Origin of the sequence: Brevundimonas fontaquae (assembly GCF_017086445.1) — a bacterium.
GTDB lineage: Bacteria > Pseudomonadota > Alphaproteobacteria > Caulobacterales > Caulobacteraceae > Brevundimonas > Brevundimonas fontaquae.
Window position 1 is genome coordinate 2,191,028 of the sequence record NZ_CP070968.1, and the last position, 906,420, is coordinate 3,097,447.

Consider the following 906,420-nt stretch of genomic DNA (forward strand, 5'->3'; position numbering starts at 1 on the left):
CTGTGTGGGATCGAGGTGCCGCACGATCAAACGCTTATCGGGCACTCCGACGCGGACGCCGGTCTTCACGCCCTGACCGACGCCATCCTGGGCGCCATCGCGGCGGGCGACATTGGCGACCATTTCCCGCCGACGGATCCAAAATGGAAAGGCGCCTCCTCGGACCAGTTCCTGATCCATGCCGCCGAACTGGTCGCGGCGCGCGGCGGCCGCATTGTCAACGTCGACGTCACCCTGATCTGCGAACGCCCCAAGGTGAAGCCGCACCGCCAGGCCATGCGCGACCGGATCGCCGGGCTGCTAAATCTTCCGCTCGACGCCGTCAGCATCAAGGCGACCACGACCGAAGGGCTTGGCTTCACCGGACGCGGCGAAGGTCTGGCCGCCCAAGCCGTGGCGACCGTGGAAACGCCGGCGGCCTAGCGCGCCGCCATCTTCATCTGACGCACCAGCGATCCGAACAAGTTGACGTAGTCGTCCGTCCACGGACGCACCGTCGTCGGCGACAGCTTTCGCCAACGCGCATCGTCCCTGAACCCTTCCAGCGCCGCCGGGCTCTTGCCGATCAGCAGGGCCTCAGTCGAGGCCTCGGCCATGTCGCCCTGGCCCGACTGCTCGATATAGACCTGGTGCAGGTGCGGGACCTTCAGCGCCTGCGCCGCCGCCTCGGCCGGCAGGCTGATCTCCAGGTTCCGGTTCGACAGATGAAGCACCACGACGCCGTCGGGCGCCAGCAGCCGCAGATAGCCGCGGATCGCCTCCACCGTCAGCAAATGCGTCGGCACGGCGTCAGACGAGAAGGCGTCGATGACCAACAGGTCGTAGGATCCTGCCGGCTCACGATCCATCGTCAGGCGCGCATCCCCCAGAACCGTCCGCACCGGCCCATCGGCGCAGCCGTTGATGAAGCTGAACCATTGGAGGTCGCGCGACAGGCGATCCACCATCGGATCGATCTCGAAAAAGGTCAGTTGGTCCTGGGCGCGCTTGTAGGCGGCCATGGCGCCCGAGCCCTGCCCCACCACGCCGACGCGCGCGCCGTCCAGCCGTCTCGCCTGCATCTGCAGCATCGCCTGCCCCAGCGGCGTCGAGGTCGCATAGTAGAGCGTCGGCTGACAGCGGTTCGACGGCGCCTGGGCCTGGGCGCCATGTAGGGTCGTGCCGTGCATCAGCACATGGACCGGCCCGCCCATCAGTGGATCGTAGATCTTGGCCACCCGCATCACGCCAAAGAAGCTGCGTTCCGACAGGGCCCAGTCATAACCGCGCGCCAGATGATAGCCGGACCAGACGATGGCCGCCAAAACGATCGTGAACATCACCGCTCGATCGCGCACCAAAAAGGCGAACAGGGTCGCGATCCCCAGGATGGCTTGCGCGATCCGCACCAGTTCGGCGTCGGGGATGGCCGCGCGGATGTCCGGCGCATACCGGACCGCCTCCATCGACAGCGGCCCCAGCAGGGCGATGACCACGCCGGCGACGCAGCAGATGATCTCCCACGGCCTGATCTCGCGACGGCTCCACGGCCGCAGTAGTCCGACCGCCACCAGCACCAGCGGATATTCCCACACCATGTCGAAAACGGCCGGCGCGATCAGGCCATTGAACAGCCCGCCGACCACGCCGCCCAGCGACAGCAAGAGATAGAATTCGGTCAACCGATCCGGCGTCGGCCGCCGCGCCGCCAGCCTTTGGTGACACATAAGCGCTGTAAAGAAGAAGGCCGCCAGATTGACGGTGAACACCAGAAGCCATTCGCCTGTCCGGAACGCGACCAAGGCGGCGCAGGCCGCGCCCATCGCCGCCTGCAGCCCAAGGCTGATGACTGGCGGGATCGCCGGCCGGGTCTGAAACGCGATGACGAACGTCAGCAGGTAGAGCGCGAGCGGTATGACCCACAGAAAGGGCGCCGAAGCCACATCCGTCGTCAGATGCGCCGTCACCCCTAGCATCAGACTGGACGGTGCGGCGGCCAGCAGAACCAGCATCCCCTTTTCGCGCCAAGCAATCGGCGGGCTGGCCTCAAGTGGCGCGGGCTCCGCCGTTCCAATCTCGCGTCGCCGCCAGACCTGAACGCCCAGCCCCACGACCATCACCACGAACACCCCATAGCCGACGCTCCAGCCCAGGCGCTGACCCGACAGGCTGGCCAGCGGCTCGATCAAGACCGGATAGGCCAGCAGGGCCAGGAAGCTGCCCAGGTTCGAGGCGGCATAGAGAACGTAGGGATTCTGGCCGTCTGCATGTCCGGCCCGCACGCGCGCATACCAGGCCTGAAGCAGCGGCGCGGTCGCCGACAGAACCGCGAACGGCGCGCCGATCGACACCGCCAGCGTCGCCAGCAGCCACATCGCCGGTTGGGACGGATCGGGATCACCCAACAGGCCGCTGATCTGCAGGGGCAGGAAAAACGCCGCCACGATCAGCAGACCCAGGTGAACCCCGACCTGCGCCCGCATCGTCGCCAAACGTTGCAGCAGGTGCGCATAGCCGTATCCAGCGAGCAGCGCGGTCTGGAAGAACACCATCGACGCGTTCCACACCGAAGGCGATCCGCCCAGCGTCGGCAACAGCAGCTTGGCCGCCATCGGCTGAACGACGAAGACCAGGCAGGCCGATGTGAAGATGGCGACGGCGAACAGGATCGGCGCGATGCGATCCGATGTCGGGGCTGCGGGGCGTAACGGATCGACAGCCTCGGTCATGGCTCTGGTTAGAGCGGGGTTCGCGGCCTATGAAAAGACCATGTTTTCCCAAGATATCGCGCAGCTGGCGCAACAGATTGTCGCAACGGCCAGCGAACGCGGCCTGATGCTGGCGACGGCCGAAAGCTGCACGGGCGGTCTGGTGTCCGCTGCGATCACGGCCATCCCCGGTTCGTCAGCGGTCCTGGATCGCGGCTTCGTCACCTACAGCAACGAGGCCAAGGCCGAGATGCTCGGCGTGTCGCTGGAAAGCCTGTCCGCCCACGGCGCCGTGTCGCAAGCTGTTGCTCTGGCCATGGCTGAGGGCGCCGTGGCGCACTCGCGCGCCTCCGTCTCTGTGTCCGTAACAGGCGTGGCCGGACCGGGCGGCGGATCGGTCGATAAACCCGTGGGTCTGGTCCACTTCGCGGCGTCAGGCCCACAAGGCGTCGTTCACCGTGTCGAGCGGTTCGGCGACCTCGGCCGCGACGACATTCGCCAAGCCAGCGTTCGTGTGGCGCTGGAACTGCTGGCGGATCGGCTCGCGTGAGCGACCCTGTCGTCATCGACGCCAGGGGTCACCGCTGCCCTGTTCCCAGCCTGAAGCTGATGAAGGCGATGGAAACGGCCTCGCCCGGCACGCGGATCGTGCTGCTGGCCACCGATCCGATGGCCCGGATCGATGCGCCGTTTCTGATGTCTCAAAAAGGCGGCCGCGTGCTCGAGATCGAAGAGGCCGACGGCCTTCTTCGTTTTACGATCGAGACCGGCGCCCAGCCCGACGCTCCGACAGATTGACGACATCGGCCGGCGGCGTGTCGGCGATCGCGCGCGCCTTGGCCGCCAGTTCCATCTCGGTGGCGAAGGCGCCGCCGTAGAAGATGGCGTTGACGTTCCAGGACAGCCAGATCAGCAGCACCACCACGGCGCCGACCGATCCATAGGTGGCCCCCAGCGGCGCGATCTGCTCGACATAGATGGCGCACAGCCACGACGACACGACCGACATCAGTGTCGCCACCAGACCGCCCGCCGTCGCCGGCAGCCAGGCGACCGGCGCCCTGTGGCTCATGGCGTAGCGGTAAAGCAGCGTCAGCCCGATCACCAATCCGATGGCGGGCAGGAAGGCGTCCAGCGGCGCCATGCCGCTTCGCCCGGGCAGGCCGGCGGCCGACGACGACGCATGCGCCATGATGCGCACGGTGACGACCGCCCCCGACACGACCGTGAATAGCGCAAAAGCGAAGATGGCCACGAAGAAGGCCAGCAGATTGAACTTGAAGAAGCCGTGCGGCTCGGTCTCGTCATGGATCAGGTTCAATCCTGCCAACAAGGCCTTGAAACCTCGATGCGCGGCATAGGCGCCGACGAACAGTGCGAAGGCGCTCTGAGCGGAAACCGTCCGCGCCGACGCATTGCTCAAACGCGTGATCTCGCCCTGAAAAATGGTCTGCGCCGCCTTGGGCAACAGGTCCGACAAGGCGGTCGCCTGGGCGCTGACTTCGCTGATCGACAGGCCTAGCTTGTAGAAGCCGATCAGGATGGCGATCGCGGGAAACACGGCCAACAGGGCGAAGAAGGACACGCCGCCCGTATAGAGCATGACGTCGCGCCCCCAGCTGCGGGTGAACGCTCGCACGGCCAGGCCGCCCCAGAACCCTGGCGCTTTCAGGACCGACCGTGTCAGTTGCTCACTCAAATCGGTCCCCACAACCGTTGCACAAGCGGCGGAACCTAGCGGAATTCGTCTGTGGCGAAAGTCTCATCCGCGTGAGGACGATCATTCGCGGTTCGCCCGCATCGCTTTGGCCGGACGACATTGCATCCTTAACACCCTCGTCGCTATGGTCCGCGCGTTTCCGGCCGGCTGTTGGCGCGGCGACTTTTGGAGACGATCGGCTTGGCTTTCGACGCGCGCGTATTGATCCTGGCGGCTGACGATGGCCGGATCGGGCCGCTCGCTGCGGGTCTGGATGCGCTGGGCTGGACGACGGTGACCGCCCGCGACGTCGTCTCCGCCGAGATGACGCTTCAGGACTTTCCGCTCGAAGCCGCCGTCATCGACATCAACACGTTCGACGCCGACGTGGCGTCTCGCCTTCGCGCCGCCGCCGAGCCGCGCCGCCTGCCCATCGTGGTCATCGGCGCCCGCCCTGATTCGGTGAAGGGCGCGGATTTGACCATGTCCACGCCGCCGCATCCGGCCCAGGCCGCATTGCGTCTGGAGCAGCTGGGCCGGGCCGCCATCGCTGAGGAAGAATATCGGCTGCGCGTCACCACCTTCGCCACGCGCGGGGTCGGCTTGGACAAAAGGACCGACGACGATGGTCCCTTGCGTGTTCTGGCCGCCGGCGTCGCGGACCGGCGCTTTCTCGCCCTGTCGAACGCCCTGACCGCGGCCGGGGTCGAGGTGGTCGCGGCGCCGACGCCCTACACCGCCTTCGACTATCTGCACGAAAGCCCATTCGACGCCGCCGTTCTGTGGGGCGCCGAAGACCATGCGCCGGCCTTGTCGATCGCGGCGGGCATGAAGCGCAACACGCGCCTGTATCACATCCCGCTGATGCTCTATCTGCGCGGCAGGAACGAGATCAGCCTGGCTGAACTGTTCAATCGCGGCTTCGCCGATGTCGCGTCCGCCGACACGCCCGAGGGCGAAACGGCCGAGCGGATCCTGGCCCTGGCCGGCGCGCACCGCATACATCTGGGCATCCGCAAGACGCTGGACTCGGTGCGCAGCCTGGACGTGATGGATCCTGAAACAGGCCTGTTCACGCCCGAACTGTTCGCCAGCCACCTGGGCCGCGTCGCCGGGGCCTCTCGCGCGCGCAAGCGCCCGCTTTCCGTCTGCGTCCTTAGGGTGCGGGAAACCGAATCCGTCACTTGGGCGCGTCAGGGCGGTTGGTTGGATCGCGCCATGCCGCAGATCGGCGCCATGGTTTCGCGCCTGGTCCGCGTCGAGGACACCCCTGCCCGCCTGGCCAAGGAGGTCTTCGCCCTGGCCCTGCCCGCGACCCACGCTGAACCGGCGCGTCTGGCCGCTGAGCGAATCGCCGCCGTTATCGGCTGCACTGCCTTCGATGCCGGCCCGGACCGGTCGCCGTTCGTCGCCGAGTTCGACGTCGGCGCCGCCGAGATGCGTCCCGACGAAAGCGCCGCCGCCCTGCTTGAGCGCGCCTCGGCCGACCTGTTCGAAAAGACGCGCTGAGGGGCTTTACGCCCCCGCCACCCGCGCCAGATCGGCGGTGATCCGTTCGGCCACCTTCAATCGCTCTTCCGCCGTCGGCCAATCGCCTGAAACGACGATCTTCTGATCCGGCCGAATCTTCCAGAAGGCGTGGTTCTTCTGGATCAGCCCCACAAGTCCCGCCGGATTGGGGAAGCTGTTGTCGCGCAACGTCAACACTGCGCCGCGCGGCCCGATGTCGATCTTCTCGATGCAGGCCTTGCGGCAGTTCGACTTGATGCCGACGATCTTCAGCAACTGCTGCGCCTCATCCGGCAAGGGCCCGAAACGGTCGATCAGTTCGGCGGCCAAGGCTTCGCGGTCCTCGGCCTGTTCGGCATCGGAAAGACGGCGATAAAGGCTCAGACGCACGTTCAGGTCCGGCACGTAATCTTCTGGAATCAGGACAGAAGCGCCGACATTGATGGACGGCGACCAACCGCGATCCACCGCCTGTCCCTCGCCCTTCTCGCGCAACTCAGCAACGGCGTCTTCCAGCATCTGCTGGTACAGTTCGACGCCCACCTCGCGGATATGGCCCGACTGTTCGTCGCCCAGCAGATTGCCGCCGCCGCGCTGGTCCAGATCGTGGCTGGCCAGTTGGAAGCCGGCGCCCAGATTGTCCAGCGACTGCAGAACCTGCAACCGCCGCTCGGCCGACAGGGTCATCGGCTTGACCGCATCGGTGGTCAGATAGGCGAAGGCGCGCGCCTTGGACCGCCCGACCCGGCCCCGGATCTGATAAAGCTGCGCCAGGCCGAACATGTCGGCGCGGTGCACGATCAGCGTATTCGCCGTCGGAATGTCCAACCCGCTCTCGACGATCGTGGTGGAGACCAGGACGTCATATTCCCCGTCGTAGAAGGCGCTCATCACCGCTTCCAGCTGGGTCGCACTCATCTGGCCGTGACCGACGACAAACTTCACCTCGGGCACCTGTTCGCGCAGGAACTTCTCGATGGCGGGCAGGTCCTTCAGGCGCGGCGCGACGTAGTAGGCCTGACCCCCGCGATATTTCTCACGCAGCAGGGCCTCACGCACCAGCACCGGATCCCACGGCGTGACGTAGGTCCGCACGGCCAGGCGATCGACCGGCGGGGTGGCGATGATCGACATTTCGCGGATGCCCGACAGCGCCATCTGAAGCGTCCGCGGGATCGGCGTGGCGGTCAGGGTCAACAGATGCACATCGGCGCGCAGCGTCTTCAGCTTCTCCTTGTGCTTGACGCCGAAGTGCTGCTCCTCGTCGACGATGACCAGGCCCAGGTCGCGGAACCCGACCTGTTCGCTCAGCACCGCATGGGTGCCGACGACGATCTCGACCGAGCCGTCCTTCAGCCCGGCGCGCGTCTCCGCCGCCTCCTTGGACCCCACCATCCGCGACAACTGACGCACCTTGACCGGCCAGCCGGCGAAGCGTTCGGTGAAGGTCTTGTAGTGCTGGCGCGCCAGCAGGGTCGTCGGCGCAACGATCGCCACCTGCTGCCCCGTCATGGCCACGACGAAGGCGGCCCGCAGCGCCACCTCGGTCTTGCCGAAGCCGACATCGCCGCAGATCAGGCGATCCATCGGCGTGCCCTTGCCCAGATCTTCCAGCACATCGCCGATGGCGTTCAGCTGATCGTCGGTCTCCTCATAGGGGAAGCGCGCGCAGAACTCGGCGAACAGACCCGGCGGCGGCGTGACCGCATCGGTCTCGCGCAGCGCCCGTTTGGCGGCCAGAGCGATCAGCCCCTCGGCCATGGCGCGCAGACGTTCCTTGGCCTTGGCCTTTCTCGCCTGCCAGCCTGCGCCGCCCAGCTTGTCCAGTTGGACGCCTTCGGAGTCCGACCCGTATCGAGTCAGAAGGTCAATGTTTTCAACCGGCAGATAGAGTTTGCTCTCACCGGCGTAGAACAGCTCCAGGCAATCGTGCGGGGCTTGCTGGATCTCCAGCGTCTTCAGCCCCTCATACCGGCCGATACCGTGATCCAGGTGAACGACCAGATCCCCCGTCGTCAGGGCCGACGCCTCCGCCAGGAAGTTCGAGGCGCGGCGCTTCTTGCGCGGCCGCGCCAAACGGTCGCCCAAGATGTCGGTCTCGGAAATGACCGCGACCTCGTCGGTGACAAAGCCATGCTCAACCGGCAGGACGCCGCGCAGATAGAGATCTTTCGGGGCCGCCTGAACATCGGCCCAGTCGCGCACGGCGACGATGTGATCCAGCCCGTGGTCGGCCAGCATGGTCGCCAGACGCTCCGACGATCCTTCGGTCCAGGAGGCGAACAGCACCCGCTTGCCCTCGGCCTTCAGCGCCGCCGCATGGGCCGCCACCGCCTCGAACAGATTGACGCTGTCCTGCGCCCGCTCGGCGGCGAAGGTCCGGCCCAAACGTCCGCCGGCATCCTCGCCACCCGTGGAGAAGGGCGTGAAGCGCCGCACGGTGCGACCCGCCAGCGCCTGGTTCCAGTCGCCGGCGTCCAGATAGAGCCGCTTGGGCGGCAAGGCGCGATTGGCGCTGGCCTGACCTTTGGCCTTGGCCGCCTCGGCGCGCGCATCATAGGCGTCCGCGACCAGATCCCATCGCTCGGCGCGGGCCGTCTCGACCTGGTTGTCTAGGAAGATCGCCGCGTCGTCCGGCAGATAGTCGAACAGGCTGTCCAAGGTCTCATAAAACAGCGGCAGCCACTGTTCCATGCCCTGACGCCGCGCGCCCTCGCTGATCGTCGCATACAGCGGGTCGTCGCCCGGCGCGCCGAACAGGTTCAGATAACCCGTGCGAAAGCGCGAGATGGCGGCCGCATCCAGCAGCGCTTCCGACACCGGCGCGAGGGACACGGACGTCATCTGGCCGGTCGACCGCTGCGTTTCGGGATCGAAGGTGCGGATCGATTCCAGCTCGGATCCGAACATGTCCAGCCGGACCGGCTCCTCGAAGCCGGGCGGATAGACGTCGACGACCCCGCCGCGCACCGCGAACTCACCGCGCTCCGACACGGTCGAGGCCCGGACATAGCCGTTGGCGGCGAAATATCGCTCCAGCGCCTGGATATCGAGATCGCGTCCGACCTTGGTTTCGAACCCGGCCTGTGTCGTGACCGACTTGGGCGGCGTGCGCTGCATGGCCGCCGACACCGTAGTCACGACCAGAACAGGCGCATCGCCAGGCTTGCGCATCGCCAGCCGCGTCAGCGTCGCCATCCGCTGCGCGGCGATTCCCGCCGTGGGGCTCAGTCGGTCATAGGGCAGACAGTCCCACGCAGGATAATCCAGGACTTCAATATCTTTCGAGAAGAACTGAAACGCCTGAACGAAGCTCCCCGACCTCTGAAAGTCGCGTGCGACGAACAGGCCGACGCCGCCCCCGGCCTTGATCCGTTCGGCGACGATCAGCGCGTCCAGCCCCTCGGGCGCGCCGCCAAGATCGGCGTCGGTCCGGTGTTCGACCTTGGCGTCCATCAGCCGATTCCCTTGCCGACTTCGGCCGCGACGTGGGCGCGCATGAAGGCGCGCACCTTGGCCATCACAGGGGTCTCGAATTCCGGCGGCGTCGGGTCACGCTCGATGATCCAGCCGTAAAGCCACTGGTCTTCCTCGTCGATCAGCTGCTCGAATTGGTCCAGTTCCGCATCGGTCAGGGTCGGCGCGACCTGATCGGAAAATGGACCCAGAACCATATCAGCCTCGCGAAAGCCCCGCCGCCATGCGCGGAACTGAATGCGTCCCAGCCGCTGCCTGCGCTCAGGCGTCATCTGTTCAGGGCTCATTTCGCTTTCGGGACGCGCGTCGATTTCGGCCACAAGAATCCTTGCCCGGCAAAGTGAGAAGACGCTCAAGCAGCGAGCCACCGCGTGGCGAGCGTTAGCGTCTTCAAATGGAAGAAGCGCAGATAGCGTTCCTCAACGGACTTCGCCACCCGTCATGGTCACGCTATGTTCACGGCGATGCGTCCGCAGATTCTCTTTCCCCTGTTCGCCGAGGTCTCGACCCTTAAGGGCGTGGGCCCTCGCGTCCTGCCTCTGGTGCAAAAGGTGGCGGGCCCGCTCGTTCGCGATCTGCTGTTCCTCAGCCCGTCCGGCGTCATCGTGCGCCGCCCTGCTGAGGCCGCCACCGCGGTCGATGGCGAGGTGGGCGTGTTCACCGTGACCATCGATCGCCTCTTCACCCCCAGCCGTCCTGGCGCGCCGCTAAAGGTCCGGGCCAGCGATCCCACCGGCTTCGTGCATCTGGTCTGGTTCGGCGGTTCGCCCCAGCACATCGACCGGCTGTTGCCGCGCGGCGAGACGCGGTTGGTCGCGGGCAAGGTCGAAAGGTTCAATGGCGAGGTCCAAATCGTCCATCCGGACATCGTCACGCCAGACAGGGCCGCCGACATTCCGGCGTCCGAGCCCGTCTATCCAGCGACGCAGGGCCTCAGCTCGCGCCAGTTGCGTAAACTGGTTCAGGGCGCCCTGCCCACCGCGCCCGACCTGCCGGAGTGGCAGGATCCCGCCTGGCTCAAGAAGCAGAACTGGCTGGGTTGGCGCGCCGCTCTGGACGCCCTGCATGCCCCTACAGCCGAGATGGACTTGTCGCCCGACGCCCCCGCCCGCCAGCGCCTGGCCTATGACGAGTTCCTGGCCCATCAGTTGGCTCTGGCCCGCCGTCGCCGCGCCCGCGAGATCAGACCCGCCCCCGTCATCGCCCCCGGCGCAGCGTCCGAACATCTGCTCCAGGCCCTGCCCTTCCAGCTGACCAACGCCCAGGCCAAGGCCGTCGCCGAAATCCGTCGTGATCTGGCGTCGGGCCAGCAGATGGGCCGATTGCTGCAAGGCGATGTCGGCTCAGGCAAGACCGCCGTCGCCGCCGTCGCTCTGGCCGACGCCGCTTCGAGCGGCTTCCAGTCCGCGCTAATGGCCCCGACCGAAATCCTGGCGCGCCAGCATTACGAGAAGCTCGGCCCCATGCTGGGCGCGGCTGGCGTGTCTGCGGTCCTGCTCACCGGCCGCGACACCCCGGCGCAACGACGCGAGAAACTGGCTGCCCTGGCCTCGGGTCACGCCCAGGTCGCCATCGGCACCCATGCCCTGTTCCAGGACGCCGTTCGCTTCGACCGCCTGGCCCTGGCCGTCATCGACGAACAGCACCGTTTCGGCGTGAACGAGCGCCAGCGATTGCAAGCCAAGGGCGACCCGCGCCTGGGCGCCGTGCATCTGTTGACCATGTCGGCCACCCCCATCCCCCGCACGCTTGAGCTAACGCAATACGGCGAGCTGGAGGTCAGTCGCCTGATGGAGAAACCGCCCGGCCGCACCCCCGTCACAACCGCCGTCCTGCCCTTGGCCCGCATCGGTGAGGTCGCCGCCCGCCTGAAGACCGCCGTCGAAAGCGGCGCCCAGGCCTATTGGATCTGCCCTCTGGTTGAGGAATCCGAGGCCATCGACCTGGCGGCCGCCGTCGATCGCGCCAGCGATCTGAGACGCCTGCTGGGCTTCGAGGTCGGCCTGGCTCATGGCCAGATGCCGGGCGCCGAGCGCGAGGCCGTCATGGCCGACTTCGCCGACGGCCGCCTGCCGGTCCTCGTCGCCACCACGGTGGTCGAAGTCGGCGTGGACGTGCCCAACGCCTCGATCATGGTGATCGAACACGCCGACCGCTTCGGCCTGGCCCAGTTACACCAGTTGCGCGGCCGCGTCGGTCGCGGCGCAAAGGCCAGTGCCTGCATCCTGCTATACGGCGGTCAGGACGGCGCCTTGGGCGAGACGGCGAAAGAGCGGCTCGAAACCCTGCGTCGCACCGAAGACGGATTCGAGATCGCAGAGGAAGACTTCCGCCTGCGCGGCGGCGGCGATCCCCTGGGCCTGAAACAAAGCGGTTTTCCCGCCTACCGCTTCGCCGACCCGATCCGGCACCGCAGCCTGATGCTGGCCGCCGCCGACGATGCGCGGCTGATCATGAACCGCGATCCGGATCTGACCTCGGAACGCGGCCAGGCCGTGCAGGTGCTGGAAGAGCTGTTCGACTGGAAGAACCACAAGGCCGGCGCAAGCTAGCCGATCACTCGGCTCCAGCCATCGAACCCGACCTCGACGTTTTCGGGAACAAGGGCCGACAACGTATTGTAATCCATGTCGATGTGCAGATTCGTCAGCACCGCACGCTCCACGTCTGCGGCGGCGATCCACGCCAGAGCCTGGTCCAGATGAGCATGTGTCGGATGGGGCGCGTAACGCAGCGCATCGACGATCCAGAGCTTGCAGCCGGCCACCGCCGCCAGGGCCGCCTCGTCCAGATCGGATACGTCGCTGGAATAGGCGACATCGCCCAATCGATAGCCGACCGAGCGGATCGGCCCGTGCGCCTGGTCGAAGGTCTTGACCGGGATCGAGCCGCCCGCGCCCTCGACCGACCAGGCCGTGCCATGCGGCGGAATGATCCGACCGTCCAACAGCGGCGGATAACCGAACTTGCTCTCGAAGATGTAGTCGAACCGATGCGTTAGCGAGCTGTGGGTCGCCGCATCCATCCACGCCGGAATGCGCTTTCTCGCCCGCGCGGCGAAGGTGCGCAGGTCGTCGATCCCGTGGGTCTGGTCCGCATGATCGTGGGTGTAGAGGACCGCATCCACATGTTTCGTGCCGCTGGCCAGCATCTGTTCGCGGAGGTCCGGCGAGGTGTCGATCAGGACATTGGTCACACCCTCGGCGCCGGTCTTTCTCGCCAGCATCGAACAGCGCGTGCGCCGGTTCTTGGGCTCGGCCGGGTCGCAGGCGCCCCAGTCGCCGTCCCCGCGCGGCACCCCGCCCGACGATCCGCTGCCCAGAATGACGACTTCGAAACTCATGCGGGTCTGGGTATCCGGTCAAAAAGGCCGAAGAAGGCCTTGGTCGTGACGCGGTCCGCCTCCTCGGCGCTCCAGCCGCGGATCTCGGCCAGCTTGTCCAGCACATGGCCGATGTAGGCCGGCTCATTGCGCCGTCCACGATGCGGAATGGGCGCCAGATAGGGGCAGTCGGTCTCGACGATGATCCGGTCGCCCGGCATGTCGCGGATCACCGCCCGCACGTCCTCGGCCGCCTTGAAGGTGGCGATACCGGAAACCGAAAACCAGGCGCCCATTTCAGCAGCGATTTTCGCCAGTTCCGCGCCACTCGTATAGCAGTGCATCAACATCTTGAACGGCCCCACGGCATACTCCTCGCGCAGGATCGACGCCATCACATCGTCCGCCTCACGCGTATGGATCACCAGCGGCAGACCGGTTTCGCGCGCCGCCGCCACATGCTGCCGGAACACCGCCGCCTGCACCTCGCGCGGGCTGAAATCGTAGTGGAAATCCAGACCGCATTCGCCGATCCCGACCACCTTGGGCCGCTGGGCCAGTTCGATCAGGGTCGCCGCCGTCAGGTCCGCCGCATCCTTGGCCTCGTGCGGATGGACCCCGACCGTGCACCAGATGTCCTCATTGGCCATGGCGATGCCGTGCGTCGCCTCGAAGGTCGTCAGCTTGTCGGAGATCTCCACCATCAGCCCGACGCCCGCCTCTCTCGCCCGCGCGATCACGGCGTCGCGGTCCTCGTCGAACTGCGGCGCGTGCAGGTTCACATGGCTGTCGATCAGCATCAGCCCACCCGCTCCTGCTGGGCCTGAACCCGCTTCAGGTCCGCCAGCGCCCCGGCCAGCACATCGGCCTTGTCCAGGTTCAGTCCCGCCGCCCGTTCCGGCAGCGGCTGCAGCCGCTCCCATAGTTCAGCCCATCGATTGCCGGCGCCCGGTGCGCTCTGCAAGGCGCGCATCCGCACCGCCGCGATCAGCCGGTCCATCAGGGTTTCGAATCGCTCCTGCCCCTCGGCTCCGCGGAACCGGTCGGCTATGGCCAGAGCTTCGGCTCGGTCCACATCGCCCTCGACCCAGCGCCGCGCCAGCTGGTCCATCTCGAACGTCGCGCCGGACGCCAGGGCCAGGGCCGCGCCCGGCGATCCGCCCGCCATGACGGCCGCATGTTCGGCGTCCTCACGCTCTGCGCCCGTCCGGTTGCGCACCAGGGTCTCCAGCCGATCCGGCGCCCAGATCGGAAAGCTCAGCCGCCGGCACCGCGACCGGATCGTCGCCAGCAACCGCCCCGGCGCATGGGTGACCAGAAACAGCACGCCACGCTCGGGCGGCTCCTCAAGAACCTTCAGCAAGGCGTTGGCGGCGTTGAGATTCAGGTCGTCTGCCGCATCGATGATCGCCACCCGAAACTGGGCTTGCGACGGGCTCTTTGAAAAGAACTCCGGCAGTTCGCGCGACTGATCGACCGAGATCGACTTCTTCGTCTTGCCGCCCTCAACCAGCCGTTCCAACACCAGCAGGTCCGGATGCGACTGGGCCGAGATCAGCCGGCTGACCGGATCATCGCGCCGCGCGCCCAGCGGCCCGGACGCCGGATCGGCCGCCGCGCCCAGCAGCCGTCGCGCCGCCCGATAGGCGAAGGTCGCCTTGCCCGTCCCCTCGACCCCGCACAGCAGCCAGGCGTGGTGCAGCCGCCCCCGCTCCCAGGCGTCCAGAAACGCCGTCTCCGCCGCCGCATCGGGAACCAGGTCGAACCGGTCGCGGGGGTGATCGTCGCTCACAGCAGCCGATCCTGAACCGCCTGCCAGACCCGCGCCTCGACCTCGTCCAGCAATCCGACCGCGTCGATCAGCACGCAACGCTGCGGATTGGCCTCGACGATCCTCAGAAAGCCCTCGCGCAGCCGCTGATGGAACTCCAGACCCTTGGATTCGAACCGCGTCTCGAACAGGCCGCGCCCGAACGCCCGCTCCAGGCCGACCTCGACCGGCAGGTCGAACACCAGGGTCAGGTCCGGCTGGTCGACCCCGACCACGCCCGCGTCAATCTGTTCGATGAAGCTTTGCGCCACGCCGCCGCCAGCACCCTGATAGGCCCGGCTTGAATCGGCGAACCGATCGCACACCACCCAGTCGCCGGCCGCCAGCGCCGGGCGAATGGTCCGCTCCAGATGGTCCGAGCGCGAGGCGTACATCAGCAGCGTCTCGGTCATGGCCGACCATGGCTCGGCGTCCGTGGCCACCACCAGATTGCGGATCACCTCAGCGCCTTTGGAGCCGCCCGGTTCACGCGTGCGCACGACCTTGCGCTCGCCCAGCACCGCCTGCAGCCGCGCGACCAGCCGCCCGACCTGGGTCGATTTGCCGGCGCCCTCGCCGCCTTCGAAGCTTATGAATTGTCCACGGGTCACGCGCCTTCATGGCGCGCCGACGCCGCCCGGCGCAAGCCCGCCCGCGCGATCAGCTGCCGGATATCAACAGGGCGCCCGCATAACCCCTCGCCACGACCGACTGACGCGCCGCCTCGGCCGCATTGGCGCTGTCCCAGGGGCCCACCACCACATTAAACCGCCCCGCGCCCCGATCGGCCCGCACCCAGCCGCTCAGGCTGTCGGCGATTCGTCCGGCCTCGACCTGATCCGAGAAGCTGCCCGCCTGGACCCAGAAGGTCGTCACCTCAGCAACCGCAACCGGCGTGGGGGCGATAACGGGCGCGCTGACGGGCGGGCTGGCCGGGACCACGCCTCGCGGTGTCGGCGCCGAAGCCCGCAGCAGCGTGCCCCCGCCCTGCTGCGGCGCCCGGCCGAGGTAGCGCACCCGCACCCGCCCCACGCCCTGCGACAGCATCCCCAGCTCGCTCGCCGCCTCTCGCGACAGGTCGATGATCCGGCTGTCCACGAACGGCCCGCGGTCATTGATCCGCACCACCAGCTGCCGGCCGTTCTCCAGGTTCGTCACCTCGACCAGACCGGGCAGAGGCAGGGTTTTGTGCGCCGCCGTCAGGGCATGCATGTCGAACCGCTCGCCGGTCGAAGTCGGTCGCCCGTTGAAGGCGTCGCCGTACCAGGACGCCATCCCGACCTCCTCGTAATCCGGCTGTTCCTTGGGCGTGTACCAGCGCCCGCGCACCTGATAGGGGCGCATCGTCCCCGACACGATCGGCGCCGGATCCTTGACGACGGGCGGATGATCCTCGCCGCGCCCGGCGACCGTCCCACGCACGCCTGCTCCGCCGACGGTGGAACAGGCGGCCAGCAGCGAAAACAGCCCCAGGATCAGCGCGCCGCGCACTCCCTGTCCAAACGTCATCGACCCGCCTCGCAAAAAATACGAAAACAGGATGACCGAAGACATTTCCGCTTTGGTTAATGACCCGTTCGCCTGCTATGGCGTCCGCCTCCGCTGCGGCGGCAAGGAAGTGTGGCCGAGTGGTTTAAGGCACTGGTCTTGAAAACCAGCGACGGTGAGAGCCGTCCGTGGGTTCGAATCCCACCGCTTCCGCCAAGAAGCTCTGAATTAACTGAATAATCTGAGCGCCGAGTTGGCGCCACCCGCCTTTGCACCCCTCTAAAATGGTCGTGCGGACACCGACGCCAAGCCCTTTGCACGCCAAAAGCCGGATTCTGGCTGCGCGCCAGCAAGCGCACATTCAGGCTTCCAGCCGATAGCCCACGCCAGGCTCGGTGAGCAGTAGGATTGGGCTGGCAGGATCGGCCTCCAGCTTATGCCTCAGCTGTCCCACGACGACGCGAAGGTACTGGGTGTCGTTGACGTGCGCGGCGCCCCAGACGGCCGTGAGCAAATCGCCGTGGCTGATGACCTTGCCGTGGTGGCGGGCCAGATGGGCGAGAACCTCGAACTCCTTTGGGGTCAGTTTGACGATTTCTCCAGAGCGACGGACACGGCGGCGTTCGATGTCGATGGAGATGTCTCCAGCGGTCACGGGACCGATGGTCTCGGAAATCGAGGCGCGCATGCTCACCCTCAGACGGGCCAGGAGTTCACCGATGCCGAAGGGTTTTTCGACATAGTCGTTGGCGCCCAGATCGAGGGCCGCGATCTTCTCCGCCTCTCGGTCCCGCGCCGAGAGGACAATGATGGGTCCCGCGTAGAACTCTCGCGCGCGTTTCAGGACGTCCTTGCCGTCCATGTCAGGCAAGCCGAGATCCAGAACGACCGCATCGGGCGACCAGAGAGCGACGCCCCGCAAGCCATCCTGCCCGCTGTCCGCTCGTTTCGGCTGATACCCGGCCGCGTCCAGCGCAGGCGACAGGAAGCGGTGAATCTGAGGCTCGTCGTCGATGACGAGGATCACGGGGCGGACGGCGGACATGGGCGCTCTACAACAGGTCGCGATGGGTCGCGATCGCCTTCGAAAGGCTGATCAGAATGCGGGTGCCCTTGCCGTCGGCGATGGGGCTGGCGGCGGCGATGCGGCCGCCCATGGCTTCGACAAATCCCTTGGATATGGCCAAGCCCAGGCCCGCGCCCTTTGATCGGTCGGTGGACTCTTCCATTCGGCGGAACTTGTCGAACACCCGTTCCAGCTCGGCGGTGGGTATTCCCCTGCCCTCATCTTCGATTGAGATGACGACCGAGCCTCGATCCTCATAGGCGGCCAGTTCGATGGTCGAGCCGTCGGGGCTGTAGGCGATGGCGTTTTCCAGGATGTTGACGACGGCCTGCTCCAGCAGACCTTGGTCCAACAAAACCAGGCTCAGCTGGGAGGGAAAGTCGCGGGTCACGTGACGGGTGCCCAGTCGACGCGCCACCCGCTCTGCGGCGGCGTTGAGAATATCGCGCACGTCCACCCAGTCTGTGCGCACGTTCAGGCCGCCGCCTTCCAGCCGGGTCATATCCAAGAGGTCGCCGACATAGCGCGACAGGCGTTCGGCCTCTTCGCGGATGCTGAGCAGCAGGTCGTCGCGAACCTCGGGCTTCAGGGTCGCGCCATAGTCGATCAGGGTCGTCGCCGAGCCCAGGACGGTGGACAGGGGCGTGCGCAGGTCGTGGCTGACCGAGTTCATCAAGGCCGCACGGAAACGGTCGGCGCGGCGCAAGGTCTCGGTCTCCAGCGCCTGACCGGCCAGATCGGCGCGCTCCAGCGCCACGGCGCCCTGGTCCAACAGGGCCATCGCCAGACGTTCCTCGTCCGAGCCCGCCGCCACGACCGAGGCGTCGATGCCCGCCACGCCGGCCCGGCCGCGCACGCCCTGCAGAGGCTGAAACCGCCAGTGGGTCTGCGGCAGGGTGCCGGTGCCGTGGCCCGTCACCTCGCCGTGGGTCCAGGCCCAGCGGGCGGCGGCCATGGCATCAGGGGCCAGGGTCACGCCCTCGGGGCTCGCCGCCGTCAGCACAATGTCCTCGCCGTCGGGCAGCAGGACGACGGCGCCCGCGCCGGCGGCGGCCGAGGCCTGTTCGGCCAGGCTGCGGGCCGTGGTCGCGCGATCCTGGCCCGCCGACAGGGTCTGGCTGGCGGCCAGCAGGGCCGAGACGGCGGCGGCGCGCCGCTGCGCGGCTCTGGCCTGTTCGCGCACTCGCCCCGCCAGGGCGCCCGTGCCGAGGGCCACGCCCCAGAAGAGTAGCAGCGTCAGGAAGTCGGTCGGTGAACCGATCAGGAAGCTGTAGCGCGGCTGAAGGAACAGGAAGTTGTAGGTCAGAAAGGCCAGGGTCGCCGCCGCCAGCGCGGGTCTGAGGCCGTTCAGCACCCCGGCCGCCACCACCGCCGCCAGATAGATGACGCCCAGATCGACCCGCTCGAACCGGGTGTCCAGCAACAGGGCCGCCCCTGTCGCTGCCAGGACGAAGGCCGCGCCGGCCGGATAGCCGCGCCAGTCCAGCGCCGCCCTGACGCCCGGCCGGGTCGCCGGTTCGGGCGCGGCCAGGTCGCCTTCGGTCACGACGTGGACGGCGACGCCCTGAGCCTTGCGCAGCAGTTCGGTCGCCAGGGCCCGGCCGGTCCATTCGGCGAACCGCCCGCCGCGCGTCTTGCCGATGACGATCTGGGTGACGTTGTTGCGATGGGCGTGGTCCAGAACGGCGCGCACCACGTCGTCGCCACTGATGGTCACGGGCCGCCCGCCCAGTTGTTCGGCCAGTTTGAAAGCCTCGGACAATCGTCCCGCCGAGCGGGCGTCGGCGCGCGATCCGCTGGGTCTTTCGACGTGAGCGACCGACCAGGGGGCGTCCATCATCATGTCCGACATCCGCCGACCGGTCCGCACCAGGGAGGCGGTCATGGCGTCGCCGCCGACCAGCACCAGGATCCGCTCGTTCGCCGCCCACGGCCCCGACACGCCCCGTTCGCGCAGGTGGGTCAGCAACTGGTCGTCCACCGTCTGGGCCGCGCGCCGCAGGGCCAGTTCGCGCAGCGCCGTCAGGTTTTCGATTTTGAAGAAGTTCTCGGACGCCACCCGCGCCGTTTCGGGCACATAGACCTTGCCCTCGGCCAGACGCACCCGCAGGTCTTCGGGCGTGATGTCGATGACCTCGATGTCGTCGGCGCCGGTCAGGGCGCTGTCGGGCACGGCCTCGCGCTGGCGCACGCCGGTGATGCGCAAAATGACGTCGGACAGGCTTTCCAGATGCTGGATGTTCAGCGTGGTCCAGACGTCGATGCCCGCGTCGCGCAGCTCCTCCACATCCTGCCAGCGCTTGGGATGGCGCGAACCCGGCGCGTTGGAGTGGGCGTATTCGTCGACCAGCAACAGTTCGGGCCGTCGCGCCAGGGCGCCGTCCAGGTCGAACTCCATCAGGGCGCGGTCGCGGTGTTCGATCGGCGCGCGCGGCATGACGTCGAGCCCGCGCAGCAGGCTCATCGTTTCCTTGCGGCCGTGGGTCTCGACCACGCCGACGACGACGTCCAGCCCCTCGGCCTTTCGACGGCGTGCGGCGCGCAGCATCTCATAGGTCTTGCCCACGCCGGGCGACATGCCCAGAAACACCTTCAGCCGCCCGCGCTTGCGGCACGGAGCGGCTGAAGTCGCGGGCGTTGCTGGCGCCGTTTCGGGCAATCAGCCCTCCGCGCCGAAGCGGGCGTCCAGCGCGCGGTTGGTCAGCAGGACATTGACGTGCGGCTGGCCGATGAAGCCCAGGAAGGCCCCCTCGATGTGCGCCTCGATGATGCTCTGGACCTGTTGCACGGGAACACCTCTGGCGCGGGCGATCCGCGCGGCCTGAAGCCGAGCGTAGGCCGGGGACACGTCCGGGTCGAGGCCCGAACCCGAGGTCGTCACCGCATCGGCGGGGATGACGCCGGGGCCGTCCTCGGCGCGGATCGTCTGAGCGCTTTCGGCGACGCGAGCGATCAGGTCCGGGTTCAGCGGCCCCATGTTGGAGCCGGACGAGGCGGCGGCGTCATAGCCGTCGCCCGCCGCCGACGGGCGCGGATGCAGATAGGTCGCGCCGACGAAAGGCTGGCCGATCAGGGACGAGCCGACGACCCGCCCGCCGGCGTCGCGCACCAGACTGCCGTTGGCCTGGTCCGGGGAGGCGACCTGGGCGATGCCGGTGACGGCCAGCGGATAGGCCAGCCCCAGCAGCAGGGTGAACAGAGCCGTCATGACGAGGGCCGGGCGAAGTTGGTTGACCATGGTCGTCGCCTCAGAAGGTCGCCTTCAGCGTGGCTACGACGCGTGCGCCGTAGATGTCGCCGAAGTCGTGTTGATCGGTGTCGTGATAACGCAGGTCCAGCGCCAGATTGTCGGTCAGCTGATAGGCCGCGCCCAGGTTCCAGGTGGTGTAGTCCATGTCCGACGACACCCACTGACGGCCGACGGCGCCCGAGACGGTCCATTTGTCGGCCGGGCTGACCGCGCCGTTAACCTCGGCATAGGTCGCCTCGTCCTCGGCCGCGCCGAAGAAGTCGGGCGAATAATAGGCGGCGGCGCCCAGGGTGGCGGGGCCGACGGCGCGCGAGGCGGCGGCTTTCAGCTCGACATAGTCATAATCGGCGCCGTCGGGCTGACCGGCGTAGAGATAGCCGATCACCCCGAAGTCCAGCGCATAGCCGGCGACCTCTGGCCGATAGCCGGCATACAGATCGACCTCGGCGTCCGTGTCGTCGCCGAAATCGACGTTGGAGGCCCAGCCGCCGGCGTAGAAGCCGTTCTTGGTCAGATCGACGCCGGCCGAAAGGGCGGGGTTTTCCTGGGTCTGGCTTACACCGCGGAAAACGTAATCGGAGGTGACGGCGACGTTAGCCGACACGTCCTGGGCCTTGGCTTCGCTGCATAGGCCCAGACCGGCGAGACCGACGATACAGGCGGCGGCGAACCAGGCGTCGTTGCGGCCCGAGGCCTTGGAGAAGGATTTACGCATTGGGTTTCTCTATTCGAACAGGATGAATCGCCATGGGGTTGGAGCGCGTGCGCGGATCGGTCTGCTGCAGCGTCGACACGCCCCACATCACGGCGATGACCAGCACCGCCACGACGAGTTGCAGGATGCGAGAGACCTCCAGACGCATCACGCCAGACCCAGGCCGGAGATGAGCAGGTCGATCAGCTTGATGCCGACGAACGGGGCGATCAGGCCGCCCAGGCCGTAGATCAGCAGGTTGCGACCCAGAAGCGCGCCGGCGCCGATGGCCCGGTATTTAACGCCCTTCAGCGCCAGCGGGATCAGGGCGACGATGACCAGGGCGTTGAAGATCACCGCCGACAGGATGGCGCTCTCAGGGCTGTGCAGACGCATGACGTTCAGCGCGCCGAGCGACGGCAGGGCCACCACGAACATCGCCGGGATGATGGCGAAGTATTTGGCCACGTCGTTGGCGACCGAGAAGGTCGTCAGGGCGCCGCGCGTAATCAGCAGTTGCTTGCCGACCTCGACGATCTCGATGACCTTGGTCGGGTCGCTGTCCAGATCGACCATGTTGCCGGCCTCGCGCGCGGCCTGGGCGCCGGTCTGCATGGCGACGCCGACATCGGCCTGGGCCAGGGCCGGAGCGTCGTTGGCCCCGTCGCCGCACATGGCGACCAGACGGCCCTTGGCCTGTTCGGCCTTGATCAGGCGCATCTTGTCCTCGGGCGTGGCCTCGGCGAGGTAGTCGTCCACCCCGGCTTCCGAAGCGATGGCTGCGGCCGTCACAGGATTGTCGCCGGTGATCATCACGGTGCGCAGGCCCATGCGGCGCAGGTCGGCGAACCGCGCCTTCACGCCCGGCTTGACCACGTCCTTCAGGTGGATGACGCCGACCAGGGCGCCATTCTGGGTCACGGCCAGGGGCGTGCCGCCCGAACGGGCGATCCGGTCCACGGCCTGGCGGAACTCGGCCGGGGCCGAACCGTCCGTCAGGTTCAGATCCTTCAGCACCGCATCGACCGCGCCCTTGCGCCAGCTGTCCTTGCCGACGTCCAGGCCCGACTGGCGGGTGACGGCGGTGAAGGGAATGGCGACGGCGCCGGCCGGCTGATCGACCGAGACACCGGCGTTGCGGCCCAGCTCGACGATGGAGCGGCCCTCGGGCGTCTCGTCGGCGAGCGACGCCATGACGGCGGCGGCTAAAGCGGCCTCGGGGCGCACGCCCGGAACCGGCATGACCTCGGTCGCCATGCGGTTGCCGCAGGTGATGGTGCCGGTCTTGTCGAGCAGCAGGGTGTCGACGTCGCCTGCCGCCTCCACCGCACGGCCCGAGGTGGCCAGTACGTTCACCTTCAGCAACCGGTCCATGCCGGCGATGCCGACGGCGGACAGCAGACCCCCGATCGTGGTCGGGATCAGGGTGATGAACAGGGCGCCCAGCACCATCGGATCCAGATCGACGCCGGAATAGGCGCCCAGACCCACCAGGGTCACGACCGCGATCAGGAAGATCAGGGTCAGGCCGGCCAGCAGCACCGCCAAGGCCAGCTCGTTGGGCGTCTTCCTGCGGTCCGCGCCCTCGACCATGGCGATCATGCGGTCGAGGAAGGTCGAGCCGGGCTTGGCGGTGATGCGCACCTTGATCCAGTCCGATACGACGGTGGTGCCGCCGGTCACGGCGGACCGGTCGCCGCCGCTTTCGCGGATCACCGGGGCGCTCTCGCCGGTGATGGCGGCCTCGTTGACCGAGGCGACGCCCTCGACGATCTCGCCGTCCGAGGCGATCACGTCGCCGGCCTCGACCAGGATGATCGACCCGACTTCAAGCTCCGAAGCGTTGGTCGGGACCACGCTGCCGGTCTTCGCGTCGACGATCAGCTTGGCCTTGGTCGTGACGCGGGTCGCGCGCAGGCTGTCCGCCGCCGCCTTGCCCCGCCCTTCAGCGATGCTTTCGGCGACATTGGCGAACAGGACCGTGGCCCAAAGCCACAGCGCCAGTTGCACCGCAAAGCCCGCCGACTGACCGCTCGCGATGGCCGCGGCCGCCGAAAGCGTGGACAAAAGCGCCACGATCCAGGTGGTGAAGATGACCGGATTGTTGATCAGCTTGACGGGGTTCAGCTTGACGAAGGCGTCGCCAACCGCGCGTCCGATCATCTTTCCCGAGAGGCCGCCCGCGAGAGGCGACGCCCGGCCGCCCTCGCGGGGATCCAGAGTTACTTGTGTCATGTCAGGATGTCCGAAGGATCAGGCGCCGGCGACCGCCGCGAGCACCTGGAAGTGCTCGACGATCGGTCCCAGGGCGAGGGCGGGCAGGAACTGCAGGCCGCCGAGGATGAGGATCACGCCGATCAGCAGGCCGATGAACAGGCCGTTGTCGGTCGGCAGGGTGCCGGGGCTGGGCGCCAGCTTGGGCTTGACCACCAGACTGCCGGCGATGGCCAGGACGGCGACGGCCGGAATGAACCGCCCGAACAGCATGCCCAGCCCCAGGGTCGTGTTCCACCAGGGGGCGTTGGCGGTCAGACCCGCAAAGGCCGAGCCGTTGTTCGCCGCCGCCGAGGTGTAGGCGTAGAGGATCTCCGACAGGCCGTGCGGCCCCTTGTTCAGCAGGCCCGCCAGCGCCGTCGGGAAGACGGCCGACACGGCGGTGAAGCCAAGGATGGCCAGCGGCAGGATCAGCACCGCGATCATGGCGAACTGGATCTCGCGCGCCTCGATCTTCTTGCCCAGATATTCCGGAGTGCGCCCGACCATCAGGCCGGCGACGAAGACCGACAGCAGGGCCATGACGACCATGATGGCGATGCCCGAACCGACGCCGCCGGGCAGAATTTCACCCAACTGCATCAGGAACATCTGCAACCCGCCGCCCAAGGGCATGAAGCTGGCGTGCATCGAGTTGACCGAGCCGTTCGAGGCGCCGGTCGTGACCACGGACCAGACGGTCGAGGCGGGCGCGCCGAAGCGGACCTCCTTGCCCTCCATGTTGACCGAACTGTCGACATGGGCGGCGACCAGGGCCGGGGCCGGCTGGGTCTCGATCACATACATGGCCGCGCTGGCGGCGCTCAGCAGGATCAGGGCCGCCGCCGCCAGGGCGCGGATGTCGCGTCCCGCCATGGCGGTGCGGCCGAAGGCGAAGAAGGCCGCCCAGCCCATGACGTTGATCGCCACGGCGGTCAGCAGATTGGTGATGGCGTTCGGGTTCTCGAACGGATGGGCGCCGTTGACGTTGAAGACGCCGCCGCCGTTGATGCCCAGCTGTTTGATCGCCACTTGGCTGGCGGCCGGGAACAGCGGCAAGGTCTGGGATCCGCCCTCGACGCCGGTCGCCGTCACATGGGCCGCCAGGCTCTGAACGATGCCGAGACCCGACAAGGCCACGGCCAGGATCAGGGCGGCGGGCAGCAGGACATACAGGGTCGTGCGCGTCAGATCGGCCCAGAAGTTGCCGACCCCCTCGCCGCGATTGGCCACAAAAGCGCGCGCCAGGGCCGCCGCGATTGTCGCGCCCGTCGCCGCCGAAACGAAGTTTTGCACCGTCAGGCCGACCATCTGGGTGAAGGTCGACAGGGTCGCCTCCCCGCCATAGCTCTGCCAGTTGGTGTTGGTCACGAAGCTGACGGCGGTGTTGAAGGCCAGATGCGGCGACACGCCTGCGAACCCTTGCGCGTTCAGCGGCAGCACGCCCTGCAGACGCAGGATCGCATACAGCAGGACAAAGCCCGCCAGGTTGAAGGCCAAAAGGGCGCCGGCGTATCCCAGCCAGCCCTGGCTGCGTTTTGGATCGACGCCCGCCGCGCCGTAGAAGACCGCCTCGACCGGCTTCAGCACCGGATCGAGCCAGGTCCGCTCGCCGTTCCAGACGCGCGACATATAAACGCCGATGGGCCAGCCGAGCATTACGGCCAGCCCAAGGGTCAGGGCGATCTCGCCCCATCCTTGAATGTTCATGATTTAAGTCCCGGTTCCTCAGAACCGCTCGGGCCGCAGCAGCGCCGCGACCATGTAAACGGCGACGACCAGCGCCCCCGCCCCCCAGAGCATGGCGATCATCGTCATACCCGTTTCAAAGCTGTGGCCAGCAAGGCGAAGACGGCGAACCCCCCCGCACCCACCGCCAGAAAAATCACATCGGCCATGCCGATCGCCTCCGACTTGTTGGAGACGGCAAATGCTCACCGAGAGGCATAAGTGCGCCATTCCGGATCACGTGCGGCGCATAAGGAAAACATAAGGGGCGGGTTGTGCGGGCATCGAACAGGCGCCTGCGAGCCGCGTGAAGCACCTTATGGAAGTGCCGTCCGACATGCGGGCAGCGTTAAGTTCCGCCTGTCTTCGGACGCGCCAGGTGTCGTAAAAAGCTTCCGCCAGGAAATGACACGTCCTGGATAAGGCTTGCTATTGCCTCGTCTGCCGTTAGGAACCCGGCTCCCCTGCCTGGAGCCCTGCCATGACGGCGACGAAACCGATGACGATCGGGATCGATTTCGGCACGACCAATACGGTCGTGGCCCTGACCGATGCGGACGGCCTCGCCCATCTCGTGACCTTCGACGCGGTCGAGGCTCAAACGACGACCTTCCGCTCGGCGCTCAGCTTCCAGACCCATCCGGGCGTGGACGGCCAGCCGCCCGAGCGCGTTGTCGAGGCCGGGCCCTGGGCCATCGCCGCCTATGTCGAGGATCCGCTGGAGACCCGCTTCATCCAGTCGTTCAAGACTTTCGCCGCCAGCGCCGCCTTCACCGAAACCCGGATCGACAACAAGCGCTACGCCTTTGAGGATCTGCTGGCCGCCTTCCTGCTGCGCCTGCGCCACCACGCCGGCGACGCCCTGACGGATGCCCCGCCCGCCGTCATCGTCGGCCGTCCCGTCACCTTTGCGGGCGGCAATCCGGACGAGACCCTGGCCCTGTCGCGCTATCAGACGGCGTTCCAGCGGCTGGGCTTCACCGACATCCGCTATGCGCACGAGCCGGTCGGCGCCGCCTTCTATTTCGCGCGCCAACTGAAGGCGGACGCGACGGTCCTCGTCGCCGACTTCGGCGGCGGCACCAGCGACTTCTCCATCATCCGGTTCGAACATACGCCCAACGGCCTGCGGTCGACGCCGCTGGCCCGCTCGGGCGTCGGCGTGGCGGGCGACGCCTTCGACTACCGGATCATCGACCAGCTGGTCTCGCCCGAATTGGGCAAGGGCGGTCTGTACAGCTCCGTTGGCAAACAACTGCCGATTCCCCAGCGGTATTATTCCGCCTTCGCCCGCTGGGATCAGCTGGCCCTGCTGCGCGCCTCACGCGACATGCGCGACATCCGCGCCCTGGCCCGCACCGCGCTGGAGCCCGAGAAGATCGAGCGCCTGATTGAGGTGCTGGACGACAACCATGGCCATGACCTGTACCGCGCCGTCTCAACGCTGAAGATGGCCTTGTCGGCCGAGGAAACCGCCACCTTCCTGTTCCAGGCCGGCGGCGTCCATATCGAAAAGCCGGTCGCCCGCGCCGATTTCGAACGCTGGATCGCGCCGGAACTGGCCGCCATCGAGGGCGCGGTGGATCAGGCGATGGCCCGCAGCGGCCTGGCGCCCGACGCCATCGACCGCGTCTTCCTGACCGGAGGCACCTCCTTCGTGCCGGCCGTGCGGGCGCTTTTCCAGAACCGCTTCGGCGCAGAGCGGATCGAGACGGGCGGCGAGTTCGAATCCATCGCGGCCGGCCTGGCGCTGATCGGGCGCGAGGCGGATCTGGACCTGTGGAGCGAAAAGGCGGTCTAGGTCGGAAGCCCCCTTCCATCGTCATTCCGGGGCGTCCGCAGGACGAACCCGGAACCCAGGGGGACACCGCCGCCGCCTGACGCGGCACGAGCCGTGATGCGCACTCCTGGCTTCCGGGTTCTTCGGGACGCTCAGCCCCGGAATGACAGCGACTTCGATTAGACGCCGACCCTAGAATCCTTGCGCCCGCGCCACCCGTTCGGCGTGGAAGCCAGCATCGCCCAGCAGTTCGTTCAGGACCCGCACCCGCTTCATGAACAGGCCGACGTCGAATTCGTCGGTCATGCCGACGCCGCCATGCATCTGGACCGCCTCCTGCACCGCCAGCTCGGCGACCCGCCCGGCCTTGGCCTTGGCGATGGAGGCGGCCAGCGGCGCGTCCTCGCGCCCCTCGTCGAGGGCGATCTGGGCGCCGATCGTCGCCGCGCGCGCAAGCTCCAGCTCCGAGAACAGATGCGCAGCGCGGTGTTGCAGCGCCTGGAACTCGCCGATCAGCTTTCCGAACTGTTTGCGGGTCCGCAGGTAATCCATCGTCGTCTTGAACGCTTGATCGCCGGCGCCCGTCAGGCTGGAGGCCGCGCAGGCCCGCCCCAGGTTCAGCGCGCCGTCCACCAGCACCTCCCCATCCCCGACCGCGCCGATCACTGCATCGGCGTCGAGCGCCACATCGCTCAGCGTGATCCGCGCCGCATTGTGCGCGTCCACCATCACCGTGCGCTCGACCGCGACGCCCGCCGTCGCCGGATCGACCAGGAACAGCGTCGTGCCCTCGTCCGCCGTGGCGACCACGATCAGGGCGTCCGCCACATGGCCGTCCAGCACAAAGGCCTTGGCGCCGTTCAGCTTGAAGCCGTTGCCCGCCCGCTCGGCCCTCGTGGTGATCCGCGACGGCGCGTGTTTCGCGCCCTCGTCCACCGCCAGCGACAGGATCGCCTCGCCCGCCGCGATCCTGGGCAGCCAGGCCTGCTGCACCTGCGATCCGCCGTCGATCAGCACCTTGGCCGACAGGATCGACGAGCCGAGATACGGCGACGGCGTCAGGGTGCGTCCCAGGCTCTCGGCGATCACCCCGGCCTCGACCGCGCCCAGCCCCATGCCGCCCAGCGCCTCGGGGATGATGACGCCGGCGAAACCCATCTCGCCAAAGGCCCGCCACAGGTCGCGCGACACGCCGTCGGCGTCCCGCTCGTCCCGCAGCTTTCTCAGATGCGCGATCGGCGCCTGTTCGATCAGGAAGCCGTCGGCGGCGTCCTGCAACATCGTCTGTTCTTCGGTCAGGATCAGCGGCATCGTCTCACGCTCCCGGCAGTTGCAGCAGGTGTTTGGCGATGATGTTCAACTGAACCTCGCTGGTGCCGCCCTCGATGGAGTTGGCCTTGGTCCGCAGCCAGTCGCGCGCCGCCTTGCCGTCATGCGACCGCTCGCCCTCCCATTCCAGCGCATCGGCCCCGCCCGCCGCCATCAGCAGTTCATGACGCCGCTTGTTCAGCTCGGAGCCATAGTATTTCAGCATGGAGGCGATGGCCGGGTGCGCCTGTTTGGCCTTCACCTGATCGCCGACCCGTTCCATCGCCAGACGGAAGGCGGCGGCGTCGATCTCCAGGTCCGCGATACGCGCGCGGAGCATCGGCTCGTCCAGCCGCCCCGCCTCATCGGCGCCGATGGCGTCCAGCACCACCTGCCCCACAGGCCGCCCGCCGCCGACCTCGCCCATCGCGCCGATCATGGTCCGCTCGTGCGCCAGCAGATATTTGGCCACGTCCCAGCCCCGGTTCAGCGTCCCGACCAGGTTTTCCTTCTCCACCCGGACATCGTCGAAGAAGGTTTCGCAGAAGGGCGACTTGCCTGAAATCAGGGTGATCGGCCGCGTCGTCACGCCCGGCGTCTTCATGTCGAACAGCACGAAGCTGATGCCCAGATGTTTGGGCGCCTCAGGGTCCGTGCGCACCAGGCAGAAGATCCAGTCGGCCTTGTCGGCGTAGGAGGTCCAGATTTTCTGGCCGTTGACGATCCAGTGGTCGCCCTTGTCGTCTGCCTTCGTCTGGATCGAGGCCAGGTCCGACCCCGCGCCCGGCTCGGAATAGCCCTGGCACCAGCGGATCTCGCCGCGCACGATCTCCGGCAGGAAGCGTTTCTTCTGCTCTTCGGTCCCAAAGGCCAGCAGCGCCGGGCCCAGCATCCAGACGCCGAAACTGGCCAGGGCCGGTTGGGCCTTGATGCGGCGCAGTTCGGAGGCCAGCACCTTGGCCTCCTCGCGACTGAGGCCGCCTCCGCCGTATTCCGCCGGCCATTCCGGCGCCGTCCAGCCCCGCGCGCCCATCCGCTCCAGCCACAGCTTGTGCGCCGGGGTCTTGAAGGTGGGATTTCGCCCGCCCCAGATCATCTCGTCGTCGGCCATCGGCCCGCGACATTCGGCCGGGCAGTTCGCCTCCAGCCAGGCGCGCGTCTCGGCGCGGAATTGCTCCAGATCGGTCATTCCTCGTCTCCCATGGCGTGCGTCGCTGATCGGTCGAAACTGATGCGAGACATCGTTGGGAATGACCTTATCCAGGAAATCCCCGCCTTAGAAAGCGAAACCTGAATGCCGATCACTTAGCTGACGTAACGTCAGATCAGGCCGTGACCCTTGGGCAGTTCGGCATAGCGGTGAACCCGCGTCGCCATCACCAGACCGAAACCGATCATGACGGTCAGCATGACGGTGCCGCCATAGGACAAGAGCGGCATCGGCACGCCCACGACCGGCGCCAGCCCCATCACCATCGCCCCGTTGATCAGCACATAGAGCGCGAATGTCGCCGTCACGCCCGACGCCGCCAATCGCCCGAAGTGACTGTGCGACAGCGAGGCGATCCTCAATGAGATCAGGATGATGGCGGCATAGGAGGCCAGAAGCGTGAAGGTGCCCACGAAGCCGAACTCCTCGGCGAAAGCGGCGAAGATGAAGTCGGTCTGGCGTTCGGGCAGGAACTCCAGCTGGCTCTGGCTGCCCAGGCCGAACCCGCGCCCCAGCGGCCCGCCGGAACCCATGGCGATCTTGGACTGCACGATCTGATAGCCCTTGTCCGACATGTCGGCCTCGGGGTTCAGGAAGGTCAGCACCCGGTGACGCTGATAGTCATGCATGCCGAACATCACATAGGGCGGCACCAGCACGGCGGCGGCGATGATCAGCGGCAGGATGATCCGCCAGCTCAGTCCGGCGACGAACATGATCGCCGCGCCCGTCAAACCGATCAGCATGGCCGATCCCAGGTCCGGCTGGTGCGCGACCAGCAAGAACGGCAAGCCGATGATCCCGACCGGGAAGATCAGCTTCCAATGGAAACTCGCCTCCTTGGCCGATGCGCCGTGATACCAACGCGCCAAGGCCAGCACGACGCCGATCTTCATGATCTCGGACGGCTGAATGCGGGTGAAGCCCAGGTCCAGCCATCGCGTGGCGCCCAAGGCCGTATAGCCAAGCGGCGTCTCCACCAGCGCCAGCATGAACAGCGCCATCCCGTAAATGGGATAGGCCAGGGCGAACCAGTAGCGGATGCTGATCAGCGACAGCATCAGCATCAGCGCCAGACACATGCCGAACCGGATCAGGTGCTTCATCGCCCAGGGCGACCACGATCCGCCGGCCACCGAATACAGCATCAGGGCGCCGGTGCCGGACACAACGCACAGCAAGGCCGTCAGCCGCCAGTCGATCTGGCCGAGCTTGGTCGAGACGCGTTCGCGCTCGCCGGGACGTGACAGGGCCGAGGCGGTCAACGGCCGGGCTCGGACAGATAGGGACGCGGCCCGCTGGTCGCAGACGGCGCGGGGCGGCTCGGCTGCGGCGGGGCCACAACATCGGGCTCGGGCGCGGCGCCGACCACGCCGTCCTCTACGATGGCGTCACCAGTGGGTTCGGGCGGCAGCGGCCGTTCGATGCGCGCTCGCATGTCCGGATCCTTGAGCAGCACAGTGCGCATCACTTCACGCGCGCGCGGCGCGCCGGCGGTCGCTCCGCCCTTGCCCCCGTGTTCGACGATGATGGCGACCGCATATCGCGGCGCATCCACCGGAGCGAAGGCCACGAACAGGTTGTGGTCCTTCAGCGCCCAGATATTGCTCTTGCGCGAGCCGGAGCCGTAGTTCCGGACCTGGGCCGTGCCAGTCTTGCCGGCCATCTGTATGTCGCCCAGGCCCAACTGGCTCTGGCGATAGGCGGTGCCGGATCGGTCATTGGCCACGGCGATCATGCCTTGGCGCACATATTCGACGTGGGCCGGATCGAACGGCAGGTCCGGCGCCTCGGCCCCGCTGGGCTGTTCGACGCCGCCGATGGACTTGATCAGGCGCGGTTGAAGCTGCTTCTTCCCGTTCGCCAGCCGCGAGGTCATGACCGCCAGCTGCAGGGCGTTCACCGTGATCGCGCCCTGCCCGATGGCGACCGAGGTCGTCTCCCCCGGATGCCAGACCGGATCGCGCGGGAAGGTCCGCGCCTTCCATTCCGTGGACGGCAACAGGCCTTTGCGCTGGTTGCCGACGCCGATGTCGAACTCGTGCTCGAAGCCCAGCGCCAGCCCCGCCTTGCGGATATTGTCCACGCCCGCACGGTTGCACATGGCGTAGAAATAGACGTCGCACGAGTTCTTGATCGCATTGTGCATGTTCTGGGTGCCATGCCGCCCCCAGCATCGCTGCACCCGGTTGCCGGTGCGATACGCGCCGCTGCAGAAGACCGTCTGATTCGGATCGACACCCGCCTCCAGCAAGGCCAGGGCCGTCGTCGGCTTGAAGGTCGATCCCGGCGGGAAGGTGCCGTTCAGCGTCTTGTCCAGCAGCGGCTTGCGCTCATAATCGGCCAAAGCGCGATAGGTCTTGCTCGGCACGCCGCCGACGAACAGATTGGGATCGAACGACGGCGCAGACATCATGCACAGGATGTCGCCGTTGCGCACATCCATGACCACACAGGCGCCCGACTCGTCGCCGAACACCTCCAGCGCCCGGTTCTGAACGTCGGCGTCCAGCGTCAAGATAACTTCCTTGCCGGGCACAGCGGGCCGCGATCCCCCGATGTCTTCGGCGACCACCCGTCCGCGCGCATCCACCTCGACCCGGTTGCCGCCAGGCTCGCCGCGCAGCGACGCATCCAGCGCCTTTTCGACGCCCTGACGGCCGATGCGGAAGCTGGGATTGAACAGCAGGGCCGGCGGCTGCTCGCCCTTGTCGCGGATCGCCTTGACGTCCCGGTCCGACACCTTGGCCACATAGCCGATGACGTGGGCGAATGCTCCGCCGAAGGGGTAGTAGCGCGCCTCGTTCATATCGACCATCACGCCGGGCAGTTCGTTGGCGTACTGATTGACCTTGGCGAATTCTTCCCAGGTCAGGTCACTCTTGACCGGCACCGGGTTGAACTTGGACGCCGCATTCACGTCGCGGATGATGGCGCGCCGCCGCTCCAGCGTGTCGGGCAGCACACGCCCCAGAAGATCCAGCGTCTGGTCCAGATCCTTGGTTTCGTCGCGCACCACCAGCACCCGGAAACTGGGGCGATTGCCGGCGATGACGACGCCGTTGCGGTCCTTGATCAGGCCGCGCGGCGGCGGGACCATGCGGAAGTTGAACTGGTTCTGCGACGACAGGGTCGCATATTCCTGAGCCTGAACGACCTGCAGCTGACCCAGCCGTCCGATCAGCGCGGTGATCCCCAGAGCCGTCGCCCCGCCCAGCACGAAGGTGCGCCGCAGGAAGGACCCCTGACGCTCATTCACATCGGCAAAGAAGATGGAGGGCTCGCCGCTCATCGGAACCGAATATCTCCGTCGTCGAATCGCTCAAGCATCCAGTTGGCGATCGGAAACAGCAGCAGCGTCGGCACGACCTGTCCGACCATCGGCAGGATCGCCGGTGCGTTCGCCGCTCGCATCGTCACCACCAGATAGGCCAGAAAAAAGGCGCCCAGCGTGCAGGCGGCGTAGGCTCCAAAGCGGATCAGCCCCTCATGCCCCGCCAGCAGATTGCGCGACAGCAGCACCGTTCCATAGACGCCCATCAGGCACAGCGCCCACAGGCCAAGCGGCGTATTCCAGAACAGATCCAGGAACAGGCCGATCAAAAACAAGACCGCCGGCGCCAGCATCGACGGCCGGATCAAGGGCCAGGCGAAAGCCAGGATCATCGGAATGACCGGCTCGGGCAGATGCAGACCGAACAGTTGCAGCGGCGTTCCCAGAATGACCGTCGCGGCGAGGACGAGCAGGGCCGGATAGACGATCCACTGAAGAGGTCCGACAACGCGAACCGCGACGGGCCGTCTCACGCGGCGCCTCCCGGGGCGGGTGTCGGCGCAGGGCTTGGCGCAACCGGCGCAGGCGACGGGGCCGAAGCCGCAGGCCTCGGAGACGTCACGGCCGGACGGGCCGCAGTCGGCGCAGCGGCGGGCGCAGGCGTTGGCGCTGGCGTCGCCGCCGCAGCACGCGCCCGTTCGGCCTGGGCCTGCTGCGCCGTCGCACGACGGGCGGCAGCGTCACGGATCGCTCCGACCTCGGCGGCGCTCGGCTCCGGCGCCGTCGCCAGGCCTGCGAGCGGCGGCGCATTCAGCGCATTCGGGCTGACCAACTGTCCAAAGCTCTGGAACAGCAGGACGCGGACATAGTCGATCGCCCCGTGGTCGCTGAACAGTTTGACCCGCCAGGCGCCGTCCACGCCCTTGGCGGCCACGCCGACCGGCAGTCCGCGCGGCAGCCCGCCGCCGTCACCCGAACTCAGAATACGGTCACCCGCCTTGATCGAACCGGATCCGCGAATGAACTCCAGACGCGGGCTGTCGCCGCCGTCTCCGGTCAGCATGGCGCGCGCATCGGTGCGCTCGATCATCACCGGCGTGCGCGACGCCACATCCGTCAGCAGCACGACACGGCTGACGCCGCCCGTCACGCCCGTCACCCGACCGACCAGTCCATGTTCCGTCACGACCGGATTGCCGATCCGCACGCCCTTGGCCGAACCGACGTCGATCAACTTGGCATTGGAGAAGGGACCGCGTGTTTCCGAGATGGCCCGCCCCGTGGCCATGGGCACCGGCGGTTCGGTGCGCAGACCCAGCAGGGCCTCATAGCGGCCGTTGATGTTCTTTTGGGCGATCGCTTCGTCGCGCCAGCCGCGCAGTTCGGCGATCTCGGCCTTCAGACGGCGGTTCTCGCCGATCGCGAAGAAATAGCCGCCGACATAGTCGCGCGCGGCCCCGGCCCAACGCACCGGCGCGGCGAAAACCCCGCCGACCGGCCCGGCCGCCGCTTCGAAACCGCCGCGCGCCACGCCCATGGTCGAGCCGCCCTCGGACGTGGTCCGATCGCCAAGCAACAGGACGACCGCACCGATGACAGCCACGACGACGACGACCGCGGCGGTCCACGCCAGCGGCACCTTGATGTTTTCAAAAGGGCCGTCGCGAAACGCCACGGGCGACCTTCCACTAAAAGGGGTTGGAATCGGCAGGACGCCCCCTGCCGCTCAGCCTGCCTATCGCAAAATCAAGGCTGGAATGGAACCGTGATCACGCAGGCCTGAATAGGATTTGCAGCCAAGCTTTCACCCGGCCGCAACGGACGGATCAGAGCGCGGAGTCGAGGATGCCCTTCATCCAGCGCGGATGTTCCAGCACGCGACCGCAGCCGATGGCCACGCACGACAGCGGATCGTCGGCGACCGAGACCGGCAGGCCGGTGTGATCGCGGATTTCGACGTCCAGACCGCGCAGCAGGGCGCCGCCGCCCGTCAGCATGATGCCCTTGTCGGCGATGTCGGCGGCCAGTTCCGGCGGGGTGGCTTCCAGCGCGACCTTCACGGCTTCGATGATCTGGGTGACCGGCTCGGCCAGGGCTTCCGCGGCCTGACGCTCCGAAATACGCACCTCGCGCGGCACGCCCTGCATCAGGTCGCGGCCCTTGACCTCGATCGACAGGCCCTCGCCGTCGGCCGGGATGCGAGCGGTGCCGATGTCCTTCTTGATGCGTTCGGCGGTCGTTTCGCCGATCAGCAGGTTATGGTTGCGGCGCATGTAGCTGATGATGCTGTCGTCCATCTTGTCGCCGCCGACGCGGACCGAACGCGAATAGACGATGCCCGACAGCGACAGGACGGCGACTTCCGTCGTGCCGCCGCCGATATCGACGACCATCGAGCCGGTCGGCTCGTGGATCGGCAGGCCGGCGCCGATCGCAGCCGCCATCGGCTCGTCGATCAGGCCCACGCGACGCGCCGAGGCGTTCAGGCAGCTGTCGTTGATCGCGCGACGCTCGACCGCCGTGGCGCCCGAGGGCACGCAGACGATGATCTTGGGGTTCACGAAGCCCTTGCGGTTATGAACCTTGCGGATGAAGTGCTTGATCATCTCTTCGGCGACTTCGAAGTCGGCGATGACGCCGTCGCGCATGGGGCGGATCGCCTCCATGTGGCCCGGCGTGCGGCCCAGCATCTGCTTGGCCTCGATCCCCACGGCGTGGACGACCTTGCGCCCGCCGACGTTTCTCAGCGCCACCACCGACGGCTCGTTCAGGACGATGCCCTTGCCCTTCATGTAGATCAGGGTGTTGGCGGTGCCCAGGTCCATCGCGATGTCGTTGGAGATCGCGCCGAAAAGGGAGAAGCTCATGGGAATCGATACCGTTGTTAGCTGGCAGGGCGTCTAGATGTCTCAGTCGACCTGGCGACGCCCCAACTGCCCTGACATCCCCACGCCGGACAGTTCCTGATCGTCTTCGCCACGCCTACTAGCGGCGGGTTTGCCCGTATGAAACCGGGATTACAAGCCCCGATGACAGTCTCGTCATATCGAGAACGCCACAGCCGCCCAGCAGGCCTGTGGATGAGACTGCAAGCCCGCTTCCGTCAGATCGCACGATCGTCCGCGTACGGACGGTCATGTGATTAATCGCCGCGCGCGATCTCGCGCCGCTTCACCAGTTCGCGCACCACCAGCATCAGCGCCAGCCAGGCCAGCGCCACCCCAGCCAGTATGGCCGAGGTCCATATCCCGTCGCCGCTGACTGCCGTCATGAAGGATCCGCCGAAGAAGGCGACCAGAGCGGTCTTCGGCAATACGCCCAGCGCGCACCCTGCCAGAAAACCCGAGAACGACGCCCTCGCCGCCCCGAACGCCATGTTCACGACGATGAACGGCGCCGACGGCACGTTGCGGATCATGAAGCTGGCGTAGAAGGCATTCTTGCCGACGAACCGCGTCAGCCGTCCGACCGTCTTGCCGCCGTGTCGCGCCAGCAGCCGCGCCGTGGGTCCGCGTCCCAGCCAGTAGGTCACGCCCGCCGACACGACAGTCGCGATCCAGCTGTAGAGGAAGCCGAACCACGGCCCGAACGCCACGACGCAGGCGGCGATCAGGATGAACTGCGGCGCGCCGAAAAAGGCCGAGACCGTGAACACCACAATGGCGGCGACCACGCCCCACGGTCCCTGACGGAATCCTGCCAGCCAGTCTTCCAGACGCCCTTCGGCCTCCAGCCCCAGTTGACTCTTGCCCACAGCGAACAGCGCGATCATCGCGCCCAACAGCAGGGCCGTCGCCAGCACGGCGCGCCAGCGCCGCGCCTCCATGTTCGACAGAAAATCGATGATCCAGCGCATCAGAGCCGCCGCTTATCATCCCATCCCTGCATTAGCGAGCATCAGCGCATTGTCCCGAGGGGCGACGCCGCGTAAACAACCCCGCCTCCCCGGCATGAATCTTTCAAATCGACGGGATAATGATGTCCAGCCTGCAATCTTCCGCCCTCGCCCGCGTCAAGCCTTCGGCCACCATCGCCGTCACCGCGCAGGCCCGGAAGCTGAAAGCCGAAGGCCGCGACGTGATCGGCCTGGGCGCCGGCGAACCGGACTTTGATACGCCTGAAAACATCAAACAGGCCGCGATCGACGCGATCAACCGCGGCGAGACCAAATACACCGACGCCGACGGCATGCCCGAGCTGAAGGCGGCCATCGTCGCCAAGTTCAAGCGCGAGAACGATCTCGACTATACGGCCGCCAACATCCACGTCGCGCCGGGCGGCAAGCCCGTCATCTTCAACGCCCTGGTCGCGACGCTGAACCCCGGCGACGAAGTCATCGTGCCCGCCCCCTACTGGGTCAGCTATCCTGATATGGTGCTGCTGGCCGGCGGCGAGCCTGTCACCGTGATCGGCGAGGAGAAGGACGGCTTCAAGTTGCTGCCCGCTGTGCTGGAAGCCGCGATCACGCCCCGCACCAAGTGGCTGATCCTGAACAGCCCGTCCAACCCCACCGGCGCCGCCTACACCCGCGCCGAACTGGAGGCCCTGGCCGAGGTCCTGCGTCGCCATCCGCACGTGTGGGTGCTGACCGACGACATGTACGAACACCTCGTCTATGGCGACTTCGAATACACCACCATCGCCCAGGTGGCGCCGGACCTGATCGACCGCACCCTGACGGTCAACGGCGTGTCCAAGGCCTACGCCATGACCGGCTGGCGCATCGGCTACGCCGGCGGGCCCAAGCCTCTGATCGACCTGATGCGCAAGGTGGCCAGCCAGACCACGTCCAACCCGTCCAGCATCAGCCAGTGGGCGGCCGTCGAGGCGCTGAACGGCCCGCAGGACTTCATCCCCGAGCGCAAGGCCGCTTTCGAAAAGCGCCGCGATCTCGTCGTGTCGATGCTCAACCAGGCGGCTGGCATCACCTGCGCCACACCCGAGGGCGCCTTCTACGTCTATCCGTCCATCGCCGGACTGATCGGCAAGACGACGGAGACGGGCGTGGTCATCGACGGCGATTCCACCTTTGCCGCCGAACTGCTGAACGCCGAGGGCGTCGCCGTCGTCCAGGGCGAGGCCTTCGGCCTCAGCCCCTATTTCCGCATCAGCTACGCCACCTCGGACGCCGTGCTGGAAGAAGCCTGCACCCGCATCCAGCGCTTTACGGCCTCGCTGCGCTGATGGACACAGGGCGGAGGTTCAGGCCTCCGCCCGCCATCCGGCCCTACTTGCTGGGCTGCATATAGACGACCCGGCAGTCGCCATCGATAGTGGTGTAGCGGTTGTTCGACGCGTCGACGAACGAGATCCGGCCGCCGTCGTCGTACTCGACCTTGCCGGTCGAACGTCCCTTGAAGTTCTCCACCCCATAGGTCCAGCAGGTGATGTCCGCCGGCTTGTCACCCCAGGTGGCGTCATTGCGCGCCCGCTTGCTGTCGGTGCAGGCGGACAGTCCGCCGGTCAGGGCGCCGGTCAGGGCAAGGGCGGCGGCGGTATGGACGAGCGCTTTCATAGGCTCAGCCTTGCACGGACGCCGTCCAAGGAAAAGGCCGCCCCGGCGATGCCGGGACGGCCCAACTTTCGACGATGGCGCTCGGCCTAGGGCCGGCTGGCCATGCCCAGCTTCACCGGCTTGGCGTCGTCGGCCAGGGCGCCGCGCTTGACGCCCCACAGCAGGATGATCGGCGCGCCGACATAGATCGACGAATAGGTGCCGACGATGATGCCGAACATCAGGGCGATGGAGAAGCCGAACAGGGCCTCGCCGCCAAAGATAGCCAGGGCCGCGAGCACCATGACGGCGGTCACGCCGGTGATGATGGTCCGCGACAGGGTCTCGTTCAACGACAGGTCGATCACGTCGCGCAGCGGCATGGTCTTGTACTTGCGCAGGTTCTCGCGAAGACGGTCGAACACGACGACGGTGTCGTTCATCGAATAGCCGATGACGGTCAGGACGGCGGCGACCATGTTCAGGCTGAACTCCAGCTTGAACAGCACGATCAGCCCGAACGTCAGGATCACGTCGTGCAGCAGACCGACCACGGCGCCGAACCCGAACTGCGGCTCGAACCGGAACCAGATGTAGAGGAACATCAGGCCGATGGCGACGCCCAGAGCCAACAGGCCCGAGGTGAACAGTTCGCCCGACACCTTGGAGCCGACGACGCTGACGCCCGAATAGTTGACCTGACCGACCGCGCCGCTGATGGCCCCCTCGACCTGATTGACCACCTGGGTCTGATCGCGGCCTTCCGGCACCTGGAAGCGAAGAATGGCGGTCGAGCCGTCATCGACATTGGTGTCGCGGCGCGCAATGCCCTGGACCTGAACGTCGCCCAGGTTCAGGCCGTTCACGGCCTCGCGGACCCGATCCAGCTCGATCGTCTGGCCCGCCGGCTTGGACACTTCCATCGAGGCGCCGCCCCGGAAGTCGATGCCCATGTTCAGGCCGGGATAGAAGCAGGCGATGATCGAGGCGACGCACAGGATCACCGACAGGACGCCGGCGAACCGCGCATATTTGACGAAATGGAAGTTCGTCTTCTGCGGCAGCAGTTTGATGAGGGGCCATCCACGCATCGCCATCACTCCGCGATCGGCAGTTTTTTGGGCTTGGCCGTCTTGAGCCAGTAGCCGAGCAGGACCTGGGCGACCAGGACCGAAGAGAAGACCGAGGTGAACACACCGATGGTCAGCGTCCAGGCGAACCCGCGAACCGGGCCTTCGCCGAACACGAACATGATGCCCGCCGCGACCAGGGTGGTCAGGTTGGCGTCGACGATGGTGCCCATGGCCTTGTTGAAGCCAGCGTCCATCGAGGCGATGACGCTGCGGCCCGCTCGGGCCTCGTCGCGCATCCGCTCATAGATCAGCACATTGGCGTCCACCGCGACCGCGAAGGTCAGGATCAGACCGGCGATGCCGGGCAAGGTCAGCGTCGCCTGGGTCAACGACATGGCCGCCACGATCAGCACGCCGTTCAGCACCAGGCCGACCACCGACACCCCGCCGAACAGCAGGCCGTAGGCCAGGATCATGAACAGCACGATGATGGCGAAGCCGACGGCGGTCGACAGGGCGCCGGCGGCGACCGCGTCCGCACCCAGTTCAGCCGTGACGGTGCGGCGCTCTTCGACGTTCAGCGGCGCCGGCAGGGCGCCCCCGTTCAGCAGGTTCACCAGCGTCGCCGCTTCCTGGATCGTGAAGTTGCCTGTAATCTGACCCGAGCCCGAGGTGATCGCGCTCTGGATCGTCGGGGCCGAGATGACCTTGCCGTCCAGGATGATGGCAAAGGGCTTCTGAAGGTTGGCGGCGGTGGCTTCACCGAAGCGCCGAGCGCCGGCGCCGTCGAAGCGGAAGTCGATGGCCGGGCGGCCGCTCTGGTCCGAACCGACGCCGGCGCGGGTCAGGTTCTCGCCCGACACCAGCACGCGCTTCTTGACCAGATAGGGCGTGCCGTCCTCGCCTTGCAGCAGTTCGGAATCGGGCGGCACACGGCCGGCCATAGCGTCCTGAACCGAGTTCTCGACATCGACCATCTGGAAGGTCAGGTGCGCCGTCTGGCCGATGACTTCTTCCAGCTTGCTCGGATCGCTCTCGCCCGGCGCCTGGACCACGATCCGGTCGGCACCCTGGCGGGTGATGGAGGGTTCGCGCGTGCCCAGGCTGTCGATCCGGCGACGCACCACCTCGATCGACTGGTCCACGGCCGTCGCGCCCATGCCGTTCAGCGCGGCATCGGTATAGGCGAAGCGGATGCGGTTATCGCCCAGGCGCGTCGCGGTGCGTTCCGCCTGGCCGCCCGGTCCGACCTGACCGCCCAGTTGTTGCAGCGCCTTGAACGCGACATCGCTCTGGGCCGGATTGGCCAGGGTGACGACCACGCCGCCGGCTTCACGCTGGAAGCCGTTGGTGGCGACGCCCGCGCCGTTCAGCGTGACCCGAACGTCTTCGATCAGGTTGGTGACGCGCTTTTCGCGCATCGCCGGCACATCGACTTCCAGCAGCAGATACGAACCGCCCTGAAGGTCCAGCCCCAGGTTCAGCTTGTTGTTGGGCATGAAGCCCGGCAGCGCCTCGCGTTGCTGATCCGACAACAGGTTCGGGAACGCCAGCAGACAGCCGAGAACGGCCGCGACGACGACGAGAATGACTTTCCAGCGCGACAGCTGAATCATGAGGGCGGTCCAGGTATCGGCGGATACGCGAGCGTATCAGGCCTTGGAATCGTTGGCGGCGATGGCGGTGCGGTTGCCCACTTCGGCGATCATCGACTTGACGACGCGGACGTTGACGCTGGGTGCGATCTCGACGTTGACCTCGGCCTCTTCGACGCGGGTGACCTTGCCGATCATGCCGCTGCCCAGGACGACGGTGTCGCCACGCTTGACGGCGGCGATGGCGGTCGCGTGTTCCTTGGCGCGCTTCTGCTGCGGACGGATCAGCAGGAAGTAGAACAGGATGAAAATACCGATGATGGGCGCAAACCCGATCAACTGCGCCGTCAAGCCGCCTTCAGCGCCCATGGGTAGTCTCCGCAAACAGATAGGGGGCGGCCGTCATCGGCGCCCATCAAAAACGAGGCGCGGAACCTAGGGCTCCGCTTCGTGGAATGCAACGCGGCGAAAGCGCTACCTGGGCAACACTGTCAAAGGATCGACGGCGACCGGATCGTCGCCGCGCATCTGACGGGTCTCGAAGTGGATCGAGGGTCGTCCGTCGCCGGCCGTCAGACCCACGGTGCCGATCTGCTGGCCCGCGCGAACGTCATCGCCATCCTTGACCGTCGCCGAACCCAGATGGCCATAGACCGTGCGCCAGCCGTTGGCGTGCACGATCAGCACCGTCAGCCCCTGCCCCACCAGATCGCTGCCGACATAGGCCACGCGCCCGGCCGCAGAGGCGCTGACCGTCGCGCCGGCCGAGGCGCCGATGTTGATGCCGTTGTTCCGCTCGCCCATGCCGACCGGGCCGAAACGCCGCACGATGTCGCCGCGCACGGGCCACAGCAGGTTCGGCTGACCGGCAGTGGCGCCGGCGTTGGCCTGTTCGACAGGACGCGTCTGGACCGGCAGGGCCGCATTGCCCGAGGGCGGCGGCGGGGGCGGCGGCACGGCGCCGTTGTTGGGCACCAGCACGCCGACGGGCGAGGCGCCGGTCGCGTAAGGATCGCGGCCGGTATCCACCGCCGCTTCTGGCAGGATGATTCGCTGGCCCGTCGTGATCGCCCCGCGCGGCCCCAGGCCGTTCAGATCGATCAGCGTCTGGACCGGCGTCTGGAAGCGGCGTCCCACGCCCGAGATCGTGTCGCCCGGTTGGATCACATAGGCCGCGCCCGGACGCACCGGGGCCGACGACGACGGATAGGACGGCGTGTAGGCGGGCGGCTGCGACGCCGGAGGCTGATAGGTCGGTTGGCTCGGACCGACGTTGACCGTCGGCGGCAAGGCTCCGCCGTCCACCTGCCCGATCGGCGCGGTCGCGGGGGGCGGCGATTCGTAGGGGGCCGGCCGATAGGGCTGGTTCGAATTCTGGCTGGCGTTCGGATAGGTCGGCTGCGCCGGATAGGCGCCCTGCCCCGGACCATAGGACGGCGCCGGGTTCGCATGCGTCGAATAGCGCGGCTCCGAAGGATAGCTGATGCAGGCCGCCGTGCTCAACGCCGCCCCCGCGACCAGAACCGCTCTCATCCAGCCCGAAATCATCGCCACCGGCTGCTCCCATTCGTGGTTAAACTCGCCCGCCCGGTGTGCCCGCTCGCGCCCCATAAGCCAACCCCGCAAACCGCACGGAATTGGGGCGCGAAGATTAACGGCTCAAACAGCGAGCAACCGGGTCGCGAGCGATAGCCAGCAGAAAGGAGCCTACCCCTCCTTCGCCGTCCCCTCGACCAGGGGCACGAACCGTACCTCGGTCAGGCTTTCGCGGTGGAACGACCCGTCGCCCTGCCCGACATACCGATGCAGCATCTGCACCGACGTGCGTCCCACAGGCGCGACCAGCACCCCGTTCGGCTTCAGCTGTTTCAGCAGTTCGGTCGGCTCGGTGGGCGAGGCGGCGGTGACCATGATCCGGTCGAACGGCGCCTGTTCGGCCCAGCCTAGGCCGCCGTCGCCGTGTTTGGTGATGACGTTCTCGATCTTCAGCACCCGCAGTCGCGCTTCGGCCTCGACCAGCAGACTGCGATACCGCTCCACCGAATAGACATAGCGCGCCAGCCGGCTCAGCACCGCGCACTGGTATCCGCTGCCCGTGCCGATCTCCAACACCCGGTGACGCGCCTGCACCTCCAGCGCCTGGGTCATCAGGCCGACGATATAGGGCTGGCTGATCGTCTGGGCGCAGTCGATCGGCAGGGCCTGATCCTCCCACGCCTGGTCCAGGAACTTCTCGTGCACGAAGACCGCTCGGTCGATGCTCTCCATCGCCTTCAGCACGCGCGGATCCGTGACCCCCTGCTGCCGCAGCGACAGGATCAGCCGCCCGGCCCGGTCGTCGTGCAGATTCATGCGGCGGTCGCCACGCTCTTCGGCGGGGCCCCGCCCAGCACCTTCTTCAGGTCATGCACGCTGGTCATGTGCGTCAGGTCGATATGCAACGGCGTGACCGAGATCCGCCCCTCCTCGATGGCGCGCAGGTCCGTGCCCTCGGCAGGGTCCTGCTTTTCCCCGCGGAAGCCCATCCAGTAATAGTCCCGTCCGCGCAGGTCCGTGCGCCGCACCGCATGCATCTCGCCGACATTGCGGAAGCCCTGGGTCGTCACCTCGACCTGATCGACGGCTTCGGGCGGCCGGTTGGGGAAGTTCAGGTTCATCACCACCCCGTTCGCCCATTTCTGCTCCAGCAGGCGACTGATGATCGCAGGCGCAAAGGCTTCCGCCGTCTCCCAGTGCGCCACCGCCTCGTCGTGGAACCGCTCCAGGCTCTGGCTCAGGGCGATGGAGCGGATGCCGAACGCCATCCCCTGCAAGGCGCCCGCCACCGTGCCGGAATAGCTGACGTCCTCGCCGATATTGTGCCCGCGATTGACGCCGGACAGCACCAGATCAGGCTTCTCCGGCATCAGGTCGTTGACCGCCAGCACGACGCAGTCGGTCGGCGTGCCCGTCACCGCGAACCGCTTCTCGCCCAGGTTCAGCACCCGCAGCGGCTCGGTCAGGGTGATTCCCCGCCCCTTGCCCGACTGCTCGACGGCGGGCGCGCACACCCACACGTCGTCGCTCAGCGTGCGCGCGATCCGCTCGAGGCATTCCAGGCCTTCGGCCTCGATCCCGTCGTCGTTGGTCAGAAGAATACGCATCAGCCGCCCACGAACTGCACACCGCCCATATAGGGCTGCAACACCGTCGGCACGGCGATCCGCCCGTCGTCCTGCTGATAGTTTTCCATGATCGCCACCAGCGTCCGGCCGACCGCCAGGCCCGAGCCGTTCAGCGTATGGACGAACTCGGTCTTCTTCTCGCCGGCCCGCTTGAACCGCGCATCCATGCGCCGCGCCTGGAAGTCCCCGCAGTTCGAGCAGCTGCTGATCTCGCGATAGGTCCCCTGGCTGGGCAGCCAGACCTCCAGGTCGAAGGTCTTCTGAGCCGAAAAGCCCATGTCGCCCTTGCACAGCAGCATCCGCCGGAACGGCAGCTCCAGCGCCTTCAGCACCGCCTCCGCACAGGCCGTCATCCGCTCGTGCTCGGCGTCTGAGTCCTCCGGCCGCGCGATGGACACCATCTCGACCTTCGAGAACTGGTGCTGGCGGATCAGCCCGCGCGTATCACGCCCCGCCGACCCCGCCTCGGCCCTAAAGCACGGCGTCAACGCCGTCATCCGCATAGGCGTCGCCAGCTCGTCCTCGGACAGGATGGTCTTGCGCACGAGATTGGTCAGGGAGACTTCGGCGGTGGGAATGAGGAAGAAAGCGGGATCCAGCCCAGACTGGATAAGTCGCTCAAAGTCGCGATCAATCTCGTCTGCGCCAACTCGTAACGTGGCAAGCTGGGAATGTGCTTGCGCAATCAATGTCTCCATGAGCTCGCCAGCATCAAGCTCCATTGCGACCCCGGCGGATTTCAACGCAGTCGTAAACGTAGCGAGTTGAGGGGCCAGAATGCCAAATTGCTCAATCCAGCGCGCACCCTCTTCGATGCGAACGCGATTTTCTCGTTGGCGATTTTGCAGGTCTTCCGATCGGCGTTTCGTCCGGAACAAATCCTCCTCGAACTTCGGCAACTGCCCAGTCCCGAACATCGCCTCGTCCCGCACCAGATAGGGCGGGTTCACCTCCAGATACCCGTGCTGATCCGTCTGCAGATCCAGCATGAACTGGCCCACGGCCCGTTCCAGCCGCGCCAGCTGGCCCTTCAGCACGGCGAACCGCGCGCCCGACATCTTGGCCGCCGCCTCGAAGTCCAGCATCCCCAGGGCCTCGCCCAGGTCGGCATGGTCCTTGGCCGGACCGGTGCGACGCGGCTCGCCCCAGGTCGAGACCTCGACATTGCCCGCCTCGTCCTCGCCGTCCGGCACATCCTCGGCCGCCAAATTCTTCTGGGCAGCAAGAATTCCATCGAGCTCTGTTTGGAGTTCACGTTCCAACCGGGCCGCAGCGTCGATTTCAGACTGGCCTGCGGCCCCAGCCTCGGATTTCTTCTGCTCGACTAGCTGCAAGTAATAGGCGGCTTGGTCGTCGTCTTCCTCGCGCAACCAGCGTTGGTATTGCGCCATCAGTATCCCGATTTCCTTCGAAGCAGCATTCTTCTTCGCAAGGGCTTCCTGGCCCGTCGTTTTCGCACGACGTAATTCGATATCCAGCCGCAGAATGTCCGCCACCAGCCCATCGGCCTCGTCCACCCCGCGCGACGACCAGCCCGCCACGTAAACCTGGGGGTTCTCGCGAATGGCTCTGATGTCGTGCATGGTCTGAAACTTCGGCTGGGCGGGAGAAGCCGAACGCTCTACCCGCCCACGCGGAATCGGGCAACGCGAGAAGCTTAATGTCTCCTCCCCATGCAATGGGGAGGGGGACCGCGAAGCGGTGGAGGGGCTCTTGAAGTCCCACAGACGCCTGCGATGCGCGAAGAGCCCCTCCGTCTCTCCGCTGCGCTTCGCGCCACCTCCCCGTGACATGGGGAGGAGACGTCGCTCAGCCATCGCAATGCCGCTGGTCCACTCGCAGCGATTTCAACCGCTTGCCGATTTATGTCCCCCGTCTCCCATCCACGGGGTCAAACGACCCCATAATGCAGCGGTCTCGTCGCATGGAGGGCTCGCCTGGCCTGCGACCTTGCGGCGGCGAGAGCGGATGGAACGGGGGCGATGGTGAGATCCCATCGCGGCGCCGGGGCTGATCGGTCGGGGAATCGCCCCGGCGTCCGCAGTCGCGTCGCAGGGTCGAGGGGGATACTCGGCCGAACCGGGGATCGGGGATCGCTGCTCCGACCCGCCCGTCGCAGGCTTATGGGGTTAGGCGATAAGACCGCCACCGCTCGGCGCCCCGAGCTTGCAGGCCAACCCACCGCGCGGAGCGTCATACCCTTCGTCGAAACGGTAACTCAAACCACAGAACTCCGGGCGAAGGCCCGGCGCTCCGCCCAGCCCTCCAGACTTCGCTGCGATCGCGCGAAGGCGCGGTCGCACGTCCAACCATCCCAATTCACCCGCTTGAGAATCGCGCCTACAAACGGATCATGGCCACGCTTCGCCCCGACACGCTGGCGACCTCGCTCGCGCGAATCTTCGAAGGTCGCATGGTCGACCGGGCCAGCTGGTTTGCGCTGACCGGCGGCGAGCCGCTGTTCACCGAGGGCGATCCGGCCGACACCCTGTATCTGGTCCGCTCCGGCCGACTGGGCGTGTTTCGAATGGAAGCGGATCAGCCGCCGCACATGCTGGGCGTGGTCAAGGCGGGCGAGCCGGTGGGCGAGATGGCCATGCTGGCCGGCACGCCGCACACCGCCACCGTCGTCGCCTTGCGCGACAGCGAGATCCTGGCCCTGCCGCGCGAAGCCTTCTTCGAGGCCGCCCGCACCGAGCCGGACCTGATGGTCGAACTGTCGCGGCTGATGATCCACCGCGCCCGCGAACGCACCGCCGGCGCGTCCGAGCCCAGCGTCTTCGGCTTCGTCTCGGCCCGTCCCCGACCCATCCGCGCCTTTGTCGAACGCATCGCCGCCGCCATCCAGGCCATGGGCTTCACCTGTCAGGTCATCGACCAGTCGGCCCTGGCCTCGGCGTCCGAATGGTTCAGCCGGGTGGAGGGCGACCACGACTATGTCCTCTATGTCGCCGAGCAGGATCAGCCCGCCTGGGCCAGCCTGTGCGCGCGTCAGGTGGACCGGATGTTCATCGTCGGCAGCGGCCTTCTGGCGCCGCCGTCCGCCGTGCCGCGCCGCCAGGGCTTCGGCGACGGCCGCCGCCTGACCGACCTGATCCTGCTGCGCGATCCGCGCATGCATCACCCGGCCAACACCCGCGTCTGGCTGGATGCCTTACAGCCTGACCGCTGGTTCCATTGCGTCGAGGGCGTGGCCTCGGACGCCGAGCGGATCGCCCGCGTCGTCACCGGCACGGCGGTCGGACTGGTTCTGTCCGGCGGCGGAGCCCGGGCCTATTGCCACATCGGCGCGATCAGGGCCCTGGAAGAGGCCAAGGTGCCCATCGACTTCGCAGGCGGCGCCTCCATGGGCGCGGTCGTCGCCGCCGGCCCGGCCTTGGGCTGGTCCTACGAGCGGCTGGATTTCGAGATTCGGCGCGCCTTCGTCGAGTCCGATCCGCTGTCGGACCTCGCTGTGCCGATCATCGCCATGTCCCGCGCCCGCAAGGTCGCCCGTCTGCTGGAGCAGGCTTACGGCGACATCGACCTGGCGGACCTGGCCCTGCCCTTCTTCGCCGTCTCCTCGAACCTGACCTCGGGCCGGATCGAGGCGCATCGCACGGGCCTGATGCGGCGGGCCATGCGCGCCTCCATCGCCATTCCTGGCGTCCTGCCGCCGGTCGTCATGGACGGTCAGGTGCTGGTGGACGGCGCCGTGCTGAAGAACTTCCCCACCAGCGTGATGCGTCAACTGAACAGCGGCCCCATCATCGGCGTGGACATGTCCCAAACGCGCGGCGTCGATCCCCAGGCGCTGGAGAATCCGCCGTCCTGGTGGAAATGGGTCCTGTCCGGAGCCTGGAAGGCCGGCCCGCCTATCGTCTCGATCCTGATGCGCTCGGCCACCATTACCACCGACGTCGAGATGACGCAGTCGCGCGCCGACGCCGACGTCCTGATCCTGCCCCAGGTCGCCGGCAGCGATATTCGCGACTGGAAGACCTACGACGGCCCCGTCGCCATCGGCTACGAGGCGACAAGGGCGGCGCTCGCCGACCTTGCCTGCCCCGTCACCCAGATGCGCCACTGCCCCAGCGCGCCCCCGGCGCCCTCACCCGCCCCTTAAAGCGGCGCGCAGGCCCGCTTCAGCCAGTCCAGCGCCTCACCATCCATCAACGGGCCGACCTTGGCCAGCGTTTCGGCGTGATAGGCGTCGACATAGGCCCGCTCGCCCGGCGTCAGCATCTCGACCGCGATCAGCTTGCGGTCGATCGGCGCGAACGTCAGCTGCTCGAACCCGTGCATGGGCCGCTCGCCGCCCTCGGGGACCTCAGCGGGCGTCACCACCTGCAGGGTCTCGATGCGGATGCCCCAATGGCCTTCGCGGTAATAGCCGGGCTCGTTGGACAGGATCATCCCCTCCAGCAGCGGCTGGGACGTGCCCCATTTCGCGATCCGCTGCGGCCCCTCGTGGACCCCCAGATAGCTGCCGACGCCGTGGCCCGTGCCGTGATCGTAATCCAGCCCCGCCGCCCACATCGGCGCCCTTGTAATGGCGTCCAGCGCCATGCCGCTGGTCCCCGCCGGGAAACGGATCGTCGCCATGGCGATATGCGCCTTCAGCACCAGGGTGAACTTGTGGCGCTGATCTTCGCTCGGTTCGCCCACCGCCATGGTGCGGGTCACATCGGTCGTGCCGTCCAGATACTGACCGCCGCCGTCCACCAGCAGCAGCGAGCCCTTCTCGACCTTGCGAATGCTGGCGCCCACCGGCTTGTAATGCGGCAAGGCCCCGTTCGGCCCGGCCCCGGCGATGGTGTCGAAACTCAGGTCCTTCAGCGCCCCGGTCTCCTCGCGGAATCGCTCCAGCGCCTCGACCACTTCACGCTCGTCCGGCAGGGTCTCCTGCACCACAGTGTCGACCCAGTGCAGGAACCGGCTCAGCGCCGCCCCGTCGCGGATATGCGCCTGACGGCTGCCCTCGATCTCCACCGCATTCTTGGCCGCCCGGGGAATGGCGCAGGGGTCCATCGCCCGCACCACCGTCGCGCCCGCCGCGTCCAGCCGGTCGAAATACCAGGCCGAAGACAGCGACGGATCGATCATGACCTTTTGGCCCGACAGCCCGTCCAGCGCAGCCGGCAGCTGCTCGGTCGCCTCGATGCGAACATCGTCGCCCAGCCAGGCCGGCAACGCGTTCGTCACCTTGACCGGGTCCAGAAACAGCCGCGCCTTGCCGTCCGCCGCCAAGATGGCCTGGCCGATCGGAAGAGGCGACCGGATCACGTCCCCGCCGCGCACATTGAACAGCCAGGCGATCGACATCGGCGCCGTCAGCACCACCGCGTCTGCGCCGGCATCCGCCACGGCCTTGCCGATCCGCGCCCGCTTGGACGCATGGCTCTCGCCGGAATGGACGTCCTCATGCGGCACGACCGGCGCCGTCGGCTGGGCCGGACGATCGGCGCCCCAGGCCAGGTCCAGCGGATTGGCGTCCACGGCGCGCAACTCGGCCCCCGCCTTCTGCGCCGCCGCCTTAAGGGCGACCAGCGCATCTGGGCTGTGCAGACGCGGATCATAACCGATCACCGCCCCCTTCGCCGCCGTCTCCAGATAGGCCGCCACGTCATTGAGGTCGCGTCGCTCGAACAGGGCCGGATCGGTCTGGGCCTTCACCTGAACGGTGTAGCGGCCGTCGGTGAACATGCTGGCGCGATCCTGGAACACGACCGCCGCCCCGGCAGAGCCTGTGAAGCCGGTCGCCCAGGCCAGGCGCTCATTGGCGTCCGGCAGATACTCGTTCTGATGCTCGTCCTCGTGCGGGATCAGAAACCCGTCCAGCCCCTGCTTGGCCATTTCGGCGCGCAGCAGCGGCAGGTGCTTGGCCCCGAAGGACGGGTCGGTCGTCTCATCGAAAGTCTGGCGCATGATCGATCCTCAGCCCTTGCGCAGTTGCAGGGCGCTCCAGGCGTCGTGATGGATGGTCTGCTCGACCTTGAAGCCCAGCGGCAGATAGGCCTCCAGCACCCGCTCCTCCTGCGTGCGCAGCAGGCCCGACAGGATCGCGACCCCGCCGCTCTTCAGCGCTGCCCCGATCTCGGGCGCCAGATGCACCAGCGGCGCGGCCAGGATGTTGGCGAACACCAGATCATACGGCTGATGCTGGGCGATGCGCGGATCGCTGAGACCATCGGCGAAATAGAAGTCGCACTTGGCGTCGTTGATCTCGGCGTTCTCATTGGCGATCCGGGCCGAGGGCTCGTCGATGTCGGTGCCGACGGCGATGGGCGTGCCCGTCTTGGCCGCCGCGATCGCCAGCACCCCTGTGCCGCAACCCACGTCCAGCACCTTCTCGAAGCTTTCGGTCTCCAGCAGCTTGTCGAACGCCTCCAGGCAGCCGACGGTCGTGCCATGGTGGCCCGTGCCAAAGGCGGCGCCGGCGTCGATCTTCAGCGTGACGCGGCCCTCGGGCACCTTGCCCTGATCGTGCGCGCCATAGACGAAGAACCGACCGGCCTCGACGGGCGGCAGACCCGACAGCGACATGGCCAGCCAGTCGGCGTCCGCCAGCTTCTCGACCAGCACCGTCACCGGATAACCCGCCAGCACCGCCTTCAGACCCTCAACCTCGTCGTCGGTCGTGGGGAAGGCGTCGATGCGCCAGACGTCGTTATCCTCGTCCTCTTCCAGGATCGAATAGGTCGCGCCTTCCAGCCGCGGATCAGCGTCTACGGCCTCTGCGGCGGCCTCTGCGGCGGCGCGAGGGCCACGGGCGATTATCTGAAGTGCGGACTCGGACATTTTTCAAACACCGGTAATATGGCGAATCGTAGCGATCCGGCGCTGTGAGCCCGTCGCCACCGCGTTTTTATCAAACCGAGGGGTCGGGGAATACATGGCCAAGTCACCGTCTACGTCTAAACCAGCGTCGCCAAAGCCGGCGACCGCCGCTTCCAAGCCTAAAGCCGCGCCGAAGTCGAGCGCCGTGAAGACCGCCGCCGAGAAAACCGCTGCGCCCAAGGCCGCGGCAAAGCCGGCAGCGGCTGCGCCGAAGCCCGCTGCCGCCAAGGCTGTCGCGCCCAAGGCTGCGGCGCCCAAAACCGCCGCTCCCAAGGCCGCCGCTAAGCCCGTCCCCGCCAAGGCCGCAGCCAAGCCGAAAACCGCCCCTGCCGCCAAGGCTGCTCCGAAAGCCGCCCCTAAGGCTGCTGCACCCAAACCCTCAGCCAAGACCCCAGTGAAGGCTGCTGCTCCGAAAGCGGCCGCGCCCAAGGCGACGGCGACCAAGCCCGCAGCGGCAAAACCTGCTGCCCCCAAGGCCGCCGCTTCGAAACCCGCCGCCGCGCCGAAGGCCGCGCCTGTCGCCAAGCCTGCCGACCCCGTCGCCGCGCCCAAACCCGCCGCGGACGCCGCACCCGCCGCTGCGGCGTCCGCGCCTACGCCGGCTCCGGCTCCGGCTCCGGCTCCCAAGCCGGTCGAAGCCCCCAAGCCGGCGCCTGCCGCCAAGCCCGAGGAAAAGGGCTTCTTCGCCAAGCTGGGCGACATGATCTTCGGCAAGCGCTGATCTCACTTCCTCTCTGATCCAGCAGATCGCCGGACGGTAAGCCCGTCCGGCGATTTCCGTTGTGATCTTCTCAGTGAAAGTCGCGCGATCCCGGCAGGATACGGACATCGCGCGGATGTCGACCGGTCGGGCTGCGCGGCGCTTGTGGGTATTTCACTGCATCCGCCCGCGACAATTCGACCTGTAAATCATAGTCTTCGGATAGCCGGCGCAACTCGGCCGAGCGGTCCACGACTTTTCGCACCATGATGTGCAGCACGCCTTCGATGCTTTTTTCGACCGTGCCCTCTACCTCCATCAGTCGCGCGGCCATCACCTCGCGCCGGAAGGTCTCGAACAGTCGCGCCCAGATCAGCGCATTCACCACGCCCGTTTCATCCTCCATCGTCACGAAGATGGCGTTGCCCGTGCCCGGTCTTTGTCGAACCAGCACGACCCCTGCCGCACGCACCAGACGACCATGCTTTTGGGCCATGACTTCGGCGGCGCTGAGTACGCGCTCGGCGCGGAACATCGGACGCAAGATCTGCATTGGATGCCCCTTCAGCGACAAACGCGTCGTCTGATAGTCGGTGGCGATATGTTCCTTGAGCGGCATCATCGGCAGGTTCGCCGCCGCTTCTTCTCCCAGTTCTCTCGCCCGCGCCGCCTGAAACAACGGCAGCGGCTCATCGTCGGGCAATCGCCTGACCGCCCACAGCCCCTCGCGTCGATCCAGTCCCATCGACCGAAACGCGTCCGCATCCGCCAGCTTGCGCATCGCTGCGGATTCTACACCCGTCCGTCGCGCCATCTCCTCCACATCAATGAAGGGCGTGTCACGCGCCGTGACGATCCCGTTCGCCCAGGCCTGTTTGAACCCATCGATCTGTCGCATGCCCAAGCGCAGAGCCAAGCCCCGCTCGCCCGGCTCGAGCGTATTGTCCCAGACGCTGTGATTTACATCGATCGGCCGCACCTCGACCTTCTGCGGACTCTCCTGTGTATCCCTCACCAATTGCGCCGGCGCATAGAATCCCATCGGCTGGCTGTTCAGCAGCGCACAGGCGAACACCGCCGGATGGTGGCATTTGATCCAGGACGAGATGTAGACCAGCCGGGCGAATGAAATAGCGTGGCTCTCGGGAAAACCGTAGGAGCCGAACCCCTTGATCTGTTCGTAGCACCGCTCGGCGAAGGCCGGATCATAGCCTCGCGCGACCATGCCTTTGACCATGAGTTGCCCGAAATAGTTCAGGTTGCCGTCGCCCCTGAAGGTCCCCATGGCCTTGCGCATGCCATTGGCCTGTTTGTCGTTAAAGCCGGCCGCGACCATGGCGACCTTCATCGCCTGCTCTTGGAAAAGCGGCACGCCTAACGTCTCCTTCAGGACGTCTTTCAACTCGTCGGGATGGCCATGTCCTTCGCCAGGCGATGGATAGTCGACGGTTTCCAGCCCTTGTCGTCGTCGCAAATAGGGGTGGACCATATTGCCCTGGATGGGTCCCGGCCGAACGATCGCCACCTGAATGGCGAGGTCATAGAACCGCTCCGGCTTCAGCCTTGGCAGCATGTTGATCTGAGCCCGGCTCTCCACCTGAAAGACGCCGATCGACCGCCCCTCCTGCAACATCTTGTAGGTCGAATTGTCGGCGTCGGGGACCGTGTTCAGCTTCAACTCCTGCCTATTGTGTTCAAGCAGCAGATCGAACGCCTTGCGGATACAGGTCAGCATTCCCAGCGCCAGGACATCGACCTTCATCAAGCGCAGCGCGTCGATGTCGTCCTTGTCCCATTCGATAAAGGTCCGATCCGGCATGGCCGCATTGCCGATGGGAACCAGTTCATCCAGTCGATCCTGGGTCAGGACAAAGCCGCCGACGTGCTGAGACAGATGCCGAGGAAACTCCAGCAGCCGCCGGGTCATGGCGATAGCGCGCTTTAAGGTCGGATTGCCGATCTCAAGCCCGGCCTGCTCCACATGACGATCCGGGATATCCGATCCGAAACTGCCCCACTGGCTTCCCGCCAGCCGCGCCGTGACGTCTTCGGTCAACCCCATCACCTTTCCGACTTCGCGAATGGCGCTGCGCGGGCGATAGCGGATCACGGTTGCGGCTATACCGGCGCGGTGGCGGCCATATCGCGAATAGATGTGCTGGATGACCTCCTCACGCCGTTCATGTTCGAAATCGACATCGATGTCGGGCGGCTCGTTGCGGTCCGATGACAGGAAGCGTTCGAACAACACATTGTGCACACTGGGGTCGACTGAGGTTATCCCAAGAACGTAACAGACGGCCGAGTTCGCCGCCGAACCTCGTCCCTGACACAGGATGCCCTGGTCATCCGCAAATCTGACGATGTCGTGGATTGTCAGGAAATAATGGGCGAGCCTTTCCTTTGAGATGAAGGTTAGCTCCTTTTTCAGAAGGTCTCGCACCTTGACCGGCACGCCATCCGGATATTTCAGGGTTTCATAGGTCGCCACCAAGGAAACCAGACGATCCTGCGCCGTCATGCCGGGTGGTACAGGCTCTTCCGGATAGTTGTAGGTGAGTTGGCCAAGATCGAACCTCACCCGCGCCAGGAAGTCCTGTGTCTCGGCTACCGCCTCGGGCGCGTCGGCGAACAGGCGGCTCATTTCGGCGGGCGGTTTCAGGTGGCGTTCTGCGTTCTGATCCAGACGGCGACCTGCCGCCTCCAGGGTCACGCCTTCACGAATACAGCTCACGACATCCTGTAAGTCTCGCTGTTCCACGTCGTGATAGAGGACATCATTGACCGCCAGTAGGGGCGTGCCGGTCTCTGCGCCAATCGCCTTCAACCTCGCCAGCCTTCTACGGTCGTCGCCCATTCGGTGCATTGCGACGCCCAGCCAGACTGCACCTGGAGCGGCCTCGTTCACCTGACCAAGCAAGGAGTCCAATCCCTGCGTCCGACGCGGCGGCATGACGATCAGCAGCAAGCCTTCAGGCGCTCGCAACAGATCGCCTAGACCCAGCTCGCACTGCCCTTTCTTTGCCCGGCGGTTGCCAAGCGTCAGCAGGCGACACAGACGACCCCAGCCCTGCCGATCTTCGGGATAGGCCAGGATGTCCGGCGTCCCGTCGTTGAAGCGCAGTCGCGCGCCCAGGATCAGCTTGAAGGCCTCGGCCCGCGTCTTGATTGTTTCCGGGTCGAGATCGACCGGGAACTTGTCCTCCACGAGTATCGTCTCGCCGGGACCGCCGCCCTGACGCACCTTGTCCGGCGGCGACCAGCCGTCTTGGCGCAGGGTCTTCAACGCACTCCATGCCCGCACCACCCCGGCCAGGGTATTGCGGTCGGCCAACCCCATGCCTGTATGTCCACGCAGGATCGCGCTCAGCACCAGGTGCTTCGGATGCGACGCCCCTTCCAGGAAGGAGAAGTTGCTACGCGTCGCCAACTCGGCATAGGCGGTCATGCGAAAACGCCATGCAGGAACCAGCGTGGCGCCGGCTCCTCGCCGTAAAAACCCGAACGGAACAGCCAGAAGCGCCGCCCCTCCTGGTCCTCGACCCGATAATAATCGCGCGTGGCCTCCAGCGGCCCCCTCAATCTGCGCCACCATTCGGGCGCGATCCGTTCGGGACCTTCGACCCGAACCAGACGATGATCCACGCGACGCCAGATGAAGCGGTTCGGCGGATGGTCGGGCACCTCCGCCGTGGCGAGGATCGGTTGGGGCGGGTCGAACATCTGCAAGGGGCGCAGCGGCGGATCGACGGGATCAGGCTCGGGCCAATCGACCTGTTCGCCGGATGGCAGGGCCGCAGGTGTCAGTCGGACCGCGCGCTCGGGCCAGTGAGACTCCACAAGTTCGAACCGTCTGACAGCCTCGGGCCCCAGGCGCGCCGTCAAGCGATCCACGAGACGTCCCAGATCCTCGGCGCCCGGCGGGATGCGCTCGAAACCGCCCTGACGCGAAGCCAGTCGATCGGTGACAGGCGCCGACAGGCGCAACTGATCAAACCCGAACCCTGGATCCAGCGGCTTGGCCAGCGCCGCCAATCTTTCCCGAAACAGGCGCAGAACACCGGAAGCGTCCCGGCTCGGCCGCCCCGTTCGGACGGTGATATGGCGCACCTCCCCATCCACACGAAAGAAGCTGGCCCGAAAGGCGCGCCCGCCCTGACCGCGCAAATCCAACTGATCCATCACCTCGACGAGCAGATCGCCGATGACGGCTTCGACATCGATCATTTCCGTGATCGGTTCGACCAGGATCCGGCTCACAGCGATCATCATGACCGGCCGTTCGGGTCTTATCCGCGTATCCTCACGCCCCAGGACACGGTTCAGCCGGGTCGCCGCCACTGCGCCAAAGCGGGCGGCGATGGGGGCCGTGGGGCGATCGTCCAGATGCGCCAGGGTCTTCAGCCCAGCGCGCGACAGAGCCTGCGTCTCCTTGTCTGAAAGCTCCAAGGCCGCGACGGGAAGACGACGCAGGGCGTGACGCTGGCTCGAACCCTCGTAAATCCCACTGCTTCCAAACCGCGCCAAGGCACGCGCCGCTTCCGGCGTGCCGGCCATGGCCAGTCGCACCGCCAGACCGACGCGACGCGACCGCGCCTCGACGGCCTGCATCATTCCCATCTCGCCTCCAAACAAGTGGGCGCAACCGGTCACATCAAGCGCCAGGCCATCCAGACCGTCCGTCGCCGCCATCGGCGTGAACCGGCCGAAATCCAGCAGAACGCGCTTCAACAGCGTCGCATCCGCTTCCGGACAATGCACGACCACGCGAATATCCGGCGCCCTGGCCCGCGCGTCCGCCAGCGTCATTCCAGCAGACAGTCCCATCTCCAACGCCTGCCGATTTGCGGCTGCCATCCGCAGCGCGCCCTTCACCTTCTCGACCAGCACGGTCGCCGGCTCAGCCGAAGCGTCGGATCGTCCCTCCTCGCGCCGCAGCCGATCTGTCGACAACAGAGGAAACCAGACCGACAGGTAGCGCCGGTCGTTGCGCGTGTTGATGTCCGGCATTGCGCCCACCCTGTTCGAAAACTCCGCGCTCACGATCCCATTCCATGGTCCAGGCCTTCGGCGGCGCGCCCGACCGATGCCGCAACAACTCGACCCCATAGTTAGAACGGCCGGGAGCATCCGCCTCCAAGGCTTGGGACAAGGCTGCGCGAACGCGCCAGCGGGTCTCGGCTGCGCTGGGTTGGGGTTGAGCCGCCAGTCGGGTCAGGATTGCCGTCGCCCGCCCCTGCCCCGCCGCCATGGACAGACGTCGCGTCGCCGTCAGACTTAAGACCCGGCTTTCACCCCATGTCGTAAGCAGCACCGCACCCGCTGCGCCGCATGATAGAGCCTCCTCACCCGCCGCCAGCAGGTCCTTGGCTTCCTTGACGCTCACCAGGATCAATCGGCCGGGATCCAGACCCAGCTCGCGCAATCCGGGTCCGTAGATCTGACCGGTCTCCAGCCCGGCCATGGCCTGGATGCCCCACACCAATGGTCGATCCTTCGAGGCCCGCTGAACCAGACCCATGGCAAACCCCAAGGCGGCCGTCGCATCCGGCGTCGTCGCCGCATAGATTTCGTGCAAACCATGGCTCGAAAGCCCGCCGATGTGCCGGTCCGCTTGTGCGTGACCCAAGTCAAAGCGGTCGGCGTCGGTCGGATGACCGTCCGTTTCCATCGCCTTCAAGCGCTGACGCAATGCCTCGATACCGCGGTCGGACCGCACAACAGTTCTCCTTTTGTTCTCTTATATGCCGCTCGCCCCACCCTCGGAGTCAAGCGTATGCAACCTTGGCCATGGGAATTTATTCCGGCGCGCTCTGGCGGCCGAATATCGAGAATACTTGACTTTGACGCAGGGACTTCTATATCGCCCCCAGCCTCGGGACAGGTCTGCGATCCGCGCCGCCCGCTCGCCCAAAGAGGGGCGGTTCCGTCGCTGCTATGCACGCAGACGCTTTCTCTCCCAAGGATTCATGACCGAATTTTCCCAACTGGGCCTTTCGCCCACGACCCTTCAGGCCGTCGCCGACACCGGCTACACGACCGCCACGCCCATTCAGGAACAGGCGATCCCCGTCGCCCTCGCCGGCCGTGATGTGCTTGGCATCGCCCAGACCGGCACCGGCAAGACCGCCGCCTTCACCCTGCCCCTGGTCGATCGCCTGTCCACCGGCCGCGCCCGCGCCCGCATGCCGCGCGCCATCGTCCTGGCGCCGACCCGCGAACTGGCTGACCAGGTCGCCGAGAGCTTCGCCAAATACGCCAAGGGCACAAAGCTGAGTTGGGTGCTGCTGATCGGCGGCGTCTCCATGGGCGACCAGGTCGCGGCGCTGAACAAGGGCGTCGACGTCCTGATCGCAACGCCCGGCCGCCTGCTCGACCTGTTCGAACGCGGCAAGATGCTGCTGACCGGCGTCGAGATCATGGTCGTCGATGAAGCCGACCGCATGCTGGACATGGGCTTCATCCCCGACATCGAGCGCATCTTCAAACTGACGCCGCCGCGCCGCCAGACCTTGTTCTTCTCGGCGACCATGCCGCCGGAGATCACGCGCCTGACGACCGCCTTCCTCAAGGATCCAACCCGGATCGAGGCTTCGCGTCCGGCGATGACCGCCGACACCATCACCCAATATATCGTCCGTATCCCGACCTCGGACCCCAAGGCGAAGCGGACCGCCTTGCGCGCCCTTGTCGGCCGTGAGGACGTGCGTAACGGCATCGTCTTCTGCAATCGCAAGTCCGAAGTCGATATCGTCGCCAAGTCGCTGAAGACCCACGGCTTCGACGCCGCGCCGATCCACGGCGACCTGGATCAGTCGCACCGGATGAAGACCCTGGCGGACTTCCGCTCGGGCGCGCTTAAAATCCTGGTGGCGTCCGATGTCGCCGCGCGCGGTCTGGATATCCCGGACGTCAGCCACGTCTTCAACTACGATGTCTCGCACCACGCGGACGACTACGTCCACCGCATCGGCCGCACCGGCCGCGCCGGCAAGCTGGGTCAGGCCTTCATGATCGTGACCCCGGCGGACGACAAGTCGCTGGATAAGGTGCTGAAGCTGATCAAGAAGGATCCGGAAGAGCTGCTTCTGGACGGCATCGACTTCGCCGCGATCAAGGACGGCCCGCGCCGCGACGACAAACGCTCGGGCGAACGCGGTCGCAGCCGGTCGCGCACAGTCAACGCGGCCACCCCGTCCGCCGAGCCCGTCGACATCGCTCCCGTCACCGCCGCGCCTTCGTCTCTAGAGGCCGAGGCGCCCCGCAGCCGCAGCCGCCGCAAGGCCCGCCCCGAGACTCCGGTCGAAGTTGCGGCTCCCGTCACCGCCGCAATCGAGGTTGAGGCGACCGTCGAACCCGTCGAAACGGCTCGCGCTCCGCGCCCCGACCGTACAGACCGCGAGCCGCACCTGCTGCAATCCGATCGCCGCGGCGATCGCAAGGCCGACAAGATTGACGCTCAACGTCAGGGTGTGCGTGGGTTCGGCGACGATATCCCTGCCTTCCTGCGCCGGCCCGTCGTCATTCGCGCCTGAATTCGTACACAACGGCGTGGCGAAGGCTACGCCGTTTACCCTGCATTACGGAACATCCCCTAGTGTGCGCCCCGACACGGCTCCAGAACAGGGCCTCAGGGGAAGAAGAATGTCGAAAACGGTCGAGACGGCGCTGAGAGCCCCTCAAGCTTATGCTTTGGCGCGCAACGTCATCGGCGAGATGGAAAAGGCCGGTGTCTGGCCGACCCCGCTGAATTTCGAACTCTGGTTGCATTACATCAGCGACCCCGACGGCCCTCTGGCCCAGGAAATCCAGCGTCTGCTCGCGCAGTCGACTGCCATCACCGACAAGACGTCGGAGATGTTGGCCGCCGAGTTCCTGCCGCGCGGGCGCTTGCCGGATCAGATCCGCGATGTCGGCGCTGTGCTGGACCGCGAACTGGCCAGCGTCGCCAGCGCTATCGCCACGGCCCACAAGACCCAGCACGACTATGGCGAAACCCTCGCCGACGCCTCTCAATGCATGGAAACGGTCGATGACCCCTCCTCTTTGAAAGATTTGGTCGGCGGGCTATCGACTGCGACCAACCGCGTGCGTCGAGAGACGGCGATTCTCGAAAAGCGGCTGGAGAACTCCAACAGGGAGGTCATCCGCCTGCGCGAGAACCTGGAACAGGTGCGGCGCGACGCCATGACCGACGCCCTGACCAATCTGGCGAACCGCAAGGCCTTCGATGAACAACTGGAGGCCGCCTGCGCAGAGGACGACGGCTCTCCGCTCAGCCTGGCCATCCTCGACATCGATCACTTCAAGCGGTTCAACGACACTTGGGGACATCAGACCGGAGACCAGGTGCTGCGCTATGTGTCCACGGTCCTGTCCAACGTCTGCGGCAATACCCGTTTTGCTGCGCGATTCGGCGGCGAAGAGTTCGCCATCATCTTCCCCGATGAGGGTGCTGGCGTCGTCATGGCGGCGCTGGAGAGCATACGCCACGATATAGCCTCACGTGCTTTGCGTCGCCGCTCGACCAATGACGACCTCGGCTCGGTGACGGTTTCGGCCGGCTTCGCTCAGCGCCAAAAGGGCGAAACCGCCGCCAGTCTGCTCGAACGGGCCGACGCCGCCCTGTACGAATCCAAGCGCGCGGGTCGAAACTGCATCACGCAAGCCGCCCTCCTGGAAAAGGCGGCTTAGACCTGACAAGGCCGAGCTTTCTGCCATAGTCGCTCCATGCGCAGCTTCGCCTTCAATGTCGCCTACTGGATCCTGTCGATCAGCTACGGGCTGACCGCCGCCTTCGCCGCGCTCGCCCCTGGCCGCGGCCCGGCCAGCTGGGTCATCCGCCGCTATGTGAAGCGAATGGTCCAGGCCATGGCGGTCTTCGCCGGCATCAAGCTGGACGTTCGCGGCAAAGATCGACTGCCGGAGGGCGCCTTCATCATCGCCTCAAAACATCAAAGCTGGGGCGACGGCTTTGCGACCTATGATCAGTTCGACGACATCGCCTTCGTCACCGGCGATCACCTGGAAAAGTTTCCTCTGCTGGGCGGCGTCCTCAAGAAACTGGGCGCCATCGTGGTCAACTCCTGCGGCGGCCACGAAGCCCGCAAGGCCCTGGCCATGCGCGCCGCCGAGGCCCGCGCCGAGAACCGCAAGATCCTGATCTATCCCGAAGGGCACCTCGCGCCTGTCGGCGAGAAATACAAATACCGCTCGGGCGTCTGGCATATGTACCGCGACTTCAACGTGCCCGTCGTGCCGCTCGCCACCAACCTCGGCCTCTTCTGGCCCGAGGAGAAGTACGAAAAACATCCCGGCACGGCAACGCTGGAGTTCCTCGCCCCCATCCCCGTCGGCCTGCCCAAGGACGAGTTCCTCGCCCGTTTGGAAGGCGTGATCGAGGCGCGCACCGCAGAACTGGTTGCCCAGGCTACGGGCAAGCCCGTCACCCCGGCCATGCTGATCGACGCGCCGATAAAATAGCGTCTTCTAAGGCGCGACATCATCCACACGAAAAAGGCCGGAGCGATCTCGCTCCGGCCTTCGTCATTTCAGGTCGACCGCGTGATTAGGCGGCGCCGTCCGCCTTCTTCTTGGAGGCTTCCGAGTAGATCAGCAGGGGCTGGGCCTTGCCGTCGATGACCTCGGCGTTGACCACCACTTCCTCGACGCCTTCGAAGGTCGGCAGTTCGAACATGGTTTCCAGCAGGATGCCTTCCAGGATCGAACGCAAGCCGCGCGCGCCGGTCTTGCGAGTGATGGCCTTCTTGGCGACGGCGATCAGGGCGTCGTCGGTGAAGGTCAGTTCGACGTTCTCCATCTCGAACAGGCGCTTGTATTGCTTAACCAGCGCGTTCTTCGGCTCGGTCAGGATGGTGACCAGGGCCGCCTCGTCCAAGTCTTCCAGCGTCGCCAGAACCGGCAGACGGCCGATGAACTCGGGGATCAGGCCGAAACGCATCAGGTCGTCCGGCTCGACGCCCTTCAGAATATCGCCCGTGCGACGCTCGTCGATTTCCTTGACCTGGGCCCCGAAGCCGATCGAAGCGCCCGCGCCGCGCGCCGAGATCACCTTCTCCAGGCCCGCGAATGCGCCGCCGACAATGAACAGGATGTTGGCGGTGTCGACCTGCAGGAACTCCTGCTGCGGATGCTTGCGGCCGCCTTGCGGAGGCACGGAGGCGACGGTGCCTTCCATGATCTTCAGCAGGGCCTGCTGCACGCCTTCGCCCGACACGTCGCGGGTGATCGACGGATTGTCCGACTTGCGGCTGATCTTGTCGATTTCGTCAATGTAGACGATGCCGCGCTGGGCGCGCTCTACGTTGTAGTCCGACGCCTGCAACAGCTTCAGGATGATGTTCTCGACGTCCTCACCCACATAACCGGCTTCGGTCAGCGTCGTGGCGTCAGCCATGGTGAAGGGCACGTCGATGATGCGCGCCAGCGTTTGCGCCAGCAGCGTCTTGCCCGAGCCTGTCGGCCCGATCAGCATGATGTTGGACTTGGCCAGTTCGACGTCGTTGTTCTTCGTCGCGTGGTTCAGGCGCTTGTAGTGGTTGTGGACGGCGACCGAGAGGACCTTCTTGGCATGCGACTGCCCGATGACATAGTCGTTCAGGACATCGCGGATTTCCTTGGGCGTGGGTACGCCGTCGGTCGTCTTCTTGAAGCCGATCTTGTGCTCTTCGCGGATGATGTCCATGCACAGTTCGACGCACTCATCGCAGATGAACACGGTCGGGCCCGCGATCAGTTTGCGGACCTCGTGCTGGCTCTTTCCGCAGAACGAGCAGTACAGGGTGCTTTTGGCGTCGGTGCCGGCTGCTTTGGTCATAGACCCTTATCTCACTCCCGCGGCGCGGACCGAAATGGCCCGCAACGCGCTTCCCTCACGTTGATTCCAGCACTCTGGACGCAAAGGTCTTCAAAAAATGACAATCACCCATCACACGTTCCGCGACAACCCCGAAGGCGACACGGGATTGTTGCAGTGCGCGAATGGATCAGTGTCGACGGGGATCAAGGCGAATGTCTGACATGGGTATCGTGCAGGATTTACGCCAGTCCGCGGCGAATGGACGTGCCATCGTCGCCTTCGATTTCGACGGCACGCTGACGATTCGGGACAGCTTCACCGAATTTCTTCGTTGGCGGGCCGGTCCGGGCGCCTGGGCGTTGGGGCTGGTGAAGCTGGCCCCTGCCCTCGCCGCCTACGCCAAGGATCGTGACAGGGGCCGGATCAAGGCGGCGTCCGTCCGGGAGTTCTTACACGGCATGGATCGGCAGACGCTGGAAGCGGAAGCCGCGGCGTTTGCGCAAGAAGTCTGGCCGCGCTTCATGCGTCCCGATGCGCTCGAGGTCTGGAACGCTTGGGGCGAACGCGGCGCACACCGTGTCATCGTGACGGCTTCGCCCACGACTACCGTCGCGCCCTTCGCCCGCAAGCTGGGGGCAGACGCCCTGCTGGGCACCGAGTTCGTCTTCGACGTGGACGACCGAATCACCGGAGGCTTCGTCGGCCCTAACTGTCGGGGCGAGGAGAAGGTGCGGCGGCTGAAGTCGGCCTATGGCGACGACATGACGCTGACCGCCGCCTATGGCGACACCTCTGGCGACACGGATATGCTGGCGATGGCGCAGCAGCCGGGCTTCAGGGTCTTTCGCCAGAAGCCCTAGGGCTCAGTTCCCGTCGGCGTCCACGTCGAACACCATCGCCTTGCCGCGCGAAGCCGGATCCCAGCCGGCCTCGATCGCCGAGGCGATAGCGGTGCGGACGGCGTCGACATTGACGCGCTGCTTTTCCACATCCGGCCGGCCGTTGGGCCGAAGCGGCGGTGGAAACTGCACGATGGCCTCACGTTTGAAGTCGGCGTGGCGCAGCGAGACGGCCATGCCCTCCCAGACGTTGCCGCCCTTGGGTTGAGGTTGGCGGCGAAGCTCCCAGACGTAGCTTTCACCATCAACGTCGACCGTGCCGCTTTGATCTCGTGTGAACTGCATGGCGGTTCCGATAGCACAAAATGAAAAGGGCGCGCCGCAGCGGGCGCGCCCTTTTTGTCTTTCGACGGCGGCCTTAGTTGCCGGGCGTCTTCACGCCATCGGCGTCGGCCTGCTCGCGGCGATCATAAACATGATCCACGATACCCCAAGCCTTGGCTTCCTCGGCCGACATGAAGTGGTCGCGATCCAGGGTCTTTTCGACCTCCTCATAGGTCCGGCCGGTGTGATGGACGTAAATCTCGTTCAGACGACGTTTGGTATAGCGGATGTCGGCGGCGTGCAGTTCGATATCCGACGCCTGGCCGCGGAAACCGCCCGAGGGCTGGTGCACCATAACCCGCGCATTGGGCAGGGCGATCCGCTGGCCTGCGGCGCCGGCCGTCAGGATCAGCGAGCCGGCCGAAGCCGCCATGCCCATGACGACGGTCGAAACCGGGCTCTTGATGTATTGCATGGTGTCATAGATCGCGAGCGCCGAGGTCACCTGACCGCCGGGGCTGTTGATATACATGCTGATTTCCTTCTTCGGGTTCTCCGATTCAAGGAAGAGCAATTGGGCGCAGATCAGCGACGCCATCCCGTCTTCGAACGGTCCCGTCAGGAAGATGATCCGCTCGCGCAGCAGACGCGAGAAGATGTCGAAGGAGCGCTCGCCGCGGCTGGATTGCTCCACCACCATCGGCACCAGGTTCATGTTCATCAGTTCGATCGGATCGCGCATATAGCCTTCTCGGGAATGCTGGGGACGCGCGACTCAGGAACCGCACGTCTTGTTACTCTGCATATCGGTCATGAAGGCCGCCTTACAAGGCCGCGACCAGACATGAAAAAGGCGGAAGCCCTGCGACCTCCGCCCTTGGATCATTCAGAAACGAAAACGATCAGCCCTCGTCTTCGTCTTCCTTCAGCAGCTCTTCCTTGGTGATCGCTTTGTCGGTCACGTCGGCGACGCCCACGATCAGGTCGACGACCTTCTCTTCATAGATGGGGGCGCGCATCTGGGCGGCGGCGTTGGGGTTCTGGCGGTAGAAGTTCAGGACGGCCTGTTCTTGGCCCGGATAGTTGCGGGCTTCCTGCAGAATGGCGGCGTTCAGTTCCTGGTCGGTGACCTGGACGTTGTTAGCGCGACCGATTTCGGCCAGCACCAGGCCCAGACGCACGCGGCGCTCGGCGATCTTGCGGTATTCGGCCTTCAGGTCTTCGTCCGACTTGGCGGCGTCTTCTTCCGGCAGACGACCAGCGGTCTTGTCGGCCTCGACCTGCTGCCAGATGCCGTCGAACTCGGCGTCCACCATCTTCGGCGGCAGCGGGAAGTCGTGGGCCTCGTCCAGTTGGTCCAGCAGGGCGCGCTTCAGCTTGAAGCGGGCGGCGCCGGCGTACTGCTGGTCCAGGTTGGACTTCAGCAGTTCCTTCAGCTTGTCCAGCGACTCCAGACCGATGCGGGTGGCGAAATCGTCGTCGATCTTGGATTCGGCTTCAGCCTTGATGGCCTTCACCTTGATGTCGAAGGTGGCTTTCTTGCCTGCCAGATGGGCGGCTTGATAGTTCTCGGGGAAGGTGACCTCGATCGTCTTCTCTTCACCGACCTTGGCGCCCGTCAGTTGCTCTTCGAAGCCGGGGATGAAGCGGCCCGAGCCGATCACCAGGTCCGCGTCCTCGGCGGCGCCGCCTTCGAAGGGCTCGCCGTGCAGCTTGCCCAGGAAGTCGATCGTCAGTTGGTCACCCTCGGCGGCCTTGACGGTCTTGCCCTTCTTGTCTTCGTAGGTCTTGGCCTGACCGGCCAGTTCCGTCAGGGCCTCGTCCAGATCGGCGTCAGACGCTTCGTAGGTCGGACGTTCCAGCTTCAGGGTCTTGGGATCGACCGGCTCGAAGTCCGGCATGATTTCCAGCGACATTTCATAGGCCAGGTCTTCCTGACCGGCGATGACCTTGTCCATGTCCGAGGTCAGCTTCATCTCGGCCGGCGCGGCGGGACGAATCTTGGCTTCGTCGAGCGCCTTCTGGCTGGTTTCGTTCAGCTCGGCGTTGATGATCTCGCCCATGAACTCACGCCCGAAGGTCTTCTTGACGTGGGCGACCGGCACCTTGCCCGGACGGAAGCCCTTCAGCTTCACCTGCGGGGCGACTTCCTTGACGCGGGCGTCGAGCTTCTCGTTCAGCTCCGCGACGGGAATGGTGACCGCGATCACGCGGCTGAGGCCTTCGTTCGACTTTTCGACGACTTGCATGGTCGGGATTCTGACGCTCTGGGGCGCATGAGCCATCGAGACGGCCGGCGCGGAATGGATAAAGCAAGAAGGCCGCCCCGTGTGGAGCGGCGCCTCGAAGCCCGCCCTTATGTCGAGAAGGGCCCGAAAGGTCAACGCGGGCGTGGTCAGAGCCGGTGGTTTCGCGGCCTTTGCGTGGCTATGTTGACCAAATGAGCCAACCCGCCTCCCCCATCGGCGTCTTCGTCACGCCCGTCACCCCGCTTCAACAGAACTGCACGACCGTCTGGTGCACCGCGACCAATAAGGCCGCCGTGATCGATCCTGGCGGTTCGGTCGATGCAGTTCTGGGCGAGGTCACGCGGCGCGGCCTGACGCTGGATCAGATCTGGATCACCCACGGCCATCTGGATCACGCGGGCGGCGCGGCCGAAATGCAAGCGAAAACCGGCGTCCAGATCACTGGGCCCCAGAAGGCCGACCAGTTCTGGATCGACCGAATCGTGGAGAGCGGCCGGATGTACGGCCTGCCCGACGCTCGCCCCTTCACGCCGGATCGCTGGCTGGAGGATGGCGACACAGTATCGTTGGGAGAAACGACCTGGGACGTGCGCCATTGTCCAGGCCACACGCCCGGGCACGTCATCTTCTTCAATCGCGCGGCGCGATTCGCTCAGGTCGGCGACGTTCTGTTCAAGGGGTCAGTGGGTCGCACCGACTTCCCGATGAGCGATCCGCCCGCCCTGATCCGCTCAGTGATCGAAAAGCTCTGGCCGCTGGGCGACGACGTCACCTTTGTACCGGGCCACGGGCCGATCTCCACCTTTGGTGAAGAGCGACGGACCAATCCGTTCGTGTCTGACGCCGCAATGCGACAGGCCCCGATCCAGCGTGAGCCGTCGGGGCCTGCCTGAGCCCAATGATCGTGTGGCTTATCGGCGCAGGATCATGCCGATGATGACGCCGATGCCCAGCGCGTAGAGCGTCGCCTTCATCGGATTGTCTTGGATGTCTTCCTGCACACGGTGGACGCGTCCGGAAATCTTCTCACGCACCAGACCGGCGTCTTCTCTGACGGCCTGACGGACCGAAGTGGTCTTGCCGAAGCTGCGGCCCTCGCCCTCGGCGAGAATGGCGTCCGCCTGTCGGTCCAGACGTTGGGTCAGATCATCGTCTTCCAGGACGATGTCGTCGGGTGATGTCGCGCTGATTGGGGTGTTGGTCATGTCGATCTCCATGGTTCGCTGAACAAACCGGCGTTGCGACCCATGGTTCCTTTTTGAACGTGGGCGATCACGGTGCGTTGGTTGATCGCATAAGGAGCCGCCCATGACCTACATCGAACCCAACCCGAACACGCCGCAACCCGAGATCCAGCCTGAGCCGACGCAGCAGCCGGAAATACAGCCATCAGACACCCCCGATGAAGTTCCGCCGATGGAGCCGGATGGCGGCGGCGAAGGTGATTCGCGGCCTTATGGCGCTGGGTAAAGTCAAACTCACGAGGGCTTGAGGATCGCGACAGTAAAACGGAGTTCCCGACGGAACCGTCACGGAGTCACTGGGTTCACTTCAGCAAGCGCAACGGCAGCACTGAAAGGAACACGATGGACAGCCAACCCACCCGACCCTCCGGCGTTTCCAAGCGAGGTTTTGCCTCCATGGATCCCGAACGTCAGCGCGAAATCGCGCGCAAAGGGGGTGCCAGCGTCCCCAGCGAAAAACGCAGCTTCTCCCAGGACCGCAGCCTCGCCGCACAGGCCGGCCGCAAGGGTGGAGAAGCGTCGCACGGAACCAAGAAAGACGCGGACGCAGCCGAAGGGCAGTAGTCGGTTAGACTAGATACAAACAGGGCGGCCCATCGATCGATGCGCCGCCCTTTTTCTTGTCCGCGATCAGCCGCGTTTTCGGCTCAGGCGCGCAGGACCGCCAAGGCCACGCTCGGCGCCGGAGAGGTATCGATGCGCACGACCGTCCAGCCGGAGGCGGCCGCCATGGTCTGGATCGATTCAGGCGTGAACTTGCGCGAGCTTTCGGTGTGGATCGTCTCGCCGGTCATGAAGCGGAATGTCCGATCTCCGATGTGCGCGGTCGTCGGCGCAATCGCTTGCAGATGCATTTCCATGCGCGAGGCGTCCGGGTTCCACACGGCGCGGTGAACAAAGGCGTCCACATCGAAATCGGTATCCAACTCGTGATTGGCGCGGATCAGAACATTGCGATTGAAGGCCGCCGTAACGCCCTGGCTGTCGTCATAGGCGGCGACCAGGATCGCAGGATCTTTGACCAGATCGACGCCGAGAATGAACAACGCCCCCTCGCCCAGCATCCGACGCGCGGCCGCCAGGAATTGCTCCGCCTCATCCGGCTGCAGATTGCCGATGGTCGAGCCGGGGAAGAAGCCGATCCGTCGCCCCGACGGAAGATCGTCGGGCAGCGGGGCCAGATGTTCGAAGTCGCCCAGAACCGGCTGCACGCGCAGGTTTGGATAATCAGCACGGACGCGAATGGCGGCGTCCATCAGAGCACTCTCGCTGATGTCGAGCGGAACGTAGGCGCCGAGGTCGGTGGCGGCGTCTAACAAAATCCGCGTCTTCTCGCTGGCGCCGGATCCGAATTCGACCAGCACCGCGTCGGGGCCGAAGTCGGCCGTCAGCTCCGCCGCGCGGTCGCGCAACAGCGCCATCTCCTGCCGGGTCGGATAGTATTCCGGCAGCACGGTGATGTCTTCGAACAAACGCGACCCCTCCGCGTCGTAGAACCACTTTGGCGGCACGGCTTTTTGCGCGCGCGACAGCCCCTCGATCATATCCTTTCGAAAGGCGGCGGTTTGGGCGTCGTCCGCGGCGTCGTCTCGCGCCATGGTCCGCTCCTCAGCCAGTCTCAAACCCATGAAGGCCCACCTCTGTTGGGGATAGAAGAAATTGCGATAGGTGATGCGATCATGGCCCGGCGGCGTGGCGAACGACCCGCCCCGCAGCACCATCTGATTGGCCATGAACTTGCCGTTGTATTCGGCAGCGGTGCCCGGCGTCGGCTGAAAACCGGGATAGGGCGCATAGGCGCTGGACGTCCACTGCCACACTTCGCCAGCCAGGTTCGAGAACGCATCAGGCGAAGAGGCGGCGGCATGTTCCCATTCCGCCTCGGACGGCAGTCGCTTGCCGGCCCAACGGGCAAAGGCGTCGGCCTCATAAAAGCTGATGTGGCGAACCGGCGCAGCAGGATCGACAGGTTTACGCCCCGTCAGACCCATCACGGTCCAGGCGCCATTAGCCAAACGCCAATACAGCGGCGCGGTCCAGCCCTCAGCCTTGACCGTCCCCCAGCCGTCCGACAGCCACAGCTCGGAACGCGAATAGCCGCCATCCTGAATGAAGGCGATCCAGTCGCCGTTCGTCACCAGATCCGCAGCCAGAGCGAACGGCTCAAGCCAGACGCGGTGCGACGGCCCCTCATTGTCGAAGGCGAAGCCCGATTGGTCGTGGCCGATCGTCACCAGACCGCCTTCGAACGCCACCGTTCCAACGCGCGTGTTTTGAAGCGCCTCGGCTCTGGGCTCAATCTCATAGGCGGCGGGGTCGAGCGGAGAGCGCGACATCAGGTTCAGTATATCCATCAGGAAAAGCTCCTGATGCTGTTGATCGTGGTGCAGACCCAGCTCGAACAGATAGCGTTGATGGCCGCTGGTCTCGCCCTGCGCCAGCCAAGCGATCATCCGACGGTCGATCTCGCGCCGATACGCCAGAACCTCGTCGACGGACGGCCTGGTCATCAGCCCGCGCTGGTCCCGCCTGACCCGCTCGCCCAAAGCCTCATAGTAGGAGTTGAACAGCTGCTGGAAGCGCGGATCAACCGGCTGGTATCCGGGATCAGACGACAGGATCATCGCCTCGAAAAACCAGCTGGTGTGCGCCAGATGCCATTTCCCTGGGCTGCAATCCGCCATCGACTGGGCTGACAGATCTTCCGCAGACAAACCTTCAGCCAGAGCGATCATGCGCGCGCGCACGGCCTTGAACCGCGCCACGTCTGACGCAACCCGCGGGTCGGGCTCGGAGCGCGCATTCATGTCAGCTGTCCCGTCCGACACCAGCCCCAGCGCCTTGTCAGTGCCGAACAAACGCACCAACAAGGCCAAGGTTCCCAAGCACTTGGCGTTCGGGATCACGCATCAGCGCATCGGGCGGCCGCCATGTTTGGCGTATTCCAACCGCGCGATGGTGCGATTATGGACCTCGTCCGGGCCGTCGGCGATGCGCAAGGTGCGGACACCCGCGTAAAGCTCGGCCAAAGGCGTGTCGCCCGAAACACCGGCGCCGCCGAACGCCTGAATGGCGTCGTCGATGATCTGCAAAGCCATCTTCGGCGCGGCGACCTTGATCTGGGCGATCTCGGAGCGGGCGTTCTTGGCTCCCGCCTGATCCATCATCCAAGCGGCCTTCAGCACCAGCAGACGGCACATCTCGATGTTGGTGCGCGCCTCCGCGACGCGCTGTTCCCAAACCGAATGCTCGGCCAACTGCTTCTTGAACGCCGTCCGGTTCAGTAGCCGCGTCACCATCAGCTCCAGCGCCCGCTCGGCGGCACCGATGGTGCGCATGCAGTGGTGAATACGGCCCGGGCCAAGCCGCCCCTGCGCGATCTCGAAGCCCCTGCCCTCGCCTGCGATCAGGTTCTCGACCGGCACGCGGACGTTCTCCAGCACGACCTCGGCGTGGCCGATCGGCTTTTCGTCATAGCCGAACACCGACAGCATCCGCTCGACGCGGAAGCCAGGCGTGTCGGCCGGCACGATAATCTGCGACTGCTGGGCGTGGGATGCGGCGTCTGGATCTGTCTTGCCCATGACGATCGTTACGGCCAGATTCGGATGGCCCATGTTGGTCGACCACCACTTGCGGCCGTTAATGACATAGTGGTCGCCGTCCCGCTCGATCCGGGTCTGGATGTTGGTCGCGTCGGACGAGGCGACCTCAGGCTCGGTCATCAGGAAGGCCGAACGGATTTCGCCGGCCATCAGGGGCTTCAGCCAGCGCGCCTGCTGCTCGGCGTCTCCGTACATATGGAGCACCTCCATATTGCCGGTGTCGGGGGCGTTGCAGTTGAACACCTCGGCCGACCACAGATGCCGCCCCATCATCTCGGCCAGCGGCGCGTATTCGAGATTGGTCAGACCCGCCCCGTGTTCGCCGGGCAGGAACATGTTCCACAGCCCGGCCTCCTTCGCGGCCGACTTCATCGTCTCCATGACTGGCGGCTGACGGTTCGAACCCTCGCGGACCTGGGCGAAATATTCGGCTTCACGCGGGATGACCTGCTCGTCCAGGAAGCGACGGACGCGGGCGTGCCAATCCAGGGCGCGGTCGGAGTGTTTGAAGTCCATGTCGTTTCCTCTTTCCCGTTCGCGCTTCTATCGAGCGCTCGATACGAAAACGGCGCGGCCCCTGGTCGGGAGCCGCGCCGCCATAACTGGTCGTTCAGACCGGCATCAGCGCTTCAGCAGCGGAGCCAGCTTCTGGGCGATCATCATGTCGCCGGCGATCTTCAGCTTGCCTTGCATGAAGGCCATCATCGGGTCCAGCTTGCCTTCCGACAGGGCCATGAAGTCATCCCATTTCATCGAGACGGTGGCGTCGGCGGGCTTGTCCTCGTTCGTCACCGTGTTCGGCGTGGAGGCTCCGTCGATGTAGATCTTGCCCTCGTCGCCGAGGTCGAGCTTGACGGTCTTGCCGAGGCCGGAGTTGTCGCCGACGGCGCCGCGGATGTGTTCGGTGACTTGTGCGAGATCGGGCATTGGGGGCGTCTCCCTGTTGGACGTTGTGAACTACGGGTTAGCCCGCATCGGCGGGGGCGCCAAGATCACGTCGGGGAAAGCTCGGTCACTTCTCGTCAGCGGATCTGGAATACAGGCTGGCTGCGCCTAGCGCGACCATGAAGAAGGCGAACGCCGTCACGATAGCGGCGACGAAGGGAACAGCGGATTGCGGCATTGGAAATCTCCTCTGCCGCCGTTCTGAGCCCTATCGCGCCAGCGCGCCTTGATCAGGATCAAACCCTTATTTGTCGGGATCGCCGTCGCGGAACCGCCACTTCATCACAAGCACGCCGGACGCCATCACCAGGGCGCATGCGTTGGCGACCGTGACAGGCCAGGCCTTTGTCATGATCCCATAGACGACCCAAAGCACGAAACAGGTCACGGTCAGGGAATAGGTCTTCAAGCTGACCGACGACGCGTCACGCTCCTTCCAAATCTTGGCCGCCTGAGGCGCGAAGCTGGTGATCGAGCAAATCGCAGCCGCTGAGCCGACGACGTTGGCGATGAGGTCGCTCACGCCGCAGTCACCGACATGACGTTGAGGCTAAATCTGCACATGCCGCACTCTCAGCGGCCGCCCCAAGGGATGTCAGCGTCGGACACCAGGCGGCGGCCGTCTGGCCTGGGTCACCTGTTCGAAGGCGTAACCCAGAGAAAGGATGCGCGCATCGTCCCACTTCCCGCCAAGGAAGCTGATTCCCACGGGCATTCCGCGATCAAATCCCATCGGCACGGTCAGGTGCGGATAACCGGCGACGGCGGCCAGTCGGCTTGCCGATCCTTGCATGTCGTCGTCATCCTTCGGATCGTTGGTCCAGCCCCGTGAAGTGGTGGGCGCGATCAAAGCAATCACGCCATTGTCCCTCATCAGTCGGTCTATTCCCTCCGGCCCCGCCAGCCGAAGCGACGTCGCCCGCGCCTCCAGATAGTCTGCGTCCGTCAAATCCGCCATCGCCTGGGCGCGCTCGAAGGTGTCCTGGCCGAACAGCACTGTCTCGCGCAGTTCGGCAGCGTTGAAGGCGATAACGTCGGCCAGGGTTCGGGTGCGGACCTGCTGTGGGTCGGTCGAGGCCAGATAGGCGTTCAGATCGTGCTTGAGCTCATAGAGCAGCACCTTGAACTCGGCCGCGCCTATGACCCGGCCATCCGGTCCCTCGGGCAGATCGACCAACACGGCGCCGGCGTCGCGCAAGGCCTTCAGGTTCTGCTCGAACACCGCCTGCGTTTCGGGCGAATAGCCCTTCAGGAACCGCATCACCCCGATCCGCGCGCCGCGCAGCGCGTTGGCGTCCAGCCCGGCGGCGTAGTTGACCTTGCGCGCATCGGCCTCGACCGTCGCCGGATCGGCCGGATCGGACCCGGCGATGACGGTCAGCACCTTGGCCGCATCCCTGACGGTGGTCGCCATCGGCCCGGCCGTGTCCTGCGAATGGCTGATCGGCACGATGTGGGTGCGCGAGACCAGGCCCACGGTCGGTTTGAACCCGACCACGCCGTTGACCGACGCCGGGCAGGTGATCGACCCGTCCGTCTCCGTTCCGATGGCGACAGGCGTCAATCCCAGCGCCACCGCCGCCCCGCTGCCGGACGACGATCCACAGGGCGTGCGCGCGGGATCATAGGGGTTCAGCGTCTGGCCGCCGACCGCGCTCCAGCCACTGATCGAGTCCGACGACCGGATATTGGCCCATTCCGACAGATTGGTCTTGCCGACGATCACGGCTCCTGCGGCGCGCAGTCGCGCGACCAGCGGCGCGTCCCGTCCGGGCGCATTGTTCGCCAACGCCAACGATCCGGCGGTGGTCGGCATGTCCGCCGTCTCGATATTGTCCTTCAGCAGGATCGGCATGCCGGAAATCGCCGACACGCCCTGACGGGGCGATCTTGCGGTCCAGACCAGCACCGAATGGGCGCTGTCGTTCGCCCGCCCCGCCGCGACCACGGCGGATGCAGACGGATAGGCGCCCTGCCCGGTCGCGCAGCCCGCAAGGGCCAGCGCGACCGCAGCCGCCAGGATCAGTCGGCCTTGGGTTCGGCCCGTTTGCCGATCGTGCGGTCCAGGAAGTCGAGATAGGTGCGCCATTGTTGCAGTTGCCTCGGATCGCCGCGGACGCCGTGCCGCTGGCCGGGATAGAGCATCATCTCGAACGGCACGCTCTTGGCCTGCAAGGCGTCGATGACGCGCGTCGCATTGCCAAAGATGACGTTGTCGTCGGCCATGCCGTGCAGCAGCAGCAGCCGCCCCGTCATGTCATCCAGCCGCGGCAGGACGTCGGTGGCGGCATAGCCTTCCGGATTGGCCTGGGGCGTGGACATATACCGTTCGGTATAGTGGGTGTCGTACAGGCTCCATTCCGTCGGCGCCGCGCCCGCCAGGGCCGAGGCCAGGCCGGCGTCCTTGTCCGTCAGTGTCAGCAGGCTGAGGAAGCCGCCGAAGCTCCAGCCCATCACCGCGATATGGTCGGCATCGACGTAAGGCAGGGTCTTCAGCCATTGCGCGGCCTGAGCCTGATCCTCGACCGCCGGAATGCCCAGACGGCGATAGATGCTGGTCTCGAACGCCTGCGACCGATCACCCTCTCCGCGATTGTCGACGCGGAAAACGATGTAGCCCGCCTCGGTCAGCAGTTGGTTGGTCAGGGGCTGCCAGCTCTTTTGCACGCCCGCGCCGGTGCCGGGGCCGCCATAGACCTGCATCACCACCGGATACTTCTTGGACGGATCGAAGTCGGGCGGCGTGGTCATGCGCCACACCAGGGTCTGACCGTGGCTCTGCATCGTACCGAACTCGGGCGTGCGCAGGCGTGAGACGTAAGGGGCGAACGGATGGCTGGCGTCGAGCTTGTTCTCTTCGATCCAGCGCACGCGCGTGCCGTCGATGCGATACAGCGCCGACTGCGTCGGGGTCGCCGGATCGGAATAGTTGCCGACATAGGCGGTTGCCGGACCGTTCACAGACACCGTCCACCAGCCGCCGCCCGGCGTCACCGCGACAGGATCGACCGTGCGGTTCAGATTGGCGCGGAACATCTGCTGCTCGATCGGCAGCTCCTTGCCGTCGCGCATCGAGGCGGTGAAATAGACGTCGCCGGTCTGCTCGTTGACGCCGTCCAAATGTTTGACCGGATAGTCGCCGCGCGTGATGGCCCTCAGCCGTCGCCCGTTGCGGTCGTACAAATACAGGTGCCGCCAACCCGAATCCTCGTTGGACCAGATGAACCGGCCGTCCGACAGGACGCGGAAGTCGTCGTTCAGATCGACCCAGGCCTGCGCCTTCTGGCTGAGAATCACGCGTGATGCGCCGGTCGTCGGATCGACGCTCAGCAGATCCAAAGTCTTCTGGTCGCGAGACTGGCGCTGGACATACAGGGTCTTGCCGTCGCCCGACCAGTTCACCCGCGCCAGATAGATGTCGGTGTTGGATCCCAGGTCCACCTTGACCCGTCCCCCGCCCTGCAAGTCGCGGACGTACAGTTCGACCACCGCATTGGGTCGGCCCGCGCGAGGATAGCGTTGCTCCACCATCGTCGCGCCGCCGCCGGTGATCTCGAAACGCGGCACGATATCGACCGGGCTCTCGTCCACGCGCGTCATTGCGATGTAGCGCTCGTCGGGGCTCCACCAGTATCCGGTGTCGCGATCCATCTCCTCCTGGGCGATGAACTCGGCGGTGGCCCAGGTGATCAGGCCCGCGCCGTCGTCGGTGATCGGCGTCTCCTTGCCGCTCGCCAGATCATAGACGACCAGATTCTGATCGCGGACATAGGAGACATAGCTGCCCTTCGGCGACACCTTGGCGTCGATCTCGTCGGCGGGCGTCTCGGTCAGGCGGCGCACCTTGCCGTCCGCCCGGTTCGCCAGGAAGATGTCGCCTTCCAACGGCGCCAGGATGTAGCGGCCCTGCTGGTCCCACGAATATTCCACCACGCCGCGCGCGCTGATCCGCATCCGCTCGCGCCGGGCCTTTTCGGCTTCCGACAGTTCGCCGGCGTCGGGAACCAGCGCCCGTGCGTCGATCAGCTTGTACGGTTCGCCCTCGCCCGTCGGCGCCGCCCACAAATCCTGAACGTCCACATTGTCCTCGCGCGAGCGCAGGAAGGCGACCAACTGGCCGTCAGGCGACAGGCTGACCCCCTTGGCCACCGGCCCGTTCAGGCTGGGGCTGGAAAACACCCGCTCGGGCGTCAGGATGTTGGAGGGCGTCTCCTGCGCAAGCGCCGAACTGGCGGACAGGAGGATGGTCGAGGCGAGAAGAAGGGTGCGCATGGGTCGGGACGCTAGCGGTGCTTCTGCAAGCCGTCACGAGGAAATGTCGTCGCCGGGTGAAAGGCTTGTTCTTCCCTGCGAGGGGTTCTCAGATTAGAGAGACGGCACGATGACAGACGCCGCCCTCTCCCCCGCCCCCGTGAAAGCCAGCCCCTTCAATGGGCTTGAGGTTCTGTGGGTGCGCCACTGGACCGACAGCCTGTTCAGCTTCGGCGTCAAACGGCCCGAGGACTTCCGCTTCCGCTCGGGCGAATTCGTGATGATCGGCTTGCCTGGCGAAGATGGCGGAAAGCCTGTCCTGCGCGCCTATTCCATCGCCAGCCCTTGCTGGGCCGAAGAGCTGGAGTTTTTCTCGATCAAGGTCGCCGACGGCCCCCTGACCTCGCGCCTGCAGAAGATCCAGCCCGGCGACACGGTCCTGATGGGCAAGAAGCCGACCGGCACCCTGGTTCTGGACGCCCTGACCGGCGGCGAGCGCCTCTTCCTGATCGGCACGGGAACAGGTCTTGCGCCCTGGCTCAGCGTCGCACGCGACCCAGAAACCTATTCCCGCTTCGGCCATGTCTATGTGATCCACACGGTCCGCAGCGTCGCCGACCTTGCCTACCGCGACTTCTTCACCCGCGAGATCCACGACGATCCTCTGATCGGCGACGAGGCCAAGGCCCAGCTGACCTACTATCCGACGGTCACCCGCGAAGCGTTCGAGACGCCGGGCCGGATTACCGACCGCATCAAGTCCGGCGACTTCTTCCGGGACCTGGGCCTGCCCGAAGGGTTCGACCCCGCCCGCGACCGCGCCATGCTGTGCGGCTCCATGGCCATGATCAAGGAAGCCGGCGAACTGCTGGAGACCTACGGGCTGAAGGAAGGCTCCAACGCCGAACCGGCGGACTATGTGCTGGAGCGGGCCTTCGTTGGTTGACAGCCTTGGCTTGGGCGGCCTGACCCGCTAACCCGACGCCATGTCAAAGCCTGCCCTAGTCGCCGTCGACGCGCGCGTCGATCCGTCCGAATGCCAGTCCATGGCCGAGGTCCGCCAGGGCGTCGACGCCCTGGACCGCGCCCTGGTCGCCCTGCTGGCCGAGCGCCAGCGCTACATGGACGCCGCCGCCCGCATAAAGCCCGACCGCGACGCCGTCTTCGACCAGGCCCGGATCGACGACGTGGTCGCCAAGGTTCTGGTCTCGGCGGAAGCGCACAACCTGTCGCCGGACATCGCCGAACCCGTCTGGCGCCTGCTCATCGACCGCTGCATCGCCCACGAGTTCGCCACCTACGACCGCACGCGCAGCTGAACGTGACAAGCCCAACTAGGTCTTGAGACCTCTCAGCATGATTTCGTGGCGATAGGCCGCGACATCAGCCAAGGCCGCCTCCAGCGCATCGCGCACCCGCTCGACTGCCGGCGCGGCCAGCTTCTGATCCACCGCTTCCGCCTCGGCGCAGATCGCCGCCAGGCCTCTCGCGCCGATACCCGCCGCCGCGCCTCGGATCGTATGGACCCCGTCGCGCCAGCCCTCGACCTTGGGATCCAGCATGACGGACCACAGGCCGGCCTGATTGACGAACAGGCCCAACACTTCCTCGTTGATGGCGTCGTCCCCGCCCGTCATGCCGTTCAGCACGGCGAAATCGACCGCGCCTGTCAGATCGCGCAAAGTCATCAGGCCGCGGTCTCCTCTCCCTTGGCGAGGCGGGAGTTCCGCGAGGACCAGAGCAGATAGATCGCCACGCCGACCACATTCCAGACCACGAAGCCGATCTGCGTCACTGGCTTAAGGCTCAGGAAGAAAACCAGGCAGCCGATCACACTGACCGCTCCAACGACCGGCCATAGCGGCGCTTTGAACACCCGCTTGCGACCCGGCTCGCGGATGCGCAGTACGATCAGGCAAACCCCGACCGAGCAGAAGGCCGCCAGCGTCCCGGCGTTGGCCAGCGACGCCAACTCATCCAGCGGCAGCAGCCCCGCCAGGATCGCCACGACGATGGCGGTGAACACGGTCACCACTGCCGGCACGCCCCGGCTCGACACCTTGGCCAGGCGGCGCGGCAACAGCCCGTCGCGCGCCATGCCCAGGAAGATGCGGCTCTGGCCGAACAGGAAGGCCAGCAGCACCGTCGGAAGCGCGATCACCGCCGCGGCGGCGATCCACTGGGCCGCCGCCCCCTGCCCCATCTGGCGCAGGATCAGGGCCAGCGGCTCGGGGCTGCTGGCGAAGGTCGCGACCGGCCGCACGCCGATGGCTGCAGCCGCAACGACCAGATACAGCGCCGTGCAGATCAGCATGGAGCCGACGATGCCGATGGCCAGGTCACGCTCAGGCTTTTTGGTCTCTTCCGCCGCCGTCGAAATGGCGTCGAAACCATAGAAGGCGAAGAAGATGATCGCCGCCGCGGCCATCACTCCCGTCTGAACGAACGGGGCTCCGAAGCCGTTGGGCATGAAGGGCGTGAAATGCTCGGGCTTGAACGCCGGCAGGGCGATGGCGACGAACACCAGCAGCGCCGCGATCTTGATCAGAACCAGCACCGCGTTCAGCGTCGCGCTCTCCTTGGTACCCAAGAGCAGCAGGCCCGTCACAACCCCGATGATGGCCACGGCCGGCAGGTTGATGATGCCCCCCGCATGCGGCCCAGCGACCAACGCCGTCGGCAAATCGATCCCCAGCCCGCTAAGGAAACCGACCGCATAGCCGGACCAGCCCACCGCCACGGCGCTGACGACCAGCGAATATTCCAGGATCAGACTCCATCCCACGATCCAGGCGATCAACTCACCCAGCACGGCGTAGGAATAGGTGTAGGCGCTGCCCGCCGTCGGCATCATGGTCGACAGCTCGGCATAGGCCAGAGCCGCGCAGGCGCAGACCAGTCCCGCAAGTCCGAAGCTGATCAACACGGCCGGGCCCGCCAACCCCGCCCCGACCCCGATCAGTGTCAAAATGCCGGTGCCGACGATGGCCCCCACGCCCAGGGCCAGCAGGTGCGGCCAGCTCAACGTCGGCTTCAGCCGCGGTCCGTCGTGCGGCGCCATCATCGTGTCGATTGATCGACGCCGGTTCCAGAAGGCCATGATGTTCGCTCCCCCGCCGCTTGCCGCGACTGATTCCACGGGGACCATACTCCGTCGCAGAAAGTTTGCGAAAGCGCTTGCCAACCCCCGAACCTCTGGGTAGTAGGAGCGCCCTTCGGCAAGGCCTCGCCCCCGAAGACGCAAACGATCGGTCGGGTGATTAGCTCAGTTGGTAGAGCAGCTGACTCTTAATCAGCGGGTCGTAGGTTCGAACCCTACATCACCCACCATCGTCCCCCTTGTTTTTGCTAGAGAAAATCCCCCACCATTGGGAAGCGACTATGTGCGCTCAGCCTTAGTTGGGAAAAAAGTTGGAAAGCCCGCTCTCGCTTCGAGCTTCTTGATCGCAGACACAGCGAGCGAATGATCGCGCTTGAGATAGTGGCCATCGAGGATCGCACCGACGTCTCGCAGGCTAGCCTTCCACTGATCATACGCACTTAGGGCGGGCTCTACGGTCACCCCGCCCTTTGAGATGCGGATCACGCCGTCAGGCATTATCTCGACGCTGGTCGCGTCGAACCCCGCTTCATTGGCCCCTTTCAGGGCGCGCGCCACATCCGCCTTTGTGAATCTTGTTGAAGCCCTTGGCATTATCGCCCCCTACTCAACGATCGTGATCATGCGGCTGCGCGCGCCGAACAGGGTCGCGAGCTCTTCGAGCCGATCATCAGCAATCAGGGCCTGCTCCGCCCGCAGATAGACGAGCTGGACACAGAGATTGAGATTGATGGTTATGAGACCATCGAGCCAGCGATCCTGCCCGAGGGCTTCCTGGATGCTTTGCAGCTCGCTCGCGATGTCACTCGCTGATCCAACCAACGGAAACTGGTCGTCGGCGACAAGCGTCGTCTCTGCGATGCCGAAAGAGGTCACCACGCCGAGATAGATGGGATCGGTAGACTTGCGGTCGTTCTCGCTCGCGCGCTCGATGGCCACGTCGAAATAGAGATCGACCCACGCACGCGCGTTATTCTTTTTAACGCCACATCGCGCCAATGCGACCGCCGCCTCAAAGGCGATGGCGTCCTCAACCGTGAAATTCTGCCACCCCGAACCAGGAGACCGCCCACGCATCGGGACATGTTTACGGGCCTTGAGAAGATTGAAGGCCTCCTCGCTCAACCCCACCAACTTCACTAGCTGCGATCTGCGCATGCCTTGCTTCTCCGTTTAAGGACGAAAGGTATCATGCTGATATAACAATATCAATCGGATATTTTTTGAACGCGGCCGGCTCAGCTCGGCGCTTTTTACATTCCTTTTCAATACGTTATTGACATTCCAGCAAATCTATGGTATCATGGATTGTTAGCCAAACACATCGAGATCAGTCCATGCTCAGCGAAATGCGCGGCTCACGGCCGGCGCGGATCGTGAGCATTCACGTCAAAGGCTCCCCCGCCACACGCCCCCGATCGACCGAGCTTCGCCTCGACTTTATGGTCACAATCATGCGCGCCATTCGGCGCCGGGGGTGGCGCGCCCTCGACGCCATCGTCTTCCCCGCTGGCTACCTTCGAACGGCAGACTGGCTCGCTCCGGCTCCAACCACACTCAGACGCGCGATGATCGACGCATCTGTCGGCGACATCTGCGTCCAGGCCGTTCGTAAGCTCAGTGAAGGGTCGCCCGGGTGCGTCATCGTGACAGGGATCGACACCAACCGGTTCCGCCCGTGGGGGTTTCGAGGAGACCAGGCTCTAGCGGCATTCAATCAGGATGGCTGTCTCGCGGTCGTCCGAAAAATCTTCCCGACAGATGGCGATACCAATGAATATGGTCGTGCCCCGTATCTCTTGGACCATGAGGATGCTCTCACCGAAGATCGTTTTCTGCCGCTCCCCAACGGCGACATCGCGATGCTGTGCCTCTGCTACGACAGCTTCGTCTTCTCCGAACTTGCGCTAGGCCCAACGACCAAGCTGCGAGCCATGCGATACAAGACGGCCGTTCCAGATGGATGGGACGACCTGACGCCAACGGAATCGTGGCTCTGGCTTTCAGACCTTTACCACCGAATTCGCACTCATTGGCCCCGCGTGCTCCTCAACCCTATCCACGGGTTCGACGCCCCCGGTCGGGAAGTCCTTTGGCATCGTCACGGGCTCGCATGCGCCAGCAGCTTCCTCGGCGGCGGCTTAGCAATCGGGGCAGCGCATTATCAAAGAACGCTACCAACCGAGGGCTTCGCCATGCTGGCGGCTACACGGGCGCCGCCGGAGCAACTCGGGCTCGCGAACTTTCGAACGGCCTACACGCATGCCCCGACAGATAGCTTCAGCGTTCGGGGCAGCGGCCGTCGCCCGATGAACGCATTTATTCAGCTCCACGAGGGCTGACTTCGACAGCTCTTACCACCCTGCCCCCGCGCCCCAAGCGCGGGGGCATTTTTGCATGCCCAGAAAGGAACTTCATGGCCGGCAGACAAGCAAAGATCCTCACCAGCGGCGAGCTTCGGCGACTGCTCGCACACACTCGGCGCTCCCCGACCCCAGAGCGAGATCGCGTCATCGTGCTACTCTCGGTCCGCGCCGGGTTGAGAGCCTGCGAGATCGCGGGGTTGGACTGGTCCATGGTCACGGACGCTAGAGGTCAAGTGTCGAACATCATCGAGCTTAGAGACGCGATCGCTAAGAAGGGATCCGGCCGTCGCATTCCCATCCATCCAGAACTCAGTCAGGCCCTGGTCAAGCTGGCCCCAAAGGCACTACGCATAGGGCCGGTCGTGCGCTCGCTAAGAGGCGGAGGGATGCGCGCAAACAGTATCGTCAACTGGTTCAGCTGCGCATTTCACGCCATTGGCGCGGACGGCTGTTCGTCGCACTCTGGACGGCGCACGTTCGTAACCGCCGCAGCAAAAGCAGCGCACCGCGCCGGCGCAAGCCTCAGGGATGTCCAACTTTTAGCCGGGCATCAGTCGATCGAGACGACGCAACGCTACATCGATGGCGATAGTCGCGCGCAACATCGATTGGTGCACACGCTGTGACCCGCTCGCTTTCTGAGCTGATCGACCCAGTCACGATCGCCATCCATTCCATCGCGTTAGACCCCCAACTAGAAATTGCGGGTATCGATCTCGATGGTGGCCATTCGGTGCGAGTGACAATTGAAACCACTGCGTTGGCTGATTTTCCGCGTCAGCTTTCCCAATCGAACGGGCTTGTGCTCGTTCTCACGCTGATGGCGCTGGATCGAATCTAGCGTCTTCGCCGCAAAAGGCATTTCCTAAAATGACAGACGAAAAGACTGCGCGCATTCGCGAGCTGAACGATCAACTGCGCGCGTCCGGCCAAGGCGGGCTGATTCTTGTAACGCGAGGGCTGTTGGAATTCGGTTTTCCCTTCGCCGCTCAGGTTCGCGCTGCGATCGCGCGAGAAACCAACTTTCCCGCTGGTAACGACCCTTATAACGAGCACGATTTCGGCGCGATCGATATCGAGGGCAACCGTGTCCTCTGGAAAATCGATTATTACGATCTGGATCGTCGATATGCCTCTGACGATCCGTCAGATCCAAACATCACCCAGCGCGTCATGACCATTATGCTGGCTGATGAGTACTAAGCGCCCCTCAGACCCATCTAGATGTGTTCCTGATCCATCTAAACGGCTTTTAGATCGGTCAACTGGGCCCAATTCTCGTTTTTCCCCAAAAGCTGTTGTGGGGATTATGTGGTCCTATTCGGCGCTTTTTGGTTCACCGACACGCGTCGCGACCATTGGGATCTTGGAAAGCTCACCAAGACCTACAAGCAGCCGGCCCGCGTCAATGTTTAGGGCGTCAGCCAACTTCAGAAACTGAATAACGTTGAGACGGACCCGTTCGGATTCAAATTTTCCGATCCAGGAGTGATCGACGCCCAGCCGCTCGGCCAACTGGCGCTGGCTTAAACCGGCAGCAATTCTGGCCTCCACAAGCCGCCTGACGAGCTCTCGGTGAGGCTCGGAAAAAGCGACGTTCATCGGGGGAAGAACTCAACCATCCCCTTCTCGCTAGACCCCGCCCAGGTTGCTGCTAAAAGAGCAGCAACCTGGGCGACCTTTGATAGGATTTCACATGACCCGGCTTCCGCCGGCGGCCCTATTGGCTGCCATTCCCCTTTCGGCCTGCATCCCGCAATCGCCGGAGCAGGTCTGCGCATCGCCCCAAGTTCACCAGGATGTCATTTCTGTCCTGATCGCCAATCTCGGTGACTATCGTCTTCTTCTTGGAGATGGCGTTGACGCCGCTATCGCCCGGCGCTCTGACATCGCAGAGATCATCGCAGACGAGATCCAGTTCGCAGATATCGCCGTCGAAGGGCGAGATCCGCAGATCAAACGTGTCAGCTGTTCAACCACTGTCTCCCCTGCTTCAGGCGATGGTCAGAGCTATCGGTTGGAGTTCACGCGCCAGAAGGAAGCTGGAGGCCGCGAGTATCTCTATACCACATCGATTTCGGATGGATCTGGTAGCCGGCAAAAGCGCCTTAGACGAGCCGGGGAAGCGACGGATGCGGCGCAGCCCGCCGATGATCAAGGCAGGATATCCGATCCCTACTCCAGCGACCAAACGCTCTTCGAGCGCGGAGGTTTGAAGTTGGTCAGCAACAATGAGGAGAACGACGTCTTCTGCATTGGATGCGAAGGGTCGCGAAGCCGTCGCGCACTGCGGTTGGGGCTCGTTTATTTCACGCAGGCCTGGGGTGACTTTGTGTTGTTGACCCAAAATACCGGCAATGCCGCAGGCGGAGGGACGACCTATGCGGTCAACCTCAAGACGATGAAGATTAACGATCTCCAAACAAACTCAGGCGCCGGCCCCACGTTTGAGTTCGAGCGATCTGACGGGGGAGTGATAATCGAGGTTTCCCAAAGCGGTCGAAAGCGAAGGCTTGTCCTGGTCCCGGCTACGGCTAGCCCTCAAAGGCCCGAGACAGACCCCGCCCCATCTGAGAGATCCTCACCTCGCTCTGAAGACGCAATCCCTTCGCTAAATCACGACGTCTCAAGACCGAGCGCGTCGCAGCCCCCAACCTTCACGCCTGCATCCTGGATTTCCCAGCCAAAGCCTACCATGCCTCAACGCGCGATAGATGCAGGCGTAACTGGCGCGGCGCTACTGCAGTGCACAGTTACAACCAACGGTCGTCTGGCCGATTGCGGGGCGCTCTGGGAAAGCCCACCGCGATATGGATTAGGTCCCGCAGCCGTCGCAGGAGCGTTATCATCCGGGAGACTGCGACCTGCCATGTCGGGCAATGATCCCGTGCCTTCAACCATCCGTTTCCATGTGACGTTTGCGGCTCAATGACCATGATCATTACAACACTGGCTTCGGCCCTGATTGCGGCTTCCTTTGCCCCGACCGAAATGGCTTCCCAGGCAGTCGCTGGATCTAAGAGTCGTCCAAGCTCGATCTCTGAGCATCTTCTTTCAGAGTATCGTTCGGTCTGTAACGGCACCAATCCGCGAGGCGGACTTAATCGTATCAATGACCAAGATGAAGACCGCGACGTCCGAAAACGGTTCGGCTGGACACTAGTGCGAATGGCTGTGTCTTTGGAACGCGGGCCTGAGCACGTTATTCTGACAAAAGAGGATCGAGAGTGCTTTGTCACGCTGATCGAGCGTTTACATCAGGAGGATATGCTCGACGGTTTAGCGGAGCAACTTGACCAAGACCGGCTTGACAACGAGCAACACTAATCCCCCCCATGCCTGATATCATTCCATTCATTCAGGACTGTGATCCAACAGCTTCCCCTCCCTTTGATTGTTCGCGATCAACATGCGTTTGGGACGTACGACGAGGAAAACAGCCTGGAGATGACCTCAGGGTAGAATAGGGAAATCGCCTCAGGGCGAGCAAGGGTCAGGCGGTCGAGATTACGTCGGCTTACTCGATACATTTGCCCCGCGCCAAGATGCCTCACCAGTCTGTATGGGCCGAGGTAGGGTGAGCGGCGGATGGATTAGGTTTGGCGACCACGCAACACGCTTCTCAGGATGCGAAGCGCATCGCGAAAACTCCGACAGGTTGATGTGAGTGGCAACGGTGGTCACCCAATCGAATCTCAGCGTCGCTTTAGGGCGAACTGCCGGACCGACAGCGCGCAGTAACCCAAGCACAGTGTGATCTGGACAACGCCGGCTTGTCGCGCGATAATGTTGCTTTAAGCAACATTCCAGGTGATGAATGCCCCCTAAAAGCACGCTTCGGAAGCGACAGCGAAACCAAGCGGTTCGTATCGGCGCAGCCAGACGAGAGAAGATAGAGAAGGCTTGTACACGTCCCGACATTACGCCAGACGACGCCAAGCGGCTACTCGCCGACGCGGACCCTGCTGATTTTCAACAGTGGTTGGAACAGGTAGCCGAGCTTACTACCAGCCGCCTCGCCCTCCAGGAACGCCGCAAGAAGAGCCTTCAGCTCGCCCTCGCCTATCAAGCCCTCCTCCGCCTCGATAGCTTCACAACCGAAGAGCGCGTGACGGTCGTAGAAAGTTTGATGCGGCAACTCGAAGCGCTCGATCGAGCAGGGCCTCCGGATAGGCGGGGCGGTAAAGTCAAAAACGCCGACCCGACGACGGTGATCCTAAAAAGCCTTGCCCTTTATCGAGTCGACGATCCCAGCCATCGAGCGACGCTGAGCAAAGACAAAGCTTTGCTAATTTTCGCCAAGCGTCAGTCAATACCATCTGCTGAGTTCGAGTCGGCCATCCCTCGACTGCGGAAGGAAATGTCCGCCGCAAAAAGCACGAGGGCTAAGCACGAAACGTCAGCGCCCGCAGCATCGACCCTCAACAGCGCGGCTTCACACTCTGCGCCGTTCATCAACGGAGCCGCCGCGAAGGCAATATCCAATTCGGCGACTACCGCTGGAGGGCGCACCACGAGAGTTCGCGGACTCAAAAAGCTGAAGCATCCAGGGGTCTACCTCGCCATCATTGAGGTCGATCCCGACGGAGACGTAGGAATCCGGACACCGTCACGCGCTTTCGGCGAAACCAACCGAATGAAGATGATGAAAAAATCAGACGTAAAAGAGGTGATGAGTGATGCAACCACGGTTCTCACTGACTTCGTGAATAGGAGATCATAATGCGTCGACAATACGAGGCCTGGCTGACGGAATTCGACCCTGATCTGTTCATGACACTCGGCGCGAATAGACCCGTCTCAAAAGAAATGATGGATCGGACCGCACGTGAATTTTTTAATCGCGTGCATAGAAAGGGCCTCGGGCCACGCTGGTCAAAAAGGCCAGATTGCGACCGAGGACACGCCATCGGATTTCTCGAACATCCGCTGACGAATACCCACTTGCACTTAGCTGTCAGGGCCCCGGACCCGATCCAGGACATCATCGTCAACGGCGGCGAGATTTGGAAAGGAATTTTATCGGGCGGCCACTTCTACGCCGGTCGAGCCGAAAATCCGGAAGCCATCGCGCGCTACGTAACCAAGGATTTCTGGAAGCTTGGTCCGGATGCAGCAGTCTTTCTCTACGCGTAAAATCGCGAAAATAAGCAAACTGTAATTTGATGGTGAGCGAACTATGACGACCCGGGGCGAAGCGAGGCTCCCCCGGCGAGTAAGGACCTCTCCCCGACAGGGTGGCGCATCGCCAGAAATTTGTCTGATTGAGGATCAAGGGCTTCAAAAGCTTCTTGAGCGAGTTAAGACTTTCATCTCCACGGTGCACATTTCGAGAGCTTGTGCTCCAGCACCAACATCTAGAACTTAGCCAGTCGCACAAGAAGAAGTGTTACCCCGGAGGGGGCATACGTCTAACAATATGGCTGATTAGGCCCCCAGCAAAATGGGCTGAGCGATCGAACTGAGTCGTCGACCATCGGGAACTGGGTTGCCGCTCGTAACCACCAGGCCAACCAGACCAGATTTAGATCCATGGAATGGGACGCGTAGGTCCGAGGGAAGAACTGACGCGACTCAGTCGGATCGGCCATATCATAGGGCTGATTGCAAGGTACGACGGTCGAAACCGGTGTCGCTTTAGGTCGCGTGATGACAGGCCAGCACGATCGAAATCGGCAGAGAAATAGGCACTGCACGTCGCCATGAAGCGGCTTGACGTGTCTCTGTTTGTCTAGCCCCTGACAATCTTTGCACGACGCGACGCAGCAGGTTCGAAGAGGTCATAAACGTCGCGCCCTTAGCCGGAAACGGCCAAACCTGTTTCCAGAACCGGGGACGGTGGATTGAGCACATTGTGGGTATGTCTGAATCTTCGAGGCGGGCTTTATCTATATCCCCAGGAACGTTGAGATCGATGGCCAGGGAATTTTCAGCATCGATGAACACACGCTGATGTGAATGCAAGCGGCTGATAAAAATGCAGCCCGCACAGCCTTGAAGAAGGCATACTCGCTGCCTGCTCATCTGACTTGAATCCACACCTCATCAAGCGGACTCTTGTTCGAACATCGATCAAACCAAAACGGCATGCAATCGACTGGACCATCTAATGCACTTGATCGCGCAAAGCTTCATTGATGATGCGGCGTGAGACTTTCATTGACCGCGACGAAAAAGGCCAAGCATCAAATTGGAAGCTGAAAGCCTTCCAAATTGCCGGGCCCCTGCAACAATAGTCCCACTTTCGTTTTCAGACCGCGTGGTCATAGCGTGTACTCGACGTAATTTCGGACGTCTAACGCTAAGCTGCATCCAAGACATCCAATTCAAGCCCGCCCCTCAGGACCGAGACCCGTCAACTTACACACCACTACGTCTAAATCACCAAAGCACTTTTGAACTGTAAATATTATATAATCGGCTTTGTTATTGATCGATAGAGTTGATTAAAACGCGCCTCATGGGCGCTAATTTTACAATTGCTTCAAACGACCTTCAAAGGAAACCAACGCATGACAAAATCAACGCGAGAGAGTGCAAGCCGCGGTGCTGAAAAGTTAACGCCGGGACTAAAGTTCCGACCCCCTACCCCTCTTTTCGAGGCTCGGACCTATTGCGGCTCGGAGCACCACTTGAGAGGTTTTGAGATAAACAAACGTGGATCCGCAAATGACAAAGAAATAGATAAAACCCAGAGGAAGCAAATTTACAAATTGATAGACCAGCTTCATGATGAAGGGATATCGGCAAGCAGCATCGTCATCGCGTTGCTAGATTGCGCGGTTGATCTTACCGCTGCGTATCTTCCAAACGAAGGCAAGGCGTATACGCCGTTTGTGGAGGCTACCGCCCACCTTTTCAATCATTACGCTGCAGTCGGGGTGTCTGACATTGACACACCATGGGATTTGTACGGATGAAATCCTATGCCTGAAGGCAACAGAATGCTTTTGTGAACGTGGTATAGACGGGGCTTAAACTGGTAAGCCCCGTCTTTAGCATTTGACACCAATCCCACTCTATTCGGTCCATCAAAGGCGCCTACGACCCTATATTGCTATACGATACGAAAGTGCGACTCATATCGGACATCGGGCTGGTGTGACTTCGACCACACCTGGAATGTTCACAGCGCCTGCCCCGGCGCGTAAAACGGGCCGATGCGGTTGGATTTTTCCCCGCATCAGTGGGTTTGTCTGGATCTACACTTAGACAGGCCTGCGCCGGCTTTGCGCCAGGAACGACCGTTTTTATTCACCCAGAAAGGCGAGCTTCGAGTGCTCGACCAAGCAACGAAAATCGGATCTGTGCGTCCCGCGCGGCGGCGATGCTGGGTCATTTGTAGACTATCGCCAGACCGTAGATTCGGAGATCCGCGCCCCTTGCCATCTCAACAACTCGCGTTACGTTAAAGGCATCCGGGAGGGAATAACCGGGCAGGCCCGTTCCGAACCTTCAGTGGCTCAGGGGCGGGCCGAACTTGGTTTTGACCGCTGCGGCGAGTCTGTTTCGACAAAATTACAGGCCCTCCCCCCCTACCAACGCCGGCTGACATGACCATGCGTTAAGGCTAAGCTGGCGCGTCGCGGCTCATGCCCGAACTGCGTCAGGCGGCCTGGCTGGGCGAGGACATCATCGGCCAGGCCGCATTACCGCCCTTGAGGGCTGCGATGGATGGAGTGGCACTGGATCGGAACGCAATGCGGGTCCACCAGATGTTCGCTGCCAGCCTCGCCGATGGGCAGCAGTCGCTGGCGGGTTGTTCTTTCCCGGGACGACATATCCGGGCAGATCGCAAACACAGCTCCCGTCAGCAGTCATGAAAAGGAGCGTGGCGCTTTCGAATTCCTTGGCGGCTTGCTGGGCAAGCCCGCTTCGCCTGCGACGGCGCCCGGGAGAGGGTGAATGGTTGGCCGCAGGCGGCGGTTTCCGTGTCGGCCGAGGGACGCGGTCAGGTGGGGCGGTCGGCCGGCCTCGTCGTTCACTGGAAGCGGACTCGTCGGAAGTTGCGCAGAACCGTGTCGGACGCGGCCCGCTGGTGCTCGCGGCGGTCGAGACCTGCGCCTGCGTCCGCCTACCCGCCTGCCCTGCGAACAGGAACCAATAGAGCCGCCTGCCCTTTTTGCTGGGCGCGCTAGGCGCATCATCAGGAGTTTGCACCATGGCCGAGAAAACCCTCGACACCCTGTTCCACGACACGCTTAAGGACATTTATTATGCCGAAAGGAAGATCCTGAAGTCTCTGCCGAAGATGGCCCGGGCCGCGCAGTCCCCCAAGCTAAAGGCCGCCTTCGAAAAGCACAAGGATCAAACCGAAGGCCAGATCGAACGCCTGCAGCAGGTGTTCGAGATCATCGGCAAGGCTCCCCGCGGCAAGACCTGCGACGCAATCGAAGGCATCCTTGCCGAGGGGGACGAGATCATGGAGGAGTACAAGGACACAGCTGCGCTCGACGCAGGCCTGCTGGCCGCGGCCCAGGCCGTGGAACACTATGAAATCACGCGCTACGGCACGCTTAAGCGCTGGGCGCTGGTGCTGGGTCTTGAGGACGCCGCTGCCCTGCTAGACGAGACGCTCGAGGAGGAGTCCCAGACCGACGAAGACCTCACCACGATCGCTGATGCTGCAGTCAACGCCGAAGCGATGCAACGCAAAGGCGCGTAGAGCCTCGAACCCCAACGGCCCCGTCGCCCAGCGACGGGGCGTCAACCGGCCGCCGCAACTGACGCTTTAACAATGGCTGGCAGGGGCGGCGGATCCGATGCAGTGACTCAAGCCCCGGGCGCCGGTTCCAGTGGCGTCCGCTCTTCGTCGGGAGAGACCTTCGCGAGGCCTGGCCTGTTTATCGTAACCTGATGAGGATAGGGGAAGCTCAACCCATGCGCCTCCAGGGTCTCCTTGATCGCCTTGGTCAGGTCGAACCGCGCATCGACATAGTCATCGGAGCTTGCCCAGCAGCGCAGGGTCACATTGACGGCGTTGTCCCCCAAACTGGTGACCTTGGCCCAGGGCGGCGGATCGTTCAGGACGCTTTGATTTGCCTGGGCGCACTCGATCAGGAGCCGCAAGGCCGTGTTCAGATCGTCGTCGTCATCGACGCCGAAGACGAGTTCGATGCGTCGATGGCCGGACTGGCTCATGTTGACGATCATCTCGCCGAACACCTTGCCGTTGGGCAGGTAGAGGGTCAGTCCGTCGAAATCGACGACCGTCGTGTTGAAAAGGTCGAGATCGACCACCTTCCTGTCGCCCGTTGAGCTCGACCTTGTCGCCGACCCGATAGGGTCTCAACAGGACAATCATCTCCCCGGGGGCGACGTTGCCCAGTGTGCCCTGGAGCGCCAGCCCGATCGCTAGGGACGCCGCCCCCAGGACGGCGAGGACCGACGTGGCCTGGACGCCGATCTGCTGCAGGACCGCAATTAACCCGATCGCGATGACGAGATAACGGACCAGGGCGGACACGAAGTCAGCCAGGGTCTCGTCAGCGGTGTGGTGGTGGGGCAGTCGGTCGACAGCTCTGTGCACTAGACGGGCCAGACGCTTTGATGCCCATAGCGTCACCGCCAGGATGAGGAGAGCGACGAGGAGGCGAACGGAATAGACGCCGACGACGCCGGCCAGTTCACGCGCCATGGGCGCGTCACCGGAAAAGGCGCTTTGCACGGTCCCCACGAGCCCCGGGTCGCCGGCAGCGACTGTCGTCATGCAAGGCTCCCTAGGTTGCCCACCGGTCAAGCCTGACGAAGGTTCTCGACGGCGGATCAGGGCTGTGTCCCGGACGCGACGGAACTTGCGGCGAGCTCACAGGTTTTACCGAATGGAACACCCCGCGAAGGCGCCGGGTTTGAGAGGGCTCTATGCAAACGACAGACTACGATTTCATCAGCTGGAACGCGCTCGTTTATGAGTGGGCGCCCAAGGCGATCGGCGCCGTCCTGATCCTCTTCGTGGCCTGGTTCATCGGCAAGGCGGTCAAGTGGGCCCTGGCCAAGGTAATCAACCGCATTCCCGGCGCCGCGAAGGCTACGGCGAGCGACAATCCCAAACACTCCATCGGCGCCAGCCTCGGCGATGTGGCCTTCTGGCTGATCCTGCTCTTCGGCGTTGTCGCCGCCCTCGGCGTCCTCAATCTGGGCCAGGTCGTCACCCCTCTCAACTCGATGCTGAATCAAGTCGCCTCGTTCGTTCCGAGCGTTCTCGGCGCGGTGCTCATCTTCTTCATCGGCTTCGTGGTCGCAACCTTGGCCAAGCGCGTCGTTGAGGCGGCGCTGCAAGCCGCCAATGCCGACCGCTGGCTTGAGAAGTCTGGATTGACTAAGGCGACCGGATCGACGGGCGTAAGCTCGGCGATCGGCACCCTCGTTTTCGTCCTAATCCTCATCCCGATCACCATTGCCGCCCTCGAGCAGTTGGGCATCGAATCCCTGACCATCCCGGCGGTCGCCGTTCTCTCGACCGTCCTCGCAGCCATTCCTCACGTGCTCGCCGCCGCGATCGTTCTGGCCGTCGGCTGGTTCATCGGCCGCTGGGTCGCTCAGCTGATCGAGCGCGTCCTCCCTGCGACCGGGTTCGACCGCAGCATCTCGAGTCTGACCTCGCTGACAGCTTCGACTTCAACACCCGCGGCGCCGAATCCGGCCACGGCTCCCTATGCCGGTGACGTCACTCCTGCGACTGCGCGGGCTCTTGGCGGCGAGGGGTCGAATCCGATGACCCCATCCGGCATCGTCGGCAAGATCGCCATGGTCGCCATTGTCGCCTTCACGGCGGTGGAGGCGGCCAAGCTGCTGCAGTTCGGCACAATCGCCGTCACCCTCCAGGAAATCTTGGCGCTTGCCGGCCATGTCATCGTCGGCGGGATCATCATCACCGCCGGCGTGCTGATCGGGGGCGTTCTGGCAAACCTGATTAACAAGGGCACGGGCGGCGCGGACGGGTTCGCCTCCACCTTGGTGCGCTGGGCGACGATCGCTCTGGCTACCGCCATGGGCCTGCGGTTCATGGGGATCGCAGACGACATCGTGCTTGTGGCGTTTGGCCTGATCCTGGGGGCCGCCGCTGTCGCCGCGGCTCTTGCCTTCGGGCTTGGTGGACGGGAAGCTGCGGGCAAGGTGGCCCAGATGTGGGCGGACAAGGTCACCAAGACGCCACTCCAATAACATTCCGTGTTATCGCCTACAGCGGGGCGGGCGCCAGCCGGCGTCCCGCCCCCCTGCCCCACCCTCGGCGTCTTTTGGGAGGAAAGTCGTCCCTGGTGTCCAGCCTGACGTGTAGAGACCTTGAGCGCGCAGCGCTTGATCTTCTTCAACATCTCAGCCTGAGCAGCGCAGGCTCTCCTGGAGGCGACCGGGATTGTGTTCTCGTTTTTGCCCGGTCTTTGAATGGCAGCCAGCTGGATGCCTCGATCCGCTATTTCGGACAGGCAGGCTCACCGGCAACATCGCTTGCGACCGAAATTCTGACCGAAGTTCTAATTGAGCGGCTGGCCCTCGACGGAATCGAGGCTGCAACAGGCGCGCCGAGAGCCGAACTAACAGACAACCGCGCCGGGTCGCCGGGCAGGCCGCTTGCTAGCTCCGCGGGAGCGACGCGATCAGATTTGTGATCATATCAAGATGGTAAGGCTTGGCGATGAATTGGCCATCGTCGGGGATGTCGGCGGGGGCCGTCGCCGAGCCGACACAGGAACGAGTAGAGGCACGCGCCGTTGGCCTGCCATCCCTATGTACGAACTTCGCTATCGCTACGGCGCCTCCTCCGAACCGGCGATCGAGCACGCCGACCTGAACGACGACGGACAGGCGGCGGTACGCGCCGTGCGAGAGTTGTTGGGAATGCCGAGCCGTCACGCAGTTGAGGTCCGGCGCGAGGGGGTCCTTATATTCTGCCGGACTCGAACCCGCCTCGTCCAGGAGACGACGGATTCCGTCTCAAGTGCAAAGTCACGCAATCGGCGGGAACCGACGCAATAGTCCAGGGGCCAGTGAGTTGAGCTAAACCTTGCCGAGCCGCTTTATCGCGGCGACAACAGGCCGCTCTCCTTCGCAATAGTCGTCCCAGGCGGAGAGTTTCTTAACCAGGCCCGGGACCGTGCGAACGGGGTGCTAGCGACGGGGACGTCGCGGCGCCCCACAACGCAGGCGTCGTCCCCGTCGCCGTCGGATCTGGCGGCTGAGGTGGCCCGGTTGCGGCGGGAGAACGGTCAGCTTCGGATGGAGGGGGACATCCTAAAAAAAGCCGCGCTCATCTTCGGAGCGACCTCCCGATGAAGTTCGGGTTCGTCGATGGGCATCGTCAGGTCTGGCCGGTCCGCGTGATGTGCGCGGTCCTCGGCTTGTCGTCCAGCGGATACTACGCCTGGCGCGGTCGCCCTGAGAGCCCAAGATCTGTCGCCAATCGCGAGCTGACCGAGAACATTCGCCTGATCCATGCCGAAAGCAGCGGCTGTTACGGCTCACCGCGTGTCCACGCCACCCTGCGGCGGCATGGGCGTCGGGTCGGTCGATCCCGCGTGGAGCGGCTGATGCGCCGCGCCGGCCTGCGGGGACTGGCGGCCCTGCCGCGTCGCGCCCGGACGACGAACAGCCGTCACGGCTATCCCATCGCGCCCAACAGGCTGGCCCGGAACATCGAGGCGGCGGCTCCCAACCAGGTCTGGCTCGCCGACCTGACCTACATCCCGACCGGCGTAGGCTGGCTCTACCTCGCCGCCATCCTCGACATGCACACCCGCAAGATTGTCGGCTGGTCGATGCGCCAAACCCTGCACACCGAGATCGCCCTCGACGCACTCAACCTGGCTGTCGAACGCCAGCGGCCCGCGACTGGGCTGATCCATCATTCGGATCGCGGGATCCAATATGCAGCAGAAACTTACCGCTTGGCTCTCGCCCGATCCGGCATCACCCCGTCGATGAGTCGCAAGGGCGACTGCTGGGACAATGCCCCGATGGAGAGCTTCTTCCACACCCTCAAAGCAGAGCGTGTCCATCACCGCGTCTACGCAACCCGAGACTAGGCCCGGCGAGATCTGTTCGGATACATCGAGGGCTTCTACAATCCCCGTCGCCTGCACTCGTCACTGGGCTATATCAGCCCCGCCGAGGCCGAACGCAGAGCGGCTTAACCCCGTCCACTTTGCGGGGGAAGATCAAACATCTGAAGGCGCGCCTTGAGATGCGTCTGGCTGACTTCGCCACCTTGCGGATCATCAAGCACCAAGGCCGCGGCGACCAGCTTCCAAGGCACAGCCACCGTATTAAGGCTTTGAAGTTCAAAGCTCCGAAATCATGCTGAGCAAAGACTTCTGCGTCGGTTTGAGGCCCCTCGTCGCGCGAGGCTCACCCGGTCAAAACCGTGAGGCACAGAGCGAGGGTGAGGTGGGCTCTCATGGACTTTCACCCTGGCTGAGGAGCAGGCCGACCGCCATCCCAAAAACTGCTCGCCGTATGTCGACGAATGCCAGTCCCCTCTCAATCGGGCTCCTGCGCTTCTTCGTATTTGGTCTAGCCTGGTGGCGGATGGGAGGTGCAACCGCTGCTCCCTCCTACTCGAAAGACTCAATCATCGAGGTCACCGCATCTCGCTGATGCGCATTCAGTTTCGACCACGCCCTGATCAATCGGGCAGTTCCAGGAAGATCCTCACGCTCTTCCCCAACCAGCTCAGCGACATCACAACGCAACGCTTTCGCTGCGAGTACGAGCTTCGATGCGGCGACGCGGTTTTTACCAATCTCGTATTTCTGAACTTGCTGGAACGTCACCCCCATCGCTTCGCCCAAACGGCGCTGCGTCATTCCAACAGCTTCACGGCGATCGGTAATCGCTTTGCCAATGGCGACGTCCAGTCGCTTTTCATAGTCGCTCATGACCACGAATAGTCTCCAAATTCGGAGCCTCCGCAAGAGCCGATCTCCGTACGGCAATGGCGCTTTGCACCGGCGGCACGACCTGTGATCGAAAGCCGCGTCGCCGCTCTCAGTGCCTTTTTCTACATCCACACTGAGAGGGATCTCTCGCGCGGATTCCGCCCGCGATGGGGGATGATCAGCCGATCAGTCTTCGTCGTCTGGCGCTTCAAGCAAGGGCGCTTCCAGAGCTTCGATCTCCAGCATCGATCGACCTGCAATACCCTGCAGATCGCCGTAAAGCCCCGCCGTAGAGTCGAGCACCGTGTGCAGCTGCTGCTCGCGCTTAGCCCATCGTTTCATCGTCGCTTTGCGCTCGCTAGCAAGGTCATCCTGCATGTCTGAAAACTTCTCGACGACCGCTTCGATACGGTGCCGAAAACGCGGGCCGGTCAGATAGTCATACATCAACGCAGACTTGGTCTGTTGGCCTTCGCCTGCCGCCCGCACCCCGTTCATGAGCACAAGACTTTCACGCAAACTCATCGCGACGGGCATGGCGCACTTCGGTCCGGTGATCCAAACCCCCTCCATCTGCCCAAACGTCTCGATGTCCTTTGGCAGCGCATGAGAGACGATCAGCGCGAGGTCAGCTTTGGCCGCCCGCAGATCACCCTTCAACTTGCTCAGCCAGCCATCGCTCCACGTTCGCGTGCGCTTGGTTTCCCAAAGGATGGATCCGCAAACCTGGCCGGCTGGATTGACCACCCGCTGAAGAACATCGCCGCCGAACTCGCCCTTTCCGACCGGTTCGATCTGGTCGAACGGGAAGCGTGCGCGCAGCATGTCTTCCAGCATCAGTTCCTGCGCTTCCCCCTGAAGCTGCTGAGACCCCTGCTCTGCCTTCTTTTTTAGCTCTTCGATCTTCTGCTGCATCGACGCGATCTGCGTGTCGCGCTCTTTGACCTTCAACGAAAGCGCGTCTTCGGCTTCCTGTTTGGCTGTCGCTCGAACAGCCTCCAGGCCCTCATTGACCTGCTGCTGCACAGCGAGATCCACTTCTCGCAGCTTGTCATCGAGCTCGCGCTGCTTCTTCAGCATCTCAGCCTCTGCGGCCTGTGACAGCCTCAGCTTCTCTTCTCGGCTGGCCAGGGTTTCCTGGAGCTCAGCGAACTTGCGATCGCGCTCCTCCATATCGGCGGCGACGACGCGCTTTGCGCGCTCAGCCTCATCGACGGCAATCTGTTTTCGCGCCTCGTCCAACCTGGCGCTGAGCGTCGCATCGATCGCTTGCCGCTCAAGTTCGATGCGCTTTTTTTCAGCGGCGACCTCCGCATGAGCCTGCGCTACCAGCTGATCCTTAGCCGACAACTGCTCAACGAAGGCGAGACGGGTTTGCTCGACGAGCGGCCCGGCCAGAGACTCAGTCAGCTTGATGTCTGACTTGCAGGTCGGGCACGTAATAGTGGGTTCGTTCATCGTCGTATTCCTCCCATCGTCCTTCGACCGTTAACGTTTCGAATCGAGGGCTAGCGCGACGATACGTCAGAAGCGGTCGGAGCGGTTGTGCTGTTCGCGCTCTAATGGGCGGTCCCACATAGCATTTCACACGGTTCGCCGTCACTGTTTCCGTCCAGCGATGCCACCCCGCACTGCGTGAGATAGAAGTGCGCTTCCGCGCATGAGCTCATCTGGCGACAATAGCGCTTGCCGGAGCAGCTAAAGCTTCCGTTTGCCGGTTCGGTCACCACGCTCTGACGAGGGGCGACGAGTGAACGGACCCCGCGGGCGCCGTCGGTCGGGATGTTGCCGTCACCCTCGCGCTTTCCCTTTCGCCATTCCCATGGCTCGACCGTCTCAGCATCGCTGAGCGACCACAGCCCCTGCCGATCCTGGCGAGCCCTCGCTTCGACAGCGATCAGTGTCTGGTCACTCAGGTATCGTCTGTACGCCCACGCGGCGCCCTGCCCGACCATCGCGCGATTGACGTCTTCACCATCGGCGAACACGCGCGCCACGACACGGTCATAGCGATCAGTGTCGGTCTGCTGTAGCGAAACCGTTTTGCCGAACACGAGCGATGATAGCGTCTGCTTGGCGCGTGCGCCCCATGGCTGTCCACGTTCAGGGGCGTCGATCTCGGCGAGTCTGATCGTGTGCTGCTGATTGCTCTCATCAAGCACAGTCAGCGTATCGCCGTCGGTCACGTCGACAACGCGGGCGCGAAAGGCAACTGCGGGCTCTGAACGCGGACCGATGCCGATGAGATCGGTGGTCTTCTGCGCCGCGACGCCGATCTGGTCGCATGCGGAGACGGCGAGCGACGCCAACGCGATCATAAGCATCGGCAGTCGTGAAAAGTGTCTCAGGGTGTTTGTCGTGATCTGCACTGAGCAAGTTTCCGTCGAAACACCTACGAAGCCGTGACCGGCTTTGACTCATTGCTGACCTTCCGAAGGTCCGCTTCCGGCGGAATGGAAGTTTGTGTCTAGTGGGACCACACTTTTCGTGTCCCGACCAACACTGAGAAAGAGGGGGATGGGCGGGACGTGGCGATGGCCTTCGCCTCGCAGCTAGATGGTCGCCTTGCACCAGATCGTTTCGATCGAAACTGTACCTACGAGCATCCGATGAATTGGGCACTTGTCGGCGATCTCCAGCAACCGGATCCTCTGTTCCTCCGGTAGCCCAGTCGGCAGAGTGATTGTTCGGGTGAACTGATCCGACGGTGTCGCCCCCAAGTCCCGGGTCAACAAGACCTCGACGGACATGGCGCCCAAGGTCCAGCCTTTCCGGTTGGCGTACAGGCGCAGGGTCTGGGCCGTACAGGAGGCGAGCGCCGCCTGCACCAGCTCGTGAGGGGTCGGACCGAGATCCAGCCCGCCCAGGGCGACGGGTTCGTCGACCACGAAGCGGGCGGGGCCCGCGGTGATCGTCAGTTGTAGGCCGCCGAGACCGGCGTCGGTCGCGATCGAGGGCCGGGAAGCTGCGTCGGTCATGGGAATCCTTCGGCGAAGTTTGGAAAACAGGGACGCCGTCGCCTGCCTTGGCGACGGCGACTACATGAGCATGTTCGACGGCGTCGGATGATCAGGCGTCCGCCAGGACCGCGAGCGCGGCGTCGCGCTCCTCGATCAACTCCTGCACCGAAGCGGCCAGACCGGCGCGCGTGAAGGCGTCGAGCTCCAGACCCGTGACGGGCGCATAGACGCCGTCGCGGCAGGTCGTCGGCACACCGCAGACCAGCCCTTCGGGAATGTCGTACTGGCCGATCGAGGCGACGCCCATCGAAACCCAACGGCCGTTCGAGCCCTGCACCCAGTCGCGCATATGGTTGATGGCGGCGTTGGCGGCCGAGGCCGCCGAGGAGGCGCCGCGGGCTTCCAGCACGGCCGTGCCGCGACGGGCCACCTCAGGGATGAGGGTGTCGCGATACCAGGTCTCGTCGTTGATGAGCCCGGCCAGAGACTGGCCCTCCACGGTCGCATGGCTCCAGTCGGCGAACATGGTCGGGGAGTGATTGCCCCAGACCGCGAGCTTCTCCACGGCATCGACGGGGACGCCCGCGCGGCGCGCGAACTGGGCGGCGGCGCGGTTGTGGTCGAGGCGGATCATCGAGGTGATGGCGCCGGGCGGCAGATCCGGCGCGGACTGGATCGCCACCCAGGCATTGGTGTTCGCCGGATTGCCAACCACCAGAACCTTGACGGAGCGTTTGGCGACCGCGTTCAGGGCCGCGCCCTGGGTCTTGAAGATGGCGGCGTTGGCCGCCAGCAGGTCGCGGCGCTCCATGCCCTTGGCGCGGGGGCGCGACCCGACCAGAAAGGCGGCGTCGATGTCGTCGAAGGCGATAATGGGGTCGTCGGTGGTCTGGATGGAGGTTAGTAGCGGAAAGGCGCAATCGTCCAGCTCCATGACCACGCCCTGGAGCGCCGCCTGAGCCTGAGGCAGGTCGAGGAGGCGAAGATCGATCGGGGTGTCGGGCCCGAACACATCGCCCTGGGCCAGGCGGAACAGCAGGGCGTAGGCGATCTGGCCGGCGGCGCCGGAGACGGCGACCTTGACGGGGGCGTTGGGCATCGGAACCTCAGGATTGCGGGGTTTGAGAAAGGGCTTGGTCGATCGAGGCGGAGACGGCTTCGAGGGTCAGGGCGGTGTCCAGACGTCGGTGCTGGACGAAGAGCGTCGGCGTTCCATTCACCCCGGCGTCGCGGGCACGGGCGACACGGCGCTCCAGGGCCGCGATGGCCTCGGGATCGGTGATGCAGGATTGAAGCCGCGCCTCGCTGATGCCGAACCGCGCCGCGATCCTCAGGAGGGCGTCGCGCGGGCCGCCGCCGTTCGCCCATTCGGACTGGCCGTGCATCAGGGCGTCGATGACCTCGAAATAGCGATCTTCGCCTGCGCACCGCGCCAGCAGAACGCCGGCGGCGGAGAGGTTGGCGGGGCCGGTGATGAATTCGCGATAGATCAGCCGGACCCGCCCGGCGTCGATGTAGCGCCGCCGGAGTTCGGGCAGCACCTCGATGGCGAAGCGGGCGCAGGGGCCGCAGGTGGTCGAGGCGTATTCGATCAGGGTCACGGGCGCGTCAGCCTGGCCCAGCACCATGTCGTCGGCTTCGGCCGCGCGCGGCGCACAGGCGGTGATCAAGGCGCCGACGCCGCCCGCCATGAGGACGCGGCGTGACGGCGTGAAAAGGTCATGAGGCATTGGTGATTCCAGAAAGGACGGAGTGGAGGCGGATCAGCGTGCGCAAGGGATGTCGCGCTTGGCCGCCTCGGCGAGGCAGGGGGCGACGAACAGGTCTCCGCGCCAGGCGCCGCGCACCGTACGGGCGCCGACGATCAGCCACAGCACCAGCAGTGCGGCGACCAGGGCCATGCCGAACAGGTTGAAGGCCGGGATGGGGAGCAGGGTTCCCAGCTTCAGCGTCGCGACAGAGAAGACGCCGAGTGGGAAGGTGTAGCCCCACCAGCCCAGATTGAACGGCAGGCCCTGACGCAAGTAGCGCAGGGTGATCAGCACGGCCATCGCGGCCCACCACAGGCCGTAGGCCCACAGCAGCAGGCCGCCGATCAGGCCGATCCCGCGCGCGGCGTCGCCGTACTGGCCCAGACCGGCGGCGGTGAAGATGGCGGGCGCGGCCTGGCCGAGCACCAGCATGCCGAGCGCGCCCGTGCCGATCGGGCCCAGCGACAGCCAGCTGGAGGCCGCCATACCGGCGTGCGGCAGTTTGTGGATCGCCATGCGGAGCACGAGGATGACCAGGATGCTCATCGCCAGCGGCACGGACAGGGCCCACAGGCCATAGCTGACTACCAGCACCGACAGGGCGGCGTTCGGGTCCGCGAGGTGCGGCGCGATCAGGCCGCCGGTGACGGCCGCGACCTCGGCCGCCACGACCGGCAGCAGCCAGACGGCCGTCATCTGGTCGATGGCGTGCTCCTGGCGGGTGAACATCATGAAGGGGATGCCGATGCCGCAGGCGACGGCAAGGGCCACGTCGATCCACCACAGGGCTTCGGCGACCGGCACGACGCCTTCGCCCCAGCGCGCCAGGCCGAAGGCCATCAGGCCGTTGATGATGGTCGCCAGCCCCATCGGGATGCAGCCGAAGAACATCGACACGACCGAATGGCCGAAGATTCGTCGCGCGCCGTCGAAGAAGAAGATCCAGCGCGCCGCGTAGAGAACGGTGAACAGGGCGAACAGGCCGATGTTGAAAACCCACAGGGCTTCGGCGACGATTTTTACGCCGGGTATGGGGACCGGAAGCTGGTTCAGCGCCAGGGCGAGGATGCCGGTTCCCATGGTGGCGGCGAACCAGTTCGGCGTGAACTGCCGCACGATCTCCCTGGGCGATTGCAGACTCGCCAACGGGCGAAGGCCGAAGGCGACGTCGCGAACGTGAATGTCATGAGCCATGAGAGGTTATCCAGACGAGCGGTCAGCCCGCGGTGAAGCGATAGACGGCGCCGAGCACGACGGCGGTGACCAGAAGGCAGGCGGGCAGGGTCAGCATCTGCAACGCGGCTTCGCGGCCGCTGATCCAGCCCGTGTCGATGATCACGCGACCGGCGAGGCAATCGTTCAAGGAGCGGATGCGCTCGCCCGGCGCAGGCGTATCGGCCAGCAGGCTCATCCCGGTGAGAAGGCCGAAGAACATCAGGCCGAGAACGGTGATGAAGCCCAGGGCGAGCATCGCCTCGCCGTGACCGAACACCAGCCAGAACACGGCCACCATGGCGGCGTAGAGACCCGCGACCGCCTTGACCATTGCGGGGTGAACGCCGGTAAGGCCGACGCCAGGCTGGACCCGGTGCAAGGTCTCGCCGGATTGGGTCGCGGCGATGGGAGAAGGCGGAATGAAAGGCGTCTGCGGTTTTACATTCTCAGGACCGATGGCCTGGCGCCTGGCGACGGACCTGCGGCCTTGGCGCATGGCCGGAGCGGCGAGAAGGGTGGTCATGGCGGCTCTCCTTTCGGAGTGGAGGCCAGTCTTCGGCGCGCTCCTCGACATCCGGGATGCGCCTCTTGGATCATCAGCTCCAACGGATGTTTTAGATAGGTTTGTTCGCTTTGATCGAATGAACGCCCTAGGGGGTGATCAGCGCGGCTGCCCACGCAAAGGCGGCCTGCAGGCCAAGACGATGCTCGGGGGCGGTGTTGATGAACGTCGGGCTCGGGTGTGGCGCGAGACACAGCTCCACTTCAGGCCGCAGGCGGGTCAGCGTCGGAGCCGCCATCGCGGCGACGCGGCCGCACAATACCGCGGCCCTGAGGCGATGAAGCGGGGTGACCAGTCCCTCTAGCGTGGTCAGGCCGGAGGCGATCTCCTGTCTTGTCAGCGGTCGCGCGGACCCCGAGCGAAGCCAGGGGACCGTGTTCCAAAGGACGATGCGGCGGCGGTCGAGCCCCGCTGCTTCCATCGCGCGCTTCAGGTTGCGCGCGGTGCCCGTGGGATTGTCGATGGAGACGAGGCGATCCGCTTGCGGTCCCGGGGCCGGTGTCTCCAGAAGCACAAGGATTTCCGCCTCGTCTCCACCGTCGAGGGGGTCGAACTTCGGCGTACCTTGTTGAGCGCCCACGCCCCTATCCAGAGCTCTCAGGAATCCGTTCAGTCCCTCGAGATGCGTGTGAGGCGGCGCGCGGTCATTCACCAGTGAAGGCCAGACACCGCCTTGACGAGCCGACGCGCTCAATGGCGTGACGCCGTCAGGGACGCCAGGAACACCTCGCCCGCCTTTGAGCGATAGCGCTGCTTGTGCCGCAGGAGCCAGAACGGGCGGTCGGGCAAGGTCAGGGGCAGGGCGGCGAGGATGCCGGCGCGCAGGCGCGCGGCGACGACATTGCGCGACACGACCGTCGCTCCCGCACCGGCCTCGACGGCGGCGGCGACCGCCTCATTCCCGGGCAAGGTCATGGCCACGTCCAGAGCGTCGATGGCCAGCCCGCGCTGATTGAGGGCCGTCTCAAAAGCCGACCGGGTGCCGGAGCCGGGCTCGCGCAACACCCAGGTCATTTGCTTCAGGTCCGGCGGCCCGGCGCCGTCCTGGGCGGCGGGGTGGTCGGCCGCCACGACCAGCACCAGTTCGTCGTGATCCAGAACCGAACGGCTCAACGCCGGCTCGTTCAGTTCGCCCTCGACCAGACCCAGTTCAGCGCAGCCCTCCAGGACAGCGTCGGCCACCTCGCGCGTATTGCCGATCGAGACCTCGATGCGGATGCCGGGATGAGCCTGATGAAACCGGGTCAGTCGGGCGGGAAGCCACCAGCCGGCGATGGTCTGGCTGGCGTGGATCGACAGTCGTCCGCGTTTCAGGCCGCCCAGGTCGTCGAGCGCGTCCTGCGCCGCCTCGACACGGGCGAGGATCGCCTTGGCCTCGACGAGGAAGGTTGCGCCCGCCTCGTTCAGGACGATGTTGCGGCCAACGCGGTCGAACAGGGCGACGCCGTGGCGGCCCTCCAGCGTCGTCACCGCCGAGCTGACCGCCGACTGGGTCAGGTTCAGGGCCTCGGCGGCGCGGGTTACGTGCTGGCGCTCGGCGACGGCGACGAAGATGCGGAGCTGGTCCAGGGTCATGGGACAATCCTAACCCACGAAGCGGCGACTTCGACAGGGAACGTTCGGCGACGGCGAACGTTCCGAGCGGAACATCGCGTTGGTCGTCCGGGACGATCGCCTGCAGGATCGGATCATGACCCACGCCCCACCCTCCCGATGGATCAGAACCGGCGTCCTGGCGCTTGGCTCGGCGATTGCCGGTGCCGCAGTTATGGCCTTCGCACAGATGCCCGGCTCGGACTTCGATGCGGCGATGGCCGAGGCGATGGAGCGGATGCACCGCGACATGGCGGTAGAATCCACCGGCGACCCAGACGTGGACTTCGCCGCCATGATGATCCCGCATCATCAGGGCGCCATCGACATGGCGCGCGTCGAGCTTCTGTACGGGCAGGACGAGACCATGAAGCGTCTGGCCCAGGGGATCATCATTGAACAGACCCAGGAAATCGCCCTGATGCGCGACTACCTGACCCGCCATTCTGATGCGCCGACGCCGACCGGCGGCGCGACCTCGACCCATCACGGACACGGATCATGACCCTGACAGCCCGCGCCATCGCCGCCCTTGTTCTCAGCCTGTCCGCCGGACACGCCTTGGCCGATCAGGTTCCGGGCGCGGCGGCGGCGCCCGCCATCCCGATCAGCAGCCAGGATCGGTTCTATTCGGCCGACCAGTTCTCCAACACCGTCTCGGTGGTCGATCCCTCGACCAACGGCCTGCTGGGGGTGATTTCCCTCGGCGAACCGACTCCGGCCAACCTCAGCCCGCTCTACAAGGGCCAGTTGCTGGTCCACGGCATCGGCGCGGCGCCGGACGGCAAGACGATCGCCGTGGTCTCGATCGGGTCCAACTCGGTCAGCTTCATCGACACGGCCAGCAACACCGTCAAACATACCACCTATGTCGGGCGCTCTCCGCACGAGGCCTTCTTCACGCCGGACGGCCGCGAGGTCTGGGTCACGGTGCGGGGCGAGGCCTATGTTTCGGTGCTGGACGCCGCGACCTATCAGGAGACCGCCCGGGTCGAGACGCCCAACGGGCCGGGCATGACCATCTTCTCGCCGGACGGCCGCTACGCCTACATCTGCTCCAGCTTCAGTCCCGAGACGGTGGTAGTCGAGACCGCGACCCGTCAGATCGTCGGTCGGGTGGCCCAGGCCAGTCCGTTCTGCCCCGACATCGCCGCCACGCCCGATGGAAGCCAGGTCTGGATGACGCTGAAGGACGTGGGCAAGACCATGGTTTTCAACGCCCGTCCGCCGTTCGCTGTCCTACAGACGCTCGACACCGGCCCCTTGACCAACCACGTCAACATCGTGCGCAACGCGGCGGGCCAGTTCGCCTATGTGACCGTCGGGACCGAGAACCGGGTCAAGGTCTATCGCACCGACACCTTCACGCTCGTGACGGAGATCGAGGTGGGGTCGCTGCCGCACGGTCTGTGGCCCTCCGGCGACGGCTCGCGGATTTACGTCGGGCTGGAGAATGGCGACGGCGTGGCGGTCATCGACACCCTGGCCAACCGCGTGATCGCCACCGTGCCGATCGGTCAGGGACCGCAAGGGGTCACCTATGTGCCGCGTGCGGTCACTCAGGGTGACGGCAGGGCCAACCTCACGCCCCTGGGCGCAGCTCGCGCCTCGCATCAACTCGTTCTGACGGGCGAGGGCGACACCCGGTCCCAGGCGACCTTGTTCGAGCAGGGGCAGGTCCAGATGCTGCAGATCGCCGCCGCAGGCCTCCAACCCGGCAAGCCCTATGTCCTCGCCTTCGCCAATGCGGCGGACGGATCGGGGACGCTCGAGCCTCTGACGAAGTTCATGACCAATCCGGCTGGGTCTGCGGTCGTCAACGCCGTGGGCCCGATCCGTCAGGTGGTCGCCGCCGACGCCGGCGCACCCCGCCGTTGGCTGGTCATCGCCTCGGGCACGCCCGAGGCGATCGGCGCGGTCGTCCAGAGACAGTCGGAATAGGACCGGCCGCCATGCGGATCGACAAGTTCGTCCATAGCTGCCTGCGCCTGACGATCGGTGCAGATCGACTGCTCTTCGATCCGGGCAAGTTTTCGTTCGTCGACGGACGGGTCGATCCTGCTGTCTTTTCGGATGTCTCGACGATCGTCCTGACGCACGGCCATCCCGACCACATCGACCCTGACGCTCTGGCCAGGATCGTGCAGGCGAGTGGCGCGACACTCGTCGGCAACGGCGAGGTCGCCGACAAGCTCGGCGAGAAGGGGCTGTCGGTCACGGTGTTCGAGGAGGGCGAACGGACCTTCGGCGCGTTCCGGCTGCAGGCTCAGCCGGTCGCGCATGAGCCCATCCTGTCGGACGAGAGCCCGCAACTGACAGCCTTCCTCGTCAACGACGTTTTCCTCAACCCGGGCGACAGTTTCGACAGCCGTCTGGATCGGTTCGCGGGCGTGGAGGTGCTGGCCCTTCCGGTGATGGCGCCTTACCTGACCGAGCTCACTGTCCATGCGTTCGCCAAACGGATGAAGCCAAAATCGGTCGTCCCGGTCCATGACGGCTACGCTCGCGACTATTTCCTCAGGCAGCGTTACGACGTCTACGAGCCCTATCTGGACAAGGCCGGGATCAAACTGCACCGGCCGATGGCGCCCGGAGACGGGTTCGACGTCTCTGACCATGACTGACGCAGTCTGCACCTCCACCGGTTTCGCGCGATTGCGATCGCGATAAAATGGCGGCGGCTCGGCGTGGTAACTCAGGTGAATGTCGCCTTAGCGCGGTGACTGTCATGTCCGCTCATGGCGCAAATCCGCCCCTTCCCTGCCCCGTCACTCAGTGCATTTGTCTTCATCTGCACTGTGAGGTCACCACAGCATGCGACCGGTCGACCTTGGGGCCGGCGCTATCCTCCACATCCCAATAGGGCCGCCTTTCGCGATAGCGGCTGCGGCCCTAGGGTAACGGCGGTTAGGGTACTGGGAGAAGAACGTTGGGAAGAGACAGCTATCGCGGTGGATCCACGCTTCTGAAAATCTGGCCTACCGCTCGCAGCAAGCCGAAAGCCGACGGTCTTCTAACGCGCGAGGTCAGCTTCGAGAGGTACGGGACCGAGCCGGCGACTCCCCTCCTCCCTCCGAAGACAAGTTCTAAGAAGCGAAAACCTAAGACCGTCCAGCCCAACTCAGCACCCACGCCAGCCTCGCTGACCTCGCAACGCCCAAACGCGCGTCCAGTCGATCGCAGCGTCACGCGCGCTAACGAGACGACCAAGCGAGAGTATGGCGCAGAAGAGGTAATGAGCTATTTGATGGACAGGCACCCAGCCTGTCCCAAGATCGTGCGAAAACGTATCGTAAAGATAGCTACGCAGGGACGCTGGACAGGCCTCACCCTGGCCCAAGCGGTATTTCGTTCGGCAGACCACTACGTACTAACTGAAGTCTGCGGGGTTCATAAACTCATCGAATGCGGCATTGATCACGTCGCAGCCAATCGGTTGGCCGAGCCGCAGCGTCGAATTGTCCTGAGTCTTTGGGGCTTCTAGAGCGGCTTGCAGGCCTGCACGCGCGCCCTATTACCGGGGATGTGCGCTTCAAACCACCAACTGATCGTATTGCAAACGCGGCCCTCGTAACGTCAGTAGTCGTCAAATGCGCCGAGCGTTCGGGCGCATCGGTCCGCCGCTGTCGCAGCAGCATCCTCCCCTGAGCTCAAGCGGGGCCAGGCGTCGATCTCTCGGAAGTACTCCTCTCCCATCGTGACGCACTCCCTAAAGCTGCCAGCCTTTCTCAGGATCGTGGCCGCTGGAGCGTCGCGGCTAGGTGGCTCCAGGCTTTCCGATTGCGGCGCCACAACGGGTCGGACAGACGCTGGAGACGTTTCAGAGCTCGTCGTGGTCGCGCCGGCCAAGAAAGACACAACCGCGACGGTAAGCATTGCGGCCCCGATGAAAGTTCGTCGCAGCCACTTCCCCCACTCGCCGCGCTGAAGCACCTTCACACGACGGTTGAGGTCAGCTTCCCGTCGCTCCAAAATGCCTTCCCGTTGAGCTATCTCCCGCTCCCGAGATGTCAGATTTTCATCACGCCAGGATTTCTGAGCATCCGCCAAAGCGTCGTTCGCTCTTTTCAGCGTCCCCCCAATCTTCGGCAACATAAGCTCCCCCTATCAACGCGCGAAGCGCACTGACTAGTGCGCGTTTCTAGTCCCTCCAATAGCGCTGACGCTCGGGCACCGTCGAAGCTACTGGTTCGTTCGCGACAACTCGGTGCACTTTTCAAGATCTGCACTAAGGCCGACCGCTGCTCCATTTCTTCCCATCCCTAAACCCCCGGATTGGTCCATCCATCGTATTCCCAATTCGTGGTGCTGGAGCCGCAATCACCGGGACACGCAGGCCGTACCCGCTTAAGCTGCGGAATCAGTTAGGTGGTAGGACATGGCGCTGTCGATGTTTGAGCGGGCGAAGAGATCATTAGCCCAAGCGGTATTGGTGGCGACAGCGTTCGGCTGCGCCGCGACTACGCTGCCAACGCGGGCGAACGCTCAGGAGACACAGGTGTACCGAGGTGCCCCTCGTCTGCCCGACTTCCAAGGTGCGGACCGCAGGTTCGGGACTTACAGGACCCGCATCAGCAACGAGATGCGAACTGGCCCGAACTTCGCATGGCGGTACGCTGTCGTCGAAATCGGATGCGGCACGTCTTGCCGCTTCGTGTTCGTCGGAGACGTCTCGACAGGGCGGGTTTACGATTTTCCGTACGGCGGGGAAGAATTCTACATGCTCAACCTCCGCTACAATGTGAAAGAAAACTACGTGACCGCCCGTTGGATTTCCGACGGCGTGTGCATGGAAGATTTTCTCGAGTGGGACGGTGCGCGCTTTACGTCGGCAAATAAGCGCGTTGTCGGACCGCGTACGATTTGCGAAGCGCTCTAACAGTCGGGCTCTCAGGGTAGGTCGTGGGCTCGACCGCCGCAGTAGCCATGCACATTCGGTTGCGCACTCCCGGCGCGTTGACCGGCCCACATCTGTCTAAGGAGCGACCATCATGAAGCTGACTTTGCTGATAGCTTTCCTCCTCTGCGCCCCCACCCTAGCGTTGGCGCAGTCCAGTTGTGCTCCCATCATTGCAAGCGGAGCGTGCGATGAGCAGTCGGGCGTCACTATCGATGAGGGCGACCTAAGCCGGCTGTACTGCGACACGGTGGTGATCATGCGCAGCGAACGGGGGACCGTGCTGATCCAGTTCACAGACAAGCAAGGTGATGACGGACGAATTCTCGGCTTCGCCGGGACCATCGAGGGCAGGCAAGGTTTTGGTGCCGACGCTACGCAAATGATGGCGGTGGAGAGAGTTTACCTCGGCGGAGCCGATCCGGTCCCGGCCGAACGTGGCAGCTGCATCATGAACTGGACAGGTCTGCATAGAACTGGCGGACGTTTGACCAGCGTCGTATGCGGCGGGCGAGGCGAGGCCGAGGGCTCAGACATCATGGCCATGGCTGCGCTAGAAACCCGGTAACCTTCACACGCGCACGATCGAAACGCAGCCGGCGGCAGTCGATAGCCACTTCGAGTTCGCCTGGGCCTTGAGCAGAACGCCAAAGCCGAGGGCCCCTCTTCTCCTCCACCTCAGTGCACTTTTGGTATTCCACACTGAGCGATGCTAGGACCCTCGGATGACCCGGGACGACATTCAAGCTGCGTACGAGAAGCACGGCTACGATCAGGGCTGGTCATTCATGATGACGCCTGAGGCCTCGCTGCGCACGGCAACCGTCGCGATGGTCGGGCTCAACCCGGGCGGCTCCGCTGGCAACGTGGGGCACTGGGATCATGCACCGGGGAACGCCTACTTCATGCAGAAGTGGAGCTTGGACGAGACGTCAGACAGCGCGATCCAAAGGCAGGTGAAGGCCATTCATGATGTGCTCGACATCGGCGAGAACGAGATCTTCGCCGCGCAATTTATCCCCTTCCGTAGCCGTGACTTCGCCTCGCTCACCACAGTCGCTGAGGACAAGGCCTTCGCAATGCGGCTCTGGACGTGGGTCGTCGAGCAGTCGCCCGCGCGACTCTATCTCTGCATGGGCAAGGAGGTTGGCAGCGCGATCGGCCAACTGATCGGCGCGTCCTGGAAAGAGGACATTGCGACGGGCTGGGGACGCACCAAGTTTCGTCGACGGGTGTCGAGCGACGGTCGTGTCGTCGTCGAGATGCCTCACCCCAGCCGCTACCAGCTTTTCTCTCGCGGGCCCAAGCACGTCGCCGTCGCGACTGAGGCCCTCAAGCGCGCGGCTCGCCCTGTAGGATAGCCCCCGCCTGATGGGGCGACGGCGCGTTCGCTATCTGGCGTCGAAGGCACGCCCGCGGTCACCAAGCACGATCCAGCCCGCGTTGGTCGGCCAGAACCCCCTGCCCCGCCGCTCCGCCAATCCCACCACAGCCAACTGCTGGCTTTGGTCGGGCTTCGCGGTGCGCGTTTCGTCAACGAGGTCCAAGAGGGCCTCAATTCTGTAGGCGTCGGTCATGATCAGAACTTAGCGGGCTGAAGCCGCGAGTGAAGTCGACTTAAGTTCTCTTTTGAAGAATCTCGCGTCGGCTGTACGTTACCGCCCAACGCCGCCTACACGCCCCTCTACATGAACTTTAGCAGCGACAAGGCCGGCGCCTATATGCTGCCTCAGACGCTCGACCGGCGCCGGGACAACTATTCGGTCTGTTACCGTGTCATGGCGATGTCAGCGCTCTGCGCGCGCGACTATTCGGCCGAAAGCTTGGAGGTCGCTACCGGGTTCGTCAGCGGGAACGACGCCGTGCAGCCAGTGCTCACCCTGAAGAGCATCAACGGGACCATACTGGTGTTCTCGGTCGAGGGGGCGATGGTGAACCGGTACAGTGCATCGACAGACGAAATCACGGTCGATTTCAGCTCTGATCGCACGGTTCAGGTTGGTGCAATCTCGTTCGACATAGTCGACGCCTCAGCCAATGGCGTCGTCATACGTCGCAACTGATTGGCGCGTTCGTCAAAGGTGCTCAGTGCCTTTTTCGCAATCCACACTGAGCGACGGCTTTGCGCCAGAAGCGGACATGCACTGACCGCCAGAAACGCGACACTCAGCATTGCCTACTCGGCTCGACAACGTCCGCTTTCCGGTCGGAACCATTTGGACACTCCAACCGGTGGATGACATATTGGGGGGCAATCGTTCTGGATCTCTCAAGTCCAACTTGAACTGTGGAATTCATGCTTCGACAACCCGGTTCGGAGTTATTTTGCTACCTAGTCGAAGTAGATTTAGCCTCAGTGCTTGATGATATACTCATCAAATGAGGAAACGTTCCCTGCCGTAATGGCCCGAATAGACCCTCGTCTGACAGTCATGTGTCCGCAAGCTAGGGGCTTTTGACGTGTTCTCTCGCGCTTCCCAGCGAATTTTGAGGTAAGACCCACGCTTACGTTTTGGCTAGAGCTTTTCAGACACGCGAACCGCGACAAGCCTTCTCGATCTGCACAATGGAGAATTAGGTGAGAAACATGCGGTAGGGAGAAGTCCCTAGCCGATGTTGGTGGGACGCGTCGGGGAGCTTTCGGGAAGAAGCACACTATCGGCTTCTGCAGTACTTGCCGTGAGGCTAACAAGGGCTGCAGCCATTGCTCAGCCGGAGGGCTGGCGGATCAATTCTCCGCAGCTCACTTAATGCAAAAGTTTAGCTTTCGTTGGATTTAGAGTGATTTCTCTAGATCGTCTCGCGTTCGAGACGGCGCAAATCCGCCATCGACTTGCAAGGTTGCGTCCGCATTCTCGACTACTGCCAAGCGCGACACTTCCAGCCCATGCTCGTCCTTCAGCGCTGCAAGCCACGGAAAAATCTGCGCGCTGGTCGTCGAGTCCACTCTGAATCCTAGCCCGCCCGAGGGGTCCATTCCGGTCGTGACCACGAGCCCGGCAACTTCTGCGCTTTGGCGGATCACAGGCTCAATGTCGGCCGAAGACCCCTTTGAGCCTTCCCGACCCAGATCGCGGGACAGCCGCCTTACGCCAGCGTCAACCTTCAGCAAAGTGATGCGCGCCTCCTCACGCCGCTCCGCTGCAGCCTCGCGCCAGGACCACATTGGGCGCACGACAACCAACCAAATCAAAACTCCAGCGATCAGAAGGACCATGACAGCCAGCATCTGCCGCTCACGGTCCGTACGAGACCACCACCAGCGCGTGGCTGGATCAAACACGGCGCTCATATCGCAGTTCCTATCTGGACTTCGCTGACGACGCGGCCCGCATCATCGACCGTGCTTTGGTCGCTCATCACAAGGCCGACGCTCGCAACTGCCCGCTTCATCGTATCGAGGTCTTCGTACGCGGGATAGCTCACAGTGGCTCGCCCACCCCCTTCGGGATCGGCGGTAAAACTGTCGAGTTCAGCGCCGTCGACAGCTTCTACAGCCGCAAAGAGCGCCGCCGCAACGCCGGTTATTCCGCCTGGGGGCGATGACATGAGGCGACGCTCCAGAGCCGCCCTGGGGTCGGACGACGCCGCGAGATCAGCGTCCGTCCGCATCAGTGTCGCACGGGTCTGATCCTGCATTCGCTTCGCCATCAGGTCGTCACGCGCCGCCATGGCCAGGGTCAGGATCAACGGCGTCAACACCAGGACGCCTGCAAGCGCCGCAACCCGCCTCCAACCGCCACCCACCGAAGCGCTGCGGCGTTCAATCAGATTGACGATAGGCCGCAGCGACGCCTGGATCGTCAGCCGTTCGACGTCTTCATGAATGTTCGGAACGACAAGCCGGCGCTCCCCGGTAAGGAGTTCGACCATATCGGGCTGAACCGTCGCGGCAAGGCCCTGACCACGCAGCGCCACATTGGGCGGGAACGACACCGCCACGACCTCCTCGTCCGATAGCGGCGCGGGAACGGCGAGCATGTCCGGCAACAGCACGTCGGCGGTGACACCGAGCGCATCGCAATAGTCCAGCCAAACCCGGCGCAAGGCCGGGTCGAACATGACGGCCATCTGGGCCTCGCCCTGAACGGCTTCGCCTAGAGCGACCTCAAGGCTTTCTGGCGGCGACCCGAGTTGGTCCCGTAAAGCCCAAAGGACTGCTGCGCGTTTCTGGACGTCGCTACCAGCCGGCACAACCACCCACCGGACGAGGACATCGGCGCCCGGCGCAATGACGACCGTTCGCATGGCCAAGGGCTTCTCGACCGGATCAACCGTCATCAGGCCGCGCTGCAAGACCGCGCCGTCCGGCGCAACGACCAGGAACGGAGCCGGTTCGGACGCCAGGGCCGGGATCAGGATTAGGCGCGTATTGGAACTCATTCGTCGAGGGTCCAGCGTTGGATGACGGTTTTGGCCCCGCCCTCGGGGGGGGCGTATAGAAGGGCGGTGCGCACGGCGCGAGAGCCGCCGTAGTCGACATCGATCCGCAGATCGAAATAGCGTGTGAGAAGGCTCGTCTGTTCACGCGCGTGCGGAGAGGCCGCAGAGCCGAGAAGCGCAGGCTGGCTCCAGAAAGCGTCGACGCTTGGCCAGCCGTTCCGGGGCCGCGCCTCGATCGCGGCGCGCGCTGCCGTAAGGCCGATCTTGCCGTCCAACACCATCACCAGCAGGGGCGCCGCCTCCGGCTGCAGTGTGTTGACGTTGAGCACACTGGGCCGAGCAACCGGCAGAGCGCAGACGAAAGGTCGCAGACGGCGGTAGGTTTCGGCGTCGAACCCGCGGATCGCGCGAAGTTCGCTGACCTCGGCCAGCATCACGCCGCCGGTTCGATAAGGGACGGCCGAACCGGCGTATGCGCCGTCCTCTGCGCCCGCCGCTCGTGTCGCCGGATCGACGTCCAGCCAGTCCACCAGACCGTCCGCAGCGGCGAGCGCCGACCCTTCCGTCAAACCGAGGCTTCGTCCGAGGGCGATGAACTGCGCGATCCCGGCAGGGCTCGCCGTGAGATCCTCCCCCTGACCCTCAACCACGCTGTTAAGATTGAAACAGTTCTGACCGTCGCGCACGACAGCACTCAGATTTCCACCATCGATCGGAAAGCTCAGGAGGCGACCGTTCCATTCAGGCTCCAACGGCGTCCTGGTCGGCCCTGCCGCGATGAGTTGCTCAATCTGACGCAATGCGAGCAACTCGGCGCCGTCGGCATACAGCTGGGCTTGGGCTTGGCCCTCGGCGTTTGAGGCGCGCCTGACCGAAAAACGCACGTCATCTAGGACGGCGACAGCCACGACCGACATCACCGCCACCAGCAGCAGCACGGTGAGCAAGGCCATGCCTTCGCGACGTCCTGGCGCCTTGGTTACACCTCGTGAGCTCATCGACCGCCCACCAGAAACAGCTGCTCGACCTCGCCCAGACCCTTCAGCGTCATCACCAGACGCACCGCGTCCGGCATCGGCTTGTCTGCACTGGAGATAAAGGCCGGCGCCTCGACCCCGTCCCTGATGAAGCTGATCTTGAGAGCCGATACGCCGCGATACAGCACCTGAGCCGCTCCGGCGCGCGAGCCGTCTAGGCGCGGCGCAACCCTGCGCTCCAAGCGGTCGTCGACAAGGTTGTATTCGACCCGTTGAAGCGAGGCGCGCGGCTGTTCGCCAGGATTGGACCAGCCCGCTCTCACCAGGATCAGGACCGGGGCGCCCGGCCCCGTTGCACCGACGATGGGCTGTTGTTGCGGTCGCCCCGTCGTGCCCCGCGTGCGACGGGCGGCGGCCTGGCCGATATCCGATCTCAGAAGCGCCCGCATACGCTGCAGGTCGCCTGTACGGTCCGTTTCAGTTTTGATAGCGAAACGGTTGTCGATGGTCTGTGTCAGCACCGTCGCCCCTGCTGCGGCGATCAACGCGAAAATCAGCAGCGAGATCATGACTTCGACCAGACTGAAACCGGCCCGTTCTGAAGTCCGCCTCATGAGGCCCGCGCGCGCAAGGCCGTGCGGTCCGCTGCCTGGCCTTCATCACTTGCAACGCGTACCTCGACCCGCTGCAGATCTGCGACATCGGTCGGCGTCACGGTCCGTGTCCAAGTCCAGTCGCGGCCGGCCAGATGGGTGCGTCCGTTAGATACGCCATCGCTGAGCGAAGGCGCGATCAACGCCTCAATAACCAAGTTGTCCGCCACAACGCCGCCTAGAGTTCGGCTTTCGACCCTCGCCGCCGAGCGCGTGTTCTCCCCCGCCAGGTTTAACAGAGCCATGGCGGACAGCCCGAAGACCGCCAGTGCGACCAGCATCTCGACCAGGGTGAAACCACCACGCAGGGCATGTCGATCAGTCATCGATACTGACCTCGCCGGCGCCGTCCACGATCACGACGCGCTGTCGGCCCTCGCGTCTGAGCGTCAGTCGATAGGGCTCCGCCACGCCTGTCGGATCGAAGACGATCCTCAATGTATTCTGGCCCGGCTCAGCGATGGTGCCCGTTTCCCAAGATACCGATTTGAACGGACCCTCTTGGAGCCGCGTCCATTCCCGACCATCGAAGGATTGGAATCCATAGCCTGACGTCGTCGTCTCTACGGCGATCGGTCGGTTAGTGAGCACGGCCTCGTCGCGCGCGCTCATCAGCCGCGCGGCATAGCGCTCGGCTTCTGCGCTGACGGCGGGCCTTGGATCGGGCGCCACCATCACGACGGCGGCGCCGGCCATCGCGATGATGGCGACCGTCATCATCAGCTCGACCAGGGTGAAGCCACCGCGCGACCTGCGACCTGGTCTAGCTCTGCCAGTTGCCAAGGTCCGCATCCTCACCCTCGCCGCCCTCCTTGCCGTCCGCGCCCCAGGAGAAGACGTCAAATTGACCGCCATGCGTGCTGGGGCGGCGATACTGATAGTCGCGGCCCCAGGGATCCTTCGGCAGGCGGCGTACATAGCCGCCTTGTCGGTAGCGGTCGGGCTGCGACAAGCCTTGGGGCGCTGTCACGAGGGCCTGCAGGCCCTGGGCGTTATCCGGGAAGGTGAGGTTGTCGAGCCGATAGGTTTCGATCGCCTGTTCCAGCGTCGAGATATCGGCTTTGGCCTTTCCAACCATGGCCTTGCCTTGGGCCGGCAGGACATTGATGGCGACAACTGTCGCCAAAAGACCGATGATCACGATCACCACCATCAGCTCCACTAAGGTGAAACCGGCGCGTCGGCGGCGTTGCGCCTGTTTTTGGTCCTGGGTCATATCAAGCAACTCCTCACCCCATCGCCAGGGTATTGATCTGAAGAATGGGCAGCAGGATCGACAACACGATCAAACAGACGATCCCGCCCATGACGACGATGATCGCCGGCTCCAGCAGGCTCAGCATCACGGCCGTGAACGTCGCGAATTCGCGCTCGAGATAGTCGGCGGCGCGGTCCAGCATCGGCTCCAGACGCCCGCTGCTCTCGCCGGAGGCTGTCATGTAAACAAGAATGGGCGGAAAAACGTCGGCTCGGCGCATAGCGCTGGACAGGCCGCCGCCTTCGCGCACCGTATCCGCCATCGTCTCGGTCGCGCACCTCAGCGCCCGGTTGGACACGGTGCGGGCGGTAATGGTCAGACCCTCCAAAACCGGAAGCCCAGCGGCGATCATCGTCGACAGTGTCCGCGCCATCTTTGCGCCATGCAGATCGCGGGTCAGTCGCCCCACCAGGGGCAAGCGCAGTTGAAGGCTGTCGATCGTCAGTCGGAAGGACGGGTTCCGCCATAGCGCCGCAACACCGAGCGCCCCGATGGCGATCACGAGCGCGAACAACCAGCTCCAGTTCTGCATCAGTTCCGATACCCCGATAACCAGGCGCGTCAGCAGCGGCAGGGTCTGACCCATGCTTTCGAACTGATCGACGACCTTCGGAACGACGAAGGTCATCAGGGCCCCGATGACGCCCAGCGCGACGACGGCCAGTACGAGAGGATAGACCAGGGCCGTGATCACCTTGCCCCGAACCTGTTCATCCATTTCGAGCCTGTCGGCTAGGCGCTCAAGGATCGACTGAAGCGCGCCGGACGTTTCGCCCGCCGAAACCATCGCGCGATAGAGCGGCGGAAAGGCCCTGGGTTCTAGGGCCATCGCATCCGACAGACGCCGCCCGCTCATCACTCCGCCGTGCACGGTCTCCAGAATCATTCGCACCATGGGCCGATCCGCCTGAAGCGCGATCGTGCGCAAGGCTTCTTCGATGGGCGCGACCGAAACCAGGGTCGCCAGTTGCCGTGTCGTCAGCGCGAGGGCTTTGGAACCCAATCGCCCGGGCTTGCCGGAAGGCGCGCGTTCGACGCGGGACGATGCGCTGGTCGAAGGCGTGATGCTCAGGGGAACAAGTCGCTTTCGATCCAAGGTCTTTCGGACAGCGGCATCGTCCGTCGCCGCCACAGCGCCCGTGACGGTTCGGCCCGCCGTGTCGACAGCCACGTAGTCGAATAAGGCCATCAGGCCGCGACTCCTTGTGGCGACGCTGGAATCTCAAGGTGTGCGGCGTCCTGCGGGGTTTCCTGCCGGGCGACACGGACGGCTTCCTCGACAGAAGTGACGCCGGCGACGACAAGTTCACGGGCGCTCTGGCTCAAGGTGCGCCCTCCCCCGTCCGTCGCCGCGAACGCGACCGCGGCGATCTCCTCTTCTCCAGCCTCGGAGGCGATCAAACGCCGGACGCGATCGTCCACGCGGATCAGCTCGTAGAGACCTGTGCGTCCGACATAGCCCGTTTGGTTGCAACGCGCGCAGCCATGCGGTCGCCACACCATCTGGCCGACGGCGACTCCCGCTAGTTTGGCGGTTGCGACATCTGCTGGTTCCGGACGTCGACACTCGTCGCACAGTCGTCGCACCAGCCGTTGGGCGACGATCAGCCGAAGAGTCGAGGCCAATAGGAAGGGTTCCACGCCCATGTCGCGCAGGCGCGTGATGGCGCCCGCCGCGTCGTTCGTATGGACGGTTGTCAGGACAAGGTGTCCCGTCAACGCCGCCTGAACGGCGATGCTGGCCGTCTCGGCGTCCCGAATTTCACCCACCATGACCACGTCCGGATCTTGGCGCAGGATGGCGCGAAGTCCGGCGGCGAAAGTCATCCCCACCTTGGTGTTGACTTGGGTTTGGCCCACGCCGTCGATCGCATATTCGACCGGATCCTCCACGGTCAGAATGTTGCGGGTCGCATCATTGAGCAGGGAAAGACCCGCATAGAGGCTGGTCGTTTTGCCCGATCCCGTGGGTCCGGTCACCAATATGATGCCATTGGGCTCTGTCAGCGCCGCCCGAAAAGCCTCAAGCACTGGCGGATCCATGCCGAGTCGATTCAGATCCAGATCGGCCTGCGCCTTATCGAGAATGCGCAGCACGACACGTTCTCCGCCCCTTGAAGGCAGTGTCGAGACACGAACGTCCAAGGTCTTGCCCCCTAGGGCGAGCGGAATCCTTCCATCCTGCGGCACGCGTTTTTCGGCGATGTCCAAACGCGCCATGACCTTGATGCGCGATACCAGAAGCGGCGTGATCCGCGGGTTTAGACTGAGAGCCCCGCGCAGCACGCCGTCCACCCTCATCCGGATCGTCAGCTCGTTTTCAAACGGCTCCAGATGGATGTCGGAGGCTCCCGCCCGGACCGCTTCGGCAATCACGCCGTTGATCAGCCGGATCACGGGGGCGTCGTCGGCGGTGTCCAGAAGATCGGCGGCGGCCGGCATGTCGTCGATCAGACTATCCAGACCGCCGGGCATGCCGCCGCCCGGCAGACCCAGATCATCGCCGTCGCCGGTCACTAATGGGTCGCCCGCATAGATCTGCGACAGATAACGATCGAACGTCGCCTGATCCATGTGTTCAATCTTGAGCGGACGCCCGAGCACACGGCGAGCCTCTATGAGACACGCCGGGTCGGCCCCTTCCCTCAAGCCCACCGAGGCGACTTCGCCGGCCTCGAGCAGGACCACGCCGCTGCGCTTGGCGAAACCATAAGGCAGCGTCGGATTGATCCGCGTAATCATGGGCGACCGCCAGGGGGCGGAGCGCCATCCGCGACAGGTTGCAGGGGCGCCCCTGCAACCGATGCGACAGGGGCGGCGCCGACTGGAAGCTGTTCAGGCGGCGTTGCGCGCATATACTCACGCAACATTTCGTCCAGGCTGGGCTCAACACCTGGCGTGGCGTTCATTTGCTGCCGGCGCATATAACCCCAACGATCAGCGGCCAGCCTTTGGGCGTCCGCCTCCGACCTCACGATCGTCGGACGGATGAAGATCATCAGGTTGGTTCGGCCTCGCTGACGGCTGGAGGACCGGAACAGAGCTCCGATGCCGGGCAGGTCGCCTAGCCCCGGGACCTTGTCGATCGACAGCCTGTCATTCTGGTCGAGCAGGCCGCCGGCGACCGCAATCGCCCCGTCATCGACGACCATGGTGTTCTCCAACTCTCGCTTGTTGAGGACGAGATCGGACGAAGAATTCGTCAGGACGCCATTGATGCTCGACACCTCTTGACGCACGTGGAGTGTGATCGAGCCGCCTGCATTGATCTGAGGTCGAACGGTCAACTTAACGCCGATGTCCTGGCGCTGAGTCGTTCGGAAGGGATTGGAGTTGCCGTCGAGCAGCGTCTCCCCCGTCGTGATCGGCACCTCCTGTCCCACCAGGATTGTGGCCTCCTCATTGTCGAGGGTCATCAGCGACGGCGTCTGCAGCAGGTTGGAGCCTTCGTCAGTCTTCGCCGCATTGATGATAAAGCCGAACAGGCCGTCGCCGATGCGGCCGCCACCGCCGCCGACAAAACCGTTCGCACCCAGCAGACTGTTAAGCGCCAACCTCTGTAGCTGATCACGGACGGTCGCATCCTTAGGATCGTCCAATTGAACGGCGACCGCGCCGCCTGCGATCGGCGCCAGAGGGGTCGACCGATTGGGATAGTTTGTCAGCCCTGCGGGATTGCCGTCTTCCCCCGCTAATACCCATTGCACGCCAAGCTCGCGGACCGCCGCATCGCTCAGTTCCACAACGATCGCCTCAATCAACACTTGCTGGCGACGAGCGTCGAGCTGGCGGATCACTTCGGCGAGCATCCGTTGCGTATCTGCTGAGGCCGAAATCACCAGGGCATTTGCACCGGGGAAACGCGCGATCGTGGCTTTTTGACCAGGCAATACGGTGGTCGGCGCCGATGCTGTCGTGTCCACAGCCGCCGCCTGACCGACTCCGCCCGACCGGGCCTGGCTTGCAGGCGCGGCATTGGCGCTGGCTGCCGTGACTTGCTGACCCACGATCTGCTGCAGGACGGGCAGAAGCTGTTCTGCGTTGGCGTGTTCGAGGAAGACCACCTTGACGTCGTCCGCCGATTGGGCGCGCCGGTCCAGGTCTTCGATCAGCGGGCGAACGCGCGCGACGGCTGCAGGATCTCCGCGCAGGATAACGGAGTTGGAGCTCTCGACCGGCGTCACGGACACCATGCCTTGTCCGGGCTGTCCGCCCGGCGGTGCAAGAACCGTCTGAAGGACGGCCGCAATCTCACGCGCCGAGGAGTTCTGCAGCGTCAAGACATCGAATGTCCCACGATCCACGTCGATGCGGCCAATCAGGGCGCGAATACGCGTCAGATTGTCGGCAAAGTCCGCAACGACCACGCTGTTGCCGGCGGGGTTCGGCAAGACCTGTCCCTGGGCCCCCACCAATGGTCGAATGGTTTCCGCCGCCGAGGCAGCGTCGATGTTGCGAAGCTGGAATACCTCGGTCGAGAACCGCTCGGTTCCGACGGTCGACGGGCCTTGCGCCGCACCGGCCGCTGGACTGATGCGGTATGCGCCTGACCCTGTCGGCGTCACGACCAGACCGTTGGCGCGCAGTGTCGACAGGAAGACTTCGAACAGCTCGGCGCGACTTAGTGGCTTGTCACTGGTCACCGTGACGGTCCCTGTCACCGCGGGGTCGACGATAAAGGTCCGCCCGGTCATTCGGGCGACATCTTGAATGAACGCGCGGATGTCTGCGCCTTGAACGTTCATGGTCTGCCGGCTGGCGGATTGGGCGATGGCGGGCGAGGCTGCGATCGGCCCCTGTACGAGCAATATCGCCGACAAAACGCCGACAAGAAGGTTGGAACTGCGTCGGTTCACCGAGTTGTCCTTATGGTGGTCGTCTGCACTTGGCCGGCTCGCTCGAAACGGACTTCGGCATTTGCGCTATTGGCAAGCTGGCCCCGGAGGGCGGCGATCCGGTCGAGGCCGGTCAGTTCATTTCCGTTGACGGACAAAATCACGTCCCCCGACTGGAGACCCGCTGCGGCCAGATGGTCGCCGGAACCCGAAACCGTGAAGCCCTTGATGGCCATTCCCTGCATCCGGGGACGCAGCGAGGCCTGGGCCATCAGTCTAGACGGATCAACGACAGCCACGGGGGCAGAGGGCGCGGAAGCGGGCGCTATAGGACCGACCACCTGTTCGCCGGCTGGCGGCGGAGGCGGAGGCGGCGCGCCAACGGGCACTTCAGAGAAGATCAGGCGGCTGACAGACTGCCCCCGCGCCAGGGTCACATAGTTCTGACCGACTTCCTTGAGCACCAAACCGGGTTCGACTTCCTCGCCAACCCCTACGGAAATCTGCCGGCCATCAGCCAGGCCGATAATCGCGGATCCGTCCCCTGAGCCGCCACTGCGCACGCCGAACAGGCGAAGCTGGGTCGCGTCAGTGTTCGTCACATCAGCCAGGCTGCTTACATCGCCTGTGCGGAAAAAGGCATCGAAGCGTTGAAATATGCTGGTGTCGGCAGGCTTGATCGGCGGCTGCGGCAGCGGGGCCATGGATGGCGCCCGGGGATCGACCACGATCCACACCAAACGCCCGGCTTGAACTAAAAGCAAGGCGACCAAGACAGCCTCAGCCGCCAATCGTAGACGCGAGCCGCGGTTAAGAACGCGCGCAGACTGCGCAGTCGCGGATGTCCACTGGCGAAGTTTAGAGATCACGTTTGCGCGCCCGACACATGCCGTCGCGTCCAATGCGCGCGGCAAGTTCACGCTCCTAGACCAATCGGCGAGAGGCGGCTTCACTGGTATGCGACATCCGCGAGAACGTCGTGTGACACTTACGGTGCATGCGGATAGATTGTCGTAAAAACGCCAGGGGCCGACTGGATCGACCCCTGACGCTCTATGCCTTAGAAACGCGCCGTCAGGCTGACCGAAGCGCTGGATCCGAGATCGTAGTTGTTGATACGGATCTTGCGGCCCTGTTCCTGATACTCGTCGTAGTCGGTGCCGAGGAGATTGCGCAGCTCAATAGCAAATCCGAGATCTTGACCGATCACGCTGAAGTCCTTGCGGTACACCAGATCGAGAAACACGCCAGGATCCTGAATCAAGTCCGGCTCGCCAGGACGGCCACGCGCCGAGGTCCTTTTGGAGACGTAGTTCACGATGATCGTGGCTTGCGACCTCGCCGTATCGTCTTCCCAGCCGAACTGCAGGTTCGCGACATGGTCCGACTGGCCTTGAAGGCGGCTGCCGTCAATGACGTAGAAGGAAGCCGGCTGAGCGACGCCGAGGCTGGACTGGGTCGTGACGGTATCCCCGTCTTCGACCTTCACCTCAGAGTTGGAATAGGTGTAGTTGCCGGAAACAAGCCAGCGTTTGCTGGAAATGAAGGACAGGCCGTTGTCCGGGAACTCCCAGAACTTCTTCGCCTCCAGTTCGACCCCCTTAACGATCGCCTTCGGGGCGTTGATGAACGTCTGGGATATGCTGGCGCCCTGATCGACGACGCTGGATTCAACCGGCTTGTCCAAATCCTTGTAGAAGAGCCCGAACGTCACATACTGGTTGCGAGCGAAATACCATTCGTACCGCGCGTCCAGGTTCAGGAACTCGGTGTTCACCAAATACGGGTTCCCGATGAAGGTCCTGTCGCTCTCTACGTCGGTGTATTGCTGCGGCGCCAGTTCGCGGAACTGGGGCCGCCCGATGGTCTTAGACGCACCGAACCGCAACTGCATGTCTTCGGCGAAGTTCCAGGTCACAGTCGCCGCCGGCAACACATAGCTTTCGTTGATTTCAGTCGGAAGAAAGCCGGTCGCCCCACCGAAGAGGTCGAACGGATTGACGCTTTGCTTGCCGTCTTCGAACCGGACGCCGAGGTTTAGGTTGACCAGAGGTATGACCTCGGCCTCGACCTGACCGTAGACGGCGTTGACACGCAGTTTCGCATCATATGCCGAAGCGCCGTTCGAACCCGTGATTTCTTCCAGCTGAAGCGTCGACCCGATGTTGAAATCAGAAAACAGGTAATCGACGCGCGAAAGCTGTTGTTCCGGGGTCAAGCCGTTGGGGGCGATGAAGTGAAGCAGACGCTGCTGCGACGAACGGTCATTGTCGCTGCTCGCCACGCCTAGGGTGAACTTAGCTTCACGCGCATCCGAAAGCGGCAGAGTATAGCTGACGTCTGCGCCGCCCGAGATGATGGTGTCGTCCAGGTTGCTGAACGAAATACGGTTGGTCTGGATGTTGTGGATAATATCGCCAGTTGCGTTCTTGCCGTAGCCGAACTGGGTCTCATACGGCGCATCACGCGAGGTCTTCGCATAGGCCACACGCCAGGTGAAATCCCACGCGCCTAGCGTGTGATCGCCGGACAACTGTGTGGTGAACAGCTGACGGGCGAACCATTCGGTGTAGTCGGTACGGCGATAGGCGCCGCCGCCCAAGTCGTCAAATCCAGCGACCGAGCGGGCTTCCTTTGTCGTGTTTCGGACGTAGAAGTTGGTCCACTTAATCTCGTTGTCGTCGTCGGCGAGGCTGAGCGAGCCGAACAGATTGAGACCGATATTGTTCTCGTTGGAGCGGAACACGTAGTCGTCAGCCAGCACTAGCTGACCGCTGTCGATACGACCGGATTGTCGCACGCCCTGGCGACCCTTCCAGCTGTTGTCATAGCCCGCGACGAAAACGGCGCCCAGCGTCCCCCACGGGGTCTGCATGGCGTTGCCGCCCGTCAGGCTGAAGCCAAGGTTCGCAGGTGTCTGCTCTTTCTGGAGAAGTCGCAGTGGAGCGTTCTCGAGCGACTGACCAAGGGTCCGAAGCTGAGCAGCCGTGTAGTTTGGCCCGACCTGAATCCGATTCCCCGATTGGAACGCGAGGTCGATGCCGCCGGGCAGACTGCGGGTGCCGTCGTCGAAGCCGGTGAAGTCCGTGCGCGATCCGAAATAGATCAGGTTGTTTCGGCCGGTGAACTCCGTATCCGCGCCGACAGACGCCTTCATCGTGAAGAAGGCTTCGGTCGGCGCTGAAAGAGTCTGAAGATCTATGACGCCGCCGCCGAACTCACCAGGGAAGCTGGCCGAGTAGGTTTTTTGAACAGTAACGCCCTTCAGAATGTCGGACGGGAACAGGTCCAGCGGAATCACGCGTTGAAGCGGCTCAGGGCTGGGCAGAGGTGAGCCGTTGAGCAGGGCGGACGAGTAGCGCTCACCCAGACCGCGGACATACACGAACCGGCCTTCGACGACCGACAGGCCGGTCACGCGCGTCAAGGCTGCGGCGGCGGAAGAATCGCCGGTGCGTTGCAGGTCTTCGGCCGTCAGGAAGGCGGCCACTTCCGGGCTGGCGCGGTTCGGCTCAGGGATGAAACGGCCAAGAACCACAATCTCATCGACGGTGGACGGCGTCTGATCGATGTCGGTTTGCGACTGAGCCGCCGGGGTCTGCTCGACCGGAGCCGAAGGGTTTTCGGTTTGTGCGAGTGTCATGCCAGGCGCGACCATCGCGCTTGTGGCTAGCAGGACCCCTGTCAGGGTCAGAGTAAGTGTCTTCATGATCTGCGCCTTGAAGGGGGGTGTGACGAAAGCAGGCGAAATGGGACGGGGACCCGACTGGGTCCCCGTCCGCCTTTTCGTCATCAGCAGGTCGAACCGGCAGCCAAACCGCAGGTCCAGCCGAGGTACCAGGTGTCGGCAGCGTTTCTGACGGCGCCGATGTAGGTGACCGAGGTGAAGAACGGATACAGCGCAGGCGCATTGGCGGCCGTGACCGCTGTCTCATTGGCGCCGTTGATGAAGGTCAGACCGTTGTTCGTCATGGTCGCCCCCGCCGGGGCCGTCATGGTCGACGTGCCGGTTGCGGTGTTGTTGACGTTGGTGGCGTTAATGAACACCGCCTCCGTCGCAGCCGCGTTCACGTTGCTGTCGTTCTCATAAGGACGCGAGCACGCGAAATAGACCGAGCGGAAGATCGGCGCATTCGTCACCGTCTGCGCGTCGTCGATGTCGAGGCAAGCCGCCGCCGAGGTGGTCGGGTTGGTGAAGACCGAGTTGATGATCGACGGCGACGTGCCGGTGTTCAGTGTAATGATCGCGTCGGCCGCCACAGCGGCGTTACGTCCCACGATGGTGAAGTTCGAAACCTTCGGCTGGGCGAAGTAGGTCGTACCCGACGGCGCGGCCGACCATTCGAAACCACGGCTGCCGTTGGTCACGGCCGTTGGCTTCTGGGTGATGATGCCGAACTGCGCGCCACCGCGCCAGCCGGTGTCGGTATCCAGACCATCATCGTCCGCGCCGTTGATGACCAGATACCTGAGGTTGACGTTGCCGCCGAAGATTTCGATGCCGTCGTCCGACGAGTTGTAGGACTGGAAGTGATCGACAGTGGTGCCCGATCCGACGCCGGCCAGTGTTAGGGCCTGCAGCTCGTTATTCGGCGAGATCTCGAAGCCAGAATAGTTGACCTGAACATAGCGAAGGCGGCCCGAGTTGTCGGCCGGGCTGTTGCCGCCGTAGTTGGCGCTGGTGCCTTCGATCTGACCGACGCAGGCTGCGTTCGGCGCCGTGACGCCCACGGGGCAGACGGCAGTCGGCGCGCGACCGGCGATGACAAGGCCACCCCACTGCCCTTGCGACGTCGGGGTCGTGGCGCCTTCGACATTCTGCCGACTCGTAAAGATGATCGGGCTGGTCGCGGTGCCTTCAGCGAAGATTTGCGAGCCGCGATTGACCAACAGATAGTCGGTTCCGCCAGAAGCGAAGACTTTGACGCCGGCTTCGATGGTCAAGATGCCTTGCGTCGAACCTGGAGTCGGGGCGGCGGCGTCAGGTCCTCGGTCAGTGCCGACTTCCGTGCGACCCGAGATCGAATAGATGGTTCCCGCGCGCAGCGGTACGGTCAGCGAGCCGAGAATCTGTTGCGGTAGTTGGCAAACCCGCAGCGTGCCGTTGGCGATCAGGCCGACATTGGCAAATCCCGTGGGGCAATCGCTCGCCGGAGTACCGTTGCCAGGAGGCGGGTTGGTCGTTCCGCCGCCGCCGCCGCTCCCGCCGCCGAAATCGCCTTCGCCCGGCGAGGCGACCTCTGCGGAGCCGCATGCAGCAAGAGCCAGAACGCAGGTTCCAGCCAAAAGGATATTGGTCAAGCGAAGCATAGAGATCCCCTAGGATTGTCCGCGGGTCACTGCGCATCGGTTTGACGCAGTCCAGCACCCCTCCTTATCGACCTATGCTTTTATTGTAATAGACTCATGACACGATGTTGACAGATTCTATTTTCCGTCTTGGGCCTGATCATTTTAATTTGTAATCGTTGCCACCATTGGCACCGTAAACCACAATAAGGCTTGCCTCAATTTCCGAATATTCCGTCTACTGTGGAATCTTTTCATATTTGTCACAAGATTATTTTTAGCAGCATGTCGGTGCGACAATATTGATCAGGATCAATCGGTCGTTCCCTGTTGTAAGCTGAAAATCCACTTATCGAACGCGGCGATGATTGACCCGATAACGTTTTCTGCGACGCCAGTTCTCTTGAGATGCTGTGTGTGGTTTACATCCGACGAAAAAGATCGGTCTTTTATACCCCTTCCGCTCAAACAGGCTGCGGCGAATAATAATTTCGTTATTGTTCGAGAGTACGGTTGTTTAGACATCCCTACAGACCGGAATATAGTTCGCAAACGGGTGATAAGCGATCTCAAACGGAGCGTTATAGGCGCGATTATTGCTCCCAGTCTTTCGACCGTCGCGCGCTCGCACTCTGAACTTCAAGACTTAGCGAGCGCTATTGGCCTTGCTGGCGGGCGCCTAATTTTGACTGACGATAACCTGGATACTGATCGTTCCGGCGCTCAGGCGTTTGCGAACGTCTTGCTGGCGACTGCGATGTGGCGTGCGTCAATCAACGGCAGCGACGCCAGAAATCAACTTATCTCTTACTCTCCCGCCCCGGTTCAGCGCGTTGCGGCAGCACCATTTGGGTTTTGGTGGAGCGACGGCCGTTTAGAGCCTCACCCCCTTGAGGCGCCCATCCGCCTTGAGATGTACACCCTTTTCGCCTCCCTCCGGGACTTGGCCGAAGTCACGACGTCTTTGAACAGTCGAGGTCGACGACTACGCAGGAAGAAGCGCTTCACCCCTGCGGAGGTCAAACGGATAATTCAAGATCCAGTGTCTATGGGGTTGTACCGAGGGAACTGTAAACACCACCATAACGTGGATGCTCAAGCAGCTGCCAGCTCAGTTTCCGTCCATCCAATCGTCACAAAAGAACTCTGGTCGGAATGCAATAATCTCATCGATTCTATCAGCCGCGCTTAAGACCAAATAGTGTTACATCCATCCAGCTATTACACTGATTTGTTCGGAACAGGTCTTTAGTAGAGTACGTGCTGGTTCAGCTTTTAGGCGCTACAAAATTGCTGGGGAAGGCGCTCATTTTTCTGCGACCGCGATTGCTGAAAGATCCGCAGCGGCATCAGCCGGTAATCCGCCAGCCTTTCGCTCGGAATAGCGGTCAACGAGCATGTGGGCATGAGGTCGGGTCAGGACCGTGAACCGCACCAGTTCCTCCATGACATCGACGATGCGGTCGTAATAGGCCGACGGCTTCATCCGGCCTGCATCGTCGAACTCCGTGAAAGCCTTGGCGACGCTGGATTGATTGGGGATGGTGATCATCCGCATCCAGCGCCCGAGCAGGCGCAGGGTGTTGACGGCGTTGAAGCTCTGGGAGCCACCAGACACCTGCATGACGGCTAGGGTGCGGCCCTGGGTGGGGCGCATGCCGCCGATGTTGAGCGGCAGATGGTCGATCTGAAGTTTCATGATCCCGGATACCTGGCCGTGGCGTTCGGGGCTGCACCAGACCATGCCCTCGGACCACGAGGCGTGCTCACGCAGCTCGTGCACGGCGGGATGATCGTCGCCCGCCACCTGATCGGTCAGGGGCAGGTCGGACGGATCGAAGATGCGGGTCTCGCACCCCATGTGGCGAAGCAGGCGGGCCGCCTCCTCGACGCAGAGGCGTGAGAAGGACCGCTCACGCAGCGAGCCATAAAGCAGCAGGATGCGGGGCGGGGGATCACCGGCTTCGAGACCCAGCGCCGGCGTATTCGAAAGATAGGCCGCATCGAGCGCCGGCAGATGGCTGGCATCAGGCAGATCGCGAAGGCGGTTCATCTGCGCACACGGCGCCCGTCGGCGTCGATAACGACTTCGCCATCCTCCTTGGTGAAGGGTTTCAGTCCCTCCGGGGGCAGCAGGTCCAGCACCGTCTCGGACGGGCGGCAAAGTTTGACGCTTAGGGGCGAGACGACAATGGGGCGGTTCATCAGGATCGGATGCGCCGCGATGGCGTCCAGCAGCTGGTCGTCCGACAAGCTTGTGTCGCTCAGGCCGCGGTCGGCGTAGGGCGTGCCCTTTTGGCGTCCAATGCGATGTTGAACATCGCAAGATCCCGTATCGATCCAACGGACTTCAGGTGCTGACGGATCGCCCAGATGTGCTTTGGCTTGAGTGGGGCCTTCGCACCGGTCATTCGACCAGCGTTCCAGGGTTTGCGGGGTAAACGAAACAGATCGGGCTGGCTCATGGCCACCTCCCACGATCAACACCCCCCTCCTCAAAATACGCTCCAAACAACCTAGATGCGCCAGCAGCGGACATTGGCGCCTTCTCGAGACGCAGACGTCAGCTGCGTTGCTCCAGGGCAGGCTGCAATCTTCGCGGCCTCCAGACGGGCCCGCTACAACAGAGGCGCGCTGCGTTGTTGCACACTGGAGCGCTCAGAGTTCTGTCAGGCCGCCCGTCGGCGAGACAGCAAAGGCCTTCGCCCTCTTCAGCTCATAGGGTTTGGCCGCGATGGTGGACACGGCGCACAGCTCGCCCACGACCCGATCCTGCGTGATATTCAGCATCACATAACCCTTCGATGTCTGGTCGCAGAACCTCACCTCGGGATTGGCCGCCGACAGCGCGGCACCCAGCGGCAGGCCGCCCACATGGTCCCCCGGCGAAGGGCTGGAGATTGAGGATGTGCCGAACTCCACCGCCCGGCGCGCGCCGTCCTTGTCGTGGAGTTCGTTGACCCAGAAGGCGTGACTGTCGCCCGACAGGACGATGGGCGCGACGTCCGCCGCCGCAAACGTCTCGTACAGACGCTCGCGCCCGGCCGGATAGCCGTCCCAGCTGTCCAGATTGAACGGCAAGCCCAGCTTGAACAGCTGTATCGCCGCCGCGACCTGCGGCCGAGCGTCTTCCGGCAAGGAGGCGACCATCTGCTGGAGCTGCTCCGGCGGCATCATGCGCGAGATGTCCGGTCCCTTGACCTTGGCCATCACCACCTGATTGCCGATGATCTGCCACGGACGACCGGCCGCCTTGGAGCGGCTTAGCGTCTCGCCGATCCATTGACGCTGGCGCTCGCCTAGGAGATCGCGATCCGGCGCCTGACGCAGAGCTTCGAACGCCGCGACGTCCGGCCCGCCCGCCGCCGTCTTGGGCATGTCTGCGAAGGTCATCTGCTCGCCGCGCGCCAGCAGCCGCGTCTCGACCATCGCCAAGGTGGCCAAGTCGCCGAAATCGAAGCTGCGGTTGATCGCCGCGTTGAGCGCGCCCGACTTGGGCTCGCGGATCGGCATCCATTCGTAATAGGCGCGAAGCGCGGCCGCCTTGCGGGTCGCGAAGTCGCCCTCGGTCTCGGGCTGGTGGTTCTCCGCGCCCGTCATCCAGGCGTCGTTGGCCACCTCGTGGTCGTCCCATACGCAGATGAAGGCGGCGCGGGCGTGGGCGGCCTGAAGGTCGGGATCGGTCTTGTATTGGGCGTGCCGCGTCCGATAGTCGGCCAGGATGACGATCTCGTGCGCCGGCTGCGGAATCCGGTTCAGGGCCGCGCCCGTACTCATGCCATAGGCGGACGGCTCGGCCCCATATTCGTAGATGTAGTCGCCCAGGTGGATGACGGCGTCCAGCCGGTCCCGCTTAGACAGGGCGTCATAGGCGTTGAACAGGCCGCCGGGATAAAGCTGACACGACACGACGGCCAAGGCCAGATCGGCGGTCGCCCCCTCCGGCAGGGTCCGCACCCGGCCGACCGGCGAGATCACGCCATTGGCGACGAAGCGATAGAAATAGTCGCGTCCCGGCTCCAGGCCCTGGCCGTCCAGATCGTGTTTGACGGTGAAATCCCGCTCGGCCCGCGCGCGAAGACCGGTCGAGCGACGAACGATGTCGCCGAACCCGGCGTCATTTGCGACTTCCAGCACGACGGCGACCTCCCCGACCGACGGATCGGCCGGGGTGACGCGGGTCCAGAAGACGGCCGAGCGCGTGTCGGGATCGCCGCTGGCCACCCCGTGCAGGAAGGCGACCGATCCGGTGTTGGCGTCCTGCGCAACGGCGGGCGACGCCGCCCCCGCGCCGAGCAACCCAAGAAGACTGCGGCGATCCATGTTCATCGTCGAACCCTTACAGCTTGAGCTTGAATATGAGGCCGTACGACGCGGGCCGTCCGGCGATGAAGGTCGGCATGCCCAGGCCGTCGCCGGTGTTGCCGGCGTCCTTGATGTAGTCCTCGTCCACCACGTTCTCGCCGAAGGCCTCGACGCCCCAGGCGCCCGAGTCGGGCGTGTAGCGAACGCGCAGATTCAGCAGGCCGTAGGCGTCCTGATACTCGTCCTGGATCAGGTCGCGCACGATGTTGCGGCTCTGAAGCGCCGGGATGTCATTGTCGTCGCTGAAGAAGACCTTGGACTGCCAGGTGTAGGTCGGCTGGACCACGATCGCGCCGCCGGACACCGGCAGACGCCAGGTCGCGCCGATCGAGACGGCATTGTCCGGCGACAGGCGGAACTGGTTGCCGTCATAGATGCCGTTCTCGAACCGCGAGTGGTTGTAGGCATAGGTGGCGAACAGGTCGAAGTCCGGCGTGACGGCGAAGTTGGCCTGGGTTTCGAAACCATACGACTTGGCCTCGCCGGCGTTGGTGACGATGAACGTCGTGCCTTGCTGCACCGTCGTCTGGAAGTTTTCGTAGTTGTACAGGAAGACCGCGCCGTCGATCCGCAGGCGGCCGCCCAGCAACGACGACTTGGCCCCGATCTCATAGCTGTCGACCGTCTCCGCCTCGACCGGAGCGAACCGGGGCAAACCTAGCGGCTCCGACGGCGCCGAGGCGCTGATGACCTCCGGGCGACGACCGCGTGCATAGTTGGCGTAGACGTTGGTGTCGTCCGTCAAGGCGTAGCGCGCCGTCAGACGCCAGGTCACGCCGTCGTCCTTGGAGTCGAAATCGGCGAAGTCGCCGTTGTTGGCGGTCGGCTGCGAGATCAGGCCGAACAGGGGGAAGGCGCTGGCGGGAATGGCGAGATAGGCCGGGTTCGCCAGGGCGCCGAGGAAGGTCGGAACCTGCGCCGCCGGAATGGCGCCGGCCTGAAGCGCCAGCAGGGCTCCAAGGGCTGAGCGGCTCTGAACCGAACTGGCGAAGCCGGTGGTTTTGTCGTCGCGGGTGTAACGTAGGCCTGCCGACACCTCGAACCGGTCGGTGAAGGCGTAGGTCGCGTCGGCGAAGAGGTCGTAGGACGTCAGCTCCGAACGGTTGGTCGGGGTCTCGATGTGCGCCGACTTCAGATTGGCGGCGATGGGCGCGGCGAACGCTCCGGCGCCCAGCGGCGTCAAAAGACCGCCGAGCGCAGCCTGGGCGATGGCGGGATAGGCGGCCAGCGGCAACGTCCTGTCCCCGACCGTCGCAGGCGAACCGTCCAGCAGGCCCGACAGCTGCGCCAGGATCAGGCGTTCATCGAACTGGGTCGGAGTGCGCTGATAACCCTCTTCCTGGAACCAGCCGGCGCCGACGAAACCGGTCAGCCGACCCCCGTTGTCGAAGCCCAGACGCAGGTCCTGGCTCCACTGTTCGCCATGCGTGTCCTCGGCGGCGGTCAAAAGCGGGAGGGACACGCCATCGGCGTCGAAGGTCTCGTAGTTGGTAAACGCGCGATAGGCCGTGGTCGCGTTCAGCGTCCAGGCGGCGTTCAGGTCGATGCGCGCCAGACCCGTCACGCCCCAGACTTCGCGGTCCAGACCCAGCGCCTTGCCGCCGTCGAACGCCGCACCGCGTGTCAGGGCCGCACCCTCCCACGGTTCCTTGCCGCCCAGGACGGCGCCGGTGTTCGGATCGGCCGGCGCATAGGCGACGGACTTGAACGACGTCCCCGAGGCGTTGTCCTTCTGATAGTTGCCGATCACGTCGAACCGCATCGCGTCCGACGGCGTCCAGGCGCCGGACGGGCGGAAGGCGCGGGTCTCGATCGCGTTGAAATCGTCGCCGCCCAGCAGGTTCTCGACGGAACCATCGCGGGTCTTCAGGCGTGTCGCCAGGCGCAGCCCTGCGGTCTCGCCCACCGGCAGGTTCAGCGCGCCCTCGACCATGCGATAGCCTTCGTTGCCGGCCTCGATATTCGCATAGGCGTCGGTCGCGCCGGGACGCGCGCGGTTCTGCACCAGATTAACCGCGCCGATCAGGGCGCCGCGCCCGTACAGGGTCGATTGCGGCCCCTTGGCGACCTCCACCCGCTCGAGGTCGAACAGTTCGACATAGGAACCGCGCGACTTGGAGATCGATACCCCGTCCTGGAACACAGACACGCGGGCCTCGGAGGTCGCCGCGCCGGAATCGGAGGTGATGCCGCGCATCACGAAGCCTGGATTGTTTGGCGACTGGTTCTGCACCAGGAAGCCCGGCACGAAGGCAGACAGCTGTTCGAACTCCTGAATGCCCAAGTCTTCCAGGAACTGGCCGGAATAGGCCGTCAAGGCGAAGGGCACGTCGATGGTTTTCTGCTCACGCAGCTGCGCGGTGACGATGACGTCGTCCACGTTGTTGACCAGCGCCGGCTCCTGCGCCCAGGCGGCCGATCCTGCCGTCATGGCGCTCGTCAGGGTCGCTGCGGCCAGCAGTCGCGTCTTCAATGTGGTCGTGGACATCTGATCCCCCAGATTCGGCTAAGTTGGGGAGGTGCCTACGATGGCGCGATGTCGAGGCGACGACATTGCCGCATCGCTTTGACGACGAGGTCTGCACAGTCTCGCGACTGTTCATCCGACCTCGGATCTGATGGGGCTGGGCACGGATGGTCGCGCAGGAGTGCTCGCCGCTCCGGAAAGCTATCCGACTTGCCGACGCCTGACACCGCGATTTCATCTTGCCAGCCTTCTCTCGCGAAGCAGCTCCAAGCGCGCCGTAGCGAAGTTTGCCTGGAACGTCGGGTCCGCCTTCAGGGCAGCGAACAGCGCGGCGCCCACGATGCGACCGGCCTCGACATCGCTGGCGTAATGGACACCGCAGATCGTCCGGCTATCACTATAGGCCGCCTCGTCGGCCGGTAGAGCCCTTACCCTTAGCAGACGCTGTGAAGGTCTCTATTGAGTCGAGGCCGTGTAAAAACGTACTGAGCTGCTGCGGTGCGCGAGCGGCATTGAGGCCGGAGCGCCTCCTTCTCAGGCCCTGATCGCTTCCATGAGGGGCTTGGTTCCGAGCACCGCCATCGCCCGCTTCATGTTGTAGGCGAGGATGTGGAGGCTGATCTCAGTCTTCACGTTGGGCAGGCGCTTCGTCAGGAAGTGGGTGTGGCCCATCCATGCCTTGATCGTGCCGAAGGGGTGTTCAACCAGCCGTCGTCTGGTGCGCATGGCGCGCGGGGCGAGGTCCATCCGGGCCTGCAGCGCATCGATCACGGCTTCATGCTCCCAGCGGGTGATCCGACGCTCGACGCTGGGCGTGCACTGAGGCTTCAGGCGGCAGCCGGTGCAACTGGCTCGATCCCAGTAGCGGTGCAACGTCAGCCCCTTTTCGACGGTCGTCATGTGATGCGCGAGCAGTGCTCCGGCCGGGCAGCGATAGACGTCCTGATCGGGTAGGTAGACGAAGTCCTGCTTGCCGAAGCGGCCCGCCGCTTTGGCGCCTGACGTCAGCGGCTTCGGAACGTAGGGCGTCACGCCCATGGCTTCGCAGGCCAGGATCGCCTCGCCAGAGAAGTAGCCGCGGTCCGCCAGCACATCGAGCGCCTCGACGCCCATCGCGTCCTTGGCCTTGCCCGCTATCGACGCCAGCTGCTCGCGATCACTGCCGGTCATCACCACCTCGTGGGTGACGATCAGGTGATGCTCACCTTCGACGGCGGATTGGACGTTGTAGCCGACGATGCCGCTGCCTCGACCCGACGTCGCCATGGCCCGCGCGTCGGGATCGGTCAGGGAGACCTGGCCGTCGGGTGACGCCTCGACCTCGGCCTCCATGGCCTTGAGCATCGCCATCTGGTCGCGCAGCCGATCGATCTTCTCGACCAGTCTTCCAGACCGCGCCTCTGCCGCTTCGCCCTCGTGACGATCCGCCGTGTCCAAGTCCTGAAGATAACCGGCGATGTGCTCGGCAACTTGTTCGATCCGCCGCTTGACCTTGTAGGCGGTGAAGTTCTTGTCGCGGGTGTTCACCGCCTTGAACTTCAACCCGTCGATGGCGACCAGCGCCGCGCCGAACAGGCCCAGCTGGCGGCACAGCACCACGAACTGCGCGCACGCCGCCTGGATGGCGGCGCCGTTCTCGCGGCGGAAGTCGGCGATGGTCTTGTGATCCGGCGCCAGCCGCCCCGTCAGCCACATCAGCTCGACGTTGCGCTGCGCCTCGCGCTCCAGCCGCCGGCTCGACTGCACCTTGTTCAGATAACCGTAGACGTAGAGCTTCAGCAGCGTCGCGGGATGATAGGCCGGACGCCCCGTCGCCGCCGGCGTCATGCCCTCAAACCCCAAGCCCTTCAGATCCAGTTCGTCGACGAACACATCGACCACCCGGACCGGATTATCCTCGGCCACATAGTCGTCGAGACACTCGGGAAGCAGCGTCGGCTGCCGGCGATCTGCACCTTGAACGAAGCGGCTCATACCCACCTCCTGCTGACTTCAGAAGGCTAACCTAATTCGCTCGATCCGGACGCGTTTTCACACAGCCTCAGTCAGAAGCGGACGCCCCTCCCCTGGCCGTCAGTGCGTTTCTCTTAATGTGCACTAAGAGCGGCGCCATCAATTGAATCGCGCTTATACTTCTGACACCTAACGTATAATTTTCGCATTAGGATAGCTAAGATATACATCCCGCCCGGAACCTGCGGAGCAAACATTTCTACCTAGTAGATATGCGCCCCTATAAAATCTGACGGACTTGAAATACTGTATTGGTCGAGGCAATTTTATTCAAACTACGCAAATATCTCGCATAGTTCTGCTGAAATTCGTTGACTGAGACACCTCTCAGGGTGAACTTGCTCTCAGCGTGAGGGCCGCCCTCTCCCCTTTGGGGAAACCATCGGCGGCCAATCCGGGGAAGGCTAATCCTCGGAAAATGAAGACAGGCAAAAGCCGACCGCCGCGCTCCCAGCCACTTTCAACAAGCGATGAGTCACGCCCAAAATCTGGCCGTGCTCGTCTAGCAGGAGCAACTACGACAATGACGCACGAAACAGAAAAGTCTGCGGCACGAGCCCTCTACATATTGATGGAAGCGCGAGACTCCCTTGGCAGTCTCTTCGACGTTAGGTCTGACATCGCAAAAATAGAAGATGACGAAGGGTGGGCTCCAATCGTCTCTGTTGCTTACCGAGCAATCGATCATGCGATTACCCGCCTTGGTGGACCTCCAATCGAGGCAATCTACGAACTGAAGAACACCACCTGGCGGAAATCCCTCCGGCTTTCGACGAAATCGGCGCAGAAATCGCAGCCGCGATCTTTCGGCACTGATCTCTCGTCGTTTGCCGTTGAGTAACCCAGTCAACAGCCCCGGGCAGCCACGACAACCATATTAATAAGCCGAAAGACGCATCATGGTACGCACAACCAAGCCGCCGAAACTTCCACCTCGCGCCACTATCCACTCGACCCCAGACCAAGTCCGAGCCAGCCCTACGATCAACTTCAAAGCCAAGAAGGGGTCAACAAAGGGAGGCAATAGGGCAACGATTGAACGGCTACACGTTGAGCGCAAACCCAGAAAGCATCCGAACCGCATGCGGCATAACGCGAAGGATGACTTACTCGATCTCTCCAGCAGTTTGGTGAAGACTTTAAGGCACGCGGTAGCAGTTTCCGCTGACGCGCATGGGCAGGAAAAACATTGGACTGACGAATACGAGGCAATCCGCGCCATGTTGAACGATGAAATCGAGCGCACCTATGGGCCGCTGCCGGCTCAAGTCCGCGAGTTGACGAAATTAGTCGATGACTGGCGCGAGGAGCATGGCATCGTCTCGGAATGGACGGTATACGCGTTGCTGCATCTCTCCATCCGCTACGCGTGTGCTGCACCGACGGCGGTAGAGGCGCTTATTCCGTTCAATGTTGCTATCAGCAAACTGACGCGCCGCATTAAGCGCGCTAAAGAGCGCATAGATGATCATTGGAGCAATGCCGCCGGAGTCACAACACCGCTGCCATGGTGTTGAATTCGCCTACGATAGGCTGAGCGATATCCGCCGCAGGGGTATCTGCCTCAGCGGCGGGTTGGCTGCGTCACGCTCAGTGCATTTGTCTCAATGTGCACTCAGCGCCGGGCTGGCTCCGTAAGTGAGTTGCGGCACCGGATCGTTGTTCGGCCGGCCACCTACTTCGGAAGGAAACCTAACTCGAAAACCATCGGGCGTAGCTTGGCCGACAGTGCTGCGTATGCGCGTTTGAACGGCTCAAAGTCTGTCAACTCAGCATCGCCGTAGGCGTCGAGGGCACGGCGAATTTGATACCAACCCGCATCAGGACGACCGAGTTTAAGCTCTTCGCGGATCTTGCGAGGGAACTGGATGGCGTGAAAGCGCCGCCACAGTTTGAGTCCTTCATCAAGAACAGCCTGCGCCTCAGCCGAGAGGGCTGTATTCTGCAGCCGCCGGACCATGAAATCGGACTCAAAACGACCCGCAACCCCGACTTGTGCCTCGGTGAAGGGGATGAAGTGATTTGTCAGCGACCAGTCCTGATCGTTCCAGTGAAGGCCGTCGGCCCCGGCAGTCAAGTTGCCGCCGTTGAACAACATCCAAACGAGACAGTCGGATTTGAACTCATCGGACAGCGGCTGAGTGGGTTGTAGGAACTGGTCTCGGTCGTTGAGCCATGTCGGTTTGATGAGGCGGCGGACCGCAAACACAACAGCTGCCGAGGCCAGATTGTCAGGCGAAACAAATACTCCGCCACCATTTCTGCCAGTATAGATTGACGAAGTCAGGCACGTACCCGTAGTCGCATTCTGTAGGTCATTATTACTCGCGAATAGGTGTCCCAGAGCGCCTTCAAATGAGCGCTTCTTTCGCGGATTTTTTGATGGAGTAAGCGCGTTGGACAGCGGTAGCGCTAGTTCGCCACGTGCCTTCGGCGAAGGTATCCAAGCGTTCAAAAGCGAGGACGTCGGACGCACAACATACGTCTTTTCGCCGATGAGTGCGCCCCGACGGTCTAGGACGGTTGTTGCGATGTCGCTGATCGGTTCCTTGTTAGCCTGATCCCAGATCAGGAAGCCGATCGGGAACTCGCCCTTAAGGCCATCGAATGATCGGCTGTGTACGACGAAACCACTGAGATACTCGGCTTTCCACGCTGTCCGAAATGGCTCAAAATTTGGTGCGTTTACGTACTTAAGCGTGCTGAACATGGCGAGAGTCGCCTTCGGCAGCTCTTGTCGGATTCGGATCAGGAACTGGGCGAACAATTCCTTGCTCGCATAGCCGAGTTTCATCTCGCGCATCCAGCCGTTGATGCGCGTCTTCTCAACGCCGATCTTGTTCTCATCACCGCGTGCAATGCCCGACCCGCTCTCCGCATAAGGCGGATTGATTAGAACTAGGATTGGCTTCGCCCCCTTCTTGCCCTCTCGAGCGTCGGCGATTGCCTGCTGCAGTGCCTGCGGGACTTTCCCCGACAGGGCGTAGTCGATCTGGCCGAAATCGGTGACGTCGTCGTTGAGATAGTCGTACTGGAATATCTCAGCGCCAGCGAAAGCAGGGTTAGATTTCATGATCGTCACATCGGCTTGGTCGAGCGTCGACATGAACACGTTGCGGAGGTTGCTGTGCTTGGCTTCGAGGTTGCCGACGCCAGCGCACATGTCCCACACCAAATAGCGGTCCTGCCAGTTTGGTCCCAAGGTCGCCAGGATCTGGTCATAAGCCTTATCGACGATGTGAAGTGGGGTATAATAAGCCCCCTTGAACTTCTGCTCATCGACAGGAAGCAGGCTGTCGCGGCGTTCGAGAAGGTAGTGACGGTGCTTCTGTTCCGGCGGACGGTGATAGATTGCCCAGAAGTTATTGTAGCCCCGCTTGCTAGCCAGCTCGTAGGTCTGGCCATTCAGCAAGAAGGTTGGACCCGACGCCGTCATCAAAAGACGCGCCGGTAGGTTGTTCATCGCCTCCCGATCGCCGTCGTGCATGATGTCGGCGAAAAACAGGACGGCTAGGTCGCTTGGGTTTGCTACGCCGAGTTCATTGCCGATCAAATCGACCCAACGGTCGAACACCTGGCGAAGGTTGTCGGGCGTGATCGACGTTCGGATGATACGATGTTCGCGGATAGCGTCCTTAATCGCCCTGATGAACGCGTCTTCGTCGTGAGCGATCTCGTATTCGACAATGTGAGTTTGGACGTAGGGGGCGATCTGCGCTGCCAACTCTGCGCCAGCGCCCGAACCAGACTTCGGCCAGACGATCGTCCTGTCATCCAGAAGCGGAAGCGCTTTTTCGGTCGACATTATCGCGGCCTTCGCTCGGTCTATCACAACGAGGAAGGCCGGAACCGCTTCGCCACGTCTCCGGGCAGCGCGGATGTAGAAAAGAAGCTGCGCGAACATCTCGATCGAGGGCTTCGGCGCGTCCTTCGCCTCGAACCAAATCTCCTCGGTTTGAATGTCGACGAGGTTCTTAGAATAGCCTTTCAGGCCAAGCGCCTTGATGTAGGCGTCCTTGACGTCCTCTTCAGTTCGAGTGCGCTTCAGGTCGTCGAACAGGGTCATGGGGCCAGCCTTCCAGCGTCACGCCGTTTGCGTAGATCGATTTGGGTAAGGGGATTCGTCACCGAGCGCGCTTCGCCAATCTGGAGTAACGGAGAGTCTACCCGTTCCGGAAATCCAGGAAGCGGACCGTCCGAAGATCCCCTCTCATGACCCCCCCCCCTTTGCGGCTGCCCAGTGTACTTTTCCGGATGTACACCCAGACGACAAATCACTCAGTGCATCAGCCGGGATTTACACCAAGCCGACATCGCTTAGTGCAGGCGCCCAGATGAACTCACATCGCATCGAGCGCACTCCCTAGCATGCCAGAAAGCTCGGACAGGTCGCCTTCGCCGGTCATAATGGCTTTGATGCCTTTGAGCGCCCCGTCGAACGTGGCGGAGGCCCCCTTGGACACCAACTCATTGGCACTCGTTGTGAGCACGGCACTCAGAGCAATACGAAGCTCGCTCTGACTGAGCACTCCCTTCCTCTTGAGATGCTTCGCCAGCTGCTCCGCCCGAGAGGTCGGCAAGAGGCTATTCAACACCTCGGCGAAATGGCTGGGATCGATCTTGAGAATGTCGCCGCTCAGAGAGACGTCGGCAAAAACGCCGCGATCTTGCATCTTGCCGGTGATCGCTGCCTTCACGAGCGGAGACGTGATGCCGAAACTGACGTTGGCACCATCCTTCCAATATTTGGAGGTAGTCAGTGCCATCATCACGGCATGATCGGTGTCAGCCTCGGACACGTTTCGAAGCTGATATTCGAAGAGCAAAGACCGAGCCCGCGCCGGCGTCATGTTCAGAGCTCTAGCGAGCCGATACATCGATCCATCGGCGTCAACGACATCGTTTTGGAGGAGGAATGAGAAGATCGCCAGATCGATCTCTCTCTTCGGCATGACGCCAAATGCGCTGGCAGCGTAAGCTCCCATGAAGCGACGCCCGAAAGCAGCCGCTAGTTTATCATCCTTAAACGCTGCCCGAACCTCTTCGAGACTTCTCGCAACCATCATGCCCTCGCCAGCCGCCCAATCGGCGAAACCCTAGGCTAGCCCTCTCAGTGCGTTTTTCCAGATGTACACTGAAAGCTAATTTAGCTGCTTTGGGCCAGAAGCGGCCACTGTCGGCGTTGCAAGAACGCGACTTAGAAGCTCGACGTGGGTCTGGTTACTGGTTGCTTGCTGAGTTCTGCTCTAAGCCCGTCGCCGATGTTTGAACAGTTCAGCTTCGATGGATAGCGCGAACGTCAGCCAAAGCGGGATAGGAACCGATATCCGCAGTGTCGCCATCCCTTTCGATGTCGAGATAGAGTTTGTTTCTCTCTAGCTAACTGATTTGTTCGCGCCCGACGTCATCGACGCAGGTCAGAACGCGCTGGTCCACCCACCACCCACAGGCCGCCATAGACGAAGGCAAGGCCTGTCAAAATGGCTGCCAAACCTGAGACTTCTGAAAGGCTGGCGCCCATGGCGTTCAGGCGAACAAAGGCCTGAACGGCAGCGGTGGACGGTGAAAAATGCGCGAGCCAGACGAGACCTTCAGGCATCATGAAATGCGGCCACGCAGCGCCTGACAGGAAGAACAAGGGCGCGGAAGTGCCGACCAGAACCTGCAAGACCCGTTCATGGCGATCGAAAAGCGCGCCTAGAAGCAGACCCACAGCGGCGACCGCCGCTGAAAATATGGGCGCCAGCAGTAGGACGCCGATCAGGTTGCCTGCTCGGGGATAGTCCTGAAACCAGAACACGAAACCGAAATAGAAGAGGCTGGAGGCTGTCCCAATCGCCGTAAGCGCCAGCCACAGACCCAAGCGCGCGCTGCGTTTCAGCCTAGCCGCGCCGGTCTCTCGACGCACGGCTGTGATCACGCCGGCTCCCAGCAATAGCGTCTGCTGCAGGATGATCAAACTAACCGCCGGCACGGCGTAACCGCCGTAGCCCTCCGTCGGGTTGAAGAGGGAAACCTGCTTCAGGGTCGGCGCCAATCTGACGGCGCGGGCGATATCAGGCAGCCCTTTCAACTGCGCCTCGGCGACCTGCGCTGTTGCGGCGGCGACGGCTCTGCCGACAGCCGTGACACGAACCAGATAGCCGCCGTTCAGCCAGATGGCCACGCCCGTCGGCGCCCCCCTGAGCAGATCGGCCTCAAAACGCTGAGGCAGGACGACGACCCCGTCGACCACGCCGCGCCGCATCAGTTCAAAGCCCTCAGCAGGGGATGAAATCACGGCGGCGACCTCGATCTCGCGCGACGCATTCAGGTCTTCGACAAGAGTGCGCGTCAGCGCTGTCTGCGTCGGTGTCGCTATGGCGATGGGCAGTCCCGTCGCGGCCTGTCCGGCATAGGCGGCCGGATAGTAAAAGGCGTAAAGGACGACGGCCAGGATCAGCAGACTGCTGACCGGCCGCGCACGCGGCAGGTTCCGGAACGTCGCGGCGAAGGCGGCGATAACGCCCTGTTGCGGGAGCGGAAAGTTCAAATTCTCCGGCTTGGGGACAAGACGCGCTCGTACCCGGATGAAAAGCGCCGAAATGATCAGACCGAGCACGGTGACGCCGCTCAGAATCATCAAGTCTCGCCATGCCGATGCGGAAGTCGCACCCGCGACCAGCTGGCCCGTCTGCAGCCGTAGATAGTGCGTATAGGGAAGAATATCGCTCCAGATCCGAGCGAAGCGCGGCCCATGGTCCAGCGGCAGAGTGCCGTTGGAAAAGGCGATGGCCGCACCCGAATAGATGGCGGTGGCCGAGAACGCCATATCCACCTCGCCAAGCGCGGCGACCAGAAAAGCCGACAAGACAACGCTCACCGCCATCAAGGCGAGCATGCCAAGGATCAGCAAAGGAAGAGAGCCTGCTACACCCCAGCCCCGGACGCCGCTGAGCCAGGCGATCCAGGCCAACCCCCACAGGCTGAAGACCACGAAGTGCGGAATGAGTCGCCCGATCAGAGCTGTTGTCGTGAAGCCGCTCGTCTCGGCCTCGAAGTGCTTGAAAGAGCCACCCTGCATTTGCCGACCAACCGCCAACACCGCGGAACAAGCCGCCAGCAGATGAAGGACCCCCGGCGCCAGAAGTCCGCCGAGAAAAAGCTCGAAGCTGAGCTGCGGATTGCCGACGATCGACACCTGGACAGCGGGGAGTTGCAATGCGGTTTCGGGCAATCCTCTCTGGCGCGCGCGTTCTTGCAACTGCTGGCCGGCCGCTGATGCGATGGCCGCGCTCTGCCCCAAGGCCGACAAGGCGCCGACCGTCTGGAAGGCGCCATTGAACGACACGGTCACCTGTTCCGGCCGACGAAACGCCCCGTCAGAAAAATCTGCTGGAAAATGAGCGACGCTGTAAATCTCGCCCCGTCGCATCAAGGCCATGGCCTCTGTCATCGTCGCCGGAGCATGGGTCACGCGAACACCGGCGCTCGCCTCCATGTTGCGAATTGCGGCGCGGCTGAAGGCCGAATTGTCTTGATCGACCACGGCGACCGGGGCCTGACGGATCACTCCAGGGGCCAGCATCGCCGCGATGACCATCAGCAGGATCAGCGGCAGGCCAAAGGCGACGAACGCGTCCCACCGTCGGGTCACCAGGACGCGTGCCTCGTCCCGAACGGCCGATACGAAGACGGCCGCGAGGCGTCTCACCGTGCCGACCAATCGAACAGCACGCTCATGCCAGGCCTCAGGCCGCTGACAGGTCGAACAGGCTTGGCCTTGACCTGAAAGCTTCGCACGTCATAGCCGCTGGACTGCCGGGTTGAGCGCCAGGTGGCGAACTCGCCCTGAGGATTGATGCCGGTGATCCGGAAGGCCACGTCAGCGAGGCCGAGTGCGGGCACATCGCCACGCACGATCGCGCCGATTTTCAGATCGCGAAACTGATCCTCGCGCACACTGAAGGTAACCCAGGGGTCGCCGATGTCCACGATTGTGAAGACTGGCACGCCCGTGAGCACGAGCTCGCCGACATTGGCGAAACGCTCCGCAACCTCGCCGTCGTTTGGCGCAAGCAGTCGTGTCTCACCCTGGAGGCTTTGGACCTCGGCGACGGCGGCCTGCGCGCCTTGCACATTGGCGTCGGCAACGGATTTTTCCTGCGGTCGTGTCCCTGCCAACGCCTTCAGATACTGCTGACGGGCGGCTTCGGACTGCGAGGCTGTAGCAGCGCGAGCGGCCACGGCTTCGTCACGGCGTTGGGCGGAAATCACGCCTTCGGCGAACAGGTTCTCCGCCCGCCGCGCAGTCTGGTCCGCCAAACGAGCCGTCGCCTGGGCGGCGCGCCAGACGGACTCGACCGACTGCACATCCTCGCGGCGAGCGCCTTCGCGGCTCATCGACTGAATGGCCTCACTCGACTGAAGCAGGGCCCGGGCCTGAGCCTCCTTTGCTGCAACCTCGGGGCTGCTCATCAGAGCCAACTCTTGACCTGCCTTCACCTGATCGCCCTCTGACGCCAGGAAGCGCTCCACGCGGCTGGGCACCTTGGTCGCAACGGTAAAGGTCTCCGCCTCAACCATGCCCTGAACCTGATCCTTGGCAGGACGGGCCGCCAGGAAGAGGCCCACGACGATGAAACCGATCAGCAGTACGAGGCCGACGCCCACGATCACAGGCAGAATACGTCGCCGTGCAGACGTACGACTGGCCGCGATCGTCGGCGCACCGTTTGTCGGGGCATCGGCAAAGGGAGGCGTCTCGCTCATGGCGCGCTTATCCGGTCTTCGCGTTGCAGATAGTCGTTCAAGGTCAGATCGCTTCCCGACGCCGCCAGCAAGGCGGCCAGGCTGAGATCATATTCGTAAGCTGCTGCTGCGCGTTGCAAACGCGCGGCCCCCAGAAGATTGCGGGCGTCCACGACCGAGGCGGCTGTGGCCTCGCCTTCACGGAACCCAACCTCCTGAACTCTAAGATTCTCGCTGGCGGCCTCTAGGCTGCTGTCCATGCTCAGAAACTGACGACGCGCCAACTCCGCCTGATTATACGCTCGCGTGACCAGCAATCGGGCGTCGTCTCGGGCCTGTCGTTCCACCTCTGCAGCAGCCGAGGCCTGAGCGCGCGCTGCGCCCAGCATGCGTCGTCGATCCACCGTCGAAATCAGAGTGTAACGGGCGCCGATCCCAACCGCCCAATCCGGCTCGGTCGGCAGAGCGTCGTCTGGGTTCAGGTTGTAGGTTCCGAATGCATAGACGGACGGCTTCATTCGTGACGCCGCGAGATCGGCGCCCGCCTCGGCCAGATCGCGCCCGGCTTGAGCCTGCGCAAGGCGAGCGTTCGCCTGGCTTGCCTGGTCAAGAAACACGCCGGCTGGACCGATTGGGTCACGGTTTACGAACAGGGGCGTGGTCGGAACGACGGCGCCATTGGTGTCAACAATCCTGGCGAGGGACGCCACGGCGTTGTCGTGCTCCAGTTCGGCCCTGTTGACCTGCCGCTGAGCCGCATCGCGGGCGACTTCGACCTGAAGCGTCTGGGCGTGGCTGAGCACGCCTTGCGATTCCAACAGTCGAGCGTTGCGCAAATGCAGATCGAAGCCGTCACGGGTCTCGCGTGCGATCTTCAGCGCTTCGGCGGCCAGCACCTGGCCAAAGTACGCCCGCGCCAGATTGACGTCCTCCAGACTGACCGCTTCCTGCTGCTTCGCCTGCGCCAGCTCCACATTGGCCGCCGCCGCTCGCCGGAGAGCTGGAATCGCGCCGCCGGTGTAGATCGGTTGAAGCGCGGTCACCGTGGGGCGAAAGGTCGTGTCGTCGACCTGCAATCGGACGTCTTGCGGCAAGGCGGCGAAAATTTCGGGAAGCGCCGCTTCCAGCCGCTGGCCGATACTCTGCAACACGTCACCCGGCACACCCGGCAAATCCGAGATGAGCCCAGGAATGGCGGCGCCGAGCTCGGCCTGTGCGCGGTCCAGCGTGTCGCCCAGCGAGAGATCGAATGTCTTGCGATAACGGATCAACTGAGCATCGAGCGCTACGGTCGGCCGATTCAGCCCGGCAGCCACATCCGCCTGAGCCCTGGCGGCCTGCATCCCATAGCCCGCAGCGCGACCGAGACTGGAGTTGGAGCGAACACGTTGTTGAGCGGCCGCATAGGTCAGAGCGACTGTAGCGTCGCCCTGGGCCGCCTCTTGGGGCGCGGCCTGAACTTGGGAGACCGCCGCAAGGGCGTTCGGCGCTGATCCGGCCAAAATGCCCACAGCAACCCAGCCGATCCAAGCTCTACCCATAGCTTCACCCCGACGTCAGCAAGCATAACTAACTCAAGCGCAGCCGTTACGTCCAGCAACTGGCGTTGCGATATCAGCCAACGGTCTAACCCTATCCTCGTTATCGAGCGGTCGCTGTTGGAAGTTAGTTGCCTAGAAGCTGACATCCCTTAGGTCGCCTTGGCGTCAGAAGCCGTCTTTGGTCCCTACCCGCTCACCGCGTTTGGCCCGCTACGCCAAGGGGCCCGCTCGCTCAGTGGATTTTTCCCGATCTACCCTGAGCGACCGGAACGGCCCTTTTGCGCCAGGAGCGGAAACCGCCCAAGGTCCGAAAACGCGACATTCAGATAACTGAGCTGTCGTTCGTGAACGGCTGCAGGGTCAGGACCATCCGCACCAGTTCGGACAGGCTTCCCGCCTGCATTTTTGACATCAGGTTGGCGCGATAGACCTCGACGGTGCGCGGGCTGATGTCGAGGTCGTAGGCGATGACCTTGTTGGCGTGCCCCTCGACGAGCCCCTTCAGCACATCCCGCTCCCGGCCGGACAGGCTGTCGAAGCGGGCGGCGATCTCCCGGCGCTCGGCCTCCGCCGACGCCGCTTCGCCGGCCTTATCGACGACGCGCCGGATCGCCGCCAGCAGCAGGTCGTCGTCGAACGGCTTCTCGATGAAATCGGCTACCCCGGCGTGCATCGCCTCGATCGCCAGGGGCACGTCGGCATGACCGGTGATGATGATCACCGGCTCGCGTGATCCGCCGTCACGCAAGCGCCGCGCCAGTTCGATGCCGGTCATCTCGGGCATGCGAACGTCGGTGACGATGCAGCCGGGCGATCGATCGGACGCGGCGAGAAAGGCGACAGCGGACTCATGGGTGCGGACCGTCAGATCGGCGGTCTCCAGCAGGAAGGCGATCGAGTCCCGCACGGCGGCGTCGTCATCGATCACATGGACGACGGTTTCATTCGCCATCGACCGGCTCCTCTTCAAGGTGGGCGCGCTGCAGGGTGAAGTGGAAATCGGTCCCGCCCGCGTCGTTGGCTTCAAACCAGATTCGGCCGCCGTGGGCCTCGATGATCGTGCGCGAGATCGACAGGCCGACGCCCATGCCGGTGCGCTTGGTCGTCACGAACGGCTGGAACAGCTGGTCCGCCACCTCAGGTAAAATCCCCGCCCCGGTGTCGGAGACCGTGATGCGCACATGCTCGTCGTCGATCGTGGCGACCGTGATCCCGAGGTCCCTGACCGGCGCATCCTCCATCACATCGACGGCGTTGCGGATCAGGTTCAGTAGCACCTGCTGCACCTGAACCTTGTCGGCTGCCACCCGGTCGGCGGCGGGATCGACATCGAAGCGAACGCGGACGCCGTGCTCGCGCGCGCCGACCAGCGCCAGGGCGCTGGCCTCCTCCACCAGCTTGGGCAGGTCCTCGATGCGCCGCTCGGTCTCTCCCCGCGCAACGAAATCACGCAGACGGCGGATGATGACGCCGGCGCGCAGGGCCTGCTCAGCGGCGCGATCGACGGCGTCCGCCACCCGCTCGAGCGGGACCGTCTCGGCCGCCAGCAGACGCCGCGAGCCCTTCAGATAGTTGGCGATGGCCGTAAGCGGCTGGTTCAGTTCGTGCGCCAGGGCCGACGCCATTTCGCCAAGCGCGGTCAGGCGCGAGACGCGCACCAGGTCGGCCTGGAGCTCCTGCAGGCGCGCCTCCGCCTGCTGCCGCTCGGTCAGGTCGCGAACGAATCCGGTGAAGAAGCGTCCTTCGGCGGTGCGCATCTCGCCGACAGACAGCTCCATCGGAAAGGTCGAGCCGTCCCGGCGCTCGCCCACGACCACCCGGCCCAGGCCGATGATCCGCCGCTCACCGGTGCGATAGTACCGCTCCAGATAGCCGTCGTGCGCCTCGCGGTGGGGCGACGGCATCAGGACGCTGACGTTCCGGCCGACCGCCTCGTCCGCCGTCCAGCCGAACAGACGTTCCGCCGCGGGGCTGAAGGCCCGCATGACCCCCTTGTCGTCGATCAGGATCATGGCCTCCGGCACAGTGTTGAGGATCAGGCGCAGATGGGTCTCGCGGCCCGAAAGCTCGCGGTGCGCGCGCTGAAACCACTCTCCGCCCAGCGTTACGGCGGCGGCGACGATGAGGAACAGCAGGGTCTCCAGCCAGGACGGGTCCGTGGTCCGCGCCAGTGCCAGACCGCCGAACAGCCCCAGCAGCGTCGCGAAGACGCCTGGCCCGGCGCCCCCGAGCGCCGCGCCGACCACGACGGCCGGCACGAAGATCAGGAAGGACGCCTGCGCGTCCAACGGGTCCGGCAGTTGCAGCCGCACCAGGGCCGCCAGGCCGGCGACGAGCAGCGAAGCCCCCGCAGCGATCCACGGCGAGTGCGGTCGGATCAGGGCCGACGGCGAGGTGATCGGCGATCGGAAGACGCGCATCGATCCTTCCCTACCCTTTCCGGCCACCGCTCCGCGCCTCCGCAATTCCCCCTAGGGTCAAGACCCAAATACCGGGATGCAGGGAGTGGTTCTACACCGCCGTCATCGCCAGACGCCGGATGGACCGGCGGACATCCCAAGGATACAGGCCATGAGCGCCCCCCTCGTCGATCTCTCCATCCACCACCAGCCCAAGGGGCTGTCGGACCGCGTCGCATTCGGCTTCACCAAGCTGCTGCGCTGGTGCGCCGACACCTTCTTCGCCAAGCGCTACGGCCACCGCGCCGTCGTTCTGGAGACGGTCGCGGCCGTGCCCGGGATGGTCGGCGCCACCATCAACCACCTCAGCTGCCTGCGCCGCATGTGCGACGACAAGGGGTGGATCAAGACGTTGATGGACGAGGCCGAGAACGAGCGCATGCACCTGATGACCTTCATCGAGGTGGCCAAGCCGACCCTGTTCGAGCGGTTCGTCATCGTCTCGGTGCAGTGGGTCTTCTACCTGTTCTTCTTCGCCCTCTACCTGGTCTCCTCCAAGACGGCGCACCGCGTGGTCGGCTATTTCGAGGAAGAGGCGGTGATCAGCTACACCCACTACCTGGCCGAGATCGACGAGGGCCGCAGCCCCAACGTCCCCGCTCCGGCGATCGCCAAGGCCTATTGGGGCCTGCTCGAGGACGCCACCCTGCGTGATGTGGTGCTGGTCGTCCGGGCCGACGAAGCCCACCACCGCGACGTCAACCACGGCTACGCCAACGAGCTCGGCGGCCTGCCGGTCCCGGCGGTGGCGCCCTGCCCGCCCCACATCGCCCTCGAGCCCACCTGGAAGACTGCAGCCTGACCCACGTCGTTAGACCTTGTGAAGCCCCCGGCCATCCGCCCGGGGGCTTTGTTTTACCGCCCACGCCACGACTGCGTTGCGCCAGGAGCGGTCATGCGGACCATGCCGGAAAGACGACATTCCGTGCGTGGATCAGAGGTCCTCTTTAGGGGGCGATGGCTGCTTCGCAAACCAACCCGTTGCGGACGTTGAGCTCGAGCCAAGATCGCATAGGCTAGCCTCATGGGACTTCTGACCTTCAGCATCAACCTCACTCTAGATGGCTGCGTCGACCATCAGGAAGGCATCGCCGACGACGAGACGCACGCCTTTTTTACCCGCTTGATGGACGAGAACGGCGCGATGCTCTGGGGTCGTGTGACCTACGAGATGATGGAGAGATACTGGCCTACCGTCGCTAGTGGCGAGGTGGATGCACCTGCGGCGATCCGCGAGTGGGCGGTCAAGCTGGAAGACAAACCAAAGTATGTGGCGTCAACGACGCGTACGACGTTCCCGTGGACAAACAGCCACCATCTTGGCAGCGACTTACATGCGGCGGTGCAAGCGCTGAAGGACGCTACGCCGGCTGGCGTGCTCCTCGGCAGCGACAAGCTGGCGACGGAACTAGATCGGTTGAATCTGATCGACGAATACAAGCTCGTCGTTCATCCAAGGATCGCAGGGCACGGTCCGACCCTTTATCACGCCGGCTTGTCCGCAACACGCAGACTAGAACTGCTCTCGACCAAGCCTTTCAGTAACGGCGCGGTCGCTATGCATTACCGAGCTCATTGATTGAAAGTTGGGACGATGTCCGCTTCCCACCCGAGGCGGACATCGGCCCAGCCGATTAGGCTAGTGCGATCTGGGGTATTCGCATGTCAAAGTCGCCTGCTGGATCGTTCAACTGACCATGGGCAGTGATGTCCAGCGTGACGGCATGTTCCTCGAACTGTCGGATGGGGTGATCGAACACGCGCTCTTGGCAGAGGTTTTCTACGCTGACGCAAACGGTCAGATGACCTTGGCGACGTTTGATAACGGAAGCATCCCCCTTGAAGTCGTGGAGTGGCTCATCTCGTAAGCTAAGCGAAGGCTACCGCCAGTCGATGACCGCTAACCACCCGTAGCGGACATTTGAGGTGCCTGATCCAATCGGCCTTGGTCACAAAGTCAGGCTGACGTTCCTCGCCCCGACGTTTCGGCCTGCACCCCATCCGCCTCTGCATCCGGATCGCGGCCTTCGCTGCGGTCAAACCATCGCATCACCGGCGTGACCGTGATCCCGTGCAGCAGGATCGACATCAGGCAGATCAGCCCCACGATGGCCCACAGCCGGTCGTCGCTCTCGAACGGCGCGGCGTTCAGCCCATAGGCCAGATAGTAGAAGGAGCCCACGCCCCGGATCCCGAAGAAGGCCAGAATCAGCTTCTCGCGCATCGGCCGCCTCCAGCCGATGAAGCCGATCATCCCGGTCAGAGGCCGCACCACCAGCACAATCGCCAACGCCACCATCGCATCCAGCGGCCGCAGCGGCGCCAGCAGGCCCGACGCCAGCCCCCCGCCGAACAGCACCAGCACCACCATCATCGCCATACGCTCGATCTGCTCGATGAAGTCGTGCATCTCGACTTGGAAATCGTGGTCCCGGTCGGCGTGCCGGAACGCCAGCGCCGTGATGAACACCGCCAGAAAGCCGTAGCAGTGCAGCATCTCCGTCACCGAGTATGAGATGAAGGTCGCCGCCAGGGCGATGAACCCGTCGCGCGTCGCGGCCAGTCGCGTGCTGGCCGGAATGGTGAAGGTTAGCCAGCCGAACAGCCAGCCGATCGCCCAGCCGATGCCCAGCCCGGCGCCGATTTCCCACAGCACGCTGACGGTCAGCCACTCTACGAACCAGTCGTCCTTCTGGCCCGCCGCCACCAGGGCCAGGGCGATGGCCAGGTTCACGAACGGGAACGCCAACCCGTCGTTCAGCCCCGCCTCGGACGTCAGGCCGAACCGCACCTCGTCTTCACGCCCTTCGCCCGGCGCCGCCACCTGGATGTCCGACGCCAGCACAGGATCCGTCGGCGCCAGCGTGCCGGCCAGCAGGATCGCCCCCGCCAGGCCCAGCCCCAGGACCGTCCATCCCAGCAGCGCGATCGCCACGATCGACAGCATCATGGTGACGCCCAGCAACCGCCAGGTCACGCCCCATCGCCTCGGATTGAAGATCCGGTCGATCTTCAGCCCTGCCCCCATCAGGGCGATGATCACCACGAACTCGGTCAGCCGCTCGGTGATCTCGGGATAGGTCTGCGGCAGCGGATCGAACCCCACCTGCGGCAGGCTGAACAGCGCGGCCCCAAGCCCGACGCAGACGATCGGCAGCGAAAGCGGCGCGCGCCGGAACACCAGCGGCAGCCACGCCACCAGCGCGACCAGCGCCCCCACCACAAACAGCATGAGGATATAGGAATCGGGCATGGCTCTCCGGAGGATCGACAAGGCGTCGTTCCCTTAATGCGGCAACGCCCGTCCGGTTACCGGTCGTTTCTAGAGGCTATGGTTCCACGCCCCGTTGTTTCGATGAGGAACGTCCACTAATCACCCCGATTTGGCGTCAAGGGCGACTGCTTTCCGGCCTAACGGCCAACATCCGCGTTCGGCGCCAAAGCCCAGGACCGAAATCGACCCGTTGCGGAACTATCCGCTTGTCTCGATCCATCGGCCAGCTAACGTATTGCGATGGAAATCAGCCGCAGAATCGTCGTTGCTGGCGTGGGCTTGGCCGTCACTTCACCGCTTCGCGCGTCTGCTGCGGACATGGAAAGTTCATCGATGTACGGCTTGATCGGCAAAATGACAGCGCAGCCAGGTCATCGCGACGAGCTGGTCAGAGTCCTCATCGAGGGTGTAAGCGGACTGCCGGGCTGTTTGAGCTACATCGTTGCTTTGGACCCGCTAGAGCCGGAGGTGATTTGGATCACAGAGGCATGGCAGAGCAAGGAAGCGCACGGCGCGTCACTCACGCTTCCGGCGGTCCGCGATGCGATCTCGAGAGGGCGACCGATGATCGCGGGAATGTCGAGGGTGGCCGAGACGGCGCCCGCAGGAGGGTACGGCCTCTCGGCGCCTGCCCACTAACATCCGCTTCCCACCCAAAGCTGACCATCGCCGGGCTTGCTTCAGGGCCCGGCTTAGGGTCACAAGTCGATTTGCTCTGACATCTCCCAGGCGTCATCCACCTCGATACCGAGATATCTGACTATGCTCTCCAATCTCCTGTGGCCGATCAGGAGCTGGCATGCGCGAAGATTGCCTGTCATTCTTGTGAATGAGCGAGACCTTAGTGCGTCTAAGGCTGTGAGCGCCGTACCCTTAGGGCTCTAGGTCAATCAACGGCGCCATCGGTCTATCAGCCCAGCATACGGCCTGGCGCCGATGTGCTGGCCGCACCGGCTCCGGCTTGGGAACGGCCAGTCGTCTTCAGGCTGGCGCGGCACACTCAGGCGAGCAGCGATCGCATCACGCGCAGGCTCGGTGATCTCAACGGGCACAGGTCTCCCGGTCTTCTGTTGGATGACGACCGACCGCTGACGGAGAACACCGCCTCTCGCCGCATCGCTCACGCGAAGTCGGACCAGGTCGCAGGCGCGTAGTTTCGAATCCAACGCGCAGTTGAACACGGCGAGGTCGCGAAATCTCCTAGCCACACTCAACTGTTGTCGGATGGACCAGATGAGCTTGGGCTTAAGCGGCGCCTTGGGGCCGATTAGACGGCGCGTTCCCTGAGGGCTTCGGTTGTAGGAACAGGTCAGACTGTCGCATGCCCCCTCCTCTGAGGTCGCCTGCCTGTCGTGACGCCTGCTTCCAGATAATGAACTTCTGGGCGCCAGTCCCAGACATTCACTGCCGCATTGTTTGGCAATAGCCGCGCCTACTCCGACGGTCGATGCTATGCTGAACGCGGCAACCGTATGGTGAAACAGCTGCCGGCGCCCGGACCGTCGCTTTCCACGCGGATGTCGCCCTTATGCAGATCGACCAGTTGGCGGACCAGGGCGAGACCGATGCCAAGGCCTTCGCTGGATCGATCGTCGGGCCCCTTCAACTGCGTGTACAGCTCAAAGACCCGAGCTTGCATATCCTTGGAAATGCCGACGCCAGTGTCGGAGACGGCGACTTCGACGTAGTCGGGCCCGGCGTTCGCCCGGAGCTGGATCGTCCCGCCCGACGGGGTGTATTTGGCTGCGTTGGTCAGCAGATTGCTGACGATCTGCGATAGGCGGGTGAAGTCGGCTGTGACCCATACGGCTTCCGTCGGTAGGTCAAACGTGAAGGCATGCCCACCCGCGTCGATCTTGGGACGGCTTGTATCGATCGCGGAGTCCAGCACGGTCTTTAACTGCACCCGTTCGAGGCGCAGGGCGATCTTGCCCTGATCTATCCTCGAAACGTCAAGCAGATCCTCGACAAGCCGCGAGAGGTGAAACACTTGGGTCGCCATCCGCTCCCGGATGACGGCGGCTTGATCTGGCTCGCCGGCGCGATCGAGCAACTTCAGCCCTGCGTTCAGGGCCATGAGGGGATTGCGTAGCTCATGACCCAAGACCGCCAGGAACTCGTTCTTGCGTTGATCTGCGGCGCTCAAGGCCGTCGCATGCACGTCCAATTCGTCTCGTTGCAGGCGTAGCCCATCTGGTCGCGGGCCTGCACTAGCCTCCGCTTGATCGACGCACGGGCATAGTGACGGAAGTCGAAATGATAGCGCTGGAACAGCGCCTCCAGCAGCAGTTGGATTTCGAGGTCTTCGAGAGCGTCGGCCATGGATCAGCGCGGCATCCACACGCGGACCAGAGAGAGCAACTTATCGACATCCAGGGGCTTGGCCATGTAGTCGTTGGCCCCTGCTGCGAGACAGCGTTCCTGGTCGTCCGGCATGGCTTTGGCGGTCAGCATCAGGATCGGCAGGCCGCCCCAGCGTCCATCGCTCCGGATGCGCTGTGTCGCGGTGAGCCCGTCCATGACCGGCATCATCACATCCATCAGAACGAGGTCTATGGCGGGTGCAGAGGCGGCGGACGCATCGAGCGCGTCGAGCGCTTCCTGCCCGTTGCGCGCGATCTGCACGACGGCGCCGCGAGGTTCGAGCACGCTGGTGAGGGAATAGATGTTTCGGACATCATCCTCGACGACGAGGATGCGCCGGCCTTCCAGCACGGCGTCTCGATTTCGCGCCTTCTGGATCATGCGCTGCTGTTCGGGCGGCATGTCGGCGACCACCTGGTGGAGGAACAGCGAGACCTCATCCAGCAGGCGTTCCGGCGACTTGGCGCCCTTGATGATGATTGAGCTGGAGTAGCGGCGCAGTTGTTGCTCGTGGTCCGCCGTCAGATCCTGGCCGGTATAGACGATCACCGGCGGATAGGCCTGCTGACCGTCCAGACTGAGCTTCTCCAGCAGCGAGAAGCCGGAGGCGTCGGGCAGGGACAGGTCCACAACCATGCAGTCGAAGGTCTGCTGTTCGAGGGTTTGAAGGCATTCCGCCGCCGTGCCCACCCCGACCGTCTCGACCCCGCCGCTCGACAGAAGGGCTCTCATGGCCTCGCGCTGGACGGCGTCATCCTCCACGATCAGGACTCGTCGAACGGTCCGGGTGAGGTCCTCCTCCAGGGCCCGAAGGACATCCGCCAGCGCCTCACGTTTGACCGGCTTGGTGAGATACCCCATCGCGCCAAGCGCGCGCGCGGTCGTGGCATGGTCTCCAGCGGACACCACATGGATCGGTATATGGCGGGTCTGGTCGTCGCGCTTCAGCGTGTCCAGGACCGTCAGACCGGACTGGTCAGGAAGGCCGACGTCAAGGACGATGGCGCTCGGCCGGTACTGTTTGGCGAGCTTGATCGCGTCCTCGCCATTACTGGCCACAAGACACTGGAACGCCATTTCGCGCGACAGGTCCCGGACGATGGCGGCGAAACGATCGTCGTCTTCAACGACCAGCAACGTGCGCCGGTTCACGGCCAGCGCGTCCCGATCATCCTCAATCGCGCGGGGCAGGACAGCGGGCGACGATTTCGGGGCGGCCTGCGTGACTGAGGACGCCGCGGGTTGCGGAGCAAAGGGCGCGCGCGACGCAACCTGAGCGGCGTCGTAGGCGAGGGGCGCGCTGAGGGTGAAGGTGCTGCCTTTGCCGGGCTTGCTTTCCAGAGTGATCGCGCCTCCGAGCAACCGAGCCAGTTCCCTGGAGATCGAAAGTCCGAGCCCCGTCCCGCCGTACTTGCGGCTGATCGTGCCGTCGGCCTGCTGGAAGGCTTCGAAGATGCTGTTCTGCTGTTCGCGCGAAATACCGATTCCGGTGTCTTTCACCGAAAAATCCAAGCCCCGGTCGCCGGGCGCGATCCTCAGCTTTACGCTCCCCTTCTCTGTGAACTTGAAGGCGTTCGAAAGCAGGTTCTTAAGGATCTGTTCCAGACGTTGACGGTCCGTCTCAACCAGATCGGGCGTCCCCTTGGCGACGTCGATCGTGAAGTTCAGCCCCCGCTGGTCTGCAATCGGATCGAACAGCTGGCGCAAGTCGCCGGCCAGTCTCTGGACCGAAACAGCTTCGGGACGGATCTGGACGTGCCCGGCCTCGATCTTGGAGAGGTCGAGAATGTCGTTGATCAACGTCAACAGATCGTCGCCCGAGGACTGAATGGTCCGGGCGTAGCGAACCTGCTCTTCGGACAGGTTTCCGTCGCTGTTGTCGCCGAGAAGCTTCGACAGGATCAGCAGGGAGTTAAGAGGCGTCCGGAGTTCGTGGGACATGTTGGCGAGGAAGTCGGACTTGTACTGGCTGGCCGCTTCGAGCTCCCGGGCCTTGAGGGCCAGATCGGCGCCGGTCCGTTCCAGGTCGTCGCGCTGTCCCTCCAGAACCTGTGCTTGCTCTTCCAGCTGGCTGTTGGTCTGTTCAAGCTCCACCTGCTGCTGCTCCAGCCGCACCTGGGATTCCTTGAGCGCGCGCCCCTGCTCCTCCAACTCCTCGTTGGAAACCCGAAGCTCTTCGCTCTGCACCTGTAGTTCCTCGGACTGGCGCTGGGTCTCTTCGAGGGCGTTCTGAAGATCCAGACGATAGCGCGCCGACCTGAGGGCGACGCCTATCGCAGCCGCACTTTCGTCCAGCAGCCGAAGGACCTGCGGTCCCGGGGCATGGATAAAGCCCAACTCGATCACGGCGTTGATGACGCCATCGGCGTTCGCAGGGGCGATGACGAGATGACGCGGGTCATCCCGTCCCAGCGCGGATCCAATAGTCAGATAGCCTTGAGGGACATCCGTCAGCAGCACTGACGCCCCATCAGCGGCGACCTGGCCCAGAAGGCCCTCCTTAAGTCGGAACTCCATAGGCACGGGCGCGTCTGATGGAACGCCCAGGGTGGCGGCGCGGCGGAAAACGCCGCCTTCGCCCTTGAAGATCGCTGCGGCTTGAAAGTCGACATATCGAGCCAGGAAGCCCAAGATGCTGTCGGCCAGCGCCTCGATGGTCTTGTCGCCGCTCATTGCTTCGGCGAGCCCAACCTGTCCGGCCTGAAGCCACTCCCGCCGGGCGCGTTCCCGCGTGCTGTTGCGGATGAGCAGGAACACCCCGACGGTGAGGGCGGCGCCGAGCAGGGCGGACAGGATTCCGGTCAGCAGGGCGGTCCGGTAAGCGACCTCCATCTCAGACAGCCACTGTCGCCGCTGCTGCGCGACGTCGGCGCGCATGATGGCCAAGCGTTCCCGGATCGCATTCATCGCCGTCCTGCCGCGGTCGGTTTCGATCATCGCGACGGCCGCCGCGAGGCCGCCCGTACGCCGCGCTTCGATTCCCCGGGTCAACTGCTCCATCTTGACGCCGACATGGCGCTTGACCTCTTTGAGGTTGGCCTGCTGCGCTGGGTCGCGCGAGGTCACTTCGGTGAGGATCGCAAGGTCACGGTCCATTGCGGCCACGGCGTCTTCGTAGGGCTCAAGATAACGGTCTTGGCCCGTGAGAAGGTAACCGCGCTGTCCCGTTTCAGCGTCCTGCACGGTCGACAGGACCTGGTCTATGGCCACCAGTGTCGTATGGGTTCCAACCACCTTCTGACTATTGGCGCGCAGGCCCTGGACGTTGAGGTAGGCGACGACGCCGCTAATCAGGAAGAAGGCGAGAACGAGCACGACGCCCACTCCGACCCAAATTTCGACCTTCGATCGAATGCGTCCAACGCCATGCTGCGTCTGAGCCAAGCTCGCTCTCCAACCCGAAAAGTTCATTCCGCCCGTCCATAGCTGCAAGCCACACCTGGGCAAACAGTGCTGAGGACGCCACCGATGTTTTCATAATTTCCCTGACCGAAAGCGGACGTCACCAACCGCCGCTTTGAGTCAGACTGAGACATTCGCCGTCCGCGCCCTGCCCGCTCAGTGCATTTGTCCACATCTACCCTGAGACAGCAGTTCGGCCGCTCAGCAGGTCAGCAGCTCGGGCAGATTGACCGGGTCATAGCTCTCTCCAACCTTGGCGTAGACGACCGTCGCATCCACGTCGCCCGTGTAGCGAACCCGCATCGACTTGCCCTTCTGACCGGGGATCAAGACCCCCTCCATGCTCTTGGTCTCCCCCTCTTCGCGCGCCCCGCCGTCGCTATAGGAGGTCGGGATCTGATCGATCCGCACGATAGGTTTGTCCGGGGTTAGCTCGATCACGTGTGCCCAGGTGCAGGTGTAGCCCTGCCATGTGCCGCCAGCCTCTGCGACCAGGGCCGGTGACGGGGTAAGATCAGTCCGGATCTTCCATTCTGGCGGGGCTCCCCACGTCCCCGAAACGAGAAATCCAGGCCAGCTGCCGATGCGCGTGAAACTGTCTCCGGTACGCTGCAAATAGTGGATGGAGAGCGACCCCGAATTGACATGTCCCTCCCCGCCCTGCCCGTCAGAGATGAGAGCGTATCGGCCCCCCTCAAGCGCAATCAGCTTGCCGGACCGATAGGTCCGCGTGTCGGTCTGGTTACCTGTCCCTTCCTCACGCTCGATCGGGGGCGGCCCGCCCCACGCGGTTCTGAACGCCAGCGCGGTGAGCTGATCAGGAGTAAGCGGATCCGCTGTCGGTTTGACGACCGCGGCTACTGGTGCAGCTTTAGAGGCAATGGGGTTCGCGGGCGCTTCCGATTTAGGCGATAGGTCGCAGCCGACCAGCAGAAGGCAACCGAGCGCGATGAAGGGGATTGGTTTCACGCTAATCTCCAAATGCACTCGAAGGTCTGAGGCTCAAAGGCGAGAACCATGTCAGTCGCTGAGTTGACCGATCCGTTCTTCATACACTTTGTATAGGCAGCCAGTATCCGAGCACGTGTTGCGTATCGCGATCCACGCAGTCTGCTCACTTCCAGATCCCGGCTGAGCTTGGCGCCGGCGCGCATAGGCGGCTGCCATTTGACGATCGAGTTCGCCTAAACCAGGGTCTGCGCAGATCATCTGCTCGACCGATGTGCGAGCGCGGCGGCAATCGAAGCTGGCGGTTCCGACAGATGAGGGTTGCTGGACAACGAGTGATGGCGCGGTCGCCGGCGCAGAACTTCCGGAGCGGTTTTGGTTGAACTGACTCAGATCGGCATAGCCAATCAGACCTGGAATGCGCCCAAACTGATCCACTTGGTAGACAAGCCCGGTTCCATCCGCAGCCGGTTGCATTGAGTAGGTCACGTCGGCGACGAGGTCATCAGGACCGAACAGACTGCGGGCGCCTACGGGCACTTCAATGCGAAGACGGCCCGAACAGGTTGTTCGATCCAACGTCTTATCGTGCGCGTTCAAAAGCGGCATCTCTAGCTTGGCGACTGACTGCCGTTGGAGATCGTTCATCCGAACGGGATCGGCGGTCGACAGACGTCGGGCTGCATCGAATGCCATCGTTTTGAGCTGCTCAACAGTCTCAGGAGCAATACACCGAGCATTCGGCTGTAAAGCAACGGCAGAAATTTCCTCGTCCGTTCCGGCTGGGGGTGTCGGGGCTTTGTCGCCGCAAGCGCTCAGAAAAGACGCGGCAATCGAAGCCGCAAGCATCAATTTTTTCAAGTTTGCCCCCATTGCACTGTGCCGTTCTACCACCTCAGATTGGGCTTCAGGTAGCTTAAAAGAGGCCGGCGAAAGAGATGAAAATCCCCACCGCGCCCGCCAGCACTCGGCAGGCTTCGCCAGAGAAAGTCCGGCATCTTTTTCGCGCTCAGTGCGATTTTCCGAATGTACACTGAGGCCTGTTCTGCAGCTCACAGAACCAACGGTTGCCCGTCGACGAGACGCGTAATCGGCGGAAACCCCTCTCGGTCGAGATCCCACGCCACCCCGTGTATCGGCACCATCGTCTTTGGTTTCATCGCGTTGGCGAACGCTCGAAGATCTGACGGCGACGCATGCCCGCTGGTGTGCAGATGTTTTGCCCTGGCACGGCCCTCGCCGAACCAGTTCTGCAGTCGTTGGCCATCCTCGTTTTTGAGATAGCCGCTCCACATCGCGTAGCTCCACGCGTCGTCTGCGGTCGGCGTGACCCCAGCCGGCGAGTAGTCCTTGATCAGAGACGGCCGCACCATGATCACCCACCTCTCAGGTGAGTTTACGAGCGCCTTGGCCGAGATGCCGTTCGCCGCCATGCGCGTCACGAACGCCTCGTCGCCCTTGCGCTTGTACATCCGCGAAAACGCGCTGGTGATGACCACCTTAATCGACGACCAGTCTGGTTGAGGTATGCGACCGTGCTCCGCCAACACGTCGAGCACCTCTGCCGTATAGAGGTCGATCACAAGCGTGCGCTTGGTTTTCAGACACGCGCGATAGAGCGTGACGGTACGGTCGATGTTTTGCGCAGACCACGCCACAAACACCCGCCCCTTAGTCGCCCGAAACAGCTCGACATAGTCCGCCTCAAGGTCGGTCTCTGTCATGCAAGGTTTGTCGCTGCCGAGGTTGGTCCCCTCCATCAGCAGCACGTCTATATCGGCCGGCGGCGACGCCATCATGCGCTCGACGAGCTTCGACTTGCGCCCGTGTGTCCTGAAGTCGCCCGAGTAGAGAATACGCCGACCTTCCACTTCGATGAGCAGCATGTGCGCATCGAACGCCGAGTGGTCCGTCAGGTAAGGTGTGACCGTGAACGGTCCGATCTGGTTCGCCTTGCCCACGTCCCACGGCCGGAATTCCCGCTGCATCGGTTGACCGAAAATGATCGCGGTCAGCTGTATGAGTCGCTCGGTCGCCTTGCCGCTGTAGATCGGCCAGTGCGCCGGTATTTCCTCGAGAAGGCCGTAGTGGTCTTGGTGAGGGTGTGAGATCAGCACTCCGTCGAGAGGTCGGTCTCGATCGAGCGTAGTTGGCAGCAAACCTACCGCATCATTCGGCGCATCAAGAGGTCGGCCGACGTCGAGTAGGATCCTGCCGGCGTCGCTAGAAAGCTCGATGCAGTTCCCGCCGATCTGATCGGTCGCGCGATGGACGGTGAGATTCACCGTCAAACGACGACCCCAAGATTCATGGCCTCGCCCGGTCGGACTTCGACAAACTTGACGGCGCCGTTCAACGCGGGCCGATGTAGATCTTCCCAGTTCCCTTCGCCGCGATCACCGGGTCTTAGGATGACCAGAACGGCTTGCCTAGCAACGTTGAGGGGCACCGTCGTCGCCGCTCGACGAATCGTGTCCGACAGCGTGATTTCCGCGCCGACACTTCGCGTCATGCCAGCCAGCTCCAGGAGACTTATCGCTGTCTGTGAGTACGCGTTGGCAATGGCATCGCGGTTTGTCGGGTCGGTGAGATAGTTCTCGTATTTCTTGAGCTGATTGACGACCTCAGGCTCTGCTTTCGAGGAGCGAACTCGACCGTCGTCGATGCGCTTCACCTCGCCGAAGATAACCGTCAGCGTCCCCTCGACCTCCTCGACCGCGACGACATCCATGCGTGGCGCGGTTCTTCGCGAGCCCCAAGCGGGAAGACCCATCTCCAGATCGATCACGCCGTCGTTCGCAGGGTTGTCGAGCAGCTGATCGATGAGCGGTTTTTCACCGCCGACCTTGGCGTAGTGCCGGTTCACGACGTCAATCCAAGCCTTCACCGTCGCAAGCCCTTCGTAGGCGCGCGATGTCAGGCCTTTGCAACTGATCCCGCGGTCGTCGAGGCGGGCATAGACCTGGCCGACCACCCCGCGCTCATCGTCGTTGCAGATGTATTTGGCGTGGACCGAAAGCGTCGGCCGATGCGATCCGTCGAAGCTGACTTTAGCCACCGATTGGCCGTGTCGATAGAAGTTAAGGTAGCCGTGCCGGACCGCCAAGCGCAGCCCGTATTCCCCGCTACTCACTCCACTCGGTTTCCAAAGCGACAGCAGGTCACGCCACCAATGATCGCTTACGACCGCAGCAACTGCGAGGGCGTTCATTTGCTTCGAGGTGAGTCCCCGGCAGAAGAGTTTGTCAGTCGTCGTCATTCGGATCCCGGCGTCGGAAGGTCTGCATTAAATCGCGCGTCGCCAACCACGCGACAGCTTGTTTTGTCGATGACGAAGCGCTGCCGAACGGCGAGCAGCGTTGCGTCATCGGCCGCCAGAGTTTCAGCGATTGTGACGAGCCACATCCGGTCCCAAGGCGCGTAAACGACATGCCCTCGCGGCCAGTCGCTGCTCTCTCTTCCCTCCACTGAGAGGCGCTGATGCGGAGTAAGGTGTTGGTCGTTCTCGCCGAGACCTGACCAGCACCGCTCGAAGGTCAATGAGTGATGCAAATCGATAAACGTGTCGTCTTCGATTTCCGCATCCTGAAACCTACGTCGGTAGCTAGCAAGCTCAGGATTGCCATTCCTCGGCTCGACGACCCAGAACCGGCCGACGAAGTGCTTGGCTGACCTAAAATGCTCGTCGTCGTCACTGATCGCAACCTGACCGCTCGCTACCTGCTGCATCACATAGTGGTCGTCTGGATCGTGCCGCCTGGCGGCGTCCTCGACGAAGTCCGCCAGATGCTCGTTTTCGTTGTGATCCATCGCTACTCCCCCAGCTCATTCAACCGTATTGATTCACTTGAGCAAGCGAGAAGTTTCTAATGATCAACCAAGTGGTGTGACCTACGACCGATTGTGACGTACCTCGCGCGCGGTATCCCGACATGATGGAGCGCAGTCTGTTGTCGGCGATCGCAGGTCCCTGCGAGGGTTGGGCGGTCGCATTCTTCGGTGGTCGTGCCGAAGCTGAGCTCGCGTTGATCTCAGCTGAGCGACGACAACTTTGGTGCGCAATCTGGGCCCAAATGTCTGCGCGTGCTGAGCGCGTGGATTGTCCGACCGACGTCGATCTTTGGCGCGAACGGTTCAGAGCATCCTCGTTAAGATCGCTGATCGCGCTGTCGGGATTCAAGCAGGCGGCAGGTTTCGAGCGCGCTCTGAAGCGACTGGGCTGGAAGGCTCTGAAGTGCACGAGCTCATACCTCAAGCTCGCGGACGTGTTGGAGGCTGGTCGCGGACCAGCGAAGGTCCTTCGACATCTCGACGCGATCGACGAGCGCGTGATCGATTTGCTCGCCGCAATACCTGACCACGCCTGCTCGCCCAAGAAGGTGCAACGCCTCAAAAGCAATCGGCGCGTCACCGCGATCTTGCTGCGCAGACAGCAATGGCGCTTGGATCGCTTAGGTCAGTTAGACACCGCTGCAGCTGCTGTTTTCGAGCGTGACTTCGTCGCGTCGGTCATTTCTGAAGCCGACGGCGACACGTACGCTGGCCTGCCATTGCCGTCGCCGCCTTGGCCCGGCAACGAACACCTCACGCCGCTCGATACGGAGGCGAAAATGGAGGTCGCTGGACGCCTGTTCCGAAACTGTCTCGGGAGTCGCGTCAGCCAAGTCAGGATGGGGTTCTCCTACTATTACCAACTCGGCGAGGTTGGCGTGGTTGAGATGGAGCGTGTCTCCAATCTCGGTTGGGAGATCACCGAGGCCGCCGGTCGACGCAATGCAACGCTTGCGCCCGACGCGCTCGTGCTGTTGCAATCCGCGCTAACCAATCTACCGGCCCATATCTCTCCGGTCCTCTCTGACCAGATCGCGAATTAGGTTCATGAGCTCCAACACGCCCTTCTCGAAAGCCGCCATCGCTGAGCTTTACGCCAACCACTTTAAAGACGCGCCTGAGACCGCGATGGGCTGGACATTTATGTACTGCCGAGAGGACCGCTTGAGCACTGCCAAAGTCGGCATCATCGGTCTCAACCCGGGTGCGGATCGCGAAGATAGCGACACGCAAACGCAGCAAGCCGATTGGGACTGGCCTAAGGGCGGCATGGCCTACACCGACCAAAAGTGGGGGCCCGCGGACTCACACAATCCGCTTCAGCAGCAGATCGTTCGAATGCTCGAAACGCTTGAGGTCGACAGCAGGGACGTATTCGCCGCTCAGCTTGTTCCATTTAGGAGCCGGAGCTGGTCCAAGCTGCCAACCCCTGGCGTCGCCCTCGCAGCGGTGAGACCGTTGTGGCAAGAGGTCGCGAAGAAGTCGCCGACGATCAGGCTTTGGATCTCGCTCGGTAAGCAGGCAGGTCGAGAGCTCGCCGCGATCTTGGAAGCCGGCACGCCGCGACGTTTGAACGTCGGCTGGAATCGGCAGTTCGCCGAACTCTATCAAGCGCCCGATGGTCGCGTGGTGCTTGCCCTGCCTCACCTTAGCCGTTTCAAACTGATGACCACGGCGGACCGCTCGGAGGTCGAAGCTTGTTTGGCTGCAGGAAAGCGATTGAGCGGGTTGGCGTAGGTCCGAGCGCGACACGCGTCAGTGTCTTTGTGCTATCGTCCCTAAGCGACGAGAACGCGGCTTCCGCCCCCCTGCGTTTGTCGCGATCTAAACTCAGCTCTGTTGAGCCCTCTGCGCTGCGAACTTACCGCGCCACCCAGAACGCCGCAGTCTGCGCCACCGACACTTCGGGCATCTTCTTCTGACTTCCGATTTTAAAGCCCTTGCTCAGCATGAGCTCGCCGACGATCGAGCCTGCTGTGACTGTCGTCATGCTGATCTGACCGTACCTGCTGCCCATCCGCTCAACGATCATCGGCTCGACCCCAGCGAGTGCCGGCAACCCGTCGGCTGTGGCCTTCAGACAGGCTGCCTGTCCCTCAGGTGACTCGATGACGGCGCATCTCGAGCACGCGAAGATCAGACATGCTGATGCCGCCGGTCGGCGCATAGTTCAACCCAGACCTCTCGATAAACTGCGCGAGCTCGTCCGCCTCGAGTGTACCCTTGGCCCGCGCGTTCGACCACACATTGAAGCGCTCTTCAGGTGTCTTGGCCTCGAGCTTTTCGAGCGTCCATCCGCCAGCGAGTTGCGTCATCCTGGTCCCCCTCGATCCAGTCTCATCATATTGGTTTCCGCGATCAGTGCGGTTTTTTGAATGCACACTGAGACGCCAAATCGATCTTAGTCGAGCGCAGCGGTCGTCGAGCTTGGCGCACGATCCCAACGGCGGGTCGTCCCGCCGGACCGACCCTAGATGGGCAGATGACGCCCATCCTAGCGGGCTCCGAACGGGATCGCCGTCATCCCCGCCACCACCCTTGATCCGCCTCCGCCGACGGCTTCTCCGGTGGTCCCGGCGCTTGAAGGGTCCCGGTCCCCTTAGGCGTGCTCAAGCCGCTTGGGCGGGAGGGTCTAACGAGGTTGCTGCGACAACGGATCGGAAGGTCTCCAGCATCTCGCGATGCGAGTTTGCGAGAAAGGTTTCGATCGACCGTTTGGTGAGCAACCGCTCCAAAAAGCCTGCCGCGATGACCAGCAGCAGCGTGTCGTCGCCAAACGCTGTCTCCAACTCGTGAAAGTCTTCAGACACCGCAGCGAGCTCCCGCTCAAGCCGCTCGATCTGTTCCGGGCTGACGCCGCGTATCGCCTTCGCTTCGGGCTTCACGAGATCGGCGGGTTTGGTCGTGACCAGAAGCGCCCTCGCATATGTGGCGCTGTAGTTGTTTGCCGAGATCATCAGCTCCGCAACTTCGAGCTGACGCATAGCTTTCATCTTGCGCAGCTTCTGAAAGGCATTGATGCCGACGGGCTTGTCCTTGAGCAGCTCAGCGACGTCGTCATGAATCCCGTTGAGCATGTGACGTCTGGCTCGAATTGAGCCGACATCGACATTGAGCGCCCGCGCGAGTTTGGCTTCGGATACCCCTCGCTCAATGGCGCGAACAATCATGTAGTGCTCTTGAATCGGTTGAAGCCGATTGACGCGCTTGTTGTAGGTAAAGGCCTCATCGTCCTTAGCGACGATGCATCGCGCTTCCACTGCGCCCTGCTCCTTCAACACGGCCAATCGCACGTGGCCGTCGAGAAGAGTGAAGGCATCGCCTGACCGGGCTTGGGCGAGGATCAGCGGCTCGACCAAACCCACTTCTAAGATCGATGCGGCGATGCGCTTGTACTTTGCGCTTTCGGTGACCGCCGCCGACAGCATCTTGGAGGGCAGAATGCGGTCGAAAGAGATAGATCGAACGCGTTGCTGGAAGGCGATTTTGACGGAGGCCATCACGGATGCTCCAAACCGACGCGCGCCGCGAGCGCGGACGGAAGATTGGTGATCCCTTCAGCGCGCATAAGCGCAGCGAAATGATCATCGGCAAGCAGATGCTTCAGTGCGTTGACGACAAAAACGAGACGCGTGCGCGTCAGAGAGGCCCGTCTGACAAAGGTCTCGCGACGTTCCGTCTCGCGTTGTAGCGACCGAACAAGCGTGTCGGCCGTGATCGGTTTTTGATTGCGGACGCCACGATTGCGATTGTGGATCCCTTTGCCGCTTGTGCTGCGTTGCTCGATAATGTGGCGAATGGCCAAAACCTGATTGCCCGGAATGGCCTTTTCTTCGAAGGCCTGAGCCAGAGCACGCTGCACCTCCCCTTCCTTGGAATGCGCGATCTCCATAGCGACAGTGTGAGGGATCACGCCGCGCTCGACCGCTGAGATCAGTTTTTCTTCGCCGTTCTCCAAAAGATGGCAGATCGCCCCAACATATTCCGTACTGTAGTCAACCTTCGCAGCGATTTCGCTATGGCTGTACCCACGCTCTCGAAGCGATCCGATGGCTCGAACCAGCTCGAGCGGTGTGTGCTGTCGACGAGCGAGGTTTTCGACCAAGCTCATCACAAAACAGTCTTCCTCGGCGGCATCGATCAACACCGCCGGGATCTGCTCTTGCCCAAGCGCGATGAACGCCTCTAGCCGCCCTTGACCGCAGACCAGATCGTATCGCGATCGACCGGGCCGCTGACTGACGGTGATCGGCTTTTTCAGCCCGAGATGCTCGATGCTGGTCACCAGCTCTTGAAACACTCTCTTGTTTCGAGCGCGAGGGTTCAGCACCGTGATGTCATTGACCGGGATGAGACGAATTTCAGCGACGTCGGTCATGCTGCATGGACCTCCACCCGCTGCGTGAGATCGAAGAACGCGTCGAGTGTGTCGAAGCGAAACGAGTCCAGCAGCACGCCATTGTCGGGCGCCAACCTCATGCTTGGATCCGCGCCACACTCGAACCAGGGGAGCAGGTAGTAGTCGCGGATTTCAGCGTTCCCGACCTCCATCCGCACTGCGATGGTGATGTCGGGGCGCAGACCCTGATCTAGCCGAATTTTCCACCGCAATCCGCCCGCCGGCGTTTCTAGGCAGCGTACGATCACGACCGATGCAGTGAACTCGTCATTGATGGTCAGCAGTCCGTTGCACGGGTCTTCTGAAACAACCGCTCCGCCCCGCTCGATTCCACCAACGACCTGGGCGACGACATCCGGATGTATCGCCCGGAGAGCCTGATTGATTTCGATGTAGCGATAGTCGCGAGCTGGCGAATAGCCGATCAGTTGGTAAGCACGAACGAGGCTCCCGAACCGGTGGCGAAATGCCGAGCTTGACGGCATGTCATCGACTTCGTCGATCACGAGCCCCGATAGCCATCCCTTTTTCGCCAGCAGGTCAGACAACCGAGCCAGCAGCTCTTCGTCACTGTATCGCACGCACCTGGCCTGGATGATGCGCTGTGCAGCCTCGAAAAAGTCCGGTTCAACGATCCCTTCGAACGCACCGTCGCGACGCACCCAGTTGTCTGGATCGTTCACCACGCGCTTTGCCTTCAACTTGAAGGAAGAGCGATTGTACACATTGTTGCCGATGTACTTTTCGTTCGTAAGAACCTGGTGGACCGTGCCGCGGGTCCAGGGACGTCCCAAATCCGTAAGCCGGCCCTCCCCGTTCAGCACCGTAGCAATTTCGCTTTCTGAGCGACGCTGAACGACGAACATCCGATAGAGACGTCGAACGACTTCGACTTCCTCGGGCGGCCCGGGGGTGAGCACCACACGATCGGTTTGAATGCTCTTTTGCTCGCCTCGCTCAAGCAGACCTTTCGGCGACAAATGCTCATCAACCAGTTGCCGACGCAGACCATATCCAGCCGCGCCACCTTGCCGAAAACCCAGCGTGATGAGGCGACACTGACCAGCAAAGACCTTGGCCGAGAGCTCGCGACTATACTCCCCCGCCATCGCGCGCTTCATGCTCTTTATGATTGTCGCGCTTAGGCTCCCGTCGTTCTCAAACTGCTCAGCACAGTAATGCACCGACAGCCCAGCCTCACGGCAGATGAACTCGTAATAAGCGCTCTCGTCAGCATCCTGGAAACGACCCCAACGGCTCACATCATAAACGAGGATAGCCTCAAATCCCGGAGCGCCGTTGCGAACGTCGGCGATCAGCTCCTGTAAAGCCGCTCGCCCATCAAGCCTCAGTCCGCTCTTTCCCGCGTCTGTGTAGGTCCGAACGACATCAAACCCACGTCGAGCCGCGTAGGCCGCGATCGCCTCAGACTGGTTTTCGGTTGAGTACTTTTGGTGCTCCGTCGACATACGGACGTACTGAGCCGCCCGCACTGATTTCGCGGCCCCCATCTCGTGCTGAACGCCCATTGGGTCCATAATGCACGCCAGTTACACCCGTCCGAATGGCGGTGAGAATCGAGCCGTAGCGGCAGTCCGACCGGATGTCGTTTCAAAAGATGGTCTGAAAACTTCAGCCCAAAATCGGAAAACTTCTCCATCAGGAGGCGTCGATGCAGGCCTTCCCGCAGATGATTGCTGGAGCACTTCGCGAGGAATGGGGCGAGAGTCCCTCTGCGCGCAAGGCGGTCGGCCTCATCACCAATGCAAATGAACGTGCTGTGCGAAACTGGTTTGATGGCCGTAACGGGCCCAGCGGCGAAAATCTGGTGCGCCTGATCCAGCACTCAGACGCCGTTTTATCAGCGGTGCTACGAGCTTCGCGACGAGATCAGCTCCTACCTGCCGTGGCGCTGATGCGCCTTAAAGCTTCGCTTCAAATGGCAATCGATAGTCTCGACGAAGCTTTTCCTAGCCGGTGACCGAACCACGCGAGCTGGACGCGCGCAAAAGTTGCGAGCTATGAAGCCCTGGCACGGGGCACCGACATGAAGTTCATTATTGCGTTCGTCATCATTGCGGCCTCGGCGGTACCGATAGCTGTAGCTGCGCATTCCGGCGGACTGAACGCAGAGGGGTGCCACAACGATCGCAAGCGAGGCGGTTACCACTGCCATCGTGCGGGCGGAGGCTCTTCGTCGCCCTCTCGTCCACGGGGCTTGAGGTCGTCTCCCCCGTCTAGCGGCGCGTTTGCGAACTGCACTGCGGCCCGTGCGGCAGGTGCGGCTCCCGTGCGTAGGGGCGATCCCGGTTATGGACGGCACTTAGATCGAGATGGTGACGGCGTCGGCTGCGAATGAGCATGACCAAACTGAATGGTTTCAATGAGTTATCAAACCGGCAGCAACGCGAATTCCATTTGGAAAACCCGCTGTAACCCATTGAATTTGCTCGTATCAGCTTGATCCTGTTTGGAGGCTTTCTTCTTTCATTTCAATGTACTTACAGCGTCTCTTAATCAGCGGGTCGTAGGTTCGAACCCTACATCACCCACCATCGTCCATGTAAATTGGAAGTTACGCGGTTGGCGGCCCCGCACAACGGCCGTCCCCTTTAGGTCGTAGACGTTCGCCAGATCGACGACACATGCTCTCACATTGTGCGCCATGACAGCGCGATGCGAGCTCGCTAGACATGATGTTAACGGTGCTGAGCCCGCCCCCTCAACGGCTCTGCTTGTCGATCGCCGACCCCGATGGCTATTCAATGCAAGTGTAAGCTATATCCAACTGTACACTATGGCGGTCGACAAAACCTCTCCGCCCATTGGACCTACGATCGATCGCCAAATAGGAAGACGTCAATCGAGATAGTGCGGGAAAGTTCAGCCGGGAGTAAGCGCTTCCCCGGTCAATCGCTTTACAACGTCAGCAGGGCCGCGGTGCGGTCCTGGGCAAGAAGCTGGACGACCGACCTTCAGGCCAAAGGCATTCGCTTCAATGTGGTGGCTTCCGGCGGCACCGCCACGCCACTGATGCGCAACTTTCTGGGCGCCCAGCCAGGGGTAGAGGATACCCTGAATCAGGCCGTACCCTTGGGCCGGTTGGGCAAGACCGATGAGGTCGGGCGAGCCGTGCTCTTTCTCGCTTCCGTCGAGAGCAGTTTCATTGCAGGCCACGAGCTGTTTGTTGATGGCGGTGTGGCGGCGGTTTGATGCGGGAACGTGTGCCGACCGGACTTCAGCTTCAAGTCGACTTCACGCAATGCTGCTCATGTGCCGGTATCTCGGGGATGGACGCAGCTGATGATCACAGCGACGGAAGGTCCAGACTGAAATCCAGGCCTGACCGGTCATTGCGGTCACAGAACGCAAACCCGCCGTGGGCTTCGGCGATGGCCCGCACGACCATGAGCCCAAGCCCGCTGCCGTCGCGCCCCTCGCTCATGCGGAAATAGGGATCGAACAGGCGCGGTGCGATGTCGGCGGCTAGGCCGGGACCGGCGTCGCTGACGGAAACCCGGGCCACGCCCTGGATGACGTCGGTCCTGATAATCAAGGGACCGGCCTGCGCTTCGGCGTGCTTGATGGCGTTGTCGATGAGCGCGAGGATGGCCTGGCGAAGACGGGCCGCATCCCCGACCGTTTGGGCCGGCGAGAGCCGCCACTCCACCGTGAAGCCGGCCTCGGCGAGCAGCGGGGTCACCGCGGGCTTGAGCGCCGTGACGGCGGCGGCGAGATCGAGCGGTTCGGTGTGGAGCATCAGTTTCTGGGCGCTCGCCAGGCTGACGACGCGCAGGTCCTCGATCAGACGGCCCAGGCTCGCCGCCTGATCCCTCAAACTGGCCAGCAATGGCCCGTCGAGCTTCAAGAGGCCGTCGCTCGCGGCGCTGAGTTGGCCCATCAGGATGGTCACCGGAGTGCGAAGTTCATGGGCGATCGAGGCGTTCCATAAGGTGATGTCGTTCGAGACCGCCTCCACCCGAGCCGCCATGGCGTTGAAATCGGCCACCAGCGCCTCGGCCTCTGCGGCCGACCCCGGTTCGGCGCGGGCGCGCGCACCGAGATCGCCTTCCTGGATTTGACGGGCCGTCGTCGCCAGAGAGGTGAGCGGTTGAAGCAGACGCCGCGTGAACATCACCGAAACGACGGCGGACAGGGACAGACCGAGCAGGATGAGGGCGCACAGGATGATCGAGTCGATCGGGTACCAGGCTCCACCTGTCTGGTCCGCGAGCCACTCCGGCTTCTGTGCGGCGATCAGAGCATAGATGAAATAGGCCCCGACCGAGGTCAGAAGGCCGCCAGCGAGAGAGACGCCGGTCATATAGAGACTGACCTTGGTGGCGAGACTGTTGAACCTCATCACGAAGAGGGCTCCAGCAGATAGCCGACCCCGCGCACGACCTGCAGCATCCCGTCGCAGTCGACCGTTCGCAACTTGCGGCGCAGCTTGCTCATGTGACTATCGACTGTCTTCTCCAAGGCGTCCTGGCCCGGCAGGCAGGCGTCGACCAGGGTGCTGCGCGAGGCGACTCGCCCCGGCGGTCGAGCCAGATAGGAGAGCAGCCGGAACTCGGTCAGGGTGAGGTCCAGTCCTGTGCGGACGCCCTCGCGGGCGACGTAGACGCGGTGGGCGTCGAAATCGATCTCCAGCTTGCCCAGCCTGACCACGCCCGGCGGCGATCGCGTCGCGCTTCGGCGGAGAAGGGCCTGCACGCGCGCAACCACTTCCAGCGGATTGAATGGTTTGACGACATAGTCGTCGGCGCCGATCCGCAGGGCCTGAAGCTTGTCGATGTCCTGGTCGAGGGCTGTGATCATGATAACGGGCGTATCCGCGTGGTGACGGAGATCGCCGAGGACTTCCCAGCCTGTTTTTCGCGGCAGGCCGACATCCAGCAGGACCAGGTCAGGTCGCAGACTGGTGTGCAGATCCACCGCCGTCTGGCCATCCCGCGCTGTGATCGTGCGAAAGCCTTCTCGCACAAGGTAGAGCTCCAAAACCTCTGCGATCTTGGGTTCGTCTTCGGCGATAAGCACCAGAGCGTTCATCGTAGGCCTCCTGCGTTTCGCGTCGCATGTCGGGCGCATCAAGAAAAGCGTGGGGCCGCATCGTCCACCATTCGTGCATCAAACGTCCACCATCACGCAGGGCGTTGGTGCGACAGCCCGCAGGCGGCGCCGCCGCGATCGTGGAGCTTTTCGTGACGAAACCTACCGATATCCTGCTGACCGGTCTTTTATGCGCCGTGACCCTCGCCGGATGCGGCAAGCCTGAACAGGCGCCTTCGACAGCCCCTGTTCAGGTGTCGATAGCGACCGCCGTCAACGGACCGGTGGCGATGACCGATGAGCTGCCCGGCAGGGTGGTGGCGTTGCGTACAGCCGAAATCAGACCCCAGGTCGGGGGGATCATCCAGAAGCGTCTCTTTGCGGAGGGCGCGACCGTGCGGGCGGGGCAGCCCCTGTTCCAGATCAACACGGCGCCGTTCCAAGCCGACGCAAACGCGGCCGCCGCCGCCCTTCAGCGCGCGCTGGCCGTCCGTGATCGCGCGCGGCTTCAGGTCGATCGCCTCAAGCCGCTGATTGAGACCGACGCGGTCAGCCGCCAAACGGTCGACGACGCCGCATCGACCCTGGCCCAAGCGCAGGCGGACGTGGCGGCGGCGCAGGCTGCCCTGGCGCGTCGCCGCCTGGATCTGAGGTTTGCGACCATCACCGCGCCGATCGCAGGACGGATCGGCGCGGCGGCGATCAGCGAGGGCGCGCTCGTCAATGTGGGCGACACGACGGCCTTGGCTTCGATCCAACAGATCGGCCAAGTCTACATCGACGTGCGTCAGCCTGCGACCCGGCTGACGGGCCTGAGCGAAGAGGCGATGCGTTCGGCGCCCGTGACCGTCCTGGACGCTGACGGCCGGCCCACCGGGTTGATGGGCAGGCTGATGTTCTCGGAGCGTCGGGTCGATCCGGCCACGGGCGATGTGACCGTCCGGGTGCTCGTTGACAATCCGTCCGGCCAGCTCCTGCCCGGCATGTTCGTTCGCGTGGGTCTGCCGCGCGGGCCCGCGCAGCTGCTGCCCCGCGTCCCGCAACAGGCCGTCTTTCACGCCGGCCCTCAAGCTCAGGTCATGGTGTTCGCCGGCGACGGCCGGGTGCAGACCCGAAATGTCCGGCTCGGGGAGGTGATCGACAACAACTACGTCATCCTTTCTGGCGTCAGCCCGGGTGACCGTGTGGTCGTGGAAGGGCGCGACCGTGTCCGGCCCGATGTCAAGGTCCAGGCCACGGCCTGGCGCAAACCTGTTCGCTGATCGGCTCCCCTCATGCCTCGCTTCTTTATCGAACGTCCCGTCTTCGCCTGGGTGATCTCGATCTTCATCATCCTTCTCGGCGTCCTGGCGATTCCGCGCCTGCCGATCGAACGCTTTCCAAACGTGGCGCCGCCCAGCGTCAGCATCAGCGCCAGCTATCCCGGTGCGACGCCGCAAACGCTGGCGGACAGCGTGATCGCGCCCATCGAACGCGAACTTTCGAGCGTCCGGAACCTGCTGTATTTTGAGAGCTCCAGCGATACGTCCGGATCGGCGTCGATCACGGCGACCTTCAAGCCGGGCGTCAATCCGGAACTGGCCCAGATCGACGTTCAGAACCGGCTCAAGGGCGTCGAGCCGCGCTTGCCGCAGGCCGTCCGACAAACCGGCCTGAGCGTCGAATCCGCGTCGTCCGGCTTCCTGATGATCGTCAGCCTGAACTCGGACGGCAAGTTCGACGAGCAGGCCTTGGGCGACTATCTCAGCCGCAACCTGGTCGAGGAGCTCAAGCGTGTGCCCGGTCTCGGACGGGTTCAGAACTTCTCGTCGGAACAGGCGATGCGGGTCTGGATCGATCCGCAGAAGATGGCCGCGCATGGCGTCAGCGTCACGGATGTCACGACCGCCATCGCCAACCAGAACCTGCCGATATCGCCTGGGCGCATCGGCGACGCGCCCACGCTCGCCGGGCAAACCGTCACCGTCCCTCTGACCGCGACGGGCCAACTTGAAAGTCCCGAGGCGTTTCGGGCCATCACCCTGCGCGCGGACGCCTCCGGCTCACGTTTGACCCTGGGCGACGTCGCGCGCGTCGAACTCGGCCAACAGTCGTACGGCTTCGATAGCTATTACAACGGCAAGCCCGCAGCCTCCGCGGCGATCCTGCTCGCACCTGGCGCAAACTCCGTCGCCGTGTCCAAAGCCGTCATCGCGCGCCTGGAGCAGCTGAAGACGGCCATGCCGGAAGGCATGAGCTATTCGATCCCTTACGACAACGCGCCCTTCGTCAAGGTTTCGATCGAAAAGGTGGTCCACACCCTGCTCGAGGCCATGGTCCTGGTCTTCCTGGTGATGTTCCTGTTTCTGCAGAACATTCGCTACACGCTCATTCCGGCCATCGTCGCGCCCATCGCGCTGTTGGGAACGTTTGCAGTCATGGCGGCGGCGGGATTCTCGATCAATGTGCTGACGATGTTCGGCATGGTGCTCGCGATCGGCATCATCGTGGACGACGCCATCGTCGTGGTCGAGAACGTCGAGCGACTGATGGCGGTCGAAGGACTGTCGCCCAAGGCGGCCACGATCAAGGCGATGACGGAGATCACCAAGCCGGTCATCGGCATCACCCTGGTGCTGTCTGCGGTCTTCATCCCGATGGCGTTCGCGAGCGGGTCGGTGGGCGCGATCTATCGGCAGTTCACCCTCGCCATGTCGGTGTCGATCCTCTTCTCCGCCTTCCTCGCCCTGTCGCTGACGCCGGCGCTGTGCGCGACCCTGCTGAAACCCGTGACGGGCGGTCATGACGGTCAGGCAGGGATCTTCGGCAGGTTCAACCGAGGCTTCGCCCGAATGACCGACGCCTACGTCAGCGGGGTGGCGCGCCTTCTGAGGCGAGCCGGACGGGTCATGGTCGTGTTCGCGGCCATCCTGGCCGTGACCATCTTTGCTTTCGTCCGACTGCCGTCCGCCTTCCTGCCGGACGAGGATCAGGGACAGCTGATGACATCGATCACCCTGCCGGCCGACGCCACGGCCGAGCGGACGCGCGCCGTCGTGGCCCAGTTCGAACAGGCCGTTCTGGCGCGTCCGGCGATCGCGGGCGCCACCAGCATCATGGGCTTCAGCTTCTCCGGTTCGGGGTCCAACGCCGCGATGGTGTTCACCAACCTGGTCGACTGGAAGTCCCGCAAGGGCGCCACCTCGGCCGGCGAGATGGAGGCTGCGACGGCGGCGATGGCCGCGGTTCGAGACGGCGAAGTAATGACCCTGATGCCGCCGGCGATCGACTCCCTTGGAACGTCTTCAGGCTTTTCAATGCGGCTTCAGGCCGTGAGCGGACAGACGGGCGCCGAGTTGCAGGTGGCGACCGATCAGCTGCTCGCTCTGGCGGCCGCCAGCCCGAAACTGTCGGGCGTCTATTCGGAGGGCCTTCCGGCCGGTTCCGCCGTCAATCTGCGCATTGACCGCGAGAAGGCTGAAGTCATGGGCGTCTCGTTCGAGGCGATCAACAATACGATCAGCGCAGCCTTGGGATCGAGCTATGTCAACGACTTCCCGAACAACGGCCGGCTCCAGCAGGTGATCGTTCAGGCGGATGCCAGCGCCCGGATGCAGCTGGCTGACGTGCTGAAGCTCTATGTGCCCAATCGCTCGGGGGGCATGACCGCTCTGTCCGAAGTGGTCACCCCGGAGTGGACCGCCTCGCCGGCCCAACTCGTACGCTACAACGGCTTCCCCGCGGCGCGCATCGCCGGCAGCCCGGCGAAAGGCGTTTCGAGCGGCCAGGCGATGGTGGAAATGGAGCGGCTCGTGTCCCAACTGCCCGCCGGCTATGTCGCGGCCTGGACCGGGGCTTCGCTTGAAGAGCAGCAGAGCGGTGCTCAGGCGCCCATGCTTCTGGCCTTTTCCATGCTGGTCCTCTTCCTCGTCCTGGCGGCGCTTTACGAGAGTTGGTCTATCCCGCTCGCCGTCATGCTGGTCGTCCCACTCGGTATCATCGGCGCCGTGATCGCGGTCACGCTGCGCGACCTGCCGAACGACGTCTTCTTCAAGGTCGGCTTGATCACAATCATCGGCCTGTCGGCCAAGAACGCCATCCTGATCGTGGAGTTCGCCCGCAAGCTCCAGGTCGAAGAGGGCAAGACGCTTGTCGCAGCGACTATCGAGGCGTCGCGCCTGCGTCTGCGGCCGATCATCATGACCTCCCTGGCCTTCACCCTCGGCGTCCTGCCTTTGATGATCGCGAGCGGCGCCAGCGCCGCGACCCAGCACGCCATCGGTACGGGGGTCTTCGAAGGCATGATCACAGCCACGGTCCTGGCGGTCTTCTTCGTGCCGGTCTTCTTCGTCTTCATCCTGACGCTGATGGACCGGCTGGCCTCACGCGTGCCGCGCCTGCGATGGCCGTGGAAACAGCATAGGACGGGGGACGTGGCATGACGGGCTGGATGCGCAAAGGCGGAATCGCGCTCCTCTTAGGCCTGGCCGGGTGCCAAACCGTCCCGCGAACGGCGGCCCCGGACGTGGTGGCGCCGGTCTTTCCCGCACCTTCAGCTGAGGTGGACCAGCGATCGGCGGCCGAGCGGAACTGGCGATCGGTCTTCGTCGATCCGCGTCTGCAGGCCCTCATAGAGATCGCCCTTGCGGACAGCCGCGATCTGCAGCTTGCGCTCTTGGATGTCGATGCGGCGCGTGCGCAGCTTCGCATCCAGAATGCGGGCAGCGCGCCACAGGTCGACGCCCAAGTCGGGTACAGCCAGAGCGGAGGGCCGGGCGACCAGAGCACAGGCCAATCAACCGTGTCGTTCGCTCTGTCCGCGTTCGAACTGGACCTTTTCGGACGGCTTCGCGCGGAATCGGACAGCAGTTTTGCGGCCTATCTCGCTGCGCAATCGGGACGGGACGCCGCGCAGATCGCCGTGATGTCGACGGTCGCCGACGCCTATCTCGCACAGAGCGCCGCCGAAGAGGCTGTGGCGTTGACGACCCTGACGCTCGCCGATTGGCGAGCCTCGCTGGACCTGACTCATCGGCTGCAGGAGGCCGGCCAGGCGAGCGGTCTCGATGTCGCACAGGCCGAGGGTCAGGTCTTGGCCGCCGAAGCCGACCGGGAAGCCGCCAGGCGTGACCTCGCCATAGCAACGAACGCTCTGACGCTCGCGATCGGCCGTCCCATGCCGGACGATCTCCCGGCCCGCCTGGGCATTGAGGCGGAGCCCATCGTGACGCGGCTCGGCGCTGGAGTTCCGTCAGACCTTCTGAAACGTCGTCCAGACATTCGGCAGGCGGAACACCAACTTGCCGCGGCCAATGCCGACATTCGCGCGGCGCGCGCCGCCTTCTTCCCCCGTCTCTCCCTGACGGCGGCCCTTGGCTCGGCCAGCGCGGACCTCGGCGGCCTGTTTAACGGCGCCAATCGAACATGGTCTTTCGCGCCGGTCATCACCCAGCCCCTCTTCAACGCCGGACGGCTGAAGGGCGCGTTGGATCTTGCCGAGATTCGGGCGGACCAGGCCGTGGCGACTTATGAGCGCACGATCCAGACCGCCTTCAGGGAAGTCGCTGACGGATTGGCCGGGCGTGAAACCTATGACGCCCAGTTGGACCGCGAGACTGCGGCGGTCCGCGTCGCCGAGCGCCGCAGACTGCTTTCGCAGCAGCGTTATGCGGCGGGGCTCGACAGCCGCCTCGAACTCCTCGACGCGCAGCGCCAACTCTATGCCCAGCAACGCGCCCGGCTGGCGACCCAGAAGGCGCGCCTCTCAAACGCCGTCGCCCTGTACCGCGCGCTCGGTGGCGGTCTCGACGTCGGCGGTGCGACCGCCACGTCGCCGAGCGGAGGCGCTTAGGATGATCGTTTCCGATGCAGACAGGTGGTTGCGGCCACGTCACCGGGTTTCGAACCGGGTCTGGTTGACCCCCTTGCCCTATGAAAGGACCTGCCGATGACAGCCGCTGTAACGCTTCAACCCGCTTCGGCCGATGACCTTCCGCGCTTCAAAAGCGACTTGCAGGCGGCGTTCGCGCTCGCCGTCGTGGAGGCGTTCGGCGATCAACTCGACGTACCCATGCCATCTGACGCAACGCTGGAAACGGCGTTCAGCGCGCCGGGCGCTGTCGTGCTTCGTATTCTTCAGGACGGCGTCGATGTCGGCGGCGCGGTCGTGACGATCAACACTGAGACCCAGCACAACAGTCTGGATCTGTTCTTCATCAAGGTCGGCCAGCATTCCAGTGGTTTGGGACGCCAAGCCTGGTTCGCGATCGAGCAGCGCTTTCCAGCAACCGTCGCCTGGGAAACGCACACGCCCTATTTCGAGAAGCGGAACATCCATTTCTACGTCAACATATGTGGGTTCAAGATCGTGGAGTTCTTCAACCCGCGGCATCCGGATCCCCACGAAGACGGCGAGTTGGAAGATCTGCCCGGAGAAGGGGAAGCGTTTCAGTTCCAGAAGTTGATGCGTCCGCCCTCGAACGCCTAGGCAGACGAGGACATGAGCCCAGACGTGAAACGTCCGCTCATCGCGCCTATACGTCTTGAAGCAAAGGCGCGATGGGGAAATCCGTTGGGCGGCTGGCAACTGCGCACGCTCCATGCGCCAAGCGCGCTCCCGGTTGCTGGTCATGGCAGTGGCTGGATCGAGACTGAGAAGGCGCCTGCTGCGTAGGTTGGCCGCGGTGAGCTGACTGCTTCCTAATCAGCCGTCGTAGTTCGAGCCCTGCATCAACGACGATCGTCGCGCCCTGACGCTTCCAATAGCTCGACACCCTTGGATTTCGCGCGGCGTGGCTTAAATGCCGATGCCTGCCGCTGAACGGAATCCGACCTATGGCCGACTACGACTACGACCTCTTCGTCATCGGCGCCGGTTCGGGCGGGGTGCGGGCGGCGCGGCTGACGGCGCTGGATGGCAAGAAAGTTGGGGTCGCCGAGGAATATCGGGTCGGCGGCACCTGCGTGATCCGCGGCTGCGTGCCCAAGAAGTTCATGGTCATGGCCTCCGAGGTCAGCCACGCGCTCGAGATCGCCGAGGGTTACGGCTGGTCGTTCGACAACGCCAAGTTCGACTGGCCCACCTTCCTTGAAGCCAAGGATGTCGAGATCGCGCGCCTGTCCGGCATCTATGCCGCCAATCTGGGCAAGGCCGGGGTCGAACTGGTCCACGGGCGGGCGGTCCTGAAAGACGCCCACACGGTCGAAATCGTCGGCAAGGATCGCACCATCACCGCCAAAAAGATCCTGATCGCCACGGGCGGCCGCCCGTGGAAGCCGGAAGAGCTACCTGGCATTGAGCACGCCATCACGTCTGAAGAAGCCTTCCACCTTCCGGAACTACCCAAGCGCATCCTGATCGCAGGCGGCGGCTATATCGCGGTGGAGTTCGCCGGCATCTTCGCGGGCCTGGGCGTCGAGACGACCTTGATCTATCGCGGCCCCAACATCCTGCGCGGCTTCGACGACGACGTGCGCGCACACCTGGCCGGAGAGATCGAAAAGCGGGGCATAAAGGTCATTCTGGGCTGCCAGCACGAGAAGATCGAAAAGACTGAGACCTGTCTCATCAACCACCTCGAAAACGGCATGAAGTTGGAGACGGACGTCGTCATGTTCGCCACCGGCCGCATTCCCTACGTCAAGGATCTGGGGCTGGAGAGCGCCGGCGTCGAGCTGAACGAGGCGGGCGCCATCAAGGTCGACCCCTATTCCAAGACGACGGCCGACAACATCTGGGCCCTCGGCGACGTCACCGACCGGATGAACCTGACGCCTGTCGCCATCCGCGAAGCCGTCGCCTTCCATCAGACCGTCTATCGCGACAATCCCCAGCACTTCGACTACGAGGCCGTGGCCACCGCCGTCTTCAGCCAGCCGCCGGTCGGGGTCGTGGGGCTAAGCGAGGCGGAGGCGCGGCGGTCGTGCTCGAACGGCGTGGACGTCTACGTCACCCGGTTCCGCCCGATGAAATACGCCTTCACAGGCTCGGATGAGCGGGTGCTTATGAAGCTGGTGGTCGATGCCGACAGCCAGCGCGTGGTCGGCGTTCACATCGTCGGGCCCGACAGCCCCGAGATGATCCAGCTGGCCGCGATCGCCGTGAAGGCCGGCCTGACCAAGGCCCAGTGGGACGCCACTTGCGCCGTCCACCCCACCATGGCCGAAGAGCTGGTCACGCTGAAGGAGAAGCAGTCGGGCGCGACCTCCGCCGGCTGACGCGCGCTCTTAGGGCCGAGGCCGCTCGCGGAACCGCTCGAGCAGGTCCAGCCGGGCGCTGAACGGCACGGGCGTGACGGTCGGTCCCGGGTTGACGAAGTTCATCAGCCGGGTGTCCCTCAATGTCGCTGTGGGCCAGCGTGGCCGCCCGACGCCGTTGGGATCGCCCGAGCGCGCGAAGGCGGTCCAATAGCTCATCATGGCCTCCGACGCCTTTCGGTCCCGATCCTCGACGGTATACGGTAGAGTGTTCAACGTGCCGAACACATACGGCCGCTCGATCGCATGGGTCGCGCCGCCATGCGGCTCCGGATTCTGCGGCGACGAGATATCGAACCGATAGAGCCAGGCCGGATGGCCCGCCTTGGCATGCAGCCGCGCCAGCATCCGGGCCGGTTCCGAAAACACCAGATCCGTGATCGCCAGCTTGTCGAACGCCTCCAGCCCGCCATAGGCCTGAACGGCATCGGCGCGCTCGAGCCAGGTCATGTCGTCGTCGATCTGACCATAGCCGTTGCGATCCGTGGGCCGCATCCACCAGAACTCGGCGCTGTTGCTGCCGATGATGAAGGGCACCGGAGCCTGCCGCCCCGCCTTGAACGCCGCCTCGACCGTGGACGGCACGATCCGCCCGTCGATCAGCGTCAGGTCGCCGTTGGCGAAAACCGGGGGCGGCGTCAGGAACAGATCGGCCGGCGCCGCGCGCAAATCCGCCGCCGTTCGCAGTCCCGCGCCATAGGCCCACACCTCGCCGCGCTCGCGCGCTGAGGGCGCGCCATAGGCGCCCTTGCGGTCCAGCGGCGTCTGCAACTCCCGCCCCAGGCCGGACTGAACGATCGCCCGGTCGAACAGACCGCGCGCCGGCGGCGAGATCATCAGTCGCGTGACAATCGCCCCGCCTGCCGATTCGCCGAAGATGGTCACGTTCTTGGGGTCGCCGCCAAAGGCCGCGATATTGGCGCGCACCCATTTCAGCGCCGCCGTCACGTCCATCAGGCCGTAATTCCCCGCCGCCTCGCCCGCCGGCCGCTCGGCCGCCAGCGCCGGATGATCGAAGAAGCCCAGCCGCCCCAGTCGATAGTTCAGTGTCACCACGACCATGCCACGCTTGGCCAGGCTGGTTCCATCATACAGCGGCGCGGTTCCCGATCCGTTGACCAGGCCGCCACCATGAATCCAGACCATGACAGGCGCGGGCTGAGCCGCGCTGACCGGTCGCCAGACGTTCAGGTTCAGACAGTCTTCGCTCATCGGCAAGGGACCGACGCCGGGGTCGCCATTCGGCGGCGCCTGGATGCACAGCGGACCATAGGCCGAGGCGTCGCGCTGGCCTTGCCAGGTCGGCGCGGGGCCGGGCGGTCGCCAACGCCGCTCGGCCGTCGGCGGGGCGGCATAGGGAATGTTCTTGAACGCAGCCACTTCGGCATCCGCGCGTCCGGTCAGGACGCCCTGCGGAATGCGGACGGTGGGCTGGTCGGCTGCGGGCGCCATCATAAGCGAGAGGGTGGCGAAAACGCCGGCGATTGTCATGCGCGTTGATTAGCAAAATACGACGGCGCGCCAATCACCTTACGATCAAAGTTGGCGACAGCGAAGCCGGAGAACCGATTTCGATGTCGCGCGTTATCGCCAAGCTGTGCGGGGTAAGCGTTGAACGAAACGGTGAAATCTGGCGATCCGGCCGTTGATCGGGGTGCGGCTTTCGATGCCTCGCCCAATCCCTATGTGCTGCTTACGCCGGACCTGCGGATCGCCGAGGTCAATCAGGCCTATATGGATGTCACGGGCGCCAAGCGCAGCGAAGTGTTGGGCCAACCGCTCTTTGCCGCCTTCGACTCGGGCCCTGGCTCGGACGCCCCGGAGAACGTCCGCCAAGTCCGTTCGTCACTGGAAAAGGCGCGCGACACCCGACAACGCGATCATCTGGCGGTCGTACGCTTTTCGATGCCGAGAACGCAGCTCGACGGCAGCGAAACCTTCGAAGAGCGTCTCTGGAGCGCCACCCATACGCCCATACTGAACGCCGACGGCGAAGTGGTCATGCTGCTTCAGCACACCATGGATGTGACGGACCTGGCGCCCGTCATCCGCCCGGACGAGCCGACGACCGCTTTGGACGCCATCATCGGCGATTCAGTGCTTCGTCGGGCCCAGTCGGTTCAGGAGGACAATCGTCGCCTGGAGACCGAGCGCAATCGTCTCGTTGAGATGTTCATGCAGGCCCCCGGCTTCGTCGCGATCATGTCCGGACCGGATCATCGGTTCCAGATGCACAACGACGCCTACAGCCAGCTCATCGGACACCGGGATATCGCCGGCAAGCCGGTTAGGCAGGCCCTGCCGGAACTGGAAGGCCAAGGCTTCTACGATCTGCTCGACAGCGTCTTCGCCACAGGCGAACCCTATGAAGGGCGCGAGAGCGCGGCCCAGCTGCAGCGTAAGCCCGATGGGCTGCTCGAAACCGTCTATCTCAACTTCATCTATCAACCGATCCGCGACGACGCGGGCGCGGTGGTGGGCATCTTCGTGCAGGGCCACGACATCACCGAGAACGTCCTGGCGGCCCAGCGCCAGAAGCTGATGATCGACGAACTGAACCACCGCGTGAAGAACACCCTCGCCACGGTGCAATCCATCGCCATCCAGACCGCTCGCTCCAACACCGACCCGGCCAGCTTCGCCGAGACCTTCCAGTCGCGGATCATGGCCCTGTCGCACACCCACAATCTGCTGACGCAAACCCATTGGGAGGGCGCAGACCTGCGCGCCATTCTGGAGCACGAGACAGAGGCCTATGGACCGACGCGGATCAGCCTCAACGGCCCGCCGGTCTCTCTCGAACCTGCTGTCGTCCTGTCGCTCGGCATGATCTTCCACGAGCTTGCGACCAACGCCGCCAAATACGGCGCGCTGCATACGCCGGACGGCCGCATCCTCATCGACTGGGGATTGGCCGACCAGAGACACCGAAAGCTGAAATTGAGCTGGCGCGAAATCGGCGGCCCCACGGTTGTGGTTCCGGCCAGGAAGGGCTTTGGCAGCCGCTTGATTGAGCGAAACATTCGCCATGATCTGGCGGGCGAGATCGATCTGGTCTACGCCCCCGAAGGATTGATCGCGGAACTGACAGTTCCATTGGACAGGACCGCCGCACAATGACCCAGCCCCTCACCGGCCGCCGCGTGCTTGTGGTCGAAGACGAGTCGCTCGTCGCCATGCTCCTGGAAACGATCCTGGAGGACATGGAGTGCGTGCCGATCGGTCCCGCGTCCAATGTGGACGAAGGTCAGAAGCTGGCGCGCGATACGGAGAATCTCGACGCCGCCCTGCTGGACGTCAATGTCGCCGGTCGTCAGGTCTTCCCCGTCGCCGAGGCGCTGAAGGAACGCGGCGTGCCGTTCGTCTTTTCGACCGGCTACGGCGAAGGTGGTCTGCCTGACGAATGGCGCGGCCAGCCTACGATCCAGAAGCCGTTCACAGAAGTCGCCATCCGCGACGCCCTGATGAAGGCCATGGGTGTGACCCAAGCCTGAGGCCTAGCTCGGCATTCGCCGCGGCGCGAACCATCCGTCGTCGGTATTCTGAACGGATCCCGCGACCGCGAGCACCTTGAGCGTATGTGTAATCAGCCGCTTCGCACGCGGCCGACTGCCCTCGAACTCCTCCATCAACTCGGTCGGCGACATCGGAACGCCCTGTCGGCGCAGGATTGAGAGCAGGCTGGACGCCAGAACGCCGGGCTGTTCGGGAAACAGGGCCTTCTGCCTCGATGTCGGTAGAAGAGGCTGCGTCGGTCTTGCAGTCCCTTGGCGCACCTTGCCGGCTTGATAGTCCGGTCGCAGGAAGTGGATGTCGCCCTGCGCCTCCTGCTCCGCCCTGGCCTGGTTCAGCTGGATCAGGCGGTCGACGACCTGCCTGTCCGCCAGGTCGTCAGGCCAGCCATAGGCCTTGGCAACCAGCTGATCGAGGCGTTGATGCAGATGGTCGATGATGCCGACGCGCCCTTGGTCATAGATCGCACGTTCGGCGTCCGACACGTGATCGCCCAGGCCTATCCTGGCTCTGGCGTTGTAAAGGCCGGTCATCGTCAAGGCGTCGCTGTCGCGCAGGACGTCAGCCCTCACGGCATCGAGTTCTTCGGCCAAGACGCCGATCTCTGCCGCCAAGGCGGCGCCTGCGTCCGGAAATGGAAAGGTGTCGAAACAGGCGCCTTTCACATAGACGGCCTCGCGTTCGTATTCGCCGATGCGGCCGGCGTTGGCGGCGAACCATGCGCGATGCTGGCGCGAAGACAAGACGCCAAGCACGAACGGATCATCGCTGGCGATCACCACCAGCTTGTTATCCGGCAAGGTGGCGGCGTCCATGAATCTAAACCAGCGATGCTTGGCGGTTTCTATGGTGACGATAAAGCGGCTCAATCCCTCCAGGGCGTCGCGCAGATCACGACGCGGCTCTCCGAAGATCCACCAGTTGTCGCGATAGGCCGCCCGGTTGTTGCGATCCCGATCCGGCTTCACCGTCTCCAGAAGATGCTGGAACAGCAGCGGATGCCGACGACGCGCCTCGCCTTCGTCCCAGCCGAAGAAATCAATGACCTGCAGCCCGCGTGATCGATCCGCCAGATCTCGGCCATTACGATAGTCGCGAACCGGCGACGGCGCCTGCGGGTCTGAGCCGGACAGGAGGCGTTCGGCCTTCTCTGACGTGACCTGGAAACCCGAGCCCATCAGCTGCACGCCGCGATAGGCCAGCACCGCGTTGGCCTTGAGCTGTCGAACGCGCGTCAGTCGACTGTCCAGCATCAGGTCCGCGCCGATGTCGCCGTGACGCTCCTTGAACGTCGTGGCATCCGCATCCTTGACCCTCAGCCATCGTCCCTGTCCGTCCGGCTCGCCCCGCTCGGCGACCGACATGGCGATCCTGACGTCAGCGCATCCTACGCCTCTGGCCCACGGATGGTCCGCGATGGCGAAGACAATCCTGATCGGCGGTCGTTTGGCCAGATGGTGTTCGATCACCCGTCGCGAGAAGGTCTGGGTGATCGAATTGGTGGTGATGAACCCGAAGCGCCGCAACCGCGTATCTGGCTCGATCAGGATTTCCGCCGCCCGATCCCACCAGGCCATGACCAGGTCTGCCGAAAGAAATCGACCGCCCCTGATCGCTGCAAGGGCATCGACGTAGCCGTCGCCCAACTCTCGTCTCAGGCCTTTGCCGCCAATGAAGGGCGGATTGCCGACGATGAATTCAACTTCCGGCCAAGGTGTGGGGCGCGGGTCGATATAGCGAACCCGCTCTCGCTCGGCCTGATCACGTCCATGGACCATCTCGACGCGCGAGAACTCCAGCAGGGCGTCGGCCTGTCGGATGGTTCGAAAGTTCTTGAGGATGGGCTCCGACGGCATCGGCGCGCCGGATATGCGGAAGTGCCACTGAAGATGGCCGATCCACATGACCATCTCAGCGATCCAGGCGGCGTTGGCGTTCTTTTCTATGCCATAGAATTGCTCGGGGCTGACGACCCGCCCGTCGAAAGCCAGCACGCCCTGATGCTCGCCCATCTCTGCCAGTGTGCTGAAGATTTCCTCTTCCAGCTCCTTCATCATCCGCATGGCGACGTAGAGAAAATTGCCCGTGCCACAGGCGGGATCCAGCACGCGCGTCTTGCACAGCCGATCATGAAACGCGTGCAGGCGGCGACGCGCCTTGACGACGTCGCCCTGCATGAACTCCGCAACGGCTTCGCCCTCCACCGCCTCCCAATCCGCGCGCAATGGTTCCATGATCGTCGGCGCGATCAGGCGCTCGACATAGGCGCGAGGCGTATAATGCGCACCCAGTTCGGCCCGCTCAGCCGGGTCTAGCGCCTGCTCCAGCAGGGTTCCGAAGATGGCTGGCTCGACGTCGGTCCAGTCGCTCTTCGCCGCAGCGATCAAGGCTTCCAACTCGCCTTCCTCGATGGGCAGCGTCTCGACCGTGCTGTAGAGGCCGCCGTTGAACCGGCGGATGTGTTGGCGAGTGGCGACGCAATAGCCGCCCTGATCCATCGCCATGAACAACGACCGCGCGCTCTGGTGGAAGCGCTCCGCCTCCCCGCGATAGCTTTCGAGCAAGCTCAGAAAGCTGCGCCGCTCGATCAGGCCGACGCTGTCCGCGAACATGGCGAAGATGCATTGCATCACGAAACGCGCGGTCTTGCTCGCCTGCGCGGCGCGATCGACTGGCCCAAGCCCGACCTGTCGCCGACCGTTGATCGATTTTACCAACCAGGCCAGAGACTTTGCGATTTCCGTCGTGACCGCCGCCGACCGCGCGGCCGGATCGAGCGACATCGGATCGGTCCAGACCCGGCGCAGCCGCTCTCTAATCTCCGGCGAGCGCAGCTGGTCTAGCGTGATCCGATAGCCCGCCCGATCCGGGAACGGCGCATAGATCTTGCCTTGCCTCGCAAAGTCCGACCACAGCTCGATCGACCGTCCGACATCCACCGTGATCAGAAACGGCGGCCATTCGGCCAAGGCCTTGGCGTAGTTTTCAGCCTGCCGCTTGGCGACCCGCATGACGCGATCGAGCGCCTCTATCGACGGCGCATGCGCCTTTCCGGCGGACTTGCCCAATAAGGCCAGTTGCGCGGCGGGGTCCAGCGGACCTCCGTCGCGGCGTTTGCGCGACTGTTTGGCTTCCAGGACGAAACAGTCCCGTTTGGCGCAATCGATCCAGCCCGCCGTCGTCTGCCCATTGTCGTGATGAAAGCGGATCGGCCGCTCGAAGCAATAATCCAGATCGCCCGCGCGTTCGTCGTCGGGCGCGGGGACGCCGATCAGGCGGCAGAGCTGAATGATGAAGGTCTGATAGTGGGCGCGTTCGCTGATCGGCGCAGCGGACCAATGTTTGATGAAGGCTTCGACATCGTCTGATTGTTCTGCGTCCATGCAGACAATCTATGGTTCAATTCTTGATCGCAATCTATACGTGTTTTCTATCTCGGTACACGGCGTTGAGCAAAGGCTTGCCCAGCCAGTAACAAAGCTCGGCCGGTCGCGAGATATCCCAGATCGCAAGGTCGGCCGCCTTGCCGACTTCGAGCGTTCCAACCTCACCCAACAGGCCCAGCGCCCTCGCCGCCTCTCGCGTCGCGCCGGCTAGGGCCTCTTCCGGCGTCAGGCGGAACTGGACGCAGGCGAGGTTGAGCGCGGCGGTCATGGAGGCGACCGGCGATGTGCCGGGATTGCAGTCGGTCGCGACGGCCATTCGCACGCCGTGGCGGCGCAGTAGATCGACGTGCGGCGCCTGGGTCTCGCGCAGCATCAAATAGGCGCCGGGCAGCAGGACGGCGGCCACACCGGCTGCGGCCATGGCCGCGACGCCTTGCTCGTTCGCATGTTCGATGTGATCGGCTGACAGAGCCTGATAGCGCGCCGCCAGGTCCGCACCGCCGCCGTTCGAAAACTGGTCGGCGTGCAGCTTCACCGGAAGACCTAGAGCGCGCGCCTTGTCGAACAGGCGCGACACTTCGTCGGTCGAGAAGGCGATGGGCTCGCAATAGGCGTCGACCGCATCGACCAGACCTTCGGCATGGGCGGCCGGCAGGATGTGGTCGATGGCCAGATCGACATAGGCGGCGCGGTCGTTGCGATACTCGGGCGGCACGGCATGCAGACCGAGATAGCTGGTACGGACACGCACCCCGCCCTCGCGCCCGATCCTGCGCGCGACGCGCAGCATCTTGAGCTCCGTCTCAAGGTCGAGACCATAGCCGGACTTGATCTCGACGGTGGTGACTCCTGTGGCCTTCAGCCCCGCCAGACGCGTCATGGCCGAGGCGAACAGGTCATCCTCCGACGCGGCGCGCGTGGCCTTCACGGACGAGACGATGCCGCCGCCCGCACGCGCGATCTCCTCATAGGTCGCGCCACCCAGCCGCTGTTCGAACTCGGCCGAACGGTCGCCTCCGAACACCAGATGGGTGTGGCAGTCGATCAGACCAGGCGTGATCCATCGCCCGTCCAGCCGCTCGGTTTCAGCCGCTTCCACGGCCGGCAGGTCAGCGCGCGGTCCCACCCAGACGATGCGGCCATCGGCGACGACCACGGCGGCGTCCTGAATCGCGCCATAAGGGACCGGTCCCTCGACCATGGTGGCGACATGACAATCGATCAGCAGACGGTCGGCCTTCATCGGCGAGGCTCCTTTGCCAGACCGGGTGAATGGGCGGACGAGAAGCGCGCCACCAAATCGTAGCGATCGCCGGGGAAGGTCTGCCACACCCGCGTCACCCCCTGCCCGTCCCGCCATGTCCGGCGTTCGACGCACAGACAGGCAGCGCCGGGCTTGAGTTCCAGTAGGCGTGCAGAGCGGGCGTCGGCAGAGATCGCAGAAATGCGGTTCTCGGCCTCGGTCCAGGGCGCAGAGTCCAGCAGCCAGCTTCCTGGCGGAACCGTATGAAAATCGACGTCTATGGCTTGAGGCGCCGCGCCGAGCGCGATCAGCCGATGTTCCAAGGCCAGGGGCGCGCCGTCGGCGCTGTGCAGACAGGTCAGATCCAACAGAAGACCACCCGACGCCAGTTCGATTTCGTCCTCACCGTCCGGCTCGCGTTGGATCCGCTCCAGCAGGACGTAGCCGTAAGTCTGCCCGCGCTCGATCACCTCGGCCCGCAGATCGGGAATAGCCAGAACAGCGGCGTGGGCCTTGGGCTGGGCGACGAAGGTGCCGGCGCGACGCCGACGCGTCACCAGCCCCCGCCCCGCCAGTTCCGAGATAGCTTTGGACACCGTCATGCGCGAACAGTCGTAGCGTTCGGTCAGCTCATGCTCGAACGGAATGCGGTCGCCGGGCGATAGCTCGCCGGACAGGATAAGCCCCTCCAGATCGGCGTAGATGCGGCGATGCAGGCTCACCCCAGCACCGTCGACAAGGCATTGCGATAGCGCGCCTCGATGCCGTCCCGCGCGATATGGCGGCCGTCTTTCACGACCTCCCGCCCCGCTCGCCACACCGAACGGATCGAGCCCGTCGGCGCGCCGAAGATCCAGCTGTCGAGCACCGCATCGCCCGACCGTCCCGCAAAGGCGACGCTCCTCATGTCCAGCGACACGATGTCCGCCGACGCCCCGACGCTCAAACCCGACGCCGCGCCCGTCGCCTGGACGCCGCCCGCCAGCGCGCGATCAAACAAGGCGCGCCCCGTCGAGCGTTCAGGGTCCGCCATGACCGCGCGACCGCGCAGCGCCAGCCGCTGACTGTATTCCAGCATCCGCAGTTCGTCGGCCACGCCGATCTGCACATTGGAATCGGTCCCGATTCCGAACCGCCCGCCGGCGCGGGTGAACTTGGCCGCAGGGAAAACGCCGTCGCCCAGATTGGCCTCGGTGATCGGGCACAGGCCGACGACGCCGCCGCGCGCGACGACGCCCTGCCACTCGGTCTCGGTCACATGGGTGGAGTGGATCAGACACCAACGCGGATCGACCGGCGTGTTGGCAAGCAGCCATTCGACCGGCCGCACGCCAGACCAGGCCAGGCAGTCCGCAACCTCCTTGGTCTGTTCGGCGACATGGATATGGATCGGCCCGTTGCCCGCCAGCGCAGGCATGGCCGTCAGCTCATCCGGACTGACGGCGCGCAGGCTGTGCGGCGCCACCCCGACCACAGCGTCGGGCAGATCGGCGGTCAGGGTCCGGCATCGCGCGACCAGATCGGCGAAACCGTCCAGATCGTTGATGAAGCGCCGCTGACCATGCGCCGGCGGCTGACCGCCGAACCCGGCATGGGCGTAGAAGACCGGCAGCAGGGTCAGGGCGATGCCCGTAGCCTGCGCCGCCGCCACGATCCGCGCGGCGACCTCGGCCCGGTCCGAATAGGCCGCGCCCGACGGGTCGTTGTGCAGATAATGGAACTCGGCGACGCGGGTGAATCCGCCTTCCAGCATTTCCACGAAGGCCAGGGCGGTGATGGCCTCGATCTCTTCCGGCCCGCCCCGATCCAGGAAGCGGTACATCAGCTCGCGCCACGTCCAGAAGTCGTCGTCCGAAGGCCCGCGCGCCTCGGTCAGGCCCGCTATGGCGCGCTGAAAGGCGTGGCTGTGGACATTGGCGACGCCCGGCAAGGCGACACCGCCCCCCTCGTCCGCCGGGCTGCGCGCCACGCCGGTTTCCAGACTGACAATCCGCCCGCCCGCGATGCCGATGAGGACATCGCTCGCCCATCCGTCCGGCAGCAGGGCCGCCTCGAACCAGAGGGTGCGATCCACAGGCTGCGGCTGAAGGGTCACTGGACAGGTCCGTGTCGTTACGATCAATATGTCTAGACATACCACGACGGATCGATTTGGCGAGGGAGGCCGAACGGATGCAGGACTGGCTGACCATCCACGAAGGTTCGGCGCCGCTGGTGATCGGCCTGCCGCACACCGGAACCGACATTCCGGCCGCCATCGAAGCGCGGATGACTTCATCCTGGCTGGCCCGCAAGGACGCGGACTGGTGGGTGGATCGGCTGTACGCCTTCGCGATCGACATGGGTGCCACCATGGTGCGAACGGGCGTGTCCCGCAGCGTCATCGACGTAAATCGCGATCCGTCGGGCGTCTCGCTCTATCCCGGCATGACCACGACCGGCCTGTGTCCGACCGAGACCTTCGACGGGGAGCCGCTGTATCGCCCAGGCCAGGAACCGGACACGGCCGAGATCGCAGAGCGACGCACGATCTGGTTCGATCCCTATCACGCCGCCCTGCAAGCCCAGCTAGAGCGACTGCGCAGGTCCGGCCCGGTCGTCCTCTACGACGCCCATTCGATCCGGTCCGTCGTGCCGCGCCTGTTCGAGGGCGAACTGCCTCAGTTCAACATCGGCGACAACGACGGCGCAACCTGCGCCGGCGAGCTGACGCAGGCTGTCGAAAAAGCCTGTGCGATCAGCGGCGACAGCGTGGTCGTCAACGGCCGGTTCAAGGGCGGATGGACCACCCGCCATTACGGCCAACCCGACGCAGGTGTCCACGCCATTCAGATGGAGTTGGCGGACCGGGGCTACATCCTCGATCCCGTCGGACCGGTGTCGCGCGAAAATTGGCCCAGCCCCTATGAGCCGGACCGCGCCGAGCCGATGCGCGCCCATCTGCGCCGCGTCCTGACCGCCTGCATCGCCTTCGCCGAGAGCCAACGATGAACACGCCCAACGCCCGGATCGTCCGCAGCCCGCGCGGACCGGAAAAGACCGCCAAGACCTGGGCCGCCGAGGCGGCCATGCGGATGCTGATGAACAACCTCGATCCAGAGGTGGCCGAGCGGCCCCAGGACCTCGTCGTCTATGGCGGCATCGGCAAGGCGGCGCGGGATTGGGCGGCGTTCGACAGGATCGTGGAAACCCTTCAGACGCTTGAGGCCGACGAAACCCTGCTGGTGCAATCCGGTAAGCCGGTCGGCGTCTTCCGCACCCATGCCGACGCCCCGCGCGTGCTGATCGCCAACTCCAATCTGGTGCCGAAATGGGCGACCTGGGAGCATTTCAACGAGCTCGATCGCAAGGGCCTGGCCATGTATGGCCAGATGACCGCCGGCTCGTGGATCTACATCGGCACCCAAGGCATCGTCCAAGGCACCTACGAGACCTTCATGGAGGCCGGCCGCCAGCACTACGGCGGCGACTGGGCCGGCAAATGGATCCTGACCGCAGGTCTTGGCGGCATGGGCGGGGCCCAGCCTCTGGCCGCGACAATGGCCGGTGCTTCCTGCATCACGATCGAATGCCAACACAGCCGCATCGAGTTCCGTCTGCGGACGCGCTATGTCGACGTGATGGCCGAAACCCTGGACGAAGCCCTGGCGCTGCTGGAGCAATCGTTCCGGGACAAAAAACCCTTGTCGATCGGTCTGTTGGGCAATGCAGCCGACCTGTTGCCTGAAATGGTTCGACGCGGCATCCGGCCCGATCTCGTTACAGACCAGACCAGCGCGCACGATCTGATCAACGGCTATCTCCCCTCGGGCTGGACCGTCGCGGAGTGGGAAGACAAGCGCGTCAGCGATCCAAACAGCGTCGCCGCCGCTGCGCGCGCCTCCATCGTCGCTCATGTGAAGGCCATGCTGGACTTCCAGGCGACGGGCGTGCCGACCACCGACTACGGCAACAACATCCGTCAGGTCGCCTTCGACGCGGGCGTGACGAATGCTTTCGACTTCCCCGGCTTCGTGCCCGCCTACATCCGCCCACTGTTCTGTCGGGGGATCGGTCCGTTCCGCTGGGCGGCCCTGACCGGCGATCCGGAAGATATCAGAAAGACAGACGCGGCGATGAAGCGCCTGTTCCCTGACAACGCCGGCTTGCATCGCTGGCTCGACATGGCGGGTGATCGCATTGCTTTTCAAGGACTTCCAGCCCGCATCTGCTGGATCGGATTGGGTGATCGCCACCGCGCCGGCCTGATGTTCAACGACATGGTGGCGTCGGGCGAACTGTCCGGCCCCATCGTCATCGGCCGCGATCACCTGGACAGCGGTTCGGTCGCCAGCCCAAACCGCGAGACCGAGGCCATGATGGACGGCTCGGACGCCGTATCAGACTGGCCGCTGCTGAACGCCCTGCTGAACACGGCCTCGGGCGCCAGCTGGGTGTCGCTGCACCACGGCGGCGGGGTCGGTATGGGCTATTCGCAGCATTCGGGCGTCGTCATCGTCGCGGACGGGACGCCGGAGGCCGCCCAACGGCTCGAGCGGGTGCTGTGGAACGACCCCGCCACGGGCGTCATGCGTCACGCCGACGCCGGCTATGAGATCGCCCGTGCGGTCGCGCGCGAGCACGAACTGAACCTTCCGAGCCTGAAGGCCTGAACCATGACCGCGATCACTCTCGGCCAGTCGCCTCTCACGCTTGCGCAGCTTCGTGCGGTGCTGGAGGGCCCCGCTACCGTTTCCCTGACGCCCGTCGCCTGGGCCGATGTGGACAAGGGGGCAGCGACCATCGCCGCCATAGTTGCCGAGGGGCGCACCGTCTACGGCGTCAACACGGGCTTCGGCCTACTGGCCAACACCTCCATCGCGCCTGAAGATCTGGAGACGCTGCAGCGTAATCTGGTTCTCAGCCACGCCTGCGGGGTCGGGCCGCTGCTGCCGGATTCGGTGACGCGTCTTCTGATGGTGCTGAAGATCGCCAGTCTGTCGCGTGGCGCCTCCGGCGTTCGGCGTGAGACGCTGGAGGCCCTGATCGCCCTGGTCAACGCCGACATTCTGCCCTGCATCCCGTCCAAGGGATCGGTCGGCGCCTCGGGCGACCTGGCGCCGCTGGCCCATATGTCCTGCGTCCTGATCGGCGTGGGCGAGGCGCGGCTGAACGGCGAGATGCTGGAGGCCGAAGCGGCTCTAGCCAAGGTCGGCCTGACGCCGCTCACGCTCGGCCCTAAGGAAGGCCTGGCCCTGCTTAACGGCACCCAGTGCTCGACGGCGCTGGCCCTGGCCGGTCTGTTCGCGGCCGAGGCGGCGTTCGCCGCCGGGATCGCCGCCGGGGCCTTGTCGGTCGATGCGCTGAAGGGGTCCGACGCCCCCTTCGATCATCGCATCCACGCCCTGCGCGGTCAGCCCGGCCAGATCGCCGTCGCCGCCCGCCTGCGCGAGCTGATGGCCGGCTCCGCCATTCGCGACAGTCACCGCGACGACTGCACCAAGGTCCAGGACCCCTACTCCCTGCGCTGCCAGCCCCAGGTCATGGGCGCGGTCCTCGATGTGCTGACCAGCGCCGCCGCCACGCTGGCGCGCGAAGCGAACGCCGTCACCGACAATCCGCTGGTCTTCATCGAGGATGGCGACGTCATTTCGGGCGGCAACTTCCACGCCGAACCCGTTGCGTTCGCTGCCGATCAGATCGCCATGGCGCTCTGCGAGATCGGCAATATCTCCGAACGCCGCACCTCGATCCTGGTCGATCCCAAGATGAGCGAACTGCCGGCCTTCCTGGTCAAGGAAAGCGGCCTGAACTCCGGCTTCATGATCGCCCAGGTGACGGCGGCCGCCCTGATCGCCGAGAACCGCATGGTCGCTCATCCATGCAGCGTCGACACCGTGCCGACCAGCGCCAATCAGGAAGATCACGTCAGCATGGCCACCCACGGCGCGCGTCGCCTGCTGGACATGGCCGAGAATACGGCGACGGTGGTCGGCATTGAACTGCTGGCGGCGGCGCAGGGGCTGGAGTTCCATCGACCGCTCACCAGTTCGCCGGCGCTGGAACAGGTCTTCGCCATCGTCCGAGAAGCCGCCGCCCCCTATGCCAGCGACCACTATTTCGCCCCGGACATCGCCCGCGCGACCGACGCCGTGCGCGCGGGTCGTTACCGAACCTTCGCGGCCGACCTGCTGCCCTCGGCTTGATCCGCCTCAGCCGCCGAGAACACCCAGGTGTTCCAATAGGATGGCCGTGCCCAGACCGATCAGGGCCACGCCGCCGATGATCTCTGCGGTCTTGCCGAAGCGCGTGCCCACGGCCTTGCCTATCAACATGCCGATGGTGGTCAACACGAAGGTGGTGAAGCCGATCGAGGCGGCGATCACCCAGATATTCGCTCCGATGAAGGCGAGGCCGACGCCCACGGCCGCAGCGTCGATGCTGGTGCCGACCGCCGTCGCGATCAGCGCCCAAGGGCCGGATCGGCGCGGCGCCTCATCCTCGTCCGCGCCCCGCGGCTGAACGCCCTCCCAGATCATCTTGCCGCCGACGATCAGCAGCAGGGTGAAGGCGATCCAGTGATCCACCTTTTCGACCAGGCCGGCGGCGATGATGCCCAATCCCCAGCCGATCAGGGGCGTGATCGCCTCGATGACGCCGAAGACCAGGCCGGCTTTGACGGCGTCCTTGACGGCAGGTCGATGCGACGCCCCGCGTCCGACGGCGGCCGCAAAAGCGTCAGTGGACATGCTGAGCGAGAGAATGGCGATGGCGCCTGGGGTCATGGGACAGCACTCGACCGGACGCGTGACAGCGGTCCTGCACCGGCCGGTCGCGGCGTCAGGACACGCTGGTCTCGCTAGGCGGTGGTTCCGCTGATCGCGCCACGCGCCGAAGCGCGAGTATGTTGACGCGATCCCGACGACGAACGCCGGAAGCTACTCCCCAACAGGAGGCGGCTCTCTACACGCGGCGTCCCGCGCTTGGCAACCGTGCAGCTCGATCCAGGGCGACGAAGGCGCGCGCCTGGCGCCTACTTCGGATTCATGATCATCGGCGGATTTTCAGGCGACGGAGTGTTCGCGCTGGCAGGCTGACGCGCGACCGTCAGGGCATAGGCGCCCATCTGATTGGGCCCATAGGCGCGGGCGCGCACGACATACCAGCCGTCGTCCGGCGCGGTCCAATCCAGCTTCGCGTGCGCGTCGGACAGGCTGTCGTCATCGGTGGCCAGGCTGGTGAAATCGCCGTCCTCGTCTTCCTTGCCCAGATCGATGAAGGAATCGAAAGCGTTCGACACCATCGTCAGACGCAGCTTCTCGTCCCTCTTGGCCTGGAAGCGATAGGCGTCGAAAAACGCGCCTTCGTCGCTCATGGCGGCGCTGTTGGATAGGGTTCCGCGCACGGTCGAACCGACCAGCAGACTGCCGGGCTTGGGCTCCGGCCCGCGATCCAGCAGTTCCAGCGAATAGAGGCCCTTGCTTTCCGCATCCAGCGGCATGGCGCGGACCACATAGTTCCCGTCCGACGGCAGGGTGAAGTTCAGCCGCGAATCCGTGCCCTCGGCCAGGCCGTCGTCATCGCTGGCCAGGGCCTCGAACTCACCGTCGGCCTTGCCGATCTCCAAATAGGCGTCGAAATCGCCGGACCGCAGGATCGCCTGGACGCGCTGCCCCTCGGTTCCGGAAATGACGTAGGCGTCATAGTGTTTCCCGTCGTCCGCCTGGGGGTCGTCATCCGCGATCTCGCCCTCGACCTTTTGCCCGAGGCTCGCCGTGGTCGGCGGCGGCGGCGGCGCGGTTTCGGTCAGCTTCAGCGTATAGTCGCCCTCGGCCTCGTCGCTGAACCCCCGCGCCTCGATGATGTAGTCGCCATCGGCGTCCAGGGTGCGCGCGATGCGGGCGTCGGTGCCCGATCCGGCGCCGTCATCATCCTCCGCCAGGACAGTATCGTCCGATGCACGGCGGAGCGTCAGATAGGCGTCGAAGTCGCTCGACTTCATCTCGATGGCCACGCGCTGGCCGTTTGTCCCTGTGAAGCGATAGGTTTCCGCGCGCTGGCCGCCGTCGTTCGTGGCGCTGTCCGAGCCCAGTTCACCCTTGATCTCGTCACCGATCGCGATCGGCTTTGACGGCGGCGCGGGCGGCGCCTCGGCCAGGCCCAGTTCGTAGCGACCCAGCCCGTCTTCCAGCGACGTAGCCCGGATCACATATTCGCCTGCGGTCGGCGCCGTGAAGGTCAGCCGCGAATTCAGCCCACCGCCGGGCGCATCGTCGTTGGAACTGATCTCGACGAAATCGGGACCGTTCATCCGCCCCACCCGCACCAGGGGATCGAAGGCCTCGGAGTCCAGCGTCACCACAAACCGATCGCCGGCGTTGGCGCGGAAGGCGTAGGCGTCATAGCGGCCGCCGTCGTCTTGCTCAGGATCGCGGGCCGTCAGTTCGCCGCTCTGGCTCGCCCCAACGCGAATGCCGCTGGGTCGCGGCGCACGCGGGGGCGCCGGGCGTTCCTGCAACGACAGCTGATAGTCGCCGCCGTCCAGTCCGCTCAGCGTCCGGGCTCTCAGAACATAGGTCCCCGCCTTCTCCGGCGTGAAGCGCAGCCGCGCATTGGTGCCGTCCCCCAATCCGTCGTCATCGGACGCCAGCGGCTCGCCCGCTGCGCCGTCGGCATAGACTTCCAGATAGGCGTCGAAAGCGTCCGATCTCAGCGTGGCTTCTAGCCGCTGCCCCGCCCGCGCCTCGAAGCGATAGTCGTCATAGCGATATTCGTCCGCCGAAGCCTTGGCGTCGCCATCCGTCAGGGCGCCGTTCACATTGGCGCCGATGCGCAGAGACTGCGCGTCCTGGGCCACGGCCGGCGCGACCGCCCACAACAGGGCCAGGGTGCTGACAGCGGCGACGAGCGACGGACGGTTCATGAATTCCTCCAGCATAGGCTGCGGATCATAGACGCCGAACCGTGACGGCTGTAAATCGCCGCCATCCTGATTTCCCGCCAGACGGAGCTGCCATGTCGGCCCAATCCACGCCTGCGACCCTGATCGACGGCAAGGCCTATTCGGCCGCCCTGGTGGAACGCGTCGGCGCGGCCGTCGCCGGGCTGGAGGCCGCGCACGGCGTCAAACCCGGTCTGGCCGTCGTCATCGTCGGTGAGGATCCGGCCAGCCAGATTTACGTCCGCAACAAGGGCGAGACGACGCTGCGAGCCGGCATGCGCTCCGACACTCACCGCCTGGCCGAATCGACCGGCCAGGACGAGCTGCTGGCCCTGATCGCTCAGCTGAATGCGGATGCGGGCATCCACGGCATCCTGGTCCAACTGCCCCTGCCCGCCCACATCGACGCGACGGTGGTTCTGGACGCCATTTCGCCGGATAAAGACGTGGACGGCTTCCACGTCGTGAACGCGGGTCGTCTGGCCGTCGGCCTGCCGGGTCTGGTCCCCTGCACGCCCCTGGGCTGTCTGATGCTGCTGAAGGATCAGTTCGGCGATCTGTCGGGCCTGAACGCCGTCATCGTCGGCCGTTCCAACATCGTCGGCAAACCGATGGCGCAACTGCTGCTGGCCGAAAGCTGCACGGTCACCATCGCGCACTCGCGCACGCGGGATTTGCCCGACGTCTGCCGCCGCGCCGACATTCTGGTCGCCGCCGTCGGTCGGCCCGAGATGATCAAGGGCGACTGGATCAAGACGGGCGCTACCGTCATCGACGTCGGCATCAACCGCGTCCCCTCGGCCGATCCCGTCAAGGCCGCCGAGGGCAAGACCCGCGTCGTCGGCGACGTGGCCTTCAAGGAAGCGGTCGAGGTCGCCGGCCGCATCACGCCGGTGCCGGGCGGCGTCGGGCCCATGACCATCGCCTGTCTGCTGGCCAACACCTATTCGGCCGCCTGCCGCCTCAACAATATCCAACCGGAGCCATTGGACGCTTGATGCATTCATTGGGCCGGTGAATAGTCCCGCTCCACGGCGCTATCGCCGAACGGGAGATGTCATGGTCCGCCTCAATGCCCGCGCCGTCGCTCTGACCGGCGCTCTGATGATCGTCCCAGCCGTGGCGGGCTGCGGCTACAACACCATTCCAACCAAGCAGGAACGCGCGGAGGCCGCCTGGGCGGATGTGCAGAGCCAGTATCAGCGCCGCGCCGACCTGATTCCCAATCTGGTCGCGACGGTTCAAGGCGCCGCGATCCAGGAACGCACCACCCTGACCGACGTGATCAACGCCCGCGCCCGCGCCACCTCGGTCAACGTCTCGGCCGACGACCTCGATAATCCGCAGGCCTTCCAGCAGTATCAGGAAGCCCAGGGCCAACTGTCCGGCGCCCTGTCGCGCTTGCTGGTGACGGTCGAGGCCTATCCGCAACTTCAGGCCAACCAGAACTTCCTGACCCTGCAGTCCCAGCTGGAAGGCACCGAGAACCGCATCCAGATCGCGCGCCGCGACTACAACGAGGCCGTTCGCGACTACAACACGACGCTGCGCACCTTCCCGCAGGTGATCTGGGCCAAGACCCTGCATGGCGGGTCGCAGCCGATGCAGTTGTTCACCGCCACCGCCGCCGCCCAGTCGGCGCCCCAGGTCAACTTCAACCTGAACGCCCCGCCCGCCAACGCCTCGGCGCCCGGCGGCGGCGCACCGGCCGTAACGCCGGGCGCGACCCCGCCCGCCCAGTGACGAGCCTTCAAGCGGCGACGCGGCGGTCAACGGGCGTCGCCGCCCTCCTCTTCGGCCTGTTCATCGCGCTGTTGCTCGTCCTTCCGGCGGCGGCGCAGAGCAAGATCGACTTCCCGCCGCTGACCGGCCGCGTGGTCGATCAGGCCAATCTGCTCGATCCAGCGACGGAACAGGCGCTGACAGAGAAGCTGGCGGCGCTGGAAGCCAGTTCGACCGACCAGTTGGTCGTCGTGACGGTCAACAGCCTTCAGGATCAGGAGATCGAGGACTACGGCTATCAGCTGGGTCGCGCCTGGGGCATCGGTCAGAAGGAGAATGACAACGGCGCCCTGCTGATCGTCGCGCCGAACGAACGCAAGGTGCGTATTGAGGTCGGCTATGGGCTGGAGCCCATCCTGACCGACGCCTTCTCGTCTCAGGTCATCCGCAACGACATCCTGCCGTCCTTCCGCGACGGCGACTACCAGGCCGGCGTGATCAAGGGCATGGATGTCCTCATAGCTCAGTTGTCGCTCGATCCGGCAGAGGCGCAAGCGCGCGCCCAGACCGCCGCAGCCGAGCAAGCCGACACCGGTGGCGGATCCGTCATCCCGCTGGTCGTCATCGCCGGGCTTTTCCTGTTCATCTTCTTGATCGCCATGCGGTCCGGGCGCGGACGACGCAGCAATGTCAGCTCGGTCCTGCTGTGGGCGGCGTCCGAGGCGCTGCGGAACTCCGGCAGAGGCGGCGGCGGTTGGGGCGGCGGCGGCGGATTTGGCGGTGGTGGAGGGTTCGGCGGCGGCGGCGGCAGCTTCGGCGGCGGCGGGGCCTCGGGGGGATGGTGATGCAGATCACGGACAACGACCGCACCCGCATCGCCGATGCCATAGCGGCCGCCGAGCGTCAGACGTCGGGTGAAATCTTCTGCGTCGTCGCGCGTCGTGTCTCGACCTATGTGGACGTCAGCCTGGCTTGGGCCGCGGCGATGGCGCTTGTGGCCCCGATCGTCTTCGTTCCGTTCGTGCTGGATCTTCGCTGGCCCAGCGACGGCTGGGAGGCGGCGCACCAGGCCGCGCAGGACGCCACGACGGCGCAGGCCCTGGGCCTCTACGCCCTGTCGCAGGCCGTCGTTTTCGTCGGCGTCTTTCTGATGACCCGGATCCCGGCCATGCGCCGTCTCGTGACCCCGGCCGGCGTCAGGCGCGGCCGTGTCAGGGAGGCCGCCTTGCAGCAGTTCCTGGCGCACGGCGTCCATGTCACGCAGGAGCGTACGGGCGTCCTGATCTTTGCGGCCCTTGACGAACATCAGGTCGAACTGATCGCCGACGAAAGCATCTACGCCAAGGTCGATGAGGACGCCTGGGCCCAGGCCGTCGCGGCACTGACCCGCGAACTGCGCGCCGACCGCCCCGTCGATGGCTTTGCTGCCGCCATCGGTCTGTGCGGCGAGGTTCTGGCCCGCCACTTTCCGCCGCGCGCCGACAACCCCAATGAGTTGCCCGATCATCTGATCCTGCTCTGATCGTCGCATCGGGGTCGCATTCGCGCGCCAGAAGGCCTAGCCCACGGTCATCGTTCAAACAGCCGCCAGCTCATGCCTCGCCTTCTCACCTATAATGTTCACCGCTGCGTCGGCACGGATCGTCGCCTGGACGTCGACCGGATCGTCGCCGTCATCGCCGAGTTCGAGCCGGACATCGTCTGCCTGCAGGAACTGGATGTGGGCCGCGCACGCACGGGCGGGGTTGATCAGGCCGAGGCGATCGCCGACGGTCTGGCCATGACCTCTCGCTTTCACCCGGCGATGCGGGTCGAGGCCGAACAGTACGGCGACGCCATTCTGACCTCTCACCCCGAACGGCTCGTCCGCGCCGACGCCTTGCCGACCGTCACCGGCATTCCGGGATTGGAACCGCGCGGCGCGATCTGGTCGGAAATCGAGATCGACGGGACAGCCGTCAACGTCATGAACACCCACCTGGGTCTGGTCCCGCGCGAGCAGCGGCTTCAGGCCGCCGCGCTGGCTGGATCCGGCTGGGTCGGCGGATGCAGGGGCCCGACCCTGCTGGCCGGCGACTTCAACGCCACTTCGATCACCCGCCCCTATCAGACCCTGTGCCGCAGCCTGCAGGACTGCCAGCGTCAGTTGGGCCAGAAACCCAGTGTGAAGACCTTCCCTTCGGCCTTCCCCGCCATCCGCATCGACCACTGTTTCGTCAGCCCGCATATCCGCATCCGCGCGGTACGATCCGCCTTCTCGCCCCTGGCCCGCGTCGCCTCGGACCACCTGCCGCTGATCGTCGATTTCGAGGTCGTTCAACCCGGCGCGTGACCGCCCTCGGACGCTGGTCGCGTGCGTTGCGAACGGTTCAGACGCTTCCAAGGCCGCCAGGCATCGCTGGACGACGTCGGGTCGCCCAGCTGCCATTCGGCGAACATCCGCTGGATACGCGTCGGCGGCTCCGAGCCCAGCGGCTTCAGCCGATCGGCTTCGAAGTTGCAGATCGCCTGCCCCACCGAGCCGAAGACGCCCTCGACCGCCGCATAGTCTTCCGTCGCAACGCCCAGCCAGTGAGCGATCGTCCGGTGACGGTGCGCCGTGATGAAGGCTCGACCGGCCGCATCGACAGGCTCGGCGGCGATGTCGCATTCTGTATCCAGGCCCATCGACCGGTTGTTGAGATTTGTGGACCCGATCCTCAGCAGCCGATCATCGATGATCGTCACCTTGGCGTGGACGATGATCCGGTCGCCGTCGGCGGTCAGCGGGGCGAAGGCGAAGAAGCGGTTGTATTTGTCCGCCTGCTCCAGCCGGTGCAGCACCTCGGCCCGGGCCGTGTCCATAGTCATGCTGTCGAACCAACTCGGGCTCTTGGCGGTCGAGATGACGATGACCTGCGGTCCATCCACTTCGGCCAGTCGTTCGGCCAATGCGGCGGCGATGACCGGCGAGGTGAAATACTGGTTTTCGATATAGATCAGCCGCTTGGCGCGCCGGATTGATTCCAGGTGCAAGGCTTCGCTCTCGCGCACCTCCTGCCGCCCCGACCATTTCGGCTCTGTGCGGGCGATGCCGACGGGCACGTCGGTCATCTGCACCGGCACGCCGTCGGGCCAGGGATCGTCCTCGACCTCGTCCGGGATAGTGCGCTCCCACGTCGCCTTGAACCAGCGTTCGCGCGCCAGATAGCCCAGCGCACGCGCCGCAGGGCCGTCCATCACGCTCATCACCTCATGACGCGCCTTGCAGATCAGGCCGCTGGGCAGGGCGCGGCGCGGGTCGCCGTCCAGATGTTCGTCGGAATCCCAGCGATCGGTCGAGATATCGCCGCCGCCGCAGAAGGCCACCTTGTCGTCGATGACCACCACCTTCTGGTGATGACAGGCGCCGATAGGACCGGGGGAATCAAGCCGGAACTCCACCATCCGCTTACGGAACCAGCGTTGCGCCTTGTGCGGATAGAAGCCCTGCGAAGCCGCGATCAGCAGCGGCGATTTCCAGATGAGCAGCCGCACATCCAGGTCCGGCTTCCTCTTGACCAGCATCCGCAGCTGGCGACCGATCTCGGCCGACTTGTCGCCGGGCCGCGTCTCCGGGTCCAGATGGGTGCGCGGATCGAATTGCCATCCCAGCAGCACGATGGAGCGTTGCGCCTTGTGGATCGCAGACGACAGGGCGTCGAAATAGGCTTCGTTTTCCATCAGCACGGAAAAGCGGTGCGCGACGGCGGCCGTCCACAGGCCGGGCCCCGGCTCCAGCAGACTGCCTTCGTAAGTGTCGCTGCCGTTGGTCATGCGACCAATCTGTCTGATTCGCGTGACATGGTGTCGAAGCGCCTGCATCCTCCGTTTCACGCGCGTGTCGTTCGGTCAATCTTTCAGGGCGGGATTGTGACGTTCGCCGATTTGGCGCATAAGGAGCGTAGCCATACAGGCAGCGAGGGAGGGTAGAATGCAGGCGCTTGTCGAACTGATCGCTGGATTCATCGCCCTGCTGGCCGCCGCCGTCCTGACGCAGTTCGGCGTCGATACCCACAACCCCAACCACGGTGACCGCGAAGTGCGCCGGGTGGTGGAGTGTCGTGACACCGGCTCCAACGCCACGCTGCTTTCAGAATCCAAGCGCGACTGCTGACCGCGGCGTCAGATCTGACGCCGCAAGCCACAGTTCATCGACAGGTTGCGGACTTGAGTCGGTTTCGTCCGCACCAATCATGCTCTAGGGTCTGCATGGCGCTGTCGGACGCCCGCGCAGAGATCGAGTTGTTGAGCTTATGAAGTCTCCCAAACGGCCGCCGCTGAAGCTGACCGATGACCAAGTCGTTGCGCCCATAGAGCTCTCGACGACGGACGAAACGCCGCCCGACGAGGCGACGTCTGAATTCGAACCGATCCCCGAACCTGATTTCGAAATCGTGCAGCCGAAGTTTGAGGCGCCGATGTCGGAGCGCCGCCGCCGTCGCCTGCTGGAAGAGCAGCGGCTGGCCGAGGAACGCGCTCTGAGCGCAGAACGCAACACTGCCGAGGGCGATAAGAAACCGACGCCCGACGCACCGATTGAGATGGCCGTTACCGCAGGTCAGCCGCCTGCGCCGTTCGAGCTGTCCAAACCGCCGGCTGTGAAAACCGTTCAAGCCAAGGCCCAGGGCGAGCCGTCAGGGCGCCATGCCTATGTGATTGCGGGTATCGCCTCCGCGCTTTGGATCGGCGGCGTCGCGTCATGGGCGGCTTACGAGTTCGGCGCGGGCGGCGCCGAACTGGATCCGCTGCGGATCGCCATCTACGCCCTGATCGCCCTGGCCCCTGCGGGTCTGGCCATCATGCTGGCCCATGCCGTCCGACAGGGCGCCGGTCTGGCCGCAGAAACCCGTCGCGCCCGGCAACTGGCCGAGGCCCTGGTCGCCCCGACCGCCCTGGCCGCCCAACAGACCGGCGAGGTGCTTCAGTCGCTGCGTTCCGACATCGATCACGCCACCCTGGCGGCGGAACGCGCCCGCAACGATATGGCCCTGCTTCGAGAGGCGCTGGCCCAGGAGACAACGCGGCTGAACGAGGCGGCCGAGAACGCCGGCCGCACCGCGCGTCGGCTGACCGAAAACCTGGGCCGCGAGCGCGACCAGATGCAGACCTTGGGCATCCATCTGGATACGCAGGCGTCTGGCGTCATCGACGCGGTCGAGCGTCAGTCGCGCATGGTCGCTGACGCCTCGGACCTGGCTCAGGCGCAGCTTCGTGAAGCGGAGGCCGCTCTCGCCGCGCGCGCCGCCGACCTCGCGGCCGCCGCAGGCGAAGCCCAGGACGCCGCCCGCGTGGCCTCCGACGATCTAGCGCGCCAGACCATCCGACTTGAGAACGCCGGTTCGGGCGTCGCCGAGCAAATCCAGTCCGTCGAGGAAGGCCTCAGCCAGCAGCGCGCCGCCCTGGTCACAGCCGCCTACGCCCTGCGCACCGATCAGGAGGACTTCTCCGCCCAGGTCGAAAGCCAGCGCGCCCAGTTGATCGAACACCTCTCCTCGACGCGCACGGCCGCAGGCGATCTGGATCGCACCACCCAGACCTCGGTCGAGTCCATGCGCGATCTGGTCGAGGCCGCCACCGACCAGTTCCGTGCCCTGGTGGATATGTCGCAACGCGAGGCCGACGGCTTCGATTCCGCCACCAAGCTCGCCCTGGATCGCTTCGAAGCCTTGGCGGCCGAGGCGCGCGACGCCCTGATGGAAGAGACACGCCGCGCTCTGGAGCAGATGCGCGCCACGGCCGAGGATTCCCGCGCCGCCGCCGCAGACGCCGCCGAACAGGCGCGTCTGCGCACCGATCGCCTGGGCGAATCCTTGTTCGAAGCGGCCCAAAAGGCCGACACCGCCGCCGACGCCCGCATCGCCGACGCCCGCCGCATCGTCACCGAAACGTCCGGCCTGGTCGAAGAGACCGGCGAGCGGATGGTCAGCCGCCTGGAAACCCTGGTGGCACGTCTCAACAGCGCCTTGTCAGAAATCGACACCGCCGTCGCCGACATCGACGAGCGCGCCGCGCGCCTGCCTCAGGAAGCCCGCGCCCGCGCCGACGCCGTGCGCGCCACTGTCGAGGAAGGCCTGGCCTCCCTTTCCGCCGCCTCGCGCAAGGCGGCCGAGGACACTGAGGCGCTGGATGTCGGCTTCCAGGATCGCGTGCGCCGGAACTACGACATGCTGACCGAGGCCGTGCGTCTGATGGGCGTGGTGTCGGGCGATACGACGCCGGCGCGTCGTCGCGAGCCGGCCGCAGAGGTCGAGGCCCGTCCCGAACCGCGTCCCGAGCGCCGCACCGAGCGCACGACGGCTCCCGCCTCGCCGCCCGTCGAAGAGCGTCGGTTCGGCCTGCGCAGTCGCCTGCGGCTCGAGCCGGCGGAGCCGCCGCCGTCGGCGGACAAGGGGCTGGACTGGAGCGATCTGATCGATGGCGACGACGACAACGAGGCCCCGCTGGAGTTGGACACGCCCTCCCCCTCGCCTGCCGAGGCCGAGGCCCTCTCCGATCGGGTCGCCGCCGCCATCCGGCGCATGGGGGTCGATCCCAACGCCCTCCTGCCCCGCTCCCGCGTCGAAGAGGCCGCCCGTGCCTTCAGCAATGGCGACCCCGACGCCGCGCGTCAGATCGTCCGCCGCGTTGCCCCGGCCGCTGTCCGCAGCGTGTCTCGCCGTGTCCTCAGTGACGCCGAACTGCGCGCTGACGCCGAACGCTATGTCCGCAACTTCGCGGTCATGCTGAACGCTTCCGCCCGCGCCGGAGACAGCGCGGCGGTGCAGTCCAGCCTGGCGTCGGACAGCGGTCGCGCCTTCATGTTGCTGGATGCGGCGGTCGGCGACCTGGGCTAAGACTTTCGCGGACTTGACGGCGTCGGGAAGTTACAGCCTCTTGCACGTCACCGAACTGTCATGGATGGGGCTATGGCTGGCACGATGAACCAAATCGACAGTCGTGCCAGTGGTGATCGCCGCCCTGGCATCATCATCTGCGCCTATGACGGCGACGATGACGGTTGGGACCTGGTCGAGGATCTGTCGGGCGAAATCTGGAGCCCCAGCGGGGCCCGCGCTGTGCCCATCGCCGCCGCCGATCCCGACGAACTCGCCTCGACCCTGGCCGCCCGTCTCGGCAGCGGGGAATGCCGGGCTGTCCTCCTCGTCGGACGCACGCAAAAGGGCGCAGGCTTCCGGGTCCAGATGCGCGCTGAAAACCGCACTCTCGACTACAAGCACCGCCTGTCGAGCACCGGGCCGGGCGTGGCCCGCACCACGGCGCCCGTCGCCGACATGGTTCGCGCCCTGACCGCAGCCGGGCTGCAAGCTGACGCCTCGTCCGACATCGAAGAGGACGCCGGCTCCTACCTGCTCTACCGCGTGCTCTCGGACCTTCCGGATGGGCCGCTGACGCCATCGATCGGCCTGCTGCGCGCGCCCGCCCCCGCCAACGAAGCGGCGGTGCGCAAGGGCGTCAAGGCCGCCGCCTCGGCCATGGCCAGCCACCTGACGCCGCTGCCGCGCATAGGTTAACCCTTTTGGGTCGCAGACATCGGGCGCCCTTCGGTCTAGGGTTTCCAAATGACAGTGAGTCGCAACCTGATCGTCTTCGCCGCCTTGAACGGCGCCCTGGCCGTGGCGCTTGGCGCCTTCGCCGCCCATGGCGCCGGGCCGCAGATCAAGACCCTGCTGACCACCGGCGCCCAGTACCAGATCGTCCACGCCGTCTTCGCCTTCGCCTGCGCCCAATGGACAGGGGGCGGCGGGCCGGCGCGGCTTGCGGGCTGGCTCGGATCAATCGGCGGCCTGATCTTCTGCCTCGCCCTGGCGGCGATCGCCTTTCTCGGCGTGCCGGCGTTCGGCGCCGTGGCCCCGATCGGCGGCCTGCTGATGATCGCTGGCTGGCTATGCCTGGCCTTTGCGGCCTTGCGTTCTCGCCCCTGATTTCCTCGTAGAAAGACCAAGCATCCATGGCCTTCCCCACGCCCGCCGAGCCGCGTCGTGTGCTCCACCCCGAGATCGAGGCCCATGCCTCGGGTTGGATGCCGACCGAAGGCGTGCATGAAATCTATTACGAGGAATCTGGCAATCCGCACGGCTTGCCGGTACTGGTCCTTCACGGCGGACCGGGCGGCGCGGTGAACCCTGGCATGCGGCGCTTCTTCGATCCCGCCGTCTATCGCATCATCATGTTCGACCAGCGCGGCTGTGGTCAGTCCCGGCCGCATGCCTCGCTGGAAGACAACACGACCTGGACCCTGATCGACGATATCGAGCGTCTTCGCGCCCTGTGCGGCGTCGACAAATGGGTGGTGTTCGGCGGGTCCTGGGGTTCGACCCTGTCGATGGCCTACGCCATCACCCATCCTGAGCGGGTCATCGCGCTGCTGCTGCGCGGCATCTTCCTGCTGACGAAGAAGGAGTTGCACTGGTTCTATCAGGACGGCGCCTCGATGATCTTCCCGGACGCCTGGGAGCGCTTCATCGCCCCCATCCCCGAGGCCGAGCGCGGCGACCTGATGGCCGCCTATTACAAGCGGCTGATCGGCGATGACGTCGCCGAGCGCGAACGCTGCGCCGTCGTCTGGTCCAGCTGGGAGGGCGAAACCGTCAGCGTCGAGGGCCCCAACGCCCGCCCTGACAAGTTCGCCGAGCCCGACTTCGCCGTCGCCTTCGCTCGGATCGAGAACTGGTTCTTCACCAACGCCGGCTTCTTCGAGGAGGACGGCTGGCTGCTGAAGAATGTCGACCGGATGCGGCATATCCCGTGCTGGATCGCGCAGGGCCGGTTCGACGTGGTGACGCCGATCTCAGGCGCCTGGGCGCTGCACCGCGCCTGGCCCGAGGCCCATCTGGACATCGTCGGCGACGCCGGCCACGCCTCGTCGGAACCCGGCATCGTCGACAGTCTGGTCCGCGCCGCCGACTGGGCTGCAAGCCTTCAGGCATGAAAAAGCCGCCGCGCCGGACAGCGCGGCGGCTTTTGCATTCTGAAAAATCAGAACCGCTTTGCGGTTCGATTGTCGATGCTCCACGCGCCAGGACCGGCGGTGAAGATATACAGGAAAATGAAGCAGTACAGGATGGCCGCGTCGCCGCCGTTCACCGCCGGATATGGGCTGCTTGGGAAGTGGAACATCCAATAGGCCACAGCCATCTGGCCCGACGCGATGAAAGCGGCCGGACGCGTGAACAGGCCCAGGATCAGCAGCAGGCCCGTGATCAGCTCGATCACCCCGCCGATGCCGAACAGCGACAGCAGCTCCTGCTGACCGGGCTCGGCCCCCGCCGGAAAGCCGAAGACCTTGATGACGCCATGCGCCAGGAACAACAGGCCGGCGACGATCCTGAGCGCCGCCAGGGCGCGGGAAGACCAGCCATTCACTTGATTGAACATTCTCTTTCCTCGCCTTTTTGATGCGGTTGTTCACGGTCGGATCGGGCCCGACCGTGAAGCTTGATCCGAAAATCAGGCGGCGTCCACCAGCACGATCTCGGCGTCGGACAGCGCCTTGACCGTCACGACATCCTCCTGAGCGATGGCCGCGCCGTCGCGGGCGTTCAGCCGGACGCCGTTGACCTCGACCTCGCCCTTCGCCGGGACCAGATAGGCCCGCCGCGCGCCGCCCAGCGGATAGTCGGCGCTGTCGCCCGCCTTCAGCGTCGCCGCCACGATCCGCGCATCGGTGCGGATCGGCAGGGCGTCCGTGTCGCCTTCAAATCCCGAAGCCAGGACCACGAACTGCCCCGACCGCTCGCCCTTGGGGAAGGGCTTGGTGCCCCAACTCGGCGCGTCACCGCGCCGGGTCGGCTCGATCCAGATCTGAAAGATCCGCGTCAGGTCCGGCTCGGCGTTGTATTCGGCGTGACGAATGCCGGTTCCGGCGCTCATCACCTGGACATCGCCCGCGACGGTGCGACCCTTGTTGCCCAGACTGTCCTCATGGGTGATGGCCCCATCTCGGACATAGGTGATGATCTCCATGTCGGCGTGCGGATGCGGCGGGAAGCCCGTTCCGGCGGCGATCTCGTCGTCGTTCCAGACCCGCAGATTGCCCCAGCTCATCCGCTTGGGATCATAGTAGTTGGCGAAGGAAAAATGGTGTTTCGCGTTCAGCCAGCCGTGGTTGGCGCCGCCGAGGGATTCAAATGGTCTGCGCTCGATCATCGCACTCGTCCTTTCGCGTCGGAACCGTCCGACGCCTTTGCTTGACGCCAAGATAGAGATCGGCGACCGATCAGAAATAGAAACAACCGAAACTCATCGTTTCAGGACGCAAGGCCGCCCATGTCCCGCCTGCCCGATCTGGAAGCCCTGGCCATCTTCGCCAAGGTCGCCGACAGCCAATCCTTCTCCGGCGCAGCCGAGACGCTGGGCCTGTCCAAGGCGACGGTGTCCAAAGCGGTGACGCGCCTGGAACGGCAGCTGAAGACCACCCTGCTTCACCGCACCTCGCGCCGCTTCGCCCTTACCGATGCAGGCAGAACCCTGGCCGCCCGCGCCGCCCACATGCTGGCCGAGGCCGAGGGCGCGGTGTCGGAGGCGCTGGACATGTCCGTCACGCCGCGCGGTCTGGTGCGACTGGCGGCGCCCATGTCGTTCGGCATGGCCTATGTGGCCCCGGCCCTGCCCGAGTTCCTAGCCACCCATCCCGACGTGTCGGTCGATCTTCACCTGTCGGACGAGGTCATCGATCTGGTCGGCGGCGGCTTCGATTGCGCGCTGAGGATCGCCGCCCTGGCCGATTCCTCGCTGACGGCGCGCAAGCTCCGGCCTGTGGCTCGCGCCCTGGTGGCCTCGCCGTCCTATCTGGATCAGCGGGGTCGCCCCACTCATCCCGACGATCTGGCCCGTCACGCCTGCCTCGGTTACGCCTACATGCCCAGCCCCGACACCTGGCGGTTCAGAAATGAGGCGGGTGAAGAAGTGGTGGTGCATCCGCGCGGGCCGTTGCGCGCCAACAACTCAGACGCCCTGACGGCGTCGTTGTGCGCGGGTCTGGGGCTCTTTCCCCAGCCGGACTTCATCTACTGGAAGGACGTCGCCAACGGCCGTCTCGAGACGGTAATGACCGACTGGCGCCTGCCGCCCATCGCCCTGCACCTTGTCTCGCCCAGCGGCGGCCCGCGCCCGGCCAGGGTCACGGCCTTCATGGACTATCTGACGGCGAAGTTCAGCGGACCGCTGTGGCCGGGCGATACGGTTGGGCGCTAACTCAGCCGCACTTCACTTCGCGCACGATGTTGGTCGCTTCGTCATAGACGAAGTTAACCCGGTTCTCGCGATAGTCCATGGTCGCCGCGCAGGTGGTGCAGAGCACGCGGAACGTCTGGCCGGTGGGCGCGGTCGGGATGGTCGAACGGTTGCGGCCGACGTAGCTCTGATAATCCGAAACCTTGCACGCCTTGAAGGCGGTGTCCGATCCGGGCGCAGGCTCGGCGGTCTGGACCGGCGCGCAGGCCGACACGGCCAAAGCGCCAGCGGCCAATAGGGTGCTCACGATGATCTTCATGGTCGTCTCCTTGCGTCGGGCTCAGCCGCAGCGGACCTGTTCGATGATGCCGGTCTGTTCGTTGTAGAAGATGTTCAGACGATAGGCGGAGAAGTCCTGCGTCACCGGGCAGGTGGTGCAGGTCACGCGCCGATTGACGACATCCACCGGCACCGGAATTTCGGTCCGGGACTTGCCGACCAGATACTGCATCTCGCCGGCCTTGCAGAAGTCTTCCGTCTGTCCGGTCGGCATGCGACTGCCGACGGGCGGGTTCAACTGGGCCTGCTCGACCGCACGCGGCGCAGGCGCCTCGGAAACCGGCGTCGAACAGCCGGCCAGCAGAACCAGTCCGATCAGGCCGCCTTTTCCCAGCGCCCTTCGTCCATTTGACGCCAATAGGCCAGGTTCGCCCCCTGCCCCTTCAACGCCTTCCAACGTCCCCGCGCATTTTGCAGAGCCGGCTCGTCCCGACCGTCGAAAATAATGAAGCATCGTTCGAAACCCTCCGTCACGCCCAGTTCTGCGTCGTCGACTATGAACAGCGCCTGAGCGCCGTTCAGGTTCTCGCCTGTCTCGCTCAACAGCACAGGCTGGCGCTCGGCATGGGGCTGGTCGGCCCGGCCATGCGGCAGGAAACTGTCATCGCGAAACGTCCACAGCGTCTCGTCGACCTCATCCAGTCGGTGCGAATGCGACGATTTGATCATGGCCCGCCAGCCCCGCTCGATTGTCTTTTCGAGCAGGGTTGGCAGCACCTGATCCAGCGACGAACGCTCCAGGTGATAGAACCAGATTTCGGGCTTGTCGCTCACCCGGCTCTACCTCTCGACCGATCAGCCTTCGTAGGAATCCGCGACCATTCGGTCCAGCGTGCGCACAGCGAAGCCGACGCCGCCTTCCGGCACGGTGGGGCTGGGGCTCTTGTTGGCCCAGGCCGTAGGGGCGATGTCCAGGTGCGCCCACGGCACGCCGTTGGTGAAGCGTTGCAGGAACAGGGCGGCGGTGATCGAGCCACCGGCGCGGCCGTTGCCGGTGTTCTTCACATCGGCGATCTTGGAATCGATGTGCTGCTCGTAGATGGCCGGGATCGGCATGCGCCAGAAGTTCTCGCCGACCTTCTTGGCCGCCGCCAGGATCGGATCGGCGACATGATCGGAGTTCGAGAAGACGCCGGCGTAATCCAGACCCAGGGCCACGATCATGGCGCCCGTCAGGGTGGCCAGGTCGATCATGAACTTCGGCTTGAAACGCTCCTGCGTGTACCAGAGGGCGTCGGCCAGAACGAGGCGACCTTCGGCGTCGGTGTTGATGACCTCCACCGTCTGACCCGACATGGACACGACCACGTCGCCCGGACGCTGGGCGTTGCCGTCCGGCATGTTCTCGACCAGGCCCAGCACGCCGATGACATTGGCCTTGGCCTTGCGGCTGGCCAGGGCGATCATGGTTCCGGTCACGGCGGCCGCGCCGCCCATGTCCCACTTCATGTCTTCCATGCCGTCCGCCGGCTTGATCGAGATGCCGCCGGTGTCGAAGCAGACGCCCTTGCCGACGAAGGCCAGCGGCTGAGCGCCGGCTTCGCCGCCGTTCCACTTCATGATCGCAAGCTGGCTTTCGCGACGGCTGCCTTGGCCCACGCCCAGCAGGGTGCGCATGCCCAGCTTCTCCATCTCGGCCTCGCCGAGGATTTCGACTTCAAGGCCCAGGCTCTCCAGCGCCTTCACCCGCTTGGCGAACTCGGCCGGATACAGGACGTTGGCGGGCTCGGACACCAGATCGCGCGCGAAGATCACGCCGTCGGCCACCGCCGACAGAGGCTCCAGCGAGGCTTCCGCACCACGCAGGTCGGTCGTGACCACGCGGATGGCGGTGATCGACGGAATCTTGTCGGCCTTTTGCGTCGTGCGATATTTGTCGAAGCGATAGGCGGCCAGACGCGCGGCGAAACCGACGCGGGCGGCCTGCTCAGGCGACAGGTCCGAAGCGTCGATCGTCAGCACCTCGGCTCCCGACAGCTTGACCGCCGCATAGGCGTTGCCGCCGAAGGCCTCGACCGCCAGGTCGTCCAGCTTGTCCTTGGCGCCGGCGCCCACCAGCAGCACGACGTCCGCCTCGACGCCCGCCGGCGCGGCGATGCTCAGGCTCTGCCCTGCCTTGCCGGTGAAACGGCCCTTGCCCGCCGCCTTGGTCAGGGCGCCGTTGGCCTTGCCGTCCAGCGCGGTCCCGGCGGCGGTGAAGGTGCGATCTTCAAAAACCGGAACAGCCAAAATCTCGGCGGCGTCCACGGCGGCGACGAATTCGATCTTCATTCAATCAACTCCAGCCAGGCCCCACCCGGCGTCTGCAAACAGCAAAATGACAACGGCGCGTCTGCTTGTCGCGGACGCGCCCTGATGTGCTACTAGATGCGCCTCAATATCGCCGCCTGCAACCGGGCGAAGTCCATCCGCCCATGACCCTGATTCAAAGATACCTTTTTCGCCAGATCCTGTTCCCTGTGATCGCCGCGTGCGCAGCGCTGGCGGGAATCGGGATTCTGAGCCAAAGCCTCGACCAACTCCAGGTCATCGTGGAGCGCGGTCAGAGCGTGTGGATCATGGTCAAGCTGACCCTGCTCGCTCTGCCGCAACTGCTGTCAGTGATTCTGCCGATCGGCCTTTTCGTCGGCGCCCTGATCGCCCTGACCCGTCTGCAACGCGAACAGGAGCTGACGGCGGCCTTCGCCGGGGGCATGACCCGGTGGCAGGTCATATCCCCCGCCGCCCGCATCGCCGTGCTGGTCGCCCTGGTCACCTTGCTGGTCAACGTCTTCATTCTGCCCTGGGCGCAGCAGGAGGCGCGGCGACAGGCGTTCGACATCCGCACCGACCTCGCCGCTCTATTGGTCGAGGAAGGCCAGTTCGTTCAGGGGCCTGACGGCCTGACCGTCTATGTGCAGCAGATCGAGCAGAACGGTCTGTTGAAGAACCTGTTCGTCTATCTGGACGACAAGGAGAAGGTCACGACCTGGAACGCGTCTGAGGCGCGCTTCAGCCGCGACGTCGGCGGCATTCCCATTCTGATCATGATCGACGGTTCGGCCCAACGCTATTCGTCGGGCGGCGTGCTGGAGACGCTGTCGTTCGGGCGATACGATTTCTCTCTCGCGCCCTTCGTCGGGGTGACCGACACCATTCGCTACAAGCCGACCGACCTCTATCTGCGCCAGCTGCTGAACCCGACGGCCAAGGTGCTTGAGGTCGCCGGCTCGCGCGGCGAACTGCTGGCCGAGGCGCATTCGCGGCTGGCCTCGCCGCTCTACGCCATGGTCGCCATGGCCCTGGCGCTTTCGGCCATCTTGGGCGGCGCCTTCAGCCGCACCGGCTATACCTTGCGCATCGCCAAGGCGGCGGGCCTGTTCCTGGTCCTGCGCGTCGTTGGCTATGGCCTTGTCGCCGCCAGCGCCTGGAACGGCTGGATGAACGTGCTCCAGTACGTCGTGCCGATCGTGGCCATCGTCGTCGCCCTGCGGGTTCTGTTCCGCGCGCTGAAGCCGCGTCGCAGCCGGACCACCGCCGCCCTGCGCGATCTGAAGGCCAAGTTCGCATGACCGCCGTCGCCGCCCGTCGCTCGCCGCATATCCCCCGTCTCGGCGGCATCGAACGCTATGTGCTGGTCCAGCAGTTGAAGTCGCTGGGCGTGGCCCTGGCCGTGATTTCGGCCCTCGTCATGCTGATCGACTTTGTCGAGGTCTCGCGCGGCGTCGGCTCGGCTCAGGATTTGTCGGCCGTGCGCATTTTCGGCCTTGTGCTGCTGAAGTCGCCCTCGGTCATCGTGCAGTTGATGCCGTTCGTCTTCCTGTTCGGCACCCTGTCGGCCTTCATCAGCCTGAACCGACGCAGCGAACTGATCGCCATGCGCGCGGCGGGCGTCTCCGCCTGGCGGTTCGTCCTGCCGGCGGCCGGCATGGCCTTTGTCCTGGGCGTGTTGACCGTCACTGTGTTGGGTCCAATGGCGTCGGCCGGCGACGGTCTGTGGCAACGCGAGCGCGCGCGCATTTCCGGCACGGCGCCCGGCGGCGACCCCAAGGAGGCGATCTGGCTGCGCGAGGGCGACGATCAACGCCAGATGATCATTCGCGCCGGCCAGCAGGACCGCGCCAACGCCCGACTGTTGAACGTCAGCTTCTTCATCTACACGACCGCGCCCGGCGGCGGTCGCACCTTCTCCGAGCGGATCGACGCCAAGTCGGCCTCGTTAAACGCCGGCAGCTGGCGCCTGACCGACGCCGTCGGCGCCCAGATCGGCCAGCGCGCCGTCACCTATTCCAGCCTGACATTGGTCTCCAGCTTGGCGGATGACGAGGCCTTCGAGCGTTTCGCCCGGCCGCAGGCCACGCCCTTCTGGTCGCTTCCCAATCAGATCAGCCGAATCGAAAACGCGGGCTTCACCTCGACCGCCTATCGCTTGCGCTTCCAGCAACTTCTGGCTACGCCGCTGGTGTTCGCCGCCATGTCCATTCTGGCCGCCGCCTTCTCGCTGCGGCTGATGCGATTGGGTGACCTGGCGCGCATGAGCGTGTCCGCCGTGGTGCTGGGCTTCGCCTTCTTCTTCCTGAACCAGTTCTCGTCGGCGATGGGATCGGCCGAGGTCGTGGCGCCCTTCGTCGCCGCCTGGCTGCCGCCTGTTCTTACGGCGCTCGCAGCCTTGACCTTGCTGTTCTATACCGAAGACGGCTAATCGGGCGCTCGCTTCTCAGACTACGGATGGCCTATGCAGGGTGATCGGCGCTTCGACGCTTTCAAAGCAAGGCTTCTCGCCGGTGCGGCCCTAGTCGCCTGCGCGCCCTTGGCGACGCCCGCATGGGCGCAAACGACCCCTCCACCCGCGGCCGCGCCTTCCGACGGCCTGCCGCCCGAAGCGGTCTATGTGGATGCCGACAACGCGCGTCGCGAAGGCGACACCATCATCGTCAGCGGCACGCCCGAGAACCGCGCCTATGTCCGCACGCGCGGCCATGTGCTGCGCGGCGAGAACCTGTCTTATGATCTGAACGCCGGTTCGGCGACGGCCGAAGGCCGCGTCGAAGCCATCGCGCCCGATGGCACCGTGGTCTACGCCAGCCGTCTCGAGCTGGACGAAAACCTAAAGACGGGCGTCGCCGTCGATTTCGCCACGCGTCTGGCCAACGGCGCCAGCCTGATGGCCGCAACGGCTGTGCGCCGTAGCGAGAACGTCAGCGAACTGAACTACGCCCGCTTCACCCCCTGCCCGATCTGCGACGATGGCGGTCCCAGGACGCCGACCATCTCGATCCAGGCGGAAAAGGTGACGCAGGACGAGCAGTTGCGCGCGATCCTTTATCGCAACGCCGTCTTCTACATCGGGCCGGTGCCCATCTTCTACACGCCCTTCTTCGCCCACCCCGATCCCTCGGTGGAGCGGGCCTCTGGCTTCCTGGTGCCCATCGTCAACTATGACGAGGGTCGCGGCGTCTCCGTCGAGGTTCCCTATCTGCACGTCGTGTCGCCGTCCGAGGACTGGCTGATCAGCCCGCAGATCAACACCAGGGTCGCCCCGCTGCTGAACCTGCAATGGCGTCGACGGTTCGCCAACGGCATGATCGTGGCGCGCGGCGGCTACACCTACGAGCGCGAGTTCGGCGACTTCGACCGGGACGGCGACGGGAAGTTTGAAAGCAACGTCCGCTTCGGCGACCGCGAGCATCGTAGCTATCTGTTGTCGCACGGCGAATTCGATCCGGACGGCCCCTGGCGATTCGGCTTCACGGCCGAGCGCACCTCGGACAAGACGCTGTTCGACCGCTACGACGTCCGCTCTCCCTATCAGGACAACGGCCTCTACTACGGCGACCGCCGTCGTCTGATCAGCCAGACCTACGCGGAGCATCAGACCGATCGCTCTTACGTTTCAGTCGCCGCCTTCTCGATCCAGAGCCTGCGCCTGAACCCGGCCTTCGCCGCCACGGACTTCCGCGACGCCAACGGCTTCAAGGTATTCGAGGACGACGACACCCTGCCCTTCGTCGCACCGTTGATCGATGCACGCTGGGAACCGCGCGAACTGGTCTTTGGCGGCCGCCTGCGCCTGAAGGGCTCGGCCGTCTCTCTCTACCGCGACGCCTTCGTCGGCGCGCCGATCCTGAACCCGGAGATCGTTCCCGCCGTCACGACAGGTCTCGCCGGCGTCGACAGCCGCCGCATCACGGGTCAGGCGGAATGGCGCCGCGCGATCATCCTTCCCGTCGGCGTTCGCGTGGAACCGTTCGTCGACACGCGGGTCGATCTCTATTCCATGTCCGATCTGCCGCCGATGATGGGCATCGACAGCGACGAGACAGTCAGCCGGTCCCGGTTCAGCGCAGGCGTGGACATCGCTTATCCTCTGATCAAACGCATCGCCGACGCCGACATCATCCTGGAGCCGGTGGGTCAGTTGTCGGTGTCCAACAAGGTCAGCCTCGACCGCCGCATTCCCATCGAGGATTCGCAGGTTCTTGAGCTGGACGAGTCGTCGCTGTTCCGCATGGACCGCTTCTCCGGCTATGACCTGCTGGAGGGCGGCGCGCGCGTGACGGCGGGCGGTCGCGCCACCATCCGCTGGGCTGAAGGGCGCAAGGCCAGCCTATTCGTTGGCCGCAGCTATCGCTTTGATCAGCAGGACGACTTCCGCACCTCCATCCCGGACGATCCCGCACGGCTGTATGATCCGACCGGCCTTGCGTCCGAGACGTCCGACTGGGTCGTGCAGGGCGACTTCTCCCCCTCCGATCGTATCCGCAGTTGGTTCCACGCCACCGTCAACGGTTCGGGCGAAGTGCGCCGCGCCGAGGCGGCGCTAGACGGCCGCTGGGGGCGCCGCAACCTGGCGACCGTCAGCTACATTCTGGATCAGTCGAACCCGGTCGACGGACCGCTAAACCGGAACTACGAGTTCGTTCAACTGGCGGGCCAGCAATTCGTCTTCCAGAACTGGGGCTTCACCGTCGCGGGCATCGCTGATCTAAAAGAAAACCAGATCACCCGATCCGAAATCGGCGTGCTTTTCGATGACGACTGCCTGCGGTTCGAGCTGGGTTATCGTCGCGACAACACGCGTGCGCGGCCCGGCGGCGCGTCAGAAGGCGTCTATGTGCGCCTAAACCTCGCCACTTTCGGAGGTTCAGGTTATGGACAGGGCGAAATGCGTTGAGCATGACGCTTTAAGGGGCGCGACTGCCTGCCGGTTTGGCCGGCGGACCGCTGTGAGGAATCAGGACGAACAATGGGTTTGATGCGTTATTCGACGGGGGCTGCGCTCGCGGCAGTCCTCCTCGCCGGTTCGGCCTATGCCCAAACGGCGCCCGCTCCCGCGCAAGCCTCGACACCCGCGCAGAGCCCTGCGGCCGGCGCGCCGAACCCTGCGGCTGAAGAGGCGCCCACGACGGCGCGCCCCGCCCCTCAGTTCGAAATGGCCGACGGCATCGTCGCGACTGTCAACGACAAGATCATCACCGGCTATGACCTGCGTCAGCGCATGCTGATGCTGATCGCCTCGTCCCAGGTCCAGCCGACCGAGCAGAACCTGCCCGCCATCCAGCAGGCCGCCCTGAACGCCCTGATCGAGGATCGCCTCAAGGATCAGGAGATGGCCAAGTTCGAGAGCCTGAAGGTCACGGACGAGGAAGTCGACGGCGAGATCGCCGAAATGGCCCGCGCCGCCGGCACGACGCCGCAGGCCTATCTGCAGTTCCTGCAACAGGGCGGCATCCAGCCCGCCGCCTTCCGCGACAACCTGCGCACCCAGATCGGCTGGAGCCAGCTGATCCCGGGCCGTTTCAACAGCCGCGCCCGCGCCAGCACGCTTCAGGTCGATCAGGAAGTCCGTCGTCTGAACGAGGCGGCCTCCAAGCCCCAGTTCCTGCTCGGTGAAATCTATATCGACGCGGCGCGCGTCGGCGGCGCCCAGGCGGCCTTGAACGGCGCCCGCCAGCTCGTGCAGCAGATCATCCAGGGCGCGCCGTTCCAGGCCGTCGCCCAGCAATTCTCCGCCGCCCCCTCGGCCAGCGCCCGCGTGCCGGGCGATGCAGGCTGGGTCGTCAAGGATTCGCTCCAGCCGGCCGTGCAGTCGGTACTGGAACAGCTCCAGCCGGGGCAACTGTCGAACCCCATCGTCGTCGATGGCGGCGTCTATATCCTCTATCTGCGCGACAAGCGTGACGGCGCCTCGACCAGCCTGGTTTCGCTGAAGCAGGTCATGGTCGAACTGCCTGAAACCGCGTCGGAAGCTGATGTGGCCGCCGCAACCGCCAAGCTGGAAAGTCTGCGCAACGGCCTGACCTGCGACAACATCATCTCCCAGGCCCGCGCGACGCAGGGCGTCTTGGGCGCAGACCTCGGCGAATCGGATGTCGCCAACCTGGCGCCCCAGTTCCAGCAGTTCGCCCGCACCGGCGAAATCGGTTCGGTCTCGACGCCGATTCGCACCCCGCTGGGCCTGCACCTGGTCGCCGTCTGCGGTCGTCGCGTCGGCGGGCCGGAAGCGCCAAACCGCCAGCAGGTCGAAAACCGTCTGCGCGCCCAGAACCTGGCCGTGCTGGAGCGCCGCTATCTGCGCGACCTGCGCAGCGACGCCCTGATCGAGTTCAAATGACCCCAGCGGTCGCGCCTCTGGTTCTGACGCTGGGCGAACCCGCCGGCGTCGGGCCGGAGATCGTGGTCGCCGCCTGGAAGGCGTTGCGCGCCGGGCAGACGCCCTTCGCCGTCATCGGCGACGCGGCGCTGTTGCGCGCGCAAGATGTTCCCGTGGCCGAGGTCGGCGCTCCCGGCGACGCCCATGGCCTGTTCTGCTCCGCCCTTCCCGTCATCCATCGCCCCCTCCCCTCGCCGGTCCTGGTCGGGTCGCCCGATCCGGCCAATGCATCGGCCGTCGCCGACGGGATCGAGGAGGCGGTCAGCTTCGCCCTGTCCGGCGAGGCGTCCGGCGTCATCACCGCCCCCATCGCCAAGGCACCCATGTACGCCTCGGGCTTTCGCTTCCCCGGCCATACCGAGTTCATCGCCGAACTCACCGCCGATGCGCCCTACGCCGGAACGCGCGGACCGGTGATGATGCTGACGGCCCGGAACCTGCGCGCCTGCCTCGTCACCATTCACGTCGCCCTGGACCAGGTGCCGGAACTGGTCACGGCCGAGCGTGTCGCCCGCACCGCCCGCGTCGTCCACGAGAGCCTGAAACGCGACTTCGCCATCGCCCGCCCGCGCCTGGCCATGGCCGCCCTGAATCCCCACGCGGGCGAAGGCGGCGCCTTGGGCCTGCAGGAACGCGACATCCTGATCCCCGTCGCCGAACATCTCCGCGCTGAGGGCATCGACATCACCGACCCCAGACCGGCCGACACCCTGTTCCATGACGAGGCGCGCGCGACCTATGACGCGGCCATCTGCATGTATCACGACCAGGCCCTGATCCCGGTCAAGACGCTGGACTTCTGGGGCGGGGTCAACGTCTCCCTGGGCCTGCCGATCATCCGCACCTCGCCCGATCACGGCACCGGCTTCGACATCGCCGGCAAGGGCGTCGCACGTCCCGACAGCCTGATCGCCGCCATTCGCCTGGCATCGGAGATGGCGGCGGCCCGCGCCGCGCGCTAACAGGGCGTGTGACCGACCTTCCCTCTCTCCGCGAAACCCTCGACGCCCACGGCCTCTCGGCCAAGAAGAGCTTCGGCCAGCATTTCCTGCTGGACCTGAATGTCACCCGCAAGATCGTGCGCCTGGCCGGCCCGTTCGAGGGCCGCGCCGTGATCGAGGTCGGCCCCGGTCCTGGCGGCCTGACCCGCGCCCTGCTGGAATCCGACGCCGGCCCCGTGGTCCTGGTGGAAAAGGATCCGCGCTTCATTCCCTTGCTGACCGAACTGGACGACGGTTCCGGCCGTCTGAACATCGTCGAAGCCGATGCGCTGAAGGTGAAGGAGGCCGATCTGGTCTCAGGCCCGACCCATCTGGTGTCCAACCTGCCCTACAATGTCGGCACCCCCCTGCTGATCAAATGGCTGACCGGCCCGTGGCTGCCCCACAGCCTGACCCTGATGTTCCAGAAGGAAGTCGCCGAGCGCGTCGCGGCGGGGCCAGGCGAGGACGCCTACGGCCGTCTGGCCGTCATCGCCCAGGCCGTCTGCACCGCCCGCATCGTCATGCACCTGCCCGCCGCCGCCTTCACGCCGCCGCCCAAGGTGGCCTCGGCCGTCGTCCATCTGGTGCCGCTGGATGAGCGCCCGTCGCCTGAACGCCTGAAGAAGCTGGAACGCGTCACCGCCGCCGCCTTCGGCCAGCGCCGCAAGATGCTGCGGTCCAGTCTGAAACAGCTGGGCGGCGCCGCCCTGTGCGAGGCCGCCGGCATCGAACCCGACGCCCGCGCCGAAACCATCGATGTCGCGGGCTTCCTGCGACTGGCGGATGCCCTTCAATGACCGTCGAACCCTTCCGCGCCATTTCCGTCAGCCGTCTGGCGCATCAGCTCAAGAGCGAAGGCCGTTCGATCATCCACATGGAGTTCGGCCAACCCTCGACCGGCGCGCCCTCCGCCGCGATTGCGCGAGCGCATCAGGTGCTGGACGCCGACGCCATGGGCTATTGGGAAAGTCCCGATCTGCGCGGCCGAATCGCGCGCCTGTACGACGAGCGGTACGGCGTCGCCGTCGATCCCAACCGCATCTTGCTGACCTGCGGCGCCTCTCCCGCCCTGGTGCTGGCGCTCAGCACCCTGTTCAAGCCCGGCGACCGGATCGCCCTGGCCCGGCCCGGTTACGTCGCCTATCGCAACACGCTGCGCGCCCTTCATCTTGAGCCGGTGGAGATCGCCTGCGGTCCCGACACCCGCTTCCAGCTCACCGCCGCCCAACTCCAGACGCTGGATCCCGCCCCCGCCGGCGTCATCATCGCCAGCCCGGCCAATCCGACCGGCACCATCATCCCGGACGCCGAGCTGGCCGCCATCGCCGAGGTCTGCCGCGCGCGCAACATCGCCATCGTCTCGGACGAGATCTACCACGGCCTCAGCTACGTCGGCCCCACGCCCTCGATGCTGCAGTTTGCGCCCGACGCCGTGGTCATCAACAGCTTCTCAAAATACTGGAGCATGGCGGGCTGGCGCCTCGGTTGGCTGCTGGTTCCCGAGGACCGGATCGACGCCGCCCGCGCCTATATCGGCAACATGTTCCTGACGCCCCCCAGCCTCGGCCAGCATGCCGGTCTCGTCGCCATGGACGCGATCGATGAGCTGGAAGGCCATATCCAGACCTACGCCCGCAACCGCCAGCTCATGCTGGAGGCCCTGCCCGCGCTGGGTCTGCGCAAGATCGCGCCCCCCGATGGCGCCTTCTACATCTGGGCCGACATCGGCCATCTGACGAACGACAGCGTGGCCTTCTGCGAGCAGTTGCTGCGCGACACCGGCGTCGCCACCGCGCCCGGCGTCGATTTCGACCCCGTCGAAGGCCACCACTTCATCCGTTTCAGCTTCGCCGTCTCTACCCCCGAGATCGAAGACGCCTTGAGCCGCCTGCGGCCCTGGTTCGCAGCCCTGGCTTAAGCCGCCTTTGCCTGCGCCGCGGACGATGTCGCCCGGTGCAAGGCGTCGTAGAGCTTCTTTGGCTCCAGCGGCTTGGCCAGCCAATCCGTCATGCCGGCCGCATAGCAGGCCTGCACCTGTTCGGATTCCGTGCCTGCGCTGAACCCGATCACCGGCGCGACGGCGTTGGGCCCGTCCGATGCGCGCAAGCGCCGTGTCGTCTCGTTGCCGTCGATGCCGGGCATATTCACATCCATCAGCACCACGTCGAAGGCCTTCTCGGACAGCAGCGCCAGCGCCAGATGGCCGTCCGAGGCCGTGGTCAGATCGACGTTCAAGGGTTGAAGCACGAGCGCGATGGTTCGGCGATTGATCTCGTGATCGTCCACGGCCAGCACGCGAAGACGCCGAGCCAGAACGGGCGCCGCCGCCTCGTGTCCGTCCAAGGCCTGCGTCGGCTGACCCGCCGGCAGATCGACACACAGGGTGAAGGCCGCGCCCTGCCCCGGCGTGCTCTCGACCGTCAGATCGCCGCCCATCAACCGCGCCAGCTCCCGGCTGACGGTCAGTCCCAGGCCCGTCCCGCCATAGGTACGCGCTACCTCCGCGGACCCCTGCGCGAAGGGGGTGAACAGCCGGCTCATCGCCTCGGGCGCAATGCCCGCGCCTTGGTCGATCACGGTCAGGGTCAGACAGTGCTTGCCGTCCCCGCCCGGCGCCGACGCCTCGAGACGGATCGCGCCAGACGGTGTGAACTTGATCGCGTTGGACACCAGGTTGTTGATGATCTGGCGCAGACGATAGGGGTCCCCGCGCAGCCACACCGCCTCGCCGTCCACGCCCGACATCTCCAGCGTCAGCCCCTTGTCGGCCGCCGGCGCCGCCCAGAATCGCACCGTATCGCGCATCAAGTCGCCCAGTTCGAAGTCGCGGCTTTCCATCGCCATGGCGCCGGCCTCCATCTTGGAGTGGTCCAGAAGGTCGTTCAGCATGCCGGTCATCAATCGTCCGGCGTCGATGATCAGATCGGCCGTCTCGACGCGGTGTTCCTTCAACTTGCCGTCGCGAATGACATGGGCGCCGGCCAGGATGGCGCTGACGGGCGTGCGCAGTTCGTGGCTGACGATCGCCGCCATCGCCGCACGATCGGCCATGGCCGCCTGCGCCTGTTCCAGCCGTGTTTCCGCTTCCGCCCGAGATTTCACCTCGGCTTCACGTGATGCGTGCACCCGCCAATAGATGTTCAGCACCATGCCGACGAACAGGATGGCGGACAGGGTCATGACCACGACCCCGCGTGTATCGCCCTGCATCACCTTGATCACAGGCATGAAGGCCAGCGCCGCCAGATAGGGACTGCCGCCGATGAAGAAGATTCGACGCGAGGCGATGCCGGACGCGACGTTGGTCAACAGCCCGCCTGCCATCGTCAGGGCGGCGAGCGTGACCAGCGCCGGATGGTTGGTGGACCAGATGATCAGACCCATCGCGGCATAGGTGGTCGCCATCGCAGTGGTGGACGCCAGGGCGACAAACACGGCAAGCGGGCTCTGTGACGCCTCGGCGCGTCTGAACGGCGCCATGGCCCAGAGTTCGAATGCTTGCACCAGAACCGCGACCGCCAGCCACAGCGGGACCCATCGCAGCATTCCGGCTTCATTCATGGCCCAACCGACTAAGGCGGCGAGCAGAAGCCTGACCGGAACCTGCTTGACCCTCTCCTTGGCGCTGCTGGCCAAAAGTGGCGCGATCGAATGAAGAAAACCCATGACACCCCCGTTCACCACCTGACGTTAGGTCAAGAGGAAGAACAGGACGTAAACCTGAGCAGTGGGTAGCTACGGAATAGTCCCTATCGCTGTGTTTACCGTCCGAAATCTCCTTCCCGGCAAAACAGCATCAGTAGCGTAGCGTTGAGTACCCACAGCGCTGCAGGTCCCCATGGCCTGTGGCGCTGTTTCTATTCAGACGGCTTCGTTCAGCAGGGCGGCCTTGTAGTCGCCGACCCACAGGTTCCTGAACCGGCGCGAACGCTCGGCGTGATAGATGTGGGCCAGTTCGGCGTAGGAACGGTCGAAGTCCTCGTTCACCAGCACATAGTCGAAGGCGTCGCAGTGTTCGATCTCGCCCTTGGCGTTGGCGACGCGGCGTTCGATCACGTCGTCGGCGTCCTGTGAGCGGGTGACGAGACGGCGACGCAACTCTTCCAGGCTGGGCGGCAGGATGAAGACGCGCACGGCGTCCTCGGGGCATTTCTCAGCCACGTCGCGCGCGCCCTGCCAGTCGATGTCGAACAGCACGTCGCGCCCCTCGGCCAGCGCCTTGTCGACCGGCGCGCGCGGGCTGCCGTAGCGATTGCCGTGGACGTCCGCCCATTCCAGGAAGGCGTCCTCGTCGATCAGGCGCTGAAACTCGTCATGGCCGACGAAGTTGTAGTCGCGCCCATCCACCTCGCCCGGCCGAATGCCGCGCGTGGTCATGGAGACCGACAGCTCCAGACCGCCGTGATCGGCCATCAACCGCCGACACAGCGAGGTCTTTCCGGCGCCCGACGGGCTGGCGACGATCAGGAGGACGCCCCGACGGGGGCTGCGTTCATTCGACATTCTGGACCTGCTCACGCAACTGTTCGATGACGGCCTTGAGCTCCAGGCCGATTCCGGTGAGCGCGGTCGTAGCGGATTTCGAGCACAGCGTGTTGGCCTCACGCATGAATTCTTGCATCAGGAAGTCGAGTTTCCTGCCGGCGGGCGCCGAGGCCACAAGCTGGCGCGCCGAGGCGACGTGGGCGGTCAGCCGATCCAACTCCTCGCGCACATCCGCCTTGGTCGCAAGGGCGGCCGCTTCCAGGAAGATCCGGTCCTCAAGCCCCGGCGCATCGGGCGCCAGTTCGGAGATTCGACGGGTGAAGCGATCGCGAATAGCCTCAACCTGTGCGGCCGCCTCACCTTCCGCTTGGGCGACCAGCGCCTCGATCCGAGCGATGAATTCGTCCAGCACTGGCGTCAGTTGCGCGCCCTCGTTCTGCCGTGACGCCTTCAGCGCATTCAGCGCCTCTTCGACCGTGCGGGTCATGGCCGCCTCGACAGCCGCCCGCGCCTCGGGATCGTCCGCCTCTTCGGGCGCCTCGATCACCCCGCGCAGGGCCAGCAGGCCGTCAGCCGACGGCGGCGTTGCGCCATCCTCGGCCAGTTCATTGGCCAAGGTCAGATAGCGCGCAAGAACGGCGGCGTTGATCGTGACCGCCGCCTCACCGGCTTCGGCGCGCTTGGCTTGGACGCCGATGGTCACCTGGCCCCGCGCGAACCGCGCCTGACCGGCCGCCTTGGCCGCGCGCTCCAGCCCGTCGAAACCGTTTGGCCCACGGAATCGGACCTCCAGATTGCGCCCGTTGACCGAGCGCGCCTCGACCGACCAGGTCCAGCCTTCGCCGGCCCCGTCGGCCCGGCCGAAGCCGGTCATGCCAGAAAGCGTGCTCATCGGGGCCCCTGCGTCGCGCCGGCCGGAAGGGTGATCGTCGCCTGACCATTCTCGATCGACGCGGCGGCCGGCTCGGTCGTCATCGGCGCCGCACTGGTTCCCGGCGTTGCGGGCGGCGTGGCCTCCGGCGGCAAGCCCGCCTTCTGGCGCTCGATCTGACGCCACCGCGCGACGTTTTGCAGATGCTCGTCATAGGTCAGGGCGAAGGCGTGTCCGCCGGAGCCATCCGCCACAAAGAACAGGGCCGGATCAGCCGGCGGGTTCAACACGGCGTTGACCGCCTCCTTACCCGGATTGGCGATCGGCGTCGGCGGCAGCCCGTTGATCTGGTAAGTGTTCCACGGCGTCTGCGCCAGCAGCTCCGAGCGCCGGATGCCGCGCCCCAGCGGCCTTCCCTTGGTCACGCCGTAGACGATGGTCGGATCGCTCTCCAGACGCATCCCGGCGCGCAGGCGGTTCGAGAACACCGCCGCCACGCGGGGCCGCTCCGCCGCCAGCGCCGTCTCCTTCTCAACTATGGAGGCCAGGATCACCGCCTCCTCCGGCGTGCGCGCCACGGTCGCCGGCGACCTCTGGCTCCACAGCAGGCGCAGGTTCTCGGTCGCCGCGCGCTGCATCCGGTCGATCACCGACTGGCGCGTGTCGCCGCGCGAAACTTCATAGGTGTCGGGCCAAAGACTGCCTTCCTCGGGCGTCTCGGCGACCGTCCCGGTCAGCACCGCCTCCTTGTTCAGGATGTCCACCGCCTGCAACGACGACCAGCCCTCAGGCAGGGTCACGAAATGGCGCACCACCCGCCCCTCGACTAGCAGGTTCAGCACCCCGGCCAGGGACGTGCCGGACGGCACCTCATATTCGCCGGCTCTCAGCCGCCGATCCGCGCCGGTTAGGGTCGCCGCCGCACGGAACAGGTCCGTCGAACGGATCACACCCGCCGCCTTCATCCGCGCCGCAATGGCGGAGACGCCCGACCCGCTGGGCAGGGTGACGACGGTCGTCTGGCCCTGCCGCGCGGACGGCCCCGGCGCATAATAGACCGCCCAGACGGCGATCAGCGCCACCAGCAGGAACAGGCCGAAGGTCGCAGACGCGGTCAGCAGCGAGACCGTAAAACCCGACCGCCCGCTGGATTTCTCGACCCGCCCGCGCCCGAACATCTCAGTCGACCTTCTTGAAGATCACCGAGGCGTTTGTGCCTCCGAAGCCGAAGCTGTTGGACATGGCCACATCGATCTTCATCGGCTTGGCGGTGTTGGGGACCAGGTCGATGGGCGTCTCCATCTCGGGGTCGTCCAGATTGATCGTCGGCGGCGCGATCTGATCGCGGATGGCCAGCACGCAGAAAGCCGCCTCGATGGCGCCGGCCGCGCCCAGCAGGTGTCCGGTCATCGACTTGGTCGAGGAGACGGTCAGGTTCTGCGCATGATCGCCGACCAGCCCCTCGATCCCCTTCAGCTCGATCCAGTCGGCCATGGTCGAGGTGCCGTGGGCGTTGACGTAGTCCAGGTCCGACGGCTGCAGACCGGCCCGCTTCAGCGCCGCCTTCATGGCCCGCACCCCGCCTTCACCGTCCTCGGACGGGGCGGTGATGTGATAGGCGTCGCCGCTCATGCCGTAGCCCACGACCTCGGCATAGATCTTGGCCCCGCGCGCCTTGGCGTGTTCGTATTCTTCCAGCACCAGGATGCCGGCGCCTTCGCCCATGACGAAGCCCGCATGGCCCCGGTCATAGGGACGCGACGCCTTCTCCGGCGTATCGTTATAGGCGGTGCACAGCGCCTTGCAGGCCAGGAAGCCCGCGATGCCGATCGGCACGACCGAGCTTTCGGCCCCGCCCGCCACCATCACGTCCGCGTCGTCCAACGCGATCATCCGGGCCGCGTCGCCGATGGCGTGGGCCCCGGTGGCGCAGGCGGTCACCGCCGCATGGTTCGGCCCCTTAAGACCGTGACGGATCGAGATCTGGCCGCCGGCGAGGTTGATCAGGGCGCTGGGAATGAAGAAGGGGCTGACGCGACGCACGCCCTGTTCCTTCAGCACGATGGCCGTGTCGGCGATGGGGCCCAGGCCGCCGATGCCGGAGCCGACCATCACGCCGGTGCGCTCTTTGTCCTCGTCCGTTTCGGGCTTCCAGTTGGCGTCGGCCAGGGCCTCATCCGCCGCCGCGATGGCGTACAGGATGAAATCATCGACACGCTTCCTGTCCTTGGCGGACATGATCTTCTCGGGATCGAAGTCGCCCTCGCCGCCGCCGCCGCGTCCATCCACGCTCGGCACTTCGCCGGCGATGGTGCAGCCATAGCCCGTAGTGTCGAACGACGTGATCGGACCGATGCCCGAGCGTCCCTCGACGATGCCCTTCCAGCTCTTCTCGACGCCCCAACCCAGGGGGGTCAGCAGACCGATGCCCGTAACGACGACGCGGCGCATGGTGCGTGCTCCCTTATCTCCAGCCCGACCCTTCGGAATCATCGCGGATTCGCGTGGGTCAGAAACAGTAAAGGCCGCCGGGCGTCTCCGCTAGGAGCGCCGGGCGGCCCTGTGAACCGTCAGCCTGTTCGGCCGATATCGGCGACTGAGATCAGCCGGCCGACTTTTCGTCGATGAACTTGACCGCATCGCCGACCGTCTGGATGTGCTCGGCGGCGTCATCCGGGATCTCGATGTCGAATTCTTCTTCGAAGGCCATCACCAGCTCGACGTTGTCGAGCGAGTCGGCGCCCAGGTCGTCGATGAAGCTGGCCTTTTCGGTGACCTTGTCCGGATCGGCGTCCAGATGGTCGATGACGATCTTGCGAACGCGCTCGAGGGTGTCGGACATGAGTGTCTCTCTGCCTGTTTGAAATCGCCGTAGAGGCGGGGGTAGCTCAGAAATCGCCGTCTCACGGCAGCGATGGCGACGCAAGCCCGAAAGCCCGAACCGCCGACGCATTCAACCCTTTAGCACAGGCTTTCGGGCTGGAAATAGTCTGTTGCGCGACGTGATAACGGCCGCGGCCCTTAAATCATCGCCATGCCGCCGTTCACATGCAGGGTCTGACCCGTCACATAGGCGGCTTCGTCGGACGACAGATAGACGGCGGCGGCGGCGATCTCGTCGCCCGAACCCAGTCGGCCCGCCGGAATCCGGCCCAGAATGGTCTCGCGCTGCTGATCGTTCAGCACGTCGGTCATCGGCGAGGCGATGAAGCCCGGCGCGATGCAGTTAACCGTAATGCCGCGCGAGCCGACCTCCTGCGCCAGCGACTTCGAAAAGCCGATCATCCCGGCCTTGGACGCCGAATAGTTGGTCTGGCCCGGATTGCCGGTCACGCCGACGACGGAGGTGACGCCGATGATTCGCCCCGAACGGCGCTTCATCATCCCCTTCACCGCCGCGCGGGTCAGGCGGAAATAGCTTTCCAGGTTGACGGTCAGGACCGACTGGAAATCCTCATCCTTCATCCGCATCAGCAGGCCGTCTTTGGTGATGCCCGCATTGGCCACCAGGATGTCCAGGGCTGAGCCCGCCGCCGTTTCGGCTGCGTTGACCAGATTGTCGACCGATTCCGGGTCCGACAGGTTCGCCGTGGCGAAATGCGCCCGCTCCCCCAGCTCCTTGGCCAGATCGGCCAGCACGGCCTCGCGTGTGCCCGACAGCACCACCGTCGCGCCCTGGGCGTGCAGCGCCCGCGCCACCGCCCCGCCGATCCCGCCCGTCGCGCCGGTCACCAGCGCGGTCTTGCCTGCAAGATTGAACATCTGTTCCCTCCATTCCTTCCGTCATCCTCGGGCTTGCCCCGAGGATCAGGCGCTGTGCGGCGCCGATGTCGATAATGGCGCTCAGACGCCGAAGTGCGGACCGTCCGATCCTCGGGTCAAGCCCGAGGATGACGACCTGGGGCTTCACACCGATTTCGCGAACGCTTCCAACTCTTCGGGCGTATTCAGCGGCAAGGCCTCGGCGTCCGGCGCGATCCGCTTGGCCATGCCGGTCAGCACCTTGCCCGAGCCGATCTCGACAAAGCGCGTCACGCCGCCTTCGGTCGCCATCCATTCCATGCTCTCGCGCCAACGTACCCGGCCGGTGACCTGTTCGACCAGCAGGCGACGGATGACTTCCGGATCGCTCTCGGGCCGCGCCAGGACGTTGGCGACGACGGGCACGACCGGCGCGACGATCTTCGCCTCGGCCAGGGCGGCGGCCATCTCGTCGGCAGCGGGCTGCATCAGCGGACAGTGGAAGGGCGCCGAGACGTTCAGCGGGATCGCCCGCGCGCCCAGTTCCTTGGCCTTCTCGATCGCCCGATCCACGGCGGCCTTCTCGCCTGAGATGACGATGTTGCCGTTGTTGTTGTCATTGGCGACCACGCAGACGCCGACTTCCGAACCGGCCGCCGCCGCTGCTTCCGCCAGCGCCAGATCGGTCTTGGGCCCGATCAGCGAGGCCATCGCCCCCTGCCCCACCGGCACGGCGCGCTGCATGGCCTGACCGCGCAGCTTCAGCAGCCGCGCCGTGTCCGACAGCGAGATCGCGCCCGCGGCCGCCAGGGCCGAATATTCGCCCAGCGAGTGACCGGCCACATAGGCCGCGCTCGCCACGTCAAAGCCGAACTCGGCCTTCAAGGCCCGGATCGCCGCCACGGACACCGCCATCAATGCAGGCTGGGCGTTCTCGGTCAGGGTCAGTTGATCCTCGGGGCCTTCGCGCATCAGCACCGACAGCTTCTGGCCCAGCGCCTCATCCACCTCGGCGAAGACGTCGCGAGCGGATTGGAAAGCGTCCGCCAACGGCGCGCCCATGCCGACGGCCTGGCTGCCCTGTCCCGGAAACAGAAGTGCGAGGGTCATCGACCGCTCCCTGAATCGTTCATCAAGGCGCGGACCCGTAAGCCGAGACTTACCCGAGGGCAAGCGCCACACACCGTCTCCTCCTCACTTGTGGGGAGGCGACCGACCCCGGGTCTCGCCGAAGGCGAGCCCGAGGACAGGCGGCGCGGTGGAGGGGTTCTTGACGTCCCATAGAGGAGGCGGATGCGCTGAAGAGCCCCTCCGTCTCTCCGCTGCGCTTCGAGCCTCCTCCCCATGACATGGGGAGGAGACGTCGCTCAGCCATCGCAATGCCGCTGGCCCACTCGCAGCGATTTCAACCGCTTGCCGATTTATGTCCCCCGTCTCCCATCCACGGGGTCAAACGACCCCATAATGCAGCGGTCTCGTCGCATGGAGGGCTCGCCTGGCCTGCGACCTTGCGGCGGCGAGAGCGGATGGAACGGGGGCGATGGTGAGATCCCATCGCGGCGCCGGGGCTGATCGGTCGGGGAATCGCCCCGGCGTCCGCAGTCGCGTCGCAGGGTCGAGGGGGATACTCGGCCGAACCGGGGATCGGGGATCGCTGCTCCGACCCGCCCGTCGCAGGCTTATGGGGTTAGGCGATAAGACCGCCACCGCTCGGCGCCCCGAGCTTGCAGGCCAACCACCCGCGCGGAGCGTCATACCCTTCGTCGAAACGGTAACAACACAACAGAACTCCGGGCGAAGGCCCGGCGCTCCGCCCAGCCCTCCAGACCTCGCTGCGACCGCGCGAGGGCGAAGACGCCTGCGCGCCATATTTGCCCTTCGCGCGCAGGATCGCTACATCCGGCGCAACTCCCCATTCAGACGAACCCGAAGGGCGCACCGCACCTCATGGCGCAGCAATATATTTTCCAGATGCAGGGTCTGACCAAGACCTTCCCCGGCGGCCGCAAGATCTTCGAGAACATCTGGCTCAGCTTCTACAACGACGCCAAGATCGGCGTCGTCGGCGTCAACGGCTCGGGTAAGTCCACCCTGCTGAAAATCATGGCCGGCCTGGACAACGAGTTCAACGGCGAGGCCCGCGCCGCCGACGGCATCAAGCGCGGCTATCTGGAACAGGAGCCCCAACTCGATCCGGCCCTGAACGTGCGCCAGAACGTCGAGGCCTGGTGCGAAGAGAAGCAGTGGGTCAACCGCTTCAACGAAGTCGCCGCCGAACTGGGCGAAAACTACACCGACGAACTGATGGAGGAGATGACCTCCCTTCAGGAAAAGATCGACGCCGGCGACGTCTGGGATATCGACAGCCGCATCGACCAGGCCATGGGCGCCCTGCGCTGCCCGCCTGACGACTGGGAAGTCACCAACCTGTCCGGCGGTGAAAAGCGCCGCGTGGCCTTGGCCCGCCTGCTGCTGTCCAAGCCCGACATGCTGCTGCTCGACGAACCGACCAACCACCTGGACGCCGAATCCGTCGCCTGGCTGCAGCACCACCTGGAAAACTTCCCCGGCTGCGTCATCCTGGTGACCCACGACCGCTACTTCCTGGACCTCGTCACCAAGTGGACTCTGGAGCTGGATCGCGGCAAGGGCCACCCGCACGAGGGCAACTATTCCTCGTGGCTGGAAGCCAAGACCAAGCGCGTCGTGCAGGAGCAGTCGGAATCCGAAGCCCGCCAGCGCGCCCTCACCCGCGAACTGGAATGGGTTCGTTCGGGCGCCAAGGCCCGTCAGGCCAAGTCCAAGGCCCGTCTGGCCGCCTACGAGCGGATGGTCGAGGAACAGGAATCGATGCGCGGCGCCCAGACGCACGCCCACATCCAGATCCCGCCTGGCCCGCGCCTCGGCAACGTCGTTCTGGAAGTCGAGGGTCTGCAAAAGACCTATGGCGACAAGACGCTGTTCGACAACCTGACCTTCAAACTGCCGCCCAACGGCATCGTCGGCGTCATCGGCCCGAACGGCGCCGGCAAGTCGACCATGTTCAAGCTGATCACCGGCCAGGAACAGCCTGACGGCGGCACGATCAAGGTCGGTGAAACCGTCAAACTGGCCTATGTCGATCAGTCGCGTGACGACCTGAAGCCGGACGAGACCATCTGGCAAGCCATCTCGGGCGGCACCGACGTGATGATGGTCGGCAAGCGCGAGATCAACACCCGCGCCTATGTCGGCAGCTTCAACTTCAAGGGCGGCGACCAGCAGAAGAAGGTCGGCCAGCTTTCCGGCGGTGAGCGCAACCGCGTCCACCTGGCCAAGACCCTGGCCTCGGGCGGCAATCTGATCCTGCTCGATGAACCAACCAACGACCTGGACATCGAAACCCTTCAGAACCTCGAAGAGGCGCTGGAAGAGTTCGCCGGCTGCGCCGTGGTCATCTCCCACGACCGCTGGTTCCTTGACCGCCTGGCCACCCACATCCTCGCCTTCGAAGGCGACGGCCATGTGGAATGGTTCGAAGGAAACTTCGAAGCCTACGAACAGGACAAGATGCGTCGCCTGGGCGCCGACAGCATCATTCCAAAGCGCATCCAGCACCAGAAGTTCGGCCGCTGATCGCCTGATCTGACAAGAGGAGCCGCTGCATGACCCAACGCCCCGCCGTTCTCATCATGCAGCGGCATCTTGCGCCGCTCTCGGGATTTCTGGAGAGCGCCTACGACGTCTATCGCTTCTGGGAAGGTCCGCCCATCGAGGCCGCCCACGACATCCGCGTCATGGTCGTCGCCGGCGAGGCGCCGCTGGACAAGGCGCTGATCGAACGCCTGCCGAACCTCGACCTGATCGCCTGTTTTACCTCCGGCTATGACGGGATCGACATCGACTGGTGCCGCCAGCGCGGTCTGCCCGTCACCCACGCCCCTGGCGTCAATCACGAGGATGTCGCCGATCACGCCCTCGGCCTGATCCTGGCCGCGCGCCGTCAGATCGCCTCGGGCGACCGTCAGGTCCGCGACGGCGGCTGGACCTTCGAGACGCGCACCATCACGACGTCGCTCGCCGGCCAGAAGCTGGGCATCGTCGGCTTGGGCCACATCGGCAAGGCCGTCGCCGACCGCGCCGAGGCCTTCCGAATGGCGGTCAGTTGGTGGGGGCCGCGGCCGCACGACGCCGAATGGCCACGCGCCGACAGCCTGCTGGCGCTCGCCAAGGCCAGCGACATCCTCGTCGTCGCCTGCAAGGCGGACGAGACCAATCGCGGTCTGATCTCGCCGGACATCATCGAGGCGCTTGGTCCCGACGGACTGCTGGTCAACGTCTCGCGCGGTCAGGTCGTGGACGAGGACGCCCTGATCGCCGTCTTGAAGTCAGGGACATTGGGTCAGGCGGCCCTGGATGTCTTCGTCGAAGAGCCGACAGATCCAGCCCGCTGGGCTGACGTGCCCAATGTCATTCTGACGCCCCACACCGCAGGGGCCACGACCGCCGGGGTGCAGGGCATGCTAATGCTGCTGATCGAAAATCTGCAGGCGCATTTCGCAGGCGAGCCGCTGAAGACGCCCGTCGTCTGACTTCAGCGGGGACGCTGCGGCCGCTCGTCCGCCGTCACCACGCCGTCGCCGTTCTTGTCCATCGCCTTGAAGGCGGCGGCGAGGCCCACGTCGAACTCTTCGCGAGTAATGCGCCCGTCCGCATCGGCGTCGAAGCGCGCCAGCATACGACCGCCGCGTGCATTGGCCAGTTCGCTGGCGTCGACCACGCCGTCTTCATTGGCGTCCAGACGATTGAACATCTGGGTCATGCGGGCCTGCATCTGGGCCAGGTTTTCGCGCTCCGGCGGCCGCATCTGTCCGCCCATAGGCCTTCCCGGCATTTCAGGCCCAGACATTTGAGGAATCGGCGTTTCGGGGAAGTCGCTCTTGGCCAACGCCGGACCGGCGGCGGCGACAGCAAGAGCGGCGATGAACAAGCTACGCATAAGATCACTCCAAGACAGGTCTGCTGGCTTTAACGCGCGCACGAACCATTCCCGTCGACACGTTTCCAAGAAACCGATTTCACTTGCCAAATCATATAAGGATATCTTTATATGAGCATATGAGTTTGTCCGCCGATCAGACTGTTGAAGCCCTTCGCGCCGCCGGCGAACCCACCCGTCTGCGCGTCCTGTCCCTGCTGGCGGGCGAAGAGCTTTCGGTCATGGAAATGTCGCGCATCCTGGACCAGAGCCAACCTCGGGTGTCGCGCCATCTAAAGCTGATGACCGACGCCGGGCTTATCGAACGCTTTCCCGACGGCGCCCGCGTCTATTACCGCCTGTCGCATGACGCCCAGGCGCGCCGGCTGATCGATACGGTGCTGGACATCTTGTCCGAGGACGCCGGCGAGGCCGATCATCGCCGTCTGGATGAGGTCCGCAAGGACCGCGAGGAAGCCGCCGCCAGCTATTTCGAACAGGTCGCGCCCCAGTGGGACCGCCTGCGTTCGCTCTACGTCAGCGAAAGCGCCGTCGAGGCGGCGCTGGAAAAGGCGGTCGGTCCCGGCCCCTTCGAACGGGTCGTCGATCTGGGTACGGGCTCGGGTCGGATGCTGACCCTGTTCGGCAAGAAGGCGAAGATGTCAGTCGGGCTGGACCTCAGCCAGAACATGCTGAACATCGCCCGCACCAACGTCACCAAGGCGGGCGTGGAGCAGGTCGAACTGCGCCACGGCGACATCTTCGCCACCCGCCTGCCCGCCGCCAGCGCCGATCTGGTGATCGTGCATCAGGTGCTGCACTATCTGTCCGATCCGTCCGCCGCCGTCGCCGAGGCCGCCCGCCTGGTCAGTCCGAACGGCCGCCTGGTCATCATCGACTTCGCCCCGCACGACTTCGAACATATGCGCGAGGCGCATCAGCATCGTCGCCTGGGCTTCGCCGACAGCGAGATCAACGGCTGGCTGGTTGACGGCGGCCTGACGCCATCGGCCCCCATCGCCCTGCCCCACGATGCCGAGGGCCTGACCGTGACCATCTGGACGGCGGAACGCCGCGTCCAGGACAGAAAGACCGCCTGATGGCCTCCTCCGCCTCCCTCAATCTGGCCGATGCCCGCGCCCTCTTGCTATCGCCGCTTGGCCCTGTGGCCCGCGCCGGATCGAACCGCGACGCCGTCCGCGTCTCGTTCGAATTCTTTCCGCCCAAGACCGATGAGGCCGAGGCCAATCTTTGGAAGGCGATCCGGCGTCTGGAGCCGCTGAACCCCGCCTTCGTCTCCGTCACCTACGGCGCCGGCGGTTCGACCCGCGAGCGGACCCACCGCACAGTCCAGCGCATCATCACCGAGACTTCCCTACGCCCCGCCGCCCACCTGACCTGCGTCGAGGCCAGCCGTGACGAGGTCGACGAGGTCATCGAAGGCTACAAGGCGATCGGAGTCGATCACATCGTGGCTCTGCGCGGCGATCCGCCCGGTGGTGCCGGGATCGGCGGCGTCTATCAGCCGCGCGCCGACGGCTATGCCAACGCCACCGAACTGACCGCCGCCATCAACCGCATCGGCGGATTTGATGTCACGGTCGGCGCCTATCCCGAACGCCATCCCGAAAGCCCCTCCATCGGTCACGACATCGAAGTGCTGAAGGCCAAGGTCGACGCTGGAGCCACCCGCGCCGTCAGCCAGTTCTTCTTCGACATCGACGCCTTCCTGCGGTTCCGCGACCGGGTGCGGGCGGCGGGCGTCACCATTCCCCTGATCCCAGGCGTCATGCCCGTGTCCAACTTCGCTGGTCTTCAGCGGATGTGCGGCGCGTGCGGCGCCAGCATTCCCGACTGGCTGAAGGCGCATTTCGACGGCCTGGACGACGATCCCGAAACCCGCAAACTGCTGGCCGCCTCGGTCGCCGCCGAGACCTGCGCGCGCCTGCAGGAAGAGGGTTTCTCGGACTTCCACTTCTACACCCTGAACCGCGCCGACCTGGTCTATGCGATCTGTCGCGTTCTGGGCGTACGCGAGACGGCGGCGGCGCAATGAGCCGCGCAGAACGCATCGCCGCCCTGCATCAGGCGGCTAAGGAACGCATCCTGGTCCTCGATGGCAGTTGGGGTGTCATGATCCAGCGTCGCGGGCTGGACGAAGCCGACTTCCGCGCCGACCGCTTCGTCGCCGCCAACGGCTATGACGATAAACACCAGATGAAGGGGAACAACGACATCCTCTGCATCACGCGGCCCGATGTCATCGCCGACCTGCACGACCAGTATTTCGCCGCCGGCGCCGACATCAGCGAAACCAACACCTTCTCCGGCACCACCATCGCCCAGGAGGACTACGCCCTGGACGCCCAGGCGGTGTGGGACATCAATCTGGAAGGCGCCAAACTGGCCCGCGCCGCCGCCGACCATTGGACGGAAAAGGAGCCGCACAAGCCGCGGTTCGCCGCCGGCTCCATCGGCCCGCTGAACAAGATGCTGTCGATGTCGTCCGACGTGAACGACCCCGGCGCCCGCAGCGTGACCTTCGACCAGGTCTATGAGGCCTATCGTCATCAGGTGAAGGCGCTGAACGAGGGCGGGGTCGATCTCTATCTGATCGAAACCATCACCGACACGCTGAACTGCAAGGCTGCGATCAAGGCGATCAAGGACTTGGAAGACGAGGGCATGGACGCCCTGCCCATCTGGATCAGCGGCACCATCACCGATCGTTCTGGCCGCACCCTGTCGGGTCAGACCGCCGAGGCCTTCTGGAATAGCGTGCGCCATGCCAAACCCTTCGCCGTCGGCTTCAACTGCGCCTTGGGCGCCGACCTGATGCGACCCTTCATCGCCGAGCTGAGCCGCGTCGCCGACACCCTGGTCGCCGCCTATCCCAACGCCGGCCTTCCCAACGCCATGGGCCAATACGACGAAGAACCGCACGAGACCGCCCACTTCATCGAGGAATGGGCCGCCTCCGGCCTGGTCAACATCGTCGGCGGCTGTTGCGGCACGACGCCGGATCACATTCGTCACGTCGCCGAAGAGGTCGCGCCGCTGAAGCCGCGCGCCATCCCGGAACGGCCGGTGGCCCTGCGTCTGTCCGGCCTCGAACCTTTTGAATTGGTAGCGTAAGTGCGTCCTGTCTTCATCAACGTCGGCGAACGGACCAACGTCACCGGCTCGGCCAAATTCCGCAAGCTGGTGGTTGAGGGCGACTATTCGGCCGCGCTGGACGTCGCCCGCCAACAGGTCGAGGCCGGCGCCCAGATCATCGACGTCAACATGGATGAAGGGCTGCTGGACGGCGTCGTCGCCATGCGGACCTTTCTGAACCTGATCGCGGCCGAGCCCGACATCGCCCGCGTGCCGGTGATGATCGACAGCTCCAAGTGGGAAGTGATCGAGGCCGGCCTGAAGTGCGTCCAAGGCAAGCCCATCGTCAACTCGATCAGCATGAAGGAGGGCGAACAGGCCTTCCGCGACCATGCGATCAAATGTCTGCGCTACGGCGCCGCCGTCGTGGTCATGGCTTTTGACGAGGTCGGTCAGGCCGACACCGCCGCCCGCAAGATCGAGATCTGCACCCGCGCCTACAACATCCTGGTCAACGAGGTCGGCTTCCCGCCCGAGGACATCATCTTCGATCCCAACATCTTCGCCGTGGCGACAGGGATCGAGGAGCACGACAATTACGCCGTCGACTTTATCGAGGCGACGCGAGAGATCAAACGCACCCTGCCCTACGCCCGCATCTCGGGCGGCGTGTCGAACGTCTCGTTCAGCTTCCGCGGCAACGAGCCGGTGCGCCGGGCCATCCACAGCGTCTTCCTGTACCATGCCATCAACGCGGGCATGGACATGGGCATCGTCAATGCCGGCGACCTGCCGGTCTATGACGATATCGACGCCGAACTGCGCGAGGCGGTCGAGGATGTGATCCTGAACCGGCCGCAGCGAACCAATGTCTCCAATACCGAGCGCTTGGTCGACATGGCGCCCCGCTACAAGGGCGAAAAGGGCCAGGCCCGCGTCGTCGATCTGAAATGGCGCGAACAGCCGGTCGGCAAACGGATCGAACACGCCCTGGTCAACGGCATCACGGAGTTCATCGAGGCCGACACCGAAGAGGCGCGCTTGGCTTCAGAGCGCCCGCTGCACGTGATCGAAGGCCCGCTGATGGATGGGATGAACGTGGTCGGCGACCTGTTCGGCTCGGGCAAGATGTTCCTGCCGCAGGTGGTGAAGTCCGCCCGCGTGATGAAACAGGCCGTCGCCTGGCTGGAGCCCTTTATGGAGGCCGAGAAGGCCGGCAAGCCGCGCGAGCAGGCGGGCCGCATCCTGATGGCCACCGTCAAGGGCGACGTCCACGACATCGGCAAAAACATCGTCGGCGTCGTGCTGCAATGTAACAACTACGAGGTCATCGACCTCGGCGTCATGGTCCCGGCCGACCGCATCCTGGACGAGGCCAAGGCCCACAACGTCGACATCATCGGCCTGTCCGGCCTGATCACGCCGTCGCTGGATGAAATGGTCTTCGTCGGCGCCGAGATGGAGCGGCGCGGCTTCGACATCCCTCTGCTGATCGGGGGCGCCACTACCAGCCGCACCCATACGGCGGTCAAGATCGAGCCCGCCTATCGCCGGGGCTCGACCACCTATGTCGTCGACGCGTCGCGCGCCGTCAGCGTCGTTTCGGGGCTGCTGTCCAAGACCGAGCGCGCGAAGAACGAGGCCGCCACCCGCGACGAATACATCCGCATCCGCGAGCAATACGCCCGCGGCCAAGAAGTAAAGGCCCGAGCGACCCTGGCTCAGGCGCGCGAGAATCGCTTCCGCATCGACCCCGCCCAGGCCATGCCCGGCAAGCCGTCTTTCCTCGGCGTTAAGGCGTTCGACGCCTGGGATCTGCAGGATCTGGCCGACCACATCGACTGGACACCCTTCTTCGCCAGTTGGGAGTTGATCGGCCGCTATCCGCTGATCCTGGACGACGAGATCGTCGGCGAGGCCGCGCGTGACCTGTTCGCCGACGCGCAGGTCATGCTGAAGCGGATCATCGACGAGAAATGGTTCACGGCCAAAGGCGTCGTCGGCTTCTGGCCCGCCCGCGCCGACGGCGACGATGTCATCGTCTTCGCCGATGAAAACCGCGACGCGGAGATCGCCCGCTTCCACACCCTGCGCCAGCAGATCAAGAAGTCGAACGGCAAGCCGAACCTGGCCCTGTCCGACTTCATCGCCGATGAGGGTGACGACTATATCGGCGCCTTCGCCGTCACCGCTGGTCACGGCGAGTTGGAGATCGCCAAACGGTTCAAGGATGTCGGCGACGACTACTCCGCCATCCTCGCCACCGCCCTGGCGGACCGTCTGGCTGAGGCCTTCGCCGAACGGCTGCACAAGGAGGTCCGCACCACACTGTGGGGCTATGCCGCCGACGAAACGGCCGACATCGACGCGCTGATCGCCGAACAATACCAGGGCATCCGCCCTGCCCCGGGCTATCCGGCCCAGCCTGATCACACGGAAAAGGCCACCCTCTTCCGCCTGCTGCAGGCCGAAGACCACGCCGTCATGGCCCTGACCGAGAGCTACGCCATGACGCCGCCGGCCTCGGTGTCGGGCCTCTATTTCGGCCATCCCGGCAGCCACTATTTCGGCGTCGGCAAGATCGATCTGGACCAGGTCGAGGATTACGCCCGCCGCAAGGGTTGGGATGTCGGCACCGCCGAGCGCTGGCTGGCCCCCATCCTCAACTACGATCCCAACGCCCCCAAACGCGAAACGGCGGCTTGAGCAGGGCTCAAGCCGCCGTCTGTCATCGGAAAAACGCCGAACTAATCAGTTGATACCGACGCTCTCCAGCGTGGCGGGCGGCGTGGTGATGTTGTCGCGCAGGCGGCGCGCGGCGTGCTCACAGCGGCCCGGCAGACCGAAGAACAGGCCGAACGACTGGCTGCGCGCCTCGGCATCGGGGTTTGCCATTAACGGCGCCCACTGCGCCTTGACGGCGGCGACGGCCTGCTCAGCCTCGGCCTTCAAAGCCGCCGATTGGCGCGGCGCGGCCGCAGCCAAGGCGCTACGGAAATCCTGGGCTTCGAGACGACCCAGACGCACCAGTTCGACATCCTCCGGCGCGCGCGACGTCAGCGTCTCGCCCAGATCGGCATGGCCCGTCACCAGGGCATCGCACCACGCCACCAGCGGATAGTCCGCACTCGGCGCGCCGCGCGGCAACGGCCGTGCATAGGCGATGGCCTCGCGCGTCTTCAACGCATCGGCCGTCTCGCCCGAGCGATTACCCGTCACGATCGGTCCATCCTGGGCGGTAGCATCCTGGGACGCGACGAGCAGCAACGGCAACGCAACTAAGCCGCTGAGAAGGATCGCAACAAATCTAGCCATAACTACCTGCAAACTTGCCTGAATGTGTGGGTGTGTAGAAGGCAACGCATAGCTTGCAACGTGGCCTTTTATGGGGCGCGCAGAAAAAAGGGCGGCGAACCTGCGTTCGCCGCCCCATTTTTTTCGTCCCGTATTGAAGCTTAGAACGCCCAGTCGAAACCGATGCGCATGAAGCGAGGCTGTTGATAGGCGACGGGCTTGCCGTAGTTCGGGTCCACAGCACCGGAAGCCAGATCACCCTGTTCGTAAAGCTCGGTTTGACCCTTCTCGTTGAACACGTTGAAGATGTCGGCGCGCAGAACCAAATCGCCCGGCAGTGACACAGGAACCGTGTAGCGAAGCGACAGGTCCAGGTTTCCGGTCCACTCCGAGTTAAACCGCGATCCACGAGGAACGCCGATACCTTGGCAGAAGCGCGACGACACGCCATAGGCCGCAGCGTCAGCATCCGTCGGGTGAACACCCAAGCAGCCATATGGCTTGCCGGACTGGACGCGCAGGTTGGCGCCGACCAGCAGTCCGTCGAACACCTGATACGAACCGAACAGTTTGATCTGGTGAGCGCGGTGGTTCGGGAGCAGACCGTACTGATTGTCCGCCAGACCGATGTGGTCGAACAGGATGGTCGAGCCAGCGTCAGTTTGGCCGTTGTCCGAGAGCACGGTGCCCTCGTAGTTACCGATGTTCTTCGAGATCACGTAGGAACCTTGCAAACCCCACTTGCCGTCGAAGGCGCGCTCAAACTGGAAAGTAAGGCCGGTATATTCGCGAACAGCCTTCACATAGCCGGTGTCTTGAGCAGCGACAGTGATGACCCGCGCGGTGGTCTCACCGGGAAGCGGGTCACGGAGACGGAAGACAAGGTCACGACCTGGATTGGCGATCAGGTACTGATAGTCACCGAAGTAGATGTCTTCGCACCCGGCGATGCCTTCACGAGCGCAAAGCGCATTGATGTAAGAGTCAACCGCGATGTCCTCGGACGTGTTGTTCAGACGACGGTGCGTCAAGGTGACACCGGCCGACCAAAGATCGCCGAACTGACGCTCGTAACCCAGAATGAACTCATCTTCAGACGTGGGATCGAGGTTCAGTGCGGACTTCGAGATCGCCGGTTCAACGCTACCGTTGCCGTTTACCTCACATCCGACCACGCCAACGGTTCCGCGACCACCCGCGGGACAGGCCGAAGGACCGGTGCGATACCCCGGATTGCTGGCCAGCGTAATCTGGCTTCCCAGAGCAGCCGGCAGACCTGTGACCGGATCGATCTGGAACCCACCAGCCGGAGCATTGAAATACTCGTTGAAGAACAGGTCACCGGAACGGAAACCGAGGTTCAGCGCCGGCGGAACGAAATAGCGGCCATACGAACCAAAAATCCGATCAACCCGATTGCCGGTGGGATCGTAGCTGAACCCTGCGCGCAGCGCATAGTTGTCGTTCAGCTCAACGGACTTGTCACCAGCCAAGTTTTCGGCCGCGAACGAGTCATTTCTCAGACCAACCTGAACGTTCAACTGATCATTCACGTCCCAAGAGTCTTGGATATACCACGCGCGGTTCTCGCCCTTGATGGTGCCGCCGAAGGTGCCTACCGTTACTTGGACGTAATCTTGGCCAGCTGCGACGCCGCGGGCATCGTTAGCAGAGCCACGGCGATAGATGTAGTTGTAACCACCGTTGCGACGAGAAACCTTGAATTCCTCGAGCTGCTCGTTGTCGATGCCGAAGCGAACATGGTGGTCGCCGAAGAGATTGAAGTAAACATCGGCATCGGCGCGGTAGAATTCACGACGGGTGTCGATGATGCTTTGCGAGCCGGTCGCTTGGGTCGTGGAGAGCCGCTGCGTCGTTCCCGAGCGAACGTCCTGAACCAACGACAACGACGGATCGCCGGGCAGTGTGTTGTTAGAATCTTCGTTGACGCCGTATGCGGCCGAAACCGTCAGCCAATCCGTGAACGACCCAGTGTAGCGACCAACATAGTTCTCGCCACCTTGTTGGAAAGTCGTCTTATTCGGAGTAGTGCCAATAACGCCAGTACGATTATTGAACGTGTAGGTGTTACGCTCGATCTCTCGTGACGTGTCAAAGTAGGTGAATTCGACGCGATGTCCTTCGAAAAGGTTGGCGTCAATCTTGGCGCCGTAGAACGGATCATCGGACTTATCGATGCTATAGCTGTTGCCCGTAATGGACGCAAAACGGCTCTCGTTATCGCGCCCTTGGGCCAACCCGTAGAAGAACAGCCGATCGCGAATAATCGGACCGCCAAGCTCCAAGGTGTAGTCCGCCACCCTATTTTCGGTGAGACGGTTAGCGGATTGGAAGGTGTCCGGGGAGGTTTCTTCTAGTTCAGGCCCGGTATAGTTGCCGTGCAAAGCAAGCTTGAATTCATTGGTGCCAGACTTGGTGACCGCGTTGACCACGCCGCCCAGGGCGCGACCGAACTCGGCCGGATAACCGCCAGTCTTGACTTCGATCGTCTTGTAGAAGTCGAACGGAACGGTCACGGATCCGACATAGGTATCGAAGTTGGTGGTGTTCAGCCCGTTCACGTAGAAGGCGTTTTCACCAACCGATGCGCCGCCGATGGAGGGCTGCCCAGCGAATGCACTGTTTGATGCCGATCCGCCCGCGGTCGCGGTCGGCGCCAGCAGCGTGACGGCGGTCAGGCTGCGGCCGACCGGAACCTGCTTTGTGAGTTCCTCGATATCGACAGTGAGGCCTGTGGTCGTGCGCGTGAAGTCAACACCCTGACGAACACCGACAACGACGATGTCGCCCAGATTGCTTGCGTCAGCGCTCGCAGCGCCTTGAGCAGCCAAGGTGAAGGTGAAGGACGAAGAATCTCCCAGCGACACCACGACTTGTTCGGACAGGGTGTCATAGCCTGGCGCTTCAACCACAACATCATATCGACCCGTCGGGATGAGTGGGATACGGAACGTGCCGTTGGCGCCTGTCGTGACATTGCGGGTCGCGCCTTGAGCAGCGGATCGGACGGTGACGGCGGCGCCAGACAGAACCTTTCCGTCAGTGCCTTGAACCACGCCAGCGAGTGTGCCGTTGGTGTAATCCTGGGCAGACGCGACGCTGGGCGTCAACAGGGTGACGGCGGGCACGGCGACAACAGCCATCAGCGCTGCGCTGCCGATCATAGTCGAATGGAGTAGTAGCTGCTTGATATTCATCGTCATGAAAGAATTCCCCTTCCTTCGACGCGCCCACGTCTCCGCAGGCAGCGACACGAATCTCATGCAAAGGCATGATTGGCGTCACCTTAGGGCGTTCTGTCGCAGTCTGAATAGGTCAGAACGTCTGTGTCAGGCTCTTACTCTTTTGATGTCGCAATCGTGCCACACACCTGTCACCTACCAGACAATCTGTGAACGTTGTTTGCGGCATACGGCGCGGGCTCCGGCGTGCAGGAGGCGGCGATCAGTTGCACCGCGGCGAGACATAGGATCGCCGCCGCGACGAACGGAAGCCGATTTGATACAGCGTTGGCGATCGAACGGGCCATTGTGAGCGCTCCAGGCATGATTACCGAGACGTTAACGCAAGCTCTGCGCCAGACCCGGCCGTGACGATGATCCCGTTCGTGAGGGCGTTCGATTTCGCCTATGGGCGGCACGATCAGGTGTCGCCAATGATCCAGCGTGTGGTCGCCGACAATCCGGGGCCTTTCACCTTTACCGGGACGGGAACCTATATCGTCGGCCGACCGGACCGCGAGGCCGAGGTCGCGGTGATCGATCCGGGGCCGCCGGATCGGGCGCATCTGGCGGCGCTGATGGCGGCGGTCGAGGGGCGGCGAGTCAGCCATGTGCTGGTGACGCATACGCATCGAGATCATGCGCCGCTGGCCCGGCCGTTCGCCGAGGCGACCGCAGCACGGATTTGGGCGGCCCGGCCTCCGATGCGGGAAACGCATGCGTCGGGTGAGCTCGATGAAGATGATGATGCCGACTTCGCGCCCGATGTGGTGCTGACGGGCGGCGAGGTCATCGAAGGCGACGGCTGGACGATCGAGGCGATATTCACGCCCGGTCACGCGTCAAATCATATGGCTTTTGCTCTGCGCGAAGAGAACGCGCTGTTCTGTGGCGACCATGTCATGGGCTGGTCGACGACGGTCGTGGCGCCGCCGGATGGGAATATGCGTCAGTATATGGCCAGCCTGGACGCGGTGATCGCGCGCGACTTCGATGTGTTGTGGCCGACGCACGGAGCGCCGGTGACCGAGGTGCGCCCGTTTCTTGAGGCCTATCGCGCGCATCGGTTGGAGCGGGAGGCGCAAGTTCTTCAGCGGCTGGCGGCGGGGGATCGCACGATCGCGGAGATGGTCCAGGTTCTGTACGCCGCCGTCGATCAGCGGCTGTGGCCGGCCGCTTCGCTGTCGGTGCTGGCGCATCTGATTAAGCTGGTCGAGGACGGCGCGGCGATCAGCGATGGCGCGCCAGGCCTGTCGGCGCGTTTCCGGCTGGCCTAGCGTTCGGCGCCGAGGTTTCGGGTGATCTTGGCGGCGAGGCGGCAGGTGGCGCCGCCGTCGGGACGGCTGCCGCGCGCGGCGACGCGGATGTCGGTGCGGCCGGGGCGGATGCGAACGACCGCGTCGGTGGCGAAGCCGAACCAGGCGCCGGCGTGCACGGCTTCGACCTGGAAGGTTGTGGCGCGGGTGACGACGAAGCCGGCGTCGACCAGCGCCGAGGTCGCCTGCTGGGCCAGGACCTGGGTCGGGATGGCGTCCACGCCGTCACAGGTCTGCGGCGCGACGCTGCGCGGGCCGGCGGCGCGCGGCAGGCCCGGCGGCTCGTCAAGATTGGTGCTGACGTCATGCGGATGAAGCGTCGCATCCTGCCCCTGACGCAGCACGAAGCCGGCGACGGTCGCGCCCGAGAGAACCAGCGCCGCCAGTGCATAAAGACCCCTGCCCTTCAGGTCGCGCAGCGCCAGCACCGCCGCCACCAGAGCCGCCGCCAGACCGACCCAGGCCAGGATGCGCGCCACGGTCCAGGTCAGCAGGTCATAACCGATCGCCAGATCGAGACCGCCGAACCGCGTCGCCGTAACGGCCGCCACGACCAGCACAAAGGGCGCCGCCGCCAGCGCCGTCAGCCAGGGCAGAATGGCGGGTACGGGCTTTCTGGTCGGCATTCAGGCTCCGGTTCTAACTTAGGCAGCGGTCGGCAGACGATAGTCCTTCATCCGGTCGCGCAGAAGCTTCTTGTCGATCTTGCCGGTCGCGCCCAGCGGGATGTCGTCCACGGCGACCACATCGTCGGGCATCCACCACTTGGCGATCTTGCCGGTCAGGAAGTCCAGATGCTCCTGCTTGTCCAGCATCTCGTCGGGCTTGAGCTTCAGGATCAGCACGGGCCGTTCGTCCCATTTGGGGTGGGCCGCGCCGATGACGGCGGCGATCTCGACCTTGGGGTGACCCACGGCGATGTTCTCGATCTCTATGGAGCTGATCCACTCGCCGCCAGACTTGATCACGTCCTTGGCGCGGTCGGTGATCTGCATGAAGCCCAGGTCGTCGACCGTGGCCACATCGCCGGTGTCGAAGAAGCCTTCGTCGTCCAGGATCGAGCCGCCTTCCTTGAAGTAGGCGCGACTGATCGTCGGCCCCTTGACCATCAGACGACCGAAGGTGGCGCCGTCGTGAGGCAGTTCGGCGCCCGCCTCGTCCTTCAGCTTCAGCTCGACGCCCAGCGGCGGCACGCCCTGCTTCAGGCGGTACTTCATCTGCTCGTCGTAGGAGAGCTTCAGGATTTCGGGCGGCAGGTTGGCGATCGTGCCGATGGGCGAGGTCTCGGTCATGCCCCAGGCGTGGGTGACCTCGACACCGAAATCGTCCTGGAAGCCGCGGATCAGGCTTTCGGGACAGGCCGAACCGCCGATGAGGACGCGCTTCAGGGTCGAGAAGCCTAGCCCGTTCTGTTTCATGTGGGCGAACAGGCCCTGCCAGACCGTCGGCACGGCGGCCGAGAAGGTCACGCCTTCCTGTTCGATCAGCTCATAGATCGACTGACCGTCCATCTTGGCGCCCGGCATCACCAGCTTGGTGCCGGCGGCGGGGCCGGCGAAGGCGATGCCCCATGCGTTGGCGTGGAACATCGGCACGACCGGCAGAATCACCTCTTTGGGCGTGGCGCCCATCACCGTGGCCTGAAGACCCATGAAGGTGTGCAGGAAGTTGGAGCGGTGCGAATACAGCACCCCCTTCGGATTGCCCGTGGTGCCAGAGGTGTAGCAGAGGCCGCAGGCCGTCTGTTCGTCGAAGTCGCCCCAGACGACGTCGGTCGATTGACCGGCGATCGCGTCCTCATAGGCGACGGCCTTGGGCAGCTTCGTCTGCGGCATGTGGGCGGCGTCGGTCATGATGACGACGCGCTCGACCTTAGGGATATGCGGCAGGATCGCTTCCAGCAGCGGCACGAAGGTCAGGTCGACGAAGATGATCCGGTCTTCGGCGTGATTGATGATGTAGACGAGCTGTTCGGGGAACAGACGCGGGTTAAGGGTGTGGCACACCCCGCCGATGCCCATGATGCCATACCAGGCCTCGATATGATTGGCGGTGTTCCAAGCCAGGGTGGCGACGCGGTCGCCCGGCTGGACGCCCCAGTCCTTCAGCGCGTTGGACACGCGTTTGGCCCGGTCGTGGATCTGGGCGTAGGTCGTGCGAACGATGGGCCCTTCGACCGAGCGCGTCACCACTTCGCGCTCGCCATGCCAGTTTTTGGCGTGGTCGATGATCTTGTCGACCGTCAGCGGCCAGTCCTGCATCAAGCCCAGCATGTCGTATCCTTGTCCCTTGGATGCGTCTGCTTTGATGCGACGCTTGAGCCGACGCTAACATCGGTGATCGGCGATAAGCAACGTGACGTAGCGTCAGCCACGGCGCGGCGGATCGTCCCCCGTGGCGCTGGCCGGTTCAGCGGTCTAGAAGGCCGCCCATGACCATATTGATCGCGATCACGGGGGGCTCCGGCTCCGGCAAGAGCACCTTGGCGGAGGCGTTGGTGTCGGCTCTGCCGGAAGGTTCGGCCGTGCTGGTGCGCGAGGACAGCTACTACAAGGACGCGGCCTCCCTGCCCGGCTTCGACGCCGCGACGTTCGACTTCGACGATGTGACGGCGCGCGATCACGACCTGATGATCGCGGACCTGAAGGCGTTGAAGGCCGGGCGCGCGGTGACGGCGCCGGTCTATTCCTTCATCCACCACGGCCGCGAGCCGGGCGGCGAGCCGATTCCGGCGGCCGAGGTGGTGATCGTCGAGGGCACGCATGTTCTGTGCACCCCCGGCCTGACCGCCCTGTTCGACATCCGCGTCTTTGTGGACACGCCGGCCGACATCCGCTTCATCCGCCGCCTGCTGCGCGACCAGGCCGAGCGGGGCCGATCGGCGGATTCGGTCGTGGCGCAATATCTGGCGACGGTGCGTCCGGGTCACGAGCGCCTGACCGAACCGTCGCGCACCCACGCCGACTTCATCGTCGCCGATGCGACGGCCGCCGTCCGCCTGGAAGACCCCCAGGCCGTGGTGCGTCTGGCGGCCCCGGTCCTGGCCCATCCGTTGCTGCAGGCGCTGCTGGGCGACTAGCGAAGGCGTCTCCGACCCGGAATACGCCAGGTCGAAGCGCGACCGGCTCGACGGGCGGATGACCATTGAGCGCCCTGATGCGCGCCCGTTCGGCGGCCTCGGCCTGTTTCTCGACCAGGATGGCGTCCAGCCGGATGTATTCGAGTTCCAGCAGGGCGCGAAGACGATCATCCTCCGCGTCTTCCTCGGGCGTCTGTCTGTAGGGCGGCGGGAGACCGCGACCGGGTTTGGGACGACGAGGTTTAGGGCGGGCCATGCGGGTCTCCGGACATGGGGTATCGGCTTCGCGCGGTCGCAGCGAAGTCTGGAGGGCTGGGCGGAGCGCCGGGCCTTCGCCCGGAGTGTGAGTTTGTAAGTACCGTTTCGACGAAGGGTATGACGCTCCGCGCGGTGGGTTGGCCTGCAAGCTCGGGGCGCCGAGCGGTGGCGGTCTTATCGCCTAACCCCATAAGCCTGCGACGGGTCGGCGGTCCCTGCGAGGACCGTCCCGAGTGCGGCCGAGTATCCCCCTCGACCCTGCGACGGCGCTCCATGAGTCGCCGCCGACGCGGGCCGTTTCAGACCCGCCCCCGTTCCCTCCGCTCTCGCCGCCGCAAGGTCGCAGGCCAGGCGAGCCCCTCATGCGACGAGACGGATGTATTATGGGGCCGTTTGACCCCGTGGATGGGAGACGGGGGACATAAATCGGCAAGCGGTTGAAATCGCTTGGGAGGGGCCAGCGTCATTGCGATGGCTGAGCACCGTCTCCTCCCCATTCATGGGGAGGTGGCTCGGAGCGCAGCGGAGAGACGGAGGGGCTCTTCGCGCATCGCAGGCGTCTGTGGGACGTTAAGCGCCCCTCCACCGCTCAGCCTGTCCTCGGGCTCGCCTTCGGCGAGACCCGGCGGCGGTCCCCCTCCCCACACGTGGGGAGGAGACGATTCGGTCAGATCAGTCCCGCCAGCGGCGACGACGGGTCGGCATACATCCGCTTGGGCATCCGGCCGGCCAGATAGGCGTCGCGGCCGGCGATGACGGCGTGCTTCATGGCGCGGGCCATGCGGATGGGGTTCTTGGCGCCGGCGATGGCGGTGTTCATCAGCACCGCGTCGCAGCCCAGCTCCATCGCGCGGGTCGCGTCCGAGGCCGTGCCGACGCCCGCGTCGACCAGGACCGGCACCTTGGCCTGTTCGACGATGAGGCGGACGTTGACCTCGTTCTGGATGCCCAGGCCCGAGCCGATCGGGGCGGCGGCGGGCATGATGGCGGCGGCCCCGGCGTCTTCCAGCCGCTTGGCCATCACGACGTCGTCGGTGCAATAGACCATGACGTCGAAGCCGTCCTTGATCAGCAGATCCAGCGCCCGCAGCGTCTCGATCATGTCGGGATACAGGTGGGCGGTGTTGGACAGCACCTCCAGCTTGACCAGGCTCCAGCCGCCGGCTTCGCGCGCCAGACGCAAGGTGCGCACCGCGTCCTCGCCCGTGAAACAGCCGGCGGTGTTGGGCAGGAAGGTGAAACGATCCGGCTTCACATAATCGACCAGCATCGGCTGGGTCGGATCGGACAGGTTCACACGGCGCACGGCCACGGTCACGATCTCGGCCCCAGCCGCCTCGGCGGCGGCGGCGTTCTGGGCGTAGTCGGCGTATTTGCCGGTGCCCACGATGAGGCGCGAGTTGAAGGTGCGGCCGGCGACGGACCAGGTTTCGTTGGCTGTATCAGTCATGGATGCTGACCTAGGCCTCTCCGGCGCGCGGGGGAACCCGTCGTAGCCCGATTTGATCGGATCATCCGCCGCCGACGAACTGGACCAGTTCGATGCGGTCGCCTGCGGCCACGGGCGTGGCGGCGTGAAGGGACTTGGGCACGATCTCGAGATTGCGTTCGACGGCGACCTTGCGCGGGTCCAGCGACAGTTCCTCGACCAGGGCCAAGATGGTGGCGGCTCGAACCTGGCGCGGTTCGCCGTTGAGGTGGATCTGGTGCATCGGTCGGGTCTCTCGGCGTTATCAGCGCGGCCTTTCAGATAGCGACTGAAGGATCGGATCGCCAGATCGCGCTGCGCCGGCGCGGTGACCTTGGGTAAGGTTCAACGCCGCGAGCGTTTGACCCACGCCCTGCGTCCGCTAAAAGGCCCCTCTTGCGCCGCGCTGCGCCGGATCGATTCTGGAACCATGGCCGAAACGCCCGTCATTCATGTGCTGAACGGCCCCAATCTGAACCTGCTCGGGGTTAGGGAGCCGGACATCTATGGCCGCGACACCCTGGCGGATATCGAGCAGCGCTGCGTCAGGGCGGCCGGCGAGGCGCAGATCGTGTTTCGCCAGACCAACCATGAAGGCGTGCTGGTCGACTGGATCCAGGAAGCGCGGGAAACCGCCAATGCCCTGATCCTCAATCCGGCGGCCTATGGGCATACGTCGGTGGCGCTGCACGATGCGCTGAAGACGCTGTCGATCCCGGTGATCGAGCTGCACCTGTCCAATCCGGCGGCGCGCGAGGCGTTTCGCCATCACTCCTATGTGTCCTCCGCGGCGACCGGCGTCATCGCCGGCTTCGGCGCGGCGGGCTATGAACTGGCCGTCCAGGCGGCCCTCACCCAGGTTCGGGAACGCGGCTGAGCCCCGTCCCGTTTATCAAAGACCACGAAAGACAAGGCGCAACTCCAATGGCCGATGACAAGAAACACGCCGAAATCGACGCTGCCCTGGTTCGCCAGCTGGCCGAGATCCTGAACGAGACCGATCTGACGGAAGTCGAGGTCGAGCGCGGCGAACTGCGCATCCGCGTGGCGCGCGAAGTCACCGTCAACGCCGCTCCGGTTCAGTACGCCGCCGCCCCCGCTCCGGTCGCCGCTGCGCCCGCCGCCGCTGCTGCGCCGGCCGCCATGCCGTCGGATCCCGCCACGATCGTCGCCCGCGCCGGCGAAGAGGTGAAGTCGCCGATGGTCGGCACCGCCTATCTGCAGGCCTCGCCGGAGGCCCCGGCCTTCGTCCAGCCCGGCGACAAGGTCAAGAAGGGCCAGACCCTGCTGATCGTCGAAGCCATGAAGACGATGAACCCGATCCAGGCCCCGCGCGACGGCGTTGTGGCCGAAATCCTGGTCGGCGACGCCCAGCCGGTCGAGTTCGGCGAACCCCTCGTCCTGCTGGAAGCCTAAGCCGTGTTCACCAAGGTCCTGATCGCCAACCGCGGCGAGATCGCGCTGCGCATCCACCGGGCGTGCAAGGAGATGGGCATCTCCACCGTCGCCGTGCACTCCGAAGCCGACCGCGGCGCCATGTGGGTGCGGCTGGCTGATGAGAGCGTCTGCATCGGCCCCGCCTCGGCCGCCAAGTCGTATCTGAACATCCCCTCGATCATCGCGGCGGCGGAAATCACCGGCGCCCAGGCGATCCACCCTGGCTACGGCTTCCTGTCCGAGAACGCCCGCTTCGCCGAGATTGTCGAAGCCCATGGCATGACCTTCATCGGTCCCAAGCCCGAGCATATCCGGGTGATGGGCGACAAGATCAGCGCCAAACAGACGGTCAAGGACGCCGGCATCCCCGTCGTCCCCGGCTCGGATGGCGAAGTCGAGACCGTCGAGGCCGCGATTGAGGCGTCCAAGTCCATCGGCTTCCCCCTGATCGTCAAGGCGGCGGCGGGCGGTGGCGGACGCGGCATGAAGGTCGCCTTGACGCCTGACGATCTGGTCGAGGCTGTCCAGACCGCCCAGTCGGAGGCCAAGGCCGCCTTCGGCAACGGCGCCGTCTATATGGAGCGCTACCTCCAGAAGCCACGCCACATCGAGATCCAGGTTATCGCCGACAGCCACGGCAATGTCGTCCACCTGGGCGAACGCGACTGCTCGCTGCAACGCCGTCACCAGAAGGTGCTGGAAGAGGCCCCCTCGCCCGCCCTGTCGGCCGAAGGTCGCAAGCAGATCGGCGAGACGGTCAACAAGGCCATCGCCGCCATCGGCTATCTGGGCGTCGGCACCATCGAGTTCCTGTGGGAGGACGGCGAGTTCTTCTTCATCGAGATGAACACCCGCCTGCAGGTCGAGCATCCGGTTACGGAAATGATCACCGGCGTCGATCTGGTGCGCGAACAGGTGCGCATCGCCGCCGGCCTGCCGCTGTCGTTCACCCAAGACGACATCGAGTTCAAAGGCCACGCCATCGAGGTGCGGATCAACGCCGAGAACCCGGAGACCTTCACCCCGTCCCCAGGCAAGATCACCGACTTCCACGCACCGGGCGGCCTGGGCGTGCGCCTGGATAGCGCGATCTACGCCGGCTATTCGATCCCGCCCTATTACGACAGCCTGATCGGCAAGCTGATCGTCCACGGTCGCGACCGCGAAGAGGCCATCGCCCGCCTGAAGCGTTCGCTGAACGAGGTCGTCATCGGCGGCGTCGATACGACCATCCCCCTGTTCCAGAAGCTGCTGGCCGAGCCGGACATCCTGTCGGGCGACTACGACATCCACTGGCTGGAGAAATGGGCGGCCCGTCAGAAGGGCGACGCCTGACCGACCCCGATTTCAGCGCCAGCGGGCCTTTCGGCGGTTTCGGCCCCGAGGACCTGCTGGCCTGTTACGCCCGGGGCGTGTTTCCGATGGCCGAGGCGCGCGATGATCCGCGCGTCTTCATTATCGAGCCGGAACAGCGCGGCGTCATTCCGCTGGACGCCTTCCACATCCCCAGCCGCCTGCGCCGCACCGTACGGGGCGAACCGTTAGAGGTGCGGGTCGATACCGCCTTCGAAGCGGTGCTGGACGGCTGTGCGGCCGCGCAGGGCCCTGATCGCGAGGACACCTGGATCAACGGTCCGATCCGGCGGCTGTACGCCGCCCTGTTCGCCATGGGCTTCGTCCATTCCATAGAGTGCTGGCGTGATGAGCGGCTGGTCGGCGGGCTTTATGGCGTATCGCTGGGCGGGGCCTTCTTCGGCGAGAGCATGTTCAGCCGCGAGCGGGACGCCTCCAAGGTCGCTCTGGTGCATCTGGTCGCGCGCTTACGAAAGGGCGGGTGGACCCTGCTGGACGCGCAATTCCTGACCGACCATCTGAGCCAGTTCGGTGCGGTTGAAACGCCTCAAGCGACCTATCTGGAGCGGCTTAAGCCCGCGCTGTCGGTCAGGCCGGACCAAGGGGCGTTGTGCGCGCCCCTGACCGGCGCAGAAGCCGTCGCCTTAGCCAGCGGCTAAATCCGAGAAGATAGGTCTCTCAGTTCGTCATTCCGGGGCTGAGCGCAGCGAAGAACCCGGAACCCAGGGCCACAGGTGCGTTGCTGCCCCCATCCAATGCCTGATGCGCTTCTCCTGGGTTCCGGGTTCGTCCTTCGGACGCCCCGGAATGACGTCAGCAGGGTGAATATCGATTGAACCTCGTCTGTCCGGACACGATTTGCGGCCTGTCCCGACAGCTTAAGATTGGCGTCTTCGCCCGGCCTGACGGTCAATGGCGGCATGACCCAGACCCCGCCAAAAACCCCGCCCCGTCCGTCCCTTCTTCGCGAGGTGCGAGAGATCGCCCTGACGCTGATCTTCGCCATCATCCTGGCGCTCGCGATCCGCATCGTCCTGTTCCAACCCTTCACCATCCCCTCGTCGTCGATGGAGCCGGGGCTGGTGACCGGCGACTATATCGTCGTGTCCAAATATCCCTATGGCTGGAGCACGGCGTCCCTGCCGTTCAATCCGGCGATGTCGCCGGGACGGCTGTTCGGGCGCGAACCGAGACGCGGCGACGTGGTGGTGTTCCGCCTGCCGCGCGACCCCGGCAAGGCCTGGATCAAGCGCGTCGTCGGCCTGCCGGGCGATACGGTTCAGGTGCGGGGCGGCGTTGTGTTCGTCAATGGCGATCCGGTGCGCCAGACCCGGCTGGATGTCGTCGCCGATCACGATGCGCCGCAGCGACGGGTCCAGCAGGTGCGCGAGACCCTGGCCGACGGACGATCCTACGTCACCTACGACGGCGGGCCGGACCTGCCGGGCGACGACACGCCTGTGCGCCGCGTGCCGGCGGGCTGCTATCTGTTGATGGGCGATAACCGCGACAACTCGCTGGACAGCCGCTGGCCGCCCGAGATCGGCGTCGGCCTGCTGCCGGCCGAAAACATCATCGGCCGGGCCGAGGTGGTGCTGGCCTCATGGAAGCCGGGCACCGGCCTGTTCAAGCCCTGGACATGGCTGAACCTTCAGTGGGACCGGTTCCTGGTCCGGGTGCGGTAGACTTGGCTGTCGTCACTCCGGGGCGTCCGCAGGACGAACCCGGAGCCTAGGTAGGCATCGCGGCTTTTGATGCTTCCAGAGCCAGCCCGCAGCCCTGGATTCCGGCTTCCGCGCTGAGCGCGGCCCCGGAATGACGACGTGCGCAAGGCCGGCTCTATCTCGCGCGGTACTCGTCGAAGCTGACGACGCCGTCGTGATTGCGGTCCAGCCGGTCGAAGTCGGCGCGGGTGGGCGACGATTGGGCCAGGGAGGGCGCGGCGACGGCGCCCAGCGCCAGGCCTGCGACGGCGGCGGCCAGCAGGGGCCGCCAGCTCAGGCGGGGTTGAGGGCGTGCGGACGAGGCCGCATTCAACTCGGCGTCTATGAAGCGGCGAATGGCGTCGCTGGCCGTCCGGCCCTGGTCACGGCACCGGGCCATGAAGGCGGTCTTGGTCGCGTGGGGCAGTCGGATTTCGACCGTTTCCGTCTTCTTGGGCGGCTTGTTGCGGTCCATAGCGCGCCTCCTCGCGGCGTCGAAGCTCAGTTCTTACAGCCGACGACCCAGGCGTCGTAATAGGGGTTCTGGACCCCGCTGACGGCGGGTGACGAAGCGAACATCCAGCCGCGGAAGATCTGGCGTCCTGCCTGGCGGCCGCGCGGCTGAAGCGAGACGTCCATATAGGCGATGGCGTCCTCGGTCAGTTCGTCCGGCGTCGTCACCTCGCAGGCGCGGGCGGCGAAGATCAGATTCTGGTTGAAGCGCACGGGACGACCGCCGACCTCGACCTCGAACTTCATCGTCTCGGCAGTGACCTTATCGATGGCCTGGATGATCGCGAACTTGCGACGCTGACGGCGCGCGGGCGTGGCGGGTTGATCGACGGCCTTCTCCGCGACCGGCTTTTCGGCCTTGACCTCTTCCTCGGCCTTTTCCTCGACGGCGGCGTCCTCGGCGATCACTACGGCCGGCGGCGGGGTCACCGCGACGGGTGCCCGAGGCGCGGGCGCGCCCGCGGGCGGCGTCTCGGTCGGGACCGAGGGCTGGGTCGGGGTGGTGCGCAGAATGTCGCCGATCGGATCCTGGACCGGACGCGCATCGCGCGGCGCGTCCTGAAGCACGCTGGCGGTCACCGCGCCGGCGCTCAGCACAGCCGCGACGGACGCCGCGCCCAACAGGATGCGGCGGATTTTCACTCAGGCGTCCAGGCCTGATAGTCGCCGGTCGCGGCCGGGCGCTTGGCGTCGCCGGCCAGCGAGCCGGGCGGACGCCAGGCCAAAGGCGTGCCGGTCAGATTAGGCAGATGCTCCTTCTCCCAGGCGCGACGCGGCAGCGGCTGCTCGGTCGGCGGCTGGTCGAAGGTGTAGTGCAGCCAGCCGTGCCAGTCGGGCGTCACCTTGGACGCCTCGGCATAGCCGTCATAGATGACCCAGCGACGCTTGCGGCCGTCGTAGCTGACGTTGTCGCGGCTCTCGTAATAGCGATTGCCGTTCTCGTCCTGGCCGACGAAGCGACCGCGCTTGGCGATGGTGAACCGGGTGCCGATCGTGGCGCCCTCCCACCAGCCGAAAATCTTGCTCAACACGTCGTGGAATCCAACCGTAAGGGGTCGCCGAAAAGGGAGGCGGCGTCTGGGTCGGATCATAGAAACCCGCGCCCTCTTCGTCCAGCGTTCAAGCGTCTGGCGGTGAATCGATATCTTGTGGGCAAACCCGCCCAGCGACACCAGATGTATTGGCTAAGCCGCGTGCGCATCCTAGGCTCGGCCGAACCTTTCGGAGAGACGCCGCCATGCGCTTTCAATCCGGCTTCGCCGCTCGCGCCGACCGAGTCGCGATGGAGACCCGCGCCATCGAGCGCCCCGCCGGCGTGCAGCAGATCCTGGCCCCCGCCGGCTGGTCCGACGTCCGGATCGAGGCCTGGCTGGACTGGGTCGAGGCGGAAGGGTTCGCCACGCCCCTGTCCGGCGACTGGCTGAACGGCGGCGTCGACGCTTGGGCTGAGCGGCTGGCGGCGACGGGCGTGGCCGAGGGCGTGTTCGACCGGGCCGAGGCCGCCGCTTTCGTCGAGGCGCTGTCGGGCATCTTCAGGCTGGGCCTGGCGGCGCCGGCGGCGTCTGGCCCTGCGGCTGTCGGCGTCGTCGATCTGAACGACCCCGGCGCGGCGGCGCGATTGAAGGGGCACGTCGGACGGCGCGTGGCCGCGCGTCTGGGCGCCCAGGCGGCCGACGCCCTGGCCGAGGCGCTGGTCGGCGTGGCCGATGCGGTCGATCGCTGCGAAGGTCCGCGCGGCGACTGCGGAGACCCCTCGCGCAATCCAGCCCTGGGCCGGGCGGCGGCCCTGGCGCGGCGGTGCGGCGCAAGCGACGCCGATATCCTGAGGGCCGTCGACGGCGAACGGCCCGCGCTGGCCTTGGAGCCGATGGTCGAAGGCGCGCCTTTGGTCGCCCTGGCGGACCGAACCCAGATCGCGGCGGGCGCGCCCGAAGCCCTCTTGGCGGCCGAGGTGGCGCTCGATGGCGGCCTGATCGTCGCCTTCGATCCGCGCGATGCGGAGGCCGCGACGGCGCAGACCGCGCGGGCTTTGATCGATCTGAGCGCCGTCCTGGGGCTCGACGGAGACATAGCGACCGATCTGGCGGATCTGACGCGCCTGCTAATGGTGGCGCTGGACCTTCAGTCCGCCCGGCCCGGTCCCATCGCGCTGGGACTGGACGGCCTGCTGGACGCGCTGGCGGCCAGCGACGACCGCATGGATCAGGCGCAGACGCTCGCGGGCCTGGTCGCGGCGACGGCGGCGCGGACCTCGGCCGAACTGGCGACCCTGCGCGGTCCCTGCCCCGACTGGGAAGACGCGGAAAAGCCGCGTCGCCATTCAGCCATCGGCCTGTTCGTCGACGATGCGGAGGCGCGGCTGCGGCTGGGCCTGGGCAGCGTCGCGGCGATCGACGTGTTCCAGACGGCCGACGGCGAGATCGGTCGCCGGCTGCACCCCGCGCTTGCCGCGGCCATCTCTGCCGCCGGCGGCGATGTTGAGGCGGCGGAACGGTGGACGTTTGGTCGTCGCACCCTAGTCGAGGCGCCAGGCATCAACCATACAGCCTTGCGCGCCCTGGGCTTCACCGACATCGAACTGGCCGCCATCGAGACCGCCCTGAGCTGGGCCGAGGATTTCGACACGGTCTTCGCCGCGCCTGTCCTTGACCCTGGCTTCATCCGCGATGTCCTGGGCGTGGAGGACGGCGATGGTTTGCTGCTGACCCTGCTGGGCGTGTCAGAAGAAGCGGAGACGGCGGCGACGCGCTGGGTCTTCGGTCATGGCGATCTGCGCGACTGGCCCGAGGCGCCGGCGGCCGTCGCCGCCCTGCTGGCCGATCTCGCGGCGGCGGCGGCCGACCTGCGGCGCGCCGTCGAACCGTTCAGCGACATGCCGGACATCGCCGCCCGGCCGATGGACTGGCGCACGACCTCGACCCAGGCCGCACGGCTGCTGAGCCAGGGCGCGCTGGAGGGTCGTCGCGCCCTTCGCCTGTCCCGCGCCGCACCGCCCGTCGGTCCGCTGCTGTCCCTGCCGTCGCTAGACACCGCCCGCCCCGAGCCTACCCGCGAAGCCCCACGCCCGGCCCCGACCGAACGGGTCGTCGAACGCGTGGTCGAGCGCGAACGCGCGCGCCGCAAACTGCCCGACCGGCGCAAGGGCTATATCCAGAAGGCCGCCGTCGGCGGGCACAAGGTTTATATCCACACCGGCGAGTACGAAGACGGCGAACTGGGCGAGATATTCATCGACATGCACAAGGAAGGCGCCGCCTTCCGCAGCCTGATGAACAACTTCGCCATCGCCATCTCGATCGGCCTGCAATACGGCGTGCCGCTGGACGAGTTCGTCGACGCCTTCGTCTTCACCCGGTTTGAGCCCGCCGGCCGCGTCACCGGCAATGACTCCATCAAGTCGGCGACCTCCATCCTGGACTACATCTTCCGCGAACTGGGCGTCTCCTATCTGGACCGGCACGAACTGGCCAACGCCGAGACAGAAGCGCAGAACTCCGACGATCTGGGCGACGGAAAGCCTGACGCCAACGCGGCCGTGCCCGCCGCCCGTTTCATCTCAAAAGGGTTCGCGCGCGGTTCTGCCCCCGACAATCTGGTCGTCCTGCCGTTCGGCAAGAAGGGCGAGCCGGAAGCCCGCGCCGCCGCCAATAGCGAGGCCGTCGCCTGCCCCGCCTGCGGCGATTTCAGCCTGCAGCAACGCGGCGCGGCCTGGGTCTGCGACACCTGCGGGGCGGCCCCGGCGCTTCAGGGCGGCGATCAGGGCTAGGTTAAGGGTTATGGCCTAGGGTTTGCTGACAGACGATCGAACGTCGGAGCCCGGTCCATGAAACGCACACTTTCCCTCGGCCTGATCGCCGCCCTGCTGGCCGTCGCCGCGCCCGCCCTGGCCCAGAGCGCGGGTCAGATCGCCAGCGTGCGACGCGGCGCCTCCTGCGCCGGTTGCAATCTTTTTCAGGGCGACTTTTCAGGGCTGGAGGCGCGGGGCCTGAACCTGGCCGGCTCACGCCTGCGTCAGGCGGACCTGAGCCTCAGCGTGATGAACCGCACGCGCTTCTCCAACACCGACATGCGCGACGTCGAGGCCTATGGCGGCGTCTTCTCCGGATCGAACTTCTCGCGCGCCAACCTGACCAACGCCAGCTTCGTCGGCGCCTATCTGGAGGGCGCCAGCTTCGCCGGCGCGACCCTGTCGGGGACCAATCTGTCGGGCGCCCAGCTGGCGCGCGCCACCGGCCTGACCCAGGCCCAACTGAACAGGGCCTGCGGCGACAGCTCCACCGTCCTGCCGCGTGGTCTTCGCATTCCGGCCTGCTGAGCGGCGCCGACCTTGCCGCGATTTCATGAAGTTACCTCGATTTAAGTAGGTGCGGCGGGGCTTTCGAGGCATTCAGAGTGCGTGAAACAGATCGCTGAACATATCCGGGTCCGCCCCACATTGGCTCTGCTGACGCTGGGACTGGCGCTCGCCGCCTCCCCCGCCTTCGCCGGGGTCGAGATGTCGATGCAGGACCGCGACGTGGCCCGTTCGGTGTCGCTGGGCGGATCGTGCAATCGCTGCGAACTGTCCGGCCGCAATCTGTCGGGCGCCACCTTCACCGGCGCCAGCTTCATGAACGCCACCCTGGTCGGCGCCAATCTGCGCGGCGCCGAGATGATGGGCTCCAACTTCACCGGCAGCGATTTCAGTCGCGCCAACATGGGCGGGGTCGAGATCGTCGGCGCCAACTTCACCTCCGCCAACTTCACCGGGGCGCAAATCAACGGCGCCGAGGCGCAAGGATCGTCCTTCGTTCGCGCCAACCTGACCCGCGCCAATCTTTCGGGCAGCGAGATGCACGGCGTCAACTTCACCGGCGCCACCCTGGCCGGAACCAACTTCTCCAACTCGGAACTGTTTGGCGCCACACTGGCCAATGTTCGGGCGTCCGGCGCCAACTTCGCCAGCGCTGAGGTCACGGCCTCGAACCTTTCGGGCGGCGATTTCTCCAACGCGGACTTTTCGAACGCCAGCCTGGATGGGGCGCGGTTGACCGGCGGCAGCTTCTCGCGCGCCGACTTCTCCAACGCCTCGCTGCGTCGGACCGATATTCGCGGCGCCGACCTGTCGGGCGCGCGAGGCCTGACGCAGGACCAGATTAGCGAGGCCTGCGGCGACGGCTCGACCCGCCTGCCCGGCCGCCTTTCGCCCCAGGCCTGCCGCAGCAGTTCTATCCGCATCGTCCGCGCAGCCCCCACGCCCCCGGTCCCGCCTCGCGTGCGCAACTTGGTCAACGCCGAAAACTAGGCCGTCCGCCCCGAACTCGTCCCTTCGGGACCGCCCCGCATCTCAGGCCTGACCCGCACCCCAAAGACCAGAGGCCTTGGCCTGCGGCGCAACCCGATGAAACTCGGACCTCCTACGGGCGCCTCTGGCGATCTGCGGGTAGCCCAAAGCAAAACGGCCCCCGGATTGCTCCGGGGGCCGTTCTGTTACGCGACTTTGTCTTTCGGCCTATGCGCGCCTCGCGGAGGCGCGCGGCTTGAGGCCGTTTCGCTTAGGCGATGATCTTGGCCACGACGCCGGCGCCGACGGTGCGGCCGCCTTCACGGATGGCGAAGCGCAGGCCCTGGTCCATCGCGATCGGGGTGATCAGCTCGACGTTCAGCTCGGCGTTGTCGCCCGGCATGATCATCTCGACCCCTTCCTTCAGCTGAACGATGCCGGTCACGTCCGTGGTGCGGAAGTAGAACTGCGGGCGATAGTTCGTGAAGAACGGGGTGTGACGACCGCCCTCTTCCTTGGTCAGGATGTAGGCTTCAGCCAGGAACTTGGTGTGCGGGGTGATGGAGCCCGGCTTGCACAGCACCTGGCCGCGCTCGACGTCTTCACGCTTGGTGCCGCGCAGCAGCACGCCGACGTTGTCGCCCGCCTGGCCCTGGTCCAGCAGCTTGCGGAACATTTCCACGCCCGTGCAGGTCGTCTTCTGGACCGGACGGATGCCGACGATCTCGACTTCCTCACCAACCTTGATGATGCCCTTCTCGACGCGGCCCGTGACCACGGTGCCACGGCCCGAGATCGAGAACACGTCTTCGACCGGCATCAGGAACGGCAGGTCGACCGGACGCTCCGGCTGCGGGATGTAGGCGTCGACGGTTTCCATCAGGGCCAGAACGCGCTGTTCGCCGATTTCCGGGTTCACGCCGTCGGTCGCGGCCTTGGCCGAACCCTTGGTGATCGGAATGTCGTCGCCGGGGAACTGGTACGACGAAAGCAGCTCGCGCACTTCCATCTCGACCAGCTCGAGCAGCTCTTCGTCGTCGACCAGGTCGACCTTGTTCATGAAGACCACCAGGGCCGGCACGCCGACCTGACGGGCCAGCAGGATGTGCTCGCGGGTCTGCGGCATCGGGCCGTCAGCGGCCGACACCACCAGGATCGCGCCGTCCATCTGCGCGGCGCCGGTGATCATGTTCTTCACATAGTCGGCGTGGCCGGGGCAGTCGACGTGGGCGTAGTGACGGTTGGCCGTCTCATATTCCACGTGCGCGGTGTTGATCGTGATGCCGCGCGCCTTCTCTTCCGGCGCAGCGTCGATGTCGGCGTAGTTCATCGCCTTCGCGCCGCCGGCCTTCGCCAGCGTCATCGTGATCGCAGCCGTCAACGTCGTCTTGCCGTGGTCAACGTGACCAATCGTGCCGATGTTGCAGTGCGGCTTCGTCCGTTCGAACTTTTCCTTGGCCATTTTCTAGCTCCTAAGGTCCCCGAACCGGGGTTCCTGCAGTTTGGGGGTTAAGGACGCCCGGTCCTTACGGTCCGGGCGCATATAGGCGGGCTTTCCGAAAAGGGAAAGCTTAGGCGTACTTCTTGATCACTTCGTCGGCGACGTGTTGCGGCACCGGCTCGTAGTGGTCGTATTGCATGGTGAACTGAGCGCGGCCCTGCGACATGCCGCGCAGCGTGTTCACATAACCGAACATGTTGGCCAGCGGCACGAAGGCGTTCACGACGGTGGCGTTGCCGCGCATGTCCTGACCCTGGATCATGCCGCGACGGCCGTTCAGGTCGCCGATGACCGAGCCGAGGTATTCCTCGGGGGTCACGACTTCCACCGCCATGATCGGCTCGAGCAGCTTGGGCGAACCCTTCTCCTTCAGTTCGCGGAAGGCGGCGCGCGACGCGATTTCGAACGCCAACACGCTGGAGTCGACGTCGTGGAACTTGCCGTCCGTCAGCGTCGCCTTGAAGTCGATCAGCGGGAAGCCGGCCAGCAGACCGTTGTCCTTAGCCGAGTTCAGCCCCTTTTCGACGCCGGGGATGTATTCCTTCGGCACCGCGCCGCCGACGATCGAGTTCTCGAACACGAAGCCCGAGCCCGGCTCGCCGGGTTCGAAGGTGATCATGACGCGGGCGAACTGGCCCGTACCGCCGGTCTGCTTCTTGTGCGTGTAGTCGATGTCGACCTTGCGGCCCAGCGATTCACGGTAGGCGACCTGCGGCGCGCCGATGTTGGCCTCTACCTTGTAGGTGCGCTTCAGGATGTCGATCTTGATGTCCAGGTGCAGCTCGCCCATGCCCTTCAGGATCGTCTGGCCCGACTCGTGGTCGGTCGAGACGGTGAAGGAGGGATCTTCCGAGGCCAGCTTGGCCAGGGCGACGCCCAGCTTCTCCTGGTCGCCCTTGGTCTTGGGCTCGACCGAGATCTCGATGACCGGCGCCGGGAACTCCATTTTCTCCAGGATGACGGGCGACTTGATCGGGTCGCACAGGGTGTCGCCCGTGCGGGTTTCCTTCAGGCCGGCCAGGGCGACGATGTCGCCGGCGTAGGCTTCCTTGACGTCTTCACGGTTGTTGGAGTGCATCTGCAGCATCCGGCCGACGCGCTCTTTCTTGTCGCGGCTGGAGTTCAGCAGCGACTGACCGGTTTCCATCTTGCCCGAATACAGGCGGCAGAAGGTCAGCGAGCCGACGAAGGGGTCGTCCATGATCTTGAAGGCCAGGACCGACAGGGGCTCTTCGTCCGAAGCCTTACGCACGACGGGCTCTTCGGTCTTGAAGTCGATGCCCGGGGTCGGCGGGATGTCCAGCGGCGACGGCAGATAGTCGACGACGGCGTCCAGCAGCGTCTGCACGCCCTTGTTCTTGAAGGCCGAGCCGCACAGGATCGGATAGAAGGCGCCGGTCAGAACGGCCTTACGGATGCACTTCTTGATGGTGGCTTCGTCGGGCTCGTTGCCCTCGAGGTAGGCTTCCATCGCCTCGTCGTCCAGCTCGACGGCGTTGTCGATCAGGTACTGACGCGCAGCGATCGCCTTGTCCATCAGGTCGTCGGGGATCGGCACATCCTTGTAGGAAGCGCCCAGGCCGTCGTTGTCCCAGACCACGCCGGTCATGCGGACCAGATCGACCAGACCCGACAGCGAGGACTCAGCGCCGATCGGGAACTGGATCGGCACGGCCTTGGCGCCCAGACGGTCGCGGATCGACTCGACCGAGGCGTCGAAGTCGGCGCCGATCTTGTCCATCTTGTTGACGTAGACGATGCGCGGCACCTTGTACTTGTCGGCCTGGCGCCAGACGGTTTCCGTCTGCGGCTCGACGCCGGCGTTGCCGTCTAGCACGGTCACGGCGCCGTCGAGGACGCGCAGCGAACGCTCAACCTCAATGGTGAAGTCCACGTGGCCGGGGGTGTCGATGATGTTCAGACGCTTGCCTTGCCAGAAGGCGGTCGTCGCGGCGGACGTGATGGTGATGCCGCGCTCCTGCTCCTGGTCCATCCAGTCCATGGTCGCAGCGCCGTCGTGGACTTCGCCGATCTTGTGGGATTTACCGGTGTAATACAGGATCCGCTCGGTCGTCGTCGTCTTGCCCGCGTCGATGTGGGCCATGATGCCGAAGTTGCGGTAGTCCTCGAGCTTGTGAGTGCGGGCCATGAAAGCGTGCCTTGAAAATTTCAGGACGCTCAGGTGCGCCCTCGGAAGGATGTCGGTGTTCGGATAAGCGAGCGCGGGCGATTTAACTTAAACCGCCCGCGCCGGAAACCCTTAGATAGTCAGCGTAGATGACGCTTTGAAGGCGTTACCAGCGATAGTGGCTGAAGGCGCGGTTGGCTTCGGCCATCTTGTGGGTGTCTTCACGCTTCTTGACCGCGGTGCCGCGGTTGTTCGAGGCGTCCAGCAGTTCGGCGGCCAGCTTCTCCGTCATGGTGTTCTCGCCACGCTTGCGCGCAGCGTTCACCAGCCAGCGTATGGCCAGGGCGCGACGACGGTCCGGACGGACTTCGACGGGCACCTGATAGGTGGCGCCGCCGACGCGACGCGAGCGCACTTCGACCGACGGAGAGACGTTGTCCAGGGCGGCGTGGAAGGTCGCGACCGGCTCCTGGTCCTTCTTCTTCTCGGCCAGGATGTCGAAGGCGCCGTACACGATGTTTTCGGCGACGGCCTTCTTACCTTCGTACATGACGTAGTTCATGAACTTGGTGACGATCAGGTCCCCGAACTTGGGATCCGGCAGAACTTCACGTTTCTGGGCGCGGTGACGACGCGACATGGGGTATTCCTTGCAGTGCCCGACCAGCGCCGGGAAGATCTCGAAAAGGCCTCCGGGCGCGACGGCCCGGAGAAGAATGGCTTACTTCGGACGCTTGGCGCCGTAGTGCGAACGACGCTGCTTACGGTCCTTGACGCCTTGGGTATCCAGAACGCCGCGCAGGATGTGGTAGCGAACGCCGGGCAAGTCCTTCACGCGGCCGCCGCGGATCAGAACAACCGAGTGTTCTTGCAGGTTGTGGCCTTCGCCGGGGATGTAGCACACGGCTTCGTAGCCGTTCTTGGCCAGACGGACCTTGGCGACCTTACGCAGAGCCGAGTTCGGCTTCTTCGGGGTCGTGGTGTAAACGCGGGTGCAAACGCCGCGACGCTGGGGCGAACCCTCCAGAGCCGGCACCTTGTTGCGGGTGGGCTTGGGCTTGCGCGGCTTGCGGATCAGCTGGTTGATCGTAGGCATTCGAAACTCGTCTCGACTTCTGATGGAGGCGTGTGTCTTTCGACCGAAGCGCCTCTCGCCTTCTTGTGAACGGGGGGACCATCCCCTCGCCCGGGTGTCATCGAGACGAAGATGTGACAGGGACAAACAGAAAAACCGGAACGCGCGCTTTGGGCGTTCCGGCGGGCACAGCCCGTCCGTTCGATTGTCACGATCTCAGCGACCGGCGAACCGGCCACGCCTCGAAAGTGGGCGGCTTCTACGCGCGATGGGCGCGAAGGTCAAGGCGGCGCTAATCCGCCAGCCGGAAACGCGTCGTGAAGCGCACCTTGCCGCCAGGTCTGGATTGAGCGGTCGTCAGTTTGGCCTTTTGCGCAATGTTGAGGGCAGCCTGACCGAATCCCTGTCCGGGAGGAGTCTCTGAGATGACGATGCAGGCCGATAAGGTTCCGTTCTGAGCGACGGTGCATTCCACGGTGACCGAGCCGTCCTCCGGGTCAGGCGTGAAGCTGCGGCCGACCACGGGCGTTCCGTCGGCCGCCACGGTGACGGGCGGCGATGCACACGCGCTCAGTGCAAACAGTCCCGCTGTCATTACAAGCAGCGCCGCCTTGCTCATCCTCAATCCCCCGTCGGCCCGAAAGCGGCCATGCTTCTAGCACAGCTTGCATCGGATCAAGGGGGACGACGCATTGGCGTTTGCACAGCTGACGCGACCTGACCGGCGCCTCGATTGGCGAAAGGCGGGCCTGGCGACGGCGTCGGTGGCGATCAACACCGCGCTGATCGCCTTCCTGTCGTTCACGGCACTGGGCATAGAGAGCGACGGCGTCGCGCCCGAACAACCGCCGATCTACGTCGATATTACGCCCCGCCCCCTGCTGCCCGACGAACGGCCTAGACCGCCGGTCCAGGCGCCCGCGGTCGACGATATGGCGGCGTCAGCGCAGGACGCGCGCCCGACGGATCAGACGCCCTCCCCGCGCCAGGCAACGCCGCCGGACATTCGCCCTGCGCCGATCCGTCCCCGCATCGCCGCGCCGGCGCCGCAGGGCGCGCCAGCGCCGCCTGCCGCCTGGACGGTCAATCCGAACGACCGCGCCGGCGCCATGTCGCGCGTCTTGCGTCAGGGTCTGATCGGTTGCACCACGCCGCAACAGCTCAGCGCGGCCGAGCGCGCAAACTGCCTCCAAGACGCCGAGCGGCGCGGCCGCAACGGCGCCCCGATCACCGGCACGGGCAACCCCGAGCGCGATGCCGCCTTTGCTCGCGAGGGGGCGCGGCGTCTGGCCGAATGGGAGGCGCGGCGTCCTCTGTCAGGCGGGGTCGGCGTGGTGGGCCCGGCGGACTGCGTCGGCTCGAACTTCGGCACGGGCTGCGCCGGCGCACAGTTGAATCCGTCGCTGGCGCCCGACTCGACGCGCAACGTCCAGACTCGACGCGACGGCCATCGGACCGGCGGCGCACCGATCACGCCGGGCGCTTCGGCCCCGATGGAGCGGTGGAAAGACTGAAAGAAAAAGGGCGACGCCGTCGCCGGCGCCGCCCCTTCATGTCTTCGCTTTTGAAGCGGAACATCAGCTTTCGCTGCTCTCCAGCTCCAGTTGCAGATCGGCCGGCAGCGGCTCGATCGCCTCTTCCAGGGCCGAGGTCAGTTCTGCATCACGCTCGTTGGCGATCTTCTGCAGGCTGCGCAGGTAGGCGCCGGTGCCGGCCGGGATCAAGCGGCCGACGATGACGTTTTCCTTCAGGCCTTCCAGCATGTCCTTCTTGCCGTGGACCGAGGCGTCGGTGAGGACGCGGGTGGTCTCCTGGAAGGACGCCGCCGAGATGAAGCTGCGGGTTTGCAGCGACGCCTTGGTGATGCCCAGCAGGACGGGCTGGGTGGTGGCCAGACGGCCGCCACGCTTCTCGACCTTGGCGTTTTCCAGAACGGCTTCAGCTACTTCTACGGTGTCGCCGCGGATCAGGGTGGTTTCACCCGAATCCAGCACTTCCACCTTCTGCAGCATCTGACGCACGATGACTTCGATGTGCTTGTCGTTGATCGGCACGCCCTGCAGTCGATAGACCTCCTGCACTTCGTTCACCAGATACTCGGCCAGCGCCTCGACGCCCTGGATGCGCAGCAGATCGTGCGGATCCGGGTTGCCGTCGATGATGTAGTCGCCCTTCTGGATCAGATCGCCGTCGTGGACGGAGATGTGCTTGCCCTTCGGGATCAGGAACTCGACCGGTTCGCCCTGCACGCCGTCGGCGTTGGGCTCGGGCGTGATCTTGATGCGGCGCTTGTTCTTGTAGTCGCGGCCGAATTCGACGCGACCGTCCATCTCGGCGATGACCGCGCAGTCCTTCGGACGGCGAGCTTCGAACAGTTCGGCGACGCGCGGCAGACCGCCGGTGATGTCGCGGGTCTTGGCGCCTTCGGTCGGAACGCGAGCGATGATCTCGCCCGGCTTGACCTCGTCGCCGTTCGACACGGACAGAACCGCGCCCACGGGCAGCAGGTAACGGGCGTCCGAACCGGACGACAGCTTGGCGTAGGCGTCGCCCAGGGTGACGCCCATGGCCGGACGCAGGTCCGAACCGCGCGGGCTGGCGCGCCAGTCGCTGACGACGCGCTGGGCGATGCCCGTCGCTTCGTCGGTTTCTTCCTTGACCGACAGGCCTTCGACCAGGTCTTCGAAGCGCACGACGCCGCCGACTTCCGTCAGGATCGGGGTGGTGTAGGGGTCCCACTCCGCCAGGCGCTGGTTCTTCTTGACCTCGTCACCGTCCTTGACGCGGATGCGGGCGCCGTAAGGAGCCTTGTGCGTCTCGCGGTCCTTGCCGTCGACGACCACGGTCACGATGACGTTGCGGCTCATGGCCACCAGATCGCCGTGCGCCGCGACGACGGTCGGGCCGGTGACCTTGGCCGTACCGGCGTTGGTCGCCTCCATGAAGGAGGTTTCCGCCACCTGAGCCGTACCGCCGATGTGGAAGGTCCGCATCGTCAGCTGGGTGCCCGGCTCGCCGATCGACTGGGCGGCGATGACGCCGACCGCTTCGCCGATGTTGACGTTGGTGCCGCGCGCCAGATCACGGCCGTAGCAGTGGGCGCAGATGCCGGCTTCGGCCTCGCAGGTCAGGGCCGAACGGACCTTGACCGACTGGACGCCCGCAGCCTCGACGGCCTCGGCGACTTCTTCCACCAGATAGGTGTCGGCGGGGAACAGGACGGTATCGGTGCCCGGCTCCTTGATGTCCTCAGCCGCATAACGACCCAGGATGCGCTGACCCAGCGAGACCAGCACGTCGCCACCTTCCATCACCGCACGCAGGGTGATGCCGCGCGTCGAGCCGCAATCCTGCTCGGTGACGATGGAGTCCTGCGCCACGTCCACCAGACGACGGGTCAGGTAACCCGAGTTGGCGGTCTTCAGCGCGGTGTCGGCCAGACCCTTACGGGCGCCGTGGGTGGAGTTGAAGTATTCAAGGACGGTCAGGCCTTCCTTGAAGTTCGAGGTGATCGGCGTCTCGATGATCTCGCCGGACGGCTTGGCCATCAGGCCGCGCATGCCGCCCAGTTGCTTCATCTGGGCCTGCGAACCACGGGCGCCGGAGTTGGCCATCATGAAGACCGAGTTGATGTCGGGGTTTTCACCCTCGATCAGCACGCGCGGTTGCGCGATCTCGCCCATCATGGCGTCGGCGATCCGGTCCGTGGCCTTGGACCAGGCGTCGACCACCTTGTTGTACTTCTCGCCGCGCGTGATCAGGCCGTCGGCGTACTGTTGTTCGTACTCCTCGACCTGGGTGCGGGTCTCGGCGACCAGCTCGACCTTTTTGGCCGGGATCACGATGTCGTCCTTGCCGAACGAAATGCCGGCCTTGGCGGCTTCGCGGAAGCCCAGGCCCATCATCTGGTCAGCGAAGATGACCGTCGCCTTCTGACCGCAGTGGCGATAGACCACGTCGATCAGATTGCCGATTTCCTTCTTGGTCAGGTTCTTCTCGAGCAGGCGGTAGCCGACGTTCGGGTTACGCGGCAGCAGAGCCGCCAGCTTCATCCGGCCCGGCGTGGTGTCGATGACCTTGGTCACCTCATTGCCTTCGGCGTCCTGTTCCGTCCAACGCGCCTTGATGCGCGTGTGCAGGGTGACGACCTTGGCGTCCAGCGCCGCGTCGATCTCGCCGATGTTGGCGAACAGCTTGCCTTCACCCGGCTCGCCGTCCTTGACCAGCGACAGATAGTACAGGCCCAGGACGATGTCCTGCGACGGCACGATGATCGGCTTGCCGTTGGCGGGCGACAGGATGTTGTTGGTCGACATCATCAGAACGCGCGCTTCCAGCTGGGCCTCGAGGCTCAGCGGGACGTGAACGGCCATCTGGTCGCCGTCGAAGTCGGCGTTGAAGGCGGTGCAGACCAGCGGGTGCAGGCGGATGGCCTTGCCCTCGATCAGCTTGGGTTCGAACGCCTGGATGCCCAGACGGTGAAGCGTCGGCGCGCGGTTCAGCAGAACCGGGTGCTCGCGGATGACCTCGTCCAGGATGTCCCAGACGGCGGGCTGCTCGCGCTCGACCATGCGCTTGGATTGCTTGACGGTCCCCGACAGGCCCTTGGCGTCCAGGCGCGCATAGATGAACGGCTTGAACAGCTCCAGCGCCATCTTCTTGGGCAGGCCGCACTCGTGCAGCTTCAGTTCCGGACCCACGGTGATGACCGAACGACCCGAATAGTCGACGCGCTTGCCCAGCAGGTTCTGACGGAAGCGACCCTGCTTGCCCTTCAGCATATCGGCCAGCGACTTCAGCGGACGCTTGTTGGCGCCCGTGATCACGCGACCGCGACGGCCGTTGTCGAACAGGGCGTCGACGGACTCCTGCAGCATCCGCTTTTCGTTACGGATGATGATGTCCGGCGCGCGCAGTTCCATCAGGCGCTTCAGGCGGTTGTTGCGGTTGATGACGCGGCGATACAGGTCGTTCAGGTCGGAGGTCGCGAAACGACCGCCGTCCAGAGGCACCAGCGGACGCAGTTCCGGCGGGATGACCGGCACGATCGTCAGGATCATCCACTCGGGCTTGTTGCCCGATTCCAGGAAGGCCTCGATAAGCTTCAGGCGCTTGGACGCCTTCTTGGCCTTCATTTCCGAGGGATTGTCGGCCAGCTCGGCGCGGTGCTTTTCGGCTTCCGCGTTCAGGTCGATGCCCATCAGCAGGTTGCGGACGGCCTCGGCGCCGATCTCGGCGGTGAAGCCGTCATCGCCGAACTCTTCCTGGTAGCGATAGAACTCGTCTTCCGTCAGCAGTTGGTTCTGCTTCAGCGGGGTCAGGCCCGGCTCGGTGACGATGTAGTTCTCGAAGTACAGGACGCGCTCGACGTCCTTCAGCGCCATGTCCAGCATCAGCGAGATGCGGCTGGGCAGCGACTTCAGGAACCAGATGTGGGCGACCGGCGCAGCCAGGTCGATGTGACCCATGCGCTCGCGGCGAACGCGAGCCAGGGTGACTTCGACGCCGCACTTCTCGCAGATGATGCCCTTGTACTTCATGCGCTTGTACTTGCCGCACAGGCATTCGTAGTCCTTGGTCGGGCCAAAGATACGCGCGCAGAACAGGCCGTCACGCTCGGGCTTGAACGTACGGTAGTTGATGGTTTCCGGCTTCTTGATCTCGCCGAACGACCACGAACGGATCTTCTCGGGCGAGGCCAGGGCGATCTTGATCTGGTCGAAGGTCGGGGTGACCGGGACCGGGTTGAAGATGTTCAGGACTTCCTGGTTCATCTTGATTCCTTCTGCGGGGCTGACCCGCGAAAATTATTCAGAACGGAGAAAAGCGGAGGGATCGCCCTCCCCCGCCGTGGCGAGAGAGGGCTCGTGATCCGGATCAGCTGTTCCCCAGCTCCACGTTCAGACCCAGCGAACGCATTTCCTTGATGAGCACGTTGAAGCTCTCGGGAATGCCGGCCTCGAAGCTGTCGTCGCCACGGACGATGGCCTCGTAGACCTTGGTCCGGCCGGCCACGTCGTCGGACTTCACCGTCAGCATCTCCTGCAGGGTGTAGGCGGCGCCGTAAGCTTCCAGAGCCCAGACCTCCATTTCCCCGAAGCGCTGGCCGCCGAACTGCGCCTTGCCGCCCAACGGCTGCTGGGTGACCAGCGAGTACGGGCCGATGGAGCGGGCGTGGATCTTGTCGTCGACCAGGTGGTGCAGCTTCAGCATGTAGATGTAGCCGACCGTGACCGGACGCTTGAACTGCTCGCCGGTCTGACCGTCGTACAGGATCGACTGGGCCGACTTGTTCAGCCCCGCCTCTTCCAGCAGACGCTCGATGTCGCCGATGTGCGCACCGTCGAAGACCGGGGTCGCGAAGGGCACGCCCTTGGACAGGTTCTTCGCCAGTTCGATCAGCTCTTCCTCATCCTGCGGCAGCGGGGTTTCCGGGCCGTAGATATGGGTCAGACGATCGATCAGCGCCTGCTTCTGACCACCCGCTTGCCAGGCTTCCAGTAGACCGGAGATCTGCTTGCCCAGACCGGCGGCGGCCCAACCCAGGTGGGTTTCGAAGATCTGACCAATGTTCATGCGCGAAGGCACGCCCAGCGGGTTCAGAACGACGTCGACGTGCGTGCCGTCTTCCAGGTGCGGCATGTCCTCGATCGGCAGGATCTTGGAGATGACGCCCTTGTTGCCGTGACGGCCGGCCATCTTGTCGCCGGGCTGAAGCTTGCGCTTCACGGCCACGAAGACCTTGACCATCTTCATCACGCCGGGGGGCAGTTCGTCGCCGCGCTGTAGCTTCTCGACCTTGTCTTCGAAACGACGGTCCAGTTGCTTGCGAGCGTCCTCGAACTGGCGCTTCATCGCTTCCAGCTCGCCCATGGCCTTTTCGTCGTCCAGGGCGATCTGCCACCACAGACCACGGCTGACCTCGGCCAGCTTCTCTTCGGTCAGTTCGCCACGGCCGATGCCCTTGGGCCCCGACACGGCGTTCTTGCCGACGATCAGAGGCTTCAGGCGGCCATAGACGTTGCGCTCGAGGATCTTGAGCTCGTCGTCGCGGTCCTTGCCCAGACGTTCGATCTCGGCGCGTTCGATCGCCATGGCGCGCTCGTCCTTGTCGACGCCGTGACGGTTAAAGACGCGAACGTCCACGATCGTGCCGGCGACGCCGGGCGGCAGGCGCAGGGAGGTGTCGCGCACGTCCGAAGCCTTCTCGCCAAAGATGGCGCGCAGCAGCTTCTCTTCCGGCGTCATCGGGCTTTCGCCCTTCGGCGTGACCTTGCCGACCAGAATGTCGCCCGGCTGGACCTCGGCGCCGATGGCCACGATGCCCGCTTCGTCGAGGTTGCGCAGGGCTTCCTCGCCGACGTTGGGGATGTCGCGCGTGATTTCCTCAGGGCCAAGCTTCGTATCGCGGGCGGCGACTTCGAACTCTTCCAGGTGGATCGAGGTGAAGACGTCGTCGCGCACGATGCGCTCGGAGATCAGGATGGAGTCTTCGAAGTTGTAGCCGTTCCAGGGCATGAAGGCGACCAGGGCGTTGCGGCCCAGAGCCAGTTCGCCCAGGTCCGTCGATGGGCCGTCGGCGATGACGTCGCCGCCCTTCACCTGATCGCCAACGCGCACGATCGGGCGCTGGTTGATGCAGGTCGACTGGTTCGAACGCTGGAACTTCGACAGGCGGTAGATGTCGACGCCCGAGCGGGCGGCGTCCACGTCGCCGGTGGCGCGCACGACGATCCGGGTGCCGTCGATCTGTTCGACGACGCCGTCACGACGGGCGACCACGACGGCGCCGGAATCCACGGCCACGACCGCTTCCATGCCGGTGCCGACCAGCGGCGCGTCCGACTGCACCAGAGGCACGGCCTGACGTTGCATGTTGGCGCCCATCAGCGCGCGGTTGGCGTCGTCGTTTTCCAGGAACGGGATCAGGGCCGCAGCGACCGAAACGACTTGTTTCGGCGACACGTCCATCATGTCCACGGCGTCCTTGTTCAGGAGCTGGGATTCACCGTTGATCCGGCCGGGAACCAGGTCCTCGACGATCTGACCATTCTTCAGTTCGATGTTGGCCTGAGCGATCGTGTACTTCGACTCTTCCATGGCCGAGATGTAGACCACCTCGCCCTGGGCCTGGCCGTCCTTCACGCGGCGGTACGGGCTCTCGATGAAGCCGTACTTGTTGACGCGCGCGTGGGTGGCCAGCGAGTTGATCAGGCCGATGTTCGGGCCTTCCGGCGTTTCGATCGGGCAGATCCGGCCGTAGTGGGTCGGGTGCACGTCGCGGACTTCGAAGCCCGCGCGCTCACGCGTCAGACCGCCCGGGCCAAGCGCCGACAGACGACGCTTGTGGGTGATTTCCGACAGCGGGTTCGTCTGGTCCATGAACTGCGACAGCTGCGACGAACCGAAGAACTCGCGAACCGCGGCGGCGGCCGGTTTGGCGTTGATCAGGTCGTGCGGCATGACCGTGTCGATATCGACCGAGGACATGCGCTCCTTGATGGCGCGCTCCATCCGCAGCAGACCGACGCGGTACTGGTTTTCCAGCAGCTCGCCGACCGAACGGACCCGGCGGTTGCCCAGGTTGTCGATGTCGTCGATCTCGCCGCGGCCGTCCTTCAGGCCGACCAGGATCTGCAGCACCTTCAGCACGTCCTCCTTGCGCAGGACGCGGATCTCGTCGGAGACTTCCGGGCTTTCCAGACGCATGTTCATCTTGACCCGGCCGACGGCCGACAGGTCGTAGCGTTCGCTGTCGAAGAACAGCGAGTTGAACATGGCCTCGGCGGCTTCCGGGGTGGGCGGCTCGCCCGGACGCATCACGCGATAGACGTCGAACAGGGCGTCCTCGCGATTGTCGTTCTTGTCCACGCGCAGGGTGTTGCGCATGTAGGCGCCGACCGTGACGTGGTCGATGTCCAGCACTTCGATGGTGGTGAAGCCGTTTTGCTCCAGCACTTCGATGGTCGGGGCGTCCAGTTCGTCGCCGGCCTCGGCGAAGATTTCGCCGGTCTCGAAGTTGACGGCGTCATTGGCCAGATACTTGGTGACCAGGGCGTCGGCGGCCAGCGACAGCGAGGTCGTCGTCTCGCCCAGCTTCTTGGCGGCGCGGGCGCTGATCTTCTGACCGGCCTGGGCGACCACTTCGCCAGTGTCGGCGTCGATCAGGTCGAACTCCGGCTTAACCCCGCGCCAGCGCTCGGCCTTGTAAGGCGTGACCCAGCCCTCGCCGCGCTTCTCGTAAGGCACGGTCTCGTAGAAGGTTTTCAGGATTTCTTCGCCGTCCATGCCCAGACCCATCAGGAAGGTCGTGGCGGGCAGCTTGCGGCGACGGTCGATGCGGACATAGACCACGTCCTTGGCGTCGAACTCGAAGTCGAGCCACGAGCCGCGGTACGGGATCACGCGGGCGGCGAACAGCAGCTTGCCCGAAGAGTGCGTCTTGCCCTTGTCGTGATCGAAGAAGACGCCCGGCGAACGGTGCATCTGCGAGACGATCACGCGCTCGGTGCCGTTGACGATGAACGTGCCCTTGTCCGTCATGAGCGGGATGTCGCCCATGTAGACGTCCTGCTCCTTGATGTCCTTGACCGAACGGGCTCCCGTTTCCTCGTCGGTTTCGAACACGATCAGGCGCAGCTTGACCTTCAGCGGCGCCGCATAGGTCATGTCGCGCTGAATGCACTCCTCGACGTCGTACTTCGGCTCTTCGAACTCGTACGAGACGTATTCCAGGATGGCGCGTTCGTTGAAGTCCTTGATCGGGAACACCGACTTGAAGACCGCCTCGATGCCCTGCTCCTTGCGCTGGCCCGGACGGACCTCGCGCTGCAGGAACTGTTCGTAGGAAGCGCGTTGAACCTCGATCAGGTTCGGCATCGCGATCGCTTCGGGAATACGCCCGAAGGATTTGCGGATGCGCTTCTTGCCGGTGAACGAGGTGGCGGAAGCGATCTGACCGTTGATGGCGAGATCGTGGGCGACGTCAGTCATTCAGTGTTTCCCATGGCGCACGCCCCGGGGAAGGCGTGCGTGAAATGCAGCAGCCACGGCGCGCGTCTCCGCGTCCGCAGCCAGGGTTTCGGCATCCACCCTCGGCCCGCTGGCGGGCCAGGACGCCTGAAATGTACCGGCTCCCTGGGAAGGAGCCGCGCCTTCGCTCGGTCGGAGGGCGACGGACCGGGCCTCGGCGCTTGCGCGCAGACTCATATGGAGTATTGCGGAGCGCGCACATATACGCGCATTCGCGACGAAATAAAGGCCCAAGGGAACCTTTTCGACAGAGCCGACCAATCTCGTTGCGAGCGACGACGGCCTGATCTAGCGTCGCCTTATGACACGGATCGCCCTGCCCCTGCTTGCCGCTCTGGCCCTTTCCGCCTGCGCCACCCATCGCGAGCCGGTGACCTATGCCGAAACGGCTTCGGCCGCCGCGCGCGCCGCCGATCAGGTCAATGGCCAGGGAGCCCTGACGCCGCAGCAGGCCTGGGACGCCGGCAATACCGCCTACCTCGCCTGGAACGGCGCCCGGCGCGGCTGGACCACCACCGAAAGCGGTCTGCAATATCGCCGCGTCGGCAAGGCCCACCCCGAGGGCGCTCAGCCCAGGGCGACGGACACGGTCAAGGTCCACTATCGCGGCACCTTCATCGACGGACGCGAGTTCGACAGCTCCTACGCGCGCAATGAACCGGCCGAGTTCCCGCTGAACCGCGTCATCAAGGGCTGGACCGAGGGCGTGGCCCTGATGCGCGTCGGGGAAATCTATGAGTTCGTCATTCCCGCCTCGCTGGGCTACGGCTCGCGCTGGGTCGGCGGCGACGAACTGCCCCCCAACTCCACCCTGCGCTTCTCGGTCGAACTGCTGGACGTCAAGCCGGGCTGACGATCAGCGGCGCCCGGATTTTCCCAGCAGTCGATCGCGCGCGGCGTTGACGCGCGTCGCCAATCCCTCCGTGCCGCCCTGATCGGGATGGGCGCGGGCCATGGCGCGTTTCCAGGCCGCGCGGATTTCGGCCTCGGTCGCGGCTGGCCCGACCCCCAGCACGGCGCGGGCGTCAGCCTCGCTGATGGGTTCGGATCTCGCGATTGGTAGCTGGCGAGAAGACCAGGCCAGATAGAGTCCTGCCCCGGCCAGCGCCGTCGCCGTCAGCCACGATCCACGAAACGCCGCCAGGGCGCCGCCCGCCAGTAGCACCGCGCCCAGCAGGGTCGCGGTCACGCGCCAGTGGGCGCGTCCGCGTCGCTCGGTCTGCCGGCCCATCCGCACCAGCGCCCAAACGGCGATCGCCGCCAGGGCCAGCCAGATCAACCCCATCAGGCGATCAGGCCGCCACGTCCAAAGGGCTGAGAACCTGCTCCAGGCCCATGGCCATCATCAGATTGCGCATCTCCTGGCGCGCAGCGACGTGGGCCAGGGACACCGCGACCGGCCGGATGTCATTCGACAGGTCGGCCACCGTCAGGCCGAACGGGAACAGCTCGCGATAGATGACCCGGTCGCGCAGGCCGGGACCGACGCGGAAGCCGACGCGCTTGGCCAGCTTGGTCATCCGTTCTTCCAGTCGTTTGCGGTTGCGCGCCTCCGCGACGGCGAGGCGATTGGTGACCACCAGCCAATCGATCGTGGCGTGGCGACCCTGGGCGATGGCGCGCTGCTTGCGCGCCTCCCAGACGCTCTCGGAATAGATCGATGGTTTCAGCAGCTCCAAGGTAACCGGATCGACGTCGCCCAGCAGGTCGAAATCGACGAAGCTGTCGTTCATCGGCGTCACGATCTGATCGGCGCGGGCGTGGGCGGCGTTCGAAACGGCCGTGTCGCCGCCGGGCGTGTCGATCAGGATGCAATCGACGCCCCGCGCCGCCGCCTCATCGAAAGCGCGCTCGAAGGTGGCGATCTGTTCGGCCACGTCCGCCTTGGCCAGGGCCTTGCCGTCGCCCATGTCGGGAATGAACGGCTGAGGCAGATCGTGCCCGTTCGCCGCCAGCCAGGCCAGACGGTTGTGGAAGAAGCGCTGCATCGAGCGCTGGCGCAGGTCCAGATCGATGATCGCCACCGAGCGCCCGGCGTGCAGCAGGCCGGTCACGATGTGGATGGCCAGGGTGGACTTGCCCGCCCCGCCCTTTTCGTTGCCGAGGACGATCACATGCGGCTGCGTCATTCGAGGGAATCCTCTGTGCCGACCGCGCGACTCAGACTGCGCGGTCCTAGGTCCGGCGAGACTCGGCCTCAACGGGCCAAACGTCAACGGAACCTTAACGCAGACCTGTGGACGGCGAACCGGGGTCGGTCAGCTGTTGCGAGCGCACCAGGCGTCGGCGACAGCGGCGGAGCGGCATACCGCAGCAGCGGTTTCGGTCGAGACCGGTCCAACCTTCAGCCGCGTCAGCCGACGGCCGTTGACCTCGACCTCCTGATAGATCGGCGACAATCCCGACAGGTCTGACGTAGCCTTCATCCGATCCCAAGCCAGACGCGCGCCGGCCGCACTGGAATAAGCGCCCAGTTGGATTGTTCGCCCGGTTTCCCGAGTCGCCGGAAGGCTGGCGGGACGCAACACGGGCGCCTGAACCCGCGAGACCGCCTCATCCGCCACGGCTTTGACAACCGCGGGCGAGGCAGCCCGTACAACCGCGTCGCGCAGCCCGGTATCCTCACCGACGGGGCGCAGACCCGCCTGAACGTCACGAGCGTCCCACATGGCGTGGGGATCCATGACCGCCACCTTGACCGGCGTGAAGCGCACAGGCCGCAGTCCGGCCTTTTCAGCCACGGCATGCCGGGTTTCGCGGTCACCGGCCGAGAGCGGGATGTCGATCGCCGCGACATTCTGGGCCATCGCGCTGAATCGATGGGGATCGCTGTCCACCGCGCCACAGCCGGCGACGGCGAGGCTGCTGGCGAAGGCCAGGGCGATCAGAACTGGACGGGTCGCTTCTGCGGGCGTCATAAGCACGACCCTAGAGCGCAGACTTTGCGGTCTGGTGCATCAACAGGCTTAAGCGGAAAGGTTAATCGCTTCATCATGATAGACGCCGCCCCCCTCCCCGTCGTCCGCACTGTCGCCGACCTGCGGGCGATCGTCCGGGACTGGAAACGTCAAGGCCTGAGCGTCGGCATGGTTCCGACCATGGGCGCCCTGCATGAAGGCCACCTGACCCTGGTGCGGGAGGCCGCACGCCGCGCCGACCGCGTCGTCGCCTCCAACTTCGTCAATCCGACCCAGTTCGCGGCGCATGAGGATCTGGGCAAATATCCCCGCCAGCAAGAGGAAGACGCCCGTCTGCTGGCCGGCGCCGGCTGCCACCTGATGTTCGCGCCCTCAGCCGACGAGATGTATCCGGAAGGCTTTGCGACCAGCGTCGCCGTCGCCGGCCCAGCGCTGGGTCTCGAGGGCGATTTCCGGCCACAGATGTTCGGCGGGGTCGCCCTGGTCGTCACCAAGCTGTTCAACCAGGTCCAGCCCGATGTCGCGGTCTTCGGCGAGAAGGACTACCAACAGCTGATGGTCGTTCGTCGGTTCGTGCGTGACCTTGATCTGCCGGTCGAGATCGTAGGGGCGCCGACGGAGCGGGACGGCTGGGGTCTGGCCCTGTCCTCGCGCAACGCCTACCTGTCAGAGACCGAGCTTGAGACCGCGCGCCGGCTGAACGGAATTCTGGCGGAGGCTGGCGTCCACGCTTCAGGCGGCCGCCCCCTGCCCGGCGTCGAGCGTGAAGCCTATGCCGCCCTTCTGAAAGCCGGGTTTGAGCGGGTCGATTACGTCGCCATCCGCCACGCCGAGAACCTGACGCCGTTCCGCAACGACATCGTCGACGCCCCCGCGCGCATCCTGGCCGCCGCCTGGCTGGGCAAGACGCGACTGATCGACAATATGGCGGTCTGAAACGACAAGGGCCGCATCCATTCGCCGGATGCGGCCCTGTCAAATCAGCCGATTGCGCCGACGCAGCCCTCGGCGTCGCCTGGCGCCAGATCGGCATCGGTCAGGGCGATTGTCCAGCCGTGGTGGGTGTTCAGGCCCCAGCGCCGCGCGCCGCCGCCGTCGCCGGCGTCCCCACCCGCCGTAACCACCACGCGTCGGCCCTTGGGCAGAGCCGGCGGATCGATCTTGCCGACCGCCAGAGACGTCGGGGTCTCGCCGCCGTAGCCGTCGAACACGCTCAGCATCGACCATTCGCGACGCAGACCCATCCACCAGGCGTCCTCGGTATTGATCGCCAGCACCGCGATGCCGTGGCCCTCGGCGGCGAAAGCCAGGGCCTTTTGCGGATCGCGCACCATCTTGATGTCGGCGGCGGCCCCGAAACGCAGGCGCGCGCCGTCATAGGCGCGTGTCGGTTCGATGGGCGCCCAGACCTGGACCTGAAGCCGGCCTTGGCGCGCCAGGCCCCATCCGACGATCTCGCGCCACAGATGCTCGACCGCCTCGGCGTTCTCGGGCTTGGCCTGCTTCAGCATACGCGAGAGGACCGTCTGCTCTCGATCCGGACGCAGCTTGGTGTGCGGTCCCGTGGGCGCGTCCTTGGCCCGGCCGACGGTGGCGGCGATGGCGAGGCGTTGTTCGAACAGCGCCAGGATCTGGTCGTCGATGCCGTCGATCTCGGCGCGCAGGGCGGCCAGCGCCTGCTGTTCGGGTGTCAGGTCGGCCATCTCAGGCCAGACTTGCTGAAGGTTGGAATGGGGCATGGGATAGGGCTTTCGGCATTCTGAGATTCGATATGTGCAGGGGCGAACAGCCGCTCTGGTCCAGAGCGGTCGCCGGTGAGACGGTCAGGGACGGAGTGCGCCCGACGCCTCAGCCGGCGTATCGAAAGCCGTAAAAGCCGTAGCCGAAATAGAGGCCGGAAACCGCGCGCGAGCGGTCGAAAGAAACAGAAAGAGCGCGCAGGCGGGACATGGTCCGGTTCCGGTCTATGCGGATCGTATTGCGATCCGTGCGTGTCTTAAGGACGCAAAGACCGTGCGCCGTCAACCCTCGGGCAGGCTCAACAGGACAAAACGCGTCTGATTGTTACTGGAATCCTGCAAATCGTTGCGCAGGATCGACAGACCATAGACCTCTGCGGCGCCGATGGGAGCGATGGCCGCCCGCGTCGGATCGTCCGCTTCGGCGACATCGCGCGCCGCGCCTGCGGTATCGAAATGCTCGATGACCTCGACATTCAAACCGGCCAGCGTGTCCTTGCACTGCGCCAGGGCGATGGGGTGGCTCTCGACCGTGCGGATATCGGACAGACGCGCGCCGTCGATCGCCATCAGCGCATGACGGATCGGCCGCCAGACCTGGGCGACCGGCTCCACGCCAAGCGCACCGACCAACGTCGCCGCCGGCTCGACCACGCCGATGGTCGAGTTCTCGACCGGGATCAGGGCGCAACCGCAGTCGCCGGCGCGCAGCGCATCCAGGGCCTGGGCGAAGGTTTCGAACGCCACAGCCTCGTCCCAAGGACGCAGGGCCAGACAGGCCTCATGGCTGAACGATCCAGGCGCGCCCTGATAGGCGACCCGGCCGGGCTTTTCCTCAGTTGGAGCCGCTACTTGCATCGATCACTCCCTCGGTCTCGGATCGATCTGGCGCTGCCTCGGTGGCGTCACCATGACCGGATCGGCCCGCATTTGGGGCGCTGACTACGGCTAGGCCGCCGCCGACTGCGCCACCCGCCCGGCCTTCAGCCGCTCCGCGACCAAGAAGGCCAGCTCCAGCGCCTGGTCGGCGTTCAGGCGCGGGTCGCAGTGGGTGTGATAGCGGTTGGACAAGTCATCCTCGGTGACCGCCTGAGCGCCGCCGATGCACTCGGTGACGTTCTGGCCGGTCATTTCCAGGTGGACGCCGCCGGGGTGGACTCCTTCCGCCTCGGCCACGTCGATGAAGGTTCTCACCTCGCCCATAATCCGGTCGAACGGCCGGGTCTTGTAGCCATTGCCGGCCTTCAACGTGTTGCCGTGCATCGGGTCGATGGACCAGATCACCTTGCGGCCCGAGGCTTTCACTTCGCGCATCAGCTTGGGCAGGCGCTCGCCGACCTTATCGTGACCGAAGCGTCCAATCAGGGTCAGGCGTCCCGAGACATTGTCCGGATTCAGGGCGTCGATCAGCGGCAGCAGATCGTCGGCCGTCATGGTCGGTCCGCACTTCACGCCGATGGGATTCTTGATCCCCTTCATGAATTCGACGTGGGCGCCGTCCAGCTGACGCGTGCGCTCGCCGATCCACAGCATATGGGCCGAGGTGTCGAACCATTCGCCGGAACCGCCATCCAGACGCGTCAGGGCGCTTTCGACGTTGAGCAGCAGGGCCTCATGGCTGGTGAAGACCTCGACCCGGCTCAGATCCGGATGCGTTTCGGGCGTAACGCCGACCGCTTCCATGAACGCCAGGGCCTCGGTGATCTTATCGGCCAGCTCACGGTACTGGGCGCCGGCGGCGTTGTCTCCGGCGAAGCCCAGGGTCCAGCGATGGATGTTGTACAGGTCGGCATAGCCGCCGCCCGCGAAGGCTCGCAGCAGATTCAGCGTCGAGGCCGACTGGTTGTAGGCGCGGATCAGACGCTGCGGATCGGGCGCGCGCTCTTCCGGCGTGAACCCCATGCCGTTGATGATGTCGCCGCGATAGCTGGGCAGTTCGACGCCGTCGATCTCTTCCAGCGGCGACGAGCGGGGCTTGGCGAACTGGCCCGCGATCCGCCCCACCTTCACCACCGGCTTGCGTCCGGCGAAGGTCAGTACGACCGCCATCTGAAGGATCAGGCGGAAGGTGTCGCGGATATTGTCGGTCGAGAACTCCTTGAAGCTCTCAGCGCAGTCGCCGCCCTGCAGCAGGAAGGCATCGCCCCGCTCGACCTGCGCCAGCTTCGACGTCAGGCGCCGCGCTTCGCCGGCGAAGACCAGCGGCGGCAAGGCGCGCAACTCGTCTTCCACTCGCGCAAGGGCGGCGGGATCCGGATAGTCCGCCGGCATGTGCAGGGCGGTCTTGGTTCTCCAGCTTTCGGGTGTCCAGCGTGTCATCGAGCAAGAATAGGACTTCGCGCCTATTCAAACAACGAAAAGCCAGGAGGATTTTGCCGCGAAAGGTCAGTCTTCCGAAGAAGGCGACTTTTCCGCCGCAGCTTCAGCCTTGCGCTCAGCCTTCGCCGCCGCCTTCTCGGCCGCCTTCAGCGCTGCGGCGCGCTCGCGTTCCTGACGCTCAAAGCTGTAGTTGGGTTTGCGAGCCATCGGCGTCCTCGTCTCTTATCGTGATCTTGCGGTGAAGGTGGCGATGCATTGGGCCGGACGCAATCGCCAAATCCCGCACCACGCAAAAGCGGCTCACAGCAGTCTCTCCTTGCGCGTCAAAATCTTGGCGGCGGCGTCGAAGGCGATGAACAGGCGGGCTAGAAGGGTCATGGGGTCTGAACGCTTGGCCCTATTCGATGTTCAGTCCCGCGAACCTTCGTCGCACCCGAAAGGCAGGCGCCCATGTCGACCCAACCCATCCTCCTCGGCGGTGTCGAAGCCGGCGGCACCAAGTTCATCTGCGGCGTCGCCAGCGCCGACGGCGTGATCATCGACCAGATCCGTATCCCGGCGACGTCGCCCGACGAGACGCTCGATGCAGTCGCGGCCTTCTTTGTCGACGCTCAGTCGAGGCACGGCCGGCTCTCTGCGCTGGCGATCGTCAGTTTCGGCCCTCTGTCGTTGCAGCCCGACGCGCCGGATTTCGGCGCCATCACCAGCACGCCCAAGCCAGGATGGAGCGACGTCAACCTGTTGGCGCGTCTGCGTCGCCGCCTCGATGTTCCAATCACGCTGGACACCGACGTGAACGGCGCGGCCGTCGGTGAACGCCTGTTCGGCAGCGGGCAAGGACTGGAGAGCTTCTGTTACGTCACGGTCGGCACGGGCGTGGGGGTTGGGGTGATGATCGACGGCGCGCCGCATGGCGGGGCGAACCACCCCGAAGCCGGTCATATCCGGCTGCCCCGCACCAAGGGCGACGAGACGTTCTCCGGCGTCTGCCCCTTCCATGGCGACTGCCTGGAAGGCTTGGCGAGCGGGCCGGCGCTGCAAACGCGCTGGGGCGCGGCAGCGGAGACTTTTTCTCACGATCATCCGGCCTGGCCGATGGCGGCGGAATATATCGCCGGCCTGTGCACCAACCTGACCTACACGCTGCGGCCGGAGCGAATCATCATCGGCGGCGGCGTGATGCAGCCGCACATGTACGATCTAGTCAGACAGGCGCTGGTGAGACAGCTTGGCGGCTATGACGCGAGCCTGCGGGATCTGGATATGAAGACCTACATCGCGGAGCCGACCGCGGGGGTGTCCGCCGGCCTTATCGGCGCATTGGCCCTCGCCTACCGTTACGTCACGGGCGAGTGGCCCAAGGACTGGGCGACGCAAGGCCAGGATCAAATCGGATTGGAGATGGTGGACGCGACAGGGATTGAACCTGTGACCCCCTCGGTGTGAACGAGGTGCTCTCCCGCTGAGCTACGCGTCCTTGCCTTGCGGAGGCGGCGACATAGCCCGGTCGCCGGCCCCGCGCAAGCGCCTGTTTCAGATTCCGGCGGCGCGAACGCCTTCGGGCGTATCGGCTTCCGGGTCGCCCGGCAGCCAGGCGACGTGACCGTTATAGATGTCCTGGTTGAGGATGCCCTCTTCCTTGGCGACCAGCACCGGCACCAGCATCTGGCCGGTCACATTGGTCGCGGTGCGCATCATGTCGATGATCCGGTCGATGGCGACGATATAGCCGATGCCTTCCAGCGGCAGGCCGGCGGTCGACAGGGTCAGGGTGAGCATGACGATGCTGGTCCCGGGCACGCCGGCGGTCCCCAGCGACCCGAGCACCGCCGTCAGGCCGATCAGGACGTACTGAGTCAGCGTCAGATCGATCTTGAAATACTGGGCGATGAAGATCGAGGCGATGGCCGGATAGATAGCCCCGCACCCGTCCATCTTCACATTGGCCCCCAGGGGCACGGCGAAGGCGGCGTAGGCCTGGGGCACGCCCAGCCGCTCCACCGTCTGGCGCAGGGTGATCGGCAACGTCCCGAGCGAGGACGAGGTCGCAAATGCGGTCTGCTGGGCCGCGAAGGCGCCGCGGAAGAAGCTGGTCACCTTCAGCCCATGCACCTTCAGCAGGCCCGAATAGACGATCAGGATGTGGAACAGGCAGGCGGCGTAGAGGGCCAGAATGAACTTCACCAGGGGCAGCAGCGCCTCCCAGCCGTAGCCGCCGACGACCGATCCGATCAGGCCGAAGACGCCGATGGGCGTCAACTGGATCACCCAGCGCGTGATGCGGAAGATGACGGCCGCGCCCTCATCCACCAGACGCCGAACGCCCTGCGCCCGGTCGCCCAGCGCCACCAGCGCCATCCCAACCAGGGCCGAGAAGAAGATGATCTGCAGCACCTTGCCTTCGGCCAGCGCGGCGAACGGATTGGTCGGCACGACGCCGATCAAGACTTCCAGCGGGGTCGGGATCACTCGTTCCTTGACCTCGCCCAGCGGCAGGTTGGACAGGCCGACGCCCGGATTGATGATGTGACCGAAGGCGAAACCGACAAGCACCGCCAGCAGCGACGTGCCGGCGAACCAGAGGATGGTCCGCACCCCGAGCCGCACGGCCCCCGCCCCTTCCCCCAGCTTGGCGATGGAGCTGGCGATGGTGAACAGGACCAGCGGCGCCACCACCATCCGGATCAGGTTCAGATAGACGTCGCCGATCGGCTGAAGCCAGGTCTCGGCCCGCTCGCGCAGGATCAGCCCGGCGATGATGCCAAGGATGAAGCCGGCGGCGGTCCGCTGCCACAGCGGAATCTTGAAAAAGCGAGCGAGCATGACGGCACTTTCAACAGGGGTGCGCCAATCTGTCCATCGCCATGGCGATCCGCAACCGCAGCAGCGATCATTCAGGCGACAGATTTCCTGTCGGCTGGCTTCAGAATTTCAGCGCCCGCTTTACGTAGAAGTCGGAGAGGATGCCGTCGATCGCCTCTTCGACGTCCTCGAAAGCGTCGATCAGCACGTCCCCGCCCAGGTCTTCGACGGGCGTCGGCGTAAAGCCGAAGGTCGTCAGAATGCAGGGCATGCCGGCGTCTTTGGCGGCATCCGCGTCCGGCGCGGCGTCTCCCACCATGATGGCCCGTTCGGGATCGCCGCCTGCGATGGCGACGGCCTCCTTCAGATGGGCGCCCGAGGGCTTGCGCGCGCTGACCCGATCCGGGCCGACAATGTCGGCGAAATGTCGTGTCAGGTCCAGCTTGCCCAACAACAGCTCCGACAGGTCCGAACGCTTGTTGGTGGCCACAACCAGGATTGCGCCCCGCGCGGTCAGACGCTCCAGCGTCTCGACCACACCCTCGAAGGGCTGCGAGCCGTCGGCGATATGGGCGGCGTAATCGACCAGGAACCGCTCGAACAGTTCGTCCGACTTGGCCCGCTCGACCGGCGCGCCGGCGGCTTCGAAGCCGTGCACCAGCAGCGCCCGCGCGCCTGATCCGATCAGGGTCGAGGCGGACTCCATCGGCACGGGCGGCAGCCCCTCCTCGACCAGCATCCGGTTCAGCGTGCCGATCAGGTCCGGGGCGGAATCGACCAGCGTGCCATCCAGGTCGAAGGCGATGGTCCAGCCTTCCAGGTCGCGATCGCTCATCCACATCTCCCGCTGGCCCGCATGATGGGCTAGATCGCAGGACGACTAGACTGCGAGACGATTCATGACCAGCCAGACGCGCGCCCGCGCCGCCATCATTCTCGCCGCCGGCCAGGGCACGCGGATGAAGTCGCCGCTGCCCAAGGTGCTGCACCCCGTCGCCCACCGCGCCATGCTCGACCACGCCATCGATGCGGCGGAAGGCCTGGGGTGCGAACGCATCGTCGTCGTGGTCGGCAATCACTCGCCCGAGGTCCGGGCCCATGTCGTCAAACGGCTGGGCGAGGCCGCCATTGCGGTCCAGGACCCGCCGCTCGGCACCGGCCACGCCGTGCGTGCCGCCGAACAGGCCATGGCCGGCTTCGACGGCGAGGTGGTCATCACCTATGGCGACGTGCCTTTGCTAAAGGCCGCCGACATCGAGCCCGTTTTCAATGCCGACGGCGTCACCGTCATCGGGTTCGAGGCTGGCGATCCCGGCGCCTATGGCCGTCTGATCGTCGACGGCGACACCCTGACCGCCATCACCGAGGCCAAAGAGGCGTCGCCAGACGTTCTCGCCATCACCGCCTGCAACTCCGGCGTCATGGCCGCGCCGGCGGCCTTGCTCTTCTCGCTGCTGGCCGAGGTGAAGAACGAAAACGCCCAGGGCGAATACTATCTGACGGATGTCGTCGCTCTGGCGCGCCAGGGCGGCCACCCGACCCGCGCCGTCTTCGCCGCAGAGGACGCCGTGATGGGCGTCAACTCCCAGGCCGAGCTGGCTCAGGCCGAAGCCTTGTTCCAGAGCGTGCAGCGCGACACCTTCCTGGCGGCCGGCGTGACAATGGCGGCGCCCGACACCGTCCATTTCGCCTGGGACACTCAGCTCGGCGGCGGAACCGTGATCGAGCCGTTCGTGGTTTTCGGCCCCGGCGCGGTCATAGAGGGCGGCGCGCGCATTCGCAGCTTCAGCCATATCGAGGGCGCGCGTGTCGCGGCCGGCGCCGAAGTCGGTCCCTATGCGCGCTTGCGTCCCGGTGCGGACCTGGCGACGGGGGTCAAGGTCGGCAACTTCGTCGAGGTCAAGAACGTCAGGATGGCGGAAGGCGCCAAGGCCAATCATCTGGCCTATCTTGGCGACGGGTCGGTCGGTGCGGGCGCCAACGTCGGCGCAGGGACGATCTTCTGCAACTACGACGGCTTCAACAAAGCCCAGACCCAAGTCGGCGCTGGCGCCTTCATCGGATCGAACTCCAGCTTGGTGGCCCCGGTGGTCATTGGCGACGGCGCCCTGATCGCCTCCGGCTCTGTCATTACCGAGGACGTGCCCGCCGACGCCATGGCCTTCGGCCGCGCCCGCCAGACCGTCAAACCCGAAGCGGCCGCGGCCTTCCGTGTCGAAGCCGAGGCGAAAAAGGCTGCGAAATCCAAATGAGCGACCTCCAGAAGAAGAACGCCGGCGAGGCCGCCGCCGCCCACGTCGAGGCGGGCATGACCGTCGGCCTGGGCACTGGCTCGACGGCCGCCTGGTTCGTCAAGGCGTTGGCGGCGCGCAACCTTCCCGGCCTGCGTTGCGTCCCGACATCCGAAAAGACCGCAGACCTGGCGCGCGAACTTGGGCTGACGTTGTCGACGCTGGAGGACACGCCGCGCATCGACCTGACCGTGGACGGCGCCGACGAGATCGGGCCGGGCCTGGCGCTGATCAAGGGCGGCGGCGCGGCCCTGCTACGCGAGAAGCTGGTGTGGGAGGCCTCGGCCCGCTGCATCGTCATCGCCGACGCGGCCAAGGTCGTGCCTGTGCTGGGGACCTTCCCGCTGCCGATCGAGGTCGTCGCCTTCGGTCACAAGACGACAGCCAACCGCATCGCCGATGTGCTGATCGACCACGACATCAACCAGCCGGCGCGGGTGCGGCAGGCCGATCGCGGCCTGGTCCGCACAGACGGCGGCAATCTGATCTATGATGCGGGCTGCAAGGCGATCCACGATCCGGTCCGTCTGGCCGACGATCTGAAATTGATCACCGGCGTGGTTGAGCACGGGCTGTTCCTGGACCTCGCGGACCTCGCTATCATCGGCACGGACGACGGCGTTGAGCAGCGTCTTCCCTAGGACACGCCCCGGCGGCTCAGCACCGCCGGAACCGTGCGCGCCAGTATCGCCAGATAGATGCCGACGGTGCGGTTTCTGACGAACCAGACGTCCATCGCCACACGGCGCGGATAGGGCACGGCGTTGCGCCCGGAGACCTGCCACAAGCCCGTCAGGCCCGGGGGCACCGCGCAATAGTCGGCCAGTCGTCGGCCATATCGCGCAGCCTCGTCGATCACGATCGGTCGGGGGCCGACCAGCGCCATCTCGCCCCTCAACACATTGATCAGCTGCGGCAGTTCATCCAGGCTGGACCGTCGCAACAGCCGGCCCAGCGGCGTCACGCGCGGGTCGCGTGTCAGCTTTCGCATCGCCTGCCATTCCGGATCAGAGGCTGACGGCAAGGCTTGCTCCGCGCCCATCCTCATCGAGCGAAACTTGAGGCAGTCGAATAGTCGGCCGTCGCGCCCGATCCGTTGCTGGCGAAAGATCGCGGCCCCTCCGTCCTGCGCCGTGACGCAGAGGGCGATCAAAACGAAGAGCGGCCAGGTCAGAAGCAGCCCTGTCAGCGCGAATGCGATATCCATGGCGCGGGTCGGGTCGAGACGAACACGGCGTCGATGCGCACCGACACCGCATGTCGACGTTACATCGCACCCGGCCAATTCCGATATCGACATCCAGCGCCCCCAAGCGTCACCATGACCTGAGATTGCGCCATTGGCAATCTTGACGCGCCGTCAACGCAGCTTGTTTAGATCAGTCGCCGCCCCACCAACTGAGCGTGAACGACGTGCGACGGCCGTTCACCGAAACCGTCCCGGTGACAACAGGCGTCCGATCTCCGAGATTGCGCCGCGCCGTCGCCAAAGCGCCCTGATCAATCCGAGCCGACAACTCCACCGGGCCCATGCCGGGCGCGGAGCCGCGCATTTGAATCCGATCATTGGTGACGACATAGGCGTCCGGCAAGACCGTGGCCTCGCCTTGCTGGCCGGTCAGCGACAGGATCAGCGGCGGCGAAGCGCGGGCCCCACCTTCCCAGGCGGCGAAGGCCTCATCCTGTCCGATGAACAGCGATGCCACGGGCTGCATCTCCCATTCACCTGTCGGGCGATAGTCGCCCGAAATATCACCGCTCAGACGATGCCGGAACGCCGCGTCCTGCGTCGACGTCGGTGTCGCGGCGTCGCGCCGCTCGCATGCCGCCAGGCTCAGCAAGCCCGCGACCGCGACGACCACCCATGAGGACTTCATCGATCAAGCGCCTGATCCAAGGCGCGGAACCCGGCGATAGCGATCTCGGTCGCACTGGTGAAGAACGAAGGAGTGATCCGGTCGAAGGTGTCGCTCGGTCGATGATAATCGGGATGATAATCGACGCCCATGTACAGGAAGGTTACGCCGGCCTCATGGAAGGCGCCATGATCGGAGGCGTCGACCCAATTGTTCTCGCCCGTATCCTGCGGGGTGTCCTTGCCGAAGGCGAAGGACACGGCGCCGTTCGGCGCCACGGCCTCCAGCACGGGGCGCAGATTCGGATTCTGATAGGTCCCGGTGACCCACAGATGGCCGTCGGTCTCCGCCCGCGCCGTCATGTCGAAGTTCAGGTTCAGGCTCAGTGACGACAGCGGCACCGGCGGCGCCTTGACGAACTCTCGGGCGCCCAACAGCCCCCGCTCCTCGCCGTCCAGCGCGACGATCAGCACGCTGTGCTCCGGCGGTTGGGCCTTCAGTCGCGCCGCCAGCTCCAGCATCGTCGCCACGCCCGAGGCATTGTCGTCGGCCCCGTGGAAGATCTGGCCGTCATTGACGCCGACATGGTCATAATGGGCCGTCACGACGATATAGCGGTCGGCGACGCGGGTACCGGGGATCAGGCCGACGATGTTGACGCCGCTGAAGGTCTTCACGCCCTCGCGCGTGCGGCCCGGTGTCTCGAACCGCTGCAAACGCCCGAACGGCGGCGGCTGAACACCCATGGCCTCCAGCCGCGAAACGATGTAGGCGCGTGCGCGCTCGCCGCCTTCCGAGCCTGTATCGCGACCTTGCATATCGTCGGCCGACAGGATGCGAACATCGTCCAGCAGTTGGCTGGAAACCGGCGCGACGGCGCTCGGCGCACTCGGAGCTGTCGTGGGAACGGCGGCGCAACCGCTGACGATCAGTGCGGCGCCAGCGACGAAAAGGCAGAGGGTCGAACGAGTCATACAGGCTCCGAAGGGACGCGCGAACCTAGCGAAGAGCGGACGGCGCGTCAGCCTACGGTTCTGTCATCATCGGCTTTGCGCGATGCACGGGCGGCGCGTCAGATGATATGAGGGCGGCCATGGCCAACGCGATTCCTCTCGAAGTCCCCGTCGAAGACCTCACCGCCGAGTCGGCCGCCGAGGCCCTGGCCTGGCTCGCCGCCGAAATGGCCCGTCACGACGCGCTGTACAACGAGGCGACGCCTGAGATTTCCGACGCGGAATACGACGCCCTGCGTGCGCGCAACCTGGCGATCGAAACCGCCTTCCCCGATTTGATCCGGCCTAACTCTCCGTCGAACAAGGTCGGCGCCGCCGCCTCAACCCAGTTCGCCGAAGTCCGCCACGGCGTGCCCATGCTGTCGCTGGACAACGCCTTCGACGAGGGCGAGGTGCGCGATTTCGTGGCCCGGATCGCCCGTTTCCTGAAACTGCCGGCCGACGAACCCATCGCCTTCGTCGCCGAGCCCAAGATCGACGGCCTGTCCGCCAACCTTCTTTATGTCGACGGCAAGCTGACGATCGGCGCCACGCGCGGCGACGGCCGCGCGGGCGAGGACGTCACCGCCAATCTGAACACCATCGCCGATGTCCAACAGACCCTGGCCGACGACGGCTGGCCAGACCGGATCGAGATCCGGGGCGAGGTCTATGCCCCTAATGACGCCTTCGCCGCCTTCAACGCCGCCGCCGAGGCGGAAGGCCGCCGGACCTACGCCAACCCCCGCAACTTCGCCGCCGGCTCCCTGCGCCAAAAGGACGCCCGGATCACCGCCAAACGTCCGCTGAACTTCTTCGCCTACGCCTGGGGCGAACATTCCAGCGATTTCGCCGAGACCCAGTGGGAAGCCCTGCAAAAGCTTAAGGCCTGGGGCTTCCCCGTCAACGCCCGCTCGCGCCGGGTCGAGGGCGCCGAGGGCCTGATCGCCGTCTATCGCGAACTGGAACGCGACCGCGCGACCCTGGGCTATGACATCGACGGCGTGGTCTACAAGGTCGATCGCATCGACTGGCAACGCCGCCTGGGCTTCGTCGCCCGCAGCCCTCGCTGGGCCATCGCCCACAAGTTCCCGGCCCAGCAGGCGACCACCGTGCTGGAAGGCATCGACATCCAGGTCGGCCGCACCGGCTCCCTGACCCCCGTCGCCCGCCTGCACCCCGTCACCGTCGGAGGCGTGGTGGTGCGCAACGCCACCCTGCACAACGAAGACGAGATCGACCGTCTGGATGTCCGTATCGGCGACACGGTGCGCCTGCAACGCGCCGGCGACGTCATCCCCCAGATCCTGGGCGTGGTCCCCGAGCTACGTCCCGCCGACGCCGTCCCCTATGCCTTCCCTGAACACTGCCCCGTCTGCGGCTCGGAAGCCGTGCGTGAAGGCGACGAGGTCAAGCGTCGCTGCACCGGTGGCCTGATCTGCGACGCCCAGATCGTCGAACGGCTGAAGCATTTCGTCGGCCGCCGCGCCTTTGACATCGAAGGATTAGGCGAAAAGCAGTTGGTCGCCTTCCATGCACGCGGCTGGATCAAGGAGCCGGCCGACATCTTCCGACTGGCGCGCGACGAGGCGCGGCTGAAGGAACTGGAGCGCGACGACGGTTATGGCGAGACCAGCATCCGCAATCTGGTCGCCGGCATCGATGCCCGTCGCGTCATTTCGTTGGACCGGTTCCTGTTCGGCCTGGGAATCCGCGATATCGGCGAACAGACATCCATCGTCCTGGCCCGCGCCTTCGAGAGCTGGCCCGCACTGAAGGCCGCCTGCCTCCAGGCCGCTTCGGGCGTGCCGTCCGACGCCTGGACCGACCTGGCGGCCGCCCACGCCATATCGCCGCGCGTCCTGACCCTGATGGCCGAGGCCGCGCCCCCCGCCGTCGATCCCTGGCCCGAGGCCACGATGGACATGAGGATCAGCCAGGCCTTCCCCGGCATGGCCGCCCCTGCCCGCCGGTCTCTGGGGACGATGGTTCATGACTGGGCCGGCCTGGTCGAACTGGCCCGTGTCGCGCGCGAGGACGGTCCGTCTGAAATCCTGAACCAAATCGCCGGCGTCACCGGCGTCGGTCCCGTCGCCGCCGAGGCCTTGGCCCACTTCTTCCACGAGCCGCATAATCTGCAGGTCGTCGCCGCGCTCGAAGCCGAACTGACCGAGATCCTCGACGCCGAACGCCCCAAGTCCGACACTACGGTCGCCGGCAAGACCGTCGTCTTCACCGGCGCCCTAGAACGCTTCACGCGGGACGAGGCCAAGGCCCGCGCCGAAAGCCTGGGCGCAAAGGTGTCGGGTTCGGTGTCCAAGAAGACCGACTACCTCGTCGCCGGTCCGGGCGCCGGCTCCAAGCTGAAGGACGCCGAAAAGCACGGCGTCCAGGTGCTGACCGAGGACGACTGGCTGGCCCTGATCGGAGGATAGGCGCGCCGGCGAGGCCCAGCGCGCCCAGGCTGCCCGCACACACGGGTGGCAGCTAAGCCGTCGCCGCGCTTCAGATCGTCATCACGACGCGGCCCTCGATCTGGCCTTCGCGCATCCGCTGGAAGATGCTGTTCACATTCTCCAGCGGCTCGACCGAGACCGTGGCCTTGACCTTCTCGTCCGCAGCGAACTGAAGCGCCTCCTGAAGGTCTAGGCGGGTGCCGACGATCGAGCCGCGCACTGTGGTTCCGTTCAGCACCATATCGAAGATAGACAGGGGGAAGTCGCCGGGCGGCAGGCCGTTCAGCGCCACGGTCGCGCCGCGCGAGGTCATGTTGACCGCCTGTTCGAACGCTTTGGGCGAGACGGCTGTGACCAGCACGCCCTGGGCGCCGCCGTCGGTCTGGGCCTTGATGTCGGCGGCGGGATCGTTGGACGTCTTGGCGTTGACGGTGACGGTCGCGCCTAGCCGTCGCGCCAGATCCAGCTTGGCGTCGTCCACGTCGACGGCGGCGACGTTCAGCCCCATGGCCTTGGCGTACTGGACCGCCACATGGCCCAGGCCGCCGATGCCGGAAATCACGACCCAGTCGCCCGGCTTGGTGTCCGTCATCTTCAGCCCCTTATAGACCGTGACCCCGGCGCACAGGATCGGGGCGATGTCGGTGAAGCTGACATTGGCCGGCAGATGGCCGACGTAGTTGGGGTCTGCGATGGCGTATTCCGCGAACCCGCCATTGACCGAATATCCGGTGTTCTGCTGGTCATGACACAGGGTCTCCCAGCCGCCCAGGCAGTGTTTGCAATGACCGCAGGCCGAATACAGCCACGGCACACCGACCCGGTCGCCTTCCTTGACCAGTGTGACCCCCGCCCCGACCGCCGAGACATAGCCGACGCCCTCGTGGCCCGGAATGAAGGGCGGATTCGGCTTGACCGGCCAATCGCCCTCGGCCGCGTGCATATCGGTGTGGCAGACGCCCGACGCCTCGATCTTGACCTGGATCTGACCTGGACCCGGCTCGGGCACCGCAACCTCTTCGATGGTCAGCGGCTGACCGAACGCGCGCACGACGGCGGCCTTCATGGTTCTGGGCATGGAACATCCTCGTCATTTTAGGGGACAGGCGGGCCGGAAGCAGGACACCGGCCCGCCCTCTTGGGACGTATGCTCTCCGAACCGATGGATCAGAGAGCGATCACAGGATGACCGATCCGGGACCGGCCATCCTTGATGCAGATCAGAAGAAGCCCAACTTGTCTGGGCTGTAGCTGACCAACAGGTTCTTGGTCTGCTGATAGTGGTCCAGCATCATGCGGTGGTTCTCCCGCCCGATGCCCGACTTCTTGTAGCCGCCGAAGGCCGCATGGGCCGGATACTGGTGATAGCAGTTGGTCCAGACCCGTCCCGCCTGGATGGCGCGACCGGCGCGATAGGCGGTGTTCATGTCGCGCGACCACACCCCGGCGCCCAGGCCGTATTCGGTGTCGTTGGCGATTTCCATGGCCTCTTCAAAAGTCTTGAAGGTCGTGACCGCCAGGACCGGACCGAAGATCTCCTCCTGGAAGATCCGCATATCGTTGGTGCCTTTGAACACGGTGGGCTTGACGTAGTAGCCGCCGGCCAGATCGTCCTTGAGCGCGGCCTGATCGCCGCCGGTCAGGACCTCGGCCCCCTCCTCCCTGCCGAGCTTCAGATAGCCGAGGATCTTCTTCAGCTGCTGGTCCGAGGCCTGGGCGCCGACCATGGTCGCCGGGTCCAGAGGGTCGCCTTGAACGATGGCTTCCACCCGGGCGATCGCCTTCTCGATGAAGGCCTCATAGATGTCCTCATGGATCAGAGCGCGGCTGGGGCAGGTGCAGACCTCGCCCTGATTGAGCGCGAACATGGCGAAGCCTTCCAGCGCCTTGTCCAGATAGGCGTCGTCGTGATCCATCACGTCTTTGAAGAAGATGTTCGGCGACTTGCCGCCGAGCTCCAGCGTGACCGGAATCAGGTTCTGGGTCGCATACTGCATGATCTTCTGACCAACGGCGGTCGAGCCCGTGAAGGCGATCTTGGCGATGCGCGGATTGGTGGCCAATGGCTCGCCTACCTCGGCGCCCGTACCCGAAACGATGTTCAGCACGCCGGCCGGCAGCAAATCCTGGATCAGTTCGACCACCACGAGGATGGACGCCGGCGTCTGTTCCGCCGGCTTCAGCACGATGCAGTTGCCCGCCGCCAGGGCCGGAGCGATCTTCCAGGCCGCCATCAGGATCGGGAAGTTCCAGGGGATGATCTGCCCCACCACGCCCAGCGGCTCATGGAAATGATAGGCGACCGTGTCGTGGTCCAGTTCCGAAATCCCGCCTTCCTGCGCCCGGATGCAGCCGGCGAAGTAGCGGAAATGGTCGATCGCCAGGGGGATGTCGGCGGCCGAGGTCTCGCGCACCGGCTTGCCGTTGTCCCAGGTCTCCGCCTCTGCGACGGCTTGCAGATTGGCTTCGATCCGGTCGGCGATCTTGTTCAGGATGACGGCGCGTTCGGCGACGCTGGTTCGCCCCCAGTCGTCCTTGGCGGCGTGAGCGGCGTCCAAGGCCATTTCGACGTCGGCCGCGTCCGATCGTGCGACCTCGCACAGGACGCGGCCGTTCACCGGGGAGGTGTTCTCAAAATAGCGGCCGTTGACGGGCGCGACCCACTGTCCGCCGATGAAGTTGTCGTAGCGCGCCTTGAACTTGGGGGTCGCGGCGCGGCTGAACTCGGGCTTGGTCATGATGGCCTCCTGCGGTTTCCTCTGGCGTCGATTGTCGACGTCGTTGGAGCCAGAAGTGCCATCGGCCTGCGCCCGTCCGCCAGACGACAACGCCATGGTGCAGTGCAAACCTGTCGCATCGCTGCGACACTCGGTTCAGTGGGTTTCCCGGGACAGCCCCAGACGATGCAATTTGCGATGCAGAGTCGCCCGGCTGACACCAAGCGCTTTCGCTGCGGCGGACACATTGCCCCCGGTGCGCGCCAGGGCCCGACGCACCGCGCCTCGCTCGGCCTCCAGAAGCTCGGCCTCGACCGACCCCGTGTCGAGCACCTCGGACGCCGCCAGCTGCGCCGCGATCCGTTCATCGGTGATCGACAGGGCCAGACGTGCGGCGCGAGTGGCGCCGATCACCATATCGTCCCGGTCGACAGCCAGCAGCGCCGCCGTGTTCCGCTCGCCGGTATCGCCCGCCAGCACGATCCGGGCCTGGTGGAAGGCCTGGCGGAAAGTCTGCGCCTCAATGGCGCGCGCGGCGTCGGCGACCGCCGCCGCGATCAGTCCCAGCACGCCCTCCGTCGCATCCGCGCGGCAGGACGACACGTCCAGCAGTCCCGCCAGCCGCCCCAGGTGATCGTGAATCGGATGGCTCGTGCAGCTCAGGGCCGTGTTGCGCGTATGGAAATGCTGGTCACGGTGGATGGTCACGGGCCTGTGCTCCGCCAGAGCGGTCCCAATGCCGTTGGTGCCCTCCACCGCCTCCGACCATATGGCCCCCGGCCACAGCCCCCATCGACGAAAGGCGACGTCGTCCGCCGCCGCCCCCCGGCGCTCCAGCGGCACCCCGTCGGCATTGGTCAGCAGGATGCAGCAGCCGGTATCACCCACGGCCAGAAACAGCCGATCCAGAACCCCTTGCGCGGCCCGCGTCATCGGCTCCATCGCCTGGCGCGCCTCGCGTAACTGACCCTCGGTCAGGGTTTGCGGCATGCCTTGGTCCTCAGGATCCAAGCCATACAGCGACAGGGATCGGCGCCATGACGCCGCCAGGGCCGAGCGCGCGGGCTCGGCGCCGTTTTCAAGCGCCCGCTTGATCAGGCTTCCATGGTTGTGTCCCGGCCGGTCGGCCATGGTGTCTCCCAGGACATTCTCGCTCCGATCAGACGCCCGCACCGAGCCAAGGTCAAGGGATGCGTCGCAAAGCTTCAAAAGCTTCCCTAAGGTCTGGTTTTCATTGGTCTTCGTGGATGAGTTCGGCCTTGTTTTCGGCCGAAAGCCGGATCACCTTGTGCATCAAAGGGTCGCACAGGCGGCCTGAACAAGGGAACGACCATGAAGACCAAGATCATGCTGGCCGCCGCCGCGCTGGCGACGGCCCTCGCCTCTCCGGCCCTGGCGGGTGATCCAACCGGCCTGTGGCAGACGCCGACCAATGGCGGTCAGGTGCGGATCGCGCGCTGCGGCCAGGCGCTGTGCGGTACGCTGGTGACTTCGGACCACATTCGCGCCGACGCCAATGCGCGGGACGCCAACAATCGCAACGCCGCCCAGCGGAACCGCACCCTTCGCAATCTGCCCATGCTGACCGGCTTCACCGGCGGTCCGACGGAATGGCGTAATGGCTCGGTCTACAACCCGGCCGACGGCGGCACCTATCGCGGCACCATCACCATGACAAACGACAACAGCCTGCGTCTGCGCGGCTGCATCGTGGCTCCGCTTTGCAAGACCCAGACCTGGACCCGCATCCAGTAGGATCAGCGCGACACACACACACGAAAGGCCCGGTCGGAGCGATCCGACCGGGCCTTTTCTATTTGGCTCGTAGCTCAGCGATTCAGCGCCGCCCGCGCTGCCTCGGCGTAGCGATGCCCCGTCGCCGCGCCCTTGGGGAAGACGGCCTCAATCCGGGCGAGATCCTCAGGCGTCAGAACGACGTCCACGGTCGCCGCATTCTGCTCCAGGGTCGCGATGCGACGCGTTCCGGGGATCGGGACCAAATCCTCGCCTTGCGCCAGCACCCAGGCGAGCGCCAGTTGAGCGGCGGTTATGCCCTTGTCCGATGCAATGGCCTTCACCGCCTCCACCAGATCCAGATTCTTCTGGAAGTTCTCGCCCATAAAGCGCGGATTGGTGCGACGGAAGTCGTCGGCGTCCAGGTCATCGGTCGAGGTGATGTCGCCCGACAGGAAGCCGCGGCCCAGCGGGCTGTAGGGCACGAAGCCGATGCCCAGTTCGCGCACGACCGCGAACAGTTCGTCTTCGGGCTCGCGGCTCCACAGCGAATATTCCGTCTGCAGGGCCGTAATCGGATGGGTCGCGTGCGCCTTACGCAAGGTCTCAGGCGCGGCCTCGGACAGGCCGAGGAACCGGACCTTGCCCTCCTTCACCAGTTCCGCCATCGCCCCGACTGTCTCCTCGATCGGCGTGTCCGGATCGACGCGGTGCAGATAATAGAGATCGATGTGATCGACGCCGAGGCGTTGCAGGCTGCCCTCGATGGCGCGACGGACATTGGCCGGGCTGCCGTCGGTCATCAGGTTGGTGCGGTCGGCGTTATAGTTGATGCCGAACTTGGTGGCGATGAAGGCCTGGTCGCGCCGGTCCTTCAGCGCTTTGCCGACCAGCACCTCGTTTGCGTGAGGGCCATACATCTCGGCGGTGTCGAACAGGGTGATCCCCAGATCGAGCGCACGATGGATGACGGAGGTGGACTGAGCTTCGTCGGAGCCGCCGTAGAAGGCGCTCATACCCATGCAGCCCAGGCCAATAGCCGAAACCTCGGGGCCGTTCGCACCCAACTTGCGCGTCTTCATGGGGCCTTCTCCTGTCGATGTGGGGGATCGGCCACACGGCCGATGATCAGGAGATGGTCGCGGCGACGGCGGGCTGCAAGCCCGGCCGTGCTTTGCGATGGTACCGCCTCTCAGGCTTGAACTGAGGACCTCCGGTTCCACAAACCGGCGCTCTAACCAACTGAGCTAAGGCGGCCCGCGCATCGCGAGGCGCGTTCTCTACCGGGCCTGCGGCAGGCGATCAAGCGCCTTCCTCATATTTCGTCAGGAGATTTTGCCGGCGATGCCGCAAACAAAAACGCCCCGGAGATTGCTCTCCGAGGCGCCTTGTCTGTTGCCGTGACGATCACCCGAGGGTGAAGGGCACCCGGACGCGGAAGGTCGCGTCTTGAGCGGCGCCATCGACGGTCCGCGGGGACAGTTGTCCACGCTGAACCACCCGAATGGCGGCGCGGCCGAAGCCCATTCCTGCAGGCTCTTCGGAAACCACCCGGCAGTTCGCCGGAGATCCGTTGGAGCGCGCCGTGCACTCGACCGTAGCCGAACCGCTGATTTCACGTTCCAGCGCACGCGCCGGGAAGTCATCAGCCGTCGGGCGCGGTTGGCGCGACCACTGAACGTTCGTGATCGTCGACGGGCGCGGCGGAGCCGGGGGAGCGGGCGGAGGCGGAGGTCCAGGAATATTGACGGGCGGACCCGTATATTCGACCCGATCTTCCTTCTTCGTCGGCGTGATATTGACCGGCGGAGGGGGGACGATGTTCGGGACCGGAGCCGGCACGCGCACCTGAAGCTTCGGCGGCGGAGGCGTATCCGTCGGCGGAGGCGGCGGGGGCGGAGGCGGCGGAGGCGGCGGAACCGGCTCGACCAACTCGACCTCGACGGACTCGTCGACGTAGTTGAACTCCTTCAGCTTAAATTTCGACTGCTGCAGGAAGAAGATCAGCAAGGCAAACAGGATGCTGACGACCAGCAAGCACACGATCAGCACGGGGTAAGAAACCCCCATGAAGCCCTTGGACTTGGGTACGTCGTAACGACTGCGATGATATTCGACGTCTGTCATACTATCTCCGCACTCTAGCTCGTCGCCTGGTCTTCGCCGACCAGCGCAACACTATAGAAGCCGTTATCCTGGAGCGCATTCATAACCTGCATGAAGTCACCGTAACGGGTGTTCTGGTCGCCCCGAATGAAGATCCGCTCATCAGCCGGGTTCCGGGAACCGATCTGTTCTTTCAGATCGGCGCCTAGGGATCCGACGTCGGTCTTGAAGTCGCCCACATAGACGTCGCCGTCGTTCTGGATCGAAATATAGACCGGCTTGGGCGGGTTCGGGGCCGCCTTGGCGACGGCGATTGGCAACTCGACGGGCACCGACACGGAGGCTAGCGGAGCCGCCACCATGAAGATGATGAGCAAGACCAGCATGATATCAACGAAAGGCGTAACGTTGATATCGCTGTTGGCCTCGACCACGTTGCCAGCGCCGCCCGATTTAATCTTGGCGGCCATCCGTCTTACGCTCCCTTGTCGAGCTGACGCGAGATGCCGTTCAGCAGCTCAGCGGCGAAGCCGTCGGCGCGGGTGCCGTAACCGGCGATGCGGGTGTTGAAGTAGTTATAGAACACAACGGCCGGGATAGCGGCGAACAGGCCGATACCGGTGGCCAGCAGAGCCTCAGCGATACCCGGAGCAACGACGGCCAGGTTGGTCGTGTTGGATTCGGCGATACCAATGAAGGAGTTCATGATGCCGTAAACGGTGCCGAACAGACCGACGAACGGACCGATCGATCCGACCGAAGCCAGGAATTGCTGACCGCCCGACAGACGCTTGGCCAGACCGGATTGCACGGCGGCGACGGCGGCTTGTGCGCGACCCAGGGCCGAGTCCAGGTGATCGCCGGTGACCGACAGACCCGATTGACGCGACAGTTCGATTTCTTCGGTGGCGGCGGCGGCCATATCGGCCAGCGGGTTGCCGTCGAACTCTTCCTGAGTGGCGACGGCGCGCATGTCAGCGATGGTGCGGGCGCCGCGGAAGTTTTCGAGGAAGTTGTCGGTCTTGCGGTTCAGAGCGCCGAACTCGAACAGCTTGATAAGCAGCAGGGTCCACGACAGGATCGAGGCCAGCAGCAGGCCGGCCATGACGACCTTAACGACGACCGTGGCTTCCATGAACATGGAGATCGGGGTGATGCCGCCGCCGTGCGCGCCGCCAGCGGTTTCGGCGACGGTCGCCGGGTCGGCTTCGCCAGCGGCCGGAGCGGCGGCTGCGGGGGCCGCAGTCGAGGTCGCGGGGGTCGGCTCGGCCGGGGCCTGGGCCAGGACCGGCGAGCTCGCCATCAGCGCGGCGGCGCCGGCCATGGCGAGAAGGATGTTCGTCTTTTTGCTGTTCAGCATAATTCGCCAGTTCCTGCTTGGTCTGACTCGTGGAACCAAAGGTGCGGCCATAGTCAGCGACCGCCCCCCAACCTGAAATGTTTCCTTCAACGCGCCCGTCCTTTCGAGGATCAGAGCCCGCTGAAATCTTCGGTGGAGATCGAACCGGTCGCCCGCCTCGTCTCCGCTGGTCGAACCTTCGGGGACACGTCCCCGGCGATCCGCATTAACGTCTTCTTGCGAAGGCGCCTCAACCCTTTGACGAACCCTTACCGGAGCGTCAAGGGACAAGAAGGGCTTTTAACCCGTCGAGAGACATGGAGAAAAGTTCCACCAACCGGCGCATTAAAGTGCAGCTGCGCGACATTTTGATGATGATATGGCGTCAGATGAAGCAAGTTTGTTCAAAACGGCCGTCCTGAGCGCGATCATTTCCCGATACTGCAAATGTAGGGCTGATCGCTGCAAGCCAGCGAAACCTGTGGGCGGCGCAAAGGCGGCAGCGCATGATCATGCGCCCGAAACAATCGATTTCAAGGAGTAGGAAAAGATGGTGCCTGGAGGCGGGTTCGAACCACCGACACGCGGATTTTCAATCCGCTGCTCTACCAGCTGAGCTATCCAGGCGCCGACGCGGCGTCGCGAGAGGCGGGTCTATAGGGGAGGCTTTTCCGCCTGTCCAGCGCCCAATCAGTCCTTTTCGTCATCATCTTCCGCGCCCTCGTCCAGGGCGACAGGAATGGCGTAGCCGCCTGTGAACCAGCGCTGCAAATCGACGTCGGAACAGCGACGTGAGCAGAAGGGCTTATACTTGGGATCGGCGTCGGCCTTACGGCATATGGGACAGGAAGCCACGGCTCACCCCTCTTCTATTCGTCCCCGCCCTGGCGGGATCGCGGCATCGGCCTGGATCACCGCTCGCGGTCCCAGACGAGCCGCCAGCGGATAAGCGATCAGGGCTTCGTCCGGTGCGCAGCGCGCGATGATGCGTGGCGACAAGGTATCCGCCAGCAGGTGCCGTCGCAAAGCGCGGACGACAGATATAGCCCGCGTCTGAACCGAGGGGCGTCCGCCGGCGTCGAGCAGAACCTCCTCGATCGGCGTGCGGCGCCAGGGAAGCGACATCTGCAACAGGCCGAATCGACTGACGGGTCCGAAGACGGCCTGAGGTTCGTGGCCGAACGCGGCCCGCACGACCTTGGACTGCGCCTCAGCGTCCGTGCCATCCCCGACCATGTCGATGACGACCAGGCCGCCCCAGTTCCGCAGGCCGATCAGCCGCGCCGCCTGTTTCAAGCCCTCGCGATTCGCAGCCGCCCTTGCCTGTTTCGGATCACGACCGGGCGTAGAGGCGAAGTCGATGTCCACAGCGACCAAGGCGCGGGTGCGTTCGATGGCGAGATCGATTCCGTGCGAGGCGAAAACGCACGACCGAACCAGGGCATCTTCCTCCGCCTCGATCACGGCGTCGATCGCGGCGATGCCGGTGACTGATTCCTCGCCGGGCGCGAGATCGCGCAACTGTTCGGCGATGCTGGGTGCGGGCTGGATCAGGCGAGGCGCCCCCTCCCCCGCCCCCAGACGGCGAACCACCGCCCCTTTTCCCGCTCGAGGTTCGGCGGTGACGACGACTTCCAGCCGTTGGCCTTGCGTAAGTCGGTCGTTTTTTGGGAACGGCAAAAAGGCGGCGGCCGGCGCGGCGATATCGACAAAGGCACCGCGTATGCCCGGGTTCACCTCGATGACACGCCCCGCAGAGCGGGCGCCAAGTCGGGTCTCCTCTGGTTCACCCTCGCGATGGATCAGAAGATGAGCGTAGCGGCCGTCGCGCATGATCGCGCCACGCGTCTCGCCTGGCGTCTCGTCGAGGAAGACCTCGACTGCGCCGCTCATGAACGCCAGCCGACGCCGTGCAAAAGCTGGACGGCTTCATAGACGGGCAGGCCCATCACAGACGGATGGCTGCCGACGATTCGCTGAATGAAGGCGGCCGCAGGGCCCTGGATGCCATAGCCGCCGGCCTTGCCACGCCAGTCGCCCGTGGCGACGTAGGCGGCGATCTCGTGATCGGACAGGGGTTTGAAAGTCACGCGGGTTTCGTTGACGCGCGACGATATTATTCCGTCGCGCCAGACGGCGACGCCGGTGAAGACGCGGTGATTGCGGCCGGACAGCAGTTTCAGAAAACGTGTCGCCTCGGCCTCATCCGCCGCTTTCTCCAGAAAGCGACGCCCGACAGCGACCACCGTATCGGCGGCGATGACGACCGCGTCGGCACGGCGTTCTGCGACGACCCGGGCTTTCGAGGTGGCTAGCCGCTCTGCCAGACGCGGCGGCGTCTCGCCCTTCAGAGGCGTTTCGTCGATGTCGGCGGGATCGATGTGGTCGGGCGTGATCCCGACCTGCGCCAGCAATTCGATGCGGCGCGGGCTGGCCGAAGCCAGCACCAGTTCGGGGCGACCCGCAGCCACTTACTTGAAGCGATAGGTGATGCGACCCTTGGTCAGGTCGTAGGGAGTCATTTCGACCAGCACCTTGTCGCCGGCCAGGACGCGGATGCGGTTCTTGCGCATCTTGCCGGCCGTGTGGGCGATGATCTCGTGGTCGTTCTCGAGCGTCACGCGGAAGGTGGCGTTCGGCAGCAGTTCGCTGACGGTGCCGGGAAACTCGAGCAGTTCTTCCTTAGCCATGCGGCCTCTCACGCCCGTTGAATATGCGTTCGACCCCACGCCGGGCGGGCGCGAGGGGCGGAATGGACGGGCCTAATGCCCGAAAACACAGAGATAGTCGAGGTCAGCCGCGACGGTAGAGGGCGCAGAGCAATGTGAACAGGCGCCGTGACGTCTCGTGATCGACCACGATCTTGCCGTCCAGTCGCGTCTTCAACTGTTCGGCGCCCTCGTTGTGAAGGCCGCGGCGGCCCATATCGACCGATTCGATCTGGCTGGCCGAGGATCCGCGCAGAGCCTCATAGTAGCTGTCGCAGATCATCAGATAGTCTTTGATCACGCCCTTCAGCGGCGTCAGGCTGATGGCGTAGGTGCGCGTGAAGTTCTCGCCGTCGATGTCGAACACCAGACGATTGTCCTGAAGCGAAAGCTTCAGCCTGTAGGGTCCGCCCTCGGCGCCGACGGGCTCGAAGCTGTTCTTCTCGACCAGATCGAAGATGGCGACGCGACGCTCGTGCTCGATCTCGGCCGTCGCCGCCGGCAGGGTTGCGGCGTCCAGTTCGACCGAGGCCAGCTTGTGATCGGCGCTCATGCCGCAGTCCCTTCGTCCAGTTCGGGCGTGTCCAGGTGGGTCGGCGCGATCCGTGCAGGCCAGCGGTCGGAAATATCCGTGACGACGGCGTCCAGGCATTCGACGTCGATTCGCAAGTCGCCGCCGCCGGCGAACATCAGGATGACGCGTCCGCTCAGGTCCTCGGTCGGAATGAAGTCGAGCGCGAGCAGTTCGAGCGAGGCGTCGGGGCTGCGCGACAGGCGGCGGCTCTTGACCGCCAGAACGTCGCCGAACTGCATGGCGCACATCACGCGCGTCCCGCCGCACTCCCAGCAGAAGCGGCTAAAGGCGATGGTCAGGGTACGCGCCGACTTTTCCCAGACGATGTCGACGGGCCGCAGAATCGCGTCCTGAAGGGCGGCGGAGATGATCTGAAGATCGTCGGCGTCCTCGGCCAGCAGGCGCAGCGGTTCGACCGGCGCCTTGGCTTCAGGGATGACGCCGTCGATCTCAGTGCTCATCACCTGTTCCCTTTATGCGGCGGATGTCGGCTCCGCACGCGCCGAGCTTTTCTTCCAAACGCTCGAAACCGCGATCCAGATGATAGACGCGTCCCACCGTCGTTTCGCCCTCCGCGACAAGACCAGCGATGACCAGGCACATCGAGGCCCGAAGATCCGTGGCCATCACCTGGGCGCCGTGCAGAACTTCGACGCCGTTGACGTGCGCCTCTCCGGCATGGACTGAAATGTCGGCGCCCAGTCGCGCTAACTCCGGCACATGCATGAAGCGGTTCTCGAAGATCGTCTCGCGAACCGTGCTGACGCCCTCCGCCGTCGTCATCAGCGCCATGAACTGGGCCTGGAGATCGGTGGCGAAGCCGGGATAGATGGCCGTCTCGACGTCCACGGCCTTCAATCGCTGCTTCGGGTCGCGCTTGATCAGCACGCCGTCGGCGGTCGGCGAGACCTCGACGCCCGCCTCGACCATCTTGTCGGTCAGCGAACCGATCAGTTCGGCCCGCGCCTTGGTCAGACGCACCTCGCCGCCCGCCATGGCGGCGGCGACGGCGTAGGAGCCCATCTCGATTCGGTCGGGAATCACAGACCAAGTCGTTCCGTTCAGCGACGAGACGCCGGTGATGGTCAGGACGTCGGTGTCGATTCCCTCGATCCTGGCGCCCATGGCCGTCAGACAGTGGGCCAGATCGCCGATCTCGGGTTCGCGCGCCGCACGTCGCAGGACGGTCGTGCCTTCAGCCAGCACAGCGGCCAGAAGCGCATGTTCGGTGGCGCCGACCGAAACGAAGGGGAACTCGATCTCGGCGCCCTTCAGGCCCTTGGGCGCGCGGGCGGTGACATAGCCTTCGTCCAGCTCGATCTCGGCGCCCAGCGCCGTCAGCGCCTGCAGGTGCAGATCGACCGGACGCGCCCCGATGGTGCAGCCGCCTGGTAGCGAGACCTTGGCCTCGCCGGTACGCGCCAGCAGAGGCCCCAGCACATTGAACGAGGCCCGCATCTGCCGCACCAGATCATAGGGGGCGAAGGTCGAGGTCAGATCCTTGGCGTGGAACAGACTCTCCTGCCCGTCCGCCCCGTCACGCTCGGTCACTTCGATGCCGAACTGGCGCAGCAACTGACCCAGGAACCGGGTGTCGGCCAGACGCGGCATATTGGTCAGCAGCAAGGGCTGATCCGTCAGGATCGAGGCGGCCATCAGCTTGATGGCGGAGTTCTTGGCGCCGCTGACGGGAATGTCCCCGAAAAGCTGGGCGCCGCCCTGAATGGCGATGCTGTCCATGACGTCCTTAAGCGCGCCCGATGCCAACGCCTCGGGGGGATGGTTCTCTAGCAAGCCGGCGGGCGCTTGCCAAAGGGCTGCGTGATCGCGAGCCGATGACTTTCAGTTGCTGTCGCGTGGCGCGGCCGGCGTCCGCGCGGGCGCCTTGCGGCGTCGCAGGTTGGCGCGAAGGGCGGAGGCAAGCCGCATGGCCTTTTCCGCCTTTGCGCGCGCTTTCTCGAATTCAGGCCCCGATTCGACGATCGGCGTCGCCTGCGCGGCGGCGGAGGGCGTATCGGCGTCATGGGGCGTGCGAGTCATGGTGCGATGATGCCGTGATCACAGGCCATGTCCAAACTTTCTTTCAGATCGTCAAAAAGCCGCTTCCCTCCCCGGAAGGGTTTGGCTATACGGCCGCTTCCTCAGTCGGGGCCGCCGTAGCTCAGTGGTAGAGCGCATCCTTGGTAAGGCTGAGGTCGTGGGTTCGATTCCCCCCGGCGGCACCATCTGAGACTTGAAAAGGCCCGGCTTTCGCCGGGCCTTTTTGAATTCCAGATCGGACGGAAAAGCCTTCAGTCGTAGCCGTACAGGCCGCGACGATAGGGATCGCGGTCATCCGCATCGCCGTCCTTGCTCCAGCTGAACCCCATAGACATCGACTTGGTCGTGGGGTCTGCCCCATAGCCTCGACCGCGCCAGCTGCCGCCATAAGGCGAGTAGAAGCCCGGCCCGCGCAGACCATAGCCGCCGTAGCCGTAGCCCCACGGCTCGTTGCGGCCCTCGCGGTAGGCGAGGTCCAGGCGACCGCTCTCGCCGACGGGCAAGGAAACGGCCGCGCCATAGCTGCGATAGCCCCCGGTGCCGATCCCGGCCTCGACCATGCCATGCATCTTGCGCTCGGCCGGAGCGCTCGGCTCTGCGCTTTCGTCAAAGCTGGCGCCCGGCGTGCGTGCGCTGATCCAGTTCTGGATCTGCTGTTCGGTGGTCATGCCGTGCGGGGCGGCGTCCTGAGCCGTCGGCGCAGTCAACGACGCCTCAGGCGCCGCCGCCAGGGCCTGGGCCAGGGTGGGCGCGTTTGTCGGCGCCGTGGTCACCACGCCATCCGGATCACCGTCCGACGCCGCCAAAGCCACACCCGCCAAGAGACTTGCGATCAGCATAGGCCACCTCCGTTCGACATCATCCTAGCACAGCGATTGAGGCCAAGGTCAGGCGATGCCGTCGCCACGGTTCAGGGGGTCGGGCAGAGCCTCACCCTCGGCTACGAAACTGAGGGCGACCGAATTGATGCAATAGCGGTTTCCGGTCGGTGGCGGGCCGTCGGGGAAGACGTGACCCTGGTGGCTGCCGCAGCGGGCGCATTGGGTCTCGATCCGGATCATGCCGTAGCTGGTGTCTCGGATCGCGTTGACGTGCGCTTCATCGACCGGTTGGGTGAAGCTGGGCCAGCCGGTGCCGCTTTCGAACTTGGTTCCGCTCTTGAACAACGGCAGGCCGCATTCGCGGCAGCAGAAGACGCCCGCCCGCTTCTCGCCCAGCAGAGTGCCGCAGAAGGGCGCCTCCGTGCCATGAGACAGCAGGACGCGCTTTTCCTCTGGGTTCAGATCGGCTTCGAGCCGGACGCGTTCTTCGGCGTTCGGCGGGGTCAGGTCATAGCCCGACGGCGAACGGAGGGATTCGGAGGTTTGGGCGAGATCGGTCATGGACTGCAAATAAGAAGGGCGGGCCAAGGGTTCCACCCCCTGCCCGCCCCTCGTTCATTCGACCGACCGGTCCTTACTTATTGGAACAGCGTCCCGACCCAGGCGCGCACGGCCGCTTCGTCCGTCGCCGATCCGGTATAGGCAAGGCCTTGCGCCGGGGTGAAGGGCGCATCGTTGCCGCGTTGGCGCGTGGTCCAGGCCTTATGACCATAGGTCAGCTCGGCATAGTTCGACGGCAGGCGCAACACAGTCGGCTCGATGAAGATCGAATCCTCAGCCGTCACCGATCCGGCCAGGCGCACGTTCGGCAGGCGCGTCAGCAGATCCAGCGTATCCAGGCACCCGCTCGTGCAGCCGCTGTCGACCAGGACCACGACCGGCCCCGCCACGGGGTTTGCTGCGCCCGTGTCCGCCACCGAAGGACGGCCCGGCATGGTGAAGGTCGGCTGATTGGCGGCCAGGGCCGAATCGAAGGCGGCGACGATGGCCTGGGTCTGTTCGATCACCGGACCGGACTCGGCGACGAAGCGCGGGTCGGCCTGCATGCGGGCCAGGGTGTCAGCGAACCACTGACGGTTCGCGGGCGTGGCGCGGTAGGTGATCGAGCCGGCTTCAGGCTGCCGGCTGACGGTGAACTCCGGCGTCCAGATGCGGTTGGCCAGGCCATAGCCCTTGCCCGTCGCATTCAGCGAAGCGCCGTTTGCGCCGCGCAGATCGATGACCAGACCCCGCGCGCCGCGAATGGCGGGCAGTTGGGCTTCGACAGCGGCGTAGAAGGCGTCCCATCCGGCGTCGTCAGCCAGGGTGTGAACGTTGATCCACGGACGGCCGTCGACCGTCTCGACCGACAACGGATTGGCGCCCGGCGTATAGACGGTGGCGCGATAGGCGGCTTCCAGGCTGGCGGCGTCGGCCGGCTGGGGCTGCATCTGGAAGTCACGATCGCGACGCCCGACCTTGAAGGTGCACAACGAAGGCACGCCGCCGGTGAACGGGTTATTGCGGTTCCACAGCAGATAGGGGGCGGTGCGGACACGTCCGGCTTCCGTCGTCAGGTCGCCTTCCCAGCGGTCCAGCCGCTCTTCAGCCAACTGAGCGGCAGTCTTGTCGCCGCACTTGACCAGGGTCGCGCCGAGCGGCGGCACGTTGCGAACGCCGGGCTTCACATAGGAGACGACATATTCGCCGTTGCGCCACGCCGTGGTCACACCCGGCCAACTGGTCGCGAAAAAGGGGCCGAGGCCTTCGTAGGTCGGGCGAATCGCGATGTTCGAATCGCGGAAGCCGTTGGCGTAATAGCGCATCAGATAGGCGTGGCTGTCGCCGCTGTTCACGCGTCCCACCTTGCCTTGCGCATCGGTCAGGCCGGCATCGATCCAACTGCGAAACGCTTCGCTGGGCGCGCCGGGAATCACGGCGGCGGGGTGGTTGGCGGCCAGGGCGTCATGCGCGGCTTGGAGGTCTTGCTGCGCCAGAGCGCGAAAATCCTGTGCGACAGCGGCGCCAGCGGCGATGGTCAGCGACAGAACGGCGGCCGATGCGGCGGCGATCATTCGGTTCATGGGGTTTCCTGCGGCCTTTGATTTCAAGCTCGTGGGAAAGGTTAAACCCCATGCGTCCGGCGCTTGCCAACCCCGCCGCGCGGGATTTCGCCCGATTGTCACATGGGCTGCGGCGATGCGGCGCGCGTCAAAGCGGCGCCGGCGCCTCGACCGCTACGCCGAAGATCCGATCGAAGCTGCGCCTCAAGGCCTCGTCCGCCTCGTCCATCGTCGCCAGAACGCCGAGATCGACCAGGCTGGTGACGCCGTGTTCCTGGATGCCGCAGGGGACGATGCCGCCGAAATGATCCAGATCCGGCTCCACGTTCAGACTGATGCCATGGAAGCTGACCCATTTGCGCACCTTGACGCCGATGGCGGCGATCTTGTCCTCGCGCGACCAGCCCGCCCCCTTGCGCTCGACCCACACGCCCACGCGACCCGGCCGGATGTCGGCCGTCACGCCGAACGTCTCCAGGGCGCCGATCAGCCACAGCTCAAGCCCGCGCACGAAACACCGCACGTCCTTGCCGCGCCGATTCAGGTCCAGCATCACATAGGCTACGCGCTGTCCCGGCCCGTGATAGGTGAACTGTCCACCTCGCCCCGTGCGATGCACCGGAAACCGGCCGGCATCCAGAAGGTCGTCGTCCTTGGCCGAGACGCCGGCTGTGTAGAGCGGCGGATGTTCCAGCAACCAGACCATCTCATTCGCCTCGCCGGCCGCAATGGCGGCGACGCGCGCCTCCATGAGAGCCTCCGCGGCCGCATAGTCTACGTAGCCTTTCGACACGGCCCATTCGACCGGTCGGCCATCGTCGAGACGCAGTTTCTGAAGGGACGGGCTTAACGGCTCAGCAAGCATGACGCTTCAATGTGGTCGCCAGGGCGTTTCTGCAAGAGACGGCCCTCCAGTGAAGAGAGCTTTACGTGACCCAGATCAACGCCGTCGATGTCGAAATCTCAGTCGTGCTGGGTCGCTCGGTGCTGCCGATGTCGCAACTGCTGCGCATGGGTCGCGGCGCAGTGATTCCCCTGGACGCTGCAGAGGGCGACGAGGTCTGGATCCTGGCCAACAACTATCCGGTCGCGCGCGGCGAAATCGAGATCCGAGACGACCGCATCGCCATCACCGTCACCCGCCAGGCGGACGTGTACGACTTCATGGCCGGGTCGGCCTGAGGCTTTGATCCGCGACGTCTTTGCGTCGTTCATTTCGCCCTTTCCTTTTCCAACGGCTTCGTCTATTCGCCGCCGCTCCGATGCGAGCGGTCGTGGCGGAATTGGTAGACGCGCAGCGTTGAGGTCGCTGTGGGGCAACCCGTGGAAGTTCGAGTCTTCTCGACCGCACCATCTGGCTAAACAGGGCGATTCATCGGCTAAGTACGGCTGGACATTCTACCAAGGGAGGCGACCACGTGAGCACCACGGACACCGCCTTTGCTCCAGACGAGACGCTCGATAACGAAGACCACGCCGCCCTGGACGAGGACTATGTCCTCACCCCTCAATTCGTCGAGAAAGTCGTGGACGCCGCCGACGACGGCGACGGGATGCGGCTGCGCTCGCTGCTGGAAGACCTGCACCCGGCCGACGTCGCTGACCTGATGGGCTTTCTGACGGCGGAACACCGCGCGGTCGTCGTGCTGTGGTTGCCGCCCGAGCTTCTGGCCGAGACTCTGCCCGAGCTCGACGACAATATCCGCGAAGAGGTGCTGGAGCGGGTCCCGCACGGCACCCTGGCGGAGGCGCTGCAGGAACTGGATTCCGACGACGCCGCAGCCGTCGTCGAAGACCTAGAGGACGACCAGCGCGAACGCGTTCTGGCCGCCATGCCCGAGGTCGATCGCGCCGCCATCGAAAGCAGCCTGGGCTATGCGGAAGAGTCCGCCGGCCGCCTGATGCAGCGCGAGGTGATGGCCGCGCCCCAGTTCTGGAGCGTGGGCGACACCATCGACCACATCCGCAAACAGGGCGACGACCTGCCCGAGCTGTTCTTCGACATCTATGTGGTCGATCCGCTGAACCGTCCGGTCGGCGGCGTGCCGATCAGCGGCCTTCTGCGGGCCGCGCGCACCGTCGCCCTGACCGATCTGATGGAGCCGATCAACGAGATCGCGGTCGACCAGGATCAGGAAGAAGTCGCCTACATCTTCGAGAAATACCACCTGATCTCGGCGCCCGTCGTGGATGCGGCCGGTCGGCTGGTGGGTCAGATCACCGTCGATGACATCGTCAACATCATTCAGGAAGAAAACCGCGAGGACATCCTGCGTCTGGCCGGTGTCGCCGACGAGGACCGCGGTTCGTCCGTGCCCGAGATCGTGCGCGGTCGCGTGCCCTGGCTGGCGATCAATCTGGCGACGGCGGCGCTGGGCGCCAGCGTCATCGGTCTGTTCGAGGCCACCATCCAGCAGATCGTCGCCCTCGCCGTCCTGATGCCGATCGTCTCGGCCATCGGCGGCAACGCCGGCACCCAGGCCCTGACCGTCACCGTACGCGCCCTGGCGACACGCGAGCTGAACAGTTCGAATGCCCCGCGCACCTTCTGGCGCGAGATGATGGTCGGCCTGGCCAACGGCCTGATCCTGGCCCCCCTGATCGGCATCGCGGCCGGCTTCTGGTTCAGAGACGAAGACTGGAAGATCGGCCTGGTGATCGGCGCGGCCATGATCCTGAACCTGCTGGTCGCCGCATCGATCGGGGTCCTGACGCCGCTGACCCTGTCCAAGCTGAAGTTCGACCCGGCTGTATCATCGGCCGTGTTCGTCACGGCGACCACCGACTTCTTCGGCTTCCTGATCTTCCTTGGTCTGGCCACACTGGTGCTGCTCTAGACACGACGCGGACGATCCGGCGCGGCCCTTGCTGGGAGCGGTTCGAGCGCCGCGCGCCTGTTTCCAATTGGGTCAACTGTGTCTGACGTCCTCCCAAAACCGACCAAGGTGTCCCGCGAGGGCGTCCTGCTGATCAAGAGTTTCGAAGGCTTCCGGCCTCGAGCCATGCAGCGCAGCGACGGTCGCTGGGTCATCGGCTACGGCCATACCCAGTCGGCCCGTGAGGGCGCGAGAGTGTCAGAGGCCGAGGCCGAACTGCTGATGCAGTACGACCTGATCCCGGCCGTGAAGGCCGTGACCGATCATGTCCGCGTTCCCCTCAACCAGCACCAGTTCGACGCCCTGGCCAGCTTCGCCTTTTCCATCGGCGCAGACAGGTTCGCCGCCTCCGACGTGGTCGAACAGTTGAATGCGGGGTCCGTCCGTCAGGCGTCCGCGTCTTTGAGCGCCTGGGCCGATGAAGCCGCAGCCGAGACCCCGACCCGCCGTCGCTCGGCTGAACACGCGCTGTTCAACGCCGCGCCCGGCGCACCGGTCACCCTGGCGGACCTTTTGGCCGCGCCCCTGCCGTCTCCTTTCGAGACGGATGAACCGACCCTCCCCGCTGTCGACGGCGCCCTGGATGAGGCCGTCGCTCCCTTCCCGGCCCAGGACGACGTAGCGCTGGCTCAAGCGACCACTGCGCCTCAGCCCCACGCCGTCTATGCCGCGACGGCTGTCGGCCCGCTCCCGGACGTCTTGCCGTTGACCGGGCAATCGGAGACCGTGTCTGTCGCTGCGCCGATCATCGCCGCCAACGACATCCATGCCCCGGTTGAGGCCAAGCAGCCTGAGACGCCGTCGGGCTTCGCGGGTGCGCAGAAGACCAGCGTGGTGCTGACCGCGCCGGGACTGGCCGAAGCCGCGTCCGGCGACAGCGCCGCCGCACCGGCCATCGAGGGTGATGCGGCAGCCAGCGAAAACGTGCTGACCACGCGTGAGGTAGTGGCCCGCGCTCGGGCCAAGCGGCGTTCGGGCCTGGGGGAAACCTTGACCTTCGTCATCATGGGCGGCCTAGGCGCCCTGTGCCTCGGCGTCGCCATGGCCGCCTTTCGCCGCGCGTCGATATCGAACAGCAGCGACACCGCCACGGTCGCCTGGGTCCTGATCCTGGTCGCCGCCGCCTGCCTGGGGGTGTCGGGCTACAACTGCTATCGGCGCTGGGGACGGGCTGACCGCGTCTGACAGCGCTTGGCGAAAGGCCGTGCGCGATGCTACGCCCTAGCGCATGAGCATTCCCTTCGCGCCCCAATCCATGGAATTCGGCCTTGGCGAAAACGCCGACGCCATCCGCGACACCACCGCCCGCTGGGCCGCCGATCGCCTGGCCCCGCTGGCCGCCGAGATCGACGAAAAGAACGAATTCAAACGCGAGCTCTGGCCCGAGATGGGCGAACTGGGCCTGCACGGAATCACCGTCGAGGAAGAGTTCGGCGGCCTTGGCCTGGGCTATCTCGAACATGTCGTGGCGATGGAGGAAGTGTCGCGCGCCTCGGCCTCGATCGGCCTGAGCTACGGCGCCCACTCCAACCTGTGCGTCAATCAGATCCGGCGCTGGGGCACGGCCGAGCAGAAGCAGAAATATCTGCCCAAGCTGATCAGCGGCGAACATGTCGGCTCGCTGGCCATGTCCGAGGCCGGATCAGGTTCCGACGTCATGTCGATGCGCACCCGCGCTGAAAAGAAGGGCGATCGCTACATCCTGAATGGCACCAAGTTCTGGATCACCAACGCGCCCCACGCCGACACCCTTGTCGTCTACGCCAAGACCGATCCGGATGCGGGATCAAAGGGTTGTACCGCCTTCCTGATCGAAAAGGGCATGAAGGGTTTCAGCGTCTCCAAGAAGCTGGACAAGATGGGCATGCGCGGCTCGGACACCGCCGAACTGGTGTTCGAGGACTGCGAAGTGCCGGAAGACAACATCATGGGTCCGCTTGGCGGCGGCGCCGGCGTGCTGATGAGCGGCCTGGACTATGAGCGCGCCGTTCTGGCCGCCGGTCCTCTCGGCATCATGCAGGCCGCGCTGGATACGGTCCTGCCCTACGTCCGCGACCGCAAGCAGTTCGGCAAGCCGATCGGCTCGTTCCAGCTGATGCAGGGCAAGATCGCCGACATGTACGTCGCCCTGAACAGCGCCCGCGCCTATGTCTATTCTGTCGCCCGTGCCTGCGACGCCGGCCTGACCACCCGCTACGACGCGGCGGGCGCAATCCTGCTGGCGTCCGAGAATGCGGTGAAGGTGACGATGGAGGCTGTTCAGGCCCTGGGCGGCGCCGGCTACACAAAGGAATGGCCGGTCGAACGGCTGGTCCGCGACGCCAAACTCTATGACATCGGCGCCGGCACCAACGAGATCCGCCGCTTCCTGATCGGACGGGAACTGCTGGGCGGCTGACGGTTTTTTCCTCGCGAGGAGACAGACCATGCCCGCCAAATCCGCCGCTCAGCAAAAGGCCGCCGGCGCCGCCCTGTCGGCCAAGCGCGGGGACACGCCGAAGTCAAAGCTGAAGGGCGCGTCCAAGTCCATGGTCGAGTCCATGACGGAAAAGCAGCTGGAAGACCTTGCCGAAACCAAGCGCAAGGGCAAACCCGAGCACGTGCAGGACTGAGACACAGTCGATTTATCTGATCGCCTGTCCGTTCTGTAAGTGGCGATCCGCGCGCCGACCGCCTAGATGGGCGCAATCTCCAGCCGAGCGCCCCGCCTGATGCCCGCCCAACCGCCTCCGAACGACGACCTGCGGCGGTTCTCCGACGTTCTTGAAGACCTCGGCCACGCCCCAGAACCCAAGCTGACCATGGCCGAACTGGTCGCGTCGTTCGGCGAGCGCGGCTTCGGGGCCATGATCCTGATCCTGTCGCTGCTGGCGCTCCTGCCCTGGCCGCCCGGCGGCAAGGCGGTCTTCGCCGTACCGATCATCCTGATGTCCCTGGAACTGGCCTTCCAGAGACAGAGCGTGTGGCTGCCGCGCTGGATGTTGAAGGCCTCGGTGTCCCGCGCCGCCTACACGTCCTTGATCGCCACGCCGTTCGAAGCCCCGGCCTGGCTGCGCCGCTGGGTCCTGTCGGCAAAGGTGCGGATCGCCGGGCGCCGCTACATCTTTTCCGACGGCGTGAGGCGCGCCGTTCGCAGACGCCCGAATGGCCTGAGCGTCCTCAAGATGGTGCGCGCGATCGAACGACTGACCCGCCCGCGCCTGCCGCTGCTGACCGGCGATGTCGCCGACACCTTCACCGGCCTGGTCTGCGTGGTGCTGGCCCTGATCATGGCCTTGCCCATCCCGTTTGGAGACGCCCTGCCCGGCATCGCCCTGGTTTTGTTCGCTCTGGGGATGATGCAGCGTGACGGGGTCGCGATCCTGCTCGGCGTCGTCGCCACCGCCGCCAGCGCCCTCTATCTGTTCCTGATCTGGGCCACAGTGGTCGAGGTCGCCCAGCACGTCACCGGCTGGTTCGCCAAGCTGCTGCACTGACGGCGACAAAAAGGGCCGCCGGGTTTCCCCGACGACCCTTCATTGCCTGACCGCGAACGGTCCGGCCGCAACTCAGTCTGAAAGGCTCAGACCAGACCCTCTCCGAGGGCCAGGGTCGCGGTCGCCGCTCGCGATTGATGACAATGAGACACTGGATCACCTCCTTTCGACTGTTGAACAGGGAGGTGAAACATAAGACGGCTCAACGCCTTGCGCCAATGGGCTTCGCGCTTTCGTGAACGCAGGCCGATCTACTGCGTCGGCGACGCCCCGCCGGACAGGCCCTGCATGATCATGCGGTTGATGTCGATCAGGTCCTGGAAGCTTTCCTCGCCCCGCATGATCGCCGAGGAATGGCGATTGACGAACAGGCTCAGCGAAATGATTTGCGCCCGCATCGGAGCGCCCAAGGCATTGCCCGGATCACTGCACTCGCCGGCCAGCGTCGACCAGAGACGCCGGTTCCAGTCCAGCGCATCGATGCGGGTGGCGATGTCGGATTCATCGACGGTCGAGGCGTGAACCAGAGCGCGCGTGACCTGACCGAACAGACGGTACTCCAGGTCGCGCGGGCTCTCAGCCCTCGCTGTCGCTGCTGTGTAGGCCTGAAGCGACATTCAGCACTCTCTCTTCATACTCGACAATCTTACGCGCCGACATCAGGGCCTTGTAGTATTCGCGCGCCAGCACATGACGCGAGGCCGCGACACATTCCGCCAGAATTTCGGGATTCTGCGTGGCGCCCATGAATTCCGTGATCCGCAGGGCCAGTTCGTCGAAGAACTTCGACGCCGAACTCTCGTCCAGATACATCATCATGATCGGGAAATAGATGCGGCGTGCGGGCGTGGTGACGTCCTCGGCCTGCATGATGTCCTTCTCGCGCAGGACGCTTGCGCGGTTTTGAAGGATCAGCACGCCGCGACGATCGCCGTTCTGGACCACGGCGCCATTCAGAACGAACTTCTCGCCGGGTTTCAGCGACAGCTTCAAGGCCATTGAGGACCGTACTCCAGTCGTGGTCGAGCCGGTCGCGCACGACAGCTCCGAGTGAATCCAACCCTACCCCGGCATCAGTTAACCATCCCTTGTGAGAGCGATCCGCTGGAACGCGTATCGTCGCCGCTGCGTTGGCTTGTCGAAGAGGAGACGACCATGCCGGACAACGACTATCAGGACGATCAGGAACAGTCTGAGACGTTCGACGAAACCCATTTGGACGACGAGGGTGACGGCGAATTTCTGCTGGATGAAGCCGACCAGGTGCTGGACGTGACCCAAGCCGATGGCGATGCTGATGAAGAGGATTTCGACGAAGACGCCGAGATCGATCTCGATGACCAGTTGGCCCTCGACGGCATCGAACGCGAAGCCGACGCTCTGCTGGGCGTCGATGGCGAAAACCGCGATCAGATCGACGCCGAAGGCGGGCCTGCGTCAGCGCCGGATGAAGTCGAGCTCGTCTATTCGGGCCTGATGGAAAACGAACGCGGCGCACAGGCCAGCGCCGCCCATTGGGAAGCCAAACGGCTCTCCGATGACGACATCACCGACCTGGGATACGGCCCGGACGGCGATCAAGACGCTCCGGCGCAATAAGGAGAGAATGACATGACCGACGACAAAGCCCGTCACGACGCGTCGCCCGACGCTCCGCACGCCAAGCGCACGACTTCGCAGGACGGCGTGCCGGACCAACTCGATAAGATCGACACGTCCGACAGCCGCCAGGAGGCGCTGGTTGATGAAGGCCTTGAAGAGACCTTCCCCGCCAGCGATCCAGTCTCGGCGAAGCGCATCACCTGATCGCTGTTCACGACGCAGGCGATCCGCTAACCCACTTCGTGGAAACACGGAGTGGGTTTTTCTATGAGCCGTTTCGAAGGCACAGACCGTTACATCGCGACGAGCGACCTCAAGGTCGCGGTGAACGCCGCGGTCGCATTAGAGCGTCCGCTGCTGATGAAGGGCGAGCCCGGCACAGGCAAGACGGTCTTGGCCTATGAGATCGCCAAGGCCTTTGACGCGCCGCTGATCACCTGGCACGTCAAATCCACGACCAAGGCCCATAACGGCCTGTATGAATACGACGCCGTCAGCCGGCTGCGCGACAGCCAGTTGGGCGAGGAACGCGTCCATGACGTCCGTAACTATCTGAAGAAGGGCAAGTTGTGGGAGGCCTTTACCGCCCCTGCCCGCCCCGTCCTGCTGATCGACGAGATCGACAAGGCCGACATCGAGTTCCCGAACGACCTGCTGCAGGAACTGGATCGCATGGAGTTCTACGTCCAGGAAACGGACGAGACGATCCGCGCCGAAGTGCGCCCCATCGTCATCATCACCTCCAACAATGAAAAGGAGCTGCCCGACGCCTTCCTGCGGCGCTGCTTCTTCCACTTCATTCGCTTCCCCGACGCCGAGACCCTGTCGGCCATCGTCGACGTGCACTTCCCCGGCATCAAACCGCGCTTGGTTTCAGAAGCGTTGAAGACCTTCTACGAAATCCGCGACACGCCGGGCCTGAAGAAGAAGCCGTCGACCTCAGAGCTTCTGGATTGGCTGAAGCTGTTGCTGGTCGAGGATATCGACGCCGAGACCCTGCGTGAGAAGACGCCGACCAAGCTGATCCCGCCGCTCCACGGCGCGCTGCTGAAGAACGAGCAGGACGTGCATCTGTTCGAACGCCTGGCCTTCCTGAACCGCCGCGAAGGCTCTCGTCCCGGCGGCTGATCCCGTGATTACCGCGATTTCACTGGATCACGCGGCCGCAGCGCGCAGAATGGGGGCCAAGAGAGGTTCGACCATGCGTCATGTCCTGCTTTATCTAGCGCTCAGCGCCAGCCTGGCCGCCTGCGACGGCGACAACTCGGTCCGCATCACCACCACCTCCTCCAGCGATGATCAGGGCGCGGGCGTATTGAAGGTGATCGACGCCCTGCAATGCCCAGACAATCTTGGCGTCCTGACGCGAAAGGGCTTGGCGGCGGCGGGCGGCGCGAACTGCGTTTATGGCGGCCCCAAGGGCGCCGACGTCGTGCTGCATCTGGTCAAGCTGGACGGTCGCTCCGTCGATGACGTCCTGCGGGACTTCGAAGCGCGCGCCAGCGCCGATCTGCCCCATACGGTCGCGCGCTTGGCCCCGGGCGCTGGCGATGCGCCGCCGCCTCCGCCTCCGCCATCGATCGAGGCAGATACGACTTCCGTCCAGGCGCCTGGGGTTGACATCAAGACACGCGGCGAGGACGCCTCGGTCCGCCTGCCGGGCCTGAAGATCGAGACCCAGGGCGATAACGCCAGCGTCCGCATCGGCGGCATCAACATCCAGTCCAAGGACGGACAGAACGTCCGCACCGAAACCTCGACGGTCAGCGTGGACTCCAACGACAACTCCACGCGCGTTCGCTCCCGTGCGCCGGGCGCGGCGACGCGCATGACCTATATCCTGGCTGACGATCAGCCCGGCGATGCGGGCTGGCGCCAGGTGGGCTTCGAGGCGCGCGGCCCGAGCGGCGGCCCGATCGTGATCGCCGTGGTCAGGTCCAAGGATCGCCGAAATGACGGCATTTTCGACGACGCCAAGGAACTGGTCACGCTGAACGTCGGACGCTGACGCGGCGATTTCCTGCGCCGTCTGGTCCCTCCCGCTTGATCCCGGCGTATCTTTGCGTCACCTGACCAGCCGACAAGCGATCAGGACACGCGATTTGGCCGAGCGCCCCACCAAGAAGAACGCCCCCCGCGCCTGGCAGCGCATGCTGTCCGGTCGTCGCCTGGATCTGCTGGACCCGTCGCCGTTCGACATCGAGATCGAGGACATCGCCCATGGCTTGGCGCGCGTCGCCCGCTGGAACGGTCAGACCATCGGCGAGCACGCCTTTTCGGTCGCCCAGCACTCGTGCGTGGTCGAAGAGATCGCCGCCCACATCAAGCCCGGCCTGGACCCAAAATGGCGTCTGGCCGCCCTGCTGCATGACGCCTCGGAATACGTCATCGGCGACATGATCTCGCCGTTCAAGGCGGCGCTCGGAGCCGGTTACAAGGATTTTGAGGCCAAGCTGGAAGCCGCGATCCATCTGCGCTACGGCCTGCCGCCCAAGACGCCGCAAACGATCAAGACCCTGATCAAGAAGGCCGACAAGGCCTGCGCCTTCTTCGAGGCGACGCAGTTGGCGGGTTTCACCGAAAAGGAATCGCTGGGCTTCTTCGGCAGCCCGCCCGAGGGCTACAGCCTGACGATCGAACCTCAACCCGCGCCGGTCGCCCAGGCCCGCTATCTGGAACGCTACCGTGTCCTGGCTGGCGCTGTCGGCCTGATCCCCGCCGACGACGCCTGGCACACGGAATAACATGATGACCCAGGGGGCGGAGGATGGCGTTCGCATCGGTCTGTCGGCGGTCGTGATGACCTTGAAAGACCGGCAGGCCGTCGTCCTGACCACCCCGACCGAGGACGGCTCGCGCGCCCTGCCCTTCGGGCCGTTCGATCCGGTGCGCGACCGCACCTTCGAACGCGCCCTGCGGGATTTCGTGACCGCCCAGACCGGATTTCGGCTCGGCTTCGTCGAACAGCTCTACACCTTCGGCGACGCGGGCCGCGCCTCTCCCCGCGCGACGCCCGGTCCTGGCCGGCACAGAGAGGTCTCCGTCGGCTATCTCGCCCTGACGCCCGACGCCGCGGAAGGCCAGACCCACGACGCCCGCTGGGACGCCGTGTTCGAGTTCTTTCCCTGGGAAGATCGGCGCGGCGGTCATGATGCGCAGATCAAGGAAGGCCTGCACGCCTGGGCCGAGGGCGACGAGCACCGACTGGCCCGCGCCCGCGCCCTGTTCGCCCTGACGCCCGATCACCGCTGGAACGAAGAGCGGGTGCTGGAGCGCTATGAACTGCTCTACGAAGCGCGTCTGGTCGCCGAGGCATGGCGCGACGCCGACCTGTCGCCCACGCAGCCCATGCCGGGCCGCATCATGTCCTCGGATCACCGCCGCATCCTGGCGACCGCGCTCGGCCGTCTGCGCAGCAAGCTGAAATACCGCCCGGTCCTGTTCGATCTGACCCCTGGCGTCTTCACGCTGTCCCAACTCCAGGCGGGCGCCGAGGCCGTCTCGGGCCTCAGCCTGCACAAGCAGAATTTCCGGCGCGGTGTGGAGCGCACTGGGCTGGTCGAACCCACCGGACAGCTGTCTTCCACCACGGGCGGCCGACCCGCTGAACTGTTTCGATTCAAGGGCGTGGACGCCCAGACCGGCGCCGCGCCGGGCCTGTCCTTGCCCGCGCAAAGATAGCGTCGGATTTCTTTCACAGACGGGTTGCGAAGCGCTGCGGCTCCGACTAGAGAAGCCCCTCGCTCGACCAAGCGATATCGGCGCCGCGGAGAGGTGGCAGAGTGGTCGAATGTACCGCACTCGAAATGCGGCGTGCCTGGAAGGGTACCGTGGGTTCGAATCCCACCCTCTCCGCCATTTCCTGAGAAAACACCGTACAAACAACGGTGTACCTCAGGCCCTAGTAACCACCACTGGGATTTGGTACCGTTTCATGGTCCCCACAGTTCGCTGTGAGGGCGTCTTCCGCCTGGGTCGTACGCCCCGGTGAAAGAGCTTGGGGTTCGCCGCATCGCGCGGAAGCCGTCCCCGCACCTTCTTTGTCGAAGCGGCACCTATTACCTGCGCGTGCGGGTGCCGGTTCATCTGAAGGCGCGGATCGGTGTCAGCGAGATCCGACGGTCTTTAGCCGTCCAGCATCCTCGACCAGCACAGGCCCTCGCCCTTCGATATGGCGCGCGCGTGTTGGAGATGTTCGAGATGATCACCCGTCAACCTGTCACCAAGGCTGAAGCCCGGCGTTTGGTCGCGGGCTGCTTCTTAGACCTCCGAAAAGACGCTGAGCTGGGCTTTCTGCCGATCACGGAGCGACCGGACCTTGAGAGGGATGAGCAGCGTGACCTCTCCCGACAACGGATCAACGCTCTCCAGGAACAGGTGAACCTGAAGACCTTCGATGCGGAGATCAGGACGCGGGCGATCCTGCTTACCGGGCGTTCCGGCATCGCCTTCCTCGACCAGCCCGAGGGCGTGCAAGCAGACATCATGGAGGGTGTCGCCCGGGCCTGCATCGAGCAGACCCGATTACAAATGTTCCGGCTGGACGACCGGCTTGCGCCGTATGATGCCGTCGACCCGCTTTTTAAGCTCATGCCGACGAACGACGAGGTTCCGTGTTGCGCGGCTGCCTCCGGGAAGACCCTCGGAGAACTGCGGAGCCTGTATCTCAAGTACGGCGAACTTCATTGGGTGCCGAAGACCCTTGCAAGCCGGCAACGCCAGCTCGCACTGATTGTCGAATTCTTCGGACAGGATATGAGATCGTCCACACGTGCTGTCGCCGCAGTGCTTGGCCGCCGGCCGGTTCACGGCGAGGCATGATCTCAAATGTGTCCACTACCCACTTTTAGATTGCTCTCGGCCGCTCCCGTGTCACGCTCAACTCTGGGATCGAATGCCCTTGGCCCTCCCGCCAATCAGCCGGAGAGCCAGCATGTTTCCCGAAGCAATTTTCGACGCCACCTTGGACCTTCTGTCCGACGAAATACGAGGGCAGGAGATCCCCTCCCCAGCCCCGTTGAACACAGATAGTTGGCTCGCCCGGTCGGTTCTGCAAAAAGCGCTTCGTCGTGGGATGACAGACCTAGCTTTGAGCGCGGCCGCTCAACTTCATCTCCTGGATCGTCGCACGCTGTGGCGACGACTGATCGTCACCGCCCTTGAAGACCTCGGCCCGCAAGAGTTCGGAACCATTGCTGCCGTCGTCTGCGCCGCTCGGAACTCAGGCTGGCGCACTAGATCGGGGGGAGACTGGCCAATAATCGCGGCGCTAATTCGGCGTGCATGCGCAGGCACGCGCAGTCAAGTTGCGAATGACCTCTGGAATATTGCCCTGCACGATCCTGCCCTGTCGGATGCGAAAGCTGACATATGCGAGCTTTCACCTGACGCCGTTCGCGAGCTGTCGATGCAGGCTTCCGACCTTGGAGTCAGGGCGAGCGCCGCCCTTGTCGCAATTGGCCAAGCCGAATGGTGCGACAGCGGTAGTTACGATTACCGCGCCTTTTTTGAAGTGTACGCCGCTCGCGCTCCCGTAGAAACCGCAGTACTTTCAGAGGCGTTTAGAATAACGCGCGTCCCTCTGGCCGGACTTCTCCTGATCTTGGGTCATGAGACCGCGCAACCAGTTGCACGGATAAATGACGACGTCGCACCCGTCGCTTGGAACGGTCCAATCCCGACCTTCGCCATGGACCAATACACCCGCTCTGGCAAAACGGTGATTCGGCAGTTTGTGCAGCAGTCCGCGATTTGGAATAGGTTCTGCAAACACTGGCATATCCAGAAGCCGAACCATATCGCGGCAGCAGCGGAGCTATTATTCCGGATCGATGGCGCGGCGGTCACGTCACGGGCGCTAAGCCGTCAATCAGCTGATCTTCGCAACCGATCCGAGATTTTGGGATGCTTTATGCCGGTCGGAGCTGTCCATGACGCAGCGTCGGTCATACGCCTCCAGCTGCCGCTTATCGATAAAATGCGCTCAAGCTTCAAACTAACCTGAAACAGGCGCTTCCTACCTCTATGGATGCTCAAAACGCCCACAGATCGGTCTATCAGAGCAGGATCAATACCAAATAAACTCCTACCTTCGGGAATGGGTTAGGCACTGCAAACCGCATGCGGCTGACGGGGCATTCGCATGAATGCCTCCACAACAGGTTGTCACGGCGTCTGGACAAGCTCGTCCCGAGCGTGCACGTGTGTATTTCTGGTTGGGGGCGAGCGCCTTTGAGGGTCGTATGAGGCGAATGGCATTTCGCATCTGGACCACCTGATGCCGCTTTGGTCGATCGATCTGCGCTTGATGGCGCGGCGTCAGATTGCACAATGTTCTCAATGCGAAATATTCTGACGGTGCGGCATCCATGCTATTTCTCCATCTGTCTGACATCCACTTTCGGGCGTCAGAGGTCGCAACGGCGCAGGATCCAAACCGCAATCTTCGCAACGAGATCGTTCGTGACGCGAAAAAATTCTGCGAAGATTTGGGCAAGACCCCCGTTGGCATACTTATCTCGGGTGATATCGCTTTTGCTGGTCAGAGAAGTGAGTACGAGTTCGCGAAAGCTTGGCTGAAAGTCTTGGCAGAAGCTTGTGGAACAAACCTCAGCTCTGTGTTCGTTTGTCCCGGCAACCACGACGTCGATCGCAAGCTTGCCGGTCGCTACATGAATCAAGCTCTACACCAGCAGATCAAGAACGCAGACCCCATGGTGCTTCATCAGCTCATGGAGGGCTTACTCAGAGACGATCAGACGGGCCGCATTCTTTACGAGCCATTAGATGAATACAACTCTTTCGCAGGTCAGTTCTTTTGCGACATGAACGCCCCTGACCGGACTGTCGTTTCTCGGAATGATCTCCGCTTTTCTGACGGATCTCAGCTCAAGATTTGGGCAGTTAATACGGCTTGGGTTTCCAGCGAAGCCGACGACGAGAACCAGCTTTTCATCGATACCGCAGCTTTGCAGATTCCACGTGAAGCTGGGGTAGAGAACATCGTGATGTTCCACCATGCTAACCGATGGCTTCGCAACGGCCAGACATGGGATGACCACCTCCGAGCGGTCGCACGCATCCAGCTATGCGGTCATGAGCATCTGGCTCGGGTCGAGGAGTTTAAAAGCTGCGTTCGCCTTCGCGCGGGCGCGCTCCACCCAGAACGAACTGAACCCAATTGGCAACCTGGCTATAACTTGTTTGAGGTCGATGTTGAGGAAATAGACGGCCGCCGGGTGATGAATGTCGATGTTCATGTTAGGGTTTGGTCGCCTGCTACTGAAACTTTTCAAGCCCAGGCAAGCTCGGACGGAAACGTTTGGAAAAACTCTTTCGGGCTCGAAGCGTGGACACCACCTGTCACAGCCGGCCGCTCAGAAGAAACAGTCGAGGACGAAAGCGCTGAGAATGTTGATCAGGATGCCGCGACGATGAACGGGCGCGAGATCGGCATCGCGTTTTTCAGCTTGCCTTACAGCCGCAAGCTAGAGATCGCCGCACGTCTTAACTTGATGGACGAGTCAGATATCAACCAGCCGGATTACGAGCGTTTCCGACGTGTCTTCAAACGCGCGGCCGAGCGGAACCAAATGCCTGACCTTGAGGCGGCCATTGTCTTGGCCGGCGGAGCCGTAGCAAGGAACTGAAATGAATTTTGCGGATAAGTATGCTTTAGCAGGGCTGCAACCTGGCCCTGACATCATAGGTTTGCGCAAGAAATCTATCGAACGCGTACCGAAAGATTTGAAACACCCCCAAGTCCTCAACCTTTGCAGATATTATTTCGATCTGCCGAACGCAGATGTTCAGTGGCTGACTGACATTCTTGTCGAAGACGACGGAAGCTTCTCGTTGATCACCAATGCCCGCGAGATGAAGACGCTCGTGGCCTGCGTTCTGTCGGATCGGATAGAAGGTGGATACAACTTCACAACTCTCTCGGTTTTGGTTGCTTCCGCCATGGGTAAAAGGCAGCCGGTCGAAGCGGCATGGCTGTTGGAAATGGCAGCGCAAGCTGAAGTTAATCAGCAGGTCGCCACCCACCGGCCTCCTATCGCGCCGGACATTAAAAAATTGACCGCTAGCAAGCTTGCCGAGGAGATTGAAGCTCTGTCGGAGAACGAAGGCGATTACGTCGGCGTCATTGGAAAAGTCCGGGCTGAATCTATCAGCAATTCGACCGCTCTAATCACGCAATGCAACGCTGCTGTATCAGCCTTGGCTAAGCAAAATTCGCTTCTACAAGAACAAACTAACATATTGTGGTGGCTCTATGGTGCCAGCAGCAACTACCTTGATCGGCCGTTCGCCGATGTGCCTTTCCCTTCGAACTACCTTCTCTGTGGACTTGAACTCGCCGAGCTCTGCCTTAATCTTGGCCCAGTGGCTACTCCGGTCATGCTGGAGCGCATGGCTAAACTCTCCAAGAAGGGGCGAGGCACAGCCGCGCTATCGACGGCAGTCGAAGGGATCGACCAAGCTGCAATTGAGAAGATCCCACTTTCGCGTATCGGCGGCTTTGACGACCTCTTCGTCGTTCATTCTGCCCTAGAGAAGTATGCATCTGGCGGCCCCGGCATCTGGCAAGCCTTGGTCGCGAAAGAGACCGGTCTGGATGTTACAGCCGCCGTCGAGCCTCGCGACTTGGGCATCCAGGCATTTCGGGAATACCGTTTGGCGGTAGGCATCTCGTGACGGATGTCGATATCGATCCGTCGGACATCGACGCTTTCGATGATGACGTCTCTGTCCCGCCGACAGCTGAAGATGATTGGGAGCCATTGGCGTCAACGCGGCTTTTCGACGGAGTGGGTGCCGACGCCTTCCTGAGAAGAGCTCCAGCGACCATCGTGGCGATTGTCGGCGAGCGAGGCAGCGGCAAGACCACGCTAGTTAGTACTATATACGAGCGCTTCCTGAGAGAACCCTTTGGCGGGTACCTCTTTGCTCTCAGCCGAACCCTTACGGGGTTCGAGCAGCGCCTGTTCACATCACGTCTGGCGTCTGGCCGAGCAGTTCCCGCCACGCCAAGAACATCGGCCCAAGACCCACTCCACTTCTTTCATCTGGCTTTGGCCAGGGACAGTAACCCGAGCGTCCATTTCAACTTACTTCTGTCTGAGCGGGCTGGCGAACTATACCGTCTAGTGCGAGACAACCCGGCCAGAGCGTTGGATCTTCCCGAGATAACAAAGGCCGATCACATTGTGGTCGTGATCGATGGACGTAGGCTAATCGACCCCAAGTCGGCCGCTGAAGCTGCTGCCGAAACGCGCGGGCTGCTACGAGCTTTAGCAGATAGTGGGGCAGTACCAACCACCGCATGTGTTCAAGTTGTCGCTACAAAAATGGATCTCTTTGCTGGGCGTGGAAAGACTAAGTCTCGCGCTGCGTTGAAGGAGCTTCAGGATGCTTTAACGAAAGCGTTTGCAGCCCGCTTCGCAAGTTTCCAACACTTTGAAGTCACAGCACGAGACCCAAAGGCAAAAGTGTCAGTCGGCTCGGGCACTGAACGATTGCTGAACCTTTGGACTGCTGATCGCCCGCCGCCCGCTCGCCCGAAGCCTGATCTGCCCGTGCTGACGACCCAGTTTGATCGCCTCAGGCTTAAACCAGGAGCCTGATGTGGCTAACACAAGAACGGTAATTCTCGGACTTCCGGAGTCTGGAAAAACCACATTTCTCGCTGCACTTTGGCATCTGATGGAGTCTGAGGAAACGGACATTGGCTTGGTCGTTGATCGTGTCGAAGGTGATCAAAAATACCTGAATGATATCGCCGCCAAATGGCGCACATATCAGCCCGTCGGCCGTACGTCCCAGGTGGGTGATACGGATGTATCCATCCTTGTGCGTAACACTGCGACTAATGAAACGGGGGAACTAAGCTTCCCCGATCTAGCGGGCGAGGCGTTCGACCGCCAGATCGAAGACCGCCGCATCACGCCTAGCTACCTCACAAACTTTGATGGCGACGACGGCGTCCTATTGTTCATTAAGGTTGACCGCGTGGACGAAGAAATGTCCATCGCAGAAATGAATGAGCTGGTGGGCGCACCGGCCGAAGGCGGGGCTGACAAGGACGCGTCGGTCGACCCTGACGAAGTCGAATGGGGACCCAAGCTGATTTTGAACCAAGCCCGGATCGTTCAGATTCTTACCGACCTCCTTGATCGGCCATTCGCCGTACGGCCTCGGCGTTTGGCAGTTATTTTGTCTGCTTGGGATGTTCTTCTTAACCCGCCGGCTCCCGAAGACTGGCTTGCGAGCAATATGCCGCTGGTGCATCAGTTTTTGACATGCAACCGATCAATGTTTGAGACGCAGGTCTACGGAGTTTCTGCTCAGGGCTTAGATCTGGAAAAAGGTGACGTTTCTAAAATGCCCCACCTCACTGCGAGCAAGCGCATTACTATGGTTGGGAATGGCGCTAGAATCCATGACCTCACAGCACCTTTGACTTGGCTGATGACGGGCTGATCGTGGGTCTAAAAGCAGTTCATCAGGCGCTCTTCGGTTATGAGGATGGGCACCGGCTACTTGCGAGTTCGCTTCGCTTGTCGCCAACATTGACGTCCAGTCTCACAGTCGCGAGCGATTTGGCTCCGGATGTACGCTTCCACGGAACTGACGGGTATTGGACAGGCTTCCCGCTGCCCGAACTCAAAATGTACGCCTTAATGCGAACCTGGCCCGCGCCAGAGATGCCACGCCCCGGTTGCGTCTGGACCCATGTTTTATTCGTGGACATCGAGATTTTGGGAACGACGCGGGAACTCGGCGCTTTCACGCATCTCGTGCAACGTCCTCAAGCGGATTGGACGAAAGCTCGCTATAGCAATGCCTTGCCATTCAACGCTGAAGAACACGGGCTCGCTCGTATACCAACTGCTTATAAGAGGGCTGATGAAATTCTGAGTGTCATCTATCATCCGGGAAGGCCTCGCTCTATCGAAGCATCGCCGGGCGAGTTGGATGAACTGATATTTGCGTTGTGGTCGCAGCAATGGCCTAGGCTACGCCGGAACTTCCGATTCCAGACTGCGGTAGTTGGCCATGACAGTCCGACCCGGCAATCGATGTTCGATCTTAGATTGATTTCGACAACTGCGCTGCCTGAGGGGCCAAACATACTTGTTGATGCGATCGAGCCACGCTGGGTTGGCGCAGCTGCGGAAGACATCGTTACTGGACCGACTGGTCTATTCAGGGCGTTTCTGCGCCGATACGGAGATGACGTTAGGCGGCCTCGCTCATCCTTTGCTCCCCTCGCGACCGTTTTCACCTCCCGCGGCGAAAGACTAAATGGTCAAGGTGCCTACGGCGTTCTCGAACTTGTAGCTGAGTCGTTCCCAGAGCCGTCAGACGCCGTCACGCTCAAAACGGATCTGATTTCTGGCGATGATCCTGAACTTTCTGCGGACCTGATCAGCCTGCTCAGCTTCTTGGTGTCTTCCGATAATGGCGGGAGTTTTCCCCCAATTCCAAACCGGGCATTCCATAAGCTGAAGTCATATTGGCCGAAGCGGAAGGCCGAATTGCTTGATTTGGCGCAGGCGGCTCTTCACAGCAATCACGAGATTGCACCATCGGTTGTCGATGCCGTCGTTTCGGCGATACCCAAAGACACGGTGTGGGTGGCCACAACTGACTGCCCGCCGCTGCGAGAGGCAATCGTTCGTCGAAATCCGCAGGTGCTTGTCAGCGCGCCTGAGGATCGGCTGGACAATGACGCGATGTTCGAGCTGCTGGAGCATGTTCCGAGCGATGCAGATTATCTGACGGATCTGTTTATGTCGCTGGTGCGTCGAGACGATCAAAGGCTGGTGGACTGGGCTTTTCAACGCGACCCGAGTGGCGTGATTGACGTCATCTTCGGCTATGTTTCGGCAAACTACCCGATTCCTCAGATCTGGCACCGATTGCTTGCTAGTCGCCCAGCCGAAATTCTCAGGTTGGATCGCCTCTCTGCGATTGAAACCGAGTCCGGTTTGCTGAACGTTGCGAGTATGGTCGGATGGGAATCTGACGAGATGGTAGTTGCTGGTCCTAGTGTTTGGATTGCCCCATTGAAAACAGCCCGACAAGATCTTTCAGACGATGATCGGGTGTGGTTGCAAAGCGGTCTGTTGGTCTTAGCACTTAGATCCGGCTCGGATCCTAGTGCTCCTGACCTTCTTGAATTGGTATTCGATCCTGTTTTTCGTAGAGCCGACAAGAGCTACCTTCCCTATCGCGTACGTGAGCTGTTAGACCGGTGGTTGCCGCGTGCACCGTACTTCAACAGCGATCTGGCAAATAGACTGGTGCTTGGGATCGCCTACGCGATTCGATACGGTGGATTACCCCCTTCCGCCTACTATCAAGTCACCTCAGACAAGAACGCTGCAAAGGGCGTTCGCAAAGCGCTCGATGTCGATACGACCGGCCGGAAAATTCTTCGGTCGATCGGTTTGAAGTGATCGACCGAATTTGGAAACGGCTAGATAGTGCCGTTTTGACCTTTTCGCCGACAGAGAATGGCTGGCCCCACAACGCTAGGATATTGTCCGATTTTTCCATTCCTGCATCCGTCAAGGCAGTTGAACCAAGTGTGAAGACCGCCCTCGATGCAATAGCAGTGCGCAGCTCAGTGGCACCGCACATGATACCATTCCTTGACATCCAATTGGTTTAGTTTACTCGATAAATCAATACCTTAACCTACGTCTAGGCATGAGCATCTCCTCCCACCCTCTCCGCCATTCCGTCGGGAATAGCCTAAACTCAAAAGATCCAAGCCTCAGACGCTCGCTGATTCTGATCTTCTGGCATGCATAATTGCTCAGCGCGCTGGCGTGGTCGCCGTGCTCTAAGGCAATCCCCTGCACCCGCTGACGGGGCCGCCGCCGATCGACAGGTTTTCTTAAATGGCGCCGTCAGTTGTGACGACATTCAGCCGTGCGCACGCCGCCCCGATGTTGAGGTCGAAGAGCACAACCGACGAAGACTCTCGCTCAGAACAACGCCACGCCCTCTTCCCCACGGCACAAGAGCGAGAGCCATGGTGTCGGCGCTATTTCGGTATCCGAACCTGAAGCTCCGCCTTGGGAAAATCCAGGGCGAAGGCATCGAGGTTATTCAACAGGTCCGACCCGAGGATCAGCTCTGGCGTTTGCCCCCCCCTGGCGTCAGGGGCTTCGTCAGCAACGAAGATCAACGGCACGTTCTGGAAGTTGACCGGCCCCAAACGGATGCGGTTCACAGTTCCCTCTAGGACCGCCGTCCCATGGTCGGTCGCACCGCGGATCTCGCCTGCTGGCGCAAGGCGCGAATCGGTCTCCGTCCAGCCGAGGGCCTTCAAGGCCCCTCCAGACGCCACGGAAACGGATGCGCCGGTATCGATCAAAGCGTTGAAGGTTACGCCGTCGATGTCGACCGGCACCTCAAGCAGGCCGCTGTCGTTGAGGTGGCCGGCGACGGAGACAAAGCCCGTCTTCGGGATACCGGAGGGTTCGATCGAAAGACGCTTTGCAGCGTTGTCGAAGACGACACGATCCTGGGTGAAAACCTCCATGCCGACGATGCCGCGCGCGTCGGTGACCGTCGCGTTCGGCAAGGCGATCATGCCGACGGCCGTCCTATCAAACAGGGCTGTCTTGAAATGATCGACGCCATAAAGCGCAGCCTGCTGCTGGCCAGCGACCCCGCCGACACCCATCTCCCCAATCGCCGGCAACCCAAGCTCGTCGACCAGCGCCGGCGTCAGAAGGCTGGTCTGCGCGGCGGTATCGACGACCATACGGAAGGGTCCCTTCCCATTGATCTCAGCCTCGATCGTCGGTCGGCCACGGCTGTCGCGGGTCAAGGCCGACTCCTTGGAAGCGAGCATTGGCGCCTCGGCTGTCGCGGCTTGGTGCTGTGGCTGCTTAGCGGCGGGCTGGGGCGCGTTGATGGCCAGGCCGGCGATCAGGATCAGAGCGTGCATGTCAGTCTCCAGGACAGATCGCTCGATCTGTACTCGATCAAGCTGATCGGAAACTGGCGCCGTCTCATTTCGCCAGACCTGGTCTGGCTGTCGTCATGGCCGCGAGGACGCGTCGGGATCAAAGCGCAGCGCCACTTCGGCGCCCCCGCCCGGAGCCTCTCCGATCTCCACCGCGCCCTCGTGCCGATCGACCACAGCTTTCACGATCGCAAGCCCCAGCCCATAACCGCTACGTCCCGTCGAAAAGCGGGTGAACGGCTCGAACAGCGATTTCATTTGTTCGGCGGGAATACCGGGCCCCTGGTCGCGCACCCTGACCCAGCCATCCTTGTCCAGCCGCACCACGACGCGCTGTCCCTCAGCCGAAAACGACAGGGCGTTGTCGATCACATTGCCGACTGCGGTCTCGACCAGGCCCGGATCGGCCCAGAGGGTGTAGCGCGTCACTTCGCGTTCGAAGACGAGATCGAGACCGCGACGGGCCGCGACGACTTCGCGCTCGCCGACGGCCCTCCCCGTCAGCGTGACCAGATCGGATTCCTTCAGCGGTTCCGGCGCCTCGCCGATCGTCATCAGCTTGAGCAACTGGTTCGCCAAGTCGGTCAGACGACGAACGTCGGAGATCAGCTTCTCCTTCAGCCGTCCGTCGTCCATGATTTCGAGACGGGTGCGCAGCACTGTGAGAGGGGTGCGCATCTCGTGGGCGGCGGCCGACAGGAAGAAGCGCTGTCGACGCTGGGCCTCGTCGACGCGCACGATCATCTGGTTGAGCGCCGATACAAGGGGCGCGACCTCCAGGGGGAGGCCTTTCTCCGGGAAGAGGTCGCTCAGATTGTCGGGATCGAGATCGCGCGCCATGCCGGCGACCCTGCGAATGCGCAGAACGTTCGCCAGGAGGATGATTGCGAAAACGACGAACGCCGCCCCGACGGTGAAGAGGAAGATGCCCCCGTAACTCCAGATGAATTTGCTGTAGAGCCGAACCGATCCGCTGGCCGCCGTGGTCGTCGCATGTTCGATCCCAGCGTACTCGTAGTAGCTCGCCTGACCTCCACATTCCGAATAGGCGAGAAAGCTGCGTCCCGGTCCGCCAGGGTCGTCGTTCGTGCTGGTCAGGCACAGGCCTGAATAGGCCTTCGTCAAATCCTGCTTTTGCAGCCTGTCGAACGCCAGGCTGATGAAGAAGGGCGTCCCTTCACCCGAGCGAAACTCACGCCCACGGACCTTTATGAAATACCGAAACTGCGGATTGTGCGCCTTGATGTCGCGCAAGACAGGATCAGCGGCGAGGTCGCCGCCTGCGCCCGGGCGCTCGCGTTCGGCGAAGGCGAACCGGCTGAGGATCTGAGAGGCGTTAGATGCCGTGATCTGCACGGGATCGGCGACGCCGGAGGGTTCGACGGACAGCAGGGGGCGCAGCGTGAAGAAGTAGACGCCAAACCCCACGAACAGAATGGTGATGAGCGCCAGTTGCCCGAACATGGACCGGTGCAGACTTCGTAACGCCAGACCCAACCCGTCCTCCTCGCCCTTGAGCGCTCATGCCTCATGCTAGCCGATGCCCGCGAGGGTCAAAACAGCACGCTTACAGGGGGCGTCGGCCTCAGTCGGCCGCGAGACCCTCGAAGCGATTTCCGGCGGAGCTGGCGGCCTGCCGCTTGACCAACTGCGCGAGGTCCCTTCGAATCCGTTCAGCAGCCGGCCTGTCTGAGAATGTCGCCAACGCCTCTGCGAAGGCGTCAGAATCCAGCGGCGGGTCACCTGGATCGACGGAGTCGCGATCGGCGGGATACAGACTTTGCAGCAGCGCAGCCTGCATCAGTTCTGCGGAGATGGCATTCTCACCGGCGCGTCCATAGGCGCGTGCCGCCGCCAATCTCAGGCCAGCGGATGGCGTCGACACGAAACGCAACTGTCGGGTCAACCCCGCCAGGCGCTCTTCATTCAGCGCCACCGGAGCATTCCGTTCGAGCGCCAGGAAGAGCGCCAGATCATTGACGCCGATCGGCGGTCCCCACAGTCGGCCGGTAAGCGCGTCAAGCCGCGCCTGTCCCGCGCCCTGGCTCCAAAGACCGTCGGCAACTCTGTTATAGAGCCGCATCTGCCGCGCCTGCATGGCTCCCGACAGGCTCGAAAGCTCAGCTTCGACCTCTGCCGTAACGGCGGAATCGTCGGTCAAGGCCGCCAGAACAGGCGCGGCATAACCGGCGGCGGTCGGGTCCGCCAGACTGTCGATCAAGGCCTGACGATCGGCCGTGTCGCCCTCCTCGCGTCCGCGTGGCGACGTGGAGCGCCATAGGCCGCGAAGAGCGTCGGCTCTCGCCGCACCCTGCATCTGCGGCTCAACCAGTCGATCAAGCGGCCGAGCGGCCGCCGTGACCGTCCGCTTCGGCTCTTGACCAGCCAGGGCGGCGACAGCTGGCGCTTGCGGAAAACGTTGCCTATAGGCGGCCCAGACCGGCTCGAAGGCGCTCAGCAGATCGACTTCGCCGCGGCGCGGAGCTGCAGCTCGGGTGACGAGTTGACCGATCCATTCGGGATCATCCAGATCGACGCTCGACGCTTGCGCCACGCGCGCCGCGTCGGCGGGATTGTCTGTCAGACGGTAGGCTAAGCCCAGCAAGGTGGCGAGCACCTGATCCTCGGATCGGCTCGCGGCGTACGGGGCTGCGCTCGCGACAAAGGCGGGGAAATCGCCGGCCTTGGCCTGGATCAGAAGCAGGCCCGCAACATAGGCGCCGTTCTCCGGCTCGACGGAGACCAGTTTGGCGTAGGCGGCGGCGACCTTGGGATTGACCGGCGTCTTCGCAGCTTCGCCTCGCAAGAAGCGTCTTTGGAAGCGAGCCGTCTCGTCACGACTTAGCCGGGGCGCCGATAGGAAGGCGTCAAATACCGCCTGACGCTCGACCTCGAACTTCTGCGTCAGTAGTCCCGCGAGACTTAATGGCGGCGTTTCCATCGCCTCTTGCAGAGCGGTCAAGGCTTCGAACGCCCGGGCGCGATCACCAGCAAACCAAGCTGTCAGAACCTCTGGCAGACGCTCGCTGTCGGCGTAGCGCGCCGCGACGACCCGCGCGCCCGCTATCAAAACCTCCTGGTTGGCGGGCGGCGCATCCAACCGCAAAAGCAACTCGACAAAGCCGGCGCCGGTGTCAGCCGCCGACCGTTCAGCGCTGATGTCCCGGATCAAGACGGCTTGCAGCCGAGCCCTTTGCGCCGGGGTGATAGAGGCGTCGAGCAGATAGCCGGCGATGGCCTTCTGCAGCCCCGAGGCCGCACCCGTCTGCTCAAGACGCTCAACGAGCGCATCGTAGAGATCAATGAGCCGATCCGGCTCGAACCGTTGCGTCATCACCTGCAGGGGCGTCGGCCCGCCGTCCCGCCGGCCCGCCGCCCCCGCCACGGGAAGCGGATCATTACCGCGCGAAACCAGCAGTTGGATGAGGACGTCATCCGAAAGCAGGCGACGACCTGCGGCGGCCTCCAGCTTGGCGAACCTGGCGGGATCGATGCGATAGACGTCGTAAAGAGCCAGATCGTTGAACGATGTCTGCGCCAACGGCGCCAGAATGTCCTCGCGCACGATCTCTGGACGGTCGACATCGGCCGCCTTCAGCAGAAGCGAGACCAACATGGGCGGCTGGCCTTCGATCACGCCCTTTTCACGTTGGGCTCGCCAGGGCGTGTCCGCCGCGATCGCTTGGTCGGTGAGGGCGCGAATACGGACGCGGTCCCGGGCTTCGAAGGCCAGGGCCAGACCCAGATCGAAATCGCCGTTCGCCTCTGACTGGCGCCGCAAATCTGCGATGGGCCAGTCGGTTCCCCCCGCTGTAGACGCCTGAGTCGCCGGAGCCGGCAGATCGGCCAACGCGCTCCGTGTATCAGGATCGTTCGCAAAGGGGGCAAGGAGCGATGTCTGCAGTTCGCCCAGATCGGCCTCGCCTAGGAAGGTGCCCAACCGCTGGTTGATGCTGACGATCAGCGCGAGCCTGGGATAATCGGCCAGCTTGGCCGCCCCGCCCGATGCGGCCGATTGCGGCTGCAGCGCTGCAGAGGACGCGGTCCGGCGCCAGGCGGCCAAACGCTCTGGGGTCTCATCGGCAGGCCACGTCAACAGCGCGCCCTCGATCAGCGTCGGCGCGTACTGAGCGGCGTCGAGCGCCTTCAGTGCGTCGCTGGCGCTTTGCGTCGGCTGCCGCTGCACCAGGGTGTTTAGACCGCGCCAATAGAGGGCGCCGGCTTCCGATTTCTGGCCCGACTGTTCCAGCAGGACAGCGGTGCGGGCGATCAGATCGAGATTGTCCTGATCCTGCAAAAGCGCCACGCGGTAGCTGGCCAGCGCCTCGCGTGTCATTCCAGCCTCGGCATAGGCTTCGCCTCGCAAGTCGTCCACGTTCACCAGTCCGCCGATGTCGCCCATCAACGCAAAAGCCCGCTCGGCGCCGGCGATATCGCCTTCCTTCAGGAAGGTCTCCGCGAGGTCGGCGTAAACCTCCGGCGGATAGGGTTTGCGCATCGCCACAAGGCGGCGGCCGTAGACCGCCTTGCGCGCCGGGTCGCCTGCCGTCGTTTCACTGTCGGACGTCAGACTGATCAGTTGACGCAGGACCGCCGGCTTCTGATCGCCCGCGACCGCCAGCGAGGACTGGAGGGCGCGCAACTGAAGTTCAGGATCGCCGCGCCCTTGGCCGATATCACCGACCAGCGATGATAGCCGGACATCATCTCCGTCCTGCAACATACGCTCCAGCGCTGCACGCTTCGCCCACCCCAGGCGGGCTTGCGTTAGATCGGCCGGGACCGGGTCGCTGTCTGCGTCGCCGGCGGCTAGCACGTCCAGGAGGCCGTTCAAGGCGGCCATGAACGCGGCGGCGCCTGGGGCCGCCTCCGCTTTGAACTGAAGCAGACTGGCGGCATGCGCCGCCTGTCCTTCCGTCTTCATCGCAGAGGTGTATTCCAGCAGCGCGTCGACGTCTCCCGGGGCAAGCGCGAGAGCGCGTCTGTGTTCCGCCAGCGCCTCGGCGCGTCGGTATCCCGATGTATAAATCGACGCGGCGAACCGCGCGGCCTCGACATCGTCGAGTTGGCCGGCGGCGCGCATCCGCGTCATCAGTTCATCCACGCGACGATTGCGATCCGCCTCGCTCTCGGCGGGGTCCGGGAAACGCAGCAGATTGATGATCAGCCGGCGCAGGTAGGCGTCCGCGTTGGCGGGATCGACGTCGGCCAAGCGGGCCAGGCTTGCGTTGAGACCGGCGTAGTTCCTGAGTCGCGCCTGAACCGCCGCCAATTGCTCCAGGGTCCGAACTTCTCCTGACCGCGAACGCTCAGCATAGCGGCGAACCGCGCGCTCAGCCCCCGCGCCGTCCTGCTGCGCGATGCGGATTTCCACCAGCAGGCTCACCTCGCCCTGATCCGCAGCGCCCGAGGTGATCCGCCCTTCGAGTTCGGCGGCGATCGTCTCCAACTGACCCGTTTGCCGGGCGGCGCGAATGATCTGTCGTTGCAGAAAGACCTTGCGCGCGGGCAGCTGGGTGCGGGCCCACAGCACCCGCCAACGTCTCAACGCTTCCGCAGGCTGGCCGGCAGCGAAGGCCAGGTCCGCGATATGGGCCTGTTGATCGTCGTCCAGCGCGCCGCCTCGCGACTCCGCGCCCAGCAGGGTTTCGAGCGCCAGGTCCTGGCGACCCAGGCGCTCGTAATCTTCAGCCACGGCGACAAGGAGGGCCGTATCGTGCGGCGCGGCCGCCGCAAGAGCACGAAGGCCCGCCTCGGCCTCAGCCTCGCGGCCCTGATCTATGGCGGTCTCGACCTCGAAGCGACGGATCGCGGCGGTCACCGCCGGCGACGAGCCGGCGTCACCCAGGATACGGGTCGCCTGCTCCCCCATCCCCATGGCGATCATCTTTCGCGCCGTCTCGATCTGCACATCAGCGTCGGCGCGATTGGCGACAGCGAGGCCGCGATAGACCTCAACCGCCTCGTCCGCCTTGCCCTGTTCCAGATAAAGGGCGGCCAAACCATCCGCCCAACGGGGGTCGGCGGGCTGAGCCGCAATCAGGCGGCGATATTCGGCCTCGACTTCCGCTGTGCGACCCGCCGTCTTCAGCACACTGAGCAACCGCTCGCGCAGCGCGCCGTTCCCGCTCTGCCGAACCAGGGCGACTGCATCGTCGTAGCGTCGCAGCTCCAAAAGCACATCGAGGCGAGCCTGATCCACTTCCGCCCCACGCGGTTTCTGCGCCAGAAACACCTCGGCGCCCGCGAGCTGATTCGCTGTCCGATAGGCTTCCACTAAGAGGGCCAGGGCGTAGAGCCGATCTTCGGTGGTCACGGCGGCCTCGGCAGCACGCCAGGCCGAGGCGGCGGCCGCATCCGGCGTCCCTTGGCTGATGGCCCAATCCGCCAGGCGCACCCCATCGCTGTACCGCGCGCTGGCTTCCGTCCGTGGGCGATAGAGCGCCGCAGCATCGCCGGGTCGCCCAAGCAGCCCGAGAACCGCCGCCGCCCGGTTCGCCATGACCCCGTCACCCGAGCCCGCAAGCTGAGACAGGGCATCCGGCTTACGTCCGGTCACCCCGATGATCGCCAGGCGACGGTCGAGCAAGGCGCGCTCTTGCGCGTCCTCAGATTGCGCCCGCGCCCGTTCATACCAGACCGAAGCCGCCCCGGCCTGGTTCTGAATGTCCAGCAACCGACCTCGCAGGAGCAGCGCGTCCGTAGCCTGACAGTGATCGAGCGCATCGGAGACGGTGTCGGTCGCGGCATCGACATCGCCGTCACGCCATTCCAGCACCGCTTTCAAAACGCCGACCCGACAGGCGCGCTCCGGATCGGCGCCGACCGACAGCTCGTCCAATCGTCCATAGACGGCGCTCAATTCGTTCGCGAGCACGGCGCGGGCGTACAGGCGATCCGCCGCGGCGAAGTCGAGCCGCGCGCCGGACAGGGCGCTGTCGATCATCGCGCGTGAACCGACGCCGTTCGGGGTCGGCGGCGTCGAAATCTCGCCGCCCGGCGCCGTTTGCGCCATTGCCGACGCGACGCCCGCGCCGGCCAGACTCAGGCCGAGCGCGAGAAACAGGGAGCGTGATCGCAGGGTCATGATCTCGATCTCAAACGGCGATCCGCCGAGGCGGCCAGCGACGATAGACGATGTCGGCGACATAGAGGGCCAAAGCCAACCAACAGAGCCAGCCCCAAAGGTCCAGCGCCGAGGCGGGCGGACGTCCCGGCAAGAGGGCGACGGCGCTGACGCGAGACGGATCTTGGATCACCGTCCCGCCCGTCAGACGCGCCAGTTGATCCAGTGGCAGGCCGTCGGCCTCGGAGACCGGGCGCTCGGACTGACCGCCGGAAACGGCCGGCAGCGCCGCTCGGGCCACGCCGCGTCCGTCGCGAACCTCGGCGAGCACCGCAGAGTCCATCGGCGCAGGGCCTTCTGCTGTAAACAGACCCGGCGCCCGTTCGACCGTCGAAAGCGCGGGACCAGCTTCTCCCGCTGCGTTGCGCAAACGAATCTGGGGGGCTGTCGTGTCGGCGCTGCGGACACGCTGCGCCACGATCTTGACCCGGTCGCCGACGCGGCCGAGACGGACATCCCAGTCGGGACGCGGGTCGGCCGTGCGGGCGATCAGGCCTTGCATCCAGTCGCCGTAGCCGGACCAGTTGCGCCAACGGGCGGTTCCCTGCCCGACCGGCTCGGTCATCAGCGCCGTCACACGCCCGGCGCCCCATTGCCAGGACGCCAGAACCGGCTCGCCGGTCGTCGTGCGGATCAGGGTCTGCGCCAACGGCTTTACGCCCGCCTGGGTGTAGCCGTCCAACTGCCTGGGCGGTGCTGCCGCCAACTCACCCCAACCGAAAGATGGGGCGGATGCGGCCAGGGCGAAACCTCCGCGCTTGACGCCCGGCTGAGGCTTCTGCTGCGGCTGTTTGAAGTTGATCTCGACAAGGTTGAACTCGTCCCCAACGACATAGAACCGACCCCGCCCCAGCCGCGCCCACTGCGCCATCCGGGCTTCGCCCTCGACGCTGCCGCCGACCAGAACGGTCGACACAGTGACCTGGTCCTCGGCGATGTGTCGGATCAGTTGGGGATAGCGGTCGGCGTTCACCCCGGCGTCCGAGATCACCAGGATATGGCGGTAGCGAGCCTGGGTGTTCTGAAGTCCGTAATAGGCTTCCTGCAGGGCGCCGAACAGATGTTCGCTTCCGCCCTGGGCCTGGACGCGGCCTATGGCGCGCTCAACTTCGGGAATGTCCCGGGCGGGCTGCATCGGCGCGACCCATTGGCGACCGCCGTAGAACTCGACTACACCGACGCTGTCAGCCGGCGTGAGTTTGCGCACCGCCAGCCGGGCGACCTGTTTGCCCAGGTCGAGCGGCGTTCCCAACATCGAGCCTGACGTGTCGATCACGACGGCGACGGCGACGCTGGGATCCTCGGTCTGCTCGTCTTGGCGGATGGTCACGGGCAAGGCGGCAGCGAGCGGCGTGCCGGCGTAACCGCCCGCAGCGAAGGCGCTGTCCCCACCGGACACCATCAGGCCGAGACCGCGAGAGCGGACCGCCTCGATCAACCGTTGCTGCGAAGGAACCGGCAGCGCCGACGCGGGCACGTCGTCCAACATGACCGCGCGATAGGCCGACAGATCGATGCCGCCCAAGGCCGCCGGCGCCCGGCTGTCGATGCGAAGACCCGGACCCGCAAGTCTCTGAAGCGCCGCCGCGCCACCGGCCTGGCCTCCGTCGACATACAGGATGGGAAGCGGATCCTGCACGGCGGCCGCCGTCTCGAACTGGCTGGCGACAGCGCCGCCGCGCGTCAGCTCGATACGTAGCGGCATAAAGCCTGGTTGATCGAGAGGGACGGCCAGAGCCACGCTGGCAGGGCCGTCGAGGTCGATCGGTCCAGCCCCGCCGACCCGCTGATCGCCGCTGAAGACCGAGATCGACAAATCCTGCCCGACGCCGTCCAGCCGCACCCGCGCCGACACGCGCTCGCCGGCGCGGCCTGCAGGAATGGCGACGTCGGATATGAAGGCGTCGCGGCGTCCCACGGTGATTGGAACGCTGTCCACGACCACGCCGCGCGCCAGCAGGGCATCGACGGAACGCCCCCAGCCGCGATCGGCGCCTAGGCCGGAACCGATCATCGTGACCCGACCCTCTGAGCCGAGGGGAAAGGCGGCAAGCGCGAGATTGAGGGCGTGAGGCAGGCCGCCGGTCTGGCCGCTTTCCGGCAAGGTGACGTGCCGCACCGCCTTCAGGGCGAGAGGCGCGCCGCCCCGTTGGATGACAACAACGGGGCCGTTGCGTTCCGCCTGCGCCACCACCGATTGGGCGGCCGAGGCGGCAAGGGCGCGAGACGCAGGCGAAAGCGCAGCGCCCTGATCCACGATGATCACCGAGGTCGGACCGCCCCGGCGTACAATCAGGCTGGGTTGAGCCAGGGCCGCGACGAGCGCCACAAAGACGGTCGTACGAAGGGCAACGCGCACCCTGGAAGCCTTGCGCGCCCACCAGACGAATCCGGGGATCAGCAGCAGGAGCCAGCCCGCCTCAGGATGAAGAAAGGTCAGGTTCACGACGGGGTCCTCAGGCCATCGCGCCGCGCTGATGCAGCCGCCACTCGAGCAACAACAGCAGGCCGGCGATCACGACGAGCAGGATGAAAAGAAGATCGACAGCCGGGCCGCGCACCGGCGTCACGACGACATCGGAAGGCGCGGCGCGGGCGGCGTCCATCGTGATCTCGCGATCCGTCAAAGAGACGGCCAAGCGCAGGTCGCCGATCCGGGTCTCGCCCGCCTGGCTCAAATACAGGTCGCCGTTCAGGGCTCGTTCGGCGATCCGGCGATCGGAAGACAGGCCATAGAGATCTGACTGATCGGTCAGATCTGTTCCGGCCTGGGCATAGGGAACCCAGGGGCCGGCATCCACCAGCCAGGACAGGGTGCGCGACACGAAGACGGGGAAGCTGGACGCCGCCGGAAATCCGCCGCCGTCGTCGAACAGGGCCGACCAGACCGCCACGCTCCGCTGCTGGCCCGGCCGCGTTTCAGCCGAGACATCGCGCCGTGTCGTGCGGGCCAGCGCCTGGGTCTCGACATTGGACACCCCAAGGGCGTCCAGCGCGCCGGACAGGTCCGGCTCAGGCTCGCCGACGCCATAGGTGAAGACGAAAGCGGGCTGATCGCCAGATTGGGTGACGACCAAGGCTGGGCGGTTCTCGCCGAAGCGCTCGCCTGCGCGCCGCACCACGACCTGGGCGTCCTGCGGCGCTGTGACCGAAAAGGCGGGATTGAGCCTCACGGCGCGCACGACGGCGGCGGGGGCGCCCGGCGACAAGGCGACGTTTACAGAGCCCCTGTCCGGAAGGCGCAAGCTGGCCTTGTCGTCCGCTGGGAAGGCGTCTGAGCGCGCCAGCCGGACCGTGAACAGAGCGCCGTCCGCGACCACGTCCCGAACGATCAGCCGTCCGTCGGGACGAACTAGGGTATCGACCCCGACATCGCGCCCATCGCGGCTGAAACGCAGGGCGTCCGCCGGCAAGGGACGACCATCTGGGCCGATCGCCTCAACCAGGATATCCGCACGTCCGGCGTCGCCCGAGGCGGCGGGCGATGCGCCGAGTGCGACCACGCCGCGATTGTCCGGTGTCGGCGCGGCCAGATAGCCATAGACCAGACGCCGATCGGCAGATGGCGCGACTGTCCGCGCCCCCGACCAGGCGCCATAATAATGCACGACGGACGGCCGACCGGACGACATCGCGCCGTCCAGCTCCCTGCCGGCTACAGCATGGGCAAAGCCGGAGGGCGCGGGCCGGGCCTTCACGCCGTCTAGTCGTTGGCTGAGCAGGGCGAGGTTTTCGCCGGGTTGCAGCAGCGGCGTGGCGACCGCGCCGTCGAGATAGACGGCGCGGCGCGCGGGATCGGTGTTACGGGCATCGGCGATCAGGGCGCGACGCGCCTGCGCCAGGTCGTCACGTCCCATCAGCACGGCCGAGGCATCGAGGTAGAAGATGTGATCCGCTGCGTCTCGACCGGGCGTCATCTCGGGCCGTGCGCCGGCGATCCAGAGCAACAGGGCGATCGTCAGGATCAGCAGATAGGCCAGCCAGCGCTGGAACCGCTGCCGAAACACTCGCAAGGGCGTGACTCTGGCGGCCTGCGCCCACAGGCCGGCGGCGGCGATCCGTACTAGCTTCTGTCGCGCCTTCAGAATCTGCAACGCGAACAGCAGGGCGGCGAGGCCGATGGCGCCGGCGATGACCGCCCACATCGGGAGGGACAAGAAGCTCACAGCTTGATCCCGCCTTGGCCGAACAGGGCCGACAGTTGGTCGCGTACCGGCCGGTCAGCGTCGATCTGAACGAGACCCGCCCCCCGTGTCCGGGCGAAGTCCGACAGGGCGTTGCTGAAGTGGCGGTAGGCGGCCTTGTAGCGGGCCATCAGATCGGGCGTGACCGTAACCGAGGTCGGCTGGGCGTGTTCGCCGTCCTCAAGCAGGATGTCGCCGTTCAGGTCCGGGTGACGCTCAGGATCGGCGTCATGAGCTTTGACGATCTGCACCAGCAAAAGCCGATGCGGCAGTTGCTCCAGCCCGCGCACCACGGCCTCGACGCCCGCTTCATCGAAAAAGTCAGACACCACGATCACCAACCCCTGGCGCAAGCGAAGGCCGGCCAGGTGAGAGAGGGCCGCCGCCAGGCCTGTGCCTTGCAGCGCCGAATATCCCGCCAGGCTATGCGCCACGCGCGCGAGGTTGCCCTTTCCAGAGACCGCTCGAAACTCGATTTCCAGCTTGTCAGAGAAGGGGAAGAGGCCGACAGAATCGTGCTGGTCCAAGGCCACAGCCGCAAGGGCCAGGGTCGCCGCCTGGGCCGCATGAATGCGCGGAGGCTGTTCCACGAACAGGCTCCGCGACCGATCCACCAGGAAATAGACCGGCATGTCCTGGCTTTCTTCGAACACCCGCACGAACAGGCGTCCCAGGCGGCGATAGACGTTCCAGTCGATGGCGCGCAGGTCGTCGCCCGCCACATAGGGTTTGAAGTCGGCGAACTCCGCGCCCTGTCCACGCGCGTTGGTCCTTTGCTCGGCCAGCCGCCCACCCTTCTGGGCGCGAGATATCCGCAGCGAAAACGGACGAAGCGCCGCCAGAAAGGCTGGATCGAACAGCGCCTCGAAGGTCAGGGGATCGGCGAGGCCAGCGACTGCGGCTGGCGCGGCGACGGCCGCGCGACGGCGAAAGAGCATCAGCGGCCGCCCGCGTTGCGCGCATTGAAGTAGTCGCGCGTGACACGCAGGTCTTGGGCGCTGGCGGCCAGCGGCGCTGTCCGTCGCGCCTCGCCCCGAGCGCTCCCACGATCCTGGGCCGATGCGCCACGCGCCGGCAGGGGCTGGGGCACGCCATCACGTGTGGTGGTGCTGACGCGGCCGGGACTCATCATCCCGCTGAGTTGATCCTGCATCGGGGTGGCCAGCATCAGGCTGGACACGCCCCGACCCTTTTTGGGACCAGTCTCAGCTCCGCTCTGACTGCCATTCTCGCCCTGCCCGCCGCCCTGCTCTCGGCTGGACTGGCCCTGATCGCCACGCCGGCTGCGGCCGGGCTGTTGCCCCTCGCCGCTCTGCGATGACCCGGAACCCTCCTGAGGCGGCTGAGGCCGGCTGGCCGACGGCGCGTTCTGGCGGGCGCCGGCGGACTGTCCGCCCGACGTCCGGGAGTTCGACGCGTCAGCTTCGATCTGGGCGCCGGCCATGCCTTGCGCCTCTTGCGCCTCATCGCGGGGTTGCTCGCCGTCAGAACCCTGAGCCGCGCCGGTGCGGGACGCGCTGGTTCCCGCTCCGCCCTGACCGCCGCGGCCCGCGCCTTCGCCGCTGGCGGCGGACTGGGACGGCGCCGCCGGACGCGCGGCGGCGCTTTGCGCCGGCGCGGCGGGGCCCCCCGACGGCGACAGGCGGGCGATCAGGCGCTGAAACGCGGCGATCAATCCAGCCCCGGGCTTGTCCTCACCGCTCCGAACGGCAGCGCCCGCGTCACGACCTGTTTCTGCAAAGGGAGCCGCTCCAGCCATCAACGGTGGATCGACCGAGGGATCGTCGGACACGGCGACGGCCGATCTTGGCGTCAGGTCGCTTCTCGCCGGGTTCGACGCTCCGCCGGCGGCGCCCGTTGCGAACTGAGGCATGACGAAGGCGGCGCCGAGGCACAGGAGGCCCGCGACCGGCCAAAGCCAGAGGCGTGAGCGGCCAAGCCTCAGCGCGCCTGCTTCATCGGCCAGCGGACTGTCCTGCGCCCGAGCCACCCACGGCGCCGCCTCCAGCAGGGCAGCATCATGAAAGGCGGTCCGGCGATCCAGCCGTTCAAACTCGTCGGACGTCTGCAGACGGTCGTTCAACCTCAGACGCTGATCGAGAAGCGCCAAGGCCGCAGTGCGGGACCGCGCAGTCGACTGATGCGCTTGAGCATAGGCCAGGCCTATCGCCACCACAGGAGGAACGACGACGGCGATGGCCGTTGCGATCAAGCTTGGCGCGACAAACGGAGCACTCAATACGAGCGCCGCAGGGCCGAGAAGCGAAGCGGGCGCGGCCCAGGCCAGTGCCGTTCCGAAAACCTGACGTCGACCCATGGTCGACAGGACGTTGCGGCCGCGCGTCTCGAGACGATCGAGGCGACGACGCAACCCATCATCGACGCCCTGGATCATCCGTTCCATTTCGACCCGCGCAAACTCATCAGAACTGTCACATAGGACCGGCAGCTTGCACCAACCTTACAGCCTGTGCGCTAGCGAGGGCCATTTTTCCTTGCGTTCCAAGGGCGAGGCTCTCGGACGTCAGGCTGGCGCAAGCTTCGTATGTTTGATGGCGGCCACGCGACTTCGGCGTGTGAGGATCGACCTTGAAGACCTTCGGAAAACCCATCGCCGGCGTCGTGCTGGCCGTCCTTTTGTCCTGCGGCGCCTCGAGCGTGGCGCTGGCCCAGGCGCGCCCCGAACTGGGCCAGGTCCGCATCCCCTACGAGACCTTCACCCTCCCGAACGGCCTGACGACCCTGGTCTACACCGATCACACCGCGCCCACGGTTTTTGTCGGCGTCTGGTACCGGATCGGCTCCAAGGACGAGCCCGTCGGAAAGACCGGCTTCGCCCATCTGTTCGAACATTTGATGTTCCAGCCGACGGTCAATCGTCCCACCGAATATTTCACGCCGCTGGAAGCCGTTGGAGCCACGGGCCTGAACGGCAGCACCACAACCGATTACACAAACTATATCCAGACGGTGCCCACCAACGCGCTCGACCGAGCGTTGTGGATGGAGGCGGACCGCATGGGCCACCTCGCAGACGGGATCACTCAAGCCCTGCTCGACGAACAGAGGGCCGTGGTCAAGAACGAGAAGCGCCAAAGCGAACTCGGACCGGGTCGGGCGGCAGAGGTGCAGTTCCTCAAGAGCTACTACCCTGCCGGACACCCATACGCCCACACCACCATCGGCTCGATGGAGGATCTGGACGCCGCCACCCTTGGCGACGTCAAGGCCTGGTTCGACGCAAACTACGGCACCTCCAATGCCGTGCTGGTCCTTGCGGGCGACATCGACGCCGCGACCGCGCGCGAGAAGGTCGCCTTCTATTTCGGCGGCGTTCGCCAGGGCGAGCCGATCAGCCGACCGGATCGCTGGACTCCGTCGATGCCCGACATCCGGCGCGATATTGTCTATGAGAATATTCCGGCGGCCGTCATTTCGCGGACCTGGCCGCTCAGCAATGCGTCGCCGCGCGAAAACACGCTCTTGCAACTCGCAGCCCGTGCGATGGCGGCGGGGCGAGGCACGCCGCTCTACGACGCTCTGGTCGACAAGCTGAAAATCGCCGACGGTGTGTCCGCATCCGTCGGCGAAGGTCAACTGGCCAGCGCCTTCACCCTGTCCGTCGCCCTGAAGCCTGGCGTGACGCCGCAGGCTGCCGGCGACGCCATCGATCGCGAACTGGCGGCCTTCTTCGCCGCTGGACCCGACCCGGATCGTCTGGAGCAGGTCGTGACAGCCACCGACATCTCGCTCCTAAAAACGATGGAAAGCAGCGCGGCGATTGGCAGCTGGCTCGCCAAGGGCGCCGTGACGCACGACGACCCTGTCTATTTCCTCAAGCAGCGTGAGTGGATCGGCGAGGTCGATCCGCACGCATTGGCGCGGCTGACGCAGAGCGTACTCTCGCGCCCCTATTACGAGCTGATTCAGCTTCCGACGCCGGTTCCTGTCGCCGCGCCGTCCAACGTGGCCGACCCAACGCGCATGCCCGACCCGGGTCCGGCGGACACGAAGATCGCGTTCCCCGCCGTGGACGAGGCGACGCTCGCCAACGGGCTCAAGATCGTTGTGGCCACCCGCCCCAATCTACCCGTCGTAAGCGCCAGCCTGCAGTTCTCGACCGGCGCGCTTGCCGAAGACGCTTATGGACGTGGCACGGCCAGCCGCGCGCTGGCCATGTTGACCAGCGGCTCGCGCGGTTACACCGCCGAACAGCTTCAGCGTGAGGCGACCAAGGCTGGCGTCAACATCTCCGCCGGCGCTGACAGCCGGCAGAGCGCCGTGAGTTGGACCATGCTCGCCGCGCGGCTCGACGACGGCTTCAGATTTGTTTCCGACGTGGTGCGACATCCCACCTATCCTCAGACCGAGATCGACAAGGCGCTGGATCAGGTCGCGCCCCAGTTCGACGCCTACGAGCGCAATCCGCTGCAGTCGGCCGGCCCAATCTATTCGCGAGCGATCTGGGGCAAAGACCACCCTCTCGGTCGGATCGGCACGCGCGAAGACGCCAAGGCCGTTTCGCGCGACGATATACAGGCCTTCCACGATCGCGAGCTCGGCCCCAACAACGCCACACTCTATCTCGTCGGCGACATCACCCTCGAGCAGGCCAAGACGCTGGCGCAGTCTTATTTCGGCGACTGGCGACGCATCACCCCGACACCTCTGAACGAGCGAGGCGCGGCGACCGGCGTTCCTGGCCGCATCATCCTGGTGGATGCCCCCGGCGCGGCCCAGACGAGCCTGACAGTCGGCGAGCTGACCACGCCGTTCGTCGCCGATCAGGCCGCGGCGGCTTCCCTGGCGGACTCCATCCTGGGCGCCGCTTTCAACAGCCGGCTGAATATGAATCTTCGCGAGGAGAAGGGCTGGACTTACGGCTTTACTGGCGGCGTGGCCGACACGCCCACTGGCCCGCGGACCTTCACCGCCTCAGGCACGGTCGAGGCCGACCGGACGGCCGACGCGATGGCGGAGATTCGCAAGGAGATCGCCGCCTATGTCACCGACAGACCGGCGACCGCCGAAGAGCTGGAACGGGATCGCACCGCGCGAACGCTCGCCCTCCCCTCGGCCTTTTCGGGCAACAGCGCCTTCCTTGCGGCCATCACCAGCGCGGCGGCGTATGGCCAGCCCTATGATCGGGCAGCGTCTTCAGGCGCCCGTCTGGCGGCGGTCACACTCGACCAGGTCCATACCGTCGCCCGTCAGACCTACGATCCGGCGCGCCTGACCTGGGTGGTGGTGGGCGATCTCCCCAAGATCGAAGCGTCTGTTCGCGCCCTGAACTACGGCCCCGTCGAGGTCTGGGACATCTATGGCCACAAGGTCCGCTGACCGGCGGGCCTGAGGCTAAAAAAAAGCGCCGCGGACCAAGCAGGATCCCGCGGCGCCCTTAAGCACCCTCTTTGACGACCCAGATTGGGGACTAGTCCGTCGCGTAGGGGCGCTTCACCTGCGCCAGGACCTCTCCCAGGAGGTCGTCGGCCGAAAGGTTGTTGGCCTGGGCGTGGAAGTTCAGCACCAGCCGGTGACGCAGCACCGGCATGACGACAGCGGCGACGTCGTTGGTGGAGACGGAGAACCGATCATCCAAGAGGGCCTGGACCTTGGCGGCCAGCATCAGGCTCTGTACGCCGCGCGGCGACGCGCCCAGGGCCACGCTGCGGTTGATGCCGTCGGGCGCATAGTCGCTGCCGGGCTGCGTGCCCATGACCAGACGGATGGCGTAGGCCTTGGCGGCCTCGGTGACCGGAACCTGACGGACGACCGCGCGCATCTGCTGCAGCGTCTCCGCATTGGTGACCGCGTTTAGAACCACGTCATGGCCGCTTGTCGTGCGGTCGATGATGGCGTGATAGTCGGCTTCGGATGGATATCCGACCACCAGCTTGAACAGGAAGCGATCGAGCTGGGCTTCAGGCAGCGGATAGGTGCCTTCCTGATCCACCGGGTTCTGGGTCGCCATAACGCAGAAAGGCTCAGGCATCTTGATCGTGCGACGACCGACCGTGACCTGGCGTTCCTGCATAACTTCCAGCAGGGCGGATTGGGTCTTGGGCGTGGCGCGGTTGATCTCGTCAGCCAGAACCAGGTTGGAGACGATCGGTCCCTGCTGGAACGTCAGTTCATGACCGCCGCCTTCGGTTTCCGTCAGGACTGTGGTGCCGACGATGTCCGCGGGCATCATGTCGGGCGTGAACTGGATGCGCGAGAACGGAAGGTCGATGGCCCGGCTGATCGACGAGACCAGCATGGTCTTGCCCAGTCCCGGCACGCCTTCCAGCAGGACGTGGCCGCCCGCCATCAAGGCCGTCAGAACGCCATCGACGACATCGGCCTGACCCACGATCATCCGACCGACCTCGGCGCGAATCTTGATGAAGGTTTCCTTGAACGCGGCCGCGCTCTGGCGGGCCAGCTCTACGTCGTCAGTCGAAACCATTGAAAATCCGCACACTTAGATCCAGTCAAACAGAGTATGGCATAGAAGGCTTGCACCAGTCTGGCAGGCCTTTCGAAAGCCGAAGCGGCGTCAGCCTTCGGTCGCCAGACAATAGCCGAGGCCGCGCACCGCCTGGATGCGCACCTTGTCGGTTCGTCGCGCCAGATTGGTCCTCAGCCTTGAAATCTGCGACTCGAGCGAGTTGGCGTTGACGACCTTGTCGTAGCCATAGACCCGCGCCTCCAACGTCTCACGCTGGATCACCGCGCCGGGCCGGGCCATCAACGCTTCCAGCACCAGCGCCTCTGTTCGGCGCAGGGTCAACGGCGCCTCGTCGATGAAGAAAACCCCGCTTTCCAGATCGTGCATCAATGGTCCGAACTGACGAGTCTCACGACGCGCCTCAAGCGAACGACGCAGGGCGATGCGAATTCGCGCCAGAAGTTCACGCGGCTCGAACGGTTTGGCGATGTAGTCGTCGGCGCCGGACTCAAGGCCTTCGACACGATGATCCGGCGTGGCCATGGCCGTGAGAATGATATAGCGCTGACGGCGATTGCGATGAGCCGAATAGGCGATCAGGGAAACCCCGTCGCCATCCGGCAATCCTCGATCCAGCAGCACAAGGTCGAAGTCATTCGCGTCGATGGCAGTCCTTGCGATCGCGAGAGAGGGCGCGACATCGACGACGAAGCCCTGTCTTTCCAGGTAGACGACAAGCGTTTCCGCAACGTCGACGTCGTCCTCCACCAGCAACAGACGCACCTCCGACCTCCCTTCTGACGCTCCAATCCGTATTGGCCGGATATGAAGCATTTCGCCTTCTAACGAACAGGCAGGCCGTCGGCCCAGAGGCAGGGCGCGCTGGCGCGCGCCCTGCTTTTGTCAGAATGAATACTGGAGCTCCAGAGACAAGGTCCGACCTGCGGCATTGTAGCGTCCCGTATCGTAAGGCCGCCCCTGAACCACCACGAATGGCGGCGCCTGATCCAGTATGTTTCGACCCGCGAAACTGATGCGGATGTCGTTCGTGACCCGCCAGGCGGCCGTCAGGTCGAGGATGAGCATGTCATCGACCGGCACAAACTTCCGCTCGTCGGTTACGTTGCCGGCGGCCCGGAAGACCTCGTAGTCGTTCGTGTACTTCGGCGTGTAGTAGGCCCAAAGCGATGCGCTCATGTCGTGATAATACCAGCCGACCGAGCCCACCACCTTGTAGTCGTCAGGCCCCTGGAGGAAGCCCAGGTTCGAGACGGGTTCGCGATCGGCGAAGGCCTGGCGTTCCGACTTGATATTGTCCAACACATTGATCTTCGGCTCGAACGTGCCCCAACGCGTCGGCCAAAGGTAGCTCAGCTCATAGGCGATCGACTCATATTCCGAGCCGATAATGTTGAAGGTGTAGTTCCTCGCCTCGATGATCTTGCCGCTGGCGTCGCGCGGATAGAACTGAGAAAGCTGAAGAATCTCACGCCGGGTCAGGAAGGTCTGCAGGTCGTTGGGGTTGGCGTATTCGCTGTCGATCTTGGTCGAGTTATAGGCGACATCCAGGGTCAAGCCCTTCAGCATACCCTCGGGACGCCAGTTGAAGCCCAGGGTGTATTGCGTGGACACCTGCGGCTCCAGGTCGGGGTTCGGGGCCACGACCATCGGGACGACATAGGTTCTTGGCCGCACACAGTCCGTCGTGCAGGTGTAAAGCGGATCGTCAGAGATCGTCGTGGTGTAACGCTGAGTGCCAGTCGGGTTGAAGAGTTGCGTGTACGGCGGCGCCTTGAAACCCTCAGTCCACCGAGCGCGGAGCGCCAGGCCCTGGAACGGTTCCCAGCGCAGACCGATGGCCGGGGTGGTGTTGGCGAAGGTGTTGGACTCGTAGAGCAGTTCTCCGCCTTGGGAATAGGGCACATTGTTGACCGTGCCGACCGGTCCCGAGGTCTTATAGCTGTCGCGTCGGGCAGCTAGGCTCAACAACAGGGATCGCGCGCCCGGATAGTTGAAACCCTCGCCAAAGATCGGAACGGTCAGTTCGCCGAAGTAGGCGTGGCGGTCGCTCGTGACCGGATTGATGGTGCGGACACGGACTTCCTTACTGTCCGTATCGTCCACGGACATCTCGGCGCCCGCCGCGTAACGGATCTTCCCAGCGGGCAGCGTCCACAGGGCGCCCGTCAGCCGCGCTTCCCAGTTCTCGGTGCGCGTCGACCGCTGCTCGGTGACAGGAATATAGTAGAAGTCGGCGACACTGGACCCGCCGCCGTCGGCGGACGACTTCCAGGGATTGAAGGCGAGCGTGGGGTCGCTGCTCGTCAAGGCGAGGCATTGCCGGTCGAAGACCGCCTGGAGCATCTCCCGGTCCGTACCGTTGAGTTGGTTCTGCGCAAGCTGGAAGTTATAGCACCTCACGCCATTTGGGGCGGCCGCGTCTCTGACGAGTTCAACAGTAGAGCCTAACAGCGGGCTCTGACCTGACGTCTCTGATTTGGATGTGGTGTAGAAAAGCTCCGCCTTGGTGTCGGTGTTGATCTGGTAACGCAGGCCCAGATTCAGGTTCCACTGTGTCGCCGTATTGGAAATCCGCCCTGTCGGCAGCTCGCCGGCCTCAACCTCCGACTTGGGGTTGTAGGCCACCAGCGGCCCCGGCGTGAACCGATCGAAATAATAGGCCGGGAAGGGATTGTAAGCCTGGCCAGGGGCCAGCTGAACGCGCAATCCTTCTGAATACAGGATGTCCTGCTCGTTCTTGCTGCGCGAATACAGTGCGTTGCCGAAAGCAGTCAGCCTGCTCGTCAGTTTTTGCTCGAAGTTGATCGTGCCGCTGATCGTGTCAGACTCCGGACCGGCCAACTCCGGCACCACGTCCGGCAAGGCCTCAGCCCCGACTGTAATGAAGTCGTTCAAACCGGGACGACCAACCAGGCCCGGCCTGACGGTCAGGCCCTGCGCGACGTAACGCGCGTTGTAATCGGGCGGATCGAAAGAATAATAGCCGCGGTCGATGACGCCAGGTTGTAGCCCGCGACTGAACGACCGCAGATCAAACGACGTGTCGCCGCCATAGTAGCTGGCGTAGTTTTGCGTGACATAGCCGCTCTTGTAGTTGTTGACCGGCTTACGCTGGCTGTAGTCGATCGTCCCCGAGATGTTGCCGGAGCCCCAAGAATAGCCGGAAAACAGGCTTATGCGGCTGTTGTCGGCGTCATTGCTGGACTCTTCGTGCTGAACCGTCAGGGTCGAACCGACGAAATCCTTGCGCAGAATGAAGTTGATGACGCCGCCGATGGCGTCGGCGCCATAGATGGCGGACGCGCCGCCAATCGAGATTTCGACACGCTCGACCGCGCTGAGGGGGATGCCGTTGAGGTTAGCAAAACCGTCCTCGATCCCTGCGGCTCCGGCGACGCGCCGGCCGTTGACAAGGATCAGAGTGTTGCCGGCGCCCAGGCCGCCGAGATTGGCGGCCGACACGCCCAGCGAGCCGATCTGCGAGACACCGACCTTGCCGCGATTGGACAGCGGCCCCCGCGCGCGTTCATTGGTGACGGCGCCGATGGTGTTGACGTTCTGCGGCAGGGTCCGGATCAGTTGCTCGACGCTGGTCACGCCGCGCGCCTGGATTTCTTCCTTCGAAATGACAATGACCCGCGACGTCGGGTCACCCGTTGCAAGACGGCTGCCTGTCACCTCAACCGATTCCACGACCGAAGTCTCACCGGCTGGCTGAGCGGCGCGGGCGCGCTCTGCTTCTGTCGGCTGCGGCGCCGATTGGGCCCAGGCCCCGCCAGCAGATGCACAGAGCATCAGCGCCAGCATTGAAGTGCTCATCGGTCTCGTCGTCACGTCATTCCCCCTGCCAGCCACGCCGGCGAAAATTTCCACCTCCGTTGCGTGGTGAAGGGAATGACGCGGCGTTCAGTGACCGGCAGAAATTCCGCAGCACGTTGCAACACCGTCATGGATACGTCGCCAAGCTTGCACCAAACTGGCAGCCCTAACGTCGTGAGGTGGAATCGCACCCCGCACCAACCCGCACGCAACAATCTTGCCGATCGTGTCCTCTTAGACACAGATGACGCACGATCCTCTCCGCCTGCCTCAACCACGGGTTATCCATGCCTCAAACTACCATTGAGCGTGTCGCCAACCTCAGAAACTACCTGCTCACCTAGGCGGGTGATTTGTCATTCTGCCGACATTAGACAGTTCCTCGTGTCGGCGGGATTTGTCCGTTTGCGGCGCAGCATCGTCTTGCGTCGCAGCCACAGCCTAGACATAAGAGCGAGACCGCAAATGCGGGCCGGCTTAGCTCAGTTGGTAGAGCGCCAGTTTTGTAAACTGGATGTCGCGGGTTCGATTCCTGCAGCCGGCACCACGCTTTTCGACCATCGGGGACATGGCCGACACAACCAACAAGCTGGGCCACAAGATCGGTGCGCGAGGCGGTAGAACCCGCCAAGCGATCCTCGACGCGACCCAACGCCTGTTGAACGAGCGGCATTACGGTGAAATCCGCGTCGCCGATCTGGCCTCGGCCGCCGGTGTATCGCCTTCCAACTTCTACACCTATTTCAAGGCGGTCGAAGAACCTGTTCTGGCGTTGTGCGAGGTCGCCGCTGCGGATTTTCAGGGGCTGGCGGCGCATTTCCAGGCCGACTGGCCAGGCGACAAGGCCTTCGTCATCGCGCGCGCCTTCATTCTGGACGTGATGGCGATCTGGCGCAGCCACGGTCAGGTGCTGCGTGTCGAACACATGCTGGCGGACAATGGCGACGCAGCCTTCGTCGAAAGCCGGGTGCGCCGTTTGCGCCGACTACACCTGTCCATCGAACGCCGCGTGGCCCAGGCCCACGCCAGCGGCCTGCATCCAAAGGACTATAATCCGCGGCTGGCCTCCTATCAGATCGCCTCCATCGCCGAATCGACGGCGGCCAGTTTCGATCTGTTGCGGCGGGCCGATACGCCAGAGGCCATTCTGGATACGGCGGCCATCATCATTGTCAAACTGACGACGGGGCGTTAGACGCCCAGCGGCCCATACAGCCAGGTCAGCCAGATGCCGACGGCCAGGAAAACGCCGAACGGCAGCTTCTCCGATCCACTGACGCTGCGCCGGACCACCAGAATGCCGAAAACTAGGCTGAGCCCTACCGCGCAGGCCCACAGCAGCACGCTGGGCAGGCCCATCCAGCCGACCCAGGCCCCTGCCCCTGCGAACAGGAAGGGGTCGCCTCCCCCCAGTCCCTGGCGCTTGCGGACGAGCTGGTACAGCCAACCGACCAGCCAAAGTCCGCCAAAACCGACCGCCGAGCCAATCAGATGGGAAAAGCCGAGGCCCCAGTCCAGAATCAGCGCGACCGTGACGCCTGTAGAGATCAAGGGCAGGGTCAGACTGTCCGGCAGCCAGAAGTGTTCGCCGTCGATGATGGCGATCAGCAACAACTGCCAACCCAGAACGGCCGTGGCGGCGATTATGAATACTGAGGCGGCGCCTGTCGCGCCCCACACCCCGGCCCAGATGCCGACGCCGGCCGAAGCTAACTCGATCAGCGGATAACGCGGCGAAATCCGCGTGCGGCATCGCGCACACCGCCCGCGCAAGCCAAGCCAGCTGAAGACCGGCACAAGCTCCCAAGGGCGTAGTGTCTGATCGCAGCCCCGGCATCGCGAGCGGACGACGACGATGTCCTCGTCGCGCGGCAGGCGAACGCTGACGGCGGCGATGAAACTGCCGACGATCACGCCCAGCCCGCCCATGACGGCGGCGGCGAGTACAGGATTCATCAGGGCGTCTCGAAGGCGGCGAACCCTTCTGGCTTAGCCGCCTCCGAGCGCCACCGCCACATGATAGGTCGCGAAGGACGCCAGATAGGCCAGACCGAACATGTAGCCGATCATGATCCAGGTCCATTTCAGCGAGTTGGTCTCGCGCCGCACCACGCCCAGCGTCGCCACGCACTGGGGCGCGAAGATGTACCAGGCCAAGAAGGACAGGGCGGTCGCCAGCGACCAATGCGACGCCAGGGTCGAGGCCAGAAGCCCCGTCGCATTTTCGGCGTCTGCGATGGCGTAGGTCGTGCCCAGCGCCGCCACCGCGACCTCACGGGCCGCCATGCCGGGGATCAGGGCGATGACCATCTGCCAGTTGAAGCCGATGGGGGCGAAGATCGGCTCCAGCGCCCGGCCCAACATGCCGGCGAAGGAATAGTCGATGGCCGGCAGGGTCGCGTTTTCGGGCGGATAGGGGAAGGTCGCCAGCACCCAAAGGATGATCACGGCCGGCAGGATGATGCGGCCCGCGCGGGTCAGGAAGATCTTGGCCCGGAGCCACAGGTTGAAGCCGACGCTGCGCAGGTCCGGCGTCTTGTAGGCCGGTAGCTCCATCATGAAGGGCTCGACCGCGCCGCGCCAGAACACCTTGCGGATCAGCAGGGACACGATCAGGGCGCTGACGATGCCAGCGGCGTAGAGGCCGAACATCACAAGGCCCTGCAGGTTCGCGAAGCCCCAGACCGTCTCATTGGGAATGAAGGCGGCGATGATCAGCGTATAAACCGGGATGCGCGCCGAGCAGGTCATCAGCGGCGCGACCAGGATGGTGGTCAGGCGGTCACGCCGGGAATCGATCACCCGCGCCGCCATGACGCCGGGAATGGCGCAGGCGAAACTGGATAGCAGCGGGATGAAGGCCCGGCCGTGAAGCCCCGCCCCGCCCATGATCTTGTCCATCAGGAAGGCCGCGCGGGCCATATAGCCGAAATCTTCCAGCGCGATGATGAACAGGAACAGGATTAAAATCTGCGGCAGGAACACCAGCACGCTGCCCACACCGGAAATGACCCCGTCCACGACCAGGCTTTGCAGCAGGCCATCGGGAAGGACATTGGCGACCAAGCCGCCCAACCAGGCGATGCCGGCCTCGATGCCGTCCATCACTGGCGCGGCCCAGCTGAACACGGCTTGGAACATCACGAACAGCAGGGCGAACAGGATCAACAGTCCGCCGACTGGATGCAGCAGCACCGAATCGATCCTGCCGGTCAGGGTATCGGGCCGCTCAGGCGGGCGGACGCAGGCCTTCATGATCCGCTCGGCCTCGCGGGCGGCGGTTCGTAACTCGGCGGCGTCCGGACTGCGCCATTGGCTTTCGGTCACGGCGGCGACGGCGGCCTGGTCCTCAATCGCGGCGACCAGATCGTCGATCCCGCGCTTGCGCGTGGCCACGGTGGTGATGATCGGCACGCCCAGTTCGGCGCGCAGTCGCTCCAAATCGATGCGCAGGCCTTGGCGCTGGGCGATGTCATACATGTTCAACGCCAGAACCATCGGACGCCCGACGGCCTTCAGCTCCAGGATCAGGCGCAACACCAGGCGCAGATTGGTGGCGTCGGCGACGCAAACCACCACGTCCGGCGGCGTCTCACCCGCCAGACGCCCCAGAACGGCGTCGCGCGTGACTTCCTCGTCCGGGCTGCGGGCGCGCAGGGAATAGGTGCCCGGCAGGTCCAGCACCGACATCGTGCGGCCGGACGTGGCGCGGATCAGCCCCTCCTTCCGCTCCACCGTGACCCCGGCGTAGTTGGCCACCTTCTGGTGGGCGCCGGTCAGGGCGTTGAAGAGGGCCGTCTTGCCGCTGTTGGGATTGCCGACCAAGGCGACGCGGGCGGTCTTCAGAGCGACGTCCATCAGGCGACGTCCAGCTTGATTGTAAGGCTCTCGGCCTCATGCCGACGCAGAGCCACGCGCATGTCGTCCACCTTCATGGCGATGGGGTCGCGCCCGAACAGCCCTTCGTGCAGCAGTTCGATCTGTGCGCCCTCGACGAAGCCCAACTCCAGCAGGCGGCGCTCCAACTCCACGGTCTCGCCTTGGTGATGACAATGGGCGCCCACCTGGACGATGACGCCCCGATCGCCGCGTCGGGCCTGGCTCAGCTTTATGGTGTCGGTCAAAGTCTACGCTCGCACGGGCGAGGCCGCTCCCCAGCGGCTCCGCGTTTCTTTGACAGTGATTATCAGGTGCGAGGGGGCTCCGTCCAGCAGGACAGCTTGACCAATTGCCACGCCGATGCGTTGCGGTATCAAAAAGGCAAACAGGAAGCCGCCATGACACGCCACGCCCTCGTCGCCCCCCTTCTTCTGGCCCCGCTTTTGACCCTGGCCGCCTGTGGTCAGGGCGGGTCGTCCGCAACCACGCCTGCCGCGCCAGTTCACGTGCTGACGGATGCGGAAAAGGCGACCCTGTTGGCCTCCCTGCCCGCCCCCTACAATGCGGGCGATCTCGAGAACGGGCGTCGGGCGTTTGCGCGCTGTCGCGCCTGCCACACCATCGGCGAAGGCGGTCCAGACATGGCGGGGCCAAACCTGTACGGCGTGTTCGGCCGCAAGGCGGGAGATCGTCCGCGCTATAACTATTCCAACGCCATGCGCACGGCGAACTTCACCTGGGACGCCGAGAAGCTGGACCACTGGCTGGAAAACCCGCGCACCTTCCTGCCCGGCAACAAGATGACCTTCCCTGGTCTGCCCGACGCTACGGATCGCCGCGACGTCATCGCCTTCCTGAAGGTGGAGACGGGCTACAAGCCGGAGCCTGCGCCCGCCTCCTGATCCGTCAGGCCTCGGGCAGTTCCTTGGGGCCGCCTTCGCGCAGTTCCTGGGCTTCCCACTCCTCGATCTTGCGGGCGGTCCATTCCGGCGACTTGGTGAAGCGCGCCAGGACGCCATAGATCACCGGCACCACGAACAAGGTCAGGACGGTGGCGAAGATGGCGCCGGTGAAGATCACCACGCCGATCGTCTGACGGCTGCCGGCGCCTGCGCCTTGCCACAGCACCAGCGGCAGGGCGCCAAAGGCGGTTGCGATCGAGGTCATGATGATCGGACGCAGACGCAAGGACGACGACTCGATGATCGCCTCACGGATCGAGCGCCCCTGGTCGCGCAGCTGATTGGCGAACTCCACGATCAGAATGCCGTTCTTGGCCGCCACGCCGATCAGGATGATCAGGCCGATCTGGCTGTAGATGTTCAGGCTGGAGCCCGCCATCAGCAGGCCGAACAGACCGCCCGCCGCCGCCAGCGGCACCGTCAGCATGATGACCGCCGGAGTGATCCAGCTTTCGAACTGGGCCGCCAGAACCAGGAAGACCAGCAACAGCGCCAGACCGAAGGCCGCGAACACCGCCCCGCCCGCTTCCTGCTGATCGCGCGCCGCCCCGCCCCACTGAGTGACGACGGCCCCTTGCGGCTGCTTCGCCGCCTCGGCGTTCAGGAACTGAATCGCGTCGTCGATCGTGGTGCCGGGGTTAAGGTCTGCCTGGAGGGAGATCGCGCGCTGACGATCCAGGCGGCGACGGTCCGGCGTGTCGCCGCTGGTCTTGGTCGTGACCACGGACGACAGCGGCACCAGTTGGCCGCCCCCGGTCGCGACATACAGGGCTTCTAGGTCGGCGACCTCGCGACGATTGTCGCGCTCGGTCTGCAGGATGACATCATATTCTTGACCACCCTTGATGTAGGTCGTGGCGCGGCGAGAGCCAAACATGGTCTCCAGCGTGCGACCGATCGACTGGGATGAAACGCCCAGCGCGGCGGCTTTCTGCGGATCGACATCGACCAGCAGACGCGGTGAGTTCGGCTCATAGTTCAGGCGTGGACGCGAGAAGCCGGGATTGGCCTGGGCCGCAGCCAGCATAGGCTGGAGCCAGGCGTAGATCTGCTGATAGTCGCTGCCGGTCGCGATGAGCTCGATGGAGTTGGAGTTGCCGCCGCCGCGCTGGAAGGCGCCGGGCGTCGAAGCGTTGACCTGGGCGCCCGTCTGGCCGCGCAGCTTGCCGTTCAGTTCCTGAGCGATCTCGGCCGCCGAACGGTCGCGCTTGGACCAGTCGGCAAGCGTGAGGACCGCGTTGCCGGAGTTGAAACCGCTGCCGCCGAAGCCAGGCGCGGACACCAGATAGCTGTCGGCCTCGCCGCTGGTCTTGTATTCGGCCAGCAGAGGTTCCAGCCCCAGCATGATCTTGCGGGTGTAGTCGAAGCCCGCGCCTTCGGGCCCGGCAACGCGCACCGTGACCCGGCCGCGATCCTCATCCGGTACCAGTTCGTTGGGCAGGGTCAGGAAGATGCCGCCCGCCCCCGCTGCGACCAGCAGGATCAGGGCGCCGACGCCGATCACCGCGATGCGACGGCCCAACAGCATGTCCAGCGATCTGCCATAGGACGACTTCAGCCGATCCATGCCCCAGTCGACCTTGCGCGCCACCCAGCCGCCACCATGGGCGGGTCGCAGGATCTTGGAGGCCAGCATCGGCGACAGGCTGAGGGCCAGAAAGGCGGAGAAGGCCACGGCCGCCGCGATCGCTGCGGCCAGTTCGACGAACAGACGTCCGACATAGCCCGGCAGGAACAGCAGCGGCGCAAACACGGACAAGAGGACGATGGTGGTGGCCACGACCGCGAAGAAGACCTGGCGCGCGCCGCGTTCGGCGGCGACCAGAGGCGGCTCTCCCAGATCCAGCCGACGTTGGATGTTCTCAACCACCACGATGGCGTCATCGACCACCAGGCCGATGGCCAGCACCAGGGCCAGCAGGGTCAGAAGGTTCAGCGAAAAGCCCAGCGGGGCCAGGACGATGAAGGTCGCCAGCAGACAGATCGGCGCCACGATGGACGGAATCAGCGCGGCCCGCAGACTGCCAAGGAAGATGAAATTGACTAGAGCCACCAGCGCCATGGAGATGCCGATGGTAATCCAGACTTCGTCAATCGCGTGCGAGGTGAAGACCGAGTTGTCGGATCCGACCTCGATGGTCACGCCCGGCGGCAGGGTCGGCCGGATTTCCTCGATCATCTTGTGGACGCCGTCCGAGATGGCGAGGTCGTTCGACTGCGCCTGACGTGTCACGGCCAGGCCGATCTGATCCATGCCGTTGCCGCGGAACAGACGCCGGTCTTCTTCCGGCGCTTCCTCCACGCGTGCGATGTCGCCAAGGCGCGTCACATAAGTCGGCTGCCCCTGGATGATGGCTGAAGAGCCGCTGCCTGTCCCCGTGGCGACAGTCGCTGAGGCCGAGGCTGAGCCTCGCGTCCCGATGGGCAGTTGGCGGAAGTCTTCCGGCAGGGCGTAGGTACGCGCCACGCGGACGGTGTAATTCTTGTCCGTCGACTCCAGCGAGCCGGCGGGAAGCTCGACGTTCTGGCTCGTCAGGGCCGTCTCGACGTCGTTGACCGTCAGGCCCCGCGCCGCCATGGCGGCGGAATCCAGCCAGATGCGCATTGAGTAGCGCTGCTCGCCATAGATGTTGACCTGGGCCACGCCGGGCACCGTCGCCATCCGGTCGATCAGATAGCGGTCGGCGTAATCGGTCAGCTGAAGCCGGTTCATGCTGGTCGAGCGCAGGAAGACGATGATGATCGGCTGGCTGTCGGAATCGGCCTTGGCCACCTCGGGTGGATCTGCCTGATCGGGCAAACGCCCAACCACGCGGCTGACGCGGTCGCGCACGTCGTTGGCGGCGTCGTCGATATTGCGGTCCAGCGAGAACTCGATGTTTACGTTGGAGCGTCCGTCGCGGCTGGTCGAGTTGATGCGTTCGACACCCTGGATGCCGGCGATCTGCTGCTCCACCGGCTCGGTGATGCGGCTCTCGATCACCTCGGCCGATGCGCCGGCGTAGGTGGTGTTGACCGAGACGATCGGCGGATCGACGTCCGGCAGTTCACGCACGGGCAGAAAGAAGAAGGCCGCCGCGCCGATCACGCACAGCACGATGGCCGCGACGGCCGCGAAGACGGGCCGCCGGACCGAAACGTCGGACAGCATCATTTGGCGGCGCCCGACTTGCGACCCTGGCCGCCCACGCTGACCGGGGCGCCCGGCTGAATACGGTTCAGGCCCGATCCGACGATGCGGTCACCGACCTCGATGCCGGAAAGGATTTCGACGAAGCCGTTCTCGACGGCACCGGCTTCGACCTCCACCCGCTGCGCGGTGGAGCCGTTCTGGCCGGGCGCGATGCGATAGACGAAGGCGCCGGCGCCTTCGTATTGCACGGCCGACTCAGGCACGGCGGCGCTCTGACGCTGGCCCTGCTGCACCGCCACACGCATCAGCATGCCGGGACGGATGCGACCGCCGGGGTTGGGGAACTCCGCGCGCGCCGTCGCGGCGCGGGTCGTTTCGTTGACGCGCGTGTCGATCAGCGCGATCCGCCCCGTGAACGGCTCGTCGCCATAGGCGTCTGCCGTCGCGGTCAGCTGGGCGCCGGGACGCAGAAGGTTCAGATAGCGCTCAGGGAGGGGGAAATCGACGCGGATCGTCGAGGTGTCGTCCAGCGTCGTGATCACCGCGCCCGGGTTGATCAGCGTGCCGGGTGTCACCGTCGTCAGACCGACACGGCCGGAGAAGGGCGCCCGGATCACTCGGTCGCCCCGACGCGCCTGGGCCGCCTGCAACGACGCCCGCGCGGTTTCCAACCCGGTCTCGGCCTGTTCCAGCATGACCTGGGGCGCGACGCCCCGGTCGGCCAGGGCCTTGTAGCGATCGTATTCCCGCTGGGCCTGATTGACGTTGGCGCGAGCCTCGATAATGGCCGCGTCTTCTTCGCGCGCCTGAAGCTCCACCAGAGGCGCGCCGGCCGAGACGTACTGGCCGTCCGCGAACAGGACGCGGGTGATCAGTTCGGTGGTCGAAGAGGTGACGTTCACCGACCGCTCGCCGCGCGCCACGCCCAAAACGCGAATCTGATCCGAGAAGGGTCGCTGCGCCACGACGGCTTCGGACACCTGCTGCGCCCCCCGTCCGCGACCGCCCCCCGGCCCTGCCGCCTTCTTTTCATCTCCGGCGGAGACTTTGACGATAGCGGCGACGACCATCAGGGCAAGCAGGACGGCGGCGGCAACGAGGAAGAAGTGACGTTTGATCACGCGGGGGTCTCTCGGTCAGGGGGACGCCGCATGCATTACCGGGTAATGAAGTGCGCGCAATGTTACGTATCAGTAACGTGCCGGGTGACATTTTCCGTCGCGGAAATCTTCTCTAAAATCGTCTCCAGATCGCGAGAACCGGCCCCCGACTAATGGGAATCTCGCGCCCTGCGACGGTTTGCCTCCATCCGGCCTGCACGTTCCAAGCGCCGAAATCGCGCACGACCGAGGCTTCCAGCGACAACCAACGCGCGCCGCCGTCCGCCGCGCCGCCGAACGCCTGACCCAGCACCATCCAGTCATCGCCGATCCGGGCGCCCGCCGTCGCGTCGATGCGGGTCTCGTCCGGCAAGCCGTCGCGCAGTCGGCGCGCCGCCTGAACCTCGACGAAGGCGCCGTTCATTCCCCAGCGCTCGCCCATGTCGCCAAGGGAGCGGCCGACCGAAACTCGCGCCTCCCAATCATGATCGCCGACGCCCGGCTCGGCATAGCCGGCGTTGCGCCCCTCCCCGGCCTGTGTATAGCCGCTGTAAATGCTGACGGCGTTCCGGTCGTCGCGCCAGACCTGCCAAGTTGCGCCGATCTCGATGGGGCCGCGCCCGCTGTAATCGACGAAGGCGTCCTCGCCGTCCTGCCACTCCGACTTCAGCTGAAGCGTCAGCCGATCCGCCACGCCGTATTCGGCGAACACGCCCAATGTCGCGTCACGCCGCCTGCCAGGCAGATCACGTTCCTCGCCAGCAGCGTCGAAACCGGTGTCGGCGCTCAGCCGCTCGTATTTGACAATGGCCTGGCCCTTGCCCTTTGGCTGGGTCCAGGCGCCGGCGAGGGCTTGGGTCGGCGTCAGAGCCGCGAGGACCAGCACCCCCGCGACGAAGGGAATTAGGCGTCGTAGCCCGGCGACTTCCGATCCAGCTGTCGCAGAGCGCCCGGCCAGGCCAGCGAGGAGATGAAGCCGATGCCGCGCCCCTGCTCCTTGGTCTCGGCCTGCGCCTCGTCCGGCGCCAACAAGATGTGCTCGCGTCCGCCAGACAGCGCCGCAACCTGCTGCGCGCAGGCCCTCTCCAGGAAGAAGATGCCGATCCATGCCTGAGCCGCCGTTTCCCCGACCGCCAGCGTGCCGTGGTTTCGCAGCAGCATCAGCGGTTTGTCCCCCAGGTCGGCGACCAGACGTTCGCGCTCGTCGTGGTTCAGGGCCAACCCCTCATACCCATGATAAGCAACCTGATGCTGTAGTAAACACGCGTTCTGACTGACGGGGAGCAAACCTTCGGCCTGAGCGGCGACGCCCACGCCGTTCACTGTATGCAGATGGATGACGAACTTGGCGTCTTCGCGCGCGGCGTGGACGGCCGAGTGGATGGTGAAACCCGCCGGATTGATGAAATAGGGCGTGTCCTGGACGATGTTCCCCTCCAGATCGACCTTCACCAACGACGAGGCCGTGATCTCGTCGAAGTAGAAGCCGTAGGGATTGATCAGAAAATGATGCTCCGGCCCGGGCACGCGCGCCGAGATATGGGTGAAGATCATGTCGTCCCAACCGTTCAAGGCGACGAGCCGATAGAGGGCCGCCAGCTCGACACGGACCTGCCATTCGGCCTCGGACACGCGCGACTTGATCGAAGGACTGGTTCCGTCCGCCATGATTTCCTCCTGCCTCTGGATGGGCTTTTGCAAACCGTCACCCCGCGCGGTCGCGTCGTCAAGCCGACAAGGCCGCCGTTGACGTCACGTCACCCCCACGGCGGCCTTGCTTAACCCGGTCTTCATCACGCAAGCATATGGTTAAGCATCGTCGCCGGTTCGGGGAGCCGCCTTGTCTGTCGTTCAACTGGAGCCGCCCCGCGACGCCTGGGACGACCGGACTGTGTCTGAGCTTCTGGCGCTGGCCAGCAGCCGTTCGGCCGACGACCGTGAGCGCTTGCTGCTGAAGGTCACCTCGCTGTGTGAATCCAATCCGCCACCACCCAAGGTCGCGCCGCTGCTCAGCGACATCTTCCTTGCTCTGACAGCCCAGGCCGAGCGGGATATCCGTCTGGCCCTGTCCGAACGGATCGCGGGCGTCGACTGGGCCCCGCCTGCCCTGGTCAACGTGCTGGCGCTGGATGAGATCGAGATCGCCCGCCCGGTCATCACCTCCAGCCCGCTTCTTCAAAACGCCGACCTCATACGCCTGCTGATCGAGGCGACGCTGGAGCATCAGATCGCCGTCGCCCGGCGCCCGCAGCTGGCGCGGCCGGTCGTGGACACGATTGTCGATCGCGCCGAGCCCGTCACCATGACGGCGCTGGCGTCCAACCGCACGGCCGACATTGGCGAAGAGGCCATGCGCAAGCTGGTCGATCATTCGCGCCGCATCGCGGGCCTGAGGGCGCCGTTGACGCGTCACCCCAGGCTGAACGAACAACTGGCTCAGCAGCTTTATCAATGGGTCGGCCAGGCTCTGCGTCAGTCGATCGGCGAACGCTTCCGCATCGACGACGCCCAGTTGAATGCGGCGGTTCAGAACGCGGCGGCGAAGGCTGTCGGCAGCCCGGAGTGGCGCGCCATGTCCGCCCGGATGACCGAGGATCGCGCACGCATCGACGCGGAACGACGACTGGTGGAAAAACTTCAATCCGCCGGTCAACTGCGCCCCGGTCTGCTCGTCCGCGCGCTGCGGGAACAGCGTTTCGAACTGTTCGAACAAACCCTGGCGGCCCTGGGTGGCTTCAGCGAGGCTCAGGTGCATCACGCCATCCGCGCGCCGACCGCCGAGCCGCTTTACCTGGCCTGCATCGCCGTGGGCGTGGATAAGGCTGTCTTCGCCTCCCTCTTGGTCGAGGTGCGCAAACTTTCGGGCGGAATGCCTGCCGACGGCGGCTGGAAGGCGACGCCGATGAGCGCGCACGCCGCCTCTCGCGCCTTCCATCAGATGATGCACAAGCCCGCGACCGTTTGACTCTGCGCCCAAGCTCGGGCCACGTCGCCAAGTGACTCAGTCAAGCCCCTCTCCCCTGCCGTCGTCGCCCCGATTGGCCTTCGTCGCCAGCGACCGGCCCGAAGCCCAGGCGGCGCGCAAGGCCTTGATCGCCCGCTATGGCGCCGTGTCTGAAGACGAGGCCGATGTGATCGTCGCATTGGGCGGGGATGGACAGATGCTGGAAACCCTGCACGGCAACCTGCGGCAGCGCACGCCCGTGTACGGGATGAACCGGGGATCGGTCGGCTTTCTGATGAACGACTACGACGAAAACGGTCTGCTGGAGCGGATCGCGACGGCCGAAAGGACGGTCATCCACCCTCTGCAGATGGACGCCTGGACCGAAAGCGGCGAAGTCCACACCGGCCTAGCCATCAACGAGGTGTCGCTGCTGCGCCAGACGCGCCAGTCAGCCAAGCTGCGGATCACCGTCGATGAGCGCGTTCGACTGGAAGAACTGTCCTGCGACGGCTGCCTCGTGGCGACGCCTGCGGGATCGACCGCCTATAACCTGTCGGCGCACGGCCCGATCATCCCATTGGACGCCCGCATCCTGGCCCTGACGCCCATCAGCGCCTTCCGGCCCCGTCGCTGGCGCGGCGCCCTGTTGTCACACGGCGCCAAGGTGCGGTTCGAAGTTCTGGAGGCCGACAAACGCCCGGTCTCGGCCACCGCCGACAACTTCGAGGTCCGACGCGTCGCACGCGTCGAGGTGCGCGAGCGTCGTGACGTCACCCTGACCATGCTCTTCGATGCGGGCCGGTCGTTCGACGAGCGGGTGATGGCCGAACAGTTCGCGAACTGATCGGTCACGGCTTCTTAAGCCCGCTACCGTATCTTGGCGTGAACGTCCTATGGAGCCCGCCATGAGCAATCCGGCGCAGATCACCCCTCCGACCAACTCGCTGCGGCTCAAGGTCGGCGGCGGCTTCGGCATCAACGCCGACGCCATCGCCAAGGCTGAGGAGGCGCTGAAAGCCATGTCAGCCCAGTTCGGCCAGTGGCTGAACGACGAGATCGTCAAGCTCGACAAGGCTCAGACCGACATCCGTGAGCAGGGCTACACCCCCGTCACCGCAGAGGCTCTGTATTTCCGCGCTCATGATCTGAAGGGGTTGGGCACGACCTATGAATATCCGCTGGTGACGCGTATCGCCGGTTCGCTGTGCAAGATGCTGGACGACGCCGATCGCCGCATGACTGCGCCCATCGCCATCCTGGACGCCCATATCGACGCCATCCGCGCCGTCGTCCGCGACCAGATCAAGACTGACGAACATCCGACCGGCCGCGCCCTGGCCGAGACCCTGGAAGCGCGCGTCGCAGACCATCTCGCAGGCTGAAGTCCCTCCAGCCGTTTGCGAAAGGCCCGTCGTCTTGGCGGGCCTTTTTTTCTTAGGCTGCGTTGGCGGCGGTCAGGCTGAGCGACGGCGACTGATCCAGCCGCTCCATCAGATAAGCCAGATCGTCGCGCAGCACGGCCGGACGCTGGGTCAGGAACCGCTCCAGCATCTGATCGCGGAAATAAGCGCTCGACGTATCGATCCCCTCCGCCGCCAGCGCACGCCAGGTGTCGACGCCCGCGCGGAAGGCTTGGAACAGGCGCGGCGGCAAACCCGCGCGATCATAGATGGCCTTCAGCCCCAGCGGACCGGCGTCATGCACCATCAGCCAGGCGCGGTGATGCGGCGTGTTGGCCAGTTCGGCCAGCCCATATTCGAACATCGCCATCTGACCTCGCGCGAGTCCGCGCAGCAGCAGCGATGCGTTCAGGACGCGACGGGCGTTCAGCTGGGCCATGAAGGCCGCCAGATCGGCGCTGGCGCTGGCCTGATCGACCAGATCGACCGTCATCCGCTCACGAGAGTATTGGGCCAGACGGATCGCCGTTTCCGGCGCCACAGCGTGATGGCTGATCAAATGTTCGCGCACCGCCTCGCTGGCGAGTTGGATCAACCGTTCGGTCACATGCAGCGGCAGGACCTGGCGATAGGCTACGGCGGTCAGGACTTCAGCCGCTTCGGTGAAACGGTCCACGACGGTCGCCAGCGCGCCTTCGGACAGGTCGGCGTTGTCGTTCGCCGCCAAGGTGCGAACCGACTGCTCGCAGCCTTCGGCCGCCAGCACGGTCGCGACATCGCGCGACACCCGCGCCCGCCCCGCCACGGCGACCTGACGCACGACCGATCCGGCGCGCACGATCTCGATCAAATCCTCGTCGCTGAACGCCGGCGACGAGGCGATGATCGGCAGGGCGATGCTGTCCAGATCGCCGGCCAGTTTGCGCGCCACGTCATTGGGAATCAGATCGGACGCCTTCAGCGTCACGGCCATGGCGCGACGCACCAGTTCGGCGGCGTCATTGGCCAGAAGACGCAGGATTTTCTGCGCCGCCGCCCTGTCGTCCTCATTCAGTTCCGCGCGCTCCATGTTGCGGCACAGCTTGTGCGCCGCCTCGGCCCGCTCATCGTCGTCCGTCGCCTTGATCAGGCGTCGAATGTCCACTTCTGTCAGGCGGGCGCGGAAGGCGGTCATGGACGGCTCATGATGGAATCGGACGTTGATCCCAGAATGAGACTGCCATGCTTAACGGGCGGTTTACCATCGGTTGCAATGCAACGACTCAGGTCGATTCCTTGCCATTCGGCGAGAAAGCACCGCCGAACCCGCTGCTGGATGATCCGTCCTGGCCGAGCAGTAGCGCCAGCAGGCCTTGATCCTGCTTCAACCGATCCACACGGGCGGCCAGCATCTGGTCCCTGTCGCTCAGGTTCGGCACGGCGTATTTCGTCTCGCCGGCTCCTGCCGCAGGCGCGCCCTCGCCGGCCGTGCGCTGCAGATTGGCGTGGACCTCGGCGACGGTGGCGGCGCGTCCATTGCGATAAAAGATGCTGCGATTGGCCCGCGCGGCGTCCGGGAACAGCGCTACGGCGCTGCCGCCCGGATTACGATCCATCGCCTCCATCAAACCGGCGGCCCCAGCCGGCCCAAGGAAATGAGCCGCATACAGATCGCCCGCGCCCGGTTCCTTACCCGTGCGTCCGCGCAGATAGGCGGCGTTGGACGCCGTCAACTCAGCCGCCATGGTCGAGGCCGCATGGGGATCGAACCGCAGGTCCAGCACCACATTGCGCGCCGAACCCTCGACGCGCCAACGTCCGTCCGACCCGCGATGGATCAGATCGGCGTATTGGCCGTAGCCGTGCTGGGCCCCGTGCTGCTTGACCGTACCCAGCCAGGTCTGTTCGATGAATTGAAACAGGCCCGCGGCCGACGAGGTCGGGGCCTTGGCCGACGGGTTCATCGCGCTCTCGCGCCGCGCGGTCTTGACCAGGAAGTCATAGTCCACGCCTACGGCGTTCGACGCGCGCCGGATGGCCGCCTCTACTCCGCCTGTCGATGGAATCGCTCCGATACCCATGTGCGAAGGGTCGGCGAACGTAGTTAACCAACTCTTAATTCTTAACGGTCGCGTTAACGCCTCGACCTTCGTCGAACGGGAAAACTTCGCCGTAAAGCCGCCACAACCTGCGCGCTCAACTTCCAGTTACGGGCGCTGCGGGGGCGGTGAACGAGGGAGTGACGTTATGATGATCCGTGCTGCCGGTGGTCCCGGCTTGATCAGCCCGATCGACTTCGGGGAACGCAAGAAACCCATCCCGCGCTGGATGCTGGGCGCCATCGGCGTCTCAATCGTCCTGCACGTTGCGGCGGGGGTGGTGCTTTATAATCAACGGTTCGAGCTGAGCGGGCTGACGCCGCCCGAAAAGCCCGATGCCCCGATCGATATCGTCTTCCAAAGGCTGCCGGAGCCCAAGCCGCTTCCGCCCACGGTTACGGCCGCCCCGCCCACGCCAATCCATAAGCCGGCGCTGACCGTTCCTGTCGATGTGCCGACAATAGCACTCACCCCGCCAGAGAATCCGACGAATACGGCGCCGCCAGGACAAGTGATCGTCAGCACCGCGCCCACCGGCGTCGAAGGCGGCACGGCGACGGTCGAGACGCCGCCTCGCCCGCCCTCGGTGATCAACAATCCGACCTGGTCCAGCCGCCCGTCGGCGGCCCAGATGGCGCGGGCCTATCCAAGCCGCGCCGCAGAGAACGGCACGCCAGGTTCCGCCAGCCTCAGCTGCGTGGTGCGGGTCGATGGCGGTCTGACCGGCTGTCGCGTCGTGGGCGAAACGCCCAGCGGCCAAGGCTTCGGCCGCGCCGCGCAGAGCCTGACGCGCGACTTCCGCATGAACCCGCGCACCGTGGACGGCCGGCCTGTCGACGGCGCGACCGTCAACTTCACCGTCCGTTTCGCGATGGAGGGCTAGAAACGACCAGGGTCGAGGGCGCGGGCGTGCGGCGACGCCGTCCGCCCCTCTATCGCATCGGCGACCACGGCGCCGACCAAGGGCCCCAGCAACCAGCCGTTTCGACGCGGCGCCAAGGCCATAAACAGACCCTCTTCACCGGGCGCCGAGCCCGCGACCGGCAGGCCGTCCGCCGTCGCGCCCCGAATGCCAACGCGCCATTCGATCGCCAGCGGTTCAGGCGACCGCCCCAGCGCTGCCCACGCCGCCTGGGTCAGGCGTTCGGACGCCTCGGCATCCGGCGCCGTATCCCGCCGCCCCGGCTCCATCGTCGCTCCGATGACCGCGCCAGACGCCATTGGCGCGACATAGCCGCCCGGCCCGCGCACGACATGATCGACCAGATGTCCGGCTGCGACACCAATCTGTCCCCGGATCGGCTGGATCGCCTCGACCAAACGGCGCGCGGTCTCGGGCAGACCCGCTATGGCGTCACCGGCGCCGGTGGCCAGCACGACCGCCTCCGCATCCAGCCACTGATCGCCGATTTCGAGTCGCCAGCCGTCATCGGCGCGGGCGATCGTCGTCACCGTCCCCGCTACGACAGCCTCGCCCAGCGCCTGCCTTAGCGCGACCAAAGCCTGTGTTGGCTCGACCTGATAATCGTCATCTGTCGTGACGCTGGCGCCATCGCGCCGCGCGTCGAAGCCCAGCGCGCGCAACCGCGTCTCCATCGCCTGCACATCGCCGCCTCGCCACTCAGCTGGTCGATGCGCCAGAGCGATGCCGGCCGCCGTCGCGAACTGGAGCCACAGGTCACGGCCCGCCCGAAACAGTTGGGCGCGCTCCGGCGATACGTCATCGATAGCTGATTCCATCGCCGGGGCGATCATCCCCGCAGCGAACAGGGAGGCGTTCACCTCGCCCGGATCGACCACCAACACCGCCCGGCCGCGCCGATGCAGCTCGAACGCCGTGCAAAGCCCCAGCACGCCGGCGCCGACGATCACAATGGGAGAGGAAGACGTCACGAGCCGTCTGATCGACCCGTGACGCCCCTATTGCAAGATGGCTTCCGCCTATTCGGCCGCCATCGAGGCCGCGCCGGCGTCGTCAAGACGCGCGACCAGGGCCGCGTGCTGGTTCCACAGGGCGGTCGGCAATCGATCGCCGAACTGGCGATAGAAGTCGGGGATCAGCGCCGCCTCTTCGGCCCAGACGCCTGCATCAACGTCCAGCAGGGTCGCCAATTGCGTCGGCGTCAGGTCCAGGCCTGACAGGTCCAAGGCCGTGACCGAAGGCACGCGCCCAACCGCCGTATCGACCGCCTCGGCCTCGCCGTCGATCCGCTCGCTGATCCACTTCAACACGCGCGCATTGTCACCGAAACCGGGCCAGACGAAGCGGCCATCCTGATCCTTCCTGAACCAGTTGACGAAGAAGATGCGCGGCAGTTTCGAGGCGTCTCGCCCCTGGCCCATCTTCAGCCAGTGGTCGAAATAGTCGCCCATGTTGTAGCCGCAGAACGGCAGCATGGCGAAGGGATCGCGGCGCAGTTCGCCCACCTTGTTCTCGGCCGCTGCGGTGCCTTCGGACGCGACTGTCGAGCCCATGAAGACGCCGTGCTCCCAATCGAAGGCTTCGGTCACCAGCGGCACGGCGCTGGCCCGACGACCGCCGAACAGAATGGCGTCGATCGGCACGCCCTTGGGATCTTCCCACTCCGGCGCGATGGCGGGGCACTGGCTGGCGGGCGCCGCGAAACGGGCGTTGGGGTGGGCGGCGGGTTCGCCGGACGCGGGATCGTGCGGACGTCCCTTCCAGTCGGTCAGGCCTTCGGGCGTCTCCTTGGTCAGCCCCTCCCACCAGACGTCGCCATCGTTGGTCAGGGCGGTGTTGGTGAAGATGGTGTTGGAGGCCAGGGTCTCCAGTGCATTGTGGTTGGTGTTACGGCTGGTGCCCGGCGCGACGCCGAAGAAGCCGGCCTCGGGATTGACCGCATACAGTCGCCCGTCGTCGCCGAACCGCATCCAGGCGATGTCGTCGCCGATGGTCTCGGCCTTCCAGCCCGGCAGGCTGGGCTGCAGCATGGCCAGGTTCGTCTTGCCGCACGCGCTGGGGAAGGCGGCAGCGACGTATTTCGCTCGGCCCTTCGGATCCGTCAGCTTCAGGATCAGCATGTGCTCGGCCAGCCATCCCTCATCACGAGCCATGATCGAGGCGATGCGCAGGGCGTAGCATTTCTTGCCCAACAGGGCGTTGCCGCCATAGCCCGAGCCATAGGACCAAATCTCCCGCGTCTCGGGGAAATGCACGATCCATTTGTCGTCGTTGCAGGGCCAGGCCACGTCCGCCTGACCATCGGCCAGCGGCGCGCCCAGCGTATGGACGGCCGGCACGAAGACGCCCTTGTCGCCCAACTGATCCAGCGCCGGCTTACCCATCCGGGTCATCACCCCCATAGACAGGGCGACATAGCCGCTGTCGGTGATCTCGACGCCCAGGGCGCTGATCTCCGACCCCAGCGGGCCCATGCAGAACGGGACGACATACATCGTCCGCCCAGCCATGCAGCCGTCGAACAGACCATCCAGACGTTCGCGCATCTCGATCGGATCGGCCCAGTTGTTGGTCGGACCGGCGTCAGCCTGGTCGTCCGAGCAGATAAAGGTACGGCTCTCGACGCGCGCGACGTCGCGAGGATCGGAAGCGGCGTAGTAGCAGCCCGGCCGCTTGGTCTGATCCAGCGCCTTCAGCGTGCCCTTGGCCAGCAGATCGGCGGTGATGGCCTCTTTCTCGGCCTCGGAGCCGTCGCACCAATGGACCTTGGCGGGCTTGGTCAGGGCGGCAATCTGCTCGACCCAAGCGATCAACCCGGCATGGGCGGTGGGCGCCGGGCGCAATCCGGGCGTAGTGAGAATGGACAAGGGCGTCTCCTGAGCGAAAAGGTCCGACGATCTGACGCCGTCGTGGCCTTCAGCGCGTGACGATCACGCACTGTTACAAGCGAATTGCGCCGGGCCTGGGCGATCGTCAAGTTGCGCAAAAAATGCACAAGCAACCGGGCTTTCGCGGTGAGAAATCGCAGATGTGTTCGTCGCGTTTCGGCGATACTTAGGAGGAATGAACAGCCTGGATTCCATCACCGTCTTGCCGGATGGCGCACTGACATCGCCCGCTGCGAGGCGCAATGCCGAGGCGATTCTTAGCGTGCTCCGCGCCCATCTGTCCGCGCGTGGATCGGTGCTCGAGATCGCGTCCGGATCGGGCGAACATGCCGCCGCCTTCGCCGCCGCCCTGTCTGATCTGGACTGGACGCCCAGCGACCCCAGCGATCAGGCCCGCGAAAGCAACGCCGCCTGGAGCCGCCAGCTCGCCCTGTCGAACCTGAAGCCGCCGTTGGCCATCGACGCCGGCGATCCCACGACATGGCCGACCGGCACGTTTGACGCCCTGTATTGTGCGAACATGACGCACATAAGCCCCTGGTCGGCGACCGAGGGGCTGATGGATCTGGCCGGTCGGGTCTTGCGACGGCCTGGCGGCCTGCTGGCGCTTTACGGCCCCTACCGCGAGGCCGAGGTTCCGCTGGCGGAGTCCAACGCGGCCTTCGACGTCAGTCTGAAGGCGCGAAACGTGCAATGGAGTTTGCGTGATCGCGAAGCGGTCGAGGCCCTGGCCCGCTCGCATGGCCTTGCGGCCACGCTGCGGGTTCAGATGCCGGCGAACAACCTCATCCTGCTGTTCCGCGCCGTCTGATCAGACGATCGCGCCGACCAGCTTGGACAGTTCGGCCCGCTCGTTCAGCAGCGTCACCCCCCCGTCCTTGAACACCGCGCCCTCGGCCTGGGCCGACACGCCGAAGCTCTCGGCCGCCAGCGTGACGCCGTCGGCGAAGGCGATGACCGTCAGGCCGTTGGCGCGCGCCAGGTCGATCAACGACCGCACGGCCGCCAACGACGCCTCGTCCGTCGAACCGCCCGGGACGACTAAACCCTTAAGGCGACCTTCGACGATGTCCTTGGCCGTTGCGGTGGCCAGCACGGTCACGCCGCCGGCGATCAAACTGGCGTCGCCCGTCGAGATCGGGGCCAGGCCCACGCCCTCGGCCCGCAACGCGCCTTCCACGTCGCCCAACTCGCCAAACGCCATGTCACGCCGCATCACCAGCCCCATGCGCAGACGGGTGGGAACGGGACGGTTGTAACCGGTGCGACGGGGGCCTGCGGAAGATTTGTTTTGAGCGAACAAGACGTCTCCTTGAAATGTTTCAATACTGATCCAGATCCGACAAGCGATGCTGTCGAACCACCCACGCCGATGACCAGAAAAAAGAAAATCGACGGGTCCGACGCGTGTCGTCCCGCACTCTGGATCATTTGTGGAATGCCGTCAGATATAGTGATGATCCCGTCTGGATCAACCTGCTAGTTCGAATAGACTGGCCTTACTGATCCTGAAAACGGCGACCCGCTTGCTCGCGATCCCGCCCGGCTCTAGACAGCCGCATCGACTGGACGACGAAATCGCATGGCCTTCACCCGCACCTATGATGGCGACGAACCCGTTCGCGTGAACAAGTGGCTGGGCCAGACCGGCGTCTGTTCGCGGCGCGAGGCCGATACCCTGATCGCCAACGGTCTGGTCTCCATCGATGGCGAGACGATCAGCGACGCCGGCCGAAAGATTCAACCGGGCGAAACCCTGACCCTGAACGACACCGCCCAGGCGGCCTTGGCGACGGGCATGACCCTGGTGCTGCACAAGCCAGTCGGTTACGTCTCGGGCCAGCCAGATCCCGGCAAGATCCCGGCCGTGCGACTGCTGAAGACGCCCAATCGTATCGGCGAGGGCGAGACGCCTGCGCGAGACGCCTCCCTGCCCCCCATCGGCCGGCTGGACGAGGATTCGCGCGGCCTATTGCTTCTGTCGTCGGACGGCGTCGTCGCCAAGGCGGTGATCGGCCCTGCGTCGGAACTGGACAAGGAATATGTGGTCGTCGTCGAGGGCCAGATCACCGAAGGCAAGCTGAGCAAGCTGCGCCACGGCCTGTCGCTGAACGACAAGCCGCTAAAGCCCGCCCGCGTCACCCAGATCGAGCCGCAACGCCTTCGCTTCGTCCTGACCGAGGGCAAGTATCGCCAGATCCGCCGCATGTGCGAACTGGTCGGGCTGGAGGTCGTGGATCTCTATCGCATCCGCATCGGCCCGCTGGAACTGGGCGACCTGCCCGAGGGTCGCTGGCGCCACCTGACCGATCAGGAACGCGCGATGCTGATCTCGGCCTCTACGACGCCTGCAGCGTCCTAATCGAGCGCCCTAACCGAGCGCTCTGAACCACCGGTCCAGCAGTTGGACCTCCGCGCGGCGCGCCTCGGTACGCTCGGCGGCCTCCGCGTCCACGCCCCACTGCTCTTCCTGGAACAGCTCGTCGATCCGCGACAGGTCGAACGCCGCCCCGCCACCCAACGCGCCCTGTTCCACCGCCAAAGCCAATACGGCCGACCCCAGCAGCGGCACAGCCGTCGCCAGTCCGGTCAGGCGGAAGTCGTCCAGCGACAGGGCGTGCGCCTTGACCCGCGCGATGGCGTGAGGCGACTGCGGCCGATGCACGATGCCTTCAACCGGTTCCAGCGCAACACCCATCTCGCGCGCGGCCCAATCGCGCCAAGGCCCCCACTGCCGCGCCTGCCGTTCAACCAGCGGCGTCGGATGCTCAGCCAGGTAGCAGACCACATCCGATCCAGCATAGGCGGCGATCTCGTCCGCCACCGCATCGCGCGCCTGGCCAATCCGGTCGATCGCGGTCGAGGCCAATCGCGTCGCCGGCATGGTCGACGGATCTAAAAGCTTCCCCTGCGCCGCCCATTCGTCGGCGACCAACTGCGCCGCAGCCTGCGTCGGCAGGACCAACGCAGCCTTGTCCGGCGTCTTCGGCGTGCGCCCATCCAACAGCACGGCCCAGCCCCCGTCCGCATGCGGCCCCACCGTCGCTTCGGTCCAGAAACGGGAGATGCGGTCCTCTGTCTCGCGGAACCCTTTGCGAGCGGCGACCATGGGGTCGAGCGCCGGGATATGGCTCATCGGAGTCTCTTCACACCCAGGAAGGGATCGTCTTCGGCTTCGTCTTCGGAGAAGCCGAAGTGGGCGAAGCCGGCCTTCATCTCGGGGCTCAAGGGGGCGGTGACCTTGAGAACGCCGCCGCGCGGGTGGTCCAGTTCGATGCTGCGAGCGTGCAGTTGCAGCTTCAGGGGGCCCGACAGTTCGCGCGATTTCTCGTCGCCGTATTTCGGATCGCCCAGGATGGGATGGCCGATCCCCGCCATATGGGCGCGCAACTGGTGCGTCCGTCCGGTGAAGGGGCGCAGGGCCATCCATGAGGCCCGGTGCGAGGCGCGGCTGATGGTGCTGAAGGCCGTCTCGGCCGGTTCGGCGCGCGGGTCCTTGCGCTCGGCCGGACGCATCATCTCGAAGTCGTTGATGCCGGTCTTCTTCAGCGGCATGTCGATCTGGCCCGAATAGGGTTTCGGGTTGCCGATGACGATGGCCCAATAGGTCTTCTTGGCCTGCCGCCGCGCAAAAGCGCCCGCCAGTCGCTTGGCCGCCTCCGGCCCCTTGCCCAGCAACAGGACACCCGAGGTGTCGCGGTCCAGCCGATGGACCAAACGCGGACGCTCCAATCCTTCGCCCCAGGCCGACAGCAGACGGTCGACGTGGCGGCTGGTCTTGGTCCCGCCCTGCACCGCCAGGCCATGCGGCTTGTTCAAGGCGATGACCATGTCGTCTTCGTACAGAACCAGCGACTTGGCGAAGGCGATGTCGCGCTCGGACAGGGTGTGCGCGTCGCCCGCCTGGCGAGAGGTGTCGTCGGGGATCGGCGGCACGCGCACGGCGGCGCCGGCGGTCAGCCGACCTTCGGGTTTGATGCGGGCGCCGTCCACGCGGATCTGGCCGCTACGGGCCATCTTCTGCACCTGGATGTTAGACAGATGCGGCCAACGCCGACGGAACCAGCGGTCCAGCCGGATGCCGTCCTCGTCCTCGGCGACATAGATCGTCAGGACTTCGCGCTTTGGCGCGTCGGCTGCGGGCGGCTGATCAGTCAAGCGGGAACTCCAAAGGCGCGGCGGGCGACCATCAGGCCGACGAACAGGGCCGCGATGGCCAGAACCACCGAGCCGAGCACATAGGCGGCGGCCAGGCCGATCTGGCGGCGCTCGATCATCTGTACCGCTTCCAGCGAATAGGACGAAAAGGTCGTGAACCCGCCAAGCACGCCCACGGCGGCGAACAGGCGCACCATCTCCTGCTGCGCCCCGCCCCTGAACGCCAGCCAGCCGACGAGCAGACCCATCAGCAGACCGCCGGCGACATTGGCGGCGAAAGTGCCCACGGGCCAGCCGGCATTGGGCGCAAACCGCCCGGCGGCGAGGCCCAGGCCATAGCGGGCCATGGAGCCGATGGCCCCACCTGCCGCAACGAGAAGAAAACGTGTCATCGTGCGGCGATATATACGCCGCCCGCACCGAAAGCGATGGTCAGCGCGGGATGGAGCTCTGCACCGAACGTGCGTCATAGGCGTTCGAACGATCGGGCTTCTGGCCGCGCCCCAGAACGACCTCCAGCGTGGTCGAGGTCGGCTGTGGTCCGCTGAAGTTCAGACCGACGCCCACGCCGACACCCGAGGCGGAATAGCCGCCATATCGGCTACTGCCGCCGCCGATCGAGACGCTTGGGCTGACGCCGCCCGCGCCCCCCGGCCGACCATCGGTCCAGCTCTGCGTGACCTCGAACCAGTCATAGCCCTGTTCGGTGGTCAGGTCGGCGGCGCGCACCAAGGCCCAATCAGCGACACGTCCAGCCGCGCCGACGCCGTTGTAGGTGACACGATAGCGGTTGGATTCGATGCGCTGCTCGGAATACCCCTGCCCGTTCGGCCCCATCTGAGCGCCATAGGGCGCCAGGCTGGCGCAGGCGGTCAGGGCCAGGGCGGACAAGCCGGTCAGGGCGAGGGCAAAACACTTCATCAGAGGTATCCTTTCCGTGACATAGCGCCGAACCCGGCACGGCGTTCCGTCAGAGGCCGAGGAGCAAGGCGGCCAGCGCCAGAGCCGCCGGCACAGCCTGGATCAGCAGAATCTTGCGGCTGACGGTCGCCGCTCCATACAGGCCCGCGACGATGACGCAGCCCAGGAAGAAGATCTTGATCTGAAACCCGGCCTCGCCGAGCCAAAGGCCCCACGCCAGGCCAGCGACCAGAAACCCGTTGTAGAGGCCCTGATTGGCGGCCAGCACCTTGGTCTCTTCGGCCTTCTCGGCACTCATGCCAAAGGCCTGCCGGCCGCGCGGCTTGGTCCACAGCACCATTTCCAGGACGACAATGTAGGCGTGGATCAGGGCGACGACGCCGATCAGGATGGTGGCGATCATGGGGCCTCTCCAGTTTCCAATGCCAGTCGATCACGCTTGGAGTAGGCCCGCAACCTATAAGCCCAGCGCAGTCCTCAGCGTCGCGAAATCCTCGGGCGGCGGCGCCTCGACCGTCGTCGTCCCACCCTCAGGATGCGGAAAGCTCAGTTTGGCGGCATGGAGCATCAGACGGGGCGCCGGCCCGACCGGTGTGGTCAAAGCGCCCCCGTATCGCACGTCCCCGATCAACGGCCGGCCGATATGGGCCATATGCACCCTCAACTGATGCATCCGCCCGGTCAGCGGCTCCAGCTCGACAACGGCCCCTTCCGGTCCCGCGGCCAAGGTCCGATAGCGGCTCTGCGACCCTTGCGCGCCCGGCGCGTCAAAGGCCACGACCCGCATATAGCTCTCGCGCCCGATCTCCTCGCGACGCAGAGGGGCGTCGATGGTCGCCGCCTTGGGCTCAGGCGCGGCCGACAGCAGGGCCAGATACTGTTTCCTGAACCGTCGCATCTGCAACGCCTTGCCAAGAAAGCTCGCCGCCGGCTTGGTCTTGGCCGCCAGGATCACGCCGGAGGTGTCGCGATCCAGCCGATGCACCAGTTCCGGCCGCTTGCCGTTCGACCGCGCGAACGCCCACAACAGGTCGTCCAGCGTATGCGCCTTTATCCGCCCCCCCTGGCTGGACAGGCCGCTGGGCTTGGAAAAGGCGATGACGTGCGCATCCTCGTGAATGACCCACGAACGGACGGCGGCGATTTCATCTTCGGACAGGGCGACGGGCTGGCGGTCGGTCATCCGGGGCTTCTAGAGGTCAGTCGCCCGCCGCGTCCACAGCGCCGTCCACCGCCATCCGCGCCCGCATCTCGGCCCAGCGTTTCAGCCGCGCCTTGACCTTCTCCTCATGCCCCTCGCCCTTGGGCTTGTAGAAGGTGCGACGGTCCATCTCGTCGGGGAAGAAGTTCGCGCCGGAGAAGCCCTCGGGCGTGTCCGGGTCGTATTGATAGCCCTTACCGTACCCCAGCGACTTCATCAGCTTGGTCGGGGCGTTGCGGATATGGGCGGGGGGCATCAGCGAGCCCGTCTCATAGGCCGCCTTCTTTGCCGCCTTGAAAGCCTCATAGACCCCGACCGACTTGGGCGCGGTGGCTAGGTGCACCACCGCCTGGGCCAGGGCCAACTCGCCCTCGGGACTACCCAGGAAGTCGTAGGTGTCCTTGGCTGCATTGGCGACCAGGATCGACAGCGGATCGGCCTCGCCGATGTCCTCGACCGCCATCCGCACGATCCGCCGCGCCAGATACAGCGGATCCTCCCCCCCGTTCAGCATCCGCGCCAGCCAGTACAGGGCCGCGTCCGGGTCCGACCCTCGCACCGATTTATGCAGGGCGGATATGAGGTTGTAGTGTTCCTCTCGGCTCTTGTCGTAGGCGGGCGCTCGGCGTTGCAACACGCCCGCCAGTCCCTGCACGTCCAGCTTTTCGCCATCCGGCAGGTCGAACAGCACCTCCGACATGGTCAGCAGATACCGCCCGTCGCCATCGGCCAGGGCCACCATCGCCTGCCGCGCTTCCGGCGTCAGCGGCAGGGTCCGGTCCATATGCGCCTCGGCCCGGCTCAGCAGCTGATCCAATGCAGCGTCGTCCAGCCGCTTCAGCACATAGACCTGACTGCGCGACAGCAAGGCGCCGTTCAACTCGAAGCTGGGGTTCTCCGTCGTGGCCCCGACCAGGGTCACCACGCCTGCCTCCACAAACGGCAAGAAGCCGTCCTGTTGGGCGCGGTTGAAGCGGTGGATCTCATCGACGAACAGCAGGGTGCTCTGTCCCGCCGCACGCCGCATCCGCGCCGCCTCGAACGCCTTCTTCAGGTCGGCGACGCCCGAAAACACCGCGCTGATCGCCTGATATTCATAGCCGGCCGCCTGCGCCAGCAGGCGCGCGATCGTGGTTTTGCCCGTCCCCGGTGGTCCCCACATGATCATCGACCCCAACCGCCCGGCCTCAATCATGCGCCGGATCGGCCCGCCTGGCCCCAGCAGATGATCCTGCCCCACCACCTCGTCCAGCGTGCGCGGACGCAGGCGGTCTGCCAAGGGGGCGTCGGGGGGCAGAATGCCGGAGGCTTCAAACAGGTCGCTCATGGGTGCGACCTATGTAGGCGTTCGCCAAAGGCTTTTCACGCGTTAGTATGGCGAACCGCCACGGAGACCGCCCCATGACAGACGCCAATCCGAACCAAGGTCCGACTTCTGGCGTGACGCCGCATCTGACAATCCCGTCGCGCGGGGCCTCTGCGGCGATCGATTTCTACATCATCGCCTTCGGGGCCGAGGTCCTGGACCGTCGCCTCGCAGACGACGGCGAGCGGCTGATGCACGCCCACCTGAGGATCAACGGCGCCAGCGTCATGTTGAACGACGAGTTCCCGGAATACGGGGGCTCCCAAGATGTCCGCCCTGCCGGCGTGACACTGCATCTTCAGGTGGCCGATCCCGACGCCTGGTGGACGCGCGCCATGATCGTCGGCGGCGCGGAACCTGTGCTGGACATGGCCGATCAGTTCTGGGGCGACCGCTACGGCGTCCTGCGCGACCCCTTCGGCCACACCTGGTCGATCGGCGGGCCGACGAAGGCCTGACGACCTACCTTAGAACGCCGCGGATCTGACGGCCGCCACGGTTGACCACGACCTCCCAAGGGCCGCGACCGGAACTGGCGGCCTCCACATCGCGGGCCGAGCCGATGGCGCGGCCGTTGATGCTGACGATCAGGTCGTTCTGGCGGAAGCCCGCGCGCGCCGCATAGCCGCGGCCGGACACGCCGGTCACGATGACGCCCGTCGCGAACGGATCGCCGCCCAGCCGGTCTGCCAGAGCGGGACTCAGCGCGACAACCTCGGCCCCGGCGAAGGGGCCGGACTGGATCGTCACCCCCTTCGTCGGATCGGCGTCGCCCGGAAGAGTCTGAACCCGCGCGGTCAGGGTCTGCGCCCGTCCGTCGCGCAGGATGGACACCTGCACCTGATCGTTCGGATTGCGTGAGCCGATGCGATAGTTCAGCCCGTTCTGGTCATTGATCTCCTGACCGTCGACGGCGGTGATGACGTCGCCCTGACGAATGCCGGCGCGCGCGGCCGGACCGTTGGCGTAGACGTCGGTGACGACCAGCCCCTGCGGCCGGCTAAGGCCCAGGCTGCCGGCGATGTCGCCAGTCACAGTGTCGCCCTTCACGCCCAGCCACGGCCGAACCACAGCCGTCGCGCCGCCCAGCGCGCTGTCGACGACCCGCTTGACCATGGCCGCCGGCACGGCGAACCCGACGCCGGCCGAGGAGCCCGAGCGCGAGAAGATGGCGGTGTTGATGCCGATCAGGTCGCCGTCCATGTCTACCAGCGCCCCGCCCGAGTTGCCGGGGTTGATGGCCGCATCGGTCTGGATGAAGGACCCGCTGTCGGAAATGCCGGTCTCGGTTCGGTTCAGGGCCGAGATGATGCCGTTGGTCACCGTCTGGCCCACGCCGAACGGATTGCCGATGGCCAGAACCAGATCGCCGACCTGCTGCTCTTCCTGATCGTCGATAGCCAGGACCGGCAGGCGGTCGCTGACGTTCTCCAGCCTTAGCACGGCGATATCGCTGCGCTCGTCGGCCAGGATGACGGTGGCGGGAAACTCGCGCCGATCGTTCAGCACGACCTTGATCTGCTGGGCGCCGTCGATGACGTGGTTGTTGGTCACCACGATCCCGTCAGAGCGAACGATGACGCCGGAACCCACGGATTCCGCCACCCGCGCCTGGGGAATGCCGCCGCCGAAGAATTGGAAGAAGGGATCGGCCTGCACCCGCTGCACGCTACGTGCCGAGATATTGACCACGGCCGGCGCGGCGGATCGCACCACGGGCGCAAAACTGGACTTCATTCCCGCCGCATCGGCCGGGGCGGTGCGCGTCGGCTGGGCGAACTCGCCCTCCTGCGCCTTGGAGTTCGAGGGATTGCCGCACGCCGACAAGGCGAAGGCGACGGCGAGCACGATCGATCGGGTCTTCATGGGCATCCGAGAAAGTCAAGCTTCAAGCGACGCCATTCCGCACCCGGTTTCGGGCCGGATCAAGGCGTGTGCGCGGCATCAACGGAAAAGCGGGACAGCCCGTTCCGCCCGGCGGCGAACGCAAGATTGTCAACGGCCTCGACCTTGACGCCTCGCACCCTGCGTCGGACTGTCGCGGCTCCCCAGTCGCCTGAAGAGTCCTCGATGATCCGTTCTTGCCTGCGCGCCGCCCCTCTCGGCCTCGCTCTTCTGCTCGTCTCGACCGCCCCGGCCGCCCTGGCGCAGCAAGCCTCGACCACCCCGCCCGCCCTGCCCGCGCCCCTGCCTGCGATTCCTGAAGCGCGGGACGTCGCCTATCCCGGCGTCATCACCCTGGACGTCGACGCCACCAATCTGGCCCAGCACATCTTTGCTGTGAAGGAAACGATTCCGGTCGCCCAGGCGGGACCGATGACCCTGTTCTTCCCCGAATGGCTGCCGGGCAACCATGGCTCCGTCGGCCCCATCGCGCAGCTGGCCGGTATCGAGATCACGGCGAACGGCCAGCGGGTGCAGTGGGTTCGCGACACCCTGCATCCCTTCGCCTACCACGTCCTCGTCCCGGCCGGTGCGACCGCGTTGGACATCACCCTGCAGCACCTGTCGCCGACGACCGGCAATCAGGGCCGCATCACGATGACGCCCGAGATGCTGAACATCCAGTGGGAGAAGATGCTGCTCTATCCCGCCGGCCACTGGTCGCGGAACATCACGGTCCAGCCCACGGTCAAATTCCCCGCCGGCTGGCAGTTCGGCACGGCGCTTGAGCCCGAAAGCAAGGCCGGCGACATCCAGACGTTCAAACCCGTCGATCTGGAAGTGCTGATCGACAGCCCGGTCTTCGCCGGCGTCCACTATCGCCAGATCGACCTCGATCCCGGCGGCCGCTCGCCCGTTCGCGTCAACATCGTCGCGGACAAGGCTGACAGCCTGAACGCAACCGACGAGCAGATCCAGATCCTGCGCAATCTGGTCGCCCAGATGGACCGGCTGTATGGCGCGCGCCATTTCGACCACTACGACTTCCTGATCGCCATGACGGACAAGCTGGGCGGCATCGGGCTGGAGCATCACCGCAGTTCGGAAAACTCGGTCGATCCCGCCTTTTTCACCGGCTGGGACACCCATCTGTCCGACCGCGACCTGCTCAGCCACGAGATGAACCACTCCTGGGACGGCAAATGGCGCCGCCCCGCCGACCAGTATGTGCCCAACTTCAACAGCCCGCTGCAGAACAGCCTGCTGTGGGTCTACGAGGGCCAGACGCAGTATTATGGCCAGGTGATCGCCGCCCGCTCGGGCCTGCTCAGCAAGCAACAGGCGATGGACGCCCTGGCCATGACCGCCGCGACCTACGACACGCGCGTCGGCCGTGAATGGCGCGCCCTTCAAGACACGACCAACGACCCGATCATCAGCCAGCGCCAGCCCAAGGGCTGGCTGTCGTGGCAGCGCGACGAGGACTACTATTCGGAGGGCCAGCTGATCTGGCTCGACGTCGACACGACGATCCGCGAAAAGACCGGCGGCCGGAAGTCGCTCGACGACTTCGCCCGCGCCTTCTACGGCGTCCAGGACGGCAGCTATACGCCCGCTCCCTACACGTTCGAGGATGTTGTCGCGGCCCTGAACGGCGTCGTCGCCAATGACTGGGCCACCTTCCTGCGCACCCGCCTGGACGCCGACGGCCCCGAGGCCCGCGCCCCGCTGGACGGTCTGGCGCGCGGCGGCTGGCGGCTGGCCTATTCGGACAAGCCCACCGATTACATGAAGACCCTGTATGCCGAGCTGAAACGCAACGACTTCACCTATTCGCTGGGCTTCCAGACCGGCGAAGGCAACAAGATCCGCAGCGTCCAGTGGAACGGCCCGGCTTTCAAGTCGGGCCTGGCCGCCGGGATGGAGATCGTCGCCGTCAACGGGCAGGCCGCCAGCGCCGAACGCCTCACCGAGGCCGTCACCGCGGCCAAGGATCCGTCGACGCCCATCACCCTGATCGTCAAGGACGACGAGCAATACCGCACCGTCGTCTTCGACTACCACGACGGCCTGCGCTACCCCCGCCTGGAACGCATCCCCGGCACACCTGATCGCCTGGGCGACATCCTGACGCCGCGTCGGCGCTGAACCGCCGAACACATACGTCTCCTCCCCATTGCGTGGGGAGGTGGCGCGGCGCTTCTTCAGCGCCGTGACGGAGGGGCTCTTCGCCGCCTCACAGGCGCCTGTGGGACTTCAAGAGCCCCTCCACCGCTTCGCGGTCCCCCTCCCCACTTCATGGGGAGGGGACACAACGCCACGCTTGACGCATCGCCCCTCGCCCCCGACGGTGCGGCTTCCTCGCCGAACCGGATGACCGAATGCCGCGTACCCGCCTGACCGCCGCCTGCCTCGCCGTTTTGATGACGGCCGCCGCTTCACCAGTTCTGGCTCAGAGTTTCCAGTCCACCCCTGTCGTCACCGATGCGACCCAGGCGCCGCTGGCCCTGCCCCGCGCCCAGCCGGCCATCCCGGCGCCGCAAGACAAGCCCTATCCGGGCGTGAGTCACTACCGCGCCGACATCACCGACCTGGACCGCCGCATCATCCGCGTCAGCCAGACCATACCGGTCGCCGGTCCTGGCCCGCTGACCCTGCTCTATCCGAAGTTCCTGCCCGGAAACCACGCCGCCACCGGCCCGATCCAGCTGCTGTCCGGCCTGACCGTCACCGCCAATGGCCAGCGGATCGAGTGGCTGCGCGACACGCTGGACCCTTACGCCTTCCACCTCGACATCCCGGCGGGCGTGACCAGCATCGACGTGCAGTTCCAGCAGCTGACCCAGCCCGACAGTTCCAACTGGCGCGTGCTGATGACCCCGGCCATGGTCAATCTGCAGTGGGAAAAGGCCATCCTCTATCCGGCCGGCTATTTCAGCCGCCAGATCCAGGTCGCCCCATCGGTGGTCCTGCCAGCCGGCTGGAAATACGGCACCGCCCTGACCACCGCGTCCCAGGACGGCGACGTGGCGGCCTTCGCCCCCACCGACCTCTACACCCTGATCGACAGCCCCATCTTCGCGGGCGCCCACTACCGCCGCGTCGACATCGACCCCAGCGGCGAGCGCGTCCACCTGAATATCCTGGCCGACGAGGCCAAGGGTCTGGCCGCCACCGACGACCAGCTGAAACTGTTCGAGAACATGGTCCAGCAGGCCGACCGCCTGTTCGGCGCCCGCCATTTCGACCACTACGAATTCCTGTTCGCCCTGACCGATCAGATGGGCGGCATCGGGCTGGAGCATCATCGCTCGTCCGAGAACACCGGCGCGCCCGATTTCTTCACCAACTGGACCAAGAGCGCCGGCGATCGGGGTCTGCTGCCCCACGAATACACCCACTCCTGGAACGGCAAGTTCATGCGTCCGGCGGACGAGTTGACCGCCAACCACAACGTCCCGACCCAGAACACACTGCTATGGGTCTATGAGGGCCAGACCGAATACTGGGGCGATGTGCTGGCCGCCCGTTCGGGCCTGCATTCCAAGGACGTGGCCTTGGCGACCCTGGCCAGCGTCGCCGCCTTCTATGACAACCAGCCGGGTCGCCAGTGGCGCGCCTTACAGGACACCAACAACCACAATCTGCTGGGCTATCGCGTGCCGGGCCAGTTCACCTCATGGATGCGCGGCACAGGCGACTACTACCGCGAAAGCCTGCTGGTCTGGCTGGACGCCGACACCCTGATCCGCGAGGGCACCAATGGCCGCAGATCGCTGGATGATTTCGCCAAGGGCTTCTTCGGTCACGACGACGGCGAGTGGGCGCCGCAAGGCTACAGGTTCGAGGATGTGGTCGCAGCCCTGAACACCGTCTATCCCCACGACTGGGCCGCCTTCCTGCGCACCCGTCTGGACGCCGTCGGTCCCGACGCCCGCGCGCCGCTGGCCGGGATCGAGCGTGGCGGCTGGCGACTGACCTACACCGACGCACCCTCGGCGGCGGAGAAGTCCGTCCAGAGCGGCTGGGCCAACGAGTTCCAGTATTCGCTGGGCTTCACCCTGTCGGGCGACAAGCTGACCAACATCCGCTGGGGCGGGCCCGCCTTCGAGCAAGGCCTCGGCGCCGGCTGGAGCCTGGTCGCCGTCAACGGCAAGGCCGGCTCGGCCGAGGTGTTGCGCGACGCCGTCACGGCGGCGAAAGGGACCGACGCCCCGATCGAACTGTTGCTGAAATCCGGCGATCGCTTCCGCACGGTGGCCTTCGCCTACCACGACGGCCTGCGCTACCCGCGGCTGGAACGGATCGAAGGCGCGCCGGATCGCCTGTCCGACATCCTCGCGCCCCGCCGTCGCTGAAAGCGTCTCCTCCCCGCCTCGCGGGGAGGAGACACGTCCCTTACTTCAACAGCTTCAGCAGCGCCTCAGCCGCCGCGTGCGACGAGCCGGGGTTCTGCCCGGTCACCAGCTTGCCGTCGGTCAGAACATAGGAGCCCCAGTCCGGCCCCTTGGAGTAGTCGCCGCCGTTGGCGGTCAGCACGTTCTCGACCAGGAACGGCACCACGTCGGTCAGGCCCACGGCCTCCTCTTCGGAGTTGGTGAAGCCGGTCACCTTGCGGCCGTTGACCAGCGGCTTGCCATCCGGCCCGTTCACCGACTTCAGCACGCCGGGCGCATGGCAGACGAAGCCGGTCGGCTTGTCCGCCTTGGCGAAGGCCTCGATCAGGGCGATGGAGTCGGCATCGTTCGCCAGGTCCCACAGCGGTCCGTGGCCGCCGGGATAGAAGACGGCGTCGAAATCCTCGGCCTTCACCGACGACAGGACGACGGTCGAGGCCAGGGCGGCCTGGGCTTCGGGGTCGGCCTTGAACCGGCGCGTGTCGTCGGTCTGGGCGTCGGGGTCGTTGCTCTTGGGGTCCAGCGGCGGCTGACCGCCCTTGGGCGAGGCCAGCACGATCTCCGCGCCCGCGTCCTTCAGCGCGTAATAGGGCGCCGCCAGTTCTTCCAGCCAGAAGCCGGTCTTCTTGCCCGTGTCGCCGAGTTGGTCGTGCGACGTCAGCACCAACAGAATTTTCATAGGGGATGGCTCCGTCTTGGGGTGTCCACAAATGGGAAGCCGCACGGCGCCGCTCAAGACTGGCCTCGATGTCCAAAACACCCCACCCTGTCGGCCTCGATCAGCGGAGACGACGTCGCATGAAGCCTTGGTTTGGTCTGTTCGCCGCCCTGATGGGCCTGATGGTCTTCAGCCCGTCGGCTCAGGCGGCCGGCCCCTGCAACGTCGGACAGGCGGGCGCGACCCAGGCCGTCGCCATCGGCCGCAGCGGACGCACGATGCGGATCCACCTGCCTGCTGGTTTCGATCCTGCAAAGCCGGCGCCTCTGGTCTTCCTGCTGCACGGCAGCGGCGGCACGGGAGAGAAGATGCTGGCGTCTTCCGGCCTGGCTGAGGCGGCGGATTGGCACGGCTTCATCGTCGCTGCGCCCGACGCCGGCATTCCGATCGATCAAGGTTTCGTCTGGAACATCCCCGGCGTGCCGACCGTCACCGGCGCAGTCCCCGGTCCCGGCGATGCCGACGACGTCGCCTATCTGACGAGAGCCATCGATTATCTGGCCGACCAGGGCTGCGTCGATGACGGCCGCGTCTATGCGACGGGCCTGTCGGGCGGCGGGCGGATGGCGTCCTGGCTGGGTTGCGTCGCCGCCGACCGTTTCGCCGCCATCGCTCCGGTCGTCGGCTTGCGCGCCGGCAATCCCCGAAAAGACCGCCCGGAGGAGCCAGATCCCGCCACCTGCCGCCCCTCGCGCCCCATGCCGGTCATCGCCTTCGCCGGCGACGCCGACACCACCAATCCGATCCAGGGCGGCGGCGCAGGCTATTGGAGCTACACCATGCATGCCGCCGAACAGCGCTGGGCCCAGCTGAACGGCTGCACCCAGGTGCGCGACACCCGCTGGATCGCCGACAAGGTCTATGAAGAGGGCTACGCCGCCTGCCGCGACGGCGCGGACGTGGTGGGCCGCATCACCTCAGGCGGCGGCCACAGCTGGGTCGCCGACAACGACGCCCTGTGGGCCTTCTTCGCCGCCCGCACCCGCCCGCAGCGCCGAGCGCTCCACGCACCACAGTAACGTCCAGCCTCAAGTAGCGCGAAGCGCGATAGGCCCAGCTAAAACTTGCGGTAGGCCCCAAAGAAAAAGACCCGGCGGTTTCCCGCCGGGCCTTTCCGATCTTCAGCAAATGCCGAAAGTCAGATCTTACTTGATCTGGACCTTGGCGCCGGCTTCCGTCAGCTTCTTGGCGACTTCGTCGGCGGCTTGCTTGGAGACGTTCTCGACGACGTTCTGCGGAGCGCCTTCGACCAGGTCCTTGGCTTCCTTCAGACCCAGGTCCGAACGGACGCCGCGGACTTCCTTGATCACGTTGATCTTCTTGTCGCCGCCGTCGACCAGGACGACGGTGAATTCGGTTTGCTCTTCGGCAGCTTCAGCCGGAGCGCCGCCGCCGGCGGCCGGAGCAGCCATGGCGACCGGAGCAGCGGCGCTGACGCCCCACTTTTCTTCCAGCAGCTTGGAGAGTTCAGCAGCTTCGAGGACGGTCAGAGCGGACAGGTCTTCGACGATCTTGGCGAGGTCAGCCATTGTCAGTTTTCCTTCGGAGGATTGGTTTTAGAGAGTGATGCAGAGATGAAAGGCTGGGCCGCTTACGCGGCTTCCTTGGTGGCGTAGGCGTTGAACACGCGAGCCAGCTGACCGGCGGGTGCTTGCAGCACGCCGGCGATACGGGTCGCAGGCGCGTTGAGCAGGCCGATGAGTTGACCGCGAACCTCGTCGAGCGTCGGGAGCTTGGACAGTGCGTCCACGCCCTTTTGGTCGACGATGGTCGAGCCCATGAAGCCGCCGACGATCTTGAAGCGATCGTTGGCCTTAGCGAACTCGGTGGCGACCTTGGCGGCCGTACCGGGGTTCTCGGAATAGGCGATGCCCACGGGACCCTTGAACAGGTTGTGGTAGTCGCTGCCTTCCTCGGCTTCGAGCGCCTTCAGCGCCAGGCGGTTCTTGACCACCTTGAACGCGCCGCCTTCTTTACGAAGACGGCCACGCAGATCTTCCATTTCCGCAACGGTCAGACCCAGGTTGTGGGTCACGACCACGCTGCCGGCGTCGGCGAAAACGCCCTTGAGCGATTCGATAGACTCGGCTTTTTGAGCGCGATCCATTGCGGTCTCCAGTCTTGGTATTCGCCGCCGGGCTTATTCCCGACGACGGATTGGCCAAAGCGCGTCGCATCGCTGCGAAACGTCGGGCCGGTCGTATTGTCCGAAGGATGCGTCTGACGGCGTCCGTCCCGGAATGCGGGCTGACAGCGCAAGGTCGCGTCCCCATCTCCCCACGGCGTCAGAGGGCTCTCTGACAGTTATAGCCTGGGTGACCCCCACGCCCCGAAGTTCTCGGACAGGACCGTCAGAAGATGAACCTCCGACGGGAAGCGGCGCTCTTACAGGCGCCGCCGTTGGAAATCAACCCGGCTTAACGCCGGCTGGGCTTGGCGCCGGTCTCACCTTCTTCGCCGCAATCGAACCGGGCGCAATATTTGCTCTGCAGTTCGGTCATGAAGCTGGTCATCACTTCGATCTGCGACTCTTGCACGGCCACGCCCAATGGAATCGCCTTGGCCGCGACGGCGCGCCCGACAGGACTGCGATAGAAGTCGATCTGACCGCGCAGTTCTTCTTCGGTGTAAAGCTCCGCATAGGCCGGAACCATGTCGTCCAGAAGACGCACCACCATCCGGCTGAGCATCGGCGGCATATTGGTCCGGATCCAGGCCGCCTCCTCGCCGCCCTTCTGAGTGATTCCGTCCAACTGCTCGCTCATGGCCTGCTCGAACTCCTTCATGAAGTTCGGCCCGGCCGAGAGATTGATCAGTTCGCGCGCCAGGACGCTGCGGCGCGCCAAGCCTTCGTCTGGACGAACGACAACCTGGAGGCGATCCTCCCCTCCGTTCGGCGCCTCAGTGCTTTGCGCGAGCGCTGGCGTACTCGAGCCGAACGCCGAAACAAGCGCCACTCCCAGCGCCAGGTTATGAATGATGGTCATGATCGCCTCCCCTGCTCCCTTATCGGCAGGCATCACCCCGGCTGACCAGCCGAATTCGACCGACGGTTGCTAATCTTCCAGCGGCGTGGCGTCGAAGTCGCGGATCAGCGCGGCCAGGTCGGGCTCGTGAACCAGGTCCGCCGCCTCGCTCAGGCTCATCCAGCGGCGCTCGCGCTGATGCGCTTCGGGCCAGGCGCCCATCTGGATCAGCACTTCCAGTGGATAGACCGACACCACGCACTGGCGCACGCCGCCGTCTTTCAGACTCTTGGCGTATCGGAAGACGCCGATGGACTGGGTGTCGACGTCGCCCTTCACCCCCGCCTCCTCCATCGCCTCCTGGGCGGCGGCCTCGGGATCGCTCTTGCCGACCATCCGCCCGCCCTTGGGTATCACCCAGCGTCGCGTTTCGCGCGAGGTGATCATAAGGATGCGACGCTCGCCGTCTTCCAGCCGCCACGGCAGGGCCGCGACCTGACGGGTCTCGGAGCGTGAGGTGCGTTTCGACCGGGCCTGCGCCACGCCTCAGCCCTCACCAATCGCGTGAGCGGTCCTGACGATTCGTGCTGGCGCTCGCCCAATCTTCACGTCTGGTTCCAGGTCTGCGGGTCGCGGCCGCCCTCGAAACGGGATCGCGACGGCTGCGTCAAGTTGTCAGACCACGGACGGTCCCATTTATTTCTCTCCCGGCGCCTTGGCCTTTGGATCGCCCAACACGTCCTGACGATACAGCATGGTGATCAGCGTGTGCAGCACCAGCGCCAGCGGCGTGGCGAACAGCACGCCCAGCGGCCCGAACAGAGTGCCGATGCCCACGACGGCGAAGATGCCCAACACCACGGGCAAGTTCGCGACGTTCTTCTGCACCATCGGCGTGATGAAGTTACTCTCCAGCTGGGACACAACGACATACAGCGCCAGCGTCATCAGGGCCGTCTGCCACCCTTGCGTGGCGCCAACCAGCACGGCCGGCACGGTGGAGACGATGGGCCCGACGATCGGCACGAACTGCGCCAGACCCGTCAGCAGACCCAGCCCCAGCGCCGACGGCACGCCGATGATGGCCAGCCCTACGCCCGTTAGTGTCCCTACCAGCACCATCGAGAACAGCTGCGCCTTCAGCCAGCCCTTCAGCGCCTTGCCGCAGCTGTTCAGCACTTCGCGCATCCTCGGTCGCCGATCCATGGGCAGCATGGACAGCAGCCCCTCGCGCGACTTGGCGGGTTCGATCGCCAGGAAGACGCCGGCCACAACGACGAGCAATAGCGTCGTCACGCCAGATGCGAAGCCCAGGGCGAACTTCTGCGCCACTTGCAGCGCCTGACCGGCTCGGTCGCCCAAGCCCTGAATCTGGTCGAACAGCTGCGCGGCATAAGGTTGGGCCTGAATCCAGGACTGCACCTGGTTCCAGCCTTCCGGCACCACGGCGGACAAGGCGACGACCTGCTCGGTGATTTGCGTGCCGAACAGGGTCAGCACGCCCGCCAGCACAGCGACGACGATCAGGAGCGACAGGAAGACGGCCAGCGGGTCCGGCGCCTTCAGCCAGCGCACGATGGGATCGGCCAGGGCGCGCAGAATCACCGACACCACGATGGCCCCGAAGATCAGCAGCCACAGCGTCTGCAAGGTCACGATCAGCTGGACCGCGAAATAGGCCGACACCAGCACGATGGCGCCGAACGCGAGCCGCCCCTTCCACGGGTCGTGGCCGCCCACACCGGGCTTTTCGCCCATCAGTTTTCCCAGTCCGAACATATCGCCCCCTTCAAGGTCGCGACTGGAACGCGGGTCGAGCGTGGCCGTTCGCCGCAGGCGATAAAAAAGTCAGTGGGCGTCGGAGGATCGCTGATCGTAGGCCATTTGCGCGGCCGCGACTTCCGGCATCCGGGTCTCGGCCCAGTCGATCATGGACTGCATCGCCGCCATAAGGGTTCGGCCCAGCGGCGTGACCGCATAGGTCACCGACACCGGCACGGTGGCCACGACGGAGCGTGACACCAGCCCGTCGCGCTCCAGCGATTTCAGCGTCTGACTCAGCATCTTCTGCGACACCCCGTCGACCCGCTGCTTCAGGGCGTTGAACCGGATCGGCCCCTCTCCCAGCACGATCAGGATCAGGGTGCTCCATTTGTCGGCGATCCGGTCCAGCAGCTGCCGCGTCGGACAGTTCGCTGCGAACACGTCGCCGCGCAGCCAGGTTTCTTGAAGGTGACCAGGTGTCTGAGAAGTGCCGTCTTGCATGGGCGCATCCCATATCGCACCTGGTATCCATTGGATACCCAAAGGAGCCTTCCATGAAAGTCGCAGTTCTCGGCGCCAGCGGTCGCGCCGGCTCGGAAATCACCAAGGAACTGGCCGCGCGCGGTCACACGGTCACCGCCATCGCCCGCAAGCCGGAGGCGATTCCCAGCGCCACCGGCGTCACGCCTGTCGCCGGCGACGCCTCGGACGCTGCCGCGGTCGCCGATCTGATCAAGGGTTCGGACGCCGTCATCAGCGCCCTGCACTTCGATGTTCCCGCCGCGACGATCCTTGGCGCGCTGAAGACCGCCGGCGTCCCGCGCCTGCTCGTCACCGGCGGCGCCGCCAGCCTGGAGGTCGCGCCCGGCGTCCTCTTGTTCGACACGCCGCAGTTTCCGGCCGAATGGAAGCCCATCGCCAAGGGCGGCCTGACCTTCCTGGAAGACCTGCGTCAGGAAACGGACATCAACTGGACCTTCTTCTCCCCCGCCGCCCTGATCGAGGAAACGCCGCGCCTGGGCCGCTATCGCACCGGGACCGACCAACTGGTCGTGGACGCCAACGGCGACAGCAAGATCGGCTTCTCCGACTACGCCATCGCCATGGTCGACGAACTGGAGAACCCGAAGCACAGCCGCGCCCGCTTCACAGCGGCTTACTGATCCGGGCAAGAAAAAACGGCGGGGATCGCTCCCCGCCGTTCTTCAGCGTGGCTTGTCTTTCGACTTAGGCGCCCAGCGAGGCTGGGTCGACCTTGAAGCCCGGGCCCATCGTCGAGGACAGGCTGATGCGCTTCACATAGGTGCCCTTGGCGCCCGACGGCTTGGAACGCACCAGGGCGTCCACGATGGCCTTCACGTTGGCTTCCAGGGCGTCCTGGGTGAACGACACCTTGCCGATGCCGGCGTGGACGATGCCCGCCTTCTCGACGCGGAACTCCACGGCGCCGCCCTTGGCGTCCTTGACGGCCTGGGCCACGTTCGGGGTCACGGTGCCGACCTTGGGGTTCGGCATCAGGCCGCGCGGGCCCAGCACCTTACCCAGACGGCCGACCAGGGCCATCATGTCCGGCGACGCGATCACGCGGTCGAACTCCATGAAGCCGCCGGCGATCTTTTCGTACAGATCTTCGGCCCCGACGTGTTCGGCGCCGGCTGCGGTGGCTTCGGCGGCCTTGGCGTCCTTGGCGAAGACGGCGACGCGAACGTCACGGCCGGTGCCCGACGGCAGGTTGACGACGCCACGGACCTGTTGGTCGGCGTGACGCGGGTCGACGCCCAGGTTGACCGAGATTTCCAGCGACTCGTCGAACTTGGCCTTGGCGTTTTCCTTGGCAAGCTTGATGGCGTCGGAGAACGGCAGCAGGTCTTGGGTCACGCCGGTGCGGGCCTTGAAGGCCTTGGTTTGCTTGGCCATGGTTTAGCCCTCCACCACTTCGAGGCCCATCGCGCGGGCGGAGCCTTCGATGATCTTGGCCGCCGCGTCGATGTCGTTGGCGTTCAGATCCTTCATCTTCTTTTCGGCGATCTCGCGCAGTTGCGCCTGCGTGATCTTGCCGGCGACTTCACGGCCGACCAGCTTCGAACCCGACTTCAGGCCCGTGGCCTGCTTCAGGTACCAGGTCGCCGGCGGCGTCTTGGTGATGAAGGTGAACGACTTGTCCTGATAGACGGTGATCACGGTCGGAAGCGGGGTGCCCTTGGCTTCCTTCTCGGTGCGCGCGTTGAACTCCTTGCAGAAGCCCATGATGTTCACGCCGCGCTGACCCAGAGCCGGGCCGATCGGGGGCGAAGGCGTGGCCGAACCGGCCGGCACTTGCAGCTTGATATAGCCGAGAATCTTCTTGGCCATTGGTCTCTCCTATGAATGACCCGGCGAATGAACGGCGAGCCGGTGAGCCGTGGTGCGGCATGGCTGCCTCCCACGGATTTGACGCTCCACGAACCGAAGGCCCGCCGAGCGAAGGCTCGCGTTTAACAGAGGGGGGATGGAAAGGCAACGCACCGCCCAGCCCTCGCCGCGGAAACGAAAAAGCCGCGCCCTTTCGGACGCGGCTTAAATCTCGACAGGTGCGTCGGCCTCAGCCCGCGACCTTCTCCACCTGGGCGTATTCCAGTTCGACCGGCGTGGCGCGGCCGAAGATGGACACGGCGACGCGCAGGCGGGCGTGTTCTTCGTCCACGCTCTCGACCGAACCGTCGAAGCTGGCGAACGGGCCGTCGATGACCTTGACCTTCTCGCCGATGTCGAAGCGGATGGTGGGCTTAGGACGCTCGACGCCCTCTTCCACGGCGCCGATGATGTTCTGAACTTCACGCTCGGAGACCGGCAGAGGCTTGGTGCCGCCCGCGGCGCCCAGGAAGCCCGTGACCTTCGGCGTGTTCTTGACCAGGTGATAGGCTTGGTCGGTCATTTCCATCTTCACCAGCACATAGCCGGGGAAGAACTTGCGTTCCGAGTTCACCTTGCGGCCGCGACGGATCTCGACGACGTCCTCGGTCGGAACCAGGATTTCGGAGAAGGCGTCTTCCAGGCCCTGTTGCTTGGCCTGATCGCGCAGCTGCTCGGCGACCTTCTTCTCGAAGTTCGAGTAGGCGTTGACGATGTACCACTTGTGGCGCGGATTGGCGGGCTTTGCAGGCGCTGCATCGGTCATGGGCGCGTCTTTCTCAGGATCCGAGAGCGATGATGTAGCGGAAGGCGTAGCCCAAGCCGGTGTCCACGATCCAGAAGAAGATCGAGGCGATTATGACCATGATGAAGACCATCACCGAGGTGATCCAGGTCTCCTTGCGGCTGGGCCAAACGATCTTGCGGCCTTCGGCGCGCACCTGGCTCAGGAACTGGCCGGGGCTGGTGCGGGGCTTCTTGGGCTCGGGCGAATCGACCGTGATGGAGGCGGCGCCGGCCGCCTGAGGCTTGGCGCCCATCTGGGGCTTCGCGCTGCCTTGAGGCCGCTTGCCGGGAGTTTTGGCCTTGGCCATCAGTTGCTCTTCACACAATTGTTCCTGTCGCCCCAGATGGGAAGTCCCATCCGGAAGCGACAGGGGGGATTGGCAGGAGTTGGGGGACTCGAACCCACGACCCCCGGTTTTGGAGACCGGTGCTCTACCAGCTGAGCTAAACTCCTAGACAACCGCGCAAACCCGAAAGGTCCGTGCGTTCGCCAGAGGGGGGCGTATGCCCGACACCGCCCGCTATTTCAAGGGCGATGTGACACTTGCGATCAGTCTTCCAGATGCGCGGCGATGGCTTCGCGCTCGGCCTCGGCCTTCACCAGTTCCTTGAAGATCAGCTTGTCGATGCGGCGGTCGTCCATATCCACGACCTCAACCTCGAATCGGCCGACCTGCAGCACTTCGCCCTCGTCCGGGACGCGCGAGATCTGGTGCAGAATCAGGCCGGCGACGGTGTGGAAGCCTTCATGCTCGCCAAAGTCCTCGCCCAGCTTGTCAGCCAGTTCGTCCAGGTCCGTCTGACCGTCGACCAGCCAGCTGCCGTCGGCGCGCTGATGGATCCAGGCCTGCTCTTCGTCATGGCCTTCGTTGAAGTCGCCGGCGATCATTTCCAGGATGTCCGTCGCCGTCACCACGCCTTCGAAGGCCCCGTACTCGTCGACGATGAAGGCCATGTGGACCCGCGAGCCCTTCAGGATCTCCAGCGCCTTCAACACCGAGGTCGACTGAGGAATGAAGGCCGGTTCGGCGACCAGCGGCTCGATGTCGAACTTGCCGTTGGTCAGCAGGCTGTCCAGCAGATCCTTCTTGTGAACCACGCCCAGCGGATTATCGACATCGCTCTCGCGCGCCACCACGATCCGCGAATAGGGGCAGGTGCGAATCTCTTCGCGCAGCATCTCTTCGGGGTCGTCCAGGGCGATCCAGAACACGTCGTGGCGCGGCGTCATGGCCACCCGCACCGGACGGTCGCCCAGGCGCAGGATTTCCTCGATCATCACCTGCTCTTCCGGCTCGATCAGGCCGGCCGAGGTGCCTTCGGCCAGGATGGTCGCCACCTCTTCCTGGGTCACGTCGGAGCCGTCGCGATCCTTGACGCCCATGATCTTCAGGATGCCCGAGGTGGAGGCGGTCAGCAGCAGGACGAACGGCTTCAGCACGATCGCCAGCTTGGAGATCGGCCCGGCCATCTTGGACGCCACCGTCTCGGGGAAGATCAGCGCCAGGCGCTTGGGCACCAGTTCGCCGATGATCAGCGAGACATAGGTGATGCACACGACCACCAGGGCTGTGGCGAAGAACTCAGTATATTTCACCAGCGCCGGGAAGGCGACTTCCAGAATGCGATCCAGCTCGCCCGCGATGGTCGCCTGACCATAGGCGCCCGCCAGAATGCCGATCAAGGTGATGCCCACCTGAACCGCCGACAGAAACTGAGTCGGTTCTTCCGACAGCTTCAGCGCCGCCCTGGCCCCCCGGTCGCCCCGTTCCGCCCTCGCCTGTAGTTTGGATTTCCGCGAGGAGACGACCGCCAATTCAGTCATGGCGAACAAGCCGTTGAGCACCACCAGGAGCAGAACGACAGCAATAGCGATGAGTAACATCTAGGGGGTTTTGGGGACCGACGCGGCGCGACAGACGGCGTCCGCAGCGCTACATTAGGGCAGGATCGCGACCAGCGCCACGTTTTCCTTTGCGCTCAGCCCGTCCGCCCAGCTTCGACCGAGCCGTAAGCACCCGAAACCGGCCGGCCGTTCGCGTCATACTGGGTCGCACAGGCGCTCATGCCCAGCACGGTGCCGATGAAGATACCCAGTCGAATGGCGCGTCGCATTTGGTTACCGAAAGATTAACGTCCGATCCGAACGTAAATCCCGGTTTGCGGTTGCAGGCAATTGTGCTCGCCCTGGGCGCGAGCACAAAAAAGGGGGACGCCGCGAAGCGTCCCCCTTCTTCGTCTTTGATCAGACCTCGCCAATCACACCTTGATCGGCAGGGCCGTGCGGATGTGGACATCCTTCAGCTGGCGCTCCTCGGCCTCGGTCGGAGCGTTCATCAGCAGATCCTCGCCCTGCTGATTCAGCGGGAAGGCGATGACCTCGCGGATGGCCGTCTCGCCGGCCAGCAGCATGACGATGCGGTCGATGCCGGGGGCCAGGCCGCCGTGCGGCGGCGCGCCGAAGCGGAAGGCGTTCAACATGCCGCCGAACTGCTCCTCGACCACCGAGGCGTCGTAGCCGGCGATCTCGAACGCCTTGAGCATGATCTCGGCCTTGTGGTTCCGGATCGCGCCCGAGCACAGCTCATAGCCGTTGCAGACGATGTCGTACTGATAGGCGCGGATGGTCAGCGGGTCCTGGCCTTCCAGCGCCTCCAGCCCGCCCTGCGGCATGGAGAAGGGGTTGTGGCTGAAGTCGACCTTCTTCTCTTCTTCCGACCATTCGAACATGGGGAAGTCGACGATCCAGCAGAATTTGAACTGCTCTTCGTCCACCAACTTCAGCTCCGTGCCCACGCGTGTGCGGGCCAGGCCGGCGAACTTGGCGAAGACGCCCGGCTGACCGGCGACGAAGAAGGCCGCGTCGCCTTGGCCCAGACCCAGCGACGACATCAGGGCCTCGGTCGGTTCCTGACCCAGATTCTTGGCGATCGGGCCGCCCCAGGCGCCCTGGTCCTCGGACCAGAAGATATAGCCCAGGCCCGGCTGGCCCTCGCCCTGCGCCCAGCTGTTCATGCGGTCGCAGAAGGCGCGCGAACCGCCCGTGGGGGCCGGGATGGCCCAGACGGCGTTCTTGTCGTCCGCGCCCAGGATCTTGGCGAACAGGCCGAAGCCGCCGTCGCGGAAGTGGTCGGACACGACCTGCATCTTGATCGGGTTGCGCAGGTCCGGCTTGTCCGAGCCGTACCAGGCCATCGACTGGGCGTAAGTCAGGCGCTCGAACCCCTTGTGTTCAAACGTCTCGCCGAAGTCGTTGGTGAAGGTGTGGACGCCGTCGATGGCCGAGACCGGCTTGCCTTCGCCAAACTCCTCGAACACGCCGTGCATTAGCGGCTCGATGGCGGCGAAGACGTCTTCCTGCGTCACGAAGCTCATCTCGACATCGAGCTGATAGAACTCCAGCGAACGGTCGGCGCGCAGATCCTCGTCACGGAAGCACGGCGCGATCTGGAAATAACGGTCGAAGCCCGACACCATCAGCAGCTGTTTGAACTGCTGCGGCGCCTGCGGCAGCGCATAGAACTTGCCCGGATGCAGTCGCGACGGCACCAAGAAGTCGCGCGCGCCCTCAGGCGAAGAGGCCGTCAGGATCGGGGTCTGATATTCCAGGAAGCCTTGGTCGACCATGCGGCGGCGGATCGAGGAGATCACCTTGGAGCGCAGCACGATGTTCTTGTGCAGTCGCTCGCGGCGCAGATCCAGGAAGCGGTTGGCCAGGCGGATATCCTCAGGATATTCCTGATCGCCGAAGACCGGCATCGGCAGTTCGGCGGCTTCGGACAGCACCTCGACGCCCTGGACGCGCACCTCGACCTCGCCCGTGGGCAGGTTGGGGTTCACCACCGAGGCGTCGCGGGCGACCACCTCGCCATCGACCTTGATCACGCTCTCGGCGCGCAGACGTTCGACGGCGGCGAAGCCCGGCGTCTCGGGGTGCAGCACCAGCTGCGTCAGGCCGTAGTGGTCGCGCAGGTCGATGAACAGCAGGCCGCCGTGGTCGCGCTTGCGGTGAACCCAGCCCGACAGGCGAACAGCGGAACCGGCGTCGGAGGCGCGCAGGGCGCCGCAGGTGTGAGAGCGATAGGCGTGCATGAAACGAACCGTCTGGAGTCTCTGGGCGGTGGAATCCGACGCCGTCGGCGCCCGAAATCGAAGCGGCGTAGGACGCATCATCGCCCCGGAAAGTCAAGGTTTCAGCCGTTGCAAAGCCCGCCGCCGCGCATGATATCTGACGCTTCCATCCCGCCCGAGGCCGCCATGTTCATCGTCACCATCACCTACACCCAGCCCATCGAAGCCATCGAGGCGCGGACGGTCGAACATCGCGCGTGGCTGGATCAGCATGTCGCCAGCGGTCTGATCATCGCCGCCGGGCCGATGGTCCCGCGCACCGGCGGCATTCTGGTGGTGCGCGGCGGCGGAACCAAGCAAGAGCTGGAGACCCTGCTGAAGGACGATCCGTTCCAGGTTCACGGCCTGGCCGATTACACAGTGACCGAGTTCAAGGCCGGCAAGCTGAACCCGGCTTTGGCCGAATTCGCCTGATTTCATCCACAGGGGCGCGGTTCGCTCCCCGCAACCAACAGCGCGGGCCTGACGCGGTTAACGCCGGCCTCTGCTATGACAGGCGCATGTCCGCGCTGAGCGCCCTGCCCCCGACGACCACCGAACAGCTGCGTCTGCCGCTGGAGCGGCCGGTTGCGGGCGAGGCCTTCGTGACGTCCGACAGCAATGCCGAGGCCGTGCGCGTTCTGGCCCGCTGGCCCGACGGCGTAGGCGCCGTGCTGGCGCTTCACGGCCCCCCAGGATCGGGCAAGAGCCGCCTCGCCGCCGACTGGGCCGAACGGGTCGGCGCCGTGCCGCTGAACGGCGCCGAGGCCGCGCTGATGGATCCGCTGGAACTGGAAGGCCGGCCGGTCCTGCTCGACCGCGCGGCCGACGCAGACGACGAAAGCCTGTTTCATCTGATCAACCTGGCCAACTCCGGCGGCGGCGCCCTGCTGCTGGTGTCACGCTCTGCCCCGCGCCAGTGGTCGGTCGATCTGCCCGATCTGCGTTCGCGGCTGGACGCCGTGCGCGCCGTCGCCATAGCCGCGCCCGACGACGCGGTCCTGTCGGCCATCCTGCGCGCCCGCTTCGCCGAACGCAGCATCACCCCGTCCGACGACGTGATCGAATATCTGGTCCGCCGCCTGGACCGCTCGGCCGAGACCGCCGCTTCGGTGGTCGAACGTCTGGACGCCCTCCACCGCCCGGTCACGCGCGTTCTGGCGCGTCAGGTGCTTGACGCCATGGACGCCGCCGACTGACCCGCGACATTTTCTCGGCGCCCGCTTGCGGCCGTCACACACGCGCGCGAGAACCGGTTCATGACCGACGCCGCGATCCATGACGACACCCGAGGCGAAGAGGTTCCCGCCTCTCGCGCCCCTCAACTGGCGCTGAGCGAAGAGCTGATGGCCTCGCCCCGCCGGTTCTTCAATCGCGAAACCTCGTGGCTGGCGTTCAACGAACGCGTGCTGGAAGAAGCGGCCAACCCCAACCACCCGCTGCTGGAGCGGCTGCGGTTCCTGTCCATCTCGGCCAATAACCTGGACGAGTTCTTCATGACCCGCGTCGCCGGCCTGAAGGGCCAGTTGCGCGAACGCCTGCGCGTTCTGTCCGCCGACGGCCTGACCCCCGCCGAACAGCTGGAGCGGATCAACATCGCCGCCGGCGAGCTGATGGCCGAACAGCAGTTGCGCTGGCGCCAGCTGAAGAAGGAGCTGACCGTCGCCGGCATCGAGATCGTCGATCGCCAGAAGATCACCAAGACCGAGAAGGAGCGTCTGGAACCCGAGTTCCTGAACCAGCTCTTCGCCGTCCTAACGCCGCTCGCCATCGACCCGGCCCACCCCTTCCCCTTCCTGCCCAACCTCGGGTTCTCCCTGGCGCTGAAGCTGAAGCGCAAGGGCGAGACCAAGACCTTCTACGCCCTGGTGCCGGTGCCGACCCAGGTGCGCCGCTTCTGGGAACTGCCGACCGACGGCCGCTCCACGCCGGGGCACAAGCGGTTCATCACGCTGGAAAACGTGCTGCTGCTGTTCATCGACCACCTGTTCCCCGGCTGCGAGGTTCAGGAAAAGGGCGTTCTGCGCCTGATCCGCGACTCGGACATCGAGATCGAGGAAGAGGCCGAGGACCTGGTCCTGGAGTTCGAGGAGGCGTTGAAACAGCGTCGCCTGGGCTCGGTGGTGCGCGTCAAGATCGAGGCGTCCATGCCTGTCGATCTGCGCGATTTCATCGTCGGCGAGCTGGAGGCCGCGCCCCAGGACGTGGTTCTCGTCGACGGCATGCTGGGCCTGGCCCAGCTGTCGGACCTGATCCCCGGTGGCCACCCGGACCTGAAGTTCAAGGGTTATGAGCCGCGCTACCCCGAACGCGTCCGCGACAATGGCGGCGATGTCTTCGCGGCCATTCGCGAAAAGGATCTGCTGATCCACCACCCATTCGAGAGCTTCGACGTGGTGGTTCAGTTCCTGCGTCAGGCGGCGCGCGACCCCAACGTCATCGCCATCAAACAGACGCTGTATCGCACCTCCAAGGACAGCCCCATCGTCGCCGCCCTGATCGAGGCGGCCGAGAACGGCAAGAACGTCACCGCCCTGGTCGAGCTGAAGGCCCGCTTCGACGAAGAGGCCAATCTGCGCTGGGCGCGAGCGATGGAGCGGGCCGGCGTCCACGTCGTCTTCGGCTTCGTCGAATACAAGACCCACGCCAAGGTCAGCGTGGTGGTCCGTCGCGAGGGCGAGGGCCTGCGCACCTACTGCCACTTCGGCACCGGCAACTATCACCCCGTGACGGCCAAGGTTTACACCGACCTGTCGCTGTTCTCCTGCGATCCCGTGCTGGGGCGCGATGCGACGCGGGTGTTCAACTACATCACCGGCTATGCGACGCCAGACCACCTCGAAGCCCTGGTCGTCTCGCCGCTGAACATGAAGGCCACGCTGATCGAACTGATCGGCAAGGAGATGTCGGCCGCCGCCATGGGCAAGCCCGCCGCGATCTGGGTTAAGCTGAACGCCCTGGTCGATGTCGAGATCATCGACGCCCTGTACCGGGCCAGCCAGTGGGGCGTGCGTATCGATCTGGTGGTGCGCGGCATCTGCTGCCTGCGTCCCGGCGTGCCGGGCCTGTCAGAGAATATCCGGGTCAAGTCGATCGTCGGCCGCTTCCTGGAACACAGCCGCATCGTCTGTTTCGCCAATGGCAAGGACCTGCCGCATGACAAGGCCAAGGTCTTTATCTCCTCGGCCGACTGGATGACGCGAAACCTGGATCGCCGGGTCGAGCTTATGACGCCGATCCGCAACGCCACCGTCCACGATCAGGTGCTGGACCAGATCATGGTCGCCAATCTGAAGGACGATGCACAAAGCTGGGTGCTGGACGCCGAAGGGCGCTATACACGCGTCACCCCCGCCGACCCGGAGCGGCCCTTCTCGGCCCACAAATACTTCATGACCAACCCCAGCCTGTCCGGGCGCGGCCGCAAGGCCAAGAGCCTGCCCGCCGTCCTGCGCTACGAGCGTCCAGGCCGCTGATGCCCGACATCACGCTTACCGACCGCGACATCGCCGCGATCGACATCGGTTCAAACTCGGTTCGTCTGGTCCTGTACCGGCTGGAAGGCCGCGCGATCTGGACCGTCTATAATGAGAAGGTTCTGGCCGGCCTGGGCCGCGACCTGCCGACGACACGCAAACTGTCGCCCGAGGGCGTGGTGATGGCGATGACGGCGCTGCGCCGTTTCGCCGCCGTGCTGGAAGGCGTGCGGCCTGACGCGACCCTGATCGCCGCCACCGCCGCCGTGCGCGAAGCCTTGGACGGGCCGGAGTTCTGTGAACGGGTCGCCGCCGAGACCGGCCTCCAGATCCGCGTCCTGTCGGGTGAGGAAGAGGCCAAATACGCGGCCATGGGCGTATTGGCCGGCGCCCCCCTGGCTCACGGCGTCTCGGCCGATATGGGCGGCGCCAGTCTTGAGCTGACCCGGCTTAACGGCGACGGCGTCGAGAATGGCCTGACCCTGCCGCTGGGTCCGTTTGCTCTGGCTGACGGCAAGGCCTTCGACGCCGAGCGCATCAAGATCCGCATCGATCAGGCCCTGAAACCGGTCGCAGGCCAGTTCAAGAGCGAGCGCCTCTACGCCGTCGGCGGCGCCTGGCGTACCCTGGCTCAGGTGCAGATGGGCCTGAAATCCTATCCGCTGAAGGTCGTGCATCAGTATCAGATGTCGGCCGATGAGGCGCTGGAGACCGCGCGTCTGGTCGCGCAACAGTCGGCGGCCAGCCTGGCCAAACTGCCCGGCGTGTCGAAGAAGCGCGCCGAGACCCTGCCCTACGCCGGCCTGGTGCTTGAGGCGTTGATCAAACATCTCGGGCTCAAACAGATCGAGATGTCGGCCTGGGGCGTGCGCGAAGGCCTGCTGTTCGAGACGCTGGACGAGGCGACGCGCACGGCCGATCCGCTTCTGGCCGGCTGCACCGCCCTAGGCGGTCGGCAGGGCGTAGCTCCCGCCCTGCCCGGCGCGCTGAACGGCTGGATTTCCGAAATCGTCGCGGCCCTGCCCGAGGTGTTCGGCGAAAAACGCGACGCCGTTCTGGTCAGCGCGGCCTGCCGTCTGGCGGATCTGGGCGCGCGGCTGCATCCGGATCACCGGCTGGAGCTTGTCTTCGACCAGGTGCTGCGCGCGCCCGTCGCCGGCATCAGCCACACGGAACGCGCCTTTTTGGCCAGCGCGATGAACGCCCGCTACGGCGGCGCGCCCGCCACGCCTCAGCCCGAGGTCATCGACCGCCTGCTCGACGCCGCCGCCGCCAAACGCGCCCGCGCCATCGGCCTGGCTATTCGCCTGGCCTGCGATCTGTCCGGTCGCTCGCCCCAACTGATGGCCAACGCCACCGCAAAGGTCAAAGGCGGCGACCTGCGCCTGACCGCGACCGAAGGCTACGCCGACGTCCTCTTGGGCGAACAGACCAAGAAGCGCGCCAAGGCCCTCGCCGAGGCGATGGACCTGGGGCTGAAGATTTAGGCTAAGCGGCCCCTACTCGATCTCGACGACTTCCACCCGCGCGCCGTTCAGCACCAGGGCGATCTCGCCGCGCTTCAGCTTCAGCGCGTCTTCGCCGAAGATCTGGCGGCGCCAGCCCTTCATGGCGTCGATGTCGGCGTCGTCGCTGATGGCGATCTTTTCTAGGTCCGACACGGTGGCGATCAGCTTGGAGGCCACGCCGGCGTTGTCGCTCTTGGCCTTCAGCAGCACCTTCAACAGTTCCACCACCGACGGCGGGGCCGGCTGGCGATGGGCGGGGCGCTCCATCTCGGGCGCAAAGGCTTCGGGATCGGCCAGAACCCGCTTCAACTCCTCGGCCAGTTCCAGACCCAGGCGTGAACCGCCGAAACCCTTGGGCACCGAGCGCAGGCGATTGAAGGCCTCGACATCCGTCGGGGTCTGCTGGGCGATCTCGTCGATCCCCTCGTCCTTCAGGATGCGGCCGCGCGGCTGGTCGCGCTCCTGCGCCGCCCGCTCGCGCCAGACGGCGACGGCCTTGAACGCCGCCAGATATTTAGCCGAGAACTTCTTGGGCTTCAGCCGCTTCCAGGCGTTTTCGGGATTGGTGTCGTAGAGGGCCGGATCGGTCAGGCTCTCCATCTCGGACATCACCCACTCCAGCCGGCCTTCCTTCTGCAGCCGGTCGCGCAGCTTGGGGTAAAGCGCCGCAAGGTGGGTCACGTCGCCCAGCGCATACACCAGTTGGTTCTCCGACAACGGCCGGCGCGCCCAGTCGGTGAAGCGACTGCCCTTGTCCACCTCGATGCGCAGCATCTGCCGGACCAGCGAATCATAGGCGACCTGCTCGCCGAACCCGGCGGCCATGGCGGCGACCTGGGTGTCGAACATCGGCTTGGGCATGGCCCCCAGGCGCACGAAGATTTCCACGTCCTGGCGACAGGCGTGGAAGACCTTCACGATCTTCTCGTCGCGCAACAGCTCCAGGAACGGCTCCAGATCCAGCCCCTCCGCCATCGGATCGATGATGGCGGCGTGATCGGCCGAGGCCGCCTGGATCAGGCAGAGCTTCGGCCAGTAGGTCGTTTCCCGCATGAACTCGGTGTCGACCGTGATGAAGGGAGCGTTGGCTACGCGGGCGCAGAAATCGGCCAGCGCCTCGGTGGTGGTGATCGGCGTCATTCCGATGCTATAGCCCCGCGCATCCTACCTGTGGCAAGAGCCGCGCTGCATTTCCGCCCCGATTCAGGCCCGAGATCCCATGAGCGACACCCAAAAGCCTCTCGAAAACGGTCTGACCTACGCCGATGCGGGTGTGGACATCGACGCGGGCGAAATGCTGGTCGAACATATCAAGCCGCTGGCGAAATCGACGGCGCGCCCCGGATCGGAGCCCTCGCTGGGCGGATTCGGCGCCCTGTTCGACCTGAAGGCCGCCGGCTTCCAGGATCCGCTGATCGTCACCACTACGGACGGCGTGGGCACCAAGCTGAAGATCGCGATCGAGACCGGCCGTCATGACGGCGTCGGCGTCGACCTGGTCGCCATGTGCGTCAACGACCTGTTGGCCCAGGGCGCCGAGCCCCTGCTGTTCCTCGACTATTACGCGACCGGCCGGCTTGAGATCGACGCCGCGCGCCGCGTGGTCGCCGGCATCGCCGAGGGCTGTCGCCAGGCCGGAGCCGCCCTGGTCGGCGGCGAGACCGCCGAAATGCCGGGCATGTACACCGAGGGCGACTATGACCTGGCCGGCTTCAGCCTGGGCGCCGTCGAGCGCGGCCACGCCCTGCCCTATCTGGATCGCCAGGCGGCCGGCGACGTCATCATCGGCCTGGCCTCCACCGGCCCGCACTCCAACGGCTATTCGCTGGTGCGCAAGGTGGTCGAGAAGTCCGGTCTGGCTTGGGGCGACGACGCCCCCTTCGCCAAGGACCGTTCGCTGGCCCAGGCCCTGATGGAGCCGACCCGCATCTATGTGAAGCCGGTGCTGCCGATCATGAAGGCGGGCCTGGTCAAGGGCGCGGCCCACATCACCGGCGGCGGCCTGATCGAAAACCCACCCCGCTGCATCGCCGAGGGTCTGCAGGCCCGCTTCGACTGGAACGCTTGGCCCATGCCGGCCGTCTTCCAGTGGCTGGCGGAGACCGGCGGCATCAGCGACCACGAGATGCGCCGCACCTTCAACTGCGGCGTCGGCTTCATCCTGATCGTCTCGCCCGAGAACGCCCAGCCCGTGCTGGCGGCCCTTCTCAACGCCGGCGAAGTCGCCTTCGTCTGCGGACAACTGGAAGCGGCCTGATCTCGTGAAAACGCGCGTCGCCGTCCTGATCTCGGGGGCGGGCTCCAACATGGCGGCGCTGATCGACGCCGGTCAGGCGCCGGACAGCGGCTATGAGGTCGTGCTGGTGCTGTCGAACATCGAGGGCGCGGGCGGTCTGGCGATTGCGGCGGCCAAGGGCGTGGCGACGGCGACCGTGGCGCATAAATCGTTCGACAAGGACCGTGAGGCGCATGAGCGGGCGGTGGACGCCGTCCTGCGCGACGCGGGCGTCGAGGTCGTGGCTCTGGCCGGCTATATGCGCGTGCTTACGCCTTGGCTCGTCGGAGGCTGGCGCGAGCGGATGCTGAACATCCACCCCAGCCTGCTGCCCCTTTATCCGGGCCTAGACACCCACGCCCGCGCCATCGCCGCCGGCGACGCCGAGGCCGGCTGCACGGTCCATCTGGTGACCGAGGGCGTGGATGAGGGCCCGATCCTGGGCCAGGCGCGCGTACCGATCGTCGCGGGCGACACGGCCGAGGCCCTGGCCGAACGGGTCAAGACGGCGGAGCATCACCTTTACCCGCAGGTGCTGGGCGACTTCTGCCGAGACGTGCCCCGCCGTTAGCGGCGCGAAGATTACAAAAACGTCATGCGACAGACCGCCGCACCGGCGCAATGGTGCGCCCGACCTCAATCGGGACCCTATCTATCCATGACTCGCATTCGTCTGATGGCCGCCTGCTCGGCCTGTATCGTCGTCGCTCTCACCGGCGGCGCGGCCTCGGCCCAGGACGCTTCGGCCCAGAACGCTTCGGACCAGCATTCGCACGGCATGGCCGGCGCGGCCCATAGCCCCTTCGGCGCCTGGGGCTTCGATCTGGCCGGTCGCAACACCTCGGTTAAGCCCGGCGACGACTTCAACGAATACGCCAACGGAACCTATCTGCGCACGACCGAGATTCCGGCCGACAAGTCGCGCTTCGGCCCGTTCGACGTCCTGTATGAGAACGCCCAGTCCCAGCTGAAATCGATCATCGAGACCAGCGCCGCCAATCCCGCCAACGAGAACGCCCGCAAGGTCGGCGCCCTGTATGCCAGCTTCATGGACGAGGCGAAGATCGAGCAGTTGGGCGCGACGCCGCTGGCCGCCGACCTGGCCGCCGTCAAGGCGGTCACCGACCACGCCGGCATGGCGCGCCTGATGGGCGAGAGCCATTCGGGCTTCGGCGGCTCCCTGTTCGGCATCGACGTGTTCGAGGATTTAAAGAACCCCAATCTGAACTCGGCCTATCTGGGTCAGGGATCGCTGGGGCTGCCGGACCGCGACTACTATCTGAAGCCCGACTTCGCCGCCCAGCGCGAGGCCTATCTGGCCTATCTGACGACGACCTTGACCGCCATCGGCTGGGCCGATCCGGCCAAGACCGCCGCCGACATCCTCGCCTTCGAAACCAAGGTCGCCGACAAGCAGTGGACGACGGTCGAGCGTCGCCAGATCGACAAGCTGTACAATCCGGCCAAGGCCTCGGACCTGGCGACCCTGGCTCCCGGCTTCGACTGGGCCGGCTTCCTGGCCGGCGCCCAGGTGTCGGACGTCGACACCTTGGTGCTGATGGAAAACACCGCCATCCCCGCCATCGCCCAGGTGTTCGCCGACACCCCGATCGAGACGCTGAAGGCTTGGCAGGCGTTCAACGTCGTCGATCAGGCCAGCCCCTATCTGTCAAAGGCCTTCGTCGACGCCCGCTTCGACTTCCGCGGCAAGACGCTGCGCGGTCAGCCTGAAAACCGTCCCCGCTGGAACCGGGGCGTGGCTCTGGTCGACGGTCAGCTGGGCGAGGTCCTGGCCCAGGAATACGTCCGCCTGCATTTCCCCGCCTCGTCCAAGGCCCAGATGGAAGCGCTGGTCGGCAACATCCGCGACGCCATGACCGAGCGGCTGAAGACCCTGGACTGGATGAGCGAGCCGACGCGCGAGCAGGCCCTGTACAAGATGTCCAAGTTCGGGGTGAAGATCGGCTATCCCGACAAGTGGCGCTCGTATGACGGGCTGGAGCTGAAGGCCGACGACCTGTACGGCAACGTCGAGCGCTCATCGGCCTTCGAATGGGCCTACAAGCGCGGCAAGATCGGCAAGCCGGTCGATCCGCTGGAATGGGGCATGACCCCTCAGACGGTGAACGCCTACTACAACCCGCCGCGCAACGAGATCGTCTTCCCGGCCGCCATCCTGCAGGCGCCCTTCTTCGATCCGAACGCGGACCCGGCCGTCAACTACGGCGGCATCGGCGCGGTCATCGGCCACGAGATCACCCACGGCTTCGACGATCAGGGCCGCAAGTCGGACGGCGACGGCGTGCTGCGCGACTGGTGGACGCCGGAAGACGCCGCCCGCTTCGAGGCGCGCGCCAAGGTGCTGGGCGACATCTACGACAAGCTGGAGCCGATCCCCGGCGTGCACGTCAACGGCGACCTGACGATGGGCGAGAACATCGCCGACTTGGGCGGGCTGCTGCTGGCCCTGGACGCCTATCACAAGTCTCTGAACGGCCAGCCGGCGCCGGTCATCGACGGGCTGACGGGCGATCAGCGCGTCTTCCTGGGCTGGGCGCAGGTCTGGCGCGAGAAGTCGCGCGAGGCGGCGCTAACGGAGCAGTTGACCACGGACCCGCACTCGCCCGGCCCGGTGCGCGCCGCGACCTCGCCGCGCAACATCGACGCCTGGTATGCGGCCTTCGGCGTCTCACCGGACCAGAAGGAATATATCGCGCCCGAGGCCCGCGCCCGCATCTGGTAAAGGCGCCAGAGGTCAGACGTAGAAAAGGCCCGGAGCGACGCTCCGGGCCTTTTTGCCATCCGGGCTTTCGCCCGAAAGACCTAGACGGATTTAGCGGGGCTTGGTCGCCGCGCCGGCGACGGCGCCGATGGCGGCGCCGGCCACGGTCGAACCAGTGTTGCCGCCGATGACCTGACCGGCGACGGCGCCGCCCAGGGCGCCGGTGGCGGCGCGTTGTTCCATCGTTTGGCCGCAGGCGGCCAGCAGGGCCACGACGCCGATGACGGGGGCCAGTTTGATCATGGTCTTCATGGGTCTTCTCCGGGAGACGAACGAGATAATGACCACCAAACGACAAGGCCCGCGTCCGGTTCCGGGCGCGGGCCTATATAGTCACGCTATGCGAGAGGCTTCGCTCTCGCATCGCTTTGTTTCGGCGCTACGCTCGGGACGCGGTTCCTCGCGAGCTTGAGCGCTTAGCCGACGATCTGGTCGTCGGTGAAGAACTGGGCGATCTCGATCTTGGCGTTGTCCTGGCTGTCCGAACCGTGGACCGAGTTTTCACCGATCGACAGGGCGAACTGCTTACGGATTGTGCCCTCGGCGGCCTGTTCCGGGTTGGTGGCGCCCATGACTTCACGATAGGCGGCGACGGCGTTGTCGCCTTCCAGCACCTGAACGACGACCGGCTCTGCCGTCATCTGCTCAACCAGCTCGCCGTAGAACGGGCGCTCGGCGTGCACTTCGTAGAATTTCTTGGCTTGTTCGGTCGTCAGCTTGACGCGGCGCTGGGCCACGATGCGCAGGCCGGCGCCTTCGATCACGGCGTTGATCGCGCCGGTCAGGTTGCGGCGCGTGGCGTCGGGCTTGATGATCGAGAAGGTACGTTCGGCCATGGGAATTGACTTCTTGTTGGGAGATTGAGTGTCGCGGGCTTATAGCGACCACCTCCCGCGTTTCCAACCGTCCCTTTTTGCATCCCTGACGCACGCCGCATGGCGACCTGCCGATTGAGGGACGCCGACCAACCGAAGAACCCTCGCCGCAATGCTCCAGATCACCGACCTGACCTTCAACGCCTGGGGCCGCAAGTTTCTCGTGGACGCCTCCGTCAGCCTGCCGCCCGGCTCCAAGGTCGGTCTGGTCGGCCGCAACGGCATCGGCAAATCGACCCTGTTCAAGCTGATCCTGGGCGAGCTTCACGCCGCCGGCGACGAGATCAGCCTGCCCAAGACCGCCCGTATCGGCTCGGTCGATCAGGAGCATCCGGCGACCCCCGTCAGCGTCATCGACACCATCCTTGAGGCCGACGTCGAACGCCACACCCTGCTGGGCCGGCTTGAGACCGCCGAACCGGAAGAGATGGGCGAGATTTGGTCGCGCCTGATCGAGATCGACGCCGACGCCGCGCCCGCGCGCGCCGCCGAAATCCTGGTCGGCCTGGGCTTCGATCAGGAGAACCAGGTCCGACCGATGTCCGAGTTCTCGGGCGGCTGGCGGATGCGCGTCGCCCTGGCCGCCGCCCTGTTCGCCGAGCCGGACATGCTGCTGCTGGACGAACCGACCAACTACCTCGACCTGGAAGGCGCCCTGTGGCTCGAGGCGCGGCTGAAGAAATACCCGCACACCGCCCTGATCATTTCCCACGACCGCGAGATGTTGAACGAGGTCTGCACCCATATCCTGCACCTCGCGAACCACACCCTGACGCTCTACACCGGCAACTACGACGCCTTCGAAAAGGCCCGCGCTGAGAAGGCGCGCCTCCAGCTGTCCGCCAAGGCCAAGCAGGACGCCGAGCGCGCCCACCTTCAGGCCTTCGTTGATCGCTTCAAGGCCAAGGCCTCCAAGGCCGCCCAAGCCCAGTCGCGCATGAAGCGGCTGGAGAAGATGCAGCCCGTCGCCACCACGATCGAGGAGCGCGTCGCCCCCTTCACCCTGCCCTCGCCGCCGCGCCCGTTGGCCCCGCCGCTGATCCGGCTGGAGCGGGCCAATGTCGGCTATGAGCCGGGCAAGCCGATCCTGCGCAATCTGAACCTGCGCATGGATTTGGACGACCGCATCGGCCTGCTGGGCGTCAACGGCGCCGGCAAGTCGACCTTCGCCAAGATGATCGCCGGCGCTCTGGACGTGTCCGAGGGCGAGCTTCACCGCGACAGAAAGATGCGCGTCGGCTGGTTCCACCAGCACCAGATCGAGGCGATGGACCCGACGGACACGCCGCTGGAGATCATCCGCCGCGCCATGCCGGACGCGCTCGAAAGCGCCCGCCGCTCCAAACTGGCCCAGTTCGGCCTGGGCTATGAGAAGCAGGAAACAACGGTCGACAGCCTGTCGGGCGGCGAGCGCGCGCGGCTGCTGCTGAACATGGTGGCGATGGACGCGCCCCACGTCCTGATCCTGGACGAACCGACCAACCACCTGGATATCGACAGCCGTCGCGCCCTGCTGGACGCGCTGAACGACTACAACGGCGCCGTCATCCTGATCACCCACGACCGCTCGCTGATGGAGATGGTGGCGGATCGCCTGTGGCTGGCCGCCGACGGCACGGTGAAACCCTTTGACGGCGACATGGACGACTACGCCAAGTTCGTCCTCGACCGCGCGAAACAGGCCATCGCCAAGCCCAGCCAGATCAAGAAGGAAGAGGCCAAGGCGAACTCAGGCGCCCCCCAAGCAGAGAGCGCCCGCGGCGCGAACGATAGGGGCAACAAGAAGCGATCCGGCCCCTCGCCCTCGACCCTGCGCCATGCGGTCAAGAAGGCCGAGGAGAATATGACCCGCCTGACGGCCGAGATCGCCCGCATCGACGACGACATGGCCACCGCCTCGGTCAGCAATCCCAAAGCCCTCGAAGGCCTGACCCGCGCCCGCGCCAAGACCGAGGCCGATCTGGCCGCCGCCGAAGCCGCCTGGGTGGCCGCCGAAGAAGCCTTGGCGGAGGTCGCATGAAACCGATCGAATTCTCCAAGGAAGACCGCGCGGCGGTCACAGCCAAACTGCGCGACTACTTCGCCCGCGAACTGGATCAGGAACTCGGCCAGCTTCCGGCCGAGATGCTGCTGGACTTCATCGGCACGGAGATCGGCGGCGCCTTCTACAATCGCGGCGTCCACGACGCCCAGCAACTGGTCCAGCAGAAGGCCGAGGACATCGTCGAGGCGCTGTATGGCCTCGAACGCGCAGCCCCCACGCGCTGACCGACCCTCATCGCGGAACGGGTCGGCCCAAACGAAAACCGCCCGGCGCATTCACGCCGGGCGGTCGGATCGGTCGGCGTTTTACGCCGGAAGGTCTTCGGCCAGGATCGCCATTTCGAACATGAACGAACCTTCCTCGTCCTCGTCCTCGAAGACGATGCCGATGAACTCGTCGCCGACATAGACCTCGGCCGAGTCATTCTGCTTGGGGCGGGCCTTCACGATGATGCCGCCGGTGTTGAAGGTGCGCTTGAGGTGCGCCTCGATGCGCTTCAGGTCGGTGTCTTTCACGGGGGGCCTCATGGTCTGGACGTTGGCGGCGGACCCTAGAGACATCGGCGGTTCAGGGAAACCGGCGCCGCGCATTTTCCCGCTTCAGAGATACTTCATCCACCATTGCGAACTGCGCCGCTTGACCCCGCCAAACCATCGGCAGGCGAACCAGCAAGGCACGGCCAGGAGGGCCGCAAGCGCCCACAGCCAAGCCACTCCCGGCACGGCGAACCCGTTACCCTGATTTGGCCCGAACACGGCCAACGCCGCCAGGTTCACCAGGTGCAGCGCATAGATATGCAGGATGTAGAAGAACAGAGGCGCCGCGCCGAACACGGCCAGCAAGCCGATCAGCCGATCCGGCGCCTTCTCCAGCCCCGCCAGGATCAGCGCCCCAACCCCCAGCGTCAGCAGCAGGAAGTCGGCGGACGGCGGATATTTGGTCAGGTTCAGCACGCTCATCACCGTCTGGATCGGCGTGGCCTGCACGCTCCAGGGCGTCGGATCACCGTACAGATTGGTCGCCCTCAGCACGACGAACAGGGCTAGAGCGCCCAAGCCTGTCAGCACCAGCCGCCGCAACCGCGTCCTCTGCTCACGCATGAACCACGGCCCGATGGCGTATCCCAGCGCCGCCACCCCGATCCAGGGCAGCAGAGGATAGGAGGTCCGCACCTGACCACCCCAGGGCAGGTCGAGCATGCTGCGATCATGCATCACAGCCCAGAACACATGACCGGGCTGACCGGCTGCGATGGTGATCGGGTCCAGCAGGTTGTGCCCCAGGACGATGACCAATCCGACGGCGATCAGGGCGGGACGCGGCAGATGCGCCAGCGCCGCAAGCGCGATCATCGACAGGCCGATGGCCCAGATGACCTGCAGATAGATGATCTGCGGCGTGAACGAGAAGCTCCAGCCGAAACCGACGACCGTCAGTTCCAGAACGACGAGAAACAAGCCGCGCTTCCACAGGAAGTCAGCCGCCGACCGGGCGCCTTGCGCCCCCTGGCCCTGCTTGTTGCCGTAAAGCCAGGCCCCCACCCCCGTCAGCGCCAGGAAGATGGGCGCACACAGATGCGCCGACAGCCGCGTGAAGAACAACGCCGGCGAGGTCGTCTCCACATTCATCGGGTCCGAGACCTGGGCGTGGATGAAGAAGGACTCGCGCGCGTGATCGACCAGCATCAGCAAGATGACCAGCCCGCGCAGGGCGTCGATGGATCGAATCCGACCGACCGCTCGGACCGCGGTGGTTATCGGAATGCCGAAGGCGGGGACAGGCGTTGCAGCAGTTGACATCGTCATACCGGAGCGGATAGCCGATATATTATAACGTTTCAAACGGAGTCTGTCTTGTCTCTCCTCCTGAGCTGCGCCGGCGCCTGCCTGCTGGGCGCCGCCAACAGCCCCATCGTCACCCCCGTCCCCTTGCCCGTTGGGATGGCCGAACCCGCGACAGTCGGGGAGATCGTCGTTCTGGGCCGCCGCTCGGCGCCGCGTGACCTGACCCTGGGTGCAGGAGCGATCACCGAGGCCATGTCGCCGTCCAGCCGCTCCATCGAGAACGATCTGATCAAGGCCGTGGGCGCGACGCGCCTGGCCGATGCGCTGGAACTGGTCAGCGGCGTCAGCCAGCAGAACAATCGCGGCGGCGTCATGGACAACTTCGCCATCCGCGGTTTCCTGGGCACGCCCGACGGCGGCGCGGAATATTACGTCGACGGCTTTCTGGCCAATCGCGGCATGGCCCCGCCCCGCGACCCGGCGACGTCCGAACGGATCGAGGTGTTGAAGGGGCCGTCCGGCGCCCTGTTCGGCGACATCGACCCGGCCGGACGCATCAATATCGTCTCCAAGACCCCGCGCTTTGCGCCCGCCGCCGCCTTTACCGCCACGGTGGGATCATTCGGTCTGCGTCGCGGCGAACTGGACCTGACCGGCCCGATCAACGACACCCTGGCCGGACGGCTTGTGGTGGCGGGCGAGACTTCGAACGGCTGGCGCGACTATGTCGGCCTGGACCGCACCGTGGTGGCGCCCTCCCTGACCTGGCGTCCCACCAACGATCTGCGCCTGATTTATGTGGGCGAGTTCACCACCTTCACGACCCTGTTCGATCGGGGGATGCCGGCGATCAACGGCGACGCGCTGTTTCTGCCGCCCTCGAACTACTACGGCGAGCCCGGCGACGGCCTGACCCGCTTCCGCAACGAACGGCATCAGATCACCGGCGAATACCGGATCAATGACGACTGGAGCCTGAACGGCGGCGTCGCCTGGCGCGGCGGCTCGCTGAAGGGCCTGTCCAGCGATCAGTCGCGCCTGGTCGGCGACCAGCTGTGGCGTCAGCGTCGCGGACGCGACTTTTCGGTCGAGGACCTGTCGGCCCGGCTGGAGTTGAACGGCGTGGTCGAGACGGGGCTGGGCGTTCACAACCTCGGTTTCGGAGTGAAGGCCTATCAGCTGACCTATGGCGAGAAGTGGCTGCGCATCAATCCGACCGCCGCCAATCCCTATCCGATCAATGTCCTCAATCCCGTGTATGGCGCGGTCACGCCGCCGACGCCCCTCCCCTTCACCGACAATCTGGAAACGCGCGACGTCGTCACCCTGTACGCCCAGGATTTGTGGGAGGTGAACGACCGCCTCAGCCTGCTGGCCGGGCTGCGGTTCGACAACTACGACCAGACCATCCGAAACAACCGCACCGGCGCCGTCGGCGAGGCCCGCGATACGCCCCTGAAATACCGTTTCGCCGCCCGCTATCGCCTGACCGACAACCTGACCGCCCACGCCAGCTATGGTCAGTCGTTCGTGCTAAACTCCGGCACGGGTCGCGGCGGCTCCGGCTTCGCGCCCGAGGATGGCAAGGGCTACGAGATCGGCCTGGCCGGCGCCTGGGACGGACTGGACCTCGCCGCCACCGTCTTCGACATTGAGAAGTCGAACATTCTGACGACCGATCCGGTCGATCCCAATTTCCTGGCTCCGGTGGGCAAGCTGACGACTCGCGGGATCGAGCTGGACGGCGCCCTGAAGATCGACGAAGTCTGGCAGGTGGTCGCCAACTACGGCTGGACCGACGCCCAGGCCGACGACCGTGCGTTCGCCACCGACGCCGTGCTGAACGTGCCCGAACATTCCGGCTCACTGTTCGTGATCGGTCGCTTCCCCACCATCCACGGCACGACCTGGTCATTCATGACCGGCGCGGCCTACGTCGGCGACCGGGCCGGCGGCCTGGCGCTCGGCGCGCCCGAATTGCCTGCCCACTGGAAGGCCAAGGCCGCGCTGGACTATGGCCTGACGCCCCAGGTCACGGCCCGCGTCGAGGTCGATAACCTGTTTGACGAGCGTTACGCCGCCAGCTCCTACAGCGCCCTGTGGATCTACCCCGGCGCCCCGCGCAGCGTCCGCGCCTCGCTCAGGATCGCCCTGTGAAGCGCCGGGTCAGATGACGAAGTCGTACACCACATCGGCCAGGGTGTGATCCATGGTGCGGGCCGGTTCGGCGTTGGTCGGGCAGTTGACCAGCCGGGCCGGCACCCCCGCCACGGTACAGCCGGACGGCACAGCCTTCAGCACCACCGAGCCGGACGCCACCTTGGCGTAGTCGCCGACATGGATATTGCCCAGCACCTTTGCCCCGGCGCCCAGCAGGACGCCCTTGCCGATCTTGGGATGGCGGTCGCCGCGCTCGGCGCCCGTCCCGCCCAGGGTCACCCCGTGCAGCATCGACACGTCGTCGCCGACCACCGCCGTCTCGCCGATCACGATGCCCGTGCCGTGATCCAGAAACAGCCCCTTGCCCATCTGCGCGGCCGGATGGATGTCCAGCTGGAACAGTTCGGAAATCCGGCTCTGGAAGTGGAAGGCCAGCGTTTCGCGCCCCTGTCCCCACAGCCAGTGCGCCACGCGCCAGCCCTGTAGGGCCTGGAAGCCTTTGAAATACAGGAAGGGTTGCAACAGGTTGCGGATCGCCGGGTCGCGTTCGGCCACAGCCTGCAGATCGGCCTCCGCCGCCTCGACCATCGACGGATCGGCCTTGAACGCCGACAGGCAGACCTCGCGCACCGACATGGCGCTCATCTCGCCGTCCGCCAGCTTGCGCGCGATCTGGAAGCTCAGCGCGCCCGCCAGGTCGTCGTGCGACAGGATCACCGCATTCATCTGCGAGCCCAGTTGCGGCTCCTCGCGCGACGCCGCTTCGGCCGAGGCGCGCAGCTGACGCCACACGCTGTCCATTTTGAGTTCTGCGACGACTTCCAGCTTGGCCATGACCGGCTCCTTCGGCGACATCATACGCGCCCCAGCAAGGCGCGCGCCAGCGCCTCGGGCAGTTCGCCGTTCATCGCCATATGATAGGCCTTGTAGGCCGTCGCCACCGTCAGGCTGTCGCGCACCGTTCCCCGCCCGATCTCGTCCAGCAGATCCAGGAACGGCACGCGCACCACGGCGATGATCTCGGTGGGATCGGGATCGGTCGGCGCGGGCGACAGGCCCCACGCGATCCAGGTCATGCCGATCTCGTCGGTGATGGAGTTCGACATCTCGACCTTCAGCGCCGGCAGCCAGTGTTCAGCCTGCAATCCCGCCTCCTCGGCCAGTTCGCGCCGGATGCCGTCGAACGGATCCTCGTCCAGCGGCGCGCCGCCTTCGGGCATTTCCCAGCTGTAGTTGGCGTGGGCGAACCGCTGCTGGCCCACCAGTGTCACCGTCCCGTCCTCGTGAACAGGCAGGACGCCGGTCCCGACGTTCTTGAACCGCACGACGGCATAGTCGGCCTTCATCCCGGTCGGGGCCGTCGCCGGATGCCGGGTCAGGGCCATCCACGGGCTGTCGAAAACCGTCTCGGTTCCGTCGCTGCGCCAGGCCGGCGGCTTCACCAGCCCCTCGGCCCATTTCGGTTCGTCGGATTTGCGCATGAGCCACCTATGGCGAAGACGCGGATGAAAGCCTAGCTAGACGGCATGGTCGCGCTCAACGAACCCTTGCCCCCACCCGTTCCGTCCAAAGATTTTCGCGACCGCCTGGCCCAGCGGCGCTCCGCCCCGGCCCAGGCCCTGGTCGCGCCCGGCCCGTCCGAGGCCGAACTGGACGAGATCCTGACCCTGGGCGCCCGCACGCCCGACCACGGCAAGCTGTTCCCGTGGCGGTTCGTCGTCCTGGGTCCGCAATCGCGCGCCGAGATCGCCGCACGCCTCGCCGTGTTGGTCGAACGCCGCAACGGTCCGGCCAAGGATCAGGCGGTGCTGGCCAAGCTGACCGCCGCGCCCGTCACCATTCTGGTCGTCTCGACGCCGGTCGAAGGGTCCAAGCCGATCTGGGAGCAACAGCTGTCGGCCGGCGCCGTCTGCATGAACCTGGAACACGCGGCTTCCGGCTTCGGCTATTCGTCCAGCTGGATCACCGACTGGTATAGCTATGACCCGCAAGGCGTCGCCCTGTTCGGCCTGACCGAGGGCGAGAGCGTCGCCGGCTTCATCCACATCGGCACGCTGAACGAACCCGCGCTGGAACGCCCGCGTCCCGACATGGCCGCCAAGGTCACACGCCTGCCGTAAGCGGGTGACATAAGGTCGCCCTACGTCGGTTTGACCTCGACCGACCCCGCCTTCCTCCCCCAAGGCCTTCGTATGGATTCCCTGTTGCAAGCCGTGGGCGATTTCGTCGCCCGCAACCATATGTGGGCCGGCGTCATGCTGGGCCTGGTCGTGTTCGTCGAGTCGCTGGCGGTCGTCGGCGCCTTCGTGCCCGCCACCGGCCTGCTGGTCGCGGCGGGCGGTCTGATCGCGGCCGGCGTGCTGGACCCCGTCAATGTCATCGTCGGTTGCGTCATCGGCGCGGTGATCGGCGACGCCATCTCCTACTGGGCCGGACGTCGACTGGGCGTGCGCTTCCTCCAGCGCCCGATGTTCAAGGCGCACCGCCGCCGCATCGCCTGGACGCGCCTGTACTGCCGTCGCTACGGCGTCATGTCGATCTTCGTCGGCCGCTTCTTCGGCCCCTTGCGCGCCTTCGTGCCGCTGACGCTGGGCATGCTCAGGATGCGTCAGCGCGCCTTCCAGTTCGGCAATGTCACATCCGGGATCGTCTGGGTGCTGGCCATGCTGGCGCCGGGCTATCTCGCCGCCCAAGGCCTGGCGAAGATGGAAGTTCTCAGCGAGGCCCACGGCCCCACCCTGCTGATCGGCGGCCTCGCCGTCACCATCCTGGTCGTCGCAGTCGTCTATCGACTGGTGAAGGCCCGCATGAGCCGCAAGTCCGCCATCATGCGCGGGGCGCTACAGGGACGCTGACCTCCTCTTCCGGTCGGTGCACCAACGAGACCCACACCACCGCGCTTCAGCCCGAACCACAGGAACTCATAGGCATGACGCCGCGCCGCGACAGGTGCGGCGACGAATGCAGCCTAATGTCCGAAACTGACATTTCCCCTTGGATATCAGTTCTTAATCTCTCCCAGGGCAAGCTTCGCCGAACATTTGGAGAATAAGATGTCGTGCGTTGGCTGTAAGGATGGGGCGGGGTTTGACCTGCCGATCACCATGGCGTTCCAGCCGATCGTCGATGTGACGACCCAGACGGTCTTCGCCTACGAGGCCCTGGTGCGGGGCAAGGACGGCCGAGGCGCGGGCCAGGTTCTGTCGCATATCTCCCACGACAACCGCTATGCCTTCGATCAGCTGTGCCGCACGACCGCCATCGATCTCGCCGCCGGTCTGGATATGACGGCGGGCGGCGCCAGCCTGTCGATCAACTTCCTGCCCAACGCCGTCTATGAGCCGCGCGCCTGCATTCGCGCCACCCTGGCGGCGGCGATGCGCACCAACTTCCCGGTGGATCGGATCATCTTCGAATTCACCGAGAGCGAGGTGATGGACACCGACCACATCCTCAACATCCTGCGCTCCTATCGCGCCATGGGCTTCAAGACCGCCATCGACGACTTCGGCGCCGGCTATGCAGGGTTGGGTCTGCTCAGCGTATTCCAGCCCGACATCGTCAAACTGGACATGGCCCTGGTTCGCGACATCGACACCAACACGGTCAAGCGCACAATCGTGCGCCACACGCTGAACATGCTGCGGGATCTGGGCATCCAGCCGGTCTGCGAGGGCATCGAAACCTTGGACGAACACGATGCCCTGCGCGATCTCGGCGTCGATCTGATGCAGGGATATCTGCTGGCGAAGCCGGCGTTGGAAGCCTTGTCGCCTGTCGCCTGGCCTAGCCAGGCTGCGCCTGTGGCCCTCAGCGCCTGATCGACACGCGCCCGCCGCTGAACAGCGGACGCGCGACCTCTGACTATCCCCGCCCGCGATAGGTCGGCACGCCCTGGTCCGGCAGCCACAGCCCCTCGGGCGGCGCACCGGTCTGCCAGAAGACGTCGATCGGGATGCCGCCGCGCGGATACCAGTATCCGCCGATCCTCAGCCACTTGGGTTCAAGCAGGTCGGCCAGCTTGCGGCCGATGGCGACGGTGCAGTCCTCGTGGAAGGCGCCGTGATTGCGGAAGCTGGTCAGATACAGCTTCAGGCTCTTGGACTCGACCAGCCAGTTGCCCGGCGCATAGTCGATGACGATGTGGGCGAAATCCGGCTGGCCCGTCACCGGGCACAGGCTGGTGAACTCCGGCGCCGTGAACCGGGCCAGATACAGCGTGTCCGCATGCGGGTTCGGCACCCGCTCCAACACCGCCGTCTCGGGACTGGTCGGTGCGGCGGTCTGGACGCCGAGCTGGCTGAGGTTGTCGGTGTAGTGGGTCATGCCGGGCATTTAGGCGCTTGCGGCCGGCTTGAAAATCCTCCCCCATCGGGGGAGGGGGACCGCGAAGCGGTGGAGGGGGCCGGCCGCGTATGCGGTCCATGACGGCAATGACCTATGCACCCAAGCGAACCGTCGCCCGCGCCCGCGCCCGCGACCTGCGCCGCGCAATGACCCTGCCGGAAGTTCTGCTCTGGCAGCAGATCAGAAGCCGCCGGCTCGACGGCATTCGCTTTCGGCGCCAGCACCCCATCGGTCCGTACATTCTGGACTTCTATTGCGAGGACGCCCGCCTCGCGGTCGAGGTGGACGGCGAAAGCCATTCCTTAGCAGAGGCCGTCGCGCATGATCGACAGCGGACCGAGTGGCTCAATACGCGCGGCATTTCGGTCCTGCGTATTCCGGCGCGCGATGTTTTGAGCGAACTGGCTGCCGTGGTGGACCAAATTCATCGGCAGGTGCGTGATCAGCCCCCTCCACCGCTTCGCGGTCCCCCTCCCCCGGTGGGGGAGGATTGAGACGGGCCAGCCATCCCAATCCCGGACCGCTTCCCTCGCCCTTTCAACGCCTTCGCGGCGACCAGCGTCAATCGACCGACCCTACGCCCGAACCGTCGTATGATGGCCGGTTTTCACCCGCCGTCGCCGCCTGCCCGCTTTCACCCCGCCTCCGACCCGAGATTAGACGAATTAGACTCATTTTTTCGCGCCACCGTCTGAAATCCCCCCGATTGCCTTCCCCGGCGACAGCCCGCTAAGCGTAGCGAAAGAAAACCAAAGGAGACGTCCGTGGCCATTCCCGCTTCGCTGCAAAAAGGTCTGATCCTGCCGATCATTTCGGCGCCCATGTTCCTGGTGTCCGGACCAGACCTGGTGGTCGAGGCCTGCAATGCGGGCGTGATCGGCACCTTCCCGTCGCTGAACCAGCGCACGACCGAGGGCTATCGCGAGTGGATTCATGAGATCAAAAGCCGGCTGAAGCCCGAGGCCGCGGCTTTCGGCGTCAACCACATCGTTCATCCGACCAACCCCCGGCTGATGGCCGATATGATGGTGTCGGTGGAGGAGAAGGTGCCGCTGATCATCACCTCCCTGGGCGCCGTGCGCGACGTGGTCGACGCGGTCCATGGCTACGGCGGTCAGGTCTTCCATGACATCGCCAACATTCGCCATGCGCGAAAGGCGGCCGAGGCGGGCGTCGATGGTCTGATCCTGGTCGCCAACGGCGCGGGCGGCCATGCGGGCATCATCAACCCCTTCGCCCTGGTCAATGAGGTTCGCAGCTTCTTCAAGGGGACCATCATCCTGTCGGGCGCGCTCTCGACGGGTCAGGATGTAGCGGCCGCCCTGATGCTGGGCGCCGACTTCGCCTATATGGGCACGCGCTTCATCAACACGACCGAGGCCATGGCCGCCGACGCCTACAAGCAGATGGTCATCGACAGCGGCGCGACCGACATCGTCCACACGCCCGCCGTGTCCGGCATCCCTGCCAACTTCATGAGCAAGTCGCTGATCGAGAACGGCATCGACCCTAAGACCTTGCCAGAGCACAAGCTGGACATGGGCGACGAGGCCAAGGCCTGGAAGACCGTCTGGTCCGCCGGCCAGGGCGCGGGCGCCATCCACGACGTCCTGCCGACCGCCGAACTGGTCGCGCGCCTGCGACAAGAGTTCGCTCAGGCCACGGAGGAATTCGCCATCAAGGCCGGAGCACGCTAAAGGCGGCGCAAATCCGCACCTCGCGCGTTGGAGCCGCCATGATCCGCACGACCATCCTCGCCGCCCTGTCCGTTTCCGCGCTCGCCGTCGCCTTGCCGGCCGCCGCCCAGTCGGCGCCTGCCGCACGCGACGCCTGGTCCTTCGAACTGGGCGCGGGCACGGACAACCGCTCCAAGGATGCATCCAAGTCCGGCAACGACGGCTACGCCTTCGGCTCGGCGACCTGGGAAAGCGCGGACGGCCTGTTCTACGTCGGCCCCGGCTTCCAGACGATCCAGGCCGGCGGCTCCAACGTCGAGGCCGAGTTCGTGGTCGGCTATCAGCCCGAGGCCTTCGGTTATCGGTTCGACTTCAACGTCGCCTACAAGAACCGCCTCGACGCCGAAGCCGGCTATGATCAGGACGCCTGGGAGATCACCGGCAACGCCAGCCGCTCGATCGGCCCGGCCAGCGCGCGGCTGCAGGTCCAGTATTCGCCCGACGCCGCCGGCTCGACCGACAGCTTCACCTGGGTCGAGGGCCGCCTGGGCTGGGACTTCACGCCCCAGCTGAACGGCACGGTCGCCGTCGGTCGTCGCGAACAGAACGGCGCGCCCGATTACACCGGCTGGAACGCCGGCGTGACCTACGCCCTCACCGACGACCTGGAGCTGGACCTGCGCTACTACGACACCGACGCCCACACCTTCGGCGAACAGTATGAGGACGCCCTGGTCGCCAAGGTCGCCTACGCCTTCTGATCGCCAGCCCCTTGCGTAACGGTTGTCGGGCGCCCATCTACGTCTGGTCGATCTCTCTGCGTAACGCCGCTGCTCCCTTTGCATCACGCACCGAGGTCCAAAAGCCGATCCCATTCAGACCCGACAGGCCGACCAGGGATCCCTCCCTGCGGTCAACGCCAGACGGAGGTCTCCAAATGGCTACCGGCACTGTAAAATGGTACAACCCCACCAAAGGCTACGGCTTCATCGCGCCTGATGACGGCGGCAAGGACGTCTTCGTCCACGCCTCGGCTGTCGAAACCTCGAGCGTCGGCTCGCTGAACGAAGGCCAGAAGATTTCCTACGAAATCGAGCGCGATTCGCGCTCCGGCAAAGAGTCCGCCGGTCGCCTTACGGCGGCGGAGTAGGACACGCTCCACGCGTCCAACACGAACGAGCCGGCCCCGACCAGGGCCGGCGTGATCGCCTTCGACGGCGAGGTCATCAAACTGATGCCGCTCGGCGGCCGTCGCGTTCGCCTGGACAACGGCCACCTGATCACAGTCCTGCCCTCGCTGGGCGCCCAGACGGGCGTCTCGCTGCTGGGCGACCGCGTGACGGTGGAAATCGCCTTCAATCAGCTGAAGGGCTGGCGCCTCTCGCGCCGGCCCTGAGGCTTCTGCATACGGATGCCGACATGACCCCGCTCGCCGACATGATCCCCGCGATGACCGACGCCGACCTGACGACGCTGCGCGCCAACGCCGCCCGCCTGGTCGAACACGGCGCCTCGACTCAGGTCATGGCCGCCAGCGACATCATCCCGGTCATCGACACCGAAATGGCCCGCCGCGCGGCCCTGCCCAAGCCCGCAAAGGCCCCGGTCAAGCGCGCCGCCCCCAAGAAGAAGCTGCCGCCGGTCACCGGCCACCAGACAGCCCTTCCCTCCAGCTGAGATCAGCCCAGAGCCTGATCCAGATCCGCGATCAGGTCCTCGACATTCTCGACCCCGACCGACAGCCGGATCAGGTTGTCGGTCACGCCGCCCGCCTCGCGAACCTCTTTGGGCACGCTGGCGTGGGTCATGATGGCCGGGTGGTTCACCAGGCTTTCAACCCCGCCTAGCGATTCCGCCAGGGTGAAGACCTGAACCCGCTCCAGCACGCGCTTGGTGCGCTCCAGATCGCCCTCCAGGATCACCGTCACCATCCCCCCAAAGCCGCCGTGCATCTGGCGCGCGGCCAGCTCATGCTGAGGGTGGGCGATCAGGCCGGGATAGATCACCTTGGCGATCCCCGCGCGCGTCTCCAGCCAGCGCGCGATGGTCAGCGCGTTCTCGCAGTGCGCCTTCATCCGCAGCGCCAGGGTCTTCAAGCCCCGGTTGGCCAGGAAGGCGTCGAACGGCCCCATGATGCCGCCGACCGAGTTTTGCAGGAACTTGATCCGCGTCGCCAGCTCGGCGTCGGCCGTCACCAGCACCCCGCCGATAATGTCCGAATGGCCGTTCAGGTATTTGGTCGCCGAGTGCATCACCACGTCCGCCCCCAGGCTCAGCGGCTGCTGGCAGAAGGGGGTGGCAAAGGTGTTGTCCACGACCAGCAGCAGCCCATGCGCCTTGGCCACCTTCGACAGGGCGGCGATGTCGGCCAGCTTCATCAGGGGATTGGTGGGCGTCTCGACCCACAGCATCTTGGTCTTGGGCGTGATCGCCGCCTCGACCGCCGCGATGTCGCTCAGGTCCACATAGGCGAAGTCCAGCCCCATGGTTCGCCGACGCACCCGCTCGAACAGTCGCCACGAGCCGCCGTACAGGTCGTCGCCCGTGACGATGTGATCGCCCGCATCCAGCAACTCCAACGCCGTCGAGGTCGCCGCCATGCCCGAGCCGAAGCCGAACCCGTGCGTGCCGCCCTCCAGGTCGGCGATACAGGCCTCGAACGCCTCGCGCGTCGGGTTCTTGCCCCGCGCATACTCATAACCCTTGTTCACGCCTGGGCTTTCCTGGGCGTAGGTCGAGGTGGCGTAGATCGGCGTCATCACCGCGCCCGTCGTCGGGTCAGGATGTTGGCCCGAATGGATGGCGCGGGTCGAAAAGCCCTGGCTGTTCTTCTTGTCGCTCATGGACTTACCGGTTCAGGCTGAGGTGGTTGATCAGGTCGGTGCGGGTGATCAGGCCGACGAACCGCTCGCCGTCCAGCACGATGGCCACGCGGTCGCGGTCGAAGACAGGGATCAGGGCGTCCAGCGGTTCATTGACCTGAAGCGTGTCCAGATCGCGCGTCATGGCCGAGGCCACCGGCTTGGCGAACCGTTCTTTCCGCGTGATCTCGTCAGTGTTCATGATGCGGATCAGGTCGCTTTCGTCCAGAATCCCGACCAGCCGGCCGTCTTCGATGATCGGCAGTTGCGATACGTCGGCGCCCTTCATCCGCTTGAAGGCGGTGTCCAGGGTATCGCCCGGCCCGGCGACGACGACGTCGCCCTTCTCGTATTTGCGGTTGATCAGGTCCGACAGGTCGCCGTGCAGCTCGCGCTCTCCCAAGCCCTGATCCGCCAGCCAGGCGTCGTTATAGACTTTGGACAGATATTTGGCCCCAGTGTCGCAGACGAAGGTCACGCAGGTCTTGGGCTCGGTCTGCTCGCGGCACCAGCGCAGGGCCGAGGCGATCAGGGTGCCGGACGACGAGCCGGCCAGGATGCCTTCCTTCAGCAGCAGTTCGCGCGCCGTGGCGATCGCCTCGGCGTCGGGGATCGAATAGGCCTTGTCGATCAGGCTCATGTCCGCCGTATCGGGCACGAAGTTCTGGCCGATTCCCTCGACGGTGTAGCTGCCTTCCGGCCCCGGCACGCCGTCGTTGACGATGCCGGCGAGGGTCGAGCCGACCGGATCCGCCAGGATGATCTGGGCCTTCGAGCCAACGCTCTTCAGAAACTGCGCCGTGCCGGTGATGGTGCCGCCCGAGCCGATGCCGGCGACGAAGGCGTCGATGTCGCCGCCCGTCTGCTCCCAGATTTCGGGGCCCGTCGTCTTCACATGGGCCTCGGCGTTGGCGGCGTTGGCGAACTGGTTGACGTAGAAGCCGCCGGGAATGCCCTGGGCCAGACGCTCGGCCATGTCGGTGTAATATTCCGGATGGCCATGCGGGACGTCCGAACGCGTCAGACGAACATCGGCGCCCATCGCCCTGAGATGCTGGATCTTTTCCTTGGACATCTTGTCCGGGATGACCAGAAGCACCTTATATCCCCTGGCCCGACCGACCAGCGTCAGCGCCAGGCCGGTGTTTCCCGCCGTCGCCTCCACGATGGTGCCGCCCTCCTTAAGGAAGCCTTCGCGCTCGGCGGCGTCCAGCATCGAGATGGCGATCCTGTCCTTGATCGAACCGCCGGGATTCTGGGACTCCAGCTTCAGCAGCAGGCGGCACGGGCCGGTGTCGATCTTCGTCACCTCCACCATCGGCGTCTTGCCGATCAGATCCAGCGGCGACGAGACGGTCGCGCTCAGGGCGGGGGCGGTCAGGGACATCGAAAACTCCATTCGGGGCGGGCGGAAGCTGAAGCCCCGCCTTCACGTGGTCAACTCACGCAAGATTTGACCCCTCAAGATTTACTCAAGGGCGCGGTTCCGCGCTACGAAAGACATAATGACCAAATCATCCAAGAGGCCGCCCGCCGGTCTCCCCGACAAAGACACCCTCGTCGCCTTCCTGCGCGAAGCCGGATCGGCCGAGAAGACCGACATCGCGCGCCATTTCGGACTGAAAGGCGGCGACCGCCGGGCCCTGCGCGAAATGATCCGCGAGCTGGAAGCCGAAGGGCGCCTGGGCAAACGCGGTCGCAAGGGCTTTTCCGAAGCCGGCGCCCTGCCCCCCGTCGGCGTCTCGGATGTGATCGAACGCGACGGGGATGGCGAACTGTATGTGCGCCTGGTCGAGGCCAGTCCCGACGCCCCGCGCGCCATTCTGATGCCTGACAAGTCCAAGGCCGCACCTGGCCTGGGCGACCGCGTGCTGGTGAAATTTCAGCGCGGCGACGAGGGTTGGGAAGCCCGGCTGATCAAGAAGCTGGACGTGGGGACCAATCGCGTCTTGGGCGTGATCCGCAAGTCAGCGCGCGAAACTCGCGTCGAGCCGGTCGATCGCCGCTCCAAGGACGTACTGCTGGTGCCTCAGGCCCAGTCCGGCGACCTGCGTGACGGCGACCTGGTTCTGGCCGCGATTGAGAAAGGCGACCAACGCTATGGTCCCAAGCGCGGCAAGATCCTCGAGCACATCGGCAAGGAGGATGATCCCCGCGCCGCCTCCCTGATCGCCATCCATGCCCACGGCGTCCCGACCGGCTTCTCCGAAGCGGTCGAACGCGAGGCCGAGGATCAGGCCCTGCCGACTCTGAAGGGGCGCGAGGACCTGCGCGAGGTTCCCTTCATCACCATCGACCCCGCCGATGCGCGCGACCACGACGACGCCGTCTATGCGGCGCGCGACGAGGATCCGAAGAATGAGGGCGGGTGGATCGTCTGGGTCGCCATCGCCGACGTCGCCGCCTATGTCCGCCCCGGCAGCCAGTTGGACCGCGAGGCGCGCGACAAAGGCAACTCGACCTATTTCCCCGATCGCGTCGAGCCGATGCTGCCGGAGGTGTTGTCGAACGGTCTGTGCAGCCTGAAGGAGGGTGAGAACCGCGCCTGTCTCGCCGTGCGGATGGTCTTCGACAAGGACGGCCGAAAGACCGGACATCGGTTCGTGCGCGGTTTAATGCGGTCGCACGCCAAGCTCAGCTACGAGCAGGCGCAGGCCGCCATTGATGGGCAAACTGACGACACGACCGGCCCGATCATGGAGGCCATCCTCTATCCGCTGTGGAACGCCTATCACGCCATGCTGAAGGGCCGGCTCAAGCGCAGCCCGCTGCAGATCGAATCGGCCGAACGCCGCATCCGCATGGCGCCCGATGGCGGCATCGCCTCCATCGAAAAGCGCGCTTCGCTGGAGGCGCACCGGCTGATCGAAGAGATGATGATCCAGGCCAACGTCTGCGCCGCCGAAACGCTGGAGCAGAAGAAGACGCCGCTGATCTATCGCGTCCACGATGCGCCCAGTCAGGAGAAGATCTTCAACCTGGCGGACTTCCTGTCGACCATCGGCAAGCCCTGGAACAAGGGTGAGCCCGGCACGACCAAGCGGTTCAACAAGCTGCTGGACGAGACCCGAGACACCGAACACGCCGATGTCGTCAACGAGGTGGTCCTGCGCAGCCAGATGCAGGCGATCTACAGCCCCGAGAACATCGGCCACTTCGGCCTGAACCTGGATCGCTACGCCCACTTCACCTCGCCGATCCGGCGTTACTCCGACCTGATCGTCCACCGCGGCCTTATCCGGGCGCTGAATCTGGGCAAGGACGGGCTGACCGACCGCGAGATCGCCGAACTGCCGGCCATCGCCGAAGGCGTGACCATGACCGAGCGCCGGTCGATGGCCGCCGAGCGCGATGCCATGGACCGCTATATCGCCGCCTATCTGGAAGACCACGTCGGCGCGACGTTCGCCGGGCGGATCACCGGCGTGACGCGGTTCGGCCTGTTCATTCGTCTGGAGGACACGGGCGCGGACGGCCTGGTGCCCGTCTCCACGCTCGGCAGCGAATACTTCACCCACGACGACCGCGCCCACGCCCTGGTCGGCGAACGCACGGGTAAACGCTTCACCCTGGGCCGGATGGTCGAGGTTAAGCTGCGCGAGGCCACGCCCGTTACCGGCGGCCTGGTGTTCGAAATGCTCAGCGAGCCCGAACCCCGCGATCCCAACGCCCCGGCCCCACGCTACGGCATTCGCGGACGCGGCGGTGACGGCCCGCCGATACGTAGCAAAAACCGCCCCGGCGGCCCCAAGCCCCGCAACGGCTCCAAACCCTCCGGCGGCCTGAAGGGCGTGAGGAAGGGCAAGCGCAAGTGACCCCTTTCGACGCCGCTCAGGATCTGGCCGACGCCCCGCGTGTCGGCGGGGCTCAGCGGCCGAAGGATGCGGCGACGCTGATCCTGACGCGCGGCCGCGATCGGCCAGAGGTGCTGATGGGGCGTCGCGCGCCGGGCCATGTGTTCATGGCGTCGAAATGGGTGTTTCCGGGTGGGCGGATCGATCGCAGCGACTTCACCGCCGCCGCCATGGGTGAGTTGCTGGGCGAGGTTGCGCGGCGGCTGGAAGGCGAACTGCCCGCTCGGCGTGCGCGCGCCCTGGCCCTGACGGCGGTGCGTGAGACGTTCGAGGAGACAGGGCTGATTCTGGGGCGGCCGGCGCCCCGCGCCTCCGTCGCCGGCCCGTGGCGCGAGTATCGCCAAGCGGGCGCCCTGCCCGATCTGTCGGTTCTGTCCTATATCGCGCGGGCCATTACGCCGCCGGGCCGGACCCGCCGGTTCGACGCCCGGTTCTTCATGGCCCCAGCTGAGGCCTTGCTGAGCCCGGAGCCGACCGCAGGGTCGGGCGAACTGGACGAGATCGCCTGGCTGCCCTTGGACGAGGCGCGCGCGCTGGACCTGCCGGCCATCACCCGTTTCGTGCTGGGGGAGTTGGCCGAGCGGTTGGAACACCCGAACCGCCCCCTGCCCTTCGTGCGGATGGTGCGGGGTCGGCACACGGTCGAACACAGGGACTGAAATGGCCGGAACGACGATCACCCTGCGCCTGACGATCGCCGATCCGGTCGATGGCGTCGCCTACAGCCTGCAGGACAAGGCGAACATGCCGGTTGAGCCGCGCATCGCCAGCGCCGACCCGATCAGCTTCGACGCGCCCGTCACCCTGTCCGAGGATGACCGCCTGACCGGCCCCTTCGTGCGGCGCAAGGGCGCAACGCGGCGGTTCGTCTATATCGCGATCGGCACGTCGGCAGGCCAGCACGCCAGCGAATGGAGCCGACGCGCCAAGATCGACGTCCACGACATTCCCGCCGATCTGCTGGCCCAGGCACGCCAAGGCGAGGTGCTGGAAGTCGTCCTGCCCGGCCGCGCCAAGGACGGCGGTCCCGCCTGCGCCACCGTGCGACCGATCCGGACCTGGCGCGCAGTCTGACCCTAGCCAGCCATCGGCTTGGTCAGGTCGAACTCGACGCGGAAATGCCGGTTGGGACGACGCAGTTCGTAGGCGAACACCCAGTCGGGATGAACCTCCATCGCCCAGACATTGGTCGTCGAGACGGCCGCGTCGTTTTCGTTGAACAGGACGATCGATTCGGCGTCGACCGGGAATTCCTGACGCTCGGCCGTGCCGGCGTTGACCGTATCGCCGCCATACCAATGCAGCACGTCGGTCGTGCCGTCCGCATGTCGGTGATCGTGCTTCAGCCGAAGGCCCGTGTCGGTCTTGGTCACGACCCAGGTGCGCGAACGATCCGACCCCACGGCGAAGGGAATACGCACCTCGTCCGGCGAACAGTCGCGGACCTGCATGACCAGCCGCTCGCTGGCGAACCTGGCGTCGGCGGCGTCGGTGGTGACGACACGGCCTTCGAATCGTTGGCCGCACAGGGCGTTCAAGCGCGCCAGGAAATCGTCCTGGGACTGAGCCGGATCGGCCGTTGCAACGCCGACGCATGACAAGGCCATCAGGGCCGCAGCGGCCAGCAGGGATGCGATTTTCATGCGGTCAGACTATATGTGCGTTCCGCCTCATCAACGTGGCATCGCGCCCGTTGACTTTGGGTCGATCCTGAGTATGTTCCGCGCCTCTTATTTTAAGCGGCTTTCGCCGTCGCAGAGGTAATTCCGATGGCCAAACCGGCTTCCATCAAGATCCGCCTGAACTCCACGGCCGACACCGGCTTCTTCTATGTCACCAAGAAGAACGCCCGCACCATGACCGAGAAAATGGTCGTCAAGAAGTACGACCCGGTCGTGCGCAAGCACGTCGAGTTCAAGGAAGGCAAGATCAAGTAAGTCCTTGATCCGCTGAGAATTGAAAACGCCCGGCTGGTCTCCAGCCGGGCGTTTTTCGTTGTCTGGACACTGGCTCACGCCGCCTTGGCGATGACCCGGTTGCGGCCGGCGGCCTTGGCCTCATAGACCCCTTCGTCGGCGCGTTTCAGCAGGCCTTCGGGCGTATCGCCGTCGCCGGTCGTGGCGGCCACGCCGATCGAGATGGTGATGGTGATCTGCTCCTTGCCGCCCATCACACGGAACGGCGCGGAGGCGACGTCGCGGCGAATCCGTTCGGCGACACGGCCGGCGTCTTCCAGACTGGCGCCCGGCATGACCACCACGAACTCCTCGCCGCCCATGCGACACGGCAGGTCCACGGCCCGGACATTGGTGGCCAGGCGCACGGCGAACTCCACCAGCACCTCATCGCCAGCGTCGTGGCCGAAGCTGTCGTTGACCGACTTGAAGTGGTCGATGTCCAGAACCAGCACGGCCACCTGAGCGCCGCCCTGGACCGCACGACCCACGAGCGCCTGCAACTGGCCGGTCATGTAGCGCCGGTTGTGCAGGCCGGTCAGGGCGTCGGTGACGGCCATTTCCATGCTGCTGTCCAGCTTCTGGCGCAGGAAGTCGGTGTAGCGTTTGCGACGGATCTGGGTGCGAACTCGCGCCGACAGTTCTTCGGTATCGACTGGGCGCGGCAGGATGTCGGCGGCGCCCAGTTCCAGCGCCTTGATCATGCGCGGCCGTTCGGTCGGCTCCACGATCGCCAGGATCGGCGCGCGGCGGGCATCGCCCGACTTGGCCTGGGCGACGATCCGAAGGCCGTCGAAGCTGGCGGCGGCGACGTTGACGATGATCAAATCCAGCGCGCCCTTGGCCGCGACCAGCGCCGCCTCGGGATCGGTTTCGATTGTGACGCGATGTTCGCTCCCCAGTTCCTGGGCGATCTTCTCGGCCTGACGCTGGTCGTCATCGACGATTAGAACCCGCCCGCCCTCGCTGCGCAGCCGCGCGGCATTGTCCGAATCGACGCCCAGGCGACGGCCGCTTTCCTCGCGCTCGCGCAGTTCGTCCATGACATGCTTCAGCCGCGTCAGCGACTTGACCCGCGCGAACAGGATGACGTCGTCGATAGGCTTGGTCAGGAAGTCGTCGGCGCCGGCCTCAAGCCCCTTGATCCGATCCTCGCGCCCGTCCAGCGCCGTGACCAGCACAACGGGGATATGGCGCGTCTCCGCCTGGGCCTTCAGCCGTCGGCACGTCTCGAACCCGTCCATGCCAGGCATCATGACGTCAAGCAGGATCAGGTCCGGCTGGTGCTCGGCGGCGATGGTCAGGGCCGACAGGCCGTCGTTGCAGGTCAGCACATCGTAATATTCGATGGTCAGCTTGGCTTCGAGCAGGCGGACATTCACGTCCACATCGTCGACGACGAGGATACGGGCGCTCATCCGAGGTGCTGCCGGATGGTTTCAAGGAAATGCATGACCGAGATCGGCTTGGAGATATAGGCCTCGCAGCCGCCCTGACGGATCCGCTCCTCGTCGCCCTTCATGGCGAATGCGGTGACGGCGATGACGGGGATGTGGTTCAGCTCCTCGTCGTCCTTCAGCCATTTGGTGACCTCCAGGCCCGAGATTTCAGGCAACTGGATATCCATCAGGATCAGGTCGGGATGGTGGGCGCGCGCCAGGGCGAGCGCCTGCAAGCCCTCGCGGGTCTGCAGGGTCTCATAGCCCTGGGAATCGAGCAGATCATGAAAAAGCTTCATGTTCAGCTCGTTATCCTCGACGATGAGGACTTTCTTGGACATCATCACCTGACCTGCGCGCCCCTCGAACGCGGGACGCCTCGTTGGTCGCATTCGTAGGCGCCCAGTCTTAAGTTGGGGTGAAGCCAACCTTACGGAGACCTTAAGCGTGGCCATCAAGGCCATCTGCCGCGACTGCCTGTGGACCGGCGAAGATCCCGCCGGGCCGCGCGAGAACCGCTGTCCGGCGTGCGGATCGCGGCGCGTGGTCGCGGACGCCGAACTGGACCAGTTGTCGATCGCCCACATGGACTGCGACGCCTTCTACGCCTCGGTGGAGAAGCGTGACCGGCCCGAACTGCGCGACAAGCCGGTGATCGTCGGCGGCGGAAAGCGCGGCGTGGTCTCCACCGCCTGCTACGTCGCGCGCCAGTATGGCGTCGGCTCGGCCATGCCGATGTTCAAGGCGCTGAAGGCCTGTCCCGAGGCCGTTGTGATCAGGCCGGACTTCACCAAATACGTCTTCGAATCGCAGCGCATTCTGGGGGCGTTGGGGCAGCTGACGCCCTTGATCCAGCCCTTGTCGCTGGATGAGGCCTGGGTCGATCTGTCGGGCACAGAGCGGCTGAACGGCGGACCGCCCGCGCTACAGCTGATCCGGTTCCAAAAGCAAATCGAGGAGGAAACCGGCCTGACCGTCTCCATCGGCCTGGCGCCCAACCGTTTCCTGGCCAAGATGGCGTCGGAAATGGACAAGCCGCGCGGCTTCTCCGTGGTCGGCGCCGCCAATGCGCAGGGCCTGCTGGCGCCGCGCCCCGTCACCGCCCTGCCCGGCGTCGGGCCTGTGTTCGGCAAGGCATTGCGCAGCGACGGCTATTCGACCATCGGTGATCTGGCGCGGGCCGACTTGCGCGACTTGGTCAAACGCTACGGCGAATCCGGTCTGCGCCTGCACGATTTGGCCCACGCCCGCGACGCGCGCGCCGTGAACCCCGAGCGCGACCGCAAGGGAATGAGCGCCGAAACCACCTTCAACGAAGACCTGACGTCGGCCGAGGCGCTGGAGGCCGAGCTATGGCCCCTGTGCGAGAAGCTGGCGGCCAAGGCTCGGCGCGACGGGGTCGCTAGCCGGGTGCTGGTGCTTAAGCTGCGCCGCACCGACTTCAAGATCGTGACCCGACGCGTCACCCTGCCCGATCCGGTGCAGACCGCGCGCGCCCTGTTCGCCGCGGGGCGCGATCTGCTGAAGCCCGAGCTGGGCCGCCCCTATCGCCTGATCGGCATCGGCATGGCGGACGTGCAGGACGCGGAGGACGCACCCGCCGGCCTTTTCCAGACCACCGAGACCCGGGCATTGAAGACAGAGCGCGCCATCGATGTGCTGCGCGAGAAGTTCGGCAAGGACGCGGTGGTGGCGGGCCGTGCGCTGAAGCCGTAGGACAGGGCATGGATCTCGCCAAACGCGCCTATGACCACGGCTTCCGCCTGGACCCGATCGTCCGCAGCCTGCTGGACACGGACTTCTACAAGCTGCTGATGCTGCAGATGATCTGGCGCGAGCATCGCGACGTTCCGGTCGTCTTCCAGGTCATCAACCGCACCAAGGCTGTGCGTCTGGCCGACGAGATCGATATCGACGCGCTGCGCGAACAGCTGGATCACGCCCGCACCTTGCGGTTCACCAACAAGGAACTGGTCTGGCTGGCGGGCAACAGCTTTTATGGCGTGAAGCAGATCTTCTCGCCCGACTTCATCGCCTGGCTGACTGATTATCGCCTGCCGGACTATGACCTTTCGGTTCAGGACGGGCAGTATGTGCTGACCTTCTCGGGCGCCTGGGCCGAGGTGACGCTGTGGGAAATCCCGGCGCTGGCGATCCTGAACGAGCTGCGCTGCAGGGTCGGGATGCGACGGCTGGGCCGGTTCGAGCTGGACATCCTGTATTCGCGCGCCAAGACGCGGCTGTGGTCCAAGGTCGAGCGGCTGCGGCTCTTGCCCGACCTCGCCCTGTCCGACTTCGGCACGCGGCGGCGGCATGGCTTCCTGTGGCAACGCTGGTGCATTCAGGCGTTGAAGGAAGGGCTGGGCAAATCCTTCATCGGCACGTCCAACGTCCTGCACGCCATGGAGAACGACCTGGAGGCCATCGGCACCAACGGCCACGAACTGCCCATGGTTGTGGCGGCCCTGGCGCCCGACGACGCGGCGCTGGCCCAGGTTCCCTATGCGGTGCTGGACGAATGGCGCAGGCACTATGCGGGCAATCTGCTGATCGTCTTGCCTGACGCCTTCGGCACGGAGGCGTTTCTGGACCAGGCGCCCGACTGGGTGGCGGACTGGACCGGGTTCCGTCCCGACTCGGCCCCGCCCATCCCGGCCGGCGACCGCCTGATCGACTGGTGGCGCGCGCATGGGCGCGATCCGAAGGAAAAGCTGCTGATCTTCTCGGACGGGATGGACATCGACGGGATCGAGGCGACCCACGCCCATTTCCACAGTCGCGCGCGTCTCAGCTTCGGCTGGGGCACCAATCTGACCAATGATTTCCGCGACTGTTCGCCCGCCTTCGCGCCGGAACTGGAGCCGATCTCGCTCGTCTGCAAGGTGGTCGATGCCGGCGGTCGCCCCGCCGTCAAACTGTCGGACAATCCGGCGAAAGCGGTCGGCGATCCCGGCGAGATCGAGCGCTATCGCCGTGTGTTCGGCGTGCGCGGTCTGACGGCCCACCCCGTCACGGTCTGAAACCCGGCCTTAAGCCCATCGTGCGACAAGGCGGGCATGAGCGTCATTCTCGACAAGATGCGTCGCCGCGCCGGCCGCTATCTCGATGTCCGTCCTGCCGACGTGCGGCCCGCGCGCGGCGTCCTCAGCCTGTCGTTCGACGACATCCCGGCTTCGGCCTGGACCGAGGCCGGACCGATCCTGGCCCAGCACGGGGTCAAGGCGACCTATTATGTCTGCGGCGACCTGTCGGGGGGTCGCAATCTGGACCTGCCCCAGTTTGAGGTGGAGCACCTGCAAGCCCTCCATGAGGCCGGGCACGAAGTCGGATGCCACACCTATGAGCATGTCTCGACCCTGACCCTGTCGCCGACCGAACTGGACGCCAGCTTGGCCCGAAACGCCGCCTGGGTGGCCGAGCGGCTGGATGGCTATCAGATGCAGACCTTCGCCTATCCCTTCGGCGATTGCGCCCTCGGATCGAAAGCCGTGATCGACAAACGTTTCCTGTGCGGGCGCGGCGTACGCGACGGGATCAACGCCGGGCGTTCGGATCGCAATCTGCTGCAAGCCATCGGCCTGGAAAGCCGTCGACTGCCCGGCTACGACCTGGAGGCGCTAGTGGCGGAGACGGCTTCATCCAAAGGATGGCTGATCGCCTATGGCCACGACGTCAGCGACACGCCGACGCCTTACGGCTGTCGTCCCGAAGACATCGATAGATTGATCCGACTGGCCAATGCGGCCGACTTGGACATCCAGCCGGTCGCGGCGGCGTGGCGGATGGCGACACATTAAAACACGTCACCCTCGGGCTTGACCCGAGGGCCGGAGGTTACGCCGCAGTCTTTCAAAAGCGACGCACAACCTGATCCGCATCCGATCCTCGGGTCGAGCCCGAGGATGACGACGGTGAGCTAAGCGGCGGCCTTGCGCCGGTCCGCCCAGGCGATCAGCTCCTTGCGGGGCCAGATCATCAGCCATGACCGGGCAGTGTATTCCCCGCTGTCGATCAGCGCCTTGCGCGACGCCGACGCCGTCGCCGCCCGTTCGGTGTGGATCTCGCCCGGTCCTTGGTGGACCATGAAGGCGCCGCCCTTCAGCGGGTTGAGCCGCAGGTGCGCAAGTCGAGGGCTGATCTCGGTCAGGGGCGGGTCGTAGAACCAGCTGGAGCCGATCATGCCGGCCAGTTCGGGCCGCGCGCGGCACAGTTCCGCCGCTGTCGCCCAGGCCTCGTTCCAGCCATCCTCGTTGAAGCCGCGCAGCCAGCGGCTCTCGGTGTGAACCTCCAGCCAAGGCTCGCGCTTGGCGCCCGCCGCCAGATAGCGGAACAGTGGTTTGAGGCCCCAGCCGTCGCGGACGTGTTTGACGATCTGCCCCGGTCCGACCGGCGACGACAGGTCTATGACCTGACTCTTGGCGCCCGGCACGCTGAGCGCCAGGGTGAAGCGCACGTCCTTGGACCAGTGATCGAAAACGTAGTCGCCCTCGGCCTTGTCCAGAAACCCCGCCAACTGTTCGATCCAGTAGGGATAGAGGGCCATGACCTCGGCCGGCAGGCTCATCGCCGCCGCACGGTCGGGCAGTTGCAGCGCCCAGGCGGCGACCAGGCCCCGACGCACATCGTCCGATGCATCAGCGCCCAACAGCGCGTCCACCGCCTTGGCCGGCATTTCGAAGTCCCAATGCGGCGCGGCCTCGGCGGCCTTTTGCGCGGCCGGGATTGCGGCGGCGTCCACGCGCGCGCGGTCGTCGGGGGACAACCGCGCCAGCACGGCATGGAAGGCGGCGACGTCGGGGGTCAGGTGCATATCCATGATCGCACCATGACACGGCGCGGTTGGCGAACCTTTAAAGCGCGCCGAACGGGTGACGCCGGCCTTGCCCCGCGCTAAACCGCGCCCAGATAAACAGGAGTCCCCATGAGCATCGAAGCCCGCATCGCCGAACTCGGCCTCACCCTGCCGGAACCCGCCAAGCCGGTGGCCAGCTATGTCTCCTATGTCCAATCGGGCGACCAGGTCACCATCTCGGGCCAGCTGTCGAACGACGCGAACGGCGGGATCAAGGGCACGGTCGGCGTGGACGTGACGCCGGAGCAGGCGTTGGAAGCCGCGCGCCTGTGCGGTCTGAACCTGATCGCCCAGATCAAGGCCGCCTGCGATGGCGATCTGGACCGGGTGGTCCGCATCGTGAAGCTGGGCGGCTTCGTTCAGGCCGGTCCCGACTTCACCGCCATTCCCGCCGTCATCAACGGCTGCTCGGACATGATGGTCGAGGTGTTCGGCGACGCAGGCAAGCACGCCCGCTCGGCCGTCGGCGTGTACAAGCTGCCGCTCGGCTTCGCCGTCGAGATCGATGCGATCGTGGAGATCCGCTGATCTTTCAGATCTCGGTTCACGAAGGGATCGCCGACATCGGCCGAGAGGCCTGGGACGCGTGCGCGCTGCCCACCGGCGATCCCTTTGTCTCCTATGATTTTCTGCACGCGTGCGAGGCCTCGGGCAGCGCAGCGCCGCGCCAGGGCTGGGCCCCACGCCACCTGGCTCTGAGGGGTGAAGACAACGCGGTATTGGGCGTCATACCCCTCTATCTGAAGGGCAACAGCCAGGGCGAATATGTCTTCGACCACAGCTGGGCCGACGCTTACGAACGGGCCGGCGGCCGGTATTATCCCAAGCTGCTGGGCGCCGTGCCCTTTACGCCCGCGACCGGGCCGCGCTTCCTGAACCATCCCGAGACCGACGCCGCGACGGTGCGTCAGGCCCTGATCCAGGGGGCGGTGACCTTGGTCGAACGGCTGGGCGTCTCCTCTCTGCACGTCAACTTCCCGACCGAGCCGGAATGGTCGGCCATGATCGAGGCGGACCTGCTGCCGCGCCAGGACATCCAGTTCATCTGGCGCAATAACGGCTACCGGACCTTCGACGATTTCCTGGCCGCCCTGTCGGCCAACCGCCGCAAAACCATCAAGCGCGAGCGCCGCGACGCCCAGGCCGATCTGGATATCCGCGTCCTGACCGGCGCCGACATCACCGAAGCCCACTGGGACGCCTTTTTCGCCTTCTACATGGACACAGGCTCGCGCAAATGGGGTCGGCCCTATCTGACGCGCGACTTCTTCAGCCGCGTCGGGGCCACCTTGGCCGACCGGATCGCCCTGGTCATGGCGTTTCGGGATGAGACGCCCATCGCCGGCGCCCTGAATTTCATCGGCCGCGACGCGCTTTACGGACGTCAGTGGGGCACGCTCGAAGACGTGCCCTTCCTGCACTTCGAGCTTTGCTACTATCAGGCTATCGAATTCGCCATTTCGCGTGGCCTGTCCCGCGTCGAAGCCGGGGCCCAAGGCGACCACAAGATCGCGCGCGGCTACCTGCCCTCCCCCGTCTATTCCGCCCATTTCATCGCCGACCCCGCCCTGCGCGATCCCGTCGCCCGCTATCTTGACGGCGAACGCCCGGCTGTCGCAGCGCAGATGCGGGCGATGACGGAAGACCTGTCGCCCTACAAGCAGGTATGAAAGTCAGCTTATCCAACTGGTTTCGCAACGGTACTTACGCCAGCCGCCGAATGTTCGTGAGTAAAAGCAGGTCTGGCCGCCGCCGCCCAGCATCATCCACTCTTGACCGACCGACAGCGCCGCCATCGTTTTGAAAAGCGAATAGGTCGGAGGCTCGACCGAAAACCACGGACGAAATTCACCAATCGGATCACTCTGATGACGGCCCGGCTCAGGCAGGCCTAGCGCTCGCCAATCGCATTTCGCTCCCGTCTCAAGGCGCATTCCTCCCGCGACGCCCTCTGGAGAAAACTCCTTCAACGCCTGCGCCATCAATGCGCAGTCTGCTGGCGTGACGGCCTGCGCTGTCACTATTGGAACAGCGAAAGCCCCCCATAGCGAACCGAGCATGGCCACACCCGCCAGCCCTGCCGCCATGGGTTTCACCCACTTGTCGGACGTGTCGAGCCTGCCACGTAACAGCAGATCAAAGGCCACCCACGCGACGGTCGTCACTATTCCGAAACCGGTCATCCAGGGATAGATTGAAGCTCGATTATCGAAGCTCAGGCGAACCATCAGTTCTGCAAGAACAAAAGTACAGATCATAAATACAGATGCTGCTGACGAATAGGCGGCGAGCCGGCTACGCGATTTTTTTGAAAGCCAATCGTAGGTGAGATCCGCGGCTAGTAGGCAGATCGCGAATAACGCCACGAAGATACCGACGCTTGCGAAATGAAAACCTTGAAAGTGAATGCAAAAAGCCACGACCAGCACACACAACGCCGCAGCACCTACTAGCAGCGCTCTTAAAATACCCAACATCATGATGCCCTCCACTGCCTAGTTCGCCAGCGACTTGAGACACTAAAAAGGCCCGGCTGCTGCCAGCCGGGCCTTTCGCCATCACCTTTTTGAGGATCAGGCCGTCTCTTCTTCCTCGGCCTTCGCGGGCGCGCTGGCGCTCGTGATGTCGAAGTCGATCTTGCCGTCCTTCAGCTGGACCCTGACGTGTCCGCCGCGCGTCAGGCGGCCGAACAGGATGTCGTCGGCCAGCGGCTTCTTGATCGAGTCCTGGATGACCCGCGCCAGCGGACGCGCGCCATACAGTTCGTCGAAGCCGTTCTTGGCCAGCCAGTCGGCGGCTTCGTCTGTCAGTTCGATGGTGATGTTGCGGTCCGCCAGCTGGGCTTCCAGCTGAAGAATGAACTTAGTCACCACCGAGCGGATCGTGTCGGCCTGCAACGGCTTGAAGGCCACGATGGCGTCCAGGCGATTGCGGAACTCCGGCGCGAACAGGCGCTGGATGGCCTTGTCATCCTCGCCCTCGACCTTGCCCCGGCCGAAGCCGATGGAGGCGCGGGCGTTGTCAGCGGCGCCGGCATTGGTGGTCATGATCAGGATGACGTTCCTGAAATCGACCTTTTTGCCGACCGCATCGGTCAGCATGCCGTTGTCCATCACCTGCAGCAGGATGTTGTAGACATCCGGGTGCGCCTTCTCGATCTCGTCCAGCAGCACGACGGCGTGCGGGTGCTGATCGACGGCGTCGGTCAGAAGCCCGCCCTGGTCATGGCCGACGTAGCCGGGAGGCGCGCCGATCAGACGGCTGACCGTGTGGCGCTCCATATATTCCGACATGTCGAAGCGCTGCATCTCGATGCCCAGGGTGGCGGCGAGCTGCTTGGCGACTTCGGTCTTGCCGACGCCAGTCGGGCCGCTGAACAGGAAGCTGCCGATCGGCTTGTTCGGATCGCGCAGACCCGCCCGCGCCAGCTTCATGGCCGCCGACACCTGTTCGATGGCCTGTTCCTGACCGAACACGGCGCGCTTCAGGTCGGTTTCCAGTTCCCGCAGGCTTTCGGTGTCGGACTTGGACACCGACTTGGCCGGTATGCGGGCCATCTTGGCGATGACAGCTTCGACCTCCTTCTGACCGATGACCTTCTTCCTCTTGGATTCGGTCAGCAGCATCTGCGACGCCCCGGCCTCGTCGATCACGTCGATCGCCTTGTCCGGCAGCTTGCGGTCGGTCATGTAGCGCGCAGACAGTTCCACCGCCGTGCGCACGGCGCTGTCGGTGTAGCGGACCTTGTGGTGCTGCTCGTAGTAGGTCTTCAGGCCCTTCAGGATCTTCACCGTATCCTCGACCGTCGGCTCGTTGACGTCGATCTTCTGGAAGCGACGCACCAGGGCGCGGTCCTTCTCGAAGTGCTGGCGATATTCCTTGTAGGTCGTTGATCCCATGCAGCGCAGCGTGCCGGACGCCAGGGCCGGTTTCAGCAGATTCGACGCATCCATCGCCCCGCCCGAAGTCGCGCCCGCGCCGATCACCGTGTGGATCTCGTCGATGAAGAGCACGGCGTTGTCGTGGTTCTCCAGTTCCTTGACCACCTGCTTCAGGCGTTCCTCGAAGTCGCCGCGATAGCGAGTGCCAGCCAGCAAGGCGCCCATATCGAGCGAATAGATGGTGGCGTCTTTCAGGACGTCGGGGACTTCACCGTTGACGATCTTGCGGGCCAGACCTTCGGCGATGGCGGTCTTGCCGACGCCGGGGTCGCCCACCAGAAGCGGGTTGTTCTTGGTCCGACGGCACAGGATCTGGATCGAGCGATCCACCTCGGCCTGCCGACCGATCAGGGGATCGACCTTGCCCTGGCGCGACTTCTCGTTGAGGTCGACGCAATAGGCTTCCAGCGCCTCGCCGCCCTGTTTGACGGCGGAAGCATCTTCGGCCTCTTCGGGCGAAGCGCCCTTGGCCGGACGGGCCTCGTTGGCGCCCGCCTTTTTGGCGATGCCGTGGGCGATGAAGTTGACCGCATCGTAGCGCGTCATGTCCTGCTCTTGCAGGAAATAGGCGGCGTGGCTCTCGCGCTCGGAGAAGATGGCGACCAGCACGTTGGCGCCGGACACTTCCTCGCGGCCGGACGACTGGACGTGGATCACAGCGCGCTGGATCACGCGCTGGAAGCCGGCGGTCGGCTTGGCGTCCTCGCCGTCGCTGGTGGCCAGGGCGGCCAGGTCGTTGTCGACATAGAGAGTCAGCGCCGCTTTCAACGCCGACAGATCGACGTTGCAGGCCTGCATGACGCCGGTCGCATCGGGATCGTCGATCAGCGCGAGCAGCAGGTGCTCAAGCGTCGCATACTCGTGCCTGCGCGCATTGGCGTATCCCACCGCGCGGTGCAGGGTTTCTTCGAGAGGACGGGAAAATGAAGGCATAGGGAGGCTCCTCTCAGTCCTTTTCCATCGTGCATTGCAAAGGGTGCTGGTGGCGGCGCGCCGTCTCGATGACCTGCGCGACCTTGGTCTCGGCGACCTCGTAGGTGAAGACGCCGCAGACGCCGACGCCATGCTGATGCACATGCAGCATGATGCGGGTGGCCTCTTCCCGGCTCTTCTGGAAGAACCGCTCCAGCACATAGACGACGAATTCCATCGGCGAATAATCGTCGTTCAGAATCAGCACTCGATACAGCGAGGGCTTTTGCAGCTTCGGCTTTGTTTCGGTGACGACGGCGGTTCCTTGACCGCCGCCGGTCTCACCGGGCCTTTGTATGGGCATTCGTGTTCCGTAATCGGGGAGTCGTCTAGGCTCTCAGATAGGGAATGATGGCCTGAATTGAAGCGGCGTCCAGTCACGGCTTTCGTGAAGGGCGTCTGACAAAGATTTCACGTGATCACAGGCGGTCAACGGCTCAGGTTGAGCGCCTCAGTTGAACAGCCCCCGATCGCCATGCCCGCCGCCCTCGTCGCCGCCCTTTCGCTCGCCGCCTTCGCCCAGCCCACGCCGCTGGAAACCGCCGTCTTGGCGGCGGACGTAAAACTGTTCGCTGTCTTTTTCGAAGGCTGCGATCCGGCCGGACTTCGGGCCATGCTGACCGATGATTTCGAGTTTTTCGACGACCGCGGAGGGCGTGTGGCGACCGACGCCGACAGCTTCGTGGCGCAATACGCCTCGCGTTGTCAGGACCGCAGCGCGCCCGACGCCTGGCGGACCCGACGCGAGGCTCTGCGGGACGGTCTGGCCGTCTATCCCATCAACAACTACGGCGCGGTCGAAACGGGCGAGCACGTCTTCTACGAACGCCAGGGCGACGGACCCGAGACCCGCGTAGGACGCGCCCGCTTCACGCAGATGTGGAAACAGGAGGGGGCCGAGTGGAAGCTGGCGCGGGTCTTCAGCTACGACCATTCCGCCCTGCCCTGACAGCAAAAAGGCCCCGGAGCGAACTCCGGGGCCTTCTCGATTCTTCAGGCGGTTCGCGGGATTAGCGAGCGGCCTGGAAGGTTTCGACCGAGGCGGTGACGCGCTCGTTGATCGGCTTGATGCTGTCCTTGACCGTGGCGGTGACGATCTCGTTCGTCTTGGTCAGCTCGGCGACATAGCGTTCCATCGACTTCTTGGCCCAGGCGGTCTGGAGCTCGAAGAACTCCTGCACCGAACGGGCGGTGGACAGTTCCTTGGAGGCGGCGACGCCGTCTTCCCACGAGGACTTGGCGAAGCCGAGCGCCTGTTGCGACAGGGCCTCGGCGCCCTTCTGAGCGACGGTGACCGACTCGACCATGGCTTCCAGGGTCTTCTTGCTGTGCGCGTTCAGCTCGGCCATCGAGGCCGTCGACTTGTCGATGCCTTCACGGAAGGCCTGCGTGCCAGCCGCCTGCATGGTTTCGGCTTGCGCCTTGACCTTGGCGGCGGCCGAAGTTGCGGCGGCGGTGGCTTGGTCGGCGGTTTTCTTCACGGTTTCAGCGGCGTCGGCCATGATCGTCTCTCCGGTAGAAGGCCCTTGGGGACGGACCTGAGGGCGGAAATAATGATGCGAGAGGATCTCGCAGACCCACAATATGCTGCAAGTGCGAAGGTTTTTCAAGCGTTTTGTGCAATGCACAATATGATCGACGATAACCTTGATCGGCCGGTCAAATTTGCGTTGACGCGCGGTTAACCATCACGAAACCCGCGCTTCCTATGCTAGCTGTTTGTTCGTGACGGCCGGGGGGCCTGTCGCACCCTGCTCACCGAGGGGTTGTCCCGCCCATGATCGCTTTTCTCCGCCGTGGCCTGTTCGCCGTCCTCGCGCTTTCGCTGGTTCTGGGCGCGAACGTCAGGCCGATCGAGGCCCAGACCGCCTACTCGGCCCAGGAGAACAGCCGCTACGCCGCCATCGTGATCGACGCCGCCACTGGCGAGGTCCTGTTCGCGCGCAACGCCGACAGCCGCCGCTATCCAGCGTCGCTGACCAAGATGATGACGCTGTATCTGACGTTCGAGGCGCTGTCTCAGGGCAAGGCCAACGTGAACGATGTGCTGACGATCTCGCCGCGCGCCGCGTCCCAGCCGCCGTCAAAACTGGGCCTGGCCGCCGGTCAGACCATCACCCTGGACAACGCCATGCGCGCCACCGCCGTGCGGTCCGCAAACGACATGGCCCTGGCCATCGGCGAGCACATCGGCGGATCGGAAGCCCGCTTTACCAACATGATGACGCAAAAGGCCGCGCAGCTCGGCATGACCCAGACGCGCTACTACACCGCAAACGGCCTGCCGGACGCACGTCAGGTGACCTCCGCACGCGACCAGGCCATTCTGGCGCGCGCGATCATGCGCGACTTCCCTCAGTACTACAGTTATTTCGGCCTTCACGACTGGGCCTACAACGGCCGCAACTATCGCAACACCAACGGCCTGCTGCCGACCGGGCGCGGCTATGACGGGATGAAGACCGGCTACACCAACGCCTCGGGCTACAACCTCGCCGCCTCGGCCGTGCGTGACGGACGACGCCTGATCACCGTCGTTCTGGGCGGCCGCTCGACTGCCAGTCGCAACGCCCACGTCGCCGAACTGATGGACACCGGCTTCGAGGTCGAGCGCCGCCGCGCCCAGGGTGAGCGGATCCAGGTGGCCCAGACCTTCTTCGAGCAGCGTGGTTTCGGCGTTGGGTCGGCGATCGCAGACGCCCCGATCGCCTATGCTTCGGTCAATGACGACGAGGACGGCGCCGGCGCGGAATCCACCGCCGTCGCCTATACGGCAGCGCCCGCGCCCGCCACCCTGCCAACGCGTGTCGCCCCAGCCCCGTCGGAGCGCGCGACCAGCCAGCGTGCCGCCGCAGCTCTGCCGCCCATCGGTCAGGCGCCGCCCGCTTCCGCCGCTCCCCGTGCGCCTCGCAATGTCACCGCTTCGCTGAACGGCGCCCCAGCCAATGCCGCTGTCGCGCCATCCACCACGCCCCGTCGCTCGACGTCGTCCGCAACGCGTGAACCGGCCCGCACCGCGCCTCGCACGCCGGCCGGTCGCTGGGCGGTGCAGGTCGGGGCCTTCCGCGAAGAGAAGGTGGCGACCGACTGGCTGACCGAAGTCAACCGCCGCTTCCGCGATCAGTTCGCCACCGCCGAACGCAATGTCCAGACCGTCGGCGACTGGTATCGCTCGCGCTTTGTCGGCTTGACCGAAACCGGGGCAAAGTCCGCCTGCGAGGCGCTGGCCGCGCGTCGCGTGACCTGCATGGTCATCGGCCCCGACTGAGACCAAAGCCGCGAGAACAAATGTTCTTGCTTTGTTCTTGCTGATGTCGCATCGTCCTTCCCATGGAAACCGCCAAGGGAAGAGGCGCGCGTTCGAATGCCAGCGGCCGCTACGAGCCTGAGCAGCATCAGTCGTTCGATGACGGCTGGACGCAAGACGACGCCGAGGCCGCGCCGCTGCGCACAACCCTCACCCCTGAACACGCCCGCACCATCATCGCCCGGAACGACAGTCCGGACATCGGCTTCGACCGCTCCATCAACCCGTACAAAGGTTGCGAACATGGCTGCATCTACTGCTACGCCCGTCCGTCCCATGCCTGGATGGGCCTATCCCCGGGCTTGGATTTCGAGAGCCGGATCTTCTTCAAGCCCCAGGCCGCAAGTCTGCTGGAACAGGCGTTCCTCGCACCCCGATACCGATGCAAGCGCATCCACATAGGCGGCAATACAGACCCCTATCAGCCGGTCGAACGTGATCTGAAGTCGACGCGCTCGATCCTGAAGGTCATGCAAAGATTCAGGCATCCGTTCAGCATCATCACCAAGTCGGTGTTGATCGCGCGCGACGCGGACATTCTGGGGCCGATGGGCAAGGCGGGGCTGGCCTCGGCCTTCGTTTCCATCACCACCCTGGACCGTGGGCTGGCGCGGGCGATGGAGCCGCGCGCCTCGACCCCCGCCAAGCGGCTGGAGGCGATCAGCCGCCTAGCCGACGCCGGTTGTCCGGTGGGGGTCGGTTTCGCCCCCGTCATTCCCGGTCTGAACGACCACGAACTGGAAGCGATTCTGGAGGCCGCTGCCAAGGCCGGCGCCACGCGTGCCATGTATGTCACCCTGCGTCTGCCGCTTGAGATCAAGGATCTGTTTCGGGAATGGCTGGCCGACGCCCGCCCGGATCGCGCCGCGCGCGTCATGTCCCTGATCCGCCAGACACGTGGGGGCAAGGATTATGACGCCGACTGGTCCCAGCGCATGAAGGGGACCGGCCCTGTCGCCGAACTGATCGGAACGCGGTTCAAGGCCGCCGTCAAACGCTACGGTCTCGACACGCCGCACCGCTTGCTGGACGAAACCCAGTTCCGCGTGCCGGCAGATGCCCGGCCGCAGTTGGAGTTGTTCGGCTAGTCGTCCGCCGCCGATGAATCGATGGCGCGCGTGACCAGATCGCGCCAGGTCGGATCGGTGTCATCGACCAGATCGACGTCCTCCATCAGGGCCACCGCGCCTTCCCCGTCCGGCAAGATCAGACCCAGGATTTCCATCTCCTCGCCATCGGCGCCGAGATGGCTTTCGGCCTGGACGGCCACCGCCGCCTGTTCGCCGTCCTCTTCCCACCAGATGACCGGCTGGGGCAGGTCCATGACGATGGGAAGCGGATCGTCGGTTTCGCCCAAGGCGAACACCGCACGTCTCGCTTGAACGTCGTCTAGCGTCGCCACGGCGCCCGTGAACGGCTTCAGCCGCGTCCAGTCGTCGGCGTCGAAACCGCCGCCGTCCTCCTCGCTCGTGTCGTCCAAGGTCATCGTTTGAAAACCCCCACCAGTTCGACGTGCGAGGACCACAGGAACTGATCCACCGGCGTCACCGTCTCCAGGCGGAAACCGGCGTCGATCAGAACCCGGGCGTCGCGCGCAAAGGTCTGAGGATTGCATGACACGCCCACAACGACGCCGGCCTTGGTGTCCGCGATCTGAGCCGTCTGGTCGATCGCGCCGGCCCGCGGCGGGTCGAACACGATGCCGTCGCATCCCTTCAGGTCATAAGGATTCATCGGCCGACGAAACAGATCGCGCGCCTCGGCCGTGATGGCCTTCATCCCTTTGGCCGAACCGACGGCGGCCTTCAGCGCATCGATGCCCGGCTTGGACGCGTCCGCTGCGATCACCGGCGCGACCGTGGCCAGCGGGAAGGTGAAGGTCCCCGCGCCGCAGAACAGATCGGCGATCTTCTTGGCGCCCTTCACTGCCGTCAGCGCGCGAGAGACCATCGCCGCCTCGGCCTGAGGGACGGCCTGCAGGAAGCCGCCCGCCGGCAGGGCCACGGTGGCTGGGCCAAACGCCACCTTGGGCTGGCGCGCCATCACCAGGGTGTCGCCCGCCAGGCTGAGGCGCGCCAGATCGGCCCGGTGCGCGGCCTGAATGGCCTGCATCTGGGCGTCTGCCGACAGGCCCCCGCCCGAACGCCTTTCGACCCCGGTCACATCGACGTCCAGCCCCGACAGGGTCCAGGTGACGTGCAGGGTCGGGGCCGATTTCGGATGCTCGAAAAAAGCGGCGGCGACCTGGGTCAGCGCCGGAATGGCCGCTACGATCCGGGGATCGGCGACCGGACAGGTCTTCACCTCGACCAGCCGCCAGGAGCGGCGTGCCTTGAAACCCAGCACCACCCGTCCATCCTGGGTGCGACGGGCATGAAGAGCCAGGCGGCGACGGCTGGCCGGCGGGGTCGCCACCGTCGCCTCGATCTCGGTCTCGATCCGCTCGCGCGCCAAGGCCAGACGCACCTGTTCTCGTTTCCATTCCAGATACGGCCCCTCGGACCAATGCTGAAGCGAGCAGCCGCCACAGTCGCCATACTGGGGCGAGACCGGTGCGATGCGGTCAGGGCTGGGCGTGATGATCTCGACCTCTTCCAGCCGACCGTCCACGACGACGCCGCGCACCGTTTCGCCGGGCAAGGTCAGGCCGGCGAACACCGGGCCGGACGGCGTCTGGGCGACGCCGTCGCCCTGGCCGCCGACGCGGTCGATGGTGAAGATGTCCATCGGCGGGCTTCTAGCCGGGCGTCCCCTTTCGCTCAAGCCACGGGGCCGTAGCGAGGACCGGATGAACATGAACGAAGATGAACGAACCGATCAATCGCCGTTCAGCTTCGCCGTCATAAATCTTGGTGCAACGAGACACGAGGCTTTGCCGTTAACGTTTGACGGAAACCGTTCGGTCCTCAGAGGGTTGGAAAATGCGTCTCACGAAAACATCGATCGCCGCCGTCGCCGCTCTGGCGTTCGGCGTCACGGCCGCCCCGCTTACGGCGTCGGCACAAAACTATTACGGCAGCGGCTATAGCCAGAACTACGGCACCGGCGCCTACAGCCGTTCCTACGATTACAACAGCGGCCGCTACTACGACCCTTGCGCGCGTGAGCGCCAAGGTCGTACCGGCGCCGGCGCGGTGATCGGCGGCGGCGCGGGTGCCGTCATCGGCTCGCAACTGGCCGCACGCGGCCGTCGCACCGAAGGCAGCATCCTGGGCGGCGTGCTCGGCGCTGTCGTCGGGTCGCAGGTCGGTCGGTCCAGCTCGGACGCCTGCCGCAGCTATCAGAGCAGCTATGGCTCGAACGGCTATTACGCTCAGGGCTACAGCCAACCGAGCTACGGCTATTACGACGATCGTTACACCGGCGACCAAGGCTATCGCTACGACGACTATGATCGTCGCGATGACTATGCCTACAGCCGTGGCGGCTATTACGATGACCGCTCACGCCCGGTCGAATCCTATCAGAATTCAGACGGATGCCGTCTGGCCGAAAGCCAGATCCGTCTGCCGGATGGTCGCACGGACACCCGCTACGTCCGCACCTGCCCCGACCAGTACGGCCGCTATCGCGTCGTCGATTAATTTTCAGCCCCCCTGTCGATCGACGACGTGACGGAGCCGCCGGAGGACCAATCCTCCGGCGGTTTCTCTTTGCTTGGGGTCTACCGGCCTTTGGCCTGCTTGAGCCCTAGGTGTATCGCCCCGAGATTTGTGGGTTGTCAGCCAGGCTTCTTCGCCCAGAGCAGAAACTCGACATTGCCGTCGCCGCCGGTGATCGGGCTTTCGGTTGTCGCCTGCACCGCCCAGCCCAGCGCTTCCAGCCAGTCGCGTACGCGCTCCACGGCGGCCGCATGCGCCGTCGCATCCTTGATCACGCCCTTCTTGCCGCCGCCCGGGCCATCGGCCTCGAACTGCGGCTTGACCAGGGTGACCAGATCCGCGCCAGGCGTCGCCAGATCCAGCGCGACCGGAAGCACTTTGATCAGGCTGATGAAGCTGGCGTCGCAGACCACCAGCGAAGGCGGCTGCGGGATCATTTCGGGAGTCAGGTCGCGCGCATCGGTGCGCTCCAGATTGACCACGCGGGGATCGGACAACACCCGTGCGTGCATCTGGCCGAAGCCGACGTCGACGGCGAACACCTTGGCCGCGCCGCGGGTCAGCAAAACCTCGGTAAAGCCGCCGGTCGATGCCCCGACATCCAGCGCCACCCTGCCCTCCACGAGGACTGGCCACAGGGTCAGGGCGTGGTCCAGCTTCAGCGCGCCACGCCCGACCCAAGGGTGGGCGGGTTGGGCCTCCAGCGCGATGTCGTCCGCGAACTGTTCGGACGCCTTCCCCACGATCACGCCGTCGGCCAAAACCAGCCCCGCCTCGATCGCGGCGCGCGCCTGCGAGCGGCTGTCGAACAGGCCGCGTGCGACCAGAAGCTGATCAATCCGCGTCTTCACGGCCTTGCTTTCATCAGGGCGTCAGAGCGACGCCAGACGCGCCAGCGCCGCCTGTAGCTTGACCTTGCCTGCCTCGGCCTCGGCCAGCTTGGCGCGCTGTTCGTCGACGACTTCCGGCGCGGCGCGAGACACGAAGTTAGGATTGCCCAGCTTTTTGTTCACATGGCCGATGTCGCTCTCGAAGGCGGCGATTTCCTTCTCCAGACGGGCCCGTTCGGCGGTCAGATCGATGATGCCCGCCAAGGACAAGGCGATGGTCGAGCCGCCGGATACGAAGGTCACAGCCCCTGTCGGCGCCGCGTCAGCCGAGCCGACCTCGGACACCCGGCCCAGGGTCAGGATCAGATCGCGATGGCGGGCGATCCGCTCGGCTGTCACGGCGTCGGGTGCGACAAAGGCCAACGGCGGCTTGGCCGACGGCGGCACGTTCATTTCGGCGCGCAGCCCGCGAATCTCACCGACCAGATCGACCAGCCAGCCGATCTCGGCTTCGGCCGAGGCGTCGATGAAGGCGTCCGGCAGAACCGGCCACTCGGCCCCGATCAGCAAGCCGTCGCGCGCCGGCCCTTCCTTGCCCAGTTCGGCCCATAGTTCCTCTGTGATGAAGGGCATGACCGGATGCAGCAGCTTGAGCGTCTGGTCCAACGTCCATGCGGTCATCGCCCGCGTCTCGGACTTTGCGGCTTCATCGGCGCCCTGGAACACCGGCTTGGCCAGTTCCAGATACCAGTCGCAGAAGACGTTCCAGACGAAGCGATATAGAGCGCCCGCTGCATCGTCGAAGCGTCCGCCTTCGATGGCTTCGGAGACGCCGCGTTCGGCCTTGGTCAGCTCGCCGCGGATCCAGCGGTTGATCGTCTGGTCGACGGTGGCGGGATCGAAGCCTTCGACCCGGCGCGCCTCGTTCATCTGGCTGAAGCGCGCGGCGTTCCACAGCTTGGTGCCGAAGTTGCGATAGCCCTCGATCCGCTGCTTCGACAGTTTGATGTCCCGCGTGCCGGACAGGATGGCCATGGTGAAGCGCAACGGATCGGCGCCCAGCTCGTCGATGATGCCCAGGGGGTCGATGACGTTCCCCTTGGACTTGCTCATCTTCTGGCCCTTCTCGTCGCGGACGAGGCCATTGATGATGACGCGTTTGAACGGGACCTCGCCCATGAAATGCTGGCCCATCATCATCATCCGGGCGACCCAGAAAAAGATGATGTCCGCCGCCGTGACCAGGTCGCTGGTCGGATAGAACCGCTCCAGATCCTCGGTCTTCTCGGGCCAGCCCATGGTCGAGAAGGGCCACAGGGCCGAGGAGAACCAGGTGTCCAGAACGTCCTCGTCCTGGGTCAGGGCGACCTCGGAATCATAGTCCGCCATTGCCTGTTCGCGGGCGTCCTCTTCCGTTTCGGCGACATAGATTTCGCCGTTCGGGCCATACCAGGCCGGGATGCGGTGCCCCCACCAGAGCTGGCGCGAGATGCACCAGGGTTCGATGTTGCGCAGCCATTCGAAATAGATCTTCTCGTATGACTTGGGCTCGAACACCGTATCGCCCTGCTCCACCGCCTTCAGCGCGGGCTGGGCCAGGACCTTGGCGTCGACGTACCACTGGTCCGTCAGCCATGGCTCGATGACCACGCCGGAGCGGTCGCCGTGCGGCACGACGTGTTTGGTCTTCTCGATCTCGCGCAGCCAGCCCTCTTCCTCGGCGCGGGCGACGATAGCCTTGCGCGCGGCGAAGCGGTCTTGACCGACGTAGTCCGCAGGCACGTCGGGCGTGTCGACGTCCGTGATGCGTCCGAAAGCGTCGAGGATATTCAGCGACGGCAGGCCCGCCCGCTTGCCCACGCCGAAGTCGTTGAAATCATGGGCCGGCGTGATCTTCACCGCGCCCGAACCCTTGGTCGGATCGGCATAGTCGTCGGCGACGATGGGGATGCGACGGCCGGTGATCGGCAGGGTCACGAACTTGCCGACCAGGCCGGCATAGCGTTCGTCATCCGGATGCACCGCCACGCCGGTGTCGCCCAGCATGGTCTCGGGCCGGGTCGTGGCGACGACGATGAAGTTACGCGTCTCGAACTCCGTCGCATTGCCGTCTTCGTCCAAGGCGACGGGGTGTTCGTAGGTCACGCCGTCGGCGAGCGGATAGGCGAAATGCCAGTAGGCGCCATCCACCTCGCGCTGCTCGACCTCCAGGTCCGAGATGGCGGTCTGGAAATGCGGGTCCCAGTTCACCAGCCGCTTGTCGCGATAAATCAGGCCTTCCTTATGCAGTTGCACGAAGACCTTGCGGACGGCGGCGTTCAGCCCCTCGTCCAGGGTGAACCGCTCTCGCGACCAGTCGCACGAGGCGCCGAGGCGGCGCAGTTGACGCACGATTGTCCCGCCGCTTTCGGCCTTCCATTCCCAGATCTTCTCGATGAAGGCGTCGCGGCCCATGTCGCGACGACCGACATTGCCGGCGGCCGCCAGCTGACGCTCGACCACCATCTGGGTGGCGATGCCGGCGTGGTCCGTGCCAGGCAGCCACAGCACCGCCTTGCCCTTCATCCGGTGATAGCGGGCCACGATGTCCTGCAGCGTGTTGTTCAGGGCATGCCCGATGTGCAGGCTGCCCGTCACATTGGGCGGCGGAATGACGATCGAATAGGCCTCGGCAGCGCCGTCGGTGCGGGGCGCGAACAGGCCGCTCTCTTCCCACTGGGCGTAAAGGCGGGGCTCGGCGGTTTGGGGTTCGAAGGTCTTCTCAAGCATCGGAATAGGTCTTTTGCAAAATGCAGAAAGGCGGCCCCTTCAGGAGCCGCCCCTCGGATTAGTCTGGGCTGAAGCGAAGGGCTAGGCGCTGCGCGCGATGCGTTCGACTTCCTTTTGTACCGCCGCCTGGACAATGCCGGGCAGATTGTTGTCCAGCCAGTCCTTCAGCAGCGGGCGCAGCATCTCGGCGACCATGGCCTCGACCGTGTTGCCGCTGACGAAGGGCAGGTCTCCCGAGGCCGACGGAGCCGGCTCAGGCTTCTTGAAGCTGGCGGCCAGGCCCGCAAAGGCCGAGGCCGCGCTGGCGGCGGCGCTGTCGCCGACCAGAGTGTCATAGGCCGGGGCCGGCTCGGGAGCCGATTCGTAAGCCGGCGCGGGTTCAGGCTCGGGCTGATAGGGCGGGGGCGAATGCTCGACCACGTCCAGATCGCCGATGGTCTCGGCCGGCGCTTCATAGCGGTCGGTCAGTTCCAGCACGTCGTCTTCGACGGCGGCGGGTTCCGGCGTCGGCTCGACCGGGGCGGCGAAGATGGTTTCGGCCGCGATCGGCTCGGGAACCGGCTCAGGCGTGGCTTCCGGCATCGCGGCCGCCGGCGTCTCGGCCGGCGCCTCGTCTTCAGAGATGATCCGGCGAATCGACGCCAGAATCTCTTCCATGGTCGGTTCCTGGGCGGACTGATCGGTCATGGCGCAACCTTGGGCGAGGCCTGGGTAGAAGGGGTGGGCGCCGAACGATGGATCGCTCGAAACCTGTGCCTTGTCGTCGCATCTTCGCCCGTCGGAATCAACGGGCGGTTTCCGTCCGTATTCGACGCGGTCAGTTCTGCGGCGCCGTGCGCACGACCTCGCCCTTGAGCTGAGCGTCGATCGGCGCGTCGGCGGTGTCCGGCGTGGTCACGATCGGCGGCGAGGCCACGCGGTCCAGCGTCTCGATCACGCCGTCCCACGGCAGGCCGCCGCGTCCCTTGACCTGGTCGTAGTTCGCAGCCGGATCATAGGCCTCGATCGTCGGGTTCAGCGCCGGGCCTTCCAGCTGGCCCATGGCGGCCAACAGCGAGGCGCGAGCGACGTATTCGGCGGCGCGGGCGCTGGCGACCGAAGTCTGGGCGTTGCGTAAGGCTAGTTCCTGGTTGAGCACGTCCAGCGTGGTGCGCAGACCGACTTGGGCTTCCTGGCGCACGCCTTCGGCCGCGACCGATGCTGCGCGAACGGCTTCGGTGCCGGCCGCGACCGTGGCGCGGGTCGACAGCACCTGGGCGTAGGCCGAGCTGACGTTCTGCAGCACGGTGCGGCGCTCGCCCTCGATGCCGATCTGGGCCGCGTTGGCGCGCTCCAAAGCCTGGGCGACGCGCGAGCGGTTCAGGCCGCCGGTGAACAGCGGCACGGACAGGGTGGCGCCGGCCGTGAAGCTGCGGCGATCGGCCAGTTCACCGAGGTCGCCCAGATCGTTGGTCGATCCGCCATAGGAGGCGGTAGCGCGCACCGACGGCAGATATTCCGAACGGGCGGCCGCAACGGCGGCCTCGGCGCTTTGCAGTTGATAGGTCGCGGCGAGCACAGCCGGATTGCGCTGCAACGCGGTCTCGATGGCGACGTCGAAGTCGCTGGGCACTTCCGGCAGGACCGGCGCGGCTTCCAGATCGGCCGGCGATTGGCCGACGACGGCGGCATAGGCGGCGCGCGACGTGGACAACTGGGCCTGGGCGTTCGCCAGATCGGCTTCAGACTGCGCCTGCGAAGCCTCGGCCTGGGCCACGTCGGTGCGGGTGATCTCGCCGACCTCGAAACGGGCGCTGGTTTCTTCCAGCTGGCGTTGCAGCACCGTCAGGTTCTCCTGGCGGATACGCAGGATTTCCATGTCGCGGGTGACGTTCACATAGGCCTGGATCACCGACAGCATGACCGATTGTTCGATCTCTCGCAGGTTCTCACGGCCGGCCAGGACGCTGGCGCGGGCCTGATCAATGGCGCGCGAGGTGCGACCGGCGGTCCAGACATTCTGGCTGATGCTCACGCCGACATTGGCGCCTTCGGTTTCGGACGATGAGGTCGTGACCTGGGTATCAGGTATGCCGTCGCCATTCGTATCGACGAACTGGGTCACGGCGGGGAAGTCGCTGCGGGTGTAGTCCACGCCGGCCGAGGCGCCGATGGTCGGACGCAGGCCCGACCGCGCCTGGACCACCGTCTCGTCCAGCGCACGCTGGTTGGCGCGTTGGGCCAGCAGGTTAGGATTGGTCCGATAGGCCAGGGCGATGGCGTCCTGCAGCGTCTCGGCCCAGGCCGGCGCGCCCAGACCGGTCATCACGGCGACCACAGCGGCCGAAGCCAGCACACGCGAGCGTTTCAACATTGTCCGTCCTTGCCCGACGCCCCGAAGAACGCCCGAATGTTTTCTCAAGCGTAACTGCGGCCTGACCGAACCACACGCCAGTTAAGTTTTCTTCACGGTTGCGAACGGGATTTCCGTCGCAACCGCGCGTCTCTTTGATCTTACAGCGCGAAAGTGGGGGCCGGCGTCAGCTCGGCAAGGACCGCAGGCGACGAATCAAACAGTTCGCGGCGCGACAGGCCTTCGCGCGTCTGAACATACAGGGCCGCCTTGCCGATGGCGCCGCGGCGTTCGACCACGACGATCCGGCCGCCGGGACGCAGGGCCGCGCCCCACGATTCGGGCAGGCTCTCGGCGCCGCCTTCGGAAATGATCAGATCCCATCCTTCGCCGGTCGGCTGAGCCAAGGGCGCGACGACCGTGGTCACGCCCGCTTCGGACAGGGCCTCGCCGACCACGGCGAACACAGCGTCGTCCGATTCCTGAGCCGTGACACTGGCGCCCATACGGGCCAGCAGGGCGGCGGCGTAGGGCGCGGCGATGGCCAGGGCCTTTTCGCCTTCGCGTGCATCGGCCGCTTGCAGCAGCTTGGCGACGTCACGCGCCGGCATCAGGCGGCGTTCGCCCGCGATCACCACCGATTCTTCGGAATAGGCGGCGAAGGCGCGATCAGGCGCGCAGAACTTTTCACGCGGCACGGCCATCATGGCCAGGTGAATCGCGCGATCCGTCACGTCGTTCACTCGCACCTGCGAGTCGACCATGGCCTTGCGCTCTGCGGTGAAATCCATCTTTAGGCAGCCTTCAACGATAATCCGGGAGGAAAACTCGCGCGCTTATAGGTCCGTGCGTTGCAGCGGACAATCCGATCTGATAGCGAACGCCCCTCGCGATGACCGCCCCCGAGAAATCGGGGACAAAAAGCGGCCTGATGGCGGAGTGGTGACGCAGAGGACTGCAAATCCTTGCACCCGGGTTCGATTCCCGGTCAGGCCTCCATCGCGATGATACGGACGAAGGCCGCCCCTCGGGGCGGCCTTCGCGTTTTCAGCTTCCAGCAAGCGCCGTCGTCGTCAGATGATGAAGCGCAACAGCACTCGTCGCCGCGACATTCAGCGAATCGAAACCGCCCGCCATAGCGATGCCGATCGGCCGGCAACGGTCGATCAAATCCTTGGGCAGCCCCGGACCTTCGGACCCCAGCATCAGAGCGACCGGTCCGGCGCGCCTGTAGTCCGAAAGCCGCTCGGTCGACGAAGGCGTCAGCGCCAACACCTCGACGCCGGCCCGCTGCAGGGCCTCGATAATGTCTGTCGCGCCGGCGACGACGAACGGCGTACGCAGCACCGCGCCGACCGAAACGCGAATCGCCTTGCGGTAAAAGGGGTCACAGCAGGTCGGATCAAGCAGCACCGCCCTGGCGCCGAACGCGGCGGCGTTCCTGAACAGGCCGCCGACATTGTCGTGGTTGCCGATCCCGCTGGCCAAGACGAACACGTCCTGCGGCCCGATATCCGCCAGCACTTTGTCCAGCGACAGGGGCTCGGGCTTTTGGCCCAAGGCCAGAATGCCCCGGTGCAGTTCGAATCCCGCGATCCGGTCCAGCACGGCCTGGCCTGCGACATAGACGGGCGTTGCGGGCGGCAGAGACGTGATGACGTCGCCCAAGGCCGCGACGCGCTTTTCAGCCAGCAGCAGCGACAGGGGCCGACAGCGCGAAGCCGTCGACGCCAGTCCACGCACCACCACCTCCCCTTCCGCAATGAACAGCCCCTGACGACCCGTCAGATCGCGCTCGCGGATATCGCGATAGGCCGCAACACGCGGGTCGTCGGGATCGTCGATAAATATCGTTTCGATTGGCTCGTTTTCCCATTGCAAGATCGGAACGGCCGCTGCTATACGCCCGCCTCCCGAGCAGATGTTCCGCAGTAGCTCAGTGGTAGAGCAGCCGACTGTTAATCGGCTGGTCGTAGGTTCGAATCCTACCTGCGGAGCCACTCGGGGTAAAGACTGAGGCCAGACAAGGCGTTAGGTCGAAAACTTTCCATAAGACCTGATCCTTTCGCACGATGACCAAGCTGCTGGGCGCGGGCATGCCGCGCTCTGGTCGCTTTGACGCACCCCGCCCCTGCCCGTAGATCGTGGCGAACTTTGCCCAACCTTGAGCGTTGGCAAAGCTACCCCCACGATCCAGGAGAGACGCCCCGCCTCGATGTCCATCAGCTTCCTTCTCGTCGTCATCCTGGTCCTGCCGTTCCTTGGCGCCATCGTCGCGTCCGGCTTGCCGCGTCATGCACGCACCTCGGCCGCCATCCTGTCCTGGGTCGTGGCCTTGGTCAGCCTGGGGTGTCTGGCAGCGCTATGGCCGATGTTCCAGGACGGGGAGACGCTGCGCTACGAAATCTCGTGGCTGCCGTCGCTTGGCGTCAATCTGGTGCTTCGACTGGACGGACTGTCGTGGCTGTTCAGCGCCCTGATTCTGGGGATCGGCGCCTTGGTGGTGCTGTATGCCCGCTACTACATGTCGCCGAAGGATCCGGTGCCGCGGTTCTTTTCCTTCCTGCTGGCCTTCATGGGCGCGATGCAAGGCGTGGTGCTGTCGGGCAATCTGATCCAGCTGGTCGTCTTCTGGGAGCTGACCAGCCTCTTTTCCTTCCTGCTGATCGGCTACTGGCACCAGAACCCCGCCGCGCGCGAAGGGTCGCGCATGGCGCTGACGGTGACGGCCATGGGCGGCATCGCTCTGCTGGTCGGGATGATCCTGATCGGGCGGATCGTCGGCAGCTACGACCTCGATGTCGTCTTGACGTCGCGAGAGGCGATCCAGACCAGTCCCCTGTATTTGCCCGCGCTGATCCTGCTGCTGCTCGGCGCGATGACCAAGAGCGCGCAGTTTCCGTTCCACTTCTGGCTGCCCCGCGCCATGGCCGCGCCGACTCCGGTCAGCGCCTATCTGCACTCCGCGACCATGGTGAAGGCGGGCATCTTCCTGCTCATCCGCTTCTGGCCCGTCCTGGCGGGGTCGGAGAGCTGGTATATGATCGTCGGCGGCATGGGTCTGGCGACGCTGCTGCTCGGCGCCTGGTGCGCCATCTTTCAGCATGATCTCAAAGGCCTGCTGGCCTATTCGACGATCAGCCATCTGGGCCTGATCGTACTGCTGCTGGGATTGGGCAGTCCGCTGGCCTGTATTGCGGCCATCTTCCACACGGTGAACCACGCCACTTTCAAGGCGTCGCTCTTCATGGCTGCAGGCATCATCGACCACGAGGCCGGCACGCGGGACATGCGCAAGCTCAGCGGTCTGTTCCGGTTCATGCCCTTTACGGCGACCCTGGCCATGGTGGCCGCAGCCGCGATGGCGGGCGTGCCCCTGTTGAACGGCTTCCTGTCCAAGGAAATGTTCCTGGCCGAGGCGGTGGCCAGCGCCCATACGCACGGCCTGAACATGCTGCTGCCCGCCCTGGCCACCTTGGCCAGCGCCTTCAGCGTTCTGTATTCCCTGCGTTTCATCCACGCGACCTTCTTCGGCCCGCCTCCGACCGAGCTGGATCGCATCCCGCACGAGCCGCCCGCCTGGATGCGTCGCCCCGTCGAGGTGCTTGTCGCGCTGTGCCTGGTCGTCGGCATCTTCCCGGCTGTAACGGTGGGGCCGTTCCTGAAGAGCGCCGCCGTTTCGGTGCTGGGCTTTGACCTGCCCTATTATAGCCTGGCCCTGTGGCACGGATTCAACGTGCCGCTGGTGCTGAGCCTTATCGCGCTCGCGGGCGGCGTGGGTCTCTATGTCGTCTTTGGCAAACGCATCAACGCCAACCCGCGCGGCGGACCGTGGGGCTGGAAGCGTCTGAACGGCGGCTGGTTGTTCGAGCGAACCATGACCGGCCTGTTCAAAGGGTCGGAAGCGATGGTTCGCCTGTTGGGGGCGACACGACAACAGGCACAGCTGAGGGCCATCGTCTTGGTCGCCCTGCTGGCAGGCGGGCTGGCGGCGATCGGCGCCGGATTGGTGATCCGCCCGATCATGCCGACATTGACACTGTCCAACTGGGCCTTCGCCGGTCTTTGGCTGGTCGGCGCCAGCTGTGCGGTCGCGGCGGCTTGGCAGGCGAAATATCACCGGCTGGCCGCCGTTGTTCTGATGGGCGGCGCAGGTCTGGCGAGCTGCCTGTCCTTCGTCTGGCTGTCGGCGCCAGATCTGGCCGTGACCCAGCTGCTGGTCGAGGTCGTGACCACCGTCCTGCTGCTGCTGGGCCTACGCTGGCTGCCGAAACGGCTGGAGACCATTCGCCTGCCACAGGCCATGGAGATGCGATCTCGTCGCCGCCGCCGTATCGACCTGATCATCGCCGCCGCCGTCGGCGCGTCCTTGGCGGCCATTTCCTACGCCGTCATGACGCGTCCATCGATCGAGGGGATTTCGCGCTTCTTCGTCGAACACGCCTACAAGGACGCGGGCGGGCGCAATATCGTCAACGTCATCCTGGTCGACTTCCGCGCCTTCGACACCTTCGGAGAGATCACGGTTCTGGGCATTGTCGGTCTGACGATCTTCGCCCTGCTGCGCCGCTTCCGTCCCGCCGACGACACCCTGTCCAATCCCAGCCAGCAGAGCGTGCAGGATGCCTCAGACCGCGATCATGAGACGCGATCGGAGGGCGACACGCTGAAGGAGACCATGCTGATCCCCCGCGTGGTGATGCGCTGGATCTTCCCCTTCATCATCCTGCTCGCCGTTCACCTGTTCCTGCGCGGGCATGACCTGCCGGGCGGCGGTTTCGCGGCGGGTGTGGCCCTGTCGATCGCCTTCATCCTGCAATATATGGCCTCGGGCGCCCGCTGGGTCGAAGAGCGGCTGGCGATCCGGCCCATCTTCTGGATCGGGGCCGGCCTGGTGATCGCCGCCCTCAGCGGGATTGGATCGTGGCTGTTCGGCTATCCCTTCCTGACTTCCTGGTTCCAGTATGCCGACCTGCCGATCCTGGGCCGCGTGCCCTTGGCCAGCGCCGTGCTGTTCGACTTGGGCGTGGTCGTTCTGGTCGTGGGTGCCACGGTCCTGACCCTCGTCGCCCTGGCGCACCAGTCGCTGCGCAAGCCCAAGCAAAGAGACGCCGAAGAAGGAGAGCTGTCATGATGGAGCTGGTTCTCGCCCTCGCCATCGGCGTGCTGTCGGCCTCGGGTGTCTGGCTGCTGCTGCGCCCGCGCACCTTCCAGGTGATCATGGGGCTGTCGCTGCTGTCCTATGCGGTCAATATCTTCATCTACGCCATGGGACGGCTGAGGTCGGGCGCGCCGCCGGTGCTGGCGGGCGAGGTCTCCGACCCCACGCGCTACACCGACCCGACACCGCAGGCGCTGGTCCTGACCGCGATCGTCATCAGCTTCGCCCTGACGGCGCTGTTCCTGGTCGTCATTCTGGCCGCCCGCGGCATCACCGGCAGCGACCATGTCGATGGCAAGGAGCCGGACGCATGATCGACTGGAACGCCCATCTGATCATCGGCCCCATCGTCCTGCCGATGATCATCGCCTCCGCCATGCTGCTGCTGGACGAGCGTCGCCGAACGCTGAAGGCGGCGCTCAGCTTGAGCGCTATGGCCGCCATTCTGATCATGGCCTTGGTTCTGCTGCACGAAAGCGCAAACGGCGCCGTGGGCGGCGGCGATACTGCGCGGGTCTATCGCCTCGGATCGTGGGCTGCGCCCTACGGCATCGTCCTGGTGGCCGACCGTCTGTCGACGATGATGGTCGCGCTGACCAGCGTTTTGGGCGGATGCGCCCTGATCTTCGCCCTGGCGCGATGGGACCGGGCGGGGCCGCGCTTCCACGCCCTGTTCCTGCTTCTCATCATGGGGGTGAACGGCGCCCTGCTGACCGGCGACCTGTTCAACCTGTTCGTCTTTTTCGAAATCATGCTCGCCGCCTCGTACGGACTGGCCCTGCATGGGTCGGGCGAGGCGCGTGTGCGGGCAGGCGTGATCTATATCGCCGTGAATCTGACCGCGTCCTTGCTGTTCCTGATCGGCGTCAGCCTGATCTACGGGGTGATCGGCACGCTGAACATGGCGGATGTTGCAACGCGGGTTGCGACCATCTCAGTGGATGACCTGGGACTGTTTCATATCGGCGCGGCGGTGCTGGGTACGGCCTTTCTGATCAAGTGCGCCATGTGGCCCTTGGGGTTCTGGCTGACCCCGACCTATTCGGCAGCCAGCGCGCCGGCGGCGGCAGTCTTCGCCATCCTGTCCAAGGTCGGGGTCTACGTGGTCATCCGCCTCAGTCTGCTGCTGTTCGGCGCCGACGCGGGCGCCTCCGCCGGATTTGGCCTGACCTGGCTGTTTGTCGGCGGACTGGCGACCATAGCGTTCGGCACGTTCGGCCTGATCGCCTCTCGTGATCTGTCGCGCGCCGCCGGGTTCGGTGTGATGATTTCTTCCGGCACCGTTCTGGCCAGCCTGGGCGTCGGCGATGCGGCGACCCTCAGCGGCGCGCTCTTTTACCTGATCGGCTCCACCCTGGCTTGCGCCGCCCTGTTTCTACTGGCCGAGATTCTCCAGCGAGGGCGAGAATCCGATGTCGGCGAGGCGCGCGCCGTGTTCGATGACGAGTATCGTGATCCGTTCGACGACGAAGAGCGCAACGAGCCCGGCCTGGTCATCCCGGCGGCCGTCGCGGCCCTGGGCGGGGCCTTTCTGATCTGCACCCTGATGGTCGCCGGCCTACCGCCTTTGGCCGGCTTCGTCGGAAAACTGTCTATGATCAGCGCCTTGGTCGGCGTTGGCGATGCGGCGGCCTGGACGCTGGCAGCCGTGCTTTCCGTGTCCAGCCTCGGCGCCTTGATCGGCCTGACGCGCCTGGGCGTCGGCGCGATCTGGACGCGCGACGAGGATGCGCCGGCATTCGTGGTGGGTGCGGCCGAGCTGACGGCGGTCGCCGCCCTGCTCGGGGCCTGCGTGTTCCTGGCCATCTTCGCTGGCTATGGCCTGATCTACACCGACCACACGGCGGCCTGGCTGGCTGACCCGCAAGGCTATATCCACGCGGTGCTGGGCGGGGGCGGGCGATGAGACGCGTCCTCCCCTACCCCATCCTTTCACTCGGCCTGTTCGTCGCCTCGATCCTGCTCAGCGCCTCGGTCGCTCCGCCGTCTCTGGCGCTCGCGGTGCTGCTGGCCCTGCTGGCGCCCATCATCATGCTGGCGCTGGGCGTGGATCGCGTGCGGGTGAAGGCGCCGATGGCCATAGTGCGTCTCGCCATAGACGTCATTGGCGACATCGTGCGGTCCAACTGGGCGGTGTCACATATCATTCTGGGGCGGCGACGGCATAAGCGCACATCCGGCTTCATCCACATCCCGCTGGACCTGCGCGACCGATATGGTCTGGCGGTCCTGGCCATCATCATCACCTCGACGCCCGGCACCTTGTGGGTCGAGTATGAGTCCGCCACCGGCCGTCTGCTGCTGCACGTGCTGGATCTCGTGGATGAAGAGACCTGGGTGCGGCTGATCAAGGATCGCTATGAGCGCCGGCTGATGGAGATTTTTGAATGACGGCGGCGGTGCTGACCTGGGGCCTGGGTCTGGCCCAACTGATGCTGATCTGCGCCATCGGCCTGGCGGCATGGCGGATCATTCACGGTCCGCGCGCCCAGGATCGCGTCCTGGGCATGGACACCCTTTATCTGAACGGCATGCTGCTGGTCGTGGTGTTCGGCATCCGCACCAACAGCCAGCTCTATTTCGAGGCCGCCCTGGTGATCGGCATGTTGGGCTTCGCCGCCACCGTGGCCCTGGCCAAGTTTCTGATGCGCGGCGAGGTGATTGAATGACCGAGGCTGACGTTCCCGCATGGGCCGCCATCGCCGTCGTCGCCCTGGCCGTCGTCGGTTCAGCCCTTTCGCTACTGGGCGCGATTGGGCTGGTTCGGCTGAAGACATTTTATGAGCGCGTCCACGCTCCGACGCTTGGGGCCACGCTGGGCATGGCGCTGGTCCTGCTGGCGTCGATCATCTGGTTCACGACCGTCGAGCGGCGTTTCATGCCGCGCGAAATCCTGATCGGCCTGTTCCTGACGGTCACGACGCCGGTCACCCTGATCCTGCTCGCCCGCGCCGCCCTGTTCCGTGATCGCACCGACAGGGTCAAAGACACGCCGAGGAAGGGCTGATCGACCGGCAAAAAAAGAAGCCCGGCGGGGGCGCCGGGCTGCAAGCAGGTTCGGTGATGGTGTCCCTGAGGACGGCCCATTCCTTAACCGAAATGGTTTCCAGATCGTTAAGCGCCTTCAGTCCGGCAGCCAGGCCGTCTGACGCCCAGATGGCTCGACAGGCCAAGTGATCCGCCAACCCGCCCCCGCCCGCTCGACGACGAAGCCCGCAGTCGCCCCCGCGCCCGGATAGTCGAAGCGCTTTCCGTTCACCGTGATCGTCGCCGGACCCGACTGTCCGATGACGGCCCGCCAGCGGCCGCGTCCGATCGCCGTCGGCGCCATATCCGCGCCGTTGATATTGACCGAGGGAGCCGCCCCATTCGTCCGGCCTGAAGCCATCAGAGTCGCACCGTCCGAATCCACCGCATCCAGCCCTTCGGCGCCATCGAGGCGAACAGTCGGTTGGCCAGCGGCAATCAAGGCGACGGGACCGGCCCCTGCTTGGGTCACCACCAGGGTCTCGGGCGAGACGGCGGCGTCCTCGCCCACCTGCACCTCGGGCGTAAAGCGTACATCGCCGCTCAGAGGCGGCAGTCGCAGTTCGAAACGCCCCGCGCCGTCCGCCGTCGTCGCCACGGCCGCAGTATCCGGCGCACGCAGCACGACGCGTGCATTGGGCCCCGCCCCGCCGCGCAGCACCAGGACGCCGCCGTCGCGCGTCACGCCGTCGATCTGAGGCGGGCGAACCCAAGGCGAGGCCTCGTCGGCGCCCGTCGGCCCCGCCACGCCGCCCTGCTGATCGGAACAGGCTGCGGCAGCCAGGACCGCGACACACGCGACCATCATCCGACGTTTCATCCTGCGCCTCTACGATATAGGACTGGCGACCCAGCGGCTTGAGCCTGTGTTAGCTTGAGCGCCGTCGGTTTGGCCATGGCCAGGCCGCCTATTCGTTTTCTTCGAGGCTCCATGTCCCTGCCCCCCGTTTCGTTCCTGCCGTTCGACGGCTCTTCCGTCTGCCTGTTCTGCGGCGCTTCCGAGACCGCCGATCCCTCCTATACCGAGGCGGCCTACGCGTTCGGCAAGGCGGCGGCCGAGGCCGGCTGGCGGCTGGTCTATGGTGGCGGCGGCGTCGGTCTGATGGGAGCCTCCGCGCGTGGCGCGCACGAAGCGGGCGGCCGGGTCGTCGGCATCATGCCGGCCTTCCTGCGCAGCCGCGAACGCCTGTTCGACGAGGTCGAAACCGTCGTCGTCACCTCGATGCACGAGCGTAAGCAACTGATGTATGACCAATCCGACGCCTTCGTGGTGGCGCCCGGCGGCATCGGCACCCTGGAAGAGGTTGTGGAGCTGCTGTCCTGGAAGCGGCTGGACCTGCACCACAAGCCGGTCGTCTTCCTGAATCTGAACGGCTTCTGGAACGGCTTCTTCGAGCTGATGAAGCACAGCGTCGCGGAAGGAATGACGCCGCCGTCGTTCCTTGACGCCTGGACCGTCGCCGAAACCGTCGAAGAGGCGATCGCGCAGGTCCAGGCCGGGGGCGATGCGCCGCAATTGAAACATGATCATCGATAAGTGATCATCGCTCATGATCCGCTGCGCGCGCCTTGACAGTTTTTATCGAAAACTGACATGGGGGTGCAGCGGCATGACGCCGTTCTTCATTTCGGAGAGTTTTCAATGCGCGCTCTGCTGATCGCCGCCGCCCTGTTCGCCGCCGCCCCTGCGGTCGCCCAAGCCCCCGCCGCCACCAGCCTGACGCTGGCCGACGCCGCCAAGGCGCCTGCACGCGCCACCATCATCGACGGCGCTCGTTGGTCCTGCGAAGGCGCGACCTGCACCGCCGCAGGCGGCACGGAACAGCCCGCGACGCGCGCCTGCCGCCGCGTGGTTCAGAAGTTCGGTCCGGTGACCGCCTTCTCCTACAAGGGTGTCGCCCTGAGCGCCGACGAACTGGCCGTGTGCAACACTTGATCTGGATTGAGGCGGCTTAGGCCGCCTCGCCTCTCAGACGCCGCTGGATGGTTTCGCGACCGATCAGCGGCGCCATGGCCGCCATGTCCGGCCCGTGCTGCTGCCCCGTCAGCGCCAGACGCAGCGGCATGAACAGCGCCTTTCCCTTCGCGCCCGTTTCGGCCTTGACGGCCGAGGTCCACGTCGACCAAGCGTTCTCGTCGATCACTTCCGGCAGCAGACGCAGCGCCGTTTCGATGAAGGTCGCATCTTCGATCACCGGTTGGGCCGGGCCGCGAACGATCTGCGCCATGTCCGCGACGTCGGCGAACTTCGTCAGATTGCCCCGAACCGTATTCCAGAAGATTTCACCCAGATCGGCGCCGAGAGCCTGAAGACGCGGCTGCGCCGTCGCATAGTCCATGACGTGCAGCGCCTGGGCGTTTAGCCGGTCCAAATCCGCCGTATCGTAACGCGCCGGCGAACGGCCCATCTTGGAGAAGGCGAAGCTCTGACCCAGAGCCTCGACCGAGGCGCCGACTTCCAGCGGATCAGAGGTCCCGATTCGGCCAAGGTGGCTGGTGATCGCGATCGGCTCATAGCCTTGGTCGCGCATGTCGTTGATCGACAGCGACCCCAGACGCTTGGACAGGGCCGCGCCGTCGGCGCCGACCAGCAGCGGCATGTGGGCGAAACCCGGAACCGTCGCGCCCAGCGCCTCGAAGATTTCGATCTGCGCCCCGGTGTTGGTGACGTGATCCTCGCCCCGGATGATGTGCGTGATGGCCATGTCGATGTCATCGACCACCGACGGCAGGGTGTAGAGAAACAGGCCGTCCTCCCGGATCAGCACCGGGTCCGACATCGAGGCGGTGTCCACCTCCGCATGACCGCGCGCCAGGTCTTCCCAGGCGACGCGCTTGCCGTCCAGCTTGAAGCGCCAATGTGGGCGGCGCCCTTCGCCTTCGTAAGCGGCCTTCTGCTCTTCGGTCAGTTCCAGCGCCGCGCGGTCATAGATAGGCGGCAGGCCGCGTGACAGCTGCACCTTGCGGCGACGGTCCAGCTCGTCGGCTGTCTCATAGGCGGGATAAAGCCGCCCCGACGCCTTCAGCCTGGCGGCCGCTTCTTCGTAGCGATCGAACCGCTTGGACTGATTGTAGCGCTCGTCCCACGGCATCCCCAGCCAGGTCAGGTCGTCTTCGATTCCCTGTTCGAACTCGGGCGTGGAGCGCGCCAGGTCGGTATCGTCGATGCGCAGCACAAAGGACCCGCCCTGCCCCTTGGCGAACATCCAGTTCACCAAGGCGGTGCGGACATTGCCGACGTGCAGCTTACCCGTGGGCGACGGGGCGAAACGAACCTTGACGGACATGGATAGACGACCTCGAAAGCGAGGCGGCTAGGTCGCCCCGCAACCCGGCGAAGTCAAGGCGCGGAAGGCTTAAACCTCAGTCGTCGCGGTGAACGCGTTCGCGGCGTTCGTGGCGTTCCTGGGCTTCGACCGACAGGGTCGCCGTCGGACGGGCTTCCAGACGACCCAGGCTGATGGGTTCGCCCGTATCCTCGCAGTAGCCGTAGGAACCATCCTCGATCCGGCGCAGCGCGTCGTCGATCTTGGAGATCAACTTGCGTTGACGGTCGCGGGTTCGCAACTCCAGCGCGCGATCGGATTCCGAAGACGCCCGGTCCACCAGATCGGGGTGGTTTTCGGTCTCGGCCTTAAGGTTGACGACCGTGCCCTTGGACTCACGAAGGATCTCATCCTTCCAGGCCAGCAGCTTCTTCTTGAAATAGGCTTGCTGCCGTTCGTTCATGAACGGCTCGCTGTCAGACGGCCGATACGGGCCGGTTTCGTCGGACACAACGGACGCCAAGGCGCTCATCGATCTCACGCTCTCTAACACGCCCCCCTGTGGCGTAGATGGCCGTATAGTCAGCCCGTCGAGTCGCGGCAACGCGGTTCTCGATTCCGTGATGGAAATAGGGCGACTCACCGCCTGACAGTGGCAAAAGTCACTCACTACCGAAGCTTAGCCGCCTGATGTCAGACGATTATTTCATATCAGGGGCGGTTGCGGCGCATTTCGGCCTTCGCCAGTTCGACTGAAGCGCGCAGGTCGATCTGATCCAGCAGGGCGCCCAGGTCCTTGTCGTCGTCGGCGGCGCGCTCCTCGCGCAGGCTCCGCGCCAGTCGATCCAGAGCGCCCTCGTCGGCGTCGCCGTTCAGCAGGGCCAGCTTGATTTCGTCGAGGCGATCCAGAAGACCGCTGCCGCGCCGGATCGCACGACGGCGCTTCTCCAGCGGCCCCTCGACCCCTTGAAGGGCCATCAGGGCCGAGACGTCAGAAACCCCGCCCGTTGCTGCGCTGGCGGTCGTTGCAGCAGGTGCGGATGCAGCCGCGGCCTGCCCCAGCGAGAAGCCGCTGGCGGATCGCGTCGAACGTGTGCTGGCAGGCGTGCTGACGCCGTTGGGGCCGACAACCTTCATGTGCAGGTGCTCCGCGTCATGAAACCATGGATGACGGGCGGCGATGACTGTTTGGTTAACGCCCCGGCAAATCCTGCCGCTTCTCTGCCCGCCAGAGCTCGACTAACATTGAATTCACTTCTTTAATTCTCCGGCACGATCCTCGCATAGATGGCGGCGTAACGTTGCGTGGACGCCTGACCGATGCAAAATCTGCTTGCCCGCCTGATCGCCTCCGTCGCCGCGACGCTCGTCGTCGCTGGCGGCGCGACCTCGGCGCTGGCCCAGTCGCAGTCGCGCATCAAGGACATCGCCGCCGTCGAGGGCGTGCGCGGCAACCAGCTTGTCGGCTACGGCATGGTCATGGGGCTGAACGGCACGGGCGACTCCTTACGCAACTGCCCCTTCACCCGCCAATCGCTGGAAGGCATGACCGAGCGGCTGGGCGTCAACATTCGCGGGGCCAACGCCAACACCAAGAATATGGCCGCCGTCATGGTCACGGCCGACCTGCCCGCATTCGCCACGCCCGGCTCGCGCATCGACGTGTCGGTCGCCTCCATGTGCGACGCCAAGAGCTTGCTGGGCGGTTCGCTGGTGGTTACCAGCCTGCAAGGCGCGGACGGTCAGGTCTATGCGGTGGCGCAGGGCTCGGTCCAGACCGGCGCCGTCTCGGCGTCGGGAGGGTCGGGGTCGTCGGTGACGCGCGGCGTGCCGACCGCGGGCCGCATCGCCTCGGGCGCCCTGGTCGAGCGCGAGACGGGCTTCCAGATGGCCAATATGAACGAGGTGCGCCTGAATCTGCGCAACCCCGACTTCACCACCGCCCAGCGCGTCGCCGCCGTCGTCAACGCCGCCTATCCGGGGTCGGCCCTGGCCGAGAACGGCACGGTCGTCGCCCTGCGCGCGCCCGGTGAACTGGGCATGGCGGGCTTTATCAGCCGAATCGAAAACCTGGCCGTCAGCGTCGACACGCCCGCCAAGGTCATCATCGACGAGGTCAACGGCGTCATCGTCATGGGCGACGCCGTCCGCATCTCTCGCGTCGCCATCGCCCAAGGCAATCTGACCATATCGGTGGACGAACAGCCGCAGGTCAGTCAGCCGGCGCCCTTCAGCCGGGGCCAGACCGCTGTCGTTCCCTCGACGCAGGTGAACGTCGAAGAGGATCTGGGCACCCAGATGCGGCTGGTCGGCGGCGGGGCCAACCTGTCCACCCTGGTCAACGGCCTGAACGCCCTGGGCGTCAGCCCGCGCGACATGATCAGCATCCTGCAGGCCATCAAGGCCGCCGGTGCCCTGCAGGCCGACATCGAGGTGATGTGAGCATGACCGACCTGACTGTCTCCGCCGACCTGTTGCGCCCCGCCGCGGCCGCGCCCAGGGCCGTGAACCGCGACAAGATCGCGGAAACCGCCAAGGCCTTCGAGGCCACCTTCATTTCCCAGATGCTGAAGCCGATGTTCGAAGGCCTGTCGACCGACCGCATGTTCGGCGGCGGCCAGGGCGAGGCGACATGGCGCAGCTTCATGCTGGACGAAATGGCCAAGTCCACGGTCAAGGCGGGCGGCATCGGCCTGAGCAACACCATCATGGCCGAAATGCTGAAGATGCAGGAGGGCCGGCAATGAGCGACACCGAACTGGCCCAGGCGCGGGTTCGTCAGTTGACGACCTTGACCTTGCGTCTGACCGAGCGATTGAAGGGCGAAACAGCCGCCTTCGCCGATGGCCGTCCTCAGGATGTGGCCGCCGGTCTGTCGGAAACCCAGGAGATGGCCAATCTCTACCGTCGCGATTCCGCCCATGTGAAGGCCAATCCGGCGCTGCTAAGCGGCGCTCCACTCGAAGACCGCAGGACGTTGGTCGACGCCACGCGTGAGTTCGACGCCGTCCTGACTCGCCACAGCCGCGCCGTCGACGCCGCGCGTCAGATTTCCGAGGGACTGGTCCGCGCCATCGCGGCGGAAGTCACCGCTGCTCGCACACCCGCCTCCGCCTATGCCGCCGATGGCCGCGCCTCGCTGGGCGACGGACGCGCTGTCGCTCTGAACCGCATGGCCTGAACGGGCTAGCCCTTCGCCGTTCCCAGATCACGGTTCGCGTCCTAAGGGTCATTGCCTATTTTTTAAGCGACGGCGTGCCAGCATCGCCTCATGACGCTGACCACACGTCTCCTAGGCTTGGCCTTCGCTTCCGCCGACACTCTGGTGGAGGTGGATCCGAAGGGCGTGGTCGCCTTTGCGATCGGCGCGGGCGCCGTGGCCGGCGAAGACGCCGGCGCGACCTGGACGGGGCGTCCCCTGCTCGATCTGTTGCACGACGGCGCCTCTACCCTGACCGCCCTGCACAGCATGAAGCCCGGCGTGCGTATTCCGGCGACGTCGATCCTTGTGGCGGCCGGTCCCGACCGTGTGCGGCGCGCATCTTTCCGCGCCTTCGTGCTGCCGCAGACAGCTCCGGCCATCTCTTGCGCCATCTCGTACGAGGGCCCGGCCTTTGCGCTGGAGGATCTGGAGACCCGACCGCTTCTGGAACCGGAGGATTTCCTGGCCGACGCCGGGCGTGTGTTGGAGTCCAACCCCGACCTGGCCCTGTCCTTCCTCGACATCACGGGGCTCGAGAACGTCACCGGCGACGCCGCCGACCGTCTCAACCGCCGCATCGAGGCAACACTGCAATCCGCCGCTGTCGAGGGATCAAGCGCGTCGCAGGTCACCGGCGTCCGCTATGCCCTGTTGCGCCCCGCCAACGATCGCCGCGACATCGCCGCCGAGATCGTTGAAGTGGGGCGCGCCGAAGGTCTCGCTCTCGAAGCCGAAGCCGTCAGCTCGCCTGTCCCGCCGGGCTCAGACACCCTATGCGTGCTTCGCGCCATGCGGTTCGCCATTGAGGGCTGCCTAAGGGGCGACGGTCTCGCCAATCCGCAGATCGCCTTCGCGGACTCCCTGAAGCGCACATTCCGCGACGCCGAGACCTTCCGCAGCGTGGTCAAATCGCGTGAATTCCAGGTCCACTATCAGCCCATCGTCCATTTGGATTCTCGCGCCGTCCATCATTTCGAGGCCCTGACCCGCTTCAACGGAAACAGTGGTCCCGCCGACGCCATCCGCATGGCGGAGGAGCTGGACATGATCGAGTCGTTCGATCTCGCCGTGGCGGAGAAGGTCTTGAAGCGCATGCGCCAGCCCGGCGCGGGTCTGCTGAAGATGGCGATCAACGTCTCGGGCGCTTCGCTCGGCGACGACAACTATGTGGAACAACTGCTGCGCATGACCGCCACCGCGCCCGATGAACGGCGCCGCCTGATGGTCGAGGTGACTGAAACCTCCGCCGTCTCCGACATCGAGGCCGCAGATCGCCGTCTGGCCGCATTGCGCGAAGCGGGCATCAAGGTGTGCATCGACGACTTTGGCGCAGGCGCCGCCGCTCTTGATTATTTGCGTCGACTATCCGTGGACTCGGTCAAGATCGACGGAGCCATCGTGCGCGACATCCAGACCGATCAGCGATCCAAGGCCATGCTGCACAGCATCGTCGAGATGTGCCGCTCCATAAAGCTGGAAACCATCGCCGAAATGATCGAGACCGACGGCGTTGCGACCGAACTCAAGGCGGCAGGCGTTGATTATGGTCAAGGTTGGCTGTTCGGCCGTGCCGAGGCCGAACCGCGCACGCAGCTGACCAATCCCTCGCTCGTCCGCCGCAAGGGGGCCGTCGAGGCGTGGGGGTGACCGACCTCAGAGCTTGACCGTGCGCGCAATCTTCACCGCCGCCAGGAAATCCACGTCGTGGCTCACCACGATCAACGCGCCGTCATAGGCGTTCAGCGCCTCTTCGATCGCCGCGATGGCGTCCAGGTCGAGATGGTTGGTCGGCTCATCCAACACCAGCAACTGCGGCGGCGTCGCGCCCGTCATGACGCAGGCCAGACCCGCCCTCAGCCGCTCCCCGCCTGACAGGTCGCCGACCCGGCGCTGCGCCGCCGTGTTGCGAAACAGGAACCGCGCCAGCGCCGCCTGGGCGTCATTGACCGACCCTTGCGGGTTCAGCCGTCGCCACGCCTCCACCAGGGTTTCGTCCGGGTGGAGGATCTTGACCTCTTGGTCCAGCAGCACCGCACGCGCAGGCCGATCGACGGTCCCCATCGTCGGGTGCAGATCGCCAGTGATCAGCCGCAACAGGGTCGTCTTGCCCGCGCCGTTCGGTCCTGTGATCGCAACCCGTTCCGGCCCGACCAGCTTCAAATCAATCGGCCCGACGATCGTACGCCCCTCGGCTGTCGTCCAGCCCGCCTGGTCCAACGTCAGCACCGTCCGTCCCGTCGGCAGGCCGGTCGTCGGCATCGGGATCGCCAGCGTCCGCGTTCGCTCCACGCGCGCTTGGGCTGAGGCCAAGGCGTCCTGCGCGGCCGCGGCCTGACGTTCGGCCAGCAAGCCGCCGCGCCCGCCCGTGTTTTCAGCGCGCTCGGCCCGGGCGCCCAGCAGAATTTTCGGCATGTCGCCCTTGGCGGCCTTGCGACGGCCGGCGGCGTCGCGGCGCGACTGGGCCTCCATGCGCTGCTGAGCCTCGACGCCGACACGCGCCAGGTCGCGTTGAGCTTCGGCCAGATTCCGCGTCGCCGCCTCGCGCTCCAGCGCTGTTCGCTCGACATAGGCGTCATAGCCGCCGCCGTAGCTGGCGACGCCCAGGCTCGACACCTCAAGGATTCGGTCCATGCGGCGCAACAGGTTGCGATCATGGCTGACCACCACGACACCGCCGTCCCAACGCTCGATGACATCGGCGACCAGCGCCCGCGCCTGCGCATCCAGATGATTGGTCGGCTCGTCCAGCAGGATCAGATCGGGCCGGGCCAGCCTCAAACCTGCCAGCCGCAACCGCGTCTGCTCGCCCCCGCTGAGACTGGATGTCAGGAGTTCACAATCCAGTTCCGGCAGCCCGACGTCTCTTAAGGCCTCGTCCAGACGCGTCTCCAGCGTCCAGTCCGCCTCGGCCAGATCGTCAGCCGTTCCCTGCCCCGCCAAAACCCGCGCCACAACAGCCAGAGCCGCTCCAACGCCCAGGGTTTGAGCGACGGTCTCACCGGGGTTTGGCTCATAGCGCTGATCCAGTACGCTGATCGTTCCGGCTCGCGCGACAGCCCCCTCAGCCGGCGCAGCTTCGCCCGAAATCAGACGCAACAGCGTGCTCTTGCCCGCGCCATTGCGACCGACGACGCCGGTGCGCTCAGGCCCGAACGTCAGGCTCAGATTGTCGAAAAGGGTGGCGCCGTCCGGCGTCCTAGCGGCGACCTTGTCGAGTGTCGCGAGTGCGGACGGGGACGCGTTTCGGCTTGGGCTGATTGGCATTGAGGATCACGAGCAGCATGGCGGACAGGGCGGAACCGGTGGCCAATGCGATGATCATGATCGTCAAACCTTCTGCAAAACGCGTCAGAATGAGGAGGATGGGTCGTAATCCCGCAATGCGCAAGTCTGGCGTCGAACACGGCCGCGTGAGAAGCTTGGCGTTGAGGAGATAACCATGAAGACCGTCATTACCCTCGCCATCGTCTCCACATTGGCTTGCGCCGCATGCGCGACTGCGCCGGACCGGCCGCCGTCAGCCCCGGATTACAGCGCCGTTCCGACCCAGGCGCCGACGCCCAACGCGCGGCTCTATGCCGCCTGCCTGGAGCAGGCCGCCGCAGCCGACGCCTATCGCCGCGCGGACAACAGGGACGGCGCGGAATATATCCTGTTTACCTGCACGGGTGCGCCGGCCGCCGCCTTCGCAACAGCCTTGATCCCTTGGAGCGAGAAGATCGGATCGACATTCCAGCGTGACGGGCGCACGTTCCGCTCGACCGCAAAGGTCGAGGCCGACCTGTTCGGAGTCGATTCCTGCTCGACCGATGCGATGGGCGGAGACACTGTCTGCATCCTGTCATTCAACGCCGGCGACTTCCTCGACCAATAGGATGGCGACGGCTAGACCAGCCGTCATGCAAACCCGTTTCCGCATCGAAGACCCCGCCGACGCCGCCGCGCGGCGCGAAGCCGCCGTCCAGCGCCTGCGGGACGAGACAGGCATAGACGAGGCCATGATCGACGCCCTGGTCGAAGGCTTCTACGCCCGCATCCGCGACGACGCCCTGATCGGCCCGATCTTCGCGGACCGGATCACCGACTGGGCGCCACACCTGGCGCAGATGAAGCTGTTCTGGTCGTCCGTCGCCCTGTCTACCGGCGTCTATCAGGGCCGGCCGATGCCGAAACACCTGCCCCTTCCCATCGATGCGCGGCATTTCGATCGCTGGCTGGCGCTATTCGCCGATACCGCGCGCACCCTGTGCCCGCCCATCGCCGCCGACCACTTCATCGAACGCGCCCGCCGCATCGCCGAAAGCCTGGAACTGGGTGTCGCAAACGCCAGCGGTGCGCTTCTGGCCAAGGGCGAGCGTTTCGTGCGGCCCACGCAGGCGTCGACGCCGGATTGATGCACCGGCCGCAATGTTCCTACATTGTTCTTGCTTCAATCACGCGATTCGTCCCCATATAGCGATGTCGCGCCGGACCCGCCGGCCCACCTCCGCGTTCTCCGGACAGCATGACCGAAAAGCACAACTTTATCCGCGTTCGCGGCGCCCGCGAGCACAATCTCAAGGGCGTGGATCTCGACATTCCGCGTGAACAGCTGGTGGTGATGACCGGCCTGTCGGGGTCGGGCAAATCCTCGCTGGCGTTCGACACCATCTATGCCGAGGGCCAGCGCCGCTATGTCGAGAGCCTGTCGGCCTATGCCCGTCAATTTCTGGAGTTGATGGGCAAGCCGGACGTGGACCTGATCGAAGGCCTGTCCCCGGCCATCTCCATCGAACAGAAGACGACGTCCAAGAACCCGCGCTCGACCGTAGGCACGGTGACGGAAATCCATGACTATATGCGCCTGCTGTGGGCGCGGGTCGGGGTGCCCTATTCGCCGGCGACCGGCCTGCCCATCGAGAGCCAGACCGTCAGCCAGATGGTCGACAAGCTGGTAGCCTTGCCGGACGGCGAGCGCATCCTGCTGCTCGCCCCCGTCGTTCGCGGCCGCAAGGGCGAGTACAAGAAGGAAATCGCCGAGTGGCAGCGCCAGGGCTTCCAGCGCCTGAAGATCGACGGCCAGTTCTATCCGGTCGACGAAGCGCCCACGCTGGACAAGAAGTTCAAGCACGACATCGACATCGTCGTGGACCGGATCGTCACCAAACCGGATCAGGAAGCGCGCTACGCCGACAGCCTGCAGACGGCGCTGGGTCTGGCCGACGGCATCGCCAACGCCGAATGGGCCTCGACCGCCGAGGGTGAGACGGCGCCCCGCTCCATTCTGTTTTCTGAACGGTTCGCCTGCCCAGTTTCGGGTTTTACGATCAGCGAGATCGAGCCGCGCCTGTTCTCATTCAACAACCCCTTCGGCGCCTGCCCGGTCTGCGACGGCCTGGGGGTCAAGCTGGCCTTTGATGCCGATCTGGTGATCCCGGACCGCGACAAGACCCTGCACAAGGGCGCCGTTGCGCCATGGGCGCGTGGGCCGTCGCCGCTCTACACCCAGACCCTGCAGTCGCTCAGCCTCCACTACGGCTTCTCGATGGACAAGCCGTGGCGCGACCTGCCCGCCCAGGCGCACAAGGCCATCCTGCACGGCACGGGGTCCGAGAAGATCAAGTTCGTCTACGACGACAACGCCCGCAAATACGAGGTCTCCAAGCCGTTCGAGGGCGTGCTGCCGAACCTGGAACGGCGCTGGCGCGAGACCGATAGCGCCTGGGTGCGCGAGGAACTGGCGCGCTATCAGTCCGAGACGCCCTGCGACGCCTGCCACGGCAAGCGGCTGAAGCCCGAGGCCCTGGCGGTCAAGGTCGGCGGCGAGGACATCGCCGACATCTCCACCCTGTCGATCTCCAAGGCCTATTTGTGGTTCTCGACACTGGAAGAAAACCTGACCGAAAAGCAGATGGAAATCGCCCGGCGAATCCTGAAGGAAATCTGCGACCGGCTGCGCTTCCTGAACAACGTCGGCCTGGACTATCTGAACCTGTCCCGATCCTCAGGCACCCTATCGGGCGGCGAGAGCCAGCGCATCCGCCTGGCGTCGCAGATCGGCTCGGGCCTCACCGGCGTCCTCTATGTGCTGGACGAGCCGTCCATCGGCCTGCACCAACGCGACAATACCCGCCTGCTGGAAAGCCTGAAGGGGCTGCGCGATCTCGGCAACTCGGTCCTCGTGGTCGAGCATGACGAAGAAGCCATCCTGACCGCGGACTACGTCATCGACATGGGCCCGGCCGCCGGTGTTCATGGCGGCCAGGTCTGCGCCGAGGGCACGCCGGCCCAGGTCATGGCCAACCCCAAGTCCCTGACCGGCAAATACCTGACCGGTGAGCGCGAGATCGAAATCCCCGCCGAGGGTCGCCGCCCCATCAACCGCAAGCGGATGCTGAAGATCAGCGGCGCGAGCGGCAACAATCTGAAGAGCGTCACGGGCGAAATCCCGGTCGGCGTCTTCACCTGCATCACCGGCGTCTCGGGCGGCGGCAAGTCCACCTTCACCATCGAGACCCTGTACAAGGCCGCCGCGCGCCGCCTGAACAATGCATCGGAGGCCCCTGCCCCCTTCGATCGGATCGAAGGGCTGGAGCATTTCGACAAGGTCATCGACATCGACCAGTCGCCCATCGGCCGCACCCCGCGCTCGAACCCCGCGACCTACACGGGCGCCTTTGGCCCCATTCGCGACTGGTACGCCGGCCTGCCGGAATCCAAGGCGCGCGGCTATGGCCCCGGCCGGTTCAGCTTCAACGTCAAGGGCGGGCGCTGCGAGGCCTGCCAGGGCGACGGCGTCATCAAGATCGAGATGCACTTCCTGCCGGACGTCTATGTCACTTGCGACGTCTGCAAGGGCAAACGCTACAACCGCGAGACGCTGGAGATCGTGTTCAAGGGCAAGTCCATTTCGGACGTGCTGGACATGACGGTCGAGGAGGCGGCGACCTTTTTCAAGGCTGTGCCGCCGATCCGCGACAAGATGCTGACGCTGGAACGAGTCGGCCTGGGCTACGTCAAGGTCGGCCAGCCAGCGACCACCCTGTCGGGCGGCGAGGCCCAGCGGGTCAAACTGTCCAAGGAGTTGTCCAAGCGCGCCACCGGCCGCACCCTGTACATCCTCGACGAGCCGACCACCGGCCTGCACTTCGAGGATACGCGCAAGCTGCTTGAGGTGCTGCAGGAACTGGTCGAGGCCGGGAACACCATCGTGGTGATCGAACACAACCTCGATGTCATCAAGGTCGCCGACTATCTGCTCGACTTCGGCCCCGAGGGCGGCGATGGCGGCGGCGAGATCGTCGCGGTCGGCACGCCCGAACAGGTCGCGGACAACAAGGCCAGCTGGACCGGCAAATACCTCAAGGAGGTGCTGGATCGGCACGAGGACCGCCGCAAGGCGCGCGTGGCGGCCTTGAGCGGTTCCGTCGATGCTCCGGCTAAGAAGAAAAGGGTGAAGGCGTCGGTCTGATCGTTAGGAAAAGACGTCGGTCGACTGACCGCCTCGAAGCCCATTCCAGGCCGCTGCGAACGGGGCATACAGCACCGCGAGTTGCAGCGCGGCGAGGAAGGCGTTGACGATCGACGACACCAGGATCGCCGGCCAGGCCTGCATCAGGATCTGACCCAATCCCTCGCCGTCGAAGCGCGCCAGCGTCTGGATGCCGCCGGTGGCGAGGTCTGCCGCTGCGCCGATGATCATGCCCAGGATGCTGACGATCAAGGACATGATGATGGCGATCACGGCCATGCCCAGCAGCGACCAGAAATGTCCTTTTGTGGCGGCGAACGATTCCACGATGGTGATCTTGCGGCGATCGATCGTCATCGGCACCGCAAGGCTGAACTTGATCGCCAGCCAGACGATCAAGGCGAAGACGGCGAAGATCAGGAGCACGCCGGCCAAAATCAGCAGCGCCTGACCCGACGCGGCGCCGAAACCGATGGCCGCGCCGACCACCATCATGCCGACACCCGACGCTAGACCGACAGCCAAGCTAATCACCAGACTGACCGCCAGAACACGGGCCTCATCCATACCGAGCCGCAGATAGCCCCACGACGACTCGTCCGGCCGCAAGACCGAGCGCGCCACCGCGGCGCTCAGTACCGCGCCGACCAATAGAACGATGGGCGCGGCCCAGATCACGGCGCCGGCATAGGTCTGAACCAAGGCCTGAAACTCGGCTATCGAGGGACTAGCCGACTGTTCCAGCGCCTTGCTGGCCGCCACAAAACTCGCCAGCTTGTCTGCGCCCAGGCCGAACATGGCGACATAGACGGCCAGATAGACCAGGCCCCAGGCGACCGCGACGATCGGATGCCGACGAACGACTCGGAAGCCTTCGAAGGCCGCGTCGGTGGCGGAAAAACTCATGACAACTCCGGGAGCAGATTCGCAGCGCACCCTAGCGCATACGCAAGCCTACGTCCCGCACCGCCGCCGTCACGGCGTCATGCGTTCGATCGCCTCAGTTCGCGGAGGCGATCGTCCAGTCCGCGATCTGGGTGTTGATGTCGCGCGTCGCCGTGTCGAAGGCTGCAACGATGGCGGACACGCGGTTGTCGCCGGCGGGCTGGGTCACGGTGAACACCCGCTCGACCGAGCGGCCTTCCTCGGGACGAATGGTCCCGCCGCCAGCGCGCCGTTCCGGGGTGGAGCGCAGCTGCGCCCGTGCGGTCACGACGACATCCGGCACGGCGCCCGGCGCGGCGTATCGCGCCTCGAACGTCGTGACCGTGACCTGCAGGATCAGCGGCGGCGTCCCCGGCTCGCGGCGACCCAGCACGCGAATGCGGTCGGCGCGGTTGGCGAAGGCCGCCTTCAGGCTGTCGTCAAACAGGGTCGAGGCCGGCGACACCCAGCGTGCGCCGCCGATATAGGCCGTCTCTAGACCCGTGACGCCCAGGATCTTGTCGTCGCCGGTCGCCTGCGGAAACTCGATGCGGCGGATCGAGACCGTGAGAGGCGCAGGGGTGTCGCCCACTGCCGACGGCGCGGCCATCGGCAGACCGAACCGATAGTTCTGCACCGGGTCCGGCGACGACAGCAGGGCGCATCCGCTCAGCGCGGTCAGGACAGCGGCGGACGCCGCCAGACGAAGGACAGGACGAGGGATCACGGCTGCACCTCCAGCTCTTTGGATTTCGGACGACCGATAAAGTCGCGCGGGCTGGCGCGGACGTCGTCGATCAGGGATTGCAGAGACCGGGTGGCGTCTTGCAGTTCTTCGATCGTGCCGGTCAGTTGCGGCAGGCTGGTCGTCGCAAAGTCACCCAGCGGACGCTCCAGACCCGTAATCGAACGGTTGGCAGAGGCGATCGCCGTGCGGGCCTCCGCCGTCGCCGAGTTGATATTAGCGATGGCTTGGCGACCGTCCGTATTGATGATCTGACGCGTGTCGACGGCTAGGGCCTGATATTCCTTCACCGCCGCGTTGGCGTTGGTCACGGCCTCTTCCAACTGCTGGAAGATGGCCTTGCGGGCTTCCAGTTCGGTCGTCAGGGCCTCGACGTTCTTCACACTGGTGGAGAAGCTGCGGATATTGTCATCGGACATGACGCGGTTGATCCGGTTCAGCGCATCCACGGTCTGGGCCAGAACCGTGCCCGAACCACTCAACAGTTCAGCGATCGGCGACGGCTGGCTTTGCAGCACGGGCACGACATTATCCGGATACTGCTCTTTCAGCAGGGCGCTGTTGGGCGAACCGGCAGTGATCTGGATGTAGTTCAGGCCGGTGATCCCTTGCGGCTCCAGCTGCGCGCGCGAGGTGACGCGCACCGGCGTCGTGCCGTCCACGCGGACACGGGCGATGACCTGGTCGCCGCGCTTGGTGTCGATGTTCAGGTCGGTGACCTCGCCGACGCGGATGCCGTTGAAATGCACCTCGCCGCCTTCGGACAGGCCGTTCACCGGCCCATAGAAGACGATATCGTACATGTCGTAGTCGCTGTTGAACTGCAGCCGGGCCAGCCAGATGGTGAACACCGCCAGGGCCGCCAGAAGGGCGACGGTGGCGATGCCGACGGCCGCGTAATGTGCGTCTCTTTCCATGATCCGCTCTCCTCAGGCGGCAGACTTGGTGGCTGCGCGTCCGCGCGGCCCCAGGAAATATTCTTTGATCCACGGATGGTCGGAGCCTTCCAGCTCCCGCACCGTGGCCTTTTCCACGACCCGCTTGTCCGCCAGCACCGCCACCTTGTCACAGATGGCGTAGAGCGTATCGAGGTCGTGGGTGATCATGAAGACGGACAAACCCAGGTCGTCCGCCAGTTGCCGGATCAGATCGTCGAAGGCGGCGGCGCCGATGGGATCAAGGCCCGCCGTCGGCTCGTCCAGAAACACCAGTTCCGGGTCCAGCGCCAGCGCACGCGCCAGGCCGGCGCGCTTCTTCATGCCGCCCGACAGTTCGGCGGGCTTCAGGTGGTGGTGTTCGGGCTTGAGGCCCACCATGGCGATCTTGAGTTCGGCCAGTTCATAGATGATCGCCTTGGGCAGTTTGGTGTGCTCGACCAAGGGCGAGGCAACGTTCTCCAGCACGCTCAGCGACGAGAACAGCGCGCCCTGCTGGAACAGGATGCCGGTGCGGCGCTCGATGTCCGCCGACTGATCGTCGGTCAGGGTCGCACGGTCGTAACCCAGCACCTTCACCGACCCGCCCTCGGGCTCTTTCAGTCCGATGATGGTGTTCAGCAGTACGGTCTTGCCCGCGCCCGATCCGCCGACGACGCCCATGACTTCGCCGCGCACCAGGTCGAGGTCGAGATTCTCGTGGATGGTGCGCTCGCCGAACTGGCTCAGCAGGCCGCGCACCTCGATCAGGTTTTCTGGTGCTTCGGTCATATGTTCAGCTCCAGGAAGACCAGGGCGAACACGGCGTCCAGGAAGATGATGGCGAAGATGGCTTGAACCACGGCGGCCGTCACGCGCCGGCCCAGGCTTTCGACGTCGCCGGCGACCGACATGCCCTGACGGCAACCGATGGCGGCGATCACGAGGGCGAAGACCGGCGCCTTCACAAGGCCGACCATCAGATGCTGGGCCATGGTGCCATCTTCGACCAGACGCTGGAAGAAGAAGGACGGACCGAGATTCAGCGAGCTCCAGCACACGACCAGACCGCCGACTAGGCCGCCGATCATGCCCATGAAGGTCAGCAGCGGCAGCATCAGCACCAGCGACGCGACGCGCGGGATCACCAGGGCCTGGAACGGATTGACGCCCATGACCTGCATGGCGTCGACCTCCTGGTTCATCCGCATCGATCCGATCTCGGCCGCAAAGGCCGAAGCCGAACGTCCAGCCAACAAGACCGAGGCGATCACCACGGCGAACTCGCGGAACATGGCGACGCCGATCAGCTGAACCGCAAACACTTGGGCGCCGAAGTCGGTCAGCAAATCCACGCCGATGAAAGCGATGACGGCGCCGATGAAGAAGTTGGTGATCATGACGATCGGAATGGCGTCCAGCCCGGCGCGCTCGGCCTGACTGACCCAGGCCGGCCAGCGGATGCCGCCGGGATGTTTGGCGGCTTCCACCACAGCAGCCATCAGCCGGCCCAGGAAGGCCAGCGACAACATGGCCTCGCCGCCGAAATCGTAAACGCCCCGTCCGATCTTGGCGAAGGTGCGAACGAAGGCGCTGGGGCGTTTCGGCGCCGGGGCGCTCTGGCGCTCCAGCAGCTCGATCATGTGATAGATGCGACCGGCCTCCGGTCGATCCTTCCACTGGCTCTTGGACAGACGACCGCTTGAGGCCTGCACAAGGGCGAGCGCGCCTGCGGTATCGAAACGACCGAGGTCAGAGGTATCAATGCTCGCGATATCGCGGCCTTCCAAATCGCGGCTCAGCTCCGTCGGCAGACGGCCCAGCGCCGTGGTCGTCCAGTCGCCGGTCAGGCGCAGACGGGCCTCGCCATCACGATCGACGATTTCGTATGCGGCTTGGTTCATCGGGCCTCTGATGACCGGTCTGACATCACGATTTTCCCCTGCCCCTCTGAACAGACAGCCGAAATCTCTGCCGCGCTAATGGTCAAGCCGGCATTCGATGTCAACGCGCGATGACATTCGCGCGGATGTTTGTCGATCGACCGTGTCGAGATCGCCTCCCCCGATGAAACGTCCAACGGTCACGCTGGCGCTGATGCCAAACGCGGCCGAACGGGATTCGTTCTTGCGTTACCCCATACGACGTTGCACCGCCGCCAGATCCTCAATGAACAACCGTCTCGCCTCGAACTTCGCGGCCTCGTCCGGCAGACGTAACAAATAGGAGGGGTGAACCGTCAGCACGGCGGTCGATCCATCGCTCAGGTCGATCGGCGCGCCGCGTTCCTGCATCACGGCGGGCTTGCGACCCAGCAACGCCAGACCCGCCGTCGCCCCCAGGGCCAGCACGACTTGCGGCTTGATCAGCCTGCGCTCCGAGTCCAGCCACCAGCGGCAGGCCTGAACCTCGCCCGCGTTCGGCGTCTTGTGCAGGCGACGTTTGCCGCGCGGCTCGTGTTTGAAGTGTTTGACCGCGTTGGTGACATAGACGTCGGATCGATCAATGCCGGCCTCGGCCAAGGCTGCGTTCAACACCTGCCCCGCCGGCCCGATGAAGGCGCGGCCTGCCAGATCCTCCTGATCGCCCGGCTGTTCGCCGACGATCATCAGACGCGCCGACTTCGGCCCCTCCCCGCACACGCCTTGCGTCGCGTCGCGGTATAGCGGGCAGCGGCGGCAGGCCTGAACGCCGCTGGCGACATCTTCGAGGTTTTCGGGCACGGCCTCGGCGTCGGGACGCGCCATATGCAGGTCTGGCGCGACGGCGCGCGCGAAACGCGGATTGGGCTGAGGAGACGGCGTGGCGACCATGGTCTCGGTTCGAACCGACGAGGCCGCGACCAGTTCCGGGATCAGGGCGGCTTCCGGCAGGTTCTTCCAATAGGACTTGGCCATCTCCCCCTGCATCGTCTTCACCTTCAGTCGCGCAGGATTGAAGGTCGAGGCGTAGTAGGTCTTCCAGAAATCCTCGATCTCGTCCTCGGCAGGCGCCATGTCGCGGGTCGCTGGCACCCCGAACCGCAGGGCTTCTCCATCCCAGAAGGCCGAACCGTCCGGCGTCAGGATCGACCAGCGCATGGTCGTGAACCGCCGCTGGAAGAAGGGCGCGGTCTTTTCCAAAACCCGATGCGGCGGCTCGAACCACGCCACCCAGGCCTCGCCCAGATCGTCCTGCACCTGGCGAAAGCGAACGAAGGCCTTCATCTTGTGCGAAGCCCGGCTGACGTTCTTGACCCGCTCCAGCGCGTCGGCGACGTCGCGGTCCGAAATGACCTTGATCAGGTCCGGCTCATCCTTCAGCCGCCACAGCAGCCGATACATCAGATCGAAACGGTCAGCGGATCGATGCAGGATCAGCTTCTGGGCTAGGTCCACGAACTCTTTCGGGACGTTGAAAGCTCTGCGCTCATCCGGCGTCGGCGACGCCTCTTCGGCAATCGGCTGATCGAAAAGCCCGCCCTGTTCCATCGTCCCCGCCACGACGAACCGCGCCGCCGCAGGCTCCACACCCGCCAATCGAAACGCGCGCGCCGCTTTCCGCCAGCCGTCGAAGTCCGTCTCACCGTCCAGCGTCGCCACCGCCATCAGAACAGGCTCAACTGCTCGGGCGTGCGGCTGGTCACGCGCGCCTTGAGGTCCGCCGCGTCCGTCAGACCGCCTGGCGTCCAGTCCAGCGCCGTAATGAAAGGCCGAATCTTGGCAACCGATCGCGTCAGTCGTCCGACGTCCTCCAGCCGCAGGGTCCGATAGCGGCGCACCGAGACAATCCGGTCCACAGCTTTCACGCCCAGCCCCGGCACACGGAGCAGCATCTCGCGCGGCGCGCGGTTCACATCGACGGGAAATTGCTCGCGCTTGTTCAGAGCCCAAGCCAGTTTGGGGTCGACCGCCAGATCGAGCATGCCGTTCGATGCCCCCTCGCCAATCTCCGGCGCGGAGAAGCCATAGAACCGCATCAGCCAATCGGCCTGATACAGCCGATGCTCACGCATCAGCGGCGGCTTAGACAGCGGCAGGATCGAACTGGAGTCCGGGATGGGGCTGAACGCCGAATAATAGACGCGACGCAGGCCGTAACCGCCGTAGAGCGAAGCGCTGCGATCCAGGATTTCCGTATCCGGCGCGCCGTCGGCGCCGATGATCAGCTGGGTGCTCTGGCCGCCCGGCGCGAACTTCGGCGGTTTGATCTTTTCACGTTTGGCCGGCTTGGCCGCCTCGACACCAAGGCGCACCTGGCTCATCGCCTTTTTAATGACCCCGACATCCTTTTGTGGCGCAAGTCGCGCCAGCGCCTCGTCGCGTGGAAGCTCAATATTGGCTGACAAGCGGTCGGCATACAGTCCCGCCATCTCCACCAGCTTCGGATCCGCCTCCGGGATCAGCTTCAGATGAATATAGCCCCGGAAATCGTGGACTTCCCGCAGCGTCTTGGCCACCAGGACCAGCTGCTCCATCGTATAGTCGCCGGATCGAATGATGCCCGACGACAGGAACAGACCCTCGATATAGTTGCGCTTGTAAAAGTTGAGCGTCAGGTCGACCACCTCGTCGACATCGAACCGCCCGCGCTCCACGTTCGACGACACGCGATTGATGCAATAGGCGCAGTCGTAGATGCAGAAGTTGGTCAGCAGGATCTTGAGCAGACTGATGCATCGACCGTCCGGCGTATAGGCATGACAGATGCCCATGCCTTCGGTCGAGCCGATCCCCTTGCCGCCGACGGAGTTTCGTTTCGACGTTCCGGACGACGAACACGAGGCGTCATACTTGGCGGCGTCAGCCAGAACGGAAAGTTTTCGACGCAGATCGAGACGGGCCATCGTTCATGATACGTTCCAGAACGATGTTTGGTCCAGCGTTGCCATTTTCTTTTTTGAAACGACGACTTAACGCAGCAGATTGAGCAGCGACGTGCTCTTCAGCGAGTTGATGATCTGGGCCGAAGCCTCGATCGCCACCTGCGCCATTTGCAGGTCGGTAATCGCCCGTGCCGGATCATAGCCGGACTTGTCTTGCATCATCTTCTGCAGGGCGGTCTTCTGATTTTCCTGGGCGTCCAGCGCGGTTTCGACGTGGTTCTGAATCAGACCGTTTTTGGCCGTCTGGTTCGTCAGGCCCGCATTCGCCTTGTCCAGTTCGCCCATCTGCGCCTTGAGAAAAGCGGTGACGTTGGCGTCCGGCTGTCCTGTCAGCGTGCCCGCGCCGGCTGGCGTATAGGTCACGCCGCCGACGATCACAGCCGTGCCGTTCTGGAAGGCCTGAATGTTGCGGAACACCTCGGTCAGCGGCCCGCCGATCTCGCTGGCCAGAAACCCGGTCTCGACCGTGGTCTTCTCGTCGATGCGCGACTTCTGCTTCAAGGTGTCGTTGGCGAAGGTCGCGGCGGTGGACGGCGCCGCCGTCAAATCGGCCATGGTTGCAGCCGTGGCGGGAGCGATGTCGCTTTGGCCGCCCGCAAACAGATATGAGCCCTGGTGTTCCGCATTCAGTCCACCCTGCACCGTCTGAAAGTTTAGACCCAGCTCGATCATCAGATTGTCGATCCGCCCGGCCGCTAGGCTGTTTGCAATGGCCTCGCGCGCGCCATTGCCGCCCTCGTAGATGCGGCTCATAGCCAGATCCTGGGCGCTCAGCCGCGCCTTCACGGCCTCGCCGGTGGAGATGAAGCCCTCCAGTCGCGCCTGTGTCGATGTCAGGCTTGTCAGCTGTTCGGCGCCTCGGCCATAGCCGGACATGTCGGTGGCGATCTTCTCGCTATCGATCCGCTCCTGCGCCTGCTGCGCGCGGCCTTGCGCGTTCATCAGGCTGAGCAAGGCCGACTGGTAGTTCCCGTGGGTCGCGACGCGCGTCATTGCAGGATTCCGATCAGTACGTCGTACATGTCCTTGCTAGCCTGAATCAGGCGCGCAGAGGCGTTATAGGCTTGCTGGAACGTGGTCATATTGACCAGTTCCTCGTCCATGTTCACGCCTTCGGCCGAGGTGCGGCGGCTGTCCGCCTCCTTGGCCAGAGCGCTTGCCGTTTCGCTGCGGGTCTTGGCGGCCGAGGCCTTGCCGCCGATCTCGCCGGCGAAGTCCGCCGCATAGGACGACAGGGTCTTGGTCCCGCCGGCATTGCCGCCGGCTGCGGCGAAGGCGACGTTCTTCTTGCCCACATCCCCCAGCGCCAGGCCACCGCGCCCATCGTTCTTGCTCAGCGCCGGCGTCGCCGCCGCGGCCGACAGGTTCAATTGCGCCAAGGCCAGCTTGCCGGGATCCTGCTGGATGTCGCTGCGCACCGTGTAGGCGCCCGCCCGCGTCGATCCCGTCGCGCCCAGGCCGAACAGTTGCGACATCGAAACGCCGGACGGATCCTGGGTCGTATTGTCCTTCACGACGCTCATCGACGTCGCAGACGGGTCGTAGGCCTTGAATGACAGCTTGCCCGCCGCATCCAGGCTGAAGGCGCCATAGCGGCCGACGCCGGTGATGGGATCGTTCAGCGCGCCCAGCATCTCGCCCATTGTGCCCGTCCCGGCGGGCACGGACACGGTGATGTCACGAAGACGCGCCCCGGACGGACCGGCAAAGCGCAAGGTCAGGCTCTCGCCCGGATCGAACCCATGCTGAGACGTCAGGGTCAGGCCCGTCTCGTAGAAGGTCGGCGTCGTCGTGGCGACCAGGTCGTTCAGCCCGAACCAGTGCGAAAATCCGCGCCCGCCCTTCGTGCTGGGCGAGGTCGCGTCGTCGGCGATGGCCACACCGTTTCCGCCCGCCCCGTCCAGGCGCAGTTGGCCGTCCGAGAAGCTTGCCGTCGCCGTGCCGCCCAGTTGGGCGTTCAGTACGCTGAGGAAGGTGGTCGGATCCGCGGCGGCGCCGTTGATCGTCATTGTGCCGCCGGAAAAGACGATCCGGGCCGAGGCCTGCACCACGCCCGACGCATTGACCGCCGAGATGGTCGTCGTGCCGGTGAAGCCGGTCAGGGCGTTCTCCAGCGACTGGCCGGTGTTGCGCCCCGTCAAGGTGGTCGGTGCAGGAACGCTGCTGTTTGCGTTATGGGCGCGGTTCAGTTCGTCCGCGAGTTTGGCCGTCAACTCACCCAGGCGCGCGGCAGCCGCTGGCGCATCGACATCGCGCATCTCGACCAGACCCCGGATCTGACCGGACGACACGCCGTCCAGCAGCGGCCAGCGCGTGCCGCTGGGCTCGGTGATCATGATGTCGGAGAAGGCCGTCATGGCGTCCACCGTACCGGCCGCCTGGTACGACAGCGTCGCCGCCCCCTCGCCCACCAGGGTCGTGCCTGTGTTGGTGCGAAGCGTCACGCCGCCGTTCGAGCGCGCCTCGACCTTCACATCCATATATTTGGACAGTTCTTTGATCAGGCCGAGCTGGGCGTTCTGGGCGCCCGTCACATCCTCGTTCGTCACCGTGCCGGCGGCGATGGTCTTGTTCAGCTTGGCGATCTGTTCCAGCAGAGGATTGACCGTCTCGACCGCGCTCAGCAGCCGGCCGTCCGCCTCCTGACGCGCTGACTGGATCTGGGACGCGATGCCGGCGGCCTGATTGAAGATCGCCTGGGTCTTGTAGATGGTATCCTGACGCCCGGCCGAGGACGTCGGGCTTTCGGCTAGGGTCGCATAGGTGGCGAACAGCTTGTCGACCTGAGCGAAGAAGTTGGTGTCGCTGCTGGGATCGCCGAACTGGTTCTGGATCTGGTCGTACAGCTCATAGCGCACGGTCTGGCGCGCGGCGTCCGCCCCGGCGCTGAGGCTGGCCGCCTGCAGGAAACGGTCTGTCGCCAGACGCACCCGCGTGACGTCGACACCCGAACCATAGCCATTGGTGACGGCGGCCGACTGATCGGCGACCTTGCGGATGTATCCGGGCGTATCGACGTTGGCGATATTGTCGGCGGTGACGCGCAACTGCGACTGGGCGGTCTTCAGCCCTGAGGTCGCAATGTTCATGATCGAGTTCAGCGACATTGACGCGTCTCCCCCGCCCTACCCGGCAACCGCTGCATCGCGACGCGCAGTTCTTGCCCAGCCACGCGCCACACCCGCTCGCACAAAGCGTTGTTTTTCCACAGGATCATTGATCGGGCGGCCGTCATGATGGGAAAGACGCGCAAAGGTCGGGCCAATCGGATGCAGGCATCCCGCGCGTCATTGATCGTCGGCGGCGCGAAGCCGGGCAAAAAGTGGCGAGAGCGCGGCAATAACGACCGCCGCGCCTCGACCCACAGACCCCGACCCAGTGCTTTGCGTTGTTTTTTCTAGCTTATTTTCTTGGCCCGGACCTTGCGTCGAGGGCGGCGAACTCTTGGGCGCAGCAGGCGCCGTCGTTGCTCCTTACGAAAGCCGCCGCGCTTCCATGTCCACCGCTTCCGCCCTGCTCGCGCCTGCTGCTCCGGTTTCGACCGGAACGTCGGCTGCCGCCCTGGGCGCAGAGTCAGCCGATGCGGGCCTGTTCTCCAGCAAGGTCGCCGACGCGCTGAATGCGAGCGTCCACGGCGCGCCGGTCGAACGGATGACGCCCGGCCGTCTGATGGGCGCTCGGTCTCTGGGCGTCATCATGGGCCAAGCTGCAAGGGCCGAAACGGACACGGTTGCGCCGGGCCTGACGGCTGAGATGAGCGGTACGATCCCAGTCCAGCGCGGCGACCTCGAAACCCCGCCCGCCGCTTCCGACGCGCAAGAGATCGAAACCGACAAGACCGCCAACGACAACGCCGCAGGCGTCGCAGCCGCATCACCGTCTGTCGTCCCTGAACAGATGACGCCGGTTACGCCCGCAACCGCCTCGTCCGCACAATCGACGCCCGTCGAAGCGCCGGTTACCGAGGCCGATGGGTCGGACGCAGGCAATATCGAAACGAAGATCCTGAGAAGCTTGACTACTCCTCAAGCTGGCGCGTCAGCGGAGCAGACACCAGCGCCGACGCCGACGCCCTTTATGGCAGAGGCCTCTGACGTTGATGGTGCAGTAAGGGCGGCTTCACAGCGCCCGAAAGATGAAGCCAAGGCCGAGAACGCATCGGCTGGCACCACCATTAAAGTAGTTGCCGCCGAACCGGGCGACCTTCCCGCCCAAGCCACATCGATCCCAGCTCCAGTCGAGACGAAGCAGACAGCCAAGATCGCAGCTGACAACGACAAGAGCGCGCCCGTCGAGCCCACAATGCCTACCGTGGACATGAAGCATGCGGCCGAGCTCAGGGCTGCATCTCGTCCGACAACCGAGCCCGCCGCCGCTCCAGCGGAAGCCGCTGCTCTAGCAACCGCTGCGTCCGACGCGGCAAAGACCGCTGGCCAGTCGGCACCTGTTGATGCAACCAAGCCGGTCGCCCCATCACCCATCGCTCAGGCGCTGACGGCCGCTCAGATTCCAGCGACCCAAGTCCAGGTTTCCGTCGCGGCGACGGCGCCCAAGCCGTCAATCATCGCTCCGGCCGCCGTCGCCGTCGCGGTGAAGGAAGCGGAATTGGTCGAACCGACCGAAAAGTCTGCGGCGCCCGACCAGCCGAAGGCGGGCGGTCAGGCCGAGGCGCCGAAGCAACCCTCCACTCAAGCTCCTCCGCCTCTGCGCGGCGCCGGCCCTGAAGCGGCGAACGAAACCCGCAACACCTTCGCGCCTTCGATCGAGCCCAAACCGGCCGACGCCGCAACCCCTTCGGCCAAGGTCGAAGGCGACGCCCAACCCACGCCCCCGCCCACAAAGGCGGCCGAAGCGAAGCCCGCCGCCGTGGGCATGTCCGCTCCGGCGACGCCCGACACGCCGATCGCCAGTGCGGTGCCTGCCGACACCCAAGTCGCCCAACAGTCCGCGCAACAGCCCGCCACGCCCGCCCATGCTCCGGGCCTGTCCACCCTGTCGCGCGCCACCCTCGAAACCACCGCCCAGCTCGCCGCGCAGATCGCCCGCAAGCTGGACAGCCGTTCGACCCGGTTCGACATGGTGCTGACGCCCGAAGATTTGGGCCGCGTCGATGTCAGCCTGGAAATCGGCAAGGACGGTCAGCTGTCCGCTCGCCTGACTTTCGACAATCCCGCCGCCGCCGCCGATCTGAAGGGTCGCGCCGACGAACTGCGTCGCCAGCTTCAGGAGGCCGGCTTCCAGGTCGCAGGCGACGCACTCGACTTCTCGCAACGCGATCCATCTGCGGGCGGCGGCGCCTTCGAGCGCCAGCAGCAGCGCAACGCCCTGTTCGCCGGCGGCTCTCGCCTCGCGGCCCAGGCCGACATGCCCATCGTCCCGGCGCCTGGCGCCTGGATCAACCATTCCCTGACGCCTGACCGCGTCGATCTGAAGGTCTGACCCCATGGTCGACGCCGTCACAACCTCCGCCGCAGCGGGCCGCATCACCGGCGGCACCAAGGCCTTGGCCTCGAACTTCGAGACCTTCCTGACCCTGCTGACCACGCAGATGAAGAACCAGGATCCGCTGTCGCCGCTGGATTCAAACCAGTTCACCGCGCAGCTGACCCAGATGGCCGGCGTGGAGCAGCAACTGCTAACGAACGACCTTCTGACCAGCCTGCTGGCCGCCCAGGCCGGCGGCGGTCTGGACAACGCCGCCAACTATATCGGCAAGAGCGTCACCGCCGCCTGGACCGCGACCGAGTTCAGCGACGGCAAGGCCACCTGGGCCTATGAGCTGGGCGCCGACGCGGACAAGGCCACCTTGCAGGTCGTCGACAGCAAGGGCGTCGTCGTCTGGGAAGGCGCCGCGCCCGACAAGAAATCCGGCCTGCACACCTTCAACTGGGACGGCAAGCTGAAAGATGGCGGCACAGCCGAGGACGGCGGGGTCTATACGCTGAAGGTCGCCGCCACCGACGCCACGGGCGCCAAGGTGGATGCCCAGGCCCTGATCCAGGGTCGGGTCACCGGCGTCGAGATGTACAGCGGCGCGCCGTACCTGGTGATCGGCGATTCCATCCTTCCGCTTTCGACCGTGATTTCGCTGAACGAGATCAGGTCCCAGGCGGCGAACGATACCGACGATACGGAGAATCCGAACGTCCCGACCGAGGAGGCGGCCGCATGATGCGATCCGCCGCCTTCCCGATGACCTTCATTTAAGGAGCGTTCACCCATGAGCCTCAACAGCGCAATGCAAGCCGGCGTTTCCGGCCTGGCCGCCAACTCCGCCGCCCTGGCGGCGATCTCGCAGAACATCGCCAACGTCAACACCATTGGCTACAAGCGCACCGCCAGCGAGTTCCAGACCCTGGTCAACAGCCAGTCGGCCGTGGGCGGAAGCTATTCGGCCGGCGGCGTCACGACCAACAGCCGCGCCTTCATCAGTCAGGAAGGCCAGCTTCAGCGGACGACGTCCAGCACCGACCTCGCCGTCAGCGGACAGGGCTTCTTCGTCACGACGACCCAGGCCGAGAATGTCGGCGCCACCGACACCCGCCTGTTCACCCGCGCCGGCGCCTTCACCGTCGACAAGCAGGGCTATCTGAAAAACAGCGCCGGCCTGTATCTGCAAGGCTGGCCGGTGGACTCCAACGGCGAGATCTCGACCGATCCGTCCGACCTGACGCGTCTGCGCTCGATCAACATCGGCTCGGTCGGCGGCACCGCAGAACCCACGACCCGTGTGCAGATCAATGCCAATCTGCGTTCAAGCCAGGAGGCGTCTTCCGCCGCCAGCGCCCAATCCTACAAGGGCGTGTCCGATACGGCGACGCCGGCCGCGACCCACGACGTGTCTGTCCGCTACACCCGCACCGGCGGCAATAGCCATGATCTGGTGATCAAGTCCGGTTCGCAGAAGGTCGACGCCTCGGCGACCTTCGACCCGACCACCGGCGCCATCACCGGACTGACCATCAACGGCGCGAACGCCGGCTCGGCGACCGCGATCGGCACGCCGCCGACCCAGATCCAGTTCACCCCCGCCAGCGGCCCGCCTTACACCGTCAACTTGGCGGATATCGGTCTGGGCAACGAGAACGTCGCCAAGACGAAGTATGACCCCTCGGTCAACTCGATGGCCATGTACAACGCAGACGACGACAACCCCGTCGGCGTGAAGCCCGACTTCAAGATGAACATCCCGGTTTCGGACTCCAAGGGCGGCCAGCGCAATCTGGAACTCCGCTTCCTGAAGAGCGACGAACCGAACATCTGGTACGCGGAAATCGTGTCCGTGCCGGCCAGCGACGTAATCGCAGGCGCACCCTACGCCAATGGCCAGATCAAGACCGGCAAGATCGCCTTCACGCCGTCAGGTCGCCTGGACGTCGACACGATGAAAGCCTGGCCCGCCGGCACGGGTCTGTTCGACGACCCGACCATGGCGACGCTGGACTTCGGCAAGTCCGATCCGAACAATCTGACGATGCCGGCCGGCCAAGTCGCCTGGGCCGACGGTCTGGGCATCGCCGCCCAAGCCGTCACGCTGGACCTCAACACCTCGGCCGGCGGCCTCAGCCAGCTGAACACGGCCTCGGTCGTCCAGTCGACGGTCACCAACGGCACCGCTTTCGGCAATCTGAGCGAGATCAAGATCGACGAAGGCGGGTACGTCACCGCCATCTTCGACAACGGCGTCATGCGCCGCATCGCCCAGGTGGCGGTCGCCACCTTCCCCAGCCCCGACAGCCTGCGTGAAGTGTCCGGCAACGCCTACGCCGTCAGCCTTCAGTCCGGCACCTTTAACCTAAAGGCGGCGGGAACAGGCGGCGCGGGCGAGATCGCGGCCAAGCAGCTGGAGTCCTCGACCGTCGATCTGTCGGCCGAATTCACGGGCCTGATCACCACCCAGCGCGCTTATTCCGCCTCGTCCAAGATCATCACCACGGCCGATGAAATGCTGGCCGAGCTGATCAACATCAAACGCTGATCGGCGAGTAAGTAAGCGTTAGTCTCGATGAATCGTCGCGCAAGCAAGGTTTACAGAGTCGTTCGGGAAGGGGCGGAAGTTATCCGTTCCTTCACCACGACCCTTAAACGGACCTTAGTCGGGGACGCCTACCTTCATGACACTACGGTGTTGGTGAAAGAGGCATAAGCCCATGTTGCAAGAGCGACGCCTTAATAGCAAAGGCGAACAATACGTGGTCGGACCGACTGGCACGCCCCTGACCCTTAACGACCTGCCGCCGTCCAACACGGACCGGTGGGTGATCCGGCGCAAGGCCGAGGTCGTCGCCGCCGTTCGCGGCGGCCTGCTCAGCCTCGACGACGCCCTGGCGAAATATCGCCTGACGGCCGAAGAGTTCCTGGCCTGGCAAAAGGCCATCGACAAATGGGGCATGCAGGGCCTGCGCACGACGCGGATCCAGAGCTACCGCTCCTGAGGGTTTCCCCGAAGACGTTAAGGGCCGCATCCGGCGACGGGTGCGGCCCTTTTCTTTTGCGGGCCTCGAAATCGCACCGGTTCCTCACTAAATGGCCGCGATGACCTTGGTCGAAGATTTCTGCCCCGTTCCCGACATCGCCCGCACCGACATGGATGCGGCGGTCGAGAGCGCGCGGGCGGCGGTCGGCCTGCCGGTCGGCGCGCGCGTTGTGGCCGCCATGTCGGGCGGGGTGGACTCCACCGTTGTCGCGGCCCTGCTGCGCAAGGCCGGCTACGACGTCGTCGGCGTGACCCTGCAGCTCTATGACCACGGCGCGGCTTTGAAGAAAAAGGGTGCCTGCTGCGCGGGCCAGGACATTCACGACGCGCGTCTGGCCGCCGACATGATCGGCATTCCGCACTATGTTCTGGACTATGAAAGCCGGTTCAAGGATGCGGTGATCGACCAGTTCGCCGACAGCTATCTGAAGGGCCAGACGCCGGTTCCCTGCATCCGCTGCAATCAGACCGTCAAGTTCCGCGACCTGCTGGACGTGGCCCGCGACCTGGGCGCAGAGGCGATGGCGACGGGCCACTACGTACGCCGCGCCGTCGCCGGAAACCGCTCGCAGATGCGCAAGGCCATCGACCATTCGCGCGACCAGTCCTACTTCCTGTTCGCCACCACCCAGGACCAGTTGGACTACCTGCGCTTTCCCTTGGCCGATCTGGAAAAGCCCCAAGTGCGCGGCGTCGCCGCCGAACTGGGTCTGAAGATCGCCGCCAAGCCGGACAGTCAGGACATCTGCTTCGTGCCTTCCGGCGACTATCGCACCCTGATCGACCGTCTGCGTCCGCAAGGGCGTGAGGCCGGCGATATCGTGCATATGGACGGTCGGGTGCTGGGACGGCACGCGGGTATCACGGACTACACGATCGGCCAGCGCCGCGGCCTGAACGTCGCCGTGGGCGAACCGCTGTTCGTGACCAGGCTGGAGCCCGAGACCCGTCGCGTCATCGTCGGCCCGCGCGAAGCTCTGCTGACGGCCAGTCTGACGCTGGAAGAAACCAACTGGCTGGGCGACGAGGCGACCATCGTCGAGGCGGCCGAGGCCACCATCCCGGTCCTGGCCCGTGTCCGCTCGACCCGCCAGCCCTCGCCAGCCCGCCTCGCCCTGATCGACGGCGATATCCGCGTCGTCTTCGACGAGGGCGAAGAGGGTGTCGCGCCGGGCCAGGCCTGCGCCCTGTACGACTCGACGGACGCCGAACGCGTCCTGGGCGGCGGCTTCATTCGCGACACGACGGCGGTCGTCGTCTAGCCCCCGACCCAAGTGTGGAGGCGATATGGAGGCGCGGTGGACCTTGGTTGCAGGTTTCTCTCAACCTCAGACACCAAAGATGCACCGGGCTGTTGCACGGCTGTAAACTGCGCATCGCAATGACGGCGTAATCCCCGCCCCGACTAAGCAGGGGATAAATATGCATCGTCAGACCAAACTGCGCCTTCAGCTGCTGCTGGGGACCGCCCTTCTCGCCGCGCCCGTTTCCGCCTTCGCCCAGACCGCGCCGGTCCAGACCGCGCCTACGGCCGCCAGCGCCGAGCCGGCCGGTCTTGACGACATCGTCGTGACCGCCACCAAGCGGGAAACCAACCTGCAAGACACGCCGATCTCGATCTCGGTCGTCAACGCCGAAGCCCTGGCCGATCGCCACGTACAGAGCCTAATGGATCTGGCCGACGGCAGCGTCCCGAGCCTGCGCATCGCCACCTTTGAGGCCCGTCAGTCCGCCCTGACCATCGGCATCCGCGGCATCGTGCCAAACGACGCCAACCAGCCGGCGCGCGAGCAAGGCGTGGGCGTCTACGTCGACGGCGTCTATCTGGCCCGCCAACACGGCCTGGCCGCCGCCCTGCTCGACATCGAGCGCGTCGAAGTCCTGAAGGGTCCGCAAGGCACCCTGTTCGGCCGCAACACCGAAGGCGGCGCCCTGTCGCTGGTGACCAAGAAGCCCACGGGCGTGTTCGGCATGCGCGCCATCGCCGGCGTCGGCAATCTGGAGTCCTACAACTCCGAACTGCACGTCGACTTCCCCGCCCTGGGCGACTTCGCCTTCAAGGTCGACGGGATCATTTCCGTCCAGGGTCCGGTGACCGAGAACATCCTGCCGGGCCAGACGGGCTTTGGCGAGTATGACCGCCGCGGCCTTCGCTTCCAGACGCGCTGGACGCCGGCTGAAAACTTCACCGCCAACTTCGCGGCTGACATCAGCAAGGACAAGAACACCCCGTTCTACAGCCAACTGCTGAACTTCAACCCGAACGGCCTGACCGTCGTGCCGTTCACCTCGGCTACGGTTCCCTCGGGCAGCATTCGGGCCCTGTCGCCCCTGGTTCAGGTCGAAGGCTCCAAGCGCATGACTCAGGCCGACATCGGCGTGCCTCAGCAGTTCAGCGTCGACGACACGCGCGGGATGGACCTGCACCTTTCGTATCGTCCGACCGACTCGCTGGAAATCCGCTCGATCACGGCCTACCGCGACCTGGACGTCGAACAGTATGACAACATCGCCGGCGCCCACCGCCCGCCGGTTACAGGCCCTAACGGCAAGTTCAGCCGCTACTCGCTGGCCGGCTTCTGGCAGCATCAATTCAGCCAGGAACTGCAGGCCGTCGGTTCGCTGGGCGACAGCATCGACTACGTCGGCGGCGTCTTCTACTTCAAGGAAACCGTCTCGGACGACGCGTCCACGCCCTCGACGAACCAGTGGAACGCCGACGGCACGGGCTACACCATCCTGGACCCCACCCCGACGATCCGCGGCTTCCGCTCGCTGGACCGCAAGTCCACCGCCCATTCGGAATCCAAGGCCATCTACGGCCAGGCGACATGGACCCCGGCCAGCATGGACGCCCTGCACCTGACGGTCGGCGGCCGCTACACCTGGGACGACAAGGACGGCAAGCTGGAGGTTGTCAACAACGCCGCCACCAACCTGACCTTTAGCTCCAAGGTCGATCGCTTCGACCCGCTGGTCACCCTGGCCTATGACGTGAGCAACAACATCAACGTCTACGGCAAGTATTCGACCGGCTACCGCGCCGGCGGCGCCTCCTCGCGCTCGCTGACCTATCGCTCGTTCGATCCCGAAGAGGTCAAGGCTTACGAAATCGGCCTGAAGAGCGACCTGTTCGACCGTCGCGTCCGCTTAAACGCCGCCGTCTACGCCATGGACCGCACCGACAGCCAGATCGACTTCAGCCTGGTCACCGTCCAGGGCGCCTCGACCCGCAACACGCTGGAAACGATCAACGCTCCGGGCACCACGAAAATCCGCGGCGTGGAGCTGGAAGGTCAGTTCCGGGCGACCGACAACCTGACCCTGTCGGCCTCCTACGCCTATACGGACGCCAAGGTGCCGGACACGGTCAACCCGTTCAACGGCCAGGTTCAGCAAGTCTTCATCGCCTACACGCCTGAAAACTCGGGCAGCGTCGCCGCCGACTGGAACTCGCCCTTCATGGGCGCGACCCTGAAGGCGCACATCGACGCCAACTACGCCGATGCGGCCCACAGCTTCGAGCAGTTCGCGATCAAGGCCGACTCGTCCTTCGTCGTGAACGCCCGCGTCGCCATCGCCGACATCACGACCCGCGACGGCGGTCCGCTGCTGGAAGTGGCCCTGTGGTCGCGCAACCTGCTGGACGAGACCTACGTCTATCGCCGCGATCCGTCGAACCGGAACACCCTGGGCGACTACGGCAACTTCAACAACCCGCGCACCTTCGGCATCGAGCTGCGCGCCTCCTACTAAGCGTTCCTCCCGAACGAACGACTGGCCCCCTTTCGCCTTGGCGGGAGGGGGTTTTTCTTCGTCTGCGTGAAGGCTTTGCGACGGCGATATGAAACTTCACAGCAGCCGTCCGGTTTTGCTGGACGACGCGACAATCTGGCGCGATGGCGGCTTTCGGAGACGCCATGAGCAGCCTGATCCTGATCGCCGATGACGCCGCCGAGGGCGTCGAAATCCTGGACGCGGCCCTGCGTCGGGACGGCTTTCGCACCGTCGTCGCCGCCGACGGCCAGCAGGCTGCCGACCTGCATGCGTCGCTCAAACCCGATCTCGCCCTGCTCAGCGTCCGCCTGCCCGTGCGCGACGGCTGGGATGTGCTGGGCGAACTGCGTCGGCGCGGCGAAACGCCCGTCATCATGGTCGGCGACCGGGACGAGGCCACAGACAAGCTGCAGGCGCTGCGGATCGGGGCGGACGACTATATCGCCAAGCCGTTCAAGCCGGCCGAGGTCACGGCCTCCATCCAGACCATCCTGCGACGCAGCGGCGGCGGCCGGACCGCCAAGACCCTGCGCGTCGGTCCGCTGGAGGTGCAGTTGGAAAACTATCTGGCGGCGATCCTGACGCCCTCGGGCAAGCGCCGTCTGGACCTGACCCTGACCGAGTTCCGCATCCTGGCCCACATGGCCCGCACGCCCCTGCGCGTCTTCAGCCGCAGCGAGATCATGCAGGCCTGCTTCCCCAATCAGGCGGTTCTCGAGCGCACGATCGACAGCCACGTCAGCCACCTGCGCCGCAAGCTGGACGCCGCCGACGCCGCCGGTCTGCTGACCAATGTGCGCGGGGTCGGATACCGGCTCGAGGCCGAGGTCTGATCGCGCTCACGCCATTACGGCGTAGACCCTAAGCCGATGGCCGTCCGGATCGCCCGCTACGAAGCTGCGGACCGGCGCGGCGTCCATCGGCGGCGTCAGAATGCGCGCGCCACGATCCCACCAGTCGATATGCGCCTGATCCACCGCCTCGGCGCCCTCCAGCGGGAAGTCGACCTCGCAAACCTCGCGCCGATCGCCGGCACGCCGCAGCAACCCTAGCGCCCGGCCCGACGTCAGCTTGAACAAGGCCCGGTCCGGTCCCGCCATCACCGGCCGACAACCCAGCAGGTTGGCATAGAAGCGCGCGCTGATTTCCGGATCCGCGACAGCCAGAAGAATGTCCTCGATCTCGCTCATCAGCCCGGCCCCTTGTGTTTCCGATACGCCGAACCCTAGCCTTCTCTGCTGCCAGTTTCCGTCAGCAGCCGTCGCCCGACCTCGATCTTTCATGCGCCTCGCGCCAGGTCTTCATCAGCGCCTGTCGACGCGTCGGATAGCGCGCCTCCATCACCTCCGCCTCGACGATGCGGTCGGTGCGGAAACTGCGGAAATCACCGCGCAGTTCGCACCAGGCGATCAGCAATCGCACCCGGTCGAAGAAGGCCAGGGCGAACGGCCAGACCACACGCTCGGACGCCGACCCCGCCTCGTCGCGGTAACACAGCTTCAGGCGCCGCTCGGTGCGGATCGCCTTCCTGAGCAAGGCCGGATCGACACGATCCGCCGGGAAGGGTTCGCCCGGCACCACCAGCAGGGCCGAGGTATCCATCTCGTCGCGCAGGTCGGGCGGCAGCACCGCCGAGATCCGTCCCAGCGCCGCCAGCGCCGCATCGCGCATGCGCGGATCGGCGCGATCCGCCACCCAACGCGACCCCAGCACCAGGGCCTCGATCTCTTCCGGCGTGAACATCAGCGGCGGCAGCATGAAGCCCGGCTTCAACACATAGCCGACCCCCGCCTCCCCTTCGATCGTCGCCCCTTGCGACTGCAGGCTGGCGATATCGCGGTAAAGCGTCCGCAGACTGACGCCCATCTCCTCGGCCAACACCTGCCCGCTCACCGGCCGACGATGCCGCCGCAGCACATTCAGCAGATCGAGAAGGCGTTCGGAGCGTGACACCTTGCGATCCTAGCAGCCCTGCTGCCAGAAAGCGTCAGCAGGAATGGGCCTAAGCCACTTCCTTCGGCATCACGTCGCCGACCGTCGGCCGGTTCTCGGCGCGGGTCAGGACCATGTCTCTGGGTTTGACGATCTCGCCGCAGCAGCCGCAGGCGATGCGCGGGCTCAGGGAGTGACCGCAGGTCTTGTGGATCATGTCGATGCCGCTGTCGGCGTCGCCATAGACGTGCTTGTTGCCCCAGCCATGCAGGGTGACCAGAACGCCGTACAAATCCTTGCCCTTGGCGGTCAGGACATATTCGTTGCGCGGCGGGCGTTCGGAATAAAGACGCGGCTCCAGCACGCCATGCTGGACCAAGCTTTTGAGCCGGGCGGCCAAGACGTTGCGCGCGACGCCCAGATTGTCTTGCCACTGTTCGAACCGGCTGACGCCGTTGAAGGCGTCGCGAATGACTAACAGGGTCCAGGGATCGCCGATCACCTCAAGCGTGGCGGCGATGGAGCAGCTTTGGCGGCTGTAGTCGGCGGTGCGTCCCATAGGCGCGAAAGTGACGCCACGTCATGCATTTGGCAAGGGTTGCAAATCCGAACGCTCCAAGTCAGTTTTGTTTCACAACGGACGCGCAAGCCTCCCGGTTCGCGGCCTTGTTCTTTGGACTTCGGCGGGAGATCTTCATCAGGTCTTCCGCCGCTTCTTCGCCTGACGCAGGATTGCGCAATGACGCCGCCCATTTCCCTCGATGCCGCCCTTACATTCCAGCTCCTCGACGATGGCGGTTTGTCCGCGCCTGTGCCGGGTCATTTTTCAAATGGCCCATCGAGCATGACGCCGGAGAAGGGCTTTCCGTTCGGCGGGCTGCTGGCGGCCCTGTGCGCTCAGTCGATGCGACAGGGACTGGCGCTGACCGCGCCCCTTCGAACCCTGTCGGTCCAATATCTGTCAGCGGCAAGGTTCGGCGAACAGGTCGCCTTTCGCCCTCGCCTGCTGCGCGGCGGCCGCAATGTTCTGTATGCCGCGGTCGAGGCCGAGCAGGACGGCCGCATGACCCACCACGCCACCGGCACCTATGGGCTGGACGCCGCGCCGGCACCGCTGACGCCGTTGCACGCGCCGCCCCCGCCGCTGGACAGGCTGGACCCGAAGGCCACGATACGCGGGCCGATGTCGCCGCACTTCGCCCAGCACGTCGAATACCGCTTCGACGGCGGCCCCAACATCCTGGGCGGCAATGAGGGTAAACCGGTGATCGAGCGCACCTGGATGCGGATGGCGGACGGCCGCCCCTTGGATGAGGTCGGCCTGTGCTACCTGCTGGACGCGCTGTATCCGCCCGCCTGGACCGCGTCCAAAACGCCAGCCGCCATGACCACCGTCGATCTGCGCATCGACGTCCTGACAGATCCGACGCCGCAGACCGCGCCGGGCGGCTGGGCCTTCTTCGAGTTCAGGATGCTGGACCTCGGCCTGGGCTGGACGGTGGACGAGGCGATCGCGTGGGGCGCTGGTGGAACGCCGCTGGCCCTCTCGCGCCAACGCCGCAAACTGCTGCCGCAACGTCCCGCCTGAAGTCAGCCCTCATTCATCATTATCGACGACTATTCCAAATCTCTGGAGTGTCGCCCATGCGTCGTCGAAATCGCCTCGTTTCCGTATCCCAAGTCGTCGTCGTGCTGGGCGGTTGTCTGATGCTGCAGGGCTGCCTTGTCGGCGCCGTCGTCGGCGGGACCGCTGCGGTCGTCGGCGGGACGGCGAAAGCCACCGGCGCGGTCGTCGGCGCCGGCTTTGACGCCGTCACCACCTCGGACGAGGAAACCAAACTGCGTCGCGAGCGTGAACAGCGCGACTATGAACGCGAACAACGCCGCTGCGAACAGCGCCAGCGTCAGGGCAAACGCTGCTAGATCAGAGACTTAGAACGCACCGCTCGTTGATCGTCGGCCGCGCCACCTGAATTCGGCAAAGACCTGGCCACTCGGGTTTCAGCGTCTTGGCGAACCACAGGCACAGGTGTTCCAGACTGGGCAGTTCTAGTCCCTCGTGCTCGTTCAGCATACCGTGATCCAGGGTTTCCGCCGCCGCCTTCAGCGCGCGGTCAAGCGCGCCCAAATCCGCGACCCAGCCGTGTTCGACATCCAGCACCTCGGACCGCACCGTCGCTTCGACCGTGAAGGAATGACCGTGGACGCGGCGATAGATGCTGCCCTCGGGCTCGTTCGGGAAGTGATGGGCGGCGTCGAAGGTCGCCTGTTTGGTGATTTCGAAGACAGGCATTAGCGGACGCCGATGTATTTGTGGGTCTGGACGCTCAGGCGCCACTGCGGGTGGGTCAGGCAGTATTCGATGGCGGCGGCGGTGTTTTCGACCTGATCCGGCCCGTCCATCGGCTGGAGCCAGAACCGTTCGAAATCCAGATGCTCGAACCGATCCGGCATGGCCTTGGGCTGGGGGAAGACCAGTTTCAGCTCGGCGCCGTGCGTCTGCATTACATCCGCATCGGCTTTGGGACTGATGCAGATCCAGTCGACGCCGTCCGGTGCCGCGATCGTCCCGTTCGACTCGATGGCGATCTCGAAACCGCGCGCATGCAGCGCGTCGATCAGCGGCGCATCCAACTGCAGCAAGGGCTCTCCGCCGGTGCAGACGACCAGTTTCGGATCGCCTTCACGCCCGCGCCACATCGCCGCGACGTGATCGGCCAGCAGATCCGCCGTCGCGAACTTGCCGCCCTCGTCCCCGTCCACCCCGACAAAGTCGGTGTCGCAGAAGGTGCAGACGGCGCTGGCCCGATCCTGCTCGCGACCGCTCCACAGATTGCAGCCGGCGAACCGCAGGAAGACCGCCGGCCGCCCCGCCTGTCCGCCCTCGCCCTGAACCGTCAGGAACACTTCCTTGGCCGAATAGGTCATCGCCCCGACGCCCATTCTTCATAGCCGGCCGCACGCAGTTCGCAGGCCGGGCAAGACCCGCAGCCATAGCCCCAGGCGTGTCGATGCGTCCGGTCGCCCTGATAGCAGGTGTGGCTGTCCTCGATGATCAGCTCGATCAGCCTGTCGCCGCCGATCCTGTCCGCCAGTTCCCAGGTCTGAGCCTTGGTCAACCACATCAGGGGCGTGTCGATGACGACCGGCTTGTCCAGCCCCAGCGACAGCGCCCGCGCCATCGCCTCCATGGTCTCGTGTCGGCAATCCGGATAACCCGAATAATCCGTCTCGCACATGCCGCCGACCAGCACGTCCAGCCCGCGCCGATCCGCCAGCGCCGCGGCTGCAACCAGGAAGATCAGATTGCGACCGGGCACGAAGGTCGTCGGCAGGCCGCGCGCGTCCATTTCGATCTTGCGGTCGGCGGTCAGGGCGCTCTCGGCGATCCGGCCGTATCCGGTCAGGTCCACCACATGGTCATCGCCCAGGCGATCGGCCCATTGCGACAGAGCCGGCTTCATTCCGTCGCGCACCGCCTGACGCGCCTGCATCTCAACCAGGTGGCGCTGGCCATAGTCGAACCCGACCGTCTCCACCCGCTCGAACCGCTCCAGCGCCCAGGCCAGACAGGTCGCGCTGTCCTGCCCGCCGGAGAATAGAACCAGGGCCGTCGTGCTAGCGGTGGGGGAGGTCTTTTCCAGGATGACGCTCATGACGAATCTGCGGTCGGCCGGTCGGCCGCGCGCATGCACAAAGGGATGGGGACCCAGATGGGTCGGGCGGGCCTCATACACCAGACCCCGCGCGTGAGCAAAAGGCGGATTTGCGTCTTGGAAGATACAGCTTAACCAATCCGCAAGCGATTTCGGCTTTTACTCACAATGAGTAGGAGTTCCAGGCAGTATGCCGACCATCGAGACCCTTTCCGAGCGTCCAAAGCCGGTTGCGCCGACGACTCTCGGCTGCGAGGTTCTGGCGCGTTTCGAACGCGAGCCGGATACGCTGGTCATTCCCGTGGTCGATGGCGACCGTCCCGTCGGCCTGGTCGAACGCACCGCCTTCCTTCAGAAAATCGCCGCCCGCTTCGGCCACGCCCTTTACGATCTTCGCCCCATCACCGTCGCCATGGATGCCGAGCCGGCCGTGGTCGAGGGCGGCGTCCGCATCGACGCCTTTTGCGACATCATGCTGAAGGGCGGTCCGGCCGCCCTGCTGCGCGGGTTCATCGTCACGAAGAACGGCGCCTACTGGGGCGTGGGCACCGCCGCCACCCTTTTGCAGGCCGTCAACACGCGTCAGCGCCAGCAGAATGCGGAACTGGCTGAACAGGCCGCGATCCTCAGCGACACCCGCGCCCAGGCCATCGCCGCCGCCCGCGCCAAGAGCCAGTTCCTGGCCATCATGAGTCACGAACTGCGCACGCCGATGAACGGCGTCCTGGCCGTCGCCGAACTGCTGCGCCGTCAGCCGTTGAATACGGCGGCCCAGGCGCACGTCCAGACCATCATGGACTCGTCCGAGACCTTGCTGCGCATCCTTCAGGACGCGGTGGACCTGTCCAAGGCCGAGGCCGGCGAACTGGAGCTGAAGACCGAGCCGACCGCCCTGCGCGCCGTCATGGACGACATTCAGTCGATGTGGGAGCCGCGCGCCTCTCAGGACGGCGTGACCCTGCTCGTCGGCTATGAAGGCGACACCGAACTGGCGGCCGTCATCGACGGCATGCGCCTGAAGCAGGTGTTCAACAACCTGATCGGCAATGCGCTGAAGTTCGCTCGCAACGGCGTGGTCGAGGCGGGCCTCAAGGCCTGGGTCGAGGGCGACCGCATTCGGATGGAAGCCCGCATTCGCGACGACGGCCCGGGCGTCGAGCCGGAACGTGTCGATTCCATATTCGAGCCCTTCGTTCATGGTTCCGGCCCCGACGGCGCCGGCCTGGGCCTGTCGATCTGCCGTCAGGTGATCGACCGAATGGACGGCCGAATCTGGGCCGAGAACAACAAGGGACGCGGCGCGACCTTCGCCTTCGATCTAACGGCGCCACGCGCGGTGGTCGAGGTGGAGGCGCAATCCAATGTGTCGGACCTGTCGGGCCTCGATTTGAAATCCGCGCCGCACATTCTGATCGTCGACGACAACGCCACCAACCGCGTCGTCGCCCAGGCGCTGTGCGAGATGTTCGGCTGCAGCTCCGAACTGGCCGAAGACGGCCTCGAGGCGCTTCAGGCCGTTCAGGAAAGCCGCTACGACCTGGTTCTGATGGACATCAAGATGCCGCGGATGGACGGCGTTCAGGCGACGCAGGCCATTCGCGCCCTGCCCGGGGCCGTCGGCCGCGTGCCGATCGTGGCCCTGACCGCGAATGCGGACCCCGAAGACGCCAAACACTATCTCTCGATCGGCATGGCCGCCGTGGTTGAAAAGCCCATCAAGCCCGAACGCCTGCGTATGGCGATGAACGCCGCCATCTCCGCCGCTCACGAAGACGCCCAACAGCAGGACCAATCCGGTCGCGCCGTCGCCTGATCCTCAGTCCGGACGAACGTCCAGCGCCTCTTCGTCCTCTTCGTCATAGCCGACCAGTCGCAGGGCCCTCGCCTTCTGGCCGTTGATCTCGGCCCAGCGCAGCAGGCCCTCCTCGCGGCCGTGAGTGATCCAGATTTCCTCCGGCTTGATCTCGGTGAAGGTCGCGGTCAGTTCGTTCCAGTCTGCATGATCCGACACCACCAACGGCAGTTCCACCCCGCGCTGCCGCGCCCGCGCCTTCACCCCCATCCAGCCTGAAGCAAAGGCCGTGACCGGGTCGGCGAACCGACGCGCCCATCGATCCTGGATGGCGGATGGCGGTGCGATAGCGACCTCGCCGCCCAGCGCGTTCTTCGGCAGATCACGGGTTGGCGCCAGCGGGCCAAGATCGACCCCTTCTCTTTCGTACAGGGCGTTCAGCCGCTCCAGCGCCCCGTGGACATAGATGGTGCGGTCCCATCCGGCCTCGCGCAGCAGACGGATGATCCGCTGCGCCTTGCCCAGCGCATAGGCGCCGACCAGATGCGCCCGCTCGGGAAACTGTCCCAGCGACCGCACCAGACGCCCGACTTCCTCCTCCGCCGGCGGATGGCTGAAGACCGGCAGGCCGAACGTCGCCTCTGAGATGAAGACGTGGCAGGGCACAGGCTCGAACGGGGCACAGGTCGGATCGCGGCGGCGCTTATAGTCGCCGGACACGACCATGATCAGCCCCTTCCAGCGCACCTCGACCTGGGCCGAGCCAAGCACATGGCCGGCGGGGGCCAATCTGAGATCGACCCCATTGATCGCGGTCGCCTCGCCGTATTCCACCGATTGGGGCTGCAAGGTGAAGTCCGCGCCATAACGTTCAGCCATGACCGCCAGGGTCTGGCGCGTCGCGAGCACACTCCCATGACCGGCGCGCGCATGGTCGGCATGGCCGTGCGTGATGACGGCGCGATCCACCGGCCGAACCGGGTCGATGTAGAAATCTCCCGGCGGACAGTAGAGGCCAGCGGGCGTGGGGTGCAGCAGGTCTTCGGGGCGGATCATCTTGCGGTAACGCTCTCGACGCCGTCGGGTCGCCGCCCCATAGAGGATGGCCGCGAAAATCGGCGCAACAGGTTCAGTCCGCACGATGCACGAGAGTTTCCTGACCACCATCCTGCCGCAACTGGCCGCCGGCGCCGCCCACACCGGCGCCTTGGGCTTCACCTTTGACGGCCTGCACGACGGCGAGCCCCGCATCCGCGTGCCGTGGCGCGAGGATCTGGTCGGCGATCCCGACAGCGGCGTCTTCGCCGGCGGGCTGGTGACGACCTTGCTGGATCATATCGGCGGCTTGGCCGTGTGGACCGCGATGGACGCTTTCCAGCCCATCGCCACCCTGGATTTGCGCGTCGACTACATGCGCGCGGCAAGGCCGCGTCGGGACCTGCTGGCGCAGGGCCTGTGCTTCCGACTGACGCCCAGCATCGCCTTCGTGCGCGCCTGGGCTTTCGAAGACGACCCCACTGACCCGGTCGCCGCAGCGCAAGCCGCCTATATCCTCAACCAGACCCGCGAGCGGGCGCCCCTTGCAAAGGGAGCGGCGGCATGACCGACATACTGAACCGCATGCCCTACGCTCGCTTTCTCGGCCTTCAGACCTTGGTCAGCGGCGACGAAGTCACCGTCATCATGCCCTTCGACGACAAGCTGATCGGCAATCCGATGTTGCCCGCCCTGCACGGCGGTTCGACGGCCGCCCTTCTGGAAATGACGGCGATAGCCCAGGTGGCGCTCAGCTTTCCTGGTCCGCGACTGCCCCGCCCGATCAATGTCACGGTGGCCTATCTGCGCACCGGCAGACCGATTGACGTCTTCGCCCGTGCTCGCATCAGCCGGGCGGGTCGTCGCGTGGCCCATGTGCATGCGGAGGCCTGGCAGGAAGAACGTCAACAGCCGATTGCGTCTCTTACCGCTCACTTCCTATTGGACAACCAGGACTGATCACCGCGCACTAAAGCGCTGATTCGTCTCTACTTCCCGTCTTCACTGCGTTTCAACGCCGTTCTTACGGCGGCGCTTCAACGCGCGATTGCCGAAATGGTAAAGATTGCTCTACCAAACAGGGTTAAGACGTGATAACCATACGGTTCTTGTAAACCTGTCTTTGAGGGGCTTTCATGGACCGCACTGAAGTCGTCACCAGCGTTGCTGGCGATCTGCATGCTACCGAACTCGCGATCGACGCCGCGATCACCCAGGCGACCACGCTGGTTCAATCCTTCATCGGCGCTCGCGCCGCGCTTTCGCTGTCGCCTGTCTCCGGCACGGTTTCGCAAGCCAAGGCCATGGAAACCATCGCCGCCCTCTCGGCCGCGCGCGAGTCCATCGTGGCCTGCCACGCCGAGCTGCAAAAAGATCACCGCCGCCTCGGCTACGGCACCTATGCCATCGGTCCGGTCGCCAAGCCGGACGATTGGTTGGACCCGAAGGAAACTCGCGGCCACCTTCGTTCGGTCGGGTGAATTCTTAGTAAGCTTCACTGAGCGACATTCCCGCCCAAGCGGAAATGCGGCATAGTCGCCCCCGTGCACACTGCACGGGGGCGATTTGCATGCTGAACGTGGGATATGCGATCGCTGGCGCGATTTTTATGATCAGCATGGCCCTTTTCGCGTTCCTAAAAGGAGGAACGCGAGAGAAGATTGGCGCCGGATATCTGATCGTAGCTTGGTTCGCGTCTTTACTCGTTCAAGAACACAACGATTTTCGCGGACTGCCCATCGGCATGTTTTTAGTCGATATTTTTTCGCTGCTGTTCTTCGCGTCACTCGCTTGGCGTGCCCCCAGGTCGTGGCCCGTGTGGGTGACGGGGCTTCAGCTCGTCACTGTGATGGGCCATGTAATGATCTTGACGAACAAGACGGTGCCGATTGCTTCTCTTTACACAGTGATGAATTTGGTTGGTTACCTCATCATTTTCTGCATCGGTTTGGGCACGTTCTGGGCTTGGCAAGACCGGAAGGCCGCCAGCCAGCACACCGCTGGCGTTAGGTAGAAATTCCTACACCAGTCTACTAGGCTGCTCCGACTCTAGCTCGGTGTCGCGATGCCCCTATCTCATGCCAAGCTTTGGAAAGCCGTCGACGCCTTGGCACGGCGTGAAGGGCTGACGCCGTCGGGGTTGGCGCGACGGGCCGGTCTGGATGCGACGAGTTTCAATCCCTCAAAACGCTTCGGGCCTGGCGATCCGCCTCGTCCGCGCTGGCCCTCGACCGAGAGCATGACACTGGTGCTTCAGGCGACAGGCCTGTCGCTGTCGGAGTTTGCGGTGTTGGCCGAAGACGCGCCGGAGGCGCCGACCAGCGTGCCCTTGCTGGGTCTCGCCAAGGCGGGGCAGGACGGTTTCTTCGACGACGCCGGCCTGCCGGTGGGCGAAGGTTGGGATCAGACCGACCTGCCGCGCGCTAAGGACACCCTGTTCAGCCTTCAGATCACCGGCGATTCGATGTCGCCCCTCTATCGCGAAGGCGACCGCGTCATCGTGGATCAGGAAGCGACGCAGGTTCGACGGGGCGATCGCGTCGTCGCCCGCCTGACCAGCGGAGAAACCGTGGCAAAGGAGCTCACCAGCCTGACCAGCCGCGCCGTCACCCTGGCCTCTATCAATCCCGACTATCCGCCAAGGATCGTGCCGCGGCGCGAGATTGAATGGATGGCCCGCATCCTCTGGGTCAGCCAGTAGCGCGCAGCAAAAACCCCGCCCGGCGAACCGGACGGGGCTTTAGATCGATGGCGAACTGAACTCAGTTGGCCGTGACGTAGTGGGCGTTCACCCAACCGCCGCCGGCGATCTGGACCCACTCACCTTGCGAACCGATGGCGGTGAAGGGCTGACCGGCCGAAAGCGTGCCGGCCTGGCGATAGTTGGTGCCGGGGCCGCTGCGGATGCGCAGGTTCGACGAGGCGCGATACTGGGCGCCGCTGGAAGCCGACGCAGCACGAGCGCGTTGCTGGTTGCAGCCGATATAGGAACCGGCGGCGGCGCCTGCGCCCGCGCCGACGATGGTGCCGGCCGTACGCTCGTTGCGAGCGAGGTTCGAGCCCACCACGCCACCGACGACGGCGCCGATCAGAGCGCCTGCACGTTGGCGACCGCCCGGGGCGTCACAGTTGGTCACGCCGTTGGCCTGAGCCTGGGCGGACATCGGGGCGGCGGTCACCATGGCGGCCAAGGCGGCAGCGGTGGCCAGACCTGTCTTGAAAATCTTGTTCGACATAACTCTTCTCCTGTCAGCGCGTTTGCCGATGAGGGAAGAATGCACGGACGAACCTGAAGGCTCCCGGAGCTTCGCCGTTATTTTCCGTTCATCTTCGTTGCGCGTGCGGCTTGCCGGCGCGCCACCAGCCGCTTGGCCGCATCAATGTCGCGTTCGATCAGGTGTTTGCGTCGGGCGAACTGGAAGTCCAATACCCTCGCCCAGAGATGCAGCATGCGGTCGTGCGAGATGAAGACCGTCACGGCTTCGACGGGCGGGGGCGGACCCCAGGCTTTGGCGAGCTCATCCAGGTGCTGGACGGTGGCGTCGTCCGTCATGGGTTCACACCCGACGATCCAGTCCCAACTGCAAAGTTCGGGCCGCCGCGTGATCAGATCGACAGTCGCTTCCAGCACTCGGTCGGCGGGGCCGGCGGAGGCTATGTCGACCAGCAGGATCTTATTCGTCTCGTCGATCTCGTAACGCAACGTCGCCCCTCCCCTGGCTCCGTCCATCCAAGAATGGCATCACTCAACAACCCTGACGAAGCATCAAGGTTGCGCCAGTTCTCCGTTTGCGCCCGCCTCGATCAGGACGATCGTCTGCGGCAGGCCGTAGATAGCGGCGAACGAACCGAAGCGCGGCCCCTGGCTGGCGCCCAGCAGCACCTCGTAGAGCGCGCCGAACCACGCCCGCAGCGGCTCGAACGCATGCGCCTTGCCGACAGCATAGACCTCGTTCTGGATCAGTTCGCCGTCGGTGGTGTCGGCCGGCAGCGCCTTCAGCCGTTCGGCCATGTCCAGCAGCGCCGCCTTCTCCTTGTCGTCCGGCAGGCGGTACGACTTCGAGGGCTTCACGAAGTCCTCGTAGTAGTTCAGCGCGTGGTCCATCAGCCGGTCCAGCAGCGGCTCGTTCTCGGGCGTCGCGTCAGGCAGGTATTTGGCGAAATAGGCCCACAGCTGCTCCTTGGTCGAGGCGTTGGCCACGCCGACCAGGTTCAGCAGCAGGGCGAAGGACACCGGCGACGTGTGGGTCGGCGGATCGCCCGCATGGATCGACCAGACGGCGTTGTCGATCCGCTTGGCCGGCTCCTGGGTCTTGTAGCTTTCGATGAAGGCCAGATAGTCGTCGATGGCGCGCGGAATGACGTTGAAGTGCAGGCTCTTGGCCGACTTGGGCGACTGGAACATGTACCATGACAGGCTCTCGGGCGTGCCGTAGCGCAGCCACTCGTCCATCGTCAGGCCGTTGCCCTTGGACTTGGAGATCTTCTTGCCCTCGATATCGAGGAAAAGCTCGTAGTTGAAGCCTTCGGGCGGGGTGCCGCCCAGGGCGCGGCAGACCTTGGAGCTTTCGCGCACGCTTTCAATCAGGTCCTTGCCCGACATCTCGTAGTCGATGTCCAGCGCGACCCAGCGCATGGCCCAGTCGGGCTTCCACTGCAGCTTCACATGGCCGCCCGTGACCGGAACCTCGGTGCGGTTGCCCGGTTTGCCTGCGGGGTCTTCGAAGGTGATCGTGCCCTTCTCGACATTGCGCGCTAGGGTCGGAACCTGCAGCACATGGCCGCTGATCGGGCTGATGGGCAGGAAGGGCGAATAGGTGGCGCGGCGCTCTTCGCCCAGGGTCGGCAGCATGATGGCCTGGACCGCGTCGAACCGTTCCAGAAGCGTCAGCAGCGTCGCGTCGAACCGGCCCGACCTGTAGGTCTCGGTCGAGGACATGAACTCATAGTCGAAGCCGAAGCTGTCGAGGAAGGCGCGCAGGCGGGCGTTGTTGTGCGCGCCGAAGCTGTCGTGGGTGCCGAAGGGATCGCGCACCCGCGTCAGCGAGAGATTCAGGTCCTCGCGCAACATCTCCGGGTTCGGCACGCCTTCCGGCACCTTGCGCAGGCCGTCCATGTCGTCGGAGAAGGCGATCAGGCGCGTGGGCCAGTGGTCGCCGGTCAGGGCGCGAAAGGCGTTGCGCACCATGGTGGTGCGGGCGACCTCGCCGAAGGTGCCCATGTGCGGCAGGCCCGACGGGCCATAGCCGGTCTCCAGGATCACCGGGCGCTGCAAGGCGGGAAAGGCCGCCAGGGCTTCATCCGCCTTGCCGGCGTCGATCAGGGCGCGCGCTTCGGCTCGCTCGGTCTCGCCCAGCCGTTTCTTCAGAACATGGGCCAGCAGGTTGCGGGCTTGTTCGAAGGGCCAGGACTTGGCCTCGCGGGCGAGGGTTTCGAGGTTCTGAAGCATGGCGGCGGTTTGCAGTCTGCATCCCGCCCGGTCAACCGCGATCAGGCTTTGGCGGCGATTACGATGATCTCGACCTTGTAGTCGGGCGACGCGAGCCGGCTTTCGCCCGTGGCACGGGCCGGCGGGTGGGCGGTGTCGACCCAGGCGTCCCAGACGCTGTTCATCGCCTCGAAGTCGGCGATGTCGGCCAGCCAGATCTGGGCCATCAGAATCTTGGACTTGTCGCTGCCGGCCTCGGCCAGCAGGGCCTCGATCTCGGCCAGCGCCGTTCGGGTCTGCGTCGCCACGTCGTCGCCGGGTTCGCCGACCTGGCCGGACAGATAGATGGTGTCGCCGTGGACGACGGCCTCGCTCATGCGGGCGCCGGGCTGGATGCGGGTGATCATGGGCTAGGGTCCTTCGAAAACGTCCCTCACCTATCGCCGCCGGGGCCCGGCTGTCGAGCGGCTAGCGGCGGTAGAACCGCGAGACAGTCAGGCCGACGACCAATGCGCCGGCGCCGACGATCAAGGCGTCCTCGATCAGGCCGCTCTTGGTCTGGCCGATGCGGGCCATGGCCTTCTTGCGCCCCGAAAGGGTCAGATAGGCCAGCGGCACGGCCGTGCCGACCGCCAGGCCTGCGCCCAACTTCTCCTTGCCGCGAGGGGCCAGGGCGGCGCCGGCGATGCCCGCGCTCATGACCCGCGCCAATAGGCCCAGGAAGACGGTGCGATCGGGCGCAGTCTTCATCTTGTCGCCCAGCAGTTCGCCGATACCCATGGCCAGGGCGCCGAACTTGAACAGCGGCCGGTTCAGCAGGAAGACGCGGCCGGGCAACGGCTTGTGCGCCAGTTCGGCTGCGGCGAGGGCCGCCATCGGGGTCATGGAACGGGCGCTGGCGACAGCGCCGATGAGGGCGGACGGGAGGAGGTCGAGGGCTTTCATGCCGCCACAACACCCGACCGAACCGGAAGGTTCAGCCCGTTTCAGCCCGTTTCAGGCGCGGGCCGCCAGGACGTTGCGGATCGCCAGGCTGGAGTGGATGCGCGACACCCCCGGCAGACGCGACAGGACGTCCTTGTGGATCACCTCATAGGCGGCGATGTCGGGCGCGACCGCGCGGACGATGTAGTCGGCCTCGCCCGCCATCAGATAGCAGTCGCGGATTTCCGGGTGGTTGCGGACGGCCGCCTCGAACCGGCGCATGTGGTCGTCGGTCTGCTTCTCCAAGGTGATCTCGACATAGGCGACGACGCCGTCGTCGCTGTCGTTGGCCAGGACGGCGGCATAGCCCCGGATCACCCCGCGCTCTTCCAACCGCCGCACGCGCCGCAGGCAGGCGGAAGGCGACAGACCGACGGCGGAAGCCAGGTCCGCATTGCTGATACGCCCGTCTGCGCGGAGCCGTTGAAGGAGACGCTGGTCGAGGGGATCGAGCAGGGACACAAGTTTCCGCCGTTCAGCCGCAGATTATTGCGTCAGACTTCTATCAGTGACCGATCGTTGCGCAAACAGGCAGGATCGTCGATCCATGCGGCGCTAGCTTGCGGCGAATAACAACATTGGGCTTGGAAACGTCACATGCGGGTTCTGGTGCTTGGATCGGGCGTCATCGGCGTCACCACCGCCTGGTATCTCAGCCAGGCCGGGCATGAGGTCACGGTGGTGGATCGGCAGGCCGGCCCGGCGCTGGAAACCAGCTTCGCCAACGCCGCGCAGATTTCGCCGGGCTATTCCGCGCCCTGGGCTGCGCCGTCGATCCCCGTCAAGGCGATGAAGTGGCTGCTGATGCGCCACGCGCCGCTGATCGTGCGGCCGCGGCTGGACATGGCCATGGTGCGCTGGACCGTGGCCATGCTGCGCAACTGCACCCATGACCGCTATGCGCTGAACAAGAGCCGGATGGTACGCCTGGCCGAATACAGCCGCGACCAGATCGACCTGCTGCGCCGCGAGACCGGCATCGCCTATGACGGTCGCCAGCAGGGCACGCTGCAGCTGTTTCGTACCGAAAAACAACTGGCCGACGTGCACAAGGACGTCGATGTGCTGAAGGCCGCCGGCGTGCCGTGCGAGGTTCTGGACCGCACGGGCTGTATCGCGGCCGAGCCGGGCCTGGCCGCCTCCGACGTCGATTTCGTCGGGGGCCTACGGCTGCCGCATGACGAGACCGGCGACTGCTTCCTGTTCACCAACGCCCTGGCGAAGCTGGCGGCGGAGCGCGGCGTGGTCTTCCATACCGGAACCGAGATCCAGTCGATCACGATGACGGACGGTCGTGCGACCGGCGCCCTGACCAGCAAGGGCGCCATGACGGCCGATCTGGTGATCCTGGCGCTCGGTTCCTATTCGCCGATGATGGCCAAGCCGCTGGGTCTCGATCTGCCGGTCTATCCGGTGAAGGGCTATTCGATCACGGCCAAGATCGTGAACGAAGACCGGGCGCCCGTCTCCACCGTCATGGACGAAAGCTACAAGGTGGCGATCACGCGTCTGGGCGACCGCATCCGCGTGGGCGGCATGGCCGAGCTTTCGGGATACAACAACACCCTGCCCGCCGTCCGTCGCGAGACCCTGGCCCATTCTGTCGGCAGCCTGTTCCCGGGCGGCGGCGACCTGGCGAGCGCCAGCTATTGGTCGGGCCTGCGTCCAATGACGCCGGACGGCACGCCGGTGATCGGTGCGACCAAGGTTCCGGGGCTCTATCTGAACACCGGCCACGGCACCCTGGGCTGGACCATGGCGTGCGGCTCGGCGCGGGTTCTGGCCGACATGGTCGACGGCAAGGCGGCCGAGATCGAAACCCGCGACCTGTCGCTGAACCGCTACGGCGCCTGGGCCGGGGCGTTCGCGCCGGGCTACAGCTGAGGTCAGACGTCGGCGGGTAATTTTACCGTCTAAAGAGTCTAATTCGTCTAATCGCGCGCCGGTGGGGCCTTGGCACGCGGACGGGAATTCACCGTCTAAAGTGTCTAATTCGTCTAATCCGGCGGCATCATCCGGGTGACGCGCAGGAGGGATTTCGCCGTCCCTTCCGCCTGAACTTACGCTGTCAAAGATCGCCGGCCAGTCTACCACACGGCCGGAGCGCGGTCGGTTAGACGCCGTTCGGGCGCGAAAACCCGTTGGAAATCAGACAGCGGGGCGCCGACGATGCGCTGGCAGGGTGTCGCGACGTGGCGCGGCGCGTCGGAGCGCCCTATAGAGCGCGCGATGAAGACCGCCGATTTCGATTTCGACCTGCCCGAAGACCGGATTGCGTTGCGCCCCGCCGATCCGCGCGATTCGGCACGGCTGCTGGTGGTGAAAGGCGGCGCGCTGGAAGACCGGATCATTCGCGATCTGCCGGACTTCCTGCAGCCCGGCGACGCCCTGGTGTTCAACGATACGCGGGTCATTCCCGCCCGTCTGTCGGGCGTGCGCCAGCGGATCGGGGCCGAGGGCGAAACCCTGACGGTCGAGGTGGAGGCGACGCTGCATCACCGCGACGCGCCCGACGTCTGGTCCGCTTTCATGAAGCCGGGCAAGCGGATCAAGCCGGGTGATCGGATCCGGTTCGGAAACGCGAGCGACGCCGCCTGCGACCTGGGGCGGCTGGACGCCACGGTGACGGCCAAGGGGGAAGACGGCCTAATCACCTTGACCTTCGACCTGGCGGGACCGGCGCTGGACGATGCGATCCGCGAGGTCGGGGTCATGCCCCTGCCGCCCTATATCGCCGCCAAACGGCCCGAAGACGACCGCGACCGGTCGGACTATCAGACCGTCTTCGCCGAGCATGACGGGTCAGTGGCGGCGCCGACGGCGGGGTTGCATTTCACCCCTGCCCTGCTGGACGCCATCCGCGCCAAGGGCGTCTCGACCCATGCGGTGACGCTGCATGTCGGGGCCGGCACTTTCCTGCCGGTCAAGGCCGACGACCTGGCCGACCACAAGATGCACAGCGAATGGGGCGAGGTGTCGCCTGAAACCGCCGCCGCCCTGAACGCCGTCCATGCAAAGGGCGGGCGCATCGTCTGCGTCGGCACCACCTCCCTGCGGCTGCTGGAAAGCGCGTCGGCCGAGGACGGCGAGATCAAACCCTTCCACGGCGACACGGCCATCTTCATCACGCCCGGCTATCGGTTCCGGGCGGTCGATGTGCTGATGACCAACTTCCACCTGCCGAAGTCGACGCTGTTCATGCTGGTCAGCGCCTTTGCCGGCACGGCGACGATGAAGGCGGCCTATGCCCATGCGGTCGCCGACGGCTATCGCTTCTATTCCTACGGCGACGGATCGCTGCTGTTCAGAGCGTAAAAAGCCCTCAAGCTCTACAGTCCGTCATTCCGGGGCTGAGCGCAGCGAAGAACCCGGAACCCAGGGCACATCCCAACCGCCGACCGAAATCCAACGCCGGATGCGAGCCTCCTGGGTTCCGGGCTCGCCCTTCGGGCGCCCCGGAATGACGGCTGTGGGACGGATATCGGGAATCCAGATCAGGGCCAGAGGCGGCCTGAGCGCCAGGCCTCGCCGTCGCGGTCGAACCGCAGTCGGTCATGCAGGCGGAACGGGCGATCGCGCCAGAACTCGACCGAGCGCGGCACGACGCGCCATCCGGTCCAGTGGGACGGGCGCGGCACCTCCTGACCATCGAAACGCGCGGTTTCGCGGCCCACGGCCTCTTCCAGCACGGTGCGATCCGACAGGGGCCGGGACTGGTCCGAGGCCCAGGCGCCGATGCGGCTTTCGCGCGCGCGGCTGGCGAAATAGGCGTCGGCCTCGGCCGGCGTGACCGGCTCGACCGCGCCGCGCACCCGCACCTGGCGACGCAGGGATTTCCAGTGGAAGGTCAGGGCGGCGGCCGCGCAACCGGCCAGTTCGACGCCCTTGGCGCTCTCGCTGTTCGAATAGAAGGTGAAGCCCCGCGCATCGACGTCCTTCAGCAGGACGATCCGCGCATCGGGCAGGCCGTCAGCGTCGATGGTCGACAGGGTCATGGCGTTGGGATCGTTCGGCTCGTGCGCCCTCGCGTCCGCCAGCCATTCGACGAAAAGGCCGATGGGTTCGGGGCGGTCGAAGATGGTCTCGTCGCCATTGGCGGCCAGGGCGGCGGCATAGTCGCGGGCGTATTCCTCACGCGACGGGCTGGGCGGGATCACGGAAGCGGTCATGCGAGTGATGTAGTGGTTGCAGGAGCGGCTGGAAATGATCGAGGTCAAAAACGGGCGTGTCGCCATCAGGGTTAACCGCCCATTGACCCTGATGGGCGAACGGTGACGGCATGAACGCGCCTGTTTCGATTTCAGATGTGTCCGGCGTCCGCGAGGCCCTCTCGATCCTGGGCCTAGAAACGGATGCGCGCGGCGATGTCGATGCGTCGACGCTGAAGGCCGCCTTCCGCACGGCGGTGAAGGCGGCGCGGCCGGATCAGGCGGGCGGCGACGCCGAGCGGTTCCGGCGCGTGATCGCGGCCTATCGGCTGATCCAGGCGCATCAGCCCCCTCGCCCCGCCCTGTCGGCGCCCGCCGCGCGGCCCACGCCGACGCCGGTTCTGGTCCTGTCGCCGATGCAGGCCCTGGCCGGGGGGCAGGTCGAGGTCCGGCTGGGCGCGCGCACGGTGCGGGTCACGGCGCCCAGGGGCCTGCGCAGCGGCGATCATCTGCGGCTGAGACGCGGGGCGGCGGACGGGAGCGATCTCTATCTGTCGGTGTTGATCCGACCCGAGGACGGGCTGTCGGTCGTCGGCGACGATCTGTTCATGACCTGGGCCGTCGAGCGTCGCCTGATGGCCGACGGCGGGCGGGTGGAGATCGAAACCCCTATCGGCACGCGCTCGGCCTGGATCACCGCCGACATGGCCGCGCCGGTGCGGGTGCGGCTGAAGGACCTGGGCCTGCCCGCGCGCGGATCGCGGCCGGCGGGGCATCTGTTCGTGACGCTTGAGCCGTCGTCTGATGTTCCCTCGGCGGCCGAAGACCTGCTGGTGCGGTTCACGCGGGTCTGGACGCAGGAGCGTCTGGCGGCCTAAGTCGGGGCCATGTCGCACAATACCTTCGGCCATCTGTTTCGCGTGACCACCTGGGGCGAGAGCCACGGGCCGGCGATCGGCTGCGTCGTTGATGGATGCCCGCCGATGATCCCGCTGACCGAGGCGGACCTTCAGCCCTGGCTGGACCAGAGAAAGCCGGGCGGCAGCCGCTTCGTGACCCAGCGCAAGGAAAGCGACACGGCGCGCATCCTGTCGGGCGTGTTCGACGACGGCGACGGACCGGTGACGACGGGTACGCCGATCTCGATCCTGATCGAGAACGAGGACCAGCGGTCCAAGGACTATGGCGAGATCGCCCGCGCCTATCGGCCGGGGCACGCCGACTATGCCTATCAAGCCAAATACGGGGTGCGCGACCACCGGGGCGGCGGTCGATCCTCGGCGCGCGAAACCGCCAGCCGCGTGGCGGCCGGGGCCTTGGCGCGCAAGGTGCTGGGCGACGGGATCAGGATCCGCGCCGGCGTGGTCCAGATCGGCCCGCACCGGATCGCACCGGACCAGATCGATTTCGACGCCGTCCACACCAATCCGCTGTTCGCCGCATCGGCCGAGGTCGTGGGCGACTGGGAGGCCTATCTGGACAGCATCCGCAAGGCCGGGTCGTCGGTCGGGGCCGTGGTCGCGCTGGAGGTCACGGGCGTTCCAGCCGGATGGGGCGCGCCATTGTACGGCAAGCTGGATTCTGAACTGGCGGCGGCCCTGATGTCGATCAATGCGGCCAAGGGGGTCGAGATCGGGGCCGGCTTCGAGGCCGCCGAACTGACCGGAGAACAGAACGCCGACGAGATGCGGCTGGACCTGAACAAGCAGCCGGTCTTCCTGTCGAACAAGGCGGGCGGGGTGCTGGGCGGGATTTCGACTGGCCAGCCGGTGACGGCGCGGGTGGCGTTCAAGCCGACCTCCTCCATCCTGACCCTGCGCCAGACGATCACCCGCGACGGCGAAGAGACGGACCTGCGCACCAAGGGGCGTCACGACCCGTGCGTCGCCCTGCGCGCCGTACCGGTGGTCGAGGCCATGACCGCCTGCGTCCTCGCCGACGCCCATCTGAGACACCGCGCCCAGGTCGGCTGATCAGGGCCTGGCTCGGGCCGGACGCGGGTTTGCGCGATCGGTTTCGAGCCTCTGCGGCGGCTCGGTCGGACGCGCCTCGCACCGCATCAAGGCCATCAGGGCCGACAGGCCTGTCGTCATCACGATCATCGCTCAATTCCTGCAACTGCGAACCGTTTGCAGGTTTGCGCATGTCGAGGGTGCGTGCAAGACAAGGGACCGGTGGCGCCCAACTCAGGAGATCAACCGTGCGTGAAGACGGAAAGCTGGACTACCTCGAACTGCCCGCCGCCAATCTGCCTGCGACCAAGGAATTCTACAGCCAGGCGTTCGGCTGGACCTTCATGGATTACGGCCCGACCTATGCGGCCTTCGATCAGGGTTTGGACGGCGGGTTCGACGCCGATCAGGCCGATCAGACCAAGGCTCCCCTGCCCATCCTGTACGCCCACGACCTGGAAGCCATGCTGGCCAAGGTCGAGGCGGCCGGCGGCCTGATTTTGAAGCCGATCTACAGCTTCCCCGGCGGTCGCCGCTTCCACTTCGCCGATCCGGCCGGCACCGAACTGGCGGTGTGGTCCGAGGGCTGAGCCCTATTTGACGTCGATGGACTGGCCGATGCGTTCGGCCAGATCCCGGTCCGCGCCCTCAACGCTGGCGATCCAGACGTGGATCTCTTTGGGGTCCGTGGCGCGCTGGAACAGGTGCTCCATCGCCAGACGGCGGCTGCCTTCGGTCACGACGACCGAGGCGCGGCCGCCGGCGCGGACCGTCTCGCCGTCGTAGATCGGAAACTGCGACGAAGGCCCGGCGTAGATCATCAGCAGGGTCTGGTCGCCGCGCTGGACGCGATAGATGCTGGCGTTCGCGCCCGCCCGCGCCGGGGTGATCGTCAGGCCGGCGGGCAGTTGGATGCTGAACGGCAGAGCGGCGATGGCGGCGGCGCTCAAGGCCGCCGGCGCGGGCGCGGCGGCCGGCGCGGTTGCGGCAGGCGCGGTCGTTGTCGGTTGAGGCGCGGTCGCCTGAGGCGCCGTTGTGGTCGGGGCTGGCGTTTGCGGACGTGTCGCCGTCGCCGGGCGCGGCGTGGCCGTCGGGCTTTGTCCGATTGGCGGCTGGACCTGGGTCGTGCGCGGTTCGGATGACGCGGCGGGCGCCGGACGCGGCGATGCCGCGGGGGTCTGGCCGATTGGCGGCAAGGCCTGGGTCGTCGCCCTGGCCGGAGCTTGGGCCGGGACTTGGGTCGACGCTGCGGTGGAGGCGGCGGGCGGGGTCGCGGAAGGCGGCGCGCTGTTCAGGTCCCGCGTCAGGTTGGAACCGGCGCGCTGCGGCGGGGGCGTCGTCGCCTGTCCGGAAATCACGAGGGCGGCGGCAAGGGCGATCATGGGCATGGCCTGACCATCGCGCGGCCGGCGCGCGACCGCAAGCGCGACCTCACGCCTTGGGCAGCGCGACCCAGAAGGTGGCGCCCTCGCCCGGCGCCGAAATCACGCCAATCGAGCCGCCCTGCAACTCGACCAATCGCTTGGCCAGGGCCAGGCCGACGCCGTGCCCCTCGACCGTCGAACGCTCAAGGCCCAGACGGTTGAAGGGTTCGAACAGCTGCGCCTGCTTCTGTAGCGACAAGCCGGGGCCGAAATCGCTGACCTCGATGCGGACGCAGTCGTCCTGACGAAGCGCACGCAAAACGACACGGCCGCCGGACCCGCCGTATTTCAGCGCATTGCTGGTCAGGTTGGTGATGATCTGGGCCAGACGCTGAGAGTCCGCGACCGCGATCAAGCCATCGCCCTCGCACACCACCTCGACGGCGACACGGTCGGCGTCGGGCCACAGCAGGCACGTGCGGCGCACGTCTTCCAGCAGGCCCGGAATGTCGGTCGGGCGCAGATCGACCCGGACCGCCCCGGATTCGGCGCGGGCCACATCCAACAGATCATGAGCGAGGGTCTCGACCTGACGCGCGGTCCTGACCAGCATGTCGGACATTTCGGCCTGCTGGGCCGAAACCGGCCCCAGGTGGCCCTGCCGCCATAGATCGCCAATGCCGATGATGCCGGCGACGGGGCTCTTGATCTCGTGGGCGACGTTGGCGAGCAGGCGGGACTTGGCCTCCGACGCTTTTTCGGCGCGTTCACGGCCAACGCGCGCGCGCTCCGCCAGAAGATCACGCTCTTCCAGTAACGAGGCCACCAGCAGAACGGGCATATAGCCGATCAGCACCAGCATCTGGGCCATCAGAACCTGGTGGGTCAGGTCGCCTTGGACATAGGGGCCATTGCCGATCATGGCGCTGCCGACCAGCAGCACGCTCATCACGACCAGGGTAAAGGCTGTGCCGGCGACGCCGAGCCGCACCGCGATCCCCAGCAGAAGCGGCAGCAGGACGAAGCCCATCGGCACGTCGCCCGTGAAGGCGACATAATAGAAGACGGGAACCAGTCCGATCAGAACGGCGGCCTCGATCAGTTTCCTGGGCTTCAGCAGGCGGGCGAACATGGCGGGCGTCAGCGACATGCCCAGCGAGCCCAGCACAGCGATGCCCAAAGTGTGGCCAAGCCACCAGGTCTGGAAGCCCTGCCACACGATCTCGGTCTGACCGATCTGCGACAGGATCAGGACGCTGCAAAGGGCGGCCGGGATCGGCGCCAGGACAGCCGCGAAGATCAGGAAGCTGACCGCGCCGTTCAGGCTGGAAAGGTTGAGCGTAGGAGAGAACCGGCGCGCCAGCAGGACGGCCCCCACGATTTCGATCATGTTGGTGATCGTGAAGGCCAGCGCCAGCGGCGGGTTATTGCCGGCGATGATCTCGCCGATCAGGATACTGACCGTCATGACCCCGGCGAAGATCAGGTCGCTGGTGCGGCCGCGGCTGGTGCGCAGCCAGACAGCGACCGCAACGCCGCTGGCGCCCCAGAGACCGGCGACCAGACCGGCCGAACGGGTGTAGGCGATGGCCATGGCGACCAGGATGGCGACCGCCACGCCCGTCAATACCGGGATCAGGGGATTAGGACCGTCAGGGCCGTCGGCGTCGCCTGGGCCGGGCCGATAGCCGACCTCCATCACGCCCTTGACGGACGCGGTGCGGGGCTCATCGGCATTGAGCGCACGGCTCACGATCATGGACAGGTTCCGACCAATCAGAGGTCGGGATAGGACGACACGGTTCCTAATATCCCCTGAAGTCAGCCCCTCAATTTTTCATTGAAGCGCCTGACGGCCTCGGCTGCGCCCTGAGGATGGTTCCAGACCCCGCCACTGACCGCCACGAAGTCGGCGCCGGCGAGGGCAAGGTCTGCGGCGTTGTCGACCGTGATGCCGCCGATGGCGACGCAGGGCGTCTCGACCGTCTCTTGCCACACCGTCAGGATGTCCAGCGGCGGGCGATGCACCGTTTCCTTTGTATCGGTGGGATAGAAGGCGCCGAAGGCGATGTAGTCGGCGCCGCCCTCTGCTGCGTCCCAGGCCAGGTCGCGGTCGTCGTGGCAGGTGACGCCGATCATGGCGTCCGGCCCCATGATACGCCGCGCCTCGGCCAGCGAGCCGTCTTCCTGACCGATGTGAACGCCGTCGCAGCCGGTGGCCCGCGCCATATCGGGCCGGTCATTCAGTAGGACCGCAACATCGTGACGCCGCGCGATGGGAGCCAAGACCTCGACCGCCGTGCGGATAGCCGCGTCTTCGGCGGGCTTCAGCCGGATCTGCAAGGCCGCGACGTCGCCGGCGGCCAAGGCCTGATCGAGAGTTTGCGCAAAGTTGTTCAGGTCGGCGATCGCGGGCGGCGTGATCAGGTACAGCCGGCAGGGCGGACGCTCGGGGACGGTGGGTGTTCGGGCCATGTCCGTCATTGCCTGCCCCCGCGACGATCCGTCAACGGCCCAAGGCCGGACGAAGCCATGCGAACGACTTGCAATCGCCTTAAGGACTGCTATAGCGAACCATTCTCAGTCAGTGAAACGTGTAGCGCCTCGTGTACGTCTGCAACTGTAACGGTCTTCGCCAGCGTGATGTCGCCCAGGCCATCGAGGCCGGCGCCTGCCGTCCGCGTGACATCTTCGCGCGCAACCAATGCCAGGCCCAGTGCGCCAAATGCGTCTGCGAGATGCGCCAGATGATTCAGGAAAGCCGCGAAGCGTTCGCACTCGCAGCCGAATAGTTTTCTTCGCCTGCGGCCGACAGTCACTCGCACTCTCAATGTAGTGATAAAAACTCGCAAATAAACACACTGCGTTTTACTGTGTTATGGCTGCGCTCGACAGACGGCGATAGCGCCGTGGCGAGACCAAGGACCATGGCCATGAAGGGCGACCCCGCAATCCTGCGCACGCTGAACGCGGTGCTGACCAACGAGCTGACGGCCGTAAATCAGTATTTCCTGCATGCCCGCATGTTCGAAAGCTGGGGCCTCGCGCACCTGGGCAACGTGATCTACGAAGAATCGATCGGCGAGATGAAGCACGCCGACATGCTGATCAAACGCATCCTCTTCCTGGATGGCCTGCCCAACCTGCAAGACCTGCACAAGCTGAAAGTCGGCGAAAATCCGATCGAATGCCTGGGCGCCGACCTGCAGCTGGAACTGGACAGCCGCGCCACGACCGCCGCCGCCGTGACCCAGTGCGAGGAAACCCGCGACTACGTCAGCCGTGACCTGCTGATGAAGATCCTGGCCGACACGGAAGAGCACATCGACTTCCTGGAAAACCAGCACAAGCTGATCGAGCTGATGGGCGCGCAGAACTATCTGCAATCGGCGATGAAAGAGATCGTCACCGACGGCGCGGCGACCGGCAACTAAGCCCTGCCTTCTGACGGAACCCGTATCCGCTCCGGTCATTAGCCTGTCAGGGCCAAGCTGGAGCGGACCATGACCGATATTGACGACGCCATCGACGACGTGCGCGACGCCGCCGTGGACCTGCTGAACAGCGAGGGCCGCAGCGCGGGCCACGTCGCCGCCGGCATCGCCCTGACGGTCGGATTCGCCCTGTTGGCCCACACCATCGCCTCGGGAGCGTTGAAGCCCCGTCGCAACCTGAAACAGGTGCGCGACAAGGACCTGCCAATCACCGAAAAGCCCAAGGGGGCCTTCAGCCTGATCCTGCCGGCCGTGTTCTCGGCGACGACCCTGTCGGCCGTACGCGTCTGGAACGCGCCTCCGCAAAGGGAACGGACCCGCGCCATGGGCCTTTGGGTCGCGGCCCAGACGGTGAACGCCATCTGGCTGGGCCTGCGTCCGTCGTCGATGGCGCGTCAGGTGATCGCCGCCATGTCGTCAGCGGGTCTGGCCGCCGCCTTCGCCCACGAGGCGCGCAAGCTGGACGAAGGCGCCGGCAAGATGGCGGCGCCGATCGGGTCGGGCGTGCGGATCGGAAACTTCCTGCATCGCAAGGCCGACGTAGCTTCGAGCGGACGCACCCTGCATTAGGTTGCGTCGCCTTGCCCTTTATCGGGGCTTCCTCTAGGGATCGCGCCCTATTCGCCTCGCCCCGAACGGTGCGAGGGCGCAACTCCATTTCCGATGTGACCCCATGAAGATCAACGGCAACACCATCAAGCCCGGCATGGTCCTGCAGCACAATGGCGGCCTGTGGGTCGTCACCAAGGCCAGCCACGTCAAGCCCGGCAAGGGCGGCGCCTTCGCCAACGTCGAGGCCAAGAACCTGGAGACCGGCAACAAGCTGAACGAACGCTTCCGGTCGGAAGACAAGGTCGAGCGCGTGACGCTGGAACAGAAGGACTTCTCCTATCTGTTCGACAACGGCGACAGCCTGGTCTTCATGGACGACACCACCTACGAGCAGATCGAACTGCAGAAGGACTGGGTCGGCGAAGAGCGTATCCCCTATCTGCAAGAAGGCATGAAGGTCGTCATCGAGATGCACGAAGAGCGTCCGATCGGCCTGGAACTGCCCGATCAGGTCGTGCTGGAAGTCGCCGAGACCGAGCCGACCGTGAAGGGCCAGACCGCTTCGTCGTCCTACAAGCCCGCGCTGGCGTCCAACGGCGTGCGCATCATGATCCCGCCCTATATGTCGGCCGGCGAGCGTATCGTCGTCGACACGACCAGCGGCGAATACGTCCGCCGCGCGGACTAACAGACCACCATGCTAAAGCGGCCCCTCGCGGGGCCGTTCCTTTCTGAACTTCTCCGACTGTCCGGCTGCGGCTTTGAAGGACTTTCGGACCAGGAGATTCCCCGATGGCCCTCGCCTCCGCCCTGCTCCAAGTCATGACCGATGCGGTGCGCAAGACCGCCCGCCCGATGCTGCGCGACTTCGGCGAAGTCTCCCAGCTTCAGGTGTCGAGGAAGGGCCCCGGCGATTTCGTCACGGCCGCCGACCTGAAGGCCGAAGACACGCTCTACGAACTGCTGATGAAGGCCCGCCCTGGCTATGGCTTCCTGGGCGAGGAACGCGGCATGATCGAGGGGACGGACAAGTCCCACACCTGGATCGTCGATCCGATCGACGGCACCACCAACTTCATGCACGCCATGCCCCACTTCGCCATCACGGTGGGGCTGGAGCGCCGCGCGCCGGACGGGTCGAGCGAGATTGTCGCCGGCGTGACCTACAACCCCGTCATGAACGAGCTGTTCTGGGCCGAAAAGGGCAAGGGCTGCTATCTGAACGACCAGCGCATCCGCGTCGCCGGCCGTCGCGATCTGTCCGAAAGCCTGATCGCCACCGGCCTGCCCTTCATCGGCAAGTCGGGTCACGCCCAGTCGATCAAGGATCTGCACGCCGTGGGCCAGCGCGTCGCCGGCATCCGCCGCCTGGGTTCGGCCGCCCTGGACTTCGCCTGGGTCGCGGCCGGTCGCTACGACGCCTACTATGAGCGCAATCTGAAGCCCTGGGACGTGGCGGCGGGCATCCTGTTCGTCACCGAGGCCGGCGGCCGGGTCACGACCATCGAGAACGACGGCGATCCCAAGACGGGCAAGTCAATCCTGGCGTCGAACACCGAACTGCATCCGCACCTGCGCAAGGTGCTTCAGGGCTGATTGTCATAGGGGCGACGCGCCCCTGCCCTATCCAAGGCGGATGATCCGTTTCATCCTGTGCGGCCTCGTCCTTCTGACCGGAACGTCAGCCTTGGCCCAGCCCCTGATCATCGCCCATCGCGGCGCGTCCGGCGAACGGCCCGAGCACACGCGCGCGGCCTATGAGCTGGCGATCGAACAGGGCGCGGACGTGATCGAGCCGGATCTGGTGCTGACCAGGGACGGCGTCTTCGTCGATCGGCATGAGAACGAGATCGGCGGCACGACCGACGTGGGCGACCGGCCCGAGTTCGCAGGCCGTCGGACGACCAAGACCATCGACGGGGTCGAGAACACCGGCTGGTTCACCGAAGACTTCACCCTGGCCGAGTTGAAGACCCTGAGGGCCAAGGAACGGCTGCCCGCGTTACGACCGGGCAGCGCCGCCTATGACGGTCAGGAGCCGATCCTGACCTTCGCCGAGGTCGTCGCCATCGCGCGCGAGGCCTCGGCGCGGACCGGGCGGACAATCGGCGTGGCGCCGGAGCTGAAACACCCGACCTACTTCGCCGCGATCGGTTTGCCTATGGAGGACGGCTTCGTCGCGGAACTGGAACGGCTGGGTCTGACGGGCGCCGACGCCCCGATCATCATCCAGTGTTTCGAGGTCGGGCCGCTGGAGCGGTTGGCGACGCGGATCGATGCGCCGCTGGCTCAACTCGTGGCGGCCAAGGGCGGACCGGCGGACCGGGCGGGCGTGGCCTATGCGCAGATGATCACGCCCGAGGGGCTGAAGGCCATCGCCGCCTACGCCGACTGGGTCGCGCCGGAGATGACCTTGGTCCTGCCGCGCGACGCCGAAGGCCGCACGACGGCGCCGAGCACCCTGGTCGCAGACGCCCATGCGGCGGGCCTCAAGGTCGTGGTCTGGACCCTGCGGGCCGAGAACGCCTTCCTGCCGGTCGAGCGACGCAGAGGCGACGCCCCCGCCCGGCACGGCGACATGGCCGGCTATGCCTCAGCCTTCGCCGAGGCGGGGGTCGACGCCCTGTTCAGCGACTTCCCCGCCTTGGCGCGGACCACGGCGCCCTAGTTGCGGAACTGAAGCTCGGCAAGGCGGGCGTAGAGGCCGCCCTGGGCGACGAGTTGCTCGTGGGTGCCCTCTTCGACGACGCGGCCGTCGTCCATGACGACGATGCGGTCGGCGCGCAGGACGGTGGCGAGGCGGTGGGCGATGACCAGGGTGGTGCGCTCCTCCATCGCCTGATCGAGTGCGACCTGGACCAGGCGTTCGCTTTCGGCGTCGAGGGCGCTGGTGGCCTCGTCCAGCAGCAGGATGGGGGCGTCGCGGACCAGGGCGCGGGCAATGGCCAAGCGCTGGCGCTGGCCGCCCGACAGGCTCTTGCCGCGCTCGCCGAGCGGGGTGTCGAAGCCCTCAGGCAGGGCGTCGATGAAGCCAAGCGCCTGAGCCTTTTCAGCGACGGCGCGGGCCTCTTCCAGGGTTGTGTTCTCGCGACCGAAGCGGATGTTCTCCAAGGCCGAGCCCGAGAACAGCGGCGTCTCCTGCGACACCCAGGCGAAGCGGTCGCGCACGGCGACGGGATCGGCCTGGCGCACATCGACGCCGTCGACCGAGACCATGCCGGTCTGCGGATCGTAGAAGCGCAGCAGCAGGCGGAAGACCGTGGACTTGCCGGCTCCAGACGGGCCGACCAGGGCGACCGTCTCGCCAGGGCGCACGGTCAGGCTGAAGCCCTTCAAGGCCGGAAGGTCGGGGCGGCCCGGATAGGCGAAGCCCACGGCCGACATCGACACCTCGCCGCGCGGGGGCGTCGGCAGGGCTGTGGCCTGAGGCGGCGGAGCGATACCGGCGACGGCGCGCATCAGCTCCTCGATCCGCTCCATGGCGCCGGCGGCCTTTTGCACGTCGCCCCAGCTTTCGCCGAGCGCGCCAACGGCGCCCGCCGCGAAGACGGACAGCAGAACGAACTGAAGCAAGGCGCCAGGCGTCATGGCGCCCTTCACCACGTCCTGGGCGCCCAGCCACAGCACCAGGGTCACGCCGCCGAACATGACGACGATGATCAAGGCGGTCATCCAGGCACGGGCCTGCATCCGGGTCAGGGAGGCGTTGAAGGCGTCCTCGACCGCCGCGCCGAAGCGGGTGATGGCGCTCTGTTCGCGGCCAAAAGCCTGGACCGTCTCGATGGCGTCCACGCTTTCGCCGGCGAACCCGACGGCGTTGGCGAAGCGGTCCTGAGACGCGACGGTCAGTTTGCGCACCTTGCGGCCGAAGATGAAGATCGGCCCCAGGAGAAAGGGCACGATCAGCAGGACGAAGCCGGTCAGCTTGGGGCTGACGAAGAACAGCAGGGCCACGCCGCCGATCAGAGTCAGGAAGTTGCGCAGCGCGTAGGAGATCGAGGTCGTCATCAACGTCTCGACCAGGGCGATGTCCGTGGTCAGGCGCGACAGCACCTCGCCCGTACGCATATGGGCGTAGAAGGACGGGTCCAGCGTCAGGATGCGGCCGAACAAGCCCTTTCGCACATCGGCGATGACGCGCTCGCCCGTGCGGGTGACGAAATAGTAGCGGGCGGCGGTCGCCAGCCCCAGGAACAGGGCGTTGGCGCCCAGCAGCAGGAACCAGATGTTCAAATTGGCGCCGCCCGCCTCGAACCCATGGTCGATGGCTCCGCGCGCCAGGGCGGTGAGGCCCAGCGAGGCGGCGGTGGACAGCAGCAGCCAGAAGACCGCCATCAGGGCATGACCCTTGTGGCGCATGGCGAAGGGAATCAGTCGCGCCAGCGGGCGGATGTCGCGGCGCTTGGCGCGCTTGGCGCCCGCTTCGGACATCTGGTCGGCCAGAAGGGCGCCGGCGCTGGGCCTCCCCTCCAGCGACGCCATGCCCGAGGCGCGGTTGGCGGAAGGGGCGGAGGCGGCGGCTTGATCGGTCATTTCGCCCGCCTCTTGCCCCGGAACGCCCCCCGGTGTAAACGCCGCCCCTCATTCCCGCCGGGCCTTTCCCTAAAAAATGGATTGGTGGCGGGTTTCTCATTTCACGCGCACGGACGGTCGGCATCGTCACCGCGCAGAGACCGGACGACGACCATGAAGGCGGATACCCATCCCGACTACCACTTCATCACCGTGGTGATGACCGACGGCAGCACCTACCAGACCCGTTCGACCTACGGGAAGGAAGGCGACAAGCTGGCCCTCGACATCGATCCGTCGACGCACCCGGCCTGGACGGGCGGCAACGCCCAGCTGATGGACCGCGGCGGTCGCGTCTCGCGCTTCAACAACAAGTTCGCCGGCTTCATCAAGAAGTAAGCGCGTCTTGGCTGCGACATCTCGCAGCAATCGGAACACCAAGAGCGTCGGTCGCAAGGCCGGCGCTTTTTGTTTGGTCGGAACACCGATAATGTGGGGGCGTTCGGGTACCAGGGGCGTCGGCCACGCTGGCCGAAGCGATCGAAGAAGCGGAAGACTATGAATAGACGGCAACTGGGTCTGGGCGTCGCGACGGCGGCCATGACCCTTGGCTCGGCGGCGCGCGCGCAGCAGGTCTTCGTGCAGCGCGGACCGGAGGCGACGGCCTTCTACAACAGCTTCAACGATCAGATTTCGCGTCTGCCCGAGACGCAGCAGGCGGATGTGCGCGCCTTTTATGAAATGAACGGCTGGCGGCCGGTGTGGAACGCCGACCGGGTGCGGGCCCTGAATACGGTCGCGGCCGACGCCAATCGCCATGGTCTGGCGGGCTCTGACTATTTCGACTTTGTGGGACTGGCCGCCGATCCGGCGAGCGCGGACCTGCGGACCACGGCGGCGGCTTTGGCCTACGCCCGCGTCCTGGCCGAGGGCAAGGTGCGGCCCGAGACAGTCGAAGACCTTTGGGAAATGCAGAAGAACCGTGTGGACCTGCCGCGCGGCTTGAGCGACGCCCTGACCCGCAACGTACTGGGCCAATGGTACGACGGCCTGGCGCCCACCGACATCGGCTATCAGAACCTGTCGGCCGGCTATGTCCGCTATCGCCGTCTGGCGGCGCAGGGCGGCTGGCCCCGCTTCACCCAGGGCGCGACCATCGAGCCGGGCAATAGCGATCGCCGCATCCCCGCCCTGATCGACCGCCTGACGGCCGAAGGCGACCTGTCGGCTGCCGACGGCGCGCGGCTGAAGTCGCAGGGCCTGGTTTACAACGCCGAACTGCAACGTGCGGTGCAAAGCTTCCAGAACCGCCATGGCCTGGGCGCAGACGGGCGGATCGGCGCGGGCACCCAGCGCTCGCTGGGCGCCTCGGCCGAGGACCGTGCGCGTCAGATCGCGCTGAACCTGGAGCGCCGTCGCTGGCTGAAGCGCGAGGTCGCGCCCGAGCGGATCGAGGTCAACACCGCCGCCGCCATCATGGTCTATTGGAAGGACGGCAAGCCGGTCCACTCCAACCGCGTCGTGGTCGGCTCAGCCGAGAACCAGACGCCAAGCCTGGAGAAGCCGTTCGCCTCGGTCGTGGCCAATCCGCCCTGGTATGTGCCGGCCGGCATCGCGCGCCGCGAAATCCTGCCCAAGGGGCCGGGGTATCTGGCCGCCAACGATATGTATGTGAAGGACGGCACGGTCATCCAGCGCGCCGGTCCGCGCTCGGCCCTGGGCTATGTCAAGTTCGAGCTGCGCGACAGCTACGCCATCTTCCTGCACGACACGCCGTCGAAGGCCGCCTTCAACCTGTCCACGCGTCAGCGCAGCCACGGCTGCGTGCGGGTGCAGAATGCGGTGGAGTTCGCGCGCCTGCTGCTGTCGCCCGATCCGACCAAGCTGGCCCAGTTCGACACGGCCCAGGACACGCGCGAGACGACGCGCGTAACGACCGGCCGGGAAATCTCGGTGCGTCTGCTGTATTGGACCGCCTTCGTGGATGGTCAGGGGCGCGTGGCGTTCCGCGAGGACGTCTATGGCCGCGACGACAAGCTGGCGCAGGCGCTGGGCATCGGCGTCAATCTGCCCAAGCCCATCGACGACGGCCGGGCGGACGCCAACGACGTCGGGCCGTAAAGGGGCGATCAGCCCCTGAAGGCCGCCTCGAGCATGCCCATCTGGCTGAGCACCGGGTTCTCCGGGACCTGATCCTGATCGTCGGCGTACATGCGGCGATCCAGATACAGGGTGCGGTCGAACAGCTTTTCCGAACGCACGAGGTATTCAATCAGAGCGATCGGAAGTTCGGCGTGGCTGGGCTCGGCGTCGATGCGGCGCTCGTTCAGGCGATAGCGCGGCTCGCAGGCGGTTTCCGGCGACATGTCGTCTTCGCGCACGGCGCGCTGGACCAGAAGCCAGGAGGCGATCTGCATCAGGCGGGTGGTCAGCTTCATGCTCTCAGCCGCATAGGCCAGGGCGGCGGCGCGCGACAGCATCTTGGAATCGCGACGGCCCTCGCCGTCCAGATAGGCGGCGGTCTCCTCGACCAGCTCCATGCCTTCGCGGAAGGTGCGATCGAACAGCTCGGACCGGGCGAAATCGCGAACGGTGCGGCTGCGGTCAGCGGGGGACGGAGCGGAGGTCATTTGAGCATTGATCATCAGAGAAGGTCGGGTCCGTCCTGCAATCGGCCCCTGGCGGCGCCGTTCGCACGAAAGATGCAACGCTCATGCCATGCCAGCGGATCATTCGCGATCACGAACCGAAGTTGAACAGGGCGTCAGCGGCGTTTTTCTTGGAGCGTTTCGTCTCGATCGCGGCGCGCGAGCGCGTGATCTCGGCCTCAAGCGCGGCGATCCGCTCCTGCAAATCCTCGACGGCGTAAACATCCAGGTCTTCGCGTGACAGGGCCCTCAGCGGTTCGCCGCGTTGCGGGCGGGGTTCAAGATCTTCGAACATCGTCGCCTTCCTTTCGCGCTGTCATGGCCAAGGCGGTCCACGGTCCCTATCTGAACGCCCGGATACGGACGAATGCAAGGCGAGTGCGATGCGCGTGATCGAAATCGAAGGCGGTTCTGGACCGGCCGAGGCCCTGAAGATCGCCGAACGGCCCGATCCCGTCGCGGGGCCGGGTCAGGTGCTGATCCGGGTGCGGGCGGCGGGCGTGAACCGGCCGGACCTGCTGCAACGCACCGGCGCCTACCCACCTCCCCCCGGCGCATCGGACGTTCTGGGGCTTGAGATCGCCGGCGAGATCGAGGTTGTTGGAGAGGGCGTCACGCGGTGGATGGTCGGCGACCGGGTCTGCGCCCTTCTGGGCGGCGGGGGCTATGCGGAGTTGGCCGTCGTCGACGCCCGTCACGTCCTGCCGATCCCCGAGGGTCTGGATTTCGTGCAGGCGGCCGTGCTGCCGGAAACCGTCTTCACCGTCTTCGCCAATGTGTTCGAGGGCGGCGCATTGAAGACCGGCGAGACGTTGCTGATCCACGGGGCGACCAGCGGGATCGGCGTGACGGCCATCCAGATGGCCAAGGCGGTCGGCGCCCGAGTGATCGCCACCTCACGCGGGGCGGACAAGGCCGCAGCCGCCAAGGCGCTGGGCGCGGACATCAGCCTGGACGCCAAGAGCGATGATCTGGAGGCGCGGATCCGGGAGGCGGGCGGCGCGGATGTGATTCTGGACATGGTGGGGCGCGATTACGCCGCCCTGAACCTGAACAGTCTGAATGCGGGCGGGCGTTGGGTGGTCATCGCCTCCCTGACCGGCCCCAAGGTCGAGATGGATCTGCAGCGGATCATGCTGAAGCGGTTGACCCTGACGGGCTCGACGCTGCGCAGCCGCCCGGCGGACGAAAAGGCGCGTCTAACCGCGGCTGTCGAGGCGACCGCCTGGCCGTGGGTGGCATCCGGCAAGGTGAAGCCGCCGGTTCAGGCGGTGTTCGCGTTGGAGCAGGCGGCCGATGCGCACGCCGAGCTGGAAGCCGGCGGGCACATCGGCAAGATCGTGCTGAGTGTCTAGTAGCGCCCGCCGCGCACCGGGCGCAGCGACGAGATGTTGTCGTTGAAGCCGCCGTTCAGTAAGCGGACATCGCCTTCGACGATGCGGCAGCGTCCCCGGAACTCGGCGTCGGTGCAGACTTCCCAGCGGCCTTCGACGCGCATCGAACTGATGCGGTCATTGAATGGGGTGCGGCCCAGGTTGCGGTCCTCGCTGGTGAACTCACGCGAGGCGCCGCGGAAGTTGGCGTCGTCATAGACGGTGATCGAAGACCGACCCCAGCCGCCGCCGTTGCCGCCGCCCCATCCCCCTTCGCCTTCCCACTGGCCTCGCACCGGGCCACAGACCAACAGACCATTTTCGTTCGCGATGTCGAAGCGGCCGCAACGGCTATAGTCCAACGAACTGGCGCGACGATCCCGACCGCCGCCCTCGCAACGGGCGAACAGGCGACCGCCGCGCACCGAGGCGTCCGTGCAGCTTTCGCGATAACTGCCCTGGGGCGCGCGGCCGGCGCCGCCGCCCCAGTCTGGACCGCCGTTGCCGGGGCCCCAGCCGCCGCCGGGGCGACCGGGCTGGCTGTCTTCATAGTCGCCACGGAAACGCCCGCAGACCAGCAGGCCGTTGTCGTTGTTGATTTCCTCGCCGCCGCAGCGGTTCAGCTCGATCGACGTGCCGCGCATCCGCCCGCGCGTGTCGCGGCAATCGGCATAGAGACGACCGCGATTCACATAGGCTTCCGAACACGACTGGGCGTAGCCGCCGCGCGGGGCGACGCGTTGGGGGCCGTAGTCCTGGCCCGAGGCCATCGCTGAGGCCAGAGCCGCGCCAAGCAGAATGGACATGGTGGTTTCCTCTCCCGAAGCTGAAAAGCTTCATTACCGCGAAGGTTGCGTGAGGGCGGATGAACCGTTGCTGTATGGGATTGTCGGTCAGCGTTTTCTTTTGTGTCGAATAGGCCTATATCGGCATCATACGCGCCCGGTCGAAAGGCCGGGCGCCGTCGTATCCAACGCCAGCCGAAGCCTCATTCGGCGGCTCAACAACACCGGGACGAACGCCCCATGAGCGACATTCTGATGCCCAAGGCCACTGCGGTCTGGCTGGTCGACAACACCTCTCTCAGCTTCGAGCAGATCGCCGACTTCTGCGGCCTGCACCCGCTGGAAGTTCGCGGCATCGCCGATGGCGACGTGGCGCGCGACATCCGTGGCGTCGATCCCGTGACCGGCGGCCAGCTGACGCGCGAAGAACTGGACAAGGCCCAGGGCGACGAAAACTATCGCATGAAAGCGATCGTCAGCCGCCACGCCGAACTGCTGAAGTCGGCCAAGCCGGCGCCGAAATATACGCCCGTGTCGCGTCGCCAGGACCGCCCCGACGCCATCGCCTGGTTCGTGCGCAACCACCCCGAGGTGACGGACGCCCAGATCGCCAAGATGCTGGGCACCACCAAGTCCACCATCGAGAGCGTGCGCAACCGCACCCACTGGAACAGCGCCAACATCAAGCCGGTCGACCCGGTGACCCTTGGCCTGGTCGGCCAGCTGGCGCTGGACGAAATCGTCAAGAAGGCCGCTGACAAGAAGGCAAAGGACGACCTGAAGAACGGCGGCGGCACGATCCAGCCCGTCGAACAGGTCGAGGCCGAGCCCGAGTTCGTACCGGAAGCCCGCCAACGTCCCGGCGCCGAGCCGACGGCGGAATCGGTGTTCGGCACCAAGGACTGATCCGCCTTCGCGCAACGAACACGGCCCCGGAGAGCGATCTCCGGGGCCGTCGTCGTTTTCAGGGAAGTCCGCGCTAGGTCGCGCGCGCCTCCAGACTGGTAATTTCTTCCTTCAGCCGAAGCTTCTTCTGCTTCAGCGCCCTGACCTGCAACGGATCCGTGGACGGGCGGGTAAGCTCCTTCTGGATGGTCTCATCCAGGGTGCGATGACGATTACCCAGTTCGCGAATACGAGCCTCGATGGTCATGGCTTGCGCCTCCTTTGGTTAGGGACCAGTAGAGTGAGCGCCCGGTTTGGCGCGCTGTGTAATCACTTTCCAGTGACAGCCCGTCGCCCCGGACCCGAAGGAGGCTGACCCTCAAAATGGACGATGATGTGAACGGAGCCATACGGAACCCGCCCGCCAGACTGGTGGTCGGAATTTCAGGGGCTTCCGGCGCCGTCTATGGCGCCCGGGTGCTGGATGCGCTGAACGATCTGGGCGTCGAAAGCCATCTCGTCGTGACCAAGGCCGCCCTGCTCACATTGTCGCAGGAGACCGATCTGTCGCCCGACGAACTGACGGCCAAGGCGTCGGTGGTCCACAAACTGGGGGATGTCGGGGCGACGATCGCCTCTGGCTCGTTCCGCACCCTGGGCATGATCGTGGCGCCCTGCTCGATCAAGACGATGAGCGAGATCGCGACGGGCGTGACCTCGACTCTGCTGACGCGGGCGGCGGACGTGACGCTGAAGGAGCGGCGACCGCTGGTGCTGATGGTGCGCGAGACGCCGTTCCACCTGGGCCACCTGCGCACCATGACTGCCTTAGCCGAAATGGGCGCGATCATCGCCCCGCCCCTGCCCGCGCTTTACGCCCGGCCGAGCTCGATCATGGAGATGGTCGATCAGTCGGTGGGGCGGACGCTGGACCTGTTCGGCCTGGATTGGCGCGCGGTGCGGCGCTGGGAAGGCCTGAAGTCATGAGGCTTTGGGACTGGGCGGTGGCCGCCTATGGCGCGCCGGGGGTCGGCGAGGCGTGTCTGGCGCTGCAGGACAGCCACGACCAGAACGTGCCTGTGCTGCTGTGGTCCGCCTGGGTCGCGGCGACAGGCCGAAAACCCGACGAAGAGACGATCGAGGCGGCCTGCGACACCGCCCGGGCCTGGGACAGCGTCGTGGTCGCCCCGCTGCGTTCGGTGCGGCGGATACTGAAAGCGCCGGTGCCCGATATCGACGACGGCCCGCGCGAGAGCGTGCGCAACCGCATCAAGGCGCTGGAGCTGGAGGCGGAGCGGCATTTGCTGGACGCGCTGGAGGCGCTGGCGCCCGAACCCAGCGGGCCGGCCCGCCCGATCATCGACGGCCTGGCAGCCACCGCCCGGATGTGGGCGGACGTCACGCCGCGTCCGGCCCTGATCCGGCTCGCAGACGCCCTTCCGGGCTGAAGCCGGCTTGGCTATAAGCGGCTTGAGAGTGACACGATGAACGACGACACGCCTGCGATCACCGAGGAAATGGCCGAGCTTCAGGCGCGGGTGAACCATCTGCGCCAGGAACACGCCGACCTGGACGCCTCCATCGAGGCCCTGGGTCAGGCCGCCATTCCCGATCAGCTGATGATCGCCCGGCTGAAGCGCAAGAAGCTGGCGCTGAAGGATGAGATCGTGAAGCTGGAAGACCGCATCCTGCCAGACATCATCGCCTGATCGCGCTCTTGGCGCTTGGTTCCAGCCTGCGACAATCCGCCGCACCGTATGGCCCCAAAGTCGCCTAGGCCGTCACGCATAAGGCCGCCCTCCCACGGAACGCCGTGCGCTGTCGGGCGCCGCTTCCTTCATTCCAGAGCGTAGAGACGCTGGAGAGGCCGCCGAATGCGACGCCTGCTGTCCAACGCGCCGATGGCGCGGTGCAAAACCCTGTTGATCCACTCCGGCCAGACGGCCGCCTTCGCCGCCGTGGCCGTTTTCGCCGCCGCCGCCGCGCCAAATGCCGCGCGTGAGGCCGCCTTGCCGCCGCCGACCCAGATCGCCGCGCCGGTGTCGCCGCCGCTGAAGGCCGAGGTCGAAAAAGCCGGGCCGATCACGCGCCAGATCGCTTTCACCGCACCGGTGCGCGGCTATGCAATCAACTCTCCGTTCGGCCTGCGCAAACTCGCCATTGAAGCCAGGGCGCGCGCGCATAAGGGCGTCGACATCGCCGCGCCGAAAGGCACGACCGTCTTCACCGCCGCCGAGGGCGAGGTCATCCGCACGGGGTACGACCCCGAGGGCTATGGCAACTTCATCGAGGTGCGGCACCCCAACGGGATGAGCACCCTGTACGGCCACCTCAGCCGGATCGATGTGGCGAACGGCGATGCGGTCGCGCCCGGTCAGCGCATCGGTCTGGTCGGCTCCACCGGCTATTCCACCGGGCCGCACCTGCATTTCGAGGTCCGTCGCGGCGGCGCGCAGGTCAATCCGACCAAGGTGGTCGATCGCCATTTTGAAGTGACGGTGAAGGCCAAGGCCTGACGCGCATTGCGTTGCGACGGGCGCCGCAAACGTCCTAGTGTCCCCTCTCGTTCTGGGAGGGATGGACATGAACAAGATCGTCGCCGCCGTCGTCGCGGGCCTTTTGGCCGCCACGCCCATCGCCGCCTCGGCGCAGGATTATGGGCGCTACAGCGACGCCGCCGCACAGACCGAGCTGTCGCGCCTGGCGGATGTGCAGATGGCGGTCATGGTGCCGATGCGCGACGGCGTGGGACTGGCCACCAATGTCTATCGCCCCAAGAACGCGTCTGGCCCCTTGCCGACGGTGTTCGTGCGCACGCCTTATAACGAGCTGGCCTATAACGCCCGCACCACGCGCTCGGCCCTGAGCTGGGTCAGCAAGGGTTATGCCTTCGTCATCCAGAACGAGCGGGGACGGTATTTCTCGGGCGGCGACTATCAGATTCTGGGCTATCCCCAGACCGACGGCTATGACGCCCTGACGTGGATTGCGGCCCAGCCCTGGTCGAACGGCAAGGTCGGCACCTTGGGCTGTTCGTCCTCCGCCGAATGGCAGCTGGCCTTGGCGGCCCAGAACCACCCCGCCCACGCCGCCATGGTGCCCCAGGCCTCGGGCGCCGGCATCGGCAAGGTCGGCCGGTTCCAGGAACAGGGCAACTGGTACACCGGGGGCGTGCCGCGCAACCTGTTCTTCGTGTGGCTGTACGGCGTGGACAATCCGCAGCGCGCCCAGATCCCGATGAATCTCGATCAGGAAACCCGAGCCCGCATCGTTCGCTACAACGACCTGGACGCCAAGAAGCCGGATGTGAACTGGCCCAGCCAGATCCGACATCTGCCGGTCAACGAGATGCTGAAGGACCTGGGGGAGCCGGCCGGCACGTTCGAAGAACTGATCGCGCGCACCCCGTCCGATCCGGCCTGGCGTCAGGGTGGCCTGTATCACGACGACATGGGCTGGGGTGTGCCGTCCCTGTGGTTCAACAGCTGGTATGACGTCTCCATCGGGCCGAACATGGAGCTGTTCAACCACGCTCGGTCCACGACCCAGGATCGCGAGGCGGCCGAGAACCAGTACGTCGTGGTCGGCCCGAACAACCACTGCGCCTTTGGCGGCCTGGGGCCAAACTACAAGTCGGGCGACCGCCCGCTAGGCGACGCCACCTTCGACAGCGACGCCCTGGTGCACGCCTGGTTCGATCGCTGGCTGAAGGGCGAGCGCCGCGCCTTCCCCGAGAGCACGCCGCACGTGCAGTATTTCAACATGGGCGAAAACGCCTGGCGCACGGCCGCGCAGTGGCCGCCGGCCGGGGTCAAGACGGTGCGGATGTACCTGCGTTCGGGCGGCGGGGCCAACAGCTTGAATGGCGACGGCCTGCTGAGCCTTCAGGCGCCGCCCGCCGGCGAGCCGGCCGACCGCTATCGCTATGATCCGATGAACCCGGTCCAGACCATCGGCGGCGGCGATTGCTGCAACGGCGGGCTGGTCACGGCCGGGGCCTTCGATCAGCGACCGATCGAAGCGCGCAACGACGTGCTGGTCTATACCTCGGAGGCGCTGACAGAGCCGATGCAGGTCACTGGCTTCATCGATGCGGTGCTGAAGGTGTCGTCCTCTGCGCCCGACACCGATTTCGCGGTCAAGCTGGTGGACGTGGCGCCGGACGGCACGGCCTATATCCTGGGCGACACCATCATGCGGGCGCGCTATCGCAACGGCTATGACCGTCCCGCACTCCTGACGCCGGGCCAGGTAGCGACCGTGCAGCCCACGCCGCTGACCATCAGCAACACCTTCCAGCCCGGTCACCGTATCCGGGTCGAAGTCACCAGCTCCAACTTCCCCAAGTTCGTGCGCAACCTGAACACGGGCGGACCGAACGAGACCGAGAGCCAGGGCGTGGTCGCCGACAACGCCATCCATCACGCGGGCGACGACGCGTCCTACATCGATCTGCCTGTGGTGAAATAGGCGCCCCTGCGCCGAAGTCGCTGGCGTCCCCTGTCGTCGGATTCTAGGCTGACGACAGGGATTTGGGAGGCGACATGGCGGCGTTGACGCTGGATGGGGTGAACAAGCGATACGGCGATTTCCACGCCGTGCGCGATCTGAGTTTTCAGGTCGAGAAGGGGTCGATCTGCGGCTTTCTGGGACCGAACGGGGCGGGCAAGACCTCGACCCTGCGGATGATCCTGGGGTTGCAGCCAGCGACCTCGGGGCGGATCGAAATCCTGGGCGCCGACGACGGGCGCAAGGTGCGCGACCGGATCGGTTTCCTGCCCGAGGAACGCGGCCTCTATAAAAAGATGACGCCCGTCGAGGCCATCGCCTTCTTCGGCGCGCTGAAAGGCCTGCCGGTCGCCGAGGGCCGCAAGCGCGCCAAGACCCTGCTGGAGCGGCAGGGGTTGGGCGAGGCGCAGAAAAAGAAGATGAAGGAGCTGTCCAAGGGGATGGCGCAGAAGGTGCAGTTGATCGCATCGGTCGTGCACCAGCCCGAGTTCGTGATCCTGGACGAGCCCTTCTCCGGTCTGGACCCGATGAACCAACAGGGCCTGGAGGCGATGATTCGCGGGCTGGCCGCGAACGGCGCCACGGTGCTGTTTTCCACCCATGTGATGCAGCATGCCGAGCGGCTGTGCGACAAGGTCGTGCTGCTGGCGCGCGGCAAGAAGGCGTTCGAGGGGACGGTAGATCAGGCCAAGGCCACCTCGCCGCGCTTCCTGGATCTGGACGGCGCGATCAGCGCGGACGCCGCCGCCGCCCTGCCCGGCGTGGCGGGCGTCGAGACCCTGTCCGACGTCGACGGCGTGCGTCGGCTGAAGATCGCCCTGGCGCCCGGCGCCGAGGGTCAGGATACGTTGAAGACGGCCTTCCTGAACGGCCTAGACGTACGCGGCTTCACCCTGAAGGAGCCCACCCTGCACGACGCCTTCATCGGCCTGACCGGGGACCATCCCGACCAACCCGTCGCATCCGTGGAGGCTGTCCGATGAACCGCACCCTGCTGATCGCGCGACGCGAATATGTCGCCTACGCCAAGACCGTCGGCTTTTGGCTGTCGCTGTTGGCTTTTCCGCTGTTCGCCGTGCTGGGCGGCGGCATTCCGGCGCTGATCAAGGCGTCCGAACCGATCAAGTCGGTGGCGGTAATTGAGGAAGGCCCCAATGCGACGGGTTTGGCCGCCGCCGTGCGCGCCTCGTTGCAAGCCGATGTGGATCGTCAGAACGAGCGCCTGCGCGAAGCCGCCGAAAAGGGACAGGCGGGCGCCGGACGCGCCGTCGCCTCCATCACCGGCCCCAAAATCCGTCTGGTCGACGCGCCGCCCGCCATCGTTGACGCCGTCGGCCCGGCCCGTGACGAGGCGATCCGCAAGGCGCTGGACAAGCAGACCTCGAAGGCCAAGCGCCTCGACGCCGTGGTCTTCCTGAGCCGCATGGATGGAAAGCCCGCCGCCCAGGTCTGGACCGCGCGCGCCACCGACAACGACGTCTCCGGCTTCGTCCGCAATGCGCTTCGTGATGCGCGGCGCACCGAACTTCTGACCGCCGCCGGGGTCGCTCCGGCCGTGGCGCAGGAGGTTCAGACTTTCCGGCCCGAGGTGAAGTCCTTCTCGCCCAGCGCGGCCAGCGGGGGCGAGGTGTCGATGCGTGACCGGATCCCGTCCTTCATCGGCCTGGGCGTCGGCTTCCTCCTGTGGTCGCTGGTCATCACCGGCGCCTCTATCCTGCTGAACAGCGTGATGGAGGAGAAGTCGAACAAGATCCTGGAAGTGCTGCTGTCCTCGGCCTCGGCGACTGAAATCCTGACGGGCAAGGTGCTGGGCGTGGCGTTGCTGACCCTGACGGTCATGGGGGTCTGGGGCGGGATCGGGGCCTTCACCCTGATTTCGGCCTCGCCCGAGACGGCGGCGACCGTCGGACAGGTGCTGCTGCACGACGGCCTGATCTTCTATTTCATCGCCTATATGGTCGGCGGCTACCTGATGTATGCGGTGCTGTTCGCAGCCATCGGCGCCTTCTGCGAGACGCCGCGCGACGCCCAGACGCTGATGGGGCCGATCATGATGATCCTGGTCGTGCCGATCCTGGTGATGCAGATGGCCCTGACCAGCCCGGATGCGCCGGTGGTGAAGGTGTTGTCCTGGATCCCGTTCTTCACCCCCTTCCTGATGAGCGCCCGCGCGCCCAGCGATCCACCGCTGGTGGAGGTGATTCTGACGCTGATCGGCATGTTCGCGACCGCCGCCTTCATGGTGTGGATCGCCGGGCGGGCCTTCCGCGCTGGCGCGCTGTCGGACGTAAAGCTGAGCTGGAAGAGCTTCGGCCGGGCGATTACCGGACGGGCGTAGGCGGCACGATTGTCTCCTCCCTGTCGCGTCGCGATGGGGAGGTGGCGCGGCGCTTCTTCTGTCGGACTTCAAGAGTGCTCCACAACACTCCGCAGAAACGAAACGCAAAGAAAAAGGCCGCTTCCCGAAGGAAGCGGCCTTAAATCTTTCGGCTTTCGCCGGGGTCTTAACGACCGCCGGGAACGCGCGGCTTCGGCGCGGGCAGCAGGCCCTCGCGCTGCATGCGCTTGCGCGCCAGCTTGCGGGCGCGACGGATGGCTTCGGCCTTTTGACGGGCGCGCTTTTCCGAGGGCTTCTCGAAGTGCACGTGGCGCTTCATTTCACGGAAGCTGCCCTCGCGCTGCATCTTCTTCTTCAGGGCTTTGAGCGCTTGGTCGACGTTGTTGTCGCGAACGAAAATCTGAACCAGGTTAAACTCTCCTTTGGCCGCCCGCCGCGTCCTGTGAGGGAGACGGGCGAACAAAATAAAATCGTCTTCCGACAGCCGGGCTCTCGGATGAAGGCGCGCTGATACACGAGCCGCCTCCTTCTGTCCAGATCGTCGCGACCATTCTTCAAGGCTCGAAACGCCATGACGACCGGCGTATGATCGCCCTTATGACCGAGACGACAGACTGGGCCGACCGGACCGAACAGACCGTGCTGGACGCCGCCATCGCCCGCGCGCCCGCCCTGGGCTGGAATGCGCGTCTGGTGCGCGAAGCCTGCGAGGCGTGCGGCCTGTCGCAGGGCGACGAGGAACTGCTGCTGCCCAACGGCGCGCGCGATCTGGCGGCCCTGCTGTCGCGCCGCCACGATGCGCGAGCGCTGGCGGCTCTGGGTGAAATCGACGCCAGATCGCTGAAGATTCGCGAGCGAATCGCCCGCGCCGTGTCCGAGCGGATGGAGGCCGGCGCCGCGCATCTGGAGGCCACGCGTCGCTGCGCCGCCTTCCTGGCCCTGCCCGTCAACGCCGATCTGGGGCTGAAACTGGCTTGGGAGAGCGCGGATCATCTGTGGCGCTGGGCCGGGGACGAGGCGACCGACTGGAATCACTATTCGAAGCGGACGATCCTGTCGGGCATCCTGATTCCCGCCCTGACCCTGCGCTGGTTCGACGGACGCGAAGCGGCGGAGGCCTTCGTCGCGCGGCGGATCGAGAACGTCATGGCCTTCGAGAAGTGGAAGGCGGGCAAGGATTTCGAAGCGCCGTTCCGCAAGGTGACGGATGTGCTGAGCCGCGTGCGGTATGGGGCGCGGGCGTAAGGCGAACGCGTCAAGGTTGCCGAAAAGCACAACCAATGCGACCCTTCGTTTCAACGGAGGGTGTGGGATGCGAAAGACTATTGCCTTGAGTGGCGTAGGCGTTTTGGCAGGGTCGGCGCTTTTGGGCGCACTTTCTTTCCAAGAGCCGCCGTCACGAGTGAAGCCAAAGATCTGTTGGGTCGAGAGCAAACCAATTCCCAACGGCGCGTTCAATGTCGTGCGGTGTGAAGCGACCAAGGTCGGCTGATCAGACGACGCTCAGCACCCGGTTCACATGCGCCATCTTGCGGCCGGGGCGGGCCTCGGCCTTGCCGTAGAGGTGCAGGCGTTCGTCGGACTTGGCCGACAGCTTGCGCCAGTCCTCGACCTCGTCGCCCAGCAGGTTTGTCATTTCGATGCGGGCGTGGGCCGTCGTGGGGCCGAGCGGCCAGCCGGCGACGGCGCGGATATGCTGTTCGAACTGGTCGCAGACACAGCCGTCCTGGGTCCAGTGACCGGTGTTGTGAACGCGCGGAGCGATCTCGTTGACCAGAAGCACGTCGTCTCCGAGGTCGAACAGCTCGACGCCCAGAACGCCGACGTAGTCCAGACCATCCAGGATCGCCTCGGCGATGGCGCGGGCGCGAACTTGGGTTTTCTCGTCCACGGCGGCGGGGGCCAGGGTGGTGCGCAGAACGCCGCCTTCGTGGCGGTTCTCGCCCAGCGGATAAACCGCCATATGGCCGTCCCAGTCGCGGGCGGCGATGACCGACAGTTCGCGCACGAAGGTCGCCTTGGCCTCCAGGATGGCCGGACGACCGCCCAGGCTTTCCAAGGCGGCGGGCGCGTCCTCGATGGCGTGGATCCAGACCTGCCCCTTGCCGTCATAGCCTTCGCGGCGGGTCTTCAAGAGGGCGGGCAGGCCCAGTTCGGTCAGGCCGACGACCAAGTCGTCCAGCGTGTCGACGACGGCGAAGGCGACCGTCGGGGCGCCGACGGCGTTCAGGAAGGTCTTTTCGTCCACCCGGTCCTGCGACACGCGTAACGCCGTCGGTCCCGGCGCGACTAGGGCGCCGGCCTCGGCCAGACGCTCGATGGATTCGGCCGGCACGTTCTCGAACTCGAAGGTGACGACATCGGCGGCGCGACCCAGCGCCGACAGGGCCTTGGGGTCGTCATAGGCGGCGACGATCTGGCGCGCCGAAACCCGGCCGGCCGGGCTGTCGGCTTCAGGGTCCAGGATCACGACGTCGAAGCCCAGGCGCGAGGCGGCCTGGCTCAGCATCCGGCCCAGCTGGCCTCCGCCGATGATGCCGAGGGTCGAACCGGGGGGAAGCGGAAGATCAGGCACTCAGTCCTCGACGGTTTCTGCGACGGATTCGGTCTGGGCGGCGCGGAAGGCGGCCAGGCGTCCGGCCAATGCCTCGTCCGACAGGGCCAGGATCTGGGCGGCCAGGATGCCGGCGTTGGCGGCGCCCGCCTCGCCGATGGCCAGGGTGGCGACCGGAACGCCAGCCGGCATCTGAACGATCGACAGCAGACTATCCATGCCCTTCAGCGCCTTGGACTGGACCGGCACGCCCAGCACCGGCAGTTCGGTCATAGAGGCGGCCATGCCCGGCAGATGGGCGGCGCCCCCTGCCCCGGCGATGATGACCTTGTATCCGGCGGCCTTGGCACCCGTGGCGAAATCGACCAGGCGTTGGGGCGTGCGGTGGGCGCTGACGACCTTGGCGTCCCAGGCGACGCCCAGTTGATCCAGGCGATCGGCGGCCAGCTTCATGGTCGGCCAGTCGGACCGGCTGCCCATGATGATCGCCACCGGGGTTTCGGAAGTCGCCATGTCTGCAAGGCCCCTCGCGGAAAGGCGCCGGTTACAGCACGCGGGTGACGCCCGCAACCGCAACACCGTGATTTCAGCCGCGTCGGCCCGTAATGTCGGCCTTCAATGTCGACGGATCACGCTCTACCATCGTTCGACCGCGCGACGCAGACTGAGTCGCGCCTTCGGAGCCATCCCTGCGCCGTGACCGACGTGGCCGAACACGACCTGACCGCCGAGATCGCGCGCCTGCGCGTCGAGCTGGAAGCGTGGAAGACGCGCGCCGCGGCCGCCGAGGCCGCCGCCGACCACGATGTGCTGACGCCCGCCCTGAACCGGCGCGGCTTCATCACGGCCATGCAGCGGACCATGGCCTATTGCCAGCGGCACGGAGTGCCGGCGGTGCTGCTGTATCTGGACATGGACGGGTTCAAGAGCGTCAACGACAGCTTGGGCCATGCGGCCGGTGATGCGGCCCTGGTCGCAGTGGCCGAGCTGTTCCTGGCCAATCTGCGCGAGTCGGACGCAGTCGGCCGACTGGGCGGAGACGAGTTCGCCCTGCTGATGTTGCACGCGGGCTATGAAGAGGGCCGGGCCAAGGCGCGTCAGCTGGCCGAGGCGCTGAAGACCGAAGGCTTCGTCTGGGACGGCCGGAAGACCGAACTGGGCGGCTCGTTCGGGGTGCGCGCCTGGGACGGCCATACCGACGCCGAGGTCTGGCTGACCGAGGCCGACGCCGCCATGTGGGTGAGGAAGAAGGGGCGCTGAGGCCCCTTCCCGCCCCTGCCGCTTAAAGCGGCAGTTTCAGCTGAATGCCGCCCATGTGGCTGTCGGCGTGGTCACCGAAGCGGCCGCGATAGCCGACCGTCACCTTGACCGGGCCGACCGCCCCCTCCACGCCGGCCGAGGCCAGGAACTGGCCGCCGAACGGATCGTCGATCTCGCGCGACAGCACCTGGGCCGGGTTGTTGTAGAGACCGACGCGCACCGGATCGGAGCTGTCGTCCAGGGCGTCGCGGTAGCCGCCCTCGGCGAACAGGCCGAAGCTGCCCATTTCAGCCTCGGCGCGCAGGGCGACCTCGCCGGTCAGAGCCTTCACAGTGCGATCGCCGTATTGATACTGGGCACCGACGCCCTGTTCGTAATAGCCGTCCACGTCGCTGGACACATAGGCCAGGGCCGCACGGGGCGACAGGGCGACGCCGCCCATGTCGAACCACATGCCGCCCTGCAGACGCGCGCCGCTGCTGAGCGCGCGGGTTTCGGCGGTGTGGACGATCGGCGCCAGGCTGGTGGTGCGTTTGATGTCGTCGATGTTGTCGCGCGCCACGCCGACGGCGGCGTTGACGAAGAAATCGCCCGAGCGCCAGCCGCCATAGACGTCCAGGCCGAAGCTTTCGACGTTGAACTGCAGCGCCTGGCTTTCGACGTCGGTGTTGCGCGCCGTGCCGGCCAGCCCGAAGCGCCAGTTGGCCGAAGGGCCGGCCTCAAGCGCGATACGGGCGCCCCAGCCGTCGCTGGACGAGCTGGTGACCGAGCCGCGCGCGTCGGTGTCGACGCTGTCGATCAGGGCCGAGGTGGTGACGGAGACGCCGGCCTCCCACGGTTGACGGCCCGACAGGGCCTCGCCCGCGGCGTCCAAAGCATCCTCGCGGTGACGATAGGCCGTCTCGCCCTGCAGGGTCGATTGAGCGCCGATGTCGCCGTAGTAGAGGTAGTCTGTCGCCAGCTGGGCGATGATCCGGTGGCCCGCCGCGGTCGGGTGGACATCGTCAAAGTAGAAATAGCTGTCGGGGTTCGCGCAAACCGTAACCCCGTTGAAGCACTTCTCAGTGATATTGGTGATGCCGAACAGCCCTGGATTGGCGGCCAGCGTGTCGCTGACCTTGAACAGGTCCATCATGATGATGTTGCTGTCTGGACGCGCGGCGGCGGTGGCGGTCAGATTGGCCTGTAGCGCCGTGTTGAAGGTGGTCACCGCATAGTCGGCCAGCGGCGCCGCCTTCTGGCCGCGGAAGAGAGGCGTCAGGCTGAGCTTGGGCAGGTTGGTGACCAGGATGGTCCCGGCGCCGGCGCCCGCCACGGTGTTGACCAGCGTGTTGACGTTAGTGGCAGCTGTAGTGGCGACAGGGGTGATGGCGGCAACCGGATTGGTGGTGAGGCCGGCGGCGGGCAGACCCTGGAAGATGTCGTTTGCGCCGCCCAGGACGCTGACCAGATCGGTCGCGCTGAACCGGCCGCCCGCAGCGGTGTAGCGCGACAGCTGGTTCAGCATGCCGAACGGCACGCCGGCCGAGGCGTCGGTGCGCGAGCCGCCGAAGGCGTAGTTGATGCTGCCCGTCACCGAGCCGTTGAAGTTGGCGGCGTTGAAGCCCAGCAGTTCAACGAAGGTCGGCCCGTTCGAGAAGCGGCGCGCATAGGGCGGCGACGGCGGCTGGGTCCCGCCCGAGATCAGAAACAGGTTGCCGTTGTCGCTGAGGCTGTCGCCGAAGACGACGAGACGGTTGTAGGTCTGGGCCGAGGCCGAGCCGGCAAAAGCGCAGGCGGCGAGCGCCAGAGCGGCGACGGCGCCGCCGGTGATGAAGCGTGACATGAAATTCCTCCCGCAGCCGTCGTTGCGCGGCCGTTCGACGTGAGGATGCGCCAGTTCGCGCAGAGCGCAAGATGCCGCGAGGTCAGCTTTGAGAAGATATTTGCGAGCGACGTATCACTGCAACGTGCGGAACTTCAGCGTGCCCGGCACCGTCTTGAGTTCGCGCAGCGCCTCTGGATCGTAATCGCGGTCCACGTCGGTGATGACATAGCCCGTGCGCTCGTCCGTTTTCAGGTGCTGGCCCAGGATGTTCAGGCCCGCCGAGGCCAGGGCGCGGTTCAGTTCGGCCAGCACGCCCGGCTGGTTCCTGTGGATGTGCAGGATGCGGTGCGCGCCCGAAACTTCGGAAAGCTGGACGTTGGGCAGGTTGACGCTGAAGGTCGTGTCGCCCCGGTTCAGATAGCCCAGCAGGCGCTCGGCCGCGAACTCGGCGATGGCCTCCTGCGCCTCTTCGGTCGAGCCGCCGATGTGCGGCGTCAGGATCATGTTGGGCAGGCCCTGAAGCGGGCTCTCGAACGGGTCGGCGTTGGTACGCGGTTCTTCGGGGAAGACATCGACGGCGGCGCCGGCGACCCGGCCTGAGCCGATCGCTTGGGACAGGGCGCCGACATCGACCACATGGCCGCGCGCCAGGTTCAGGAACAACGCGCCTTCCTTCATCCGGCCGAACTGGGCCGCACCGAAGATGTCAGCGTTCTCCTTGCGGCCATCGACATGCAGGGTGACTACGTCGCTTTCGGCCAGAAGCGCGTCCAGCGAGCGCATGCGGCGTGCATTGCCCAGGGCCAGGCGTTCGGAGAGGTCATAGAACAGCACCCGCATCCCCAGGTTTTCGGCCAGGACGGAAAGCTGGCTGCCGATGGCGCCGTAGCCGACGATGCCCAGGGTCTTGCCGCGCAGCTCCTTTGAGCCGGTGGCCGACTTGTTCCACTTGCCGACGTGCATGGCCGAGGACTTGTCCGCCACGTCGCGCATCAGGACGATCATCAGGCCGATGGCCAGCTCGACCACCGAGCGGGTGTTCGAATAGGGGGCGTTGAACACCGCCACCCCGTGATCCGACGCCGCGTCCAGGTCGATCTGGTTGGTGCCGATGCAGAAGGCCGCGACGGCCATCAGGCGATCGGCCTGTTCCAGCACGCGACGGCTGACCGTGGTCTTGGAGCGGATGCCCAGGACATGGACGCCCTTGATGGCCGCGATCAGATCGTCCTCGTCCAGCGCGCCCTTCTGGGTTTCGACCGAATAGCCCGCCTCTTCCAGCCGCTCCACGGCGGCGGGGTGGATGTTTTCCAGGAGCAACATCTTCATGCGGCTGCGCGGGAAGGACCAGCGGCCGACCAGGCCTTCGGCATGCAGCACCTCGTCGAGCGACGCGGCCTCGGCGTCGGCGACCTGGACCACCGGCGCGCGGCGCACGACCTCGGTGAAAGCGTAGAAGGCGTCGGCGGCGCCCGCGATCTTGACCTCAGCGTCGTTCCAGCCGTCGCCCACCATGACGACGCGACCCGACAGGTTCAGGCTGTGAATGGCGGTCGGCTTGCCGTTGGCGTGCGACAAAGGGTTGGCGTCGTCCACGCCCACCACGCGGTCGTCGGCATCATAGATCAGGTCGTTGCACAGCACGCGATCGGGAGAGACGCCCAGCTCTTCGGCGACGGGCGCGATCACATCGCGGAAGCCGCCGGAGAGGATGACGACTTTGCCCTTGTTCTGCTGGAAGAAGTTCAGGTTGCGCCGCACCGACGCCGTCAGGTGGTCCGACGCGCTCTGGGCCAAGGCGGCGACGTGGGCGCGGGTCAGCGGCAACAGCGCCAGACGGCGGCGCAAAGCCTCGCCGAATTCGATCTCTCCAGCCATGGCCTGATCTGTCAGGGCGGCGATCTGGGCGCGCGTGTCGGATGCGCCCGGCGCGTCCGCCAGGGCGATGTCGGCCAAGGCCTCAAGGGTCTCGAAATCGACCAGGGTCGAATCGAAGTCGAAGATCAGGGTGGGGCGCGCGCTCATGGGCGGCGTCTTAGCGGCCTTCGCGCCTGCGGCAAAGCCGAGCGATGCTGCTCACTGTGGGCAGATGCGCTAAAAGTTTGCCGCCCGTCGCGATTTTCACCGGACGAGCGGCACAAAAATATCAGAAGCGCGCGATGCGACGCACGTGGCTGTCCGGACGACGGCTTTCGAGCACCGCTGCGCCGACGGCGGCGGCGATGGTCGCCACCGCCAGCAGCGCTCCGCCTTCGCGGGCGTGGTCACGCGCATATTGACCGGCGTCGTCAGCGTAGCGGCGCGCCGTCTTGCCATGCTTCTTCAGCGCCTTCTTGCCGTCCTTGCGGGCCGAACGGAACCAGTCATCGGCGCGGTCGCGCACGTCATAGGCGGTGTCTGCGGCGCGGTGGCGGGCGTCGCGCGAAATCGCGCCGGCGCGTTCACCGACATCCTCGGCCCGGTGGCGGAAAGCGTCGACGGCGTCGTGGAAACGGTCGCGCAGTTCAGACGTATCGACCCAGCCGCGCGGGTCGATACGCGACTTGATGCGCTGGTAACGGGTGGGGCCGCTGCGTTGCGTCAGATAGACGACGGCGACAGCGCCGAGCGCGACTGCGAGGAGGCTGCCGGCGGTGATGCCGGGGTGTTTGCGAATCTCTTCGATCGGATCGATGTCGCGGATCATCGGCGGAACCTCTTCAGTTATTGGCGTCATGAACGGAGCGACGGCTCCGCTTGAGCCAAAAGAGCGATCCGCGCCGAAATCGGTTCCGTCGCCCTCCCCCAGACCGGGCGGATTAGCCCCCCCTTATCAAGCCGGCTGCGGGCGCCTACATAGCCGCGATCCCGAAATGACGCCCCAAAGGACCTCGCCGTGACCGATCACGCGCCCAACACTCCCGTTTCCGACGATCTGGCCGCCGCCTTCCAGATCGAAGGCTGGCCCGTGCGCGGTCGCCTGGTTCGCCTGGGCGCGACCATCGACAAGATCCTGGCCGCCCACGCCTATCCCGAGCCGGTCGCCGCCCTGTTGGGCGAGGCCTGCGCGCTGGCCGCCCTAATCGGCTCCAGCCTGAAGTTCGAGGGTCGCCTGCTGGTCCAGGCCCAGGGCGACGGCCCCGTGCGCTATGTCGTCGCCGACTACGGCACCGACGGGTCGCTGCGCGGCTATTGCCGCTACGACGAGGCCGAGGTGGCCGAGGCGTCGCAGGGGTTCGCCCGGCCCGGCGCCCGATCGCTGCTGGGCCAGGGCGTCTTCATCATGACGCTGGATCGCGGCCCGGACTTCGAGCGCACCCAAGGGATCACGCCGATCGAGGGCGAAAGCCTGTCGCTGGCCGCCGAACACTATTTCCAGCAGTCGGAACAGGTGCCGACCAAGGTGCGTCTGGCCGTCGGCCAGGTTCAGACCGAGGCCGGATCGCAGTGGCGCGCCGGCGGGGCGATGATCCAGATCATCGCCGGCGACGAGGCGCGCGGTTCGACCGAAGAGGTGTGGGACCGCACGCGGGCCCTGTTCGGCACGCTGGGCGATGACGAACTGGTCGATCCGACGATCTCGCCCGAGACGCTGCTGTTCCGCCTGTTCCACGAGGACGGCGTGCGGCTGGAGGGCGCGCGAGAACTGACGGCCGTGTGCCGTTGCTCGCGCGAACGGATCACCTCGGTCCTGGCCTCTTTCGATCCGGCCGAGCGCGCCGAGATGCTGGAGGACGACGGCAAGATCCGCGTCACCTGCGAATACTGCGCCACGGTCTATGCGCTGGACCCCGACGAAGTGGTCGCAGAGCAAATCTGAATTGCAAAGGGCGGCTCCGGGAGCCGCCCTTTCCTATCTCAGCCTTCCAAATCCAGCGAATAGCCCGCCGAGCGGACCGTGCGGATGGGGTTGGCGCTTTCGTCGGCGATGGCCAGGGCCTTGCGCAGGCGCCCGACGTGCACGTCCACCGTGCGGGCCTCGACATAGACGTCCGAGCCCCAGACCGCGTCCAGCAGCTGCTCGCGGCTGAACACCCGGCCGGGGTGCTGCATGAAGTGGTCGAGCAGTCGGAACTCGGTCGGGCCCAGATGGACCTCCTTGCCGTTGCGCTTCACCCGGTGCGAGACGCGATCCACGACGATGTCGCCGTGGTTCAAACGGTCGTCGGCCAGACCCGGACGGATGCGGCGCAGGACGGCGCGGATGCGCGCGATCAGCTCCACCATCGAAAAGGGCTTGGTCAGATAGTCGTCGGCGCCGGTGTCCAGACCGCGAACCCGGTCGCTCTCCTCCCCGCGCGCCGTCAGCATGATGATCGGCAGGTTGCGGGTCTCGGCCTTGCCGCGAATGCGACGGCAGACCTCGATGCCCGACAGCTTGGGCAGCATCCAGTCCAGCAGCACCAGATCGGGCAGACGCTCGTCGATCTGGAGCATGCCCTCCTCGCCGTCGGCGGCGACGGCGACGTCGTAGCCTTCCTTTTCGAGATTGTACTGAAGAAGGGTCGCCAGCGCGTCCTCGTCTTCCATCACAAGGATATAGGGCTGCACGTCGGGTCTCCGGTCTCGGGTCAGTGCGTCGAAAGGTTCGGCGTCGGATCGGAATCCTCAGCCGTGGGTTGGGCGCGCGGGCGTTCGCCCACGATGTCTTCGCCCGTGATCTCGTAGTGGACGGTCTCGGCGATGTTGGTCGCGTGGTCGCCGATCCGCTCCAGGTTCTTGGCCATGAAGAGCAGATGGGTGCAGGCGCCGATCGTGCGCGGATCGCCCATCATGTAGGTCAGCAGTTCGCGGAACAGGGCATTGTAGTGCTCGTCGACTTCGTCGTCGGTCTGCCAGACGGCGACGGCGCGATCGAGTTCCGAGGCCGTATAGGCGTCCAGCACATCGCGCAGGCGGGTCGAGACCAGCCGTCCCATCCGCTCGATCGAACGGGTCAGGGGCTGCATCGGTTGGGCTTCGGCCAGGATCAGCGCGCGCTTGGCGATATTCTTGGCCAGGTCGCCTGTGCGCTCCAAATCGGTGGCGATCTTCATGGCGCCCAAGGTGCGGCGCAGGTCGCTGGCGACCGGCTGGCGCAGGGCGATCAGGCGGATCGCCTTCTTCTCGATATCGCGGTGCAGGGCATCCAGCTTCAGATCGCGTTCCACCACGGCGCGGGCCAGAGCGATGTCGCGCCGGGCGACGGAATCGATGGCGTCCGCAACCTGGGCCTCGGCCAGGCCGCCCATGCGGGCGATCTCGGCCGTGATCTGGTTCAGTTCGTCGCCATAGGCTTTGACGGTGTGCTGGTTCATCGGATTAGCCGAAGCGTCCCGTGATGTAGTCGAGCGTGCGCCGTTCGCGCGGATTCTGGAAGATGTCTTCCGTATCCCCGGTTTCGACCAGACGGCCCATGTGGAAGAAGGCGGTGCGTTGCGACACACGCGCGGCCTGGGCCATCGAGTGGGTGACGATGACGATGCAGAACCGCTCGCGCAGTTCGTCAATCAGCTCCTCGATCCGCGCCGTGGCGATGGGGTCCAGCGCCGAGCAGGGTTCGTCCATCAGGATGACTTCGGGGTTCACGGCGATGGCGCGGGCGATGACCAGACGCTGCTGCTGGCCGCCTGACAGACCCATGGCCGACGATTGCAGGCGGTCGGCGACCTCTTCCCACAGGCCAGCGCGCTTGAGTGCCTTTTCAACGACCTCGTCCATCTCGGCCTTGGACGACACCAGACCGTGGATCTTGGGTCCGTAGGCGACGTTTTCGTAGATCGATTTCGGGAAGGGGTTCGGACGCTGGAACACCATGCCGACGCGGGCGCGCAGCAGCACCGGATCGATGGAGCGGTCATTGATGTCCTCGCCGTCCATGGCGATGCGGCCCGTGACCTTGGCCCCGGCGATGGTGTCGTTCATGCGGTTCATGGTCCGCAGGAAGGTGGACTTGCCGCAGCCCGACGGGCCGATCAGGGCCGTGACGGTCTTGTCCGGAATATCCAATGAGACGTCATAGAGCGCCTGTTTGCCCTCGTAGAAGACCGAGACGTCGCGCGCGGCGATCTTGATCGGACCGACAGGCGGGTTGTCGACCACAGCGGAGCCCGACCGGGGCGTGGCGTCTTCGACACGCGGTTCGGCGGCGGCACCCTTGGACGGGGCGATTTCGGGCAGGATCTGACCGCCCATGCGCGGCGCTTCGGTCGGATCGACCGAGCCGGCGCCGGTCTGGTCCTCGGCGGAGCGGAAAATACGGAATTTCATTCTCTTACCACCGACGCTCGAAGCGCCGCCTCAGGATGATGGCCGCCGCGTTCATGATGATCATGAAGACCAGCAGGACGATGATCGCCGCAGCGGTGCGTTCGTGGAAGGCCCGCTCCGAGGCGTTCTCCCAGATGTAGATCAGCGAGGGCAGCGCCCCGACCGGCTGGTCGATGGCGTGCGGCACGCCCGGCACGAAGCTGACCATGCCAATCAGCAGCAGCGGCGCGGTCTCGCCCAGGGCGTGAGCCATCGAGATGATGGCGCCGGTCATGACGCCGGGCATGGCCAGCGGCAGGACGTGGCTGAACACCGTTTGGGTCTTGGATGCGCCCATGGCCAGGGCGGCCTCGCGGATCGACGGGGGCACGGCCTTCAGCGCCGAACGGGTGGCGATGACCAGGGTCGGCAGGGCCATCAGGGCCAGGACCAGACCGCCGACGATGGGACTGGCGCGCGGCAGATGCATCCAGTTGATGAACAGGGCCAGACCCAAGAGGCCGTAAACGATCGACGGCACGGCCGCGAGGTTGTTGATGTTGACCTCGATGATGTCGGTCAGCTTGTTCTTGGGCGCGAACTCTTCCAGCCAGATGGCCGCGCCGACGCCCAGCGGAATGGCGATCAGCGCCGTGACCATCAGCATCAGGGCCGAACCGACCACGGCGCCCAGGACGCCCGCCAGTTCCGGCTGCGTCGAATCGCCGTTTGTGAACAGGGCGGTGTTGAAGTGCGAGCCGATCACGCCTTCGGTCTGCATCCGATCCAGCCAGGCGATCTGCTGGTCGGTCAGGCGGCGCTGATCCTCGGGCGTCTCCCTGGAGATTTCGCCCTTCAGATACAGATCGGCGTCATCGGACAGCGGCACGGCCAGGGGCACGGTCTCGCCGATGACTTCGCTGCGCTTGGCGACCAGATCGGCGGCGACGAACTTCAGCTCAGATGAGAACAGCCGCTTCATCTGCGCGGCTTTGGTCCCGGCCGCGTCGTCCTGAATGCCCATGCGGGCCAGCTGCTGCTCGGCGGCCAGTTGCTCGAAGTTGGAGCCCTGGGGATAGGCGCGGTCCACGCGCGCCGGGTCCATGAAGACCGGCACGGTGACGGTGTGGGTGTAGAAGGCGGTGTGGCCCTGCTCGACGATGCGGACCAGCAGCACGGCCAGGAACAGCATGGCGGCGGCGATGGCCAGGCGGCCATACCATTTGAAGCGCGTTTCCCTGGCGTGGCGACGCTTGAGGCCTGCACGCAGGCGGTCGAGACGTCCCTTGGCGGCCGCGCCGGCGATCTGATCGGGGGTCGCGTCAGTCATATTGTTCCCGATAGGTCTGCACGATCCGGTGGGCGATGATGTTCAGCATCAGCGTCACCAGGAACAGGGTCAGGCCCAGGCCGAAGGCGGACAGCGTCTTGGCGCTGTTGAACTCCTGGTCGCCGGTCAGCAGGGTCACGATCTGCACGGTGACGGTGGTGACGGTGTCCAGCGGATTGAAGGTCAGGTTGGCGGCCAGGCCTGCGGCCATGGTCACGATCATGGTCTCGCCGATGGCGCGCGACACGGCCAGCAGCAGGGCGCCGGCGATGCCCGGCAGCGCGGCGGGCAGAAGAACCCGCTTCACCGTCTCGGACTTGGTCGCACCCATGGCGAACGAGCCGTCACGCAGCGACTGGGGCACGGCGTTCAGAATGTCGTCGGACAGGGACGACACGAACGGGATCAGCATGATGCCCATCACCGCGCCGGCCGTCAGGGCCATCTGGTTCTGAACCAGAGCCAGGTATTGACCCAGCCCGTCCAGCGGTCCGCCGATCAGGAAGAGGCCGATCTCGTTGAAGAAGACCCGTAGCAACGGCCCGACGGTCAGGGCGGCGAAGAAGCCGTAAACGACGGTCGGCACGCCGGCGAGGATCTCCAGCAGCGGCTTGATCACCGCGCGGGTCGTGCGGCCGGCGTATTCCGACAGATAGATAGCCGACAGCAGGCCGATGGGCGCAGCGACGCACATGGCGATGACCATGATCAGCAAGGTGCCGGCGAACAGCGGCACGGCCCCAAAGGCGCCCGAGGACCCGACCTGATCGGCGCGGATGGCGATCTGCGGGCTCCATTGCGTGCCGAACAGGAAGTCGAGAACCGGCACCTTCTGGAAGAAGCGGAAGCTGTCGAAGGCCAGGGAGGCGATGATGCCCAGGGTCGTCAGGACGGCGATGGCCGAGCAGACGAACAGGGCGCCGTAAATCCAGCCCTCGACCCGGTTGCGAGCGCGCGTCTGAGGCTTGATCTGCGTCAGGGCGAACAGGCCGCCCAAGATGGCGGCCAGGATGGCGGCGACGCCGCCGCCCCACGACAGAGTGCGTTCGATGCGAACCATGCGGCGCGCCTCGACCGGCAGCTGTTCGGCCAGCGGGCGTTCCCAGATCTGCAGCGCGGCTTCTCCGCGACCCACGCGGTGGGCGTCGGCGAAGAAGGCGTCGCGGCGGAACGGCTCTAGCGCCGCGACTGCATCAGGCGTGCCGGCGGCCGTCAGCTGACGCTGAAGCGGGGCGGCGAAAACCGAGGCCAGGATCAAGACCAGCAGCGCCGGCGCGGCGACCCAGATCAGCGCATAGGCGCCGTGCTGGCCGGGGCGGGAATGGGGCTTTGCGCCGATCGCACGACGACGCGCCAACGTACGTCCGCCGAAGAAGGCGGCCGCACTCAAGGCGACGAGGATCAGCAGATAAATCCAGATCATTCAGAAGTCCGAAGCGCCGTGCGCGAATCGACGACGGTCCTGAACATCGGGACCAACGCGGCGCGACTACTGCCTGCGAATGGTCAGCGGATTACGACGGGTCGATGACAGTTGGGTGACAGCGACCGCCCGTCGCGCCCTCAGCGTCGCTCGACCGGCTGGGGAAACCAGGCGGTGAAGGCCGCGCCCATGCCCGGCGCGCTTTCGACCACCAGACCGCCTTGGTGACGGTTGATGATGTGTTTGACGATGGCCAGACCCAGCCCCGTCCCCTGCCGCTCGCCGCTCTTTTGACCCTCGACCCGATAGAAGCGCTCGGTCAGGCGGGGCAGGTGTTCGCGCGCCATACCGGGCCCATGATCGCGCACCGTGACGGCGGCGTAGGAGACGCCCGCCGTGCGGTCTGGCGTGACCAGCGGCAGTCGTGTCGCGCCAGGCATGCGCGAGGCCCAGGCCTCGTCGAACGACAGGTCCGAACGCACCGAGATTTCGACCGTGCCGTTGCGTGACGAATATTTGACGGCGTTGTCGAGCAGGTTCTGCACCACCTGCAATATCTCGTCCCGGTCGCCGCTGATCGACGCCCTTGCCTCCCCCTGATCCAGGGCGATGGCGATCTCCTTTTCGCGCGTCAGAACGCTGATGGCGTCGACCACGTCGGAGGCGGCGCGGTCCAGATCGACGCGGCCAGAGGGCGGAATATGCTCGTTCAGTTCGATCCGGCTGAGCGACAGCAGATCCGCGACCAGCCGCCCCATCCGGTCCGCCTGGGCCGACATGATGTCCAGGAAGCGGTCCCGCGCGACCACGTCCTCACGGGCATGGCCCTTCAGGGTCTCGATGAAACCGCTGAGCGAGGCCAAGGGCGTGCGCAGTTCGTGGCTGGCGTTGGCCAGAAAGTCCACGCGCATCATCTCGATGCGGCGCGAGTCCGTTTCGTCGCGCAGGATCAGCAGGGCCAGCTCCGACCCGGCCTTGCCTGACTCTTCGAGTGAGAGCGGCCGGGTCCAGGCGCGCCAACGTCGGTCGCGCTGACCGCCCGTCGCATAATCCGTGGTTCGCGCCGTCCCGCCGAACAGGGCCTCGTCAACCGCCTCAAGCACGCCCGGTTCACGGATCACCTGAACCAGCAAAGCGCCTTGGCGCTGGATGCGCAGAAGCTCGCGCGCAGCCGCGTTCGCCATGACAATGCGTCGCCCGGCGATGTCGTCCGGCTCGCCGCCGCTGACCACCAGCACCGGATCGTCCAGCGCCTCGAACACCCGGTCGAGAAGATCGCCCGCCACCATATCGATGGCGGGCTCGGTCGCAGCGCTGTCGTTCGCAACCGGAGCCGCCAGCGATGGCTCGCCCATGTTCAGCAGCCAGGCGGAAGCCGCCACGACCACCGCGCCGCCAACCAACCAATCGGCCAGTTGAGGATGCAAAATCGCCAGCACCAGCAGCGTCGCGATGGCGATGCCTATGCTGGCGCCGACAGTCCATAACCGCGAAGTGGAGATCGGTGCGACGGGCGAAGGCGAGACTTCATAAGGCATGGCGTCAGGCCGACCTGCATCTGAAAGTGATTTCCGATCCTTGCACGGATTTCATGACGGCGCGTCGACAGCCAGGGCGTTCTTTAGCTTTGCCGCACGGTTTCTTTAGGATTTTCAGCCAGGATGTCGCCAAGGGAGGCCTCGTGGACCGCATCATCCATTGCATTGCGCACGATCACGATTGGCGGATCACTCTGTTCGCCGCTCTGATCTGCATGGGGGGCCTCCTCGTCGCGACTCGCGTCATGCAGCGTATGAGAACACGCGATCCCGCGCGACGCCGCCGCTCCGTCATTTTAGCGGTCATTATCGGCGCCTTGTCGATCTGGGCGACCCACTTCATCGCCATGCAGGGTTTCGTCGCCGGCGTTCCAGTGCGCTACGACACGGGTCTGACATTGGCCTCGCTTGGGGTGGCTCTCGCCATGATCGCCCTGACGATCGGCTCCACCATGCTGGGCAGGGGACCGCAGTGGCGCATGCTGGCGGCCGTCGTCGCCGTCGTTGGCGTGGGCGCCATGCACTACCTCGGCATGGCGGCGATCCGGGCGCCGGCGCACATCAGTTGGGACCCAGGCCTCGTCGCAGCATCGATCATCGCCGCCCTTGCGATCGGCTGCCCGACCGCCTTCTTCTATCGTCGGGGAGGCCCCGTCAGATTGATCATCACTGCCGCATGTCTTTCGGCGACAGTGATCGTTCTTCATTTCGTCGGCATGGCCGCGATCAATGTCTCGCCCGATTTCTCGATCGCCAACCATCAAGGCCTGTCGAGCGGAGCCGTAAAAATCCTCCTGGGCTCGATCCTGCTGTTGATCTGCGGAGTCGGCGTCGCCTTGGCCGTCATGGACCTTCGGTCGGCCACCACCTCGCTTCGCCGCATTCGCGAAGCAGTGGACGCCATGCCGGACGGTCTGGGCTTCTATGATTCCAGGGATCGGCTGGTGCTATGGAACGCGCGCTACGCCGAAGTGAACCCCGAGTTGGAACCCTACCTGATCGTCGGCCTTACTTTCCGTGAAGCGCTGCGGATCGGCATAGACGAAGGCCGCTACCCAGAGGCGGCGGGCCGTGAAGAGGAATGGCTGAACGAACGCATAAAGGCGCGTCGGCAGTTGTCCTCCAGCATCGAGCAGCAGGTCACCGGAGGACGCTGGCTGCGGATTCAGGACCGGCGCACCTCCGAAGGCGGCACGGTCACCGTCTGCAGCGACATCACAGATCTGAAACGCGACGCCCAGGCTTTGGCCGAGGCGCGTGACGCCGCCGAATCGGCCAATGTCGCCAAGAGCCAGTTCCTGGCCAATATGAGCCACGAGATTCGTACGCCCCTGAACGGCGTGATCGGCCTGTCGCAGGCGCTGTCCAAGACCGACCTGACGCAAGAGCAGCGCGAAATGCTGGATCTGATGCAGGCGTCGGGAAAGACGCTGCAGACCCTGCTCAGCGACATTCTGGATCTGGCCCGCGTGGAATCGGGCAAGCTGGAGCTTACCGAAGACGCTTTCGAACTGGCGACGGCCGTGCGCGAGGCGGCGCAACTGTATGCCGAGAATGCGCGTGAGAAGCACCTCGACTTCCACGTCGACATCGATCTGGAAGACGACGTCTGGATTTTGGGCGACGCGGTGCGATTGAAACAGGTGCTGACCAACCTGATCTCGAACGCCGTTAAGTTCACCAGCAAGGGTTTCGTCGGCCTGGTCGTGCAGAGCGGCGTAGATCGAGACGGATCGCCGGTTCTGCGCTTCACCGTAGAAGACAGCGGCATCGGATTCGACGCCGCGACCCGCGCGCGTCTGTTCAGCCGATTCGAGCAGGCGGATGGGGGAATCACGCGCAGGTTCGGCGGGTCGGGCCTGGGTCTGTCCATCTGTCGCCAGCTCGCGGAAATGATGGGCGGCGATCTCGACTGCGAAAGCGAGCCCGGCTCGGGTGCGGCCTTCATCCTGACCCTTCCGTTGAGGCCGGCCCAGCCGCCGATGGCGAGGGAACAATCGGCGCGGCAACCCGCCGTCGCCGCTCAGGAGCGGCCGGTGCGGGTTTTGGTGGCGGACGACCATCCGACCAATCGTCGCGTCATCGAGCTCATCCTCGCCCAGACCCCCGCGCAGATCGTCATCGCAGAAGATGGCGCGCAGGCGCTCGAGGCCTTCCGAAGCGCGGCGTTCGACCTGGTGCTGATGGACATGCAGATGCCGATCATGGACGGACTGACGGCGACGCAGGAGATTCGCCTGCACGAGGCGACCATGGGTCTGGATCGTACGCCAATCGTCATGCTGACCGCCAACGCCATGCCAGAGCACGTCGCCGCAGGGCGGGCGGCGGGCGCCGACCACCATCTGGCAAAACCGTTCAACGCCGCCGAACTGTTGGGCATCGTGGCTTCGCCGGCCTCCTTGCTGGCGGATTGCGCGAAAGCGGCCTGACCCGTTCCTGAAGCGGAACCTTTGACGGTTGCGCCTCGGACCTGATGCGTGTAATAGCCCGCGCTCTTGAATTCGAGGGTTCATCACCCCCGCCGCGAGAGCCCCGGGTTGGCGCGGCGTTTCCGTTGTTGTTGAGGCGAGCCACATGGCCGAGATCATTCTGAACGTGGACGTCCGCGATGGCGTCGGCACCGGCGGCGCTCGCGCTGCGCGTCGCGCCGGTTTCGTGCCGGGCGTCCTTTACGGCGGCGAGCAAGCCCCCGTCGCCATTTCGGTGAACGAGAAGGACTTCCGCAAGTCGCTCTACACCGGCAAGCTGCTGGGCCACCTGGTGACCCTGAAGTACGGCGACGAGACCCAGCCGGTCATCGCCAAGGACGTGCAGTTCGACCCCGTTTCGGACCGCCCCCTGCACTTCGACCTGATGCGCGTCGATGAGAAGGCCCCGGTCAAGATCGAAGTGCCGGTGCACTTCCTGAACGCCGACGAAGCGCCCTTCGCCCGCCAGGGCGGTTCGCTGGAAGTCGTCCGTCACGCCGTCGAAATCCTGGTTCGCGCCGATCAGATTCCGGAAGAACTGGTCGTCGACCTGGCCAAGTCGCAGATGGGCGACACCATCCGCATCTCGGACATCACCCTGCCCAAGGGCGCGGAAGCCACCATCACCGACCGCGACTTCGTGATCGCCACGATCAAGGTGTCCTCGGCTGCTCTGTCGGCCGCCGCCGACGAAGCCGCCGACGCCGAAGCGGCTCCGGTCGAGAAGACCGAAGACTGATCCTTCGTCGCTTCGACAAGATCACGCCCCGCCCGGTTCGCCGTGCGGGGCTTTTCTTTGCCTGACGCAAACGGCAAGAGGACGCCATGATCATCATCGCGGGGCTCGGCAATCCGGGCGGGAAATACGAAAAGAACCGGCACAACATCGGCTTCATGGCCGCCGACGAGATCGCGCGCCGGTGGCGGTTCGGTCCCGAGCGCGCCAAGTTCCAGTCGATCGTCAGCGAGGGTCTGGTCGATGGGACCAAGGTCCTGCTGATGAAGCCCCAGACCTATATGAACGAAAGCGGTCGGGCGGTCGGCGAGGCGGCGCGGTTCTACAAGATCAAGCCGAGCGAGATCATTGTCTTTCACGACGAAATCGACCTAGCCCCCGGCCGGTTCCGCATGAAGACCGGCGGCGGCGCGGCGGGACAGAACGGCATCCGCTCCTTGATCAGCCACCTGGGCGCCGACTTCCGACGCGCCCGCATGGGCATCGGCCATCCGGGCGAAAAGGAACTGGTCATGCCCCACGTCCTGGGCGACTTCCACAAGGCGGAACAGCCCTGGCTGGACGCCATGCTGCAAGCCTGCGCCGACGCCCTGCCCTTCGCGGTGGCGGGCGATGACGAACGCTATCAGGGCGAGGTCATGCGCCTGGCCCCCGCGCCCAAGTTCAGCCCGCGCCAGGCCGCGCGCGGCGAGCTTTAGAACAAACCGCCGCCTATCGCGCCGTCGCAAAACGCCGTAGAGGCCAGACGTGCCCCGCGCCCAGGCCGACAATTGGTCGATCTCGCAATCGCTCGCCTTCCTGGCGGCGGTGTTCGCGCTCGTGCTCGGCACCCTGCTGCCGTTCGCGGCCCTGGCGGCGGTTCAGCCGGGCCATCCGCTGGTAATCTGTTCGGCGGAAGGCCCCCAGACGATCCAGTCCGGCGGTATGGACGGCCCGGTCAACAAGCACGTCGGGGCCAAATGCGCCGCCTGCGTCATGCCGTTGGCCGCCGCCCTGCCCTGCCCGCCTGCGCCCGAAAAGGAGCGGGTGGTCCGCACCGTCGAGCGCGTCGTCTATGTCGCCGCCAGCGTCAGCCCGCCGCCGCCCGCGCGCGCGCCGCCGCGTCCGCCGTCCACCGCCCCGCCCCACGCCTGAACCAGACCCCAAGCCCGCGCCGGCCCCAACGCCCGCGCGCCGTCTCGTTCTGATTTCAGGTTCAATCCATGTTCTTCAAGACCACCGCAGCGCCCTGCGCGCTGCTGCTCGCCGCCCTTGCCACTCCCGCCTTTGCCCAGGAGACGCCTACGGAGCTCGATAGCGTCATCGTCACGGGCCAGCGTAACCCAGATGACCCCGCCGTCGTTGCTGAGGCTCGCGATCGTTTGTCTCGCACGCCCGGGGCCGTCGCCGTCGTCGCCTCAGAAAGCTATGAGGATCGCTACGCACTCGGATTCGCCGATACACTTCGCTCCGTGCCCGGCGTGTTCGCTCAACGGCGATGGGGCGAAGAAGTCCGTCTGTCGATTCGAGGATCGGGCATCGGCCAGAGCCTGCACCTCAGGGGCGTCTTGCTGGCACAGGATGGCGTGCCCTTCAGTCAGCCAGACGGTTTCGGCGACTTCCAAGAACTGGACCCGTTGGTCGCGCGGTATTTTGAAGTCTACAAGGGCGGCAACGCCCTGCGTTTCGGCGGTGCTGCATTAGGCGGGGCCATAAACGTCCTTACGCCGACCGGCCGCAATGCGCCGTTTTCTAATCTGCTCCGATTGGAGGGCGGCTCTTTCGAAACGCGGCGTGCACACGGAGCCATCGCGCGTGAGTTCGGCCCGTGGGATATTTACGCGGCCGCGACATGGTCAGGCAGCGAGGGTTTCCTCGACCACCAAGATTCCGACAGCAAGCGGCTGACGCTGAACATCGGGCGTCAATTTGGCGAGGACCGTGAACTGCGTTTGATTGTGCAAGCCAACGACCTGGACCTGGACATCTCGGGCACCCAGACGTTGGACAAGGCGCTGAACAGGCCGCGCGATCCCGATCCCTTCGTACGCAACCTGGATTTTGGCCGAAACATCAAATCTGTGCGTGTGACGGCGCAGACTCGCTGGCGACTGACGGACGAGTTGGTGTTCGAAGCTGGCGCTTACGCAGTCGACAAACACCTGTTCCACCCCGTGCCCGTGGTCCTGGACAATGACTATCGGTTCTGGGGCGGCTTTTCGCGTTTGGACTGGGCTGGGCGGTTGGGCGAGCTGCGAGCCGATGCCTTTGCCGGCGCCTACTTCCGAACAGGCGACAACGACAGCGCAGTCTTCCTCAACACCGGCGGTGGCAACCCCGGATTCCAAATCGGCAGCACGTTGCAGAATGCCACGGGCATGGATGTCTTCGCCGAGGGGCGCTTGTTCGTGACCGACCAGCTAGCCTTGATCGCGGGCGGCACTTGGGGCCGAGCCGAGCGCGACGTCGACAACCATCTGGTCCCGGCCAATAGCGCCCAGCGAGACTATGACTGGTTTGCCCCCCGAGTCGGCCTGCTGTGGGAACAGCCCGACGGATCGCAAATTTACGCGAACGTGACGAAGTCGGTGGAGGCCCCGACGTTCCTGGAGCTCGTGCAGACGCCAGTACCCCAGTTTGTCGATCTCGATCAGCAGGAAGCCTGGACCGCAGAGATTGGCGCGCGGGGCCAACGCGGCGCGTTTCGCTATGACATCGCCCTCTATCGCTCTCATCTGGAAGGCGAACTGCTGAACTACGTCGTCATCCCCAACAATCCGCCTCTCAGCTTTAACGCCGAGGACACGGTGCACCAGGGCATCGAAGCCGGATTGGATTGGAGGTTGGTCGACAATGGCCGCGAACGCCTGACTTTGCGCCAGACCTACACTTGGTCAGACTTCTTCTTCGACGACGATGCCACCTATGGCGATGGCCGGCTGCCCATTATCCCCGAACATGCCTATCGCGCGGAGTTGAAGTATGAACACCCCGCCGGCTGGTTCATCGCGCCATCCGTCGAATGGGTGCCCCAGGACATCTATGTCGACTACGCCAATCAGCTGAAATATCCAGGATACACCCTACTTTCGCTCAACGCGGGCGTCGATCTGCCAGGAGGGGTGTCGCTGTTCGCAGACCTTCGCAATCTGACCGACGAGAAGTACGTCTCCAACGCCAATGCGATCACCGACGCGCGCACGGCGGCAGCGGATGTCTTCACGCCAGGCGAAGGACGTTCGGCCTATGTGGGGTTGCGTTATGCGTTCTGAGTCTGGCGACGCCTCAATGTCCGACGCCTACCGCGCGGTCTGGCGTTGGCACTTCTACGCCGGCGTCTTCGTCATGCCTGTGCTGATGCTGCTGGCCCTGACGGGAGGGCTCTATCTGTTCAAGGACGAAATCGACGGCTTTCTGTATCGCGACATGATCCGCGTGCCGGCCGTTCAAACTCAGGCGGTGCCGGAAACCTGGGTGGCTTCGGCCGCCCAGGCCGCAGGCGGCGGGCGGGTCGCCAATCTGGTCATGCCTGCGCGCGACGATCAGGCGATCCGGCTGCGGGTAGATCGACCCGATGGGGTGCAGAAGACTGTCTTCGTCGATCCGCACACCGGCCGGGCCACCGGGGTCATTCCGGCCGGCGGGTTCATGGATCTGGTCAAGAAGACGCACAGCCTGACCGTGCTGGGGCGGCCGTTCAACATTCTGGTCGAGATCGTCGCCGGGTGGACGATCATTCTGTTCGCCACAGGGCTCTATCTGTGGTGGCCGCGCGGGCGGGGTGTGGCGACCTTTGCACCGCAGACGACAGACAGCCGCCGCCGCCCGTTCTGGCGCGACCTGCATGCGCTGACGGGTGTCTATGTCGGCGGGGTCGTGCTGTTTCTGGCCGTGACTGGCATGCCGTGGTCGGCGGTCTGGGGCGACAACGTCATGGGGGCGATCAAGGAGACGGGGCTCGGGCGGCCGCCCGCACCCGTCGCCGGCGCCTGGCAGAGGGCGCAGCACCACGATGCGCCGGTCGGGGCCGGCTGGACCATGGAAGGCATGGTGATGACCCACGCCCATGTCGGCCATGGCGGTCTGGCGCAGGTTCTGCGGGTCGCGGATCAGGCCAGCCTGGCGCGCCCCTATACGGTGAACATCCCCAAGGCCGATGACACCGCCTATACGCTGACGACCCAGGCGACACGGGTTCAGGACAGCCGGTCGCTCTATGTCGATGCGGCCTCCGGGCGGCTGCTGGGCGACATCGGCTATGACCAGTTCGGCGCCGGCGCAAAGGCCATCGAGTTCGGCATCTATACGCACCAGGGCACGCAGTTCGGCCAGGCGAACCGCATCGTCATGCTGCTGGGCTGCATCGGCGTTTGGCTGCTGGCGATCAGCGGCCTGGTCATGTGGTGGAAGCGCCGCCCGCCCAACCTGTCGCGCCGACGCCTGGGCGCGCCGCCCGCCCCGCCGGGACCGCGTGCGCGCGCCGCTGTCCTCGGCATCGTCCTGCCCCTCGCCATCCTCTATCCCCTGACGGGACTGAGCCTGATCGCGGCCGTATTGCTCGACCGAGCCCTACGTCCGATGATCCGGCGCCGTCCCGCCGCCTCCTGAAAGACCTGACGCCATGAAGACCAAACTCGCCCTCGCCGCCGCCGCCCTGTCGCTGGCGGCCTGCAATCCGTCCCAGCCGGCCAAGGCGCCCACCGCTGAGACGCCCGCGGCGGCCGCCGCCGTGAGCGCGACCGACGCCTGGTGCCGCCCGTCGCCGAACGGGGCCAAGGCCGGCGGCTGCTACGTCACCCTGACCGCCGCGACCGACGACAGGCTGACGGGCGGATCGACGCCGCGCGCCGCATCGCTTCAGGTCCACGAGATGAAGACCGAGAACGGCATGATGAAGATGACCGAGCTGACGGCGGGCCTGCCCCTGCCTGCCGGTCAGGCCGTGGCCCTGGCGCCGGGCGGCAACCACCTGATGCTGATCGGCCTGACGGCGCCTCTGGTGGCCGGCGAGACCGTGCCCCTGACCTTCCAGTTCGCCTCGGCGCCGGCGATCACGGTTCAGGCGCAGGTTCGCCAACCGGCCATGGACGGCATGGATCACGGCGCCCACTGACCTCAGTTGAAGCGCGAGCCTGACAAACGGCTCTGAACCCGCTAAAGGCTCGCGCCTCACGAGGAATACCATGGCTCTTAAAGTCGCGATCGTCGGCCTGCCCAACGTCGGCAAGTCCACCCTGTTCAACGCCCTGACCAAGACGGCGGCGGCCCAGGCGGCCAACTATCCGTTCTGCACCATCGAGCCGAACACCGGCGATGTGGCGGTGCCCGAGGCACGTCTGAACGCCCTGGCCGAGATCGCCGGATCGAAAGAGATCATCCCAGCCCGCATCACCTTCGTCGACGTCGCCGGCCTGGTGCGTGGCGCGTCCAAGGGCGAGGGCCTGGGCAATCAGTTTCTGGCCAACATCCGCGACTGCGACGCCGTGGCCTTCGTCGCGCGCTGCTTCGTCGATGACGACATCACCCACGTCGAGGACCGCATCGATCCGATCGCCGATCTGGAGATCATCGAAACCGAGCTGATGCTGGCCGACATGGAAAGCCTGGAGCGCCGCCGGCCGCAGCTGGAGAAGCGCGCCAAGGGCGGCGACAAGGAATCGGCCCTGACGCTGAAGCTGGTCGATCTGGCCCTGGCCCAGCTGAACGCCGGCAAGCCCGCCCGCACCGCCGAGGTGTCCAAGGAGGACATCAAGGCCTGGCACATGCTGCAACTGCTCACGGCGCTTCCCGCGCTTTATGTCTCGAACGTCGAGGAGGGCTCGGCCGACAAGGGCAACGACCTGTCCGACAAGGTCGCAGCCCGCGCCGCCCAGGACAACGCCAACTCGGTCGTCATCTCGGCCCAGATCGAGTCCGAGATCGCCGTGCTGGACGACGAAGAGCAGAAGGAGTTCCTGGAGACCCTGGGTCTTGAAGAGCCCGGCCTGAATCGTCTGATCCGCGAGGCCTACAAGCTGCTGGGCCTGCAGACCTATTTCACGGTCGGGCCCAAGGAAGCCCGCGCCTGGACCATCAATGTGGGCGACACCGCGCCCCAGGCGGCCGGCGTGATCCACACCGACTTCGAAAAGGGCTTCATTCGCGCCGAGACCATCGCCTTCGACGACTTTGTCGCTCTGCGTGGAGAAGCCAAGGCGCGCGAGGCCGGCAAGCTTCGCGCCGAAGGCAAGTCCTATGTCGTCAAGGACGGCGACGTGATGAACTTCCTGTTCAACTAGGCGGCGCGGCTGGCGGGGTTTCGGCCCCGTCCTTCTTCATCATCTTCGCCAGCGGATTGGCGGGTTCGGGCGCGCGCGGCGACGCCGGGCAACGCGCCAGCTTGGTCGTCAGCATATCGCGATCCACATAGGTCAGGGTCAGGACATCGCCTGTCGTGCCCATGTGGACGCGCTCGTTCACGGCCTTGCCTTGGGTCAAGCAGGACAGCGCCGCGACATAGCCTGATCCCCGCTCGTCGATGCGGGCGATGTCGCAGTTGTGGCCATAGGCGTCAAAGCGCATCGGGGTGATGGTGATTGGGCTGTTCGCCCCCTGCGGCCGTTCGCACCATGCCGGATTGGACGCCCACACCCCCACGAAACTGCGCGGTCCGCGAGACGCCAGCGACGACGGCCCCGGCGGCTCAACCGGCTGCATGGCCTCGGGCGTGCGAAGCGGCGCGGCCGGTTCATTCGGCGGATTGACCCGATCGTCTCCACAGGCCGCAAGGAGGGCGAAGGCGCCAAGCGCCGCAAGCAGGGCCGTTTTCATCTCGCCACAACGCAACGGCCAAGGTTCAGGTTCAACGCACCTAATTATTGCGGTTGATTCTGATAATCGTTCTCATTAACACCCTGCCAATCACTAAGCGGGGCTATTGATGCGCACTCTCTTCCTCCTTTCCACCGCCGCGACCGCCATTGGGTCGGCCCTGATCGCCCAGCCCGTTCGCGCCGAAACGCCCGTCACCGTCTCTCCCGCGACCGAGGTCGATCCGGTCGTCGTCCTGGGAACCCGTTCGCGGCGCCTGGCGTCCAATGTCCCCGGCACGGTGAGCGTCATCGACGCCGAGCAGATCGAGACCCTCCTGGCGACGGACATCAAGGACCTGATCCGGTTCGAGCCGGGCGTCAGCGTCCCCACCTCCCCTGCGCGTTTCACCCTGGCCCTGTCCGGCGCGGGCCGCGACGCCAACTCCGGCTTCACGATTCGCGGCATGGGCGGCGATCGGGTGCTGATCATCAACGATGGCGTGCGCCTGCCGGCGGGCTTCTCCTTCGGGGCGCAGGCGGTCGGTCGTGGCGGTTACAACGATCTGGATCTGGTCAAGTCGGTCGAGATCCTGCGCGGCCCGGCTTCCGCGCTTTACGGCTCTGACGGCATCGCCGGCGCCGTAGCCTTCACCACCAAGGATCCGTCGGATTTCCTGGTCGGAGATCAGACCTTCGGCGCCCGCGGACGCGTGGCCTATAACTCTGCGGACGAAGGCTGGACCGAGGGCGTGGCCTTCGCCGGTCGGTCAGGATCGCTGTCGGGCCTGTTGGCCTATACGCGTCGCGATACGCAGGAGACGGAGAACAAGGGATCGGTCGCCGGCGTCGGCGCGACCCGTACCGAGCCCAACCCTCAGGATTTCAGCTCCAACGCCTATCTCGGCAAGCTGGTGTGGGAGGTGAAGCCGAACCACACGCTGCGCCTGACCTATGACCATCTGGATTCGCAGATGGACGGCGACGCGCTGAGCAGCCGCTCGGCGACCGTTTTGGCCGTCACCGCCCACGACGAAACCCAGCGCGACCGCGTCAGCGGGGACTGGCGCTTCCAGGAGTTCGCCGGCCTCAGCGACGGCTCGGTCTCGGTCTATTGGCAGGACGCTACGACGCGTCAGTACACCTTCGAGGATCGCGCGACCCTGGCCGACCGCGTGCGCGACACCACCTTCGACAACACCGTCTATGGCTTCGCCGCCCAAGGCGCCCGCGTCTTCGGAGAGGGAAGCGCGGTTCAGCACCGCGTCACCTTCGGCGGCGACTGGTCGATGACGACACAGGAAGGCCTCCGTGACGGCGTGACCCCGCCGGTGGGCGAGACCTTCCCCATCCGCGCCTTTCCCAAGACCGAGTTCCAACTGGCGGGCCTGTTCGTGCAGGACGAGATCGAACTGCTGGATGGGGCGCTCAGCATCATTCCGGCCGTCCGCTATGACTGGTATGATCTGTCACCCAAGCTCGACGCCCAGTTCCCTGCGGCGGCTTCGGGCCAGAGCGACGATCACATCTCGCCCAAGCTGGGCGTGGTCTATTGGACCGGGGCACACCTGGGCGTCTTCGCCAACTACAGCCTGGGCTTCCGCGCGCCCTCGCCGATGCAGGTGAACAACTATTTCGAGAATCCGGTCTTCGGCTATCGCTCGATCCCGAACCCGAACCTGTCGCCCGAGACCAGCGAGAGCGTCGAGGCCGGCTTCCGTCTGCGCGACATCGATGTGGCGGGCGGCAAGATGCGGCTGAACACCACCGCCTTCGCCACCCATTACGACGACTTCATCGATCAGGTAGTGGTCAGCGGCACGGGCGTCCCCGGCGTCGATCCGCTAATCTATCAGTACGTCAACCTGACTGAGGTGGACATCAGGGGGCTGGAAGCGCGCGCCGACCTGTATTGGGACAACGGCTTCAGCCTGATCGGCTCTGCCGCCTACGCCGAGGGCGAACAGACCACCGATGGCCGTCGAACGGCGCTTGGCAGCGTCGATCCGGTGAAGGTGGTCGCGGGCCTGAACTACGCTGCGCCGTCTGGCGTCTGGGGCGGATCGGCGACCGTCACCTGGTCGGGCAAGAAGGACCAGACGACCTACAATCTGTCGTGTGCGAACGCCTGTTATCTGGGCGACAGCTTCACCCTGCTGGACCTGACGGCCTATTGGAATGTGACGGAGCGGACGACGCTGCGCGCTGGAGCCTTCAACGTCTTCGACGAGACCTATGGCTGGTGGAGCGATGTGCGCGGTCTGTCCGCCACATCCACCGTCAAGGATGCCTACACCCAGCCGGGCCGCAACTTCGGCGTCTCCCTGACCCTGCGCCTGTAAGCGACCATGAAATCTTCCCCTACTTCAAGGAGCCGCCCGATGCGCGCCATCCTAATCGCCGCCGCCCTGCTGACGACGGCTCCGGCCGCCCTGGCCCAGGACGTGACCGCCACGACCACGGCGACTGCGACGCCGGCCAACGCCTTCGAACGGGATCGCCAGTCGATCTTGGCCCAGGCCGGTCAGTACCGCGTCCACTTCGACATGCGCGAAAACGTGAGCTTCCGCGCCGATTACGACCCGCTGGAAGAGAAGCTGTCGGGCGGCAGCGAGATCGTGCGCGTCGTCTATGACAAGGGCGACCGCATCAGCCTTCAGCACATCCTGGTGATGGAGCATGAGGGACAGGTGACGGTCATCAAACACTGGCGTCACGACTGGGTCTATCAGCCCCAGACGGTCCTGACCTATGCCGGGCCGAACCAGTGGACGCTGACGGCGGTGCCGGAGGCCGAGCGCGCCGGGGCCTGGTCACAAACGGTGTGGCAGACCGACGATTCGCCTCGCTACGGCGGCGTCGGCCGCTGGACCTATGACAACGGCCTTTCGGCCTGGACCTCGAACGCCACGTGGCGGCCGCTGGCGCGTCGCGATGCGGTGCACAATCCCGTCTATGACCGGTATCTCGGCACCAACCGCCATATCCTGAAGCCGGACGGCTGGGTGCATATCCAGGACAATATGAAGATGTCCGGCCGAGCCGGCGGCGAACCCATCGCCATCGTGCAGGAAGACGTGATCAACACCTATGACCGGTCCACCAGCTATTCGCCCCAAGCCGGCGACGACTACTGGATCAAGACCCAAGGTTTCTGGTCCGCCGTGCGCGACGCCTGGGACGCCGCCATAGCCGCCCATAACGGCGTCCATCTGCAGGAGGCCGGAGACACGGGCTCCGTCACCGGCAGGCCGTTGATGGATCTGGCGCAACAGATCGCAGACGGCAAGACGACCGAGGTGGACGCTATCGCCAAGGCCCGCGCCCTGATCGCCGAGGCCACGACGCCGCGCTGACCATCCCCCAGCGCGGAGCGTGGGACGGCGGCCGGTTCATCCGGTCGCCGTTTTGCGTTTCAGCTCAAGACCACGCGGCCGTCGATCATACGGAACGCAACGCCGGTCCGCTGGAACAGGCGCGCGATGACGGCGGACGGATCGGGCGCGCCCTGGTCCAACAGCCGTTCGACATCGCCGCGCAGCGACGGGTCGCGCGATGTCCGGGTCAGGGCCGTCAGCCATTCCTCGCGGCTGAGCACGCCGTCCGGCTGGCGAAGCAGAGGTCTGAGGAAGTCGAACCAGTCGCCGCCGGTCCGCTGGCGTCGCGCGCCCTCCGCCGCCAGGGCGAAGACAGCTCCGCAGGCGTAGTAGGCGCGGTGTTCGCCCCGGGCGCCGGCCTGGGCGACCGGCTGGCGAGCCAGGTTGACGCAGTCGTCCACCTCGGACTGAAGCTCGGCCCGGTCGTCATAGTTTGCATCGAGGGCCTTCAGGGCGCGCACGGCCATCAGGTCGGCCCCGCCCTCGGTGATCCAGGCCTCGTCGGCGAAGGCGTATCGCACCGTCTGTCCCAGCCAGAAATGCGCCCCCTCATGGCCGATGAACCAGCGCGAACGCTCCACGATTTCCGGCTGAGGCGAGGTTACGCCCCGCCCCTCGAACGACATGACGATCAGGCCCGGCAGGACGCTGCCGCCCATGCTGGTCATGCTTTCGGTCGGCCCGTTCCAGGCCACCATGACAATGGGCGTATCGCCGCCGGAGCCCGGCGCGCCGAGGCGGTCGCGATAGTAATGGCCGACACGCGGCGCAAAGCCCCGGATCTCCTCACCGATCCACGGCGGCAGATTGGGGTCCATGACGGTCGACAGGCCGTCGCCCGGCGTGACCGTCGCCTCGCCCAGCAGGACATAGCTGCGCTCGTCCGTCGTGGTCAGTTCGTCGCGGCGGCGCCCGTTGAACAGCACGGCTCCGTTCTCATCCCGCCACGTCACGCGCGAGGGACCGCCATCCAGCCGGATCCGGTTCAGGTCGTCCGGCACTTGTTCGGCCGCCTGGGCCGACGGCAGGGCAAAGACATCCAGTTGTCGCGTCGGCAGGGCCACCGCGCCATTGGAGAACAGCAGGGTCGGATATTCGGCCTCAAGATCCACCGCCTGCGGTCGAACGCGGAAGCGAACTTTGCGCGGCACTGGCCCGCCGTCCTCGCTGCGGATGATGTCGTAATGACCGCGTCGCTCCATGACGACGCCGGGCGTCTCGACCGTCCATTGGCGCGGCCGCCAGGGCTGGCGCGAATCCTGTTCCAGCGCCGAATCTTGGAAGGCCCAGACCGGCACGTCGCGCCCGAAGCGATAGTCGATGTTGAGGTGATCGCCGTCGCGGGTCACCGTCACCTGGGGTCCGCCCTCCTCTTGAAAGGTCGCCGGCGCCGACATGGGCCCGGCGGCGCAGGCACCGCTCAGAAGGGCGAGGGCCAGAACGGCGGACGAGGCGAAGGCGTGGACGCGCAAGGGCGATCTCCTGAAGGGCGCTCGGCGCGAAGCCTAGCGGTCGTCAACGCGCCGCGTCAGCTTACGGTTTCGTCAGGCTGAGGCCCGTTCCAAGGCGCGGCCCGCCGCCGCCAGTTCGCCGGCCATCACGGCCTTCAGTCGCTGTGGCGCCAGGATCTGCACCTGCTCGCCCCAGGTGAACAGATGCCAGGCCAGTTCGCGCATGCCCGAGGCGCGGAATCGCACTATCACGCCGCCGTCCGACTGATCCTCGAACGACTGGGTCGGATGCCAGCGCCAGCCTCTGGCCTCGGCCGCGCCCTCGGGCGCGATGCGCAGCACGACGTCCTCGATCTCGTCCTGATAGATGCCGAAGGACTGGCTGGCGAAGACGCCGAGATCGAAATCGGCGGGCGGCACGGCCATCCCCTCCTGCGGGGCGACATGGCTCATCCGGTCCAGGCGGAAGGTCTGGATGCGCCCGGTTTCACGGTCCGCGGCGACCAGATAGTTGGCCCGACCGAACATGACGCCGCAGGGCGCCACGCTGCGCCGACGCGGCTCGGCGCCCGGACGGGAATAGGTGAAGCCCAGCGGCTGCTGCGCCAGCACCGCCGCGCGAATGGCGGTCAGCATGGCCTCGTCGGCGGAGGGTCGCGGCCCGGCCTGAACCGCAATGGTCTCGGCCCGAACCAACGCCTCCAGATCGGGCGCCATCCGGTTCAGAGTGGTCGAACGCATCGCCGCCTTCAGCTTGCGCTCCAGCCCCTCCAGCGCCGTGGCGCGCGCCGGTTCGCCGGCGGCGCGCAGGGCCGTCGCGGCCTTCGACAGTTCCAGCATTTCGGTCGCCGTCGGGGCCTGTTCGAACGCCGATAGACCGCCTCGGATGCGCCAGCGTTTGGACGGCGGGTCGGAGACCTCGTCCACCTGGGGGAACAGCATCAGAACCGCGTCCCGCATCCGTTCGGCGGTGCGGCGGCCGACGCGCATGTCGCGCGCGATCTCGTCCAGGCTCAGCCCTTCGGCGCTGGCGGCCATGCGGCGCGCCAGATCGATCACCATCGCCGCCTTGTCGTGTCTCAATGCTCTTACCGATCCCTACGTCCGTTTCTGACGCAACACTGCTTCATAACTACATCATCGACAAGAGGCCCCCGCTTCAGGAGATCATCAGATGGCGCGTTTCCAACCCACCCACTCCGTCAACGCCAGCCGCTACATCATCGTCCCGTGCGAGGCCGATGGGTCGTCCGACCTCGCCGTGATCTGGGACCGTCTGGAGGAACAGGTGGTCGACGTCATCTCGGCCGCCGCCAGCAGCCGCTATTCGGACGAGGACATGCTGTGGGACGAAGGCCGCGCCGGCGACGTGGTCCCGGAATGGCGGATGGCCGCCTGAACTCAGGCCGCCTTCGGCTTGGTCCAGCGGTCGATCATGCGCTGGGCCGGCTGCTCGACCAGCCGGTGCGCGACGACGGCGACCGCGACGATGAAGCCGAACATGCAGATGGCGAACAGGTCGTTCAGCCAGACAGAGCCGAAGTCGATGCGACGAATTGGGACCAGGTCCAGCTTTCTGGCCACGATCATCATCACGGTCAGGATGAACATGTGGACCATGTAGATGGCGAACGACCACCGCCCCAGGGTGACCAGAGCCGGATGGTCCAGCACGCGTGACAGCGCCCCCTCCTCGCCGGCGAAGACCCAGATCACCGCCACGAAGATCAGGGTGACGGCGACGGTGATGGGCCCCTGAGCGTAGCCGATGAACACGCAGGCCGCGACGATGGCCGCGATCTCCAAAAGCGTCGCGGCGCCGCCCTTCAGCCGCGGAATGCGGGTCCAGAGCCCCTGGAGCAGGCAGCCCAGGAAGAAGCCATAGACCCCGCGCGGCACGGCGAAGTCATAGGTCGTGTTCATCCAGCGCCGGGCGTAGCTGAGCACCAGCACGCCGCCGACGATCGCCAGCACCAGCCCGATCCAGCGGAACCGCTTGGGCGCGATCAGCACCAACCCCGCGAAGATCAGATAGCAGGCCCATTCGGCGCTGAGCGTCCAGGCCGGCCCGTTCCAGGTCAGATAGGGATGCATATGCCAGGCCTGGATCAACGCCAGATTGGTGAAGATCGCCTCGATCGACCGGTCCCGCGTGAACGGCGGCGCGCTGTCGAAATGGAAGATCAGCCGCGCAAGCTCCAGCCCGATAAAGGCCGAGAGCATCAGCAGATGCAGCGGCCAGATCCGCCCGAAGCGCCGCACCATGAACCGTCCGGCGTCGCGCCCCGACTTCAGTCGGTTTGCATAGGCATGGGCGATGACGAAGCCCGACAGGACGAAGAAATAGTCGACGAACAGATAGGCGTGCTGAACGAAACCCCAGTCGCGCCAATGGCTCGCCACCGGCATATGGAACATGACCACCAGAACGGCGCAGACCCCGCGCAGGGAGTCCAAGGCTTCAAATCGCTGATGTCCGACCGTCTTCACGAGCGCGTGATATCGGGTCTGGAAGCTGTGCGATAGAGCCCATTTCAGGCGCGTTGGATCTGATCGTCAGGGCTCGGCGACGACCTTCCAACCACCTTCCAAATAGATGAAGTCAATCGAGCCCGAGACGCCTCGAGACACAGCCACGGCTTCATACAGAACGCCCGGTTCAAGAGTGCGCGCTTCAGACTTTTCGCTGAAGCCTGACGGAAGCTGGCCGTAAATAATCTGGGAACCCGGCGCGCAGACGTTCGGTGCGGCCGAGGCCTCCCAAAGACGATTGCTCGGATCTGACGCCTTCGACACCCAAAGCCTCTCAAGGCAAATTTTCGGCTGCATGATACGCGGTGCCGTGATCGCTATACGCGGTGCGGCCAGATCGCCATCTAGCCTAAGCCAAAGCTGGTAGCTGCAAGCCGTCACAGCCATCGCAAAGCCCGCGATCATAAGCAGCCGCATCAAAGCCCCTTCACGATCCCTTCGACCATCTTCTTGGCGTCGGCGAACAGCATCATGGTGTTGTCGCGGAAGAAGAGTTCGTTCTCCACCCCGGCATAGCCCGAGCCCATGCCGCGCTTGATGAACAAGACGGTGCCGGCCTTTTCCACGTCCAGGATCGGCATGCCGTAGATGGCGCTGGTCGGGTCGGTTTTAGCCGCAGGATTGGTCACGTCATTGGCGCCGATGACGAAGGCGACGTCGGCGGTGGCGAACTCGGCGTTGATGTCCTCCAGTTCGAACACCTCGTCATAGGGGACGTTGGCCTCGGCCAGCAGGACGTTCATATGGCCCGGCATCCGACCGGCGACGGGGTGGATGGCGTATTTCACCTCGACGCCCTCCTCCTTAAGCTTGTCGGCCATTTCGCGCAGGGCGTGCTGGGCCTGAGCCACCGCCATGCCGTAGCCGGGCACGATGATGACCTTGGACGCATTCTTCATGATGAAGGCCGCGTCCTCGGCCGAGCCCTGTTTGACCGGGAGCGTCTCTTTCGCCCCCGCCGGGCCGGCCGCCGCATCGCCGCCGCCGAAGCCGCCCAGGATCACCGAGACGAAGCTGCGGTTCATGCCCTTGCACATGATGTAGCTGAGGATCGCGCCCGACGATCCGACCAGGGCGCCGGTGATGATCAGGGCGATGTTCTCCAGCGTGAAGCCCAGCGCCGCCGCCGCCCAGCCGGAATAGGAGTTCAGCATCGACACCACGACCGGCATGTCGGCCCCGCCGATGGGAATGATCAGGGTCGCGCCCAACACCAGCGCGATCAGGAAGACGCCCCAGAAGGCCCAGGTCGCCGCGCCGTTCGTCCCGATCAGGATGCCGATCAGGAAGACCAGCCCCAGCGCCAGGCCGACGTTGATCAGATGCCGCGCGGGCAGGATGATCGGCGCCCCGCTCATGTTGCCATTCAGTTTGGCGAAGGCGATGACCGAGCCGGTGAAGGTGATGGCCCCGATGGCGACGCCGAGGCTGAGTTCGATGATCGACAGCGTCTTGATGCCGTTTCCGTCGTCGGACAGGATTCCAAAGGCCTCGGGCGCATAGATCGCGCCGATGGCGACGAGGCAGGCGGCCATACCGACCAGGCTGTGGAAGGCTGCGACCAGTTGCGGCATGTCGGTCATGGCCACGCGTTTGGCGATCAGGGCGCCTGCCCCGCCGCCGACGATGACGCCGCCCGCGATCAGGGCCAGGGTCACGCTATCCAGCGCCCCCGTCGTGCCCAGCGTCAGAAGGGTCACCCCAATGGCCAACGCCATGCCGATCATGCCGAAGGTATTGCCCTGACGGCTGGTCTCCGGGCTGGACAAGCCCCGCAGCGACAGGATGAACAGGACGCCCGAAACCAGATAGGCCAGTGCGGCCAGCGATGCGTTCATCACGCCCCTCCCCTCAAGACGTGCGGGCCAACCGCCAAAGGGCGGCGGCGATGAACAACGGGCCGATGAAGAACAGGGCCCATTCGAAGACACCCAGCGGCCGGTCCTGCGTCACCACGCGAACCAGAATGGCCGAAAAGACCAGGGCGATGCCGCAGTCGTGCAACCGCTGGCGCTTGATCGGGATTTTCGTCCCGAACCAGCCGTACAGCCAAAGGCCGAAACCGATGCCGGTCGCGACCCAGGATCCGGTGATGGCGATCTGCGCGGCGTCCGTCACGAAGACGCCTCGGGAGCGGCCTTGGCAGCGGGTCGCTCCTTCTTCTTGTACATGGCCAGCATCCGCCGCGTGACCATGAAGCCGCCGAAGATGTTGACGCTGGCCAGGGTGACGGCGAGCACGCCAGCACCCTTGGCGATCCAGGCGCTGGGGCCGGTCGCGTCACCGGACACGGCCGCCGCCGCGATCAGGCCACCGACGATGATGACGCTGGAAATGGCGTTGGTCACGGCCATCAGCGGCGTGTGCAGGGCCGGCGTCACGCTCCAGACCACGTAATAGCCGACGAAGATCGCCAGCACGAAGATGGCCAGGCGGAAGACGGTGGGATCGACGTGTTCCATCAGTGTGTTCCCTTCAGACCTTCATGCACCACGGCGCCGCCGTCGGTGACCACCGCCGCCTTCAGGATCTCGTCTTCGAGATCGAGCGCCAGACCGCCGTCCTTGATCAACAGGCCGACGAAGGCGGTCAGGTTGCGGGCGTACAGGGCGCTGGCGTCGGCGGCGATGCGTCCGGGCAGGTTCGACCAGCCGACGATGGTGACGCCATTCGCGGTGGTCACCACTTCGTTGAGCTTGGAGCCTTCGACATTGCCGCCCGCCTCGACCGCCAGATCGATGATGACTGAGCCCGGCTTCATCGAGGCGACATGGGCGGCGGTCAGCAGCACCGGGGCGGCGCGGCCGGGGATCAGGGCCGTCGTGATGACGATGTCCTGCTTGACCACGTGACTGGCGGTCAGGTCAGCCTGTTTGGCCTGATATTCAGCCGACATGGGCTTGGCGTAGCCGCCGGCGGTCTGGGCGTTCTTGAACTCCTCGTCCTCGACGGCCAGGAATTTGGCGCCCAGGCTTTCGACCTGTTCCTTGGTCGCGGGGCGGACGTCGGTGGCGGTGACGACGGCGCCCAGGCGACGCGCGGTTGCGATGGCCTGAAGCCCGGCGACGCCCACGCCCATGATGAAGACCTTTGCCGCGGCGACCGTGCCAGCCGCCGTCATCATCATCGGGAAGCCCTTGCCATAGGCGTAAGCGGCCTCGATCACCGCGCGGTATCCGGCCAGGTTTGCCTGGGAAGACAGGACGTCCATGACCTGGGCGCGGGTGATGCGGGGCACGAACTCCATGGCGAAGGCGGTGGCGTTGGCCCCGGCCAGGGCGTCGACGGTCGCCTTGTCGCGATAGGCGTCCAGCATGGCGATGACGACGGCGCCGGGCTTCAGCGCGCTGGTTTCCTGAGCGGTGGGACCGCGCACCTTCAGCACGATGTCGGCGCCGTCCAGCACGGCGCGGGTGTCCGGCTTCACCACCGCGCCGGCGGCGACGTAGTCGGCGTCGGGAATGGAGGAGCCAAGGCCGGTCCCGGCCTCGACCGTGACGGTCGCCCCCAGGGCGATCAGCTTCTTGACCGTCTCGGGCGTGACGGCGCAGCGCGTCTCGCCTTCGCGACGTTCACGGGTGACGGCGATAGCGACGGCCAAGCGAATCCCCTCGTTCTTTTCGTTGAACGAAGGTTAGGCCGTTCCGGCGCAAGCCGTCAAAGCACGGTTATGCCAAAGCTTGGCGAGGGCGCGTGATTTCAGACCGCCGCAAGGCGATCCGGCGCAAGACTCAGTGCGCGGCGCCGGGCTTGGACTTCAGCGCCACGAAGCCGACGCCGCCCAGAACGACCGCGCCGATGACGGCGGCCATAAAGCTGCCGCCCGGGTGGAACCACAGGGTCAGGAACAGCAGCAGCACCGCGATGGCCAGGCTGCCCCACTTGGCCAGGTTCAGGAACAGGCGGTAGGTCGAGACCTGTTCGCGCACTTCCATATGGCCGTGCAGATAGGCTTGCGCATCGGCGTCGGCAGGTGCGTTGGCGGTGTCGTGCAGGTCGGCCATTCGTGGAATCCCCTCGTCGTTATCGCGGACTTACACCGAGGCGACCGCCCCGCTCAAGCCCGCAGTCATGCCTTGCTCAGGCCAGCGCCTCGAACTGATCGACCAGCCGCTCCAGCCTCTGACAGCCGACGCTCCAGAAGGCCGGGTCGCGCGGATCCAGACCGAACGGCTTCAACGCCTCGACGTAGGTCCGCGATCCGCCGCCGGCCAGAAGCTCGCGATAAAGCGGCGTGAAGCCGGCCGGATCGTTGCGACGCGCCTCCATCAGCGCCGCCACCAGCAGGTCGCCGAACGCGTAGGCGTACACATAGAAGGGCGAATGGACGAAGTGGCTGACATAGGCCCACCAGTGTTCATAGCCGGGGTTGAGCTTGACCGACGGCCCCAGCGAGGCGCCCATTTCCTCAAGCCACAGTTGGTTGATCCGCTGCTGCGACACCTCGCCCCGCAGGCGCTCGTCGTGGAAGCGGGTCTCGAAGCGGTGGAAGGCGATCTGGCGCACGACGGTGTTCAATCCGTCCTCGATCCGACCGGCCAGCAGGCCGCGCTGCTCGGACTTCGGCGCGGTGGCCAGGAGGCGGTCGAAGGTCAGCCCCTCAGCAAAGATCGACGCCGTCTCGGCCAGGGTCAGGGGCGTATCGGCCAGAAGCGTGCCCTGATCGGCCGCCAGGGTCTGGTGAACGCCATGACCCAGCTCATGCGCCAGGGTCAGGACATCGCGCCGCTCGCCCATCCAGTTCAGGAAGACATAGGGGTGGCGGTCGGCGGTGACGGGGTGGGCATAGGCGCCCGACTGCTTGCCCGGCCGCGCCCGGCCGTCGATCCACGGCTTATCAAAGAAGCCGCCGGCTCGGTCGGCGAAATCGCCGCCCAGGTCAGAGAAACTGTCCAACACGATCTCGCGCCCCTCGGTCCAGGTGAAGGCGCGCGGCGTCGTGGTTTCGATAGGCGCGTTGCGGTCCCAATGGTCCAGGCGCGCCTTGCCCATCGCCTTGGCCTTCAGCGCATAATAGCGGTGCGACAGGCGCGGATAGGCGGCGGCGACCGCCTCAGCCATGGCGTCCACGGCCTCGCCATCCACCTCGTTGCCCAGGTGACGGCTGTCGGCGGGACGTTTGAAACCGCGCCAGCGATCCTCCATCGCCTTGTCGGCGGCGACGGTGTTCAGCACCAGGGCCAGGGTCGGGGCGCGGGCGGCCAGCGCCTCTGACAGACCCTCGGCGGCGGCCTTGCGGTGCGCGGGCTTGGCGTCGGACAGACGGTTCAGGGCCTCGGCCAGCGTCAGTTCCTCGTGGCCCGCCTTTGCACGCAGGGCGGCCAGTTGCTCATCAAACAGGCGCGGCCATTGGGCCGTGATCGGGCCGCGCTCGGCAATGAAGGTCTCCAGTTCGGCCGAAAGCTCATGCGGCTTCATCGCCCGCACGCGCCGCAGCCAAGGCCGCCAGCGCGCCGCGCCCGCATGGGCGATCAGCGCCGCTTCCAGCGCCGCATCGTCGATCTGATTGATCTCCAGCGTCAGCCAGACGGTCGGGGTGGCGATGGCGGTGATCTTCTCGCGCACATCGGCTTCGAATCCTTGCGCCGTGGCATCGTCGCGCGCGGTCGAGGCGGATAGAAAGGCGTAGGCGCCAAGCGCGCCCAGCACATCGGACGCCTGCTCATAAAGCTGGATCGCGCGGTCCAGCGCCTCGCCCAGCGCCTGCGCGTCCTGATCCGCCGCCAGCCGCCCCTTCAGCCCGTTCAGCGCCTCGACCAGACCCCGCGCCTTTTCCAGATCGGCGGCGACCCTGGCGTCGTCGCGCGACGCATAGAGGTCGGTCAGGTCCCATAGCGGGGCTTCGGGGTTGGGCGTCTTGAAGGGAGCGTTCATGCCCCTGTTCTGGGGATGCGAGCCGACGGCCGCAACCGCCCCTTACGCTTTCTCGGCGTCACGGCCCGTGCAATCCTGCCTTTCGGAGACCTGTGAATGACCGAAACCCCGCAGCATGACACCGGCCGGACGGGCCTTGGCGGCGCCTCGGCCCTGTTTGCGATTCGCCTGGCGACGGGTCTGGTTCAGGGGCTGGCGCTCTATCTCCTGTATCTGGCGGCCGACAGCCGCGTCTGGCCCGAAAGCCAGCCGGTGGTGTTCGGCGCCCTGGCCTTGGTGGCCGGCTATGTGCCGGTGGTCGTTCTCGCCGGCGTGGGTCGGATCAAGCCGCTGGCCCTGATCCTGTGGGCGGCGGCGGCGGCCGGCGTGCTGGCTCTGCTGGGCGCCCATGATGTCGCCCGCCAAGTGCTGAAGCCGCATGAGCAGCCGCCCTTCCTGAGTTTCTCCGTACTGGCCTTCGGCGCGGCGGCCCTGTTCATCGCCCACCACCTGATCGTGCCCGCGATCCGCGAACGACGCTGGGTCGTCGACTATCCCGACTATTTCGACATCGCCTGGAAGGCGGGGGTGCAACTGGCCCTGTCGCTGGGCTTCACCGGCGCCTTCTGGATCCTGCTGCATCTGGGCGCGGCTTTGTTCAAGATGATCGGCCTAGCCTTTCTGCAGCACTTGCTGAGCGAGGCGTGGTTCGCCATTCCCGTCACGGCCCTGGTCTTCGCCACCGCTGTCCAGCTGACCGATGTGCGGGACGGCCTGATCCGGGGCGTGCGGACCGTGGCGTTGATGCTGCTGTCCTGGCTGCTTTTGGTGATCACGGTCCTGGTCGGCGGCTTCCTTCTCGCCCTGCCTTTCACCGGCTTGGACGGCCTGTGGGAGACGCGCAGCGCGACGGCCCTGGTGCTGTCGGCTGCCGCCGCCCTGATCGTTCTGATCAACACCGCCTATCAGGACGGGCGCGCCGACAATCTGCCGCCGGTCGCTCTGCGATACGGCGCGCGGGCGGCGTCTGTCTTGATCGCGCCGCTGATCTTTCTGGCCGCCTGGGGCCTGGGCTTGCGGATTGGCCAGCATGGGTTGACGCCCGATCGGATCATCGCCGCCGCCTGCACCCTGGTCGGCGCGGTCTATGGCGCGGGCTATCTGTTGGCGGCCGTAAAGCCGGGCGGCTGGATGAAGCCGCTGGAGCGGACCAATGTCGTTGCGGCGGTCCTGTCGGTTCTCGTCATCCTGGCCCTGTTCAGCCCGCTGGCCGATCCCGCCCGGCTCTCGGTGCAGGATCAGGTCGCGCGGTTGCAGCGTGGGGCCGTGTCCGCTGACACCTTCGACTATGACTTCCTGCGTTTCGAGAGCGGCAAGGCCGGTGAGACGGCGCTCCGTCGTCTGGCCGCCTCAACCCATCCTCGCATCGCGCGAAACGCGCGCGCCGTCCAGGCTCGCCCGTGGCCGTCCGGCGATACCGCGCAGGGGCGGCAAGCGCGCAAGGCCGCCATCCGCCTGAAGGCCGTCGATGGCCAATCCGTGCCCGCCAGCTTCGTCGATCAGTTGGACGCGCAGGTCGACGTGCTGTTCAGTTGCAATGCGGAAGCCCCCTGTGTCGTCCGATCGACGGACCTGAATGGCGACGCACGAACCGATCTGCTGGTCGCCACGGCTCGCGAAATCGTCGCCTTCGATCAGGACGCCCAGGGCCAGTGGCGCGTGACGGGTCGATACGCCTTCACCTGCGGGCGCAACGCTGAGCGGATGAACGAAGGCCTGTCGAAGAGCGTCGCGACGGCCCCGGCCGCCCTGCCCGACCTAGTTGTCGACGGCCAAAGATTGCGCGCTAGCCCCGAGGTGCGATGCGACGCGACAGAGCCGCGTTAACGGGACGCTCACCACGCCGTGTCACCCGATTTTCACCTCGCCACCCTAGAAATCGTCCCGAAACGATCCATCCGTGACGGGTTGGGCGACAGGACAAGGGATTTTCATGGCCAAGACCATCCTGGTCGTTGACGACGATCCGACCCAGCGCCGGCTGATCCAGGCCGTGCTGGAGCGGGACGGCAACGCCGTGGTCCATGCCGCCAGCGGCGGCGAGGCCATCGACCGGATGACGCGCGGCGGCGGGGCCGACCTGATCCTGCTCGACATGGTGATGCCCGAGATGTCGGGGCTGGAATGCCTGGCCGAACTGCGTAGCGCCGGGATCAACGAGCCAGTGATCGTCCTGACGGCCAACGGCGGCATCGACATGGTGGTCAAGGCCATGCAGGCCGGAGCCCAGGACTTCTTCGTCAAACCGGTGGGCCCGGAACGCCTGCTGGTCGGCGTGCGCAACGCCATGCAGATGAAACGCCTGACCGCCGAGGTCGGGCGCCTGACCAAGCGCGTCCAGGGCCGCACCAGCTTCGACGATATCGTGGGCGACAGCCCGCCGATGCGCATGGTCAAGGCGTTGGGCGCCCGGGCCGCCAAATCCTCGATCCCCGTCCTGATCACCGGCGAGAGCGGCGTCGGCAAGGAGGTCATCGCCCGCGCCCTGCACGGCGCCAGCGACCGGGCCGGCAAACCCTTCGTCGCCGTCAACTGCGGCGCCCTGCCCGCCAATCTGATCGAATCCATCCTGTTCGGACACGAGAAGGGCGCCTTCACCGGCGCCGTTGACAAGACGCTGGGCAAGTTCCGCGAGGCAGACGGCGGCACCCTGTTCCTGGACGAGATCGGCGAACTGCCGCTGGACATGCAGGTCAAGCTGCTGCGCGCGCTGCAAGAAGGCGAGATCGATCCCGTCGGCGGCAAACGCCCGGTCAAGATCGACGTGCGCATCGTCTCGGCGACCAATCGCGACCCGGCCCAGCAGGTCAAGGACGGCGCCTTCCGCGAGGACCTGTTCTACCGCCTGAACGTCTTCCCGATCGAGGCCCCGTCCTTGCGTGACCGGCGCGAGGACATCGCGCCCCTGGTCGATCACTTTATCGCCCGCTTCAACGCTGAGGAGGGCAAGCGGATCGCCGGATGCGCGCCCGAGACCCTGGCCCTGCTGCAAGGGTTCGACTGGCCCGGAAACGTGCGACAGCTGGAAAATGCGGTGTTCCGCGCCATAGTGCTGGCCGATGCGCCCTTCCTTCAGCCGCACGATTTCCCCGCGATTTCAGGCGTCGCCGCGCCCATGCCCGACGCCCAACCCCTGCAGGCCGCCACAGCCGCCGGCGTCCAGACCGACGCCGCCGCGCAGGTCGATCAGCCGATCCGGATCTTGGACGAGCGCGGCCATCTGCGCACACTGGAAGACATCGAACGCGACCTGATCCAGCACGCCATCGAGGTCTATGCCGGGCACATGAGCGAGATCGCGCGCCGCCTCGGCATCGGCCGCTCGACCCTGTATCGCAAGGTCAGGGAACAGGGGCTGGAAGGGCAGTTGAAGGAAGCGGGTTGAGGGTTACGCTTCTGATTCCAGCCTCTTCAGAAACGCCGCCACACTTCCCTCTCCGTCATCCTCGGGCTTGACCCGAGGATCCGGCGCCCAGCCGCATAGACTTGGGTAGAGATCGACCCATTCGGGGTTCGTCCGTTCGATCAGTTCCAGCTTCCAGACGCGATTCCAGCGTTTCAGCGCCTTCTCCCGCCGGATTGCGTTCGTGACCAGTTCGAACTGCTCGTACCAGACCAACATTCCGCACCCGTAACGACTGGCGAAACCTTCGAAAGCCCCGGTCCTGTGCTGATGGCCGCGTTCATAGAGATTCGACGTCATTCCGATGTAAATGACACCGTGCGGTCGGCTGGCTTGGATCTAGGTGGCGATGAAAGGGCGACGCTCGCTCATAAACGCTGAGTTGTGGACAGGCCGATCCTCGGGTCAAGCCCGAGGATGACGAACGGTTATGGCTCTTTTGGTTTCCTGCCCCACCGCCGTTTCGGCTCTTCGCCATTAGCCTTGGCGGTGATCTCTTTCAGTTTGCGGCCCTGCATGGCCGACAGGGCCTGGCCCGGCGCGCCTTTTTCAGGGTCGGCGAAGGCGCGGCCGTGGGTCTTTACGCGGTCGCTGACGGAATCGAGGAATTCGCCCTCCCATTCGGACAGAGAAACGCCTGCCTTCTCTGCAGAGCGGCGGGCGCGTTTCAAAGCGTTGAGAGCAGCGCGTTTGGCGGCTTCGCGCTGTTGCTCAAATGGACTCGGGGTAGGCTTCTTGGCGAAGCCATCGCCTTTCAGGCCGCCTGATCGCGACAGCCCGCCTCCTGGCTTGAAGGGGGTGCGCTTCAAGCCGGGTCAGCCTCAGATCTCGCCGAGCGCCGACAGATAGAGGTCCAGGATGGCGTCCTCTTCCTGACGCTTGGCCTTGTCCTGCTTTCTGATGCGGATGACCTTGCGCAGGATTTTGACGTCGTAGCCCTCGCCCTTGGCCTCGGCGAAGACCTCCTTCATGTCGGTCATGACGGCCTGCTTGTCCTCTTCGAGACGCTCAAGGCGCTCGATGATGGTGCGAAGGCGGCCCTGCGCCGTGGCGGTGAGAACGTCGGAACCACCGTCGAACGAGGCGTCGTCAGCCATGGGGAATACTCCAGAAATCAGGCGCGGACGCTAACCCTGCGGACAGGCGCGCGACAACCGCGAACACGAAAAAGGCCGCGGACAGAAATCCGCAGCCTGTGGATCGTCATCTTTCAAGCGCGCTATCGCCCCTTCGGGCTGCTTGAGCGCGACCCAGCGTGCGCACGCCGCCGAAGCAGCGCGCAGCGAACGCTGCTTAGCCCTGCTTCGCCTTGAAGCGCGGGTCGGTCTTGTTGATGACGAAGACGACGCCCTTGCGACGCACGACCTTGCAGTCGCGGTGGCGGGTCTTCAGCGACTTGAGCGAGCTACGGACCTTCATGGTCGGACGTCCTGAAAGAAACCAATAAGAAAGCCGCTGACCCGGTCGGATCGCGGCGGAGGCGGTCGTATAGAGAGAGGGGTTCGGAAGGTCAAGCCGCCAAAGCCCAAAACCGCAGAAAACCCAGTCCCCGTCTGCTCTGCGAGCTGCTTCCCCTCATGTGCTCAAGCAGCCCGAAGGGCGATAGCACGCTCAGAAAACTTTGGAGGCCTGACCTCCGAGTCGAACGGAGGGTTTACGGGGTTGCACGCCCGCCGCGTCGCCGCTCCGCCATCAGGCCGTCAGAGCTGGTGCGTCATTACGACACACACGTCTAAGGCGTCCAATACAAAGGTGGTTAACAGCGCGCCTTACACCCGAGCGGGGAACGGCGAGGCAACACATTCGCGCGGCGCGCGCTTTAGGGCGTCGAAATGGCCGTTCGCGCGGATGTCATTTCGTGTCTGACCCCGGGGGCTTTAGTTTGAATCTCATGCGCTTTTCCTACCGTCTTCTCCTGATCGGCTGCGTCTCGGCCTGCGCGCCCATGCTGCCCGAGCCACAGGTGAATCTGCCCACACCGCAACCCCAGCCGCAGGCGGGCGCACCGGTCACGACGCCGGCCCCCGCCCCCCAGACGCCGCCGTTGGCCGCCTATGACCAGCAGGGTTTCGAGGGCTGGAAACAGGGGTTCCTCGCGCGCAAGGGCGGCGCCCGCCGCGCGGACTACGCCCGGGAACTGGAGGGCCTGACGCCCGATCCGACGGTGATCCGCCTGGATCGCAACCAGCCTGAATTCTCCAAACCCGCCGGCGCCTATGTGCAGAACGCGGTGACCCCCGTGCGAATCGCGCAGGCCAAACAGCGCATCGACCGGGTGCCGTGGTCGGTGGTTCAGCGATTCGGCGTGCCCAGCGAGATCCTGGTCGGCGTGTGGGCCCAGGAGAGCGCATTCGGTCAGGTGCAGGGCGACTATGACGTGATCCGCTCGCTGGCGACCCTGGCCTATGACGGTCGCAGGCGCGATTGGGCCGAGGGGCAGCTGAAGGACGCGCTGGACATCGTCGTGGACGGCCGGCGCGAGCGTGCGGGTCTGAAGGGCAGCTGGGCCGGGGCCATGGGCCAGACCCAGTTCATGCCCGACAACTATCTGCGCCTTGGCGTGGATCAGGACGGCGACGGCAAGGTCGACATCTGGCGCGACGATGCCGACGCCCTGGCGTCCGCCGCCAACCTGCTGGCCCAGGCCGGGTGGAAACGCGGTCAGGGCTGGGGGTATGAAGTCACCCTGCCCTCCGGCTTCGACTATGCCGAGGCGGAAGGCCCGAAACACAACTGGGCCTATTGGGCGGCCAAGGGCGTGCGCCTGGCGCAAGGCGGCACGCCGAACGGCGCAGAGGCGCTGGAAGAGGCGACCATCCTGCTGCCTCAGGGCGCGAACGGTCCGGCCTTCCTGGCCCTGCCGAACCACTATGTGATCCGCCGCTACAACAACTCGGTGTCCTACGCCCTGGCCATCGGCCTGACGGCGGACGGGATCATGGGCAAGCCGGGGCTGACGAAGGCCTGGCCCAACGACCCGTCGATGACGCGCGACCAGCGCATCGGGGCGCAGCGCGCCCTGACGCAGCTGGGTTACGATACCCAGGGCGTCGATGGGGTGATCGGCTCCAACACCCGCGCGGCCCTTCGTCGCTGGCAGATCGCCAACAACCGGATCGCCGACGGCTATCTGACGCCGGCGCTGGCGGACGAACTGATCCGCCGGACGAACTGAGGGCGTAAATCCGGGCATGATTCGGCGCTCCTGCCTTTTTGCCGGGCGGAGGGATGGAGGGCTGGGCGGAGCGCCGGGCCTTCGCCCGGAGTGTGATTAGAGATTACCGTTTCGACGAAGGGTGTGACGCTCCGCGCGGGGGGTTGGCCTGCAAGCTCGGGGCGCCGAGCGGTGGCGGTCTTATCGCCTAACCCCATAAGCCTGCGACGGGCGGGTCGGAGCAGCGATCCCCGATCCCCGGTGCGGCCGAGTATCCCCCTCGACCCTGTGACGCGACTGCGGACGCCGGGGCGATTCCCCGACCGATCAGCCCCGGCGCCGCGATGGGATTTCACCACCGCCCCCGTTCCATCCGCTCTCGCCGCCGCAAGGTCGCAGGCCTTACGAGCCCTCCATGCGACGAGACGGATGTATTATGGGGCCGTTTGACCCCTTAGATGGGAGAAGGGGCAGATATTTCGGCAAGAGGTTGAAATCGTTTGGGAGGGGCCAGCGTCATTGCGATGGCTGAGCATCGTCTCCTCCCCATGTCATGGGGAGGTGGCTCGAAGCGCAGCGGAGAGACGGAGGGGCTCTTCGCGCATCCCCGACCTCTGTGGGACGTCAAGAGCCCCTCCACCGCTTCGCGGTCCCCCTCCCCGCGCTGCGGGGAGGAGACGGTTGATCTCAGCCCTTCACGCGCCAGGTGGCGCCGTCGGGGCCGTCCATGACGACGACGTTCAGGGCGTTCAGGCGGTCGCGGATGCGGTCGGCCTCGGGCCAGTCCTTTGCGGCGCGAGCGGCGGCGCGTTGCTCCAGCAGAGCTTCGACTTCGGCCTTTAGGGCGGGATCGCCGCCCTCGAACCAGGCGTCCGGTGTCAGCGACAGAACGCCGAGCAGCCCAGCCGCTTCCTTCAAGCTCCAGCGGGCCATGGCGACATCGTTGATATCGGCCTCGGCGTCGTTCAGCAGCTCGCGCAGGGCGTTGCCCAGCCCGAACAGCTGGGCGATGGCGCCCGGCGTGTTGAGGTCGTCCTCAAGCGCGTCCAACACCGGATCCTGAGCGTTCTCGGCCAGCTCCATCTCGGCCTCGTCCAGCGTGGCCTCGTCGAAGTCGGTCAGGGCCGCATCGGCGTCGCGCAGGACGCCATACAGCCGGTCCAGGTTCTTGCGGCTCTGCTCCAGCAGCCCCTGGTTCCAGTCCAGAGGCTGGCGGTAGTGGGCGCTGAGCAGGGCCCAGCGAACGACCTCGCCCGGCATGGCCTGGACCAGGTCGTGCAGCAGCAGGACGTTGCCGATCGACTTGGACATCTTCTCGGCGTCCACGGTCAGGAAGCCGTTGTGCATCCAGTAGCGGGCGTATTCGTCGTGCGCGGCCTCGCCGTGGGCATGGCCGTGGGCGCAGACGCCCTGGGCGATCTCGTTTTCATGGTGGGGGAACACCAGGTCGATGCCGCCGCCATGAATGTCGATGGGCAGGCCTAAAGCCTGTTCGATCATGGCCGAGCATTCAATGTGCCAGCCGGGGCGCCCCTCGCCCCACGGCGACGGCCAGGACGGCTCATCCGCCTTGGACGGCTTCCACAGGACGAAGTCGTGCGGGTTCTTCTTATAGGGCGCGACCTCGACGCGGGCGCCGGCAATCATGTCGTCCAGGTTCCGACCCGACAGGGCGCCGTAGGCCTTGTAGGACAAGACGTCGAACAGCACGTGGCCTTCGGCCGCATAGGCGCAGCCGGCGTCGACGATGGCCTGGATCTGATCGACGATGGCCGGGATGTAGTCGGTGACGTGGGGCGCGATATCGGGCGGCGAGACGTTCAGCAGGCCCATGTCGGCCAGATAGGCGGCCTCGTAGCGGGCCGTGACCTCGCCGATCGGCACGCCTTCGCGCGCGGCCTTCTGATTGATCTTGTCGTCCACGTCGGTGACGTTGCGAGCGTACATGACCTTGTCCGCGCCGTAGGTCCGGCGCAGCAGCCGCACCAGGACATCGAACACCACCGGCGGACGCGCATTGCCGATATGGGCGTAGTCATAGACCGTGGGGCCGCAGACATAGAGGGTCACACGATCCTTGTTCCGGGGCTCGAACAGGCGCTTTTCACGGCGCAGGGTGTCGTGGATGTGCAGCGGCATGGATCAGTCTTTAGCGGGTTTTCTTGCGGGACGGACGGTCTGTCCCATATAGCGGCCTGATATACAGTCCCGACGGATTGTAGAAGGTAAACCGGGCGACCCGCCCGCCCCGGCCGGAAATCGAGTTCATGAGCGTCACCCCCGCCAAGCCCGTCCTTGTCAGCGACGAAACCGTGCAACGCCCCTCGCGCGAACAGGCGCTGGAGGCCGTGCGGACCCTCATCGCCTGGGCCGGCGACAATCCGAACCGTCCGGGCCTGATCGACACGCCCAAGCGGGTGGTGGACGCCTATGGCGAATGGTTCGACGGCTATGACGCCGATGCGGGCAAGGAACTGAGCCGCACCTTCGAGGACGTGACCGGCTATGACGACATGGTCATCCTGCGCGACATCGAGGTGGAGAGCCACTGCGAGCACCACCTGGCCCCCTTCCTGGGCAAGGCCTATGTCGCCTATCTGCCGGGCGAGAAGGTGGTCGGCATCTCCAAGCTGGCGCGGGTCGTCGAGATCTATGCGCGGCGCCTGCAGAACCAGGAAACCCTGACCAACGACATCATCGACGCCATCGAATCGCACCTGCAGCCGCGCGGGGTGGCGGTGCTGGTGGACGCCGAGCATCAGTGCATGACCACGCGCGGCGTGCATCATCGGCACGTTTCGACCATCACGACCCGCTTCACCGGCGCCTTCAAGGACGATCCTGCCCTGGCGGACCGTTTTTTGAAGCTGGCCAAGGCCTGAACGCCGAACCGTCGTCCCTCTGTCGCGTATAATTGACGTTCGGGAACGGCAGATCGTTTAGAACCGCTTTACAAGCCCGCATCGGGACGCCAAGAACCGATCAAGCCTTCGGGCGATCCATAGGGAAATGTCGGCGCGGAACGCAGCCGGCGAGTAACGGAGACGAGCATGGCTGCGAAGATCGGCGGTTCCGGTGGGGACAAGCACACGATCGAACAGACGGCGGATATCAACATCACGCCGTTCATCGACATTCTGCTGGTGCTCATGATCATCTTCATGGTCGCCGCGCCGATGGCGACCGTCTCGATCCGTCTGGACCTGCCGCCCGCACAGCCGCCGTCACCGGACAAGCCCGAGAAGGAGCCGGTGTACATCACCATCCAGGAAAACGGTCAGCTGTTCCTGTCGGACAAGCAAACCTCGATCGACAATCTCGCCACTGACGTCTGCACCGCCCTGGGCGGCGGCGCCTGCCAGGAAGAGCGCGTCTTCGTCCGCGCCCAGCCGGAAGTGAAGTACTCGCAGTTCATGGAAGTCATGAACAAGATGCAGGAGAATGGTTTCTTCAAGGTCGGCCTGCTGAACGAAGACATCGAATAGGACCTTCGTCATTTCCAGGATTTGGGCCGCGTTCCGAAAGGGACGCGGCCTTTTCCTTTGCCGCAAGGCTTGCCGGATCGACCGGCTGCACCCTTGATGCCGCATCGGTTGTTCGAGGAGTTCGCCCATGCGTCGTCGCACCTTCCTGTCCGCCCTGCCCGCCGGTGCGCTGGCGGCGACCGCAGCCCAGGCCCGGCAGGCTTCTCCCGCCGCCAAGCCTACCGAGGCGGCCCCTGCGTCGGCTCGCCTGAGCGACCCCTATGCCGGCGTCGGCATCGGCGATCGGATTTCGGGACCGAAGTTCATGGGGCGCTCGACCGTCTGGGGCGCGAATGGGGCGGCGGCGACGGCGCATCCGGCGGCCAGTCTGATCGGCATCGACACCTTGCGGCGCGGCGGATCGGCCATCGATGCGGCCATCGCCATCAATGCGGCCCTGGGCTTTCTGGAGCCGGTCGCCAACGGCATCGGCGGCGACGCCTATTGCATGCTGTGGGACCCCAAACAGAAGAAGGTCGTCGGGCTGAACGGATCGGGCGCCAGTCCGCGGGGCCTCAGCCTGGAGATCGCGCGATCCAAGGCCATCGACGGCTATCTGCCCCGCTATGGCGCGGTGACGGTCAATGTGCCGGGCACGGTGGACGCCTGGTGGAGCGCGCACCAGCGGTATGGGAAACTGCCTTGGAAAGAGGTGCTGCTGCCCGTCGCTGAGCTGTGCGAGCAGGGCGTGCCCGTGCCCCAGGTCATCGCCTACTATCTGGAACGCAACATGGCTTCGTTTGATCGGGGCCAGATCCCGATCGAGGAAAACGAGAACCGAAAGCGCATCTGGGCCGCGAGCGGCGCGACGCCGAAGGTGGGCGAGGTCTTCGCCAATCCCTATCTGGGAAAGACCCTGCGGATGATCGCGGAGGGCGGGCGCGACGCCTTCTACAACGGTCCCATCGCCGACCAGATCGAGGCCTATTTCAAGCGGATCGGCGGCTGGATGACCCGCGCCGACCTGGCCGCCCATCATACCGAATGGGTCGAGCCGATCCGAACCAACTATCGCGGCGTGGACGTGTTCGGCCTGGGTCCGAACACCCAGGGGCTGAGCACCAACCAGATCCTGAACATCTGCGAACAGTTCGACCTGAAATCCATGGGCTTCCAGTCCGCCGCCTCGCTGCACGTCCAGGCCGAGGCCAAGCGGCTGGCGTTCGAGGACCGGGCGCGCTGGTTCGCCGACGACCGATTCTCCAAGACGCCGGTCGAATGGCTGAACTCCAAGGCCTATGCGGCCGAGCGGGCCAAGCTGATCCGGCCGGATCGGGTGATGGACCGCGTCATGCCGGGCGACGCGCCGCACCACGGCGACACCACCTATTTCAGCGTCGCCGACGCGGATGGGATGATGGTCAGCTGGATTCAGTCCAACTATCGCGGCATGGGCTCGGGCCTGGCGCCCGACAACGGCTCCGAACCGCTGGGCTTCATGTTCCAGGACCGAGGCGAACTGTTCGCCCTGACCGACGGCCACCCCAACATCTATACGCCCGGCAAGCGTCCGTTCCAGACGATCATTCCCGGCTTTGCGGTCAAGGACGGGGAGCCGTGGATGGCGTTCGGCGTCATGGGCGGCGCCATGCAGCCCCAGGGCCAGGCCCAGATCATCATCAACATGGTCGATTACGGGTTGGAGCCCCAGGCGGCGGGCGACGCCCCACGCTGGCAACACTATGGCTCGTCCGAACCGACCGGCCAGCCGCAGGAAGGGACCGGCGTGCTGCATCTGGAAAGCGGCGTACCCGAGGCGACCAAGGCCCAGCTGCGCGCGATGGGTTGGACCTTGGGCGAACCCGACGGCGGCTTCGGCGGCTATCAGAACGTCATGAAACAGATGAACCCCGGCGGGCGCTGGACCTATGGCGCGGCGACCGAGATGCGCAAGGACGGGATCGCGCTGGCTTATTGAAATTGGCCTAAGGTTGACCGAGCGATGACCCACGACGACCTCCGCGCCCTTCTGCTGTCGTTTCCCGGCGTGGAGGACGGCGTGTCCTATGGCGAGCCGTCGTTCAAGGTGGCGGGCAAGTTCTTCACCTGGATGCGCCCGGCGCTGGACGACAGCATCGTGGTGCATCTGGACAATCTGGATGAGCGCGAACTGCTGATCGAAATGGACCCGGCGACCTTTCATTTCACCGACCACTATCGCGACCATCCCATCGTCCTGGCGCGCATCGCCAGCGTCGATCCCGTCTGGCTGAGGGCGGCGCTTGAGAAGCGATGGCGTCGGATCGCGCCGAAAAAGCTGTCCAAGGCGCATCCAGACCTTATCGGAGCGGAATCGGGCGCCTAACTACGCCCATCAAGCGGACACAGCCCAAGGAGACGCGCATGGCATACGGCGACCAACCCACGATCACCGTTGATGGTATCGAAATCCCCCTGCTCGGCTTCGGCACCTGGCAGCTGGAGCCGGACGATGCGCGGCGCATGGTCGCTGAGGCGCTGCGGATCGGATACCGCCACATCGATACGGCCTGGATCTACAAGAACGAGAAGGCGGTCGGCGAAGGCATCCGGGACTCCGGCGTGGCGCGCGAGGACATCTTCCTGACCACCAAGATCTGGGTCGAACATTTCACCCACGACGCCTTGCTGAAACAGGCCAGGGAATCGGCCGACAGCCTGGGCACGACGCCGGACCTGCTGCTGCTGCACTGGCCCAAGACGACGCCGACGTTCGAAGAGACGCTGGGCGCCCTGAACGAGGCCAAGGACCAAGGCCTGACCAAGTCGATCGGCCTGTCCAACTTCCCCTCCAAGGAGTTCCGCCAGGCGCAAGGCCTGTCCAAGGCGCGGCTGCTGACCGATCAGGTCGAGCATCACCCCTACCTGGCCGTCGATCAGCTGGTGGCGACGGCGGCCGAGCTGGGGTCGTCGATCACCGCCTGGTCGCCGCTGGCGCAAGGCAAGATCGCCGACGACGCCACCATCAGCGAGTTGGCCAAGGGGCATGGCAAGACCAACGGCCAGATCACCCTGCGCTGGCTGATCCAGCACGGGATCATCGCCATACCGCGCACGACCAAGGAAAGCCGCGCGCGAGAGAACTTCGACATCTTCGACTTCGCCCTGACGGACGAGGAGATGCAACGGATGGACGCCCTGGATCGCGGCGAACGGCTGGGCGACTGGCTGGATCCGGCGTTCGAATGGGACAAGACGGCCGCCTGACAACGGCTATGACGAGACGGGACGGTCCGTGCGAGCGAACGCCGCGTGACAGTTCCGCCTCCGCCCTTTAGGCGAAGACATGGCCTACAAATCCCTGCGTGACTTCATCGACCAGCTGGAAGCCAAGGGCGAGCTGGTGCGGGTGTCCGAACCCGTCTCCACCGTGCTGGAGATGACCGAGATCCAGACCCGGCTGCTGAGGAACGGCGGACCGGCGGTGCTGTTCGAAAAGCCGGTGATGCCGGACGGCACGATCAGCCCCATCCCCTGCCTGGCCAATCTGTTCGGCACAGTGAAACGAGTCGCCATGGGGGTGACGCTGGAAGGCAAGGACCGGACGACGGCGGGCGAATTGCGCGAGGTCGGCGAACTGCTGGCCTTCCTGCGCAATCCGACGCCGCCGCGCGGTCTGGGCGACGCGATGGAGATGCTGCCGCTGATGCAGACCGTCCTGTCGATGCGGCCCAAGACGGTGAAGAAGGCGCCGGTGCAGGAGGTGGTGCTGAAGGGCGACCAGATCGACCTGACCGCCCTGCCCGTCCAGTCGTGCTGGCCTGGCGAGCCCGCGCCGCTGATCACCTGGGGCCTAGTCGTGACCAAGGGGCCATCGGACGACCGCGAGGACGACTTCAACCTGGGCATCTACCGGATGCAGGTGCTGGGCAAGGACAAGGCCATCATGCGCTGGCTGGCGCATCGGGGCGGGGCGCAACACTATGCCCGGCACAAGAAGGCTCGCCCCAAGGAGCCCCTGCCCTGCGCCGTCGTGTTGGGCGCCGATCCCGGCACGATCCTGGCGGCGGTGACGCCGGTGCCGGACACCCTGTCGGAATATCAGTTCGCAGGCCTGATGAGGGGCGCCAAGGCCGAGTTGGTCCCGTGCAAGACCGTGCCGCTGATGGTGCCGGCACAGGCCGAGATCGTGCTGGAGGGCCATGTCCTGCTGGACGAGTTCGAGGACGAAGGCCCGTACGGCGACCACACCGGCTATTACAACTCGGTCGAGAAGTTCCCGGTCTTCAAGGTCAGCGCCATCACCATGCGCCGCGACCCCATCTATCTGACCACCTTCACCGGCCGGCCGCCGGACGAGCCGAGCGTGTTGGGCGAGGCGCTGAACGAGGTGTTCATTCCCCTGCTGCGCCAGCAGTTTCCGGAGATCACGGACTTCTGGCTGCCGCCCGAGGGCTGCAGCTACCGGATCGCCGTGGTGTCGATGAAGAAGGCCTATCCGGGCCACGCCAAGCGGGTGATGCTGGGCGTCTGGAGCTATCTGCGCCAGTTCATGTACACCAAATGGGTCATCGTCGTGGACGACGACATCGACGCCCGCGACTGGAAGGACGTCATGTGGGCCATCTCGACCAAGATGGACCCGGCGCGCGACATCACCGTGATCGAGTCGACGCCCATCGACTATCTGGACTTCGCCAGCCCCGAGAGCGGCCTGGGCTCCAAGATCGGCCTGGACGCCACCGACAAATGGCCGCCCGAGACCAAGCGCGAATGGGGCGAGGAGATTCGGATGGACGAGGCGGTCGTCGAGCGAGTCACCGAGCTATGGGGCCGTCTCGGCCTGCCGGGTGACGGAACACCGATCTGGAAGTAGGACCGCTGCTGCGGTCTTGCGCCGACTGGATGCATAGTTGAGGAACAGGGCATGCAACGCGTCCTTCTGACCACTGCCGCTGTTTTTCTGTTGTCCGCGAGTTCCGTGATGTCCCAGACCCCGTCCGCCTCCGTTCCGAATGCAGCGCCGTGGGATCAGGCCTTCCTGCCGCCCGCCCCCGCCTGGGACGGTGCGTCCAAGGCGCTGCTGCGCGATGCGTCTGATCCTTGGGTCACGGCGTTCGAGGCCGATCCGGGCCACGACTTCAGCCCCAACTATGTCGACACCCGCGCCTGGTTCGATCGCCTGGACGCCGCCAGCGACCTGATCCGCATCGAACAGTTCGGCGTCTCGCCCGAGGGCCGGCCCATCTATGCGGTGATCGCCTCCAAGGATGGCGCGACGTTCGGTCCCGCCAAGCCGGTGCTGATGATCCAGGCCGGCATCCACCCCGGCGAGATCGACGGCAAGGACGCGGGCATGATGCTGCTGCGCGACATCGCCTTCTATGGGAAGGACGCCCTGCTGGACCGGGTCACCCTGATCCTGATCCCGATCCTGAGTGTGGACGGCCATGAGCGCTCCGGCCCCTATTCCCGACCGAACCAGCGGGGCCCGCGCATCCAGGGCTGGCGCAATACGGCGACCAACCAGAACCTGAACCGCGACTATCTGAAGCTGGACCAGCCCGAGATGCGGGCCGTGCGCGGCCTGATCCTGAAATACCGGCCGGATCTGTATGTGGATGTCCACGTCACCGACGGCATGGATTATCAGTACGACGTCACCTACGGCTTCAACGGCGAGGACGGGACCTTCAGCCGGTCGCCGAACGGCTCGGCCTGGCTGGATTCGGTCTTCAAGCCGGCGATGAACGCCGCGCTGGAACGCGAGGGCCATATCCCCGGCGAACTGGTGTTCGGCATCGACGACGACGAACCCAAGAAGGGCCTGTCGGACGGCGGTCTGGGCGAGCGGTTTTCCAACGGCTGGGGCGCGGCCGCCCATGTGCCGACGATCCTGATCGAGAACCACAGCCTGAAACCGCACGAACAACGAGTGCTGGGCGCCTATGTCTTCATCGAGGAGGCGATGCGTCTGCTGGCCGATCAGGGCGCTGGTCTTCGCGCCGCGACGGATCAGGACAAGGCCCTGCGTCCGGCGCAGATCCCCGCCAACTTCGAGGCCGACGAGACGCCGTCGTCCACGCGCCCGTTCAAGGGTATGCTGTACGAGATGTACGACAGTCCCGCCTCGGGCCGGAAGGAGATCCGCTGGCTGGGCCGCCCCGATCCCGAACTGTGGCAGATGCCGTTCTACGGTTCAAAGCCGACGCTGACCCTGACGCGGCCGACGGCCTATTGGGTGCCGGGCTATCGTACCGACATCATCGAGCGGCTTAAGACGCACGGGATTGAAATGGAGACGGTCGAGGCTGCGCGCACAGTGAACCTGTCGATGCTGCGCCTGGTCGAACCCAAGCTGGCGACCCGCGCCAACGAAGGTCACGTGCAGGCTTCGGTGAAGACGGTGGAGGTCGAAAAGCGCGACTGGACGTATCCGACCGGCTCGGTGCGCGTGCCGACCGACCAGCCGCTGGGCGACATCGTCGTGCTGCTGCTGGAGCCGCAATCCAGCGAGAGCTTCTTCGCCTGGGGCATGTTCCCCGAGGTGATGAGCCGCGTCGAATATATTGAGGCCTACGCCATCGCGCCGCTGGCGGACAAGATGATGGCGGCGGACCCGGTGTTGAAGGGCGAGTTCGAGGCCAAGGTGGCGGCCGACGCCACGTTCGCCGCGGATCCGCAGGCGCGTCTGGCCTGGTTCTACGAACGCACGCCCTTCTATGACGACCACTATCTGCTCTACCCCGTCGGCCGTGAGGACTGATCGATGACCACGCCGCTGATGTACGCCGTCCAGGCCGCCGCCCTGTGGAGCGGCCTGCTGATCCTGATGATGCTGGTCTTGTCGGGCATCGTGGTCAGCGGGCGGCGAAAACATATGGTGTCGTTCGGCGACGGCGGAAACGCGGATCTGATGGCCGCCAGCCGCGCCTTCGGCAATCTGGTCGAATATGCGACGCCCGGCATGATCGCCATGCTGCTGCTGGCCGCCGTCGGCGCGCCGGCCTGGATGGTTCACGGGGTCGGCGCGACGCTGTTCGTCGGCCGGGTCGCCCATGCTCTGGGCCTTTTGCTGCAGACCGGGCCGTCGCTGGGTCGCGTCGTCGGCATGCTGCTGACCTGGGTGGCGCTGCTGACGGCGGCTGTGGGCCTGATCGCCTTCGCCGTCGTCTGACGCGGTTGCGGTGCAGCAGGTTGCGGTGCAGCGGGGCGTCAGCCATATCGGGGCATGACTGAAACCCTGGCCGCGCCCGTTTCCACCGATCTTCTCAACGACATCGTCAAGGCTGCGCTGAAGGCCGGCGCCGACGCCGCAGAGGCGGTCAGCGCTGATCGCCGATCCCTGTCGGTCGGGGTGCGCAACGGCAAGCTGGAAGACGTCGAACGCGAGGAATCGCGCGACCTGGGCCTGCGCGTGTTCGTGGGCCAAAGGCAGGCGTCGGTCTCGGCCTCGGATCTCTCGCCCGCGACCCAGGCGCGCTTGGTCGAGCGGGCGGTGGCCATGGCGCGGCTGGCGCCGGAAGATCCCCACGCGGGTTTCGCACCCGAAGATCGGCTGGCGCGGGGGCCGTTCATCGATCTTGACCTGTTCGATCCGAGCGAACGCACCGCAGAAACTCTGGAACAGGTCTCGGCCGAGGCCGAGGCGGCGGCCTTGGCGGTCCCCGGCGTGGCGCGGTCGGAAGGCGGACACGCGGGCTGGTCGTCCAGCCGCTGGCGGCTGGTGACCTCTCACGGGTTCGACGGCGCCTATGAAGGGTCGGCCTTCTCGCTGGGCGTCGGCGTCATCGCCGAAAAGGATGGCGCGATGGAGCGCGGCGGCGAGAGCCGTTCGACCCGACACCTGTCCGACCTGCCGGGCGCCGACCTGATCGGGCGCACCGCCGGCGAGCGCGCGGTCGCCCGCGTCGGCCCGCGCAAGATCGCCTCGACCACCGCGCCCGTGATCTTCGACAACCGGATGGCGGGCCAGATCGTGTCGCCGGCCATCGGCGCCATTTCCGGCCCGTCGATCGCGCGCGGCACCTCCTTCCTGAAGGACCGCATGGGTCAGCGCGTGTTCGCCGAGGGCGTCACCCTGATCGACGATCCGTTCCGCCCGCGCGGCATGGGATCGACCCCATTCGACGACGAAGGCGTAGCGGTTCAGAAGCGCGCCCTGTTCGACGACGGCGTCCTGACCACCTGGCTGTTGAACAGCGCCTCGGCCAGGCAACTGGGCCTGGAAAGCACCGGCCATGCGTCGCGGGGGCTGGCCGGGCCATCCGGCGTCTCGACCCACAATCTGCATATGGAGCCGGGCGAGCGGGATCTGGCGGGCCTGATGGCGGATGCCGACACCGGCCTGTTGGTGACGTCGATGTTCGGCCCGTCGCTGAACGGCAACACCGGCGACTGGTCCGCCGGGGTGTCGGGCTTCTGGTTCGAGAACGGCGTGATCGCCTATCCGGTCAGCGAGGTCACGGTCGCGGGCAAGCTGACCGACCTCTATCTGCGCATCCAGCGCGGTTCGGACTTGGAGTTCCGGGGCGGGTTCAATGTGCCCAGCCTGATGTTCGATGCGGTGGCCATCGCGGGCAAATGATCGACTTGCACGCCGACCTCGACCTGATCCGCCAGGCGGCCATCGACGCCGGGGCGCTGGCCATCGCCGAGCGTGAGGCGGGGCTGAAGATCGAGTCCAAGGTCGGCGGTTCGCCCGTCACCAGCGGCGACCTGAAGGTCGACGCCATGCTGAAGGACAGGCTGCTGTCGGCGCGGCCCGACTATGGCTGGCTGTCGGAAGAGACGGCGGATACGGCCGAGCGTCTATCGAAACGACGCATCTTCGTGGTCGATCCCATCGACGGCACCGTCGCCTATATGAAGCGGACGTCGTGGTGGTGCGTGCCCATCGCCGTCGTCGAGGACGGCGAGGTCGTCGCCGCCGTCATCCATGCGCCTGAGGTGGACGAGACCTATGTGGCGACGCGTGGCGGCGGGGCGCGGCGCAACGGCAAACCCATCCACGCCTCAGATGTCGATACGCTGGAGGACGCCTCGATCCTGGGCGATGCGCGACTGATCGAAGCGCCCTATTTCGCCGACGAACCCTGGCCGTCGATGCGTTTCGAAAAGCGCAACGCCCTGGCCTATCGAATGGCGCTGGTCGCCGCCGGCGCTTTCGACGCCGCCCTGGCCCTGACGCCGAAATGGGACTGGGACGTCGCTGCGGGCTGGCTGATCGCGACCGAAGCCGGCGCCAGGGTCAGCGATCACCACGGACGGCCGTGGGCGTTCAACCGGCCCGATCCGCGTCAGACTAGCCTGGTCTGCGCGGCGCCGATCATCCAGCCGATGATCGTGCGGCGCTGTAAAAACGTGCCGCTTTCGACCTAAGGCGAGGGCGGAAAAACCCGGCCCACATTGATCCGAGGGCGTTCTCGGCCTATGCCGCGCGCAAACCTCCCTCCCCCAAAGCCCTCCGGCCCAGCCTTCAGGATTTCCGATGACCGATCAGAACGCCGTCCCGCCGCAACTTCTGCACATCGTGATCGGCGGCGAGCTTCGTCACCTGGGCGAGCCGACCTTCCGCGACCTGTCGCAGGTCGAGTTCGTCGGCGCCTTCGGCAGCTATGACGAAGCCAAGAAGGCCTGGAAGGCGCGCGCTCAGGCGACCGTGGACAACGCCCACATGCGCTATTTCATCCTGCACGCCCACAAGCTGATCGATCCGCGCGGCGACGCGACCTGAACCGAGGACTGAGTGCGACATCGAGGGGCCGAACCGGCTCCTCGATCCGACGTTCCGATCTGTAGGCGAGGACGACGATGAACCTGGAACCGCAACAGATCTTCCAACTGGTCAGCCTGCTGGCCGTGCTGGCGCTGTTCAGCTTTTCGCTGCGCGGCCACATCGACTACGCCCGCTGGTTCAAACGGTGGGAGGCCGACCGCAAGGCCCGTCGCGACGCCGAACTGGCTGCCGAGGCGCGCGCGAACGGCGAAGCCGGAGACGAGCCGAAAACCGGCCCTTGGGGCTGAAGCCCCTACTCCCGCCGCAGCAGCTTGTCGGTCAGCAGCGTGCCCCACCAGCCGGCCTTGAACTCGGCGCGGATGGCCTTGGGGTCGTAGTCGGGGCTGTCGACCCAGTCGATAAAGCTGACGCCCTTCGGCTCGATCTCGTCGACGTATTTTTCCAGCGTATAGTCCAGCACGCCGGTCAGCCCCTCGCGCGAGTGCAGATATTTCTTGGAGAGCTGCTTCATGGCGACCGAGATCGGCTCGCCCAGGTGGAAGTGGCGATAGAAGACCGCCATCATCCCCGCCCGATCGGCGCCGGACTTGCAGTGGATCAGCACCGGATACTGGATCGTCCTGAACAGCTCGCGCGCGCGGTGGATGCGCACGGTCTCGGGCGGATCGCGCGAGTCCAGCGGCGCGTCGATCAGGGTCAGGCCCAGCCGCTCGCAAGCGTCCTTCTCCAGCCAGTAATAGCCCTCGTCCCGCTCGCCGCGCAGATTGATGACCGTCTTGACGCCCTTAGACTTCCAATAGGCCAGCTGGCGCGGCGACGGCTGATTGGTGCGCACCAGATCCGGGCCCAGCCAGTGGGCGTTGGAAAAGGCCACGCGTAGAAACGCGTGGTCGGCCCAGAAATAATGCCAATGCGCCCGAAAACGGCCCATCGCGGTCGAGAGGTCGAAGCGCGCCATGCCCGCCAGATAGCGATCCGACGCCGCCGCGTCATCCGATCTCGATCCTGATGCGTTGGAATGTTTGTCGAGACCGGAGAACAGCCCGATGAGAACCCTGGCCGCAGCCGCCGTCGTCGCCGCCAGCCTGTGGGCCGGCGCGTCCGCCGCCCAAACGCCGCCGCCCGAAGACCCCGCCCTGATCGCCTATCTGCGTGACCGGGCCACGGAGGCGCTGGACACCACCCGCTATACGGCCGCGATCACGCCGGACGGGGCGATGACGCTGGTCTATCTGACCGGGCCGAACTGGTGCGGCTCCGGCGGATGCCGACTGCTGGTGCTGGACCGCACCGGCGCGACCTATCGCTCGGTCGGCGAGATCAGCGTCGCGCGCGCGCCGATCCGGCTGCTGGAGCGACAAACCCATGGCCGACGGGATCTGGGCGTCTATGTCGCGGGCGGCGGAATCACCGAAGGCTATGAGGTCGCTGTGCCGTTCGACGGGCGTCGATACGCGTCCAATCCGACGGTTCCGCCCGCGGTAAGGATCCAGGAAGCGCCCGGCGAAACCCTGATCCGCGCCGACGAGCCGGGCCGTGCGCTGGAACCGTCGCCGGACAAGCCTTGACTTGAACGGCGGCTCGGACGACCGAGAGCCGATGACCGTCGCCGCCTCCGAAACCATGCCGCTCCGCGCCCTGCTGGCGCGGATTTGGCGCGACTATCTGTCCAAGCACACGGGATCGTTGATCCTGTCGGTCCTGTGCGCGGCGACGACGGGTCTGCTGACGGCGGCGCTGCTGAAGCTGCTGGAGCCGGCCGTCAACGGTCTGTTCCTTGGTGGGACCAGGCCGATCAGCCTGTTCGGCCTCGTGACCTTTCCGGCCGACAAAGCCGTCGTCTGGATTCCGGTCGCCATTCTGACCGTCGCCATTGCGCGAACCCTCGCCGCGCTGGGTCAGGCGGCCCTGGTCAACCGGCTGGGACACACCATCGTCGGCGACATCCAGATTCGTCTGTTCGGGGCCATGATCCGCGCCGATCTGGCGCGCCTACGCAGTCAGCACTCGGGCGGCTTCGTCTCCTCGGTGCTGTTCGACGCCAATATGGTGCGCGAGGCCTTCACCTCGGGCGTGGTCAACTACACCCAGAACCTTCTGACCCTGATCGCGGTCCTGATCTACATGGGTTTCATCGACTGGCAGCTGACGATCGTCGTGCTGCTGGGCGTGCCGCTGGTGGCGCTGGTGCTGCGCCGCTTCGGGCGCAAGACGCGCAAGGCTGCCGTCGGCGCCATGGCTGAGACCGAGAACCTGTCCACCGCCCTGATGGAGAACCTGGACGGGGTTCGCCTGATCAAGATCGAGAACCGCGAGGCCGCCGAACAAGACCGCGTCGCCGAGGTGGTCGCGCGCCGCCAGCGCCACGTCATCAAGGGCGCCAACGCCCGCGCCTTCGCCGGTCCGTCCAGCGATCTGGTCGCCTATATCGTCGTCGCCGCCGTCATGGCCTACGCCGGATGGCGTGCGCAGTCGGGCGACATGACGGTGGGCGGGTTCGCCGCCTTCATCGGCATGCTGCTGGCCGCCGGCCAGGCTCTGCGCCAGGTGACCAACCTGGCCACCGTTATGAGCGAGGGCTTCACCGCCGCGCGGCGCCTGTTCGGGGCCCTGGACATTCAGCCGGAAATCCGTGAGGCGGCCGACGCCGCGCCCCTGGCCGCCGGGCCGGTGGAGGTCGTGCTGGACAAGGTGTCCTTCGCCTACGCCGGGACCGATGCGCCGACGCTGGACGGGGTGTCCTTGCGGGTCGCGCCGGGCGAGACGGTGGCGCTGGTCGGGCCGTCGGGCGGCGGCAAGAGCACGATCCTGAGCCTGCTGCCGCGCTTCTATGATGTGACGGGCGGGGCGGTGACGATCAACGGCGCAGACGTGCGCGCGCTTCGCATCCATGACCTGCGCGACCACATCGCCCTGGTGACGCAGGAGCCCTTCCTGTTCGACGACACCATCGCCGCCAACATCGCCTACGGCCGGCCGGGCGCGACGCAGGCGCAGATCGAGGACGCCGCGCGGTCCGCCGCCGCCCACGACTTCATCACCGCCCTGCCGCAAGGCTACGACACACGCGCGGGCGAGGCGGGTCTGCGCCTGTCGGGCGGCCAGCGCCAGCGGATCGCCATCGCCCGCGCCTTCGTCAAGGATGCGCCGATCCTGCTGCTGGACGAGGCCACCAGCGCCCTGGACACCGAGAGCGAGGCCCTGGTCCAGGCGGCGCTGGAGCGGCTGATGCAGGGCCGCGCCACCCTGATGATCGCCCACCGCCTGTCCACCGTCCGGAACGCCGACCGCATCTATGTGATCGAGGCCGGCCGCGTGGTCGAGGAAGGCGCGCACGACGCCCTGGTCGCCAGAGGCGGCCTCTATTCCCGGCTGGCGCGCCAGCAGTCGCTGGACGGCGCCCCGGCCACGGTCGAGACCGTCGCGTGAGGCCGTTTCGCAATCCCGTCGTCCAGTCCGCCCTGGCCTGGACCCTGGCGCAGTGGATGCGGTTCTGCATCAAGACCATCCGTTGGACCCACGAGAACCAGGCGGTCGCGGAAAAGGTCTGGGACCAAGGGGGCGGCGTTCTGTGTGTCTTCTGGCATTCTCGCATCGGCCTGGCGCCCGCGTGCTGGCCGCTGGACCGGGCGCAACCGGCCAAGGCCCTGATCTCGCTATCCGCAGACGGCGAGTTCATCGCCAAGGCCGTGGCGCGTCAAGGCTTCCCCGCCGTGCGTGGATCGTCAGCCAACAAGGACAAGGCCGCAGCCGCCAAGGGCGGGGCTCAGGCTCTGCGTGACGGACTGAAACAACTGAAGGTCGGCGCCCTGGCGATTACGCCCGATGGGCCGCGCGGCCCGGCGAACGTCATGGCCGAGGGCCTGCCGCTGATGGCGAAATTGTCCAAGGCGCCCGCCCTTTTCATCGGCATGTCGTGCAATCCGGCGATCCGGCTGAAGAGCTGGGACCGGGCCATTCTGCCTCTGCCCTTCGGCAAGGGCGCGATCGTCTGGGACCGCACCGACTTCCCCGCCGAGGCCAACATGGCCGATGTCGTGGCCGATTGGACCGCGCGGCTGAACGCCGTCGAGGCGCGGGCCGATGCGATCACGGGCCTGAAGCCGTGAGGATGCAGCCGTGACGCCGCTGCCGCTGATCGCCTATCGGCTGGCGACGCGCGCGCTGGAGCCGCTGGCCCCGCGCCTGCTGGATGCGCGCGCCAGGCGGGGCAAGGAAGACCCGGTGCGGGTGGACGAGCGGATGGGCTTCACCCGCACCCCGCGCCCCGAAGGTGATCTGGTCTGGCTGCACGGCGTCAGCGTGGGCGAGAGCCTGTCGCTGCTGCCCGTGGTCGAGCGGCTGACGAAAGCGCGGCCCGACCTGACCGTTCTGGTCACCTCCAGCACCGTGACCTCGGCGCATATTCTGGCCGAACGGCTGCCGGCAGGCGTGATCCACCAATATGCGCCGGTCGATGCGCCGGGCGTGGTCGAGCGGTTCCTGAACCATTGGCGACCCAGTTTGGCGGTCTTTGTCGAAAGCGAACTGTGGCCCAATCTTTTGCTGGAGGCGCGTCGGCGAGGCGTGAAACTGGCCCTGGTCAGCGCGCGGATCACCGAAAAGACGGTCGAGGGCTGGGCGCGGTTTCCAGCCTCCGCGCAGGCGCTGACCGGCGCCTTTGATCTAGTCCTGCCGCAGGATGCGATCTCGGCCCAGCGGCTGGAGAGCCTGGGCGCGCGGATCGACGGGCTGGTGAATCTGAAACTGTCCGGCGAGGCCTTGCCCCACGACCCCGCCGCCTTCAGCCGTTTGAGCGCCGCCATCGGCGACCGGCCGGTGATCGTCGCCGCCAGCACCCATGAGGGCGAAGAGATCGCCATCGTGCGCGCGCTGGACCATTTGAGTGAACGGGTCTGCCTGATCCTGACGCCACGTCATCCCGAGCGGGGGGCGCACATCGCCCAGGCGCTTCAACACGACGGCTACGCCTTCGCCATGCGCTCGCGGGGCGAGACGATCGCGCCGGACACCGACATCTATCTGGCCGACACCCTGAACGAGATGGGTCTGTTCCTGCGCCTCGCCGATGTGGTGGTGATGGGGGGCTCGTTTGCGCCCGCCATCGGCCTGCCCCCCGTCGGCGGGCACAATCCGCTGGAGCCCGCGCGGCTGGGCAAGCCGACGATCACGGGGCCGGATGCGTCCAACTGGGCGCCGGTGACTGCGGCCCTGGTCGAGGCGGGGGGCCTGGCCCTGGTTCAGGCGCCGTCCGACCTGCCCGGCGTGATCGAACCCCTGCTGGAAGATCTGAACGCGGCCAAGGCCATGGGCGAACGCGGGCGTCGCGCAGCGGTCGAGGCCGGAGGCGGGTTGGAGCGACTGTGGGCGCTGCTGTCACCGCTGATGCCGCAGAGGCAGGGCCGGCGATGAAGCTGAACACGCCGCGCTGGTGGTATGTGCGCGACAGCAACCACGCCCGAATGACGCGCACGGCGCTGAAACCACTGGGCTGGATCTGGGCCGCCGTGACCGCGCGTCGGATCGCCAAGACGGCGCCGGTCGACCCCGGCTGCGCGATCATTTCGGTCGGCAATCTGACGGTCGGCGGATCGGGCAAGACGCCGGTCGCGCGCGAAACCCTGCGGCTGCTGCGCGCGACGGGGGTCGAGGCGCAAGGCCTGTCGCGCGGCTATGGCGGGCGGCTGGAGGGGCCGGTCCGGGTCGATCCTCAAATCCATACGGCCGACGATGTCGGGGACGAGCCGCTGATGCTGGCGCAGGGGGCGCCGGTCTGGATCGCGCGCGATCGCGTGGCGGGCGCCAGGACCGCCGTCGCGGATGGAGCGCAGGCTCTGGTGCTGGACGACGGCCATCAGAACCCGGCGCTGAAAAAGACCGTCAGCCTGATCGTCGTGGACGGCGAGACGCGCGGTGACGAATGGCCGTTTGGAGAGGGGTCGGTGTTCCCTTCAGGCCCGATGCGCGAGCCGCTGAAGGCCGGGCTGGCGCGCGCCGACGCCGTGGTTGTCATGCTGCCGACCGATGTCGAAGAGCCCGATCCCGAACTGCTGGCCGTGTTCGGCGCTCTGCCCGTCTTCGTCGCGCGCCTGACGCCCGAGGGGCCGCCGCCGTCGGGGCTCCAGGTCGGGTTCGCCGGCATCGCCAAGCCCTGGAAGGTCGAGCGGTCGCTGAAGGCGGCGGGCTGCGACCTGGTCGACTTCGTCCCCTTCCCCGACCACGCGGCCTATAGCGACGCCAACATGACGTTCCTGACCGACCGGGCGGCGGTGTTCGACGCTGGCCTGGTCACGACCGAGAAAGACTGGGTCCGGCTGACGCCCGAGCAGCGCAAGGACGTCGTCCCCTGGCCGGTCGTCGCCCGGTTCGAGGACGAGGCGGCTTTCGCCGCCTTCCTGCGCGAGAGGATTCAGTCGGCGCGATAGACGACGCCGGACTTCATCACGAACTTCATCCGCTCCAGCTCGGTCACGTCCGTCAGCGGATCGCCCGAGACGGCGACGATGTCGGCGGGCATGCCTACGGCGATCTTCCCGGCCTCATTGGCGATGCGCAGGTGTTCGGCGGCGCCGACGGTGGCGGCCTGGATGGCCTCAAGCGGGCTCAGGCCGGCGCGGACCAGAAGCGCGAACTCCTGGGCGTTGTCGCCGTGGGCCGAGACGCCCGAATCGGTGCCGAAGGCGATCTTGACCCCGCCCTCATGCGCGCGGCGCGCCATGTCCAGCATTTTGGGACCGGCCTCCAGCGCCTTGGCCGTCTGGGCGGGGGTGAAGAAGTTGTCGGGGCCGGAGGCGATGCGCGCCACGAAATCGCCAGCCAGCAGCGTCGGGATCAGCCAGGCGCCGTTCGACTTGAACAGGCGGATCGACTGATCGTCCAGATAGGTGCCATGTTCGATGGAATCGCCGCCGGCCCGCAGGAAGGCGTTGATGCCGTCCACCCCGTGGGCATGCGCCGTCACCTGGCGGCCCATGCGGTGGGCGCTGCCGACGATGGCGGACAGTTCGTCGTCGCTGAACTGCTGGTTCAGGCCGGCGGCGGTGTTGGACAGCACACCGCCCGTCGCGGTGATCTTGATGATGTCGGCGCCGGCGCGAACCTGGGTGCGCACGGCCCGCATGCAGTCCTCAGGTCCCGAGCAGATGCTTTCGGACGACAGCAGGTGCATGACGTCCTCGCGATAGCCGTTGATGTCGCCATGCCCGCCGTGGATCGAAACCGACGACCCCGCCGCAATGATACGCGGTCCCGGCACATCGCCATTCCGAACGGCGTTTCGCAGGGCGAAGATGGCCTGGTTCGAGGCGCCCAAATCCGCCACCGTCGTAAAGCCCGCCATCAGGGTGCGACGCGCATAGCGGGCGCCGACCATCGCCTGGTCCGCGTCCGAAAGCGTCACCTCTTCGAGGCGTGCATTGGGGTTCTGCTGGCCGGTCAAATGGACGTGGCTGTCGATCAGACCGGGCAGGACAAAGGCCTGGCGCAGGTCCACGACCTTGCCTTGAGAAGGGTCGCCGACGAAGCCGTCGCGCACTTCAACGACCTGGTTCCCTCTGATCACGAGAGTTTTATCGCGCTGCACAACGCCGTTCGACGGATCCGCAAGCAACCTTCCGGCTTCAACGAACGTTGTATTGGGTTGCGTCGAAACGCCTGTGGCCACGGGGGTTTGCTGGGCGTGAGCGCTTACCGCCGACGCCATCAGCGCCGCCAGCGCGATTCCGAAACGCTTCATCGATCTCTCCCCGCGACGCGTCGGCCGCAAAAATGCCCCACAAGGCTCAGGTTGCCTCGCCCGTAACCACCTGAAACAAACACGCCTCAAGACCAACCGCAACGAGGGCGTCGCATGCGGCTATCGAGACGAGGACTTATTCTGGGCGGATCGGCCATGCTGGCGGGATGCGCCAGCGCGAGCGCTACGGCGCCGCTGACGACGGCTCAGAACGGAACTCCGATCGCCATGCCACAGGTCGGTCTGCCCACGGTCCAGACCTCCGCTGTGACGCCGCCGCTGGATCCGCGTGGTCACGTTCGCAAGGACCTGATGGAGCGCGCCATGACCGCGCTGGACACCCATCATCACCGCCTGCCTCTGCGTGACCGGATGTATTTGGTCGACTTCCAGAAGTTTTCGGGCGAGGAGCGGCTCTATGAGGTCGACCTGATCGCGGGTGAAGTGAAGGTGCTGCGCACCTGCCACGGCCGGGGATCGGATCCCAGCCACACCGGCTATGCCCAGCGCTTTTCCAACACGCCGGATTCCAACATGTCCTCGATCGGCGCCTATGCGACGGCGGGCGCCAACTGGGGCGCGCAACAGGGGCCGAACGTGCTGCTGGACGGGCTGGAATACACCAACGACAGGGCGCGCGAGCGGGCCATCATCATCCACGGCGCCGACTACGCCGATCCCGACTTCCTGGCGCGCGAAGGCAAGCTGGGTCGCAGCTACGGCTGTTTCTCGGTCGCTCACACCGACCTGCCGGCGTTGCGCGAACGCATGGGCGAAGGCCGGCTGCTGTTCGCAGCGGCCTAAGGCCTAGCGCTCGGGCCGTCGGGCGGAGTGGCGGATGGTGATGATGCGGATTTCGTCGGCCAGGATAGCGTATCGGATCACATAGGGGCGGATCGAAACAGCCTCGCGAAGCCCATGCCTGATCTGCCTGCCACGGTCGGGAAAGGCGTTCAGGCTTTCAGCCAGATCAATTAGACGAACGGCCAGACGGATCGCAGCGGGAAGGCTGAAGCCCTGCACATAGGATTGAATGGCGATCAGGTCTTCCCGAGCTTGCTCGGTCCAGACTACTCGCCGCATTTCGGCGGCGGGAGCGGATTGTCCGCTCCCCACGACAGAAGCCAGCGCTTCATCGCCTCATGACTGATGATCCGTCCCGCCTCGATGTCGGCAAGGCCGCGCAGCGTCGCCGCCTCGTCGGCCTCGTCGTCGGGGATGTCGAAGATGCCGGGCTCTTCGTCTTCATCGTGGGATGCGGGATGCGCCATAGGCGGGCCTCTATCACATCCCGCCGATACGGTCAGCCGCGATCCAAAGCGCGCCAGCCGATGTCGGAGCGGTTGAAGCCGCCCGGCCAGTCGATCTTGAGGATGGCGGCATAGGCGCGTTCGCGGGCCTGGGCGATGTCGTCGCCCTCGGCGCAGACGTTCAGGACGCGCCCGCCCGAGGCGGCCAGCAAGCCGTCGTCGCGGCGCTTGGTTCCGGCGTGGAAGACCTGGACATGAGGGCCGAAGTCCTGATCGGCGCCGCGAATGATCGAGCCTTCCAGCGGGCTGTCGGGATAGCCCTTGGCGGCCATGACCACACAGATCACCGTCTGGGGCTTGAAGGCGGGAGAAGCCAGGCCCGAGACGTCGCCGCGCGCGCAGCCCAGCAGATAGGGGACGATGTCGCCCGCCATCCGCATCATCAGCACCTGGCATTCCGGGTCGCCGAAGCGAGCGTTGAACTCGACCACCTTGGGGCCGTCCTCGGTCGCCATCAGGCCGGCGTAGAGGACGCCGCGATAGGGGGCACCCTCCTCCGCCATCTTGCGGATCGTCGGCTGGACGATCAGCGCGTCGGCCTGCTGCACCAGCTCGGGCGTGAAGACGGGCGCGGGCGAATAGGCGCCCATGCCGCCGGTGTTCGGACCAAGGTCGCCGTCGAACGCGCGCTTGTGGTCCTGGGCGCCGCCGAACAGAAGGGCGCGTTGACCGTCGCACAGGGCGAATAGCGAGCCTTCCTCGCCGTCCATGAACTCCTCGATCACGACGCGGGCGCCGGCCGCGCCGAACCGGCCGCCCAGCATCCGTTCGATTTCGGCCTCGGCGTCGGGGCGGTCGGGGCTGATAGCCACGCCCTTGCCGGCGGCCAGGCCATCGGCCTTGATGACATAGGGCGGCCGGAACACGTCCAGCGCCGCCTTAGCGTCCTTGACCGTGTCGTAGACGCCGTAGCCGGCGGTGGGGATTTCGTGCCGTTCAAGGAAGCCCTTCGAAAAGGCCTTCGAGGTTTCCAGCTGCGCCGCCTTGGCGGTCGGTCCGAAGCAGGGAATGCCGGCCGAGGCCAGCCGGTCAGCCAGACCAGCGGCCAGCGCCACCTCGGGCCCAACAACGACCAGATCGGCCTTGATCTCTCTGGCCAGGGCGGCCAGGCCGTCGGCATCGTCCGCCTTGACGGCGCGCAGCTCGCACAGCTTCTCGATGCCAGGGTTGCCCGGTGCGGCGACCAGGCGCGTGACCAGCGGAGACTGTGCGATCTTCCAGGCCAGGGCGTGTTCGCGGCCGCCCGATCCGACGAGAAGAATGTTCATGAGATCGGGCAATGACCGGCCGGCGCCGGCCGGTCAAGCGCCCGTCAGACTTAACGCCGCATTCAGCGTTCAATCAGCGAACGGGCGGGGTCCAGGCCGGCAGGGCCTGAAGCTGGCCGGGCGTCAAATCGGTGACCAGATCCCGGTCGCCGTTGCGGTCGATCGGAGACACGTCCGCGACCGGAACCAGCACCTTCATGTCGCCAGGTCCCTCCAGTTCGACGACCAAATGGGTCAGGGCGCCCGAAGCGTCCAGCACGAGGGTTTCGACATCGCCCAGATCGACGTTGGCGCGCGAATACAGGTCCGCATCCTCCAGCTGATCGCGGGTCATGTTGAAGGCCAAGGCGGCGTTCGAGGCGGCGGCATCGGCCTTCTGCTTCGGCAAGGCGACGGGCGCTGCGCCCGGCGCAGGGGCCTGGACCACATCGTCGTCGCGATCCGAGCAGGCGAAGACGCCGCCGGTCAGGCACAGAATGGCGGCGAGCGGGACGATGCGCTTCATACGGCCTCCTTGGGAGTTAGAGCAGGGCCGAGACGACATAGACGCCCAGCCCCAGCAGAATAATGCAGCCGATAATCAGCCACGGGCTCATGGCCCCGCCGCCCCCGGCGCGGCGCGACAGATCGCGCTCGTGCGGGTCACGGTCAGAAGGATCGGTTCCGGGCGGGTCGGCGGCCATGAAAGTCGAACGGCAGGGCGCGCGCAGCGTTCCCGGGCGGATCGACGCAGGCTAGGATGTCTTCATGAGCGACGACTCCTACGTATTCGAAGGCCCGGCCGAGGTCCCTGCCCCGCGCGACAACAATCCGCCCCTGTCGATCTCGGAACTGTCGTTCGCGCTGAAGCGCACGCTGGAAGACCGGTTCGGCCACGTGCGGCTGCGCGGCGAGGTCTCCAAGGTCAATCGCCACGCCTCGGGCCACATCTATCTGACGCTGAAGGACGACAAGTCGGCCATCGACGGCGTCGTGTGGAAGGGGTCGGTGCGCGGCCTGGGCGTTCAGCCCGAAGCGGGGCTGGAGGTCATCGTCACCGGCAAGATCACCTCCTATCCGGCCAGATCCTCCTATCAGATCGTGATCGAGAGCATGGAGGCGGCCGGAGCGGGCGCCCTGCTGGCCCAGTTGGAACGGCTGAAGGTCCGGCTGCGTGAGGAAGGGCTGTTCGAGCCGGGGCGCAAGAAGCCCCTGCCCGCCTTTCCCAAGACCATCGGCGTGATCACCAGCCCGACCGGCGCGGTGATCCGCGACGTGCTGCACCGGATCGCGGAACGCTGGCCCTGTCGCGTCATCGTCTGGCCTGTGGTCGTTCAGGGCGATTCGGCCTGCGGTCAGGTGTCGAACGCCATTCGCGGGTTTGACGGGATGACGCCCGACGGGCTGATCCCCCGCCCGGACCTGCTGATCGTCGCGCGCGGCGGCGGGTCGGTCGAGGACCTGTGGTGTTTCAACGACGAAGGCCTGGCGCGGACCGTAGCGGCGGCGCGCATTCCGATCATCTCGGCCGTCGGGCACGAGACCGACACCACCCTGATCGACTTCGTGTCGGATCGCCGGGCGCCGACCCCGACCGGCGCCGCCGAAATGGCGACGCCGGTGCTGGCGGACCTGCGCTACGCCGTCGCCGACATGGACCGGCGCATGGTGCAGGCGGGCGGACGGCTGATCGAGGATCGACGCACGCGCCTGCGGGCGGTGGCGCGCGGCCTGCCGGCGCGGCCGGAGGAACTGCTGGCCCTGGCGCAGCAGCGGCTGGACCATGTGTCGAGCCGGCTGGGATCGGGCCTGCAACACAACGTCGCCCTGCACGAGCGGCATCTGGCGGTGACGGGCGGCAAGCTGGGCCCGGCCATGCTGCGCACCCGGATCGAGCAAGGTCAGGACCGGCTGCGCGGCGCGGGCGATCGGCTGGGCGCGGCGCTTCAGGCGGGCGTGGCGCGCGGCGAGCGGCGATTGTTGCAGGTCTCTGGGCGGCTGTCGCCCGAACCGCTGCATCGACGGCTGGACCAGCGTCAGGCGCGGCTTGAAGCCGTCGGCGCGCGACTGGACGGGGTCCTGCCCCGCCGACTGGAGCGCGAAGCCGATCGGCTTGCGGCGCTGTCTCGCGCGCTGACGACCCTGGACCCCGGCCGTCCCAAGCCGGGCTTCGCCCGCGTGGAAGATACCAGCGGCGACTGGATCACCTCGGCCAGGGGGCTGGAGGCGGGTCAGGCGGTCCGGCTGGTGTTCGGCGACGGCGTTCAGCCCGCGACGATCAACGGCGGCGAACCCCGTCCGTCCCCGCCGCGTCCGGCGGCCAAGCCGAAGCCGACCGCCGCCGATCAGGGCAGCCTGTTCTAGCATCTCAACGACCGTCATTCCGGGGCGTCCGCAGGACGAACCCGGAATCCAGGCGGCGGGCATCCGGCGTCGGATGCATCTATCAGCGCGCCTGTGGTCCTGGCTTCCGGGTTCTTCGCTCCGCTCAGCCCCGGAATGACGGCCGTTTGGTTGGTCACCGAGTGTGGACAGGTCGTGGTCCAAGGCGAGCTATTCCAACTGCGCGGTTTTCCTCTTCGCCCCGACGGCGCTTCCTGCTAACCGGCCCAGCATGAAGATCACGCGCCTCGCCGTCACCGCCTATGTGTTCGCCCTTCTGATCATCGTTCTGGATCAGCTGACCAAGGCCTGGATCATCAGCGGCCTGTCGCTGCAGGAAGTCGGCCGCATCCCCGTCTTCCCGCCGATCCTGAACTTCAGCTGGGTCGAGAACACCGGCGTCAGCTTCGGCCTGTTCGGCGGCGGCGAGGCGCGCTGGGGCCTGGCCATCTTCTCCATCGTCGTCTCGGCCGGCCTGGCCTGGTGGGCGACGCAATCGAACCGACGCCTGCTGATAACCGCAATCGGTTTCGTCATGGGCGGGGCGCTGGGCAATGTGATCGACCGGATCCGCTTCGGCTATGTGGTCGACTTCATCGACTTCTCGGGCACCGGCGTGTTTCCCTGGGTGTTCAACGTCGCCGACAGCGCCATCACCATCGGCGTCGTGCTGCTGATCATCGACAGTCTGGTGTCTGACAAACCCGCCAAGGTTGGCGCGGCCGTCGAAAAGTCGTAATCACCCCGTCTTCACTATGCCGACTGCGCCATCGCGGCGCTTCCTGCATCAGCCGACCAGAGCCTGAAACCATGCGTATCCGCAGTGTCGCCGTCCTGACCCTCGTCGCCTCCTCCGCGCTCGCCGTCTCGGCCTGCGGCAGCATCAAACAGGGCATCGGCCTGACCAAGGTGGTGCCGGACGAGTTCGTGACCGTCTCGACCGCCCCGCTCAGCATTCCGCCGGAATACGGCCTGCGTCCGCCCGCGCCCGGCCAGCCGCGCCCGCAGGAACTGGCCCCCGAAAGCGCCGCGCGTCAGATCCTTCTGGGTCAGCGTCAGGCCGTCACCCGCACGCCGGGCGAACAGGTCCTGGTGGCCCAGGCCGGCGGCGACCAGGCCGATCCGCTCGCCCGCTATGTCGTCGATGACGAGTTCGGCGATCTGGCGCACAAGGACGAAAGCTTCGCCAACCGCCTGATGTTCTGGCGCAAGGACGACGCCTCGACCCAGGCCCCGACGGTTCGCCAGACCGCCGAAGGCCAGAAGACCATCGACGCCTCGACCGAGGCCGCCCGTCTTCAGGCTCTGACCGGCGGCCAACAGGCCATCACGATCCAGCCGCGTCGCAGCAGCGGCTTCAAACTGCCGGGCCTGTAAGGACTAATACGACGGGCGTTTGCCACGGCAGCGTCCGTCCTTATTGTAAACGGACCTGATCAGGAGCCGTTTGCATGACCGAAACCGTCGATATCGCCGCCCTGTCCGGGATCGACCAACTGCGTCTGGGCATGACGGGCGGCTTCATCGCGCCCATCGCCCGCACTGTCGGCTTCGAACTGACCGAAGTGGAAGAAGGCCGGGTGGTGTTCGAGGCCATCCCCACCACCGCCGTCTATAATCCGCTGGGCACCGTTCATGGCGGCTGGATCGCAACGGTGCTCGACTCGGCCTGCGGCTGCGTCGTCCATTCGACGCTTCGGCCGGGCCAGACCTATACGACGCTGGAGCTGAAGACCGTTTTTCACAAGGCGCTGACCGCCGGCACGCCGGTTCGGGCCGAGGGCCGGATCGTTCAGGCCGGTCGGCGCGCGGCCTTCTCGGAGGCCGATCTGCGCGGCCTGGACGGCAAGCTCTATGCGACCGCAACCTCGACATGCCTGGTCATGGAACGTTGAGGACAGCGCTGAGGGCAGCAAGCGTTTGCCGCGCCTCGCTTTAGCCGCTATCAGCGGCGAGCGTTGATGATCGGCCGCCGATCGTCGTGCGCCCTCTCTCGCTGTCGGAAAAATAAGCTGATGCGTCGCGTGTTCACCGCCCTGGCCGCCCTCTCCATCGCGGCCTCCGTCCTGCCCGTCGCCGCCGAGGCCCAGACCTCCCAGCGTCAACGCGAGCGCGGCGGGCAACAGCAGCAGGCCTCGGGTGAAGACGCCGCGCCGTCGCGCGCGCCGCGCATCGCACCCCTGCGTCGCCGCGCCAACGCCGGCCCCTGCCCCTATGTGAAGATTCTCTACGACGCCGCCCGCTACGTCGAACTGGAAGGCGGCCGCGCCGCCGTGGCCAATGTCGGCTACACCGGCGAGATCGAAGGCATCTCTTCGGACTGCGAATATCGCGAGGCCGATCCGATTCGCGTCGACATGGACGTCCTGTTCAACCTGGGTCGCGGCCCGCAGGCGACGGGCGAGCAACGCACCTACCGCTACTGGATCGCGGTGACGGAGCGGAACAACGCCATCCTGTCCAAGGAATATTTCGACCTGCCGGTGAACTTTGAGGGCCAGCGCACCGCTTCGGTCACTGAAAAGCGCACCATCGTCATTCCGCGCGCCGGCATCGAAACCAGCGGCAGCAACTTCGAAATCCTGGTCGGTTTCGACGTGACGCCGGAAATGGCCGAGTTCAATCGCTCGGGCAGCCGCTTCCGCGTGAACGCCGGCACGACGCCGGCCGCGCCCTCGCCTGCCTCTGCGCCGAGCCAATAATGTCTGATCTGAAGACCGTCCTCAGCGAAGCGGTCGCCGCCGCCTTCGCCGCCGAAGGCGTGGATGCGGCCTTGGCCCGCGTCACCCCGTCGGACCGCCCCGACCTGGCCGATTTCCAGTCCAATGGAGCCCTCGCCGCCGCCAAGGCGCTGAAGGCCAATCCGCGCGAACTGGCCGGCAAGATCGCCGAGCGCCTGAGCGCGGATGCCCGCTTCGCCTCGGTTGAGGTCGCCGGACCGGGCTTCATCAATCTGAAGCTCTCCGACGCGCTGCTGGCTGAACGGGCGACCGAGGTGGCTAACGACGCCGCCCACGCGGGCGCCGCGACCGTGGCCGAACCGCGCCGGGTGGTGATCGACTACGGCGGTCCCAACGTCGCCAAGCCGATGCACGTCGGCCATTTGCGCAGCGCCATCATCGGCGAGAGCCTGAAGCGGCTGTTCCGCTTCCGGGGCGACGACGTGACCGGCGACGCCCACTTCGGCGACTGGGGCTTCCAGATGGGCCTGCTGATCGTCGCCTGCGGCGACGAAGGTCTGGCCGACGCCTTCATGGTCGAGGGCGACGGTCCCTTCCCGACCGAAAGCCCGGTGACGCTGGCCGACATGGACCGCCTTTATCCGCAGGCCGCCGGCAAGGCCAAGGAGGATCCGGTCTTCCGCGATCGCGCCCGCAAGGCGACGGCGGAACTTCAGAATGGCCGTCCCGGCTACCGCGCGCTCTGGCAGCATTTCGTGGCGGTCAGCCGCGAGGCGCTGAAGCGCGAATACGGCGACCTGTCGGTCGATTTCGACCTGTGGAACGGCGAAAGCGACGCCGATCCGCAGATGCCGGAAATGCTGGCGCACCTGAAAGAGACCGGCCTGCTGGTCGAGGACGACGGCGCCCAGGTGGTTCACGTCGCCAAGCCCGGCGAGACGCGCAAGAAGAAGCTGCCCGATGGCTCGGTGATCGAGGCCCCGTCTCCCCCGCCCCTGCTGGTCATCAGCTCGGAAGGCTCGGCCATGTACGGCACGACCGACTTGGCCACGATCCTGGACCGCAAGAAGGCTCTATCGCCCGACCTGGCCCTCTACGTGGTCGACGAACGCCAGGCCGAGCATTTCGAACAGGTCTTCCGCGCCGCCTATCTGGCCGGCTACGCCGAACAGGGCGCGCTGGAGCATCTCGGCTTCGGCACGATGAACGGACAGGACGGCAAGCCTTTCAAGACCCGCGCGGGTGGCGTGCTGAAGCTGCGCGACCTGATCGATCAGGCGACCGAAAAGGCGCGAGAGCGCCTGCACGAGGCCAAGCTGGGCGACGACCTGTTGCCGGAAGAGTTCGAGGCCATCGCGCACAAGGTGGCCATCGCGGCCCTGAAGTTCGCCGACCTGTCGAACGCGCGCACCACCAGCTACGTGTTCGATCTCGATCGCTTCATAAGCTTCGAGGGCAAGACCGGGCCGTATCTGCTGTATCAATCGGTCCGCATCAAATCCCTGCTGCGCAAGGGCGCCGAACAGGGGCTGACGCTCGGCGCCATCGTCATCGCCGAACCGGCGGAGCGCGATCTGGCCCTGACGCTGGACGCCTTCTCGACCGCCGTGTCGGACGCCTACGACAAGCGGATGCCGCATCTGGTCGCCGAACACGCCTATCGCGTGGCCCAGTCCTTCTCGAAATTCTACGCCGCCTGCCCCGTGCTGATCGCGCCGGACGAAGCGACCAAACGCTCGCGTCTGGCCCTGTCCGCTGCGGCTCTGCGCCAGCTGGAAATCGCGCTGAACCTGCTGGGCATCGACACGCCGGAGCGGATGTAGGCAGATCTGAATCCTCCCCCGTTCACGGGGGAGGGGGACCGCGAAGCGGTGGAGGGGGCGGATACGCCCCGGCGCCCGCCGGTCAGAACCGAGCCTGTTTTCGCCCCCTCCACCATGCTGCGCATGGTCCCCCTCCCCCGCCATGCGGGGGAGGATCGCCGTTTCGGATGACGCCTCGAACCTGATCCTTTAGGCTAGCGGCCGTTACGGAGCCGCTCCTCATGTCTAATCTTGACGCCTATATCGCCGGCCTGCCCAAGGCCGAACTGCATCTGCATATCGAGGGCTCGCTGGAGCCCGAGCTGATGTTTGAGCTGGCGCAGCGCAACGGCGTCGCCATACCCTACGACAGCGTCGAGGCGGTGCGGGCGGCCTATGATTTCTCGAACCTGCAGGACTTCTTGGACATCTATTACGCGGGGGCCGCCGTCCTGCTGACGCGGCAGGATTTCGAGGATCTGGCCTTCGCCTATTTCCAGCGCGCGGCGGCGGATAATGTGCGCCACGCCGAAATCTTCTTCGACCCTCAGACCCACACCGACCGGGGCGTGCCGTTCGGCGTGGTGGTCGAGGGGCTGATCGCGGGCATGGACCGGGCCAAGGCGGAGCTGGGCGTGAGCAGCGGCCTGATCCTCAGCTTCCTGCGCCACCTGACCGAGGAGGAGGCGTTTGCGACGCTGGAGGCGGCCAAACCCTATCTGCACCATTTCATCGGCGTCGGACTGGATTCGTCGGAGGTCGGCCATCCGCCGTCCAAGTTCCAGCGCGTCTTCGCCGCCGCGCGTGAGCTGGGCCTAAAACTGTGCGCCCACGCGGGCGAGGAGGGCCCGCCCGCCTATGTGCACGAGGCGCTGGACCTGCTGAACATCGACCGGATGGACCACGGCAATCGCTCCATGGAGGACGAGGCGCTGGTGCAGCGGCTGGTCGCCGAGCAGATGACCCTGACCATCTGCCCTCTGTCGAACCTGAAACTGTGCGTGGTCGATGATCTGAAGGCCCATCCCGTCCCCGAGATGCTGCGGCGGGGCCTGCACGTCACCCTGAACTCCGACGACCCGGCCTATTTCGGGGGATATGTGAACGACAACTACAGCCGTTTGGCTGAGGCCGTCGGCCTGACACGCGATCAGGTGACGCAACTGGCGAAGAACAGCTTCGAGGGGTCGTTCCTGGGCGAGCCGGAGAAGGCGGCCTACCTGGCTGAGGTTGATGCCTACGCGAGGCGATGAATACCGCTCAAGCCGTTCTGGCCATCGCTGGCTGGTTCAGCTTGGCGACAGGCATGGTCAGCAGCATGGGCGCACATCTCGCGGCCGACCACAGAAGGCGAAACGGGCTCGTTCCCCGGAAGACCCCGGACTTCTACGACTTCTCGAGAAATGTCTTTTACTTCGGCATAGGGCCGTCGTTCAGGACGATCTTTTCCGGCGCACACCGTCACTATAAGAGCCGCTTCATAACGCGCTGCGTCAAAGTCGCGCGGGTAGCTTTCGTCCTCGCCGCGGCCTTCCTCGCTGCATTCGTCATAAGCCTGGTCATCTGGTGATCGACGCCCTTTAGATCGCTTCATGTTCCTGTTATGTTCCGGCGATGGAGAGGACAGGATCACCGGTGGAAGACGAGGCGAACCTCCGTTGGTTGTTCGTTGATCTGAACGCCTTCTTCGCCAGCGTCGAACAGCAGATGAACCCGGACTGGCGGGGCAAGCCGGTCATCGTTCGGCCGGCGATGAGCGAATACACCGGCGCCATCGCCGCCAGCTATGAGAGCAAGGCCTGGGGCGTTCACACCGGGATGCGGGTGTCCGAGGCGCGCAAACTGTGCCCTGACCTGATCGTCGCCGAGGCGCGCCCCGACCTCTACGTTAAAATCCATCAGCAGATCATGGCCGAGATCGATCGCCATGTTCCGGTGTGGAAGGTCGGTTCGATCGACGAATGCTCGTGCGAACTGCTGGGTCCGGAACGGCTGGAGGCGAACGCCGTCGCCCTGGCCCGACGCATTCAGGCGGGCATCCTGCAAAACGTCGGCGACTGTCTGCGGTCGTCCGTCGGGCTGGCGCCGTCGCGTTTCCTGGCCAAGACCGCCTGCGGCATGCAGAAGCCCGCCGGGTTGACGGTGCTGCGCGCCAACGAGCTGCCCGGCCCCCTGCTGGACCTGCCGCTGTCGAAATATCCAGGCATCGGCTCGCGCATGCAGATCCGGTTGCAAGCGGCGGGCGTCACCGACACGGCCGGCCTTTGGAACATGAGCGCGAAACAGGCCCGGGCGGTCTGGAACAGCATCGAGGGCGAACGCATCTGGCGCGGCCTGCACGGTCTGGACAGCGAGCCGACGCCGGAAAAACCGCCCGCCTCCATCAGCCATAGCCACGTCCTGGCCCAGGCCATGCGGACCCCGGACAAGGCGCGGGCCGTGGCGCGGCGGCTGGTGGTCAAGTGCGGAGCGCGTCTGCGGCGCCTGGGCCTGACCGGCGCCAGCCTGACCCTGCATCTGGACATGGGGCCGAAAGCGACGCCTCGAAGCGGTCGCCGCGGCTGGGAAACGGCGGCGATGAGTTGCCCCATCGCGCCGACGCAGGATACCTTCGCCCTTCTGGCCGCGCTCGAGAGTCTGTGGCGCAAGGTCGAGCCGGAGCTGGAGGCGGGACGCCTGAGCTATGTCGGGGTCGGGGTGCACGGCCTGAAATCCCGCGACGCTTTCGAGACGGACCTGTTCGCCGCCGGTCCGGATCAGGACGGCGACGCCCCGTCTCTTCGCCTGTCCCAGGCGCTGGATGCGCTGAACCGCCGCTACGGCAAGGACACCGTCAGCATCGGCCCCAAGGCCGGCCTGCCCGACTATATCGGCGCCAAGATCGCCTTCACCCGCATCCCCGAGGCCGAGGATTTCTGGGAGTGAGGCCCACCTAGCTCAGCAGGGACGCGGCCGCGATCTCAGCCACGCCCAAGGCCCGGAAACTGTCTTGGGCCGCCGTCTCGGTCTGCGACGCGATGGCCCGGCTGGCGTCGGAGATCACCACGGCTTCGAACCCCTCGCGAACCGCGTCTTCGGCGGTGAAGCGGACGCAGTAGTCGAAGGCCAGACCGCACAGGAAAACGCGCTTCACGCCCAGTTCACGCAACAGGCCGGACAGCCCCGTCGGGGTGCGGCGATCGTTCTCGAAAAAGCCGGAATAGCTGTCGACCGCCGGATTATAACCCTTGCGGATCACGGCCATGGCCTTCTCGACCGTCGGCGCTGCATCAGGATGAAAGTCGGCGCCAGGCGTGCCCTGAAGACAATGATCCGGCCACAGCATCTGGCGACCATAGGCCACCTCGATCTCGGTGAAGGGCGCAGCGCCGGGGTGATTGGAGGCGAAAGAAATCTGGTCCGGCGTATGCCAGTCCTGGGTCACGATCACCCGGTCGAACCGAGCCGCCAGCCGGTTGATCAGCGGCATGATCCCCGCGCCGCCCGCCACCGCCAGACGGCCGCCTTCACAGAAGTCGTTCTGCGGATCGATGACCAGAAGGGCGTCGCTCATCAGACGCCTGCGTAGGCGTCGATCTCGTTGGCCGAACCGAGCGCGACGGGGATGCGCTGGTGCAGATGCTCGGGCTGCACGTCCAGAATGGCCTGGCGTCCGTCCGTCGTCGCCTTGCCGCCGGCTTGTTCGACCAAGAAGGCCATGGGATTGCCTTCGTACATCAGGCGCAGCTTGCCCGGCTTGTTCGGCTCGCGCCGGTCCCAGGGATAGAGGAAGACCCCGCCGCGCATCAGGATACGGTGAACATCCGCGACCATGGCCGCGACCCAGCGCATGTTGAAGTTCTTGGCCCGAGGCCCCTCTTCGCCCTTCAGCAGGTCGCCGACATAGGTCTGCACCGGCTCGGCCCAGTGGCGCAGGTTCGACATGTTGATCGCGAACTCCCTGGTGTCCGGCGAAATGGAGATGTCGTCGTGGGTCAGGATCCAGTCGCCGTCGTTCGACAGGGTGAATCCTTTCACGCCCGCGCCGGTCGTCAGCACCAGCATGGTCTGCGGCCCATAGACGGCGTAGAGGGCGGCGACCTGATTGCGGCCGGGCTGCATGAAATCGGCCTCTGTCGGGGTCGCGGTCGTGGACTTCAGCACCGAGACGATGGTGCCGACGGGCGCATTGATGTCGATGTTGGACGAGCCGTCCAGCGGGTCGAACAGAACCAGATAGTCGCCGGCCGGATTGGAGGCCGGCTGGACCTCGTCCATCTCTTCCGACGCGACGCCGGCGACGGCCGGGCTGGCCAACAGGGCCTCGGTCAGCATGTCGTTGGTCATGACGTCGAGCTTCTTCTGCTCCTCGTCCTGCACATTGATCTGACCCGATGCGCCCAACGCTCCGGCCAGGGCGCCGCCCGCGACCACCTTGCTGATGTCCGCGCAGGTGGCGGCGACCACGGTCAGAACCGTTTTCAGCCCCTCGGGCGCATCCAGGGCGGCGATATGGGCGTCAAGGCGTGTGCGGGTCATGCGGTCGGTCCGGTTCTGGGCGTTGCGCCGTTTTGGCCGCGGTCAGGCCCCAGGGCAAGGCGACATGGCGAGGCGACAACGAAAACGCCCCGGCGAAAGCCGGGGCGCTTCCTTATCTTTCGGCGTCTGGTCGGATCAGATCGGCAGGATCGCCGTACCGAACGCCCGCTTCAGTTCGTGGGCGGCGAAGGTCTGAGCCGCCGCCGCATCCGGCACGACCGCCGCCATGCCGAAGAACTCGTGCGTCGAGCCGTGGAAGGTCTTGTGACGCACATCGACGCCCGCCTGCTCCAGCTTCTCGGCCAGCAGCTCGCCCTCGGTGCGCAGCGGATCGATCTCGGCGCAGATCACCGTCGTCGAGGGCAGGCCCGACAGATTTGCCTTCTCGACGATATTGATGCGCGGGTCCTGAGCATCGGCCTCGTTGGCGAAGATGTGTTTCACGAACCACTTCATCATCATCTTGTTGAGCGGCTTGGCGTCGGCGTTCTCGACGTAGGACTCATTGTCCATGTCCACGCCGGCGACCGGATAGACCAGCACCTGATGTTTGGGCGCCGGCAGGCCGGCGTCGCGCGCCATCATCGACACGCCGATGGCCAGGTTGCCGCCTGCGCTTTCGCCCATCACCGCCACCTTCTGCGGGTCGCCGCGGAAGGTCTGCGCATTCTCCAGCACCCAGCGATAAGCCGCCAGGGCGTCGTCGTGGGCGGCGGGGAAATGATGTTCCGGGGCCTGGCGATAATGGACCGAGACCACGATCACATCGGCCATCTTGGACACGCCGCGCGGGCCGCCGTCATAGACGTCCAGATCCGCGATCACGAAGCCGCCGCCGTGGAAATAGACGACGACCGGATGCAGCTTGTCTTCGGAATGGTCGTGCGGCTTGTAGATGCGCGCCTGGATCGGGCCGGCCGCGCCGGGAATAGTGATGTCGCTGGTCTTGACGCCCATGTCGTCGCTGGGGTCCTTGCCGTCCTTGCGCAACAGCGATTTCACCGCATCGGTCGGGGTCGGTTGCTGGCGAGCCTCCTCGGGCGACAGGGTCTCAATCGGCTTGCCGCCGAGGGACGCGAGTTCGTCCAGCACCTTCTGCATCGGGCCATCGGCCTTGGCGGGCGTATCGCGCGGCTTGTCGCTGTCGCCGAACAGCTTGTCTATAATGGACATTTTCGCATTCCTGGGTTTGGTGTCGAGGTTCGGAACGACAACCCGCCGCACGCAACCTTGTTCCCGGCCCGCTTGACTTGGCGCTTGAGTCGATGCCTTAGGTCGCACGCTCTCGCGGGAGAGATCGGGCGCTGGAAACAGGGTTCGACGCCGAAGGCGCAACCGCCCCGGAAACGCTCAGGCAAACGGACCGCGAAGCATACGGACGCTGGAAAGTCGCCCATTCGGGCGCGCCGACGGAGCAAGGCGACATGATTTGGTCGCCGGAATCTCTCAGGCTTCAGGACAGCGGGGGCGCGAGGACGGCGGAGCTCCGCCACAACACGCGACCGTGAAAGCCTGAACCATGACCGACCAGACCCTGAAGACCACGCCTTTGAACGCCGCGCACCGCGCGCTGGGCGCCCGCATGGTGGGCTTCGGCGGCTATGACATGCCGGTCCAGTACGAAGGCGTTCTGGCCGAGCACCGCTGGACGCGGGAACATGCCGGTCTGTTCGACGTCTCCCATATGGGCCAGTGCAAGATCACCGGCGAGGATGCGACCGCCCAGTTCGAGCGGTTCGTGCCCGGCGACTACGCGATCCTGAAAGCTGGCAAACAGAAGTATTCGCTGCTGCTCAACAAGGACGGCGGCGTCATCGACGACCTGATGGCCGGACGGCCGGATCACGACGGCATGTTCGTCGTCGTCAACGCCGGCAACAAGGACGAGGACTTCGCCTTCTGGGAAGCCAACCTGGAAGGCGACGCCAAGCTGACGGTGCTGGACCGCGCGCTGATCGCCATCCAGGGGCCGGAAGCCGCCGAAGTCATGGCCGCGCACGAGCCGATCCTGGCCGAAATGGGCTTTATGGAATGCGCCCGTCTGATGCTGTTCGGCGCCGACTGCTACGTCTCGCGCTCGGGCTACACCGGCGAAGACGGCTATGAGATTTCGGTCCCGGCGGACCAGGCCGAGCGCATCTGGAACACCATTCTGGAAGACGCTCGCGTCAAGCCGATCGGCCTGGGCGCCCGCGACAGCTTGCGTCTGGAAGCCGGCCTGCCGCTGCACGGCCACGACATCGACCCGACCACCTCGCCGGTCGAAGGCGCCCTGACCTTCGCCCTGTCCAAGTCGCGCAAGGAACGCGCCGATTTCGCCGGCGCCGACCGCATCCTGAAAGAACTGTCCGACGGCCCCGCTCGCGCTCGCGTCGGTCTGATCGTCAAGGAAGGCGCCCCGGCCCGTGAGGGCGCCGAGATCGCCGACGCCGACGGCGCCGTGATCGGCAAGGTCACCTCTGGCGGCCCCTCCCCCACCTTGGGCAAGAATATCGCCATGGGCTACGTCCCGCCGGCCCATGCCGCCCTGGGCACGGCGCTGAAGGTCATCGTGCGCGGCAAGACCGCCGCCGCCGAAGTCGTCGCCATGCCCTTCGTGGCTCAACGCTATTACCGCAAACCCAAAGCCTGAGAGATCAGACCATGAAGTTCACCAAGGATCACGAGTGGGTCAGCCTGGACGGCGACATCGCCACCGTCGGCATCTCCAAACACGCCGCCGACGCCTTGGGCGACGTGGTGTTCGTCGAAGTGCCTGAAGTCGGCAAGACCGTCTCGAAGGGAGACAGCTTCGCCGTGGTCGAGAGCGTCAAGGCGGCGTCGGACGTCTACGCCCCCGTCTCGGGCGAGGTGGTCGAGGCGAACGACGCCCTGTCGACCGCCCCGGAAACCGTTAACTCGGCAGCCGAGGCCGACGGCTGGTTCGCCAAGATCAAGGTTTCGGACGCCTCGCAACTGGACGCCCTGATGGACCAGGCCGCCTACGACGCCTTCCTCGCCACCCTCTAATCTCAAACTCCGTCACCCTCGGGCTTGACCCGAGGGCCGGACGATCAACCACTCGTGCGAAGCCTTTGACGCACGAGCCGCACAACATCCGGTCCTCGGGTCAAGCCCGAGGATGACGGGTGAAGGAAACCGGCAATGCGTTACCTCCCCCTGACGCCCGACGACCGCACGGCGATGCTCGCCGCCATCGGCGCGAAATCCATCGATGATCTGTTCGTGGACGTGCCCCAGGCCGCCCGTCTGGACGGCCCCGTCGATCTGCCGCGCGTCGCAGGCGAGCTGGAGGTCGAGCGCGCCCTGTCCGCCATGGCGGCCAAGAACGCCACGGCCGGCGCCGTGCCCTTCTTCTGCGGCGCAGGGGCCTACAAGCACCACGTCCCGGCGACGGTGGATCACGTGATCCAGCGCTCGGAGTTCCTGACCAGCTACACCCCCTACCAGCCGGAAATCGCGCAGGGCACGCTGCAGTACCTGTACGAGTTCCAGACCCAGGTCGCGAACCTGACCGGCATGCCGGTCGCCAACGCCAGCCTTTATGACGGTTCGACCGCCATGGCCGAGGGCGTGCTGATGGCGACCCGCGTGACCCGCCGCAACAAGGCGGTGATCTCGGGCGGCGTCCACCCGCACTACATCAAGGCGACCGAGACCGTGGTTCACGCCGTCGGCGTCGAGACCCTGGCCCTGCCCGCCGCCGTCGACGGCGAGGCCGCCGCCATCGACCAGATCGGTCCCGACACGGCCTGCGTCGTGGTTCAGACCCCCAACGTCTTCGGCACGGCGACCGACGTGACAAAAATCGCCGAGGCCGCCCACGCCGCCGGCGCCCTGCTGATCGTCGTGGTCACCGAAGCCGTGTCCATGGGCCTGCTGAAATCGCCCGGCGAGATGGGCGCCGACATCGTCGCCGCCGAAGGCCAGTCGATCGGCAACGCCTTGAACTTCGGCGGCCCCTACGTCGGCCTGTTCGCCACGCGAGAGAAGCTGATCCGCCAGATGCCCGGCCGTCTGACCGGCGAAACGGTGGATGCCGACGGCGAACGCGGCTTCGTTCTGACCCTCTCGACCCGCGAGCAGCACATCCGCCGCGACAAGGCGACGTCGAACATCTGCACCAACTCGGGCCTATGCACCCTGGCCTTCACCATCCACATGAGCCTGCTGGGCGAGACGGGTCTGCGCAAGCTGGCCCTGCTGAACCACGAAAAGGCCGTCGCCACGCGCGACGCCTTGGCCGCCATTCCGGGCGTCGAAGTCCTGACCGACCGCTTCTTCAACGAGTTCGCGGTGCGCCTGCCCAAGAACGCGGCCGAGGTCGTGGATCAGCTGGCCGCCCATCACGTCCTGGCCGGTGTGCCCTACAGCCGCCTAGCCCCCGGCGCCGGCATGGACGACGTTCTGCTGGTCGCTGCGACCGAGACGACGCTGGATGCCGACATCCAGATTCTCGCCAAGTCGCTCTCCAAAGTCCTCGGCGCGTAAGGGATACTGACCATGAGCACCATGAACACCGTCGGCCGCCCGACCGCTCCGAACCCCGTCCAGACCAAGCCCGCCACCCTGACCGGCGGACGCGGCCTGTTGCAGAACGAAGCCCTGATCTTCGAGGGCGACGGCTGGGGCAAGACGGGCGTCGATCTGCCGGAACCCAAGACGGACGGCTCCGATCTGGGCGACTTGCTGCGCAAGGATCCGATCGGCCTGCCCGGCCTGTCGGAGCCCGAAGCCATGCGCCACTATGTGCGCCTGAGCCAAAAGAACCACGCCATCGACCTGGCCATCTATCCGCTGGGATCGTGCACGATGAAGCATAACCCCCGCCTGAACGAGAAGATGGCCCGCCTGCCGGGCTTCTCCGACATCCACCCGCTACAGCCGATCTCGACGGTTCAGGGCGCGCTGGAGCTGATGGACACCCTGGCCCACTGGCTGAAGACCCTGACCGGCATGCCCGCTGTCGCCCTGTCGCCCAAGGCCGGCGCGCACGGCGAACTGTGCGGTCTGATGGCGATCCGCGCCGCCCACGAGGCTTCGGGCCAGCATGAGAAGCGGCGCAAGGTTCTGGTGCCCACCAGCGCCCACGGCACCAACCCCGCCACTGCCGCCTTCGTCGGCTATTCGGTGGTCGAAGTGGCCCAGACCGAGGACGGCCGAGTGGACGTCGCCGACCTGGCGTCGAAGCTGGGTGACGACGTCGCCGCCATCATGGTGACCAACCCCAACACCTGCGGCCTGTTCGAGCGCGACATCCTGGAGATCAGCCGCCTGACGCATGAGGCCGGCGCCTATTTCTACTGCGACGGCGCCAACTTCAACGCCATCGTCGGCCGGGTTCGTCCGGGCGACCTGGGTGTGGATGCGATGCACATCAACCTGCACAAGACCTTCTCGACGCCCCATGGCGGCGGCGGTCCGGGCGCGGGTCCGGTGGTCCTGTCCGAAGCCCTGGCCCCCTTCGCCCCCGCCCCCTGGGTCGTGCATGACGACGGCGGCTATCGCCTGATCGAGCGCGAAGAGGACGAGGCCGAGCAAGCCTTCGGCCGTCTGTGCGCCTTCCAGGGCCAGATGGGCATGTACACCCGCGCCCTGTCCTACATGATGTCGCACGGCGCCGACGGCCTGCGTCAGGTCGCCGAGGACGCCGTCCTGAACGCCAACTACATCAAGGCCCGGCTCAGTGACTTGATGTCGGCCGCCTTCCCCGACGGCCCCTGCATGCACGAGGCCCTGTTCGACGACGAGTGGCTGAAGGGCACGGACATCACCACGCTCGACTTCGCCAAGGCGATGATCGACGAGGGCTTCCACCCGATGACCATGTATTTCCCTCTGGTCGTCCACGGCGCCATGCTGATCGAGCCGACCGAAACCGAGTCCAAGGCCGAGCTGGACCGCTTCATCGAAGCGATGCGCGCCCTGGCCGGAGCGGCCAAGGCGGGCGACGTCGATCGCTTCAAGGGCGCGCCCTTCCACGCGCCGCTGAAGCGCCTGGACGAGACCCGCGCCGCCCGCTCGCCGGTTCTGCGCTGGACCGCGCCGGAAGGCTCCAACAAAGCGGCCTGAACCCGAAGTCGCCCCTTCCTGCGGGAAGGGGCTGACGCGGGGCTGATGCATCGCTAGGTCATGTCCATGACCTGGACGACCAACGACATCCCCGACCTTTCCGGCCGACTGGCCATCGTCACCGGCGCGACCGGCGGGCTGGGGCTGGAAACCGCCATCGTGCTGGCCGGCAAGGGCGCGGAGGTCGTGCTGGCGGCCCGCAATCCCGACAAGGGGGCCGAGGCCGAACGGCTGATCCGGTCTCGTCATCCGAACGCGGCCGTGCGGTTCGATCTGCTGGACCTCGCCAGCCTAGCCTCTGTCCAGGCCTTCGCCGAGCGCCATCTGGCGACGGGACTCCCCATCGACATCCTGATCGACAACGCGGGCGTCATGGCCCTGCCGACGCGCCAGACGACCGTTGATGGATTCGAGATGCAGTTCGGGACCAACTACTTGTCCCACTTCGCCCTGGTCGGCCGCCTGCTGCCACTGATGACGGCTGCAAAGGCCCGCGTGGTCCAGCTGTCCAGCGTCGCCCACCGCAGCGGCCATATCCGCCTGGACGACCTGAACTATCAGACCCACTACAGCCCCTGGCCGGTCTATCAGCAGTCCAAGCTGGCCATGCTGATGTTCGCCGTGGAGCTTCAGCGCCGCAGCGACGCCCACGGCTGGCGCCTGACCAGCGTGGCGGCCCACCCCGGCTTCGCCCGCACCGACCTGATCGCGAACGGTCATGCCGGCAAGCCGAGCCTGTTCGCGCGCGGCGCGCGGTTGCTGGAGGCCGTGCTCAGCCATTCGGCCGCGGACGGCGCCCTGCCGATCCTGATGGCCGCGACCCTGCCGAACCCGACGCCCGGCGGCTATTACGGCCCCACCGGCTTTCAGGAGATGAAGGGCCCGCCCGGCGTTGCGGTGATCAAGCGCCAAGCCAAGGACGCCGATGTGGCCAGGCGTCTTTGGTCGGAATCGGAACGTCTGACGGGCGTGACCTACGGCTGACGGCGCGGAGCGTGTCCGTCGCGCCACGGCGAGGGGAGATCGTCTGTTCATGACCAAAGCTTCACCCGCCGGACATCCATCCGCCGTGGACGCAGGGCGTTAAGGGGTCTTGTGGCAAGGTCGTCACGGTCGCCTTTTCCTTTCCCGACGAGGGATCGCGCGCCCGTGGCGATCGTTGTCATGACGATTCTCCTCCCCATCCGGCGTATTCGTGACCTCACTTCCCGTTCCCTTCGTCCGTTCAGACAAGCCGCGCCCCTCGACGTTGCGGGTCGTCAAACGCTGGGCGCTCATGATCGGCGGCCTGTTCGTCGTGCTCCTGGGCATTCTGATCGCCCCCCTGCCCGGCCCTGGCGGCATTCCCGTCATCGCCGTTGGACTGATGCTGATCCTGAAAAGCTCGTTCTGGGCCAAGCGCCAGTTCATTCGCGCCCAATATGCGCGGCCGAAATGGGTCTATCCCTTCCGTCGCCTGATGCGGAAGAAGCCCGAGTTCGCGCCCGTCTTCTGGCAACAGGCGCTGCGGGCCGAGAAGATCATGACCAAAAGCTCCAGCCGTCGCCTCTCGCGTGGCCGTAAGAGCGTCCGGCGCTATTTCCGCAAGCTTTTCCGCTAGTCGTCGCCTGATTTCGCGGTTGCGTTGCTGCAACCGCTAACCACAGGATCGTGAACACCGCTCTCCCAAGTCAGGCGTATCCTGTCTGCGCGTTATCAGAGAACCACTTATGCGTTGGGAGGCGCTAAGGTCATGATGTCACGCGTACAAAAAGGTCTGATCGCCGGGGTTGCGGCGACCGTGGCCGTCTCACTGCTCGAAATACCCAATCTGTTCCTCAACTGGTTCGATCCCTTCCAGGGGGTCATCGCCAGCATGATCGGCATGCCCGGCAATCTGGCCGTCGGCTGGCTCGTCCATGTCATCAGCGGCGTCTTTATCCTGGGGCCGCTGTTCGCCGTCCTGTGTCCCCGCTTGCCGACGGATACGCCCGAGACCAAGGGCATCGTCTTCGCCGTCGGCGCATGGATCCTGATGATGGCCGCCATAGTGATGTTCGGGAACTACCGCACCTTCACGGCGGGCGCGGGCTTCGGCACCTTCGCCTGGCTGCTGATCACCCACGCAGTCTTCGGCATCGTGCTGGGCAACGTCTATGCCCGGCTGGTGGCGCGCGACAAGCGGATGGGCGCAACCATCATCGGCGGCGCCCACGCCCACTGATCACGGCTTGATCGACCAAGAAAAGGGCCCCCGACGGCGACGTCGGGGGCCTTGTTTCATTCAGGACCAACCCTGATCAGTTCAGGCGATCGCCGATCTGGGCGACGGCGCTGTCGAGCAGCGGATCCTTGGCGCCGCTGGCGAGGCGCGCGGCCAGAACCTGTTCCGCCGACTTGGCGGCCAGATCGGCGGCGGCGGCCTTCACCTCGGCCGAGGCCTGAGCTTCGGCTTGGGCGATGCGGGTTTCAGCCATCTTCTGGCGACGGGCCAGGGTCTCTTCCAGCTTGGCCTTGGTCTCGACTTCCAGGCGACGGGCGTCGGCTTCGGCCTGAGCCATCATCTCGGCGGCTTGGGCTTCAGCCTCGGCCTTCTCCTTGCGGATTTGGGCCAGCAGGGCTTCGGCCTCGGCACGCAGGCGCGCGGCTTCGTCCAGGTCGGCCTGGATCTTGACGGCCTTGGCGTCCAGAGCCTTGCCGGCCATCTTGGGCACGCCCGCGGCGATCAGGATGCCGAAGAAGATGATCAGGCCAATGCCGACCCAGATTTCCGCATTGGCGAAGCTCCAGATGCCGTGTTCGAAGATCAGGTTCATCAGGCGGCTCCCTTGACGGCGGCCAGCTCGGCGGCGGTCGCGGCCTTGCCGGTCAGACGTTCGACCATGGCGGCGGTCGTGTCGGAGGCGATGGTGGAGACATTCGCCATGGCGGCGTCGCGCGTCTTGCCGATCGAGGCTTCCGCCTCAGCGATGCGGGCGTTGACCACGGCTTCTTCGGCGGCCTGACGGGCGTTCGCTTCTTCGGTCACGCGCGCCTTGGCGGCGGCGGCCGTGGCGCGGGCGTCAGCGCGAGCCTTGGCGACTTCGGCCTGAGCCTGGGCGGCCTGTTCAGCGGCTTCAGCCTGAACCTGACGCGCGGTCGCAACGGCGGTGGAAATGGTGTCGGCCCGTTCGTCCATCACCTTGCGAAGGCGTGGCGCGAAGACCTTGGAGACCAGAACATACAGGATGACGAACAGGATCAGCAGATAGCCGATCTGGCCCGCCCAGTGTTCGAACTGGAATTGCGGCAGGCCGCCCGAGCCGTGCTCGGCGGTGGTCGCCGTCTCGGCGTGCAGGTCCGCTTCGACCGAAGGCGGGACCGCGTCGATGGTGTGGGTGCTGGCCATGAACCGTCTACTGCAGGATCAGATGAAGCGGCGCGCGGGCGAACCCCGCGCGCCGTGATCGACTGATATCAGCCGAAGATCATCAGGATGCCGAGCACGAAGGCCAGGATGCCCAGGGCTTCGGCCAGAGCGGCGCCGACGAACAGGTTGCCGACTTGGCCGGCGGCGGCCGACGGGTTGCGCAGGGCGCCGGCAAGGAAGTTGCCGAAGATGTTGCCCACGCCCAGGGCCGAACCGATCATGCCCAGGGTGGCGAGACCAGCGCCGATGTACTTCGCGGCTTCAGCGTCCATGATTGTATTCCTAGATTAAAGTCGTTGGTGGTTGGGGTGAAGAGACTGGTCCGGCCCTTTAGTGGGCGTGGTCCAGGTTGACCACATCGTTCAGATAGATGCAGGCCAGAACGGCGAAGACGAAGGCCTGGAGGAAGGCCACCAGGAACTCCAGAGCGGTCAGGGCGACGACCATGCCCAGCGACAGGGCCGCGACCGGGAAGGCCAGCAGACCGATGCCGCCGCCCAGGCCCAAGAGGCCCAGCGACACGACGAAGCCGGCGAAGATCTTCAGCGCGACGTGACCGCCCAGCATATTGCCGAACAGACGCAGCGCCAGGGTAACCGGGCGAAGCAGGAAGGACACAAATTCGATCAGGCCGACCACCGGGCGCAGCGCCAGCGGCGCGCCCATCGGCCAGAACAGCTTGAAGAAGCCCAGACCGTTCTTGGCGAAGCCGACGACCAGCACCAGGCCGAAGGTGATCAGGGCGAAGGTGGCGGTGATGGCCAACTGCGAGGTCGCCGTAAAGGTCAGGAACAGACCCAGGATGTTCATGCCCAGGATCAGGATGAACAGGGTGAAGATGAAGGGGAAATACTTGCGGCCTTCGTGACCGATGATGGAATCGGCCAGATTGTCGATCAGGCCGAACAGGCCCTCGCCGGCGGCTTGCAGCCGGCCGGGCACGACCTGGGCGTTCGCGGTCACGGCGGCCAGGAAGCCGACGATCAGCACGAAGGCGACCGTCATGGCGATGTGCGAGTTGGTGATCGCCAGATCGACCGTCCCCAGCACAGGCAGGGTGACGTCGCCAAGGTCGACGACCTTCTGAATCGCAAACTGATGAATCGGATCGGCCATGAAGCCCTATCGTTCCCCGTCTTCGTCGGCCTCGACGTAGGGCTCGGCCGGAGCCGTCGTCCCTTGCGCCTTGGCCTGCGCCATCAGCCGGTTGGCTGTGCGACGCGCCATGTAAATCGACAAGGCGAAGCCCAAAAGGACCCCGCCGATCAAACCCCACGGACGGGTCCCGAGGGCCCAGTCTGCGATCGCTCCGAACGCCAGCCCCACAAAGACGCCGCCGAGAAGCTCGGCGATGATCTTGTAGGCCTGACCCGACACCTGATGGCCGGTCAGTTCGGCGGATTTCTCCGCCGTGGTCCGCGCCTCCAATGCGGATGCGCTGTCTTGGAGGCGTTTGATCGCCTCTTCGCGCGATTCCGACATGGGGGATAGGACCTGTGCGTTCGGCGTCCAGACAGTGCGTCCGGACGGGTCTGAATTCGGCGCGGAAACTAATCGTGAGCGGCCTACAGGTCAAGGCGTCGTGATTATAGCCTAAGACATTGTAGAATATCGACTTTCCATTCGCGCCCGCGCGCCGTGACGATGCGCCGCTGCTGTGGGCGACAGAATCCGTCGCATCCGCCCTTCGGCTCCGATGGCGGTCAGCGCCGCAAACGACTAGGTTCGCCGCCATGAATGCGCATGTTCCCGTCCCTAACGCTCCGCTTCGCCCGCTCTCGGTGAGGCTGGCCACCCCGAGGGGCTTTTGCGCCGGGGTCGATCGCGCGATCCAGATCGTCGAGCGCGCGATCGAAAAGTTCGGCGCCCCCGTCTATGTGCGCCACGAGATCGTCCACAACAAACATGTGGTCGAGCGGCTGAAGGCCATGGGCGCGGTCTTCGTCAAGGAACTGGACGAATGCCCTGACGACCGGCCGGTCGTCTTCTCGGCCCACGGGGTGCCCAAGTCCGTGCCGGCGACGGCGCGGGCCCGGGAACTGGTCTTTCTGGACGCGACCTGCCCCCTGGTGTCCAAGGTCCACGTCGAGGCCGAACGCCATCATGCGGCCGGCCGCCACATCATCCTGATCGGCCACGCAGGCCACCCCGAGGTCGTCGGCACCCTGGGCCAGTTGCCGCCCGGCGCCATCACCCTGGTCGAGACCGAAACCGACGCCGAATCGTTCGAACGCCCCGGCGACGCCCCCCTCGCCTATGCGACCCAGACCACCCTGTCGGTGGACGACACGGCGGGCATCCTGAAGGTGCTGAAGCGCCGCTTCCCCGAACTGCCCGATCCGCACAAGGAAGACATCTGCTACGCCACGACCAATCGCCAGGACGCCATCAAGGCGCTGGGCGAGGGCTGCGACCTCGTGCTGGTCGTCGGATCCAAGAACTCGTCTAATTCGGTGCGCCTGGTCGAGGTCGCTATGCGCGCCGGCGCCCCGGCCGCTTATCTGGTGGACGATGCGTCCCAGGTGGACTGGTCCTGGTTTGACGGCGTGAACACCGTCGGCGTCACCGCCGGCGCCTCGGCGCCCGAGCCGCTGATCGAGGCACTGGTCGACGCCATCCGGGCGCGCTTTGACGCCACCGTGACCGAAGACGACGGCGCGCGCGAAACCGTCACCTTCAAACTGCCGCGCCTGCTGACGGCCTAGGCGACCGCCTTCAACGGCAGAACGACGCGGAAGGTGCTTCCGGCGCCGGGCGCGGTGACGATGTCGATCTTGCCGCCCATCAGGGCCGCGAGACCGTGCGCCGCCGTCAATCCCAGTCCCAGCCCCTCGGCCGTGCGCGTCGCGCTTTCATCGCCCTGGGTGAAGGCTTCGAACAGGCGCGCCGCCTCTGCTGGCTCCATGCCTGGCCCGGTGTCCTCAACCTCCAACGCCAGACCCGCGCCCGCAACGGCGCGCAGCATCACGCCGCCGGTTCGCGTGAACCGCACCGCATTGTCCGTCAGCGCCGCCATCAGCTTTTCGATGTGCACCGGATCGCCCAGCCACTCGCCTTCGGCCGCCTCGACCTTGACCTTCAGTCCCTTGACCTCGGCCGCGCTGCGAAAATCGTTAGCGACGCGCTGCAGGAGGTTGTCGGGCCGGAAGGGTCGGGTTTCCAGCGTCACCGCCCCGTCGCGAAGCCGCACGACATCCAGCAGTTCCTCGACCAGCCGCAGCTGCTGACGCCCCGACGCCTTCAGGATTTCGAGCCGCTCGCGCTGTTGCGGGGTCACCAGATCGGCCCCGATGATCTCGGCCATGCCCAGAACGCCGTTCAGGGGCGTACGCAGTTCGTGACTGACGTTGGACAGGAACCGCGTCTTGGCCCGGTTGGCCGCCTCGGCCCGCTCCAGCGCCGCCGACAGGGCCACTTCCGACGCCCTCAGACGCCGCACATCCTTGGTCGTTGTCCATAGCAACGACCCCGTGCCGATCAACAGGACCACGAACAGCAGCAGCAGCAGCGGCCCGGCTTTGGTCAGAATCTGATAGCCCGGCTGTTCTGGCGCCCAGACGACACGGCCTAACAAAACGCCGCCAGCATCGCGGACATCGACGCCGATCATACCTTCGGGCGGCTCTGCATCACCGGGCTGGAAGTGAATCCGGTCCAGCGCCAGCCGCGTTCGCAAGAGATTGAGCTCGCCATTGAACGGTTTGAACGACGCCACGACCGGATCGGACGCCGGCGTCGATCCGCTCGCCGTATGCCGCACCACAGTAGAAGCCCCCAAGACGTACACGTCGTCGCCGACGCGCACGAACGCCGCCTTCAGTCGCACGCCAGCATCAGCGGTAACCGTTCGGTCGCGGCCTGCGGCATCGGCCCGGAGCGCGTCGATCAACGGCCGGGCGGCTTGACCGAAGGGCTCGCCAACCTGCGCCTCGGCCGGTCGGCCCAGGGTGCTGATGCGAAACAGCCGCCCCGTACCATCATAGCCCAGGGTGAACTGATGCTTGTGTTGCGCGGCGTAGAAGGCGCCGAAGTTGCGATCGTACCAGCCCACATCAGCCCACGTCATCCGATCAACGGCCTCGTCCCAGATGGAGGCGGTGGTCAGGTTCTCACCAATGGTTTCCAGCGCCCGCGTCAGGCGCAACTTCACCAGATCCTCTTCCTTGCGCGCCTGGTGCGCATCGATTCCGCGACTGACGATGGCCAGAACCCCGGCCATGCCGATGACGGACGAGAGCATCAGGATCAACGCGATCCTGAACGTGCTCCACGCCTGCCAACCCGTAATCGCTGTCACGCCACTCATATGGTCTGGCTTAAAACGTGCAGACTAAGACGTCGTGAACATACCCCTGGGTCAGCTTCGCTCGCCGACGAAATCCTGCGCGAACTCGGGCGCCTCGTCGTCCAGCGGCAGGGTTCCGTCCTCGTCGTCCGCCTCGGAGGCGCGGCTGGGGTCGGGCACCTCGAATCCGACCGGCAGCGACAGGTCCAGCAGGCCCGCCGCCTTCATCTCCTGCACGCCCGGCAGATCATACAGGGTCGCCAGGCCGAAATGCTCCAGGAACCGGTCGGTGGTCGCATAGGTGACGGGCCGTCCCGGCGTGCGCCTGCGTCCGCGCAACCGCACGAACCCCATCTCCAGCAGCAGGTCCAGGGTGCCCTTGGAGATGCTGACGCCGCGCACGCTCTCGATCTCGGCGCGGGTGACGGGCTGGTGATAGGCGATGATGGCCAGGGTTTCCAAGGCGGCCTTGGACAGCCGGCGCGGCTCCTCGCGCTCCTGCGTCATCATGAAGGCCAGGTCGGGCGCGGTGCGGAAGCGCCAGCGGTCGGCGACGCACTCCAGCTCGACCCCTCGCCCCTCATAGCGGGCGCGCAGACCCGATATGGCGCGGGCGACATTGCAGTTTTCGGGCAGGCGCGCAGCGATCTCGGCCGCCGTCAGCGGCCCGGCGGCGGCGAACAACAGGGCCTCGACCCGCCGCTCGATCTCGGCCTCGTCGGGTTGGAAGGCGAGGTCGCTCACCCCGTCAGCTCCAGCGGCTGGCCCGGTCCGCGCCGCTTCAGATACAGGTCCGCGAACGCCTCGCTTTGCCGAATGTCCATCGCCCCCTCCTTTACCAGCTCCAGACTGGCCGAGAGGGTCGAGGCCGTAAAGCTGGCCTGGCTGGGCCCCTCCTCGTCCTCACGATGGGGCGCGACCTGTTCCAGCGGCGTCCAGTCGGCCAACTTCGGCATGATCTCGCGCAGCCAGTCGCGGGCGGCTTCCAATGGAAAGGCTTCGACCCGCTGGCCGGGGGCATAGCGCCGGGCCTCCTCGCGCCGGCGCTGCACCACATAGGCGCTCATCAGTTCGTACAGGCTGGCGTCGATACGATCCGACGGCACGATCACCGTCGCCTCGGGATCGCCGCGCGTGAAGACGTCGCGCTTCAGCTGGGGCCGCGCCATCAGCTGTTCGACGGCCTTTCGCATCGCCTCCAGCTTCTGCAGCCGGAACGCCAGGGCGGCGGCCATTTCCTCAGCCGGCGGCTCTTCGGCCTTGCCCTTGTCGGTGCGCGGCAACAGCAGGCGCGACTTCAGATAAGCCAGCCACGACGCCATCACCAGATAGTCCGCCGCCAGGGCGAAGTTGCGCCTGCGCGCCTCGTGCACGAAGGCCAGATACTGTTCCGCCAGCTGGGTGATCGACAGCTTCAGCAGATCGACCTTCTGGTTTCGCGCCAGGGCCAGCAGGACATGCAGCGGTCCCTCATAGCCCTCCAGATCGACGACGAAGGCCTCGCGCTCCTCGACCTCCTCGGCGTTGAAATCCAGATTGGGCTGGAAAGACTCCGTCATAGGTCTTTAGGCCTGCGCCTCACCCACATCCGGCCCCTTGGCGACGTCCATCCGACCGCCCATGGCCTTGAAGAAGCGATCGTGGCCCGCGACGGGATCCAGCGGCTCGGGCGTCCGCACAATCCGGGCCAGCGCGGCTTCCGCCCGGCGGCGCGCCCCGCCCTTCAGCGGTCCGACGCCCTCGGCGACCTGGCGCATTTCGTCCATATCGCCGTTCCAGTGGACGACGAGATCGCACCCCGCCTTCAGGGCCTTGTGCGCGCGCTGGGTCAGCGAGCCCGAAAGGGCGTTCATCACCAGATCGTCGGACAGCAGCAGACCGCCGAATCCCAAGCGCTCGCGGATCAGGCGAATGGCCTTCTTGGACTGCGTCGCCGGATGTTTGCGATCGATCGCGGTGAAGACGATGTGCGCCGTCATGCCGATCGGCATGTCCGACAGGGCCTTGAATGGCGCAAAGTCCCAGGCGTCCAGCGTGTCCAGATCGGCGTGAACCGTCGGCAGATCCTTATGCGTGTCTGCAAAGGCGCGGCCATGGCCCGGCATATGTTTGATGCATGGCAGGACCCCGCCCGCCAGCAGCCCCTCCGCCGCCGCCCGGCCCAACACCGCGACCGTCTCCGGATCGACGCCATAGGCCCGGTCGCCGATGATGTCGTGGGCGCCGGGGACCGGCACGTCCAGCACCGGCAGCAGATCAACGGTCACCCCGACCTCGCGCAGATCGTGCGCCATCAGACGTGCGCCCAGCCGCGTCAGCTCACGCGCCTGCGCCAGCTCGTTCGTCGCCTTCAAATAGGCGGCGCCCGGCGGATATTTGGGCCAGTGGGGCGGCCCCATCCGCTGGACCCGACCGCCTTCCTGGTCGATCAAGACCGGCGCGTCGGGATCGCCGATGGACGCCCGCAGTTCGTCCGTCAGGGCCCGCACCTGTTCCGGCGTGCCGATATTGCGCCGGAACAGGATGAAGCCCCAGGGTCGGACCTCGGCGAAGAAGGCCTTTTCGTCCTCCGTCAGCCGATGTCCCAGGCAGCCATAGATGGCGGCGGACGTCACCGGACGATGCAGTCCCGGCCCGCCGCCTTCAGCGCGTTGCAGAAGGCCACCGCCCGTTCGCGCGACAGGCCCGAGAAGGCTGTGCGGTACAGGGTCGATCCGCTGGACGAGGTCACTTCCGTGACCCGCTTTTCAGCGCCGGAGACATACGAACCGAACCGGCCGGCGACGGCGGCGTATTCGCGGTCCGCGATCTCGGTCGAGGAGAAGGCGCCGATCTGCACCGAGGCCGATCCGCCTGTCGCGGCCGGAGCCTTGGTCGCCGGCGCAGCGACGGGCGCGGTCGCCGGGGTCGTCGGGCGCGGCGTCGGCGCAGCCGGCGTCACGGCCTTGGCGGGCGGCAGGCCCTGGCCGGTCGGTGCGGCGGTCGGGGGCGCGGCCGGACGCGGCTGGGGCGCCTCGGGCGGCGGGGTGAAGGTCACGGGCGCATCGGTCGTCTCGGTCTCGTCGCGATAGACGCGCACCCCCTCGGCCGGGTCGATCGGCTGGGCGTCGATGGGCGCGGCGGTCTTCATCTCCCCGACCGGCTGACCCACGGCCGGCGGCGCGTCGGTCGAGGCGCGCATGCCGGAACGATAGAAGAAGATCACCGCCACGATCAGCAACAGCAGGACCACCGCGCTGATGATCAACGTCACCGGCGGCGCCTTGCTCCCGCCCGCGCCGACATTGCGGCCGTTGCGCGGATCATAGCTGTTGCGGCGGAACGGCAGGTCGTCGTCGGTCGGCGGCGTATAGGCGCCCCGGCCGGGTTTGTTGTCGTCTTCAAAGGACATGGTCGCGCTCCGCCGTCTGTGGGCGCGAATCGGCGCGCCGAACGATCACTCTACGCCCCCGCGTGCATCTTTCGAATCACAGATCGAGGGCGAGGTCGAGGCTGAACAGCTTCTGGTGCACTTCTATGGCGTAACGGTCGGTCATGCCGGCGATATAGTCGCACACGGCGCGCGCCCGCTGTGTCTTGTCCGGGGTCATGGCCGGTTCGCCCCATTCCGGCGGCATGACTTCAGGCTCGGCCATGAAGAGTTCGAACAGTTGCGACAGCACGCGCCGCGCCTGGCTGCGTGTGCGGTTGACGCGGTAGTGGCGATACATCCGCTCGAACAGGAACTTCCTCAGCACCGCCAGATCGACGTGCATGGCGTGCGAGAAATCCACCATCGTGCGCCTGGCCATCCGCACGTCCTCGGTCGTGACGATCCGGTCTTCCTCCAGCCGCCGCGCCGTCTCGGCCAGAACGTCCTCGACCATGACGCCGATCATGCGCCGCACGGCCTCGATCCGCAGCATCCGGTCGTCGATCGTGGGCCAGTCGCGGCGCACCTCGGCCAACATCGGCCCGATAAGCGGCACCTGATCGAGATCGCGCAGGGTGATCAAACCCGCCTGCACCCCGTCGTCCACGTCGTGATTATTATAGGCGATGTCGTCGGCGATGGCCGCACACTGGGCCTCCAGCGAGGCGAACGTCCCCAGCCGCAGGTCCCACCCCGCCTCGCCGCCGGCTGCATAAGGGCGTACGACCGACCAAGCCGGCTCGTCCAGGCGGTGCGACACCGGGCCGTTGTGCTTGATGACGCCCTCGACGGTCTCCCAGCTCAGGTTCAGCCCGTCGAACTGCGGATAGCGGTTCTCCAGCTCGGTCACGACGCGGAAGCTCTGAACGTTGTGATCGAACCCGCCATAGTCGCGCATCTGCACCACCAGCTCGTCCTCGCCGGCGTGGGCGAAGGGCGGATGGCCCAGGTCATGGGCCAGGGCGATGGTTTCGGCCAGGTCGTCGTCCAGTCTCAGCGCATGGGCCAGCGACCGCGCAATCTGCGCCACCTCCAGCGAATGGGTCAGGCGGGTGCGGTAGTGATCGCCCTCATGCGCCACGAAGACCTGGGTCTTCTCCTTAAGCCGCCGGAACGCCGTCGCATGGATGATGCGGTCACGGTCCCGCGCAAAGGCGGTGCGCGTGCGGCTGGCGGGCTCGAAAACGCGGCGGCCCTGCGTCAGGTCGGCGCGTTCGGCGTAGGAAGCGAGGTCTGTGTGGCTCAAGTCATCAACTTTGAGGCTGCTTTGATGCGGGGGGCCTTTGCGAACGGCCGTGCCCGCCTCATATAGACAGCCGTGAGCACCGTCCAATCCACAGAACCGTCCACACCCGCCTTCACCGTCGCCACGCGCGCGCCGGAAGGCATCGTCCTGGCCGCCAGCGCCGCCAAGCGCCTGGCCAAGCTGGGCGCGGCCGAGGGCAAGACCCTGATGCTGCGCGTCGCGGTGGACGGCGGCGGCTGCTCGGGCTTTCAATATCGGTTCGAGCTGGTCGAGACGGCCGAGGACGACGATCTGCGCATCCAGGCCGACGGCCAGACCGCCTTGATCGACCCCGTCTCGGTTCCCTTCCTTAAGAATTCCGAGATCGCCTATGTCGATGAACTGGCCGGCGCCCAGTTCGTGGTCAGGAACCCGAACGCCGCCTCCAGCTGCGGCTGCGGCGTCAGCTTCTCGATCTGACGACGGCCCAGCCGGTCGCCAGGATGGGCGAGGCCAGCAAGGCCGCAAACACCCAGTCCCAAACCCCATCCTGCAACAGCGCGCCCACCAGCCCGATCAGGCTGAGCGCGAACAGGACGATGGGCGCGCGGAAGATGGCCCACAGGCCAAGATCCCTCGGGTTGTGACGACGACGGCTCACGCCTTCCGTCTCCCCTTGCCCAGCCACAGATAAAGACCGGACCCCAGGATCACGATGGTGGCGATGTCCAAGAGCGCCCACAGGATCTTCAGCGCCAGCCCGCCGTAGTCTCCGAAATGCAGCGGCTGCGACAGCGACAGGGTCTTCACATACCAGGGCGCCGGCGCCACCGCCGCCAGTTCCCCCGTCCGCGCGTCGATCAAGGCCGGCGTCGTCATATGCGTCGTCAGCGGCGTGTCGCCGTGGAAGAAGACGGCATAGTGGTGGTCGGTCGAATAGTCGGTTCCCGGAAACGCCACGAACTGCAGCTTCATGCCCGGCAGCGCTGCCTTGGCCCGCTCCACCGCTGCATCCAGCGAGGCCCGACCCTGCGCAGGGGCCGGCGCATCATAGGCGACCGTCAACTCCTTCAGCGCCGTCTCTTTCCAATAAGCCAGGATGGGCGTCGCCAGAGTGTTGACCACCCCCGTCAGCCCCACCACCAGCACCCAGGCCGCCGTCACCACGCCCAGCAGATTGTGATAGTCCAGCCACCGCGTCCGCGCCGCCTTCTTGACCCGCACCGTCCCGAACGGCAGCCGACGCATGAAGGGCGCATACAGCACCACGCCCGACACCACGGCCACGACCAGCAACAGCCCCATCGCGCCCAGAAACAGCATTCCCGGCAGACCCAGGAACATGTCGGTGTGCAGCTGAAGCAGGAACTCCATCACCGGATGACCGGCGACCAGCGGCGCGCCCTCGCCGCTGGTCTGGTCGATGGGCTCGAAACTGTATTTGCCGGCCGGGGCGTCGGGGGCGCGGCTGGTGACGTTCACCACCGGCCGGTCCTCGTCGAAGCTCATGAAGGCCGGAACCTCGCCCGGATGTTTGGCCAGACCGGCGGCCAGCACCTCGTCCAGCGTCAGCAGTCGGCCGTCCGGGCTCTTCGGCCCCCACGGCTCATGCAGCAGCGCCTCGTTCAGCTCGTGGCTGAACACCAGCGGCAGCCCCGTGACGCACAGCATCAGCAGGAACAGGGTCGAGATCAGGCTCGACCACTTGTGCGTCCAGGTCCAGGCGCGGATCGTCCGGGCGTGCATCGGCCGGCGCGGATCAGAACTCGGTGGAGACCGACAGACGCAAGGTCCGCGGCGCGCCCAGCGTCAGATAGTTCGATCCCGGATAGCCGCCGACCGCGATCCACTGATCCTCATCCGCGACATTCTCCACCCGCGCCCGCAGCGTCACCGGCTTGTCGCCTGCTACGAAGGCGTAGCGCACGCCGGCGTCGAACCGGGTCCAACTTTCCAGCTCGACCGTATTGGCGCCGTTCGCGGGCTGCGATCCGGTGTGGACCACCCGACCTTCCAGCGTCAGACCGTCGATGGCGCGCACGTCCCACTCGACGTTCAGATTGGCCTGGAAGTCCGGCACGCCGATGGCGGATTTGCCGTTCAGCGACGCATCCAGCGCGCGCGTGATCTCCGCATCGAGCCAGGTCGCGCCGCCCAGGACGCGCAAGCCCTGAACGGGCTCGCCAAACACTGACAGCTCGACGCCCCGGTTCTCCTGCTCGCCGCCGGCGGAATAGATGGCTCCATCAAAGAACTCACTGGGCAGGGTCGTGCGGAAGACACTCAGCGCGCCGCCGAACGATCCGCCGTCATACTTGACCCCGACCTCGGCTTGCTCGGCGCGGAACGGCTCAAGCACCTCGCCCGCGTTCGAGACCGGCGCCCCATTGATCGCCGCCGGCGCCGTCTTTCCGGGGATCAGAGCCTCGGAATAGTTGGCGTACAGCGACACGGAATCGATCGGGCGATAGACCACGGCGAAGACCGGCGTCACGGCGTCGCTGGCGTAGCCGCCGTTTCGAACGCCCGAGCCGTAGACATAAGACCGCGTGTCGATCTCCTGATACCGTGCGCCCACCGTGGCGATCAGGCGGTCGTCCAGGAAGGACAGCATGTCGGCGACGGCGAAACTGGTCGTCTTGACGCGGCCGACCACGCCAGGATCGGTCAGCGACCCGGCCGCCAAGGCCGTCGGCGCCGGGGCGGTTACAGAGGTCGGGTCATACAGATTGCTGGCGAAGCCGGCGAAGTCCGAGAAGGCGTAGGCGTTCTTCTCGCGCGACTGCACCTGAGACGCCGAGGCCACCAGCCGGTGGTTTACGGGGCCGGTCGTCACGTCCGCCCGCACGCCGACGTCCGCCGAAAAGACCTGATCGCGCCGGCCGTTGTCGAAACGGTAGGCGCTCAGCGACCCGTCCGCATCGGCGCGCGGATTGGCCAGGCTGTTGCGTTCCTTGCCGTCGCGCGCGCCGACGGCGGCCCAGACGGAGACGGCGTCGCTCACATCGAACTCGGCGCGCACCGCGCCGAACACCTGCTCCTCGTCCGTATAGGTCCAGGGCTGGGCGAAGTTCCTGTCGGCGGCCGGCGGGGTCGGAATGGCGCCGTTCGGCGTCACCTGCGGCCGCGGATCGTCCAGCCGGTTCGACTGCCAACCCAGGTCCGCCGAGAAGCGGGCGCGGTCGCCACGGCGATCCAGCCCCAGGCCGACCACGCGCATTTCGCGATCCTCATTCTCGACCGCGCTTTCGCCGTCGCGGCTGGCCACGTTCAGACGCAGCCCCCAGGCGTCGTCCTGTCCGAACCGACGCGATACGTCGGCGGCGGCATAGATCTGATCCCGCCCTTCCCAGCCCGCCGTCAGCCGTGTCAGCGGCGCCGCGCCCGCACGCTTGGGCACCAGATTGACCGCCCCGCCCACGCCGCTGCCGCCGGGCGCCGCGCCGTTCAGAAAGGCGGTCGCGCCGCGAAACACCTCGACCCGTTCCAGCAGCTCCGCCGCCACGAACTGGCGCGGCAGCACGCCGTACAGACCGTTATAGGTCATGTCGTCCGAATAGACCGGGAAGCCCCGGATGACGTACAGCTCCTGAAAGTTGCCGAACCCCTTGGAAATCCGCACCGACGGGTCGTTTTGCAGCACTTCGGAGACGCTGCGCGCCTGCTGATTGCGGATCAGCTCCTCGGTATAGCTGCTGGTGGAGAACGGCGTGTCCATCACGCCCAGATTGCCCAACAGGCCGACCCGTCCGCCGCGCGCCACCTGACCGCCCGCCGCCGGGGCCGGCAACCTCACCTGCGACCCCGTCACGACGATCTCGCCCAGCTCAGCCGGGGTCGACACCTGCTGAGCCAAGGCGGGCGAGGCGAGCGTCAGGACCAAGGCGCTGGCGGTTAACAAAACAGAGGCACGGCGACGGCAGAGCATTTTGATACGCATTCTCAAAATCAAGTTGCGCGTCCCTAGCCTGATCAGTGGGCACAATGCAATCCGCCGCGCCCGCGACATATTGCATTTGAGCCGTTTCTCGTCTGACCTCTCCACGAAGGAGACTGCAATGCTGACGCTGACCCACGCCCTTCTCGCCGCCAGCCTGCTCGCCGGCCGGGTCTCGACCGACATCGCCCTGCCCGCCCAGCCTGCGCCCCTGCATGGCACCCTGCTGACGCCGGAGGCGCCCACGGCCGTCGCCGTCATCCTGCCCGGCTCCGGCCCGACGGATCGGGATGGCAACAGCCCGCTGGGCGTCGCCGCCTCCACCTATCGCCTGCTGGCCGAGGGTCTGGCGGCGCAAGGCATCGCTACCGTCCGCATCGACAAGCGCGGTATCGCCGCCAGCGCTGCGGCGGGTCCGGCCGAGGCCGATCTGCGCTTCGACGACTACGCCGCCGACGCCCGCGCCTGGGCCGCCGAGGCCGCCTCGCGCGCCGGAAAGCCCTGCGCCTGGCTGATCGGCCACAGCGAAGGCGCTTTGGTCGCTCTGAAGGCGGTCGAGGGCGGAGGCGGTAAGGTCTGCGGCCTGATCCTGCTGTCCGGCGCCGGCCGCCCGGCGGGCGTGGTGATCCGCGAACAGCTGGAAGCCGGCCTGCCCGAACCGCTGAAGACCCAGGCCTTCGCCGGCCTGACCGAGCTTGAGGCCGGCCGCACCGTCGCCGATACGCCGCCCGCGCTGGCGGCCCTGTTCCGCCCGTCGGTCCAGCCCTATCTGATCTCGTGGCTGCCGCTGGACCCCGCCGCCCTGCTCGCCGCCTACGACGGCCCGGTCTTCATCGGCCAGGGTGCGACCGACCTCCAGATCGGCGTCGCGGACGCCCAGACCCTGGCCGCCGCCGACCCCAGGGCGACGCTGAAACTCTGGGACGGCGTCAACCACGTCCTCAAGACCGCCCCCGCCGACCGCGCCGCCAACCTGGCCACCTACGCCGACCCGGCCTTACCGCTCGCGCCGGGCGTGGCGGAGGATGTGGGGGCGTTCATTCGGGTGAACGAGCGTTGAGCAAGGCTAGTGAAACTAACGTCTGCGGCGGCAGATACAGATGTAGACAGTCCGCGTTAGCCGTATTGAGTGTGGTCTTCAGCCAATCTGGAGTAATTCTTCCATTTATGGATTGGCGCGATGATGCTGGACCAGGAACAGTAATGCAGCACCAGTCTGGTGCAACTGAAGCGCAGCAAAGTGCTGCGGTACGTTTCTTGGTGTCACGCCCGCACCGTGGCCTGACATTTTGTTCCGCACAGTCGGGACTGCTCCTTCAAGGAGACTTCGCAGGGCTGTAAATTCGGCTTGGAGCGCAGGTTCGATGAACCCCGCCCCATAAGCGGCGTCGAGGAGTTTCTTAGCTGGGTCCGAAGATTTGACGGGCCATCCGCGCTCGACAGCTACAACTTTCAATACGCTCTCGAAGGCTTTCGCGCATTCGATGATACAGGTCTCGTATTGACCGTCTCGATACTCAGCGTGGGCCTTCAGGTACTCACCCTCAGCAGAGGCGAAATCAGGATCAGCAAGCAAGTGCAAGCTAGGAACGACGACTTCGGCATGCATAACGGTAGAATCGAAACGTATCATCTGACCAGATTGGTACTGATAACCAACGCAGGCTTCCATGAGCCGCGCGTTAGCACGGCCAATGGCGAAATCAACATCCGTTTTACCGAATTTGTTGCCGGCGTTTCTCACGTGGCCGTCCAAAACCGTCATCATGAGTTCGATACAATCGACTACGCGTTCGACATCCGGCGTTGAATCCAACCAACTCGACAACTCCCTCTGAGCGTTGATTGTGCTCGAAGAGTTTAGAGAGAAAACGCCCAACTCTTCGCGCATTAAGCGTACTATAAAATCATACACTTCATTTGCCGCGGCGTTGTACCCGATCTGGTAGTCTCCAATCACGCTCGAAAAAACTTGGAGCATTTGGACCCGAACGCTTTTCGGTATGTGATCGTAGACATACACGTCGTCCACGTTTTTCCGAGCCTGCCTCGCGCGGCGTGAGTACAAATTCGGCAGCGCCATTCGCGATTCCCTCCGTTCGCAAGCCCCTAGATACGGCTTATTGTTTTATCTGCAAGCAGGACCACCGAGACTAAAGAATCCGACAATGGATTTGCTGAAGATTTGGCGGCAAGCGCTTTTAACGTCTGATTTGAAATAAGCAGGCCGCTGATGCCAAAATTCCCCAATTCTTGACTGAATAGCCACCACGATTAAGACCATACATGCACGCGGGCCGAATAAAACCGCGATGGTTCATCAGTTTGGCCTTCTTAATCAGCTGTTCGCCTACCCCTCCCCCGCCGTCCCCCGCGCCTGATCCGCCAGCGCAAAGAACCGCTCCCTGACCTCCGCCGCGAACGGATTGTCGCGTTCGATGGCGCGGAAGACGGCGGGGCTGTCGTGGCGGACCATGTCGACGGCCTGCATCAAGCGGTCGAAGCTGGCGGTGGTCATGCGCGTCGGCAGGGGCTCCATCGCCATCAGGACGCGGGCGATCAGGTGGGTCAGGCCCTGGACCGTGGCGGCCTCGCGGTCGTGATCTTCGGGACTGACCTGAAACACCTTCAGCCTCAGCGCCCGGCGGCAGAAGGCGGCGACGCGGTGGGCGTCTTTTGCACCCCGCACCTCGCACACGGCGATGCGCAGGCCCGCGATGCCGTCCTTGCCGCTCTGTGGGCCGAACAGCGGGTGGGTTCCCACGATTCGCACGCCGGGCGGCAGCAGGGCGTCCATCGCCTGCGCCGGCTTCACCTTCACCGAGCCCACGTCGATCACGAGGGCCTCGGGCGACAGATGCGGGCGGATGGCGATCAGCGTCGCCTCCAGCGCCTCGACCGGCACGGCCAGCACTACCGTCGAACAGGCGGCGGCGGTCGCCAGGTCGGTCAGGGTCGCGACGCCCTCGCCGCCCCCGACTCCAGGCATCGCCGCCGGATCATGGGCCAGGATGTCGAACCACGGCGAAAGATGCCGCGCCGTCAGCCGCCCGAAGGCGCCGAAGCCGATCAGGCCGAGCTTGTCCCTCTCCGACGTCACCCTCGGGCCTGTCCCGAGGGCCTACGTTGGATGCCCCACGAGCCGCACCGCAGACACGACGGCGCGTCCACGTCGCTTGTCTCACGCGCGGAACGGTAGGCCCTCGGGACAAGCCCGAGGGTGACGGATTTTAGGAGAAACCTCACAGCGTCTCCATGAATCGCACCGGTCGCCCGTGCGCCGATCCGATCAGTTCGCCGTCCTTCATCACCACCCGGCCGCGCACGATGGTCGCCATCGGCCAGCCGGTCGCCTCGACGCCGTCGAACGGGGTCCAGCCGCAGCGCGTCGCCTGCTGGTCGTGCGTGATCGTCCGCTTGGCCTTCAGATCGACGATGGTCAGGTCGGCGTCATAGCTGACGGCCATCCTCCCCTTGTTGGCCGTGCCGAACACCCGCTGCGCCCCCGCCGAGGTCAGGTCGATGAACCGCTCCAGCGACAGCCGCCCATTCGCCACGTGCGTCAGCATCAGCGGAACCAGAGTCTGCACCCCCGGCATGCCGGACGGCGAGGCAGGATAGGGTTTGGCCTTTTCTTCCTTCGTATGCGGCGCGTGGTCGGACCCCAGCACGTCGGCGACGCCCTGCTGCATCCCCCACAGCCACAGGGCGTCCACATGCTCCTGCGACCGGATCGGCGGGTTCATCTGGGCATAGCTGCCCAGCCGCTCATAGGCTTCGGGCGCGACCAGGGTCAGATGCTGGGGCGTGATCTCGACGGTGGCGACATCCTTGTGGAAGCGCAGATATTCCATCTCGTCCCGGGTCGTGACGTGCAGCACATGGATGCGCGCGCCCGTCTCCTTGGCCAGACCGACCAGGCGCCGTGTCGAGCGGATGGCGCTCTCGGCGTCGCGCACCTCGGGGTGACTGGTCCAGTCGCCGGTGCGGGCCAGACCGCGACGCTCGACCAGTCGGTATTCGTCCTCTGAGTGGAAGGTGGCGCGGCGGCGCACATTGGACAGGACCTTCCTCACCCCCTCGTCGTCGGCGATCAGCAGGTCGCCGGTCGAGGCGCCCATGAAGACCTTGACCCCGCAACACCCCGGCAGCCGCTCAAGTTCGCCCAGATAGTCCGCGTTCTCGTGCGTGCCGCCGACGTAGAAGGCGTGGTCGGTCCACATCCGGTCCTTCGCCCGCGACAGCTTGTCGGCCATGGTGTCCGGGTCGGTGGTGTTGGGATTGGTGTTCGGCATCTCGAACACGGCAACGACCCCGCCCAGGGCCGCCGCGTGGCTGCCGGTCTCAAGGTCTTCCTTCCACTCCAGCCCCGGCTCGCGGAAATGGACCTGGGTGTCGATCACGCCGGGCAGGACGGTCAGGCCCGTCGCATCGAAGACCTCGCCCGCCGAGGCCTGGCTCAGGTCGCCGATGAAGGCGATCTTGCCGTCGATCACCCCGACATCCGCCATGCCCCGCCCCGCATGGTTCGCCACCTCGCCGCCACGGACGATCAGGTCATAGGTCTGGGTCATGGGGCGGCGTCCTTTCTTTCACTCCGTCATCCTCGGGCTTGACCCGAGGATCGGACTGTCCGCATCGCGACAGGCGACGCATTGACGCCATGCTTCTACCGGAACCACCGCCCAGCGGAACCCTCGATCCTCGGGTCAAGCCCGAGGATGACGGAAGACATGATCAACGTTTCAACATCCGCTGCGCCGCCTTCAGCACCCGCTCCCACGGCAGGTCCATCATATGCTGGATCGCCTGGTTCAGGCGCGGATCCAGCTTTTTGAATTCGTCATAGGTGCGCGGCCCGCGCACGGCCTCGCCCTTCCAGGGTCCGCGCACGGTCTCGTCCGACGGTCCAAACACGGCCACCACCGGCGCGCCCGAGGCCACGGCCAGCTGGGTCCAGATCGAGTCCGCCCCGATATACAGCACCGACGCCGACAGGGCCGCCACCGTCTGCAGGCGCGTCAGCCTGCCCTGAAGCTCGATCACCCGCGCGCGCGGCACGGCGTAGCGGATCGTGTGCGCCGCCTCGCGGTCGATCTCTTCGCCCACGATCATCAGCCGCCCGCCCGCCAGCGGCCCGTCGTCGGCCAGCAGCTTGGCCGCGACCTTGGCGTAGCGTTCGGCGGGCCAGCGCTTGCCCATCCATTCCACGCCCGGCCCGACCGCCAGGATCGGCCCATCCCCGCCCGTCGCCGGAATCAGCGCCTCGACCTGAGCCCGCGTCTCGTCCGAGACGTAGAGTTTCGGTGCCGGGATCTCATCGGGCTCCAGCTTCAGCACCGCCGCCGCCGCCTCGACCGCATGCAGGCCCGGCTGATCCTTGCCCCGCACCGCGCGCTTGTGCCGCCTCAGCTTGCCCGACAGGTCCGAGCCGCGCATGTCCACGACCAGCCCCCATTTGGTCGCCCGCACCTGGTTCCACAGGGCGATCCATTCGAAATGGCCTTCGCGCTCCAGCACGATCAACTTCGTCAGGCGCGGCGTATCGGCGAACAGCGGCGCGCTGGCGGCCGATCCGACGATGGTGAAGGTCGCGTGCGGCAGGCTCTCGACCAGATGCGCCAGCACGCCTGAAGACAGCACGGCGTCCTCGGCGTCCGCCTCGGCGATGTACAGGATGGGAAACCGCCCGATCATCCGTCGACGGATACAGGGATTCTATCTGCGGTTCAGCGCCAAACGCGTGTTTCCACAGAAAGGCCCCATGCGCTACAGCGACGCGCATGAGCCAGACGCCCGACGCCGCCCCGGATCCAGAAGCCGCCGCCGCCCTTGAACGCTTCAAGGCCCAGCGCGTCACGGCCATCTACCGGCTGGACCTGATCGCCAAGGGCGCGACGATTTCCTACGAAGACGGCACGCCCATCGACATGGCCTCCGAAAAGACCCGGCTGGAGGCCGTCGTCGCCGACATGGATCGCCGCATCGCCCGGCTGGAGCGTTCAGCCGGGTGAGCCTGCCCCTCCTCCCCGGCCGCACCTGCGGCGGTTGCGTCGAATGCTGCCGGGTCATTCCGCTGAAGCTGCCGGAACTGGCCAAGCCGACCGGCGAATTGTGCGCCTATTGCGTCGACGGCGCCGGCTGTTCGGTCCACGAGATTCGGCCGAACACCTGCCGCATCTGGTTCTGCCTGTGGCGTGTGGTCGAGCTGTCCGACGACTGGCGACCGGATCGCAGCGGCGTCATCGTCCGCCCCGACGGCGTCGAGGATGGGGTCATCACCCTGTATGTCCTTCGCCGCTCCGACTTCCTGGCCTCGCCCGAGTTTTTCGTGACCGTCGCCGGCTGGGTCGCGGAAGGGATCGAGGTCGCGCTCAGCATTCCCGGTCCGGTTGGAACCTATCCCGCCCGCGCCGTCGTCACCGACTGGCTGCGCCCGGCGATCGAGGATGGCGACACCGACGCCTTCACGACCCGCGTCCTGATGTCCCTCGACACCCTGGCCGAACACGACTTCCAGCCGGACGGCATCGTCGCGCGATATGCGGTGACGCCTTCCGGCTCCCAGCCGATCTAACTGCCGCTCCCCAGCTGGCCTAGACCAAGGCTCTCAGGCCGCCTTGTCCCAGTCCAGGACCACCTTGCCCGACTGGCCTGACTTCATGGCTTCGAAGCCTTCGCGGTAGTCGGCGTAACCCAGGCGGTGGGTGATCAGCGGGCTGAGGTCCAGGCCGGCTTTCAGCAGGCCCAGCATCTTGCGCCAGGTGGTGAACATTTCGCGGCCGTAGACGCCCTTGATGGTCAAGGCCTTCAGGATGATCGCGCCCCAGTCCGTCTCCATCGGCTTGCCGGGAATGCCCAGCAGCGCCATGCCGCCGCCCATGATCAGGGTGTCGACGCACTGTTTGAAGGCGATGGGCGAGCCCGACATTTCCAGCGCCACATCGAAGCCGACCTTCAGGCCCAGCTCCTTCATGACATCGTGGATGTCTTCCTTGGTCGTATTCACGGTGCGAACGCCCGGCGCGACCTTCTGCGCCAGCTCCAGCCGGAAGTCGTTGATGTCGGTCAGGACTACGGTGCGCGCGCCCGCATGGCGCGCAACCGCAGCCGCCATCATGCCGATCGGCCCGGCGCCGGTGACCAGCACATCCTCGCCCAGCAGGTCGAACTGCTGGGCCGTATGCACCGCATTGCCGAACGGATCGAGGATCGAGCCGATCTCATAGGGGACGTCGTCCGGCAGTTCGATGACATTGAAGGCCGGGGCAACGACGAACTCGGCGAAGGCGCCCTGACGGTTCACGCCGATGCCGCGCGTCTTGGGGTCCAGGTGGAAATGGCCGGCGCGGGCGGCTTCCGAGTTCAGGTCGATCACGTGACCCTCGGCCGAGACGCGCTGGCCGATCTTCAGCGGGCGATCCACATCCTTGCCGATGGCGACGATCTCGCCGGCGAACTCGTGGCCAGTGATCATCGGGGTCGGCACGTTTTTCTGGGACCATTCGTCCCAGTTCCAGATGTGGATGTCGGTGCCGCAGACGGCCGTGCGATGCACCCGGATCAGCACGTCTTCCGGTCCCGCCTCGGGGATCGGCGCGTCGATCAGTTCCAGGCCGACGCCGGGCGCGGTCTTGGCCAGGGCCTTCATCGTGTCGGTCATAGTCTCAACTCCCTGAAATCGTGGCTCCGGGTTCATCCCGAAGTTTGCGACAGAGGCCCCAAGCCTCCTCGCCGCTTGGCTTTCGTCGATGGCGGGCGAAAAGGGCTAAATGACGCCCAGTTCCCGGCCCGCCTGGGTGAACACTTCGACCGTGCGGTCGATCTGGTCGAAGGTATGGGCCGCCGACATCTGTGTGCGGATGCGGGCCTGGCCACGCGGCACGACAGGGAACGAAAACCCGATCACATAGACGCCCAGCTCCAACGCCCGCGCCGCGAAATCCTGCGCCAGTTTGGCGTCGCCCAGCATGACCGGGATGATCGGATGTTCGCCGTCCAGCAGGATGAAGCCTGCGTCCGACATGGCCCCGCGATAGCGATGGGCGTTGGCCGACAGGCGGGTGCGCAACGCATCGCCCTCGGCGCCTTGTGCGATTCGGATCGCCTCCAGGCTGGATCCGCACACAGCCGGCGCCAGGGCGTTGGAGAACAGATAGGGCCGCGCCCGCTGTTTCAGCAGTTCGACCACCGACTTCTTCGCGCAGATGAAACCGCCCATGGCGCCGCCCAGAGCCTTGCCGAAGGTGCCAGTGACGAAATCCACCTCGACACCTTGATGGGCGAACGAGCCCTTGCCTTGCGGGCCAAGGAAGCCCGTCGCGTGACAATCGTCCACCATGATCAGGGCGTCGTATTTGTCGGCCAGCGCCCGGATCTCGTCCAGCTTGGCGATATAGCCGTCCATCGAGAAGGCGCCGTCGGTGGCGATGATGATGTCGCGGGCGCCGGCCGCGCGGGCCTCCTTCAGACGGCTCTCCAGCTCGTCCATGTCGGAGTTGGCGAAGCGATAGCGTTTGGCCTTGCACAGCCGCACCCCGTCGATGATCGAGGCGTGGTTCAGGCTGTCGGAGACGATGGCGTCGTTCTCGCCCAGCAGCGGCTCGAACAGACCGCCGTTGGCGTCGAAGGCGGCGGCGAACAGGATGGCGTCCTCGAAACCGAGATAGGCGGCGATGGCCGCTTCTAGTTCCTTGTGGATTTCCAAAGTGCCGCAGATGAACCGGACCGAGGCCGTGCCCGCGCCCCACTCCGCTTGCGCCGCCATCCCGGCCTGGGTCACACGCTCGTCGCCGGCCAGGCCAAGATAGTTGTTGGCGCAGAAGTTCAGCACGTCGCGGCCGGCGACCTGGATCACCGGCCCCTGGCGCGAGGCGATGATGCGTTCGGGCTTGGTCAGGCCCTGGGCGTCGATCTCGGACAGTTCGCCGGCGACGCGGTCGTAGAAGCTCTGGGTCATGAGCCGCGACCTACGCCGATTTTCGATCGGTTTCCACCCGCCTCAGGTCGCCGGGGCCGGGTTGGCCTCGGCCCGGATCGGACTGACACGAATGCGGCCGCCGCAGGGACTGAACGAGAACGGCAGGCTGACGGCGGCCGCATCGCTGGGGGCGGTGACCTTTATCGTGGCCGCGTCGGGACACGTCTTTTGCATGGCTTCGTTGGGCACGACGCTCCAGGCCATTTCGAAATAGGCCTTGGCCCGGGGCGCTAGCTGGACCGGCGTTGGAGCCTGGCCTTGGCGGAAATAGCTTCCGGGACTCTGTTCCGCGCGAATGGACGACAGGGTGCGCCCGCGCGTGTCCTGCAAGGTCACTGTCGGATAGCCGGTCAGGCTGCAGGCCTGGGTTCCGATATTCTGAAGACTGAAGTTGCTGACCCGATTTCCCGCGCCTGCATCGCCGTCACCTGCCGCCAGCGTCAGTTGCGGCCCCTTGCAGGGCAGCGCAGCCGGCAAGACCCCGCCGGTCGCCTCGGCCGGCGTCTGACTGGGCGTCGGCAGCGGTCCGGGCGTCATTTCAGCGCCGGGGATCGGCCGCGAGCAGCGCTCCAGCACCGCGACACCGTTCGTGCCGTCCGGACCCAGTCGGCTCAGCGTGCCGCTCTCTTGCCCATCGCGCGTCGCCGTCCACCATTCCACCCCGCCGCCGACATAGCGCGCGCCGCTGGCGGCCTGCACTGAAAGCAAGGCGTAGGTCTGGTTCTGATGGGTCAGCTTGGCGTTGTCGCTGTCGACATACTGGACCTGAAGCGTCGCGCCGCTTTCGCAGGCGTAGCCGACCGAGGGCGCATTGGATGCAGGGGCAGCCGCTGGCTCGACCGGCGCGGCGGGCTGTTCGGGCTCGGTGCGAGAGCAGGCTGCAGCGCCGGTCAGGGCGGCGATGGCGACGAATGCGGTCAGGCGGTGCGACATCATGTCATGTCCTCTGGTTTCGCCTTCAACGGCCCAACCTGACCAAAGGCTCCGCTTAGTGCCCTGCTTTTGGCGTCTCCATCAGCTCGATCAGCACGCCGCCCATGTCACGCGGATGCAGGAAGACGACCGGCGTCCCATGCGCCCCGATGCGCGGCTCGCCTGTGCCCAGGATCGTCATCCCCTTGGCGCGCATCTCGGCGACGGCGGCCTGGATGTCGGCGACCTCGAAACAGACGTGGTGCTGGCCGCCCTTGGGATTCTTGGCCAGGAAGCCGACGATGGGGCTGGTCTCGTCATAGGGTTCGATCAGCTCGATTTGGGCCGTCGGCGTATCGACGAAACAGACCTTCACCCCCTGCGCCGGCAGGTCGAACGGCTCGCCGATCTTCGTCGCGCCCAGGATATCGCGATACAGTTTGATCGAGTCGGCGATGGACGGCGTGGCGACGCCGACGTGGTTCAGGGCGCCGATCATGACTTGTCCTTGTCGGGGGTCGGCTGGGCGTAACCCAGACGCTGGTTCAGCTTCTCGATCAGGTCGACCGCCGTATCGGCGATGGCCGAACCGGGCGGATAGACGGCGGCTGCGCCCATATCGAGAAGAGGCTGAACGTCGGACGGCGGGATCACCCCGCCGACCACGATCATGATGTCGGGCCGGCCCAGTTTCTCCAACTCGGCTTTCAACTCGGGCACCAGCGTCAGATGCCCGGCCGCGAGCGATGATGCGCCGACCGCGTGAACGCCCTTCTCGACCGCTTCCTGGGCCGCCTCGGACGGGGTCTGGAACAGGCTGCCGGCCGTGACGTCGAAGCCCAGATCGCCGTATCCGGTCGCGACGACCTTTTGGCCCCGGTCGTGTCCGTCCTGTCCCAGTTTGGCGATCAGGATGCGCGGCGGTCCGCCGTCGTTCTCGACGAAGGTCGCCACCATCTCGCGGGCGCGAGCAAAGCGGGCGTCGGTCCCCGCCTCCTTGGCGTATACGCCCGAAACGGTCTGGACCGTGGCCACGTGGCGGCCGAAGGCGGCCTCCAGCGCGTCGGAGATTTCACCCACCGTCGCCTTGGCGCGGGCGGCCTGAACCGCCAGTTCCAGCAGGTTGGCATTCCCGCGCGCGCCCTCGGTCAGGGCGTTCAGCGCCGCATCGGTCGCCGCCTGGTCCCGCTCGGCGCGCAGGCGCTTCAGCTTATCGATCTGGGCGGCCAGCACCGCCGCATTGTCGACCTTCAGCATCGGAATGTCGTCGATGACGGGGTTCAGATATTTGTTCACCCCCACCACCGTCTGCTGGCCGGTGTCGATCCGGGCCTGTGTCTTGGCGGCGGATTCCTCGATCCGCAGCTTGGGAATGCCCGCCTCGATGGCCTTGGCCATGCCGCCCAGGGCCTCGACCTCGGTCATGTGGGCGCGGGCGCGTTCGGCCAGTTCGTGCGTCAGCCGCTCGACATAGAAACTGCCGCCCCAGGGGTCGATGACCCGCGTCAGCCCCGTCTCCTGCTGCAGCAGGATCTGGGTGTTGCGCGCGATCCGGGCCGAAAAATCGGTTGGAAGCGCAAGGGCCTCGTCCAAAGCGTTGGTGTGCAGGCTCTGCGTCTGGCCGCCCGCCGCCGCCATGGCCTCGACCATGGTGCGCGGCACATTGTTGAACACGTCCTGCGCCGCCAGCGACCAGCCCGATGTCTGGCAGTGAGCGCGTAGGCTCAGCGACTTGGGATCGACCCCGCCTTCCTTGCGCACCGCCTCGGCCCACAGCAGGCGGCCCGCCCGCATCTTGGCCACCTCCATGAAATAGTTCATGCCGATGGCCCAGAAGAAGCTCAGGCGCGGCGCGAACCGGTCGATCGGCATCCCCGCCGCGACGCCCGCGCGCAGATACTCGATCCCGTCCGCCAGCGTATAGGCCAGCTCGATATCCGCCGAGGCCCCCGCCTCCTGCATGTGATAGCCGCTGATCGAGATCGAGTTGAACTTCGGCGTCTCCTGCGCCGTCCAGGCGAAGATGTCGGCGATGATCCGCATCGAGGGCTCAGGCGGATAGATGTAGGTGTTGCGGACCATGAACTCCTTCAGAATGTCGTTCTGAATGGTCCCGGTCAGCTTGGCGTGCGGCACGCCCTGTTCTTCCGCCGCGACGACATAGAGGGCCAGGATCGGCAGCACCGCCCCGTTCATCGTCATCGACACCGACATCTGGTCCAGTGGAATGCCGTCGAACAGGGTCCGCATGTCATAGATGCTGTCGATGGCCACGCCCGCCATGCCGACGTCGCCCTTCACTCGCGGGTGGTCGCTGTCATAGCCCCGGTGCGTCGCCAGATCGAAGGCGATGCTCAGCCCCTTCTGACCGGCCGCCAGGTTGCGGCGATAAAAGGCGTTGGACTCCTCGGCGGTCGAGAAGCCGGCGTATTGCCGGATGGTCCAGGGATTGCCCGCATACATGGTCGGATAGGGCCCGCGCACAAACGGCGCGAACCCCGGCAGGCCGTGCGGGTGATACAGCGCGTCCGTGCTGTCGGGACCATAGGCGGTCTCGACCGTCAGCCCCTCAGGCGTCAGCCAAGGATCGCGCGTCGGCCCCCGCCCCGTCGCATCGAGGTTCAGGGCGATCTTGCTGAAGTCTGGAAAGCTCACTGAGCCGCCTCCTCGAAGGCCGCGGCGAACCGGATCGGAGCCAAGGGTTCGCACACCCGTTCGACCGCCACGGCCGCCTCATCGCCCGCCTCGACCGGCGCCGGCCGCACGTCCGCGTCCACATATTTGGTCACGCCGATGATCTGCGCCGCGCCGTTCGTCAGCGCGGCCTCGCGGATCTCGCGGGCGCGGGCGATGCGGGGCTGGATGATCGAGCCCGTCAGGGCCTCGACCAAACCACCCTCGGCCTCGATCATCTGGAACTCGGCCCAGCCGGCCTCGGCCAAGTCCCGCGTCCGGGCGTCCAGATACCAGGAGCCGGCGGCCGGATCGTCGACCCGACCCAGATTGGCCTCCTCCATCAGGACCAGCTGGGTGTTCCGCGCCTGACGCCTGGCAAAGGCGTCAGCCCGTCCCGAGGCGCGGGTGAAGCCATCCAGCACCACCACGTCCGCTCCGCCGACCGCACCGGCGAAGCCGGCCGCCGTCAGCCGCAGCAGATTGGGCCAGGGATCGCGCGCCGACAGCATCCGCCGCGACGAACGCGCTTCGATAACGGCCGGAACATCCACGTCGAACGCCTTCGCCAGGCTGGCCCAGATCAGCCGCATGGCCCGAACCTTGGCCAGGCTGTCGAAATATTCCGCATCGACCGACAGGCCAACGACGGTGCCGCGCAAAGCCGCCTCGACCGACATCCCGGCCTCGACCGCCGCCTTCGCATGGGCCACGACGCTGGACGCCGCAAAGGCCAGCTCCTGCGCCGCCGATCCGCCCGCCTCGTGCGCCACGCGCCCGCTGGCCAGGAAGAAGGTTGCGTCGGGATAGGCGCCCGCATGACGCGCCGCCGTATTGGCCGCCAGGCTCAGATGTTCTTCCACCGAACGCGGCGCGCCCCCCGCCTCGGCGAAGGCCGAGACCGGGTCCATATGAAATTGCAGCTGGGCGCGCGGCGAGCCCTTGGCGACGACCGCCAGCGCATTGGCCGCATCCGGCCCGTCGATCCCGGCGTCCAGCGCGACGGGCGCCAGTTCCAGCGCCACGCCTTCCAGCGCCCGGCTGAGCGGGGCGGAATCCGCCAGCACCCGCCCCTTCAGCACCACCGACGCCGCGCCGTTCTCCAGATCGGTCAGGACGGCGGCGTTGACCGCCTCGGCATCGTCGCCCTCCACCAGCGTCCGCAGATCCCAGGCCCGGCCTTCGGAGTCGGACGGACGCGGGGCGAAGATCGGCTGCACGCCCGTCGCGCCTGCGTACAGCGGCCGTATCACCAGTTGATCGGCGTCGAGATGCATCAGCGACTCGATCGGCCGATCCTTCAGCGCCTTCTGGGCCGCCTCGCGCCATTCCAGCGGCGTAGGCGCGGGAAAGCCCGTCATCAACCGAACTCCACCAGCACGTCGTCCGCCGCCACCGGATCGCCGTCCTTGGCGCCGACGGCCTTCACCACCCCGTCGCGCTCGGCCTTCAGGATGTTCTGCATCTTCATGGCCTCGATGATGGCCACCGTCTCGCCGGTCTTGACCTCCTGGCCCACGACCACCGGGATCGAGACCACCAGCCCCGGCATCGGCGACAGCACCATCTTGGAGGTGTCCGCCGCGACCTTTTCCGGCAGGCGCGCATACAGTTCGGCGACGTGGGGCCGCAGCACCCGCACCCGCGCCTTGGCCGCGCGGTGGCGGATGTCGAAGCCGTCGGCGATGCGCTTGACCTCAGCGGTGAAGGCCTCGCCGTCCAGCTCGGCCTTGAACTGGGCCAGGCCCGGTCGCCAGTCGATGTCCGACAGGCGGATGTCGCCGCCGCCCGTCAGGGTCAGGATCATCTCCTCGTCCTCGTCATAGGACAGGCCGACGCCATGCGGGGTCTTGTCGATCATCACGATCCAGTCGGTGCGCTCCGACGGGTCGCCGTCCTGCTCGGCGATCACCTCGTGCATCGCCAGGGCCGAGGCGATCAGGACGCGCTCCTGGTCCTGCGTCGGGCGCAGGCCGTTAAAGCCGTCCGGAAACTCATCCTTGATATAGCTGGTCGACAGATTGCCCGACTTGAACCGGTCCTGGTCCATCACCGCCGCCAGGAAGGGCACATTGTGGCCCAGGCCCGACAGGTGGGTGTCCTCCAGCGCGCGGGCCATGCCCTCGACCGCCGCCTCACGCGTCTCGCCCCAGGCGCACAGTTTTGCGATCATGGGATCGTAGAACATGCTGATCTCGTCGCCCTCGCGGACGCCCGAATCGTTTCTGACCGTATAGTCCCCCTGATCGCCTTCTTCGGGTTGCTCGTAGCGAACCAGCCGCCCGATGGACGGCAGGAAGCCGCGATACGGATCCTCGGCGTAGATGCGGCTCTCGATGGCCCAGCCGTCGATCTTCAGGTCCTTCTGCTCGAAGGCCAGCGTCTCGCCCCAGGCCGAACGGATCATCTGTTCGACCAGATCGACGCCCGTAATCAACTCCGTCACCGGATGCTCGACCTGCAGCCGGGTGTTCATCTCCAGAAAGTAGAAGCTCTTGTCCTGACCGGCGACGAACTCGACCGTGCCGGCCGAGTCATAGTTCACCGCCTGGGCCAGGGCCACGGCCTGCGCCCCCATGGCCGCTCGGGTGGCCTCGTCCAGCAAGGGGCTGGGCGCCTCCTCGATGACCTTCTGGTTGCGGCGCTGGATCGAACATTCCCGCTCGAACAGATGGACCACATGTCCGTGCTTGTCGCCCAGCACCTGAATCTCGATGTGGCGCGGATCGATGATGAACTTCTCCAGGAAGACCCGGTCGTCGCCGAACGCGTTCAGCGCCTCGGCCTTCACCGCCGCGAACCCCTCGGCCATGTCGGCGTCCGAATGGGCCACGCGAATGCCCTTGCCGCCGCCGCCGGCTGAGGCCTTGATCATGATCGGATAGCCGATCTCGTTGGCGATCCTGACCGCCTCGTCCGGCGTCTCGATCAGGCCCATATGGCCCGGCACGGTCGAAACCCCCGCCTCGGCCGCCAGCTTCTTGGAACTGATCTTGTCGCCCATGGCCTCGATGGCCTCGGGGTTTGGGCCGATGAAGGCGATCCCCTCGTCCCGCAGCCGCCGCGCGAACCCGGCGTTCTCGCTCAGGAAGCCAAAGCCCGGATGCACGGCCTGCGCGCCCGTCTGGCGCACCGCCTCGACGATCTTGTCCGCCAGCAGATACGACTGCGCCGCCGGCGCCGGCCCGATCAGCACCGCCTCGTCGGCCATCTCGACCGCCAGCGACCCGGCGTCGGCCTCCGAATAGACCTGCACGGTCTTGATGCCCATCTTGCGGCAGGTCTTGATGATCCGAACCGCGATCTCGCCCCGGTTGGCGATGAGAATTTTGGAGAACATTTTTGATTTCACCTCTCAGCCAAGCAGGCCTTCACGCTCTAGAACTTGTCTGATCTCTTCAAACTTGGCCTGGATGTTCCCCTTCGGAAACCGAATCTGCCCAAGCCCTTGAACGTTCGAGAACTCCTCACACCCTTCTTCAAGAACAATGATCGCTCGCGAGAACCCCAATCGCCCTTGGAACAGCCCAGCTTCATGAATCACATTCTGGCGGGCATGCATGGCACCGTCTGCCTGCTCATCCTCAGCAGTAAGCACTATGAAAGCGATCGCGGCCGAATCGAGCATTTCCGATAGCCGCGCAATGTTTGTGAACCCTGCAACGGGAACTCTGTTGAACTCGTCGTATGGAAGACGAAGCCTCTCCCCCAAGAAATCTTTCAAGTCACGCCAGACCGAAGACCGGCCATGCCCAATGAATACATTGGTGCCCACCAAAGATGCCTTCTGGTTCGTTTTTCTTAACCTAACTAAATGAGATCCGGCCTGCTTCATCAAGACCGACAATTCTTCTGCCTGCTTCAAGGGCTGAGCTAAGCTTGCAACTCTCGCCATGACAACTTGGTGTGGCGCTATTTTGATGCCTTCAGATACAGCCGCGCTGTCTCGTGTCAAAATTTGACGGTCGGACACCATCATTCTTTGAAATTCTATAGCAGACCTTGCCCTTATGCGCCCGATTTTCTCCTGAATGCTGGTTAGATAGGTGTCAGCACCGTTAGACATCTCGACCGACAAAATTGACAGTGCATCACTCTTTGCGGATTGAACATCCTTAGCCAGCTGAGATAATGCATCTTCTATTTCCGACAGATTAGGGTTGCCTGCGCGCATTTCGATTGCCGAGACGACCTCAGGTCCCGAATACTCCATCCAATCGCCACGCATCGTATTGCTGAAAGTATCGTTCAGCCCCCACTCGGCATCAAATCGAGCGCCGGATGGCGGCACTACAAGACCCTCATAGTAGACACGAGAATGATAGCCGAGCGACGAACCGCTCCAAGAACGCTGCACTAGCTCCGCTTCGTCACCTAGCCGCGCTAGTGGGCCATCACTGGTAACAAGCGCGTCAAAACGTTCGCGACTTTTATCTAGCTTAGAAGCCGCAGCCAGAAGCTGATCACCTTGTGAATCACTCATAGCGGAATATTGTCGTGCTTCTTCCAGGGATTGTCCTGGACCTTGTTCTTCAGCGTCCGCAGCGCCTTCACCAGCCGCCGCCGTGTGCCGTGCGGCATGATGACGTCGTCGATATAGCCCAGGCCGGCCGCCACGAAGGGGTTGGCGAACCGGTCCTTGTACTCGGCCTCCCGCGCGGCCAGGGCCTCGGGATCGCCGGCCTCCTTGCGGAAGATGATCTCGACCGCGCCCTTGGCGCCCATGACCGCGATCTCCGCGGTGGGCCAGGCGTAGTTGACGTCGCCGCGCAGATGTTTGGAGCTCATCACGTCATAGGCGCCGCCATAGGCCTTGCGCGTGATCAGGGTCAGTTTCGGCACCGTCGCCTCGGCATAGGCGAACAGCAGCTTGGCCCCGTGTTTGATCAGGGCCCCATATTCCTGCTTGGTCCCCGGCATGAAGCCCGGCACGTCCACCAGCGTCACCAGCGGAATGTCGAAGGCGTCGCAGAAGCGCACGAACCGCGCGGCCTTGCGGCTTGAATCGATGTCCAGCACGCCCGCCAGCACCTGGGGCTGATTGGCGACGATCCCGACCGTCTGGCCGTCCAGCCGCCCGAAGCCGCAGATGATGTTCTTGGCGAAGTCGGCCCCGATCTCGAAGAAGTCGGCCTCGTCGACCACCTTCAGGATCAGCTCCTTCATGTCATAGGGCTGGTTCGGATTGGCCGGGATCAGGGTGTCCAGGCTCGGCTCGTCCCGCTCGGGCTCGTCATAGCTTTCGCGCACCGGCGGCTTTTCGCGGTTCGACAAGGGCAGGAAGCCGATCAGGCGGCGCACCTCCGACAAGGCTTCCAGGTCGTTCTCGAACGCCCCGTCCGCCACGCCCGACTTGCCGGCGTGGACGCGGGCGCCGCCCAGATCCTCGTGGCTGACCACCTCGTTGGTGACCGTCTTCACCACATCGGGGCCGGTCACGTACATGTAGGAGGTGTCCTTCACCATGAAGATGAAGTCGGTGATGGCCGGCGAATAGACGTCGCCGCCCGCGCAGGGCCCCATGATCACGCTGATCTGAGGGATGACCCCGCTGGCCAGGGTGTTCTGCAGGAAGATGTCGGCGTAGCCGGCCAGGCTCTCGACCCCCTCCTGGATCCGCGCCCCGCCTGCGTCGAACAGGCCGATGATCGGCGCGCCGGTGGTCAGGGCCATCTTCTGCAGCTTGACGATCTTGGCCGCATGGGCGCCCGAAAGGCTGCCGCCGAAGACGGTGAAGTCCTTGGAGAAGACATAGACCAGCCGTCCGCCGATGGTGCCGCGACCCGTCACCACCCCGTCGCCGGGGATGCGCTGGTCCTGCATGCCGAAGTCGTGGCTGCGGTGCTCGACGAACATGTCGGTCTCCTCGAAGGAGCCCTCGTCCAGCAGCACGTCGATGCGTTCGCGCGCCGTCAGCTTGCCCTTGGCGTGCTGGGCGGCGATACGCTTTTCCCCACCGCCCAGTTTGGCGGCGGCGCGGCGGCGCGCCAGTTCTTCAAGGATGGCTTGGCTCATGATGGATCTTCGCCTCTTGTTCGTTGAGAGAGGGGTGGCGCCTTCATCGCAAATAGGCAAACGCAACTTTGCAAAAAGTGTGGAACTGCGCGGGCTTGCAAAGGATGGCGATATGATCTGCAAAGTTGCGAATGGCTGAGAAGCTTTTCCTGGGCGCCAAACTGCGCAAGCTGCGCGAGGCGCGCGGCTGGACGCTGGAGGCCTGCGCCGAGCGGCTCGGCCTGTCGCCGTCCTATCTGTCGCAGATCGAGACCAACCAGCGCCCGGCGACCGCGCGCGTCCTGATCGCCCTGACGCGCGCTTTCCATGTGGACGCCAGCCTGTTCGACCTGGAGGGCGACGCCCGCCTGATCGCCGACTTGCGCGAGGCCACCACCGATATCGCAGGTCAGGCCGAGCCGCCCACGGCCGCAGAGCTGAAACAGGCCGTCGCCAACACCCCGCGTCTGGCCCGTCAGTTCCTAGCCCTGCACCAGACCTTCCGCCGCCTGGACGAACGGGTGAAGGCGCTGGACGACACCCTGGGCCGGGACGAACACGGCGCCAGCGTGGCCCTTTTGCCCTACGAAGAGGTGCGCGACTTCTTCCACTATCGTGACAACTACATCGACGCGCTGGACACCGCGGCCGAGGCGCTGGCGGCGACCCTGGTTCAGGACGGCCAGATTGAGCGGGCGCTGGAGGCCGCGCTGAGCCAGGCACACGGCGTCCGCGTCGCCTATGTCGCCGGTCAGGAGGCGCTGCGTCGCTACGATCCCGCCAGCCGCGTCCTGACGCTGGACGCCTGGCAGCCCGGCGCGACGCGGTCATTCCAGTTGGCGCACCAGCTGGCCCTGCTGTCCTTCCGCGACCTGATCGAGACTGAGTTGGACCAGGCCGCCTTCCGCACGGACGCCGCACGCGACGTGGCCCGGGTCGGTCTGGCCAACTATGCGGCGGGCGCGTTGCTCTTGCCCTATCGCGCCTTCCTGGAAGCCGCGCGCGAGGAGAAGCACGACATCGACCGTCTGCGTACCCGGTTCCAGGTCAGCTTCGAACAGGTCTGCCACCGGCTTTCGACCCTGCAACGGCCCGGCTGGCGCGGCGTGCCCTTCTATTTCGCTCGCGTGGACATGGCCGGCAACATCACCAAGCGCCACAGCGCCACCCGCTTCCAGTTCGCTCGCTTCGGCGGCGCCTGCCCGCTGTGGAACGTCCACGAAGCCTTCGCGGCGCCCGACCGGATCGGGGTGCAGCTGGCCGAGATGCCCGACGGATCGCGCTACATCTCCATCGCCCGCAGCGTGTCCAAGCCCAGCGGCTCCTACCTGGCCAACGACCGGCGCTACGCCCTGTCCTTGGGATGCGAGGTCGAACATGCAGGCGCCCTGGTCTATGCCGCCGGCCTCGATCTGAACGGCCCCGCCGCCCGGATCGGCGTCAGCTGCCGCATCTGCGAGCGCACCGACTGCACCCAGCGCGCCTTCCCACCCCTGGACCGGACCCTGCACGTCCCCGAGAACGAGCGTGGCGTGGTGCCCTATGTGCTGGATGGCCCGCGCCCGGACCGCTATTGATCGGGGCATGACCTCACACGCACCCATCGGCGTCGCCGTCGTCGGCTACGGCCTGGCGGGCCAGACCTTCCACGCCCCCCTGATCGCCGCGACCCCCGGCCTGCGCCTGGCCGCCGTCGTCTCGTCCCGGCCCGAAGCGGTCCACGCCGACCTGCCCGAGGTCGAGGTCCTGCCCGATCTGGACGCCGCCCTCGCCCGCGACGACATCGGCCTGATCGTCGTCGCCACCCCCGACGCCTTGCACGCCGAACAGTCGATCGCCGCGCTGAGGGCCGGCAAGTCGGTGGTGGTGGACAAGCCCTTCGCCGCCACCCTGGCCGACGCGCAAAGCGTCGCCGCCGTCGCGGCTTCATCGCCCGGCGTGTTCAGCGTCTTCCAGAACCGCCGATGGGACGCCGATTTCCTGACCCTGCGCCGCCTCATCGCAGAGGGCGAACTGGGCGAGATCGCCGTGTTCGAGAGCCACTACGACCGCTTTCGCCCGACCGTCACCGACCGCTGGAAGGACCAGCGCGACGGCGGCGTCTGGGCCGACCTGGGCCCACACCTGATCGACCAGGCCGTGCAGTTGTTCGGCCCGCCGCTGGCCATCTATGCCGACCTTCAGGCCCAGCGTGTCGGCGCCACGGCCATCGACTACGCACACGTTCTGCTGCGGTATGACCGGCTGCGGGTTATCCTGAACATGAGCCACCTCGCCGCTGAATCCAGCCTGCGCTACGTCGTCCACGGCACGGGCGGCAGCTTCATCAAACGCGGCCTCGACGCCCAGGAGAGCCAGTCCAAGGCCGGCCTGCGTCCCGGCGACGCCGAATGGGGCCTTGATCCTTTGCCCGGCATGCTGACGAAACAGACCGACGGCGAAACGGTCCGCACCACGCCGACGCCCGCACGCGGCGATTATCTCGCCTTCTACGCCGCCATGCGCGACGCGATCCTCGGCAAGGGACCGCCGCCCGTCCCCGCCGATCAGGCCTTGACCGTCATGCGCATCCTCGACGCCGGTCTGCGCAGCGCGGCGGAGCGTCGCGAGATCGCGCTCTAGCTCTTCTTGCGGCCCTTCGACGTCGCTGCTGGAGCGTGGGCCAGGCGCAGCAGATTGGCCGCGCCCGGCGCCCCGAACGGCGTGCCGGCCAGGATCAGGATGCGCTGGCCCGGCTCGGCCAGACCATATTTGACCGCGCTGTTGACGGCGTCGTCCGTCACGGCCTCCAGCGAGTCCGGCTGCTCGCCCAGACGCGGCTCAAGTCCCCAGACCAGGGCCAGCCGCCGCGCGGTGTTGGGATTGGGCGTCAGCACGAGGATCGGCTTCAGCGGCCGCTCGCGCGCCATCCGCCGCGCCGTGCCGCCCAGGGTCGTGAACACCACCAGACAGCCGGTCGAGGGCGCATTCGCCGCCATCCGCGCCGCCCCGACCAGGGCGTCCACATCGTGCTCGTCCATGCCGGCGTGTTCGGCGCCCATCAGGCTGGGCCACATCGGATCGCGTTCGACGCGCTCGATGATCCGGCTCATGATGCCCACGGATTCCAGCGGATAGTCGCCCGAAGCCGTCTCGGCCGACAGCATCAGGGCGTCCGCGCCCTCATAGACCGCATTGGCCACATCGGTCGCCTCGGCGCGGGTCGGGGCCGGGGCGCTGGTCATAGATTCCAGCATCTGGGTGGCGACGATCACAGGCACGCCGCGATTGCGGGCCGCGCGCACGATCTGCTTTTGCGCCACCGGCACATCTTCGGGATCCAGCTCGACGCCCAGATCGCCGCGCGCCACCATCACCCCGTCGCAATAGTCCAGGATGGCTTCCAGATCGGCCAGGGCCGCCGGCTTCTCGATCTTGGCGAGGCAGGCCGCCTGACCATTCACGATCCGCTTCAGCTCGGCCATGTCCTCGGGCTTCTGCACGAAGCTGAGCGCCACCCAGTCCACGCCCATCCGCAGGGCGAAGGCCAGATCTTCACGGTCCTTGGGCGTCAGGGCCGAGACCGGGATCACCGCCTCTGGCACCGCCACGCCCTTGCGGTCCGAAAGCTTCGAGCCGCTCTCGACCGTCACATCCGCCCACTCATCGGTCCGCTCGCCCACACGCAGCCGCACCCGGCCGTCGTCCAGCAGCAGCAGCATGCCCTTGCGCAGCGCCTTGAAGATTTCGGGATGCGGCATCTGCACCCGCGTCTCGTCGCCGGGCGTCGGGTCCAGATCGAAACGCATGGTGTGGCCCGGCTTGACCGAGATCTCGACGTCCTTGAAACGGCCCAAACGCAGCTTCGGCCCTTGAAGGTCGGCCAACACGCCCAGCGGACGCTGCAACGCCATTTCGGCGCCGCGCACCGCCTTCAACGCGGCGGCGTGATCCTCATGCGACCCGTGGCTGAAGTTCAGGCGGAAGACGTCCACCCCCGCCTGGGCCAGCGCCTTGACGGTGCTGGGCGCACGGCTGGCGGGTCCCAGGGTGGCGACGATGCGCGCGCGACGGGCTCGGTTCATGACGTTTCCTGTTGGCTCTCTCGGACGGCAAAACAGGGCCGCCTGGGCGATTTCGCCCTCTTCTGCCAACGAAACCCGCGCTGCGTAAGGCCGCCTTCCCCTCAGGAAACATGAGTTGACGGCCGGAAACAGGAGTTTATCTGGCCGCCGCCCCGCAGGCCGCCGCGGCAAACCCGTTCAGATCGATGCATCGGCCCTCCACCTGCGGCGCGGCGACGCCGATCACATGGGCGAGGGTCGGGGCGATATCGACGGTCCGGATCGGCAGGAACCGCTCCTCGGCCTTTGCGCCCGGCCACCAGAAGATGATCGGCACGCGTCGGTCATATTCCCACGGCGTGCCGTGTCCGGCCAGGGTCGAGCCGACGCGGGCGCCCGAGGTGGTGTTCTGGGTCCAGGCGAACTGGATGTCGGGCGATCGCTCGGCGACGGTCGACAACCGCATCCGCTCGCGCACCGTCATCATCTCGGGCTGACGGCTGTCCGGCAGAGGCTCGGCCAGCAGCCGGTCGCGCGTCTCGGCGAAAGCCACGTCCGGCAGGGCGCGCAGCATCTCGACCGCCGCCTCCGCCACCTGTGTCCGCAACGGATCGGGCAGCGACTTATGATCCGCATCGGCGACCATCCAGCCGCTTCCGCCGGACTGCAGCGGATCGGCGTCCAGATTGAAGCGCGCCTTCAACGCGGCGTTGACGCCCTTGATCGCATCGGTGTCGGCGCGGTGCGCCTGCGGATAGCCATTCTCGTGCAGCCGCTCAACGAAGTCCGAACCGCCGTGATCGGCCGTCAAGACCACCAGCGCGCCGCCCGGAACCTGGGCCAGCTTGTCCAGGAAGGCGCCCAGCGCCGCATCCAGCCGGTGCATCTGCTCGCACATCTCCGGCCCCTGGGTGCCGTACATATGGCCGATCCGATCGGTGGCCGACAGGCTGACGCCCAGCATGTCGGTCGCCGCCCCCTGCCCCAGCTTCTGGCTGTCCAGCAGATATTCCGCCGCCTTCAGCGTCTGCTCGTCCAGCAGAGGCGACGTATCGAACTTCAGCCCCGCAGGCGGCAGCACCGAATGGAATGTCTGGCCGCGAATAGTCCAGTCGCCCGCCAGCGCCCGGCAGTCCGCGTTCTGATAGTCCCAAGCCACCGGCGTCGCCGCCGTCCAGGCGTTGAAGTCGCGGTTGAACGCCGCGACCGCCGCCAGCTTCGCCTCGGCCGTCTGACCTGGCTCGACATAGGTCGTCAGTCCAAACCCGTCGGTGAACCAGAAGGCCTGCCCCTGATGACCGGCCAGATTGATCGCCCCGCGATCCTTGCCCGACACCGCCATGACCTTGCTGGCCGGACTGACGGCCTTAAGCCAGTCGCCCAGCGTCGTCGCGCGCAGCTGATCCGGTCCCACCGGCCCGTTGTCGGTGTCGTCTCGCCCGTGCGCCAGATGGTTCTGCGGCGCGGCCAGGCAATAGACCTCCTCGCCGGTCTTGCCGTCGATCCAGTCGTTGGCGGGAATGCCGGTCTCGGCCGGGTGCATACCGGTCAGAACGGTGGAGTGGCCAGGGCAGGTCTCGGTCAGACCGTGGGTCTGATAGCCGTTGATCGACACCAGTCCCTGGTCGGCCAACCGGCGCAGGCCGCCGCTGTAGCGGCTGCGATACTGGTTGAAGAGGTTGGCGCTGAACTGATCCACCACGATGGTCACGATCAGTTTTGGCGGCGTCAGGGCCGCAGCCGACGCCTGAGGCGCGGCGGTCTGAACCGTCGGCTGGGCGACCGGCGCGCCCGCACAGGCGGCGCCCGCGATCGACAAGGCGGCCAGACACGCGGCGGCGACGTGACGCGACAGGGACATGAACAACTCCAACAACAGCCGTGCGGCCTCTAGCTGTTGCGGATGGCGCCCGCGTGACAGCCCGGCTCGCTCCTAGTGCGATTCCTTGGACCGCAGGCGCGCGACCTGATGCAGGACCAGCACCACCACCCCGCCGACGATCAGCCCGATCACGGCCGAGGCCACCGCCGTCGTCAGCCAGCTCATCACGCCGGCCAACGGCCCGAACAGTTCGCCGACGGCATGCGACAGATGCTCGACGGGCACGGCCGGCCAGTGCAGCCCCAGCGTATGGGAACCATGCAGCAGAATGCCGCCGCCGACCCACAGCATGGCCGCCGTGCCGATCGCCGACAGGGCGCTCATCACCATCGGCATGCCCTTGACCAGACCCCGCCCCAAAGCGCGCACCCCGCCATTGGGCCGCTGAGCCAGATGCAGGCCGATGTCGTCCATCTTCACGATCAATCCGACCGCGCCATAGACGACGACGGTCATGGCGATGCCGACCACAGCCAGCACAGCGGCCTGGGTCAGGATCGGCTGCGCCGCGACATCGGCCAGGGCGATGGCCATGATCTCGGCAGACAGGATCAAATCGGTGCGCACCGCGCCCGACACCGTCGTCTTCTCCAGCGCCGCTGTATCGCGCGCGACCGGCGCGGCATCCTCATGCCCGCCATGCCCCATCGCCTCCAGCAACTTTTCCGCGCCCTCGAAACACAGATAGGTCCCGCCGCACATCAGTATCGGGGTGATGGCCCAAGGCGCGAAGGCGCTGAGCACCAGGGCCACCGGCAGGATGAAGATCAACTTGTTGCGAAACGATCCCAGCGCGATCTTGCTGATGATCGGCAGCTCGCGGCTGGGCGACAGGCCCATGACATAGCGCGGCGTCACCGCCGCGTCGTCCACCACCACGCCGGCGGCCTTGGTCGAGGCCTTGCCGGCTGCCGCGCCCACGTCATCCAGCGACGCGGCCGCCAGCTTTGCGATGCCGGCGACGTCGTCCAGCAGCGCGATCAGTCCAGACGGCATAGTCAGTCTTCCCGGCTGGGCGGCACATTGACGCCCTGCGATTTCAGATAGGATTTGATGTTGCGCGCGGCCTGGCGGATGCGCTGTTCGTTCTCGACCATGGCGATGCGCACGAAGCCCTCGCCGTTCTCGCCATAGCCCACACCCGCCGCCACCGCGACCTTTGCGTGGGTCAGCAACTGCTTGGAAAACTCCAGACTGCCCAAATGCTTCAGCGCCGGCGGCAAGGGCGCCCAGGCGAACATGGAAGCGGCCGGCTTGGGAATGTCCCAGCCCGCGCGGCCGAAACTCTCGACCAGCACATCGCGCCGGCGGTGATAGAGTTTGCGGTTCTGCTCGACGATGTCCTGCGGCCCGTTCAGCGCGGCGCACGCCGCCGCCTGGATCGGCGTGAAGGCGCCATAGTCGAGGTAGGATTTCACCCGCGTCATCGCCGCGATCAGCGTCTTGTTGCCGACCGCAAACCCCATGCGCCAGCCCGCCATGCTGTAGGTCTTGGACAGGGAGGTGAACTCGATCGCCACGTCCTTGGCCCCCGGCACCTGCAGGATCGAGACCGTCGGCTTGCCGTCGTAATAGAGCTCCGAATAGGCCAGATCGCTGATGATCCACAGGTCGTTCGCCTTGGCGAAGTCCACGACGCGTTCGTAGAAGGCCAGATCGACCGTCTCCGCCGTCGGGTTCGACGGATAGTTCATGACCAGGATCTTGGGCCGCGGCACGGTGAAGGCCATGGCCCGCTCCAGCGCCTCGAAATATTTCTCGTCCGGCGTGGTCGGCACGCTGCGGATCGCCGCCCCGGCGATGATGAAGCCGAAGGTGTGGATCGGATACGACGGATTGGGTGCCAGGATCACGTCGCCCGGCTCGGTGATGGCGGTGGCCAGGCTGGCCAACCCCTCCTTGGAGCCCATGGTGACGATCACCTCGGTCTCGGGATCCACATCGACGCCGAAGCGGCGGCCGTAATAGTTGGCCTGCGCGCGGCGCAGGCCGGGGATGCCGCGTGACGCCGAATAGCCGTGGGCGTCGGGCTTCCTGGCCACCTCGATCAGCTTGTCGATCACATGCTGCGGCGGCGGCAGGTCGGGATTGCCCATCCCCAGGTCGATCACGTCCTCGCCCGCCGCACGGGCGGCCGCGCGCATCGCATTGGTCTCGGCGATGACATAGGGCGGCAACCGCTTCATGCGGTAGAATTCTTCGGACATGACAGGCTCGTCGTTGGGATCTGCGGCCGTGGATCGACCGCCCTTAGCGCTTAGCGCGCCAGCGGCCTCGCGCAACAGCGTTGAAGGTCATTTTCACCCGTCAGGCGGACGAAATCTGTGCGTCGCGCAAAAACCTGGTCGAAAAGGCTGCCGTTCAGCGTCCTCAATAGCTCAACCGTAAACCGATGCTGAGCGTTCGCGGCGGGCCGTATCCGGCGACGCCCGTGCCCGTTTCCGAGACCTCGACATCCTCGTCGAACAGATTGTCCGCCGCCATCCAAAGAGTCGCGTTCCGCGTGAAGGCCCACTCCCCTCGCGCATCCAGCGTCACGGCGGCGTCCAGCACCCGGTTGTTCAGGTCGTCGTCGAACCGGCTCGATTCATAACGTGCCGCCAGCGCCAGGGTCAGTCGATCGGTCGCGCGCCAATCCAGCCCGGCCGTCGCGCTCCATTCCGGCGCCTGTGCGGGACGCAAGCCGGTCAGCTGCGCGGCGGACGATCCGCCGTCGATCTCGGCGTCGGTCCAGGACGCAGCGGCGTTCAGCGAAACGGCTGACGATAAGTCCAGCGCCCCCGTCAGTTCCACGCCCCAGGCGTCGATGGTCCCGGCGTTCTGGCGCTGGCGCAGCACGCCGCCTGCCGGCACGAACCCGGCGCGCGGGAAGGTCGCCGGCCCGGACCCGAGAGTCACATTGACGATGGCGTCCTCGATCTGGTTCCAAAACACAGATGCGCCCCAACGCACGCCCTCGCGCTCGAAGGCCAATCCCGTCTCCACGCCCTTCAGCGTTTCCGGCGTCAGGGCGGCGTTGGCCTCGGTGATGTCGTTGCCGACGCGGAACGGCCGATGCAGTTCGTTCAACGTGGCGGGCCTGAACCCGGAATAGGCCGCCGCCCGCGCCGCGTAGCCGCCGCCCAGATCACGCCGCACGGCCAGGCGCGCGCTGACCACCTCGCCCGACCGATCCGGGTCGCTCTCATTCAGCAGGACGGCGCCGGTCGCCAGCATGTTCTCCTGACGAAATCCGCCCGTATTCTCCCACCGATCCACCCGAACTCCGCCAGCCACCAGCCATTCGGCTGCGGTCCAGGACGCATCGACGTAGGCCCCGGCCACCGCCGTCTCCCCGCCTGCACGCCGAATGCGGGTGAAGCCCGCGCCGGTTGGATTGCTGAAAAGTTCGTTGGTCTCGCCGTCGTTGAAGCGCGCATCGGCGCCCAGTTCCCACTCCAGCCGTCCGCCCGCGAAATCCGCGATGCGACGGCGCAGCGCCGCGTTCAGTCCCCATCCCGTCGCGGGCGTCTTGAACTGGTTGTTGGCGGGCGTCGTGGTCGATCGATCGGCCGACACCGAGGCCGAACTGTTGGCCAGATTGGTGTCGATCCGCCACGTCTGCAGCCGCCAGCCATAGCCGTCGGCCGACGGCGCCTGCGCCGCCGTGGCGCTCAGGCTGTGCCCGCTGGCGTTGGCGCGCGTTCCGGCCAGACCCGATCCGCGATCGTCTTCCCAGGTCGCCGCCCGCACCGACAGCTTCGCCTGTCCCAAGGCCGTATCGACCCGCAGCGCTGCACTTCGGCTGTCGAGATCCAGCGGCGTATCCGCGGCGCCTGCCGCCGGCCCGCGCACCGGCACATAGCCGTCGCTGACTTCGCGCAACCCGCTCAACGTCACCGCCAAAGGTCCTAGCCGCGTGGAGGCGGACCCCGCAGCCCGCAGTCCGCCGCGCTCGAACGCGGACACATCCAGCGCGCCGCCTTTCCCGCGCTCACGCAGGGTGATCGTACCCGTCAGCGCGCCCGCGCCATAGGGGCCCGAGCCTGCGCCCCGGATCACATCCAGACTCTCCAGCGATTCCGGCGTCGCCTGGGACCAGATGACCCAGCCCCCGAACGGATCGTTCAGCGGCACGCCGTCCAGCAGCACCAGCGTCCGTCCCGCCCCCGACGGCGCGATGGCCCTCAACGAAATCCCTTGCGTCGTCGGATTGGCCGCCGCGCTGCTGGTGCGTCGAAACAGCGACACCGCCGGCACGGACCGTAGCGCCTCATCCAGACGCGACGACCGGGACAGCACCGCCTCGTCGATCCGCACCACGGAAAACGCCGCGTCGGCCGCCGCCGGCGGCAGACGCGCGGCGGTGACGACGATCTCGGGCAAGGCGGTGGGCGTGACGGGGGGAGGAACGTCCTGGATCATGCGCCGTCCCTACGGCTTTGCCACCCGGGGGCAAAGCCTCACCGATAAAGAAGTATTGGGAAACGGCGGCGGAGCTTAGTCCGCATAGGCGCCCGGCATGAGTGATGTCCGCCGACACGGCGAGACCTGCGCCCAGAACTCGCCCCGCCCCCTCGATCTCGGAGGAAGCGTGACGCGCGAGCTGACGTCCCCCTCTTCCTCTGGCGCCGACGCTCATCCGGCTGGGCCGGCGGCTCTGCAGTATCAGTCGGACGTCGCGACCGTCGAGCCGCGAACGGCCAGTTGGAAGGGCAGCGTTGATGCTTGAGGCAGGTCGTCCTGCCCGGACTTGGCGCGGATCAGCAGGTCCGCCGCTGCGGACGCCATCGCTGCGATGGGTTGGACGACAGCGGTCAGCGGGGGGTTGCTGAAGCGCACGATCGGGGTGTCGTCGAAGCTGATGATGGCGAGATCGTGCGGGACGGCGAGGCCTCTGCGACCTGCGACGCGCAGGGCCGCCAGCGCCATCTGGTCGTTGGACGCAACGATGGCGGTCGGCGGATGGGCCAGGCGGCAGAAGGTCTCCATCGCCGCTTCACCCGATGCGAAGGTGAAGTCGCCGTGACCGACCAGATCGGCGTCGTCGGGCAGGCCACGCCCCGCCATCGCCGCACGATACCCCTGAAGCCGCGCGCCGCTCAGAACGTATTCGGGACTGCCGCTGATGAAACCGATCCGACGATGTCCCAGATCGAGAAGATGGTTCGTCGCCGTTTCGGCGGCGGCGTAGTCGTCCATCGCGATGCTGAAGCCTGCGCCCGTCGCCGTGGAGCCTATCCGCGCGAACGGCAGACCCAGATCCACCAGCAGCCCGGTGATCAGCGGATTGTCCGAGTGGGGCGGCGTCAGGATCACGCCGTCAGGGTGAAGCGCCGCAATCGCCGCCTTCACCTCGCGCTCGACATGGGCCGAATGGGTGTCGACCAGTTCGAAGATCATCCGATAGCCGGCCTCGGCGCATTTCAGCATACCGCCCAAGAGCATCTGATCGACCCAGTCGGTCCCCTCGCCCGACCGCCAGCCTTCTATGGTCCGATCACGGTCGTTCAGCGCCAGAAGCAGATAGGAGCGCGATCCGCCCATGCGCTGGGCCGCCAGACTGGGGACGTAGCCCAGCCTGGCCACGGCGGCGTTGACCCGTTCGCGCACCTCCGGCCGGACGTTGGGGCCATTGTTGATGACGCGCGACACCGTTTGCAACGACACGCCGGCCTCGGCCGCGACATGTTTGATCGTCACCTTGCGCGCAGCGGTTGACGCGGCCTGTTCCAGCTTCACCATAAAACCAAGGCTAGATGATCGTCCGGTCCGGCTCCAGCGTCTTAAGCGCTGACTTGCGGCGACGGGGCGGCGCAGTGTCGGTCGATGAACTGCTGATGCGTCGGCAGATCGGCGACAACCCGTCTCAGCAGTTCCGCCGCATGATCCAGCTGGCCCGGGACGTCATCGAAGGGAATACGGTTCGTCAGCGGATGGAAGGTGTGCGGTCGGACGCCCATCCCCTCCATCACCGACTGCCAGCTGACGGCCCGGAACAGTTCGTCGAGCCCCTCGGCCAGACGCCCGCCGCTTCGGAACAGCGCGATCTTGCGCTTCAGTTCGGGCGGAAGCTCCATCCTACGACAGGCGCGCCAGAAGGGCGTGTCGTCTCGTTCGGTCAGGCAATAGTGCAGGACGATGAAATCCCTGATCTCCTCGTAGTCGGCGATCATGCGTCGATTGTATTCGTCGGCCAGCACCGGATCGCAGTCGCGATCCGGCAGGAAGCGGAAGAAAAAGTCCAACCCGCGATAGATCAGATGGATGGCGGTCGATTCCAGCGGCTCGATGAAGCCTCCGGCCAGCCCCAGCGCCAGGACGTTCTTGTCCCAGAGGCGCTCTCGAACGCCGGTCTTGAAGGGCACCACCATCGGCTTCACGACGGGCGCGCCCTCGACCTGGGCCATCATGCTGGCCGTTGCCTCGTCATCGCTCAGATACTGGCTGCAGAAGACATAGCCGTTGCCGGTTCGGTGTTGCAGCGGGATACGCCAGCGCCAGCCGTAATCCTGCGCCTGGGCCAGGGTGTAGGGCGCAGGCGGGCCGACATTCTCGGTCTGGACGGCGATCGCCCGGTCGCACAGCAGCCAGTGGGACCAGTCGTGATAGCCGACCTTCAACGCCTTGCCGATCAGCAGACTGCGAAAGCCCGAGCAGTCGATGAAGAAGTCCGCCTCGACCGTCCGGCCGTCCTTGAGGACCAGGTGATCGACAAACCCATCATCGCGAACACGCACGTCCTCGACAATGCCCTCGACGCGGCTCACCCCGCGCGCTTCGGCGAAGGTGCGCAGGAAGCGCGCGACCCTTTTGGCGTCGACATGCAGGGCGTAGCTGGCGCCGCCGACGGGCGTGCGCGCCGCCTTGAACGGCAGGGTAAACCGTCCTTCGCGCGCCATCACCGCCGCCGGCGCGAAATCCTGGAGGCCGCCCGGATAGCCTTGCAATGCGGCCTTCAACCAGACCTGGTAAAAGTCAGCCAGATCGACCGGCGCGCCGATCGTGCCGAAAGGGTGAAAATAGCTCTGGCCCTTGGCCTTCCAGTCTCTGAATTCGATGCCCAGTTTGAAGCTGGCCTGCACCTCTCGCACGAAGACCTGTTCGTCCACGCCCAGTTTGGCCAGCAGTTGCAGGAAGGGCGGCACGGTGGACTCCCCCACCCCGATCGTGCCGATGTCGTCACTCTCCACCAGTTCGATCTGACCGAGCGCGCCCTTCAGATGTTCGGACAGCAGCGCGGCCGCCATCCATCCTGCGGTCCCGCCGCCGACGATACAAACCTTGCGTATCTTGCGGGACGGGTCAGCTTGCATTGGAAATCCCTTTCGGATCGCTCACGCCCCCGAAGCGGGCGAGGAAGGCGTCGTGACTGGTTGTGCGCTCGACCATATCGGCGACCGCATCGCGCATCCCCCACAGTCCCTGCCGCAGTTGCACGGGGTCGATCCCTTGAACGGCCGGGTCCACACGTTCCGGCATGAGCCCGAGCCCGTCATAGATGGCGAGCCAGCTGGCCGGGTGGAACATTTCCCAGCGATAGCGGACAAACGCCCCCCTCGCCTTCCAGAGATCGACCTTGCGCCTCAGGGTGTCGGGCACGGCCGTCTCGCGCCGCTCTCGCCAGAAGGCTTCGTCCCGGCCGTTCAGCCAATAGTGCAGAATGATGAAGTCGCGCGTGCGCTCCATCTCGCGCGCCGACTGATCGTTGAACTCCTCGAGCACGGCTGGGGCGAAATCGCGATCTGGAAACAGCGCCTTCAGCCGTTCGATGCCGTTCTCGATAAGGGCGATGCTGGTGCTTTCCAAAGGCTCCAGAAAGCCTGCGGCGAGACCCAGCGCCACGCAGTTCTTCACCCAGGCCTGGCGTCGCCTCCCCGGACGGAAATCGATGCGGCGCGGCGCCGACAAGGGTCGACCTTGAAGGTTGGCCATCAGCGCGGCTTGCGCCGCGTCGTCCGACATATGAGCGCTAGAAAAGACCAGGCCGTTGCCCGTTCGGTGCCGCAACGGAATGCGCCAGCGCCAACCGGCCTGATGCGCCGTCACCCGCGTGTAGGGGGCGACAGCGTCGCCAGGCGTATTTTCGGTCTGAACGGCGTAGGCGGCGTCGCAGGCCAGCCAGTCGCCCCAGTCCTCGTAGGGCGTTCCCAAGGCTTCGCCGATCAGCAGCCCCCGGAAACCCGAGCAATCCACGAAGAGATCGCCTTCGATCTCGCGCCCGTTATCCAGGACCAGCCTGTCGATGAAGCCGTCCTGCGCACGAAGCTTCACGGTGGCGATGCGCGCATCGATACGCGTTACGCCGGAGCCCTCCGCATAGCGGCGAAGACGTTGCGCAAACAGGGCGGCGTCGAAATGCAGGGCCCAGTCGAAGACCGACAGGCTGGAGGGCGGATTGGGCGACGGCTCCACGAACTTGTTCGCCAGCGCCAGCGACGCCCCGAGCGAATAGGCCGACAGGGGCGTGGCGTCTCCGGTTTCCGCCTGCCGCATCCAGTAGTGATGAAACCCGACGCCGTTCAGGTCCTGGCCGTAGAGACCGAAGGGATGGATGAAGTCCGAGCGAGGCCCGCCCCACCCCTCGAAGCGGATTCCCAGCTTGCAGGTGGCCTGGGTCGCCGACATCACGTCGGCGTCGGTGAGCCCCAGTTGGGCGTAGAAGCGTCGGATCGTCGGTATGGTCGCCTCGCCGACCCCGACCGTGCCGATCTCTGAAGACTCCACCACCGTGATGGCGATGTCTGTCGACGCCAGATGCCGGGCAAGCGCCGCCGCCGCCATCCAGCCCGCCGTGCCGCCGCCGACGATCACGACCTTTCGGATGGCGGCGCCCCGATCGGATGTCTGCGGCGGTTCGACGGAAGGAGTAGTCATTGTCTTCGTTCGGCCCTCGAACCGTAAACACGCTAGGCTAGACGAAAAGAGGCCGGCGACAACGCAAAGGTCGCCGCCGGCCAGAGGCTTCAGGAAAGTCTAGAACTTGGCGCGTACGCCCAGAGACCAACGCGGTTCGAACTCATTGCGGGAGTGGAACTGTTCCGCGCCCTTCTCGAACTCGAGGTAGTATTCCTCGATCTCGCCGAGGACATTGGATCCATTGGCGTAGAACACCAGATTTTCGTTGAACTGATAGGTGACGTTCAGGTCAACGTACTGGGACGTATCCTGATAAATCGGGATCTGGCCGAAGGTGCCCGACAGGCGAGGCGTACGGTAGTTGTAGGCCACGCGAGCCTGCAGCTTGTCGCCCTGATACCAGATCGCGGCGTTGACCTGCTGCTCAGAGTTATCCGGGAAGGGCAGGTCGTCACCGGACAGATTTTGCGCGTTCTGCGAACTGTCCGAGAAGGTGTAGCTGCCGTCGAAGCCGAAGTTATGGAACAGGCTGGCTTCATCGAGAAAATCGCTAAGCGCGATCTTGGCGCCGATTTCCAGACCCTGCAGCGAACCGCCCTCGCCCTGGACAGGACGGTTCACCGGAACGGTTCGACGGATGATGCCGTCGCCATCCGGGAACTGTCCGTCGTTGACCGTGGCTCGGGTCACGAAGCTTTCGATATCCAGCTTGAACAGGGCCAGGCTGAACATGGTGGCGCGGCCGGGATAGTATTCCAGGCTCAGATCATAGTTGTTCGACCGCCATGGGTTCAGCTCGGGGCTGCCGGCGAAGGTCGCTCCGGTCACGCGACGAATGCCGACAGGCGGAGCCGTTGGATCGGTCGGCGTAGGCCCAGACGAGTCGGCCGTCGAAATCGTGACGCCGCCGCCGTAGTTCCCCAGATCCAGCGGGATCATCGTCTTGTTGAACGCCGCATGCAGCTTCAGCTGATCGCTGAAATCGTAGACCATGTTCACCGACGGCAGATAGTCGGTGTAGGTGCGAGACGACAGGGTGTCGCCGACATCCAGATTTGTGTCGCCATAGTTGCGCGTCTCGCCGGTCTGGTTCTGACGCACCCGCAACTCGGTGCGGATGGCGCGCAGGCCCACATCGCCGTGCAGATTGCCGAAGCCGACAGTGGCGTTCAGATAGCCGCTGTCCTCATACAGATCGACGTCATAGCTGTTGCCCGGGATGATGACTTCATAGGCGCTGCCGAAAACGCGCTGCTGGAAGGCCACGACATCGTCGAAGTCCCGCGGATCGGCGACCCAGACGCCAGGCAGGCCGCGCGTGATCGATCCCCAGTCGTCCAGGAAATAGACGTTGTTGTTGGTGTTCAGCTTCGTCGGACGATTGACCGTATAGCCCTGGAAGATGGTCTGAGGGTTCGTGGCGCTGACCGGAAGCGCCGGGTTGAAGGATGGGTTGGCCACCTGCTCGCCGGCGGAGCATTGGTTCTGGTTCATGACGACGTCGATCGCCTTCCACTGAACCGAGCAGCCGTTGACGTCCGAGAACAGGTGGAAGTTGGTGATCGACACTTGGCGATCCGAGTGCCGCAGGCCGGCGTCGATCTTCTCGATGAAGCCCAGCGCCGGGCCGTTCTGGAACTCGTAGGCGCCGTCCATGCGCACGACGGTGAGTTCGGATTCGTTGCGCTGGTTGCCCTCGGACGAATAGGCCGCAACCGCGTAGCTATCCAGGTTGGACATATACTGCGTCAGCGGCACATTGCCCAAACCGCCCACGATCGGATTGTTGAAGTTGCTCCAGACCGTCTGGCCGCCGCCGACGTTCAGATGGATCTGCGGATCGTTGCCGATGCCCAGCGGGTTGGGGTTGATGTAGCGACCGCCGGCCGAACCGATGATGCCGTTCGAATACTGCGAGGTCGGATACTGGGCGGCGATGGCGGCGGAATAGAAGGGTCCGCGCGTCCGGTCGGCGGCATCGCGGAACAGGGTGAAGTTGCGATCCGGCGCATATTGCCAGTTCGACAGGTCGCCCTGCACCTGGCCGTTCATGCTCAGCAGCGACGCCTCGCCATGCAACGCGCGCGCCGAGAAGGTGAAGGGCCCGCCCCGATCGTACTTCAGCTCCAGGTTCAGATTGGTCGATTCATTGTTCTTGGTGCGGTTGACCGTAAACGAGTTCATCCACCAGACATCGAGATCGTATTCGGTGACGTCGAGCCAGGGATTGCCGTTGCTGCCGTTCACGCCGGTTTGGGTGAAGGCCGTCGGCGTGGTCCAGGTCAGGCCGTTCCAGCGATTGGAGATGTTCAGGCCCGCCGCCCGGTCGTGCTCCTCCAACTTGGTGTAGAAGACCTCGCCGGTCAGGTCGAAACCGTCGTCGATCTTCCAGGTGAAGGCGCCGTTCAGCCCGGTCCGCTTGCGTTCAACCTCCCGATGGAAGGTGTCGTAGCCGTGCGGCGCGATCCAGTTATTGTCCGAACCACCCCAATCGTTGTTGCCGAAGACGCCGCCCGACACCCCTGAATAGTTGTTGCCAAGGTTGGCTTCGGAATAGACGCCCGAGATCATCGCGCCGAAGCGATCGTTGCGCCAGTTGAGCAGTCCGTTGAACAGATAGTCGTCGTGGCGCGTGTCCTGGCCGGTCGAATACTCGGCCGCCTTGGCGATGGTCAGGCCTTCGCTGAAGTTGAACGGCCGCTGGGTGCGCAGGTCGATCGTGCCGGAGATGCCGGACTGGGCGTTGTGAACGTCCATCGACTTGTAGACGACGATCGAGTTCATCAACTGCGCCGGCACATCGTTCAGGTTCGGCTGGGCGCTGCCCAGATTGCCCGGCGCCAGATATTGCTCGCCGTTCAACAGCGTCACCACCTGCGGAAGGCCGCGGATGTTCACCGTCGCGCCCTCCCCGGCGCTACGCTGGATCTGGATGCCGCCGATCCGCTGCAGGGCGTCGGCGACCGTCACGTCCGGCAGCTTGCCGATGTCCTCGGCCGAAATCGCGTCGACCACAGCGGTGCTGTTGCGCTTGATGCTGATCGCCTGCTGCTGCGACGCCCGGATGCCGGTGACCACGATTTCGTCCAGCGTCGTTGCGTCGGGACTGTTGGTTTGGGTCGTTTCCGGCGCTGTCTGCGCCATCGCCGGCGTCACCAGGGCGGTCGTCGCCAGCAAAGCGGTCAGAATGGATGTCCTGCGTAGTCTCATGATCGTTTCCTCCTCCAGTTCGCCGCTTGTTGATGCGGCTTATTTCCTGCCTCAGGGTTTCAGCAGATGCGGGGTGATCCTCGCTTCTCCGCCAATGCCTTCGTCCAGAGCATCGCGCGCCACCCGGACTTGATAGGGGCCCGGCAAGATGCGCCAACCCGGCGCGCTCGTGTCGTATCGGGCCAGAACCCGAGGCTCCGCCGTCAGGGTGATCCGCCGCGTCTCGCCCGGCGCGAGACTGACGCGAGCGAAGCCCGCCAGACGCCGCGCGCCGCCGTCCGGCAAGGTCACATAGAGCTGCGGGACATCGTCCCCGGCGCGATCGCCGGTATTCGTCACCTCGACGCTGACGCGCAGCCCGTCGCCGGCCTCAATCGTCAACCCGTCGTAGGCGAAGGTCGTGTAGCTCAGCCCATGACCGAAGGGGAAAAGCGGCCGGCGCCCCTCGCGCTCGTACCAGCGGTAGCCGACATCCGATCCTTCGGGATAGTCCACGGGGAACGGTTTGAACTCGGCAGCGGAGCCTGAGCCGGCATTGGAGGCGGCATCGGACTGCTTCAGCGCCTGCAGGCCTGGGGGCGTGGGCCGGGGCGGCTGATCGGCGTCGCGCGGGAAGGTGATCGGCAGGCGGCCCGAGGGGTTCACCTTTCCGAACAGGATGCGCGCGATGGCTTCGCCCCCGCGCTGTCCCGGATACCAGGCCTGGACCACCGCCGCGACCTCGTCGATCCACGGCATGAGCACAGGACCGCCCGTTTCCAGGACGACTGTCGTCTTAGGATTGGCGGCGGCGACGGCCCGGATCAGATCGTCCTGGCCGTTCGGCAGTTTCAGGTCTTCGACGTCCTGCGCTTCGGTGGTCCATTGGGTGGCGAAGACGAGGACGACGTCCGCATTGCGCGCGGCGGCGACGGCCTGCGCGGCGTCTGCGCCGTCGACGAAGGTCACATCCGCATCCGGCGCCTCAGCCTTGATCGCCGCCAGCGGCGAAGAGGCATGATAGGTGACGCGAGCGAAGGACGAAGCCGCCCCCGACGTCAGCGGAATTTCTATGGGCGCGCCGCCGACCGAGCGGACCTGAGACGACCCCCCGCCCGACAGCACGCCGACGTCGGCATGCCCGCCGATGACGACGATCCGACGCGCGCTCGCCGCCAAGGGCAGAACGCCGCGCGTGTTCTTCAACAGAACGATGCCCGCTTCGGCCGCGCGCTGCGCCACCTCGGCATGGGCGGCGTAGTCCGGCGTTTCGGCGGTGGTAGGCACCGGGTGGTCCATCGCCCCGCTCTCGATCATCCCTGTCAGGATGCGAGCGACCATGTCGTCCAATCGGGCTTCAGACACGCGGCCCGCCGCGACGGCCTCGCCCAACGGCGCGCCGAAGTAGATCTGGCGGTCCAACTCCTGGCCCGACTCCTGGTCCAGGCCATTGTTGGCGGCCTTTTCCGTGGAATGCACCGCGCCCCAGTCGGACATGACCCAACCCGGATAGGCCCAGTCGCGCTTCAGAACTTGGTTGAGCAGGAAGTCGTTTTCGCAGGCATAGTCGCCATTGACCCGGTTGTAGGCGCACATCACCGAGCCGGGACGACCGCGCTCGATCGCGATCTGAAACGCCAGCAGGTCGCTTTCGCGCAGCGCCGCCTCGCCCAGACGGGCGTCCATGATCATTCGCCCGGTCTCCTGACTGTTGAAGGCGAAGTGTTTGATCGTGGAGACGATGTTGTTCGATTGCACGCCGCGAATGTGTTCGCCGGCCAGAACACCGGCCAGCAGAGGATCCTCGCCGAGATATTCGAAGTTGCGCCCGTTCCAGGGGTCGCGCGTCAGGTTGACCCCGCCCGCCAACAGGACGTTGAACGTCTTGGAGCGCGCCTCGGACCCGATCATCGCACCGCCGGCATAGGCGATCTCAGGATCAAAGGTGGCTGCGGTCGCCAGGCTGGACGGCAGGGCGGTGGCGACGTCGCCCTTGCGCTGTTCGACTTGGTTGGCGACGCCCAGGCTCGCGTCGCTTTCACGCAGAGGCGGCACGCCCAGACGCGGCACGCCGGGCACATAGCCCGCCGACGGGATCATTTGCTCCAGCGGAGCCCCCGGCGTTCGGTCCGCCATGGGCGGGAAATAGCCATGCACCAGACTGAGCTTCTCTTCACGCGTCATCCGCGCGACCAGCGCGTCCGCTCGCGCCCGGGCGTCCGGCAGGGCAGCCGAGACCACTTGCGACTGCGCGGCGAGGGCCGGTGCAGCCCACGGCTGGACCACGCCGAGCGCCAGAGCGCTGATCGTCAGCCCCAGCCATCCCCGATACCGCATCCTGAACATAGCCTCTCCCCGTCAGAGAGATGCAGCCAGCACGACGGAGCGACAGCCCACGACATCGCCAGACTTCGCCAGCAACATCCGGATGCGCATCGACGCCTTTGATCGGACGAACGACGTCGGCGCCTATGCGTGGCGGCGACACCTGGCCCAACTGCAAGCTGATCCCGTGTTTCTACTCCCGGAGGTTCTTCGACCTCTCTGAGCGTGGATAGATCACGATTTGAGAGCGTTCACAACCACAAAGCAGCCACAAATTGTTACGGGGTTTTGTTACCAAGTGGAGGCGCATCGGGCCGCCAGTCCGCCATTTCGTTGATCTGCATCACAAGCACCAGGGCGACAAAGGTCAGACCGGCCAACGCCAGCAGCAAGATGGTGAAATCTCCTTCTGCAGCAAGCAGATACGCCAGCCCGGGCGCGATCAAGGCGGGGACGGTATTGGTCAGATTGAGCAGCCCCATATCGCGTCCGCGATGCCGGGGCTTGACCAACAACTGCATGGCATAGGCGCCCTGGAAAGCCAGAAACAGCGACGCGCCACAGGCGAACAGCACATAGCCCAAGGCCGCCGGCGCCCATTGCGGCCAGACGCCCATAATCAGGGCGCCGACCATCGTCATGGCGGCGGATAACACAAGGAAGGGCTTTCGCATTCGCAGGGCATCTGAGAACCGCCCCGCTACGATGGCCAGCGGCGCCAGCACCATCGTCACGATGCTGGACAACCAGGCCACCTGCCCCGCCACATCCGGCGGACCAAAGCGAAGACCGGTCCGGTTTACGGTTTCGAAGTAGAAGAGCAGATAGGCGAAAAAGATTGTCCCCGCGATCTGGATCAACAGCCGTGCGATCCACACCCTGGCCAGATTGCGCACCCTCAAAGCCTTTGTGGAGACGTCCGTGACGGCGGCCGGGATGATCGCGCCACGTCGCCGCGACACGATCAGCAGCGGCACAACACCTGCCGTGACCAATGCGCCGGTCATTACGAGTTGAAAAGCCTCGCCAAAGGCCGGGGACGCCGTGACCAAGACGCCGGCGATCCCTCCAAAGGTGTAGACCGCTCCCATCAAGCCGCCGATCAGGCCCTTCTGACCGTCGGGCACTTCATCGGCCGCCATGGCGCTCAACGGCGCAAGCATGATGTTGAGGGCCGCCTGAAAGATCGCCACGGCCAGCACGATCTGGATCGGCGTCGATGCGGCGTGGATGCATCCATAGGCGCACAGCGTCAGGATCAGACCCGCCAGAATCCAGGGACGGCGCCCCCGCCGCCCCATCACCGTCCGATCGCTGAGGATGCCGACGCCGATATTGACCACACTCGCCACAGCCGCACCGACCAGGGTCGTGAGGCTGAGCAGCGCCATCTTGTCGGCGCCCGCGATCGCCTCGATTTTCACCGGCAGAATAAGGGTCAGTAGCGGCACATAGGCCACGACGCCCCCGCCCCAGGCCAAGGCGTAAAGCAGCAGAAAGGTCAGACTAAGCCGAGGCGTGTCCGTCAACTCCATAGGCCCAGGCTCGCGTTGACGTTGTTCATGGCCTCACTGTGTGAGCCATTCGAAGTCATAGCAATGTGTCATGACCTGGCAGAAGAATCTTTCGGTTTTGCCTGACAAACTCGGCGAAGAGCGCCTTTCTCGCAGCCCCGATGGGCGACGCCACCTTCAGCGGGATAAACCTCAGACATGACGACAAGGCGTGCCGCCAAGCTCCGCACCACCGTGAGATCCGGTCGCTAGTGAGCTCATGGTGTCGGCCTCGACGACCGAGGCACGATCATTCGAATCCCGGCCGCTAGCCGCACTCCCCGCCTGTCGAGCCGGCAGTTCCAATCAGGGATGGCGAAGCCAGACCAACATTCCAGTTCCAGGGCTGCGTACCGCTTGCGCGGCGCCGGCACATGGCCTGCTCGTGAAGGTCGAACATGCCAGGGAGCAGCCGCTCGGCGGGGCGAGGCATCTTTTCGAAGCGCATGAACTGTCGCTCTTCCCCATAAGCCGGCCATGACACCCCGGCGACCTGTCCAGGCGCGCCGTCCCGGGCGAAGGCGGTCCAGTAGGCGACCATGACGTCGGACAACGCTCTCTCCTCCGCCGTGTCCGGGACCTTTGGCCACAGCGGCGGCGTGCGCGTCAGCCTGCCGAACATATAAGGCAGCTCGCTGGCGTGGAAACCGTGCAGGCCGGCCGCATCGGCAGCGGGATAGCCGTGATCGAAATAATAGAGGAAGGACGGTCGCTGAAGGGCGGTCTGCGACCGGACCAGGCGCTCCGACGTCCAGCCGTAGAGCGCGTCGCGCGTGGTAGCGAGAATGCTCTCCCCCATGTCCGACGACGGATAGAGGGCGAGGAAGGCGTCGGCCAGGTCGCCGTATCGCTCCCGGATCGTGCGCTCGTAATCCGCCGGCGAAGACGGCGTGGGCGGGGCCAGCATCTTCAGTGAGCGCACCTCGCCGCTATTGAAACCGGCCAGGATCGGGACAGGCGCCTGGTCGCCGCGATCGAAGACATCCACCAGCTGTCCGGGCAGTAGTTTTCCATCCACCGCGCCGAAGGGCAAGAAACCGGCGAGGGCGGCCGCATCCGTGAGAGTCTGGGCGTCGAGCGATCGCAGCGCGCGGGCGCTCGGCGCCTGAAGGGTCCGCGCCAACCGCGCACCGGCGTCTTCCGCTGAAGGCATGCCATATCGCGCCGCCTTGAGCTCGGGCGTGGAGATCATATAGGCGCTCTGGGCGATCACCTTGGTGAAGAGCCCTCGCGCCGGGGGCGACGCCATCAGATACATCACGCTGAGACCGCCGGCGGATTCGCCGGCGATGGTGACGTTCTGCGGATCTCCGCCAAAGGCGGCGATATTGCGCTGGACCCATTTCAGGGCCTCGATCTGGTCCATCAGACCGTAGTTGCCGGACACGCCGTCCGTGGATTCTGCGCTGAGCGCGGGGTGGGCGAGATAGCCGAGGACGCCGAGCCGATAGTTGATCGACACCACCACGACGCCTTGCGCCGCCAGGCGCGAACCGTCGTACAATGTCTCTCGACTGGATCCCGCGACCAGCGCCCCGCCGTGGATCCAGACGATGACCGGCGCCTTCTCGGCGTTAGCAGGCGTCCAGATGTTCAGCGTCAGGCAGTCCTCGCTGGTTCGTCCAAGGTCCGCAGAATAGATCGTCTGAACCCGCGGCGTCGGCTGCACGCAGGCGGGGCCGAAGGCGCGGGCGTCGCGGAGGCCCGTCCAGTGCGGCGCCGGCGCCGGCGGCCGCCAGCGGCCGGTCCCGACCGGCGGCGCGGCATAGGGCACCCCCTTGAAGGCGCGGACGCCCTCGATCGTCACGCCGGACAGACCGCCGGCGGGCGTCTGGAGGATAACGTGTTCGCCTTCCGGGTCCGCCGACGCGGCGACCGCCGGCCCAACGCCCCCTGCGACTAGGGCGGCCAAGATGGCGAAGGCTGCGTCTCGCAAAGGCATCCGGCGTAGAGGGGTCATTGGGCGATCTCCGTTTGCGGGCGGCGGCCGAGGACCCTCGCCAGCCAGAAAAAGAGGCCGATGGCGAGGACATAGAAGGGCACCAGGGTGTAGAGGGCCATCTGAAGCGAATGGTCGGGATGGCTCGCCCGGAAGAAGTCGCTGGCGGCCCCGACATAGGTCGGTCCCAGCCCCAGACCGATGAAGTTCATCACCAGCAGCAGCAGGGCGCCTGACATGACCCGCTGGTTCGGGCGCACTTCCGCCTGCACGAGCGCGACGGACGAGGACAGGTAGAAATAGTTCAGGAAGGTCGGACCGGTCAGGAAGACGAGCGCGAGGGGCCACGTCGGCGCCCAGACGAAGGCGCAGTAGAAGGGGATGGCGAGGATCAGCGAGACCGCCGGCACCAGGCCATAGGCGCGCTTCGACTTGCGCGTGAACCGGTCGATCGCCCAGCCCGAGCAGAAGATGCCCGCGCTCATTCCGACGCAGACCACCAGGGCGTACCAGACGGCCACGTCGGCGAGCGCCATCCCCTTCTCGCGCATCAGGAACAGGGTGGCGAAGTTGCCCAATCCGTAGGTGATGAACTGCGTCGCGCCGCTGCCGAAGGACGCCAGCAACAGGGCGGGGCTGGTGAAGAACATCTTCAAGGTCTCGCCGAAACCGGCCTTGGGCTGCACGGTCCCGACGGCCAGGCCATCCAGGCCGCCGCGACGCGGCTCGCGCACCACGAACACCACCGCCAGGGCCGCTACGATGCCGACCGCCCCGACGACCAGGAAGGCGTCGCGCCAGCTGAAGGCCGCCGCGATCGAGGCCCCGAAGGCGATGCCCAGCGCGGCGCCGATCGGCGGACCCAGATTATAGAGGCCCAAAGCCATGCCGCGGCGATGCGGCGGGAAATAGTCGGCGATGATGGCGTAGGAGGGCGGCACGCCACCCGCCTCGCCGAACCCCACGGTCATCCGCGCCACGGCCAACTGGGCGTAGGTGCGCGAGAGACCGCAGGCGATCGTCGCCGCGCTCCAGATGCCGCAGGCGATCGCCAGGACGCGCACCCGGTTGGTCCGATCCGCCAGCCACCCCACGGGAATGGCGATGAAACAGTAGAACATCGCGAAATACAGGCCGCCGAGCAGGCCCAGCTGACTGTCCGAAATCTTCAGACTGTCCTGGATCGGCTTGGCCAGGATCGACAGCAGCTGCCGGTCCAAAAAGTTCAGCACATAGATGAACCACAGCGACCCCAGCGCGATCCAGGCCCGCGCCCCGACGCGTTGTCCCGGCGGCGCCCTGCCCGCCGCATCGGGAACGATGGCTTCATACTGGCTCATGGTCGTTTCCTCGTGATGCGGACCTGACGGCCCGTCTATTTTTCAGGGTGTGTCAGCGCTTGGTAGACAAGGGTGCGGGCGCGGTTTCGGAAGGCGCTGCTGACCGGGTCCGCCAGGCGCTGGATCAGGCCGACGAAGACGATGTCGTTTTCCGGGTCGATCCAGAACCAGGTCCCGCCGCCGCCGCCCCAGCTCAGCGTGCCCCGTCCCTCGACCATGCCGAGCCGGCGCGGATCCAGGGCGACGGCGAAATCCAGGCCGAAGCCGAAGGCTGGATTGAAGGGCAGAAGACGCAGCGGGTTCGCCACCGCCAGCACGGCGTCCGGAACCACATTGGTTCCCATCAACGCGACGGCGACGGGAGACAGAATCCGCACCCCGTTTAGCGCGCCGCGGTTGAGGATCATCTGGCCGAATCGCGCATAGTCCATCGCCGTCGAGACCAGACCGCCCCCGCCGCTCTCGAACACGGGGGCGCGTGTGAAGTCGTTGATCGGCATGTCGAACGCCTCGGTCGCTGGTCGCAGCCCCCCGGCGCCATCGTCGCAATAGATGGCGGTCAGGCGATCGACGTTGTCGGGACGGGTCTGGAAGCCCGTGTCGACCATCCCCAGTGGGTCGAAGATCCGGGTCTGAAGGAAGTCGCCGAACCTTTGACCGGAAATTCGCTCGACGATCAGCCCCTGCAGATCGGTCGCGACGGAATAGAACCATTCGCCGCCTGGCTGGAAGTGCAGCGGAACGGCTGCGACCCTGGACGCCAGCTCGTCCAGGTTGGCGGCCTGAAGCACGCCCGCGTCGCGATAGGCGCGCTCAACGGGATGGACGTCGAACAGACCGTAGCCGAACCCCGCCGTGTGGCTGAGAAGTTCGCGCATGGTGGGCGCGCGAACGGCGTCGGTCGTCAGCAGGCCGCCGTTCGCGTCCAGCCCGGCGAAGACCTTCAGGCCGACGAGTTCCGGCAGGAAGCGCGTGATCGGATCATCCAGGCTCCATCGCCCTTCCTCGAACAGGATCATCAGAGCGACGCCGGTGATGGGCTTGGTCATGGAATAGATGCGGAACAGGGCGTCGCGCGCGAGCGGGGCGTTGGAGGCCAAGTCGGCCTTGCCCTGTGTGGTGAAGGCGACGACCTGGCCATGCCGCATCAGCAGGGTCGAGGTCCCGGCGACGTGTCCCGCCTCGACCATCTCGGCCATATAGGCGTCGAGCCGCCCCAACCGACCGGAATCGAAACCAACCGCCTCGGGACTGGCGGCGATGGGCAGGTCGGCGGGGTCAGCCATGGGAAGGCCCTGCCCGCGCATCCGCGCGGCTGCGGCAGATGCCTATGAAGCCGTGGGCCATGAACTCGGCCATCCGCGCCTTCACGGCCTCGAAGTCGTCGGAGCGGCACAGGCCGTCGGACAGCCGGTCGATCCGTCCCGTCCGGGCCAGGGTGAGCGTCAGGGCGCCGGACACGAAGTGATAGCCCCAGAAGATGTCCTCCTCGGCGCTGTCCGGCATGGCCTTCTTCAGCAGATCAATCAGTCGGAGGACGACAGGGTCATAGAGCCGATCCATGATCTCGGCGCCCCAGGCCGGGGTGTTGTTGATCTGGGCGCTGAGGGCGCCGAAGTTCCGCCACCCCTCCCCGCCGGTCGAATAGGTGTCCAGGTCGGTGTCGAGAAAAGCCCGCAACGCGCCCTCGACAGTCGGCTTGCCGTCGACGGCCCGCTCATAAGCGTCCAGCGCCTCCATCCGGCGTCCGCTGGTGACCGGCGCCCGACGGGCCATCACCTTGTCGAACACCGCCTGCTTGTCGGTGAAATAGTAGTGGACCAGGGATTTATGGACCCCGGCCTTTTCGGCGATGTCCTTGATGGTGACCGCCGAAAAGCCGTGCTGGGAGAAGAGGGCCTCGGCGGCGTCCAGCAGCTGCTCCAGGGTTTCGGCGCGCTGCTCGGCCTTGCTGCGCGGCTTGCGGGGCGACTTGGACATGACCTGAACCTCGATACGGTCCGGCGCGGTTCGTGAGCGACGCGCCGACTCCCTGACGGAAACAGCGGTCATCCTAAGCGCCTCCGTAGATGGCGCGAAGCTGCGTCTTGTTGATCTTACCGGTCGCGGCCAGGGGCATGGTTTCGACCCGCACGATGCGGTCCGGAATCCACCAGTCCGCGACCCGCCCTTTCAGACTGGCCTTCAGCGCTGCGTCGTTGATGGTCTCCCCTTGGGCGGGCTCGACCACCATCAGGGGCCGCTCACCCCATTTGCCGTCGACCTGTCCGATGACGGCGACCAATCCCACCGCCGGCAGGGCGCCGACGATGTCCTCGATCTCGACGGGATTGATCCACTCGCCGCCCGACTTGATCAGGTCCTTCGACCGGCCTGCAAGCGTCAGATTGCCGACGTCGTCCAGGCTCGCCAGATCGCCGGTGTCGAACCAGCCGTCAGCGTCGACCGCATCCTTCTCGGCTCCGAAATAGCGCCGGGTCACGCTATGGCCGCGCACCCTCAGACGGCCGACGGCGTTGCGCTGTTGCGCGAGCGGCGCGCCGGCCTCATCGGTCAAAAGGATATCAAGCCCCATGGCAGGTCGGCCCGCGCCGATCGGGCCATCGCCGTCGGCCGACGGCGGCGAAATCGCGCCAAGGGGCGAAAGCTCGGTCATGCCCCAGCTGGACTGTACGACGACGCCCAGGCGATCCTGCATCCGCCGGATCAGGGTGTCTGGACAGCTGGAGCCGCCGATGATGATCCGCTTCAGGCTGGGCGTCTCGCCGCCGACCGCGTCGAGATGATCCAGCAGCCCAAGCCAGACAGTGGGCACTCCTACGGCGACCGTCGCCTGATGCTGCTGAATCAATCGCGCCAGGGACGCGCCGTCCGTGGACCGGCCCGGCAGGATCAGGCCTGCGCCCACCGCCGGCGCCGCGAACGGCAGGCCCCAGGCGTTGGCGTGGAACATCGGCACGGCCACCAGCACGCGATCCTTCGCCGTCAGGGCCATGGCGTCGGCCTGCAGCGCGCGGATCGTGTGCAGATAGTTCGAGCGATGCGTATAGCCGACGCCCTTCGGGGCGCCTGTCGTACCGGACGTAAAGCACAGCCCGGCCAGGCTGCGCTCATCCACGTCGCCCCAGACGGCGGGACGACCGTGAGCCGCCAGCAGGGATTCGAACGCTTCCGTCGGCAAGCCGAAGTCGCTGTCCGCCGTATCGCCATCCAGCAGGATCAAACGTTCGAGGCAAGGACAGGCCGCTGCGAGCTCCCGCGCCATGGCCGACAAGCCGGCGCCGACCGCCAAAACCCGATCGTTCGCCTGAGTGATCATTGCGGACAGATTCGCTGCCGTCAGGCGGGGATTCAGCGTGTGGCACACCAGGCCGACGCTCATGGCGCCGTACCAGACTTCGAGATGATGCTGCGTGTTCCAGGCCAGGGTCGCAATCCGGTCGCCCGGCCGCAGTCCCAGATCCAGCAGCGTGCCCGAAAGGCGGTTGGCCCGATCTCTCAGATCGCCGTAGCCGATCACAGTGTCCCCCTCCGCGCCCGCGCTGACCACCGCGCGATGGCCATGCCATTTCGCGCCGTGGTCGAGGAAGCGATCCACGGTCAGGGCGTAGTCCTGCATGAGACTGGCGGAGGTAAGCGACATTCGAGACGGGGTCCGGGCAGGCGATAGGGCGGCGGGACAGCGCGAGCCGCCCCGCCTTTAGGGTCAGAAGGTGCGGGTCAGGTTCAGCCCGTACTGCCGGGGCGGTCCGGCATATCTCAGGCCCGAGTTGATCGCGGCGATATAGGTCTCGTCCGTCGCATTCAGCGCATAGGCCGCCCAGGTCCAGGGCCCGGTGTTCAGGCGGATGGAGGCGTTGACGATGTCACGCGCGCCCAGACGATCGCCCAAAGCGGCGTTGTTGAAGATGGTCGTCCAGCTCTCGCCGATATGGGCGTAATCGACCCGCGGCGTCAGCGTCATGTTCGCGCCGAGAGGGAAGGCGTATTCGATCCCGGCGTTGAAGGTGGCCTCGGGAGCGTAGCTCTTGGTGTTGCCCGAGATGTTGACGCAGTTGGCGCTCGCCGGACCCGTCGACGGATTGCAGACGCCCGTCCGTCCCAGCCGCGGGTCCGCGCCGAAGAAGTCGCCCATCTCGGAGCTGGACAGGGAGCCCGCGACATCGAAGGACAGGGGTCCGAACCGCCCCTGGAGCGAGGCCTCCACACCCATGAGCGTGGTGTCGCCCTGGATGTTCTGGATGCGGCTGACCTGCGGGAACTGCGGGTCGCCGATATTGACCTGGAAGTCCTGGTAGACGGTGTAATAGGCCCCGACCTGACTACGCAGACGTCCGCCCAGCAGGGTCGACTTCCAGCCCAGTTCGTAATCGACGAGATCTTCGGAGCCGAACGTCAGGGCCGGGCGATAGAGATTGGGCGCATTCAATCCGCCGCCCTTGTGACCGGTCGCCACGAAGCCGTAGACGAAGTTCGAATCGTCCACCTTCCAGTTCAGCGTGACCTTGCCGGTCACCTTGTCGTCCTTGACCTCGTCGTCCTGGAACAGGACGATCCCGAACTGCGGATAGGTTGTATAGACGTCGTCATTGGTGGAGACCGAATGGGCGTAGCGCGCGCCCAGTTGCACCTGAACTCGGTCCGAAATGTCGTAGCTGACCTGGCCGAAGATGGCCGCCGTCTCCTTGGGCGTATCGCCCCAGAGATAGATGTCGAGCACATTCTCCGGGAAGCCGATCCGGTATTCGGCGGTCGGGAAGGTCTTGGCGGGGAAACGCGCCATGTCATACTGATAGTAGAGCCCCAGCAGCCATTTCAGTCGCTGCTGATCCGGAGAGATCAGGTTGAATTCCTGCGACCACACCTCTTCGTCGAGCTGATCGGCGAAGGTGTTGTTCAGGGCGGCGGTGCCGTCCAGATCCGTGGCGAAACGCGACCGCCCGGCTTGATAGCCGGTGATCGATTTCAGCGTCATGCCGCTGTCGAAGACATAGCTGACGTTGACCGAGGAGCGGACGAACTCGTCATGCGCCTCGTTGGGTCCATTTGAGGTGATCTTGAACGGATCATTGGTCGCCAGCGCCGGATCCGCCGGATAGCCGCCCAGGTCGATGTTGTTGTAATCGGTCTTCCACAGCACCTTCAGCGCGTCGGTGGGCTGCCACAACAGGCTGGCGCGGACGCTGTTGGAATCCACGACCCCGGGACGGCCGCGATAGGGCCCCGTGATGGTGTAGAAGCTGTCTCGGGTCTCATGGTTGAACGCGAGGCGCGCGGCCAGAGTCTGTGTCAGCGGCAGGTTGATCGCCCCCTGCAGCTTGATGTCGCTGTAGTTGCCGACCTGGCCGAAGACATAGCCGTTGATGCCCGAGAAGTCGGGGTTGCGGGCCGTGATGAACACCGCCCCGCCGGTCGCGTTCGCGCCGGCGAAGGTGCCCTGCGGCCCCCGCAACAGCTCCAGGCTGCCGATGTCATAGTAGGGTTCGGTCTGGAAATAGGCCGGGAAGGCCGCGACGCCGTCGCGATAGGTGATGACGCCCACGCCCACCGCCGTCGTCGCCTCCGACTTGCCGATGCCGCGCACGTTGAAGAAGTTGCCCTGTCCGAAATTCTGGATGGTCGTGGACGGCGCGGCGAACTGCAGTTGGTCGAGGGACGTCACAGCCTTATTGGTCAGGTCGTCCCCGCTGAGGACGGTCGCGGCGACGGCGGTCGTCTGAAGATTGCTCGTGCGCCGTTCGGCGGTGACGACCACGTCGCCCAGGACGTCGGCCTGATCTGTTCCTACGCGCGTCTCGGGGTCGTCGACCTGCTGGGCCTGAACGGCGCCGGCCCACAACAGCACGACGGAGGACGTCGTTATCCAGAGCTTGCGGCCCATGGTCGTTCCCTTCCTCAATGTTTCCTCGGCGCTCTTCGTCGCCATGCCGGGACGTTCCCACCGATTTTACCCCCTGTCAACTTCACTAGTCGGCGGGTGAATGTTGACCATCGGGTCAGCGTCGGTTCAGATAGGGTCAACGCGGGCGATCGTCCTGCGATTATCTCTGGAGGACATCATGACCATCGCTCTTAACGGCCGCGTCGCCATCGTCACCGGCGCGGGCGGCGGCCTCGGTCGCAGTCACGCCCTCTCCCTCGCTCGTTACGGCGCCAGGGTCGTCGTCAACGACATGTCCCCTCAGGGCGCCGAAGCCGTCGTGAACGAGATCGTCGCTGCTGGAGGCGAAGCGTTCGCCCACGTCTGCAGCGTCACGGACAGAGCAGCCGTCGACGCCATGGCGGCCGCCGTCCTGGACCGCTGGGGCGCCGTCGACATCCTGGTCAACAACGCCGGCATCCTGCGCGACAAGACCTTCGCCAAGATGGACCTCGACGACTTCGCCGCCGTCATCGACGTCCATCTGATGGGTTCGGTCAATGTCACCAAGGCCGTATGGTCCGCCATGCGCGAGCGGAGCTACGGTCGCGTGATCTTCACGACCTCCTCCTCCGGCCTCTACGGGAACTTCGGCCAGTCCAACTACGCCGCCGCCAAGATGGCGTTGGTCGGCCTGATGCAGACGCTCGCTCTGGAAGGCGAACGTCACGGCATCCGCGTCAACTGTCTTGCGCCCAGCGCAGCGACCCAGATGACGCAGGACCTGTATTCGCCCGAGGATCTCAAGGGCCTGTCGTCCGATCTCGTCAGCCCGGGCGTCGTCGCCCTGGCCGCCGAGAATGCCCCGACGCGAACCATCCTGCTTGCCGGCGCAGGCGCCTTCGAACAGGCCAACATCACGATGACCCGCGGCATCTACGTTGGTGAGGCGAACGACGCCGCCGAGCGAATCCAAGCCGGTTGGGCGCAAATCTCCGACCGAACGGGCGAACAGGCGCCGGCGTCAGGCGCCGCTCAATACCATCATGAGGTCAATCACCCCGACCGCGTAGCGATGCGTTAGAAGGCGATTGCGTCGATCAATCAGAAGCCGAGCGTTAGCGATAAGACCAGGCCTTCATCCCTAGGTCCGTCGCGGAGCGGCGTATAGTATCCCAGCGATAGATCCAGATACCGTCCCCGCGCCTGCAGATCTTCACCCATCCAGTGTCGCCAAGCGACACGCGGGCCAGCGGCTACCGCCCATTTGTCCGCGCGCAGACTGTCGTAGTCCGCGCGGACGCCGACGCCGGCGGTGATGGTGTCGCGACGGCCTTCGGTTGCTATCCAGGTCCAGCCCAGGTTGGCGTCCGCGACGGCATAGGTCTGCTCATCCTCAAGCAGGCGGGCGACATCGACATAGACATGGGCGGCCGGCCAACTGTCGCGGTCGTAGCGCAGGTCACCGCCTGCATCCGCGGACCAGGCAGCGCGCAGCATGGTGTCGTCGCGGGCCGCCTCGCCGATTGCGATCAAACGGCTGGTTTCCAGCGACAGGTTGGTATCGGTGAACGGCTTCCAGCGTACCCCGACCCAGCCTTGGGTGCTCTCGCCGCCAGTCGCGCCGGTGTCGGCGTCGACGGTCTGGTAGGCGCGGGCGAAGGCCTGCACCGGGCGGCCGTTGTTGTCCCCGCCGACGCGGGCCCAGATCTCTCCCCCGACCTGGGTCACCTGATTGTCGCCGCCGTTGATCAAAATCGTGGCGTTGGGCGCAGGGCCGGTCGAGACGTTCACCGTCCCGCCGAATCGATGCTCCAGCGTCTGCAGTTCGCGACCAATCTCATGGCGGCGCTGAGCCGTCATCTGATCGGCGGGAAGAGTGCGGGCGCCCTGTTCCAGCCAAGTGGCCGCTTTCATGTCCTGCCCCGCCCGGCGGGCGGCATAGGCTGCGTCGAGCGCCTGCGCACCGGTCAGCGGTTCGCTTCGGTCAGCGGCGCCGAAACCCTGAACCGCCAGCCGATCCTCCCCCGCAGCCACGGCCGCATAGGCGAAGTCCAGCGGCGCATCACCTGGCAGCACGCCATTCGTCGCGCCCTCGCGCAGCACCACGCGCGCCTCCGCCTTGCGGCCCATTTCGGTCAGCGCCTGCGCCCGAGCGCGCGTCAGATAGGCTTGGCTCTGCGGCGTCGGCGCCAGCGGTGCGGCGATGGCGTAGGCCTCGGCCGCCTGATTCAGGTCGCCGGTCCGGCGCGAGGCCTCACCGCGACGCGTCTGGACCCGATGGTCCCGGCTTCCGGCGACCGGCTGAAGCACCATCAAGGCCGTTGCGTCGTCGCCTGAGCCAATCAGGGCGTCGGCCAGCAGCAAGCGCCAGTCCAGGTTCTCAGGCGCGGCGCCAACGGCGCGGGCGGCGGGAGCGACGGCCTCGGCGGGCCTGCCCGCGCTCATCGCGGCATAGGCGGCTGTGGCGTCGGCGTACCCCTTGGACGACGCGGCTTCGGTCTGGGCCTGAACAGTGGCGGGCGTCAGCACACCGCCGCCGCTAACGGCGATGGCGACGGAGGCAAGCAGGAGGGAGCGGCGCATGGAAAGTCCGGTTCGGTCAGGCGAGTTGATATCGGGGCAGGTGTCGGTCGTCGACCGGCGCGCTTCGCAGCGCCTCGGCCAGATGCTCGCTCAGCCAGCGGGCGCTACGCTGGTCTTTCAACGCCGCCTCGAGGTCGGCCGCAGCGACGAGTTTCAGTCGTGTCAGAGTCTCGCCCAACGAGCGGCCTTCGGTGCGGGAAGCGGCCAAAGCCGTCTGCAGGTCAGCGTGGCTAATGCGTCGCTGACGGATCAGGATGTCGCCCAAGCGGGCGTAGCCGGCACGGACCGAACGCCACAGCATGGCCTCGCGTGAGGCGTCCAGGTGTCCTGCGGCCTTCAGTCGGGCCAGTTGTTCGCGAACGACGACGAAGGGATCCTCCCCCCAAGCGAACCGGATCGCGAAAGCGATGTCGCTCAGCGGAGCGAATAGGAAGCGCACGCTGCGTACGCCCTGCTGGCCCAAGCGCTTCTCTAGCGCTGAGCGCTGGTCGGCAGGCAGAGGCTCGGCCAAAGCGACGTCCAGCCTCGCGCCGTTGCGCCTCAGCGGCACGGCGCCGTAGCGCGCGGCCTCTTCGGGCGTCAGCAAGGCGAGCACCCCTCGCTCGATCTGGAACGGGTCGAAGATGGAGGCATAGGTCTCGCCGCGCTCGGCGAAGGCTTCAGCCAAATGGTCGTCGTCGACGGCGGCGAGGTCGAGCAGCAGCAGGCCTAGCGGGCGATAGCGGTTCTTCTGCACCTCCAACGCCCGGATCAGATCAGCCTCGCTGACATGGTTCCAAAACCGCAGCGTATCCCCCAGTCGGCCCGTGCCCTGCTGCAGCTCCGACAGAGACGGATAGGCGTGCTGGGTCTTGTCCCAGGCGATCGGCCGCCGCGTGACCAGGTGGTTAATCCACTGGTGCGACGCCCGCCAGAAAGCGCCGAACGAGATCAGGTTCGAGGTGACGATCCGGATCGGCGTCAGCGGCACATGCTTCAGCCCATGGTTCAATCCCGTGAACCAAGCCCTGTGCAGGATGCGATTGAGCAAGAACAGGAAGTTGAACGTCACGATCGCCCATACCCAGCGCCGATCGATCAATGGCGGCAGGTTGATCGCTTCGGGCCACAGCCACTGCAGCAGCATCACGCCCAGCAGCTGGATCACGATCGCATAACCGATGATGCCGACCGGGGCGGTGAACAGGGCCTTGCGGTCGCGGAACAGATAGTAGCGGTTCACCAACCCGCCGAACCAGCCGAGCTGGGCCCAGCCCATGATAGAGATGCCCAGGGTCCAGCGCGCCTTTTGTCGGACACTGTAGGCAAACCTGTGGGGGAAGAACTCCTTGGTTGAGACCAGTTCGCGGCGGCTGATGTCCACCATGCCCTTTCGGAACCAGGCCTTGCGCTGGCGCGGAACCTTCGCGTGATACCTCACGAAGGACGACGGATAGCCAAGAACGCTCAGCCGGTGGGCGACGTCATAGTCCTCGGTCAGGCTATCGGTATTGAACGGCTGACCTTGCCTTTCCTCGACCAACGCCATCATGGCCTGACGGTGGAAGGCCGTGGCCACGCCCGCAGACGGGGTCATCCGAGCCAGGGCCGAGCGCACTGGCAGGTCCTTTGTGTGGAACTCGGCGAACTCGTCCATGTAGTGGCATGCGACAAGGTTGTTCCATTTCCGATCCATTGACAGGACGGGCATCTGGATCATTGCCGCCTTATCCACGAACCAGTTGACCGTCTTCAGACCGAACCGATGCACCACGTCCTCGGCATCGTGCATCAGGAAGGCCTCGAACTGCTGGCCGGTCTTTTCCTCATAAAGAAGGATGTTCTGGACGATCCAATTAAGGCAGTCGGCCTTGGAGGTCGGTCCGTCGTGCGGGACCTCGGCCCGGTGCACCTTTGGGAAGCGCTGGCGGACCTTCTCGACCTCGCGCCGCGTTTCTGCGTCGTTCGCGTAAACCCCGACAAAGATGTGGTAGCGACTGTAGTCGAAGGTCTTGTTCGTGTTCGCCACCATACTGGCGATGACGTCGGACTCCTGCCACGCCGGGACCATGATGGCGATCATCTTTTCCGGATGCTGCTCCAGCAGCCGCTGCGGCGCGGGCCGGTCCTGGACGCTGCAGAACCGCACCAGCAGTGCAGACCAGTAGGCAAGGTCGATAAATAGATCGTCGAGCGAACTCACTAAGATCAGCACGGCCGAAATCAACACGGCCCAGCGCAGGACTTCCCAATAGCCCAGCAGCAGGGCGTGCAAGTCCGCGCCTGTGGGCAGAAATTCCATCGTCAGACCGCCGCCCGGATCTGTGCGCCGCCCAGCGGCTTCGACGGGGCCCAATGCGAGATGATGTCGGCGATGCGCCCTGCGGCGAAGCCGTCGCCAAACGGGCTGACGGCCCGAACCATCTGCATCCGCTCAGGCTCGTTCGTCAGCAATCTGAAGGCGGCGGAGAACACGTCATCGGTCTGCGTGCCGACCAGCTTCGCCACCCCCGCCTCAACAGCCTCGGCCCGCTCGGTCGCGTCTCGGAGCACCAAGACGGGCACGCCCAGCACAGGCCCCTCCTCCTGCACGCCGCCGGAGTCCGACAACACCAATGTCGCGCTTTTCAGGTTCGACAGAAAGCCGAGGTAGTCCAGCGGTTCAACGATGCGGATACGGTCCTGCCCAATCAGGGCGGCGTCCACCCGACCGCGCAAGGACGGGTTGGCGTGGGCCGCAAACACAATCTCGATATCGGGAATCCTGTCCCGAAGCTGGATCAGGGCGGCCAGCACCTGTTCCAATGCGCAACCCCAGTTCTCGCGGCGATGCACGGTGACAAGCACGCGGCGTAGGCCGTCGGCGAGCGGAGCGGGTTTGACACGAGCGCCCGACAGCCGGACGGCGTCGATCCCGGTGTTTCCCGTCAGATGGATCCGGCGCCGGGACACGCCCCCTCGCAACAGATTTCGGACCGCCGCCTCCGTCGGTGCGAAGTGCAGTTCAGCCAATTGGCCCACCACACGGCGCCAGCCTTCCTCGGGGAAAGGTTGATCAAGATCGAACGTTCTCAGGCCTGCCTCGACATGACCCACGGGCACACGTCGCGCGAAGGCCGCCATCGCTCCAGCCGCAGTCGTCGACGTATCGCCCTGCACCAACACAAGGTCCGGCGAAATATCGCCAACCGCTTGGTCTAGTCGATCCATGATCTGCGCGAAGCGACCACCAAGGGTGCGTTCAGGCGACGGCGCATCCAGCCTGAGGTCCGGCTGAATGTCGAAAGCGCCCAACGCCTGAGCGTTTAGGCTGCCCTGCTGTTCGGTGGAAATCCACACTGTCTGCACGCCTGAAGAGATCAAGCTTGCACGCACTGGAGCAAGCTTAACGACCTCCGGTCGCGTGCCTGCGAGAATGACTACCTTCACCGATCTGCCCAAACTGAACCAATATAGAGCGACGCTGGCAACGACACAGCGATGTGCGCCCTCGTCCCTCGCGCACAACGTCATCGTCGCACCCGTTGAGTGCGACAACGGCGCCGACTGAACACGCTCCATTGTCGGATCGCTTTGTCAGGAACGAGGCCAAGACGTTTCGACGGGGTTGTGCAGAACGAATATTGACCGGCTCGTCTTTGAAGTGCCTTCGACGTCTCGGTGGCCGCCGTTCGGTCGATCTCCTGTCCGCCGCCAAGTGCCAGACAGCAGCTCGCGCTTGGATTTAGACACCAAAAAGCCGCTGGACCGATGATCCCGCGGCTTTTTGTTATTTTGGGTGCGGGAGTAGGATTTGAACCTACGACCTTCAGGTTATGAGCCTGACGAGCTACCGGGCTGCTCCATCCCGCGGCAAACGGTAGTGTATCGAGAAGGAAGAACGGATCGAGAAGGACCGCGATTGCGGTTTTTGTTCATCATCGGCTGTCCGCCTGGTAGACCCGGCGGCGACCTACTCTCCCGCGCCTTGAGACGAAGTACCATTGGCTCTGGAGGGCTTAACGACCGAGTTCGGAATGGGATCGGGTGGGGAACCTCCGACATAGCCACCAGGTCAACCAGGGGGACAGCGGATGATGAGAAGACATTGTCTGAGATTGCTCTGGTCAAGGAGCAATCATCGAATGAGTTTTGCTGAGAAACGATCAAACCGATCGGATTATTAGTACCAGTAAGCTTCATGGGTCGCCCCACTTCCACACCTGGCCTATCAACGTGGTAGTCTTCCACGATCCTCAGCGAAGCCTTGTTTTGAGGTTAGTTTCCCGCTTAGATGCTTTCAGCGGTTATCTATTCCATACTTAGCTACCCTGCTGCACAGCTGGCGCCATGACAGGTACACCAGAGGTATGTCCATCCCGGTCCTCTCGTACTAGGGACAGATCCTCTCAAGCTTCGAACACCCACGGCAGATAGGGACCAAACTGTCTCACGACGTTCTGAACCCAGCTCACGTACCACTTTAAATGGCGAACAGCCATACCCTTGGGACCTGCTCCAGCCCCAGGATGTGATGAGCCGACATCGAGGTGCCAAACTTTGCCGTCGATATGGACTCTTGGGCAAAATCAGCCTGTTATCCCTAGAGTACCTTTTATCCGTTGAGCGATGGCCCTTCCACTCGGGACCACCGGATCACTATGGCCGACTTTCGTCTCTGCTCGACTTGTCAGTCTCGCAGTCAGGCGGGCTTATGCCATTGCACTCGACGACCGATTTCCGACCGGTCTGAGCCCACCATCGCGCGCCTCCGTTACACTTTAGGAGGCGACCGCCCCAGTCAAACTACCCACCACGCCATGTCCCGGGACCGGATAACGGCCCTCGGTTAGACGTCAACGACAGTAAGGGTGGTATTTCAAGGACGACTCCACCAGAGCTGGCGCCCCGGTTTCATAGTCTCCCACCTATCCTACACATACGGTCGCTAACGCCAAGGCGAAGCTATAGTAAAGGTTCATAGGGTCTTTCCGTCTGACCGCGGGAACCCCGCATCTTCACGGGGAATTCAATTTCACTGAGCCTATGCTGGAGACAGTGGGGAAGTCGTTACGCCATTCGTGCAGGTCGGAACTTACCCGACAAGGAATTTCGCTACCTTAGGACCGTTATAGTTACGGCCGCCGTTTACCTGGGCTTCAGTTCGACGCTTTCACATCTCCCTTTAACCTTCAGGCACCGGGCAGGCGTCAGACCCTATACGTCGCATTGCTGCTTCGCAGAGCCCTGTGTTTTTGCTAAACAGTCGCTACCCCCTGGCTTGTGCCACTCAGTCCTGCTTGCGCAAGGTGAGTCACGCTTATTCCGAAGTTACGCGTGCAATTTGCCGAGTTCCTTCAGCATAGTTCTCTCAAACGCCTTGGTATGCTCTACCTGACCACCTGTGTCGGTTTCGGGTACGGTCTCTGCTGGAGTTATTTCCTGGGACAACGCCCCCGCACACACAATCCAATAAGTGGGTACGAGTTAAGCCATCCGTCACTTCCAGCTGGTGCAGGAATATTTACCTGCTTCCCATCGACTACGCTTTTCAGCCTCGCCTTAGGGGCCGACTAACCCTGCGCAGATTAGCTTTACGCAGGAACCCTTGGTCTTTCGGCGAGAGTGTCTCTCACACTCTTATCGTTACTCATGTCAGCATTCTCACTTCCGATACCTCCAGCCAGGCTCACGCCTGACCTTCACCGGCCTACGGAACGCTCCGCTACCGCTTGCAGTAAACTGCAAACCCATATCTTCGGCGCACGGCTTGAGCCCCGTTACATTTTCCGCGCAGGATCGCTTGATCAGTGAGCTGTTACGCTTTCTTTAAAGGATGGCTGCTTCTAAGCCAACCTCCTGATTGTCAAAGCAATCCCACATCGTTTCCCACTTAGCCGTGACTTGGGGGCCTTAGATGATGGTTAGGGTTGTTTCCCTTTTCACGACGGACGTTAGCACCCGCCGTGTGTCTGCCCGATAGTTCTCTTGGGTATTCGGAGTTTGGTTAGTATTGGTACCGCTCGCGCAGCCCGCAACCATCCAGTGCTCTACCCCCCAAGGAATTCGTCGGACGCTCTACCTAAATAGATTTCGCGGAGAACCAGCTATGTCCAGGTTTGATTGGCCTTTCACCCCTATCCACAAGTCATCCCAGAATTTTTCAACATTCACGGGTTCGGTCCTCCAGTTGGTGTTACCCAACCTTCAACCTGCTCATGGATAGATCACCTGGTTTCGGGTCGTCATACGTCGAACTTAGCGCCCTATTCAGACTCGCTTTCGCTGCGCCTACACCTAACGGCTTAAGCTTGCTCGACACATGAAGTCGCTGACCCATTATACAAAAGGTACGCCGTCACCGCGCTTGGCGGCTCCGACTGCTTGTAGGCTTCCGATTTCAGGATCTGTTTCACTCCCCTTGTCGGGGTGCTTTTCACCTTTCCCTCACGGTACTTGTTCACTATCGGTCGTAGAGGAGTACTTAGGCTTGGAGGGTGGTCCCCCCATGTTCAGACAGGATTTCACGTGTCCCGCCCTACTCGAGTCTCTTGCTGTTTGATGACTACGGGGCTTTCACCCACTATGGCCGACCTTTCCAGATCGTTCGTCTTTATTTCACAAGAGCACTGGCCTGGTCCCGGTTCGCTCGCCACTACTACGGGAGTCTCGGTTGATGTCCTTTCCTCCGGGTACTGAGATGTTTCAGTTCCCCGGGTTCGCTTAATGAAGCCTATGTATTCAGCTCATTATACCTTTCAACAATCCGCCAATCGCTGCCCCGAAGAGCAGAGTTGGAAGACTGTAAAGGTGGGTTTCCCCATTCGGAAATAACCGGATCAAAGGGTGCTAGCGCCTCCCCGGTTCTTATCGCAGCTTGCCACGTCCTTCATCGCCTCTCTACGCCAAGGCATCCGTCAGAAGCCCTTCAACGTTTGATCGTTTCTCAGCAAAACTCATGCTTGGTTTATTCCGCCCGACTGGAAAGATGCCGGGGGACCAAGCCTGATTTTTGTCAGACAATGTCTTCTTCTCGAACAGAGACCTCAAAGCTCAGGGGAGCCGGTCACGTTCTTCCTTTACGATATCAATGCCAGCCGGCGAGCGCCGACGGGCAATTCTTGATGCGATCACAAGATCCTGGTGGAGCCAGACGGAGTCGAACCGACGACATCCTGCTTGCAAAGCAGGCGCTCTACCAACTGAGCTATGGCCCCATTCCATCAGGAATAGTGCGAAGCCCAGGAGAGCTGTCGGCGATGCCGTCTTGAGGCTGAGAACCCCCAGCGAACCAGAAGTCCTGGTAGGCCCGGGCAGACTCGAACTGCCGACCTTACGCTTATCAGGCGTACGCTCTAACCACCTGAGCTACGGGCCTATGGCAGCGACAGCCGGGTCATAGACACCCAGGCTCGCGATCGCGTCACCAACTCAACGACCCGTATGGTCGAGGCGTCGATGACGAAAGTGGAAAGAGAAACGGAGACGGCGGCGTTCCGCCGTTTGTGCCTAGCGCTATCGCATTGCTGCTTGAGCGCATCAGCTATTGGAGCCTCAATAGACAGTCTCGTGAGAGACGGCCTGGAGAAGCATCCTTAGAAAGGAGGTGATCCAGCCGCAGGTTCCCCTACGGCTACCTTGTTACGACTTCACCCCAGTCGCTGACCCTACCGTGGTCGCCTGCCTCCTTGCGGTCAGCGCAGCGCCTTCGGGTAGAACCAACTCCCATGGTGTGACGGGCGGTGTGTACAAGGCCCGGGAACGTATTCACCGCGGCATGCTGATCCGCGATTACTAGCGATTCCAACTTCATGCCCTCGAGTTGCAGAGGACAATCCGAACTGAGACGACTTTTAAGGATTAACCCTCTGTAGTCGCCATTGTAGCACGTGTGTAGCCCACCCTGTAAGGGCCATGAGGACTTGACGTCATCCCCACCTTCCTCCGGCTTAGCACCGGCAGTCCCATTAGAGTTCCCAACTAAATGATGGCAACTAATGGCGAGGGTTGCGCTCGTTGCGGGACTTAACCCAACATCTCACGACACGAGCTGACGACAGCCATGCAGCACCTGTGTCCTAGTCCCCGAAGGGAAAGCCAGATCTCTCTGGCGGTCCAGGCATGTCAAAAGGTGGTAAGGTTCTGCGCGTTGCTTCGAATTAAACCACATGCTCCACCGCTTGTGCGGGCCCCCGTCAATTCCTTTGAGTTTTAATCTTGCGACCGTACTCCCCAGGCGGATTGCTTAATGCGTTAGCTGCGTCACCGAAATGCATGCATCCCGACAACTAGCAATCATCGTTTACGGCGTGGACTACCAGGGTATCTAATCCTGTTTGCTCCCCACGCTTTCGAGCCTCAGCGTCAGTAATGAGCCAGTGTGTCGCCTTCGCCACTGGTGTTCTTCCGAATATCTACGAATTTCACCTCTACACTCGGAGTTCCACACACCTCTCTCATACTCAAGACACCCAGTATCAAAGGCAATTCCGAGGTTGAGCCCCGGGATTTCACCCCTGACTTAAATGTCCGCCTACGCTCCCTTTACGCCCAGTAATTCCGAGCAACGCTAGCCCCCTTCGTATTACCGCGGCTGCTGGCACGAAGTTAGCCGGGGCTTCTTCTCCGGGTACCGTCATTATCGTCCCCGGTGAAAGAATTTTACAATCCTAAGACCTTCATCATTCACGCGGCATGGCTGCGTCAGGCTTTCGCCCATTGCGCAAGATTCCCCACTGCTGCCTCCCGTAGGAGTTTGGGCCGTGTCTCAGTCCCAATGTGGCTGATCATCCTCTCAGACCAGCTACTGATCGTCGCCTTGGTGAGCCTTTACCTCACCAACTAGCTAATCAGACGCGGGCCGCTCTAAAGGCGATAAATCTTTCCCCCGAAGGGCACATTCGGTATTAGCACAAGTTTCCCTGAGTTATTCCGAACCTAAAGGCACGTTCCCACGTGTTACTCACCCGTCCGCCACTAACTCCGAAGAGTTCGTTCGACTTGCATGTGTTAGGCCTGCCGCCAGCGTTCGCTCTGAGCCAGGATCAAACTCTCAGGTTGAGTTGACTTCTGACCTAAGCATCGGACCGACCGAAGTCGTCCTTGGCATTAGTTCTACGTATTTTATTGACGAGTTCCCACGTCATCGATCCGAAGACCGACGCATGGTATCTTTTCAAAAAGACCGCAGATAGTCAGTGTCGTATGATGACCTCTAGGGTCATCGCAAGAACACCGCCGCCTGCGTTTCTCTTTCCAAATCAACAATGTCAAAGACCTGGAACCTCCGAAGAGGCCCGACCGTTTAGCGCCGTGTCGTCGGCGGAGGCGGCGATTTAGAGAACCGCAAACCCCGTGTCAACCGCTCTTTTCAGAGATCTTTCGGAGAGAAGAGCGAACCCTTCAGACCGCAAGAAACCACCGGAGGAAAGCGAGGCCTACCTCTAAAAACCCGTCGGCGATTCGATTGGAGCGCGGAACCTAGTGAAACCAACCGATGAAAGCAAGAAGTTTTTCAACTCTTTCTTCCGTGGGACCTTGGAGATCTTCATCCCCGCCGCCCCGCCGGCCGGCCCGTTTCCGAGCGAGGCGGCTCTATACGGACCACCCTCTTTGTCAGCAAGCGGATTCTAACACGACAGGGGAAGTTTCTCGCAAAACCGGAATCGGCAAACGGCGGGCGCCCCTCTCACCCCGCAATATAGGTCCGCAAGCTCTCGGCCTCATGGGCGTGTTCGGCGATCTGGCACTTCACCACGTCGCCGATGGAGATGACGCCGACCAGACGGTCCGCCTGCATGACCGGCAGATGCCGGACGCGCCGATCGGTCATCCGGGTCATCAAGGCCGACATCTCCTCGGCCGGTTCGGCATAGATCACCTTGGCCGTCATATAGTCGGCGACCGGACGGTCCAGCGCATCGGCGCCATCGGCCGCCAACGCCTTGACCACATCGCGTTCGGAAAACACCCCGACCACGCGGTCGCCGTCGCAGACGACCAACGCCCCTACCCGCTTCTGCTCCAATTCTGCGCACGCCTGCGTCACCGTCAGATCCGGCGCGATCGAGAAGACGGCGTTTCCCTTGGTCTTGAGGATTTCGGCGACAAACATCGCGGTCCCTTCTCTCTATAAGAGACGACCGCAGGGCCGGAATGGCGACAGGGCCGCTCAGGGAGCGATGATCGCTCACCCCTCGTCCGGAATCAACGCGCCTCACGGATGAGGCGCGGCCCCGCTTCCGAACATCCGCCCCAAGGGACCGATGGCCAGAAAGCCGACAACGAACCCGACCGCATGCGCCTCCCAGGCGATCCGCGCGCCCTCGGCGCCGGGTAGTCCGCCGATCATGCCGGTCACGACGTTGACCGCCATCCAGGTGATAGCCGCGCCGATCACGCGGCGATCACCCATCGGCAGCACCCTGCCCTGCCCGCCCAGCAATCGTGTCGCGGCGCCGATCAGGCCGAAGACGGCGCCGGACGCGCCGACCATCGGCTCGCTGGATCCCCAATGGATCAGCCCGTAGCCCAGCGACGCCAACACGCCGCACACCAGATAGAAGAGCAGAAAGACCGTCGGACCAACCTTGGTCCCGAACAGCCGCGCCACCGGCGTCCCGAAGGCCAGCGCCGCCACCGCATTCATGATCGCGTGTGTCCAGCCGCCGTGCAGCAGCATGGCCGTCAGCAGCCCGCCCCACCGTCCCTGCTCCAGATCAATGGGCGCGAACGCCATGCTCATGCCCATGTCGGGCAGGTCGCGCTGGAAGAAAAAGAGCGTCGGCATCGACACCGCGATCAGCAGCACGACCAGCGGCACGTTGAACATCGGCTCTCGCGCCGGGCGGCTGTTCGGCGGATCGAATCGACCGGATGCATCTGACATGACGCCACAAATGCTCAGTGACCCGCGTCGCATCAAGCGCTTCTTAATAACCTTAATGCAGGTTGGGGTGCGGATCACGCTCGTGGTCCGGCGTTCGTTTGTGCGCGAGGAAGCCCGAAATGCCCGCCAAGAGGCTGTTTGTATCCACCGCCGTCATGGCTTTCGCCGCCGCTGCAAGCGTGCCGGCGATCGCGCAGTCGACGGGTTCGGGCGGCGCTTCGCGCTTCCAGCAGGGCTATGGCGGCGCGCGAACGGCCGCCAATACGGCCGCGACCGGCTATACCCGCGACGCCAACGGCAATCGGCTGATCGTCAACGGCATCATCCAGTCCGGCGCCTCATCCTATTCCAGCCAGTCCGGCGGAGCGGCCTCGGCCTATGCCGGCGCCGGCGCGTCCAGCAACGGCGGCACGACCATCGGCGGCTCCACCGCCATCGGCAATCAGCTGAACGTGGTGGTCCAGGGCAGCCGCAACACCGTCATCGTCAACTCGACCCAGACCAACACCGGCGCCATCAACGCCGGTACGGCCCTGAACGGGAACATCGACCTTCCATGAGCCGCCGTCATCTCATCAAGGGGTCCGCCGCCGTCTCGGCCGTCGCCCTTCTGCTCGCCGGCTGCGTCAGCCCGGTCGCGGGTCCGTCGGGTCAATATGCGACGCCAATCGGCAATGCGCCGGTGACCGCAAACCCCACGCCCTATTCCGCCGCGCTCTATTGCCTGGCCGACTACGCCCGTCGCTACAACCTGCCCTCGCCGCGCATGGCCGTGGGCCGGATCAGCGACTACACCGGCACGGTGTCGTCCGACGGCGGCCGCCAGATCACCGGCGGCGCCTCCCTGATGGCAAACTCGGCGCTGGCCAAGGCCGGCGCCCGCATCGTCGAACGCTACGACACCTCGGTGTCCGAGCTTGAGTTGCGCTACGCCAACAACAAGCTGATCGGCGACCAGGCTCCCGACGCCAAGGGGCCAGAGGACACCCAGTACCGCCGCATCCTGGCAGGCCAGGTGCCGGGCTCTGACTTCTATGTCGTCGGCGGCATCACCGAGGTGAACTACAACATCCGCTCCGGCGGCTTCGACATCGCCGGGGGTGAGGTCGACAGCAACCGACCCGGCTCGGGCATCGTCAACCACCGAGTCTATGTGATGAACATCGCCATGGACCTGCGTCTGGTCCAGACGACCACGCTGGAGGTCGTCGATGTCGTCTCCTATCAGAAGCAGATCATCGGCCGCGAAATCTCTGCGGGCGTCTTCGACTTCCTGAACGGCAACGTCTTCGACATCTCGGCCGGCACCGGCGGGATGGAGCCGACGCAGCTGGCCGTCCGCGCCCTGGTCGAACGGGCCACGGTCGAGTTCATGGCCAACCTCTATGGCGCGCCCGGCCCCGAAATCTGCCTGAACCCCGCCAACGATCCGCTCGGCGATTCCACGGTCGGCCCGACCGGCGGCTATTATCCGGCCTATCCCACTCAGGACACCAACAATGGCCAGACCCGCGCCGATCCGTCTCGTTGGCATGATGGCCGCGACGGCGACGTTCGCCGCACTCGCCACTGAGGCGAGCGCCCAGCAAACGCCGACCTGCGATCCGCAAGCCGGCGAAACCTGCTCCAGCACCCAGACCCAGACTGGCGACGTCACCGGCCTGGTGGATATCGACCTGTCCGTCGATCAGGTGACCGTTAGCACAAACGCCCAAGGCAATGCGCTTGCGGGCGGGGTCACGGCCGCCTCTGCGGGCCTGATCTCGCGCCAGTCGATGACCGGCGCGACGGTGGCCCGCAGCAATGTGGTCGTAAACGGCGAGGCCGACGGCCAACTCAGCGTCGATACGACCGCGCGCGGCAACTATCTCGGCGTCACCACCGATCGCGCAACCTTCGCCGTGGACGCCAGCCAGTCCGCGACCGGCGACCGGGTCGAGGCCGGAACCTATGTTCAGGCGCCGAACGGCCGCGTTCTGCAGGGCGGTTTCGCCACCAGCACCGCCGTCGCCAACACCGTCGCCCTGGGCGGCCCTTCCTCGTCCCTGACCGGCGTCATCGACCAGAGGGCCCAGACCACCGTCTTCGCCGAGACCGTCGCCGACGTTCAATACATCCCCGCGCCTGCGACCTTCTCGTCCCAAGCTGTCGCCAATGCGGTTCAGACCAACACCACCGGCGCGTCGCACCAGGATCTGGCCATCCGCCAATCGAACGCCGCCTCGACGACCGAGGCGCGCACCGATGTCTATGTCGACAACGGCTGGGACCTGACGGTCGGCGCCAACGCCGGGGCCAACCGGGCGATCACCGCCAACGCCGGCGGCTCCATGCTGATCCAGACGGACCAAGCCAACGCCGGCCGCGTCCGCGCCGACGCCCGCGTCCAGACCAACCTCCAGGGCCAGACGGTTCTGGCGGCCCGAAGCGTCGCCAACGAGACGGTCGCCGGCAACAACGACATCTATTTGAAGCTCGACAACACCCAGTTGAACACCGGCGGGGTCGAGGCCAACGCGACCTATGTCGGCGTCAACGGCTATGACGCCTATGTCGGCTCCGACGCGGTCGGCAATGCGGTGACGGGCTATGCCTGTTCTCAGTGCGGCGGCGACGTCAACGTCAACAACAACCAGACCAACAGCGGCAATGTCACCGCGACCACCAACGCCACGGTCTCGTCCGGGCGCACCGCCGTGGTCGGCGCCAATGCCGTCGGCAACAGCGCCAGCTTCTACATCAGCCGTCCCGGCGGCTGATCCGAACATGACAAGTCGGTAAGGTTCGCCGGCCCCGCTTGTGGCGAAGGCAAGCACACTTTACACATCCGGCATCGCGCCATCGGGGGTTGCGGTTTCGGAGTGATCTTATGCGTTCTGCGCGTCATCTACTGCTTGTCGCCGTCTCCGGACTGGCCCTGACCACCGGGGCGTTCGCCGCCCCTGCTCTCGCCCAGACCACGCCGCCCGCTGCGGCCGCCGACGGTCAGGTCGCGCCGTCCGCCCCCTGGGCGCAGTCCGCCAGCGACATTCCCGCCGATCCGGCCGTCCGTTACGGCCTGCTGCCGAACGGCATGCGCTACGCCCTGCTGCACAATGCGACGCCTCCGGGCCAGGCCTCGTTCCGCCTGCGCATCGACGCCGGCTCCCTGATGGAGCGCGACGATCAGAAGGGTCTGGCTCACTTCATGGAGCACATGGCCTTCAACGGCACCAAGGACGTGCCGGAAAACGAGATGTTGCGCATCCTCGAACGCCTGGGTCTGGCCTTCGGCGCCGACACCAACGCCTTCACTAGCTTCGATCAGACCGCCTATATGCTGGAGTTGCCCAACACCAAGGACGAGACGGTCGATCCCAGCCTGCACATCCTGCGTGAGATGATGTCGGCGGCCCTGATGGCGCCGGACGCCATCGATTCCGAACGCGGCGTCATCGTCGGCGAAGAACGGACCCGCGACACGCCGCAACTGCGCGTGCTGAAGACCCAGCTCGGCCTTCTGGCGCCCGGCCAGCGTCTGTCGGAACGCCTGCCCATCGGCGACCTCGACATCATCCGCACCGCGCCGCGCCAGCGCTTCGTCGACTTCTACGACGCCTACTATCGCCCCTCGCGCGCCACCTTCATCGCCGTGGGCGACTTCGAGGTGGACGCGATGGAGGCCAAGGTCCGCGCGGCCTTCGGCGACTGGAAGCCGACCGCCGCCGATGGTCCGGAGCCCGATCTGGGCGCCGTCGCTCCCCGTCAACCGCAGACCAGCATCCTGGTCGAGCCGGGCATCCAGTCCTCGATCCAGATCAACTGGATCAAGGCCCCGGACCTCAACCCCGACACGGCCGCCGAACGCGCCGCCGACGTCCGTCGCGGCCTGGGTCTGGCTGTGCTGAACCGTCGCCTGGGCGAGATCGCCCGCGCCGACAACCCGCCCTTCATCGGCGCCGGCGCCGGATATCAGTCGCTGTTCGACAGCCTGGACGCCAGCACCCTGTCGGTCGCCTTCAATCCGGGCGGCTGGCAGCGTGCGCTGGAAAGCGTCGAGCAGGAAAGCCGTCGTCTGGCCGAATACGGCGTCAGCGACGCCGAGCTTCAGCGCGAAATCGTCAACACCCGCACCGCGCTTCAGAACGCCGTGGCATCAGCCGCGACCCGTTCGACCCCGGCCCTGGCGACCGGCCTCCTGGGCGCCGTCAACGACGACCAGGTCTTCAGCTCGCCCCAGACCAACCTCGATCTGTTCAACAAGGCCGTCGAAGGCCTGACGGTCGATCAGGTCAATCAGGCGACCAAGGCGGTGTTCGAGGGCCAGGGCCCGCTGCTGCTGTTCAGCTCCCCCGTCCCGGTCGAGGGCGGCGAGGCCGCCGTCACCGCTGCGCTGGAGGCCTCGCGCAACACCCCGGTGCAAGCCCGCGCCGCCGAGGCCGAACTGAAGTGGCCCTATGCTGACTTCGGCGCCCCGGCGGTCCCCGCCGCCCGTTCGGAAGTCGCCGATCTGGGCGCGACCCTGGTCCGCTTCCCGAACGGCACCTTGTTGAACATCAAGAAGACCGACTTCCGCGCCGACCAGATTCTGGTCAGCGCCCGCACCGGTCTTGGCGAACTGGGCCTGCCTGCCGACACCCTGTCGCCCCTGTCGATGGCCAGCACCGTCCTGGCCCCCGGCGGTCTGGGCAAGCTCAGCCTGGACGAGATGAATCGCGTGCTCAGCGGACGCACCTACAGCGCCGCGGTCAATCAGGCCGCCGACGCCTATATCTTCGCCGGCGCGACCAAGCCCGCCGATCTCCAGCTGGAGCTTCAGGTCCTTGCCGCCTATCTGACCGATCCGGGTCTGCGCGGCGCCTCGTTCGAACAGACCAAGGCCATGTTCCCGCAGATCCTGGCCCAGCTGGGCGCCACGCCGCGCGGCGTCTTCCAACGCGACGCCTCGGGCCTGCTGGCCAGCGGCGACGCGCGTGAGACCACCCCGACCGCCGAACAGATCGCCGCGATCCAGATCGACGACATCCGTTCCGGCGTTCGCTCGGCCCTGGCCCAGGGTCCGGTAGAGATCACCGTCGTCGGCGACGTCGACGTCGACGCGGTCATCGCCGCCGTCGGCTCGACCTTCGGCGCCCTGCCCTCGCGCGGTGAGGCGCCGACACCGCCCGCCGGCTCGACGGTGCGCAAGTTCCCGGCCCCGACCGCCACGCCGGTCCAGCTGTATCACACCGGACCCGCCGAACAGGCGCTGGGCTTCGTCGCCTGGCCCACCACCGACCAGGTCGAAGATCGCAAGACCGCGCGTCAGCTGTCGATCCTGTCGGACGTGCTGCAACTGCGCCTGAACGACGAAATCCGCGAGAAGCAAGGCCTGGCCTATTCGCCCAGCGCCGGCTCGACCGCCTCGGACACCTATCCGGGCTACGGCTTCATCTCGGTGACCGCGGAAACCCCGCCGGCCGCCCTGCCTAAGCTGTTCGAGACGGTGGACGCCATCGCCGCCGACCTGCGCGACAATCCGATCAGTGAGGACGAACTGAACCGCGCCCGTCGCCCGGCGGTCGAGCGCATCCGTCGCAGCATGGCCGACAATGGCTATTGGCTGACCCAGCTGTCGCAGGCCCAGAGCGATCCGGCGACGCTGGACCAAACCCGCAACCAGATCGCCACCCTGGAAGCCGTCACCGCCGCCGACCTTCAGGCCCTGGCTCGCCAGTATCTGAAGTCCGACAGCGCCTGGCGCGCCACCGTCACCACTCAACCGGCGGCTCAGTAACGCCCACGAAAAAGGCCCCGGTTCTCGCGAACCGGGGCCAGTCGTCAGGATCGTCGACGGAGAGCCGACGGTCGCCTTATCTCATGTCCCGCCTGATCGGCGGCTGAACGGGCGTGTTTAGGTCCGGTTCAGAAGACCCGGCCGCCGACGCCGCCGTCCAGGGTGATCACCCCGGTCAGCACGGTCGCGCTCTCGACCTGTTCTTCGCGGTATTCCGTGTATTCCTCTTCGCGATACATCGTCAGGATCTTGATCCCGGCGCCGTAGCGACGCAGCAGCGAACGCTCATTGCAATCCCGCTCGGGCTTCTCAGGCCGGCATTCCAGCTTGCCGCCCGTTCCGTACCATAGCGCCTCATGCTTGCGGCAGGTCAGGGTCGTGCCGTGATCGAAGCTGACGTCGCCATTGTAGTCGGCGATGGTCGCCTGCAGCCAGGTGCCGGACAGGCAGCGATACAGCTCGCCCTCGAACCCTTCGGCGATCTCGCGATCCGGCCGCACCTGCGAGGCGGGGTGCGGCACCTGGCGGTCGTCGATGCAGACGGCCTGGATGACGACCCGCTTCATCATGCTGCGGAAGGCGCTGTAGGGTGTGCGCACGGTCTGGGCGATCACGCCCTCGACCGCCAAGCCCTGGATAGTGGTCGGATAGGGTTGATCGACGCTGACATAGGCCGCGCCGCCGCCTCCGCCGAAGCTGCCCGAGAACCCGCCAGCCCGCGCATTCACATAGGACCGCGCGCCCGAGTTGGCGTTGGAGTTGGCCCCGGCGCCGGCGCCGGCGTTCGCATTGGCGCTCGCGCCAAGGTTCACGTTCACATTGACGTTGGTGTTGATGTTGCCGTTCCAGTTTCCACCGCCGCCAGGACCGCAGTTTCCACCGCCGTTGCAGGGCGGCGGCTCGGGCGGCGGCGGCGGCTCGCACGAGGTGCAGGGCGGCGGCTGACAGCCGGACGTGCATTGCGCCAGCGCGGCTCCGGCGCCCGCCGAGACGGCGAGACCGGCCGCCAGGCCCAGCATCCATTTCGTGATCCGCAGCCGCATCGGCGGGAACTCCCAAGCGAATATCGTGTCGGCCGAACAAGATTCCGGCCGATCCTCCCGTCACAAAACCGCAAAAGCCTTTCGTTTCCGTTGATGAGGCCTGCGCTTCGGGATGGCGCAATGCCGCATCCGTCTGCTAGACCGCCCGCACAATGACCGTCCGCGTCTCCATTCGCCTGATTTCGATTAGCCGCCCGGCGTAGCGCTCCTGGGCCGCATGGCCCCGTGCACGCCGGGATCGAAAGCCCTCAAGCAGCGCGAGGCGCGATAGGGCGAAGAGAACAGCGACCTAATTTTCAAGACGCCGAGACGACCCATGGCCGACGCCCCCGAAAACACCTCTGAATCCACCGCCCGCGACTATCGTGACACCGTCTTCCTGCCCGAGACGCCCTTCCCCATGCGCGGCGGCCTGCCCCAGAAGGAGCCGGTCATTCTGGAACAGTGGGGCGACCTCTACGGGACCCTGCGCGCTGAGCGACAGAAGCAGAACGCCCCCCTCTACGTTCTTCACGACGGTCCGCCCTACGCCAACGGCGACATCCACATCGGCCACGCCCTGAACAAGACGCTGAAGGACTTCGTGGTCCGCAGCCGGTTCCTCCTGGGCTACGATGTCGATTACGTCCCTGGCTGGGACTGCCACGGCCTGCCGATCGAGTGGAAGATCGAGGAGCAGTTCCGCGCCAAGGGCCGCCGCAAGGAGGAGGTGTCCAAGGACGAGTTCCGCCGCGCCTGCCGCGAATACGCCGGCAAATACATCGACCTGCAAAAGGACCAGTTCCACCGGCTGGGCATCGTCGGCGACTTCGCCAACCGCTACGCCACCATGGATTTCACCTCCGAAGCGGCCATCGTCGCCGAGTTCCACAAGTTCAAGAACTCGGGCCAGCTCTATCGTGGCTCCAAGCCCGTCATGTGGTCGCCGGTCGAGCGCACCGCGCTCGCCGACGCCGAGATCGAATATCACGACCACGTCAGCCCGACGATCTGGGTCAAGTTCCCGGTCACGGCCATGTCCGACGACCATCCCGACGACCTGCTGGCCTTCCGGTCCAGCACCCCGTCCATCGTCATCTGGACGACCACGCCCTGGACCATCCCGGCCAACCGCGCCATCAGCTACGGCCCCGAAATCGCCTATGGCCTGTATGAGGTCACGGCCATGGAAGAAGGCCTGGAGTTCGCGCCCTGGGCCAAGCCCGGCGACCGCCTGATCCTGGCCGACAAGCTGGCCGAGGACGTGTTTAAGGCCGCCAAGATCGCGGCCTGGACCCGCGTCTACGACATCAATCCGTCGGGCCTGGAGACCGCCCACCCGCTGGCCGCGCTCGACAGCGGCTACGGCTTCTCCGTGCCCTTGCTGGCCGGCGACCACGTCACCGACGACGCCGGCACCGGCTTCGTCCACACCGCGCCCGGCCACGGCGCCGACGACTTCGAGGTCTGGAAGGCCCACGGCCATCACGAAGTGCCGGATACGGTCGATCCCGACGGCGCCTACTACCCCGGCGTCCCCCTGTTCGCGGGCCTGAAGGTGCTGGAGACCGAAGGCAAGAAGACCGGCAAGTTCGGTCCCGCCAACGGCGCAGTGATGGAAAAGCTGATCGAGGCCGGCAACCTGTTGGCGCGCGGGCGGCTGGAGCATTCCTATCCGCACAGCTGGCGCTCAAAGGCCCCGATCATCTTCCGCAATACGCCCCAGTGGTTCATCCGCATGGATCAGCCCCTGAAGAGCGGCGACACACTGCGCGAGACGGCGCTGAACGCCATCGACGCCACCGCCTTCCATCCCGTCGCCGGCAAGAACCGCATCCGCTCGATGGTCGAGGGCCGTCCCGACTGGCTGGTCAGCCGCCAGCGCGCCTGGGGCACGCCTCTGGCCATGTTCATCGACAAACAGACGGGCCAGCCCCTGCATGACCCCGAGGTCGACGCCCGCATCGTCGCGGCTGTCGCCGAACGCGGCGCCGACATCTGGTTCACCGCGCCCGACAGCGATTTCCTGGGCGCCCACGACCCGGCCCGCTACGAAAAGGTCGAGGACATTCTGGACGTCTGGTTCGACTCCGGCTCGACCCATGCCTTCACGCTCGACCCGCGCCTGCCGGAAAACGGCTACACCGGCGACCGTCCCGCCCACTGGCCCGCCGACCTCTATCTGGAAGGCTCCGACCAACACCGCGGCTGGTTCCAGTCGTCCCTGCTGGAAGGCTGCGGCACGCGCGGCCGCGCCCCGTTCACGGCGGTCCTGACCCACGGCTTCACCCTCGACGAGAAGGGGGAGAAGATGTCCAAGTCCAAGGGCAATACGACCGACCCCCTCACCATCATCAAGGAGAGCGGCGCCGACATCCTGCGTCTGTGGGTGGCCCTGGTCGACTATTCGGACGACCAGCGGATCGGCAAACAGATCCTGCAAACCACGGTCGACGCCTATCGCAAGCTTCGGAACACCGTCCGCTACCTGCTGGGCGCCCTGGCCGATTTCGACGAGGCCGAACGCCTGCCGCTGGACCAGATGCCGCCGCTGGAGCGGTTCATCCTGCACCGCCTGCACGAACTCGACGCTCAGGTCCGTGCGGCTTACGCCGAATACCGCTTCCAGGACGTCGTCCGCCCGGTGCTGGAGTTCTGCGCCGGCGACCTATCGGCCCTGTATTTCGACATCCGCAAGGACGCCCTCTACTGCGACCGCCCCGATGCCTTGCGCCGTCGCGCCGCCCGCACGGTGATGGACGAGGTCTTCATGCGCCTCACCGCCTGGCTGTCCCCGCTGACGCCCTTCACGATGGAAGAGGCCTGGACGACGCGGTTCCCGGACGCGGGGACGAACTGCGCCCGCGTCATCCCCGACACCCCGGCGGAATGGCGCAATCCGGCCGAGGCCGAGCGTTGGGCGGCGATCAATACGGTTCTCGAAGTGGTCAATGAATCGCTTGAAGCCGCCCGCCGCGAGAAGCTGATCGGCGGCGCCCTTGACGCGTGGCCGACCGTCACCGCCCCGGCCTCCGCCTTCGCCCCGTTCGAAGGCCTCGACGCTGCCGAGATCTTCCGCACCTCGGGCGCCGATCTTGTCGAAGGCGAAACCATCTCGGTCACGGTCGCTGTCGCCGACCACCCGAAATGCGCCCGCTCTTGGCGCCGCGTCCCCGACGTCGGCTCTGACCCCGCCTACCCCGACCTCTCGGCCCGCGACGCCGATGCGGTTCGGTATTGGGACCAGACACACGCCTGACCACCACACCGTCTCCTCCCCGCTTGGCGGGGAGGGGGACCGCGAAGCGGTGGAGGGGTTCTAAACGCCGCTTAAGCGCCGGGATGCGCGAAGAGCCCCTCCGTCTCTCCGCTGCGCTCCGAGCCACCTCCCCATGAATGGGGAGGAGACGATGCTCAGCCATCGCAATGCCGCTGGTCCATCCGCAGCGATTTCAACCGTTTGTCGATTTATGTCGCCCGTCTCCGATCCACAGGGTCAAACGGCCCCATAATACATCCGTCTCGTCGCATGGAGGGCTCGCCTGGCCTGCGACCTTGCGGCGGCGAGAGCGGAGGGCACGGGGGCGATGGTGAAATCCCATCGCGGCGCCGGGGCTGATCGGTCGGGAAATCGCCCCGGCGTCCGCAGTCGCGTCGCAGGGTCGAGGGGGATACTCGGCCGAACCGGGGATCGGGGATCGCTGCTCCGACCCGCCCGTCGCAGGCTTATGGGGTTAGGCGATAAGACCGCCACCGCTCGGCGCCCCGAGCTTGCAGGCCAACCCACCGCGCGGAGCGTCATACCCTTCGTCGAAACGGTAACTCAAACCACAGAAGTCCGGGCGAAGGCCCGGCGCTCCGCCCAGCCCTCCAGACTTCGCAGGCTGAATGCCGCGAAGACGAAGCCGTTTTCCGTCCCGCGCGACACTGCGTCATCTTGTCAAACCGCCCCTCGCGCCCCAACTGCAAAGCCTACCCAAATCACACCTTCGCTCGCGACAGGAGCCCTGATGCCGCATGCCGACAGCCTGATCCTCACCCTGGTCGGGGGCTTCGTCCTCGCCTTCGTGTTCGGCATGCTGGCGCATCGGCTGAAACTGTCGCCCCTGGTGGGCTATCTCGTCGCGGGCGTGATCGTCGGCCCCTATACGGGCGGCTTCGTCGCCGACACCGAACTAGCGCCGCAGCTGGCCGAGATCGGCGTCATCCTGCTGATGTTCGGCGTCGGGCTGCACTTCTCGCCCAAGGATCTGATGCAGGTCCGCAAGGTCGCCATTCCCGGCGCCCTGGTTCAGATCGGCGTCGCCACCGTGCTGGGCTGGGGGCTCGGCCGGTTCGTGCTGGGCCTGGGCGATGTCGAGGCCCTGCTGATGGGCTTCGCCCTGTCCGTCGCCTCGACCGTCGTCCTGCTGCGGGCGCTGGAGGAGCGCAAACAGGTCAAGGGCGAGATCGGCCGCATCGCCGTGGGCTGGCTGATCGTCGAGGATCTGGTCATCGTCATCGCCCTGGTCATGCTGCCCATGGTGCTGGTTCCGGCCGGAACCCAGACGGACCTCGCCGCGCTGGGGACCGACGTCGGCTTGACCCTGCTCAAGGTCGTGCTGTTCGTCGTCGGCATGCTGGTCGTCGGCGGCAAGGTCATTCCCTGGCTGCTGATCCGCATCGCCCACACCAAGTCGCGCGAGCTTTTCACACTGGGCGTGCTCGCCATCGCCCTGGGCATCGCCTGGCTGGCCTATTTCCTGTTCCACTCCTTCGCCCTGGGCGCCTTCCTGGCCGGCCTGGTGATGAACGCCTCGCCCCTGGGTCACAATGCGGCCGAGCGATCCCTGCCCCTGCGCGACGCCTTCGCCGTGCTATTCTTCGTTTCGGTCGGCATGCTGTTCGACCCGATGATCGTGGTGCGCCAGCCGTGGGCGGTTCTGGGCGTGCTGGGCATCGTCATCGTCGGCAAGTCGGTTGCTGCCCTGGTCATCACCAAGACCTTCAAGCTGGATCGGTCGACCGGCTTCACCGTCGCGGCGTCCCTGGCCCAGATCGGCGAGTTCTCCTTCATCCTGGCCGCACTCGGCGTGTCCTTGGGCGCCATGAGCCGTGAGACCCACGACCTGATCCTGGCCGCCGCCCTGCTGTCGATCTCGCTCAACCCGTTCGTGTTCCTCTTCACCGACCGGATGGGTGGAAAGCCGAAGCCACCCGCGGCCGGCGCGCTCCGACCCGCAGCCGCGGACGGCCCGATCACGGATGCGGTCGCGGCGCCCTGAGCCCCTTTCCGCGCCGTCCGCCGCCCGCTATCGTCCGCTCATGGACAAAATCGCCGCAGATCAGGCCGTTCTTCACTATGGCGACGGCGAGTTCGCCGTCTTGAAGCCCGGCCGCTTCGTGCGCTGCGCCGTCACGGACAAACCGATCCCGCTGGAAGTCCTCCGCTACTGGAGCTCCAGCCGCCAGCAGCCCTATTTCGGGCCCGCCGAATTCATCGCGGCCCAGCAGGGCGAAAAATGATCCCGTCGCGCCGCGCCCTTTTGACCGGCGCGGTCGCCAGCCTGATCGCCGCGCCGCTGCTGGCTGAAGACCGCAACGCCCTGCCGCTGGCCTTGAACGGCGCCTGGCGTCAGGGCGGCTACGCCTTCGGCCGCACCGCGCCGCGCGCCCTGATCTTCGTCGACGGCGAGGCCCTGACCACCGCCTCGACCGCCGGCCTCTTCGTGATCGGCTTCGACCGCGACGCCGGTCCGACCACCCAAATCGAGGTCCGGTCCGGCGACCGGTCCGCCCGACGCACGCTCGACATCGCCCCCTACGCCTTCCCGTCAACCAGCGTGAACGGTCTGCCGCCCTCGACCGTCGAGCCGAGCGATCCCGCTCTCCTGGCCCGCATCCAGCAGGAGATCGCGCTGAAGACCGAAGGCTTCGCCAGCCGCATCGACACCGACGACTTCAAGGACGGCTTCGTCTGGCCGCTGGAGAACTATCGGGTCTCCAGCGCCTGGGGCGCTCAGCGCGTCCTGAACGGCACGCCCGCCCGGCCGCACTACGGCATCGACCTGGCCGCCCCCCAGGGCAGCGTGATCCGCGCCCCCGCCGACGGCCGCATCGCCTTCGTGCGCCCTGACATGCATTTCGAAGGCGGCCTGACCCTGATAGACCACGGTCAGGGCCTGATCAGCTGCTATCTGCACCAGTCACGGCTGGACGTGGCGCTGGGCCAGCGCGTCCGGCGCGGCGATGCGCTGGGCCGCGTCGGCATGACCGGCCGCGCCACCGGCCCGCACCTGTGCTGGCGCATGAAATGGCGCGATCGCAACCTTGACCCGTCGCTGATGGTCGGCGCGCAGGCTCCAGAAACCCTCGCCTGATCAAGGGCTCCTCTTGCGGGACTACGCATATCTCCTTAGCCTCGCGCCAATCTCTGGCAGGCCCCGATGATCTCACTGAAATCGCTGAACGTCCTGCTTGCGGACGACAATCAGAACATGCGCGCCATTGCGTCGGCCGTGCTGCATTCGGCCGACATCCGCAACGTCTATGAGGCGGCCGAGGGCGCGACCGCCTTTGATCTGCTGCGCCGCCACCCCATCGATCTGGCCATCGTCGATTTCAACATGTTCCCGCTGGACGGGGTCGAGTTCACGCGCCTGGTCCGCACCAGCCCCGACAGCCCCAATCCGTTTCTGCCGATCATCATGATGACCGGCCATTCCGAACGCAGCCGCGTCTACGAAGCCCGCGACGCTGGGGTGACCGAGTTCATCGTCAAGCCGATCACCGCCAAGGCCGTGCTGGATCGGCTGAATGCGGTCATCATGCGGCCGCGCCCCTTCATCAGGAGCCGGGATTACGTCGGCCCCTGTCGCCGGCGCCGCGATGCGCCCGACTACGCCGGGCCGTTCCGTCGGTCGTCCGAACTGGGACGGTCCAACGCCGCATAGACCTTGTCCGGCCAGCGCTTGTGGACCCAGAACCAGTCCACAGGATGCTCTCTGACCCGGTCCTCGACGAAGCGATTGGCGGCCTGGATGCCGGCCAGCGTATCGGCCGCCTTGTCATCGCTTTGATTGACCACGATCGGCTCGTGCGCCGTCACCCGGAACCGCACGCCCGGCAGGCGCACCACCGACAGCGGCAGCATGACCGTGTCGAACTTCAACGCCAGTCTCGCCGCTCCAGGCGAGGCGTTCACCGGCTGACCGAAGAACTCCACCTCCGGCCCCTGATTGTATTTCTGATCGACCAGCAGGGCGATGGAATCGCCGCGCTTCATCCCCGCCATCAGTTCGCGCGTTCCGTCGCCCTTGGGCGCGAACAGACGGATGCCGTAACGCTCCCGGCTCTGGCGGATCAGGGCGTCGACGTAAGGATTATTGGCGGCGCGATAGGTCACCTGACACGGCACGCCCGCCGCCATGATCACCGCCGCCATCACCTCGAAGTTGGCCAGATGGCCCGAGATCAAAACGGCCGGCTTGCCGCTGTCGCGCAAGGCGTGCAGCCGCTCCATCCCGACCACCTCGACCCGCCCGCCTTCGGGCGTCAGATGATCCATGACCGCCAGTTCGGCGAAGGTCCGGCCCGTCTGATCCCATTGCGCCAAGGCCAGCGCCTCGCGCTCGTCTGCCGGCATGTCAGGAAAGGCGATCCGCAGATTGCGCATCACCGTCTTCTGCGTGCCGGTCAGCGGCCCCAGCGTGCGAAGCAGCCAGCCGCCCAACCCCGACGCCCGCTCGACGCCCAACAGGCGCAGAAAGCCGAACAGCGCCTGAAAGCCGAAGGCCTCCAGGCGCCAAACTAGATCCTGCTTCCAGTCGTTACGCTCACCAGGCAATCGTCAATCCACCGTCCACCACAAGGGTCTGGCCGGTCACATAGGCCGACGCAGGGCTGCACAGATAGACCGCCGTGCCCGCGATTTCATCGGGCTGACCGATCCTTTTCAGCGGCGCCGGCTCGGTGACCTGTTTCAGCAGCTCCGGATTCTCCCACAGATATTTGGCGAAATCGGTCTGAACCAGCCCGGGCGCGATGCAGTTGACCCGCACGTTCGACGGCCCCCACTCCACCGCCAGATTGCGCACCAGCTGCATGTCCGCCGCCTTGGAGATATTGTAGGCGCCGATCAGGGCGTTGCCGCGAAGCCCGCCGATGGACGAGATCACCAGGATCGCCCCGTCTTTCCGCTCCACCATCTGCGGCGCGACCATCTGGATCAGCCAGTGGTTCGAGATGACGTTATTCTGCAGGATCTTTTCGAACTGGTCGTCGGCGATGCCCGCCATCGGCCCGGCGTACGGATTGGTCGCGGCGTTGCACACCAGGATGTCGATCTGGCCGAAGACGGCGTTTGTCTCGTCGACCAGCCGCTGAAGATCTTCCTTCGAGGCGATGTTGGCCGGCACCGCGATGGCCCGACCCTCCCCATATTTGCCGTTGATCTCGGCGGCGACCTCGTCGCACGGCCCGGCCTTGCGCGACGAGATGACGACCTTGGCGCCGTGTTCGGCCAGCCGTTCGGCGATGGCCTTGCCGATTCCCCGCGACGAGCCGGTGATGATTGCGACCTTGCCGGTCAGATCGAACAGTTCCATTGCGTTTCCCGTAGGTTTGGCGGGGATATTTGCAGCCCCGCTCTAGCCGAATGACATTGATAGCCTGATACTCAGGCGATTCCATCCGGGAGTGGCCGACCGCCAGCCGATGCGCAACGTAACAACGGGCTTTCTCTACTTCGCCTATCTGTTCCTCGGCATGACCGTGGGCGCCTTCCTGTGGCGCGCGGGCCTGGGGATCGGCGCAGGCGTGGCCGGAACGCTCGGCGCACTGGGTGTGCTGGGCGCCTTCCACGGCATCGTCACCGGGATCGCCGAGCGCCGCGTCCTGAAAAAGGAAATCGGCCAAGTCCGCGAGGCCCACCGCCTGCTCGCCGATGCGATGGAATCGACCCAGGGCGCCCTGACCGAACTGGCGCACGCCATCGAGACCGGCGTCCTGTCCGACACCGACGCCCTGACCGGCGAGGTCCGCATGCTGGAATCCCTGGTCCAGCAGATGAGCGAAAGCATCGACGAGCGCCTGGCCGCCGCGCCCCATATCGGCGTCGAGACTTTCGAGGGCCGTCGCATGGCTCAGTCGAACGTCCTGCTGCGCACCATTCACGAGGCGCTCAGCGAAGGCCGCGTCGATCTGTATCTCCAGCCGGTCGTCTCGCTGCCCCAGCGCCGGACCATCTTCTACGAGAGCTTCACCCGGCTGCGCGACGCCACCGACCGCGTCATGATGCCGGCGGAATACCTGTCCCTGGCCGAGGGCGAGGGCCTGGTGCCGGCGATCGACAATCTCCTGCTGTTCCGCTGCGCCCAGATCGTGCGGCGGCTGGCGCGTCAGGACCGCAAGGTCGGCGTCTTCTGCAACGTGGCACTGACCTCGCTGGGCGACGAGACCTTCTTCCCGCAGTTCCTCGACTTCCTCAGCGAGAACCGCGACCTGAACCAGGCGCTGATCTTCGAACTGGGCCAGGCGACGTTCGACGCACGCGGCGCCATCGAGGCGCGCAACATGGCCAAGCTGGCCGACCTGGGCTTCCGATTCTCGCTGGACAAGGTGCAGACGCTGGACCTCGACTTCGCCGATCTGCAACGCTCGGACGTCAAATTCATCAAGGTCGCGGCAGACCTGATGATCGAACAGCTGCTTGACCTGGACGGCGGCGCCCCCTTGCGCTCCATGCCCGACATCCAGGCCGCCGATTTCGCCGCCCTGACCCGCCGCTATGGCGTCGAGGTCATCGCCGAAAAGGTCGAAAACGAACGCCAGGTCGTCGATATCCTCGAACTGGACGTCGGCATGGGCCAGGGCCACCTGTTCGGCGAACCCCGCGCCATCAAGGAACAGGTGCTGGCCGAAACCGACCCCCCGGCCGAGTTCCTGCGCTCCACCCTACGCAGCGCCGAGCAGCGTCGCCGGTTCAGCTAAAACAGTCCGTCTCCTCCCCACTCCGTGGGGAGGTGGTACGGCGCGCCTTTGCGCCGTGACGGAGGGGCTTCTCCCCATCACAGGCGCCGAGCCCGCTTCAAGAACCCCTCCACCGCTTCGCGGTCCCCCTCCCCATTTCATGGGGAGGAGACTTTCGCCTCCGCGTCCTAGCGGCTACCAACGCCTCATGACCCTCCCCCACGCCCTGCCCCACCTCGGCGCCGTCGCCGGCGATTATGACATCCTGCTCTGCGACGTCTGGGGCGTGATCCATAATGGGCGCGAAAGCTGGGCTGGCCCGTGCGAGGCGCTGACGCGGTTCAATCGCGAGGGCGGCCACGTCGTGCTGATCTCCAACTCGCCCCGCCCGGCCTCGGACGTGATCGCTCAGCTGGACGGGCTGGGGGTGCCGCGCGAGGCGTGGAAGGCCTTCGTCACCTCCGGCGACGCGACCCGCGCCGAACTGGCCAAGCGCGCGCCCGGCCCGGCCTGGATCGTCGGCCCCGAACGTGACGCGCCGCTGTACGCCGGCCTTGGCCTCGAGCGCGCCGGCAGCGCCGAGGACGCCGCCTTCATCTCCGTCACCGGCCCGGTGGACGACACGGTCGAGACGCCCGAAGACTACCGTGAGCGGTTCGCCGTCGGCGCCGCACGCGACATCGAACTGATCTGCGCCAATCCCGATCGCGTCGTCCAACGCGGCGACCAGCTGATCTATTGCGGCGGATCGCTGGCCGACCTGTATGAATCGCAGGGCGGCCGGGTCGTGATGGCGGGCAAGCCCTTCGCCCCGATCTACGATCTGGCGATCAAGGAGGCGGAAGGCTTGCTGGGCCGCTCCGTCGATCGCTCGCGCGTCCTGTGCATCGGCGACGGCGTCGTCACCGACGTGATGGGCGCGAACGCGCAAGGGCTCGACTGCCTGTTCATCGCCCAGGGCATCCACGGCGACCAGGCCAAGGGCGAAGACGGCGCGCTCGATCCGGCGCGCGCCGCCGCTCTGCTGAAGGCGGAAACGACCTATGCGCGATACGCCGCGCTCGAACTGAACTGGTAAGGCTCGCCATTTTGTCGCACCGCCGCTAAAGCCTCAGCCATGGTCGAATTGGTTCAGCAGCATCCGTCCGGTGGTTACATCCTGGACGAACTTCACGTCGGCATGGCGGCCGAGAAAATCGTCGTCGCGACGGAGGACCGCATTCGGCTGTTCGCCGAGGCGTCCGACGATTTCAACCCGGTGCATCTGGATGAGGCCTTCGCCTCCAAGACCGCCTATCGCGGCCGGATCGCCCACGGCCTGCTCAGCGCCTCATTCGGATCGGCCGTGGTCGGCACCATCCTGCCGGGCGCCGGCTCCATCTACATTTCCCAGACCCTGGCCTTCCATCAGCCGGTGCGGATCGACGACGTCGTGCGCATCCTGATCACCGTGATCGAGGTCGAGCCCGAGAGCGCGCGGGCCAAGCTCAGCTGCGAAGGCTTCGTCGGCGAGACCATGATCATGGACGGCGTCGCCGTCGTCCGCGTCCCCCGCCGGCGCAAACCGTCCCAACGTTGATGCAGATTGTCCGCGACTGGCGCGACCTGTCGGACGCGCTGAAGGGCGCGGCGGTCGCCGTCGGCGCCTTCGACGGCGTGCATCGCGGGCATCAGGCCGTCATCGCCGGCGCACGCGACGCGGCAGAACGGCTGGGCGCGCCGCTGGGCGTCGTCAGCTTCGATCCGCATCCCCGCCGCTGGTTCCAGAAGGACGCCGCGCCCTTTCGCCTGATGACGGCCGACCAGATGGCCGAGGCCCTGGCGCCGCTGGGTGTGGACATCCTTTACCTGCTGCCCTTCGACGCCGAGATGGCCGGCATGACCGACGTCGCCTTCGCCGAGCGGGTTCTGGCTGAGGGCCTGGGCATTCGCCACGCCGCCGTCGGCTTCGACTTCACCTTCGGCAAGGGCCGCTCCGGCTCGCCCGAGGCCTTGCGCGCCTATGGCGAGCGGCTGGGTTTCACTGTCTCGGTCGCCGAACGGCTGGATGACGCGGACGGGCTGAAACTGTCGTCCAGCGCCGTGCGCGAGGCGTTGAAGGCCGGCGACATGGCCCGCGCCGCCGCCATCCTGGGCCGCCCCTTCACTATTCGCGGCGAGGTGATCCACGGCGACAAGCGCGGCCGCACCATCGGCGTGCCGACGGCCAATATCGCGCTCGGCGACTATATGCGCCCTGCCTACGGCGTCTATGCGACCCGCAGCCGATTGCCGGACGGACGGGTGATCGACGGCGTGGCCAGCCTGGGCGTGCGTCCCATGTATGCGCTGGAGACCCCGCTGATGGAGGTCTGGCTGTTCGACTTCGACGGCGACCTGTACGGTCAGACGCTGGACACCGAACTGGTCGCCTGGCTGCGCGGCGAGGAGACCTTCGACGGTCTCGACGCCCTGAAGACCCAGATCGACGCCGATGCGGCGGCGGCGCGGGCCATCCTCAGCCGATCATAGAGACCGAAGCTCCGCCGCGAACCGCTTCCAGTTCTGCACATAGTGTTCGGCCGACATTTGCAGCACGGCGATGTGCGCCGGGTCACGTTCCCGCACCACCTTGCCGGGCTGTCCCACCACCAGACTGTTGTCCGGGATGATCTTGCCTTCTGTGATCAGGGCATTGGCCCCGATGATGCAGTTTCGGCCGATCTTGACCCCGTTCAGCACCACCGCCCCGATGCCGATCAGGCTGTAGTCCCCGACCTCGCAGCCGTGCAGCATGGCCTTGTGTCCCACCGTCACGCCGCGCCCCAGCGTCAGCGGCGAACCCATGTCGGTGTGCAGCACGCTGCCGTCCTGAATGTTGCTGTCAGGCCCCACTGTGATCGGATCGTTGTCCCCGCGCAGCACGGCGCCGAACCAGACACTGGCGTTGGGATGGAGAATCACATTCCCTATCACCGATGCGCTTGGCGCCACCCAGTATTCGCCCTGCGGCGGAAGCTGTGGTTTGCTGTCGCCCAAGGCGTAAATGGTCATCTGTACACCGCCTAATCTTTGAAAAACGAGGGCTTTAACGGATCGCTAACCACGATAGCATCATTCTGTTGATGCGATTCGTGGGTCGCCATTTCGGCCCCGGATCCGAAACCGGATCAAGCCCGATCCGGTCATCAAGTCGGGGCTTTCGCGTGGCGCGTTGGGATCCTGGTTCGGTTGTTCGGCGGCGGGCGCACCCCGTTGCAGACGGCCCTGCTGTCGATCCGGGCCGCCGCTGGGCAGGCCGCGACCTCTTCCTCCCCAAGACCATCCAAGGCGGCGCCCGTTCGGGTCCGCCTTTTTTCATGCCCTGGAGGCGTCCATGACCAAGCGTGCTGCAACCAAGCGTCAAACGCGTGAACACGGAATCCTGGATTCGCGTGATTTCATGGAGGAGTCGAAAGTTCGTCGGCTTCACGCCCCGCATAACGAGCGATCAGGATGGTCGCCCTATCCTTCGAACGACGACCGCGACCAAGGCTATCTGAAGACGCTGAAGCCCAAGTCCGAGGGCCAGGGCGAGTTGATGGAGGCCATCGACCACCACAACCTGGTCATGGCGCTGGGTCCGGCAGGCACCGGCAAGACCTACCTCGCCGTCGCCAAGGCGGTCGAGGCGCTGGAGGCGGGCAAGGTCGGCCGCATCGTCCTGAGCCGCCCTGCTGTCGAGGCCGGCGAATCCATCGGCTTCCTGCCCGGCGACATGGAAGACAAGCTGGCTCCCTATCTGCGCCCGCTCTACGACGCCCTGTCCGATCGTCTGTCGATGAAGCGGGTCAAGGCGCTGATGGCCGAAGGCCTGATCGAGATCGCCCCGGTCGGCTATATGCGCGGCCGCACGCTGAACAACGCCTTCATCGTCGTCGACGAGGCGCAGAACTGCACCTACGTCCAGCTCAAGATGCTACTGACCCGCCTGGGTTGGCATTCGACCATGGTGGTGACGGGTGATCCGCAGCAGTCGGACCTGCTGCCCGGCATCTCGGGCCTGTCGGACATCTCGGCTCGACTGGAGGCCGTACCCGACATCGCCGTGGTGCGTCTGGCCGAGCGCGACATCGTCCGTCACCCGCTGGTCGCCTCGATGATCGGCGTCCTCTGAAGATTTGGCTTAGGTCGTCATTCCGGGGCTGAGCGTAGCGAAGAACCCGGAACCCAGGGCAGCACGCGCAACCCTATGCGTTCAACGCTGTATGCGAGCCACCTGGGTTCCGGGTTCGTCCTGCGGACACCCCGGAATGACGGCGAGGGACGATCTGACGGATTGGGCCAAACGCCCATTGTCCCCCGCCGCGCTCACCCGCTAAAGGTCGGCTCGCGGCTGATGAGGGATTTCGATGCGCGTAGCGATGATTGGGACGGGCTATGTGGGCCTGGTGTCCGGCGCCTGTTTCGCCGACTTCGGCCATGTCGTTACCTGCATCGACAAGGACCCGTCCAAGATCGAGCGGCTGGAGCGGGGCGAAATCCCGATCTATGAGCCGGGGCTGGATGATCTGGTCGCCGCCAATGTGCGCGAAGGTCGACTGTTCTTCACCCTGGACGGCGCAGAGGCCATTCGCCGGGCCGACGCCGTCTTCATCGCCGTGGGCACGCCGACGCGGCGCGGCGACGGCCATGCCGACCTGTCTTACGTCCACGCCGCCGCCGAGGAGATCGCCGGCCTGATCGAAGGCTTCACGGTCGTCGTCACCAAGTCGACCGTCCCTGTCGGCACGGGCGACGAAGTCGAGGCCATTATCCGAAAGACCAATCCGAAGGCCGACTTCGCCGTCGTCTCCAACCCCGAATTCCTGCGTGAAGGCGCCGCCATCGGTGACTTCAAACGTCCCGACCGCGTGGTCATCGGCATCGACGACATGACCGGCGACGCTGGCGGCCGCGCGCAGAAGGTCATGAGCGAACTTTATCGCCCGCTGAACCTGAACGAGAGCCCGCTGCTGTTCGTGGGCCGCCGCACGTCCGAACTGATCAAATACGCCGCCAACGCCTTCCTGGCGATGAAGATCACCTTCATCAACGAGATGGCCGACCTTTGCGAAGCCGTCGGCGCCGACGTCCAGCAGGTCGCGCGCGGGATCGGTCTGGACAAGCGCATCGGCTCGAAATTCCTGCACGCCGGCCCCGGCTATGGCGGCTCGTGCTTCCCCAAGGACACCATCGCCCTGGTCCGCACCGCCCAGCAATACGGCGCGCCGACAAAGCTGATCGAGGCCACGGTCGAGGTCAACGACGCCCGCAAGAAGGCCATGGCCGACCGCGTCGCCGCAACCCTGGGCGCAAGCGTCCAAGGCAAGACGGTCGCCCTCCTGGGCCTGACGTTCAAGCCGAACACCGACGACATGCGTGACGCCCCGTCGCTGGACATCGCGCCTGCCCTGATCGCCGCCGGCGCGACGGTCCAGGCCTTCGATCCCGAAGGCATGCACGAGGCCGCCAAGCTGTTGCCGGACATCCAGATGAAGGACAGCGCCTATGACGCCGTCGTCGGCGCCGACGCCGTCGTCCTCGTCACCGAATGGGACCAGTTCCGCGCCCTGGATCTGGACCGCATCAAACTGCTGATGAAACAGCCGGTCCTGGTCGATCTGCGCAACATCTATCGACCCGAAGACATGAAGCATCGCGGCTTCCGCTACATGGGCATCGGGCGCGGCTGATGGGCGGGCCGATCCTCGTCACGGGCGCGGCCGGCTTCATCGGCATGCACGTCGCCGAGCGTCTGCTGGACCGGGGCGAGCAGGTGATCGGCGTCGATGTCTTCAACGACTACTATGATCCGCGCCTGAAGGCCGCCCGCGCCGCCCGGCTGGAAGGGCGAGACGGCTTCAAGATGGTCCGCGCCGACATCGCCGACCACGAGCAGATGCGTGCGCTGGTCGCGGATGCCGGGGTCAAGCGGATTGTCCACCTCGCGGCCCAGGCCGGGGTCCGCTACTCCCTCGAGAACCCCTTCGCCTACGAGCGGTCCAACCTGGCCGGCCATCTGTCGATGCTGGAGGCCGCGCGGCACAATGACGTGACCCACCTGGTCTATGCCTCGTCCAGTTCGGTCTATGGCGACCGGCCGCTGGAGGGGTCGGGCTTTCGCGAAGACGACCCGACGGTCAATCCCGTCTCGCTCTACGCCGCCACCAAACGCTCGTGCGAACTGATGAGCCAGAGCTACGCCAGGCTCTATGGCTTTCCGCAGTCGGGGCTGCGGTTCTTCACGGTCTATGGCCCCTGGGGCCGGCCCGACATGGCCTATTTCAGCTTCACCCAGAAGATCGTGCGCGGCGAGCCGATCGAGGTCTATGGCGAAGGCAAGATGGCGCGCGACTTCACCTATATCGACGACATCGTCGACGGCGTGGTCGCCGTTCTGGACCGTCCCCCCGCGCAGGGCGTTCATGAGGTCTACAACATCGGCGACAGCCAGCCCGTCGGCCTGATGGAGATGATCTCCACGCTGGAAACCGCGCTGGGCGTCAGTGCGAACAAGATCATGCGGCCGATGCAGCCCGGCGACGTCACCGCCACCTATGCCGACATTTCAAAGCTGAACGCCCTGTGCGGTTATCAGCCCCAAGCCCCGCTGAAGATCGGACTGGAAAAGTTCGTCGCCTGGTGGCGTCAATACGAGAACGGTTGACGCAAGAAGGCTTGGGGGGCCGATGCGACGCGAAATCCTGCCGGCCGGCGCCGCCCTGATGCTGTTCAGCGCAACCGACGCCACGGCCCAGGCTTTGCGCTCGGCTCAGGACGCGCAAATCGACCTCTTCTTTCGCAACCGCGCGGTCGCCGTGCGCGACCGGCCGCAACCCGCCTATGACCCGCTCGGCATCCGGGCCGGCGGCTTCACGGTCTTTCCCCGGCTTCAGTCGGGCGTCGTCCATGACGGCAATGTCTTCGCGGCTGAAGACGATCCTCAGCCTGCAACAACCTTGCGCCTGACGCCTGAAGTTGTCATCCGATCCAACTGGTCGCGCCACGCGTTTGAAACCCGCGCCCGCGCCGAGATCGACCGCAACCTCGACTTCGACAGCGAGAACACAACCGACTGGAGCCTGGGCGGCGCCGGCCGTCTCGACATCGTTCGAGGCGTCGACATCACCCTGGCCGCTGACTACGCCCACGATCACGAGGCCCGCACCGCCGCCGGTTCCGATCCCGCCGCTCGCCGCCCGATCGCCTTCGAGCTGGCCTCCGCCTCGCTGGCGGCGACGCGCACGCGGGGTCGATTGCGCCTCTCGGCCGACGCCGCCATTCTTCGCTATGACTATCGCGATGGGCTGAGCGACGCCGGCGCCGTCATCGAACAGGACGACCGGGATCGCACCGCCGTCCGCCTGACCGGCCGCGCCGACTACGCCCTCTCCCCCGCGACGGCCCTGTTCTTTCAGCTCGCCTGCGATGACCGCGATTATCGCAACCTAGCAGGGTCGCCGGAACGATCCTCTTCCGGTCACGAAGCCTTGGCTGGCGTGGACTTTGAGCTGGGCGCGCTGATCCGGGGCGAGGTCGCCGCCGGATACATCCGCCAGGATTTCCAGGACGCGACCTATGGCGATCTCGACGGCTTCGGCGGTCGCGCTCGCCTGTCGTGGTTTCCGACGCAACTGACTACCCTGACCGCCACCGCCGCGCGCAGCGTCGAGGACACCGGCGTGATCGGCGCGGCCGGCGCCCTGCGCACCGACGTGTCGATCGGCGCGGACCACGAACTGCTGCGCAACCTGATCCTGACGGCGGAAACGGCGTTGAGTAAGGACGACTACAACGGCCTTGACCGCACGGACACGCGCTTTACCGCCGGCTTCAGCGCCGTCTATCGCCTCAACCGTCGCTATGGCCTGACCGCCGGTCTGACCTATCTCGACCAATCCTCGTCCGGCGCGGTTGCAGGGCCGAGCTATCACTCGACGCGCCTGTCCGTCGCGGTCGTTTCGCAGTTCTGAGCACACGGCCACAGCGCGAAGATTGACAACCTGAAGGCATCATCGCACCACTGGACGGGACGATCACCGTTCGATGGCGCGATGACCTACCACGACACCGCGATCGGCGGTCCCGGCCAGCCGGCGGACGACGCCATCGACCTCCACGCCCTGATCGCCGCCTTCCGGCGTCGTCTCGGCCTGTTTATCGCTGTCGCAGCGGCTGTCTGCCTGATCGTGCTGGCGCTGATGCTGGGCCAGCCTCCCGTCTATACTGCGACCGCCAGCCTCCAGATCAATACTCGCAAGGAACAGGTCGTGGCGGGACAGGCCGTGCTGTCGGCGCTCGACGCCGAGGCGGCCATCGTCGACACCGAGGTCGAAGTTCTGAAGTCAACCCAGCTTGCCGCCCAGGTCGTGCGGACGCTGGGCCTGATCCGCGATCCCGAGTTCAACGCCCGCCTGCGATCCTCGCCCCTCACCCAACACCTGCCGCGCACCACGCCTGCGCCGACCGATGGCCAGATCGAGCGTCAACAGGTGATCGACGCCGTCCGGCGACGCCTGACTGTGCGCCGCGTCGGCCTGACCTACTCGATGGCGATCAGCTTTACGTCCGAAGACCCGACCAAGGCGGCCCGCATCGCCAACGCCTTCGCCGACGCCTATCTCCAGTCTCAACTCACCGCCAAGTTCGACGCTAACGCCCAGGCCAACACCTTCCTGGGCGCCCGGCTGGAAGATCTGCGCCGCCAGGTCGAGGCCGCCGACGCCGCGGTCTCCGCCTACCGGATCGACAACGGCCTGCTCAGCGCCCAGGGCGCCACCCTGACCGAGCAGGAGATCTCGGCCTACAACCAGCAACCGCCCTGGCCCGCGCACAGCAGGCCGAACAGGAGGCCCGCCTGCGCACCGCCCGCGCCCAGATGGCGGCGGGCTCCAACGGCGACGATGTCGGCGAGGCCCTGTCCTCTCCCGTCGTCCAGAACCTTCGCGGCCAGCGCGCGGCGATCAGCACGCGCGTCGCGGACCTGTCCGTCCGTTATGGCCCGCTGCACCCCGACATGATCCGCGCTCGTCAGGAGCTGTCCGACATCGACGCGCAGATCCAGGCCGAGATCCGCCGTGTCGTCTCGAACCTGGACGCCCAGGCCCAAGTCGCCCGCCAACGCGCCGCCTCGGTCCAGTCCAGCCTGGACGCCGCGCGCGGCGCCCTGGCCGACAACAACGCCGCCTCCGTGCGTCTGCGCGAACTTGAGGGCGAGGCCGAAGCCGCCCGCGCCATCTACCGCGCCTTCCTGGATCGCTATCGCGAGACCAGCGCCCAGATCGGCGTCGAACAGGCCGACGCCCGCATCGTCTCGCGCGCCACGCCCCCGACCGCGCAAAGCGCGCCGAACCTGATGATCAGCCTCGCGCTCGGCCTGATGCTGGGCACGGCGGCGGGAACCGGGGCCGTCATCATCTCCAACGCCATGCAGACCGGCCTCAGCGGCCCCGATGACATCGAGCGCAGGCTGGGCGTCGGCGTCGTCGGCGCCGTTCCCCTCGCCTCATCGGTGGCGACGGCGGAGGATCAAACGCTGCATCCGATCGACCTCGTCGTCCAACGCCCCCTGTCGGTCTTCGCCGAGGCCTTCCGGGCGCTGCGCACCTCGATCACCCCCATCGTCAGCGTGGTGGGCGAGCCGTCCGCGCGCATCGTCGCCGTCACCTCCGCCCTGCCCGGCGAAGGCAAGACCACCACAGCGGTCTGTCTGGCCCGTGTCGCCGCGCGCTCCGGCGGACGCATTCTCTTGATCGACGGCGACCCACGTCGGCGCGGCGTGACGCGAATGCTGGGCCTGAACCCCGACCACGGCCTGGCCGAGGTCCTGCATGGCGCAGCGGCCTGGCGAAACGTTTTGGTGCTGGACCCGGCCTCCGGCGCGCAGGTTCTACCCCTGTCGGGATCAGGCCTGTCGGCCGACGACCTGTTCGGCGCCCCGCCGATGACCGCCCTGCTCGACGACCTGCGTCAGGCCTTCGACCTGATCGTCATCGACACCGCGCCCGTCCTGGTCCTCGCCGACGCCCGCATCCTGTCAGCCAAGGCCGACACCGTCATCCTGCTCGCCCGCTGGCGAAAAACCCCCGCGCGCGCCGTCGCCGCCGCGATCCGCATCCTCAGCCAATCCGGTGTTCGCCTTTCCGGCGTCACCCTCAGTCAGGTCGATGTCCGGGCGGAGGCCGGTCAGCACTACGGCCACCACGACTACGACTATCGAGCCTATCGCAAATACTACGCCGCCTGATGGGAACGGGGCGTCAGCGCCCTCAGCCTTCTCGCCATTCGCTCAACGTCTTGCCCTCGGCGTCCTCGAAGGCGACCCGGTCGAGTTGAACGGCGCCGATGCAGACCGGCCTTTGATCCGCATCCACGGCGCGGCAGCGAATGGCGCGACCGTCCGCGAAAGCGGTCATTCGTCCCTCCAGCACCAGGCGATAGCCTTGCGCGGACGGTTTCAAAGGCTGATCGCCTTCGGCGCGCAGCGTCGCCTCATAGGCCCGGCCGTTGCGCCTCACGGTCCTGGACCCGCCTTCTTTGAAAACAGCCGCCAAACCCATGGTCTGGGCCGCCGATGGGGCTTCAGGCGAGGCGCCCCCCTGGATCGCCGGACAGGTATCGACGCGCAGCCAGGGGCGGGCCAACCAGAAGCCCTCGGCCGCTTCCCAGGTTTCAGCGTCACCCGCGATCAAGGCCGATTGCGACCAGTCGCCGGGCGTCAGAGTCAGTTTCGTGCTCTCGCGATCCTCGCTCCATGTCACTTTCGCCAAACCGGCTTGCGACGGTCCATTCACTGCGGGACCACCACAGCCGAAGGCCTGGCGCACGACGAAGCGTCGACCGGCCAGAGACGCGCCTGCGACCTCCTGCCCGGCGGCGAACGCAGAGGCGGCGATGTCCATGGCCTGAAGCAGGCTCGCGCGGTCCAAGATTGGCGCGGGCGCCACGGTCACGACCGGGGTCTGCGCCGGCTCCGCAACAGGCGCGCTTGCGGCGGTCGGGTCACGCTGGCAGGCGCTTAGAAAAACGAGGGACGCCGCAAGCGCGACGACCGATGGACGAGGCGGCACAATCGGTTCGAGCATGGAACCACCCTAGCACGTGAACCGCTGAGAGGGAGCCGATCTCACGAAATTGGTTGACGCGAGAGACGGGGGACGGTCTGCACGGCATCATGACTTTCGATCAGATCGCGGCGCTCGCCGTTCTTGTCGGCGTTGTCGGCGTCCTCATTCATGGCAAGGTCCGAGCCGATGTCGTCGCCCTGACCGGTGCGGCGGTGCTGCTGTTGCTGGGTGTCGTTCGGCCTGTCGAGGTCCAGGGCGCCTTCGCCAGTCCCGCAGTCATCGCCCTGGCCGGCCTATTCGTGATCGCCTACGCCATCGAGTTGTCGGGGCTGCTTGGCTGGTTGATCCGCCAGGCCACACAGCTGGCCTCGAGGATCGGCGCCAGGGGCATCTGGATCGTCATCGGCCTTTGCGGATCGGTCGGCGGCTTCTTGAACAACACGCCGGTGGTGGTGCTGGCTGCGCCGGTGATCCGCGACGTGGCCCAGTCGCTTCGGCTGTCGCCCAAACGTTTCCTGATGCCTTTAAGCCATGTCACCGTCATGGGCGGGCTGCTGACCCTGATCGGCACCTCGACCAACCTCCTGGTCAACGACATGGCGCGCAACGCAGGACAGCCCGTCTTTGGCCTTTTCGAGATAACCCCCGTTGGCTTGGCGATCGCCGTCGTCGGCGGCCTGTGGCTGTATTTCGTCGGCGCCCGCCAGCTTGGTCGGTCCGTCGCCATGGACGAGGCGGAAGCCGCACGACTGGCGGAGATGGAGGAGGCGCGGCAGCGCGCCGAAGCCGAAGCAATTTCAAAACGCCGGCGACGCCTGCCATTCGGCCTTCCCCGTCTTGGCGGATCCCGCAATCAGGCCGATGGCTCCGGCGACGCGCATCTGGGCGACATTAATCTGTACAGCGCGGCGGACCGGCCATTCCGACTTCGCCCGGCGATGATCGCCTTGGGCATCTTCGTTCTGGTGATCATCTCGGCTGCGCTCGGCTGGGCGCCCATCGCCGCCTCCGCCTTCGCCGGCGCTGTCGCCTTGATCCTGCTTCGGGTCATTACGCCCGAAGAAGCCTACGCCGGACTGAGGCCCGAAATCCTGCTGCTGATCGCGGGAATGGTGGTTGTCGGCACGGCGATCGAGGTGACCGGTCTGGCCTCCGCCGGCGCCGACCGTCTGATCGGGTTCATCCGTCCGCTCGGCCCGCTCGGGGCGTTGATCGTGCTGTACGGCGTGACCCTGTTCGCCACCGAACTGCTATCCAATGCGACCGTCGCGGTCCTGATCACGCCCATCGCCGTGGCCTTGGCCGAAAGCCTGGGCGTCGATCCCCGCCCCTTCCTGGTCTGCGTCATGATGGCGGCCTCGGCGGCCTTCGCCACCCCCTTCGGCTATCAGACCAATGTGCTGGTCTTCAACATGGGCGGCTACAGCTACATGGACTTCGTGCGCGTCGGCCTGCCTTTGAACCTGATCACCTGGGTCGCCGCCATGGTGGCCATCCCGATCTTCTTCCCGTTCTGAACACCCGCCCCGCTTTTTCGACAGGCCCAAAACGCCCTTGCGATGGTTGGCAGTCGATCCGCTGCTCGCTACCAACCTTGTGGGGCAAGGCGAGGGGAAGCGCATGGGTATGGGAACGGTCTTAAGGACGCTGATCTTCGGCAAGGACGCCGATCGCAAACGACGGTCCGCCAAGGCGGCGCGCATTCGCGCCCTCCCCGACCGGCGCGTGATGGCCGAAAGCTACGTCCCCGCCCTGGCCGCAGAGGGCGGCCGCATACTGTGGGTCGGGTGCCGCGAATATACGCTGGACGATTACGCCGCGCTGGAAGGCGGCGGAGGAGAAGTCTGGACAACCGATATTGACGCCACAGCCGAGCGCTGGGGCCGAAGCGGCCGGCATCGCACCGGCGACGTCTGTGAGGCGGACGGGATTTTCTCCGACGTGCGCTTCGACGCCGTCGTCTGCAATGGGGTGCTGGGCTATGGCGTCGACAGTTCCGAACAGCAGCAACAGGCGCTGAAGGCGTTGGCCGCCATCCTTCGGCCCAGCGGACGGCTGCTGCTCGGCTGGAACACAGATAAGATCAGCGACCCCGTCGCGGCAGGCCTGACCGAGGCGCACTTCGATCCGGCGCCGCTGGGCGACCGATCCTCACGCGTCCTGTTTGACGCCGTGACCCACGTCTACGACAGCTTCGTTCGCAAGGCCTGAGCGGCCGGCTCAGGCGCCGGACTGCGTCCCTTCTCGCATTTGACCGAAAGACCCGCGAGCGCTCGACGGCGACCGGCCCGAGGATGACCGATCCGCCAAGGTCTCGCGAAGGGCGTCCAGTTCGGCGGCGCGGGCGGCGGGGGCATGCACACGTTCGACGAACGCCTGGCCCGCGCGCGCCAAAGACAGCCGTTCCTCCGGATTTTCGACGAGGTGGTTGATCGCCACCGTGAGCGGCTCCGCGTTTTCGACATCGACGTAGATGGCGTGCTCGCCGCTTGCTTCGCGCAAACCCCCGCGTCCGGACGAAATCAGGGCCGCCCCCGCCGCATGCGCCTCCAACGCCGCCAGCCCCATCGCCTCACGAACGCGAGACGGTGTGACCGCGATGGCCGCGCGACGCGTCACGGCCCGGACCTCGTCCAGAGACGCGGATTTGTAAATTTCGACACGGTCGCCGAACCGATCCAGCGCGCCGATCAGCGGCGCGGCCCAGTCCCTATGCTTCTCCCAGTCGCCCAGCATCAGGGCGCCGCGCCAGTCGGGATGACGATCAAGCGTCTCTGCCAGGGCGACGCAGAACAGGTCCAGACCCTTGTCGCGCATGGCGCGGCCGGAAAACAGGATCAGATTCTCGCGCGTGTCCGGCGACGCGCGCCAGGCCTCGATCGCGATCGGGTTGCAGACCGAGGCGACCCGGTCCGCCAGACGCGGATAGTCTTCCGCAAACTCCTGCCCCGCCGCCTGGCTGACGAAAACCAGCCGGTTGAAGCGCGCTAGGCGACGACCATAGCGGAAGGCTTCGATGACGTTCTTGGCCGGCTTTATGCGCGTGTGGCGGTACAGGACATGAACGGCGGCCGGAAATCGGCGCGCCAGTTCTGACGCCATCTTCAGCTGCTGATGATATTCGACGATGTCCGGCGATACCGCGCGCAGAATGGACGCCACCGCCGCGTTTCGCGCCTTGCGTCCCAGGCCGGCCGGCACGGTCTGGATGTTGAGGTCAGGCTGCGGGGCAGCGCCGTCGTCGCAAATCAGGGTGATCGAGCGATTCAGCCGGCTGTGCGCCGCCAGGGTGCGAACCACCGTCTCCATCGAATTGTCCTTGCCAGGACAGAAGCTGCACCCACGGGGCAGAACGACGGCGATACGCATGGTCAACCTTGCTTACGGACGGAGACGGTCGAAAAGATTTCAGGATGAACGGCGGCGCCGGTGGCGCGGCGACCGCGCGGACCGTTGAGGCCCAACAGGCGACGCGCCTTGAAGCCGGCCTTCAGCCATGGCTCCGCCGCCGACCGGCGGATGCCCTTCACATCGATGAAGGTGACGTCGCCGTGACCCGACAGGGTGTGAAAGCCGTCGCCGTATCCGTCCAGCAGATGGCCCGGCTCGAACCTTTTCACGACCACGGCCGAAAACGCGTCCGGGGTCAGCGTGTGGATCCGCAAAAGATTGATGGCCGCGCCATAAGTCGATGCGCAGTCCTGAACCGGCAGATGAAGCGCGCCGCCGTGGACGAAGGCCGAACCGCCCGGTCGGGACGTCTCGAATCCGCGCATGACAGGATTGCCGACATGCGGCGTCCAGGGACCAGTCAATGCATCCGCGCTGGCGATGTGCAACTCACGCATCGCCCGGTCGTCCGGCCCCGACAATGCATGGAACATCCACCACCGGCCGTCGTGCTTGACCACCGTCGCGTCGATCGCAGCCGCCTCGCCGATGCGGGCCACCGCTTCCCACTGATCCGGGAAACGCACACAGCGATACAGGATCAGCCCGCCGCTCTTGTAGCCTTCGGGCAGCATGTAGAGTTCGCCGCCATCCTCGATCAGGCTCGGATAGGACAGGTGCCAGGGCTCGGACAGGGCCACGCCCTGCCCCACCAGCCGGTCGTCGGCGTCGTACTGGCGATAGTGAATCTCGCCTCGACGCACATAATAGTCGAACGCCTCGACGAAGAGGGTCAGCACGCCGTCGCGCGTGATCCCGAACGGGTCCGCGACATAGGCATGAGGGCCGCAGTCCGGCAGCCAGACGATCTCGTCCGCGCGCAGTTCATGGTCAATGAAGCTGCTTAAGGGTCGGCGGATGAAGCCTGAGCGCCAGAGATCGAACATGACGACGCCCTAGCTGGCCGAGAAGACCGGCACCGTGGAGTCGTCGTGTCCAACCAGCCTGCGCATTTTGGTCCTGCTCGTCGCCGTGGCACGGCGCCTTCATGGTCAAGACGGCGCCGAGCGACCCTTGCCTCACGAAAATCGTCACGGCATTGAGGAGGCGAGCCCGGGATTGGCGCACGAGAGGACTTCATCTGCTTGACCGCGCCGTCCGCGCATCCCCTGATCGCCGCCTACCTCGAGCAGCGCGAGGATCTGGCCCGGTTCTGTCGCGCGCGGCTGGGCGGTGCATCGAGCGACATCGATGATGTGTTGCAGGACATCTATCTCAAGGTGGCCGCGCTTGATCCGTCGATCCAGCCGGACAATCCCCGCGCCTTCCTCTTTCGCCTGACCTCCAATCTGTTGATGGACCGTTGGCGTTCCGGTCAGCGCGCAGTCCACCGCGACAGCGAATGGAGGCGGCTAAACCATGAGGTCGGCTCAAGCGAGGATCTGGAAGGCGCTCCATCCGCCGAGGCGGTCGTCGCCGGTCGTGAAAGACTGGCCTGCCTCGTCGCCGCCCTGGAAACCCTGCCATCCAAGACGCAGACGGTGTTTCGGCTGCACAAGTTCGAGGGCGTGAGCTACGCCGACGTCGCAGCCCAACTCGGCATTTCCCGCAGTTCCGTTGAGAAGCACATGATGGACGCCCTGCGCGTCCTGGCTCGCAAGGTTCAACCCTGATGCACGCAGTTTTCGCCCTATTGGAGGCTCTGTCTGAAGGTGGCGGCTTGGCGGCGGCGTCTTGTCATCAGGAGGCAGGTCGCTCGGCGGCCGGCCAGGCCGGGATCGGATGAGCGCACAGACCGACATCGAGGAAGAGGCGCGGCATTGGTTCGTCACCCTGCGTGACGACGATGCGCCCGAATCCGCCTGGCTCGATTTCCAGGACTGGCTCGAGGCCTCGTCGGCGCATGTCGCCGCCTATGACGCCATCGAGAGCCTGTGGGTCGATCTGGACGTCGCCGCGCCACGGCCCGTGATCGCGCCCGTCGTGAACCTGGCCGAGGCTAGAGTTGGCCGCACGAAGGGCCGCACGTCCTGGCTCGCGGCTGGACTTGGCGTCGCCGCCAGCGTCGCGCTGGCGGTCGGTCTGTCGTTCTGGCTCGTGCCTGACGGGCGAACCTACGCGACGACCGACGCGCCGCTCACCGTCGCGCTGGAGGACGGGTCGCACGTCTATCTGAACCGCCACTCGTCGCTGGGTGTCCGTTTTGAACGCGGCAGGCGGTCGGTCGCCCTGACACAGGGCGAGGCCGCTTTCGATATCGTCCACGAACCATCCCGTCCCTTCGTCGTCGCCGCAGGCGATCATCAGGTCGAAGTTCTCGGCACCGCCTTCAACGTGCTGAACTACGGCGATGGCTTTGCAGTCGCCGTCGCACGCGGCGTGGTCGCCGTCTCACCGGTCAACGCGCCGAAGGTTCGGCTGACCGCAGGCCAGGCGCTGGAGCAGCACGGCATGCAAACCCCTGCGCTGTCGAGCGTCGCGCCAGATCAGGCTTCGCCCTGGCGGCAAGGCGTGCTGGTCTATCGCAATCGTCCGCTCGCGGATGTCACCGACGATCTTTCGCGTTATCTCGACAAACCTGTTGTGCTATCGAGGTCGGCCCAGGCGCTAAGGTTCACGGGCGCCCTGCGTATTGGCGACGAGGCCGTGATGTTGAGACAGTTGCAGGATTTCGTTCCCGTCCGCGTGGATGTCTCGGCGCGCGGAGTCCGCGTCACCGCGCGTGAGGCCGGTTAAGACCTGGCGGCCCGAACTTCCCGGCCTTTCCAAGCCACACGCCGCCGCCCTCCTTCCCAGCCTGCTGCTGTTTGCGACGACCGCGCTGAGCACGCCGGCCTATGCCGATGCGCGCGCCTTGGATTTCTACATTCCACGCCAACCCATCGACGGCGCGCTGCTGGATCTGGCGCTTCAGGCGCGCGTGTCTCTGGGAGGCAGCGTCACGGCGTGTTCAGGCTTCGGCCCCGCGATCAACGGCCGAATGTCGCTGGACGCGGCCCTTACACGATTGCTGGCGGGCAGCGGATGTCGCCACGCCATTCGCCAAGACGGCGCTGTGATCATCAGCAGGCAATTGAGCGCGGCGTCCGCTGCCGCTCGACCAATCGCCCCACGCCCCACTGCTCCTGTGGCGCCGCCCGAAGACGTGGCTCAGGTCAGCGAGGTCGTCGTGACCGCCCCCCGCCGTCCTGAACTGATCCAGTCTTCGTCGTCGGCCATGACGGCGGTCGGTGCCGAACGCATCGCCCGCGCCGGGGTCACAGGAATGCAGGGACTGGACAGTTTCGTCTCCGGAATGACGGTGACCAACCTCGGCCCTGGTCGGAACAAGATTCTGCTGCGCGGAGTCTCGGACGGGGTCTTCACCGGCCTGACCCAATCCACCGTCGGCCTCTATCTTGATTTGACGCCGATCACCTATGCCGCGCCCGATCCGGATCTGAAGCTGATCGACATCGATCGGGTGGAGGTGCTGCGTGGTCCCCAAGGCACGCTGTACGGCACCGGCCCGATCGGGGGCGTCGTGCGCATCGTCACACGTGCCCCGGCCTTCGGGCAGGAAGCCTTGTCCCTCGCCGCGACCCGGTCGCGCACCGGGGGCGGCGGTTGGAACTCGGACTATTCCCTTATCGCGAACGTCCCGGTCGCCGGTAATCGGGCCGCGATCCGCGCGGCGATCTATGGCGAAACCTACAGCGGCTATATCAACGACGTCGAACTGAAGCTCAGGCGGGTCAACGACGGCATGCGACGCGGCGGTCGACTGTCGACGGCGCTGGAAATCTCGCCAGGCTGGACCGCTCGCGCCGGTGTCGTGCATCAGTCGATCGTCACCGAAGACACCCACTACGTCTACCGGGGCCTCGGCCCCTTTCGACGCGCGAACCTGGTGCGCGAGCCGCATCAGAACCGCTTCGATCAGTTCTCGGGCTCTCTCGAAGGTCAGGGCGGCTGGGGCCGAATGAATGCGTCGTTGGCCGTGGTCGAACATGGCTTCAAGAGCCGCTACGACGCCTCAAGCGCCCTGCGGCGTTTCGGTTCCGGCTGGCGGATCGGCGCGCTCGACGAGAGCAAAAACATCCATCTCGTCGTCGGCGAAGCCAACCTCGCCTCACCGGATATCGGTCGCTGGCGCTGGCTCGCCGGCGCTCTGGCGTCGTCCAGCACCACGCACACCGCCCCCATTCTGGCCGCCCTGACGCCGGCGCCGCACCCGGTCTATTCCGAAGACAGACGCGACCGTCTCGACGAGGCCGCCCTGTACGGCGAAGCATCGCTGGACCTGCCCTATGACCTGACGCTGACGGCCGGCGCGCGCTACTATGTGCTGGAGTACGACACCACGTCCTCGGTCATCCAAGGCCGGCGTTCGCGGCTTTTCGACGGACATGGCGAGTCCGCAGGCCTGACCCCCAAGCTCGCTCTGGCGTGGACGCCCAGCGACCAGCTGAACCTGTCGGCGCAGATCAGCCAAGGACACCGCGCCGGCGGCTTCAACACGGCCGGCGTTATTGGCCAGGATTTTAGCGGGGCAGCCGATTCCCCTGCCCGCGAATATCAGCCCGATGCGCTGTGGAACGTCGAGATCGGCGCGAAATACCGCTCGCCGGACGGACGCGCCCGCGTCCGTGCCGCCGCTTACGCCGCGCGCTGGCGCAATGTGCAGAGCGACCAGTTTCTGCCCAGCGGCCTGGCCTACGTCGTCAATGTCGGCGACGGCGCCGACAAGGGCGTGGAGGTCGAGACGAACTGGCGTCCATTCGAGGCTTTGGAGGTTTTCGCCAACGGCCTGATCGCCGATCCGCGCATCACCGATCCAAACGTCCAGTTCGATTCGCGAAGGAACGCGGGACTGCCCGGCGTGCCCAGAACGTCCGCTAACCTGGGCTTCACATGGCGTCAGCCGCTTCGCGAGCAACTGCACCTGCTCGCAGACGGCGGCCTGTCCTACGTCGGCGCCTCCCGCCTGACCTTTGACGGACGTCAGAAGCATCGGATGGGCGACTATGCGACAGGGCGGTTGTCGCTGGGCGTCGAGGCCTCAGCCTGGACCGCACGCTTGTTCGTGGACAACCTGTTCGACACCAAGGCCAACACCTTCGCCTACAGCGACCCGTTCCGACTGCCGGACGCCCAGGCCATAACGCCTCTCCGACCTCGAACGATCGGTCTGACGCTGACGTGGACGGCGCGCTAGCCAGGGCGCGCGAATGTCGCGAGCCAGACCGAACAGGGTCGGCGCCGACAGCGGGTTCGGACTGGTCGGTTCCGCGAGAGGAAGTCTAGGCGAACCTCATATCCCGGAACGCGGCCAACGCCCTCCACACCGGGTCAATCTGATCGCAACGCTCACATTGGCGCTGCCGCCGCGTCGGTGTTTACCGGCGGTTGGTAAGTTTCGAATACGATCTGCAGATCAACGTTCGGAACGAGATTGTTAGTGAGCGTCCCAAGCCAACCCTTCGCCTTCACAGCGGCGCCGCCCATGCAGGCGGCCGGCGTCATCGATCATCTGGAAACGGCGCGGGCTTTGATCGAGAGGCGCTTTTCCGACGCCGGAGAGCGGCTGGCGGGATCGCTGGACATGGTGGGGCGACTGATCGAGTCTCTGGATCGCTTGGAGGTCACGCTGGACGCCAAGTCGGTTTCGAACACGACCCAGGAGCTTCTGTCCACGGCCGACGGCCTGAATGCTCTACCCCAGGCGCAACATGAGCGGGTCGCCTACTTCGCCAACATCAAGACCGCCGGTGAGCAACTCGGGTCCAACATCGAGTCGATGCGGACCACGCTTCGCTATCTTCGGGCCTTCGCACTCAATGTGAAGATCACGGCCGGCTCGACAATTCGCGCCTCGGATGAGTTCGCCGGTTTCGCCGAACGGATGTGCAGCCAACTGGATCTCGGCGTGGGCCAGTTGGACGAGCTGGCCGATCAACTGAAAGATCTGTCGGCGCGCCTGCAGCAGGCGCTTGAGTTCGAACAGAGCCTCGGCGGCAAATACAACGCCCTGATCCCCGTCGTGCCCGACCGACTTGCGATCGACGCCCGCGACATTCAGCAACAGCATACCCGTATCGCCAATGTGGCCCGAGCGACTGCGGCGATCGCCCGGAGCATTCAAACCAAGGTCAGCAAGGCTCTGATGGCCTTGCAAATCGGCGACATCACGCGTCAGCGCGTCGAACACGTTCAACTGGGTTTGCGCGTGACCAGCCGACTTGTGGCCCAGACCGACTTGCCCGAAGAGGCGCGCGATCGCGCCGAGCGGCGGCTGCTGCATATGCTGGCCGCCCAGATGTCGGACATCGCCGCTGATTTCGAAGCCGAGGCCGGCAAGGTCACCCAGAGCCTGAGCGACATGGCGGCCGACACCGCCCAGATCATCGCCGTGAACGATCTGTCCGAGCAGAACGGCAAGGGCGGCTTGCGAGAGTTGGAGGAGAGCCTGGGTCATGCCGGCCTTCTGGTCGGCGACGTGACGGCCGCCATGGTCAACGCCGACAAGATCAGCCGCGAGACCGTCTCTGCGGTCGAGGCATTGTCGCATCGCGTCGGCGCCATTCAGGGGGTCAAGCGCGACATTCAGCAGATGGCGATCAACAGCAGCCTGCGCTCCAATCGTCTGGGCGATATCGGCAAGCCTTTGAGCGTTATCGCCATCGAATTGAGCAGTCACGCCGGGCTGTTGGAGGAAGAGGCCGACCTGACGCTCAATTCGCTGAACGCCCTTGCCGGCGTGGCGGATCATATGTCTGCCGGGGGCGCCCAGGATGAGCGCATCGACGCCAATCGCCTCGTCGGGGTTCGCGCCCGACTGCGCCAGGCGGCGGATGTGGTCGACAACGATCTGGGCGGCCTCAGCGATCAGGGCGTGGCGACGGCCCAGTCGCTGACCGTGGCGGCCGAACAACTGGGTCTAAAGGCGGACATGGGCGACGCCCTGCACGACGCCGCAGCAGCCCTGGCCGAAGCGGCGGGACCGGAGGTCGATGATCTGTCCGAGATCGAAGCCGCCCTTGATGACGCCATGAGTGAGATCGGGCGCTGCTACACGATGGCGCGCGAACGGCTGATCCACGCGCAATACGCCGTGGCGCGAAAGGACGTCCACGAGGCTGAAGGTTCCGAGGCTACGGCGGCAGCCGTCGAAGCCGCCCCTGCCGAAGAGGAAGACGAGTTCGCCGACCTGTTGTTCTGAGCTGCGGGCGCACCGCATCCGATAGGCAGGCTGGCTACACCGAGCGCGGATCGCCGTCAGCGCGAGCGGTCGACCGCCATGATCTCGCGGGCGATATGCTCCAGCCCCATGATCTTCTGCGCCGCATCGCGGGCGATGGCTTCCTTTGGCATGCCGAAAACGATGGAGCTGGCTTCGTCCTGAGCCACGGTCACGCCGCCGGCGTCCTTCAGTTCCAGCAAACCGCGCGCCCCGTCATCGCCCATGCCGGTCATGATGACCCCCATGGCGTTGCGGCCGGCCGCGCGCGCGGCGGAGCGGAACAGGACATCCACCGAGGGGCGGTGACGCGAGACAGGAGGGCCGTCCTTGATCGCCACCTGATAGCGGGCGCCCTGACGTTCCAGCAGCATGTGCTTGTCGCCCGGCGCGATCAGCACATGGCCGCGCAGGACCGGATCGCCGTGACTCGCTTCCTTGACGGCCACCTCGCACAGGCTGTTCAGGCGCTTGGCGAAGGCGGCGGTGAAACCGGCCGGCATGTGCTGAACGATGATGATGCCGGGCGCATTCGCCGGCAGGGCCTGCAAGACTTCACGCAGGGCTTCGGTGCCGCCGGTGGAGGCGCCCAGGCAGGCGACCATTTCGGTGGTGCGGGCCATGGCCGCCCCGCTGGGGGGCGGCAGCATGGCGTCGGCCGTCAGCTTCGTACCGGGATCCAGGGTCCGGGCGGTCGGGCGTCGGGCGCCGACGCGGGCGCGCGCGGCGGCCTTGACCACGTCGCGGATGCGGTCTCCGCTCTCGGCCAGATGATCCGCCGCCCCGATGCGCGGCTTCAGGATGATATCGACCGCGCCGGCCTCCAGCGCCTGCATAAGGGTTTCCGACCCGGCCTCGGTCAGGGACGAACACATGACGACCGGGATCGGCCGTTGGGACATCAGTTTGCGCAGGAAGGTGATGCCGTCCATCCGCGGCATTTCGACGTCCAGGGTGATGACGTCAGGCACGTCTTCGGCGATGCGCCGGGCGGCCACGAAGGGATCGGAGGCCACGCCCATGACCTCGATGCCGGGGTCCGCCGACAGCACGTCCACCAGGGTCTGGCGAACGCTGGCGGAATCGTCGATCACCAGAACGCGAACCTTTGGCATGACGTCAGGTCTTCCGGAAAATGGTGTTGGCGACGGTGACCAGCGGCAGATCGATGCCCGTGATGCTTTCGGAATGGCCGATGAACAGATAGCCGCCGGGCCTCAGACGAGCGCATAGGCGCTTCAGCACCTTGGACTGGGTCGGCTTGTCGAAATAGATCATGACGTTGCGGCACATGATGATGTCGAAGGGGTCGCCCACGGCGTACGTGTCGTCCATCAGGTTCAGACGCGCCAGGGACAGCTTGGCCCTTAGCGACGGATGAATGCGGCTCTCGCGCCGCCGCGCGTCGCGCGCCTTCATCACCCAACGTCGCATGTCGGCAGGCACGGCGTTGAGCATCTCGTCGGGATAGATCCCACGCAGCGCCGTCTCCAACACCTCCGTCGACAGGTCGGTGCCCAGGATCTGGTAATCGGGCCCATCCGCCTGTTCGGCGAAGGTCTGCATGACCATGGCCATGGTGTAGGGTTCGGCGCCGGTCGAACAGGCCGCGCTCCAGGCCCGGATCCGGCGTTGTCCCGCCGCCCTGAAGTCAGGCAGCACATGGCTGGCCATATAGTCGAAATGTCGCGGCTCGCGGAAGAAGTCGGTCTTGTTCGTCGTCACCGCGTCGATCAGAAACACGGACTCGGTCTCTAGCCCGTCGTCCTTGAACAGATAGTCGCAATAGCCGTCGAACGTCTCGTGACCCGTGACGCGAAGTCGACGACGCAACCGCCCCTCCAGCATGGTGCGCTTCGACGAGGGCATCTTGATGCCGCTGTAATCGTAGATGTAGCGCGCCAGCCGTTCGAAGTTTCGGGCGCTGATCTGATCGGGTGCGGGGGCGGACCGTTCTAGCGCCGCTTGGGACAAGGGTTCTCTCTCAATTCTAAGAGGCGGGCGCCGATCAGGCGGCTTGGTCGACGGCGGCCATGTCGGCCAGGGTTGCGGCTTCGCCGGTCGTGGACAGCAGGCGGGGCAGATCGATCAGGACGACGAAACCATCATCCCGCCGCACAACGCCGGAGATGTAGTCCGATCGCCACTTGATCCCGAAATCAGGCGCGGGCTCGATCTGGTCGGCGGCGAAGGTCGTGACCTCGAACACGCGGTCGGCGACCAGACCCAGGCTCAGCATTCGGTCTTCCAGCGCAATGTCCAGCACCAGGATGCGGGTGTTCAACGTCGGGTCGACCGGGGCCATTCCCAGGCGGATCCGAAGATCCGCCGTGGGAACGCCCTGACCGCGGACATCCGTCAGACCCAGCAGATAGGCGGGGCTGTTGGGGATGCGCGAGGGGGTCTGATAGGTAAGGATTTCCCTGACCAGACCGACCGGCGTGGCGAACACCTCTGCGCCGAGGCCGAAAGTGACATACTGCCCTTCGGCTGCGGCTCGTTTTTCGCCAGGCGCGGACATCAGGCGCTCTCCCGGAAGTCCATGTCCTCGGCATCGGCGCCGCCGCTGGTCAGGTCAAGGGCGAAGCCTTTCACCCGCGCCTGCTGGACGTGGACCGGAGACTTGGCAGGGCTCGACTTGGCGACGGGGCGGCCGGCGGGTCTGGCCGACGCCTTGAAGGTCGAGGCGCGGGCGGGGGCGCGGGCGGCAGGCCGGCCGCCGGCGGAGTCCGTGCGGAAGAAGGCGATCGACGTCTGAAGCTCTTCGGCCTGGGCCGCCAGTTCCTCGGAGGTCGCCGACATCTGCTCGGACGCGCCGGCGTTCTGTTGGGTCACCTTGTCCAGTTGCTGGATGGCCTCATTGATCTGATTGGCGCCCACGTCCTGTTCACGGCAGGCCGCGGAGATTTCCGAGACCAGTTCGGCGGTCTTGCGGATGTCGGGGACCAGGCGTTGCAGCATGTCGCCGGCTTCCTGGGCCGCCTTGACCGTGTCGCCCGAGACCGAGCTGATTTCGGCGGCGGCCGTCTGGCTGCGCTCGGCCAGTTTGCGGACTTCGGAAGCCACCACTGCAAAGCCCTTGCCGTGTTCGCCGGCGCGGGCGGCCTCGACCGCCGCATTCAGGGCCAGCAGGTCGGTCTGCCGGGCGATCTCCTGCACGATGCCGATCTTTTCGGCGATTGTGCGCATGGCGTCCACCGCGCGGGTCACCGCCTCGCCGCTCAGTTCGGCGTCCTTGGCCGACTGACGCGAGATCTTCTCGGTCTGGGCCGCATTGTCGGCGTTCTGTTTGATGTTGGCGGCCATCTCTTCCATCGAGGCCGAGGCCTGTTCGGCGGCGGCGGCCTGTTCGGTCGCGCCCTGGCTCATCTGTTCCGAGGTGGCCGACAGTTCCTGGCTGCCCGAGGAGACGTTGTCGGCGGCCGACAGGGCGTCGGAGACGACGCCGCGCAGACGCTCAACCATCGACTGCAGCGACAGGCCCAGGGTGTCCTTGTCCGACAAAGGCTTGGGCTGGACCGTCAGATCGCCTTGGGCGATCTCGTCCGCCATGGCGGCCGTCGCCTTCAGATTGTCCGTCATCCGGTTGACCGTATCGACCAGATCCTTGATCTCGTCATTGGTCGTGACCTTGATGTCCTGATCCAGGTCGCCGATGGCGACGGCCTCGATGGCCGTCGAGACCTTGCGAAGGCCCAAGGTGACGGTGCGGGAAATCCAGAGGGCGGCGATCACGCCAATGACCAGACCGGCGACGACAAGGGCGATGAAGAGGGCGCGGGACTCGGCGAAGACCTTATCGCCCTCGACGCTGGCGGCCTTTCCGCCGTCGACGTTGAGATTGACCAGCTTCAGCAGATCGGCCGACATGTCGTCATAGAGCGGCTTGCTCGACAACATGGTCTGGGCGGCGGCCTCGTTCTGATTGGCGCGCGAGAGGCTCAGCATCCGCTCGCCGTCCCGCAGATAATTGTCGAACTTGCCGGCGAACTGATTGTAGAGCGCGCGCTCCTCGTTCGAGGAGATCAGGGCCTCATAGCTTGTCCGTTCGTTTTTGATCGTGTCGAGCGTGGCGGCGATGTCTTTCTCGACTGCGGCCATGCGCGCCGGATCGGTCGAGGTGATGTGGGTGTACTGCTGGGCCCGCAGGTCCGAGGTCGCCGTGTTGATGCTGTGGATGGCGTCGATGCTCGGCATCCAGTTTTCAGTGATGACGGTCGACTGGTCGTTGACCGCGCTCATCTTCATGACGCCGACCACCCCCAGAACCATGGAGATCGCCAGGACGGCGGCGAAGGCCCCGGCTAGTTTTGCTTTAATCGTTAAGCGCATTTCAGAGCCCCCTTTTGTGATGTCAGGCCGGTGAAGTTTCGAGATCGGAGCGCTCGGACGGAAGCCGTCCTGACGCGGTTGGATTGGCTAGTGGCGGGTCGCGGACGCGATTGAATGACGCGGCTCCCGCTGCTGATTGAAGAGGGTCTGGAGGGCCGGAACGACGATGAATTCGCCGTCTCGCTTGACCAGACATTGGACGAACTCAGGCCGCCAGCGCATGCCGACGCTTGGCGGCGCCTCCGCATCGGCGCGCGCCAGGGTCGTGACCTCGTGAACCTTGTCGGTACGCAGCCCGACCAGGGTCGGCTCACCGTCCAGATCGATCTCGATCACGACGATGCGGCTATCGATGGTGGGCTCGCCCCGCTCCATGGCGAAGGCGACCCGCAGGTCCGACAGAGGAATGACCTTGCCGCGAAAGTTGATGACCGCCCCGACGAAGGCGCTGGCTCCCGGAACCGCCGTCTCGGGCGCCAGATCGATGATCTCCTGCACCGCGACGGCTTCAAGGGCGAACATTTCTCCGTTCAGTTCGAAGGTGAGAACCTCGATTTGCTCGGCTCCGGTCCAGCCTGGCGTCCCGGCCACGCCGCTCATACCGCTTCGCGCATCTGCGCCTCCTGCTGCTGGCCCTTGGCGACCAGGTGACCGACGTCCAGGATCAGCGCGACCGCGCCGTCGCCCAGGATCGTGGCGCCCGAGAAGGTCGGCAAGCCGGAATGAAGCTTGGACATCGACTTGATCACCGTCTGGTGGTCGCCGATGATCTGATCGACGACCAGGCCGATGCGCTCGGCGCCGGTCGAGACCACGACCACCTTCTGGTGCAGTTCGGGCGGCGTGCCGGTGTCGAACATCTCGCGCAGACGCAGGAACGGCACCAGGCTGTTGCGCAGGGAGATGAAGCTGCGGCCGCGAGAGCGCAGATCCTCGTCCAGCGACAGCTCCAGACACTCCTCGACCGCGTCCAGCGGTAGGACGTAGCGGCCGTGACCGACCCGAACCAAAAGGCCGTCGATGATGGCCAGGGTCAGCGGGATGCGCAGCGACACCTCCGACCCCTCGCCCGGCCGGCTGGCGATGTCGATGGAGCCGCGCAGGCCCTCGATGGTGCGCTTCACCACGTCCATGCCGACGCCGCGGCCTGACAGGTTGGTGACCGCCGCCGCCGTCGAAAGGCCAGGATGGAAGATCATCTGCAGCAGATCATGATCGCTGATCGCCGCGCCGGGCTCGATCAGCCCCTGGCTCTCCGCCTTGGCGCGGACACGGTCGCGGTCGATGCCCCGGCCGTCGTCGCGGATGGTGATGACCACCTCGCCGCCCGACTGATGGGCCGACAGCCGGATGCGGCCCGTGGCGGGCTTGCCGGCGGCGGTCCGGTCCTCGGCCATCTCCAGTCCATGGTCGGCGGCGTTGCGGATCAGGTGGACCAGAGGGTCGGCCAGACGCTCGATGACCGTCTTATCGATCTCGGTGCTCTCGCCGTCGGTCGACAGCTCGATGGCCTTGCCGGTTTCGCGCGCCAGATCGTGAACCAGACGGCGGAACCGACCGAACAGGGTCGAAACCGGCACCATCCGCAGCACCATCATCGTGTCGCGCAGTTCGCCCGACAGGCGTTCGATCTCTTCGGAGACCGCGCGCAGAGCCATGTCGGTTCCGGCGTTGGAAATCTGGCTCAGTCGCGACTGCGCGATCACGAGCTCGCCGACCCGGTCCATCAGTTCATCGAGACGATCGGCAGGAACGCGGACGCTTTCCGTCACCTTGGTGGATTTTGCGGCGCCGGCATCAACTGGGTCGGCGCCGGATGCCACCGGGAGCTTGGCGGCTTCGACGGGCGCCGTCTGCGGGGCTGCCGTTTTCTCAGCGACCGAAGCCGGCGCGTCCGGGTGCGCATCTTCAACGGCGTCGCACAGTTCGGCGTCCACGGCTTCGATGCTCAAGGTCATCTCGTCCATGACGAAGATGAAGACGTCCTCGATCGCCGCCCGCCCCTGATCCGTCGTCAGGGTGACCGTCCAGCCGAGGTAGAGATCGGTCGGCTCCATCCGGCCCAGAGCCGGAACACGCGACGCATCGACGACGACATGGGCGTCACCCAGATCCCGCAGCTCATTCAGCAGAGCCAAGGGGTTGGAGCCGTTGCGGAAGGCGTCGGCAGGAAGCTCGAACTTCACTCTCCAGGTCGTCGCCATATGGGGCGGCGCCTCTGCGGGCGCCCCGGCGTCGTCGGCGTCGCGCACCGCGTGCTCCAGATCGGCCAGCAGGGCGTCCCCCGCTGCCCCGTGCGCGCCCGAAGGGTCCTCCAGCAGACGCCGCATATGATCGCGGGCGGCGAGAACCGCCGAGACCAGATCCTTGGTCGCCGCCACCTCGCCCTTGCGGACGCGGTCGAAGGCGGTTTCGCAATGGTGGGTGAAGCCGGCCAGGGCGTCGAAGCCGAACATGGCCCCCGATCCCTTCAGCGTGTGCAGCCCCCGAAACACCGCATCCACCAGGTCCCGATCTTCAGGCCGGTCCAGCAGGTCCAGCAGGCCCTGTTCGATCAGTTCGAGGTTCTCGCGCGCCTCAACCTGAAAGATGGCGATGGCTTCGTTCATCGACCCAGCACCTTCTTGGCGATCCGCACCAGTTGGTCGGGATCGAAGGGTTTGGTCAGCCAGCCCGTGGCGCCCGCCGCCTTGGCCCGCGCCTTCATGCCCTCGTCCGACTCGGTGGTCAGGAACACGATCGGCACGCCCATCTGCTCGGGCATGCGGCGCATCTCCTCGATCATGGTCAGGCCGTCCATGACCGGCATGTTCAGATCGGTGATGATCAGGTCGAAGGCGCTGGCCTTGGCCTTGGCGATGCCCTCAGCGCCGTCGGCGGCCTCGGCCACCGAATAGCCTGCGCCGGTCAGGGCGATCTTCAGCGCCATGCGAATGCTGGGCGAGTCATCAACCGTTAGGATGGACGCCGTCATTGAACCGACCCTTCGTGAAACCAGAACAGCAGGTCGTCCTCGGACGCCTGGGTCAGAAAGCCCGCGGCTTCCAGCACCGGGCGGAAGACCTCGCCCGGATGCGCCAGACGCAAGGTCTTGCCGACGGCCTGCGCTTGACGGCGCGCCGCCTCGATCAGTTGAACGCCACAGAGATCGACCGCCTGGTCCGCGACCAGGTCCAGACTGACCGCGTCATCTTCCTCAAAGGCGTCCAGGATTGACTGGCGCAGCCCAGCGACATTGCGCACCACAAGCGACGCATCCACCAATACTGTCTTCATTATTCCCCCGCACGGCCGTGACCTTGTGCTGGGAACATGATTGGCGATGACCGTTAAACTGCACTCAAGGTTGCGATAAGGAAGCACACCTATCCGGCGCTTAGCATTGCGTTAAATCACAATTTACGGTTGTGAGCACTCTAGATTACGCCGATCGATTTCGTGTCTTGGTTGCCGCCCCGCCATCCGACCCGAGATCGACGCGAAACCTCACGGCGCGATCAAAACCGAGTTGACCGCGCCCCTCCCCTGACGGCGAATGATGACGCGCCGCCTGAAGGCCTGATCGCGCCAGAGGTCTAGAACCGGTAGCTCACGCCCAACTTGTAAGACGCGCCATAGCGATAATAGCCCTGCGGCAGCAGCGGATTGCCGTTGATGGAGTAGGTGTTGGCTTCGTCCAGAAGGTTCTGGCCTTCCAACGAGATGTCGATGCTGTCCGTCACCTTGTAGGAGATGTGGGCGGTGACCCAGGTGATGGGGTCGGCTTCCTCGTTGTAGCCTTCGCCCAGGACGTTGATCGCGGTGACGAAGCCATCCGTGTGGTCCGCCGAGGCGCTCATCGACAGCGGTCCGCGCTCGTAGAAGAGGCCGAGCGAATAGACTGACGGCGCGATGCCCTCCAGTGGTCGTTCAACATCTCCGACATAACTCTTGGACCAGTTGCGGGTGTATTGCGCGCGCACGCCGAAGCCGTTGTCTAGGAAGTGCTGAAGGCCGACCTCGACACCGTGGACCTCGGCCGTATCGCCGTTGATCGGTCGCTGGACGTTGAACAGATAGCCCGGCACGCCGATGTCCTGGCCCGGTTCCCAGCTGGTGGTGATCTGGTCCTCGATATCCTTCTTGAACACCGCGACGTTGAAGATCGAGTTCGGCCGGAAGTAGTATTCCAGCGACGCATCGTACTGCACCGCCGAATAAGGCTTCAGAGCCGCGTTGCCGCCGTAGATCTGGGTGAACTCGCCCCAGGATACGCTTTCGGTGGTGTTTGTCGGCGCGAGGGTCTGGACCGACGGACGGGCCATGGTCTTGGCCGCACCGAGGCGCAGGCGCAGATCCTCGGTGATGCGATAGTTCAGGTTTATCGACGGCAGGACATAGGTGTAGTCGTTGTCTTGGGTGATGGCCGTCGGATCATCATAGATAGCGGTGTAGTTGAAGGCGCCGTTCTCCACGATCTCGAGGATTTTGGCGTCCCACGCTTGGGCGCTGGTGTTCGTCTGGACCACGCGGACGCCGACATTGCCGCTCCAGCGTTCGCCCGACAGGTTGGCCTGGACGAAGCCGGCCCAGGACTCCTCACTGACCCGATAGCTCTGAAGCGGATTCCAGACGGGAGCCGCAGCCGCATAGCTGTATTGGCCGCCGCCAGGGCGCGGATGGCCGTCATAGGCCGCCAGGGCGGCCTGATAACTGGCGATATCGAAGGACAGGAAGGTACGTGGGAAGTTCGCATTCACCTCACTCATGAAGTTCGGCAGGTTGAAGCTGTTTGAGATCACTCCACCGCCAAGGTCGCCGACATTGATCGCATATTGGCCGGAGTAATAGTCAGCGCCGCCTGTCAGCGAGTTATTGACCAGGTCCCGCGACTTCCGACGATCGGTGTAGTTGACGCCGAACTGCACATTGTCCAGCCATCCCCTGTGGGCCGTCCAGCGACCGCTGAAGGCGGCGCCGTTGATCTCGTCCTCGATGTTGTCGCCTGCGAGCGAGAAATAGTGGGTGTTGAAATCGGAGTCGGTAAACGCTCCGCTGGCCAGCCCGCGGGACAGATCGCGCCCGTCATCGAAGCTGACCGTGACGTCCGGCACATAGGCGCCGTTCAGTTCGACGTGAGCCGTATTGGCCTGGTTCATCCGCAGGACGACGTAGCTGTCCTGACCGCCCGAGTTTCGGCTGGACGTCGAGCGATAGACATCGCCGGTCAGGGTCAGGCTGTCGGTCACGTCCCACTGCGCGTTCACACCGTACAGCTGGGTCTCGACCACCCGGTAGGAGGTCTGGTTGAGCAACTCGGGATTGAGGCGCTGCTCCGGGTCCGTATTGGTCATGTCGAAGCTGGTGACGATGCCATCGTTGATCACCATGTTCGACCAGCGACCTGGCGCATACAGCGTATAGAAGGATTGCTGATAGCCGACCTGCGGCGAATCGAGCTTGGTCGAGAGGCCGTCGACGACCAGTCGGAAGCTGTCGTTCGGACGCCATTCCAGTTTCGCCGTATAGGCGTTCCGCTTCTTTCTCTCGAGGATTGAACCGACACGGAACTGGCCGGGGCCGATGAGGCCATATTCCTCGACATCCAGTTGGCCGTTGCCGTTCGGGTCAATACTGCCGCCCCAGGCATTGCCCCAGAGCCAGCTTTCGTCGGTTGGATCCGCGTTGCGCGTCCAACCACCGTCATTGCCGGCGACATCCGTCCGGTCGTCGCGTCGCTCGGAGACGACGCCGAGGATCAGTCCGAAGGTGTCGTGGAGGAAGGTGTTGCTGTAGACGGCCGACAGCTTGGATCCGTCCAGCTCAGACATCTGGTTGCGGTCGCCCTCGACGCGGATGATGCTGTGCTGGCCACGTTGATCGAAGGGGCTGGCCGAGCGCAGGTTGATGAGGCCGCCGATGGCGCCTTCGGTGTTGGCTGCTTCTGCACCCTTGATGACGTCCGCGCCGCTGATCACGTCTGACGGCAGCACGTCATAGGCGAAATCGCGCCCGGCGCCGTCGGTGGCCAGGATGCGGCCGTTGAAGGTCGAGAGCGTATACTCAGGCCCAAGGCCACGCACGCTGACGCTTTGTCCCTCGCCGCCGGCGGTCCGTGAAATCGACACGCCCGTGATGTGGCTCAGGGAATCGGCGACGTTGTCATCTGGGAACATGCCGAGTTCCAGAGCGCTGATAGAATCCTGCACAGTGCCGGATTCGCGCTTCATACCCACCGCTCGAGCGATACTGCCGCGCGTCCCGACGACGACGATTTCGTCAACCTGCTGAGCCTGGTCAGCCGTTGTTTCAGTTTCGTCAGCGGCCCCTGACTGGGCGCGGGCGGCGCTGACAGACACCAAGGCTGCAAAACCGGCCCCCGCTAGAGCGGCCGTTCGAAGTGATAGACGACGTGACATTGCGATCCCCTTTGCTCGCATGATCGACGAACGTCGCTTGGCTTGGTCCGAGGCTTCGGTTCACAGCCAAGAAAACGCTACAAAAGGGAACTACTGTTTCGCGAAACTGTCAAATAGATACGTAACGAAACATCTACCAAACTGATACGCTTCCGTAGAAAAGGGTGACAAAGGCGTCAAAACCAGCCTGCAAGGATCATCACATCGCGGGGAAGCGGAGGCGCCCGGGAGCTGAGTGGGCGGACAAGCGTGGAAAATCAGGAACCTCCGAGAGGCGGTCGTACCCCTCGGGTCTCGATACGCTCACGAGATCAGCAGTCAGGCGTTGACGGCCATGTCGAGCGGCGCTCCAGCCAGACGAGCCGCATAGATGGCTGCGCCGATCGCCGGGCTGTAGCGCGGCGAAATGAGTCGGTAGTCCGCCGAACAGGCCGAAAGCCGCTGCCTGAACGGCTCGAGAATAAGATCGCCGCTCTGAAACACCCCGCCTGAATAAGACAGGTTCACGCGCTCGCCCGGCCGATACGCCAGCCGCCGCCGGATGCCGTCCACGATTTCCGCCAGTTCGTGACCAGCCTCGGTGAAAATCCGCCTCGCGGCCGGGTCCCCACTCGCCGCAGCCCGCGCAATCAGTCGCGAGACGCCCGCGATCCGATCCCGCTGCGGCGTGCTCTTGGCATAGATGTGGGCGCAGAGATCGAGGTCCGTCGTCAGTGCAAATTCCTGCACCATCAGCTCATGCAGAGGACCTCGCGGCAGGCGACCATCCGACATTCGCGAGAAAGCCTTCAGCCCTTGGACCGCGATCCAATAGGCCGACCCCTCGTCGGAGAAGACCTCCCCCCATCCACCGCCACGCGCCGACAGACCTTGATGCTCGCCGTAACCAATGGAGCCCGTGCCGGCGACAATATTGATGCCATCCTCACCCGCCAGAGAGCCGGCCCACCCGCAGATCATGTCATTGCCGCAGGCGTAGCGGCGATGACCCAACAAAGCCTCCGGCATGAGGTCCAGCATGGGCTGGATCTTCGAATCCTCACCGTGCGCTGGCAGGCCGAAGAAGGCGAAGCGGACATCGGCTGTCGATGCGCCCGCCTGTTTCAGAACCGATTGGACGCCTTGGTCGAGGACGACGTGGAGTTTCTCAACGCCGATCTCGACGTGGTAGCTGGAGCCGCCCTCGTGTCGGGCGACCTCCTGACCCGAGCGGTCGATCAGAACGAAGGCGGTCTTTGTGCCGCCGCCGTCGACGCCCAGAAAATAGCCGGCCGATTGTTTCACGCCTCTTGCCCCCCGCCCCCGGCCATCAGTTCAACTCGTGAATCCGCACGCCCTGCACGACGCGGTTGACCGTGCCGGAGGTGTTGGGCTTATCCGGCCTCAGGCCGAGCCGCAGCGACTGGAAGAAGGCCAGAATCTGAGGCGCGACGATATAGGGGAAGAGCAGTTCGGCGTCGTCCGACGTCGCCAGACCCGCCACGCTGATTTCGTCCCGCGTCTCCAGACCCACGCCGTCTTGCGCGGTGATGGCGATGACCCGGGCGGCGTCGTTGTCGCGACGCAGCTCCTCAAGCAGGTCCATGTCATAGCTGCGCGTATAGGCGTCGTTCGAGAAGAAGACGAAGATCAGGGTTCGAGCGTTGACGATCGTCTTCGGCCCGTGCCGGAACCCTAGCGGCGAATCGAACATCGTCACCAGCGCGCCGTTCGTGAGCTCCAGAAGCTTCAATCCCGATTCCCGCGCCAGACCCTTGAAGATGTGGCTGCCGAGATAGACGACGCGCTGATAGCTTTCCGCCGCCGCCGTCTGCATGACCGAGGAGTAGTCCGCGATAACGCCCTGAGTGGCGCGTGCGATGGCCTCGACCCGCTGATCCATGACGGCGACGCCGCTGAAGACGGCCAGGGCCGCGTAGGTCATGCACGAAAAGCTGGACGTCATCGCAAAGCTGCGATCATGGGTCGCTTCGGGCAGTTGGATGGTCAGCCCCCTCGGCGCCGCGCCAAAGGCCGCCAGCGCGCCCTCCGCATTACAGGTGATGACTAGGTGGCTCAGGTGTTTCACCAACCGGTCCGCCAACTCGATCGCCGCCACGCTTTCAGGACTGTTGCCCGAGCGGCCGAATGAGACGAGCAGGGTCGGCGTATCGGGCTCGAAATAGAGATGGGGAGCGCAGACCAGATCCGTGGTGGCGATGGCTTCGACCCGCCGGCCAAGGCGCGCCGACAGCAAGGGCGCCAGACATTCGCCGGCGAAGGCGGATGTACCCGCTCCCGTCAATATGATCCGAAGCCTGGGCTCCGCCAGAAGCGGCTCAAGGAATCCGTCGATCTCGGCCTGGCGCGCCATCAGCAGCTTCTGCGTCTCGAGCAGCATGGCCGGCTGTTGCGCGATCTCACGGGCGGTCCAAAGACCTCCCAGCCGTTCCAGTTCGGATTCTTCAAGCCCCAGTTGGATCACATCAGACATGAGCAAACTCCGGCTCGGGGGTGCAGGCGGCCCGATAAGCTTCCAGGGTCGCGCCGATATGGGCGATCACCAGGCTTGTCGGATCTGAGGGCAGACCGGCGTCACGTAGGGCGGCATTGGCCGTCGGCAGATATTGGCTGATCAGCGCCATGGGCGGCGGGTTGTCGGCGAGGTTTGCGAACATCCGGTCCTGGGCGGCGGAAATGGCCGGATCGGGCCAGTAATAGCGGATCCGATCCGACAGGCTGTACTGGAGGTCAAACCGTAGGGCGGCGCCGTCGGAGTGATAGTATTTGGCCCAGTTGCCTGGCTCGGCCGTCATCCGCTCCAAAGCGATTGAGCGGAAGCCTGACGCCCCTCCCTCGCCGATCCATTCACGCTCAATGGCGTCCAGAGCCCAAAGGGCCTCGCGCAGAACGAAGGTCACGCCGGGCCCGACCTTGAGAATGGCGAAATGATCCTCCACCAGGGCCTTCAGCGCTGCGGGGGTCTGATAGTCGGTCGAGTGCGCTTCGAAGACGACGCGCGCCTGATCGTCCAGAGCGCTGCGCAGACGGACCGCCTTCGCGCGGTCGTAGTCGATGACCTTTCGGTGATCGAATTCGACGCCGGGTTGGACGACGATGGCGATGACCCGCGCCCAAGCCTGCGACAGACCCTCTTCGGCGAAGACGGCCCGATGAGCGTCCAACGTCGCGATCGCCGCTTGGGGCGTCGTCACTTCCAACTCGGGCAGATCCTCGGCGGCGCCGCCAGGCACCGGAACTTCCGTGCCGATGACATAGACGCAGGGCTCGCCGCCGACCCGTTGGTGCGTTGCTTCGGCGACCTTGATCAAACGCGCGGCGCGTCGTGCGATAACGTCTTCCGCCAGCGGGGTCGGATCGTCCGAACACGACATGGAGCAGTCCGCATGGATCTTGCGGAAGCCGGCGGCGACATAGTGTTCGATCAACACCTCCGCCTTGGCCATGGCCTCTTCGGCGGGAAGCCTCGTCCAGGGGTTGGGCCCCAGGTGGTCGCCCCCCAGAACCAGGCGCTCGACCGGCAGACCGGCGTCTTGCGCTATGGTGTGAACGAAGTCACGGAATTGGTCCGGCGTCATTCCGGTGTAACCGCCGTCCTGATTGACCTGATTGCAGGTCGCCTCGATCAGAAGGACATCGATGTCCGCCTTAAGCGCATGGACACAGGCGGCCTCCAGGACCAGCGGGTGCGCGGAGCAGACCGAATAGATGCCGCAGGCCTGCCCGGATTTGTGCCGAGCCACGAGGTCTAGCATCGCCTTCATGAGAAATCCTTTCGCAACGGGACAACTCTAACGAAACTGAGACGAAACGCAACCAAAGCAATGAAATCGAAACCTCACGAACAGTTTCGTTCTGTCTATCCTCTAGGGTGCAGAGGCCAAAAGGGCCGCAGCGATGAAGGCCAGGGCCAGGCCGACCATCTTCAGTTCACCCGGCATGACGCCGACGATCAGCAAGGCGATGACAGCCGTAACCAATGGGCCGCCGGCGTTGGTGAGCGGAGCCACCACGATCGCCTTGCCGTGCCGGAAGGCGTAGACGAGAAAGAGGGCGCCGACGGCGTTCAAAATCTGGATGACCGCGGCCAGCCCTGGCCCGTCCCAACCCCAGTTGATCGGTTTCGAGAAATCCGTCATCGCGATCGCCGCCGGCGTCAGCAGGAGACCGCTAAGCATCATGTAGAAAAAGATGCTCTCGGCGCGCATCCGCGTATTGGCCAGCTTCATGAAAAAGGCCTGCACCCCCCAGCAAAGCATGATGATCAGCGACAGCGGGAACCAGGCCGCGCCCTGTGAGAAGGAGAAGCCTTGGGGGGAGAAGTCGAATAGCGGCAGAGCGATAAGGGCCAGCACCACGCCCAGCGCGCCCAGACGAGTGGTGCGCTCCTTGAGCAGCACCAGCGACATCAGGATGGTAACCAATGGCGACAGGGAGATGATCGGAAAAATCAGATAGGCCGGCCCGGTCGTCACGGCGTAGAACAACACCATCTGCCCGCCGGCGCCCGTCAAGCCGATCAACAGGCCGTAGAGGATCGACAGAGGATCGCGGTCCAGCCGCCATTTCTCTCGCTTCAGCACGATAAGGGCGGGCACCACCATGGTGAGGGCCCAGACGCAATAGACCAGTGTTTCGGGAAAGCCGCGCTGCGCCGAAACGCTGGCGAATGCGCCCCACACTCCCCACAGACCCACGGTCATGAGGGCGAAAAGCAGCCAGCGTCGAGACGCACCCATTGGCGCTGCGGCGGGCGAAGTCAGGTCGGTCACGGGCATCAGCCTTGAATGGGGGTGGCTTCGATCAGCAGGAAGCGTTCGAACCGGGCAGGAATGCGCGCGGTCTGCGCGGTCACCGTCCCCAGATCCGCGCCGTTGAAATAGTCTGTCAGACGGTAGCCGCCTGGGCCGAGACCCCGCAGTTCAATCCGCCCGTCCCATATCGGTGCATAGAAGGCGTAATAGAGTCGGCCATCCTTCTCGACCACATGCGCTTCCGGCTTGTCGAAGCCGATGTCGTACAGTTCCCCCAGATATTGCCCCTTGGACAGCATCTTGGTGTTGTAGACATCCGCCCACTTCCGCCACACCGCCTCGCGTTCAGCCGTCAGCCGGAAGTTGGCGTCCTTGCCCCGGCCCTCGTTCGGCCAGGTGAACTTCGTTGAGATGACAGCACCGATGCCGACGGACGAGGCGAAGTCGTCGCCGCCGTCGCTCAACTCGACATGGTCGCCGGCGTAGGCGGCGTCGCGCCCCATCAAGGCCTTCAGCGACTTGCCCTTCAGGCGCACCTGCCAGGACGACAGCGGATCGGACGCCGGGACCTGGTTGGTATAGGGCAGATTGTGGAACGCGTAGGACGTCCCGCACGGACAGAACTCCACCACCGCCTTCGGATTGGCGTCCAGAGCCGTGTCATAGACCATCTTCCAGAAGTTCTGGAGTTGCTCGACCGACTCCTCCGGCCGCGCATGATTGTGGGCCGGGTTGTGGCAGGGGGCCACGCCGTTCAGGTGCTGGCCGTCCAGCTTGAGGCCCTCATAACCCCACTCGCCGATGATCTTGCGGATCAGCGCCTGGGTGTAGTCGCGCGTCGGTTGATAGGCCGGGCACAGGTAGAAGGCGTTCCACCAGGTCACATCCTGAACAGCGCCGTTCTGGTCCAGCAGCAGCATGTCGGTGTGATCGTGCAGCAGGTCTGACCCCGGATCGACAGCCAAAGGAGCCAGCCACAGCTTCGGCTTTAGCCCCGCCGCGCGGATGTTGCGGGCAAAGGCGATCATGTCGGCGTCGCTGCGGAATTTGCGTGGATCCAGCGCCCAGTCGCCCTCGTTGGTTTGCCAGCCGTCGTCTAGCACCGCCCACTTGAAACCCAGGTCCTTGACCTTGGCATAGGTGCCTTCGATCTCGGCGATGGTGAAATCGCGGTCGTAGCCCCAGGCGCACCAGATGGCTTCATAGGATCCCTCTGGAGCCTTCGGCGCCGCCAAGCCCCGGTCCGCCATTACACGACGATAGGCGTCGAGCGTCGCGTAATAGTCGCGCTGGTGAACCGCGACGAAGGCGTCTAGCGAGCGCATGGCTTCGCCTGGATTCAAGGTCACGGCCCGCGCCTCTTCCAAGGCCACAGCGGCCCCGGCCGGAGAGGCGATGATCGGCAGCGAGATCAGTTTGGGCGTCAGCTCGATATGGCCGACGGCGACGCCGGCGTCAGGCCGCCAAACGTCTGCTACGGGCGTGCCCGACCCATAGTCGGACGCGTTCATGCCCATAAAGTTGGCCTGCTCGAAGCCGTCACCCACCGGCTGAACCCAGTCGCGGCGGTCGTCATGGCTTGAACCGGACCAGGACCAGAAGCCCGCGCCGGACGACTTCAGAATATGCGCTCCGAGACGATAGCTCTTGATAGCGACAGGTTCGCCGCGCGTGGGCCGCCAAACGACCTTCACCAAGGGAAAGCCCGGATAGCGATCGTAGAAGGTCAGGCTGACGCTCTTTTCCAGACCTGCGGAAGACACGCCGCGCACCGTGTGCCGCACGCCCGCGCCGTGGACGTCCCTGACCGGAACCTGGCTTTGATCGACGAACGGGAAGCTGTCGATGACCCGGCCATCCTGAAGCGTCACCGTTTCCGAAGCGCCGAAGTCGGTCAGTTCTGAGTGTCGCCCGACCAGTCTGGCGATCAGCCGGCTATTCAAGGCCGTGTCAAACTCGACCGTCAGGACCCGATCGCCTGCGCTCGCCACCACCGGCCCCGCCCAAGCGCGGCGAGGGCCGACCGCTCCTGTCGCCAACACCGTTCCGCCCAGCAGGCCCAGCAAGCCGCGGCGGTGCAGAAGGGGTTTCGTCATCATCGTCGGACCTTTTTTGACGATCAGCCTGCAAATAACCTTGCACAGCCCTCTTTCCAAAGGCAAACAAAAAGACGCACAACGAAACATCGGCATTTGTTTCTATGTTTGCCTCGGTTGTCTGAATGGAGGTCTTCATGAAGTTCAATATCCGCTTGTCGTGGGCGTTAGCCGCACCGATTGTGCTCAGCGCCTTGTCCGCCTGCACCACCCTTGAGGCCGGGAAGACCTATGCGGCGGCAGACTTTGCAACGGTGCGCAAGATCGACGCCCATGTGCACCTCAACACCGCAAACGACGCCTTCCTGGACCAAGCGGCGGCCGACAACTTCGAGATCCTGTCGATCAACGTCGACTACCCTGCCTTCCCCTCGATCAACGATCAGGCCGAGGTCGCGCACCACTATGCCGAGACGCATCCCGACCGCTTCCATTACGCCGCCACCTTCTCGATGCAGGGTTTCGGCCAAGCCGGTTGGGCGGACCGCACCAAGGCCATAATCGACGCCGAGGTGCGTCGGGGCGCCGTGGCCGTGAAGGTGTGGAAGAACATCGGCATGGTCGAGCGTGACGCCGAGGGGCATCTGATCTTCATCGACGACGCTGGCTTCGACCCGGTCTTCAGCCATCTCGCCGCGATCCACGTGCCGCTGATCGCGCACCAGGGCGAACCCTATAATTGCTGGCTGCCGATCGAGCAGATGACGACCCGGAACGACCGGCTCTACTTCTCTGCCCACCCCGAATACCACATGTATCTTCACCCCGAGATGCCGAGCTATCAGGCTCTGATGGCCAGGCGCGACGCCATGGCGGCGCGCAACCCGAACCTGCAGGTCGTCGGCGCCCACATGGCCAGCCTGGAGTGGAGCGTCGACGAGGCGGCGAAGTTTCTCGACGCTCATCCGAACGCCGTCATCGAGCTGGCGGCCCGCATGGCCCAGATCCAATACCAATCCGTGCGGGACCATCGAAAGGTGCGGGACTTCTTCATCACCTACCAGGACCGCATTCTCTACGGCACCGACCTGACCCTCAATCCGGGCGAAGACGCCCAGGCCTTCAGGCAGTCAGCCCACGACGTCTGGTCATCGGACTGGACCTATCTGGCCACCGGGAACAGCCAGCGTATCGATGACATCGCCGCCGAAGCGAAGGGGCTCGCCCTGCCCCGCTCGGTGATCGACAAGATATATTCCGCCAATGCGCGTCGCGTATTCTTCTCTCGCCCCGACCGCTGATCGGAGCCGTCCCATGATCGTGCGCACCCTCCTGACGTCTGTCGCGGCCTGCGGCTTTCTCAGCGTCGCCTGGCCGGCCGCCGCCCAGACTGGACCCGAGACAAACCCCCTGGCCGCCACTGGCGCATGGTCAATCCCCGAGCGGTCGCAAGCGCGCACCCCGCCCATGGGATGGAACTCGTGGAACGCCTTCCGCACAGAAGTCGACGAGGCCAAGGTTCTGGGGGCGGCCCAGGCCATGGTCGACAGCGGCCTGTCTGAACTAGGCTACATCTATGTCAACATCGACGACGGCTGGTGGCTAAAGCGCCGGCAGCCGGACGGCCGATTGGAGATTCGCACCGCCATCTTTCCATCTGCGGCGATCGAAGGCGCGGCTTCCAGCTTCCAACCCTTCACCAACGCCTTGCACGCGATGGGCCTGAAAGCGGGCATCTACACCGACATCGGGCGCAACGCCTGTTCCCAGGCCTATGACCTGCATTCACCGAACCTCCCCGAAGGGACGACCGCCGAACGCGAAGTCGGGCTTCACGGCCATGTGGATCAGGACATCAGTTTGTATTTCAACGAATGGGGTTTCGACTACATCAAGGTCGATGCCTGCGGCATCAATGTTTACGGTCCCGACAAGCCCCTGGTCGCCGAGCACGCCTACACGCCCGTGCCGCCCTTGATCGACCAGGTCTCGATCAACCGCACCGATATTCCTGCCGTCCAAGCCCTTTATAGGCAGGTCGCCGACGCCCTGGCCCGGCACAATCCCGACGGCGACTATATTCTCGCCATCTGCAATTGGGGCTCGGCCAATGTCCGGTCCTGGGGCAAGGAGGTGGGGCATATGTGGCGCACCAGCGGCGACATCACCCCGACCTGGACGCGGATGCTGCACAATTTCGACAGCGCCTCGACCCGGGCTCTCTACGCCAAGCCGGGCGCGTGGAACGACCCGGACATCCTCTTCATCGGCCACGGCGACTTCGATCAGAACCACCTGACCGAGGCGCGGTCGCACTTCGCCCTGTGGGCCATGATCAATGCGCCGCTGTTGATCAGCTACGACCTGCGCCAGGCGCCGCAGAGCCTGATGGACATCTGGGGCAATGCCGACATCGTGCGGTTGAACCAGGATCCCCGCGGCCATCAGGGCGTCATCGCCTACGCGTCGGACGACGTGCAGATTATCGTAAAGACGCTGTCGAGCGGCGATAAGGCCGTCGCCCTGTTCAACCGGGGCCTGGCCAAAACGGACGTGACCCTGACGGCGGCCCAGCTGAAGTTCGCAGCGGGCGCGCCCATCCAGATCCGGGACCTCTGGGACAAGACGAGCTCCACCTTCACGGACGAGACCACCTTTGCTCTCGCCCCCCGTCAGACCCTGGTGTTTCAGGCGGCGGGCAAGCGGCAGCTCGCCGACGGGGTCTATCTTTCCGAGGTTCCCGGCGACGTAAATGTCGCCATCGACGGCGTGGTCGCACCGGAGCCCGATCCCGTCGTGCACCGGATGCGCAATGCCTGGGGCGAGACACACGGATCCGGCGAGCGGCCCACCTATGCGGGCTGGGGCGGCGCCCAGGCCGACGCCACCCCCTATGACGAAGCGCTGAAGATTTCGGGCCAAGGCTTCGACACCGGCATCGGCGTGCTGACCAACTCGCGTCTGGAAGTGCGCAACGCGGGCTATGCCCGGTTCCAGGCCAGCGTCGGCGTGGACGATTCCACACGCAACGCCCGCGATCCGGTGCGCTTCGCCGTCTATGGCGACGGTCGGCTCCTCGCCGAAAGCGCGCCCATGAGCTTTGGGGCCGCGTCCGCTTCGCTGTCCGCCGACATCAGCGGTGTGAGGATCGTTGAGCTCGTGGCCAGGTCGGAGGCCCTCACCAGCGACCTCCCCCTCGTCGTCACCTGGGGCGATGCGGCCTTGCGGCGCTGAGGCGTCCGAGCGACGCCTCAGGCCTTATGAAGCCGGAACCCCAGCCGATCAGCGGCTTCGTCGATATAGGCTGGCGCGCCGGTGTCGGTGATCAGAGCGTCGAGGTCCGCCACGTCTATGATCCGGTGCAGGCAGATCTTGCCGAACTTGGAAGCGTCGGTGACGGCGATGACTTCGCGCGCGGTTTCGACCATCCGGCGGTTCAGTTGCGCCTCGGGCTCGTGGTGGGTGGTGACGCCGCGCTCGATGTCGAGCCCGTCCACGCCCAGGAACAGCTTGTCCAACAACAGGTCGTCCAACGCCGCGACGGTCTGGGCCCCATAGAAGGCCATGTTCCGCCGGCGCAGCTCGCCACCCAGCATGACGATCTTTATCTTTCGCTTCTGGGCCAGCACCGTCAGGATATCTAAGTCGTTCGTAACGACGGTCAGATCCTCGTCGTCAGGCAGGAAGCGCGCGATCTGCAAGGTTGTCGTGCCGGAATCCAGCATGATGGAATCGCCCGGCCCGACCATGCCGGCCGCCAGCTTGCCCACACGCTCCTTGGCTTCGGGGTGACTGGCGCGTTTGGTCTCGATCGCTGGCTCAACAGGGGCGTTCACGACCTCGGTGCTGATCGCCCCGCCATAGGCGCGCGTCGCGACGCCCCGCCCCTCGAGATACTGCAGATCCTTGCGGATCGTCTGCATGGAAACGTTGAAAATATCCGAGAGAGCCGCAACCTGAACGCTGCCGCGGGCTCGGATCATGGTCGTGATTTCACGCCGACGCTCTGAAGTATCGCGCGAGATCGCGCGGGACCCGTCCGCCATGCACTGCGTCTCCTAAGACGGCGGATTGCCGCCTACGCTGCATATCCCGTTTTCACTTTGCCTACAAAACGAAAGCGGAGCCGCGCGACTCCTTGTCGGAAATCACGCGCAGAGGGCAGCCTCAAGCGCGGGCCGCTGGGTGATTTCTCACCGCCGGACCAGAGAGCTAGGCTCCAGTCCCGCCTGCCCAGAGGCCCAGGCACGGACATCTTCAGTTGCGAGTGGGGCGACGAGACCACAACGGCTCGACTAACCGAAAGAGGACGTCTCCATTTGCCAATGTTGGGAGCGGATTGGGGGCATCGACGGCGTTGCGATTTACGACAGCGAACCGTTTAGACGCGCAGGTCGCTAAGACCTCGCTTACGAGGTTGATTCCGAGGCCGGGAAGCAACATCGCGATATCAGTCAGCACGCTTTAGCCCTCTATCCGGCATGCAGCGCAAACACGCTTGAACCGCAACGACCAGCCTTAGTAAGCCAAACCAAGGCGCACACCTACGGCGGTTAGTTGGTGGGTGCCCCCAAAACACTGTTTAAATTTAAAGGGTGGCGGACAGAGAGGGATTCGAACCCTCGGTAGGCTTTCACCTACACACGCTTTCCAAGCGTGCGCGATCGACCACTCCGCCACCTGTCCGTTTCACGCTGCGTCTTGCGCGCCGCCGGAGGTCGATCCGGCGGGAGGCGGGCCTGATAGAACACACTCGCCCCCTCGGCAAGCGCCTCTCGCATCCCCATATGGACTTCAACGCCATTTTCCGATGAGAGAGCCGCAAATGCTGTTCAAGAAGACCGCCGAAATGCCCACGCCCGAGACCGCCCTGCCCGGCCGCGCCGAGCCGCTGGACACCGACGTGAACCATTATGTCAGCGGCCATCCGCTGAAGGGGCCCTATCCCGACGGTTTCCAGACCGCCATCTTCGGCATGGGCTGCTTCTGGGGCGTGGAGCGCATCTTCTGGCAGTTGCCGGGCGTGTGGGTGACGTCGGCCGGCTATTCCGGGGGCATCACGCCCAACCCGACCTATGAAGAGACCTGCACCGGCCGGACGGGTCATACCGAGGTGGTCAAGGTCGTGTTCGACCCGAGCGTCATCACCTATGCCGAACTGCTGAAGACCTTCTGGGAGAACCACGACCCGACCCAAGGCATGCGCCAAGGCAACGACATCGGCGCCACCTATCGCTCGGCCATCTATACGCTGAACGCCGAGCAGCAGGCCGAGGCCGAGGCGTCGCGCGAGGCCTATCAGGCGGCCCTGACCCAGGCCGGGCGCGGGACGATCACCACCGAGATCGAGCCGGCGGGCGACTATTTCTACGCCGAGGGCTATCACCAGGGCTATCTGGCCAAGAACCCGGCCGGATACTGCGGCATCGGCGGGACCGGCGTGGTCTGCCCGATCGGCGTCGGCGTCGACGCCTGATCCCTGCGACGGCCGCCGGGTTTCAACCGGCGGCCAGTCGGCCTATGGATCGGCGAAAAATGGGAGCGCTCATGTCCGCCTTCGTCCATCCTGACGAGATCCGCAGCCGGTTTTCGGCCGCCCTGTCCGCCATGTATCGGGCCGAGGTGCCGCAATACGGCGATCTGCTGACGCTGGTGGCGGCCATCAACGCCGCTACGTTAAAGGCCGATGCCGCCGGCGCGGACCGGCTGGCGGCGTCCGGCGAACTGGCGCGTCTGTCAGAGGAGCGCCACGGCGCCATCCGCGTCGGCACGGCCGATGAACTGGCCACGATTGCGCGCGCCTTTGCGGTCATGGGGATGGAGCCGGTCAGCTATTACAACCTGGCCCCCGCCGGGGTTCCGGTCCATTCGACCGCCTTCCGCCCCGTCGATCCGGCGGCCCTGGCGCGCAATCCGTTCCGCGTCTTCACCTCGCTGCTGCGGCTGGAGTTGATCGAGGACGACGCCTTGCGCGCGGAGGCGTCCGAGACCCTGGCCCGACGCGACATCTTCACCCCCGGCGCGCGTGAGCTGATCGAGACGGCGGAGACCGCCGGCGGTCTGGACGAGGCTCAGGCCGATCGTTTCGTCTCCGAACTGCTGGAGACTTTCCGCTGGCACGCCCAGGCGACCGTCAGCGCCGAAACCTACGAACGACTGGTCGCCGCCCACCGTCTGATCGCCGATGTGGTCAGCTTCAAGGGGCCGCACATCAACCACCTGACTCCGCGCACGCTGGATATCGACGCGGCCCAGGCGGCCATGCCCGCACGCGGCATCGCGCCGAAGGAAACCATCGAGGGCCCGCCCGCCCGCGCCTGTCCGATCCTGCTGCGCCAGACCAGCTTCAAGGCGCTGCAAGAGGCGATCACCTTCCCCGGCGCCGACGGCCCCACGGCGGGCGCCCACACCGCCCGCTTCGGCGAGATCGAACAGCGCGGCTGCGCCCTGACCCCCGCCGGTCGCGCCCTGTATGACGAGGCCCTGGCGAAGAAGGACTTCTCCGCCCTGCCCGATGACTGGGACGCCCTGCGTCGCGCAGATTTGGCCTGGTTCCGCTACCGCCCGACGCCTGAGGGGCTGGCCGGCCGCGCCGAGGCCGCCGATCTGGAGGCCCTGATCGCGGCGGGCCACGTCGTCGCCGAACCCATCACCTACGAAGACTTCCTGCCCGTCAGCGCCGCCGGCATCTTCCAGTCCAACCTGGGATCGGAGGCCCGCGAAACCGCCTATGCCGTCGATCCCGCCAAGGCCGATTTCGAACGGGCGTTGGGCCGCTCGGTCCAAGACGAGATGGCCCTGTACCGCGCTGAACAGGACGCCTCGATCACAGCGACGCTGAAGGCCTTGGGCCTGACAGAGATGGTCTAGTCCGTTCAACCGGCTGCGGGGCTGGCGGCGCCCCGCGTCCATCCGGCGTCTTGCCTGATGCGCAGACGCGGATCATAGACGCGGCCGTGAACCCGCCCGCTTCCCCGACCCAGCGCCGTTACGATCTCGACTGGATCCGGGTCGGCGCCTTCGGCCTGTTGATCCTGTATCATGTGGGCCTGGTTTACGGGGTCTATGACTGGCACATCCACAGCGCCCACACCTTCGAGTGGATGCGTGAGGCGATCCTGGTCACCAATCCCTGGCGGCTGACCCTGCTTTTTCTGGTGTCGGGCGCCGCCCTGCGGTTCATGACCTTCCGGCGCACCCCGCGCGAGGTCGCCCGCGCCCGGTTCGAGCGGCTGGTCCCGCCCCTGATCTTCGGCGCCCTGGTTCTGGTGCCGATCCAGTCCTGGATCGAGTCGATGGACAAGGGCGGCTGGCCCGGCGGCGTCGCCGGCTTCGTCGCCTGGCTGGGTCATGAGTTCGGCTGGAGCGGTCTCGTCGACGGCGTGCCGGTCAACCATCTGTGGTTCATCGTCTATATCGCCGTCTACAGCCTGGTCGCCGTCGTCCTGTGGCGTCAGCCCGGCCTGATCGACCGACTGGGGAACGGGCTGGAAAAGGCGCTGACAGGCCCGCGTCTGCTGATCCTGCCGATCCTCTATCTGTTCGCCATCCGGTGGCTGCTTTTCCCCTGGTTCGGCCTGACCAACACCCTGCACAACGACTGGTACAATCACGCCCTTTCGCTGGTCGCCTTCCTGTTCGGCTTCAGCATCGTGGGGCGCGAGAGCCTGTGGCGCACGATGGAGCGGTATCGCTGGATCGCCCTGGCCCTGGCGGCCGTCGCCCTGCCGATCATGATGGTCCAGGTCTGGCATCCCGGCGCGCGGGCTTTCTGGGGCGTGCCCAAGGCCGCCGTGTACGGCATCGACCAATGGGCGGTGATCGTCGCTATCCTGGGCTTCGGCTATCGCCATCTGCGCGACCGGGGCGGCCATGCGCTCAACTATCTGACGCAGGCGACCTTTCCCCTCTATCTGGCGCACCAGACGGTGCTGGTCGCGGCCGTCTGGATCATCCGCCCAGCGAACCTGCCGGCGCCGGTCGAACTGCTGTCCCTGATCGCCATCACCTTCGTCGGCAGTCTGGCGATCTATGAGGTCGTGCGTCGCATCCCGGCCATTCGCCCGCTGTGGGGGCTGAAGCCGCTGGACGGCCGGCCCTGGCCGCTGGACCTCCAAGCCCTGCTGAAACCGCAGCTTCGCTATCACCGCCGTCGTCGGCTGCTGGGCGTGGGCGTCGCCGCGCCGCTTCTGGCCCTGACGGTGGTCGCCGTGGCCATCCTGGCCTACCCCGGCTTCAACAATGCCACCCAGTATCTCAGCGAACTGGGCGGGGCGACGGCCAAGGCGCCGATCATCTTCAACGGCGGGGTTTTCGTCGCCGGCGTCATGGCCGGGTTGGCGGGGATCGGCTTTGGTCTGGCCATCTACGCCCTGACCGGCGCGCGGGTCGCAGCTTGGGTCATCGCCATCGTCTTCATCCTGGCCGGCGGCGGCATGTCGGCCTCGACCCTGTGGCCCTGGCCCGATCCGCGCCACATGGTCATCAACCTGGCCCTGGGCATCCAGCTGGCGCCGATGCTGCTGCTGTGGGGTCTGGCCAAACGTCGGGACCTGCCGCGCCTGAAGCTCTTCCTCGCCGTCACCTTCGTCGTCATGGCGATCCTGACGGTCCTGACCAAGCACCTCGTCTTCCCGGGCACGGTCAACGACGCCAACGTCGGCTGGTGGGAGCGTCTCTATGCCATCGTCCTGGTCTGCTGGGTGGGGGTTGCAGCGTGGGTGCTGGATCGTAAACTGCTGTCGGTCGCTACGGAGTCGCCGCACGGTCGCCCGGCTTCCGCCCGGTTCAACGTTCCGGCCTGACTTCACCCCCACATTTTTTGGTTTCATCAACATTGCGTGATTGAAAATCGCGCGAATGTGATCGATTATGCAGGTCGTGTTGCAGTGCAGCACTCCGCGTCGTCCCCAGCCCTCGGGACGACATCCGGTTCACTCGGGGGCGTCCAGAGCGGCATGAACAAGCTGGCGATCCGGCCTGTCGAACAGGCTGAAATCGAGACGACGATCCACGGCGCGCAAACGCCTAGCTGGTCGTGGCTGCCCGACGAGGCGCCGCTGGCCATGCCGGTCCAGTCCCTGTCCGCGCCCGACGCCGTCGCCGACGTGACGCCTGCGACCTCGCCGCGCACGGTCGCGACGCGCCGCCTTGCCCTGCTGGCCGGCACCCTCGTCCTCACCTGCCTGTCGGCCATCACCCCCTTCTACCTCTATGCCCGCAAGGGTTGGGACGGCACCGAGATCCTGGCCTTCGGCCTGTTCATGGTCCTGATCACCGCCATCTCCTGCTGGTTCGTCAGCGGCCTGATGGGCCTGTTCGTCATGCTGCGCGGCAAGGATCAGGCGGACCTCGCCTTCTCGCCGCATCCGCCGATGCCGCGCACCCGCACCGCTCTGCTGATGCCGCTGTACAACGAGGACGCCCGTTCGTCCTTCGCGCGCCTGTCCCAGATCGATTCCTGCCTGGCGCGTCTGGGCGCCTCGTCGGCCTTCGACATCTTCGTGCTGAGCGACTCGACCAAGGAATACGCCGCCGCCGCCGAGCGTTCGGTGTTCCAGTCGTTCCGCATGGCCGCCAACTCCAAGGCCTTCTATCGCCGCCGCACCGACAATGCCGAGCGCAAGGCCGGCAACCTCGCCGAATGGGTCCGTCGTTTCGGCGGCGCATATGAGAACATGATCGTCCTGGACGCCGACAGCACCATGGCCGGCGAGACCCTGCTGCGCATGGTCGACGCCATGGAGCGCAATCCAGGCGTCGGCCTGATCCAGACCGCTCCGGTCATCATCAAGGCCCGCACCATCTTCGCGCGCGTGTCCCAGTATTCGGTGCGCCTGTACGGCCGCGTCGCCGCTGCCGGTCTGGCCTACTGGACCGGTTCGGAATCCAGCTACTGGGGCCACAACGCCATCATCCGCACGCGCGCCTTCGCCGCCTGCTGCGGCCTGCCGCACCTGAAGGGCAGGAAGCCCTTCGGCGGTCACATCATGAGCCATGACGTCGTCGAGGCCGCCCTGATGCGCCGCGCTGGCTGGGCCGTCCACGTCACCGCCTCGCTGGACGGATCGTGGGAAGAGACCCCGCCGTCGATCACCGACTTCATCCGCCGCGACCACCGCTGGTTCCAGGGCAACCTGCAGCACCTGGGCCTGATCACGGCCAAGGGCCTGTCGCCGATGAGCCGCCTGCAGCTGCTGATGGGCTGCATGGCCTATCTGTCGTCGCCCCTGTGGCTGGCGTCGCTGATGGTCGGCCTGTTCATCCAGATGTTCTATCCGGTCGACTGGACCAGCTTCTTCTACATCCTGAACCCCCAGTTCACACCCTTCATGCTGGCCTCCTTCCTGTCCGGCGTGCTGCTGATCGGGCCCAAGTTCATGGGCGCCGCCCTGGTCCTCAGCCGTCCCGCCGAGCTGCGCGCCTTCGGCGGTCGCCGCGCCATCGCCAAGGGCATGGCGGCCGAGATCGCCCTGTCGGCCATCCTGGCCCCCATCCTGATGGTCGCCAACACCAAGGCCTTCATCCAGATCGTCTCGGGCCACGACACCGGCTGGTCGACCCAGCAGCGCGAGGCCGACGGCCTGGCCTGGTCCGACGCCTTGCGCGCCATGCGCTGGCAGATGATCGCCGGCGTCGGCTTCCTGGTCCCGCTGGCGGTTCGTCCCGACCTGGCCACCTGGTTCGCCCCGATCGTCCTGCCGCTGCTGCTGGCCGCCCCGATCACCGTCTGGACCTCGCGCGTCCGTTCGGGCGACAAGCTGGCCGCCAAGGGCTATCTGGTCACCCCGGTTCAGGACGGCGTCAGCGTTTCGCCGGCCGTCCTGCACACGCCGCGCTCGCCGCTGCGTGCGGTCGCCGGCGGCGTCCTGGCCCCCGTCGCCGCCCCGGCGATGGTCCCGGCCCGCGCGCCGGAACTCTGATCGATCCAAAACCGATGCGTGGCGGCCACAGCGCCGCCACAACCGTTACGGTCAAGCTCGACGGCTGAAGGGTTCGCGTTCACTCTTGGATTTCAGCCACCTGCTGCGGACTGATTCCATGACCAAGAAGACCAGCGCCGACACCAAGCCCGACCTGCGGATCGTCGAATCCGAGTCCGCCGTCTATGACCTGATGCGCGCGCCCGAAACCACGGCCGACCGCGTCAAACGCCTCCAGCTCGAAGCCCACGCCCTGGCGCTGGAAGAGATCGAGGCGCTGGAACGGCTCCTGCTCGAAGCCGCCGCCAAGGCCAAGGCCATCGCGGACGGCGGCGACGCCTATCCGGTCGGCGCGCGCGAAATCGCCTCGCGCCTCGCCGCCGATCTGCCGACCAAGGCCGAGACCATCAAGACCATCGTCCACCGCGTCGGCTGAAAAACCGAAGCTGGGCTGTCGGAACGACCCGCCTGCCCGTCCGCTTTCCTGAAGACCCCATCTTCAGGAGACGACATTCATGGACGACCGGACCCACGCGCGCGCCGAAGATATCGCCGATCAGGAACGCGCCATCCAGCGCGACATCGACGCCAAGGACAAGGCGTCCGGCGATGACAAGCCTTCCGGCGCGATGCAGGCCGGCGCCCGCCCCTACCCCGAACCGCCCTTCCCCAAACAACATCAGACCAAGCCGGGCGACGAGGCCGCGCTGGATCCCGCGCCCCTCTATGATGCGCCCTTCTGGAAGGGGTCGGGCAAGCTGGACGGGTTCGCCGCCCTGATCACCGGCGCCGATTCCGGCATCGGCCGTTCGGTCGCCGTCCTGTTCGCACGTGAGGGCTGCGATGTCGTCATCTGCCATCTGGACGAGGCCGCCGACGCCGAAACCACCAAGGCCGCCGTCGAGGCCGAAGGTCGCCGCGCCGTGGTTTTGACGGGCGATGTCTCCGATCCCGCCTTCGCCGAGATGGCGGTCAAGGCCACGCTCGACGCCTTCGGCCGCCTGGATGTCCTGGTCCCGAACGCCGCCTTCCAGGAACACGTCCCCGCCTTCGAGGACCTGACCTACGAGCATTTCGACCGCACGCTGAAAACCAACCTCTACGGCTATTTCAACATGACCAAGGCGGCGGTCCCGCACATGAAGGCCGGCGGCGCCATCGTCATGACCGGCTCGGTCACGGGTCTGATGGGCAATAAGGATCTGCTGGACTATTCCCTGACCAAGGGCGGCATCCACGCCTATGCCCGTTCGCTGGGCACGCATCTGGCTCCGCGCGGCATCCGCGTGAACGTCGTCGCGCCCGGCCCGGTCTGGACCCCGTTGAACCCCGCCGACAAGGACGCCGAGGCGACCTCAAAGTTCGGCGCCGACACTGTGATGAAACGTCCGGCCCAGCCCGAGGAGATCGCGCCCGCCTACGTCTTCCTGGCCTCGCCCCAGATGTCCAGCTTCATCACCGGCGAGATTCTGCCGATCATCGGCGGCTACGCCGGCGGCTGAACCGAAACCGCCGCCCTCCGATCGCAGGGCGGCGGCATCGCCTAGGCTAGCACGTCGTCGTAGTCTGGATGCCGCTTGTGCCAGGCGACGGCGTAGCTGCAGCGCGGAAACAGCTTCAGCCCCGTCTGGCGCGCATGGTCGGCCAGCGACTGCATGAACCGCCCCGCCGCGCCCGATCCACGCAGCGATGGCTCGGCCTCGACATGCAGGATGATCCGCGCATCGCCCTTTACGGCATAGTCGGCCCAGACCAGGCCCGCGCCCTTGTCGTCGTCGAACGCCTGTTCGAACCGGTTGTCGCCTTCGACGTCCTTGAACTGTCCCATCGGATTCTCCTTTGACGGATCAACCGCCAAGGCCGCCGGGACGTTCCGTCACGTTCAAATCGGCCCTTAGATCGGCTTGTCGTTCAGCAGATTCAGCAGGCCGATCACGCTCTTGACCGTGAACCAGACGCTCAGCAGGAACCAGACCAGCAGGAACAGCAGCAGGAACGGAATGCCGATCAACACCACCGACGCCAGGGCGCTGACGAAGATCCCGACCCAGGCCGCGATGGTCCACCAGAAGACCGACCAGAACAGCCGGATCTGCGCCTCGATATGCTGGCGCGCCACGCCCGTCGCCGTCCCGCGCGTGACATAGGACACCACCAGCCCGATCAGAACCAGCACATTGGCGCTGGGGATCGACAGGATGAACAGGGCCCAAGCGATCAGCGCCCCGACCTTGCCCTCGGACGGCTGCCCGGCGATGAAATTGGGTTCGTTCGTCATCGTCGGTCCTTCAGAACAACAGGCTGCGGGGGTGGGGAACGGCCTGTCCGCTCTTCAGTTTCAGCACCCCGAACGCGCCGCGCGCCAGGACCCAGATCGCCAGGGCGAACAGCACCAGCACGCCGATGTTGACCACGATCAGAAGGGCCCCGACCACCGCCGCCCCGACCGCGCCCAAGATGGTGCGCTGCTGATAGACCGCATGGCTGTGCTCCAGCGGATCTGTCGCCCCGTCGCGCCGCATGACCGCCAACAGAGCCACCAGGCAAGACACGCCCAGGGTCGGCACCGCCAGCAGGATCAGCACGTAGACGGCATACAGCCGCATCGGCACGATCGGCCCCTCACGGCCTGAATTCTGAAGTTTGGGCGCAGCCTCGGCCGTCAGACGCTCGCGCACCGCGCGCACGGCCGGCGCCGGTTCGGCCTCGACAGGCGTCGGCTCGGACCGGGGCGGGAACGGCGCCGTCGGCCGGGTCGTCGGGCCAGACCGGTCGAAAGGCCCCGGCTCTGGCGGGTCGAACAGGTCTGGTTCGCGCTCGTCTGTGGGAAACGGCTCCGGCTGGCGCTCACGCGCACGGCCCGCCAGCGACGCGGGCGAGACGAAGCCGACCTCGGCGTCATGATCGTGGTCGTGATCGCGGGGCGCTGCTGGGTCTTTCGGATCGCCGGGTTCGGCCATGAACAACGCTTCTGTCACGCCGGACGCCCGGCTGGAATCTGCCGACGACAATGGCGGTCGGCGCGGCGCGAAGCAACCGCCCTTACCGCCCCAGCACGATCTCGCAGCCCGGCGCCGCCACCGCCGCCAGGGCGCCCGGCTTTTCGATCCGCACCGTGGCCCGCTGCACCCGGCCGTCCTCCAGGCACGCCCGCGCCAGTCGTTCGGCGAACGTCTCCACCAGCCCCACATGCCCCTCGGCGGCGATGGCGCGCGCGGCGTCCGCCACAGTCTCATAGTTGATGGTGTCGCCCAGCCGCTCGATGGGGCCTGGCTCCAACTCCAGCGTCACATCGATCACCAGCCGCTGCAGCCGCCCCTGCTCGTGGTCATAGACCCCGATCCCGGCCTCGACCTCCAGCCCGCGCACGAACACGCTCAGCCGCTCGAAACGCAGCGGATCGTCCGCCGGAACCGGCGTCGCCAGAGGAGAGGAAACCACGCGCTACTCCTGGATGTCGGGGGTGCGCCAGGCCAGGTGCTGGCCCCCATCGACGGCGATCATCTGGCCCGTGACCATCCGGGCGTCAATCAGCCACAGCACCGCCTCGGCCACCGCCTCGGGGCTGCCGGGCGTTTCCAGCAGGGTGGCGCGCGCCTCGGCGGCGAACTCTTCGGGCGTCTGGTGGATGGACGGCAGGGTCGGCCCCGGCCCCACCCCGTTGACCCGGATGCCGGGCGCCAGCGCCTGGGCCAGGGTCTGGGTCGCCCACCACAGGCCGTTCCGCGACAGGCTGTAGGAGAAGAAGCGCGGATCCGGCTTCAGCACCTTCTGGTCCAGCAGGTTGACGATGGCGCCCTCGACCGCCTGGGCCGCGAACGCCTCGGCCAGAACGATCGGCGCCCTCAGATTGGTGTCGAGATGCAGGTCCCAGCTGTCGCGCGTCAGCTCGCCGATCCGGTCGTCCTCGAACACCGAGGCGTTGTTGACCAGCACGCTGACCGGCCCCAGCGCCTCGACCGCCGCGGGGATCAGCGCCCGCACCTTGGCCTCGTCCGTCAGGTCCGCCTGCAACAGGCACGCGCGCCGTCCCAGGCCCGCGATCTCGTCGGCCAGGGTCCGGGCGTCGTCGCCCGACGCATGATGATGGATCGCCACGTCGAACCCGGCCTGAGCCAGCTTCAGACAGATGGCCCGCCCGATCCGCCGCGCCCCGCCCGTGACCAGGGCGACGCCCCGCTCAGAGCGAGCAGTCGCCTCAGTCAACCCGACCGAACTCGAACACGTTGAACGCCGCCAGAACGGCGATGAAGCCGAAGATGATGCCGAGAGCCAGCATGGAATGCTCCTGTTGTCGGTCTTGGCTTAGAGCGGGACGGGGCGGGGTTCAAGCGGGGATGGTTCACTTGCCTGAAGCGCGCTTAACGCTAAGGTCCGACCCTCAGGGGAGTTTGAAATGTCGCGCATACTGCTAGCCATCATGATGGCCGCGCCTTTGTCGGGGTGCCTGACGACCCTGTATTTGTCGGACCGTCCCAGTCCAGCCATGCTTTCCGAGATGAAACGACGATGTGAGCAGGATGCAGCCTTACGCTGGTTTGGCGAGCGCCCTTATGGGATCGACGTTTGGATGCCGGGCAATCTTTCCCGCGACCCGGCGGATGATCCCGGCTTCCAGACAGCGTCGCAATTTATTGGAATAGGCAGCGGGGAAGATTTGTGGCTGCGCAGCGGGGTCGCCCGCGCGTTGTTTATAAACATGGGGCCGGGGGACGGCTACTATTTCGGTCCCACACGGGGCGAACCGTCTGGCGTCTACAAGTTCGAACTGGCGCCTGACGGCGATCCGCGTTGCGAAGCGGAAACAGCATGGTTCGCACGACTAGCGTCGCGCGGAATATCTAAGCCCGCCAGCTATGTTGGTCATTGTCTTACCTACAGTTACGTTGGCAAAGCGCCAGCTGATGCCGCAGTGTTCGTGCGTTTCGATGATGATCCTGAAAAAGGACGCGGACTATATCGCTCCGGAGAGAGACTATTCGTAGATGGCCAGCTCAGGGCATCGATCACCGACTACTGGGCAATTAATCCATCCAGCGCAGCCGAACGAAGAGGCCAATGGGGGATAAGGGCCTGTCGACATGAGCCACAACAGGGATTGCTGAGGTTATTCCCAGACAAATCGGCTTGAGGAAGACAGGATCGATTTAAGATTAGCTCCCTCAGCTACAGGCAAGAGTCTTTCCCATCGCTGTGATGAAAGCGAGCTCACAATGACCTGGCGCATCCACGTCGAACCCTTCACCCGCCCCCTCTTCTTCGCCTGGTCGCGGCTGACGCGGGGCAAGACATTGGGCGTGCGGGCGGTGGTGGTGGATGCGCAGGGGCGGGTGCTGATGGTGCGGCACACCTATCTCAAGGGCTGGTGGTTGCCGGGCGGCGGGGTGGATCGGGGCGAGACGACGCAACGTGCCGTGGTGCGCGAACTGCGTGAGGAGGCCGGTCTGGTCGCGCGCGGGGCGCCGCGCCTGATCTCGATCCATTCCAACGAGCGCTTCTTTCCCGGCGATCACGTCGCCGTCTTCCGCATCGACGCCTTCGATGTGGGCGAGCGCGCCAGCCACGGCGAGATCGCCGAGATCGGCTGGTTCTCGCCGTCCGCCCTGCCGGACGACGTGAACCGGGGCTGTCGCGCGCGTCTGGCCGAAATCTTCGACGGCGCCCCGGTCGATCCCGCCTGGTGAGGCCCATCTGCCGTCACCTCCCTGCGCAGCGGGGAGGTGACGCGGCGCTCTTGCGCCGTGACGGAGGGGCTCTTTACCGCACCACAAGCTCCCGTGGGACTTCAAGATCCCCTCCACCGCTTCGCGGTCCCCCTCCCCACGGGTGGGGAGGAGACATTGTGCGTCCGCATCTGACGCAGGCGCGTGGCAGCGTCCGTCCATGCCCCAAGCCGCCCCCGTCTATCGCGTCCGCTCGCAGGAGATCTGGGACCTGGCCCGCGACGATTATCTGGCGGGCGAGCCGGCGCGGATCGTCTGCCGCCGCTACGACCTGGGCCTGTCGGCCTTCCGCATCCGCGCGCGCAAGGGCAAGTGGCGGCGCGGGGACCAGGACGATCCCGACCTGTACGATCCCGCGCTCGAGCTCGAGGCGGTCGAGGATATCGCCTTTTCCGACATGGCCGACACGGCGCGCCGTCGCCTGCAACTAGCCCTAATGGACGGCGAGGCGACCGAGGCCCAGCGCTGGCTCAGGATCTTCGAGACCCTGTCGTCGATGGCGTCCCAGACTGGCGATGTGCACACATTGCACCCGGATTTTTCGCCCCGACCGTCTGATGGGACCGACGCGCCCGCCCCTCGCCCTTCGACGGACGACGCCGGGTCCGCACCGGGCGAAGTGCATGAATTGCACTCTGATTTATCTTCGGACGACCTAGGTCGATCCGGCGCGCCCCTCAATCGGGCCGAGCGCCGCCGCCTGCGCCGCGCCCGGCGCCGCACGCCGCCCTCTGCAAGTCCTGAAAGCCATGCTAGCCAAGGGCCATGAACCCGTCGCTCCTCGCCATTCTCGTCGTCATCCTGGCCGGCGGCGCCACCGCGCTTCAGGCCCCGACCAACGCCAGGCTGGCGACCGCCGTGGCCTCGCCGGTCAACGCGGCCTTCATCTCGTTTGCGGTCGGCACCACCGTGCTGGGACTCTTGGCGGCCATCCTGCACACCCGGCCGGACATGGCCGCGACGCGGGCCCTGCCGTGGTACGCCTGGCTGGGCGGGGCCTACGGCGCCTGTTTCGTGGTCGCCGCCGCCTGGGGCGTGCCCCGCCTGGGCGTGGCCATGACCATCACCCTGATGGTCGGCGGCCAGCTGCTGCTCAGCCTGGCGCTGGATCATTTCGGGGCGCTGGGCGTGCCGCGCCAGCCGCTGAACATCGGCCGCATCGCCGGGGTGGGGCTTGTTCTGGCCGGCGTCCTTCTGGTCCGGCGCTCTTGACCCTATATCGGGCGCGATGACCGAGGAGACGCCTGATTCCCAACTGAAAGCCGCCGCCCTGATCGCCGACGAGGCGCGCCGGGCGCCGGACAAGCCGGGCGTCTATCGCATGTATGGCGAGGACGGGTCGTGCCTGTATGTCGGCAAGGCCAAGTCGCTGAAGAAGCGCATCATCCAGTATGCGCAGGGGCGTTTTCACACCCAGCGCATCGGCCTGATGGTGTCGCAGACCCGGTCGATGGAGCTGGTGGTCACCGCCACCGAGACCGAAGCCCTGCTGCTGGAATCCAACTTCATCAAGAAGCTGAAGCCCCGCTTCAACGTGGTGCTGCGCGACGACAAGTCCTTCGCCGAGCTGATGATCCGCCGCGACCACCGCGCGCCCCAGGTCAGGAAGCATCGCGGCGCCCACACCACGCCCGGCGACTATTTCGGCCCCTTCGCCTCGACCTGGGCGGTCAACCGCACGCTGAACACCCTGCAGAAGGCCTTCCTGCTGCGCTCCTGTTCCGACAGCGTCTATGAGACCCGCACCCGCCCCTGCATGCTGCATCAGATCAAGCGCTGCTCGGCCCCCTGCACCGGCCTGATCAGCCTCGAGGACTACGGCGAACTGGTCACCGAGGCCGAGCAGTTCCTGCGCGGCAAGTCGCGCGCCGTCATCGGCCGCCTGTCCAAGGAGATGCAGGCGGCGTCCGACGAGATGGACTTCGAACAGGCCGCCCGCATGCGCGACCGCATTCGCGCCCTGTCGGCCATCGCGATGGAGAACTCCGTCAGCGCCGATAGCGTCGCCGAAGGCGACGTCTTCGCCCTGCATTCCGACGGCGGCCAGGCCTGCGTCCAGGTCTTCTTCTATCGCGCCGGCCAGAACTGGGGCGGCCGCGCCTATTTCCCGCGCGTGGACAAGACCGACACCGATCCTGAGATCCTGGCCGCCTTTCTGGGTCAGTTCTACGAGGACAAGCCGATCCCGCGCCTGATCCTGTCCAACGTGCGCCCGCACGAGTTGGAACTGCTGGAAGAGGCCTTCTCGATGAAGGCGGACCGCAAGGTCGAGATCGTCCGTCCGATGCGCGGCGAGAAGCTGGCGCTGGTCGACCACGCCCTGACCAATGCGCGCGAGGCCCTGGGCCGCCGCCTGGCCGAAAGCTCGGCGCAGGGCAAGATCCTTGACGAGGTGTGTGAGGCCTTCGGACTGGAGAGCCGGCCCGAGCGGATCGAGATCTATGACAACGCCCACATTCAAGGGACGAACGCGGTGGGCGGCATGGTCGTCGCCGGCCCCGAAGGCTTCCAGAAGTCGCAGTATCGCAAGTTCAACATCCGGGGCGAGGATCTGACCCCCGGCGACGACTACGGCATGATGCGCGAGGTGATGCGTCGTCGCTTCTCGCGCCTGGTCAAGGACGAGGAAGAGGGCGAAGACGTCGTCCGCCCCGACCTGCTGCTGATCGACGGCGGCGCGGGACAGTTGGCCGAGGTGTTGGCGGTCATGGCCGACCTGGGCGGGCTAGATGACATCACCGTCGTCGGCGTGGCCAAGGGGCCCGATCGCGACGCCGGCATGGAGAAGTTCTTCATGCCCGGCAAGGCGCCCTTCATGCTGCCGCTGAAATCGCCGGCCCTCTACTACCTGCAGCGGCTGCGCGACGAAGCCCACCGTTTCGCCAACGGCGCCCACGCCAAGCGCCGCTCGATGGACATCAAGAAGAACCCGCTGGACGAGATCGAAGGCGTCGGCCCCGGCCGCAAGAAGGCCCTGCTGCACGCCTTCGGCTCGGCCAAGGGCGTCAGCCGCGCCTCCCTGGCCGACCTGGTCAAGGTCGACGGCATCAACCAACCCCTCGCCGAACGCATCCACGCCTTCTTCAGGAAGGCCTGAACCCTGTCACCACTCCAGCAGCGTCAGGCCGGGAATGTCGCGAAAATCCTCACCGTTGCGGGTGACCAACGTTGCTTCGTCTACAAGGGCCTGCGCCGCGATCATCCGATCTAGCACCTTGCGGCGCGAATAGCCGGTACGCCGGATGATACGCCCGTAGGCGGCGGCGTCCCGATCATCGAACGGCCTGTAACTGATCGTCTCAAGCAGCGCAGCCAGTCGGGCGCGTCGCAACTCGGCCTCTCCGTCCAGAAAGCCCGCCTCCAACTCGACCACGGTGATGATGGAGAAGACCAGAGTGTCGTCGGCCTCTTCGATCTGCGCGCGTATGATCGGGTCGCCATCCCGAAGATGTATGGCGACGCTTGTATCCAGCATCAGCAATGCTCAAAGCCCCTTGCGAAGGGGTGCGATGAAGGGGGGGCGCTTGCCTATGCTGGTTGGCTTGGGCAGCGCGTCCAACTTGGCCAACATTTCTCTGACGGAGGGCCGCTTGGGCGTGAGCGTCACGACATCGCCCTTGCGTTCGATCTCGACCTCGACACCCGGCCCGAACGAGATTTCCTTGGGCAGGCGCACGGCGTCGCTGTTGCCGCTTCGGAATGTTCGACTGGTGACGGCCATGGCGAGCTCCTTCGTATAGACACGTATACACGATTTATCGGCGTGGCTCAAAGCGCTACAGGCGCTGCATGAGCGACTCCGAAGACGAACTGACCGCCGGCTATCGCCGCTTCCGCGCCGAGCATTGGCCGACGGCCCGCGCCGAGTACGAGACCCTGGCGACCAAGGGCCAGAAGCCGCACACCCTGATCGTGGCCTGTTCCGACAGCCGCGCCGATCCGGCCCTGATCTTCGACGCCAAGCCGGGCGAATTGTTCGTGGTGCGCAACGTCGCCAATCTGGTCCCGCCCTATGAGCCGGACGGCAAGCTGCACGGCGTGTCGGCGGCGCTGGAGTTCGGGGTCAAGGTGCTGGGCGTCAAGCGGATCGTGGTCATGGGCCACGCCCACTGCGGCGGGGTCAACGCCATGATCAACGGCGCCCCTGAAATCGTCGCCGACTTCGTCGCCCCCTGGATCGCCCAAGGCGCGCCAGTCGTCCAGCACGTCGCCGAAACCGTCGCCCCCGACCAGCTGGAGCGCGCCGCCGAAGAGGCCATCGTGCGGCTGTCGATCCGGAACCTGCGCACCTTCCCCTGGATCGCCGAGCGCGAAGCCAAGGGCGAGCTTCAGCTCAGCGGCCTGCATTTCGGCATCGCCGAGGGCGCCCTGACGGCCCTGACCGACAAGCCCCGGTTCGAACCGTTGGATTGAGCGGCGAACCGTGCCACACCCGGCGCGTTGCAACGGACATGACGATGACCTCCGCCCACCGCGCCAACCCCATTCCCAACATCCTGACCGGGCTGCGCCTGGCGGCCGGGGTGGTGATGTTCGCCATGATGGCCGGGGCGGCGCCGGGCGCGCTTGAGGCCTGGCTGTCGCCGGAAACCCAGGGACGATTCAGCGTTTGGGCCTTCTGGATCTTCGTCATCGCCGCCTCGACCGACTGGGTCGACGGCTATCTGGCTCGGCGCTGGAATGCGACCACGCGTTGGGGCGCCATTCTCGATCCCATCGCCGACAAGGTGCTGGTGACCGGCGCCATCCTGGGCGTCCTGGCCTCGGGTTCGCTGCCCGGCATCGCCCTGCCCTGCGGTCTGATTCTGTTCCGCGAATTCGCCGTCTCCGCCCTGCGCGAGACGATGGCCGGTCGCATCGAACTGCCGGTCACCCTGGCCGCCAAGTGGAAGACCACGGTGCAGATGGTGGCGCTCGCCGCGCTTCAGCTGACCCTGCTGTGGGGCGCCCTGGGCCTGCAGAACGACGATGGATCGCCGCTGGCCTGGCAGCCTGCGTTCGAATCCTTCGCCATCTTCCTGATCTGGTTCGCCGCCATCATCACCCTGTGGACCGGCTGGCAGTATTTCAGCGAAGCCCGTCGCCAGATGCGCGATCTTTAGGGGCGCAGAGTCAGCCCGGCCGGCGTGGCGGAAAAGGCGGAAAGCCGGCCCAGATAGCTCATGCCCAGCAGGGAGTATTCCAGCCCCTGCTCGACCACCAGGGCCTCGACCCGGTCCACACGCGCGCCCGCGACCGAGATCATCTTCAGCTGAACCGGCGCGGCGCGCACGACCCCCGATGCGGTCTGGACCGTGCCGGTGAAGGCTTCGGGTTCGGGATCGACGCCTAGTCTCAGGGCGTCGGCGCGCGTCAGGGCGACCACGCTGGCGCCCGTATCCACCAGCACCCGCACCGCCTTGCCGTCGATATTGGCCTCGGCCCAATAGTGACCGTCAGCGCCCTTCACCACCTGGGCGTCGGTGCCGGAGGCGCCGATCACCGCCTTGACCACGGGCGTCGCCGCCTGGGCCAGGCCGTCGCCTTCCAGATGGCGGATCGTCAGAGCCGTGCCGAACGACGCCATGAGAGCGAAGCCGAGGACGACGACAGACTGGGTATCGATGCGAACCATGCCTCTGTCTTAGAGGCGCGGCGTTTGGATGGGGTGAAACGACGTGGCTGACGAAAGCTTAAGCCGCGAACCGCGCTAGCCCAGCTTGGCCGGATCCACCTGACTACGGCGCGACGGCAGGTCGGCCATGACCGTCGCGCGCTCGGCGTCGCTCAGCGCCCGCCAGCCGGCGATCTCCTTCAGGGTGCGAAAACAGCCGAGGCACAGGCCGCTCTCGCCGTCGACTGCGCACACCATGACGCAGGGCGTGGCGATGGCCTTGGGCGGTCCGGGCCGGCTCGGGGTCGTCGCGCTCATTGTGACACAGTGGCGAAAATCACTCCGACTCCTGACGAATAAAGTTGCAAATTCACGAAACTGTCTTATATCGGCTGATGACGCGAAACGACTGACGGTGGAATCCCATTGGTACGACGCGTCTCTTTTCATCGTTCTGCGAAAGGAGACGCCAAGATGAACGATAAGGAGCGTAACCTCCAACACGCCATGATGTCCTTCGCCCTGTGGGGCGGGATGCTGGTCAACAGTCGGCATATGCCGTCGAACTCGGGCCGGGTGGTCAGCCATCCGTCCAACTTCGTACCCTATACGATCAAGAAACGCTGACGGCCCGCTCGGCCCTCAGCCTGAAGAAGCCCCGGTCTCGCCGGGGCTTTTGCAATTCCGGGCTTGCCTGACGCGGCGTTCGCGGTCGATGACGAGCGCAAGGACGGAGACGATGCATGGGCCTGATCACCGAAGAGAAGCGGGGCGCGATCCTGATCTGGACGCTGGATCGCGAGGCGCGGCTGAACGCCTTGCCCGATCTGGGCGACGGCGACGAGGTCGCGGCGGCGTGCGAGCGGGTCAACGCCGATTCGTCGATCCGCTGCGTGGTCCTGACCGGCGCCGGGCGGGCGTTCTCTGCCGGCGGCGATCTGACGGCGATGCGGGACAGGCGCGACCTGTTCGAGGGCTCGGGCGCCGCCATCCGCGAACGCTATCGCCGGGTCGTCCATCGGATCGTGCGGTCGCTGTATGGACTTGAGGTTCCGCTGATCGCCGCCGTCAACGGGCCGGCGATGGGCTTGGGCTGCGATATAGCCGGCCTAAGCGATATCCGCATCGCGTCCGAGCGCGCCAGCTTCGGCGTGCCCTTCCTGAAGCTGGGCATCATCCCGGGCGACGGCGGGTCCTGGCTGCTGCCGCGCAACATCGGCTATGCCCGCGCCGCCGAACTGCTGTTCACCACCCGATCCATCGATGCCGCGACGGCGGCCGAATGGGGGCTGGTCAATCGCGTGGTCGCGCACGACGACCTGATGACCGAGGCCCTGGCTGTCGCCGCCCAGGTCGCGGCCCAGCCGCCGCAGGCCCTGCGTATGGCCAAGACCCTGCTGCGTCAGGGCCGAGACACGACCTTCGACCAGATGCTGGAGATGTCGGCAGCGATGCAGGCTCTGGCCCACCTGACCGAGGACCATCAGGAAGGCGTCGCCGCCGTACTGGAAAAGCGGCCGGGCGACTTCACCGGCCGCTGACCCGAAGCCCTATTTCGTCTTCATCGCCTGGTTCGGCCCGACGCCGGCGGCGACCGCGCGTTTGGCCCCGGCGGTTTCGCCCGGCTTCATGAATTTGACCAGAACCCGCTGTCCGATCAGCAGGGGCGCATCGCCGGCCGAGGCGACGACTTCCACCACCCGCTCATCGCTGCGCTGCGAGGGATCGTCCGAGGCCAGTTTGCGCGCGCCGAAGACGGCGGCCCGACGCATGACGGCGCCGATATAGACCTTGCTGGCGTCGCCCTCGGGGCTGATCTCGACGGCCTGGCCGTCGGTCAGGTTCGGCAGGTCGCTCTCGACCACCTCGGCGCGGACGATGCGCGGCGCGTCGGGCTCAAGGTCGAACATGTTGGAGACGTTCAGGGTCGAGGCGCCGGCGCCGGGGTTGGCGTAGCGGCGCACGATCCGGCCGCTGGTCGGGGCGCGGATGACCGTCAGTTCCTGATTGTAGCGGGCCTGATCCAACTGTGCCCGCGCGGTCTGGACGGCGGCGACCTGCGACCCCAGACGGGCTTGGGCGGTGGCGATGGCGTCCTGGGCCTGGTCCATGCGCTGGGCGGCGACGAAGTTCGTGGCGACAAGACGTTGCAGACGCTCCTGCTCGCGCTGAGCGGTGCGGATGTCGACGCGGATCTGGGTCAGCTGGCTTTCGGCCTGGCTGACGGCGGCGGCCGCGGCCTGCACCGCCAGACGCGCCTCGTCGTCTTCCTGACGGGCGAGGATCTGACCGGCGACGACGCGATCGCCTTCCTGAACCAGGACGTCCCGGACGATACCGCCGCGACGGGCCGCGATCTGGATGATGCCGCCCTCGACGTCGACCTTGCCGTTGGCGATGGCCGCATAGGGACTGTCGACCTTGGTCGCCGCCGCCTTCTCTGCCTCCGCCTTCTTGGTCTTGGCGGCGGACTGGAACAGCATGAAGCCGACCGCCAGCACGATCACCAGCAGCAGGCCGATCCAGGTGCGTTTTTTCTTCAGAAAGCCGGGCATTGGCGTGTCGTCCTAAGGGAAATCGTCGTGTCGGTTAGTGGGACGCCAGGATGGCGTTCGGATCGGGGATGCGGCGCTGGTCGTCCAGAATCTTGCCGTCCTCGATGTGGATGACCCGGTCGGCCCAGGCCTCCAGGCGCGGATCGTGGGTCACGCAGATGACGGCGGCGCCGTGTTCGGTGGCGGCCCGGCGCAGCAGCTTGATGACCACCTGGCCGTTCTCGCCGTCCAGGGCCGAGGTGGGTTCGTCGGCGAACAGGATTTTGGGATCCTTGGCCAGGGCGCGGGCGATGGCGACGCGCTGCTTTTCACCGCCCGACAAAGCCGCCGGCCGCTGGTGCAGACGGTGGCCCAGGCCGACCTCTTCAAGGGCGATCGTGGCGCGCTTCTTGGCCTGGCCCGCGGTCAGCCCCTGGAACTTCAGCACTGTCTCCACCTGCTGCAACGCCGTCAGCGCCGGGAACAGGTTGAAGCCCTGGAAGATGAAGCCGCAGTTATCTAGGCGGAACTTGTCGATCCGGCCGGATGACAGCTTCCACAGATCATCGACGTCCAGCGCGTCCACCCGGCCCTCTTCGGGCTTCAGCAGGCCCGACAGGGCTGCGATCAGGGTGGACTTGCCCGAGCCGGAGGGCCCCATGACCATGGTCAGGTCGCCATGCCGCGCATCGAAATCGACGCCCTTCAGCACGTCGACCCAGGCCTTGCCGGACTTGAACCGCTTGACCAGGCTTTTGGCCTCGATGGCGAAGTCGCCGTGCTTGCCGTGAACCTTTGTATGAACGTTCATCGCAGCAGGTCCGCCGGTTGGCTGTTCTTGAGGATGCCCAGCGACAGCAGGCCGGACACCATAGCGATGGCGATCAGGCCGATGCCGACGACGATCAGCAGCGACAACGGCAAGGCGATGATCACCGCCCCCATCATCGCCAGCAGCGAGACCAGCCAGGTCAGGACGATGGCCGCGATGACGCCGACGACGCCGACCCAGAAGCTGAGTTCGACCACGATCCGACGCAAGGACCCCATGCTGACGCCCAAGGCCCGCAGAGAGGCGAACTCCTTGATATTGGCCATGATGGCGCCGCGCAGGGTCTGCCAGGTGATGGCCACGCCGATGATGATCCCCAGCACGACGCAGCCGCCGATGATGATGACCAGAATGCCTTCCTCGAACATGGCGCCGGCGTTGGCGTCGGCCAGTTGCTGCTTGGTCCAGGCCTTCCACTGACCGTTGCCCATGGCGTTCAGTTGGGCCACCACGACGGGCGCGCGGGCCGGATCGCGCAGCTTGACCATCAGCGGACCGACGCGCGGGCCGGTGTCGGCCTGGCCCAGCATCCGCAGCGTGTCGCGCGACATGACCACGCCCGGCTGCATCATATTGGGATAGCCGCGCGTGACGCCGACGACGGTGACGGTCTGGCCGTTGTACAGGGCCTTGTCGCCCAGCTTCACGCCCAGGGTCGTCAGGGCCGTCTCGTCGACCGCCACGGTGTAGGGTTGGCGCAGCGCGTCGACCAGTTCCTGCGAATAGTCGGTCGGGATAGTCACCGAGCCGGGACGGGTGTCGATGATGCTGGCCTGGACGAACTTCTGACGCGGCGCGCCCTGCGACGCATTGTCCGCCTGGCTCTTGGTCGGATCGACTTCCTTAATGTTCTGGAAGGTGCCCCCGGCGCCGTCCAGCGGCATGACCTCGACCACCTCAGGGTGGTTGTAGGCCAAAGGAATGAACCGACGCGGCACGCCCGACGGCCCGCCGATCAGGCTTTTGGCGCCGGGCTGCATGATGAAGATGTCGGCGTTCGACCGTTCGATCGTCGCGGTGAATCCTTTGCCGATGCCGATGAAGACGCCGGTCATCGCCAGGACCAGAAGCCCCGACAGGGCCAGGGCCATGACCGCCGCCATATAGCGGCGCCACTCGAACAGCAGTGTTGATAGCGCAAGCGACATTGTCGTCGATAAACCCCCGGTACTTGCGCCTATCTGACCGTGCGCCTCCTCACCGCCAAGTTAAATCGGGGTAAGGCTTGTGAAGAGCTGTCGTTGCGGGTTCCAAATCAGGGGATTAAGGGCCTTACAGCCTCTTGGCGCCGCCCCTTCGTCGGCGTTAGTTACAACATAACAGATGGGACAGGCCGTCCCACGCTTAGGGAAACACGCCTTCATGTCCTTGCCCTCGCTTCGTCTCACCGCCTCGCTCGCCGCGCTCGGCGCCGCCACCGCCGTCCTGTCCGCGCCCGCGACCTCCGCCCGCGCCGACGAGGGCATGTGGACCTTCGACAACTTCCCCATCGCCACGGTGAACGAGAAGTACGGCACGAACATCGACCAAGCCTGGCTGGACCGCGTGCGCAACGCCGCCGTCCGCCTACAGGGCTGCTCGGCCTCGCTGGTGTCGAACGAAGGCCTGGTGCTGACCAACCACCACTGCGTCGTCTCGTGCGTGCAGGACCTGTCCACGGCTCAGAACGACTACGTCAAGAACGGCTGGATGCCCGCCACCCGTGAGGAAGAGAAGAAGTGCCCCGGCCAGACGGCCGAAATTCTGACGGACATCACTGACGTCACCGACCGCGTGACCGGCGCCGGCGCCGGTCTTGAGGGCGCCGCCTTCGTCCAGGCCCGCGCCGCCGAGATCGACAAGATCCAGAAGGAGACCTGCGGCGACGACCAGAAGCTGACCTGCCAGGTCATCAGCTTCTACCGCGGCGGCCAGTACAAGCTGTACAAGTTCCGCAAGTATGACGACGTGCGCCTGGTCTTCGCGCCCGAGTTTCAGGCGGCTTTCTTCGGCGGCGACCCGGACAACTTCAACTTCCCGCGCTACGCTCTGGATGCCGGCTTCCTGCGCATCTACGAAGACGGCAAGCCGGTCGCCACGCCGAACCACCTGACCTGGAACGCCAATGCGCCCAAGGAAGGCGACGTCACCTTCGTCGCCGGCAACCCCGGCTCGACCCAGCGCCTGCTGACCGTGGCCCAGTTGGAGGCGCTGCGCGACCAGCAACTGCCCATCACCCTGATCCAGTCGTCGGAACTGCGCGGCCGTCTGCTGGAATATTCGACCACCGGCGAAGAGGCCAAGCGCGTCTCGGTCGATCCGATCTTCGGCCTGGAGAACAGCTTCAAGGTCTATTACGGCCAGCAGGGCGCCCTGACCGACCCGGTCTTCATGGCCACCAAGCGTCGTGAAGAGCAGGAGCTGCGCCAGCGCGTCGCCGCCGACCCGGCCCTGGCCCAACGCATCGGCGATCCGTGGGCCGATCTGGAACGCGCCTCGACCGCCCAGCGCGACCTCTATCTGCCTTATCGCCAGCTGGAATCGGCGGCCGGTCAGCGCTCGTCGCTGTACAGCTACGCCAAGGCCATCGTCCGCGCCGCCAAGGAACGCGCCAAGCCCGTCGCTGAACGCCGCGCCGGCTATTCGGACGCCGACATCGCCTCGCTGGGCCGTCGCCTGGCGACCGAGACGCCGATCTCGAACGACCTGGAGAAGATCTATCTCGACTTCTGGCTGTCCAAGACCCGCGAATATCTGACGGTCGACAATGCGAACGTGAAGGCGCTGCTGGGCAAGGAAAGCCCCGAGCAGATCGCGGAGCGTCTGGTCGACGGCACGCGTCTGGCCGACCCCGCCTTCCGCGCCCAGGCCCTGGCCATGACGCCGGAGCAACTGGCCGCCTCGGGCGATCCGCTGATCCAGTTCGTCCTGGCCAATGACGATGCGGCACAGGCCGTCCGCACCCAGTGGGAATCGGCCGTGTCCGGTCCGACCAGCCGCGCCGGCGAAAAGATCGCCCAAGCCCGGTTCGCGGTTTACGGCACCAATCTGTATCCCGACGCGACCTTCTCCTTGCGCCTGTCCTACGGCCAGGTGAAGGGCTGGACCTATCGCGGCGTGACCGTCGAACCCTTCACCCAGATCGGCGGCCTTTATGAGCGCAACACCGGCGCTGAGCCCTTCAACGCGGCCGAGGACTGGCTGGCGGCCGAGGGCAAGGTCAACAAGTCGACCGTCTATGACTTCGTCTCGACCAACGACATCATCGGCGGCAACTCGGGCTCGCCCGTGATCAACGCCAAGGGCGAAGTCATCGGCGCCGCCTTCGACGGCAACATCCACTCGCTGGGCGGCAGCTTCGGCTACGACCCCGAGCTGAACCGCACGGTGACGGTCTCGACCGCCGCCATCACCGAGGCCTTGCGCAACGTCTACAACCAGCCGCGCCTGCTGCGCGAACTGGGCGTGCGTCGCTAAGACGAAAACGAAGAAGTCTCCTCCCCGCTGCGCGGGGAGGGGTACCGCGAAGCGGTGGAGGGGCTCTTCACCACCGCATGATCGCCTGTAAAGTGCTTAAGAGCCCCTCCGTCACGACGCTGAAGAAGCGCCGCGCCACCTCCCCGCAAGGCGGGGAGGAGACTTAAAGGACACCGCACATGCGCCCTCTTCTCCTCGCCTCCGCCGCCGTTCTCGCTTTCGCCGCCGCCAGCTCGGCCAGCGCCGAGGAAGGCATGTGGACCTACGACAACTTCCCCATCGCCCGCGCCAACCAGACGCTGGGGACCAATATCGATCAGGCCTTCCTGGATCGGGTGCGGCTGTCGTCGGTGAAGTTCGGCGGCTGTTCGGCGGGGGTGGTGTCAGGCCAGGGTCTGGTGATGACCAACAACCACTGCGTCGCCACCTGCGTAGCCAACCTGTCCACGCCGCAGCAGCAGTACGGCGAGACGGGCTTTACGCCCAAGACGCGCGAGGAAGAGCGCAAATGCCCCGGCGCCACGGCCGAGATCCTGACCGACATCTCCGATGTCACCGAGCGGATGCACAAGGCTGGCGAAGGGCTTGAGGGCCAGGCCTTCACCCAAGCGCGCGAGGCCGAGGCCGGGCGGATCGAGACCGAAGCCTGCGGCAACGAACCCAAGATCCGCTGCCAGGTCGTCAGCCTGTACCGGGGCGGCCAGTTCAAACTCTATAAGTTCCGCAAATACAGCGATGTGCGCCTGGCCTGGGCGCCGGAAGATCGCGCCGCGACCTTCGGCGGCGACCTGGACAACTTCTCCTTCCCCCGCTTCGCCATCGATGCGGCCTTCATCCGTCTGTACGAAGACGGCAAGCCAGTCGAGACGCCGGTCCACTTCGCCTGGAACGCCGACAAGCCGACCGAGGGCGAGGCCGTCTTCATCACCGGCAATCCCGGCGCGACCCAGCGCCTGCTGACGATGGATCAGCTGGCGACCATCCGCGACGTGGTCCTGCCGCTGGATCAGTTGATCGCCTCGGAGCTGCGCGGCCGTCTGATCCGCTATTCCGAAGAGGGCGAGGACCAGGCCTTTATCGCCATGGACCCGATCGTGGGCGTGGAGAACACCTACAAGCGCGGCCTGGGCCGTATGCGCGCCCTGACCGACGCCCAGTTCATCCAGGCCAAGGCGGCGGCCGAGGTCGACTTCATGCAACGCTACGCCGCCGCCAACGGCAATGGTCCCGATCCCTGGGGCGCGCTGGAAGCGGTCCAGCCCATCGCGCGTGAACTCTATGCGCCGACCGCCCTGCTGGAAGGCGGCACGGGCCTGGGGACCACCTCCGTCGCCGGCGGATCGCAGCTGTTCCAGTGGGCCAAGGCCATCGTGCGCGGCGCGCAGGAGCGGGCCAAGCCGTCGGACCAGCGTCTGGCCGAGTTCGCCGACAGCCGCCTGCCGGGCGTCGAATCCGGCCTGTTCGCCGAGCGGCCGACCTATCCCGAGCTGGAGCAGATCCGGCTGGAATGGTGGCTGTCCAAGACGCGCGAATGGCTGACGGTGGACAGCCCCTATGTTCGCACCCTGCTGGGCAAGGAAAGCCCCGAAGCGTTGTCGGCCCGTGTCGTCTCGGGCACCAAGCTGGCCGATCCAGCCGTGCGTCGCGCCCTGTGGACCGGCGGCCTGGCGACGGTTCAGGCGTCGGACGATCCGATGATCCAGTATGTACTGTCGATCGACGCGGACGCCCGCGCCGTTCGCACGGAATGGGAGAACAAGGTCAAGGCGCCGACCGACCGCGCGTCGGAACAGCTGGCGGCCGCTCGCTTCGCCGCCTATGGCGACGCCGTCTATCCCGACGCCACCGGCACCCTGCGCCTGACCTATGGCAAGGTCGAAGGCTCCGACGTACCGGGCCAGCGCTTCGGCGCCTTCACCACCTTCGCCGGCCTGTGGGACCGCGCCACCGGCGCCGAGCCGTTCAAGGTCGCGCCCAAGCTGATGGCCGCCAAGGACCGGATCGATCCGAACGCGGTGATGGACATGGCCGTCTCGACCGACACCATCGGCGGTTCGTCCGGCTCGCCGGCGGTCAACGCCCGGGGCGAGATCATCGGGGCCAATTTCGACTCCACCGTCCTGACCCAGCGCAACGCATATGGCTATGACCGCAACACCAACCGCAGCGTGATCGTCACCACCCAGGCCGTCACCGTGGCCCTGCGCGACGTCTATGGGATGGATCATCTGCTGACGGAGCTGGGCGTCAGCCGGTGACGCAGATCGCCATACGCGCGGCGACGTCCGACGACGTCGCCGCGCTGCATCCGCTGATCGAGCGCGCCTATCGCGGCGACACCGCCAAGGCCGGCTGGACGCACGAGGCGGACCTGCTGTTCGATGATCGCACCAGCGCGGCGGAGCTGTCGGCTCTGATCGCCGATCCCGACCGGGTCATCCTGCTGGCCCATCGCGACGGCGCGCCGATCGGCTGCGTCCAGGTCGCTCGCGCCGGGGACGACCTGGCCTATCTCGGCATGCTGACGGTCGAGCCGACCTTGCAGGCGTCCGGCCTCGGCCGTCGTCTGCTCTCGGCCGCCGAAAGCGAGGCGATCGCGCGGTTCGGCGCGCGCCGCATGGAGATGACAGTCATTCACCGCCGAACCGAACTGATCGCCTGGTACGAACGACGCGGTTACGCCCCCACCGGCGAAACCCGCCCCTTCCCCGTCGACCCGCCACGGCCCGAGCTGGAATTCGCGGTGCTGGAAAAAGCGCTCTAGCCGCCCCTTGCAAAACGGACAGTCGTGTCCATTTACGCGCCTCACCATGACGCGCCCTGCCGAAAAACCTGTCCGTAAGGACGCCGCTCTGAACCGGGCGGCGGTGCTGGAGGCCGCGCGCGCGGTCTTCGCCGATCAGGGACTGGATGCGCCCCTGGATCTGATTGCCGAACGGGCCGGGGTGGGGCGCGGCACCCTGTATCGGCACTTCTCCGACCGCACGGAACTGGCCCTGGCGGTGCTGGAGGCCGACGTCGCAGACCTGGGTCGGCGCACCGCCGAACAGGGCGATGATCCGCAGGCCTTCTTCTGGTTTCTGGACCGCCTGGCCGAGGACATGGTGCGCAATGCGGGACTGGCCGGCGTCGTGCGGAACGTGCGGTCGCCAGATGCGCTTACCCCCTTGCGGCAGAGCTTGATGGAGGCGGGCGCCGCACCGCTGAAGCGGGCCCAGGCCGCCGGCCTGGTGAGGGAGGATCTGCGGCCGATGGACATCCGTCTGATCGCCACCCTGCTGGGCGCCGGTTTTCAGGGTGCCGACGAAGCCGAGCGTCAGGCCGTGTCGCTGCGCACCCGCGCGCTTGTTCTTGACGGGCTGAGACCGCGCGGGGGGCTGCGCTGATGGCTCGCAACAACTGGCACCTGCCCTGGGAACAGTATGTCGAGACGCTGAAGCCGCACGAGCGGCCGATGATGCCCGGCTCGCCCGCCACGCCCGATCACGCCTGGCCGATGCGGATCCAGTACGCCCTGACCGGCCTGCTGGTCGCCATGGTCGGATCGCTGGGCAACGCCGCCGTCACCGCCAATATCCAGAACCTGCAAGGCTCGCTGGGGATCACGATCACCGAGGCCGCCTGGCTGCCGGTCGTCTTCGTCATGACCAACGCCTGCATGAACCTGATCCTGGTCAAGTTCCGGATGCAGTACGGCCTGCGTCTGTTCACCCAGATTTTCCTGGGCGCTTTCGTGCTGGTCTGCGCTGCTCACCTGTTCGTCGACAACTATCAATCGACCCTGTTGGTGCGGGCCATCGCCGGCATGGCCGGCGCGGGGCTGAGCAGCTTGGGCTTTCTCTACATCATCCAGGCCTTCCCGGCGGCGCATAGGCTGAAGGGGCTGATCATCGGCATCGGCCTGGCCAGCTTCGCCGTGCCGATTTCGCGCCTGGTCATGCCCGGCCTGCTCCAGCTGGGCGACTGGCGCGCCTTCTATATGTTCGAGCTGGGCCTGTGCCTGGTCGCCTGGGGCGCGGTGCAGGTGGTCAAGCTGCCGCCGTCCGAGCGGCTGCGCGTGTTCGACCGGCTGGACTTCCTGACCTTCGGCCTGTTTGCGCCCGGCGTGGCCCTGCTGTGCGCGGCCCTGGGTCTGGGACGGATCGTCTGGTGGACGCAGGCCGCCTGGATCGGCTGGGCCCTGATCGGCTCCGTCATCCTGCTGACCGCCGCCTTTTTGGTCGAGCACAATCGCAAGAACCCGCTGATCAACACCCGCTGGCTGACCGGGCCGGACCTGCTGCGCCTGTTCGGGGCGATCCTGCTGATCCGCATGGTTCTGTCGGAACAGACATCCGGCGCGGTGGGCTTCCTGACCGTCGTCGGGCTGGGACCGGATCAGCTTCACGGCCTGTTCGTCGTCATTCTGCTGTCGATGATCGCCGGCACCCTGGTCAGCGCCTTCACCCTGAATATGGAGAAGCTGAACAAGCCGATCGCCATCGCCCTGGCGCTGATCGCGGTCGGCGCCTGGATCGACAGCCATTCGACGGTCCTGACGCGCCCGGCGCAGCTGTATTTCAGCCAGGCCCTAATCGCCTTCGCCTCGGCCATGTTCATCGGCCCGGCGCTGATGATCGGCATCGTCAAGGTGCTGACCCAGGGCAAGCAGAACCTGATCAGCTTCATCGTCATGTTCAGCGTGCTTCAGAACGTCGGCGGTCTGGCGGGTTCGGCCCTGACCGGGACGCTTCAGATCCTCCGCGAGAAATACCATTCCAACCAGCTGGCGGCCGGGATTTCGGCGTTGGACCCGCAGGTGGCCTTGCGGCTGCGCCAGCTGTCGGGCGCCTATGCCTCTACGATAACGGACCCCGCGCTGGCGAAGGCCGAAGGCGCCGTCCTGCTGGGCCGACAGGTGACGCAACAGGCCAATGTGCTGGCCTACAACGACGTCTTTCTGGTCATCGCCGTGATCGCGGCCCTGGGCTCCGCCTGGGTGACCGTCACCCACCTGCGGCCGCGCTGGAAGGCGCGCCGCGACGCCAAGAACAACAACAATGCAGACGCTGCGGTCCAGAGCGCCGCCGTCGCCGCCGCCGACTGAACCGAGACCCACAATGACCGACGCCGCCCCGCCCGCCCCCGCCTCGTCCGCCTCCGCCGCCCCGCAAGCGCCCGCCGCTGCTCCACCTGCGCCTGCGCCGAAGAAGAACGTCATGTGGACCGTCATCGCCGCCGGGGTCGCCCTGCTGGGCGTTCTGATGGTGCTGTACGCCTGGCAGTTGCCGCCCTTCCGGGGCGCGATCCAGCGTACGGACAACGCCTATGTGCGCGGTCAGGTGACGATCATCAGCCCGCAGGTGAACGGCTATGTCGTCCAGGTGCCGGTCCAGGACTTCCAGACCGTCCAACAGGGGCAGTTGCTGGCTCAGGTGGACGACCGCATCTATCGCCAGCGGCTGGAGCAGGCCGAGGCCAGCCTGCACTCGGCCCAGGCGGCCCTGTCCAACTCGGCCCAGACCCAGGCGTCGGCTCGCGGATCGGTGGCCCAGCAGCGCGCCTCCATCGCCGCCGCCGAAGCCACGCTGACGCGGGCCCAGGCCGACGCTGAGCGCGCCCGCACCCTGAAGGCCGGCGGCTGGGTCGCCCAGGCCAATGTGGACGTGGCCGAAGCCGCCCTGCGCAGCGCCCAGGCCCAGGTCGCCCAGGCCCGCGCCGCCGAAGGCATCGCCCAGACCGGCGTCACCTCCGCCGTCGTCGGCCGCGACAGCCTGGCCGCCGCCGTCGAGAACGCCCAGGCCGCCGTGCGTTTGGCTCAGATCGACCTGGCAAACACCCGCATCGTCGCCCCCCGCGCCGGCCGTCTGGGCGAGATCGGCGTGCGCCAGGGCCAGTATGTGACGGCGGGCACCCAGCTGATGGGTCTGGTGCCGGACGTGGTATGGGTCACGGCCAATATGAAGGAGACGCAGATGAAGAACATCCGCGTCGGCCAGCCGGTCGAGATCACCGTCGACGCCCTGGGCGGCCAGACCCTGCGCGGCCGTGTCGAACGCATCGCCCCCGCCGCGGGATCGGAGTTCAGCGTCATCCGCCCCGACAACGCCACCGGCAACTTCACCAAAGTCGCCCAGCGCATCCCGGTCCGCATCCGCATCGACCCGAACCAGCCCGCCACCGAGCGTCTGGCGCCGGGCATGTCGGTGGTGGCGAAGGTCAATACGGCCGGCTGACGGAACGCGCAGCTCCCCATCGCGCTACCTCTCCCAGCAACGGAGAGCACCATGGACCGCGAACAGACCAAGGGTCGTGAAGAGAACGGCGCCGACCCGGCCGGCAAGCCCGACGCGCTGACCTCTGAGAAGGCAACGAAGGCGGTCGGTCAGGCCGAGCGCCAAAGCGCGGGACCGGACGGTCCGGACGCCGCTGAGATCGGCGACACCTTCAAGCGCAAACCCTGACGCCGAATCAGGCCGATCGTTGCGAGAGGCTGGCGGCGAGCAGATGCACGTCGTGCGCCCGCATCCGCTCGAAGTTCCCTAGCCCCAAGGCCAGGGCGCGCATGATCTCGGTCTGGCGCGTATGTTCGGGATGGGCGGGCAAGGACGGCTCCGCCCGCGCCAGCTCCGCATCCAGTTCGGCCATCATATGGGCCAGGATTCCGTCGTTCATCTGATCCTCCATCACGCCGCCGACCGCCGCAGATGGTTAGAGCATGAATGGAACAAATGCAGAACACCCAGACAGTCGCCAAACTGTGGACGAACGAAAAAGGGCCGGGCGATACGTCGCCCGGCCCCCTTGTTTCAGTATCGCGACGCGATCAGCTGTCGGCCTGCCAACCCCCGGCCAGGGCGCGGAACAGGGCGATCTGATAGGTCGTGACCAAGGCGTCGGACTGGGCCAAAGCGGCGTCCGCCGCCGCCTGTGTACGTTCGGCATCCAGCACCAGGAGGAAGCTGTCAGCGCCGGCGTTGAAGCGCAGGCGCGACAGGTCGGCGGCGCGGGCGGCCTGGTCCCTGGCTTCGGTCAGGGCCGCACGGCGGTCCAGCTCGTTGGCGTAGTTGGACAGGGCCGTTTCCGTCTCCTGCAGGGCCGTCAGCACCGTCTGGTCGAAGTTCGCCAGGGCGGCGTCCGAACGGGCGCCGGCGGCCTTGATCTGAGCGCGGGCGGCGAAGACGTTGGGGAAGGACCAGCTGATCAGCGGACCAAAGCTGAAGCGGAAGTTCTGGTCGTCGCCCAGTTCACCCGCGTCCAGCGCGGTGGAGCCGAACGATCCGCCCAGGCTGATCTGCGGAAACAGGTTGGCGGTCGCCACGTTCACGCGCGCGGCGGCGGCGGCCAGTTCGGCCTCGGCCTGGCGCACGTCGGGGCGGCGGGCCAGAAGCGCGGCGCCATCGCCGACCGGGATCGGCTGGCTGAGCTGGGGCGGACGCACGCAGGCGGCGGCGGCCTGGCTGGCCTCGGCCGGGGTGCGGCCGGTCAGGGTCGCGAGGCGGAACAGGGCCTCGTTACGGGCCGCGCGCAGGGTCGGCAGGGTCGCCGCCGTCTGGGCCAGGGCCGCGCGGGCGCTGGCCACGTCCAGCCCCGTGCCCGCCCCGCCGTCGAGCAGGGTCTGGGTCAGGTTGGCGGTGTTGCGTTGCAGTTCCAGCGTCCGTTCGGCGACCGCGATCTGCGCATTGGCCGAGCAGGTGTCGGCATAGGCGCGTGTCGTCTCGGCCGCGACCGTCACCTGGACCGTGGCCAGAGCGGCCTCGGCGGCGCGGGCGTCGGCGCGAGCGGCGCGGATGGTGGATTCCACCCGTCCGAACAGGTCGACCTCATAGGCCGCCTGAATGCCGACGTCATAGGTGTCGATTTCGGGCGCATCTTGCCCTGCGGGCAGGCCTTGGACCGTGGCGGCCGAGGCGCGGCTGCGCTGGGCCTGGGCGCTGGTCGTCGTGGTCGGGAAACGGCCGACGCGGGCCTCCGACAACGACGCCCGAACCGCGCGCAGATTGGCGAAGGCGGCTTCTAGCTGGTTATTTTCGGCGAAGGCCTGCTGGACCAGGGCGTCCAGCGTGGGGTCTTCGTACAGCCGCCACCAGTCGTCGCGCGCCGCAGCGGTCGAGACAGTGGGGCTGGCCGAGCCGACGAAGGCGCCCGTGCCGGCGACGGGCAGGTCGGCGATCGGCGCCTTGGGCCCGACCGCGCAGGCGGCCAGCAGGGCGCTGGAGGCTGCGGCGGTCAGGAAGCTGAGGGTCTTGTTGCGGGTCATCAGATGTCCCCTCCCCGGCCGGTCGCGGGCGCAGGCGCGTTCGAATCGGTCAGGTCGCTGGTTTCGTCATAACGCACGGGCCGGTCCGAAGGACGGTCAGGCGTCGGGGTCGGTTTCTTGCCTTGCGGCAGTTTCGAGGACAGCCAGCGGCTGACCACATAGAAGACCGGGGTGAAGATCAGGCCGAAGAAGGTCACGCCCAGCATGCCAGAGAAGACGGACGTGCCCAGCGACTGACGCATCTCCGCGCCCGGCCCCGAGGCCAGCATCAGCGGCACGACGCCGAGGATGAAGGCGAAGGAGGTCATCAGGATCGGACGCAGACGGGTCTTGGCGGCGGCAACCGCAGCCTCGAACCGGTTCATGCCTTGCTCTTCCTCGGCCTGTTTGGCGAACTCGACGATCAGGATGGCGTTCTTGGCCGCCAAGGCGATCAGAACGACCAAGCCGATCTGGACCAGGATGTTGTTGTCCAGGCCACGCAGGTTCACCCCGATGATGGCCGCCAGCAGACACATCGGCACGATCAGAATGACCGCGAGCGGAAGCGTGAACGCCTCGTACTGAGCCGCCAGGACCAGGAAGACGAACACCACCGCCATCAAGAAGATGGCCGTCGCGCCGGAACCCGCCGCCTTCTGCTGATAGGCCAGACCCGTCCACTCGTAGGAGAAGCCCTGCGGCAAGGTCTGGGCGGCCATGGTTTCCATGATCTGCAGCGCCTCGCCGGAAGAGACTCCCGCTGCGGCGTTGCCCTGAAGCTCGGCCGCCGGGAACAGGTTGTAGCGCACGATCCGCGCCGGGCCGGAATCGTTCACCAGATTGGCCACCGACCCGATCGGCACCATCGCGCCCGTGGACGACTTGGTCTTCAGATTGGCGATATCGGCGATGTCGTCGCGCGCCGTCGGCTCCGCCTGCGCCGTCACCCGGAAGGTGCGGCCCAGCATGTTGAAGTCGTTGACGTAGGACGAACCCAGATAGACGCCCAGGGTGTCGAACACCGAGCTGGGTTGGACGCCCAGCATCAGCGCCTTGTCACGATCGACGTCGGCGGTGATGCGCGGCGAGGCCGTGTTGTAGGTCGAGAAGACCTGGCTGACCTCGGTCGGCTTCTGGGCGGCGGCGCCCATCATGGCGAAGGTCGCGCCTTCCAGCGGACGATAGCCGGCGCCTTCGCGGTCCTGGATCATCATCGAGAAGCCGTTGCCGGTGCCCAGACCCTGGACCGCCGGCGGGGCGATGACGAAGATCTGCGCATCCTCGATCTGTCCGGTCGCCTGGGTGATGGCGCCGGCCAAGGCCGTGGCGGCCTCTTCCTTGGAGCGTTCCTCGAAGCCGTTCAGGCGAACGAAGATGGTGGCGGCGTTGGAGCCGAACGAGAAGCTGGAGCCGTCCAGACCGGCGAAGGCCACGGTGCCGTTCACCCCGGCGGTGCCCTGGATGATCTTGGTGGCGCGTTCCATCACCGCCTGGGTGCGGTCCAGAGATGCGCCGGCCGGCAGTTGGATGACGCCGATCAGGAAGCCTTGGTCCTGTTCAGGAATAAAGCCCGAGGGGGTGTCGACCAGACGCCAGGCGGTCAGGCCCAGAAGACCGGCGTAGATCATCAGCACCAGACCGACCGTGCGCACCAGACGCGCGGTCAGGCGGCCGTAACGATCCGACAGCCAGTCGAAGCCCTCGTTGAACTTCCGCCCGGCCCAGCCGCCATAATAGACGACCGTGCCCAGGACGCCCGGCTTGCGAGCGTGCTCATGATCCTTCTTGTGCGGCTTCAGCAGCAGGGCGGCCATGGCCGGCGACAGGGTCAGGGACACGAACAGCGAGATGACCGAGGCCGAGGCGATAACCACCGCGAACTGGCGATAGAAGATGCCGGGGATGCCGGGCACGAACATCGTCGGCACGAAGACCGACACCAGCACCAGGCCGATGGCGATCAGGGCGCCGGAAACCTCCTGCATCGATCGATAGGCGGCCTCCTTGGGACTGAGCCCCTCACCGATGGCCCGCTCCACGTTCTCGACCACGACGATGGCGTCGTCGACGACGATGCCGACCGCAAGGACCAGGGCGAACAGAGACAGGGAGTTGATCGAATAGCCCAGAGCCAGCTGCACCGCGAAGGTGCCGACCAGGGCGACGGGAATGGCGACGATGGGGATGATGGCCGCGCGCCAGGTCTGCAGGAAGACCATGACCACGATGATGACCAGGATGACGGCTTCGACCAGGGTGTGCTGAACCGACTCCACCGAGGCGGCGACGAATTCGGTCGGGTTGTAGGGCACGTCCACCTTCATGCCGGCGGGCACTTCGGACTTCAGGGCCTCGACCTCTTTCAGGACGCGGTCGGCGGTGCCAAGGGCGTTGGCGCCCGGCTGCTGAACGATGGCGATGCCGACGCCGCGCTGGCCGTCGAAGAAGCCGCGGATGCCGTAGTCCTGGGCGCCCAGTTCGATCCGCGCCACGTCGCGCAGATAGGTGACGCGGCCCTGAGCGTCCGTCTTCAGCACGACGTTGGCGAACTCATTGGGATCGCTGAGACGGCCTTGGACCTGGACCGGCAGTTGGAAGGCGGCCGCGCTGTTGGGGAACGGCGGTTGGCCGATGGAGCCGGCGGCGGCCTGGACGTTCTGGGCGCGCAGGGCGGAGACGATCTCCGGACCCGTCAGACCACGCTCGGCCGCCTTGGCCGGGTCGATCCAGACGCGCATCGAATAGTTGCCGCCGCCGAACACCTGAACCGCGCCCACGCCGTCGATCCGCAGCAGGCGGTCCCGCAGCGTGGAGTTGGCGTAGTTGCCGACATAGTCGTTATCCAGGGTGCCGTCGGGCGACGTCAGGCCCAGGATCATCAGGAAGCCGCTCTCGGCCTTGTTGACCACGACACCCGTCTGGCGAACCGCCTCGGGAAGACGGGGCTCGGCTAGCGCCACCCGGTTCTGGACCAGCACCTGTGCGGCGTCGAGGTCGGTGCCGGGCTGGAAGGTCACGGTGATGGCCACCGCCCCGTCCGACGTGGACGAGGAGGAGATGTAGAGCATGTTCTCGACGCCGTTCACCTCCTGCTCGATGGGGGCGGCGACGGTTTCGGCCAGGGTCTCGGCCGAGGCGCCCGGATAGGCGGCGTTGATGGTGATCGTCGGCGGCGCGATTTCCGGGTACTGCGACAGCGGCAGCAGCGGATAGGCGGCGATGCCGATGATGGAGATCACCACCGCGATCACGGCCGCGAAGATCGGCCGGTCGATGAAGAAGCGGGAGATGTTCATGGCTTAGCCGGCCGGCAGGCTGTTGGCGAAGGAGGCGCTGGACGCGGGCGCCGACTGGGTGACGGGCGCCTGGGACGCATCGCCGGCGACGGGTTCGATCTTGCCGTTCTTGGGCGTGACCTTGGAGCCCGGCTGGGCGGCGCGTTGCAGACCCGCAATGATGACGCGGTCGGTCGGGGCCAGGCCGGAACGGACGACGCGCAAGCCCTGCACGATCGGGCCGAGTTGGACGGCCTTGTTCGTCACGGTGCCGTCGGCGTTGACCACGGCGACGGTGCGGCGGGCCTGATCCGTGCCGATGGCCGAATCGGGCACCAGCAGGGCGTCATAGGCGCCGGCGCCCGCGACCTGGGCGCTGCCGAACATGCCGGGACGCAAGAAACCGTCAGCGTTGGGCAGGATCGCGCGCAGGCGGATCACGCCCGAGGCGGTGTCCACGGCGTTGTCCGAGAAGTCCAGACGGCCGGTGTGCTTATAGGTGCTTTCGTCCTGAAGACGGACATTGACCGTCGCGCCCTGATTGGCGCCGCCCTGACGCAGGTATTTCAGCAGGACCGCTTCCGAGCCGTCGAAGACGAAGTGGATCGGGCCGCCCGAGATGATGGTGGTCAGGATGTCGCCGGCCGACGACCCTCCGGCGATGACATTGCCCGGATCGACGCGGCGGTCGGACACGCGGCCCGAAACCGGCGCGGTGACCCGAGTGTATTCCAGGTTCAGGCGGGCATTACGGACGGCGGCGTTGCCGGCCGCCAGATTGGCCTGAGCCGCATCGACGGCCGCCTTGTTGGAATCATACTCGGCCTTGGATACCGCCTGCGAGGCCAGCAGAGCCTCGCTGCGAGCCAGGTTGGCGCGGGCCAGCGACAGTTGCGACTGAGCCTGGGCTACCTGCGCCTGAGCCTGGGCCAAGGCGGCCTGGGCCGGGCGCGGATCCAGAGTGAACAGCAGCTGGCCCCTCTGGACCATCTGACCGTCGCGGAAGTGGACCGCCTGGATATAGCCGCCGACGCGAGCGCGCACGTCCACGCTGGAGACCGCCTCGAAACGGCCGGTGAACTCGTCCCAGTCCCGCACCTGCTGCTTCAGCGGCACAGCCACCGTCACAGGCGGCGCGCCCTGCGCCGGCGCCTCGGCCTTTGGCGAACAACCATAAAGGGCACCCGTCACCATGACGGATACCGCCGCAATCTTCAGCCCGCGCATCTGCGCATCTCCCTGTCGGAGGTAAATCCCTGTCGTGCGGACGAAGGCCGATGGGGAGTCGGCCTTGTCAACGCGTGGTGACTTAATGGTCGGCGCGGTGGCGCTTGTCAACAGGCGTTGACAAAGCCATATGTGCTCTACGGTTATTGTCTGTGGAGTGTCATCACCTTGTTATGTCCCGGCCCACGCCCGAGAAACGCCGCCGCCACGCGCACGGCCATTCTCGATGCTGCGCGCGAGAGATTCGCGGCCGAGAGCTATGACGACGTGGGCATGCGCGACATCGCCCGCGACGTGGGCGTCGATGCGGCCCTGATCAGCCGCTACTTCGGCTCCAAGGACGATCTGTTCCTCGCCGCGCTGGACAGTTGCGGCGACGGCAGCGCGCTTATGCAGGGTGAAAAGGGCGAGTTCGGCCGGCGCGTGGCCCACGAGATCGTCTTCGAACCCAAGAAGGCCGAAAAGCTGAAGGGCATGTCGATCATGCTGCGCTCCATCGGCTCGGCCAAGGCGTCGGAGATGGTTCAGAACACCTGCACCCAGAGGTTCTTCGGCCCGCTTGAGGAGTGGCTGAGCGGGCCGGACGCCACGGTCCGCGCGCGTCTCCTGGCCGGCTTCATCATGGGCATGTCGGTCAGTCGCGAACTGGGCGGCGGCAGCTTCAATATCGAACCCGCTCAATGCGAGGAGATGCGCGACCGACTGGCGCCCATTCTTCAGTCCCTGATCGACGGCTGACCCCATCGCCGAAATGAAAAAGGGCGCGGAGGCTGACCTCCGCGCCCTTTGTATTGTCTGGCGACCGGCTCAGTGCGAAGCGGTGGAGGTCACTTCGGTCCGCGCCTTGGTGCGGATGCAGCCGATCGCGAAGATGGTCAGGCCGACGTAGCCCAGCATCGGCACGATGAAGGCGGGCTGAAGCTTGCCGGCCGCATCCGCGATGTGCGCCGCGACCTGGGGCAGCAGGGCGCCGCCGATGATGCCGAACACCAGCAGGCCCGACGTCGCCGAAGTCGGTGCGGTCGAGCGCTCCAGCGTCAGGGTGAAGATGGTCGGGAACATGATCGAGTTGAACAGGCCGATCGACAGAACGGCATAAGCCGCCGTCGGACCGCCGATCTGACTGACGGTCAGGCACAGGACGGCCGCCGCGACGGTGCAGAAGGCCAGGACGATGCCGGGGCGCACCTTGGTCAGGACGGCAGAGCCGATGAAGCGGCCGACCATGGCGCCGCCCCAGTACAGGGCGACCATCTTGCCCGCCGTCTCGATGGGGGCGTTCAGGATGTCGGGGCTTTCCAGGAAGTTAGTCAGCATGCCGCCGATGGCGACTTCGGAACCGACGTAGAGGAAGATGGCCAAGGCGCCGAACACGGCCCATGGCGACGACAGCGCCTTCAGCGGCGAGACCGCATTGTGCGATTCAGGCGCCGCCGCATTGATCTTCTTGCGCGCCGTGAAGATGAAGACGGCGATCAAGGCGAAGAAGGCGCCCATGCCCAGGAAGGCCATGTCGATGCTGCGCAGCGACTGGGTGCGGGTCGCGGCGGTGACGACGGCGCCGGCGGCGAAGACGCCGCCCGTGAGCAGGACGTGCGAGCCCAGCCAGGGGCCAACGGTCGTACCCAGCGAGTTGAAGGCCTGCGACAGGTTCAGACGGCTGGAGGCGCCCTTGGGGCTGCCGAGTTCAGCGACCAGCGGATTGGCCGCGACCTGCAGCAGGGTCACGCCCGAGGCGATGACGAACAGGGCGATCAGCACGCCGGGATACCAGTCGGCGGCGGTGGCGGCCGGCACGATCAGGCAGCCCGCGACCATGACGATCAGGGCCCCGATGATCGAGCGGCTGTAGCCCAGCTTGCTGAGGACCGAGGCGGCCGGCAGCGACATCAGCCCGTAGGCGATGAACCAGGCGAAGGTCGTCAGGAAGGCCTCGGCGTTGTTCAGGTCGAACACCCGCTTCACCGCCGCGATCAGCGGATCGATCAGCGAGGTCGCAAAGCCCCAGGCGAAGAACAGCGTGGTGACATAGGCGAAGGCCAGGCCTGCGCCCTGGCGTTTTCCGGCGTCCGGAACGGTCATGGATGATCCCCCATTGAAATCGAACGGCCGCGCTGTGGTCGCGCGGTTCTCATCCTGCTTGGTTCGGACATCGCGAAAGGCGCGTCCAGCCGAAAAGCGCCCTCTGTAACGAAACTTTTCCGCCGGCCCGTGGCGCAGGCAAAAGAAAAGGGCCGCCTCGCGAACGCGGCGGCCCAAGTTTGCTCAGAAGAGAGGGGAAATCAGAACTTGTAGTTCAGCCCGACTGCGAAGGTGCGGCCGTAGTGCTGATAGTCGATGGTCCGGCGCTCATCGCCGTTCTCGAAGGTCTTGAACGGCTCGTCGGTCAGGTTGTTGACCTGAGCCAGAACCGACAGGCCTTCCAGCGGACCGGACTGGAACTCATAGCCGACCTGGGCGTCGACCACGGTTTCCGCCGCGACCGAACGCAGGGTGCGGCCGTTGCCGAAGCCGGCGACCTCGCCCAGGTAATCCGAGCGATAGCGGGCCGAAATGCGAGACTGGAAGCCATAACGCTCATAGTAGAGCGAACCGTTGATCACGTTTTCCGACAGACCCGGCAGGGCGGTCGGCGCCTGAGTCGGATCCGGCTGAACTTCGCTGTCCGTGGTCGAGGCGCTGAACTGGGCGCCGAAACCTTCCAGGGCCGGATGGAAGATGTCGAACGGCGCCGAGATCGAAAGCTCGAGACCCTTGATCCAACCGCCTTCGCCGTTGTCGGGCGCGCCGACCAAGCCTTGACGCAACGCCGGCTCGGGGTTCGTCGGCGAAATCACGCCGATCGGATAGCCAGTGAAGTCGAAGATCTGATTGCGATTATAAACGTAGCTTTCGAGGTTCTTGTAGAAGGCCGCCAGCGAGATGTAGCCCTTGCGATTGGCGAAATACTTCTCGAACGACACGTCGATCACGTCGGCGATGAACGGCCGCAGTTCCGGATTACCGCCACCGCCGCCCCACGGAGAACGATTGATGTCGGTCGATAGGGCCTGGCCGGGGTTATAGCTGTAGTTTCGCGAGGCGCGCATGTCGTCCATGCGCGGACGGGCCAGGGTGCGCGAAACCGCCAAACGCGCGAACATGTCTTCGCCGGCTTCCAGGATGAAGTTCGCGCTGGGCAGGATTTCCAGATAGTCGTCGCCGCCCGTCACCGCGATAGTTTCGGCCACTCCGGGTCCAACCTGACGCGCCGAGAAGCCGCTGGAGCTTTGGTCAGTATAGACGAACTGCATGCCGACGTTGCCGGTCAGGGCGCGGCCGAACAGGTTGTGGTCGATGTTGGCGCGGACATAGGCGGTCGAGACCTTTTCCGTCACTTCCCAGTTGCCTGCGGTGACGTCGGCGTTCGGGTTGCGGATGCGGTTCAACGCGCCGCTGTTGACCAGGCCGAGAGCGTCATAGCTCAGCACTGCGCTAATGCCGAGATAGCCCAGGTCGGTCGGGTCCAGCAGGAAGGCCGAGGGCACCGTCAGATCACCGCCGCCGGGGACGCCTAGGTAGTATTGATCGTTGACGAAAGTCTTCTGGCGTTCGGTGTAGTTGAAGCCGAAGTCCATCGACTTGAACGGACTCTGGTGCAGCTCGCGGGTCACCGAGAAGCGCGCAGCCTTGATCTCGTCCTCAATGGACGGGGTGTTCATATAGCCGGCTTGGCCCTCAGGGATCACGTCGCCGCCCCAGCCTTGCGGGCTGGTGATCTTGATCAGCGTGGGATCGGCATAGTTCAGCTGGCTGGTGAAGCGGGTCACGCCGTCGCCGGTCAGTTGGAAGCCCAGGGTGTCCAGCGCGCCGTTGATGTTGCGGCCGGTGCCGGCGTTGGTTTCCAGGATGATGTCGTTACGCTCGACCTTCGAATAGCTGAGGTCCAGGTTCGCCGACCAATCGTCGCTGAGCGTGAACTCGGTGTTCCAACCCAGGGCGGTGATGTTGCTGTCGCGCTTGTTCAGGTCGTTACGAACGACGCCCTTGATGTTGTCCCAGGTGCCGGCGACGATGAGGCCGTCTTCGACGGTGTAGCCGGGACGCAGCGACGGCGCCGGACGGCAGACGTTTGGCGTCGCGACATTGTTAGTGATCTGACAGCCACCCAGAACGACAGGATTGGTGCTGCGGTTGGGATTTTCGGCCAAGCCACCCCAAGCCAGCGGGAATTCGATACCGCGCAGAACCTGGGTGTTCTTGAACTCGGAATAGAAGGCGTCGATCGTGGAGTGGATGCGATCGTTCGGGCGCCATTCCAGCACGCCCATATAGCCGTCGCGCTCCAGCTCCGACGACATCACATAGGGCTTCACGCCGCCGGTCAGCAGATTGCCGTCCGTGTAGTTTGGATAGCCCCAAGCGTTGAAGCGCTCCGACTGATAGGGCGAGCTCATGTGGGCGTAGCCCAGGGCCACGCCTAGCGTACCGTCAAGGAACTGGTCGATGTAGGAGATGGTGTAGCGGTCGCCGTTGTCGGTCGTGCCCGAGTTCAGGGCGCCGATCTCGTTCCACTCGTGGCGATAGTTCATTGCGATGGCCTGGCGGCCGTAGGCCAGCGGGCGAACGGTGCGCAGGTCGACGGTGCCGCCCAGGCCCTGGCCGATCAGGGCCGCGTCCGGGGTCTTGTAGACGACGACGCTGTTCAGCAGTTCAGCGGGGAACTGGTCGAACTCGACGCCGCGGTTGTCGCCGGTGGTGACCAGTTCGCGGCCGTTCAGCAGGGCGGTCGTGAAATCGGGGCCCAAACCACGGATGGAGATCGCCTGGCTGCGGCCGTCGAGGCGCTGCATCGTCACGCCGGGAAGGCGCGCCAGGGATTCAGCGATCGAAACGTCCGGCAGCTTGCCGATGTCTTCGGCCGAGATGACTTCGACGATCGAGGTGTTGTTCGCCTTGGCCGAGATCGCGGCTTCGATCGAACGGCGAATGCCGGTGACGACGATTTCGCCGACTTCCGTGGCCTGGTCGTCGGCCTGCGCCGTCGTGGCAGGCGCAGTTTGTGCGTGGGCCGAGCCGACCGCCATCAGGGCGGCTGCGCCGAAGGCGACGCCGGATAGCAGGCGCGCGCGCCGGTTGAGACGTTGGAACATGGTCATCCTCCCTGGGGCTGACCGCGATTCTGAACGTCGCGATCTGAAGCCGTCGCAAAAATATGCAAATCTTCGGGAATGTTGCAAGCAGTTAATGCGGACGTCTGATTTCCGTCGCACTTCATGCCGGTTCACAGCCCGTCAACACCCGCAAATGTGCGGTTTCGTGCTGTCATCATGACGCATGGCAGCATTTCAGCGACGCGTTGACAGCCCCGCACATTGCTGCAAAATCTTGCAAATCGATCTGGAAGGCTTTGCACTTTCCAGACGCAAGGGAGTGAGCGTCATGGCGAGGGGAACCCCCAGAAGGGCCGGACTGCACGCGGCGTTGGTGGCGGCGGCTCTGATGAGCGGCTGTGCAACGCCGACGACGGCGCAAACCCGCCAGGCTGAAGACGTCCTGTCGGCCCTGCGTCAACGCCTGCCTCAGGACGAGGTGATCTACTTCCTGCTGCCGGATCGGTTCGCCAATGGCGATGCAACGAACGACCACGGCGGTTACGCCGCTGACCGGCTGAAAAGCGGGTTCGATCCGGCCGATACCGATTTCTATCACGGCGGCGACTTGGCCGGCGTGACCCAACAGCTGGACTATATCCAGGGCCTCGGTGCGACGGCGGTCTGGCTGGCGCCCGTGTTCAAGAACAAGCCGGTGCAGAGCCATGGCGACTACACCGGCGCGGCGCACCACGGCTATTGGATCACCGACTTCACCGCCGTCGATCCGCACTTCGGCGACGAGGCTGCGATGCGCGCCCTGGTCGAGGCGGCCCATGCGCGCGGGATGAAGGTCTATCTGGACATAGTCGCCAACCACACCGCCGACGTCATCCAGTATCGCGAATGCCCGGAAGGCCGCTGCGCCTATCGCAGTCGCGCCGACTATCCCTACACCCGTCGCGGCGGCGTCGACGGTGCACCGATCAACGAGGGCTTCGACGGTCGCGACTTCTCGCGCCTGACGCGGCCCGACTACGCCTACACGCCCTATGTCCCGGCGGGCGAAGAGAACGCCAAGGTTCCGGCCTGGCTGAACGACCCGATCCACTATCATAACCGGGGCGAGAGCACCTTCACCGGCGAAAGCAGCCTGGACGGCGACTTCGCCGGGCTGGACGACCTGCTGACCGAGGACCCGGTGGTCATCCAGGGCATGATCGACATCTTCGGCGGCTGGATCGACAAATACGGGATCGACGGCTTCCGCATCGATACCGCCCGCCATGTGAACCCGGGCTTCTGGCAAGCCTTCATCCCCGCCATGATCGCCCGCGCCGAGGCCAAGGGCATCCCGAACTTCCACATCTTCGGCGAGGTTTATGATCCCGATCCGGCGGTGACGGCGCGGTTCACGCGGGTCGACGGCTATCCGGCGGTGCTGGACTTCCCGTTCCAGAAGCAGGCGACCGATGTAGCGGCCGGCAAGGTCGGGACGGATGCCCTGGCCAAGCTGTTCGACGCCGACACGATCTATGACAAGGGCGCCGAGACCGCCGCCATCCTGCCGACCTTCCTGGGCAACCATGACATGGGCCGGGTCGGCTTCTTCGTGAAACAGGCCAATCCGAACGCCGACGACGCCGAGGTGCTGGCGCGCATCAAACTGGCCCATGCCCTGATGATGTTCAGCCGGGGCGTGCCCACGCTCTATTACGGGGATGCACAGGGCTTCGCCGGCGCGGGCGGATACGGAAACTCGCGCCAGGACATGTGGCCCAGCCGCACGCCGGTCTATGCGAACGAAACGCCGGTCGGCGGTCGCCAGCCGGCCTATTCCACGGAGGCCCCCCTCTACCAGGCGATCGCAGAGATGACCCGCATTCGGGCCGCGGAGCCGGCCCTGCGACGCGGCCGTCAGGTCGTGCGCGCCTATGGCGACAAGCCGGGTCTGTTCGCAATGTCTCGCATCGGCGAGGACGGATCGGAAGTTTTGGCCCTGTTCAACACCTCCACTGCGCCCGTCACCGCTCAAGTCGAGGTGGAGCCCGGCTCGCTGCGGTGGCAAGCTCTGCGCGGCGATTGCGCACCTGAATCCTCCGCACCCGCCAGCGTCGCCGTTCGCGTGCCCCCCCTCGATTACCTCGTCTGCAAGAGCGTGCCGTGACTGCCCTGCCCCTCGATCTTTCCACGGCTGACGCCGCCCCCGCATTGGCGCACGACTGGTGGCGCGGCGCGGTGCTGTATCAAATCTATCCGCGCAGCTTCGCCGACTCCAACGACGACGGCGTCGGCGATCTGAAGGGGATTACTCAGCACCTCGACCATGTCGCCTCTCTAGGCGTGGATGGCATTTGGCTGTCGCCCTTCTTCACGTCGCCGATGAAGGACTTCGGCTATGACGTGTCGGACTATTGCGACGTCGATCCGATCTTCGGCACGTTGGCCGACTTCGACGCCCTGATCGTGCGCGCCCATGCCTTGGGGCTGAAGGTCGTCATCGATCAGGTGTTTTCTCACACCTCGGACGAACATCCCTGGTTCACCGACAGCCGCGCCAGCCGAAATGGCGCCCATGCCGACTGGTACGTCTGGGCCGACGCCAAGCCGGACGGCTCTCCGCCCTCGAACTGGCAGTCGGTGTTCGGCGGCCCGGCCTGGACCTGGGACGCGCGGCGCGGCCAGTACTACATGCACAACTTCCTGGCCTCCCAGCCTCAGCTGAACGTCAGGAACCCGGCGGTTCAGGACGCCCTGCTCGCGGCGGCGCGGTTCTGGCTGGATCGGGGGGTGGATGGCTTCCGACTGGACGCGATCAACTTCGCGATCCACGATCCGTCCTTGCGCGACAATCCGCCGATCCAGGACGGCAAGAAGCGCACGCGGCCGTTCGATTTCCAGGACAAGATTTACAATCAGTCCCACCCGGACATCATCGGCTTCTTGAACCGCATCCGCGCCCTGACCGACAGCTATGAAGGCCGGTTCACGGTGGCGGAGGTCGGCGGCGATCACGCCGATCGCGAGATGAAGGAATTCACCGCCGGGAACGACCGTCTGCACTCGGCCTACGGCTTCCTCTATCTCTACGCCGATACGCTGAAGAGCGAACTGATCGGCGTGGGCGATGGGATGTGGCCGGATCAGCAGGGCGAGGGCTGGCCGTCCTGGACCTTCTCCAACCACGATGCGCCGCGCGCCGTGTCGCGCTGGGCCAAGGGCCGCGACGAGAAGGCGTTTTCGGAAATGGCCCTGCTGCTGCTGATGTGCCTGCGCGGCAATGTCTTCGTCTATCAGGGCGAGGAGTTGGGCCTGCCTCAGGCCGAGGTGCCGTTCGAGCGGCTGGTCGATCCCGAGGCCATCGCCAACTGGCCCGAGACACTGGGCCGCGACGGCGCCCGCACGCCGATCCCGTGGGTGGCCTCGGCGCCCAACGCCGGCTTCTCGACGGTCGAGCCCTGGCTGCCGGTCGATCCGCGTCATCTGGCGCTGGCCGTGGATGCGCAAGAGGCGGACCCAACTTCAATCCTGCACGCCGCGCGCCGCATCATCGCCCTGCGTCAAGCCCATCCGGCGCTGCGGACCGGAGGGCTGGAGATCGAGAGCGCGGGCGACCTGTTGGTCTTCCGCCGGTTCGAACGGGTAGAGGGCGGCGAGCGTCTGCTGTGCGTGTTCAACCTGGGCTTCGAGGCCGTAGACTGGTCCGCGCCTGCCGGCGCGCGCCGGATCGCGGCGGTCAACTGGACCGAGGCGGACGGATCGACGTTGAGGCCGCTGGCCGGCCTGATCTTCGCCGACGCCGGATGACGGGGTCAGCCGCCGCAGGTCTCGCGAACGATCAGCTCGGTCGGAACGCGCTCGGAACGGCCTGCTGCGGCGCCGCCGTGATCCAGCAGTTTGGACACCATCAACCGGCCGGCCTTCATGGTGTCCTGGGCGATAGTGCTGAGCGCCGGGCGCGAGTAACGGCTGAACGGCACATTGTCGAAACCGATGACCGAGACTTGGCCAGGCACCTCGACGCCGGCGTGCAACAAAGCCCTTACGGCTCCGAGCGCGATTTGGTCGGACGCGGCCACGACGCCATCGAAATCCAGGCCGCGTCGGATCAGGGCGTCCACAGCGGCCTCGGCGGATTCGACCTCGAAATGCGCAGGCACGATCAGGTCGGCGTCCACGTCCAGCCCGCTCTGGCTCAAGGCGTCCAGATAGCCGCGGTGACGCTGCATGGCCTCGGGCGGATCCAGATCGCCCAGGAAGACGATGCGCTTTCGCCCCAGCCGCGCCAGATGCAGCGTCGCGCGTCGCCCGCCGGAGATGTTGTCCGAGCCGATGGAGCAATAGTCCTGGTCGGGCAGTTCGGCGCCCCAGACGACGAAACGATGATCGGCGTCGACCAGCCGGTTGAAGGCCGAGTGCAGGCTGGATTGGCCCAGGAAGATCACGCCGTCCGCCCGGCTGGTGTTCAGCGCGGCCGACAGTTCGTCATAGTTGGCGGGCGAGATATGGCTCATCAGCAGGTCGCAGCCGCGTTCGCGCGCCGCCTCGCCAACGCCAGCCAGAAGCTCCAGGAAGAATGGGTCGCTGAGGCGCCCTTCGCGCCCCTGCGGACGCGGCACCACCAGGGCGATGGTGCCCTGGGCGCCGATCGGGCCGGCGGGCATGTGACGGCGGAACGGATAGTCGTGTTCCTTGGCCAGCTTCCAGATCGTCTGTTTGGTGCGATCGTTGACCGCGGGGCTGTCGTTCAGGGCGCGCGAGGCGGTGGCGATGGACACGCCAGCCAGGCGGGCGATGTCTTCCAGACGGGTTGTCTTGCGGCTCAACGTCGCGGGTCCTCACAGCAGCATGGTGAAGCTGCAAAATTTTCTGCAAATATTTCAGCCACCGTTCGCGGCGGTTGGCAAGAGGCGGCGTAACGGAGTTCCCATGATGCAGCGCAGATCCTTCCTGGCCCTTGGCGGCGTGTCGATCCTGGCTCTGGGGGCGACGGGCGCGCGCGCCCAGACCGCGCCGAACCATGCCCGGGCGTCCTCGCCCGGCGGCGTGCTGACGGTCGAGGCCTTCACCGACAACGACGGGCGGCCGATGTATTCGGTGCTGCGTCAGGGCCGGGTCGTTGTGGCGCCGTCCAAGCTGGGCTTCCTCTTGACTGACGCGCCGGCCATCGAGCGCGGCCTGACCCTGAACGCAGGCCAGCCGATCACGGTCGACGACACCTGGGAGCAGCCGTGGGGCGAGCGGCAGTTCATCCGCAACCACTACAACGAATGGCGCGTCGCCTATGCCGAGACCGGCGGCCTGCGACGCCGCGTGGACGTGGTCTTCCGCCTTTACGACGACGGTCTGGGCTTCCGTTACGAGTTCCCGCAGCAGGCTGGCCTGACCACCGTCCGCATCGGTTCGGAAATCACCGAGTTCAATCTGGCCGAAAACGGCGAGGCCCTGTGGTGCCCGGCGTGGGAATGGAACCGCGAGGAATATCTCTACAGCCGCACGCCGATCGATGCGGTCGGCAGCGCCCAGACGCCGATGACGGTTCGGGGCCAGTCGGGCCTGCACGTCTCCATCCACGAGGCCGCCTGCATCGACTACGCAGGGATGAACCTGCGCCGGTCGGAGGAAACGAAGTTCCGCGCTCAGCTGACGCCAGGCCTGACCAATGCGGCGGTGGTGCGCGAGGCGCCGTTCAACACGCCCTGGCGAACCCTGCAAATCTCCGACAGCGCCTCGGGCCTACTGGACTCCAGCCTGATCCTGAACCTGAACGAGTCCAACAAACTGGGTGACGTCAGTTGGTTCAAGCCGATGAAATACGTCGGCGTCTGGTGGGAGATGCACCTGGACCTGAAGACCTGGAACTCCGGGCCCAAGCACGGCGCGACCACCGAGAATGCGATCAAACACATCGACTTCGCGGCCAAGCACGGGCTGGGCGGAGTGCTGGTCGAAGGCTGGAACAAGGGCTGGGACGGCCAGTGGTTCGCCAACGGCGCGGACTTCAGCTTCACCGAGGCCTATCCCGACTTCGATATCGAAGCAGTCTGCGCCCACGCGCGGTCCAAGGGCGTGCAACTGATCGGCCACCACGAGACAGGCGGCAACGCCTTCCACTATGAGCAGCAGCTCGAGCCGGCGATGGCCCTGTATGAACGCCTCGGCGTCCATTCGGTGAAGACCGGCTACGTCGCCGACGCGCAAGGCGCCCGCGTCGCCGGGCCGGACGGACAGATGGTCATGGCCTGGCACGAGAGCCAGGCGATGGCCCAGCACCACATGCGCGTGGTCGAGGCCGGCTATCGCCACAAGGTCGCCGTCAACGCTCACGAGCCGTTCAAGGACACCGGCCTTCGCCGCACCTATCCGAACATCATCAGCCGCGAGGGCCAGCGCGGGATGGAATATTCGGCCTGGGGCAATCCCGGCAATCCGCCCGAGCATGAGCCGAACTTGGTGTTCACCCGCCTGCTGGCCGGGCCGATGGACTATACGCCCGGCATCTTCGGCATGGAGACGCGCAGCCCCGGCGGCGTGCAGACGACCTGGGCCAAACAACTGGCGCTCTATGTCGTGATCTACAGCCCGATCCAGATGGCGGCGGATCTGCTGGTCAACTATGAGGCCAACCCCGGCCCGTTCCAGTTCATCAAGGATGTGCCGGTCGATTGGAGCGAGAGCCGCACGCTGGACGCCGCCATGGGCGACTATGTCGTCACGGTTCGCAAGCAGCGCGGCACGGACGTCTGGGCCTTGGGCGCCGTCACCGACGAGCATCCGCGTGTGCTGAAGGCCCCACTCGACTTCCTGGACGCCGGCCGTCGATATCGGGCCGAAATCTATCGCGATGGGCCCAACGCCGACTATCGCGGCAAGCGCGAGGACATCGTCATCGAGCAGCGCGAGGTGACGTCGTCTGACACCCTGACCCTGGCGCTGGCCCCCGGCGGCGGTCAGGCCATCCGGTTCGTGCCGGTCGGCCGGGCGCGACGCGGATGACCCTGCTCTCGCACCGCCCGCGCCTGTCCGGCCTGGCGATCTGGAACATGTGCGTCGGCTTCTTCGGCATCCAGATCGGCTTCGGCCTGCAGAACGCCAACACCAGCCGCATCTTCCAGACGCTGGGCGCCGAGGTCGACAGCCTGGCGATCCTATGGATCGCCGCACCGCTGACGGGTCTGCTGGTCCAGCCGATCATCGGCCATTTCAGCGACAAGACCTGGACCCGGTTCGGCCGGCGGCGGCCCTATTTCCTGGTCGGGGCCATCGCCACCACCCTGGCGCTGATCGCCATGCCCAACAGCCCCAGCCTGTGGTTCGCCGCGTCCATGCTGTGGATCATGGACGCCTCGATCAACATCACCATGGAGCCGTTCCGCGCCTTCGTCGGCGATAACCTGCCGGAGGAGCAGCGCACCGCCGGCTATGCGATGCAGAGCTTCTTCATCGGCGCTGGCGCAGTCTTCGCCTCGGTCCTGCCGTGGCTGTTGTCCAACGTCTTCGACATCGCCTCGACCGCCGAGGCGGGCGTGGTGCCCCTGTCGGTCAAGATCGCCTTCTACGTCGGCGCCGCCGGCCTGTTCTCGGCCGTGCTGTGGACGGTGCTGTCGACCAAGGAATACAGCCCCGAACAGATCGCGGCCTTCGAACGCGCCAGAGACGACGCGCCGGCTGCGCCCGTCGAGGCCGAAGCGCCGGCTCGCAGCGTCCAGGGCTGGATGACTTCGGGCCTGGTCTGCACCGTCCTCGGCGGGCTGGGTTTCGTGCTGATCGGCGCGCTCGATCTGGAGAAGGAGCTGCTGATCCTGGCGGGCTTCTTCGCCGGATTCGGCCTGCTCCAGATCGCCGTGGGCATGATGCAGCGACGCCGCATCACCAACGCCGCGACCGAAATCCTGAACGACATCTTCCGCATGCCCGAGACGATGCGCGGCCTGGCTGTCGTTCAGTTCTTCAGCTGGTTCGCCCTGTTCGCCATGTGGATCTACACCACCGCGGCCGTGACCCGCGTCCATTACGGTGCGACCGACACCACCTCGGCCGCCTACGCCACGGGCGCGGACTGGGTGGGGGTTCTGTTCGGGGTCTACAACGGCGTGGCGGCCCTGGCGGCCTTCACCCTGCCAGTCATCGCCAAACGGATCGGACGAAAGGCGACCCACGCGCTGATGCTGCTGCTTGGCGCAGCCGGCCTGTTCGGCGTCTTCGCCATCCGCGAGCCCGGACTGCTTTGGCTGCCGATGATCGGCGTCGGTTTCGCCTGGGCGTCGATCGTCTCCATGCCCTACGCCATCCTGTCGGCGGCGGTGCCGGACAGAAAAATGGGCGTCTATATGGGCGTCTTCAACATCTTCATCGTCGTGCCCCAGCTGTTGGCCGCCACGGTTCTGGGCCTGATCTTGAAGACCCTATTCGATGGCCAAGCGATCTGGGCCCTGGTGCTGGGCGCCGTCTCCTTCGTCCTGGCCGCCGCCAGCGCGCTGATGGTCAGGGAGCATCGCGGATGAACCGTCGGGGTCTTCTGGCCCTCATGGCCGCCCTGCCCTTCGCCGGCGCGGCGCGTGCTGAGGGCGCCATCGCGGGCGGGCGGCTGGTGCTGCATGAGGCGGTCGCGTCGGCCCATGTGAAGGCGCGCAACGTCTCGGTCTGGCTGCCGCCCGGATATGAGGCGTCCGACGCCGCCTGGCCTGTTCTCTACATGCACGACGGCCAGAACCTGTTCGATCCGGCCACGGCCAACTTCGGCGAGTGGGGCGTGGACGAGCATCTGACGCGGCTGATCGAAAGCGGTCAGGTGCGGACGCCGATCGTGGTGGGGATCTGGAACACCGACCTGCGGCTGAGGGAATATGTCCCCGCCGACCTGATCGCCGCCCTGCCCGCCGACATGCGCGATGAGGTCCAGGCCATTTACGGCGGCCCGTCCTTGTCCGACGGCTATCTGCGGTTCCTGGTCGAGGAGTTGAAGCCCTTCATCGACGGCGCCTACCGCACCCTGCGCGGGCCGCTGGACACGATGATCGCCGGCTCCAGCATGGGCGGCCTGATCTCCATGTATGCGGTGATGAAACGGCCGCAGGTCTTTTCGGCCGCCGCCTGCCTGTCCACCCATTGGCCGCTGAAGGTCGAAGGGCTTGAGCCCGGCGCGACGCTGGACGCCTGGCGCGAACGCCTGGTCGCCGCTTGGACCGGCGTGATAGAACGCGGCCTGCCCGAGCCGGGCGACCACCGCTTCTATTTCGACCGGGGCGACGAGACGCTGGATCAGTTCTACGCCGTCTTTCAGACCCAGGTGGACCAGACCTTCCGCCGTCGCGGCTATGGTCCCGGCGACTTCCGCAGCCTGGTCTTCCCCGGCGCCCAGCACAACGAGGCGTCCTGGAACCAGCGCCTGGACGTGCCTTTGACCTTCCTTCTTTCCCCCGCCCCCACGCGCAACCCGTGAGGACCACAATGCGTCACTTCCGTACCTTCTGCCTCGCCGGCGCCGCCGGCCTGGCCCTCGCTTCCGCCGCAAGCGCCCAATCGGGCGTCGCCCCCGGCGCGCCCGGCGCCCCGCCCGTCTGGTCCAGCGCGGCCAAGACCGGCGCCGGCGCCTCTTACGAGGCCTATGTCGACGGCCAGTATCGCGACGGCGGCCCGACCGGCGCGGTGTCCAAGGTCTGGTTCTCCATCGCCGACGGCGTCCTGACCGAGACCATGTACGGCCTGATCCATGAGGCTCAGATCAAGGCGCTGCGCTTCGCCGGCGTGACCCAGGACGGTCTGGTCGTCGAAGGCGACGATACCACCAGCCGCACCGAATATCTGCACGTCGACGCCCAGGGACGTCCGCTCTCGCCGGCGAAGCGCGTCACGACGCAGGACAAGAACGGCCGCTTTGAGATCGAAAAGCGGATCTTCAGCGATCCCGACCGCAACGCCCTGGTGTTGCGTGTCACCATCACAGCGCTGAAAGGTGACGTGACGCCCTATCTGATGCTGGAGCCGCACATCGCCAACACGGGCGTCGACGATCGCGGTCGGGTCACGCGCGACGGCTTCCACGCCTGGGAAGGCGACACCCACCTGTTCCTGAAGCCCAGCGAGGCCTTCGACAAGGCCAGCGTCGGCTTCGTCGGCGCCTCGGACGGTCTGACGGATCTGAAGGACGGCAAGCTGGACTGGACCTACGCCTCCACCGGCGATCAGGTCGGCAATACGATGATGACCGGGGCTCTGCCGCGCCTGCGCCAAAGCAGCCGGATCACGCGCGACTTCGTCATCGGCTTCGGCGCCAGCGAAGCTGAGGCGCGCGCCGCTGCGGACGGTTCGTTCTCGACCGGTCTGGACGAGGTGCTGGCCCGCTTCAACGGCGAGGGCGAGCGCGTGGGTTGGGAGGATTATGTCGGTTCTCTCACCGAGCTGCCGCGCATCGCCGAGCAGGCGACCGACGGCGGCAAGCTGGCCTACGCCTCGGCTCTGATGCTGAAGGTTCAGGAGGATCGCACTCATGCGGGCGCGCTGATCGCCTCGCTGTCCAATCCGTGGGGCGATACGGTGGACGCGTCGAAATCCTCGACCGGCTATAAGGCCGTCTGGCCGCGCGACTTCTATCAGGTGGCGATGGCTCTGGCGGCGCTGGGCGACAAGGAGACGCCGCTGGCGGCCTTCAACTATCTGCCTCAGGTCCAGGTCGGCCCGAACACGCCCGGCAACACCGGCGTCGGCGGCTGGTTCCTGCAGAAGACGCACGTGGACGGCGAACTGGAATGGGTCGCGGTCCAGCTGGATCAGACCGCCATGCCGATCATGCTCGGCTATCGTCTTTGGAAGATGGGCTGGCTGTCGGACGCCCAGATGACCGAACACTATCGGTCCATGCTGAAGCCGGCGGCCGACTTCCTGGTCGACGGCGGCAAGATCGGGCTGATGTGGAACGATGCGGAGATCAAGCCGCCCTTCACCCAGCAGGAACGCTGGGAAGAGCAGCAGGGCTATTCGCCGTCCTCGACCGCCGCCGTGGTCGCGGGCCTGACGGTGGCGGCCGAAATGGCGCGCGCCTCGGGCGACGCCGCCGGCGCGACCCGCTACCAGATCGCGGCCGACAGCTATGCGTCCAAGATCGAAGACCGGATGTTCACCACCAATGGCGACTTCGGCGACGGTCGCTACTACATCCGCATCACGCAGAACGAGAACCCGAACGATAAGGCCCCGATCGGCGCCGCCAACGGCCAGATCGCCGCGGCCGAAGACCGGGTCGTGGACGGCGGCTTCCTAGAACTGGTGCGCTATGGGGTGCGCAAGGCCGACGATCCGCACATCCTATCCACGCTGCCCGTCTATGACGATCAGTCGCTGGAGCCGCTCTATCGCGTTCGCTACGACTTCGGTCCCGAGGGCGACAAGACGCCGGGCTGGCGCCGTTATGGCGTCGATGGCTATGGCGAGGACCATCTGACGGGCGCCAATTATGGCGTCGGCGGGGAGATGAGCCCCGGTCAGCGCGGCCGGGTCTGGCCCTTCTTCACGGGCGAGCGCGGTCACTATGAGTTGGCCCGCGTCAGCGTGAACGGCGCCCCTTCGGCCGCCGACATCGCCGCCATTCGTCAAACCTATGTGCGCGGCATGGAGCGGTTCGCCAACGGCGGACTGATGCTGGCCGAACAGGTGTGGGACGGCGTCGGAAACCCGACGGCCAAGGATTATGCTGTGGGTCAGAATACGGACTCGGCCACGCCGCTGGCCTGGACCCACGCGGAATATCTTAAGCTGCTGCGGTCGTTGGCCGACGGCAAGGTCTGGGACAGTTACGACCCCGTCCACGACCGCTACGCCCGCTGATACGAAAACGGCCCCGGAGATCGCTCTCCGGGGCCGTTCTCATTTCAAGCTGACTCGGCTCAGAAGGTGAGCTTCACCGCGCCGACGATCCGGTCTTCGGCGCCGGGCACGCCGTCCACATCGGTGTCGTGATAGCGGACATCGACGCCCACCTTGTCGGTCAGGGCATAGCCGACGCCGACGTTCCAGGTGGTATAGTCGTCGGTGACGTCGAGCCACTGCTTGCCCAGCGCGCCCGACACCGTCCACTTGGGTGCCGGCGAGAAGGCGGCGTTGATCTCGGCGTAGGTCGCCTCGTCGTCGATGCCGAAGAAGTCGGGCGAGTAATAGGCGGCGGCGCCGAAGGTGGCGGGGCCTACCGCGCGCGAGGCCGCAGCCTTGAACTCGGCATAGTTATAGTCGGCGCCGTCGGGCTCCCCGACATACAGATAGCCGATCACGCCGAAGTCGAGCGCGAAACCGCCCGCCTCGGTGCGATAGCCGCCATACAGGTCCACTTCAGCATCGGTGTCGTCGCCGAAATCGACGTTGGAGGCCCAGGCGCCGGCGTAGAAGCTGCCCGAAGTCAGGTCGACGCCGCCCTGAATGGCCGGATCTTCGCTAGTCTGGCTGAAGCCGCGGAACACATAGTCGCTGACGACGCCGACGTTCCAGGCGACGTCGACGTCGCTCTGGGCCGAGGCCGGAACGGCGAGGCCAAACACACCTGCGGCGAGCGTCGCGGCGGCGGCCGCGCGGATGATGGTCTTTTTCATAGTCTATCCCCTTTTATTTTGTTTGCCGAGAAAGGGCGCGGATTGGGAGCCGCGCCCGATACACGGATTTCAGTGTTCCAGCGCCTCGCCGTGAAGCGAGGTGTCCAGACCGGCGGCTTCTTCCGCCTCGCTCACGCGCAGGCCCGTGGTGAACTTGCAGATGAACAGGATGATCAGGGTGCCGACGGCGCTGTAGACGATGGTCCACAGCAGGCCCAGCGCCTGGGCGCCGACGTTGGCGCCTTCCGACAGGCTGTTGATCGCGGTCGTAGCGAACACGCCGGTCAGCAGGGCGCCGATCAGGCCGCCCGCGCCGTGGATGCCGAAGGCGTCCAGGCTGTCGTCGTAGCGCAGCAGCTTCTTGATCCACACCGACGAGGCATAGCAGGCCGGGCCGGCGATCAGGCCGATGATGACCGCGCCCTTGGGATCGACGAAGCCGGCCGCCGGCGTGATGGCGACCAGACCGGCCACAACACCCGACAGCATGCCGATCAGCGAGACCTTCTTCTTCTCGATATATTCGACGATCTTCCAGGTCAGGGCGGCGGCGGCGGCGGCCAGGACGGTGTTCAACAGCGCCACGCCCATCAGGTCGTTGGCGGCGCCCGCCGAACCGGCGTTGAAGCCGATCCAGCCGACCAGCAGCAGCGAGGCGCCGATCATGGTCAGAACAGGATTGTGGGCGGTGATGACCTCTGTGCCGTAACCCTTGCGGCGACCCAGGAAGATGGCGCAGACCAAGCCCGCGACGCCCGAGTTGACGTGAACGACGGCGCCGCCCGCGAAGTCCAGCACGCCCGCCGAACCCAGGAACCCGCCGCCCCAGACCCAGTGGCAGATCGGCGCATAGACCAGAAGCGACCACAGGGCGGTGAACAACAATAGCGCCGAATATTTGAACCGCTCGGCGAACGCGCCGGTGATCAGCGCCGGGGTGATGATGGCGAAGGTCATCTGGAAGGAGATGAACAGGAACTCGGGAATGCCTGGCAGCAGGGCGTTGGCCGTCTTCAGCGACACGCCGTTCAGGAACAGCATGTCCAGGCTGCCGATGAAGGGTTGCAGCGCGGCGTTGCCGTTGGCGCCAAAGGCGAAGCTGTAGCCCGCGATGAACCATACCAGCGAGACCACGGCGAAGACGCCGACGGACTGGGTGATGGTGGCGATGACGTTCTTCTTGCGCACCATGCCGCCATAGAACAGCGCCAGACCGGGGAGGGTCATCAGCAGAACCAGGGCGGTAGAGGTGCCTAGCCAGGATGCGCCGGCGCTGTCCAGCTCAAGCGCAGCCTGGTGGCCGAGCAAGGCGGGCGCGGCGTCCTGCGCATTCGCCGCGCCGGCGGTCATCAGACAGAGTGTGGGAAGAAGGAGCGCAGCCGCCCCCGTAAGCCGTTTCGTGGTCCGCGACATGAGCTAGTACCCCCTATGCAATTTCGCAGTTGCGAAGATTTTACCGCAATTGCGGCAGGCGCAAGAGGCTAGACCGTGAACGGCGCAACTTTCTTGCAACGGTCACGGACAAAAAGATCGAGGCCGCACAATCGTTCGATCATGCGGCCCCATATCAGATTATTCATGCCGCCAAAGCCAAGCTCAGCGGCAGGATTTTCAGCTTCATTTTAAGCCGTCAGGCCCAATGCATCTGCACCCGGTGCGCCGCCGCCCAGTGGATGGCGCGGATGGCGTCGATGACGGCCTCGGTCGCCGCACGCGTGCCCAGCGCGCCGCCTAGGTCAGCCGTCACGGCGCCGGCCGCCAGAACGGCGGCGACCGCGGCCTCGATGGAATCGGCCTCGTCCTCCAGCTTCAGGCTGTGACGCAGCAGCAGGGCCGCCGACAGGATGATCCCGACCGGATTGGCCAGATCCTGACCGGCGATGTCCGGCGCCGAGCCGTGAATCGGCTCGAACAGGCCCGGCCCGCCCGCGCCCAGCGACGCCGACGGCAACAGGCCGATGGAGCCACCCAGCACAGAAATCTCGTCCGACAGGATGTCGCCGAACATGTTTTCGGTCAGGATGACGTCGTATTCGCGTGGCTTGCGGATCAGGTGCATGGCCATGGAGTCCACCAGGGCGTGCTCCAGGGTGATGTCGGGAAACTCCTCGGCATGGATGCGGGTCACGACCTCGCGCCACAGACGGCTGGTCTCCATGACGTTGGCCTTGTCGACCGATGTCACCTTGCCGCGACGCTGTTGGGCGGTCTGGAAGGCGGCGCGGGCGACGCGCTCGATCTCCGGCACGGTGTATTCGCACAGGTCGGTGGCGCGATCGGCGGTGCGGGTCTTCTCACCGAAATAGACGCCGCCGGTCAGCTCGCGGAAGACGATCAGGTCGACGCCCTCGACGATCTCCTTCTTCAGCGGCGAGCGGTGCGCCAGCACCGGCGACACCTGCAACGGCCGCAGATTGGCGAACAGGCCCATCGCCTTGCGGATCGCCAACAACCCCTGTTCCGGACGCGCCTTGCCGCCATCCCATTTCGGCCCGCCGACGGCCCCCAGCAGCACGGCGTCAGAGGCGACGCACGCGGCGCGCGTGGCCTCGGGCAAGGGTTCGCCCGTCGCATCTATGGCCGCGCCACCGATCAGGTGTTCGGAGAACTCGAAATGGTGACCATAGAAGTCGCCGATCACCCTCAGGATGTCGCGCGCGGCCCGTGTGACCTCCGGCCCGACGCCGTCGCCGGGCAGCAGGACGATGTTGTAAGTCTTGGTGGCGGCGGTGCTCATCGTACGGTCTCTTTCGATCGCTCGTAGGCTTCGATTTCAGGCATGTTTGATTGCAGCCAGCCCAGGGTGTCCACCCCGTCCAGCAGGCATTGGCGGGCGAAGGATTCGACCCCGAACGGCACGGGTTCGGCATTGCCGCGCTGGATCTGATTGGCCTGGAGGTCAATCGTGACCGGCTGGTCCGGCTGCGACGCCAGATCGTCCCAAACCGCCTGACTGACGACGATGGGCAGCAGGCCGTTTTTCAGCGCATTCGATGTAAAAATGTCAGCGATTTCGGTCGAGATCACCGCCCGGAACCCGTAGTCCAGCAGGGCCCAGGGCGCATGTTCGCGCGACGAACCGCAGGCGAAGTTCCGGCCCGCCAGCAGGATGCGATGCTCGGCCGGATCGATCCGGTTCAGAATGGCCTCGGGCTTTTCCGAGCCGTCATCCTCGTAACGCCAGTCATAGAAGGCGGCCTTGCCTAGCCCTTCGCGCGTGGTCGTGGTCAGAAAGCGCGCCGGAATGATCTGGTCGGTGTCGATATTGGCCTGGCTGAGCGTGACCGTTTTCGATGTCAGCACCTGGAAGGGTTCAGACATGCTCGACCTCCTTCAGATAGACGCGCGGATCGGTCAGCACCCCGGCGACCGCCGTCGCCGCCGCCGTCGCCGGGCTGGCCAGGATGGTACGGGCGTCCTTGCCCTGACGGCCTTCGAAGTTGCGGTTCGACGTGGATACGGCCAGTTGGCCCGGCGCGACGAAATCACCGTTCATGGCGATGCACATGGAACAGCCGGGAATGCGCCATTCGGCCCCGGCGGCGATGAAGACTTCGTGCAGCCCCTCGGCCTCGGCGTCGCGACGCACGGCCTCGGACCCCGGCACCACCAGCATGCGCAGACCCGGCTTGACCTTGCGGCCGCGCAGCACCTCGGCGGCGGCGCGCAGATCGGGCAGGCGTCCATTGGTGCAGGAGCCGATGAAGACGACATCCACCGGCTGGCTGGTCGTCGCCTCCCCGGCCGTGAAACCCATATAGGCGATGGCCTTGCGGTCTGAGTCCGACTGGGGTTGCGGGACGGGCGAGCCGATGGGCGCGCCCGCATCCGGCGTCGTGCCCCAGGTCGCCATGGGCCGGATGGCGGCGCCGTCGATGGTCACTTCCTTATCGAAGACCGCGCCTGTATCTGTCGCCAGTTTCAGCCATTCGGCCGTCGCCGCCTCATAGTCGGCGGGGACGTGCTTGCGTCCGCGCAGCCAGTCGATGGTCGTCTGGTCCGGGGCGATCATGCCGGCCCGCGCCCCGGCTTCTATGGACATGTTGCACAGGGTCATCCGCCCTTCCATGTCCAGCGACCGCACCGCCTCGCCCGCGTATTCGACGACATAGCCGGTGCCGCCGCCGAAACCGATGGCGGCGATGACCGCCAGGGCGACATCCTTGCCCGAAACGTCGGGCTGCAACTTTCCGTCCACCGTCACCCGCATGGCCTTGGCCTTGCGCTGCAACAGGCATTGGGTCGCCAGCACGTGACCGACTTCCGAAGTGCCGATCCCGAAGGCCAGGGCGCCGAAGGCGCCATGAGTGGCGGTATGACTGTCGCCGCAGACCACCGTCATGCCCGGCTGGGTCAGGCCCAGCTCCGGCCCCATCACATGGACCACTCCGCGATCTTCCGATCCCCATCCGGCCAGCGGCACGCCATGGGCGGCGCAGTTGCGCTCCAGCGTATGAACCTGAGCCTCGGCCTGGGCGGTGACATAGGGTTTCAGACCATTCAGCCCCGCGGGCAGGGTCGGGGTCGAATGGTCCAGGGTCGCATAAGTCCGGTCGGGACGGCGCACCTTCAGCCCGCGCGCCTCGATCTCGCTGAAGGCTTGGGGGCTGGTGACTTCGTGGACCAGATGCAGATCGATATACAGCACGCCCGGCGTATCGGCCGTTTCCGACCGCACGACGTGGGCGTCCCACACCTTGTCGAACAGGGTCTTGGGATCAGGCATATTGGGCCACGATCTCGGACACGCCGTCGACCCGGTCGATGATGGCGATCAGTTCGGCGTCGTTGATCTCGCCGATCTGATCCGCGCGCGACTTGAAGCCGGCGACCACCGCCGCCAGACGCTCGCCCTCGATGGGACGGCCGATGGTCTCGGCGCGCTTGGCGATGGCGTGACGGCCCGAATGCTTGCCCAGCACGAACCAGCTGCCCTCGAAGCCCACATCCTGGGGCCGCATGATCTCATAGGTGCGGCTGTCGGCCAGCATGCCGTGCTGGTGAATTCCCGCCTCGTGGGCGAAGGCGTTGATGCCGACCACCGACTTGTTTCGGGCGATGACTGTCTCGGTGATCTCGCACAGGATCTTGGAGGCGCGCACCAGATGACGGCTGTCGGCGCCGGTCGTGACGCCATAGCGGTCCTCGCGGACCTTCAGCGCCATGATGACTTCTTCGATCGAGCAGTTGCCGGCCCGCTCGCCGATGCCGTTTATCGCGCCTTCGATCTGACGCGCGCCGCCCTCGACGGCGGCCAGGGAGTTTGCGACCGCCATGCCCAGGTCGTCGTGGCAGTGGGCCGAGAAGATCACGTGCGGATGGCGCTTTTTGATGCGCGCGGCCAGGGCGCGATAGGTTTCGCGCACCTCTTCTGGGGTCGCATAGCCGACGGTGTCGGGGACGTTCAGAGTGCGCGCGCCGGCGTCGGCGGCAGCCTCCAGCACATCGGCCAGGAACTCCGGCTCGGTGCGGAAGGCGTCCTCGGCCGAGAATTCGACGTCGTCGAACAGGCTGCGGGCGTATTCCACCGACCGCACGGCCGTCGACAGCACCTCATTGGTGGACATCTTCAGCTTGGCGGAACGGTGGATTGGGCTGGTGCCGATGAAGGTGTGGCACCGACGGTGCGACTTCGGCGCCGGCGCCAGAGCGCGGAAAGTGGCGTCGATGTCCTTCTCGTTGGCACGCGACAGAGAGCAGAAGATCGGTCCCTCGACCTCGCCCGCCACGCGACGGATGCAGTCCTCGTCGCCGGGCGAGGCGGCGGCGAAGCCGGCCTCGATAATGTCGACGCCCAGGTCCCGCAGAACCTGGGCCATCTTCACCTTGGCCTGGGCGGACATGGAGAAACCCGGCGCCTGTTCCCCGTCCCGCATCGTCGTGTCGAAGACGATGACGCGGTTCGGATCGGCGGCGATCTGCTCGGTGCGCGATACGCCCGATACTCGTACTTTGTCGGGATGCATCACGCGGCCTCGGATTGAATAATGTCGTTGCTGATGCGGCGCACGCCGAACAGCCGGTCGATCTGGCGACCCAGATTGTCCATGCAGCGGCCGGAGTCGCGGCCGCGCACGGTCAGGGCGATGCGGCGGAAGGCGCCCTCGTCAGCCAGGGCCATGCCGTCGATGTGGAAGCCCCGGCGCTCCACCAGGCCGATGAGACGCTGAAGCGAACCGTCCGCACGGTCGATCTGGATGTGGATCGTGTTGCTCATCTCAGGAGCCCTCCATCATTTCAGCATTGCTCTTGCCCGGCGGAACCAGCGGCCAGACGTTGTCTCGGGGGTCGATGACCACATGGGCCAGGCAGGGACCGTCGGCGGCCAGCAGGCGCTGGATGCCGTCGGACACCTGATCGCGGCGATCGATGCGGAAGGCCTCGATGCCGAAGGCTTCAGCGACCTTCACGAAGTCCGGGTTGTCGGACAGGTCGATCTCGGAATAGTTCTCGGCGAAGAACAGCTCCTGCCACTGGCGCACCAGGCCCAGCGAGGAATTGTCGATCAGCACGATCTTCAACGGGATGCCGTAACGCTTCAGCGTCGCCAGCTCCTGGATGTTCATCATGAAGCCGCCGTCGCCGGCGATGGTGACGACCGTCGCGGACGGATCGGCCAGCTTGGCCCCGATGCCGGCGGGCAGGCCAAAGCCCATCGCGCCCAGACCGCCCGAGGTGATGTGGGCTTCCGGCTTGGCGAAGCGACAGTGCATGGCCGCCCACATCTGATGCTGGCCCACGTCGCAGGCGGCAATGAAGTCATCGCCCGCCGCTTCCGAGATTTCCTTCAGCAGGGCGGGCGCATAGACCCCCTCGCCCGGCGCGTCATAGCGGTGAGCGCCAGCTTTGGCCGCACCAGCGCAGTCGTCGGCCCAGGCCTGGATGTTCAGCGCCGCGCCCGACCGCATCCGCGCCGTCAGCGCCTCAACGCCTTCGCGCAGCTCGCCAACAACGGCGACATTGGCGCTGCGCAGCTTGCCGACTTCCGAGGCGTCGATGTCGAAATGAACGATGCGGGCATTGGGCGCGAATTCAGCCAGCTTGCCCGTCGCGCGGTCGTCGAACCGGGCGCCGACGACGATCAGCAGATCGCTGTCCTGCACCGCATGGTTGGCGGCGCGCGTGCCGTGCATGCCCAGCATGCCCAGCATGCCCGGTGCATCGGTCGGGATGGTGCCCAAGGCGTTCAGGGTCGAGACCTGGGGAATGCCGGTCGCGGCGACGAAGGCGCGCAGGGCTCCTGTCGCGCCGCCGATCTTCACCCCGCCGCCGATGTAGACCAACGGCTTCTTGGCCGCCCGGATCGCCGCTTCGGCGGCGGCGATGGCGTCATGATCGACGCGGGGCGCCTCGTTGGGAATGGAGAAACCGTAGTCGTCCGCAGTCGTCTCGAACTGCACATCCTTGGGCAGATCGACCAGAACCGGACCGGGGCGGCCCGAGCGAGCGATATGGAAGGCTTCCTCGATCGCGGCGGGAACCTCGGCGGCCGAGCGGACCAGGATCGAATGTTTCACGATGGGCAGGGTGACGCCCAGGATGTCGATCTCCTGAAAGGCGTCAGTGCCCATCAGGCCTTGGGCGACATTGCCGGTGATGCAGACGATCGGCACCGAATCCATCATCGCATTGGCGATGCCGGTGACCAGATTGGTGGCGCCGGGGCCGGACGTCGCCATGCAGACGCCGACCTTGCCGCTCTTCCTGGCATAGGCGTCGGCCGAGAAGGCCGCGCCCTGCTCATGGCGGACCAGGATGTGTTTCAGCTTGGAGCCGGCCAGGGCGTCATAGACCGGCATGATGGCGCCGCCCGGATAGCCGAACACCACCTCCACCCCCAGCCGCTCCAGGGTGGAGACCAGCAGGCGCGCGCCCGACTGGGGAGCGGTCTCGGCTGAGGGTTTGAAGGCGGCGGCGGTCATCAGGATCATCCGGTCGTTCAGGCGGCGATCAGGCCGCTTCGGCCTTGGGCGTGTTCAGCCAGGCCATGCGTTCGCGCAGGCGGGCGCCGACCTGTTCGATCTGGCTTTCGCGGTCCGCCTTCAGCCAAGCCTCGTATTGCGGCTTGCCGGCCTCGTTCTCGGCGATCCAGTTGCGCGCGAAGGTGCCGTCCTGGATCTCTTCCAGAATGGTCTTCATGCGGGCCTTGGTCTCTTCGGTCACGACGCGCGGGCCGCTGGCGACGGCGCCGTATTTGGCCGTCTCGGAGATGAAGTGGTGCATCTTGGAGATGCCGCCTTCGTAGAACAGGTCCACGATCAGCTTCAGCTCGTGCAGGCATTCGAAATAGGCGATCTCGGGCTGGTAGCCGGCCTCGACCAGGGTGTTGAAGCCCTGGATGACCAGCTCCTTGGCGCCGCCGCACAGGACCGCCTGTTCGCCGAACAGATCGGTCTCGGTCTCTTCGCGGAAGGTGGTTTCCAGCAGGCCGCCGGTCGCGCCGCCGTTGCCCTTGGCGTAACCCATGGCCCGGTCGCGGGCCTTGCCGGTGACGTCCTTCTCGACGGCGAACAGCGAAGGCACGCCGCGCCCGCGCTGGAACTCGCGGCGGACCAGATCGCCCGGTCCCTTGGGCGCGACCAGGATCACGTCCATGTCCTCACGCGGCGTGATGCGCTCGTAGATGATCGAGAAGCCGTGGGCGAACAGCAGCGCCGAGCCTTCCTTGGCGTTCGGCTCGATAATGTCGCGATAGACGTCGCCCTGAACCATGTCGGGCGTCAGGATGGCGATGATGTCGGCGCCCTTGACGGCCTCGGCCGGCTCTGCGGTCGGGACGCCGTCGGCGGTGGCGTGTTTCCAGCCCGTGCCGCCGTGTCGGACGCCGGCGACCACGTCATGGCCGCTGTCCTTCAGGTTCTGCGCGTGGGCGCGACCCTGCGAGCCGTAGCCGATGATGGCGATGCGCTGGCCGGCGATCGCGCCCGGCTTGATGTCTTCGTTGGTGTAGATGGTGATGGCCATGGGTCAGGCGTCCTGAGCAGCGTTGGTTTTGTGGCTTGCCGGGACTTGGGCCGGCGGCGGGTTGGGGATGGTGACGGCGCCCTGGGCGGCCGAGGCGACCGAGGCGCGGTATTTGGCGAAGACACCTCGCGCCGGGCGGACTACGTGGGGCGTAAAGCCCGCCCGGCGCGTCGCCAGATCGACGTTGACGTCGATGCGGCGGTTGGTGACGTCGATGGTGATGCGGTCACCATCGCGAATGAGGGCGATCGGGCCGCCCACGGCGGCTTCCGGCGAGACGTGGCCGGCGACGAAGCCGTAGCTGGCGCCCGAGAACCGGCCGTCGGTCAGCAGGGCGACGTTGTCGATCTTGCGACCCTTCAGGGCGGCGGTGACCTGCAGCATCTCGCGCATGCCCGGACCGCCCTTGGGCCCTTCGTAGCGAATGATGATCACGTCGCCTTGGCCGACCGATCCATCCTGAACGGCGTGGAAGGCGTCCTCCTCTGAGTCGAAGACGCAGGCTGGGCCTTCGAACGTGTCGACCTTGTGGCCCGTCAGCTTGATGACCGCGCCTTCCGGGGCGACATCGCCATAGATGACGGCGAAGCTGCCGCGATCCATCACAGGGGCGTCGAAGGTGGTCACCACCACCTGGCCCGGGGTCTCCTCGGCCTCGGCGGCCTCGGCAAACAGGCTGCGGCCGGTGACGGTGGGGGTGTTCACGATCTTGCCGGCCTCGGCCATCCGCTGGGTGACCAGACGCGTGCCGCCGGCGGCGAACAGATGCGAGGCCAGGAAGCGGCCGCCCGGCTTCAGATCGCAGATGACCGGCGCCTCAACGCAGGCCTGATGGCAGTCCTCGACGCCGAACTCGACGCCGGCCTCCGCCGCGATCGCCGTCAGGTGCATGACCGCATTGGTCGACCCGCCCGAGGCCGAGACGGCGACGGCGGCGTTCTTCAGGCTGGCGCGGGTGATGTATTTGCGGGCTGTGTCGCCGGAGAAGACGCGTTCGACGATCAGGCGGCCGCAACGCTCGCCCTCGGCGGCCTTATTCGGATCGACGGCGGGCACATCGTTGGCGCCCATGGGCGAGATGCCCATGACCGACAGGGCCATGGCCATGGTGTTGGCCGTGAACTGACCGCCACACGCCCCGGCGCCGGGGCAGACGGCCTGTTCGACCGCCTTCAGCCCCTCGTCGTCCAGGGCGCCTGCCGAATGAGCGCCGATGGCCTCGAACACCTCCTGGACCGAGACCTCCTTCGAGCCAATCACGCCGGGCATGATGGTGCCGCCGTAATAGACCAGGCCGGGGATATCCATCCGCGCCAAGGCCATGGCCGCCGCCGGGATCGTCTTGTCGCAGCCGACGATGCAGACCACGCCGTCCAGTTGGTGGCCTTCGATGGCCAGTTCGATCGAGTCGGCGACGACCTCGCGACTGATCAGCGAGGCCTTCATGCCCGCCGTGCCCATCGAGATGCCGTCCGTGACGACGATGGTGTTGAAATCGACCGGATAGCCGCCTGCCGCGATGATGCCGGCGCGCACGTCCTTGGCCAGACGGTCCAGGTGCATGTTGCACGGCGTGACCGTCGACCAGGTGTTGACGATGCCGATCATCGGCTTGTCGAAGTCGGCGTCCTGCATGCCGGCGGCGCGCAGATACGACCGCGCGGCGGCCCGGTTCGGGCCAGCCGTCACCGCCGCGCTGCGCGCGTTGGGCTTTCTGGGCTGAGAGGTAGAATTTTGCGTCATCGGTCCGGTTCGTTTCGAACCGCCGCGCACTAAAAACCCCGCTTCCTTTCGGAGGCGGGGTGGTGCGAGGCGATCCTGAGTGTGTCTAAGGTCAGGTCGCGTGCATCCACGCCGCTTGCGTAAGCAGGCCGAGAAGTACGAGGGTAATGAGGAATACGGGGCTTTCCAGGCCGACCGGCGCGCGAACTGCTGCGACCGCCTCGGCGGTGCGTCCCTTCGTCATGTCGCGCGTCATCGTGGCCACGGGTGGCTCCCTGTTCTGACGCCAAGAAACCATACCGCCCGGACCGGCACAAGGCCTGTCGCAAAAATTTTGCTCAAGGGGCGTCTCAACGCCTCTCAAAGGGTGTTTCTTGCCGCAACACTGAACGGAGGGCTCGGGAAGCGTAACTGTTCATCACATCATGTTACGCGCGCGGGGTTGAAACCCGCCCGCGACCGCTCCATTGAGACGCGCACCTATATAACGCTCGTCATACCGATCACAGGAGCTCTCCATGACCGTTCGCGTCGCCATCAATGGTTTCGGCCGCATTGGCCGTCTCGTCCTTCGCTCGATCATCGAGCATGGCCGCACGGACATCGAAGTGGTGGCGATCAACGATCTGGGTCCGGTGGAGACCAACGCCCACCTGTTCCGTTACGATTCGGTCCACGGCCGCTTCCCCGGCACGGTGACCTCGGGCGAGGATTGGATCGACGTCGGCACCGGCAAGATCAAGGTCACGGCCGAGCGCGACCCCGCCAACCTGCCGCACGCCGAGCTGAAGGTGGACATCGCCTTCGAATGCACCGGCATCTTCACCTCCAAGGACAAGGCCAGCGCCCACCTGAAGGCCGGCGCCAAGCGCGTCCTGGTCTCAGCGCCCGCCGACAACGCCGACAAGACCATCGTCTATAAGGTCAACCATGAGACCCTGACCGCCGACGACATCGTCGTGTCGAACGGCTCGTGCACCACCAACGCCCTGGCCCCTGTCGCCAAGGTGCTGAACGACCTGTTCGGCATCGAGCGCGGCTATATGACCACCATCCACTCCTACACCGGCGACCAGCCGACGCTGGATACGATGCATAAGGACCTGTACCGCGCCCGCGCTGCGGCCCTGTCCATGATCCCGACCTCGACCGGCGCCGCCAAGGCCCTGGGCCTAGTCCTGCCGGAGCTGAAGGGCAAGCTGGACGGCTCGTCGATCCGCGTCCCGACCCCGAACGTTTCGGTCGTGGATCTGAAGGTCGTCGCCGGTCGCGAAGTCACGGTCGAAGAGATCAACGCGGCGCTTCAGGCCGCCGCCGACGGCCCCATGAAGGGCGTCCTGTTCACGACCACCGACCCGCTGGTTTCGCACGACCTGAACCACATCGCCGCCTCCTCCACCGCCGCTCTGCCCCAGACCCAGGTCGTCGATGGCAAGCTGGCTCGCGTTCTGAGCTGGTACGACAACGAATGGGGCTTCGCGACGCGAATGAGCGACACGGCGCTGCAGATGGCGAAGTTCCTGTAAGATCGCAAAAGTCTCCTCCCCACACCGTGGGGAGGGGGACCACGAAGTGGTGGAGGGGGACCACGAAGTGGTCGAGGGGCTCTTTTCACCGCACCGAACTCGGGGCCAAAGCCCCTCCGTCACGGCGCAAGCGCGCCGCGCCACCTCCCCATCGCTTTGCGACAGGGAGGAGACAGGGAAACGACCATGACCTTCCGCACTCTCGACGACGCCAAGGATCTCGCCGGCAAGACGGCTCTGGTCCGCGTGGACTTCAACGTCCCGATGGAGGCCGGCAAGGTCACGGACGACACCCGTCTGCGGGTCGCCCTGCCGACGATCCAGCGCCTGCGCGACGCCGGCGCCAAGGTCGCCCTGCTGGCCCACTTCGACCGCCCCAAGGGCCAGCGCGTCCCGTCGATGAGCCTGAAACCCGTCGTCCAGCCGCTGGAAGAACTGCTCGGCGCGCCCGTCCGCTTCGCCGACGACTGCATCGGCCCTGACGCCGTGGAGGCCATCCGCGATCTGGACGCCGGCGGCGTGGTCCTGTTGGAGAACGTGCGCTTCCATGCGGCGGAAGAGGCCAATGATCCGGTCTTCGCCCAGAAGCTGGCGGATCTCGGCGACCTCTACGTCAACGACGCCTTCTCGGCCGCGCACCGCGCCCACGCCTCGACTGAAGGCGTCGCCCATCACATCCCGTCCTATGCCGGCGAATCCATGCGACGCGAACTCGATGCGCTCGACGCGGCGCTCGGCAATCCGCAGAAGCCCGTGGTCGGCATCGTCGGCGGCTCCAAGGTCTCGACCAAGCTGGATCTGCTGAAGAACTTGGTCGGCAAACTGGACACGTTGGCCATCGGCGGCGGCATGGCCAACACCTTCCTTTATGCGCAAGGGATCGATATCGGCGGCTCTCTGGCCGAGAAGGATATGGCGGACACGGCGCGCGAAATCCTGGCGGAAGCCGAGTCGAAGGGCTGCGACATCCTGCTGCCCGTCGATGTCGTGGCGGCGACCGAGGTCAAGCCCGGCGCCGATGCCCGCACCGTCAAGACAGGCGAAGGCCTCTCGACTGAAGACAAGATCCTGGACGCCGGCCCAAACACCGTTGCTCGCCTGAACGCCGCCATCGACGGCTCCAAGACCCTGATCTGGAACGGCCCGCTGGGCGTGTTCGAGGTGCCGCCCTTCGACGCCGCCACAGTCGCGGCCGCCAAGCACGTCGCCGAGCGCACCAAGGCCGGCGCCCTGATCGCGGTGGCGGGTGGCGGCGACACGGTCGCGGCCGTCGGTCATGCCGGCGTCGCGGCGGATCTGACCTTCGTCTCCACCGCTGGCGGCGCCTTCCTGGAATGGATGGAGGGCAAACCCCTGCCCGGCGTCGAGGCCCTGCGCGCCTGAAGGCTCAGCGATGCAGGCGGATCACGCCTGCATCTTGTCTTCGAAATCGGTGCTGAAACGGCTGTAACACGGCGTGACTTCACGCTGTCCGGCGTCTAATCTCTCGCCCAACCAAAAAGACTATTCGGCTCAGGAGACTACCCAATGGCGCGCATCACGCTGCGACAGCTGCTCGACCACGCGGCAGAGAACGACTACGGCCTGCCCGCCTACAACATCAACAATATGGAACAGGGTCTGGCGATCATGGAGGCGGCCCATGAGGTCAACGCCCCCGTCATCATCCAGGCCTCGCGCGGCGCCCGGAACTACGCCAACGACATCGTTCTGGCCAAGCTGATCGACGCCCTGGCCGAGCTCTATCCGCATATCCCGGTCTGCATGCACCAGGACCATGGCAACGGCCCGGCGACCTGCGCCACCGCCATCCAGTACGGCTTTACCTCGGTGATGATGGACGGCTCGCTGGAGGAGGACGCCAAGACCCCCGCCTCCTACGAATACAACGTCGACGTCACCCGTCGCGTCACCGAAATGGCCCACGCCTGCGGCGTCTCGGTCGAGGGCGAACTGGGCGTGCTGGGCTCGCTGGAAACCGGCATGGGCGAGGCTGAAGACGGCCACGGCTTCGAGGGCAAGCTGGACCACTCGCAACTGCTGACCGACCCGGATCAGGCCGTCGACTTCGTTGCCGCCACCAAGGTCGACGCCCTCGCGATCGCCATGGGCACCAGCCACGGCGCCTACAAGTTCACGCGTCAGCCGGACGGCGAGGTGCTGGCCATGAACGTGATCGAGGAAATCCACCGCCGCCTGCCCAACACCCACTTGGTGATGCACGGGTCGTCCTCAGTGCCGCAGGATCTGCAGGACATCATCAATCAGTACGGCGGCGAAATGCCCCAGACCTGGGGCGTGCCGGTCGAGGAAATCCAGCGCGGCATCAAACACGGCGTGCGCAAGGTCAACATCGACACCGACAACCGCATGGCCATCACCGGCGCCATCCGTAAGGCGCTGATGGAGAAGCCGGGCGAGTTCGACCCGCGCTACTATCTGAAGCCGGCCAAGGAAGCGATGAAGAAGCTCTGCATGGAGCGCTACCAGCAGTTCGGCTGCGAGGGTCAGGCCTCAAAGATCCGCCCGCTCTCCACCGCCCAGATGGCCAAACGCTACGCCTCGGGCGATCTGGATCCGTCCTTCCGCGGCGCATCCGTCAAGGCCGCCTAAGACCGACGCCTAGACCGGGTAGCGGCCGCTCAGTTCGCGCCGCACCCGGCGAACGTCCCATTCCGCCTGATCCAGCGCGTCGCGTGCCTCTCGGGCATTGCGACGCGCATCCCGGATCTCGCCTCTGACCTCTTGAATGCGGTCACGAATACGCTGCCGCCCTTCATCCGTCAGGCCCTCGCCGCGCAGTTCACGCTCCTTGGCCTCCAGCTTGTCTTCGCGGTTCTCGATCCGGGCCTCGGCGCTGTTCAGCGCGCTTTCCGCCGTCTCGTACGCATCCTCGACCTCATGCAGCAGTCGGCCGTCACGATAGGCCGGTAAAAACGCCTGTTCCTCCTCCGGCCGACAGACGCCATAATAGGCATTGCCCGCCCGCCCCTCCTCCCAACCGCGCTGGAAGGTGCAATAGGTCCGCAAGCCATCCTCACGCGCCGAGCCATAGGCGGCCGGGTTGGGTGCGATCTGAAACTTGGCGCAGGCCTTGGTGTGGTCGTCCAGTCGCGTCATCGGATAGCCCGACGCCCCGTCCACATAGCCCTTCTCGCCCCAGGCGCCGGCGAGGCATTCGTCCTTGCTCATGGTGGTGCAGCTGCTCAGCAGCGCCGCCGCAGCGAGCGCGCCCCCGGCGATCATCAACCGATTCATCGGATGTCCCCAACACCCCCAAGCTTGACTATCGCCTCACCCGCGCCCCTCGCGCAAGCGGCCGGTCGTGCTAGGGAGACGACGTGTCCGCCCAATATCTGATCGATGACGACGAAGACCCCGCTACCGGCTCCCCCGCCGAGGTGCTGGAGGCCCGCATCGACGCGGCCGGCGTTCGCCTGGACAAGGCCTTGGCCGGCGCCTTCCCCACCCTGTCGCGCGCCCGGCTCCAGGCCCTGCTGGCCGAGGGCGCCGTCAGTCGCGATGGCGCGGTCCTGACCGGCGGTTCCGCCAAGGCCCAGCCCGGCCTCTATGCCGTCGTCCTGCCGCCCGTCACGCCGGCTAAACCTCAGCCCCAGGCCATCCCCCTGATCGTCCTCTACGAGGACGCCGACCTTATCGTCATCGACAAGCCTGCGGGCATGGCCGCCCACCCCGCGCCCGGCACGCCCGACGGCACTCTGGTCAATGCGCTGTTGGCCCATTGCGGCGACAGCCTATCAGGCATTGGGGGCGTGGCCCGCCCCGGAATCGTCCACCGGCTGGACAAGGACACCTCCGGCGTCATGGTCGCCGCCAAGACCGACCGCGCCCACGCCGGCTTGTCGGCCCTGTTCGCTGCGCACGACATCGAGCGCACCTACATCGCCCTGACACGCGGCGCGCCGTCGCCCGCGACCGGCCGCATCCAGACCCGCATCGGCCGCTCCACCGGCGACCGCAAGAAGATGGCGGTCCTCAAGGCCGGCGGTCGCGAGGCCATCACCGACTATGTCGTCCAGGCGACCTTCGGGGAGCCTGGAAAAGCTGGCCGCGCCCCCATGGCCGCGCGCGTCGCCTGCACGCTTCACACCGGCCGCACCCACCAGATCCGCGTCCACCTGTCGTCCAAGGGCGCGCCCATCCTCGGCGACGCGACCTATGGCTCGGGCAGTCCCGCCATTCCCGTCCGCGCCGCCATCTCCGAGGCTGGCCTTGAGCGTCAAGCCCTCCACGCCGCCGTCCTAGGCTTTGTCCATCCTGTCACGGGCGAGGCGCTTCGCTTCGAGACCGCGCCGCCGTCCGACATGCAGCGTCTCGAAACGCGCCTCGCCGAACTCTGAACAGCCACCCGTTCGAGCGGGTCTTGAATAGCAACTGACGAAGTTCTATATAGGAGGTCGATCGGCGCGAGTGGCGCCAGGGCCACGGTCACGCTTTCGTGTGACCATCCGCCTCTAAAAATGGCGGCAACCCATCGCTACTTCACCGGTTGAGGGGTGAGACGTCGGCGCACACACCGTGGCCGATGACGAAGAGCCCGCTCGTTCAAGACGGTCGGAGGGACCTGTATATGGCTGCCAATAGTACGCTCGCGGTGATGTCGCCTGAACAAGGCCTGTCGCGTTATCTGACGGAAATCCGCAAGTTTCCGATGCTGACCAAGGACGAGGAGTTCATGCTCGCCAAGCGTTGGTCTGAGCACCAGGACCCTGAAGCCGCCCACCGTCTCGTCACCTCGCACCTTCGTCTCGTGGCCAAGATCGCCATGGGGTATCGCGGCTACGGCCTGCCGATCGGCGAAGTGATTTCCGAGGGCAACGTCGGCCTGATGCAGGCCGTCAAGAAGTTCGACGCCGACAAGGGCTTCCGCCTGGCGACCTACGCCATGTGGTGGATCCGCGCCTCGATCCAGGAGTACATCCTGCGCAGTTGGTCGCTTGTGAAGATGGGCACCACCGCGGCGCAGAAGAAGCTGTTCTTCAACCTGCGCAAGGCCAAGAGCCAGATCTCGGCCTTCGAGGAAGGCGATCTGCATCCTGAACACCTCGCCGCCATCGCCACCAAGCTGGGCGTGACGGAGGAAGAGGTCACCAATATGAACCGCCGTCTCGGCGGCGACGCGTCGCTGAACGCCCCGTTGCGGGCCGACGGCGAAAGCGAGTGGCAGGACTGGCTGGCCGATGACACGGCCGTGTCTCAGGAAACCCAGCTTGCCGACGACGAGGAAAAAGGCATCCGCATGAGCCTCCTCCAGGAGGCTATGGAAGAGCTGACCGACCGTGAGAAGCACATCCTCACGGAACGCCGCCTCAAGGACGACCCGGTTACGCTGGAAGAGCTCGCCGGCCAGTACGGCGTGTCGCGCGAACGCGTGCGTCAGATCGAGGTCCGCGCCTTCGAGAAGCTGCAAAAGGCCATGCGCGCCGCCGCCGAAGAGCGGAACCTGGTCGACGCCTGAGCCACTCGGCCCGCTGCGCCCCTTAGCGGTGCGGCGGACCGCCCAGCGTCACGAGGCTCGCGCCACCAGCGCCGCTTCATTGGCCGCTCTCGCAGCCGTCACCACCGTGCCGATCGGCTGGGCCAGTCCCGCCTTCGTCACCTGACCGCTGGCCACATAGGCCTGCAGGGTCGCCACAGCCATCGCCAGTCGCGCGTCCGCCGTCTTGATGGCCAGACCGTTCAGCGTCTCGGCCTGTTGGCGAATTGCGCGCGTCGCTTGCGACGGGTCCTGTTCGAACTGAGACAGGGCCGAAACCAGAATTCGCGACGCCTGATCGCGGATTTCGGCGGGGCCGCCTCCGCCTGCGCCATCGCTGCGGCGCTTGCGAGCGCCCGAATATTCGCCCGAGTTGAACCGACGACGATCCGGCCCAACATAGCCGACGGCCTCGATCCAAGGCCGCGGCTTCAGCGTCACGTTCTCGACCCGTTTGAACAGGTCGCCGGTCGTGAACGGCTTTCTCAGAAACTCGTGGATGCCGGCGTCGCGCGCGCCCTTGATCGCCGCGGCGGTCGCCTCGCTCGTCACCATGATGATCGGCGACATGCGGCACGACATGCCGGAACGTCGAATACGCCGCGCAAGGGTTTCGCCGTTCAGCGTGTCTCCGGACCGTTCTGTGAAGATCACGCCCGGCTCGACGTCGCGCAGCAGCTCAAGCGCGCGTTCCTCGTCGCTCTCCGAATAGATTTCGCGCGCGCCCATGCCCTTCATGATGTCCGACAGCAGCCTCGCCGACGACGGATTAGGGTCCACGATGACCACCCGACGGAGCGCGGGCTCCATGCGGCTCATGGTTCTGGCGTTTGCGGCGAACACATCAGACTCCGAAGTTGGAGCCGTTATCCTTACCACCCACGGGTTAAGACCTGTTGAATAGGTCTTTCTGCGTAGTCCGCCGCCTCACGCCGCCCCCTCGAAGGCCTCAGCCCTGGAACGGATCGCGCATCAGAATGGTGTCGTCGCGCTCGGGGCTGGTCGACAGCAGGGCCACCGGCGCGCCGATCAACTCCTCGATCCGGCGCACATATTTGATGGCGTTGGCGTTTATGTCCTTGAAGCTGCGGACGCCGGCTGTGCTGTCGCTCCAGCCTTCCAGCTCCTCGAACACCGGCTCGGCGGCGGCCTGGGCCTTCAGGCTGGACGGCAGGTAATCCAGAACCTCGCCATCGACCTTGTAGCCGACACAGATCTTCAGCGTCTTCAGCCCATCCAGCACGTCCAGCTTGGTCAGGGCGATGCCGTCGATGCCGTTGATCGCCACGGACTGGCGCACCAGCACGGCGTCAAACCAGCCGCAGCGACGCGCGCGGCCGGTGTTCACCCCGACCTCGCGGCCCACGGTCGCCAGATGCGCGCCGACTTCATCATCCAGTTCGCAGGCGAACGGGCCTTCGCCGACGCGCGTCGTATAGGCCTTCACGATCCCCAAGACATAGCCGACGCCGCGCGGACCGATGCCCGAACCCGCCGCCGCCTGGCCGGCTACTGTGTTGGAGCTGGTGACATAGGGGTAGGTGCCGTGATCCACGTCCAGGAAGGCGCCCTGCGCCCCTTCGAACAGGACGCGTTTGCCGTCCTTCTGCGCCTGATCCAGCACGCGCCAGGCCGGCTTCACATAGGGCAGGATCTTCGGCGCGATCTCCAGCAACTGCGTCAGCAGCGCGTCGGGATCTATCGGCTCCAGCCCCAGCCCGGCGCGCAGCGGATCGTGGTGCGAGCGCAACCGGTCGATCTTGACCTTCAGATCGTCTTCATTGGCCAGATCGCAGACCCGAATGGCGCGCCGCCCCACCTTATCTTCATAGGCCGGACCGATGCCCCGCCCGGTCGTGCCGATCTTGGCGCCCGGCGCGTTGGCCGCCGCCTCGCGCGCGACGTCTAGCGCAGGGTGGATGGGCAGGATCAGACACGCGTTGTCGGCAATGGTCAGGATATCGGGCGTGATCGCAACCCCCTGCGCCTGAATCTTCTCGATCTCGCCGACCAGATGCCAGGGATCGACGACCACGCCGTTGCCGATGATCGACGGCTTGCCCTGCACCACGCCGCTGGGCAGCAGCGCCAGCTTGTAGACCTTGCCATCCACGACCAGCGTATGGCCCGCGTTGTGACCACCCTGGAACCGCACGACCATGTCCGCGCGGTTGGACAGCCAGTCCACGATCTTGCCCTTGCCCTCGTCGCCCCACTGGGCGCCGACCACCGCTACGTTCGCCAAAACCGTCTCTCCGCACTGGAATGCGGGCGCAGCCTATAGCGAGGGAATCGTCCGATGTCTCCGTAAGATCCTCCCCCGTTCTTCACGGGGGAGGGGGACCACGAAGTGGTGGAGGGGGCGGACGCAGACTCTGCCCATGTCCAGGTCGCACGAAATCAATCGGAAAAGCCGGGCGCGCTATCCGCCCCCTCCACCATGCTTCGCATGGTCCCCCTCCCCCATCCCGCTTCGCTACTCGGGGGAGGATTGCAGCGCCGTCTCGAACGCCCATTCCAGCCATGGCGTCGCCGCGATCACATCGGCCGTCTCGACGGTGCAGCCGCACCATAGCCGAAGGCCGGGCGGCGCATTGCGATGCGGTTCCATGTCGAACACCGCCGCCTCTCCTTCCAGCAGGGCCTTGAACCGCACGACGAAGGCCTTCTGCGCCTTGTCGTCCAGCGCCGCGATCCGCGCATCGGTGAATTTCAGACAGACCGAGGTCGTCGACCGAATCTCCGGTCGGTCCGGCAGGAAGGCGATCCAGTCGGTCCGTTGCACCCATTCCGCCAGCGCGGCATAGTTGGCGTCTGTCCGCCGGATCAATTCGCTCAACCCGCCAATGTCCTTGGCCCAGCCCAAGGCGTCGATCCAGTCTTCGATGGTCAGGATCGAGAAGGTGTTGATCGCCACCCCGTCCGCCAGCGCCCGATCAAACCGTCCCTTGCCGTCGGTCAGCCGCAGCAGTTTCGGGATCGCCCGATCCGGTCGGTAGGTATCCAGCCGCTCGACCGCGCGCGGCGACAGCACCATCACCCCGATGCCCGCCTCGCCGCCCAGCGCTTTCTGGAAGCTAAAGGTCACCACATCCAGCTTGTCCCACGGCAGCGGCATGGCGAAGGCGGCCGAGGTCGCGTCGCAGATCGCCAGCCCCTCGCGATCGCCGGCGATCCAGTCGGCGTCCGGCATCCGCACGCCCGAGGTCGTGCCGTTCCACGGGAACACCACGTCCTTGGACCAGTCGGCCCGGCTCAGATCCGGCAGTTCGCCCCACGGCGCCGTCAGGGCCTCGGGCTCCAGCCCCAGATGATCCTTTACGTCGGCCAGCCAGGTCAGGCCGAAGTTTTCGAACGCCACGACCTGCACGGGCCGGGCGCCCAACATCCCCCACAGCGCCGCCTCGACCGCGCCCGTGTCCGACCCCGGCGTATAGAGCATCACATGGCTGTCGGGGACTTCCAGCACTTCGCGCGTCAGGCGCAGACCATGGGCGAACCGCTCGACCACCTCCGGCGCGCGAATGCCGCGTCCCAGCAGATCGGACGGCAATCCGCCCAGCGCATAGCCCGGCCGCTTCGCCGTCGGCCCCGCCGAAAACCACGGCCGCGCCGGCTTCACATCAGGCTTCGTGCTCATGCTCTTTTCCTTTGGCGCTACCGCGCTTCGCGCGGCTTGAGCGCGCTCACCGCCCCGGCGTATAGGGCCGCTTGGCCCGCCAATCCTCGGCGAACTGGGTCAGTTCGGCGTCCGGCGCATCGGGCAGCGTCACCATCACCCGCGCCAGCAGATCGCCCCGCCTGCCTTGCGCAAACGCGCCCCGCCCCTTCAGCCTCAGCACCTTGCCCGAGTTCGATCCGGCCGGCAGCGTCATCTGCACCACGCCCTCGGGCGTCGGCACCCGCACCTTTGCGCCCAGCACCGCATCGGGGACCGACACCGGCAGATCCATGGTCAGGTCCGCCCCGTCGCGCTTGTAGATGGGGTGCGATTCGATCCTGAGTTCGATCAGGGCGTCGCCGTTCTCGGCCCCGCGCCCCGGTGATCCCTGGCCGCGCAGGCGGATCGTCTGGCCTTCCGACGCGCCCTTGGGAATGGTCACGTCCAGGGTGCGTCCGTCCGAAAACTGGATCCGTCGCGTCGCCCCGGCGATGGCGTCTTCCAGACTGATGTCCAGCGTCGCCTTCACGTCCTGACCGCGCGAGGTGAAGTCCCGCGCGCCGCGCTGACGCCCGCCGCCGCCGAACATGCCGAACAGGTCGTCCAGATCGACGCCTTCGAAGTTGGCCCGCCCCCCCGGCCCGCCGCCTTGTCCGAACGGATTGCCGCCTTGGCCGAACGGGCTGCCGCCGGCGCGACCGCCCCCGCCGAAGCCGCGGTACTGTTCGTTGCCGTCCCCGTCGATCTGGCCCGCGTCGTATTTGGCGCGCTTTTCCTTGTCGCCCAGGATGTCGAAGGCCGCCGTCACCCGTTTGAACTTGTCCTCGGTGATCTTGTCGCCGGGGTTCTTGTCGGGATGCAGTTCCTTGGCGAGCTTGCGATACGCCTTTTTGACCTCGTCCGCGCTCGCGCCCTTCGAAACGCCCAGTTCCTTGTAGGGGTCGCCTGCCACGTCCGTTGTCGCTCCAGCTGAAAAAGGTCGAGAGGCCGTCAGTTAAGCCATGCCCCGCCCCGCGCAAAGGGCTGGACACGCCCTATTTCGTCAGACCCGCCGGATTTCCGCCTCGACTTCAGCTTCTGGGCTCCAGCCAAACCCCTCGCCCCACTGCGCTACGGCGATCTGCGCTGTCGATGTCACGCCTTCTGGGAAGTCCGCCGACAAATCGGCCGCAGAATAGGATGCAGACAGCCCCTCGACCTCCATCGTCCGCACCACGATCTTCCCATCCAGTATGCGCAGCCGGAACTGCATCGAATCGACCGGTGTCGGTTCTCCGTCCCAGCTATCGCCGAACAGCCGCACGCGTGGCGTCCATCCGATCGTCAGACCCTCGGCCGACGTCTCGACCGTCAGACCAGACGGCGACCACGGCCGATCATGCACGCCCCTCGGCACGAACAGAGTCTCGCTGAACCCCGCACCGCCCGGCGCCGCGCCAGCCGGTCCCGCGCGACAGACCAGCGGCAGTCCTCGCTCGCCCCGCCCGATGTCCGCGCGCGCCAGCCGGTCGTCCAGAAACACCACGACCGAACCCGCCCCGGCGCCCGCCCGCATCTCGACCTCTGTCCCCTGCTGCCCGCGCAACAGGCTCGTCAGCCGCCACGTCCCCGGCCAGACCAACTCCGCCGACCGATACTGTACGAGCTCCCAGCCCACAGCCGTCTCGACCGCCAGCGCATTGCCGCCGCCCAGCACCGCCGCCTCGACCGCGCTTTCCGGCGCCTCGCCCTCGACCCGCACCACCACGGCGTTGGCCTCGTCCCAGCGGTGCCGCACGCCCGGCCCCAGCGCCTCGACCAGCAACCCGACCGTCGCCGGCGTCTCCACTTCGCCCCTCGCGGTCAGGGTCTCTGCGGTCGGCCCCGCATGCAGCCGCATCGGCCGCCAAGGCTCGGCCGCCACGGCGATCAAGGGCCGCGCGTCCGCCTCACGCCCCATCAAGGGCGGCAGGTCCAAGACCTTCAGGAACGGCGCCCCGACCACGACCGGAGTCTCGCCCCCGCGCCAGACGCCGTCATCCTCGACCGTCCGCCGCGCAGTCACCGGCTCCAGCACCGCCGACGGCGTCTCGTCCGACGTGATCCGCATCACCCGCCAGTCGTCTGACCGACCCTCCAGCCGCACCCCGTCCCCCGGCTCCAGCCGCAAGGCTTCCAGCGGCCCCAACACCAGCGTTCTCGCCTCGACGCCCTCGCCCTCCAGCGCCCGCTTCGCCGCCGCCTTCGCCAGCCCGCCGCCGCACACCAGCGGCAAGTCCAGATCGACCCCGCCCGCCGTCGCCGCCGCATCGTCCGACCGCACGACCACCGCCCCGGTCTGATAGTCCGCCGTCTCGTCGACGAAGCGCACCCTCGCCTCGCCCGCCCTGGGCTCCAGCGTCCGCGTCGCCGTCTCCGCCGCCCCACCATCGGGCAGAGCCAGCGCCTCGCCCGCGATCTCGACCACCGTCTCCACCCGCCCCAGCACGGCGACCTTCCCATCGCGCTCTGCCGCCACGGCGTCGAACGCCGTCAGCAGCGGCTCCAGCGCATCGCGCGTCCGCATCGGCCGGTCGATGACATAGCCGGCCGCCGCCCCCTCGACGCCCTCAATCGCCATCTCTTCGCGCGACAACCCGCCTCGCGCCAGCACCGCCTCGATCAGATCGCGCCCGTCGCCCGCCAGTCGTCCGTTCAGCCAATGCCCGGCGCGCCACGCCCCTGCGTCGGCCCAGACATCGCGTTGCGCGGGAAACGCCGGATAGGGCCGCGCGTCCCAGCACCAGGCGTCCGCCGCCTCCAGCATCCGCCCGCCATAGACCTCCGAAACAGGGTTGTTACCAGGCTCCGCATAATGCCCCAGCACCGCCTCCAGCGCCCCCCGCTGCACCGCATTGTCGCGCGCGCCGGTCGATCCCGGCGGCAACCGGCTCTCCGTACTCTTTGCATCCTGAAACAGGTTCGGCGCATTGCCGCCCCGGTCCACCGCGGCACAGCCGAACTCCGACAGCCGCACCGGCTTCATTCCCGGAACCCAAGCCGTCGGCACAGCGCTCCGCACCCCGCCCGGCCTGTCATGGTGCGGGTTCGACCACCAGCCTTTCAGGTCCTTGGGCCGAAACACCCAGTCCTCGCCATGCGCCCCGTCGACGATGGGCGTCCTTGTCTGCGCCGCCCGATCCGCCTCGCTGGCGTAGTACCAGTCGAACCCGTCCCCGCCCGCGACGCCCGCCGCTAGATAGGCCGGGTCCGCCGCCCCGCCGAACGTCGCCGCATCGACCCCGCCGTCGCCCGCTCGCCAGTCCGTCAGCGGCGGATAAAAGTCGATGGACACATGATCGATGTTCGCATCGGCCCACAGCGGATCGAGATGAAACACCACCTCCCCACCCGCCTGCCGCCCGAAATATTCGCTCCAGTCGGCCGCATAGGACAGTTTCACCCCCGGCCCGACTGCGGCCCGACACTCCGCCGCCAGCGTCCGGAGCTGATAGACCGCCGGAAAGCCTCCGGCCGCATCGCGCGTCCAGGTCACGCCCCGCATCTCCGACCCGATCAACAGGCCGTCCGCCCCCTCATCCGCCGCGATCCGGGCATAGTGCAGCGCCATCCGCCGCAAGCCCCAGTCGTCCGTCCCGCCGAACAGCGCCGCGATCTCCGCTGTCGCCCCGGCCCCATTGACGCCCGCCACACGCCCCCGCCACGGATAACCGGGGCAGTCCATGAAGACGAACGGATACAGGGTCACCTCCAGCCCCCGCGCCTTCAGCTCGCGGATCGCCTGACGCACGCTCTCGTCCGACGGCGTCCCGCCATAGGCCGGCGCCCCATCCACCCGACTGACTTCATAGGCCTCATCGCGCGCAACACCCGCCACGGACCAGACCAGCGGTTCGGTCGGCTTGTCGCGCCGCTCCACCCCCGGCCGCACGACGCAGTGCCCGGCCCTCAGGTCGCTGCCGAACCACCCGACCACCAGGCTGACCCGTTTCAGGTTCGGCAGTTGCGCCTGAAGTTGATCCAGCGACACGGCCAGGTCCGCTCGGCCCTCGCCATTGTGCACATTCTCCGCCGTCGTCCGCGTCAGTCCCTCGCGGCGCACCACCGCCTCGGTCGCCAGGGCGAACTCCCCCGCGCCGGGGATCAGACACACCCCCTCCAGCAAATCTTCCAGCCGCGCCGTCTGTCCGCGCGGCCGCCGAAACACCTCGAAGCTCAGCTGAGGGACCCGATCCCCGAACGGCCCCAGCGGCAGGTCCTCGAACACCACATAGGCCGTCCCGCGATAGGCTGGCGCATCCCGTTCCACCGCCTCGATCAGCGGATCCGCCGTCTGGTCCTCGCCCCCACGATGCACCCGCATCACCACGCCGGTCATGTCCATCAGCCGCCCGTCGGCCCAGACCCGCCCGACCCCGTCGATCTCGCCCTCGCAAAGCGCCACGGCGAAGCTCAGCGAATAGACATAGTCGACCGTCTTCGGCCCGCCCTTGCCCGCCCGGCCCTTGTTTTTGCCTTCCAGGAACCGCGCCGCCCAGATCACCTGACCCGTCACCCGCGCCCGTCCGAAGACGCAGGCCATCGGCGCGCCTTCCGCCGTGCCCTGGACCTTCAGTGTCTCCAGCCTCGGCCCCACCTGCCGCGCCGGACCCAGCGAGCCCACCACCCGATTGTCGATCGCCCGCCCAAGGGTCGAGCCGATCACCCGCCCGACCGGCCCGCCGACCGACTGCCCGACCGCGCTCAAAACGACTTGCGCCATCTACGCCTCCAAAAATCCTCCCCCGTTCACGGGGGAGGGGGACCACGAAGTGGTGGAGGGGGCGACCGCACACCCAACCTCTGATCCTGCTTCACCAAAATTCGTGGGACTTTCGCCCCCTCCACCACGCTGAGCGCGGTCCCCCTCCCCCGCTTCGCGGTGGAGGATTGGAAACCGGAACACGGCCGCCAGCCGTCTTCGCCACCACACGCCCATCCAGCTTTCGACCACCGCCCGTCCCCAATAGGCGTGGATCATCCTCGGCTCCGGCCCGCCAACATCGCTCAGGATGGCGCAATGCTTCATCGCCGCCCCCGGCGACATCCGAAACAGCAACACGTCGCCCGCCCGCATCTGATCGACCACAACCGGGCGCATCCACCGCCCCGCCGCCTCCAGCAGCGTCTCGCGCCCGCCGACCTCGGCCCAGTCCGCCGAATAGGCCGGCAAGACCTCGGGCTCCTCTCCCACCACCTCGCGCCACACCCCGCGCACCAGTCCCAGACAGTCCGCGCCCACACCCTTCACGCTGGCCTGATGCCGATAGGGCGTGCCGAGCCAGGACCGGGCGGACACCACCACCGCGCTCCCCCTCACCGCCGACTCCCGCCGTCGTTTCGCGCACTCCCGGCCGGATAGGCCGTCAGGAAGTCGTCCCCCGGCACATCCGGAAATCCGCGAAAGTTCGCGCCATTCCCGAACCTCCCGACACAGGTATTCCACCGCTTGTCGCAGACCCGCCCCGCCGGCTCCGCGACCCCGCATCTCTGGTCTCCCAGCCGCGCATCGCACATCCGCCCATAGGTCCGCCCGACCACCTGCTCCAGCTTGGCCAGCCGTCCCTCAAGCTCGGCGACGAAGCCTCCTGCGCTCAAGCAGCCCGCAGGGCGATAGCGCGACAAAGAGCCCTGGCGCCGTATCTTCGCCAGCGCCACCGACCACAATCGCACCTTCAGATCCGGCCGCGCCCAGTCCACGCGCCACAGTTCGACCGTCGCCGCATCGAACAGCCCCGCCGCCACATCCGCTTCAGTGATCGCCGCATCGTCCAGCACGCCCGCCGCCGAAACCGACCCCGCCGCCAGCCCGACCGCGCTCTCGCCCGCCCCCGCCGTCCAGCCGCTCGCCGCCCGACAGACGACCCCGTCCAACACCAGGTCCCGGTCGTGATCGGTGAACCCCATCACCACGCCGTCGGCCCGCTGCAGCCGCCAGACATGGCACAGCGTCGCCGCCCCGCTCTCGATGCGGGCGGTCATTTCGTTCGGTATGTCGCGCATGGCTCAGACCCGAACCTCGATCAGCGGAACCGCTGCCATCCGCCCGGCCTCAAAGCTCTCCAGCGTCGTCTCGATCCGGTCCGAGTCGAACCGCACCGGCGTGTCGAACCGAAACCCCGCCGTCACCGCGACACCCGCCTCCGGCGCGCTCTCCAGCGTCACCCGCCCGGTTGCGAAGTCGACCGCAAAGGCCGTCGTCTCGACACCACCCACCGCAATCCGCACCGATCCCTCGACCGGCTTGGCGACCGGCCGCTCCACATCGCCGTAGCGCTTCACCAGATCGAACGCGGTGCGCGTCCCATCCCCGACGCCCAGCACCTGATCCTCAGACGATACCACCCCGCCCGGCGCGCACGATTTGAAGTCGGCGAAGTCCTTCAACCGGAACCCGTACAGCCGTCCCCGCCGCGCCTCGAAGAAGGCGACCAGCTCGGCCATGTCGTCCAGCGACCTCAGGTTCGCCCCGATCAGATACCGCCTGCGCCCCAGCGCCCAGGGCGTGGAGCGCCGCTCGAACCCTGACGCCAGCGTCGTGATCTCCGTCCGACGCTCCACCCCGCCGGTCGAACCGAACGCCAGCCGCGCGGGCAGGCGCACCTCGTGAAAGGCGTCCATGAACACTCTCCTGTTGTGCAATGTCGCCCGCCCGGTCCACACCTTGGTGGCGGCGCCTACGCCGCGTCTTTGCGAGACACGGCCTTGCGCGGCGAAATTCTCAGTTACGATCCGACGACCGGCGACGGCCTGATCAGCGGCGACGACTTGCAGCGCTACGCCTTCACCTCGGCCGCCGCCGGTCTCGAACCGGGCCGCCGCGTCGACTTCGTGGTTCAGGACGGCCAGGCCCTCAGCCTTATGGTCCTGCGCGACGGGCCGCTGCCGCCGGCCGTCTATCCGCCCGAACCGGACTTGGGCCTATGGGGCTATTTCGTCCGGTGCGTCACCGACCTCTACATCCAAGGCCACGGCCGGGCGCGGCGAAAGGAATACTGGTCCTTCGCCCTATTCCAGTTTCTGATCACGGTGATCGCCTTCATGCCGGTGATCGGCCTGGCCATCGCCGACGCCGAGATGGGCTATGACATGGAGGCCTGGGGCATGGCCTGGGTCTGCCTCGTCATCCTTGTCTATCTGGCTCTGGTGGCGCCCGGCATCGCCGTCACCATCCGACGCTTTCACGATGTCGGCTTCAGCGGCTGGATGATCCTGATCGGCCTTATCCCCTACGTCGGCGGGTTGTTCGTCTTCATCGTCAGCCTGCTGCCGTCGCAGCCGGGCGCGAACGTCCACGGCGCACCGCCCAAGGGGTCGTCCTCATTACAAACGCGACAGGATCGGCCAGCTTGACCTTTTCGGGTTGCTGGGATTGCACGGGTCGGCGATGTTGCCGCCGCGCCAGATCGGGCGCCAGTCATGGAGATCTCAGTGCGCGGTGAAATTCTCAGCTACGACGCCACGACCGGCGTCGGTCTGATCAGCGGCGACGACGGCGCCCGTTACGACTTCACCTCGGCCGCGCTGCAATCGCCGGCCGTGCCCGCCGCCGGCGTCCGCGTCGACTTCGTCCCCGAAGGCGCCGCCGCCACCCAGATCCTGATCCTGGCCGGTTCGCCCACCACCACCGGCGTCGCCGGCGGCTACGCCAGCTCGACCTCGACCGCCGTCGCCGGCTTCGACTGGCAAAAGCTGTTCCTGTCCTTCGAGGGCCGCATCCGTCGCAGCCATTTCTGGATCGGCTGGCTGATCCTGCTGGGCGTCAACGTCGTCATCAGCTGGATTCCCTTCATCAATCTGCTGGGCATCGTGCTGATCTGGCCGAACCTGGCCATTTCGGTGAAGCGTCTGCACGACATGGGCAAGACCGGCTGGCTGATCGCCATTCCCTGGGTCGGCTCGGTCGTCGCCTTTATAGCTGGCTTCGCCATGATGATCGCCGGCGCCGTCGCCAACGGCTATGCCGAGGACTATTACGAGAGCAATCCCGCCGCCGTCTTCGCCCTGATGGGCCCGGCCTTCGGCCTGTTCGCGATCGCCGGCTTGCTGGGCCTGGCCTTCCTGTTGTGGATCGGTCTGGTCGACAGCCAGAAGGGCGAAAACCGCTTCGGCCCGAACCCCAAGGGCGAATAAGCAGCAAGTGGCGAGTGACGAGTGGTCAGTGGAGAGACGCGCCGCGTCGGCATCCTCGCTCGGCACTCGTCACTAACCACTCGCCACTCGTCAATCACATCCGCCGCGCGCCCAGGCTGACGGCCCGCGCCAGCATCTGGGCGATCTGCGCCTCGGACCGCAGCAGGGCCGGCGCCCCGCCATTCACCGCCACATTGACCGTAACGCCCCCGCCGCCGACGGGCCCGATCTCGCCGCCCGTCGTTGGCCGAAACACCTCCGGCCCGCGCTCGCCAACCAGATAGGCCCCGCCGCCCAGCACCGGCCCGCCATCCGCCCGCGCCCCGCCGAAGCTGGACATCACCGACTGGATCGCCGCGCTCAACCCGCCGCCCTGCGATCCCGCCGCCGCATTGACGGCGTTCAGCACCGCCCGCGCCAGTTCGGCCAGCGACACCTCCCCATCCGCCGCCGCCCGCGCCAGCGATCGCGTCAGGCTGTCGCCAGCCCGCCCGAACGCCGCCTCGATCGCATCCGCCGCCTCCTGCGCCGGGGCCTTCAGCGCCTCCAGCGCCGCCCCGGCTTCGGCCGCTCTCAGCGCGACCTGATCGATCCCGTCCCGCCCGAACTCATCCGCCATCCGGCCAACCCTCCATCAATCGCGCCAGCCCGTCGCGCCCTAAAGGCGCCGTCCCACGCGGGACTTGCGTCAACATCCGCCACTCCTTCAGCGACAGCCGCCAGAACGCCTCGGGCGCCACGCCCATCGCCGCCGCCAGCCGCAACATCTCGCCCCAGGGCGTCACCTCGTCAGCCTCCGGCTTGACCGGAGGAGGCGGCCGCAAACGCCTGCGCCACCGCGACCGCCGCCTCGCGCGGATCGACAGCCGCCACCTCCGGCTCGACCTCCCCGCCCCCGCGCAACACCGCCGCCAGCACGATCATCAGATCCCGCGCCGACAGCGTCTTCATCCGCTCTGCGACCGCCGCCATCCCATCGACGCCCAGCCCCGTCTCGATCTCCGCCAGCGCCCCCAGCGTCAGACAGGCCCGACGCCGCGCGCCGCCCAGGATCACCGCCGCCTCGCCTCGCACGCCGTTCATATCGCGCTGAATCCGATGGCCCCGGCGCTGGCCAGGCTCAGCGCGAACGTCGCCTCGCCCTCGTGCTCGCCGGCGTATTCCAGCGCCGCCACCAGGAACGGCCCTTCCAGCACGCCGAAGTCCGGCACGATCAGCCGCCACCGCTTCGCCGCCTGATCGAAGAAGGCCTCGCGCACCAGGGCGTCCGACGCCGCGTCGCGAAAGACGCCCTGCCCCGACACCGCCGCCGACTTGACGCCTGCGCCGGCCAGCAGTTCGCGCCACCGCCCGGCGCTGTCGCCGTCGGTCGCATCCACCGTCCTGGCGTTCAGCGAGATCGTCCGCGCCCTCAGCCCCGCCACCGTCGTGAACACGCCCGGCGCGCCCTCGATCTTCAGCAACATGTCCTTGCCGGCCTGTGCCGTCATTGCTCAATCCTCCCTCGTGAAGCGCAGCGAAACGGGGGAGGGGGACCACGAAGTGGTGGAGGGGGCGGACACGCATTCCGCCGCCTGATTTCCGCACCCGGTCCGCTTTGGCCCCCTCCGCCATGCTGCGCATGGTCCCCCTCCCCCGCTGACGCGGAGGAGGATCAAATCTCTTCCGTCACCGCCCTCAGCCGCACGACCGCGTAGGTCCGCCGCCCGTCGCCCGCGCGGAACACGTCCGCAAATGTCGCCCTCAGCGTCGCCGTCCGCACGCCGTCGGCCTCCAGCGTCGTCTCGTGCAGGCAGGCTCGCACCGCCGCCGCCATGGCCTTGGCCTCTTCCGATCCGGCGAAGCGCGACACGCCCGTAAGGGTCAGCCGCTGCTCGACCCCGCCCCCGTCCGCCGCCAGCGGCCGGCTCTCGCACCGCCCTAGCGCCAGATAGGGACACAGAGCCCCTTCCGGCGCCTGGTCGTAAACCCGCTCCTGGATCAGGGCCGACAGCGCCGGATCGGCCTTCAGCGCCGCCACAACCGCCTTCTGCAGCGCGCTCTCATGATCCCTCATCGCACCCGCTCCAGATCCAGCTTCGCCCGCCCCGGCCGCGCATCCTCGACCGAGACAATCCGCCAGTCCGCCCCGCCGAACCGCAGCACGCGACCGATCATCAGCCGGGCATCCGCCCGCGCCTCGGCGCCCATCGTCTCGACCGCGCGCCGCTGATCGCCCTCGCCGCGCTCCAGGCGCCGGCGCGCCCCGCACTTCAGCCAGGCCGACCCGACCGCCTCGAACGACACGCTGCGCCCGCCATACGGCGTCTCGGCCTCCATCGGCTGGAACAGCCCCGCCAGCACTCTCATCTCGGCGCTCAAGTAGGCCGAAGGCCGATAGCACCCAGTCAAAGTCGCACCACGCGATAGGGCGCGATCCAGCCCTCCACCGGCTCGATCTCCACCGCCTCGCCCCGCTCATAGGCCCGCAGCACCAGCATCAGGATCGCCAGCCTCAGCGGCGCCGGCGAGGTGGACGTCAGGATCAACCCGACATCCCCCTCCACCTTCGCCTGCGCTGCCGCGATCAGGGTCTGGATCAAGCCGTCCTCGACATCATGCTCGACCCTCAGAAACAGCTTCGCCTCCGCCACCGTCACCGGCTGCGCCATGGCAATCTCCATTGTCAGAAATTCCGTCTCCTCCCCATGCAATGGGAAGGGGGACCACGAAGTGGTGGAGGGGCTCTTCAACGCCCGCAGAGCCCCTCCGTCACGGCGCGAAGACGCGCCGCGCCACCTCCCCGTCGCTGCGCGACCGGGAGGAGACGACCGGATCAGCTCGCGCTGAACTTCATCACCTTGATCGCGTCGAAGTTCTGCACCCCGCCGCCGACGCGCTTGGTCGTGTAGAACAGCACATAGGGCTTGGCCGAATAGGGATCGCGCAGCACCCGCACGCCCGCCCGGTCCACGATCAGATACCCCCGCTGGAAGTCCCCGAACGCAATGGACAGACTGTTGGCCGCCACGTCCGGCATGGTCTCGATCTCGGTCACCGGATAGCCCAGCAGGCTCGCCGTCTCGCCCAGCCGCGTCGCCGGCTGCCAGATATAGTTGCCGTCCGCGTCCTTGAACTTGCGCACGGCCGAGACCGTCTTGCGGTTCATCACGAACCGGCCGTTCGGCCGATACTGGGCCTTGGGCGCATAGATCAGGTCGATCAGGCGATCCGCCGGACTGGTCGCCGCAAAGCCGCCCGCCGCGCCCGATGCGACAGAACCGATCTGGCCCCAGGTCTGGCCCGCGTCCGCCACAGTCGGATAGGACAGCAGACCCTTGGGCTTGTTCACCCCGTCGCCGTTGATGAAGGCCTGGGTCTCCTGCGCCGCAAAGGCGTCCTCGACCTCGGCCGCCAGCCATTCGTCCAGATCGACCATGGCGTCGTCCAGCAACGCCTGCGTCGCCGCTGGATTGGCGTAGAGATCGGCCGACGGAAACTCCAGCAGGGCCAAGGTCGCCGGGTCCGTCTCGGGCCGCGCGGCGGTCTCCGCCACCCAGCCGCAGGCCACGCCCGCCATCGAAACCGGCTTTCTGAACACGCCGGCCGCCACGGTGCGCACCGTCGCGATCTCGCGCATCGGACTGGCCGCCATCAGACGCCGCTCGATGGCCCGCTCGGTCTCGTACGGCACGACATAGCCGCCCGAGGTCGCCCCGCCCGACAGACCCGCCTTGACCTCCAGACCGCCCGCCAGATGAGGAGACTGACCCGTCTTCAAATAGCCGTCCCATGCCGCCTTCGCCTCTGGCGCTGACGTCGGCTCGGCAGGTTCGCCTCCAATCACCGGACGACGGCTCTGGCTCATCACCCGATCCAGTCGCGCCTGGGCCGAGACGACCGCCTGATCGATGCGCGCCACCTTCTCCTCCAGCAGCACATCGGCCGCCGCCTTCTTCTCGATCTCGCCCAGCCGGGCGTCGTTCGCCCCTTTGAACGCCTCGAACGCCGCCATCATCTCGCGCACGACATCGCGCGCCTCGGGCTGGCCCGAAGCCTGTTTGGTCTCTTTCATGGTGTCTCCGGTGAATGCGTCCCTATCCGACGCGACGATCCGGGCCCGCGCCCGAAACCTGTGATTGAACGGCTGGCAGGCCCGCGAAACCGTGCTACCGATCCTGCTCTCTCAAGGATCGCTTCACATGCTCACGCTTGCTCTGGCCCTTTCCGGCGCGCTTCTGATTCAGTCGCAACCTGATGTTTCCAAACTGCCTCCCGAACAGGCGACGCAAGTCAGCCAGGTCTTTGGCGGCATGACGCGAATGTTCGAGACGCTGGGAACCTGCGAGCGTCAATTCCCGCCCGAAGTCGGCGCGCAGGTGCGGGGGGCGCTGGCGAACGAAACCGACCCGCAGAAGCGTGAGGCCTCGGCCTTCCTTCTGGCGGCCTATGACAAGGGCAAGGCGTCTGAACGGGCGACGACGATCACTCAGGAGCAATGCACCGCCGAGATGCAAGCCATCACCACCGAAATGCAGGCGCTCAAGGCCGAGATGGAAAAGGCAATGGGCGCCCAGGCGGACTGACGCCCCATGTCCCACCTGACGCCCCTCGAAAGCGCCGTCATGGACGCCATGATCTGGCAGATGGGCGACAGCGTACCGGACCTGCGGGCCCAGGTCGCCGCCAGTTCGCCGGGCCTGCGTCGCAACACTGGCGCCGGCCTCTATTCCCAGGTCGTCGTCGACGCGGACCGCGCGACCGCCAACCCGGACGCCACCGGCCTATTCGGCACCGTCCATGCCATGGTCGCCGGCCTGCCCGACCCCGTCGGCTTCCAGATCGAGCTGCGCCAAGGCCGGCTGACAGCCCTGCATGGCCAGAGCTATGGCCAGGACACCCACGCCATCGACTTCTCGACCACCGCCTTCGAAGAGGTCTTCACCGTCGACGAAGCCGGCCGCTCGATCCTGTTCCGTCCCGCCCGGCGCATGCCGGATCCGATCCCGCCCAGGCCAAAACCCGCCCGACCGGCCGCTGCACCCGCCGCCCAGGCCGCGCCAAAAGCGCAACCCAAACCCGCGCCTCAACCGGCGTCAAAGCCCTCTGATCACGCCCTGCCGTCCGCCGCCGCCTCGCCGGGCCTGGCCGAGATCATCGCCGGCCTGTCCAACCCCACGGCCTCGCGCGGCGGCCAGCTGGCCCTGGTCTATCTCGGCGCCTATGCGCTGGCGGCCGTCTTCATCCTGTTCGCCCACCTCGTGCTGCACGTCGGCTGGATCTTCGGCCTGGTGCTCGCCGGCTGGGCCTTGCGCTATCTCCACGGCAAGAAGGGTCGCGCCCAGATGGCCGCCCTCGCCGAAACCCTCGACCGCAACGGCGCCTTCCAGGCCCTTAAGCCGAACTGAAACTGGCAAGGCCTTGCGGCCCCGTCTTCGCTTCCCAACTCAAGGTCAGAAGGGGAGGCGCCGTGTTTGGATTGTTCTTTCATCCCAGACGATCCGACCCCGGTCGCGCGGTGGCCGTGCGTGTCGTGCCGGGTCAGCATTGCGGAGAGACCACGGATGCGCCACTGGCCTTCGTCGTCTCCAAGTCTCTGCCTGACCCTCAAACCGAACTGAACCGCGCCCCCGGCAGCATCGGAAACGTCACCAGCGACACCTCCCACAGCTCGACCGCGCTCAACACCCTCAACCGCCCCTGACGCCGGGCCCGCGCCGTGCGGTAACCGATCGATAGCCCGTCCAGCGCCCCGGCCCGGCTCAACGCCCCGGCGAACCGCGCCTCGGCCGACCAGTCCTCGATCCGGCCGCGCACAAACAGACCGCGCGCATCCTCGACGATCTGCTCCCAGACCCCGACCGGTGCGCACGCATCGTGCTGGTTCAGCATTCGCACCCCCTCAGCCCCCGTCTTGGCCAGACTGTCCGCAAACGCCCCCGCCTGCACCACGTCCCCGTTCAGATCCGCCACAGCAGCCGCATCGCCTCGACCGCCTTGGCCGACCGCGCGATCACCCCGATCTGGCGCGCGACCTTCTCGGCGACGGCGGCGTCCTTGACGTCCGTCTCGCAGACGCTCTTGGCCGTCTCTTCGATCTTGGCCTTCATCATCAGGAACAGGGGCTCCATCCACCCTGCGCAGGACGCAGCCGTCTCGCGCGCGCCCCCGCAGCCGCCCTCTCCGTCGTCCCGATTTCCCGTCATGCCCAAACCATAGCGGACCAGCGTCCTCAGGCCGGAAGAACGCCCACATAGTTCGCCAATGGCTTGTTTTCGCACACTTTCAACCAGCGTCATTGCGCTGGCTAGGGGGTGCTACCCTATCGCTCCCGGCCCCGTTCGACCGTCCATTCCGGCGCCTCGAAATCCAGCGCATCTTCCGGCTCGGCCAGCGACAACTCCGAAATCGTCTGGCCCCGCACCGACACGCCCGCCGTGTGCACCGTCTCGCGACTGCCCGAGATCAGATGATGCCATTTCGCCAGCGGTCGTCCCTCGTGCAGCCGGCGATAGGCGCACGACTTGGGCATCCACTCCAGCGCCTCGATATTGCCGGGCGTCAGCTTGATGCAGTCCGGCACCTGGGCCTTGCGGTTCGCATAGTCGGAACAGGCGCAAGCCTCGGGGTCGAACAGCTTGCAGTGCACCCGCGTCGGAATGACCTCGCCCGTGTCCTCGTCCTCGAACCGGATCACGCAGCACAGCCCACACCCGTCGCACAGCCCCTCCCACTCGGACGGCGACATCTCGGCCAGGGTCTTGGTTTCCCAGTAGGGCGCCATCAGATTCTCCCCCGCCTGCGGGGGAGGGGGACCGCGAAGCGGTGGAGGGGGCGGACGCCGCACCACGCGCGACGCGTCCCCTTGCCAAAAGCACAGCTTGTGATGGTGATACGCTCCATGAGAGCGCCGGTCCTTACCCAAAAACGCGCCAGAAGTCTCCGCCGGTCGATGTCTTTGCCGGAAGTCCTGATCTGGCAACGTATTCGAGGCCACGGCTTTCGTCGCCAGCACGCCCTCGGCCCCTTCATCCTTGGACTTCTATCGGCCCAGCGACCGCCTCTGCATCGAGATCGACGGCCAACAGCACGACCTCGCCCGCGACGCCCGCCGCGATGCCTGGCTGGCCGACAAGGATGTCCGCACGATCCGCATCCCCGCCACCGCCGTCCTGAACGACCCGGACGCCGTCGCCGAATTCATCCTGTCCCTCTAGATCCTCCCCCGTTCACGGGGGAGGGGGACCGCGCGTAGCGTGGTGGAGGGGGCAAGGACGCGCGCTGCGCCGACCGTCTGACACCCAGCCCGCTTCCGCCCCCCTCCACCGCTTCGCGCCCCCCCCCCCCGCTGCGCAGGGGAGGATCGTTTCAATGCCCGACCGTGTTGGAGAACAGGTTGATCACCATCACGCCGCCGACGATCATCGCCAGCCCGACCATCGCCGGCAGGTCCAGCCTCTGACGGAACACCACCGCCCCGATCACCGAGATCAGCACCACCCCCAGCCCGCTCCAGATCGCATAGGCGATCCCCACCGGCATCTGCCGCAAGGCGATCGACAGCAGATAGAAGGCCAGGCCGTAGCAGACCGCCATCCCCGCCGTCGGCCAGACCCGCGTGAACTGCTGCGAGGCCTGCAGCATCGTCGTGCCCGCCACCTCCAGCGCGATGGCGCCCAGCAGCGCGGCCCAGGTAAGCGGGCTCACAGATCGTTGGCCGTGATCGTGTGTCCTGGCGTCAACAGACACAGCAGGGCCTTGCGCTGCTCGGCCGAGACGTGATGCATCCCGAACAGATCCGACACCCACAGACCATCGGCCAGAAGGCGCAGCATCAAGGCGTCGTCGGCCCCGACGGGATCCTCGGGGTCATCGATCTTGATCCGGTCCATCCAGGCCTTCCAGCGCAGAACCAGGCTGGGATCGATGGCGAAGGCGGCCAGAACAACACGGCCGATGCTGACGTCCTGCGGCGTCACCGGCTCATTGACCGTCACCCTCAGATAGGCGCGGGCGCTTCGACCATACGGTTCGGGATCACGCGCCGCCTCCGCAAGCACGCTGTCGACATGCATGGCCCCCAGATGATCGACCATACCTTCCAGCAGGGCGGTCTTGCTGGGGAAGTGATGCAAAAGCGCGCCCTTGCTGACGCTCGTGCGCGCCGCAACGGCATCCAGGGTGAAGCCTGACGCCCCCAGTTCGGCGGCGACTTCCAGCGCCTTGTCGATGATCTCGGCGCGGGTGTCGTCAGGCGCGCGGCGGCGTGTGCTGCTGTCCATTCCCGCTACATACCAACCGGACGGTAACTGTCAAATGTCAAAGGTCGTGGCGGTTCGCCCGGCCCTCCTCTATATGGCCGCCCATGGCAGCCAGACCCCCTCTCGTCGCACTCAAGGACGTCCGTCTTCAGGACGGCCAGCGCCCCCTCTTCGACGGCGTCGACCTCGCGGTCGAACCGCGCAGCCGCGCCGCCCTGGTGGGGCGCAACGGCGCGGGCAAGTCCACCCTGATGAAGGTCGTCATGGGCCTGATCGAGCCGGACAGCGGCGACCGCTCCATCCAGTCCGCCGTCCGCTTCGCCTATGTGCCGCAAGAGCCGGTCATCACCGGCGAAACCCTGCTGGACTATGCGTCGTCGGGCGAGGCCGAGACATGGACGGCCGAAAGCTGGCTGGAGACCTTCGGCCTGAACCCGGCGAAGTCGACGCAAGGGTTGTCTGGCGGCGAAACCCGCCGCGCCGCCCTGGCCAAGGCTTTCGCCGAAGAACCCGACCTGCTGCTGCTGGACGAGCCGACCAACCACCTCGACATCCTGGCCATCGAACTACTGGAGAACGAGCTGATTCAGGCCCGGTTCGCCCTGCTGGTCGTCAGCCACGACCGCGCCTTCCTGAACCGCGTCACCAACACCGTCCACTGGCTGGAAGGCCGCCGGGTCCGCACCCTGAACAAGGGCTTCGTCGAGTTCGACGAATGGTCCTCCAAGGTGCTGGAGGAAGAGGCCGAATCCCTGCGCCGCCTGACCAAGACCATCGAGCGCGAGACCGCCACCTTCTATTCCTCCATCACCGCCCGCCGTAGCCGCAACGAGGGCCGCGCCCGCTCGCTTCAGGCGCTGCGCGCCGAACGCGCCGAGAAGATGAAGGACGTGCCGCGCGAACTGTACCTCGGCGTCGATTCCGGCTCGACCTCGGGCAAGCTGGTCGCCGAGATCAAGCATGTCTCAAAGGGCTTCAACGGCCGCACCCTGTTCAAGGACCTGACCACCCGCATCATCCGCGGCGACCGTCTGGGCATCGTCGGTCCCAACGGCGCGGGCAAGACCACCCTGGTCAAGACCCTGCTGGGCGAACTCGCGCCCGACGAGGGCACGGTGCGCATGGGCGCGAACCTCGAGCCGGTCTATCTGGACCAGTCGCGCGAGGGGCTGAAATCGGACATGACCCTGTGGGACGCCCTGACGCCGGGCGGCGGCGACAGCATTCTGGTGCGCGGCGTGTCCAAACACGTCGCCGCCTACGCCAAGGACTTCCTGTTCTCCGAGGCCCAGCTGCGCCAGCCGATCTCCACCCTGTCGGGCGGCGAGCGCAACCGCCTGCTGCTGGCCAGGGCATTGGCCAAGCCGGCCAATATGCTGATCCTCGACGAACCGACCAACGACCTGGACATGGACACGTTGGACAAGCTGGAAGAGCTGCTGGAAGGCTATGACGGCACCCTGATCCTGGTCAGCCACGACCGCGACTTCATCGACCGGCTGTCCACCTCGACCCTGGCCCTGAACGGGCGTGGCGACATCGTCGAGACCCCCGGCGGCTGGACCGACTTCATCCGCCAGAACCCCGGCTTCCTTCAGCCAGGCTCAAACCCCCGCCCCCAGGACAAGGCCGCCGCCCGACGCGCCGCCGAGGCGCCCCCGCCCGCCGTCGCCCCGAAGAAGACCGCCAAACTCTCCTTCAAGGACGCCCACCGCCTGAAGGAGCTGGAAGCCCTCATCGATGCGTTGCCCGCGACCATCGCCAAACACGATGCGACCCTGGCCGACCCCGGCCTCTACGCCCGCGACCCCAAGGCCTTCGACGCCGCCATGAAGGCCGCCGAAAAGGCCCGCGCCGACCTGGAATCCGCCGAACTAGAATGGCTGGAGCTGGAAGAGAAGAAGGCGGCCCTGGCCGGGTAGGGACCGAACGGCCCGTCACCCTGGCGAGGACGGCTTTGTGTCCTAGCCCTGTCTGTCTTGGTCCTCGGGCGGCGTCTTCGCCGCGCCCCGGTTCTGCATCACGCTGACGGCGATGCAGGCGACCAGGCCGAACGCAAACCACAGGCCGAACTTGCCCGTCAAAAGCCCGATCAGGCCAAAGATCAACAGGACGCCGAAGGGGGTGAGCCGTTTCATGGGGCGGACGATAACCGGCTTTCTCGTGGCTGACGAGGCTGCGCCAAAGGCCCCCCTTGAAACCAAACCCGCCGCTACACACTCAAGCTTCATGACCCTGCGCAGCCATCTCGTCGAATTCGCCCCGCCCCAGCAGGCGGCGCTGCGGCGGACCAACGCCGTCCTCGCCCGCGCGCCGCGTCTGCGCACCGACGGCTGGCGGATCGATGCGGGCCAGCGGCTGTCGCTGTGGCTGGACGCGGCCGCCGGGCGGGTCACTACGCCGCGTCTCAGGAAGCGCGGCGTGACGGTCGAGATCGTCCAGACGGACGGCGACCACCCCGTTCCTCTACGCATCCTGCATCCGACAGGCACGCCCCGCGCCGTCATCCTGGACATCCACGGCGGCGGCTGGGTGCTGGGCAGCGCCGGGCTGAACGACCGGCTGAACGCCCATCTGGCGCACCACGGCTTCTGCGTCGTCTCCGTGGATTATCGCCTGCTGTCCGAGCGGCGTCAGATCTATATCGACGCCGCCATCGCCGACTGTCTGGCCGCCGCCTATTGGACGGTCACGAATGTCGATCGACTGGGCGCCTCGACCCTGTTTCTGGCGGGCGAATCCGCCGGCGGGCATTTGGCCGCCCTGACCGCCGTCGCCCTGCGCGACCAGGGGCTGATCGACCTGGTGAAGGGCTGCGTCTTCACCTACGGCGTCTTCGACCTGTCGGGTACCGAAAGCGTGCGCTCTGCAGGGCCAGAAACCCTGCTGTTCAACGGCCCGACGATGCAGGCCGATCTGGCGCGCCTGGCGCCGGATCGCGACGAGGCGGCCTTGCGCCAGCCCGACGTCTCGCCCCTGTATGCCGACTTGACCGGCCTGCCGCCCGCCCTGTTCCTCGCCGGCGAGCAGGACCCTCTGTTCGAAGACAGTCTGTTGATGGCCACGCGCTGGGGTGAGGCGTCAGACGCGGACCTGATCCGTGTGCCCGAGACCCCGCACGGCTTCCTGCATTTCGGCGGCCCGGCCGCGCGCGGCGCGCGCAAGGCGATCCGCACTTGGCTGAACGCCCGGCTTTAGATCAGCGAGTGGGCTGCTCGTCATTCCGGGGCCGAGCGCAGCGAGGAACCCGGAACCCAGGGCCGCAGCCTCCAACGCCCGCCGATCCGACATCCAGGAACGCCTCCTGGCTTCCGGGTTCGTCCTTCGGACGCCCCGGAATGACGATCTGGGACGGGATCAACGCTTAACGATCCGACCTAATTCTCGATCAGTTCGCGGATCCGGCTGCCCAGCGCCTCCATGGCGAAGGGCTTGGTCATGACGTGCATGCCGGGGTCCAGGTGCCCGTTGCCGACCACCGCATTCTCGGCATAGCCGGTGATGAACAGCACCTTCAGGTCCGGCCGATCGATCCGCGCCGCATCCGCCATCTGACGCCCGTTCATCCCGCCCGGCAGGCCCACATCGGTCACCAGCAGGTCGATCCGCGCCCCCGATTGCAGCAGCTTCAGCCCTGCCACGCCGTCGGACGCCTCGATGCACTGATAGCCCAGTTCATGTAGGATTTCGGCGACCAGCATCCGCACCGTCGGCTCGTCGTCCACGACCATGACCGTCTCGCCGGCCTGGGCGCGCGGGGCCTGTTCGACCTCGGAGATCAGATCGGCGTCGTCCACCTCGCCGAAATGGCGCGGCAGATACAGGCAGATCATCGCCCCCTCGCCCGCCTCGGAATAGATCCGCACCTGTCCGCCCGACTGGCGCACGAAGCCATAGATCATCGACAGGCCCAGGCCCGTCCCCTCGCCCAGCGGCTTGGTGGTGAAGAAGGGCTCGAACGCGCGCGCCGCCACCTCCGGCGCCATGCCCGTGCCGGTGTCGCTGACGCAGATGGAGACATATTGTCCCGGCTCCAGATCCTGGGCCTTGGCCGTGCGCGCGTCGATCCAGCGATTGCCGGTCTCGATGGTCAGACGCCCCCCGCTCGGCATGGCGTCGCGCGCATTGATGCACAGGTTCAGCACCGCGTTTTCCAGCTGGTGCGCGTCGATCAGCACGGGCCACAGGCCGGCGCCGGCGACCACCTCGACCTCAATGCCCGGCCCTGTCGTGCGCCGCACCAGATCTTCCATCCCGCGGATCAGGCGGTTGGGATCGGTCGGCTTGGGATCCAGGGTCTGACGCCGCGAGAAGGCCAGCAGCCTGTGCGTCAGGGCCGCCGCCCGTTTCGCCGCCCCCTGCGCCGCCACCGTGAACCGCTCCACCTCGGCATGACGCCCCTGCGCGATCCGGTTGGTGATCAGTTCCAGGCTACCGCTGATGCCGGCCAGCAGGTTGTTGAAGTCGTGGGCGATGCCGCCGGTCAACTGTCCGACCGCCTCCATCTTCTGGCTCTGACGCAGCGCCTCCTCGGCCTGCATCAGAGCGCTGGTGCGTTCGGCGACCTGTTCTTCCAGCGTCTCGTTGAACCGCGCCAGTTCGGCCGATTGGCGTCGCAGGTCCTCGATGTCGGTGTTGGAGCCGACCCAGCGCAGGACCCGCCCCTCTTCGTCGTGCACGGGCTCGGCCCGCACCATGAAGGTGCGATAGACGCCGTCGTGGCGGCGGATGCGGAACTCGTTCTCATAGACCTGGCCGCTGGCCAGGGCCTGGACCCATCGCTCGGACGCCCAGTCCAGGTCGTCCGGATGAACGATCTTGCCCCACCCGGTCGTGCCGTCCAACGCGCCCTCTGCCAGGCCGGAGTAGGCATAGACCTGGGGGTTGAACCAATACAGCGACCCATCCGACCAGCTGGCCCAGATCTGGATCGGCGTGGCCTGGGCGAAGACCCGGAACTGGGCCTCGCTGTCGCGCAGGGCCGCCTCGCTGCGCGCGCGCTCGGTCGCCGTGCGCACCCGCTCGGCCACATCGCGCATCAGGCGCAGGTCGCTATCGGTGTAATGGCGCGGCGTCGCATGGTTGACGAAGACCATCGCCACGACCCGCCCCTGCTCCATCAGCGGCATGTTGACGAACGACCCGGCGCTGATGGCCTTCAAAGCCTCGGCCGTATCCGCTGTGCGCGGATCGAGGGCGACGTCGTCGATCGCCACCGTCTCGCCGCGCTTGATGTCCTCGATATAGGACCCGTAATCGCGGAACGACAGGACGCCGGCGATGCTGCTCACCCCCGGCTGGTTGAAGTCGCGCGCGATGGTGATGGTCTCGGCGCCGGTGTCCACCGTCCCGTAGCCCGCCCGGCTGACGCCCATGGTGCGGGCTAGAACCTGGGCCGAGGCCTGGGCGATGTCGCCGGCGTCGGTCAGGTCGCGGATCGCGTCGTTTAGCTCCAGCAGCGCGTTCTGCCGCGTCTCGCTCTGTTTTCGCTCGGTGATGTTGTTGAACAGGATGGCGACCTGCCAGGCGCCCGGCTGGCCGATCCTCAGCGCCTGCACGTCATACCAGCGACCGAAGATGTCGGCCGGGTTCTCGAAGCGGACCGGCTCGCCCGTGCGCGCCACCCCGCCGTACAGGTCGAACCAGTGCTGCTCCAGCCCCGGCGCGATCTCGCTGACCCATTTGCCGTAGGGGTCGACCAGGCCGGTCATCTCCTCGAAGGCCTTGTTGCCCTCGACGATCTTGTAGTCGACCGGCCGATCCGCCGCGTCGAATTTCATCTCGATGACGCAGAAGCCCGTCGCCATCGCCTCGAACACCGCGCCGTACCGGGCCTCGCTCAGCGCCAGCGCCTGGTCCGCCCGGTGGCGATCCGAGACGTCCATCCCCTGGACGAAGATGCCCCAGACCTGACCCTGCGCGTCCTTCAGCGGCTGGTAGACAAAGTCGACGTAACGCTCCACCACCTCCCCGCCCGGCTCGGCCTGGACGGCATAGCGCGCGCTTTCGGCCCGGTGCGGTTCGCCGGTGCGGTAAACCTGGTCCAGCAGATCCAGATACCCTTGCGCCACCGCATCGGGCAGCACTTCGGCCACCGTGCGCCCGACCACCTCGCGGTGGCCGATCACCTTCTGATAGTTGGGATTGGTCAGCTCGAACCGGTGTTCCGGCCCGGTAAGCAGCGCCATGAACCCCGGCGCATGCGCGAACATCTGCGCCAACTGGCTGCGATTGATACCGATAGACAAGGCGTGGTCAGACCCGCTGATAGACACTCAATTCCCCCGAGGACCGTCGTCCGCTGCGCCTAGAACCCGAAGCGCCCCCGCTGGGTTGCACACAATGTGTCCGACACCGAACATAGGCGTCTATCGCCGGGTTTCTGTGGACAAGGCAAGTCGCTGATCCGCAATCGCGAATTTGATCCGTCCACCGATGTTCACAGGCTTGTCCACCGCCGCCGGGCCAATGACGCACATCGGGGCGAGTTCGGGCGCTTGCCTCATAGCCGGTTTCGTCCGAACGTCAACAGGCCAAGGGACACGGGGCAGCGGAAATCCAGGGAGACCTGGACCTCCAGCGAACCGGCCCGGCTCTCCGACCCGGCGCTTCGGGCGATCTTCGGATCGTAACGTGCGACAGGCGGGATCCAGGCTCCAGTCTCCGACGGTCTTCGGATCGACGACAGACAGGAGAACCAGATCGGGATCGACGGACGACGCGGACGCAATGCCGTGGGACGCCGAAGACCAGGAGCGCGACAGGATACAGCCGACCGCCCTTTCGGGTTCGCTCGAAACGGCGCTGACGCCAAGGTCCAGACCCGAACGGCCAAGTCCAACCCGGACTTGGCGAGGGGACGAAGCCGACGGGTCCGCCCGAACGCTTCGTCCCCTCGCTCAATTGGGGCGCCGATGACATGAAATTGCGCTAGACAGCCGCCGCGTCAGATGCACCCATGAAGTGCAGACGGAGACACCCATGCGCGCGATCCTGTTCGGCCTCGGCCTGACCCTGACAACGACATCGGCCTTGGCCAACACGACCGATCAGGCGACGCAGCCTCTTGGAACGTCTCCGGTCCGCATCGATAGCGTCAGGCGGGGTGAACGGACGATCGAGCCGACACTTCTTCAAATTCCCACAACCGAAGTCACGTGTGATGGTGCGACGATTGGTCCAGCGTATGCCGATGATCTGCGGATCGAATCCACACGCCACTATTCCAACGACGGGTCCGTCCTGCAGAAGCCCGAGGTGGTCCTGAACTTCGCCGTCGATGAGACGGGGCGCACTCGCGACATCCGTCCCGCCTCGATGGCCGATCCAATCGATGAAATCATCATTCCGGCGAGAATTCCCTCCGATCAGGAACAGGCCGCCCTTGCCGCCTGGCGCTTCGCAGGCGGGCCTCGCAGCAACTGCCGCCTGACAATCCGCTACATCGCCAAGCCCGTGGCCGAAGCGAGTAGGAACGACCTGCTGCGATACTTCGCCGTCACCCGTACGCGTGGTCCGCTCCGCGACGCCGTCGCCGCGCGCCTGGCTGGCCCAGACGCCAACTGCGGCGGGGATCGTCGCGGCGGCCGCTCGCCGCGCACCGTCAGCCACCCCGACGACAGGATCGGCCAACGGCCTCCGCCTGGTGGTCGGTCCTGGACCGTCCTGCGTTGGGACGTAGACGCTGAGGGCCGGGCCGTGGACGTGGAAACCCTGGGCTCGTCCGGCGACGCCGCCTTCGACGCAGAGACACGTCGCGCCGTCTCGAACACCATCGTCCAGGGCGGCGTGCCGCTGAAAGGTTGCGTCTTCAACTTCCACCGGGGCGGCGACCGCCTGCCTGCGCCGGACCTGCCGGAGCGTGAGGACGACCCGCTGCAAAACTGTCCGGCCGAAGTCCGCTCGCGGTTTCAGGCGCGCGGCGCCCCGGATTCCTTCCCTGTCGCCTTTCGCGAGCGCGGGATCGAGGGCTGGGCCCTGGTGCGGTTCGATCTCGCGACCTGGGGCCAGGTCGGCAATGTCCAGATCATCGACGCCCAACCCGCCGCCGCCTTTGGCGACAGCGGCCGTCGCACGGTCCAATCGGGCCGCGCCGAACCGTCCAATACTTTCGGCGTCCGCTGCGTCGTGCCCGTCCGCTACGTCCTGCCCACCAATCCGGTCAGCGGAGAGCCGGTCCGAGGCGACAGGTCGGACGACAGCGCGGCCGACTGACGCCCCGCCTTCCCAAGGCCCCTATCGCCCCGTAAGTCAGGGGCATGAGCTTGTTGGGGAATCGCCTGCTGACCCGTCGCCGTGCGCTGATCGCGGGCGGGGCGGCTGTGGCGGCGGGAGCGATCGGGCTTCGGGCCTGCGGGCGGGCCGAGGCGCCGGTCGACGAACAGGGCCGCGTGCGCCTGCGGTTCGCCACCGACTGGCGCGCCCAGGCCGAACAGGGCGGATTCTATCAGGCGCTCGCCAGCGGGGCCTATGAGAAGCGCGGGCTGAACGTCCAGATCGTCCAGGGCGGGCCGGGCGTGAACGTGCCGCACCTGCTGGCCTCGGGCGCGGTCGAGCTGGGCATGGGCTCCAACAGCTTCATCCCCCTGAACCTGGTCGCGTCCGGCGCGCCGGTGAAGGCGGTCGCCGCCTTCTTCCAGAAGGACCCGCAGGTTCTGATGGCCCATCCCGACGCGGCGCTGGAGACCATCGCCGATCTGGCCGGCCGGCCCTTCCTGCTGTCCGAGGCCGGGATCAGCACCTTCTGGGTCTGGCTGAAAGCCAAATACAGCTTCACCGACGAGCAATTGCGCCCCTTCGCCTACGACCCCGCCGCCTTCATCGCCAATGCACGGGCGGTGCAGCAGGGCTATCTGACCAGCGATCCCTACGCCATCGAACAGACGGCCGATTTCGACCCGCGCGTCTTTCTGCTGGCCGACGAGGGCTATCCCTCCTACGCCGCCATGGTCCTGGCGCCCAACGCCTTCGCCCGGGACAATGCGGCGGCGCTGCGCAGCTTCATCGCCGCATCGGCCGAGGGCTGGCGCGACTACATCCGGGGTGACGCCTCGGCCGCCGACGCCTTGATCCGCAAGGACAACCCGGACATGACCCAGGCTATGCTGGATCAGGCCCGCGAACGCCTGCGCGACTACGCCATCGTCGATGGCGGCGACGCGGCGCTTTACGGCCTGGGCGCCCTGACCGAGGACCGCTGGCAGGCCTTCTTCGACGTGACCTCAAAGGCGGGGGTTTACGAGTCTGGTCTGAACTGGCGCGACGCCTTCACCGACAACTATCTGCCCGGTCGCGGCTGACACGCGGTCGTTGTCGAATCCCGGCTTCACATTAGCGCGGGATTAAGGGGTCGATCCCTAATGTGTGCGCTGGAATTCCTCTCCGGAGAGCCGCCATGCGCCGCGCCCTCGCAGTTTCGATCGTCCTGACCGCCGTCAATCTGGCGGCCGGCGCCGCCGTGGCGCAACAGGCGCCGACCAACGCCTCGGGCCTGCGCTACCTGTCCTGGCCCGGCAAGCCTCCGGTTGCCGCCCGTGCGACGCCGACGCCCGCCGTCATCCAGGCCGAGACGCCCGCCCCGACCGTGACCGCCGCCAACCGCACCCTGCCCGGCGCCATGCCCCTGGCCCGCCTGTCGCCCGCCCCTTCGACCGCCACGTCGCGCAGCAACGGCCTGACGCCCGCCAGCGCCTGGATGCCCCAGCGTGCCCCGGTGCAGGCCGAGCCTGCGCATAGTGCACCCATAGAGGCCGCCCCCGTAGAAACCACCCCGGCGCAGACGACACGCGTCGCGCCCTCGCCCTATGTTCCGGAACCGCAAGCCTCTGCGCCTCTGCCTCAGCCTGAACCTCAGATGCAGGCCGAGCCTGCGCCCGTCCCACAACAGGCCGCGCAGGCCGAGCCGCAACCCGCGCCCCAGACTGCAGTTCAGCCCGCGCCCCAGCCGGCACAGGCGGCCGTCGCCGACCCGATGGCCCCGCGCCGCGACGCCCCCATCTATCGGCTGCAACGGCCCCAGGCCGGCGCGCCGCTGGACGCCGCCGCCGTCGCCGCCAGCGGTCAGGCCGCCCCGACGCCCACAGCCGGCGACAACAGCGCCCGCTACTATTCGGTCCACCGCCAGGCCGGCCGTCACCCCGACGCCATCCCTGCGCCGCAGCAGACCTACCTCGACGCCATGCCTGTCCAGATGGCCCAGACGCCGCAATCCAGCGACCTGGCCCAGCCGGATGGTCCGCCCGCCCTGATCCGCAACGCCAACGGCGCCCTGCGCGCCGTGCCACAGACCGAAGCCGACAATCTGCCATGAGCGATCGTGCCGTGATTGAACCTGCCGAGATCAAGGGCTCGCGCCTGCCGGAACTCATTGGGTTGGCCAGCGAGGAGTCCAGCGAAAAGCGCCGCCTGCTTCTGCGCGAACTGACCGAGCATTTCTTCGGCGTGCCAGCCCCCAACGCCAATGAGAACGTGCTTTACGGCGCCGTGCTGGCCAAGCTGTCCGACGAGATGGAGGTCGCGGTTCGCGCCGAGCTGGCCGCGCGGTTCGCCCACGCGCCCAATGCGCCCCACAGCCTGATCCGACGCTTCGCCGACGACGAGCTCGAAGTCGCCGAAGAGGTGCTGCGCGCCTCCACCGTCCTGACCGACGACGACCTGATCCAGATCGTTCGCAAGCGCAGCCAGGGCCATCTGCGCGCCGTCTCGGGCCGCGCGACTGTGTCCGAGGCCGTCTCGGACGTCATCGTCGAACACGGCGACGACCACACGCTGGACACCCTGCTGCGAAACGACGGCGCCCGGTTGTCGCGCGCGGCGTCCGAAACCGCCGTCGAACGCGCCAAGGCCAATCCGGCGCTGCACGCCGCCACGGTCGAGCGCCAGAGCCTGCCCGCCGATCTGCTGAACGAGATGTATTTCGTCGTCGAGGCCCGCCTGCGTCACCAGATTCTGGAACAGAACGCCCGTATGGACCCGGCCCTGCTGGAGGCGGCGCTGACCGCCGGCCGCACCCGCGTCGCCACCCATGACGGCTCCCTGCCCGCCGACTACGTCGAGAACCTGGCCTATATCGACGAGCTTCAGGCGGCCGGGCAGCTGACGCCTCAGACCCTGATCCGCTTCCTGCGGTCCAACGCCAAGACCCAGTTCCTGATCGCCCTGTCGAAGCTGGCCGACGTGGACTTCCACACCGCGCGAGGGATCGTTGAGCGCAAGGATCTCGACGCCCTGTCGGTGGTCTGCAAGGCGGCCGACATGGACCGCGCCGTCTATCTGACCTACGCCGTGGCCATCCTGGGCGCCGAGGACAATCCGATGGGCAAGGCCGCCGCCTATGGCCGCATGTACGGCGAACTGACCCGCGACGCGGCGCTGCGCACCCTGCGCTTCTGGCGCATGCGCCGGACCGCCCAGGCGGCGTAACGCCTCACTGACCTCTCCCTTCCCCTGCGGGGGACGGTGGCTGAGGCGCAGCCGAAGCCGGGTGGGGACGGCAAGCAACGTCCCACCATCCTTCTTGTTTCAAGAAAGTGAGTCCCTGCCGGGCCGGCCCCACCCGGTCGCTACGCGACCACCCTCCCCCGCCGGGGGAGGGAGAATGCTCGTGCCGCCAAAACCAAAAACGCCCGCCTCCTGTCGGAAGCGGGCGTCTCCAGACCGGAACTGATCCGGCTCACTTCTTCGCGCGGGTTCCGGCGGCGCGGGCGGGCTTGCGACCGCCCTGGCCCAGGCCCATCGACTTGGCCAATTCCGAACGCGCCTTGGCGTAGTTCGGGGCGACCATCGGATAGTCTTTCGGCAGACCCCACTTGGCGCGGTATTCTTCGGGGCTCATGTCGTATTTGGTGCGCAGGTGGCGCTTCAACGACTTGAACTTGCGGCCGTCTTCCAGGCAGATCAGAAAATCGGGGGCGATCGACTTGCGGATCGGCACCGCCGGTTCCTTGGGTTCAGGTTCGGCCTCGACCGGACCGTTCGACACGCCCGACAGCGCCGCGTGAATATTGGCGATAAGCGCAGGCAAGGCCTCTGCCGAGACCGAGTTGTTGCCGACATAGGCCGACACGATGTCTGCGGTCATTTCCAGCAGTTCGGGCTTATCTTCCATTATCGACTTCGCTTTCCTGATCTATTGAGTTCGGCTGATTCTCCAACCGAACGATGCGTATAGCGTCATAGTGTTATTTCAACTTGAAAGCAAACACGCGCCAAAGAGGTGCGATACGCACGTCTATGCAGTCGAAGTTAATGGCTAGAGCTAGCGGCCGAAGTCTTCGGCCAGCACCATCATCGCCGCGCGTTCGGGCGCCGAATATTCATCGACGGCGTCATCCTCGCCGTCGCGAATGGCGCGCAACAGCGTGGGCGTCAGGGCCGACGACAAGGACCAGTTCCAGTAACGCAACACCGTCTGGGCGCGATCAACGGCCAACATTTCATAAGTGATCTGGACCCGCTCCCAATCGGGATGGATATGACCGTCCGCCGTCGTCTCGGGCCGCCGCATCGAGCGCCACAGATTGGTCAGATCGACGCGCGACATCCCCGTCGCCTTGCACAGGATGGCCAGCGGCTCGCCGCCGGGATCGCCCAGAAGCTTGGCCCCCGTCAGCGGTTTGATCCCGGCCAGGAAGGCGATTTCGGACGCCGTCTCGCGCGTCAGGCCGTCGCGGGCGGCGACCATGACCGCGTGTTCCAGATTGTCGAACGGGCTTTTTTCGACGGCGGCGCGGTTCCTCTGTCGACGCTCGATGAACTGCAACGCCTTGCGCGCGACCGGGTCGGACCAGCCTTCCTGATTGGCCATGGGAAAGACGTCCTCCGACGCCTCCTGCATGACTTCGCGGGACACGGCGAACCGTTGCAGGATGGTGCGGCGATCCTCGGGCGCGCACCACCAGAACATGACATAGGCGCCCGACGGCCTCAGCTCGGGCCGCTTCAGCAAGGGGTTGCACAGGCCCGGCGACTGGCGGCTCAGGCCCACGACCGTCTCGACGCCCAACTGCGACAGGCGCGCGGTCGTGTTGCGCAGCACCGCCTCGATCACCTCCATCTCGCCGAACGAGAACAGGGTCTCGGTCACGATCTCCGACAGGCCCCGGCGCACCGCCAGCAGCATCCGATGCTCGAAGCCGGCGTCGCGCGCGCAGCCGACGAGGTCCGCATCGCTCAGCGACGCGCATTGTTCGATCAGCAGGGCGGCGACATCCGGATCGTCGCGCAACAGAATGCGCGCCACGCTGTTGGGCAGTTCAGCCAGCGGCGCCAGACGCGAGGCCACGCGCTTGCGCTCGTCGTGCGAGGCCAGCCGCAGCATCTCGACCAGCAGGTCGCCCGTCACCGCCCGCTCGAAGGCGTTGATACGGCTGGCAGGCAGGGACATCACATCGGCCAGACGCTTCAGCAGCGCCCGGCGCGCACGCAGCGGCGGCGGCGTCGCCTCTTCCCCGATCATGGCTGCCAGATCGCCCATCCCTCCACCTTAGACGCGAGCGGTTAACCGGGCGTGAGCCGGATCAAAGCCCCTCAAACAAGGCCGTCGAAAGATAGCGTTCTGCGAAGGACGGGATGATCACCACAATGGTCTTGCCCGCATTCTCCTCGCGCGCGGCGATGCGGAAGGCGGCGGTCAGGGCCGCGCCCGAGCTGATGCCGACGGGGATACCCTCGACCCGAGCGGCCTTTCTGGCCATGTCGAAACTGTCGTCGTTCGACACCTGCTCGACCCCATCGACCACCGACGGATCATAGATGGCGGGCACGAAGCCGGCGCCGATGCCCTGGATCTTGTGCGGGCCGGGCGCGCCGCCGGACAGCACCGGAGAGGCCTCGGGCTCGACGGCGATGAACTGCACAGACGCCTTTTTCGCCTTCAGCGCCTGCCCCACGCCCGAGATGGTGCCGCCGGTGCCGACGCCGGCGACGACGATGTCCACCGCCCCGGCCGTGTCGTTCCAGATTTCCTCCGCCGTCGTGACGCGGTGAATGGCGGGATTGGCCAGGTTCTCGAACTGCGACGGGCTGATGGAGTTCGGCGTGGTATCCAGCAGTTCCTGCGCCCGCGCGATGGCGCCCTTCATCCCCTTCTCGGCCGGCGTCAGCTCAAGCCGCGCGCCCAGCAGGGCCAGCATCTTGCGCCGCTCGATCGACATACTCTCGGGCATGCACAGCGTCAGCTTCAGCCCCTTGGCCGCCGCCACGAAGGCCAGGGCGATGCCGGTATTGCCGCTGGTCGGCTCGATCAGCACCGTGTCCTGATCGATCTTGCCCGCCTCCTGCAACGCCTCGACCATGGCCACGCCGATCCGGTCCTTGACCGAGGCGATCGGGTTGAAGAACTCCAGCTTGGCCAGAACCGTCGCCTTCGCATCATATTCCGCCGACAGGCGCGGCAGCCGCACGATGGGGGTGTCGCCGATGGTGTCGACGATCGAGTCATAGACCTTGCCCCGGCCCTTCTTCAGGTGGCGGGACGCGTCATAGCTGAAGTCGGTCATGGAAAAGGTCTCCTCAAATTCTGGCGCACAACAGATAAGGCCTTGCCGTCCCACGCAAGGGGTGACGCGCGATGATTTCTGCGCAAACCTTTCAGAGCGGCTATGTCAGCCTATATGTCGCCGTCGCGCGAACCGAGATTTCCATCCTTGCCCCACACCCGCCCGCCCTCCGACCCCGGCTTGACCCCGGAGATCGCCGAACTGGTCGCCGAGGTGCGGGCCGACACGGCCTCCCAAACCCAGATCCAGATGGACGATCCGGTCGCGCCCAAGGTCGAGGATGCGCCGACGCCCGAGACCCGTTCCATCGCCGACGAGTTGCGCTATCGCCTGAAGCAGCAGTCGCTGCTGGCGCGTTTCGGCGAGGTGGCCCTGCGCGAACGCGATCGTCAGGCACTGCTCGACGCCGCCTGCGTGGTCTGCGCCGACGGCCTGGAGACGCCCCTGTCCAAGGTCTTGATCCACAATGAAAGCCGCGACCGGCTGGTCCTGGTCGCCGGCGTCGGCTGGACCGGCGAGGTCGAGGGTCACGCCTCGCTGGGCGTCGAGCTGGATTCGCCGGCCGGCTACGCCTTCCAGACCGGCAAGCCGCTGATCTCCAACCATCTGGAGAACGAACAGCGCTTCCACACGCCCAAGCTTCTGGCCGACCACGGCGTGCGGCGCGCCATCAACGTCTTGATCCGGCCTGAGCTGGACGGTGAACCCTGGGGCGTGCTGGAGGTCGACAGCCCCGACGAGGGTCAGTTCGACGACCGCGACGCCCTGTTCCTTGACGCCTTCGCCGCCGTCGTCGGCGCCGCCATCGCCCGCCAGCAGACCGAGCAGCGGCTTCTGGCCGCCATCGAACACCAGGCCCTGCTGACGCGCGAGGTCAGCCACCGGGTCAAGAACAGCCTGTCCTTGGTCTCGAGCCTGCTGTCGATGCAGGCGCGCGGGACCGCTTCCGACGAGGTGCGCGCCGCCCTGTCTGCGGCCGGGTCGCGCATCCAGGCCATCAGCCAGGTCCACGACCAGCTGTGGCGCGGCGCCGACGTCCAGACCGTGATCCTGTCCGACTTCCTGTGTCAGCTGTGCAAAGCCATCGACGCCGGCGGCGACCGCCATGTCGTCACCTGCGAAGCGTCCGATGCGCCGTTGGGCGCCGACATCGCCATCCCGCTGGGCCTGATCGTCAACGAGCTGGTCACCAACGCCATCAAATACGCCTATGGCCCCGAGGGCGGCGGCGTCTCGGTCACCGGCCGCATCGCCGACGGACGCCTGACTGTCACGGTCGCGGACCAGGGCAAGGGCTTCGACCTGATCGCCGGCCGCAGCGACCGCAGCCTGGGTATGCGCGTGATCGACAGCCTGGTCCGCCAGATCGGCGGGACCATCGAGAATCAAACCCAAGGCGTCGGCGCGATCCTGGTGGTCGAGGCCCCGGCAATCTAGGGAACGGGTCCTAGAACTCTTCCCAACCCTCGGCGTCGGAGGTCGGCGCCAGGGCGGCGCCGCCGCGCCCGAGCGTCTTCATGGCGGTGACCGTGCGCGGCGCCGGCGATGGGGCGGGCCGTGCGGGCGCCGGGCGCTGCTGGCGCCGAGACGTTTGCCCGACCTTGAAGCGCGCGACGGCGGCGTTCAGCCCCCCGGCCTCCTGCGACAGGGAATGGCTGGCTGCGGTGGATTGCTCGACCATGGCGGCGTTCTGCTGGGTCATCTGGTCCATCTGATTGACGGCCGTGTTGACCTGCTGGAGCCCGGTCGCCTGTTCGGCGGCCGATCCAGAAATGTCGGTCACCAGGGTCTCGATCTGCGCCACATGGGCGGTGATCCGCTCCAGGCTGGCGCCCGTTTCTCCGACCAGACGCACGCCGGATTCCACCTGGCTGGCGGACTGGGTGATCAGGGACTTGATCTCCTTGGCGGCCTGGGCCGACCGTTCGGCCAGCGCCCGGACTTCGGAGGCGACGACGGCGAAGCCCCGGCCGCTTTCGCCCGCCCGCGCCGCCTCGACCCCGGCGTTCAGGGCCAAGAGGTTGGTCTGGAAGGCGATCTCGTCGATGACGCCGATGATCTGGCCGATCTCGTTCGACGAGCGTTCGATCTCGCCCATGGCCGTAATGGCGTCGCGGACCACCGCGCCGCTCTTGTCGGCGTCGCCGCGCGCGGCCTGTACCGCGCCGGCGGCCTGAACGGCGCCGGAGGCGGTCGCTCGCACGGTGGCGGTGATCTGGTCCAGGGCGGCGGCGGTTTCTTCCAGGCTGGCGGCCTGTTGCTCGGTCCGACGCGACAGGTCGTCGGCGGCCTGGGCGATCTCTCCGGCGCCGGCGTTGATGGCTCCGGCGTTTGCGGCGATGGAGCCGATGGCCTGCTGCAGCCCGTCCAGCGCCGCGTTGAAGTTGGCGCGCAGCTGCTCATAGGCGCTGGGGAATGGGTCCTGGATGCGATAGGTCAGATCGGCGCCGGCCAAGGCTTCCAGCCCCTGGCTCAGGCCGGTCACGACCGTGGCCTGCTCGCGCGCGGCGGCCTGACGCGCCTGGTCGCCGGCGGCGCGGTCCTCGTCCTCCCTCAAACGTCGCTGTTCCGCCTGGGCAGCCTCGGCCTGGGCGCGGCTGACGATCAGGGCCTGAATATCGACCACGGCGCAGGCGATGTCGCCGATCTCGTCCTTGCGGCGCGCCTCGCCCAGATGGACCTCGGTCTTGCCCTCGGCCATGGCGCGAAGGCCGCCGGTCAGCCGTCGGATGGGCGCCACCAGGCCGCGCACGCCGCCCAGGATCAGGCCGATGCTGATGAGCAGGCTCAGGATCACCGCGCCGATCATGATCAGCCGCCCTTCGACCGCCGTCGCTTCGGCCGCGTCGTGGTTCTTCAGCGCCGCCGCCTCGATCTTGTCGGCCGCGTCCCCCATGGCGGTCTCCAGGGTCGAGAACTGCGTCAGGAATTCCGGCATCATTCGCTGCGCCTGCGCCGGGTCCCGCCCGGCGGCATCCACGACCTCCCCGGCCGCGTCGACATAGGTCTTCAGCGGCGCATCGACCGATTCCAGCGCCGCCTTGATCGCCGGGTCCGTCGCCAGGGCCGTGTTGTCTGTGATCGCCTCTTCGAATGTCGCGCGATGTTCGCTCAGGGCGGCTCGGACGTCATCCAGGGCGACGCCGTTTTTAGGATCGGCGGACAGCAGGGCGGCGAAGACATCGGCGCGCAGGGCGTCGTGCATCATGTCGGCCTGCATGTGGTTGCGAAGAATGTCGCCGGACACCGCCGCGCGGTCGAGGGCCTCGCCCAGCCGGGTGTTCACCATCAGTCCGACACTGGCCGTGCCGACGGAGAGCAACAGCACCCCGATCCCGGTCGCCGTGACCTTCTTGCTGATGGTCCAGATCATGGCCGCGCTCCCGATGACGATGCGGATAGCAGCGATAGACGAACCAGGGTTAACGCTTCGCTTCCGCCGCGTCAGGGCAGGTGACGGCGACGATAAGGTCGTTCTTCATCTTTTCGGATTACGAAGGTCTCCGACAAGAAGGAGACCTGGCATGCAGAATGCGACGCCATGGACAAACGCCTGCCTGTTGGCCGTTTTGGCCGCAGGCCTCGCTCTGCCGGCCCTTCCGGCTGCGGCCCGCGTCGCCGATCCCTCCTGGACGGTGGCGGCGGAATACACGGCCGATGTCTCGGGCGTCGTCTCGGGCGGAGCGACCAGAGCGGGTCGCTATCTGGACAATCTGTCGGTCACGCTGGACGGCGACCTCGAACAGGCGATGGGCTGGCGCGGGGCTCGGCTGCATATGTCGGGCCTGTACAATGGCGGGGGCGAACCCAACGCCCTGGCCGGCACGCTGCAGGGCGTCGACAATATCGAGGTGGCCCAGCAGGGCGCGCGCCTGTTCGAGGCCTGGATCGAGCAGGATCTGGGCGGCTCGGCCTCGCTGCTGGCGGGCCTGTATGATCTCAACAGCGAATTCTACGCCACAGAGGCGTCCGGCCTGCTGATCGCGCCGCCCTTCGGCATCGGGTCGGAACTGGCCTCCACCGGCCCGAACGGCCCGGCCATCTTCCCGTCATCGTCGCTGGCGGCCCGCCTTCGGGTGGGCCAGGCCGAGGGACCTTATGGTCAGGTCGCCGTGGTCAACGCGGACGCCCGCACCCTGGGCGATCGCGGCGGCGTGGACACCAGCCTGGACGAAGGGGTGCTGGGCATCGCCGAGGCCGGCGTCGGCGGTCCGGTCCGCTACGCCGTGGGCGTCTGGCGCTACGACCAGCGTCAGGACGACATCCGCGACCTGACCCCCGACGGCGATCCCGCCCAAAGCCGCGCCCACGGCGCCTACGCCCTGCTGGAAGGCAAGCTTTTCGGAGACGCCGAGGAGGGGCCGCGCATCGACGGCTTCACGCGTCTGGGGCTGTCGGACGGCGACACCACGGATTTCAAGGGCGGCTGGCAGGCCGGGCTGCTGATGCAGCGCGTCTTCGCCGCCCGTCCTGACGGTCAGCTGTCCTTCGGCATTCACCAGGGCTGGCTGTCGGACAAGGCGCGCGCCAACATCGCCGACACGGGTCTCGATCCCAGCCGCCACGAAGAGGGGATCGAACTGACCTATGCCGACACGATCGGCCGGTTCGGCGTCCAGCCCGACATCCAGTTGATCCGCAATCCGGGCGGAGTACGCGACGCGGACGATGTCGTGGTGGTGTCCCTGCGCGTCACCGTGCCGTTGTTCTGACGGTTCGGCGCGCCAGCACCGCCCGCGCGGGGTCGAAGCCGACGACCTCGCGGATGACGATCATGCTCTTGAAGCCGCGCACGCCCTTTTCGGGGACCAGTTCGCGGATGCCGAAGGCCTCGTAGTCCTGCATGGAGCGAACGGCGACCGTCAGCAGATAGTCGGTTTCGCCCGTCACGTCCCAGCAGCCCTGAACCTCCGAGCTGGCCTTCATGGCGCGCTGGAAGGCGTCCATGACTTTACGATCCTGGGTGTTCATCTCGACCTGGACATGCAGGACGATGCGCGGCTCGACACGGGCGGGATCGATCACGGCGACGTCGGCGGCGATGACGCCCTCGGCCCGCAGGCGACGCAGGCGGCGCAGGACGGCGGACTCCGACAGACCCACCGCCTCGGCCGTCACCCGCGCCGGCTCCAGATTGTTGCGCCGGACCCGCATCAGCAGATTATGGTCAAAGTCGTCGAGCGTGACGAAATTCGTCATTACGGAGCCTCCATTGACGATTTCCGTCGCATTCAAGCGGAAAATCGCCGGGAAGCGCAAGCGGCGTTACGCTAGCTTTACGCCATGACGTCGCTGGCCCTGAAAACCCATCTGAACTCGCCGCTGGCGGCGCGCTTGATCCCCTATCTGGCGCTGTTTGCGGGCATGGTGACGCTGGCGTGCGGCACCTCCTTCGCCAAGACCCTGTTTCCGGTGATCGGGGCGGAGGGGACCTCGGCCTATCGCGTCGGGATTTCGGCCATTCTTCTGGTCGCCGTCTTCCGGCCCTGGCGGTTCCGGCTGACCCGCGCGGACGTGGGCGCCATTGCGCTGTATGGCGTCGTTCTGGGGGCGATGAACCTCAGCTTCTACATGGCCCTGCGCACCATTCCGCTGGGTCTGGCCATCGCCATCGAGTTCATGGGGCCGCTGACCCTGGCCCTGATCCATTCCCGAAAGCCCATCCATTTCGCCTGCATCGGTCTGGCGGTCGTCGGCCTGGGTTTGTTGTTGCCGCTGAAGGCCGGGGCCGGCGCCCTGGACCCCGTCGGCATGGCGCTGGCCGCCTTCGCCGGCCTGTGCTGGGCGCTGTATATCGTCTTCGGCAAGCGGCTGTCGCACCTGCACGCCGGTCAGTCGGTGGCGCTGGGCATGAGCGTCGCCGCCCTGGTCGTGGTGCCGTTCGGCGTGGCCCATGCGGGCGCCGCCCTGCTGAACCCCGCCATCATCCTGGCGGGCGTGGCGGTGGCGATCTTCTCCAGCGCCCTGCCCTATTCGCTGGAGATGGTGGCCTTGCGCAGCATCCCCAAACGCACCTTCGGCGTGGTGCTCAGCGCCGAACCGGCGGTCGGCGCCCTGGCCGGGCTTGTGATCCTGCACGAGCACCTGACCGGCCAGCAATGGCTCGCCATCGCCGCCATCGTCGCCGCCTCGATCGGCGCGATCGCGACGACACGTGAAACCCGTGTCCCGGTCGAGCCCAGCGCGCCCTAGAACGCCTCCCAGTCCTGCGTCGGGGCCGCCGACAGCCCGCCGCCGCCGGCATAGGCGCGGACGCGAGCGCGCTCGCGGTCCAGCGAGATGGGTTCGGCGCTCTTGGACAGATCGTGGACGCGGCCCGGCGCGGAGGCCTCTCCGGTCTCGAACCGTTCGACCAGATGCGCCAGCTGTTCGGTCTCGTTCTTCAGGCTCATCGCCGCCGCCGTGGTTTCCTCGACCATGGCCGCATTCTGCTGGGTGAGTTGATCCATCTGATTGATGGCGGTGTTCACCTGGCTCAATCCCGCGGCCTGTTCCTGGGCCGAACTGGCGATTTCCGAGATCAGGGCGTCCATCTCGGCCACCTTGACCGTGATCGCCGACAGGGCCTCTCCGGTTTCGTCTACCAGACGCACGCCCTGCGCCACCTCCTGGCCGGACGTCGTGATCAGGATCTTGATCTCCTTGGCGGCCTCGGCCGAGCGCTGGGCCAGGGCCCGCACCTCGGACGCCACGACGGCGAAGCCGCGTCCTGCCTCGCCCGCCCGCGCCGCCTCGACCCCGGCGTTCAGGGCCAGAAGGTTGGTCTGGAAGGCGATCTCGTCGATGACGCCGATGATGTCGCTGATCTGGGTCGAGCTGCGCTTGATGCCGTCCATGGCGGCGATCGCCTGACGCACCACCTCGCCCGAGCGGTCGGCTTCGGTCCGGGCGCCCACGGCCGCCGTTGACGCCTGTTTAGCGCCCTCCGCGCTGCGTTTCACCGTGGCCGTGATCTGGTCCAGCGCCGCCGCCGTCTCTTCAAGACTGGCGGCCTGACGTTCGGTGCGTCGCGCCAGGTCGTCGGAGGCGCCTGAAATCTCGCTGACCCCGCCCCTCAGACCCTCGACCGCGCGCAACGCCTGATCCAGGGCTTGCCGCAGACTTTCGACCGCTGAGTTATAGTCGTCGCGCACCTTCACGTGCGCGCCCTGCATGGGTGCGTCGATACGCGCGGTCAGATCCCCGGCCGACAGCTTGTTCAGCACCCCCGCCAAGGCGTCGACCAGCAAGGCCTGCGCCTTTTCCGCCTCGACCCGTTCGGCCTCGCGACGCGCGGCCTCCTGTTCGTCGGCGGTGATGTCGATGGCCAGTTTGATGACCTTCACCGGCCGTCCGTCGGGTCCGAAGACGGGGTTGTAGGAGGCCTGCAGCCAGACCTCGCGCCCGCCCTTGGCGATCCGCCGGAACTTGCGCGCCAGGAACCGCCCCGCATTCAGCTCGCGCCAGAAGGCCGCGTAGTCGGGCGACTCCGCCTCGACCGGGTCCATGAACTTGCGGTGATGCTCGCCGCGGATTTCCTCCAGACTGTAGCCCATCGTGTTCAGCAGGTTTGCATTGGCGTCGATGATCGTTCCGTCCAGATTGAACTCGATCAGCGCCTGAGACCTGCCGATGGCCTCCAGCTTTCCGTTCAGATCAGCCAATCGACCATGCGCTTCCGGCGACTTGAATTTATGCGCGAACATAGGCCCCAACCTCTTCGCTATCGGCAGACCCCCGCCCGCCTCGGTTGCAACATTAGCGCGTCCAATCATTGAAAAATGGTTTCTCGCCTGAGTTGCAACGCTTACGTACTTTTGCGGATCAGGTTGCCAGGATGCGTCGGCGCTTCATCGGTCGTTAACCACGTTGCCGCATCTGTTGAGCCCTGTTCCTGGGGTCTGATTTTTGCGCAATCTCGTCGCCGCCGTCGAAGCGATCGATCCGCTGGTCGTGACCGGCAAGGTCGCGGGCGTGTCGGGCCTGCTGATCGAGTCGCGCGGCGGCCTGTCGCGCCTCGCCGTCGGCGCCCGGGCCGAGATCGGACGGCGCGGCCACGATCCCCTGCCGGCCGAGGTGGTCGGTTTCCGCGACTCCAAGGCCCTGCTGATGCCCTTCGGTCCGGTCGAGGGCGTGGCCCCCGGCGCCGACATCCGCATCATCGATCAGGCCGCCAGCGTGCGCCCGACGACCGCCTGGCTGGGCCGCATCATCGACGCCTTCGGCCAGCCCATCGACGGCAAGGGGCCGCTGCCCCACGGCCCCGCCCCCTATCCCTTGCGCGCCCCGCCCCCGCCCGCCCATTCGCGCGGCCGGGTCGGAGAGCGGCTGGACCTGGGCGTGCGGGCCATGGACGTCTTCACCACCACCTGCCGGGGCCAGCGCCTGGGCATCTTCGCCGGTTCGGGCGTGGGCAAGTCGGTGCTGCTGTCCATGCTGGCCAAGGAGGCGACGTGCGACGCCGTGGTCGTCGGCCTGATCGGCGAACGGGGCCGCGAGGTGCGCGAGTTCGTGGAAGAGACATTGGGCGAAGAGGGGCTGAAACGCGCCGTCGTCGTGGTCGCCACGTCGGACGAACCGGCCCTGAAACGCCGCCAGTCGGCCTATATGACCATGGCCGTCGCCGAATATCTGCGCGACCAGGACCTGGAGGTGCTGTGCCTGATGGACAGCGTCACCCGCTTTGCGATGGCCCAGCGCGAGATCGGGCTGGCCGCCGGCGAGCCCCCGACCACCAAGGGTTATACCCCCACCGTCTTCACCGAACTGCCCAAGCTGCTTGAGCGCGCCGGTCCCGGCCCGATCCGCCCCGACGGCACGACGGCGGCGCCCATTACCGCCCTGTTCACCGTGCTGGTGGACGGCGGCGACCATGACGAGCCGATCGCCGACGCCGTGCGCGGTATTCTGGACGGGCATATTGTCATGGATCGCAAGATCGCCGAGCGTGGGCGCTTCCCCGCCATCGACGTGCTGAAATCGGTCAGCCGCACCCTGCCTGGCTGTCAGACCCCGCCCGAGCGCGAGCTGAACAAGCGCGCCCGCCAGTGCCTGAGCGCCTATGCCAATATGGAAGAGCTGATCAAGATCGGCGCCTACCGCACCGGCGCCGATCCCATCGTGGACCGGGCCATCGCGCTGAACCCGGCCCTCGAAGATTTTCTGGGTCAGGACAAGGACGATGCGACGCGTCTTTCCGATTCCTTTACCCGGCTGGAAGCAATCCTGAACCAAGGCATGATCAGGGAGTGATGATTTAGATGACCGCTTGGGCCCAATCCCTGATCCGCATCTCCAACTATGAGGTCGAGACGCTGCAGAAGCGCCTGGCCGAGATCGCCGAACGCCGCGCCGGCGCCGAACTCCGCATCGCCGTGCTCGACGCCGAGGCCGAGGCCGAACGCAACCGCGCCCGCATGGACGCCGAGGCCGGAATGATGCTGGGCGCCTATCTGAACGGCTGGAAATCCAGGAAGGCCGCAGCCGAAGGCGACCTGTCGGTGCTGGACGCCGAGGAAGCCGGCGCCCGCGACGCCCTGACCGGCGCCTTCGAAGAGCTGAAGAAGTTCGAACACGTCGCCGAGACCACCCGCCTGAACCAGCTGATCGCCCTCGCCAAGCGCGAAACCGCCGCCTTCGACGCGCTGGGTCTGCGCAAGCGTGCGGTCTGACGACAAACAATTTTCTCCCTCCCCCTGCGGGGGAGGGTGGTCGCGCAGCGACCGGGTGGGGCCGGCTAGGCGCCGTCGCACCGAGTTGAGACAAGACAGGTTCGTGAGTCGTCGCCCTGCCCTCCCCACCCGGCTTCGGCTTCGCCTCAGCCACCCTCCCCGGAGCGGGGAGGGAGACGCATGACGCCCACCCGCCGCACAATCCTCGCCGCCCCGCTCGCGCTCGCCGCCTGCGACCGCTTCGCCTCGGCAGAGCCGTCGCCGCCCAACGTCCCCCCGCTGAAGTCCATCGCCCCGGCTCCCTTCGGCACGGCGATCAAGGCCAGCCAGATCGACGACCCGGACTGGGTCGCGCTGGCCCGCGCTAACGTCTCCCAACTCACGCCCGAGTGGGAGATGAAGATGGAGTACATCCTGGCGAACGGCCTGGACCGGCCCAACTTCGACCGCTCGGACCGTATCGCCGCCTTCGCCCAGGCTGAGGGCATGGCGATGCATGGCCACACCCTGATTTGGTACGCGCAGGGCAAGGAGGCCTTCGCCGGGCTGTCGGGCGCCGCCTTCGACCGCGCCTTCGACGGCTATATCGCAACGGTCGCCGGCCGCTATCGCGGCAAGGTGCGCAGCTGGGACGTGGTCAATGAGCCGATCCTGGACGACGGCTCGGGCATGCGTGACTGCCACTGGTCGGCGCGATACGGCCACGACGGCTATATCCTGCGCGCCTTCGAAAAGGCCCGGATCGCGGATCCTGACGCCGTCCTGTTTCTCAACGAATACAATCAGGAAAGCGTGCCGGCCAAGGGCGCGCAGTTCCTGAAACTGGTCGAGCGGCTGCTGAAGGCCGACTGTCCGCTGCAGGGCCTGGGCCTGCAATCCCACCTGTGGATCGACATCCCCGAGGGTGTCATCGCCGCCTATATGCGCGAGATCAGCCAGTTCGGCCTGCCGATCCATGTGTCCGAGCTGGACTGCACCCTGCGCACCGAAAACCGGCTGGACCTCCGCAGCCAGGCCGACCGGATCGCGGCCCAGGGCGCGCGCGTCACCGAACTGGCCTCGGCCTTCGCCGCCCTGCCCAGGGCCCAGCAGTTCGCCTTCACCGTCTGGGGCCTGCGCGACACCGACAGCTGGTATCGCCAGGGCGACAAGGACGACGGCCGGGACAAGCCCCTGCCCTTCGACAGCTTTGGCCGTCCCAATCCGATGGCGGCCGCCATCGCGGCAGGCTTCAAGACCGCCGCCTGACGACAGGCCTCTGAATACGGAAACGCCCGGCCGTCTTGCGACAGCCGGGCGTTCCTGTGCGAACCGGAGGGAGCGGCCGGTTTACTTCTTCTTGGCGGTCGCGGCGGCCGGCGCCTGGACCGAGGTCTGGGCCTGGGCTTGATGACCCCGGCGGTGCGCACGCGGGGCGCGGGCCGACGGCGCGGGGGTCGTCGCCGAAGCGGTCGCAGCCGGACGAGCGGTCATGGCGGTCGAGGGCGTGGGCTTGGCGCCGGCGAAGGCCGCGCCGCTGGTCAGGGCGACGAAGGCGACGGCGGAAACGGCGGCGGCGGTGCGGAAGGATTTCATGTCGATGTCTTTCGTTTGAAGGTCGAAGTCTCAGGCGTGTCGGGTGTCCTGCCGGCCGGGGACGTCGGCAGGACCAGCAAGGCGTCGGGCCTTACTTCTTCTTGGCGGGCGTCACGGCGCGGTGGGTGCGGGCGTGGCGGACCCGATGATGCGCACGGGCGGAGGCGGCGGGGCGGGCGTGAGCGCCCGACGACGGGGCCAAAGGCGTGCCGGCGAAGGCTGCGCCGCTGGTCAGGATCACCAGGGCGGCGGCGCCGAAAGCGGCGGTGGAACGGAAGGACTTCATGGCGGGTCTTTCTGTGTGTTTGGCGTCCGGCCTCGTGTCGGACAGTCACTGTTTCGGACCCGCGTCCGGCCGGTTCGCGGCCGGTCGGTGTCGCCGCGTATCGTCGGCGAAGAGAATTGTGTCCGACTGTATCCGCCGCGCTTTGGCCATGAGACAGGACGACAGATCGCGCTTCTTCCCGCTCGCCGAACGCCAATGTCCCAGACCTCCGCCGCCCCTGTCCTTCTGGTCGTCGACGACGACCGCGAGATCCGAAACCTGTTGTCCGACCATCTGGAACAGCACGGGTTTCGCACGGTGAAGGCCGCCGACGGCCGGGCGATGAAGGCGGCGCTAGAGGCTGGCCCGGTCGATCTGGTGGTGCTGGACCTGAACCTGCCGGACGAGGACGGCCTGTCGCTGTGTCGCGGCATCCGCGCGGCGTCCAAGACTCCCGTCATCATCCTGACGGCGCGCGGCGATCCCATCGACCGGATCGTGGGGCTGGAGATGGGCGCGGACGACTATATGGCCAAGCCGTTCGAGCCGCGCGAGCTGGTGGCCCGCATCCGCACTGTCCTGCGCCGCACCGGCGGCGAGGCGACGACGAACGAAGGGCGACACGCCGACTTCTCCGGCTGGTCGCTGGACATCGCCGCGCGGGCGCTGACGGCTCCGGACGGACGGCTGGCCCCGCTGTCGGGCGCCGACTTCGACCTGCTGCACGCCCTGGTCAGGAACGGCGGCAAGCCCCTGTCGCGCGAGCGGATCCGCGCCCTGTCCACCGTCGCCGACGCCGACGACCGCGCCATCGACCTGAGGGTCAGCCGCCTGCGCCAGAAGCTGGGCGACGACGCCAAGGCCCCGGCCCTGATCCGGACGGTGCGCAGCCTGGGCTATATGCTGGTCGGACCCGTCACATGGCGCGCCTGACCCCGCGCCACGGCCGGGCCGAGGCCGAGACCACGCGGCTGTTCCTGCTGCTGCTGGTCGGCGCCCTGCTGGCGGCGGGCGTGACCTTCGCCGCCCTGGGCCTGAACCATCGCCATCGCCTGTCCCAGGCCCATGACTTCACCACCGCCGAACGGATCGTGGATTTGGCCGGCTCCAGCGACGATCCCGCCGCCGGCCTGACGGACGGCCTGCCCGCTGCGGCCGGCCAAAGACTGGGCGCGCCCGATCCGTCGCTGACCCATGCGGTCGCCGAGGCGCTGAAGCGGCGGGGTGTGGACGGGGTCTCGGTCAAGGCGTTCGAGGCCTCGGCCGGGGCCTGCGGCGCCGCGACCGATCGCCTGCGGTGCCGCATCCTGGTCCTGCGGCCGGTCAATGGCGCGCCCGTCCCGGTGGCGATCAGCCTGCCGCCCGCTCCGCGCCCGTGGACGCTCAGCCGCGAGGCCGCTGTTCTGCTGTTTGCGGGTCTGGCCGCCGTGCTGTTGACCGGCTGGATGGCGTCGCGGCTGGCGGCCGGGCCGCTGAACCGTCTGTCCCGGGGGGCCGTCGCCCTCAGTCACGATCTGGATCGCCCGCCCCTGACCGAGGAGGGCGCGCGCGAGGTCCGCGAAGCCGCCGCCGCCCTGAACGCCATGCAGACCCGGCTGAAGGCCCTGATCGAGGATCGCACGCGCGTTCTGGCCGCCGTCGCCCACGACCTGCAGACGCCCCTGACCCGGATGCGACTGCGTGTCGAAAAGATCGAGGACGAGACCCTGCGCGCCCAGTTCATCAGCGACCTGGCGGGGATGCAGCATCTGGTCCGCGAAGGCCTGGACCTGGCCCGGATCGAAACCACGGTCGAAGCCGTGACCCCCGTCGATCTGGACGCGCTGCTGTCCGCCATCTGCGAGGACGCGGCCGAGGCGGGCCAGCCGGTCGTTTTCACCCAGGGCTGTCACGCCGTCGTGCCGACCCGGCCCCAGGCCCTGCGCCGCTGCCTGACCAATCTGATCGACAACGCCGTCCGCCACGGCGGCGATGCGGCCGTCAGCGCCGTGCGCGACGACCATGCGGTCCGCCTGATCGTGCGCGACCACGGTCCCGGCGTGGCGCCCGACCAGTTGGAGAAACTGTTCGAGCCCTTCTACCGCCTCGATCCGTCCCGCTCGCGCGACAGCGGCGGCTCCGGCCTGGGCCTGACCATCGCGCGACGCATGGCCGAACGCGCCGGCGCCCGTCTGACCCTCGCCAACGCCGACGGCGGCGGGCTGGAGGCGACCCTGACCTTTCCGCAGCCCTGACGAAAAGGTCGCGGCGCCTGCATCCGTTCGCCGCTCTCGCCGCCTCTCTCTGAAAGCGTTAGCGTGACGCGTTCAGGAGACCGCCCCTTGCCTCATTCGTCCCTCGCCCGCCGTCGTCCGGCCATCCTGCTGGCCGCCAGCGCCCTGGCCCTCACGCTCAGCCCGCTGGCCAGCGGTCCGGCCGCCGCCCAGGACGCGGCGCGCATGGACCAGGTGATCCGCGCCTCCAGCGACGCCGACGCCTTTTCCGGCGCCGTCCTGGTCGCCCGCAACGGTCGCATCCTTCTCGATCAGGGCTACGGCCTGGCCAATCGCGAGTGGAACATTCCCAACGACGGTGATGTGAAGTTCCGCCTGGGCTCGCTGTCGAAACAGTTCACCGCCGTCGCGGTCATGCTGCTGAACCAGCAGGGCAAGCTGGATCTGGATGCGCCGATCAAGACCTGGCTGCCCGACGCCCCGGCCGCCTGGGACGCGATCACCCCGCGCCATCTGCTCAGCCACACGGCGGGCGTGCCCAACTTCACCGACTTTTCCGACTTCGAGGCCCAGAAGACCCGGCCCGCGACGCTGCCGCAGCTGATCGCCCGCTTCCGCGACCGGCCGCTGGACTTCGCGCCAGGCTCCCGGTTCGCCTATTCCAACTCGGGCTATGTGCTGCTCAGCGCCATCATCGAGGCGGCCAGCGGCCAGACCTACGCCGACTTCGTAAACGCCAATCTGTTCCAGCCGCTGGGCATGAGCGACAGCGGTTACGACCGCCACGACGTGATACTGCCCCGCCGCGCCTCGGGCTATGCGCCGGGCGCCGACGGCGTCGTCAACGCCGACTATGTGGACATGACCATCCCCACCGGCGCCGGCGCCCTGTATTCGACCACCCACGACCTGCTGAAGTGGGAACAGGGCCTGTTCGGCGGGCGGCTGCTGAACGCCCAATCCATGACCGCCCTGACGACGCCGGTGCACAACGGCTACGCCATGGGGCTGGTGGTTGCCGAGGCCGACGGCAAGCGTCTGATCTGGCACAACGGGGGCATCGAGGGCTTCAACACCTATATGGCCTATGATCCGGGCGAACGGACCGCCGTCATCGTCCTGGGCAATCTGAACGGCGAGGCGCCCGACAAGCTGGGCGCGGCGCTCGTCACCCTGGCGCGCGGCGGAACCGTCACCCTGCCCAGCGAACGCCGCGCGGTCGTCCTCTCGTCCGAGGTGCTGAAGGCTTATGAGGGCGTCTACAATCTGTCCCCGACCTTCGCCCTGACGATCTCGGTCGTGGACGGCAAACTAATGGCCCAAGCCACCGGCCAGCCGGCCTTCGCACTGACGGCGGAAGCTGAGAACGCCTTCTACCTGACCGCCGTCGACGCCCAGATCACCTTCACCCGCGACGCAGCCGGCGCCGTCGAAGGCCTGGTCCTGCACCAGGGCGGCCGCGACATGCCGGCCAAGCGTCAGTAAGGCCGAAGCCATATCGGCGTCGGCCTAGAACACCTTGTTCAGGCCGGCGTCCTTCAACGTGCCGTTCGCCGTGTGTCGCGATTTGATGTCGCCATCGACGGTGAAGCGCTTGCCGTTGATCGGGCTTTCCCAAACCTCATGGTCGCCGCGACCTTGGCGAACGAACCAGCAGCCGGCGTCCTTGAGCTTGCGCTTGACGTCCGCGGTGTAGCTCAAGCGGCCAGGCCCAGCCTGACCCGGGTGCTGGCGTGAGCGATCAGTTCGATCGGCACATCTCGTGGATAGGCGTTCTCGCCCTCGCTGCCTTCCAGCAGGTCCTGAATCGCGCCGGGTATGCGTTCGATCAGCGCTTCCAGCGTGGCGGCCTCGATCCGAAGTCCGTGAACATCGCTGGACTCGGTCAGCCAAACGCCCGCTTCCGGGTCGAAGACGGCTTTGACGACGATGACCTTGCTCATGACAACTCCAGTTAAGGACAGCATATGGGTGTCGCCCAGAGGCTGAGTCAAATCCGACCGCACGACGCGACCATCATCCCGCCCCCCAACGCAAAACGCCCGCCGTCTCCGGCGGGCGTTTCGAAATCGCGGATCGAAGGTCGATCAGGCGGCGACGGTGACGACGCCTTCGGCCGGGTCGCGCAGGACATAGCCGCGGCCCCAGACGGTTTCGATATAGTGTTTGCCGTCGGCGGCGGTGGCCAGCTTCTTGCGCAGCTTGCAGATGAAGACGTCGATGATCTTCAGCTCGGGCTCGTCCATGCCGCCGTACAGGTGGTTCAGGAACATTTCCTTGGTCAGGGTCGTGCCCTTGCGGAGCGAGAGCAGCTCCAGCATCTGGTATTCCTTGCCCGTCAGGTGGACGCGGTGACCGTTCACCTCGACCGTCTTGGCGTCCAGGTTCACGGCGATCTCGCCGGTGTGGATGATCGCCTGGGCGTGACCCTTGGAGCGGCGGACCACGGCGTGGGTGCGCGCGATCAGTTCGTCCTTGTGGAAGGGCTTGGTCATATAGTCGTCGGCACCGCCGCCGAAGGTCTTGACCTTGGTTTCGATCTCGTGGCTGCCCGACAGGATCATGACCGGGGTGTTAACCTTGCCGACGCGCAGCTGGCGCAGCACTTCCAGGCCGCTCATGTCCGGCAGGTTCAGGTCAAGAAGAATGAGGTCGTAGTCATAGATCTTGCCCAGATCGATGCCTTCCTCGCCCAGATCCGTCGTATAGACGTTGAAGCCTTCCGACTTCAGCATCAGTTCGATGCTTTGGGCGGTTGCGTGATCGTCTTCAATCAACAGGACGCGCATACGTGCCCCTCCAGGCAAAAGCTTTGCGGTAACCACCCTGACACACGGCCGGGTAACCTTGTTCGCAAGTTAAGACGTGAAAACCTTAAGAAGGGTTAACGCCATCCAATTGAGGCGAATCTAGGCTGATTTGCGAATCGGCGTCGAGGGGCTGGAGTCAACGATTCGAAATTTATTAACCATGTTGGTTGGCGTGAGTGGCGAGTGACGGGTGATGAGTGGCGAGGCATCAGACCGTTGGCCATCAGAACATCTGCCGCTCGCTACATGCCGCTGGATCGCTCCCAAGTTCGTACGCCTACTCGCCACTCGCTACTCGCCACTCGCCACTCGCCACTCAGCACGCACAACGTCCCACCTGCAACCCCAAGGCGGTTAAGCCGCCACGACCGATTTTGGCGCATAGTAGGACAATATTCCTATCGCGACGTCGCAGCCGCCTATGATGCCGGCGTCGAGAGTTAGTGAGAGGGAGACGTTTCGTGCTGGAGGAATACAGGGTGCCGGTCACCGAGGAGGATCAGGTCAAGGCCGGGCTGGCCATTCATCTGATCGCGGCGCGCACCGGCGCCCATCCGTCGCAGATGACCGGTCGGGGTCGGATGAACCCCCGCGCGGCCCGCCCGCGCTGGCTGGCCATGTATCTGTCGCACGTCGCCTACGGCTGGACGATGGAGCGGGTCGGACACGTCTTCGGCGTCAATCGCGCCAGCGTCGGCGCCGCCTGCCGCTGGGTCGAGGACGAGCGCGAACAGCGCAGCATCGACGATCTGATGAACGACCTCGAAGGCTGCATCCAGGGCCTGTATCAGTCGCCCCGCCTGGAGCTGCCGCAATGAGCCGGCTTCTGGAACGCGCGCGCGATCTGATGGCCAAGCCCGGCGCCTGGCTGTCGGCCGAGGGCGGCGCCTATGCCTTGCGTCTGTCGCCGGATCGCCGCAGCCGCATCAGCCTGACCCTGACCGAGACCGAGTTTCGCGCCCTGATCGACCAGCCCGGCCTGCGCGTGCGGCCCGGCGGCGGCTGGTCGGGACGCGCCCAGCCGGACCCGACGCCGTCCCCCGCCCCCGGCCGTCCCGGCTTCGTGGCGGGTGAGCGCGACCTGATGCAGCCGGACGGCCGCATGGTCCGCGCATTGGCCAATCTGGGCGAAAGCCCCATCGCCTGGCTGGCGCGGCGCAAGGATGCGTCCGGCCGCCCCTGGCTGACCCCGGCCGAGGCCGCCGCCGGCGAACGGCTGCGGCGCGAGGCGGAACAGGCGACCAAGGGCGCCTCGGTCACCATGCGCTGGGACGCTCTGCCGACCGCCGACTCGGGAACCGCCGCGCGGATGGAGCCGACCGACCGCGCCCTGTCCGCCGCCCGCCGCGTCGAACAGGCGCTGACCGCCGTCGGCCCGCGCCTTCGCCCCATCCTGACCCGCATCTGCATCCACGGCGACAGCCTGCAATTGGCCGAAACGGGCCTCGGCCTGCGCCGCCGCCAAGGCAAGACCGTCCTGAAACAGGCGCTCCAGGCGCTGGCGGATCACTATGGGATGGGATGAAGTGCACAGATTGCACTGGATTTCTGACGCACGATCCGGACGTGGCAAATGTCGGGTTCGGGTGAAAAGCAGACCTTGTCGCTGGGAGCTTCCGCATTGCCGAAGGTTAACTTGATGGGGGTCGGACGAGACGACAAGGGTGCGCTCACGCGAGACGGTCGCGATCGAGGAAGCTGTCATGGTTAAGTTCACAGCCATCTTGGCCGCCGCATTTTTTGCGGCCGCGACGGCGCAGGCGCGCCCCGCTCAAAGCGACGTCAATGACGCTGGCCTGTCGCCGCTATCAGGTCTCGAGACGGCGGCGCCTCGGCTGCTATCGAGCCTGAAGATTGCGAGTCTCTCGGTCGCTATTCTGAAAGACGGGGAGATTGCTGAAGCCCGCGCGTGGGGACAGGCGTCGCCTGGCCAATCTGCAACAACCGAAACCCTCTACAATGTCGCGTCTCTGACGAAGCCTGTGAGCGCCGAGGTGGCGATGCGCCTTGCTGCCCAGGGACGGATTTCGCTCGACGAGCCTATGTCGGCCTATTGGGTGGATCCGGATGTGGCGGATGATCCTCGGTCGGGTCGACTGACACCCCGCCTTGTGATGAGCCATAGGAGCGGATTACCGAACTGGCGCCCGGCGGGGGGTGGTAAGCTCAGCTTCATCACTGAACCTGGCGAAACCTTCGGTTACTCTGGAGAGGGCTTTGAATGGCTGGCGCGGTTCATCGAGGCGAAAACCGACGAGCCTTTCGAAGATCTCGCTCAAGCACTCGTGTTCGAACCGGGCGCTATGCGCGATACCGCCTATACAAGACGAACGTGGGTTGAGGGCCGTCTCGCCGTCCCTTTCGACGCCGATCTCAATGTCCTGGCGCCGCAAGTGGCCGACCATTTCTTCGCGTCCGACGACCTAATTTCGACACCCCAGGATTACGCTCGCTTTTTGGTTGGGATGCTTAGAAAGCAAGGGGTCACACCCGATCTTTTCGCCGATAGGGAAAAGCTCCAAACTGTCCGTCGCACGCAAACCTGTCTGGCTGATGAGCCGGGCTGTGTGGCCGAAGATGGATTCGGTTTAGGTTGGGAGACCTTTCTGATCGGTGGGCGGCGTTTCCTGATGCACACCGGCATGGACGATGGGACCTTCACCTTCGTCTATCTGGAACCCCAGACCGGCGCGGGCCTCGTGCTGTTCACCAACAGCGCAAATGGCTGGAAGGCAGTCCTCCCCGTGCTTGAAGTGACAGGCGCAGATGCCGGGTTCATCGCTCATCTTCGGAGGAGTATTTCGTGAGAAGCATGCTCACGACCCTGAGACAGGCGAGCACGTTTCTATGAACGTGAAGGCCAGGGCGATGAACGTCCGGTGAGCTGGACGAAGTTTGCCCAGATGTGGAAGCTGGAGGGCAGCTCGTGGGAGTTGGCGCGGGTGTTGGGTTACGATCACGGCCCCCTGCCCTGGGCTCGCAGGGATGGAAACGGCGCATTGCCCGAACGTCTGACATGGGTCGAAAGCCGAAGCAGCCATCACGTCGGCAGACTGAAGGCCAGCGAGCGGAACAGGATCAGGTTCTGCTGGGACGCATAGACCACGCGGCTGAGGTCGGTCGCCTCGGGCGGCGGCGGCACATGCAGCGCCATCGACAGCAGATTGGTCAGGACGATGGTGGCCAACAGGAACAGCGGCGGGCTGAGCGCATCGTCGTAGCGACGCTCCTCGCTGTCGCTCTGCTCGCGGTCCGGATAGTCCATCGCCGCCAGCGGCCCGCGCAGGATGCGCCACAGGGTCAGGGGATAGAAGACCAGCCAGCTGACCGCCTCGAAGAGAAACTCCTCGAAACTGCGCAGGATCTTCAGCAGGTCCATTCGCGCCCCCGGTTACGACCCCGCGATCGTGGGTCGCCGGGCCGGCGGTTGCAACCCCCGACTACTGAACCGCCAGCGCCGCCTCGCGGATGCGGCCGACCATGCTGTTCAAGCCATTGGCGCGCTGGCGCGTCAGGGCCGAGGGCAGGCCCAGCCGATCCAGCGCCGCGCGGGCGTCGAAGGCGACGATCTCCGCCGCCGTGCGGCCGGAGTACAGTTTCAGCAGCAGGGCGATATTGCCCTTGGACAGGGCGCTGTCGCTGTCTGCGGCGAACCACAGCCGCCCGTCGTCCTGCGTCGTCGCCAGCCAGACCTGGGCCGCACAGCCCGGCACCTTGTTGGCCTCGATGCGGTCGGCCTCGTCCAGCGGGGCCAGCCCCTTGCCCAGTTCGATGACATATTCGATCCGCTGCTCCCAATCGCCCAGTAAGTCGAAATCCTCGGCCAGTTCGGCCAGGGTCTGGTCCAGGGTGTCGGTCGGGGGCGTGCGGTCGGTCATGCGCCGCCAGATAGGCCGCGCGGCCGTTAACGACAACCGGCCGTTTTGTCCCCCGATATTCATGGTGAACGCCGCAATGGGGTTCGCCTCAGGGGGGAGCGGCCTCGCACCGACTCAGCCGCAGCCCTAGTCTGGGCGCAGACGAAACCCATGGCCCGCCCTTCTTGAAACCCGACGCCCACGCCAGATTCGAGGACGACCCGACGCACGACGCGGCGTTGGGCGCCCCGCTGGTCGCCTTATGGCATGCGATCTGGGCGGTGGCGGTGGCCCTGACGGCGTTGGCGGCCCAGATGATGGACGGGCTGAAGGACGCGCCGCTGGCCGCCCTGCTGCTGATGGCCTTCCCCGGCGTGTTCGGCGTCGTGCTGATGGTGCGCGACAGCGTGGGGCTGAGGCTGGCCGTCATGGGCGGGTGGATTTTGGCCGCCACCGCCTCGGCCGGCCTGACCGGCGGCGTGACCGGCGCCCTGCCCGGTCTGATCCTGACGCCGCTGGCGGCGGGGATCGCCCTAGATCACGGCGTGCATCATGCCCGCGTCGGCGCCGATCGTCTGACCCGGATGGGCGCCGTTGCGGTGGCCCTGCCGCTGCTGGCGGGGCTGATCTCGACCTGGCTGAACGGGGCGGAGGCGCAAGGCCCCTTGCTGGCCGCCGTGTCGGGCCTGCTGGCCATGGGCGCGATCATCGCCGCCATGCGCCTGACCTGGAGCGCGCGCGAGCGTCGTCTGGCCGAAGCGGAAGAACAGGCCGCCCGGATCGCAGCTCTGCTGGAGGATCAGCCGGCCCTGACCCTGCTGCTCGATCCGTCGGGCCGCGCGGTCGCGACCTGGGGCACGCCGCCGCCCGCCCTGTCGGTGCTGGCGCTGACCGAACAGGGCCTGATCTCGGCGGTGCATGCGCCGGATCGCCCGGCCGTGTCCGCGGCCCTGTCCCGCGCCCTGTCGGGCCAACAGGTCGAGGTCCAGTTCACGCCGCGCATCGCCCTGGACCGTCGTGTCGTCATGATCCTGGGCCCGTTCCAGCATGAGGCGGACCGCCCGCGCCTGATCGCCCAGGCGTTCGACGGCACGGCCCAGTTCGCCCGCGAGCTGGGGCTGGAGACCGCCCGCGTCGAGGCCGAGGCCCAATCGGCCGGCAAGACCCGCTTCCTGGCCAATATGAGCCACGAGCTGCGCACCCCCCTGAACGCCGTGCTGGGTTTCGCCGACATCATGCGCCAGAAACTGTTCGGCCCCCTGCCCGAACGCTACGCCGGGTACGCCGACGCCATCCACCAGGCGGGCGGCCACCTGCTGGACCTGATCAACGACGTCCTGGACCTGTCCAAGATCGAGGCCGAACGCTACCAGCTGGCGATGGAGACGTTCGACGCCCGCGACGCCGTGTCCGCCGCCGTCGCCCTGGTCCGGCTCCAGGCCGACGACAAGGGGGTCGAGCTGGCCGCCGTCCTGCCGTCCGAGCCGATCAAGGTCCGCGCCGACGCCCGCGCCCTGAAGCAGATGGCGCTGAACCTGCTGTCCAATGCGGTCAAGTTCACCCCCGCCGGCGGCTCGGTCACCATCACCCTGGACGCCGACGGCCCGGATCTAGATCTGGCCGTGTCCGACACCGGCGTCGGCATCGCACCGCAAGACCTGCAACGCCTGGGCCGCCCCTTCGAACAGGCCGGCGGCGCCGACCAGAAAGCGCAAGGCACCGGCCTGGGCCTGTCCCTGGTCCGCAGCCTGACCGAACTGCACCGCGGCCGCATGACCATCGACAGCACCCTGGGCGAAGGCGCGGCGGTGATGATCCGGCTGCCGGTGATGGTGACGGCAGGGTCGCTGGATCCGCAACCGAGCGAAGCGCCGCCTGCGACGGTTGAGGCCTGAGCGTCAGCTTTGAGTTGTGAGAAAACGCGCGTATCTCTAGCAGTCTATGCAGAATGCCACTCTGTCTTGAGGCCCTGATATCCGCACAAAGCCGAAGCTTGCCATGCCATTGGGCCTGACGGTGGGGCTGATTGGACTGCTGTTGACGACTGCGCCAAGCCTGATCGGATCTGCCGCAACCCTGTTCGGTTGGGCGCGGTGCCCCGAGGAACTCAGCCTTGTCGTCGTCGCGCTCGGGCTGGTGCTGGCGCTGTCTGGCCTCGCCCTCACCCTGCGTGGGCTGCTAAAGGCAGCGAAGCCGAACGCGTCCCGTAAAGCCGACCCGACGCGTCGCGCCCCCTAAACCTGCCCCATCGCCAGGAAGGCCCTACCCGCCGCGAAATCCCCCGCCTCGAAGGTGGAGCGGGCGATGCTGCCGTCGCGGAACAGGAATTCGACGGTGAAGACCTCGCGCGGGTCCAGGGCCGACAGGGCGTCGGCGGCGGCGGCGGGGAACAGCCAGGCCTGACCGGCCGGGCGACCTTCGGGCAACAGCATCGTATCGGCGCTGGTCACGCCGGCGGCCCAGAAGGCGCGGCGTTGCGCGGCGGGCGGCAAGTCGTGCGACAGCCACGGACGCGGCGCCACCGTGTGGTCGCGCATCACCACCCGCACCCCGGTCGGTCGCGAGCGCCCTTGCCAGGACACTACGGCCGCCAGTTGATCGGGCCGGTCCATGCCGCCCACCACGCCGAACCGGACGGGCGAGGCGCCGGTCACGGTCGCCTGCATCAACCGCCAGGTCGGGCGCGCATAGGCGGCGCGATCCGCGCTCCACTTTCGGCGATCGCCCGGAAACTCCATCCGCGTCGTGCGCGACCAGCCGGAAAAGGCGGTCTGGACCCGGCCCTGAACCGTCTTCAGATCGGTCGAGCCGCACGGCGTCGTGTTCGCCCGCGCCCGCGCCCGCTGGGCCGTCTCAGCCAGTTGCCGGTCGTTGGACCCCGCGCGCAGGGCCGCGCCGCGCGCCTGCCAGGCGGCGGCCGTCAGGGCGGCGGTCAGTTGCGGCTCGAACAGGCCGCAGCGGTCGTTGGCGGCCAGCACGAAGCTGCGCTCATAGAAGCGGTCCTGCGGCGCGGCGAAGGCTGCGACGGGCGTCGCGGCGATCAGCACGGCCGACAGGAAACCTCTGGCTTGCCGGGGGGAAAGGCCTATCCTCATGCCCCGACCCTAGCGCGCCAGGGTTGGGGTTCCGTGTTCGAGCAGGGTTAGCGAATTGCTTCTTTCCAGCGACCTGTGGGTCAGCGCCCTGATCCGCCGCGCCCAGATCGAGGGCGCCTATGCGACCGTGGTCAAAAAGGGCGACGCCCGCGCCGGCTCGGTCATCGTCAAGGCCTACGACACCTCCACCCGCACCGCCCGCCTGTTCACCGAAGCCTTCGGAACCGACGGCGACCGCCTGTGGATCCAGCCCGTCACGTCCGACAGCGAAAGCGAACTGGACGCCTATATCGCCCGACAGAGGGGGTATGACCCGGACCTGTGGGTGGTCGAGATCGAGGACAAGCAGGGGCGGCACTTCATCACGGAGACGGTGCAGGGATAGATCGGCTCAAGAAGCCGCCACGCCATCTCGCTCCAGCTTTAGGGCGGCATCGCGCTCCGCCCTTGCCTTGATGATGCCGAGCACATTGTCATGGATATCGCCCATCATCAGTTCGCCCCAAAGTCTCGCGTACGGGTTCACATGCGTCTTGGCGACATAGCGGGTCGTCAGGGTCAACTCGGTCTGATGAGGCGAGATGCGGCGCAGCACATAGTCTCCGGATTTGATCGTCAGAAACTCGCCGTCCGGCGAGATGTGCTTGTCGGTGTAGTCCTGGACCGAACTGTTGGTGAAGTTGAAGTCCCAGCCCAACTTACGGCCCGGCGCCCAGGCGACGATCCGCTCCTCGAAGTTGACGTGATCGCCCCAATAGGCCGTTCTGACCGCTCCCACGCCGGAGCCGACAAGGCGGGATTCCGTCGGCCGCGGGATGCCGATCACGTCGTGGCTGATGGTCCAGCGGCCCTCGTCTGCGCGAATGTCATGGCTGGCGACGGCGTAGGGCCAGATGTCCTCGGGCGCGGCGCGCACGATAACCGCGCGGCTGACCGCGACAGCCTCATGGGGCGTCGGAAGCTGCGCCTCCACCATGGCCGCCGCCAAGGGAATGATCAGAAAGCTAGATTGCAGCGTCTTGCCACGACGATGACGCTGAGAGCGCATGATAAACGCCCCAGCCCAACCGCTGACGAGCCAGACGGGCGACAGCATGACGATGCAGATGACGCCCTCCTGGAGGACGAAATAGGAGGCCAGGCAGACCACGACCCCCAGCAGGCAGGGGACAAGCCAGTAAAAGCTGGTCGTTCGCGTTCGATCCGGATCGCCGATGTAGCAGATCAAAGCGCATAGGACGGCCGGAAGCAGAGCCAGAAACCAGATACTGGCGAACCAGATCGAGCCTGACTTCGATGCAGACAGCAGCAGAAATGCGCTCAGGGCGATCGCCAGCGCAAGGCCGAAGCCAGACAGAAGGCGTTTATGCAGTCTGCGCTTCTGCGTCGTTACGTTGTCGTCGACCACGACCAGCTCCGTCTTTTGTTTCTGTAAAAAGAGAAATCACAGGCCAAATGGATTAAGATCCGCGATCCTTCGGCCCCACAAACTTCAGAAGGCTCACGACTTTCGACCCCATGCGGATCAGTCGCATCAGTGTTTCGGGAGGGACGCCGAGCATCTGCTGATACCAGCCGTCGACCGTGTTGACGAACCCTTGGAGCCGCTCCAGACGCGCACGCACCTCGGGACTTATGCCTGCCCCCTGACCGTCGACGCTGGCGACTGCATCATTGATCGCCGCGACCATCGGGTCGATCTCGCGGGCCTTGCGACCCTGCGCCACCTTGGTCGCCATCTGCCAGAGATCGGTTTCGGCCTCGTAGTGATCGCGGCGGTCACCCAGGACCGGAACGCGGTGGATCAGCTTCCACGTCAGAAGTTCTTTGAGGCTGTTGGACACATTCGACCGCGCCAAACCCAGGGTCGTCGCGATGTCCTCGGCCGTGAGAGGTTTCTCGCTGAGATACAGAAGCGCCTGAATCTGAGCCACGGAACGGTTCACCCCCCACTGACCGCCAAGGTCGCCCCAGCGCAGCACGATCTGCTCCACAGCCAGCGGCAATGATCGGTCATTGGTTTCTGTCATGACAGAAATAAACGACGAACGACGTTTTGAGTCAACTGGTGGATCCCTAGCCCTACCCCTTGCGCCCGTCGAAGTCCGCGCGCGCCGCCTCGATGCGGTCGATGTTCTTTTCGGCCCAGGTCCAGACGCCGCAGAACGCTTCAGCCAGGGTGAAGCCCAGGTCGGTCAGGCGGTATTCAACCTTGGGCGGGATGACGGGGTGGACGGTGCGGATCACCAGGCCGTCGCGCTCCATCTGGCGCAGGGTCTGGGTCAGCATCTTCTGGCTGATGCCCCCGACCAGTTCGCCGACGCGGGTGAAACGGGTCTCGCCGTGCTCGGCCAGAACCTCCAGGATCAGCATGGTCCATTTGTCGGCGACGCGGCCGATCACGTCGTTGACCAGGGCCTCTACCCGCGGATCGGCGACCTCGCCGGTCTCGGGATGAGCAATTCTTGCAGGCGGAAGCGCCGTCATAGTCATTTCTTTCCGGACGGTAAGTAGGGCGGTTTCAAGTGCCTACTTTCGGTTGGAGAGTGAACGGCATACCTCGCTTTCATCGCTGACGCATCCCCAGGAGACGATCATGAACATCACCGGCAACACCATACTGATCACCGGCGGCGGCACGGGCATCGGCCGAGCCCTCGCCGAGGCGCTGCACGCGCGCGGCAATCAGATCATCATCACCGGCCGTCGCGAAGGCGTGCTGAGAGAGACGGCGGCCGCCAATCCCGGCATGGCCTGGGCGACGCTGGACATGGAGGACGCTGCGGCCGTCGCCGACTTCGGCGCCCAGGTCGTCAAGGACCACCCCGCCCTGAACGCCGTCATTCTGAACGCCGGCATCATGAAGGCAGAGGACCTGAAGGCCCAGCCGTTCGACCTGGCCGTCGTGGAGGCGATCATCGCCACCAATCTGTTGGGGCCGATCCGCCTGACGGCCGCCCTGTTGCCGCATCTGACGGCCCAGCCGAAGGCGACGGTGATGACGGTGACCTCGGGCCTGGCCTTCGTCCCGCTGACGGCGACGCCGACCTACAATGCGACCAAGGCGGCGTTGCATTCGTGGAGCCAGTCTCTGCGGCACCAACTGGCGAACACTGGGGTCGAGGTGCTGGAGTTGGCCCCTCCCGGCGTGGCCACCGACCTGATGCCGGGCCATGCGGAAAACCCTGCCTCCATGCCGCTGGCCGACTATACGGCCGAGGTGATCGGCCTGATCGAGCGTGGCGAGACCCCGCGCGGCGAAATCCTGGTCGAACGAGTCAAGCCGCTGCGGTTCGCTGAGGCAAACGGCTATGAGGCGGTGTTCGAGCAGTTGAACGGCGCGCACTAGACGGGATCATTCCCGGTCAAAAGCGGTCAGGGTCGGCGGGACAAGCCGCCGATCCAACGACCGAAGGCGGCTTTGCGACCCGGCGATGCCATCAAGCAGCGCACCCCGATGGCCCTTTGTGCGTTACATGCAAAGCTGAAGGAGCGCGTTTGATGGCCGCCGAAAAGACCGCTATCCTCTACCGAATGGTTATGGAAAAGCACGTTTGCCCTTGGGGTCTGCGCGCCAAACATCTGCTGAAGAGCCAGGGCTTAGTCGTCGACGACCGCTGGCTGATTACGCGCGAACAGACCGACGCCTTCAAGGCCGAGCATGGCGTCAAGACGACGCCGCAGACCTTTATCAACGGACAAAGGATCGGCGGCTACGACGATCTCAGGCGTGTCCTGGGCAAGCCGGTCAAGGATCCGAACCGCAAGACCGATACCCCGGTGCTTGTCGTATTCGCCGTCACGGCCCTGATGGCGATCGCCGCCAGTTACGCCGCCGGGACGTTGCTGACGATGCGGACGCCCGAGTGGTTCATCGCCTTTTCCATGTGCGCCCTGGCGATGCTGAAGCTGCGGGATCTGGACGGATTCGCCACCATGTTCCTGGGATACGACCTGCTGGCGCGACGCTGGGTGCCGTACGCCTACATCTATCCGTTCGTCGAGCTTGGGGCCGGCGTCCTGATGATCGCGAACGTGCTGACGTGGCTGTCGGCGCCGGCGGCCGCCTTCGTGGGTCTGATCGGAGGCTGGTCGGTGTTCAAGGCCGTCTACATCCAGAAACGCGAACTCAAATGCGCCTGCGTCGGCGGCGACAGCAATGTGCCGCTCGGTTTCCTGTCCCTGACCGAGAACGTGATGATGGTCCTGATGGCGGCGTGGGTGGGCTGGATGGCCTGGGCCTGAGGCCTCACCTCAGACCAGCAGCGCCGATCAATCCTCGTCCATCTTCAGGGCGGCGATGAAGGCTTCCTGCGGAATCTCGACCTTGCCGAACTGGCGCATGCGCTTCTTCCCCGCCTTCTGCTTTTCCAGAAGCTTCTTCTTGCGGGTGGCGTCGCCGCCGTAGCATTTCGAGGTCACGTCCTTGCGCAGGGCGCGGACGGTCTCGCGGGCGATGATCTTGCCGCCGATGGCCGCCTGGATCGGGATCTGGAACAGGTGGGGCGGGATCAGTTCCTTCATCTTCTCGACCATGCCCCGGCCGCGCGTCTCGGCGCGGGCGCGGTGGACCAGCATCGACAGGGCGTCGACCGGCTCGGCGTTGACCAGGATGGACATCTTCACCAGGTCGCCGACCTTGTATTCGGTGATCTCGTAGTCGAACGAGGCATAGCCCTTCGAGATCGACTTCAGCCGGTCGTAGAAGTCGAACACCACCTCGTTCAGCGGCAGCTCATAGACCACCATGGCGCGGTTGCCGACGTAGGACAGTTCGATCTGCTGGCCGCGACGGTCCTGGCACAGCTTGATGACGCCGCCCAGGTATTCGTCGGGCGTCAGGATGGTGGCCTTGATCCAGGGCTCGGCGATGGTCTCGATCTGCATCACGTCGGGCAGGTCGGCCGGGTTGTGCAGGTCCATTTCGGAGCCGTCGCGCAGGCCGATCTTGTAGACGACGGACGGCGCCGTGGCGATCAGGTCGAGGTTGAACTCGCGGCTCAGGCGCTCCTGGATGATCTCCAGGTGCAGCAAACCCAAAAAGCCGCAGCGGAAGCCGAAGCCCAGCGCCGCCGAGCTTTCCATCTCATAGGTGAAGGAGGCGTCGTTCAGGCGCAGCTTGCCGATCGCGGCGCGCAGGTCCTCGAAGTCGGCGGCGTCCACCGGGAACAGGCCGCAGAAGACCACCGACTGGACTTCCTTGAACCCCTTCAGCGGCTCGGCGGTCGGCTTCTTCTCATCGGTGATGGTGTCGCCGACGGCGGCGTGGGCCACTTCCTTGATCTGGGCGGTGATGAAGCCGACCTCGCCGGGGCCGAGCTGGTCCACGGGCGTGTTCTTGGGCAGGAAGACGCCGACCCGGTCGATCAGGTGGGTCGAGCCGTTGCGCATCATCTTGACCCGCATCCCGGTCTTCAGCACGCCGTCGAAGACGCGCACCAGCACGACGACGCCCAGATAGGGGTCGTACCAGGCGTCGACCAGCATGGCCTTCAGCGGCGCGTTCACGTCGCCCTTGGGCGCCGGCAGCTTGGTCACGATGGCCTCCAGCACCTCCTCGATGCCGATGCCCGACTTGGCGCTGGCCAGGACCGCTTCGGAGGCGTCGATACCGATCACGTCCTCGATCTGGGCGCGCACGCGGTCCGGCTCGGCGGCCGGCAGATCGACCTTGTTCAGGACCGGGACGATCTCGTGGTTGTTGTCGATGGCCTGATAGACATTGGCCAGGGTCTGGGCCTCGACCCCTTGCGAGGCGTCCACGACCAGCAGCGAGCCTTCGCAGGCGGCCAAGGACCGGCTGACCTCATAGGCGAAGTCCACGTGGCCCGGCGTGTCCATCAGGTTCAGGATATAGTCCTGCCCGTCCTTGGCCCGATAGGTCAGGCGCACGGTCTGGGCCTTGATGGTGATGCCCCGTTCCTTCTCGATCTCCATATTGTCGAGCACCTGCTCGGACATCTCGCGCGCGGTCAGGCCGCCGGTGTGCTGGATCAGGCGGTCGGACAGGGTCGACTTGCCATGGTCGATGTGCGCGACCACGCTGAAGTTGCGAATGTTCGAGATCGGGGGAGTCGTCATCCGCGCGCCCCTATCACGCGCGGGCGCTGGGGACCAGACGCGGCACGATCCGCAGCCAGCACGGCCGCGTATTACAGCTTGGCAATGATGGCGTTTGTCTTTGAGCGCGGCCCTGGGACGCTATAAGGGAAACAGCCATCGCCTGATCGCTCTTCAAGGACGTTTTTCGTGCTCCAGACGACCCGACCCACACTTCTGGCCGGTGCGGCCGTTCTGGCCGTCCTGCTGCTGGCCGGCTGCGGCGGCGGAGACGACAAGAAGGCCGACGGCAAGGAGGCGGCCGGCGCGCGCCAGACCGTGACCGCCGCGACCGTGACCCAGATCAACCTGGCCCGCACGGTCAACGCCTCGGGCTCTGTCTCCGCCTGGGAAGAGGTGCCGGTGGCGGCCGAGACCGGCGGCCTGACCGCCGTCGCCGTCTATGTTGACGAAGGCTCCTACGTGCGTCAGGGCCAGCCGCTGGTGCAGATGAACGACGTCCTGCTGCGCGCCCAGCTGCGCCAGCAGCAGGCCCAGGTGCAACTGGCCGAGGCCAATGTGGCGCGCGACAACGCGGCGCTTGATCGCGCGCAGCAGCTTAAGGAACGCGGCTTCCTCAGCCAGGCGTCGCTAGACACGGCCCTGGCGAACCAGCGCAGCTCGAACGCCAATCTGGCCGCCGCCCGCGCGGCCCTCAGCCAGACCCAGACCCAGTTGTCACAGGCGACCATCCGCGCGCCCGTCAGCGGCCTGATCATCAGCCGTAGCGTCACCAAGGGCCAGATCATCGCCGCCGGGACCGAACTGTTCCGCATGGTGCGCGACGGCCGGCTGGAACTGGACGCCCAGGTGCCGGAAACCGAACTGTCGCTGGTCCGCGCCGGTCAGTCCGCGATCGTGACCTCCAGCGAGGCCGGCCAGACCACCGGCTCGGTCCGGATCGTCACGCCCGAGGTGAATGCGCAGACCCGCCTGGGCCTGGCGCGCATATCCCTGGCGCCCGGCGCCCAGCTGCGGCCCGGCATGTTCGCCCGCGCCGAGATCGCCGTCGGCGATCAGCCCGCCCTGGTCGTGCCGTCCTCGGCGGTCGTCTATCGCGAGGCCAAGGCCGGCGTCTATGTCGTGGGTCAGGGCGATGTCGTCCGCTTCGTCCCGGTCACGACCGGCGTTCGCAGCGGCGACCGCGTCGCGGTCACGGGCGTCCAGGCCGGTCAGCGCGTCGTGGTTCAGGGCGCAGGCTTCCTGGGCGAAGGCGACCATGTGACGGTGGCCCCGGCCACGGCGGCGCCCCAGGCGGCGGCGCCCGCCGCCCCTGCCCCCGCCGCTGCAGCCGCGCGCTAGGATCGGACCGATGGGCTTTCAGAACATCTCGTCCTGGTCGATCAGGAACCCGATTCCCATCGTCCTGCTGTTCGTCGTCCTGACGATCGCGGGGACGATGAGCTATTTCAAGCTCAGGACGAATAACTTCCCCGACGTGGATCTGCCGGTCGTCGCCGTCACGGTGGTCCAGGCCGGCGCCGCCCCGACGGAGATGGAGACGCAGGTCACCCGCTTGGTCGAGGATGCGGTGGCGGGCCTGGGCTCGGTCAAGCACATCACCTCGGTCGTCAACGAGGGGGTGTCGACCACCTCCATCGAGTTCCAGCTGGGCGTGAACCTGGAGAAGGTCACCAACGACGTCCGAAACGCCGTCAGCGGCATCCGCCAGAACCTGCCCGCCGACGTTCAGGAACCGATCGTTCAGCGCATCGAGTTCACCGCCATCCCCTTCGCCAACTTCGTGGTGCGGGCGCCGGGCATGAGCCCCGAGGAGCTGAGCTGGTTCGTGGACAACACCGTGGCCAAACGCCTGTTGTCGGTGCGCGGCGTCAGCCAGATCAGCCGTGACGGCGGCGTCAGTCGTGAAATCCGCATCAAGCTGGACCCCGCGCGGCTCGCCGCCTCGGGCGTGACGGCGGCCCAGGTGTCGAACCAGCTGCGCGCCTCCAACATCAACCTGCCGGGCGGCCGCGGCGAGATCGCGGGCGAGGAGCAGGCCATCCGCACCGTCGGTTCGGCCAAGTCGGTCGAACAGCTGCGCGAGACCCTGATCCCCATCGGCAGCCGCAGCGTGCGGCTGGGCGACCTGGGCCAGATCACCGACGAATGGTCCGAGCCGCGCGGCCGCGCCCGCTTCAACGGTCAGGAAGTCGTCGGCTTCGGCGTCTCGCGCGCCATCGGCTCGTCCGAGGTGGACGTCTATGACCGCGTCAAGGCCGAGATCGAGAAGCTGGACCAGGAGCGCGGCGACGTCGCGATCGAGGAGGTGGCCAACACCACCGAGGACGTCGTCAACAACTTCCACGCCTCGGTCGAGACCCTGGTGCTGGGCGCCCTGCTGGCGATCGCGGTCGTCTTCATCTTCCTGCGGGACTGGCGCGCGACCCTGATCGCGGCGGTGGCCATGCCGCTGTCGCTGATCCCGACCTTCTGGGTGATGGACCTGACGAACCAGTCGCTGAACGTCGTGACGCTGCTGGCCCTGTCGTTGACCATCGGCATCCTGGTCGACGACGCCATCGTGGAGATCGAGAACATCGTCCGCCACATCCGCGACGGCAAGGCCCCCTACCCCGCCGCCATCGAGGCGGCCGACGAGATCGGCCTGGCGGTCATGGCGACGACGGCGACCCTGATTGCGGTGTTCGCCCCCACCGGCTTCATGCCCGGCGTCGTCGGCCAGTTCTTCAAGAGCTTCGCCATCGCCACCTGCGTCAGCGTTCTGTTCTCGCTGCTCGTGGCGCGAACCCTGACGCCGCTGATGGGCGCCTATCTGCTGAAGCGCGACCAGGGCAAGGAGCATAAGGACCCGTTCTGGATGGGGCCCTATCTGAAGGCCCTGAACTGGGCGCTGGGCGACGACTGGCGCAAGCGTCGGGCCGAGCACCATCCGCACGCCGGCTGGTTCCGCCGCAAGGTCGCGGACCGGATGTTCGATCACCGGCTGTGGGTGCTGGGGATGGGGATCCTGTTCTTCTTCGTGTCGATCTTCCTGGCGACAAAGCTGCCGGGCGAGTTCATTCCGGTCGAGGACATCTCGCGCTCCACCGTGACGGTGCAGTTGCCGCCGGGCGCGACCCTGGCCGAGACGGATTCGGCCGTGCAACGCATCAACCGCGAACTGATGAAACGGCCAGAGGTCGCGTCGGTCTATTCGTCCGTCGGTTCAGCGACGACCAGCTTCGGCCCCGGCGGCGGCGGTTCGGCCGGCGAGGTGCGCAGCGCCAATCTGACCGTCAATCTGGTCGGGCGCTGGGATCGCAAGCTGAACCAGCAGGAGTTCGAGCGCGACATGGGGCCGGTGTTGCGCCAGATTCCCGGCGCGCGGATTCAGTTCGGCGCCGCGGGCGGCGGCGGTGGGTCCAGCCTTCTGACCATCGCCCTGGTCGGGGACGACCCCAATGTGCTCGAGCCGGCGGCCGCCAGGGTCGAGCGCGAGATGCGCAACATTCCGGGCCTGTCCAATGTGGTGTCCTCGGCCTCGCTCGTGAGGCCGGAAATTCTGGTCACGCCGCGCGCCGACGTCGCCGCCCTGCAGGGCGTGTCGACCCAGGACATCAGCCAGGTGGCGCGCGTCGCCACCCTGGGCGACGCCGATCAACTGTTGCCCAAGTTCAATTTGGGTGACCGCCAGGTGCCGATCCGGGTCATGCTGACGGAACAGGCGCGTTCGGACCTGGGCGTGCTGGAAAACCTTCAGGTGCCGACGGCGTCGGGCGCAACGGTGCCCCTGTCGGCGGTGGCGGACATCACTTTCGGCGCCGGCCCCAACCAGATCAATCGTCTGGACCGGCTGCGGGTGGCCAACATCACCGCCGAACTGACCGGCCTGACCCTGAGCCAGGGGACGCAGGCGGTGAACGATCTGCCGGCGATCAAGTCCCTGCCGCAGGGCGTCAGCCAGAAGCCGTCGGGCGACGCCGAAAGCTTCCAGGAGCTGGGCATGGGCTTCGCCTTCGCCATCATCACCGGCATTCTGCTGATGTATGTCGTGCTGGTCCTGCTGTTTAAAAGCTTCTTCCACCCGATCACCATCCTGGCGGCGCTTCCGGTGTCGTTCGGGGGCGCCTTCTTCCTGCTGCTGGTGACGGGCAAGTCGCTGTCCATGCCGGCCCTGATCGGCATCATCATGCTGACCGGGATCGCGGCGAAGAACTCCATCCTGCTGGTCGACTACGCCATCATGGCGATTGACAAGGGGATGAACCGCCACGACGCCCTGATGGACGCGGCCCACAAGCGGGCGCGGCCGATCATCATGACGACCATGGCGATGGGACTGGGGATGCTGCCCATCGCAGCGGCGTTCGGCGAAGGCACCGCCTTCCGCTCGCCCATGGCTATCGCGGTCATCGGCGGGCTGATCACCTCGACCGCCCTGTCGCTGCTGTTCGTGCCGGTGGTGTTCAGCCTGATCGACGGGGTGAAGCGCCGCCTGGAAAGCCGAATGGACAAGATGTTCCACGGCCAGCACGGGCATGAGGAGCCGGCGGCGACGGAGGATCGCCCGGCCTGATCCGCCCACGACGCTTGAACGACCAAGGCCCGGCGGAGCGATCCGACCGGGCCTTTCTTTGGACGCTGTGGCGTCTGCGATCTAGGGCGTGACCGGCGCGCTTGGCCAGGACAGGCGAGCGATCGCGCCGGGCGAGGCGGCCCGCAGCGACCATTCTCCGCCGAGCTGTCGCGCCAGGGCCGTGATGATCCGCAGGCCCAGGCTGGTCGGTTCGCCGCTCGCCTCCTCGGAAAGGCCGACGCCGTCGTCGGCGACAGTCAGGGTGCGGACGGCGCCGTCGTCGCACAGGTCTATCGCGATCCGGCCCGGCCGGTCGGGGAAGGCGTGCTCCAGCGCGTTGTTGACGCATTCCAGCATGATCAGGACCACGGGCGTGGCCTCCTCGGCCGACAGAACCACGTCGCCGCTGGAGATGGAGACAATCACGTCGTCACGCGCGGCCGCCGTCAGCGCATCGTCGACGATCGATCGCGCCAAATCCTGAAAAGCGGTGTTCTTCTGGTCTGCGTCGGCCAGACTGCGCTGGATGCGGGCCACCAGACCCGTGCGGGACGAGGCGTCGGCCAAAGCCTTTCTGGCGCCTGGGTCGGCGGCGGCGCGCGCCTCCAGGCCCAACAAGGCGCTGACCACCTGAATATTGTTCGACACCCGGTGCTGCACTTCTCTGAGCAGAATGTCGCGGCTTTCCGCGAGCGCGGCGTTGCGCTCGACTTGGCGCGCCAGCCTGGCCGACGCCTTGTCCATGCCGACGATGAAAAAGATGTCGACGGCGACGACAAAGGCGTAAAAGCCGATGGCGACGAAGGTCGCGACGCCCAGGTCGAAGCCCGGCGGGCCGATCCAGAACCACCAGGCCGACAACCCCGACAGGGTCGCTGTCAGGACCGCCGGGCGCAGGCCCGCATAGAAGGCGACCAGCACGACGGCCGGGAAGAAGGTCAGATAGGGAAAGCCCGGCGGAAACCAGGGCGCCAGCCCATAGCGCAGCCCAAAGGCGACGGCCCATGCGGTGATCGCAAAGGCGTAACCACGCCAGATTGGATAACGAAGCGCCTGATGACGCATAGGATTCCTCAATGGACGCCGAGCGTCGGTGAACCGGTGTATCGAGCAGCGAAAGCGCCGCGTCCAGCCCAGCTTGGTGACCAAAGCGGGTTAAAATGACGGTAGCGGCGGCCTAGCCGGCGTCTCACGACCATCCGTTGCTCTGTCAGCCATTCCATCCAAGAAAAAGGGCCGGCCGGTTTCCCGGTCGGCCCTTGGTCGTTCAGCCTTGAAGGCTGGCGATCAGTATTTGACCTTCAGCGTCACGCCGTAGGTGCGCGGGGCGCCGAGGTAGGCGTTATACGTCGCCGTATCGGTGGCCATATTGTAGTAGGTGCCGTCCGCCTGAGGCGTCGTGGTGTTGGTGAAGGCCGTACCCTGCAGCGGGGCGGCGAAGCCGACCTGGGTGTATTCTTCTTCCAGCAGGTTCTGGCCCCAGACCTCCAGAGTCCAGCGTTCGTCCGCCGAACCGATCGAGACCCGGCCGTTGACGACGGTGAACGCGTCCTGGTTCTTGTACGGCAGCAGGTCCGAGCCGGTGTTGTATTCGGTCGAATATTTGGCCGACAG

At 65.7% G+C, this 906,420-nt stretch carries 835 protein-coding genes, 16 tRNA genes, 3 rRNA genes, 4 pseudogenes and 3 riboswitches (2 of these 861 only partly in view); of the genes and pseudogenes, 377 read left to right on the forward strand and 481 right to left on the reverse strand.

The window, feature by feature from the left end:
• Positions 1 to 423: the final stretch of a bifunctional 2-C-methyl-D-erythritol 4-phosphate cytidylyltransferase/2-C-methyl-D-erythritol 2,4-cyclodiphosphate synthase gene (locus JX001_RS10800; RefSeq protein ID WP_205681063.1), read on the forward strand. It extends 729 nt beyond the left edge of the window; the window shows 423 of its 1,152 coding nt (coding positions 730–1,152); its start codon lies beyond the left edge, outside the window; the stop codon is at positions 421 to 423.
• Here JX001_RS10800 and JX001_RS10805 read toward each other — a convergent pair.
• Positions 420 to 2,708 carry a spermidine synthase gene (locus JX001_RS10805; protein ID WP_205681064.1) on the reverse strand — a complete coding sequence of 763 codons (2,289 nt, stop codon included), beginning with the start codon at positions 2,706 to 2,708 and terminating at the stop codon, positions 420 to 422. The genes JX001_RS10800 and JX001_RS10805 overlap by 4 nt on opposite strands.
• Positions 2,709 to 2,748: 40 nt before the next feature.
• Between JX001_RS10805 and JX001_RS10810 the strand changes: the two genes are divergently transcribed.
• The gene (locus JX001_RS10810) at positions 2,749 to 3,237 is read left to right on the forward strand and encodes a CinA family protein (protein WP_205681065.1); all 489 of its coding nucleotides are present in this window, start codon (positions 2,749 to 2,751) and stop codon (positions 3,235 to 3,237) included.
• Positions 3,234 to 3,485, forward strand: a complete 252-nt coding sequence (locus JX001_RS10815; RefSeq protein ID WP_205681066.1) for a sulfurtransferase TusA family protein — start codon at positions 3,234 to 3,236, stop codon at positions 3,483 to 3,485. Before JX001_RS10810 ends, JX001_RS10815 begins: the two co-directional genes overlap by 4 nt.
• Here the strand turns inward: JX001_RS10815 and JX001_RS10820 are convergent.
• The gene (locus tag JX001_RS10820) at positions 3,442 to 4,290 is read right to left on the reverse strand and encodes a YihY/virulence factor BrkB family protein (RefSeq protein ID WP_410469666.1); all 849 of its coding nucleotides are present in this window, start codon (positions 4,288 to 4,290) and stop codon (positions 3,442 to 3,444) included. The genes JX001_RS10815 and JX001_RS10820 overlap by 44 nt on opposite strands.
• A 297-nt stretch (positions 4,291 to 4,587) precedes the next feature.
• Here JX001_RS10820 and JX001_RS10825 point away from each other — a divergent pair, with 297 nt between their 5' ends.
• A complete protein-coding gene (locus tag JX001_RS10825) occupies positions 4,588 to 5,895 on the forward strand; it encodes a diguanylate cyclase domain-containing protein (RefSeq protein ID WP_205681067.1) in 1,308 nt (435 codons plus the stop codon).
• Between the two features lie 6 nt (positions 5,896 to 5,901).
• Here JX001_RS10825 and mfd read toward each other — a convergent pair whose 3' ends face one another.
• Both mfd and JX001_RS10835 read right to left on the reverse strand, forming a co-directional pair.
• On the reverse strand, positions 5,902 to 9,351 hold the full coding sequence (mfd, locus tag JX001_RS10830; protein WP_205681068.1) for a transcription-repair coupling factor: 3,450 nt from the start codon (positions 9,349 to 9,351) through the stop codon (positions 5,902 to 5,904).
• The gene (locus JX001_RS10835) at positions 9,351 to 9,692 is read right to left on the reverse strand and encodes an FAD assembly factor SdhE (protein WP_241004617.1); all 342 of its coding nucleotides are present in this window, start codon (positions 9,690 to 9,692) and stop codon (positions 9,351 to 9,353) included. The genes mfd and JX001_RS10835 overlap by 1 nt, the downstream gene beginning before the upstream one ends.
• Before the next feature lie 144 nt (positions 9,693 to 9,836).
• Here JX001_RS10835 and recG point away from each other — a divergent pair, with 144 nt between their 5' ends.
• Positions 9,837 to 11,924, forward strand: coding sequence for an ATP-dependent DNA helicase RecG (gene recG / locus JX001_RS10840; RefSeq protein WP_205681069.1), 2,088 nt, complete (start codon positions 9,837 to 9,839; stop codon positions 11,922 to 11,924).
• On the opposite strand, the gene JX001_RS10845 is transcribed toward recG, so the two are convergent.
• From JX001_RS10845 to JX001_RS10865, 5 genes are read right to left on the reverse strand one after another with little or no spacing between them, the layout of a single operon-like run.
• On the reverse strand, positions 11,921 to 12,715 hold the full coding sequence (locus tag JX001_RS10845) for an MBL fold metallo-hydrolase (RefSeq protein WP_205681070.1): 795 nt from the start codon (positions 12,713 to 12,715) through the stop codon (positions 11,921 to 11,923). The genes recG and JX001_RS10845 overlap by 4 nt on opposite strands.
• Positions 12,712 to 13,494 (reverse strand): TatD family hydrolase, encoded by a 783-nt coding sequence (locus tag JX001_RS10850; protein ID WP_205681071.1) that lies wholly within the window; start codon positions 13,492 to 13,494, stop codon positions 12,712 to 12,714. The genes JX001_RS10845 and JX001_RS10850 overlap by 4 nt, the downstream gene beginning before the upstream one ends.
• A complete protein-coding gene (locus JX001_RS10855) occupies positions 13,494 to 14,486 on the reverse strand; it encodes a DNA polymerase III subunit delta' (protein ID WP_205681072.1) in 993 nt (330 codons plus the stop codon). The genes JX001_RS10850 and JX001_RS10855 overlap by 1 nt, the downstream gene beginning before the upstream one ends.
• Positions 14,483 to 15,115: a dTMP kinase gene (gene tmk / locus JX001_RS10860; RefSeq protein WP_205681073.1), complete on the reverse strand. Its 633-nt coding sequence runs from the start codon at positions 15,113 to 15,115 to the stop codon at positions 14,483 to 14,485. Before tmk ends, JX001_RS10855 begins: the two co-directional genes overlap by 4 nt.
• Before the next feature lie 49 nt (positions 15,116 to 15,164).
• Positions 15,165 to 16,013 (reverse strand): septal ring lytic transglycosylase RlpA family protein, encoded by an 849-nt coding sequence (locus JX001_RS10865; protein WP_205681074.1) that lies wholly within the window; start codon positions 16,011 to 16,013, stop codon positions 15,165 to 15,167.
• Positions 16,014 to 16,118: 105 nt separating this feature from the next.
• Between JX001_RS10865 and JX001_RS10870 the strand changes: the two genes are divergently transcribed.
• Positions 16,119 to 16,208, forward strand: a tRNA-Ser gene (locus JX001_RS10870).
• Between the two features lie 145 nt (positions 16,209 to 16,353).
• On the opposite strand, the gene JX001_RS10875 is transcribed toward JX001_RS10870, so the two are convergent.
• Genes JX001_RS10875 through JX001_RS10910 form a run of 8 tightly spaced genes read right to left on the reverse strand, consistent with a single transcriptional unit; the run spans position 16,354 to position 25,073 of the window.
• A complete protein-coding gene (locus tag JX001_RS10875) occupies positions 16,354 to 17,037 on the reverse strand; it encodes a response regulator (RefSeq protein WP_066624684.1) in 684 nt (227 codons plus the stop codon).
• 7 nt (positions 17,038 to 17,044) lie between these two features.
• Positions 17,045 to 19,717, reverse strand: coding sequence for a sensor histidine kinase (locus tag JX001_RS10880; protein WP_205681075.1), 2,673 nt, complete (start codon positions 19,715 to 19,717; stop codon positions 17,045 to 17,047).
• Positions 19,718 to 20,296 carry a K(+)-transporting ATPase subunit C gene (gene kdpC / locus JX001_RS10885; protein ID WP_205681076.1) on the reverse strand — a complete coding sequence of 193 codons (579 nt, stop codon included), beginning with the start codon at positions 20,294 to 20,296 and terminating at the stop codon, positions 19,718 to 19,720.
• Between the two features lie 10 nt (positions 20,297 to 20,306).
• On the reverse strand, positions 20,307 to 21,023 hold the full coding sequence (locus tag JX001_RS10890; protein WP_205681077.1) for a TorF family putative porin: 717 nt from the start codon (positions 21,021 to 21,023) through the stop codon (positions 20,307 to 20,309).
• Positions 21,016 to 21,174, reverse strand: coding sequence for a hypothetical protein (locus tag JX001_RS10895; RefSeq protein WP_205681078.1), 159 nt, complete (start codon positions 21,172 to 21,174; stop codon positions 21,016 to 21,018). Before JX001_RS10895 ends, JX001_RS10890 begins: the two co-directional genes overlap by 8 nt.
• On the reverse strand, positions 21,171 to 23,237 hold the full coding sequence (gene kdpB / locus JX001_RS10900; protein WP_205681079.1) for a potassium-transporting ATPase subunit KdpB: 2,067 nt from the start codon (positions 23,235 to 23,237) through the stop codon (positions 21,171 to 21,173). The genes JX001_RS10895 and kdpB overlap by 4 nt, the downstream gene beginning before the upstream one ends.
• An 18-nt stretch (positions 23,238 to 23,255) precedes the next feature.
• Positions 23,256 to 24,965, reverse strand: a complete 1,710-nt coding sequence (kdpA, locus tag JX001_RS10905) for a potassium-transporting ATPase subunit KdpA (protein ID WP_205681080.1) — start codon at positions 24,963 to 24,965, stop codon at positions 23,256 to 23,258.
• 18 nt (positions 24,966 to 24,983) lie between these two features.
• Positions 24,984 to 25,073, reverse strand: a complete 90-nt coding sequence (locus JX001_RS10910; protein ID WP_105625212.1) for a potassium-transporting ATPase subunit F — start codon at positions 25,071 to 25,073, stop codon at positions 24,984 to 24,986.
• A 391-nt stretch (positions 25,074 to 25,464) separates the two neighbouring features.
• Here JX001_RS10910 and JX001_RS10915 point away from each other — a divergent pair, with 391 nt between their 5' ends.
• On the forward strand, positions 25,465 to 26,784 hold the full coding sequence (locus JX001_RS10915; RefSeq protein WP_205681081.1) for an Hsp70 family protein: 1,320 nt from the start codon (positions 25,465 to 25,467) through the stop codon (positions 26,782 to 26,784).
• 171 nt (positions 26,785 to 26,955) lie between these two features.
• Here JX001_RS10915 and JX001_RS10920 read toward each other — a convergent pair whose 3' ends face one another.
• The 8 genes from JX001_RS10920 to JX001_RS10955 form a co-directional block, all read right to left on the reverse strand.
• On the reverse strand, positions 26,956 to 28,074 hold the full coding sequence (locus tag JX001_RS10920; RefSeq protein ID WP_205681082.1) for an acyl-CoA dehydrogenase family protein: 1,119 nt from the start codon (positions 28,072 to 28,074) through the stop codon (positions 26,956 to 26,958).
• Positions 28,075 to 28,078: 4 nt separating this feature from the next.
• Positions 28,079 to 29,260: an acyl-CoA dehydrogenase family protein gene (locus tag JX001_RS10925; protein WP_205681083.1), complete on the reverse strand. Its 1,182-nt coding sequence runs from the start codon at positions 29,258 to 29,260 to the stop codon at positions 28,079 to 28,081.
• Between the two features lie 131 nt (positions 29,261 to 29,391).
• Positions 29,392 to 30,546: a rod shape-determining protein RodA gene (gene rodA / locus JX001_RS10930; RefSeq protein WP_066551392.1), complete on the reverse strand. Its 1,155-nt coding sequence runs from the start codon at positions 30,544 to 30,546 to the stop codon at positions 29,392 to 29,394.
• Complete coding sequence (gene mrdA / locus JX001_RS10935) at positions 30,543 to 32,573, reverse strand: penicillin-binding protein 2 (RefSeq protein WP_112861884.1); 2,031 nt, start codon at positions 32,571 to 32,573, stop codon at positions 30,543 to 30,545. Before mrdA ends, rodA begins: the two co-directional genes overlap by 4 nt.
• Positions 32,570 to 33,088 (reverse strand): hypothetical protein, encoded by a 519-nt coding sequence (locus JX001_RS10940; RefSeq protein WP_205681084.1) that lies wholly within the window; start codon positions 33,086 to 33,088, stop codon positions 32,570 to 32,572. Before JX001_RS10940 ends, mrdA begins: the two co-directional genes overlap by 4 nt.
• Positions 33,085 to 34,230, reverse strand: coding sequence for a rod shape-determining protein MreC (mreC, locus tag JX001_RS10945; protein WP_205681085.1), 1,146 nt, complete (start codon positions 34,228 to 34,230; stop codon positions 33,085 to 33,087). Before mreC ends, JX001_RS10940 begins: the two co-directional genes overlap by 4 nt.
• Positions 34,231 to 34,381: 151 nt before the next feature.
• Positions 34,382 to 35,422 carry a rod shape-determining protein gene (locus tag JX001_RS10950; protein WP_112861881.1) on the reverse strand — a complete coding sequence of 347 codons (1,041 nt, stop codon included), beginning with the start codon at positions 35,420 to 35,422 and terminating at the stop codon, positions 34,382 to 34,384.
• A 275-nt stretch (positions 35,423 to 35,697) separates the two neighbouring features.
• Entirely contained in the window at positions 35,698 to 36,411 is a 714-nt protein-coding gene (locus JX001_RS10955; RefSeq protein ID WP_205681086.1) for a TVP38/TMEM64 family protein, read from the reverse strand.
• Between the two features lie 122 nt (positions 36,412 to 36,533).
• Here JX001_RS10955 and JX001_RS10960 point away from each other — a divergent pair, with 122 nt between their 5' ends.
• Positions 36,534 to 37,739, forward strand: a complete 1,206-nt coding sequence (locus JX001_RS10960; protein ID WP_205683162.1) for a pyridoxal phosphate-dependent aminotransferase — start codon at positions 36,534 to 36,536, stop codon at positions 37,737 to 37,739.
• A 43-nt stretch (positions 37,740 to 37,782) separates the two neighbouring features.
• On the opposite strand, the gene JX001_RS10965 is transcribed toward JX001_RS10960, so the two are convergent.
• From JX001_RS10965 to serS, 8 genes are all read right to left on the reverse strand, one after another.
• Positions 37,783 to 38,070 (reverse strand): hypothetical protein, encoded by a 288-nt coding sequence (locus JX001_RS10965; protein WP_205681087.1) that lies wholly within the window; start codon positions 38,068 to 38,070, stop codon positions 37,783 to 37,785.
• A gap of 86 nt (positions 38,071 to 38,156) precedes the next feature.
• Positions 38,157 to 39,146: a protein translocase subunit SecF gene (secF, locus tag JX001_RS10970; RefSeq protein ID WP_112861878.1), complete on the reverse strand. Its 990-nt coding sequence runs from the start codon at positions 39,144 to 39,146 to the stop codon at positions 38,157 to 38,159.
• The gene (gene secD / locus JX001_RS10975; protein ID WP_205681088.1) at positions 39,146 to 40,738 is read right to left on the reverse strand and encodes a protein translocase subunit SecD; all 1,593 of its coding nucleotides are present in this window, start codon (positions 40,736 to 40,738) and stop codon (positions 39,146 to 39,148) included. Before secD ends, secF begins: the two co-directional genes overlap by 1 nt.
• 36 nt (positions 40,739 to 40,774) lie before the next feature.
• Positions 40,775 to 41,086 carry a preprotein translocase subunit YajC gene (gene yajC, locus JX001_RS10980; protein ID WP_205681089.1) on the reverse strand — a complete coding sequence of 104 codons (312 nt, stop codon included), beginning with the start codon at positions 41,084 to 41,086 and terminating at the stop codon, positions 40,775 to 40,777.
• Positions 41,087 to 41,191: 105 nt separating this feature from the next.
• Positions 41,192 to 42,265: a peptidoglycan DD-metalloendopeptidase family protein gene (locus JX001_RS10985; protein ID WP_241004840.1), complete on the reverse strand. Its 1,074-nt coding sequence runs from the start codon at positions 42,263 to 42,265 to the stop codon at positions 41,192 to 41,194.
• Between the two features lie 159 nt (positions 42,266 to 42,424).
• Positions 42,425 to 43,069, reverse strand: a complete 645-nt coding sequence (locus JX001_RS10990; RefSeq protein ID WP_045810751.1) for a protein-L-isoaspartate(D-aspartate) O-methyltransferase — start codon at positions 43,067 to 43,069, stop codon at positions 42,425 to 42,427.
• Positions 43,066 to 43,860 (reverse strand): 5'/3'-nucleotidase SurE, encoded by a 795-nt coding sequence (gene surE, locus JX001_RS10995; RefSeq protein WP_205681090.1) that lies wholly within the window; start codon positions 43,858 to 43,860, stop codon positions 43,066 to 43,068. The genes JX001_RS10990 and surE overlap by 4 nt, the downstream gene beginning before the upstream one ends.
• Entirely contained in the window at positions 43,860 to 45,464 is a 1,605-nt protein-coding gene (gene serS, locus JX001_RS11000; protein ID WP_205683164.1) for a serine--tRNA ligase, read from the reverse strand. Before serS ends, surE begins: the two co-directional genes overlap by 1 nt.
• Before the next feature lie 770 nt (positions 45,465 to 46,234).
• On the opposite strand from serS, the gene JX001_RS11005 reads away from it, so the two are divergent.
• Positions 46,235 to 47,986, forward strand: coding sequence for a patatin-like phospholipase family protein (locus JX001_RS11005; RefSeq protein ID WP_205681091.1), 1,752 nt, complete (start codon positions 46,235 to 46,237; stop codon positions 47,984 to 47,986).
• On the opposite strand, the gene JX001_RS11010 is transcribed toward JX001_RS11005, so the two are convergent.
• A complete protein-coding gene (locus JX001_RS11010; protein WP_205681092.1) occupies positions 47,983 to 49,788 on the reverse strand; it encodes an aminopeptidase P family protein in 1,806 nt (601 codons plus the stop codon). The genes JX001_RS11005 and JX001_RS11010 overlap by 4 nt on opposite strands.
• Before the next feature lie 9 nt (positions 49,789 to 49,797).
• Positions 49,798 to 50,661 (reverse strand): 50S ribosomal protein L11 methyltransferase, encoded by an 864-nt coding sequence (locus JX001_RS11015; RefSeq protein WP_205681093.1) that lies wholly within the window; start codon positions 50,659 to 50,661, stop codon positions 49,798 to 49,800.
• Between the two features lie 184 nt (positions 50,662 to 50,845).
• On the opposite strand from JX001_RS11015, the gene JX001_RS11020 reads away from it, so the two are divergent.
• A complete protein-coding gene (locus tag JX001_RS11020; protein ID WP_205681094.1) occupies positions 50,846 to 51,421 on the forward strand; it encodes a hypothetical protein in 576 nt (191 codons plus the stop codon).
• Between the two features lie 70 nt (positions 51,422 to 51,491).
• Here JX001_RS11020 and JX001_RS11025 read toward each other — a convergent pair whose 3' ends face one another.
• Genes JX001_RS11025 through JX001_RS11035 form a run of 3 tightly spaced genes read right to left on the reverse strand, consistent with a single transcriptional unit; the run spans position 51,492 to position 57,119 of the window.
• The gene (locus JX001_RS11025) at positions 51,492 to 54,848 is read right to left on the reverse strand and encodes an error-prone DNA polymerase (RefSeq protein WP_205681095.1); all 3,357 of its coding nucleotides are present in this window, start codon (positions 54,846 to 54,848) and stop codon (positions 51,492 to 51,494) included.
• On the reverse strand, positions 54,845 to 56,410 hold the full coding sequence (locus JX001_RS11030; RefSeq protein WP_241004618.1) for a Y-family DNA polymerase: 1,566 nt from the start codon (positions 56,408 to 56,410) through the stop codon (positions 54,845 to 54,847). Before JX001_RS11030 ends, JX001_RS11025 begins: the two co-directional genes overlap by 4 nt.
• Positions 56,301 to 57,119 (reverse strand): ImuA family protein, encoded by an 819-nt coding sequence (locus JX001_RS11035; protein ID WP_205681096.1) that lies wholly within the window; start codon positions 57,117 to 57,119, stop codon positions 56,301 to 56,303. The genes JX001_RS11030 and JX001_RS11035 overlap by 110 nt, the downstream gene beginning before the upstream one ends.
• 250 nt (positions 57,120 to 57,369) lie before the next feature.
• On the opposite strand from JX001_RS11035, the gene JX001_RS11040 reads away from it, so the two are divergent.
• The 3 genes from JX001_RS11040 (at position 57,370) to JX001_RS11050 (ending at position 60,883) form a co-directional block, all read left to right on the forward strand.
• Entirely contained in the window at positions 57,370 to 58,935 is a 1,566-nt protein-coding gene (locus tag JX001_RS11040) for a DEAD/DEAH box helicase (protein WP_205681097.1), read from the forward strand.
• Between the two features lie 109 nt (positions 58,936 to 59,044).
• Entirely contained in the window at positions 59,045 to 60,094 is a 1,050-nt protein-coding gene (locus JX001_RS11045) for a GGDEF domain-containing protein (RefSeq protein WP_205681098.1), read from the forward strand.
• 36 nt (positions 60,095 to 60,130) lie between these two features.
• Entirely contained in the window at positions 60,131 to 60,883 is a 753-nt protein-coding gene (locus tag JX001_RS11050; RefSeq protein WP_205681099.1) for a lysophospholipid acyltransferase family protein, read from the forward strand.
• An 85-nt stretch (positions 60,884 to 60,968) separates the two neighbouring features.
• Here JX001_RS11050 and clpX read toward each other — a convergent pair whose 3' ends face one another.
• Positions 60,969 to 62,237 carry an ATP-dependent Clp protease ATP-binding subunit ClpX gene (gene clpX / locus JX001_RS11055; protein ID WP_112861865.1) on the reverse strand — a complete coding sequence of 423 codons (1,269 nt, stop codon included), beginning with the start codon at positions 62,235 to 62,237 and terminating at the stop codon, positions 60,969 to 60,971.
• Between the two features lie 194 nt (positions 62,238 to 62,431).
• Between clpX and JX001_RS11060 the strand changes: the two genes are divergently transcribed.
• Entirely contained in the window at positions 62,432 to 63,079 is a 648-nt protein-coding gene (locus JX001_RS11060; protein ID WP_205681100.1) for an HAD-IB family hydrolase, read from the forward strand.
• 3 nt (positions 63,080 to 63,082) lie between these two features.
• On the opposite strand, the gene JX001_RS11065 is transcribed toward JX001_RS11060, so the two are convergent.
• The 3 genes from JX001_RS11065 to tig all read right to left on the reverse strand — a co-directional run bounded on the left by JX001_RS11065 (position 63,083) and on the right by tig (position 65,631).
• The gene (locus tag JX001_RS11065) at positions 63,083 to 63,403 is read right to left on the reverse strand and encodes a hypothetical protein (RefSeq protein WP_066625462.1); all 321 of its coding nucleotides are present in this window, start codon (positions 63,401 to 63,403) and stop codon (positions 63,083 to 63,085) included.
• Between the two features lie 73 nt (positions 63,404 to 63,476).
• The gene (locus JX001_RS11070; protein WP_017506180.1) at positions 63,477 to 64,124 is read right to left on the reverse strand and encodes an ATP-dependent Clp protease proteolytic subunit; all 648 of its coding nucleotides are present in this window, start codon (positions 64,122 to 64,124) and stop codon (positions 63,477 to 63,479) included.
• Between the two features lie 160 nt (positions 64,125 to 64,284).
• A complete protein-coding gene (tig, locus tag JX001_RS11075; protein ID WP_205681101.1) occupies positions 64,285 to 65,631 on the reverse strand; it encodes a trigger factor in 1,347 nt (448 codons plus the stop codon).
• Between the two features lie 191 nt (positions 65,632 to 65,822).
• Here tig and JX001_RS11080 point away from each other — a divergent pair, with 191 nt between their 5' ends.
• Positions 65,823 to 66,524 (forward strand): MBL fold metallo-hydrolase, encoded by a 702-nt coding sequence (locus JX001_RS11080; protein WP_286670242.1) that lies wholly within the window; start codon positions 65,823 to 65,825, stop codon positions 66,522 to 66,524.
• An 18-nt stretch (positions 66,525 to 66,542) separates the two neighbouring features.
• Here JX001_RS11080 and JX001_RS11085 read toward each other — a convergent pair whose 3' ends face one another.
• Positions 66,543 to 66,836 carry a hypothetical protein gene (locus tag JX001_RS11085; protein ID WP_205681102.1) on the reverse strand — a complete coding sequence of 98 codons (294 nt, stop codon included), beginning with the start codon at positions 66,834 to 66,836 and terminating at the stop codon, positions 66,543 to 66,545.
• A 103-nt stretch (positions 66,837 to 66,939) separates the two neighbouring features.
• Between JX001_RS11085 and JX001_RS11090 the strand changes: the two genes are divergently transcribed.
• The gene (locus JX001_RS11090; RefSeq protein WP_205681103.1) at positions 66,940 to 67,101 is read left to right on the forward strand and encodes a hypothetical protein; all 162 of its coding nucleotides are present in this window, start codon (positions 66,940 to 66,942) and stop codon (positions 67,099 to 67,101) included.
• 116 nt (positions 67,102 to 67,217) lie between these two features.
• Positions 67,218 to 67,439 carry a con-10 family general stress protein gene (locus JX001_RS11095; protein WP_112861859.1) on the forward strand — a complete coding sequence of 74 codons (222 nt, stop codon included), beginning with the start codon at positions 67,218 to 67,220 and terminating at the stop codon, positions 67,437 to 67,439.
• 83 nt (positions 67,440 to 67,522) lie between these two features.
• Here the strand turns inward: JX001_RS11095 and egtB are convergent, their stop codons facing one another.
• From egtB to JX001_RS11125, 6 genes are all read right to left on the reverse strand, one after another.
• On the reverse strand, positions 67,523 to 69,682 hold the full coding sequence (egtB, locus tag JX001_RS11100; protein WP_205683167.1) for an ergothioneine biosynthesis protein EgtB: 2,160 nt from the start codon (positions 69,680 to 69,682) through the stop codon (positions 67,523 to 67,525).
• Between the two features lie 102 nt (positions 69,683 to 69,784).
• Positions 69,785 to 70,996 carry an acyl-CoA dehydrogenase family protein gene (locus JX001_RS11105; RefSeq protein WP_205681104.1) on the reverse strand — a complete coding sequence of 404 codons (1,212 nt, stop codon included), beginning with the start codon at positions 70,994 to 70,996 and terminating at the stop codon, positions 69,785 to 69,787.
• 105 nt (positions 70,997 to 71,101) lie between these two features.
• A complete protein-coding gene (locus JX001_RS11110; RefSeq protein WP_017506191.1) occupies positions 71,102 to 71,407 on the reverse strand; it encodes an SCP2 sterol-binding domain-containing protein in 306 nt (101 codons plus the stop codon).
• Between the two features lie 262 nt (positions 71,408 to 71,669).
• Positions 71,670 to 71,948 (reverse strand): SemiSWEET family sugar transporter, encoded by a 279-nt coding sequence (locus tag JX001_RS11115; protein ID WP_205681105.1) that lies wholly within the window; start codon positions 71,946 to 71,948, stop codon positions 71,670 to 71,672.
• 72 nt (positions 71,949 to 72,020) lie between these two features.
• Positions 72,021 to 73,514, reverse strand: a complete 1,494-nt coding sequence (locus JX001_RS11120) for an amidase (protein WP_205681106.1) — start codon at positions 73,512 to 73,514, stop codon at positions 72,021 to 72,023.
• Positions 73,448 to 75,697 carry a S9 family peptidase gene (locus tag JX001_RS11125; RefSeq protein ID WP_066551642.1) on the reverse strand — a complete coding sequence of 750 codons (2,250 nt, stop codon included), beginning with the start codon at positions 75,695 to 75,697 and terminating at the stop codon, positions 73,448 to 73,450. Before JX001_RS11125 ends, JX001_RS11120 begins: the two co-directional genes overlap by 67 nt.
• Before the next feature lie 109 nt (positions 75,698 to 75,806).
• Here JX001_RS11125 and JX001_RS11130 point away from each other — a divergent pair, with 109 nt between their 5' ends.
• Positions 75,807 to 76,622 (forward strand): ferredoxin--NADP reductase, encoded by an 816-nt coding sequence (locus tag JX001_RS11130; protein WP_205681107.1) that lies wholly within the window; start codon positions 75,807 to 75,809, stop codon positions 76,620 to 76,622.
• Between the two features lie 40 nt (positions 76,623 to 76,662).
• Positions 76,663 to 76,995, forward strand: coding sequence for a chorismate mutase (locus JX001_RS11135; RefSeq protein ID WP_205681108.1), 333 nt, complete (start codon positions 76,663 to 76,665; stop codon positions 76,993 to 76,995).
• Between the two features lie 15 nt (positions 76,996 to 77,010).
• Here JX001_RS11135 and JX001_RS11140 read toward each other — a convergent pair whose 3' ends face one another.
• Together JX001_RS11140 and JX001_RS11145 are read right to left on the reverse strand one after the other, a co-directional pair.
• The gene (locus JX001_RS11140) at positions 77,011 to 77,364 is read right to left on the reverse strand and encodes an Hpt domain-containing protein (protein WP_205681109.1); all 354 of its coding nucleotides are present in this window, start codon (positions 77,362 to 77,364) and stop codon (positions 77,011 to 77,013) included.
• Positions 77,364 to 78,776: an amino acid permease gene (locus JX001_RS11145; protein WP_205681110.1), complete on the reverse strand. Its 1,413-nt coding sequence runs from the start codon at positions 78,774 to 78,776 to the stop codon at positions 77,364 to 77,366. The genes JX001_RS11140 and JX001_RS11145 overlap by 1 nt, the downstream gene beginning before the upstream one ends.
• A gap of 154 nt (positions 78,777 to 78,930) precedes the next feature.
• Here JX001_RS11145 and JX001_RS11150 point away from each other — a divergent pair.
• A tRNA-Lys gene (locus JX001_RS11150) sits at positions 78,931 to 79,006 on the forward strand.
• Positions 79,007 to 79,055: 49 nt separating this feature from the next.
• On the opposite strand, the gene JX001_RS11155 is transcribed toward JX001_RS11150, so the two are convergent.
• Both JX001_RS11155 and JX001_RS11160 read right to left on the reverse strand, forming a co-directional pair.
• Entirely contained in the window at positions 79,056 to 79,334 is a 279-nt protein-coding gene (locus JX001_RS11155) for a hypothetical protein (RefSeq protein WP_205681111.1), read from the reverse strand.
• A 45-nt stretch (positions 79,335 to 79,379) separates the two neighbouring features.
• On the reverse strand, positions 79,380 to 79,934 hold the full coding sequence (locus JX001_RS11160) for a hypothetical protein (RefSeq protein ID WP_165116570.1): 555 nt from the start codon (positions 79,932 to 79,934) through the stop codon (positions 79,380 to 79,382).
• A 179-nt stretch (positions 79,935 to 80,113) separates the two neighbouring features.
• Here JX001_RS11160 and JX001_RS11165 point away from each other — a divergent pair, with 179 nt between their 5' ends.
• The 4 genes from JX001_RS11165 to JX001_RS11180 all read left to right on the forward strand — a co-directional run bounded on the left by JX001_RS11165 (position 80,114) and on the right by JX001_RS11180 (position 82,345).
• Positions 80,114 to 81,118: a hypothetical protein gene (locus JX001_RS11165; RefSeq protein WP_205681112.1), complete on the forward strand. Its 1,005-nt coding sequence runs from the start codon at positions 80,114 to 80,116 to the stop codon at positions 81,116 to 81,118.
• Between the two features lie 74 nt (positions 81,119 to 81,192).
• Positions 81,193 to 81,768 carry a tyrosine-type recombinase/integrase gene (locus JX001_RS11170; protein ID WP_088582837.1) on the forward strand — a complete coding sequence of 192 codons (576 nt, stop codon included), beginning with the start codon at positions 81,193 to 81,195 and terminating at the stop codon, positions 81,766 to 81,768.
• Positions 81,765 to 81,983 (forward strand): hypothetical protein, encoded by a 219-nt coding sequence (locus JX001_RS11175; protein ID WP_088582836.1) that lies wholly within the window; start codon positions 81,765 to 81,767, stop codon positions 81,981 to 81,983. Before JX001_RS11170 ends, JX001_RS11175 begins: the two co-directional genes overlap by 4 nt.
• Positions 81,984 to 82,012: 29 nt before the next feature.
• A complete protein-coding gene (locus JX001_RS11180; RefSeq protein ID WP_088582835.1) occupies positions 82,013 to 82,345 on the forward strand; it encodes a DUF3768 domain-containing protein in 333 nt (110 codons plus the stop codon).
• A gap of 114 nt (positions 82,346 to 82,459) precedes the next feature.
• On the opposite strand, the gene JX001_RS11185 is transcribed toward JX001_RS11180, so the two are convergent.
• Positions 82,460 to 82,744: a helix-turn-helix domain-containing protein gene (locus tag JX001_RS11185; RefSeq protein ID WP_088582834.1), complete on the reverse strand. Its 285-nt coding sequence runs from the start codon at positions 82,742 to 82,744 to the stop codon at positions 82,460 to 82,462.
• Positions 82,745 to 82,838: 94 nt separating this feature from the next.
• On the opposite strand from JX001_RS11185, the gene JX001_RS11190 reads away from it, so the two are divergent.
• From JX001_RS11190 to JX001_RS11215, 6 genes are all read left to right on the forward strand, one after another.
• Positions 82,839 to 84,074: an energy transducer TonB gene (locus tag JX001_RS11190; protein ID WP_205681113.1), complete on the forward strand. Its 1,236-nt coding sequence runs from the start codon at positions 82,839 to 82,841 to the stop codon at positions 84,072 to 84,074.
• Positions 84,071 to 84,469, forward strand: coding sequence for an iron-containing alcohol dehydrogenase family protein (locus JX001_RS11195; RefSeq protein WP_165116568.1), 399 nt, complete (start codon positions 84,071 to 84,073; stop codon positions 84,467 to 84,469). The genes JX001_RS11190 and JX001_RS11195 overlap by 4 nt, the downstream gene beginning before the upstream one ends.
• 490 nt (positions 84,470 to 84,959) lie before the next feature.
• Complete coding sequence (locus tag JX001_RS11200; RefSeq protein WP_165116566.1) at positions 84,960 to 85,865, forward strand: hypothetical protein; 906 nt, start codon at positions 84,960 to 84,962, stop codon at positions 85,863 to 85,865.
• Positions 85,865 to 86,278 (forward strand): hypothetical protein, encoded by a 414-nt coding sequence (locus JX001_RS11205; RefSeq protein WP_165116564.1) that lies wholly within the window; start codon positions 85,865 to 85,867, stop codon positions 86,276 to 86,278. The genes JX001_RS11200 and JX001_RS11205 overlap by 1 nt, the downstream gene beginning before the upstream one ends.
• Positions 86,279 to 87,654: 1,376 nt before the next feature.
• Positions 87,655 to 88,062, forward strand: a complete 408-nt coding sequence (locus JX001_RS11210; RefSeq protein ID WP_165116562.1) for a hypothetical protein — start codon at positions 87,655 to 87,657, stop codon at positions 88,060 to 88,062.
• A gap of 1,241 nt (positions 88,063 to 89,303) precedes the next feature.
• Positions 89,304 to 89,807 (forward strand): YciE/YciF ferroxidase family protein, encoded by a 504-nt coding sequence (locus JX001_RS11215; protein ID WP_039248899.1) that lies wholly within the window; start codon positions 89,304 to 89,306, stop codon positions 89,805 to 89,807.
• Positions 89,808 to 89,914: 107 nt separating this feature from the next.
• Here JX001_RS11215 and JX001_RS16390 read toward each other — a convergent pair whose 3' ends face one another.
• On the reverse strand, positions 89,915 to 90,382 hold the full coding sequence (locus JX001_RS16390; RefSeq protein WP_165116560.1) for a mechanosensitive ion channel family protein: 468 nt from the start codon (positions 90,380 to 90,382) through the stop codon (positions 89,915 to 89,917).
• Positions 90,383 to 90,533: 151 nt separating this feature from the next.
• A pseudogene (locus JX001_RS16475) lies at positions 90,534 to 90,851 on the reverse strand (mechanosensitive ion channel family protein); the annotation flags it as partial.
• A 152-nt stretch (positions 90,852 to 91,003) separates the two neighbouring features.
• On the opposite strand from JX001_RS16475, the gene JX001_RS11225 reads away from it, so the two are divergent.
• The gene (locus tag JX001_RS11225; protein ID WP_165116558.1) at positions 91,004 to 92,305 is read left to right on the forward strand and encodes a mechanosensitive ion channel; all 1,302 of its coding nucleotides are present in this window, start codon (positions 91,004 to 91,006) and stop codon (positions 92,303 to 92,305) included.
• A gap of 939 nt (positions 92,306 to 93,244) precedes the next feature.
• Positions 93,245 to 94,272 (forward strand): annotated as a pseudogene (locus JX001_RS11230) (IS3 family transposase); the annotation flags it as partial.
• A 420-nt stretch (positions 94,273 to 94,692) separates the two neighbouring features.
• On the opposite strand, the gene JX001_RS11235 reads toward JX001_RS11230, so the two are convergent.
• The 10 genes from JX001_RS11235 to JX001_RS11280 all read right to left on the reverse strand — a co-directional run bounded on the left by JX001_RS11235 (position 94,693) and on the right by JX001_RS11280 (position 103,079).
• Positions 94,693 to 95,016 carry a helix-turn-helix domain-containing protein gene (locus JX001_RS11235; RefSeq protein ID WP_039248881.1) on the reverse strand — a complete coding sequence of 108 codons (324 nt, stop codon included), beginning with the start codon at positions 95,014 to 95,016 and terminating at the stop codon, positions 94,693 to 94,695.
• A gap of 186 nt (positions 95,017 to 95,202) precedes the next feature.
• Entirely contained in the window at positions 95,203 to 96,474 is a 1,272-nt protein-coding gene (locus JX001_RS11240) for a DUF2130 domain-containing protein (RefSeq protein WP_165116556.1), read from the reverse strand.
• A gap of 101 nt (positions 96,475 to 96,575) precedes the next feature.
• Positions 96,576 to 97,340 carry a thermonuclease family protein gene (locus JX001_RS11245; protein ID WP_165116554.1) on the reverse strand — a complete coding sequence of 255 codons (765 nt, stop codon included), beginning with the start codon at positions 97,338 to 97,340 and terminating at the stop codon, positions 96,576 to 96,578.
• Positions 97,341 to 97,568: 228 nt separating this feature from the next.
• On the reverse strand, positions 97,569 to 97,994 hold the full coding sequence (locus JX001_RS11250) for an OsmC family protein (RefSeq protein ID WP_055808285.1): 426 nt from the start codon (positions 97,992 to 97,994) through the stop codon (positions 97,569 to 97,571).
• A 91-nt stretch (positions 97,995 to 98,085) separates the two neighbouring features.
• Entirely contained in the window at positions 98,086 to 99,075 is a 990-nt protein-coding gene (locus JX001_RS11255; protein ID WP_066550122.1) for a malate dehydrogenase, read from the reverse strand.
• 7 nt (positions 99,076 to 99,082) lie between these two features.
• Positions 99,083 to 99,706 (reverse strand): DsbA family protein, encoded by a 624-nt coding sequence (locus tag JX001_RS11260; protein WP_082503531.1) that lies wholly within the window; start codon positions 99,704 to 99,706, stop codon positions 99,083 to 99,085.
• 33 nt (positions 99,707 to 99,739) lie between these two features.
• A complete protein-coding gene (locus JX001_RS11265; RefSeq protein ID WP_055808292.1) occupies positions 99,740 to 100,921 on the reverse strand; it encodes a TDT family transporter in 1,182 nt (393 codons plus the stop codon).
• Positions 100,922 to 100,943: 22 nt separating this feature from the next.
• Positions 100,944 to 101,465: a hypothetical protein gene (locus JX001_RS11270; RefSeq protein ID WP_156363211.1), complete on the reverse strand. Its 522-nt coding sequence runs from the start codon at positions 101,463 to 101,465 to the stop codon at positions 100,944 to 100,946.
• A 127-nt stretch (positions 101,466 to 101,592) separates the two neighbouring features.
• The gene (locus tag JX001_RS11275; protein ID WP_165116552.1) at positions 101,593 to 102,084 is read right to left on the reverse strand and encodes a uracil-DNA glycosylase; all 492 of its coding nucleotides are present in this window, start codon (positions 102,082 to 102,084) and stop codon (positions 101,593 to 101,595) included.
• 110 nt (positions 102,085 to 102,194) lie between these two features.
• Entirely contained in the window at positions 102,195 to 103,079 is an 885-nt protein-coding gene (locus JX001_RS11280; protein ID WP_055808299.1) for a LysR substrate-binding domain-containing protein, read from the reverse strand.
• Between the two features lie 115 nt (positions 103,080 to 103,194).
• On the opposite strand from JX001_RS11280, the gene copM reads away from it, so the two are divergent.
• From copM to JX001_RS11310, 6 genes are all read left to right on the forward strand, one after another.
• Entirely contained in the window at positions 103,195 to 103,602 is a 408-nt protein-coding gene (copM, locus tag JX001_RS11285; protein ID WP_066554618.1) for a CopM family metallochaperone, read from the forward strand.
• Complete coding sequence (locus tag JX001_RS11290) at positions 103,599 to 105,038, forward strand: YncE family protein (RefSeq protein WP_055808301.1); 1,440 nt, start codon at positions 103,599 to 103,601, stop codon at positions 105,036 to 105,038. Before copM ends, JX001_RS11290 begins: the two co-directional genes overlap by 4 nt.
• An 11-nt stretch (positions 105,039 to 105,049) precedes the next feature.
• Entirely contained in the window at positions 105,050 to 105,721 is a 672-nt protein-coding gene (locus JX001_RS11295; RefSeq protein ID WP_055808303.1) for an MBL fold metallo-hydrolase, read from the forward strand.
• 1,754 nt (positions 105,722 to 107,475) lie between these two features.
• A complete protein-coding gene (locus JX001_RS11300; protein ID WP_165116550.1) occupies positions 107,476 to 107,976 on the forward strand; it encodes a hypothetical protein in 501 nt (166 codons plus the stop codon).
• Between the two features lie 112 nt (positions 107,977 to 108,088).
• Entirely contained in the window at positions 108,089 to 108,562 is a 474-nt protein-coding gene (locus JX001_RS11305) for a hypothetical protein (protein WP_205681114.1), read from the forward strand.
• A 157-nt stretch (positions 108,563 to 108,719) separates the two neighbouring features.
• On the forward strand, positions 108,720 to 109,355 hold the full coding sequence (locus JX001_RS11310) for a hypothetical protein (RefSeq protein WP_165116546.1): 636 nt from the start codon (positions 108,720 to 108,722) through the stop codon (positions 109,353 to 109,355).
• Positions 109,356 to 109,385: 30 nt separating this feature from the next.
• Here JX001_RS11310 and JX001_RS11315 read toward each other — a convergent pair whose 3' ends face one another.
• Positions 109,386 to 109,571, reverse strand: coding sequence for a hypothetical protein (locus JX001_RS11315; protein ID WP_165116544.1), 186 nt, complete (start codon positions 109,569 to 109,571; stop codon positions 109,386 to 109,388).
• 111 nt (positions 109,572 to 109,682) lie between these two features.
• Between JX001_RS11315 and JX001_RS11320 the strand changes: the two genes are divergently transcribed.
• Positions 109,683 to 110,057, forward strand: coding sequence for a hypothetical protein (locus tag JX001_RS11320; protein ID WP_165116542.1), 375 nt, complete (start codon positions 109,683 to 109,685; stop codon positions 110,055 to 110,057).
• Positions 110,058 to 110,770: 713 nt separating this feature from the next.
• Here JX001_RS11320 and JX001_RS11325 read toward each other — a convergent pair.
• The 13 genes from JX001_RS11325 to JX001_RS11385 all read right to left on the reverse strand — a co-directional run bounded on the left by JX001_RS11325 (position 110,771) and on the right by JX001_RS11385 (position 125,410).
• On the reverse strand, positions 110,771 to 111,286 hold the full coding sequence (locus JX001_RS11325; protein WP_165116540.1) for a type II secretion system protein M: 516 nt from the start codon (positions 111,284 to 111,286) through the stop codon (positions 110,771 to 110,773).
• Positions 111,283 to 112,290: a type II secretion system protein GspL gene (gene gspL / locus JX001_RS11330; RefSeq protein ID WP_205681115.1), complete on the reverse strand. Its 1,008-nt coding sequence runs from the start codon at positions 112,288 to 112,290 to the stop codon at positions 111,283 to 111,285. Before gspL ends, JX001_RS11325 begins: the two co-directional genes overlap by 4 nt.
• 83 nt (positions 112,291 to 112,373) lie before the next feature.
• The gene (gene gspK, locus JX001_RS11335; RefSeq protein WP_165116536.1) at positions 112,374 to 113,330 is read right to left on the reverse strand and encodes a type II secretion system minor pseudopilin GspK; all 957 of its coding nucleotides are present in this window, start codon (positions 113,328 to 113,330) and stop codon (positions 112,374 to 112,376) included.
• A 41-nt stretch (positions 113,331 to 113,371) separates the two neighbouring features.
• Positions 113,372 to 113,968 carry a type II secretion system minor pseudopilin GspJ gene (gene gspJ / locus JX001_RS11340; RefSeq protein ID WP_205681116.1) on the reverse strand — a complete coding sequence of 199 codons (597 nt, stop codon included), beginning with the start codon at positions 113,966 to 113,968 and terminating at the stop codon, positions 113,372 to 113,374.
• A complete protein-coding gene (gene gspI, locus JX001_RS11345; protein ID WP_165116532.1) occupies positions 113,965 to 114,333 on the reverse strand; it encodes a type II secretion system minor pseudopilin GspI in 369 nt (122 codons plus the stop codon). The genes gspJ and gspI overlap by 4 nt, the downstream gene beginning before the upstream one ends.
• Positions 114,326 to 114,727 (reverse strand): GspH/FimT family protein, encoded by a 402-nt coding sequence (locus tag JX001_RS11350; protein ID WP_241004619.1) that lies wholly within the window; start codon positions 114,725 to 114,727, stop codon positions 114,326 to 114,328. The genes gspI and JX001_RS11350 overlap by 8 nt, the downstream gene beginning before the upstream one ends.
• A 43-nt stretch (positions 114,728 to 114,770) precedes the next feature.
• On the reverse strand, positions 114,771 to 115,223 hold the full coding sequence (gene gspG / locus JX001_RS11355) for a type II secretion system major pseudopilin GspG (protein WP_165118651.1): 453 nt from the start codon (positions 115,221 to 115,223) through the stop codon (positions 114,771 to 114,773).
• Between the two features lie 13 nt (positions 115,224 to 115,236).
• The gene (gene gspF, locus JX001_RS11360) at positions 115,237 to 116,454 is read right to left on the reverse strand and encodes a type II secretion system inner membrane protein GspF (protein ID WP_165116528.1); all 1,218 of its coding nucleotides are present in this window, start codon (positions 116,452 to 116,454) and stop codon (positions 115,237 to 115,239) included.
• Positions 116,454 to 118,007: a type II secretion system ATPase GspE gene (gene gspE, locus JX001_RS11365; protein ID WP_205681117.1), complete on the reverse strand. Its 1,554-nt coding sequence runs from the start codon at positions 118,005 to 118,007 to the stop codon at positions 116,454 to 116,456. The genes gspF and gspE overlap by 1 nt, the downstream gene beginning before the upstream one ends.
• Positions 118,004 to 119,959, reverse strand: coding sequence for a type II secretion system secretin GspD (gspD, locus tag JX001_RS11370; RefSeq protein ID WP_241004620.1), 1,956 nt, complete (start codon positions 119,957 to 119,959; stop codon positions 118,004 to 118,006). The genes gspE and gspD overlap by 4 nt, the downstream gene beginning before the upstream one ends.
• 158 nt (positions 119,960 to 120,117) lie before the next feature.
• Positions 120,118 to 120,891, reverse strand: coding sequence for a type II secretion system protein N (locus JX001_RS11375; protein WP_165118649.1), 774 nt, complete (start codon positions 120,889 to 120,891; stop codon positions 120,118 to 120,120).
• A gap of 269 nt (positions 120,892 to 121,160) precedes the next feature.
• Positions 121,161 to 123,809: a TonB-dependent receptor domain-containing protein gene (locus JX001_RS11380; protein ID WP_165116522.1), complete on the reverse strand. Its 2,649-nt coding sequence runs from the start codon at positions 123,807 to 123,809 to the stop codon at positions 121,161 to 121,163.
• An 83-nt stretch (positions 123,810 to 123,892) separates the two neighbouring features.
• Positions 123,893 to 125,410 (reverse strand): beta-helix domain-containing protein, encoded by a 1,518-nt coding sequence (locus JX001_RS11385; RefSeq protein WP_165116520.1) that lies wholly within the window; start codon positions 125,408 to 125,410, stop codon positions 123,893 to 123,895.
• Positions 125,411 to 126,302: 892 nt separating this feature from the next.
• On the opposite strand from JX001_RS11385, the gene JX001_RS16480 reads away from it, so the two are divergent.
• Positions 126,303 to 126,581, forward strand: coding sequence for a recombinase family protein (locus JX001_RS16480; RefSeq protein ID WP_350354494.1), 279 nt, complete (start codon positions 126,303 to 126,305; stop codon positions 126,579 to 126,581).
• Positions 126,582 to 126,695: 114 nt separating this feature from the next.
• Here the strand turns inward: JX001_RS16480 and arsH are convergent, their stop codons facing one another.
• The 6 genes and pseudogenes from arsH to JX001_RS11415 all read right to left on the reverse strand — a co-directional run bounded on the left by arsH (position 126,696) and on the right by JX001_RS11415 (position 134,195).
• Positions 126,696 to 127,442, reverse strand: coding sequence for an arsenical resistance protein ArsH (arsH, locus tag JX001_RS11395; RefSeq protein WP_165116516.1), 747 nt, complete (start codon positions 127,440 to 127,442; stop codon positions 126,696 to 126,698).
• Positions 127,439 to 127,690: pseudogene (locus JX001_RS11400) on the reverse strand (ArsC/Spx/MgsR family protein); the annotation flags it as partial. The gene arsH and the pseudogene JX001_RS11400, both read right to left, overlap by 4 nt.
• On the reverse strand, positions 127,654 to 127,854 hold the full coding sequence (locus JX001_RS16320; RefSeq protein ID WP_165118647.1) for a recombinase XerD: 201 nt from the start codon (positions 127,852 to 127,854) through the stop codon (positions 127,654 to 127,656). The gene JX001_RS16320 and the pseudogene JX001_RS11400, both read right to left, overlap by 37 nt.
• Positions 127,855 to 128,047: 193 nt before the next feature.
• A complete protein-coding gene (locus JX001_RS11405; protein ID WP_165116507.1) occupies positions 128,048 to 129,718 on the reverse strand; it encodes an alkaline phosphatase D family protein in 1,671 nt (556 codons plus the stop codon).
• A 10-nt stretch (positions 129,719 to 129,728) separates the two neighbouring features.
• A complete protein-coding gene (locus JX001_RS11410; RefSeq protein WP_165116505.1) occupies positions 129,729 to 132,242 on the reverse strand; it encodes a TonB-dependent receptor in 2,514 nt (837 codons plus the stop codon).
• 513 nt (positions 132,243 to 132,755) lie between these two features.
• Positions 132,756 to 134,195: an IS1182 family transposase gene (locus JX001_RS11415; RefSeq protein ID WP_241004621.1), complete on the reverse strand. Its 1,440-nt coding sequence runs from the start codon at positions 134,193 to 134,195 to the stop codon at positions 132,756 to 132,758.
• A gap of 938 nt (positions 134,196 to 135,133) precedes the next feature.
• Here JX001_RS11415 and JX001_RS11420 point away from each other — a divergent pair.
• Positions 135,134 to 135,751, forward strand: coding sequence for a hypothetical protein (locus tag JX001_RS11420; protein WP_165116501.1), 618 nt, complete (start codon positions 135,134 to 135,136; stop codon positions 135,749 to 135,751).
• Positions 135,752 to 135,909: 158 nt separating this feature from the next.
• Here JX001_RS11420 and JX001_RS11425 read toward each other — a convergent pair whose 3' ends face one another.
• The 7 genes from JX001_RS11425 to JX001_RS11455 form a co-directional block, all read right to left on the reverse strand.
• On the reverse strand, positions 135,910 to 138,300 hold the full coding sequence (locus tag JX001_RS11425; protein ID WP_205681120.1) for a hypothetical protein: 2,391 nt from the start codon (positions 138,298 to 138,300) through the stop codon (positions 135,910 to 135,912).
• A gap of 274 nt (positions 138,301 to 138,574) precedes the next feature.
• Positions 138,575 to 139,300, reverse strand: a complete 726-nt coding sequence (locus JX001_RS11430; RefSeq protein WP_165116497.1) for a hypothetical protein — start codon at positions 139,298 to 139,300, stop codon at positions 138,575 to 138,577.
• Between the two features lie 338 nt (positions 139,301 to 139,638).
• The gene (locus JX001_RS11435; protein WP_241004622.1) at positions 139,639 to 141,870 is read right to left on the reverse strand and encodes an ABC transporter permease; all 2,232 of its coding nucleotides are present in this window, start codon (positions 141,868 to 141,870) and stop codon (positions 139,639 to 139,641) included.
• Positions 141,871 to 141,923: 53 nt separating this feature from the next.
• Positions 141,924 to 142,985, reverse strand: a complete 1,062-nt coding sequence (locus JX001_RS11440; RefSeq protein WP_240893508.1) for an HlyD family secretion protein — start codon at positions 142,983 to 142,985, stop codon at positions 141,924 to 141,926.
• A complete protein-coding gene (locus JX001_RS11445; protein WP_205681121.1) occupies positions 142,982 to 144,505 on the reverse strand; it encodes a TolC family protein in 1,524 nt (507 codons plus the stop codon). Before JX001_RS11445 ends, JX001_RS11440 begins: the two co-directional genes overlap by 4 nt.
• Positions 144,506 to 144,827: 322 nt before the next feature.
• A complete protein-coding gene (gene fixJ / locus JX001_RS11450) occupies positions 144,828 to 145,457 on the reverse strand; it encodes a response regulator FixJ (RefSeq protein WP_165116491.1) in 630 nt (209 codons plus the stop codon).
• Positions 145,447 to 146,925, reverse strand: a complete 1,479-nt coding sequence (locus JX001_RS11455; protein WP_174085750.1) for a sensor histidine kinase — start codon at positions 146,923 to 146,925, stop codon at positions 145,447 to 145,449. Before JX001_RS11455 ends, fixJ begins: the two co-directional genes overlap by 11 nt.
• Positions 146,926 to 147,076: 151 nt before the next feature.
• Between JX001_RS11455 and JX001_RS11460 the strand changes: the two genes are divergently transcribed.
• The 3 genes from JX001_RS11460 (at position 147,077) to JX001_RS11470 (ending at position 148,832) form a co-directional block, all read left to right on the forward strand.
• Positions 147,077 to 147,766: an alternative oxidase gene (locus JX001_RS11460; protein ID WP_165116487.1), complete on the forward strand. Its 690-nt coding sequence runs from the start codon at positions 147,077 to 147,079 to the stop codon at positions 147,764 to 147,766.
• Positions 147,767 to 147,988: 222 nt separating this feature from the next.
• Complete coding sequence (locus JX001_RS11465; RefSeq protein ID WP_165116485.1) at positions 147,989 to 148,543, forward strand: dihydrofolate reductase family protein; 555 nt, start codon at positions 147,989 to 147,991, stop codon at positions 148,541 to 148,543.
• Between the two features lie 145 nt (positions 148,544 to 148,688).
• On the forward strand, positions 148,689 to 148,832 hold the full coding sequence (locus JX001_RS11470) for a hypothetical protein (RefSeq protein WP_174086714.1): 144 nt from the start codon (positions 148,689 to 148,691) through the stop codon (positions 148,830 to 148,832).
• 89 nt (positions 148,833 to 148,921) lie between these two features.
• Here the strand turns inward: JX001_RS11470 and JX001_RS11475 are convergent, their stop codons facing one another.
• Complete coding sequence (locus JX001_RS11475; protein ID WP_165116483.1) at positions 148,922 to 150,217, reverse strand: cation:proton antiporter; 1,296 nt, start codon at positions 150,215 to 150,217, stop codon at positions 148,922 to 148,924.
• A gap of 375 nt (positions 150,218 to 150,592) precedes the next feature.
• Between JX001_RS11475 and JX001_RS11480 the strand changes: the two genes are divergently transcribed.
• Positions 150,593 to 150,877, forward strand: a complete 285-nt coding sequence (locus tag JX001_RS11480) for a putative quinol monooxygenase (protein WP_240893662.1) — start codon at positions 150,593 to 150,595, stop codon at positions 150,875 to 150,877.
• 811 nt (positions 150,878 to 151,688) lie between these two features.
• Here the strand turns inward: JX001_RS11480 and JX001_RS11485 are convergent.
• From JX001_RS11485 to JX001_RS11520, 8 genes are all read right to left on the reverse strand, one after another.
• Positions 151,689 to 152,315: a sensor histidine kinase gene (locus JX001_RS11485; protein WP_241004841.1), complete on the reverse strand. Its 627-nt coding sequence runs from the start codon at positions 152,313 to 152,315 to the stop codon at positions 151,689 to 151,691.
• Between the two features lie 65 nt (positions 152,316 to 152,380).
• Positions 152,381 to 152,560: a hypothetical protein gene (locus JX001_RS11490; protein WP_350354474.1), complete on the reverse strand. Its 180-nt coding sequence runs from the start codon at positions 152,558 to 152,560 to the stop codon at positions 152,381 to 152,383.
• A 3-nt stretch (positions 152,561 to 152,563) separates the two neighbouring features.
• Positions 152,564 to 156,013 (reverse strand): response regulator, encoded by a 3,450-nt coding sequence (locus JX001_RS11495; protein WP_165116472.1) that lies wholly within the window; start codon positions 156,011 to 156,013, stop codon positions 152,564 to 152,566.
• 192 nt (positions 156,014 to 156,205) lie between these two features.
• Positions 156,206 to 156,973: a hypothetical protein gene (locus JX001_RS11500; protein WP_165116470.1), complete on the reverse strand. Its 768-nt coding sequence runs from the start codon at positions 156,971 to 156,973 to the stop codon at positions 156,206 to 156,208.
• A gap of 51 nt (positions 156,974 to 157,024) precedes the next feature.
• Positions 157,025 to 157,813 (reverse strand): lysozyme inhibitor LprI family protein, encoded by a 789-nt coding sequence (locus JX001_RS11505; RefSeq protein WP_205681122.1) that lies wholly within the window; start codon positions 157,811 to 157,813, stop codon positions 157,025 to 157,027.
• A gap of 191 nt (positions 157,814 to 158,004) precedes the next feature.
• Entirely contained in the window at positions 158,005 to 159,237 is a 1,233-nt protein-coding gene (locus JX001_RS11510; protein WP_240612185.1) for an MBL fold metallo-hydrolase, read from the reverse strand.
• A gap of 2 nt (positions 159,238 to 159,239) precedes the next feature.
• Complete coding sequence (locus JX001_RS11515; RefSeq protein WP_165116466.1) at positions 159,240 to 160,211, reverse strand: hypothetical protein; 972 nt, start codon at positions 160,209 to 160,211, stop codon at positions 159,240 to 159,242.
• Positions 160,208 to 160,762 (reverse strand): hypothetical protein, encoded by a 555-nt coding sequence (locus tag JX001_RS11520; protein ID WP_165116464.1) that lies wholly within the window; start codon positions 160,760 to 160,762, stop codon positions 160,208 to 160,210. The genes JX001_RS11515 and JX001_RS11520 overlap by 4 nt, the downstream gene beginning before the upstream one ends.
• Before the next feature lie 122 nt (positions 160,763 to 160,884).
• On the opposite strand from JX001_RS11520, the gene JX001_RS11525 reads away from it, so the two are divergent.
• Complete coding sequence (locus tag JX001_RS11525; protein WP_165116462.1) at positions 160,885 to 161,826, forward strand: hypothetical protein; 942 nt, start codon at positions 160,885 to 160,887, stop codon at positions 161,824 to 161,826.
• 4 nt (positions 161,827 to 161,830) lie between these two features.
• A complete protein-coding gene (locus tag JX001_RS11530) occupies positions 161,831 to 162,520 on the forward strand; it encodes a uracil-DNA glycosylase family protein (RefSeq protein WP_165116460.1) in 690 nt (229 codons plus the stop codon).
• A gap of 124 nt (positions 162,521 to 162,644) precedes the next feature.
• Here JX001_RS11530 and JX001_RS11535 read toward each other — a convergent pair whose 3' ends face one another.
• The 5 genes from JX001_RS11535 to JX001_RS11555 all read right to left on the reverse strand — a co-directional run bounded on the left by JX001_RS11535 (position 162,645) and on the right by JX001_RS11555 (position 166,651).
• The gene (locus JX001_RS11535; protein ID WP_174085763.1) at positions 162,645 to 162,842 is read right to left on the reverse strand and encodes a hypothetical protein; all 198 of its coding nucleotides are present in this window, start codon (positions 162,840 to 162,842) and stop codon (positions 162,645 to 162,647) included.
• Between the two features lie 37 nt (positions 162,843 to 162,879).
• Positions 162,880 to 163,098, reverse strand: a complete 219-nt coding sequence (locus JX001_RS11540) for a hypothetical protein (protein WP_088582792.1) — start codon at positions 163,096 to 163,098, stop codon at positions 162,880 to 162,882.
• A 294-nt stretch (positions 163,099 to 163,392) separates the two neighbouring features.
• Complete coding sequence (locus JX001_RS11545; RefSeq protein WP_240893505.1) at positions 163,393 to 164,283, reverse strand: plasmid partitioning protein RepB C-terminal domain-containing protein; 891 nt, start codon at positions 164,281 to 164,283, stop codon at positions 163,393 to 163,395.
• The gene (locus JX001_RS11550) at positions 164,283 to 165,161 is read right to left on the reverse strand and encodes a plasmid partitioning protein RepB C-terminal domain-containing protein (protein ID WP_165116454.1); all 879 of its coding nucleotides are present in this window, start codon (positions 165,159 to 165,161) and stop codon (positions 164,283 to 164,285) included. The genes JX001_RS11545 and JX001_RS11550 overlap by 1 nt, the downstream gene beginning before the upstream one ends.
• Entirely contained in the window at positions 165,158 to 166,651 is a 1,494-nt protein-coding gene (locus JX001_RS11555) for a recombinase family protein (RefSeq protein WP_219355409.1), read from the reverse strand. The genes JX001_RS11550 and JX001_RS11555 overlap by 4 nt, the downstream gene beginning before the upstream one ends.
• A 203-nt stretch (positions 166,652 to 166,854) precedes the next feature.
• Between JX001_RS11555 and JX001_RS11560 the strand changes: the two genes are divergently transcribed.
• From JX001_RS11560 to JX001_RS11570, 3 genes are all read left to right on the forward strand, one after another.
• Entirely contained in the window at positions 166,855 to 167,163 is a 309-nt protein-coding gene (locus JX001_RS11560) for a hypothetical protein (protein ID WP_165113659.1), read from the forward strand.
• Between the two features lie 66 nt (positions 167,164 to 167,229).
• Positions 167,230 to 167,541 (forward strand): excalibur calcium-binding domain-containing protein, encoded by a 312-nt coding sequence (locus JX001_RS16485; RefSeq protein WP_165116450.1) that lies wholly within the window; start codon positions 167,230 to 167,232, stop codon positions 167,539 to 167,541.
• A 395-nt stretch (positions 167,542 to 167,936) separates the two neighbouring features.
• A complete protein-coding gene (locus tag JX001_RS11570; protein WP_205681123.1) occupies positions 167,937 to 168,395 on the forward strand; it encodes an SDR family NAD(P)-dependent oxidoreductase in 459 nt (152 codons plus the stop codon).
• Between the two features lie 94 nt (positions 168,396 to 168,489).
• On the opposite strand, the gene JX001_RS11575 is transcribed toward JX001_RS11570, so the two are convergent.
• Both JX001_RS11575 and JX001_RS11580 read right to left on the reverse strand, forming a co-directional pair.
• On the reverse strand, positions 168,490 to 169,545 hold the full coding sequence (locus tag JX001_RS11575; protein WP_205681124.1) for an ATP-binding protein: 1,056 nt from the start codon (positions 169,543 to 169,545) through the stop codon (positions 168,490 to 168,492).
• A complete protein-coding gene (locus JX001_RS11580; RefSeq protein ID WP_205681125.1) occupies positions 169,545 to 170,234 on the reverse strand; it encodes a response regulator in 690 nt (229 codons plus the stop codon). The genes JX001_RS11575 and JX001_RS11580 overlap by 1 nt, the downstream gene beginning before the upstream one ends.
• Before the next feature lie 152 nt (positions 170,235 to 170,386).
• Between JX001_RS11580 and JX001_RS11585 the strand changes: the two genes are divergently transcribed.
• The 5 genes from JX001_RS11585 (at position 170,387) to gor (ending at position 178,430) form a co-directional block, all read left to right on the forward strand.
• Positions 170,387 to 171,496, forward strand: coding sequence for an efflux RND transporter periplasmic adaptor subunit (locus JX001_RS11585; protein WP_241004623.1), 1,110 nt, complete (start codon positions 170,387 to 170,389; stop codon positions 171,494 to 171,496).
• A 12-nt stretch (positions 171,497 to 171,508) separates the two neighbouring features.
• Positions 171,509 to 174,655: a multidrug efflux RND transporter permease subunit gene (locus tag JX001_RS11590; protein WP_205681127.1), complete on the forward strand. Its 3,147-nt coding sequence runs from the start codon at positions 171,509 to 171,511 to the stop codon at positions 174,653 to 174,655.
• An 8-nt stretch (positions 174,656 to 174,663) separates the two neighbouring features.
• A complete protein-coding gene (locus JX001_RS11595; RefSeq protein WP_241004624.1) occupies positions 174,664 to 176,064 on the forward strand; it encodes an efflux transporter outer membrane subunit in 1,401 nt (466 codons plus the stop codon).
• A 96-nt stretch (positions 176,065 to 176,160) separates the two neighbouring features.
• Positions 176,161 to 176,700: an N-acetyltransferase gene (locus JX001_RS11600; RefSeq protein ID WP_205681129.1), complete on the forward strand. Its 540-nt coding sequence runs from the start codon at positions 176,161 to 176,163 to the stop codon at positions 176,698 to 176,700.
• A gap of 347 nt (positions 176,701 to 177,047) precedes the next feature.
• On the forward strand, positions 177,048 to 178,430 hold the full coding sequence (gor, locus tag JX001_RS11605; RefSeq protein ID WP_205681130.1) for a glutathione-disulfide reductase: 1,383 nt from the start codon (positions 177,048 to 177,050) through the stop codon (positions 178,428 to 178,430).
• Between the two features lie 9 nt (positions 178,431 to 178,439).
• Here gor and JX001_RS11610 read toward each other — a convergent pair whose 3' ends face one another.
• A complete protein-coding gene (locus JX001_RS11610) occupies positions 178,440 to 179,960 on the reverse strand; it encodes a carboxylesterase/lipase family protein (RefSeq protein ID WP_241004625.1) in 1,521 nt (506 codons plus the stop codon).
• A 132-nt stretch (positions 179,961 to 180,092) separates the two neighbouring features.
• Here JX001_RS11610 and JX001_RS11615 point away from each other — a divergent pair, with 132 nt between their 5' ends.
• Both JX001_RS11615 and JX001_RS11620 read left to right on the forward strand, forming a co-directional pair.
• Positions 180,093 to 181,589, forward strand: a complete 1,497-nt coding sequence (locus JX001_RS11615) for a sensor histidine kinase (protein ID WP_205681131.1) — start codon at positions 180,093 to 180,095, stop codon at positions 181,587 to 181,589.
• The gene (locus tag JX001_RS11620) at positions 181,586 to 181,963 is read left to right on the forward strand and encodes a response regulator (RefSeq protein WP_205681132.1); all 378 of its coding nucleotides are present in this window, start codon (positions 181,586 to 181,588) and stop codon (positions 181,961 to 181,963) included. Before JX001_RS11615 ends, JX001_RS11620 begins: the two co-directional genes overlap by 4 nt.
• A gap of 3 nt (positions 181,964 to 181,966) precedes the next feature.
• On the opposite strand, the gene JX001_RS11625 is transcribed toward JX001_RS11620, so the two are convergent.
• From JX001_RS11625 to JX001_RS11640, 4 genes are read right to left on the reverse strand one after another with little or no spacing between them, the layout of a single operon-like run.
• Positions 181,967 to 185,365 carry a class I SAM-dependent DNA methyltransferase gene (locus JX001_RS11625; protein WP_205681133.1) on the reverse strand — a complete coding sequence of 1,133 codons (3,399 nt, stop codon included), beginning with the start codon at positions 185,363 to 185,365 and terminating at the stop codon, positions 181,967 to 181,969.
• A 34-nt stretch (positions 185,366 to 185,399) separates the two neighbouring features.
• On the reverse strand, positions 185,400 to 186,611 hold the full coding sequence (gene hutI, locus JX001_RS11630; protein ID WP_205681134.1) for an imidazolonepropionase: 1,212 nt from the start codon (positions 186,609 to 186,611) through the stop codon (positions 185,400 to 185,402).
• Complete coding sequence (gene hutC / locus JX001_RS11635) at positions 186,608 to 187,333, reverse strand: histidine utilization transcriptional repressor HutC (RefSeq protein ID WP_205681135.1); 726 nt, start codon at positions 187,331 to 187,333, stop codon at positions 186,608 to 186,610. Before hutC ends, hutI begins: the two co-directional genes overlap by 4 nt.
• Complete coding sequence (locus JX001_RS11640) at positions 187,330 to 188,706, reverse strand: formimidoylglutamate deiminase (RefSeq protein ID WP_241004626.1); 1,377 nt, start codon at positions 188,704 to 188,706, stop codon at positions 187,330 to 187,332. Before JX001_RS11640 ends, hutC begins: the two co-directional genes overlap by 4 nt.
• Before the next feature lie 77 nt (positions 188,707 to 188,783).
• On the opposite strand from JX001_RS11640, the gene hutG reads away from it, so the two are divergent.
• Genes hutG through hutH form a run of 3 tightly spaced genes read left to right on the forward strand, consistent with a single transcriptional unit; the run spans position 188,784 to position 192,796 of the window.
• Positions 188,784 to 189,602 (forward strand): N-formylglutamate deformylase, encoded by an 819-nt coding sequence (gene hutG, locus JX001_RS11645; protein ID WP_205681136.1) that lies wholly within the window; start codon positions 188,784 to 188,786, stop codon positions 189,600 to 189,602.
• Positions 189,599 to 191,263: a urocanate hydratase gene (gene hutU, locus JX001_RS11650; RefSeq protein ID WP_205681137.1), complete on the forward strand. Its 1,665-nt coding sequence runs from the start codon at positions 189,599 to 189,601 to the stop codon at positions 191,261 to 191,263. Before hutG ends, hutU begins: the two co-directional genes overlap by 4 nt.
• 3 nt (positions 191,264 to 191,266) lie before the next feature.
• Complete coding sequence (gene hutH / locus JX001_RS11655; protein WP_205681138.1) at positions 191,267 to 192,796, forward strand: histidine ammonia-lyase; 1,530 nt, start codon at positions 191,267 to 191,269, stop codon at positions 192,794 to 192,796.
• Between the two features lie 6 nt (positions 192,797 to 192,802).
• Here the strand turns inward: hutH and JX001_RS11660 are convergent, their stop codons facing one another.
• Entirely contained in the window at positions 192,803 to 193,375 is a 573-nt protein-coding gene (locus JX001_RS11660; protein ID WP_205681139.1) for a manganese efflux pump MntP, read from the reverse strand.
• A 27-nt stretch (positions 193,376 to 193,402) separates the two neighbouring features.
• Positions 193,403 to 193,546: riboswitch (yybP-ykoY riboswitch) on the reverse strand.
• A 77-nt stretch (positions 193,547 to 193,623) separates the two neighbouring features.
• Positions 193,624 to 195,513: a PPC domain-containing protein gene (locus JX001_RS11665; RefSeq protein WP_205681140.1), complete on the reverse strand. Its 1,890-nt coding sequence runs from the start codon at positions 195,511 to 195,513 to the stop codon at positions 193,624 to 193,626.
• A gap of 92 nt (positions 195,514 to 195,605) precedes the next feature.
• Here JX001_RS11665 and JX001_RS11670 point away from each other — a divergent pair, with 92 nt between their 5' ends.
• From JX001_RS11670 to JX001_RS11690, 5 genes are all read left to right on the forward strand, one after another.
• A complete protein-coding gene (locus tag JX001_RS11670) occupies positions 195,606 to 196,529 on the forward strand; it encodes a bifunctional methylenetetrahydrofolate dehydrogenase/methenyltetrahydrofolate cyclohydrolase (RefSeq protein WP_205681141.1) in 924 nt (307 codons plus the stop codon).
• A 61-nt stretch (positions 196,530 to 196,590) separates the two neighbouring features.
• Positions 196,591 to 197,274 carry a LemA family protein gene (locus JX001_RS11675; RefSeq protein WP_205681142.1) on the forward strand — a complete coding sequence of 228 codons (684 nt, stop codon included), beginning with the start codon at positions 196,591 to 196,593 and terminating at the stop codon, positions 197,272 to 197,274.
• Positions 197,271 to 198,098 (forward strand): TPM domain-containing protein, encoded by an 828-nt coding sequence (locus JX001_RS11680; RefSeq protein WP_205681143.1) that lies wholly within the window; start codon positions 197,271 to 197,273, stop codon positions 198,096 to 198,098. Before JX001_RS11675 ends, JX001_RS11680 begins: the two co-directional genes overlap by 4 nt.
• Complete coding sequence (locus JX001_RS11685; protein WP_241004627.1) at positions 198,098 to 198,775, forward strand: TPM domain-containing protein; 678 nt, start codon at positions 198,098 to 198,100, stop codon at positions 198,773 to 198,775. The genes JX001_RS11680 and JX001_RS11685 overlap by 1 nt, the downstream gene beginning before the upstream one ends.
• 72 nt (positions 198,776 to 198,847) lie before the next feature.
• Positions 198,848 to 199,585, forward strand: coding sequence for an endonuclease/exonuclease/phosphatase family protein (locus JX001_RS11690; protein WP_112861837.1), 738 nt, complete (start codon positions 198,848 to 198,850; stop codon positions 199,583 to 199,585).
• Here JX001_RS11690 and JX001_RS11695 read toward each other — a convergent pair.
• Positions 199,570 to 201,048, reverse strand: coding sequence for a phospholipase D-like domain-containing protein (locus tag JX001_RS11695; RefSeq protein WP_205681145.1), 1,479 nt, complete (start codon positions 201,046 to 201,048; stop codon positions 199,570 to 199,572). The genes JX001_RS11690 and JX001_RS11695 overlap by 16 nt on opposite strands.
• A gap of 157 nt (positions 201,049 to 201,205) precedes the next feature.
• On the opposite strand from JX001_RS11695, the gene JX001_RS11700 reads away from it, so the two are divergent.
• The 5 genes from JX001_RS11700 (at position 201,206) to pip (ending at position 206,203) form a co-directional block, all read left to right on the forward strand.
• A complete protein-coding gene (locus JX001_RS11700) occupies positions 201,206 to 201,388 on the forward strand; it encodes a hypothetical protein (protein ID WP_039247996.1) in 183 nt (60 codons plus the stop codon).
• Between the two features lie 139 nt (positions 201,389 to 201,527).
• Positions 201,528 to 204,107, forward strand: coding sequence for a coiled-coil domain-containing protein (locus JX001_RS11705; RefSeq protein WP_205681146.1), 2,580 nt, complete (start codon positions 201,528 to 201,530; stop codon positions 204,105 to 204,107).
• A gap of 72 nt (positions 204,108 to 204,179) precedes the next feature.
• Positions 204,180 to 204,785 (forward strand): C15 family peptidase, encoded by a 606-nt coding sequence (locus JX001_RS11710; protein WP_241004628.1) that lies wholly within the window; start codon positions 204,180 to 204,182, stop codon positions 204,783 to 204,785.
• A 48-nt stretch (positions 204,786 to 204,833) separates the two neighbouring features.
• Positions 204,834 to 205,196 carry a DUF423 domain-containing protein gene (locus JX001_RS11715; RefSeq protein ID WP_205681147.1) on the forward strand — a complete coding sequence of 121 codons (363 nt, stop codon included), beginning with the start codon at positions 204,834 to 204,836 and terminating at the stop codon, positions 205,194 to 205,196.
• Positions 205,197 to 205,222: 26 nt separating this feature from the next.
• Positions 205,223 to 206,203: a prolyl aminopeptidase gene (gene pip / locus JX001_RS11720; RefSeq protein ID WP_205681148.1), complete on the forward strand. Its 981-nt coding sequence runs from the start codon at positions 205,223 to 205,225 to the stop codon at positions 206,201 to 206,203.
• A gap of 47 nt (positions 206,204 to 206,250) precedes the next feature.
• Here pip and JX001_RS11725 read toward each other — a convergent pair whose 3' ends face one another.
• Positions 206,251 to 206,649 (reverse strand): DoxX family protein, encoded by a 399-nt coding sequence (locus JX001_RS11725; protein ID WP_055755196.1) that lies wholly within the window; start codon positions 206,647 to 206,649, stop codon positions 206,251 to 206,253.
• A 72-nt stretch (positions 206,650 to 206,721) separates the two neighbouring features.
• Positions 206,722 to 207,420, reverse strand: a complete 699-nt coding sequence (locus JX001_RS11730) for a pirin family protein (protein WP_205681149.1) — start codon at positions 207,418 to 207,420, stop codon at positions 206,722 to 206,724.
• A gap of 120 nt (positions 207,421 to 207,540) precedes the next feature.
• Between JX001_RS11730 and JX001_RS11735 the strand changes: the two genes are divergently transcribed.
• Positions 207,541 to 208,467, forward strand: a complete 927-nt coding sequence (locus JX001_RS11735; RefSeq protein ID WP_205681150.1) for a LysR family transcriptional regulator — start codon at positions 207,541 to 207,543, stop codon at positions 208,465 to 208,467.
• Position 208,468: 1 nt separating this feature from the next.
• Here JX001_RS11735 and JX001_RS11740 read toward each other — a convergent pair whose 3' ends face one another.
• From JX001_RS11740 to JX001_RS11755, 4 genes are read right to left on the reverse strand one after another with little or no spacing between them, the layout of a single operon-like run.
• Positions 208,469 to 208,765 carry a hemolysin gene (locus JX001_RS11740; protein WP_205681151.1) on the reverse strand — a complete coding sequence of 99 codons (297 nt, stop codon included), beginning with the start codon at positions 208,763 to 208,765 and terminating at the stop codon, positions 208,469 to 208,471.
• Positions 208,766 to 208,786: 21 nt separating this feature from the next.
• Entirely contained in the window at positions 208,787 to 209,143 is a 357-nt protein-coding gene (locus JX001_RS11745) for a DUF1996 domain-containing protein (RefSeq protein WP_241004629.1), read from the reverse strand.
• On the reverse strand, positions 209,101 to 209,559 hold the full coding sequence (locus JX001_RS11750) for a DNA polymerase III subunit chi (RefSeq protein WP_205681152.1): 459 nt from the start codon (positions 209,557 to 209,559) through the stop codon (positions 209,101 to 209,103). The genes JX001_RS11745 and JX001_RS11750 overlap by 43 nt, the downstream gene beginning before the upstream one ends.
• 21 nt (positions 209,560 to 209,580) lie before the next feature.
• The gene (locus JX001_RS11755) at positions 209,581 to 211,056 is read right to left on the reverse strand and encodes a leucyl aminopeptidase (protein ID WP_205681153.1); all 1,476 of its coding nucleotides are present in this window, start codon (positions 211,054 to 211,056) and stop codon (positions 209,581 to 209,583) included.
• Between the two features lie 143 nt (positions 211,057 to 211,199).
• Between JX001_RS11755 and JX001_RS11760 the strand changes: the two genes are divergently transcribed.
• The 7 genes from JX001_RS11760 (at position 211,200) to JX001_RS11790 (ending at position 220,318) form a co-directional block, all read left to right on the forward strand.
• Positions 211,200 to 212,336, forward strand: a complete 1,137-nt coding sequence (locus tag JX001_RS11760) for an LptF/LptG family permease (protein ID WP_205681154.1) — start codon at positions 211,200 to 211,202, stop codon at positions 212,334 to 212,336.
• Complete coding sequence (gene lptG / locus JX001_RS11765; protein WP_205681155.1) at positions 212,333 to 213,466, forward strand: LPS export ABC transporter permease LptG; 1,134 nt, start codon at positions 212,333 to 212,335, stop codon at positions 213,464 to 213,466. Before JX001_RS11760 ends, lptG begins: the two co-directional genes overlap by 4 nt.
• A 108-nt stretch (positions 213,467 to 213,574) precedes the next feature.
• Positions 213,575 to 215,938 carry an LPS-assembly protein LptD gene (locus JX001_RS11770; protein WP_241004630.1) on the forward strand — a complete coding sequence of 788 codons (2,364 nt, stop codon included), beginning with the start codon at positions 213,575 to 213,577 and terminating at the stop codon, positions 215,936 to 215,938.
• Positions 215,939 to 216,010: 72 nt separating this feature from the next.
• A complete protein-coding gene (locus tag JX001_RS11775; RefSeq protein WP_241004631.1) occupies positions 216,011 to 217,378 on the forward strand; it encodes a peptidylprolyl isomerase in 1,368 nt (455 codons plus the stop codon).
• On the forward strand, positions 217,375 to 218,379 hold the full coding sequence (pdxA, locus tag JX001_RS11780; RefSeq protein WP_205681157.1) for a 4-hydroxythreonine-4-phosphate dehydrogenase PdxA: 1,005 nt from the start codon (positions 217,375 to 217,377) through the stop codon (positions 218,377 to 218,379). The genes JX001_RS11775 and pdxA overlap by 4 nt, the downstream gene beginning before the upstream one ends.
• 8 nt (positions 218,380 to 218,387) lie before the next feature.
• Positions 218,388 to 219,197 (forward strand): 16S rRNA (adenine(1518)-N(6)/adenine(1519)-N(6))-dimethyltransferase RsmA, encoded by an 810-nt coding sequence (gene rsmA, locus JX001_RS11785; protein WP_205681158.1) that lies wholly within the window; start codon positions 218,388 to 218,390, stop codon positions 219,195 to 219,197.
• Positions 219,194 to 220,318: a pyridoxal phosphate-dependent aminotransferase gene (locus tag JX001_RS11790; RefSeq protein ID WP_205681159.1), complete on the forward strand. Its 1,125-nt coding sequence runs from the start codon at positions 219,194 to 219,196 to the stop codon at positions 220,316 to 220,318. The genes rsmA and JX001_RS11790 overlap by 4 nt, the downstream gene beginning before the upstream one ends.
• On the opposite strand, the gene JX001_RS11795 is transcribed toward JX001_RS11790, so the two are convergent.
• The 8 genes from JX001_RS11795 to fabD form a co-directional block, all read right to left on the reverse strand.
• Positions 220,315 to 221,946: an ATP-binding protein gene (locus tag JX001_RS11795; RefSeq protein WP_241004632.1), complete on the reverse strand. Its 1,632-nt coding sequence runs from the start codon at positions 221,944 to 221,946 to the stop codon at positions 220,315 to 220,317. The genes JX001_RS11790 and JX001_RS11795 overlap by 4 nt on opposite strands.
• 315 nt (positions 221,947 to 222,261) lie before the next feature.
• Positions 222,262 to 222,903: a guanylate kinase gene (gene gmk / locus JX001_RS11800; protein WP_205681161.1), complete on the reverse strand. Its 642-nt coding sequence runs from the start codon at positions 222,901 to 222,903 to the stop codon at positions 222,262 to 222,264.
• Entirely contained in the window at positions 222,893 to 223,777 is an 885-nt protein-coding gene (locus tag JX001_RS11805; protein ID WP_205681162.1) for a YicC/YloC family endoribonuclease, read from the reverse strand. The genes gmk and JX001_RS11805 overlap by 11 nt, the downstream gene beginning before the upstream one ends.
• Positions 223,774 to 224,934 carry an endolytic transglycosylase MltG gene (mltG, locus tag JX001_RS11810; protein ID WP_205681163.1) on the reverse strand — a complete coding sequence of 387 codons (1,161 nt, stop codon included), beginning with the start codon at positions 224,932 to 224,934 and terminating at the stop codon, positions 223,774 to 223,776. The genes JX001_RS11805 and mltG overlap by 4 nt, the downstream gene beginning before the upstream one ends.
• Before the next feature lies 1 nt (position 224,935).
• A complete protein-coding gene (gene fabF, locus JX001_RS11815; RefSeq protein ID WP_055755180.1) occupies positions 224,936 to 226,207 on the reverse strand; it encodes a beta-ketoacyl-ACP synthase II in 1,272 nt (423 codons plus the stop codon).
• A gap of 151 nt (positions 226,208 to 226,358) precedes the next feature.
• Positions 226,359 to 226,598 (reverse strand): acyl carrier protein, encoded by a 240-nt coding sequence (locus JX001_RS11820; RefSeq protein WP_008264317.1) that lies wholly within the window; start codon positions 226,596 to 226,598, stop codon positions 226,359 to 226,361.
• A gap of 179 nt (positions 226,599 to 226,777) precedes the next feature.
• A complete protein-coding gene (gene fabG / locus JX001_RS11825; protein WP_055808649.1) occupies positions 226,778 to 227,518 on the reverse strand; it encodes a 3-oxoacyl-[acyl-carrier-protein] reductase in 741 nt (246 codons plus the stop codon).
• 144 nt (positions 227,519 to 227,662) lie between these two features.
• Complete coding sequence (gene fabD / locus JX001_RS11830) at positions 227,663 to 228,607, reverse strand: ACP S-malonyltransferase (RefSeq protein WP_205681164.1); 945 nt, start codon at positions 228,605 to 228,607, stop codon at positions 227,663 to 227,665.
• 837 nt (positions 228,608 to 229,444) lie between these two features.
• Between fabD and ettA the strand changes: the two genes are divergently transcribed.
• Together ettA and JX001_RS11840 are read left to right on the forward strand one after the other, a co-directional pair.
• On the forward strand, positions 229,445 to 231,112 hold the full coding sequence (gene ettA / locus JX001_RS11835) for an energy-dependent translational throttle protein EttA (protein ID WP_055755177.1): 1,668 nt from the start codon (positions 229,445 to 229,447) through the stop codon (positions 231,110 to 231,112).
• A 29-nt stretch (positions 231,113 to 231,141) separates the two neighbouring features.
• The gene (locus tag JX001_RS11840; RefSeq protein ID WP_205681165.1) at positions 231,142 to 232,068 is read left to right on the forward strand and encodes a 2-hydroxyacid dehydrogenase; all 927 of its coding nucleotides are present in this window, start codon (positions 231,142 to 231,144) and stop codon (positions 232,066 to 232,068) included.
• 2 nt (positions 232,069 to 232,070) lie between these two features.
• On the opposite strand, the gene JX001_RS11845 is transcribed toward JX001_RS11840, so the two are convergent.
• Positions 232,071 to 232,475 (reverse strand): EF-hand domain-containing protein, encoded by a 405-nt coding sequence (locus JX001_RS11845; RefSeq protein ID WP_205681166.1) that lies wholly within the window; start codon positions 232,473 to 232,475, stop codon positions 232,071 to 232,073.
• A gap of 119 nt (positions 232,476 to 232,594) precedes the next feature.
• Between JX001_RS11845 and JX001_RS11850 the strand changes: the two genes are divergently transcribed.
• Genes JX001_RS11850 through metH form a run of 4 tightly spaced genes read left to right on the forward strand, consistent with a single transcriptional unit; the run spans position 232,595 to position 238,256 of the window.
• Entirely contained in the window at positions 232,595 to 233,554 is a 960-nt protein-coding gene (locus tag JX001_RS11850; protein ID WP_205681167.1) for an ArsR/SmtB family transcription factor, read from the forward strand.
• Positions 233,554 to 234,510: a methylenetetrahydrofolate reductase [NAD(P)H] gene (gene metF / locus JX001_RS11855; RefSeq protein WP_153924356.1), complete on the forward strand. Its 957-nt coding sequence runs from the start codon at positions 233,554 to 233,556 to the stop codon at positions 234,508 to 234,510. The genes JX001_RS11850 and metF overlap by 1 nt, the downstream gene beginning before the upstream one ends.
• Complete coding sequence (locus JX001_RS11860) at positions 234,507 to 235,589, forward strand: homocysteine S-methyltransferase family protein (protein ID WP_205681168.1); 1,083 nt, start codon at positions 234,507 to 234,509, stop codon at positions 235,587 to 235,589. The genes metF and JX001_RS11860 overlap by 4 nt, the downstream gene beginning before the upstream one ends.
• On the forward strand, positions 235,590 to 238,256 hold the full coding sequence (gene metH / locus JX001_RS11865) for a methionine synthase (protein ID WP_205681169.1): 2,667 nt from the start codon (positions 235,590 to 235,592) through the stop codon (positions 238,254 to 238,256).
• Positions 238,257 to 238,301: 45 nt separating this feature from the next.
• Here the strand turns inward: metH and JX001_RS11870 are convergent, their stop codons facing one another.
• Entirely contained in the window at positions 238,302 to 238,769 is a 468-nt protein-coding gene (locus JX001_RS11870) for a hypothetical protein (protein WP_205681170.1), read from the reverse strand.
• A gap of 236 nt (positions 238,770 to 239,005) precedes the next feature.
• Positions 239,006 to 242,068: a TonB-dependent receptor gene (locus tag JX001_RS11875; RefSeq protein ID WP_205681171.1), complete on the reverse strand. Its 3,063-nt coding sequence runs from the start codon at positions 242,066 to 242,068 to the stop codon at positions 239,006 to 239,008.
• Between the two features lie 392 nt (positions 242,069 to 242,460).
• On the opposite strand from JX001_RS11875, the gene JX001_RS11880 reads away from it, so the two are divergent.
• Positions 242,461 to 243,363: an MBL fold metallo-hydrolase gene (locus JX001_RS11880; protein WP_205683175.1), complete on the forward strand. Its 903-nt coding sequence runs from the start codon at positions 242,461 to 242,463 to the stop codon at positions 243,361 to 243,363.
• Here JX001_RS11880 and JX001_RS11885 read toward each other — a convergent pair.
• Positions 243,360 to 244,028, reverse strand: a complete 669-nt coding sequence (locus tag JX001_RS11885) for a DUF1499 domain-containing protein (protein ID WP_205681172.1) — start codon at positions 244,026 to 244,028, stop codon at positions 243,360 to 243,362. The genes JX001_RS11880 and JX001_RS11885 overlap by 4 nt on opposite strands.
• An 18-nt stretch (positions 244,029 to 244,046) precedes the next feature.
• Entirely contained in the window at positions 244,047 to 245,675 is a 1,629-nt protein-coding gene (locus tag JX001_RS11890; RefSeq protein ID WP_205681173.1) for a long-chain-fatty-acid--CoA ligase, read from the reverse strand.
• A 158-nt stretch (positions 245,676 to 245,833) separates the two neighbouring features.
• On the opposite strand from JX001_RS11890, the gene udk reads away from it, so the two are divergent.
• Together udk and JX001_RS11900 are read left to right on the forward strand one after the other, a co-directional pair.
• Entirely contained in the window at positions 245,834 to 246,481 is a 648-nt protein-coding gene (udk, locus tag JX001_RS11895) for a uridine kinase (RefSeq protein ID WP_205681174.1), read from the forward strand.
• A gap of 58 nt (positions 246,482 to 246,539) precedes the next feature.
• Positions 246,540 to 246,836: a hypothetical protein gene (locus tag JX001_RS11900; protein WP_205681175.1), complete on the forward strand. Its 297-nt coding sequence runs from the start codon at positions 246,540 to 246,542 to the stop codon at positions 246,834 to 246,836.
• 570 nt (positions 246,837 to 247,406) lie between these two features.
• On the opposite strand, the gene JX001_RS11905 is transcribed toward JX001_RS11900, so the two are convergent.
• Positions 247,407 to 248,189: a HisA/HisF-related TIM barrel protein gene (locus JX001_RS11905; RefSeq protein ID WP_205681176.1), complete on the reverse strand. Its 783-nt coding sequence runs from the start codon at positions 248,187 to 248,189 to the stop codon at positions 247,407 to 247,409.
• Positions 248,190 to 248,250: 61 nt separating this feature from the next.
• Positions 248,251 to 248,451 (reverse strand): sulfur carrier protein ThiS, encoded by a 201-nt coding sequence (gene thiS, locus JX001_RS11910; RefSeq protein WP_066551876.1) that lies wholly within the window; start codon positions 248,449 to 248,451, stop codon positions 248,251 to 248,253.
• A 186-nt stretch (positions 248,452 to 248,637) separates the two neighbouring features.
• On the opposite strand from thiS, the gene aroQ reads away from it, so the two are divergent.
• From aroQ to lepB, 5 genes are all read left to right on the forward strand, one after another.
• A complete protein-coding gene (gene aroQ, locus JX001_RS11915; protein ID WP_205681177.1) occupies positions 248,638 to 249,084 on the forward strand; it encodes a type II 3-dehydroquinate dehydratase in 447 nt (148 codons plus the stop codon).
• A 47-nt stretch (positions 249,085 to 249,131) separates the two neighbouring features.
• Positions 249,132 to 249,623, forward strand: a complete 492-nt coding sequence (accB, locus tag JX001_RS11920; protein WP_055808514.1) for an acetyl-CoA carboxylase biotin carboxyl carrier protein — start codon at positions 249,132 to 249,134, stop codon at positions 249,621 to 249,623.
• Between the two features lie 3 nt (positions 249,624 to 249,626).
• The gene (gene accC / locus JX001_RS11925; protein ID WP_055808513.1) at positions 249,627 to 250,979 is read left to right on the forward strand and encodes an acetyl-CoA carboxylase biotin carboxylase subunit; all 1,353 of its coding nucleotides are present in this window, start codon (positions 249,627 to 249,629) and stop codon (positions 250,977 to 250,979) included.
• On the forward strand, positions 250,949 to 251,656 hold the full coding sequence (gene aat, locus JX001_RS11930) for a leucyl/phenylalanyl-tRNA--protein transferase (protein WP_205681178.1): 708 nt from the start codon (positions 250,949 to 250,951) through the stop codon (positions 251,654 to 251,656). Before accC ends, aat begins: the two co-directional genes overlap by 31 nt.
• Before the next feature lie 261 nt (positions 251,657 to 251,917).
• Positions 251,918 to 252,682 carry a signal peptidase I gene (lepB, locus tag JX001_RS11935; RefSeq protein WP_205683176.1) on the forward strand — a complete coding sequence of 255 codons (765 nt, stop codon included), beginning with the start codon at positions 251,918 to 251,920 and terminating at the stop codon, positions 252,680 to 252,682.
• 154 nt (positions 252,683 to 252,836) lie between these two features.
• On the opposite strand, the gene JX001_RS11940 is transcribed toward lepB, so the two are convergent.
• From JX001_RS11940 to JX001_RS11950, 3 genes are read right to left on the reverse strand one after another with little or no spacing between them, the layout of a single operon-like run.
• Positions 252,837 to 253,175 carry an EF-hand domain-containing protein gene (locus JX001_RS11940; protein WP_205681179.1) on the reverse strand — a complete coding sequence of 113 codons (339 nt, stop codon included), beginning with the start codon at positions 253,173 to 253,175 and terminating at the stop codon, positions 252,837 to 252,839.
• A gap of 26 nt (positions 253,176 to 253,201) precedes the next feature.
• Complete coding sequence (locus tag JX001_RS11945) at positions 253,202 to 253,855, reverse strand: DUF2155 domain-containing protein (protein ID WP_017506522.1); 654 nt, start codon at positions 253,853 to 253,855, stop codon at positions 253,202 to 253,204.
• Positions 253,852 to 254,244: an NADH:ubiquinone oxidoreductase subunit NDUFA12 gene (locus JX001_RS11950; protein ID WP_039247905.1), complete on the reverse strand. Its 393-nt coding sequence runs from the start codon at positions 254,242 to 254,244 to the stop codon at positions 253,852 to 253,854. The genes JX001_RS11945 and JX001_RS11950 overlap by 4 nt, the downstream gene beginning before the upstream one ends.
• 206 nt (positions 254,245 to 254,450) lie before the next feature.
• On the opposite strand from JX001_RS11950, the gene JX001_RS11955 reads away from it, so the two are divergent.
• The 3 genes from JX001_RS11955 to JX001_RS11965 all read left to right on the forward strand — a co-directional run bounded on the left by JX001_RS11955 (position 254,451) and on the right by JX001_RS11965 (position 258,497).
• Positions 254,451 to 256,979, forward strand: coding sequence for a TSCPD domain-containing protein (locus JX001_RS11955; RefSeq protein WP_205681181.1), 2,529 nt, complete (start codon positions 254,451 to 254,453; stop codon positions 256,977 to 256,979).
• Positions 256,980 to 257,036: 57 nt separating this feature from the next.
• Positions 257,037 to 257,528 carry a pentapeptide repeat-containing protein gene (locus JX001_RS11960; RefSeq protein ID WP_205681182.1) on the forward strand — a complete coding sequence of 164 codons (492 nt, stop codon included), beginning with the start codon at positions 257,037 to 257,039 and terminating at the stop codon, positions 257,526 to 257,528.
• A gap of 81 nt (positions 257,529 to 257,609) precedes the next feature.
• Positions 257,610 to 258,497: a pentapeptide repeat-containing protein gene (locus JX001_RS11965; protein ID WP_055755153.1), complete on the forward strand. Its 888-nt coding sequence runs from the start codon at positions 257,610 to 257,612 to the stop codon at positions 258,495 to 258,497.
• Between the two features lie 250 nt (positions 258,498 to 258,747).
• Here the strand turns inward: JX001_RS11965 and tuf are convergent, their stop codons facing one another.
• The 5 genes from tuf to JX001_RS11990 form a co-directional block, all read right to left on the reverse strand.
• Entirely contained in the window at positions 258,748 to 259,938 is a 1,191-nt protein-coding gene (gene tuf / locus JX001_RS11970; protein WP_017506879.1) for an elongation factor Tu, read from the reverse strand.
• A 109-nt stretch (positions 259,939 to 260,047) separates the two neighbouring features.
• Positions 260,048 to 262,126 (reverse strand): elongation factor G, encoded by a 2,079-nt coding sequence (gene fusA, locus JX001_RS11975; protein ID WP_066622735.1) that lies wholly within the window; start codon positions 262,124 to 262,126, stop codon positions 260,048 to 260,050.
• Positions 262,127 to 262,271: 145 nt separating this feature from the next.
• Positions 262,272 to 262,745 carry a 30S ribosomal protein S7 gene (rpsG, locus tag JX001_RS11980; RefSeq protein WP_055754905.1) on the reverse strand — a complete coding sequence of 158 codons (474 nt, stop codon included), beginning with the start codon at positions 262,743 to 262,745 and terminating at the stop codon, positions 262,272 to 262,274.
• An 81-nt stretch (positions 262,746 to 262,826) separates the two neighbouring features.
• Positions 262,827 to 263,201 (reverse strand): 30S ribosomal protein S12, encoded by a 375-nt coding sequence (gene rpsL / locus JX001_RS11985; protein ID WP_008260482.1) that lies wholly within the window; start codon positions 263,199 to 263,201, stop codon positions 262,827 to 262,829.
• Positions 263,202 to 263,472: 271 nt separating this feature from the next.
• Positions 263,473 to 263,799, reverse strand: a complete 327-nt coding sequence (locus JX001_RS11990; protein WP_205681183.1) for a TonB family protein — start codon at positions 263,797 to 263,799, stop codon at positions 263,473 to 263,475.
• Positions 263,800 to 263,872: 73 nt separating this feature from the next.
• Here JX001_RS11990 and JX001_RS11995 point away from each other — a divergent pair, with 73 nt between their 5' ends.
• Positions 263,873 to 264,694: a hypothetical protein gene (locus tag JX001_RS11995; RefSeq protein WP_205681184.1), complete on the forward strand. Its 822-nt coding sequence runs from the start codon at positions 263,873 to 263,875 to the stop codon at positions 264,692 to 264,694.
• Positions 264,695 to 264,757: 63 nt separating this feature from the next.
• Here JX001_RS11995 and rpoC read toward each other — a convergent pair whose 3' ends face one another.
• Both rpoC and rpoB read right to left on the reverse strand, forming a co-directional pair.
• Positions 264,758 to 268,954 carry a DNA-directed RNA polymerase subunit beta' gene (gene rpoC, locus JX001_RS12000; protein WP_055754901.1) on the reverse strand — a complete coding sequence of 1,399 codons (4,197 nt, stop codon included), beginning with the start codon at positions 268,952 to 268,954 and terminating at the stop codon, positions 264,758 to 264,760.
• A gap of 103 nt (positions 268,955 to 269,057) precedes the next feature.
• A complete protein-coding gene (rpoB, locus tag JX001_RS12005) occupies positions 269,058 to 273,173 on the reverse strand; it encodes a DNA-directed RNA polymerase subunit beta (protein ID WP_205681185.1) in 4,116 nt (1,371 codons plus the stop codon).
• 340 nt (positions 273,174 to 273,513) lie between these two features.
• Between rpoB and JX001_RS12010 the strand changes: the two genes are divergently transcribed.
• The gene (locus JX001_RS12010; RefSeq protein WP_205681186.1) at positions 273,514 to 274,065 is read left to right on the forward strand and encodes an FKBP-type peptidyl-prolyl cis-trans isomerase; all 552 of its coding nucleotides are present in this window, start codon (positions 273,514 to 273,516) and stop codon (positions 274,063 to 274,065) included.
• Between the two features lie 3 nt (positions 274,066 to 274,068).
• Here the strand turns inward: JX001_RS12010 and JX001_RS12015 are convergent, their stop codons facing one another.
• The 3 genes from JX001_RS12015 to JX001_RS12025 all read right to left on the reverse strand — a co-directional run bounded on the left by JX001_RS12015 (position 274,069) and on the right by JX001_RS12025 (position 276,130).
• Entirely contained in the window at positions 274,069 to 274,497 is a 429-nt protein-coding gene (locus tag JX001_RS12015) for a J domain-containing protein (RefSeq protein WP_205681187.1), read from the reverse strand.
• Between the two features lie 7 nt (positions 274,498 to 274,504).
• Positions 274,505 to 275,341, reverse strand: coding sequence for a division plane positioning ATPase MipZ (locus JX001_RS12020; RefSeq protein WP_174085798.1), 837 nt, complete (start codon positions 275,339 to 275,341; stop codon positions 274,505 to 274,507).
• Between the two features lie 129 nt (positions 275,342 to 275,470).
• Entirely contained in the window at positions 275,471 to 276,130 is a 660-nt protein-coding gene (locus JX001_RS12025; RefSeq protein ID WP_205681188.1) for an SPOR domain-containing protein, read from the reverse strand.
• Between the two features lie 75 nt (positions 276,131 to 276,205).
• Between JX001_RS12025 and panC the strand changes: the two genes are divergently transcribed.
• Entirely contained in the window at positions 276,206 to 277,066 is an 861-nt protein-coding gene (gene panC / locus JX001_RS12030; RefSeq protein ID WP_205681189.1) for a pantoate--beta-alanine ligase, read from the forward strand.
• Positions 277,067 to 277,110: 44 nt separating this feature from the next.
• On the opposite strand, the gene JX001_RS12035 is transcribed toward panC, so the two are convergent.
• The 4 genes from JX001_RS12035 to JX001_RS12050 all read right to left on the reverse strand — a co-directional run bounded on the left by JX001_RS12035 (position 277,111) and on the right by JX001_RS12050 (position 280,395).
• Positions 277,111 to 277,869 (reverse strand): chorismate mutase, encoded by a 759-nt coding sequence (locus tag JX001_RS12035; protein WP_205681190.1) that lies wholly within the window; start codon positions 277,867 to 277,869, stop codon positions 277,111 to 277,113.
• 282 nt (positions 277,870 to 278,151) lie between these two features.
• On the reverse strand, positions 278,152 to 278,727 hold the full coding sequence (locus JX001_RS12040; protein WP_205681191.1) for a prephenate dehydratase domain-containing protein: 576 nt from the start codon (positions 278,725 to 278,727) through the stop codon (positions 278,152 to 278,154).
• A gap of 90 nt (positions 278,728 to 278,817) precedes the next feature.
• Positions 278,818 to 280,188 carry a class II 3-deoxy-7-phosphoheptulonate synthase gene (locus JX001_RS12045; protein ID WP_055808632.1) on the reverse strand — a complete coding sequence of 457 codons (1,371 nt, stop codon included), beginning with the start codon at positions 280,186 to 280,188 and terminating at the stop codon, positions 278,818 to 278,820.
• A gap of 66 nt (positions 280,189 to 280,254) precedes the next feature.
• Positions 280,255 to 280,395 carry a hypothetical protein gene (locus JX001_RS12050; protein ID WP_165116349.1) on the reverse strand — a complete coding sequence of 47 codons (141 nt, stop codon included), beginning with the start codon at positions 280,393 to 280,395 and terminating at the stop codon, positions 280,255 to 280,257.
• Positions 280,396 to 280,638: 243 nt separating this feature from the next.
• Between JX001_RS12050 and JX001_RS12055 the strand changes: the two genes are divergently transcribed.
• A complete protein-coding gene (locus JX001_RS12055; RefSeq protein ID WP_205683177.1) occupies positions 280,639 to 281,634 on the forward strand; it encodes an ROK family protein in 996 nt (331 codons plus the stop codon).
• Here JX001_RS12055 and JX001_RS12060 read toward each other — a convergent pair.
• From JX001_RS12060 to JX001_RS12070, 3 genes are all read right to left on the reverse strand, one after another.
• Positions 281,591 to 281,665, reverse strand: a tRNA-Val gene (locus tag JX001_RS12060). The two genes, JX001_RS12055 and JX001_RS12060, sit on opposite strands and share 44 nt — an antisense overlap.
• Before the next feature lie 56 nt (positions 281,666 to 281,721).
• Complete coding sequence (locus JX001_RS12065) at positions 281,722 to 283,011, reverse strand: dicarboxylate/amino acid:cation symporter (RefSeq protein ID WP_205681192.1); 1,290 nt, start codon at positions 283,009 to 283,011, stop codon at positions 281,722 to 281,724.
• A 100-nt stretch (positions 283,012 to 283,111) separates the two neighbouring features.
• A complete protein-coding gene (locus tag JX001_RS12070; RefSeq protein WP_205681193.1) occupies positions 283,112 to 283,825 on the reverse strand; it encodes an HAD-IA family hydrolase in 714 nt (237 codons plus the stop codon).
• Between the two features lie 64 nt (positions 283,826 to 283,889).
• On the opposite strand from JX001_RS12070, the gene glmU reads away from it, so the two are divergent.
• Both glmU and rpiA read left to right on the forward strand, forming a co-directional pair.
• Positions 283,890 to 285,242, forward strand: a complete 1,353-nt coding sequence (glmU, locus tag JX001_RS12075; protein ID WP_205681194.1) for a bifunctional UDP-N-acetylglucosamine diphosphorylase/glucosamine-1-phosphate N-acetyltransferase GlmU — start codon at positions 283,890 to 283,892, stop codon at positions 285,240 to 285,242.
• Entirely contained in the window at positions 285,239 to 285,922 is a 684-nt protein-coding gene (gene rpiA / locus JX001_RS12080) for a ribose-5-phosphate isomerase RpiA (protein ID WP_205681195.1), read from the forward strand. Before glmU ends, rpiA begins: the two co-directional genes overlap by 4 nt.
• On the opposite strand, the gene JX001_RS12085 is transcribed toward rpiA, so the two are convergent.
• The 3 genes from JX001_RS12085 to JX001_RS12095 form a co-directional block, all read right to left on the reverse strand.
• On the reverse strand, positions 285,919 to 286,488 hold the full coding sequence (locus JX001_RS12085) for a sugar transferase (protein WP_205681196.1): 570 nt from the start codon (positions 286,486 to 286,488) through the stop codon (positions 285,919 to 285,921). The genes rpiA and JX001_RS12085 overlap by 4 nt on opposite strands.
• Before the next feature lie 172 nt (positions 286,489 to 286,660).
• On the reverse strand, positions 286,661 to 287,143 hold the full coding sequence (locus tag JX001_RS12090) for a hypothetical protein (protein WP_241004633.1): 483 nt from the start codon (positions 287,141 to 287,143) through the stop codon (positions 286,661 to 286,663).
• 11 nt (positions 287,144 to 287,154) lie between these two features.
• A complete protein-coding gene (locus tag JX001_RS12095; protein WP_205681198.1) occupies positions 287,155 to 288,111 on the reverse strand; it encodes a M28 family peptidase in 957 nt (318 codons plus the stop codon).
• A gap of 119 nt (positions 288,112 to 288,230) precedes the next feature.
• Between JX001_RS12095 and ligA the strand changes: the two genes are divergently transcribed.
• The gene (gene ligA, locus JX001_RS12100; protein ID WP_205681199.1) at positions 288,231 to 290,564 is read left to right on the forward strand and encodes an NAD-dependent DNA ligase LigA; all 2,334 of its coding nucleotides are present in this window, start codon (positions 288,231 to 288,233) and stop codon (positions 290,562 to 290,564) included.
• Positions 290,565 to 290,634: 70 nt separating this feature from the next.
• On the opposite strand, the gene adhP is transcribed toward ligA, so the two are convergent.
• The 3 genes from adhP to JX001_RS12115 all read right to left on the reverse strand — a co-directional run bounded on the left by adhP (position 290,635) and on the right by JX001_RS12115 (position 294,433).
• Positions 290,635 to 291,663 carry an alcohol dehydrogenase AdhP gene (gene adhP, locus JX001_RS12105; protein WP_205681200.1) on the reverse strand — a complete coding sequence of 343 codons (1,029 nt, stop codon included), beginning with the start codon at positions 291,661 to 291,663 and terminating at the stop codon, positions 290,635 to 290,637.
• A gap of 142 nt (positions 291,664 to 291,805) precedes the next feature.
• On the reverse strand, positions 291,806 to 293,323 hold the full coding sequence (exaC, locus tag JX001_RS12110) for an acetaldehyde dehydrogenase ExaC (RefSeq protein WP_205681201.1): 1,518 nt from the start codon (positions 293,321 to 293,323) through the stop codon (positions 291,806 to 291,808).
• Positions 293,324 to 293,458: 135 nt separating this feature from the next.
• On the reverse strand, positions 293,459 to 294,433 hold the full coding sequence (locus tag JX001_RS12115) for a GAF domain-containing protein (protein WP_205681202.1): 975 nt from the start codon (positions 294,431 to 294,433) through the stop codon (positions 293,459 to 293,461).
• A 201-nt stretch (positions 294,434 to 294,634) separates the two neighbouring features.
• Here JX001_RS12115 and JX001_RS12120 point away from each other — a divergent pair, with 201 nt between their 5' ends.
• Positions 294,635 to 295,057, forward strand: a complete 423-nt coding sequence (locus JX001_RS12120) for a DUF2147 domain-containing protein (RefSeq protein WP_205681203.1) — start codon at positions 294,635 to 294,637, stop codon at positions 295,055 to 295,057.
• Positions 295,058 to 295,131: 74 nt separating this feature from the next.
• Here JX001_RS12120 and JX001_RS12125 read toward each other — a convergent pair whose 3' ends face one another.
• The 14 genes from JX001_RS12125 to JX001_RS12190 form a co-directional block, all read right to left on the reverse strand.
• The gene (locus tag JX001_RS12125; RefSeq protein ID WP_205681204.1) at positions 295,132 to 296,118 is read right to left on the reverse strand and encodes an aldo/keto reductase; all 987 of its coding nucleotides are present in this window, start codon (positions 296,116 to 296,118) and stop codon (positions 295,132 to 295,134) included.
• A gap of 98 nt (positions 296,119 to 296,216) precedes the next feature.
• Positions 296,217 to 296,293, reverse strand: a tRNA-His gene (locus tag JX001_RS12130).
• Positions 296,294 to 296,443: 150 nt separating this feature from the next.
• Complete coding sequence (locus tag JX001_RS16430; protein WP_205681205.1) at positions 296,444 to 297,163, reverse strand: energy transducer TonB; 720 nt, start codon at positions 297,161 to 297,163, stop codon at positions 296,444 to 296,446.
• A gap of 14 nt (positions 297,164 to 297,177) precedes the next feature.
• Entirely contained in the window at positions 297,178 to 297,612 is a 435-nt protein-coding gene (locus JX001_RS12140) for a biopolymer transporter ExbD (RefSeq protein WP_205681206.1), read from the reverse strand.
• A gap of 5 nt (positions 297,613 to 297,617) precedes the next feature.
• A complete protein-coding gene (locus JX001_RS12145) occupies positions 297,618 to 298,502 on the reverse strand; it encodes a MotA/TolQ/ExbB proton channel family protein (RefSeq protein ID WP_205681207.1) in 885 nt (294 codons plus the stop codon).
• A 530-nt stretch (positions 298,503 to 299,032) separates the two neighbouring features.
• Positions 299,033 to 299,108 (reverse strand) — tRNA-Phe (locus tag JX001_RS12150).
• Positions 299,109 to 299,171: 63 nt separating this feature from the next.
• Positions 299,172 to 299,336 carry a DNA gyrase inhibitor YacG gene (locus JX001_RS12155; protein WP_082854100.1) on the reverse strand — a complete coding sequence of 55 codons (165 nt, stop codon included), beginning with the start codon at positions 299,334 to 299,336 and terminating at the stop codon, positions 299,172 to 299,174.
• 3 nt (positions 299,337 to 299,339) lie between these two features.
• On the reverse strand, positions 299,340 to 300,374 hold the full coding sequence (locus JX001_RS12160) for a ribonuclease E/G (RefSeq protein WP_205681208.1): 1,035 nt from the start codon (positions 300,372 to 300,374) through the stop codon (positions 299,340 to 299,342).
• Positions 300,371 to 300,952 (reverse strand): Maf family protein, encoded by a 582-nt coding sequence (locus JX001_RS12165; RefSeq protein ID WP_205681209.1) that lies wholly within the window; start codon positions 300,950 to 300,952, stop codon positions 300,371 to 300,373. Before JX001_RS12165 ends, JX001_RS12160 begins: the two co-directional genes overlap by 4 nt.
• Positions 300,953 to 301,171, reverse strand: a complete 219-nt coding sequence (gene infA / locus JX001_RS12170) for a translation initiation factor IF-1 (protein ID WP_008261544.1) — start codon at positions 301,169 to 301,171, stop codon at positions 300,953 to 300,955.
• A gap of 103 nt (positions 301,172 to 301,274) precedes the next feature.
• Positions 301,275 to 301,742 carry a UPF0262 family protein gene (locus JX001_RS12175; RefSeq protein ID WP_017505201.1) on the reverse strand — a complete coding sequence of 156 codons (468 nt, stop codon included), beginning with the start codon at positions 301,740 to 301,742 and terminating at the stop codon, positions 301,275 to 301,277.
• Entirely contained in the window at positions 301,739 to 302,224 is a 486-nt protein-coding gene (locus JX001_RS12180; RefSeq protein ID WP_205681210.1) for a DUF2948 family protein, read from the reverse strand. The genes JX001_RS12175 and JX001_RS12180 overlap by 4 nt, the downstream gene beginning before the upstream one ends.
• Positions 302,214 to 303,503, reverse strand: coding sequence for a UDP-N-acetylglucosamine 1-carboxyvinyltransferase (gene murA / locus JX001_RS12185; protein ID WP_205681211.1), 1,290 nt, complete (start codon positions 303,501 to 303,503; stop codon positions 302,214 to 302,216). Before murA ends, JX001_RS12180 begins: the two co-directional genes overlap by 11 nt.
• A 102-nt stretch (positions 303,504 to 303,605) precedes the next feature.
• Positions 303,606 to 303,803 carry a hypothetical protein gene (locus JX001_RS12190; protein ID WP_055754875.1) on the reverse strand — a complete coding sequence of 66 codons (198 nt, stop codon included), beginning with the start codon at positions 303,801 to 303,803 and terminating at the stop codon, positions 303,606 to 303,608.
• Between the two features lie 110 nt (positions 303,804 to 303,913).
• Here JX001_RS12190 and JX001_RS12195 point away from each other — a divergent pair.
• A tRNA-Thr gene (locus tag JX001_RS12195) sits at positions 303,914 to 303,988 on the forward strand.
• Positions 303,989 to 304,054: 66 nt separating this feature from the next.
• On the opposite strand, the gene JX001_RS12200 is transcribed toward JX001_RS12195, so the two are convergent.
• From JX001_RS12200 to lipB, 4 genes are all read right to left on the reverse strand, one after another.
• A complete protein-coding gene (locus JX001_RS12200; protein WP_205681212.1) occupies positions 304,055 to 304,642 on the reverse strand; it encodes a hypothetical protein in 588 nt (195 codons plus the stop codon).
• Positions 304,643 to 304,690: 48 nt separating this feature from the next.
• Positions 304,691 to 305,185 carry a peptide-methionine (R)-S-oxide reductase MsrB gene (gene msrB / locus JX001_RS12205; protein WP_205681213.1) on the reverse strand — a complete coding sequence of 165 codons (495 nt, stop codon included), beginning with the start codon at positions 305,183 to 305,185 and terminating at the stop codon, positions 304,691 to 304,693.
• A gap of 77 nt (positions 305,186 to 305,262) precedes the next feature.
• Positions 305,263 to 306,747: a hypothetical protein gene (locus JX001_RS12210; RefSeq protein ID WP_205681214.1), complete on the reverse strand. Its 1,485-nt coding sequence runs from the start codon at positions 306,745 to 306,747 to the stop codon at positions 305,263 to 305,265.
• A gap of 127 nt (positions 306,748 to 306,874) precedes the next feature.
• Positions 306,875 to 307,591: a lipoyl(octanoyl) transferase LipB gene (gene lipB, locus JX001_RS12215; protein WP_205681215.1), complete on the reverse strand. Its 717-nt coding sequence runs from the start codon at positions 307,589 to 307,591 to the stop codon at positions 306,875 to 306,877.
• Positions 307,592 to 307,656: 65 nt separating this feature from the next.
• On the opposite strand from lipB, the gene JX001_RS12220 reads away from it, so the two are divergent.
• The 7 genes from JX001_RS12220 (at position 307,657) to JX001_RS12250 (ending at position 313,078) form a co-directional block, all read left to right on the forward strand.
• Positions 307,657 to 307,908, forward strand: a complete 252-nt coding sequence (locus tag JX001_RS12220) for a FliM/FliN family flagellar motor switch protein (RefSeq protein WP_017505209.1) — start codon at positions 307,657 to 307,659, stop codon at positions 307,906 to 307,908.
• An 86-nt stretch (positions 307,909 to 307,994) separates the two neighbouring features.
• A tRNA-Leu gene (locus JX001_RS12225) sits at positions 307,995 to 308,079 on the forward strand.
• Positions 308,080 to 308,144: 65 nt separating this feature from the next.
• The gene (gene mgtE, locus JX001_RS12230; RefSeq protein WP_066551775.1) at positions 308,145 to 309,563 is read left to right on the forward strand and encodes a magnesium transporter; all 1,419 of its coding nucleotides are present in this window, start codon (positions 308,145 to 308,147) and stop codon (positions 309,561 to 309,563) included.
• Positions 309,564 to 309,641: 78 nt separating this feature from the next.
• Positions 309,642 to 310,787, forward strand: a complete 1,146-nt coding sequence (locus JX001_RS12235; protein ID WP_205681216.1) for a glycoside hydrolase family protein — start codon at positions 309,642 to 309,644, stop codon at positions 310,785 to 310,787.
• Positions 310,788 to 310,830: 43 nt separating this feature from the next.
• Positions 310,831 to 312,000: an isovaleryl-CoA dehydrogenase gene (locus tag JX001_RS12240; RefSeq protein ID WP_205681217.1), complete on the forward strand. Its 1,170-nt coding sequence runs from the start codon at positions 310,831 to 310,833 to the stop codon at positions 311,998 to 312,000.
• Between the two features lie 28 nt (positions 312,001 to 312,028).
• Positions 312,029 to 312,214 (forward strand): DUF3008 family protein, encoded by a 186-nt coding sequence (locus JX001_RS12245; RefSeq protein ID WP_039247297.1) that lies wholly within the window; start codon positions 312,029 to 312,031, stop codon positions 312,212 to 312,214.
• A 99-nt stretch (positions 312,215 to 312,313) separates the two neighbouring features.
• Entirely contained in the window at positions 312,314 to 313,078 is a 765-nt protein-coding gene (locus JX001_RS12250; RefSeq protein WP_205681218.1) for an exopolysaccharide biosynthesis protein, read from the forward strand.
• A gap of 251 nt (positions 313,079 to 313,329) precedes the next feature.
• Here the strand turns inward: JX001_RS12250 and flaF are convergent, their stop codons facing one another.
• The gene (gene flaF / locus JX001_RS12255) at positions 313,330 to 313,695 is read right to left on the reverse strand and encodes a flagellar biosynthesis regulator FlaF (RefSeq protein ID WP_017505215.1); all 366 of its coding nucleotides are present in this window, start codon (positions 313,693 to 313,695) and stop codon (positions 313,330 to 313,332) included.
• Complete coding sequence (gene flbT / locus JX001_RS12260; protein WP_017505216.1) at positions 313,655 to 314,077, reverse strand: flagellar biosynthesis repressor FlbT; 423 nt, start codon at positions 314,075 to 314,077, stop codon at positions 313,655 to 313,657. The genes flaF and flbT overlap by 41 nt, the downstream gene beginning before the upstream one ends.
• 156 nt (positions 314,078 to 314,233) lie before the next feature.
• On the opposite strand from flbT, the gene JX001_RS12265 reads away from it, so the two are divergent.
• From JX001_RS12265 to JX001_RS12330, 14 genes are all read left to right on the forward strand, one after another.
• Positions 314,234 to 314,677: a hypothetical protein gene (locus JX001_RS12265; RefSeq protein ID WP_205681219.1), complete on the forward strand. Its 444-nt coding sequence runs from the start codon at positions 314,234 to 314,236 to the stop codon at positions 314,675 to 314,677.
• A gap of 12 nt (positions 314,678 to 314,689) precedes the next feature.
• Positions 314,690 to 314,884, forward strand: coding sequence for a hypothetical protein (locus tag JX001_RS12270; RefSeq protein WP_205681220.1), 195 nt, complete (start codon positions 314,690 to 314,692; stop codon positions 314,882 to 314,884).
• Between the two features lie 63 nt (positions 314,885 to 314,947).
• Entirely contained in the window at positions 314,948 to 315,808 is an 861-nt protein-coding gene (locus JX001_RS12275) for an AAA family ATPase (RefSeq protein WP_205681221.1), read from the forward strand.
• A gap of 73 nt (positions 315,809 to 315,881) precedes the next feature.
• Positions 315,882 to 316,688 (forward strand): methyltransferase type 11, encoded by an 807-nt coding sequence (locus JX001_RS12280; protein WP_205681222.1) that lies wholly within the window; start codon positions 315,882 to 315,884, stop codon positions 316,686 to 316,688.
• A gap of 94 nt (positions 316,689 to 316,782) precedes the next feature.
• Positions 316,783 to 317,424: a YfbR-like 5'-deoxynucleotidase gene (locus JX001_RS12285; RefSeq protein ID WP_017505221.1), complete on the forward strand. Its 642-nt coding sequence runs from the start codon at positions 316,783 to 316,785 to the stop codon at positions 317,422 to 317,424.
• A gap of 4 nt (positions 317,425 to 317,428) precedes the next feature.
• Positions 317,429 to 318,361, forward strand: coding sequence for an NUDIX hydrolase (locus JX001_RS12290; protein ID WP_205683178.1), 933 nt, complete (start codon positions 317,429 to 317,431; stop codon positions 318,359 to 318,361).
• 87 nt (positions 318,362 to 318,448) lie between these two features.
• Positions 318,449 to 318,538 (forward strand) — tRNA-Ser (locus JX001_RS12295).
• A gap of 129 nt (positions 318,539 to 318,667) precedes the next feature.
• Positions 318,668 to 319,501: a DUF6538 domain-containing protein gene (locus JX001_RS12300; RefSeq protein WP_205681223.1), complete on the forward strand. Its 834-nt coding sequence runs from the start codon at positions 318,668 to 318,670 to the stop codon at positions 319,499 to 319,501.
• A gap of 112 nt (positions 319,502 to 319,613) precedes the next feature.
• Positions 319,614 to 320,684: a hypothetical protein gene (locus JX001_RS12305; RefSeq protein WP_205681224.1), complete on the forward strand. Its 1,071-nt coding sequence runs from the start codon at positions 319,614 to 319,616 to the stop codon at positions 320,682 to 320,684.
• A gap of 319 nt (positions 320,685 to 321,003) precedes the next feature.
• On the forward strand, positions 321,004 to 322,329 hold the full coding sequence (locus JX001_RS12310) for a metallophosphoesterase (protein WP_205681225.1): 1,326 nt from the start codon (positions 321,004 to 321,006) through the stop codon (positions 322,327 to 322,329).
• A 1-nt stretch (position 322,330) separates the two neighbouring features.
• On the forward strand, positions 322,331 to 323,377 hold the full coding sequence (locus JX001_RS12315; RefSeq protein ID WP_205681226.1) for a GTPase-associated system all-helical protein GASH: 1,047 nt from the start codon (positions 322,331 to 322,333) through the stop codon (positions 323,375 to 323,377).
• Positions 323,374 to 324,306: a TRAFAC clade GTPase domain-containing protein gene (locus JX001_RS12320; RefSeq protein WP_205681227.1), complete on the forward strand. Its 933-nt coding sequence runs from the start codon at positions 323,374 to 323,376 to the stop codon at positions 324,304 to 324,306. Before JX001_RS12315 ends, JX001_RS12320 begins: the two co-directional genes overlap by 4 nt.
• 1 nt (position 324,307) lies before the next feature.
• Positions 324,308 to 325,162: a TRAFAC clade GTPase domain-containing protein gene (locus JX001_RS12325; RefSeq protein WP_205681228.1), complete on the forward strand. Its 855-nt coding sequence runs from the start codon at positions 324,308 to 324,310 to the stop codon at positions 325,160 to 325,162.
• A complete protein-coding gene (locus JX001_RS12330; RefSeq protein ID WP_205681229.1) occupies positions 325,144 to 327,144 on the forward strand; it encodes a GAP1-N1 domain-containing protein in 2,001 nt (666 codons plus the stop codon). The genes JX001_RS12325 and JX001_RS12330 overlap by 19 nt, the downstream gene beginning before the upstream one ends.
• Positions 327,145 to 327,737: 593 nt before the next feature.
• Here the strand turns inward: JX001_RS12330 and JX001_RS12335 are convergent.
• The 7 genes from JX001_RS12335 to JX001_RS12365 form a co-directional block, all read right to left on the reverse strand.
• Positions 327,738 to 328,529, reverse strand: a complete 792-nt coding sequence (locus tag JX001_RS12335; protein WP_241004634.1) for an aspartyl protease family protein — start codon at positions 328,527 to 328,529, stop codon at positions 327,738 to 327,740.
• 213 nt (positions 328,530 to 328,742) lie between these two features.
• A complete protein-coding gene (locus JX001_RS12340) occupies positions 328,743 to 330,131 on the reverse strand; it encodes a sensor histidine kinase (protein WP_205681231.1) in 1,389 nt (462 codons plus the stop codon).
• Between the two features lie 121 nt (positions 330,132 to 330,252).
• A complete protein-coding gene (locus JX001_RS12345; protein WP_205681232.1) occupies positions 330,253 to 335,754 on the reverse strand; it encodes a hypothetical protein in 5,502 nt (1,833 codons plus the stop codon).
• A 10-nt stretch (positions 335,755 to 335,764) separates the two neighbouring features.
• Positions 335,765 to 338,239: a VWA domain-containing protein gene (locus tag JX001_RS12350; protein ID WP_205681233.1), complete on the reverse strand. Its 2,475-nt coding sequence runs from the start codon at positions 338,237 to 338,239 to the stop codon at positions 335,765 to 335,767.
• Between the two features lie 10 nt (positions 338,240 to 338,249).
• Positions 338,250 to 339,959: a hypothetical protein gene (locus tag JX001_RS12355; RefSeq protein ID WP_205681234.1), complete on the reverse strand. Its 1,710-nt coding sequence runs from the start codon at positions 339,957 to 339,959 to the stop codon at positions 338,250 to 338,252.
• A complete protein-coding gene (locus JX001_RS12360; RefSeq protein WP_205681235.1) occupies positions 339,956 to 340,915 on the reverse strand; it encodes a DUF58 domain-containing protein in 960 nt (319 codons plus the stop codon). The genes JX001_RS12355 and JX001_RS12360 overlap by 4 nt, the downstream gene beginning before the upstream one ends.
• Positions 340,915 to 342,381, reverse strand: a complete 1,467-nt coding sequence (locus JX001_RS12365; RefSeq protein ID WP_205681236.1) for a hypothetical protein — start codon at positions 342,379 to 342,381, stop codon at positions 340,915 to 340,917. Before JX001_RS12365 ends, JX001_RS12360 begins: the two co-directional genes overlap by 1 nt.
• Positions 342,382 to 342,566: 185 nt before the next feature.
• Between JX001_RS12365 and JX001_RS12370 the strand changes: the two genes are divergently transcribed.
• Positions 342,567 to 345,317 carry a M16 family metallopeptidase gene (locus JX001_RS12370; protein WP_205681237.1) on the forward strand — a complete coding sequence of 917 codons (2,751 nt, stop codon included), beginning with the start codon at positions 342,567 to 342,569 and terminating at the stop codon, positions 345,315 to 345,317.
• Between the two features lie 91 nt (positions 345,318 to 345,408).
• Here the strand turns inward: JX001_RS12370 and JX001_RS12375 are convergent, their stop codons facing one another.
• From JX001_RS12375 to JX001_RS12385, 3 genes are all read right to left on the reverse strand, one after another.
• Positions 345,409 to 346,425 (reverse strand): AAA family ATPase, encoded by a 1,017-nt coding sequence (locus JX001_RS12375; RefSeq protein ID WP_205681238.1) that lies wholly within the window; start codon positions 346,423 to 346,425, stop codon positions 345,409 to 345,411.
• A 90-nt stretch (positions 346,426 to 346,515) separates the two neighbouring features.
• Positions 346,516 to 347,190, reverse strand: coding sequence for a response regulator transcription factor (locus tag JX001_RS12380; protein ID WP_205681239.1), 675 nt, complete (start codon positions 347,188 to 347,190; stop codon positions 346,516 to 346,518).
• Positions 347,191 to 347,310: 120 nt separating this feature from the next.
• The gene (locus JX001_RS12385) at positions 347,311 to 350,247 is read right to left on the reverse strand and encodes a TonB-dependent receptor domain-containing protein (RefSeq protein WP_241004635.1); all 2,937 of its coding nucleotides are present in this window, start codon (positions 350,245 to 350,247) and stop codon (positions 347,311 to 347,313) included.
• A gap of 471 nt (positions 350,248 to 350,718) precedes the next feature.
• Between JX001_RS12385 and JX001_RS12390 the strand changes: the two genes are divergently transcribed.
• Both JX001_RS12390 and JX001_RS12395 read left to right on the forward strand, forming a co-directional pair.
• Positions 350,719 to 350,794: transfer RNA gene (locus JX001_RS12390), tRNA-Thr, on the forward strand.
• Between the two features lie 21 nt (positions 350,795 to 350,815).
• The gene (locus tag JX001_RS12395) at positions 350,816 to 351,442 is read left to right on the forward strand and encodes a TetR/AcrR family transcriptional regulator (RefSeq protein ID WP_205681240.1); all 627 of its coding nucleotides are present in this window, start codon (positions 350,816 to 350,818) and stop codon (positions 351,440 to 351,442) included.
• On the opposite strand, the gene JX001_RS12400 is transcribed toward JX001_RS12395, so the two are convergent.
• The 3 genes from JX001_RS12400 to JX001_RS12410 are packed head-to-tail and all read right to left on the reverse strand — an operon-like array spanning position 351,439 to position 354,371.
• A complete protein-coding gene (locus JX001_RS12400) occupies positions 351,439 to 352,203 on the reverse strand; it encodes a prepilin peptidase (protein ID WP_205681241.1) in 765 nt (254 codons plus the stop codon). The genes JX001_RS12395 and JX001_RS12400 overlap by 4 nt on opposite strands.
• 33 nt (positions 352,204 to 352,236) lie before the next feature.
• The gene (gene feoB / locus JX001_RS12405; protein ID WP_205681242.1) at positions 352,237 to 354,105 is read right to left on the reverse strand and encodes a ferrous iron transporter B; all 1,869 of its coding nucleotides are present in this window, start codon (positions 354,103 to 354,105) and stop codon (positions 352,237 to 352,239) included.
• Entirely contained in the window at positions 354,105 to 354,371 is a 267-nt protein-coding gene (locus JX001_RS12410; RefSeq protein ID WP_205681243.1) for a FeoA family protein, read from the reverse strand. Before JX001_RS12410 ends, feoB begins: the two co-directional genes overlap by 1 nt.
• A 153-nt stretch (positions 354,372 to 354,524) precedes the next feature.
• Between JX001_RS12410 and JX001_RS12415 the strand changes: the two genes are divergently transcribed.
• Positions 354,525 to 355,028: a c-type cytochrome gene (locus JX001_RS12415; RefSeq protein WP_205681244.1), complete on the forward strand. Its 504-nt coding sequence runs from the start codon at positions 354,525 to 354,527 to the stop codon at positions 355,026 to 355,028.
• Between the two features lie 4 nt (positions 355,029 to 355,032).
• Here JX001_RS12415 and JX001_RS12420 read toward each other — a convergent pair whose 3' ends face one another.
• The 4 genes from JX001_RS12420 to JX001_RS12435 form a co-directional block, all read right to left on the reverse strand.
• Complete coding sequence (locus JX001_RS12420; protein ID WP_205683180.1) at positions 355,033 to 358,239, reverse strand: efflux RND transporter permease subunit; 3,207 nt, start codon at positions 358,237 to 358,239, stop codon at positions 355,033 to 355,035.
• Positions 358,239 to 359,342 carry an efflux RND transporter periplasmic adaptor subunit gene (locus JX001_RS12425; protein WP_205681245.1) on the reverse strand — a complete coding sequence of 368 codons (1,104 nt, stop codon included), beginning with the start codon at positions 359,340 to 359,342 and terminating at the stop codon, positions 358,239 to 358,241. The genes JX001_RS12420 and JX001_RS12425 overlap by 1 nt, the downstream gene beginning before the upstream one ends.
• Before the next feature lie 112 nt (positions 359,343 to 359,454).
• Positions 359,455 to 360,207, reverse strand: a complete 753-nt coding sequence (locus tag JX001_RS12430; protein WP_350354476.1) for a hypothetical protein — start codon at positions 360,205 to 360,207, stop codon at positions 359,455 to 359,457.
• A 17-nt stretch (positions 360,208 to 360,224) separates the two neighbouring features.
• Complete coding sequence (locus JX001_RS12435) at positions 360,225 to 360,989, reverse strand: class II aldolase/adducin family protein (protein WP_055754843.1); 765 nt, start codon at positions 360,987 to 360,989, stop codon at positions 360,225 to 360,227.
• A 172-nt stretch (positions 360,990 to 361,161) separates the two neighbouring features.
• On the opposite strand from JX001_RS12435, the gene JX001_RS12440 reads away from it, so the two are divergent.
• From JX001_RS12440 to JX001_RS12450, 3 genes are all read left to right on the forward strand, one after another.
• Positions 361,162 to 362,286 carry a DUF2336 domain-containing protein gene (locus tag JX001_RS12440; protein WP_241004636.1) on the forward strand — a complete coding sequence of 375 codons (1,125 nt, stop codon included), beginning with the start codon at positions 361,162 to 361,164 and terminating at the stop codon, positions 362,284 to 362,286.
• A 73-nt stretch (positions 362,287 to 362,359) separates the two neighbouring features.
• Positions 362,360 to 363,112, forward strand: coding sequence for an NAD kinase (locus JX001_RS12445; RefSeq protein WP_241004637.1), 753 nt, complete (start codon positions 362,360 to 362,362; stop codon positions 363,110 to 363,112).
• A 61-nt stretch (positions 363,113 to 363,173) separates the two neighbouring features.
• The gene (locus tag JX001_RS12450) at positions 363,174 to 363,650 is read left to right on the forward strand and encodes an Hpt domain-containing protein (protein ID WP_205681246.1); all 477 of its coding nucleotides are present in this window, start codon (positions 363,174 to 363,176) and stop codon (positions 363,648 to 363,650) included.
• Positions 363,651 to 363,702: 52 nt separating this feature from the next.
• Here JX001_RS12450 and spbR read toward each other — a convergent pair whose 3' ends face one another.
• Both spbR and JX001_RS12460 read right to left on the reverse strand, forming a co-directional pair.
• Entirely contained in the window at positions 363,703 to 364,842 is a 1,140-nt protein-coding gene (spbR, locus tag JX001_RS12455) for a SpbR family protein (protein ID WP_205681247.1), read from the reverse strand.
• A gap of 88 nt (positions 364,843 to 364,930) precedes the next feature.
• Complete coding sequence (locus JX001_RS12460) at positions 364,931 to 365,728, reverse strand: transglycosylase SLT domain-containing protein (RefSeq protein WP_205681248.1); 798 nt, start codon at positions 365,726 to 365,728, stop codon at positions 364,931 to 364,933.
• 166 nt (positions 365,729 to 365,894) lie between these two features.
• On the opposite strand from JX001_RS12460, the gene JX001_RS12465 reads away from it, so the two are divergent.
• A complete protein-coding gene (locus JX001_RS12465; RefSeq protein ID WP_241004638.1) occupies positions 365,895 to 366,629 on the forward strand; it encodes a TonB family protein in 735 nt (244 codons plus the stop codon).
• Here JX001_RS12465 and JX001_RS12470 read toward each other — a convergent pair.
• Positions 366,626 to 367,639, reverse strand: a complete 1,014-nt coding sequence (locus JX001_RS12470) for an NAD(P)/FAD-dependent oxidoreductase (protein ID WP_241004639.1) — start codon at positions 367,637 to 367,639, stop codon at positions 366,626 to 366,628. The genes JX001_RS12465 and JX001_RS12470 overlap by 4 nt on opposite strands.
• Before the next feature lie 48 nt (positions 367,640 to 367,687).
• Entirely contained in the window at positions 367,688 to 369,535 is a 1,848-nt protein-coding gene (locus JX001_RS12475; protein ID WP_205681249.1) for a phosphoenolpyruvate carboxykinase (GTP), read from the reverse strand.
• 196 nt (positions 369,536 to 369,731) lie between these two features.
• Between JX001_RS12475 and JX001_RS12480 the strand changes: the two genes are divergently transcribed.
• The gene (locus tag JX001_RS12480; protein WP_205681250.1) at positions 369,732 to 370,367 is read left to right on the forward strand and encodes a DUF938 domain-containing protein; all 636 of its coding nucleotides are present in this window, start codon (positions 369,732 to 369,734) and stop codon (positions 370,365 to 370,367) included.
• Here JX001_RS12480 and JX001_RS12485 read toward each other — a convergent pair whose 3' ends face one another.
• The gene (locus JX001_RS12485) at positions 370,368 to 370,859 is read right to left on the reverse strand and encodes a hypothetical protein (RefSeq protein WP_241004640.1); all 492 of its coding nucleotides are present in this window, start codon (positions 370,857 to 370,859) and stop codon (positions 370,368 to 370,370) included.
• 279 nt (positions 370,860 to 371,138) lie between these two features.
• Between JX001_RS12485 and JX001_RS12490 the strand changes: the two genes are divergently transcribed.
• Positions 371,139 to 371,918: a pseudouridine synthase gene (locus JX001_RS12490; RefSeq protein ID WP_205681251.1), complete on the forward strand. Its 780-nt coding sequence runs from the start codon at positions 371,139 to 371,141 to the stop codon at positions 371,916 to 371,918.
• Positions 371,919 to 371,927: 9 nt separating this feature from the next.
• On the opposite strand, the gene JX001_RS12495 is transcribed toward JX001_RS12490, so the two are convergent.
• From JX001_RS12495 to JX001_RS12525, 7 genes are read right to left on the reverse strand one after another with little or no spacing between them, the layout of a single operon-like run.
• Positions 371,928 to 372,692, reverse strand: a complete 765-nt coding sequence (locus tag JX001_RS12495) for an ATP12 family chaperone protein (RefSeq protein WP_205681252.1) — start codon at positions 372,690 to 372,692, stop codon at positions 371,928 to 371,930.
• Positions 372,689 to 373,714: an RluA family pseudouridine synthase gene (locus JX001_RS12500; protein WP_153924107.1), complete on the reverse strand. Its 1,026-nt coding sequence runs from the start codon at positions 373,712 to 373,714 to the stop codon at positions 372,689 to 372,691. Before JX001_RS12500 ends, JX001_RS12495 begins: the two co-directional genes overlap by 4 nt.
• The gene (crcB, locus tag JX001_RS12505) at positions 373,711 to 374,106 is read right to left on the reverse strand and encodes a fluoride efflux transporter CrcB (RefSeq protein WP_205681253.1); all 396 of its coding nucleotides are present in this window, start codon (positions 374,104 to 374,106) and stop codon (positions 373,711 to 373,713) included. Before crcB ends, JX001_RS12500 begins: the two co-directional genes overlap by 4 nt.
• A 40-nt stretch (positions 374,107 to 374,146) precedes the next feature.
• A complete protein-coding gene (locus JX001_RS12510; protein ID WP_205681254.1) occupies positions 374,147 to 374,635 on the reverse strand; it encodes a CC0125/CC1285 family lipoprotein in 489 nt (162 codons plus the stop codon).
• A 49-nt stretch (positions 374,636 to 374,684) separates the two neighbouring features.
• Positions 374,685 to 375,038 (reverse strand): DUF1304 domain-containing protein, encoded by a 354-nt coding sequence (locus JX001_RS12515; protein WP_205681255.1) that lies wholly within the window; start codon positions 375,036 to 375,038, stop codon positions 374,685 to 374,687.
• A gap of 54 nt (positions 375,039 to 375,092) precedes the next feature.
• The gene (locus JX001_RS12520) at positions 375,093 to 375,818 is read right to left on the reverse strand and encodes an RluA family pseudouridine synthase (RefSeq protein ID WP_205681256.1); all 726 of its coding nucleotides are present in this window, start codon (positions 375,816 to 375,818) and stop codon (positions 375,093 to 375,095) included.
• Between the two features lie 16 nt (positions 375,819 to 375,834).
• The gene (locus JX001_RS12525) at positions 375,835 to 377,163 is read right to left on the reverse strand and encodes a replication-associated recombination protein A (protein WP_205681257.1); all 1,329 of its coding nucleotides are present in this window, start codon (positions 377,161 to 377,163) and stop codon (positions 375,835 to 375,837) included.
• A 74-nt stretch (positions 377,164 to 377,237) separates the two neighbouring features.
• Here JX001_RS12525 and JX001_RS12530 point away from each other — a divergent pair, with 74 nt between their 5' ends.
• On the forward strand, positions 377,238 to 377,660 hold the full coding sequence (locus tag JX001_RS12530; RefSeq protein ID WP_153924116.1) for a VOC family protein: 423 nt from the start codon (positions 377,238 to 377,240) through the stop codon (positions 377,658 to 377,660).
• A 4-nt stretch (positions 377,661 to 377,664) separates the two neighbouring features.
• Here JX001_RS12530 and JX001_RS12535 read toward each other — a convergent pair whose 3' ends face one another.
• Positions 377,665 to 379,068, reverse strand: a complete 1,404-nt coding sequence (locus JX001_RS12535) for a Do family serine endopeptidase (RefSeq protein ID WP_205681258.1) — start codon at positions 379,066 to 379,068, stop codon at positions 377,665 to 377,667.
• Positions 379,069 to 379,272: 204 nt separating this feature from the next.
• Here JX001_RS12535 and JX001_RS12540 point away from each other — a divergent pair, with 204 nt between their 5' ends.
• Complete coding sequence (locus JX001_RS12540) at positions 379,273 to 381,234, forward strand: M61 family metallopeptidase (protein ID WP_205681259.1); 1,962 nt, start codon at positions 379,273 to 379,275, stop codon at positions 381,232 to 381,234.
• A gap of 233 nt (positions 381,235 to 381,467) precedes the next feature.
• Positions 381,468 to 383,444 (forward strand): M61 family metallopeptidase, encoded by a 1,977-nt coding sequence (locus JX001_RS12545; protein WP_205681260.1) that lies wholly within the window; start codon positions 381,468 to 381,470, stop codon positions 383,442 to 383,444.
• Between the two features lie 40 nt (positions 383,445 to 383,484).
• Here JX001_RS12545 and JX001_RS12550 read toward each other — a convergent pair whose 3' ends face one another.
• Positions 383,485 to 384,162 carry a type 1 glutamine amidotransferase domain-containing protein gene (locus tag JX001_RS12550; RefSeq protein ID WP_205681261.1) on the reverse strand — a complete coding sequence of 226 codons (678 nt, stop codon included), beginning with the start codon at positions 384,160 to 384,162 and terminating at the stop codon, positions 383,485 to 383,487.
• Between the two features lie 119 nt (positions 384,163 to 384,281).
• On the opposite strand from JX001_RS12550, the gene JX001_RS12555 reads away from it, so the two are divergent.
• Entirely contained in the window at positions 384,282 to 385,220 is a 939-nt protein-coding gene (locus JX001_RS12555; RefSeq protein WP_205681262.1) for a CE1 family esterase, read from the forward strand.
• A 126-nt stretch (positions 385,221 to 385,346) separates the two neighbouring features.
• Here the strand turns inward: JX001_RS12555 and rplL are convergent, their stop codons facing one another.
• The 6 genes from rplL to JX001_RS12585 all read right to left on the reverse strand — a co-directional run bounded on the left by rplL (position 385,347) and on the right by JX001_RS12585 (position 389,432).
• The gene (rplL, locus tag JX001_RS12560) at positions 385,347 to 385,730 is read right to left on the reverse strand and encodes a 50S ribosomal protein L7/L12 (protein WP_055754823.1); all 384 of its coding nucleotides are present in this window, start codon (positions 385,728 to 385,730) and stop codon (positions 385,347 to 385,349) included.
• A 62-nt stretch (positions 385,731 to 385,792) separates the two neighbouring features.
• Positions 385,793 to 386,308 carry a 50S ribosomal protein L10 gene (rplJ, locus tag JX001_RS12565; protein WP_055754822.1) on the reverse strand — a complete coding sequence of 172 codons (516 nt, stop codon included), beginning with the start codon at positions 386,306 to 386,308 and terminating at the stop codon, positions 385,793 to 385,795.
• Positions 386,309 to 386,618: 310 nt separating this feature from the next.
• Positions 386,619 to 387,188: a DUF2059 domain-containing protein gene (locus JX001_RS12570; protein WP_205681263.1), complete on the reverse strand. Its 570-nt coding sequence runs from the start codon at positions 387,186 to 387,188 to the stop codon at positions 386,619 to 386,621.
• Positions 387,189 to 387,257: 69 nt separating this feature from the next.
• A complete protein-coding gene (locus JX001_RS12575; RefSeq protein ID WP_205681264.1) occupies positions 387,258 to 387,710 on the reverse strand; it encodes an NUDIX hydrolase in 453 nt (150 codons plus the stop codon).
• Positions 387,711 to 387,863: 153 nt separating this feature from the next.
• Positions 387,864 to 388,946: an AI-2E family transporter gene (locus tag JX001_RS12580; protein WP_205681265.1), complete on the reverse strand. Its 1,083-nt coding sequence runs from the start codon at positions 388,944 to 388,946 to the stop codon at positions 387,864 to 387,866.
• A 69-nt stretch (positions 388,947 to 389,015) separates the two neighbouring features.
• Positions 389,016 to 389,432, reverse strand: a complete 417-nt coding sequence (locus tag JX001_RS12585) for a winged helix-turn-helix transcriptional regulator (protein WP_205681266.1) — start codon at positions 389,430 to 389,432, stop codon at positions 389,016 to 389,018.
• A gap of 53 nt (positions 389,433 to 389,485) precedes the next feature.
• Between JX001_RS12585 and JX001_RS12590 the strand changes: the two genes are divergently transcribed.
• On the forward strand, positions 389,486 to 390,094 hold the full coding sequence (locus tag JX001_RS12590) for an NAD(P)-dependent oxidoreductase (RefSeq protein ID WP_205681267.1): 609 nt from the start codon (positions 389,486 to 389,488) through the stop codon (positions 390,092 to 390,094).
• A 64-nt stretch (positions 390,095 to 390,158) separates the two neighbouring features.
• Here JX001_RS12590 and rplA read toward each other — a convergent pair whose 3' ends face one another.
• The 8 genes from rplA to aspS all read right to left on the reverse strand — a co-directional run bounded on the left by rplA (position 390,159) and on the right by aspS (position 396,200).
• On the reverse strand, positions 390,159 to 390,848 hold the full coding sequence (gene rplA / locus JX001_RS12595; RefSeq protein WP_017506695.1) for a 50S ribosomal protein L1: 690 nt from the start codon (positions 390,846 to 390,848) through the stop codon (positions 390,159 to 390,161).
• A gap of 3 nt (positions 390,849 to 390,851) precedes the next feature.
• A complete protein-coding gene (gene rplK, locus JX001_RS12600) occupies positions 390,852 to 391,283 on the reverse strand; it encodes a 50S ribosomal protein L11 (RefSeq protein ID WP_055754816.1) in 432 nt (143 codons plus the stop codon).
• Between the two features lie 229 nt (positions 391,284 to 391,512).
• A complete protein-coding gene (nusG, locus tag JX001_RS12605) occupies positions 391,513 to 392,088 on the reverse strand; it encodes a transcription termination/antitermination protein NusG (RefSeq protein WP_017506694.1) in 576 nt (191 codons plus the stop codon).
• A 13-nt stretch (positions 392,089 to 392,101) separates the two neighbouring features.
• Positions 392,102 to 392,416 (reverse strand): preprotein translocase subunit SecE, encoded by a 315-nt coding sequence (secE, locus tag JX001_RS12610; RefSeq protein ID WP_205681268.1) that lies wholly within the window; start codon positions 392,414 to 392,416, stop codon positions 392,102 to 392,104.
• A gap of 70 nt (positions 392,417 to 392,486) precedes the next feature.
• A tRNA-Trp gene (locus tag JX001_RS12615) sits at positions 392,487 to 392,562 on the reverse strand.
• A 96-nt stretch (positions 392,563 to 392,658) separates the two neighbouring features.
• Positions 392,659 to 393,993: a hemolysin family protein gene (locus JX001_RS12620; protein WP_181669109.1), complete on the reverse strand. Its 1,335-nt coding sequence runs from the start codon at positions 393,991 to 393,993 to the stop codon at positions 392,659 to 392,661.
• 95 nt (positions 393,994 to 394,088) lie between these two features.
• A complete protein-coding gene (locus tag JX001_RS16395) occupies positions 394,089 to 394,223 on the reverse strand; it encodes a hypothetical protein (protein WP_255360388.1) in 135 nt (44 codons plus the stop codon).
• A gap of 144 nt (positions 394,224 to 394,367) precedes the next feature.
• Complete coding sequence (gene aspS / locus JX001_RS12625; protein ID WP_205681269.1) at positions 394,368 to 396,200, reverse strand: aspartate--tRNA ligase; 1,833 nt, start codon at positions 396,198 to 396,200, stop codon at positions 394,368 to 394,370.
• A gap of 129 nt (positions 396,201 to 396,329) precedes the next feature.
• Between aspS and JX001_RS12630 the strand changes: the two genes are divergently transcribed.
• The 4 genes from JX001_RS12630 (at position 396,330) to JX001_RS12645 (ending at position 401,181) form a co-directional block, all read left to right on the forward strand.
• A complete protein-coding gene (locus JX001_RS12630; RefSeq protein ID WP_241004641.1) occupies positions 396,330 to 396,653 on the forward strand; it encodes a YciI family protein in 324 nt (107 codons plus the stop codon).
• 86 nt (positions 396,654 to 396,739) lie between these two features.
• Positions 396,740 to 397,417: a P-loop NTPase family protein gene (locus tag JX001_RS12635; protein WP_205681270.1), complete on the forward strand. Its 678-nt coding sequence runs from the start codon at positions 396,740 to 396,742 to the stop codon at positions 397,415 to 397,417.
• Positions 397,418 to 397,477: 60 nt separating this feature from the next.
• Positions 397,478 to 399,694 carry an RNA degradosome polyphosphate kinase gene (locus JX001_RS12640; protein ID WP_165116135.1) on the forward strand — a complete coding sequence of 739 codons (2,217 nt, stop codon included), beginning with the start codon at positions 397,478 to 397,480 and terminating at the stop codon, positions 399,692 to 399,694.
• Positions 399,694 to 401,181, forward strand: coding sequence for a Ppx/GppA phosphatase family protein (locus JX001_RS12645; protein WP_205681271.1), 1,488 nt, complete (start codon positions 399,694 to 399,696; stop codon positions 401,179 to 401,181). The genes JX001_RS12640 and JX001_RS12645 overlap by 1 nt, the downstream gene beginning before the upstream one ends.
• Before the next feature lie 12 nt (positions 401,182 to 401,193).
• Here JX001_RS12645 and rnd read toward each other — a convergent pair whose 3' ends face one another.
• Entirely contained in the window at positions 401,194 to 402,342 is a 1,149-nt protein-coding gene (rnd, locus tag JX001_RS12650) for a ribonuclease D (protein ID WP_205681272.1), read from the reverse strand.
• 79 nt (positions 402,343 to 402,421) lie between these two features.
• Between rnd and purM the strand changes: the two genes are divergently transcribed.
• From purM to JX001_RS12665, 3 genes are all read left to right on the forward strand, one after another.
• Entirely contained in the window at positions 402,422 to 403,459 is a 1,038-nt protein-coding gene (gene purM / locus JX001_RS12655) for a phosphoribosylformylglycinamidine cyclo-ligase (RefSeq protein ID WP_205681273.1), read from the forward strand.
• 49 nt (positions 403,460 to 403,508) lie between these two features.
• Complete coding sequence (gene purN, locus JX001_RS12660; protein WP_205683188.1) at positions 403,509 to 404,048, forward strand: phosphoribosylglycinamide formyltransferase; 540 nt, start codon at positions 403,509 to 403,511, stop codon at positions 404,046 to 404,048.
• Positions 404,049 to 404,135: 87 nt separating this feature from the next.
• Complete coding sequence (locus JX001_RS12665; RefSeq protein ID WP_205681274.1) at positions 404,136 to 406,220, forward strand: M13 family metallopeptidase; 2,085 nt, start codon at positions 404,136 to 404,138, stop codon at positions 406,218 to 406,220.
• 90 nt (positions 406,221 to 406,310) lie between these two features.
• On the opposite strand, the gene JX001_RS12670 is transcribed toward JX001_RS12665, so the two are convergent.
• Positions 406,311 to 406,511: a YMGG-like glycine zipper-containing protein gene (locus tag JX001_RS12670; RefSeq protein WP_017504673.1), complete on the reverse strand. Its 201-nt coding sequence runs from the start codon at positions 406,509 to 406,511 to the stop codon at positions 406,311 to 406,313.
• 164 nt (positions 406,512 to 406,675) lie between these two features.
• On the reverse strand, positions 406,676 to 407,095 hold the full coding sequence (gene ndk / locus JX001_RS12675; protein WP_205681275.1) for a nucleoside-diphosphate kinase: 420 nt from the start codon (positions 407,093 to 407,095) through the stop codon (positions 406,676 to 406,678).
• A 151-nt stretch (positions 407,096 to 407,246) separates the two neighbouring features.
• On the opposite strand from ndk, the gene JX001_RS12680 reads away from it, so the two are divergent.
• Both JX001_RS12680 and JX001_RS12685 read left to right on the forward strand, forming a co-directional pair.
• Positions 407,247 to 409,154: an ABC-F family ATP-binding cassette domain-containing protein gene (locus JX001_RS12680; protein WP_205681276.1), complete on the forward strand. Its 1,908-nt coding sequence runs from the start codon at positions 407,247 to 407,249 to the stop codon at positions 409,152 to 409,154.
• Positions 409,151 to 409,402 carry a DUF2164 domain-containing protein gene (locus tag JX001_RS12685; RefSeq protein WP_205681277.1) on the forward strand — a complete coding sequence of 84 codons (252 nt, stop codon included), beginning with the start codon at positions 409,151 to 409,153 and terminating at the stop codon, positions 409,400 to 409,402. Before JX001_RS12680 ends, JX001_RS12685 begins: the two co-directional genes overlap by 4 nt.
• A gap of 81 nt (positions 409,403 to 409,483) precedes the next feature.
• Here the strand turns inward: JX001_RS12685 and JX001_RS12690 are convergent, their stop codons facing one another.
• On the reverse strand, positions 409,484 to 409,693 hold the full coding sequence (locus tag JX001_RS12690; protein ID WP_017504669.1) for a DUF3126 family protein: 210 nt from the start codon (positions 409,691 to 409,693) through the stop codon (positions 409,484 to 409,486).
• Positions 409,694 to 409,777: 84 nt separating this feature from the next.
• Positions 409,778 to 410,977, reverse strand: a complete 1,200-nt coding sequence (locus JX001_RS12695; RefSeq protein WP_205681278.1) for an acetyltransferase domain-containing protein — start codon at positions 410,975 to 410,977, stop codon at positions 409,778 to 409,780.
• A 54-nt stretch (positions 410,978 to 411,031) separates the two neighbouring features.
• Here JX001_RS12695 and JX001_RS12700 point away from each other — a divergent pair, with 54 nt between their 5' ends.
• Positions 411,032 to 413,119, forward strand: a complete 2,088-nt coding sequence (locus JX001_RS12700) for a TonB-dependent receptor (RefSeq protein ID WP_205681279.1) — start codon at positions 411,032 to 411,034, stop codon at positions 413,117 to 413,119.
• A gap of 9 nt (positions 413,120 to 413,128) precedes the next feature.
• Here the strand turns inward: JX001_RS12700 and cysE are convergent, their stop codons facing one another.
• Positions 413,129 to 413,956 carry a serine O-acetyltransferase gene (gene cysE, locus JX001_RS12705; protein ID WP_205681280.1) on the reverse strand — a complete coding sequence of 276 codons (828 nt, stop codon included), beginning with the start codon at positions 413,954 to 413,956 and terminating at the stop codon, positions 413,129 to 413,131.
• Between the two features lie 20 nt (positions 413,957 to 413,976).
• Complete coding sequence (locus JX001_RS12710; RefSeq protein WP_205681281.1) at positions 413,977 to 414,603, reverse strand: NUDIX domain-containing protein; 627 nt, start codon at positions 414,601 to 414,603, stop codon at positions 413,977 to 413,979.
• Between the two features lie 45 nt (positions 414,604 to 414,648).
• Here JX001_RS12710 and JX001_RS12715 point away from each other — a divergent pair, with 45 nt between their 5' ends.
• The 3 genes from JX001_RS12715 (at position 414,649) to JX001_RS12725 (ending at position 416,943) form a co-directional block, all read left to right on the forward strand.
• Complete coding sequence (locus tag JX001_RS12715) at positions 414,649 to 415,242, forward strand: nitroreductase family protein (RefSeq protein WP_205681282.1); 594 nt, start codon at positions 414,649 to 414,651, stop codon at positions 415,240 to 415,242.
• A gap of 72 nt (positions 415,243 to 415,314) precedes the next feature.
• Positions 415,315 to 415,977, forward strand: coding sequence for a DedA family protein (locus JX001_RS12720; RefSeq protein ID WP_205681283.1), 663 nt, complete (start codon positions 415,315 to 415,317; stop codon positions 415,975 to 415,977).
• 198 nt (positions 415,978 to 416,175) lie between these two features.
• Positions 416,176 to 416,943 carry an EAL domain-containing protein gene (locus JX001_RS12725; RefSeq protein ID WP_205681284.1) on the forward strand — a complete coding sequence of 256 codons (768 nt, stop codon included), beginning with the start codon at positions 416,176 to 416,178 and terminating at the stop codon, positions 416,941 to 416,943.
• 43 nt (positions 416,944 to 416,986) lie between these two features.
• Here JX001_RS12725 and queF read toward each other — a convergent pair whose 3' ends face one another.
• The gene (gene queF, locus JX001_RS12730; protein ID WP_205681285.1) at positions 416,987 to 417,448 is read right to left on the reverse strand and encodes a preQ(1) synthase; all 462 of its coding nucleotides are present in this window, start codon (positions 417,446 to 417,448) and stop codon (positions 416,987 to 416,989) included.
• A 107-nt stretch (positions 417,449 to 417,555) separates the two neighbouring features.
• On the opposite strand from queF, the gene JX001_RS12735 reads away from it, so the two are divergent.
• The 6 genes from JX001_RS12735 to JX001_RS12760 all read left to right on the forward strand — a co-directional run bounded on the left by JX001_RS12735 (position 417,556) and on the right by JX001_RS12760 (position 420,822).
• Positions 417,556 to 417,963 (forward strand): endonuclease domain-containing protein, encoded by a 408-nt coding sequence (locus JX001_RS12735; RefSeq protein ID WP_205681286.1) that lies wholly within the window; start codon positions 417,556 to 417,558, stop codon positions 417,961 to 417,963.
• 270 nt (positions 417,964 to 418,233) lie between these two features.
• The gene (locus tag JX001_RS12740; RefSeq protein ID WP_017504659.1) at positions 418,234 to 419,166 is read left to right on the forward strand and encodes an NAD(P)H-dependent flavin oxidoreductase; all 933 of its coding nucleotides are present in this window, start codon (positions 418,234 to 418,236) and stop codon (positions 419,164 to 419,166) included.
• 38 nt (positions 419,167 to 419,204) lie between these two features.
• Positions 419,205 to 419,906 (forward strand): TorF family putative porin, encoded by a 702-nt coding sequence (locus JX001_RS12745; RefSeq protein ID WP_205681287.1) that lies wholly within the window; start codon positions 419,205 to 419,207, stop codon positions 419,904 to 419,906.
• 176 nt (positions 419,907 to 420,082) lie between these two features.
• Entirely contained in the window at positions 420,083 to 420,295 is a 213-nt protein-coding gene (locus tag JX001_RS12750; protein ID WP_008260450.1) for a cold-shock protein, read from the forward strand.
• Positions 420,296 to 420,346: 51 nt separating this feature from the next.
• The gene (locus JX001_RS12755) at positions 420,347 to 420,541 is read left to right on the forward strand and encodes a S1 domain-containing protein (protein WP_205681288.1); all 195 of its coding nucleotides are present in this window, start codon (positions 420,347 to 420,349) and stop codon (positions 420,539 to 420,541) included.
• Between the two features lie 23 nt (positions 420,542 to 420,564).
• Positions 420,565 to 420,822 carry a hypothetical protein gene (locus JX001_RS12760; protein ID WP_055754797.1) on the forward strand — a complete coding sequence of 86 codons (258 nt, stop codon included), beginning with the start codon at positions 420,565 to 420,567 and terminating at the stop codon, positions 420,820 to 420,822.
• A gap of 2 nt (positions 420,823 to 420,824) precedes the next feature.
• On the opposite strand, the gene JX001_RS12765 is transcribed toward JX001_RS12760, so the two are convergent.
• Entirely contained in the window at positions 420,825 to 421,988 is a 1,164-nt protein-coding gene (locus JX001_RS12765) for a cystathionine gamma-synthase (RefSeq protein WP_205681289.1), read from the reverse strand.
• 4 nt (positions 421,989 to 421,992) lie between these two features.
• On the reverse strand, positions 421,993 to 423,393 hold the full coding sequence (locus JX001_RS12770; protein WP_205681290.1) for a pyridoxal-phosphate dependent enzyme: 1,401 nt from the start codon (positions 423,391 to 423,393) through the stop codon (positions 421,993 to 421,995).
• 118 nt (positions 423,394 to 423,511) lie between these two features.
• Here JX001_RS12770 and rnr point away from each other — a divergent pair, with 118 nt between their 5' ends.
• Genes rnr through JX001_RS12785 form a run of 3 tightly spaced genes read left to right on the forward strand, consistent with a single transcriptional unit; the run spans position 423,512 to position 426,934 of the window.
• A complete protein-coding gene (rnr, locus tag JX001_RS12775) occupies positions 423,512 to 425,821 on the forward strand; it encodes a ribonuclease R (protein WP_205681291.1) in 2,310 nt (769 codons plus the stop codon).
• Positions 425,818 to 426,519 (forward strand): NUDIX hydrolase, encoded by a 702-nt coding sequence (locus tag JX001_RS12780; RefSeq protein ID WP_205681292.1) that lies wholly within the window; start codon positions 425,818 to 425,820, stop codon positions 426,517 to 426,519. Before rnr ends, JX001_RS12780 begins: the two co-directional genes overlap by 4 nt.
• A gap of 1 nt (position 426,520) precedes the next feature.
• Positions 426,521 to 426,934 (forward strand): DUF5990 family protein, encoded by a 414-nt coding sequence (locus JX001_RS12785; protein ID WP_205681293.1) that lies wholly within the window; start codon positions 426,521 to 426,523, stop codon positions 426,932 to 426,934.
• A 2-nt stretch (positions 426,935 to 426,936) separates the two neighbouring features.
• Here the strand turns inward: JX001_RS12785 and JX001_RS12790 are convergent, their stop codons facing one another.
• Positions 426,937 to 427,503, reverse strand: a complete 567-nt coding sequence (locus JX001_RS12790) for a hypothetical protein (RefSeq protein WP_205681294.1) — start codon at positions 427,501 to 427,503, stop codon at positions 426,937 to 426,939.
• A 126-nt stretch (positions 427,504 to 427,629) separates the two neighbouring features.
• On the opposite strand from JX001_RS12790, the gene rpmG reads away from it, so the two are divergent.
• Positions 427,630 to 427,797 (forward strand): 50S ribosomal protein L33, encoded by a 168-nt coding sequence (rpmG, locus tag JX001_RS12795; protein WP_003164451.1) that lies wholly within the window; start codon positions 427,630 to 427,632, stop codon positions 427,795 to 427,797.
• Positions 427,798 to 427,871: 74 nt separating this feature from the next.
• Here the strand turns inward: rpmG and JX001_RS12800 are convergent, their stop codons facing one another.
• Together JX001_RS12800 and JX001_RS12805 are read right to left on the reverse strand one after the other, a co-directional pair.
• Complete coding sequence (locus JX001_RS12800; RefSeq protein ID WP_205681295.1) at positions 427,872 to 429,233, reverse strand: PleD family two-component system response regulator; 1,362 nt, start codon at positions 429,231 to 429,233, stop codon at positions 427,872 to 427,874.
• On the reverse strand, positions 429,230 to 429,595 hold the full coding sequence (locus JX001_RS12805; RefSeq protein WP_164952723.1) for a response regulator: 366 nt from the start codon (positions 429,593 to 429,595) through the stop codon (positions 429,230 to 429,232). The genes JX001_RS12800 and JX001_RS12805 overlap by 4 nt, the downstream gene beginning before the upstream one ends.
• A 106-nt stretch (positions 429,596 to 429,701) precedes the next feature.
• Between JX001_RS12805 and JX001_RS12810 the strand changes: the two genes are divergently transcribed.
• Genes JX001_RS12810 through JX001_RS12820 form a run of 3 tightly spaced genes read left to right on the forward strand, consistent with a single transcriptional unit; the run spans position 429,702 to position 433,051 of the window.
• Positions 429,702 to 430,970, forward strand: coding sequence for a DNA polymerase IV (locus JX001_RS12810; RefSeq protein WP_205681296.1), 1,269 nt, complete (start codon positions 429,702 to 429,704; stop codon positions 430,968 to 430,970).
• 8 nt (positions 430,971 to 430,978) lie between these two features.
• Positions 430,979 to 432,274, forward strand: a complete 1,296-nt coding sequence (gene pncB, locus JX001_RS12815; protein ID WP_205681297.1) for a nicotinate phosphoribosyltransferase — start codon at positions 430,979 to 430,981, stop codon at positions 432,272 to 432,274.
• A 36-nt stretch (positions 432,275 to 432,310) separates the two neighbouring features.
• Entirely contained in the window at positions 432,311 to 433,051 is a 741-nt protein-coding gene (locus JX001_RS12820) for a polysaccharide deacetylase family protein (protein WP_205681298.1), read from the forward strand.
• Positions 433,052 to 433,170: 119 nt separating this feature from the next.
• Here JX001_RS12820 and JX001_RS12825 read toward each other — a convergent pair whose 3' ends face one another.
• Positions 433,171 to 434,064, reverse strand: a complete 894-nt coding sequence (locus JX001_RS12825; protein WP_241004642.1) for a hypothetical protein — start codon at positions 434,062 to 434,064, stop codon at positions 433,171 to 433,173.
• Positions 434,065 to 434,175: 111 nt separating this feature from the next.
• On the opposite strand from JX001_RS12825, the gene JX001_RS12830 reads away from it, so the two are divergent.
• Positions 434,176 to 434,634, forward strand: coding sequence for a RidA family protein (locus JX001_RS12830; RefSeq protein ID WP_205681300.1), 459 nt, complete (start codon positions 434,176 to 434,178; stop codon positions 434,632 to 434,634).
• A complete protein-coding gene (locus JX001_RS12835) occupies positions 434,631 to 435,776 on the forward strand; it encodes a GNAT family N-acetyltransferase (RefSeq protein WP_205683189.1) in 1,146 nt (381 codons plus the stop codon). The genes JX001_RS12830 and JX001_RS12835 overlap by 4 nt, the downstream gene beginning before the upstream one ends.
• A 3-nt stretch (positions 435,777 to 435,779) precedes the next feature.
• Here the strand turns inward: JX001_RS12835 and JX001_RS12840 are convergent, their stop codons facing one another.
• The 3 genes from JX001_RS12840 to clpS form a co-directional block, all read right to left on the reverse strand.
• A complete protein-coding gene (locus tag JX001_RS12840) occupies positions 435,780 to 436,586 on the reverse strand; it encodes a hypothetical protein (RefSeq protein WP_205681301.1) in 807 nt (268 codons plus the stop codon).
• A gap of 93 nt (positions 436,587 to 436,679) precedes the next feature.
• Positions 436,680 to 438,980, reverse strand: coding sequence for an ATP-dependent Clp protease ATP-binding subunit ClpA (clpA, locus tag JX001_RS12845; protein ID WP_026108343.1), 2,301 nt, complete (start codon positions 438,978 to 438,980; stop codon positions 436,680 to 436,682).
• 13 nt (positions 438,981 to 438,993) lie between these two features.
• Positions 438,994 to 439,323: an ATP-dependent Clp protease adapter ClpS gene (gene clpS, locus JX001_RS12850; RefSeq protein ID WP_017504641.1), complete on the reverse strand. Its 330-nt coding sequence runs from the start codon at positions 439,321 to 439,323 to the stop codon at positions 438,994 to 438,996.
• A 171-nt stretch (positions 439,324 to 439,494) separates the two neighbouring features.
• Between clpS and JX001_RS12855 the strand changes: the two genes are divergently transcribed.
• Positions 439,495 to 439,968: a nuclear transport factor 2 family protein gene (locus JX001_RS12855; protein WP_205681302.1), complete on the forward strand. Its 474-nt coding sequence runs from the start codon at positions 439,495 to 439,497 to the stop codon at positions 439,966 to 439,968.
• Between the two features lie 61 nt (positions 439,969 to 440,029).
• Here the strand turns inward: JX001_RS12855 and JX001_RS12860 are convergent, their stop codons facing one another.
• Positions 440,030 to 440,521, reverse strand: coding sequence for a phasin family protein (locus JX001_RS12860; protein WP_082465129.1), 492 nt, complete (start codon positions 440,519 to 440,521; stop codon positions 440,030 to 440,032).
• Between the two features lie 275 nt (positions 440,522 to 440,796).
• Here JX001_RS12860 and JX001_RS12865 point away from each other — a divergent pair, with 275 nt between their 5' ends.
• Positions 440,797 to 442,287 (forward strand): D-alanyl-D-alanine carboxypeptidase family protein, encoded by a 1,491-nt coding sequence (locus JX001_RS12865; protein ID WP_205681303.1) that lies wholly within the window; start codon positions 440,797 to 440,799, stop codon positions 442,285 to 442,287.
• Positions 442,288 to 442,349: 62 nt separating this feature from the next.
• Positions 442,350 to 443,414, forward strand: coding sequence for a PA0069 family radical SAM protein (locus tag JX001_RS12870; RefSeq protein ID WP_205681304.1), 1,065 nt, complete (start codon positions 442,350 to 442,352; stop codon positions 443,412 to 443,414).
• Here JX001_RS12870 and JX001_RS12875 read toward each other — a convergent pair.
• Together JX001_RS12875 and JX001_RS12880 are read right to left on the reverse strand one after the other, a co-directional pair.
• The gene (locus JX001_RS12875; protein ID WP_241004643.1) at positions 443,411 to 443,806 is read right to left on the reverse strand and encodes a hypothetical protein; all 396 of its coding nucleotides are present in this window, start codon (positions 443,804 to 443,806) and stop codon (positions 443,411 to 443,413) included. The genes JX001_RS12870 and JX001_RS12875 overlap by 4 nt on opposite strands.
• Before the next feature lie 2 nt (positions 443,807 to 443,808).
• Positions 443,809 to 445,053 carry a class I SAM-dependent RNA methyltransferase gene (locus tag JX001_RS12880; protein WP_205681306.1) on the reverse strand — a complete coding sequence of 415 codons (1,245 nt, stop codon included), beginning with the start codon at positions 445,051 to 445,053 and terminating at the stop codon, positions 443,809 to 443,811.
• Between the two features lie 194 nt (positions 445,054 to 445,247).
• On the opposite strand from JX001_RS12880, the gene JX001_RS12885 reads away from it, so the two are divergent.
• Positions 445,248 to 445,910 (forward strand): YMGG-like glycine zipper-containing protein, encoded by a 663-nt coding sequence (locus JX001_RS12885; RefSeq protein ID WP_205681307.1) that lies wholly within the window; start codon positions 445,248 to 445,250, stop codon positions 445,908 to 445,910.
• Positions 445,911 to 446,047: 137 nt separating this feature from the next.
• Here the strand turns inward: JX001_RS12885 and JX001_RS12890 are convergent, their stop codons facing one another.
• The 5 genes from JX001_RS12890 to JX001_RS12910 form a co-directional block, all read right to left on the reverse strand.
• Complete coding sequence (locus tag JX001_RS12890) at positions 446,048 to 446,779, reverse strand: TlyA family RNA methyltransferase (RefSeq protein WP_205681308.1); 732 nt, start codon at positions 446,777 to 446,779, stop codon at positions 446,048 to 446,050.
• A 21-nt stretch (positions 446,780 to 446,800) separates the two neighbouring features.
• Positions 446,801 to 449,527 (reverse strand): valine--tRNA ligase, encoded by a 2,727-nt coding sequence (locus JX001_RS12895; RefSeq protein ID WP_205681309.1) that lies wholly within the window; start codon positions 449,525 to 449,527, stop codon positions 446,801 to 446,803.
• An 81-nt stretch (positions 449,528 to 449,608) separates the two neighbouring features.
• Positions 449,609 to 450,214, reverse strand: a complete 606-nt coding sequence (locus JX001_RS12900; RefSeq protein WP_205681310.1) for a DUF2497 domain-containing protein — start codon at positions 450,212 to 450,214, stop codon at positions 449,609 to 449,611.
• Positions 450,215 to 450,344: 130 nt separating this feature from the next.
• Positions 450,345 to 451,880 (reverse strand): TolC family outer membrane protein, encoded by a 1,536-nt coding sequence (locus JX001_RS12905; protein WP_205681311.1) that lies wholly within the window; start codon positions 451,878 to 451,880, stop codon positions 450,345 to 450,347.
• A gap of 140 nt (positions 451,881 to 452,020) precedes the next feature.
• On the reverse strand, positions 452,021 to 452,650 hold the full coding sequence (locus tag JX001_RS12910) for a protein-L-isoaspartate O-methyltransferase family protein (protein ID WP_205681312.1): 630 nt from the start codon (positions 452,648 to 452,650) through the stop codon (positions 452,021 to 452,023).
• Between the two features lie 134 nt (positions 452,651 to 452,784).
• Here JX001_RS12910 and JX001_RS12915 point away from each other — a divergent pair.
• A tRNA-Cys gene (locus JX001_RS12915) sits at positions 452,785 to 452,858 on the forward strand.
• Positions 452,859 to 452,906: 48 nt separating this feature from the next.
• Here the strand turns inward: JX001_RS12915 and JX001_RS12920 are convergent.
• Complete coding sequence (locus JX001_RS12920; protein WP_241004644.1) at positions 452,907 to 453,740, reverse strand: TrmH family RNA methyltransferase; 834 nt, start codon at positions 453,738 to 453,740, stop codon at positions 452,907 to 452,909.
• A gap of 44 nt (positions 453,741 to 453,784) precedes the next feature.
• Here JX001_RS12920 and JX001_RS12925 point away from each other — a divergent pair.
• From JX001_RS12925 to mnhG, 7 genes are all read left to right on the forward strand, one after another.
• Positions 453,785 to 453,859: transfer RNA gene (locus tag JX001_RS12925), tRNA-Asn, on the forward strand.
• 215 nt (positions 453,860 to 454,074) lie between these two features.
• Positions 454,075 to 456,993 carry a monovalent cation/H+ antiporter subunit A gene (locus JX001_RS12930; RefSeq protein ID WP_205681313.1) on the forward strand — a complete coding sequence of 973 codons (2,919 nt, stop codon included), beginning with the start codon at positions 454,075 to 454,077 and terminating at the stop codon, positions 456,991 to 456,993.
• On the forward strand, positions 456,990 to 457,334 hold the full coding sequence (locus JX001_RS12935; RefSeq protein WP_256435965.1) for a Na+/H+ antiporter subunit C: 345 nt from the start codon (positions 456,990 to 456,992) through the stop codon (positions 457,332 to 457,334). Before JX001_RS12930 ends, JX001_RS12935 begins: the two co-directional genes overlap by 4 nt.
• Positions 457,331 to 458,926, forward strand: a complete 1,596-nt coding sequence (locus JX001_RS12940) for a monovalent cation/H+ antiporter subunit D (protein ID WP_205681314.1) — start codon at positions 457,331 to 457,333, stop codon at positions 458,924 to 458,926. Before JX001_RS12935 ends, JX001_RS12940 begins: the two co-directional genes overlap by 4 nt.
• Complete coding sequence (locus tag JX001_RS12945; RefSeq protein WP_205681315.1) at positions 458,923 to 459,411, forward strand: Na+/H+ antiporter subunit E; 489 nt, start codon at positions 458,923 to 458,925, stop codon at positions 459,409 to 459,411. Before JX001_RS12940 ends, JX001_RS12945 begins: the two co-directional genes overlap by 4 nt.
• Positions 459,408 to 459,689, forward strand: a complete 282-nt coding sequence (locus tag JX001_RS12950) for a K+/H+ antiporter subunit F (RefSeq protein ID WP_205681316.1) — start codon at positions 459,408 to 459,410, stop codon at positions 459,687 to 459,689. The genes JX001_RS12945 and JX001_RS12950 overlap by 4 nt, the downstream gene beginning before the upstream one ends.
• Positions 459,686 to 460,027: a monovalent cation/H(+) antiporter subunit G gene (gene mnhG / locus JX001_RS12955; protein WP_205681317.1), complete on the forward strand. Its 342-nt coding sequence runs from the start codon at positions 459,686 to 459,688 to the stop codon at positions 460,025 to 460,027. The genes JX001_RS12950 and mnhG overlap by 4 nt, the downstream gene beginning before the upstream one ends.
• A 117-nt stretch (positions 460,028 to 460,144) precedes the next feature.
• On the opposite strand, the gene JX001_RS12960 is transcribed toward mnhG, so the two are convergent.
• Positions 460,145 to 460,867 carry a hypothetical protein gene (locus tag JX001_RS12960; RefSeq protein WP_205681318.1) on the reverse strand — a complete coding sequence of 241 codons (723 nt, stop codon included), beginning with the start codon at positions 460,865 to 460,867 and terminating at the stop codon, positions 460,145 to 460,147.
• A gap of 111 nt (positions 460,868 to 460,978) precedes the next feature.
• Here JX001_RS12960 and JX001_RS12965 point away from each other — a divergent pair, with 111 nt between their 5' ends.
• Positions 460,979 to 461,584 carry an LOG family protein gene (locus JX001_RS12965; RefSeq protein ID WP_205681319.1) on the forward strand — a complete coding sequence of 202 codons (606 nt, stop codon included), beginning with the start codon at positions 460,979 to 460,981 and terminating at the stop codon, positions 461,582 to 461,584.
• 105 nt (positions 461,585 to 461,689) lie between these two features.
• A complete protein-coding gene (locus JX001_RS12970) occupies positions 461,690 to 461,983 on the forward strand; it encodes a DUF8200 family protein (protein WP_205681320.1) in 294 nt (97 codons plus the stop codon).
• A 16-nt stretch (positions 461,984 to 461,999) separates the two neighbouring features.
• Here the strand turns inward: JX001_RS12970 and gltX are convergent, their stop codons facing one another.
• The 3 genes from gltX to JX001_RS12985 all read right to left on the reverse strand — a co-directional run bounded on the left by gltX (position 462,000) and on the right by JX001_RS12985 (position 464,450).
• A complete protein-coding gene (gene gltX / locus JX001_RS12975) occupies positions 462,000 to 463,334 on the reverse strand; it encodes a glutamate--tRNA ligase (protein ID WP_205681321.1) in 1,335 nt (444 codons plus the stop codon).
• A gap of 76 nt (positions 463,335 to 463,410) precedes the next feature.
• Entirely contained in the window at positions 463,411 to 463,845 is a 435-nt protein-coding gene (dksA, locus tag JX001_RS12980) for an RNA polymerase-binding protein DksA (protein ID WP_017504616.1), read from the reverse strand.
• Between the two features lie 179 nt (positions 463,846 to 464,024).
• On the reverse strand, positions 464,025 to 464,450 hold the full coding sequence (locus tag JX001_RS12985; RefSeq protein ID WP_112861665.1) for a flagellar assembly protein FliX: 426 nt from the start codon (positions 464,448 to 464,450) through the stop codon (positions 464,025 to 464,027).
• A gap of 183 nt (positions 464,451 to 464,633) precedes the next feature.
• On the opposite strand from JX001_RS12985, the gene JX001_RS12990 reads away from it, so the two are divergent.
• From JX001_RS12990 to JX001_RS13005, 4 genes are all read left to right on the forward strand, one after another.
• Positions 464,634 to 465,755 (forward strand): flagellar basal body P-ring protein FlgI, encoded by a 1,122-nt coding sequence (locus JX001_RS12990; RefSeq protein ID WP_091747795.1) that lies wholly within the window; start codon positions 464,634 to 464,636, stop codon positions 465,753 to 465,755.
• Between the two features lie 2 nt (positions 465,756 to 465,757).
• Positions 465,758 to 466,060: a rod-binding protein gene (locus JX001_RS12995; protein ID WP_205681322.1), complete on the forward strand. Its 303-nt coding sequence runs from the start codon at positions 465,758 to 465,760 to the stop codon at positions 466,058 to 466,060.
• Entirely contained in the window at positions 466,057 to 466,494 is a 438-nt protein-coding gene (locus tag JX001_RS13000) for a flagellar basal-body protein FlbY (RefSeq protein WP_205681323.1), read from the forward strand. The genes JX001_RS12995 and JX001_RS13000 overlap by 4 nt, the downstream gene beginning before the upstream one ends.
• 90 nt (positions 466,495 to 466,584) lie before the next feature.
• Positions 466,585 to 468,162, forward strand: coding sequence for an EAL domain-containing protein (locus JX001_RS13005; RefSeq protein WP_205681324.1), 1,578 nt, complete (start codon positions 466,585 to 466,587; stop codon positions 468,160 to 468,162).
• Between the two features lie 6 nt (positions 468,163 to 468,168).
• Here the strand turns inward: JX001_RS13005 and JX001_RS13010 are convergent, their stop codons facing one another.
• Positions 468,169 to 469,779: an ABC-F family ATP-binding cassette domain-containing protein gene (locus JX001_RS13010; protein ID WP_205681325.1), complete on the reverse strand. Its 1,611-nt coding sequence runs from the start codon at positions 469,777 to 469,779 to the stop codon at positions 468,169 to 468,171.
• A 175-nt stretch (positions 469,780 to 469,954) separates the two neighbouring features.
• On the opposite strand from JX001_RS13010, the gene JX001_RS13015 reads away from it, so the two are divergent.
• The 3 genes from JX001_RS13015 to uvrA all read left to right on the forward strand — a co-directional run bounded on the left by JX001_RS13015 (position 469,955) and on the right by uvrA (position 473,965).
• On the forward strand, positions 469,955 to 470,389 hold the full coding sequence (locus JX001_RS13015) for a hypothetical protein (RefSeq protein WP_205681326.1): 435 nt from the start codon (positions 469,955 to 469,957) through the stop codon (positions 470,387 to 470,389).
• A 25-nt stretch (positions 470,390 to 470,414) separates the two neighbouring features.
• Positions 470,415 to 470,909, forward strand: coding sequence for a group III truncated hemoglobin (locus JX001_RS13020; RefSeq protein WP_205681327.1), 495 nt, complete (start codon positions 470,415 to 470,417; stop codon positions 470,907 to 470,909).
• Positions 470,910 to 471,019: 110 nt separating this feature from the next.
• Positions 471,020 to 473,965 carry an excinuclease ABC subunit UvrA gene (gene uvrA, locus JX001_RS13025; RefSeq protein ID WP_205681328.1) on the forward strand — a complete coding sequence of 982 codons (2,946 nt, stop codon included), beginning with the start codon at positions 471,020 to 471,022 and terminating at the stop codon, positions 473,963 to 473,965.
• 3 nt (positions 473,966 to 473,968) lie between these two features.
• Here the strand turns inward: uvrA and JX001_RS13030 are convergent, their stop codons facing one another.
• The 9 genes from JX001_RS13030 to flgK all read right to left on the reverse strand — a co-directional run bounded on the left by JX001_RS13030 (position 473,969) and on the right by flgK (position 484,501).
• Positions 473,969 to 474,871: a hypothetical protein gene (locus JX001_RS13030; protein WP_205681329.1), complete on the reverse strand. Its 903-nt coding sequence runs from the start codon at positions 474,869 to 474,871 to the stop codon at positions 473,969 to 473,971.
• A 94-nt stretch (positions 474,872 to 474,965) separates the two neighbouring features.
• Positions 474,966 to 475,616, reverse strand: a complete 651-nt coding sequence (locus JX001_RS13035) for an ABC-type transport auxiliary lipoprotein family protein (RefSeq protein ID WP_241004645.1) — start codon at positions 475,614 to 475,616, stop codon at positions 474,966 to 474,968.
• Entirely contained in the window at positions 475,613 to 476,551 is a 939-nt protein-coding gene (locus JX001_RS13040; RefSeq protein ID WP_039246448.1) for an MlaD family protein, read from the reverse strand. Before JX001_RS13040 ends, JX001_RS13035 begins: the two co-directional genes overlap by 4 nt.
• A gap of 12 nt (positions 476,552 to 476,563) precedes the next feature.
• A complete protein-coding gene (locus JX001_RS13045; RefSeq protein WP_205681330.1) occupies positions 476,564 to 477,340 on the reverse strand; it encodes an ABC transporter ATP-binding protein in 777 nt (258 codons plus the stop codon).
• Entirely contained in the window at positions 477,337 to 478,452 is a 1,116-nt protein-coding gene (locus JX001_RS13050) for an MlaE family ABC transporter permease (protein ID WP_205681331.1), read from the reverse strand. Before JX001_RS13050 ends, JX001_RS13045 begins: the two co-directional genes overlap by 4 nt.
• A 228-nt stretch (positions 478,453 to 478,680) precedes the next feature.
• Positions 478,681 to 480,135 carry a UdgX family uracil-DNA binding protein gene (locus JX001_RS13055; protein WP_205681332.1) on the reverse strand — a complete coding sequence of 485 codons (1,455 nt, stop codon included), beginning with the start codon at positions 480,133 to 480,135 and terminating at the stop codon, positions 478,681 to 478,683.
• Complete coding sequence (locus tag JX001_RS13060; RefSeq protein WP_205681333.1) at positions 480,135 to 481,373, reverse strand: putative DNA modification/repair radical SAM protein; 1,239 nt, start codon at positions 481,371 to 481,373, stop codon at positions 480,135 to 480,137. Before JX001_RS13060 ends, JX001_RS13055 begins: the two co-directional genes overlap by 1 nt.
• A 66-nt stretch (positions 481,374 to 481,439) precedes the next feature.
• Positions 481,440 to 482,405 carry a flagellin gene (locus JX001_RS13065; RefSeq protein ID WP_205681334.1) on the reverse strand — a complete coding sequence of 322 codons (966 nt, stop codon included), beginning with the start codon at positions 482,403 to 482,405 and terminating at the stop codon, positions 481,440 to 481,442.
• Positions 482,402 to 484,501 carry a flagellar hook-associated protein FlgK gene (gene flgK, locus JX001_RS13070; protein WP_241004646.1) on the reverse strand — a complete coding sequence of 700 codons (2,100 nt, stop codon included), beginning with the start codon at positions 484,499 to 484,501 and terminating at the stop codon, positions 482,402 to 482,404. Before flgK ends, JX001_RS13065 begins: the two co-directional genes overlap by 4 nt.
• Before the next feature lie 406 nt (positions 484,502 to 484,907).
• Between flgK and JX001_RS16330 the strand changes: the two genes are divergently transcribed.
• The 7 genes from JX001_RS16330 (at position 484,908) to JX001_RS13105 (ending at position 494,498) form a co-directional block, all read left to right on the forward strand.
• Positions 484,908 to 486,851 carry a flagellar hook-length control protein FliK gene (locus JX001_RS16330; RefSeq protein WP_241004647.1) on the forward strand — a complete coding sequence of 648 codons (1,944 nt, stop codon included), beginning with the start codon at positions 484,908 to 484,910 and terminating at the stop codon, positions 486,849 to 486,851.
• Positions 486,852 to 486,855: 4 nt separating this feature from the next.
• Positions 486,856 to 487,584, forward strand: a complete 729-nt coding sequence (locus JX001_RS13080; protein ID WP_205681336.1) for a flagellar hook assembly protein FlgD — start codon at positions 486,856 to 486,858, stop codon at positions 487,582 to 487,584.
• Between the two features lie 48 nt (positions 487,585 to 487,632).
• Positions 487,633 to 489,390: a flagellar hook protein FlgE gene (flgE, locus tag JX001_RS13085; RefSeq protein ID WP_205681337.1), complete on the forward strand. Its 1,758-nt coding sequence runs from the start codon at positions 487,633 to 487,635 to the stop codon at positions 489,388 to 489,390.
• A 172-nt stretch (positions 489,391 to 489,562) separates the two neighbouring features.
• Positions 489,563 to 489,847, forward strand: a complete 285-nt coding sequence (gene sciP, locus JX001_RS13090) for a CtrA inhibitor SciP (RefSeq protein WP_026108337.1) — start codon at positions 489,563 to 489,565, stop codon at positions 489,845 to 489,847.
• Between the two features lie 91 nt (positions 489,848 to 489,938).
• Positions 489,939 to 491,150: a tRNA 2-thiouridine(34) synthase MnmA gene (mnmA, locus tag JX001_RS13095; RefSeq protein WP_205681338.1), complete on the forward strand. Its 1,212-nt coding sequence runs from the start codon at positions 489,939 to 489,941 to the stop codon at positions 491,148 to 491,150.
• A gap of 160 nt (positions 491,151 to 491,310) precedes the next feature.
• Complete coding sequence (locus JX001_RS13100) at positions 491,311 to 493,644, forward strand: TonB-dependent receptor (RefSeq protein ID WP_205681339.1); 2,334 nt, start codon at positions 491,311 to 491,313, stop codon at positions 493,642 to 493,644.
• 164 nt (positions 493,645 to 493,808) lie between these two features.
• Complete coding sequence (locus JX001_RS13105) at positions 493,809 to 494,498, forward strand: response regulator (RefSeq protein ID WP_205681340.1); 690 nt, start codon at positions 493,809 to 493,811, stop codon at positions 494,496 to 494,498.
• Between the two features lie 6 nt (positions 494,499 to 494,504).
• Here JX001_RS13105 and JX001_RS13110 read toward each other — a convergent pair whose 3' ends face one another.
• The 3 genes from JX001_RS13110 to JX001_RS13120 all read right to left on the reverse strand — a co-directional run bounded on the left by JX001_RS13110 (position 494,505) and on the right by JX001_RS13120 (position 496,156).
• A complete protein-coding gene (locus tag JX001_RS13110) occupies positions 494,505 to 494,855 on the reverse strand; it encodes a VOC family protein (RefSeq protein ID WP_205681341.1) in 351 nt (116 codons plus the stop codon).
• A gap of 61 nt (positions 494,856 to 494,916) precedes the next feature.
• Positions 494,917 to 495,618, reverse strand: a complete 702-nt coding sequence (locus JX001_RS13115; protein ID WP_205681342.1) for a helix-turn-helix transcriptional regulator — start codon at positions 495,616 to 495,618, stop codon at positions 494,917 to 494,919.
• Positions 495,619 to 495,667: 49 nt separating this feature from the next.
• Positions 495,668 to 496,156, reverse strand: a complete 489-nt coding sequence (locus JX001_RS13120) for a winged helix-turn-helix transcriptional regulator (RefSeq protein WP_066552002.1) — start codon at positions 496,154 to 496,156, stop codon at positions 495,668 to 495,670.
• 285 nt (positions 496,157 to 496,441) lie between these two features.
• On the opposite strand from JX001_RS13120, the gene JX001_RS13125 reads away from it, so the two are divergent.
• Together JX001_RS13125 and JX001_RS13130 are read left to right on the forward strand one after the other, a co-directional pair.
• Entirely contained in the window at positions 496,442 to 497,185 is a 744-nt protein-coding gene (locus tag JX001_RS13125; protein ID WP_241004648.1) for a thioesterase family protein, read from the forward strand.
• Positions 497,186 to 497,241: 56 nt separating this feature from the next.
• A complete protein-coding gene (locus JX001_RS13130; protein WP_017504585.1) occupies positions 497,242 to 497,520 on the forward strand; it encodes a hypothetical protein in 279 nt (92 codons plus the stop codon).
• A gap of 1 nt (position 497,521) precedes the next feature.
• Here JX001_RS13130 and JX001_RS13135 read toward each other — a convergent pair whose 3' ends face one another.
• Genes JX001_RS13135 through queC form a run of 3 tightly spaced genes read right to left on the reverse strand, consistent with a single transcriptional unit; the run spans position 497,522 to position 499,253 of the window.
• Positions 497,522 to 497,890, reverse strand: coding sequence for a 6-pyruvoyl trahydropterin synthase family protein (locus JX001_RS13135; RefSeq protein WP_205681344.1), 369 nt, complete (start codon positions 497,888 to 497,890; stop codon positions 497,522 to 497,524).
• On the reverse strand, positions 497,890 to 498,525 hold the full coding sequence (queE, locus tag JX001_RS13140; RefSeq protein WP_205681345.1) for a 7-carboxy-7-deazaguanine synthase: 636 nt from the start codon (positions 498,523 to 498,525) through the stop codon (positions 497,890 to 497,892). Before queE ends, JX001_RS13135 begins: the two co-directional genes overlap by 1 nt.
• Positions 498,522 to 499,253 carry a 7-cyano-7-deazaguanine synthase QueC gene (queC, locus tag JX001_RS13145; RefSeq protein ID WP_205681346.1) on the reverse strand — a complete coding sequence of 244 codons (732 nt, stop codon included), beginning with the start codon at positions 499,251 to 499,253 and terminating at the stop codon, positions 498,522 to 498,524. The genes queE and queC overlap by 4 nt, the downstream gene beginning before the upstream one ends.
• A gap of 190 nt (positions 499,254 to 499,443) precedes the next feature.
• Here queC and JX001_RS13150 point away from each other — a divergent pair, with 190 nt between their 5' ends.
• Positions 499,444 to 501,066, forward strand: a complete 1,623-nt coding sequence (locus JX001_RS13150; protein ID WP_205681347.1) for a response regulator — start codon at positions 499,444 to 499,446, stop codon at positions 501,064 to 501,066.
• Between the two features lie 3 nt (positions 501,067 to 501,069).
• Here JX001_RS13150 and JX001_RS13155 read toward each other — a convergent pair whose 3' ends face one another.
• Complete coding sequence (locus JX001_RS13155) at positions 501,070 to 502,101, reverse strand: ligase-associated DNA damage response exonuclease (RefSeq protein WP_205683194.1); 1,032 nt, start codon at positions 502,099 to 502,101, stop codon at positions 501,070 to 501,072.
• Positions 502,102 to 502,186: 85 nt separating this feature from the next.
• Between JX001_RS13155 and JX001_RS13160 the strand changes: the two genes are divergently transcribed.
• The 5 genes from JX001_RS13160 to JX001_RS13180 all read left to right on the forward strand — a co-directional run bounded on the left by JX001_RS13160 (position 502,187) and on the right by JX001_RS13180 (position 504,781).
• Entirely contained in the window at positions 502,187 to 502,648 is a 462-nt protein-coding gene (locus JX001_RS13160) for a PaaI family thioesterase (RefSeq protein WP_205681348.1), read from the forward strand.
• Entirely contained in the window at positions 502,645 to 503,040 is a 396-nt protein-coding gene (locus tag JX001_RS13165) for a PaaI family thioesterase (RefSeq protein WP_205681349.1), read from the forward strand. Before JX001_RS13160 ends, JX001_RS13165 begins: the two co-directional genes overlap by 4 nt.
• A gap of 176 nt (positions 503,041 to 503,216) precedes the next feature.
• Positions 503,217 to 503,561: a hypothetical protein gene (locus tag JX001_RS13170; protein ID WP_205681350.1), complete on the forward strand. Its 345-nt coding sequence runs from the start codon at positions 503,217 to 503,219 to the stop codon at positions 503,559 to 503,561.
• A gap of 89 nt (positions 503,562 to 503,650) precedes the next feature.
• Positions 503,651 to 504,094 carry a hypothetical protein gene (locus JX001_RS13175; RefSeq protein ID WP_205681351.1) on the forward strand — a complete coding sequence of 148 codons (444 nt, stop codon included), beginning with the start codon at positions 503,651 to 503,653 and terminating at the stop codon, positions 504,092 to 504,094.
• A 51-nt stretch (positions 504,095 to 504,145) separates the two neighbouring features.
• The gene (locus JX001_RS13180; protein ID WP_205681352.1) at positions 504,146 to 504,781 is read left to right on the forward strand and encodes a S24 family peptidase; all 636 of its coding nucleotides are present in this window, start codon (positions 504,146 to 504,148) and stop codon (positions 504,779 to 504,781) included.
• Positions 504,782 to 504,842: 61 nt separating this feature from the next.
• Here JX001_RS13180 and JX001_RS13185 read toward each other — a convergent pair whose 3' ends face one another.
• The 6 genes from JX001_RS13185 to JX001_RS13210 form a co-directional block, all read right to left on the reverse strand.
• Positions 504,843 to 505,316 carry an SH3 domain-containing protein gene (locus tag JX001_RS13185; RefSeq protein ID WP_039246408.1) on the reverse strand — a complete coding sequence of 158 codons (474 nt, stop codon included), beginning with the start codon at positions 505,314 to 505,316 and terminating at the stop codon, positions 504,843 to 504,845.
• A 77-nt stretch (positions 505,317 to 505,393) separates the two neighbouring features.
• Positions 505,394 to 505,783: a hypothetical protein gene (locus JX001_RS13190; protein ID WP_205681353.1), complete on the reverse strand. Its 390-nt coding sequence runs from the start codon at positions 505,781 to 505,783 to the stop codon at positions 505,394 to 505,396.
• A gap of 63 nt (positions 505,784 to 505,846) precedes the next feature.
• Positions 505,847 to 507,529, reverse strand: coding sequence for a lysine--tRNA ligase (locus JX001_RS13195; protein WP_205681354.1), 1,683 nt, complete (start codon positions 507,527 to 507,529; stop codon positions 505,847 to 505,849).
• Between the two features lie 41 nt (positions 507,530 to 507,570).
• Entirely contained in the window at positions 507,571 to 507,915 is a 345-nt protein-coding gene (locus JX001_RS13200; RefSeq protein ID WP_205681355.1) for a RidA family protein, read from the reverse strand.
• Between the two features lie 61 nt (positions 507,916 to 507,976).
• The gene (locus JX001_RS13205) at positions 507,977 to 508,453 is read right to left on the reverse strand and encodes a hypothetical protein (protein ID WP_205681356.1); all 477 of its coding nucleotides are present in this window, start codon (positions 508,451 to 508,453) and stop codon (positions 507,977 to 507,979) included.
• Between the two features lie 51 nt (positions 508,454 to 508,504).
• Complete coding sequence (locus tag JX001_RS13210) at positions 508,505 to 508,954, reverse strand: Lrp/AsnC family transcriptional regulator (protein ID WP_017504569.1); 450 nt, start codon at positions 508,952 to 508,954, stop codon at positions 508,505 to 508,507.
• Between the two features lie 135 nt (positions 508,955 to 509,089).
• Here JX001_RS13210 and JX001_RS13215 point away from each other — a divergent pair, with 135 nt between their 5' ends.
• A complete protein-coding gene (locus tag JX001_RS13215) occupies positions 509,090 to 510,376 on the forward strand; it encodes a D-amino acid dehydrogenase (RefSeq protein WP_205681357.1) in 1,287 nt (428 codons plus the stop codon).
• Between the two features lie 345 nt (positions 510,377 to 510,721).
• Positions 510,722 to 511,807, forward strand: a complete 1,086-nt coding sequence (gene queA / locus JX001_RS13220; protein ID WP_205681358.1) for a tRNA preQ1(34) S-adenosylmethionine ribosyltransferase-isomerase QueA — start codon at positions 510,722 to 510,724, stop codon at positions 511,805 to 511,807.
• A gap of 179 nt (positions 511,808 to 511,986) precedes the next feature.
• On the opposite strand, the gene pdxH is transcribed toward queA, so the two are convergent.
• Complete coding sequence (gene pdxH, locus JX001_RS13225; protein ID WP_153923602.1) at positions 511,987 to 512,661, reverse strand: pyridoxamine 5'-phosphate oxidase; 675 nt, start codon at positions 512,659 to 512,661, stop codon at positions 511,987 to 511,989.
• Positions 512,662 to 512,771: 110 nt separating this feature from the next.
• Between pdxH and JX001_RS13230 the strand changes: the two genes are divergently transcribed.
• The 3 genes from JX001_RS13230 (at position 512,772) to JX001_RS13240 (ending at position 515,182) form a co-directional block, all read left to right on the forward strand.
• Positions 512,772 to 513,518, forward strand: coding sequence for a J domain-containing protein (locus tag JX001_RS13230; RefSeq protein ID WP_205681359.1), 747 nt, complete (start codon positions 512,772 to 512,774; stop codon positions 513,516 to 513,518).
• Between the two features lie 9 nt (positions 513,519 to 513,527).
• Positions 513,528 to 514,613, forward strand: coding sequence for a chorismate synthase (gene aroC, locus JX001_RS13235; protein WP_205681360.1), 1,086 nt, complete (start codon positions 513,528 to 513,530; stop codon positions 514,611 to 514,613).
• 227 nt (positions 514,614 to 514,840) lie between these two features.
• A complete protein-coding gene (locus tag JX001_RS13240) occupies positions 514,841 to 515,182 on the forward strand; it encodes a VOC family protein (RefSeq protein ID WP_205681361.1) in 342 nt (113 codons plus the stop codon).
• 3 nt (positions 515,183 to 515,185) lie between these two features.
• Here JX001_RS13240 and JX001_RS13245 read toward each other — a convergent pair whose 3' ends face one another.
• The 3 genes from JX001_RS13245 to thiE all read right to left on the reverse strand — a co-directional run bounded on the left by JX001_RS13245 (position 515,186) and on the right by thiE (position 518,431).
• Positions 515,186 to 515,974: a hypothetical protein gene (locus JX001_RS13245; RefSeq protein WP_205681362.1), complete on the reverse strand. Its 789-nt coding sequence runs from the start codon at positions 515,972 to 515,974 to the stop codon at positions 515,186 to 515,188.
• 49 nt (positions 515,975 to 516,023) lie between these two features.
• Positions 516,024 to 517,715, reverse strand: coding sequence for a sensor histidine kinase (locus JX001_RS13250; protein WP_241004649.1), 1,692 nt, complete (start codon positions 517,713 to 517,715; stop codon positions 516,024 to 516,026).
• Between the two features lie 62 nt (positions 517,716 to 517,777).
• Entirely contained in the window at positions 517,778 to 518,431 is a 654-nt protein-coding gene (thiE, locus tag JX001_RS13255) for a thiamine phosphate synthase (protein ID WP_205681363.1), read from the reverse strand.
• A gap of 131 nt (positions 518,432 to 518,562) precedes the next feature.
• Between thiE and JX001_RS13260 the strand changes: the two genes are divergently transcribed.
• The 6 genes from JX001_RS13260 to JX001_RS13285 all read left to right on the forward strand — a co-directional run bounded on the left by JX001_RS13260 (position 518,563) and on the right by JX001_RS13285 (position 522,670).
• Complete coding sequence (locus JX001_RS13260) at positions 518,563 to 518,748, forward strand: (2Fe-2S)-binding protein (RefSeq protein WP_017504559.1); 186 nt, start codon at positions 518,563 to 518,565, stop codon at positions 518,746 to 518,748.
• Between the two features lie 141 nt (positions 518,749 to 518,889).
• Entirely contained in the window at positions 518,890 to 519,390 is a 501-nt protein-coding gene (bfr, locus tag JX001_RS13265) for a bacterioferritin (RefSeq protein WP_205681364.1), read from the forward strand.
• A 69-nt stretch (positions 519,391 to 519,459) separates the two neighbouring features.
• Positions 519,460 to 520,020 carry a tryptophan-rich sensory protein gene (locus JX001_RS13270; protein WP_205681365.1) on the forward strand — a complete coding sequence of 187 codons (561 nt, stop codon included), beginning with the start codon at positions 519,460 to 519,462 and terminating at the stop codon, positions 520,018 to 520,020.
• A gap of 103 nt (positions 520,021 to 520,123) precedes the next feature.
• On the forward strand, positions 520,124 to 520,690 hold the full coding sequence (efp, locus tag JX001_RS13275) for an elongation factor P (RefSeq protein ID WP_055754985.1): 567 nt from the start codon (positions 520,124 to 520,126) through the stop codon (positions 520,688 to 520,690).
• Positions 520,691 to 520,794: 104 nt separating this feature from the next.
• The gene (locus tag JX001_RS13280; protein ID WP_199060509.1) at positions 520,795 to 521,598 is read left to right on the forward strand and encodes an inositol monophosphatase family protein; all 804 of its coding nucleotides are present in this window, start codon (positions 520,795 to 520,797) and stop codon (positions 521,596 to 521,598) included.
• 40 nt (positions 521,599 to 521,638) lie between these two features.
• Positions 521,639 to 522,670: a glycerophosphodiester phosphodiesterase gene (locus tag JX001_RS13285; RefSeq protein ID WP_205681366.1), complete on the forward strand. Its 1,032-nt coding sequence runs from the start codon at positions 521,639 to 521,641 to the stop codon at positions 522,668 to 522,670.
• Here the strand turns inward: JX001_RS13285 and JX001_RS13290 are convergent.
• Positions 522,667 to 524,535, reverse strand: a complete 1,869-nt coding sequence (locus JX001_RS13290; RefSeq protein ID WP_055754987.1) for an ABC transporter transmembrane domain-containing protein — start codon at positions 524,533 to 524,535, stop codon at positions 522,667 to 522,669. The two genes, JX001_RS13285 and JX001_RS13290, sit on opposite strands and share 4 nt — an antisense overlap.
• Positions 524,536 to 524,688: 153 nt before the next feature.
• On the opposite strand from JX001_RS13290, the gene rpmE reads away from it, so the two are divergent.
• Complete coding sequence (gene rpmE / locus JX001_RS13295) at positions 524,689 to 524,913, forward strand: 50S ribosomal protein L31 (RefSeq protein ID WP_017506001.1); 225 nt, start codon at positions 524,689 to 524,691, stop codon at positions 524,911 to 524,913.
• A 159-nt stretch (positions 524,914 to 525,072) separates the two neighbouring features.
• The gene (locus tag JX001_RS13300; protein WP_205681367.1) at positions 525,073 to 526,635 is read left to right on the forward strand and encodes a L,D-transpeptidase family protein; all 1,563 of its coding nucleotides are present in this window, start codon (positions 525,073 to 525,075) and stop codon (positions 526,633 to 526,635) included.
• An 8-nt stretch (positions 526,636 to 526,643) separates the two neighbouring features.
• On the opposite strand, the gene rcdA is transcribed toward JX001_RS13300, so the two are convergent.
• Positions 526,644 to 527,144, reverse strand: a complete 501-nt coding sequence (rcdA, locus tag JX001_RS13305) for a protease adaptor protein RcdA (RefSeq protein ID WP_205681368.1) — start codon at positions 527,142 to 527,144, stop codon at positions 526,644 to 526,646.
• Positions 527,145 to 527,253: 109 nt separating this feature from the next.
• Entirely contained in the window at positions 527,254 to 527,457 is a 204-nt protein-coding gene (locus JX001_RS13310; protein WP_137721237.1) for a DUF1192 domain-containing protein, read from the reverse strand.
• 88 nt (positions 527,458 to 527,545) lie between these two features.
• Between JX001_RS13310 and JX001_RS13315 the strand changes: the two genes are divergently transcribed.
• Positions 527,546 to 528,517, forward strand: coding sequence for an NAD(P)H-quinone oxidoreductase (locus JX001_RS13315; RefSeq protein ID WP_205681369.1), 972 nt, complete (start codon positions 527,546 to 527,548; stop codon positions 528,515 to 528,517).
• Here JX001_RS13315 and JX001_RS13320 read toward each other — a convergent pair.
• A complete protein-coding gene (locus tag JX001_RS13320) occupies positions 528,514 to 529,341 on the reverse strand; it encodes a beta/gamma crystallin-related protein (RefSeq protein WP_205681370.1) in 828 nt (275 codons plus the stop codon). The genes JX001_RS13315 and JX001_RS13320 overlap by 4 nt on opposite strands.
• A gap of 219 nt (positions 529,342 to 529,560) precedes the next feature.
• On the opposite strand from JX001_RS13320, the gene JX001_RS13325 reads away from it, so the two are divergent.
• The gene (locus JX001_RS13325; protein ID WP_039245300.1) at positions 529,561 to 530,226 is read left to right on the forward strand and encodes a DUF1013 domain-containing protein; all 666 of its coding nucleotides are present in this window, start codon (positions 529,561 to 529,563) and stop codon (positions 530,224 to 530,226) included.
• 73 nt (positions 530,227 to 530,299) lie between these two features.
• On the opposite strand, the gene JX001_RS13330 is transcribed toward JX001_RS13325, so the two are convergent.
• Entirely contained in the window at positions 530,300 to 530,473 is a 174-nt protein-coding gene (locus JX001_RS13330) for a YdcH family protein (RefSeq protein ID WP_017505994.1), read from the reverse strand.
• 116 nt (positions 530,474 to 530,589) lie between these two features.
• On the opposite strand from JX001_RS13330, the gene JX001_RS13335 reads away from it, so the two are divergent.
• The 7 genes from JX001_RS13335 (at position 530,590) to JX001_RS13365 (ending at position 537,052) form a co-directional block, all read left to right on the forward strand.
• Positions 530,590 to 531,192, forward strand: a complete 603-nt coding sequence (locus JX001_RS13335) for a UbiX family flavin prenyltransferase (RefSeq protein ID WP_205681371.1) — start codon at positions 530,590 to 530,592, stop codon at positions 531,190 to 531,192.
• Complete coding sequence (locus JX001_RS13340; RefSeq protein ID WP_055804253.1) at positions 531,189 to 531,653, forward strand: TIGR02444 family protein; 465 nt, start codon at positions 531,189 to 531,191, stop codon at positions 531,651 to 531,653. Before JX001_RS13335 ends, JX001_RS13340 begins: the two co-directional genes overlap by 4 nt.
• A 36-nt stretch (positions 531,654 to 531,689) precedes the next feature.
• A complete protein-coding gene (locus tag JX001_RS13345) occupies positions 531,690 to 531,914 on the forward strand; it encodes a YdcH family protein (RefSeq protein WP_017505991.1) in 225 nt (74 codons plus the stop codon).
• 165 nt (positions 531,915 to 532,079) lie between these two features.
• A complete protein-coding gene (locus tag JX001_RS13350; protein WP_205681372.1) occupies positions 532,080 to 532,721 on the forward strand; it encodes a M23 family metallopeptidase in 642 nt (213 codons plus the stop codon).
• Positions 532,722 to 532,788: 67 nt separating this feature from the next.
• The gene (locus JX001_RS13355) at positions 532,789 to 534,675 is read left to right on the forward strand and encodes a CocE/NonD family hydrolase (protein WP_205681373.1); all 1,887 of its coding nucleotides are present in this window, start codon (positions 532,789 to 532,791) and stop codon (positions 534,673 to 534,675) included.
• Positions 534,676 to 534,749: 74 nt separating this feature from the next.
• Positions 534,750 to 535,697 carry an ABC transporter ATP-binding protein gene (locus JX001_RS13360; RefSeq protein WP_205681374.1) on the forward strand — a complete coding sequence of 316 codons (948 nt, stop codon included), beginning with the start codon at positions 534,750 to 534,752 and terminating at the stop codon, positions 535,695 to 535,697.
• Complete coding sequence (locus JX001_RS13365; RefSeq protein ID WP_205681375.1) at positions 535,694 to 537,052, forward strand: ABC transporter permease; 1,359 nt, start codon at positions 535,694 to 535,696, stop codon at positions 537,050 to 537,052. The genes JX001_RS13360 and JX001_RS13365 overlap by 4 nt, the downstream gene beginning before the upstream one ends.
• Before the next feature lie 166 nt (positions 537,053 to 537,218).
• Here JX001_RS13365 and rpsU read toward each other — a convergent pair whose 3' ends face one another.
• Positions 537,219 to 537,461 (reverse strand): 30S ribosomal protein S21, encoded by a 243-nt coding sequence (gene rpsU / locus JX001_RS13370; RefSeq protein WP_026108547.1) that lies wholly within the window; start codon positions 537,459 to 537,461, stop codon positions 537,219 to 537,221.
• 188 nt (positions 537,462 to 537,649) lie between these two features.
• Here rpsU and JX001_RS13375 point away from each other — a divergent pair, with 188 nt between their 5' ends.
• A complete protein-coding gene (locus tag JX001_RS13375) occupies positions 537,650 to 538,297 on the forward strand; it encodes a COQ9 family protein (RefSeq protein ID WP_205681376.1) in 648 nt (215 codons plus the stop codon).
• A 247-nt stretch (positions 538,298 to 538,544) separates the two neighbouring features.
• On the opposite strand, the gene JX001_RS13380 is transcribed toward JX001_RS13375, so the two are convergent.
• Both JX001_RS13380 and purE read right to left on the reverse strand, forming a co-directional pair.
• Positions 538,545 to 539,627 (reverse strand): 5-(carboxyamino)imidazole ribonucleotide synthase, encoded by a 1,083-nt coding sequence (locus JX001_RS13380; RefSeq protein WP_205681377.1) that lies wholly within the window; start codon positions 539,625 to 539,627, stop codon positions 538,545 to 538,547.
• Positions 539,628 to 540,119: a 5-(carboxyamino)imidazole ribonucleotide mutase gene (gene purE / locus JX001_RS13385; RefSeq protein WP_017505983.1), complete on the reverse strand. Its 492-nt coding sequence runs from the start codon at positions 540,117 to 540,119 to the stop codon at positions 539,628 to 539,630.
• 183 nt (positions 540,120 to 540,302) lie between these two features.
• Between purE and JX001_RS13390 the strand changes: the two genes are divergently transcribed.
• Positions 540,303 to 540,866 carry a GGDEF domain-containing protein gene (locus tag JX001_RS13390; protein ID WP_241004650.1) on the forward strand — a complete coding sequence of 188 codons (564 nt, stop codon included), beginning with the start codon at positions 540,303 to 540,305 and terminating at the stop codon, positions 540,864 to 540,866.
• A gap of 22 nt (positions 540,867 to 540,888) precedes the next feature.
• Here JX001_RS13390 and JX001_RS13395 read toward each other — a convergent pair whose 3' ends face one another.
• The 3 genes from JX001_RS13395 to JX001_RS13405 form a co-directional block, all read right to left on the reverse strand.
• Positions 540,889 to 542,691, reverse strand: coding sequence for an autotransporter domain-containing protein (locus JX001_RS13395; protein WP_205681379.1), 1,803 nt, complete (start codon positions 542,689 to 542,691; stop codon positions 540,889 to 540,891).
• Between the two features lie 114 nt (positions 542,692 to 542,805).
• A complete protein-coding gene (serA, locus tag JX001_RS16515; RefSeq protein WP_205681380.1) occupies positions 542,806 to 544,698 on the reverse strand; it encodes a phosphoglycerate dehydrogenase in 1,893 nt (630 codons plus the stop codon).
• A 121-nt stretch (positions 544,699 to 544,819) separates the two neighbouring features.
• Positions 544,820 to 545,359: a hypothetical protein gene (locus tag JX001_RS13405; protein WP_205681381.1), complete on the reverse strand. Its 540-nt coding sequence runs from the start codon at positions 545,357 to 545,359 to the stop codon at positions 544,820 to 544,822.
• A 189-nt stretch (positions 545,360 to 545,548) separates the two neighbouring features.
• On the opposite strand from JX001_RS13405, the gene JX001_RS13410 reads away from it, so the two are divergent.
• Positions 545,549 to 546,472 (forward strand): Hsp33 family molecular chaperone, encoded by a 924-nt coding sequence (locus tag JX001_RS13410; protein WP_205681382.1) that lies wholly within the window; start codon positions 545,549 to 545,551, stop codon positions 546,470 to 546,472.
• Between the two features lie 38 nt (positions 546,473 to 546,510).
• On the opposite strand, the gene phoB is transcribed toward JX001_RS13410, so the two are convergent.
• From phoB to JX001_RS13440, 6 genes are all read right to left on the reverse strand, one after another.
• The gene (gene phoB, locus JX001_RS13415; RefSeq protein ID WP_017505977.1) at positions 546,511 to 547,203 is read right to left on the reverse strand and encodes a phosphate regulon transcriptional regulator PhoB; all 693 of its coding nucleotides are present in this window, start codon (positions 547,201 to 547,203) and stop codon (positions 546,511 to 546,513) included.
• Between the two features lie 20 nt (positions 547,204 to 547,223).
• Positions 547,224 to 547,949, reverse strand: a complete 726-nt coding sequence (phoU, locus tag JX001_RS13420) for a phosphate signaling complex protein PhoU (protein WP_017505976.1) — start codon at positions 547,947 to 547,949, stop codon at positions 547,224 to 547,226.
• Between the two features lie 4 nt (positions 547,950 to 547,953).
• Positions 547,954 to 548,901 (reverse strand): phosphate ABC transporter ATP-binding protein PstB, encoded by a 948-nt coding sequence (gene pstB / locus JX001_RS13425; RefSeq protein WP_205681383.1) that lies wholly within the window; start codon positions 548,899 to 548,901, stop codon positions 547,954 to 547,956.
• Between the two features lie 4 nt (positions 548,902 to 548,905).
• Positions 548,906 to 550,210, reverse strand: a complete 1,305-nt coding sequence (gene pstA / locus JX001_RS13430; protein ID WP_205681384.1) for a phosphate ABC transporter permease PstA — start codon at positions 550,208 to 550,210, stop codon at positions 548,906 to 548,908.
• The gene (gene pstC / locus JX001_RS13435; RefSeq protein WP_205681385.1) at positions 550,203 to 551,633 is read right to left on the reverse strand and encodes a phosphate ABC transporter permease subunit PstC; all 1,431 of its coding nucleotides are present in this window, start codon (positions 551,631 to 551,633) and stop codon (positions 550,203 to 550,205) included. Before pstC ends, pstA begins: the two co-directional genes overlap by 8 nt.
• Positions 551,634 to 551,773: 140 nt before the next feature.
• Entirely contained in the window at positions 551,774 to 553,171 is a 1,398-nt protein-coding gene (locus JX001_RS13440) for an ATP-binding protein (protein WP_205681386.1), read from the reverse strand.
• Positions 553,172 to 553,314: 143 nt separating this feature from the next.
• On the opposite strand from JX001_RS13440, the gene JX001_RS13445 reads away from it, so the two are divergent.
• The 8 genes from JX001_RS13445 (at position 553,315) to ychF (ending at position 562,635) form a co-directional block, all read left to right on the forward strand.
• A complete protein-coding gene (locus JX001_RS13445; RefSeq protein WP_241004651.1) occupies positions 553,315 to 555,603 on the forward strand; it encodes an ATP-binding protein in 2,289 nt (762 codons plus the stop codon).
• A gap of 145 nt (positions 555,604 to 555,748) precedes the next feature.
• The gene (locus JX001_RS13450; RefSeq protein WP_205681387.1) at positions 555,749 to 556,381 is read left to right on the forward strand and encodes a 50S ribosomal protein L25/general stress protein Ctc; all 633 of its coding nucleotides are present in this window, start codon (positions 555,749 to 555,751) and stop codon (positions 556,379 to 556,381) included.
• Positions 556,382 to 556,467: 86 nt separating this feature from the next.
• A complete protein-coding gene (pth, locus tag JX001_RS13455; RefSeq protein ID WP_165115919.1) occupies positions 556,468 to 557,076 on the forward strand; it encodes an aminoacyl-tRNA hydrolase in 609 nt (202 codons plus the stop codon).
• Between the two features lie 49 nt (positions 557,077 to 557,125).
• Entirely contained in the window at positions 557,126 to 557,512 is a 387-nt protein-coding gene (locus JX001_RS13460; protein ID WP_205681388.1) for a hypothetical protein, read from the forward strand.
• A 68-nt stretch (positions 557,513 to 557,580) separates the two neighbouring features.
• Positions 557,581 to 559,629 (forward strand): TonB-dependent receptor family protein, encoded by a 2,049-nt coding sequence (locus tag JX001_RS13465; protein WP_205681389.1) that lies wholly within the window; start codon positions 557,581 to 557,583, stop codon positions 559,627 to 559,629.
• Positions 559,630 to 559,645: 16 nt separating this feature from the next.
• Positions 559,646 to 560,965, forward strand: coding sequence for a PepSY-associated TM helix domain-containing protein (locus JX001_RS13470; protein ID WP_241004652.1), 1,320 nt, complete (start codon positions 559,646 to 559,648; stop codon positions 560,963 to 560,965).
• 13 nt (positions 560,966 to 560,978) lie between these two features.
• Positions 560,979 to 561,470, forward strand: a complete 492-nt coding sequence (locus JX001_RS13475; RefSeq protein ID WP_205681391.1) for a copper chaperone PCu(A)C — start codon at positions 560,979 to 560,981, stop codon at positions 561,468 to 561,470.
• A gap of 70 nt (positions 561,471 to 561,540) precedes the next feature.
• Positions 561,541 to 562,635: a redox-regulated ATPase YchF gene (gene ychF / locus JX001_RS13480; RefSeq protein ID WP_112861596.1), complete on the forward strand. Its 1,095-nt coding sequence runs from the start codon at positions 561,541 to 561,543 to the stop codon at positions 562,633 to 562,635.
• On the opposite strand, the gene JX001_RS13485 is transcribed toward ychF, so the two are convergent.
• Positions 562,628 to 563,167 carry a hypothetical protein gene (locus tag JX001_RS13485; RefSeq protein WP_205681392.1) on the reverse strand — a complete coding sequence of 180 codons (540 nt, stop codon included), beginning with the start codon at positions 563,165 to 563,167 and terminating at the stop codon, positions 562,628 to 562,630. The genes ychF and JX001_RS13485 overlap by 8 nt on opposite strands.
• A gap of 109 nt (positions 563,168 to 563,276) precedes the next feature.
• On the opposite strand from JX001_RS13485, the gene JX001_RS13490 reads away from it, so the two are divergent.
• Positions 563,277 to 565,487, forward strand: a complete 2,211-nt coding sequence (locus JX001_RS13490) for a TonB-dependent hemoglobin/transferrin/lactoferrin family receptor (RefSeq protein ID WP_205681393.1) — start codon at positions 563,277 to 563,279, stop codon at positions 565,485 to 565,487.
• A gap of 39 nt (positions 565,488 to 565,526) precedes the next feature.
• Positions 565,527 to 566,501, forward strand: a complete 975-nt coding sequence (locus JX001_RS13495; protein WP_205681394.1) for a DUF6607 family protein — start codon at positions 565,527 to 565,529, stop codon at positions 566,499 to 566,501.
• A 59-nt stretch (positions 566,502 to 566,560) separates the two neighbouring features.
• Here the strand turns inward: JX001_RS13495 and JX001_RS13500 are convergent, their stop codons facing one another.
• Both JX001_RS13500 and JX001_RS13505 read right to left on the reverse strand, forming a co-directional pair.
• Positions 566,561 to 567,994, reverse strand: coding sequence for a hypothetical protein (locus JX001_RS13500; RefSeq protein WP_205681395.1), 1,434 nt, complete (start codon positions 567,992 to 567,994; stop codon positions 566,561 to 566,563).
• A gap of 72 nt (positions 567,995 to 568,066) precedes the next feature.
• Positions 568,067 to 569,056: a helix-turn-helix transcriptional regulator gene (locus tag JX001_RS13505; protein ID WP_205681396.1), complete on the reverse strand. Its 990-nt coding sequence runs from the start codon at positions 569,054 to 569,056 to the stop codon at positions 568,067 to 568,069.
• 91 nt (positions 569,057 to 569,147) lie between these two features.
• Here JX001_RS13505 and JX001_RS13510 point away from each other — a divergent pair, with 91 nt between their 5' ends.
• A complete protein-coding gene (locus JX001_RS13510; protein WP_205681397.1) occupies positions 569,148 to 569,372 on the forward strand; it encodes a hypothetical protein in 225 nt (74 codons plus the stop codon).
• Positions 569,373 to 569,374: 2 nt separating this feature from the next.
• Here the strand turns inward: JX001_RS13510 and JX001_RS13515 are convergent, their stop codons facing one another.
• The 8 genes from JX001_RS13515 to JX001_RS13550 all read right to left on the reverse strand — a co-directional run bounded on the left by JX001_RS13515 (position 569,375) and on the right by JX001_RS13550 (position 576,379).
• Positions 569,375 to 570,430: an acyltransferase family protein gene (locus tag JX001_RS13515; protein ID WP_241004653.1), complete on the reverse strand. Its 1,056-nt coding sequence runs from the start codon at positions 570,428 to 570,430 to the stop codon at positions 569,375 to 569,377.
• A 99-nt stretch (positions 570,431 to 570,529) separates the two neighbouring features.
• Entirely contained in the window at positions 570,530 to 570,922 is a 393-nt protein-coding gene (locus JX001_RS13520; protein ID WP_205681398.1) for a hypothetical protein, read from the reverse strand.
• On the reverse strand, positions 570,922 to 572,343 hold the full coding sequence (locus JX001_RS13525) for an NAD(P)(+) transhydrogenase (Re/Si-specific) subunit beta (RefSeq protein ID WP_205681399.1): 1,422 nt from the start codon (positions 572,341 to 572,343) through the stop codon (positions 570,922 to 570,924). The genes JX001_RS13520 and JX001_RS13525 overlap by 1 nt, the downstream gene beginning before the upstream one ends.
• Before the next feature lie 13 nt (positions 572,344 to 572,356).
• Complete coding sequence (locus JX001_RS13530; protein ID WP_205681400.1) at positions 572,357 to 572,623, reverse strand: hypothetical protein; 267 nt, start codon at positions 572,621 to 572,623, stop codon at positions 572,357 to 572,359.
• A complete protein-coding gene (locus JX001_RS13535) occupies positions 572,620 to 572,967 on the reverse strand; it encodes an NAD(P) transhydrogenase subunit alpha part 2 (RefSeq protein WP_153922949.1) in 348 nt (115 codons plus the stop codon). The genes JX001_RS13530 and JX001_RS13535 overlap by 4 nt, the downstream gene beginning before the upstream one ends.
• Positions 572,967 to 574,106 (reverse strand): Re/Si-specific NAD(P)(+) transhydrogenase subunit alpha, encoded by a 1,140-nt coding sequence (locus JX001_RS13540; RefSeq protein ID WP_205681401.1) that lies wholly within the window; start codon positions 574,104 to 574,106, stop codon positions 572,967 to 572,969. The genes JX001_RS13535 and JX001_RS13540 overlap by 1 nt, the downstream gene beginning before the upstream one ends.
• Positions 574,107 to 574,236: 130 nt before the next feature.
• Positions 574,237 to 574,509, reverse strand: coding sequence for an aa3-type cytochrome c oxidase subunit IV (locus tag JX001_RS13545; RefSeq protein WP_017505952.1), 273 nt, complete (start codon positions 574,507 to 574,509; stop codon positions 574,237 to 574,239).
• 76 nt (positions 574,510 to 574,585) lie between these two features.
• The gene (locus JX001_RS13550) at positions 574,586 to 576,379 is read right to left on the reverse strand and encodes a M3 family oligoendopeptidase (RefSeq protein ID WP_205681402.1); all 1,794 of its coding nucleotides are present in this window, start codon (positions 576,377 to 576,379) and stop codon (positions 574,586 to 574,588) included.
• Positions 576,380 to 576,475: 96 nt separating this feature from the next.
• Between JX001_RS13550 and JX001_RS13555 the strand changes: the two genes are divergently transcribed.
• Both JX001_RS13555 and JX001_RS13560 read left to right on the forward strand, forming a co-directional pair.
• Complete coding sequence (locus JX001_RS13555) at positions 576,476 to 578,245, forward strand: DUF4153 domain-containing protein (RefSeq protein WP_205681403.1); 1,770 nt, start codon at positions 576,476 to 576,478, stop codon at positions 578,243 to 578,245.
• A gap of 106 nt (positions 578,246 to 578,351) precedes the next feature.
• A complete protein-coding gene (locus tag JX001_RS13560; protein ID WP_205681404.1) occupies positions 578,352 to 579,803 on the forward strand; it encodes a sigma-54-dependent transcriptional regulator in 1,452 nt (483 codons plus the stop codon).
• A gap of 3 nt (positions 579,804 to 579,806) precedes the next feature.
• Here JX001_RS13560 and JX001_RS13565 read toward each other — a convergent pair whose 3' ends face one another.
• From JX001_RS13565 to ykgO, 4 genes are all read right to left on the reverse strand, one after another.
• Positions 579,807 to 580,121: a GIY-YIG nuclease family protein gene (locus JX001_RS13565; protein WP_241004654.1), complete on the reverse strand. Its 315-nt coding sequence runs from the start codon at positions 580,119 to 580,121 to the stop codon at positions 579,807 to 579,809.
• A 128-nt stretch (positions 580,122 to 580,249) separates the two neighbouring features.
• A complete protein-coding gene (locus JX001_RS13570) occupies positions 580,250 to 580,630 on the reverse strand; it encodes a hypothetical protein (RefSeq protein ID WP_205681405.1) in 381 nt (126 codons plus the stop codon).
• Between the two features lie 12 nt (positions 580,631 to 580,642).
• Entirely contained in the window at positions 580,643 to 580,918 is a 276-nt protein-coding gene (gapR, locus tag JX001_RS13575; protein WP_017505946.1) for a nucleoid-associated protein GapR, read from the reverse strand.
• Positions 580,919 to 581,114: 196 nt separating this feature from the next.
• The gene (gene ykgO / locus JX001_RS13580) at positions 581,115 to 581,240 is read right to left on the reverse strand and encodes a type B 50S ribosomal protein L36 (RefSeq protein ID WP_008263184.1); all 126 of its coding nucleotides are present in this window, start codon (positions 581,238 to 581,240) and stop codon (positions 581,115 to 581,117) included.
• Between the two features lie 472 nt (positions 581,241 to 581,712).
• Between ykgO and JX001_RS13585 the strand changes: the two genes are divergently transcribed.
• Entirely contained in the window at positions 581,713 to 582,996 is a 1,284-nt protein-coding gene (locus JX001_RS13585; RefSeq protein WP_066552112.1) for a lytic murein transglycosylase, read from the forward strand.
• Positions 582,997 to 583,662: 666 nt separating this feature from the next.
• Here the strand turns inward: JX001_RS13585 and cysS are convergent.
• Positions 583,663 to 585,114 (reverse strand): cysteine--tRNA ligase, encoded by a 1,452-nt coding sequence (cysS, locus tag JX001_RS13590; RefSeq protein ID WP_205681406.1) that lies wholly within the window; start codon positions 585,112 to 585,114, stop codon positions 583,663 to 583,665.
• 128 nt (positions 585,115 to 585,242) lie between these two features.
• Here cysS and folE point away from each other — a divergent pair, with 128 nt between their 5' ends.
• The 12 genes from folE (at position 585,243) to JX001_RS13650 (ending at position 596,444) form a co-directional block, all read left to right on the forward strand.
• Positions 585,243 to 585,857, forward strand: coding sequence for a GTP cyclohydrolase I FolE (folE, locus tag JX001_RS13595; protein WP_137721200.1), 615 nt, complete (start codon positions 585,243 to 585,245; stop codon positions 585,855 to 585,857).
• Between the two features lie 168 nt (positions 585,858 to 586,025).
• Complete coding sequence (locus JX001_RS13600) at positions 586,026 to 586,460, forward strand: biopolymer transporter ExbD (RefSeq protein ID WP_205681407.1); 435 nt, start codon at positions 586,026 to 586,028, stop codon at positions 586,458 to 586,460.
• Between the two features lie 127 nt (positions 586,461 to 586,587).
• The gene (locus JX001_RS13605) at positions 586,588 to 588,417 is read left to right on the forward strand and encodes a gamma-glutamyltransferase family protein (RefSeq protein WP_205681408.1); all 1,830 of its coding nucleotides are present in this window, start codon (positions 586,588 to 586,590) and stop codon (positions 588,415 to 588,417) included.
• A gap of 24 nt (positions 588,418 to 588,441) precedes the next feature.
• Complete coding sequence (locus JX001_RS13610) at positions 588,442 to 588,804, forward strand: MmcQ/YjbR family DNA-binding protein (protein WP_205681409.1); 363 nt, start codon at positions 588,442 to 588,444, stop codon at positions 588,802 to 588,804.
• Positions 588,805 to 588,842: 38 nt separating this feature from the next.
• Positions 588,843 to 589,685, forward strand: coding sequence for an aldo/keto reductase (locus JX001_RS13615; RefSeq protein ID WP_205681410.1), 843 nt, complete (start codon positions 588,843 to 588,845; stop codon positions 589,683 to 589,685).
• A 79-nt stretch (positions 589,686 to 589,764) separates the two neighbouring features.
• Positions 589,765 to 591,294, forward strand: coding sequence for a UbiD family decarboxylase (locus JX001_RS13620; protein ID WP_205681411.1), 1,530 nt, complete (start codon positions 589,765 to 589,767; stop codon positions 591,292 to 591,294).
• 108 nt (positions 591,295 to 591,402) lie between these two features.
• Positions 591,403 to 593,184 (forward strand): M14 family metallopeptidase, encoded by a 1,782-nt coding sequence (locus JX001_RS13625; protein ID WP_205681412.1) that lies wholly within the window; start codon positions 591,403 to 591,405, stop codon positions 593,182 to 593,184.
• Positions 593,185 to 593,187: 3 nt separating this feature from the next.
• Positions 593,188 to 593,595: an MAPEG family protein gene (locus tag JX001_RS13630; RefSeq protein WP_017505339.1), complete on the forward strand. Its 408-nt coding sequence runs from the start codon at positions 593,188 to 593,190 to the stop codon at positions 593,593 to 593,595.
• A gap of 54 nt (positions 593,596 to 593,649) precedes the next feature.
• The gene (locus tag JX001_RS13635; RefSeq protein WP_205681413.1) at positions 593,650 to 595,005 is read left to right on the forward strand and encodes a TldD/PmbA family protein; all 1,356 of its coding nucleotides are present in this window, start codon (positions 593,650 to 593,652) and stop codon (positions 595,003 to 595,005) included.
• Entirely contained in the window at positions 595,002 to 595,799 is a 798-nt protein-coding gene (locus JX001_RS13640; RefSeq protein WP_205681414.1) for a 3'(2'),5'-bisphosphate nucleotidase CysQ, read from the forward strand. The genes JX001_RS13635 and JX001_RS13640 overlap by 4 nt, the downstream gene beginning before the upstream one ends.
• A gap of 109 nt (positions 595,800 to 595,908) precedes the next feature.
• On the forward strand, positions 595,909 to 596,154 hold the full coding sequence (locus JX001_RS13645; RefSeq protein ID WP_205681415.1) for a DUF4170 domain-containing protein: 246 nt from the start codon (positions 595,909 to 595,911) through the stop codon (positions 596,152 to 596,154).
• A 77-nt stretch (positions 596,155 to 596,231) separates the two neighbouring features.
• Positions 596,232 to 596,444, forward strand: a complete 213-nt coding sequence (locus tag JX001_RS13650; RefSeq protein WP_137721191.1) for a hypothetical protein — start codon at positions 596,232 to 596,234, stop codon at positions 596,442 to 596,444.
• A gap of 5 nt (positions 596,445 to 596,449) precedes the next feature.
• Here the strand turns inward: JX001_RS13650 and JX001_RS13655 are convergent, their stop codons facing one another.
• A complete protein-coding gene (locus JX001_RS13655) occupies positions 596,450 to 597,115 on the reverse strand; it encodes a fused DSP-PTPase phosphatase/NAD kinase-like protein (RefSeq protein WP_205681416.1) in 666 nt (221 codons plus the stop codon).
• 88 nt (positions 597,116 to 597,203) lie between these two features.
• On the opposite strand from JX001_RS13655, the gene JX001_RS13660 reads away from it, so the two are divergent.
• The 5 genes from JX001_RS13660 to lpxK are packed head-to-tail and all read left to right on the forward strand — an operon-like array spanning position 597,204 to position 602,582.
• Positions 597,204 to 597,725 carry a COG3650 family protein gene (locus JX001_RS13660; RefSeq protein ID WP_205681417.1) on the forward strand — a complete coding sequence of 174 codons (522 nt, stop codon included), beginning with the start codon at positions 597,204 to 597,206 and terminating at the stop codon, positions 597,723 to 597,725.
• A gap of 31 nt (positions 597,726 to 597,756) precedes the next feature.
• Positions 597,757 to 599,586 carry an ABC transporter ATP-binding protein gene (locus JX001_RS13665; protein ID WP_205681418.1) on the forward strand — a complete coding sequence of 610 codons (1,830 nt, stop codon included), beginning with the start codon at positions 597,757 to 597,759 and terminating at the stop codon, positions 599,584 to 599,586.
• Entirely contained in the window at positions 599,583 to 600,266 is a 684-nt protein-coding gene (locus JX001_RS13670) for a lysophospholipid acyltransferase family protein (protein ID WP_205681419.1), read from the forward strand. The genes JX001_RS13665 and JX001_RS13670 overlap by 4 nt, the downstream gene beginning before the upstream one ends.
• 10 nt (positions 600,267 to 600,276) lie before the next feature.
• Positions 600,277 to 601,569: a 3-deoxy-D-manno-octulosonic acid transferase gene (locus JX001_RS13675; RefSeq protein ID WP_205681420.1), complete on the forward strand. Its 1,293-nt coding sequence runs from the start codon at positions 600,277 to 600,279 to the stop codon at positions 601,567 to 601,569.
• On the forward strand, positions 601,566 to 602,582 hold the full coding sequence (gene lpxK / locus JX001_RS13680; protein ID WP_205683198.1) for a tetraacyldisaccharide 4'-kinase: 1,017 nt from the start codon (positions 601,566 to 601,568) through the stop codon (positions 602,580 to 602,582). The genes JX001_RS13675 and lpxK overlap by 4 nt, the downstream gene beginning before the upstream one ends.
• Here lpxK and JX001_RS13685 read toward each other — a convergent pair.
• Positions 602,567 to 603,892, reverse strand: a complete 1,326-nt coding sequence (locus JX001_RS13685; protein ID WP_205681421.1) for a metal-dependent hydrolase family protein — start codon at positions 603,890 to 603,892, stop codon at positions 602,567 to 602,569. The two genes, lpxK and JX001_RS13685, sit on opposite strands and share 16 nt — an antisense overlap.
• Positions 603,893 to 604,006: 114 nt before the next feature.
• On the opposite strand from JX001_RS13685, the gene JX001_RS13690 reads away from it, so the two are divergent.
• Positions 604,007 to 604,696 carry a murein L,D-transpeptidase catalytic domain family protein gene (locus tag JX001_RS13690; protein WP_205681422.1) on the forward strand — a complete coding sequence of 230 codons (690 nt, stop codon included), beginning with the start codon at positions 604,007 to 604,009 and terminating at the stop codon, positions 604,694 to 604,696.
• 3 nt (positions 604,697 to 604,699) lie between these two features.
• On the opposite strand, the gene JX001_RS13695 is transcribed toward JX001_RS13690, so the two are convergent.
• The 5 genes from JX001_RS13695 to JX001_RS13715 form a co-directional block, all read right to left on the reverse strand.
• Positions 604,700 to 604,975 (reverse strand): type II toxin-antitoxin system RelE/ParE family toxin, encoded by a 276-nt coding sequence (locus tag JX001_RS13695; protein WP_017505326.1) that lies wholly within the window; start codon positions 604,973 to 604,975, stop codon positions 604,700 to 604,702.
• On the reverse strand, positions 604,963 to 605,163 hold the full coding sequence (locus JX001_RS13700) for a hypothetical protein (protein ID WP_017505325.1): 201 nt from the start codon (positions 605,161 to 605,163) through the stop codon (positions 604,963 to 604,965). Before JX001_RS13700 ends, JX001_RS13695 begins: the two co-directional genes overlap by 13 nt.
• Positions 605,164 to 605,195: 32 nt before the next feature.
• Positions 605,196 to 606,470 (reverse strand): phosphoribosylamine--glycine ligase, encoded by a 1,275-nt coding sequence (gene purD / locus JX001_RS13705; protein ID WP_205681423.1) that lies wholly within the window; start codon positions 606,468 to 606,470, stop codon positions 605,196 to 605,198.
• Between the two features lie 73 nt (positions 606,471 to 606,543).
• Positions 606,544 to 606,975 (reverse strand): PRC-barrel domain-containing protein, encoded by a 432-nt coding sequence (locus JX001_RS13710; RefSeq protein WP_205681424.1) that lies wholly within the window; start codon positions 606,973 to 606,975, stop codon positions 606,544 to 606,546.
• Positions 606,976 to 606,991: 16 nt separating this feature from the next.
• Positions 606,992 to 607,153 carry a hypothetical protein gene (locus JX001_RS13715; RefSeq protein WP_165115848.1) on the reverse strand — a complete coding sequence of 54 codons (162 nt, stop codon included), beginning with the start codon at positions 607,151 to 607,153 and terminating at the stop codon, positions 606,992 to 606,994.
• A 64-nt stretch (positions 607,154 to 607,217) separates the two neighbouring features.
• Between JX001_RS13715 and xseA the strand changes: the two genes are divergently transcribed.
• The 9 genes from xseA (at position 607,218) to JX001_RS13760 (ending at position 616,239) form a co-directional block, all read left to right on the forward strand.
• Positions 607,218 to 608,813 (forward strand): exodeoxyribonuclease VII large subunit, encoded by a 1,596-nt coding sequence (gene xseA, locus JX001_RS13720; RefSeq protein WP_205681425.1) that lies wholly within the window; start codon positions 607,218 to 607,220, stop codon positions 608,811 to 608,813.
• Between the two features lie 250 nt (positions 608,814 to 609,063).
• Positions 609,064 to 609,570, forward strand: a complete 507-nt coding sequence (gene lspA / locus JX001_RS13725; RefSeq protein ID WP_055804071.1) for a signal peptidase II — start codon at positions 609,064 to 609,066, stop codon at positions 609,568 to 609,570.
• A gap of 71 nt (positions 609,571 to 609,641) precedes the next feature.
• Complete coding sequence (locus JX001_RS13730; protein ID WP_205681426.1) at positions 609,642 to 610,208, forward strand: DUF3035 domain-containing protein; 567 nt, start codon at positions 609,642 to 609,644, stop codon at positions 610,206 to 610,208.
• A gap of 74 nt (positions 610,209 to 610,282) precedes the next feature.
• On the forward strand, positions 610,283 to 610,726 hold the full coding sequence (locus JX001_RS13735; RefSeq protein ID WP_055804066.1) for a PaaI family thioesterase: 444 nt from the start codon (positions 610,283 to 610,285) through the stop codon (positions 610,724 to 610,726).
• Between the two features lie 120 nt (positions 610,727 to 610,846).
• Positions 610,847 to 611,533 carry a Tat pathway signal sequence domain protein gene (locus JX001_RS13740; RefSeq protein ID WP_205681427.1) on the forward strand — a complete coding sequence of 229 codons (687 nt, stop codon included), beginning with the start codon at positions 610,847 to 610,849 and terminating at the stop codon, positions 611,531 to 611,533.
• Positions 611,533 to 613,335 (forward strand): arginine--tRNA ligase, encoded by a 1,803-nt coding sequence (gene argS, locus JX001_RS13745; protein WP_205681428.1) that lies wholly within the window; start codon positions 611,533 to 611,535, stop codon positions 613,333 to 613,335. Before JX001_RS13740 ends, argS begins: the two co-directional genes overlap by 1 nt.
• A 221-nt stretch (positions 613,336 to 613,556) precedes the next feature.
• Positions 613,557 to 614,567 (forward strand): adenosine deaminase, encoded by a 1,011-nt coding sequence (locus JX001_RS13750; RefSeq protein ID WP_205681429.1) that lies wholly within the window; start codon positions 613,557 to 613,559, stop codon positions 614,565 to 614,567.
• A complete protein-coding gene (locus tag JX001_RS13755; protein ID WP_165115837.1) occupies positions 614,564 to 614,884 on the forward strand; it encodes a hypothetical protein in 321 nt (106 codons plus the stop codon). Before JX001_RS13750 ends, JX001_RS13755 begins: the two co-directional genes overlap by 4 nt.
• Positions 614,885 to 614,949: 65 nt before the next feature.
• A complete protein-coding gene (locus tag JX001_RS13760) occupies positions 614,950 to 616,239 on the forward strand; it encodes a Y-family DNA polymerase (protein WP_241004655.1) in 1,290 nt (429 codons plus the stop codon).
• 7 nt (positions 616,240 to 616,246) lie between these two features.
• Here JX001_RS13760 and pncA read toward each other — a convergent pair whose 3' ends face one another.
• From pncA to JX001_RS13775, 3 genes are all read right to left on the reverse strand, one after another.
• On the reverse strand, positions 616,247 to 616,867 hold the full coding sequence (gene pncA, locus JX001_RS13765) for a bifunctional nicotinamidase/pyrazinamidase (protein WP_174085722.1): 621 nt from the start codon (positions 616,865 to 616,867) through the stop codon (positions 616,247 to 616,249).
• Positions 616,867 to 617,832, reverse strand: a complete 966-nt coding sequence (locus JX001_RS13770; protein ID WP_205681431.1) for a class 1 fructose-bisphosphatase — start codon at positions 617,830 to 617,832, stop codon at positions 616,867 to 616,869. Before JX001_RS13770 ends, pncA begins: the two co-directional genes overlap by 1 nt.
• 135 nt (positions 617,833 to 617,967) lie before the next feature.
• Positions 617,968 to 619,005, reverse strand: a complete 1,038-nt coding sequence (locus JX001_RS13775; RefSeq protein ID WP_205681432.1) for an alpha/beta hydrolase — start codon at positions 619,003 to 619,005, stop codon at positions 617,968 to 617,970.
• Positions 619,006 to 619,110: 105 nt separating this feature from the next.
• Positions 619,111 to 619,208, forward strand: a riboswitch (glycine riboswitch).
• Positions 619,209 to 619,211: 3 nt separating this feature from the next.
• Positions 619,212 to 619,296: riboswitch (glycine riboswitch) on the forward strand.
• A gap of 55 nt (positions 619,297 to 619,351) precedes the next feature.
• On the opposite strand from JX001_RS13775, the gene gcvT reads away from it, so the two are divergent.
• From gcvT to JX001_RS13810, 7 genes are all read left to right on the forward strand, one after another.
• Positions 619,352 to 620,464, forward strand: a complete 1,113-nt coding sequence (gene gcvT, locus JX001_RS13780; RefSeq protein WP_205681433.1) for a glycine cleavage system aminomethyltransferase GcvT — start codon at positions 619,352 to 619,354, stop codon at positions 620,462 to 620,464.
• Between the two features lie 11 nt (positions 620,465 to 620,475).
• Entirely contained in the window at positions 620,476 to 620,841 is a 366-nt protein-coding gene (gene gcvH / locus JX001_RS13785) for a glycine cleavage system protein GcvH (protein ID WP_205681434.1), read from the forward strand.
• A gap of 135 nt (positions 620,842 to 620,976) precedes the next feature.
• Positions 620,977 to 622,323: an aminomethyl-transferring glycine dehydrogenase subunit GcvPA gene (gene gcvPA / locus JX001_RS13790; protein WP_205681435.1), complete on the forward strand. Its 1,347-nt coding sequence runs from the start codon at positions 620,977 to 620,979 to the stop codon at positions 622,321 to 622,323.
• A 12-nt stretch (positions 622,324 to 622,335) separates the two neighbouring features.
• Positions 622,336 to 623,904: an aminomethyl-transferring glycine dehydrogenase subunit GcvPB gene (gene gcvPB, locus JX001_RS13795; RefSeq protein WP_205681436.1), complete on the forward strand. Its 1,569-nt coding sequence runs from the start codon at positions 622,336 to 622,338 to the stop codon at positions 623,902 to 623,904.
• Positions 623,905 to 623,970: 66 nt separating this feature from the next.
• Complete coding sequence (locus JX001_RS13800; protein WP_205681437.1) at positions 623,971 to 624,888, forward strand: SDR family oxidoreductase; 918 nt, start codon at positions 623,971 to 623,973, stop codon at positions 624,886 to 624,888.
• A gap of 211 nt (positions 624,889 to 625,099) precedes the next feature.
• Positions 625,100 to 625,504 (forward strand): PGPGW domain-containing protein, encoded by a 405-nt coding sequence (locus tag JX001_RS13805; RefSeq protein WP_241004656.1) that lies wholly within the window; start codon positions 625,100 to 625,102, stop codon positions 625,502 to 625,504.
• 132 nt (positions 625,505 to 625,636) lie between these two features.
• A complete protein-coding gene (locus tag JX001_RS13810) occupies positions 625,637 to 626,107 on the forward strand; it encodes a DUF6789 family protein (protein ID WP_205681438.1) in 471 nt (156 codons plus the stop codon).
• A 76-nt stretch (positions 626,108 to 626,183) separates the two neighbouring features.
• On the opposite strand, the gene JX001_RS13815 is transcribed toward JX001_RS13810, so the two are convergent.
• The 5 genes from JX001_RS13815 to JX001_RS13835 form a co-directional block, all read right to left on the reverse strand.
• Positions 626,184 to 626,699, reverse strand: coding sequence for a F0F1 ATP synthase subunit B (locus JX001_RS13815; protein WP_205681439.1), 516 nt, complete (start codon positions 626,697 to 626,699; stop codon positions 626,184 to 626,186).
• The gene (locus JX001_RS13820) at positions 626,699 to 627,271 is read right to left on the reverse strand and encodes a F0F1 ATP synthase subunit B family protein (protein WP_165115817.1); all 573 of its coding nucleotides are present in this window, start codon (positions 627,269 to 627,271) and stop codon (positions 626,699 to 626,701) included. Before JX001_RS13820 ends, JX001_RS13815 begins: the two co-directional genes overlap by 1 nt.
• A 68-nt stretch (positions 627,272 to 627,339) precedes the next feature.
• Complete coding sequence (locus JX001_RS13825; RefSeq protein ID WP_017505298.1) at positions 627,340 to 627,564, reverse strand: F0F1 ATP synthase subunit C; 225 nt, start codon at positions 627,562 to 627,564, stop codon at positions 627,340 to 627,342.
• A gap of 58 nt (positions 627,565 to 627,622) precedes the next feature.
• The gene (locus tag JX001_RS13830) at positions 627,623 to 628,408 is read right to left on the reverse strand and encodes a F0F1 ATP synthase subunit A (RefSeq protein ID WP_017505297.1); all 786 of its coding nucleotides are present in this window, start codon (positions 628,406 to 628,408) and stop codon (positions 627,623 to 627,625) included.
• 6 nt (positions 628,409 to 628,414) lie between these two features.
• Positions 628,415 to 628,774 carry an AtpZ/AtpI family protein gene (locus tag JX001_RS13835; protein WP_017505296.1) on the reverse strand — a complete coding sequence of 120 codons (360 nt, stop codon included), beginning with the start codon at positions 628,772 to 628,774 and terminating at the stop codon, positions 628,415 to 628,417.
• 251 nt (positions 628,775 to 629,025) lie between these two features.
• On the opposite strand from JX001_RS13835, the gene ispH reads away from it, so the two are divergent.
• Positions 629,026 to 629,997, forward strand: a complete 972-nt coding sequence (gene ispH / locus JX001_RS13840; RefSeq protein WP_205681440.1) for a 4-hydroxy-3-methylbut-2-enyl diphosphate reductase — start codon at positions 629,026 to 629,028, stop codon at positions 629,995 to 629,997.
• On the opposite strand, the gene JX001_RS13845 is transcribed toward ispH, so the two are convergent.
• The 6 genes from JX001_RS13845 to JX001_RS13870 form a co-directional block, all read right to left on the reverse strand.
• Positions 629,994 to 631,532 (reverse strand): sensor histidine kinase, encoded by a 1,539-nt coding sequence (locus JX001_RS13845; RefSeq protein WP_241004846.1) that lies wholly within the window; start codon positions 631,530 to 631,532, stop codon positions 629,994 to 629,996. The genes ispH and JX001_RS13845 overlap by 4 nt on opposite strands.
• Positions 631,533 to 631,649: 117 nt before the next feature.
• A complete protein-coding gene (gene scpB, locus JX001_RS13850) occupies positions 631,650 to 632,321 on the reverse strand; it encodes an SMC-Scp complex subunit ScpB (protein WP_205681442.1) in 672 nt (223 codons plus the stop codon).
• The gene (locus tag JX001_RS13855) at positions 632,318 to 633,136 is read right to left on the reverse strand and encodes a segregation and condensation protein A (protein WP_205681443.1); all 819 of its coding nucleotides are present in this window, start codon (positions 633,134 to 633,136) and stop codon (positions 632,318 to 632,320) included. Before JX001_RS13855 ends, scpB begins: the two co-directional genes overlap by 4 nt.
• A gap of 6 nt (positions 633,137 to 633,142) precedes the next feature.
• Positions 633,143 to 634,192, reverse strand: coding sequence for a beta-N-acetylhexosaminidase (nagZ, locus tag JX001_RS13860; protein ID WP_205681444.1), 1,050 nt, complete (start codon positions 634,190 to 634,192; stop codon positions 633,143 to 633,145).
• Positions 634,189 to 634,968: an SPOR domain-containing protein gene (locus tag JX001_RS13865; RefSeq protein WP_205681445.1), complete on the reverse strand. Its 780-nt coding sequence runs from the start codon at positions 634,966 to 634,968 to the stop codon at positions 634,189 to 634,191. The genes nagZ and JX001_RS13865 overlap by 4 nt, the downstream gene beginning before the upstream one ends.
• 76 nt (positions 634,969 to 635,044) lie before the next feature.
• The gene (locus tag JX001_RS13870) at positions 635,045 to 636,235 is read right to left on the reverse strand and encodes a deoxyguanosinetriphosphate triphosphohydrolase (protein WP_205681446.1); all 1,191 of its coding nucleotides are present in this window, start codon (positions 636,233 to 636,235) and stop codon (positions 635,045 to 635,047) included.
• Positions 636,236 to 636,376: 141 nt separating this feature from the next.
• Here JX001_RS13870 and erpA point away from each other — a divergent pair, with 141 nt between their 5' ends.
• The gene (gene erpA / locus JX001_RS13875; protein WP_039245694.1) at positions 636,377 to 636,694 is read left to right on the forward strand and encodes an iron-sulfur cluster insertion protein ErpA; all 318 of its coding nucleotides are present in this window, start codon (positions 636,377 to 636,379) and stop codon (positions 636,692 to 636,694) included.
• On the opposite strand, the gene JX001_RS13880 is transcribed toward erpA, so the two are convergent.
• The 3 genes and pseudogenes from JX001_RS13880 to JX001_RS13890 all read right to left on the reverse strand — a co-directional run bounded on the left by JX001_RS13880 (position 636,678) and on the right by JX001_RS13890 (position 640,154).
• Positions 636,678 to 636,875, reverse strand: a complete 198-nt coding sequence (locus JX001_RS13880; RefSeq protein WP_205681447.1) for a hypothetical protein — start codon at positions 636,873 to 636,875, stop codon at positions 636,678 to 636,680. The two genes, erpA and JX001_RS13880, sit on opposite strands and share 17 nt — an antisense overlap.
• A pseudogene (locus JX001_RS13885) lies at positions 636,872 to 638,064 on the reverse strand (PepSY-associated TM helix domain-containing protein). The gene JX001_RS13880 and the pseudogene JX001_RS13885 overlap by 4 nt, the downstream one beginning before the upstream one ends.
• A complete protein-coding gene (locus tag JX001_RS13890) occupies positions 637,974 to 640,154 on the reverse strand; it encodes a TonB-dependent receptor (RefSeq protein ID WP_434082619.1) in 2,181 nt (726 codons plus the stop codon). Before JX001_RS13890 ends, JX001_RS13885 begins: the two are co-directional and overlap by 91 nt.
• 118 nt (positions 640,155 to 640,272) lie before the next feature.
• Here JX001_RS13890 and JX001_RS13895 point away from each other — a divergent pair, with 118 nt between their 5' ends.
• Positions 640,273 to 641,211 (forward strand): alpha/beta hydrolase, encoded by a 939-nt coding sequence (locus JX001_RS13895; protein ID WP_205681449.1) that lies wholly within the window; start codon positions 640,273 to 640,275, stop codon positions 641,209 to 641,211.
• Between the two features lie 105 nt (positions 641,212 to 641,316).
• Here the strand turns inward: JX001_RS13895 and JX001_RS13900 are convergent, their stop codons facing one another.
• From JX001_RS13900 to JX001_RS13915, 4 genes are all read right to left on the reverse strand, one after another.
• A complete protein-coding gene (locus tag JX001_RS13900; protein WP_135195063.1) occupies positions 641,317 to 642,234 on the reverse strand; it encodes an abortive infection family protein in 918 nt (305 codons plus the stop codon).
• A gap of 267 nt (positions 642,235 to 642,501) precedes the next feature.
• On the reverse strand, positions 642,502 to 643,251 hold the full coding sequence (locus tag JX001_RS13905) for a prephenate dehydrogenase/arogenate dehydrogenase family protein (RefSeq protein ID WP_205681450.1): 750 nt from the start codon (positions 643,249 to 643,251) through the stop codon (positions 642,502 to 642,504).
• 142 nt (positions 643,252 to 643,393) lie between these two features.
• Positions 643,394 to 644,725, reverse strand: a complete 1,332-nt coding sequence (locus JX001_RS13910; RefSeq protein WP_205681451.1) for a dihydroorotase — start codon at positions 644,723 to 644,725, stop codon at positions 643,394 to 643,396.
• Positions 644,726 to 644,888: 163 nt separating this feature from the next.
• Positions 644,889 to 645,848, reverse strand: coding sequence for a glycosyltransferase family 9 protein (locus JX001_RS13915; protein ID WP_205681452.1), 960 nt, complete (start codon positions 645,846 to 645,848; stop codon positions 644,889 to 644,891).
• 86 nt (positions 645,849 to 645,934) lie between these two features.
• Between JX001_RS13915 and JX001_RS13920 the strand changes: the two genes are divergently transcribed.
• Positions 645,935 to 646,165 (forward strand): hypothetical protein, encoded by a 231-nt coding sequence (locus tag JX001_RS13920; protein ID WP_205681453.1) that lies wholly within the window; start codon positions 645,935 to 645,937, stop codon positions 646,163 to 646,165.
• Positions 646,162 to 646,728, forward strand: a complete 567-nt coding sequence (locus JX001_RS13925; RefSeq protein ID WP_205681454.1) for a hypothetical protein — start codon at positions 646,162 to 646,164, stop codon at positions 646,726 to 646,728. The genes JX001_RS13920 and JX001_RS13925 overlap by 4 nt, the downstream gene beginning before the upstream one ends.
• Positions 646,729 to 646,761: 33 nt before the next feature.
• Here JX001_RS13925 and tdh read toward each other — a convergent pair whose 3' ends face one another.
• The 9 genes from tdh to JX001_RS13970 form a co-directional block, all read right to left on the reverse strand.
• Positions 646,762 to 647,814 (reverse strand): L-threonine 3-dehydrogenase, encoded by a 1,053-nt coding sequence (tdh, locus tag JX001_RS13930; RefSeq protein ID WP_055807997.1) that lies wholly within the window; start codon positions 647,812 to 647,814, stop codon positions 646,762 to 646,764.
• Between the two features lie 105 nt (positions 647,815 to 647,919).
• Positions 647,920 to 649,110 (reverse strand): glycine C-acetyltransferase, encoded by a 1,191-nt coding sequence (locus JX001_RS13935; RefSeq protein ID WP_205681455.1) that lies wholly within the window; start codon positions 649,108 to 649,110, stop codon positions 647,920 to 647,922.
• Positions 649,111 to 649,152: 42 nt separating this feature from the next.
• Positions 649,153 to 650,067 (reverse strand): DUF4232 domain-containing protein, encoded by a 915-nt coding sequence (locus JX001_RS13940; RefSeq protein WP_205681456.1) that lies wholly within the window; start codon positions 650,065 to 650,067, stop codon positions 649,153 to 649,155.
• A gap of 52 nt (positions 650,068 to 650,119) precedes the next feature.
• The gene (gene mce, locus JX001_RS13945) at positions 650,120 to 650,542 is read right to left on the reverse strand and encodes a methylmalonyl-CoA epimerase (RefSeq protein WP_205681457.1); all 423 of its coding nucleotides are present in this window, start codon (positions 650,540 to 650,542) and stop codon (positions 650,120 to 650,122) included.
• Positions 650,539 to 652,698: a methylmalonyl-CoA mutase gene (gene scpA / locus JX001_RS13950; protein ID WP_205681458.1), complete on the reverse strand. Its 2,160-nt coding sequence runs from the start codon at positions 652,696 to 652,698 to the stop codon at positions 650,539 to 650,541. The genes mce and scpA overlap by 4 nt, the downstream gene beginning before the upstream one ends.
• Positions 652,695 to 654,077 (reverse strand): methylmalonyl-CoA mutase family protein, encoded by a 1,383-nt coding sequence (locus JX001_RS13955; RefSeq protein WP_205681459.1) that lies wholly within the window; start codon positions 654,075 to 654,077, stop codon positions 652,695 to 652,697. Before JX001_RS13955 ends, scpA begins: the two co-directional genes overlap by 4 nt.
• Complete coding sequence (locus JX001_RS13960; RefSeq protein ID WP_205681460.1) at positions 654,077 to 656,056, reverse strand: acetyl-CoA carboxylase biotin carboxylase subunit; 1,980 nt, start codon at positions 656,054 to 656,056, stop codon at positions 654,077 to 654,079. Before JX001_RS13960 ends, JX001_RS13955 begins: the two co-directional genes overlap by 1 nt.
• Positions 656,057 to 656,071: 15 nt before the next feature.
• Complete coding sequence (locus JX001_RS13965; protein WP_205681461.1) at positions 656,072 to 657,199, reverse strand: TIR domain-containing protein; 1,128 nt, start codon at positions 657,197 to 657,199, stop codon at positions 656,072 to 656,074.
• Positions 657,196 to 658,731 (reverse strand): acyl-CoA carboxylase subunit beta, encoded by a 1,536-nt coding sequence (locus JX001_RS13970; RefSeq protein WP_205681462.1) that lies wholly within the window; start codon positions 658,729 to 658,731, stop codon positions 657,196 to 657,198. Before JX001_RS13970 ends, JX001_RS13965 begins: the two co-directional genes overlap by 4 nt.
• Here JX001_RS13970 and JX001_RS13975 point away from each other — a divergent pair.
• The 3 genes from JX001_RS13975 to JX001_RS13985 are packed head-to-tail and all read left to right on the forward strand — an operon-like array spanning position 658,730 to position 661,332.
• Positions 658,730 to 658,870 carry a hypothetical protein gene (locus tag JX001_RS13975; RefSeq protein ID WP_205681463.1) on the forward strand — a complete coding sequence of 47 codons (141 nt, stop codon included), beginning with the start codon at positions 658,730 to 658,732 and terminating at the stop codon, positions 658,868 to 658,870. The genes JX001_RS13970 and JX001_RS13975 overlap by 2 nt on opposite strands.
• Entirely contained in the window at positions 658,863 to 660,287 is a 1,425-nt protein-coding gene (locus JX001_RS13980; protein WP_205681464.1) for a helix-turn-helix domain-containing protein, read from the forward strand. Before JX001_RS13975 ends, JX001_RS13980 begins: the two co-directional genes overlap by 8 nt.
• Before the next feature lie 7 nt (positions 660,288 to 660,294).
• Positions 660,295 to 661,332, forward strand: a complete 1,038-nt coding sequence (locus tag JX001_RS13985) for an oxidoreductase (protein WP_241004657.1) — start codon at positions 660,295 to 660,297, stop codon at positions 661,330 to 661,332.
• Here the strand turns inward: JX001_RS13985 and pyk are convergent.
• The 17 genes from pyk to JX001_RS14070 form a co-directional block, all read right to left on the reverse strand.
• Positions 661,329 to 662,774 (reverse strand): pyruvate kinase, encoded by a 1,446-nt coding sequence (pyk, locus tag JX001_RS13990; protein ID WP_055753148.1) that lies wholly within the window; start codon positions 662,772 to 662,774, stop codon positions 661,329 to 661,331. The two genes, JX001_RS13985 and pyk, sit on opposite strands and share 4 nt — an antisense overlap.
• Before the next feature lie 136 nt (positions 662,775 to 662,910).
• On the reverse strand, positions 662,911 to 664,614 hold the full coding sequence (locus tag JX001_RS13995) for an alkaline phosphatase family protein (protein ID WP_205681466.1): 1,704 nt from the start codon (positions 664,612 to 664,614) through the stop codon (positions 662,911 to 662,913).
• 72 nt (positions 664,615 to 664,686) lie between these two features.
• On the reverse strand, positions 664,687 to 665,631 hold the full coding sequence (locus JX001_RS14000; protein ID WP_205681467.1) for a DUF808 domain-containing protein: 945 nt from the start codon (positions 665,629 to 665,631) through the stop codon (positions 664,687 to 664,689).
• A 2-nt stretch (positions 665,632 to 665,633) separates the two neighbouring features.
• Positions 665,634 to 666,842 carry an LL-diaminopimelate aminotransferase gene (locus JX001_RS14005; protein WP_066554680.1) on the reverse strand — a complete coding sequence of 403 codons (1,209 nt, stop codon included), beginning with the start codon at positions 666,840 to 666,842 and terminating at the stop codon, positions 665,634 to 665,636.
• A gap of 163 nt (positions 666,843 to 667,005) precedes the next feature.
• Positions 667,006 to 669,039, reverse strand: a complete 2,034-nt coding sequence (locus tag JX001_RS14010; RefSeq protein ID WP_205681468.1) for a TonB-dependent receptor — start codon at positions 669,037 to 669,039, stop codon at positions 667,006 to 667,008.
• Between the two features lie 243 nt (positions 669,040 to 669,282).
• Positions 669,283 to 670,317, reverse strand: a complete 1,035-nt coding sequence (locus JX001_RS14015) for a LacI family DNA-binding transcriptional regulator (RefSeq protein WP_241004658.1) — start codon at positions 670,315 to 670,317, stop codon at positions 669,283 to 669,285.
• Between the two features lie 83 nt (positions 670,318 to 670,400).
• On the reverse strand, positions 670,401 to 671,864 hold the full coding sequence (locus JX001_RS14020; protein WP_241004659.1) for a tryptophan halogenase family protein: 1,464 nt from the start codon (positions 671,862 to 671,864) through the stop codon (positions 670,401 to 670,403).
• A gap of 55 nt (positions 671,865 to 671,919) precedes the next feature.
• Positions 671,920 to 673,491, reverse strand: a complete 1,572-nt coding sequence (locus JX001_RS14025) for a tryptophan halogenase family protein (RefSeq protein WP_205681471.1) — start codon at positions 673,489 to 673,491, stop codon at positions 671,920 to 671,922.
• Positions 673,492 to 673,590: 99 nt separating this feature from the next.
• Positions 673,591 to 676,683 (reverse strand): TonB-dependent receptor, encoded by a 3,093-nt coding sequence (locus JX001_RS14030; protein ID WP_205681472.1) that lies wholly within the window; start codon positions 676,681 to 676,683, stop codon positions 673,591 to 673,593.
• Positions 676,684 to 676,734: 51 nt separating this feature from the next.
• Positions 676,735 to 678,999: a beta-glucosidase family protein gene (locus tag JX001_RS14035; RefSeq protein WP_241004660.1), complete on the reverse strand. Its 2,265-nt coding sequence runs from the start codon at positions 678,997 to 678,999 to the stop codon at positions 676,735 to 676,737.
• A gap of 266 nt (positions 679,000 to 679,265) precedes the next feature.
• The gene (locus JX001_RS14040) at positions 679,266 to 680,516 is read right to left on the reverse strand and encodes an MFS transporter (RefSeq protein ID WP_205681474.1); all 1,251 of its coding nucleotides are present in this window, start codon (positions 680,514 to 680,516) and stop codon (positions 679,266 to 679,268) included.
• 292 nt (positions 680,517 to 680,808) lie between these two features.
• Entirely contained in the window at positions 680,809 to 682,500 is a 1,692-nt protein-coding gene (locus JX001_RS14045; protein ID WP_241004661.1) for a carboxylesterase/lipase family protein, read from the reverse strand.
• Complete coding sequence (locus JX001_RS14050; protein ID WP_205681475.1) at positions 682,497 to 683,819, reverse strand: spinster family MFS transporter; 1,323 nt, start codon at positions 683,817 to 683,819, stop codon at positions 682,497 to 682,499. Before JX001_RS14050 ends, JX001_RS14045 begins: the two co-directional genes overlap by 4 nt.
• 35 nt (positions 683,820 to 683,854) lie before the next feature.
• The gene (locus tag JX001_RS14055) at positions 683,855 to 685,105 is read right to left on the reverse strand and encodes a serine hydrolase domain-containing protein (protein ID WP_205681476.1); all 1,251 of its coding nucleotides are present in this window, start codon (positions 685,103 to 685,105) and stop codon (positions 683,855 to 683,857) included.
• Positions 685,098 to 685,799, reverse strand: coding sequence for a TetR/AcrR family transcriptional regulator (locus JX001_RS14060; protein WP_205683202.1), 702 nt, complete (start codon positions 685,797 to 685,799; stop codon positions 685,098 to 685,100). The genes JX001_RS14055 and JX001_RS14060 overlap by 8 nt, the downstream gene beginning before the upstream one ends.
• A 73-nt stretch (positions 685,800 to 685,872) precedes the next feature.
• Positions 685,873 to 687,462, reverse strand: coding sequence for an AMP-binding protein (locus JX001_RS14065; protein ID WP_241004662.1), 1,590 nt, complete (start codon positions 687,460 to 687,462; stop codon positions 685,873 to 685,875).
• Between the two features lie 63 nt (positions 687,463 to 687,525).
• Entirely contained in the window at positions 687,526 to 689,745 is a 2,220-nt protein-coding gene (locus JX001_RS14070) for a TonB-dependent receptor (protein WP_205681477.1), read from the reverse strand.
• 133 nt (positions 689,746 to 689,878) lie between these two features.
• Here JX001_RS14070 and JX001_RS14075 point away from each other — a divergent pair, with 133 nt between their 5' ends.
• Positions 689,879 to 690,763 carry an SDR family NAD(P)-dependent oxidoreductase gene (locus tag JX001_RS14075; protein ID WP_205681478.1) on the forward strand — a complete coding sequence of 295 codons (885 nt, stop codon included), beginning with the start codon at positions 689,879 to 689,881 and terminating at the stop codon, positions 690,761 to 690,763.
• 20 nt (positions 690,764 to 690,783) lie between these two features.
• Here the strand turns inward: JX001_RS14075 and JX001_RS14080 are convergent, their stop codons facing one another.
• From JX001_RS14080 to JX001_RS14130, 11 genes are all read right to left on the reverse strand, one after another.
• Positions 690,784 to 692,265, reverse strand: coding sequence for an NfrA family protein (locus tag JX001_RS14080; protein ID WP_205681479.1), 1,482 nt, complete (start codon positions 692,263 to 692,265; stop codon positions 690,784 to 690,786).
• A gap of 16 nt (positions 692,266 to 692,281) precedes the next feature.
• Entirely contained in the window at positions 692,282 to 694,546 is a 2,265-nt protein-coding gene (locus JX001_RS14085) for a glycosyl transferase family protein (protein WP_205681480.1), read from the reverse strand.
• A gap of 2 nt (positions 694,547 to 694,548) precedes the next feature.
• Entirely contained in the window at positions 694,549 to 695,805 is a 1,257-nt protein-coding gene (wecB, locus tag JX001_RS14090) for a non-hydrolyzing UDP-N-acetylglucosamine 2-epimerase (protein WP_205681481.1), read from the reverse strand.
• Positions 695,806 to 696,019: 214 nt separating this feature from the next.
• Positions 696,020 to 696,096 (reverse strand) — tRNA-Met (locus tag JX001_RS14095).
• 87 nt (positions 696,097 to 696,183) lie between these two features.
• Positions 696,184 to 696,298, reverse strand: a 5S ribosomal RNA gene (gene rrf, locus JX001_RS14100).
• A gap of 87 nt (positions 696,299 to 696,385) precedes the next feature.
• Positions 696,386 to 699,164 (reverse strand): 23S ribosomal RNA (locus tag JX001_RS14105).
• 200 nt (positions 699,165 to 699,364) lie between these two features.
• Positions 699,365 to 699,440 (reverse strand) — tRNA-Ala (locus JX001_RS14110).
• Positions 699,441 to 699,524: 84 nt separating this feature from the next.
• Positions 699,525 to 699,601, reverse strand: a tRNA-Ile gene (locus JX001_RS14115).
• A 221-nt stretch (positions 699,602 to 699,822) separates the two neighbouring features.
• A 16S ribosomal RNA gene (locus JX001_RS14120) occupies positions 699,823 to 701,283 on the reverse strand.
• The 16S, 23S and 5S rRNA genes sit together here with 3 tRNA genes alongside, the layout of an rRNA operon.
• A 628-nt stretch (positions 701,284 to 701,911) precedes the next feature.
• Complete coding sequence (locus tag JX001_RS14125) at positions 701,912 to 702,337, reverse strand: CBS domain-containing protein (protein WP_205681482.1); 426 nt, start codon at positions 702,335 to 702,337, stop codon at positions 701,912 to 701,914.
• A 102-nt stretch (positions 702,338 to 702,439) separates the two neighbouring features.
• Positions 702,440 to 703,111, reverse strand: a complete 672-nt coding sequence (locus tag JX001_RS14130) for a rhomboid family intramembrane serine protease (protein ID WP_205681483.1) — start codon at positions 703,109 to 703,111, stop codon at positions 702,440 to 702,442.
• A 119-nt stretch (positions 703,112 to 703,230) separates the two neighbouring features.
• Here JX001_RS14130 and hfaA point away from each other — a divergent pair, with 119 nt between their 5' ends.
• The 4 genes from hfaA (at position 703,231) to JX001_RS14150 (ending at position 708,866) form a co-directional block, all read left to right on the forward strand.
• Positions 703,231 to 703,671 carry a holdfast anchoring protein HfaA gene (gene hfaA, locus JX001_RS14135; RefSeq protein WP_205681484.1) on the forward strand — a complete coding sequence of 147 codons (441 nt, stop codon included), beginning with the start codon at positions 703,231 to 703,233 and terminating at the stop codon, positions 703,669 to 703,671.
• Positions 703,668 to 704,684 carry a holdfast anchoring protein HfaB gene (hfaB, locus tag JX001_RS14140; RefSeq protein WP_039247049.1) on the forward strand — a complete coding sequence of 339 codons (1,017 nt, stop codon included), beginning with the start codon at positions 703,668 to 703,670 and terminating at the stop codon, positions 704,682 to 704,684. The genes hfaA and hfaB overlap by 4 nt, the downstream gene beginning before the upstream one ends.
• Positions 704,611 to 705,870, forward strand: coding sequence for a holdfast anchor protein HfaD (hfaD, locus tag JX001_RS14145; protein ID WP_241004663.1), 1,260 nt, complete (start codon positions 704,611 to 704,613; stop codon positions 705,868 to 705,870). The genes hfaB and hfaD overlap by 74 nt, the downstream gene beginning before the upstream one ends.
• Before the next feature lie 110 nt (positions 705,871 to 705,980).
• Positions 705,981 to 708,866: a M16 family metallopeptidase gene (locus JX001_RS14150; RefSeq protein WP_205681485.1), complete on the forward strand. Its 2,886-nt coding sequence runs from the start codon at positions 705,981 to 705,983 to the stop codon at positions 708,864 to 708,866.
• A 128-nt stretch (positions 708,867 to 708,994) separates the two neighbouring features.
• Here the strand turns inward: JX001_RS14150 and JX001_RS14155 are convergent, their stop codons facing one another.
• A complete protein-coding gene (locus JX001_RS14155) occupies positions 708,995 to 709,909 on the reverse strand; it encodes a hypothetical protein (RefSeq protein WP_241004664.1) in 915 nt (304 codons plus the stop codon).
• A gap of 316 nt (positions 709,910 to 710,225) precedes the next feature.
• On the opposite strand from JX001_RS14155, the gene ileS reads away from it, so the two are divergent.
• From ileS to JX001_RS14180, 5 genes are all read left to right on the forward strand, one after another.
• Complete coding sequence (ileS, locus tag JX001_RS14160) at positions 710,226 to 713,147, forward strand: isoleucine--tRNA ligase (RefSeq protein WP_205681486.1); 2,922 nt, start codon at positions 710,226 to 710,228, stop codon at positions 713,145 to 713,147.
• Between the two features lie 751 nt (positions 713,148 to 713,898).
• The gene (locus JX001_RS14165; RefSeq protein ID WP_205681487.1) at positions 713,899 to 715,152 is read left to right on the forward strand and encodes a cation:proton antiporter domain-containing protein; all 1,254 of its coding nucleotides are present in this window, start codon (positions 713,899 to 713,901) and stop codon (positions 715,150 to 715,152) included.
• A 40-nt stretch (positions 715,153 to 715,192) separates the two neighbouring features.
• Positions 715,193 to 715,393 (forward strand): DUF2093 domain-containing protein, encoded by a 201-nt coding sequence (locus JX001_RS14170; RefSeq protein ID WP_205681488.1) that lies wholly within the window; start codon positions 715,193 to 715,195, stop codon positions 715,391 to 715,393.
• A complete protein-coding gene (locus JX001_RS14175; protein WP_205681489.1) occupies positions 715,390 to 716,247 on the forward strand; it encodes a M23 family metallopeptidase in 858 nt (285 codons plus the stop codon). The genes JX001_RS14170 and JX001_RS14175 overlap by 4 nt, the downstream gene beginning before the upstream one ends.
• A 66-nt stretch (positions 716,248 to 716,313) precedes the next feature.
• Positions 716,314 to 716,820 (forward strand): response regulator, encoded by a 507-nt coding sequence (locus JX001_RS14180; RefSeq protein ID WP_205681490.1) that lies wholly within the window; start codon positions 716,314 to 716,316, stop codon positions 716,818 to 716,820.
• On the opposite strand, the gene JX001_RS14185 is transcribed toward JX001_RS14180, so the two are convergent.
• Together JX001_RS14185 and JX001_RS14190 are read right to left on the reverse strand one after the other, a co-directional pair.
• A complete protein-coding gene (locus JX001_RS14185) occupies positions 716,766 to 717,713 on the reverse strand; it encodes a lysophospholipid acyltransferase family protein (RefSeq protein WP_205681491.1) in 948 nt (315 codons plus the stop codon). The genes JX001_RS14180 and JX001_RS14185 overlap by 55 nt on opposite strands.
• The gene (locus JX001_RS14190; protein ID WP_091752504.1) at positions 717,703 to 718,473 is read right to left on the reverse strand and encodes an SDR family NAD(P)-dependent oxidoreductase; all 771 of its coding nucleotides are present in this window, start codon (positions 718,471 to 718,473) and stop codon (positions 717,703 to 717,705) included. Before JX001_RS14190 ends, JX001_RS14185 begins: the two co-directional genes overlap by 11 nt.
• 109 nt (positions 718,474 to 718,582) lie before the next feature.
• Between JX001_RS14190 and tipF the strand changes: the two genes are divergently transcribed.
• The 4 genes from tipF to JX001_RS14210 all read left to right on the forward strand — a co-directional run bounded on the left by tipF (position 718,583) and on the right by JX001_RS14210 (position 722,347).
• Entirely contained in the window at positions 718,583 to 719,857 is a 1,275-nt protein-coding gene (gene tipF / locus JX001_RS14195; RefSeq protein ID WP_205681492.1) for a flagella assembly cyclic-di-GMP phosphodiesterase TipF, read from the forward strand.
• Positions 719,858 to 720,044: 187 nt separating this feature from the next.
• Positions 720,045 to 720,914, forward strand: coding sequence for a TIGR01459 family HAD-type hydrolase (locus JX001_RS14200; protein WP_205681493.1), 870 nt, complete (start codon positions 720,045 to 720,047; stop codon positions 720,912 to 720,914).
• Positions 720,915 to 720,953: 39 nt separating this feature from the next.
• Entirely contained in the window at positions 720,954 to 721,415 is a 462-nt protein-coding gene (locus tag JX001_RS14205) for a MaoC family dehydratase (protein ID WP_205681494.1), read from the forward strand.
• On the forward strand, positions 721,415 to 722,347 hold the full coding sequence (locus tag JX001_RS14210) for a bifunctional riboflavin kinase/FAD synthetase (RefSeq protein WP_205681495.1): 933 nt from the start codon (positions 721,415 to 721,417) through the stop codon (positions 722,345 to 722,347). Before JX001_RS14205 ends, JX001_RS14210 begins: the two co-directional genes overlap by 1 nt.
• Here JX001_RS14210 and JX001_RS14215 read toward each other — a convergent pair.
• Entirely contained in the window at positions 722,342 to 722,869 is a 528-nt protein-coding gene (locus tag JX001_RS14215) for a gamma carbonic anhydrase family protein (RefSeq protein WP_205681496.1), read from the reverse strand. The genes JX001_RS14210 and JX001_RS14215 overlap by 6 nt on opposite strands.
• Before the next feature lie 310 nt (positions 722,870 to 723,179).
• On the opposite strand from JX001_RS14215, the gene JX001_RS14220 reads away from it, so the two are divergent.
• The 6 genes from JX001_RS14220 (at position 723,180) to JX001_RS16350 (ending at position 730,082) form a co-directional block, all read left to right on the forward strand.
• Positions 723,180 to 723,971 (forward strand): PhoH family protein, encoded by a 792-nt coding sequence (locus JX001_RS14220; RefSeq protein WP_091752533.1) that lies wholly within the window; start codon positions 723,180 to 723,182, stop codon positions 723,969 to 723,971.
• A 235-nt stretch (positions 723,972 to 724,206) separates the two neighbouring features.
• Positions 724,207 to 725,529: a UDP-glucose dehydrogenase family protein gene (locus JX001_RS14225; protein WP_205681497.1), complete on the forward strand. Its 1,323-nt coding sequence runs from the start codon at positions 724,207 to 724,209 to the stop codon at positions 725,527 to 725,529.
• A complete protein-coding gene (locus tag JX001_RS14230) occupies positions 725,529 to 726,503 on the forward strand; it encodes an SDR family NAD(P)-dependent oxidoreductase (RefSeq protein WP_434082620.1) in 975 nt (324 codons plus the stop codon). Before JX001_RS14225 ends, JX001_RS14230 begins: the two co-directional genes overlap by 1 nt.
• 22 nt (positions 726,504 to 726,525) lie before the next feature.
• A complete protein-coding gene (locus tag JX001_RS14235) occupies positions 726,526 to 727,809 on the forward strand; it encodes an outer membrane beta-barrel protein (protein ID WP_205681498.1) in 1,284 nt (427 codons plus the stop codon).
• An 81-nt stretch (positions 727,810 to 727,890) separates the two neighbouring features.
• Positions 727,891 to 728,856 carry a GumC family protein gene (locus JX001_RS16345; protein ID WP_241004665.1) on the forward strand — a complete coding sequence of 322 codons (966 nt, stop codon included), beginning with the start codon at positions 727,891 to 727,893 and terminating at the stop codon, positions 728,854 to 728,856.
• Entirely contained in the window at positions 728,853 to 730,082 is a 1,230-nt protein-coding gene (locus tag JX001_RS16350) for an AAA family ATPase (protein WP_241004848.1), read from the forward strand. The genes JX001_RS16345 and JX001_RS16350 overlap by 4 nt, the downstream gene beginning before the upstream one ends.
• Positions 730,083 to 730,104: 22 nt before the next feature.
• On the opposite strand, the gene JX001_RS14245 is transcribed toward JX001_RS16350, so the two are convergent.
• Positions 730,105 to 730,920 carry a hypothetical protein gene (locus JX001_RS14245; RefSeq protein WP_205681499.1) on the reverse strand — a complete coding sequence of 272 codons (816 nt, stop codon included), beginning with the start codon at positions 730,918 to 730,920 and terminating at the stop codon, positions 730,105 to 730,107.
• A gap of 89 nt (positions 730,921 to 731,009) precedes the next feature.
• Between JX001_RS14245 and JX001_RS14250 the strand changes: the two genes are divergently transcribed.
• Both JX001_RS14250 and JX001_RS14255 read left to right on the forward strand, forming a co-directional pair.
• Positions 731,010 to 732,419 carry an SLC13 family permease gene (locus JX001_RS14250; protein WP_205683207.1) on the forward strand — a complete coding sequence of 470 codons (1,410 nt, stop codon included), beginning with the start codon at positions 731,010 to 731,012 and terminating at the stop codon, positions 732,417 to 732,419.
• Between the two features lie 103 nt (positions 732,420 to 732,522).
• The gene (locus JX001_RS14255) at positions 732,523 to 733,113 is read left to right on the forward strand and encodes a class I SAM-dependent methyltransferase (protein WP_205681500.1); all 591 of its coding nucleotides are present in this window, start codon (positions 732,523 to 732,525) and stop codon (positions 733,111 to 733,113) included.
• Positions 733,114 to 733,122: 9 nt separating this feature from the next.
• Here JX001_RS14255 and JX001_RS14260 read toward each other — a convergent pair whose 3' ends face one another.
• Positions 733,123 to 734,271 (reverse strand): glycosyltransferase family 4 protein, encoded by a 1,149-nt coding sequence (locus tag JX001_RS14260; RefSeq protein ID WP_205681501.1) that lies wholly within the window; start codon positions 734,269 to 734,271, stop codon positions 733,123 to 733,125.
• 2 nt (positions 734,272 to 734,273) lie between these two features.
• Positions 734,274 to 735,239: a glucosamine inositolphosphorylceramide transferase family protein gene (locus JX001_RS14265; RefSeq protein ID WP_205681502.1), complete on the reverse strand. Its 966-nt coding sequence runs from the start codon at positions 735,237 to 735,239 to the stop codon at positions 734,274 to 734,276.
• A 198-nt stretch (positions 735,240 to 735,437) separates the two neighbouring features.
• Here JX001_RS14265 and JX001_RS14270 point away from each other — a divergent pair, with 198 nt between their 5' ends.
• The 4 genes from JX001_RS14270 to JX001_RS14285 all read left to right on the forward strand — a co-directional run bounded on the left by JX001_RS14270 (position 735,438) and on the right by JX001_RS14285 (position 741,493).
• Entirely contained in the window at positions 735,438 to 735,965 is a 528-nt protein-coding gene (locus JX001_RS14270; RefSeq protein WP_241004666.1) for an RNA polymerase sigma factor, read from the forward strand.
• 109 nt (positions 735,966 to 736,074) lie between these two features.
• Positions 736,075 to 737,028 (forward strand): FecR family protein, encoded by a 954-nt coding sequence (locus tag JX001_RS14275; RefSeq protein WP_205681503.1) that lies wholly within the window; start codon positions 736,075 to 736,077, stop codon positions 737,026 to 737,028.
• Complete coding sequence (locus tag JX001_RS14280; RefSeq protein WP_205681504.1) at positions 737,015 to 739,489, forward strand: TonB-dependent receptor; 2,475 nt, start codon at positions 737,015 to 737,017, stop codon at positions 739,487 to 739,489. The genes JX001_RS14275 and JX001_RS14280 overlap by 14 nt, the downstream gene beginning before the upstream one ends.
• Positions 739,490 to 739,732: 243 nt before the next feature.
• Positions 739,733 to 741,493, forward strand: a complete 1,761-nt coding sequence (locus JX001_RS14285; protein WP_205681505.1) for a hypothetical protein — start codon at positions 739,733 to 739,735, stop codon at positions 741,491 to 741,493.
• A 56-nt stretch (positions 741,494 to 741,549) separates the two neighbouring features.
• Here the strand turns inward: JX001_RS14285 and JX001_RS14290 are convergent, their stop codons facing one another.
• The 14 genes from JX001_RS14290 to JX001_RS14355 form a co-directional block, all read right to left on the reverse strand.
• Positions 741,550 to 742,626, reverse strand: a complete 1,077-nt coding sequence (locus JX001_RS14290; protein WP_205681506.1) for a protein-glutamate methylesterase/protein-glutamine glutaminase — start codon at positions 742,624 to 742,626, stop codon at positions 741,550 to 741,552.
• Positions 742,627 to 742,630: 4 nt separating this feature from the next.
• On the reverse strand, positions 742,631 to 743,485 hold the full coding sequence (locus JX001_RS14295) for a CheR family methyltransferase (RefSeq protein ID WP_205681507.1): 855 nt from the start codon (positions 743,483 to 743,485) through the stop codon (positions 742,631 to 742,633).
• A gap of 34 nt (positions 743,486 to 743,519) precedes the next feature.
• Positions 743,520 to 744,032, reverse strand: coding sequence for a chemotaxis protein CheW (locus tag JX001_RS14300; protein ID WP_205681508.1), 513 nt, complete (start codon positions 744,030 to 744,032; stop codon positions 743,520 to 743,522).
• Positions 744,032 to 745,843 (reverse strand): methyl-accepting chemotaxis protein, encoded by a 1,812-nt coding sequence (locus JX001_RS14305; RefSeq protein WP_205681509.1) that lies wholly within the window; start codon positions 745,841 to 745,843, stop codon positions 744,032 to 744,034. The genes JX001_RS14300 and JX001_RS14305 overlap by 1 nt, the downstream gene beginning before the upstream one ends.
• Positions 745,844 to 745,930: 87 nt before the next feature.
• Complete coding sequence (locus JX001_RS14310) at positions 745,931 to 746,443, reverse strand: chemotaxis protein CheW (RefSeq protein ID WP_205681510.1); 513 nt, start codon at positions 746,441 to 746,443, stop codon at positions 745,931 to 745,933.
• The gene (locus JX001_RS14315) at positions 746,440 to 748,452 is read right to left on the reverse strand and encodes a chemotaxis protein CheA (RefSeq protein WP_205681511.1); all 2,013 of its coding nucleotides are present in this window, start codon (positions 748,450 to 748,452) and stop codon (positions 746,440 to 746,442) included. The genes JX001_RS14310 and JX001_RS14315 overlap by 4 nt, the downstream gene beginning before the upstream one ends.
• Positions 748,449 to 748,817, reverse strand: a complete 369-nt coding sequence (locus JX001_RS14320; RefSeq protein ID WP_205681512.1) for a response regulator — start codon at positions 748,815 to 748,817, stop codon at positions 748,449 to 748,451. The genes JX001_RS14315 and JX001_RS14320 overlap by 4 nt, the downstream gene beginning before the upstream one ends.
• Positions 748,814 to 749,119 (reverse strand): STAS domain-containing protein, encoded by a 306-nt coding sequence (locus JX001_RS14325; RefSeq protein WP_205681513.1) that lies wholly within the window; start codon positions 749,117 to 749,119, stop codon positions 748,814 to 748,816. Before JX001_RS14325 ends, JX001_RS14320 begins: the two co-directional genes overlap by 4 nt.
• Before the next feature lie 299 nt (positions 749,120 to 749,418).
• The gene (locus tag JX001_RS14330; RefSeq protein ID WP_350354477.1) at positions 749,419 to 752,262 is read right to left on the reverse strand and encodes a TonB-dependent receptor; all 2,844 of its coding nucleotides are present in this window, start codon (positions 752,260 to 752,262) and stop codon (positions 749,419 to 749,421) included.
• A 297-nt stretch (positions 752,263 to 752,559) separates the two neighbouring features.
• The gene (locus JX001_RS14335) at positions 752,560 to 753,525 is read right to left on the reverse strand and encodes an N-acetylglucosamine kinase (protein ID WP_205681515.1); all 966 of its coding nucleotides are present in this window, start codon (positions 753,523 to 753,525) and stop codon (positions 752,560 to 752,562) included.
• A 25-nt stretch (positions 753,526 to 753,550) separates the two neighbouring features.
• Positions 753,551 to 754,714 carry an SIS domain-containing protein gene (locus tag JX001_RS14340; RefSeq protein ID WP_205681516.1) on the reverse strand — a complete coding sequence of 388 codons (1,164 nt, stop codon included), beginning with the start codon at positions 754,712 to 754,714 and terminating at the stop codon, positions 753,551 to 753,553.
• Positions 754,707 to 756,005, reverse strand: a complete 1,299-nt coding sequence (locus JX001_RS14345; RefSeq protein ID WP_205681517.1) for a D-tagatose-bisphosphate aldolase, class II, non-catalytic subunit — start codon at positions 756,003 to 756,005, stop codon at positions 754,707 to 754,709. The genes JX001_RS14340 and JX001_RS14345 overlap by 8 nt, the downstream gene beginning before the upstream one ends.
• 102 nt (positions 756,006 to 756,107) lie before the next feature.
• Positions 756,108 to 757,013, reverse strand: a complete 906-nt coding sequence (locus JX001_RS14350) for an EamA family transporter (RefSeq protein WP_241004667.1) — start codon at positions 757,011 to 757,013, stop codon at positions 756,108 to 756,110.
• Positions 757,014 to 757,018: 5 nt separating this feature from the next.
• On the reverse strand, positions 757,019 to 759,094 hold the full coding sequence (locus tag JX001_RS14355) for a glycoside hydrolase family 36 protein (protein ID WP_205681519.1): 2,076 nt from the start codon (positions 759,092 to 759,094) through the stop codon (positions 757,019 to 757,021).
• A gap of 134 nt (positions 759,095 to 759,228) precedes the next feature.
• On the opposite strand from JX001_RS14355, the gene JX001_RS14360 reads away from it, so the two are divergent.
• Both JX001_RS14360 and JX001_RS14365 read left to right on the forward strand, forming a co-directional pair.
• Positions 759,229 to 760,332, forward strand: coding sequence for an amidohydrolase family protein (locus JX001_RS14360; RefSeq protein ID WP_205681520.1), 1,104 nt, complete (start codon positions 759,229 to 759,231; stop codon positions 760,330 to 760,332).
• Between the two features lie 13 nt (positions 760,333 to 760,345).
• Entirely contained in the window at positions 760,346 to 762,265 is a 1,920-nt protein-coding gene (locus tag JX001_RS14365) for an NPCBM/NEW2 domain-containing protein (RefSeq protein ID WP_205681521.1), read from the forward strand.
• A 17-nt stretch (positions 762,266 to 762,282) separates the two neighbouring features.
• Here JX001_RS14365 and agaR read toward each other — a convergent pair whose 3' ends face one another.
• Together agaR and JX001_RS14375 are read right to left on the reverse strand one after the other, a co-directional pair.
• Entirely contained in the window at positions 762,283 to 763,077 is a 795-nt protein-coding gene (gene agaR, locus JX001_RS14370) for a transcriptional repressor AgaR (protein WP_205681522.1), read from the reverse strand.
• A gap of 550 nt (positions 763,078 to 763,627) precedes the next feature.
• Positions 763,628 to 763,717 (reverse strand) — tRNA-Ser (locus tag JX001_RS14375).
• A gap of 139 nt (positions 763,718 to 763,856) precedes the next feature.
• Here JX001_RS14375 and msrA point away from each other — a divergent pair.
• The 6 genes from msrA to JX001_RS14405 all read left to right on the forward strand — a co-directional run bounded on the left by msrA (position 763,857) and on the right by JX001_RS14405 (position 771,455).
• A complete protein-coding gene (msrA, locus tag JX001_RS14380) occupies positions 763,857 to 764,507 on the forward strand; it encodes a peptide-methionine (S)-S-oxide reductase MsrA (RefSeq protein WP_205681523.1) in 651 nt (216 codons plus the stop codon).
• Between the two features lie 71 nt (positions 764,508 to 764,578).
• On the forward strand, positions 764,579 to 765,901 hold the full coding sequence (gene hglS / locus JX001_RS14385) for a 2-oxoadipate dioxygenase/decarboxylase HglS (protein ID WP_205681524.1): 1,323 nt from the start codon (positions 764,579 to 764,581) through the stop codon (positions 765,899 to 765,901).
• An 86-nt stretch (positions 765,902 to 765,987) separates the two neighbouring features.
• On the forward strand, positions 765,988 to 767,835 hold the full coding sequence (locus JX001_RS14390; RefSeq protein WP_241004668.1) for an acyltransferase family protein: 1,848 nt from the start codon (positions 765,988 to 765,990) through the stop codon (positions 767,833 to 767,835).
• A 153-nt stretch (positions 767,836 to 767,988) separates the two neighbouring features.
• On the forward strand, positions 767,989 to 769,953 hold the full coding sequence (gene mdoH / locus JX001_RS14395; protein WP_205681526.1) for a glucans biosynthesis glucosyltransferase MdoH: 1,965 nt from the start codon (positions 767,989 to 767,991) through the stop codon (positions 769,951 to 769,953).
• A 118-nt stretch (positions 769,954 to 770,071) separates the two neighbouring features.
• Positions 770,072 to 770,389 carry a hypothetical protein gene (locus tag JX001_RS14400; RefSeq protein ID WP_026108401.1) on the forward strand — a complete coding sequence of 106 codons (318 nt, stop codon included), beginning with the start codon at positions 770,072 to 770,074 and terminating at the stop codon, positions 770,387 to 770,389.
• 79 nt (positions 770,390 to 770,468) lie between these two features.
• Positions 770,469 to 771,455 (forward strand): SDR family oxidoreductase, encoded by a 987-nt coding sequence (locus JX001_RS14405; protein ID WP_205681527.1) that lies wholly within the window; start codon positions 770,469 to 770,471, stop codon positions 771,453 to 771,455.
• Positions 771,456 to 771,496: 41 nt separating this feature from the next.
• Here JX001_RS14405 and JX001_RS14410 read toward each other — a convergent pair whose 3' ends face one another.
• The 5 genes from JX001_RS14410 to JX001_RS14430 form a co-directional block, all read right to left on the reverse strand.
• Positions 771,497 to 771,781, reverse strand: coding sequence for a GNAT family N-acetyltransferase (locus JX001_RS14410; protein WP_052689639.1), 285 nt, complete (start codon positions 771,779 to 771,781; stop codon positions 771,497 to 771,499).
• A 66-nt stretch (positions 771,782 to 771,847) separates the two neighbouring features.
• Positions 771,848 to 772,231 (reverse strand): membrane protein, encoded by a 384-nt coding sequence (locus JX001_RS14415; protein ID WP_017505097.1) that lies wholly within the window; start codon positions 772,229 to 772,231, stop codon positions 771,848 to 771,850.
• Positions 772,232 to 772,241: 10 nt separating this feature from the next.
• Positions 772,242 to 772,913, reverse strand: a complete 672-nt coding sequence (locus JX001_RS14420; protein WP_205681528.1) for a hypothetical protein — start codon at positions 772,911 to 772,913, stop codon at positions 772,242 to 772,244.
• An 82-nt stretch (positions 772,914 to 772,995) separates the two neighbouring features.
• Positions 772,996 to 773,394, reverse strand: coding sequence for a dihydroneopterin aldolase (folB, locus tag JX001_RS14425; protein ID WP_205681529.1), 399 nt, complete (start codon positions 773,392 to 773,394; stop codon positions 772,996 to 772,998).
• Positions 773,395 to 773,397: 3 nt separating this feature from the next.
• A complete protein-coding gene (locus JX001_RS14430) occupies positions 773,398 to 774,159 on the reverse strand; it encodes an SDR family oxidoreductase (protein WP_205681530.1) in 762 nt (253 codons plus the stop codon).
• Positions 774,160 to 774,349: 190 nt separating this feature from the next.
• Here JX001_RS14430 and JX001_RS14435 point away from each other — a divergent pair, with 190 nt between their 5' ends.
• The 5 genes from JX001_RS14435 (at position 774,350) to uvrC (ending at position 778,773) form a co-directional block, all read left to right on the forward strand.
• Positions 774,350 to 775,084 (forward strand): hypothetical protein, encoded by a 735-nt coding sequence (locus tag JX001_RS14435; RefSeq protein ID WP_205681531.1) that lies wholly within the window; start codon positions 774,350 to 774,352, stop codon positions 775,082 to 775,084.
• Between the two features lie 82 nt (positions 775,085 to 775,166).
• Positions 775,167 to 775,637, forward strand: coding sequence for an NUDIX domain-containing protein (locus JX001_RS14440; protein WP_205681532.1), 471 nt, complete (start codon positions 775,167 to 775,169; stop codon positions 775,635 to 775,637).
• A 199-nt stretch (positions 775,638 to 775,836) separates the two neighbouring features.
• A complete protein-coding gene (locus JX001_RS14445; protein ID WP_205681533.1) occupies positions 775,837 to 776,445 on the forward strand; it encodes a hypothetical protein in 609 nt (202 codons plus the stop codon).
• Complete coding sequence (locus JX001_RS14450; protein WP_205681534.1) at positions 776,442 to 776,888, forward strand: DMT family transporter; 447 nt, start codon at positions 776,442 to 776,444, stop codon at positions 776,886 to 776,888. The genes JX001_RS14445 and JX001_RS14450 overlap by 4 nt, the downstream gene beginning before the upstream one ends.
• A 16-nt stretch (positions 776,889 to 776,904) precedes the next feature.
• Positions 776,905 to 778,773, forward strand: coding sequence for an excinuclease ABC subunit UvrC (gene uvrC, locus JX001_RS14455; RefSeq protein WP_205681535.1), 1,869 nt, complete (start codon positions 776,905 to 776,907; stop codon positions 778,771 to 778,773).
• A 6-nt stretch (positions 778,774 to 778,779) separates the two neighbouring features.
• Here uvrC and JX001_RS14460 read toward each other — a convergent pair whose 3' ends face one another.
• Positions 778,780 to 779,151, reverse strand: coding sequence for a PIN domain-containing protein (locus JX001_RS14460; protein ID WP_205681536.1), 372 nt, complete (start codon positions 779,149 to 779,151; stop codon positions 778,780 to 778,782).
• Between the two features lie 9 nt (positions 779,152 to 779,160).
• Positions 779,161 to 779,397, reverse strand: a complete 237-nt coding sequence (locus JX001_RS14465) for an antitoxin (protein ID WP_017505108.1) — start codon at positions 779,395 to 779,397, stop codon at positions 779,161 to 779,163.
• Between the two features lie 68 nt (positions 779,398 to 779,465).
• Here JX001_RS14465 and JX001_RS14470 point away from each other — a divergent pair, with 68 nt between their 5' ends.
• Positions 779,466 to 780,089 (forward strand): carbonic anhydrase, encoded by a 624-nt coding sequence (locus tag JX001_RS14470; protein ID WP_205681537.1) that lies wholly within the window; start codon positions 779,466 to 779,468, stop codon positions 780,087 to 780,089.
• A 44-nt stretch (positions 780,090 to 780,133) separates the two neighbouring features.
• Entirely contained in the window at positions 780,134 to 780,778 is a 645-nt protein-coding gene (gene pgsA, locus JX001_RS14475; protein ID WP_026108402.1) for a CDP-diacylglycerol--glycerol-3-phosphate 3-phosphatidyltransferase, read from the forward strand.
• On the opposite strand, the gene JX001_RS14480 is transcribed toward pgsA, so the two are convergent.
• Together JX001_RS14480 and JX001_RS14485 are read right to left on the reverse strand one after the other, a co-directional pair.
• Complete coding sequence (locus JX001_RS14480; RefSeq protein ID WP_205681538.1) at positions 780,775 to 781,290, reverse strand: retropepsin-like aspartic protease family protein; 516 nt, start codon at positions 781,288 to 781,290, stop codon at positions 780,775 to 780,777. The genes pgsA and JX001_RS14480 overlap by 4 nt on opposite strands.
• 75 nt (positions 781,291 to 781,365) lie before the next feature.
• Positions 781,366 to 781,587 (reverse strand): DUF1289 domain-containing protein, encoded by a 222-nt coding sequence (locus JX001_RS14485; RefSeq protein WP_205681539.1) that lies wholly within the window; start codon positions 781,585 to 781,587, stop codon positions 781,366 to 781,368.
• 156 nt (positions 781,588 to 781,743) lie between these two features.
• On the opposite strand from JX001_RS14485, the gene JX001_RS14490 reads away from it, so the two are divergent.
• Positions 781,744 to 781,896, forward strand: a complete 153-nt coding sequence (locus JX001_RS14490; RefSeq protein WP_017505113.1) for a hypothetical protein — start codon at positions 781,744 to 781,746, stop codon at positions 781,894 to 781,896.
• A gap of 116 nt (positions 781,897 to 782,012) precedes the next feature.
• Positions 782,013 to 782,810, forward strand: coding sequence for a crotonase/enoyl-CoA hydratase family protein (locus tag JX001_RS14495; protein WP_205681540.1), 798 nt, complete (start codon positions 782,013 to 782,015; stop codon positions 782,808 to 782,810).
• Between the two features lie 9 nt (positions 782,811 to 782,819).
• Here the strand turns inward: JX001_RS14495 and JX001_RS14500 are convergent, their stop codons facing one another.
• The 3 genes from JX001_RS14500 to JX001_RS14510 are packed head-to-tail and all read right to left on the reverse strand — an operon-like array spanning position 782,820 to position 785,783.
• Positions 782,820 to 783,824: an HlyD family secretion protein gene (locus JX001_RS14500; RefSeq protein WP_205681541.1), complete on the reverse strand. Its 1,005-nt coding sequence runs from the start codon at positions 783,822 to 783,824 to the stop codon at positions 782,820 to 782,822.
• A gap of 34 nt (positions 783,825 to 783,858) precedes the next feature.
• Positions 783,859 to 784,614 (reverse strand): ABC transporter ATP-binding protein, encoded by a 756-nt coding sequence (locus JX001_RS14505; protein WP_055805773.1) that lies wholly within the window; start codon positions 784,612 to 784,614, stop codon positions 783,859 to 783,861.
• Positions 784,611 to 785,783, reverse strand: coding sequence for an ABC transporter permease (locus tag JX001_RS14510; RefSeq protein WP_205681542.1), 1,173 nt, complete (start codon positions 785,781 to 785,783; stop codon positions 784,611 to 784,613). The genes JX001_RS14505 and JX001_RS14510 overlap by 4 nt, the downstream gene beginning before the upstream one ends.
• Positions 785,784 to 785,997: 214 nt before the next feature.
• Here JX001_RS14510 and JX001_RS14515 point away from each other — a divergent pair, with 214 nt between their 5' ends.
• The 7 genes from JX001_RS14515 to JX001_RS14545 all read left to right on the forward strand — a co-directional run bounded on the left by JX001_RS14515 (position 785,998) and on the right by JX001_RS14545 (position 794,534).
• Positions 785,998 to 788,091, forward strand: coding sequence for a S46 family peptidase (locus JX001_RS14515; protein ID WP_205681543.1), 2,094 nt, complete (start codon positions 785,998 to 786,000; stop codon positions 788,089 to 788,091).
• A 179-nt stretch (positions 788,092 to 788,270) separates the two neighbouring features.
• A complete protein-coding gene (locus JX001_RS14520) occupies positions 788,271 to 790,349 on the forward strand; it encodes a S46 family peptidase (RefSeq protein WP_205681544.1) in 2,079 nt (692 codons plus the stop codon).
• Entirely contained in the window at positions 790,346 to 790,855 is a 510-nt protein-coding gene (locus JX001_RS14525) for a GNAT family N-acetyltransferase (protein ID WP_205681545.1), read from the forward strand. Before JX001_RS14520 ends, JX001_RS14525 begins: the two co-directional genes overlap by 4 nt.
• Before the next feature lie 46 nt (positions 790,856 to 790,901).
• Entirely contained in the window at positions 790,902 to 791,477 is a 576-nt protein-coding gene (locus JX001_RS14530) for a TetR/AcrR family transcriptional regulator (protein ID WP_205681546.1), read from the forward strand.
• On the forward strand, positions 791,477 to 793,177 hold the full coding sequence (locus tag JX001_RS14535) for an MFS transporter (RefSeq protein ID WP_205681547.1): 1,701 nt from the start codon (positions 791,477 to 791,479) through the stop codon (positions 793,175 to 793,177). The genes JX001_RS14530 and JX001_RS14535 overlap by 1 nt, the downstream gene beginning before the upstream one ends.
• Positions 793,178 to 793,190: 13 nt before the next feature.
• Positions 793,191 to 794,306, forward strand: coding sequence for an HlyD family secretion protein (locus tag JX001_RS14540; protein ID WP_205681548.1), 1,116 nt, complete (start codon positions 793,191 to 793,193; stop codon positions 794,304 to 794,306).
• Positions 794,307 to 794,357: 51 nt separating this feature from the next.
• Positions 794,358 to 794,534 carry a hypothetical protein gene (locus JX001_RS14545; RefSeq protein WP_174085204.1) on the forward strand — a complete coding sequence of 59 codons (177 nt, stop codon included), beginning with the start codon at positions 794,358 to 794,360 and terminating at the stop codon, positions 794,532 to 794,534.
• Between the two features lie 7 nt (positions 794,535 to 794,541).
• On the opposite strand, the gene JX001_RS14550 is transcribed toward JX001_RS14545, so the two are convergent.
• The 4 genes from JX001_RS14550 to JX001_RS14565 all read right to left on the reverse strand — a co-directional run bounded on the left by JX001_RS14550 (position 794,542) and on the right by JX001_RS14565 (position 800,814).
• Complete coding sequence (locus tag JX001_RS14550) at positions 794,542 to 794,745, reverse strand: hypothetical protein (protein ID WP_235551219.1); 204 nt, start codon at positions 794,743 to 794,745, stop codon at positions 794,542 to 794,544.
• Positions 794,746 to 794,896: 151 nt separating this feature from the next.
• A complete protein-coding gene (locus JX001_RS14555; RefSeq protein ID WP_205681549.1) occupies positions 794,897 to 796,330 on the reverse strand; it encodes an efflux transporter outer membrane subunit in 1,434 nt (477 codons plus the stop codon).
• Positions 796,330 to 799,608 (reverse strand): efflux RND transporter permease subunit, encoded by a 3,279-nt coding sequence (locus tag JX001_RS14560; RefSeq protein WP_205681550.1) that lies wholly within the window; start codon positions 799,606 to 799,608, stop codon positions 796,330 to 796,332. The genes JX001_RS14555 and JX001_RS14560 overlap by 1 nt, the downstream gene beginning before the upstream one ends.
• A 3-nt stretch (positions 799,609 to 799,611) precedes the next feature.
• Positions 799,612 to 800,814: an efflux RND transporter periplasmic adaptor subunit gene (locus JX001_RS14565; RefSeq protein ID WP_205681551.1), complete on the reverse strand. Its 1,203-nt coding sequence runs from the start codon at positions 800,812 to 800,814 to the stop codon at positions 799,612 to 799,614.
• 273 nt (positions 800,815 to 801,087) lie between these two features.
• Between JX001_RS14565 and JX001_RS14570 the strand changes: the two genes are divergently transcribed.
• Positions 801,088 to 801,552: a TetR/AcrR family transcriptional regulator gene (locus tag JX001_RS14570; RefSeq protein ID WP_066624271.1), complete on the forward strand. Its 465-nt coding sequence runs from the start codon at positions 801,088 to 801,090 to the stop codon at positions 801,550 to 801,552.
• 69 nt (positions 801,553 to 801,621) lie between these two features.
• Here JX001_RS14570 and JX001_RS14575 read toward each other — a convergent pair whose 3' ends face one another.
• Together JX001_RS14575 and JX001_RS14580 are read right to left on the reverse strand one after the other, a co-directional pair.
• The gene (locus JX001_RS14575; protein WP_205681552.1) at positions 801,622 to 802,896 is read right to left on the reverse strand and encodes a sugar MFS transporter; all 1,275 of its coding nucleotides are present in this window, start codon (positions 802,894 to 802,896) and stop codon (positions 801,622 to 801,624) included.
• 200 nt (positions 802,897 to 803,096) lie between these two features.
• Positions 803,097 to 805,946 carry a TonB-dependent receptor gene (locus JX001_RS14580; protein WP_205681553.1) on the reverse strand — a complete coding sequence of 950 codons (2,850 nt, stop codon included), beginning with the start codon at positions 805,944 to 805,946 and terminating at the stop codon, positions 803,097 to 803,099.
• A 289-nt stretch (positions 805,947 to 806,235) separates the two neighbouring features.
• On the opposite strand from JX001_RS14580, the gene JX001_RS14585 reads away from it, so the two are divergent.
• Complete coding sequence (locus JX001_RS14585; protein ID WP_241004669.1) at positions 806,236 to 808,053, forward strand: alpha-amylase family glycosyl hydrolase; 1,818 nt, start codon at positions 806,236 to 806,238, stop codon at positions 808,051 to 808,053.
• On the forward strand, positions 808,050 to 809,693 hold the full coding sequence (locus tag JX001_RS14590) for an alpha-amylase family glycosyl hydrolase (protein ID WP_241004670.1): 1,644 nt from the start codon (positions 808,050 to 808,052) through the stop codon (positions 809,691 to 809,693). Before JX001_RS14585 ends, JX001_RS14590 begins: the two co-directional genes overlap by 4 nt.
• A 5-nt stretch (positions 809,694 to 809,698) precedes the next feature.
• Here the strand turns inward: JX001_RS14590 and JX001_RS14595 are convergent, their stop codons facing one another.
• Positions 809,699 to 810,712 (reverse strand): LacI family DNA-binding transcriptional regulator, encoded by a 1,014-nt coding sequence (locus JX001_RS14595; protein ID WP_017505134.1) that lies wholly within the window; start codon positions 810,710 to 810,712, stop codon positions 809,699 to 809,701.
• A 103-nt stretch (positions 810,713 to 810,815) separates the two neighbouring features.
• On the opposite strand from JX001_RS14595, the gene JX001_RS14600 reads away from it, so the two are divergent.
• Genes JX001_RS14600 through JX001_RS14615 form a run of 4 tightly spaced genes read left to right on the forward strand, consistent with a single transcriptional unit; the run spans position 810,816 to position 817,709 of the window.
• Positions 810,816 to 812,882: a glycoside hydrolase family 97 protein gene (locus tag JX001_RS14600; RefSeq protein WP_205681554.1), complete on the forward strand. Its 2,067-nt coding sequence runs from the start codon at positions 810,816 to 810,818 to the stop codon at positions 812,880 to 812,882.
• Complete coding sequence (locus JX001_RS14605) at positions 812,879 to 814,390, forward strand: MFS transporter (RefSeq protein WP_205681555.1); 1,512 nt, start codon at positions 812,879 to 812,881, stop codon at positions 814,388 to 814,390. The genes JX001_RS14600 and JX001_RS14605 overlap by 4 nt, the downstream gene beginning before the upstream one ends.
• A complete protein-coding gene (locus JX001_RS14610) occupies positions 814,387 to 815,328 on the forward strand; it encodes an alpha/beta hydrolase (RefSeq protein ID WP_205681556.1) in 942 nt (313 codons plus the stop codon). The genes JX001_RS14605 and JX001_RS14610 overlap by 4 nt, the downstream gene beginning before the upstream one ends.
• A gap of 8 nt (positions 815,329 to 815,336) precedes the next feature.
• A complete protein-coding gene (locus tag JX001_RS14615; protein ID WP_205681557.1) occupies positions 815,337 to 817,709 on the forward strand; it encodes a glucan 1,4-alpha-glucosidase in 2,373 nt (790 codons plus the stop codon).
• A 59-nt stretch (positions 817,710 to 817,768) separates the two neighbouring features.
• On the opposite strand, the gene JX001_RS14620 is transcribed toward JX001_RS14615, so the two are convergent.
• From JX001_RS14620 to JX001_RS14670, 11 genes are all read right to left on the reverse strand, one after another.
• Complete coding sequence (locus tag JX001_RS14620; protein ID WP_205681558.1) at positions 817,769 to 818,464, reverse strand: TorF family putative porin; 696 nt, start codon at positions 818,462 to 818,464, stop codon at positions 817,769 to 817,771.
• 69 nt (positions 818,465 to 818,533) lie between these two features.
• Positions 818,534 to 819,877 carry an ammonium transporter gene (locus tag JX001_RS14625; RefSeq protein ID WP_205681559.1) on the reverse strand — a complete coding sequence of 448 codons (1,344 nt, stop codon included), beginning with the start codon at positions 819,875 to 819,877 and terminating at the stop codon, positions 818,534 to 818,536.
• Between the two features lie 217 nt (positions 819,878 to 820,094).
• Positions 820,095 to 821,201 (reverse strand): 3-isopropylmalate dehydrogenase, encoded by a 1,107-nt coding sequence (gene leuB, locus JX001_RS14630; protein ID WP_205681560.1) that lies wholly within the window; start codon positions 821,199 to 821,201, stop codon positions 820,095 to 820,097.
• Positions 821,198 to 821,785, reverse strand: a complete 588-nt coding sequence (gene leuD, locus JX001_RS14635) for a 3-isopropylmalate dehydratase small subunit (RefSeq protein ID WP_017505141.1) — start codon at positions 821,783 to 821,785, stop codon at positions 821,198 to 821,200. Before leuD ends, leuB begins: the two co-directional genes overlap by 4 nt.
• A complete protein-coding gene (gene leuC, locus JX001_RS14640) occupies positions 821,778 to 823,190 on the reverse strand; it encodes a 3-isopropylmalate dehydratase large subunit (protein WP_205681561.1) in 1,413 nt (470 codons plus the stop codon). The genes leuD and leuC overlap by 8 nt, the downstream gene beginning before the upstream one ends.
• Positions 823,183 to 824,430, reverse strand: a complete 1,248-nt coding sequence (locus JX001_RS14645; RefSeq protein WP_205681562.1) for a 2-isopropylmalate synthase — start codon at positions 824,428 to 824,430, stop codon at positions 823,183 to 823,185. Before JX001_RS14645 ends, leuC begins: the two co-directional genes overlap by 8 nt.
• Complete coding sequence (locus tag JX001_RS14650) at positions 824,430 to 824,681, reverse strand: ACT domain-containing protein (RefSeq protein ID WP_205681563.1); 252 nt, start codon at positions 824,679 to 824,681, stop codon at positions 824,430 to 824,432. The genes JX001_RS14645 and JX001_RS14650 overlap by 1 nt, the downstream gene beginning before the upstream one ends.
• Position 824,682: 1 nt before the next feature.
• Positions 824,683 to 826,395, reverse strand: coding sequence for an acetolactate synthase 2 catalytic subunit (ilvG, locus tag JX001_RS14655; RefSeq protein WP_205681564.1), 1,713 nt, complete (start codon positions 826,393 to 826,395; stop codon positions 824,683 to 824,685).
• 19 nt (positions 826,396 to 826,414) lie between these two features.
• The gene (gene ilvC, locus JX001_RS14660) at positions 826,415 to 827,428 is read right to left on the reverse strand and encodes a ketol-acid reductoisomerase (RefSeq protein WP_205681565.1); all 1,014 of its coding nucleotides are present in this window, start codon (positions 827,426 to 827,428) and stop codon (positions 826,415 to 826,417) included.
• 3 nt (positions 827,429 to 827,431) lie between these two features.
• Positions 827,432 to 829,171 (reverse strand): dihydroxy-acid dehydratase, encoded by a 1,740-nt coding sequence (ilvD, locus tag JX001_RS14665; protein ID WP_205681566.1) that lies wholly within the window; start codon positions 829,169 to 829,171, stop codon positions 827,432 to 827,434.
• Positions 829,172 to 829,262: 91 nt separating this feature from the next.
• A complete protein-coding gene (locus JX001_RS14670; protein WP_205681567.1) occupies positions 829,263 to 829,415 on the reverse strand; it encodes a hypothetical protein in 153 nt (50 codons plus the stop codon).
• 253 nt (positions 829,416 to 829,668) lie between these two features.
• On the opposite strand from JX001_RS14670, the gene gap reads away from it, so the two are divergent.
• From gap to fba, 3 genes are all read left to right on the forward strand, one after another.
• Complete coding sequence (gap, locus tag JX001_RS14675) at positions 829,669 to 830,676, forward strand: type I glyceraldehyde-3-phosphate dehydrogenase (RefSeq protein ID WP_045810439.1); 1,008 nt, start codon at positions 829,669 to 829,671, stop codon at positions 830,674 to 830,676.
• 186 nt (positions 830,677 to 830,862) lie between these two features.
• Positions 830,863 to 832,059 carry a phosphoglycerate kinase gene (locus JX001_RS14680; RefSeq protein ID WP_205681568.1) on the forward strand — a complete coding sequence of 399 codons (1,197 nt, stop codon included), beginning with the start codon at positions 830,863 to 830,865 and terminating at the stop codon, positions 832,057 to 832,059.
• A gap of 144 nt (positions 832,060 to 832,203) precedes the next feature.
• Complete coding sequence (gene fba, locus JX001_RS14685; RefSeq protein ID WP_055803694.1) at positions 832,204 to 833,289, forward strand: class II fructose-bisphosphate aldolase; 1,086 nt, start codon at positions 832,204 to 832,206, stop codon at positions 833,287 to 833,289.
• Positions 833,290 to 833,298: 9 nt separating this feature from the next.
• On the opposite strand, the gene JX001_RS14690 is transcribed toward fba, so the two are convergent.
• Positions 833,299 to 833,934 carry a DUF2799 domain-containing protein gene (locus JX001_RS14690; protein WP_205681569.1) on the reverse strand — a complete coding sequence of 212 codons (636 nt, stop codon included), beginning with the start codon at positions 833,932 to 833,934 and terminating at the stop codon, positions 833,299 to 833,301.
• A gap of 83 nt (positions 833,935 to 834,017) precedes the next feature.
• Here JX001_RS14690 and JX001_RS14695 point away from each other — a divergent pair, with 83 nt between their 5' ends.
• Positions 834,018 to 835,037, forward strand: a complete 1,020-nt coding sequence (locus JX001_RS14695; RefSeq protein ID WP_205681570.1) for an RluA family pseudouridine synthase — start codon at positions 834,018 to 834,020, stop codon at positions 835,035 to 835,037.
• Between the two features lie 230 nt (positions 835,038 to 835,267).
• The gene (gene rpoH, locus JX001_RS14700) at positions 835,268 to 836,155 is read left to right on the forward strand and encodes an RNA polymerase sigma factor RpoH (protein ID WP_026108409.1); all 888 of its coding nucleotides are present in this window, start codon (positions 835,268 to 835,270) and stop codon (positions 836,153 to 836,155) included.
• 48 nt (positions 836,156 to 836,203) lie between these two features.
• Here the strand turns inward: rpoH and JX001_RS14705 are convergent, their stop codons facing one another.
• The 8 genes from JX001_RS14705 to JX001_RS14740 all read right to left on the reverse strand — a co-directional run bounded on the left by JX001_RS14705 (position 836,204) and on the right by JX001_RS14740 (position 846,473).
• Positions 836,204 to 837,016: a response regulator gene (locus JX001_RS14705; RefSeq protein ID WP_205681571.1), complete on the reverse strand. Its 813-nt coding sequence runs from the start codon at positions 837,014 to 837,016 to the stop codon at positions 836,204 to 836,206.
• Positions 837,017 to 837,122: 106 nt separating this feature from the next.
• Positions 837,123 to 838,418: an adenylosuccinate synthase gene (locus tag JX001_RS14710; RefSeq protein WP_205681572.1), complete on the reverse strand. Its 1,296-nt coding sequence runs from the start codon at positions 838,416 to 838,418 to the stop codon at positions 837,123 to 837,125.
• 231 nt (positions 838,419 to 838,649) lie between these two features.
• On the reverse strand, positions 838,650 to 839,813 hold the full coding sequence (locus tag JX001_RS14715; protein ID WP_205681573.1) for a phosphoserine transaminase: 1,164 nt from the start codon (positions 839,811 to 839,813) through the stop codon (positions 838,650 to 838,652).
• 46 nt (positions 839,814 to 839,859) lie between these two features.
• Positions 839,860 to 840,786, reverse strand: a complete 927-nt coding sequence (locus JX001_RS14720; RefSeq protein WP_205681574.1) for a DnaJ C-terminal domain-containing protein — start codon at positions 840,784 to 840,786, stop codon at positions 839,860 to 839,862.
• A 90-nt stretch (positions 840,787 to 840,876) separates the two neighbouring features.
• Positions 840,877 to 844,575, reverse strand: coding sequence for a baseplate multidomain protein megatron (locus JX001_RS14725; protein WP_205681575.1), 3,699 nt, complete (start codon positions 844,573 to 844,575; stop codon positions 840,877 to 840,879).
• A complete protein-coding gene (locus JX001_RS14730; RefSeq protein WP_205681576.1) occupies positions 844,576 to 845,172 on the reverse strand; it encodes an NlpC/P60 family protein in 597 nt (198 codons plus the stop codon).
• Positions 845,169 to 845,855, reverse strand: a complete 687-nt coding sequence (locus JX001_RS14735; RefSeq protein WP_205681577.1) for a phage/gene transfer agent baseplate hub protein — start codon at positions 845,853 to 845,855, stop codon at positions 845,169 to 845,171. Before JX001_RS14735 ends, JX001_RS14730 begins: the two co-directional genes overlap by 4 nt.
• Before the next feature lie 3 nt (positions 845,856 to 845,858).
• Complete coding sequence (locus JX001_RS14740) at positions 845,859 to 846,473, reverse strand: DUF2460 domain-containing protein (protein WP_205681578.1); 615 nt, start codon at positions 846,471 to 846,473, stop codon at positions 845,859 to 845,861.
• Positions 846,474 to 846,557: 84 nt separating this feature from the next.
• Between JX001_RS14740 and JX001_RS14745 the strand changes: the two genes are divergently transcribed.
• Positions 846,558 to 847,205 carry a DUF805 domain-containing protein gene (locus tag JX001_RS14745; protein WP_205681579.1) on the forward strand — a complete coding sequence of 216 codons (648 nt, stop codon included), beginning with the start codon at positions 846,558 to 846,560 and terminating at the stop codon, positions 847,203 to 847,205.
• Between the two features lie 78 nt (positions 847,206 to 847,283).
• On the forward strand, positions 847,284 to 847,985 hold the full coding sequence (locus JX001_RS14750) for a DUF805 domain-containing protein (RefSeq protein ID WP_205681580.1): 702 nt from the start codon (positions 847,284 to 847,286) through the stop codon (positions 847,983 to 847,985).
• A gap of 94 nt (positions 847,986 to 848,079) precedes the next feature.
• Here the strand turns inward: JX001_RS14750 and JX001_RS14755 are convergent, their stop codons facing one another.
• From JX001_RS14755 to JX001_RS14790, 8 genes are all read right to left on the reverse strand, one after another.
• Complete coding sequence (locus tag JX001_RS14755; RefSeq protein ID WP_205681581.1) at positions 848,080 to 848,604, reverse strand: phage tail tape measure protein; 525 nt, start codon at positions 848,602 to 848,604, stop codon at positions 848,080 to 848,082.
• The gene (locus tag JX001_RS16500) at positions 848,594 to 848,809 is read right to left on the reverse strand and encodes a phage tail assembly chaperone (RefSeq protein WP_350354478.1); all 216 of its coding nucleotides are present in this window, start codon (positions 848,807 to 848,809) and stop codon (positions 848,594 to 848,596) included. The genes JX001_RS14755 and JX001_RS16500 overlap by 11 nt, the downstream gene beginning before the upstream one ends.
• On the reverse strand, positions 848,775 to 849,068 hold the full coding sequence (locus JX001_RS14765) for a GTA-gp10 family protein (protein ID WP_205681582.1): 294 nt from the start codon (positions 849,066 to 849,068) through the stop codon (positions 848,775 to 848,777). The genes JX001_RS16500 and JX001_RS14765 overlap by 35 nt, the downstream gene beginning before the upstream one ends.
• On the reverse strand, positions 849,065 to 849,475 hold the full coding sequence (locus JX001_RS14770; RefSeq protein WP_205681583.1) for a phage major tail protein, TP901-1 family: 411 nt from the start codon (positions 849,473 to 849,475) through the stop codon (positions 849,065 to 849,067). Before JX001_RS14770 ends, JX001_RS14765 begins: the two co-directional genes overlap by 4 nt.
• 164 nt (positions 849,476 to 849,639) lie before the next feature.
• Positions 849,640 to 850,041 (reverse strand): DUF3168 domain-containing protein, encoded by a 402-nt coding sequence (locus JX001_RS14775; protein WP_205681584.1) that lies wholly within the window; start codon positions 850,039 to 850,041, stop codon positions 849,640 to 849,642.
• A complete protein-coding gene (locus JX001_RS14780; protein ID WP_205681585.1) occupies positions 850,038 to 850,334 on the reverse strand; it encodes a phage head-tail adapter protein in 297 nt (98 codons plus the stop codon). The genes JX001_RS14775 and JX001_RS14780 overlap by 4 nt, the downstream gene beginning before the upstream one ends.
• Positions 850,335 to 850,372: 38 nt before the next feature.
• Positions 850,373 to 850,636, reverse strand: coding sequence for a head-tail connector protein (locus tag JX001_RS14785; protein WP_205681586.1), 264 nt, complete (start codon positions 850,634 to 850,636; stop codon positions 850,373 to 850,375).
• 164 nt (positions 850,637 to 850,800) lie between these two features.
• Positions 850,801 to 852,039 (reverse strand): phage major capsid protein, encoded by a 1,239-nt coding sequence (locus JX001_RS14790; protein ID WP_205681587.1) that lies wholly within the window; start codon positions 852,037 to 852,039, stop codon positions 850,801 to 850,803.
• A 127-nt stretch (positions 852,040 to 852,166) separates the two neighbouring features.
• Here JX001_RS14790 and JX001_RS14795 point away from each other — a divergent pair, with 127 nt between their 5' ends.
• Entirely contained in the window at positions 852,167 to 852,550 is a 384-nt protein-coding gene (locus JX001_RS14795) for a hypothetical protein (RefSeq protein ID WP_205681588.1), read from the forward strand.
• A 6-nt stretch (positions 852,551 to 852,556) separates the two neighbouring features.
• Positions 852,557 to 853,372, forward strand: coding sequence for a hypothetical protein (locus JX001_RS14800; protein ID WP_205681589.1), 816 nt, complete (start codon positions 852,557 to 852,559; stop codon positions 853,370 to 853,372).
• A 199-nt stretch (positions 853,373 to 853,571) separates the two neighbouring features.
• On the opposite strand, the gene JX001_RS14805 is transcribed toward JX001_RS14800, so the two are convergent.
• From JX001_RS14805 to JX001_RS14815, 3 genes are all read right to left on the reverse strand, one after another.
• Complete coding sequence (locus JX001_RS14805; RefSeq protein WP_205681590.1) at positions 853,572 to 853,937, reverse strand: HK97 family phage prohead protease; 366 nt, start codon at positions 853,935 to 853,937, stop codon at positions 853,572 to 853,574.
• Positions 853,925 to 854,170 carry a hypothetical protein gene (locus JX001_RS14810; protein ID WP_205681591.1) on the reverse strand — a complete coding sequence of 82 codons (246 nt, stop codon included), beginning with the start codon at positions 854,168 to 854,170 and terminating at the stop codon, positions 853,925 to 853,927. Before JX001_RS14810 ends, JX001_RS14805 begins: the two co-directional genes overlap by 13 nt.
• Before the next feature lie 116 nt (positions 854,171 to 854,286).
• Positions 854,287 to 854,748 (reverse strand): YcgN family cysteine cluster protein, encoded by a 462-nt coding sequence (locus JX001_RS14815; RefSeq protein ID WP_112861410.1) that lies wholly within the window; start codon positions 854,746 to 854,748, stop codon positions 854,287 to 854,289.
• A 250-nt stretch (positions 854,749 to 854,998) separates the two neighbouring features.
• Between JX001_RS14815 and JX001_RS14820 the strand changes: the two genes are divergently transcribed.
• Complete coding sequence (locus tag JX001_RS14820) at positions 854,999 to 855,181, forward strand: endonuclease domain-containing protein (RefSeq protein WP_241004672.1); 183 nt, start codon at positions 854,999 to 855,001, stop codon at positions 855,179 to 855,181.
• A gap of 151 nt (positions 855,182 to 855,332) precedes the next feature.
• On the opposite strand, the gene JX001_RS14825 is transcribed toward JX001_RS14820, so the two are convergent.
• Together JX001_RS14825 and JX001_RS14830 are read right to left on the reverse strand one after the other, a co-directional pair.
• Complete coding sequence (locus tag JX001_RS14825; RefSeq protein WP_205681592.1) at positions 855,333 to 855,671, reverse strand: DMT family transporter; 339 nt, start codon at positions 855,669 to 855,671, stop codon at positions 855,333 to 855,335.
• On the reverse strand, positions 855,668 to 856,246 hold the full coding sequence (locus tag JX001_RS14830) for a TetR/AcrR family transcriptional regulator (RefSeq protein WP_205681593.1): 579 nt from the start codon (positions 856,244 to 856,246) through the stop codon (positions 855,668 to 855,670). The genes JX001_RS14825 and JX001_RS14830 overlap by 4 nt, the downstream gene beginning before the upstream one ends.
• An 83-nt stretch (positions 856,247 to 856,329) precedes the next feature.
• Here JX001_RS14830 and JX001_RS14835 point away from each other — a divergent pair, with 83 nt between their 5' ends.
• Positions 856,330 to 858,147: an ABC-F family ATP-binding cassette domain-containing protein gene (locus JX001_RS14835; RefSeq protein ID WP_205681594.1), complete on the forward strand. Its 1,818-nt coding sequence runs from the start codon at positions 856,330 to 856,332 to the stop codon at positions 858,145 to 858,147.
• 42 nt (positions 858,148 to 858,189) lie between these two features.
• Here the strand turns inward: JX001_RS14835 and JX001_RS14840 are convergent, their stop codons facing one another.
• Entirely contained in the window at positions 858,190 to 858,363 is a 174-nt protein-coding gene (locus tag JX001_RS14840) for a hypothetical protein (protein WP_205681595.1), read from the reverse strand.
• Between the two features lie 91 nt (positions 858,364 to 858,454).
• Between JX001_RS14840 and JX001_RS14845 the strand changes: the two genes are divergently transcribed.
• Positions 858,455 to 859,423 (forward strand): alpha/beta hydrolase, encoded by a 969-nt coding sequence (locus JX001_RS14845; protein WP_205681596.1) that lies wholly within the window; start codon positions 858,455 to 858,457, stop codon positions 859,421 to 859,423.
• 179 nt (positions 859,424 to 859,602) lie between these two features.
• Here JX001_RS14845 and JX001_RS14850 read toward each other — a convergent pair whose 3' ends face one another.
• Entirely contained in the window at positions 859,603 to 862,473 is a 2,871-nt protein-coding gene (locus JX001_RS14850) for a PAS domain S-box protein (protein ID WP_205681597.1), read from the reverse strand.
• Between the two features lie 733 nt (positions 862,474 to 863,206).
• Here JX001_RS14850 and JX001_RS14855 point away from each other — a divergent pair.
• The 4 genes from JX001_RS14855 (at position 863,207) to JX001_RS14870 (ending at position 867,646) form a co-directional block, all read left to right on the forward strand.
• Positions 863,207 to 864,439, forward strand: a complete 1,233-nt coding sequence (locus tag JX001_RS14855) for a TonB family protein (protein ID WP_205681598.1) — start codon at positions 863,207 to 863,209, stop codon at positions 864,437 to 864,439.
• A gap of 44 nt (positions 864,440 to 864,483) precedes the next feature.
• Positions 864,484 to 865,524 (forward strand): ABC transporter substrate-binding protein, encoded by a 1,041-nt coding sequence (locus JX001_RS14860; protein ID WP_205681599.1) that lies wholly within the window; start codon positions 864,484 to 864,486, stop codon positions 865,522 to 865,524.
• A gap of 95 nt (positions 865,525 to 865,619) precedes the next feature.
• The gene (locus tag JX001_RS14865; protein WP_205681600.1) at positions 865,620 to 866,534 is read left to right on the forward strand and encodes a PAT1 family protein; all 915 of its coding nucleotides are present in this window, start codon (positions 865,620 to 865,622) and stop codon (positions 866,532 to 866,534) included.
• Complete coding sequence (locus JX001_RS14870) at positions 866,531 to 867,646, forward strand: DUF2336 domain-containing protein (RefSeq protein WP_205681601.1); 1,116 nt, start codon at positions 866,531 to 866,533, stop codon at positions 867,644 to 867,646. The genes JX001_RS14865 and JX001_RS14870 overlap by 4 nt, the downstream gene beginning before the upstream one ends.
• 250 nt (positions 867,647 to 867,896) lie before the next feature.
• Here the strand turns inward: JX001_RS14870 and JX001_RS14875 are convergent, their stop codons facing one another.
• From JX001_RS14875 to cysK, 3 genes are all read right to left on the reverse strand, one after another.
• Complete coding sequence (locus tag JX001_RS14875) at positions 867,897 to 868,331, reverse strand: Ros/MucR family transcriptional regulator (protein ID WP_055753018.1); 435 nt, start codon at positions 868,329 to 868,331, stop codon at positions 867,897 to 867,899.
• A 150-nt stretch (positions 868,332 to 868,481) separates the two neighbouring features.
• Positions 868,482 to 869,699 (reverse strand): DUF2336 domain-containing protein, encoded by a 1,218-nt coding sequence (locus JX001_RS14880; RefSeq protein ID WP_205681602.1) that lies wholly within the window; start codon positions 869,697 to 869,699, stop codon positions 868,482 to 868,484.
• 43 nt (positions 869,700 to 869,742) lie between these two features.
• Positions 869,743 to 870,723: a cysteine synthase A gene (gene cysK, locus JX001_RS14885; protein ID WP_205681603.1), complete on the reverse strand. Its 981-nt coding sequence runs from the start codon at positions 870,721 to 870,723 to the stop codon at positions 869,743 to 869,745.
• A gap of 147 nt (positions 870,724 to 870,870) precedes the next feature.
• Between cysK and JX001_RS14890 the strand changes: the two genes are divergently transcribed.
• A complete protein-coding gene (locus tag JX001_RS14890) occupies positions 870,871 to 872,160 on the forward strand; it encodes a sensor histidine kinase (RefSeq protein WP_241004673.1) in 1,290 nt (429 codons plus the stop codon).
• 10 nt (positions 872,161 to 872,170) lie between these two features.
• Here JX001_RS14890 and JX001_RS14895 read toward each other — a convergent pair whose 3' ends face one another.
• Positions 872,171 to 874,096 (reverse strand): methyl-accepting chemotaxis protein, encoded by a 1,926-nt coding sequence (locus JX001_RS14895; RefSeq protein WP_205681604.1) that lies wholly within the window; start codon positions 874,094 to 874,096, stop codon positions 872,171 to 872,173.
• A 151-nt stretch (positions 874,097 to 874,247) separates the two neighbouring features.
• Here JX001_RS14895 and JX001_RS14900 point away from each other — a divergent pair, with 151 nt between their 5' ends.
• Positions 874,248 to 875,435, forward strand: coding sequence for a carbohydrate porin (locus JX001_RS14900; RefSeq protein WP_205681605.1), 1,188 nt, complete (start codon positions 874,248 to 874,250; stop codon positions 875,433 to 875,435).
• On the opposite strand, the gene JX001_RS14905 is transcribed toward JX001_RS14900, so the two are convergent.
• The gene (locus JX001_RS14905) at positions 875,416 to 875,922 is read right to left on the reverse strand and encodes an Lrp/AsnC family transcriptional regulator (RefSeq protein WP_241004674.1); all 507 of its coding nucleotides are present in this window, start codon (positions 875,920 to 875,922) and stop codon (positions 875,416 to 875,418) included. The genes JX001_RS14900 and JX001_RS14905 overlap by 20 nt on opposite strands.
• An 84-nt stretch (positions 875,923 to 876,006) precedes the next feature.
• Between JX001_RS14905 and JX001_RS14910 the strand changes: the two genes are divergently transcribed.
• Positions 876,007 to 876,915, forward strand: a complete 909-nt coding sequence (locus tag JX001_RS14910) for an EamA family transporter (RefSeq protein WP_205681607.1) — start codon at positions 876,007 to 876,009, stop codon at positions 876,913 to 876,915.
• Here JX001_RS14910 and JX001_RS14915 read toward each other — a convergent pair.
• On the reverse strand, positions 876,912 to 878,408 hold the full coding sequence (locus JX001_RS14915; protein ID WP_205681608.1) for a methyl-accepting chemotaxis protein: 1,497 nt from the start codon (positions 878,406 to 878,408) through the stop codon (positions 876,912 to 876,914). The genes JX001_RS14910 and JX001_RS14915 overlap by 4 nt on opposite strands.
• A 202-nt stretch (positions 878,409 to 878,610) precedes the next feature.
• Here JX001_RS14915 and fliI point away from each other — a divergent pair, with 202 nt between their 5' ends.
• The 3 genes from fliI to JX001_RS14930 all read left to right on the forward strand — a co-directional run bounded on the left by fliI (position 878,611) and on the right by JX001_RS14930 (position 881,621).
• Entirely contained in the window at positions 878,611 to 879,954 is a 1,344-nt protein-coding gene (gene fliI / locus JX001_RS14920; RefSeq protein WP_205681609.1) for a flagellar protein export ATPase FliI, read from the forward strand.
• A gap of 8 nt (positions 879,955 to 879,962) precedes the next feature.
• Positions 879,963 to 880,373 (forward strand): flagellar export protein FliJ, encoded by a 411-nt coding sequence (locus JX001_RS14925; protein WP_205681610.1) that lies wholly within the window; start codon positions 879,963 to 879,965, stop codon positions 880,371 to 880,373.
• Positions 880,374 to 880,553: 180 nt separating this feature from the next.
• Positions 880,554 to 881,621 carry an endo-1,4-beta-xylanase gene (locus JX001_RS14930; protein ID WP_205681611.1) on the forward strand — a complete coding sequence of 356 codons (1,068 nt, stop codon included), beginning with the start codon at positions 880,554 to 880,556 and terminating at the stop codon, positions 881,619 to 881,621.
• A gap of 81 nt (positions 881,622 to 881,702) precedes the next feature.
• On the opposite strand, the gene JX001_RS14935 is transcribed toward JX001_RS14930, so the two are convergent.
• Entirely contained in the window at positions 881,703 to 881,948 is a 246-nt protein-coding gene (locus tag JX001_RS14935) for a hypothetical protein (protein ID WP_205681612.1), read from the reverse strand.
• Between the two features lie 91 nt (positions 881,949 to 882,039).
• A complete protein-coding gene (locus JX001_RS14940; RefSeq protein WP_205681613.1) occupies positions 882,040 to 882,234 on the reverse strand; it encodes a hypothetical protein in 195 nt (64 codons plus the stop codon).
• Between the two features lie 195 nt (positions 882,235 to 882,429).
• Between JX001_RS14940 and JX001_RS14945 the strand changes: the two genes are divergently transcribed.
• The 3 genes from JX001_RS14945 (at position 882,430) to JX001_RS14955 (ending at position 885,911) form a co-directional block, all read left to right on the forward strand.
• A complete protein-coding gene (locus tag JX001_RS14945) occupies positions 882,430 to 883,146 on the forward strand; it encodes a response regulator (protein WP_205681614.1) in 717 nt (238 codons plus the stop codon).
• Positions 883,134 to 884,447, forward strand: coding sequence for a sensor histidine kinase (locus JX001_RS14950; RefSeq protein WP_205681615.1), 1,314 nt, complete (start codon positions 883,134 to 883,136; stop codon positions 884,445 to 884,447). Before JX001_RS14945 ends, JX001_RS14950 begins: the two co-directional genes overlap by 13 nt.
• An 87-nt stretch (positions 884,448 to 884,534) precedes the next feature.
• Complete coding sequence (locus tag JX001_RS14955) at positions 884,535 to 885,911, forward strand: serine hydrolase (protein WP_241004675.1); 1,377 nt, start codon at positions 884,535 to 884,537, stop codon at positions 885,909 to 885,911.
• 24 nt (positions 885,912 to 885,935) lie between these two features.
• Here the strand turns inward: JX001_RS14955 and JX001_RS14960 are convergent, their stop codons facing one another.
• From JX001_RS14960 to ctrA, 3 genes are all read right to left on the reverse strand, one after another.
• A complete protein-coding gene (locus JX001_RS14960; protein WP_205681616.1) occupies positions 885,936 to 886,127 on the reverse strand; it encodes a type II toxin-antitoxin system HicA family toxin in 192 nt (63 codons plus the stop codon).
• Positions 886,124 to 886,369 carry a DUF1902 domain-containing protein gene (locus JX001_RS14965; protein ID WP_017505851.1) on the reverse strand — a complete coding sequence of 82 codons (246 nt, stop codon included), beginning with the start codon at positions 886,367 to 886,369 and terminating at the stop codon, positions 886,124 to 886,126. Before JX001_RS14965 ends, JX001_RS14960 begins: the two co-directional genes overlap by 4 nt.
• A 144-nt stretch (positions 886,370 to 886,513) precedes the next feature.
• Positions 886,514 to 887,215, reverse strand: a complete 702-nt coding sequence (gene ctrA / locus JX001_RS14970; RefSeq protein ID WP_017505852.1) for a response regulator transcription factor CtrA — start codon at positions 887,213 to 887,215, stop codon at positions 886,514 to 886,516.
• Between the two features lie 482 nt (positions 887,216 to 887,697).
• On the opposite strand from ctrA, the gene JX001_RS14975 reads away from it, so the two are divergent.
• The 3 genes from JX001_RS14975 (at position 887,698) to JX001_RS14985 (ending at position 890,043) form a co-directional block, all read left to right on the forward strand.
• Positions 887,698 to 888,054, forward strand: a complete 357-nt coding sequence (locus JX001_RS14975) for a chromosomal replication initiator DnaA (RefSeq protein WP_174087221.1) — start codon at positions 887,698 to 887,700, stop codon at positions 888,052 to 888,054.
• Positions 888,051 to 888,761 (forward strand): DUF6456 domain-containing protein, encoded by a 711-nt coding sequence (locus JX001_RS14980; protein ID WP_205681617.1) that lies wholly within the window; start codon positions 888,051 to 888,053, stop codon positions 888,759 to 888,761. Before JX001_RS14975 ends, JX001_RS14980 begins: the two co-directional genes overlap by 4 nt.
• A 178-nt stretch (positions 888,762 to 888,939) precedes the next feature.
• Positions 888,940 to 890,043: a serine hydrolase domain-containing protein gene (locus JX001_RS14985; protein WP_205681618.1), complete on the forward strand. Its 1,104-nt coding sequence runs from the start codon at positions 888,940 to 888,942 to the stop codon at positions 890,041 to 890,043.
• Positions 890,044 to 890,276: 233 nt separating this feature from the next.
• Here JX001_RS14985 and JX001_RS14990 read toward each other — a convergent pair whose 3' ends face one another.
• On the reverse strand, positions 890,277 to 890,615 hold the full coding sequence (locus JX001_RS14990; RefSeq protein ID WP_205681619.1) for a hypothetical protein: 339 nt from the start codon (positions 890,613 to 890,615) through the stop codon (positions 890,277 to 890,279).
• Positions 890,616 to 890,676: 61 nt separating this feature from the next.
• Complete coding sequence (locus tag JX001_RS14995) at positions 890,677 to 891,114, reverse strand: SufE family protein (protein ID WP_205681620.1); 438 nt, start codon at positions 891,112 to 891,114, stop codon at positions 890,677 to 890,679.
• Between the two features lie 164 nt (positions 891,115 to 891,278).
• Here JX001_RS14995 and JX001_RS15000 point away from each other — a divergent pair, with 164 nt between their 5' ends.
• Together JX001_RS15000 and JX001_RS15005 are read left to right on the forward strand one after the other, a co-directional pair.
• A complete protein-coding gene (locus JX001_RS15000) occupies positions 891,279 to 892,988 on the forward strand; it encodes a sensor histidine kinase (protein WP_241004676.1) in 1,710 nt (569 codons plus the stop codon).
• A gap of 103 nt (positions 892,989 to 893,091) precedes the next feature.
• Positions 893,092 to 893,331, forward strand: a complete 240-nt coding sequence (locus tag JX001_RS15005; RefSeq protein WP_205681621.1) for a hypothetical protein — start codon at positions 893,092 to 893,094, stop codon at positions 893,329 to 893,331.
• Here JX001_RS15005 and JX001_RS15010 read toward each other — a convergent pair.
• The gene (locus JX001_RS15010; RefSeq protein WP_205681622.1) at positions 893,328 to 894,188 is read right to left on the reverse strand and encodes a hypothetical protein; all 861 of its coding nucleotides are present in this window, start codon (positions 894,186 to 894,188) and stop codon (positions 893,328 to 893,330) included. The genes JX001_RS15005 and JX001_RS15010 overlap by 4 nt on opposite strands.
• A 55-nt stretch (positions 894,189 to 894,243) precedes the next feature.
• On the opposite strand from JX001_RS15010, the gene JX001_RS15015 reads away from it, so the two are divergent.
• On the forward strand, positions 894,244 to 894,573 hold the full coding sequence (locus JX001_RS15015) for a DUF1491 family protein (protein WP_017505859.1): 330 nt from the start codon (positions 894,244 to 894,246) through the stop codon (positions 894,571 to 894,573).
• Between the two features lie 6 nt (positions 894,574 to 894,579).
• Here the strand turns inward: JX001_RS15015 and JX001_RS15020 are convergent, their stop codons facing one another.
• The 3 genes from JX001_RS15020 to JX001_RS15030 form a co-directional block, all read right to left on the reverse strand.
• Positions 894,580 to 895,596 carry an SRPBCC family protein gene (locus JX001_RS15020; protein ID WP_205681623.1) on the reverse strand — a complete coding sequence of 339 codons (1,017 nt, stop codon included), beginning with the start codon at positions 895,594 to 895,596 and terminating at the stop codon, positions 894,580 to 894,582.
• A 52-nt stretch (positions 895,597 to 895,648) separates the two neighbouring features.
• Positions 895,649 to 896,194, reverse strand: coding sequence for a GbsR/MarR family transcriptional regulator (locus tag JX001_RS15025; protein ID WP_205681624.1), 546 nt, complete (start codon positions 896,192 to 896,194; stop codon positions 895,649 to 895,651).
• A gap of 76 nt (positions 896,195 to 896,270) precedes the next feature.
• Positions 896,271 to 896,675 carry a winged helix-turn-helix transcriptional regulator gene (locus JX001_RS15030; RefSeq protein ID WP_241004677.1) on the reverse strand — a complete coding sequence of 135 codons (405 nt, stop codon included), beginning with the start codon at positions 896,673 to 896,675 and terminating at the stop codon, positions 896,271 to 896,273.
• A gap of 109 nt (positions 896,676 to 896,784) precedes the next feature.
• On the opposite strand from JX001_RS15030, the gene JX001_RS15035 reads away from it, so the two are divergent.
• Both JX001_RS15035 and JX001_RS15040 read left to right on the forward strand, forming a co-directional pair.
• On the forward strand, positions 896,785 to 897,537 hold the full coding sequence (locus tag JX001_RS15035) for an SDR family oxidoreductase (RefSeq protein ID WP_205681626.1): 753 nt from the start codon (positions 896,785 to 896,787) through the stop codon (positions 897,535 to 897,537).
• A gap of 152 nt (positions 897,538 to 897,689) precedes the next feature.
• Positions 897,690 to 898,433, forward strand: a complete 744-nt coding sequence (locus JX001_RS15040) for a MauE/DoxX family redox-associated membrane protein (RefSeq protein WP_205681627.1) — start codon at positions 897,690 to 897,692, stop codon at positions 898,431 to 898,433.
• A gap of 27 nt (positions 898,434 to 898,460) precedes the next feature.
• Here the strand turns inward: JX001_RS15040 and lepA are convergent, their stop codons facing one another.
• Complete coding sequence (lepA, locus tag JX001_RS15045) at positions 898,461 to 900,269, reverse strand: translation elongation factor 4 (RefSeq protein ID WP_055754055.1); 1,809 nt, start codon at positions 900,267 to 900,269, stop codon at positions 898,461 to 898,463.
• A 168-nt stretch (positions 900,270 to 900,437) separates the two neighbouring features.
• On the opposite strand from lepA, the gene JX001_RS15050 reads away from it, so the two are divergent.
• Both JX001_RS15050 and JX001_RS15055 read left to right on the forward strand, forming a co-directional pair.
• Positions 900,438 to 901,589, forward strand: coding sequence for an efflux RND transporter periplasmic adaptor subunit (locus JX001_RS15050; RefSeq protein WP_205681628.1), 1,152 nt, complete (start codon positions 900,438 to 900,440; stop codon positions 901,587 to 901,589).
• A gap of 10 nt (positions 901,590 to 901,599) precedes the next feature.
• Positions 901,600 to 904,806 carry an efflux RND transporter permease subunit gene (locus JX001_RS15055; RefSeq protein WP_205681629.1) on the forward strand — a complete coding sequence of 1,069 codons (3,207 nt, stop codon included), beginning with the start codon at positions 901,600 to 901,602 and terminating at the stop codon, positions 904,804 to 904,806.
• A gap of 81 nt (positions 904,807 to 904,887) precedes the next feature.
• Here JX001_RS15055 and JX001_RS15060 read toward each other — a convergent pair whose 3' ends face one another.
• The gene (locus JX001_RS15060; RefSeq protein WP_205681630.1) at positions 904,888 to 905,871 is read right to left on the reverse strand and encodes a sensor histidine kinase; all 984 of its coding nucleotides are present in this window, start codon (positions 905,869 to 905,871) and stop codon (positions 904,888 to 904,890) included.
• Positions 905,872 to 906,093: 222 nt separating this feature from the next.
• A protein-coding gene (locus tag JX001_RS15065; protein WP_205681631.1) for a TonB-dependent receptor crosses the window boundary here: on the reverse strand, positions 906,094 to 906,420 show its 3' portion. Its footprint extends 2,328 nt past the window's final position; 327 of the gene's 2,655 nt are visible here — the last part of the coding sequence; its start codon lies off the right edge, out of view; its stop codon occupies positions 906,094 to 906,096.

Excerpts from the sequence above, each read along its gene's own strand:
- JX001_RS12120 (WP_205681203.1), top strand. The coding sequence starts at position 294,635 with ATGAAGACCAAGATCATGCTGGCCGCCGCCGCGCTGGCGACGGCCCTC.
- JX001_RS14245 (WP_205681499.1), bottom strand. The coding sequence starts at position 730,920 with ATGCTCGAACCGATTGTGCCGCCTCGTCCATCGGTCGTCGCGCTTGCG.
- JX001_RS14915 (WP_205681608.1), bottom strand. The coding sequence starts at position 878,408 with ATGTTCGCGCATAAATTCAAGTCGCCGGAAGCGCATGGTCGATTGGCT.
- JX001_RS11040 (WP_205681097.1), top strand. The coding sequence starts at position 57,370 with ATGACCGAATTTTCCCAACTGGGCCTTTCGCCCACGACCCTTCAGGCC.
- JX001_RS11885 (WP_205681172.1), bottom strand. The coding sequence starts at position 244,028 with ATGCCGACCAGAAAGCCCGTACCCGCCATTCTGCCCTGGCTGACGGCG.
- bfr (WP_205681364.1), top strand. The coding sequence starts at position 518,890 with ATGAAGGGCGACCCCGCAATCCTGCGCACGCTGAACGCGGTGCTGACC.
- JX001_RS13015 (WP_205681326.1), top strand. The coding sequence starts at position 469,955 with ATGAAGACCGTCATTACCCTCGCCATCGTCTCCACATTGGCTTGCGCC.
- JX001_RS14035 (WP_241004660.1), bottom strand. The coding sequence starts at position 678,999 with ATGCGGTATCGGGGATGGCTGGGGCTGACGATCAGCGCTCTGGCGCTC.
- phoU (WP_017505976.1), bottom strand. The coding sequence starts at position 547,949 with ATGAACCAGCACACCGTCAAAGCCTATGGCGACGAACTGAACCAGATC.
- lipB (WP_205681215.1), bottom strand. The coding sequence starts at position 307,591 with ATGCTTGCTGAGCCGTTAAGCCCGTCCCTTCAGAAACTGCGTCTCGAC.
- JX001_RS12830 (WP_205681300.1), top strand. The coding sequence starts at position 434,176 with ATGAGCATCGAAGCCCGCATCGCCGAACTCGGCCTCACCCTGCCGGAA.
- flaF (WP_017505215.1), bottom strand. The coding sequence starts at position 313,695 with ATGTCGCTTCAGGCCTACACAGCAGCGACAGCGAGGGCTGAGAGCCCG.
- JX001_RS12415 (WP_205681244.1), top strand. The coding sequence starts at position 354,525 with ATGACACGCCACGCCCTCGTCGCCCCCCTTCTTCTGGCCCCGCTTTTG.
- JX001_RS14485 (WP_205681539.1), bottom strand. The coding sequence starts at position 781,587 with ATGAGCGCGACGACCCCGAGCCGGCCCGGACCGCCCAAGGCCATCGCC.
- JX001_RS12965 (WP_205681319.1), top strand. The coding sequence starts at position 460,979 with ATGTCCCTGCCCCCCGTTTCGTTCCTGCCGTTCGACGGCTCTTCCGTC.
- rpsG (WP_055754905.1), bottom strand. The coding sequence starts at position 262,745 with ATGTCGCGTCGTCACCGCGCCCAGAAACGTGAAGTTCTGCCGGATCCC.
- JX001_RS12825 (WP_241004642.1), bottom strand. The coding sequence starts at position 434,064 with ATGCACCTGACCCCCGACGTCGCCGCCTTCCATGCCGTGCTGGCGCGG.
- JX001_RS11050 (WP_205681099.1), top strand. The coding sequence starts at position 60,131 with ATGCGCAGCTTCGCCTTCAATGTCGCCTACTGGATCCTGTCGATCAGC.
- JX001_RS11620 (WP_205681132.1), top strand. The coding sequence starts at position 181,586 with ATGACCCAGCCCCTCACCGGCCGCCGCGTGCTTGTGGTCGAAGACGAG.
- JX001_RS12545 (WP_205681260.1), top strand. The coding sequence starts at position 381,468 with ATGCCGCGTACCCGCCTGACCGCCGCCTGCCTCGCCGTTTTGATGACG.
- JX001_RS11135 (WP_205681108.1), top strand. The coding sequence starts at position 76,663 with ATGTCAAAGCCTGCCCTAGTCGCCGTCGACGCGCGCGTCGATCCGTCC.
- gspF (WP_165116528.1), bottom strand. The coding sequence starts at position 116,454 with ATGGCCTTATTCGACTACGTGGCTGTCGACACGGCGGGCCGAACCGTC.
- JX001_RS11940 (WP_205681179.1), bottom strand. The coding sequence starts at position 253,175 with ATGGACCGCAACAAGCCGCCCAAGAAGACGGAAACGGTCGAAATCCGA.
- JX001_RS11005 (WP_205681091.1), top strand. The coding sequence starts at position 46,235 with ATGGCCACGCTTCGCCCCGACACGCTGGCGACCTCGCTCGCGCGAATC.
- JX001_RS13550 (WP_205681402.1), bottom strand. The coding sequence starts at position 576,379 with ATGAACGCTCCCTTCAAGACGCCCAACCCCGAAGCCCCGCTATGGGAC.
- JX001_RS11480 (WP_240893662.1), top strand. The coding sequence starts at position 150,593 with ATGACAGCGCAGCCAGGTCATCGCGACGAGCTGGTCAGAGTCCTCATC.
- JX001_RS14875 (WP_055753018.1), bottom strand. The coding sequence starts at position 868,331 with ATGGAAGATAAGCCCGAACTGCTGGAAATGACCGCAGACATCGTGTCG.
- JX001_RS12280 (WP_205681222.1), top strand. The coding sequence starts at position 315,882 with ATGCGTCATGTCCTGCTTTATCTAGCGCTCAGCGCCAGCCTGGCCGCC.
- JX001_RS13970 (WP_205681462.1), bottom strand. The coding sequence starts at position 658,731 with ATGAGCCAAGCCATCCTTGAAGAACTGGCGCGCCGCCGCGCCGCCGCC.
- queA (WP_205681358.1), top strand. The coding sequence starts at position 510,722 with ATGAAGACCGCCGATTTCGATTTCGACCTGCCCGAAGACCGGATTGCG.
- JX001_RS14440 (WP_205681532.1), top strand. The coding sequence starts at position 775,167 with ATGACCTGGCGCATCCACGTCGAACCCTTCACCCGCCCCCTCTTCTTC.
- tig (WP_205681101.1), bottom strand. The coding sequence starts at position 65,631 with ATGCAAGTCGTCGAAAAGTCGAACGAAGGCCTCAGCCGCGTGATCGCG.
- JX001_RS13130 (WP_017504585.1), top strand. The coding sequence starts at position 497,242 with ATGCGTCGTCGAAATCGCCTCGTTTCCGTATCCCAAGTCGTCGTCGTG.
- pip (WP_205681148.1), top strand. The coding sequence starts at position 205,223 with ATGGCCTTCCCCACGCCCGCCGAGCCGCGTCGTGTGCTCCACCCCGAG.
- JX001_RS14480 (WP_205681538.1), bottom strand. The coding sequence starts at position 781,290 with ATGGTTCGCATCGATACCCAGTCTGTCGTCGTCCTCGGCTTCGCTCTC.
- JX001_RS11670 (WP_205681141.1), top strand. The coding sequence starts at position 195,606 with ATGTCGGCCCAATCCACGCCTGCGACCCTGATCGACGGCAAGGCCTAT.
- metF (WP_153924356.1), top strand. The coding sequence starts at position 233,554 with ATGGCCTCCTCCGCCTCCCTCAATCTGGCCGATGCCCGCGCCCTCTTG.
- JX001_RS13080 (WP_205681336.1), top strand. The coding sequence starts at position 486,856 with ATGGTCGACGCCGTCACAACCTCCGCCGCAGCGGGCCGCATCACCGGC.
- JX001_RS12520 (WP_205681256.1), bottom strand. The coding sequence starts at position 375,818 with ATGACCGACCGCCAGCCCGTCGCCCTGTCCGAAGATGAAATCGCCGCC.
- aroQ (WP_205681177.1), top strand. The coding sequence starts at position 248,638 with ATGGCCGAAACGCCCGTCATTCATGTGCTGAACGGCCCCAATCTGAAC.
- JX001_RS11380 (WP_165116522.1), bottom strand. The coding sequence starts at position 123,809 with ATGAAGACACTTACTCTGACCCTGACAGGGGTCCTGCTAGCCACAAGC.
- JX001_RS11960 (WP_205681182.1), top strand. The coding sequence starts at position 257,037 with ATGAAACGCACACTTTCCCTCGGCCTGATCGCCGCCCTGCTGGCCGTC.
- JX001_RS13710 (WP_205681424.1), bottom strand. The coding sequence starts at position 606,975 with ATGAAGCGCATCGTCCCGCTCGCCGCCATTCTGTGCCTGACCGGCGGC.
- JX001_RS11170 (WP_088582837.1), top strand. The coding sequence starts at position 81,193 with ATGGCCGGCAGACAAGCAAAGATCCTCACCAGCGGCGAGCTTCGGCGA.
- JX001_RS14415 (WP_017505097.1), bottom strand. The coding sequence starts at position 772,231 with ATGACGAACGAACCCAATTTCATCGCCGGGCAGCCGTCCGAGGGCAAG.
- JX001_RS12250 (WP_205681218.1), top strand. The coding sequence starts at position 312,314 with ATGCCCGCCCAACCGCCTCCGAACGACGACCTGCGGCGGTTCTCCGAC.
- JX001_RS10820 (WP_410469666.1), bottom strand. The coding sequence starts at position 4,290 with ATGCTCTATACGGGCGGCGTGTCCTTCTTCGCCCTGTTGGCCGTGTTT.
- JX001_RS14785 (WP_205681586.1), bottom strand. The coding sequence starts at position 850,636 with ATGGCGCAGCCGGTGACGGTGGCGGAGGCGAAGCTGTTTCTGAGGGTC.
- JX001_RS11840 (WP_205681165.1), top strand. The coding sequence starts at position 231,142 with ATGACCCAACGCCCCGCCGTTCTCATCATGCAGCGGCATCTTGCGCCG.
- JX001_RS11705 (WP_205681146.1), top strand. The coding sequence starts at position 201,528 with ATGAAGTCTCCCAAACGGCCGCCGCTGAAGCTGACCGATGACCAAGTC.
- JX001_RS12045 (WP_055808632.1), bottom strand. The coding sequence starts at position 280,188 with ATGACACGCTGGACACCCGAAAGCTGGAGAACCAAGACCGCCCTGCAC.
- JX001_RS12670 (WP_017504673.1), bottom strand. The coding sequence starts at position 406,511 with ATGAAGACCATGATCAAACTGGCCCCCGTCATCGGCGTCGTGGCCCTG.
- JX001_RS14025 (WP_205681471.1), bottom strand. The coding sequence starts at position 673,491 with ATGACTACTCCTTCCGTCGAACCGCCGCAGACATCCGATCGGGGCGCC.
- JX001_RS13910 (WP_205681451.1), bottom strand. The coding sequence starts at position 644,725 with ATGACCCAGACCTATGACCTGATCGTCCGTGGCGGCGAGGTGGCGAAC.
- JX001_RS11795 (WP_241004632.1), bottom strand. The coding sequence starts at position 221,946 with ATGCTGCGATGGGTCCCGCTGTGGCTGGCGGTCGCGGTTCTGGTGCAA.
- JX001_RS11420 (WP_165116501.1), top strand. The coding sequence starts at position 135,134 with ATGGTACGCACAACCAAGCCGCCGAAACTTCCACCTCGCGCCACTATC.
- JX001_RS10805 (WP_205681064.1), bottom strand. The coding sequence starts at position 2,708 with ATGACCGAGGCTGTCGATCCGTTACGCCCCGCAGCCCCGACATCGGAT.
- JX001_RS10955 (WP_205681086.1), bottom strand. The coding sequence starts at position 36,411 with ATGCGCTGGATCATCGATTTTCTGTCGAACATGGAGGCGCGGCGCTGG.
- JX001_RS12620 (WP_181669109.1), bottom strand. The coding sequence starts at position 393,993 with ATGTTACTCATCGCTATTGCTGTCGTTCTGCTCCTGGTGGTGCTCAAC.
- JX001_RS11440 (WP_240893508.1), bottom strand. The coding sequence starts at position 142,985 with ATGAGCGAGACGCCTCCCTTTGCCGATGCCCCGACAAACGGTGCGCCG.
- JX001_RS14625 (WP_205681559.1), bottom strand. The coding sequence starts at position 819,877 with ATGTCGCGGACCACGAAACGGCTTACGGGGGCGGCTGCGCTCCTTCTT.
- JX001_RS14290 (WP_205681506.1), bottom strand. The coding sequence starts at position 742,626 with ATGCCAAAGGTTCGCGTTCTGGTGATCGACGATTCCGCCAGCGTTCGC.
- JX001_RS12290 (WP_205683178.1), top strand. The coding sequence starts at position 317,429 with ATGACCCAGGGGGCGGAGGATGGCGTTCGCATCGGTCTGTCGGCGGTC.
- JX001_RS14520 (WP_205681544.1), top strand. The coding sequence starts at position 788,271 with ATGCGCCCTCTTCTCCTCGCCTCCGCCGCCGTTCTCGCTTTCGCCGCC.
- JX001_RS14075 (WP_205681478.1), top strand. The coding sequence starts at position 689,879 with ATGACCATCGCTCTTAACGGCCGCGTCGCCATCGTCACCGGCGCGGGC.
- JX001_RS12465 (WP_241004638.1), top strand. The coding sequence starts at position 365,895 with ATGATGATCCGTGCTGCCGGTGGTCCCGGCTTGATCAGCCCGATCGAC.
- JX001_RS13615 (WP_205681410.1), top strand. The coding sequence starts at position 588,843 with ATGGCATACGGCGACCAACCCACGATCACCGTTGATGGTATCGAAATC.
- aroC (WP_205681360.1), top strand. The coding sequence starts at position 513,528 with ATGTCGCACAATACCTTCGGCCATCTGTTTCGCGTGACCACCTGGGGC.
- JX001_RS14815 (WP_112861410.1), bottom strand. The coding sequence starts at position 854,748 with ATGGCGCCCTACTGGGAAACCAAGACCCTGGCCGAGATGTCGCCGTCC.
- JX001_RS14255 (WP_205681500.1), top strand. The coding sequence starts at position 732,523 with ATGGGTATGGGAACGGTCTTAAGGACGCTGATCTTCGGCAAGGACGCC.
- JX001_RS14910 (WP_205681607.1), top strand. The coding sequence starts at position 876,007 with ATGACGTCGCTGGCCCTGAAAACCCATCTGAACTCGCCGCTGGCGGCG.
- JX001_RS11790 (WP_205681159.1), top strand. The coding sequence starts at position 219,194 with ATGACCGTCGAACCCTTCCGCGCCATTTCCGTCAGCCGTCTGGCGCAT.
- JX001_RS12985 (WP_112861665.1), bottom strand. The coding sequence starts at position 464,450 with ATGAAGGTTGTCGGCCCCAACGGCGTCAGCACGCCTGCCAGCACACGT.
- JX001_RS13800 (WP_205681437.1), top strand. The coding sequence starts at position 623,971 with ATGACCTGGACGACCAACGACATCCCCGACCTTTCCGGCCGACTGGCC.
- gspG (WP_165118651.1), bottom strand. The coding sequence starts at position 115,223 with ATGACCCAGGACCAAAAACAGGCGCAACGCCGCCGACGCGCCGGTTTC.
- JX001_RS10875 (WP_066624684.1), bottom strand. The coding sequence starts at position 17,037 with ATGTCCGCCGTCCGCCCCGTGATCCTCGTCATCGACGACGAGCCTCAG.
- JX001_RS11015 (WP_205681093.1), bottom strand. The coding sequence starts at position 50,661 with ATGTCCGAGTCCGCACTTCAGATAATCGCCCGTGGCCCTCGCGCCGCC.
- thiE (WP_205681363.1), bottom strand. The coding sequence starts at position 518,431 with ATGGCCCGAACACCCACCGTCCCCGAGCGTCCGCCCTGCCGGCTGTAC.
- JX001_RS14355 (WP_205681519.1), bottom strand. The coding sequence starts at position 759,094 with ATGATGACGAAACCCCTTCTGCACCGCCGCGGCTTGCTGGGCCTGCTG.
- JX001_RS13350 (WP_205681372.1), top strand. The coding sequence starts at position 532,080 with ATGCGACGCCTGCTGTCCAACGCGCCGATGGCGCGGTGCAAAACCCTG.
- JX001_RS12855 (WP_205681302.1), top strand. The coding sequence starts at position 439,495 with ATGCCCGCCGCCCTCGTCGCCGCCCTTTCGCTCGCCGCCTTCGCCCAG.
- JX001_RS16330 (WP_241004647.1), top strand. The coding sequence starts at position 484,908 with ATGTCCACCGCTTCCGCCCTGCTCGCGCCTGCTGCTCCGGTTTCGACC.
- hfaD (WP_241004663.1), top strand. The coding sequence starts at position 704,611 with ATGGCCAGACCCGCGCCGATCCGTCTCGTTGGCATGATGGCCGCGACG.
- JX001_RS12210 (WP_205681214.1), bottom strand. The coding sequence starts at position 306,747 with ATGAACCGAATGATCGCCGCCGCATCGGCCGCCGTTCTGTCGCTGACC.
- udk (WP_205681174.1), top strand. The coding sequence starts at position 245,834 with ATGACCATATTGATCGCGATCACGGGGGGCTCCGGCTCCGGCAAGAGC.
- JX001_RS14990 (WP_205681619.1), bottom strand. The coding sequence starts at position 890,615 with ATGGACCTGCTGAAGATCCTGCGCAGTTTCGAGGAGTTTCTCTTCGAG.
- JX001_RS10845 (WP_205681070.1), bottom strand. The coding sequence starts at position 12,715 with ATGAGTTTCGAAGTCGTCATTCTGGGCAGCGGATCGTCGGGCGGGGTG.
- JX001_RS12480 (WP_205681250.1), top strand. The coding sequence starts at position 369,732 with ATGAACAGCCTGGATTCCATCACCGTCTTGCCGGATGGCGCACTGACA.
- JX001_RS14585 (WP_241004669.1), top strand. The coding sequence starts at position 806,236 with ATGGCGAGGGGAACCCCCAGAAGGGCCGGACTGCACGCGGCGTTGGTG.
- JX001_RS16480 (WP_350354494.1), top strand. The coding sequence starts at position 126,303 with ATGTACACCCTTTTCGCCTCCCTCCGGGACTTGGCCGAAGTCACGACG.
- JX001_RS13160 (WP_205681348.1), top strand. The coding sequence starts at position 502,187 with ATGCACGAGAGTTTCCTGACCACCATCCTGCCGCAACTGGCCGCCGGC.
- JX001_RS11215 (WP_039248899.1), top strand. The coding sequence starts at position 89,304 with ATGGCCGAGAAAACCCTCGACACCCTGTTCCACGACACGCTTAAGGAC.
- ilvD (WP_205681566.1), bottom strand. The coding sequence starts at position 829,171 with ATGACGCAAAATTCTACCTCTCAGCCCAGAAAGCCCAACGCGCGCAGC.
- JX001_RS14560 (WP_205681550.1), bottom strand. The coding sequence starts at position 799,608 with ATGAACATCTCCCGCTTCTTCATCGACCGGCCGATCTTCGCGGCCGTG.
- fixJ (WP_165116491.1), bottom strand. The coding sequence starts at position 145,457 with ATGGCGAATGAAACCGTCGTCCATGTGATCGATGACGACGCCGCCGTG.
- JX001_RS15030 (WP_241004677.1), bottom strand. The coding sequence starts at position 896,675 with ATGACGGCGCTTCCGCCTGCAAGAATTGCTCATCCCGAGACCGGCGAG.
- JX001_RS11730 (WP_205681149.1), bottom strand. The coding sequence starts at position 207,420 with ATGATCGAGCGCAGACCATTTGAATCCCTCGGCGGCGCCAACCACGGC.
- JX001_RS13600 (WP_205681407.1), top strand. The coding sequence starts at position 586,026 with ATGGCTGCGAAGATCGGCGGTTCCGGTGGGGACAAGCACACGATCGAA.
- JX001_RS14175 (WP_205681489.1), top strand. The coding sequence starts at position 715,390 with ATGATCCCGTCGCGCCGCGCCCTTTTGACCGGCGCGGTCGCCAGCCTG.
- JX001_RS12725 (WP_205681284.1), top strand. The coding sequence starts at position 416,176 with ATGTCGTGCGTTGGCTGTAAGGATGGGGCGGGGTTTGACCTGCCGATC.
- JX001_RS14020 (WP_241004659.1), bottom strand. The coding sequence starts at position 671,864 with ATGGCGGCCGCGCTGCTGTCCGAACATCTGAAGGGCGCGCTCGGTCAG.
- JX001_RS15010 (WP_205681622.1), bottom strand. The coding sequence starts at position 894,188 with ATGAGGATAGGCCTTTCCCCCCGGCAAGCCAGAGGTTTCCTGTCGGCC.
- JX001_RS12635 (WP_205681270.1), top strand. The coding sequence starts at position 396,740 with ATGTCCGCGCTGAGCGCCCTGCCCCCGACGACCACCGAACAGCTGCGT.
- cysE (WP_205681280.1), bottom strand. The coding sequence starts at position 413,956 with ATGGCCAAGCTGGAAGTCGTCGCAGAACTCAAAATGGACAGCGTGTGG.
- ligA (WP_205681199.1), top strand. The coding sequence starts at position 288,231 with ATGGCCAACGCGATTCCTCTCGAAGTCCCCGTCGAAGACCTCACCGCC.
- queC (WP_205681346.1), bottom strand. The coding sequence starts at position 499,253 with ATGAGCGTCATCCTGGAAAAGACCTCCCCCACCGCTAGCACGACGGCC.
- JX001_RS11560 (WP_165113659.1), top strand. The coding sequence starts at position 166,855 with ATGCAGGCCTTCCCGCAGATGATTGCTGGAGCACTTCGCGAGGAATGG.
- surE (WP_205681090.1), bottom strand. The coding sequence starts at position 43,860 with ATGCGTATTCTTCTGACCAACGACGACGGGATCGAGGCCGAAGGCCTG.
- JX001_RS14000 (WP_205681467.1), bottom strand. The coding sequence starts at position 665,631 with ATGCCGTCTGGACTGATCGCGCTGCTGGACGACGTCGCCGGCATCGCA.
- JX001_RS14830 (WP_205681593.1), bottom strand. The coding sequence starts at position 856,246 with ATGGACAGCAGCACACGCCGCCGCGCGCCTGACGACACCCGCGCCGAG.
- JX001_RS12360 (WP_205681235.1), bottom strand. The coding sequence starts at position 340,915 with ATGCTCTTTCGCCGTCGCGCGGCCGTCGCCGCGCCAGCCGCAGTCGCT.
- rplL (WP_055754823.1), bottom strand. The coding sequence starts at position 385,730 with ATGGCTGACCTCGCCAAGATCGTCGAAGACCTGTCCGCTCTGACCGTC.
- JX001_RS12070 (WP_205681193.1), bottom strand. The coding sequence starts at position 283,825 with ATGAGCGATCGCGACCTGGAAGGCTGGACCATCGCCTTCGACCTGGAT.
- JX001_RS11240 (WP_165116556.1), bottom strand. The coding sequence starts at position 96,474 with ATGAACGAACCCACTATTACGTGCCCGACCTGCAAGTCAGACATCAAG.
- JX001_RS14895 (WP_205681604.1), bottom strand. The coding sequence starts at position 874,096 with ATGATCTGGACCATCAGCAAGAAGGTCACGGCGACCGGGATCGGGGTG.
- JX001_RS14800 (WP_205681589.1), top strand. The coding sequence starts at position 852,557 with ATGTCCCACCTGACGCCCCTCGAAAGCGCCGTCATGGACGCCATGATC.
- JX001_RS12715 (WP_205681282.1), top strand. The coding sequence starts at position 414,649 with ATGGTCGCGCTCAACGAACCCTTGCCCCCACCCGTTCCGTCCAAAGAT.
- JX001_RS14085 (WP_205681480.1), bottom strand. The coding sequence starts at position 694,546 with ATGGAATTTCTGCCCACAGGCGCGGACTTGCACGCCCTGCTGCTGGGC.
- gcvPA (WP_205681435.1), top strand. The coding sequence starts at position 620,977 with ATGCGTTACCTCCCCCTGACGCCCGACGACCGCACGGCGATGCTCGCC.
- agaR (WP_205681522.1), bottom strand. The coding sequence starts at position 763,077 with ATGGCGGACGGGTCCCGCGCGATCTCGCGCGATACTTCAGAGCGTCGG.
- secE (WP_205681268.1), bottom strand. The coding sequence starts at position 392,416 with ATGGCCAAGGCCAAAACTCCCGGCAAGCGGCCTCAAGGCAGCGCGAAG.
- pgsA (WP_026108402.1), top strand. The coding sequence starts at position 780,134 with ATGACCTCCGCCCACCGCGCCAACCCCATTCCCAACATCCTGACCGGG.
- ileS (WP_205681486.1), top strand. The coding sequence starts at position 710,226 with ATGGCCGACGCCCCCGAAAACACCTCTGAATCCACCGCCCGCGACTAT.
- dksA (WP_017504616.1), bottom strand. The coding sequence starts at position 463,845 with ATGAGCGCCTTGGCGTCCGTTGTGTCCGACGAAACCGGCCCGTATCGG.
- JX001_RS14580 (WP_205681553.1), bottom strand. The coding sequence starts at position 805,946 with ATGTTCCAACGTCTCAACCGGCGCGCGCGCCTGCTATCCGGCGTCGCC.
- lepB (WP_205683176.1), top strand. The coding sequence starts at position 251,918 with ATGACCCAGACCCCGCCAAAAACCCCGCCCCGTCCGTCCCTTCTTCGC.
- JX001_RS12685 (WP_205681277.1), top strand. The coding sequence starts at position 409,151 with ATGAAACCGATCGAATTCTCCAAGGAAGACCGCGCGGCGGTCACAGCC.
- ilvG (WP_205681564.1), bottom strand. The coding sequence starts at position 826,395 with ATGATCCTGATGACCGCCGCCGCCTTCAAACCCTCAGCCGAGACCGCT.
- JX001_RS12870 (WP_205681304.1), top strand. The coding sequence starts at position 442,350 with ATGGAAACCGCCAAGGGAAGAGGCGCGCGTTCGAATGCCAGCGGCCGC.
- JX001_RS13775 (WP_205681432.1), bottom strand. The coding sequence starts at position 619,005 with ATGTCCATTATAGACAAGCTGTTCGGCGACAGCGACAAGCCGCGCGAT.
- JX001_RS13735 (WP_055804066.1), top strand. The coding sequence starts at position 610,283 with ATGACCGAAACCGTCGATATCGCCGCCCTGTCCGGGATCGACCAACTG.
- JX001_RS13755 (WP_165115837.1), top strand. The coding sequence starts at position 614,564 with ATGAATACCGCTCAAGCCGTTCTGGCCATCGCTGGCTGGTTCAGCTTG.
- JX001_RS11660 (WP_205681139.1), bottom strand. The coding sequence starts at position 193,375 with ATGACCCCAGGCGCCATCGCCATTCTCTCGCTCAGCATGTCCACTGAC.
- JX001_RS12490 (WP_205681251.1), top strand. The coding sequence starts at position 371,139 with ATGGCCTTCACCCGCACCTATGATGGCGACGAACCCGTTCGCGTGAAC.
- JX001_RS14400 (WP_026108401.1), top strand. The coding sequence starts at position 770,072 with ATGACCAAGAAGACCAGCGCCGACACCAAGCCCGACCTGCGGATCGTC.
- JX001_RS14545 (WP_174085204.1), top strand. The coding sequence starts at position 794,358 with ATGGACCGCGAACAGACCAAGGGTCGTGAAGAGAACGGCGCCGACCCG.
- JX001_RS14275 (WP_205681503.1), top strand. The coding sequence starts at position 736,075 with ATGAGCGCACAGACCGACATCGAGGAAGAGGCGCGGCATTGGTTCGTC.
- JX001_RS14030 (WP_205681472.1), bottom strand. The coding sequence starts at position 676,683 with ATGAGACTACGCAGGACATCCATTCTGACCGCTTTGCTGGCGACGACC.
- rnd (WP_205681272.1), bottom strand. The coding sequence starts at position 402,342 with ATGACGCCGATCACCACCACCGAGGCGCTGGCCGATTTCTGCGCCCGC.
- arsH (WP_165116516.1), bottom strand. The coding sequence starts at position 127,442 with ATGAACCGCCTTCGCGATCTGCCTGATGCCAGCCATCTGCCGGCGCTC.
- JX001_RS11080 (WP_286670242.1), top strand. The coding sequence starts at position 65,823 with ATGAGCCAACCCGCCTCCCCCATCGGCGTCTTCGTCACGCCCGTCACC.
- JX001_RS14980 (WP_205681617.1), top strand. The coding sequence starts at position 888,051 with ATGAGCCGGCTTCTGGAACGCGCGCGCGATCTGATGGCCAAGCCCGGC.
- JX001_RS10990 (WP_045810751.1), bottom strand. The coding sequence starts at position 43,069 with ATGAATCTGCACGACGACCGGGCCGGGCGGCTGATCCTGTCGCTGCGG.
- JX001_RS13020 (WP_205681327.1), top strand. The coding sequence starts at position 470,415 with ATGCAAACCCGTTTCCGCATCGAAGACCCCGCCGACGCCGCCGCGCGG.
- JX001_RS13230 (WP_205681359.1), top strand. The coding sequence starts at position 512,772 with ATGAACGCGCCTGTTTCGATTTCAGATGTGTCCGGCGTCCGCGAGGCC.
- JX001_RS13740 (WP_205681427.1), top strand. The coding sequence starts at position 610,847 with ATGCGTCGCGTGTTCACCGCCCTGGCCGCCCTCTCCATCGCGGCCTCC.
- JX001_RS12270 (WP_205681220.1), top strand. The coding sequence starts at position 314,690 with ATGACCGACGACAAAGCCCGTCACGACGCGTCGCCCGACGCTCCGCAC.
- leuD (WP_017505141.1), bottom strand. The coding sequence starts at position 821,785 with ATGTCTGAACCCTTCCAGGTGCTGACATCGAAAACGGTCACGCTCAGC.
- JX001_RS14610 (WP_205681556.1), top strand. The coding sequence starts at position 814,387 with ATGAACCGTCGGGGTCTTCTGGCCCTCATGGCCGCCCTGCCCTTCGCC.
- JX001_RS11245 (WP_165116554.1), bottom strand. The coding sequence starts at position 97,340 with ATGCTTATGATCGCGTTGGCGTCGCTCGCCGTCTCCGCATGCGACCAG.
- JX001_RS10920 (WP_205681082.1), bottom strand. The coding sequence starts at position 28,074 with ATGCCGCTGATCCTGACCGAAGAACAGACGATGTTGCAGGACGCCGCC.
- efp (WP_055754985.1), top strand. The coding sequence starts at position 520,124 with ATGAAGATCAACGGCAACACCATCAAGCCCGGCATGGTCCTGCAGCAC.
- JX001_RS13935 (WP_205681455.1), bottom strand. The coding sequence starts at position 649,110 with ATGACCCAGAGCTTCTACGACCGCGTCGCCGGCGAACTGTCCGAGATC.
- JX001_RS14865 (WP_205681600.1), top strand. The coding sequence starts at position 865,620 with ATGCGCCGCGCCCTCGCAGTTTCGATCGTCCTGACCGCCGTCAATCTG.
- JX001_RS14125 (WP_205681482.1), bottom strand. The coding sequence starts at position 702,337 with ATGTTTGTCGCCGAAATCCTCAAGACCAAGGGAAACGCCGTCTTCTCG.
- mltG (WP_205681163.1), bottom strand. The coding sequence starts at position 224,934 with ATGTTCGGGCGCGGGCGGGTCGAGAAATCCAGCGGGCGGTCGGGTTTT.
- JX001_RS12040 (WP_205681191.1), bottom strand. The coding sequence starts at position 278,727 with ATGCAAGTAGCGGCTCCAACTGAGGAAAAGCCCGGCCGGGTCGCCTAT.
- nusG (WP_017506694.1), bottom strand. The coding sequence starts at position 392,088 with ATGACCGATGCAGCGCCTGCAAAGCCCGCCAATCCGCGCCACAAGTGG.
- rpoB (WP_205681185.1), bottom strand. The coding sequence starts at position 273,173 with ATGACTGACGTCGCCCACGATCTCGCCATCAACGGTCAGATCGCTTCC.
- JX001_RS11760 (WP_205681154.1), top strand. The coding sequence starts at position 211,200 with ATGACCCTGATTCAAAGATACCTTTTTCGCCAGATCCTGTTCCCTGTG.
- JX001_RS12015 (WP_205681187.1), bottom strand. The coding sequence starts at position 274,497 with ATGGGGTTGATCTGGCTGGCCCTGGCGGCGATCGCCGTTTGGGCGCTG.
- JX001_RS16485 (WP_165116450.1), top strand. The coding sequence starts at position 167,230 with ATGAAGTTCATTATTGCGTTCGTCATCATTGCGGCCTCGGCGGTACCG.
- JX001_RS11305 (WP_205681114.1), top strand. The coding sequence starts at position 108,089 with ATGAAGCTGACTTTGCTGATAGCTTTCCTCCTCTGCGCCCCCACCCTA.
- JX001_RS13045 (WP_205681330.1), bottom strand. The coding sequence starts at position 477,340 with ATGACCGAAGCACCAGAAAACCTGATCGAGGTGCGCGGCCTGCTGAGC.
- JX001_RS11580 (WP_205681125.1), bottom strand. The coding sequence starts at position 170,234 with ATGAACGCTCTGGTGCTTATCGCCGAAGACGAACCCAAGATCGCAGAG.
- JX001_RS11065 (WP_066625462.1), bottom strand. The coding sequence starts at position 63,403 with ATGCAGTTCACACGAGATCAAAGCGGCACGGTCGACGTTGATGGTGAA.
- JX001_RS11425 (WP_205681120.1), bottom strand. The coding sequence starts at position 138,300 with ATGACCCTGTTCGACGACCTGAAGCGCACTCGAACTGAAGAGGACGTC.
- JX001_RS12885 (WP_205681307.1), top strand. The coding sequence starts at position 445,248 with ATGCGTCTCACGAAAACATCGATCGCCGCCGTCGCCGCTCTGGCGTTC.
- JX001_RS12710 (WP_205681281.1), bottom strand. The coding sequence starts at position 414,603 with ATGCGCAAATCCGACGAACCGAAATGGGCCGAGGGGCTGGTGAAGCCG.
- JX001_RS12910 (WP_205681312.1), bottom strand. The coding sequence starts at position 452,650 with ATGGATTTCACCGCAGAGCGCAAGGCCATGGTCGACTCGCAGGTGCGA.
- JX001_RS12535 (WP_205681258.1), bottom strand. The coding sequence starts at position 379,068 with ATGAAGACCCGATCGATCGTGCTCGCCGTCGCCTTCGCCTTGTCGGCG.
- JX001_RS10925 (WP_205681083.1), bottom strand. The coding sequence starts at position 29,260 with ATGACCGATCTGGAGCAATTCCGCGCCGAGACGCGCGCCTGGCTGGAG.
- JX001_RS14345 (WP_205681517.1), bottom strand. The coding sequence starts at position 756,005 with ATGAAGGCGATGCTAGACCTCGTGGCTCGGCACAAATCCGGGCAGGCC.
- JX001_RS12935 (WP_256435965.1), top strand. The coding sequence starts at position 456,990 with ATGATGGAGCTGGTTCTCGCCCTCGCCATCGGCGTGCTGTCGGCCTCG.
- JX001_RS14060 (WP_205683202.1), bottom strand. The coding sequence starts at position 685,799 with ATGTCCAAGTCGCCCCGCAAGCCGCGCAGCAAGGCCGAGCAGCGCGCC.
- JX001_RS12590 (WP_205681267.1), top strand. The coding sequence starts at position 389,486 with ATGAAAGTCGCAGTTCTCGGCGCCAGCGGTCGCGCCGGCTCGGAAATC.
- pyk (WP_055753148.1), bottom strand. The coding sequence starts at position 662,774 with ATGAACCGAGCCCGTCGCGCGCGCATCGTCGCCACCCTGGGACCCGCC.
- accB (WP_055808514.1), top strand. The coding sequence starts at position 249,132 with ATGGCCGATGACAAGAAACACGCCGAAATCGACGCTGCCCTGGTTCGC.
- aspS (WP_205681269.1), bottom strand. The coding sequence starts at position 396,200 with ATGCACGCCTATCGCTCTCACACCTGCGGCGCCCTGCGCGCCTCCGAC.
- JX001_RS10915 (WP_205681081.1), top strand. The coding sequence starts at position 25,465 with ATGACGGCGACGAAACCGATGACGATCGGGATCGATTTCGGCACGACC.
- JX001_RS11610 (WP_241004625.1), bottom strand. The coding sequence starts at position 179,960 with ATGACAATCGCCGGCGTTTTCGCCACCCTCTCGCTTATGATGGCGCCC.
- JX001_RS11875 (WP_205681171.1), bottom strand. The coding sequence starts at position 242,068 with ATGACGATGAATATCAAGCAGCTACTACTCCATTCGACTATGATCGGC.
- JX001_RS13965 (WP_205681461.1), bottom strand. The coding sequence starts at position 657,199 with ATGAGTGATTCACAAGGTGATCAGCTTCTGGCTGCGGCTTCTAAGCTA.
- JX001_RS13055 (WP_205681332.1), bottom strand. The coding sequence starts at position 480,135 with ATGGCGGTGGCGACGCTGGACGGTGAGACGGACTTCGACGGCTGGCGG.
- JX001_RS11555 (WP_219355409.1), bottom strand. The coding sequence starts at position 166,651 with ATGTCGACGGAGCACCAAAAGTACTCAACCGAAAACCAGTCTGAGGCG.
- JX001_RS14690 (WP_205681569.1), bottom strand. The coding sequence starts at position 833,934 with ATGAATCGGTTGATGATCGCCGGGGGCGCGCTCGCTGCGGCGGCGCTG.
- JX001_RS14775 (WP_205681584.1), bottom strand. The coding sequence starts at position 850,041 with ATGAGGGATCATGAGAGCGCGCTGCAGAAGGCGGTTGTGGCGGCGCTG.
- JX001_RS14150 (WP_205681485.1), top strand. The coding sequence starts at position 705,981 with ATGCGTTCTGCGCGTCATCTACTGCTTGTCGCCGTCTCCGGACTGGCC.
- hutI (WP_205681134.1), bottom strand. The coding sequence starts at position 186,611 with ATGAAGGCCGACCGTCTGCTGATCGATTGTCATGTCGCCACCATGGTC.
- gmk (WP_205681161.1), bottom strand. The coding sequence starts at position 222,903 with ATGTCGAATGAACGCAGCCCCCGTCGGGGCGTCCTCCTGATCGTCGCC.
- JX001_RS13355 (WP_205681373.1), top strand. The coding sequence starts at position 532,789 with ATGAACAAGATCGTCGCCGCCGTCGTCGCGGGCCTTTTGGCCGCCACG.
- JX001_RS11490 (WP_350354474.1), bottom strand. The coding sequence starts at position 152,560 with ATGGCCGACGCTCTCGAAGACCTCGAAATCCAACTGCTGCTGGAGGCG.
- JX001_RS11715 (WP_205681147.1), top strand. The coding sequence starts at position 204,834 with ATGACAGTGAGTCGCAACCTGATCGTCTTCGCCGCCTTGAACGGCGCC.
- JX001_RS11530 (WP_165116460.1), top strand. The coding sequence starts at position 161,831 with ATGAGCTCCAACACGCCCTTCTCGAAAGCCGCCATCGCTGAGCTTTAC.
- JX001_RS13470 (WP_241004652.1), top strand. The coding sequence starts at position 559,646 with ATGTCCGACGCCTACCGCGCGGTCTGGCGTTGGCACTTCTACGCCGGC.
- JX001_RS14230 (WP_434082620.1), top strand. The coding sequence starts at position 725,529 with ATGGGCGGGCCGATCCTCGTCACGGGCGCGGCCGGCTTCATCGGCATG.
- JX001_RS12510 (WP_205681254.1), bottom strand. The coding sequence starts at position 374,635 with ATGAAGTGTTTTGCCCTCGCCCTGACCGGCTTGTCCGCCCTGGCCCTG.
- JX001_RS13440 (WP_205681386.1), bottom strand. The coding sequence starts at position 553,171 with ATGCCTTATGAAGTCTCGCCTTCGCCCGTCGCACCGATCTCCACTTCG.
- JX001_RS12095 (WP_205681198.1), bottom strand. The coding sequence starts at position 288,111 with ATGACTCGTTCGACCCTCTGCCTTTTCGTCGCTGGCGCCGCACTGATC.
- JX001_RS13625 (WP_205681412.1), top strand. The coding sequence starts at position 591,403 with ATGTCCCAGACCCCGTCCGCCTCCGTTCCGAATGCAGCGCCGTGGGAT.
- JX001_RS14500 (WP_205681541.1), bottom strand. The coding sequence starts at position 783,824 with ATGCCCGGCTTTCTGAAGAAAAAACGCACCTGGATCGGCCTGCTGCTG.
- clpA (WP_026108343.1), bottom strand. The coding sequence starts at position 438,980 with ATGCCTTCATTTTCCCGTCCTCTCGAAGAAACCCTGCACCGCGCGGTG.
- JX001_RS11210 (WP_165116562.1), top strand. The coding sequence starts at position 87,655 with ATGACAAAATCAACGCGAGAGAGTGCAAGCCGCGGTGCTGAAAAGTTA.
- JX001_RS11180 (WP_088582835.1), top strand. The coding sequence starts at position 82,013 with ATGACAGACGAAAAGACTGCGCGCATTCGCGAGCTGAACGATCAACTG.
- JX001_RS14770 (WP_205681583.1), bottom strand. The coding sequence starts at position 849,475 with ATGACGGCACAGGCCGGCAAGGACATGTTGCTGAAGATCGAGGGCGCG.
- JX001_RS14190 (WP_091752504.1), bottom strand. The coding sequence starts at position 718,473 with ATGGAACTGTTCGATCTGACCGGCAAGGTCGCAATCATCACCGGCTCG.
- JX001_RS14940 (WP_205681613.1), bottom strand. The coding sequence starts at position 882,234 with ATGAAGTCCTTCCGTTCCACCGCCGCTTTCGGCGCCGCCGCCCTGGTG.
- lpxK (WP_205683198.1), top strand. The coding sequence starts at position 601,566 with ATGAAGCTGAACACGCCGCGCTGGTGGTATGTGCGCGACAGCAACCAC.
- JX001_RS13000 (WP_205681323.1), top strand. The coding sequence starts at position 466,057 with ATGAGCGACACCGAACTGGCCCAGGCGCGGGTTCGTCAGTTGACGACC.
- kdpB (WP_205681079.1), bottom strand. The coding sequence starts at position 23,237 with ATGACACAAGTAACTCTGGATCCCCGCGAGGGCGGCCGGGCGTCGCCT.
- JX001_RS14845 (WP_205681596.1), top strand. The coding sequence starts at position 858,455 with ATGACCCTGCGCAGCCATCTCGTCGAATTCGCCCCGCCCCAGCAGGCG.
- JX001_RS11095 (WP_112861859.1), top strand. The coding sequence starts at position 67,218 with ATGGACAGCCAACCCACCCGACCCTCCGGCGTTTCCAAGCGAGGTTTT.
- JX001_RS12395 (WP_205681240.1), top strand. The coding sequence starts at position 350,816 with ATGGCCGACACAACCAACAAGCTGGGCCACAAGATCGGTGCGCGAGGC.
- JX001_RS14300 (WP_205681508.1), bottom strand. The coding sequence starts at position 744,032 with ATGTCCGCGCCTGGCGAAAAACGAGCCGCAGCCGAAGGGCAGTATGTC.
- JX001_RS11550 (WP_165116454.1), bottom strand. The coding sequence starts at position 165,161 with ATGACCGACGTCGCTGAAATTCGTCTCATCCCGGTCAATGACATCACG.
- pstC (WP_205681385.1), bottom strand. The coding sequence starts at position 551,633 with ATGATCTGGATTTATCTGCTGATCCTCGTCGCCTTGAGTGCGGCCGCC.
- JX001_RS14880 (WP_205681602.1), bottom strand. The coding sequence starts at position 869,699 with ATGGGCGATCTGGCAGCCATGATCGGGGAAGAGGCGACGCCGCCGCCG.
- JX001_RS13630 (WP_017505339.1), top strand. The coding sequence starts at position 593,188 with ATGACCACGCCGCTGATGTACGCCGTCCAGGCCGCCGCCCTGTGGAGC.
- lepA (WP_055754055.1), bottom strand. The coding sequence starts at position 900,269 with ATGACGACTCCCCCGATCTCGAACATTCGCAACTTCAGCGTGGTCGCG.
- JX001_RS13770 (WP_205681431.1), bottom strand. The coding sequence starts at position 617,832 with ATGACCCGCACACGCCTTGACGCCCATATCGCCGCCCTGGATGCGCCC.
- JX001_RS12055 (WP_205683177.1), top strand. The coding sequence starts at position 280,639 with ATGTCGACCCAACCCATCCTCCTCGGCGGTGTCGAAGCCGGCGGCACC.
- JX001_RS14870 (WP_205681601.1), top strand. The coding sequence starts at position 866,531 with ATGAGCGATCGTGCCGTGATTGAACCTGCCGAGATCAAGGGCTCGCGC.
- JX001_RS11160 (WP_165116570.1), bottom strand. The coding sequence starts at position 79,934 with ATGCGCAGATCGCAGCTAGTGAAGTTGGTGGGGTTGAGCGAGGAGGCC.
- JX001_RS13690 (WP_205681422.1), top strand. The coding sequence starts at position 604,007 with ATGCGGCTATCGAGACGAGGACTTATTCTGGGCGGATCGGCCATGCTG.
- JX001_RS14565 (WP_205681551.1), bottom strand. The coding sequence starts at position 800,814 with ATGCGCGGGCTGAAGATTGCGGCGGTATCCGTCATGGTGACGGGTGCC.
- JX001_RS12275 (WP_205681221.1), top strand. The coding sequence starts at position 314,948 with ATGAGCCGTTTCGAAGGCACAGACCGTTACATCGCGACGAGCGACCTC.
- JX001_RS13715 (WP_165115848.1), bottom strand. The coding sequence starts at position 607,153 with ATGGCCGCCGACCCGCCCGGAACCGATCCTTCTGACCGTGACCCGCAC.
- gcvH (WP_205681434.1), top strand. The coding sequence starts at position 620,476 with ATGAAGTTCACCAAGGATCACGAGTGGGTCAGCCTGGACGGCGACATC.
- JX001_RS13665 (WP_205681418.1), top strand. The coding sequence starts at position 597,757 with ATGACCGTCGCCGCCTCCGAAACCATGCCGCTCCGCGCCCTGCTGGCG.
- JX001_RS12125 (WP_205681204.1), bottom strand. The coding sequence starts at position 296,118 with ATGAAGACGCGCAAGTTGGGTGCGAACGGCCCCGAGGTTTCGGCTATT.
- JX001_RS12820 (WP_205681298.1), top strand. The coding sequence starts at position 432,311 with ATGAGCGTCATTCTCGACAAGATGCGTCGCCGCGCCGGCCGCTATCTC.
- JX001_RS13290 (WP_055754987.1), bottom strand. The coding sequence starts at position 524,535 with ATGACCGATCAAGCCGCCGCCTCCGCCCCTTCCGCCAACCGCGCCTCG.
- JX001_RS14310 (WP_205681510.1), bottom strand. The coding sequence starts at position 746,443 with ATGAGCGGCGTGGCCGGGACGCCAGGCTGGACCGGAGCCGAGCAAATC.
- JX001_RS13825 (WP_017505298.1), bottom strand. The coding sequence starts at position 627,564 with ATGGACGCTGAAGCCGCGAAGTACATCGGCGCTGGTCTCGCCACCCTG.
- JX001_RS11445 (WP_205681121.1), bottom strand. The coding sequence starts at position 144,505 with ATGGGTAGAGCTTGGATCGGCTGGGTTGCTGTGGGCATTTTGGCCGGA.
- JX001_RS15055 (WP_205681629.1), top strand. The coding sequence starts at position 901,600 with ATGGGCTTTCAGAACATCTCGTCCTGGTCGATCAGGAACCCGATTCCC.
- JX001_RS14225 (WP_205681497.1), top strand. The coding sequence starts at position 724,207 with ATGCGCGTAGCGATGATTGGGACGGGCTATGTGGGCCTGGTGTCCGGC.
- JX001_RS13820 (WP_165115817.1), bottom strand. The coding sequence starts at position 627,271 with ATGGCCAGCACCCACACCATCGACGCGGTCCCGCCTTCGGTCGAAGCG.
- JX001_RS15060 (WP_205681630.1), bottom strand. The coding sequence starts at position 905,871 with ATGCGTCATCAGGCGCTTCGTTATCCAATCTGGCGTGGTTACGCCTTT.
- JX001_RS13050 (WP_205681331.1), bottom strand. The coding sequence starts at position 478,452 with ATGAACCAAGCCGCATACGAAATCGTCGATCGTGATGGCGAGGCCCGT.
- JX001_RS14925 (WP_205681610.1), top strand. The coding sequence starts at position 879,963 with ATGACCGCTTGGGCCCAATCCCTGATCCGCATCTCCAACTATGAGGTC.
- exaC (WP_205681201.1), bottom strand. The coding sequence starts at position 293,323 with ATGACCAAGCCCGAGTTCAGCCGCGCCGCGACCCCCAAGTTCAAGGCG.
- ilvC (WP_205681565.1), bottom strand. The coding sequence starts at position 827,428 with ATGGCCATCACCATCTACACCAACGAAGACATCAAGCCGGGCGCGATC.
- mnmA (WP_205681338.1), top strand. The coding sequence starts at position 489,939 with ATGGCCGCGATGACCTTGGTCGAAGATTTCTGCCCCGTTCCCGACATC.
- JX001_RS14165 (WP_205681487.1), top strand. The coding sequence starts at position 713,899 with ATGCCGCATGCCGACAGCCTGATCCTCACCCTGGTCGGGGGCTTCGTC.
- JX001_RS12555 (WP_205681262.1), top strand. The coding sequence starts at position 384,282 with ATGAAGCCTTGGTTTGGTCTGTTCGCCGCCCTGATGGGCCTGATGGTC.
- JX001_RS13155 (WP_205683194.1), bottom strand. The coding sequence starts at position 502,101 with ATGATCCGCCCCGAAGACCTGCTGCACCCCACGCCCGCTGGCCTCTAC.
- purM (WP_205681273.1), top strand. The coding sequence starts at position 402,422 with ATGAGCGACACCCAAAAGCCTCTCGAAAACGGTCTGACCTACGCCGAT.
- JX001_RS13895 (WP_205681449.1), top strand. The coding sequence starts at position 640,273 with ATGCTGACGCTGACCCACGCCCTTCTCGCCGCCAGCCTGCTCGCCGGC.
- JX001_RS13395 (WP_205681379.1), bottom strand. The coding sequence starts at position 542,691 with ATGTCACGCTTCATCACCGGCGGCGCCGTCGCCGCTCTGGCGCTCGCC.
- JX001_RS12525 (WP_205681257.1), bottom strand. The coding sequence starts at position 377,163 with ATGAGCGACCTGTTTGAAGCCTCCGGCATTCTGCCCCCCGACGCCCCC.
- thiS (WP_066551876.1), bottom strand. The coding sequence starts at position 248,451 with ATGCACCAGATCCACCTCAACGGCGAACCGCGCCAGGTTCGAGCCGCC.
- JX001_RS11320 (WP_165116542.1), top strand. The coding sequence starts at position 109,683 with ATGAACTTTAGCAGCGACAAGGCCGGCGCCTATATGCTGCCTCAGACG.
- mrdA (WP_112861884.1), bottom strand. The coding sequence starts at position 32,573 with ATGAGCGGCGAGCCCTCCATCTTCTTTGCCGATGTGAATGAGCGTCAG.
- JX001_RS11575 (WP_205681124.1), bottom strand. The coding sequence starts at position 169,545 with ATGAGGTTCAACAGTCTCGCCACCAAGGTCAGTCTCTATATGACCGGC.
- JX001_RS11880 (WP_205683175.1), top strand. The coding sequence starts at position 242,461 with ATGATCCCGTTCGTGAGGGCGTTCGATTTCGCCTATGGGCGGCACGAT.
- leuC (WP_205681561.1), bottom strand. The coding sequence starts at position 823,190 with ATGCCTGATCCCAAGACCCTGTTCGACAAGGTGTGGGACGCCCACGTC.
- JX001_RS13250 (WP_241004649.1), bottom strand. The coding sequence starts at position 517,715 with ATGATCGTGAGCCGTGCGCTCAATGCCGATGAGCCCCGCACCGCGTCC.
- JX001_RS14265 (WP_205681502.1), bottom strand. The coding sequence starts at position 735,239 with ATGTTCGATCTCTGGCGCTCAGGCTTCATCCGCCGACCCTTAAGCAGC.
- JX001_RS13335 (WP_205681371.1), top strand. The coding sequence starts at position 530,590 with ATGGACGATGATGTGAACGGAGCCATACGGAACCCGCCCGCCAGACTG.
- JX001_RS11200 (WP_165116566.1), top strand. The coding sequence starts at position 84,960 with ATGCCCCCTAAAAGCACGCTTCGGAAGCGACAGCGAAACCAAGCGGTT.
- JX001_RS11145 (WP_205681110.1), bottom strand. The coding sequence starts at position 78,776 with ATGGCCTTCTGGAACCGGCGTCGATCAATCGACACGATGATGGCGCCG.
- JX001_RS12375 (WP_205681238.1), bottom strand. The coding sequence starts at position 346,425 with ATGGTTTCGACTGACGACGTAGAGCTGGCCCGCCAGAGCGCGGCCGCG.
- JX001_RS13545 (WP_017505952.1), bottom strand. The coding sequence starts at position 574,509 with ATGGCCGACCTGCACGACACCGCCAACGCACCTGCCGACGCCGATGCG.
- JX001_RS12180 (WP_205681210.1), bottom strand. The coding sequence starts at position 302,224 with ATGAGCACTGAGATCGACGGCGTCATCCCTGAAGCCAAGGCGCCGGTC.
- xseA (WP_205681425.1), top strand. The coding sequence starts at position 607,218 with ATGAGCGACGACTCCTACGTATTCGAAGGCCCGGCCGAGGTCCCTGCC.
- cysS (WP_205681406.1), bottom strand. The coding sequence starts at position 585,114 with ATGCCGCTGCACATCCACGACACCCTGCGCCGTGAAAAGCGCCTGTTC.
- ctrA (WP_017505852.1), bottom strand. The coding sequence starts at position 887,215 with ATGCGCGTCCTGTTGATTGAAGACGATCACGCAACCGCCCAAAGCATC.
- JX001_RS14530 (WP_205681546.1), top strand. The coding sequence starts at position 790,902 with ATGACGCGCCCTGCCGAAAAACCTGTCCGTAAGGACGCCGCTCTGAAC.
- JX001_RS11090 (WP_205681103.1), top strand. The coding sequence starts at position 66,940 with ATGACCTACATCGAACCCAACCCGAACACGCCGCAACCCGAGATCCAG.
- JX001_RS14945 (WP_205681614.1), top strand. The coding sequence starts at position 882,430 with ATGTCCCAGACCTCCGCCGCCCCTGTCCTTCTGGTCGTCGACGACGAC.
- JX001_RS12550 (WP_205681261.1), bottom strand. The coding sequence starts at position 384,162 with ATGAAAATTCTGTTGGTGCTGACGTCGCACGACCAACTCGGCGACACG.
- JX001_RS12495 (WP_205681252.1), bottom strand. The coding sequence starts at position 372,692 with ATGAGCCATATCCCGGCGCTCGACCCCATGGTCGCCGCTCGCAAAGGG.
- ettA (WP_055755177.1), top strand. The coding sequence starts at position 229,445 with ATGGCGCAGCAATATATTTTCCAGATGCAGGGTCTGACCAAGACCTTC.
- JX001_RS14965 (WP_017505851.1), bottom strand. The coding sequence starts at position 886,369 with ATGAGCAAGGTCATCGTCGTCAAAGCCGTCTTCGACCCGGAAGCGGGC.
- hfaB (WP_039247049.1), top strand. The coding sequence starts at position 703,668 with ATGAGCCGCCGTCATCTCATCAAGGGGTCCGCCGCCGTCTCGGCCGTC.
- JX001_RS14365 (WP_205681521.1), top strand. The coding sequence starts at position 760,346 with ATGATCGTGCGCACCCTCCTGACGTCTGTCGCGGCCTGCGGCTTTCTC.
- mdoH (WP_205681526.1), top strand. The coding sequence starts at position 767,989 with ATGAACAAGCTGGCGATCCGGCCTGTCGAACAGGCTGAAATCGAGACG.
- uvrA (WP_205681328.1), top strand. The coding sequence starts at position 471,020 with ATGACCGAAAAGCACAACTTTATCCGCGTTCGCGGCGCCCGCGAGCAC.
- JX001_RS13750 (WP_205681429.1), top strand. The coding sequence starts at position 613,557 with ATGTCTAATCTTGACGCCTATATCGCCGGCCTGCCCAAGGCCGAACTG.
- JX001_RS16350 (WP_241004848.1), top strand. The coding sequence starts at position 728,853 with ATGATCCGCGCTCGTCAGGAGCTGTCCGACATCGACGCGCAGATCCAG.
- rplK (WP_055754816.1), bottom strand. The coding sequence starts at position 391,283 with ATGGCCAAGAAGATTCTCGGCTATATCAAGCTGCAAGTGCCGGCCGGT.
- rpiA (WP_205681195.1), top strand. The coding sequence starts at position 285,239 with ATGAGCGACCTCCAGAAGAAGAACGCCGGCGAGGCCGCCGCCGCCCAC.
- JX001_RS14615 (WP_205681557.1), top strand. The coding sequence starts at position 815,337 with ATGCGTCACTTCCGTACCTTCTGCCTCGCCGGCGCCGCCGGCCTGGCC.
- JX001_RS13560 (WP_205681404.1), top strand. The coding sequence starts at position 578,352 with ATGGCCAAGACCATCCTGGTCGTTGACGACGATCCGACCCAGCGCCGG.
- JX001_RS10950 (WP_112861881.1), bottom strand. The coding sequence starts at position 35,422 with ATGAGCTTCTCCCTTTTCGGCGCGATCTCCAACGACATCGCGATGGAC.
- mnhG (WP_205681317.1), top strand. The coding sequence starts at position 459,686 with ATGACCGAGGCTGACGTTCCCGCATGGGCCGCCATCGCCGTCGTCGCC.
- JX001_RS12865 (WP_205681303.1), top strand. The coding sequence starts at position 440,797 with ATGATCGCTTTTCTCCGCCGTGGCCTGTTCGCCGTCCTCGCGCTTTCG.
- yajC (WP_205681089.1), bottom strand. The coding sequence starts at position 41,086 with ATGGGCGCTGAAGGCGGCTTGACGGCGCAGTTGATCGGGTTTGCGCCC.
- queF (WP_205681285.1), bottom strand. The coding sequence starts at position 417,448 with ATGACCCACTACACCGACAACCTCAGCCAGCTCGGCGTCCAGACCGCC.
- JX001_RS11475 (WP_165116483.1), bottom strand. The coding sequence starts at position 150,217 with ATGCCCGATTCCTATATCCTCATGCTGTTTGTGGTGGGGGCGCTGGTC.
- JX001_RS14515 (WP_205681543.1), top strand. The coding sequence starts at position 785,998 with ATGTCCTTGCCCTCGCTTCGTCTCACCGCCTCGCTCGCCGCGCTCGGC.
- JX001_RS11130 (WP_205681107.1), top strand. The coding sequence starts at position 75,807 with ATGACAGACGCCGCCCTCTCCCCCGCCCCCGTGAAAGCCAGCCCCTTC.
- JX001_RS12340 (WP_205681231.1), bottom strand. The coding sequence starts at position 330,131 with ATGTTCGGGCAACTGGCGCTCATCACCATTCTGTTCGTGGGGTTTGGC.
- JX001_RS14735 (WP_205681577.1), bottom strand. The coding sequence starts at position 845,855 with ATGCGCGACATACCGAACGAAATGACCGCCCGCATCGAGAGCGGGGCG.
- gap (WP_045810439.1), top strand. The coding sequence starts at position 829,669 with ATGACCGTTCGCGTCGCCATCAATGGTTTCGGCCGCATTGGCCGTCTC.
- JX001_RS13135 (WP_205681344.1), bottom strand. The coding sequence starts at position 497,890 with ATGCCTGTCTTCGAAATCACCAAACAGGCGACCTTCGACGCCGCCCAT.
- gcvPB (WP_205681436.1), top strand. The coding sequence starts at position 622,336 with ATGAGCACCATGAACACCGTCGGCCGCCCGACCGCTCCGAACCCCGTC.
- JX001_RS14575 (WP_205681552.1), bottom strand. The coding sequence starts at position 802,896 with ATGACCGTTCCGGACGCCGGAAAACGCCAGGGCGCAGGCCTGGCCTTC.
- JX001_RS13890 (WP_434082619.1), bottom strand. The coding sequence starts at position 640,154 with ATGCGTATCAAAATGCTCTGCCGTCGCCGTGCCTCTGTTTTGTTAACC.
- JX001_RS14905 (WP_241004674.1), bottom strand. The coding sequence starts at position 875,922 with ATGACGAATTTCGTCACGCTCGACGACTTTGACCATAATCTGCTGATG.
- JX001_RS13405 (WP_205681381.1), bottom strand. The coding sequence starts at position 545,359 with ATGATCCGCGACATCGATCCGATCGAAGAGATTCGCAAACACCCCGGC.
- JX001_RS12930 (WP_205681313.1), top strand. The coding sequence starts at position 454,075 with ATGTCCATCAGCTTCCTTCTCGTCGTCATCCTGGTCCTGCCGTTCCTT.
- JX001_RS13200 (WP_205681355.1), bottom strand. The coding sequence starts at position 507,915 with ATGATCACCCGCATCCAGCCCGGCGCCCGCATGAGCGAGGCCGTCGTC.
- sciP (WP_026108337.1), top strand. The coding sequence starts at position 489,563 with ATGTTGCAAGAGCGACGCCTTAATAGCAAAGGCGAACAATACGTGGTC.
- JX001_RS13215 (WP_205681357.1), top strand. The coding sequence starts at position 509,090 with ATGCGGGTTCTGGTGCTTGGATCGGGCGTCATCGGCGTCACCACCGCC.
- JX001_RS14435 (WP_205681531.1), top strand. The coding sequence starts at position 774,350 with ATGTCGCGCATACTGCTAGCCATCATGATGGCCGCGCCTTTGTCGGGG.
- JX001_RS13185 (WP_039246408.1), bottom strand. The coding sequence starts at position 505,316 with ATGTCGAACAAGATTTTCAAGACAGGTCTGGCCACCGCTGCCGCCTTG.
- JX001_RS12630 (WP_241004641.1), top strand. The coding sequence starts at position 396,330 with ATGATATCTGACGCTTCCATCCCGCCCGAGGCCGCCATGTTCATCGTC.
- JX001_RS11710 (WP_241004628.1), top strand. The coding sequence starts at position 204,180 with ATGGCTGGCACGATGAACCAAATCGACAGTCGTGCCAGTGGTGATCGC.
- JX001_RS14235 (WP_205681498.1), top strand. The coding sequence starts at position 726,526 with ATGCGACGCGAAATCCTGCCGGCCGGCGCCGCCCTGATGCTGTTCAGC.
- JX001_RS11195 (WP_165116568.1), top strand. The coding sequence starts at position 84,071 with ATGACCATGATCATTACAACACTGGCTTCGGCCCTGATTGCGGCTTCC.
- JX001_RS12760 (WP_055754797.1), top strand. The coding sequence starts at position 420,565 with ATGACCCCGCTCGCCGACATGATCCCCGCGATGACCGACGCCGACCTG.
- JX001_RS12400 (WP_205681241.1), bottom strand. The coding sequence starts at position 352,203 with ATGAATCCTGTACTCGCCGCCGCCGTCATGGGCGGGCTGGGCGTGATC.
- JX001_RS12680 (WP_205681276.1), top strand. The coding sequence starts at position 407,247 with ATGCTCCAGATCACCGACCTGACCTTCAACGCCTGGGGCCGCAAGTTT.
- JX001_RS14340 (WP_205681516.1), bottom strand. The coding sequence starts at position 754,714 with ATGTCTGATGTGATCCAACTGGGGCTTGAAGAATCCGAACTGGAACGG.
- JX001_RS14835 (WP_205681594.1), top strand. The coding sequence starts at position 856,330 with ATGGCAGCCAGACCCCCTCTCGTCGCACTCAAGGACGTCCGTCTTCAG.
- JX001_RS12880 (WP_205681306.1), bottom strand. The coding sequence starts at position 445,053 with ATGGACATCTTCACCATCGACCGCGTCGGCGGCCAGGGCGACGGCGTC.
- JX001_RS16395 (WP_255360388.1), bottom strand. The coding sequence starts at position 394,223 with ATGCGACGCGCCATTCGACTGGGTATCTTCATCGGCACCGTGCTGGGC.
- JX001_RS11325 (WP_165116540.1), bottom strand. The coding sequence starts at position 111,286 with ATGAGCGCCGTGTTTGATCCAGCCACGCGCTGGTGGTGGTCTCGTACG.
- JX001_RS12450 (WP_205681246.1), top strand. The coding sequence starts at position 363,174 with ATGAGCAATCCGGCGCAGATCACCCCTCCGACCAACTCGCTGCGGCTC.
- JX001_RS13900 (WP_135195063.1), bottom strand. The coding sequence starts at position 642,234 with ATGGCGCTGCCGAATTTGTACTCACGCCGCGCGAGGCAGGCTCGGAAA.
- ychF (WP_112861596.1), top strand. The coding sequence starts at position 561,541 with ATGGCTCTTAAAGTCGCGATCGTCGGCCTGCCCAACGTCGGCAAGTCC.
- JX001_RS13555 (WP_205681403.1), top strand. The coding sequence starts at position 576,476 with ATGACCGAAACCCCGCAGCATGACACCGGCCGGACGGGCCTTGGCGGC.
- JX001_RS14460 (WP_205681536.1), bottom strand. The coding sequence starts at position 779,151 with ATGCTGGATACAAGCGTCGCCATACATCTTCGGGATGGCGACCCGATC.
- JX001_RS13685 (WP_205681421.1), bottom strand. The coding sequence starts at position 603,892 with ATGAAGCGTTTCGGAATCGCGCTGGCGGCGCTGATGGCGTCGGCGGTA.
- spbR (WP_205681247.1), bottom strand. The coding sequence starts at position 364,842 with ATGACCGCCTTCCGCGCCCGCCTGACAGAAGTGGACATTCGACGCCTG.
- JX001_RS13695 (WP_017505326.1), bottom strand. The coding sequence starts at position 604,975 with ATGCGGCGAGTAGTCTGGACCGAGCAAGCTCGGGAAGACCTGATCGCC.
- JX001_RS14410 (WP_052689639.1), bottom strand. The coding sequence starts at position 771,781 with ATGGGACAGTTCAAGGACGTCGAAGGCGACAACCGGTTCGAACAGGCG.
- JX001_RS13980 (WP_205681464.1), top strand. The coding sequence starts at position 658,863 with ATGGCTGAGAAGCTTTTCCTGGGCGCCAAACTGCGCAAGCTGCGCGAG.
- JX001_RS13490 (WP_205681393.1), top strand. The coding sequence starts at position 563,277 with ATGCGCACTCTCTTCCTCCTTTCCACCGCCGCGACCGCCATTGGGTCG.
- JX001_RS13975 (WP_205681463.1), top strand. The coding sequence starts at position 658,730 with ATGATGGATCTTCGCCTCTTGTTCGTTGAGAGAGGGGTGGCGCCTTCA.
- pth (WP_165115919.1), top strand. The coding sequence starts at position 556,468 with ATGATCATCATCGCGGGGCTCGGCAATCCGGGCGGGAAATACGAAAAG.
- aat (WP_205681178.1), top strand. The coding sequence starts at position 250,949 with ATGGGCGGCCCGTCAGAAGGGCGACGCCTGACCGACCCCGATTTCAGC.
- JX001_RS12580 (WP_205681265.1), bottom strand. The coding sequence starts at position 388,946 with ATGTTCGGACTGGGAAAACTGATGGGCGAAAAGCCCGGTGTGGGCGGC.
- JX001_RS12435 (WP_055754843.1), bottom strand. The coding sequence starts at position 360,989 with ATGGCGGACGGAACCAGTCCTTCGATCAAGTCGCGCGTGTCCGAGGCC.
- leuB (WP_205681560.1), bottom strand. The coding sequence starts at position 821,201 with ATGAGCACCGCCGCCACCAAGACTTACAACATCGTCCTGCTGCCCGGC.
- JX001_RS13340 (WP_055804253.1), top strand. The coding sequence starts at position 531,189 with ATGAGGCTTTGGGACTGGGCGGTGGCCGCCTATGGCGCGCCGGGGGTC.
- JX001_RS14055 (WP_205681476.1), bottom strand. The coding sequence starts at position 685,105 with ATGGCTGACCCCGCCGACCTGCCCATCGCCGCCAGTCCCGAGGCGGTT.
- tdh (WP_055807997.1), bottom strand. The coding sequence starts at position 647,814 with ATGACCGACACGATGAAGGCCCTGGCCAAGACCGCGCCCGGCGTCGGC.
- JX001_RS14180 (WP_205681490.1), top strand. The coding sequence starts at position 716,314 with ATGATCTCACTGAAATCGCTGAACGTCCTGCTTGCGGACGACAATCAG.
- JX001_RS12540 (WP_205681259.1), top strand. The coding sequence starts at position 379,273 with ATGATCCGTTCTTGCCTGCGCGCCGCCCCTCTCGGCCTCGCTCTTCTG.
- JX001_RS14010 (WP_205681468.1), bottom strand. The coding sequence starts at position 669,039 with ATGATCCAGGACGTTCCTCCCCCCGTCACGCCCACCGCCTTGCCCGAG.
- JX001_RS14050 (WP_205681475.1), bottom strand. The coding sequence starts at position 683,819 with ATGAGCCAGTATGAAGCCATCGTTCCCGATGCGGCGGGCAGGGCGCCG.
- JX001_RS13205 (WP_205681356.1), bottom strand. The coding sequence starts at position 508,453 with ATGAAAGCCCTCGACCTCCTCCCGTCCGCCCTCATCGGCGCTGTCGCC.
- JX001_RS11590 (WP_205681127.1), top strand. The coding sequence starts at position 171,509 with ATGCCTCGCTTCTTTATCGAACGTCCCGTCTTCGCCTGGGTGATCTCG.
- secD (WP_205681088.1), bottom strand. The coding sequence starts at position 40,738 with ATGATTCAGCTGTCGCGCTGGAAAGTCATTCTCGTCGTCGTCGCGGCC.
- JX001_RS11900 (WP_205681175.1), top strand. The coding sequence starts at position 246,540 with ATGACCATTGAGCGCCCTGATGCGCGCCCGTTCGGCGGCCTCGGCCTG.
- JX001_RS13280 (WP_199060509.1), top strand. The coding sequence starts at position 520,795 with ATGGCCCTCGCCTCCGCCCTGCTCCAAGTCATGACCGATGCGGTGCGC.
- secF (WP_112861878.1), bottom strand. The coding sequence starts at position 39,146 with ATGGCGATGCGTGGATGGCCCCTCATCAAACTGCTGCCGCAGAAGACG.
- JX001_RS14420 (WP_205681528.1), bottom strand. The coding sequence starts at position 772,913 with ATGGCCGAACCCGGCGATCCGAAAGACCCAGCAGCGCCCCGCGATCAC.
- egtB (WP_205683167.1), bottom strand. The coding sequence starts at position 69,682 with ATGAATGCGCGCTCCGAGCCCGACCCGCGGGTTGCGTCAGACGTGGCG.
- JX001_RS14405 (WP_205681527.1), top strand. The coding sequence starts at position 770,469 with ATGGACGACCGGACCCACGCGCGCGCCGAAGATATCGCCGATCAGGAA.
- JX001_RS13315 (WP_205681369.1), top strand. The coding sequence starts at position 527,546 with ATGCGCGTGATCGAAATCGAAGGCGGTTCTGGACCGGCCGAGGCCCTG.
- JX001_RS11225 (WP_165116558.1), top strand. The coding sequence starts at position 91,004 with ATGCAAACGACAGACTACGATTTCATCAGCTGGAACGCGCTCGTTTAT.
- JX001_RS13195 (WP_205681354.1), bottom strand. The coding sequence starts at position 507,529 with ATGCTTCAGAACCTCGAAACCCTCGCCCGCGAGGCCAAGTCCTGGCCC.
- rplA (WP_017506695.1), bottom strand. The coding sequence starts at position 390,848 with ATGGCCAAGCAAACCAAGGCCTTCAAGGCCCGCACCGGCGTGACCCAA.
- JX001_RS12585 (WP_205681266.1), bottom strand. The coding sequence starts at position 389,432 with ATGCAAGACGGCACTTCTCAGACACCTGGTCACCTTCAAGAAACCTGG.
- clpS (WP_017504641.1), bottom strand. The coding sequence starts at position 439,323 with ATGCCCATACAAAGGCCCGGTGAGACCGGCGGCGGTCAAGGAACCGCC.
- JX001_RS11820 (WP_008264317.1), bottom strand. The coding sequence starts at position 226,598 with ATGTCCGACACCCTCGAGCGCGTTCGCAAGATCGTCATCGACCATCTG.
- JX001_RS14555 (WP_205681549.1), bottom strand. The coding sequence starts at position 796,330 with ATGACCCGCAACAAGACCCTCAGCTTCCTGACCGCCGCAGCCTCCAGC.
- JX001_RS11120 (WP_205681106.1), bottom strand. The coding sequence starts at position 73,514 with ATGGCGCACCTATCTCGACTTCCTGGACCGCACGATCGGCAAACGGGC.
- pdxA (WP_205681157.1), top strand. The coding sequence starts at position 217,375 with ATGACCCCAGCGGTCGCGCCTCTGGTTCTGACGCTGGGCGAACCCGCC.
- JX001_RS13100 (WP_205681339.1), top strand. The coding sequence starts at position 491,311 with ATGCATCGTCAGACCAAACTGCGCCTTCAGCTGCTGCTGGGGACCGCC.
- JX001_RS11735 (WP_205681150.1), top strand. The coding sequence starts at position 207,541 with ATGTCCCGCCTGCCCGATCTGGAAGCCCTGGCCATCTTCGCCAAGGTC.
- JX001_RS11990 (WP_205681183.1), bottom strand. The coding sequence starts at position 263,799 with ATGAGCAAGGCGGCGCTGCTTGTAATGACAGCGGGACTGTTTGCACTG.
- JX001_RS13525 (WP_205681399.1), bottom strand. The coding sequence starts at position 572,343 with ATGAACGCATCGCTGGCCGCACTGGCCTATCTGGTTTCGGGCGTCCTG.
- JX001_RS14450 (WP_205681534.1), top strand. The coding sequence starts at position 776,442 with ATGAACCCGTCGCTCCTCGCCATTCTCGTCGTCATCCTGGCCGGCGGC.
- hutG (WP_205681136.1), top strand. The coding sequence starts at position 188,784 with ATGCAGGACTGGCTGACCATCCACGAAGGTTCGGCGCCGCTGGTGATC.
- JX001_RS11045 (WP_205681098.1), top strand. The coding sequence starts at position 59,045 with ATGTCGAAAACGGTCGAGACGGCGCTGAGAGCCCCTCAAGCTTATGCT.
- JX001_RS13815 (WP_205681439.1), bottom strand. The coding sequence starts at position 626,699 with ATGAACCTGATCTTCGAACACGGCATCTGGAGCTTCGCCAATGCGGAA.
- JX001_RS12695 (WP_205681278.1), bottom strand. The coding sequence starts at position 410,977 with ATGTCAACTGCTGCAACGCCTGTCCCCGCCTTCGGCATTCCGATAACC.
- JX001_RS11280 (WP_055808299.1), bottom strand. The coding sequence starts at position 103,079 with ATGACCCTGGACCAGCTCCGCATCTTCGTCGCCGTCGCCGAGCGCCAG.
- JX001_RS13915 (WP_205681452.1), bottom strand. The coding sequence starts at position 645,848 with ATGATCGGGCGGTTTCCCATCCTGTACATCGCCGAGGCGGACGCCGAG.
- JX001_RS11255 (WP_066550122.1), bottom strand. The coding sequence starts at position 99,075 with ATGCCCAACGCCCCCGTCAAGGTCGCCGTCTCCGGCGCCGCCGGCCAG.
- fabG (WP_055808649.1), bottom strand. The coding sequence starts at position 227,518 with ATGTTCAATCTTGCAGGCAAGACCGCGCTGGTGACCGGCGCGACGGGC.
- JX001_RS12900 (WP_205681310.1), bottom strand. The coding sequence starts at position 450,214 with ATGACCGATCAGTCCGCCCAGGAACCGACCATGGAAGAGATTCTGGCG.
- JX001_RS11805 (WP_205681162.1), bottom strand. The coding sequence starts at position 223,777 with ATGAGCACGCTTTCTGGCATGACCGGCTTCGGCCGGGCCGACGGGGCC.
- JX001_RS11025 (WP_205681095.1), bottom strand. The coding sequence starts at position 54,848 with ATGACCGCCTATGCCGAGTTGGCGACGCGTAGCAACTTCTCCTTCCTG.
- JX001_RS14510 (WP_205681542.1), bottom strand. The coding sequence starts at position 785,783 with ATGTCGCTTGCGCTATCAACACTGCTGTTCGAGTGGCGCCGCTATATG.
- JX001_RS14715 (WP_205681573.1), bottom strand. The coding sequence starts at position 839,813 with ATGAGCACGAAGCCTGATGTGAAGCCGGCGCGGCCGTGGTTTTCGGCG.
- JX001_RS13325 (WP_039245300.1), top strand. The coding sequence starts at position 529,561 with ATGAGCGACATTCTGATGCCCAAGGCCACTGCGGTCTGGCTGGTCGAC.
- rpmE (WP_017506001.1), top strand. The coding sequence starts at position 524,689 with ATGAAGGCGGATACCCATCCCGACTACCACTTCATCACCGTGGTGATG.
- JX001_RS12640 (WP_165116135.1), top strand. The coding sequence starts at position 397,478 with ATGACCGACGCCGCGATCCATGACGACACCCGAGGCGAAGAGGTTCCC.
- JX001_RS12240 (WP_205681217.1), top strand. The coding sequence starts at position 310,831 with ATGAGCATTCCCTTCGCGCCCCAATCCATGGAATTCGGCCTTGGCGAA.
- JX001_RS14260 (WP_205681501.1), bottom strand. The coding sequence starts at position 734,271 with ATGCGTATCGCCGTCGTTCTGCCCCGTGGGTGCAGCTTCTGTCCTGGC.
- flbT (WP_017505216.1), bottom strand. The coding sequence starts at position 314,077 with ATGGCCTTGAAGCTGTCGCTGAAACCCGGCGAGAAGTTCGTTCTGAAT.
- JX001_RS12995 (WP_205681322.1), top strand. The coding sequence starts at position 465,758 with ATGACCGACCTGACTGTCTCCGCCGACCTGTTGCGCCCCGCCGCGGCC.
- JX001_RS14045 (WP_241004661.1), bottom strand. The coding sequence starts at position 682,500 with ATGACCCCTCTACGCCGGATGCCTTTGCGAGACGCAGCCTTCGCCATC.
- JX001_RS13865 (WP_205681445.1), bottom strand. The coding sequence starts at position 634,968 with ATGTCCTTTGAAGACGACAACAAACCCGGCCGGGGCGCCTATACGCCG.
- JX001_RS11850 (WP_205681167.1), top strand. The coding sequence starts at position 232,595 with ATGAGTTTGTCCGCCGATCAGACTGTTGAAGCCCTTCGCGCCGCCGGC.
- JX001_RS14605 (WP_205681555.1), top strand. The coding sequence starts at position 812,879 with ATGACCCTGCTCTCGCACCGCCCGCGCCTGTCCGGCCTGGCGATCTGG.
- purE (WP_017505983.1), bottom strand. The coding sequence starts at position 540,119 with ATGGCGACTTCCGAAACCCCGGTGGCGATCATCATGGGCAGCCGGTCC.
- JX001_RS13605 (WP_205681408.1), top strand. The coding sequence starts at position 586,588 with ATGCGTCGTCGCACCTTCCTGTCCGCCCTGCCCGCCGGTGCGCTGGCG.
- JX001_RS14950 (WP_205681615.1), top strand. The coding sequence starts at position 883,134 with ATGGCGCGCCTGACCCCGCGCCACGGCCGGGCCGAGGCCGAGACCACG.
- JX001_RS14550 (WP_235551219.1), bottom strand. The coding sequence starts at position 794,745 with ATGAACGACGGAATCCTGGCCCATATGATGGCCGAACTGGATGCGGAG.
- JX001_RS11465 (WP_165116485.1), top strand. The coding sequence starts at position 147,989 with ATGGGACTTCTGACCTTCAGCATCAACCTCACTCTAGATGGCTGCGTC.
- JX001_RS13060 (WP_205681333.1), bottom strand. The coding sequence starts at position 481,373 with ATGGCCCGTCTCGATCTGCGTCGAAAACTTTCCGTTCTGGCTGACGCC.
- JX001_RS14170 (WP_205681488.1), top strand. The coding sequence starts at position 715,193 with ATGGACAAAATCGCCGCAGATCAGGCCGTTCTTCACTATGGCGACGGC.
- JX001_RS11740 (WP_205681151.1), bottom strand. The coding sequence starts at position 208,765 with ATGAAGATCATCGTGAGCACCCTATTGGCCGCTGGCGCTTTGGCCGTG.
- JX001_RS11105 (WP_205681104.1), bottom strand. The coding sequence starts at position 70,996 with ATGGACTTCAAACACTCCGACCGCGCCCTGGATTGGCACGCCCGCGTC.
- JX001_RS14765 (WP_205681582.1), bottom strand. The coding sequence starts at position 849,068 with ATGAACGGCGTGCGAGGCGAGGCGGCGGTGATCCTGGGCGGCGCGCGG.
- ndk (WP_205681275.1), bottom strand. The coding sequence starts at position 407,095 with ATGGCCGAACGTACCTTCTCGATCATCAAGCCCGACGCCACGCGCCGC.
- JX001_RS14855 (WP_205681598.1), top strand. The coding sequence starts at position 863,207 with ATGCGCGCGATCCTGTTCGGCCTCGGCCTGACCCTGACAACGACATCG.
- JX001_RS12790 (WP_205681294.1), bottom strand. The coding sequence starts at position 427,503 with ATGAAAATCGCATCCCTGCTGGCCGCTGCGGCCCTGATGGCCTTGTCA.
- JX001_RS11295 (WP_055808303.1), top strand. The coding sequence starts at position 105,050 with ATGCGGATCGACAAGTTCGTCCATAGCTGCCTGCGCCTGACGATCGGT.
- JX001_RS14680 (WP_205681568.1), top strand. The coding sequence starts at position 830,863 with ATGACCTTCCGCACTCTCGACGACGCCAAGGATCTCGCCGGCAAGACG.
- fabD (WP_205681164.1), bottom strand. The coding sequence starts at position 228,607 with ATGACCCTCGCACTTCTGTTTCCGGGACAGGGCAGCCAGGCCGTCGGC.
- purD (WP_205681423.1), bottom strand. The coding sequence starts at position 606,470 with ATGAACATTCTTCTCGTCGGATCGGGCGGCCGCGAACACGCCCTGGCC.
- JX001_RS12665 (WP_205681274.1), top strand. The coding sequence starts at position 404,136 with ATGACTCGCATTCGTCTGATGGCCGCCTGCTCGGCCTGTATCGTCGTC.
- JX001_RS13830 (WP_017505297.1), bottom strand. The coding sequence starts at position 628,408 with ATGGCCGATCCGATTCATCAGTTTGCGATTCAGAAGGTCGTCGACCTT.
- recG (WP_205681069.1), top strand. The coding sequence starts at position 9,837 with ATGCGTCCGCAGATTCTCTTTCCCCTGTTCGCCGAGGTCTCGACCCTT.
- JX001_RS12745 (WP_205681287.1), top strand. The coding sequence starts at position 419,205 with ATGATCCGCACGACCATCCTCGCCGCCCTGTCCGTTTCCGCGCTCGCC.
- JX001_RS11725 (WP_055755196.1), bottom strand. The coding sequence starts at position 206,649 with ATGTTCAATCAAGTGAATGGCTGGTCTTCCCGCGCCCTGGCGGCGCTC.
- JX001_RS12050 (WP_165116349.1), bottom strand. The coding sequence starts at position 280,395 with ATGGCTCGCAAACCCAACTACAGCTTTGAGCGTCAGGAACGCGAGCGC.
- rplJ (WP_055754822.1), bottom strand. The coding sequence starts at position 386,308 with ATGGATCGCGCTCAAAAAGCCGAGTCTATCGAATCGCTCAAGGGCGTT.
- JX001_RS11310 (WP_165116546.1), top strand. The coding sequence starts at position 108,720 with ATGACCCGGGACGACATTCAAGCTGCGTACGAGAAGCACGGCTACGAT.
- JX001_RS11685 (WP_241004627.1), top strand. The coding sequence starts at position 198,098 with ATGCAGATCACGGACAACGACCGCACCCGCATCGCCGATGCCATAGCG.
- JX001_RS11410 (WP_165116505.1), bottom strand. The coding sequence starts at position 132,242 with ATGTCCACGACCACATTGAAGACGCGACTGCTGGCCGCAGCGACCCTG.
- JX001_RS10965 (WP_205681087.1), bottom strand. The coding sequence starts at position 38,070 with ATGAAAGCGCTCGTCCATACCGCCGCCGCCCTTGCCCTGACCGGCGCC.
- JX001_RS13105 (WP_205681340.1), top strand. The coding sequence starts at position 493,809 with ATGAGCAGCCTGATCCTGATCGCCGATGACGCCGCCGAGGGCGTCGAA.
- JX001_RS14860 (WP_205681599.1), top strand. The coding sequence starts at position 864,484 with ATGAGCTTGTTGGGGAATCGCCTGCTGACCCGTCGCCGTGCGCTGATC.
- JX001_RS12940 (WP_205681314.1), top strand. The coding sequence starts at position 457,331 with ATGATCGACTGGAACGCCCATCTGATCATCGGCCCCATCGTCCTGCCG.
- JX001_RS14725 (WP_205681575.1), bottom strand. The coding sequence starts at position 844,575 with ATGGCGCAAGTCGTTTTGAGCGCGGTCGGGCAGTCGGTCGGCGGGCCG.
- JX001_RS11185 (WP_088582834.1), bottom strand. The coding sequence starts at position 82,744 with ATGAACGTCGCTTTTTCCGAGCCTCACCGAGAGCTCGTCAGGCGGCTT.
- mce (WP_205681457.1), bottom strand. The coding sequence starts at position 650,542 with ATGATCGGCGCCCTGAACCACGTCGGCGTCGCCACGCCGTCCATCGCC.
- JX001_RS11260 (WP_082503531.1), bottom strand. The coding sequence starts at position 99,706 with ATGCCTCATGACCTTTTCACGCCGTCACGCCGCGTCCTCATGGCGGGC.
- rpmG (WP_003164451.1), top strand. The coding sequence starts at position 427,630 with ATGGCCAAACCGGCTTCCATCAAGATCCGCCTGAACTCCACGGCCGAC.
- JX001_RS12570 (WP_205681263.1), bottom strand. The coding sequence starts at position 387,188 with ATGACCATCATTCATAACCTGGCGCTGGGAGTGGCGCTTGTTTCGGCG.
- JX001_RS14600 (WP_205681554.1), top strand. The coding sequence starts at position 810,816 with ATGATGCAGCGCAGATCCTTCCTGGCCCTTGGCGGCGTGTCGATCCTG.
- JX001_RS15035 (WP_205681626.1), top strand. The coding sequence starts at position 896,785 with ATGAACATCACCGGCAACACCATACTGATCACCGGCGGCGGCACGGGC.
- folE (WP_137721200.1), top strand. The coding sequence starts at position 585,243 with ATGAGCGTCACCCCCGCCAAGCCCGTCCTTGTCAGCGACGAAACCGTG.
- JX001_RS13345 (WP_017505991.1), top strand. The coding sequence starts at position 531,690 with ATGAACGACGACACGCCTGCGATCACCGAGGAAATGGCCGAGCTTCAG.
- JX001_RS11905 (WP_205681176.1), bottom strand. The coding sequence starts at position 248,189 with ATGACTGATACAGCCAACGAAACCTGGTCCGTCGCCGGCCGCACCTTC.
- JX001_RS14080 (WP_205681479.1), bottom strand. The coding sequence starts at position 692,265 with ATGCGCCGCTCCCTCCTGCTTGCCTCCGTCGCCATCGCCGTTAGCGGC.
- JX001_RS11570 (WP_205681123.1), top strand. The coding sequence starts at position 167,937 with ATGGCTATTCAATGCAAGTGTAAGCTATATCCAACTGTACACTATGGC.
- hfaA (WP_205681484.1), top strand. The coding sequence starts at position 703,231 with ATGCCCGCCAAGAGGCTGTTTGTATCCACCGCCGTCATGGCTTTCGCC.
- JX001_RS14935 (WP_205681612.1), bottom strand. The coding sequence starts at position 881,948 with ATGAAATCCTTCCGCACCGCCGCCGCCGTTTCCGCCGTCGCCTTCGTC.
- JX001_RS11700 (WP_039247996.1), top strand. The coding sequence starts at position 201,206 with ATGCAGGCGCTTGTCGAACTGATCGCTGGATTCATCGCCCTGCTGGCC.
- fusA (WP_066622735.1), bottom strand. The coding sequence starts at position 262,126 with ATGGCCCGCACTCACAAGCTCGAGGACTACCGCAACTTCGGCATCATG.
- JX001_RS13810 (WP_205681438.1), top strand. The coding sequence starts at position 625,637 with ATGATGTCACGCGTACAAAAAGGTCTGATCGCCGGGGTTGCGGCGACC.
- JX001_RS11300 (WP_165116550.1), top strand. The coding sequence starts at position 107,476 with ATGGCGCTGTCGATGTTTGAGCGGGCGAAGAGATCATTAGCCCAAGCG.
- JX001_RS14305 (WP_205681509.1), bottom strand. The coding sequence starts at position 745,843 with ATGCGCTTAACGATTAAAGCAAAACTAGCCGGGGCCTTCGCCGCCGTC.
- rnr (WP_205681291.1), top strand. The coding sequence starts at position 423,512 with ATGACCAAATCATCCAAGAGGCCGCCCGCCGGTCTCCCCGACAAAGAC.
- JX001_RS13640 (WP_205681414.1), top strand. The coding sequence starts at position 595,002 with ATGATCGACTTGCACGCCGACCTCGACCTGATCCGCCAGGCGGCCATC.
- rcdA (WP_205681368.1), bottom strand. The coding sequence starts at position 527,144 with ATGACCTCCGCTCCGTCCCCCGCTGACCGCAGCCGCACCGTTCGCGAT.
- JX001_RS11125 (WP_066551642.1), bottom strand. The coding sequence starts at position 75,697 with ATGCGCACCCTTCTTCTCGCCTCGACCATCCTCCTGTCCGCCAGTTCG.
- JX001_RS13125 (WP_241004648.1), top strand. The coding sequence starts at position 496,442 with ATGACGCCGGAGAAGGGCTTTCCGTTCGGCGGGCTGCTGGCGGCCCTG.
- lspA (WP_055804071.1), top strand. The coding sequence starts at position 609,064 with ATGAAGATCACGCGCCTCGCCGTCACCGCCTATGTGTTCGCCCTTCTG.
- JX001_RS12160 (WP_205681208.1), bottom strand. The coding sequence starts at position 300,374 with ATGAGCGGCGCAGTCGAGGTCTTCCTCGACGAGACGCCAGGCGAGACG.
- JX001_RS13585 (WP_066552112.1), top strand. The coding sequence starts at position 581,713 with ATGCGCTTTTCCTACCGTCTTCTCCTGATCGGCTGCGTCTCGGCCTGC.
- JX001_RS16320 (WP_165118647.1), bottom strand. The coding sequence starts at position 127,854 with ATGAGCCAGCCCGATCTGTTTCGTTTACCCCGCAAACCCTGGAACGCT.
- JX001_RS11460 (WP_165116487.1), top strand. The coding sequence starts at position 147,077 with ATGAGCGCCCCCCTCGTCGATCTCTCCATCCACCACCAGCCCAAGGGG.
- JX001_RS13010 (WP_205681325.1), bottom strand. The coding sequence starts at position 469,779 with ATGCCAATCAGCCCAAGCCGAAACGCGTCCCCGTCCGCACTCGCGACA.
- JX001_RS10910 (WP_105625212.1), bottom strand. The coding sequence starts at position 25,073 with ATGACGATGATCGCCATGCTCTGGGGGGCGGGGGCGCTGGTCGTCGCC.
- JX001_RS12460 (WP_205681248.1), bottom strand. The coding sequence starts at position 365,728 with ATGGGTATCGGAGCGATTCCATCGACAGGCGGAGTAGAGGCGGCCATC.
- JX001_RS14470 (WP_205681537.1), top strand. The coding sequence starts at position 779,466 with ATGAGCGACTCCGAAGACGAACTGACCGCCGGCTATCGCCGCTTCCGC.
- JX001_RS10985 (WP_241004840.1), bottom strand. The coding sequence starts at position 42,265 with ATGATTTCGGGCTGGATGAGAGCGGTTCTGGTCGCGGGGGCGGCGTTG.
- ispH (WP_205681440.1), top strand. The coding sequence starts at position 629,026 with ATGAATGCGCATGTTCCCGTCCCTAACGCTCCGCTTCGCCCGCTCTCG.
- JX001_RS11690 (WP_112861837.1), top strand. The coding sequence starts at position 198,848 with ATGCCTCGCCTTCTCACCTATAATGTTCACCGCTGCGTCGGCACGGAT.
- JX001_RS14070 (WP_205681477.1), bottom strand. The coding sequence starts at position 689,745 with ATGGCGACGAAGAGCGCCGAGGAAACATTGAGGAAGGGAACGACCATG.
- JX001_RS14005 (WP_066554680.1), bottom strand. The coding sequence starts at position 666,842 with ATGTCCGAAGAATTCTACCGCATGAAGCGGTTGCCGCCCTATGTCATC.
- JX001_RS14645 (WP_205681562.1), bottom strand. The coding sequence starts at position 824,430 with ATGCATCCCGACAAAGTACGAGTATCGGGCGTATCGCGCACCGAGCAG.
- JX001_RS14535 (WP_205681547.1), top strand. The coding sequence starts at position 791,477 with ATGGCTCGCAACAACTGGCACCTGCCCTGGGAACAGTATGTCGAGACG.
- JX001_RS13645 (WP_205681415.1), top strand. The coding sequence starts at position 595,909 with ATGACCGATCAGAACGCCGTCCCGCCGCAACTTCTGCACATCGTGATC.
- JX001_RS11265 (WP_055808292.1), bottom strand. The coding sequence starts at position 100,921 with ATGGCTCATGACATTCACGTTCGCGACGTCGCCTTCGGCCTTCGCCCG.
- JX001_RS14780 (WP_205681585.1), bottom strand. The coding sequence starts at position 850,334 with ATGAGAGTGCTGGCGGGGCTGTTCCAGCCGATGGAGGCCGAGACGCCG.
- JX001_RS13620 (WP_205681411.1), top strand. The coding sequence starts at position 589,765 with ATGGCCTACAAATCCCTGCGTGACTTCATCGACCAGCTGGAAGCCAAG.
- queE (WP_205681345.1), bottom strand. The coding sequence starts at position 498,525 with ATGACCTATTCGGCCAAGGAAGTGTTCCTGACGGTTCAGGGCGAGGGC.
- JX001_RS11085 (WP_205681102.1), bottom strand. The coding sequence starts at position 66,836 with ATGACCAACACCCCAATCAGCGCGACATCACCCGACGACATCGTCCTG.
- JX001_RS13465 (WP_205681389.1), top strand. The coding sequence starts at position 557,581 with ATGTTCTTCAAGACCACCGCAGCGCCCTGCGCGCTGCTGCTCGCCGCC.
- JX001_RS13375 (WP_205681376.1), top strand. The coding sequence starts at position 537,650 with ATGACCGAGACGACAGACTGGGCCGACCGGACCGAACAGACCGTGCTG.
- cysK (WP_205681603.1), bottom strand. The coding sequence starts at position 870,723 with ATGACCGACTTCAGCTATGACGCGTCCCGCCACCTGAAGAAGGGCCGG.
- JX001_RS12990 (WP_091747795.1), top strand. The coding sequence starts at position 464,634 with ATGCAAAATCTGCTTGCCCGCCTGATCGCCTCCGTCGCCGCGACGCTC.
- JX001_RS12945 (WP_205681315.1), top strand. The coding sequence starts at position 458,923 with ATGAGACGCGTCCTCCCCTACCCCATCCTTTCACTCGGCCTGTTCGTC.
- JX001_RS13180 (WP_205681352.1), top strand. The coding sequence starts at position 504,146 with ATGCCCCTATCTCATGCCAAGCTTTGGAAAGCCGTCGACGCCTTGGCA.
- infA (WP_008261544.1), bottom strand. The coding sequence starts at position 301,171 with ATGGCTAAGGAAGAACTGCTCGAGTTTCCCGGCACCGTCAGCGAACTG.
- JX001_RS13360 (WP_205681374.1), top strand. The coding sequence starts at position 534,750 with ATGGCGGCGTTGACGCTGGATGGGGTGAACAAGCGATACGGCGATTTC.
- gspD (WP_241004620.1), bottom strand. The coding sequence starts at position 119,959 with ATGACCGGGCGGACCTTTATCGTCGACCCCGCGGTGACAGGGACCGTC.
- fba (WP_055803694.1), top strand. The coding sequence starts at position 832,204 with ATGGCGCGCATCACGCTGCGACAGCTGCTCGACCACGCGGCAGAGAAC.
- JX001_RS13610 (WP_205681409.1), top strand. The coding sequence starts at position 588,442 with ATGACCCACGACGACCTCCGCGCCCTTCTGCTGTCGTTTCCCGGCGTG.
- JX001_RS14320 (WP_205681512.1), bottom strand. The coding sequence starts at position 748,817 with ATGACGGCGTCCATCCTAACGGTTGATGACTCGCCCAGCATTCGCATG.
- JX001_RS13855 (WP_205681443.1), bottom strand. The coding sequence starts at position 633,136 with ATGACGGAGTCTTTCCAGCCCAATCTGGATTTCAACGCCGAGGAGGTC.
- gspK (WP_165116536.1), bottom strand. The coding sequence starts at position 113,330 with ATGGCCTTGCTCACCGTGCTGCTGCTGGTGGCGGTGATGTCGGTCGTG.
- JX001_RS11520 (WP_165116464.1), bottom strand. The coding sequence starts at position 160,762 with ATGGATCACAACGAAAACGAGCATCTGGCGGACTTCGTCGAGGACGCC.
- JX001_RS14445 (WP_205681533.1), top strand. The coding sequence starts at position 775,837 with ATGCCCCAAGCCGCCCCCGTCTATCGCGTCCGCTCGCAGGAGATCTGG.
- pstA (WP_205681384.1), bottom strand. The coding sequence starts at position 550,210 with ATGACTGACGCGACCCCCGATCAGATCGCCGGCGCGGCCGCCAAGGGA.
- JX001_RS13955 (WP_205681459.1), bottom strand. The coding sequence starts at position 654,077 with ATGACGGGCTTTCCCGCGCCTACGCCGCTGGAATGGCGCGAGGCGGCC.
- flgK (WP_241004646.1), bottom strand. The coding sequence starts at position 484,501 with ATGAACATTGCGACCTCAGGGCTGAAGACCGCCCAGTCGCAGTTGCGC.
- uvrC (WP_205681535.1), top strand. The coding sequence starts at position 776,905 with ATGACCGAGGAGACGCCTGATTCCCAACTGAAAGCCGCCGCCCTGATC.
- JX001_RS12345 (WP_205681232.1), bottom strand. The coding sequence starts at position 335,754 with ATGACCCTGCGATCACGCTCCCTGTTTCTCGCGCTCGGCCTGAGTCTG.
- gspE (WP_205681117.1), bottom strand. The coding sequence starts at position 118,007 with ATGATTACGCGGATCAATCCGACGCTGCCTTATGGTTTCGCCAAGCGC.
- pncB (WP_205681297.1), top strand. The coding sequence starts at position 430,979 with ATGGATCTCGCCAAACGCGCCTATGACCACGGCTTCCGCCTGGACCCG.
- rpoC (WP_055754901.1), bottom strand. The coding sequence starts at position 268,954 with ATGAACCAGGAAGTCCTGAACATCTTCAACCCGGTCCCGGTCACCCCG.
- JX001_RS15005 (WP_205681621.1), top strand. The coding sequence starts at position 893,092 with ATGCCATTGGGCCTGACGGTGGGGCTGATTGGACTGCTGTTGACGACT.
- JX001_RS14740 (WP_205681578.1), bottom strand. The coding sequence starts at position 846,473 with ATGGACGCCTTTCACGAGGTGCGCCTGCCCGCGCGGCTGGCGTTCGGT.
- JX001_RS13510 (WP_205681397.1), top strand. The coding sequence starts at position 569,148 with ATGGCGCGTTTCCAACCCACCCACTCCGTCAACGCCAGCCGCTACATC.
- JX001_RS14930 (WP_205681611.1), top strand. The coding sequence starts at position 880,554 with ATGACGCCCACCCGCCGCACAATCCTCGCCGCCCCGCTCGCGCTCGCC.
- JX001_RS14490 (WP_017505113.1), top strand. The coding sequence starts at position 781,744 with ATGAACGATAAGGAGCGTAACCTCCAACACGCCATGATGTCCTTCGCC.
- JX001_RS13365 (WP_205681375.1), top strand. The coding sequence starts at position 535,694 with ATGAACCGCACCCTGCTGATCGCGCGACGCGAATATGTCGCCTACGCC.
- panC (WP_205681189.1), top strand. The coding sequence starts at position 276,206 with ATGATAGACGCCGCCCCCCTCCCCGTCGTCCGCACTGTCGCCGACCTG.
- JX001_RS14155 (WP_241004664.1), bottom strand. The coding sequence starts at position 709,909 with ATGCGGCTGCGGATCACGAAATGGATGCTGGGCCTGGCGGCCGGTCTC.
- JX001_RS12840 (WP_205681301.1), bottom strand. The coding sequence starts at position 436,586 with ATGATGTTGGGTATTTTAAGAGCGCTGCTAGTAGGTGCTGCGGCGTTG.
- JX001_RS11775 (WP_241004631.1), top strand. The coding sequence starts at position 216,011 with ATGGGTTTGATGCGTTATTCGACGGGGGCTGCGCTCGCGGCAGTCCTC.
- JX001_RS13635 (WP_205681413.1), top strand. The coding sequence starts at position 593,650 with ATGACTGAAACCCTGGCCGCGCCCGTTTCCACCGATCTTCTCAACGAC.
- JX001_RS14985 (WP_205681618.1), top strand. The coding sequence starts at position 888,940 with ATGGTTAAGTTCACAGCCATCTTGGCCGCCGCATTTTTTGCGGCCGCG.
- JX001_RS11385 (WP_165116520.1), bottom strand. The coding sequence starts at position 125,410 with ATGCTTCGCTTGACCAATATCCTTTTGGCTGGAACCTGCGTTCTGGCT.
- purN (WP_205683188.1), top strand. The coding sequence starts at position 403,509 with ATGGCGGCGCTGATCGACGCCGGTCAGGCGCCGGACAGCGGCTATGAG.
- JX001_RS13150 (WP_205681347.1), top strand. The coding sequence starts at position 499,444 with ATGCCGACCATCGAGACCCTTTCCGAGCGTCCAAAGCCGGTTGCGCCG.
- copM (WP_066554618.1), top strand. The coding sequence starts at position 103,195 with ATGACCCACGCCCCACCCTCCCGATGGATCAGAACCGGCGTCCTGGCG.
- JX001_RS12805 (WP_164952723.1), bottom strand. The coding sequence starts at position 429,595 with ATGTCCAAGAAAGTCCTCATCGTCGAGGATAACGAGCTGAACATGAAG.
- JX001_RS11845 (WP_205681166.1), bottom strand. The coding sequence starts at position 232,475 with ATGCGTAGCTTGTTCATCGCCGCTCTTGCTGTCGCCGCCGCCGGTCCG.
- JX001_RS12035 (WP_205681190.1), bottom strand. The coding sequence starts at position 277,869 with ATGCCCCATTCCAACCTTCAGCAAGTCTGGCCTGAGATGGCCGACCTG.
- JX001_RS12175 (WP_017505201.1), bottom strand. The coding sequence starts at position 301,742 with ATGAGCGCCGATCACAAGCTGGCCTCGGTCGAACTGGACGCCGCAACC.
- JX001_RS11860 (WP_205681168.1), top strand. The coding sequence starts at position 234,507 with ATGAGCCGCGCAGAACGCATCGCCGCCCTGCATCAGGCGGCTAAGGAA.
- JX001_RS13960 (WP_205681460.1), bottom strand. The coding sequence starts at position 656,056 with ATGTTCTCCAAAATTCTCATCGCCAACCGGGGCGAGATCGCGGTTCGG.
- JX001_RS14210 (WP_205681495.1), top strand. The coding sequence starts at position 721,415 with ATGCAGATTGTCCGCGACTGGCGCGACCTGTCGGACGCGCTGAAGGGC.
- JX001_RS11515 (WP_165116466.1), bottom strand. The coding sequence starts at position 160,211 with ATGACGACGACTGACAAACTCTTCTGCCGGGGACTCACCTCGAAGCAA.
- JX001_RS11415 (WP_241004621.1), bottom strand. The coding sequence starts at position 134,195 with ATGAGCCGCTTCGTTCAAGGTGCAGATCGCCGGCAGCCGACGCTGCTT.
- JX001_RS12750 (WP_008260450.1), top strand. The coding sequence starts at position 420,083 with ATGGCTACCGGCACTGTAAAATGGTACAACCCCACCAAAGGCTACGGC.
- JX001_RS16430 (WP_205681205.1), bottom strand. The coding sequence starts at position 297,163 with ATGACAGACGTCGAATATCATCGCAGTCGTTACGACGTACCCAAGTCC.
- JX001_RS13495 (WP_205681394.1), top strand. The coding sequence starts at position 565,527 with ATGCGCGCCATCCTAATCGCCGCCGCCCTGCTGACGACGGCTCCGGCC.
- JX001_RS11485 (WP_241004841.1), bottom strand. The coding sequence starts at position 152,315 with ATGGCCCTGAACGCAGGGCTGAAGTTGCTCGATCGCGCCGGCGAGCCA.
- JX001_RS12085 (WP_205681196.1), bottom strand. The coding sequence starts at position 286,488 with ATGGATATCGCATTCGCGCTGACAGGGCTGCTTCTGACCTGGCCGCTC.
- gcvT (WP_205681433.1), top strand. The coding sequence starts at position 619,352 with ATGACCGACCAGACCCTGAAGACCACGCCTTTGAACGCCGCGCACCGC.
- JX001_RS14360 (WP_205681520.1), top strand. The coding sequence starts at position 759,229 with ATGAAGTTCAATATCCGCTTGTCGTGGGCGTTAGCCGCACCGATTGTG.
- JX001_RS10810 (WP_205681065.1), top strand. The coding sequence starts at position 2,749 with ATGTTTTCCCAAGATATCGCGCAGCTGGCGCAACAGATTGTCGCAACG.
- JX001_RS11165 (WP_205681112.1), top strand. The coding sequence starts at position 80,114 with ATGCTCAGCGAAATGCGCGGCTCACGGCCGGCGCGGATCGTGAGCATT.
- JX001_RS14570 (WP_066624271.1), top strand. The coding sequence starts at position 801,088 with ATGCGCGACATCGCCCGCGACGTGGGCGTCGATGCGGCCCTGATCAGC.
- JX001_RS14505 (WP_055805773.1), bottom strand. The coding sequence starts at position 784,614 with ATGAACGTTCATACAAAGGTTCACGGCAAGCACGGCGACTTCGCCATC.
- gspJ (WP_205681116.1), bottom strand. The coding sequence starts at position 113,968 with ATGAGGCGGACTTCAGAACGGGCCGGTTTCAGTCTGGTCGAAGTCATG.
- JX001_RS13175 (WP_205681351.1), top strand. The coding sequence starts at position 503,651 with ATGCTGAACGTGGGATATGCGATCGCTGGCGCGATTTTTATGATCAGC.
- JX001_RS11665 (WP_205681140.1), bottom strand. The coding sequence starts at position 195,513 with ATGAACCGTCCGTCGCTCGTCGCCGCTGTCAGCACCCTGGCCCTGTTG.
- rpsL (WP_008260482.1), bottom strand. The coding sequence starts at position 263,201 with ATGCCTACGATCAACCAGCTGATCCGCAAGCCGCGCAAGCCCAAGCCC.
- JX001_RS14250 (WP_205683207.1), top strand. The coding sequence starts at position 731,010 with ATGACTTTCGATCAGATCGCGGCGCTCGCCGTTCTTGTCGGCGTTGTC.
- JX001_RS12010 (WP_205681186.1), top strand. The coding sequence starts at position 273,514 with ATGACACGGATCGCCCTGCCCCTGCTTGCCGCTCTGGCCCTTTCCGCC.
- JX001_RS14790 (WP_205681587.1), bottom strand. The coding sequence starts at position 852,039 with ATGAAAGAGACCAAACAGGCTTCGGGCCAGCCCGAGGCGCGCGATGTC.
- JX001_RS13300 (WP_205681367.1), top strand. The coding sequence starts at position 525,073 with ATGAATAGACGGCAACTGGGTCTGGGCGTCGCGACGGCGGCCATGACC.
- clpX (WP_112861865.1), bottom strand. The coding sequence starts at position 62,237 with ATGACCAAAGCAGCCGGCACCGACGCCAAAAGCACCCTGTACTGCTCG.
- lptG (WP_205681155.1), top strand. The coding sequence starts at position 212,333 with ATGACCGCCGTCGCCGCCCGTCGCTCGCCGCATATCCCCCGTCTCGGC.
- JX001_RS12115 (WP_205681202.1), bottom strand. The coding sequence starts at position 294,433 with ATGGCCGACCGGCCGGGACACAACCATGGAAGCCTGATCAAGCGGGCG.
- JX001_RS14205 (WP_205681494.1), top strand. The coding sequence starts at position 720,954 with ATGGTCGAATTGGTTCAGCAGCATCCGTCCGGTGGTTACATCCTGGAC.
- JX001_RS13650 (WP_137721191.1), top strand. The coding sequence starts at position 596,232 with ATGAACCTGGAACCGCAACAGATCTTCCAACTGGTCAGCCTGCTGGCC.
- JX001_RS12065 (WP_205681192.1), bottom strand. The coding sequence starts at position 283,011 with ATGCTCGCTCGCTTTTTCAAGATTCCGCTGTGGCAGCGGACCGCCGCC.
- JX001_RS12020 (WP_174085798.1), bottom strand. The coding sequence starts at position 275,341 with ATGACGCAGCCGCATGTGATCGTCCTCGGCAACGAAAAGGGCGGGGCG.
- JX001_RS10865 (WP_205681074.1), bottom strand. The coding sequence starts at position 16,013 with ATGACGTTTGGACAGGGAGTGCGCGGCGCGCTGATCCTGGGGCTGTTT.
- adhP (WP_205681200.1), bottom strand. The coding sequence starts at position 291,663 with ATGCCCAGAACCATGAAGGCCGCCGTCGTGCGCGCGTTCGGTCAGCCG.
- JX001_RS11525 (WP_165116462.1), top strand. The coding sequence starts at position 160,885 with ATGATGGAGCGCAGTCTGTTGTCGGCGATCGCAGGTCCCTGCGAGGGT.
- JX001_RS14325 (WP_205681513.1), bottom strand. The coding sequence starts at position 749,119 with ATGAAGACAGTATTGGTGGATGCGTCGCTTGTGGTGCGCAATGTCGCT.
- JX001_RS12765 (WP_205681289.1), bottom strand. The coding sequence starts at position 421,988 with ATGAGCGACAAGAAGAACAGCCAGGGCTTTTCGACCCGCGCCATCCAT.
- JX001_RS14495 (WP_205681540.1), top strand. The coding sequence starts at position 782,013 with ATGGGCCTGATCACCGAAGAGAAGCGGGGCGCGATCCTGATCTGGACG.
- JX001_RS12950 (WP_205681316.1), top strand. The coding sequence starts at position 459,408 with ATGACGGCGGCGGTGCTGACCTGGGGCCTGGGTCTGGCCCAACTGATG.
- mfd (WP_205681068.1), bottom strand. The coding sequence starts at position 9,351 with ATGGACGCCAAGGTCGAACACCGGACCGACGCCGATCTTGGCGGCGCG.
- JX001_RS13320 (WP_205681370.1), bottom strand. The coding sequence starts at position 529,341 with ATGTCCATTCTGCTTGGCGCGGCTCTGGCCTCAGCGATGGCCTCGGGC.
- JX001_RS11205 (WP_165116564.1), top strand. The coding sequence starts at position 85,865 with ATGCGTCGACAATACGAGGCCTGGCTGACGGAATTCGACCCTGATCTG.
- gor (WP_205681130.1), top strand. The coding sequence starts at position 177,048 with ATGGCCGACTACGACTACGACCTCTTCGTCATCGGCGCCGGTTCGGGC.
- JX001_RS11235 (WP_039248881.1), bottom strand. The coding sequence starts at position 95,016 with ATGAGCGACTATGAAAAGCGACTGGACGTCGCCATTGGCAAAGCGATT.
- JX001_RS12860 (WP_082465129.1), bottom strand. The coding sequence starts at position 440,521 with ATGGCCGACGCCGCTGAAACCGTGAAGAAAACCGCCGACCAAGCCACC.
- JX001_RS11540 (WP_088582792.1), bottom strand. The coding sequence starts at position 163,098 with ATGACGCAACTCGCTGGCGGATGGACGCTCGAAAAGCTCGAGGCCAAG.
- JX001_RS13535 (WP_153922949.1), bottom strand. The coding sequence starts at position 572,967 with ATGGAACACGTCGATCCCACCGTCTTCCGCCTGGCCATCTTCGTGCTG.
- ykgO (WP_008263184.1), bottom strand. The coding sequence starts at position 581,240 with ATGAAGGTCCGTAGCTCGCTCAAGTCGCTGAAGACCCGCCACCGCGAC.
- JX001_RS11110 (WP_017506191.1), bottom strand. The coding sequence starts at position 71,407 with ATGCCCGATCTCGCACAAGTCACCGAACACATCCGCGGCGCCGTCGGC.
- JX001_RS11315 (WP_165116544.1), bottom strand. The coding sequence starts at position 109,571 with ATGACCGACGCCTACAGAATTGAGGCCCTCTTGGACCTCGTTGACGAA.
- tipF (WP_205681492.1), top strand. The coding sequence starts at position 718,583 with ATGCGCAACGTAACAACGGGCTTTCTCTACTTCGCCTATCTGTTCCTC.
- JX001_RS11955 (WP_205681181.1), top strand. The coding sequence starts at position 254,451 with ATGCGCTTTCAATCCGGCTTCGCCGCTCGCGCCGACCGAGTCGCGATG.
- JX001_RS10890 (WP_205681077.1), bottom strand. The coding sequence starts at position 21,023 with ATGCGTAAATCCTTCTCCAAGGCCTCGGGCCGCAACGACGCCTGGTTC.
- JX001_RS14540 (WP_205681548.1), top strand. The coding sequence starts at position 793,191 with ATGACCGACGCCGCCCCGCCCGCCCCCGCCTCGTCCGCCTCCGCCGCC.
- JX001_RS13030 (WP_205681329.1), bottom strand. The coding sequence starts at position 474,871 with ATGAGTTTTTCCGCCACCGACGCGGCCTTCGAAGGCTTCCGAGTCGTT.
- pncA (WP_174085722.1), bottom strand. The coding sequence starts at position 616,867 with ATGAGCGACGCCCTTCTGGTCATCGATCCGCAGAACGACTTCTGTGAA.
- JX001_RS12515 (WP_205681255.1), bottom strand. The coding sequence starts at position 375,038 with ATGATCGCCACCATCCTGATCGGCGTCGTCGCCCTGATCCACGCCTAC.
- kdpA (WP_205681080.1), bottom strand. The coding sequence starts at position 24,965 with ATGAACATTCAAGGATGGGGCGAGATCGCCCTGACCCTTGGGCTGGCC.
- JX001_RS14810 (WP_205681591.1), bottom strand. The coding sequence starts at position 854,170 with ATGACGGGAAATCGGGACGACGGAGAGGGCGGCTGCGGGGGCGCGCGC.
- JX001_RS11430 (WP_165116497.1), bottom strand. The coding sequence starts at position 139,300 with ATGATGGTTGCGAGAAGTCTCGAAGAGGTTCGGGCAGCGTTTAAGGAT.
- JX001_RS12530 (WP_153924116.1), top strand. The coding sequence starts at position 377,238 with ATGACAGACGCCAATCCGAACCAAGGTCCGACTTCTGGCGTGACGCCG.
- JX001_RS13165 (WP_205681349.1), top strand. The coding sequence starts at position 502,645 with ATGACCGACATACTGAACCGCATGCCCTACGCTCGCTTTCTCGGCCTT.
- JX001_RS13565 (WP_241004654.1), bottom strand. The coding sequence starts at position 580,121 with ATGACGTCGAATCTCTATGAACGCGGCCATCAGCACAGGACCGGGGCT.
- JX001_RS14065 (WP_241004662.1), bottom strand. The coding sequence starts at position 687,462 with ATGTCGCTTACCTCCGCCAGTCTCATGCAGGACTACGCCCTGACCGTG.
- JX001_RS14650 (WP_205681563.1), bottom strand. The coding sequence starts at position 824,681 with ATGAGCAACACGATCCACATCCAGATCGACCGTGCGGACGGTTCGCTT.
- JX001_RS13330 (WP_017505994.1), bottom strand. The coding sequence starts at position 530,473 with ATGACCATCGAGGCTCGTATTCGCGAACTGGGTAATCGTCATCGCACC.
- JX001_RS13700 (WP_017505325.1), bottom strand. The coding sequence starts at position 605,163 with ATGGCGCATCCCGCATCCCACGATGAAGACGAAGAGCCCGGCATCTTC.
- JX001_RS14315 (WP_205681511.1), bottom strand. The coding sequence starts at position 748,452 with ATGAACGAAGCCATCGCCATCTTTCAGGTTGAGGCGCGCGAGAACCTC.
- JX001_RS11060 (WP_205681100.1), top strand. The coding sequence starts at position 62,432 with ATGTCTGACATGGGTATCGTGCAGGATTTACGCCAGTCCGCGGCGAAT.
- JX001_RS14795 (WP_205681588.1), top strand. The coding sequence starts at position 852,167 with ATGCTCACGCTTGCTCTGGCCCTTTCCGGCGCGCTTCTGATTCAGTCG.
- JX001_RS11350 (WP_241004619.1), bottom strand. The coding sequence starts at position 114,727 with ATGATGACGGTCGCCATCATCGCGATGGCCGGCGCCGCCGTCGTGATG.
- JX001_RS11030 (WP_241004618.1), bottom strand. The coding sequence starts at position 56,410 with ATGCCGGACATCAACACGCGCAACGACCGGCGCTACCTGTCGGTCTGG.
- JX001_RS12735 (WP_205681286.1), top strand. The coding sequence starts at position 417,556 with ATGACCTATGCACCCAAGCGAACCGTCGCCCGCGCCCGCGCCCGCGAC.
- JX001_RS14900 (WP_205681605.1), top strand. The coding sequence starts at position 874,248 with ATGCAGAATGCGACGCCATGGACAAACGCCTGCCTGTTGGCCGTTTTG.
- JX001_RS13065 (WP_205681334.1), bottom strand. The coding sequence starts at position 482,405 with ATGACGCGCGTCGCGACCCACGGGAACTACCAGTCGGCCTTGCTCAGC.
- JX001_RS12315 (WP_205681226.1), top strand. The coding sequence starts at position 322,331 with ATGAATTTTGCGGATAAGTATGCTTTAGCAGGGCTGCAACCTGGCCCT.
- JX001_RS12420 (WP_205683180.1), bottom strand. The coding sequence starts at position 358,239 with ATGCTGTCCGACGTTTCGGTCCGGCGGCCCGTCTTCGCGGCCGTCGCG.
- JX001_RS11405 (WP_165116507.1), bottom strand. The coding sequence starts at position 129,718 with ATGAACATGGATCGCCGCAGTCTTCTTGGGTTGCTCGGCGCGGGGGCG.
- JX001_RS14215 (WP_205681496.1), bottom strand. The coding sequence starts at position 722,869 with ATGACCATTTACGCCTTGGGCGACAGCAAACCACAGCTTCCGCCGCAG.
- pdxH (WP_153923602.1), bottom strand. The coding sequence starts at position 512,661 with ATGACCGCTTCCGTGATCCCGCCCAGCCCGTCGCGTGAGGAATACGCC.
- JX001_RS13110 (WP_205681341.1), bottom strand. The coding sequence starts at position 494,855 with ATGAGCGAGATCGAGGACATTCTTCTGGCTGTCGCGGATCCGGAAATC.
- JX001_RS11600 (WP_205681129.1), top strand. The coding sequence starts at position 176,161 with ATGACAGCCGCTGTAACGCTTCAACCCGCTTCGGCCGATGACCTTCCG.
- gapR (WP_017505946.1), bottom strand. The coding sequence starts at position 580,918 with ATGGCTGACGACGCCTCGTTCGACGGTGGTTCCGACGTTCTCACCGCC.
- JX001_RS12800 (WP_205681295.1), bottom strand. The coding sequence starts at position 429,233 with ATGAGCGCCCGTATCCTCGTCGTCGACGATGTGGACGTGAATGTCCGC.
- crcB (WP_205681253.1), bottom strand. The coding sequence starts at position 374,106 with ATGACACGTTTTCTTCTCGTTGCGGCAGGTGGGGCCATCGGCTCCATG.
- JX001_RS12905 (WP_205681311.1), bottom strand. The coding sequence starts at position 451,880 with ATGTTGAAACGCTCGCGTGTGCTGGCTTCGGCCGCTGTGGTCGCCGTG.
- JX001_RS12365 (WP_205681236.1), bottom strand. The coding sequence starts at position 342,381 with ATGGAACGGATGATCCAGGGCGTCGATGATGGGTTGCGTCGTCGCCTC.
- murA (WP_205681211.1), bottom strand. The coding sequence starts at position 303,503 with ATGGACAGCATCGCCATTCAGGGCGGCGCCCAGCTTTTCGGGGACATT.
- JX001_RS13655 (WP_205681416.1), bottom strand. The coding sequence starts at position 597,115 with ATGGCGCGCTTCGACCTCTCGACCGCGATGGGCCGTTTTCGGGCGCAT.
- JX001_RS13485 (WP_205681392.1), bottom strand. The coding sequence starts at position 563,167 with ATGAAAACGGCCCTGCTTGCGGCGCTTGGCGCCTTCGCCCTCCTTGCG.
- JX001_RS12970 (WP_205681320.1), top strand. The coding sequence starts at position 461,690 with ATGCGCGCTCTGCTGATCGCCGCCGCCCTGTTCGCCGCCGCCCCTGCG.
- JX001_RS12645 (WP_205681271.1), top strand. The coding sequence starts at position 399,694 with ATGCCCGACATCACGCTTACCGACCGCGACATCGCCGCGATCGACATC.
- JX001_RS12145 (WP_205681207.1), bottom strand. The coding sequence starts at position 298,502 with ATGCTGAACAGCAAAAAGACGAACATCCTTCTCGCCATGGCCGGCGCC.
- JX001_RS11250 (WP_055808285.1), bottom strand. The coding sequence starts at position 97,994 with ATGACCGACGCAGCTTCCCGGCCCTCGATCGCGACCGACGCCGGTCTC.
- JX001_RS11495 (WP_165116472.1), bottom strand. The coding sequence starts at position 156,013 with ATGAACTTTTCGGGTTGGAGAGCGAGCTTGGCTCAGACGCAGCATGGC.
- JX001_RS15040 (WP_205681627.1), top strand. The coding sequence starts at position 897,690 with ATGGCCGCCGAAAAGACCGCTATCCTCTACCGAATGGTTATGGAAAAG.
- JX001_RS13040 (WP_039246448.1), bottom strand. The coding sequence starts at position 476,551 with ATGGAAAGAGACGCACATTACGCGGCCGTCGGCATCGCCACCGTCGCC.
- JX001_RS11625 (WP_205681133.1), bottom strand. The coding sequence starts at position 185,365 with ATGGACGCAGAACAATCAGACGATGTCGAAGCCTTCATCAAACATTGG.
- JX001_RS12960 (WP_205681318.1), bottom strand. The coding sequence starts at position 460,867 with ATGAAACGTCGGATGATGGTCGCGTGTGTCGCGGTCCTGGCTGCCGCA.
- JX001_RS13730 (WP_205681426.1), top strand. The coding sequence starts at position 609,642 with ATGCGTATCCGCAGTGTCGCCGTCCTGACCCTCGTCGCCTCCTCCGCG.
- JX001_RS11890 (WP_205681173.1), bottom strand. The coding sequence starts at position 245,675 with ATGCTGGGCTTGATGCAGGACTGGCCGCTGACGGTCGACAAGATCATC.
- JX001_RS14755 (WP_205681581.1), bottom strand. The coding sequence starts at position 848,604 with ATGGCGGATGAGTTCGGGCGGGACGGGATCGATCAGGTCGCGCTGAGA.
- JX001_RS13170 (WP_205681350.1), top strand. The coding sequence starts at position 503,217 with ATGGACCGCACTGAAGTCGTCACCAGCGTTGCTGGCGATCTGCATGCT.
- gspI (WP_165116532.1), bottom strand. The coding sequence starts at position 114,333 with ATGACTGATCGACATGCCCTGCGTGGTGGTTTCACCCTGGTCGAGATG.
- pstB (WP_205681383.1), bottom strand. The coding sequence starts at position 548,901 with ATGAAATTCCGTATTTTCCGCTCCGCCGAGGACCAGACCGGCGCCGGC.
- JX001_RS12265 (WP_205681219.1), top strand. The coding sequence starts at position 314,234 with ATGCCGGACAACGACTATCAGGACGATCAGGAACAGTCTGAGACGTTC.
- JX001_RS12770 (WP_205681290.1), bottom strand. The coding sequence starts at position 423,393 with ATGTCCCTGACCGCCCCCGCCCTGAGCGCGACCGTCTCGTCGCCGCTG.
- JX001_RS14200 (WP_205681493.1), top strand. The coding sequence starts at position 720,045 with ATGACCCTCCCCCACGCCCTGCCCCACCTCGGCGCCGTCGCCGGCGAT.
- fabF (WP_055755180.1), bottom strand. The coding sequence starts at position 226,207 with ATGCGCCGCGTCGTCGTTACGGGCATCGGTCTGCTGACCCCCCTGGGT.
- JX001_RS13120 (WP_066552002.1), bottom strand. The coding sequence starts at position 496,156 with ATGGGACGCACCGCCGACTACAGCCGCCAAAGCTGCTCCATCGCCGCC.
- JX001_RS13285 (WP_205681366.1), top strand. The coding sequence starts at position 521,639 with ATGATCCGTTTCATCCTGTGCGGCCTCGTCCTTCTGACCGGAACGTCA.
- JX001_RS16345 (WP_241004665.1), top strand. The coding sequence starts at position 727,891 with ATGACCTACCACGACACCGCGATCGGCGGTCCCGGCCAGCCGGCGGAC.
- JX001_RS13920 (WP_205681453.1), top strand. The coding sequence starts at position 645,935 with ATGAGCCAGACGCCCGACGCCGCCCCGGATCCAGAAGCCGCCGCCGCC.
- JX001_RS12190 (WP_055754875.1), bottom strand. The coding sequence starts at position 303,803 with ATGACTCGCACGCCCCATGACGCCGATACGCCCTCCGCCGCCGCGCAG.
- hglS (WP_205681524.1), top strand. The coding sequence starts at position 764,579 with ATGTCCGCCTTCGTCCATCCTGACGAGATCCGCAGCCGGTTTTCGGCC.
- msrB (WP_205681213.1), bottom strand. The coding sequence starts at position 305,185 with ATGACCGATCTCGCCCAAACCTCCGAATCCCTCCGTTCGCCGTCGGGC.
- rpoH (WP_026108409.1), top strand. The coding sequence starts at position 835,268 with ATGGCTGCCAATAGTACGCTCGCGGTGATGTCGCCTGAACAAGGCCTG.
- hutH (WP_205681138.1), top strand. The coding sequence starts at position 191,267 with ATGACCGCGATCACTCTCGGCCAGTCGCCTCTCACGCTTGCGCAGCTT.
- JX001_RS13845 (WP_241004846.1), bottom strand. The coding sequence starts at position 631,532 with ATGCTCTCGTCCGTCATCGGCATGGCCGGGGTTCTGGCCATCGTCAGT.
- JX001_RS13270 (WP_205681365.1), top strand. The coding sequence starts at position 519,460 with ATGACCGATATTGACGACGCCATCGACGACGTGCGCGACGCCGCCGTG.
- JX001_RS11695 (WP_205681145.1), bottom strand. The coding sequence starts at position 201,048 with ATGACCAACGGCAGCGACACTTACGAAGGCAGTCTGCTGGAGCCGGGG.
- hutU (WP_205681137.1), top strand. The coding sequence starts at position 189,599 with ATGAACACGCCCAACGCCCGGATCGTCCGCAGCCCGCGCGGACCGGAA.
- JX001_RS11270 (WP_156363211.1), bottom strand. The coding sequence starts at position 101,465 with ATGACCACCCTTCTCGCCGCTCCGGCCATGCGCCAAGGCCGCAGGTCC.
- feoB (WP_205681242.1), bottom strand. The coding sequence starts at position 354,105 with ATGGACGTCGCTCTGAAGACCGCCCGCGTCGCCTTGGTCGGCAATCCC.
- JX001_RS12305 (WP_205681224.1), top strand. The coding sequence starts at position 319,614 with ATGTTTCCCGAAGCAATTTTCGACGCCACCTTGGACCTTCTGTCCGAC.
- serA (WP_205681380.1), bottom strand. The coding sequence starts at position 544,698 with ATGAGCGCGCGCCCCACCCTGATCTTCGACTTCGATTCGACCCTGGTC.
- serS (WP_205683164.1), bottom strand. The coding sequence starts at position 45,464 with ATGCACGACATCAGAGCCATTCGCGAGAACCCCCAGGTTTACGTGGCG.
- tuf (WP_017506879.1), bottom strand. The coding sequence starts at position 259,938 with ATGGCCAAGGAAAAGTTCGAACGGACGAAGCCGCACTGCAACATCGGC.
- JX001_RS12785 (WP_205681293.1), top strand. The coding sequence starts at position 426,521 with ATGGCCGGAACGACGATCACCCTGCGCCTGACGATCGCCGATCCGGTC.
- JX001_RS11545 (WP_240893505.1), bottom strand. The coding sequence starts at position 164,283 with ATGGCCTCCGTCAAAATCGCCTTCCAGCAACGCGTTCGATCTATCTCT.
- JX001_RS10960 (WP_205683162.1), top strand. The coding sequence starts at position 36,534 with ATGTCCAGCCTGCAATCTTCCGCCCTCGCCCGCGTCAAGCCTTCGGCC.
- JX001_RS10850 (WP_205681071.1), bottom strand. The coding sequence starts at position 13,494 with ATGCTGATCGACAGCCATGTGAACCTGCACGCGCCGCAGTTCGACGAG.
- JX001_RS12200 (WP_205681212.1), bottom strand. The coding sequence starts at position 304,642 with ATGCTGATCGCAAGTCTCTTGGCGGGTGTGGCTTTGGCGGCGTCGGAC.
- JX001_RS13995 (WP_205681466.1), bottom strand. The coding sequence starts at position 664,614 with ATGTCCCTGTCGCGTCACGTCGCCGCCGCGTGTCTGGCCGCCTTGTCG.
- JX001_RS13985 (WP_241004657.1), top strand. The coding sequence starts at position 660,295 with ATGACCTCACACGCACCCATCGGCGTCGCCGTCGTCGGCTACGGCCTG.
- JX001_RS12025 (WP_205681188.1), bottom strand. The coding sequence starts at position 276,130 with ATGACGCCCGCAGAAGCGACCCGTCCAGTTCTGATCGCCCTGGCCTTC.
- JX001_RS13520 (WP_205681398.1), bottom strand. The coding sequence starts at position 570,922 with ATGCGGCTGCTTATGATCGCGGGCTTTGCGATGGCTGTGACGGCTTGC.
- JX001_RS13660 (WP_205681417.1), top strand. The coding sequence starts at position 597,204 with ATGAGAACCCTGGCCGCAGCCGCCGTCGTCGCCGCCAGCCTGTGGGCC.
- wecB (WP_205681481.1), bottom strand. The coding sequence starts at position 695,805 with ATGGAGCGTGTTCAGTCGGCGCCGTTGTCGCACTCAACGGGTGCGACG.
- JX001_RS11455 (WP_174085750.1), bottom strand. The coding sequence starts at position 146,925 with ATGCGCGTCTTCCGATCGCCGATCACCTCGCCGTCGGCCCTGATCCGA.
- JX001_RS11070 (WP_017506180.1), bottom strand. The coding sequence starts at position 64,124 with ATGCGCGATCCGATCGAACTGATGAACATGAACCTGGTGCCGATGGTG.
- JX001_RS14840 (WP_205681595.1), bottom strand. The coding sequence starts at position 858,363 with ATGAAACGGCTCACCCCCTTCGGCGTCCTGTTGATCTTTGGCCTGATC.
- JX001_RS13005 (WP_205681324.1), top strand. The coding sequence starts at position 466,585 with ATGACGCTGACCACACGTCTCCTAGGCTTGGCCTTCGCTTCCGCCGAC.
- JX001_RS11595 (WP_241004624.1), top strand. The coding sequence starts at position 174,664 with ATGCGCAAAGGCGGAATCGCGCTCCTCTTAGGCCTGGCCGGGTGCCAA.
- JX001_RS13245 (WP_205681362.1), bottom strand. The coding sequence starts at position 515,974 with ATGATCGCCCTTGCCGCCGCCCTCGTGATTTCCGGACAGGCGACGACG.
- JX001_RS11755 (WP_205681153.1), bottom strand. The coding sequence starts at position 211,056 with ATGAAGATCGAATTCGTCGCCGCCGTGGACGCCGCCGAGATTTTGGCT.
- JX001_RS11190 (WP_205681113.1), top strand. The coding sequence starts at position 82,839 with ATGACCCGGCTTCCGCCGGCGGCCCTATTGGCTGCCATTCCCCTTTCG.
- JX001_RS14620 (WP_205681558.1), bottom strand. The coding sequence starts at position 818,464 with ATGAAAAAGACCATCATCCGCGCGGCCGCCGCCGCGACGCTCGCCGCA.
- glmU (WP_205681194.1), top strand. The coding sequence starts at position 283,890 with ATGACCAGCCAGACGCGCGCCCGCGCCGCCATCATTCTCGCCGCCGGC.
- JX001_RS12140 (WP_205681206.1), bottom strand. The coding sequence starts at position 297,612 with ATGGCCGCCAAGATTAAATCGGGCGGCGCTGGCAACGTGGTCGAGGCC.
- JX001_RS12245 (WP_039247297.1), top strand. The coding sequence starts at position 312,029 with ATGCCCGCCAAATCCGCCGCTCAGCAAAAGGCCGCCGGCGCCGCCCTG.
- JX001_RS11140 (WP_205681109.1), bottom strand. The coding sequence starts at position 77,364 with ATGACTTTGCGCGATCTGACAGGCGCGGTCGATTTCGCCGTGCTGAAC.
- JX001_RS13835 (WP_017505296.1), bottom strand. The coding sequence starts at position 628,774 with ATGTCGGAATCGCGCGAAGAGGCGATCAAACGCCTCCAAGACAGCGCA.
- JX001_RS12720 (WP_205681283.1), top strand. The coding sequence starts at position 415,315 with ATGGATTCCCTGTTGCAAGCCGTGGGCGATTTCGTCGCCCGCAACCAT.
- JX001_RS11290 (WP_055808301.1), top strand. The coding sequence starts at position 103,599 with ATGACCCTGACAGCCCGCGCCATCGCCGCCCTTGTTCTCAGCCTGTCC.
- JX001_RS12895 (WP_205681309.1), bottom strand. The coding sequence starts at position 449,527 with ATGCTTGAGAAGACCTTCGAACCCCAAACCGCCGAGCCCCGCCTTTAC.
- JX001_RS12385 (WP_241004635.1), bottom strand. The coding sequence starts at position 350,247 with ATGAGCACTTCAATGCTGGCGCTGATGCTCTGTGCATCTGCTGGCGGG.
- JX001_RS13940 (WP_205681456.1), bottom strand. The coding sequence starts at position 650,067 with ATGATGTCGCACCGCCTGACCGCATTCGTCGCCATCGCCGCCCTGACC.
- JX001_RS14130 (WP_205681483.1), bottom strand. The coding sequence starts at position 703,111 with ATGTCAGATGCATCCGGTCGATTCGATCCGCCGAACAGCCGCCCGGCG.
- JX001_RS11675 (WP_205681142.1), top strand. The coding sequence starts at position 196,591 with ATGGTCCGCCTCAATGCCCGCGCCGTCGCTCTGACCGGCGCTCTGATG.
- kdpC (WP_205681076.1), bottom strand. The coding sequence starts at position 20,296 with ATGGTCAACCAACTTCGCCCGGCCCTCGTCATGACGGCTCTGTTCACC.
- JX001_RS13450 (WP_205681387.1), top strand. The coding sequence starts at position 555,749 with ATGGCCGAGATCATTCTGAACGTGGACGTCCGCGATGGCGTCGGCACC.
- JX001_RS11470 (WP_174086714.1), top strand. The coding sequence starts at position 148,689 with ATGTTCCTCGAACTGTCGGATGGGGTGATCGAACACGCGCTCTTGGCA.
- JX001_RS14465 (WP_017505108.1), bottom strand. The coding sequence starts at position 779,397 with ATGGCCGTCACCAGTCGAACATTCCGAAGCGGCAACAGCGACGCCGTG.
- gltX (WP_205681321.1), bottom strand. The coding sequence starts at position 463,334 with ATGTCCGTCAAGGTTCGTTTCGCCCCGTCGCCCACGGGTAAGCTGCAC.
- flgE (WP_205681337.1), top strand. The coding sequence starts at position 487,633 with ATGAGCCTCAACAGCGCAATGCAAGCCGGCGTTTCCGGCCTGGCCGCC.
- JX001_RS14330 (WP_350354477.1), bottom strand. The coding sequence starts at position 752,262 with ATGCGAGCAAAGGGGATCGCAATGTCACGTCGTCTATCACTTCGAACG.
- msrA (WP_205681523.1), top strand. The coding sequence starts at position 763,857 with ATGCTGTTCAAGAAGACCGCCGAAATGCCCACGCCCGAGACCGCCCTG.
- JX001_RS13475 (WP_205681391.1), top strand. The coding sequence starts at position 560,979 with ATGAAGACCAAACTCGCCCTCGCCGCCGCCGCCCTGTCGCTGGCGGCC.
- argS (WP_205681428.1), top strand. The coding sequence starts at position 611,533 with ATGTCTGATCTGAAGACCGTCCTCAGCGAAGCGGTCGCCGCCGCCTTC.
- JX001_RS11010 (WP_205681092.1), bottom strand. The coding sequence starts at position 49,788 with ATGCGCCAGACTTTCGATGAGACGACCGACCCGTCCTTCGGGGCCAAG.
- JX001_RS13310 (WP_137721237.1), bottom strand. The coding sequence starts at position 527,457 with ATGTTCGAAGATCTTGAACCCCGCCCGCAACGCGGCGAACCGCTGAGG.
- JX001_RS14995 (WP_205681620.1), bottom strand. The coding sequence starts at position 891,114 with ATGACCGACCGCACGCCCCCGACCGACACCCTGGACCAGACCCTGGCC.